The organism is Paraburkholderia sp. BL23I1N1 (genome assembly GCF_003610295.1).
GTDB lineage: Bacteria > Pseudomonadota > Gammaproteobacteria > Burkholderiales > Burkholderiaceae > Paraburkholderia.
This window is the reverse complement of the sequence record NZ_RAPV01000001.1, coordinates 3,905,841-4,828,586: the sequence shown is the minus strand read 5'-3', so window position 1 is coordinate 4,828,586 and position 922,746 is coordinate 3,905,841. Positions and strand designations below refer to the sequence as shown.

Below are 922,746 nucleotides of genomic sequence, written 5' to 3'. Positions count from 1 at the left end.
AAACGACGGGCTTGCCCTATGCCAGCCGGAACGACGGCATCATGCACGCATGCGGCCACGATGGACACACGGCCACGTTGCTTGCCGCAGCAAAGTACCTGGCTGAGTCGCGAGCCTTTTCCGGCATGCTGAACCTCATTTTCCAGCCCGCTGAAGAAGGCCTCGGCGGTGCGCAAAAGATGATGGACGACGGTCTCTTCGAACGTTTTCCGTGCGATGCGGTATTTGCCTTGCACAACGTTCCGGGGTATCCGGCCGGCCATCTTGGTTTTTTCGGCGGCGCATTCATGGCGTCCGCCGACACCGTCACAGTACGCGTGGTGGGCCGTGGCGGACACGGTGCGGCACCCGACAAGACCATTGACCCGATCGTGGTGTGTGCGTCAATTGTGACGGCGCTGCAAAGCATCGTGTCACGCAACGTGAGTCCGCGCGATCTGGCCATCATCAGTGTTGGATCGATTCATGCGGGCATCGCGTCGAATGTGATCCCGCCGTCGGCAGAGATGCTGCTGACAGTCCGGGCGCTTGCGCCAGAGGTGCGCGACTTGCTCGAACGCCGGATTCACGAACTGGTGCAAGGCCAGGCGGCGAGTTTCGGTGCGCACGCCGAGATCGACTACTTCCGTTGTCATCCGGTGCTGATCAACCACGGTAAGGAGACGGACTTCGCGCGCCAGGTGGCAGTGGAGTGGCTCGGTGCGCAAGCCATCATCGACGACCTCAAGCCCTTCACTGCCAGCGAGGACTTCGCGTGCATGCTCGAAAAATGCCCGGGCAGCTACCTCGTGATCGGCAATGGCGACGGTGAGCGCAGTTGTGCGCTACACAACCCCGGCTATGACTTCAACGACGACTGTCTGGCAGTAGGCGCCAGCTATTGGGTCAAGCTGACCGAGCGGTTTCTGGCATAAACGATTCGCATGACCCCCCTTCCATCACGACGTTGAGGAGAAACACATGAAAAAGACGCTTGCGGCAATCTCGTTCGCTTTGGTGGCGCTGTCAGGCAACGCAATTGCTGCCGACTGGTCCGGCAAGGAAATCAGGCTGGCAGTGGATCCGACGTACCCGCCATTGGAGTTCAAAACGCCCGACGGCAAGCTGACTGGCTTTGGCGTGGACATCGCCAATGCACTTTGCGACGAGCTTCATGCGCGGTGTGTCTGGGTCGAGACCAGCTTCGACGGCATGATTCCCGGACTGCTGGCGAGAAAGTTCGACGCGATTTCGTCGTCGATGACCATCACGCCAAAGCGAATGCAGCAGATCGCGTTCACGAACAAGATATCGAACGCGCCGGCCCGGCTGGTTGTCAGGCGCAACTCCGATCTGCTGCCGACCGCCGCTTCGCTAAAGGGTAAGCGGGTCGGCGTCGAACAGGGTTCGAGCCAGGAAGACTATGCGAGAGCGCAGTGGCAACCGGCTGGCGTGCAGATCATCTCGTACCAGAACCAGGATCAGGTCTACACGGACCTGATCTCAGGGCGACTGGATGCAGCCTTTCAGGCATCGATAGAAGCGAGCGACGGCTTTCTCAAGAAGCCCGAGGGCAAGGACTACAAGTTTGCCGGTCCGGCATTGGACGACCCGAAGTATTTCGGTCTTGGCGACGGTCTGGGTCTTCGCAAAGAAGACGCAGCGTTGCGTGAGGCATTCAATCAGGCACTGACCGCCATCCTGGCAAATGGAACCTACGCACGCATCAACAGGAAGTACTTCGACTTCGATATCTACGGCGCGAAGTGAGACGGCCTGAGCCAGCCATTCAAGGCGACAAAATGATACTCGGAGGCTTCGGGCCGGCACTCGTGGCCGGCACCTGCGAAACGATCAAGCTCGCTCTGCTGTCGCTGCTTGTTTCGTTTGTTATGGGACTCTGCGGCGCTGCGGCCAGACTGTCCAGCCGTCGTTACCTGGCGCGAATCGGTGCCGCCTACACGACATTGATCAGGGCGGTGCCAGATCTCGTGCTGATGCTGCTGCTCTTTTACAGCATCCAGATCGCGCTGAACCATATCACGGACGTGCTCGGATTCAACCAGGTGGATATTGATCCGTTCTCGGCCGGCGTCGTTACGATTGGCTTCATCTACGGAGCGTACTTCACCGAGACGTTCCGCGGTGCATTCATGGGAGTGCCGAGGGGACAGCTGGAAGCGGGTATGGCATTCGGCATGTCCAACTGGCAGGTCTTCACCCGCATCATGTTTCCGCAGATGATGCGTCTGGCGTTGCCAGGCATCGGTAACAACTGGCAGGTCATTGTCAAGGCGACCGCGCTGGTGTCGATCATCGGACTGTCGGACGTCGTCAAGGCGGCACAGGATGCCGGCAAGTCGACGCAGAACTTCTTTCTGCTTACGGTGGCAGCCGGTGCGATCTATCTGGCCATCACCACACTGTCCAACGTGGTTTTGTGGCGGCTTGAAGTACGTTACTCAGCGGGTGTGAGGCGCGTGGTGGCATGATCGATATTCTTCACCAGTACTGGCAAAACTACCTGTACACCGACGGCTTTCAGCTAACCGGCCTAGCGGTCACATTGTGGCTTCTGGTGGCATCGCTCGGACTCGGTTTTATGCTGGCGCTGCCGCTCTCGGTGGCGCGGGCGTCGCGCAACCGCTTCCTGTCGTTACCCGTCTGGCTGTTCACCTACGTGTTTCGGGGAACGCCGCTCTACGTTCAATTGCTGATCTGCTATACGGGACTCTACAGCCTGGAGGTCGTGCGTACGAATGCGTTGCTCGACGCATTCTTTCGCGATGCGATGAACTGCACGCTGCTTGCATTCGCGTTGAACGAGTGCGCTTACGCAGCGGAAATCTTTGCCGGAGCGATCAAGGCGACCGCATACGGCGAAATCGAAGCTGCGTTTGCCGTGGGGATGTCCAGATTGACCGTCTACCGGAGAATCATCCTGCCGTCGGCGCTGCGCCGTGCGTTGCCGATGTACGGCAACGAAGCGATCCTGATGCTGCATTCCACGACGCTCGCTTTCACGGCGACGATTCCGGACATTCTGAAAGTGACGCGCGATGTCAATTCGGCGACGTACGCGTCATTTGAGGCCTTCGGTATTGCTGCGCTGCTGTACGCGACGATTGCTTTTGCGCTCGTCTGGGTGTTCCGGCGCCTTGAGCAGCGTCTTCTGGCCTATCTGAAACCGCGTGGTGGATGACAGCCTTGTGCTGCTCAATTCGCCAAATCACGCGAATCGTTCTGTAGGTCCAAGGTAGTCGAGTAGAAAAATATAACGAATCAAATCCATTATTTTTAGGAAAACTAAGTGAAGAATAAACTCATCCTTGCGGCAATAGCGTCGGCATGTGCGACTTCGGCATTTGCGCAAAGCAGTGTGACCTTGTATGGCCTCATCGACGAGGGGTTCGATTACACGAACAACGTCGGTGGAAGCCACGTTTATGAAATGGCAAGTGGCTATGCACAAGGCAGCCGCTGGGGATTGAAAGGCAGCGAAGATCTGGGTGGCGGCCTCAAGGCGATTTTCCAGATCGAAAGCGGTTTCAATGTGAACACTGGCAAGCTGGCGCAAGGCGGTCTTGGATTTGGGCGCCAGGCATACGTCGGTATCGAAAGCGAGCGCTACGGGACGGTCACGTTCGGCCGCCAGTACGACTCGGTGGTTGACTATCTTGCGCAGACGACAGCCAATGGCAACTGGGGTGGATATCTGTTTTCGCATCCGTTCGACAACGACAACACAGATAACACGTTCCGCGTCAACAACACGGTCAAGTACGCGAGCCCTGATCTTGCCGGCTTCCAGTTCGGCGGCGCGTACAGCTTCAGCAACAGCACCGGCTTCGCCAACAACCGGCAGTTGAGTGTCGGCGTGCAGTACACGTACGGTGGCCTGTTGGTCGCTGCGGCATATCTGAATGCGGACAATCCGGGGGCGACGTCCGGCGGGGCGATTGCCGGGTCGAGCTCGACGATTGCGGCGGACGCGAACTTTCAATCGAAGCGCTTGCGCGTCTTCGGCGCGGGCGTCAACTATACCGTCGGCGCGGCCACGGTTGGCTTCGTCTATACCCACACGGATCTTAGCAATCCGACCGCAAATGTCGCTTACCTCAGCGCGCTGGAGAGCATCGAGCCAACTAGCGGTGCGCTTGCAGGCGGGACATTGACCCGGTTGAAATATCAGAATTTCGAATTGAACGGGAAATATCAGTTCACGTCGGCGTTTTTCGTGGGTGCCCAATACGTCTATACGCTGGGGAACTACGACGCTACGACAGGTAGCGTGCGGCCGAAAATCCACAGCGTCGGCTTGATGGCGGATTACAACCTGTCTAAACGGACCGATGTCTACGTCCAGGGCGCCTTTCAAATGATCGCGGGCGACACCACCGGTTCGGCGCTCGATCAGGCATACGTTCCCGGTGCACAGGACTTGTCCTCGTCGTCGAGGCAGCTTTTGGTCCGGGCGGCGATCCGGCATACGTTCTGAACCAGAGACAACGGCGGTCATCTCGCTGATGTGGCGAGGTGGCCGCTCCGGTTCTTAGGGAAGACACGGGCTTTCCTGAACTGAGCGTCCGAAAAGAGTCCATCCGTTTCGAGCATTTCTCGAGGCGGCAGTTCGCGGCGCGCCGTGTTCGATCCGCTGCCAATGACCGGTTTGACGAGGCGGCGGCAACCGATACCAACCAAACGGCTGCTGTACCTTGAAAGCTACCATTAATTCATCCCGGGCCGATCGACCGCTCAGGGTCGGACAGCGCCCGATGTCGGCCGGTGCAGACTAGCTCTCCGTTCACTTGAAAGGAGATAGTCATGAAAGCCACTGACGAAGCAACGGCCGCCAGGATACCGTGGAACAAAGGCAAGCTCACTGGTCAGAAGCCTCCGCTGAAGCTCAAGGAAATCTGGGCGATCCGTATCCGCCTTCAGCTTTCGGCAAGCGTTCGCGACCTCGCGATGTTCAATCTTGCAATCGACAGCAAACTACGCGCATGCGATCTGACGAGGCTGCGGATTCGTGACGTTTGCCATGGGCAGCACGTCGCCAGCCGGGCAACGATCATGCAGCAAAAAACTCAACGGCCGGTTCAGTTCGAGATTACAGAGCAGACCCAGGACAGCGTCGAGGCGTGGATCAAGTCGGCAGCGCTGGCGTCGACTGACTTCCTGTTCCCGAGCCGGCTCCGCGAATCACCGCACATCTCGACGCGCCAGTATTCGCGCGTGGTGCATCAGTGGATCGCATCGATCGGGCTGGATGACAGCGCGTACGGCACCCACACGATGCGCCGGACGAAAGCGTCACTGATTTATCGCCGCACGAAGAACCTCCGCGCCGTTCAGTTGCTCCTCGGCCATACCAAACTTGAAAGCACAGTGCGGTACCTTGGCATCGAGGTCGACGACGCGCTTGAGATGGCAGAGCAGACTGAAGTTTGAACCGAGGTACCTCCGGACTCCGGACGGTGGTCTGCATCGGGCGCGGTCCGGCCAGCTACGGACAGCGGCGCGCTATTTCTAGCGGGCGTTCAGATGACCGTTCCACACTCAGGCAAGAGTCATTCGTGCGCCGATCATACCCGTCGCGTAGTCGGCCCAGGCGCCCCGCCGAGCGTGCGGATCGTGGCGCCACTATAGTCGGTTATCCGCGAACTCACGCGCCGATGGCCGGAGGCAAACACCTGTAGCCGGACGACACGTGTCAGCGGCGCTACCGCCCGCAAGTCCTGAATCCGTTATGGCGCTGGCCCTGAAATGACGTGGAGGAAATTCTGGACGGACTTCACTCCTTCGACTTGCTGCGACGCATCAATGGCCAACTGGATCTGTCCATTATCCGTCACTGAACCGGACAGCGTTACGTGGCCGTCGCGAGCCTTGACGAGGATGCGCGTGGCGTTCAGTCCGCGGGTTCGGGCGATCGCGTTCTCGATACGGTGGGCTAGTTTCCTGTCCGCGGCTTTCGATGCTTTAGCGGATTCCGCGGTCAACGAACTGGAAGCCGCGCTCGCTCCATCCGCGGCGGCGGCTTGAGCGGATGCGCTGCCGGAAACTGCGATCAGCGCTGTAGCGAACAGAGCCCGCAGAGTTTGGTGGTGATTGGTCATGCAATTCCTTCGGTCAATATGAATGAGGAGGAGCGCGGCGCTCATGACGCCGCAGGCGTTACCTAGAACCGGGTCATAAAACCAAGCGACGCGCCCGTTAACGTACGACCGCCGCGATTGAGCCCAAGCGCCGCAATGTTGGCCGGATCGTACCGATAGGCGCCGGAAAAGCCATTGCAATCCAGCTCGGCGTAGAGTTCGGTCTGCTTCGAGAGGAAATATTCGGCGAGCGCATAAGTCGTGAGCTTGTGACCGCCAGTTGCCTCAACGTTGCCAAGGTTGCTGGCGATATCGTCATAAAAGGCCGCGGTGACCTGGAACGTCGGCGCGAAGAGCCACACGATGCCGCCGCCCGGGATCCTGTCACGGCGCCTAGGCGCGCTCAGGGCGCTGCCCGTGACGCTCAGGTCGTTGTAGCTCAGATAGAGGCGCGCTCCGCCAAGCTGAAGCGTTCCGCCGGTCTGGAACGTCTGTGCCCACTGCGTTGCGTTCGCGTTCCAGGTTTTCTGATAGGAGGCGCCAGCCAGCACGGGCCCCCACTGGTACATCGCCGCGCCAGAGAAGTTCGTGCCGGCACGCGTGTCGCCAGTGACGCCGCCCGGCGAATAGCTTGCCCCGAAGCGGAAGCCACCAACCCGCGCGAGGTACTTGATCGTGTTGTTGAATCGCGAGTCGAGCGTGAAGTAGTTGGCTCCGAACACGACCCCCGGTTCAATCGCGAGGGACTGCCCCTGTCCGCCGCTCGGGTCGATCAGAATGCCGAAGTCCTCGTTGGCATTGAGCTGCCGGCCAAGCGTCAGGCGCCCGAAATCACCGGTCAAACCCACGAAAGCCGCCTGTGAAAACAGCGTGCCCGGCGTTTTCAGCGCGCCCGTGCCGCTGTTGAACGAGCCCTCTAGCTTGAATATGGCTTTGAGCCCGCCTCCCAGGTCTTCCTTGCCGGTAAAGCCGAACTGGTTGCCGGCAATGATGTTGTTGTTAAAAGCAACGTCCGCACCGCCTTTGACACCGTTCGTCCATCGGACTCCGCCACCGATGTTGCCATACAGTGTCACGCTCGACTGCGCATGCGACGCGTTCGAGAGCACGCCCAGCACTGCTGTTAGCAATAACTTTCTTATACAGGGTACAAACATCTCCATTTTATTTCCTTATTATATAAGTATAACTAATTATATTTTCGTGCGACGTGCTACTACCTGAAATTGCAATGACGAAGTGAAGTCGATATGCGTAGCCAGAAACTAGCCAGGCTGGGTGGTGGCCAGGCTTTTCTGAGTGCAGAGTCAAATCAGATCGGGCCGGCGTGACGCTGAAACTGAACCGTGAGCATGCCGATCGACTGCGCCGCAACCCTTTTCTTTCCGGATGCGCGTGTATTTCAGCGTGTTTCCCTTATCAGGATCGTTATTTCGCCGTTTATTTTTTACCTATGTCTGGCTTGCTGATCCACTGCCAAAGGAGATCGGAGTCTCTGATCGTGAGCCGTGCTGGTTCGGATGCCGCGTCAGTGACACCCGAATAATTGTCACTGTTTACGTATCAGTTGCTCCGTCGCTGGTAAGTCGGATTGCCGATTGCCCACACGGCGTCCAAAGGCCGCCGACATGCGCACGCAGCGCGCGGAGTCCTCCGGCTTCATCCAGATCAATCCCGCGACGCCGCCCGCCATCATCGCCAGACCCGCCACGGCGAATCCGATTTCATAGCCACGCGACACGGGGTGCGAATATACCTGAACCAGCTGCCCGCATATCACGGGTGCAATCAGACCCGCCAGGCTGGAAACCGCGGTACCTAGCCCGATGATGCCGCCGCGCTGTGCATCCGGTGCTACTTCGGCCAGAATCGCCGCGTGCAGCGAATAGATCACAGGAGGCATCGCGCCGGCGATCGCGAGTAGCAATACTTTTTGAACCGGAGCCAGTCCTTGAATCAGCAGGCCGACTAGGAGCGCTCCCGCGCCAATCACGCAGGCACTGGAGAAGACCGCGCGAGCAGCGCGTGATGACGTGCCGCGTTTAAGAAGCCGCTGCGACCAACTGCCGAACATGAGACTGACAGGCGCGCTGACGGCGACGATCACGGCGAAAATGCGCCCGGCATGGATCGGGTCATAGCCGAGCCCCAGCTGCAGGTACACCGGCATCCAGGTCAGCATCAATGCAAGCCCTGCGTAGGTGACAAAGCCCGTCAGGTACGTGCAGAGAATTGTGGCGTCGCCCAGCAGCACACGGTAAGGAACGCGCATGTCAGCGCTCGCGCCGGGCACCGTGCCATTGGGGCGTGCGACAGACCCTTCCCGGCCCAGCACTAGCCATATTGCGCACCATACGAGTCCCGCCACACCGAGGATCCCGAAGTTCATGCGCCAGCCCCAATGGTCGCTGATCCAGGGGATGCCGATTCCGGCGAGCAACAGACCAGCCACCGCGCCCTGGTTCATGACCAGGATGGGCAGATTGCGTCTGCGGTCCGGAAACCATTTATAGAGCGCATGCGTGGCCACGGGCGTACCAGGTCCTTCCGCGGCACCCAGAATGACGCGGCACACGATCACAATCACCGCCGACGACGTGAATAGAAACGGCACCTGGATCACGGACCAGATAGCCGCCATGGTGAACAGCAGCCACCGTGTCGCGACGCGGTTCGCGACGAAGCCGACCACTGCGGCCGATACTGAGAATAATGAAAAGAAGCTCCCTGCGATCCAGCCGAATTCGCGCGGCGTGAGGCCGAGTTCGCGCATGATCGGCACCGCAGTGAGTCCGACTACTACCTTGTCGAGGAAATTGATCAACATCAGTAGTGTCAGCATGGCGGTAACGATCCACGCCCGCCCGGCCCGATAGTCCTGTGACATTTTGTGCGCGCCTTTTGCGTCGACAGTGCAACGCCTGATAAACGAGCCCTGCGCAAGCGGCTTCATCGGGGACTTTCTGCGTCTTTCCGGATCTGCCCGCTCGGAATCGGAGCGGCAGGATTGCTCAGCGGGCCTGCAGCGCGTCGATGACCGCATAGCCGACGCGACGGTGTAACGCCTCGAATGTGCCGGTCGGCTGCGGGTCGGAAGCGAAGCGGGCGATGACCGTTTCGCCCTTCGGCGCTATCCAGAGGCACTGCCCGAAATGTCCGTTTCCGCTGAACGAGTCGTACCGGTCATGGTGCACCCACCATTGATTCCGGTAGGAGCCGCCCGGGCGCTTGAAGGTCGACCCGCTTGCAGCGTAAGCGGCACGGTCGCCGCCACGGCGAATATCGCTGACGACGGCTCGTGGCACTATCTGCCTGCCCTGCCACGTCCCATCCAGCCGCATCATGTCGCCGAAGCGGGCGAGGTCGCGCAGGTTTGTACTCATGCCGGCCGCAGCCCATTCCGATTTGCGGCAGTCCAGTGTGAGATCGGCGTCCTGCTGCGCGCCGAGGGGCTCCCAGAAACGTTCGCCCAATAACTGCGCGAGCGGTCTGCCAGTCGCACGGCGCGCTACCCAGCCCAGCGTTTCCGTGCTGCCGTTGTCATAGCGGAAGGGACCAATGCCATGCTCGCCCGCAGGTTTCGCCGACTTCAGTAGCGCATAGGCGCCGTCGGGGCCATCGTAGTCCGCGGGTCTGCCGAGTACGCCAAGCGCCTGATGGAAATCAACCTGCACGCGATCGCCAAGGTGCATTTGTTCGCCGAAGCGGAAGTTCGCACGCATATCGAGCAGTTGCTGCAACGTCGCGCTACCTAGCGCTGAATGCGCAAGCTCCGGCACGTAGGTCGCGGCTGTTGCATTTAAATCCAGTACGCCATCGTGCGCGAGCACCGCGATAAGCGTGCCGATCAGGCTCTTTGTGGACGAAAACAGCGAATGCAGCCGATTCGGCTGCATCTCACCGAGATAGCGCTCATAGACGATGCGGCCGCGATGCATGATCAGCATCGCATCGATCCGGCATTCGCGAAAGTAACGCTCAACCGTCAGAGTGTCACCGCACTCGTCATCGAGGCCCAGACTTTCCGGATCGAACGGCTCGCCCGCTGGAAGCGGCATTGCGGCGTCTTCACCGCGCAGTATGCGAACGGTAGGGTGAAGGGACGCTCCGTTCATCAAGCTCCAGCGCAAAAAGCGGGGACTTGACGCATTATGCAAGGTCACCTGATTTTCCGGGGCGGGCGGAAAGCCCCGCATGACGGGCGTATCGTCCTCAGCGCCGGCGTTTGCCTCTGTGGATTGAGCATCTGTTGGCACTGCTGCCGGCGCAGCGAAGCGAATGGGTTCTTGCATCCTGACGTCTCCTGTATTCGTAGTAATTTTTTAAGGTGCCCGGTTAGTGCGGTCGATATACGGTGAACCCGAGTCCTGGGGACCGAACCGTCACGTCATCCTCGCTCAGCGTCGTGACGTCGACGCAATGGTTCTCCCGCACCTCGTCGGCAAACTCGCCGAGCGTGCGCAGGCGCGCAGCCGGCACCTGCCGCTCGTTCAGTCGCCGTTCCATTTCGGCAGCATCGCAATTGCACAGAACGTCGGCGAGTGCTTTCTTCAGCCTCTCCGGATCGACCGAGCGGGCAAATGCGGGCGGTGCATCGCTACTAAGCGGCGCGGCGAAAAACGCCGGATCGGTCGCCAGCGAACCAAGGCTCAGTTCGTCCAGCAGCGCAAGCAGCTGACGCGGCGTATTCGCGCCGAGCGCCAGCCAGCCGTCACGGGTTCGGAAGAAATCGGCCGCGGGGCTGTTGGAGTATCCCTGGTTGCCAACGCGAGGCGGTGTTTCGCTGGACGTCAGCGCGGCGCACGCCATTGGGTACATCAATTGAAGGCTCGCACCGACCATCGACACATCGAGCAGCAGCCCCGTGCCGGTCTGCTCCATTTCGCGCAGCCCCGCGAGGATTGCGAACGCAGCGAGGAGACCGGTCGTCGAATCTACCGCGGGAAAGCCTGTCTTGATCGGCGGATCGCCTTCATTGCCGGCCATCCACGCCATGCCGGTCGCAGCCTGAATCACGTGATCGTAGGCGGGCCGGTGCCGCCACGCCTGCGCGCCTCGCCCGAATCCGGAAATGCTGCAATAGAGCAGGCGGGGATGGGCGGCATGGACCGCATCGAAGCCCAAGCCATGCTTTTCCAGCACACCCGGGCGCAGATTGTCGACCAATACGTCGCACTCGGCCGCCAGCAGTAATGCCTGCTCGCGCCCTTCGTTAGTCGCAAGGTCGAGCACGGTGGTTCGCTTGCCTGCGTTGAGCGCGACGAAACTTTGCCGCCCTCGCCCGGTGCGCCGCATCACGTCGCCGCCGTCCGCACTCTCTATCTTGATGACGTCGGCACCAAGCTGGGCAAGCAGAAACGTGGCAAAAGGACCGGCGATTACGTGGGAAAAGTCCAACACTCTCACACCGGCGAGCGGCACGAAGGCTGTATTCGAAGTGGGCAGCGCACGGCTGGTGGTCATGAGTCGCTTTAGTGGGTGACAGACAAAGTTTCAGGATCCGAGGCAAAACGGCGAATTGGGGTGCACATTACCTGGCGCGAAATCTTTGCAGCCAGACCCCGGCCGGCGTTTTCCGACCCGGTTCCCGGGTAGGCAGGGCACCCGATATTCCAACCGTCCCCCTCAGGTTGATGCTGATTGTGCCTACGTCGGCCATAGCAGACAATTATCAATTTCGAAAACACTCTTCACGAATTGATATGACTGAAATGTCCCGCGCTTCGTCAGAGGTGCTCACCAGTCGCCAACTGGCGTCACGTATCGATCGCTTGCGCATCCGCCACCTGCGTCTGCTGGAACTCGTGGCGAACACCGGATCGCTCAGTGCAGCAGCGCAGGAACTGGGCATCAGTCAACCTGGGGCGACGAAGATGCTTCAGGAGCTCGAAAGCGCATTCGGCTGCAATCTGATCGAGCGCAACACACGCGGCGGCCATCTGAGCCGCGCGGGCTCACATGCGCTTGACCGACTGCGCGTCGCGCTAGGTGAGCTTGATGCGGCTCGCGCGGCGCTCGCTGTGCGGCCGGAAGAGCCGTTGGTTCGGGTCGGCATGTTGCCTCTCGTTGGCGTCGAAGCCATGCCCCACGTGGTTGCTAGCCTTGCCACGCAGCAAAACCTGCCCCGGCTGATCCTGCGCGAGGCGACGGTAGACAACCTGCTGGAGCTATTGCTCGCCGGAGAACTGGACTGCGTGATTGGCCGCCTCGAATCGCGCGAGGCCGCCCAATCGATTGCACGCTTCAACGTAAAGCCGCTTTGGGCCGAACGAATCGTCGCAGTCGCCTCGCTTGACCATCCGCTCGTTCATGGCGACAAAGTACCGTTGTCCGCGTTGCAGGACGGCGACTGGATACTGCCGCCTCCGTCCTCGTACACGCGTCGCGTATTTGATCAGCACTTCCTTGATGTCGGCCTGATTCCTCCCGTCTGTCATATCGAATCGATTTCCTTTCATACGAGCTTGCCACTCGTTGCCGGCAGCCATTTCATTACTGTCGCGCCAGAGTGCGCAGTGCGGCACTATGCGGATCGTTCAAGGATCCGGGCGATCCAGACAGCACCGCCGTTTTCGACCGGCCATATGCTCTTCATTACCTCTGCGCAGAACACCGTCCCTCCCGGTGTGAAACTGATCGAACAGGCGCTCCGCAAATGGTTAGGCGCTCCGGAAACTTGAAGACGATGCATGAGGGCGAACTTGAGGGAGATCGAATTAACCGAAACCGGTGTCGCTCTACCCTGTCGATCGTCACAAAGCCGCGAATAACGGCCCTAGGCGATCATTCGCTGCCCAAGGGGGAGCTCTACGTCAGTGGCCGCTCCGCACTCGAAAGCTGCCGTCAGCTCGGAGAGACAGTGAACGGCCAGAGCGGGTCGGGTTGCGTCAGCCCGCTCTTCAAATGCATCGCCGGAAAGCGGCCAGTGGAATTCCGCTTCCCGGAAGCGACCAGTCGGCAGTGCGTCTCCCGACCCGATAGCTGCCATCGGCCTGGCCGCACCGAGCGCCCGGAAGCGGACGCTCATCCGGTCGAGTAGCGGATGGCTGCCAACCTATTCATCGTGAAGCCCCCGTCTGGTGACGCGTGCGGTCTGTACCGCGTTCAAAGCTGCGACCACCCGCCGTCAACCGGCAGTTCGGCACCGTTCGTGAAGGTCGCGTCGAACGCAAGGAATAGGACGGCCTTGGCGATTTCCTCCGACGTCCCGAAGCGCTTCATGGGAATAATGCCGACGGTGTGCCCCTTGACCTGTGTACGCATCTCTTCCGTAGGGAACACCTTTTCGAGGATGCCCGTGTCGATGGGGCCGGGCGACACCGCGTTTACGCGGATCTCCTGAGGAAGCAGCTCGGCGGCAAGCACCCGGGCGAATGACCGCAGTGCAGCCTTGGCGGCTCCGTATGTGGCTTGGCCCGGCAGTCCCTTGACGTTGGCGACGGAGGTCGTGAGAACGACAGCGCCTCCCCGATTGATCAGCGGCGCGAGCTTCTGGACCGCAAAAAAGGGGCCCTTGGCGTTCAGGTTGAACATCTCGTCGTAGACGGCCTCTGTCACGTTCGCGACAGGCGTTGGAATGCTGAACCCGGCGTTGACGAAAAGCAGGTCGATGGTGTCGAACTCGGCCTTTACCTGAGCGGCGAGGGCGTCGATGTCGGTCAACGACCGCGCGTCGCTCGAAACCACGATGGCGTTCTTTCCAATCTCTTTCTGCGCCGATTCCAGGCCGACCTTCGAGAGACCCGTCACCAGTACGCGCGCATCTCCATCGAGGAGCATCTTCGCCGTCGCGAGTCCCATGCCGCTCGTGCCGCCGATAATTACCACCTTTTTACCTTGATACCGTTTCATGTGTATTCTCCTTGCGAGGTTGGGGTTGTTTTTCGGATTTCGAACTGTTTGGTAAAAAAATAGACGTGATGGCCGTGTCAAGGAAATTCGAACTATTTAATTCAAAATACTGTAACCACTGGGTGGCTTCTGTTCTTTGCTCAAACTGCTGTTAATCCGCCATCGACCGGAAGATCGATACCGGCGATGAAGCTGCTTTCGTCCGAGGCAAGAAACAGCGCCGCGGCCGCGATCTCTTCCGGGCGGCCCAAGCGGTTGAGCGGGGTCATCGAAGTGATCTGCCTGCGGGCTTCGGCGGCGGCATGCTGAGAGGGGTATTGTTCGTTGAACATCGGCGTTTCGACGGCACCGGGGCTTAACACGTTGGTTCTGATGTTTCGATCTTTAAGCTCGCTGGTCCACGTCCGGGCCAGTGACCTCAGCGCCGCCTTGGTAGCGCTGTAGGTGCTGCGGCCCGGTAAGCCTTTGTTCTTTCCGGCGGACGCTACGAGGATGATGGAGGCTCCGTCGTTCAAGTGAGGCAGAGCCTTTTGAACGGTGAAATAAGTGCCGCGAGCGTTGGTGTTGAATGTATTGTCGAAATGCTCGGGCGTCGCGTCGGCTGTCGTCGCTTTTTCAACGAAGGCCGCGCTCGAAAAAATCACGTCGACCTTGCCCTTCTCCGCGACGGTTTCGTAGAAGCGGTCGAGGTCATCGAGCTTTGAGATGTCGGTCTTTACCCCGGTGACGTTCCTGCCGATCTCCGCGACGGCCTTTTCGAGTTCGGCCTGGCGGCGACCGGCGATGAAGACATAGGCCCCCTCTTCAACGAACCTTCTGGCTGTCGCGAGGCCAATACCGCTGGTGCCGCCCGTGATGACCGCAATCCTGTTTTTCAATAGTGACATTAAGGTTTCCTTCGCGTTTGAGCGCAGCGTCCGGTGGCTCTCGTAATCACTTAAGACAAGTTGACGACGGGGAGGTTGACGCCAGCGACGTTGACGATGGCCTGCCACGCGGCTTCTTGAGAAGCGCCATCGTGCAGGTGTGGGTGGCGCTGCGCCTCAATTGGGCCTGAGAACTTCCCTTCAGCCGAGGCGAAGAATTGCCCTGAGACGTCGGTTCCGAACTTCGAGGCCTGGATATACCGGCCCGCCGCCGTCTCCGGCGTCTGATTCATGCCGGGAATGAGGTTCGCGATTGGGATAAACAGACACTTCACGGCCAGGCTAGCTTGTCGCGAGACCTTAGTAGCGGTCGCCGCACCGGGCGAGACAGCGTACACGGCCATGCCGGAAGATAGCCGACGCGCCAGCGCCGCAGCCCACCAGGCAACGATGAGCTTCGCGTCGGCATACGCGTTGTTGGGCACGTACTTCACGTTCGGCCCGTTGCGAATCAGGGCTTCCATAGCAGCGGTCAGGTCGCCCTGGTGGTATTTGGCAGCGAATGCGTCCACGTCGGTGTAGCGGAACAGGGGTACGCCCCCTCGGGCAGGTTCCGCGCCGGCGATAACAATCCGCGCGTTGGGGCTCAGCAGGTTGGCGCGGAGCAACCCGACAGTCAATTGATGATGGCCAATGAGCGGGGCCTGAGAAGCCTCAACGCCCGCCGCAGTGATCACGCGCGCCTTGCCAGGGACCATCCCGGCATTGAGCAGCAGGAAATCAATCGGCTGCCCTCGCTTGACAAGCGTGGCGAGGGCGGACTGAACGCTGGCGGGCGTGTTCAGATCCAGCTCCAGCGGTGTGAAGATCTGTCTTTTGGTCTCCGCCGCAAGCTGTGCGGCCGTTTCCCGGGTTCGAGCCAGGCTGCGTCCGGTGATGATGATTTCACGCCAGCCCTCTCCGGCAAGAAGGCGGGCTGCAGCATGACCGAGCCCGGAGGTGGTGCCGGTTACGAGAGCGATCGAATGTTCCAAGGGCGTCTCCGTGGTAAAGGGTTAAGGTCGAGTCGTAAGGCCCCGCGAGGCTGGGACCAACTTGCTAATTTAGAACTATTCAGTTATATAATGGTGCATTAACAGGTGTCAAGGAATTTTAAACTAAATGGTTCATAATCTCCCTGTGCCGCGTGGACGGCCGCGCAGCTTCGACGAGATAGACGCGCTGGAAAAGGCGACCCAGGTTTTCTGGTCGAAAGGCTATGATGGCGTCACGATCGACGATCTTGTCGCCGGGATGGGCGTGGGACGGCCGAGCCTGTATGCCGTCTTCGGCGACAAGCGGACGATATTTTTGCGCGTCCTTAAGGCGTATGCAGAACGGAAGGGCGCAAGAGCCGCGAAGGCGCTCCTCTCGCCACAGAGTCTTCGCGACTCGGTCGCGGGCTTTTTGAGGTACGCCGTCGAAAGTGCGACCGAGAAAGGGTCTGCCCGGGGCTGCCTTATGGTGTGCGTCGCGCCGCTTGTGAACGACGCTGAGGTTCAGCGGTTCCTGCAGAGCGCGGTCGCTGGCGGCACGGCGCTAGTGGAGCGCCGTTTCCGGGACGGGATCAGCGCGGGAGAAATTGCATCTGACTTTCCCGTAGTCGCGCGCGCAACGCAAGTCACGGATTTTGCTCGTGGCCTGACCATGCGTGCGCAGATAGGCACGCCGCGCAAGACGCTCCTGAAAGATGCTGACGAAGCGGCCGACCTGGTGCTCTTGCCGCGGCGTGGAAACGCGGGGCCAGAAAGTTGACGCCGACGTCAAGGGGCGTTGCGGAGCAGTAGGCTTTGGTAGTTGCCGCTCCGCGCGCCCCTCAAACCCGATCAATCGTTTCCCGTTTCGGATAGGATGGATCACCTTGATCTGGAAATCGAAGCCCGTAAGCCAGTTGGCCCCAAGCGCGGTCCCTCTCGGGTGGCGATTCGCGGCAGCATGAGTTGACCATGCCCTCTCGAAATCGTTGCGCGCAATCTCGGCAACTGGAAACCGCGCGGCATCGCACGGCTTGTCTGTGACAACTCCGAATCACCTCAAGATGCTGTAGGTCGTACTGCAGAACGACTGCCGCGTCGTACACCTCCATCTGCCGCACTACGGTCTTCTTCGGGCTGACCTCGAAGTACCAGTCGGAAGCTCCCTACCAGGCCAATTCGTCACCTCGATCTTCGTCCAACGTCCGTTGTAGTGGTGCATGCTCGTGTCCGATGAGACTTCCAGGGTTCCGTGCAGGCTACTCCGAAGCGGCCCTTCACAACAGGCCGTTGTTGGCCGGGTTGAGGCAGTACCACCGGCAATTCGCCCGCCGGAAACCGGCCATTCAGCGAGGGCGGACGAGACCTTGGCTATTCAAATCGGATGGCGACCTCGACCGGCGGCTCGTGGCCGACTGCCGCCCGATGTGTGTCGCGGCGACGGGGACATGGTCAAGCCGGGCGCGTCGGTCAGAATTCGGTAGAGTCGAGATGTGGCGCGGTAGCGGTAGGCTCGGTTTGTCTGTTACCGCCTCTTTCGTCTGGCGGTGCCCCAATACCCTCGCCGTAACCCCGTTTCCACATCCCGCTCATCGAACCCAGCGTGCAGATCTCCCGCACTGGGCTCTCGGACAAGACATCACGCCTTCACACACGCCAGGCTACGCCCCCACGTGCGCTCAGACGTACGAGACCGAAGTACCCGTAGAGATGCGGGGATGGATAAGTCCCGCCCCTGCGACGTCTGAGCTTGTACTTGTTGCGTAGCCACCGGCGCAACCGCGTCGCGGTGTAGCTGTCGATTGCTCGGTATGCCCGGCTGACGCTTCCTACCTGGAAGTAGTTCGCCCAGCCGCGCAACGTGCGGTTCAACTTGCCCACCAACTCCGTGGTCTCTTGCCATACCGTCCTGAGGGCGGTCATTGCATGAATCTTTTCGACCATGCGCCGGATACTTTTCTTCGACGGCTTCATGCCCATACGGGCCTGACCAGTCGTTGCCGAGTACATCCGCCCAAACGTAAAACCCAGGAAGTCGAACTCACCTTCTGGCACCTTGCAGATTCGCGTCTTCTCCTCGTTGACCGTCAGCTTCAGCTTGCTCATGATCTCGCGCAGTTTCAGCAATGCTTCTTCAGCCTTGCCTCGCTTGCACAGGATCACGAGATCGTCTGCGTAGGTCACTATTCGACTGCCAAGACTGCGCTGAAGCCCGAGCTTCTTCCACGCCAGCACGAACCGGCGCATGTAAACATTCGCCAGCAGTGGTGAGATGGGGGAGCCTTGTGGAATCCCGCGCCGATTGTCTCGAGCCTCCGTCGTCCGTTTCTGCCGACCTCGGTCATCGGTTTCTTCAACGGGGCATTCCAGCCACATCCTGATCAGATGCAGCACACGCCGATCAACGATGCGTCGCGCGAGCGACAACATCAAATCGGCGTGCGGAATACTTCCAAAGTAGTCCGCGAGATCAGCGTCAACAACGTCCGTTTGCCCTCGATGCAACCGCTCCTCCACCTCGATCACCGCCTGCTGGGCATTGCGGCCCGCACGATAAGCGTACTGCTCCGGTGGAAGGTCCGCTTCGAAGATCGGTTCGAGCACCAGCATCGCTGCTGTCATGCACACCCGATCCCGCAGGGTCGAGATACCCAATGGCCTCAGCTTGCCGTTGGCCTTCGGGATAAACACTCTTCTGATAGGGTCCGGCCGGTAAGTCTCCTGCCTGAGCGCAAGCGCCAGTTCGCCGAGCCACTTCTGCACCCCGTACGCTTCGACCTCCGCGAAGTCCTGTCGATCGACACCCGGTGCGCCCTTGTTCGATCGACACTGTGCGTACGCATGCGCCAGCACATCCTCGCGATAGATCTTGTCGTACAGCGCGTAAAAGCGATACCCGGCTTCTGCCTTCGCTTTCGCGTGTAACGCCATCTGCAGCTTCTGAACACGAATCGGAGTTGATAGGTTGCCCAATCTCCACGTCCTCACTACGTATTGCGTCTGTCTTGAACTGAGGCCCCTTCCCTCCACCGGCATTACCCGGCTTCACCGGTACTACGGGCCTCTCCGTCATCCCAAGGCGCCCGGCCTGTCCCTCGCGGGCGTCCGGTTGGTCATCCCTGACCACGCCGAGGGACTTCCCGTGTTGCGTACGCTTTCCTTGTGTACATGCTGTCGCCACTACCCCGGCGCAGCGACTGGGCGTCCAGCCTGCTCATTCGCCCAGTCGTATCAGCCTTCCCCGATAGGGTTGCCGGGTCGGCCTGCGCATCGTCCTTTTCGAGGTTTGCTCGGCGTTCACTCGCGTTACGGCCTGCACACTCGCGCTGTCACCTATTCGTGACACGCATTACCAGAGGCTTCAGCCACTTCGTTACCTCCATGACTGCTCCAGTTGCTTCCGGCTGGAGCGGTTGCCGGGCGGGGCTTGCACCCGCTGGAAAACGCCGCCTTTTCACGGCGCACACCCAACGCGGACAACCGGTCGCCCTGTTGGTCGATGTCCCTTCTTTGAGTACAAGGGTCATTGAAGACTCCCGTCAGCCTCCGTTACGCCGCCAATTTCTTCGCTCGATTAACCGGAGCCTGGAGCAGAGACTACACCGGACAGTGTCCGGAACGATTATGCGAGATCAACGGTACGCACGAACTTCAGCAGTTGGTCGCTGACCTCGGCGGCGGCCTCATGTTGTACCCAATGCCCCACGTTATCGAGTTCGAGTCCTCCCACAAGGCCCGGTAAGCCGGCGCGAAGGTCGTCGATGCTAAGCGGATATAACTCTCTCAGACCGTCGGCCTTGCCCCAGATAAAAAACGACGGCTGAACGATCTTCGCGCCCTTCCACGGAGCGGACAGGACGAAATACGGCTCGGCCGCGCGGTAGTAATTCAATCCTCCGTGGAACCCGGTACGCTGAAATTCCGCGATGTTATACGCGACGTAGTCCGTGGACGCCCACGAAGGCAACGGTCCGGGAGCAGCGCGATAAAGGCTCCGAGCCGGATCCATTGGACTCCACTGCTGGCCGGCTGGCGCAGTGCCCGATGCCCAATACAGAATGCCGGGAATGGTCACCGCGGCGTTGGCCCAGATTTCGTCAGCGTCAGGCCGAATTTGCTCGAACATATAGAACTTGTCTTGGAGCCCCGCCCTTCGCATCCTGTCAAAAACACTGACGTCTCCGCGCGGCACGAAAGGGACACTGAGGCAGAATACCGCCGCGAATCGGTCCGGGCGCATCAACGCCGCGTTCCACGCATGCGTCGCACCCCAGTCATGACCGACGAGGATGGCGCGGGGAATCTCTAGGGCATCGAGCAGACCGATCAGGTCGCCTGTTGTGTGCAACGGCGTGTACAGGTTTGCGTCGGCCGGAGCCGAGCTTCGCCCGTAACCACGCATATCCGGGGCAATGGCCCGATATCCCGCCGACGCAATAGCCTTCATCTGCCCGCGCCACGTAAAGGAGGTGTCCGGAAAACCGTGGCAAAACAGCACGGCTGGCCCCTCCCCTTGCTCCGTCACGTGCAATGTAATGCCATTGGTTTCGATGTCGTATTGTTTGATGCCATCGCTGTTCGATGCGTTCATTTCATTCAACTCCTTTAATCGATGTGCAGGACCCTATGCGGGTCAGGATGTGTCCGTGATGGCTACGACAGTTCCTTCGCCTTGAGCCAGGACCGGATTGCCTGGACGAGTTCGGTCTTGTGTTCGAGTGGAAGCCAATGGCCTGCGCCCAGCGTCGCCACAGACAGAACCGTGCAGGCGTTTCGCATGGGCCCGCCAAGCGCGCTGCGGGTGATGTCGCAGATGCCATCGAATTCGCCGTTCACGAACAGCACGGGCTGGCTCAGGCGGCCGCTGTCGGGCGCAGTTCGAGCGTAGGCGATGTTGGCGTCATCGTTCAGATACCAGCTGTTACCCGGACGAAAACCGGTCACACGGAACGCATCAACCAGCGTGTCGAAATCAGCGGACGGCCAGAGCGCAGCGTCCCGCGTCACCGCCGGCGCGCGATGTGCCGACCCGAACCAGCCTCCATTGCGCGAGACCAGCGCAGAGCGATAGATCTGGCCGACGGATTTCGGGTCTCCAGACCGATAGATCGCCGCCAGTGACGACGCTATGTCGGCATTGAAGTCAGTCACGGTCTGATCGAAATGTGTGGAATAGAAGCGGTAGTAGTCCCATTGCCCGTCCAGATACTGGTCGGCGGGATAGAGCGTCCGATCGACCAAAGGCAGCAGACTGCGCAACCCGAAGCTCTCCGGCATATACGGAACGGAAACGAATACAACCGCTCGGCTACGCTTCGCGTGATGCGCAGCGAGCGCACCTGCCACCGGGCTTCCGAGGTCGTGGCCGACCCATATTGCCGGACTCGCGCCCAAGTGGTCATGGAGCTCGACCATGTCGTCAACGATCTCTTTGAGCGCGTAGGCATCGGGCGCACCTGGTGTCGACGAGCCGCCGTATCCGCGCATGTCCGGCGCAACGCAGCGCCAGCCCGCCGACGCGAAAGCCTCGATCTGCGCGCGCCACATCAGGCCGATCCCGGGCCAGCCGTGAAGGAAGATCATCAATGGCCCCTCCGCGGGTCCGGCCTCCCAATAGCGCGTGGAATGACGGGGTGAGGCGAAGGTGTGGGCGATCATGGCAGGAACATTCTCCGATGTACGGTCGTCCGGGAAGGACGTGGTCTTCGAATCCGATTTGCAGCGTGCATTCGCGAACGCAGCTTAACGCGCTTGCCACCCGCGTCGAGCGCGGCATTCTGCAAAAGACTAGGGCGAAACTATCATCAATCGCCATTCAGGATTACGACTATACTCCAGTTAAGATCCGGTGACCGAAGTGTTCATCACCGTCCCAGTCAATGAATTGAACGGAGCTTTCAAATGGCTTTTCGTAAATTTTTTATCGCAGGTGCGACTGGCGACACGGGCGGAGCAGCGACAACTGCCCTTTTGGCTGCAGGCGAACAGGTACGAACCCTCGTTCGACGCGAGGACGCCCGTTCAGAGCGGCTGCGCGCACAGGGCGTCGAGGTGCTGGTTGGCGATCTCTCGGATATCGACGACGTCGCACGCGCTCTTCACGGCATCTCATCGGCCTATTTCGTTTATCCGATCGAATCGGGCGGGATAGCGGCCAGCGCTTCGTTCGCACAGGCTGCCCGTGAGACCGGAATCGAATCCATTGTGAACATGTCGCAGATTTCGGCTCGCCGTGAAGCGAAAAGCCATGCCGCGCGAGACCATTGGATCTCGGAGCAGGTATTCGACTGGGCTGGCACGCCGGTCACGCATCTCCGTCCTACGTTCTTCGCTCAATGGCTGACCTACCCGGGTCAAGTCGCGAGCATCAAAAACGACGGGGTGTTGCGCCTGCCCTTTGTAACATACCTCGAAATACAGGCTCTGGGGCTGCCACAGAACATCTTGTCCGCGTTACTCACCCGTTCCACCCGCTCAGCGGGCGGCAACTTCTTTGTGTCGGTGAGCGCTATAACCGGTCTGGCCGACGTCTTCTGCTGCGCATCGACGACAAGAGTTATTGCTCCGTACCGCCGAAGTGGACCGATATGAGCGAGCCTGATCCCGAGATCTCTGTGGGACGAGAGCGCGCGTTGTTCACGGTCAGCGACTTGATGGATCTTGCGCTACTCGTGAGACGTCTTTCGTGCAGGCGTGCCGGGATCGGTACTTGACCGTAAAGAGATTTTTGCCGCAAATGTAAGATAATTAACGCCGCTGGACTCTAAGCCGCGTCTCAAATTGTGAACATAAAGCGGCTTTAATTATGGTTAAAACTGAACGTCCTTGAGCTTGACAAAGCCTGTGTCGCGGCATATTTTAATTACATTGAAATGCAACCATTTGGAGTGAATGTGCCGCCCAGTGAACGCAAGCGCTCGAAGACGGATGTCCTCGCGGAGGACGGCACGCTGAATCCAACGCCGTCGAACGTTCTCGATGCCAAGTTCCACGAGGGTGGATTCTTCGATCCCCATGACGCCGTGCAGGTCAAATATGAGATGTTGCGTCGCGTCTCTGTCGAGAAGGCCTCCATAACGCAGATCTCCGATGAATATGGTGTTTCGCGGCCAACCTTCTATCAGGCGCGAACGGACTTCGAGCAAGGAGGAATTGCAGGGCTGGTTCCGAGGAAACGAGGGCCGCATGGTCCGCACAAGATCCAGGGCGAGGTGTTGGCGTTCCTCAAGTTACAACACACGCCCGGAGAACCACTTCGGGCGCGCGAACTGGCAAAGCTGGTTCGCAAAGAATTTGGTCTGGATGTACACCCGAGAACGATCGAGCGAGCGTTCGGTGTAAAAAAAACGGTGGAATAGCGGGATGCTGTGCCTGGCCGTCGACCGTGTCGGCGCCGATCGCCGCGCAATACGAGGTGATGCGTTCCGCTGCTCTTGGCCAGGCCTTGCCTGTAGAAGCCCGGCGCGGACTCAGCGTCTTCCTTACGCGAGGGATGTGGGCGTGGGCACGCATGATGGTTCCGGGGCGTGCGCCGCCCGAACCAAATGTTACTCGGTCATCGCCGAACGCTCAGCCCATCGAGCGTCAAGGCTTTATCTACGTACTTGCAGGCATGGCTGTGACGGTCAATGAGCGGAGAACACCATGAACGCGTCCCTTAAAGTTCAGCCTCACCACCTCGAACGGAGCGCTTACATCTACGTCCGGCAGTCGTCGATGCGGCAAGTTCTCGAGAACGTCGAGAGCACAAAGCGACAATATGCCCTGCGTGGACGTGCGACGGCGCTCGGCTGGCGTGACGAGCAGATCGTCACCATCGATAGCGACCAAGGGGAGTCTGGAGCATCGGCATCCTGGCGGGAGGGGTTTCAACGATTGGTCACTGACGTGGGCATGGGCCGCGCAGGCATCGTCATGGGCCTGGAGGTGTCGCGCCTGGCCCGAAACAATGCTGACTGGCATCGACTTCTGGAAATCTGCGCGCTCGCTGATACGCTGATTCTCGACGAAGACGGGATATACGATCCAGCAAGCTTCAATGACCGGCTCCTGCTTGGGCTCAAAGGAACAATGAGTGAAGCGGAGCTTCATGTTCTCAAAGCGCGCCTACGAGGCGGCATTCTAAACAAGGTGAATCGAGGCGAGTATCGGTGCGTGCTACCGACCGGCTTCGTATATGACGACCTTGGCAACGTAGTGCTTGACCCAGATTCCCAGGTCCGGGAGACCATCACATACTTCTTTGAGACGTTCTTGCGAGTCGGCTCTGCCAGCCAGACAGTCAAGGTCTTCAAAAAGGAGGGCCTCCTGTTTCCATCCCGTATGCGCAACGCGAAGTTCCTGGTCTTCCAGCACCTCACTGCGTCGACGGCACTTCGCATGTTGAACAATCCGCGCTACGCAGGCGCTTACGCCTACGGCCGGAGGCACTATCGCAAACTCGCAGACGGGCGGAAAGTGCCAAGAAAGCGTGATCGCAATGACTGGCTTGCTTGCATTCCGGACGCCCATCCTGGATACATTACCTGGGAGCGGTATGAGCAGAACCTTGCTGTTCTGGAGACGAATGGTCGCGGGTATAAAGTCGCGCGGTCGTCGCCACCTCGCGAGGGAGCTGCTCTTCTGCAGGGCCGCGCCGTTTGCGGACGTTGTGGCCGGTATCTCCGGCTCCGATACGCCACGCGACGCGGACGACAGGAAGCCTGGTATGTCTGCGATCGAGCACAAGGCGCTCGTGGCGAACCTACCTGTCAGTCAATTGCCGGAGCGCCGATTGATGAAGCAGTTGGCGCATTGATCGTCGCGTCGATGACTCCGGCTGCCGTTGAGTTGGCATGGGAGATACGCAGGGAAATCGAAGCGCGTCACGATGAAGCCGATCGATTACGCCTGCGCGCTATCGAACGCGCCCGGTTCGATGCAGATCTTGCGCAACGACGCTTCATGCTGGTCGACCCAAGCAACCGACTGGTTGCCGACACACTGGAGCACGAATGGAACGACAAGCTGCGCATATTGGCCGACGCGAGAGAACAAAGGGAGCGTAGCCAGCAGCAGGAGCGTCTTATACTCGACGATGCGATCCGCGACCGGCTCATCGCAATGACAGCGGACTTCAAAACACTGTGGCGTGATTCATCGTTGGCGAATCGAGAGCGAAAGCGGCTGCTAGCCTACATCGTCGAGGACATCACACTGGTCAAACTTCCAGACGAAGGGACAACAAAGATTCACGTTCGCTTCAAGGCCGGCAAGACTGAAACGCTCACGGCACAGAATCCAAAAACATCTGCACAACAGGTCAAAACTCAGCCAGAGGTCCTCGAGCTCATCGACAAGCTTCTCGATGACCATACATGCTCTCAGATTGCGCAGCTCCTTAATGATCGGGGCATCCGTCCCGGCGGTTGCGTCCGTCCAGGTAAGAGCAACATTCGGTTCGACGCTCTGCGCGTCTCATACATCGCACAGCGGAACGGACTTCGATCCCGCCGCGAAAGACTGCGCGACCGCGGCATGCTCACAAAACTGGAGGCTGCGGCTCGACTCGGCATCCACGAAGCAACCCTCACCAGGTGGGTCGAATACGGCCTTGTCAAACGACACGCCTATAACGATTATGCGTTCCTCTATGAAGTCCCGGATTCCCAGCCGCCTGTGAAGCACAGCAGCAGATGGGATCGACTCACTGACCGCGCGACAGCGGCGCGAGGGAGCGCGGCATCCAAAACCTTCTGATCCGAGAAAAGGAGTTGTAGTATGAACCCAGTTAGTTGGCGATGGGCGCCATGCGCCGATTGCAGCCGAGGATCAGGGCCGCGTGATTGCCGCCATCCTTCGCGATCCGGCACCGCACGCGGGCAAGGTATATCCGCTGTACGGGCCGGTCGAAATGAATCACCATGAGATTGCGGCAGAGATCAGCAAGGCGTTGGGTAGGACGGTGACGTATCAGCCGGTCGATCTTGACCTGTTCAAAAAACGCCTCGACACCGACGCAAAATTTAGCGACACCTTCGCGCAGCATCTACTTTCGGTTGCCGTCGATTACCAGGAAGGCATCTTCGCCGGTACTAATTCCTTCATCGAGGAATTGACCGGCACGCCGCCAATGACGGTACAGGCGTTTATCAGGAAGCACGCGGCACGGTTCGCCTGACCGCGATTCCACAGCAGAGAAGACGAATAAACAGGAGCTTGTCATGCAGTCCTCCCACATCGATGCAGCCAGTGAGATCGCGACCGAGGAATACCTCGCCAATCCCGTATGGATCGCTCTGAGCGAAGCGCCTCTGTCCTTCGTCGAGCGCCGCGAAGGCGGTGCCCGGTATCGCCCGGAATTTGCACCGTTCGGGGCCGCGCAGAATTACTCGGCGCAAAGCGTCTCGCAAGTTGCAGCGATGCTCCAGCCGGGACAGCGCCTATCATTTTTCACTGCGGCCAAGCCGAACTTGCCGTCTGGCTTCGACGTCGTGCGCGAGGCTGTCGCCAATCAGATGGTTGCCGCCAACAGGTTCACCGTATCGTCCGACGAGCGGATCGTGCGACTCGGCGTCGACGACACACCTGATATGCTCCGACTCGCCGAGCTAACGGAACCCGGACCATTCAACGCCCGAACCAACGAACTAGGTCACTTCTTTGGCATCAGGGAGGGCGGCCAGCTGGTGGCGATGGCGGGCGAACGAATGACTGCCGGGAAGTACGTCGAAATTAGCGCCGTATGCACGCACCCGGAATGGCGTGGCCGAGGGCTGGGCCGGCTGTTGATGGACCATCTGTCGGCAACAATCCAGGAACGCGACAGAGTGCCGTTCCTTCACGTGTTCACCAATAATCTTTCCGCCGTTCGTCTGTATCGGGAGCTCGGCTTTCGCATTGCCAGGACTTTGCAACTGACGGCAATTGTGAGGTCATCGGGCGACGTGAGCTAACCGCTGCTGCGGGAGCCCCGGGCGAACTGAAGTTGACTCACAGCACAATACATCTTTGAGACTGAAAAATGGGGCACTCACAAGCTGACAAACTGGCCACGCATCAGCGGATTGTGCAGGTCGCCGCATGTCGTTTCCGCGAGCGTGGCATTGATGGGATCAGTGTCGGCGACATCATGAAAGAAGCTGGCTTGACTGTTGGCGGCTTCTACAAGCATTTCGAGTCACGCGATACGCTTGTGACCGAGGCTTTCATCATGGCGCTGCAGGACATCGACCATTTTCGGGCCGCGCTCAAGACGGAGCCTGAGCGCGCAATAAGCACATATGTGTCGGAAAGCCATCGGAGCAACCTCGGCAGAGGTTGCCCAATTTCAGCGTTAGTCAACGACGTACCGCGCGCACCCGAAGCAACCCGCGAGGCATTCACTGAACGTGTCAGTGAGATCATCGCTTCGCTCGCACAATCTTTGCCGGATACAGAAGACGCCCATGCTAAAGCGGTAATGGTCTTCAGCACCTGCGTGGGTTCAATAGCGCTCGCTCGCGCCGTGAATGATCCGAGTCTGTCGAACAGGATAATCGAAGGAGCGCTGGCGGAGATGCTCAAGATGTACGAATGATGTCGATCAGCGGAAAAAGATAACTCGCTGGCTTCGACCATAAGCCGGTTGATGGAGCAGAGCGGACGCTCGAATGTCTGCGCGGATCAGCGGCTGGAGGGCCGCAGTTGGCCGGTCTGTGCCTTTTGGCGATTGGCGGCACGCGACCCCGAGCCGTCATCCGCGTCACCATGTCAACAACAACCGCTTTCCAATTCCGAACGGACATTCGTTCGCATCACGTCTGCCGATACAGGTGCTCGGGGTCGGTGGGTCGTTAGCGGCTATGATGCGTTCGTTCAGAATCACTAACTGAATCTCAATCAGATCCCCGCATGCGTTTGGCGATGCGCGTGGCTGCTGTGACTTTGTCATGACGCGCCGCTATTTAAACTTGATGAGATCCTTGAATATCAGTTGACCCCAGCTATTTCCGCGCGCGTGTACCAGCAGCCCACCTTCCGAAAGCCCGCCGAGGTTGATTGGCGCGAAACCGAGTTTTTCCGCAAGCGCACCAACCTCCGCTGCGGCGCCGTCATCGTCGCTCGCCAGGAACACGACTCTCCTGCCACCGTGTACGGCCGGGTCCTGGTCAAGGACGGCAGCGACCAAATGGTTGAAGCCTTTCACCAGCCTGGCTCCGGTGAACGCCTTCGCGACGAAAACTGAGGACGGGAGACCGTCCAGCTCCTCAAGCGGGGCTAACGTGTTCATCGCGTCGATGATGGTCTTTCCTTTCCAGTTCGGCAGCGCTTTCGCGACCTCCGCGTGCGACTCGAAACGGACAGCTAAAAAGATGGTGTCTGCCTTGAGGGCTTCCGCCAGGGTTTTGGGAATGATTCCGGGTCCGATCGCGGCGGCATCGGACGCAAAGTTTTCCGGGTCGCGCGTGGTTGCAACGGATACTTCGATACCGCTGCGGGCAAACGCCTTGGCAAGCGCGTGGCCGATCTTGCCGAAGCCGATGATTGCGTAGCTCATATGTTCTCCTTTGGTTTTGCGGCGTGGTCAGAGCTTGTAACCGCCACTCGCTTCAATCGTCTGACCGGTCACCCAGTGGCCGTCATCGGAGGCGAGAAACGCCACGACGGCGGCGATTTCCGAAGGCTCGCCAAAGCGTCCCAGCGCGATTTCAGCCTCGACCGCCTTGACGAGTTCGGGATTCTCCCGGATGGCGGCGTTCACGTCCGTTCGCGTGTAGCCCGGCGCTACGGCGTTCGCGGTAATTCCGCGCGGCCCCAACTCGGACGCGAGCGCATGGGTCAGGTTGTTGATGGCCGCTTTGGCCATCGAATAGACGGGCGCGGCTGTTACGGGCTTCGTGGCGGCAGCGGATGAGATGTTGATGATGCGTCCACCATCTGCGAGACGATCCAGAGCGGCCTGGACGATGAAGAAGGGCGCGCGGGCGTAGACCGCGATCAGGGTGTCCCAACTCTCCGGCGTCGCGTCCTTGAAGCCAACCCAGCCGGAATTGCCGGCGTTGTTCACCAGAATATCGAGAGCTTTGCTTCCCTTCCGCCTGGTGAACTCGTCATCGAGTCTCTCAAACAGGGCCGGGACTGTCGCCGGGTCAACGAGGTTCGCGTGGATCGCGAACGCAGTGCCTCCCGCTTTCTCGATGGCCGCGACAGCATCGTACGCGCCGGATTTGCTGGCGTTGTAGGTCAGCGCGACCGTCGCACCATCCTTTGCAAGACGTTCGGCGATGGCGCGGCCAATGCCCCGCGATGCCCCGGTAACGAGAGCGGTTTTTCCTTTAAGGGGTCGTTCCATTTTATTTTCCTCAGTAGATGTGTGCATAACCGGATCACTGGCGTGACCGGCCGGGCGTGGCGCGTCAGATTTGCGCCAGGCCGCCGTCAACAGCGACCTCGCTGGCGGTCATGAAGCTGCTGTCCTGCGACGCGAGGAAGGCGGCCACCGCCCCGATCTCCGCCGGATCGGCCATGCGCTGGAGCGGAGTCATCGAGCCGAAGGCCTTCACGCCTTCCTCGCCCAACGCTTCCTTCGCGAGTTCGGTCGCCGTCGGCCCGGGCGACAGCACATTTACCCGGATGCCTGTGCCCTTCAGATCCTCCGCCCAGGTCCGCGCGAGGTTGCGCACTGCCGCCTTGCTCGCGCTGTAGGCGCTGAATGCCGGGGCGCCCGTGGTGCCGGCGCTCGATCCGGTCAGGATGATCGAACCGCCCGCACCCATCAGCGGCAGCGCCTTCTGGACCGTGAAGATCGAGCCCTTTACGTTGGTGTCGAAGATTTCGTCAATGTGCTCGGATGTGATCTTGCCGAGCGGAAGCTGGCTTCCCGCCCCGGCATTGGCGAAAACGATGTCGAGGGTTCCGCGCTCGGCCTTCACCGCCGCGTAGAGTCGGTCGAGGTCGGCCAGATTGGAGACAGAGCCTTTCACCGCGCGGGCATTAGGCCCGAGGTCGGCCAAAGCCGCATCGAGTGCTTCCTGCCGGCGGCCGAAGATGAAGACGAACGCGCCTTCCTCGATGAAGCGCTTTGCCGCGGCAAGGCCGATGCCGGTAGCGCCGCCGGTGACCACGGCGGTCTTTCCATTCAGTCTGTTCATTTCATGTGCTCTTTCATTGGAGTTGAGCGGAAGCTGGAGAAATGCCATATAGCGCTGTATGATATGGATCAGTGATCCATATAAACACTATATGGATCACTGATCCACTTGTCAACATCCCCTATGCGAGCCGACGCTCAGAAAAATCGCAGCCAGATCCTCACCGTCGCGCGTGATGTCATCACCGAGCATGGTGCTGACGCATCGATGCGCGATATTGCTCGCCGGGCCGGCGTCGGGTTGGCCACGCTGCTTCGTCATTTCCCGACACGAGAAGCTCTATTCGAAGCGTTGCTGTGTACCCATCTGGATGCACTGACGCAGAAGGCAGCCGAGCTCGAGACATCGACTTCGGCTGACGAAGCACTTCTCATCTGGTTTCGGGAACTGGTGGTATTCACCCAAAGCTACAGGGGCGTTGTCGCCATGATGGCGGCAGCCCACTCGAACCCGGATTCCGCGCTTTATGCTTCGTGCGCAGCGGTGCACTCAGCAGGCGCGCGCCTACTGCTCCGTGCTCAGGCCGAGGGAACGGCGCGCGCCGATATGAATGGGGACGACCTGTTCGCCCTGATAACGGCTCTCGGCTGGGCGGTCGACCAACCCTCATTCGCGCCACGAGCGGATCATCTCGTTCACCTCATTACGAGCGCCATCCTGACAAGTCGGCCTGGCAACGATGCCAGGAAGGCAACGCGGCGAATCAAATTGCCGACGGATACTTCCTGCCAGGGAAGCCTTGGGGATTCAAACTAGACGGCGGAAAGCTGGCTGGAGCCGACACTCGAATGGCCGTTAGTGCACTTGAGCGATCGGCCGCTGTTGGCCGGACGGCGACGCACATTAATCAGTTCACAAAGCAGTCATCGGAAACGCCTACACACCACCTCCGAGCGCAGCGAATCAGCACTGGGAGTTTTGAACGAATTTTGAACAAATATTGAACAGCCCTTGCTGGATAAGGCTTTGCGGGCGACGGGAAATGTCGAAACGGTAGGGGCCGACATCGAAGCTCGCGGCGCTGAAACGGTCCGGATAAGCCCGGCGCAGCAACGCCGCAACGCGCTCGCGGAACTCGCCCGGCCGCAACGGCAGTGTGACATAGTCGTCGGCCCCGCTGGCAAAGGCGCGCACCACGCTGTCCTCGGATGTCTCCGCCGAGGCGAACAGGACCGGCAGGCGATCGCCGCCGACCGCGCGCACCGAGCGCAAAACTTCGGCGCCAGACAGGCGCGTGCCTTGCCAGTCCAGCACCAGCAGCATATCCACGGTGGAACGGGCGAGCGCTTTCGACATGGTCAAACCGTCGTCGTAGGCCATACAGGTATGGCTGGCGCTCATGAGGATCTTTTCGATCGACTGACGCATGACGGGGTCACGCTGAAGGATGGCAATACGCATGGGATGACTCTTAACTAGTAGCTCGGACGCGATTCTCAGAGGGACGCCCAAGCCATCCCATAGGAGCATTCCTAAATTGCGCAGCAATCGCCTCGCTCCGACAGCTATGCGAGGCATTCCTACACTCAACCGCTGCGGCTCGCACGACGTGCGGCTCTCGCGGTCCTGCCCGCTGTCGAAAAGACGCATATAGGGGAACTTTTCCCAATCTAATTAAGCACTTCCCGAAGTACCCGGCTTTCATCCTGTAAAATCCCCGCCCTGGCCCCAGTCGTCACCGCGCTTGCCCTATCCGGGCCGGCGCGCCGGTGTTCCGTGCTCTACCCAGCGCTTGCCACACTTCTCGCCCGACGACCGCCACATTTCCACGCGCTACGTGTGGTTCCCAATTCAAGACAAGACACAAGCAATGCAAGCGACAAATCTGGGTGGAGCGCAGGCTGTCACCCCACGCCCTCTTGGGCGAAGCGATTACAAGACGCTCGGCCTCGCCGCGCTCGGCGGGGCGCTGGAGTTCTACGACTTCATCATCTTCGTATTCTTTGCGCCCGCGATCGGCCAGTTGTTCTTTCCCGCAGCGATGCCGGACTGGCTGCGTCAGGTACAGACCTTCGGCATCTTTGCGGCGGGTTATCTGGCGCGACCGCTCGGCGGCATCATCATGGCGCACTTCGGCGACCTGTTTGGCCGCAAGCGCATGTTCACGCTGAGCGTGCTGCTGATGTCAGTGCCCACGCTGATGATGGGCCTGCTGCCCACCTACGCCAGCATCGGCGTGATGGCGCCGGTCTTGCTGCTGGTGTTCCGCGTGATGCAAGGCGCGGCGGTCGGCGGCGAAGTACCGGGCGCGTGGGTGTTCGTCTCCGAACACGTGCCGCAGCGGCATATCGGCTATGCATGCGGCACGCTGACGGCCGGCCTCACGGCGGGCATCCTGCTCGGCTCGCTGATCGCATCGGCGGTGAACCGCAACTTCGCGCCCGCGGAAATCGCCGCGTACGCATGGCGCATTCCGTTCCTGGTGGGCGGCATATTCGGCATGTTCTCGGTTTATCTGCGCCGCTGGCTGCATGAGACGCCGGTGTTCGCCGAACTCAAGCAACGCAAGGCGATTGCCGCGGAAGTGCCGCTCAAGGCCGTGTTGCGCGACCATGGCCGCGCCGTAATCGTGTCCATGCTGCTCACGTGGATGCTGTCGGCCGCGATCGTCGTGGTGATTCTGATGACGCCGACGCTGCTGCAGAAGCAGTTTCATATCGCGCCGGCCACTGCGTTGCTGGCGAACTGCGTAGCGACGCTGTGCCTGACGATCGGCTGCGTGATGGCGGGTTCGATCGCCGGCCGGATCGGCGCGGGGCGCACGATTTTCATCGGCGGCCTTGCGCTGGCGGTGACGTACTACGTGATGTTCCAGCAACTCGCTGTCGATACGTCGGCGCTGGTGCCGCTGTACGCCGTGGCCGGCCTTTTCGTCGGCGTGATCGGCGCGATTCCGTTCGTGCTGGTCAAGTCGTTCCCGCCGGTCGTGCGGTTTTCGGGTATCTCGTTCTCGTATAACGTCGCCTACGCGGTGTTCGGCGGCCTCACGCCGATCGCCGTTTCGCTGATGATGAAGTCGAACCCGATGGCCGCGCCGCTGTATGTCGGCGCGATCTGCATTGTCGGGGCATTGACTACGCTGTTTATCAAAGACGCGCCGCAAGCACGCTAATCGAGTTGATTCGAGCTGTTTTGCAACGGCGCACGCAACGTGCGCCATTGTTCCATCGGCTCCCCGCTCCGCTTTTCCGGCAGTTTCGGCGACATCCACACTCCACGTCAGACCGAAACATCGTGCGCTGCATCGGCCTACGATGTGCCTCATTGGTCACGCTCAATCGAAACCTGATCCGGGCAAAACAAATCTGACTTGGCCGCTTTCGCCAAACAAATCTGCTCCACACTCACTAGCAAGCACCTCCCATCGACGACAAAGAAATCTGACTTGGCGCTAACCCGTTGATTCTCAGGCAAATTCCGAGGCGACTCTGGAATTGCTCAGCCTTAGTTGAGCGGCTTGCTATAGATCGTGAAGTTCGCTCGTTCGGACCTAATGCAAGCAGCGACGAGTCAGCTCAAGCGCAAAGCCTTATGGAACGGGCCCGCCGCAAGGTTTGTGACAAAGAAAGCTGGTTTCGCCAAAACAAATTGCAAACAAATCTGACCTCGCCGCATCTCCCGCGTACGAAGCCCCGCGCCTATCGAGATTCCAGCAGAGCCACGCTGTTCAGCTGCGCGCGATTGCGCCCCGCCCCCTTCACGCCAACTTATCCGTCGCCATTGATGCCGGGGCAGAACTAGAGCGCGTTCCTGTCGTACCGTCCCCGTTTCAAAGCGTACTTTGAGCAGGCTTTCGTGTATGCATCGCGGTTGCTGCAAGAAACCGGCTGTTGGCTGGTTCAATTCTGCGCGGCGTCTGAAACCGCTTTCTAGACGCATCGCCAAATACAACGGCATTCGAGGCTTGCTGCCAAAGAATGGCGTTTTCGTTCTCGACAAAGATACCGACAGGGAAATGCGAGAGGGTGTCGAAGCCGCATTCCCTTTCGACTATTCGATAGCGCTCGACACGCAGACTGTTATCGGGATGGCTAAAAAATTATGCGTAAGTACCGCTGTTGCCTTTGATTTTTCGTTACGCCACAACGACAGCCGTTGCGTTTTCCGAATGCCGCTGTTGCGATTCGACGCGGGAGCATTCGTCCCTAAGAGGCCAGTTCAAAAAGGGCGCTCAGTTCGGCTGAAGATGTTCCAGCAGACGAGTGAGCAGGCTAGTTTGAGGAATGCTTCATGAATGTCAGATCGGCGTTCGAAGCGAATGCGAAGACGACGGAAACCATGGAGCCACGAATGAGTCCGTTCGACGACCCAACGGAACTTGCCGAGGCCGCTGCCGTGTTCGGTGCGGCGCCTGGCGATGGCCGGTCTGATGCCACGCTCGCGAAGTCTGCGGCGATGCGAGACGGAGTCGTAGCCACGGTCGGCGTAGATGACCTTGGGCTTGCGAAGCGGTCGGCCACGAGTGCCGCGAATCGGCGGGATAGCATCGACCAGCGGCAGCAGTTGCGTGACATCGTTGCGGTTCGCGCCGGTCACGATCACGCTGACAGGAACGCCGTTCGCGTCTACGGGGACGTGGTGTTTGGACCCTGGTCGTGCGCGATCGGTGGGGTTTGGCCCAGTTTTTGGCCGGCCCCAACGGCTCGCACGGACGATGAATCGACAGCCGCATATGAGAAATCGAGCTGGCCAGATTCGCGCAGCTTGTCGAGCAGTAGCCCGTGCAGCTTGTCCCACACTCCGGCCTGCTGCCAGTCGTGCAACCGACGCCAGCACGTCGCTCCAGAGCCGAAGCCCAGGCGGGTCGGGAAATGGTTCCATCGCATCCCTGTCTTCAGCACGAGCAGGATGCCATTGAGTGCTGCACGGTCCGAGACCGGCAGCCGTCCAGGGTACCGCCTGCGTCGCGGTTTGGGCGGTGGAAGTAGCGGTTCGATCAGTGCCCACAGTTCGTCATCGATGATAGGTGCCGGCATTCCTTGATCCGTTGTTCAGGCATCCAAGGTTAACCGTTTCGTGGAAAAGTAAACAGCCCTTTCGGGCTCTTTTTGAACTGGCCTTTAATGGTGAGTAGCCCCGGGGAGTTTCACCCCGAGGCTCTCGCAGAACCGGACGTGAGGCTCGCACCTCATCCGGCTCCCGTTACCCAACCTCGCGCCGAGCGATACGCCAGTGAACGAACAACCGTGGAGCGAGTTCCTTCATCTTGCCGAGCCATCGGACACTACGTTGCTTTCGCCGCCGTAGTGTCTTGTATTTGCGCCTGGCCCACTGTGCAAGCTTCTGGTCTATATAGTGGAAGAGCTTTCGCATCTCCGACCTATAGAACGCCCCGTAGTAGTTCCACCACCCTTGTATCATCGGGTTGCATAACTGCGCGATCTCTTCAAGCGTCGCTGGCGTGCGGCGATGGACCCGCCAGCCCCGCACCACCTGCCTCATCCGTTTGAGCGCGTCGCCACTCACCGCCGGCAGGAAGCCGGTAAATAGCCGGTTGTGTCGACTGCGCGCCCCCCTGGGCCCGAACGTGAAGCCCAGAAACGTAAATTGCACGTTCGGAAAGGCACCAGTACGCTTGCTGTCCTTGCAGTACACGATTTTCGACTTCTCCGGATGCATCGTCAGCCCACATTCCTCCAGCCGTAATGCAATAGAGCGCATCACCGCTTCTGCCTGCGCCTGGGTGCGGCAGTGAACCACCGCATCGTCGGCGTAGCGCGCGAAGGGACATTGTGGATACGTCCGCTTCATCCAGCTATCGAACGCGTAATGCATGAACAGATTCATCAAGATTGGACTGACCACACCACCCTGTGGAACACCTCGCGTCCGGGACAGTTTCGTTCCGTCCGCGATTTCGAACGGCGCAGTCAGCCACCGCTCGATGTACAACAGGATCCAGTCCTCCCTGATGTGGCTTCGCACCGCCTTCATCAACAACGCATGATCGATCTGATCGAACGCCGCCTTGATGTCAAACTCAACAACCCAGTCATACTGCCAGCAACGCTTGCGCGTCACAGCAATCGCCTGTTTAGCCGACTTGCCCGGCCGGTATCCATAAGAATCAGGATGAAACACCGGATCGAGTGTCGGCTCGATCATGAGCTTGACAACACTTTGAGCAATTCGATCAGACACGGTGGGCACGCCCAACTTTCTCGTGCCGCCCTTGGCCTTCGGAATTTCCACCTGCTTCACCGGCGGCGGGAAGTACGACCCCGATGCCATCCGGTTCCACAGTTTGTACAGATTTCCCGAGAGATTCTGTTCGAACATGGCGATGGTTTCATCATCCACGCCGGCAGCGCCACGGTTGGCCTTTACCAGTTGATACGCCTCCCACACGACCCGCTTCGCTATGCAGTAAGGTTTCGCTGATGTCATGTCACTCCTCCCCGCAGTGCAGGTTGATGACCTTCGTCAGTTGGATAACGCCGCCCCTTCGCTCCACTCCCATTACAGGAGCTTCAACACTACTACAGGCGGCTCCGCCCCTCGCTCCGGCATCGGTATTCTTCCTCATGGTGTCTGCCATTCGTCATTTCCCTTTGCATCCGGAGAAAGGTTCTCACGTTCCATATCAAAGCCTGTATTGGGCTCATGCCGCCTATACACCGACTGCCGACGGGTCCGTAAACAGGTATCGTCCCGACTTGTCCTGGAGCCTGTAGTCAACCCCGGTTTTGACAGTATGTTTGTACGTAACGATGCGTCATCGGCCAGTTTGCTTTCGCTCATCTTCCCAATACGTACCTGCCATCCTTCACGGATGACTTTTCCTCGGTCGCTCACCACCACGCCTTTTGAACGCAGCAGCACCGGGCGGTTTGAAGCCTGCCCCTGCAGGCCGGCTTCGGGAGGCCTGCTCCCATCTTTGATACAGCATCACAGGCTTCCGCCCGTGTTCGTGACACACACTACAGCCGTAGATCTAGGTAAACTGGAGGCACACATCCTCGTCTTCGGTAGTGGCACTGCTGGGCGCGGTACTGGTGTCGGCGCCGCCATGCCGACCAGGACAACACGTACGCGATAGAGTGGGCGCCGCGCCACAGGATGCGACAGAGCAGCCGGCGGATCTCCTGCACGCTGAGCGGCACCAAACCTTCAAGTGTTTTTTTTGCCGTGCACCTCAGTAAATCCAATCCCGTTGTCCTCAATCAGGACATCGATGATCTTGGAATCGCTCTCCTCCGAATCCAATTCCTGCTGGGCCGACCGGCAAACCTTGAGCCGGATTAAACCATCGGCCCTATCAGCCTCCTCGATGGCTTCAATCGCATTGACGACGACTTCGACGATTGGGGTAAAGATCGTCGTCGTAGAACAGATATTATCGATCGCACGTTGGATATTGATGTTGCTCATCGTCGCCTGCCAATTGAGTAGGGATGTATCGTCGATGTCCGCCGACAGTCCGGCCGAATGGCATCAATAATCTCTGTCGATGCCGACGTCGCAGCGTGCCTACCACTACGCCCAGCTCTGCCGCCGTCTCGCCAATTGATAAGAGTCGTATCCGATATCGACTCGGACTCGACGACGTCCGTGCCCGTGTACTTCCGCCCCCGCCCGCTGATCCAACCCCACATTTTTGCAATCCGCATTTCACGACGGATGGAAATGTCCTTGGCAACGATGTCTCATAATCGTTCGCATGAGAAGCCCCTTTGTGCAACGGGAATGAACCTGCGCAATCTGCATATCTACACTGTGAGCGCGAGCCTGAGCCGCCCCGTTCGCGTACTCGCACAAGTCGCCGTTTGCTGCCGAACGAGTCGATGGACCAATCAAGATACCGACATCGTTCCGCAGCCAGAACAGGTTTCGTTTGTCTCTTGCGGCGAGAAGCGTGCGATGGGCAGGTCAAATTTATTTGTTCGAACCTCAAATGTAATTCGAGCACAATTTTTTATAAATTAATAGGTTACAGAGAAATCCCACCACAGGTTTCGTTTGCACGTCACCATCATGAACTCGCCCAATACCCCCCGCTCACCCGCCCTTGGCCGCATTCTCGCGACGGTCAGCGTCGGCTTCGTCGTCACGCAACTCGACGTGACCATCGTCAACATCGCGCTACCGAAGATCGGTGCGGACCTGCACGCGAATGTCGCGGGGCTGCAATGGGTCGTCGACGCGTACACACTCGCGTTCGCCGTGCTGATGCTGTCGGCAGGTGCGCTCGGCGACCGGCTCGGCACCCGGCGCATGTACGCGGCCGGCATCGTGCTGTTTGCGTTTGCGTCGCTCGCCTGCGGATTGGCGCTCGATGCCACCATGCTGGTCGCCGCGCGCGCGTTGCAAGGCATCGGCGCCGCCGCCATGCTGCCGAACTCGCTGGCGCTGCTCAACCAGTCATATGGCCACGATCCGAAGCTCCGGGCGCGCGCAGTCGGGCTGTGGACCGCCGCAGGCGCGATTTCGATCGCGGCCGGACCGGTGCTCGGCGGTCTGCTGATTGCGGCGTTCGGCTGGCGCAGCATCTTTCTCGTCAATCTGCCGATTTGCGTAGCCGGTTTGCTGGCGACTTTGCTGTGGGTGCCACGGCCTCAATCAGTTCGCAAAGACGCGCAACGCGCGGCGTCGACTGCGACTACCGCTGCGGCCACAACACCAGCTACCGCCGAGGCAAGTCCACGCAGTATCGATCTAAGCGGCCAGACCCTTGCCATCGTTGCGCTCACCGCCTTCGTCGCCGCTGTGATTGAATGGCGTCCGCTCGGGCTGAGCCATCCGCTAGTCGCTGGCGGTTTCATACTCGCGCTGATCGCGGCCGTCACTTTCATCGCCGTGGAATCCCGCGTCGCGGCGCCGATGCTGCCGCTCTCGCTATTCAACAAGCGCACCTTCAACGCGGCGGTGCTGTTCGGCGTCTGCGTGAATCTGACGTACTACGGCATGGTGTTCGTGCTGAGCCTGTATTTGCAGCGCGCACGCGGCCATACCCCGCTGCAGGCGGGCCTCACCTTCCTGCCGTTGACCGGCGGCTTTCTGCTCTCGAACGTGGCGAGCGGCTGGGTGGTCGGGCGTTTCGGCGCACGCGTGCCGATGATCGCCGGGGCAATCACCGCGGGGCTCGGCTATGGCCTGCTCCATTTCGTCGATGCGTCCACACCGCTCGTCGGCCTGCTACTGCCGTTCCTGCTGATTCCGTCGGGAATGGGCCTGGCGGTTCCGGCGATGACTACCGCCGTGCTGGCATCCGTCGAAGCGAAACGCGCGGCCACGGCGTCCGCCGTGCTGAATACCGCCCGGCAAGCGGGCGGCGCGGTGGGTGTGGCGGCTTTCGGCGCGTTGGCGAGCGGTGCAGCCGCCACGCAGATCGTCTCCGGCATGCAGGCGGCGACAGCGATCTCGGTCGCGCTGCTGGCGGTGGGTGGCGTGATGGGCTGCCTCGTGCATCCGGAACCGCATGCGTCGGCCTCGAAGTCGCACAAGACCAGCCCTCGGCAAGTTCGCGAATCGCGCTGATCAGCTCGTGACTAACCGCGCCACTTACATTGGCGCTTCCTGAATCGTGCCGGTGTCGATCGCACGCTCGATCAGCCCTTCGTTTTGCGCCTTGGCGATTGCGTCGGCAATCAGCTTTTCCGGCTGTTCGATTTCAGCCTTGATCGTGCCGATGAGGCCGGACGCATCGAGAACCACCAACGTTTTCGCCGAATCGGCAAAGCTGATGATGACGCGATGCGGCGTAGCCCCTTCGCCAAGACTGGCGCACAACTGCGTGACCTTGCCGCCAATGGTTTGCTCAAAACTTTGAATCATTTTTTGCTCCCTTGATTGCAGCCGGAATCAAAAACGACCGGCGCAGACGCCCGCAACCACGTGATCAGAGATTCAGCCCGCCGCGTGGCGCACGCGCGCCGTCGATACTGATACGGCCGGCTCCGGTCACGAACAACAGCAGGAAACCACCGGCGATGCCAATGTTCTTCCAGAAGTGGATCACCATATCGCGCTGCAACGCGGGATCGGTGACGTTCCAGAAATCGTGGCCCAGCACCGCGGTTGCCACGGTATAGACGGCCATGATGAGCGCGAGCGGGCGCATCTTGAAGCCGACGATCAGCAGCAGACCGCCGAGCGCCTCGACCGCTGTGGCAAGTGGCGCGGCGACCTGTACGAACGGCACTCCCTTCGAATGCAGATAGCTGACAAAGCCCGCATAGCCCAGCAGTTTCATCACGCCGCCCCATAAAAACAGCACGGCAAGGGCGATACGCGCGATGAGGATGACGCCGGAATCGACGGGACGCGTCATGAGGAGCTCCTGTAATTGAATAAGCAGCAGACCCGGCCAGGCGGCTGCAGTTCCCCATTTTGCATCTGAGAATAGGTGCATTGCCCGCCTTTTCCAAGCGCGGGCCGATTTGAACGGCGCAATTCGCGCCGCCTCAAGGGAAGGAAAAAGGTGACCGAGCGCTCAGCGCGTGCCCGGTTTTGCACGGCACGGCCGGTATGGCCGCCGTGCTTACGCGCGAGGATACGTCGCGACCTCGATCAGATTGCCGTCCGGATCGCGGCAATACACCGAGGTCATCTTGCCTCGTGCGCCGTCGCGCTCAACCGGGCCGGCCTCTATCTCCACGCCCTGTGCAAGCCAATAGGCTTTGACCTCAGCGGAACTCGCGGTGGTGACAAAGCACAGATCGGTGCTGCCCGGCACCGGCTCGCGCCCGGTGAACCATGCGGCCGTGTCCGCATCCGCCGGCCGCAGATTGATCTTCTGATTGCCGTATGTCATCGCCACGCGCGTGCCGCTGCGCGACTCGAACTCGGTGCGCCGCATGCCGAGCATTCGAGCATACCAGGCCGCGCTGGCTTCCACGTCGGCGACATTCAGAACGAGATGATCGAGACTGTCTATCGAGAAGCTCATGATTTTCGCCGCCGTGATGATGCGCTATTGCTGTGGCGCATCCGGCGCGAGCAAGACGCCCTTTGTAAAAACGAAGCAACCGTAACCGCGCTCTTCGCCGGTAGCGATCACGCAATAGGCTTTGCGCGCCCGCTCATAGAAAGCGAAACGTTCGACCGAAGCAAACGGCACCTCGCGCCCTTCCGCCGCATTGATCTCGATCTGCACCTCGCGCTGAACGGCCGGAATCGTAGCCGGCTCGCCGACCACTTCCATTCGCGATGCAGGGTGTTCGATGAATGTATCCAGCGGCATCACCGACAGAATCGCGCGAATCGCACGCGGTGCATTCACGCCATCGAGACGCAGCAGCTTGCCCAACACCGTCTCATGCGCGACCGAATCGCCCGGGAAGTTGGCGTCGCACACCACCAGTTCGTCGCCATGTCCCATCGAACGTAGCGCATGCAGCACGTCGGCGTTCAGCAGCGGATCGAGATTCTTCAGCACGGTGTCTCCTTGAGATTCGATTGACGGCCAGCCGCCCGGGTTCGAACGGTTTGTTCTTGCAGTTGCCGTTGTAACTGTCCCTGCGCGCGATCGTGCAGCGCGTCGCGATCGATTGTAGCAAGACCGTGGCACACGGTCCCGTGCCGGCGGCTCACCGACAATCCGCATTTCCGCACGATGCAGTCAGCGGCTTTCCGGCGCCACTGCCACCGCAGCCAGCCGACCAACGCGAGCAGCACGAGACCCGCGCCACCCAGCACCGGCTCGCGCCAGGCCAGCAAAGCCGCGAAGGTGAAGGCGCGCGCGCCGGCCAGCAGCGCGAAGCCGGCGATCGCGCTGGAGAGTGCGTCGACGGCTTCCGACAGGCGCGCGAACGTGTGGACAGTACCGGGAGCCGTAGCGGCAACGGGCTCGTGCATGTTCGTCTCCGTGAAAAAACGGTGAGCTGTCAGGTCGCAGCAGGCACCTGGTCGAGGAAGCCGGTCACCGCCTGCAGGCGTCCATGTGCGTCGAGCACGCCGAAGTCGGAGCCCTTGACGATTGCCTCGCCGGCCGGCGTGGTGAGTGCCCACGAAAAACGCAAGCGGTTCGCGAATCCGTCGACCTCCGTGGTGCGGTGAAACGTGTGATGCGGGAAGCGTTCATGCACCGCGCGGATCATCGCGTCGATGCCGTCATGGCCCGCGCCTGCCAGCAGCGGATCGCGATAGTCGGCATCGGCGGTCCACGTCGCGGCGATCAGCTCGCGGCGGCGCACTGCATCGGTTTCATTCCATGCGTCGAAATAACGGTCGATCAGATCAGTATGCGCATTCATCTCAAACTCCTTGATTGGCATGACTGAGCACTACGCTCGGCAGACACGTTGTATGCGGCGGGCTCGGAGTGAAGATTGAACGTTCGAACGCAGTGCGTCGATTACGTGGGAGGTAAGCGTCGAGATGCACCGAGGTGAAGAATCACGCTTTTTTGCTCGCCGGATTAGCCATCCGGTCGAGTCGTCAGGCTCTGCGTCACCCGCTAACCGCATGGGCAAACTGGGGGCCGCGCAGCATAGCCACGCGGCAGGTGACGAACTCAATGGGGCGCGGACTCGAGCCGCTTTTTTAATATGGTTTTTACGCTTGCAAGTTCGTATCCATTCAGATACACTCATCAGCAGATCGGTTCACCACCTGTGTACACGGTCAACCGCACCGAGGAATTCAACAGCTGGCTCGCCAGCCTCGCAGATTTAAGAGCGAGGGCAAAAATCCTGGTGCGGGTCCGCCGTGCGGAGCGAGGTCATTTCGGCGACGTAAAGCTGCTGGAAGACGGTGTGTCCGAGATGCGCATCGATTGGGGTCCCGGCTATCGGGTCTACTTCGCGCGTGAAGGGCGCGTGGTGTATCTGCTGCTCTGCGGTGGCGACAAGTCCACGCAGCCGGCCGACATCAAGCATGCCAAATCATTGTGGGCAGCAATCAGAAAGGAACTGTCATGAGCAAAGTCAAAACCGCACGCTTCGATGCATCGCACTACCTCGATAGCGAGGAGATGATCGCTGAATATCTCAACGCAGCGCTTGAAGAAGGCGACGCCGACCTCCTCCTCGCCGCGATCGCCGACATCGCAAAAGCACGTGGCATCGCGAAAGTCGCGGCCAACGCGGGACTCGGGCGCGAGAGCCTCTACAAAACACTCGCGCCCGGCTCCAAACCGCGCATGGATACGGTGTTCAAACTGCTGCGCGCGCTGGGCGTCAAGCTCAACGCCGTGCCGGAAGGTGTGGCGCACGCCTGATTCGCGTGTGTCGTACCGGCTTCGGCAACGCCCTGAAGGTGTCGCGTATTCGCGGGCGCTCCTACGCTTTCCCGGGGTTTTCGGGGGTTTGCGGGACATTCCGGGGTTTTCCATTACCTGCCAGGTAATGGATCGCTAACGCGCTTTGGCTATCATCGGCAGCATGAACACACTCTCTCTTGCGCAAACCATCCCGTCGAACAGACCGACGGCAAGCCGCACGGTCGGCGATCTGCTGCGCGAATGGCGGCAGCGGCGAAGAATGAGCCAGTTGCTCCTCGCTGCTGAAGCCGATATTTCAACGCGGCATCTGAGCTTCGTCGAATCAGGCCGTGCCGTGCCTAGCCGGGAAATGGTCATGCACCTCGCCGAGCGGCTCGAGGTGCCATTGCGTGCTCGCAATGCGCTGCTGATCGCGGCAGGCTACGCGCCGCTGTTCCGAGAACGCCCTTTGACGGACCCGCAATTGGCCGCCGCGCGCGAGGCAGTCGAGTTGGTGCTCAAAGGTCACGAACCGTATCCCGCACTCGCGATCGACCGCCACTGGAACATCGTTGCCGCGAACAATGCGCTCACGCCGCTGCTTGCAGGCGCAAGCCCGGAATTGCTGAAACCGCCCGTCAATGCGATGCGGCTGAGCTTGCATCCGGACGGCATCGCGGCGTCGATCGTCAATTGGCACGCCTGGCGCGCGCACGCGCTGTCGCGACTCCAGCGGCAAATCGACGTGAGTGGTGACGAGACGTTGAGCGCCCTGCGCGACGAACTGGCCGCGTATCCCGCGCCGCCCGGCGCGACAGTGATCGACCACGACGACACCGCGAATTATCAGGTCGCCGTGCCGCTGCGAATGCGCACGCCGATCGGCGAACTGTCGTTCTTCAGCACGACCACGGTATTCGGCACACCGGTCGATGTGACACTGTCGGAGCTTGCCATTGAAGCGTTCTTTCCCGCCGATCCACAAACCGCGGCCGCATTGCGCGAGTTTGCCGAAAACCAACGCGCCGAGGAGCAAAAGGCTGAAGTCGCGAAGCCATAGCAGAACTGCGAAAACCTGAGCATCAGCGAACACGGCGTTGTTACTGCTTGCCGCGCCATTCAAACCACACGGAGAGACGCACTTGATCAACAACGCCCTGCTGATCCGCCAACTCGGGCCGGCCGACCGCGACGCCTACTTCCAGCTTCGTCTGCGCGGACTGAAGGCACATCCGGAATCGTTCGGTGAGAGTTACGAGGAGGCGCTGGCCAAGGGCGCCGCACGGCATGACGCGATATTGCAGGGCGCGCACGCAGCCGAAGGCGACTTTTTGCTCGGTGCTTTCGAAGTGACCGATGCGCCGCTGATCGGCGTGGTCGGATTGCGGCGCAACCAGAGCGACAAGCAGCGACACAAGGCCTCGATCGTCGGCATGTATGTAGCGCCTGAAGCTTCGGGCCACGGAGTCGGTCGCGCGTTGCTTAATGAATTGCTGGCGCGAGCAACGCAAATAGAAGGCCTACGGCAAATCCAGTTGATGGTGAGTAGCCGCAACGAGGCAGCCCGCAAACTCTATGAGTCGCTTGGCTTCCGCAAATATGGCTGCGAGATTGAAGCGTTGAATGTCAACTGGGTGTTTCACGATGCCGATTTGATGGCGCGTTTCATGTAACAGCTATCGGGTGGCACCCCCGCCGCAGGTCGCCCGGCCCGCCGCGCTCGCCGGCCTTGCGCATCAGTCTGGAAGGTGCGGGTCCGCTCGCTGATCGCGGCGATCGCCGGCGGCCTGATGTTCGGCTACAGAGCCCGTCTGGCCTACGGTTGTAACATCAGTGCCAATTTCAGCGGCATCGTGTCAGGCAGCTCGCGCCGCTGGCTGCGGCTGGTCACCGCCATCGCCGGCTACGTACCCGGCACCCGTCTGCACCCGGCGTTCGGCCTCGAAGTCGACCGGGTTCGCGCAAACGCTTGCTAGAAGTTACAAATGCGGCCTTGTTTGTAACTGGTGCTACACCAACCTGTTACATCTCCGATGCGTCCCCACAGTAGCGCCAATGAGCGGTATTTATTACTTTTAATTAGCGCCGCTTTCTATTTCCTTTCTGATTCTGTCCTGATTTCCCCGGTCGCCTCTGGGCGTGCGCCATTGCTCAGATGATTGACCTTATAGCCTACTACACAAGGGTTTCCATGGATCAGACAAAATTCCCGGGCCGATAAAAATATGCTGAACATGCTCTATTACAGTAGCGTGAAAAAGTTACCGGAAATTGTTGTATCTTTTTGGGATATTTTTTTGAGAGGGGATTGATTTCTTGTTTTGCCCTTCATACAATTCGTCCCAAGCTGTTACGAAATGTAACGCGATGTATCAAAAGGTCGCTGTCTGTATCAGGTGGTGACATGTAGCCGGAGGACAGCGTTTCCGGTGAGGCACAAAAGACATAACGGCAAAAAAATGCCGACATAGTAATTCGGGGCTTCGGAAACACAGAAAATGGACCGTAGCAGCGAGACGCTGGATTCAATCCGCGAGATTAACTTGTCTTACATCATGCTCGCGCAACGTATGTTGCGTGAGGACAAACCGGTCGGCATGTTCCGGCTGGGATTGTCGTCGGAACTGGCTGATTTGCTCGCCGGGCTGTCGCTCGCGCAGATCGTCAAGCTGGCCGCTTCCGATCAGCTTTTGTGCTTCTTCCGCTTCAACGACCACTCGATGTTGTCGGCGTTGACGCAAACGACGAAGCACACGGCAGTTGCACCGACTCACGCGGCGATCCTGCTTGCAGGCCAGCCTGCCGAGCAGTTCGCTTAATCGAGGTGACCGCGATGCTCAAGCGTAGCCTGACTGAAGACGCGCAAGAAGTATTCCGTGCCATCGCGCTGATTGAACTCGGCGCGCGCATGCAGGTGCTCGAAAGCGAGTTGACGCTTTCGCGCGACCGCATGATTCGCCTGTACCGCGAGGTCAAAGGCGTATCGCCGCCCAAGGGCATGCTGCCGTTCTCGGCGGACTGGTACATGACGTGGCTGGCGAATATCCACGCGTCGTTGTTCTACAACACGTACCTGTTCCTGAAGAACGAAGCGCGTTGCTCGCACCTGGATGCGCTGACCAAAGGGTATCGGCTGTATCTGGAACATTGCCAGCACAGCGAATCCGAACCGGTTCTGGATCTGACGCGTGCATGGACGCTGGTGCGTTTCTTCGACGCCGACATCCTGCAGTTGACCAAATGCTGTCGTTGCACCGGTAAGTTCGTCGCGCACAAGCACGATCTGCAACATAACGTGGTGTGTGGTGCCTGTCAGCCGCCGTCGCGTGCCGGCAAGACCAAGAAGGCAGCAGCCGCTCGGCAGGAAGCGCTCGAAGCAGCGCAGATTGCACAGGCCGCCTGACCGGAGTTGAATCGATGAGGGCCGGTCCAGCCTGATTCGAACCGAAGCACCCAGAAAAAAGGTCCGCCATTGCGCGGACCTTTTTCTTTGGCGTTCACACGGACACCTGGCACCACCCCACCACCGCCTTCTACCGCATCAGTCCACCAGCCTCACCGTCTGCACCACCAGCCACAGGTTTGCCGCACTGATCACCACGAACAGCGACCAGGCGAGGAACCGTGTCGGCAGCCTGTTGGCGAATTCACCCATCAACGAACGATCGTTGGTCATGCGGATCAGCGGATAAAGCGCGAACGGCAGTTGCAGGCTCAACACGACCTGGCTCGCGACCAGCAGTTGGCCGACTGCGCCGTTACCCATCATCTGCACACCGATCAGCGCCGGAATCAGGGCGAGTGCCCGCGTGATGAAGCGCCGCTGCCAGCATGGAATTTTCAGCTTCAGGAAGCCCTCCATGATGACCTGCCCCGCCACGGTGCCCGTGAAGGTCGAACTTTGCCCAGATGCCAGCAGCGTGATCGCGAACAGCACTGCCGCGAATCCGGTGCCAACGATCGGCGCCAGCAGCTTGTACGCATCTTCGATTTCGGTGACCTGATTGTGGCCGGTTGCATGGAACGCAGCGGCCGCGAGAATCAGGATCGCCATGTTAATCAGCAGCGCGATCACCAGCGAGACGATCGTATCGATGCGCGACATGCCGATCGCCAACTTGATGCTGGCCGGATCGCGCTTGACTGCGCGGGTCTGCACGATCGATGAATGCAGGTAGAGGTTGTGCGGCATCACGGTTGCACCGAGAATGCCGATCGCCAGATACATCGGCTCGCGGCTGCTGAGTGCCTGCCAGGAAGGAACCAGTCCTTGCGCGACCGATGGCCAATGCGGCTGCACCAGCGCCAACTCGATGATGTAGCCAACGCCGATCGTCGCGATCAACCCGAGCATGATTGCTTCGAGATCGCGGAAATTCTTGCCCTTCAGGCCGAGCACGATCAGCGTGTCGAACGCGGTCAGCAACACGCCGGTGGTCAGTGAGCATTTGAAGAGCAGATGGAAGGCCAACGCGCCGCCGAGCACTTCGGCCAGATCGCAGGCCACGATCGACAGCTCGGCGAGCAGCCACTGAAAGCGCGCGACACCTGGTGAATAACGCAGTCGCGACAATTCCGCGAGGTCACGCCCGGTGGCAATGCCGAGTCGCATGCTCAGGCATTGCAGCGCCATCGCCGCAAGACTCGACAGCATGACGACGAACAGCAGGCTGTAGCCGTAACGCGAGCCCGCTTCGATATCGGTGGCCCAGTTGCCGGGGTCCATGTAGCCGATCGAAATCAGCAGACCGGGCCCCGCGAATTGCAGGATTTTTTTCCAGAACGGCGCGCCTAGCGTGACGGCGACCGTGCCTTGCACTTCGGATGGGCAAAACGGCGCCGTTGCGGTGGTCGGTAGTTTGAACTGCAAGCCGGTGGTCTCTTGAAGGGGATAAACCGCAACGCCTTATAGAGGCCGCCGCGAACCGCCTCAAGTGTACAAAGAAACCTCCGGCAATGTCCCGCTGAGTGCATAGCGGCCGACATCGCGCACGCGATAGTCGAGCGGATCATGCAGTGTGTGCACGCGAGCATTGCGCCAGAAGCGGTCGAGCGCGAGCGGCGCATGTGTGGCGCAGGCGCCACAGGCGTCGAACAGTTGCTCGCTGACGTCGAGCGCGGCGCGGTGCGCGACGATTTTCGCCTCCGAGGTGGCCAGCGCCGCATGTGCGCGGGTCTCGGCGTCCAGAGCCGGGCCTTGTTGCCATGCGTCTTCGAGCGCGTAGGCGGCGCGCGCTGCCAGCGCCTCCGCGCTCACCGCCTGCAGGCGCATCTCGCCGAAACGCTGGATCAGGTAGGGATCGTCGGTGGCCTTGTCGACGCCGGAAGAGAGCCACGGCCTGCCGAATTGCGTGACGTACGCGCGTGCTTCTTCGAGCGCACCCTGCGCGATGCCGACGAACAGATTGGTCAGCACCTGCTGCGAGACCAGCGTGCGCAAACTGGCGTATGGCGTGTCGGCCCGTTCCAGCACCTCATGTGGCTCGACGACAACCTGTACAAAGGAGACGCTGCCGCTATCGGTTTGCCGCTGACCGATCGGATTCCAGTCGTCGTGAACGGTAATGCCCTCGCGCGTGGTCGGCACCACAGCGAATATCGTTTTACCGGTGGCCGGATCGTGACCGGAAACCGTCATCATGTGCGAGCCCCGTGTGCCCGAACAAAATCCTTTCTGCCCATCGAGACGATAGCCGCCGTCACCGGTTGCACTTGCAACGAGTCGCGTGTCGAGCGGATTGACCGCATTGCCCCACCACCATCGCCCTTCCACCGTCCCGCTCAGATAGCGGGCACGCTGTTCCGCGTTGCCCCATACATTCACGCTGACCACCTGCAGGCAGGTGAAACCCAGCAGATGCGCGAGCGCACTGTCGACGCGTGCAATCTGGCGAATCGTGTCGTAGACCTCAGGCCAGCGTGCGCCGAGCCCGCCGAACTCACGCGGCACGGCGAGCGTAAGCAGGCCTGCGTCGGCGATCCATTGCTTTTCCTGCGCGGCGTGGCCGCCGTCGCGATCGCGCTGAGCCGCGCCGGCGCGCAACGCGTCGAGCAAACCGGTGAGATCGCGCACCACGGGTGCAGCGTCGGCTTGCAGCGTTTGCAGCGCCTCGATACGGTGAGGTTCGTCCATTCAATGCCCACGTGAAGAGGTTTGGCGAGCGACGGCACACAGCTTGTCAGCGCGGCCATTTCGCTTTCGATCAGGCTCGCGAGAATCTCGTGCCGTCATCCTGCTCATCATGCGCGCTGCGCAAGCCGCCGCACGAAGCGGTCGCCGACGAACTGCACCGCCGTCACAATCACAATCAGCAACGCGATCACCGTGACCATCACAGTGGTATCGAAACGCTGATAGCCGTAGCGGATCGCCAGATCGCCGAGGCCGCCGGCGCCGACCGCACCCGCCATGGCCGAGGAGCCGATCATCGCCACCACGGTAATCGTGAAGCCGCCCAGAATGCCCGGCAGCGCTTCAGGCAGCAACACATGCCAGATGATGTGCCGACGCTGTGCGCCCATTGCCTGCGCGGCTTCGATCAAACCGCGGTCCACTTCGCGCAAGCTCACTTCGGCCACCCGTGCAAAGAAGGGAATCGCCGCGATACTGAGCGGCACAATTGCGGCCCACACGCCGATCGTCGTGCCGATCAGCAAACGCGTGAGCGGCAGCAGCGCGACCAGCAGGATGATGAACGGCGTGGAGCGGAATGCATTGACGAGCGCGCCGAGCGTGCGATTAACCACGCGTCTTTCAAAGATCCCGCCGCGCGTGGTGGTGACCAGTACGAGTGCGAGCGGAATGCCGGCCAACGCCGCGAAAAAAGCGGATACGCCGACCATGACGATGGTGTCGCGAATGGCATCGGCGAGTTCCGAAAGCCAGAGATCAGACATAGCCGAGCACCTCGACGTGATTGGCATAGTGACGCGCACGCTCGAGCAGCGTCGCGATCTGATTTTGCAGCGTGCCGGCCGCATTCGCGCGCACTTCTGCCGACATCACCAGACGCCCTTGCGCATGCCCCTGAATCCGGTCGATGCCGCCATGCACGAAACTCACGCGGCCGCCTTCCACGCTCAATGCGGACGTCAGCGCGCCCAGGTCAGGCTCGCTTGCATCGCTGCCGGTGAAGCGCACGTCGAGCAGAATCCGAGCATCCGCCTGCGCGATTTGGTGCAACGGTTTGACGCGAGCGGCCAGATCGGCGGGCAGGTCATGTACCAAAGTACGCAGCAAGGCGTGCGTCGCGTCTTTTTGCGGATCGCCGAACACGCGCGACACCGGGCCGGTCTCCACCACTTCGCCGCGCTCGATCACGGCCACCGTATCGCAGACCTCGCGAATGACCTGCATCTCGTGCGTGATCAGCACGATGGTCAGGTTGAGTCGTCGATTAATATCGCGCAGCAACGCGAGGATGGCTTGCGTCGTTTCGGGATCCAGTGCGGATGTGGCTTCGTCGCACAGCAGAATATCCGGGGCCGTCACGAGCGCTCGCGCGATCCCGACGCGCTGCTTCTGTCCGCCGGACAAACTCACCGGATAGGCGTCGCGCTTCGCGGACAGGCCGACTAGTTCGAGCAAAGCGTCGACTTTTTTGTCGATCGCGGCTTTAGGCGCGCCCGCGATTTTTAGCGGCAACGCAATGTTCTCGCGCACCGTTTTCGCGGAGAGCAAATTGAAATGCTGGAACACCATGCCGATACGCCGCCGCAATGTAACCAGCCCGCGTTCGTCGAGCTCGCCGACGCTCACGCCATTCACGCGAACGGCGCCGGAACTTACTTTTTCCAGACCGTTGACGAGCCGAAGCAGCGTCGATTTGCCTGCGCCGCTGCGGCCAATGATGCCGAACACCTCGCCACGCACCACCTTCAGCGTGACGTTTGCAAGCGCCGCGGTCGGCACGCCGTGCGTGTTGGCGAACACCTTGCTCACGTCGTCGAATACGACTACTTGTTGCGCGTTATCGACCGCTGCACGATTCGAGGCGAGGGACGGCGCGTCTTCAATGAACTGCGGCACGTCAAACAGATTAGTCATGGCTTCGCTCCTTTCATGCATCCACTGTGGATCGCGCGCCGGTTTGCGCCCCGGTTTGCGCATTACGCCGATGTTGCGCGCCAACATGCACTTCAGGCAGTCGCGCGCGACCGGCCCCGAATAGCTTTTCGCGCAGTGTCGGTGCCGGGTCGTAGTCTTCCTTGTAGACGCCGCGATTCTGTAATTCCGGCACCACCAGATCGACAAAGTCCTCGAACGATTCGGGCACGACGGTACGCGTCAGATTGAATCCGTCGACGCCTGCCTCTTCTATCCACGACACCAGCTCATCCGCGATCTGCTGCGGCGAACCAACTACGGGCTTCGCGCGGCCACCGAGCGTCATCTGTTCGAGCACTTTGCGTTTGGTCCACACGCCGCTTACGCTCTTCTTCGAAATTGCCTCGACGGCCGATTGCATCGATTCGGTCTTCACATACGAAATCGGATCATCCAGCGCGTATTGCGAGAAGTCGATGCCGGTCGAACTGGAGAAATGCGCAATACCGCCCTCGGCGCTCGCATAACGCCGGTACTCTTCGAATTTCTCCTGTGCAGCGCGTTCTGTTTCGCCGACTACAACGGTGATGCCGGCAAAGATCTTGATATCGTCAGACGCGCGGCCAAAACTCACGGCCCGAGCTCGAATGTCGTCGACGATGGAGCGCGTGAGCTGCTTGTTCTGCCCGCCGACAAACACGCATTCCGCGTGACGCGCCGCGAAATCGACACCCCGGCTCGACGAACCCGCCTGATACAAAACCGGCGTGCGTTGCGGCGACGGCTCGCTCAAATGAATAGCGTCGATCGAATAGTACGGACCGTCATGCTTCACGCGATGCACCTTGTCACGATGCGAAAAGATTCGTGCCGCGCGATCGCGCACCACCGCGTCGTCTTCCCAGCTTTGCTCCCATAGCTTGTAGACCACGTCCATGTAATCGTCCGCGCGATCGTAGCGGTCGTCGTGGCTGATCTGTTGCGCGAGACCCATGCCGCGCGCGGCACTGTCCAGATAGCCGGTGACGATGTTCCAGCCCATCCGGCCCTTCGTCAGGTGATCCAGGGTCGACATGCGGCGCGCGAACAGGTACGGCGGCTCGTAAGTCAGATTCGACGTGACGCCGAAGCCGATATGCTTCGTCACATGCGCCATCGCGGGCACGATCAACGATGGATCGTTGATCGGAATCTGCACCGATTCGCGCAATGGGGTGTCCGGCCCGCCCTCATAAACGTCGTATACGCCGACGATATCCGCGAGAAAGATACCGTCGAACTTGCCGCGCTCAAGCGTTTGCGCGAGGCTCGTCCAGTAGTCGAGGTCGGTGTAATGCGCGGAACGGTCACGCGGATGTGTCCACAAACCATGATTGATATGGCCGACCGCATTCATGTTGAACGCATTCAGCAGGATCTTTTTCTTCGCCATCGTGCGGCTCCTTGCTTTATACGACGCCAGGTTGGGTGACTTGGTTGCCTGACTCAGTTACCTGGCTCGGTTGCCTGACTTACCAGGCGACGGCGTACAGATTGCCGAACGCCTTATCGAGCGCGGCACGCACAGCGGGCGAGTGCTGATAGATCGCTATGAACTTGCGGATACGCGGATCGTTCACGCTTTCCGGGCGCACGACCCACTGGATCGCGTAGTTCTTGTTTTCCAGCCCGTCGAACAGCAATGCGCTATTCGGATCGGTGGTGCCCGCGAGCTTGATGAAGCTCGGGTAGCCCTGCGCGAGGTCGACGTCGTCGAGCGAGCGGGCCAACTGCGATGCTTCGAGCTGGACGATTTTCAGATGCTTCGGGTTGTCGATGATGTCGAGCGTGGTGGCGCGATAGTCGATGCCCGGAGTCAGCTTGATGAGACCGGCGCGTTGCAACAACAGCAAACCACGGCCACCGTTGACCGGATCGTTAGCGATCGCGACGGTGGCGCCGTCCTTCAATTCATCGAAGCGTTTAATTTTCTTCGAGTACAGCCCGATCTTCATGATCGTGCCCGGCGCGATTGCGACAAAGTTATAGCCGCCCTGCTTCTTTGCGTTCTCGAGAAACGGAATGTGCTGGAAATAGTTGACGTCGATATCCTTGTTGGCGAGCGCAGCGTTCGGTGTATTCCAGTCGGTAAACTCAATGATCTTCACGTCCAGCCCTTGTTCCTTCGCTTCGCGCGCGGCGACTTTGAGTGCCTCGATTTGCGGGCTGGTGGCTGTGCCGATCTTCAGCGTGGGCGTGTCTGCCGCGGATGCGGGCGCCGCCGACAGCGCCAGCGCGAGGCCGAACACGCCGAAGAGCGTTAGCGTCGGCGCCTGGAAAAACCGCTGCACTGCAGAGAGAGAAATGCGCATGGTGAACTCTTTAGGGTTGGGCGTAGTGTGTTTCGAGACGAGCCGATCCCACGGCTTGCGGGCTCGCTTGCCGGAATCGGTAGGACAACGGAAATCTGCAGCACGCGGTTTAATCAGCGCGCAGCAGCAATAGAACGCGCGCGGATCAGCGCGGACAGCGGCAGGTCGGACAGGTCATCGCCTCTCTCCAGATGAGGTGAGAATCATCATAGACGGCGGGAAACCGGCGGTCTACGAACGGATTTTTGGAAGGAAAGCGGGAAAAAATAATTTGGGGGTGAACGCCCCTGCACAGGGATAGGCACACAGCGCGTTAACGAAAAACGCCGGGCCGCGCTTCCGCGCAACCCGGCGTTCTTCACCAGCCAACTCACCAAAAGCAAACCCTAGCGCTTCGCCACCTGATCCGCCGCCACAGCAATAGAGGCAGATGCAGCAGTCGGACCCGAAGCCGGCGTAACCGCCCCCACCGCTTCATCGCCCGCAGGCTTCACGTCGCCCCAGCCGCCGCCCAGCGCGCGAATCAGGTCCACTGTCGCCACCGCCTGCGTGCCCGAAAGATGGCTCGCCTGCAGTTGCGAAATCAGCACCTGCCGCTCGCCGTCGATCACATCCAGATAACTGACCGCACCTTCCGTGTACTGCGTGCTCGACAAATGCGCCGCGCGCTGCGAAGCCACGACCGCATCGTTCTGCGCGCGTATCTGATCGTCGAGCAACCGCAGATCAGCGAGGTTATCTTCAACCTCACGGAACGCCACCAGCACCTGTTGACGATATTGCGCCACGTCCTCGTCGTACTTCGAGCGAGCTTGCGCAAGGTTCGCCTTGCGGCGGCCACCGTCGAACAAAGGCACCGTCAGCGCCGTGCCGGCGATCGGCCCGAGAAGAAATGCGCGGCTCGACCACTTGAACAGATCGCCGAGCGTCGCCGATTCAAAGCCAGCCGCGCCCGTGATATCGAGCTTCGGGAAAAATGCCGACTTCGCCAGACCGACCCGCGCATTCGCCGCCATCATCGCCCGCTCCGCCGCCGAAATATCCGGCCGACGTTCGAGCAACGCCGAAGGCAGACCCGGCGGCACGCGCACCGTCACCGGCACGAGCGGCGCTTCCGCGAACGAGAAATCCGCCGGCGGCTTGCCGAGCAGAATCGCAAGACTGTGCTCAGAGGCTGCGCGCTGACGCGCTACGCCAACCGCATCGGCCCGCGCACTCGCCAGTTCGTTGCGGGAGCGCGAAACATCCAGCTCGCTGATATCGCCTTCCCTGAAACGGCGCTCCACCAGCTTCAACGTGTCCTCGCGCAACGCCACGGTACGGCGGTACAGATCCTGATCCGTATCGAGCTCGCGCAACTCGAAGTAGTTCGCCGCGACGTCAGCCTGCAGCGACAACTGCACCGATCGGAACAGCGCTTCACTTTGCTGCTCGTCCGCACGCGTCGCATTCACATTCGACCCGACACGCCCAAACAGATCTGCTTCATACGACGCCCCCACCTGTGCACGCCAGATCGTGCCGTTCGTACCACCCACGCTATCCGGCTGAAGCTGCGAGGCCGCCGATGCCCGTTCACGCGTCGGCCCAAAACCCGCGTCGAACTTCGGGAACCAGTCCGACTTCGCCGCCTGCGTGACCGCACGCGCCTGTTGCACGCGCGCCGCAGCCGCCTTCAGGTCCTGATTCGCGGCCGCAGCCTGCTCTTCCAGCGCGTTAAGCTGCGGGTCGCCGAAAACCGTCCACCATTCGCCGCGATGCGCGTCGTCGGCGGGTTGAGCCTGCTTCAAGGTGTCCGCGTTCTGCGGCGATGCGGCGGACGTAGCCGATGTAGCGGACGCGCCCGAAGCAGCAACAGGCGCTTCCTTGAATGCGACCGGTGCATCCACCTCCGGCCGCTTATACGTGGGCTCCACGGAGCAGGCCGCGAGCAACGCCACCAGCAAACCGCTGGCAGCCGCTCTGCCCCACCCGCTTAAAGATTCAAAACGCTTCATTGTTGTTTTCTCCTCAGGCGTCCGGCACTGCCGCACCAAGGTGCGGTGCGTCTTTCTGCGCGACGTGAATCGTCCCGCCCGCCAACGTACGCAGCACCACATAGAACACAGGGGTCAGCATCAGGCCGAACAGCGTCACGCCAAGCATGCCGAAGAACACCGCGATACCCATCGCGTGACGCATCTCCGAACCCGCCCCACTTGAGAGCACCAGCGGCACCACACCCATGATGAAAGCGATCGACGTCATCAGAATTGGACGCAGACGCAAACGGCTCGCCTCGATCGCCGCCGCCAGCGGCGTACGCCCGTCATGCTCCAACTCCCGGGCGAACTCGACGATCAGAATCGCGTTCTTCGCCGACAGCCCCACCAGCACCATCAAGCCGATCTGCGTGAAGATGTTGTTGTCGCCCCCCGTGAGCCACACACCGGTTAGCGCGGACAACACGCTCATCGGCACGATCAGGATCACCGCGAGCGGCAGCGTCAGGCTTTCATACAACGCGGCCAGTACGAGGAACACGAGCAGCACGCTGATCGGGAACACCCACAAACCCGCATTGCCGGCGATGATCTGCTGATACGTCAGGTCGGTCCATTCGAGCTTCACACCGTGCGGCAAGGTTTCCGCCGCCACGCGTTCAGCCGCGGCTTGCGCCTGGCCCGACGAGAAGCCCGGTGCGGGGCCCCCGTTGATGTCGGCAGCCGTATAGCCGTTGTAACGCACCACCATTTCCGGACCATACGTCGGCGTCACCGTCACCAGCGAGGACAATGGCACCATGTCGCCAGCGGCATTGCGCGTCTTCAGTTGCAGGATGTCGTCAGCGCGTTGACGGAACGGCGCGTCGGCCTGCACCCGCACCTGATACACGCGGCCAAAGCGGTTGAAGTCGTTCACATACAGCGAGCCCAGATAGATCTGCATCGTGTTGAACACGTCCGTGACTGGCACGCCGAGTTGCTTGGCCTTCACGCGATCCAGATCGACGTTCAACTGCGGCACGTTGATCTGATAGCTGGAGAAGGTCGGTCCGAGTTCAGGCGTTTGCGCCGCCTTCTTCACGAAGGCTTCCGCCGCCTTGTTCAGTTCCGCGTAACCCACCGCGCCGTGATCCTCCAACTGCATCTTGAAGCCGCCCAACGTGCCGAGGCCGAGCACTGGAGGCGGCGGGAACACTGCCACGAACGAATCCTTGATCGCGCCGTACTGCTGGTTCAACGCACCGGCAATCGCACCGGCCGAGAGCTTCTTGCTGCCACGTTCCTTGAAAGGTTTCAACGTGACGAACACGATGCCCGCGCTTGAGCTATTGGTAAAACCGTTCACCGACAAACCCGGGAATGCCACCGCGCTTTCCACGCCCGGCTGCTTCAGTGCGATCGCGCTCATATCGCGGATCACTTTTTCCGTGCGATCCAGCGACGCACCGTTCGGCAATTGCGCGAATGCGATCAGGTATTCCTTGTCCTGCGCCGGCACGAAACCGCCCGGCACGACGCGGCCGATCAGCACCGTTGCGCCCAGCAGGATCGCGTAGACCGCGAGCATCGCGCCCTTACGGCGCAGCACGCCCGTCACGCCGCGGCTGTATTCCGTCGAGCCGCGATGGAACACCTTGTTGAAGCCTTTGAAAAAGCCACCCAGCACGCGATTCATCACACGCGTCAGGAAGTCTTCCTTGGCGCCGTGGCTGCGCAACAGCATCGCGGACAAAGCCGGCGACAAGGTCAGCGAGTTGAACGCCGAGATCACCGTCGAGATCGCGATGGTCATCGCAAACTGCTTGTAGAACTGGCCCGTCAAACCGGTCATGAACGCGAGCGGCACGAACACGGCGACCAGCGTCAGCGCGATGGCGATAATCGGCCCGCTCACTTCCTGCATCGCCTTATAGGTCGCATCGCGCGCACTGAGCCCGCTTTCGATGTTCCGTTCGACGTTCTCCACCACCACGATCGCATCGTCCACCACGATCCCGATGGCGAGCACCATCCCGAACAATGACAACGCATTGATCGAGAAGCCGAATGCAAGCAGCAACGAGAACGTACCGACAATCGACACCGGTACCGCAATCAACGGAATGATCGACGCACGCCACGTCTGAAGGAACACGATCACCACGATCACCACCAGCGCAATCGCTTCGAGCAGCGTGTGGATCACCGCCTCGATACTCGAACGCACGAACTGCGTCGGGTCATAGACGATTTTGTATTCGACGCCCGCCGGCATGTCTTCCGCCAGCTCTTTCATTGCCGCGCGAACCTGATCGGAAATCGCAAGCGAGTTCGCACCCGGCGCCTGATTGATAGCAAGCGCCACCGCAGGCTTGTTGTCGAGCAGCGAACGCAGGCCGTATTCCGACGCCGCCAGTTCGACACGCGCGATATCGCGCAGGTACGTCACGCCGCCGTCCGGCGTGGTTTTGACGATGATGTCGCCGAATTCGCCCTCAGTCTTCAAGCGGCCACGCGCATTCACCGACAACTGCAATTGCGTGCCCGGCACCGAAGGCGATGCGCCGATCACACCGGCCGCCACCTGAATGTTCTGCTCACGGATTGCATTGACCACTTCGGTCGCGGTCAAACCGCGCTGCGCGACTTTCTGCGGATCGAGCCACACGCGCATTGCATAGTCGCCCGAACCCCACAACTGCACTTCGCCGACGCCCTGAATCCGGGCCAGCCGGTCCTTGACGTTGAGCAGCGCGTAGTTGCGCAAATACGTCATGTCGTAGCGGTTATTCGGCGAGATCAGGTGGACCACCATCGTCAGCGTGGGCGAACTCTTGATGGTCGTGATGCCGAGACGCTGCACGTCTTCCGGCAAACGCGGCAGCGCCTGGTTGACGCGGTTCTGCACCAGTTGCGTCGCAAGGTCCGGATTGGTGCCGAGCTTGAAGGTCACCGTCAGCGTGAGATTGCCGTCGCTATTGGCTTGCGACTGCATGTACAGCATGTTCTCGACGCCGTTGATCTGCTCTTCGAGCGGCGCGGCAACAGCCTCGGCAATCACTTTCGGATTGGCGCCCGGATATTGCGCGTGCACTACCACCGAAGGCGGCACGACTTCCGGGTACTCCGAAATCGGCAGCTTGAAGAGCGAAATGATGCCCCCCAGCAGGATCAATACCGATAGCACACCGGCAAAGATCGGTCGATCGATGAAGAATTTGGATATGTTCATGGGAAGCTCTCAACGTTGGAGCATGCGCCGGTACAACCAGTCAATGTCACTGGATAAACGCGGCGCACGAGGCTCACGAATTCTTGTCAGCTGCTTTTGCTCGCGTTTGTGCAAGCGGCGCGCTGTTCGGGTCCTGATCGGCGGTCATCGGCACCATGTGAGCGCGGACTGCATCGCCCGGACGCACACGCTGGATACCGTTCACGACAATGCGGTCGGTCGCCTGCAATCCGCCCTTGACGACGCGCAGGTTGCCTTGCATGGAGCCCACCTGCACTTCGCGATAGACGACGTGATTGCTCTGATCGACCACCAGCACGAACTTCTTGTCCTGATCGGTGCCCACCGCGGCGTCGTCGATCAGCAGTGCCGGATGCGGCTCGCTGCCGCCGACCTTCACGCGCGCATACAGACCCGGGATCAATGCACCGTCCTCATTATCGAAACGCGCGCGCACCCGGATCGTGCCGGACGAGGTATCCAGCCGGTTGTCGACCGATTCGATCGTGCCGTTGCGCGAGTAGCCGCTTTCATCCGCCAGACCCAGGTCCACCGGCACCTTGCGGCCATCTTTCGCGCGGCTCAGGTATTGCAGGTAGGTTTGTTCGTCGACGTCGAACGAAGCGTAGATCGGCGAAACCGACACCAGCGTGGTCAGCGGCGCCGAGCTTGCCCCCGCGGACACCACGTTGCCCACCGTGATTTCCGCACGCGAGACACGGCCCGACACCGGCGCGACGATCTTCGTGTAGCCCAGATTGATGCGCGCGGTTTCGACGGCGGCTTGCGCGGCCTTCAGGTTGGCACTCGCTTCGCGCGCGGCGTTCTGCTTCTCGTCGTAATCGCGCTTGGCGATCGCGTTGTCGGCGATCAGGCGCTGCGCACGCTCCCAATCGCTTTGCGTGTAGCCCGTACGCGCCTGCGCCGCCGCGACCTGTGCTTCGGCGCGGTCCACTTCGGCCGCGTACGGACGCGGGTCGATCACGAACAGCGTGTCGCCTTTCTTCACGAGTGCGCCGTCCTTGAAGTTGACGGACACGATCGTGCCCGGCACCTGCGAACGGACGTCCACTTTTTCGACGGCTTCGAGGCGGCCCGAATAGCTTTGCCAGTCGGTGATGGTCTTTTGCACCACGGTGGCCACATCGACTTCCGGCACGATGGTGGGCGCAGCGGGCGAGCTCGCGTCGACGCGAATCGCGCCGAACGTGCCCAGTCCTGCCACGACGATGACGACTAGCGCGGCAATCGCCACACGGCGACGGGAAAGAGGAAGGATAGTCATGAGAAGCTCCCGGTATCGTTGATTAAAGTTCTGCTTATTTCTGTCTCAGCGATGGGCGCGTGCATCGAAGCGCCACTGAAAAAATCTCACCGCCTCCTGCAATGCAGGCGGATGGTCGGCCAACGCGGCGTGCGAGATGCTGGGATAGCGGACCACCTGGGTCAGCACACCCGCGTCGATCAGACTGCTCGCGTATTTCTCCGCTTCCACATGCAGCACATCGTTTTGCGCCGTCGCGATCAGCGTGGCCGGCAAGCCCGCGAGGCGCGACGATTCGAGCGGCGCGGCATACGGATGCATGCGTTGCGACGCTTGCGGCAGATACGCGCGATAACACGCCGCGCATTCCTTCGCGGTGATGTCCGAGCCCAGTCGCTTTTCGTCGCCGAGGCGTGTGAGGCTCGGATCGAGCATCGGTCCGAACAGCGCCTGGGCGACGATCTGCACGTCGCCGCGATCACGGGCGATGAAAGCGAGGCAGTTGGCCAGCTGGCCGCCCGCATCGTGGCCGGCTACGCCAACCTTCTTGCTATTCCCGCCAAACGCGCGTGCTCGTGTTTGCACCCACAGCGCCGCGCGATGTGCGTCTTCGGGCGCCGCCGGAAACGGGAACTGCGGCGCCAGCGAATAACCGACCGAGACGACCAGAGCCGGTAAGTGTTCTGCGAAATAACGCGCGGCGTAGTCGGCCTGGTCGATCGAGCCCTTGGTAAAACCGCCGCCGTGAAAATAAAGCAGTACCGGCAGTGCGGTTTTTTGTGGCTGCCGGTACAAACGCAACGTAATGTCCTGTGCGTGCCCTCCTATCTGCACGTCTGTGACGTCGAGTGCCGTGCTGGTTGCCTGTGCCGGGCCGCTGTCGGCGGGCACAAAGGAGTACAGCGGTTTAAATGCATCCATGTCGAGCCGCGCAATGCGCATAGAACTTCAATGGTGCGAATTGTGGCTTCGGCAGACTCCTAAATAAATGCCTATAATCCGGCAACACAATTCGGCGACTCTGAACAATCGATCGCGATTGCTCTGCGGATTCGATTCCTGCTCAGTGCGCCCGCCCCTTTCTGGAGGTTTGCAATGGACCGGCTTCAGGCCATGCAAGTGTTCACGCGCGTCGTCGACACCAACAGCTTTACCCGCGCAGCGGAAACGCTCGACCTGCCGCGCGCGTCGGTTACCACCATCATTCAGAACCTCGAAGCGTTCCTCGGCACGCGTCTGATGCATCGGACCACGCGGCGTTTGTCGCTGACGCCGGACGGCGCCGCGTACTACGAACGCTGCGTGCGCATCCTCGCGGACGTCGAAGAGACCGAGGCCAGCTTCCAGAGCGGCAATAAGAAGCCGCACGGCAAGTTGCGCATCGACATGCCGGGATCGATCGGGCGATTGCTGGTGATCCCTTCGCTGTGTGAATTCCACACGCGTTACCCGGACATCGATCTGCAACTCGGATTGACGGACCGGCCCGTCGACCTGTTGCAGGAAGGCGTGGATTGCGTGGTGCGTGTGGGTGCGCTACAGGATTCGTCGCTGGTTGCGCGACGTATCGGTTTGTTCGAGGGCGTGACATGCGCGTCCCCCGACTACATCAAGCGCGCGGGCATGCCGACTTCGCTCGAGGATCTCGACAATCACAAAGCAGTCAATTATTTCTCGAGCCGCACGGGGCGCACGATTGATTGGGCCTTCATGGTTGATGGCAAAGAAATCGAAGTGAAGATGAAGAGCATTGTGTCGGTGAACGACGCCGATGCCTACGTAACTTGCGGACTGGAAAGCTTCGGCCTGATTCAGCCGGCGCTCTTCATGGTGCTTCCGCATCTGCGTTCGGGTCAGCTGGTTGAAGTGCTGCCGGAGCTGAAACCTTTGCCGATGCCGATTTCCGCAGTCTATCCGCACAGTCGGCATCTGTCGCCTAAAGTCCGTGTTTTCGTAGACTGGATTGCCGAACTGTTTGACCGCTGCCCGTTGCTAAGCGGACGTGGCAGTCTCGACGCGATGTGCACGAAACGTACTTTCGAAGAGCGTGAATCTGCTCCGATGCTCGATACGCCGGTGATAACGGAATGGGTTGCTTGATTCTGGGTCGCTTGATTCCTGGTTGCTTGATTCGCGCGAGTTGAAGTACAGAAATTGAAACAGTGAATTCCAATCGCGGCGCTAATGCCGCGATTGCCCTGCGGTAACCGAGTGCTGCGGGCTTCATCGCGATTGTTCCGGAATCGCGACAATTCATTTCGCGAAAGTGCGGTTTATCCGTACTGAGTCGAAGTCTACATTTCACCCTGTCGCAGCGCGGCTTGCGCTGCAAACGAATCGACAGGAGTGAATCATGAAACGCAATCTCTTAGCAGGTCTAGTTGTTTCGCTGCTTGCCAGCGCGCCGGTGTTTGCGCAAAGCAATGGCGGCGGGGGCATTGGCCATGCGGGCACATATCAAACGCAACCGGCGCCGACGACTGTCGGTAAAACTCGTGCTGAAGTTCAGGCTGAGTTGGTGGCTGCGTATCGCGACGGGTCGCTGGCTTCGTTGAATCGGACGTCGTATCCGAATAAAGGTTTGATTGGTCAGACGCAGGCTGCGCGCATCGCACTGCAGGAAGGTAACGGCGGCGATGTGACTCGCGTTGCCAACGGGCAGTAAGGCGGATTCGCCGCAATGATTCGGGTTCCGAAATACATTTTCATTGCGGTTGTGGTTGTTTTCTCTCTTTTCGATGGAGCTTGTTATGACACCGTCTGAACTTGATGATTGGAATGTGGATGCGCCGGTGTGGACGCCTTATCGGGCGCCGCAGTGATGGATTAGATTTGGGTTTGGGTTTGGTTTTTGCCTTCGCGGCGCTTGTTCGTTTGTTTGGTTGTGGCGTTGGCCTTTCCTTGTTTTCTTAGTGGTCTATTAGCGTTGCCCCTGTGCGGGGCGGCACTTACTTTCTTTGCCGCCGCCGGTGTGTGTCAAGCCAGTTGTCGCATGAACCGTTACACTGCGTGCTTAAACATTCCGGCCGAGGCGTGGACTCTCTCCGGATTCAGATAGACCGAATCCGCGAGATGCCAGTTGCGGATGGCGCCTGACCAGCGTGCGGGGTTTCGCATGCGCGCGTCCTCATAGAGCGCATGCCGTCGGGCCAGCAGTTCGTTGGCTTCACCGCGGTGCCGTTGCACCGGACTGACGTACTTCAGGCCGCTGTGACGGTGCTCCTCGTTGTACCACTGCACGAAGCGCTGTACCCAGGCGCGGGCAGCCTCCAGCGTGTCGAACGGCTGCTCGGGCCACAGCGGACAGTACTTCGCCGTGCGGAACAGCGACTCGGCAAACGCGTTGTCGTTGCTCACGCGCGGCCGGCTGAACGAAGGCTGTACGCCCAGATCGATCATGGCCGCGCGCATCGTGGCGCCTTTCATCGCACTGCCGTTATCCGCGTGCAGCACCAGCGGACGACCCGCAATACCTTCACGCAGACATCCCTTGGCCAGCAGCACACTTGCGTGCTCGGCCGACTCCTGTTCCCACACCTCGTTCATCACCAGCTTGCGGCTGTAGATGTCCTTCATCATGTACCAGTAGAAGTACCGTCCCGCGACGTCCTTCATCGGTTCGACCTTCGAGCGCATGACATTCGTACACCACTGGTGCAACATCGCCGACACGACATTGATTTGCTTGCGCTCGAGAATGTCGCGCAGTTGCTCGCGGTACAGCCACGCCCGGGCCGTGCGCCTGGTGGTGTACTGACTGACGAGCGCCTCGAGGTCTGTCAGTTGGGCGAGATTCAGTTTGTTCGCGTCTTTGAGCAGCGTCCAGCGCATGCCTTTGAGTTGCGGGTCGACCTTCTGTTGCTGCCTGCGCACCGTGTCGAGCGCCTTGGACGCGTGAGCAACGACGTGAAACTTGTCGAAGGTCAGTCGCGCGTCGGGCAGATGTTCATTGACGCCCTTGATGAAAGCTGGCGACATGTCGATGCTGACAGAGCTGATTTGCTCGGACGTACCACCGAGTTCGCCCAGATAGGCCGCAAAGCGTTCAATCGTGCTGGCATCCTTGCCGGTCGTGACGAACACGACCCGCCGCGCCCGCATATCGGCGACCAGCGTCAGATACTCATGACCGCGCCGATACGAGGTTTCGTCAATCGCCCCACTGCCGTCACCTCAGACAGGTCAGCCCCCGCGAGTGCCAGCTCCACATACCGCGAACAGATGGCGTGTACTCGATGCCACGACAGGTTGACCGCACGCGCGACAGCGGCAAACGGCATCTGTTGGGCGAGCATCAGTACGGGTGCCTCGAACAGCAGCGTAAAGCCGCTGAGTTGACCGACCCAATCAGGTTCGACCAACCGCACGGAGCCATCGGGCAAGCGCACACGCGGCACCCGCACTTCCAGGAAGCAATCGTGTTGAAAGAAATTCAGGTGACGCAGACGCTTGATTTGCGTGTCGTGGACAGGATGCTCACCGGCAACTCCAGCATAGGCAAACCGGGTGCCCGCGACGAAGTCCACGGCAATGGTGAGTTGATGCTGGGCGGCATCAAAGTCAACGCCTTGAACGTACCAGGGCGCGGTTATTCCAGGAGCGGATTCGAACAGTTGATTCGTCATGGTTGCTTTGTCTTGCGTGGCTGGTTGCCGCATTCTGCCGCAACCAGCCACGGCTCAGCCTATCAATTCTGGGCGCCTCAAGGATTCGCTTCGCCGGCCTTACGTCCGTCCTTGACCCGCCAAACCTAGTCGAGTAGCGCAAGGGAATCGCACCCTCACGCTCTCACAGATCCGGACGTGAATCTCTCGATTCATCCGGCTCCTATCGCCCAACCGTCGCCTCTATACCCCAGTGGGCGAACAAGCCCGGCTGGCGAGATTTGACCCCCGCCAGCCAGACCCATGCCCGTGCCTGACGTCGCTGGAGAGACTTGTATTTCCGTTGCGCCCAGTGCACCAGTGCAGCATCGACCGCACGCAGTGCCTTGGCGAGCGCAGAGCGAGTGAACCGCCCGTAGTACTGCATCCAACCTCGCAGGATCGGGCGTGTTTGGTCCGCCAGTTCATTCAGATCCAGATCGTATCGACGCAACAGCCCCTTGCGGCGCATCTCCTGACGCATCGCGCGGGCTGCCTTGTTGCTTACGGCCGGAGTGAAACCTACGGACAGCTTACCCATCCGGTTCATGACACTTCGCGGTCTGAACGTATAGCCCAGGAAGTCGAACTGACAGATCGGATAGTCGGCACGCCTGTTGGCCTGCTTGCAGTACACGATTTTGGTCTTTTCTGGATGCAGATCCAGCTTGCACTCCGCAAGCCGCGCCTCCAGTTCCTGCTTGAGCCGCCGAGCCTGCGCTTCGCTCTTGCAGTGGCAAATGGCGTCATCGGCGTAACGCTCGAACGGCACGTCCGGATAGGACTTTTGCATCCACCGGTCGAACGCATAGTGAAGAAACAGATTCGCCAGCACCGGACTAACGACACCACCCTGCGGGGTGCCCTTCTCCGGTTTCACTACGGTCCCGTCCGGCATGTGCACCGGCGCCTTGAGCCAGCGCTCGATATACAGCAGCACCCACGCACAGTCCGTATGGCAGCGCACCGCTCGCATCATGAGTTCCCAATCAATACTACCAAAGAAATTCTTGATGTCGAGGTCCAGCACCCAGTCATGGTTCCAGCATCGCTGCCGGGCCATTTCGAGCGCCTGATGCGCCGACCGTCCGGGACGATATCCGTACGAATCGTTGTGGAACACCGGCTCCACAAGCGGCTCCAGATATCGCTTGACCACCGTCTGGGCGATGCGATCTGAAATCGTTGGCATTCCCAACGGTCTCGTCCCTGCACCCCCGTCCTTTGGTATGTCAACCCGCAAGACCGGCGGCGGAAGGTAGCTGCCAGACGACATCCGATTCCAGATTCGATACAGATTGTTCTTCAGATCTGCCTCGAATTCCGTCATCGACTGCCTGTCCACACCCGCCGCCCCGCGGTTGGCCTTCACTTGCTTATACGCCTCCCACACCGCTCGCCTGGAAATACAAAACGGCTTTGCGTTATTCACCCCGGTCCTCCTCTTTCAAGTTGCCGACGTGATAACGCCGGACGATGACGCCCCTTCGGTCCAGTCCCATTACAGAACCCTCAACCCTACTACGGGCGTCTCCGCCCCTGTGCCCCGCATCGGTACTCTCATCCTTGCGGAGGCCTTCCGCTTGGATTTCTCCCTTCGCATCGGGACGACAGGTTCCCAAGTTCCTTACCAAAGCCTGAATCAAAGTCACGCCGCCTTTATGCCGGATGCCGATGGGGCCGTCAGCAGGCATCGCCCCATCTTGTCCCGGAGCAAGTGGGCTCTCCGGTTTTGACATCAGTTCGTGAAATTATCGACACGTCATCAGCGGTTCACTTACGTTCGTCTCTTTGATTCCTACCTGACAGAGTAGATCCCTGCCTTTTCCAACAACGCTCACCACGAAGGCTCTTTACCCACGCAGCTTGTGGCGGTTTGGAGCCCGCTCCTGCAAGCCGACTCCGAAGGGCCTTCCTTCATTTTTGGTAAAGCTCCGCAAACATCGGTCGATTGACGCTCGCGTTCTTGGCACACCCCACTCAAAATTCAAAAGAGGCACAAAACCTCTACCTCTTCGGCACCCCCTCCCTCCACTCCCCCCAATGCGTAGCAATATCCTGCACAAGCGGATTCCCCGACCTGTACAGGTTCTCAATAGCAATGGTAAAGCCCCCTTGCGCAGCATAGTTAAGCAGATTATCCGCACTAGTCTGCCCATCATATGGCCGATCAAAATCAGACCCGGCCCGCAACACCGCAACACGGCTCAAATCAACCTTATGCACAGAAGCCGCGCGCTTAAGCGCCTCATACGTCGCGTTATCCTCCTGCTGCGTCGTGCAATAAACCCCATTGCCATCGGTCAGAATCTTCGTCCAATCCCGAGCCCGCTGCCCAAGCAGCGTCCCTGACCACCAGGTATCCCCAGCCAGCGTATCGCATTGAATAACCGTAGGCGGCCGGTTCGCAGGCGCATATGAGTACTTGGCCCGCGCAGCCTGAGCCTGTGCGTTATCAGACAGCACAACGCTACGCGACAAAGCAAACGCCGTATCGGCAAGCTGGGTATTCAACTGAAACACCTCCGTCCGATAGTCGAGCGGCGGCTTGTCGGCAGGACTTTTTGTATTGATCCCAAGGTAGCCGGTATTCCAGCCTGGCGGGATCTCGCGCCCATCGATCTCCCACTGAATCCCGAAGTCCACCAGGTACTTCGCCCACGCGGCGGACCCAACCGTGCCCTGCTGCGGGTCGATGCCGGCAATCCCCGCCACCATAAAGTACGTATGCCGTAAATCGAAACGCGGCGAGAAGGTCAACGCCATGATCGACGCCGCAGCGTTGCTATGCCCCATGCCCGTGGTCATGACACACACGTCCTGCTTGTTGCAATGAACCGTCGGGTAATCGGGCGACAGGCCGTCGACCGTAATCTCGCGCCATGGCCCGAGCCGATCGAGCCACACCTGCCCTTCGGGCCCGAACATCGAAATGATCATCACCTTGACCGGCCGCCCATGCGAGCCGCCGTCGTTGTCGTCCGCGCTGGCAGGGCCGGACGTGAAGGCGGCGCATGCCGCGAGCGTAATTGCGGAGATTGCACCGAGTGTGCGAGTCAGCATCGTGATCCTTCCTTTTTGCTTGTGATGCAGATTGGGAGAGGGGCTGCTTTCAAGCCGAAAGAAGTATAGATGCGAAGAAATTATTTTCCACTAACTATTGCTGCAGTTCATGCGCCGCGATTGAGCGCCGCCGATCCGTACGTCCGGTTGGCCTGTCCGTCCCACTGCACGTCAACGCGCACGTTCCTATAATGGAGGACCCTCAGCACGCACCGCGTTTGTGCGCTTCAACACAGGAGCACCACGATGGATTATGTGAAACTCGGCCGCACCGGCCTCGATGTATCGCGTCTTTGTCTCGGCTGCATGAGCTACGGCGTGCCCGCTCGCGGCACCCACCCCTGGTCGCTCGACGATGAAGCGGCCCGCCCCTTTATCAAGCAGGCGCTCGACCACGGCATCAATTTCTTCGACACCGCCAACGTCTATTCGGACGGCACCAGCGAAGAAATCGTCGGCCGCGCGCTGAAGGACTTTGCGAAGCGCCACGAGATCGTGCTGGCTACCAAGGTGAATAGCCGCATGCATCCGGGCCCGAACGGCGCGGGCCTGTCGCGCAAGGCGATCATGGCGGAAATCGACAACAGCCTGAGACGCCTCGGCACGGATTACGTCGATCTGTATCAGATCCACCGCTGGGACTACGGCACGCCGATCGAAGAAACCATGGAGGCGCTGCACGACGTCATGAAAGCAGGCAAGGCGCGCTATATCGGTGCGTCGTCAATGTACGCGTGGCAGTTCGCCAAGGCGTTACACGTCGCAGAACGCCATGGCTGGACGCGTTTCGTGACGATGCAGAACTACGTGAACCTGCTGTACCGCGAGGAAGAGCGCGAGATGCTGCCGCTGTGCGAAAACGAAGGTATCGGCGTGATTCCGTGGAGCCCGCTGGCACGCGGACGCCTGACGCGCGACTGGAACACCGAAAGCGCACGCTCGGAGACCGACGAATTCGGGCGCACGCTATACGCGCATACCGAAGACGCGGATCGCCGGATCGTGGAGCGCGTCAGCCAGATTGCCAGCGAACGCGGCGTGCCGCGCGCGCAAGTCGCGCTAGCGTGGGTGTTGCAGAAGAAGCCGGTCGCCGCGCCCATCGTCGGCGCAACGAAACTGGATCACCTGGACGACGCGGTCGCGGCATTGTCGTTGAACCTGAGCGCGGACGAAATCCGTCAGCTTGAAGAACTGTATGTACCGCATGCGGTGGCGGGCTTCAAATGAGCGTCCAATTCCAATTTTCCGGCTAGTGGGCGCAAAAGGAGGAGCCTGAGTGGAACCCTGAGCCGGATCCACCCGCCGCAGAAGAACCGGACGTACACCGCAAGCGAAACAATGCATCAAACCCGCGGCACGTCCGGTTCAAAAAACACCCAGCGCACTTGTGGAAACGCCGCCTGCAGGTCCGCTTCGATCACGTTGATCGCATCAACCATCGCGCGCCCGCTCGTGTAGTCGATCATTTCGGCCTGCACAGCCACCACCACGTGACGGCCCCACTGCAGCGTAATCATGTTGATGATGCTGCGAATCTCGGCGCGGGCGCGCAGATGCGCCTCGATCGCGCGACGCACTTCCGGCCCCGCCGATTCGCCGACGATCATCGACTTCACTTCGCGCGCCACCAGCCACGCAATCACCATCAGCAACAAACCCACGCCGATGGAACCCAGCGCGTCGTAGACGGGATTGCCCGTCACCATGGTCAGCAGCACGGCGACGAAGGCGATCGCAAGACCCGCCAACGCGGCAATGTCCTCGCCGGCCACCACCAGCAGTTCGGACTCGCGCGTTTCGCGAAACCAGCGCCACAGGCTTTTGTCGGGATGCGTCTTGCGGATTTCCTTCACCGCGCCCCACAGAGAAAGCGCTTCGAGCACCACCGAAACGCCGAGTACGACGAGCGCCACATACGCATACTGCAAAGGCTCGCGCGCAAACAGACGATGCACGCCCTCGTACACCGAAAACGCACCGCCGACAAAGAACAGCAGCAACGCCACCAGCAGCGAATAGAAATTGATCTCGCGGCCGCTGCCCATGGGATGCAACGGGCTCGCGGGCTTGCGCGCTTCACGCAAGCCAAAAAGCAGCAGCAGTTGATTGCCGCAGTCGGCGGTGGAATGAATGGCTTCGGCGAACATCGAGCCGGAACCGGTAAACGCGGCGGCAGCGAACTTGCAGACGGCAATGCCGAGGTTGGCGGCAAGCGCATAGAAAATGGCTTTCGGCGATTCTTCTTTCATCGTCGTGGCGGGGGTCCGTGAGTGTGCAGAGTGCTTTCGGTTGGCAAGAGTCCGTATTATGGACATGCCAGCCGGCATGCGTCCAACCCCGGCGCTGTTTTGCGCCGGGTTCCGTGACGTATGCAACGCATCCGCCCTAGCTTGCGGCTCCTGGCGCTATGCCCGTTCGAGCGCAGCCATCTCTCGCACGATCACCAGCAGCATCGACAAGCTCGCGCCACCCGTGGCCCGCAGATCGGCAAGCAGGCGCGCGTAACGCTCGAGTTGCGCGGCGCGCTTCTCGCGCCATGTCTGAACCAGACCCTCCGGCGTCGACGCCTCGTCGGCGTCGGCCAGCGCGCTCATCGTCAGCGCGCGTTTCAGGCGTGCGAGTTCCGCCAGCGCGGTGGCGCGCGCCAGCATGTCCCAGTGCGTGGGCGCCGGCAGTGCGGCCGCGCGCTCGCTGATCCAGCTGTAGTTCAGCAGCGTTCCGAGCGCGAAGTAGACCCCCGTCACGAGTTCGAGGCTGCGCCCACCGCTCGACGACACTTCGGCAATGTCGAGCAAAGCCGCCGAGATTTCGCCGCTGGCGATACGCACCGCCAGCTCGCTATCGACCCCCGCGTCCACGAGCACGCGTTGCCGCTCGGACAGCGCGTCGAGATCGGCGACGGGCAGCAGCGCGGGCCATTGCGGCGCGAGGCGTTGCGCCGCATCGCGGCAGCGTGCGAGCAGTCCGGCAACATCGCCGTCGCTGACCGCTCCCGATTGCAACTGCCGCAGGAACCACAGCGCCGAACGTTCGACTAGCCGCGCCACTTCAACGAACATGCGTGCCTGCACGTCGTCGGCGACACGGTTATCCAGTGCGTCGATATTGCGCCACACCTCGTCGAGATCGAACACGTCGCGCGCCATGATGCAGGCCCGCACGATATCGCCGGGCTTCGCATCGGTCTCTTCCATCAGGCGATGCACGAACTCGCAGCCCACGCGATTCACCAACGCATTGGTCAAATGCGTGGCGAGTATTTCGCGCCGCAACGGGTGACGCTGCATCGGTTCGCTAAAACGCTGCCGCAACGGCTTCGGAAAGTATTCGACCAGCATGTCGCTAACGAGCGTGTCTTCCGGCATCGACGATTCGAGCAGCGCGTCGTACAGCCACATCTTGCTATAGGCCAGCAGCACCGCGCGTTCGGGCGTGGTCAGCCCTTGTTTCGCGGCGAGGCGTTCAGCGACTTCCTCATCGGTCGGCAAGAACTCGATCACGCGGCTCAGGCGGCCCGCGCGTTCGAGGTAACGCATCAGGCGCGCTTCGGCATCGAGCAATTCGACGCCGTAGCGTCCTGCAATGGAGAGCGCCTGGGTCTGGTAATAGTTGTCCTGCAAGACGAGCAGGCCGACTTCGTCGGTCATTTCCGCGAGCAGTGCATTGCGCTGTTTCTCGGTCATTTCGCCGTCGGAGACAACCAGACCCAGCAGAATCTTGATGTTGACTTCGTGATCCGAACAATCGACCCCAGCGGAGTTGTCGATCGCATCGGTATTGATGCGGCCGCCGCGCTGCGCGAATTCAATCCGCCCAAGTTGCGTGAGACCGAGATTGCCGCCTTCCGCGACGACCTTGCAGTGCAGATCGGCGCCATTGACGCGGATCGCATCATTGGCGCGGTCGCCAACCTGCAGATGCGTTTCGCGGCTCGCCTTCACATAGGTGCCGATACCGCCGTTGTAGAGCAGATCGACGGGCGCCTGCAGAATCGCGCGCATCAATTCAGCGGGTGCGAGCGCCGGTGCGCTGATGCCAAGCACCGACTGCACCGCCGGAGACAACGGAATCGTCTTGGCCGTGCGTGGAAACACCCCGCCACCGGCCGAGATCAACGACGGATCGTAGTCGGCCCAGCTCGACCGGTCCAGAACGAACAGGCGCCCCCGTTCGGCAAGGCTGACCGCCGGATCGGGATTCGGATCGAGGAAGATATGCCGGTGATCGAACGCGGCCACCAGTTTGATATGCGGCGACAACAACATACCATTGCCGAACACATCGCCCGACATATCGCCGACGCCAACCACGGTGAAATCGGTCGTCTGCGTATCGACGCCCATTTCCCGGAAGTGCCGCTTGACCGACTCCCACGCGCCGCGCGCCGTGATCGCCATTTTTTTATGGTCATAACCGACGGAACCGCCCGACGCAAAGGCGTCGTCGAGCCAGAAACCATATTCCTGGGAAATCGCGTTCGCGTAGTCGGAGAAGGTGGCGGTGCCCTTGTCGGCGGCGACCACCAGATACGGATCGTCGGGGTCGTGCCGCACCACATCGGGCGGCGGCACCACCGTCGTACCCGCGAGGTTGTCGGTCAAATCGAGCAGGCCGCGCAGGAACGTCTGATAGCACGCAATGCCTTCGCGCATCCACGCGTCGCGCTCCGTCTGCGGCGGCGGATTCTTCACGACGAAACCGCCTTTGGAGCCGACCGGCACGATCACCACGTTCTTCACCATCTGCGCTTTCATTAATCCGAGCACTTCCGTGCGGAAGTCCTCACGCCGGTCCGACCAGCGCAGCCCGCCGCGCGCGACACGGCCGCCGCGCAAATGCACGCCTTCCACACGCGGCGAGTACACCCAGATTTCGAACATCGGTTTCGGTTCGGGCAAACCGGGTACTTGCGCGGGGTTGAACTTGAACGACAGATACCGCTTGGGATGGCCGTCGGCATCGAAGCGATAGTAGTTCGTGCGCTGCGTCGCCTTGATAACACCGAGGAATTGCCGGAGTATCCGGTCCTCGTCGAGATTCGGCACCTGATCGAGCGCGCCGTCGATCGTCTTCAACAAGCCGTCGACGCGCGCCTCACGCGTATCGCACAACACCGGATCGAAGCGCGCCACGAACAACTCCACCAGCATGCGGGCAATCGCCGGATTGCCGGTGACCGCGCGTTCGATATAGGCGTCGCTGAAGGTCGAACCCACTTGCCGCAGGTACTTGGCATACGCGCGCAGAATCGTCACCTCGCGCGCGCTCAGTTGCGCGCGCAACACGAGGCGGTTGAAATCGTCGCTTTCGATTCCGCCAGTCCACACCTGTTCGAATGCATCTTCGAAGAGATTCTTTACGCGTTCGATATCGAATTCCGCATCGTCCGCGAGTTCGAGGCCGAAGTCGTGAATCCAGGCCGGCGTGGCGTCGATCGCTTCGATCAGATAAGGCCGCTCTTCATCGACACGCACGCCGAGATGTTCGAGCATCGGCAAGCTGCGCGACAACGCAATCGGCAAGCCCGCACGATAAACCTTGAAGCGAAACGCGCGCGGCCCGGCTTCGATCGGGCGGTACAGGTTCATGGCGAGCCGCTCGCTGCCCTGCACGCGCTCAATCAACTCAATATCCCGCACCGCGGTGCGAGCCGGATAGTCGTCGCGATAGCCGGGGGGAAACGAATCCGCATAGTGTTGCAGGAGACGGTTGCCCTGCTCTTCGCCGAATGCGTCGAGCAAGGCATCGGCGAGATCGTCCTGCCAGCGGCGCGTGACCTGCACGAGCCGCGCTTCGAGTTCGCGCGTATCGACGTTGGGCATGCCACCCGGTTTCGCACGCACGACGAAGTGAATGCGCGCGATGGCCGACTCCGACAACAGTGGCGTGAACTCGACACTTTCCCCGTTGAATGCGTCGGTCAGCAGGTTGGCAATGCGTCGCCGCAGATCGGTGTTGTACTTGTCGCGTGGCACGAACGCGAGACACGACACGAAGCGGTCGAAACGGTCGCGCCGCACGAATAGACGCGTGCGCTGATGCTCCTGCAATCGCAGCACGCCCAGCGCGATATCGTAGAGCTGGTCTTCGTCGGCCTGAAAGAGTTCGTCGCGCGGATAGGTTTCGAGTACCGTCACCAGCGATTTGGCCAGGTGGCCCTTCGGCAGGAAACCGGCCCGCCGCACGATGTTCGCGCATTTGCGCCGCACGATCGGAATTTCCGAAGTCGAAACCAGGTACGCGGTAGACGTATACAGGCCGATAAAAACGCCGTTCGCCGCTGACCTTGCCATCCGCACCGGTCAGCTTGATGCCGACGTAATCCAGATAGCCCGGCCGATGCACCGTCGCGCGCGAGTTGGCCTTGGTCAGGAAAATGGGCCACGAGCCGGAGATAATGTCGGCGGCCGCCGGTGACAGCGGTGTGACTTCGGGCGCGCCTGCGGGACGCATCGCGTCACGCAGGATGCCGAGTCCAGAGCCCGGTACCGGGCGCAAGCCAAAGCCGATATCGTGCTGCACCAATTCATAGTCGCACTGGCCAAGAAACGTGAAGTGATCGGCCACCATCCATTCGAGGAATGCTCGAGCCTCGACACCTTCGGGCCCCGCCTCACCGGCCTTCATGCCTTTGACGGTGGTGCGCGCGAGTTCAACGATCTTCGGCCAGTCTTCCACCGCCGCGCGCACGTCGCGCAGCACTTTGGCGATCTCGTCACGCAAGGCGTCGAGCTTCGCTGCGTCGCCGCAACGGTCGACTTCGAAGTGAATGAACGAGGCAAGCTGCGAGCGCGTATCGGTGGAATCTTCAGCGCCCTGACCGACTCGCACGATGCTGCCATCCGGCCCGCGCCAGATCCGAAACACCGGGTGCACGACCGAATGCAGCGCAAGCCCGAGGCGGTTGACCGCCATCGATACTGAATCGACCAGAAACGGCATGTCGTCGTTGACGATCTCGATCACCGTGTGATCGGAATGCCAGCCATGCTGTTCGAGTATCGGGTTGTAGACGCGCAGCCGTTCGCTGCCTGGTACGAAGCGCTGCGCGGTTTGCCAGTGCGCGAGCGCCGCGCCGTAAAGATCGGCGATCGCGCGGCTCTGCAGATCGTCGGCGTCGACGAAATCGTAGTAGTGCCGCAGGAAAGGCTCGACGACTGTGAAGGTCGGCTCGGGCAAGCGCCCACGCGCAAATTCGAAGACATCGTTCAGCAGGTGCGTGACGGCTTCTTCATTCTTTGCTTGCATGATCAACTCCCCTGGCGGGCGGCAATAGCGAGTATCGCTTGATTCGCATGCATCGTCTGAACGGGGATTATGCACCTGCCACCCGAAAAACGATGCGCGAGCTCACTTAGGTTATACCCGTTGCCAGCGAGCATAAGGCCGCTGTTTAAAACGCGGCCTTCGATTCGCCAGCCGCTTGACTCAGCCATGCTTGAACCTGTTCGCTGGTCCACGCCGGGTCGTCGTGCGGCAGGTCGTGACCGGCCCATTGATGCTCGCGATGCGCTGCGCCCCACGCCATCGCGAGCTTTGCCGAACACACCGGATTGACCAGCTTGTCGGCGTGCGAAGAAAGAACAAGCAACGGGCAAGGCGGTTTCGTTGCAGCCGCGCTAAAGCGCGCGGCGGCCCACAGCTGCCGTAACGCATTGCCTCGGCTCACCGGCGCGCTCTGGCGAATCTCGCTCCATGCCTCGATATCTGCGCCCAACGCGCTGACGTTATTGCACGTAAGCCGATGAATGCCGCTTTCCGCACGCGGCGCGTCGCGCCAGTGTGCCGCGACACCCAATAGGCCCGGCCATGCGGATGGACGCAAGCGCTCATGCATACGGCTGAAGGGCCGCATGCTGGTATTGATCAGCACGAGCCGCTCGATCTCGCCGGGATGCCGCTGCGCCCAGTCGGTCGCCACCATGCCGCCCAGCGACATCGCCAGCACGCGATAGGGACCCGTTGCTCCGGTTTGCAGCGCAGCAATCCGCACGAAGCCCACCATATCCTCGACTGCGGCCGGCGCGCGCAAGTGAGCGAACTCGCCGTTGCCAGGCAGATCGAGCAGCAACAGGCGTTCCGTGCCGGTCGCCTCGCGCAGCAAGTCGGGCAAGCGACCCCAGTGGCGTGTTTCGCGCGTCAGTCCACGCAACAGAATCCACGTGCTCATAACGCTTCCGGTTGGGTCCAATGGTCGATCGCGCTTTGCAGCAATTGCTCGCGACGATGACCCTGCGGCAACCAGCGTTGCGACGAGAACGCCGCGCGTGCGAGGAAATCGAGCAGATTCGCATGACGCCGCAGCACGCGCGCGGTGCGATGCGCCTTCACCGGATTGAACATGCCCTGACGCGAAAACAGTTGGCGCGGGTTCTTCTTGATCCACAGCCACGAACCGAGTTCGAGCGTCATCGGCAGGAAGACGTTCGGCGCGGGCGTACGGTCGTACGCAAAGTCCCACAGATCGCCGTGCAACAGATATTGATGGCTCTGCGGTTCGAACGCGTAGCCATGATGTGGATGCGCGCGCTCGAACATGGTTTTCAGCACGTACATTTCCGGCAGATGCTGCATCGGCTTGCGCGTGCGCGCGTAGGGAAACCAGATGCTATCCCGCCAGCCGTAACCCGAGTGGCAGTCGAGCGCAATGCTCAGGGGCCGCGCAGCCAATTCGGTTTCGACTACCCGCAAGAGCGCCGCCGCCTCCGGCTCCATGGGATCGCCTTGCTTGCCGCGATACCAGGGCAGCCATGCGCCCACCCGCTGGCCACCGGCAAGCAGCGGCACGCGTTCGTCGGCATTCTGCGGCGCGTTGCGCATCAGATCGACGCCGTTGGGATTGGCGCGCGTGGCGGCCCACATGCCGCCAGGATTGACGATCGGCATAAAGATCAGACGAATCGACTGCAATTGCCGCACCAGCAGTTCGTCCCATTCCAGCCGGGCGAGCAGCGCGCGCATGTAATCGAGCACGAGTTGCGAACCGATCCGCTCGAGCCCGTGAATGCCGCCAAAAAATCCAATGGCCGGTGCAAGTCGATCGGTCGAACCGATACTCGCGGTGTGCACGGCGAATTGCCGGCCGCGCACCGTCGTCTCGCAGACCGTGCGAATCTCGAAACTGGCACTGCCCTGCTCGAGGATCGTCTTGAGATCTTCGTACTCCGCAAAACTGTCGGGGAGAAAGCTCAAAGGCTGCATGACGACATCGAATGGAACTGCAAGGTTATTGGGGACGGCACACCGAATGACGCAATATAGCCTGGCAACGGGCGATCATGCGCAGCCAGGCCGATCCAATGCAAATCGTGTCATACGGGTGACATTTTTTATTCGGGAAAGTGACTTTTTCCTGCCTTTCCGGCGACGCAAAAAAGACACATGAAGATATAGTCGTCTAGACGTTGCGATGCCTTCACTCAACCGTCACAGACGCTTCCTAGAATGAGCCCCACACATACCGGCAATGGCCGGATGCATGAAGGGGTACTTATGGAAGCAATTCGGGAAGCAATCCGTATCGAACGGTTGAGCAAGACGTTCAGCAACGGCCGCAAGGCGCTGGACGAAATCGATCTGCGGATCGAGCCGGGCGAAATGGTTGCCTTGATCGGCGCCTCGGGCTCGGGCAAGTCGACGCTGCTGCGGCACATCGCGGGCTTCACGGCTTCGGATGCGCAGCCGTCGCAGATCGCGATTCTCGGCCGGCCGATCCAGCAGAACGGCCGCATCGTACGGGAAGTGCGCAGCATTCGCCGCGATATCGGTTTCGTGTTCCAGCAATTCAATCTGGTGAACCGGCTTTCCGTGGAGACCAACGTGCTGATCGGCGCGCTTGCACGGCTGCCTTTGTGGCGCCGCCTCACCGGGCGTTTTCCGGGCGCGGAGCGGTCGTTGTCGATGGCCGCGCTCAATGAAGTCGGCATCGGCGACCATGCGCGCGAACGCGCCGCCAATCTCTCCGGCGGCCAGCAGCAACGCGCGGCCTTGGCGCGCGCGCTGGTGCAGCGCGCGCGCATCGTGCTCGCCGACGAACCGATCGCCTCGCTCGACCCCGAATCGTCGCGCCGCGTGATGGAGATGCTGCGCACGCTCAACCTCGATCATCAACTGACGGTGCTGGTGTCGCTGCATCAGGTCGACATCGCCATGCAGTATTGCCCGCGCACCGTTGCACTGCGGCACGGCAAGGTGGTCTACGACGGCCCCTCCGCCGCACTGAGCCCTGCCCTGCTCAAGAAGCTCTACGGCGACGACGCCCGCGAACTGCTCGACGAGGCCAGCGCCGATAGCATGCCCAATCAGGCGGACAACAACGCCAACAGCGGCGATACCGGCGCCCCGGCGCAAGACGCCGAGCCTACCTCGACACGCTATGCGTTCGCCCTCAATCCGGCGCACTCGAACTGAGCGCGCCCACTCATTCTGTTCACTCAACCGGACCTTCAAGCGATGAAATTCCTGCGTTCACTGATCACGCTGACCGTCGGCGCGGCTGCTTTCGCCTGCGTTGCCACTGCACAAGCCGAAGAAATCAACCTCGGCATCATCTCGACCGACTCCTCCTCCGTGCTGAAACAGCGCTGGGAGCCGCTGATCGAAGACATGAACAAGCAAACCGGCCTGAACGTCAAAGCGTTTTTCGCGACCGACTACGCCGGCATCATCGAAGGCATGCGCTTTAACAAGGTACAGGTCGGCTATTTCGGCAATGCCTCGGCGATCGAAGCGGTGGACCGTTCGCAAGGCGAAGTGTTTGCCAAGGTCCAGTATCTGAATGGCGAAGCGGGTTACAAGTCGGTGCTGATCACCAACGTGAACAGCCGCTTCAAGACGCTCGACGACGTGTTCAAGAACACGAAGGACGTCACGCTCGGTTTCGGCGATCCGAACTCCACCTCGGGCACGCTGATCCCCGGCTATTACCTGTTCGCCCAGCACAATACGCCGGTCAACACGTCGTTCAAGGCCGTGCTGCCGTCAAGCCACGAAGCGAATCTGCTGGCCGTGGTGAACAACAAGATCGACATCGCGACCAACAACACCGAAATGCTCGACACGCTGAAGAAGCAGCATCCGGACAAGTTTGCGCAAGTACGTGTGCTGTGGACCTCGCCGCTGATTCCGTCGGATCCGCTCGTGTGGCGCAAGGATTTGCCGCAAGCCACCAAGGACAAGATCCGCAACTTCTTCCTGAACTACGGCAAGACCGATCCGCATGAAAAAGCCGTGATGGCGCAGATTACGGGTTACGCCGGTTTCGCGGCATCGTCGGACGCGCAGTTGCTGCCGATTCGCCAGGTCGCGCTGTTCCAGCGGAAGCAGAAGATCGAGAGCGACACGCATCTTTCCGACGACGACCGCAAGACTCAACTGGCCGCGCTCGATGCGAAGCTGAGCGCGCTCAACAGCGCCGTAGCCAAGCAATGAACACGGTTGATCTGATCACGTCGCCCGCGCGTGCGAGCGAGGCGCTCGCCGCGCAGGCGGCACGCGCTGCCGCCCCCGCTGCGGGCAAGCGCAGCTGGCTGTCGCTCGTCGGCTGGATCGCCGTGCTTGCCGTGCTGGGTGGCGCGTGGCACAGCGCCGATATGCGCCCGCTCGATCTGTTCTCCGACTCCGGCAACATGGGTCAGTTCGCGAGAGACTTCTTCCCGCCGGACTTCACCGAATGGCGCAGCTATCTGCACGAGATGGCCGTGACGCTGTCGGTGGCGGTCTGGGGCACGGCCCTCTCGCTGGTGTGCGCGGTTCCGTGCGGACTGATGTCCGCGCACAACATGGCGCCGATGTGGATCGTGCAACCGATGCGCCGCATGATGGACGCATGCCGCGCGATCAATGAAATGGTCTTCGCGATGCTGTTCATCGTCGCGGTGGGACTCGGTCCGTTCGCCGGCGTGCTCGCGTTGTGGGTGCACACCACCGGCGTGCTCGCCAAACTCTTTGCCGAAGCCGTCGAAGCAATCGATCCGCGTCCGGCCGAAGGCGTGCGCGCCACCGGCGCGACCAGTCTCGACGAAATCATTTACGGCGTGCTGCCGCAAGTGCTGCCGTTGTGGATCTCGTACGCGTTGTATCGCTTCGAATCGAACGTGCGCTCGGCGATGGTGGTCGGCATGGTCGGCGCGGGCGGGATCGGCGTGGTGCTGTACGAGGCGATTCGCTCGTTTAACTACGCGCAAACGGCCGCGGTGATGATTATGGTGATTGTCGTCGTGACGGTGATCGATCTGGCGTCGGCGTGGCTGCGCGAACGGGTGACGTGACCGCTTTACGATTCGTGGATGCCGAGGGGGTTGGCTAAACCCGCTTCGCCAACCCTCATTCAGATCGCTTCGATACTGCACGCCAGTGTGTAAGTGCGCCGGCGTGATGGCGCTGCGCCGAGGTTCGGTAACGGGTTATTTGTCGCCAAAAATTCTCACGACGAGTGGACACGCAATCTGATTGCGAACCGACCTGACCTCGACTCCACTCACGCAAACTGCACAAGCGTCGCGTCGATCGCATCGGCCAGTGTATTGAAAGCAGGCGCGATCTCCTCGTCCGGTACGCACGCATAGCCGATCAGCAAACCCGACGGCGCCAGCGACGGTTGCGCGTAATACCCCGACAACGGCCGCACGACGATATTGCGCTCCAGCGCGGCCGCCGCCACCGCGCGATCATCGCTGCCGTCAGGCAATTGCATCACCAGATGCAAACCGGCATCGCCGCCCACGGCCGGCAGCGCATCGCCATAACGGTGCGCGGCAGCGTCCAGCAGAGTCTGGCGGCGCTGCCCGTAAAGCGTGCGCATCTTGCGGATATGCGACGTGAAATGCCCTTCCGCGATGAATTCCGCGAGCATCGCCTGCTGCAATAACTGCCCTTCGCGATACAACTCCGCGCTCGCGGTCGCAAAGCTCTCGGCCAGCGCTTCGGGCACGACCAGATAGCCGATGCGCAAGCCCGGAAACAGCGTTTTGCCGAAGCTGCCCACGTAAATCACCTGTCCGGACCTGTCCAGACCTTGCAGCGACGCCAGCGGCCGGCTGCCGTAGCGGTATTCGCTGTCGTAATCGTCCTCGATGATCCAGCACTGATTTTGCCGCGCGTATTCGAGCAACATGCGGCGCCGCGCGAGGCTCATCACCATGCCGAGCGGATATTGATGCGACGGCGTGACGAGCATCAGCTTCGGCGGCTGCGCGAGATCGTCGGCGGAGGGATTGATGCCTTCTTCGTCGACGGCGATCGGCCGCGATTGCAGGCCGGACACGTGCAGCACGCTGCGCACGCCCCAGTAGCAAGGGTCTTCGGTCCAGATCACGTCGCCCGGATCGGACAGTAGACGCACGGCCAGATCGACCGACTGGTGGATCCCGGTCGTGATGATGATCTGCTCGGGCGTGCAACGCACCGAGCGCGAAGTGCGCAAATAGTCGGCCAGTGCGTGCCGCAGCAAGGCCAGCCCGCCGCCCGGCGCGTAGGTCAGCAGGTCCGGGCGCAGACGGCGCCAATACTTGTTGTGCAGGCGGCTCCATACGCGCGCCGGAAACTTCGTGACATCCGGCACCCCCGGCATGAACGCGCCCCATTGCCGCTTCGACACGCCCGCCCCCGCGATGAGCCGCGCGCCGCGCGTCGACAATGCGCGATTGCCCTGCAACGGCAGTGGCGGCGGCAGTGACTCGAGCGGCGCGGCCGGCGCCTCGGCGTCGGCCGCGCCGACGATCTCGTCCGGCGCGCTATCGGCGACGAACGTGCCGCGGCCCGTTGCCGAACTGACATAGCCTTCGAGCACCAGCTGCTCGTACACTTGCGTGACGGTATTGCGCCCGATGCCCAATTCCTGCGCCAGCAGACGTGACGACGGCACCTTGCTGCCCGCCGGCAATTCGCGCGACAGAATCGCTTGCTGCAACAGCCGATGCAGTTGACGATAGATCGGTTGGCCGTTGCCCCGGTCGAGACGCTGCGCTAGCCAGTCGGACAAAACGCTCGCGCGCATGATTGGCTCCTATATTTTTATTGAAATGGCTCTGAAGTTAAGAGCCAAATCTTATTATAGTCGCTGCATGTGCTGCGCTGAGCGCGCGACACCCCGCAAAAACCGAGGAGCGAAGGAGATACCATGAAGAATGCTGAACTGAAGAGCCGCAAAGACGCCGCCACGCCGCGCGGTGTTGGGGTGATGTGCGATTTCTACGCCGAGCGCGCGGAGAACGCCGAGTTGTGGGACGTCGAAGGCCGCCGTTTCATCGATTTCGCCGCGGGTATCGCCGTGTGCAACACGGGCCACCGTCACCCCAAGATTCTGGCGGCGATCCGCGACCAGCTCGATCATTTCACGCACACCGCGTATCAGATCGTGCCGTACGCGTCGTACGTGGAGCTGGCTGAAAAGATCAACGCGCGCGCGCCGGGCGACTATCCGAAGAAGACTGCCTTCTTCACGACGGGTGCCGAAGCGGTTGAAAACGCGATCAAGATTGCGCGTGCCGCGACTGGCCGCCCGGGCGTGATTGCGTTCACTGGCGGGTTCCATGGCCGGACGATGATGGGCATGGCGCTGACCGGCAAGGTTGCGCCGTACAAGATCGGCTTTGGCCCGTTCCCGGCGGACGTGTTCCACGCTCCGTTCCCGAACCCGCTGCACGGCGTGGCGACGGCTGATTCGCTGAAGGCGATCGAGTTTCTGTTCAAGGCCGACATCGATCCGAAGCGTGTCGCGGCGATTATTTTCGAACCGGTTCAGGGCGAAGGCGGTTTCTATCCGGCGCCGGCTGAGTTCGTGCGCGCTTTGCGCAAGCTGTGCAACGAACATGGCATTTTGCTGATTGCCGATGAAGTGCAGACGGGTTTTGCCCGTACCGGCAAGTTGTTTGCAATGCATCACTATGACGTGGTGCCTGATCTGATGACGATGGCCAAGAGCCTGGCGGGCGGCATGCCGTTGTCGGGTGTGGTCGGGCGTGCTGATTTGATGGATGCGGCGGCGCCTGGCGGTTTGGGCGGTACGTATGCGGGTAACCCGTTGGCGGTTGCGTCCGCGCATGCCGTGCTCGATATCATCGATGAAGAGAAGCTCTGCGAGCGGGCTACTGTTTTGGGCGATCGTGTCAAGGCGAAGCTGATCGCGCTTCAGAGCGAAGTGCCGCAGATTGCCGACGTGCGTGGGCCGGGCGGGATGGTGGCTGTCGAGTTCTGCAAGGCAGGTGGGACGGAGCCGGATGCTGAGTTCACCAAGCGGGTGCAGGCGCGGGCGCTTGAGCGCGGGTTGTTGTTGCTGGTTTGTGGTGTTTATTCGAATGTGGTTCGGTTTCTGTTCCCGCTTACGATTCAGGACTCTGTTTTTGACGAGGCGATGGGGATTCTTGAAGCTGTGCTGAAGGAGAGTGTTGCTGTAGCTGTTTGATGGGGTTTTGGCCTGCGCGGCGCTTGTTCGTCTGTTTGCTTGTGGCGTTGGCCTTTCCTTGTTTTCTTATCGGTCTATTAGCGTCGCCCCTGTGCGGGGCAGCACCTACTTTTCTTTGCCTGCCGCAAAGAAAAGTAGGCAAAAGAAAGCGGCTCAAACCGCTAACTTTTAAGCGGGTCCCCTAGCTTGGAAAGGGTAGTGGTGCATCTGGAATCCGTGCGCTCGCACATTTCGCGTGAGTGACAAAGAACTCATCAGCTCCCACTCCGCACTGCGTGCGTCGCGGATGGGTATGCATGGAAAACCGTGGGTCTCACGTCGCGCGGCGGGGGCCATCGGCTTCGCGTCGGCGAAGCGCCGAATGAAACGCGAGTGCAAAAAAAGTAGTGGCCGGTTTTACGAAATGGGCGTCGGCGCGCGCAGCGCCGCCGGAAGTATGACGCCCTTGTCACTCACGCCGAATGTGCGAGAGCACGGATTCCAGATGCACCACTACCGTGACTGTGCGGGGGACCCGCTTAAAAGTTAGCGGTTTGAGCCGCTTTCTTTGCTTATCTTTCTTTGCGGCGGCAAAGAAAGTAAGTGCCGCCCCGCACAGGGGCAACGCTAATAGACCACCAAGAAAACAAGGAAAGGCCAACACCATAAAAACACAGACAAGCGCCGCGCAGGCAAAAAAACCCAAAGACCCAAATCCCAGGAGCAAACCCAAAAATGCCGACGCTAGTCCTAAAAGACCCCTCCCTACTAAAAACAAAAGCCTACATAGCAGGCGAATGGCAATCCGCCGACGACACCACAACATTCGAAGTAAAAAACCCAGCCACAGGCGAAACAATCGCCACAGTGCCCCGCATGGGCACAACCGAAACCCGCCGTGCAATCGACACGGCCAACGCCGCATGGCCGGCATGGCGCGCCACCACCGCTAAACACCGCGCCACGATCCTGCGCAAATGGCATGAGCTCATGCTGGAAAACGCCGACGATCTGGCCAGAATCCTGACCACCGAACAAGGCAAACCCCTCGCCGAAGCCAAAGGCGAAATCCTCTACGCCGCCTCGTTTCTGGAATGGTTCGCGGAAGAAGGCAAACGCGTCAACGGCGACACCATCCCCACGCCGGCAGGCGACAAACGCATTGTCGTGACGAAAGAACCGATCGGCGTCTGCGCAGCCATCACCCCGTGGAATTTCCCGGCGGCCATGATCACGCGGAAAGTCGGCCCGGCGCTCGCCGCCGGCTGCCCGATCATCGTCAAACCGGCCGAAGCCACGCCGCTGTCGGCACTCGCCCTCGCCGTGCTGGCCGAACGTGCCGGCGTGCCGCGCGGCGTGTTCAACGTCGTTACCGGCGAGCCGAAGGCGATCGGCGCGGAAATGACCGGCAATCCGGTCGTGCGCAAACTGTCCTTCACCGGTTCGACGCCGGTAGGCCGTCTGCTGATGGCGCAGTGCGCGCCGACGGTCAAGAAAGTGTCGCTAGAACTCGGCGGCAATGCGCCGTTCATCGTGTTCGAAGACGCGGATCTGGATGCGGCCGTTGCAGGCGCCATCGCGTCGAAATATCGTAATAGCGGTCAGACCTGCGTCTGCACGAATCGCTTCTACGTGCACGATAAGGTCTACGACGCATTCGCTGAAAAACTGCGCGTCGCCGTCGAACAACTCAAGGTCGGCCGCGGCACCGAAGATGGCGTCACGCAAGGTCCGCTGATCAACGAAGCCGCTGCGCTCAAGGTCGAGTCGCATATCGAAGATGCCCTCGCCAAAGGCGCACGCATCGTCACCGGCGGCAAGCGCCATGCGCTCGGTCACGGCTTCTTCGAGCCGACCGTGCTCGCGGATGTCACACCGGCCATGAAAGTCGCGCGCGACGAAACCTTCGGGCCGCTCGCGCCGCTGTTCCGCTTCTCGTCAGACGAAGAAGTGATCCGCCTCGCCAACGATACGGAATTCGGCCTCGCGTCGTACTTCTATAGCCGCGATATCGGCCGCGTCTGGCGTGTCGCGGAAGCGCTCGAATACGGCATGGTAGGGATCAACACCGGGCTGATTTCCAACGAAGTCGCGCCGTTCGGCGGTGTCAAGCAATCCGGTCTCGGCCGCGAAGGCTCGCATTACGGTATCGACGATTACGTCGTCATCAAGTACATGTGCGTCGGCGGTATCTAAGCAAAAAAGGCCGCGTCGGAATGTCTGACGTGGCCTTTTTCTCTTGAGCATGACCGAGAAGACTTGCACTTAACCTGCGTTATAGCAGGCAGCACGTCGCCCAGAACATCTGGCGAATACCGAAAATCGGCCGCAAGTCTGCACCAGATCACTGCGCTTTCACTGCATCGCTCAGAACGAATGGCGAATGCCGGCCATCACGCCGAGTTGCCCGACGCCCGGCGCCGGCGTCGTGCCCCCACCACCCTGGCTCACCGCGTAAGCGGCATGCGGACTGTTGAACAGATACGCGCCTTGCAGATAAACCGCGGAACGCTTCGACAACAGATACGTGGTGCGTAGCGCGGCGATCGTGCCGCGGGTGTCGTCGGCACGGTTGATGATGCGGTACACGCCGCCGTCGAAGATGAACGCAGGCGTCACGTTATAAGACGCGGTCACGTAGTACAGATTCGAGCGCACGTCCGGCAACGCCGGGGACACCGTTTCGACGTGACGGCCCAGCCACCCCGCCCCGAGTTTCACCGGCCCGATGTGACCGTAGCCGTTCAACTGCATCCGCACGTCCTTGTCGCCCGGTTGCGTCAGCGCAAAAGGCGCCGTGCCGTCGAACATATTCGCGGCCGCGCCCGGGCCGCCGCGTTGTTCGTCGTAGGCGCTCGCCACGCCGTAGCCGTTCATGTCATAGCGCAGCATCGCCGACCATTCGAGGCAACTCTGCGAACTGCCCGGAATCGACCCCACACAGGTGCCCTGCCCCGGCGAATTGCCGGTACCGGCTGAATCTCGGCCGAATGAATAAGTCGCGCCGAATGTGAAGCCCGAGAACGTACCCTTGTACGCAATCGTGTTGTCGCTGCGCGCGCTCGGCATGTACTGATCGAACGATCCCGTGCCGCCGTATATATCAGGGCCGAGCAGATCGGAATCGAGTATCGCCCAATACGTCATGGTGTATTGGCGGCCGAACGTCAACGTGCCATAGGGGCTCTCGATCCCTACATAGGCTTGCCGCCCGAACAGCCGGCCACCTTGATTGAGCGTGCCGCCCTTAGCGTTAAAGCCGCTTTCCAGCACAAATACCGCGGACAGCCCACCACCCAGTCCTTCCTTGCCGCGAATCCCCCAACGCGACGGAAATTCGCCCGTGATGCCCGGCATGCGTACGACACTATTCCCCGCGGCATTGGCATGCGTCACCAATTCGACGCCAGTATCGATGATCCCGTACAACGTTACGCTGCTCTGCGCAAACGACGAAGCGCTGAGTCCGAGCAACATGCTGCCCAAAGCGAGTTTGAATTTCATTATCTCTGTGTCTCCATGACCTATGCTTTGTGTGAGCACACACCAATCCACATGCGGCTCATACGTGGAATTTTTATGTAGTGATACTAATTACAGGCGTGACGATGCCGACCGCTGTTCAATCCGCCCCGCACACACAATTGACTGCTTCAGATAGCGGCAATCAGCGTCTCACGCCCGATCGCCGTGATTCAGGGCATGGCGCCCCTCAAACGCCCGGCTTCGGAATATGACGCTTGACCACCATCAGCGCGACCATCACGACCACCATCGCGATCCCGAGCATCCACAGATACGACGATGCACCGCCGGCCGTAATCACCACCGCGCCGGCGAATGCGCTGGCAATCGCGCCAAGCCGGCCGAACGCGAGCGCGGATGCGGTGCCAGTTGCGCGCACACGGGTCGGATAGACGTAAGCGCACAGCGCAAACATCGTCGACTGAACCGCGTTGACGAACAGGCCATGCACGCCGAGACCGAAGATCAGCAAGCCGGTGTGCTCGGAGATGTTCACGCCGAGCAGCAGCAATGCGCTCGCCGCACCACCCGCGCTGCAGAGAATCAACGGCCAGCGCGAACCCGTGCGAGCAATCACCACAGCGCACAGCAACGCGCCGACCACGCCGCCGAGGTTGTACGCGGTGAGCCCCGCACCCGCCACCGACACCGACAAACCCTGCGTGCTCAGCATGGTGGGCAGCCAGCTGAAAGCGCTATAGACGGCCAGCAGACATAGGCAGAATGCGCACCAGATCGCCACTGTATCGAGCGCCAGGCCCTCGCGGAACAACGCGGTAAAGCCGGTATGTTTTTCGACGGCCTGTTCACGCGAGTCGGTGAATACGCAGCCGCTCGCCACCGGACGCGACATCCGGCCAAGCAGGCGTTTGAGTTCCGGCCAACGCTGCGGCCGGCGGGCGAGAAAGCGCGGCGACTCGGGCAACGTGAACAGCAGCAACACGCCGAGCGCGAGAGGCATCACGCCGCCGATCATGAACAAGCCGCGCCATCCGTACGTCGGCAGAATTTCATGCGCGAACAGCCCCGCCACCATGCCGCCGAGCGGCACGCAGACGATCGTCGCTGTGACGGCCAAGGTGCGGCGGCGAGCCGGCGTGAATTCGGCGGTCATGGTCGTCGAGCTCGGCAACGCGCCGCCGATGCCGAGACCGGCGATAAAACGCAGCACGGCAATCGTCACAATGTCCGGCGCGAAGCAGATGCCGCAGGTGGCGGCGCCGAACACCAGCACGCTGCCGATGATGGCCCAGCGGCGGCCGAAGCGATCGGCCAGCAGCCCGGCACACGCACTGCCGATGCCCATGCCAATCAAACCGGCCGCGACCACGGGCGCAAAAGCCGCGCGCGTGACGCCCCATTCCTTGATCAATACTGGAATCGCGAAACCGATCAACTGGCTGTCGAAGCCGTCCAGAACGATCGACAACGCCGCAAGCAACACCACAAGCTTCTGCATGGTGGTGTAAGGGCCTTCGTCGAGCGTGCGGCCGATGTCGACGGCGTGACGTCCCTCTTCGATTCCTGCCTGATGGCCGGCGAGCGGCGCGCCGGACGCACCGCTTGCCGCACTGGCCGGGCCGGCCGGTGGTACATAACTGGTCATAAAGCTGTCTCCTGGTTTGTGTGCGCGATCTGAGCGTCGCGCTTTTGTCGTCACGCTTTTGGGTTCAGTATGTGAGCGAGCGACCGTCTACTGACATTGCCGTTTCGCGCAAAAGCCATGACATGCCGGCATGGCTTGAACGGCGCGCGTATCGCTGCGGCGGATCAACGCGCAGCGATACGCAGCGACCGAAACAACAATCGCCCCTTCAGAATGGGTAATGACGCGGCGTGGTTTGCACGGTAATCCAGCGCAAATCCGTAAACTCGGTGATGCCCGCCTGCCCGCCGAAGCGACCAAAGCCGCTGCCCTTCACGCCGCCGAACGGCATTTGGGCTTCATCGTGAACGGTCGGCCCGTTGACGTGACAGATGCCCGATTCAATACGCCTTGCGACATTCATCCCGCGCGCCACGTCACGGCTAAACACCGCCGACGAAAGCCCATACTCGTTGTCATTCGCACAGGCGACGGCATCCTCTTCGCCGTTGACGCGCACAATGCCTTTTACGGGCCCGAACGATTCTTCGCCATAGATGTGCATGGCGGGTGTGACGTGATCGAGCAGCGTGGCGGGCATCAAGGTGCTGTCTGCCTTGCCGCCGCAGACGAGCGCGGCGCCTTTGGCGAGTGCGTCGTCGATCAGCGCGTTGCAGCGTTCCACCGTGGCCATATCGACGACCGATCCCAACACCACTGGCCCTTTCCGTGGATCACCAAGCGGCAGGCCGCGCGCTTTTTGCGCAAGCTTTGCAACGAACGCGTCGGCGATCCGTTGATCGACGATGATCCGTTCCGTCGACATGCAAATCTGCCCCGAGTTAGCGAACGCGCCGAATGCAGCGGCGTTGACGGCTGCATCGAGATCCGCGTCGTCGAGCACGATCAATGGCGCCTTGCCGCCGAGTTCCAGCACCGAAGGTTTCAGATAGCGCGCGCACGTGGCCGCGATGATCTTGCCCACGTGCGTGGAGCCGGTGAAATTGACACGCCGGACCTTCGGATGCGCGATTAGCGCCTCGACCACCGCACCTGCATCGGCCGGAGCGTTGGTCACGAAATTCACCACGCCCTTCGGCAAGCCCGCTTCCTGCAAGACTTCGATAATCAGGCCGTGTGTGCCGGGGCAAACTTCCGAACCCTTCAGCACAACTGTGTTTCCGCATGCGAGCGGCAACGCAATCGCACGCACCGCAAGAATCACCGGCGCATTCCACGGCGCGATGCCGAGCACGACGCCGGCCGGCTGGCGCACGCCCATCGCGAGACTGCCGGGCACGTCGGACGGAATCAGCTCGCCGCCGATCTGCGTAGTGAGCGCCGCCGCCTCCATCAAGCCACCAGCGGCGAGATGCACATTGAACCCCGCCCACATTGCCGATGCGCCCGTCTCCGCCGCCATCACCGCCGCGAACTCAGCGCTGCGCGCTTCCAACGCATGTGCTGCCTTCATCAGCAGTGCGCGGCGCTCGCCCGGCCCCAGCGCGGACCATGCCGGAAACGCTGCTGCCGCGGCATCGGCGGCAGCGACCGCGTCGGCGATCGTCGCCGCGGGCGCACGCGTCGCCACTTCGCCATCGAGCGGATTGCGGCGTTCGAAGGTGGCGCCGTTGCTCGCTTGCACTGCCGCGCCATTGATCAGCATCGAAATACTCTGCATCGGGTTGTCTCCTGCGGAAAATTTTATGAATGCGGGCGTGGCGTTCGCTCGATGTCAGGCCACGACGACTTCGACCAGCATCGGTCCGGATGACGTCAACGCATCGCGCAGCACGTCACGTAGGCGTTCGGCATCGGTCACGCGCGCGCCCTGGCCACCCATCCCCGCAGCAAGCGCCACGAAGTCGAGTCCCGGCAGATCGGTGCCTTGCACAGGATCGGCCGGACCAAAACCGAATTCCGGCGCAAAGTCCTGCAGCGCGGCATAGCGGGAATTGTTCAGGATCACGAATGTGATCGGCAGTTTCATCTGCACGGCGCTATAGATGGCCTGGATCGAATACATGCTGGAGCCGTCGCCGATCAGGCCGATCACGCGCGATCCGGGCTTCGCCAATGCCACGCCGACAGCAGCGGGCATGCCATAACCGAGGCCTCCGCTATCCATCGTGTAAAAAGTGCCACTGCGCGTGAACGGCAGATAGCTCTGCATCACCGGCCGCGAACTCGGCGCTTCCTCGACCACGATATCGTCCGCATGGCGTACCTCAGCGAGGGTCTGCAAGGCGAACGCCACCGACATCAATGCAGACGGTTCCGCGCGCGGACATGCGGCGCGTGGCGTGGGCAAGGGGCGCGTTTCCGGCGCGGGCCGCGACAGCAGATCGACTACACCCAACCGAATATTGCCGGCTACCGCGGTGCCGGTCGGCGCCCACGCCGCGATAGCCGGATCGTCGATCAACTGGCACAGCGCGGCACCGGCAGGCAGATGCGGGCCGTACCCTTCGACGTGATACGTGAAGGCAGGCGCGCCGATCACGAAGATCAGGTCATGGCCGCCGAGCAGTTCGACGATCTTCTCGCGCATGGCCGGCAAGAAACCGGCGAACAGGCGATGGTCTTCGGGGAACGCGCAACGGCCTGTCATCGGCGCGACGAATACGCGGGCATTGTGGCGTTCGGCGAGGCTAACGACGTCGTCCCAGGCGCCGGCCCGGTCGACTGCGCCGCCCACCACGAAAGCCGGCCGTTCACACGCGTCGAGCGCGGCGCCGATCTGCTCCAGCACGAACGGCTCCGGCCGCATCTCCGTGCTGACTACGCGTGCCGGCACCGGCTCCGCAGCGCGGTCCCAATCGTCCACGGGAATCGACACCAGCACCGGCCCGCGCGGCTCCTGCATCGCCACGTGATAGGCGCGCGCGATCGCCAGCGGCACGTCTTCGGCGCGCGCCGGTTCGATGCTCCATTTCACGTACGGCTTCGGCAATTCGGTTGCCTGGGTCGACGCGAGGAAAGGGTCGAACGGCAGAATCGAGCGGGCCTGCTGCCCGGCGGTGATCACGATCGGCGTGCGGTTGCGGAACGCGGTGAAGATATTGCCCATTGCATTGCCCACGCCCGCCGCCGAATGCAGATTGACGAATGACGCGTTGCGGGTGGCCTGCGCATAACCGTCGGCCATGCCGACGACCACCGCTTCCTGCAAACCCAGCACGTAACGGAAATCTTGCGGGAAATCGCGGAACAGCGGCAATTCCGTCGACCCTGGGTTGGCGAACACCGAGGTCATGCCGAGGCGACGCATGAGATCGATGACGGCGTGGCGCACGGTGAACGATTCGTGTTGAGAGGATCCCAATGTGTCTGAGCGGGGCGCGTTGCTGGTCATCCATGTCTCCTGTCGATGGACACATTATCGGAAGCTCGAGGTTGATTGAAAATTGCCTTTTTTGAGAAAAGGCATTACTTTTACGCATGACTTTCAATCTTCAACAATTGCATGCGTTCGCAACCATCGTCGCGAGCGGCAGCCTGGGCCGTGCCGCCGAAGTGCTGCACGTCACGCAGCCCGCGCTGAGCCGCACCATCAAGCGGCTCGAGGATCAGGTCGGCGCGCCGCTGTTCGAACGGCACTCGAAGGGTATGCAGCTTACTGCGATCGGCAGTGCGCTGCTGCCGCACGCCACCCTGCTGCAACGCGAAGCCGATCACGCGCGCGAGGAGATCGACGCGATGCGCGGCCTCGCGAAAGGGACGATTCGCGTCGGCGCGGTGGCGAGCATCGCGACGCTCGTGCTGCCGCTCGCGGTGAGTGGTGTACTCGCGCGCTGGCCGAATCTGCGTGTGGAGATCATGGAGGGGGTGTGGGACCGGCTTGCGGATAGTCTGATGAAACACGAGATCGATCTCGCGCTCAGCATGGCGGTGCCCGACACGGACGAGATCGCTGCGATTGCCGATTGCAGATGGGAAGACACGAGCTATGTGGTCGCCGCGCTCGATCATCCGTTGCGAAACAAAACGGATTTAACGCTTGCCGACACGCTCGATCAGCAATGGTGTGTGCCGCCGCGAGGAACGGGTCCGTTCGAGCATATGCAGCACGTGTTTGCCGAGCACGGGCTCGGCATGCCGCAAATCGCCGTCGAGACGCGCTCGATTACGGTGCTGAAAAGCCTGGTGACGCGTGCGGGATTTCTGAGCTGGATGGCTACGCCAATGTACGACACCGAAAGCGCGGCGGGCGTGTTCGATACGCTTCCGATTCCGGGTTTGGTCGCGCGCCGCACGTTGACGGCTTTTCGGCGCCGTCAGGGGATCTTGCCGAGTCCGACGGTGAAGTTGCTGGAGCAACTCAGGCAGTTGACTGCCGTCAGCGGCTAAAAGCGACCACTGCTCCGTCCAGCGTTCAAATGCACTGCAGCCCTGCTTTCACTTCGATGTGAAAGCAGGGCCGCAGTACAACGATACGAATCAGGGCGGCGCGAGACTATGACTCACTGACTCGCGCCGCCACCTCGTGGCCTATTAGTGACCGAAGTTCGCAACCGGAGCCGAGTAGGAGCTCGGCGTCGTTTCAGTGCGGCTGCCTGCTTGCGACGAACCGTTCGTCGCCGTGCCATAACCGCTGGCTTGAGCGGCGCCATTTTGTGCCGCGACACGCGCTTCGGCTGCCTGAATGTTCGACGGGTAGTCGTCGGCGTTCGAGATCGACGGGTTGTAGCCGGCCTTTTCCAGTTGCACAAGCTCGGCACGCACTTGCGCGCGGGTCACCGGCTGGTTGGATTGGGCAAAAGCAGCGAGCGGCGCAGTAATGAGAGCAGCGATAACAACAGCTTCGATCAGGGATTTCATGACGACTACCTCCAGAGATTGTTTTTTGCCGTGCTGCAAACCTGTTTGTTTGCAGCCAGTGATGACAGTCTAGGAGTCAGGCGATATAGGGTAAACCCCTAATAAACAAATTCACTGTTGCTAGAAACGGTACAAACGTCGCGAAAGCTTATTGGAAGCTCGGCGATAAAGCCGATGCCCGCGCTACCTCGCCTCCGCCTTCGCTCGACGACAACCCCTCGCCGCCATTTCTGCCGCCCGTCACTTGCCGGTCGCTTCTCGGACTCACGCCGAACCGCGCGCGATACGTCCGCGAAAAATGCGAAGGCGACTCGAATCCGCATGCGACGCAAATCGATGTGATCGACATGTCGGTCTGTTGCAGCAACTCGCGCGCACGGGTGAGGCGCAGTTGCAAGTAGAAATGCGTCGGCGTGTCCTTCAGCGACGCGCAGAACAGCCGCTCCAGCTGCCGCCGCGTCACGCTGATCTCTCCGGCGAGTTGGTCGGGCGTGAGCGGCTCTTCCATATGCTGCTCCATGGCACCGATCACCTGAATCAGCTTGCGGTTATGCACGCCGTAGCGCGCCGCAATTTCCATGCGCTGATGGTCCGAACGCTGACGGATCCGGCTCACCACAAACTGTTCCGATACCGCCAAGGCCAACGCCGCGCCATGCTTGCGGCCGATCAGGTCGAGCATCATGTCGATCGAAGCAGTGCCGCCCGCACACGTGATGCGCCGCGCGCCGATTTCGAACAGTTCCTGACTGGCGTTCAGCGAGGCATAGCGCTCGCGAAACGCCGACAGCGCTTCCCAATGGATGGTCACGCTATCCGCGCCGCTGAGGAGCCCGGCTTCCGCGAGGATGAAGCTGCCCGTGTCGATGCCGCCGAGCGTCGCGCCGGCGCGCTCGAGCCGCTTCAGGCAGTCGCCGAGCACGCGCGTATAGCAGGCGAGTGGCTCGAAGCCCGCGACGACGAACACCGTCTGCGCCTCGCGGACGTCGGCGAATGCCGCCTCCGCGTTGATCGAAATGCCGTTGCTGGCCACGACCGGTGCGCCGTCGAGACTCAGAATGCGCCAGCGGTAGAGATCGCCGCGAAAGCGGTTCGCCACGCGCAACGGCTCGACCGCCGACATGAAGCCGATCGCCGAAAAGCCCGGCAGCAGCAGGAACGACATATCTTCGGGCATCTGGCACAGACTCGATCAGGAACACAAACCGCAAACGGACGCGGGATTCCGGGCGAGCGTAGCAAGCAGCGCGCAAGCCGGCAAGGCGCACCAAAATACGCCGCGCATATCACTGCTGCACTGCAATGCGGACGATGCTGGTTTTCCCTCGTTGTCGCGTGGAAGCAAGAACGGGTCGCTGACGGTCGCTTTGGCGGGAATATGGGGCATTAACGTTACGTCAGTTACGTCATTCGTGCAGTTCAGGCATCACTCAAGCAGTATCGCTGCAGGTCCGGGAGCCGCTCTGCTGTTCCAGCTGCGGCCCGAATTAAAACACGCTGTTCAACGTGTCCGAAGGGGAACGTCATGAAGTTACGCGTCAAATCCTTGCTTGCCCATTTTGCCTGTCTGGCGGCCGTCGTGGCTGCATCGCCGGTGCTCGCACAGGATCCCGCCGCCTGCCGCTCGGTGCATTTTGCCGACATTGGCTGGACAGACATCACCTCGACCACGGCGCTCGCATCGACCGTATTCGAGGGACTCGGCTATCAACCGGTGACGACCGTGGCCTCGGTGCCGATTTCGTTCGCCGGCCTGAAGAGCAAACAACTCGACGTGTCGCTTGGCTACTGGTGGCCCGTGCAAGAGAAGGCGATTGCACCGTTCGTCGATTCGAAATCGATCCAGGTGCTGCAACCGCCTAACCTGACCGGCGCTAAAGCGACCTTCGCCGTGCCGAGTTACGAATATGACGCCGGCCTCAAGACATTCGCCGACATCGCCAAACATCGCGATGAACTCGACGGCAAGATCTATGGCATCGAACCTGGCAGCAGCGCGAATGCGGCGATTCAGAAAATGATCGCCAACAACCAGTTTGGCCTCGGCGGTTTCAAGCTGATCGAATCAAGTGAAGCGGGCATGCTGGTTTCGGTGGATCGCGCCATCCGCGCGAAAAAATGGGTGGTGTTTCTCGGCTGGGAACCGCATCCGATGAACATCCAGATCGATATGAAATACCTCACCGGCAGCGACGGCGTATTCGGCCCGAACGACGGCGAGGCACGCGTTTATACGCTGACGTCCCCCGACTTTCTGACGCGTTGCCCGAACGCGGGCAAGCTCGTGAGCAATCTGCGCTTCTCGACGCAACTTGAGAACGTGGTGATGCAATCGGTAATGAACAAGGAAAAGCCCGCCGATGCCGCCAAAGCGTATCTGAAGAAGAACCCGCAAGTACTGGACGCGTGGCTCGCAGGCGTGAAGACCTATGACGGCAAGGACGGCTTGCCCGCGGTGAAAGCCTATCTTGGGCTTTGATGCGGTCGGCTTAGACGCGGTCGGCTTTGCATCCATCCAGTTGCGCATTTCAATCCACAGGAACTAGCACGCATGAATCATGAAATCATCGTGACCTGCGCGGTCACCGGCGCGGGCGATACGGTCGGCAGGCATCCGGCCATTCCCGTCACGCCCAAGCAGATCGCCGAAGCCGCTATCGAAGCCGCGAAAGCCGGCGCCACTGTGGCGCATTGTCATGTGCGCGATCCGAAGACCGGCCGCGGCAGCCGCGATCCGCAGTTGTATCGCGAGGTCGTCGACCGGATCCGCTCGTCGGGCACCGACGTCATCATCAATCTGACGGCGGGCATGGGCGGCGATCTCGAGATCGGTCCCGGCGAAGACCCGATGCGCTTCGGCGCGGGAACGGACCTCGTCGGCGGTTTGACGCGGCTCGCGCACGTCGAGGAACTGCTGCCGGAAATCTGCACGCTCGATTGCGGCACGCTCAATTTCGGCGACGGCGACTACATCTATGTATCGACGCCCGCGCAATTGCGCGCCGGCGCGCAGCGTATCCAGGAACTCGGCGTGAAGCCGGAACTGGAAATCTTCGATACCGGCCATCTATGGTTCGCGAAGCAATTGCTCGCGGAAGGCCTGCTCGACGCGCCGCCACTGTTTCAGATCTGCCTCGGCATTCCATGGGGTGCACCGGCCGATACCACGACGATGAAAGCCATGGCCGACAACCTGCCGCCTGGCGCGCAATGGGCCGGTTTCGGCATCGGCCGCATGCAGATGCCGATGGTCGCGCAGGCGATGCTCCTCGGCGGCCACGTACGTGTTGGCCTCGAAGACAACATCTGGCTCGACAAAGGTGTGCATGCAACGAACGGCACGCTCGTGCAACGCGCGGTCGAGATCATCGAACGGCTAGGCGGACGGGCTCTGACACCCGCCGAAGGCCGCCGCAAACTCGGCTTGCCCGCACGTGGCGAGCGGCAGTTGGAGCGGCGTGCGGCTGGACAGTACGCTTAACTATTTGGCGTATCCGGTGCGCTTGATAGCGCACGCTTTGGAACCTGAGAACTCATCGGTAAAAGGAAACATCAGCAATGGCAGTGATCGTCGATATCAAAACTTTTGCGGCAATCGGCGTGGGCGTGATCGGCAGCGGCTGGATAGCGCGCGCGCTCGCGCATGGGCTCGACGTCGTCGCGTGGGACCCCGCTCCCGGCGCGGAAAAGCAGTTGCGCGAGAACATCGCGAATGCGTGGCCGGCCTTGGAGCGCGTCGGTCTCGCCGAGGGCGCTTCTCCCGACAGGTTGCGTTTCGTCGATACGATCGAAGCCTGCGTCGAACACGCGGATTTCATTCAGGAAAGCGCGCCCGAACGCGAAGAATTGAAGCTCGCGCTGCACGAACAGATCAGTCGTGCGGCGAAAGCGGATGCGATCATCGCTTCGTCCACTTCAGGCCTGCTGCCAAGCGATTTCTACGCACGGGCGGTGAACCCGCAGCGTTGCATCGTCGGGCATCCGTTCAACCCGGTGTATCTGCTGCCGCTCGTCGAAGTGCTTGGCGGCGAACGCACAGCACCGGCAACCATCGACGCCGCGATGCAGATTTATCGTTCGCTGTCGATGCGACCGCTTCTCGTGCGCAAGGAAGTACCCGGTTTTATCGCCGACCGCTTGCTCGAAGCGCTGTGGCGCGAGGCGCTGCATCTGGTCAACGAAGGCGTGGCAACCACGGGCGAAATCGACGACGCCATCCGTTTCGGCGCCGGCATCCGCTGGTCGTTCATGGGCACGTTCCTGACGTACACGCTGGCGGGCGGCGATGCGGGCATGCGCCACTTCATGCAGCAGTTTGGACCGGCGTTGGAGCTGCCGTGGACTAAACTGGTAGCGCCGCAACTCACTGACGAACTGATCGATCGCGTTGTGGATGGGACATCTGAACAGGTCGGACCGCGCTCGATCAAGCAGCTTGAACGCTATCGCGACGACTGCATTACGAGTGTGCTGGCGGCGATTGGAGAGGCCAAGGCGCGGCATGGCCTGCTTCCCACTGAGTGAGTGATTCCGTTGCGTGCCGAAAGACGCACTGTGGCGCAAGCCCAGTGCGTTCCCGCAGCGGCCGGTGCGGCCCAAACTGACCAAGGAGATCATTGCAAATGCCGGATCCCGCTTCGCTGCCCTGCTATCGCGATACCGTGCGTGCTGAGTGGGTCGATTACAACGGCCACTTGCGCGACGCGTTCTACATGCTGATTTTTAGCTTCGCGACTGATGCATTGATTGACGAAATCGGCTTGCCTGATCCGGTGCGCAAAGAACGTGGCCGCTCGATCTACACGCTCGAAGCGCATATCAACTACCTGCATGAAATCAAGGAAGGCGCGTTGGTTCGCGCCGACATGCGCGTGCTTGGGCATGACGCGAAGCGGCTGCATCTTTACCTCGAGATGTTTGCCGATGATGGCGTCGAGCCGGTGGCCGCGGGCGAACAGATGCTGCTGCACGTCGATACCGGTGGCCCGCGCGCAATTGCTTTCGACCCCGACGTCGCGGCGCGCGTTCGAGCATTGGCGCAAGCGCATGCTGTGTTGCCGACGGCCAGCTTCGCGGGCCGCGTGATCGGATTGCCGCGCAAAACGCCGCCGGGTGAAAGTTAAGGGAGCGAGCATGCTTGAACCGGAAATCACCGCGTTCATCGAACGGACCGCTGCCATCTATGCAGGACATTCGACTGCCTTGCCACCGAGCGAGCAGCGCGTGATTTATGAGCGCTATGCGGCTGCACTCACGCCGCCTTTACCGGCTGACGTGATAACCGAAGACGCTGTATTCCGGGCGAGCGCCGGGCATCCGGTCCGGCTGCGGCTGTATCGGAATCGTAGAAAGCCGGGCGGGACATCCGGTGGCACCGTCCTGTACTTTCATGGTGGCGGCTTCGTGCTCGGTTCATTAGAGAGTCATCAGATCGTGACGGCGCGTATTGCCGCGGATACCGGTCTCGATGTGATCGCGGTCGATTACCGGCTTGCGCCTGAACACCGCGCGCCGGCCGCTCATGACGATTGTCTGGAGGTCACGCTCGCGACATTGGAAGGCCGCCTGCCGTTTGATTCGCCAGTCCAGAACGCGTTGCAATTGGCCGGAGATAGTGCCGGCGCCACGCTCGCTGCCAGCGTCGCGATGCAGCTACGTGACGACGGTGTTCAGGGCGTACGCGGACTTGCATTGGTTTATCCGATGCTCGGTACCGAGCCACAGATGCCCGCGCGCGAAAGCGAAGCGCACGCACCCATGCTGACGCTTGCGGATGTCCTTGCGTTTCGGGACCTGTACTGGGGAAAACGCGAGGACGAAGACGCGCGCTATCCCGCGTGGACGATTCCGCTCGACGCGGCGCGCTTCGATGGACTCCCGCCCACACTTGCCATCGGCGTTGAACACGATCCGCTACGGGACGACGCGAGGGTATTTGCCGAACGCGTTAATGCGGCCGGCGGACAGGCCCGGTTGTGGATTGGAACCGGGCTCGTACACGGTTGCTGGCGTGCGCTCGAATCGAGTCCCGGTGTAAAGACGTTGCATCACACGGTCTGCGAGTTTCTAGACGCGAATTGAATTCACGCCTCACGTCTGTGCCGCTCCCCCACTCCGCTTGAACGAACTGGCAAAGAAGAGTACCTGGTATTGAACCGCATTCGCCCAGTACTTCCACGTATGCCCGCCAGGCCGCTCCGCATAATCGTGCGGCACCCCCAACTCGACAAGCCGCGCATGCAGCATCCGGTTCGACTGAACAAGCGAGTCATTCACCCCGCAGTCGATCGTCAGTGCAATATGCGCGTTTGCCAGACTACGGGCGTTCTCAACGATTGCCTCGTTGTTCCAGAAGTCGGCGTGACGAGTGGGATCTCCGAACACCTGATCGATTCCCGGCTCGTCTTCGCACCCGCGCGGATCGACGGCTCCGCTAATACTTCCCGCGGCGCCGAATTCGTCCGGCCGGTCCAGCGCGATATGCAACGCTCCGAACCCGCCCATACTCAAGCCTGTAATCGCGCGCGCCTGGCGCGTCGCAATGGTGCGGAAATGCGTGTCGATATAGCCGACGACTTCTGTACCGACATAGGTTTCATAACGGCTGTGCGAATCGACAGGGCTGTCGATATACCAGCTTTCATGACCACCATCCGGCATCACGAGGATCACGTGATAGCGATCGGCGAGTTTTCCGATGTGCGAATTCGCGGTCCAGTCGGTGTAGTCGCCACCTGAGCCGTGCAGCAAGTAGACGACGGGGAAACGATCGGCTGCTTTGCCGTGCGCGTATTGATCAGGCAGCACCACAGTCGCCCCGAGCGACTTATGCATGGCCGCGCTGGGAATGGTGACGACCCTGGACTGAAACGCCCAGACCGGGGTCGTGAACAACAGCGTCAGAACGAGCCAGAAGGCACGATTCATTTTCATGGTTTGTCGCTCTCCCCCTTTCTACGTGTCCAAAGAACACTGTCTGGCATCCGGCGGCAAATTCTGATGACGACTCTAACAACGGCGACTTACAACCAAATTTCAGCGAAGCATACGATCTCGTCAGCTTGGCGCCGCGCCAGGGGGCACCTGGACCGGCCCAAACGGAACACCTATTCAACGCCCACGCCCAGCGCACGCGAAAGCAGAGGCGGCAACGCATCTATTCAATATGTGCTGAAAAGCCGATCCGATCCGGTACAACCTCAGGCCGCAATGTAAGCGCCGGGATCTCATACGCCCCAGCGTTCTGCGGGCGAAACGGGATCGGCGCACTTGTCCAAAGATCATCGAGACGTTGCCCGAGCACGTCGCAAACCTCCGAGTACCTTGCTTCGTCGACCCGGCTGGTCCGATGGATAACGAACGGTGGCAGCACGTCGAAGCCGGGGTAATACAGAACGCCATGCTGAATAGGGAACAACACGTCGTCGATCGGCCCGTTGATCCCCCGCTGGCTGTAATGAGACTCCCATCCGCCGGTCGTCACGATCAGCATTGCCCGCTTGCCTGCCATCGTGCCTTCCCCGTAACGGTCACCCCAGCGCGCGTCGGAGTGCTCTCCTACGCCATACGCGAAGCCATACGCATAGACGCGCTCCACCCAGCCTTTCAGGATCGCAGGCATCGAGAACCACCACAGCGGGAACTGCAGAATCACTGCATCCGCCCACTTCAGCTTCTCCTGTTCGAGTGCGATGTCCGGACTTTGCCGGCCGTCCCTGAAAGCACGCTTCGAGTCGAGAGAGGGATCGAAACGCGCGCCGGCCTGGCTATCCAGGTTGTCGTTTGCATCGAGCGAGGCTTTCCAGTTCATTGCATACAGATCGGATACCTGCACGACGTGCCCGGCATCTTCGAGACGCATTACCGAAAAGTTCTTAAGGGACCCGTTCAACGACCGGGGTTCCGGGTGTGCATAGACGAGAAGAACATTCATGACCTGACCTCCATTGCGAGAAAGAAACACAATGGGTTTCCATCCGGTATATTGGAAATGAATTACCAATATGTCAGGTATAGCCATGAATAATCTCAGAAGACTGGACCTCAACCTGCTGGTGACGCTCGATGTTCTGCTGTCCGAACACAATGTGACCCGTGCTGCCGAACGTTTGAACTTCTCTCAACCCTCGGTGAGCGTGCATCTTGCCAAGCTGCGCGATGTCTTTGGCGACCCCTTGTTGCTGCCGGGGCCACGAGGTATGCGGCCCACCGCAAGGGCCGAAGAATTGCGCGAACCTTTGCGCCAGGCGCTCGATGCACTTGAGAACGCGGTGGCGCCGGCCAGTCCCTTTAATCCGGCCGAAGCGAACCATACGTGGCGCGTGGCCGCTACCGACTACGCCGAATCGACGATCCTGCTGCCCACGCTCGCCGGTTTGCGCGCGGCGGCGCCCGGCACCCGGCTCGCGATCGTGGAAGCTGTGCCGCCACGCATCGCGAGGCAAGCGGAACAGGGCGACATCGATCTGGCATTTCACACCAGCGAAGGCGCGCCGCCCGAATTGCGCGGGCGCGTGCTTTTCAAGGAACGATATGTGCTGGCAGGCCGCGCGGATCACCCGCGCCTGAAGCGGCGGCCAACGCTTGCGCAGTTCTGCAAACTGGAGCACGTGATCGTCTCGCCGGATGGCGGCGGATTTAGCGGCGTGACGGATGACGCGCTGGCCGAGGCAGGTCTCACGCGCAGGGTCGTGCTCTCGGTTCCGCACTTCCTGTTCATGATGTCAGTTCTCGCGAACACCGACCTCGTGGCGATGCTGCCTGCGCGGTTGGTGCGCGGCAACAGCGCGCTCAGGGTCGTCGAGGCGCCGGTTGAAGTGCCGGGTTACGAAATGACGATGCTCTGGCATGAACGCTCTCATCGCGACCCGGCGCATCAATGGCTGCGAGTATGCATCGTGGACTCGGTGGCGACCTGAAAACGCGTGGTCACCGCGTGGTCACCGCAAGTTCAATTGACGCGCCGCCCTTCAACCGGATATCCAGGATCGGTATAGCCCAGCGTGGAAGCATGACCCGGTGCAACGAGGCTATCCACCAGTTTCTCGTCCTCCGGTCCGAGCTGCAATTTCAAAGCATCGACGTAGCTGTCCCACTGCGCTTCGGTACGCGGCCCGGCGATGGTACTGCTAACGAGCCGGTTCTTGAGAACCCACGCCAGCGCGAATGCAATCGAAGTCGTGCCGCGCTCTGCCGCATGTGCGGCGATCGTCTGCGCGATCCCGAGCGACTCCGGCCGCCACTCGGTCTGCTGGATTCGCTTATCGCCGCGACCTACTCGCGAATCGGCCGGGGGCGTTGCATCGACCGCATATTTGCCGCTGAGCACTCCGCGTGCGAGCGGGCTGTACGAGACGACACCCAGACCGTAGTGATGCGCCGCGGGCAACTGTTCGACTTCCGCCGTGCGGTCGACGATGTTGTAAAGCGGCTCGCTCGCGACCGGCCGATCGATGCCGATCTGGTCGGCAAGACGCGCGATTTCGGCAATGCGCCAGCCCTTGAAGTTGGATACGCCAAAGTAGCGGATCTTCCCCTGACGGATCAGATCGGCAATGGCGCGCACGCCCTCTTCCATCAGCGCATCGGTCAGCGCCCGGTGAAAGTAAAGAATGTCGATGTAGTCGGTGCCGAGCCGCTTCAGGCTCGCTTCAACAGACTGGATGATCCACTTGCGCGACTGGCCTTGTTCGTTCGGACCTTGTGCGGTCGGAAAACCGAACTTCGTCGCCACGACCCAGTTGTCCCGGCGTTCTGCAATGGCGCGCCCAACGATTTCTTCCGAACGGCCCGCGTGATAGACGTCAGCCGTATCGATGAAATTGACGCCCTGGTCGTAGGCTTTTTCGACGATCCGCTTCGAGCTCGCCTCGTCAGTCTCGCCGCCGAACATCATGGCGCCGAGACACAAAGGTGAAACCTTCAGGGCACTGCGGCCGAGATACCGATAATCCATTGTGTGTGCTCCGCTCAGGCCACGCCTGAGATAGAAATTGTTGGAGGATTCAAGCCGGCCGGTGAGGCGTCGCGGCTTTCGAAAACTCGCCTCGCGATCGGCAGCGCCGTGCTGGCCGTCGGCCAGCCGGAGTAAAAAGCAAGGTGAGTGATCAACTCGATCAATTCGTCACGCGATACCCCGTTATCGAGTGCCTTGCCGATATGAAACGGAAGTTCATTGCTGCGGTAAAGGGCGACGAGGCTTGCGACAGTAATCAGACTACGGTCGCGCGGCGAGAGCCCAGGGCGCGCCCACACGTCGCCGAACAGCACCTTGTCGGTGTAGTCCGCGAGTGCGGGTGCGATATCGCCAAAAGCCTTGCGTGCAGCGGTGGGTTCGGTGGGTTCGGTGGGTTCAATCGCCATGAAGTTATCTCCGACTCAAATCCAGATCACGATCCGCCGGACGAACGCCGCGCGCCCATGCCAGCTAAATCGCCTACGACGCTCAATTTACCGGCTGCGCAGGCAGGTGACTAGACGGTAGAATCGGCAAACACCTATGAGCGGAATTCATGAATGGCACGCGAAAACCTGAACGATCTGCTTGCATTCCTCGCGGTCGCGCGCGAGCGCAGCTTTACCAAAGCCGCGGCAAAACTGGGCGTATCGCAGTCGGCGCTGAGCCACACCATTCGTGGGCTGGAATCGAGGCTCGATATCCGTCTGCTGACCCGGACAACGCGAAGCGTCGCGCCTACGCCGGCCGGCGAGCGACTGCTTGCTACCGTGGGCCCGCGGTTCGATGAGATCGACGAAGAAATCGCGGCATTGAGCGAGCTTCGGGATAAGCCTGCCGGCACCATCCGCATAACGACCGACGAACACGCGGCGAACTCGATCCTTCAACCAAAGCTGACACAACTTCTGTCCGAGTATCCGGACATCAAGGTCGAGGTCATCGTCGATCTTGGCTTGACCGATATCGTCGCGCAGCAATATGACGTTGGCGTACGTCTCGGCGATCAGGTGGCGAAAGACATGATCGCGGTACGCATTGCGCCTGACATGCGCATGGCGGTCGTCGGCGCGCCCTCCTACTTCGCCAAACGTCCGCGGCCCAGAACGCCGCAGAACCTGACCGATCACAACTGCATCAATCTTAGGCTACCGACCCACGGAGGCCTCTATGCCTGGGAGTTCGAAAAGTCTGGTCACGAACTGAAAGTGCGCGTGGAAGGCCAGCTCGTGTTCAACGGAACAAACCAGATGCTCAATGCCGCGCTAGCCGGTTGCGGACTGGCCTATGTTCCGGAAGATCTGGCGCGACCGTATATCGCCGACGGGCAGCTCAAGCAGGTTCTCAAGGACTGGAGCCCGATCTTTCCGGGCTACCACCTTTATTACCCGAGCCGCCGTCAGTCTTCGCGAGCGCTGGCTGTGCTGGTCGATGCGCTGCGCTACCGGGCTAGCCCGGTAGCGCGAATACATCGATAGCATCGAGCCGACACGAGTGCCGTGCGCAATTCCCTACGCAAGATCACGCCGCGCCGATCGCATCCAGTTCAGCGCGCACCTCGTCGCTCAGGCTCAAGTGTGCGGCCTGCATGTTTTCACGCAGATGCCCAAGCGACGACGTGCCCGGAATCAGCAGAATGTTAGGCGCGCGATACAGGAGCCAGGCGAGCGCTACCTGCATCGGCGTCGCGCCGATCGTTTGCGCGACCGTGGAGAGCGCTGACGACTGGATCGGCGTGAATCCGCCCAGCGGGAAGAACGGGACATACGCGATCCCCTTCTCTGCCAGTGTATCGACCAGCGCATCGTCTTCCCGATGAACCAGGTTGTACTGATTCTGCACGCAGACGATCTGTGCGATGCCCTGTGCCTCGGCGATCTGGGCCGCGGTCACATTGCTCAAACCGATATGACGAACCAGCCCGCGCTGTTGAAGTTCGGCAAGCGCCACGACCTGCTTTTCAATCGACCCTTCGGCAGGAGCGTGCACGCGGCCCATGATCCGCATGTTGACGACGTCGAGCGCGTCGACCCCGAGATTGCGAAGGTTGTCGTGAACGCCGCGCTCGATATCTTCCGGCTCGCCCGCCGGCAGCCATGAACCGTCGTTGCCACGGACCGCGCCAACCTTGGTGACGATCACGAGGTCATCTGCGTAAGGATGCAGTGCTTCGCGAATCAGCTGGTTGGTCATGTGCGGCCCGTAGAAATCGCTCGTATCGATGTGATTGACACCCGACGCCACCGCTTCGCGCAGTAGGGCGATCGCTGCGTCACGATCTTTCGGCGGCCCGAATACGCCGGGTCCGGCCAGTTGCATGGCGCCATAGCCCATGCGTCGCACGGGGTGGCCAGCCAGCGGAAATGTGTCGACGGGGGTGAAGTTCGACATAGCGCTCTCCTTGATGTGAGGGGTTGAGCGGCAGTATGACGGGGATTGCGTTGTTCGATAATCGGGCCTAAATTGCACGGGGTGTTAAACATTTTGAACAACGGCCATGGAATTCAACGATCTTGCCGCCTTCGTTTCGGTCGCTCGCGCTGGCGGCTTTCGCGACGCCGCGCGCATCAGCGGGGTCTCCGCCTCCAGTCTAAGCATTGCTGTGCGTCGTCTCGAGTCGAAGCTCGGGTTGCGCCTGCTCAACCGGACCACACGCAGCGTGGCCCCGACCGAAGCCGGACTGCGCCTGATCGAAAAGCTGACGCCGTTGTTCAGCGAGATGGAAGCCGCGCTGGATGTCCTGAACAGGTTCAGGGACAAACCGAGCGGCACGCTCAAACTCAACGTGCCGTCGAGCGCCGCGCGCATCGTGTTGCCGACCATCATCCCGCGGTTCCTGAAGGCCTATCCCGACATACGCGTGGAGGTGGTGTGGAGGATGGCTTCGTCGACGTGCTGTCGATCGGCTGCGACGCCGGCATTCGCTACGACGAGCGGCTCGAGCAGGACATGATCGCGATGCCGATCGGTCCGCGTGCGCAGCGTTTTGCTACGGCTGCGGCGCCGGAATATCTCGACATGCATGGCCGCCCCGAGCATCCGCGCGACCTGCTTTCTCATGCGTGCCTGCGTGGTCAATTTGCCGGCGGCGCTACGCCGACCTGGTATTTCGAGCGTGACGGCGAGGTGGTCCAGCTGAATCCGTCGGGACCGCTCCTCGTGAGGCCCGGTGCTGCAATCGACCTCGCAGTCAGCACAGCAGTCGCGGGTGTGGGCGTGATTCACCTGTTCGAGGACATGCTGCGCCCGCATCTGGATAGCGGCACGCTTGAGCCGATCCTGGAGCCGTGGTGGCAGCGCTTTCCGGGGCCCTTTCTTTACTACCCGGGCCGCCGTCATTTGCCGGCACCGTTGCGCGTATTTGTGGATTTCCTGAAGACTGGCGGTTAAGCACGCAGTCGGTGTCGACGGATGCTTGCCAAGGCGCAGGCATCCGTCATTGCAAGTCACGTCACGCGAGTTCGATCAGAACGCGTGACGCATCCCCACGGTAACCGCCACTTGCGAGTTCGACGACGAAGGCGAAAGCGTGTTGATCATGGCATGCGAGAGCACGGAATCCGCAGGTGCGCCATGCACGTTCTGATATACACCTTCAAGGTAGAAGTCGGTGCGCTTGCTGATCGAATAATCGGCCTGGAGCATCCCCGTATTCCATCCCGGCGACGAACCGTTATAAGCGCCATGCGTGTACGTATACGCACCCGATAGGGTCAACGCAGGGGTCAGCGCATACTTGACGTTTGCTTCGTAGTTGTCGAGGCGCAGCGACCCACTCAGGCTTCCGGCGGAAGAGTCGCCCGCACCGAGGTAAGTGCCGGTTCCGAAGGAGAAGACGCCCGACGCATTGTCGAGTTGCGTATGGCTCCAGACCAGGCCGACGGTAGCCGGGCCAAACGTATAGTTACCCCCCAGCGACCAGATGCGCTGGCGTTGTGCGAGAAAGTTCGCACTGGTATCGCCCGTGGTAACGGCACCGCCCGCGCTGCCTGCGTTGTTGAATTGCAGGTATCCGGCGGCAAGATTGACAGGCCCTTCCGAATAGGAAACGCCAAAGCCATATGAGCGGTTGTTCGCGAAGCTGCCCGCCGTGTTGCTGAAGGCATACATCGCTTCGAACGTGACGCCGCGGTACGTCGGGCTCGTGTATTTGACCGTGTTGTTCACAACAACCGAATTGCCGGCAAGATTGTCGTTTTCGAACGGATGCGCGGCCATGTTGCCGCCCCACGTATTGAACTCCGCCGTGAGCGGTCCGACAAGGTCGTTCATCACGTCAAACTGGCGGCCGAACGTCAAGGTGCCGTACGGATCGCTTTGCAAACCGACCCACGCCTGAGAACCGAAACCGTCGCCGGAGAAAGCCTGGGCGCCGTTATTCAGAAGGAAGCCCTGCTCCAGTTTGAAGACCGCATGCAAGCCGCCACCGAGATCTTCCGAGCCCTTGAGGCCGAAGACCGTGTTTTGCGTCGAACTGGTTACTTCCTGCCAGTTGCTATGTCCGCCCTGATTGTTCGTGTAGATCAATCCCGCATCGATAAGGCCGTAGAGCGTCACGCTGCTTTGCGCATGCGCCGAGATAGCAAAGGCGCCGGCAAGCGCGACCACGAATAAAGATTTTTTCATACCTGTTGGCTCCGTGATTGGGCGGTGATGGATGTGATCGATTGTGTGCATTCGATACCCGCAGGCGAGCGCAGTGATCACCAACGCGACTGACGGATAAACGGGCAACGCATTCATACGCCGGTGCCGCGCGAATTGCGGAAACGTTCGAATTCGCTAGCTGATTACTGCGTGTAGTGCGTTTCAATGACAGGCCAATGGCGCGTACTGACTGCAGCATGGGTTGCAATCAAGTCACGCAGGCGTGTCCTGCAAGTGCCGCTGAAAATGAACAGTGCGATCATATGACGTCGAAAATAAATAACGCGTCAAAAATAAATTAGCGTGGTGCCAAAAAAACACGCGCTGACGATCTCACTGTGACGCCACACGCATCGTCGGGCTCTGAAATTGCGGTGATAATGGGGTAGAAACCGGCGTAGAAACCTGACCAGAAGCACCCAATATGACCGATACACACCTTAGCCCACTGCGCAAATTTGCCGATTTTGTTCGCGAGCAGCAGACCCGCCTGACCGAACGATGGATGAAGGCTGTGTTCGGCGACGTCGATCTCGTCGAAGCGGACAAGCTCACCTATCAGCAGCTCGCCGATCATCTGCCGGAAATTCTCGAAGGACTCTGCCTCGCACTCGACGTCGAAGATCTCGAACGCCTCGAACCGGCGATCGAACGCAATGCACGAAAACACGGCATGATCCGCTGGCGTCAGGGCTACCGGATCGAGGAACTCGTGCGCGAGCTTGATCTGTTTCATCGGGTGCTCGCCGATGCGCTTGAAGAATTCGCCGACCAGGACAACACGTTCACGCGACGCCACGAAGGCCGGGCACGGCGCCTGGTGGCCGAAACACTCAGCATGGTGACGCTCACGTCGATCAGGCAGGTGGTCAGCGAACGGGACCGCAAGATCGACGAGTACACCGGCAGGCTCGAACGCGCCAATCACGAACTGACACTCAAGCAGCGGCTGGTTGGCGATCTTTACGAGTCGCGCATGCAGATCACCCGCAGCGTGGTCCACGATCTGCGCAATTTTCTGAATGCGTTTTCGATGGCGCTTCAGTTGATCGGACGCGCGCCTTCAAAGGCCGATATGGCGCTGACGCTCGCCAACCGGCAGGCCTCGGACATGAAACAACTCGTCGACCAGATGGTCGAGTATTCCGTCGTGCTCGGCGACGACACCCCACTGGCACGCGAACAGGTCGAGCTGCATGAGCTTTACGATGAACTCGTTGCCGCCTCGCGCCCGGCAATCGAGGCTAAAGGACTGACGTTGCGCACTGAGTTCGATCCGGCGCTATCCGCTGCTACGTCAAATCGTCTGAAGCTTAAGCAGATTGCCGTCAATCTGCTCTCCAACGCGACGAAGTACACGAAGTCCGGCGAGATCGAATTTGCCTTCGCAACGGCAGGCCCGGAGCATTGGTCGATTCGCGTGACGGATACCGGCGTAGGCATTGCACCTGCGGATGCCGACCGGGTATTCGACGAATTCGAACGCGCCGCGGGTGAAGATATTCCCGGCACGGGCCTCGGCCTCGCGATCGTCAAGGAGCTGTGCCGCGTATTGGACGGGCACGTCGATTTTTCGTCGCACGAAGGCGTTGGGACCACGTTCGAAATCCGCTTTCCGCTGGCGCTGGCTGAATTCGAGTAAGCGTCCGCCGGTGCACGCCCAGTACAATTTATTTATTACGATCAACAAACAAAGACATTTTATTTCGTAATAAATAACCGATTAACTCATACGGGCCCCAGCCCCGGCTGATCGGCTCACACGCGAATTCAATCGCGGCTTTCCGAAGTTGCAATTACGGAAATTCGACACGTCCTTGACAAACGCTGTCGGCGTCACCTATTTTTCATCTGCTGCCAATATACGGATATCCGATTAAGGAATGCGTATCCCGAAAGAACCAGAATATCCAATCCAGATATTTAGTTATTCTACGCATATTGCATAGAGATGCAGTTCTATGCGCTTTGAAGCAGGTTGGTCTCAACCGCCATTCGCCGACGATGCACCATTAATATTTCGAACTCCGATACATCTTGATCGGCGAGAGCGGCCTTTGTGAAAAGGTATCTGAACCCACCACCAAGGATAGAGATGAAACGAGACGAGCGTCTTACCGGCCATAGCCACTATCGCCATAGCAGGCTGCCGGGCATGGGAACCTTAGCGGTCGCAATCCTGCTTCTCGGCGGTTGCGGCGGAGGGGATAACGGTTCTTCCTCAGGCACGGCTGTGAGCATGCAGCAGACTGCAGCGAATCAGCAACTCACCGCACAACAAGCTGCACAATCGCAAACACCAACAGGCAATCAAACCTATATCGACCTGGTCGCCTACTCAGGCAATGCCACGGACGGACTCGCCCCCCGTCAAGTCACCGAGAATGCCGCGGTCATGCATTACCAGTGGACGCAAGGCAGAACACCGGTCAACTACACCACGACGACCGGCCACCTGACCGCCGCCGATTCGAGCGGCAACCCCGAAGCCACGATGTCCTACGTCGCGTACACCGTGCCGAGCACGAACGGCTCGCCGCGACCTGTTACGTTCGTCTATAACGGCGGGCCGGGCTCCTCCTCCATCTGGCTGCGGCTCGGCTCGTTCGCGCCGACGCGGGTCGCCACGCCCGATCCGGTGTTCGGGAACTGGCCGAATTACCCGCTCGTCGACAATAAGGAAAGCCTGATCGACACCACGGATATGGTCTTCATCGATCCACCCGGAACCGGTCTTTCAGAGGCGATTCTGCCGAATACGAACCAGAGGTACTGGACGACCGACGCAGACGTCAACATCATGCGCGACTTCATCCAGCGCTATCTGACGGTCAACAATCGCAGCACTTCGCCGATCTATCTCTATGGCGAGTCGTACGGCACGCCGCGCACCGATATGCTCGCGTTGGCGCTCGAATCGGCCGGCGTGCATCTGACCGGCATCGTTCTTCAATCTGCAATCCTGAACTATTTCGCGGATGCGATCGAAGCCGTCGCCATTACCAACTCGACGAGCGCGCTGGCATTGGATACGGATACGTTGGCCGGCTATTTCCCGGGCTACGCCATGGTTGCGGCTTACTACAACCAGGTGTCGCCGGCCCCGCTCAATCAGGATCTGTACGCATACCAGGCGGGCCTGTTCGTCACTGCGGAGTACAACCGGTTCAGGCGGTATTCGCAATCGTGGGTGCTCAGTCAGCTAGGCATACCTGACGCTTTGGGCACGCCGGTGTTTCCCAACGCCCAAACGCTTCAGTCGTGGACCCTGCCATCCAGTCTGACCTTGCAGGCGCTGCAGGGCTACTTCGGCGCCAACCCGTTCTCGACGAGCCTCCTGCCCGGCACGACGATCGGCCGCTACGACGGACGCGTGTCATTGCCGAATTCGGATCCGCGGCTGCAAAACGATGGAGACCCGTCCGACATCCTGATCTCCCAGCCGTTCACCACGGCGCTGGCGACGCAGATGCCTGACTACCTGGGATATACAGCGCCGAACGCGACCTATTTGCCGCTGAACGACAACATCATCCAGGTGTGGGATTTCTCGCATGACGGACAGCCCCTGCCCGACACGATCCCGGATCTGCTGGGTGCGCTGACGCTCAACCCGCAACTCAAGGTACTCTCGGAAAACGGCTTTCATGATCTGGCCACACCGTTTTTCAATACGGAGAAACAACTGGCACGGCTGCAAACGGTACCGGGTCTGAATCCGGACTTGCAGGTCAACTTCTTCCAGGGGGGACATATGATCTATCTGGATGACGTTGCCCGTCCGCTGATGAAACGGGATCTGGTGCGCTTCTATCGCGGCACGCCGCTTCCGGATGCGCTCGCGCTCTGGACGCTGCCGGCGCCATGGCGCGACGAGAGCCCCGCCAGTCAGCCGACCGCTACCGCTGCTGCCACGACGCAAGCCACGGCGCCCTGACTGAACTGACGCGACGTACCTCGTTCGCGATACTCTATTCACTCAAACAATGCGAGTCATCATGTCTCTTTTCGATATGTTGCGGCGTGTTTCCCCGTTGATCGTCCTCGGTTGCCTGATTGGCAGCGCGCATGCGTTACCGCCGCAAGCGGTTGCGCCGGCCACGCCGCCAACCGGGGCCAGAGGCGTCGACGGTCCGTTCTTCCCTCAAAACCGTGCGGCTCCCGTCGCGCCTTCTACCGGCACTGCCCTGCAGCAGGAAGCCCAGCAGCGGCTTGAAGCGCGGCTGGGGGCGAATACGGCCCTTAGCAATGGCGCGGCAGTCACGAAAACTCAGGCTCAGACCGCGGGGCTCGGCTATGTCGCCAAGCACTTCGATCAGATCGATACGAGCCATAAGGGAAGTGTGACCATGAGCGACGTCAGGCAGTACCTTCAGCAGCAGGGCCGCTAGCGGCCGGTCATTGGTCATGTTGGTGATGTTTTGTCGTGTTGGTCACTAGTCAGGGCGTGTCTTTCTTGCAGGGCCGCCTTTGACAAGCGCGAATGGCCGGAGCGGCCATTCGCGCTTCTACTTCGCCCCGGCGCTCCTGCCGACCGGCAAACATTCACTTAACGCGCCGCCGCGGTCGCTCAGGCCTCGCACCACGACCTCGGATGATTTGCCGTCACGTCTCGCCAATTCGGCGAGGTCGAGCAACGCGGTGTATTTCGCCGAACAGTCCTGTTGGGGTTCAATCGCTCGCTGCACGGTAGGCGTGTCAGTGTTGATGACGCCCTCACCCATCGCAATCACGACACCGGCCGCAACGATCATCGCCGCCAACGCACCGACCTTGCATAACGTGCGTGTGCGTACCGCGTTGAAACCCGACCGGACCACCTGCGCGCTTGCCTGCCCGCTCATCCACGGCGGACCGCGGTGCCCGGCCTCATCGCCGGTTCTCACTCGCAGGTCGTCACTCATGACCAGTGCGCCGGCACCCAGATATTGCCCACCCAGTGACCCGGTACCCACACGACAGGGCGCGGCACAGGTGCCACATACACGACACGCGGTGCAACATACACGGCAGGCGGCGGGGGCGGCGGCGGAACGTAGACAACCGGAGGCGGCGGCACATACACAACCGGCGGCGGTACGACAACCGTCGGAGGCGGCGCAGCAACCACAACCGGCTTCGGTGCAACCACAACCGTCGTGCCGCCGGTCGTGACCACACCGGTGGTCGTGACCGTCCCGCTAGTCGTCACCGTGTGGCCGTACGTTCCCGTCGCGCTCGTCGACGTCGTCACGACGCCCGGCGCAACTCGCGTGGCCGTACCGGAGTGGTTGACGGTGCCACCATCGGACCCCGTCACCGTGCCCGAACGTGAACACGAAGAACCCGCGCAGTTGGTCGAGGCCGAATGGTTGACCGTGTTGCCGTTCGAGCCCGTGATCGACCCGGACGACGAATACTGGCCAGGCGCGGTTTTAGTCACGTCGCCGGAGGTCGTGGCTGTTTTGCCGTCCGGTCCGGTGAGGTTGCCGGTATGCGAACAGGTGCCGCCCGCGCAATTGGTGTCGCCCGAATGCTGGACCTGGTTGCCGTAGCGTCCCGTCGCGGTGCCCGAATTCGAGAACTGGCCGGGGGCGTTGCGGGTCACCGTGCCGGTGTTGGTCGCCACACCACCGTAGGGGCCGGCCACGCCGCCGGCATGCGAACAACTGCCACCGCCACACGAGCCGTAACGCGCGCCGTTGTAGGTGCCGCGTGACGTGTAGGCGGTGCCATGTTGCGACCAGGCGAAAGCCGACGCGCTGCCGAGCGCAAGGACGGCGACGGTTGCGGTCAGCGCGAGCTTGCGAAGCGCGCTGCGTACAGATACGACGGTCGTCACGGAGGCAGGGGCAGAGGCGGTGGCTCGGACGACGAACGAACAGTTTTTCACGGTATGTCCTTCTTGATTTCGGGCCACTTTTGCGCACTGCGGCGTGGCGACAAACGGACTATAGAAGGGCACCTGGATTTAATCAGCAGCGAAGATATGTCGCCCTGTTTCACCGCGACAGAGGCCCGCTGGACAAGGCTTTGCGGGCAATTCGAACGCGCCGTGACATAGGGCGACATAACTTGTTGCGGGCCGCGCTCCACCCGTGCCGCGAGCGGGCTCAAACGCGCGACAGAGGGCCAGGTTCGACACCGCCGTGACACTTTTCCGCAAAGCGCATGTCGTAGGGTTCGATGAATGCGACGGCGCAAGCCGCTTACCTGTCAACCCGCTTTATCTTCCTTCAAGAGGCGCTCATGTCGACAAAACGCGAGTCGAAACCCAAAGCCGGGACGAAAGAAAGCACGGCGAAAGCAGAAGGCAAACGAAAGCCGGCCGCCAAGGCCGCGGCATCCGGCAAAAAAACAGCGGCGCTCGCCACCGCCGCGAACCAGCCGGCAGGCACGGCCGCCGCGGCGTTCAGTCCGCGGATACTGGACACGCCCGTATTCGCGCAGCCTCAGCCGACCGCGGACCCAACGGTGTTCCGCGTGCCCCATCCATCGGACGACGCGGCCTATAAGGAAATCGACAAGCTCAATGCGGAGCACAAACTGTTTCCGTTGCCGTTTCCCGCACCGAGAGGCGGCGTGGAGCCCCGGCTCACCCTCGCCGAGGTCATGGGCGGCAACGCAGCCGCCATCAACAAAATCACCTCCTCCGGACAACTGGTCTTTCACGCGCTAGGAGATTGCGGCAGTACGAAAGGCCCGGCGACCCAAAACGAAGTAGCCGACAAATTGACCGCCGACTTCAACGAAGCCGACACCAGCGAGGTGCCGCAGTTCGCGTTGTTGCTCGGCGACGTGGTCTATAGCTTTGGCGAGAGCCAGTACTATTACGATCAGTTTTACGAACCCTATCGCGACTATCCGGCGCCGATCCTCGCCTGCGCCGGCAATCACGACGGCATGGTTTCGCCGGAAGCGCATGCCACGAGTCTCGCTGCGTTCCTGCGAAATTTTTGTGCGGAGACCTTCGTCGTAGCGCCTGAAGCCGGCGGATTGTCGCGCACCGCGCAAATTCAGCCCGGCGTGTTCTTCACATTCGAGGCGCCGTTCGTGCGCGTGCTGGCGATTTACAGCAATACGCTCGAAGATCCCGGGGTGATTTCAGACCCCAAGATCGGCAGTACTCAGCTTGATTTTCTCGACGCCGCGCTCAAGCGCATCAAAGCCGAGCAGTTCAACGGCGCACTGCTGATCGCGGATCATCATCCACCCTACTCCGCGGGCGGACACGGATCGAGCGTCGATATGCTGGCGCAGATCGACAAGGTCTGCGAAGCGAACGGCGTGTGGCCGCACGCGTTTCTTTCCGGTCATGCTCACAACTATCAGCGCTTCACGCGCACACGAAATGCGGACGGCACGCAGATTCCCTACCTCGTGTGCGGCAACGGCGGGCACGGTTTGATCAAGCTCGCCGCAAAGGGGGCGCCCACCATCCGCGCGCCGCAAATCATCCAGGCAGCCTCGGCCACCGCCGATCAGGTCGTGCTGGAAAACTACGACGACACCAATTATGGCTATCTGCGCATCGTCGTCACCGCGGCGCAGTTACGTATCGAGTATCACTCGGCGTCTGACGGTCTCAACACAAAGGCGCCGAACGACTACGTCACGATCAACCTTGCCGAGCGCAAGGTAGCTCATTTCGTTGCACCGGATATGGGGCATCCGCTGGCAGCGCGGGCGGTGCGTGCTTTGGTGCGCAGCTAGCAGCGAGACGTCGCGCCGTGCGCCCGGCGCCGGCGCGCTTCATCCGGGCACCTCGCATTGAGGCGCGGCTCGAGGCGTTCCGCCTGCGCTTTCCCGTAAACCTGCGTTTTCACGAAATCACCTGTTTTTACCGGTGCAAAACGATGTAATCTCTCGTCTTTCTTCTTGCATCAAAACCGATGAGTCGAGCGTTGGCGAGCGAACAACTACAACAAACTGCGGCACCCAGGCGCCGCCGGCCTATCGTTCTTCGTTTGCGCAGCACCGTGGTGGTGCTGACCTGGGGGATCGCCAACTTCGCGCATTCCGCTCACGCAGCCGATTCCGCGTGTCGCGCCGAAGCCGGCCCGGCTGGCCGGCCCGCTGTCGGTCTCGTGCTGTCAGGCGGCGGCGCACGCGGCTATGCCCACCTCGGCGTGTTGAAGGTGCTCGAGGAAAACCGCATTCCGGTCGACTGCATCGCAGCCACCAGCATGGGCTCGGTAGTCGGCGGCCTGTACGCGAGCGGCATGACCGCGCAGGACATGCAAAACCGCCTCGCCGGGGTCAACCTCGCCGACATCGCCTTCGACGTCACCGACCGCGCCGATCTGCCCCAATCCCGTCGCGAAGACGAGCGGCTGTACGCGAACAGCCTCTCGCTCGGTTACGGCGCTAATGGCTTCCGCTTGCCGGTCGGGCTCGTCCAGGGCAATCGCCTGCAAGCGTTGCTGCAGGACTGGACGTCCGCCGTACCGGGCAACGTTTCGTTCGACCGCCTGCCGATTCCTTATCGCGCGATCGCCACCGATCTGAGCACCGGCCAGAAGGTGGTGCTCGATCACGGTTCGCTGCCGCAGGCGATTCGCGCCAGCATGGCGTTGCCCGGCCTGTTCGCGCCGGCCGATATCGACGGGCGTACCTTGGTGGACGGCGGCATCGTCAGCAATCTGCCGATCGAAACGGCGCGCGGCATGGGCGCGAACGTCGTGATCGCCGTGGATATCGGCTCACCGCTGCGGCCGCTGAATGCGCTCGCTTCGCCCGCCGACGTGATGCAGCAGATGATCGGCATCCTGATTCACCAGAACGTTGCGCGCCAACGTGAGCAGTTGCAAACCGGTGACCTACTGATCGAACCGGCGCTCGGCTCACTGAGCTTCACCGATTTCGCCAACGCGAGCCAGGCGATCGCGGCCGGCGCCGCCGCCACGCGCGCGGCCATGCCGCAGCTTCAGCATCTGGCGCTCTCGCCCGCCGACTACGCCGCGTGGCGCGCCCGGCATGGCACGCTCCCCATGCGTCCGGTGCGGATCACGCAGATCGAGATCGCCTCGCCGGGCGCCGTGCCCGAGGCACGCATCCGCGCCGCGTTACACGTCAAACCCGGCGACGTGTACGATCCGGTCGCGCTCAACAAGGACTTGCTGGCGCTCTCCACCACGGGCGATTTCGACAATGTAAGCCAGCAACTCGTCGACGACGGCGACGTGCACAAGCTCGTCGTCTCCGCGCAGCAGAAGCAGTGGGGACCCAATTTCCTGCTATTTGGGCTCGGTTTATCGAGCAGTTCGACGGACGAAGGCGGCTTCCGGCTGCATCTCGGTTATCGCCGGCCGTGGCTCACTTCGTCCGGGCTCGAAGGGCGAGTAGACGGGACCGTCGGCAGCGATCTGCTTGACCTGCATGCGGAGCTGCGACAGCCGCTGTCGAGTTCTTTTGGCTATTACGTCGCGCCCTATTTCGAGTTTCAACGCCGTTATGCCAACCTCTACGACGACTCCGGCAACGTCAAGGTCACGCAATACCGCTTGCAAACCGAGGTCGCCGGGCTCGATTTCGGCATACCGCTCGCGCGTCTCGGCGACTTCCGTATCGGTGTGGCCTACGCGCATGGCTTCGCGTCGCCCCAATACAACTTGCCGCTCGACGACACCCTCAACTCGCCACTGCTGTTTCCCGATATTTATGGGCGGCAGCTTAGCGCACGCGCACGTCTCGTGATCGACCAGCTCGACGATCCGCTATTTGCCCGCAAAGGTTACTTCGGCGAACTACGCGTAGAACGGTCGCTGTTCGCAGGCAGCGACAGCTTCACCGAGGTGTACGGCAAAAGTATTGTCGCGGCGAGCTATGGACGGCACAGTGTCAACGCGAGCATTGAGGCGGGTAACGATTTCGGCGGCACCAATCTGACGAATCCGTTCGGCTTCACGCTGGGCGGCTTCCAGCATTTGTCGGCCTACGCCGCCGACCAACTGTCCGGCAACTCGATGGCGTATGGCCAGGTCACGTACATGAATCAGCTTGCCACGTTCAACGCATCGCCGATTCGTGGCCTGTTTGCGGGCTTAAGCGTTGAAGCCGGCAACGTCTGGACCCGCGATTCGCAGTTCGGCAGCGGACCGCTGAAGCGCAGCGTGACGATTTTCACCGCGCTGACCAGTTCATTCGGACCGATGTATCTGGGCGTAGCGTTCGCACCGGGCGGGCGCAGTAACTTCTACTTCCAGTTGGGACATACCTATTGAGGTTGCGTAGGCATCGCGTGTTTCACGTCAACGTGCCCACCGGCCAGCTCATTTCGAAGCGCGCGCCGCTTAGGGTCAGGGGATCGGTGACGGCGATGCGGCCGTGATGCGCGCGCAGCACCTGCTGCGTAATCGCAAGTCCCAATCCGTAGCCGCCGGTCTGGCGATCGAGCCGCACAAAGGCGTCGAAAATGCGCGCGCGCTGCTCGGGCGGCACGCCTGTGCCGTCGTCTTCCACGTAGATCTCCACATTGCCGTGCTTGACGCTCAGGCCGACCATGATTCGCGAATGCGCGTATTTGCTGGCGTTGCGCAGCAGGTTTCGCATTGCGTAAGACATGAGGCGCTTGTCCATCACCACGCGTAGCGATGTGTCGACGTCGACTTGCGGGACGAGTTGCTTGTCCGCGTAAAGCAGCGTGGCATCGGTGATCTGGCTTTCGAACCATGCTGCCAATAGTGTGGATTCGAGGTTCGATTGCAGGGAGCTGTATTCGAGGCGCGCGTAAGTCAGGCTCATGTCGATGAGCTCGTCGAGTTCGGTGACGTCCTGGTCGACGCTCGCCAATGCGCTGTTGTATTCGGCCGCGGAAGCGGGTTCGCGCAGGTTTTCTAGTGCGAAGCGTACGCGGGCTAGCGGCGTGCGGAGTTCGTGGGAGATGCCGTTGGTGAGTTCGCGCTGCGCGGCGATCAGGCGTTCCATACGTTCTGCTAGCGCGTTTAGCGTACGGGCTAAAGGGCCGATTATCACGCTGTGCGACTCGCGGGCGCGGGTGTTGAAGCGGCCGCCAGTGAAGTCGATCGCGCGTTCGCGGACCATTACCAGGTCTAGCCAGACTGGGCGCATCCAGCGGTACGCTGTTATTGCTGGCAGCGATAGGGTTGCTAGTGCGATTGGTATTGCGGTTTTGGCTGTTGCTATTGTTTGCCAGATTGATGGGGAGGTTTTTAGTGTTAGGGCTAGCGTTGCTATTGAGGCTGCTAGTACTAGTGCTGTTAGTGTTAGTAAGCGTGTGTAGACGCGTACGTATAGCCTCGACCAACTCGGGATTCTGTCTGCCCTCGTGTCCGTCCAGGAACGGCGGAAACGGTGCCAGCGCCATTTTCCATATCGGTAAGGGGTTAGCTTTTTTTGCTCCGCTGAGGGTGGCATTTCTTTGTCTTCTCTTCTGTTCTTTTCGTGCGTTTGTGGTCTATTAGCGTCGCCCCTGTGCGGGGCAGGCACTTACTTTCTTTGCCGCGGGCGGCAAAGAAAGTAAGCAAAGAAAGCCGCTTCACACCGCTAGCTCATAAGTGGGTCCCCTGGCTTGGAGGAGGTAGTGGTGCATCTGGAATCCGTGCCCTCGCACATTCGGCCACAGTGACAAGGCACTCATTCTTCCGGCGGCGCTGCGTGCGCCGAAGCCCTTTTCCCTGGAACCAGTGGCAGTTTAGCTTGGTTCCTTTGCGTGCTGCCGGTGGGTTGCTTCGCTCGGTCCCGCCTTTTTCGTTGCCTCTTACGTCCTTCGCACGAATGCCAGGGGTCGCTCCGCTACCGTGTCTCGCTCGTTGTCCAGTGTGATCATGTGGTAGCTGCCGGTCAAGCGCACGAGCGTCACCGAACGGCTTCCCAGGTGCTCGCACACGAACTCCGCAGAGCGGATGCTCGTCACCTCGTTTTCCTCGGAATGCATGACCAAGGTCTCGCAGGTTACGCGGCCCAAAGCCCGCCTCACCGCGAAACGCATCCAGTCCACCTGCTCGATCGCCGCCAACGGCACGTACGGATAGTGGACGCCGCTCCCCTTCTGCAAGTGGCGGCGGATCAGGTTGCAAATGCGCGCATTCTTAATGCCAAACGGCTCGCCCTCCGGCACGCGAATCAATCTGCGCAGACCCGGCACGCAGTCCATCAAATAGCGCAACGGCCGTAGACGTGAGCCGCCCCAACCATCGAGGAACAAGGGCGGCGACAGCAGAATCAGGCGCCCCGTCGTCATGCGCTCGCGCGCACTCAACATCACCGCAAGCAATGCCCCCATCGAAATGCCCCCAACGTCGACGCGCTCGTATCGCGCCACCAGGTCGCGGTAAGTGCGGCTCAGCAGCTGCATGTAGTCGCTCAAGGTCACCCGGCTCAATGCGTCAGGGTTCGAACCGTGGCCCGGCAGCGACGGCAAATGCACGTCGCAACCAATCTGCTCGAACTTGCGATCGAGCGCGCCAAAATCATGGCGCGTGCGCCTAAACCGTGAATCATCAACACGGCATGGCCGGAAAGAGGGGAAACGCGAGCGGACATCGCTTAGCCTGTCGTTGCACAAGCCCGCGATGCTAATCATCCCCGCCTCGCATCACTGTCGATTTGCGACCGCGTTTGTAGAGTTTTGTCGGCCGATATTTCGACGTATTACGCCATCGAAACGCAACGTCAACTCACCCGAACCTCAGTCTCAACCTCAGCCGCAGCGCCTTCAATCCCACGCCAGCTTGCTGAACTGATAGCCCTTGCCGCGCACCGTCTTGATGCGCTGCGGGGTGCCGGCGTCGTCATGCAGCTTGCGACGCAGCTTGGAAATGCCGCCGTCGATCGTACGGTCAAGGCCGTCGAACTCGATACCGCGCAGCTGCCGCATCAACTCGTCGCGGCTCACCACTTCGCCCGCGCAACTCACCAACGCCCACAACAAATCAAATTCGGCCGATGTCAGCTCGGGCAGGCTGCCGTCCGGAAGCTTGACCGCGCGGCTCGCCCGGCTGATCTCGAACTTGCCGAAGGTGTAGCTCTCGGGTTGGGCCGCCTCCGGCGTGCGCGCGTTCACCCGGCGCAGCTGCGCCTTGATGCGCGCCAGCAGCACACGCGGCTCGACAGGCTTATGCACGTAGTCGTCCGCGCCGAATTCGAGGCCCAGCACTTCGTCGAACTGCTCGTCGCGCGCAGTCACCATGATGATCACGCCGTCGAATTGCTCGCGCGCCTCGCGGCAAATCTGGAAACCGTCCTTGCCAGGCAGGTTGACGTCGAGAATCACCAGGTCCGGGCGGCGCTTGAGAATGGCCGGCACGGCGTCGTTACCGTGCAGCACAGTCTCGACTTCATATTCGTGTTTGCGCAGATAACCGGCGACCAGCGCGGACAGGCGGTCATCGTCTTCGACAAGCAGGATCCGGAATGGCATGGGGCGAATCGTTCGGGGCTGACTGTTCAATAGCGACGAGAAACGGTATAACGCAGTGCACGATCAGCAAACGATGGTGCCGCGTGACGTACACATCCGCACGGCGCAGATCACACCGGCAGCGGCCGGACGTGCCGGCTCGGCGCACAGCATAGCGGATGCGCCGCACATCGTGCGACACGACCGACAAAACTCGACAAACGCACAAGCATTTCGACACGGACGCGCAATGCGCGCGGCTAGCATCCCCCGATAGAAATAGCCCAAGGAACTGCCGTGACGACTGCTTCCAACGAAGGAACTCGCGCCCACTCGCCGTGGTTCGCGAGAGCTACTGCGCCCTTTGCGGTCATTCAGCAAGCCGCCCATGCACTCTATCCCGGCACCAGCGTGTTTCATCGCTGGCGCCGCATGCGTCTGTGGCTGCGCTCGCTGATGTCGTGGCGTTCCACGCAAGTATGGCTCAAACGCTGTGCCATTTCGCCTTTGCACGATCTGGTGCAACGTCATCCCACGGCGCTCGAACGCATGCATCGGCCGTTCCTCCATACCCGCTTCAGCCCGCGCGAACGCCTCACGGCGAGCCTCGATCATCACGCGCTGACACAGCAGCGCGTGCCGCAACTCGCCGCGCGTATCGCCGCCGTCGGCTCGGCGCCGATCGCGTCGTTCGGGGTGGGCGCCGAGCGCTGGCACGTGTCGCTCGAGTCAATCGAACAGTTTCAGAAGGAAGGCGACTGGACCTTGTGCATCCGCGATGCGCGCGATCAGCGCATCGTCTCCTGCACGTTCAGTCTCGCCTACCTCGGCGGCAAAGTGCGCCGTCCCCGTCTTTGCATCGGCTCCGTGCAGGGTCCGGACAGTTCGGTCAACGGACGCGAACTGTTTCGCGCACTCACGAGGCGCTGGTATGGCCTGCGGCCGAAAGTGCTGGTGATTTACCTCGCGCAATGTGTCGCCGCGGCACTCGATGCGGGCGGCACCTTCATTGTCTCGAAGCAGGCGCATATCTATGCCAACTGGCGCTATTGCCTGAGAAGGCGTCGCGTAGCCGCGGACTACGATCGGCTCTCGATCGAGTGTGGAGCACTCGCGCGCTGGAATGGCTGGTTCGTCCTCGCGCCGCCTGTGCGTTATCTGGCTGAACGCGAAGGCGACGGTACCGGCGACGCAACCCGACGCAAGCGTTACGCATTGCGAAACGCGCTTGCCGGCCAGATTCGCCGCAACGTCGCGGCAAGCAAGACTGAGCGGCTCTGCACACCTCGCGTTGTCGCTTGAATCTATTGCGATTTTTTCATTGACAAGGCATGCGGCAAAACGGCACACTCATTCACATGTTGACGCACACCTCCATCCCAGTCGCGATTGAAAATCGAACAATGCATGCCATCATCGGCAGGCATTTGGGAGCACGTGCGCGTTAGCAGTCTGAATCTGCAAACAAGACCCAAAGGCCCCGCCGGTAACGGAAGGGGCCTTTTGTTTTGTGGGTGCCTCTGTCCGCCGGCTCGATGATGGAGAGCAAGATGGATCAGGCAAGCCCGCAGTGCATGGATGACGACTCAAGTCTGTCTGCCTGGCAACAGGAAGAGAGTCTGCCGAAGGTAGTGCTACATTTTTCCGTAGTGCCAGGCGCAACGCTGACATGGCGCGTCGACGCCGACAGCACGCTGCACGCGCACGGCGCGCGCCTGTGGCTCACGCGCGTCAACTCGCCTTACGATCACTGGCTCGAACCCGGCAACGAGTTCCGGCTGCAACGCGGCGAACGCGTGTGGATCAGCGCGGATAGCGAACGCACCGCGCGCGTGTCGTTGAGTTGCGCGCTGCCCGCCCGACGAGGTTTCGTCAGGCGTTGGCTGGGGCGGCTCGCGTGGTTGGGCCCGGGGGCGCCGATGACACGATGACCCGATAACGCCCGGTCATAACTCGATGCTCGCGCTTTCGTACCGCAGAAAAGCAAACACCCCTGCAACGAGGGGTGATTGGGGGTGATTGGGGGTGTTGGTGATCAGCCATGCCGCTTGCCGGCATGGCGTTGACCGCGCCGCCAATTATTGCGGCGTCACCTGCACGGCCGCTGCCGAAACGAATACCGCGTGGATCGTATCGCCGACCTTGACGCCCTTCAGATCGACGTCCGGTCCGACTTCGAGCGTTTGGGTCTGATAGGCGCCTCGCAGCGTGACGAGGCGCTTCTTGTGATCGATCTTCTGCACGGTGGCGAGCACTTCGACCTGACGCGCGGATTCAAAGCCACCCGAGGCCGGCGCGTACACCTGCGTATCGACGCGCGCGCGAATGCCCTTGTCTGCGCCGGTGACCTTCTCGGCCTTGAGCAGCAATGCATTCTTGTACAGCACGTCCACCCGATCGCCGATCTTCAGTTGATCGAAGCCGGCAACTTGCTGGCTCACCAGCACGACCACCACGTTGCCGCCGGGCCCTTTGAGCGTGAGCGTGCGGCTACCCTGATCGATACCGACGATCTGCGCCTTGACATGCACCGGTTGCACCGCGCTGACGATGCCCTGCGCGGCACTGGCCATTGCGTCTTGCGCCCACGCCGGCTGCGCTGCGGCGAAAGCCGCCACCATCAACACTGCGCCAATTGTCGCTGCCTTCATTTACGCTCTCCTCCAGAAATTGTTCGATCTGGCGTGACGGCGATCTGAAACGACAGGATGCCGATTAACGCCGCGAATGCATACAGCTTCAGGATTTCACATATTAAAGCGGTGCGGCGCAACGCTTGTACATGCCTTACAAGACGCTACGATTGATTATATTGTGATTTTCAAATCAGCGGACGGCGTGATGCGAAACGCCGCGGCGCGGCGTTGCAGCGGCATCTTGCGGGTTGACCGCACCGCTTCAATCTTGTTGGCTATTCATATACGGCGGCAATACATGATATGCGTACAGCATTAAACACATACTGCATGACAGCATCGACGGCGCATTATTATTTTTATCGACGGCATTCGCCACAATGCAATCGGAATCCGTCACTTAAACCGATTAAACACCGTCAATAGCCGGTGAATCCATGCGCCGTGCAAAATAAAACAGCCCCGTCGCCTGAGCGAAGGGGGTGTTCATCATGCGACCACGGGAGCGCTATGCGCGCAGTCTCAACGCGAACGACGCTGAGGCAGAGGCACTTCCCTTTCCCTGCGCAAGCTCCAAATTCTTACACACGTTCAATCGCGATGGCGATGCCTTGACCGACGCCGATACACATCGTGCACAGCGCAAAACGGCCTTGCGTGCGATGCAATTGATACATCGCAGTCGTGACCAGACGCGCGCCGCTCATGCCGAGCGGGTGGCCGAGCGCGATCGCGCCGCCGTTCGGATTCACGCGGGCGTCGTCATCCGCGACACGCAACGCGCGCAGTACGGCTAGCCCTTGCGAGGCGAACGCTTCGTTCAGTTCGATCACGTCGAACTGGTTGATGGTCATGTTCAGGCGAGCCAGCAACTTCTGCGTGGCGGGCGCCGGGCCGATGCCCATCACGCGCGGTGCAACGCCCGCCGTTGCGATACCCAGCACGCGCGCACGCGGCGTGAGGCCGAAGCGTTTCGCGGTTTCCTCGTTGGCAAGCAGCAAGGCCGCTGCGCCGTCGTTCACGCCCGACGCATTGCCTGCCGTGACCGTGCCGTCAGCGCGCACCACGCCCTTCAGTTTGGCGAGCGTTTCAAGGCTGGTTTCGCGTGGGTGTTCGTCTTGCAACACGGTGATCGGATCGCCCTTCTTCTGTGCGATCGTCACGCCGACGATTTCCTGTGCGAGCGTGCCGTCCCGTTGTGCACGTGCGGCTTTCTGCTGACTGCGCAGCGCAAACGCGTCCTGATCGGCACGGCTGACCTTGTAGTCGGTTGCGACGTTTTCGCCGGTCTCCGGCATCGAATCGACACCGTACATCTGCTTCATCAGCGGGTTCACGAAACGCCAGCCGATCGTGGTGTCGAAGATATCGGCTTGGCGCGAAAACGCGCTGGTGGCCTTGCCCATCACGAACGGCGCGCGGCTCATGCTTTCGACACCGCCCGCCACCATCAACGCGGCCTCGCCCGACTTGATCGCGCGTGCGGCGATGCCGACGGCGTCCATGCCCGAGCCGCACAGGCGGTTCACCGTGGAGCCCGGCACGCCTTGCGGCAAGCCGGCCAGCAACAGCGACATGCGCGCGACATTGCGGTTGTCTTCACCGGCCTGGTTCGCACAGCCGTAGATCACGTCGTCGATCGCATTCCAGTCGACGTCTTTATTGCGCTCCATCAGCGCTTTGAGCGGCACCGCGCCCAGCTCGTCGGCGCGAACCGACGACAGCGAACCCGCATAGCGGCCGATCGGGGTGCGAATCGCGTCGCACAAGAATGCTTCGGTCATGTGATGTCTCCAGTTGATGTGCTGTGTGCGCTCTGCCGCCAGCGGATACCCGATTGCGGCGCTGGCCGTTTGCGTCTCGCGCGAGCCGGCTGCTTCGCAGCCTCGACCCGGCGAGTGCAATGGGAAACGGCTGCATGGCAGCCGTCGCGTCAATTCAGCTTAGCGCAGGATGGTGAACGATGAACCCTGAAATCAGGTCATTTATTCTATATACGAACACACGGTCATATATCGAACAATTAGACACGATAATAGGCGCGTGGCCGAAACCATGTCAAGCGAAGCCGGCCTCGGCTTAGGGAATACCTGCAAGGCGGCAGCCCTGCTGCAATAAGTATGCAAAAGGTCTGAAGATTGGCGCGCTCGTGCCGGCAAAGGCGCCCCCAGATCTGCCAGCACGAGACTCTGGACCATTCCACTGTCCACGATGTCCTTGAAACACCCACCTCGGCACGCGCGCTTTCAGCGGATCTGAATACCCTCGTCGGCGATATAGCTGCGAATCACATCGGCGAAGCTGCGCTCGCCAGTCAACCCGAGCCGTTCGGCACGCGAGGCATCCCACTGCCCCGGCCAGCTGCCAACAATCTTCTCCACCCGCGCATCCGGCGCCCACACGATCCGCCGCGCAGTCGCTTCGCCCGCCACCTCGCACAGCGCCGCCACCATCTCGTCGACGCTCACCGAAATCCCCGGCAGATTCAACACGCGCTGGTTGCCGAGCGCGGCGGAATCAAGTTCGAGTCCGGCGATCAGGCTTTCGATCGCCTTGCGCGGCGAGAGCAGCCACACGCGCGTCGTGTCTGCTACCGGGCACACCGCGGTTTCGCCGTTCAGCGGCTCGCGAATGATGCCGCTCGCGAACGACGAGGCCGCCGCATTCGGCTTGCCCGGCCGCACGCTAATGGTGGGCAGCCGCAACACCCGACCGTCGACGAAACCCCGCCGCGTGTAATCGTTGAGCAACAACTCCGCGATCGCCTTCTGCGCGCCGTACGACGATTGCGGATTCAGCGCGGTGTCGTTCTGCACGACCTCGGGTAGATCGCCGCCATACACGGCCACCGAACTCGTGAATACCACCCGCGGCGTGTGCCCGCGCTGCCGGCAGATTTCCAGCAGCAAGCGCGACGCGTCCAGATTGATGCGCATGCCGAGATCGAAATCCGCCTCGGCCTGTCCACTCACGATCGCCGCAAGATGGAAGATCGCCGCGGTCCTGTCGTCGATCACGCTGTCGAGCATACTGCGCTCCGCGATATCGCCCACTTCCGAGCGCACGCGGCTGTCGCCGAAATCGCTTCCACGCACCACGTCGAGCAGCACCAGTTCGGTGATCGCTTGTGGCTTGCCGTGCTCGTCTTTCACTGCGCCGCGCGCCAATAGTTCGCGCGCGAGACGCTGGCCGAGAAAACCCGCGCCGCCGGTAATCAGTACTTTCATGAGGTCGTTCCACCTTCCTGGCGAGCGTTATGCAGATACGGCTTGAGCCAGCCGAGTCCTGCCGATGTGCCGGCCCGCGGCCGGTATTCGCAACCGACGTAGCCGTCATAGCCCAGCGTATCGATCAGATCGAACAGATACGGATAATTCAGTTCACCGATATTGGGCTCGTGACGTTCCGGCACGCCCGCGACCTGAATATGGCCGATGCCTGCCATATCGCGTTTGAGTTTCACCGCAAGGTCGCCTTCGACAATCTGGCAGTGATAGCAGTCGAACTGCACCTTGAGATTCGGCGCGCCGACTTCCGCGCAAATCGCCTGCGCGTCGTCCTCGCGGTTCAGAAAGAAGCCCGGCATATCGCGCGTATTGATCGGCTCGATCACGACAGTGATGCCCTCCTCTTGCGCGGCCTGCGCGGCATAGGCGAGATTCTTCAGATACATCTCGCGATGCTTCGCGCGCGGCTGATCCGCGCCAATCAGGCCGGCCATGACATGCAGTTTGCGATTGCCGAGCACGCGCGAGTAATCGAGCGCGGTTTCGATGCTACGGCGAAACTCGTCTTCGCGACCGGGTAGCGAAGCAATGCCGCGTTCGCCCCCGGCCCAGTCGCCGGGCGGCGCATTGAAGAGCGCCTGAGTCAGACCCTGCGCTTCGAGCCGCGCCTTGATTTCCCCGGCACGAAAATCGTACGGAAACAGAAACTCCACTGCGTTGAAGCCGTCTTTTGCCGCGGCGGCGAAACGGTCGAGAAACGCGTGCTCGTTGTACATCATGGTCAGGTTGGCGGCGAAGCGAGGCATGGCGGCAACTCCTTGAAAACGGTTTGGTTCAGCGCGGAAGCATCCAATCGATGCAAAGCCACGGTGGATTGATTTCGATCTCGCGATGGGAGGGTGTCGCCTCATTGAGCCACACCGCCATCGCGTCGATCATCAGAATCGGGTCCTGTCTACCAGCGCGCATCGAACGCCCTCCACAATTCGTCGAGCGCCGCGTCGTCGAGTGGTGCGGGCCGCGGGTTCGTCATCAGCCACAGGCGCGCGGTCTCTTCAAGTTCTTCGAGCACATACGAAGCCTGCGCCACCGAGCGCTCCCACACCACCGGGCCGAGACGCTCAAGCAAAACCGCACGGACGGTATCCGCAAGTGCGGCGATCTGCGCGGCCACTTGCGGATCGCCGGGCCGTTGGTAACGAATCAGGGGGACGTGGCCCACTTTCATCACGTAGTACGGGGTGATCGGTGGTAGGACATCGTTGTCGCGCCATACGCCGGCGAGCGTCAATGCGACCAGATGCGTCGAATGCGTATGAACGATGCCGCGCGTTTCGCTGTTGCGTGCATAAATGCCGCGATGCAACGCCAGCGTTTTTGACGGCTTCCCGCCGGACACCGTGTTGCCATCGAGATCGACCTTGGCAATGTCGGCCGGGTCGAGCCGGCCGAGGCAGGCGTCGGTCGGCGTGATCAGCCAGCCGTTGTCGAGGCGCGCGCTGATATTGCCCGCGCTGCCCACTGTATAGCCGCGTTGATAGAGGCTCGCACCGGTCACGCAGATTTCTTCGCGGACTCGTGCTTCATTCGTCGTGTGAAGTGCGGGCGTGCTGGTCATTGCGCGGCTCCATCGAGGTGACGCAGCGCCTTTTCGAAAAAGTCGATCGCGCCGAAGTTGCCGGATTTCAACGCGAGCGCGAGCGGCTCGGCGTCGGTCGTTGCGGTGGCAGGCACGCCCGGATCGATCTGCACGCCGATCCGCAACGTGCGCACGTCGAGCGCCTGCACTACGGCGCCCGATGTTTCGCCGCCCGCCACCACGAACTTGCGTACACCGCGCTCGCGCAAACCGCGTGCGATCGACGCCAGCGTGGATTCGACCAGGTGCCCCGCCTCGTTGACGCCGAGCTCGCGCTGCACCGCTTTGACTTCGTCGGGCGTGGCGGTGGTGTAGATCAGCACGGCTTCGCGCTTATCCAGGTACTGCTGGGCAAAGGCCAGTGCCTGCTCGACCACCGGATCGCCACGCGCCGCCGCTAGCGGATCGATACGGAACGCGGGTCGTGTTTCGCGCCAGGCCGCTACTTGCGCGTGGGTTGCTTTCGACGCGCTGCCGGCCAGCACCGCGGACAATCCTTCGATACGCGGCAATTGCGCGGCGTCGTTGCTTTCCGCGAGCAACCCGGCACGGCGAAAGTTGCCGGGCAGACCTAGCGCAACACCGGAGCCCCCCGTGATCAGCGTGAAGTCGGCACAGGCCTCGCCGAGTACGTACAGATCCGCGTCCGACACCGCATCGGTGATCGCCATTCGCACACCGACGCCGCGTAGTGCATCGAAGGATTCGCGTACGGCCGACACGCCTTTTGCCACGGTGTCGTAACGCACCAGGCCGACTTTCGATCCGGTCTGCCGCTGCAGCACGCGCACGAGGTTCGCATCGCGCATCGGCGTCAGCGGATGGTTTTCCATGCCTGACTCGTTCAGCAACGTATCGGCAACGAACAGATAACCGCGATAGATCGTGCGGCCGTTCTCGGGAAACGCCGGGCAGGCGATCGTGAAGACCCTTGCTCCAGCTACTTCAGAAGACAATGCGTCGAGCAAGGCGTCCGTGACCGGGCCGATATTGCCTGTGTCGGTCGAATCGAACGTCGAACAGTATTTGAAAAAGAACTGACGGCATCCTTGCGCACGCAACCAGTCGAGTGCAGCGAGCGATTGCGCGATTGCATCGGCAGCGGGAATCGTGCGTGATTTCAGCGCGACGACTAACGCATCGGCTTCGACGGCATCGTTCGACGCGGGCACGCCGATGGTCTGCACCGTGCGCATGCCGCCGCGCACCAGCATGTTGGCGAGATCGGTCGCGCCGGTGAAATCGTCGGCGATACAGCCCAGCAGCGCGCGTCCGTGCGACGTAGTCATGTCAGCCTCCGCGCTTACTTCGCCACCGGCAAATCAATGCCGGGGAAAATCTTGATCACCGCGGAATCGTCTTCGCCGGCATATCCCGCGGTCGACGCCATCATGAACATCTGATGCGCCGCCGCCGACAAGGGCAATGGAAACTTCGAGCGCCGCCCGGTATCGAGCACGAGGCCAAGATCCTTCACGAAGATATCGACCGCCGAGAGCGGCGTGTAATCGCCGTTCAGAATATGGGGCACGCGGTTCTCGAACATCCACGAATTACCCGCGCTATGCGTGATGACCTCGTACAGCGCATCGGGATCGACGCCTTCGCGCAAACCGAGCGCCATCGCCTCGGCGGCCGCGGCGATATGCACGCCGGCCAGCAACTGATTGATGATCTTCACTTTCGAACCCGCACCGTGCGCCGGACCCAGCCGATACACCTTGCCCGCCATCGCGGCCAGCACGTCCTCGCACGCGGCGTAGGCGGTGTCCGGGCCGGACGTCATCATCGTCATTTCGCCGGACGCGGCACGCACCGCGCCACCGGACACCGGCGCGTCGAGCATCTGCAAACCGGCCGCTTCGATGCGCTTGCCGAGTTCGGTCGCGAAGTCCGGCGCCACGGTTGCGCTCGCGATCACCACGCTGCCTGGTTTCATCGCGCCGACCGCGCCTTGCGCACCGAATAGCACCGTTTCGGTTTGAGCGGCATTCACGACCAGCGTGACAACCACTTCGCATTGCGCGCCAAGCTCGGCAGGCGACGCACAACCGATGCCGCCCGCCGCGACGAACGCTTGCAGGATTTCGCCGCGCAGATCGCACGCGTGGACCTGAAAGCCCGCGCGCAGGAGCGAGCGCGCGGCGCCCATGCCCATCGCCCCGAGACCGATAACGCCGACATTTCTGGACATGCCTGACCTCTACATTGATTAGCCGCAAGCGCTCCGCCGAACCCCAACCGGTCTCAACGCGAGCCGGTTCGGTTCAGCTAATGCCCGCCTCCGCGAGCCGCCGCGCCGCGTTGTTCATATGGGTGCTCGCCGCGTTACGCGCCGTCATCGGATCTCCCGCCCGGATCGCCGCGACGATGGCCGCGTGCTCTTCGCGCAGCTGCCGTGAGAAGTCGTCGCGCAGCGCTTCGTTGCGTCGGGTGACCAGGGTGCCGGCTTCGAGATACTGGTTCAGGAAGATGAGCGTCTTGAGGAAATACGGATTGCCGGTAGCGGCGGCGATGGCGCGATGGAAGGCGACGTCTTCGGCGACGCCGTTCTCGCCCCCGGCCTCCGCTTCGTCGATCCTGGCGAGGGCGGCGTCGATCGACATCATGTCAGCGGCGCTGCGGCGCATGGCGGCCTCCGCGGCAACTTCCGCCTCGATCGCCCGCCGCAACGCGAGGATTTGCAGCACCGAGCCCGCTTCAACCGCCTCCGCGTAGTCGATGCGCAGCGGCCGGATTGCACCGTGCGCGGCGATGAACACGCCGCTGCCCTGCCGCGGCTCGACCACGCCTTCGTTCTTCAGCCGCGAAATCGCCTCGCGGATCACCGTGCGGCTCACGCCGAACTGCTGCGCCAGCACCGCCTCGGTCGGCAGTTTGCCGACGCGCGCGAAGGTGCCCTTGTCGATCTGCTTGAGCAACTGCTGCGCGACGGTATCGCTCAGCGCGCGGGCCGGAATCTTGTCGAACATGGATTTCCCGATGGATCATGTTGTCGGGTCATCATACAAATTTGAGACTTCAGCAGCATCCATGCAAACCCTGAGTGTTTTTGGCAAAAGCGCTCAAAGTTGGCGAAACAGAAGGCTTAAGCTATCGTCACGCCTTTGCGCAGCGTCGCGCCGGCTGAACCGCGCGAATGCTGTGCGCCCTTCTTCGAACGCATTTTCAAGGCCCATGAGCAAAGCCCTGCCACCGTCTTCTGCCGATTCCGCCAGCGCCGAGCCGGCCTCGGACAAACCGGGCGACTCGTATGTGCAGTCGTTCGCGCGAGGCCTCTCGGTGATCCGCGCGTTCAATGCCGCGCGCCCCGAGCAGACGCTCACCGACGTCGCCACGGCCACCGGCCTGACACGCGCCGGCGCACGCCGGATCCTGCTGACCCTGCAGACGCTCGGCTACGTGGAGGCCGAAGGCCGCCTGTTCCGCCTCACGCCGAAGATTCTCGACCTCGGTTTCGCGTATCTGACCTCGATGCCGTTCTGGAATCTCGCCGAACCGGTCATGGAAAATCTGTCGGCGCAGGTTCACGAGAGTTGCTCGGCGGCCGTGCTCGACCGCACCGAAATCGTCTACGTGCTGCGCGTGCCGACGCATAAGATCATGACCATCAACCTGTCAATCGGCAGCCGCTTGCCGGCGTATTGCACGTCGATGGGCCGTGTACTGCTGTCCGCGCTCGACGACGAAGCGCTCGACGCGACCCTCGGTTCGACGCCGCTCTACGCGCACACGCCGCGCACGGTGACCGACAAGGAAGAGCTGAAAAAGTTGATCGCGCAGGTGCGCCGCCAGGGCTGGGCAATCGTCGACCAGGAGTTGGAAGGCGGTCTGATTTCCTTGTCCGCGCCGATTCGCAACCGCCAGGGGCGCGTGATCGCGGCAATGAATATCAGCGGCAACGCTCAGCGAAATTCGGCCAAGCAGATGGTGAAGGCGTTTCTGGAGCCGTTGCAGCAAGCCGCGCAAACCGTCTCGGAGATGGTGGCGCGACGCGGTTGAGCGGCAGTTGGGGCACACGCTCAGCGTAGCGCCCCACGCTTGCCGTTACCCTCTCATTGCCCCAGATACCGCTCCACCAGACGCGTCCAGAATGCCGCGCCGACCGGCAGATTGCGATCGTTGAAGTCGTAACGGGGGTTGTGCACCATGCAGCCGTCTTCGCCCGCACCGTTACCGATCCGTAGAAACGTGCCGGGCCGTTTCTGCAGCATGAAGGCGAAATCTTCGCTACCCATCAGGATGTCGGTCTGCTCGACCACGTGGTCTTCGCCGACCAGTTCGCGTGCCACCTGCACCGCGAAATCGGTTTCGGCATCCGAATTGATCACCACCGGATAGCCTTCGATGTATTCCACAACCGCCTTGCCGCCATAGCTCGCCGCCTGGCTTTCGGCGAGTTCGGTGATGCGCTTCTTGAGCAGCGCGCGCACTTCGGGGCTGAACGAACGCACGCTCAATTCCAGCCTCGCACTGCTTGAAATCACGTTGTTCGCGGTGCCCGCATGCATGGAGCCGACCGTCACCACCGCCGGCTGCGACGGGTCGACGTTACGCGCCACGATCGTCTGCAACGCCATCACGATGCTCGCCGCCACCACCACCGGATCGACCGTCAGATGCGGACGCGCCGCATGGCCACCCACGCCTTCGATCGTGATGATCGCCTTGTCGCCCGCCGACATGAACGGCCCCCTGCGGAACAGCATCACCCCCGGCTCCTCGCCCGGATGATTGTGCAGACCGAACACGGCGTCGCACGGGAAGCGCTCGAACAGGCCGTCGTTGATCATCTTCATCGCACCGCTGTCGATGCCGCTTTCTTCGGCCGGCTGGAAGTACAGATGCACCGTGCCCGAGAAATTGCGCGTGGCGGCAAGGCGCTGCGCGGCGCCAAGCAGCATGGTTGTGTGGCCGTCGTGGCCACATGCGTGCATCTTGCCGTGGGTGCCGCTCGCATACGGCAGCCCCGTTTGCTCGATGATCGGCAGCGCGTCCATGTCGGCGCGAATGCCGATACTGCGCGTGCCGTTGCCCACCTTTAGCGTGCCCACCACACCGGTTTGACCGACGCCGCGTGTGACCTGCCAGCCCCATTGTTCGAGCTTCTCCGCCACCAAGGCGGCGGTTTGCACTTCCTCGTAGGCCAGTTCCGGGTGGTGATGGATGTGATGGCGGATCTCGCGCAGGCTTTCGGCGGCAGGCACCAGGTCGGACACTTCAGTAAAACGCGCGGCTTCGCTCATCTATCGCTCCATGGGAAATCACGCCGCATCACGCGGCAAATGACGCGCTTTATATCACGCAATATCACGCTTATCGAACGTCGGCTTCCGCCTGCAAAAACGCAATCAACGCGTGCCCCGCCTCTTCCAGCGCCCCGGAGTTATCGATCCTCTTGCACCGAATCCCCTCAGGCAGCGAAAACGGCGCCCGTCGTGCGAGCCTGGCTGCAACCTGTTCCGCCGACTCTCGCGCCCGCGCGCCGAGCCGTGCTTCGAGAATATGGGGCGCTGCGTCCACATGCACGACTTCCGTGTGCGGATAACGCGCCAACGTATGCTGCAAATGCTGACGCGACCCGTTGATAACGACCGTGCAACCGCGTGAAAGCCATGCATCGAGCTCGATACCGATGCCATATCGCAGTGAATGGCTCGACCATTCGAGTGCAAACAGGCCGAGCACCGAACGCGCCGCGAATTCTTCGACACTCAACGCGACATGCGCTTCACCGTTGCCGCTCGGCCGCGTGATGTAGCGATGCGCAAACAGAATCGGCGCGCCCATCAGGCGGCTGCGCGCAAATCCCAGCAATGAGTCCTTGCCCGCGCCGGACGGCCCCATGACATAGATTAATCGACCTGCCATTGTTAGTTCACCTCGTGATTCTGAAACGGCACACGTTGCCACAGGACGAACGGCTCGCCGGGCGCAGGTTCGACAAAGAGCGCCGCGTGATCGAGAGCCAGGGCCCCAAGCGCAGGCGTTTGCGCCTGCCACCATGCAACCAGCGTCGCGCGCTCATCGGCATCGGCGAGCGAACTGGATAGCGTCATGTGAAAGCGGAATTCATCGAAGACGTACGGATAACCCCATTCGACCAGCAATGCGCGTTGCCGTTCGCTCAACGGCGCGGCAAGACGCCGTGCGAGGTCGGCGGCAGACGGCCGGGCGCGCAATGCATCGAGTGTTTGCAGCGCACTGGACGCAACGTGGCGAATGTTCTCTTCGCCCTGTGAATCCGCAGGACGCAGTGCCACAAAATCGCCGAGCGGCGCGACTTCGACAGGTAGTGAAAATGAGCGTTGCGTGCCGCCCCATTCGCGCGTCGCTGCAAGAAGATCGTGCTGGGTCACGCCTTCAGCGAGACGAAACGGCGCGACCAGCGTGCCGTGCCAACCATAGCGACGCGGCGCTTCGGTCAGTTCGGTCAGCGGACGCGCCAGATCTTCCGGTTGCGGCGGCACGCATTGCTCGCCGTTTTCCGCATCGCGCCCTAGCCACGCCGAACCCGCCCGCCACCATGCCGATTCGCGCGACGGCGCGTAATACACCGCGAAACGTGCCCCGGCGCTCCAAGCCGCGCCGCTCATACGTCCTGCTCCACCAGCAACTGCACACGGTCCGCCGCAAAATGCGTGAACCCGTATTTAACCGGCGTGCCTTCCAGATCGACGTCGACGTTTTCGACCCACAGCACCGGCTGCTGCCGGTTGATATTCAAACGCCGCGCCACTTCCGGCTCAGGCAAGACGCTGCCGATACGGCTCCATTTGCGCAGATAGTCGGTCACGCCATACTCGGCCATCGATTTGGTGATGCTACCGGTGCGCCCCAGCACCTCCGGCAAGTCCGCAAAACGCGCGGCCGGATACCAGTTGCGCGCGAACGTGAGCGGCACACCGTCCGATTCATGCAGCGTCTCGATCCGGTAGACCTGCGCGCCCGCCCGCAGGCCGAGCACCTTCGCGACGTTCGGCTCGGCCTTCACGCGCGAGGCCGACAACATCGTGCCCGCCGCAGCGTGATTCTGTTGCCGCAAGTTTTCTGTAAACCGCGTGCGCCGGCCAATCGTATAGTCGATCGCACCGGGCTGCACGAACGTGCCGCGCCCCTGCTCGACGCTGACGAGGCCCAATGCGGCCAGACCGAGCATGGCACGGCGCACGGTATGCCGGTTCACGTCGAAACGTTTGGCCAGTTCGCCCTCGCTCGGCAAACGGCCTTCTTCGCCGAAGCCGCTTGCTGCGATCTCCGCCGCCAGAATCTGCTCGATCTGCCGCCAGACGGCAACGCCCGCGCCGCGTTCGAGCAGCGTGCCCGACGTCGCGTTGTCGTTCGATGTCATGGTGCTGTCATTCCCTTGGGTTCAAATATTTGCTATGCCATGCATTGTAGTGTGCAAGCCGTGATGGAAATGTGAAATGACGGCCATGTGTGACAACACGCGACAAGCATACCCATAAACGTCTAGACGTTTAGACGAATAGATGGTCAAATGTCTACTCGCTGGATCAACAGGAATAACGATGAGTGCCACTTCCACCTCGCCTTCCTCCGCCATGCGGCGCGCATGGACGGCCGTGCTGGCCCGCACGTCGCGCGCCGATCTCGAAGCCGCGCTGGATTGCGCGCTGCAAGGCGTCCCGCCTCCCGCTTACGACTGGCTGCGGCCACCCGAAATTGGCCTCGCAATGGTGCGCGGCCGCGTGGGCGGCAGCGGCGACCCGTTCAATCTCGGCGAAGCCACCGTCACGCGCGCCACGTTGCGTTTGCGCACCACGGGCGACACACCGGCAGCCATTGGCGTTGCGTGCCATCTGGGCCGCGACCGCCGCCGCGCCGAACTGGCGGCACTGGCCGATGCACTGCTGCAAATGCCCGCGCATCACGCTGCCTTGCACCAGCAATTGATCGAGCCGTTTGCCGCACGGCAGGCCGCTGAACGTGCGGAACGCCGGCAGGACGTTGCGGCGACGCGCGTCGAATTCTTCACCATGGTCAGAGGCGACTGATGGAAAACTCCCCGATTGCATCGTCAACTTCGTTGGCTACCTCATTGGCCAACTCATTGGCCAAATTAACGCCCGGTTTCGCAGACCCGGTCCACGACACCCAGGCGGTATTCCGTACGTTGCTCGACACGCTGTCGCGTCCCGGCACGGTAGGTGTCGTCGAAAACGGTTTGCCGGAAGTGCGGAAGACCCCCGCAGCGCTCGCCGCATTTGCCGCCCTGCTGACACTGTGCGACTACGCCACGCCCGTCTGGCTCGCACAGCCCGATACGGCGCTGGCGTCGGCACTGCGTTTTCATACCGGCGCGCCGCTCGTCGACGAACCGGGACTTGCCGCCTTCGCCTATATCCACGATGCAGGCGCGATGCCTTCGCTAGATAGCTTTGGACTCGGCACGGCGGAGTCGCCCGATCAATCGGTGACGTTGCTGATCCGCGTCGAAGCGCTCACGGGCGGCACGCCGGTCGTACTGAGCGGCCCGGGCATTCAGCACACCGAGACAATTGCGCCGGTCGGTCTGCCCGAACACTTCTGGCGCGAACGCGCCGCCCTCGCGCCGCTCTTCCCGTGCGGCATCGATTGTTATCTCGTCTGCGGCAGCACGTTGATCGGCTTGCCGCGCACAACTCAAGCGAAGGTGAACTGATGTACGTTGCCGTCAAGGGTGGAGAACGTGCGATCGAAGCGTCGTGGCGTCTGCTCGACAAGGCGCGCCGCGGCGATACGCGGCTGGCCGAACTCAGCGTCGCGCAGATTCGCGAGCAATTGCGCCTTGCCGTGGCGCGCGTGATGACCGAAGGCTCGGTCTACGACGAAGAACTCGCCGCGCTCGCGATCAAACAGGCCGCGGGCGATCTGGTCGAAGCGATCTTTCTGTTGCGCGCGTATCGCACCACGCTGCCGCGTTTCGGTTATACGCAGGCGATCGACACGGAAGCCATGCAGGTCGAGCGCCGCATTTCGGCGACGTTCAAGGACGTGCCCGGCGGTCAGGTGCTCGGCGCGACTTACGATTACACGCAGCGTCTGCTGGATTTCGCCTTGCTCGCCGAAGGCCATACCTCAACCGATGCGCTCGCCCCTCCTTCTTCCAGTCAAGCCGCTCAGTTCGCAGCAGAGGCCATGCCACGTGTGGTCACGCTGCTCGACAAGGAAGGTCTGATCGAACAGGAACATCCCACGCCCGAAGCACCGGAACCCGGCGACCTCTCGCGCGAACCTCTCGCCTTTCCCGCGAGCCGCGCCACGCGTTTGCAAAATCTGGCGCGCGGCGACGAAGGCTTCCTGCTCGCCATGGGCTACGCGACCCAACGCGGCTACGCGCATTCGCATCCGTTTGCCGGCGAAATCCGCTTCGGCACGGTCGCTGTTGAAATGGAACTCGGCGAGTTGGGTGAGACAGTCGAAATCGGCGATATCGATATCACCGAATGCCAGATGATCAACCAGTTCGCCGGCAGCGGTAACGTGCCGCCTACCTTCACGCAAGGCTATGGCCTCGCGTTCGGACACTCGGAACGTAAAGCGATGGCCATGGCCCTGGTGGATCGCGCGCTGCGCGCCGAGGAACTCGGTGAAACGCTCGCCTCGCCGACTCAGGATATCGAGTTCATGCTCTCGCATAGCGATAACGTCGAAGCGTCCGGATTCGTTCAGCATCTGAAATTGCCTCACTACGTCGACTTCCAGTCCGAACTCGAACTCGTCAGACGCCTGCGGGCGCAACACGGCGCAGAGGATAACGATCAACGCAACGAGCCGGGCAACGATCAAGGCAAGGATCAGGATCAGCAGGAGCAAGCCGCATGAACGCGCCAGACACCTCCCTCACCACCGCTTCGTACGATAGCGCGGCGGACGGCTACAACTTCGCCTACCTCGACGAACAGACCAAGCGCATGCTGCGCCGCGCGTTGCTCAAGGCGGTTGCCGTGCCGGGCTATCAGGTGCCGTTCGGCTCGCGGGAAATGCCCTTGCCGTACGGTTGGGGCACCGGCGGCATTCAGGTCACCTCGGCGATCATCGGCAAGAACGATACGTTGAAGGTCATCGATCAGGGCTCCGACGAAACCACCAACGCGGTCAACATCCGCCGCTTCTTCGCGCGCACCACGGGCGTGGCGACCACGCGCCGCACGACTGAGGCGACGATCGTCCAGACACGTCACCGGATTCCCGAAGCGCCGCTCACCGACAAGCAGATTCTGGTCTATCAGGTGCCGATGCCCGAACCGCTCTACAAGCTGGAACCGCGCGCCACCGAATGCAAGAAGCTGCATGCCCTGGCCGACTACGGGTTGATCAGCGTGAAGCTGTACGAGGACATCGTCCATCACGGCAGCATCGCCACCACGTACGACTACCCGGTGATGGTCAATCACCGCTATCTGAGCTCGCCGTCGCCGATTCCGAAGTTCGACAACCCGAAAATGCATATGAACCCGGCGCTGCAATTGTTCGGCGCCGGCCGCGAGCGGCGCATTTACGCCATCCCGCCGTACACCGCCGTGCGTAGTCTCGACTTCGACGATCACCCGTTCGAAGTGCAGAAGTGGCAGCACGCGTGCGCACTGTGCGGATCGACGGAAAGCTTCCTCGACGAAATGATCGTCGACGACGCCGGCAAGCGCATGTTCGTGTGCTCGGATAGCGACTACTGCCATGAACGTCGCGGCGATCAGGACCTCGAACTGCCTTCATACGAAGCGCGCAAAGGAGAAACCGCATGACGCCGCTGTTGAGCGCCCGTTCGCTAACCAAACAATTTGGCGGCCGCAACGGCTGCAGGAACGTCAGCTTCGATCTGTATGCGGGCGAGGTGCTGTGCATCGTCGGCGAATCCGGCTCGGGCAAGACCACGCTGCTCAACGCTCTCGCCCTGAAAACCGAAGCCGATAGCGGCTCGCTCCACTACACGGCCACGCATGGCGAACAGCTCGATCTGCGCGCTTTGTCCGAACCGCGCCGGCGTCTGTTGATGCGCACCGAGTGGGGCTTCGTGCAGCAGAATCCGCGCGACGGATTGCGCAGCGGCGTCTCCGCCGGTGCGAATATCGGCGAGCCGTTGATGGCCGTCGGCGCGCGCCACTACGGCGATATCCGTCACACGGCAACCAGGTGGATGGAGCGCGTGGAACTCGACGCCACACGCATCGACGAATTTCCGGCGGCGTTTTCCGGCGGCATGCAGCAGCGTTTGCAGATCGCGCGCAATCTCGTCACCGGTCCGCGCCTCGTCTTCATGGACGAACCGACCGCCGGCCTCGACGTCTCGGTGCAGGCGCGCCTGCTCGATTTGCTGCGCACGCTGACGTCCACGCTGCATCTGTCGGTGCTGATCGTCACGCACGATATCGGCGTGGCGCGCCTGCTCGCACATCGCCTGATGGTCATGCAAGGCGGCGAAGTGGTCGAGTCCGGTCTGACGGACCAGGTGCTCGACGATCCGCAGCACCCGTACACGCAAACGCTGGTTTCCTCGGTTCTGCCGGTTTGAGGCTCACAATGCGATCCATTGAAACAAGCAAGGAATCACACGCCGCTGAACGCGCGTTCAGCGAGAACATCGCACTGATGCTGCGCGCGGCCGGCATTGGCAAGACCTTCACGCTGCACGGCCAGGGCGGCGTGCAGATCGAAGCGCTCGCGGGCGTGTCGCTCGACGTCGAACGCGGCGAGTGTGTCGTGCTGGTCGGGCCGTCAGGCGCGGGAAAAAGTACGCTGCTGCGCTGTTTGTACGGTAATTACCTCGCCAGCACGGGCTCGATTGCGATTCGCGACACCGTGGCGGACAACGAGCCGCCGGTGTCGATCACCGGCGCGGAGCCGCATGACGTGCTGCGTCTGCGCCGCGGCGTGGTCGGCTACGTCAGCCAGTTTCTGCGCGTGATTCCGCGTGTGCCGACGCTTACGCTCGTCGCCGAACCGCTGCTGTCGCGCGGCGTGGCGGAAGACCAAGCCCTTGCGCGCGCTTCAGCCCTGCTGGCGAGGTTGAACGTGCCCGAGCGGCTGTGGTCGCTCGCGCCCGCCACCTTCTCCGGCGGCGAACAGCAACGCGTGAACATTGCCCGCGGCTTGATCGCGGAGCACCCGGTACTGCTGCTCGACGAACCCACGGCCTCGCTCGACGCCGAGAACCGCGACGTGGTCGCCGATCTGGTCGTCGAAGCACGCGAGCGAGGCGCTGCGATCGTCGGCATCTTTCACGACGAAGATACCCGCAACAAGGTGGCCACACGCCGCCTCGAACTCCAGCCGCCGCTACGCCCGCTGTTACGTCCGCCGTTACGCCACTAATTGACACGAAACGGCACTAAACTGAACTGCTGAACCACTGGGTCGAAGCACCAGGTCAAAGCACTGCGGCGCGACACTCAGGACAGACTACGGAGCAAGTCGATGTTGATCAGGAACGCTCGCATTGTGACGCGAGACGAAGTATTTACCGGTGTGATACGCATCGAAGACGGCGTGATTCGCGACGTCGAGCGTGGCACGACCTCGGCGCGCGAAGCGGAAGATTGGGACGGCGATTATCTGTTGCCAGGTCTGATCGAACTGCACACGGACAATCTCGAGAAACATCTGGCGCCGCGTCCGGGCGTGCTATGGAATACCGATGCCGCCTTCGTGATCCACGACGCCCAGGTGGCGGCGGCCGGCATCACCACGGTGTTCGATGCCCTCGCGATCGGTTCGCGCACGAACGTAGGCTTACGCGGCCGCGATCTGCAAACGCAATGCGCCGAATCGCTCACGCGCTTCTCCGAGCGCAAGCTGCTGCGAGCCGAACACTTTCTGCATCTGCGCTGCGAAATCGCCACCGCCGACGTGGTCGAAGTGTTCGACACGTTGTGCGACCATCCGTTGCTGCGGCTCGCCTCGGTGATGGATCACACACCCGGCCAGCGTCAGTGGCACGACCGCGAACAATGGCGCCGCTTCCAGGAGCGCAACGGCAAACTGACCGATGAACATGTGGCGACCGCGCTGGTCGAACTGACTGTCGAGCAGCAACGTTACGCCGACACGCACCGCCGCGAGATCGTGGCGCGTTGCAAGCGGCTCGGCGTTCCAGTGGCGAGCCATGACGACACGCTGATCGAGCACGTCGAACAGGCCAAGGCCGAAGGAATCGTACTGGCGGAATTTCCGACCACCCGCATCGCCGCCCAGGCGGCACGCGAGCACGGCATTTCGACCATCATGGGGGCGCCGAATATCGTGCGCGGCGGCTCGCATTCGGGCAATGTGTCGGCGCTCGAACTGGCGAAAGCCGACCTGCTCGATATCCTGTCCTCGGATTACGTGCCGTCCAGCTTGATGACGGCAGTGTTCGAACTCGTGAGCAAGGCCGGCTGGACCCTGCCGCGCGCCATGGCGACTGTCTCCGCCGAACCGGCCCGCACGGCGGGCTTGCATGACCGCGGGGCGATCGAAACGGATTTGCAAGCGGACTTCGTACGCGTCACGATGCTCGAGTCACTGCCGGTGCCGCGGGCAACGTATCGCGCGGGCGTGCGGATCGTTTGACGTTAGTGTTAGGCTTCGCTGGTTGCGGGCAGCAGCGGTTCCACCGCGGCCCAACGCGTCCAGCGGGGTGTCCGGTCAGGCGCTTCGACACGCAGGGTGCGCGAGCCATCATCGAAAACGAGGGTTTCGATATTGAGGGCACTCCCTTCTTCAAGGCCCGCTTCGCGCACGTGACCGCTTTGATAAGTGAAACTGAGGTTGCCTTCGCGCAGCAAGTCGAGATAAACGTCGAAGTCAGCGGTTGATGAACGTGTGGCCCAGCGATTCAGGAGCGTGGCGGCGATTTCGGCGTCATACATTCTGTACCTCTCTGGACATGTGCCGTTTCTCGACTATAGCTGAAAAGCAAGCATTGTGCTGCACCGCACCATAGACTGTTCACACCATTCCTTTCTATGACACCTCGTGCTCCAAACCATCATTCTCCGCGCATGTCTTGCATCATCTGCGCCTATAACGAAGCGCCGCGCATCGGCACGGTGCTCACCGTGGCCTGTGCCCACCCTTTGCTTGGCGAGATCATCGTGGTGGACGACGGTTCGACCGACGGCACCGCTGAAATAGTCGAAAGCTTCGCGTCCGTGCGGCTGATTCGATGCGCGGAAAACCGTGGCAAAAGCGCTGCTATGGCGACCGGCATCGCCGCGGCAACGGGCGAATTGCTCATGCTGCTCGACGCCGATCTGAAAGGCTTGACCGCCGAGTACATCAGCGCGCTCGCCCTTCCTGTTTTGCAAGGTAAGGCGCAAGTCAGCTTGAGCCTGCGCCAGAACAGCTTGATGGCGTTTCGCGCCATCGGCCTCGATTTCGTCTCCGGCGAAAGGGTCGTCAGAAAAGCGCTGCTGAGCGAAGTTTTGCTGGAGGTTCACGGCTTGCCGCGCTTCGGCGTTGAAGTGTTCATGAACCGCCGCATCATCGAACGCCGCCTGCCTATCGCGGTCACTCACTGGCCGCACGTCACGCAGGCGCGCAAAACCGAAAAGCTCGGCTATTGGAAAGGCTTGCGCGCGGAATGGCGCATGATCGCGGACCTCTTCAAGGCTGTTTATCCGCTTGCGCTGATTTCACAGACCTTTCAATTGCTTCACTTACGCATCGACGACGGACCGCGAGCGAGTTTTGCGGCACGCATGCGAAAAGTGCCGGATAGTCCACGCTGAAACGCTCTCGGTGCCGAGCGATCCGCTCGCGCCTTGTCTCGACGTCGACGACTCACTCAGCCGCCGGCAACGCGCTGCGCCCTCGCGTTGCAAGCGCGACGAAACCCGCCGCGCCGAGTATCAACGGACAGTAGAGCGTCGCGAAACGCCATAGCACCAGTGCGGTTGCGATGCTCGCCCGGGGTACCCAGCTCGCGAACGCGGCAGCGAGCGCGATGTCGCCGGTGCCTCCTCCTGCGGGCACGCCGGTCCACAGCGCGGCATGCAGGGCTACCGCCTGCACGGCCAGCACAAAACCCAGGGGCAGACGATACCCGAGTTCGCGCAAAATATACCAAAGCGCGCCATAACGAAGCAGCCACTGCAGCGTGGTCAGCAACAGCAGCGCGGCTAGGCGCCACTTGGGGCCGCCGATCAGTTCCCGCCATTGCCGGCCGACGCTCCGGCAAAAGCGCGACACCCTCGCTCGACGCTCATCCAGCCACCGGACACGCCGTCCCGTTGCGTCCAACGCCGCCGCCGCGCGTCGACGATTCAACCAGAAGATGCCGGCCAGACACCCAACGCCGGCGACTACGGCGAACACGAGCGGTGCGCTCGCATGCGGTAGCAACTGCATCAGCGGCCCGAAGGCGAACAGGAGCGAGACCGGCACGGCGGTTGTGAAGAACGCAAGATCGAGCGCCTGATCCGCACTGACCACCGTCGTCGCGAGCGACCAGGATGCCCCGGCGCGCTGCAGCAGGCCGATGTTGACGCCATACCCCGCCGCGCCCAGCGGCGAAGCCAGAAACGCAAAATCGGTCGCCAGCGTGATCGCGAACGTGCGCAGAAAACTGATCTCAAAGCCAAGCGCGGTCTGCATCAGATGCAGCTTGCCGGTCTTTGCCATCGCGCTGATTACGGCACTCGCGGCAAGCGCGGCGAACACGTAGAGGGAGACATGACGCAGCCCGGCGAACGCCGTGTGCGAATTGAGAACGAAAGGCGCGCCGGCGGCAAGGCCGATACCGGCAAGCGCCACCAACACTGCCGCTTTACGCGTATGAGATCTGATCAACAAAGGCCCCCGCAAGTGCAGCAAGGCCCTGCTTTCGCCGCGCGATGCAGCATGGAACGCTGCGTCGCGCGGCGAAATCGAGGCCGCCCGAGGCTTCATGATAACCACTTGACACTGCGTTTTCGTGACTAGCGGCTAGCCACCAGCGGCGGGGGGGCGGGCGGAAACTGTCCCCATGCGGCCAGCACTTGCTGGATGCTTCTTGCATAGGCATCGCGCTGCTTCGGCGATTCCGAGTGGTATGCGCCGATGGCGCGCCAGGTGTTGCCATGTTTGACCATCTTCTGCTTCAGCAGCCAGGCGGCCACATAGACGTTCACGCACGGATCGGTCAAAGCCCGATGTGGCACGCCCTCTCGTGCGAGATCGCCGAAATGAATCGAATTGATCTGCAACTGGCCGACGTCGATCGAACCGTTCGCGTTCTGATGGATCGCGGTCGGGTCGCCCTTCGATTCGTACCACGCGACGGCGCGCAATACCCACGGATTGACGCCCTGGTAGGCTGCGGCCTGATTGAAGCAATCGTCTTCCGCGTGGGCCATACCGGATATCGAGAGCCACGCCAGCGCAAAACAGAAGATTTTCAAGGACACGATTCATCCTTCCGCTTGATCGCGATAAATCGCGATAAAAATAGGGGCTGCAGACCGTTGGCCGGATTATTTGACCAAGGCCTGATCGATCTGCCGTTGCACGGTGTCGAGGTACGCATGCGAAGCATCGGACACGATGAGTCGGACAGGCGGCGTCGGCGGGCTCCTGCGTTCCTGCATCTGTATCGGCGCACGCGACTTCTTGCGATGCGGCGCCGGCTTCACCGGCAAGTCATCGTCACCGCTGCTCGCCGGCGGCAGCATCGCGAGCGACGGCAACGGCGGATAAACCTTGTCCGGCGCGGCAGGGAGCGCGGCGGAAAGCGCACTGGCCGACTGCAGATCCGTTCCCGGCTGGCCCGCAAAGGCCGGCGCGGCGACCAGCGTGGTGACCGTCAGTAAAGTGGCCAATAAGGTGGCCGATGAGATGGTCCGTAAGCTGATTCGAAGCATCGCGATGGCCTCCTTCATTGCACCGTCCTGATCGACACGCTATACGGCTGACCAAGACCGGCGGTTCGATTTTCGAAGCTCACCTTCGACATGCGTTGGGCCGGCACGCCCTTCCATACCGCCTGGTTCAGATAGGCGAAATCCTGACCCAGCGCGGTGACCAGCACGACCGTGGACTGCTGCTGCGCAGCGGCCAATGCGCCTGCCTTGGTGAGCACGGTGGTGAGTTGCGGGTCGTGCGCGCCGAGCGCGTCAGGGGGAATCTCGAAGCTGATGACTTCGTTGGGCGCCCTGTCCGGGTGCGCGGCATTCTGGGCAGGCATCTGTGCACATCCGGCCAGCGCAAGAACGGCTACGAAAAACCACACCTGTCGCTTCACACCTATCTCCAGTCAATCCCGTTGCTATAGTGGTGTTTTCGGCAGGCCAGAGGGAAAAGTTGATAGGTCAAAAACGAGCCCGCGAAAATCAAAAAGAGTTACCTCAAGATCGGCGCAAACGATTGCTTCGGCGCTCGATGAAGCGCCGAACGAGGGGAACTTGCCTCGCGTTTCGAGTGGATTATTCATATGAGGATTGTGAGGCTGGAGACGCCGCGGAACAGGATTCCACGGGGGGATGGATGCATGAGATGAGCTTGCGGACTCAGTCGGGGGCTCACGCCCCTTACCGTCTGTAAGCAAACGAGCGGTTATCGGCTTAAGTCGAAAGCGGCACGCGCTCCGGCTCGTCCGCATCGAACCACGCTGGATTGCGCTCGGCAATCGGACCGAGCGACACCAGAATCTCGCGCAGGTGGTTGCGCATCGCCTCTTCAGCGGCACTCGGGTCGTGCGCGCGAAGGCCGGCCAGAATCTTCGCGTGCTGTCTGATCAGCAGATCGAGCGGCGATACGTCAGGCAGGCTCAGATAGCGCACCCGATCCATCTGCGCCTTGATGTCCTGAATCGTCTCCCACGCCGCCGTGCAATCGATCGCCTGGGCAATCGCGTAATGAAACGCCTCGTCGAGCGCGAGGAAAGCAGCGGTGTCGTTCGATTTCGCCGCGATCTTCTGATCGCGAAGATTGTCGGCGAGTGCCTGCAATTGCTCGTCGGAGATCGACACGGCGGCCTTGCGCACCACCGCGGTCTCGATCGCTTCGCGAATGAAGCGCCCTTCCCGCACCTGGCGCGGCGAAATGCGCTTCACGAAGGTGCCACGTTGCGGCAATACCTGAAGCACGCCCGCTTCGACCAACTTGATGAACGCCTCCCGCACCGGCTGCCGCGACACCTGAAACATGTCGGACACTTCCTTCTCCGAGAGCGGCGTGCCCGGCACCATCTGACCGGCGAAAATCGCCTCGCGCAGCGCACGGAAAATCTGTTTGCCGATCGGCTCGTGCGAGTCGAACGAGACGCTAGCCGTCAGATCCGGAAGTTCGACGCGCGCGCCGGCCTGCATGCTCACGCGGCGCCGTGTGCGAGGCGCGGCGAGTGCGGTATCGGAGGAGAGAGAAGACGCGTTGGCGTGGAGGTTCTTGGTCGGCATCGGGTCAAGCAGCGAATGAGTAGCGAGGGAAACGGCACACCGTGAATACCCACTCAGATGTGCCGCACCATACTACCATGCACGTTTCATCTTCAACGCACCCACGCGCGGCTCGCGAATCCACACCAGCGAACACACCGCGCCGAGCACGGCAATCGCACCCGCCAGCACGAATGCGCTGGTGTAGTTACCGTGCGTCGCCTCGACGATAAAGCCGGTCACCGCCGGTCCGATCACGCCGGCCAGATTCGCCAGCAAGTGCACAAAGCCGCCTACGCCGCCAACGTGTTCGCGCGGCACGGTGTCCTGAATCACGGCCCAATACACCGCGCCCGTCACGTACAGAAAGAAGATCGACACCGACATCAGGGCGACCGCACTCTGCGTACTGGCGACGCGCCCGGCCAATGCCACGCACACCGCCGCCGCACCCAGGCAACTACCCAGCACGAGCTTGCGCGACAGCAGCGGCTTGCCGGTCAAGCGCAAGATGAAGTCCGAAATGAAACCACCTGCCGCGAGGCCGATACTGCCGAGCAACCACGGAATCACCGTGGCGAAACTCATATCGCGCAGACTCAGGTGATGCGCTTCGGTCAGATAGGTCGGGAACCACGACAGGAAGAAAAACAGCACATAGTTGTATGAGAAGAACGCGAAGGCGGTCGCCAGAATGATCGGCTTGCGCAGGAAGTGCCGCAGGCCGAGCCGCTCGCCGTCGGCGGAATGCGCGATCGCCTGTTCATCCGCCTGGCCCGCGCGGATGAGTTCGATCTCGTCAGGCGTGACGCGCGAATTTTCGTGCGGGTGTTCGGTCGTCGTTGCCGCCCAGAAGACGAGCCACAAGAGTCCCAGCAGCATGATCGCGACAAAGGCCCAGCGCCAGCCGAACTGCACCGCCATGAAGCCGACCACCGGGCCCGCCAGCGCGCCGCCGAGCGGTGTACCCGAACTGATCACGCCAATCGCGCTCGCGACTTCCTTGCGCGGGAACCAGTTGTTGACCATCTTGCTGTTCGACGAGCTGAACGGACCTTCGCCCATGCCGAACAACACGCGCAGCACGATCAGCGAACCGATGCCGGTTGCCAGCGCGGTCGCGCCGCAGAATATCGACCACACGCCCATCGCGGTGCCGAATACGCGTTTCGCACCGACCTTGTCCGACAGCACGCCGCCGACAAAATTGAACAGCGCATAGCCGATGAAAAAACTGCTGAACACGACGCCCATCTGCGCATGCGAGAAGTTCAGGTCTTTCTGGATCAACGGTGCGGCAATCGACAGCGCCGCGCGGTCGAGGTAGTTGATGACGCCGGCCAGAAACAGCAGCGCGACCACAAACCAGCGTTGACTCTTGATCATCAGGTGTCTCCTTCGGGTCGCCTCTTGGCGGGCGTTTAAATAGTTCGAACAGGTTGATTGGTTTCGCCGGGCGCTGCGGCCGCGGTCGATATTCAGTCGAAGGTCAGATGCACCTTCATCGACTGCGAGCGGTCGAGCGCCACCTCGAATGCACGGTTCGCTTCGTTCATCGCAAACGCATGCGTCATCAGCGGCCGCAGGTCGACCTTGCCGGAGGCGATTTCATCGGCGGCGACGGCGTATTCATCCGTGAAGCGGAACGAGCCTTGATAGCGGAGTTCTTTCGACATCACCAGGTTCGCCGCCACCGGCGATTGGCCGGCCGGCAGATTGCCCACCTGAATCACCGTGCCGCCCGCGCGCGCCGCACGCAGCGCCGTATCGAGGCCGGCGGGACTGCCCGATGCCTCGATGACCACGTCGAACGTGCCGCGTTGTGCGGACCATTGATCGATCACGGCACTATCCGCGGCGTTCACGGTCTGATCCGCGCCAAGTTGCTGCGCGACCTGCAACGCGCGATCCGAGAGATCCAACGCAACCACCCGATGAGCACCGGCGCGGCGCACCACGCTCAGCAGAATGCAGCCGATCGGCCCGCATCCCACCAGCAACACACTCGCACCGACGAGCGAGCCGGCCTGCTTCACCGCATGCAACGCGACGGCGAGTGGCTCGGCCATCGACGCCTGCGCAAAATCGACGCCGTCCGCCACCGGAACACATTGCCGCGCGGCAACGACGATGTACTGACGGAACATGCCCTGCGTGTGCGGGAACGTCGATGCACTGCCCATGAAGCGCATATTCAAGCAATGATTCGGCATCCCGACGATGCAAAAACGGCACGTCCCGCAGGCGAGCCCTGGATTCACAGCCACGCGCTGCCCCGGCATCAGGCGATGCTCCGCGCTCACGCCTTCGCCGAGCGAATCGATCTCGCCGGCCACTTCATGGCCGAGTACGAACGGCTCGCGCACCGCGAAATCGCCGCTCCGGCCTTTGAAGTAGTACGACAGATCGGAACCGCAAATGCCGCCGGCGCGCACGCGCACACGCACCTGGCCCGGACCGGGTTCGGGCGGATCGACTTCGTCGATGCGGATCAGTTTGGGTTCGTGAAGCACGGCTGCAAGCATGATGAACTCCGGTATGACAAAGATCGTGCGCTCAGTGCTGCGCAACAGAAGACGAAGATGGGGACGGAAACGCGTGCGCTGAGGTGTGCGCCTCTACCGGCTCGCCGCCGCTCCAGTCATGGAGATCGCCGCCACGGCGCTTAGGCGCGGTTTCCGGCAATGCAAAGAGCGAGACAGCCGACACCACGCCGAGCACTGCCACGTAGAGGATCAACGCGAGCGAATTGCCATGCGTGACCTGAATCAGTTTGACGGCCAGCAGCCCGAGCACGCCGCTGCCGAGCAACGAGCCGATTTGCCAGATCAGCGCGATACCACTGCAACGCACGCGCGCCGGGAACAGTTCGGGGAACAGCGCCGCTTGCGGTGCATAACAAAGACTGTGGCCCACACTAATGGCGAGAATCATCACGAGCTGGATCGCCGCGCGATTGCCGCTATCGATCGCCATGAAGAACGGCACCACCAGCGCCACGTGCAATAACGCGCCCGCAATGGAGGTTGGCCGCCGCCCGATGCGATCGGACAACGCGCCAGCGAGGGGAATCGTCACAAGCTCGAGCGCGACCGCGACGATCACCGTTTCGAGCAGCATGCTTTGCGCGATGCCGTGCGCTTTGCCGTAGGCCAGCACGATCATCGTGTACATCGCAAAGGCGCAAGCCTCGATCAATTTGGCGCCGACGCCTTTGAGGATCGTCGGGCCGAACTGTCGCACCACTTCCACCACCGGGCGCGAAGCGACTGCCTTGGTCTGCTGGATCGTCGCAAAGATCGGCGACTCTTCGGTGCGCAAGCGGATATACAGGCCGACCGCGACCAGCAGCGCGCTGGCGAGAAACGGAATGCGCCAGCCCCAGTCGAGCAGTTGCGCCTGTGTCAACGTCGCGCTGAGCAACGCGAACAGCCCCGAAGGAATCAGGAAACCGGCCGGTGCGCCCAGTTGCACGAGGCTCGCAAAGAAGCCACGCCGCGCAGGCGGAGCGTATTCAGCGGTGAGCAGTACGGCGCCCGCCTGCTCGCCGCCCACACCGAAGCCTTGCAGCACGCGGATCACGATCAGCGCGATGGGCGCCCAGATGCCGATTGACTGATAGTCCGGCAACAAGCCGATCGCGAACGTCCCCAAACCGACGATCAGGATCGTCACGATCAGCGCCTTCTTGCGGCCGACGCGATCGCCGAAATGGCCGAACACGATGCCGCCCAGCGGCCGCGCCAGAAAACCAACCGCATAGGTGGCGAAGGCGGCGAGTGTGCCGATCAGCGGGTCGGTGGAGGGAAAGAATTTCTGGCCGAACACCAGCACGGCGGCCGTGCCGTAAACGAAGAAGTCGTAGTACTCGGCCGCGGTGCCGATGGTCGAGGCGAAGGCCACACGGCGCAGCATGGCGGTGCTGGCCGGCGCGGCGGCTTGCGGACGTGCTGGGTTCACGCGTGTCTCCATGATTTTTTAGTAAGTGGGTTAAGGGTTGAGCGAAATCAGCTCACCCATTCACCAGTTCCATAGCGTTCCGTCTTCGAGACGCGCGACCGGCAAATAGGCCGGGTCGTAGGGATACCGCGCGGCCGCTGCTTCGTCGATATCGACGCCGTGGCCCGGGGCTTCGCCGGGATGCATCATGCCGCGCTCGAAGCGCCATGCATGCGGGAATACGTCGAGTGCTTCCTGCGGAAAGCCCATGTATTCCTGCACGCCGAAATTCGGCACCCACAGATCGAAGTGCAGCGCCGCGCCCATGCACACCGGCGACAGATCGGACGGCCCGTGGCAACCGGTTCTCACCTGGTACAGCGAAGCAAAATCCGCGATGCGCCGCAGATGCGTAATGCCGCCCGCGTGCGTCAAGGTTGCGCGGATATAGTCGATCAACTGTTCCTCGATCAACTGCTTGCAATCCCAGATACTGTTGAAGACTTCGCCCACGGCGATCGGTGTCACGGTATGTTCGCGAATCAGCCGGAAGCCGGCCTGGTTTTCCGCGGGCGTCGGGTCTTCCATCCAGAACAGACGATACGGTTCGACCGATTTTCCCAAACGCGCGGCTTCGATCGGCGTCAAACGGTGGTGGACGTCATGCAGCAAATGCGTATCGAAGCCGAATCTGTCGCGTACCGCATCGAAAAGCTTCGGCACGAAGTCGAGATATTTTTCCGACGACCAGCTCTGCTCCTCGACCGCGCCTTTGGTGGCCGGCTCGTACATGCCGCTGCCTTTCGACACGCCGTACACCGAGCGCATATTCGGCACACCGCATTGAATGCGAATGGCCTGATAGCCGGCTTCAATGTGTTCCGCGTATCGGTCCAACGCTTCGGGAATGTCGCGGCCGGTGGCGTGGCCGTACACCATCACGCCTTCTCGCGAGGCGCCGCCGAGCAGCTTGTACAGCGGCATGCCCGTTACTTTGCCGAGAATGTCCCACAGCGCCATATCCACCGCGGCGATCGCCGTCATCGTGACCGGGCCGCGGCGCCAGTACGCGCCTTTGTAGAGGTATTGCCAGGTGTCTTCAATACGGCCGGGATCGCGTCCGATCAGCAACGGGCAGACGTGATCTTTCAGGTACGAAGCAACCGCCAGTTCGCGGCCGTTCAGCGTTGCATCGCCGATGCCGTATACGCCCTCATCGGTGACGATTTTCAGCGTGACAAAATTACGGCCCGGGCACGTGACGATCACGTCGGCGCGAACGATCTTCATGACATCTTCCTTGCAGAAACAAGTGGTGAACCGCGTTAAACGGCGGCATGCAACTTGCTGTTTTTTCATGTCGGTTTCGAGCGCAGGCTGAAGCAAAAAATCACCTTCATCACCTGTCTCAAGCCGTTTGAACGATGCTACCATACAAGTATAGCGAGACGTCAAATCAGGGTTTTCCCGCCGAACGGCGTCGTGCCGAAGCCTTTTTGGCCTCTTTTCCGTTACGTGGATTACCTGGATTTCACGACATGATTTCTGCCGCCACCTTGCCCCGCCTCGTCCGCGACACACTGCCCACACTGCAATCCCATCTGCTGTCGCCGCAATGGCGGGAGCCGCGCATCGGCATCGTTCATCTGGGGATTGGCAACTTCCATCGCGCGCATCAGGCCCTCTATACGGAAGAGGCCATGCTTGCCGCGGGCGGCGACTGGGGCATCTGCGGCGTCACGCTGCAAGGCGACGTCAGCAAGCGCGACGCGCTGATGGCGCAGCAGGGTCTGTATAGCGTGGTTGAACGTGGACCGAATGGCGCCAAGGTGACGGTCGTGCGCGCACTGCGCGAAGTGCTGGCCATGCCGCACGATCGCGCCGTCCTGTTCGCGCGCCTCGCGAATCCGCTGGTACGGATCGTCTCGTTGACCGTCACTGAAAAAGGCTACTGCCGCGAACCGCAAACCGGCGAGGTCGCGCTGGACGATCCCGCCGTTGCGCACGATCTGGCTCACCCGCTCGAACCGCGCACGGTGCCCGGCATTCTCGTCGCGGCATTGCGCGAGCGGCGCGACGCTGCGACCGGCCAACCGTTCACGGTCCTCTCGTGCGACAACCTTTCCCATAACGGCGCCGCGCTGCGCCAGGTGGTCTGTTCGTTCGCGCGGCAACTCGACCCTGAACTGGCCGACTGGATCGCTGTCCACGTTGCCTTTCCATCGACGATGGTCGACCGTATCGTGCCGGCCACCACTAGCGCCGAACGCACCACCGTGGCCCACGCGATCGTTTATGAGGACGCCGCCCCGGTGCCGTGCGAACCGTTCCGGCAATGGGTCATCGAAGATCGTTTTCCCGGGGGACGTCCTGCATGGGACGCCGTTGGTGCGCAATTCGTCGACGACGTCACGCCGTTCGAACTGGCGAAGCTGCGCATGCTGAACGGCACGCACTCGACGCTGGCTTATCTGTCGATGCTTGGCGGCTTCCACACCGTCGACGCCGCGATCTCCCACCCCGCCATTCGCAATCTCATCCACGCGATGATGACGCAGGAAATCGCGCCGACGCTCGCCATGCCCGCGTCATTCGACCTGCCCGCCTATCGGGACGCATTGCTTGAGCGCTATGCGAATCCGGCGCTGAAACATCGCTGCGCACAGATTGCGATGGACGGCAGCCAGAAGATTCCGCCGCGTCTGCTCGCGACGATTGCGGCGCGGATCGGCGCGGGCCAGTCGTTCACGCGTCTCGCGCTGGCGGTGGCGGCCTGGATGACGTTTTTGCGCGGCCATGCGGACGACGGCACGCGTTACGAAATCAGCGATCCGCTGGCCGGTAGATTGACGGCGCTCGCGGCATCCGCGCAAGGCGACCCGCAGGCGTTGATGGACGCCTTACTGTCCGTGCGCGAAGTGTTTCCGGCGGATCTGGCTGCCCTTCCCGGGTTCAGAAATGCGCTTCGTCACGCATTGCAGCTGCTTCACGAAAACGGCGCGCGGGGAGCCATTGCGGCCTCGCAATAACCGATTATTCTCTTGGGCGATTCAGGCAGTCGGCTCCGCCTCGCGGCCTTCCGTTGCCCCTTCGCTCGCCTGTTCCTGTTTTAACTTGCGCGCCTCGATCACATCCTGATAGCGCAGATACGCACTCCGTCCATCGGATTTGGCCGCATACATTGCCGCATCGGCGTTGAGCAACAACTCCTCTGCCGTGGCGCTATCGTCCGGAAACTGGCTGATGCCGATGCTCGCGCCCACCGTCATGCTGTGTCCGTCGATCAGTAGTTCTTCGTTCAATGCGCCGATGATCCGCGAGGCAATTCCGGGGGCCGCCTCGGCGGAACGCGGCCCCTCGATCAACACGATGAACTCGTCACCGCCGAGGCGCGCGGCAACGTCCGCCGAGCAAAGCACCTGCTTCAGCCGCTGCGCTACCGCGGCGAGTACCTTGTCTCCGATCGAATGACCGAACTGGTCGTTGATCTGCTTGAAGCGGTCGAGGTCGACGAACAGCACGGCGAGCCCTTCCTCACGCCGCGTCGCCTCCCTTATCGCCGCCTCGATTTTCTGCATGAACAACATGCGGTTCGGCAAGCCAGTCAACCCGTCGTGCGTGGCGAGATGGACGAGTTCACGTTGCTTGTTATGCAGCACGTCCATTTGCGACTTGATTTCCCGGCGCAGACGATCGAAACAGCGCGCGAGGATGCCGATCTCGTCGGTCCGTTTGAGCGGCAGCGTTTCCATCGCGTGCTCGGCGAACAGATGCGTCGCGGCGTACGCGAGAATGTGCAAAGGCTTGGTCAGGGCACGCGCGAACAGAATCGCGAGGAATAGCGCCAACACGCTGAAGATCAACACCATGCGGATGATTCGGTTGCCCAGCGCCGTGGCGCCGGACAGGACATCCTGGAGTGGCCTGGCGAGGCCGAGCACAATAAAGCGGTTGCCCTCGGACGCGCCGAACGGCCTGCGCACGAAGGCGAGCACCTGGCCGGCCGCCTGCCCCGGCCGCACCAGACCGTTCAGCAGAACTTCGCTTGTCGACTGATCGAAGAGCGGCTTGGTGGCGGAAAAACTGTCCTGCATCAGAACGCGACGCCCCTTGTCGAAGCCGAACGTTTTCGAGGCATCCGGATGGACCAGGAAATCGCCCCATTCGTTGGCAAGATAAACCTGATAGTCGCTCGGCAAATCGCTCTGCAAACGGTTGAGCAGACCCGCCAGATCGATGTCGATAATGACGACACCCACCACCGCCCCACTCTCGTCCGCGATGGGCGTGCCAAGCCGCAGCGTCGGTTTGCCTTCGGCTGCATGCGTACCGTACTCGTGATTCACCGAGATCGGCGAGGTGTAAATACGCCCGGGCGAAAACGCCAGCGTGTCGAACACATACGCGAACTGGCCTTTTTCCTGCAAGCTGTTGCCCTCGACCCGCACCAGGCCGTCCGCATCACGGTCGAAACGGATCAGCTCAAGTCCGTAGTGCTTACGGGTAATCAGCCGGATTTGCAGGTACTCGGGGTGGTGAACCATGAAGCTGACATACACCTGCGCCAGCTGTTCGCGCGGCGCATTCGCACCAAGGCCGTCGTCGGTCTGCAGGACCTTCGCCGTAGACGGCAAGCTCGCGAGCACCAGCGCGTCCGCGCCGACATCGTCGATCGCGATGGAAAAGCGTTGGCCCAGCAGTTCCGTTGAAGTCAGCAAGCTTTGTTCGGCTTCGTTCACCAGCATCGTACGATTGGCACGATACGTGTAATAACCGGTCGCGCCGGATGCGAGCACGCCGATGCACGCCAGCAGAATCGATAACTTGAATGTCAAGCCGGGTCGTATCATCAAAAACGCTCCGACCTGTCGCCAGACACGATTCTGTTCCACAGTTCTTCGCGCCGCTGAATATCTTCCACCGGACCGATCCAGACAATGCGTGCTTTGTCGCTGTTTTCCGCCGGCGCCGTCAACGTGTTGGCGAGCCCCTGACGTTGCGTCAACAACGCACTCACGTCCGGCTCGAGCATGTAGTTGATCCACGCCAGCGCGAGCGGGCGATCCCTGGCGAAACGCGTCATCGACCAGCAGTCCAGCCAGGCGAGCGCCCCTTCGTCGGGAATGACGTAGCCCACGTCGGCGCCGGCGCGACGCAACGATTCAACCTGCTGGGTGCCATAGTTGCCGAACATCAAGGCAACTTTATGCTGGATGAAGAACGCGGTCGCTTCTTCCGGCAGCGTGTAATAGGTCAGCAGGTTGCGGCGCAGATCGACGAGCTTTTGAGCGATCACGCGCATTTGCGTGGCATCGAGCTGGAAAGGATGGGGATAGCCCAGCGCCAGCGCGGTGAACGAGAAATTATGCTGGGCGCTATTGAAATCCAGAACCTTGCCGCGGTAACGCGGGTTCCACAATTCGCGCATCGAGCGCGGCGCAACGGCGATCTGCTTGCGGTCATAGATCAGGCCCATCGACGAATACGTGAATGGAATGGCGTATACATTGCCTACCGAAGTCAGGCCTTCAATCGACGACAGCGCCTGAAACCGCGGCAACTGTTTTTTCGTATTCGGCAAACTGGCAAGATCGAGCGGCACCAGCAGATTCGCGCGGGTATAGCGCTCGATTTCAGCCGTATTCGCCGCAAGCACATCGAACTGCGGCGTACCCTGGGCATGCATCTGCGCCCATAACGCCTCGTCGGAATCGACCCACGTGACTTCGACCTTCGCGTTGTAACGCGCTTCGAAAGTCTTGACGACATCGGCGTCTGCATAGCCGGGCCATGCCAGTACGCGCAGCACGGTGCCCGCCGCCAGAACGGGCGCCGACGACAAAAGGCTACAGCAGAAAGCGACGCTTATCAGCAGCGTCAAAAAACTGGAAACGCCACCACAGCGCAACGCAATCGCGCGTGCCGCGACACCTGCAATTCGACGCCGGAGCGATGGTTTGAAACGGCGCGTTTCATCTGCCATCGAAATCGTGTGCATATACAACACCGCTTAGCAGAAGGCCATGAAGACGAACGCAAACCGGCACGCGGAGATTAACCGCGGACGTCGTGCTCGATGACTTTGTTCAGACAGATATTCATATGTTCGCCCACTGCGTAGGCAGGCGCGCAGAGCGTTAATAATAGCGCCAAGCAATGCATTTTTGGTTCCGGCCCCGTCCCAATCGGGAAAAACAATTCATCGGGCGTGATTTAACAAATGTGCTCATCTGTATTTAACGGTAGTTCACGCGAAATCTTTAACTCATGGACAGCCAATTGAAACAATCGAGAGCGTTGTAATAATTCGCAATAGGCGGCGGTAAATGGCGCCATTTTCTATACTGGTTTTGCCACACAGCACATCTTGCGAAGTACCGGGACAAAGCACCGCCACCAGGCAACTTCATTACGACACCGTTACGACCCCTCAGGCAGCGCACCGGGGCAATGCAATCCGCATGGCGCAGCCGTCGACTCCCCACCACATTCGAGCTTTAAAAGCTATTGCCGTCCGCCATCCGGTGTTTCACTAGCTACCCAATCTTTTTGAACTGGTAAGCTTGGCGCGCGCTGCTGGCCGCCCCGGCCGGCAGCTTCAACCCAAGCCTGGTTGTGAGTCGCGCCAGGCATCCCGCAGCGGCACAACCGCATACGGGAGTATTTGAACCACACCGAGGAGTTAAACAGTGAAAAAACTGCTAGCGGCTTTGACGGTTGCTCTGCTTGCAACCGTCTCGATTGGCGCACACGCTAAAGATTGGTCGACTATCCGTTTCGGCGTTGACGCCAGCTACCCCCCGTTTGAGTCGAAGGGTTCGGACGGCAAGCTCGCGGGCTTCGACATCGACCTCGGCAATGAAATCTGCACGCGCCTGAAGGCCAAGTGCGTGTGGATCGAAAACGACTTCGACGGCATGATCCCGGCCCTGAAGGCGAAGAAGTTCGACGGCGTGCTGTCGTCGATGTCCATGACGCCGCAACGCGCTGAGCAGATCGCCTTCTCGTCGAAGCTGTTCAACACGCCGACGCGCCTCGTCACGAAGAAGGGTTCGGGCATTATGCCGACCGCCGATTCGCTGAAGGGCAAAGCGGTTGGCGTCGAGCAGGGCACGATCCAGGAAACCTACGCGAAGACGTACTGGGAACCGAAGGGCGCGAAGGTCGTGCCGTATCAGAACCAGGATCAGGTCTACGCGGACTTGCTGTCGGGTCGTCTTGACGCATCGCTGCAGGACGCGGTCGAAGCTGAAATCGGCTTCCTGAAGACGCCGCGCGGCGCGGGCTATGAGTTCGCGGGCAAGGATATCGTCGACGAGAAGATCCTCGGCAACGGCGCAGGCATCGGCATGCGCAAGGAAGACACCGATCTGAAGGCGAAGGTCGACAAGGCGATTGCCGACATCATCAAGGACGGTACGTACAAGAAGCTCGAGAAGAAGTACTTCGACTTCGACGTGTACGGCGGCTAAGCCAGCCACGCGCGTCTAACGACGCGCTTGCCGGCTTGCGAGCAACGGGCTCCGCGTCATGCGGAGCCCGTTTCGTTTGCGAAGCCGCTTTGCCGCGCGGCCCGGACCACGTACCGCTTCATATCGGCTAAGATCGTGCGACCGCGGCGCCGCGAACGGGCCCGCCAAAGACCGGCCGTGAAGCACTCTTTCCCCCTGTAATCAACGACATAGCGCGGCGCGCCCCATTTGCCCGCGAATTCGAAAACCATGCAAACCCAAACCCATCCGCTGATTGCCCCGACGCTCGGCACCGCCCGTAATCTGACGAGTTTTCACTATGGTCCTGGCGGCGGGCAGAAGATTTACATCCAGTCGTCGCTGCATGCCGACGAGTTGCCTGGCATGCTGGTCTCGTGGGCGTTGCGCCGCAAGCTCGCGGCACTGGAAGCTGCCGGCAAGGTGCGCGGCGAAGTCGTGATCGTGCCGGTAGCCAATCCGATCGGTCTGAACCAGCACTTTCTCGGCCATTTGACGGGCCGCTTCGAGACCAACAGCGCGCAGAATTTCAACCGCAATTTCTACGAACTGGCGGCGCTGATTCAGCCCGGCATCGAAGCGCACCTGACCGACAACATCGACGCCAATCGCACGGCCATCCGCGCGGCGATGCGTGAAGCGCTCAACGAGCAAAAGCCGGAAACCGAACTCGAATCGCAACGTCTGGCGCTGCAAAAGCTCTCCTATGACGCCGATGTCGTGCTCGATCTGCACTGCGACTGGGAAGCCGCGATGCACCTGTACACGAATCCGGACCTGTGGGCGGAAGTCGAGCCGCTCGCCTGCTATCTGGACGCCAAGGCGTCGCTGCTGGCGCTGAATTCGGTGGGCAATCCGTTCGACGAAATCCACAGCTTCTGCTGGTCGGATCTGCGCGGCCGTTACGGCGACCGTTTCCCGATTCCGAACGGCTCGATCTCGGTCACGATCGAACTGCGCGGTCAGCGCGAAGTGTCGTACGAGTACGCCGAGCACGACGCCCAGGCGATCATCGAGTACCTGACCACGCGTGGCGTGATCGACGGCACGCCGGCGCCGCTGCCGGCGCTCGAATTCGCCGCGACGCCTTTGGCCGGTGCCGAGCCGATCGTCGCGCCGATCAGCGGCGTGCTGGTGTATCGCTGCGAAGCGGGTAGCTGGGTCGATGTCGGCCGTGAGATCGCCGATATCGTCGATCCGTTGACCGATCGCGTCGTGACGCTCAAGAGCAGCGTGGCCGGCGTGCTGTACGCGCGGCATTTGACGCGCTTCGCGACGGCCGGGCTGGAGTTCGCGCGCATCGCCGGCGCGAAGGCGTTCAGAAGCGGGTCGTTGTTGAGCAACTAAGGCACATCGAGGAACAACTGCGGCGGCACTTCCCTGTCTTTGCCTGTGGAAGCGGTGCCTGCAATGCAGATCGCCCGCTATTTCAGCGGGCGATCTGCGTTTACGGGCCTTCGAAATCTTCGATCTGGAAAAAGCTTATGAGCGGCGTGCCTTGCGTGAATTCATCTCGCGACGCTATGTGAGTGTCGCGCCGACGCGACAGATTTCCAAAATAAGCAAAGCTGTCACATACCTTACTCTGCGTTCCCTTAAATTTCGGGCCATCGCACGACCTTGCCAGAGAGCCGGCGTGGCGATCGCTTAATTTTTAATCGGAGAATTGTCTTGAATAAGAAAGTATTTGCCGCCGCTACTCTCGCCGTCTTCGCCGGTGCTGCCCACGCACAAAGCAGCGTTACGCTGTACGGCCTGATCGATGCCGGTATCAGCTACGTGAACAACTCGAAGACCTCGACCGGTCACAGCAACCTTTTCAAGTATGACGACGGTGTTGCTCAAGGCAGCCGTTGGGGCCTGCGCGGCACCGAAGACCTCGGTAACGGTCTGAAAGCGCTGTTCGTACTGGAAAGCGGCTTCAACAGCGGCAACGGTACGCTCGGCCAGGGCGGCGCGCTGTTCGGCCGTCAAGCGTATGTCGGTCTGTCGCAGAACAACGTCGGTTCGCTGACGTTCGGTCGCCAGTATTCGTTTTCGACGGATTATCTGGGTGGCAACTACTCGACCGGTGGTCAAACCGTCGCGGGTAACTACGCTTACCACATCAATGACGTCGACCAACTGACCTCGAGCCGCATCAACAACTCGGTCAAGTTCAGCAGCGCGAATTTCGCGGGCCTGACCTTCGGCGCTATGTACGGCTTCTCGAACACGGCTGGCGCCTTCGCTGGCGTGCCGGGCACCGGCACGGCCGCAGCACCGGTCACAGGTTCGGCGCGCGCATACAGCTTCGGCCTGAACTACGCAAACGGCCCGTTCGGCGTGGGCGCAGCGTACACGGATATCCGCTACCCGGGCCAGTCAACGCCGGCTTTCTCGACGTCGATGGCTAACGTGACGTTCCCGACGATCGGCACGGGCCAGATCCAGGATCTGCGCACGTTCGGCGTTGGCGGCCGCTACTCGATCGGCGCAGCCACGCTGTGGGCGTTGTACACGAACACGCGCCTCGCTCCGATCACGGGCAGCGCGACCACGTTCGCAGCATACGAAGCGGGCGCAAAGTACGCGTTCACGCCGGCGCTGACGGCTGGTGCAGGCTACACGTACATGCACCTGAGCGATGCCAACAAGGGCCACTGGAACCAGGTGGACCTGAGCGTCGACTACGCGCTGAGCAAGCGTACGGACGTGTATGCACTGGGTATCTACCAGATCGCTGCCGGCCACAACGGTACGCAGGATCTGCAAGCGCAGATCGGTTCGAGCACGAGCTACTTCAGCACGTCGGGCACGGGTGCGGACAACCAACTGGCATTCCGCGTTGGTATCCGTCACAAGTTCTAAGCGAGCTTTGCCTTTGTCGGCGAGGAGCGCGAGTTCCTTGCCGTCCTGAGGTTCTGAAAAACGCCCTGCGGGGCGTTTTTTTTTGGGGGGGAATGGTTTTTCAGGCGCCTGTGTTGATGCAACGATGCCTTGCGGCGTCCGGCTACTTCCAGTGCTGCCGCCGCATCTGGTACGCTGCGCCCTTTGCTACCGCTTGCATTGGACTCGATGGAAACCCCCTTCAACGACCGTGGCGTGTCGGTCACGCGTAACGCACTCTCGTCGGCCGGCCAGGTCTTTCCGCTAGGCGACATCGTCGACGTGCAAGTCGTCACCGTGCAGAAAAACAAACTCCTGCCGCGCGCGATCTCGCTTGTCGGACTCGTGGGCGCTATTGTCGGCGGAATATTTCGCTCGCCCGTCGGCATGGTATGCGGCACGATGCTGATCGTGGTCGGCTGGCTCACGTGGGTGACTCAGGACATCACGCATCGTCTGATGGTGCAGACCGCGAATGGCTTGCGCGAAGCGCTCATGAGCACCGACCGCGAGTTCGTCGAGCGCGTCGCCGCCGCCGTGCACGAGGCGAAGGCCGTCCCTGCGGCGCCCAAAGCCTGAGCGGTCGCCGTCCGCAGTACGCCAGGCGTAGCGCGTTAACACAAATTTGATTCGCAACGCAGCAGCTTTTGCACGTCGTTGAGGCGCGCGCCGCTAGAGTGGTTGGGTGTCAACAACGCGCGCCGCCTCGCCGAATCGGCGCAATCATGATGCTCACGTCCGTAGCAACGTCTGAAATCTCCGCCCCGCGGGCACCACGCGCACCGCGCGAACCCCACATTCGCCGTCGCACGCATGTCGTCGTTCCACTTGTCATCATCGACGTCACGGTGCCCGGCACGTCGTCGGCAAATGGACGGCGCGCATTGCATGCCGCCCTCGGAGACGATCTGCGTCTCTACGTTGTAACCGTCGACCAGCAGCACGAGCGTGTGACGTTTCGTGTCGAAGTCACCTCACGCTCCCTCGACGACGTAATCGGCCTGCTGACGGCCACCCTCGATCGCGCCACGCTCGGCCGTGCGCAGGCAACCGTGATTCGCCGTCCGCGCGACTATTGACATAGATCAATGCCTGCACGGGTAACTTGCCAGTCGCCGTCCAAACCTTTATACATCTTTGCAATTGCCCTCGGGTGGCCGTGTAGAGTTGCCGCTCCTGTTATCGCGTGTTCCCTCCCGCAGGCCCCCGCAAGCGTCCCGGTTTCCCCCGCCCACGCCGTGGCAATCCAGTGAGATTGCCGCCAGTGCTGTCCGAGTTGTCCAATCCGCAGCTCAAGATGCATCGCCTCCGCCAGGGACCCGCCTTTTTTGCAAAGCGTGATCCTATGTTCCTGTCGTCTCTCAATGCCGCGCGCCGGCGTGCCGGTCTTCGTTTTCATATTCAATTTCGTCGTTCAACCGCAGCGGCGCTAGTCGCAGGCGGCGCGCTCGCCGCGTTGACCGGCTGCTCCGTCACCTTCCCCACGCCCACGCCGCCGGCCACGAATGCCGCGCTGATCAACGGCGGCAACGACGGCCTGCTGATTCCGCAGCACGTGGAGCGTGCCGACGAAGATCATGCGCGCCTTGGCCTGCCGGTCCAGCTCGACGGCAAGCCGGTCTGCATGGCGCTCGACACAGGGACGCAAGGCACGCGCGTGTTGAAGTCGGTGCTGCCGGGTTCGAACTATGCAAGCGCCGGCGGCGTAACGTCTTTCTCATTCGCGAACGGCGTGGAAATTCTCGGCTCGGCCGTCAAGGTGCCGTTCAGCCTGGGCGGCACCACGCCAACGCCGATCGCCGCGCAAGCGGTGGACGTCGTGCGCTGCCTGCCGAACGCGCGGAAGTGCGCCGGCATGGACGGCTACTCCGGCGAATTCGGCAGGGCGTTTTCCGGCATCGTCGGCGTCGGCGCGGCGCGGCGCGGCGCAACCGGACGATAGCTGCTGCACCCACCCGTTGCGCGCGTTGCCCGGCAACATCGGTCAACGTTATCTGGTGCACGCGAACTTCGCCAAGCCGTACATGGTGTTGAGCCCCTCGAATACCATCACCAAGGACTACACCATGGTGCCAATGGCGGCGTCGAAAGACGGTACGGCGCAATGGCCGCGAGGCTGCGTGAATGTGGGCGGCAAAATGACGTTCTGCGCGCCGCTGGTGTTCGCAACCGGCAGCACCGGCATGATCCGCATCGAGATGGACAACGCGCCCAACTGGACCGGTGACGGCGATATCGGCAGCGTGCTCGATCAGGGCAACTATGAGACGGCAATCGGCACGGGATCATGGGTGCACCGCTACGAGAAAGCCCAGGTCACGATCGTCAAGTCGAAGCCGGATGCAAACCGGATCGTGGTCGGTTTGATGGCTATGCAAAACATCGAAGTGCTGTTCGATTTCCCGCGCGGGCAGTTCGGTTTGCATGCAGCGCAGGAGAGCGAACGATTCGCTCCGTGATATCCAGCAAGCGATAAAAAAGGCCGAGCGAAAAAATTTCGCACGGCCTTTTTCATTTGAGCAGGCGCCACACGCGCGCGCGTCATTCCATACTGAGCGGTTTCACATGCCAGATGTTGCGCGCGTATTCGGCGATGGTACGGTCCGACGAAAACTGCCCCATGCCCGCGACGTTTTCGATCGCGCTCTCGGTCCACGCACGCTTGTCGACGAAACGCGCATCCACCTCGTCCTGCGCTTTCGAGAATGCGGCGAAGTCGGCGAGCACCATATAGTGATCGCCCCAATCCACCAACGTGTGGAAGATATCCGAGAAGCGCAGCGGATCGTCCGGCGAGAAGAAGCCCGTGCGGATCTGGTCGAGGGCCATACGCAGTTCCGGATTCTCCTCGTACACCTGCCGCGGCCGGTAACCGGTGGCGCGCAGGCTGTCCACTTCGTCAGCGGTATGGCCGAAGATAAAGATGTTGTCGCGCCCCACCGCGTCGCAAATCTCGATGTTGGCGCCGTCCATCGTGCCGATCGTCAACGCGCCGTTCAGCGCGAGTTTCATGTTGCCGGTGCCGGATGCCTCGGTGCCGGCCATTGAAATCTGCTCTGACAGATCGGCCGCGGGAATGATCAGCTCGGCCACGCTCACGCCATAGTTCGGCACGAACACCACCTTGAGGCGATCGCCAATGAGCGGGTCGTGATTCACTTTCTCGCTCACATCGCCGATCAGCTTGATGATCGTCTTCGCCATGCGATACGCGGAGGCAGCCTTGCCGGCGAACATCACCACACGCGGTACCCAATCGCGCTCCGGATTCGCGCGAATCTGGTTATAGCGCACCATCACGTGCAGCACGTTCAGCAACTGCCGCTTGTATTCGTGAATGCGCTTGACCTGAAGATCGAACAACGCATCGGGATCGAAACTCAGTTTGGTGTGATGCGCGAGCCGCTGCACGAGCCGCAGTTTGTTCTGCCGCTTCGCTTCGTGAAAAGCGTCGATGAACGCACTGTCGTTGCGCAGATTGCGCAGTTGCTCCAGCTCGAACAGGTTGCTGCGCCAATGCTTGCCAATTTGCTGATCGATCAGCGACGACAGCGACGGACTCGCCTGCGCCAACCAGCGCCGCGGCGTGATGCCGTTGGTGACGTTGGTGAAACGGTCCGGATAAATGCGCGCGAAGTCCGCGAAAATATCGCGCGTCATGAGCTGCGAATGCAGCTTCGATACGCCGTTCACCTTGTGACTCGCGACGATCGCCAGATACGCCATTCGCACACGCCGCTGGCCATATTCGTCGACCAGCGAAATGCGGCGGATCATCTCGCCGTCATGTCCCGATTGTTCGCTGACATGCTTGAGAAACCCGGCATTGATCTCGAAGATGATCTCCAGATGCCGCGGCAAAAGTCGCGCGAGCATCTCGACGTCCCACGTTTCGAGCGCTTCGGGCATCAAGGTGTGGTTCGTGTACGAGAAAATCCTGGTGACGTGCTGCCATGCCTTGTCCCACGGCTGATGATGTACATCCACCAGCAAACGCATCAGCTCGGGAATCGCCAGCACCGGGTGCGTATCGTTCAGATGCACCGCCACCTTTTCGGAGAAGCGCCCGAACGTGCTGTGCGTACGCTGATAGCGGCGAATCAGATCCTGCATCGTCGCCGAAACAAAGAAGTACTCCTGACGCAGCCGCAGCTCGCGGCCTGCCGATGTCGAATCGTCCGGATAGAGCAGCCGCGACACGTTCTCCGACATGTTCTTGGTGTCGACCGCGTTGCGGTAATCGCCGCGGTTGAACGCGCCGAGGTCGAGTTCGTCGGTTGCGCGCGCGGACCACAGGCGCAGCGTGTTCGTCGCACTGGTCGCGTAACCCGGAATCACCGTGTCGTAGGCCGTGGCATTCACATGTTCGGTGTCGATCCACTCCACGTGCTCGCCGCGCTGCACCGTGCGCCCGCCGAAATGCACCATGTACTTGATTTCGGGCCGCGGAAACTCCCACGGATTGCCCGCGCGCAGCCAATAGTCCGGCGCTTCGACCTGCTCGCCGTCGACAATCTCCTGGCGGAACATGCCGTATTCGTAACGGATACCGTAGCCGAAGCCCGGAATGCCAAGCGTCGCCATTGAATCGAGAAAACAGGCGGCGAGCCGTCCGAGACCGCCGTTGCCGAGGGCCGCGTCCGGCTCGATATTGACCAGCATGTCCATGTCGACGCCGAGGCTCGCGAGCGCTTCCTTCATCTGATCGTGAATGCCAAGCGCAAGCAACGCGTTCGTAAACGTGCGGCCGATCAGGAATTCCATCGACAGGTAGTAGACGCGTTTCACGTCCTGTTCGTACTGCAGGCGCGTGGTCTTCATCCAGCGCGCGACCAGCCGGTCACGCACCGCGAGCGCCGCGGCATGCAGCCAGTCATGCGGATGAGCCGTGACGGCGTCTTTGCCGACGCCGTACATCATGCGATTGGAAATTGAGCGCCGTAGCGCGTCGACGGTACTGTTGAGCTGGTCGAATTCCAGATCGACGGCTGTCATCGAAGCCTCCGGGAAATAACGACGCGACATACGCGAACCGCATAGATGACGGACGGGAGGCGCGTGCCGGTCAGGCGGGTTAACAAACAGAGTACGACATTTTACGGCGCGCGGATATCGGCGAGCGCGAGCGGGTGCGGGTGCTCACGCACATGCTATGCCCGCCGACACGCGGCGCTTCACGGGTTTTGCGCACGTACGCGGTGCAGGCGAGCCTGCGTGCGGCACCGCGCGCGTGCATCGGCGCGCAAAACAGGCAAATGACGTCGAGCCGTGAAAGCTGCCTGCATGGGAGAGTTAGCACGATTATTTTTTCTGCATGTGACCTGCCGATGAATGCGGTGACTTGCTCGATACGTGGTCAAATCGGCGCGCCTCGTCTGCTGAACGGTTATGCCAACGTGTCCTACAGCAACGCGGCACCGAGCCAGTTCAAAGGCGCCGCACGAGCTTGACCGTTAGTTGCATTACACACACCCGACACAGCGACCCACCCTGCCCACCTCGCAGCACGATTTCTGCGTCTCTGTAACAATCGCATCATTCGCTGCGCGAGCCGCCTTGACGGCCGGACTCACGTCCAGCGCGCTTCACTCCACACAACCCCGCCGTTTGCGCGCCGCGCCGTCCCTCCGACACGCCCGGCGCTACGGCATGCACGACCCGACGAGCCACGCCTTGTCCGACAAACCCAGCGCCACCGCCACCCCAGCCTTTCCAGCGGACGGCCCGATGAGCGCCGCCAATCGCCGCGCGATGGTCGCGATCATGCTCGCGGTCGCGCTCGCCACGCTCGATACCGCGATCGCCAACACGGCCCTGCCCGCCATCGCCGCCGATCTGCACGCCGCGCCCGCCGCGTCGGTATGGATCATCAACGCCTACCAGCTCGCAATGGTCGCGACGCTGCTGCCGCTCGCCGCGCTCGGCGATATCGTCGGGCATCGCAGGATTTATATCAGCGGGATTGCGCTCTTCACGCTGGCGTCGCTAGCGTGCTCGCTTGCTTCGACACTGCCGATGCTGGCCGCCGCACGTGTGCTGCAAGGTCTCGGCGCGAGCGCGATCATGAGCGTCAACACGGCGTTGATCCGCTATCTGTATCCGCCGCACCGGCTCGGACGAGGCCTCGGCACTAACGCCTTGATCGTCGGCGTATCGTTCGCGGTCGGGCCGACGGTGGCGTCGCTGATTCTGTCCGTTGCCGCATGGCCGTGGCTGTTCGCGGTCAACGTTCCGCTCGGCCTGCTGGCGTTGACCTTCGCGTGGCCCGCGCTGCCGCACACCGAGCGCGGCAAACACAACTTCGACCCGATTGCGGCGCTCCTCAACGTGATCACCTTCGCCGCGCTGATCTTCGCGCTCGGCGAGGCAGCCCAGCGCGCCTCGACCCAACTGGTGCTGAGTGCGGCCGCGATCACCGTGGTTTTCGGGGTGTTGCTGATTCGCCGTGAAGCCGGCCACCCCGCGCCGATGCTCCCGGTCGATCTCTTCAAGCGGCCGGTGTTTGCCTTGTCCGCGGTGACAGCGGTGTGCTCGTTCGCCGCGCAAGGGCTGGCGTTCGTGTCGCTGCCGTTCTACTTCGAGGACGTGCTGCATCGCAGCCAGGTCGAGACCGGCTTTCTGATGACGCCCTGGCCTGTAGTGGTCGCTTTAGCCGCGCCGCTGGCGGGCAGTCTGTCCGACCACTATCCGCCGGGCTTGCTCGGTGCGATCGGCCTTGCGGTGATGTCGGCGGGAATGGCGTCGCTGGCGTTGTTGCCGGTGCATCCGCATGTGCTCGACATCGGCATCCGCATGGCGATTTGCGGTGCGGGCTTCGGCTTCTTCCAGTCACCCAACCTGAAGGCTTTGATGGCGAGCGCGCCGCCCGAACGCAGTGGCGGCGCCAGCGGCATCGTCGCGACTGCCCGCCTGCTCGGACAGACCACCGGCGCTGCGCTGGTTGCGCTGAGCTTCGGTATCGCCGGCCGGCACGGACCGACACTCGCGCTCAGCGCCGGCGCCTTCTTTGCCGGCGCGGCGAGCCTCGCAAGCGGATTGCGGCTGTTCGCGCCGTCGCATCGCGCCGGGTTGCCCACGAAAGCGTCGGCGGAATAAACAAAACGGGCACACTGCTGTGACAGTGCGCCCGCTTTGAATCCTGCCGTTCGATCGTGTTCGATCGCGTTCAACCAATCAATGCGCGGCGAAATACCCCTTCACTGCGCCGATAAACGTATCGATATCCGCACGCGACACATCTTTATGCGTGACGAATCGCGACGCATACAGCATCTGCGTGAGGATGCCGCGCTCCTTGAGCCACGCTTCGAGCGGCACGCAATGCTGCTGCGGAAACTGCGCGAACACCATATTGGTCGCGATGGACTGCACCTTGACCTGGTCGATCGCTTCCAGATCGGCCGCCAGATGTGCGGCGTTCGCGTGGTCGTCGGCGAGACGCTCGACGTTGTGATCCAGCGCGTACAGGCAAGCCGCCGCCAGCACGCCGGCCTGGCGCATGCCGCCGCCCAGCACCTTGCGCCAGCGATGCGCCACATCGATCAGCGCCTGGCTGCCGACCAATACCGAACCGACCGGCGCGCCCAGCCCCTTCGAAAAGCAGATCGAGACCGAATCGAACAATTCGCACAGCTCCGCGACCGGCTTGGCCGAGGCAACCGCCGCGTTGTAGACCCGCGCGCCGTCGAGGTGAGCCGATAAGCCGTGGCGGCGCGCCAACTGCACCGCCTCGTCGACATAACTCGCCGGCAGCACTTTGCCGCCGATGGTGTTTTCCAGCGCCAGCAGCCGCGTGCGCGCGAAGTGGTTGTCGATTGGCTTGATCGCGGCGGCGATCTTCTCGAGCGGGATCGAACCGTCGGCGGCATTCTCGAGCGGCTGCGGCTGAATGCTGCCGAGTACCGCCGCGCCGCCGCCTTCGTACTTATAGGTGTGCGCCAACTGGCCGACGATGTATTCGTCGCCACGCGCGCAATGCGCCATCAACGCCGCCAGATTGCTTTGCGTGCCGCTCGGGAAGAACAGGCCGGCTTCCTTGCCGGTGCGTTCCGCGACCGTTGCCTGCAGACGCAGCACGGTTGGGTCGTCGCCCCAGACGTCGTCGCCCACTTCGGCGGCGGACATGGCCGCGAGCATGGCCGGGGTCGGACGGGTTACGGTGTCGCTGCGCAAATCGATCATGATGAGAGCCTTGTGTGTCCCTGTTTCTGTCAATGCAAGACAGCCTATGACAACCTGTCATAGCCGGCCCGCGCACCGCATCTCCTGAATGGATTGACGGTCGCGGTTCCAGCTACTGAGCCACACAGTGTATTCAATTAATTACCGCGGCGCTGAGAGCCGCGCCAAAAAGCCGCTCACCCGCCCGACTTCGGCAGCCACGCAAGCGGATCGACCGGCTGGCCGTTCTGGCGCACTTCGAACTGGATCGATGCCACGCCGCGGCTGTCCACGCCGACTTCGCCGATGGTTTGCCCTTGCGCGACCGCGTCGCCTTCCTTGACCAGCAGCGTGCTGTTCTGCCCGTAGGCGGTAATCAGCGAGTCGTCGTGTTTGATGATGATGAGCGGGCCGTACGCTTCGATCCCGGTGCCCGCGTAGACCACCCGGCCGGTAGCGGCCGCCTTGACCGGATCGCCCGCATGGCCGCCGATCACGATGCCGTTCGACCTGCCCGGCGCAAAGGCTTTCAGCACCGGGCCACGCAACGGCCACAGCAGCACGCCTTGCTGCGCAACGCCGGCCGCGCCGGCCACACCAGGCGTCGCGGCTGTTCCATTCTGACCGGCGACATTGACCGGCGGTGTCACCACGCTGCCCGACGCCATCGGCGGAGCCACCCGCAGCACCTGCCCCGGGTTGACGGCCGCATTCGATGGAAGTCCGTTCCACGCCGCAATCTCCTGCGGCTTACGGCCGTAAGCCGACGCGATGGCCGCCAGCGTGTCACCCGGATTGGCGCGGTAGTAACCGGCCGGCACAGGGACGGTGGTAAGGGTCGTCGGACGGGACGGCGCGCTGCTGTAGAACGGCGTGCTTTCCCACGGCATCGTCGAACAGCCGCTGAACATAACGCCGAGTGTCGCCGAAATCAGCAACCGGGTCGCCGTGAACTGCCATTGTCTTGTCATGTGATTTTCCTCGACACTTAGATTCAATCAGCCCAAGCATTCGCTGTGCCGCCCGGTGCGGGCGCCACGGCGTATCCATTATGCCGCCGTGCGCATGAGCCAAGGCTTCGGCACGGCTTAGACCGGAAACCGTCAGACACTGCCCTCGGCCTCGACCACGAGAATGCGTGCCACGCCGATCGGATGCGCGACATGTTCCGTGCCTACCGACGCATAAAACACATCGCCCGTTTCCAGAATCGCTGACTGTTCGATGCCGCCTTCGCGGTAACGCATCTCCACGCGGCCGTCGAGCACGGCGAACACCTCCTCGCCGTCGTTGACATGCCACTTGTACGGCTGATCGGTCCAATGCAGGCGCGTTGTGATGCCGCCCATGTTGGCAATATCGAGCGCGCCCCATGGACGCGTCGCGGTAAAGCTCTTGCTGCGAATGATCTTCATGGCGGATAGCGGGTTGAGAAACAGACGCTGTCGACGCGTTATCCGTGCCGCATACCGGACCGCCCGGCCGGTCGGGATCACGCGTTTCGACTGGGCTCATTATAGGTGGTGCGGCAGGCGCGACCGCCGGCAGCAAGGCGGCAAGAGGCCGCACAAGGCCGCGCGAGCACATTCGTGTGACTATTGAATCCTTTCAACCCTCGCCTATACTCAGTCATGCTGCCGCAACGCGCCGTGCACAAACGTCTGGATCCTGCGAGGAGTTGGGAATGAACAAAGCCACGTTTCTGGCCGTGCAGCTCAACGTCGACGATGTGGCGGCATCGCCCGGTTTGGTCGAATTGCTGAACACGCACCTGGTTTTCGCGGCAGACGTCGCCGAAGCCGCCGACGCGCTGGTCCAGCTTGCCAGCATCGCGGGATTGTCGAGCGGCGTCGAAGCGACTGTCGAGATTCCGGCTCTGGCGATCGAGCGGCTGCGCGAGGCGCTCGACAATCTCAGCGGCTACGACGAATCCTGGTTGCTTGCCCTGGAACCCAGCCGTGCGTTGTTCGACGAAATAGGCCGCCGGCATCGCACGCTGCATTAAAGCTGCGCTCGCGGACATCGATCCGCACTGCACGCACCCCGGCGCTCATCGTCAAGCGCCGCCGGTCCGCCACTTTTCGCTCACCGTTCGAACCGCCAGATTGCCCGGCATGCCTGATCGTCGGCGCCCTCTGAAGATTTCGGGCGAGTCAACCGGAGGAACCGCCGTGAAAAGTCTCCTGAACCGCCGTAGCGTGCTGGCAGGCCCATCGCATCTCGTGCAGGTCGCGCGAGAGCACGCCGCCGATTCCATCTCGCCCGACGACAGCGAGGAAGCGGCGCTAGCGGCGGCCGGCGTCACGCCCGCTACCGCCGCTGCCGAACCCGCCGTCGCGCCGACCGCCGAACCGGCTCGGCCGGTAACGACGCTGCGGCCGGTGCCGGTGGTGCCCTCGCCGGTGAGCGCGCGCGGCGTGCAGATGGCCGACACGGCCGAAATCGAATGGCTCGCCGAAGAAGAAGCGCTGACGCCTTTCCGCGTGTTCCGCAGCTTCGCCTATTCGGTCAGCCTGCTGTTCCACGCGAAGGAACTGTTGTGCTACGTCGCGCTGTATCAGGACGGCTCGCTGTGGCACGCGCCCAAAGCCGTCGACCTCGAAGCCGCGGAAACGGCCTTCCATCACTTCGAGGAACAGGCGACGCGGCTCTCGGAGGGTGAAACGCGACGCGCACAACTCGAGGCGCAAAACGAACAGCTTGCACGCATGATCGCGCGCTCCGAGGCGCAGGCCGAACGGCTGCGCACGGATTTGCAGCGGCGCGGCGCGCAGGAACAGGCGGTGTCGAACCGGCAGCATCAGGTGCGCAAGGAAGTGTCGCAACTGGAAGCGCAACGCGTAGCCGCGCAGGCGCATCTGAACAAGGCGCATCGGCAAATTCACCAGCTCAATCTCACCAGCAACGAAGGGATTCCGCATTTGCCGAATCGTTGATGCGCGCCTTGCAATTGAATTGACGGCCAGGCAAAGCCGTTAACGACACCGTTAACGACAAAACGCCGACCGGCAATCCGGTCGGCGTTTTCTTCTTCATTTCCTGCTCAGTACGTGCTCCGTACGTGCTCATTACGCGCCGCCCATCAGCCGGGCGGCGTTTCCATCCGCTTCGGCGCGAATTAGTTGCCGAAATAAACCGAGTTACGGTCGTTGCCGCTCACCGGCCGGCCAGCTTGCGAGCTGCCTGCAATCGGTGCGCCGTAGCCGCTGTTCACAGCTTGAGCGGTGCCGTTCTGTGCGTCGACACGTGCTTGTGCGGCTTGCAGGTTAGCCGGGTAATCGATGTGATCGCCGATCGGGTTGTAACCCGCCTTTTCGAGTTGCACCAGTTGAGCGCGGACTTCAGCGCGCGTCAGCGGCTGGTTCGATTGGGCAAACGAGGCAACCGGAGCAACCAGAGCGGCAGCGACAACAACAGCAGAGATAAGAGTCTTCATGATGTAAACCTCCAGAACTTGTATTTAATTCGCTTTGGGCTTGTTATCCCGTAGCGCTTAAGTAGAAGTTTAGGAGCGTCCACACTTAGGGGAAATCCCTAAAACGACGAAACTCTATTTCGAATTTCGCAACAGTAGACAGTCTGGTGGATTCGCACGCTATCTGCCCAATAGTTTTCAGCAATAATTGTCGAGTTCGATTTCAATCGATCGCGCGGCCCGGCGCGCCTGTCTACAAGCACGCGCCGGGCCGTCATTCAAACGCTCAGCTCCAGTTCGCGTGGAAGCTGCCCGGCTTGTCGATACGCTCGAACGTATGCGCGCCGAAGAAATCGCGCTGCGCCTGCACCAGATTCGCCGGCAGGCGTTCCGAACGATACGCGTCGAAATACGCCACGGCCGATGCGAATGCCGGCACCGGCACGCCTGCGTTGATCGCCGCAATCACGACCTCGCGCAACGCCGACTGATAATTCTTAGCGATGTCGCGGAAATACGGATCGAGCAGCAGATTGGCGATCGCCTTGTCTTTCGTATAGGCGTCCGTGATCTTCTGCAGGAAGCGGGCGCGGATGATACAGCCAGCGCGGAAAATCTTCGCGATCGTGCCGTAATCGAGATCCCACTTGTACTCTTCCGAGGCCGCCCGCAGTTGCGCAAAACCTTGTGCGTACGAAATCACTTTGCTGAAGTACAGCGCGCGGCGCACCGATTCAATGAAGGCGTCACGCTCGACGCCAAGCGGCTTGGCCGCCGGCCCTTCCAGCACCTTGCTCGCAGCCACGCGCTGATCTTTCAGCGACGACAACACCCGCGCGAACACGGCTTCCGTAATCAGCGGCAGCGGTGCGCCGAGGTCGAGCGCATTCTGGCTGGTCCACTTGCCCGTGCCCTTCTGCGCGGCGCGGTCGAGAATCACGTCGACCAGGTCCTTGCCGGTTTCCTCGTCTTTCTTGCCGAAAATCTTCGAGGTGATTTCGATCAGGTAACTATCGAGTTCGCCCTGATTCCATTCGGTGTAGACCTTGCCCAACTCTTCGTTCGACAGGCCGACGACCTGCTTGAGCACCGCGTAGCTCTCCGCGATCAACTGCATGTCGCCATATTCGATGCCGTTGTGCACCATCTTCACGAAGTGGCCCGCACCGTCCGGTCCCATGTACGCGACGCACGGCTCGCCGTCCGGCGCCTTGGCGGCGATTTCCGTGAGAATCGGGGCAACGAGGTCATAGGCGTCGCGCTGGCCGCCCGGCATGATCGACGGGCCTTTCAGTGCGCCCTCTTCGCCGCCCGACACGCCCGTGCCGATGAAATGCAGGCCGGCTTTTGCCAGTTCCTGATTACGGCGAATGGTGTCGGTGAAATGCGTATTGCCACCGTCGATCAGTATGTCGCCCTTGTCCAGCAGCGGCTTGAGTTGCGCGATGGTGGCGTCGGTCGGCTCGCCTGCCTTGACCATCAGCAGAATGCGGCGCGGCTTTTCCAGCGACTCCACGAATTCTTCCAGCGTGACGGCCGGCACCAGCTTCTTGTCCGGATATTCGGCGATGAGTTCGTCGGTTTTCTCGCGGCTGCGGTTGTACACCGACACCGCGTGGCCGCGGCTCTCGATGTTGAGTGCCAGATTGCGGCCCATGACCGCCAGCCCCACCACGCCGATTGCCTGTTTGCCCATGTGAATTCTCCAGAGTACAAAAAATGTCGAGACGCTGCGCCGGAAGGAACGTCGGCGGGACGTCGAGGGTGAAAGGATAAAAGAAATGCCGGCTTGCCGCTCGCTGGCGCTCATTTGCGATCATTGGCGCTCATTGACGCTCCCCGAGCGGAGCTTTTCACTGCGCGTGGTGCATCGGGCTTCCACACGCAGCCAACCGTTTTGTCTGACTCGCCCAACCCGTTAGCGTTTCCTGAACACCAGACTGAAATTGTTGGCCGGCATCGCAATCGGCTCGTCGCACACGAGCCCGACCGATGCGCCCAACGCTACCACCGCTTCCATGTCGCGCACGCCCCACTCGGGGTCGCGGTTGCGCAACTGCTGGTCGAACGCATCGTTGCTCGGCGAGGTATGCGCGCCGCCGCGTTTGTACGGACCGTACAGATACAGTACACCGCCATCGGCCAGACGTCGGCTCGCGCCGGCGAATAACGCTTGCGTCGCACTCCACAGCGAGATGTGAATCATGTTGATACAGACTACGGCGTCGAGATCATGGGGCTTTTCGGGCGTACCCACACCCCAATCCGCCTGATGCACGTCGAGGGCGAGCGGCGCGCGTACGTTCGTCAGCCCTTCATGCGCGATCCACGCCGCAATTGAGTCACGCGCATCCGCATCGAGATCGCTCGGTTGCCAGTCAAGCCCGGGCAACGCGCGGGCGAAGCAGATAGCGTGCTGGCCCGTGCCGCTCGCGATCTCCAGCACGCGGCCGTTGGCGGGCAACACCTCGCGCAACACGGCAAGAATCGGTTCCCGATTGCGTTCCGCGGACGGCGAGTGTTGCCGTAACGCCGGGTGGAAGTCAGTCATGTTCGCTTTGTTTCAATACAGGGTGGTGCGCACGCGTTCGGCGAGTTCACGGTCATAGGTCGCGGCGTCAAATTGCGTGCCGTTGATGCGCCGATGGATCTCGCCCGCGCTCGGTAAGCGCGAACGTTCGACATGATGCGCCGTGTCCCACAGTTTCGAGCGCACCAGCGCCTTGGAGCAATGAAAGTACACCGCATCGACGTCGATCAGCAGCACGGTGCGCGGCAGTTTACCTTCGACGGCGAAACTGTCCAGCCATTCCGGATCGGTGGAAATGCGGCCGCGGCCGTTCACGCGCAAACTTTCGCCGACGCCCGGAATCATGAACAGCAGCGCCAGATGCGGCTCGGCGATGATATTGCGCAGACTGTCGACGCGATTGTTGCCGATACGGTCCGGCAGCGCGAGCGTGTGTTCGTCGATGACGCGCACGAAGCCCGGCGCGTCGCCGCGCGGTGAACAGTCGAGGCCTTCGGGACCGGCGGTCGCGAGCACGACGAACGGCGAGACTTCGATAAGCGCGCGATAGTCTTCGTTGACGAAGGAAATCTCTTTGCGCACGGCGCGCTCGTGGGGCTGACCGTAGATTGCTTCGAGCTGTTCGATCGTCGTCAACATCGGCGTTCCTTTGGTGTGGCGGGTGCTTCTTGTGAGCGTGGCGCTGCCTGGAATGAGAATTATCGGCGATTTACGTGGCCCGCGCGACTCGAGCAGCGTACTCAGTCCAGCGCCAGACGGCCCGCGAGCGCGGTCAGCGTGTCGGCACAGGGTGCGGCGATTTTCAGCGAGAGCAGCGGATCGGCGCGCGTACGCCCGAGATTGATCGCGACGATCGGCTTGCCCTGCTTTTGCGCCCACACGCAGAAACGGTAGCCCGAATAGACCATCAGCGACGAGCCGACCACCAATACCGCATCCGCCACGTCGAGCGCATGCGAAGCCGCTTCGACGCGCTCGCACGGCACGCTTTCGCCGAAGAACACCACCGCGGGTTTCAGCAATCCGCCGCAGTTCGTGCACGCCGGGATGCGGAAAGTGTCGAGATCGTGCCACTCCAGATGTGCGTCGCCGTCGGCGGCGGTTTCCGCGGTGACGTTCAGCAACGTGGGATTGTCCGCTTCGAGCGTTTGCTGGATCGAGGCGCGCGAATGCTGCATCCCGCAGTCCAGGCACGTCACGCCGTCAATGCCGCCATGCAGTTCGATCACCTCGCGGCTGCCTGCCCGCTGGTGCAGGCCGTCGACATTCTGCGTGACGAGCGTCGGCACATGGCCCGCTGCCTCGAGCCGGGCCAACGCGGTATGCGCGGCATTCGGTTGCGCGTCGGCCACCACCGGCCAGCCGACCATGCTGCGCGCCCAATAGCGCCGGCGCATCGCGGCCGTGCCGAGGAATTCCTGCAGCGTGATCGGCGGCGAACGCTTCCATTCGCCGTTGTCGTCGCGATAGCCGGGAATGCCGGAGTCGGTGCTGATGCCCGCGCCGGTCAGCACGAATAGACGCGGATAGCGCTGCACGAAAGTATGCAGGTCGTCCAGAGTGTGCGATTCGTTGAAGGGTTCGATGTGCGCGGGCTGAGGGTTGGTCATGACGGGGACTGGGTATGGCTGCGGCTTTGGTGTAGGGCCTGAATCGCCGTTCAGCGGCGCGTGCGCGATTTGCTTTGCGGGGTACGCACCGTCGGTGCCGTACGTATCGCCTGCCGCGCTTGCCATTCGGCGAGCGCCTGCTGATAGCGCTCGAACGCTTCATCGTAGAGATCGAATACACACGGATTGCAGCCACTATGACAACAATCCTCGAGCTCGGGCTGCACGGGCGGCACCGGCTGCGGGTCGTCCTTAAGTGAGGCACGGGGCACGGCGAATCGCTTTGTCGAAAGGCGGGAAGCGCTCAGTATAAGTTGATCGCCCGCAACGCGCGCGGCGCCGGTTCGGCCTGAATCCGCGCCTTCAGATCACGCCCCACGACCTTCGCTGCCGCTCAACCCGCTCAACCCGCTCGCGCCGCGAACGCCTGGCGCTGCGCTCAGCCCCTGCCGACGAACGGCATCTTGCTCGCCATGATGGTCATGAACTGCACATTCGCCGACAACGGCAGTTCCGCCATATGCAGCACCGCGTCGGCGACATGCTGCACATCCATCAACGGCTCGACCGCGATTTCGCCGTTCGCTTGCGGCACGCCGCGCGCCATCCGCTCGGCCATTTCCGTCGCGGCATTGCCAATGTCGATCTGCCCGCACACGATGTCGTATTTGCGGCCGTCGAGCGAAACCGCTTTTGTGATGCCGGTAATCGCGTGCTTGGTCGCCGTATAAGCGATGCTGTTCGGCCGCGGCGCATGCGCCGAAATCGAGCCATTGTTGATGATGCGGCCGCCTCGCGGCGTCTGCGTTTTCATCAGACCGAAGGCGGCCCGTGTGCAGAGAAACACGCCGGTGAGATTGGTGTCGACCACCAAGCGCCATTCGCCGATATCGAGTTCGTCGATATCCACGGGCGAGCCGTTGCGGCCCGCGTTATTGAACAGTACGTCGAGCCGGCCGCGCCACGCGCGGGTGGCGTCGAACAGCGCGGCGACGCTGTCGGCGTCGGTCACGTCGCAGGCCACGGCGAGCGCGTCGCCGCCCAGTTGCCGCGCCTGTTCGACCACGGCGTCGAGCGGCGCCTGACGGCGGCCGGCAAGTACGACGCTATAGCCGTGCTCCAGCATCTTGAGCGCACAGGCCCGGCCGATGCCGCTGCCCGCGCCCGTCACCAGCGCCACTTTCCTGATTCCCGTTCCTGTCACAACGCGTCTCCTGCTCCGTTTCCAAGGCCTTAGCACCATACAACAGCGGATGGTCTGTCACAAATCCAACGTAGCGGCCGCCGCAAAGCATGACGTCTTTCAGCGCGCTTTCATTACTTATGGTTACCGTCCGCAACAACGTTGAACCGAGCATCAATGGTATCGTTTGCCGTTGTGCGTCACGCGCGCAACTCAAGGCCTTCCCAGGACGGGGGAAGGAAGACAGGAAGCACGCTTTATGAACGAACTCTTCACGCCGCCGCAAAGCAGCGAGGCTGCGCCGCAGCGCCGCTGGCCGCGCACCGGCTATCCCGCGATGCTCACGGCCACCGCTGCCTGGCACGTATTCGTGCTGGCCGGATGGCTGCTGGTGCCCGCCGCGTGGCCATGGTGGCTGGCCGCGATCTTCGCGAATCACGCAATTTTCACGGTAGCCGGTCTGTTGCCGCGCACCTCGCTGCTCGGCCCGAACTGGACGCATCTGCCCGCCGGGCCGCGCAACGCCGACGCAATCGCATTGACTATCGACGACGGTCCCGATCCGATCGTCACGCCGCAAGTGCTCGATCTGCTCGACGCGTTCGACGTGCGCGCCACCTTCTTCTGTATCGGCGCGAAAGCGCAACGCTACCCCGAGCTCACACGCGACATCGTCGCGCGCGGCCATGCGCTGGAAAACCATTCGCAGGTTCACGTGCACACGTTTTCGGTCACGTTTCCCGGCGCACTCACCCGCGAGATCGAGGCGGCGCAGCGCACTTTCGAGGCATTGAGCGGCGAGCGGCCGATGTTCTTTCGCGCTCCGGCGGGATTGCGCAATATCTTTCTCGAACCCGTGCTGCGCAAACTCGATTTGCGGCTCGCGGCTTGGACGCGGCGCGGCTACGACACGCGCGAGCGCGATCCGCAGGTGGTTGCGCATCGGCTGCTCGACGGCCTTGCCCCGCGCGACATTCTGCTGCTGCACGACGGCAACGCCGCCCTCACCGTCGAGGGCAAACCGCTGATACTTGCCGTCCTGCCGCGCGTGATCGACGCCGCTCGCCGAAAGCATTTACGCTTCGTTACGCTGCGCGAAGCGCGTATCGACGACTAAACTAAACCGGGCATCCTCTCCACGCGGCCCGGCCGCAGGCATGCAGCCTGCCTGCGGCCTGCATGCCGGCCGACATGCGGCGGGCCACACAAATACCGCTGTTACACGCGGAAATCCGCCGCCATGTCGTCGTCCGTGCGCGCCTCGAGTTCGCCGTTGCGGCAGGCCTTCAGGAACACGTCGTAATCGCGTTCCACCTGGTCCGCGTAGCTGGTGGCATAGCCGGTGAGCGCTTCCGCGAATTGATCGCCACGGCCGATATAGGCGCTGACTTCGATCGCCTGGCCACTCGCCTTGGCATGCGCGCGCGCCATGATCCAGCCGCAGAGTTTCGCGTAGCCTTCCAGCAGGTCGGTATCGAACAACTCGATGTTCGCCGACAGTTTCATGTCGCGCAGTTGCCGGAAGTAGAAATGGCGCCCGGTCGGTCCGCTCGCCCAGCCGAGAAAAATGTCGCTTGCCGCCTGCAGCATGCGCTGCCCCCGAACCACCCGCTCGCCCTCATGTTTGAGGGCCGGCGACTTGTGATACTGGGCGATCACCGATGGCCGTGCTTCCTTGATCTGGATGAACAGCGGCTTGCCCATGTGATCGACGTTCAACAGCACGAGACAGCGCGTCCCCACGCTGCCGACGCCCACCACCTTGAACACCAGGTCTTGCGCCGTGAAATGACCGAGCAGTTCACGGCGGTCGTGCGACAAGGTCTTCACGTATTCGGCCCACGTCCCCTCGATCAACTTGTCCCAATTGCCGATCGTGAACCAGTCGTCGTCGGGCGAAAACAGCGTATTGGCGCCATGCACATGAAAGAGTCCGGGCGGCGCATCGCGAATCGACCAGCGGTTGCCATCGAACTCCGCCATTTTCTCCAGCAGGCTTTCATGGGTACGGTTAGCGGCTTTTTCCATGCCGCGGCGCACAATGCGGCGGCGCTCAGGCGTCAAGGCCGTCTCGGCCATCAGATCGAAGGTGATGCGGTCGTACCAGAGTTCAAGCGCGCCGCATTGCGCGTATTGCGCCATGCGGTCGCGGTATTCGGTGGCGGCGGTCATCACCAGATACTCGGCGGTGCCGCGGCTCAAGCGCATGTGACGCGCGGCGACCACGAGGCTCGCGGTCAGGCGTTTCAAGTCCCATTCGAAGGGACCCGTTGCGACTTCGTCGAAGTCGTTCAGATCGAATACGAGTTGACGCTCCGGCGTGGCGAACCCGCCGAAGTTCATCAGATGACCGTCGCCGCAAATCGGCATGGTGAGACCGGTGTCGGGCACGAGGCTCAGGTCGTGAGCCTGAATGATCGCAGTACCGCGAAAGAACGTGAAAGGCGACACAGCCATGCGCCCGTAGCGCAGCGGCACGAGCTTTTCGACCCGCCCCTCGCTGCTCTGCTTAAGCAAGCCGATCGGGTTGCGATGCAATTCGCCGACCGTACGATGGCTCGACCGTTTCGAGTGCTCGCGGGCGGCGCGGCCACGGGCTTCCCGTTCGGCGATGGTGCTGGCTCTCATGCTCTTCTCCGTTTTATTGTGTGAGTTTTTACTATCGGGTCAAGAAATCACCAACGGTAGCCCACACCGCCGAAAATCACATCTGAATCGCGATCATAGCGTGTGACGACACGGTTCCACTCGACCCGCGCGTCCCAGTGATCGGTCAGACGATACGAGCCGGCGATCGTCACGATGCCGGAAAACTTCCCGGCGCCCGGCCCCGGCGTCAGGCTATTTTCATATTCGTTGATTGCGTAGTAAGCGCCGACGCCGAGCGCCAACGTGACCTTGTCATCGAGAAACGCGCGGGTCGCCCACAGCTGGCTGGTGATACCGTCGCGGCGCGCTACCTTGCTGCTGCCTTCGTGAAGATAGCCGACGGTCACGTCGAGATATTTCGCAAGGCCTCGACGGTACTCGATCGCACCGCCCAGCGCGGTCGGCGAGCTGGTTGAATTGATGATGGTCTCGCCGAGGTAGACCGCCACTTCGTTGTTGGTGACCTTGTGGGAGCTGCCAATCGGCCAGTCACGCGGACCGGGCGTGCCTGGCTCATCGAGCTGATAGCCGACGCCGAACATGACGCTGGTTGCATCCGGCCCGCGTTGCACATGCACGCGATTTAGCTGAAGTTGCGTGATCCACTGGCTCGACGCGTAGTACGCCGCCCGCACGCTATATACGACGCCCCAGCCGTGCGTGTCCGAATAGCTTCCGCCTTGCACGGCCGTGGTGGTATCGAAGTACCGGTATGGACCGACGCCTGCTTGCAGAACGAACTGTGGATTTCCGACAGGAATGCGACCCCATAGCTGGATCATCTGGCCATCGCGGTGATGATCTGGAATGTGTCCTTCATTGAGCCAAGTGAAGCTCGCGGCAAAGTATTGCCCAAGCCCTTCCTGATAGTTGATTGCCCAGGTGTACGTATTCGTATTGCCTGCACGCGAACCGCCGCCGAATAGGGAAAACTCTTGGGCGTGAGCGCCATTGGATCCGACGAGAAGAACAAGACCGGCCATGCCGGAAGCCGCCTTGATGGCCAGGTTACGGTTAGGAGCAGAATTCAAAACCCGCATTGAGTTGCATCTCCTGATCGCTCTCTGCCGCCGCTGGCGTTCGTGCGTTGGCGGCCCGCCGATCGGAGGACCGTCGCAGTGAACGTGCCAACTGGCAGCCGTTATAAATTGTTCACCATGCTAGCAGACCAATCGGCAAAAATGGAACTCAAGCAATTCGAATAAACAAGCCCGACAGCGACATCCCCAGCGCCGAGCCAGTGATAAACCGCGAATGATTACACGCAACGACAAACGACCAGAGGAATAGAACTACCGAAACCGACTGGACAGATTAACGGATTGCGTATCCATGCCAATCGACGAAAGCGGACATCGGGCGGTGCCCGATGTCTTTTGAAGTACGGATCGGCGCGCGCAGCGCCGCTGGAAGAATGACTGCCTTGTCACCGGAGCGGAATGTGCGAAAACACAGATTCCAGATGCACCACTACCGTGGCTGCGCGGGGGACCCGCTTAAGAATTAGCGGTTTGAGCCGCTTTCTTTGCTTGTCTTTCTTTGCGGCTGCAAAGAAAGTAAGTGCCGGCCCCGCACAGGGGCGACGCTAATAGACCACTAGAGGGTGTTAGGCACTTTTTGTCGGACCTGGTATCCTGGCAGGATGAAAAAACGCAGGCCATACCCCACGGATGTATTGGATGAAGAGTGGTACTTCGCCGCTCCGTACCTGACCTTGATGAACAAGGACGCACCGCAGCGCCGCTATGAACTGCGCGAGATGTTCAACGCGCTGCGCTGGATCGTACGCGCGGGTGCTCCGTGGCGTCTGTTGCCAAATGATTTTCCGCCGTGGGAGCTTGTTTACCAGCAGACGCAACGCTGGATTCAGGCGGGTTGCTTCGAGGCCATGGTGAACGACCTGCGTTCGATCATCCGGGTCGCGCAGGGCCGACAGGGCCAGCCCAGCGCGGTCATCCTCGATGGGCGCACGCTGCAGTCGACCTGCGAAAGTGGACCTCGCGCCGGTTACGACGGCTACAAACGCAAACGCGGTAGCAAGGTCCACATGGCGGTTGATACTTTGGGGCAATTGCTTGCTGTGCACGTTACGCCGGCCAACGAACAGGAACGCGCGCAGGTCGGAGAACTGGCACGTCAGGTTCAGCAGGCCACGGGCCAGACGGTCAAGGTGGCGTTCGCCGATCAGGGATATACCGGCGAAGAGCCTGCGCAGGCGGCACTCGACGAAGGAATCGAGCTTCAGGTAATCAAGCTGTCGGAGGCGAAAAAGGGCTTCGTGCTGTTGCCGCGCCGCTGGGTGGTCGAGCGCAGCTTCGGCTGGCTTAACCGCTTCCGCCGGCTGGCCAGAGACTACGAGCGATTGCCCGAAACCTTGGCTGCTTTGCACTTCGTCGTATTCGCCGTGCTTATGCTTGTCCACTTCGCAACCCTTAACAAAAGTGCCTAACACCCTCTAACAAAGCAAGAAAAGGCCAACACCACCAAGCGCACACCCCAGCAGCGCCAGCCCAAAAAAAATCAAATCACCACCCCAACCCTCCGCGGCGACAAAACCGACACAACAAAACTAACCACAATATTAGCCGCCAACGCAATCAACCCAATATAAAGCGGATAGGTAGCATCACCGATATGCAAAGCAAACACTGGCTTAAGCCCTTGCGAAACAGCCAACCCGGTGCCAAGCACAATCCCAACGAGCCACCCAAGAAACAACCCCGAAGTATTCAACCGCCGCGTATAAAGCGAAAACACAATCGCCGGGAAGATCTGCAAAATCCACACCCCACCCAGCAACTGCAAATCAATCGCATACTGCGTAGGTAGAAACACAATAAACAACAGCGCCCCAAACTTCACAACCAGAGAAACGATCTTCGCGGTCGAAGCCTCAGCTTGAGGCGTGATATCCGGCGAGACAAGAGGACGCCACAAATTCCGCGTGAACAGATTAGCCGCGCCAATGGACATGATCGCCGCAGGCACCAACGCACTAATGGCAATTGCCGCCGCCGCAAATCCAACAAACCACGAAGGAAACAGCGTATTGAACAGCGCGGGCACCATATCAGACGCCGACTTCACATGCACGCCTGCAGCAATCGCCATATAGCCAAGCAAGGCAATCAACCCCAGCAACAACGTATACGCCGGCAGAAAAATCGCATTCTTGCGTACGGTATTAGCCGACGCGGACGACAACACCGCCGTCATCGTATGCGGATACATGAACGCCGCCAGCGCCGACCCCAAAGCCAGCGACGCATACGCAGTGAACTGCGCCGGCTTCAGAATGATCCCGGTTGCGCCACCCTTGGCCTTGAAATACGTATCGGCCGCATCGAACACATGCGCATAACCGCCGAGCTTCGCCGGAATCAACCAGACCGCCGCGATCACGACGATATAGATCATGATGTCCTTGACGAACGCGATCATCGCCGGCGCCCGCAAGCCGCTGGCATAGGTGTACAGCGCAAGAATCACGAAGGCGACGATCAACGGCATTTCGCCGCTCACGCCGAGCCCCTTGATCACCACCTGCATGCCCACCAGTTGCAGCGCGATATACGGCATGGTCGCGACAATACCCGTGATCGCGACTGCAGCGGGAAACCACTTGCCGCCGTATTCACCCTGCACGTAGTCCGCTGCCGTGATGTGGTTTTTCGCTTGAGCGATCTTCCACAGTTTCGGCATCACCGCGAACACGAACGGATAGACGATGATCGTATACGGCAGCGCAAAGAAGCCATACGCCCCCACGGAATACACCAGGGCGGGCACCGCGATCACGGTATAGGCGGTATAGAAGTCGCCGCCCACGAGGAACCACGAAATCACCGTGCCGAACTGGCGGCCGCCCAGGCCCCACTCGTGCAATTGCGTCAGGTCGCCCCGCTTCCAGCGCGCGGCAAAGAAACCGATCACGGTGACGAGTACAAAGAACGCGATAAAGACGATCATCGCGACCGGGTTCACAGGATTGACATCGTTCATTTGACACCTCGGTACACGACATAAATCAGTAGCGAGGTCAACGGAACCCACAAGAACTGATACCAGTAGAAGAACGGAAAGCCGGCGAACGAGGGGCGCGTGTCGTTATAAAACGGCAGCCACAACAACGCGATGTACGGGATCAACAAGATAAGCCATAGCCATGAACGGCCGGCGGATGGGGAGGTCTCCACGAACTTCTCCTAAGTCTATTATTGAAACCGCGCGCCAGGGCTTGCGGCCGGGCACGCGGAAAACCGGTTACCAGATATTAGACGTCAAAACCGGATCCTGCTTTTTGCGCGACAAATGCCGGGCCAGCATGAATGCCACGACAAGGCGCCGCCACAACGATGCACGCCAGAAGGCGCGGCACGCTGCGGGGATGTAGTATTCGCCTTCGTGAGCGTCCTCACAAGCGCGCAACTACGTAAGCCGGCTACGTATAACTACGTAGCTCGACGGCAGTCCTTTCTACGATGAAACTCAAAGCAAAGATTGTCCTGCTGGCGATCGTGCCCTTTCTGGCGGCCATCGCCAGCATTGAAATCGGTGTACGCCAGGAAGCCACGGCGCTCGCCGAAACACAGCACGCGACCACCCAGGCCGCGTACATGGCCAGCAAGGAGATCGAGCTCAAGCACTACGTCGAACTCGCGACCACGGCGATCGCCCCGCTCTACGACGTCGGCCGCGACAACGCGCGCGACGATGCGATGCTGCGCACGCGCGCGCTCGACATTCTCGAGAAGATGGATTTCGGCAAGGACGGCTACTTCTTTGTCTACGACATGCACGGCCGTTCGCTGATGCATCCGCGCGAGCCCGACCTGGTGGGACGTGACCTTTGGGCGCTGCGCGATCCGCAAGGCACGCCGACGATCCAGCAACTGCTCGCCGCGGCCTCGCGGGGCGGCGGTTATGTGCGTTACGTGTGGCATCGTCCGTCGACGGGTAAGCTCGCGTCGAAACTCGGCTACGTGGTGCCGCTCGAACGCTGGGGTTGGATGATCGGCACCGGCATCTATCTCGACGACGTCGACGCCACGCTCGCGCACATCGACCAGGGCGCGGCGGCCAACATCGATCGCACGATGCGCTGGATCGACGCCATCGCGCTCGCCGGACTCGCCGTGATCGCAGTGTGCGCACTGGTGCTCAACGTCACCGAATACCGCAGTGCCGATGCAAAACTGAAGCGCCTCGCGCAGCAGGTGGTCGACTCGCAGGAAAACGAACGGGCGCGCCTCTCGCGTGAATTGCACGACGGCATCAGCCAGATGATGGTCTCCGTGAAGCTGCTGCTCGAATCGGCGTTGGCGCGCTTCGAACGCAGCGACGTGCGCGTGCCCGCAGCAGAAGCCGCGCTATCGACCAGCGTCGCGCGCATTGGCGATACCCTGCGTGAAGTGCGCCGCATTTCTCACGCACTGCGTCCGTCCATGCTCGATGACCTCGGCGTAGCGGCCGCACTGGAACAGCTCACGCGTGAGTTGAGCAACGAGTCCGGCATCCAGATCGGCTTCACGCAGATCGCGCACACGCATGCAGCCTCTTTGCCGGAAGCGGTGAACACAGTGCTGTTCCGTATCGCCCAGGAAGCGCTGACGAATATCGTGCGGCACGCACACGCGTCGAGCGCGGCGCTATCGCTTGAAATCTCGAACGACGCCGTCACGCTGACGATTTCCGACAACGGGTGCGGTTTCGACGTGCCACACGCACTCGTCAGTCCACGCGCGGGCGTGGGCCTGCGCAATATGCGCGAGCGGCTGGGCGCATTGGGCGGCAAGCTGTCGCTCAGATCGCAACCCGGTCATACGATCGTGACCGCGCGCGTGCCAGTGGCGGCGTCTGCGCCCCGATCGCCAGCCTTGCAGGAACTCTGACCATGAACGACATATCGCTCGCCACAGCACGTTTGATTCTGATCGACGACCACCCGCTGGTACGCGACGGTTTGCGCGCCCGGCTCGAAGCCGTGCGCAACATCGAGATTGTCGGCGAAGCGGGCAATGCGCAGGAAGCGCTCGCGCTCGCCGCCACCCACGAGCCGCATCTGGTGTTGATGGACGTCGGCATGAACGGGATGAACGGCATCGCACTGGCCGGCATGTTTCATGAGCGCTTTCCGGCAATTCGCGTACTGATGCTCTCCATGCACGACAACCTCGAATACGTGACCCAGGCGGTGCGCGCAGGGGCCAGCGGTTATGTGCTCAAGGACTCGCCCGCCACCGAAATCATTCAGGCAATCGGCGCGGTGCTGGAAGGCAAGACCTTTTTCAGTGCGGGATTGGGTGCGCGATTGATTCAGGCATCGGCGACGCAATCGCCGATCGAACGGCTCACGCCACGCGAGCGCGATATTCTCGATGCGCTCGCGGAAGGTCTTTCGAGCAAGCAGATCGCTCAACGCAATGATCTGTCGGTGCGCACGGTAGAGACGCATCGGCTGAATCTGAAACGCAAGCTCGATATCGAAGGTCAGGCCGAGTTGATCAAGTTCGCCGTCGAAAATCGGCGTAAAAGCCGGTGATATCCTGCGCCGCCGCTGCATAATCTCCACTAGCTAGTCGAGAATCAAAACCGTCGATCCGTCTTTCACATGCTCAACATTCCGGAGCCCAAGACGATGAAACGCCTGATCCAGGGGCACCTGGCGAGTCTGCTGATCTGCATGGCCGCGACGCACGCCCACGCCGAAACGCCGCGCATCAACCACGGCCACGACCCGTTCTTTCAGATATCCAAGGCAATCAGCGAATGCCCGGTGCCCTTAGGCCCACTCGAAACCGAGCAGGAATGGCTCGACGAGAGTCATTACCGGATCGAACGTGGCAATAGCTGCTGGGTGGAAGGCCGTTGCCGTCTGTCGAACGCGTATCTCTACGACGCGGAAATTGCCGACGCAGTCCAACGGCGGCTCGCCAATATCAACTACGCGATGCACTGGCGCGAACAGTCGACGCTGTGGCTCACGCTGCAACGCCGCTTTATCTACGTGCAAGGCTGCGTCGCGCCGGGCTTCGACAAAAAAACATTCCTCGCGGAGCTCGCGAAAACCGCGGACGTCGATCGCGTGATCGACGACACCACAGCCAACCCGCACGCGGCGTCGCTACCCTATAAAACGCTTGCGGACCCGGACAAACCCGTGATTGATCCGGGCAACTAACCACGGCGTCTCAGTGGCGCAGAACGCCAATTTAATCCGTGGCACCGCCGCGATCACTGTTGTCCCGAATGATTTGACCGATCAGCGTATCGGCGTCGCGCGAGACGTTATCGTGAACACGAGTGCTTTGTGTGGCCGCCGCCGTATCGTTGTCGATCAGGTGGCCGCTCCTCAGATGCGTATCCACCGACACCTGCATCGAGAGGCCAAGCCGCAACGGATGCGCCGCGAGTTCGGCCGGGTCGAGCGAAATCACGATCGGCACGCGCTGCACGACCTTGATCCAGTTACCGGCCGCGTTCTGCGAGGGCAGCATCGAAAACGCACTGCCCGTGCCTGCCGAGAAGCCCTCAACGCGGCCTTGATACACGACCTGCGAGCCGTACACATCCGACACGATGCGCACCGGCTGACCCACGCGCATGCTGCGAATCTGGCCTTCCTTGAAGTTCGCCTCGACCCACAGGCGCTCAAGCGGAATGATCGACATGAGGGCGAGCCCCGGCCCGACCTGCTGGCCGATCTGCACCGAACGCTGTCCAACCGTGCCGTCGATAGGAGACACGACCGTGGTGCGCTGCAGATTCCGATAAGCGAGCCGTAATTGCGCCGCGGCTTGCAGAACCGCCGGGCTCGCTTCGACCGGAAATTTTCCGCCGAGCGCGCGGGCAGCATCGAGCTGGACTTGCGCCGAGGCGAGATTCGCTTGCGCCACGGCCACGGTTTCGCGGGCGCGCGCCAATTCCTCCGGCGACACGACCTCCACCGACGCATGATCGCGCGCCGCCAGCGCACGCTGCGCCAAGGCGAGTTCGGCGCGGCGCGCGTCGATGGATTGCACGTAGAGCTTGCGCGAGATCGTCGCGTTCGCCACCTGTCGCACGGCGAGCGTCAGTTGCGCTTTCGCCTGCGCGAACGCGGCGGCCGCTTCGGCGTCGTCGAGTTTGACAAGCGGCTGGCCCGCACGCACCTGCCGTGTGTTGTCCACCAGAATATCGGTGACCGTGCCGGGTATCTGCGCGGCGATCTGCACGATGTTGCCCGCCACGTAGGCGTCATCGGTCTCTTCATAGAAGCGCGCGCTCAAACCCCAATACGTCAGCCACGCCACGCCGCCGAGCGCCACCACGCCGAAGAAAACGGCAAAACGGCGCCGCCGCGCCGCCCGCTTCGAATCGTGCGCGTCGCTCGCTATGCCTGCGGGGTCCGCCGGGTTTGCCAGCCCCTGGGTCCAGCCGGCTGCATGCTGTGCCTGTTTATCGTTGTGCATTCAGTCGAAGTGCGTATCCGTGATGCGTGCGTGAGAGGAAAAGGTCGGCTGATAATGAGAGATCGGCGCGCCGGCCACCTTGCGTACGTCGAAGCCACCGCCGAGCGCGCCGACCAGCGAGACCTGCAGCATTCTGCGGCGGCCCTGCAAATCGATCTGCTGCGCGCGTTCGTCGAGCAAAGACAGGTCGGCGAGCGTCACGTCCTTCTGCATGCCGATCCCGCGACGATGCCGCTCTTCGGCGATCGCCACGATGCGCGAGGCCGCTTCGACTGCGCGAGTCTGTTCAACAGTGAGCGTATCGACCGTACGCAGCGAAGTCAGCTGGCGCGCGACCTCGCCGAGTGCCTCGTCGACGGTCTTGTTGTAAAGGCCGATCGCGGCGTCGACATTGGCGTAGTCGCCGCCGAGTTGTGCATGCAACCGGGTCCGGTCGAAGATCGGCAAGGAGATCGCCGGCCCCACCGAACCGGTCAGCGCCGCACGCGAGAACAGCGCGGCAGGCGTCAATGCGGTTAGCCCGGCAAAGGCCACCAGGTTCACGTCGGGATAGAACTGCGCCCGCGTGGCGTCGATGTTGGCGAGCGCGGCTTCGGCCCGCAAACGCGCCGCCACGATGTCGGGCCGACGGCCCAGCAGGTCGACCGGCAGTTGCGCGGGCATCGGTGCGTCGGCCGCCGCAGCCAGTTGCGGACGATGCAACGACAGACCCCGCTCCGCTCCGCGCCCTGTCAGCACGCCGATCTGCAATTCGGTCAGTGTGATGCGCTCGTCGTTGAGCGCATGCTGTGAAGCGAGCCGGCTCCGCTTGAGCGCGGCGTCGGCTGAGTCATACGCGTTATCGATGCCGCGCGCGCCACGTTCGCGCAACACGGTATCGACGTTATCCGCGGCCTGTTGCTTTTGCAGCAGAATGTCCTGCATCGCGAAAGCGCCGTCGAGTTCACAGTAAAGCGTCACGAGCGCGACCGTCAACGTGAGCCGCGCCTGCTCCGCATCGATTCGTGCCGCGTCGCGCGTGGACAGCAGGCTGCCGGTCAGCGCGGCATTCTTGCCCCACAGGTCGAGCTGGTAGCTCAAACCGGCGAACACCGCGGCCGGCGAGACTTCCGGATCGTTGAACAACTGCACGGGAATCTGCTGACCGCCGACGGACACGTTAGCCGCGTCTTTCGGCTGCGGCAACCGGGCCTTGCTCACCGTCGCGCCCGCCGTGCCGGTGAGGCCGGTGAGCGAAGCAAATTGTTCAAGTTGCGCCTGCGCGGCGCCCACTCTCGCCTTGGCGATCTGCAGGTCGGGATTGTTCTGCAACGCTTCGGCGGTCAATTCATCCAGCTGCGGATCGTGATAGCGCTTGACCCAGTCGGGCGCAGGCCATGCGCCGTTCGCGCCTGGCCCGATGGTCTGCGCAAGCACATCGGCGGATGGCTTGAGCGGCTTGACGTTCGCGTGCAGACCCGAATCGCTCACGCAACCCGTCAGCGCGGCGGCAATCAGCAGCAACGGCCAGGCGCGTGGCATGGGAAATTGCATAGGCTGCCTCATGAATTCCAGGTACCAGGCATTGCGCGCTCGCCAGCCACCGGCGTATTTATCTCGCCAGGCATGGCCGGATCAGCCGCATATGCCGCATTGGCAGTTCTGGCTACTTTGGCCGCGAGTCGTGGGCGTGTGCGTTCGAGCGGCCCCATTCGCCCGAAGAACCCATCGAAAAGTCCCAGCGCGATTGCTTTGAGCTTCGCCAGTTTGTCTTTTTCCAGCAGCACGATCTGCACGATTTGCCAGAGCGTCAGCACGTTCGGCACAATCGCCACCGGCAACCGTAGCCCGTATTGCAGTGCCAGCTGCATCGCGTTTCGCGCGCTGTAGTAGCGGCGGAAACCGGGGTGATTCATGGTCGTCAATTCCAAAGAACCCAGTTTGTGACGGCGCCGCGAGCCGATCCGATGCAACAGGACGAGCGACGGCACGACATACACGGGCACATTGCGCAGCAGCGCGCGCAAGCAGTACTCGGTATCGACGTGGTCGATAAACAGCGCTTCGTCGAAGCGGCCGAGCCGCGCGAACGCCTCGCGCGAAATGACACAGCCGGACGAAATCAGAAAAGCGCAGCGCTGCAGCGCTGCGTCGGCGTGGATAGAGAGTCGTTCGACCGCCATACCACTCGTCGCAAGTTCGGGCAGGAAGCGTTGATCGTTTTCATCGAAGATACGCGGGCCGGCCAGAAACGCCCGGCCGCTCATCGACGCGCAGCGCTCGCGCATCACCGCGAAGTAGTCGACTGGCGCCTCGGAGTCCTGGTCGAAGAGCGCGACCGCATCCACGTCTGAGTCGAAGAGCGCGCTCAAACCGCAATTGAAAGCGCCGGCAATGCCATTGCGATTACCGTGATGGAGCAACGTCACGCCCGCCTCCCCCAGCATCATCGCGGCGCGCGCATCCGGCAACGGCGAGTTGTCGACCACCAGCAAGCGATCACAGACCGCGCGCATCGCCTCCGCGCGCGCTAGCTGCGCTTCACTCGGATGAAACAGGATGATCAATGCGCCCAGGATCGTCATTGGAAGTTCCTCAGTGACCTAATGACCTAATGCCATCGCCGCGCCGCGCTTCGGGCGTGTGAGCCACATCATCGCGGCGAGCACGAGGCAGGTGATGCTTGCCATGTAGAACATGTCGCCGGTCGCCATCATGTAAGCCTGTTGCTGGACGATGTGATGCAAGGCCGTGAGTTCGCGTGCGCCGTCGATACCCATGCCATGCAAACTTTGAACGAAACGCTGCGTATTGCCGGACGATTTCGTCACCGACTGCGCGACGACGTCGTAGTGATACAGCGCGCGGTTATCCCATAGCGTGACACTCATTGCCGTGCCGAACGCCGCCGAGAGCGTGCGCAAGAAATTCGACAGGCTGGAGGCCGCGGCGAGCTTGTCGTCGGACACGCGCGAGAGCGTTGCCGCGGTCAACGGAATGAAGAAGCACGGCAAGCCGACGCCCTGAATCAGACCCGGTGTGATGATCTGCGTGAACGTCACGGTCAGCGTGAAATGCGCGTCCCACCACAGCACGGCCGCAAACACGAGGAAGCCGAAAGTCGCGAGCACACGCGCGTCGAAACGGGCCGCATAAATGCCGACCAGAATCGAAAACACCAGCGCAAGCACGCCGAGCGGTGCGGTGGCGAGCCCGGCCTGGTACGCGGTGTAGCCCATCACAGCCTGCAGCCAGAGCGGAAAAATCACGCCGACCACGGAAAAGCTCATCATGCCGAGCGAAATGATCAGCACACAAAACGAAAACGTCCGATCGCGGAACAGGCTCAGATCGATCACAGGATGCTTTTCGCCCGCCTCCCAGATCAACAGCGACACGATCGCCAGCCCCGCGACGATCGCCAGCGTCAGGATCAAAGGCGAATCGAACCAGCCGCGATCGTGACCGAGATCCATCACCGTCTGCAGCGAGCCGACGCCGACCACCAGCAGGAGAATGCCGGGCAGATCGATCGGCGCCGCCTTGGCCGCGGTTGCGTCAGGGCGCAGCAGCGTCGTGCACACCGCGAACGAGAAGATGCCGATCGGCAGATTGATCAGGAAGATCCACGGCCACGAAAAATTGTCGATGATCCAGCCGCCGACCACCGGGCCGAAAATCGGCGCGAGCAGTACCGTCATCGCCCACAGCGCGAGTGCTACCACGCGCTTATCCGGCGGAAAGGTACGCAGCAGGATAGTTTGGGAAAGCGGCACCATCGGCCCGGAAAAGAGTCCCTGCAAGGCGCGGCACACCACCAGAAGGTGAAAGTCGCCGGCCACGCCGCAGAGCAGCGACGTCAACGTGAAGAGGATCACCGCGCCGAGAAACAGTCGCGTTTCGCCGAGCCGGCGTGAGAGCCATCCCGTCAACGGAACGGCGATGGCCGCCGCCACGGAGTACGAACTGATCACCCATGTGCCCTGACTGTTGGACACCCCGAGGCCGCCGGAAATAGCCGGTACCGCGACATTCGTGACCGTCGAATCCAGGACTTCGATGAAAGTAGCCAGCGAGAGCGCGAACGTCAGCAAGGCGAGCTGCGCGCCGCGCATGCGGCGTACGCTGTGCTCGCCGGCAGAATCCGCGCCGGAGCCGACGCCATGCGCCGCGTCGGCCGACGTGGTGCGCTTCGGCAACGGCGTAGCGGCGCTCATACGCTGTGCCCGCTGCCTGCCATTGCCGGCAAAAACGTGTGGTCAACGGTTTGCGTTTGCACGCCGGTCCGCATGAAACCCTCGATATAGCGTGCGGCTGTCTTGCACCCGTCCGGAGACGCGCCGAGCCGGTCCTGCACGCGTCCACACTGCGTCGCGATCGACGGGCTGCCAAGCACATGCCTCAATGCACGCGCAAGAGCTTGAGGTTGCAGCGGCTTGTCGAGCCGAACACCGCAACCGCTCTCGACTACCCGCTGCGCGTTATCGAACTGATCGTGCGCGAACGGCGTCAACACTTGTGGAATGCCCGCGGCATACGCGAGCGCTGCCGTGCCGATGCCGCCGTGATGCACCAGCGCCCGGCAGCGCGGCAAGAGCGTCTGCAACGGTACGTAACGCCGCTTGAGCAGCGCGCCCTGCGCGTTTGCACGCCTATCCGCCGCGGAGGCCGCTTCGATTCGGGGCGCATCCGGCGTCAAAAGAATGCCGCGTAACCCGCCCTCCATCAGCGCCGCGCTCACGGCATTCGCATAGCGCTCCTGATCGATCAGGGTTGAGCCCGCGGTGAATACCACAGGTCGCTCGCCCGCGGCGAGAAAATCGTCGAGTTGCGGATCGGACTCGGGCACGCTCGTGTCGTTGAACAGCGGAAAACCGCCGAGGCAGCGCGGCGCCGGCCAATCCGGCTGAGCCTGCGCGAACCAGTCCGGAAAAAGGCACAGCACGCCATCGGTCGAATGCAGCCACTCGCCAAAAATGCGCCGCACCGCTGCGAGACCCAGTTCCGCGCGCAACGCATTCAATGCGGGGCCGCAGACCTTGTCGAGCGCCTGTCGCTCGATCAGCCCCAGCAGCGCCGTTTTTACGGCCAGCGGCAAGCCACGCGGAATTGTCAGCCGAGGGTGGATCGGCGGTGCATGCGCGGAGAGCAGGGTCGACGGCGATACCTGCACCGACACGAACGGCACGCGGTACAACTCCTGCATCAAGCGTGCGGAAAAAGCCCACAACGTGCCGACCAGCACGGTGTCGCTATCGGCCAACGCGGCCAGCGTGTCGAAATGCGGTCGCAGTGTCGGCGCAATCACCGCCCATAGCGTACGGAACGACGTCCGCGGGTTCCACAGCGCCGGGTTCGCCATCGCCTCTTCATATTCGGTGGCGGTGCCGATCGGTACGAATGTGAAGCCCTGGCGCGAGACAGCTTCCGCGAATGGCGGATGCGTGCAGAAGACGATCTCGTGGCCGCGCGCAGCCAATGCCGCGCCGATACCGAGCAAGGGATGCACGTCGCCCGCCGAGCCTATCGCGGTGATGATGACTTTCGTCATTCAGATCGCTCAGAAAAGACCGGGGATTAGCGCGGCGACGTCGCGACGATACTGCGAATAGGCACGGCCAAAATGACCGGTCAGCCAGCACTCTTCGACCCGCACCTTGTACGCCAGCGACGCGAAAATCAGCACGAGCCCAGCCACGCCACGCCATTGCGCGCCGATCAGCACGGCCCCCAGGAGCGCCAGCAGGCAGCCGGTATAGATCGGATGACGAACCAGTCCATAAGGCCCGCTACGCACCAGTTCATGCCCTTCCTTCAGCGTGACCGAGACGCTCCAGTTGGTGCCGAGATGCAGCCGCGCCCACACCGAAAACGCAAGGCCGGCGAGTATCACAGCGAAGCCGGCGAGCTGCAGCGGCCCGATCGCATGCGCGTCGATGGACAACGCGGCTGCGGTGAAGTCCGGCAGCACGATCAGCGCGCCACCGCCAATCAACGGAATCGACTGTAACGTCCGCGATAACGATGCCTCCTTGCGCGCGGTCTCCTTGACGCGTTTCGATGTCGCGACCCAATACAGCAGCCACAACGCCCACGGTACGACAATGGCGATGCTCTGAGCGATATTCACGGTAGTTCAGCCTGTTGGAACGAGTGATCGGCGGTGGTTTGCAACGCGACGTTTGCAATGGCGGGTGACTGCAGCGGCATGATGGGCGAGCGGACGGCGAACGCGTCGAAGCCGTCGATCGCACGGCTTGTGGCCTGAACCCGCGCGGCGCCGAAGTAATCGAATATCGCCGTCCGAACCTGGCGCAGCGCGGGCCGGCCTTCGAGATCGAGGAAATGCCCGGCCTGCTCGATCGTAAGAAACTCGGCGCGCTTCAGATGCGTGCTGAGCGAGCGGGCATCTTCAGGCGTGGTGTAGTCGTCGAGCTCGCCGTTGAGGAACTTCAATCCGCAATCGATGTTGCGAAACTCGTGAAGATAGTCTTCCGGACGAAGGGCCAGAATCTGGTCGACGTGAAACGCCACCTGATCCTGTTCATCGCGCGGCAGCGTAGAGAGGTAGCGGTAGTTGTAGAGCTTCATGATGCGCGGCAGATGCCGGCCAACGGTATCGTTGAGCAACTGCGCGGCCTTCAGATTTTCGCCGGCGGCGATGTGGTCGCGTGCCGCGGTCACGTACGCGGTCATCGCCTCGTTGAGCCGCGGCGAGAACGACGCAATCACCGCGCGCCGCACGCTGGTGCGCGCCCGCGAAAGCGCAAGCAGCGACGCTACGCCGCCCCACGACACCGACAACAGGAAGCTCGGCTCGAATAAGCCTATTAGATGCAGCAGAATGTCGACTTCATCGTCTTTTGTCAGCACGAAGTCGCACACGTTATGCGCTTTCGATTGACCCGCATAAGGTAAATCGAAACAAATCGGGTTATAGCGTTCGCCGAGGTATTTGATTGTCTGTCCGAACGACGCCGTGGTGGCCAGCGCGCCGTTGATCAGAATGACACTCTCGAAGGCCGGATCGAATACGTGACGTTCAACGTAGACTTTCAGGCCCGCCGGTAGCGGAACAAGGAGTTTTTCGATGGGCATGGCGTATTCGCATGCACTTGCGCAACGCAAATGCGTACCGATACCGCGCCCGCTCTAGCGGACGCCTTGCGGCCGTACTACCGGGGATCAGGCCCATGCGACTTGCCTTTACGCCGGCAAGTCCGATCCGCGACGACCGCTGCTGCACCGACAACATGTACCACTCGACGTGATACCTGCCGACGCTCCCTAGCGCGTGCCTGAACTCAGGCGCGCTTCAATCGAGCGTTCGATGCCTCGTAATATATTTATATGTAATTTGAAAAGCGTTGCTTCAATCGCTGCCGCACGCCATTCGTTGACGCCAGTCTGCCCTCACTGCATGAAGACTTGATGTCAATATAGGATGACGGAAAGATTTTTAACATATTTCAAAATTAAAAGCTAAAAAACCTCACTGAGCATACGTTCGAAATTGGCAGGGAAAATGTTATTGAAAGGAAACGGCATGACACACTGACGCGCTAACGAACCAGTGAAAACGCTTCCCGGCAGGCAATCTCACCTGCGCCATACACGCCGACCACCGTATAGTCCGACGCCACGCATTCGAACGTAGAGTCCTGAAACGTGATGACGAAATGGCGCCGTGCAGGACCGGGCGAAGTGACGGCCGAGATCTCGGCGGCCAGCGACGAATTCATGACTTCGTGAACCGAGTACCCGCTGAGCCCTTGCGACGCGAGTGGATGAATCTCGAGATCGGCATCGCCCGGCGGCCCCAGCCGATGAAACACGGTGTCGGGAAATAGCACCGTGCAAAATGGATCGTCGTCGGCATCGAATGGTCCGAACCGTTCGAAGTCGGACTCGGCTATCGGATAAGCCAGAATCACCCGGCGGTTGCTGGTGACAATGAACGGTTCGGCGGCGTCGGCTGCCGGATGAGGAACGGAGTCCAGCAGGACGACATGGTCTTCCTGCTGGGGTAACTCGATCGTACTAGTCATCTACTTCACGACTCCGTTGCGCTTACGCGCCCGCGTGCACCGTCGAGGATTGCGGCGCTGCGGCAGCGCTCGTCGTGCCGGCTTTGCGTTTGCTGCCCAGTTTGCGGCCCGGCGCTTTCTTTACCGCTGCAGTTTTCTTCACCGCGGTTTTCTTTGCAGCGGCCTTTTTCACAGCAGGCCTGCCAACGCTTTTCCTGGCCGTGGCCTTTTTAGTCGCCGCAGCGCCCTTCTTCGCAACCGTTCTTGACGCGGCTGCCTTTTTTGCCGTTACTCCTTTTTTGGCAGCGACAGTGCTGGTTGCCGCAGCGCTATCGATCAGAAACCTGCTTCGGTCTTTGACCGATGCGAGCCATGCCGGTGCCGGACCGCGCCCGCTCCACGTAGCGCCGGTTTCCGGATTGAGGTACTTGGGCGGCTGTGCGCCCTTAGGCTGACCTTTTTTCCCGGCTTTGGCGCGAGTGACCGATGCCTTTGACGCGGACTTCAATTCGCCAGCACCTTCAATCAGAAATAGAGTCCGGTCTTTCACGGCGGCGATCCAGGCCGGTGCACGCCCGTGGCCGGTCCATGTCGCACCGGTTTTATTGTCGCGGTACTTCGGAATCGACTTGCCTGCGCCGGCAGCTTTTGACTTGCCACTCGCGGCACGTCCATTCAAAGCGTGCGCGGCGCGTTTCGCCTTTGCCTTTGCTTCGATATCCGCGGTAGTCAGGCCATGCTTGATCATCAATTCGCGAATCTGGTCGACCGCGGCTTGTGCTTTCCTGGCAATAAGGACGTCAGCTTGCGCCTGGAGCTTCTTAAGCTTTGCCTGGATTTGCTCTAACGTGGGCATTTGATTGCTCCTTATGTGGTAATCGATCGAACTATGCCATGAATAGCGCCAGAAAGGCAGATCTATGCGGCTATAAAGGCAACAGGCTGACACGGGAATGCATCCCGTGGAGTACGAACCTTTCGAGTCCACTATCCGGCAGCCGCATTCTTTCGCTTCTCCAATTGCCGCCCGGCTGCTTAAATCGGCGTAAAGACGACAACCTGGCGGTCGGCGATATACCTCACACTGCGCATGAACCGGTACTGTTGATCGTCGGCGGTTATCCGGTTGAGTCCCAATTGCGTCAATGCCAGCATCTCGTCGGCCTCAAAGGCGGCCACTACGCCGTGATCCTTCAAATCTTCCAGAGTGCCGGACGGATTGCCCACATAAACGCTGCGCACCCGCATGCCGATCCGCATCAGAACCACGCTCTCGCCTTCGTCGAGCGCGAGTTCGAGATAGCCGGCAAGGGTTCGTAATGAATCGGGCGTGCAAGCCTGAGACTGATAGATCGCAGCATTCGATGGCGTCATTTCTTTTCCCCGTCACCCACGTCAAGAGAAGCCGGCCGCTGTGCAATGCGGCAATAACCGCTTCTACTATAGGCAAGCATTCGGAGATTCAAAGGGCGGCCGTTCTTTTTTTTGCCGGTAACCCCGCGTTACCAATGTCGCAGCGCTGTTTCACCTGTGTCTGGACCGTCCTTCTACACTCCGAACCGTATTCAGCAGCAAAGCAATGGCAACCCGGTGGCAACCGGATGCATCGCACCAGGATGTGCAAGGAGAAGGAAAATGAACAGGAAGATCTTTGGCACGGTACTTGGCCTGACAATTCTGGCGGCATCGTCTGCGGCATCGGCACACGTGAATGTGGACGTCGGAATCGGTATTCCGGTCGGCGTCTATGCGCCGCCTCCTCCCGTTTATGTTGCAAGGCCGGTCGTCTACGGTCCCGCTCCGGTCGCGGTGGCCTATGGTGGCTACGACGACTGGCGCGCGCGTGAGTGGCGCGAACGCCGCGAATGGCGTGAACACGAATGGCGCCGCGAGCAATGGCGCGAGCACGAATGGCATGAACGCGCCCGCTGGGGCGGCTATTGAAATGACGCGCAAGCGCATCACTTTCGAAAGACTCAATAGCCGGGTACGTTCAGATGAAAGCTAACTTCATCAAGGCCGCCCTCGCGGCAGTTGCGCTGACTTCGGCAGCGGTCGGCACGGCGAACGCGGCCGGTTGCATGAAAGGCGCGGTAGTGGGCGGGGTCGCCGGCCACTATGCCGGACACCATGCGGTAGTCGGCGCGGTGGGCGGCTGCCTCGTGGGAAGACATCTGGCGAAGAAACAGGCGGAAGAACGGGCCGCGCAACGTCAGCAAGTAAGGGTGGAATAGTCCCGACTGTTCACGCGATCCGCAGTCCGCACGCCGGCAGAATCTCCTGCGTCGTCACGAAACGGTGCTCCTTGACCGCGTCGTGAAAGCGCCGGTAATCGCTTTTCTCAAAGACTTCGCTCCAGCGGGGCCGGTCCCCGCTGTCGTCGTCGGACTGCAAACCGGTGGCTTTGTATTTCCATGAGCCGAGCCCTTTGGGCACATAGTCCGGAATCGACTCTGACAGGCCCGGAATGGCGCCGGTTTTCACCGCTTCGCAAATGCTCTGCAGGCGCTTGTTGTCGTCCGGGTTCCGATTGGTGTCGAGAAGCGCTGTGAGCGCGGCTTTTACATCCTCCGGCAAACCGGGCTGATTTTCAAAATCTTCCCGTCCCGCAACGTAAGCGCGCACCACGCGGCACGTCATCTCGGCCGCCTGCATGAACTCAGGCAGATTGTGCCTTTCGACGCGCACATTTCTGCCGTCGACGTAATTCCATTTCGCCCACGGTTGATCGGGATAGTGCAAGGCGGCACCGTGACCGACGGGCAATGCAAGCGTCAGCACGTCTTCCTCGATATGCTCGACCAGATGCCGTGTTGCGCGGGTAAGGCAAGCAAGCCAGCCTTCCCGCGTGCAATCTTCCGCCTCCAGCATATGAACGCGATTCATCGGACTTTCGATACCGGCGAAGCCCTGGTGAGCCCATGTATCGACGTACGTGTGAAGCGTCACACCCAGACGATGCAACGCCGTGTCGGTGCCCCGTTGCCGGATCGCCCGGCGGACCACCTCGCGAGCAACGGCGCTGTCCGCCCGGCACACGGCCATGTCTTCGAGGGTCTCCCCCACACCGGCGGGCAGAAAATGAAATGGCGCCCATACCAGCCGGTTCTGGTCATTTTCCGTGTTGGTATAGTCGAATAGCTTGTGAGCGGTGGCGAAGCGCTCGAAAGTCTCGCCACCGGAAAACCGCAGTATTCCCGACGTGGTCGCGTCGTCGATGTACTGGCAGGCATGCGCCACCGTGAGTGCCTCGCCGGCCGTCATCCCGCCGACACGGGCAACGATATAGACCACGCCGTAGTGAAAGTCTATGTTCATGACAGGCGCTCCCGACGCGCAACGAATGAATGCCAGAGACTCCGGAATGCGCCAGACGGTTGTTGCATCGCGGCGCACGCGTAGAACGTAAACGACCGAGTGCAACGATACTTTAAAAAACGACGGCCATCATGTGATCTTTACCGCCTTGCGAAGTGGGTCGTAAAGACGCACCCACACCCGATTACGCCGACCCTTTTTTGGAAGTGAACCTGGCGTATCGATCCCAGTAGCCGATGCAATATGGGTTGTGCTACCGAATAGCGCTACGAAAACCGGACGCTGAATTTTCTGGTTTGTTGTTTGCACTGTCTGGCGGCTCATATATGCTTCGTGTAATTGGGAAACCAGTTGCAATGCGAAAGGAGATGCTTTGTCGCATTGACTCTCATTCGAACCTTCGGGCCACTTGCGCGCAAGCGAAAGAGGAACCTGCAATGAAACTCAGTGAATGGAGAGCGGGCGCAAGTCCGGAGAGGCGTAGTCTGATACGCAGCAAGATTCACGTCTTGCTGGCTACTATCGGCACGCTTTCTTCTGTAGTGGGTATTGGCGTGGCCATCAACGGCGGCCTTGAATTCAATCGCACCAAAGTCTTCGTCGGCGTCGGCATTATCGTCGTTTCCACTATTGTGTACGTGTCGATGCTATTCGCGCCGTCCGAGTAAGACCAGAACTTCCCTTCTTTTAGAAAAACCCGGCGATCGAATAGTCTTCAGGTTCCATCGCAGATGGAATTCAGGGCGCGAAATGCCTTGCCCCGAAAAAGAAAAACCCCGCTTCGATCTCCGGAGCGGGGTTCAGTTTCAGTGCGCTTCGCGCCGTATTACTTCACGATACCGACGAGCTCGACTTCAAACGTCAGGTCGCTATTCGGCGGAATCGGTCCGACGCCGCGCTCGCCATAGGCGGTGGCCGCCGGGCAGGTCAACTTGGCTTTGCCGCCGACTTTCATTTTCTGCACACCCTGCGTCCAGCACGGAATCACACGGTTCAACGGGAAGGTCGCGGGGCCGCCGTGCTTCGCCGAGCTATCGAACTCAGTGCCGTTGGCGAGCGTGCCGCGGTAGTTGACCTTCACGACATCGTCAGCAGCCGGTTGCGCGCCCGTGCCCTGCGTAAGATGTTCAACGACTACGCCGGAAGGCAATTTTTCAATGGTGGAAGCGGCCATCGCCGTGGACGAAAGAACAGCCGCGGCGACCAAAGCAACGATAGATTTCAAAGCGAGTCTCCAGGTGGGTAGTGCGCATCATTGTAGCGGATGACATGTTCTACTTTGAATGATTGCGCGTATGGGCTTATTCGATGCCTTTGCTGAGCGGCCGCATCGGCCGGCTTCTGGCGATCTTGCGTTGCGCCGGTTGCGCGACCGCGTTGAAGTAAGCGGCCGCGCGCTCTGTTAGTCCAGACGGCGCACCACGTACTGCCCCGCCGTCTCGTCGCCGTGTGCCGTGAAGTCCGCGAGTACTGTCTCGCGGGCACGGACGTCGGCCAGGACAGCCGGATCGAGTAGCGCAGTGATCACTTCCTCCCGTTCGCGGCTCGCTTCCTCGATCACGTCGCCGTAGGGACCCCAGATCGCGCTCGCGCCGCACGTTTCCCAACCGCCTGTGGTGCCGACGTGATTCGACAGCAGCACGTACAGAGTGTTGTCGAAAGCTCGCGCTGGAAACCAGATCCGCGATTGGTGAAAGCCGGTCTTCAGGCTGAAGAGCGCGCTCACCAGATAGGCGTGCGCGCCGTTCATCGCGGCGCGGCGCGCATGCTCCGGAAAGCCCGAGTCGTAGCACACGCCGAGCGCGAGACGCCATCCGTCGATCTCCAGCATGCAGCCTTGCGTGCCCGGCCGGTAGATCTCCATTTCGCTGCTGTAGAGGTGCTGTTTGTGATACGGCTCGATTGGCTCGCCAGAACGGCCGAATACCAGCGAAGAAATATGAAGCCCGCCTGCGTCGCGTGTTGCCGCACCGACGACTACGGCGATCTCGCGCTGGCGGCAAACTTCCCGAATCGGATCGAGCCGCGCGTCGTGATCGTCGAAGGCGTATTTTGCGGGGTCGCCGGCAATCAGGCCGGGCTCGTAGCCGCTCAGGAATTTCTCTGGAAAAACCACCAGTTTCGCGCCGCGGTCGGCGGCAACGCCGGTCAGTTCGACTGTTCTGGCAACGTTTGCCGTGATGTCGCCGGACACCGGTTGTGCTTGCGCTGCCGCGATTCGCAATGGTGCTTGTGGTAGCGCGGCCTGTTTGTTATTCAACGCGAACTCTGTTGTGAATGGATTGTTGCGGTGTGCCCGCCGGGGTTTGGCTTTGGTGTTTGGCTTTGGTGTTTTACACGGCGAGCGAGGCCCCGGCATTTAATCACGGATGGCATGGTGGCAGGCAGACGCCGTTTGCGTTTCCGCGGATTCCGTTGAGCGGGTGCTTGTCGGGTTTGAGAAGGCAGGTGGTTGAAAAGGCGCAGGGAGGGGGTGCGTAGCGGTTGGGGGTTTTGGGTGGGGAGAGATGAGTAGTTGCTTTGAGTCATCCCATCGACGGGATTGCCTTTCGGTTCAAGGCGAATCTGTCGATGGGATTTTTTGCGCTCTGGATTGTCGCGCGTTGGTTTTTCAGTTTTTCGATTTTCTTTTGTGCGGAATTTGCGGGGGTGAAAGAGAGCGGATGTTCTGCTGCCCTCGCTCGCTTCATGTCGGCAGGGACATCAGCGCGGGAAGCCGTTTTCCGGCTGCCGCGCGCTGAGGAGCACCCGCTGAATCAGTGGCCGTGGCCGCCGCCGTAACCACCTCCCTGCCCGCCGCTGCTGCCGAAGCCGCCGCCAAAACCACCGCCGTGGCCTTGGCCGCTGCTGCCTTTGCCGCCGTCACCGTGGCCGCTATTGCCGTGGCCACCGTCGCCACGGCCACCAGCTCCATGGCCACCGTCGCCATGGCCGCCATCGCCGTGACCACCGTCACCATGGCCGCCAGCTCCGTGACCGCCATCGCCGTGACCACCATCACCACGGCCGCCAGCTCCGTGACCGCCATCGCCATGGCCGCCATCACCATGACCGCCATCGCCGTGACCACCATCACCATGACCGCCATCGCCGTGGCCACCATCGCCGTGGCCACCATCACCATGACCACCATCACCATGACCGCCATCACCATGACCGCCATCACCGTGGCCACCGTCACCATGACCGCCATCACCATGACCACCATCGCCATGGCCACCGTCACCGTGGCCGCCATAGCCATGGCCACCGTCACCATGACCACCATCACCGTGGCCACCGTCACCATGACCACCATCACCGTGGCCACCGTCACCATGGTCGCCATCACCATGACCGCCATCGCCGTGGCCACCGTCACCATGGCCACCATCACCGTGGCCGCCGTCACCATGACCGCCATCGCCGTGGCCGCCATCACCGTGGCCGCCATCACCGTGGCCGCCGTCACCATGACCGCCATCGCCGTGCCCACCATCACCATGGCCGCCATCGCCATGGCCACCGTCACCATGACCGCCATCGCCGTGGCCATCGTCACCATTGCCGCCCGTTCCACCACTGCCAGTGCCACCACTTCCAGTCCCGCCACTGCCCGTTCCACCGCTGCCCGTTCCGCCGCTGCCCGTGCCACCACTTCCCGTTCCGCCACTTCCAGTCCCACCACTTCCCGATCCGCCACTACCCGTTCCGCCACTACCCATCCCACCACTCCCCGCCCCGCTCTTCCCCTCACCGCCGCTTCCAGCCCCCCCTGCACCTAGTCCCGCCGAGCCGGACGTCGATCCACCACTGCCGGTGCCCGCGCCGGTCGACGAAGTTCCACTGCCGTTGCTGCTCTGCGAGCCCGAAGCAGACGTCGACCCCAGACCCGTGGCCGCTGCCACTCCGCCAGCCCCCCGCGATCCACCCTCTTCCTGCTTGCAGGCAAACGCGTCGGATAGCGAACAACCGATCGGCAACCCTTGCGCAACCCACAACTTCGTCGAATTTGCCAATGGCGCCGCAGGTGTCGCCGGACTCGACTGAGCACCCGCCATCGCCGCATAAAGACTCACAGCGACCGCCAATACCGCCCTGCTTGTCCCCAACGCCCGCACGTCCCCGATTTGTTTTTTCATTTCATTCTCCTAAACATATATACCGGAATACAGATCCAGATAACGAGTGAATCCCTGTTCGCTGTTAAAAATGAAACTTCAAAGCCCGGTCGACATTGCCGCGTGCGGCACGAAGAATTTGCGACGCGCGACATCTCTCCCGCGGACAGTCCCGGTCCGATTTGACGTGACTCGGGATAAACAACTCGCCGTGCGCGAACAAAGCCTTGAAAAGAGCACAGCAGGGCCTGATGGACGTTGAAGTTATGCGGAGCGCTGCCTGGCGACCGTGCGTTAGCCCACGCAATGCGAAAGTGATGACCTGTTTCCGACTCATTGCGTTACGCGACTGTCAAAGATCGTCAATTACCGTGGCGCAAAAGCGTTTTGAATTTTTGTTTTTAGATATGCAGTCCCAACTATTATTTTTATCGGATGCGCGAATCTCTTCGTCAGATGAATTGAACAGCGCAAGCGAGCCAATCGTCTACCCGGTGGCAATTTACGATGTAAGGAGTAGACCGTGACGCGAACAAACGTTTCGCATCAGTGTTCGTCCGAACACAAAAGAGAATTTGCAATGACGGTTGTGAGCGCAATCACATAGACAGGGCAAATCAGACACGAGGCACACACCGATACACACGTCGACCACCGCGTCTCAATGAGTGCCATCTTTATCCGTGCGCCGCTCTACTGACGAGCGAAAGAAAACCGCAATCCATCGCCAACAGGAAAAGAGCGGCTTTTATCTGAACAATGCGTGTTGGTAACCGGCGGTCAATTCACCTCGACCACAACTTTGCCTCGCGCACTGCCGTCGGCCAGTGCGTCATAAGCAAGCTGCGCGGATCTCAGATCAAAGCGCCGTGGGTCGAGCCGGGGCGCGAGCCTGTTTTCTTCAGCGAGCCGCGCCGCCATACGCAGCATTTCGCCGTGATGCGCGCGGCCTTCGCCGGAAAGCAAGGCATGCAGCGTGAACACGCCCGAGTAAGTGGCTTCGCGAAACGACAGCGGCGCTAGCGCATGCGTGCCCCACCCGAGCGCGCTGACCACATGGCCGAAATGCTTCACGGCCAAAAAAGTGTCGTCGCGCAGCCACCACCGCGACGCACAACCAACACTTCTTCTCGTGGTCTTTTCCCGGAGCATTTCCACCATACGCAACGGCGGCGACCTCATGACTCGCGCCGCAACGCGCAGACACTTGCAGCACACGCCTTCGCGCGGCATCGATCGCAGACGCGGGTTTACCTTCGTTTGACTTAAGGAAACAGGACCGTTTACTGGACGCAAATTGAACCTGTCCAGACGCTTTCAATTTACTTTGTTCAGCTGAATTGCGATTTGAGAGCGTCGCTCATTATGTCTGGAGGTGTGTCATGGTTAGCGTGTCCAGCAGCGCCGCTGAAGAACTCAAAGCCGCGATCCGAGGCGAGCTGTTGCTGCCCGGCGAGGCAGGTTTCGACGCGGCCCGCAGCATCTGGAATGCAATGATCGACCGGCAACCGGCGATGATCCTGCGCTGCGCCGGCGTGGCCGACGTGCGCCGCGGCGTGGCATTCGCCCGCGACAACGGCCTGCCGCTGGCGATACGCAGCGGTGGCCATAACATCGCCGGCACCGCGCTGTGCGACGACGGCCTCGTGATCGACCTGTCGCCGATGAAATCGGTACATATCGATCCAGTGGCGCGTCGCGCGTATGTCGAGCCTGGCGCAACGCTCGGCGATTTCGACCACGAAGCGCAAGCGTTCGGGCTCGCCACGCCGCTTGGCATCAACTCGACCACCGGCGTAGCGGGTCTGACGCTCGGCGGCGGGTTCGGCTGGCTGAGCCGCCGATACGGCATGACTGTCGACAGTCTGATTTCAGCGGATGTGGTCACCGCCGACGGCGAGCTGCTGCACGCGAGCGCCGATTCCCATGACGATCTGTTCTGGGCGATTCGCGGCGGCGGCGGCAACTTCGGCGTCGTGACGCGTTTCGAGTTCGCGCTGCATCCGGTAGGGCCGCTCGTCTATGGCGGCCTTGTCGTGCTGCCGCTCGATCAGGCGAAGAATGCCCTCCTCCAGTACCGCACGGCGGTGGACAACATGCCGGAAGAGTTGAGCGTATGGGCCGTGTTGCGGCTTGCACCGCCGCTGCCGTTCCTGCCGCCCGAGGTGCACGGCAAGCCGGTCATCGTATTCGCGACGTGCTATTCGGGCCCCGTCGAAAACGGGCCGTCCGTGGTGGAGCCTGTACGCGGCCTCGGCACGCCGGTCGGCGAACAACTTGGGCCGATGCCGTACGCCATGTGGCAACAGGCGTTCGATCCGCTGCTTACGCCGGGGGCCCGCAACTACTGGAAGTCGCACAACCTCGACGGCATTCCGGACGGTCTCATCGACGCGCTGCTCGATTCCATCGAGAAGCTGCCGTCGCCGCAATGCGAAATCTTCTTCGGGCAGATCGGCGCACAGACGAGCCGGGTGCCCGTCGAAGCCATGGCCTATTCGAGCCGCGATACGCAGTACGCGATGAACGTGCACAGCCGTTGGGACGACGCGAGCGATGACGAGCGCTGCATTGCCTGGGCCCGCGCTTTCTTCGACGCAGCCGCGCCGTTCGCGCTAGGCAGCGTGTACGTCAACTTCATGACGCAGGAGGAAGGCGGCCGGGTGGCGGACGCGTATGGGCCCAACTACGAGCGTCTCGTCGCCGTGAAGAACCGCTACGACCCGCACAATCTGTTCCGCCACAATCAGAATATCCGCCCGGCGGCATAGGGATCGGGGAGGCGCGGCATTGAACGCCGTGCATCTCCGTGCGAACGTCTGCGTGTCATGACAGTCTGATACCCAAGCCGTGACATCAGGCATGCTACATGCTGGTTAGCAGGAGTACGGGCTGCCGGCATACGGGCTGCCGGCGTCACGGCCCACGGCCCACGGCATTGGCTGTCAAAAGAGAAATCACAATCTTCATCACGCACAAGGAGAACAATCATGCGCAGACGACAATTCATCATGACCACGAGCGCCGCTTTGGCTACGGCGGGCCTGGGTCTCGCCGGCTGCACGACCACGTCGCCGCCCTCGAACTCGTCCTCCTCGACGAACGCCAGCAAACGCGACACGATCAACGCCGGCGTCGATTCAACCTTGTCACGTCTCTACGAGAACGTCACCGGCTCCCGTGAGCTGGTCGGCAAAGCACGCGGCGTGCTCGTGTTCCCCTCGGTGATTTCGGCGGGCTTCTGGGTTGGCGGGCAATACGGCGAAGGCGCGTTGCGCGTGGCCGGACGCACGGCGGGCTATTACAGCACCGTCGCGGGCTCGTTCGGTTTGCAGATCGGCGCGCAGTCCAAGGCGCTCATCTTCCTGTTCATGACGCAGGACGCGCTCGATAATTTCCTCGGCAGCCAGGGATGGGCGGCGGGCGCGGATGCAACGGTCGCCGTGCTGAAGGTCGGCGCGAACGGCGCGGTCGACACCTCGACCGCCACCAGCCCGGTCGAAGCGTTTGTGCTGACGAACGGCGGCCTGATGGCCGGTGTGTCGCTCGAAGGCACCAAGATCTCTCGTCTGATCATCTGAGCGAACGCGCCCGGCGAGCGCAGCGAAGTATCGTCACGCAGTCGCGCGGCCGGCTGCGTTCAGGACGATTCACTCGACCGGCAGCGCAAGCGAAGCAACCTCACAGCGCGGCCACTGCTGCAGCACCTCGGGCGCCAATAACAATTTGGCCGCCCGTACCCCTGCCCCCATCACAATCTGAGCACGCTCCATGACGGCGGCGTCGACGAGAATGCGCCAGTCTTCCGGCAGGCCAAACGCCGTAATTCCGCCGAACTCCATCCCGCTATGCTCCACGGCGGCCTCCCGTTTGGCGAACGAAAGGCGCTGTGCGCCCAATGCGGCCTTCACCGCGCCATTGATGTCGAGGCGCAGCGAGCCCAGCGAAACCAGCGCCGCGTAATGCTCGGCGCCGTCCTTCTTGTAGCGGATCACGATCGTGTTGGCGCAGTCTTCAAGGCCAAAGCCGTAGCGCGCGCTAAATTCGGCGGTGTCCGAAGCATCGTCGCTAACGGCAAATACGGTCACGCCCTGGGCGGGCAGATTCTCGACGACTTGCGCGGGCAAATGCGCGCGCAATTGTTCCGCGGGAATGACGTCCAGCTGCTTGACGAGTTCGTGCGAGTGCATAGTGATAAAAGTTTAAAGGTCCATCGGCATTCTAACGGCACCGGTGTTTGCGGCGTGCTTGCGGCATATCACGCGCGCCTGCATGCAGCGCTTGTTATAGTGACAGGCACAAGGTTTGCGAAAGGCGTCGATGCAAAGGGCTGCATCGACGCCACCTCAACGGCACGCACACGGCGTATCCGGCGCCCGTATCCCCTTGAGAAAAACGACCATGGACATCGACACGCTTTCCGCCGAGAACCTCCAGTTGGTGGCCCGCAAACAGGCGAGTTGGGCAATCAGCGCATTCAAACAGTTTGCCGACGACCGCTGCGCGGCCATGGCCGCCAGCATCGCCTTCTATGCGGCATTCTCACTTGCGCCGACGCTGGTCATGGTCATCGCCGTCGCGGGCTGGTTCTTCGGCGCCGCCGCCGCGCGCGGCGAACTGTTCACCCACATTCACGGCCTGCTCGGCGACCAGGCCGCCGCGGGCGTGCAAACCATCGTTGAGAACGCCCATCACAGCGGCAGCGCCGGCGGCATCGCGGCAATTATTTCGTTCACGATGCTGGCGATCGGGGCCTCCGCTACGTTTTCGTCGCTCAATAGCGCACTCAATCTGGTGTGGCCTTATACCGGCCCGCGTTCGTCGAGCGTGATCGCGATGGTGCGCGTACGCCTGATTTCGTTCGGCCTGGTGCTCGGTGTCGCGTTCCTGCTGATCGTCTCGCTGGTGCTCGATACGGTCATCACGTTCATCGGCAAATGGCTGTGGGGCGACTCGCCGTATGTGGTGATCGGCAATCTGTTGCAATTCGGCGTCGGCTTGCTGGTGCTGGCCTTTGCCTTTGCCGGTCTGCTGAAGTTTCTGCCGGACGCCAAGGTGCGCTGGCTCGATGCGTTCGTCGGCGGGATCGTTGCCGCCGTGCTGTTCTCGGCGGGCAAAAAGCTGTTCGCGCTTTATATCGCGCACGCCGGGATGGCGAGTTCGTTCGGCGCGGCCGGCTCGCTGGCCGTGCTGCTGATGTGGTTGTACTTCTCGGCTGCCGTGCTCCTGCTCGGCGCTGAATTTTCTGCGGCGCGCGGGCGCATGCACGATCCGCGCGGCGGATGGGGCATGCAGGAAGAGTCGCCGCCCGGCAGCCGCGCCATGCTCGCTTCGGTGCTGGCGGCATCGACAATTACGGCGGATGCCGTGCCTCGCCTGGAAGACCGCGAGGCCGGTGCCGCCGGATTAGCGCCTGCAACCACCGGCGCGGCATCGGCTTCGACGCGTGCCGCCGCTACTCCAGCGTCGGATTTGCCGCCGATGCAAGCGCAAGAGACGACTTCAGCGCGAGCGGCTGCGGTCAAGATCGGCCGTACCGTCGTTCTTGCCGAAGCACAGGCGACACGCGTCGCCGCCGTCACGCTGGTCGAAGCGGGCCGCACGGCCGTCGCGGCCAATCGCTATGTCAGACGGCATCCCTGGACCTCGGTGCTGTTTGCGGCGGCGGCCGGACTGGCAGCCGCGACCGTGGCGCGCCGTAACGGCGGACGATAACGGTCGTCGCGGGTGAGTCGCGGGTAAGAATTGACGCGGTTCGGCCATACGTTGCAACCACAGCGGTCTCTACCTGCTCACAGCGCATAAATTCTGTCCAGCGCGTCCGTCAAGCGTGACGCGGCTGGACTTTTATATGGACGCTGCAAAACGGCCTGAAAAATTAGACGACTAGATTACAAAGACCATTCACACAAGTGTCTAAATTGCAGGTACCGAAGCCTTCACTGTCAACAAAACAACAATAATGCGCAGTCAACGATTAAATATTGCGAAAATAGCAACAATCGTTAACGGGCTTTAAATACAAGGCTTTGCGTCGTTTGTCGGTTTTTGGAGACAGTCTTTTTTTTCCAGTTCTTGCCCGTTGGGGCAGTGAGCTATTCTCCTTTCCGCAACAACAAACTAATCATCTGCGTGGAGAAATGGATGAAACGAATCGCACTGTCTAGCCTCTCGCTGGCGCTCCTTAGCGCCACCGGCGTAGCACACGCTCAAAGCAGCGTTACCCTCTACGGCCTGATCGATGAGTCGGTCCAGTACGTTCACAACACGAAAGACGCCACCGGCAAGAATTCGAATCTCGTCGGGCTGTACGCCGGCAACCTGCAAGGCGATCGTTTTGGCCTGAAGGGCACGGAAGACCTCGGCGGTGGCCTGAAGGCAATCTTCCAATTGGAAAACGGCTTTGACGTGAACAGTGGCAAGCTGGGCCAAGGCAACCGTATGTTCGGTCGTCAAGCCTACGTCGGTCTGACGGGCGATCAGTGGGGCACAGTCACGCTGGGTCGTCAGTACGACCCGGTGGTTGACCTGGTTCAGCCGCTGACGGGCGACAACTACTTCGGTTCCACCTTCACCACGCCGGGCGACGTCGATAACAACGACAACTCCTCGCGCACGAACAGCGCCGTCAAGTACACCTCGCCGGTGTGGGGCGGCTTCCAGTTCGAAGGTATGTACGCCTTTGGTGGCGTCGCTGGCCAGACGGGTTCGGGTCAAACGTGGTCGGGCGCTGCAACGTACGCAACGGGTCCGTTCAGCATTGCTGCAGGCTACTTCCGCGCTGACAACGGCAACACGCTGGCTAGCCGCACGGCTGGCACGCCGCCGTCGGCAGGCTGGAATGGCAGCACGTCGGACGGTACGTTCGACGGTCAGGTCAACACGGCTTACGCAGCAGCGAAGTCGATCGGTATCGCTCAGGTCGCAGCGCAATACGTAACGGGCCCGTTCACGGTCAACCTGCGCTACAGCAATGCGCAATACAAGCCGGATGCAAATTCGGGCTTCGGTTCGACCGAGAAGTTCAACGTCGGCGGCGTGTACCTTGGCTACCAGGCAACGCCGGCTATGCTGGTGGGCGTGGGCTACATCTACACGAAGGGCACGGGCGACTCGAGCGCAACGTATAACCAGGTTTCTCTCGGCGGCGACTACAACCTGTCGAAGCGCACGGACCTCTACCTGGTCGGCGCATGGCAACACGCAAGCGGCCAACAACGCAATTCGAGCGGCAACCTGGTCTCGGCTGGCGCATCGATCGGTTCGTACGGCTACAACTCGGCTTCCAACTCGCAAGAAATGGTTAGCCTGGGCATCCGCCACAAGTTCTAATCAAACTTGACGGACTGCTGAAGCAACACGCAGTTGAAGACCAGCCACAGGCGCAAGCCTGTGGCTGGTTTTTTTTTGTCTGCGAGTTCTGGCGTGCACACGCGGCGAATCGATGGACGGCCCTGCACGCACTGCGCGCCCATCGCAATCAATTCAACACGTGAAGCAAAAGAAAAAGGCCGCCAGCAAGCCCTTAACAGGCTCGTGACGACCTTGGTGCGGTGCTTCCGGTCCGTAGCTCTACGCTGACCCACCCGCCTAGCGACGCTGCGCCTTTCCCTTCTCCGCCTGCGCCAACGTCTGCGCCGGCTTCGCATCGAGTTCATGCTCCACGCCGTCCGCCCCCACCGGCGCGCGATGCAGCACCAGCGCGCGCTCGCGCTGCAGCAACGGCACATCGGGCGAATCCCGCCAGTCCGGATCGGGAATCTCGCCGAATACCTGACGCAGCCGCTCGCCCCACGTGCGGTGAATCATCTCGAAGTACGCATTGTCGTGATCGATCGAAACGAAACGCGTAACGCGTAGCGAATCTTTTTCGTAGACCAGCAGATCGAGCGGCAGCCCGACCGAAAGATTCGAACGCAGCGTCGAATCCATCGAAATGAGCGCGCACTTGGCCGCTTCGTCGAGTGGCGTGGACGGCGTTAGCACGCGATCGATGATCGGCTTGCCGTACTTGGCCTCGCCGATCTGGAAATACGGATTCACGGCCGACGCTTCGATGAAATTCCCCGCGGCGTAAATCATGAACAGGCGCGGCCGGTTGCCCGCGATCTGGCCGCCGAGAATGAAGCTGCAATTGAAGTCGACGCCGAATTCCTGCAACGCGTCCGCTTCGCGCTGATGCACGCGGCGCACCGCGTGGCCGATCACACGGGCCGCATCGGCCATGGTGGGCGCGTTCCAGAGCGTGGGTTGCGAGGGATCGGCAGGCTCGGACAGCTCGTGCAGCACCGCTTGCGTGAGCGACAGATTGCCGGCGCCCAGCAGCACGAGCATGCGCTCGCCCGGCTGCTCGAACACCGACATCTTGCGCGCAGTGCTGATGTGATCGACACCCGCGTTGGTGCGCGTGTCCGAAAGAAACACGAGCCCCTCATCGACGCACATCGCGACACAGTAAGTCATAACGTACCCGCAAAAAACAACAGAACGGCGCTATTGTAATGCGACTCGCATGCGCCTTACCCCGCTATTGCGGCTGTTGCCCACTCACCGTCACGGACACCTTCAGCTGCTCCTCCAGCCCGCCGATCCGCCGGCCGCGCACCGGCGCGGCGGCTTCGTAATCGCGCGCCACGGCGAGCCGGCAGTAGATCTCGCTGGCAAACGAGGCGTGCGTGACGTCGACAGAAATCCAGCCACGGCCGTCGAGCCATACGTCGACCCATGCGTGGCTTGCGCCATGGTCTGCCCCAGGCGGACTGCCTTCGGAGCGCACGTCGCCGGGTTCGATGTAGCCGCTCACGTAACGCGCCGGAATGCCACGCGCACGGCAGCAGGCCAGCATCAGGTGTGCATGGTCCTGGCACACGCCGTTGCCGAGCGCGAGCGCCTGGGCGGCCGTGCTGGTGACTTCGGTGATACCGGTGTTGTACTTCACGCGCTGCACGATCTGTTCGGACAACTCGATCAGATTGCTCGAGCTCGCGAGGCTCGGCACCGATTCGGCCAGCTCGCGAATCGCCGCGTCGGCCTCCGTGAGACGCGTCGAGCAGGTGAAATGCTCGAGCGGAATCGGGCCGACGGCGTCGGGCAGTTGACCGTCGATCAACGGAATCGTGTCCACTTCGCCCGCCACCTGCAGACGAATCTCGCCATGCGGCTTGTTGATGACGAGCGTATGCAGCACGTTGCCGTAAGCGTCGAAGGTAGCGTCGAGCTTGCCGGGCGCGTCAATGCTCCAGCGCCGCACCACCTGCGAGGCGCCGCTTGACGGTGTGAGACGCAATTGCTGGATCGAATAATGGACCGTCGCTTCGTAGCGATAAGACGTGTCGTGGCGGATCGTCAGATACATTTAAAGAACTCCGTCAGGCAACTGGCAGCATCAGATAGGTACGCGCAACCAGATTGCCGAGCTCGAACACGCGAGCAAGGAACTGCGTCAGATAGGCGTGCAGGCCAGCTTCGAAAATCTGCCGGATGTCGGAGTAAAGCAACTCGGCGCGCAGCTTGCCGGCAAACCGTTCGCACTGGTTCGAGCCGGACGTGCGCAGCATCGCCAGATTCGCGCAGACGCCTTCGAGCGACGCGAGCAGCGAACGCGGCATCTGCTGGTTCAGGATCATCAATTCGACCACCCGCGCCGGCGTGACGACATCGCGATACACCTTGCGATAAATCTCCAGCGCCGAGACCGAACTGAGAATCGAAGTCCAGTAGTAGAAATCTTCGAGCTGGCGCGCGGCATCGCGTGAATTCGGCTCGACGTCGGCAAAGCGCACGTCGAGAATCCGCGCGGTGTTGTCGGCACGTTCGAGAAAAGTGCCGAGCTGCGTGAAGAAGAACGCGTCGTCCTGCAACGCGGTGCCGATCGTCACGCCGCGCGACAGGTGCGAGCGGAATTTCACCCATTCGAATAGCGCACCCGGATTGCTCGACGCCTGACCGGACGAGGCGCGTTCGTTGAACTCGAGCCAGGTGTCGTTGATGGTTTCCCACCATTCGGTCGTCAAGGTGCCGCGCACGGCGCGGGCGTTTTCGCGCGCGGCCTGCAAGCACGAATAAATGCTCGACGGATTGGTCGAGTCGGCCACCATGAAATCGAGCACATGTTCGCGCGTCGGTTCATCGTAGCGTTGCGCGAAAGCAGATTCGAGTTCGGAGATGCGCAGCACCGAACGTTGCGCGCGCGCCTCCTGTTCGGGCGTTTGCGGCAACAGCAGTGCCTTCAGATTGATATCGAGCATGCGGGCGGTATTCTCCGCGCGCTCCATGTAGCGGGCCATCCAGAAGAGGTGATCGGCGGTTCGGCTTAGCATGACGGCGTTCCGTATCTGATGACGCGAGACCTTTGCAACGGTAAAAGGTCCGCGCGGGTTATCCGTGTGTGCCGGCGGCGGTTCGACTCGATTGTCGACACCTATGCCGGCGCGTCAGTCGACCATCCACGTATCTTTAGTCCCGCCCCCCTGCGACGAATTGACGACGAGCGAGCCTTCCTGCAACGCCACGCGCGTAAGACCGCCCGCGCACATCGTCACGCTCTTGCCGGACAGCACGAAGGGCCGCAGGTCGATGTGGCGTGGCGCGATACCCGCTTCGACAAAAGTCGGACACGCGGAGAGCGCCAACGTGGGTTGCGCGATATAACCCGCGGGCCGCGCAATCAGGCGCTCGCGGAACGATTCGATTTCGGCTTTCGTCGACGCCGGCCCCACCAGCATCCCGTAGCCGCCCGCGCCGTGCACTTCCTTCACGACCAGCTCGGGCAGATGCGCGAGCGTGTACGCGAGATCGTCAGGCTTGCGGCACTGAAACGTGGGGACGTTGTTGAGGATCAGCTTTTCGCCGAGATAAAACTCGATCATTTCCGGCACGTACGGGTAGATCGATTTGTCGTCGGCGATGCCGGTGCCCATGGCATTCGCAAGCGCGACACGTCCGGCGCGATACGCGGTCAGGAGACCCGGTACGCCCAGCGCCGAATCGTTGCGGAAGGCGAGCGGATCGAGAAAATCGTCGTCCACGCGGCGGTAAATCACGTCGACACGCTTCGGCCCCTGGGTGGTGCGCATGAACACATAGTTGTCGTCGACGAACAGATCCTTGCCTTCCACCAGTTCGACGCCCATCTGCTGCGCGAGAAAGGTGTGCTCGAAATACGCGGAGTTGTACATGCCCGGCGTGAGCACCACCACGACCGGATCGTCGACGCCTTCGGGCGCCACCGAGCGCAACGTGTCGAGCAGCAGATCGGGATAATGCGCGACCGGCGCGATGCGGTTCTGCACGAATAGCTCGGGGAAAAGCCGCATCATCATCTTGCGGTTTTCCAGCATGTAGGACACGCCCGACGGCACTCGCAGGTTGTCTTCGAGCACGTAGAAGTCGCCTTCGTCGCCCGCGCGCACTACGTCGACCCCGGCGATATGCGCGTAAACACCGAGCGGCACGTTGACGCCCTGCATTTCAGGCCGGTATTGCGCGTTGGTATAGACCTGTTCGGCCGGCACGATGCCGGCGCGCACAATGTTGCGATCGTGATAGACGTCGTGGATAAACAGATTGAGCGCCTGCACCCGCTGGCGCAAACCGGCCTCGAGTGTCTGCCATTCGCTGCGCGGAATGATGCGCGGAATCAGATCGAAGGGAATCAGCCGCTCGGTGCCGGACAAATCGCCGTTCACCGCGAAGGTGATGCCGACCCGGCGAAACAGCAGGTCGGCTTCCGCACGCTTGCGTGCGATCGCCTCATTGCCCTGCTTCACCAGCCACCGCTCAAAGCGCGCGTAGTGTGGCCGCACGGCATCGTCATGATGACGCATCTCGTCATAGCATCGCATGTCACGCCCCGCTCTTGTTGTCGGATAGAAGGCGAATGCGCTGCGCATTCGGTGTTCGACAATCGTTCAAGCAAGCGCTATGCCACTGAGCTTTTCGCGTGCTGAACACGGTGCATGCACGCTAACAGCGCATCCCGACCGGCATGGCCTCGCTGCCATCGTACTGCGGCGGCCCATGATGCGCTAGTACGGTGCATAGGGGGCACCGAGGCGGACGGCGGCCTATTTGCGAAACCAGAACGGGCGTGCATGAAAAAATCCCCGTGGATTCGCATCCACGGGGATTCGGACAACTCGCACTGCGGGTCGGCTCAAACGTTAACCAGAGTTAAAAGCGCAAGGCTCAAAACCGCGGCAACGCATGAAGCACGATCAGCCTGCTGCTGCGTCTTTCAGCTTCTTCAGCGGACGTGCCTTGATGCGCACGCTAGCCGGCTTGGCCGGGAACCAACGCTCTTCGCCCGAGAACGGGTCTTTGCCGAAGCGCTTCTTCTTCGCCGGCACAGCTTGCACGACGATCTTCAGAAGACCCGACAGCGTGAATTCGCCAGCGCCCTTCTTGTGCACAGCGCCGAGGATCGTGTCTTCGAGCGCGGCCAGCACGGCCTTGGCGGTCTTCGGTTCCACAGCGGCGCGTTCAGCGACGTGTGCAGCCAGCGAGGCCTTCGTGAAGGTGTCCTTGATCGGCGACGGAGCGCTGGAAGCCTTCACGGCGACCTTCTTAGCTGCGACGGCTTTCTTCGCAGGAACTTTCTTTGCAGCAACCTTCTTGGTCGGTACCGGGGCAGCAGCCTTCTTGGCCACCTTTTTTGCGGAAGTCGGCATGTTTCTCCTACCTGTAGTGGTCAGTGAATTGCACGAAGCGCACACGGTATGTGCACGCTTCAACGCCGGATTCTACAAGCGCTAATACGATTTGCGCGACTCTTTTGTGTATAACAGCGAAGGTTTGTTGCGCGGCGCAGACTGCGCAACACATTTTGATGCTTGTTTTAGCGGGTAAACGTGCGTCGGCGTGCTTCGGCCAGGCCTTCAACACAATCACGTAACGTGCGTTACAAGCCATTTCGATACATGAATAGCGGCACTTTTGACGCCGGGCGCTCGCCGGCGGATGGCGAAACGTGGCCCAAACGCGACCCAACCGTGGCTGCCCGACACGCTCGCGACACCGATTCACGCGGCGGAAAAAAAACACGCCCCCTGCAGCGAAAGTCTCTGCAGGGGGCGGCTAACCTTGCTCTGCGACAGAAAATCGCGGGCCGTTTCAGCGCACGAGCCGCGGCAGGATCTCGGCGAGCTTCGTGAGTGCCGCGTCGATGTGCTCCTCTGCAATGTTGCCGTAGCCAAACATCAAGCTGGGCTGCGGCTTCACGCGCTGATAAAACGGCGCGAGTCCGTACAACCCGATCGACGCTTCACGCGCGGCGCGCACCAGCGCTTCCTCGGTCAACGGCGCCTTCAGCCGCGTTGCCATGTGGATGCCGGCGGTCGGCACGATCGGATCGAACCACGGCGCGAGATCGCCCTGCAGATGCTTGAGCAGCATCGCGCGGCGGCCCGCATAGACCTTGTGCATGCGCCGCAGGTGCTTGGCGAAGTCGCCGTTGAGCATGAAGGTCGCGAGCGCGGTTTGCGTGAGCGTGCAGCCGTGCCAGTCGGCGATCTGGCGGGCCTTGAACAGCGGCCCGAACAGCGAGGCGGGCGGCACCACATAACCGACCCGCAGTTCCGGGAAGATCGTCTTCGAATACGTGCCCACGTAGGCGACGAGACCGGCGCGGTCGAGACTTTTCAGCGGCTCCATCGGCCGGCCTTCGAAACGGTACTCGCAGTCGTAATCGTCCTCGATGATAACGGCGCCGCGTTTCTGCGCCCATTCGAGCAACTCGACGCGCCGCTCGAGACTCATCGGCATGCCGAGCGGAAACTGATGCGAGGGCGTCACGTAGACGAGCCGCGCCTTGTCCGGGAGCTTGCTGACGATCAGGCCTTCGTGGTCCACCGGCACCGGCACCACGCGTGCGCCCGTGGCCGTGAAGCAGGCCCGGGCCGGCGGATAGCCCGGGTCTTCGAGCGCCGCGATCTCGCCGGGCCGCAACGTGATGCGCGCGATCAGATCGAGCGCGTGCTGCGCGCCTTGCGTGACGATCACGTCGTCCCAGTTGCTCGTCACCGCGCGGTTGAACGCGAGGTAGCGCGAAATCGCAAGGCGCAACTCCTGCTCGCCCGCCGTGTCGCGATAGGTGCCTGGACTACGCGCTTGCACACGCAAAGCATGGTTCACGCAACGGCGCCAGACGTCGAAGGGGAATTGCGATTTGTCGATCGCGCCGCCAATGAAATCGTGCGGCGAGGCCACCGTGGGCCGCGGCAACGGCAAGGTCTCAGGCATCTGCTCCCACAGCGGCTGGGCGCGCGCCGCGGCTTTCTGTTTCGCCTTCGCCCGCTCGCGCGCCGACTCGGCGGCCCGTGCATGCGGCGAGGGCTCCACCGGCAGACGCTCCAGACCATCGGCGACGAAGGTGCCCGAACCGGCGCGGGTGCTCAGATAGCCTTCGGAGAGCAGGCGTTCGAACACGTCGAGCGTGGTTTTGCGCGAGACGCCCAGTTGCGTGGCGAGATCGCGTGTGGAAGGCAAACGCGTGCCACCAGCGAGGCGCCCTTCCAGTATGCCGGCGCGCAACTGCCGGTAGATCTGTCCGGCCAGATCGTGACGCCCTTCTACCGCGATATGGATCTCCATCCGAGTGGCTACCTTAAATATCCGGGAAATGGTTATTCCGAAAGACCAATGCGAACCGTAAGCTTACCTCCGTCGCCGCCATCGGAGCGGCCAACTACGCAAAGGAACAGTTCATGCAAGCGCGTCTCGACTTCTACAAAGCCAGCCCGAGCGGCACCCGCGCGATGATCGCGCTCGAAGAAACCATCGGCAAAAGCACGATTGACAAATCGCTCGCGGAACTGGTGCGGATCCGCGCGTCGCAACTGAACGGCTGCGCGTTCTGCCTGGATATGCATGTGACGGACGCGCGCAAGCACGGCGAAACCGAGCGGCGTCTGGCAACGGTGGCGGCGTGGCGCGAAGCGCCGTTCTTTACCGAGCGCGAACGCGCGGCGCTCGAATGGACCGAATCGGTCACGCTGGTCGCACAAACGCGTGTGCCGGATGAAGTGTGGGAAGCGGTGAAGCCGCATTTCACCGAGCAGGAGATTAGCGACCTGACCTTGCTGATCATTGCGATCAACGGCTGGAACCGGATTGCGGTTTCGTTCCGCAAAATGCCGGAGTAAGCGTGCGTAGCAGGTCCGCTCATGCGCAAACTCGCGCAACGTAGCGCATAAAACGCAAAATGGCGCACCCCTGTCATACGAGGTGCGCCATTTTTTTGCGCTGCCGGGCGTGGCAGATGCATGGGATGCCGAACGGCCGGCACGTACTTTCTTGCGGCCGGTGACCGACGCCTTGGCGCCGCTCTACACCTCGCGGCCGATTACTCCACCACCGCTCCACTCAGGGCAGCCGTTTGCCGCGCGTTCTCACGCGCCTCGTCGCCGCAACGCTGATGTTCGCGCGACAGCTTGCGCATCAGCGGCAACAGCAGCACGGCAACCAGCGCGCCCACTGCCGCGAGCCAGCCCAGGCCCGTAAACAGCTTGATGTACAACGGCAGCGATTCGAGCGGATCCATATCGCCCTTCGGCATCTGCGCGAAATTCGCCACCACGCTGCCCAGATACTGCGAAACGCCGGTTGCGACGAAGTAAGCGCCCATCATGAAACCGCTCATTCGCGCCGGCACGTAGCGCGCGATCATCGCGAGACCCAGCCCGCTCACCAGCAATTCGCCGAGCGAATACAAGCCGTAGCCGCCCACCATGAACCACGACGACACGCGCCCGTTCACCGCATAGTTGCCGCTCGCCGCATACACGAAGAAGCCGGCCGCCACCACCGCGAAGCCGAACGCGTACTTGACCGCCACCGGCACGTCCTTGCCGCTCTTCGCGAGCTTCGTATAGAGCAGCGCGAGCACCGGGCTCAGGAACATGATCCAGATCGGATTGAGCGCCTGGAACTGCGCGGCGCTCCACGTGAACATCGTCTGGCCGAACAGGATAAAGCGCGGATCGACGTTGCGCAGCGCAAACAGCGTGAGCGACGTCGACATCTGCACGTAGAACACGAAAAACAGGATCACCTGCGCGGTCAGAATCAGCGCGGCCACCAGACCCGAGCGCTCCGAGCGTTCGCACTTCACCAGCATGTAGCCGAAGATCGCCAGAATCGCGACGCCGGCCGTGTACACGCAGGCCACAGCAATCGCCTTGTGCTGCAGCACGAACATCGTTGCGGTGCCAAGCACGATACCGCCCAGCGCGACCGCGCCGACGCGTTTCCAGCGGATCGGTTCGGCGTCCGGCGCGGAGCCGATATGCGCCAGCGTGCGGAACATGATGAAGTAGTTCAGCACCGACAGCAGCATGCCCGCGCAGCAGACTGCGAATGCCGTGTGCCAGCCCCAATGGTCCTTGATCCACGGCGTCGCGAGCATCGACGCTGTCGAGCCGATATTGACCGCCATGTAGTAGATCGTGAATGCGCTGTCGATACGCGCGTCGTCGCCTTCATAGATGCGGCGCACGAGATTCGCGGCATTTGCCTTGAAAAGGCCGTTGCCCACCACGATCACGCCCAGCGACGCGTACATGTAGCTCAATTGCTCGTTGGGCAGCGCCAGCATGAAATAGCCGGCCGCCAGCACGCCGGCGCCGAAGATCATCGTGCGGCGCGCGCCGAGAATCCTGTCGCCGATCCAGCCGCCGATCGACGGCGCTGCGTACACCAGCGCCGTGAACGCGCCCCACGTGAGGGTGGCGTGACTGTCGGTGAAGTTCAGCTTGTCGATCATGAACAGGACCAGCAGCGCGGCCATCCCGTAGTAACCGAAGCGTTCCCACATCTCGATCAGAAAGACCGTCGAGAACGAACGGGTCTGCGAGACCGGTGCGCCGGCGGGATTGGACGAATTCATCTTGTACCTCTTGTGCTTACGGTTGCGGCGGCGCGTGGACTGGCCACGCAGCGCGAAAAACTGGATCTAGAAAAACGTTCGGCGGACCCTGCGCGAGGCGACGCGCGCATGGGCCCAGGCCTGCGCGCAGTCAGTGGCGCATTCATCTACACGTTCATCCGGGAACTGAGCGGCGCGCTCATTTGCACACTGAACTGCAGCAAAGAGGCGCCAATACCAGCAGAAAAACCAGGGGATGGGATAGCGGCCCGCCACGCAATGCGCCCCGAAGGAAGTCCTCCTGGGGGACGCCTCGAAAGAAGTCCCCAAAGGGCACGCTGCATTACATCGGGCTCGGGCTCCGGCAGGCGGAACGGGCTCAATGATAAAGCATTGCGGGAAACGGGGGTCTGGCGGCCGGCGACCCGGCGGCCGGCGATGCGGCGGCTAGCAGTCCGGCGAGCGCTGGATAGCGGCTGCGCCAGATGGCGGACGCAAAGCCCGCGGCGGGAAAAATCGGCAGTGATAGTCATGTCCTCGGCCCGGCCGACGTTCGGTTGGAACGTGCCGGACAACGCTCCGCCGCGCAGGATCGCTGCGTGCGGAATGAAAAACAGCGGGCGGCGCCGCGTCTGATACAAACACGCACGCCCAACCGCCAAGCGGGGCAGATTCTGCAAACAGACGCGCGATTCGTCACTCAGGGAATTCACTGATACCGTGCCAATTACCCGTTCTTACACGCCATACCCCTTCGTGGCGAAATCGCGTTTGAATGAAAATAGCCTTTGATGTCATGCCTTTAACGCTTCGCGATACTCAAACTGCATCAATGCGGACACCCTTGTGCATACAGCAGTCTTTACCGTATCCGCTTTCAATTTCTCGTCGATTACCGGTCAAAACGGCTGGAGCGGATTTCGGTTCTGGCAACATAGAGCGTTGTCTCGAAAATGCGGTCCCTTGCACGACCGGAAGCTGAACGGCCCCCCACCCCGGTCTGGACTGCGATCAAACCATATTTACTTATATCAAACAAATTTTGACGGGCTAATTTCCTCCTGCTATGGTCACGACAATTCAAAAGAAGAATCCGGCACTCGAACTCGGCAGCAAGATCCGCGCGTTGCGGCAACGGCTCAAGCGCACGCTGGATGACACGGCAACCGCGGCGGGTATTTCCAAGCCGTTTTTGTCGCAAGTCGAACGCGGCCTGGCGTCACCGTCCATCACGTCGCTGGCCGGAATTGCGCACGCGCTCGGGGTGACAGTGCAGTATTTCGTCGACACGCCAAGCGAAGAACGCTCGGTATGCCGTAGCGATCAGTTGAAGTTTTTCGGTTTTGCGGACTCGGCCAATCTGTTTGCACGGCTGACCAATCTGACGGGCGGCCGTCAGCTCGAAGCGATCCTCGTGAGGATGCCGCCCGGGCAGAAACGCTCCGAAGTGACCACGCATGCCGGGGAAGAATTTGTTTATGTAATCGACGGCGAAGTGTCGTTGACGCTGGAAGGCAAGACGTTCGTGCTGCACGCGGGAGACAGCGCGCATTACGAATCGACCGTGCCGCACAGCTGGGTGAATACCGCGCGCAAGGAGTCGGTAGTCGTCTGGGTGGGCACACCGAGACTGTTCTAAAAAGCAGGCACCTTTTCCGGTTGATTCGGCCAGGGTTTGCCTGCATTACGAAATGTAAGGAATCCTGCATGTCGAGCAACCAACAAGGGCAACAAGGGCCGCCCCGGCCCGGGCACGGCGGATAACCGGGCGCCCTGGCGCCAGCGCGTTCTTCTCTCGACCTTTCCTGCGATCTCAACCGATGAAAACCCCGTTCGTCTATGCGACGGCGCTGACCGCGCTCGTCCTTACATTTCAGCCTTCCGCCTTCGCCGTCACGGTGCCCCCCGGTGTTACGCTCGCCGCCAGCCAGGAGATGACCCGCCAGGTGCCGGCCGAAACCGAATCGCTCGACCCCGCGCATATCGAATCCTGGACCGGCGACACGATCGCGCTCGACATGTTCGAAGGTCTGACGCGCATCGACGCGGCCGGCGCAATCGTGCCGGGCGTCGCGCAATCGTGGACGCGCACCGGGCCGACTACGTGGGTTTTCAAGCTGCGCCACGACGCGCGCTGGAGTAACGGCCAGCCGGTCACGGCCGCTGACTTCGTCTATGCATGGCAACGCGTGCTCGATCCGAAGACCGGGTCGAAATACACGGTGCTGGTCGAATTCGTGAAGAACGCCAAGGCTATTCTCGCCGGCAAGGCGCCGTTGACGAGTCTCGCCGCGCGCGCCGTCGATCCGTACACGCTCGAAGTCACCACCGAAGTGCCCGCCGCCTTCTTTCCGCAACTGACCGCCATGCCTGCCATGGTCCCGGTCAATCGCGCGACCGTCACCAAATTCGGCGGCGACTGGACCCGTCCAGGCAACTTCGTCGGTAACGGCCCCTATACGCTGACCGACTGGCAACCGGGCAACCGGCTGGTCGCGTCCAAAAGCAGCACGTACTGGAATGCCAGCAAGGTCGTGATCACGAAAGTGACCTATTTGCCGATCGAAAACGACGAAACGGCCATGCGCATGTATCAGGCCGGCCAGTTCGACTACACGTATTCGATTCCGTCGGGCATCTATGCGCAGGTGAGCAAACAGTTCGGCTCCGAACTGAAAACCGGCCTGCAGATCGCCACTTACTATTACAGCCTGAACAACGAAGACCCGGCATTCAAGGACAAGCGCGTGCGCCAGGCGCTGGCGATGGTGCTGGACCGCGACCTGCTGACCAAGCGTCTGACGGCCGACGGCGAGGTGCCGATGTACGGCCTGATCGCCAAGGGCACGGAAGGCGCGAACGTCTTCACGCCTGACTGGGCAAGCTGGCCGATGGCCAAGCGCGTCGACTACGCGCGCAACCTGCTGAAGGAAGCCGGTTACTCTGACGCGAAGCCGCTCACCTTCACGCTCACCTATAACACCAACGACCTGCACAAGAAGGTCGCGCTGTTTGCCACGTCGGAATGGCGCACCAAACTCGGCGTGACCGCCAAGCTCGAAAACGTCGAATACAAGGTCCTGCTCAAGCAGCGCCACGACGGCAAGGTGCAGGCCTCGCGCGACGGCTGGTTTGTCGACTACAACGACGCCAATTCATTTTTTGACCTGATACGCTGCGACAGCGTGCAGAACGATCAGCGCTACTGCAACCCGCAAGTCGACAAACTGGTCGATGAAGGCAACCAGCAACTCGACGACGCGAAGCGCACCGCCCTGCTCACGCAGGCGCACGATCTGGCCATGAACGACTACCCGCTGGTATCGCTCTTCCAGTATTCGGCTGACCGCCTGGTTAAATCGTATGTCGGCGGCTACACGTCGACCAATTACGTCGACCAGCGCGCCACGCAAGACATGTATCTGATCAAGCACTAAGCGCGGGAGCACCGTCATGCTGGCCTATACGCTGCGCCGCACGCTCTGGGCGATCCCGACGATTCTCGCCGTGATCACCGCGTGGTATCTGCTGCTGCACCTCACCCCGGGCGGCCCGTTCGACACCGAGAAACACCTGTCGGCGGCCGTGCTCGCGAACCTCAACGCCAAGTATCACCTCGACGAACCGCTGTGGTTGCAGTACTTCCACTACCTCGGTTCGCTGTTGCACGGCGACCTCGGTCCGTCGTTCCGCTACGCCGACTGGTCGGTCAACGATCTGGTGTGGAAGGCGTTGCCGGTGAGTCTCGGCGTGGGCGGCGTATCGGTGCCGATCGCGGTGGTGATCGGCGTCACGCTCGGCACGCTGGCCGCCGTGCGGCGCGACCGTTTCATCGATCATCTGGTGATGGTGCTCGGCAATATCGGCAACGTGGTGCCGCCGTTCGTGCTGGGCCCGGTGCTGGTGTGGATCTTCGCGATCCTGCTGAAGACCTCCGAAGGCCATGGCTGGCTGCCGGCCGGCGGCTGGGGCGAAGGCGAATGGCGCTACCGCGTGCTGCCGATCGAACTGCTCACCATCATCAACGTCGCCGCGATCGCTCGTGTAATGCGCGGCAGCATGATCGAAGTGCTGTCGGGCAACTTCATCCGCACCGCGCGCGCCAAGGGCCTGCCGGGACGCACGATCGTGTTGCGCCATGCGTTGAAGCCCGCGCTGATGCCGGTGGTGTCGCTGCTCGGCTCGATCTGCATCTCGTCGATCACCGCGGCGGTGGTCACCGAGTCGGTGTTCGCCCTGCCCGGCCTCGGGCAACTGGTCGTCAACGGCGCGATCAACCGCGACTACACGCTCGTGCTCGGCCTCGTCGTGCTGACCACCGCGGTCGCCGTCCTGTTCAATCTGCTGGTCGATCTGGCATACGCCTGGCTCGATCCGCGCATCCGGTACTGATCCATGCCCCGCTCAATTCAATCGACTGCCGCGGCGCTCGATCCGCTCGCGGCCATCGCAAGGGCGCCGCGTTCGCGCGGGCCGCTCGCCACCGCCGCGCTGCGCTTCGTGCGCAATCGCGCGGCGTTTTCCGGCTTTGTCGTCTTGCTGCTGATCGTGATTGCCTGCGTGGCCGGTCCGTGGTTTCTGCCGAACAATCCGATCGACAGCGACTGGAGCGCGATCAGCCTCGCGCCGACGCTGCAAAACATGCACTGGTTCGGCACCGACGAACTCGGCCGCGACCTGCTCGCGCGTACGCTGCAAGGCGGGCGTGTGTCGCTGGAAGTGGGTCTGCTCGGCACGCTCGTGTCGGGGCTGATCGGCGTGGCGTATGGTGCCACCGCGGGCTATCTGGGCGGCCGTGTCGATGCGGTGATGATGCGCATCGTCGACATGATGTACGCGATCCCCTACATGCTGATCGCGATCCTGATGATGACGATGTTCGGCCGCGCGTTCTACCTGGTGGTGCTGACCATCAGCGCGTTCTCGTGGCTCGACATGGCGCGCGTGGTGCGCGGCCAGACGCTGTCGCTGCGCTCGCGGGAATTTATCGACGCCGCCCGGGCAATCGGCGTGAGTTCGCCGTCGATCATCGCGCGCCATATCGTGCCGAATCTGCTCGGCGTGGTGGTGGTGTATGCCAGCGTGACGGTGCCCAACATCGTGCTGACCGAATCCGTGCTGTCGTTCCTCGGCCTCGGCGTGCAGGAACCCATGACGAGCTGGGGCGTGCTGATTCAGGACGGCGCGCAGAAGCTTGAATCGATGCCGTGGCTGCTGCTGTGCCCGGCGGTGATGCTGTGCGTCACCTTGTATTGCGTGAATTTCGTCGGCGACGGTCTGCGCGACGCATTCGATCCGAAGGACCGCTGACATGCCGCTACTCGAAGTCAAAGACCTGAGCGTGCGCTTCACGCGCCGCGAGGGCGCACCCGTCGACGCGGTGCAGCGCGTGTCGTTTTCGCTCGAAGCGGGCCGCACGCTCGGCATTGTCGGTGAATCGGGCTCGGGCAAAAGCCAGACGGTCATGGCGCTGCTCGGCCTGCTGGCCGGCAACGGCAAGGTATCGGGTACTGCGACCTATCGCGGCGAAAACCTGCTGACGATGAACGAAGCCGAGCTGAACAGGATTCGCGGCGACCGCATCGGCATGATCTTTCAGGACCCGATGACCTCGCTCAACCCGTTCCTCACAATCGAACGGCAGATGACCGAGACGCTGCAACTGCATCGCAAGATGTCGCGCCGCGAAGCGCGCCGCCGCGCGATCGAAACGCTCGAAACGGTGCGTATTCCCGATGCCGCGCGGCGCATCAACATGTATCCGCACGAGTTTTCCGGCGGCATGCGGCAGCGCGTGATGATCGCAATGGCCCTCCTCTCCGAGCCGGAAATCCTGATCGCCGACGAGCCGACCACCGCGCTCGACGTGACCGTGCAGGCGCAGATCATCGAGTTGCTGCGCGAGCTGAACCGCGAACGCGGCACCGCGATCATTCTGATCACGCACGACATGGGCGTCGTGGCCGGATTGTGCGACGACGTGATGGTGATGTACGCCGGACAGACCGTTGAGCAGGCGAACGCCGCGACGCTGTTCGCCGCGCCGACGCATCCGTACACGATCGGCCTCTTGAACGCGCTGCCGCGCCTGACTGACGACGATGACCGTCCGCTGCAAACCATTCCCGGCAATCCGCCGTTGCCCGGCGAAGTCGGCGAGGGTTGCGCATTCGCGCCGCGCTGCGCGTATTGCAGCGAGCGGTGCCGCGCGTCACGGCCTGCGCTCGTGGCGTCGCCTACGGCTGCGGGCGCATTGCGCGCTTGCCACCGGCCAGTGCAGGACATCATGGAGGTACAACACGTATGAACGCCACTTCCATTGCAAGCCAAGATCAAGGTCCAGTAACGCTGTTGACGGTCGACAATCTCAAGGTGCAATTCGCCGTGCCGAAGGGCGGCTTTCCGTGGTCCGGCAAAAGCACGCTGCGCGCGGTGGATGGCGTGTCATTCAGCGTGCGGCGCGGCGAAACCGTGGGCCTCGTCGGCGAATCGGGTTGCGGCAAGTCCACGCTCGCGCGCGCGATCATCGGTCTCGCGCCGGTGGCGAGCGGCAGCGTGCGCTGGCTCGACAAGGAAACCGTGCTGCCGGATGCGCGCCGTGATACCTCACGCTTGCGCCGCGACGTGCAGATGATTTTCCAGGACCCGCTCGCCTCGCTCGATCCGCGCATGACGATCGAACAGATCGTCGCCGAACCCTTGCTTACGCATGGCCAGGATATTGCCCGCACCGACGTGCAACGGCGGGTGCTGACCATGCTCGAACGCGTCGGCCTCAATGCGCAGCATCTGCGCCGCTATCCGCATGAGTTTTCCGGCGGCCAGTGTCAGCGCGTCGGCATTGCGCGCGCGTTGATCGGCGAACCGCAACTGGTGATCTGCGACGAGCCGGTGTCCGCGCTCGACGTCTCGATCCAGGCGCAAATCGTCAACCTGTTGCGCGATCTTCAGCGCGAGTTGTCGCTGTCCCTGCTGTTCGTCGCGCACGATCTCGCGGTCGTCAAGGCGATCAGCCACCGCGTGCTGGTGATGTATCTGGGACGCGTGATGGAGTTCGGCGACAAACGCGACGTGTATGGCATGCCGCGTCATCCTTATACGCGTGCGTTGCTGTCGGCGGTGCCGGTGCCCGATCCGGTGGTTGAACGCGCACGCCGTCATCTGCTGTTGCGCGGCGAGATTGCGTCGCCGCTCAGCCCACCCTCCGGTTGCGCGTTTCGCACGCGCTGCCCGGATGCGATCGAGGCCTGCGCCAGCGAGATTCCGCAGCCCGTCACGCACGGTGCGAGCGCGACACGTGTTGCGTGCATTCGCGTGAACGGCGCCTCGGAGGAAGTGCCCCTGGTAGCCGATCGCTAAAAAACAGCCCAGAAATTCAAACCGCATTCTCCGGCGCGGCGGGAGGTCGCGCCGCTGGATTCGTTCGTCCTGCTACAAGTGGGACGAGCGATAAGCGTGGACTGACTAACCGTCAGCCAAAGACTCACCAAAAAAATTACAGAGACGTATACGATGAAAGATAGCCGAACAAAAAAGCGGTCAAAAAAACTCATGCAGCCACCTTCTTTTACTGCGCCTTCACGCTGCCCGCGGTAACCCTCGGCGCGAGTGCCTACGCCGATGACGTCGTATTGGAGCCCACCTCCGACACGACAAAAACTCAAACACTCGCGCAAACGTTGTCGTCTCCAACGCAGCGTTCGCAAGCTTCGTCAGCTTCGCAGGTCAGCACACCTGACAAGCGCAGGGCGGAACAGGGCGGCCAGGTGCGCAACGATCAACCCGACACCACCAACGCCGTCGTCAACGCGGAAGCCGACCAGACCGTCACGCCGCCCACGCCGCCATCGAGCCAGGCGGCGAGCAAGGGCTTTATTGCCGATAGCCCTCTCAACCTGCAGTTCCGCAACTACTCCGACTACTTCCAGGCGCCGACCGCGATCTATCGTCACGCGTGGGTTCAGGGCGCCCAGGTCAGCTATGAATCGGGTTTCACGCAAGGCCCGATCGGCTTCGGCGTGGACGCGTCACTGTTCGCCGCGCTCAAGCTCGACGGCGGCAACGGCGCCGGCAATATGGTGCACGTGGGCAAGGACGGCGGCGGCTCGCAACAGCTCGCGTGGGCTTACCCCGGGATGGTTGACATCAAGGGGCGCATTTCGGAAACGGTCGTGAAGTACGGTCTGCAGACCGTCACCAACCCGTTCCTCGAACCGCATGACAACCGCGCGTTCCCCCTCTTTAAAAACTTCAACAATTGGCCAAATCTGGTTTTGAAACAAGGTTGAAAGCGACCCTTACTTCATATGTTTACCCCAGGACACAAAATCGACCGGAGGAGAGGGTGGCGAGGGATATTTTTTGCGCGCGAAACGTTCCAGAGCCGAGGGGCGAGCGACTGGATAGGTCATCCGGGAAGACAATAGCAGCGCAGGAATACCTCGGTGCGAACGGTCGCTTGTCTCCGTGTCTGCATGCGCTTAGCCCCAGCCGGACGTGATTCGGTTGCAATAGGCGGCGCGGAGTACTTGCACAGCTGCGCTGCACAGCGCTCGAAAATGCCGGGTATTTTCGCGGGTACTTTTTTTATGTATCAGCTTGAAAGCCTTATTAAATAAGGGAAGTGAGCAGACCGTCTCTCCACCTTGAAAAACGAAACGGGCGTCACCTTCTTGCTCAACGTGACGCCCTTCTCGCTTCAACCTATCCGCCAATCCGCTCAGTAGTCATCGCACGCGACAAGCCATGCATCGGCCGGCGCAACGCGACATCGAAGGGATTGGTTTGCGGCCCGATCGCATCCGCCTGGCGGCGCAGCAATTCAACAACCATCGGCAGGCGATCGTCGCCGAGACGCGCCGCCAGGGTGCCGACGCTCAGCGCCGCCACCGCCACGCCGGTACGGTCCAGAATCGGCACGGCCACGCCCGCCATGCCGTCGAGCACCCCGCTATTGCGGCCCGCGTAACCGAGTTGGCGCACGCGTTCGATCTCGGTGCGCAAATACACTTCGTCGAGCACGCCATAGCCACGAATACGCGGCACGTTAAAGCGAATAATCTCTTCACGTTCCGCTTCAGGCAGGAACGCGAGAATCGCCAGACTCCCCTGACCGACACCCAAGGCCACGCGCCCGCCGATATCGCCAGTGAAAGAGCGAATCGGAAACGGCCCTTCGCAAATGTCGAGACACACCGCGTCGAAGCTGCTTTTAACCAGCAGAAAAATCGTGTCGCCGAGACTCGCGCACAAGCGCAGCAACGCGGGACGGCACAGGGTGCGCATGCCGCTCGGATTGCCGGCCTGCGCCGCGAGCGCAAAGAAATCGACACTCAGCCGATACAGCTTCGAATTTTCGTCCTGTTCAACAATGCCTTCCGCGATCAGTGCATGAAGAATGCGGTGCACCGTGCCTTGCGTCAGCCCCACCGCTTTCGCGAGACGGGTGACGCGGCCGCCGTCAGGCTGCGCTTCCGATAACGCGCGGATCACAGAGAAGGCGCGCTCCAGCATCCCGGGTCCGGGTGCGCTACCCGTTTCGGCCAGTGCGGGATCGGCATCTCGTTTGGCGGCAGCATTCATCTCCAGCGCTCCGAATTATTTCATTGACCGGAACACTATAGAGTCTTTTATCCCTGAATGGAATATTCCCAGGACACCCGTTCCATTCGCGCTTCGGCCTGATTCATAGGGATTTTCCGGAGACCATGCAGCGGAACAGTGGGAGCCGGTTCCGTTGAATATCTTCCATTCAGCGGAATTTTTTCAAATCTTATACCGGCAAACGGAATTTGAAATTGACGCCATGCAATTTGGCTGGATAGAGTCGGCTCCATCGAGGCAGTTGCCGATTGAACCGGTGTCGACCCATCCAGAGGCCAGATCATGTCGTTCCTCACACTCACCGACGTAGCGAAATCGTTCGGCGATCTGCAGGCAGTCGCGGACGTGAACCTGTCGGTTGAAAAAGGCGAGTTCGTTTCGCTGCTCGGGCCGTCCGGCTGCGGCAAGACCACCACGTTGCAGATGATCGCGGGCTTTGTCGAAACGACGCGCGGACGGATCACGCTCGACGGCCGTGACATCACACACATGAAGCCGAATAAGCGCGGCCTGGGCATCGTGTTCCAGAGCTACGCGCTGTTTCCGCATATGAGCGTCGCGGACAACGTCGGTTTTGGACTGGAAATGCGCAACGTCGACAAGGCCGAGCGCAAGGAGCGCGTGCGCGAAGCGCTGGCACTGGTGCGGCTCGATACGCTCGCGCATCGCTTTCCGCGCGAGTTGTCCGGCGGTCAGCGGCAGCGTGTGGCGCTCGCCCGCGCGATCGTGATCGCGCCGCCCGTGCTGCTGCTCGACGAACCGATGTCGAATCTCGACGCCAAGCTGCGCGAAGACATGCAGTTCGAACTGCGCGCCATCCAACGCAAGATCGGCACGACCACCATCATGGTCACGCACGACCAGTCGGAAGCGCTCTCGATCAGCGACCGGGTGGTGGTAATGGAAGCCGGCCGCATCACGCAAATCGACACGCCCTACGCAGCGTACGAACGGCCTGAAAACCGATTCGTCTCGCAGTTCATCGGCAAGGCGAACATGCTGGCCGGCAAGGTGGTGGCGCGCGACGGCGACGCGATCCGCATCGACCTCGGACACGACCTCGCCGAAACCGGCCATACCGCGCAACTGCCCCTGCGCGAGCGTGTGATCGGCGTGGGCGACGCGGTCACGTTGTGCATTCGTCCGGAAAAGCTGCGCCTGTGCGCGCCGCACACGGGACGTCTGGCGGCCACCGTGACGAGCCGCTTCTTCCTCGGCAGCCAGTGGCTGTATCGCGTGGACAGCCGGCTCGGCGAAGTGCTGGTGTGCTGCCAGAACGAAGGCACCGAGCCCCTGCCGGAAGGCGCGGCGGTCGGCGTGGACTGGAACAGCGAGGCGATCCGCTTCATTCAACGGGATGCGGATCATGGCTAGTACGTTGCCCGCTTCGAACGACAACAGCGTGAAAACCGGCCATGTGCGCCGCGCACCATGGCAAGCGTTTGTGCCGTTGTGGCTGATGTGCGCGCCGGCTTTCCTGCTGTTCGCGGCGCTCGTGCTGGTGCCGCTCGTGATGACGCTGGTGCTGACCTTCTACCGCTTCGATCCGGCGAGCGGCCCGCTCGCCGCCTTCCAGTTCGGCAACTATGCGGAAGTGCTGAAATCGTCGTATTTCCACACGATCTTCCTGCGCACCTTCGGTATCGCCTTTCTGACCACCCTGCTGTGCATCGTGATCGGCACGCCGGAAGCTTATGTTCTGTCGCGCATGCGCGATCCGTATCGTTCGATGTTCCTGCTGATCATTCTCGCGCCGCTGCTGGTCTCGGTCGTGGTGCGCGCGTTCGGCTGGAGCATGCTGCTCAACAGCAACGGTCTCGCGAATCAGGCGTTCGGTCTTGTCGGGCTCGGACCGTACAAGCTCGAGTACACCACCTTCGCCATCGTGATTGCACTCGTGCACGTGATGCTGCCGTTCATGGTGATTCCGGTGTGGACCGCAATGCAGAAGCTCGACCCGCAAACGGAAAATGCCGCGCTTTCGCTGATGGCATCGCCCGCCACGATCTTGCGCCGCATCGTGTTGCCGCAACTCACGCCGGGCATTCTGTCGGGCAGCCTGATGGTGTTTGGTCTATCGGCGAGCGCCTTCGCGATTCCCGGCCTGCTCGGCGGACGGCGCCTGAAAGTCGCCGCCACCGCCGTCTACGACGAATTCCTCGGCTCGCTGAACTGGCCGCTCGGCGCGACCATCGCGCTCCTGCTGCTGGTCGCGAATCTGATCGTGATGCTCACTTACTACCGGGTTCTGGAGCGCAAGTACGCCAGAAGCCTCGGCTGAATCTCGCGAGACCATCATGAGAAAAAACGGCCCCATTGCGCTGATTTTCCACACGCTCGTGATTGCGTTCGTGCTCGCGCCGCTCGTGATCGTCGTGCTGGTTGCCTTCACGCCCGACGAAACACTCACGCTGCCCACGCACGGCGTATCGCTGCGCTGGTTCCGCGCGATCCTCAATTACCCGGACTTCATCTCGGCGTTCTACAACAGTCTCAAGCTGGCGTTTGCCTCGGCGACGCTCTCGTTAATCGTCGCGTTGCCGGCAGCTCTGGCGATCGGCCGCGCCCGTTTTCCGGGCCGCGGCTTTCTCAACGGCTTATTGCTGTCGCCGCTGGTAATTCCAGGGCTCGTGCTCGGCATCGCGCTGCTGCGCTTCTTCGCATTGATCGGCGCAACCGGTTCGTTCGCGTGGCTCGTGCTCGCGCACATGATCATCATCACGCCGTTCGTGATGCGGCTCGTGCTGGCCTCGGTGAGCGGTCTCGACCGCAGCGTCGAGCATGCCGCGCACTCGCTCGGCGCCGATGCGTGGACCACGTTTCGCCGCGTCACCTTTCCGATGATTCTGCCGGGCATTACCGGCGGCTGGCTGCTCGCGTTCATCAACAGCTTCGATGAACTGACGATGTCGATTTTCGTCACCTCGCCACAAACCGTCACGCTGCCGGTTCGCATGTACATGTACGCGACCGAATCGATCGATCCGATGATGGCCTCCGTCTCGGCGCTGGTGATCTTCATCACCGCCGGCGCGATGCTGCTGCTCGATCGCGTGTATGGGCTCAACCGGATCCTGATCGGCCAGCACTGATGTCTTCTACCGCCTTCTCTCACATGCCGTCGAAATTGCTGTCTTCCGAACCCGCTACGCTGAAGCGCGATGCGCAATTCGTACGCGTCGCGGAGACGCACCGTGAACCGCTCAGCTTTTTTATCGACGGCCACGAAGTCACCGCGTTGCATGGCGACACATTGCTCACCGCCGTGTTGATGCACCAACGCCGCCTGCGCGAAAGCGAATTCAGCGGCGCGCCACGCGCCGGCTTCTGCCTGATCGGCGCTTGCCAGGACTGCTGGATGCGTACCGAAGAAGGTGTGCGCTTGCGCGCGTGCTCGACGCTCGTGGCGCAAGGCATGCGTGTGGTCACACGGCTCGCTGAAGCTGCTTCTGTCGTTGATTCCGCCTCCGCTGCGATTGCCGACGGAGACACGCCATGAGCAACGAACACCGCGTGGTTATCGTCGGCGCGGGGCCGGCTGGCGTGCGCGCCGCCGAGACACTCGTTGCAGCAGGCGTCAAGCCGATCGTGCTGGATGAAAACGCCCGTTGGGGCGGTCAGATCTATCGTCAACCGCCCGCGAACGGCGCGTTCCAGCGCTCGAAGAAAACACTCTACGGTTTTGAAGCGCACAAGGCCGACGCATTGCATACGACGATGGCCGCGCTGCTTCCGCACCTCGACTATTGCCCCGACACACTGGCCTGGGCGTGTGAACCCGGCCGGCTCGATACGCTGCACGCGGGACGGGAAATCAGCGTGCCGTTTTCGCATCTGATCATCGCCAGCGGCGCCACCGATCGCGTGCTGCCGGTGCCGGGCTGGACGTTGCCCGGTGTCTACACGCTGGGCGCGGCGCAGGTCGCCTTGAAAGCGCAGGGCTGTGCGATCGGTCAGCGCGTGGTGCTCGCCGGCACCGGGCCACTGCTCTATCTCGTGGCCTATCAGTATGTGAAAGCCGGCGCACAGGTGGTGGCCGTGCTCGACACGAGTCCGTTATCGCAGCAGATGGCCGCGGCGCCGAAACTCGCGCGGCAACCTGCTACGTTCGCCAAGGGTCTCCATTACGTCGGCTGGCTAATCACGCGCGGCGTGCGGATCGAACGCGATGTGAGCCTGATCGGCATTCGCGGCGAGCACGGCGTGAGCGCGATTGAATGGCGCTCTTCGAGAGGCAACCCGAAAATCGAAAGTATCGCGTGCGACGCCGTCGGCATCAGCTTCGGCCTGAAGCCTGAAACCCAACTCGCCGATCTCGCCGGGTGCCGCTTCCGCTTCGATACGCACAACCGGTGCTGGCTGCCCGAGCTCGACCCCGCCGGGCGCAGCACCGTGCGCGGCATCTATCTGGCGGGCGATGGCGCGGGCATCGCGGGCGCCGACGCTGCCGAACTCGCGGGCCGTCGCACGGCGTTGGCGCTACTCGACGACCTCGGCATCGCCCATCCGCGTGGCCTCGGCATGCGCGACGTGGCTTCCCTCGAACGCAGCCTGCAACGTATCGCCGTGTTTCGCCAAGGCATCGAGGCGGCATTCGCACTACCCGAAAAATGCGCCGCGCAATGGCCCGACGAGATGACCGTGTGCCGCTGCGAAGAAGTCGATGCGGGCACCTTGCGGCGCTGTATCCGCGGTGGCGAAGCGAACGAGATCAATGGCCTGAAGGCGCTCACGCGAGTCGGCATGGGCCGCTGCCAGGGGCGCATGTGCGGTGAAGCGGCTTTGACGCTGCTTGCGGAAGAAACTGGCCAACCCCTCGAAGCCGTCGGCCGCTTGCGCAGCCAGCCGCCCGTCAAACCGATTCCGCTATCGCCCGCCATCTACGCCGATGGCGTCGCGGAGATTCCCGAAGAGGCGCGCGATGAGTGACACCTTGCACTACGACGTCGCGATTGCGGGTGGTGGGCTGGTCGGCTCATCGGCGGCGTTGGCGCTCGCGCGGCGCGGCTTGCGCGTGGGCCTGTTCGAGCGGCGCTATTGCGGCGCGCAGGCAAGCGGCGTGAACTACGGCGGCGTGCGCGTTCAGGGACGGCCGGTCGAACAGATGCCGCTCGCCATGCGTGCGCGGCGCATCTGGGATCGCTTGCCGGAGCTGATCGGCATCGACGGCGAATTCACGGTGTCGGGACATTTGCGGCTCGCGCGCCGCGAAGCCGATCTTGCCGCGCTCGAAGCATGGGCGGACATGGCGCGCGGCCACGGACTGCAAGCGCAGTTGATCGGCGGCGCCACGTTCCGGCAACGCTATCCATGGCTGGGCGCCGCGGCGATCGGCGGCTCGCTGTGTGCGAGCGATGGTCATGCGAATCCGCGGCTGGTGTCGCCTGCGTTCGCACGTGCCGCGCGCGCCGCGGGTGCGGACGTGCGCGAGCAAACCGAACTGACCGGGATCCAGCACGACGGCACACGCTTCCAGTTACGCGCAGGCGACATGCGCTTCAGCGCCGACTGGCTGATCAATTCCGCTGGCGCATGGGCGAACACGGTTGCCGGCTACTTCGGCGAAACCGCGCCGATGAAACCGATCTACCCGAACATGTGGGTCACCGAGCCGCTGCCGCTCTTCATCACGCACAACCTCGGCGTGGTCGGCGGCGGCATCTATGCGCGGCAAGTGGCGCGCGGCAATTGCGTGATTGGCGGCGGGCGCGGACACGGCGACGGCGAATACGGTCAACCGTCGACAGAAACCACCCGCGCCGTGATGCGCGACGCGTGCGCCCTGCTCCCGCCGCTGCGCGAGGCGCTGCTGATCCGCACATGGAGCGGCGTGGAAGGTGAAACGCCAGACAGCAATCCGATCATCGGTGCGAGCCGCACAGTGCCGCGTCTGTTGCATGCGTTCGGCTTCTCGGGCGGCGGTTTTTTGCTGGCGCCAGGGGTCGGCGACGTACTCGCGGATCTTGTAATCGACGGCGCCACGTCCACACCGCTCGACGCTTTTTCGATCAATCGCTTCGCTGCTGTTGCCGCGCCGACCGTCGCATAGTTGTCGCGCGGTTTTCGCGTTGTTATCGTTCAATCATCGCCTCGTTATCGTTTAGTGAAAATCAGGAGCCTCTCAATGAAACTGTTCAAGACGATCGCGGCGCTGGCCGCATTGTGCGCATTCGCCGCGGCCGCGCCCGCATGGTCGGAGACCAAAACGATCTATATCGGCATGAACGGCGGTCCGATGGAAAAGGCCTATACGAGCCAGGTCCTGCCCGACTTCGAGAAAGCCAACAACGTCAACGTGGTCGTGGTGCCCGGCACCTCATCGGACATTCTCGCCAAGCTGCTCGCCAACAAGGCCAATCCGCAAATCCACGTGGTGTTTCTCGACGACGGCGTGATGGCGCGCGCGGTCAGCATGGGCGTGTGCAAGAAGCTCGACGACTCGCCGGTGCTCAAGGAGCTCTACCCGTTCGCGCGCATGAAGGACGACATGGGCGCGGGCGTGCAACTCGGCATGACCGGCATCGCGTACAACAAGAAGCTGTTCGCTGAAAAGGGCTGGGCGCCGCCGACTTCATGGATGGACTTTGCCGATCCAAAGTACAAGGGCAAAGTCGTGTTCCAGTCCGCTTCGAGCAGTACCTTCGGCCTGCACGGCTTTCTGGCGATCAACCGTTTGATGGGCGGCAGCGAGCAGAACGTCGAACCGGGCTTCACAAAATGGGCGAGCACGGTCGGTCCGAATGTCGTGGAGTACGTACCGAATTCGGCGAAAATTTCCGAAATGGTCCAGACCGGCGAAGCGGGCCTGTTTCCGTTGACGCCAACCGCCGTGGGCGATCTGCAGGACAAGGGCATTCCGGTCGGCTATGTGAATCCGAAGGAAGGTCCGGTGTTGCTGCTGGTCGATCTGTGCGTGGTCAACAACAACCCCGACCCGCAATTGGCGCAGAAACTCGCGCAATTCCTGCTGTCCGCGCCGGCCCAGACGAAAGCCGCCGAAGCCGGCCGGCAGATTCCCACCAACCGTCTCGCGAAGATGACACCGCCCATGCAGCAAAGCCTCGGCAACGTGGACGATCTGGTGAAGAAGGTAACCGTGGTGGATTGGGACACGATCAACGCGCATCGCGCGCAGTGGGATACGCGCTGGAACAGGCAGATCGAGCGTTAAGCCTGCTTGCGCCTCAACGAGACGCGCGCCCTGCTTGCTTCAAGGCGCGCGTTCTCGTGTCTGGCGTTGCCTCAAAAGATCACCGAAATCGCCACGCCCAGCCAGATTGAAAGAACGCCGGCAAGAAACATGTGCCGCGCAATGCGGATGCGGGAATCGCTGGTTTCCGGCTCGACCGGGCTGGTCGCCATCCACGGCACGAGGCCGAGGCAGCCAAAGCCGATCATCGCAAAGATGAAGACGAAGACGTCGGAGACGTGCCATTTCGACTGATCGTACAAGCCCCAGTAGCCGAGAAAAACAATGCCGATCGAGAAGATTGTCGCCGAGGCGGCACTGAGCGCGGGTACGGATCCGGTTGGACTCGGCATGCTTCACCTCCGAAACGTTAGCCTGCTGTAGCCGCCCCCGTCACCCGCGTTCCGCTCATTCAGGACGTGCGGGCCTGCCTCGCTTCATACGTCTTCAGATGACTATAGGCGATGCGCAGCAGCGACAAGCCGTGCTCGCCCTTCTGCGCGTCGCCACCGCGCGAGATCAGATCGCCGAGGATGTGATCCGCCTCGGTATGCGAGTGGTTTTCGACGTCGCGCAGCATCGAAGCCGTGAGCGGCGTGGGCGTAAAGAGCGTTTGGGTGGCCCGGGCGTCGAAGTCCGGCCCCATCGTAAAGCCATTGTGTTCCGCCACGCCGCGGCACTCGCCGAGCAGGTTTTCGATGATGCGCTTGCCATCCGGCGCAGCCAGAATATCGCCGACCGAACCGCGCATCAAGCACGTACTCGCCGCCAGTGTGGCCAGGAACACCCACTTTTCCCACATGCGCAGCAGGATGTTGTCGCTGACCGTCACGTCGAAATTCGCGGTGGCCATCGCATCCGCGATTGCCTGGACGCGCTCGGAGGTGCCGCCCTCGAGTTCGCCGAAAGTGATCGCATGCATTTCGTTCAGATGCATGATGTGCTGCTCGGGGCTGAGCGTCGCAGCAATCACGCATTGCCCACCCAGGACGCGCGACGCACCGAACTTTTCCTTGAGCACGTCGATATGGCGCATGCCGTTGAGCATCGGCAGAATCAGCGTCGATTCGCCGACCAGGGGTGCGAAGGAATCGATCGCGTCGTCGAGACTGTAGGCTTTGCAACTGAGCAGCACGAGATCGAACGGTTCGGCGCCGACACCGGCGAGTATCGTCTTGACGTCGTGCAACGCGAGATTGCCGCGCACGCTGTTGATGACGAGACCGTCACGCGCGAGTTTTTCCGCGCGGCCGGAGCGCACGAGGAAGGTCACGTCCTGCCCCGCCGCCGCGAGACGTCCGCCAAAATAGCCGCCCACGGCGCCCGCCCCTACTACTAGAATTCGCATCTTTTGCCTCTTGATAGATTTGGGTCACGCGCGCCGGTTCGATCAGCAAAGGCTTCCAGGACCGCGTACGCAGCACGTCTGGAGAAATGTAGCAAAAATTGGCGATACGCATCGGCCAACCATGCCGGGCCGGTTTGCTGCAATGCATTGCGGTTGTTTGGTTTCGGCGCTGCTACCGCGTTGATCCCGAATTGTTTGTTTATGTCAGATCAATCGCCGTGCCGCACAAAGTGCGTTCGTAAAGCGCGAGCATCCCGGGCACGTCCACGTCGAGACAAACTGTGCTCCCGGGCCGGGTGTCCCAGTCCGGCGCGGGCACCGGCATCGTGGAAGGTTTCTGGATGGTTTGGCCCACCGCGATACCGTCCGTCAGCACGCGTACGGGTCCGCTGCGAGTCGTGTAAAGATGCGGCGCCAGCACATAGGCGACCGCCGACGAGTCGTGTACGTAGATACCCTTGAGTTGCGCGCTTTGCTCGTGAAAGGCCTGGTAGTGCCGTGACACGTCCCACACAAACTGCCCTGCTGCGCCGCCGCGATCGCGCAGCGACGCCAGATAATCCTGGCTCATGATGGTGCGCTGCGTGACGTCGAGCCCGACAATCGCAACCGGCCAAGGCGCGCCGAGCACAAGGTCGGCGGCATCGGGGTCGCCAAGGATATTCGCTTCGGCGGCGGGGGTCACGTTGCCGAGCACGCCGTCCGTGCCGAACGCGCCGCCCATGATCACCACCTGTTTGACGAGCGAGGCGATCTGCGGATCGTCAGCCAGCGCCAAGGCCATGTTCGTGAGCGGGCCCACTGCGATCAACGTGACTTCACCGGGATGCGCGCGCACCGTGTCGATGATGAAGCGGTGTGCGGGGCGTGCGTCGAGCGCCGCTTCAAGACCGGCTTCAAGACCCGCTTCAAGACCCGCTTCAAGCACGATGTTCCCAAGCCCGTTGTCGCCGTGAATCCAGGCGAGCGGCTCGGGTGCTTCGCGCCTGAGCGGTGCCGCGGCGCCCTGCGCGACCGGCACGCCCGGCGCGAATCGCCCGGCCAGGAAACGCGCATTGCGCGTGGTGGTCTCGATCGTGGCGTTGCCGAATACGCTCGTCAGACCGAGCAATTCGATGTCCGGATGCAGCGCCTGGAAAACGAGCGCCATCGCGTCGTCCACACCGGGATCGGTGTCGTAGATAACCTTGCGCTGGCTCATAGGTAGAACGCGTCCGGCAATTGTTCGCGCGCGGTGGTGTCGCGGGTGGCGCCATGCAGATTGCCGAGCCGGATCGGCAATTCCGGGCCGCCCAGTTCGATGATCACCTGGCGGCACGCGCCGCACGGTGCGATCGGTCCATCCGTATCGCCGATCACGGCAAGCGCGGCGAACTGGTCACGTTGATAGCCCGCGGCAATCGCGCTGAAAAATGCCGTACGTTCAGCGCAATTGCACAATCCGTACGAGGCATTCTCCACGTTGCAGCCGTCGAATACCGTGCCGTCTTTGGTCAGCAGCGCGGCGCCGACCTTGAACTTCGAATACGGCGCATAGGCCTTTTCTCGCGCGACACCGGCGCGTTCCAACAGTTGTTCCATGTTCATGCAACGATCCTCGATTCAATTCAGCGTCAGGAACATGCCCGCAATCGTGGCGCTCATCAGGTTCGAGAGCGTGGCGGCGAGCACGACACGCAGGCCGTAGCGTGCGACTTCGGCGCGGCGTTCCGGCGCGACGGCGCTAAAGCCGCCCGTCAGCACCGCGATCGACGCAAAGTTCGCGAAGCCGCATAACGCAAACGACAGAATCGCAATGGTACGCGGATCGAGCGCTTGCAGGCCGGCCGCGCTCACGCTGGCGGCATCTTTCAGATACGGCGACAGCGACGCATAAGCGACGAACTCGTTGAGAATGATCTTCTGTCCGAGGAAATTGCCGGCGATGGCGGCTTCGCTCCACGGCACGCCGATCAGATACGCGAGCGGCGCGAACACCGTGCCGAGTATCGACTGCATCGACAGTTGCGGATGGCCGAACCAGCCGCCTATGCCGCCCACAACGCCGTTGAGCAACGCGATCAGGCTGACGAACGCGATCAGCATCGCGCCGACCATCACGGCGATTCTCAGGCCCACTGTCGCGCCGGAACTCGCGGCTTCAATCACGTTCGCGGGACGCTTTTCATCGAAGCTGAGGTGCTCGAGATGCACGCGGCTCGACTCAGTGGTCGGATGAATGATCTTGGCGAACAGCAAGCCGCCCGGCACTGCCATGAACGACGCGGCCAGCAGATATTCAATCCGCACACCGAGACCCGCATAGCCCGCCAGCACTGAACCTGCAACTGCCGCCATGCCGCTCGACATGACAGCAAACAGCTCGGCGCCGGTCATGTCGCGCGTGAACGGTTTGACCACGGCAGGCATTTCGCTTTGACCCAGGAAGATCGTGGTCACGGCCGAGAACGACTCGATCTTCGATACGCCGAGCAGCTTCTGGAAAATTGTGCCAAGCACGATCACGATCCAGCGCATCACGCCGAGGTAGTACAGCACGGAAATGAGCGCAGTGACGAAGATGATGGCCGGCAGCACACGCACGGCAAACACGAAACCACCGTCGCCGAACACCTGGAACATCTTCGCCTGCACGAGGCCGCCAAACAGGAACTCGATGCCCGCGTTGCCATAACCAAGTATGTGATTGACGCCTGACGCAGCGGCCGCGAGAACCGTCTTGCCGATCGGCACGAAGAGAATGAAGGCGCCGATACCGACCTGCGCAAGCAGCGCCGGGATGACGGTGCGTACGCGGATGGCGCGCCGGTTGGTCGAAAAAATGAAAGCGATAAGCAGCAGTACGCCAATGCCGAGGATGTTTCGTGCGATCAGTGCCATGTCTCGTGGTGTTCTTGTGAAAGTGGCAATGATCCTAAACGAAACCGATGCGGGAGAAAAATTAAATACGACCTTATCCCGGTACCGGGTGCCAGCCGGTCCGCGACAGTGTGTTTCGCCGCAATCGTTGTTGGATCAACCCCGATCAGGTACTCTCACGCCGTAGGCGTTCCTGCCGTTCCACACGCCGTCAGATGTTGCATCGCGCTGTGACCATCACTCATGCTTATCGAGGTCGCTTATGAACATCGGTATCTATGGAACACTCGTCACGGCTTCACTGGTTCTGCTGCTGGGAAACAGGCTGGTCGGGTGGATCCCTCTACTGCGCAGCTATACGATTCCCGAACCCGTTGCCGGCGGTCTCCTCGTGGCAATCGTCCTACTGATCCTGCGCACAACGAGCCACGTTGAAGTGCGCTTCGATACCGCGCTGCAAACGCCGCTGATGCTCGCCTTCTTCGCGACCATCGGTCTCAACGCCAACCTCGCCAGCCTCAAGTCCGGCGGTCCGTTGTTGCTGCGTTTTCTGGGCCTCGTGATCGGCCTTCTGGTCTTGCAGAATGCAGTGGGCATCGCGCTCACCTATCTATTGGGCATCGATCCGCTGTACGGTTTGCTGGTCGGTTCGATCACCTTGTCTGGCGGTCACGGCACCGGCGCTGCATGGAGCAAGGTGTTCGCCGAGCACCACGGGCTTCAGTCCGCCACGGAGGCCGCGATCGCCTGCGCGACTTTCGGCCTCGTCATGGGCGGCATTCTCGGCGGCCCGGTGGCACGGTTGCTGATGCGGCAAGTCGCGAAGAAGGACGTTGCGCACCCAGGGAATCACACAGAGAACCACAACGAGAGCCCAGCCAAAGCGCCGCTCGCCTTCGAAGAACCGAAAGCGGAGCAAGCCACCACGCCAGCCGCCTTCATCGAGACGCTCGCGCTGATCGCGATCAGCCTCGCGGCCGGCAATGCGCTATCACAGCTGTTGGCCGGCACGGCGATCGAACTGCCGACTTTCGTCTGCGTGCTCTTCGTCGGCGTGGTGCTAAGCAATGCACTCGGGCTTGCGGGCAAACCCGTTCTCGATCACGCCGTGGCCCTGCTCGGCAACGTGAGCCTCGCGCTTTTCCTCGCCATGGCGCTCATGACGCTCAAGCTCTGGGACCTCGCCTCGCTGGCGCTGCCGGTCATTTCGATTCTCGTTGCGCAGACGGTTTTGATGGCGCTCTATGCGATCTTCGTCACGTTCCGCGTGATGGGCCGCAATTACGATGCTGTCGTGCTCGCCTCCGGCCATTGCGGCTTCGGACTCGGCGCGACGCCCACGGCCATCGCGAATATGCAAGCCGTCACAGCCCGCTTCGGCCATTCGCACCTCGCCTTTCTGGTCGTGCCGATGGTGGGCGCCTTCTTTATCGACATTGCCAACGCGCTCGTCATCAAGGGTTATCTGGCTTTGCCGATCTTTCATTAGCCGATAAGGCCGCGGCGCGCTTGCGTGCTTTCAGGCACCGCAAACGCGCCGCAGCAACGGCCGATATCAGATCAGTTCCAATGCCAGCGCAATCCCCTGCCCGCCGCCGATACACAACGTAACCACGCCGCGTTTCAGGCCGTCGCGGCGCATTGAGTGCAGCAAGCGGGTCATCAATACCGCACCGGTCGCGCCGATCGGATGACCGTGCGCGATCGCGCCGCCTTGCACGTTGATCAGTTCATCCTCAATGCCAAGTCTGCGCGCCACCGCGAGCGGCACGGCCGCGAAGGCTTCATTGATCTCGAAGCGTTCGACGTCGTCAAGTTGCCAACCCGCGCGGGCCAAGGCCATCTGCACAGCCGGCACCGGGCCGAGGCCGAACATGCCCGGCTCGACGGCCGCGACGCCATACGCCACCAGCCGCGCGAATGGCTCGATGCCGCGCGCTTCGGCGAAGCCACGCTCGGCGACCAGCATCGCCGCTGCGCCGCTGTTCAATCCCGGCGCGTTGCCTGCGGTAATCGTGCCGTCCGGACGAAATGCCGGACGCAGCCTGGCGAGCGTTTCGACCGTGGTATCCGGGCGCGGCTGTTCATCGCTCGCAAATTGCTGCCGACCCTTGCGCCCCGGAATCTCGACGGCCACCAGCTCGGCATCGAAATCGCCACGCGCCTGCGCTTCGGCGAAACGCTGTTGCGAACGCGCGGCCCAACGGTCCTGCGTTTCACGCGTGAGGTCGAACTGCGCGACGAGGTCTTCGGTATGCCAGCCCGAATGCTCGCCGGAAAACGCATCGTTCAGACCGTCGCGCAGCAGGCTGTCGTGGATTTGCGCGTTGCCCATCCGATAGCCCCAGCGGCCGCCGTCGAGCAGATACGGCGCACGATCCATGTTTTCCATGCCGCCGGCCACGGCGGCATCGCCGAGGCCGAGCCAGATTTCCTGGGCCGCGGACGCAATCGCCTGCGCGCCCGACCCGCACACGCGATTGACCGTCAGCGCAGGCACCGCCACCGGCACGCCCGCGCCAATCGACGCCTGACGAGCAGGATTCATCCTGTTGCCGGCCTGAATCACGTTGCCCATGACCACCGAAGCCAGCGCGGCCGGATCGAGGCCGCTGCGCCGCAGCGTCTCACGTACGGCAACCGCGCCGAGTTCGGTTGCAGGCACCTCTTTCAGCGATCCGCCGAATGCGCCGATCGGCGTTCTCACCGGATTGCAGATCACCACTTCTCGCGTACTCATCATTCATCTCCAGTTGGACTACCCATGACCCCTTACCCATTAGCTGCTTCGCTGTCACGCCCACACACATCAATTAGCCGATGCCGCCGTAACCGCTGTGCCGGGCACATCCCAGCCGCCACCCAGCGAGCGGTACAACGCCACCGCCGCGAGCGCATGCTCGCGCTTGGCCTGGTTTAGCGATTCCGCGTCACGCAAGTACGCCTCCTGCGCGGCGAGCACATCGAGAAAATCCGTCGCGCCGCCCTTGTAAAGCTCACTCGACAGATGCAGCGCACGGTCCGATGCATCGAGCGCGCCGCCCAGGCGTTGTACCTGTACCGCGCCACTCACCAGATCGCTGCGGTTGTCCTCGATTTCTTTCAACGCTTGCAGCATGATCTGCCGCAGGCCGAGTTGCGATTCACGCATCCGGCTCTCGCTCGCGTCGATATTCGCGGTGATGCGGCCGGCGTTGAAGATTGGACTGGTCGCGTTCAAGGCGGCGCTGAAGAGGTTATCGGTCAGCGTCGGCAAGCCGAGATACGACGAGGCCAGCAAGCCATCGGCGAGATTGAGCCTGAACTGCGGATAGCGCTGCGCTTTGAACACGCCCACTTCCGCGGCGCGCTGTTCGACTGTCGCATAGGCGTTGCGCACGTCGGGCCGCTGCAGCAGAGCGTCGGACGGCAGCGTCTGCGGCACGCTTTGCGCAGGCACCGGAATGTCGCGTGCCTGATGTGCATCGGCGAGCAGCAAGCCGTCGACGCTCTCCGGCGTGCGCCCCGAATACACCGCGATCAAACTCAATTGATGCTGCACTGCCGACTGCACGCGCGGAATCTGCGCCTGCAAATCCTCCAACTGGTTCTGCGCACGCGCGACGTCGAGTTGCGTCGACAGTCCGTAATGCAAACGCTGTTGCGTGAGTTTCAAGGCGCGGGCGCGAATCTGTTCGTTGTCGCTGAGAATCTGCAGTTGCGCTTGCGCCCAGCGCAGATCGATATATGCCGCCGCCGTATTCGCCGCGAGTGCCAGACGCAGTTGATTCAAGGCGGCTTGCCGGCCCGACACTTGCGCCTGCGCGGCGAGAACAGCAAGACGTTCGCCGCCGAAAACGTCCGGCGTCCAGCTCGCCGTCAAGCCGACGCCCGCTTGACGCACATAGCCGAGCGGTGGCGGCGTGTTCTGGCGAGCGTCGGATGCGTTCGCGCTGGCATTCAACTCTGGCAGCAAGGCCGCGCGATTTTGCGTCGCGATTTCCTGCGCCTGCTTGACGCGTTCAACCGCGGCCTGCACGTCGAGGTTGCCGGTCAGCACCGATTCCACCAGTTGATGCATGACAGGATCGCCGAATTGCGCCCACCACGTACCGGCGTTGATGCTGTCCTGAGGGGCATCGACATTCCACGCTGCCGGCGCGACGGTCTGCACCGTGTGCGGCAGGTCCGCATGCGTTTCCGGTTGCACCGCGCATGCCGCGAGCGTTAGGAGCGCCGCGCTCGCGAGTACTTTGATAACGATTGGTTTCATGCTGAATTCCTCAATGTGCATCCGGCGGCGGTGCGGTATTGCCAAACGGGCGCGAGAACACCACGCTCAGCAAGCCGACAACAAAACAGAGCGACAGCGCAAAAAAGGTGTCGGAGAACGTGAGCACGAGCGCTTCACGCATCAGCAGCGCATGCAACTCGCCGAGGCCCGCATTGGCCGCATTCAGCACGTCGCCACCGACTGCCGCGAAGTGCGCGCTTTGCTGCTGCAAAATCGATTCGACCACCGGACGGCCCGCGCTCAAATGTTCGTCGAGCCGCTCGTAATGGAGATTCAAACGATCGTTGAGCATGGTGCTGCTCACGGCAATGCCAATCGCGCCGCCTAGATTTCGCATCAGATTGAAGAGGCCGCTGGCGGATCGAAGCCTCGACATCGGCAATGAACCCAGCGCCATCGTGACGATGGGCGGAATGCAGAACTGCTGGCCGATGCCTCGCAACGCCTGCGGGATCAGCAACTCCTGCCAGCCCCACTGATTGGTCAGCGGTACATACAGATAACAGCCCGCGCCGAACAGTACCAGGCCGAACACCAGCAGCCAGCGCATATCGACAAAACGCGCGACGATCGAATACGCAACCATCGCGAGCAACTGAAAGCACCCCACCGACAGCAATGCGACGCCGATCTGCAACGAATCGAAGCCACGCACACGCGACAGGAACACGGGCGTCAGGAACACCGCGCAGAAAATCCCGATCCCGGTGATGAACGACAGCAAACTGCCAATGCCGAAGTTGCGGATTGCCAGCGCGCGCAAGTCGACGATCGGCTCTTTAGCGGTGAACGCATGCACGATGAACAGAAATCCGCAGATCGCCGCCACCCAGGTGCACGTCAGGATCACGTCGTCGCCGAACCAGTTCTTGCGTGGCCCTTCCTCCAGGACGTATTCAAGGCAACCGAGAAAACCGGACATCAAAAGCATGCCGAGATAGTCGCCCTTCTTCAGCAGCGAGAGATCGACGTTGTCGAAGTGCACGTACTTCGGCACCAACAGCGTAACGGCGACGCCCGGCACCAGGTTCAGATAGAACAGCCAGTGCCACGACCATTGCGATGTGATCCAACCGCCGATCACTGGACCGACGGTCGGCGCGAGCGTGGCGAGCGCGCTGATGGTGGTGGACGCAATCAGGCGCTGCTTGCCGGGGAACAGCACGAACGCCGTGGTGAACACGGTCGGGATCATCGCGGCGCCGAGCGCGCCCTGCAAACCGCGAAACAGGATCATCGAATTGATGTCCCATGCCAGGCCGCACAGCATGCTGGTGACCGTAAAGCCCAGCGCGGAAAACGCGAACACCCAGCGCGTCGAGAACACACGCGTGAGCCAGCCGGACATCGGGATCACGAGGATCTCCGCGATCAGATACGAGGTCTGCACCCACGAGAGCTCATCCTGACTCGCGGACAAGCCGCCGCCGATATCCTTGAGTGAAGACGCCACGATCTGGATATCGAGCGTCGCCATGAAAAAACCGAGGCACATCAGCACGAACGCAACAACTTTGGTGCGCGTCGGCAGGTCGGCGGGGTTGGCTAAGACCTGAGTCATGATCGTCCTTAACCGCGAGCAGCGTCGAGGTGGACTTTCACCGTCGCCGATAGGCCCGGGCGCAGCACGCCTTGCATCTCCTTCGGCACCTCGAGACGCACGCGCACCGGCACGCGCTGCACGATCTTCGTGAAGTTGCCGGTGGCGTTCTCCGCCGGCAGCACGCTGAAGGTCGCGCCGGTTGCGGGTGCAAGACTTTCGACCACGCCGCGAATCCGTTCGCTCGATGCGTCGAGATCGACGTCGACACCGTCGCCGACGTGCATCTTCTTCAACTGGTCTTCCTTGAAGTTGGCGTCGATCCACAATCCGCTCGACGGCACCACGGTCAGGAGCGACACGCCCGTGTTCGCCAGCAGGCCGACGCGCGCGGTGCGATTGCCGACGTAACCGTCGATCGGCGAGCGGATCGTGGTGTATTCCACGTTCAATGCCGCGACCCGCTGCGCCGCTTTTGCCGTGGCAATGCGCGCCTCGGCGTCGCCGATCTGCGCGTCGAGCACGGCGATTTGCCGTTGCGCCGCAATCAACGCCGCGCTGCTGCGGTCAACCGCGGCATGTGCCTTGGTCAGGTCGGCATCCGCGCGTTCCACGACCTGGTTCGACACCGCATCGTCCTTCACCAGTTCGCGATAGCGCGTCTGGTCGGCGGCGCTGCGCGTCAGCTCGGCGCCGGACGCGCGGACCTCGGCGGCCTGCTCGTTGATGGTGGCAAGCTGCAAGGATTTCTTCGCCTGCAACTCGATGACGGCGGCTTGCGCGCTCTCGACTTCCGCGCTGGCTTGGGCGAGACGAGCGTCGTAATCGCGCGCGTCGAGCCGGATCAGCACCTGATTCGCATGGACGAACTGGTTGTCGTGCACCAGCACATCGGTCACGAAGCCGTTCACTTTCGGCGACATCACGGTCACATCGCCGCCGACGTACGCATCGTCGGTCGTTTCGACAAAGCGGCCGACGAAGAACCAGTACGACGCGGCAAGCGCCAGCACCGCGAGCACCGTGATGATCGCGAGCAGCATCCACGGAATGCGCCGTGCCGGTTTGGCGGCGTTTGCCACGCTAGGCGGTGCAATAGTCGAGGGTGTAGTGGACATGATGGTCTGTATGTGCGTATGCACTCGTCTAGCTTGAAAAAACGGCGCGTTGGACGGCGCCGGGCTTGACCCGCTCCATGCGGGCCTGATTCACGCGGAATCGCTTGTGATGGAGAACAGCTCGGAGCGCAAGGCCGCCGCGCGCCGCGCGCCGAAGCGATTCTCGAATTCGGCTTGCGCCGCATGCCAATGCTTGCGCCCTGCTTGCAAACGCGCTTCGCCGGCGGCCGTCAGTGCAATCGACAACGCCCGCGCATCCGCTCCAAGTGTCTCGCTCGACACCAGGCCGTTGCGCCGCAGCGGCTGGATCGTGCGAACCAGCGTGGTGCGCTGCATACGCATGGTTTCGGCCAGTTGCTTCATGGTCATCGGACCGGTGCGGTTCAGGCGCCCCAACAGCGAAAACTGTGTGATGGTCAGGCCGACATTCTCGAGATGGCGGTCGTAAATCTGCGACACATAGCGTGCGGCCTGGCGGATCGCAAAGCAGTCGTCGTCGAAGAGTCCGTCCATTGCTGTCCTTCCTGTTCGTAAGTGCGTATGCACATAATCCGGCGTAAAAAAGCTCGCCGAAACGAGCTCATACGCTTTGCCTATCCGGTGATGCTGAAGAGTTCCGAGCGCAGCGCCTTGGCACGCGCGTGGCCGAACTTTTCCTCGAACTCGTCTTGCGCGGCACGCCATGCGGTGGCCGCCTGGTCGAAGGTCGTTTCGCCCTTCTCCGTGAGACTGAACAGAAACGTGCGGCTGTCATGCTCCGCTGATTCGGTTACCACCAGCCCGTCACGCTGCAACGGTTTCATGGCGCGAACCAGCGTGGTGCGCTCCATGACCATCGCCTCAGCGAGGTCGATCATTGACAGGTTCGGCGTGCGCGCAAGTTTGGCGAGAATCGTGAACTGCGCAGCCGTCAGCCCTACCTCGCCGAGATGGCGCTCGTAGATTTGCGTGACGTGCCGGGCCGCCTGGCGCAGCGCGAAACAGTTGCATTCGTCGTAGGAGAGAGGACGGGTCACGTTGGGGAGTGTATAAGTGCATACGCACAGAGTCAAGTTTATTTTTGCCCGGCAGGTACCTCGAAAGAATCGGCAGCACGTACCTTCGAAGCGACAGTCTATTCATACGATTTTTTTAAAGGCGCGTCGGCGTGACAATCGCCGGCGCCTACGGTAACCCAATCGGCGCGGCGCGGTTAGCGCGTCAAAGCAATCGGTATGCGAGACGCGCTGCCGCCCTCGCCGTGCGCTTGTCCTGATCGAGAGACGGGTTGTATTCCGCAATATCCGCCGCGCGCAGCTTGCCCGACGCCCGCACGCGCTGCACCATCGCTTCAACTACCGACAAAGGCACGCCCAATGCGGCAGGCGCCGATACACCCGGCGCAGTGGCGGCCGGGAGCACGTCGAGATCGATGGTCAGATAGATGTCGTCCGCTGAATCCAGCAACTGCTGGAGATCGTCCAGACGCTGCGGCAATTGCGGTTCCTGCATGTCGATATCGAGCACGTAGCGTACGCCCAGTCGCTCCGCATGCGCGAACAGCGAACCGGTGTTGCCCAGATCGCTGATACCAAAGCAGGCGTAGTTGAACGGCACGCCTCGTTCGGCGCAGTCGCTCGCAATCTGATCGAACGGCGTGCCGGAATTCGCGGGCCGCTTCTGGCGCAGATCGAAGTGGGCGTCAAAGTTGACGACGAGCAGCTTGCGGGGTGCAGTGGTTGGCGGAAATTTCGAAATCCCACCGGCACTTGCAGCCACAGCCACGCGATCCTGATGCAAGCGCAAACCGCTATACGTCCCCCACGCAACCTCATGGCCGCCGCCGAACACCAACGGCCGGCCGCCGCTCGCGAGCACGTCGCTCACCACGCTCGCAAGTTCCGCCTGCGCGCCTTCGAGATCGCCATCGTCACACACCACATCGCCCGCATCGGCAAGCACTCCCATCGACGTTTTCGCCGGCAGACCCGCAAGAACACGGCGCAGTTCTCTCGGCGCATGGGCCGCGCCGATACGCCCCTGATTGCGCCGCACGCCTTCATCGGAACCAAAACCGACAATCACCGGCGCATCGCTTTCAATGCATGACGCGTCGCGGAACGGCACCACCTGATTGAAAATACGCCGGGTGTCGCCGGGTTCATCATCGTCGGAACGGCCGCTCCACACCTTGTCGTCGAATGGAATTCTCATGCGCGCGACAACACCGCCTGCAGGAAAGCTCGCGTGCGCGGCTGCGACGGCGCCGAGAAAATCTCGGCAGGCGGCCCGGCCTCGACGATAACACCGCCGTCCATCACCACCACCACGTCGGCGACTTCCTTTGCAAAGCCCATTTCGTGCGTGACGACCACCATCGTCATCCCTTCGCTCGCGAGCAGCTTCATCACTTGCAGCACTTCGCCGACCAGCTCGGGATCGAGCGCTGAAGTAGGCTCGTCGAACAACATCACGCGGGGTTGCATTGCCAACGCGCGAGCAATGGCAACGCGCTGCTTCTGACCACCCGACAAGCTCGCCGGCATGACATGCGCCTTGTGAGCGAGCCCGACTTTCTCCAGCAACGCCATTGCAGCCGCTTCGGCTTCGGCCTTGCTGGCGTCACGCAACATTCGCGGACCGACCGTAATGTTATGCAGCACCGACAGATGCGGAAACAGATTGAACGACTGAAACACCATGCCCACTTCGGTGCGCAGCGCATTCAGCGAACGCTCCTTGAGCATCGCGCCGTGATCCATCAGCCGATGTCCGCAGATATCGACCGTGCCGCCTTCCGGCTGTTCGAGCCCGTTGCAGCAACGCAGGAAAGTACTTTTTCCCGAACCGCTCGGCCCGATCACGACTACCACCTGCTGCGGCTGAATATCGAAGTCGATGCCGTTAAGCACGGTATGCGAGCCGAACGATTTGGTCAGCCCACGAATGCTGACGATGGGTTCATCCACTTTGGCCACGGTATTCATTGCACCATTCCTCCTGCGCGCAAGCGACGCTCCACACGATGCAGCGCGTAATTAGTCGCCTGCGTCAACACGAGATACACCAGCGCGATGGCCAGATACACTTCAAGCGAACGGTACGACACGCTGATGATCTTCTGCCCTTCGTGCATCAGATCGTCGATCGTCAGCAACGACACCAGCGCCGAGTTCTTGATCAGCGCAATGAACTCGTTGCCGAGCGGCGGGATCATTCGGACGATCGCCTGCGGCAGAATGACTGCGCGCATTGCCTGACCCGACGACATGCCGATCGAACGCGCCGCTTCCATCTGCCCGCGATCCACGGACTGGATCGCACCGCGCACAATCTCCGATACATAGGCCGCCGAGTACAGGCCGAGCCCCAGCATCCCGCACACGAAAGCCGGCAACAGAATGCCGAATTGCGGCAATCCGAAGAACAGCAGGAAAAGTTGCACGAGCAACGGCGTGCCGCGGAAAAACGTGAGGTACGCCGTACAGAAGCCGTACACGACGCGCCGCTTCGGCGCGAGCCGGCCGATACCGATCAGCAGGCCCAGTACGCAACTCAGCGCGAGCGCGGCGGCAGTTACTTCGACCGTCACCACCGCCCCATGCATGATGTCCGGCAAGCCGGCAATCACCGGCGAAAAGTCGAGTTCCATTATGTCTGCTCAGCCGGTTATTGCGCGGTGGCGCCGAACCACTTCTTCACGATTGCCGCATACGTGCCGTCGGCCTTGATCATCGCCAGCGCCTTGTTGAATGCCGCCTTCAGTTGCGGTTCGTCCTTGCGCACGGCGATGCCGTAGGCTTCGGTCGTGAGGGGCTTGTCGAGCACGCGAAAACCGCCGCGCGTTTTCACCAGCTGGTACGCGGCCGGCTTGCCGGTCACGGCGGCATCGGCACGGCCGATCCCCACCAGGTCGAACATCTCCTGATTCTTCTCGACTTCGACGCGGTTGATTTGAGGGAAGTTGTCGCGCAGGAAGTTGACCGACTTCGTACCCACCTGAACCGACACTTTCTTGCCGTTCAGATCGGCCACGGACTTGATTGGCGAATCGCTTTTCACCAGGGCGACGAGGCCGCCCGCGTAGTACGAATCAGTGAAGTCGACTACTTTCGCGCGCTCATCTGTGATGTAAATGCCGGAGATCGCCACGTCGAAACGATGCGCGATCAAGCCCGGAATCAGGCCTTTGAAGTCGATATCGGTCCATTGCACGCGTTTTCCCATGGCTTTCGCGAGTGCATTCATCATGTCGACGTCGAAGCCGGTGCGTGCGCCGTTTTCCGTGTACTCCATCGGCGGGAAGGTCGCGTCGGTGGCAACGTTCAGCACGTCCGGCGTTTGTGCGGACGCCACACCGGAAAAGGTCACCGCAAACGTGACGCATGCGAGGGACAACAGTCGATTCAGTTTCATGGGAGGGCTCCTTGTGGTTCGTTCGGTTCGTTCAGCGTGTTCAGTTCGTTCGGTATCCAGATCGAATTCTGGCCGCGCACGGCCTTGCCCGATCAATCGGTTTGCATATGCTCGGAAATAGCGCGGGCCGTACGTAGCGTCCCGTCGATGAATTGGCTTTCGCGGCCGATGGCGCGCGTGGACGGCGCCATCAGCGTGATCGACGCGCTGCTCCCGGCGCCGCGTCCGTTACGATGAAATATTGGAGCGCTCACGCCCCACACGCCCGGATCGACTTCGCTGTCGCTGACGGCGTAGCCCTGAGCGCGAATCTGTTCGAGTTCGGCTTCGATCGCGGCACGGCCGGCGGGGTCGTTGTCGAACACGCTATCGAGTACTTCAGTACGGGCCTTGTCGGTCATGAACGCCAGCAGCGATTTCGCCGAAGCGCCCGCTTTCAGCGGCACGGCACGGCCTTTTTCGAACGAGCAGCGCAACGAGTGCTGGCTCTCGACCATTTCCAGGCACATCACCTGATGCTTGACCGCGACCACAAGGCCGATGCTTTCCTGCGACGCGCGCGCCAGTTGCTGCATTTCAGTACGGCTCGCTTCGACGAGCAGCGAATTCACATCGAAGCCAAGCGCAAGTTGCAGGCTGATCGGGCCCGGCGCGTAATGGCCCGCATTTTCAGCGACGAACCCCCAACGCTTGAGCAAAGCGATCTGCCGGTACAGCGTGCTTTGCGCGAGACCAGTGACGGCGAGCAGATCTTTGACCGACATGGCCTTGCCATGACTGGCGAGCGCCGCCAGCACCAGCAGCACCCGTTCAGCCCCTGTCACACTCTGTTCCGCGTTCACGATGAAAACTATCCACAATGAATAACGAAATCAGAATGCCAGAATATTCTCGGTTTGAAAAAAATGGATTCCCGCTGAATGGGAATAAGAAGCGAGGGTTTTCCCCGAAAGTGGGGTAAAAGAGCGTGCCGAAGCGCACGCGCGGCACGTCGAGCGATTTCGTCTGACCAGAAAGTGGCTTGCTGAAGGGTTAAAGCGCAAGCACGGTCACAGCGACTTCCACCCGATGCTCCCCGCCCCCCAGGATCGTCCCGCGCAGCAAGGACACGTCGCTGTAATCGCGCCCGATCGCGAGCGTCACGTGATCCGTATCGGCGAGCACGTCATTAGTGGGGTCGAGATCGATCCAGCCACTCGTCGGGCAATAGACGGACACCCACGCATGCGAGGCGTCCGCGCCGATCAAACGTGGCTGCCCAGGCGGCGGATCGTTGCGCAGATAACCGCTCACGTAGCGCGCCGGTAAGCCCAGCGAGCGCAAGCAGCCGATCATCACCTGCGCGAAGTCCTGGCATACCCCGCTCTTCAATTCGAAGGCGCGCTCGGCGGGCGTGTCGAACATCGTCGCCGACGGTTTGTACTCGAAGTCTTCGTGAATCCGGTGCATCAGATCGATCGCACCCGCCACGATCGGCATGCCGGGCGGAAAGCTCGGCAGCGCATAAGCGCGCAACGACGGCCGCGGCACGATGTTCGGCGATGCAAAGCGAAACTCCACCTCGGGCCGGAACTCGCCGCCGACCCAAAACCGCAACGCGTCCGCCGCGTCTTCCCAGGCCGGCGTTTCATCGGGGTCGAGGTCGGTCCAGCGCGGCAGGAGCGCCACCGTCGTTTCGCTAACGAGTTGCAGGCGCTCGTGCGGGGCGTCCAGCGCAAAGTACAGGACGTCGTTGCCGAATGCGTCGATACGGCTCGTTTGATAGGACGGCTCGGGCTCGATCTTTTCGGCGTGCGAGACCACGCGCTGCCACGCACAGACGATCGGCCGGATCGTCGCGAGATGCTGGGCGGTCTCCACATACGTGGAGTAGTGGTAGGTCGTGCGATGCGAGACGGACAACACGGTGGGTGCGTTCTTCATGACCACACCTGCGAAGCCACCGTACTGGCGTGACTGAAATAGCGCGCGCTGATTTCATGCGCCGCCGCGCCGACATGGCCGCCAATCTGATCGCATACTGCAATCAGGTCGGCATACGAATCGTTTTCGTCGACGGCGCACAGTGATTCGAGCGTCGGCAACGAATCGGCGTGCGGCATCAATTCTGCAAACGGGCGATGCCGCATGCTGCCCGCGGCCACGGCAATCTCGTCGAGCTTTTTACGCAGGCGCTCATAGACACCGTAGACGCCGCGCGGATTAGTGGGCTCGATCACCAGCAGATCGAGCAAAGCCGGCACTTCGAAACGGCCCGGATACAGCGAGCGATACGTCAGCGTGCTGTCGAACAATTGCAGCAGCAGATCGAACCCGGCCGGTGTCGCGAGCTGGCCATTATCGGCGACCACACGCAAGAACGACGTCATCGCCGACACGCGTTCGATATGCCGCCCGACGAATAGCAGACGCCACGCTTCGTCGCGTGTCATACGGTCGCCTTGCGCGCCGCTGATCGCCGACAATTGCACCGACAAACGTTCGAGCGCGTTCATCAGCGTCACGCGGTCATAACGGTCGTAGCGCTCACTGCGCTCGGCGCGGCCTAGACCATTCGCACTGCCCTGCGATTGCGATGCACCACCGGCGCTACCGTTGCCACTGCCATTGCCGTTAAAACCCGCGGCCGGCATCAAGGTCTGCAAAGCATCGCGGAAATCGTTGCGCGCCGCGAGAATCGTGCGCCAATGATCGTTCGACAACCGCCCACGCACTTCGCCATTCGCACGCGCCTGGTAGTTGAGGTTCTGGCCGATGCTCGCAGCGCCGGTGCTCTCGCTCAGATTCGCGACCAGCGCACGCTCGAATGCCTGCGGCGAATAGGGCGAGGACATGTCGCCGGACGGCACGAGACCGCACTGTATGGCGAGCTCGACCAGTGTGGGGAACATCGCATCGGCGTCGTTGCCTTCCAGCGAACCGAGAATCAGGCGCAACAGCCGCACATTGTTTTCGGCGCGTTCGCCATAACGTCCGGCCCAGAACAGATTTTCAGCCGCGCGGCTCGAGACGGTGCGATGCTTGCGCGCGAGGTCGGCGGGTTGCATCGGCGAAGGCAGCAGGGTGAAGGTCGACGTCGGCTGACTCGACAGCACCCACGTATCCACGCTGCTGCCGCCGTATTGCATCGACACCGTCGCCTGACGCTCGGCGGCCATTCGCGTGAAGCCGCCAGGCATCACATGCCAGCCGCCGTTGACGTCGGCAATCGCATAGACGCGCAGCACCGAAGGACGGCGGCCAATGGTGCCGTCTTCGTAACGTGGGGTGCAGGAAAAGCGCTGCGGCTGCTGGATCGTGTAGGTGTCGGGCATCGCTTCGATGCGCTCGCGCCATGTCGAAAGCCGCTGTCTGCCCTGCTCGATGCCAGGCGGCGCATCGCGTGGCGCGACCGGCCAGGTCGGCACAATGAACGCTTCGTCCAGACGCGTGAACGCGTGCTCGCGCGCCGCTTGTTCGCCACACCACCAGGTCGCCACGCTCGGCAGCACCAGGTCTTCGTCGAGCAACACTTCGGCAATGCCCGGCAAAAAGCCATGCAAGGCCGGCGATTCGACAAAGCCCGATCCCGGTACATTCGAGACGATCACATTGCCCGCGCGCATTACCTGCAACAGTCCCGGCACGCCGATGCTCGAATCCGCGCGCAGTTCGACCGGATCGCAGAAAGCATCGTCCAGACGGCGCAGCACGACATGCACGCGTTCGAGACCGGCGAGCGTCTTCAGATACAGCATGTCGTCGCGCACGGTCAGGTCTTTGCCTTCCACCAGCGTGACGCCGAGATAGCGCGCGAGAAACACGTGTTCGAAGTAAGTCTCGCTAAACGGCCCAGGTGTGAGCAACGCGATATGGAGCGCGCCGTCGGTCCCCGAACTGTCGGGCTGCATCGTGGCCTGTGCGGCCTGCACGAGCGTCGCGATCAGTTGCGAGTAAGTTGGCGCGAGACGGCTCACGTGCATCGCGCGGAACGGAACGGCGAACAGCGTCGACACGATCAGCCGGTTTTCCAGCGCATAACCGAGCCCGGAAGGCGCCTCGGTGCGATGCGCCATGACGGTCCATTCACCGCCTGGCGTACGCGCCAGATCGACGGCCACCACCTGCAGATATTGCTCGCCAGGCGGCGTGAAACCCTTCACGGAGCGCAGATAACCCGGATGCCCGAACACCAGCGCGGGCGGCAACTGCCCTCGCTCGAGCAAGGTCTGCGGCCCATAAATATCGGCGACGATGGCATTGAGCAGATGCGCGCGCTGCGTCACGCCCCGCTCGATATGCGCCCACTCGGCCTCGCTGATCAGCAATGGCAGCAGGTCGAGCGCCCACGGCCGCGGCTCGCCGTTATCCGCGTAGACGTTGTAGCTGATGTCGTTGTCGCGGATCTGCTGCGCGATCGACGCGTAGTGATCCTCCAGGCGCGCGATGCCGTCTTCGCCGAGCCGCTCGAAGAATTGCCGCCACGGTTCGCGCAACGCGCCAGAGGCGTCGCGTAACTCGTCCCAATGTCCTTCGTAGGCCGGCAACAGCCGCAATAAGGACGAAGCGTCCGCACGAGTCGCGGACGTTTCGAAAGGAAAAGTCGATTGAAAGGCCAAGGTCGTATCGTTTTTAAAAGGATGCTGCGGCTCTTCAGCCCACCAGGTTACCAGTAACGCAAGTCCAACGTGAACGGAAATTCCAGGCTGCGCTGCGGCATCCCGACCGTGAGCGGCCCCGGCGTATGGCCGGAGGCGAAGAAGCGCGAACGCCGTCGGCTTTCCGCCTCGTAGGCGTTGACCGGGAAGGTGTCATAGCTGCGCCCGCCCGGATGAGCGACATGATACTGGCATCCGCCGACCGAGCGGCCAGTCCATGTATCGACCAGATCGAAGGTCAGTGGCGCGTCCACACCGATGGTTGGATGCAGCGCCGACGGTTGCGACCAGGCGCGAAAGCGCACGCCGGCCACATATTCGCTGACGCGGCCGGTTGGTTGCAAGGGCAACGGCACGCCGTTCACGGTCAGCACGTGACGGTTGCCGTTCAACCCGAGCGCACGCACTTCGAGCCTTTCCACCGACGAATCCACGTAACGCACCGTGCCGCCCGGCGAGCCCTCCTCGCCCATCACGTGCCAGGGTTCGAGTGCATTGCGGATGGTCAGCGAAACGCCGTTCACCGTGGCCTCGCCAACCAGCGGGAAGCGGAATTCGAAGTGCGGCGCGAACCAGCTGCTCTCGAAGGCAAAGCCTGCCTGGTTGAGTTCGCCGAGCACGTCGTCGAAATCCATCTTCACGAAGGTGCCGAGCAGGAAGCGGTCATGCAGTTCCGTGCCCCAGCGCGTCAGCCGCTGCGTGTACGGCGTGTGCCAGAAGCGCGCCACCAGTGCGCGCAAGAGCAACTGCTGCACGAGACTCATGCGCGCATGCGGCGGCATTTCGAAACCGCGCAATTCGAGCAGGCCGAGGCGGCCGGTCGGACCATCGGGTGAATAGAGTTTGTCGATGCAGAACTCGGCACGGTGCGTGTTGCCGGTCACGTCGATCAGGATGTTGCGCAACGAGCGGTCGATCATCCACGCCGGCAGATTCGCGCCGCCGCGGCCGCCGAGCTGATCGATCTGCCGCTGCAATTCGCGGAACGCCACTTCGAGTTCGTACACCTGATCGTTGCGCGCCTCGTCCACGCGCGGCGCCTGACTCGTCGGCCCGATGAACAGCCCGGAAAACAGATATGACAGTGAAGGATGGTTGTGCCAATACGCGATCAGACTCGCGAGCAGATCGGGACGGCGCAGGAACGGACTATCGGCGGGCGTCGCACCGCCGAGCACGAAGTGATTGCCGCCGCCGGTTCCCGTATGCCGGCCGTCGGTCATGAACTTCTCGCTGCTCAGATAGCTCTCGGCCGCGGACTGATACAGATACTCCGTGTTGTCGACCAGTTGCTCCCAGCTCGAAGCCGGATGAATGTTCACCTCGATCACACCCGGGTCCGGCGTCACCTGCAGGACCTTCAGGCGCGCATCGCGCGGCGGCGGATAGCCTTCGAGCACCACCTGCATCCGCAATTCGGCGGCGGTGGCTTCAATTGCCGCGAGCAGGTCGAGATAGTCGTCGAGTTCGGTGAGCGGCGGCATGAACACATGCAGCAGCGAGCGGCCGCTGCCAAACGCTTCGGTTTCCGCCTTCGGACCGGCAGCCCGTTTCGGATCGCGCGCTTCGACGCAGATCGCCGTGCGCAACGTTTCTTTCGACGACTGCCCGCGTGCCGGCGCCTGGCCGTCTCCCGGCTGAGGCGCAAAGGCCAGCACGCCGCTGCCCGCCATGCCGCTCAGCAAATCTGCCGCTGACGACGACAAGGCCGCCGCGCGCCGCGCCTCGGTGGTGTCCAGGGTGCGGTGGACCTCGCCGTCGCCTTCGTATTGCATGCGCAATTGCGCGGCCGGACGCAACGGCACCGGCGGTGCGAACGGATCGTGCGCGTGCTGATACGGATAGTCTGTCTCCGAGACCCACGGCAGCGAATCGAGCGGCAGGCGATATCCCATCGGCGAATCGCCGGGAATCAGGAACATGCGTTCGTCGCGGAAGAACCAGCGGCCGCTGACCCACTTCGGCGCCTCGTTCGGCACGTCGCGTTCGCGCGCCAGCGGCAAGACATAACCGGTCGCGCCGCCCAGCCCCGCGTCGAACACGCGCCGCAAACGCACCCGCTCCAGTTCGTCGTCGAGGCGCGCGTCGAGCGGATCGACGTTGACCGGCAGACGGCGCTCGCGCCACAGGTAGTACCAGACGTCTTCGAAGCCGGGCTGGATGCAGTCCTTGTCGAGCTCGAGCTTCGCCGCCAGATGGGCGAGGAAACGCTGGGCGTCTTTTGCCGTGTACGTGCCCGGCTCGCGTTCGTCGGCGAATAGCGTGGGATCCTGCCAGCACGGCTCACCGTCGGCGCGCCAGTAGAGCGACATCGCCCAGCGCGGCAACTGTTCGCCCGGATACCACTTGCCCTGGCCGATATGCAGAAAGCCGTTCGCACCGTAGCGCGAGCGCAGCTTGTCCATCAGCGCGACCGCATAGCCGCGTTTGGTCGGGCCGAGCGCGTCGGTGTTCCATTCGGCGGCGTCGCGATCGCGCACCGACACGAAGGTCGGCTCGCCGCCCATCGTCAGGCGCACGTCCATCTCGGACAAGCGCTGGTCGACCTGCTCGCCCATTTTCAGCACGTCGTCCCATACCCCTTCGCTGAACGGCCTGGTGACGCGTGGCGTCTCCAGAACCCGTTCAATCGACATGGTGTGCTCGAACTCGACTTCGGATTCGTCGACCGCGCCGGAAATCGGCGCCGCGCTACCCGGCTCGGGGGTGCAGGCGACGGGGATATGGCCTTCTCCGGCGAGCAGGCCGGAGGTCGGATCGAAGCCGATCCAGCCCGCGCCCGGCAGGTACACCTCGCACCACGCGTGCAGGTCGGTGAAGTCGACTTCGGTGCCGCTCGGGCCGTCGATGGATTTGACGTCGGGCGCGAGTTGCAGCAGGTAGCCGGAAACAAAGCGCGCCGCCAGCCCCAATTGCCGGAGCGTCTCGACCAGCAGCCAGCCCGAATCGCGGCACGAACCCGCGGCGCTCACCAGCGTTTCCTCGGGCGTCTGCACCCCGGGCTCCATGCGGATCAGGTAGCGGATCTCGCGTTGCAGCCGCTGATTCAGCGCGACGAGGAAGTCCGCGGTGATCATCGGCGTCCGGTCGATACTCGCGACGAACTCGGCAAAGCGTGGCGTCATCGGCCGCTTGACGAGGTAGGGCGCGAGTTCCAGCAGCAAGCCAGGCGCATACTCGAACGGGAACTGTTCCGCCGACGGTTCGAGAAAGAAGTCGAACGGGTTATAGACGGCCATCTCGGCGACCAGATCCACGGTCACCTTGAATTCGCGCGTCTTCTCGGGAAACACCAGACGCGCCTGATAATTGGCGAACGCGTCCTGCTGCCAGTTGATAAAGTGTTCGGCCGGCTCGACCCGCATCGAATAGGACAGAATCGGGGTCCGGCAATGCGGCGCAGGCCGGAGGCGCACGACCTGGGGCGACAGCGTAACCAGCCTGTCGTAGCGGTAATGTGTGACGTGATTCAACGCGACGCGTATGGACACACCGGACTCCTGGACAAGGGATGGCAGCCCGCCAAAAAGCAAGCTTCATGCCGTTGATCGAAAAACCGCGTGAACTGCCTGTACCGCCCGGATGAGCGCCTGTTACGAAGTGTGCCGTGGCTGCCGACCGTCCGGTCGATCGATCAGCGCGCCTTTCCACCGCCTTTTCAACTGCCGCGCACCAAAGCGGCGCAGCGCCGATGCACGATCATGCACGTAATGTGCGTTAAACCAGTGACGTCTGGCAATTGCGGCATGAAGATTGCACGTCGTCTTCGCTCTTGCAAGCGCTTGAGGATGCGCGCGATCCCCGCTGGCCGGCGCTCGGTGGCCAGCCAGCCGACACATCGCCCCGCCAGCCGCTTCAGGATTGTCACCCACCACCCGGGCCCGATCGATGAGAACCTTCCACTGCAATCGCTGCTCGCAACTCGTGTTCTATGAAAACGTTCGATGCGAACGGTGCGAGTCATTGCTCGGGTATGTCCCTGACCTGGCCGAGATCAGCGCCTTCGAAGAAGCCGGCGAAGGGCGCTGGCGCAGCCTGCATCCGCGTGCCGAGGGGGCGCTATTCCGGCAGTGCCACAACTACGCGGTCGAAAACATCTGCAACTGGATGATCTCCGCCGACTCGTCCGACTCGCTGTGCCGCGCGTGCCAGCTCACCCGCACGATTCCGAATCTGGGCACACCGGATAACCGGCTCTACTGGTACCGGCTGGAGACGGCGAAACGGCGCCTCCTGTACACACTGGCCGCGCTCGGCCTCGACGTGCCGTCGCGCCAGACCGATCCCGCGTATGGCCTCGCATTCGAGTTCCTCGAAGACCGCCGCGACGGTTCGCCGGTCATGACCGGCCACGACAAAGGTCTCATCACCCTGAACATCGCCGAAGCCGACGACGCCTACCGCGAAAAAGTACGCAGCGCGATGGGCGAGCCCTACCGCACGCTGCTCGGCCACTTTCGCCACGAGACGGGCCACTACTACTTCAGCCAGTTGATCGAGAACGATCCGCGCTGGTTCGTGCCCTTTCGCAAGCTGTTCGGCGACGAACGCACCGACTATGGCGAGGCGCTGAAAGCCTACTATCGCAACGGCGCCCCGGCCGACTGGCAGGCCTCGACCATCAGCGCTTATGCGACGATGCATCCCATGGAAGATTGGGCCGAAACGTGGGCGCACTACCTGCTGATCGTCGACGTGCTGGATACCTCGACCTCGTATGGTCTCGCCTTGTTGCCCGACGACCCGAGCGAGCCGACGCTGACCGACCGCACGCCCGTGGAAGACGCGAGCTTCGGGAATCTGATGAAGCGCTGGTTTCCGCTCACGTATGCGTTGAACAGCCTGAACCGCAGTCTCGGCATGCCCGACGGTTATCCGTTCACGCTGGCCTCGCCGGTGGTGGACAAGCTGCGATTCGTGCATCGGGTGATTGCGGCAGCGGGCGATAAAACGCGGCTTCGATAACCCACCAAAAAGCCCGCTGCCGAATCAACCGGCAGCGGGCTTTCTTCCATCGGGAGCCAAACCTGGCTATCGCTCAATAAGCGATCTCAGTACGCCACATAAGGTCCCGCGCCGCCAGGCGTCGTTTGCTGCTCGACCGCGGCATACACGTTACGGCCGTAGAAGAACGGCAGGCCCCAGTCGAAAATCGACGAGGTCACAAACGCCGGACCCGCCAGCAGCGGCAAGGCCGAATCGCCGCCGTACGTCTGTGAAATCGACGTGGCATTGCCCACGCTGAAGTTCACCGTGCTCGTCGTGCCGTTCGCCCCCTGCATCATCGCGCTCAACGACTGGGTCGACACCGGGCAGTAGTACGCGTTATTCGGGCTCGCGCAGGCAGGCATCGCACTGGTCTGGAAGAACAGGCCCGTCGAGCCGCTGTCCAGAATACTGCTCGAATACGTCGTGCCGTTCTGCACCGTCGTGAAGGTGCCATTCGACGGACTCACCCCGATCACCTGCGCGCTGCCGAGCGAATTGTTGGTCTGCGTGCCGATGCCGAACACCAGTTGCCCGGTGACCGACTGCGCGCCGCCCGACACCATGGGCAGGCTCAGCATGGAGCCGTTGTTGTCCGTGGCGAAGTACGGAATCGGATTGGCGACCTGCAGCGCCTCGGCAAGCGGAATCGACGTGCACGCCGTGCCGTTGCAACCGTAGTACGTACCGGCCACGGCCTTCTGCACGCAGTTCGCGCCGCAGTCGTGCTTGAACACGCCGATGCCCAGAATGCCATTGGCCTGCAACGAGCCCGGCGTGTTGCGCGATGCGCCGAAGCTCGCGCAATCGGACGGCAACGAAGCGTAGTTCGGGTCGATCACCTGTATCGGCAGCGAGGCCGCTTTTTCACCGGCGATCTGCAGGTCGGCGAGCTTCACCGAGCCCCACGTGTAGCCGTCGAAGAACTGCATGCATTCGGCAACCAGATTGCCCGAGGCGTCCTTCTGTTGCGGCAGCGCCGTCGAAGCAGGCAATTGCGAGGCAAACACGCGCACGCCCCACGAACCGGTATCCACCAGGATGTGATCGATGGTTTGGCATTGGCTGGTGCCCGGCGCGCAAATCGTGATGCTGACGAATGGCATGTTCGGCACGTTGCTCACGCCGGAGTCGACCGCCACGCGCACGGCGTTGGCGGCCACCACTTGCGGCGAGGGCGACGTATTGGTGACGGTGGGACCGGCAGACAAGCTCGTCGTGCTGCCGGAATTCGCCGAGGAGCCGGAGCCGCCGCCGCCGCAGGCACTAACGAGCAACGCGAGCAGCGCCGCGCACAACAAGGTCACGAACGAAGACGTATGACGCATGATTCGCTCCGTTATTGAATGACGCCGACATCGACGCCCGCGGGCACCGCTGGCGGCAGATAGGCGTGGCCGGCAAACGCGCGCAGATGCCCGCCGGAGTACACGACCAGATCGCTGTTGGACACCGCGAGCGGCGTGCCACGGCGCGTCGCAGTGGCCGCGACGTATTGGTCGAACGACGTGCCCAGCATGGATTTCAGATCCGGCAGCGTCGGGCCTTCCCAGGCGACACCGAAGACGATGCCGTTAGGCGCGACGTACTCGCGCACCAGCGTGCCGGACGGCATCGTAATCAGGTGTACCGAATACGCGCTTTGCGTAGTGGCCGTGTGAGCAACTGCATGAAGGCGCGTCTGATCGCTGTCGACAGTGCTGACGTTCTGGCCGAGCGTGGCATGCGCGGCAAACGACAGCGCGCAGCTTGCCCCGAGCATTGCGCGAGCAATGCTGATAGAGAGCATCGGTTTCAAGAGATTTCCTTCGAGGTGAAACGCTCGTGACTGGCGAGCGAGCCGATCACGAACGGGAATCCAGGGGCGCACTCCTGACCGGTGGTGCCGGTATTGCGTTCACACCGGTTGGGTTGCGTGAATGCGTCTACGGAGTGGCGGCGCGAAACTTTAGCCGTCGAAAAGTGGCGTGGCAATCGTTTGCGGAACGATTTAAACCTTATACGGGCGTTCGATCGTTTGAACCTGTTTGACAATTGAGGACAGGATCACCAAGGGGCGGCGCTTCTGCGCATTTTTTTCCGATACACCCTGTTTAAAGCGAACCCACTGATGAAATAACGGGGCCACAGCAGAAAAATTTCAATGCGCGTCGCATGTGGGGCGCAATGTAAGCACACGCTGAATAATTCGCGCCGGCCGGCCTATTTCATCTGATATTTGCGGCGCGGGAAGGCCGCTTTTGTGTGAAGAGAAAATCGCGGCATAAGCACGATTCGAGGGGCAAAAAAATGCCGCGAATAACCAGATGGTCATTCACGGCACCGGGTGCTTCTTTACGACTTTCTTGCTAATTCATCGTCACTTCCGCGAACCGCTTCAAATCCCGATCGAGCGATTCGACGCGACTGCGTCCGTTACTTTTTCTGCTGCTGCAAGAGCGATTTAAGCTCCTGTACATTTTCTTCTACGCGTTTTGCGATTACCGCATACGACTCCGCCTGCGTCTGATACGCAGCTTGTGCCAACTGCTGCATATCGGCAAGCGACTTATGCAGGCTTTGCTGGATCAGTTCGGCGGCTTTCGCCGGAGGCGCGGCGCTGCCGGCCGACAATTGCCCGGTGAGCGACTGCAATTCGCCCAGCGTGGTCCGCAACATCTCGGTCTGTTTCTGCGCGAGCGACTGCATGCCCTGGAATGCCATCTGATTCGCCTGAACCAGTGCTTCCATGTCCTTGCGCCGTGCTTCCATGATGGCAGGTACGTCGAAGCCGGGGAGCTTGAACTGCTCCAGCATTTTGGTGAAATCGCCAAACGGATTGGCGGCGTCAGGTCGGTCCATGCGAAATCCTCCTTAACGGTTGAATTCTCGCCCGCGGTGCATCGCCGCGAAGGGTTTCTCCGGCATATGCACCCGTGGCGTTGCGTGTGCCGCGCCTCCCGCTGAAGCTTGCTGCATCTGGGGTCGGACGGCACATTGCTTCAATCATGCGCTATCCGGCCACATTGCGCCAGCGGGCACACCCTGGCGTCGGCCGTCTTCTTACTGAAACTTTTTGCGGGTTCGGCCACGCGGTATGCAAGGCCCGGTAAGTTACATGACAGCTTCGGTAATCCTACGAAACGACCGGTCGACTATCGTTGCCAATGTGCTGGCGCACTGTCGCGCCGGCACTGTCTCGATGGGAGCGAGATCATGAAAAAAGGATGGGTGAGCGCGGCGCTGGCCGCCATTTTGACCGTGGCCGCGACGGGCGCGTTGGCACAGGAAGCGGCAGCGCCGCTGCCCGCATCGGCTCACGCGCGCGAAGAACCGCAGCGCGGCGACCGGCCGCCGGGACCGCACGGGCAGCACGGACCGAATGGACCGATCGGTCCCGGTTTCGCCGTGGTCAACGATCTGGAACAGTTGCGCCGCCTCTATGCAATGAGCGGGCGTGAAGGCGAGATAGTGGCCGTGTATCACGAGGTGTTGAACAAGACGCAAGATCCGATGCTGCGCCACTACGTGTACGACTCGCTGGCCCGCGAGCAGTTGAAGCCGGCCAATACCGACGCGGCCATTGCCACGTTGCGCACCAGTCTGTCGGAAGACCTCGTTGCGGTGAACAAGCCGCCGCGCGGCATGCCGGCAGGCATACAACCGTCTGCGCAACCGCAGTAAAACGGGCCGGACTACGTCACCGGATTGTCACGCGTTCGAAGGCCGCACGGGAGAGCGTGACTACCGCGCGCCCCGTGCAATTCCAGCAATGCGTCCCGCCGAAAAATGGGTTGGAAGCGCTTCCGCCAAAAAAGCAGCGCACCCGTTCGGCACGCTGCGTTAGCTGTCGCACATAGCCGCTGCTCTGCCCACTTTTCATCTTCCTTCAGTTGATTAGGATAAGAGCTCCGAAACGCTCGTGCCTGGTGAACAATGCGCTATCCAATCAACGTGGCCGTCGCCGCCGCCCTGCTCGTCCTCGTTCTGTTCTGCATCATCAGGCTCGTCCTGAACTGACGCCCTCGCCGTCGCTCTCATCCCATGCCGAAGCCCCCGCCGCCGCCTGTTTCGCCGTGACATAGCGCGAAATAATTGTTGAATGGAGTTCGGGAAGTGACTCGCCCATACTTCGTTTCGCTGCCGGTGCGTACGAAAAAGACGCATGAGATCAAGGGTAATTTGGTCCGAATGCAATCCCGATGATTATCGATCGCACGGTTGCCCGATCATCGGAAGATGCGTTTGAACATAACGGCACCGCGTGCCGACGAAGGGATGAAAATGTTGACTTCAGTGAGTTTCCTCAAAAAGAAAGCCGCTCGTTTTGCATGCGTCACAATGGTCTGCTGCGGCACGCTTCTGACCGGCTGCGCCGGCGGCAGCATCAACAACGCGACCCAGACCAGCGCTCAACCGCAAGTGCGCCCGGACAACATTTATGTCTATACCTTCGACAGCAATCCGGATCAGGTGAAACTGGACAATGGCGGCATGCTGAAGAAACTGGAATCGCACTTCGACGGCTCGTCCGCCGCGCAAAAGCAAACCGCCGATGCAGTGGCCGTGCGTGAGCAGGTCGCCAACGAAATCGTGCATCAATTGCAATCGATGGGGCTGCGCGCGATTCGCTCGGACGTTCCCGCCCCCGCCGACCAGAACGTCCTGCTCGTGCAAGGCAGCTTCGACAAGATCGATGCGGGCAATCGCCGCCGCCGCGTGCTGATCGGCCTGGGCGCGGGCAAGAGCGAGGTCAGCAGCTCGGTGCAGATTCTGTACAAACCGGCGGGCGGCACCGCGCGGCTGGTGCAAAGTTTCAATGCCACCGGCGACAGCGGCAAGGCACCCGGCATGGTCGAAACAGCCGGCGCGGGCGCCGCGGTGGGCAGCATTGCGACTTCTGCGGCCGTAGGCGGCGGCTTGCACGCTGTATCCGAAACCAAGAAGGCCGGTGTTTCAGCGGACGCCAAGCGTCTTGCTGACGCGGTGGCAAAACAGGTGGCGCAGATCGGCGTAAGCGGGGGCTGGCTCTCGACGGACCACGTCAAAGGATAAGCAAGCTTTAGCAGCTTGAACGGTAAAGGGCGCGGCGTCACGAGAACCACACCGCGAAGCGCGTGCCCGATACCAGACTGCTCACGGTCAAACGCCACTCGTGAGCCGTGGCGATCTCCTTGCAGATCGCAAGCCCGAGTCCGGCGCCGTCATGCCTCGCATCCGGGGCTCGCCAGAAGCGCTTGAAGAGAAACGGCAGGTACTCCTGCCGGATGCCCGGACCTTCGTCCTGAACCTGCACCGAGACGGCATCGACGATCAGCACGACCGCGCTATGCGCCGGCGACGCATTGATCGCGTTTTCAACAATGTTCTTGAGCAGAATGAACAATGCGCTGCGGTCGGCCCAGATCGACGACGGCGCGACCGCGGTTTCGAGCCGGAGCGTCACCTCCTTGCGCTCGGCCTTGCGGGCGAGATAGGTCACCACGTCCTGCGCCACGTCGACGATATTCACCTCGCCGAAACTGAAGTTCTGCGACTCGCTGACTTCGGCGAGATGCAACAGTTGCCGAACCTGACGCGCCATCAGATCGATCTCGCGAAACAGCAGGTCCTTGTCGTCGATCCCGGGTTGCAGTTCGATCTGACCGCGAATCAGGGTGAGCGGTGTCTGCAACTCGTGCGCGGCCGACGCGAGAAACTGCTGCTGCACGGCAAAACCGTTTTCGAGCCGGTCGAGCGCTTCGTTGAAGGCATGGATCAGCGGCTTGATTTCACTCGGCACGCCCGCGGTGGAGAGCCGCGTGGTGAGGTTGCGCGGCGTGACGCGCGCCGCCGCGCGCGAGGCCTCTCTGAGCGGCCTGAGCACCCGATGCACGGTAAAGGGGAAAGTCAGGCCAAAAATGATCGTGGCCTCCACAATGATCGTCTTGATGATCGCCGGCATCGGCCTGACCTTGGCGTCGATCAGCGCGTCGACGAAACGCTCCGACGTGGCGGTCTGGGTATAGAAAACCGCCGAACCATGCGGCGCCCGAAGCGTCAGGACTTCGAACGGTTTCGCGCCGATTTCCGCCCGCTGAATATTGCCGACCAGCCCGGATGGATCGCCCGCGATCCATGCTTCATACCCTTCAGCACCTTTCGAGGCCAGCAACACGTTGCCGCGTTCGTCGAGTACCCGGTACTTCAGCTCCGTTGGCGCTACCTCGAAGAGCCAGGCCTTCTTCGCAGGAAGCGCCACGGAAACCGGACGGCCGGCATTGTCGAAGCGGATTCCGCTCATGATCTCCGTGGCGTTTTCCATCTCCTCGTGCCGCCCGAGCATCTGCTGAGGGTAGTGACTGAACGCGTAGGTGGCAGCCGTCGCCAGCACGGTCAGGCTGATCGCCAGAGCGGCAATGCTGGTCACCCAAAGCCGCGCGGACAGACTGCGAATCCAGTGATTGAGCATGGTGAGCAATGGGCCGTTGATTTAGTGCTGCGCGGTGGGACCCGCGGCAACCTGGAGCGCGAAGCCCGCGCCGCGAATGTTGGCGAGCCGCGTTGTCGCGCCGACCGCCGTCAGCTTCTTGCGCAGCCGATGCAGCGTGACTTCGAGCGCGTTGGGGGTGACGGCTTCGCCGAGTCCCCATGCGGCATGTTCGAGCGTTGCATGCCGTACGGTGGCGCCCGCCGCTTTCACGAGGCACAGCACGATCTGCAACTCGGCGGGCGCCAGCAGAACGGACTGCGCGCCGCAGCGCATGGCGCGTTGCTGCGGATCGACCGTGATGTCGCCAAACGAGATCACCAGTTCCGTCAGCGCCACCGGGCGGCGCATCAGCGTACGCACCCGCGCGACCAGCTCGCTCATGGCGAAGGGCTTGGTCACGTAGTCGTCCGCCCCGTTTTCCAGTCCGTCGACGCGGTCATGCAGTGCGTCGCGCGCCGTCAGCATGAGCGAGGGCGTCATCTGCCCGGCCGCGCGCAACGTCCGCAGAAAAGTCAGGCCGTCGCCGTCCGGCAAACCGCGATCGATGATAAGCACCGCGTAGTCGCCCCGGCTCACGCCATAGTGCGCCTCCGAAATGGTGCCGAACACATCGGTCTCGATGCCCGCAGCGGAAAGCGCCTGGCGGATCATCGCGGCCAGGCGACCGTGGTCTTCGATCAGTGCGACTCGCGACATGCGGTGGCGCTCAATTGAATTCGTAAAGGTAACCGATCCGGGCTTGCGGAATATAGCGCTTGCCCACCAGCGGACTGTTGGTGATGCCGCTGCCAAGGTGCTCGACGCCGACGTCGAGAATCAGGATCTGATGGCGCGTGAACTTGTAGTCGACACGCGTTCCCACCGAGATGTCGTAAGCCGCCTTGCCGGCATATGCCGGGCGCCCGGCGCGCACTTCGGATGCGCGCACGCCGTAATAGTAATCGACATATTTGCTGCTCAGCCAATCCACGCCGGCGTGCGGTTCGAACGCGAATTTGCCGTATTCGAACGACTTGCTGAAGTCGATCGTGGCTTTCTGTCCCTTGTTGCCGCCTTCCAGAATGTCGCCCGAAAGCGTGCCGTATGCGGTGTGCCATGCGAGCGCCGGACCGTACCAGAACGCACCGTTGCGATTCTGCATACCGCTCAGAATCGGGGCATCGGAGGCCTTGTAGCCGTCGCCGATCGCGTACTGTCCGCGCAGCGCGAGGCTCACGTTGCTCCACTTGCCGATCTTCAGGTCGACGGCCGTGCCAAACGCATGCACCCATTTGTTGTCGAACGAAATCAGCGGAATCGGCGTGTATTTCGTGCCATAGCCTTTGTACGGCGCCGACTCGATGCCGGCTCCCACGCCCAGGCCCCAATGCGTTACGTTGGTCGCATTGTTCAGCACGGTGAAGCCTGTATCGTCCGCCGTGGGCGGCTCCGGGCTCTGGCCGTCGGCCCAGGCCACACGCGAAACCATGAAGAACGATGCGATCGCCAACAGAAGCCTGCGCTCACGGTAAAGAGATTTTTTCACGTCGAGTCCTGAGTAGATGGATGAGGCGGCATCGACTCTAAGACTGCTGGACTTACTCGTTACTTACTCAAAAGCGATGAACACCGGCACGTCCGGGGGCGGCCGTGCGCGCGGGTAAGTGCCAGATACGAGCCAGGTAAGTGTCAGGTAAGTCATGCGGGCTCAGCATTGGGAGCGACATCCGATCGCGGAACCCACTCGATGAAACCCACCACGACCACCGCCCTGCGCGCGAACGCCGTCCTTCTCTGCCTCTCGACATGCATCGCCACCCTCCCGAGCCTGAGCCTGTCCGTGCTGTTGGGCCTGTTCGACGACAACGCGCCCTTGCTGCCCTATCGGGTGGGCACGATCGGACTCGGACTGTTCGTCATGCTCTCGTTGAGATGGGCGGCACGCCGCGCGTTCGACGCGGCTTTTGAAGCACACCAGGTAAGATTGATCGACGAGCCCGCCGACCAGGCATCGATCGACGCGTATTGCGCACGTGCCTGGCTCGTTCAGTTGCACCTGGAACTGCAGGGACGTCACTGCATCGATTGATGGATCTGGAACGCTCGAGATTGGCTGTCATGGCTACGCCATATCAACGCGTCACGCTGGGGATGAGCCATTCCGCTTTCACCCGGGAGACATGTCATGCTGATTGTTTGTGCTGGAATTGTGTCGCAACCCGCCACGACACCTTACGCCGACGACGACGGCGCCGAGCAGGCGCCCCCCCCTAACCTCGCGTCAATCGACATCCGGGCCATGCTCGATACCCACGCCGTGTCGTTCCGGCACGCGGGCGTGTTGTCCGTGCGCAGCGGCTTGCAATGGCCGACATCTGGACACACTGCCACGCGCGCGATCATCGTGACCGTCACGCCGGACAAGCTGGCCACGCTGCAGAGCGCACTGCCCAGGCAGATCGACGGCGTGCCCGTCGACGTACGCGCTGCAGACGCCATGGAATCGATGCAGGCGCTCGACCCTTCACGATATTGCGCACTGGCCGAAGCACGCCACGAATTGCGGCAGCCCTATTTCGCGGACCAGGTGTTCTTCGACAAACAAGGCAACGCACTGGCGAGTCCGCCGGCGCCGCTCGTGGCGTTCGCTGCCGCCCGTGCGCACAAGGATGAGATTCCGTACACGCCCGCGCCCGACGCGAATCTCAATTCCGTGACGGAGCAGGTCTCTCTGGTCCTGCATGCGAGCCCCGATGCCGGATGGGCGGAGCTATCAAATTTCATTGCCGGCGTTCGCGAAGAACTGGTGGTCGGCATGTACGACTTCACGTCCGCGCACATTCTCACCGCAGTCGAGGCCGCGCTTGCCGATGGCAAAAAGTTGACGCTCACGCTCGACCATCCCGCGAAGAATCCCACGGCCGATCAGACCGACGAAGAAACCCAGACCGATCTCTCGAGCAAGCTCGGCGAGCGCTTTGCCGGTACGTGGGCGCTCACCAATGCCGATCCGAAGGCGCCCGTCTGGATCTATCCGAACGCGTATCACATCAAGGTAGCCGTGCGCGAAGACGATACCTTCTGGCTTTCTTCGGGTAACTGGAACAACAGCAATCAGCCGGAGATCGATCTGTCGAACGTGGCAGCCGCGCACAAGCTTGCCGAGACGCACGATCGCGACTGGCACGTGATCGTTACGAGCAAGGCGTTGGCAGACACGTTCCGCGCATTCCTGCAGCACGACTATACGGTTTCTCACGACGCGATCAATGAGGCCAAGGCGCAGCACATGAAGATTGCGGGAGCCGCCGCTCTCGAGGTTCCGCTCGAAGCGTTTGCAGCCGGAAAGGCTCCGCACCAGTTTTTCGCGCCGAAGACATTGACTGAGAAAGTGACGATCCAGCCGCTACTCACACCCGACAACTATCAGCCGCATGTTCTGGCGCTCATCGAGTCCACGCAGCAGCACTTTTACATGCAGACGCAATACATCCATCCGAGCGGACGCCCCGACGATGCAGAACATGACGCATTGATTGCAGCGGTGAAGGCGCTTGTCGACCGAAAACTGGACGTGCGCCTGATTACCAGTCAGTTTCAGAACGACGCGTGGGTCGAGAAGCTGATCGCGGCGGGTGTGCCCTCCTCCGTGCTGCGCCGGCAGGCGAACGTTCACAACAAGGGGATTGTCGTCGACGGAAACGTGGTTCTGGTCAGTAGTCAGAACTGGTCGGCGGACGGCACGCTGCGCAATCGCGACGCCGGCCTGATCATTCATAGCGCCGATGCCGCGGCGTATTTCGAGCAGATTTTCCTGCACGACTGGAATTATCTGGCTTCGCCGGTGGGGAGGTAATTTGTCCGTCACCCGCCAGCAATATGGCGATGTAATAATGTTGCTTCGTCCCCGCCCGGGCGGCTCGAGAACTTGCAGCCGGATGCGCTGCAGTCCGACACCGCCCGGGCGGGCACGCCTTCCACTAAACCTTGCATCGAACCATGATGCCGGGATTAGCCCTTCGCGGGACGCCCCGTCTTCACGGTCTCGAGCGACGACACCGTGGCAAGCAGACGCTGCGGCGCGGCCGATTCCAGCATCATCAAGCCTGCGCGCAACAGCTCGCTCTTCTTGACCGACACGCCGGCGTCGAGGCACTTCTGCTTGAGAGACGCGATCTTGTCGTAGTCCGACTTCGGCATCGTGAAGCTGTCGCGCACAACTTTCTCTTTCTTCGGCGGCTTGGCTTTCCTGGCTTCCGGAGCGGCGGCCGGTGCGGCTTCCGCGGCGGCAGCGCGTTTTGCCTTGGGCGCTTTCTCGACGACCGGGGCCGTTTCCGCGGCTACCGCGCGCTTCGCCTTGGCCGCTTTTTTAACGGCGGGCGCCGCTTCCGCAGCGGTCGCGCGCTTCGCTTTGGCGGGTTTCTTCACGGCGGGCTTCGCTTTTTTGGCTGCTTTCTTGACGACGGGCTTGGCTTCCGCAGCGGCCGCGCGCTTTGTTTTGGACGCCTTTTCGACCGCAGGCGCCGCTTGCGCAGGCTGTTCAGCCGCGACTGCCGGCTCCGCGCCATCTACCGCGTGCTTCGACGAGCTCTTGGGGAAATGGAACGTCTTCTTGGTGTGCTCTTTGGTGACGGGTGTTGTCATATGGTCCTCCGCGTTGATAACTGTATAAACAGTATATATCGTTTATCTTGTTATTGGAGGCCGGGTTCCGGTAAGGATTGCCCCCATCACCTGTACCGGGCACCATCCCGCAAACCGTACAGGTACTGTACCGGCATGCTTCGCTAGAATGCTCCAGAGGTCCTATTGACCGCCAACGGAGCCACCCATGTCTTTCCTCAGTCTCAGCCTCAGCGCGCTGCCCGCCGGCATTCTGTTCGCGCTCGCCACGAGCATTACGCCCGGTCCGAACAACACGATGCTGCTGGCCTCCGGCGTCAACTTCGGCTTTCGCCGCACGCTGCCGCATCTCTCCGGCATCAGCGCCGGGGTCGTCCTGTTGATGCTCTCGGTGGGGATTGGTCTCGGCGAAGCCTTCGTGCACTTTCCGGTGCTGTACACGGTGCTCGAAGTGGCGAGCGTCGTGTATCTGCTGTATCTCGCGTGGAAAATCGGCACGTCGGGCGAACTGAAGGTCAAGAAAGGCGATCGCCGGCCCATGAAGTTTCATGAAGCCATCGCGTTTCAGTGGGTCAATCCGAAAGCGTGGATGATGGTGCTGACCGCCGCCACGACGATCCACCTGAGCGAGAGCACCAGCGTGAACGCCATCGCGATGGCGGCGATCTTCTATGTGATCGGTTTTCCGTGCATCTGCCTGTGGGCCGGTTTCGGCACCGCGATGCGGCGTGTGCTGTCGGACCCCAAGCGCCTGCGCATCTTCAATGTGGTGATGGCGCTGCTGCTGGTGCTCTCGCTGTATCCGATCGCGCTGAAGCTGCTCGGCCAGTCCGCTTAAGACCGGGCACGGCTAGATCGCACCCTGCCCGACTCGCTCGATGAAGCGCCACAGTGCGTCGTCGGTCGAGTACGGCGCGTTGAAACGGAACCAGGCACTCGGGGCGTCGTCGGGACGAAAGTAGGAGCCGGGCGCGAGCCAGATGCCATGCGTGAGCGCGGCGGTCGCCACTTCCCCCGCGCGCTCCTCTTCGATCGGCAGCCGCGCCCACAGGAACAACCCGGCTCGCGGCCGGTGAAACAGTTCGAGGCCCAGCGAATCGAGCCGTTCTTCGACGGTTGCATGCGCGAGCTTGAGCCGCTCGTTCACGGCTTCGACGTGACGCGCATAGCGCCCTTCGAGCATCACCTTGTCGACGATCCGCTCGATCGCTTCCGACGACGTCAAACCCACCGCCATCTTCGTGCGCGCGAGTTCGCGCAACACCGCCCGCTCGGCGACCACATAGCCGCAGCGCAGCCCCGGCGTCACCGTCTTCGAAAAACCGCTGACGTAGAGCACGCGCTGCAAGCCTTCCATGGCGGCAAACAAAGGCGCGCCGGGCGGCGCCAGTTCGCGGCTGACATCGTCCTCGATCACCCACATGCGCTGACGCTCGGCGATCTGCAACAGACGGAACGCCGCCGACATGCCGAAGGTCGCGCCGGTCGGATTCTGCAGCGTGGTGTTGACGAAAATCGCCTTAGGCTTGTGCTGCGCGACCAGCGCTTCGAGCACCTCGGTATCGACGCCGGCCGGGGTGCGCGGCACGCCATGCACCACCAGCCCCGCCAGCTTGAGAATCTGCAGCAGATTGCAATAACCCGGATCTTCGACGATCACAGCGTCGCCCGCGCGCAGCAGCGTGCGGACGATCAGATCGAGCCCTTGAGTCGCACCCTGCGTGAGCAGTACGTTGGAGACGTCGACCGGCAAACCGCGCCGGTCGAGTTGCTCGGCGATCCGTTCGCGCAGCGGCGCGAAGCCGTACGGATGCCCGTAGTCGCCGAGCCGCGCCGCCGGCACCCGGCTCACGGCACGCAACGCATGCTGCAAACCCGCCTCGTTGATCCACTCGTTGGGCAACCAGCCGCCGCCCGCCTTGATCGGCACCGAATGGTCGGCGAACACATCGGACAGCAGCCAGGTCGCGGTCAGGCTCGGCGGCTGCCAGTCGGTTGAGGCGGCCCGTGCGGACTGCGTGCGCGCCGCCACGCGGTAACCGGACCCGCGACGCGCCACCACGAGGCCCATCGAAACAAGACGGTTGTACGCCTCGGTGACCGTGAAGGTGCTCAGTTCGTGGCTTTGCGCCAACTGCCGCACCGAGGGCAAGAGTGCGCCGGCGCGCAGCGACTGCGCCTCGATGGCGCGCGCGAAGCCTTGCACCACCTGCTCGACGAGCGTGGGCGCGGCGCGTCGGTCACGCTCAAGTTGTAGTTCGATCATGATCGGAAGTGAGGAGTCGACACAGTTATCGCAATTCCACCAACACAGTTAGCGCCACACTGCGTCAACTGTTTATGCCGCCATTAAACCGCGAACGCTACAGTTTTGGCTATGCCCCGAAGGAAGTCCCCTTGGGGGACCACTTCGAGGAAAAAACCATGACTTCGCGCCCCGTCATCGACGACCTGTCGTCTTTCTGGATGCCCTTTACCGCCAACCGCCAGTTCAAGGCTGCGCCGCGCCTGCTGGAATCGGCCAAGGGCATGTACTACCGCACCACGGACGGGCGTGAAGTGCTCGACGGCTGCGCCGGCCTCTGGTGCGTGAACGCCGGCCACGGCCGCGACGAAATCGTCGCCGCGATCACCCTGCAACTGTCGACGCTCGATTTCGCGCCGACTTTCCAGATGGGCCATCCGCTGGCATTCGAAGCAGCCACGAAGGTTGCTGAACTGATGCCGGAAGGTCTCGACCGGATTTTCTTCACGAACTCTGGCTCGGAATCGGTCGACACCGCGCTGAAAATCGCGCTCGCGTACCACCGTTCGCGCGGCGAAGGCCAGCGCACGCGCTTGATCGGCCGCGAGCGCGGTTATCACGGCGTGGGCTTCGGCGGCATTTCGGTCGGCGGCATCGCACCGAACCGCAAGACGTTCTCCGGCGCGCTGCTGCCGGCGGTCGACCATCTGCCGCACACGCATAACCTCGAACACAATGCATTTTCGAAGGGCCAGCCGGCCTGGGGCGCGCATCTCGCCGACGAACTCGAGCGCATCGTCACGCTGCACGATGCGTCGACGATCGCCGCCGTGATCGTCGAACCGGTGGCCGGATCGACGGGCGTGCTGATTCCGCCGCAGGGCTATCTGCAGAAGCTGCGCGAGATTTGCACGAAGCACGGCATCCTGCTGATTTTCGACGAAGTGATTACCGGTTTCGGCCGTGTCGGCAAGGCGACGGCGAGCGAATACTTCGGCGTGACGCCGGACCTGATCACGATGGCCAAGGCGATCAACAACGCCGCGATCCCGATGGGCGCCGTGGCCGCGAGCCGCACGATCCACGACACGATCGTCAACAGCGGCGCACAGGGCGCCATCGAACTGTTCCACGGTTACACGTATTCGGCGCACCCGGCTGCGGCGGCTGCGGCGGTTGCGACGCTCGACCTGTATCGACGCGAGGGCCTGTTCGAGCGCGCGGCGACGATGGCGCCGAAGTTCGAAGCCGCCGCTCACTCGCTGCGCGAGGCGAAGCATGTGAAGGACGTTCGCAACCTTGGCATGATCGCGGGCGTCGAGCTCGAATCGCGCGACGGCGCGCCGGGCGCGCGTGCTTATGAAGCGTTCGTGAAGTGCTTTGAAGCGGGCGTGCTGGTGCGCTTTACCGGCGATATTCTGGCGTTCTCGCCGCCGCTCATCATCGACGAAGAGCAGATCGCGCACATCTTCAAGACGGTGGGTGATGTGCTGGCGACGGTGCAGTAAGACGGATGGTGACGTGGCGCGCGTGAGATGTTGCGCGCGTCATTTAGCTTGCCTGCGTCGCGTCCTCTCTCTCGCCGGCGTTAGCGACGCGGGCAAAGTTCTTGTGTGTTGCGGCGCAGCGAAATATCGGGAAATTGGCCTATTGCGCTCGCGCCTGCCGCCTGGACGGCGTATCGTGATGGACTAGGGTTGGCGCCGTGGTCCGACCTGACGGGAGACGTCCATGAAGATACCTACCGTTCGCGCGGGCGCGCATATTGAAGGTGTGCATTGGGTTGCGGAGTACGCTGAAGACGTTCATGAGATTCGCGTGTTTCGCGAAGGTCAGGAAGTGGATGTGCATAATGCGCCGTCTTCATTGTTTGGCGATGAGGAAAATGCGGGGTCGAAGAGTACGGCTGATCATCGGGCGGTGGAAGCCGCCGTGCTGGCTTATTTGAGGCGGTTTGTGATTGAGCATGATGCAGAGGAGTAGTGGCTTTTTTTGCCTGCGCGGCGCTTTCTGTCTGTGTTTTTATGGCGTTGGCCTTTCCTTGCTTTGTTAGCGGTCTATTAGCGTCGCCCCTGTGCTGGGCGGCACTACAACTTACTTTCTTTGCCGGCCGCCCCAAAGAAAGATAAGCAAAGAAAGCGGCTCAAACCGCTAATTCTTAAGCGGGTCCCCTGGCTTGGAGGGGGTAGTGGTGCATCTGGAATCCGTGCCCTCGCACATTCGGCGTCAGTGACAAGGCCGTCATACTTCCGGCGGCGCTGCGCGCGCCGACGCGCATTTCGTAAAACCACTCGCTCCGTTTTCGCGATCCCGCTTTACTCGGCCTGGCGGCCCTTCCAGAATCCCATCGTGTTTGCGCATTCGGCGCCTCGCCGAGATGAAGCCGATGGCCCCCGCTGCGCGCAAACGAAACCCCTGGTTTCCCATGCAGCCCTATCCGCGACGTACGCAGTGCGGAGTGGGAGCTGATGAGTGCTTTGTCACAAGCGCGGAGTGTGCGGGGGCACGGATTCCAGATGCACCACTACCGTGGCTGTGCGGGGGCCCCGCTTATGAGCTGACGGTGTGAGCCGCTTTCTTTTGCCTTTTCTTTGCGGCAGGCAAAGAAAAGTAGGTTGCCGCCCCGCACAGCGGCAACGCTAATAAACCACTAACAAAGCAAGGAAAGGCCAACACCATAACAACACAGACAAGCGCCGCGCAGGCAAAAAAAAGCCCGCCTACTCACTCGCCCGTAACTTCTTAACCTCAGCATCAGAAGGCTGCACACTAGCCCCATCAATATACCGATACGAAGTCATCACCCCTTTGCCATCCTTAAGACCGGTAACCCCGACAAAAGCCCCCATTGTCGACTGATTATCCTGCGTCCGAAAGGTAATCGGCCCGAAGGGCGTCTCCACCCCTAGCCCCTTAAACGCGGCAGCCAACTTATCCGGATCAGTAGACCCAGCCTTCTTAATCCCCGCAGCAATCGACATCAACGCCGAATACCCGACCACCGACCCCAGTCTCGGATAATCGTGATACTTCGCCTGATACGCGTCCACAAACTTCTTGTTGGCCGCCGTATCGATCGAATACCACGGGTACCCCGTCACAATCCAGCCCGTCGGCGCCTCCGCCCCCAACGGATCAAGATAATCCGGCTCCCCCGTCAACAACGACACCACGCTGCGATCCTTGAACAACCCGCGCGTATTACCCTCGCGCACAAACTTGCCGAGATCGGCGCCAAACAGCACGTTGAAAATCGCATCGGGCTTCGCATCGGCAATCGCCTGCGTAACCGCACCCGCGTCGACATTGCCCAGCGGCGTCGCCTGCTCGGCGACAAACTCCACGTCCGGCTGCGCCGCCATCATCAGCTTCTTGAACGTCGCCACCGCCGATTGCCCGTACTCGTAGTTCGGATACACGAGCGCCCAGCGTTTCTTCTTCAGCTTCACCGCCTCGGGCACCAGCATCGCCACCTGCATATACGTCGAAGGACGCAGACGGTACGTGTATTTGTTGCCGTCAGCCCAAACAATCTTGTCAGTCAACGGCTCGGCCGCGAGGAAGAAAATCTTCTTCTGCTTCGCGAAGTCGGTCAACGCAAGACCCGTGTTCGACAGGAATCCGCCGAACAACAATTGCACCTGCTCACGCGCAATCAACTCCTGCGCGACGCGGATCGTGTCGCCCGGATTGCCGTTGTCGTCGCGCGACACGACTTCGAGCTGTTTGCCAAGGACACCGCCCGCCGCATTCACCTGGTCTAGCGCCAGATTCCAACCATTCTTGTAAGGCCCGAGAAAGGCAGGCTGCGCCTTGTAGCTGTTGATTTCACCGATCTTGATGGTCTGCTGCGCGCTCGCGCCAAAGGCCGCGAGCGATAGCACCGTTGAAACCGTAAGGCGAGAGATCCATCCTGCGCGCGTGGTCATGCGTTTCTCCGTTATCAAAAGGATTGCGGGAATGCGGTCGTTTTTATCAAGCGTTAAAACGTTTCGCGATTCGGTCAGCGAGCCGTGCTGCAAGTTCTGCTGCAAGTTCTGCTGCAAGTTCTGCTGCAAGTTCTGCTGCAAGAGCTACTGCAAGAGCTACTGCAAGCAATGCTGCAAGTGACGCGGCAAACCGTACTGCATTACGTCTGGCAATCTCACTCTGCCTGCGGTGTCGCGCGAATTCTGGCGACGCTCGCCGTGACGTCCTGCCATGCCGGCTTACCGCCGGCAAATTGCTGACGCAGGTATGACACGAGCTCGGCGACCTGGGCATCGTTGAAACTGTCGCGATAAGCCGGCATCGTACCGAGTTCGGGGCGCGCAGGCGAGCCGATCCCATCGAGAATCACGCGAATCAGATTATCGGGCGTCGTGCTGTGCAGATTCGTGTTAAGCGCCAGCGAGGGATGCGCGCCAAACAATTGCGGCCCGCTGCCCGTGTGATGACAGGCCGCACACGCGCCGTCGAAAAGACGTGCACCAAGGCCGGTCGCCGTACCCGTCATCGTGCTGGCCTGCTCGTATTGACGCGCCATCGCCACAGGATCCGCGTTGGCTTCAAGAGGATTCAACGACGCCAGATACGCGGCCATCGCGCGAATATCGCTGTCGGGCAATGCCGTCAGATCGCTGACCACCGGCGCCATCGGCCCGGCTGCGACGCCATGCAGCGGCGCGTGACCGTAGCGCAGATAGCTGAACAGTTCGTCTTCGCTCCAGGGCACGGGCGCGTTGGAAAGCGTCGACAGCGCGGGCGCTTCCCATCCTTCCGCCATGCCGCCACCCATGAAGACCGAGCCGGTTTTCTCGGCGCCGAACGCATTGCGCGGGGTATGGCATGCGCTGCAATGGCCGAGGCCGTTCACGAGATACGCCCCGCGATTCCATTGCGCACTTTGCGTGGCACTGGCTGCAAATGTATTGCGCCCGAGAAACAGCCCGTTCCATGCGGCCATCAACGGACGCACGCTGAACGGATAGGCCAGCTTCGTTTCCGGCGGACGGGAGCGCACCGGCGTCTGCGCCATCAGGTACGCGTAGAGCGCTTTCAGATCGTCGTTGGAGGTGTTTTTGAACGACGTGTACGGGAACGCGGGATACAGACGATGCCCGTCGCGGCTGATCCCCTGGCGCATCGCCCGCACGAATGCGTCGAGCGACCATGTGCCGATGCCCGTCTGTCCGTCCGGCGTGATGTTGGTGCTGTAGACGGTGCCGAATGGCGTATCGAGCGGCTTACCGCCCGCGTTCGGCACGCCGTTGTGCGCGGTATGGCAAACCGCGCAATTGCCCAGTGACGCAAGCAGTTTGCCGCGCGCCACCAGGTCGGGCGCGAACGCGCTCGCGAGCGGTGGCGTAAGGGGTGCAATGGCGTGTGGCGTCATCGCTAATGCACCGAGCCAGCCGGCCGCGCCCGCGGCGATTACACCGAGAAAACCGAGCCGCCGGCGCCTCTTCTTGCGTGCCGCCGCTTCATCCGCTTGCGCATCGGCGAGCGCGGCGCGAATCGTCTCGGGCGTGAACGGCGGCCTGCGAAAACGCACACCTGTGGCGTCGTACAACGCGTTGGCGATTGCCGCCGCGCCCGGCAGCGAAGCCGATTCGCCCGTGCCCATCGGCGGCTCGCCGTGGCGCGGCATCATCACCACGTCGATCACCGGCACTTCACGGAAAGTCAGGATCGGATATGCCCCCCACTCCTGGCTCGTCACCGCGTTCTCGCCGAACGTCACGCGTTCTTTCAGCGCGCGGCTGGTGGCCTGGATCACATTGCCGTGTATCTGGTGACGCACGCCGTCAGGATTCACCATGGTGCCGGTGTCCTGCCCGACCACCACGCGCGTCACGGCAAGCTCGCCGCTCTTGCGATTGACCTCGACGTCAGCCACCCACGCGGACCACGCCGCGCCGAAGCCGGGAAATTTGCTGTGCACGTAGCGGGCGTAGGCGAAGCCTCTGCCGCGCGCAACATCGCCCTCTTCCTGAGCTTCTTTCAAAGCGGTTGTACGCAGTTGCCAGTCTGCTTTCTCCGCGACCGCCTTGACGAGATCGATCGCGCGCGGATCAGTGAGATGCTTCAGCCGAAACTCGACGGGATCGACGCCCGCTTCTGCCGCGAGTTCGTCGATGAAAGACTCATGCGCGAAGGTGTTCGGCAAGGCGGAAACGCCCCGCAACCACGACGCTCGCACAATCGGTGGCGTGTCGTCGCAGACGATACGCATGGTCCGGTAGTCGTACGGCGGCACAGACGTGCGGTCGCCCATTTCGAATACCTGCGGCTCCGCGGATACGGTTCCGGTAAGAAGCAACGCTAACGTGGGGGCGTCGTTCGATGGATAGCGCGTCGCGAAGTCGTATGCGGCGAGTCCGCCTTCTGCATCTAATGCACCGCGCACGTCCATCAATTGCGCAGCGCCTTTGGGCTCCCATGCATGCTCGTCTTCGCGAGATAACTGCACGCGCACCGGACTGCCGGTTGCGCGCGATAGCAGCGCGGCGTCGGCGGCGACATCGTCCGCGCAATTGCGGCCGTAGCAACCTGCCGCTTCCATACGCACGATTTCGATGTTCGATTCATCCAGCGCCATCAGCAAGGCGAGATCGGCACGCAACGAATGGGGATTCTGCGTGCCCGACCAAACCTTCAGCTTCGCCTCCCGGTAGTCGGCCACCGCGCACGAGGGTCCAATCGACGCGTGCATCTGAAACGGCCATACGTAGGTGCGTTCCAGCGTTCGAGACGCGTCTTCTGCGAGTGCCGCGTCGATATCGCCCTCGATCACCAGGTCGCGTCGTTTGGCCGGATTGGCTCTGAGTGCAGCTTCCACTTCCTCGCTGGTTTCGAGCGGCGGCAAACCCTCTACCGCCTTCCACTGCACATTCAAGCGCTTCACCGCTTGTTGCGCGATCTCTTCGCGCTCCGCCACGATGCCGACAAAATCGCGGATCACCACCACCTTGACGATGCCGGGCAAGTCGCTGACAGAATTCTCGTCGACGTGAAGCAGGCTATTGCCGATGAACTCACCCTGCGCGACACCCGCATAAGGCGGCCGTACCACGCGGCCGTGCAACATGCCCGGCACGCGTACGTCATGTACGAAACTCAATTCGCCCGTGGCCTTCGCGGGGATATCGACGCGCGGCGAGCTCTTGCCGACGATCTTGTACGTATCGGGCGATTTCAGCGGCGCATCGGTGGCGAGCGTCAATTCAACTCGCCGTCCAGTGATCAGTTCGCCGTAGCCGATACCCTGGGTGCTGCCGCCGTCGCGCGGAAAAACCACACCGTCGCGCACATCGAGATTGTCGGCACTCACGTTCAAGCGTCGCGCTGCTTCCTCCAGCAGAAACTGCCGCGCCTGCGCCGCCGCGTGCCGCAACGGCACCGCCGAAATCTGGATCGTGGCGCTCGCAATCGTGGGACCCTGATTCGGCGCTTCGTTCGTGTGCCCGAGCACGATCGAGACACGCGTCAACGGCACGTCGAGTTCTTCCGCGACGATCTGCGCAAGCGCCGTGCCGATGCCGGTCCCGAGATCGACATGCCCGTTGAACGCGACCACCGTGCCGTCGTCGCGCACCACGAGGAACATGTCGGCTTCCGTCGGCACGAACGAAGACCGCGACCCCGGCTGTCCAATCGCCGCTCGCACCGGCGCCTGCGGCGGCCGCGTGACGATCAGCACATTCTGCGCGTCATAGAGCTGCCGTCGCGACAGCGGCGCGGCCCGGCGATCGACACTGAAATCCGGCCCGGTCATGCACACGCTCCCTGATCCAGCGCCGGTTGCTCGGCGAGCAAAACGGCCGCGCGCTGCACCGCGCGCACGATCTCGACATGCGTACCGCAGCGACAGAGGTTGCGCGACAATTCCCGCCGAATCGTCTCGACACCCGGATGCGGATCGCGATCGAGCAACGCTTTGGCGGTCATGATCATGCCGTTCAGGCAATAGCCGCACTGCGCGGCCTGTTCTTCGATAAAAGCCTGCTGCACGGGATGCAGCGCGGCACGCGTACCCAGTCCTTCGAGCGTGGTGATCTCACGCCCTAACGCAACCTTCGCGGTCGTCACGCATGAACGCGTAGGGATGCCGTCGAGCAATACGGTACACGCACCGCATTCGCCGAGACCGCAGCCGAACTTCGGACCGTTCAACGCGAGGTCGTTACGCAGCAGATAGAGCAGCGGCGTATCGGCAGCGGCGCTGACAGCATGCGTCGCGCCGTTGACGTGCAGCGTAAGAGGCGCCGGGCGGTTCATGACAATGCCGGCCACGCCGTGCGGCGCGCGCTCAAAGCACCACCGGCACTTCGGTTGCCGGTGGGGTATTGCGGCTGCGCCGGCAGCGGATCAAACCATCGATCATCACCATGCCGACGCCGGGAATGTCGCCGAGCTGCACGCTTTCCAGCAGCGTGTCGGCCGCCGTATGCTGCGCGCGGTCCATGAAGACGAGGTCGGCAGGACGGCCCACTTCGATCAGCCCTTGCCGCAGATTGCGTTGCCGCGCGGTGTTGCCGGTCGCGAAACAGAAGGCGATTTCAGCAGGAATATCCGCGAGACTGGAGATCAGCGCGATCATCCGCAGAATGCCGAGCGGCTGCACGCCGGAACCCGCCGGGCTATCGGTGCCGAGAATGATCCGATGCGGGCATTTCAATTCGATCGCGTGACGCGCGGTGAGCAAAGCGATCCGCTCGTTGCCGTTGTGGACGATCTCCAGCGCGCGGCTCGATTGCTCGCATAGATCGCAGACATGCCGATAGGAAAGCGACGTATGCCCACCGTTGATGTGGCCGATCACGTCCGCGTCAGCCGCAAGCACCACGTCCCGATCGATCAGACCCGAGCCCGGAATCGACGGTCCTCCCGTGTGAATCGTGCTTTGAATACCATACTTGCGCGCCCACGCGACCATTTGCCCCGCTTCCTCACCACCCTTCACGCTGCCGAGGCCCACTTCGCCGAGCAGCTTTACGCCCGCCTCCGAGAGCTCCTTGAAGTCCTCTTCGACCATGCCCTTCTCGATCACCGGCGCACCCGCCATGACTTTCACGCCGCCGCCGACACCCGCGCCACGCATCCCTTCGAACGAGCGTTGAGCGGTAATCGCGAGTGCCTTGACGCCGAGCACGTCTTTCGGACGACCAGGCAAATGCACTTCGCCCGCCGAAATCATGGTCGTCACGCCGCCGTTCAGATTCGATTCGATCCAGCCCATCTGATTCTGCCGCGGCGTCCAGTCGCCGAACACCGGATGCACGTGGGAGTCGATCAGGCCCGGCGCGACCGTGGTGCCTTTGCAATCGACCGTAGTCCGCGCGCCTTCGAGGTCGCAATCTTTCTCGCGGCCGAGCGCGACGATCACGCCGTCGTCGATCACCAGCGTGTCCGCGTCGAGAATCGGCTGGTCGATATCGCCGGATAACAGCAGACCAATGTTCGTTACGGCGACCTTGCCCGACAAGCCTGTCAACGTCTCTGCTGCCATCTGCTTCTCCTTGTGCAACGATTCACAACGGTTCGCAACGACTGCCCGGCGCAGCGCGCGTGCATACCCTGCACGCCTTGTGCCGATGAGCTCACACGCTCAGATAAGCGCGCCTCACTGTTTCGTTCTTCGCGAGTTCACCGATCGTGCCGCTGAAGCGAATCTGTCCTTTTTCGAGGACGTACGCGCGGTCGCTGACCAGCTCGGCGAAGTGCAGATTCTGTTCGGACAACAGAATTGACAGCCCTTCACGCTTGAGTTCGAGAATCATGTTCGCCATCTGTTCGACGATCACAGGTGCGACGCCCTCGGACGGTTCGTCGAGCAGCACCAGGTACGGATTGCCCATCAACGTGCGTGAAACCGTGAGCATCTGCTGCTCGCCGCCGCTCATCTGGCCGCCTGGGCGTTTCGGCATTTCGCCGAGATTGGGGAACAGGCGGAACAGTTTTTCCGGCGTCCATTGCGGCGCGCCTTCGCGTGGTGGTTGACGGCCTGTATCGAGGTTTTCCATTACCGTCAGATCCGAGAACACCCGGCGGTCTTCGGGGACAAAACCCATGCCCATCCGAGCGATGCGATACGGCGGCAACGCCGTGATGTTTTGCCCGCGAAAGCGCACTTCGCCCTGGCGGCGCGGCAGCAGACCCATTACCGCTTTCATCGTTGTCGATTTGCCCGCGCCGTTGCGGCCCATCAGCGCAACCACTTCGCCGCGGCCGACTTCGAGGCCCACGTCGAACAGAATGTGCGCGCGGCCATAGAACGCATTGAGGCCGGAGACTTTCAGCATCGGCTCGCTCATTGCAGCGCCCCTTGTCCTAGATGGCCGCCGGCCGCTTCATGCAGCGGCGCGTGTGGCTGGAAGGTCTTGCCCGTGCCGAAATAGACTTCCTGCACGCGTGCGTCGTTGCGGATCGTTTCGGCGTCGCCCTCCGCGATCAGCTTGCCGCGCGCGAGCACGATCATGCGATCGGCGTACGCGAATACAACGTCCATGCTGTGCTCGGTAAATAACACGCCGATTTTGTGCTCCATGACGAGACGCTTGGTCAGCGCCATCAGATCGTTGCGCTCCTTTGGCGCCATGCCGGCAGTAGGTTCGTCCATCAGCAGCAGCTTGGGGCGGTTCGCCAGCGCGATAGCGAGTTCGACGCGTTTAACGTCACCGTAGGCGAGCACGCCGCAGGCGCGGTTCGCGTCGGCGCCCATGCCAACCTGTTCGAGCAGCGTCATGGCTTCATCGGCGTAGCGCGAGCCTGCGGGTTTCCACAGGCCGAACGTCTTGCGTTCGCGCGAGACGAGCGCCATCTGCACGTTCTCGAGCACGGTCATCGAATTGAAGGTCGCGGCAATCTGGAACGTGCGGCCGACACCCAGCCGCCAGATATCGCGCGGCTGCATGCCGACCAGCTCATGATCGTCGAGGCGAATCGAACCGGACGACGGCCGCAGTTGCCCGTTGACCATGTTGAAGCAGGTCGACTTGCCTGCGCCATTCGGACCGAGCAATGCCAGCAGTTGACCGGCTTCGAGATCGAAGGAAACGTCGTCGACCGCTTTCAATCCGCCGAACGATTTGGAGAGGCCGGATACGCGCAGCAAGCTCATAGCCCCTCCTTGATCGCCGCACCTTGCGATGGCGCTGCGGAACGCTCTTCGGCCTTATCCACCGTATCGTCGCCAAAACGCTCACGAATGAAACCGACGATACCCTGCGGAAACGCAATCACCAGCAGCAGGATCGCGAACCCCAGCAACGCCTGCCAATAATCGGTTTGCCGCGCAACGGTGTCCTGCAGCCAGGTGAACACGGCGGCGCCGACGATCGGGCCCGTCAAGGTTTGCAAGCCGCCAAGCAGCACCATCACGAGGCCATCCACCGAGCGGCTCACGCTGATCACTTCCGGTGAAATCGTCCCCTTGGAGAAGGCATAAAGCGATCCGGCGAGTCCGCAAAATAGCGACGCGACGACGAACGCCGCCCACTGCACGCGTTTCACGTCGATGCCGATTGCCTCGGCGCGCAGCACCGAATCGCGCGACGCCCGCATCGCATAACCCAGCGGCGAGAACAGCATCTTGCGCAGCAGCCACACTCCCAGCACCGCACAGGCGAGCGTCAGATAGTAAAAAGCCACCGGCGAGGACAACCAGTTCGACGGCCACAAGCCGAGAATGCCGTTACTGCCGCCCGTCACGTCGTCCCACTGGAACACGACCGACCAGACGATCTGCGCGAACGCGAGCGTCAGCATCGCGAGGTAGACGCCTGAGAGGCGCACGCAAAACCAGCCGAACACAATCGCGCCCGCCACCGCGAGCAAGGGGCCGAGCAGCAGCGCGGCTTCCATCGGCAGATTCAGCACTTTGAGGAACAACGCGGCGCCGTATGCGCCCAGGCCGAAATACGCGGCGTGGCCAAATGAATGCATGCCGCCGGGGCCCATGATGAAATGCAGACTCGTTGCGAACAACACGGCGATCAGGATTTCAACCAGCAGCACCGGCATGTAGGGAAATGCGTTGGCCGCCAGCGGCGCGAGTATCAGCACCAGCAACGCGATGGCCGCCAACCACTTCAGGCGCTTGCCTGCAGGCCTCAATGGCGCTTCAGGCGCCGCCACGCCACGCACCGCGGCACTCGCCTTCCCTAGCAAACCCCAGGGCCGCACCACCAGTACCACCGCCATCACCACGAATTCCGCGACGAGCGTAAAGCGGCTCAACGACAGATCGATACCGAACACCGACACATGGCCGATGCCGATGCACAGCGCCTTGATCTCGGCGATTAGTAAGGCCGCGACGAATGCGCCCGGAATCGACCCCATGCCGCCGACCACGACGACCACGAACGCATTGCCGATGGTCTCCAGATCCAGCGAGAGATTCGCCGACATCCGCGGCCCTTGCAGCGCGCCACCCAGGCCGGCGAGAAATGCGCCGACGAAAAAAACACCGGTAAACAGCCACGCCTGATTGATGCCGAGCGCGCCGAGCATCTCGCGATCCTGCGTCGCGGCGCGCACCAGCGTGCCCCAGCGCGTGCGCGTCAACGCATACCAGAGCAGCAGCAACACCACCGGCGCGATCACGATCAGCGCGATATCGTAGGTCGGTAGCGGATGGCCGAGGAAATCGACCGCGCCTGCCAGATGCGGCGCGCGAGGTCCGAAGAGATCTTCCGGACCCCACAGCCACAGCGCGGCATCGCGAAAGATCAGCACGAGCGCGAAGGTGGCCAGCAGGTGAAACAACTCGGGGGCCTGGTAGATACGCCGCAACACGATCATTTCGACCAGCGCGCCCAGCACCGCGACCACCAGGGCAGCCGCCAACACCGAGAGCCAGAAGCCGCCCGCCGTATGACCGAAACGGCTCGCGATGCTATACGCGACATAGATGCCGAACATATAGAACGAACCGTGGGCGAAGTTGACGATGCGCGTCACGCCAAAGATCAACGACAAACCGGCGGCGACGAGAAACAGCGTCGACGCGTCGGCGAGTCCGTTGACCAGCTGTACCAGCAAATTCGAAAACATCGCGACCCTTAAGATGACTCAGCGCAAACCGTCTTCGCCCTTGATTTCACTCACCTGCAAGCCGCCGATGCGCGGCAGCGGCCGGCCCGAAGCCGTCACCGCAACGGCCACGACGATTTCGTTCGCACGCGGCGCGTCCGACACCCGCGCCTCGATCGCGTCGAAATGGCTGCGCACGAAGGCGGCGTCCTTGTGGCCCAGCGGCACGTCGATTGCAGTGCCGAGCGTACCCATTTTTTTCGCCGATGGCACCAGCGCCGCGCCCTTTTCGACCGCGACCCGCAGCGGAGCGCCGAGCTTGGGATGCAGGATCGCGGCCGCATGTTCGAGCTCGCCCGCTTCGCCGACGATCGCCGCCTTGCCGTAGCTTTGCGCTTCGCCCGGTTTGATGCCTAACGCCTCGACGCACTTATTGCCGAGCAACGCGCCGAGTTCCTCGCCGGCTTCGATCAACGCGTCCAGCGTGGGTTCGTAGCGGCCCGCGTACGGATTATCGATCACCGCAATCGCGACTGCACGGCGTGACGGCGGCTCGACGGCCTGCCCCATTTCAATGCGTGTTTCATCGACCTGTACGACGAGCTTGCGAAGCTTGATTGCCATGTCACTCTCCGGGTTTCGATGCGTGTTCTGCCTGTTGCTTCGGCTTTTTGCTTCAGCGCATTGCGTGGATCAAACGCCGCTCAACGCAGACCGTCCTTGCCCACAATCGCCTCTTTCGCAAGCCCGCCGACACGCGCATGCACGCGCTGTCCGGTGCTCATCACGAGGATAACCACCAGTTCGTCCGCAGCGGGCGCACCGGGCACCCGCACTTCGATCGCGTCGAAATGGCTGCGCACGTAGCTCGCGTTGACATGGGTCAGTGGCACGTCGAGCGCGGTGGAAGGCGCGCCGACTTTCTTGGTCGACGGCACGATTGCGTTGGTCGGCACGCCGTTTTTCTCCAGCAATTCGCGCATCGCATAGCCACCGGGGACATGCCACAACGCGCCGTGCTCGAGTTCGCCACGCGAGCCGACGATTGCACCCTTGCCGTAGCTTTCGATCGACGCGTGCGGCACGGCCATCGCCGCCAGCAGCCGCTGCGCCATGTCGAGGCCGATTGGCTTGAGCGCTTCCATCGCGTGCTCGATTCTAGCTTCGTAGCGGCCGGCGAACGGATTCGTCATTACCGCGGCAATCGCGCCGCGCCGCAACGGCTGTGCGGGCGCGGGACCGAACTCGTGGAAAATGTCTTCGACGTGCGTCAGCACGCGGCGTATTTCGAACACGGAGCCTCCGTTGTTATTTCAGCGCGATTCCTGAATAACGCGCCATTGCGATGCGTATCGGTCACACGTGCCCGCCCTTGCAAGAACAGCGCGGCACCTTCGATCAAGCCTTGTTCCTGCAAACGTCGCGCTGCCTCGACGCCGCGCGCGAGCGCGAAATCGATCGACGGTTGCGGCAAGGACGGCACGTCGACCGTCACGAGCATGTCGCCCAGATCGCTATCGTCCTTCAGCGACGAAGCCGGCCTGCGCACAATGCCCGCATGGTCGAGATTGACGGCGTTGGCGATCATCGTCGCGGCGGCATCGGCGGTGGCGGCGTTGCGGGCGAGCACCGTCACGCTGTCGGCAATGCCGAGGCTAAAGCTGCGCCCACGCCAGCCGCTTGTCGCGACGCCGCGAATCGGCATGGCGGCGTCGAGCGTCAGGTTTGCGTCTAGCGCTTGATCGCCTGACAGCGTCGTACCGGAGAACGTCGCCAGATCGGCGAACACGCCGACGCGGTATTGTTGCCCTTCGCTCAGATAGAGCGCGATGTCGCCGCAGTTGTTGATGAAGGCGCGCGCTATGCCTTCACCTGCGAACGCCGTGATCAATTCATCCGCGACACTGCCTGCAACCGCCGCCATCGGCGTGATGTAGCGTGCGCGGTGAGGATGGCAGGCGCTCCACATGCGGCGCGCAACGGAGCCGTTCAGCACGTTGTCGCCATGCGCCGCGTCGCTCGGCACTGGCTGCCGCAGCAGCTTCAACTCGCCGACCAACTCAGGCAACACGTCTACAAAACGCGCCCAGCACGCCTCGTACGCGGCCTGCACCGCCGAGGGTTCGCCGTCCGCGCTGAGGATCAGATCGATCGGACCATGCTGCCAATGCCAGCGGGCCGCGTCGAGTTGGGTGCGGGTTGCGTTCATCGGGTTCGTTGCGTTGTGTTGATTGCGTTCGTTGCGTTCGTTGCACCGGTCATGTTATCGCTGTTAGCCAGGCATCCGCGGCATGGCGGGCGGCCACGGGTTGTCGGGATTACGCGCCAATGTTCTGCGCGCGAGCGGCGCCCCTTCCGTATGCTCGGGCCCGTTCGCCAGTACGTTTTCCAGCGAACGCACTGCGTCAAGATGGCCGCCGAGATCGCGATACGCGTCATACGTCATGGTGAATTCGATCGGCGCGACGATCGCGGGCGTCGGCACGGTGCCGAACGATCGATCTGGCATGCGCGAAACATCCACCATTACGGTGATGCCGCCACCCGGCCACACATACGCGGGTGCCCCGCCACATGTTACGTTGACCAGCTTCTGTTTGATGGCGCGTGTGAGCAGGACCGGATTCTCCGTTGCGCCCGCTCGCAAGCTGCCGCCCGCGCCGCCGAGAAACAGCACCGTGGCGAGCGACGGCTCGCAATTTTCGCCGATCCGTTCGACCGTGCGGCGCACAGCATCCGGCATGGCGGCGATGCGCGGCACGAGGTCCTGATCGAGCTCATACCACTGCGCGTGTTCGCCGGTAGTCGACACCATCAGCAAGCGCATACCCGGTTTCGCCACGGCGGGATCGAAGCCTTCGACAATCGCCAGCGGATCCTGAATGTCGGTGCCGCCCCATCCGGTGCCGGGATTCGCGACCTGGAAATAGCGGCCCGGGGTCGATTTGCGTCCGCGAATCTTCAGACCTGAGCGCGTCATGCCGAGGCAGCGGCCTGCCTGGTGTTCAGTGAGCACGCCCGTGATGTGATCGTCGACCACCACCACTTCGTCGGCGTGACCGAACCATTGCTTGGCGAAGATACCGATGGTGGCGGACCCGCAGCCCACCCGCATACGCTGCTCTTCGACGCCGTCGACAATCGGCGCCGCGCCCGCGCGAATCACCAAACTTGCGCCGCCGTCGATGCTCAACTCCACCGCTTCCTTGTTGCCGAGCGCGAGCATCATGTCGCACGTCACGCGGCCTTCTTTCTTGCTGCCGCCAGTCAGATGATGCACGCCGCCGAGGCTCAGCATCTGCGAGCCATACTCCGCCGTGGTCACATGCCCGACGATCTCGCCCTGGCAACGCACGTTCGATTGCTCCGGCCCGAGAAAGCGGTCGGTATCGATCTTCACCTTGAAACTGCAATAGCTGAAAATACCCTCGGTCACGACCGTGATCATGTCGACGTCGTCGAGCTTCGAGGCAACAATGAAAGGCGCGGGCTTGTAGTCAGGATACGTGGACGATGCACCAATGCCGGTCACGAAGAGCGCCTGTTCCGAGGCAAGATCGCGTGCTTCGGACGACGCACCAAATTCGACCGTGGCATCCACAGCGCTCGTGCCCGCTTCGGGTAAAGCCGCGCGCGACAGAAACACCACAGGGTCGACGCGAATCAGCCGCCCATCCGCATTCGCATAACGATCGCATGCGCCCGTGCGGCCCTCCGATATCTGGCACAACACCGGGCACGCATTGCATTCGATCTTGTTCGACGCCATCCGCTCGCTGCGCGGCGCCGCTTTCTCGAGCACGGTCGGACCGGGTGTCGAGGCGGTTTCGCCGTCGACGCTCTCTGCACCGAAATCGACCTTCGTATGTTCTGTCATGGTGGGGTTCCCATACGACGACATTACAATCGGTCCTGCCCGGCTGACGAATAGCCCCTGTTTAAAGTGACTTTCGCGTGACCCGCGTTCTTCCATGTTGCGGTCACTCACCGTTCGTGTAGTATTTGCTAAACCAAACTTGCTTGAAATCTACTCGATCAAAATAGACTGCGCAATGAGTTTCCCAGCGGAGATCGGGATGCTGCGGCGCGGCATCGCCGAATGAATCTCGATTCAATCTACGCCGAAGCACGTTATCGCGCAGGGCATTTCGTCGCGCGTAATATGGGCTGTATGATGAAGTCGCGCCATGCTGAAGCGTACCTGTGCACCCTAAGCGCACCTAAGCGGCTACGGCGCATGCCGTTCAACCCGACGCTAACAAAGAGATCCGAGACCGCCATGAGTCCCACTGCCGCCCGCAAGCCGGGCGCTATCGGCATCCGAGCGAAGCAGGCACAAGATACGCGCGCCAAGATTCTCAAAGCGGCCATCAAGGTCTTTGCAAAGCAGGGCTTTGCAAGCGGCCGAGTCGAAAGTATTTCGAAGGCCGCGCGTTCGCACGACCGGATGATCTATTACTACTTCGGCAGCAAGGAACAATTATTTGTCGAAGTTCTGGAGACGATCTACGCGCAGTTCAACGAGGCCGAAAGCAAGCTCGATCTCGACCTGGACGATCCCGCGCATGGCCTCGAGCAAATGGTCGAATTCGTCTGGCAGTACTACCTCGATCATCCCGAGTTCGTCACGCTGCTGTCGAGCGAAAATCTGCACCAGGGCAAACACGCGAAGAAATCGTTAAAGCTGAAGGAGATTTCCGGCTATGCGATTTCGGTCGTGCAGAAGCTATTGGACGCAGGTCAGGCGCAAAACGTCTTTCGTGCGGACGTCAAGGCGCGTGACGTGTACCTGATGATCGCGTCGCTCGGTTATTTCTATAACGCCAATCAGTACACGTTGGGTGCGTTTCTCGGTGAAGCGCTGATGGACAAGGCCGCACTCGCGCATTGGCGCGAGGTCATCAAGGATACGGTGTTGCGCGCGGTGCGCTTGCAGTTGCCGGCGGAAACCGCAGTGATGAACGAGAGCAGGATTGCCTGAAGAGCGGTTTGTCTGACGTACGCTTCAGGCTTTGAGCCGCATTGTTGCGGTGGGAGATAGGCGTTGCGGGAACGGCGCCAGGGCTTGGTGCGCCGGCGAGTGCCGCGTCCGTATTGCGGCATCCTTACGGCTTCGCGGCTGCAGCGTCGTCTTCGCGGAACAGCTTATCGGCCAGATGAAACGCCGAGTTGGCCGCCGGCACGCCGCAATAGATCGCGGTTTGCAGCAACACTTCCTTGATCTGCTCGCGCGTCACGTCATTGTTTTTCGCGGCGCGCAAATGCAATGCGAGTTCTTCGCTGCGATTGAGCGCGACCATCATCGCGATGGTCAGCAGGCTGCGCGTGTGACGCGGCAAGCCTTCGCGCGTCCAGATTTCGCCCCACGCGTAGCGGGTAATAAAGTTCTGGAACTCGTCGGTCAACTCAGTGCGATTGGCGAGCGACCGGTCGACGTGCGCGCTGCCCAGCACTGCGCGGCGCACATCAAGTCCGGCTTCGTAGCGGTCTTCGTCGTTCATTTCTGCTCCGTCAGGAAGTCGAGCACCGCCTTCGTGAAGGCCTCGGCTCTTTCGATGTTGGAAATATGCGAGGCCTCCAGTTCGACATAACGCGCGCCCGGAATCGCTTGCGCCAGTTCGCGGCCCTGTGCCGGCGTGGCGGCTAGATCGTGCGTGCCGCTGATCACTAGCGTGGGCACCTTGATGCCGTGGGCTTCGGGGCGCAAATCGGCGGCGTCGATAGCGTCGCAATTCGATGCGTAGCCTTCCTTATCCGTGTGCACGAAGACATCGCGGATCATGGCAAACACCACCGGTTCACGTTCGATAAAGTCGGCGGTGAACCAGCGCGGCAAGACCACGTCCGCCAGCGCGAACATACCTTCCGTGCGCGCCCTCGCGGCGCGCGGCACCCACACTTCCGGTGAACCGATGCGCGCCGCCGTATTGCACAAAACAACGCGTTCGAGACGATTCGCATGACGCGCGGCCAACGCGACACCGGTCAAGCCGCCCATCGAGAGACCGCAGAAATTCGCGCGAGCGATCTTCAGCGTGTCCATCAGACCGAGCACGTCGCCGGCCAGTTTTTCGATCGTGTACGGACCTTTCGGCGCTTCGGAATGACCATGGCCGCGCGTGTCGTAGCGCAGCACGCGGAAGTGTTTGGACAACGCCGCGACCTGCGGCGTCCACATCGACAGATCGCTGCCGAGCGAATTCGACAACACGATCCACGGTGCATTGCCGTGACGGTCACCGTCGATTCGATAATGAAGCTCGGTACCGTTGACTGCGGCGTAGGGCATGCCGGTTACTCCTTGGAAGTAGCGCGCTGGGCGCGCGCGTGATGAAGTGCCAGCGCGGCGTCCACATAAGCGTGCGCCTGGCCGACGTATTGAGCGGGATCGAGCAGTTGCTTCAGGCGCTCGATCGAAAGATGTTCGGTTACGGCGGGGTCCGCCGAGAGCACGTCGAAGAGCGTCTTGCGCTCGGCGATGGCCGCTTTCGATGCGCGCTCGACCAGAAGATGCGCGTCGAGCCGGCCGATGCTGTCGCCAAGCGCGAGCATCACCGCTTCGCCGAGAATCAAGCCGTGCGTAACGTCGAGATTGGCGGCGAGACGCGGCACATTCACGTTGAGCCCCACGGCAATCTGTTCGATGTTGGCGAGCGCGCCGCCTGCGAGGCGCGCGAGATCCGGCAGCGCGTCCCACTCGGCTTGCCAGCCGCCGAGCGCGCGCTCGTGCTCCTGCACCATGCCGGCGAATACCGTGGCCACGAGCCCCGGCGCGCGCGTCGCGGCCGTCAGCACCGCGGCGCAGCCGACCGGGTTGCGCTTGTGCGGCATTGTCGACGAACCGCCCTTGCCTGCTGCGGCGGGTTCGGCCAGTTCGTCGATTTCGGTTTGCATCTGCAAGGAGATATCGCGCGCGATTTTGCCGAGTGTGCCGATCAGCATGCCGAATAACGACGCAGTTTCGGCGATGCGATCGCGTTGCGTATGCCACGGCAAGGTGGGCACAGCGAGCCTGAGTTCTTGCGCCAGCGATTGCGTGACTTGCGGCGCCGCGTCACGCAGGCTCGCCAGCGTGCCGGCCGCGCCGCCGAATTGCAGCACCAGCACGCGCGTGCGCAGCGCATCGAGCCGCTCGCGATGACGCAACAACGCGTCGAGCCACTGCGCGAATTTCAGGCCGAGCGTGATGGGCAACGCCTGCTGCAACCAGGTGCGGCCGATCATCGGCGTCGCGCGATGGGTGGCCGCGAGTGTCGCCAGTGCGTCGCACGTGGCTTGCAGGCCGCTGTCGAGCAGATCGAAGGTGTCGCGCAATTGCAGTACCGTCGCCATATCGATGATGTCCTGACTCGTCGCGCCCCAATGCACGTACTTCGACGCTTCCGCATCCGCCGCTTTGACGCGCGCGGTGAGTTGCTTGACGAGGGGAATCGCGAGATTGCCGCCGAGCGCCGCGTCGCGCGCAAGTGCGTCGGCGTCGAGTTGATCGGCCTGGCAGGCCCCCTCGATCGCGGCCACGGCGCTGGGCGGAATCACGTTATGGGCAGCCGAAGCACGCGCGAGCGCGGCTTCGACATCGAGCATCCGTTGCAGCGTGGCACGCGGCGCCCAGATGTCGTTCATCGGCTGTGTGCCGCAAAGAAGGCCGGTCAGACGGGCACTGGAGTCGAGCATGGTGGCGTCGTTTTCTAGGGAGACGGAAGAGAAGGTTTCGCCGGGGCGGCCTGGACACGCTGTGAGGCGCACCCAGACGCGCTATCTATTGAGAGCGTACCGCACACGGCGTTGTGGCGCATTGTGCTCCGAACATCGTCGCGACGGCGGGCCGGATGCGCGCGTCTGCCCGCTATATCTGCCCACCGCATCTGCCGTATAGAGCATCTGTGCGCCATTCGCCGTGATGTCCGGTGATACGCAGCAATTCTGCGTCGTGCGCATTCTGGGCGATGACGGCGGAGCGCTGTCGCGGCATGCGCATTCTGGGCAATCACCACGGAACGCTGGCACGGCATGCGCATTTCGCTCGCCGCGCCTGCGTTTCGGCTTTTCCGCGAGACAAGCGCGCAGACACCTGCCTGTCCGGCTGGCCGCCTTTGCTCAGGCCGCGCGAGCCGCTTGCGTGCCGTCGATCAGCGGCACGCCGGTCAGCTTGTGCAGCGCATCGAAGTCGATGTCCGAGAAGATCTCGCGCACGACTAGGCCCTTGTCGGTGACGTCGATCATCGCCAAATCCGTATAGATGCGGTCGACGCAGTTCACGCCCGTGACCGGGTACGTGCATTCCGCGGCGATCTTGCTTTCGCCCTGCTTGGTCAGGTGCTCCATCATGACGTAGACCTGCTTCGCGCCGATGGCGAGATCCATGGCGCCGCCGACTGCCGGAATTGCGTCGGGCGCGCCGGTGTGCCAGTTCGCCAGATCGCCTTTCGCCGACACCTGGAATGCGCCGAGCACGCAGAAATCCAGATGGCCGCCGCGCATCATCGCGAACGAATCCGAGTGGTGGAAGTAGGCGCCGCCCGTGAGCAGCGTGACGTGCTGCTTGCCGGCGTTGATCAGTTCGTCGTCTTCCTCGCCCTTGGCGGGGGCCGGGCCCATGCCGAGCAAGCCGTTTTCGCTGTGCAGGAAGATTTCCTTGTCGGCAGCGAGGTGGTTGGCAACCAGCGTGGGCACGCCGATGCCGAGGTTCACGTAAGCGCCTTCAGGGATATCCTGGGCAACGCGCTTGGCCATTTCATCACGGGTCAGTTTTTTCATGTCGGTCTCCTCAGGCTGCGGTCGCGGATGCAAGTTCGGCTTGATGCGCGGCTTGCGGCACTTCGATCACGCGTTGCACGAAGATGCCGGGCGTGACGATATGTTCCGGATCGAGCATACCGAGCGGCACCACTTGCGATACCTGCGCGATGGCCGTTTTCGCCGCACTCGCCATGATCGGGCCGAAGTTGCGAGCGGTCTTGCGATAGACCAGATTGCCCCAACGGTCGCCCTTGAACGCCTTGATCAGCGCGAAGTCCGCATGCAGCGGCGACTCCAGCACGTAATGCTTACCGTCAATTAGACGCGTTTCCTTGCCTTCGGCGAGTTTGGTGCCATAGCCAGTGGGCGTGAAGAACCCGCCGATGCCAGCGCCCGCCGCGCGAATGCGTTCCGCGAGGTTGCCTTGCGGAACGAGCTCGAGTTCGATTTCGCCCGCGCGAAAGAGCGCGTCGAACACATACGAATCGGATTGGCGCGGGAACGAGCAGATGATCTTGCGCACCCGTTTGGCTTTGAGCAGCGCCGCGAGGCCGATGTCGCCGTTACCGGCGTTGTTGTTGACGATGGTGAGTTCGCGCGCGCCTTGTTCGATGAGCGCGTCGATCAGTTCGGACGGCATACCGGCCGTGCCGAAGCCGCCGATCATGACGGTCGCGCCGTCCTGGACATCGGCAATCGCCGATTGAAGTGACTCGAAAATCTTGTTGATCATGTCGAATTTCCTTTGGGGGCGCTGCGTGCCGCTGGGCTTTCTGCTTTTTGCCTTTGCAGGCATGGGCTTGAGCGAGATGCTCTCCACGCCTGTGCTGGCGGCGGCTCGCCGGGTGGAGATGCGGGCTGGCGCCTTTCGTTTGTTCGCTGTCGAATTGTTCGATATATGAACATGGATTCGTTTGGCGAACGTTGAGGCGATTATGGTTGCCCTTCGGGCGGGTTGTCAAGGTTGGGGATTCCCCTTAATCATAGGTTTTTTTGGTTGCCCGGCGGGGCGGTTTGCTTTGTTGTCTGTCTGGCTTTTTGGGGGCTTTTCGGTGTTTGCCTTCGCGGCGCTTTGTTTGTCTGTATGTCTGGGGCGTTGGCCTTTCCTTGCTTTGTTAGTGGTCTATTGGCGTCGCCCCTGTGTGGGGCGGCACCTGTAGTGGTCAAGTAAATTTGGACACCGACAAAGGAAGTTGTTAAAAAAATGAAGTCTCGTGCCGCACCGGCGGCACTCCGTTCGTTGCCGAATGGATCTGCCGGCAGTTATAAAAATCGTCGATATAGGCCTTGATGTCGCGTTCGGCTTCTGCGTGATCGAGGTACCCCTTTGGGTTCAGCCATTCACTTTTCAGGCTTCTAAAGAAGCGCTCCACGACCGCGTGTCCCAGAAGTTTCCCTTTCTGCTCATGCTCTGAACCATGCCGTTGGCCTTCAGATCGCCCACAAAGTACGCGCTGGTGTACTGACAGCCCTGATCGGAATGAAACTTCACCCCGGGTGGTGGACGCCGTCTGGCGCGAGCCTGCTGGATGGCCTTGATCACCAGCTCCGTGTCGGCCTGCAGCGCGAATGCCCAGCCGATGATTCGGCGCGAATGCAGATCCATCACGATGGCCAGATAGGACCAGCCCTGACGCGTGCTCAGTGGAGTAAGAGACAGGGCGTAGTCGAGCTATTTCCCTGCCGCCCCGCACAGCAATGCTCTCAACTTAAGCCTTAAAGGGCTTGTAAACGAGGCATTGCTCCTGTAAACTTCATCGCATAACTCACTGATAAATCAACGATATGAACTCAAATACCAGCGTCCTCGCGGTTTCTGGCTGAGTTCTCCGATTTCCTGCTCGATCCGGCGCTCGCCGATCGCGTGCGTCGTTCTCCGACCGCCTTTACCCGCAATCGCAGACTGACCTTGCCGCGCATGGCCGCGCTGATGATGTCTGGCATGTGCGCCAGCGTGCAGACCGAACTTGACGCGCTATTCGGCGCACTGGGAAGCGGCGGACGCACCCGCGCTGTCAGCGCACAGGCCTTCAGCAAGGCGCGACAGGGACTGTCTGCCGAACTGTTCGAACTGGCCCGCACCCGCCTGATTTCACTGGCCCAACCCCATATCGATTCGATGCGCTGGAACGGGCTGAGACTGGTCGCAGCGGACGGTAGTCGCCTGCGTGTGGGCACGCGTCGCGGCCATGAACTGCGCGCCGATCACTACGCGTTTGCGCTGTTCCTGCCGGGCTCCGAACTGACCCTGCACGCCGCACTTCATCCCGCCGACGGCGGCGAGCGGCAGATGCTGTTCGAAGCCCTCGATGTACTGCAGCCGCGCACCGACCTGCTGCTGCTCGATCGCGGCTATATCGGCAACGCGATGGTGGCGGCGCTCGCGCAGCGCGAGATCCCGTTCTGCATGCGCGTGGATGCGCGTAACTGGAAGTGCGTCACCGTCTTTGCCCGCAGCGGTAAAGCCGAGCGCGTCGTGACACTGGAGGCGCCCAGCGAACTGGATGCCCGCGACTATGAACTGGCGCGTACGCCGACGACCGTGCGGCTGATCCGCGACGTCACGCCAGGCGGGCGCGTGCGTGTGCTGATGACCTCGCTGCTCGATGGCGAGCGTTATCCGGCCGCATCGTTCGGCGCGCTCTATCACCAACGCTGGCGGGTCGAGGAGGCGTTCAAACGACTCAAGCACCGTCTCAGGCTGGAAGCCGTTACAGGCCTCGATTACCTGGCATTGCAGCAGGACTTCGGTGCAAAAATCCTCGCCGACAACCTGTGTACATTGCTCAGCGATCTCGATGCGCCGCACGACGACAGACATGCCAGCCGTCCTAACCGGGTGTACGCACTGGGCGCACTAAAGCCCATCCTCGGCGCGTGCCTTCTGCGCATCCGGCGCTGTCTGGACGGCCTTGCCGGTGTGCTGGAAATGATCCACCAGACCCGATGCCGGATACAGCCCTCACGCTCCTATCCAAGGCCACCCAGAAAAGCCAAGCCCCACTTCCATCTCGCCTACAAACTCGCCTGATGCAGTGGGGCTTAAGTTGAGAGCATTGCCCCGCACAGGGGCGACGCTAATAGACCACTAACAAAGCAAGGAAAGGCCAACACCGTAGGCATACAAAAGACCAAGCGCCGCACGGCAAAAAACCACTATCCAAAACAAAGATTATTAAACTACCCTCTATCCAGAAACCAAATACCCAACCCCGAAAAAGCGCCGCAGGCAAAAAACCTCAGCATGCCCAACACAAACCTGGATCTAAACCTGATCCCCTACCTCGTAGCAATGGAAGACACCTGCAATGTCAGCCGCGCGGCGGACCAACTCGGCGTCAGCCAACCCCGCGTCAGCACCGCGCTAGGCCGTCTACGGGAATACTTCGACGATCCACTCTTCGTCAGAACATCCAAAGGCATGGAACCCACGCCGCGCGCGCTCGCCATTCTCCCCGCCGCCCGCGACGCGCTCCTGCGTATCGAGAAAGGCATGCTCGACGTGCAGGACTTCGATCCGGCCACCAGCACCCATACCTTCTCCATCGCGCTCTCCGACGTCGGCGAAATCGTCTTCCTGCCGCGGCTCCTGCAACTGTTCGCCGAACGCGCGCCATATGCGAATCTGCGCTCGGTGTCGCTCTCGCCCTCGCACGTGGAACGTGGACTCGAATCGGGCGACGTCGATCTCGCCGTGGGCTATTTCCCCGATCTGTCAGGCAACAACTTCTTCCAGCAACGGCTCTTCACCCATCGATTCATCTGCCTCATGCGGACAGGGCACCCCCTTTCGAAGGCGCCGCTCACATTGCAGCAGTACGTCGCGTCGGGCCACGCAGTCGTACGGGCCGAAGGACGCAGTCAGGAAGTCCTCGAACACTTCCTGGAAAAGAAACGCATCAAGCGCCGCGCCGTACTCGAAACGCCGCACTTCATGAGTCTGCCGTTCATCCTCGCACGCACCGATCTGCTCGCGACCGTGCCGCATGCCATCGGTTTCGCGTACGTGTCGGAGCATGCGTCGATCACGCTGGTCGAGCCGCCGCTGCCGTTGCCGCGCTTCGATCTGCGACAGCACTGGCATCGCAAGTTTCATAACGATCCGCGGGCGAGCTGGCTGCGCGGTATCGTCGCCGAACTCTTCAACGACGCCATGGACGAGTGGCCGAAGTGAGCTCGCGCCCCGTCCGCGAAAGGGTCATCGGCACCACCCGGCGCAAAACATGGAACAATGGCCGCACTCATTGACCCCGCGCGCTCCGTCCAGCGTCGACGCGCGATCCCAGAGGAGCGACGGATGGCCAGCAGCAAACCAAAGAAAACCAAACCCTCGGCCGCAGCGGAGCGCCCGAGCCGCGACGAAGCTGAAGCAGCAGTTCGCGTGCTGCTGCGTTGGGCCGGCGACGATCCCAAGCGCGAAGGTCTGATCGATACGCCTGCGCGCGTGGTGCGCTCCTATGAGGAGTTCTACGCGGGTTATCAGGTCGACCCGCGCGAGATCCTCGCCCGCACCTTCTCCGAAGTGGACGGCTACGACGAAATGATCGTGCTGAAAGACATCCGCTTCGAAAGCTATTGCGAACACCACATGGTGCCGATCATCGGGCGGGCGCACGTTGCCTATCTCCCCGGGCATCGGGTGGTCGGCATTTCGAAGCTGGCGCGCCTCGTCGATGCGTTCGCCAAACGACTGCAGATCCAGGAAAAGATGACCGTGCAGATCGCCGATACGTTGAACGACGTGCTGCAACCAGCCGGCGTCGGCGTGATTCTCGAAGCCGCGCATCAATGCATGTCCACACGGGGCGTACACAAAGCCGGTGTCACGATGGTCACCTCGCGCATGCTGGGCACGTTCCGCACCGATCCGTCGACGCGTCGCGAGTTTCTGTCGATCGTGGGCAATCCCGGCGTGGTGGCGGTCGCCAATACCTGAATCGCTTCGCGCCACGGCTTCGAACTACGGCCCAGGAAGTGCAGGCCCAAAAAGCCTGCCTTCCGACCAGTACCTCACGCCGCGCTGCGCACAATACGCATCTGCCCGAAGGTGGCCAGCAACACCGCGCCGAGCACGCATGCGACACCCGCGAGCGGCGCGGCGCTGACCGGTTCCCGTAACACGAGAGCGGCCAACCCGACCGCGCTCACCGGCACGAGCGCGGTCATGAGTCCGGCTTCCGCGCCGCTGATGCGCGCAGCGCCCGCATACCAGAGAACGAAACCCGCCACGGTCGGCACGAGCGCGTAATACAGCACGCCACTCAAGGCGCTCGCATCGAATGGCACGCTCCAGGGCCTTTCGAAGCACGCCGGCACGATCGCCACCGCGAAACCGAAGCCACACATCAACGCGGACAGCGGCAGCGGCGCGACCGGCGTGCGCAACTTGCGATTGAGCAGAATGAAAAGCGCCTCGCAGACGATCGCCGCGAACACCAACGCGTTACCCGCCAGCGAACCGGCCGCACGCGGCGCGGCGAAATCGTCGATATGCACGGTACACACCAGCACGCCCAGAGTGGCAAGAACGATCGCGCCGATCAACGCGGGCGCGGGGCGCTCACCCAGTGCAAGCATGGCGACCACGGCCGACACCGCCGGCAGCGTGCCGGCAATCACACCTGCATCGGCGGCCGACGCGAGCTTCATCCCACTGATGAGCAACACCGTATAGCCGACGCTGCCCGCCCCCGCCTGAGCGATCACGAGCATCGTGTCACGTCGATCGAGACGCGGCCAGCGCACGCCGCGCCAGCGCATCACCAGCACGAACAGCGGAAACGCAATGGCAAAACGCAATGCGGTCGCGCTAAACGGCGGCAATCCGCTGGCGATCGATTTGCTGACGACAACCGTGCTGCCGACCCCGATCATCGCCAGCGCGCAAAACAGGTATCCGACATATCGTGAGTTCATGCTGCGGTCCTATTCTTTTGAATGAACAGGCAGATTAGGAGCGGCAGACGCGTGCGGTCTTGAACGAAATTGCAGAGAATGCGCCTGCCAACGGTTCGCGGCACACCGCCGGCTTCACGCAATACCGGTGCAAATGCGGCCTGCGGTCAGGCGGGACCGGCCGGTGCCCCAATCAGGCCCATCGAGTATCCTGATCGAAATAGAACGTCACGCGGGACGCGCACAAACGAACCAAACGGACCAAACGGACCAAACGGGCAAGCGGGCAAGCGGGCAAGCCGATAAGCGTCAAAGCAACACACCTAGCGTCCCGGCACGACAAACTCCCGCCGCAGTGCGGCCCAACCGCAATAACAGGAGTTCTGCAATTGGTAGCATTTCCGTCGTCGGCGGTTTCAACCTGGGGCAGCGCGGTCGTCTTTCTCAACGTCCTGCTGACACGCCTCGGCCTGCCGATTCCCGCGGTCCCCATGCTGCTCTTTGCGGGCTCCGCGATTGCCGCCGGCACACTGTCGTTCTGGCCGATCCTGTGCGCCGCCGTGCTCGGCGCGCTCATCGGCGACGGCACATGGTTCGCCGCCGGCCGCATCTACGGACGCAAGCTGATTGCCGCTCTGGGCCGGCTCTCCCCGGCGGTCGATTCAAGGGTCGACATGGCTCGCTCGCTATTCGAGCGTTTCGGCGTGCCGCTCGTGTCGATCTCGAAGTTCGTCCCCGGACTGGGACTCATCACCCCGCCGCTGATGGGCACGACAGCGGTAGATGCCCGCATCTACGCCGTGTGGGACCTCGCCGGCGCCCTGGTGTGGGCCACCTTCTGGCTGCTCGGCGGCGCCGCGGCGGAAAGGGAGTTGCATATGCTGCTCGCCTTCGTCAGAGCGCGCGGCGGCACGGTGATCGACATCCTGCTGGCCGCGGCGCTGATCTATCTGGTGTACGTCCTGCAGCAGCGACGCCGCGAGCGGCGCCGTCTCGCGAACGCCGCCTCCGCGACCGCGTCGCAAGCGACACGCGGCGGATGGCGCCGCATCACGCCTTCCACGGTCCTGGATGCCCGGCCGCCCGCGTCGGCAGGCGACGCGCTGTGCCCTATTCCCGGCGCGCTGACGCTCGACCCGCATTCGCCTGAACAGATCGACGGCGCCTTGCTCGCTTACGACAAGGTGATTTACTGCATTTGTCCGGACAGCGCGACCGCCTTCGAGATCCGGCAACGGATGCGCCTGAACGGCTACACGCGGATTCGCGCGTTGAGGGGTGGACTCGACGCCTGGCAAAAGCGCGGGTTTCCGGTTGAACCACCATCGCCGGCAGAGGAATTGACCACCGGCAAGCGTGCGCCGCAGTGCTACGGCGCAGCACGCGACGCGGTGACCCTGCGCGGGTTCGCCCCGCGACGCAGCTAAAGCGCCAGAGAAAGCCTCTGAGCAATGGGGTCATGCAGAGTTGTTCGGGCCGCCTTGCCAGAACATGCAACCGCCGCTCAAGGCCGCATCAAAGTTTGCGCAGCAGTCCCGCTGCCGCGCGCATCCGGCGTTTGCGCTCCTTCCTGAGCCAATGAAGCACTGCATCGGTGTCGCCGGACCCGGCCAGCAAACTCATATTGCCGCGCAGCAGCATCTCGCTGGCGACAATATCGTTTAGCGTACCGAAACGCTTCTGAATCTGCTTTAACCGCTTCAGGACGCGTTTGTGGCTGCCGCTCAGCACCGGCTCGAAAAACTCGAGCAGATAGCGCACTTTCTTGCCCGCCTTTCTGACGTCGTGAAACGCGGTGTAATTGGAGCGCTTCGCCTGAGACGCGCGTTTTATACGTTTTTTCAGCGAACGTTCAGAAGCGGCCACGCGATTGTCGACGAACTCCTGCAGCGGCACACGCTCATGGGCCGTATTCAATTCCTTACTGGCGCTGGTCAGGGCGTCTCGCAGCAGATGTTTGACGTCCGCGTTCGAGAGCGTTTCACGACTTGTCGCCAACGCGCTGCCGCGCGCCTCCTCGAGCTTCGGCGCCACCTCGTGCGCGACGTGCTCGTCCTGGGCGATCAGTTCGATCAGAATGTCCCAGTCGCGCGTCTTGCCGGCGGCCGTCGCCAGATATTTATACAGCGCCCGTTGGCGCGTATTCTCGCCTTTGTCCAGCAAGGGTTCGAACGCCCACCACAACGAGCGCAACCGCCGCAGCGAGACGCGCAGTTGGTGCAGGGCTTCGGGCGAGGTGTCTTCGCGCACCGCATTGGCGTGTTCGATGGCCTCGTCGACGATGGGCGCCGCGTAGGAAGCGAAAGCCGACTCCGCCGAACACTCCGCGACGGCCGGCGTGCTGTCCGCAGGCTGATTGTCGATTTTCCGGCTCGCTCGCTTCATCGGACGTCCTTCAAAGGTCCATTTATCTCAGCCTAGCAAAAAAAGGTCCCGGTGGATATCCACCGGCGCGTCGCCTAAACTGCACCTGGATGGTCGCAGGAAAATGCGCGTTGCATGGATCGCAATCCGCCGCAAATCATGGCGGCCACCCGGATCGCGCGAGTGTCCGCAGGCGACCCCGGCCGCAGTCGAACAGCAAAAATCCGCTCCGCTGCACAAGCGCACTTCATACCTAGTTCTTTTCGGACCGCTTATCATTTTTGCGCGCCGTGATTCGTGGCTAATCCTGTAGCGCCAATCTTCACGTACCGCCCGCGAACGCCCGTCCAGCATAGCCGTCACGCCACTGTCATCATTACGACACACAGGCCCCGCAGGATCGGCAGTCCCGCGACAAACTTTTGGGGCTCACGCCATGCCGGAACTTTCGTACCCGCAACCGGGCGCTACAAGTGGAAAGGGGCGCAATATCGGCCTGATCATCTTTCTCGTTGTGATTGCGATCGGCGCTGCATATTGCGCCATGCATCTTGCAGCCGATCTCCAATCGGTTCGCGAAGCGTCCGTCCTGCCCTATCTCCTGCTCGGTGTTGCGCTCCTGATCGCGCTCGGCTTCGAATTCGTCAACGGCTTTCATGACACGGCCAATGCGGTCGCCACCGTGATCTACACGCATTCGCTCGCGCCTAACATAGCAGTGGTCTGGTCCGGCGGATGGAATTTCCTCGGTGTGCTTACTTCAACGGGCGCGGTTGCGTTCGGCATTCTGCAACTGCTGCCCGTGGAATTGATTCTGCAAGTGGGGAGCAGCGCGGGCTTTGCGATGGTCTTCGCGTTGTTGATCGCCGCGATCATCTGGAATCTGGGCACCTGGTATTTCGGACTGCCGTCGTCGAGTTCGCATACGCTAATCGGCTCGATCATCGGCGTCGGTCTGATGAATCAGCTGATGCACGGCGCGAGCGGCACGAGCGGCGTGGACTGGAATCAGGCGCTCGGCGTGGGCAAGTCGTTACTGTTTTCGCCGCTGGTCGGCTTTCTGGCTTCCGCTTTGCTGCTGTTGATCCTCAAGGCCGTGGTGCGCATTCCCGCGTTGTATGCCGAGCCAAAGGGCAAGAAGCCGCCGCCGTTCTGGATTCGCTGCCTGCTGATTCTGACCTGTACGGGCGTTTCATTCGCGCACGGTTCGAACGACGGGCAGAAAGGCATGGGTCTCATCATGCTGATCCTGATCGGTACGGTGCCCACGGCCTACGCGCTGAACAAAGCCGTCACGCCGGCGGAAACGCAGACCTTCATCGCGGTCGCGCAACACACGGCGGACACGCTCGGCAAATACACTCAGGGCGTGGCACCGTCCGCCGATCCGCGCGGCGATGTCGAAGCGTACGTGCGCACCCGTCAGTTGACGCCCGCCACCGTGCCGGCCTTGCAGCAACTCACCACGTTGATCGGTCAGCAGGTCGGGGCATCGGGATCGATGGCCGCCGTGCCGCAAAACATCGTGGATAACGTGCGCAACAACATGTATGTCGCGTCCGAAGCGATCCGTCTGATGGACAAGGCCAAACAGCCGGCCTTCGCGCCGGACGACGCCAAAGCGATCGACAACTTCAAGGCGCAAACCGATCACGCCACCAAGTTCATCCCGACTTGGGTCAAGGTCGCCGTGGCTATTGCCCTCGGTCTGGGCACGATGGTTGGATGGAAGCGCATCGTCGTGACGGTCGGCGAGAAAATCGGCAAGCAGCATCTGACCTATGGACAGGGCGCATCGGCTGAAATGGTGGCGATGCTGACGATCGGTGCGGCCGACATGTACGGCTTGCCGGTCTCTACCACGCACGTGTTGTCGTCGGGCGTGGCGGGCACCATGGCGGCCAATGGCTCCGGTTTGCAATGGGCCACCGTGCGCAGCCTGATCCTCGCCTGGGTGCTGACGCTGCCGGTTTCGATCGCTTTGGCCGCGGGTCTGTACTGGGTGTTCCGGATGGTGTTCTGAAACGGCTGAATTCGCTGGTGCCGCTGTAGCCGGTCTCAAGTCCGGCCACAGGGAAGATAAAAAAGCGCGGTTCTTGCCGCGCTTTTTTATTTCACCAAGCTGACACCCGACGCCCGATCAATACATCTCGGGCACAATCATCGACGACGGCACCGGCTGGCGGCTGTATTCATCGTGATAAACCCGTGAAGGCAACTCGATGGTCGGGTGTTCGATCTCGTGATACGGCACCTGGCTCAACAGGTGATGAATGCAGTTCAGGCGCGCGCGCTTCTTGTCGACGGCCTGCACGACCCACCACGGCGCCTCGGGAATGTGCGAGCGCTGCAGCATGACTTCTTTCGCCTGTGTATAGGCTTCCCAGCGACGCCGGCTTTCCAGATCCATCGGGCTCAGCTTCCACTGTTTCAGCGGATCGTGAATGCGGTTCTGAAAGCGGATTTCCTGTTCTTCATCGGTGATCGAAAACCAGTATTTGAGAATCTGCACGCCGCTTCGCGCCAGCATCTTTTCGAATTCCGGCACCGAGCGGAAGAACTCTTCGTACTCGTCGTCGCTGCAAAAATTCATCACGCGTTCGACGCCTGCGCGGTTGTACCAGCTGCGGTCAAACAGCACCATTTCGCCGCCGGCCGGCAGATGCGACACGTAACGCTGGAAATACCACTGCGTGCGTTCGCGGTTGTTCGGCGCCGGCAATGCCGCCACCCGGCACACGCGCGGATTGAGCCGCTGCGTGATGCGTTTGATCGCGCCGCCTTTGCCGGCCGCATCGCGTCCTTCGAAAATCACCACCAGGCGATGCCCGGTCTGCACGATCCAGTCCTGCAGTTTGACGAGTTCGCCCTGCAACCGGAACAGCTCGCGGAAGTACACCTTGCGTGCCTCGCGATGCTCGGGCGTAAAACCGTCCGCACCGTCGATGATGCGATCGTCGACCTCCATTTCGAGCTCCTCGTCATACGCATCGATGAGGTCTTCCTCGAAACGGCGTTGCCGTTCTGCCATGACTTCGGCCTCGGGTCTCGGATCCAGCTCTTTCATTGCGACTCTCCTGGCAACGGAAATGGTTAGGCGCGCGGCACATGCACGTCGCGAACGGGGTCGATTATCGAAGCGCGAGGTGTCAGCCGTGTTACTGGCGCCGCAGCCGCGCCTTGGGCGCGATCGGCGCGATGGGCGCTCGCCTTCACGATGCCCATGATAGCGAGTTTTGCGTGCCCGCCCGGCGCTAACGCAATGGTCTCGCGAAGCTGAGTTCGTGGCCATCGGGATCGGTAATGTGAAAATAACGCTCGCCCCACGGCGCATCGGCGGGTTCGGACGACGGCTTCAAGCCCGACGCCAGCGCTTTCCGGTAGAGCGCATCGACGTCCGACACATAGAAAATCACGCGGCCCCACCAGTTGACCGGGGCGCGCGCATCGACGATCAGGTTCAGATACGAGCCGCCAAATGCAAACGACGTGAAAGCTTCGTGCGAACCGCCGAATTTGATCGGAAAGCCAAGCGCTTCGTAAAACAGCACGGCGCGCGGCATATTGCCGGTGGCGAGCGTGATGGCGCTGAGCGATTCGATGCGCGGCTCGGTCGGGTCCGCCGGCGCACTTGAGGCGCTCGACGAAGCAGAGGCTGCGGATGATGTGGCAGGTGAGTTCATGGCGGCTGTCTCCTTGTTGGTATGGTAGCGCCGGACGGACACGCGTGGCGCGTGGCGCACAACCCCGCCCCCCCCCCGACCGCACTTGAAAACCCGCGCACCGCCCTGCATGTGGGTTCCCGCTTATCCGGAGCATCGCCATGGGAAGCCGTCCACGCTTCATTGATGACCTGTCGCGCGCCGCATCCGACGCCCCCGGGCCCGATCCGCTCAACGTTTTATCCGACGACGCTCTGCTCGACGCCTATTCCCGCACCGTAATCGGCGCGCTGGAACGCGTTCAGCAAGCGGTCGCCTTCATCTCCGTCGAACGCCGGCTGCCGGGCGCCCCCTCCGGTCGCGATAGCCGCGGCGCGCGCGGCGGCACCGGCTCGGGCTTTCTGTTCACGCCCGACGGCTATTTGCTCACCAACAGCCACGTGGTGCATGGCGCCACGCACATCACGGTGACGCTCGCCGACGGCGCGAAATTCGACGCCGATCTGGTCGGCAACGATCCCGGCAGCGATCTGGCCGTGCTGCGAATCGGCTCGCCGGAACCGTTGCCGCACGTCGAACTCGGCGAATCGTCGAAGCTGCGGGTCGGCCAGATCGCGATCGCGGTCGGCAATCCGCTCGGCCTCGCGCAAACCGTGACGACAGGCGTGGTCTCGGCGCTTGGCCGCTCGCTGCGCTCGAATTCCGGCCGCATGATCTACGACGTGATCCAGACCGATGCCGCACTCAATCCCGGCAATTCGGGCGGTCCGCTGATCAATTCGGCCGGTCAGGTGATCGGCGTGAACACCGCGATCATTCCCGGCGCGCAGGCCATCTGCTTCGCCACCGCGATCGATACGGCCAAGTGGGTCATCATGCAGATCTTCACGCACGGCCGCGTGCGGCGCGCGTACATCGGCGTGGCAGGCACCACGCTGCCGCTGTCGCGCCGCGTGCAGCGCTATTTCGACCTGGACGCGGAAAGCGGCGTGCATGTCATGGAAATCGTCAAAGGCAGTCCGGCGGCACTCGGCGGTCTGCGCACCGACGACACGATCGTCGCGATCGATGCGCTCGCGGTGCAAGACGTCGACAGCCTGCAACGCACGCTCGACGCGTCGCGGATCGACAAGCCGGTCAGCGTGACCGTGTTGCGCGGCGCACAACGGGTCGAACTGACCTTGACGCCGGTTGAGCAGACGAGTTGATTCGTCCGACTACCCGCGGTGGAAAAAGCCTTGCGTTCAATCGAGCCTGGGAATCAAACGGCCTCACGCTCCATGAATATCGGCGGATAAAAAAAAGCCTCGCGCTCAAAATCGAGCGCGAGGCTTTTTTGCACCCGGCGCATCCGCAAAGATGCGCCGCGCAGAGGCACTTAATCGATTTAATTCAAACCGATTTAAGTCAATCGCTCACTGGATCACCCGCGTCACACCACGGCCGCGCGGATCGGCTGCGGCTTCCGGCGTATCACCATTGACCTTGATCGCCTGGATGTCGCCGCTGAAATCCTGCCCCTTCAGCGTGTAGCCCTTGGCTTCGATCTGCTTGGCGAGTTCGCCCTCGATCGGCTTGTACGGCTCCCAGAAAATCGTGTTCGGCGGCAACAGCTGATGATGGAAGCGCATCGCGCCCACAGCTTCCGGCAACGGCATGTTGAAGTCGTAGATGTTGTTGATCACCTGGAAGATCGACGTGAAGATACGCGAGCCGCCCGGCGTGCCGATGACGAGCGACACCTTGCCGTCTTTGGTCAGAATCGTCGGGCTCATCGACGACAACGGGCGCTTCTTCGCTTCAATCGAATTCGCGTCGCTGCCCACCACGCCGAACATGTTTGCGACACCCGGCTTCGCGGAGAAGTCGTCCATCTCGTCGTTCAACACGATGCCCGTGCGATCCGCTATCACGCCCGAACCAAAGTAGCCGTTGATGGTGTACGTGTTCGACACGGCATTACCCCACTTGTCGATCACTGAGAAGTGGGTGGTTTCCGCTTTCTCCGGCATCGACGTGCCGAGGCCGGCCTGAATGCTCTTCGTATCCGAAGGCGCGCTCGGATTGACTTCGGCTGCACGCTTGGCGATGTATGCGTCGTCGGTCAATTGCGCGACCGGCACCTTGTAGAAGTCCGGATCGCCGAGATACTGCGCGCGATCGGCGAACACGCGCTTCTCGATTTCAGCGATCAGGTGTACGTACTGCACGGAATTAAGCGTGACGTCCTTGAAGTCCGGCGCAATGTCGGCCTTCATCTTCAGCAACTGGACGAGGCCGATACCGCCGGAGCTCGGAGGCGGCGCGGTAATCACGCGATAGCCGTTCCAGTCCGCCTGGATCGGCTGGCGCCACACCGCCTTGTACTGCTGCAGATCGGCCTTCGTAATCAGACCGTGACCGCGCATGGACGCCGCGATCAGATCCGCCGTCTTGCCCGAGTAGAAGTCTTTCGCGCCCTGATCCGAAATGCGCTGCAGCACGGCGGCAAGATCCGGTTGCTTGAAGTTGACGCCCTGCTTCAGGTTGCCAAAGTAGGTGTCGAAGTTGGTCTTGCCGGCAAAGTCTTTCGCGGCGTCGTCGCGGCGCTGCTGCAATTGCTCGCTGACCTCGAAGCCGTCGCGCGCGTAGTGAATCGCCGGTGCGAGCACCTGCTTCCATTTGAGCTTGCCGAAGCGGCGCTGCGCTTGCCACATGCCGTCGACGGTGCCCGGCACGCCCACCGCGCGATAGCCGAACAGGCTCATGCCTTTGATGACCTCGCCCTTGTCGTCGAGATACATGTTCTTCGTCGCGGCCAGTGGTGCGCGCTCGCGATAGTCGAGGAAGTACGGCTTGCCGTCGACATACAGCGTCATGAAACCGCCGCCGCCGATATTGCCCGCTTCCGGATACGTCACGGCAAGCGTGAAGGCAATCGCGACTGCCGCGTCGACGGCGTTGCCGCCTTCCTTGAAGATCTGTTCAGCGGCGTCGGCACTGTACTTGTCGGCAACTGCAATAGCGGAAGCCGTGAGGATCGCCGGCTGCGCTTTCGAGGGCGCTTTGGCGAAGGCCGGGGTGGCTTCTAGAAAACCGCTTGAAACAGAGACGAGTGCGACAAACGCAAGTCCGCTAACGGACGATTTGGCGTTGTGAAACAACTTCATTGGATATCCCCCAGGACGACTTCTTCATCTGACGATAATGAAAGCTGCCTTGGGCTTATAACATGACTGTCCCGCATTTGCGAAGTCGTTGCACGCAAATGGTGCATGTTGCAGCACACAAAAATACCTCGCTATATATGGATGAATATCCCGTCGGTAGCGCATTTAAATCTGCAGCAAATGTTCTCGACTTGCGACGCCGCGCGGCGACGTGTTTGCGAGGCGTTTGCAAACAAGCGCTCACGCACTTCCTCTGCTGCCGCGTGCGATTTCATCGCCGGCGCCTTGCGGCAAGCGTGCGGTCACAGGAATCGACAGGAACGAGAACAGACCGACCACGAGGAACGCCGGCCAGAAGTCGGAGAACACAATGGTCGAATGACCCTGCACGTTATGCGAGATTTGCAGCACGATGCCCGCGATCGTCACGCCGAGCCCCAACGAAATCTGCTGGATCACACTCGCGACACTCGTCGCGCGGCCAACGTCGCGGCTCGGAATATCCGCATAGGCCAAGGTATTCAACGAGGTGAATTGCAACGACGGGAAGAAGCCGCCGAACAGCACCACACACCAGATCAGCCAATGCGGCGTGCCGGGAAAGAACAGACCGTAGACGGCAATGGCCAGACCCGCGCAGCCGGCATTGAACATCAGCACGGTGCGGAAACCGAAGCGGCTGAGAATGCGCGATGCGGCCGCCTTCATGAAGATCGAGCCGAACGCGGACGCGCAGGTGATCGACCCCGACTTGAACGCCGTCATACCGAGACCTTCCTGCAACGCAAGCGGCAACAGAAACGGCACGGCGCCGAGGCCGATACGAAACAGCGAGCCACCCACCACGCTCGCGTGAAAACTCGGAATGCGCAACAGCCGCAAATCGAGCACCGGCAACTCGACGCGGTTCGCATACAGCACGTAGATCACCAGCAACACCACGCCGATCACGCACATGCTGACCGATACCGTGTTCGACACCAGTTCGCCGCCTACCAGCGAGAGCCCCAGCATGAATAGCGACGCCCCGCTCGCCGACAACACGAAACCGGTCCAGTCGAGCCGGCCGGGATGGGGTTCGCGCACGTTGGCAATGTGCTTGTTCGCAAGCCAGATACCCAGCAGGCCGATTGGAATGTTGATGAAGAAAATCAGACGCCAATGCAGATACGTCGTGATGAACCCACCGAGCGGCGGGCCCACTACCGGCCCGAGCAGCGCAGGCACCGTCAGATAGTTGACGGCGCGTATGAAGTCCGACTTGGGCACCGAGCGAAAAATGATGATGCGCCCCACCGGCACCATCATCGCGCCGCCGATGCCTTGCACGAAGCGCGCAACCACGAAGGTGCCGAGCGACGTGGACGCCGCGCACATCAGCGAACCGGCCATGAAGATGCCGATTGCCGTGCGGAACACCGTGCGTGAACCGAAGCGGTCGGCGACCCAGCCGCAAATGGGAATGAACACGCCGAGGCCGATGACATAAGCCGTCACGGCGAGCTTGAGGGTGATGGGGTCCTGGCCGAGATCGCGTGCCAGAACGGGCAGCGACGTCACGATGACCGTGCCGTCCACGTTTTCCATGAACATCGCGCACGCGACGATCAGCGGAACGATGAAAGTGCCTAAAGCGAGAGGCATTGGCATGACGGCGGGTTGCGAGGCCGCCGGTGTAAAGCGGCAATTATCGCACCGCAACGACAACGGATGTTGTTGAGTGAAGCATTTTCGTACTAACTCGTACTCACGTTAATCGCGCGCGGATATACGGCGCCCAATAGTTGAGCGCGCAACGATGCAGCAAACGAGCTACGAAAAAAGGATCGGGAGAGCAGCGAAAACACGACGCGATAGTGAGCCGGCAATTAGCCGGCCCATACATGCAATACAGCCGCCATTCAGGCGCGAGACTTAGCGCGATGCGCTGACCAGCGGTTGCAACTGCGGCAGAATCTCGGTGCTTGCGCGAGCGACGTCGTTCGGGAAGTCAATCTCGATCCACGGCGAGCCGGTCACGTCGGCCGTGTCGAACACCTGGCTGCGCTCCAGCAACAGGTCGCGCACGGCTTCTTCGTGCGGCATGTTGGCCCGGCCGCTATCCACGTAGCCCGCGACGATCTGCGTAAAACGTTGCGCGGTTTGTTGGCGGAAGCGGAAGAATCCCACCGATTCACCGATGGTGTCGTACTCGAGATTGACGGCGAGCTGCTTGCGCAATTCCACCGGCACGCCGTCTTTCAAGCACAGCTTGACGGGCTCGTCACCGGCTTCGAAATCACGGTCGATCAACAGACGGTTGACCGTCTCGCCTTCCACCAGCGCGCTCAGAATGCGCTCGTCGTAAAGCACGTCGGCGTCCATCAGCAGCACATCGCCGCCGCGCGTCAGCGCCTCGGCCACCGTGTGCACCGTCAGCACGCTGCCCAGGTCGTAACGCGGGTTCAGCACGGTGTCCACCTTATGCGGCCAGTTGATCCGCTCGAGTTCCGCCTGCACCGATTCCGGCTGAAAACCAAGCGCCAGCACGACGTCTGTCACGCCGGCGGTTTCAAGCATGTGCAGATGCCGTTCGAGCAGGCTCATACCGTCGAACTGCAACAGGCACTTCGGGAACTGTGCTTGCGGCGGTTGCTGGAGACGCAGGCCGAGGCCCGCTGCGAGGATGATGGCGCGCATGCGCAGTCCTTTTGAAAAAATTCGGAGATTAATCGACAACCGGCACGCGCGCCGTGGCGCGCCGCCGTTGCCAGCTTCGTTCGCTGAAGTGCAAAACCAGGAGTCCGGGCAAACCTAGCAGGATTTCACGTGCGCGCTTGGCGAGCGACAACGCCAGCGCCGCATCCGGCGGCAGACCCACGAGCGGCGCGAGCAGGAGATAACCGCCTTCCTGTACGCCGAGCGAGCCCGGGATCATGAACGCCGCGCCACGAATCGCCTGCCCGAGACTTTCGAGCAGGAGTGCGTCGACCCAGCCGACCGGATGGCCGAGAAAGCGCAGCGCGAGCCACACCTCGACCGTGCCGACGACCCAGCCCACCAGACTCAGGGCGAAGCTCGCCGCGACGCGGCCGCGCTCGCGGTATATCGCCTGCACAGCGGCGTCGACGGCTTCGGCGCGCGTCATCAGCGACGACCAGTCGCGCTTGCCGAACACCTTGGAGACCACGCCCAGCAGACGGCCAAACAGGCCGCGCCGCTGCGCGTAATAGAAGCCCGCGATCAGCGCGCCCAGCACGCCGGTTGCAATGAGCGTGGCGGTTCGCAGATCGTGAAGCGCGCCGTGCGCGGCATAGGCGCCGAACAGCAGCAGCCCGAGCAGCGCGAAAACGATTTGCGCGAGCGCCTGCATCGTGGTGCTGACGGTAATCGCGGCCGCCGCGTCACGCATGCGCATCCCGCGCTGGGACAATTGCCGCACCATCACCACGGGGCCGCCGATCTGGCCGGCCGGCAACAGGCTATTCACCGATTCGCCGATCCAGCGCGCGAACAAGGCGTCGCGCAGCGTCGCGTCGTGATGCACGCCGTCGCGCGGGCGCTGGAACAGCACCGAGATCGCACCGGCGTCGAGCACCAGCGGCACGAGGTGAAACGCCGCAGCCAGCACGAGCCCCCAGCCTGCCGCGGCCAGCGCCGAGGCCACGGAGCCAAAGCCCTGCCACGTGAGCAGGCCGACAAAAAGCGCTGTCCCGATCGACAGCAAAATCAGGGCCGCGCGTGTCATGCGTTGCTCTTGCCGCGCTTCGTCATCTGACGGAAAACCTGGCGAAAACCGAAGTACGCGATCGCGTCCTTCATGTTCGAGATGAAACGGCGCCACGGCCGCATGTTCGGATCGGTGACGTATTCGAAAGTCAGCGATACGCGCATTTCGTTGGCGCCCGCCGGTGTGATGCGATGACGCAATTTGTCGCCGTCGAAAAACACCAGGCCGCCCGGCGGAATCTGAACCGAGCCCGGCTGATCCGGCACGTCCGGATTGCGCGTATGCAATTCGTAATCGAGCCGGCACGACGATTCGTCGATCACGCCGAGCAGCAGCGTATAACGGCGGCCGTCATAGTACGAAGTATCGTAGTGCCAGCCGATGTGGTCGCCAGCGCGCGTGTAGTAGTACAGCGCATACGCGTGCGGATCGTCCGCGGGCGACACCTGCAACTTGTCGCCGCTGAGTTGCTCGAGCCAGCCGATCAGGTCCTTCGATCGATACAGCTCGGCGATGAACGGTGCGAGCCGGTCGATCGTATGACGGCTTACGCTGCCGCCCTGCTTGTGGCCCGGCAGATAGTTGCGGTTCACTTCATCAAGAAGCCCGCGCGCACTCTGGACCAACTGCGCGGTGACTTCGGGCGCGAGAAAATCTTCCAGATACAGGAACGCGTCCTGATCGGCAAAATCCCTGGAAAGACGCGGCGTGTCGAATGTCCGCGTGCGGCTCGCCACTGCGCGATCGGCATTCGATGCCGGCGCGGTCTGCATGGCCGGCAACGAGGCCGGCGAACGTTCAACTGAGATTGGCGCGATCACGTCGTCTTCGGCGTGCATACTCATTCGCTGGCCCACATTTGGCTGGTTTCAGAGGCCTTGGCGGAGGCGGCCGCCGAATGTGCGGCGCGACGCGCGATGCGCCAGTAATCGACCACGACCCAGACGGCAAAGAGCGGCGCACCAATCGACGCCACCACGACGAACGGCATGACGACGCTCGTCAGCGTGACGATGGGCAGCAGATACAGCACGTCTTCGGTTTCGAACCCGCCGACCGACGCCTGCTTCGTGCCCGCCTTGCCCGCCAACTCCTCGATCCGCATGCGCAGGAAGAAAATCAATGCGACCGCCACGCCCGCCACGGCACCGAGCCATCCGGGTGCAACGTTCATTGAGCCGATATGCGCCGTACCGATCCCCATGCCGACGAACAACATGATGGTGACGAGCGCGTCACACGCCAGATCGTAAAAATGACCGATCCGGCTCGACTTTCCGCCGATGCGCGCGAGTTCGCCATCCGTGTGATCGACGAAGTTCGACAGTACGATCAGCAAGGCGCCCGCATTGGTCCAGGCAAATCCGCCATGCGCGAGACACAGTGCGCCAGCCACACCAATCAGCAGGCGCAGCGTGGTCAGATGATTCGGCGTAACCCACGTATTAACGAGCGGCGTGACCAGCCGACGGGCAAGCCTAGCGTCCCACGTTCTAGGGGCCGGAACATTCAATGGAATTTTTGGAAGGGAATTCATAACCCGGAAATATATACGGGATCGTGAAAACGTGCCTCATTCCTTAACGTTTTCTTAAGGACCCCTTTGATGCCGCTGCGTGCCAGGCGCCGCGCAAGATCGGCCAAATCACGTTAAAGTGCGAATCCAGTTGCGCCTGTCAAGACGAATCACTTCGATGCGCAACGTTTTTCGGGTCGCTCCACCTGGCCGCCTCCCGTTGCGAGCACACTACATCGAACGCGGGTCGCCATTCACGCCTATGAAATGCTTGTTTTCTTCTGTACTCCTTGCTCTGACCATCACGGCGCTGCCGCTCGCCAGCCACGCCGCCGCGCTCGACGCGCCGCTGATCTGCAATGAAAGCGGTCATCAGTTCATCGCCGACCTCGCCCAGCAACAATTGATCGACCCGAAACCGACGCGGGTCGAAAGCAACTCCATCAATGCGTTTTCGCCGACGCAAGGCGCCGACCTGACCGCATTCGGCTTTCACGTCTTCGCGGTGGTCGGCTACGAAAAAGATGACCCGATGTTTCGCGTCGGCGACGGTGAACCGGTGGCCCGCTCCGCCTATGGCGTCGTGGTGTTCGGCAGCGAATCGAAGGTCCAGAGCGCGATCACCGAGGCCGGTAGCACGGCAATCGTCCATCGGGTGGCGCCGCTCGTGACCGCGATTTTCTGCAAGCGGAGTTGAGGCGGCTGGCCGGCGCGAAGCCGGGCAGGAAAATGGCCGATTGGGAGATAGGGGGCCAGTGCTTTACGCGTTATAATTGCGGCAGATGGATTTTTCGGGGCCCGCAAGGGCGTCTATCTGCCTCCTGGTCAAACAGGGTCCAGCCGTGCTGGTTACGTCGGGTCATACCGATCAAGCGCACCCGCGAGTTATGAGGCCCCCACGTGGGGCCTCACCTATTTCTGGCGCAAGGTCCCCGGTTAAGCGTGGCGGAGATTCGGATCGCGGATCGCCTCGCCCCTCAATATTTTTGCCGCCATCACGCGAAACCGCACGATACTCCGCCGGTTACGTGGAATTCCCGCCCTTGCCTTGCTGACGTCGCGCACGTAGGCGCTCTCAATGACAAGCCGCAATACACTCGCTCCCGCCCGGCGCAGGCGAAAAAACACTTCATATTCGACGGGCTCGCCGAGATGCGTAATGCCTTCGATCACGAGCCAGTTCGAATAGCCTGTGAAGTAGCAATGCCGCGCGCCCAACTACGCAACGATTGCCGGAAGTCCGAGCGACCAATGATGTCTGTCAAAGCAGAATGCGCGAGCGACGTGCCGGTGGTCGGGAATCCTGCGCTCATTACCAAGCACGTCGAAATCCAACCGCTCACCGGGCCTTGGCCCGAACGACACGCAATGAGACGCGTATTCGACATGGACGGTCGCCGTCGCGGCAGGAAACTTCGCAGAAGCGGGAATGGCAAGCGTGAACGTGCTGGCGAGCAGGTGCGACAAGCCATAACGGACGCTTGCCACGTCGATATGACCTTGCCGCAAAATTGAAATCCACTTCATACGCCAGCCGCGGGGGAAACCGCAAATTATCGCGAGAATCCCCCTTGCTGGCGCCTCAGCCAGATGGCCTATGCTGGGCCTATCGCCCCACCCCCGCCCCTACAGCTTGATCCCCGCCGGGTCCGCCGTCAGATATCCCACCGTCGCACCGAAGCGGTCTTTATAGTTCGCCCGCACGAGCGGATCGAGCGTCGATTGAACCTTGTCGTGCAACGGACTTTCCCAATCGCCGACATGCTGGAAGTTGCTCATCACGTATGTCCAGCCATTGATTTCGTCGACCGCGTGCAAACCCGTCGACTCCGCGCCCGCGGGACACGACAGCACACGTGCGAGCGTCTTCGTGTCGACGTTGTAAGCCCACAGAAAATTGTTGACGTGCATGCCGCTGTCTTCGCCGATAAACAGCGTGCGCAGTTTCTCCGAGAACTTCAGGTTATCCGGATTCGCAATGCGCTCCGGATTCGCCGTGTTGCCGAGCGCGTCGGCGGACGCCAGATCCTCGCCGACCAGCGCCGCGGGTGCGGCCATGTCCACCGGCACCCAGTCGCTGTTGATGGCGTTGCCGCCGCGGTCGCGCTGGCCGCCCTTCATGTTGAGCGCGTAGACCGCCCCGGCGTTGATGGCCTTGTCGACGGCGACGTCGGTCGAGGCGGCGTGCCCTCGCACCATCGATTTTTCGATGCGTGACATCGCCGAATACAGCACCTTGTCCTTCGCATTGAACGTCGTGCCTTCGAGCTTCGTGAAACCCATGCTGCCGCCCGTCAACGCTGCATAGCGATGCGTTTCGAGGAAGGTCGCGGCCTTGGTCATGCCCGGTTTGACGCGAACCCAGTTGAAGGTGCCGTTGTAGTTGATCTTCGTGTAGGTCGGATCGGCGGGGTCTTTGGTCGCGACGTCCATGATGTCGCTCGCGCGCAACTGGTTGGCAAGCGCCTCGATTTCGTCGCTGGTCGCGTGCCCCAGATTGATCCATGAGAGCGTCGCCGCGCCCGTGCCGCTCGCCGACACCTGCGTCCACTTCGCGACATACAGCGTCCCCGCCGACAGATCGGCCTCGCGATCGGCGATGAACATGAAGAGGCCGCCGTTGGTGGCGTCGTCGCCCATCAGCACGGTGCGCTTGTCAGGCATCACCTGAATCAGTTCGTGCGAGATGCGGCCGAGGCAGTAGTGCTTTTTGATCGTGCCGGTGCCGTCGGAATTGACCGTCACTTCCGGCAGATGACCATAGTGATAGGGATTGGCCGTGGTTTCGTTGCCGAACAGGCTGCGGCTGAAGCCCTTGAACTGGCTATTGGTCGCAATCGTCACGGCGTCCGGCTCGTACTCTTCACTCGACAGATGCGTATTCCACGGCGAGAGGCTCGCGCCGCACGTGATCCACAAACCATGTGCCTTCGACGTATCGACGTTGTGGTACCCCACCAGCGTGAGCTTGCCGGTGGCCGGGTCCTGATCGAGCGTGAGCACGGCGATCGGCGAGGGCAACTGGCCATACATCGAGGCCAGACTCTGATCGCGCGTCGCGTACTCGAACTGCACGACGGCAAATACCGCATTGCCCTTGAGCCCCTTCACCGCGGGCTTGTCGAGGCGGATCAGCGAGCTGCCGTCCGGACAATCCGAATAGAACTGGCGCTCCTTACCCGCAACGGATCTATCGATGATCGGCTGATTGTTGATGTCGAAGTAGCCGCCCGCCAGGATCGTCCCGCCCGTGATGTTCGGCACCGTATCGCCGGTGACGAAGAACGGCTGGTAGGCGAGCTTGAACGTGCGGCGGCTGCCGTCGCTCAGTTGCACCGAAAGGGTCGAGCCGACCGTGGTTTTCGCCATCGCGGCGGGGTCTGCCAGCGTCGGCGCGGCCATGCCGCTAAATGCCGCCGAGACGAAATTGGCCACCGGCTTGACCGGTGTCCTCAGGTCGTCGCCACCGCCTCCGCACGCGGTCAGCATCGATGCCGTCGCGAGACCGCCTAACGGCAGCATCGGCGCACCGGCGAGTAGTTTCAGGGCTTTGCGGCGGGAAAGGTCGAACGGCTCTGCCATGTTGTCGTGATCCAGGGTTTGGGTAGCGTGGGTGAATGCACAGCCGGCACGCACTCAGACCCAAAACCGCATGGTTCACGCTCGCGCCGCTATGACGCGAGGATTCTATGAAGCCAATGTGAAAGTATATTGACAGTCAATAGTAATATTCAATTTAGCTGTTCGTTAGCTAAACCCTGACATCACCGTTCTAGCCCGGACGACGGAATTCGTTTTCGACCCACGCAGAGGCACTCGCCTTGCTCAGCTTGAAGTTCGGCGCGACCTGCACTTGCGCGAGCTGCTCGCCGAATGTGTCGAGCGCGGTCAGCAGCGCGTACGGTTCGTCTTCGTCGGGAACGATGTCGAGCGTGATGTCGAGTTCGCCATTGCCGTCCGCACTGGCCACGCGCACTTCTTTGTGCAACTGGGCGCGCAGTTGCTGCTCATGGCGGCGCAACACCTCAGACGCGGTCTTCACCAGCGTGTTGAACGCCGACGTGTCGAGCGGCTTCGGGTCTTTCTTGTTGCGGCCCATCGTCCACGGGCCGACGAGCGCCGGTTCGGCTTCGCCGTCCTTGATCATTGCAACGGCCCAGCCTTCGTCGTCTTCGTTCTTGATCACGCGCGCGGTCCAGCCGTCGTCGCGCCACAGACGCGCTTCGTGCTGAGTTTCAGGCTGCGCTTCGTCCAGATGCTCGAGCGGGGTGTCTTGGATCCCGGACGCGCCTGCCATCGTGGAGTTAGCAGCAGTGTCGGACGATGGAAGGGGGGTATCGGTCATTACAGGTTTACTCACGTTCGCGGGGCGGAAACACATCTCAAGCCTGCGATTCTACCTGCCCCGCACACGCCCAATGCGGCCCTATGACGAACGGACAAGCCGGGGCAAGCTCCTTGCACGATTGCAATAGCGCATTTCGTTATTTTCGGAAGCTTATAAATTAACCATAAAAATACAAAAAAACGCGGCCCGGAAGCCGCGTATAAAGAGATGAAAAAGACACCCTTGGTCAAAGGGTGAAGTGAATTGTAGAACTGTAATTCGCCGGGATAGACCACATGAATCGGAAGAGTTCATTGCTGAAAACAGAATGAACCTAATTCAACGCAGCGATACGCTCAAATCCTTACTGAATATGACGCAGCGGGAGCGTCGCAATCGAGCAACATTCATAATTTAACGATCAATTACAGCGCCAACTCATACATAGATTTTTTCTTTATTTACTCGTACTTACGCCACTCCGAATCCGCTATTACGAATTGGAAAATTCATTGTTGCGCCACATGCACTTAAAGATATAAATGGCAGGCATACACTTCGCAGCGGATCGTCAGGCAGTCGGTGCAATCGGCTGCAAACACTGGAATGCGATTCTCTACGCACTGTCCCGGAGTTATCTAAACATGAAAAGAACCTTCATCGCAGCAGGTCTCGTGGGCTCATTCGCCATCACCGCTCACGCACAAAGCAGCGTCACGTTGTACGGCACGCTGGACGCCGGCCTCGTCTACTCGAACAACCAGGGCGGCCACAGCAACTGGCAGCAAGGTAGCGGGTCGGTTTCGAACACCTACTTCGGCCTGCGCGGCAGCGAAGACCTGGGCGGCGGTCTGCATGCCATCTTCACGTTGGAAAACGGCTTCAACCTGAACAACGGCGAGTTTTCGGAAAGCAACACAATGTTCAATCGCCAGGCTTTCGTCGGCCTGAAGAGCGATCAATACGGCGCGCTGACGCTCGGCCGCCAGTACGATTCCGTGGTCGATTACCTCGCGCCGCTCTCCGAAGCGGGCGCGGGCTACGGCAACAACCTGGCCGCTCACCCGTTCGATAACGACAATCTGGACAACTCGTTCTCGATCAAGAACGCCGTGAAGTACACGAGCGCGAACTATGCCGGCCTGAAATTCGGCGGGCTGTACGGGTTCAGCAATTCGGCCGGTCAGTTCTCGAACAACCGCGCATGGAGCGTCGGCGCTTCGTACGACAACGGCCCGCTGAGCGTCGCCGCCGCTTACCTGCAACTGAACAACTCGGGCAGCTCGAACCTGAGCGGCGCCGTGTCGCAAGGCGACGGCACCGCGGCAGTCGCGGCGAATCTGCAGCGCACGTTCGGCGCGGGCATCAACTACACGTACGGCCCGGCAACGGCGGGTTTCGTCTACACGCATACGCAACTGGACGGCATCACGGGCGTGGACGTCGGCGGCGCGACGCTGCCTGGCGTGGCGGGTACGAACCTGCATCTGGACAACTACGAGTTGAACGGCAAATACGCACTGACGCCGGCACTGAGCCTCTCGGCTTCGTACACGTTCACCAACGGCAAGATGTCGGGTTCGAACGGCTCGGGCGATCCGAAGTGGCACACGGTGTCGCTGCAAGGCGACTACTCGCTGAGCAAGCGTACCGACGTGTACGTGGAAGGCGTGTATCAGCACGCATCGGGCGAGCTTGGCAACTTCGGCGCGAACGTGGCGGCGATCAACACGCTGGCACCGTCGTCGACTGGAAACCAGGTTGCTGCCGCCGTCGGTCTGCGTCATCGCTTCTAAGTTTGTTTCCAGGTTTTTCTGGTAGCACATGCAGAGCGATGCATCGATCCGCTCTGCAGCCGAACCCGCGGGTGACACGATCACGCGCGGGTTTTTTCATGGGGCTTCGGCTCTTACATTTCGATGCAATCGTGGTGACGGCGTATGCGCGCGGTGGGTATACTTAAGGTGGCTGCCTTCCTTGCCGTAACGTTGTTGCGGTTGAACGGCGGCTTCGTCGCGAAGCATGACGCAGCGTTCAATCGCGTCGCGTTTCGCCCGCGCCCCAAGTTCCCGTGCACGATCGGGGACGCCGACGATCGAACCATGAAACGACTTCTCCTGCTTGCTCCCGCTGCTGCCGCCACCGCTTTGCTCGCTGCCTGTGGTTCCTCCAACGGCCCCGCCCGCGATGCGTCCCAGCCGATGATGTACGTGTCTTCGCAGCGCGCCCCTGCTTATATCGCCGATTGCCTCGAAAGCAAGCTGTCACGCGCGCGGATGTCGCGCGTGGGCGACGCGACCGAGATCGCCGTCGGCTCTGATTCGAACAACTCGTATTTCGTCACGCTGACGCCGTATAACGCCGGCTCGGTCATCAAGGTGATGCATCCCGCGAATGCGCCGGATGACCCACCTGAACCGGAAATGCGCGTCGATATTGCGCGCTGTGCGACCTGAGTTTTTGGTCGTACAGTTGCGTTGTTGACGGTCACATTGAAGACCGCTCTGAAGGCCATGCCGATGCGCGAATTTTTATGTCGTGTGTCGGCTATTTTTTTATCTGCTCGTCTGCGAATATAGCCGCCCTTTGGTTTTTATTCGGCGCGCTGCGTCGTGAGGTTCGATGGCATCAAACAAAGCACATCACGCGACTGGGTTTGCAGCTGGGGTTATCGCTGCGGCTGTTGTTGCGCGCGTCGGCGGCGGGTCGGTTCATGGGTCGGTTCATGGGTCGGTTTTTGGGTCGGTTTTTGGTTCATTTCCTGGGTCGTTTTTTGGGTTGTTTCATATCGGCGTGTTGCTGAGTTTTGTCGCCGGGGTGGCAGGGAGTACGGCGCCAGACTGGAAGTGGCGTGGTGGTCACGCACGCGAAAGCTCTGGATTACGCATCGTACGTTGACGCATTGGGGTGTGGCATGGGTCGCGTTGCTCGCGGTTTCCTTTCATTGGCTTGGGCGGTCCGGTTATGCTGCGCCGGCTTTTGGGTTCGCTTGCGGTGGGTTGATGCATCTGTTGGCCGATTGGCCTAATCCTTTAGGGGTGCCCTGGGTCGCCGGGCGGCATTCTTTGAATCTTTGGAATAGTGGGCGTTGTGATTTGATTGTTGTTGGGGCGGCCTGGGGCGCGGCCTGGTTTATCGGGGAGCATGTCTGGTTGCATGGGGTACATGCAGGGGCGGTTTTGCGGGGTTTGGGAGTGGGGTGAGGGTCGGGGTTTTTTGCCTGCGCGGCGCTTTATCTGTTTGCCTGTGGCGTTGGCCTTTCCTTGTTTTCTTATCGGTCTATTAGCGTCGCCCCTGTGCGGGGCACCTACTTTTCTTTGGGCCGCAAAGAAAAGTAGGCAAAAGAAAGCGGCTCACACCGCTAGCTTAGAAGCAATACTGTTCACTTGATGACCGCTTTCGGTGAAATTCGCTGATTCAGCGGCTCCGATCGTCGGCGTATCCGGAAGTTCGACATCTTTCGCTTCACGCCGCGGGGATTACGCTTGCCGCGGCTTTGCACGGCACGCCCACTGGCGATTTCCCGCAGTAAGCTGAGCCTCCAACTTTGCCACTGCTCAGGGGGGAACGGCCGCCGCCTCGGGCAGGCGTCGGTTCAACACGCGTACGGCATGAACGAACGATAAGTCTTCCGGGTGCTGCCCGCTGTCCTGGGCAGCCTCATACATCAGTCGACGGATCGCCGCGTGGGTAAGCATTAACGCATAGAACTCCTGACGGACCAGATCAGGCGTCTTGCTACGCAGCACCTTCTTGCCGTCGCACAGATGTGTCTTGATCTCGTCAAACATCTCTTCTATTTTCCAGCGCCGGTGGTACAGCGCCGCGAGTTCTATGGCAGGCGCCACCGCTGCGTCCAGCAGATTGGTGATCAGGCGATACTGCGGCTCGGCATCAGGCACACCTTCCAGGCAATACTCGATGACCCGCACCTGCATGCCGTTGCGCTGGTGTCGCCTGTCGGTGTCACTGGCATAGACAGTGCTCAGGTACGAACCATCTGCCAGCGGCACTTCGCACGGCAGCCGCAAATTCGACTTCACGCGCCACAGCAGCTTCGCTCCGGTGGCCACCGCGTCGCGCCACATGTCATAGCCATAGAACAGGCGATCGGCCAGCACCAGCATGTCGTCCGAGAATGCCGGAAACAGCTGGCGTGTGAGCGCCTGTTCGCTGTGCTCGCATACCCCGCCCATCTGGACCTCACACAGCGCGTGCGTCGCACATTCGGCCAGCGCTACGAAGCGAATCTGCGGATACGCGGCCTCACCGCGCCCTCCCTGCGCATATCCGAACGCTTGCGCATTGGCCTTCTCATCGGGCACATCCAGCGTGGAGCCGTCCACGCTCATGACCCGATAGCCCGCATAGTCGCCGCCTGCGGTTCGTGGGTGTTGCGCCGCCTGCCGGGCGAACAGCTCGCGCATCACCTGCCATCCCAGGCGTGCGCGACCCTGCGAGATCGCCGCCTTGCTGACCTGCGCGTCGCGTACCTGGTCGCCGTAGATGCGCCGCAGTCCCTCGATCACCAGACGAAACACTTCCTCATAGGCCACGCGCGGATAAAGGCACATCGCCATCACGAAATACACCAGCACTTCACGCGGCATGTCGCGGCGCACGCGCGTCTGCACGCCGCACTTCGTGAGCGCCTCCTTGACCTGTCCCAGGGAGCAGTTCAGCGCCAGATACCCCACCGCCAGATAGTCCGCGAGCCGCGCCCCGCCTGGCAGCGTTGCTTCCGTTCTTGCCATCCTTCAAGCTCTTCTTGTTGGTTCAGAGGCTTGAAAGTTAACACAAATTTGAGCTTGTTAACAGTATTGAGCTTAGAAGCGGGTCCCCCGCGCAGCCACGGTAGTGGCGCATCTGGAATCTGTGTTCTCGCACATTCGGCGTGAGTGACAAAGGCGTCATTCTTCCGGCGGCGCTGCGCGCGCTGATGCGTAATTCTTCAAGCCCGTCGCGGGGGTGTGGGTCCTGGGCGTGCTGACTCGTGATTCATCAACCTTGTCGCTGAACTATGGGCACTGCGCGCGCCCATGCGTCACTCATTAGCCCCATCGCTGAGCTTTGGGCGCTACGCGCCCTAGCGTGTCATTCATTGCCCCATCGCGAAGTTACGGGCGCGTCGCAGACGCGTAGTTCGCAGGGGTGATTCCCAGCAATCGTACAAACGCTCGCGTCATATGACTCTGGTCGGCGAACCCCGCTGTTACGGCGGCATCGGCCAACGTCGCGCCTCCCGCGATCAGTTGCCTCGCAAGCATCACCCGGCGCTGCATCCTGTATGCATGCGGCGGCAATCCCATCTCGTGCGCGAAGCCTCGTAATAACTGGAAGCGGCTCATGCCAGTGTCGGCAGCAAGATCGGCAAGCGTGAGCGGTGACGATGGGTCGTCGTCGATGCGAGCCCTCGCTCGTGCAATCGGGCTCAACAACTGGGTCAACCGCGATGGTGTATGCGTGGTCGCGTGCGTTCGAATCAGATAGCCAAGCAACGCGAGCATCGCCTCCTCGCGCACCAGATCGTCCGGCACGGTTTGCGCTTCCACCGATACCGCGAATAAGCGCTCGAATAACACCTTCAATATCGGATCGCGAACCGCCGGTTGCGTCAGTTCGATCTCGTGCGCAGCCACACCACTCAACTCGACGGCGACGTCGGTCAGCATCGACGGCTCGAAATACAACATGCGCCACGCCCGTCCGCGCTCGTCAAGCGGGCTGCCGTCGTGTACCTCCCCCGGATTCACCATGATCGCGTCGCTCGCCCGCGCTTCAACCACGCCGCGCCCGCTCGACGAGCGATGCCCGCCTGCAACGATCACGCCCACCCCGAATCGATCGTGCGAATGGCGCGGAAATGAATGCGCCGTTTCGGCCACCGTCGCTTCGACGCCAGCAAGCGCGCAACGAGGCATGTGAACGCGGCCGCGGGACGACGCGTGAGCCAGCCCGCTCATCAACCTCCCCCCTCGTCCGTACCCGTGCGCTCACTCTCGCGGATCTTGCCTTGCGATACGCTGCTGCCCGGCGGCACGCTATGCGTGAGCCACACATTGCCGCCGATCACCGAGCCACGCCCGATCGTCACGCGGCCGAGAATCGTCGCGCCGGCATAAATCACAACGTCGTCTTCAACGATCGGATGCCGTGCGTTGCCCTTGACCAGCGTACCGTCAAGATCCGCAGCAAAGCTCTTCGCGCCAAGCGTCACGGCCTGGTAGACACGCACTCGCTCGCCGATGATCGCGGTCTCGCCGATCACAACGCCCGTGCCATGGTCGATGAAGAAGCTCTGCCCAATCGTCGCGCCCGGGTGAATGTCGATGCCGGTCGCCGAGTGCGCAATCTCATTGATGAAACGCGCGAGCAAGGGCACACCAAGGCGATGCAGCGCGTGCGCAAGACGATGGTGCGTCATTGCCCACACGCCCGGATAACACAGCAGAATTTCAGTGATGTGCTGCGCGGCCGGGTCGCCGGTGAACGCGGCCTGAATATCGCTGACCAGCAACGCGCGAATGCCAGGCAACTGAGTGCCAAATTCGCGGGCGACGTTGAACGCGCGCTCCTTCAGATCCGCATCAGGTGTCTCGCCGAATTCGGGCAGAAAACGCAAGGCGCGCCGTATCTGTTCAGCGAGCAAGCGCAAGGTGCTTTCGAGCGTGTGGCCGACGTAGTAGTCGACCGTTTCGTCAGTTAGATCGGGGGCGCCGTAATGCGTGGGAAACAGCGACGCGCGCAGGCCGGCAACAATCGCGATCACCGCCTCGCGCGACGGCAACTCGCGAATGCCGAGCGGATGCCGCGTGCGATGCAACTCCTCACGCGACGCACGCAAGTCCGCGACGATCTGTTCGAGACCCCAGTTGTGGGAAGGCACGTTAGGCATAAAAGGACAACGCCGTGCACGAGGCACGGTTCAGAGTGATTGTCCCAAGAGATTACCGCGTTTTGCCACCGCTCGCGCGACGTCGCATCGCCGCTCGGCACGCCGGATGCTTCAGATGGTCACACTGCTCGCGTCGATCCAGCGCACCGCCCAGTCGCGTGCATGCGCGATGGCGGTGGCTTCGTCAGGGAAACGCATGTCAGTGGGGAAAAAACGGTTGGCGACCAGTTCGCCGTCGCTCGAGCGGGAGATGACCACATAAGGTTGCCAACTACCATCGCGCGCGCGCGCCGGCTCGCAATTCAGCAAGTAGCCGCGATGTGTGAATGCAGCATCAAAGTGCATGTGTCACCCGCCCTGACGGCCCGTAAGATGTTTTGAGCAGCGCGCATCTGTTCGTTGTCAGCTATGTAAAAATAGCCGGACGCATGCCGTCGATCCATGTAAAAACAGCCGGACGCATGCCGTCAATTTAACCGCGCTTCGCTCGTCGGAGTAAGATCATACTCTGTAGAAAATAGGCGTCCATTAAAAAAAACGAAAAGAATGCCGGACGCAATCGCCAGGTGAAACGCCCGCCTGCGTCACTGCGCATAACCGCGCGGAAACCGCAGCGTCGCGCACACTACAAACTCATACGCACAAAGACACGTTGTGCGATGTGCATCAGGCGGACCGGGTTTTGCTGCACTTCAACCATGTCCTCTTCAACGGAGAATGCATGATGAACAGCGATATCAACAAGCCGGCAGACGCCGGCAAACAACCGCGCGCCGTCGGCCCGCGCACGGCGGAACTGCACAACGACCGCACCCATGACAGCACGGTCGACACCGACGGCAAGAATCTCGAAGCCGCCCGCATCGCCGGTCACAGCCCGATCTCGCCCGACGAAATCACGACGAGCAACGCGACCCTCATCAACAGCGTGCCCGAGGCGCACGACGGCATGGCCGGCTTCGACAGCCGGGTTGGCGGCAATCATCTGCTGCTGGCGCTCGAACCGGGCTACACAGTCATCGACAAAGGCATGGTCGAGCCGGAAGGCGTCGATTCAACGGAGGATCTGTTCGACGACCCGCGCTCGATCCGCAGCCGTCGCGAACGCGGTCGTATTCATTACGCTGTTAATCATTTGCGGCCCACTCGCATAATCGAATTACATCGGGCGAAATAAGGTTTCGCTTTGCGCGTATTCGTTTGAATTACGCCGCTTACGCCGATTAGTCAGGCAATTTCAAAGCGCGCCCCGTTTGAATGACGGGGTGCGTTTCGTCATGGATTAGAAACTCCGGGTTGCAGGACCTGCAAACCGAACAGGCTATTTCCGCCCGCCGACTGCAGCCACAATCGACTGCATATTTAATACCGAACGGAGCAGCAAATGAAAAAGATCGTCGTGATCGGCGCAACCGGCACGGTCGGCCGGGCAGTGAGCGAAGCCTTGAAAGCGCGCCATGAAGTTATCGAAGTGGGCGCGACGCGCGGCCAGTATCGCGTCGACAGCACCGACCCGGCTAGCATCGAGCGCCTCTTTGGCGAGATCGGCAAGGTGGACGGTGTCGTCACCGCCACCGGCAAGCTGCATTTCGGACCGCTGCCGGAGATGAGCGCCGAGCAATTCTGGGTCGGCCTGCGCGACAAGCTGATGGGTCAGATCAACATGGTGCTGGGCGCCCAGCGGTACGTGAATGACGGTGGCTCGTTCACGCTGACGAGCGGCATTGTCGGCGACGAACCGATTCGCGAGGGCGCGAATGCAACCACCGTCAACCTGGCCCTGGAAGGTTTCGTGCGTGGCGCCGCGATCGAATTGCCGCGCGGCATCCGCATCAACGTGGTGAGCCCGACCGTGCTGACCGAAGCGCTCGACGCCTATGCCCCCTACTTCCGAGGCTTCGAGCCAGTGAGCGCCGAACGTGCGGCGCAGGCCTACCTGCGCAGCGTGGAAGGCGCGCAAACGGGCCGGGTGTATCGCGTAGGGTATTGAGCCCTCGGCACGCTCAGTGAATTTCCGGCTCGGCGGTTGCGTCCGGTCGAGCGCCGCCGCGCTGCAGGAAATCGAAGTCGCAACCTTTATCCGCCTGCAGCACATGCACCTGATGCAAGGCGCCATAGCCGCGCGTAAAACGCGGCTCGGGCTTGACCCAGGCGGCCTTGCGACGCGCCAGTTCCTCTTCCGGCACGAGCATGTTGAGCTTGCGCCGCGGCACGTCCAGTTCGATCAGATCGCCGCTTTGCACCAGCGCTAGCGGGCCGCCGACAAACGACTCCGGCGCGACGTGCAACACGCATGCGCCGTAACTCGTCCCGCTCATCCGTGCATCCGATATACGCACCATGTCGCGCACGCCCTTGTGCAGTAACTTCCGCGGGATCGGCAGTTGCCCCCACTCAGGCATTCCCGGCGCACCCACCGGCCCCGCATGCTGAAGCACGATCACACAGTTTTCGTCGATGTCGAGCGCTTCGTCGTCGATACGCGCGGCCATGTCGTTGTAGTCCTTGAACACCACCGCGCGGCCGGTATGGACGAGCAGTTGCGGCTCCGCCGCGCCGGGTTTGATCACGGCGCCGTCGGGCGCGAGATTGCCGCGCAGCACCGCGAGGCCGTTATCGGGCAGGAGCGGCGCGCTGCGGCGGCGGATTACCTCGTCGTTGAAAATCGTCGCGCCTTCGAGGTTCTCGCCGAGCGTGCGGCCGTTCACGGTTTTCTGCGAACGGTCGATCAGGTCGCCCAGTTCGGCGAGCATGGCCGGCAAACCGCCCGCATAGAAAAAGTCCTCCATCAGATACGCGCCGGTCGGACGAATGTTCGCCAGCACCGGCGTGCGGCGCGAGATGTCGTCGTAGCGATCGAGCGTCAGTTCGATGCCGGCGCGGCGCGCGAGCGCGATCATGTGCACGATGGCATTGGTAGAACCGGACAGCGCGAGACAGGTGGTCACGGCGTTGTCGATCGAGCCGGCGGTGATGAGATCGGAGGGCTTCAGGTCTTCCCACACCATCTCGACGATACGCATGCCGGTTTTCGCGGCCATCTGCGCGTGCCGCGAATCCGCTGCGGGAATGGAGGCAAAACCTGGCAGCGTAAAGCCGAGCGCTTCGGCCGCGCTCGTCATGGTCGACGCGGTGCCCATCGTCATGCAGTGGCCCGGCGAGCGCGCAATGCCGCCTTCAACGCCTCGCCAGTCCGCTTCCGTGATGGTCTCCGCGCGCAGGTCGGCCCAGTACTTCCAGACGTCCGATCCGGAGCCGAGCGTGACGCCGTTCCAGTTGCCGCGCAGCATCGGCCCGGCGGGCAGAAAGATCGCCGGCAGGTCCATCGAGATCGCGCCCATCAGCAAGGCGGGCGTGGTCTTGTCGCAACCGCCCATCAGCACGACGCCATCGGCGGGATACGAGCGCAGCGTCTCCTCGGCTTCCATCGCGAGGAAGTTGCGATAGAGCATCGTGGTGGGCTTCTGGAACGGCTCGGAGAGCGTCTGTACGGGCAGTTCGACCGGAAAGCCGCCTGCCTGCCAGATACCGCGTCTTACTTCCTCGACTCGTTGCTTGAAATGCGTATGGCAAGCATTGATCTCGCTCCATGTGTTGAGCATCGCGATCACCGGTTTGCCCGCGTATTCCTCGCGGTTATAGCCCATTTGCGCGGTGCGCGAGCGGTGGCCGAACGAGCGCATATCGTTCACGCCGTACCAGCGGTGGCTGCGCAGTTCTTCAGGTCTCTTTCTTGTCGTCAACGTCTGCTCCACGAAGTTTTTGCCGTGCTTCTGTGCATGCGTGTTTCCGCGATCCGGCGCCTCAGCGCTTCCGCTCCTTTACACGCGACACAATCTGCGTCGGGCTGACGAATTGCAGCGCGATCAGCACCCAGATCAGCGTGATCGCCATGTAGATCATCGCCATCGCATCGATCGATTGCGGTGCGCGCACGCCGGTTGAGAATACAGCGTAGTACAAGGCGACCACGAGCGTTTGCGTCGCGGGCCCCGCCGTAAAGAATGTCAGCTCGAACATGCCGATGGTGCGTACCAGCACGAGCAGGCCCGCCGCCAGCATGCCGGGCACCAGCAAGGGCAGCAGCACATAGCGGAAATAGCGGAACGTGTTCGCGCCAAATATGCGCGCCGCCGCTTCGAGATTGGGATCGATCTGTTCGATGAACGGTGTCATCACCAGGATCACGAACGGCAGCGCCGGCACGAGATTCGCAAGAATCACGCCGCCTAGCGTGCCGGCGAGGCCGACCTTGTACATCACGGTCGCCATCGGGATGCCGTACGTCACGGGCGGCACCATCAGCGGCAACAGGAAAATCAGCATCGCCATGCGCTTGCCGGGAAACTGCACGCGGGCGAGCGCATACGCTGCGGGCACGCCGAGCACAACCGACAACAGCACCACCGCGCCGACCACTTCGACGGTGACCCACAACACGCTCGCCAACTGGAAATCGCTCCACGCCTGCACATACCAATGCAGCGTAAAGCCTTGCGGCAGCAAGGTGCCGAACCAGCGGGTCGCCACCGAATTCACCGCGACGGTTGCAATCAGCAACACCACGTTGACGAGGAAAAACACCATCGCGCCCCACACCAGTACGAGCCAGATGCGGCCCGCCACACTGGCGCGCTGCTTCACGCGCTTGCTGGGTTGCCGCGCGCCGTCGTTATTCTCGTTCGATGTGGACGCGGACCACGAAGGACGCGTGGCGCGGTGATCGCTAGCCATCAGCCTTTGCCTCCCGTCGCCGGGCCGCTGTAGAAGAAGCGGCGCGCGCCGAGCAAGCCGGCGACCACCAGCAGTTGCACGAAGCCCATCACCATCGCAATCGCGGAAGCAAGCGAATAATCGTAGCTTTCGAACGCGGCTTCGGCCGCGGCGATCGACATCACGCGCGTCGGGCCGGCGGGCGCCCCCAGCAGCACCGCCGATGGAAACACCGAGAACGCCTGCACGAACGACAAACACGCGGCCATCGTTAAACCCGGCACCAGCAGCGGCAGATAGATGCGACGAAACTGCTGCCACGGACTCGCGCCGAGCGTGGCGGCAGCGCTCGCGAGTGTCGGATCGATACCGGTCACGTACGACAGCGTCAGCAGAAACGCAAACGGAAAACCCGACACGATCAACGAGATGAGCACGCCCCAGAAGTTATGCGTCAAACGCACTTCATCGGTGTAGAGATGCAATCCTTGCAACGCCTGCGGAAACCAGCCGTTTGGGCCGAAGTACGTGAGCATGCCGTCGGCGATCAGCACGGTGCCGAGCGTGACGGGAATCACCAGCAGCGTCGTAGCGAGTTTCTGATAGGGCGAATTGCGGCGCAGCGCGAACGCCACGGGAACCGACACGCCGACGTTGATCAGCGTCGCAGGCACAGCGAGCTTGAGCGTGACGAGAATGGTCGGCCACATCGACGTGTCGGTGAAGAACGTCAGATAGTTGGCCCACAGGCCGCCGCCATTCATCGGCCGGAACGACAGCACCAAACCATACGCAAACGGATAGATGAACAATGCGACGATGAAGATCAAAGCCGGCGCAACCAGCCACGCTTTGGCGTCGCGCGGCGCAATTGATACGCGTGGCGGCGACAGCGTGGGCGTGTTCATACGGCTTCTGCGTCATAGACAAGCGTGCGCGACGGCGGCACGCGCAGACCGATCTGCTCGCCCTCTTCGAATTCGCCCGCAATGCGCGCCCACATGTCGCCAAACGCCGTTTTCACGCGCAGCAGGGAGTCGCGGCCGCCGTATTCCACGATGGTCACCAATGCGTCGAAAGCGTTTTCCGCGCCAGGCGCCGCACGCTCCATATCCTCCGGGCGCAACGCGACGCTCACGCGCTTGCCGTTGAAACCGTCCATCGGCGTGCCGATCAGATGCACGCCGTTCGCGCTCACCGCAACCCCCTCGCCTTGCGTGCCTTCGAGCGTGAACTCAGCCACGTTGCGATAGCCCATGAAGCGCGCGACATGCAAATTCTGTGGCCGCGTATAGACCTGTTTCGGCGTGCCGACCTGCTGCACCACCCCCTCTTTCATCACGACGATGCGATCGGCCATTGAGAGCGCTTCGTCCTGATCATGCGTCACGTAGAGCGTCGCGCGTTCGAGCTGACTATGGATGCGGCGAATCTCCGCGCGCATTTCAATGCGCAGTTTCGTATCGAGATTCGACAGCGGCTCGTCCATCAGAATGAGCGGCGGTTCGATCACAATCGCTCGCGCAATCGCCACACGCTGCTGCTGACCACCTGAAAGCTGCCCGGGCAGCTTGCGCTCATGCCCGACCAGTTGCACGAGCTGCAACGCTTCACGCGCACGGCGCATGGTTTCGCTTTTGGCAACGCCACGCATCTGCAAGCCGAAGCCGACGTTATCAAGCACGCTCATGTGCGGAAACAATGCGTAGTTCTGGAACACCATGCCGAAGCCGCGCTTTTCCGGCGGCAGCACGTCGATGCGTTTATCGTCGAGCCAGATGCCGCCGCCGCTCAACGGCTGCAATCCGGCAATGCAATTGAGCGCCGTCGATTTACCGCAGCCCGACGGTCCGAGCAACGCGATAAATTCGCCACGCTGGATTTTCAGATCGAGACCTTGCAACGCCGCGACCGCCTGGCCCTCCGCATTCGTGAAACTGCGGCTCACCGAATCGAGCCGCAACTGCTCAAAGTGATGCTTCATGGCGATGTCCTGATACGCGTGACGCGTGACTCTTTAGGCTCGAATCGCGGCGGCCCGAACAAGCGAGTGCACGGACTCGTTCAGCAACTACTTGGTTTTCTGCGCGCCAACGTCGCTGTCCCACTTCTTGAAAGCCGCGACCATGGCGGCCGCATTCAGCGGCAAAACGTGCGGACGCTCGGCCAGCAGCTTCGCGTATTCCGGCCGGCCGTATTTCTTCAGCACATCCTGGCTGTGCGCAGGCGCCTGCTCGACACTCACGCCTTTGATCGCGGGACCAGGGTAGAAATAACCGTCGTCATAGGTCATGGCCTGCTGCGCCGGCTCGAGCATGAAGTTCATCAGCTTGTAAAGCACGTCGAGCTTTTCCTTCGGCACGCCCTTCGGAATCACCATGTAGTGCGCGTCGTTCACCCACGTCATGTTGTCGAATGCCTGCACACGGAATTCTGCCGGCACGATGCCGAGCGCGCGCGGATTGATGTCCCAACCGGTGACTGTCACGGTCATGTCGCGCGTGCCTTCGCCGAGCTCTTTCATCACTGCCGACGTACCGCCTGGATAGTAAGGAATGCAATCGTTCAGCTGCTTGAGGAAGGCCCACGTCTTGTCCCAGCCGTGAATCGGATCTTGCGGATCTTTATCGCCAAGCACATACGGCAAGCCCATCAGGAACGTGCGGCCCGGACCGGAGTTCGCCGGCCGCGCGTAAATCAGCTTATCCGGATGCGCCTTGCACCATTGCAGCAGTTGCTCGGGTGTTTTCGGCGGATCGCTGACTTTGGCGGGGTTGAATTCGAGCAGCGGACCCGCCGGCATATACGCGACTTCGAGACCGAAACCTTGAGCGAGGTCCTGCATCTTGCGCGGACCAGGCGCGTATTTGTCGAGCACGCCGGGGAAAGCCGCCGCATTGTCCGGCAACAACTTCATCCAGAGATTCTGCTCGATGCCGGCGGCCAGTGCGTCGGTGCCGGTCAGGACGAGATCGATATCGGAGCGGCCGGCGGCCTGCATCGCCTTGATCTTGCCGGGCAACTGCGGCGCAGGCGCATTGGTGAACGTGAGATTGGCGACGAGACTCGGATACTTTGCCTTGAAGGCCTCGAAACCCTTTTGCGTGAGTTGAAGATCGCCGGCCACGTCGACGATATTGAGCGTTACCGGATCGGCCGCGTGCGCGGCGGATACCCATGCGGCGCCTGCCACGAGACTTACGGACACCAGCCTGAGCGCCAATCTGCCTGAAACAGTCATTGCGTCTCCTCGCTTCTTGGTATGGAAGTCCGCCGGCCAGATGTGCTGCTGGCGGTGTCTCTCTACCAATGGAACATAGCGAAGCGGAACTGCCGATGTCAAGCAAATACTCGCCGTGGCGCTTTGCTGATAAATCCGCTTATTTTGACGGGGAATCCTTGTGGTTCAATGGGTTGTGCGTTTAGCCCAAGGGCAAACCCGGAGTCGGTATCTGGACTGAACATTAGGTTGTCAGGCAATTTGCATTTGCCCGATGTGTTGCGACGTAAGACAGCGAGCATGCCTCGCGCACTCACCCGCCCAGGACGCCCTGCGTATTCACATACAGTGAATACAACCCGTGGCTCGCCGCCATGAACAACCGGTTGCGATGGCGCCCGCCGAAGCACACGTTCGCGCAACGCTCCGGCAACGCGATATGCCCGATCGGCTCGCCTTGCGGCGTGAAAACGCGCACACCGTCGAGTTCGTCGGTGCCCATGCCCCAGCCGCACCAGAGATGGCCCAGTGTGTCGACGCGAAAGCCGTCCGGCGTGCCCGGGCCGGCGTCGATCAGCACACGGTTGTTCGACAGCGCGGTGCCAGTGCCACTAACGCTCACGTCGAACGCGCGAATCTTGCGCGGCACGCCACGCGATTCGACAATGTAGAGCACCGACTCGTCCGGTGAAAACGCGAGGCCGTTCGGACCCAGCACGTCGTCGGCGACTACCGTCACTTCGCCGGATTGGCCGTCGATGCGATACACGCACGCGGGCAGTTCCGACTCCTGCAGCTCGCCCTCGTAAAAACTGTCGATGCCGAAGGTCGGATCGCTGAACCAGATCGAACCGTCCGACTTCACGATCACGTCGTTCGGCGAGTTGAAGCGCTTGCCGCGATAGCGATCGGCAAGCACGGTAATCGAACCGTCATACTCGGTGCGCGTGACGCGCCGTGTCAGATGCTCGCAGGTCACGAGGCGACCCTGGCGGTCGCGCGTATGGCCGTTCGCATTGTTCGACGACTGGCGAAACGTGGTCACGGCACCGCTCGTTTCGTCCCAGCGCAGGATGCGGTCGTTGGGAATGTCGCTCCACAGCAGATAACGGCCGTCGCCAAACCAGACCGGCCCTTCCGACCAGCGCGCGCCCTGATACAGACACTCGACGGAAGCGGACGCCAGGGTCAGCGAGGTGAAGCACGGATCGAGCGCGCGAATGGAGAGATCGGGATAGCGTCGGCTGGAGTCGGTCATGCGTAGGCTTTGGGTAATGGACGTTGACGGAAAAAGCAGGACGAAGCGCAGTGCGCGCCGCAAGCGCCACCGCTGTCGACGCCAGAGCGACCTCAATCCGACGCCTGCTTCTCCGCGAATTGACGCTCCAACGCGAGCAGGACCTGCGTCGCGTGATCGATCTTCGCATGATGTTCGGGCGGCGTCGAACTGAGTAGCGGCAGGATCGGCCCCATGTCGGCAATCTTCGAGAACGTGACCGCATCGTGCAGCACGCGGATCAGCGAGATGTCGTCGCGCAGGGTTTCGAGCGGCAGGAAAGCTTCATGGAGAAGCTACGCCGCGCCAGTATCGCCGGTTCTGAGAGCTTGCAGCAGGGCCATCGCCATGCGCGGCGCGATGCATCCCGAACCCGTCGTCCATGTGGCAAGACCGAACTCGCGCAGATGGCCGAGCGCGGGCCGCTCACCCATGCCCGACACTACCTTGGCCGCCGGCACGGATTGCAGAAGGCGGCGCAGATACGGATCGTCAGCCGGATTGTCGCGAACGATCGCGTATTTGACGGCCAGCAGCGTGCCGCGCTCGATCAACCGCGCGAGCGTGTCGAACTCCACATAGTTTTCGCTCTTGATGTACAGCGTGAGCGGCATACCCGCCGCGTCGACGATGCGCGTCAGCCCCGCCTCCACGCCTTCGGACGTCGTAAAACCGCTCAGCGGCAGCACCATCGCCGTGCGGTAACGGGTTTGCGCGAGGATACGAGCCTGATCGAGCATTTTCCCGTAGTCCGGGCCGATTGCCGGGATCACGCGCGTACCGGCAGCCGCGGCGTCGGCCAGCAGATCCAGCAAGTCCCGATACTCGCTGACGGCCACGTGATAGAGGTTCGCATTACCGCCATACAGCAGGGTGCGCACACCGCCGGCCTCGATATGGCGGATCACCGCGCGATTTTCAGCGGCATCCAGCGTGTAATCAGCGCGGCGCGCAAGCGGCGGCACAGCCAAGACCGACGCGGCGAACCCGCTGCCGAGGATCGGAGATTCGTTCATGACGCCTCAACCGCACGGGGGATTGGGCGTTCAAATTAGCACCAGGCTCGCGATGTTGTCAAACAACCTGTAGGCGCAAGCAGCACCGCACAACCTCGAACCGAACTCAAGGCGAAGTTGGCAAAGCCGGCATGCCGCTCTTGTATGACAATAACGCGCGGCGGGCAGGCACAAGTGCGGGCGCGAGCGAATGATGGCGGCTTAAACGCAATACTGTTAACAAGCTCAAATTTGTGTTAACTTTCAAGCCTCTGAACCAACAAGAAGAGCTTGAAGGATGGCAAGAACGGAAGCAACGCTGCCAGGCGGGGCGCGGCTCGCGGACTATCTGGCGGTGGGGTATCTGGCGCTGAACTGCTCCCTGGGACAGGTCAAGGAGGCGCTCACGAAGTGCGGCGTGCAGACGCGCGTGCGCCGCGACATGCCGCGTGAAGTGCTGGTGTATTTCGTGATGGCGATGTGCCTGTATCCGCGCGTGGCCTATGAGGAAGTGTTTCGTCTGGTGATCGAGGGACTGCGGCGCATCTACGGCGACCAGGTACGCGACGCGCAGGTCAGCAAGGCGGCGATCTCGCAGGGTCGCGCACGCCTGGGATGGCAGGTGATGCGCGAGCTGTTCGCCCGGCAGGCGGCGCAACACCCACGAACCGCAGGCGGCGACTATGCGGGCTATCGGGTCATGAGCGTGGACGGCTCCACGCTGGATGTGCCCGATGAGAAGGCCAATGCGCAAGCGTTCGGATATGCGCAGGGAGGGCGCGGTGAGGCCGCGTATCCGCAGATTCGCTTCGTAGCGCTGGCCGAATGTGCGACGCACGCGCTGTGTGAGGTCCAGATGGGCGGGGTATGCGAGCACAGCGAACAGGCGCTCACACGCCAGCTGTTTCCGGCATTCTCGGACGACATGCTGGTGCTGGCCGATCGCCTGTTCTATGGCTATGACATGTGGCGCGACGCGGTGGCCACCGGAGCGAAGCTGCTGTGGCGCGTGAAGTCGAATTTGCGGCTGCCGTGCGAAGTGCCGCTGGCAGATGGTTCGTACCTGAGCACTGTCTATGCCAGTGACACCGACAGGCGACACCAGTGCAACGGCATGCAGGTGCGGGTCATCGAGTATTGCCTGGAAGGTGTGCCTGATGCCGAGCCGCAGTATCGCCTGATCACCAATCTGCTGGACGCAGCGGTGGCGCCTGCCATAGAACTCGCGGCGCTGTACCACCGGCGCTGGAAAATAGAAGAGATGTTTGACGAGATCAAGACACATCTGTGCGACGGCAAGAAGGTGCTGCGTAGCAAGACGCCTGATCTGGTCCGTCAGGAGTTCTATGCGTTAATGCTTACCCACGCGGCGATCCGTCGACTGATGTATGAGGCTGCCCAGGACAGCGGGCAGCACCCGGAAGACTTATCGTTCGTTCATGCCGTACGCGTGTTGAACCGACGCCTGCCCGAGGCGGCGGCCGTTCCCCCCTGAGCAGTGGCAAAGTTGGAGGCTCAGCTTACTGCGGGAAATCGCCAGTGGGCGTGCCGTGCAAAGCCGCGGCAAGCGTAATCCCCGCGGCGTGAAGCGAAAGATGTCGAACTTCCGGATACGCCGACGATCGGAGCCGCTGAATCAGCGAATTTCACCGAAAGCGGTCATCAAGTGAACAGTATTGGGCTTAAACGGAAATTGCCGATCTGGCAATCAGAGTTGCTTTGCCTGGAATTCGACTAAACATCATTCAGATTGGTTTGACAATAATGTTGCCAATCAAAAGCATCAAAAACGCCGCTACGAAAAAAATTACCCACTTTATCGACCCGTGAATGTTAATCAGGTCAAACAAATCCGATATAAAGAGTCATTCGTTCGTCGGGTTGCAGAACAAGCGCTGGTGCCGTTTCTTTAGAAATTGTCCTCGGCTTGTGAAATAAATTTTAGTGATAAATTGTGAAGATAAAAACAGCCGGACGGATCGCCGTACCGCTATTAACCGCAACGGGACGTTTGCGAGTCTGAGAGAACCAAATTGTCGCTAAACTTTATCGAGGAAATGGCGCCGCTATTGAACGCCGCAGACGAAGCGGAATGGTTCGGTGCGATCGCGGGCCTGGCCGAAACGTGGGGCTTCGACAGGCTGCTGATCGCCATGCTGCCGCGCCCGACCATTCGCCTTGAAGACGCCTATGTGCGCAGCACCTACGCGCCAACGTGGCGACGCACCTACGACGAGCAGGGGCTCGTCCACATCGACCCGACCGTCTCGCATTGCGCGACACGCGCCACACCGCTGATCTGGTCGCCGGACATTTTTACGACCGCGCCCCAGCAGGCGATGTACGAGGAAGCCCGCGCGCACGGCCTGCGCGCCGGTGTGACGTTGCCCATTCATGGGCCGAACCAGGAAGCCGGCATGATGTGCTTCGTCAACGACAGCAACCCGACTGACGAATTCTGGCGTCATATCAACGTTGCATTGCCAAATCTGGTGTTATTGCGCGATCTGGTAATCGATACCAGCCAGCGCCATTTGAATACGCACGCCCAGGCTTTATTGCCCAAGCTCACGCCGCGCGAACGCGAGTGCCTGAAATGGACCGCACGCGGCAAATCCACCTGGGAAATCTCCCATATCCTGAGCTGTTCGGAAGCCGTGGTGAACTTCCACATGAAGAACATCAGGACGAAATTCGGTGTGAATTCGCGGCGCGCGGCGGCCGTGATCGCCGCGCAGCTGGGGCTTATTGACCCGGGTTGAGCAAAGCGGCGGCGTCGCGGCTGTGCAGGACCCGCTCGGCCCGGCCCAGATCGGCGTCCGACACGGTTTTGGTGAAGTAGAGACCCAGCAGGATCGACACCGGCGCCGGGATTTCGGCACCCGATTCGAACCGGCTGCCACGCGACTGCGTCACGCCAAAGCGTGCCCAGAAGCGGCGCTGGCTTTCCTTTTTCTTCTTGCGGTAAGCAATGATCAGAACGCGATCCACCGCCGAAGAAGGCTCTGCCACGCGGGTTTGGACCGAGGGTTGCGCCTGCCAGTGATTGTCGAGAAGTTCCATTTTTTGAGTCCGGTCGGTTGAGTGCTGAGGCTTATCTCGAATTCTGCGTTATCCGATAAGCATGCACACCTATCCAGGTAGGTAGGTGGCGGAAAGATTCAAAATGCATAAGTTTTCTTGCGTATTGGGTACCCCAACACGTTCAGGAGAACGTCATGCAAACAGCGATCCGGATTGGAATGCGGCAGGAATTCGACAACGCGGACATCAACGAGATGTACCGTCTGAGGGCGCGGGTGTTTCACGGGCGGCTTGGATGGGACATCCCAACCATCGCGGGCATGGAGATCGACGGCTACGACGCCCTCGGGCCGCACTACATGCTGATTCAGGGCGACGATCGGCATGTGCGGGGTTGTTGGCGCCTGATGCCGACGGAGGGGCCGAACATGCTGAAGGACACCTTTCCGCAATTGCTGCATGGCGCGGATGCGCCGGTCGGGCGGCACATCTGGGAACTCAGCCGGTTCGCGATCGAAACCAGCGGCGAGGAGCAGTCGTTCGGTTTTGCCGACGTGACGATGCAGGCGATTCACGAACTTGTGACGTTCGCCGACCGGATGGGCATCACGCGTTACGTCACGGTGACCACCACGCCGATCGAACGGCTGTTGCGTAAGACCGGGATCGACATCAGCCGGCTCGGGTCGCCTCTGCAGATCGGCGTGGAGCGGGCCGTAGCCCTGGATATCGCGGTCAGTCCGAAAACCCGCACCGCCCTGTTCGGGCCGATGGCCGCCGCCGCCTGACGTCAGGAAGGGGGATTGGGACCGGGCGTTTTTGTTGCGCAGTTGCCGATGCCCGGTCATCGTTGCCCGCCCGCCCTTGTCCGGTCGCGCTCGCCCGGCTGCGGCGGAATGGCAGCGGTTATCTAACCGCCGCGGCCCGCCGGTAAAACGCCCGGATTATCAAGAGCCGAACATCCGTTCGAGCGCATTCTCCAGATGCGCCCGCATCGCCTGGCCGGCGGCGGGGCCGTCTTTGCGGCGGATCGCCTCGAGCACGGCCAGATGTTCGGCCTGCACGAGTCGCTGCCGCTCCACCGTCTTCACGAGCGACAGATTGCGCGACAGGTTCATGCTGAACAGAATCTGCTCTTCGATGAACGACATCACCGTGATGAAAAACGGGTTCTTCGAAGCGCGCGCCACCGCCAGGTGAAACATGAAATCGTCCTGCGCACCGATGCCGCGGGTTTCGATGATGTGTTCCAACTGGTCCCACGCATGCTGGATCGCGACGATGTCGTCGGCGTCGGCCTTGAGCGCCGCCTGCTCGGCAGCGCCCGCTTCCGTCACCATGCGAAATTCATAGCAGCGGCGGATGTCGGACAGCGTTTCGAGCGGCGCGAAGCGGCGCACATCCGGGTCCGGCCGTCGTGCCACGATGGTGCCCGAGCCGTGCCGCGTCATGATGATTCCGTCCGCCCGCAAGCGCGCGAGCGCTTCGCGCACAGTCGGCCGTGACGTGGCAAAGCGCTCGGCCAGCGCATGCTCGGTAGGCAGCCGCGCGCCTTCCTTGTACTCGCCTTCAAGAATGCGATTAAGGATGTCGCCGTAGATCTTGTCGGGCAAGCCCGTTGTTTTGCGCTCGTTCATCAGCGGTGCGGAAGCAGCTTGTCTGAGTAGGTCCTGATTGTAAGGCAAACCCGGCCTTATCTTGATTTGATATATGCGCTGCGGCTTGCCAGGAACGCTGCAAACCCCCGTTGCGCGGCGCTGGCCGTGCAAACCGTCGCTATCACAAAATTTGACAAGTGTTTGATTTACATCCTGACTGAATGCATCTTTTTCAGCGATCATTTAAGCTCGCATTGGCGATTAGCCGTAGTCGCCAATCTTCAATGAGCCCGGCTGGGCGAAACGGCCGCGGCATCCGAATCCTTCAGACGCGGAGTCGATATGTACACACGCATTCTTGTAGCAGTCGACGGCAGCAACACCTCGCGGCGTGCATTCGACGCAGCGCTCGCGCTCGCGAAATCCACCGGCGCCGTCATGCAACCGTTCTACGTCGTCGAAAAACACGCCGCTATATTTCGAAGCGCCAGGTTACGACCCATCCATCCTGCGTAACCGCCTCGTCGAAGAAGGCAAGGAACTCGGCGCGGAATTCGCCCAGGCGATGGCCGCGCAAGGCGTCAAGGGCGAACTCGCCGTGGCCGAAGCCTCTTCGCTCGACGACGTTTCGGTGGTCGTGCTAAAAGCTGCCGCCGACTTCAACGCCGATCTGCTGGTGATGGGCACACATGGCCGTCGTGGTTTTCAGCGCCTGATTCTCGGCAGCGTTGCAGAGCGCTGCGTGCGCCAGGCCACCTTGCCCGTGCTGCTGATTCCGTCCGCCGCGGCAAGCAAGGTCAGCGGAGACGCCTGAACGCGTGGCGATGCGCATGGCAACCTGGCAACAGCGTGGCAACTGCGTGTGCTTCCCGCATGAGGCGGCACACGTGGCGCTCTTATCCCCAAAATACGGGCAAAGCACGGTCGCCAGAATGCATAGCAGTCCATAACCATATGCAACCATGCGAGGGTGACATCGCTCAATATGCCTAACTGCGCGAACGCGTCATTTTGTCGCTAAACGGGGGGCATGGGTGGTGGGACAATCAGTTGTTACCCTGACAAATGGCTGCAGAACATGCTGACTCCTACCGCTGTGACTCGCTCCGCCGGCGCCGCCGATTCCACCGTGATTTCGTCGCCGGCTTCGTCGCCAGCGCGTGGCCGCCGTCGTGCCGCGCCGGCAAGTGCAACAGCGCGCACCACCGCGCGCTGTTCAAGCTGCTCGATGCGGGCGCTCTGCATGCCGCAAGGCCTGTCGACTGACGAACTCACGAAACTCGAAGCGCTCATTTGCACCGCGCGCTCGGTGCAGCGCGGCGAAGCGCTGTATCGCAGCGGCGATCGTTTCGACAATGTTTACGCCGTGCGTTCCGGCTCCATGAAAACCGTCATGGCGCACCGTGACGGCCGCGAACAGGTCACTGGGCTGCGCCTGGCCGGCGAAGCGCTCGGCCTCGACGGGATCAGCGAAGACGTGCATGCATGCAGCGCCGTCGCTCTTGAAGACAGCACCGTTTGTATCGTTCCCTACCCCGCCCTCAAGTCGCTGTGCCGCGAAATCAGCTCGATGCAGGACCGCCTGCACAAATTGCTGGGCGAGCAGATCGTCCGCGAGGCCGGGCAGATGATGGTGCTCGGCTCTCTTTCAGCGGACGAACGCGTGGCCGCATTTCTGCTTGACGTGTCAGGGCGCAACGCGCAGCGCGGCTATTCATCGGCGGAATTCAACTTGCGCATGACACGTGAGGACATGGGCAGCTACCTCGGCATGACGCTCGAAACCGTGAGCCGCACCCTGTCAAGATTTCAAAAGCGCGGCCTGATCGACACACAAGGCAAACACATCCGGATTGTCGACCTGGAAGGCTTGCAACAGGTGTAAGCCATACGCGCTGGACCTGGCCCGCGCTGCCACGTCCCCGTCTATCTGCATTTTTAACGCGCATTCGCCTTGGCATGGCTCCTGCGAGCGGGTACAGTCTTTAGTCCGTCCCCCGCAAGGAGACCTGGCGAAATGAATCGCGACCCCGCCCCGCATCACCCGCTGGTCCAGCGTCTGATCGACGCGCGTCAAGTGACCGACGCCCTGTTTTCCATTGTCAAACCCGAGTTTCTGTATGACCGGCCGATCCGTGAGCGCCACCGGATCGTGTTTTACGTCGGCCATCTGGAAGCTTTCGATCGTAATCTTTTCGATCGACGCCTGTGCGATCTGCCGGCGTTCAATCCGCGCCTCGACGAACTCTTCGCTTTTGGTATCGATCCCGTCGACGGCGGCTTTCCGACCGATCAACCCAGCGACTGGCCATCGCTCGACGCCGTGCGCGACTACGCGTCGCGCGCTCGCGAGCAGATCGACCGCGAGCTCGATGTACTGAGCGACTCAGCCCGTGTCGGCAGCGAGGGGCGCAAGCCGTCGCGGCCGAGCAGTTGCTGAACGTCGCGATCGAGCATCGGCTGATGCATGCCGAAACGCTCGTGTACATGCTGCATCAGTTGCCGCTTGCGCAGAAGATCACTGTGTTGCGAGAGGCGGCGCTGACCCGTTCTGAACCGCGCGAGGCGTTGTCCTCCATGGTCAGCGTGCCGGCGGGCGCAACAGTGCTCGGCGTGTCGCGCGAGAGTGGCCAGTTCGGCTGGGACAACGAGTTCGGCGAAATGCGCGTCGACGTGCCGGCGTTCGAGATTGACCGCTACATGGTGACGAACGGCGCGTTTCGCGAGTTCATCGAGGCAGGGGGATATCGCGAACCGAAGTGGTGGACCGACAAGGATTGGGCGTGGAAGGAAGCCAAACGTATCGAGCATCCCGCCTGCTGGTCGCGGCAAACCGAAGACGGTCAGCGTGGCGCATGGACGCTGCGCACGATGTTCGACGAAGTGCCGCTGCCGCTCGACTGGCCGGCTTACGTGAGTCATGCCGAAGCCAGCGCCTACGCGCGCTGGGCGGGCAAGACGCTGCCCAGCGAAGCACAATGGCAACGCGCGGCACACGGCGCACCCCATGCGATGTCGGGCAATTTCGATTTTCGTAGCTGGGACCCGCAGCCGGTCGATGCGTATCCTGACAACGTAAGCGCGTTCGGCGTGGAAGGTCAATTCGGCAATGGCTGGGAGTGGACCTCCAGCGTGTTCGACGCATTGCCGGGGTTTGAGGCGTTTCCGTTTTATCCGGGCTACTCCGCCAACTTTTTCGACGGGCAGCATTACGTGATCAAGGGCGGTTCGGCGCGCACCGCGCAATGCATGTTGCGACCGGCTTTTCGCAACTGGTTTCAGCCGCATTATCAGTATGTGTATGCGGGGTTTCGGTGTGTGAAGGCTGACTAATAAAGCATAAGTTGACGCGGAAGATCGCCTTAAGGTTTATTGAAAATTTTTTCAGCATATGCTTTTTCCTGCCAACAAATGCTTTATTTTTTCCTCACCCACTTTAAGTTAGAGTTTTTCGCGCACGAAGTGATAAAGGCGTAAAGGGGCTCCGGAACGGACTATAACCCCAACAGAATTGTAGACGTTCACCGTGCTGAACTGGCGACCCAGAGAAAGCAGTTCGCGTTTCGCCGCCAGAAGGCGCCGCGCCAGCTTAGAGGGTGTTAGGCACTTTTTGTCGGACCTGGTATCCTGGCAGGATGAAAAAACGCAGGCCATACCCCACGGATGTATTGGGATGAAGAGTGGTACTTCGCCGCTCCGTACCTGACCTTGATGAACAAGGACGCACCGCAGCGCCGCTATGAACTGCGCGAGATGTTCAACGCGCTGCGCTGGATCGTACGCGCGGGTGCTCCGTGGCGTCTGTTGCCAAATGATTTTCCGCCGTGGGAGCTTGTTTACCAGCAGACGCAACGCTGGATTCAGGCGGGTTGCTTCGAGGCCATGGTGAACGACCTGCGTTCGATCATCCGGGTCGCGCAGGGCCGACAGGGCCAGCCCAGCGCGGTCATCCTCGATGGGCGCACGCTGCAGTCGACCTGCGAAAGTGGACCTCGCGTCGGTTACGACGGCTACAAACGCAAACGCGGTAGCAAGGTCCACATGGCGGTTGATACCCTGGGGCAATTGCTTGCTGTGCACGTTACGCCGGCCAACGAACAGGAACGCGCGCAGGTCGGAGAACTGGCACGTCAGGTTCAGCAGGCCACGGGCCAGACGGTCAAGGTGGCGTTCGCCGATCAGGGATATACCGGCGAAGAGCCGGCGCAGGCGGCACTCGACGAAGGAATCGAGCTTCAGGTAATCAAGCTGTCGGAGGCGAAAAAGGGCTTCGTGCTGTTGCCGCGCCGCTGGGTGGTCGAGCGCAGCTTCGGCTGGCTTAACCGCTTCCGCCGGCTGGCCAGAGACTACGAGCGATTGCCCGAAACCTTGGCTGGTTTGCACTTCGTCGTATTCTCCGTGCTTATGCTTGTCCACTTTGCAGCCCTTAACAAAAGTGCCTAACACCCTCTAAGGTTAGCCCTCCACCGCTTCAAGCGGTAGTTCCATCTTTCGGTTCTCCCTCACATGCTCTATCACATCTGGGAAATTCCGATAGAAAAAGCTCGTATCGACGCCAACTATCTGAGCCAACCGCACCAACCGCACATCAGGCTCCCGAGCCAAGATGCGCTCAATTTCACTTCGTAGCTGCAATACGCGCCTTGGCCGCTTGTCTTCTGTGAAATATCCCTGAAAAACGATTGGCTCATGCTTTCGAAGCACGCTGTTAACTTGACCCCGCAAGACAGGAACAACGCTGACATTGGCAGCCGAACAGAGCGATACCAGTAGTCTCAGGCTGATACGAGCGTGACCGGACAGCGCAAGGTGAAGTGTGGAAAAAGCGACTCCGACAGCTCTTGCTGCTTCTGCTGTGTTTTTCCACCTTTCCTTAACGATAATCGTGATCCCAGACGCCAGCCTATTTGCATCGAAACTCTCTCCGCGGGTTACCGCTTGGGCCTTGTTCGGAAGGGTGTGCGATTGTTGTAAGATCGTAAGATCAAGGGAGACGTGGATCAAAGCGGATGCCGTATAAAGCCAGACTCAAAGAGGGCGAGGACCGCAAGCGCAGGAAGCCAGGCTATCGGGTGACGAACTGGCGCGAATACAACGGGAGCCTGAAGAAGCGAGGGAAGATCAGCCTCTATTTTCCAGGTGGCGATCTCAGATCGCAATTCATTACGGCATCGCCGTACGTGCGTGGAGTGTCTGGGAGGTTGCCGTTGTACACCCGGCCATACGTTGAGCTGATCTATACGTTCTACCGGCTGTTGGGCTGGGGAATGCGGCAGATCAGCGGCTATCTGGAAGATTACTGGGCCAGCCAGGGACTGGACATCCCGGTTCCCAGCTTCGGCCATCTGTGCGATCTGTTTGCCGCGCTGGACGTGAAGGTCACGCAACGTCGCGAACGACTGGCCCGGCGTCTGGCGAGGGGCGAAGATACAAGCGTTATCATCGACAGCACAGGGATGAGTTTCGGCCGGGCCAGCGAGTGGTACGAGCAGAAATACGGCAAAAAGGCGGCGAAAACACCGTGGCGCAAGATGCACCTGTCGATTGACGCGGACATGAACGTTCATGCGATCGCCGTCACCGGCACGGACGTTTCGGATAGCGAAGGGATGGACCGTGTGCTTCCCGCCGACATCCCGGTTGACCGGGTGATTGCCGATGGCGCGTACTACAGCATCGAGCGGACGGAGGCCCTGTCGCGATCAGGCGTGCTGCCCGTGATACCACCGCCTTCTCACGCGGTGGTGCATGGCGAAGAACAGACGCAATGGCATGACAAGGTCGTTGGCTACATCAGGGAAAAGGGCATTTATGCGTTCCACAAAAAATACGGCTATGGGCAACGCTCGCTGGTCGAAGCGCAGATCTCGCGGATCAAACGATGCATCGGATCGACCTTGCTGACCCGGAAAATCGGGTCACAGGAAAGCGAAAGCGCGATCATCGCGAACATCCTTAACCTCTGGAATTCGTTTGGCAGGCCCGTTTCTTTCAAAAATGGATAGTTGCGTCCGTAGTACGGAAACTCGGACCCTTCCGAACAAAGCCCATCCACGGCGCGGCCATCGATGAGGCCATTGGCGAACTGCTCGTCGAAGCACTCAATCCGCTTGCCATTGAGGTGAGCCTGGCGGTTCAGCGCGAACTCCAGTCCCGCATCGAAGAAGCCGACCGTCTGCGTCACAAGCAGGTGGAGCGTGCCCAGTATGAAGCCGATCTGGCGCAGCGTCGCTACATGCGCGTCGACCCCGAGAACCGGCTGGTTGCTGACTCACTCGAAGCGGACTGGAACCATAAGCTTCGAGCGCTGACTGAGGCTAACGAGGACTATCGGCGTCGCCGCGAACAGGACGCGCGCATTCTGACGGACGAGCAGCGCGCCGTCATCGTCTCGCTGGCGTCCAACTTCCCCCGGCTATGGCGCGATCCCGCCACGCCCGACCGGGAACGCAAACGCATGATGAGGCTGCTTCTGGAAGACGTCACCCTGAACCGCGACCAGCAGGTTACCGCACACATCCGCTTCAAGGGCGGCGCTCACCGGACCCTCAGGCTGCCGTTGCCGCTGAAATCGTGGCAACGATGGATCACCCCCGCCGCGGTGATCGAGGAGATTGACGCATTGCTCAATCACCATACTGTCCTGCAGATCGCGAATATACTGAACGAACGTGGTGCGCCGTCGGGCACGGGTAGGCCCTTCAATGCAAAAATGGTCGCGCGCCTGCAGCGTAACTACTGTCTGAAGCCACGCTATGACCGGTTGCGCGAAGCGGGTCTCCTGACGCTGCAGGAGATGGCCGACGCGCTGCACGTCACGCCGACGAGCGTAAAGATATGGAACCGTCGCGGACTCATCCGCGGTCACGCCTACAGCGACAAGAACGAGTGCCTGTACGACCCACCGGGCAATAACGCGCCCAGAAAGGCGATGGGCGTCAAGCTGTCCTGCCGGCGTCGCCACCCCGACGTCGTTTCTGATCGCCGCGAGGAGGTGTAGTGTGAAGCGCAAGCCTTGTCCCAGCAGTCGCCGCGCCGACTCATCGACGAGCGCATGCCGTAGGCCTTCAGCGTGTCCTGGAACAGCCCGCTGCAATACTGGCTACCCCTGTCGCTATGTACGATGACGCCAGCCTCTGGACGGCGCCGGAACCACGCCATACGCAGCGCATCCGTGACCAGTTCCGCTTTCATGTGTGGCTGCATCGACCAGCCCACCACCTGCCTGCTGAACAGGTCGATGATGACCGCGAGGTACACCCAGCCTTCAGCTGTCGCCAGATAGGTGATGTCGGTCGTCCAGACCTGGTTCGGTGCGTTAGCGGCGAAGTTGCGCTCCAACAGATTCGGCGCCACCGGCAAATCGTGGTTCGAGTTTGTCGTCGCGATGTACTTGCGCTTGTGGCGGGCTCGAATGCCATGCTGCGCCATCAGCTTGCGAACCCGCTCTTTGCCCACGCGCACACCTTGCGTAAGCAGTTCCTTCCACATGCGAGGCCAGCCGTACTCGCCCTTGACCTGCGTGTGAATCGCCTTGATGTGCGCAAGCAGTGCGTCGTTACTCACGCGGCCTCGGTGCGGCTTGGCCTGTGCGCTGCGTTGCCGGCGCTGATGATATCCGCTGGGACTGACTTCCAGTACTTCGCATAGCACCGAGACCGGCCAGTGGCGTCGATTACGCTCGATGAACGCGTACTTCACATCGACTCCCTGGCGAAGTACGCGGCCGCTTTCCTAAGAAACTCACCTTTACGTTGGCGAGCCCTGAGGTTGCAGTGAATATCCAAATTGCGCCGCGCGGCGATGAAGCTGCTTGATAACACGGTCCCTGTACTGCTGTTCGTAATGATCCGCACCCGGGTCGCGGTAGTCCATGCCATAGCGCATCGCGTTATAAAACAGAACAGCGATCTTGCGCGCCGTCGCAGTCACGGCTTTGGCGTTACCAATTCGGCCGGCAAGGCGTCGGTAGAATGCGCCAAGCGCGGTATTGCTTCTTCCAACGCTCACCGCCGCAAGCCTGAGTGCGACTGTGATGCGGCTGCTGGTTTTGCGCATGTGCGATGACGGTACCTTGCCACCGCTGATCTTGCATCCGGGCGCAAGCGTGAGCCATGAAGTAAAGTGCTTGGCGGTTGGCCATCGGCTCAGGTCCGTTCCACATTCGCCAATCAGGCGCAGAGCGAGGAACGGGCCGATGCCGTGAATTTGCGTAAGGTCGGTCCCCGCAAGCTGGTACATGGCCGTGCGTACATCGAAGTTGGGATCGCTGGGCATCTTGTTGCGATGTTTCGCCTTCGGCAGCGGTGCTTCCGGAATCGGGTGAGCGATATTGAGGATCGCGACAGCACGTTCGATCTCAACATCGCACTCGTCGAAGCACTGCTGGTAAAAGTCGTAGAGCGCAAGCGCCTGTTTCAGGGCGAACACGTGCTCGGGCTGGTAGTTGCCCACCAGCGCATTCCGAATGGTTTCAGGGCTTTCCTTGCAGCGGACGTCGCGCATCGCCGCCAGCCTGTCTGGATCGCGCTCACCAGCGACGATCGCACGGATGATCCGCAGTCCCGTGACACCCGTGATAGTCGCGATCACGTGGTGCAGTTGGATATTCATGAAGGTCAGCGCCTTCTGCATGTGCTGGATATGCGCGGCGGCATAGTCGGTGTGCTTTTCGCGGGAACGCAGGTACGCGCGCAGTTCCGCGATGTCGCGCCCAGGCCGGAAACTTGCCCGTAGCAACCCGCACGCGTGCAGCCGCTGCAACCATTGCGCATCGTTGACGTCGCTCTTCTTTCCGGGGACTGCGCGCGCCTCGCGTGCGTTGGCAAGAATGACTTCAAGGCCCCGAGACTCCAGCACCTCGTAGGCGGCGACCCAGTACACGCCGGTCGATTCCATCACGACCGTCTTTGTACCGGTCGCTACGAGCCAGTCCGCCATGCGTTGCAAATCGCTCGTAAATGCCTGGAATGTCTGCACCGGCTCGTCGCACAGATCTGGACTCACGGCAACAACGTGGAACCGTGAGCCAATATCGATACCGGCTGCAAACGGATGAATGATCGGCAACCCTGAGGGCCTGGATCGTGTTCGGTCTTTTGACATCACCCACCTCCTGGATAATCAGGCGCAGGACGGGGACTCGGAATAAATCAATTTCCTGAACGGGGTCGCCCGAAGACGCCGCCACAGATGAGTCCGCAGCTTCCCCTGGGCCAGGTTTTTTGACGGGGTCGAGCCTCCAGGAAGCATACGGCCACTGTCTCTGCGCGCATCAAGTGTACGCCCCTGAAGTTTCTATTCATGAGGGCCGCGCCCAAGCGCGTGGGGCGGTTTTTTACGATATCTCGCTCCATCCTGGTCTCCGCCAGTTCCCTACGTAGTCTGGCTACCTCGGCTTCTAATTCGGCAACCGTACGACTGCCTGGCGCCGTCACGGCGCCATTGCCAAGCTTGGCTGCTTTGACCCACGTGGCCAAAGTCCCCATCGGAATGGCAATTCGCTTCGCCGCTTCATCCAGCGTCAGGCCCTGTGCAAGCACAAGCTTTACAGCTTCTTCACGAAGCTCTGGTGTGTATGTTCTTGGTTTCGTCATCTGTGCTCCCATTGATAAAGTTTATCAAAAAGGAGTGTCTTAAAAAGTCAGGCTACCTCACCTGAAGTTCGCGAAGTTCATCCCGTAATCGAAGATCCACCTGCCCACTCTATACAGCTCATATGCCAGTAACAGGACCGGAAATAGATAACTGGCAACATAGGTCGGCACGCTCGCGTACCGCAGTTCCAGGTGAAAGTGACGAGCAGCTTGCATATCCCCTCCCGCACCGGCGTTTGGTGCTCAAAAACTCTTTGTTCAACTACGTGGCTGTGATGCCGCTGATCCGCACTTGTATCGCGTGACCAGCCGCCCATCGCAACGTGTAAACGAACTGCTAACTTTCCGTCTCAGGGATCGTTTTGACAATCATCGAGAATAATTTTCCAAGATCGTCTTCAAGTTTTACCCCATCAAACGGATCGCGATTTGCTCCAAAAGCGGCGTCGATTTCCGCCCAGTCCTCCTCTGTCAGCAGACGTCTTGCAGCCGGCAAAATCAACGTCTCTTCCATACACCGGTGGTCTGCATAGAACTCGGCATACGCATCCACCAAGGCTCGCAGCTCCCGAAGTGCGGAAGCGCCCCTCAATTCATACCGGGTCAGCGCGTGCTCGACATCCCTCAACCTCACGTCACCTCGAGCGTGCTGGGACTCCAGTTCCGTGAGGACGTAGTCAAATTCATCCGTCCGATCGCGCAGCGGTGCGAACAGGTAACGATCCTCTTTAGGATGATGCACCTGCTGGGGGTACTCGCGGATGTAATAAAGCATCGCTCGTAACACCATGAGGCCCGGAGTGGGCGTACCTGCTGCCAGCAGACGCACGAAGCGCTGCATGCCCTCTACCACGGTCGACATCTGCTGGTGTTCATGAAGGATGATGGCTATGGCACTAGGCGGTCCCAGAGACTGCATATCAAACTCCGCAGCAGAAAATGAAAGGCATCGACGAACCGATTTGCTGCTTCATACCAGCGGGATGAGCAGGAAGCGGTGCAGATACCTTAATGCTAGTCATCCGCCTTTCGACATCAAAGCGCGCGAACGCCACTGCCTTGATAGAGATCAACGGCAGTGCGGGCATGGTGTCCATGAGGTCAGCGCCCGTCGACCGCAACGATTCCCGACTGACAGAGCTGTCCAACTGCGCTCGACGCCGCGGCGATAAAATCGACGGTGCGGTAGCGCTCAACTACACGGAATTTCAGGAGGTAGCAGCTATGGAATGGACAGACACACGACCCGTAGCACCGGGATACTACTGGGTGCGATTTACGGACGACCGGTCGCCGAAGCAAACAATCGGGGAGATCGCAGACGTGCCCGGGAACGGTTCGCGGCAGTTAGTCGTGGTCCTTCTGGGCGACGATGAAATACTGGAACTGGACGACCCGTTCTTCGACCGCGCACTGTTTGCTGGACCGATGGATCCGCCGTCGATGGAATGACCGCCGCAGCCGGACGTGCGGCCACTCGCCCCGCAGAGCTTCAGGCCTTTTTGTCATTCGCACCACAAGGCGAAGACGTCTCTCGAGCGTGAGCGGCTATCCATTACTGCGGTCTTGCAGGCCAATCTCCCGGTGCCTTCTGCCGCAGAGGAGCCCTCGGCCTCCTCTACGGAGGCTGCATGCAATCCAGCGCTAACGGAATTACAGTAGGTCGCCTGACGGGGCGGTGCAGCAGAACATCTGGCGCACGCTCATCTAGCTTCCACGGGGGCGCTTCACAGGCGAGCGCAGTGCCTCGATCTCGTCGAGCAGATCGAGGACTAGCGCGACTCCCGGCGGGTTGATCTGAAAGTCGTGCGCCAGCCGCTGCGCGGTCCGCACGCGCCGCAGCGCCGCGCCGCTGAAGCGCCACTCCTGCGGCTGCTCGCCCCTTGGCTCAAACACGCCTTCAGACACCCAGAGCGTCAATTGCTCCGCCGATGCTCCGCTCACCCGGCTCAACTCGACCAGAGTGAATTCGACGTTCTCGTCAACAATCTCCCCATGCAAATAGGTCGTCGTACTCGTCTCTTTCACGATGATCACCGATAGAAGTTCGTGCGAGGATTGAAGTTGAACGCCCGCCGCATCGCATCGTAGGCAGCCTTCGCCGTGTCGCTATTCGTCGGCGGCAGCACGATATTCAGAATCACATACAGATCGCCTGGCGGGTCGCCTGGAATGCCCTTGCCTTTAAGCCGCAAGCGCCTGCCGCCGGCAGAATCCGCCGGCACCGTCATTTCGACCGAACCGTCAGGCGTCGGCACGGTAACCTGCGCGCCGAGGCCCGCCTCCCACGGCGCCACCGGCAACTCGAGCGAGACGTCGCGCCCGTCCACGCGAAAGCGCGGGTGTTCCCGAAAGGCGATTTCCAGGTAGAGGTCCCCGGCGTTTCCGGGCGTGGTGCCTGCGGCTCCCTGCCCGCTCAGCCGCAGATGCTGGCCCGCGCGAATTCCCTTGGGAATGGACACATTAAGCGTACGTGTTTCTAGCGAAACATGACCTTGTTCATCAATCACCGGCATTTGCAGCGAAATTGAGCGCTGGGCGCCGCGATACGCGTCTTCGAGATCAATCAGTACCTTCGCGTGATGGTCTTCGCCGCGCAAATCGAAAGGCTGCTGCCGCGGACGCGCGCCACGCGCGCCGCCGAACATCTTCTCGAAGAGATCGTGGAGATCGGCTTGCTCGCCGGTCTCGCTGCCCGCGCCGCGGAATTCGAAGCCCTCGTCCCAGTTCGGCGGCGGCTGGAAGTCCTGGCCGTTGCGCCATTCGCTGCCCATGCGGTCGTAGGCTGCGCGCTTCTCCGGGTCCTTGAGCACCTCATAGGCTTCGCCCAGTTCCTTGAAGCGATCTTCGGCGTCGGTGTGCTTGCTGAGGTCCGGGTGGTACTTGCGCGCGAGCTTCCGATACGAACGTTTGACGTCCTCCTGAGACGCGCTGCGCTCGAGACCCAAGGTCTCGTAATAGTCTTTGTATTTCATACAGGCGGCACACCCATGAGGAACGGATACGGCAATGCACATCCATCGCGTGGCGGTCAAGGACTGACTTTATACCAATCCGGATAGGCCGGCAAAGTTGCACGTTCGGTACGCGAAATGAAGCTCGACACGCGCTCAAGGCCGCGTGTCGCCGGTCACGGCAACGCCCACGCCAAACGTTTTGTCGAATGCGCGCATGAAGTCCCTCAGGCGATCATGCGGAAGCCGGCCGATGCCGGCCGCGCCGACCCGGCCGCTGCCGCTTGCGAACCGTCTGCATAATTCATCCGCGCCGTAAGGATTGGCGAGCGGCGCCCGCACGCTCACCGTATAGTCGCCTTGAGCATCCACGGTGAGGACGGCATGGGCACGATCAGGTGACATTCTCGCCAGAAAATTGCCGAAAGTGCCCCGCACCCTTCGAGCCCATCCCTCCTTGGGCAACACATAAATTGACCCACCCGAGAAAACTGCACTGGGAAGCAATCCCAGCGCCAGTTCCATGTCGTGCCACCGTGCGGCGCACAGCGCTTGCGCAATCGGCTCGTTCGCCGCGAACTGGAATGGGTCGGCATAAGCGCGCAGCGTTTCGTAAAGTCTCGCCGGGTGAATCAGGAGGTCCGCCTCACTGTCTCCATAGGCGTTGTAGTTGATCGACTCTCCCAGTTCACGCAATTGTTCGATCTGGCCAGGTTGAAGCCCGCGGCTCTCGGCAAGCGTTTGCGCCGCATGCGCGAGGTTGTCGCCGTATGCGCCGACGATAGCCCAGAGACGGTGTTGTCCTTCCAGATAACGGTCCACGAGCATGCTCGTGCAGATGTCGGGCGCCGTCTCGATGTACGTGCTCAGGCCAGGATGTTCGGGAATCGCGCCGGCAAAATGATGATCGAAGTATTCAATCTTGACTCCGTGCTCAAGCAATGCAAGCAATGCGGTCCGATTGGTATCCAGAGAAATGTCCAGTACCGTCACCGAACTGTCCCACCTGACAGAAACGCGGCTGAGCAGCGCCACGTCGCGCTTGACACCCGTTATCAGCAAGGACCGCAATGGCTTCGCGAGGCGCAGTTGGTGCAGCGCGCAGATTCCGTCGGCGTCGCCATTGAACACATCGTAGTGCTTCATACACTTTCACCAGATCTGGTTTCAGGAATCGTTTCACGCACGATAGTCCGCTGAAGGTCCAGGCTCTTGACCCATGTCAATCACTAACCTCTGCGCGAGCCTAGTCTGGCCGTAGTCAATCCCGATCATAGCCAGCCTGCCTTGCTGCCCGCCCCGAACACCGATGCCCTACTTTTTCAACGCCGATTTGCCCGCGCCCGTGCGCAATCATCTTCCCGAGCAAGCGCAAAATATCTATCGCAGCGCGTTCAACCACGCGTATGCAGCGCATACCGGAGAGTCACGTCAGGAAGAAATCGCGCACCGGATTGCCTAGGCCGCCGTCAAGCCCGCATACATCAAGCAAGCCGATACATGGGTGCCGCGGGATCAGGGCGCCGGCAGAATGGAGGATTGAATGGCTTCCGAACTTCTGCCCGCGCACAACATCGGTCATTTCCCTTTGGACCGCGGCTATCTGTTCTCGGCGAACGGCGTGGTCGAACTCTTTCTAGGCGCGAGCGGCGCAGAAGCGGGCGTCGCTCATTTTGCGCATATAGGCGGCATGCTCGCCGCGATCGCGCTAATGGTCTACTGGTCGCGGCCCCGGCACCACTCTTGGCTTGATTGAAATCAAGGGGTGCGCCAGCGCGCGAACTATCGTGAAACTGGCGGTGCGCCAACCGGATACATGTGACGTTCAAAGGAGTTTGAGATGACTGAGATGCAATTTCTGACCTACGAGACCTTGCCTGAGGCACGGCCCGAATCGGCCGAAGGCACTGCGCCGAAAGCCATCGCACTGCCACACCCCGACCAACGCTCCGGTCTGCCGCTGATGACCGCGCTGTCGTTTCGATCAAGTAGCCGTGAATTCGCACCGACCGTGCTGTCAATGGGCACACTCGGAGAATTGCTGTGGGCCGCGGATGGCGTCAACCGTCCGGTCAGCGGCGGACGCACCGCGCCATCGCCACATGCCCACAACGAAATCGACATCTATGTAGCGCTGCCAAATGGAGTTTATCGTTACGATGCGCCCAACCATCAGCTGCTGCTCAAGCACGCCATCGATGCGCGTAATCTGACCGGCTATCAGGACTTCGTCGGCAAGGCGCCGCTCGATCTGGTCTATGTGGTTCGGACGTCCAGTCTGCAGGAGATGCCGCAGCAACAGCGTGAACGATTTTCTGCTGTCACCGCTGGCGCGATTGCGCAGAACGTAGCGCTCTATTGCGCGTCAGCCGGGCTTGTCAACGTGATCCGCGGCTGGATCAATCACCGGCTCCTCGCCGACGCGTTGCGGCTCAATGAGGATGAACTGCCGATCCTCGCGCAGACCGTCGGCTTGCCGAGCGGGCAGCACGCTTGAGATCGAGATTGGGAGGCCATTGAGCGGCCGTCTGGAGGTCTTTGAACCGGCCAGCCCAAGGTCCACGGAATGGCCTTCAATAAGCCAGGGTGCGCTGCCCTACGCGCACCCGGCCCCCGTATCACCGCTAGCGGATCTCCAGGCGCTTCTGTGACGATGCCGCCTTCTTCGGCAAGGTCAGCGACAGCACGCCGTCCTGATACTGCGCCGCCGCCGTCGCTTCATCGACATCGCTCGCCAGCGAGAACGACCGGCTGATTGCGCCCGAATAACGCTCGCGTCGCAGCACCCGCTCGCCCTCCTTCAATTCCTTGTTGCGTTCCACCTTCGCGCTGATCGATACGGTGTTGCCGTCGATCTTCACGTCGATGTCCTTTTTATCGACGCCCGGCAGTTCTGCTTTAACCATGTACGCCGTGTCGTTTTCCGTCACATCGAGCTTCATGTCCGCCAGCGGTGCGTCATCGCCCGTTGCGATGCCGCGCAGGGGGCGGAACAAACCATGAAACAGATCCGGTACCGCTTCCATCGAGAACGGCTCATAACGTGTCAAGTTGCTCATCGTAGCTACTCCTCAAAAAGTCCATGATCGCCATGGATGTCACACAGCTTCAAACGGCCACTTCATCAACGACTTTAGGTCTCTACGTAGAACGTCCGTTGATATGTATCAATTGCCACGCGTAACCGGAGCGGTTCGCAAAACACTGACCTCCATCAATTCCGCAGGCCGGAGTCTGCTTATGCTGGAAGTGCCCTCTTGAATCTGCGGAGTCATCCATGCTTACCCGATCAACGGCGTCCATTCGCCGGCCGCTTCATGCGCAGAATCGTGAACGCATCGCCCGCCGCGGTTGGTCGCGCATCGACGCAGCGTTGCAGCGCCCCTGCTCGTATCGCCATCCGGCGGGACGCATCCGGCGAATCGAAACCCACATTTCCGTGATCTATCTGGCCGGGCGATTTGCGTACAAGATCAAGAAACCTGTCGATCTGGGATTCGTCGATTTCACGGACGTAGCCGCGAGGCTGCATGACTGCAATGAAGAAGTGAGGCTGAACCGGCGGGTCGCTCGCAAGTTCTATCTCAGCGTGGTGCCTGTGGTACGCCTCGGACCCATCCGTAAGATCGGCGCACGAGGGACGCCCGTCGAACATGCGGTCCGGATGAAGCGGTTCGACGAACGAGAATTGTTTTCCCACCTGCTCATGCGCGGCGAACTGGGTGTCGCGCAGATCGACCGGGTAGCCGAACGTCTTGCAGCGTTTCACCGCTGCGCCTCCACGCCCCCACCGCGCAGCATGCTGGGAACGGCAACGTTCGTGCGCGCACAGATGGAGACCGTGCTGACGTCGCTCGAACGGGAAGCCGGCTCACTCGTGCCCGCCGGTGTGCGTCAGTGGTGCGAAAGGGAAGCGGCGCGGCTCGCTGGGCATTTTGAGGCGCGTCGCGCGGGCGGGTTCGTGCGCGAATGCCACGGTGATTTGCACCTCGATAACATCGTGCGCAAAGGAAACGACGCTGTCATGTTCGACTGCATCGAATTCAGCGACGCCTTGCGCTGGATCGACGTCGCAAGCGACCTCGCTTTTCCGCTGATGGATCTGCAGGCACATGGCCGCTACGATCTCGCGTCGACGCTCCTGAACGGCTGGCTGCAACAGACCGGCGACTTCGGAGCACTCCCGGCGTTGCGTTTCTATATTGTCTACCGGGCATTGGTGCGGGCGCTTGTCGAAGTACTGAAGGCACGCGGGTCGTCCGCCGTGGACGGTCTCGCACGCGCCCGGAACTATGTGGCCTGCGCCGCCCGGATAGCAAGCGCGCCAGAGCCGTATCTGCTGCTCTGTCACGGCTATTCCGGTTCCGGCAAATCGATGGCGAGCGAGGCGCTTGCCACCCGTATCGGCGCAATCCGCCTCTCCAGCGATACCGAGCGCAAGCGAGCGCATCCGTTCGCGCCGCCGGACCACCACGCCCTGCCCGCTGCCGCGTACTCGCGCAAAGCGATCGACTCACACTACGATGCGCTGCTAGCGATGGCGCGCCGCGTGCTCGAAGCAGGCTATCCAGTACTAGTGGACGCGACGTTCCTGAAACAGCGGCATCGTGCGTCCTTCATCGAGCTGGCATGCGCGTTCGACGTGCCGGTGTTCCTGCTGGATTTCCACACGTCTGTGCGGCAGCTTGCCGAACGCGTACGCAAACGCGCAATGGACCCAGGTCAGTCGTCTGACGCCAATGCAGCTGTGCTGGTCAGGCAACTCGCGAACGAAGAGCCGCTCACGCCTGACGAAGTCGCTTTAACGGTTGCTTTCGATACGCACGTGCCGCTCGGCGCCTTTCAGCACGCGACGTACTGGAAACCGCTGTTGATCCGCATGCACCCGGAGAGTCCGGTAGAGCACGCTGTTCGCAGCGATACGACCCACTGGCAGACGAGCGGCTGGGACGCGGCTGGTTACCAGAGCGCCGCGTGATCGACATGCAAGCGACAGGCAAGCGCTTGCACACAATCGTGCCTGGCGATCCCGTTAGCGGATTGCCAGCACCGCGGCCCCCGTCAGCTTTCCCTCGCGCAAATCGGCGAGCACCTGGTTGGCCTCACCCAGCGGATAGCGCGTCGTTTCGATGTCGAGCGGAATCTCGGCGGCCAGACGCATAAACGCAAGCCCGTCTTCGCGCGTGAGATTCGCCACCGACACCACGCGACGCTCGCCCCATAGAAAGTCATAGGGAAAAGACGGGATGTCGCTCATGTGAATTCCGCCGCACACCACAATGCCGCCTTTCACCACTGCCTTCAGGGCGATCGGCACGAGCGCACCGACTGGAGCGAATAGCAGCGCGGCGTCGAGTTCGTCCGGCGCCGCTTCGTTACTGCTGCCGGCCCACGTCGCGCCGAGCCGCAGCGCGAGTTGCTGAGCCGCCACGTCGCCGGCACGCGTAAAGGCATAAACTGCGCGCCCCCTGACGAAGCGCGACCTGAGCGACGATATGCGCGGCTGCACCAAAGCCGTAGATTGCCGATGCGCTGCGCGTCGCCTGCCATGGCCAGAGTCCGATAGCCGATGAGTCCCGCGCACAGCAGCGGCGCCGCCTCCACGTCCGAATATCGGTCAGGTAGATGAAAGCAGTAACGGCTGTCTGCGACCGTGCGCTCGGCGTAACCGCCATCGATCGTGTACCCCCGTAAAACCCGGTTCATCGCACAGATTCTCGCGACCGGAGAGACAGTAACGGCAACGGCCGCAGGTATGGCCTAGCCATGGCACGCCGACCCGCTCCCCCACACTGAAGCCGCTTACTCCCGGCCCCACTGCCGCAACAGTGCCGACGATTTCATGCCCCGGGATCACCGGCCGCTTTGGATGGGGCAGTTCGTGGTCAATCAGATGCAGGTCGGTACGGCAAATACCGCATGCGTGGACATCGATCAGCAACTGGCCCGCAGCCGGCACAGGATCTGGAACCTGCAAGTCGCGCAGTAGACCCCCCGGCGTCATCGAATACCATTGCCCGCATCTCACCCCTCCCTTGCGTGATGGTTGGCGTTGGCACGGTTGTGGGAGGCGGTCTGTCTCACTTTGTCGGTTACGCACTTGATCGCGATCACCTGAATATAGTCGTGAACACGCGCACCGGCCGACAGACGACTGATTTCATCGCCTACCATACGTGCCAGATCGTCTTCCCTCAGTGCCGTCCCTTGTGCGATCTCGAGCAACGGGACCAACAGTTTATCGCGAGGCATGGCGGGACTCCTGGTGGGAAAAGATACGGCGCGCGGATCACTCGCAGAAACGGAAATAGCCGCTATGCAACAGGACCGGCTTGCCGCCGAGTTCACCCAGCAACCGCTGCGCGGCGTCTTCGATCGCACCCCGATGGGCCTCGAACGCACCGATCAGGTCGTCTTCGCGCAGCGATGCAGCGCTGAAATGATCTTCCAGCGCTTCAGCCGTGATCGCGCACCGGATGCGTTCACCATTGATCACGGCAGGGAACACCAGAACGGGATCCGGCCCGCCATACTGCGGGCGCTCCTGAGGAAAAGTGATATGCATCATGTCGTACCTCGGCTCGTATGCTCTCCAATGCTCACCTGCCCGGCAAGGCCCGGGCGGCTGCGCAACGGAGGTGCTCCTACATTGCTGGCAAAGCCATGGGAAATTCAATGTAACTCCTGACTTCCTTGACCCCATGCACGCTCTGCGCTGCGACACAGATTGCGCGTCGTTCTTCTTCCGACTGGACAACGGCCCACAGATGCACGATGCCTTGCTTGACAATCACGTTCTGACTGGGCTGCGCCCAACGATGATTGCTGAGTTCGCGCACGATCGCGTCGTGAATTTGCTGGTCGCCGGATGCAACCGGCAGCGCGTCGGCCGGGACGCTGGCGAGCGCACGAATCAGATTGGCGCGACTGACGATCCCAACCAGCTTGCCGTCGCGCATGACGGGCACGCGCTTGATCCGCCGCCGTTCCAGCAGATCCGCGATATCGGCAAGGGGCGTATCCTCCGCAACTGACACGACCTTATCGCTCATGACGTCGCGCACCGTGCGTGCGTGTTCCTTGACATACGTACTCGCGAGTTCACGGGTCGATGCAAAAAAGTCAAGCCACCATGATCTTCTCTTTCCTTCGGCATCAGCGTCAGTGTCGATTTCGGTTCGATGCAGCAGATCACCTTCACTGATCATGCCGATGACCTGCCCTCCCGCGTCAACCACAGGCATGCCACTGATGTGGTTATCGGCAAGCCGTTTTGCCGCCGCCTGCACAGTCATTTCAGGTGCTGTAACCACAACCGCTGGGGTCATCACGTCGATGGCATGCATAAGTCTCTCCTTAAGGAAATATCGTGACCGTCACTGCACTTCGCCTACTACCCCCGCGAAAACCCGTCTCGGCACGCCTGATCTGGTCCGCGCATATTCCGTAAGTCCACGCCGGGTCGCCATTACTCGCGTACATGCCGCGGCACATGCCCTTTAGCCGGATTGTCGTCGTGCCGCTCACATCGGTGGTTCGCTCGGCCCAGAAATAGGCAATGCCCGATTCGTGGGGCACTTCGGTCTCGATGAGCGAATCGTTGAGGCGGCTGATCGGCGTTCTCGAGTAAAGCTGCACATAAAGCCGCGTGCTGTTCCATATCTGATCGCACGCCGCGCGTGAACGACAGGTCACCCAGGCTTGTTCTCGCGCCTCTTCAAGCTGCGTCTCGGTATTCCGGAACGCAACCATCTGGCTTGCCGTGGTACAGGCCGCAAGACTGACCGTCATCAGCAGGAATAGCGCCTTGATCAAGTCGACCGGCAGGCGGATGCATTTCATATCAGCTCGCTTAGCGCCAATACTGTTCACTTGATGACCGCTTTCGGTGAAATTCGCTGATTCAGCGGCTCCGATCGTCGGCGTATCCGGAAGTTCGACATCTTTCGCTTCACGCCGCGGGGATTACGCTTGCCGCGGCTTTGCACGGCACGCCCACTGGCGATTTCCCGCAGTAAGCTGAGCCTCCAACTTTGCCACTGCTCAGGGGGGAACGGCCGCCGCCTCGGGCAGGCGTCGGTTCAACACGCGTACGGCATGAACGAACGATAAGTCTTCCGGGTGCTGCCCGCTGTCCTGGGCAGCCTCATACATCAGTCGACGGATCGCCGCGTGGGTAAGCATTAACGCATAGAACTCCTGACGGACCAGATCAGGCGTCTTGCTACGCAGCACCTTCTTGCCGTCGCACAGATGTGTCTTGATCTCGTCAAACATCTCTTCTATTTTCCAGCGCCGGTGGTACAGCGCCGCGAGTTCTATGGCAGGCGCCACCGCTGCGTCCAGCAGATTGGTGATCAGGCGATACTGCGGCTCGGCATCAGGCACACCTTCCAGGCAATACTCGATGACCCGCACCTGCATGCCGTTGCACTGGTGTCGCCTGTCGGTGTCACTGGCATAGACAGTGCTCAGGTACGAACCATCTGCCAGCGGCACTTCGCACGGCAGCCGCAAATTCGACTTCACGCGCCACAGCAGCTTCGCTCCGGTGGCCACCGCGTCGCGCCACATGTCATAGCCATAGAACAGGCGATCGGCCAGCACCAGCATGTCGTCCGAGAATGCCGGAAACAGCTGGCGTGTGAGCGCCTGTTCGCTGTGCTCGCATACCCCGCCCATCTGGACCTCACACAGCGCGTGCGTCGCACATTCGGCCAGCGCTACGAAGCGAATCTGCGGATACGCGGCCTCACCGCGCCCTCCCTGCGCATATCCGAACGCTTGCGCATTGGCCTTCTCATCGGGCACATCCAGCGTGGAGCCGTCCACGCTCATGACCCGATAGCCCGCATAGTCGCCGCCTGCGGTTCGTGGGTGTTGCGCCGCCTGCCGGGCGAACAGCTCGCGCATCACCTGCCATCCCAGGCGTGCGCGACCCTGCGAGATCGCCGCCTTGCTGACCTGCGCGTCGCGTACCTGGTCGCCGTAGATGCGCCGCAGTCCCTCGATCACCAGACGAAACACTTCCTCATAGGCCACGCGCGGATACAGGCACATCGCCATCACGAAATACACCAGCACTTCACGCGGCATGTCGCGGCGCACGCGCGTCTGCACGCCGCACTTCGTGAGCGCCTCCTTGACCTGTCCCAGGGAGCAGTTCAGCGCCAGATACCCCACCGCCAGATAGTCCGCGAGCCGCGCCCCGCCTGGCAGCGTTGCTTCCGTTCTTGCCATCCTTCAAGCTCTTCTTGTTGGTTCAGAGGCTTGAAAGTTAACACAAATTTGAGCTTGTTAACAGTATTGCGCTTAGCGCCCCAATTGGTTGGATCGAGTCTCGCGCTGACAGTCGCCGACGCAGCAAGGATTTCCGGGAAAACAGGCGGACTGAAAGCAAAATCCGGCTGCGGAATAGTCCTGGCCTTTTTATCGCATGTCAGCGACCTATATGACCGCCCACGTGGCGCCCGCCTGCGTATATCGTGGAAACCAGTCTACGTGCAGGTTCGTCGCCGGAATTGACCAAGGTCAACCGCACCGCGTGTGAATGGCATCGGTTGGTCGGTAGCGCGGATGGGCCACTTTCTTGATCTGGCTGCGGCGCGCCAACGGCCGCCCGTGACTCGATTGACTCAGATCAATTACGGCGGCCATCGGAAAGCTACAGTTCTCTACGAAAGCTCTCGCTGCTGCGCACAATCCAGCTCGAAGCGCCGCAACAAAGTGCGTCAAAGCCGTGCACTGAAACACTTCACCGTCGGCGCCCCTGCGTCCCGTAGAGGTTGTCGCACCGGAGGTGCGTCCTACGTCGGAAGTGACCGCGCCGACACAGCCGTTTTGTCGTAAGCCAAGCGCCGTAGAACCCTGAGGAACCTGAAATGGACACCCGCTCCACGCCGGCCGTCGTTGAAAATCCCACGCTTATGGACAGGACTGCGGTATCCCCCGCCACCGAATCTTTTCGTGCACTCGATCATGCGAAAGAAGCCATGATCGCGCGCATGACCGGGGGCTTGTCGCCGGCGTCGCTGCGAGCAGCGCTTGCCGACTGGCTCATTCATCTCGCGGCGGCGCCTGGCAAGCAACTGGAACTTGCGTCGCTCTGCGCCCAGAACGCGCAGCGCATCACGGAATACATGATTCGGACTGCGCTCGGTTGCTACGCCCAGCCGGTGGCAGAACCGTCTGCAGGCGATAACAGGTTTGTCGCCGAACCGTGGCAAACCGAACCATACCGGTTCTGGCAACAGGCCTTTCTGTTGACCGAACAATGGTGGAATGTCGCAACTCATGACGTGCCGGGCACAACTCGCCATCATGAGGACGTGGTGTCGTTCAGCGCCCGCCAGTTGCTCGATATGATGGCTCCGACGAATTTCCCGTTCACCAATCCCGAAGTCTCGCAGCGCGCCGCTTCGACGCTCGGTGTCAGCCTCATCGACGGAGTGCGCAACGCGCTCGAAGACGCGGCCCGACATGCGGGTGGTCAGCCTCCGGCAGGATTCGATCAGTTCAAAGTCGGGGTCAATCTCGCCACCACGCCCGGCAAGGTCGTGTTTCGCAATCACCTGATCGAACTCATTCAATACAGCCCCGCCACAAGCACGGTGCTGGCCGAGCCGGTTCTGATCGTGCCGGCGTGGATCATGAAGTACTACATCCTGGATCTCTCGCCGCACAACTCGCTGATTCGCTATCTGGTCGAACAGGGACACACGGTGTTCTGCGTCTCGTGGCGCAACGTGGATGCCGAAGACCGCGAACTCAGCCTCGAAGATTACCGGCAACTCGGCGTGATGGAAGCGCTCGACGCGGTCTCAAGCATCGTCCCGGACAGCAAGATTCATGCGACCGGCTATTGCCTTGGCGGCACCTTGCTGTCAATTGCTGCGGCAGCGATGGCGGGTTCGGGTGACAACCGGCTGGCTTCTGTCACCCTATTTGCCGCACAAACAGACTTCACCGAGCCAGGGGAGTTGCAACTTTTCATCGACGACAGCGAAGTCTATTTTCTCGAAAGCATGATGTGGTCACAGGGCTATCTTGCCGCCGATCAGATGTCGGGTGCATTCCAGCTGCTACAGTCGAACGACCTCATCTGGTCGCGTATCGTCTACGACTATTTGTTGGGAGAGCGCGCGCCGATGATCGACCTGATGGCGTGGAACGCCGATACCACGCGCATGCCGTACCGGATGCATTCCGAGTACCTGCGCCGCCTCTTCCTGAACAACGATCTGGCGTGTGGCCGGTATCAAGTCGACGACCGTCCTGTATCGATCCGCAACATTCGGGCACCGCTGTTCGTGGTATCGACGGAGCGCGACCATATTGCGCCGTGGCATTCGGTCTACAAGATCCACAACCTGTCGGATACCGAGATCACGTTCGTCCTCACCAGTGGCGGCCACAATGCCGGGATCGTCAGCGAGCCTGGGCACGCGCATCGCTATTTCCGGATCTATCGGACCGCGGCGGACGATCTGCGCGTGAGTCCTGACGAATGGCTTGCTGCGAGCGCATCGCAGCAAGGCTCCTGGTGGCCCGCGTGGACCGACTGGCTCAAGGCGCATTCAAGCCCGGAGCGCGTCGCGCCCCCCGTTGTTGCGTCCGATGCGCACGGGGGAACACTCGGCGACGCACCCGGCACCTTCGTCTTCCAACACTGAGCGAACTCACATGGACGACATCCTGTTGCGAAATCGAACCTTCGATCAGCTTGAGATCGGCGAAGCCGCTTCGCTCGTCAGGCTTGCCGAACAGAACGACATCGACCTGTTTGCCGCCATGTCCGGCGATGTCAATCCGGCCCACACCGACGCCGTCTTCGCATCAGGCGATCTGTTCGGGCACGTGGTCGTGCAGGGCATGTGGACGGCCAGTCTCATTTCGGCCGTGCTCGGAACGAAACTGCCAGGTCCCGGCACCATCTACCTCGATCAGAATCTGCAGTTCCAGCGTCCGGTCGTGCCAGGCGACGTCATCACCACCACGGTTACCGTGAAGGAGAAACACACTGAGAAGCACATCGTCCTGCTCGATACATGTTGCACCAACCAGAAGGGCCAGATGGTGCTGCTCGGCACCGCTACCGTGATCGCACCCAACATGCCGGTCGTCTGGCCGCGGAAGGTCCGTCCGGATATCTCGGTACGCCGACACGACCGGTATGAAGCATTCATCCGCAACGCCCGGTCCAGTCCCGCGCTACGCACGGCGATCGTTCATCCGTGTTCGGTGGATGCGATCAGGGCCGCTATCGAGGCACGTGACGAAGGCTTGCTCGATCCGCTGCTGATCGGCCCGGAAGCCAGGATCCGCGCCGCCGCCGAGGCCGCTCACGTCAGCCTCGAAGGTGTAACGATCGAAGCCGTCGAGCACAGCCATGCAGCTGCCGCCCGCGCGGTCGAACTGGGCGCCGCCGGCAAGGTCGACGCGTTGATGAAAGGCAGCCTGCACACTGACGAACTGCTTTCCGCAGTGGTTGCATCATCGTCGAATCTGCGGACCGGGCGAAGGATCAGCCACGCGTATGCGATGGACGTGCCGGCGTATTCGAAGCCGCTAATCGTCACCGATGCGGCCATCAACATTGCGCCGTCGCTGGAACAGAAAACGCGATATCTGCCAGAACGCGATCGATCTTTTGCATGTGCTGGGCGTTGAAGTGCCGCGCGTCGCCGTGCTGGCCGCCGAAGAAACGGTCAACCCCAGAATGCAGACCACGCTCGACGCCGCCGCGCTCACCGTGATGGCCGCGCGCGGACAAATCACCGGCGCTCTGGTAGACGGGCCGCTCGCCTTCGACAATGCGATCAGTCTGGCCGCAGCACAAGTCAAGGGCATCAACTCGCCCGTCGCCGGTCAGGCTGACATCCTGCTCGTCCCCGATCTGGAAGCGGGCAACATGCTGGCCAAGCAATTGATGTACTTCGCCGGCGCCGACGGCGCTGGCATTGTGCTTGGCGCGCGTATTCCGATCATCCTGACCAGCCGTGCCGACACCCTGCGAGGGCGCCTGGCCTCTGCCGCCCTCGCCAAGCTGGTGGCGGCACATAACCGGCGAGGGATTGTCCGATCATGAGCACGCCGCTGCTGCTTACGTTCAACCCAGGCTCGTCGACGATCAAGATCGGGCTATTTAGCGTCACCACCGGTGAAGCCACGAGAATCGGTCAGGGCATGATCGATTTCCGGCAGCAGCCGCTGCGGCTTCATCTCACCAATGGCGGCAAAACCGGTGAGCTTCCGCTTAAAGCGGCTGTCACCGAAGATCTGCACGACGTGCTCGACGAGACGCTGGGATGGTTCGCCACCCACTTCCCGCTCGACGATCTCGTTTCGGTCGGGCATCGCGTCGTGCACGGAGGCGATCGCTTTGCCGGACCGGTTGCAATCGATGGCGACACGCTCGCAGCGATCGCCGAACTCGTTCCGCTCGCGCCGTTGCATCAACCGCAGAGTGTCCGGCTCATTCGCGCAATCCGGCATCTGCGGCCTCATCTCGTTCAGTCGGCATCGTTCGACACGGCGTTTCACCGTACACAGACGGATCTCGTGCGCCGCTTTGCCATTCCGCGTGACCTCTTCGACAAGGGTGTCAAGCGTTATGGTTTTCATGGCCTGTCCTATCAGTTCGTGATTGGCCAGCTCGCCCATCAGTTCCCGCAACTCGCCCGCGGCAAGGTCGTTGCGGCGCACCTGGGCAGCGGTGCGAGCCTGTGCGGCTTCGAAGCTGGCAAGAGTTGCGACACGAGCATGGGCTTCTCCACGCTCGACGGCATTCCGATGGCCACCCGCTGCGGCGCACTCGACGTCGGTGTCGTGCTGCACCTGGTTGAACAGCAGGGCCTCAGCATCAAGGAGGTCGAGAAAATGCTGTACGAAAAGTCCGGCTTGCTCGGCGTATCGGCTATCAGCGCCGATAGCCGCGAACTGCTGGCGAGTGACCGGCCCGAGGCCCGCGAAGCAATGGATCTGTTCGCTTTTCGTATTGCGGGCGAAACTGCGCGGCTCGCGACCAGCCTCGGCGGCCTGGATAGCCTCGTGTTCACGGCGGGAATCGGCGAACACCAGCCGGAGACACGCCGCGCTGTCTGCGAGCGACTCGCGTGGTTAGGTGTCGAACTCGATCCCCAAGCGAACGACGGCAACGCACGTCTCATCAGCAGCGCCCGCAGCCGGGTGGCCGTGCTCGTGCTGCCAACCGACGAAGAGCAGATCATCGCCAGCGAGGCAGTGTCGGTCCTCCATCAGGAGGAGGCGAAAACATGAAGCCGATCATCGATCTGGCCGGCAAACGCGGACTGGTTGTCGGCATTGCCAACGAGCACAGCATCGCCACGGGCTGCGCCACCGTGTTTCGCGCGGCCGGCGCGGAGTTGGCGATCACGTACCTGAACGACAAGGCCGAGCCGTTTGTCCGCCCGGTCGCGCAGGCGCTCGGGCCGTGCATCGTTTTGCCCTGCGACGTCCGCATTCCCGGTCAACTGGAAGCGGTATTCGAACGGATCGCGAAAGACTGGGGGCGGCTAGACTTCGTGCTGCACTCGATCGCCTTCGCACCGGCCGGCGATCTGCACGCCAGTCTGGCTGACTGCTCGGCCGAAGGCTTCGCGCTCGCGATGGACGTTTCCTGCCACTCGTTCATCCGCATGGCCAGGCTCGCACTGCCCCTCATGACCGAAGGCGGGAGCCTGATGACGGTGAGCTTTTACGGCGCCGAGCGCGCGGTCGAACACTACAACGTCATGGGTCCTGTAAAGGCAGCACTCGAGGCGAGCGTGCGTTATCTCGCTGCCGACCTGGCGGCACGCCGTATTCACGTTCACGCCATCTCCGCCGGCGCAGTCAAGACACGCGCCGCGACCGGCATCGACCACTTCGACGTCTTGCTTGACGACGTTCGTGCGCACACGCCGGCGCATCATCTCGTCACGGTCGAGGAAATCGGCCGGATCGCGGCCGTCCTCGCGAGCGAAGCCGGTATGACCCTGACGGGCTCGACGATCTATGCAGATGCGGGCTTCCATGTCATGGCGTGAAACAAGCGAGTTGGAAGAACGCCCAACTTCGCGAGCACCTTGGCACCCGGCGCGGTTGCCAGGGTAACGGTCGCCGGCTGCAGTCGGTTCGTTGGCTTGTATCAACCCGTCCATGCGACGCGCGGCGCCGGATAGAACCCAGCAGGAACACTTTGAATAGCACGGGTCAGTGGGATGCTAGCGGCCTATACCGGGGTCTATCAGCAGTAGTGTCACCATGGTCAGGCCAGAATGCTACCCGCCTATATATCGCATCACGATTGCGTTAAACACGAAATGGGACCCATGCATCCCGAGTCGCCCGGCCGCATCGGCGCGATCCACGATATGTTGCTGATCAAAAGGTTTGCTCGACTGTATGCAAGCATACGAGGCGCCGCTGGCAACCGAAGATCAATTGGCGCAGGCGCACTCGTTGCCGTATATCCATTCTGTCGCCAGCATGGCGCCGCTTGAGGGCTATGTGCGCGTCGATCCCGACACCAGCGTGAACCGTTATACATACACAGCGGCGTTGCGCGCAGCCGGTGTGGCCGCGCATGTGAGAGTGCTCATTGATATGGATTCCTGACCGCCTCTCATGGACAAACACTACCTGACGCCGCTTTTCTCTCCCACCTCCATTGTGGTCTTCGCCGGCAAGGCCGGCGAAGCGGACAGTCAAAGCCGTTACGGCCGTGGCGTGAGCGCCCTGATACGGGAGAGCGGCTTCGCCGGACCCGTCACTTTCCTTGATGTGAGCATGAGCGGCACGCTTGGCGAGCTGGCCCATTCGCGCGCCGATCTGGCTGTCATTGCTCTGCCAGAAGAGGAACTGCCCTCTGCACTGGAAGTCGCCGGGCGTATCCAGTGTCAGGCCGCCCTGATCATTTCGTCCGGTGTCGATGAAGCGCATGCCAAAGCGCTGCACGCCATTGCACGCAAACACGGCATTCATTTGCTGGGACCGAACTGTCTTGGCTATCAGCGCCCCCGGCTGAAGATCAACGCGAGCGTCGCGGGTCCACTCGCGCGGGAGGGATCGCTGGCCCTCGTCTCGCAGTCCGGTGCGCTAACCTGTTCGATACTCGATTGGGCCAGCAAGAATGCGGTGGGCTTCTCGACTGTGGTGTCGCTCGGGCCAAATTCCGCGGTTGACCTCGCTCAAACCCTGGATTTCCTGGCAACCGACCCGGCCACCCAAAGCATCGTGATCTACATGGAGGGCATCACTGACGCGCGCCGGTTTCTCAGCGCCCTGCGGGCCACGGCGAACACCAAGCCCGTCGTCGTGCTCAAGGCCGGCCGCAAAGCCGCCGGATCACAGGTCGCGCTAACCCATTCCGGCAACATCATAGGCAGTGACGAGGTGTTCGATGCGGCCTTGCGCCGGGCCGGCGCCGTGCGCGTCAAATCGTTCGCCCAGCTATTTTCCGCAGCCAAGTGTCTCGCCTCACGCTATCGTCCAGTCGGGTCGCGGCTGGCAATCGTGACCAACGGCGGCGGCCCGGGCGTACTGGCAGTTGACTGGCTGACTGAGTTGGGCTTGGCGCTGGCGCGGCCGTCACCGGACATGACTGCCGCTTTGCTACCGCAATTGCCGCCACTCGCAGTGCTGGCGAACCTGCTGGACCTGTCGGAAGAAGCAGGTCCGGAGCACTACCGGGCGGCCATCGCCGCCTGCGCCGGAGATGCACAGGTTGACGGCATACTCGTCATCTATTCCCCCAGGCTGGACGTCGACCCGGCTGCGGTAGCAGAAGCGCTGGTTCTCGCAAGCGCCAACATCGGCAAGCCGTTGCTGACCTGCTGGATGGGCGATGAAACGGTCGCCGGGGCACGGGAAATCATCAATAGCGCCGGTATCGCGACCTTCCGCTCGCCCGAGGCGGCGGTCGATGCTTTCGGCAACATCGCTTCGTTCTACGAGAACCAGCAACTGCTGCAACAGACGCCCCCGCCGCTGTCGCAACTTGCCAAGCCGGATCTGGCAGGCGCGCACATCCTGATCGAAAGCGTACTGACCGAGCGGCGCAAAGTGCTGACGGAAATGGAATCGAAAGCCCTGTTGGCCGCTTTCCATATCCCGATCACGCAAACCATCCTGGCCCACAACGCCAACGAAGCGATGCTGATTGCCAGCCAGCTCGGCTATCCGGTCGCTCTGAAAATAGATTCGCCCGATATTCCGCACAAATCCGATGTTCAGGGCGTCGTCCTCAACGTCCTGAACGCCACCAGCGTGCGCGATATCTACAACGACATGATGGCGAGCGTACGCCGGCTCAGACCAGAGGCACAGATCAACGGCGTGACCATTCAGAAAATGTCCGGCAAGAAGTACGGGCGCGAATTCTATATCGGGATGGTCACCGATCAGCCATTCGGCCCGGTTATCACGTTTGGCGCAGGCGGCACCATGATCGAATTGATCAACGACCGCGCAGTCGAGTTACCGCCGCTTAACCAGTTCCTGTCGCAGCGCCTGATCCAGCGGGTACGCTCGGCTGAAACGCTGGGTGAATGGCGCGGTGCGCCGGCCGCCCCGCAGGAGGCGATCGAGCACATTCTATTGCGCGTGTCGGAAATGGTGTGCGCACTGCCGCAACTGCGCGAGATGGACATCAATCCGCTGATCGTCGACGAAACCGGCGCGCTGGCGGTCGACGCACGTATCGTGATCGACAATGCACAACCCTTGCTGCATCGTTACGACCATCTGGCTATCCTGCCATATCCGTCGAACTACACGCAGGAATGGCCGATGCCTGGTGGTGGCCAATACATTTTGCGTCCTGTTCAGCCGGACGACGCCGACATGCTGCAGTCCTTCGTGCGCAAGCTGTCGGACCAGTCGCGCTACTACCGCTTTGTCTCATCGCTGCGCGAACTGTCGGTACCCATGCTGGCGCGCTACACGCTGATCGACTACGACCGCGAAATGGCACTCGTTGCTGTCTACAAGGAGCGCACGCCAGGCACGGATGGCGAGTTCACCGAAACGGAACGCATGATCGGCGTTTCGCGCTACATCGCCAACCCTGACCTCACCAGTTGCGAGTTCTCGCTAGTCGTGGATGACGAATTCAACGGTCAGGGGCTCGGCTCGCGCCTGATGCTGTCCATCATGGACGTCGCGCGCCACAAAGGCCTGAGCGAAATCGATGGCCTGGTGCTGGTTAAAAATGCCGGTATGCTGAAGCTGATGAAAAACCTCGGCTTCCAGATCCAGATTTACGTGGACGATCCGGATTTCAAACTCTGCAGCAAAACCTTGTAAGTGCATGAGCACCACCTGTCTTCTGGAACGCTATCCTCTGAAGATATCGAACGGCTCGATCTTCAGGACCTTCCGCACGCCGATATAGCTGGAGATCCCGGCAATCAGCAACACCATGCCGAACGCCAGCGCAAGGTTCCAGAACGTCGTAATGGCTGCGTAGTTGGGCACCGAGACCTTGGCGATCGAAATCACCACGGTGACCAGACCGACGCCCAGCCCATAACCGGTCAGTGCCGTGAAGGTCGCCATGAACAGGATCATGTACACCAGTTCACGGCCCTTCGCGCCTATGGCCTTGAGCGCGCCGAACTTGTCGAGGTTCTCCAGAATGAAAGTGTAAAAAGTCTGGCCCGAGATCGACAGTCCCACGATAAAGCTAATCACGGTCATCAACAGGATGTTGGTACCGATGCCCGTCTGATACGTGTAGTAGTTCGCAATATGCTGATTGAACTCATTTTTGGTCAGCGCAACGTAGCCGAGTTTGGCCACCTGCTGTTTGATGCCTGCAATCGCGGCGTCATTCTTCGCCTGCACCAGGATATAGGAGATCGTGAAGCGCGTTCCCGGGACGTACTGGATCGCCCGATTGTAGGTCGTGTAAAGCGTCGGCACGCCGTTCAGTCCATTGGCTGCGACTCTCGCGACGCCGACAATCACCCCGCGGTGGTCGTTGAGCTCGAATGCCGTGCCAATTTTCGGGTTCTCCAGCTTCGAGAATTCCGAGTCCTTTACCACCATGAATGCATCGTCGGCATAGATATCCAGAATGTTGCCCTGCTGGATTTCTGGGCGGCCGAACAGACTGGCATCGTCCAGCCCGACCACACTGACCGCCTGATACGTCCCGTCCGCGAGTCTGACCTGCGCACCGCCGATATAGAGCGGCACCGCGTAAGCGACGCCGTCCATGCTGAGGGCTGCGTCCAGCAGGTAGTCGGGCAACGGAATGGGGCTCGTCGGCGTGTTGACGGCCGGGTCCATGATCCACATTGATGCGCCAATATTGGTCACCGTCGAATAGGCGCGGTTCAGGATGCCGGCGAACATCGCGGTCATCTGCATCATCAGGAATACCGCGAACGTGATCCCAATCAGTAAGGCAGAGAACTTCGCCCGGTCGTTAACCAGCAGCTTGAAGCCGATCCGCATGATGCCGCTGTACTTCATGATCCCTGGCCTCCGCTCGCTTCACCCTGCCCGTTCCACCATCCGCCGCCGAGTGCGACGAACAAGGCGACCGTGTCCTGATGGCGCTGGGCGACGGCCTGGAGATAGGCAATAGTCGCCTGGTGGAGTTGTACGTCGGCGATCAGGACATCCAGGTAGCCAACGGTCCCTGCGCGGTAACCGGCCTGCAGCAGGGACAACGCCCCTAACGCATCGCGCTGCGCTTCCGCTTGCGCTTCCAGCGCCTGCGCGTCGTATTCCAGTGCCTTCAGCGCGTCGGCGACCTGCTCGAACGCGGCCAGCACGGTCTGCCGATAGTTGGCGAGCGATTGCTGGTACGCATCGATCGCCGCCTTGCGACCGTACCACAGGCTGCCCCCCTGAAATAGCGGAATGGTGATCGACGGACCGATGCTCCAGAACCTGAAACTGTCCGTCGAGAGATTGCCGAAGCTGGTCCCGCCCGCGCCGTAGGTCCCACTCAGGTTAATGCTCGGGAACATCGCTGCGGTCGCCACACCGATGTTGGCACTGGCCGCATGCAACTGTGCCTCGGCAGACAGAATATCCGGGCGCTGCCGCACCAGTTCGGAAGGTAAGCTGACGGGAAGGTCTTTGGGCAGCGAGAGGGAACTCAAGTCGATTTCCGGCGGGTTCGCTTCGGAGGGAAACAGGCCTTCCAGCGTCGCGAGCAGATGATCTGCCTCGCTGATCTTCTGCCTCAGGGGAGCAAGCGATGCCTGGTTGGTGGCGATCAGACTGCGCACGCTCAGCACACTCGCATAGGCAGACGTGCCGGCGCGCACCTGGGCTTCGGTGATCTCGAGTTGCTGCTTCTCGAGGCCGATCAATTGCTCGGTCGCGCGGATCTCCGCGGCATAGGCCGCCTGCGCGATCGTGGTATTCACCACGTTGGCCGTCAGCGTGAGGTAGGCAGCCTTGGTCAGGTAGCGCTGATAGTCGGACTGGGCCTGCAATCCTTCTACGGTTCGGCGCTTGCCGCCAAACACATCGAGCGCGTAACTGATGGTGCCGCTTGCGGTGATCAGATTGAAGACCGTGCCGTGCCCGGCCAAACCGTTCGTGCCCGGCGAATTGCGCTCGCGCACGGCCTCCGCCTGTGCGCCAATCTGTGGAAAGAACACGCCGTAACCGGCACGCAGATTGTCCTGGCTCTCGCGCAAGCTAGCCTCGGACGCCTCGAGCGTCGGGTTGTGGGCGAGCGCCTCATCGACGCTTGCGTCCAGTTGCGCCGACCCGAACAGGCGCCACCAGTCGAACGGAACCGCGGCGCCCGGCGTGAAATGCTGCGTCTCGCTATCGGCGGTGACTGTTGTCGCAGCTAGCGGCTCGTGAGTGTAGGCATGCCCGGCTGGCGGCGCCGGGCGGCCGAAATTGGGTCCTACCGCGCAGGCACCCAGCAAGGCTGCGGCCATCACACCGGGCAAAACCCCGCGCAATGCGCAGCGCCGCGAGACGCGCGGCGTGAGCACATTAGCGAATGTCTGGATGAGCGAAGACATTACTTGGGCCCGATAAAGACATCGACCAGCAGGCCCGGATAAACCATTGGAAGATCTTGTTTCCTGAAGCGGAAAATCACCGGCAACACGCGCAGATCGACTTTTTCCTGGCGTTGATTGGATAGCTCGATCTTTGGCGAAACATAGGGCTGCACACGCACGAACTCCAGCGGCACCTTGACGTCGGTGCCGCGCACCGAAAGTTGCGCCTGGATGTGCCCAGGAGCCGGCAGCCGCGAGACGAGAATCTCGTCGATGTAACAACGCACCGACAGATAGTCCTGCGACGCGCCCATGACGATCAGTGGATCGAATCCCTGCGTGTAGGCGTCGTACACACCCTGCGACGACACATAGCTGCCGGGCGTGCCGTTGAGCGCCAACACGATCCCAGCGGCTTGCGCCCTGACGGTATATTTTTGCAGCAACGCGCTAGCGGCCTTGTAGGACTGGGTGAGCGCCTCATACTGCTTTTGTGCATTGCTGATGTCGTAACTCCACGCCCCCGCCCTCGTCAGTTCGTACTGCCGCTGCGCGACCTCCAACGTGGCCTGCGCCTGGGCGACCGCGTCTTGCGCGGTATCCACCACGTCCTTGCTGATCGACCGGTTGTCGATCTGGTAAGACGCAAGGCGCTTGTCATACTGATCGCGGGCGGCTTTGAGGTTCGACTGCGCCTGATCGACCTGCGCCCTCGTCACCGCCAAAGTTTCCTTGCGCGGCTGTGCCTGGAGTTCCTGCAAGGCAACCCACGCCGCCTCGGACTGCGCGTGCAGTTGCTCGGTAGTGGAAATCTGCACGGAATCGTCGATCTTGAGTAACGGCGTTCCCGCCGTGACCTGCTGGCCCTCGTGCACCAGTACCTGCGTGATCGGGCCCGACACTTCCGGATAAATATTGACGTTCTGGCCGCCTACCTGTTCGCTTTCGACAATGCCGTCCGCGTAGATTGCCGACGCATACGGGTTGCTCACCGGCGTAAAAACGGGCGGTTCAGCCTTGCGCTGCATGCCGAAGACAAAGGCGCCTGCCAGTCCCGCCAGGATGCCGAGGATCGAAAGGGCAAAAATAATCCTGGTTCTCATTCCGTGCCCTTGTCGAGACCGGTGATGCGCCCGTCTTCCATATGGATGATCCGGTCGGCGTATTCGTTGATGCGTGCATCGTGCGTCACGATGACGATGCAACGATTCTGATTGAGGATCTTCTCCTTGACGAAGGCAATGATCATCCTTCCCGTGTCGCCGTCGAGCGAAGCGGTAGGCTCGTCGAGAATCAGGATCTGTGGACCGCTCACGATCGCACGCGCGATCGCCACACGCTGCTGTTCGCCCCCCGAGAGCTTGACTGGCAATATCTCGCTGCGGTTTTTCAGTCCGACGACCTCAAGGCATTTCATCGCAGCCGTGATGGATTCTTTCCAGTCCTGATGTTTCAGGATCAGCGGAATCGCGACGTTCTCGGCGCTGGTGAGTCGAGGAAACAGATGGTAGTCCTGGAAGACAAAGCCGATACTATTCAGACGAAAGTCCGCCAGGCGGTCGTCGTCCAATGTCCAGAGGTCGTCGCCGTTGACTCTCACCGTGCCTGCATTGGGTCGCAGGATGCCGGAGATCATGCTGAGCAAGGTGGTCTTGCCACTGCCGGACGGCCCGACGATGAATAACATTTCGCCGAAGTGCGCAACGAAATCCACGCTGTTGACGGCCGTCATTCTCGTGCTACCGTCTCCGAACCATTTGGTCAGGCCGGCCGCTACGATGGCTTCGTGTTTCGCTTGGTCAATCATTCTGGGAACCCGTAGCCGCTGCCCGCGCTGAATAAGACCTCTGATCCGGCGCCCGCTTCGTCGAGCCATGGGGCGGCGTTTTGCGTTACGTACATGAGTAACTATCGTGTCCGAAAACGAGGCCACACCGTTGATTTAGGTCAATTAGGGTCATAGGAATCATTCCCCCTCGGGATCCCCTGAAATTTTCGAACTGGCATCGGCCCGAAAGCAGAACGCCCAGCGATACACGATGCTTTCATCCTTGCGTGAAGAAGTGGTGGCTGCCCGCTCGCGTGCGAGGGCCGCAGCGGCGCTCAGATGCTGGCCTACCCCTACCTATCTGGCCTGGCATTGCCCCTACAGGGGCAGAAGCTCCTCCGTTGATTTGTATCAATCCGCCCATTGCGCGCTGGTCTAAGGTGGGATCAGCCGACGCAAAAATGCGCGTGTCATGAGGCTTGCGCGCTGCATGGCTTTCTTCACCTCTTTCGACGCACGGCCGTACCGATCCTGGCCGACCTCGTGGTTCTGTTTCGCTAATGTGTTCACCGATTCCAGAAGGAGTTCGCCATGTCCCACCGCAACGAAGAAGTTGTATATCTGCTGGCCCGCGCAGCGACGCTCGACGCCGCCGTGCGGGCCCTTGCGCGTGCGCTCGAGGCTCCGAACGAGGACCCGAGATTTGCACTTAAAGGCATCGAGTACAAGGCATTGAGCGACAAGCACGGCTTTACCGTCACGCTTCACGGTCTCACGCTTTTCCCCGTTTATGAACAGGTGCTGGACCGATCCGGCGAATGTCCCGATCTCTTCGCACGGATTCACCTGTGCCTGCCAGAGGATGGCGGGAAGGCGGGTAAGCCCATCGTCAGTCTTCTAATCGCAGACACGGGCGACTATTCGGACGATGGCAGCACCAGGATGGGCTACAGCACTTTCGATGTCACCGGCAAACCCAGCGATCTCAACCGATATCGGCTTTCGGTCTCCATTGCTCAGGCCTTGCAGGCTACTTTGCCAGTGCTCTCTACGGTAGACGGCGCGTTTTCCTCTGCGAAGACCGAACACAGTCCAGCGCCAACGGGACCACTGCGCGCCGCCTAGTTTCTGCGAATGTCACCATCGCGCGCGTCGGCAACCGAACGCCAGGGGCAGTGATGGTGCGGTGACGGCGGCTTACAGGCCCGAAGGTATCTCGTCCAGATCCTGTGGGCACCTGACCAGAAGCAGCGGAACTTCTGCACGCCGCAAGAACGCTTCCGCAACGCTGCCCAGCAACGATCGCGCTATTCCACGCCGGCCTTGTGTGCCCATCACCATCAGGCCGGCGCCCTGGCGTTGCACGCAACGCGCGAGGCAGTGAGGAATATCGTCCGCTGCATCCCTGGTCTCCTCGATCTCGGTGTCGCCGGGCACGCCACGCTCAGCCATAGCGCGGCGCGCCTCCTCGAGAGCAATGCGGCCGTCTTCACGTAGCACTTTACGAAGCTCGTCCGGATCGAAATAGCCCGCGTACCGGGACATGCACCACGGATGGACGACATAAACCGCGTGAAGCCGCGCTTGCGTGAGCTCAGCAAATTCGAGCGCTTCGTACAGCGCCCATCTGGATGAGTCGCTACCATCCAGAGCCACGACAATTTTCTGATACATGACCTGGTCCTCATAGACGTTGCAGGAAGCCCTCTCGACGGCTCGATGCTGCTTGCCGTGGCGCAGGTAATCGGAGCGGCGCCTTTCACACTCGCATCGAGCCGCGCAACGAGCCGAAATCGGTGCGAGGCTGCCGCGTCGTCGTCCCCTCAGCAAGACCGAATTCAGGCCGCTCGTGCACAGCCAGGATGCGCGCCTCAACGTCACGCGGGAAGACATTCAGGCTGGCGTTATATCGGTCGACCGCCTCGTCGTACGCCTGTCGTGCGACGTCGATCTGCCTGTCGACGCCCCCAAGTTGCCTCGCCAGCGACCTGAAGCGGGGGGCTTTGTGAAAGCGCCTGTCATTGCCGGACTCGACCAGAAGACGTGATAGCGCGTCGCCCAATTGTCGTTGTGAGATCTCAAACCGCTCGAATGCAACCCGATCAACCATTGTTTCCGGCGCTGTCCGGATGCAGTCCAGGTCGGCTTGCGCGTCCATCACTGCCGCGACCAATGCATCGTTTCGATTCGCCACGGGTTGTACGAGCGTGATCAGTTCCCTGGCGAGCTCGGCACGCTTCTGGTACTGCTGAAGGACCTCCTTCAGAGCGGCGCTTACCTCGACATCGTCCGCCGGAACAAAGCGAGGCAGGCAGCCACCTAGCAAAGCGACGGCCACGAACGACATGACAGCCCATGCGATGGCTTTCCTCATGTCTTAACCTCGATGCGAGTCGGCATAGTCAGGTCTCTCGTTGCAGAACGCATCAGGGTCGTAGTAACCGGCGTACGGAGAAACGCACCAGGGATTGACAATATAGACGGGATGAAGCCGCCCCTGAGCGAGCGCAGCGACGTCGAGCGCTTCGGCGGCGCTTCGTGCCAGACCTTTTATATTCCCGGCATCACCGGATAAGGTTCCGTATGGTCTTCCACCCGCTTCACTCCGGGAATGCTTTCTGCCGCAACGCGAACGGCCTCGACTGCCTCCATCGAGTGATAGATGCCCCACAGGTGCACAACGCCGTCGTTCACGACAATATTGCGTCCGGCGAAGGCCCATTTGTGGCCGGCCAGTTCGCCCATCAGCGTCGCACGGATATCCGCATCCGAGAGGACCTCGTCCGCCACCGGCTCTTCGGGAATGCTGGCCAATGCCTGAACAAGATTGGCACGGCTCACGATACCGACAAGCTGACCCGCCTTGGTCACGGGAACCCGCTTGATATGCCGCTTTTCCAGAATGCCGGCCACTTCGCCCAGAGGCGTGTCCTCGCTCACAGAAACGACTTTGACAGTCATCACGTCTCTAACTTTCGGCGCATGTGTCCTAATGTAGTCCCTGGCGTCATCAGTCGACGAAAAAAACTCAAGCCACGACGACCGCTGATGTGCGTCGGTGCCGAGTTCTACCCGGCGCAGCAGATCGCCTTCGCTGATCATGCCTACGACGTGCCCTTCCGCATCCATAACGGGTGCGCCGCTGATTCCTTTATCGATAAAAATCTTCGCAACTTCGCGCACGTTCATGTCGGGCATGACGGATATCACGTTGCTGGTCATTACATCGGATGCACGCATGGCAAGTCTCCTGAACTGTCTCATTCCCGGTTTCCCTACGAGGCCAGATCGTCGTTACGCAGCACCAGCTAGTACTGCAGTCGCCTGCCATACTGCGCATACGCATCGACACCATACGCACCGCACATCCGTGGGCACCAGGCGCAAGTTACGCGACAGGCAATCTGGCTTCGTGTGTATTCAGGTTATGCGCGGAAGCGGTCCTGCCATTTGACATGGATCATTCACGCGGCTAAACCGATAGCGTCTTCGACATCTTCAGTTGCACCCAGACCATGCCTTCGCGCAACCCGGCGAGCACCGCGTCACGCTCGGTCGGGAAAATATTGCTGTGCGTGAACTCGTGTTTGAAGACGCCCTCCGGCGTATTGTGGCTAAGCTGGATCACGCAGGCGAAGCCGCCATCTGCCCGATGCGTGACCGCCGACACCGACCAATCGCTGTCGCAGACGTTACCCGAAAGTGCCATGAGTCACTCCTGATTGCTCGGCCGCGCGAAGCCCAAGCCGCGCTAACGACGCGCCTGGCCCCGCGCGGCAAGTTAGCCAACCGTCAGATCGTCGACGACCGCATGCACGCCCGGCGCCGACCATGCCGCCCCGCGCACGGCCGATCGCTCGGCGAGGGAATCGACCTTACCCGTCAGCGTTACCGTGCCTTCATGTACCTTGATAGCAATGTGTTTCGCTTCGCGTTCGGCATGGCGCTGCAGCGCCTCGCTAATCTGCTTGCCGATATCCTGCGCGGCAGCGTCACCGCCGATACGCATCATGTTCGACACGCCCGTCACACCGCGCATGTGCGAAACGGTCCGCGTGGCGACATGGCTGTGATAGGCACAATCCGCCTCGCCGCTCAAAGTCACCCAGCCCTTCTCCACCTGAACCTTGACAACGTCTTCATACAGACCGACGGTCCAGCGCAAGATGGTACGAACTGCGTTGGCGATGTCCTCATCGGTCCGTACGTCCTTATGCTGCAAGCGGATGTCCATCTCCACCACGACCGCTTTCACGCCGGCCACTCGTTGCGCAGCCTTTTCCGCCGCGAGTTTCTCGGCGTAGCTGGTTGGGTGCCCGGACAGCGTCACCACACGGTCGCGCACTTCAACGCCGATATCCGTGATGTCCACTGCCGGATCCCAGACGAGTTCGTCCTCGACCTGCCGTTTCAATTCCGTGTCCGACTTCATTGCCTGCTCCTTGATGGGTTGCAAAGGCTTCCAACAATACGGCCGCGCCTCTGCGTGCAGCCGCCGGCGTGACGCGGCGCCGAAGCGACGCGGCCTAGGCGACCTCAATGATGACCTTCAGTGCATGCGTCTCGGCCGCACGGCTGAACGTGTCGTAAGCACTGGCGACATCCTCGAGCTGGAAGCGGTGTGTAATGAGTTTCGCCGGATCGATACGGCCGGCGCGAACGGTCTTGAGCAGCATCGGCGTGCTGACGGTATCGACGAGACGCGTCGTAATCGCAATGTTGCGATCCCACAGCGTTTCGAGATGCAGATCGGCCTTGACGCCGTGCACACCGACATTCGCGATCACGCCACCGGGCGCGACTAGCGCCTCGCACAACTCGAACGTTGCGGGTATGCCAACCGCCTCGATCGCACAATCGACGCCCTTCTGCTCGGTCAGCTTCATCACTTCGAAAACCGGATCGGCGTGGTCAATGTCGATACATGCAGTCGCGCCGAAGCGGCGCGCGACTTCAAGACGGTTCGGATCGCGATCGATCATCACAATCTGTGCGGGCGAATAGAACTGGGCGGTCAGCAACGCTGCAAGACCGATCGGTCCCGCCCCGACGATCGCCACCGTGCTGCCGGGCTGCACCTTGCCGTTCAGAACACCACACTCGAAACCGGTCGGAAGGATATCCGACAGCATCACCAGCGCCTCTTCGTCGGCACCGGCGGGAATCGGGTACAGGCTGGTGTCGGCGTGCGGAATACGCACATATTCGGCCTGAGTGCCATCGATCTTGTTACCGAGAATCCAGCCGCCGGTGGTGCAGTGTGAATACATGCCCCGCCGGCAATAATCGCATTTTCCACAAGACGAAATGCACGAGATCAACACCCGGTCGCCCGGCTTGAACGACGACACAGCCGAACCGACCTGCTGCACGATCCCGACCCCCTCATGGCCGAGTACGCGCCCCGGCTCGCAGGTCGGCACATCGCCTTTCAGAATATGCAGATCGGTGCCGCAAATCGTCGTGCGTGTTACCTTGACAATGGCATCGGTAGGCGCAACGAGCTGCGGAATGGGCCGTTCGTCGAGTGATTTCTTGCCGGGACCGTGATACACAAGCGCTTTCATGTACTGCCTCCGTTAATCGAAACGAGCGTGCTGAATGACAGACTTTGGGAGAGTGAACGCCGCATCCGCCGATCCGTGTCTTCCAAGCGCACCATCGTGCGGACTTCCACAGTCATCGCATATGCATGCCGCCGTTGATCGCGAAATCTGCGCCCGTGACGAAACCCGCGTCGTCCGAACAGAGAAACGCCACGAGCGCCGCGATCTCATCGGGCTGACCGAGTCGGCCAACTGGAATTTGCGGCAATATTTTTGTATCCATGACGTCCGTGGGAATCGCGGCGGTCATCGCAGTCGCCAGATAACCAGGCGATACCGTGTTGACCGTCACGCCATGTTTCGCGACCTCTAGCGCAAGCGACATCGTGAAGCCGTGAATGCCGGCCTTGGCCGCCGCGTAATTAGTCTGACCGAATGCGCCGCGAGCGCCGTTCACCGAACCGATATTGACGATACGTCCGAACCGTTGCTCGACCATTCCCTTTAGCAATGGCTTGGTCATATTGAACAGTGAATCGAGATCGGTGCGCAGCACTGCATCCCAATCGTCCTTGTTCATCTTGGCGAAGGTCGAATCGCGCGTGATACCTGCATTGTTGATAAGAACATCGATCGTGCCAAACTCGTTGAGCACACGTTCGGCACAATGCGCGCATGAGTCGAATTCGGTCACGTCCGCCTCGTATGCCTGAAAGCGGCGTCCGGCGTCGCGTTCATGTATGAGCCAGGTGGCGACGTGATCGTTGCGCTCGGAATGCGACATGGCAACGACCATGCCGGCATCATGCAAGCGCCGACTGATGGCGGCGCCGAGCCCGCCCATTCCGCCGGTGACAAAGGCGACTCGCTTAGCCGACATGGTGTTCTCCTTGCGTTGAAGTTCATTCAATCTACGCGACGCTCTCAGAGACCGATTGATGTGTATCAAACGTGCGGCGCTCCGCGGTACATGTTGAAAGTGAACGGCCACCACGCCTGCCAGAACGACAGTCAGGCACCGGTCCAGTTCTCCCTGATCAGCAACACGGGACACGTCGACTGCCGCACGAAACGCTCCGCGACACTGCCGATTACCATGCGTCGCATGCCGCGCCGCCCGTGCGTGCCCATCACGACGAGGTCCGCGCGGAACTGAGCGGCGCAGCGAGCGAGGCAAGTGGCAACGTCCTCGCCGATACCTTGCGTCTCGATGATCTCGGAATCACCCGTCACAGCGAACTCCCGCATCTTTGCGCAAGCCTTGTCGAGGAACCCGCGTCCGACCTGCCGCGCCGTGTCGGTCAGCAGATGCGGATCGCAGGCACCCGCATACGTGAATGCCGCGGACTGGTCCAGCACATGGACTGCCGTCAGCTTGCCGCCCGACAGTTTGGCGATGCGGATGGCCTCGTTCACCGCATACTTCGACGCTTCACTGCCGTCCACTGCCACCAGAATATTTGCGTACATGACTCCCCTCCTCATTGAGGCGACAGGAAAAACAGGCATAGCGCCGCAACGGACACAAGCTTTCCTGACACCGTGTTTAAACCGGGCGTCGGTCGAGTTTCCGCTCAGCGACATCGAACGCGGCCCGGACCGCTATGTTTGGATCGGCATTCAGGCAATGCTCGATCGGGACGAGTTCTCCACTACGCATGATCAGATCAAGCCGCGCGTCGAAAACCGGACGGCGAATCTCAGCAGAGGGTGCGCTGGCTCCGGTAACTCCCGACCGTTCACGAATAGCCTCGATCGCCAGATGACAACCCGCGATAGACCTGCTGAACCGTTCGAGGCGTACCAGTTGGGTAGCCGCCTCGCCCTCGATCTGCGACGTCCCGGCAAAGCCGAGATAAACGATTTGCATGCCGACACCCATCTCTGTTCTCCCAGACATGCCGCGATTTCTCTGGTGAGGCCGGCCTCTTTCGCGACTGCAGTAAGATCGGCGGTATATCGTTGCTGGCAATGTCCGGCGACGCTATTGATTCCACGGCTTCTTTGCGGAACTTCAGTTTCGTTCGTCGGGTGTGCGCGGCCTGTCGGGCTTTCCACTCTTCGCAATCAGGTCGCCCCGATAGCCACGTATGCTTGCCGGCATGATTGAATGATCGGCGCGAACGGCGCGTGATAGTTGACCTGTGTCAACGCATTGGCTAGCCGCACACCGGGCTGCCACATGTTCCGGGCCTTCGGCCGGCAGCCGGCAAACGGCGTAAGCTACGGGCGTCACGCTGTCCCGCCGTTCGTCCGGTGGCTTACAACGTTCGTCTGGAGATGCCGGTGGATTTCGAATGGAATGATGCGAAGCGCAAAGCTGGCGCGGCGAACGACTCCGACGTCCCGCTGGAGGATCGCTATCAGTTACTGATCGATGCTGTACAGGATTACGCGATTTTCATGCTCGATCCGGCGGGCCGCGTGGCGAGCTGGAACAGCGGCGCCCGGAAAATCAAAGGGTATTCCGCCGACGAAATCATCGGGCGCCATTTTTCGCTCTTCTATACACCAGAAGACGTCGCCGCGGACAAGCCGGGTCGTGAACTGGCCCTTGCTACGGCGCGCGGCAGAGCCGAAGATCAGGGCTGGCGCGTACGCCGGAACGGATCGCGTTTCTGGGCAGACGTCACGATCACCGCAGTCTATGACCCGTCCGGCGCGTTACTCGGCTTTGCCAAGGTCACGCGCGATATGACCGAACGCGTGCGGCTTGCCGAACTCGAGCATGCCATCGAGCTATCCGCGCAGATTCAGAGTACGCGCGAAGACGAGCAAAAACGCATCGCCCGCGAATTGCACGACGATCTGGGCCAGCAACTCACGGCGCTAAAAATGGGCATTGCGGCGTTGGAAGGACAACTGACAGCCAGCAACGAGAGCCCTGCCGCGCTCGCCGCAACGGGCGACCTGCAGCGGCAGATCGACACCATGATGGCATCGCTGCGGCGGATCGCCTCCAACCTGCGCCCGCCAATGCTGGACGACCTCGGTCTGACCGCTGCGCTTGAGTGGCTTGCTGACGACTTCACGCATCGCTACGACGCGAAGACCACCGTTCAGGTTCACGTTGACGATGCCACACTCACGGAATCTGCCTCCACCGCGATTTTCCGCATCGTGCAGGAAGCGCTGACGAACGTGGCGAAGCATGCCCACGCAAACGAAGTGCGGATTGCCATTTCCGCGAGCACGGATACCTGCACGGTACGCATTGAAGATGACGGCCGCGGCGCCGAGATCGACGGCGAGCGCAAGCCACGCTCGTTCGGTCTGCTTGGCATGCGTGAGCGCGCGCGTCAGCTTGGCGGCTTCGTTCTGATAGATAGCGCGCCGGGCGCCGGTTTCCGGATTGCAGCTCATATTCCGCTAAGCGCGATCCAGTCAGACCAGGCACGAACACGCTGAGGTGATTTCCGTTTGGATGCGTCAGCGGCGCATGCATCATTCCGCCCGCGCGGATTCACACGGCAGCGGATCCACATGGCTCAATCGTGTGCGCCGGAAGCTGGATCTCGCTCAACAGGACCGTCATCGACATGCGCTTTGGCGCCCAGGCTGCCTATTTCTCTGCGCAGCGAAGCGATTTCCGCTTGCAAAGTCTTGATGTCGCGATGCATCTCACGGCGCAGCAGACGCTCTTCCTGTTCGACGAAAATGGCTGCAATGCTGGCGAACACCAGCGATATCAGACCATAGCCGAGCAACACGACGAAAGCGGCAAAGACACGCGATGCCGGGGTAGTCGGCGCCATGTCTCCGTACCCGACAGTTGCGCTGCTTTCGAATGCGAGCCAGACGCCTTCGGCGTAGGTGTGCACGCCCGGTTCGAGCCAGTAAAACCCGGCTCCCGCCGAAGCAAGCAGCGCCGCTGCAGTTACGAGCAGCAAAAACAATCGGTTGGGCGTGAAGAATCCGCGCAGCGACACCACTAGTCGCGCCGCCACCAGGCCCATAAACAGAATCCGCAGAACCCACTCGAGTGACGACCAGGGGGTAACGCCCCATGCGACGCTGGTCGCGGCTCCAATCGCGATCAGAACGTCATAGCGGTTTCGCATGAGAAAGCGCCTGGGTTTGCGGCTCAGATGCACCATCCAGGTCAGTGAAACGGCGAAGCCGGCCAACATGCACACGTATAACGCCCGGCCCATCTGATGAAGCATGGGCGAGTCAACGGCCAGTTCGAAATAAAACGCGGGAATGGCGAGCAGGCTGGAGCCAAACAGGATCCACTGCAACCAACGCCATGTGCGTACCGCCCGTGCGTCGTCATGCGGATCGACACCGCCCAGGCCGGCTACGCGAAAACCATCGTTCATCTCGCCACCGCCTCTGAGGTTACGACGCTCAATTGCAACGCCAATCCCGTCCAGCGCCCGTACATGACATCGCCGCTTTGGTAATTGGGACGACGCCACCTGCTGCTCCAGCGTAAGAGTTCGGCCCCGGCAGACTTTGATACGGATCATAAGGTTGCGAGATGTGCCGCCACAAAGCCTGCAAATGCCAGCAGCACGCGAACCAGATCGCGCGATGTAAGGCCACGTCCTGATGACCGCTACTTGATCCAACTCAATCGGAACGCCGGCGCGGCGGGTATGTTGGATCGACGTCCGGAGTGCGCATTTGGGCAGACCGCGACATTCGGATGGCGACGAACATTAAAAGGAATATTGACGTGCAAAACTCTGACCAGATTCCCGAACGGTACCGGACCGCTGAAGTTGATAGCTACGATGCAGAGGACGGCAAGTTCTACCTCGTCGGCGGCGGCATCGCTTCGTTAGCGGCAGCGGCCTTCCTGATCCGCGATGGGCACGTACGCGGCTGCAACATTACCATTCTGGAAGCGCTCGACAAACCTGGCGGCAGCCTCGACGGCTCGGGTTCGGCGGAAAGCGGCTACGTCGTGCGCGGCGGACGCATGCTCGAAAGCAAGTATCTGTGCACCTATGATCTGTTCTCGTCGATTCCGGCTCTGGACGGCAGCAAAAGCGTCACGCAGGAAATATTCGAGTGGAACGAAACCATCAGCACCTCGTCCAGGTCGCGGCTCGTCAGAAACGGCAACCGCGAAGATACGCCCGCGTACGGGCTGGATGAACATGACTTGCTGACGCTGGGCCGCCTGTCGATCGAACCAGAAGTCATGCTCGGCAATAGTCGCATTTCCGATCACTTCGATGTGTCTTTCTTCGAAACCAATTTCTGGTTGATGTGGTGTACGACGTTCGCGTTCCAGCCGTGGCATAGCGCGGTCGAGTTCCGGCGCTATCTCCTGCGCTTCGCGCATATGTCCTCCGGATTCAACCAGTTGCACGGCATCATGCGCACGGTCTACAACCAGTACGATTCGATGATCCTGCCACTGCGCCGCTGGCTGGACGAGCATGGCGTTGCGTTCCGGCCGAACATCCAGGTTACCGATCTGCTGTTCGACGAAAGCGGCGCGGAGAACCGCGTCCGCGGCATTGTCTGTGAATCCGCGCATCGGCGCCTCGAGATACCGGTCGCGACGGCAGACAAGGTCATCGTCACGCTCGGATCGATGACCGCCGGCTCCAGCCTCGGCAGCATGGATCACCCCGCGCCTTTGACTACCGTCGACAGCACTGGCGCCTGGGCTCTGTGGAAGACGATCGCGGCTGGTCGGCCCGAATTCGGTCACCCTTCCGTTTTCGCGGATCATATCGACGAGTCGAAGTGGCTGTCATTCACGGTCACGTTGCGCGACCCGGCGCTGTTTCGGCTGATCCGCGACCTGACCGGCAATGTGCCGGGTGAAGGCGGGCTGATTACCTTTCCCGAGTCGAGCTGGCTCGCGTCCATCGTGTTGCCGCATCAGCCGCATTTCATCGGTCAACCCGCGGGCGTGGAGGTGCTGTGGGGCTACGGCTTGCGGGTCGACCAGCCCGGCGACTTCGTCGGGAAGCCGATGTCGGCATGCAGCGGCCACGAAATTCTGACCGAAATCCTTGGCCATTTGCGGATCGAAGCAGAAGCAGCGCGTATTCTCGAACACGCCAACTGCATTCCCTGCCTGATGCCGTTCATCACGAGCCAGTTCATGCCGCGCAGCAAGGGCGACCGGCCGCACGTGAGCCCTGACGGCTGGCAAAATCTCGCGTTCACGGGGCAGTTCTGCGAGCTGCCCGACGATGTCGTCTTCACCGTCGAATACTCGATCCGTTCAGCGCAGAATGCGGTGTACGCGCTACTCGGACTCGATCTTGCGGCGCCAGACGTCTACAAAGGCCAGCACGATCCGCGAATCGTGTACAAGGCGTTTTCAGCGTTGCGTGACCGCTAACGCTCGCTATCCTGCTTCCCGCTGGAACCGTGCGGCCCAGGTGCGCCGCTCTCGAAGAAAACCGCGTCAACGTCTTTCAGCGAGGTAATGTAGTGGACATCAACGGGCCGCCGCAGATCAATAGCTTTCGTGCGCTTCTTGGGCGTCTGAAGGAGCATCCGCTCGCACGCGTCGGCCCGGGCCTCATCACCGGTGTCGCCGATGACGACCCGAGCGGCATCGCCACCTATTCGCAGGCAGGCGCGCAGTTCGGCCTGAACATGCTCTGGACGATGCCGCTCGCCTTCCCGTTGATGGCAGCCGTCCAGGCGATGTGCGCGAACCTCGGCCGGGTAACCGGTAAAGGGCTCGCCGCCAACATCAAGAGCGCATTCCCGCAGGTCGTGCTTCAGGGCGTCGTGTTGTTGCTGCTCGTCGCCAATGTCCTGAATATCGCTGCCGACGTCGCCGCCATGGGTGAAGTCGCGGAACTCGTGAGTGGTATCGACCGCCATTTGATGACGGCCTGCTTCGTGTTCGGAACACTGCTGTTGCAGGTATTCGTCCCCTACCACCGGTACGTCTTCTTTCTGAAGTGGCTGACCGTCTCGCTGCTCGCCTATGCCGCCGTGCTATTCACGGTTCACGTGCCGTGGAGCGAAGTCGCGCTGCGCGCGCTGTCGCCGCATCTTACGTTGAACGCCAACGCGGCGGCAGTGATCGTTGGCGTGTTCGGCACGACGATCAGCCCTTACCTCTTTTTCTGGCAGGCATCCGAAGAAGTCGAAGAGATGCAGGCGAATGGCGGCAGTGTCGCGCTTGTGAATGACGCGCGTGCGGCGCCCACGGAGCTTCGACGCATTCGCTGGGACACGTGGACCGGCATGTTCTATTCGGACGTCACGGCTTTTTTCATCATTCTGGCGACCGCCGTCACGCTGCATGTGGCCGGTGTGACCGACATCACCACCGCAGCGCAAGCCGCGAGCGCGCTGCGGCCGCTTGCCGGCAATTTTGCCTACATCCTTTTTGCGCTGGGTATCCTCGGCGTCGGCCTGATCGGCGTGCCGGTGCTCGCCGGCTCCGGCGCTTACGCGCTCTCCGAGGCGATGGGCTGGCGTGAGGGTCTGGAGCGTAAGGTGCGCGATGCACGCGGGTTCTACGCCATCATCGCCGTCAGCGTGCTGGCGGCACTCGCCATCCAGTATTCGCCGATCAGTCCGATGAAGGCGCTGTTCTGGAGCGCGGTCATCAACGGCGTCGTGGCCGTGCCGCTGATGGTCGTGATTCTGATCCTCGTGTCCAGAAAGTCGGTCATGGGTGCGTTCACCGCGAGCCGGCCGCTCATCATTCTGGGCTCGATCGCTACGCTGGTGATGGGCGCGGCCACTGTCCTGATGCTGCTGCCATCATAGACGGTCCAATCGCCTTTGCTTCCCTTCCAGCACTATTCAAACGCCGGCCCCGGCACCCGCCGCGAGTTCCACGATATCGGCCGTGATCTCGTCCTGACGAACCTGCCGGTAGCGTTGTGTGAGTTCGGCAAGCGTCTCCTTCACATTGGTGCGCGCGGCCAGCATCGCGCGCACGCGTGCCTCGTTTTCGGCAGCGAACGACAGCATCAATGCCTCGCACAACTCGACATACACGTAGGCTTCGACCAGTCCCGCAAGCAGATGACCGGCGGGCAATGTGAGTAACGGTGGCTGGGTGCACCGCTCAATGGAAAATCGCGAGAAATCGAACGGAATCAGGCCGTGTTCAACGATCTCGCAGTGCGCCGCGATGCCCGGCACTGCGTGAATGACCGAGACGTGGGTCACGCCTCGATCGCCAAGACGCGCATAGAGCGCGTCCGTTATCCGGCTTGCGAGCGACGGTACATCGTCGGCATGGGAGGCCGCGGGAGAACTCCAGGCGAACGGCAGCCGGCGTTCATTTGCCACAATCTCGCCGCGCGTACCGACGAGCAGCAGTTCACACTGCGCCGACGTCAGACGGGACAACGCGTGGTCGATGATCTGCTCGTTAAACGAGCCGACGAAACCCTGCTCCGCGCACAGCGCGATGACGATCCGCGCGCCGTGCTCCAGCACGCGCGCAGGTTCGCCCGAAGCGTGGCTCAGCGCGGCGCCAATCGCAGCGCCCACTGTCGAAGCCGACGAACGGATCCCCGGCAAGCGCCGTTGGGCTTCGCGCGAACGTGCTGCCGCAATGCCGCGCATCGCCCCGATAACGGCGTCCAGTTGCCGGGCGGTCGCGCTGCGCGACTCGATTTCGGCGAGTTTTCCGCTCATGGCGCGTTCCCGCTGCTTGCCGTGCCGCTAGCAGCCGCTGGCGCGAACTGTTGCACCAGTTCGCGAACTGCAGCAACCAGCACCGCCTGAACGTCGGCGCTCAACGGCGTGCGCGAGGATCGCGAAAAGCCCGCCGCGATCTGGCTTTGCAGGCGCTGGGTCGCCAGATGTCCGGCCAGTTGCGATCGCACTTGCACGACAATTTCGCTCGATACTGAATCGAACACCCCGTCCGCCAATGCTGACAACAGCGCGATCTCTTCGAGCGTGCTTAACGCGCTGAAGCGCGGCTGCGCGATCAATGCACGGATACGTTGCCCGCGGGCTATCTTGCCGGCGACATGCGCGTCCGTCAGCCCCCCGAACCGGCTGAACATCTCCAACTCCAGGAATTGCGCGTAATCGAGGCGCAGCCTTCCCGACACGCCCCGCAAAGCCGGATGTTGCGCCTTGCCGCCAACACGGCTAACGCTCAAGCCCACATCGACGGCCGGACGCTGGTTTGCCGCGAACAACGCCGCATCGAGCACGATCTGACCGTCCGTAATCGAAATGAGATTGGTCGGGATATACGCGGACAGGTTGCCCATATCGGTTTCCGCGACCGGCAGCGCGGTCAGCGATCCGCCACCCAGCCCGGCCGACAGCTTCGCCGCGCGTTCCAGCAGACGGGCGTGGACATAGAAGATGTCGCCAGGATAGGCCTCGCGCCCCGGCGGCTCGCGCGTCAGCAGCGCCAGTTCACGATGCGTCGCGGCATGCTTGCTGAGGTCGTCGACTACAACCAGTGCGTGCTGTCCCCGATCGCGAAAATACTCGGCGATCGTGAAGCCCGCGAACGGTGCGATCCATTGCAATCCCGGCGCTGACGCGGCGGCGGCGACAACGAAGATGCAGCGCTCGGGCGCACCGTACTGACGCACCGATTCGATGACCCGCTGCACGGCGGTTGTGCGCTGGCCAATCGCCACGTAGACGCAGATCATGTCCGAATGCTTCTGGTTGACGATTGTGTCGATCGCTAAAGCAGTCTTGCCTGTGGCGCGATCGCCGATAATCAGCTCGCGCTGCCCGCGGCCGATCGCGAACAGCGCATCGACGAGCAGTACACCCGTTTCGACGGGCTCACTGACCAGATCGCGCTCGATGATCGCCGGCGCCGGCCGTTCGACCGGCATGCGCGTCTCGGCAACGATGGGATCGTCGCGGTCGAGCGGTCGCCCGAGCGGATCGATCACACGCCCCAGCAGCCCTTCTCCAACCGGCACTTGCAGCACAGTGCCGGTGCAGGTCACGCAACAGCCCGCTTCAACGGCGGTGCCGTCGTCCAGCAGCACGACACTGATAACGTCCGCATCCAGCGTGTGCGCGAAGCCGGTCGCGCCGCTCTCGAAATGGAGCAGTTCGTTGAGGGCCGCAGCCGGCAGTCCGGAGACAAATGCGATGCCATCGCCAAACCGTTCAACGCGTCCGAGCGTCTGCGCATGTGGCTTCACAACAGTTCGGGCGAGTGTGTTGCGCTGCTCCGCGAGCCAGGGATCGTCGGTCATGTCAGCGGGGCGCATTGTCGCTACTCAGCAATGCCGCGCTGATCCGCGCGAGATCGGCCTTAAAACTGTTGCGCACCACCGCGTGCGCAGCCGTCAGTTCCAATCCGGCGATCAGCGAAGGGTCGACCTCGATTTGAAGAGATACCGGCCGGTTCAGACAGGTTGTCAATGCAGCACGGCAGCTCTCCTGTTCCTGTTGGCTCAGCGTACGCGGCGCGCAGAGCGAAAGCGCGACACCGTTTGCGCCGAGTTCCGTGCGAACCTGCGCGGGCAGCTGGGCGATCCCGTCGACGAGACCGCCGATGAAACCGCTCACCCGCGCATCTTCAGGTAGCCGGTCAAGCAGTTTTGTCGCGATATCGATGGCGAGTTGCGTCGCCCGGGCGGCGACAAGCTTGCCCTGCTCCGCACGCGCCGCCTCGATTTCGGCGGTGGCTGTTGCGCGCAGCCTGTCCGAGTCAGCGTGCGCCGCGGCCAGCAACGCGGCCTTCTCGTTCTCGGCTTCCGCAGCGATCGTTTTCATGGCGTCGGCGCGAGCGGCGACAAGCCGCTGCGTCTCGTGAACCGCCGCGTCTCGCTCAAGGACTGCCGCGTGCTTCGCCGCATCGGCATCCGCAATCAACGCTTGCGCCGCCTTCTGACGCTCGGCGATGATGCCCGCGACAGGACGGAACAGGAAGCGCGCCAGCAACCATATGAGCACCAGCGCATTGATGGTCTGCAACAGGAGTGTCGACCAATCGATTCGCATGGCCGCCGCCTATTTGACGAACGGGTTAGCGAAGAGCAGCAATAACGCGATCACGAGGCAGTAAATCGCCATCGTCTCGATCATTGCAAGCCCGACGAAGAGCGTGCGCGACACGGTTCCAGCCGAGTCCGGCTGCCGCGCGATCGCATCCATCGCCGCGGCGACCGCGCGGCCTTCAGCAAGCGCCGGCCCGATCGCGCCGAACGACACAGCCAGCGCTGCAGCGGCAATGCTGACAACTTCGATGAGGTTATTCATGAGACTTCGCCCTTTTTTAGGCTGACCTGATTGTGGGTATCGCTGATCGCCGCGCCAATGAAAACCATCCCCAGCACGGAAAAAATATAGGCTTGCACCGCGCCGGTGAGCAGGTCCAACGCCATCAGCGGAATGGGTACGAGCAACCCTGCAAGCGACAGGATGATGCCGATCACAAACACGCCGCTCATCACATTGCCGAACAGGCGCACGACGAGCGAAAACGTCCGGGTGATCTGCTCGACGACATTCAGCGGGATCATGACCCAGCTCGGCTCGGCGAATGCCGCTAGGTAGGCGGCCGTGCCGCGCGTGCGAATGCCGTAGAAGACCGTGGCACCCAGCACGATCAGCGCAAGCGCCGCATCGGTCTCGAGGTGTGCGGTCGGGGGGCTCACTCCCGGTACAAGCGCCGACCAGTTGGCAATCAGCACGAAGATGAAGAGCGTGCCGATCAGCGCACGGTAAGTGGCGGGCTCGGTTTGCATGGTATCGCGGATCTGCTGATCGATCGTGACGACCAGCAGTTCAAGGGCGGTTTGCAGCCTGGTCGGCGCGAGCGACAACCTTCGGCTCAGCAAGACTGCCCCTACAGTCAGCAGAATCATGAGCGCCCACGTGACAAGTACCGGCGCCGTAATGGATAGCGGGCCGATATGCCACAGCGGCGCGGTCGCGAGCGGTGAAGTGGTCATTGGCCGCCTCCATAGCGCCGCACCGCCACGCCACGCGCAAGCAGAAACCCCATCATGCCCGCGAGCGGCCCCAGAGCGCCGAGATGCGCGAGCATCAGAAATAATGCGCCGGTGAGCGCGAATCTGGCGAGCTGCAAGGCCAGGGCCGGTATCGCTTTGCCCGATGCAAACAACGGCCAGTTCCAGCGCAGCGACAGGAAGTGCCAAGCACCGGCCAGGATTCCCACTGAGAGTCCCAGCGCGAGTTGTGTCGCTATCGACGGTAGCGGACTATTCATGATGGTTCCGTTGCTGACGATGCATCCATTTCCACGCCGACCAAAAGCCGACTGCTGCGCCGATCATCAGCAGCGGCGCCGAGAAGAACACGCGGGTGCCGAATGTCCGATCCAGCCAGTGGCCGACTCCGAGACCCATCAACGTGGGCAGGACAATGGCCCAACCGAGGATGCCGATCTGGCCGAGCCGGCTGCCGAGCGACGGTTCCGGCTCCTCGCGACCGCGTAAATTGCGCTCGGCGGCCTGTCTGGCGGCGCCGGCGATCTGCTCGCCCCGCTGCTTGCGCTCGTCCGTGTGGCGCCCGTTCATCGCAGGGTTCCTCCAATGCTATCCGCGGCCGCGCCGTCGGCGCCTGCGCGTGGCCGCAGATAGCGCAGCATCTGACGCACGGCGCGAGCATGCAGTTGCAACTGCTCGACGCGGGCGCGCCGCGCCGCATCGGCCTCGCTGGCGTGGCGGCTGCGAACACCTTGTTCAAGGCCTTCAAGGGAGTCGCCGGGGACCGCTTCGCGGCAAGCAATGGAAACCTCCGTTCCGTGCGAGACCAATAGCACCCCGCCATCGACCGCGCAGTAGTGGATCGAATCATCGGCACACGTCCAGCGGACCACCGAGGGCGTCAGCAGCGTCACGAAGTCGGCATGACCAGTCCGGATGCCGAACGAGCCGCTTTCATCCTCCGCGCGTAGAGACACGATCTCGACTGCGTCGAACCACACGCGCGACGGCGTGGCCAACGTCAGTGTCAGGTGGGTGGCGCTCATTTCGCGGTCTCCGCGACGTGGGTCGCACCATCTTGCACGGCGGCTTGCTCCTTGAGGCGGCCTTCGTCGAGGGTGCCGATCATGTAGAGCGAGCTTTCCTGCCACGCATCGCACTCGCCGGCCAGAATCGCCTTGCACCCGGCGATCGTATCGGCGAGCGCCACCGAACGGCCCGCTTCGCCCGTAAAGGCTTCGGTGACGACGAACGGCTGGGTCAGAAAGCGCTGCAAGCGCCGGGCTCGCCCCACGAGGGCGCGGTCCTCGGCACCCAGTTCCTCTATCCCGAGCAAGGAGATGACGTCCTGCAGCTCGCGGTAGTGTTCGATGATCCTGCGCACCTCGGTGGCGACGTTCGCGTGTTCCTCGCCGACCACAAGCGGATCGAGCAGGATCGACGACGACGCGATCGGATCGATCGCGGGATACATGCCTTCGCCGGCCATCGCACGCGACAACACGACCATGCTGTCGATATGCGCGGCAATCGCGGTCACTGCGGGATCGGTGAAATCGTCGGCCGGCACGTACACCGCTTCGATTGCGGTGACCGATGCGTCGCCTACCGACACAATGCGCTCCTGCAGGCTTGCGACTTCGCTCGCGAGCGTGGGCTGGTAGCCCACTCTGGACGGCATGCGCCCCATCAGGCCCGATACCTCGGCCCCCGCCTGCACGAAGCGGAAAACGTTATCCATGAGCAGGAGAACGTTCTGGTGGCGTTCGTCACGGAAATACTCGGCGATTGTCAGCGCCGTAAAGGGCACGCGCCAGCGCGCGCCCGGTGGCTCGTTCATCTGTCCATAGACCAGCACGGTGCGCGCCAGCACGCCGGACGTGCGCATGTCGAGCAGCATTTCGTGCCCTTCACGTGAGCGTTCGCCAACGCCTGCGAATACGGAGATTCCTTGATAGCGCTCCACCATCGCGTGGATCAATTCCATGACCAGCACCGTTTTGCCGACTCCTGCTCCACCGAACATCGCGGCCTTGCCGCCCTGGGCGAGCGGCGCAAGCAGGTCGATCACCTTGATGCCCGTTGCGAACAACGTGGTGGTGCCTTTCTGCGACGCGAGCGGCGGCGCGGCGCGATGAATCGGGCGGCGCTCGATCTGTGCGGGTAAGGCTTCGCCGTCGTCACGTGTCGCGCCGGTCACGTCGAGCAGCCTGCCTAGCACGGCCTCGCCAACGGGCGCTTCGATAGGCCCGCCACAGACCCTTACGCGGGCGCCGCGCCGCAATCCAGCGGTGGACTGCAGCGCCAGCGCCCGCACTGTGGTTTCACTCAAGTGGGCTTGCACCTCGGCAAGCACCGGCGCGAGGTCGTCCGACAGGATGAGGAGCGCGTCGCCCACTGGCGGCAGCATGTCATCGGCAAACGTCACGTCGACGACTGCACCACGTACGGCGACCACATACCCGTCGCTTGTGGCCAACGGGGTTGTCGAGAACGCAGGTGCCAGATCAGCCGACATTGTTGGGCCTCCATGCGGCCGATTTCGAATAGTCCAAGATACCGCCGCTGCCACTCGATCAACTGATTTTCATCAAACCTGTGAGAGATGATGTTTAACCGGAAACAGTCTGTTGTTCATGTCCGCTCAATCCTCTGAATCATCACATCAATTCAAGTGTTCTGGATCTGGCGATGTGTCCTTTGAGCACATGAGCAAAGACGGCCAATGCAGCGTTCGCATCTTTGTGCGCCACAGTGGCTGTCACCTTGCATTCGGCAACTGCCGGCCGGCCCGCAAGCTCGCGCATTTGCCTCATGGCCTTGTCAGCACCTCGTCCGCCGAAGCTGCAAAAGAACGCAACGTGCGGAAGCCGCGCACGGCTCTCGGCGAGATAGGAGCGAACCGGCGCGGACACCGAACCGGCCCAGACCGGCGTGCCGATTACGACCAGGTCGTACGCCGTGACATCGCGTCCGGCTGGAACGATTTCGACGGGACGCTTCATGATGATGTCAGCCAGCGAGCGCAAATATCCCCCCATCCCTTTGCGATTGCTGAAATCGCAAATCTCTTCGATATCCGCTGCCAGCATTTTCGCCATTGCCTGCGCGAGCAATCGTGTGGTGCCGGTGCGCGAAAAATAGACAACAAGGACTTTCGCTTGGGACATTTCAATCTCCTCACCACAGCTGTCGTGCATTCACGTGCGGGAATTGCTGTGCATGTCGGGAGCATAGGCGTGGATGAGAGCGTTCTTATGATCCATGTCAATCGACGGACTTGCCCGTCATCACGTTCAGTTGCCGTGTAGGAAAAGGCTGACACGGACGCAGGACATCCTACGCAAAGCTCGGCGCTACCTGATTTGTTTCGAGTGGCCGCTGCTCAATACTGAATTTCAAGACAAGCGAGGATCGAGTGCCCCGCGACGTTCTCGCAGCCCCTGCCGAAAGTGACCCGTAAGGAGACCGGCCATGTCAAACGCCAACCCTTCCGCCAACGCCGCGATGCTGGCCGGACACCCCCAAAACACGCGTGACGCAGCGAGCGAATTCGATGAAATCCTCGCCCTGGCTCGTGAGGCCGGCATGCTGATCACGCTGGACGGACAAATCGGCCGCGAGAAATACCAAAGCATCGCGGGCTCGCTGCATGCCTTCAAACTCTTCGCTGAAGCGTTCTGCCAGAGCCTCAGCCAACGTGCGACGGCCTGACGAAGCGTGCGATTCACTTGCCATCAGAGGTGGCGCAATGAAGCTGACTTTTCTGGGTGCGACCGAAACCGTCACCGGCTCGAGATATCTGCTGGAAGGCGCCGGTCTACGGGTGCTGATCGACTGCGGGCTCTTTCAAGGCACAAAAAATCTGCGTCTGCGTAATTGGGCCACGTTCCCGGTCCCGGTCGAAACGCTCGACGCGGTGATCCTGACGCACGCTCACCTGGATCACAGCGGCTATCTGCCGGTTCTCGCGCGGATGGGATATCGGGGACCGGTCTATTGCAGCCGTGGGACCCGCGAACTGTGCGAAGTGCTGCTGCGCGACAGCGCCAGACTGCAGGAAGAAGAAGCCGCCTTCGCAAACCGCCATGGGTTTTCGAAACATCATCCCGCGTTGCCGCTATACACGCTCGACGATGCCGAAAAGGCGCTGCAGCTGCTCGTGCCACGCGAATTCGATGTACCGAAACAACTGAATAAGCAAGCGTGCTTCCGGCTGTTGCCGTCCGGGCACATTCTGGGCGCTGCCAGCGTTGTGATGTGTGTGGAGGGCAAGGTGATCGCGTTCTCGGGCGACGTGGGACGTCCGAACGATCCGATCATGCGCCCGCCCATGCCGCTTGCGCACGCCGACTATCTGGTGGTCGAGTCCACTTACGGCAATCGTCTGCACGAGACAGGCGATCCGGCCACCGAACTTGCCGATATCTTCGCGCGCACCTTCCGGAAGGACGGTGTCGTCGTGATTCCGTGTTTCGCAGTCGGCCGTGCGCAGTCCATTCTTCACTACATTGCCCGTCTGAAGGCGGCCGGCCGGATGGCCAACGTGCCGGTTTATCTCGACAGCCCGATGGCGTCGAGCGTCACGCAACTGTACCGGCATCACGTCGGCGAGCATCGCCTCACGATGACCGAAGCGAATGCGATCAGCGGCGCAGCCGAAATGGTGCGTACCGTCGACGAATCCAAAGCCGTAACGGCCCGGGGCGGTCCAATGGTGGTGATCGCCGGCAGCGGGATGGCAACCGGCGGGCGAGTTGTGCATCACCTGAAGGCGTTCGCGCCCGATAGCCGCAACACCATTGTGCTGGTCGGCTATCAGGCTGCCGGCACACGCGGCGCGGCGCTTGCCGCCCTTGCGCCCACGATCAGGATTCACGGTGACGATGTGCCTGTGCGGACGTCGGTCGTCGCGCTTTCGTTACTGTCCGCGCATGCGGATTACCAGGAACTGACGGCATGGCTTCACTCCATCTCCGTGCCGCCGGAGCGAACCTTCGTCACCCACGGCGAGCCTGGCGCCGCTGACGCGTTGCGGCTTCATCTCGAGGAAACGCTTCACTGGCGCTGCGAGGTGCCCACCTACCTCGAATCCGTCGAACTGCCCGGATCCGCCCGCGATGCAGACATTCACCCCTGCGAGTCAACCGCGATGTCCGACCCTGTATTGACTGATCCAGATCAATCGGCCAGCCGTCCCGAAGTGACCTAATCAACGTGTCTTAAACATTAACGAGGGCATGTCATGAAGAATCTAGCGGATTCATTGTCGGGGCCACCTGTATCCGGCGTGGCCGCCCCGACGAAGGCCTCGGCGGCGAAACCCTTGCGGCTCGGCCTGCTGACGGCGCTTGTAATCGGGTCGATGATCGGCAGCGGTGTGTTTTCGCTGCCGCAGAACATGGCATCGGGCGCCGGCGCCGCTGCAGTGTTGATTGGCTGGCTGATTACCGGTGTGGGCATGTTGATGCTCGCCTTCGTCTATCAGACCCTGACGACGCGAAAACCCGATCTCGACAACGGCATCTATGCGTACGCCCGTGCCAGTGCCGGCGAATTCGTCGGCTTCAACTCCGCATGGGGTTACTGGGTCAGCGCGTGGATCGGCAATGTCGGCTATCTCGTCATCGTATTCGGCACGCTCGGTTATTTCTTTCCGGTATTCGGCGACGGCAATACACGCGCCGCCGTATTGGGCGCGTCGATCGTGCTGTGGATCATGCATGCGGTGATTCTGCGCGGCGTGCGCAGCGCGGCTGTTCTCAATGCAATCACTACGGTGGCCAAGGTCATTCCTTTGCTGCTGTTCATTCTGCTCGCCCTCGCGGCATTCAGAAGCCACATCTTCACGCAGGACTTCTGGGGCAGCCCGAAGCTCGGCAGCGTGTTCACGCAGGTCAAAAGCACAATGTTGATCACCGTCTGGGTGTTCATCGGCATCGAGGGCGCCAATGTGTTTTCGGCCCGGGCGCAACGTCGCGCGGATATTGGACGCGCCACGATGCTCGGTTTCGCCGTGGTGCTGCTTCTGCTGATGGCCGTTTCGCTGCTCTCGCTTGGTATCGTCTCGCAGAGCGATCTGGCCGCAATGAAGAACCCGTCGATGGCCGGCGTGCTCGACAAGGCCGTCGGCACCTGGGGCGCGGTACTGATCAGCATCGGGCTACTGGTGTCGGTAGGCGGCGCACTGCTCGCATGGACCTTGCTGGCGGCGGAAACGCTGTTCACACCTGCGAGCGGCGGCGTGATGCCGGCCTTCCTCGCACGCGAGAACAGCCACGGCGTACCTGCCAATGCACTGTGGGTGACAAACGGGCTCGTGCAGTTGTTCCTGATCATCACACTGGTGTCGAACGCGACCTACCAGGCGTTGATCTCGCTCGCGACCTCGATGATCCTGATTCCTTACCTTTTCTCGGCCGTGTACGCAACCCGCATTGCCATGCGCGGCGACGGCTACGCCGTAACCGACACCGTCCGTGGACGCGACATGCTGATCGGCGCGGTCGCAAGCGTCTACTGCTGCTGGCTGCTGTATGCAGCTGGCCCGAAGTATCTGCTGCTTTCCGCTCTGCTCTACGCACCTGGCGTCCTGCTGTATGGCTGGGCAAAACACGAACGCGGCGCGCGTCTTTTCAAGCCCTTCGAAGCCGTCATTCTGGTCGCGCTGATCGCACTCGCCGCAATCGCCGCCTGGCTGCTGTCAAGCGGTGCGTTAGGCCTGTAAGCCGCCCATTACAAGGAGAACCTCTATGGCACTCGGCGTCTTTTCCGAGGTCGGCACCTTGCGCAAGGTCATGGTCTGCCGGCCTGGGCTCGCCCAGACGCGCCTGACCCCGGCCAGTTGCCGTGAACTGCTGTTCGACGACGTATTGTGGGTTTCCCAGGCCAAGACCGACCACTACGCGTTCGTCAGCGCGATGCAGGATCGCGGCATTGAAGTGCTCGATATGCATGACCTGCTCGCGGACATTCTGCAAGGCCAGGACGCACGCGACTGGGTACTCGAACGCAAGCTGTCCTCGGGTACGGTCGACCTGGAACTGTCCGCGCAACTGCTGCCCTGGCTCAACGAGATGAAAGCCGACGAGCTCGCCACCCGGCTGATCGGCGGGATCGTGCGCGCCGAGCTGCCGTTTGAGTCCGCGGGTCTGCTGTCGCAATGTACAGAACCGGCCGGGTTTATCCTTCCGCCGCTGCCCAATACGCTGTTTACCCGCGACAACAGTTGCTGGATCAACGACGGTGCTGTACTCGGCTCGATGTACTGGCCGGCGCGCCGCCAGGAAACGCTGCTGAGCGCGGCAATCTACCGCTTTCATCCGCTGTTCAGCGGCGGCACGCGCATCTGGTGGGGCGGCCCTGACATCGATCACGGCGGCGCTACGCTGGAAGGCGGCGACGTCATGCCTTTATCGCGCGACGTCGTACTGATCGGCATGGGTGAGCGCACGTCGCCGCAGGGCGTCGCGCAACTCGCACGATCCCTTTTCGCACATGAATCGGTGAAACATGTGATCGCCGCACAGTTGCCGCGTTCGCGCGGCGCCATGCACCTCGATACGGTGTTCACCTTCTGCGACCGGGACCTGGTCACGATCTTTCCGGAAGTTGTCGACGGCATCCGCTGCACCAGTCTGCGCCCGTCGCAACAGCCACACGCGCTCGATGTCCGGCCCGAGACCGCACCGTTTCTCGAAGTCGTCGCCCGTGCGCTAGGTCTTAAGGAACTTCGCACCGTCGCCACCGGCGGCGATACATGGGAGGCCGAGCGCGAACAGTGGGACGACGGCAACAACGTGATCGCGCTCGCGCCAGGCGTCGTGGTGGCCTACAACCGCAACGTCTACACGAACACGCTGCTGCGTAAGGCGGGCGTCGAAGTCATCACTATTCCGAGCGGCGAACTGGGGCGCGGGCGCGGCGGCGGACATTGCATGACCTGCCCGATCGAACGCGATCCCGTCTGACACCCCGCCCGCCTCGCCTATTTCAAGGAACCGCACACCATGGCATTCAACCTGCGCAACCGCAGCCTGCTGAACATGCAGGACTTCACTCCACGCGACATCCGCTTTCTCCTCGACCTCGCCGCCGAACTGAAGCGCGCCAAGTACGCCGGCAACGAAGTCGCGCGGCTCAACGGCAAGAATATCGCGCTGATTTTCGAAAAGACCTCGACCCGCACGCGCTGCGCCTTCGAAGTTGCCGTGCACGACCAGGGCGGCCATGTCACCTACATCGATTCGGCGAGCTCGCAGCTTAGCCGCAAGGAGTCGCTCAAAGACACCGCGCGCGTGCTCGGCCGGCTCTATGACGGGATTGAATATCGCGGCTTTCACCAGAGCGTGGTGGAAGAGCTCGCGTTGTACTCGCATGTTCCCGTATGGAACGGACTGACCGACGAATTTCATCCGACCCAGGTGCTCGCGGACTTGCTGACGATGCAGGAATTCGGTGAAAAGCCGCTGCACGAACTGTCGTTCTGCTACCTCGGCGACGCCCGTTTCAACATGGGCAGTTCGCTCCTGATCGGCGGCGTGCAGATGGGCATGGATGTGCGCATTGCCGCGCCCCGCGAACTTTGGCCTCACGACGATCTCGTGGCACAGATGCGGCACCTTGCGGAGCGGACCGGTGCTCGCGTGGCGATCGTCGAGGATCCGCATGAGGCCGTGAGCGGCGCCGACTTCGTCTATACCGACGTATGGGTTTCGATGGGTGAGCCGGTGGAGGCCTGGGGGCCGCGCATCGAGCTTTTGCGGCCATACCAGGTCAATGCCGCGTTGATGAAAGCGACGGGCAAGCAGCGCACCCACTTCATGCATTGCTTACCCGCTTATCACAATCTCGAGACCGAAACCGGCCGGCAGATTCACGAGCACTTCGGTCTGTCCGAGCTCGAAGTCAGCGACGAAGTCTTCGAATCGAATGCGTCGATTGTGTTTTCGCAGGCTGAAAACCGCATGCACACCATCAAGGCGGTACTCGTGGCAACACTCGCTTAAGGAACCATCATGCGCATCCTGATCGCACTGGGCGGCAACGCGTTGCTTCGGCGCGGCGAACCGATGACGATGTCACACCAGATCGCCAATATACGCCGCGCCGCACAGCAGATCGCGCGGCTTGCCGACGGCAACCAGCTGGTCATCGCGCATGGCAACGGCCCTCAGGTCGGCCTGCTGGCACTGCAGGCAGCCGCCGCGGGTGCGTCTGGCGCGGCGCCGCTGGATGTGCTCGACGCCGAATCGGAAGGCATGATCGGCTATCTGCTCGAGCAGGAACTGGCCAACGCATTGCCGCCGCAGCGGCAGGTGGCGACGCTGCTGACGCGCGTCGAGGTCGACGCCGGCGATCCCGCCTTCATTCACCCCACCAAGCCGATCGGTCCCATTTACACAGAGGCAGAGGCCGAGCGCCTGGTCATCAGTAACAGCTGGAGCGTCGCCCGGGACGGTGACGGTTTCCGGCGCGTCGTTGCATCGCCGAAACCGCAACGCATCGTGGCGCTTCAGCCCATTCACTGGTTGCTCGACCACGATGCCGTGGTGATCGCCGCCGGGGGTGGCGGAATTCCGGTCACGGTCGCAGCAGACGGCCGGACTCGCTGCGGCGTGGAGGCCGTGATCGACAAGGACCTGTGCAGCGCGCTGCTTGCGGCTGACATCGACGCCGATCTGCTCCTGATCGCCACCGACGTGGACGCGGTTTATGCCGACTGGCACACGCCCTGCGAACGCGTGCTGAGCGAGGTATCGGTGGCAGGACTTCGGTCGATGTCTTTCCCGGCCGGCTCAATGGGACCGAAGGTCGAGGCAGCGTGCGAGTTCGTCTTGCGCACCGGCCGCCCGGCAGTCATCGGCTCGCTCGACCGCATCGAGGCGATGGCAAGCGGCACGGCAGGTACGCGTGTCGTGTGTGCGTAAACAACGTTCGACGATCGGGCAACCCGTGATGGAACCGGTCAATGCGGCGCTCGAGTCGAGCGTCCGCTATCTCGTCACCTATCTGGCCGGGCGTCGCATTTCTGTCCGGATGAAGTATCACGCGCTACCGCGCCGTTGATCTTGATCAACGCCGGCAACTACCCGGCTCCCAGACTCAGATCACGCGTTCATGCGCCACTCACCCACTTCTGGAGCACTGCAATGACTTACAAGACCATCGTCGTTCACCTGGATACAAGTGAGCGCGCGCACCCCAGGCTCGAATTCGCCCTGCGGCTCGCCAGGCAGTTCGACGCCCATCTGACCGGCGTATTTGCCGTGTTCACGCCCGACCCGCGCTCGCTCTACGTTATGGCCGGAACCGCCGAATACTACGGTACGCACGAACAGTTGCGCGCGGAACGCCGCGGCGCGCTCGAACGGCTCTTTCATGCGGAACTGAGCCGTGCGGAAGTTGCCGGCGAGTGGATCGCTGTCGACGCCCCCGCCAGCCTCGCCGTGCCGCAGCGCGGCCGGTGCGCCGACCTGATCATTGCCAGCCAGGACGATGCGCACGATCCGGAATCGTACGTCGGCGATTTTTTCCCTGAAAACCTGATCATGTCCGCAGGCCGGCCGGTGTTGCTGGTGCCGTACGCCAGCAACGTCACGTCACCCGGCGCGCACGTGATGATTGCCTGGGACGGCAGCCGCGAAGCCACCCGCGCAGTACACGATGCGCTGCCGTTCATGCGCGCGGCGAAGACCACCACGGTCGTCACCGTCAACGGCGAACGGGGCGAGCCGCGCGCGCGCATTCCGGGCGCGGATATCGCCACGCTCATCGCGCGGCACGGCGTGAACGTCGAGGTCAAGGATATTGAGGTCGGCCGCGATGCCTCGATCGGCGACGCGCTGTTGTCACAGGTATCCGCGATCGGCGCAGATCTGCTTGTGATGGGTGCTTACGGACACGCCCGCTGGCAGGAACTGGTGATGGGCGGCGCGACCCGCACGATCCTTAAATCGATGACCGTGCCGGTACTGATGTCGCATTGACGAACCGGGACGTCGAGTCAGTTCCATTCAGGAGAGTTCACCATGTATCAACAGATTCTGGTTGCCGTCGACGGCAGTGAAACTTCCGCGCGCGCCCTTGACGCGGCCTTGCAACTCGCGCGCGATTCCGGCGCAAAACTACAGCCCCTTTTTGTCGTAGACGTCCCGTTGATGTCATACGACGTACCCGGTTACGATCCGTCCTACGTCCGCACGGCGCTGCTCGAGGAAGGCGCGCACGTGATCGAGGATGCAGTCGCGAACATGAAGCGGGCCGGCGTGCAGGGCACGCCACGCATCGCCGAAACCGACCTGGCGGGCGACGACATCGCCCATTGCATACTGCGCGCGGCAAGCGATTTCAAGGCCGACCTGGTGGTCATGGGCACGCATGGACGGCGGGGTTTCCAAAGGCTGGTGCTCGGCAGTGTCGCAGAACGTTTCCTGCGCATCGCGCAGTGCGCGGTGCTGATGATCTCGGCACACAGCGCCAAACCTGTGACAAGCGACGCACAGGTAGCTGAACCGATCAGGGAACCGTCATGACCTGCAAAACCATGCTGGTGCATCTCGACGACAGCACCCATAGCACCGCGAGGATCGAGTTCGCACTTGAACTAGCCGGCCGGCACGACGCGCATCTGATCGGCCTGTATGTGGTTTGTCAGGATCTGACGCAGCCGATGTTTCTCCACGGCGAACGCGCACTGGTCGAGATTCGCGAAGCGCAACACGAGGCCAACCTTAAAGACGCGCAGGCGCGCTTTCTGGCGGCGGGCGAACGGACTGGGCGCAGCGTGGAATGGCGGGCGCCGGGCGGGCCGGCGGCGGAAGCAGCGGTCCTGCACGCGCGCCACGCCGACCTCCTGATCCTCGGTCAGGATGATCCCGACGACCCGTCATCCTATATCGCACGCCACTTTGTCGAGGACGTGCTGATGAGCTCGGGCCGCCCTGCCATTGTGCTGCCCTATGCCGGGGCCGTCCGTTCGTTTGCCGAAAACGTGATGATCGCGTGGGACGGCAGCCGCGAGAGCGCCCGGGCGATGGCCGACGCCTTGCCGCTGATCAAACGCGCGAAATTCGTCACCGTGATGACCCTGCAGCGTCACCCGGACAGTGAAGCGCCAGCCGGCATCGACGTCGCCGCCTGGCTTGAACGGCACGGCATCCAGGCAGGATTCGCGGCCGCACCCAAGGTGGCCGGGGTCCCCACGGGTGCGCTGCTGTTGAACATGCTGGCCGATCATCATATCGATCTGGTGGTAATGGGTGCATATGGGCATACGCGCGTGCAGGAACGGCTGCTCGGCGGCGTCACACGGACCATGCTTCAGTCAATGACTGTGCCGGTGCTGATGTCGCACTGATCTGGCAATGCAGGAATTGCGCGAAAAAAGCCCTCGCGCAATTTAAAGCGCCCGGTTTTCAGGGCGCTTCTTTTTTGGAGCCTCGGCCCCCGGCGCGGCTCCCATCGCAAGGTGGCTGCATACTGGCACGATCCGTGCAAACCGCGCACAATAGGCGACGCATGCGTTGTTCCGGCTGGCCGCAGTTATCGAAAATCACCGTGAAGTTTCCCGATCCGCGCCGCGCCTGCGTCATCAGTCAGCGTAGCGGATTGCCTACCATCCAACGAGGCGCACATGCCCTCTCGCGGTAAAACGCCGTTCGCTAAAAAATCGCCTTTGCCCATGCGGGTTGTCCCGCCTGAGCGGCGTCCCATGCTTGTCGCGGCAGTCACATTCGCTGTCGTTCTTGTGGCTGCGCTTGGTGCATGGCGTTGGGTCGGCGAGCAGTCATTGCGCTCCGCCAACAGCCGCTTTGAACAGAATACTGCACATATCACCGCTGACCTGCAGCGCGAGCTCACCTCCAGCGAATCACTGCTGCGCGGCGCGCGCGGCTTGCTCTCCGTCGCGCTGGCGGACGATGCCGACGCCTGGCGTCGATATGTCGCGCAACTCGATCTGGACCAAGCGTCGTCGGTGGTGCGCTCACTTGGCTATGCTGAGATTGACGCCGCCGCTGTCGCCCGCCTGACGGGCGGCACCGCTAACGTTACCGGACCAGCCGCCGCGCCACAACCGGTTGCTCCGGTGATCCAGATGGCGCCGGCCGCCGTCGATGTGATGCCGGTCGGCTACGACCTGGCGAGCGCTCCCGCGAGCCGGGCGGCGTTGCTGCATGCCATCGATACAGGGGCAAGCGCGCTCGACGCGAACGCAGCGCCGTTCGGCGATGTCGGCTCGAACCCTCACCCTCGTCTCTACGTGTATTTTCCGGTGTATTCGGACGCCGGATTGCCGTCGACATCACAAGCGCGCCGCGCGGGCATCAAGCAGCTGCTGGTAGCTGCGCTGGACACTACCCGCGTGTTCGACAACGCTCTTGCCCGGCAACGGCGCATCGATCTGCAGGTATTCACCGGAACCCCTGCCACACTGCTTTATTCGTCCGCCGCAGCAGACGACGACCTGGTGGAGACGGGCCCGGTCTTCCGCAAAACCGACACCTTGCGCGTCGGCGGTGTACCTATCACGCTGTCGTACACGGCGAGCGGCCGCTATCTGCGAGCCGAGGACGAATTTGCAGAAACCACGGTGCTGATCGCCGGCGTTGCGGCAGCGTGCCTCTTCAGTGCCATCGCCTTCCTGATCGTCAGAGGGCGCGGCGCCGGATCGGCCGCGACGAGCAAGGCGCGCAGCCAGTCGACCCTGGACGAGGCACGCATGATGGGGATCATCCGCTCATCGATGGAAGCCATCATTACCGTCGACGAACGGCAGAACATCGTCATCTTCAATCCAATGGCTGAACAGGTTTTTGGATGCACCGCGATGGAAGCGGTCGGCGCCTCGCTCTCGCGCTTCATTCCCGAGCGCTTTCGCGCGGGACACGCGCGGCATGTCGAACAATTCGGCGTGACCGGCGTTTCCGACCGCCAGATGGGCAAGCAACGTGTGCTGTTCGGCTTGCGGAGCAACGGCGAAGAGTTTCCTATTGAAGCGTCGATCTCGCAGATCCGCGATGGCGATGGCAAGCTGTACACGGTCATGCTGCGCGACATCACTGAACGGGTCAAAGCGGAAAATGCGCAGCGGCAATCGCGCGAGGAGCTACGCGAACTCTCGGCGAATCTGCAGAAAGTTCGCGAAGAAGAAAAAACCCGCATCGCACGCGAGCTGCACGACGACCTTGGGCAGCAATTGACTGCCCTCAAGATGGACATTTCGTCGGTCGAACAGGAGCTCGAAACTGCTGCTGAACCGCGCCTGCTTCAGCAACTGCGTGGGATGCGCCGGTTGATCGATGCGACGGTCGCGTCAGTGCGCCGGATCGCTGCCGATCTGCGCCCGGTCATGCTCGACGATCTCGGTCTGATTCCGGCGATCGAATGGCTCGCCAATGACTTTACAAACCGCTACGGCATCGATGTGGAGCGCCGGGTCGAAGTCGGCGACACCAGCTTTACGCCGAATGGCGCGACAACGCTATTTCGTATCGTCCAGGAAGCGTTGACCAATGTTGCCCGTCATGCGGAAGCGACGCTCGTCACGCTGACAGTCCGGGTCGAAGGAGCCGTTTGCGTGCTGAAAATCGCGGATAACGGCCAGGGCGCGAACCGCTCGCCCACCTCCGCCGAGAAATCGTTTGGCCTGCTCGGTATCCGCGAACGGGCACACATGCTGGGCGGCACGGTCGACATCCACACTTCCAATGGCAACGGCTTTGCGCTGACCGTCACCTTTCCGGTCACGGCGGTGCAACAGCAGGAGATGCAAACATGATTCGAGCGCTGATAGCCGACGACCATGCCCTCGTACGCGATGGCCTGCGGCATATCCTGCAAAACGCAAGCGGCTTCGAGGTGGTCGGCGAGGCCAATGACGGCATCAGCACGATCGCGCTGGTCCGTTCGAGCGCGGCCGACGTGCTCGTGCTCGATCTGTCGATGCCGGGCAGAAACGGCGTCGAACTGATCAAGCAGATCAAGGAGGAAAAGCCGGCACTGCGAATCCTTGTGCTCACCATGCATGCGGAGCAGCAGTACGCGGTGCGCGCTTTCAAGGCGGGGGCATCAGGGTATCTAACCAAGGAAAGTGCCAGCGCCGAGCTAGTCGCCGCGGTCACCAAAGTCGCATCTGGTGGCGTTTATGTGAGTCTCGCGATAGCCGAACGTTTTGCGCAGAGCCTGAACGAGCCTGCGGACACGTTGCCCCATCAACGTCTGTCCGACCGTGAATTCGATGTGTTCCGCCGCATCGCCGCGGGCCAGACCTTGACCGAAATCGCCGCGGAGTTGTGTGTCAGCAGCAAGACGGTGAGCACCTATAAAACGCGCATCCTTGAAAAAATGCAGATGCCGCACGAAGCCGCGCTGGTGCGTTACGCGCTGCGCCACAAACTGCTCGGAGAAGACGACGAAATCTAGATCTGGACCCGGGACGGCGCGCAGGCCGTCGGGTTAGCTCCAATCGTCACATCAATTCGCCGCTCACGCGGCTACATTTGCTTCCGCATTTGCCGTGTGTAGGAAATCCCCTACACACCTTCGCGCTCGCCTACCTGAAGTTCGTTCGCCGCCGATTTTAATTTGAGACGGCGCGGCCGATACTTCGAGCCATGAACTCAAGCCCGTCCCTGCAAGCACTGCGCGTTTTCCTCGTTGAAGACACGATCCCGATCAGACGGCGGATGGCGGCGCGCTTCGGCGCAATTGACGGTGTCGAGATTGTCGGCGAAGCCGAGGAATCCGATACCGCGCTCGCCGGTATCGGCGCAACCAGAACCGACGTCGTGGTCGTGGATTTTCGCCTGGCCGGCGGCACCGGTATTGAACTGCTGCAGAGCATCTCGCACAGCACGTCGCCGGTGATCACGATCGTACTGACGAATCATTCGAGCGCGGGCTTCAGGCAGGCGTGCCTCGCGGCTGGCGCTCAGTACTTTTTCGACAAGACGAGTGAATTCGATCTTGCATGCAACACGATCAAGCGGATTGCCCACGAGCGCAGCGCACGTGGCCTCAACTACACAGGAGAACATCATGTCTGACGTCGCCGAATACACTGAAATCATGCCGCTGCAGCGTGTCCCACTGCCGACGTCAGGTCATTCCCCGCTCGCGCCGTCAGTACTGGCCCGCCCCGCCGCACGCTGCTCGACCTGCTCGCTGCGCTCGATCTGCATGCCGCAAGGCTTGACGCCGGCCGAACTCGAGCGCATGGAGTCGCTGATGTGCGTTTCGCGCACCATCAAACAGGGTGAATCGCTATACGGCGCCAACGATTCGTTCCAGAGTATCTATGCGGTCCGCGCCGGTTCGTTCAAGACCGTCGTCATGCATCGCGACGGTCGCGAACAGGTCACTGGCTTTCATCTCGCCGGCGATTCGCTCGGTCTCGACGGCGTATGTTCAGGCAAACACAGCTGCGACGCGATCGCCATCGAGGACAGCAACGTCTGCATCATCCCGTTCCATTTGCTCGAAGTCATGTGTCGCGAGGTGAAGGCCGTGCAACAGCACGTCCATCGCCTGATGGGCAGCGAGATCGTTCGCGAGGCGACACTGATGATGCTGCTCGGCACGATGTCCGCCGAGCAGCGGGTCGCCGCATTCCTGCTGAACCTCTCAGGAAGACTCAAGACACGCGGCTACTCGCCGGCCACATTCAATCTGCGCATGACACGGGAGGAGATCGGCAGCTATCTTGGGATGAAACTCGAAACCGTCAGCCGCATGTTTTCGAAATTTCAGAAGGACGGGCTTGTCGATACGCATGGCAAACAGATCAGGATTCTCGACCTCGAAGGCCTCGCGCGCGTGTAGCGCCAGACGAAAAGGAGGAGACCCTGAATGAACGCACTTCCCCAAAACACCGCCTGGTCCATCGACGAACATCAAGTCGACCCGAATGCCGGCATCGAAGAAAAACTGCGATTTGCACTGCGATACGCGGTGTTGGCGCCATCCAACCATAATACGCAACCGTGGCATTTCATCGTCGACGGTGACTGCGTCACGTTGTGCGCGGACCGTATGCGAGCGCTGCCGGTGGTCGATCCCTTTGACCGTGAGCTGATCATCAGCTGTGGCGCGGCGCTTTTCAATCTCCGCGTTGCGCTGAGCCGCTTCGGTCTTGCCTACGCGATCACACTGTTTCCCTCGCCTGCCGACGTGGACGTGCTGGCGCATCTGCGGATCTTGCGCGACGGCCGTTGCGACGCCAGCCTTGCACCACTATTCGACGCCATGCCGCGGCGCGTCACGACCCGTGAAACCTTCGCTGACGAACCCGTCCCGGTCGAACTCCAGTTGCGGCTCGAGGAAGCCGGCGCCGCCGAGGGTGCCGACATTGTCTGCGCCGGGAACGCGGCCATCCGCGAGCACCTCGCCACGCTGATCGCTGAAGCCGATCAGGCGCAATTCAAGGATCCGCGCTTCAGGCGCGAACTCGCGAGCTGGATCCATTCGAAACGCAGCCAGGATGGCATGCCAGCGTTGTCGCCGGGCATGCGCGACCTGCTCGATCTCGCGGTGCCCCTGGTAGGTTCGGTGATTCGCACGTTCGACCTGGGCGGCGGCATGGCAGCCGCCCATCACACGCTGGTCACCGGCTCGCCGTTACTGCTGTGTATCGCCACCGGAGCGGACGATGCCGCAGCGTGGCTGGCGGCAGGTCAGGCGCTTGAACGGGTACTGCTTACCGCCGCGGACGAGGGCATCACGGCGTCCTACCTCAATCAGCCGATCGAAGTGGCTTCACTGCGTGACAGATTGCGTGCCGCCCTGAATCTGGACGGCGTACCGCAATTGCTGCTGCGTATCGGCCGCGGCCGGCAAACGCCTCATTCGCCGCGGCGACCGCTTGCCGAAGTCGTGTCGTAGGGACGGAGCGGCCCTCTGACGCCGCTTCGCTCGCAAAAACGGAAGTAGCCGCTGTGGAGCATGACCGGCTTGCCGCCTACTTCGTCGAGCAAACGACGCGCCGCCTGTTTCGATCGGATAGCCATGAGTATCGAACGCAGCGTCAAGCGGCCTCTTTGGCTGGGCGCCGGGCTGGCAGTCGCGGCCCGTGGCTGGCCGAACCGCAGCCCACTAGCCGGCGAAATGCGCTTGCCGCGCGACAGCGTTGCCGTGCTCGCTCAGCCGGTCGGTCATTTCGATGTTGCGAACCCCGAGGAAAGTAACTGACCGTGGCGGACGGTCGAACGCAACGCGAAACATCGGTTTGATATGAGTCAATCGCACCGGCGGCGGCGCCTCTACACTGAACTCAAAACCCGCCATGGAGTGTGTATCGTGAATGCCCCGCCTCTGCACTATCTGACCGCAAGCGTACTTGCGCTGTTGCTGGCAGCAAGCGGTGCAGCGCTTGCCCAGTCCGAGCCGACAGCGCTGGTCGATCAGCAGCATTGCATGTTCTGCCATACCCGGGATGCGCCTTTCCTCGCGCCTTCGTTTGAGCAGATCGCGGAACGCTATCGCGGCGTGCCAAACGCCAGCGTAATGCTTGAGCACAAGCTGCGGCTCGGCGGCAAGGCCCACTGGGGCGACATGGCCATGCCGCTTCCGGCGGATCGCGGTGGCCCATTGACACCCGAAGATGCTCACACATTAATCCAGTGGGTTTTAAGTCAATAACGGTCCAGTTCGTTTGCCCATGTTCGCGGCATGTACGGAGAACCTCATGCGCCTCACCATCCACCTCGACACGTTCGACCGTGTCAATCCAATGGCATTCGTCATCCTGTGGCTCGACAATGAAAAACGCCAATGGTCGCGCGAGGGTCATATGGGACTCGATTTACCTGAATGGGGCGCCTTGCACGTCGATTGCGGCAACACGCTTGTCTGCGGGCCGCACGATTCCACACCCTGCTGCGTACTCGAAGGGCTCGATCTGAACACCTCGTCTGGACCATTCGAAGGTGAAACCGGACGCGCACAATGGTGCGCCGACTCTGGCAGATCGCTGATAACGGGCCACTGGCACGTGCAATGTGTCGACAACGAGAACACCGAGCCGGAAGACGGTATATTCGCCGCCGACGACAACCCGTAAGCATTGTCGACACGACCAACAGGATGAGGAGCTACCGTGGGAATGACCGCTAATCTGGACGGCGTGCGTCATGCGTGCGGACTCTGCTTCGTACGCGCGCCATGGGCCTATTTCACGCGTTTGCCGCTCGACCAGCAATGGGGCGACGGCTGGGAACGCGTGCCTTATCAACAGCACGCCGGTGCCCCTTATACCGACAGTCCCGAGCAGATCCTGACCGTCGCTTACGATGGCCCGCTGTATACGCCCGATCGCGGCTACGACTGCAAGGAACGCAGCGTCAACGAAATCAATCGCGGCGAGGTGCCATGGCTGCGCACGCAAAGTTTTGTCAGTAATGCACCGATCCACATCATGGCGGGCGTCACGCTTGAGTCATTTGTGGAGCAGGTCGAACTTGCGGGCGGTCACGTGTTTGCACCACTCGGCTGGGGCGCTTTGCGACTCGAACCAGATGAGCGCGCGGCGTCATCGGATACGCCGACTCCGGCGTGCGGCACGGCCAAAGCCTGAAGCGATCAACCCGCATTATCGCATTACCGCATCATCGCGGCTCATCGCGTGCTATCCCAGCCTCCTCCCAGCGCCACATACGGCGCCATCGCATCCGCGTGCCTTTCAGCGGCCTACTAGGAGTCGTCGCCCGCTGTAAGGTTAAGCAGCAGGACGAAACAGGCAACACCGGCAACAAGCCCGGCCGCGCCGAAACGAATGAAGTCCGCGCTATCGAACAGCAGCCCACGGATTAATCCCGCGAGGCCTGCTAACGCGATAAAGACGGCAACCGTCGCAAAGATGATTCTTGATTCTGTCCGGACCATAATTCCTCCCTCGGCTCAATGCACGTCGTTTCAAATCGATGTGGCAATTCGCGCGCCGTCAATGACGCATTCATCATCGACCCAATCGAGGTATTGCGATTGATTTGCATCAAGGTCTGGAAGCGCCGCATCACGCGCACGCGATGCAAGCGCCTTGCAACGTTGACGGGCCATCCATCAGCAGAAAGACGACCAGCACTCGGCGCAACTCATCTCTTGATGTGAATCAAGTGCATCGTCGGCCAGACCGTCATAGTCGTTACACACACCCACGCTGAGTCATCATCGGCCCCCGTTCCGTCGTATCTGCCTGGCAGCCGTCGCCGTTCTCGCACCAGACTCCCAGACGCATCGGTGTACGCATCATGGCCATCAAGAGCCATCTCAAGTGACCACGCTGTCGATGCGTGGTCGCCGCCATAACCCCCAAGAGGAGACTATGCGTGTCTACCGTCGAACTTAATCAACTCAACTCCACGGCGCCGCAGATCCCCGCGCTCAAGCATGCAACCATCGACGGCATGGAGGCTTACCGTGCGCTCGTGGCCGAGGCCGAACGCGACTATCCCGCGTTCTGGGCGCGTCTTGCGAGAGAGCATCTCGAGTGGCGCCGACCGTTCACGAAAGTGCTGAACGATACCAACGCGCCCTTCTATCAATGGTTTGAAGACGGTGAGCTGAACGCTTCATATAACTGCCTCGATCGCAACCTCACCAACGGTCTTGCCGACAAAACGGCTATCGTGTTCGAGGCAGACGACGGCAAAGTCACGCACATCACGTATCAGGCGCTCTATCACCGCGTGTGCAGACTCGCTAACGCGATGCGCGCGCGCGGCGTGAAGAAAGGCGACCGGGTGGTGATCTACATGCCGATGTCGGTGGAAGGCGTCGCCGCCATGCTGGCGTGTGCGCGCATCGGCGCGCCGCACTCCGTCGTGTTCGGCGGCTTCTCCGCCAAATCGCTGCATGAACGGATGGTCGATGTCGGTGCGGTGGCAGTGATTACCGCCGATGAACAGGTGCGCGGCGGCAAGACCCTGCCGCTCAAGACCATCGTCGACGAAGCCCTTGCGATGGGCGGCACCGAAGCCGTCAAAACGGTCGTCATCTATCGTCGGACCGGCGGCCGGATCCCCTGGATCGCGGGACGCGACGCATGGCTGCATGAACTCGAACAGGACCAACCCGATACCTGCGAACCAGAATGGGTCAGTGCGGAACACCCGCTGTTCGTGCTGTACACTTCCGGGTCGACCGGCGCGCCCAAAGGCGTGCAGCACAGCACCGGCGGATATCTGCTGTGGGCCGCCGTAACGATGAAATGGACCTTCGACATCAAGCCGGCCGATGTCTTCTGGTGTACCGCCGACATCGGCTGGATCACCGGTCACACGTACATCTGCTATGGCCCTACCGCAGTCGGCGCGACCCAGGTGATCTTCGAAGGCGTCCCCACCTATCCGAATGCGGGTCGTTTCTGGGACATGATCCAGCGCCATAAGGTCAGCATCTTCTACACGGCACCGACTGCCATCCGGTCTCTCATCAAGAGCGCCGACGCTAACACCGCCGTGCATCCGGGCAGCTTCGACCTGAGCAGCCTGCGCATTCTCGGCACGGTCGGCGAACCGATCAACCCAAGCGCATGGAACTGGTATGCCGAACATGTCGGCGGCGGCCGCTGTCCGGTGCTCGACACTTTCTGGCAAACGGAAACGGGCGGCCACATGATCTCGCCGCTGCCAGGCGCCACCCCGCTCGTGCCGGGATCGTGCACGCTGCCGATGCCGGGCATCGACGCGGCGATCGTCGACGAAACCGGCCATGAAGTGGCCAACGGACAAGGCGGCGTGCTCGTCATCCGCAAGCCGTGGCCGTCGATGATCCGCACCATCTGGAACAATCCTGAGCGCTTTCGCAACGGCTACTATCCCGACGAACTCGGCGGCACGCTGTACCTCGCCGGCGACGGCGCGATTCGTGACCGGGACACCGGCTACTTCACGATCACGGGTCGTATCGACGACGTCCTGAACGTGTCCGGACACCGGATGGGCACCATGGAAATCGAGTCAGCACTGGCGGCCAATCCACTCGTCGCCGAGGCTGCAGTCGTCGGGCGTCCGGATGAAACGTTCGGCGAAGCCATCGTCGCCTTCGTCGTTCTGAAAACGGCGCGGCCGACCGGCGCCGAGGCTAAGCGCATAGCGGACGAATTGCGTGCCTGGGTCGCCAGGGAAATCGGTCCGATCGCGAAGCCGAAGGACATCCGGTTCGGCGACGCCATGCCCAAGACGCGCTCCGGCAAGGTCGTGCGCCGCTTGTTGCGCTCAGTCGCGAAAGGCGAATCGATTACACAAGACACGTCGACCGTCGAAAATCCTGCCGTGATTTCACAGTTCGCTGATTCGATCTGAACGGTCCGGCGGTGCGCCTCTCCGGCGCTCCGGCGTTCAGACGCTCGATCCTGTTGTGGCCGATGCGCGGCGCCTGTCTTAAGGACAGCCGCGCAATCGACCTGTACTTCTTTCTGCATGAGGAATTCATCATGAATATCAAAGCCCCTAATCCGGCTGCACTCGGCCTGGCCGGTTTTGCCTTGACGACCTGGCTGCTCAGTATGATTAATGCCGGTTGGTTCAGCGGCACTGCGATGGGCATGGTGCTCGCCGTCGCTTTCGCTTATGGCGGCACAGCACAGATGCTAGGAGTCCGCGCGGCAGACAGAATTTGAGCCTCCGGAGTTGACGCCAGATCGGGCGGCGTCAACTGCGATTGCAGTTTTGCCCGCCAGTGCGCGCAAAAATGGTTTGCCCGGGGGCGAAATCAGGCAAACTTGCCCCCTTCCGGGCTTACGCAAGTTTCATTTTCGACATTCTGCGCAGGTTCAGCGCCACGCAGACGAGCTTCCACTCGGCCTGAGCCTTGGCCAGTCCGCGCATGCTGAATTGTCGAAATCCGAGAACGCTTTTTACCCAGGCATTCGGCGGTTCGGACAGCCATTTGCGCTTTCGATAGGCCGCCTGAGTTTGCGCAGAGGTAAACTTTTCTGCCATCGCGGCGCACAGCGGGCGCTTCAGGGCATCGACCCTCACATCTTTCTTGCCCTCGCGTCCGGGCGCCACAATCAGCTCGGCGGGATGCTCGCGCAATTGCTCGAACGTCGCTTCCGACCGGTAGCCCGCGTCGGCAAGGACTTGCCTGGGATTGGCGCCAGCGTCACGCAGCACGGCAGCAAGAACGCCTGGCAACTGGCCGCTGTCGGCGGCACTGTTACCCAGTTCGGCCGCGACGATGATGTGGGCCGTGTCGTCGACGGCAGCCTGGGCATTGTAGGAATAGTCGAAGCCGCCGCCGGCGTGCTTCATGATCCGGCTTTCCGGGTCAGTAAAATTCTCCTGGGCGTCGGGCTTGGGCTCGCCGAACCTGTACTTGAAGCGCGACTTCTTTTTCGGCTTGTCGCCGCCGTCCGGCGGCGTGTCGTCGTCGCTACGACCACGCGCGATATCGGCCTGGCGCTGGCGCTCTTCCAGACGCGCACGCGCAGCACGGATGACCGCAAGCCGGTCCTCGCGCCGCGTGATCTCGGCCGGAATATCGAGTTCAGGCTCGTTCTTCTCAGCGTCATCGGCCACTTTCGCTTTTGCCAGCAGCGCATCGATCTGTTCTTTCAGTTCAAGCTCGGCTTTCTTCATCCGGTCGTAGCTCATCGCCTTGTGGCGCGAGGCATTGGCCTTGATCTTCGTGCCGTCAACGGCAATCGTCCCGAGCCTGATCAGTCCGCACTCCCTGGCCAGTTTCACCACCTGCACAAACAGGTCCGACAGTTCTTTGAGGTGAAAGGCGCGGAAGTCGCACAGCGTCCGGTGCGCCGGATAGTTGCCCGCCGCCAGGACCCGGAACGCGACATCCTCATGCAGCTTCCTGGCCAGCTTGCGCGACGAGAACACGCCGGTCGCATAGCCGTACACGAGCACCTTCACCATCATCGCCGGATGAAAGGGCTGGTTGCGCTGACCACCGCCGGCATACCGCGCATGGAAAGCGGAGAGGTCGAGTGAGTCCACCGTGTCGCTGATGTAGTAGGCAAGGTGCCCTTCGGGCAGCCAGTCTTGCAGCGCGTGGGGCAGCAACATCTGCTGCTGCGGCTCGTAGGGGAGATAGCTTGTTGTCATCTGCTAACAACGTTTACCGTGCCCGACCGGATGACATCAGACTTCTGCCGCGCACGCTCCTAGCCGGACTCATGGAAATACCGCGCGGCAATACGTTTGGCGCGACGGCCTTTCTGAGCTATGGTGCGTTCTGGTGGTCCTTCGCCCTCTTCGTGCTGTTCCTGCACGGTACTGTGCCTGCGGCGTTCATCGGGTGGTATCTGTTCCTGTGGGGCGTGTTCACGCTTTATATGTGGGTCGCCACATGGCGTGCGCCGCGCGCGTTGCAACTGGTGTTTCTATCTTTGTGGGTGACTTTCTTCGTGCTTGCGGCGAGCGAATGGACTGGCCTTGAATGGCTGCACCATGCCGGAGGTTATCTCGGCCTGGTGACGGCACTTCTGGCGTTCTATCTGTCCGCGGCGGAGATCATCAACGAGGCGCACGGACGCACGGTGCTGCCAGTGGGATCCGTCGTTCAGGAAATCGATGTGACCGTGACGGTCACTCAGGGCCTGCGCGGGGCCTGAAACAAGCGGCGGCCGGCGTGCCGCCGCTCACACGGATAAAGATTGGCATGCCGATCAACTATCTTCGAGGATTCACGAAACCTGAGCGCAGCGACGCGGCGAATCTCCGCCTCGGACGATCGCTAGCCTTCGTCGCCGGTGCGGCCAACGCCGGCGGATTCCTCGCTGTGGGGCAATACACATCTCACATGTCCGGCGTTGTGTCGTCACTCGCCGACAACCTCACGCTCGGCGAAATCAATGCAGTCGTTGCGGGATTGAGTTCGCTGTTGTCATTCCTTTTCGGGGCCGCCACCTCTGCAATTATGATCAACTGGGGGCGTCGCCGGCAAATGCACAGCCTCTATGCGATGCCGTTGATGCTCGAGGCTACGCTGCTCCTCTGCTTTGGCCTGATCGACACGAATCTCGAGACCCATCGCGTGCTCTTCGTGCCGGTGACCGTCTGTCTTCTGTGCTACGTAATGGGTCTGCAGAACGCCATGATCACAAAGATCTCAAAGGCGGAGATCCGCACGACGCACGTCACCGGTCTCGTGACCGATATCGGCATCGAACAAGGCAAGCTTTTTTACTGGAACGTTGGAGACCTCGGAGCAACGACCGGGGGCGCAGTCCGTGCAGATCGCCAGAAACTGCGACTTCTCGGATCACTATTTTATTGTCGTTCCTCGCAGGCGGCCTGGCAGGCGCCATAGGCTTCAAGCACTTGGGGTTTATGGCGACCATTCCCCTTGCTATCGTGCTGCTTACTCTCGCCGCTGTTCCGGTCGTCGACGATATGTTCGCGCAGCGGCGGTAGCGTATTTTTTGTAATGCGCCCCTATTTCGCACCGGATAGATCGATAGGGGGCGCAGCCCAGTGGCCAGTCACTGATCAACGCATATTTCCGGTGTGCCCAAGTGAATAACGCCCCGGCTGCGGCCAGACGGTAAGCCCGTGCGGTTCCGCGCCAACCGGAATGGATTTGACCGAGCCGGTCTTCGTATCGATCGCGTAGACAACGTCATCGAAGCGACCGGACAGCCACAGCATCGTGCCATCCGCACTGACATTACCCATGTCGGGACTGCCGCCGCCCGGAATCGGCCAATTCGCGACGACCTTGCGCGTCGCGAAGTCGATCACCGAGACGCTACCCTTGCCATGTTTCGGTCCGTGCACGCGATTGGAGCCACGGTTGGACACATAGAGCCGGGTGCCGTCGCGGCTCGGGTACAGGCCGTGCGTACCGACGCCGGTCTTGATGAAGCCGATCTTCGTGAAGCTGTCGCCGTCGATCACGTAGACGCCGTCGGCCATCATGTCGGCAACATAGAACACCTTGCCGTCCGGCGCGATGCGGATGTCTTGCGGCATGCCCTTCCGGTCGAGTTCGAGGTAGCCCACGACCTTGCGGTTGACGAGATCGATCTTGGCCAGCTTGCCGCCGAACTCGCAGGTAAAGAGCGCGTACTTGCCGTCGATCGAGAAATCGGCGTGATTGATGCCTTTGCACTGAGGCGCTTCAAGACTCGATTTCAGCGCCATCGTGTGCGCATCGCGAAAGTCCAGTCGCGCGTGTGCTTCGGCCACCACGATCGCCTCTTTGCCGTCCGGTGTGAAGTACATGTTGTACGGATCGTCGACCATGATCGCGTTGCCGGGATGACCGGTCTTCGGATCGATCGGGGTCAGGCTGCCGTCGGGGCGACCTTCGGCGTTGTTGGCCACCCACAGCGTCTGCAGATCCCATGCAGGGACGACGTGCTGTGGACTGAAGCCGACGTGAAACCTGTCGACCACCTTCAGCGTGGCCGGATCGATCACGTAGACATCATTCGAACGCAGGTTCGGCACATAGACGCGCGGTAGCGCGCTGGTGACCGCGGCGCTCATATGGCCGGCGCCCGCTTCGCTGTACAGGTTATCGGGGTTCACCACGGGCGGCATGCCGGCCACCGTGGTGACAGCTGATGCCGCCGACGCAGTGCCGGCCGCACAGAAACCGGCCAGCGCGACGGCGACGGCCGTTGCAACGCGCGAAAAGCGGTGAGCACACAATTGCATGGCGAATTCCGTTATCGAGTGATTGAGTGATCGGAGACGAAGTCGGGAGTCTGTCGGATACCTCAGCGGCTTGCGGTCTCTTTTTTTATGGCATCGATGGTCCGCGACACAATCGCGTCAATGCCCAGTTGACCGAGTTCGACGCTCGAGTGCCGCGGGTCGCCGCCATAGACGCCGTCGGCCGGTCCCAGTTTCGGACCACTTCGCAGGCGCTCGAGCCGCACCATCTGCGGTGCTACCGCCAGCAGCAGCGAGGTATCCGCGAGTCCCGCATGCGTGCCGATCTCGGCATCGCTGACGCCGTGCTGCCGCAGGATCTGCGCGTAGCCCTCCGAGCTCGTGCCGTAGTACGCCGGCGGCACGAACGCCCGGGCGTTCGTGCCGGCCCAGCTCTTGTTGAGCTGGGCTACGACGTGTCTGACGTCGTTCTGGTAGCCGCCGTGGTCGCCGAGAAAGACGACGTTGGTAAAGCCGTGAACCTTGAAGCTGTTCGCGGCGGATTCGAGCGTCTTTTCGAACACGTCGTCCGGCACGGTGATGGTGCCGGGAAAACGCATGTGTGAGGTCGGCGGAGCGTAGCCGCCCTCCGGCACGTAGGCGATGACCGGTGCGACGATCGCGTTGCCAAGGCCCTCCGCGATCCGCTGCGACAGCACCTTGACGCGTGCATTGTGTTTGCCGAGTGCGACGTCGGGGCCGCTTTGCTCGGTTCCGCCAATGGGGATGATGATGGTGGTCTTGCCCGTCTGGATCTGGTCGCGCAGTTCGGTCCAGGTCAGGTCCTCAAGGAAGACGGTTTTCGGGGTTTGCGCAAAAACAGTCTGCGTGGCGATGAGCAAAATGATGGATGCGAAAGCTCGTCTTTGGGGAAAGCGCATGAAGGAGTCCTCGTGGGAAATGCGTACCTCGTGAGTGAATATCCGCATAGTATCCCGTGGGGTGTCTACTGTTGTTCTTCGCAGCGGCGAGACTGTCGCTTCATGCGCACACACGTTGCTTATCGACTTACGAAATCCTTAATGCGCACACTCCGCCCGAACTGAAGTACCTGCGCGGCGGCAACTCCATGTCGCTCAAGTTGCAACGGCCGTATCACGAACCAGCAGCACCGGGCAGGTCGAGAACCGAAGGAATCGCTCGGCGACGCTACCTAGCTTCATGCGTTGCATTGCGCGACGTCCGTGGGTGCCCATCACGACAAGGTCCACGTCGTGCCCCTGTACGTAACGCAGCAAGCAGCCGGCGACGTCTTCGCTGATGTTGTCCGTCTCGGCGATAGCGACCTTGCACGCCACGTTGCCCTCCGTCGCGTCTTTATGCGCATTCGCCAGGATTCGATCGCCTTCAGCTCGTAGTGCCTCGACCATCGCAAACTGGTCGTAATTGGCTGAATAGGCAAACATCGCGAAACGGTCGAGCACGTACACCACTGTCATCGTGCCGTCGACCAGCTTCGCCATGCGGATAGCTTCCTTTAACGCACCCTTCGACGCGTTGCTGCCATCCAGTGCCGCCAGGATAACTTTGTACATGACCATCCTCTCTGGTAAGTCGATTACGAGTTCGCCCCCGATGGCGAATCAATCGCGCTGCCGGGAACTACGCGAATACGCGCCCCACCTGGACTGAAAGCGATCACAAATTCATCATCTGCGTTTCCCCTCGCGCCTGGATTGATTTGTATCAATGGCGTACACGCCGTCGCTGGCGTACCTGGTTGCGAACCCGACGTTTCGCGGATGCGGCAGCGCATTTCAGCAGCATTGATTCAAATCAAGCCGCCTACGCGTATCGGGATGAATATGCGTAATCGCGCATCGCCAGAGCGGCTGCGGCTGCGGCTAAGCGGCTCGATCCGAGCGCCCCGTCACGGCGAAACAAAGGCGAAGACGTTCTGCCGGTGCGCGATTACAGTCGATCTGGCGCAGGATTTGCTTATAGTTGTACCCACAGTTGTACCCGCACGACTCCGGCGAAGCGACCGGGGCAGACCAGCAGGAGGAGACAATGCGCGATGATGTCGGTCACGCCGTAACGCCAATGGCGACTCGTGAGGCCGGCTGGCTCACGCCGTCGATTCAGAAATCTCACGAACGCTCCGAAACGTTCGGATTGAGCGCCGCGATGCGGCCGGATTACGACGTGCTGCCGGCAGCCGAACTCACCTTGAAACTAGAGCAAAGCCGCGTCCTGTGTGCGCATGCCACGCCCGTGATGGAAACGCTGCACGAGCAGATCGTCAACACGCAGAGCATGATTGTGCTGACCGACGCTGAAGGGTTGATTCTTCACTCGATCGGTGACGACGATTTTCTCCGGCGAGCCGAAAAAGTCGCGCTGCGTCCGGGCGCGAACTGGGCGGAAGACCGGCAAGGCACCAACGCAATCGGCACGGCGCTCGCCGAGCGCTGTCCGACAGTCGTGCATGGCGAACAGCACTATCTGGCTGCCAATCGCTTTCTCACCTGTTCCAGCGTGCCGATCCTGGATCCGTACGGCGATCTGATCGGCGTGCTCGACGTCACCGGCGACCATCGCAGCTATCACCAGCACACCCTGGCGCTGGCAAAGATGTCCGTCCAGATGATCGAGAATCATCTGTTTACCAATACCTTTCGCGAGACACTGCAAATTGCCTTTCACGGCCGGCCCGAATTTCTCGGCACCTTGATGGAAGGCATCGTCGCGTTTACCTGCGATGGCCGTTTCCTGTCGGCCAATCGTAGTGCGCAATTTCAACTGGGATTGCCGCTCACCAGCTTGCGCGCGCATACCCTGTCCTCGCTATTCGGCCTCACCAGCGCGCAACTGATCGACCGTCTGCGCGTCAGCCGGGACCAGCATCTGTCGCTGAACCTGAACAACGGCGCAGTGGTATGCGCTCACGTCGAATTCCGGCGTGCCACGCGCACCAATGATGCCTGGCCGCCGGAGGGGCATCGTGAGTCACGCCCCTCACAACGCGTGGCGTCCTCTCCCCCCGCCGCGAGCGTGCTATCGAGACTCAGCTATCTGGACACCGGGGACCCTCAGATCGCAGCCGTCATCGCCAAAGTCCGCAAGGTAATCGGCAAGGACATCCCGATCCTGATCACCGGTGAGACCGGTACCGGCAAGGAACTGCTGGCCCAGGCGATCCACAACGACTCGCCGCGCCGCTCGGGGGCGTTCGTTGCGGTTAACTGCGCGTCGATACCGGAAACGCTGATCGAATCCGAGTTGTTCGGCTATGAAGAAGGCGCCTTCACCGGTGCGCGGCGCAAAGGCGCCGTCGGCAAACTGCTTCAGGCCAACGGCGGCACGCTATTTCTCGACGAAATCGGCGACATGCCCTATCCGCTGCAAGTGCGCTTGCTGCGCGTGCTGCAGGAGCGCCTCATCAATCCGCTTGGTTCCTCGAAGTCGATACCGGTCGATATCGCCATCATTTGCGCAACTCACCGCGACCTGCGCGACATGATCGTGCAGAACCGGTTTCGCGAGGACCTGTATTACCGCCTGAACGGACTGGTGGTGAAATTGCCGCCGCTGCGCGAGCGCACGGATCTATCCGCCGTCATTCAAAAGATGCTGCAATCCGCATCCTCCGAAAGCGCTGACGGGCAGCGACTGAGCGTCGCCGACGAGGTGATGGCGCTGTTCGAGCAATGCGCGTGGCCCGGTAATTTTCGCCAGCTCAGCAATCTCCTGCGAACCGCCGCCGCCATGGTCGATGCGGACGGCCAGCTCCGGCGCGAGCATTTGCCCGACGATTTCTTCGACGACGTGCGCGGCACTGCCGCCGCGCCTGTGAGCATCATGGAAACCTTACCGCTATCAAGCGGGCGGCTGGAGGACGTCGCCGCCAACGCCATCGCCAAGGCGGTCGCGCAGCATGGCGGCAACGTGTCGGCTGCCGCCCGCGCACTAGGCGTCTCGCGCAATACGATCTATCGCAAACTACCGCAGCAAGGTATGGACAACGCCGACGACGCCGTCTGACCGGTTGCGTCACAGGTGCTCCAATTTGCAACAGCGGTGTCCTCGAACTGAACAGTGCGTTGTTTCACGCGCCGGACTGGTTAGTCAGTTTTCCTCATCAAAACGTGAGTCAATGTCCAACGACGCTTTCGTTCGGGGCACAAAACGCTACTCGTGCGTCAGCGGTATCGATCGCAGCACGTGACCAGCCCGGCATAGACCTTGCATTTGATCAATATGACCGCTTCCTCGATGCGGTTCCTCAATCACATGTCGTATCCAAGGAGACAATCATGCAATGGACCACCCCCGCCTATACCGATCTGCGCTTCGGTTTTGAAATCACGATGTATATCGCCAATCGCTGAAGCAACGATGAAGCGCCGCCCGCCCATCGCAGTATGTCAGTGTGCGCGGCGGCGCCCGGAGCATGGCTCATGAAGATCAAAATTCTAGGTTCGGGTGCAGGCGGCGGACTGCCGCAATGGAACTGCAACTGTCTGAACTGTAACCGGGCCCGTTACCAGACTGGTGACGTGTTGCCGCGCACCCAATCTTCGATAGCGGTAAGCGAGAACGGCGTCGACTGGATTCTGATCAATGCCTCACCGGATCTGCTCGCACAGTTGCGCGCAAATCCAGAACTGCAACCCGGCCGCTCGATTCGTGACAGCGGCATTGCCGCGGTCGTGCTGATTGACGCGCAGATCGATCACGTCACCGGTCTGCTGATGCTGCGCGAACGCACCACGCCCCTGCCGCTGTATGCCTGCGCACCGGTGTTCGCCGATCTCTCCACGGGTTTGCCGCTGGTTCCGCTGCTCGACCATTACTGCGGCGTCGAACGTCACGAGATCGTGCTCGATCAACCATTCACGGTCGCGCCGGTTGAGGGCATCCGCTTCACCGCGTTGCCGATCGAGAGCAAGGCACCGCCCTACTCGCCGCGCCGCGCCCAAGCCGCACCTGGCGACAATATCGCACTCGTGATCGAGAACCTTGCTACCGGTGCACGCGTTTTCTATGCGCCGGGGCTCGCGAACGCGCCGGAACCTGTGCTCGCCGCGATGCGTTCTGCGCAACTCGTTCTGGTCGACGGCACGTTCTGGTCTGCAACCGAGATGATCGAGCTTGGCCTGTCGACCCACCTCGCGGCCGACATGGGCCATCTCGCACAGTGCGGGCATCGCGGTTTGTCAGGGATGGTTCAGCTGCTGGACGCGCTGCCGACTGCGACGCGCAAGGTGCTGATTCACATCAACAACACCAATCCGATTCTCGACCCGCATTCCCCCGAACATGCCGTGATACGCGCACGCGGTATCGAAGTGGCACGCGACGGCATGCAATTCCAGGTATAGCCATGAACGCCCCGCTGCCTAACGCTGTTACCCACGCCGTCCCCTGGTCGCCGGACGAATTCGAAGCGCGTCTACGCGCGCTCGGCGCACACTATCATATTCATCATCCGTTCAATCTACGGATGAATAGTGGCCAGTGCTCGCCTGAGCAGATTCGTGGCTGGGTCGCCAACCGCTTCTATTACCAGATCAACATCCCCCTGAAAGATGCCGCGATCCTGTCCAATTGCGAGGACCGGCAGACGCGCCGCCTCTGGATCGAGCGGCTGCACGACCACGACGGCTACGGCGACAATCCCGGCGGCATTGAAGCATGGGCGCATCTCGCCGACGCGGTCGGCATCGAGCGCAAGGCATTGTGGTCGCTCGAGCACGTGCAGCCCGGCGTGCGCTTCGCAGTGGACGCCTATGTCAATTTCGCCCGCCGGGCGCCGTGGCAGGAGGCGGTCTGCTCTTCGCTCACGGAGATGTTCGCGCCGCAGATTCACCGCGACCGTCTGGCCGGCTGGCCCGACCTGTATCCATGGATCGACGCGCAGGGATTGCAGTACTTCCGCAGCCGCATTCCGCTTGCCCAGCGCGATGTCGAGCATGGGCTCGACGTCACGCTCAGTCACTTCAAGACCCCCGACGCCCAACAGCGTGCCCTCAACATCCTGCGCTTCAAGCTAGACATTCTCTGGTCGATGCTCGATGCCATCGAAAAGGCGTACCCGGCATGAACGCCCCACACCCCGATCACTACGTCAACCTGCGGCCGCATCTGCGCGCGATGTTTCGCCTGCAATGGGAAGACGCACAGGATGCCTACGTATTGCTGTATCCGGAAGGCATGGTCAAACTCAATCCGAGTGCGGGAGAAATTCTCGCGCGCTGCGACGGAACCCGGGAACTGGACGACATCATCGACGAACTGGAAGACCTGTTCAGCGTGTCGAATCTTGCTGCCGATGTATACCGCTTTATCGACCATGCGCGGCAACGCGGCTGGCTGGATTGACATGGATACGACAATCGACTTTTCAGGCACTCGCCCTTCCCCTCCATTGTGGTTGCTGGCGGAACTCACGTACCGCTGCCCGTTGCACTGCGCGTTCTGCTACAACCCCGTCGACTTCGCCAGTCACGGCGCAGAGCTCGATACCGACACCTGGCAAGACGTGATCACGCAGGCGCGCCGCATGGGCGCAGCGCAGATTGGCTTCTCCGGCGGCGAGCCACTCGTGCGTGACGATCTCGAAACGCTGGTCGAGCATGCGCGTGAATTGGGCTTCTATACGAATCTGATTACCTCAGGTGTCGGGCTCAACGAGACACGCATCGCCCGTCTGAAAGAGGCGGGGCTGGACCATATCCAGCTCTCCTTCCAGGACTCGACGCGTGAACTGAACGATTTCGTGTCCAGCACGAAGACCTTCGAGCTGAAACACCGCGTAGCGCGCCTGATCAAGGCATACGGCTACCCGATGGTGCTCAATTGCGTGCTGCATCGTTATAACCTGCCGCACGTCGGACAGATTATCGACATGGCGCTCGAGATGGGCGCCGACTATCTCGAACTGGCGAACACACAGTACTACGGTTGGGCGATGCTCAATCGCGACCAGTTGATGCCGACCAGCGAACAGTTGAAGGAGGCCGAGGCGACAGTCAACCGGTACCGCGAACGCGTCGGCGATCGTTGCAGGATCCTGTTCGTGGTCCCTGATTATTTCGAAGTACGACCCAAGGCCTGCATGAACGGGTGGGGTTCAGTGTTTCTCGGCATCGCGCCGGACGGCACCGCGCTGCCATGCCATGCGGCACGCTCGCTGCCGGGTCTGGATCTGCCCCGCGTGCAGGACGCTTCGCTGGCGGATATCTGGTACCACAGTCATGCGTTCAATGCGTTTCGTGGTGATGGCTGGATGCGCGAGCCATGCAGGAGCTGCGACGAGCGCGAAACCGATCATGGCGGCTGCCGCTGCCAGGCGTATCTGCTGACCGGAGACGCCGCGGCCACGGACCCGGTGTGCGCGAAGTCAGCGCATCACGGGCAAATCGAGCAGGTGGTCACGCTGGCGCGGCGAACGGCACGTGACGACCAGGTCCAGCCGCTGATTTTCCGCAGCAGGGATAACTCGCTGCGTTTGGGATAATTTCGGAGGAAGTTGCGGCTTTGAGACTTCGAGAAAGCCCGGTGATTCCCGTGAACAACGGAGACTCACCGGGCTATTTTTATGGCGCCAATCAAGACCGTTGAAGCTCTCGAGACTATTGCGAAGTGCCCGCGTTGAGCGGCGTCTTCGACGCCTTGGCGTTGTCGTCCGTCAGCTTGGTGGCGCCGGCGCTATAGCCGTTCGAATACAGCAGGAATGCCATAATGTCAGCGTAGTCCTGCGGTTTCATCTTGCCGGGGCGGTCCGCCGGCATATTGTTCGCCATGTATCCGTACACCCCGCCAATGGTCAGTTTCGCGTTTGCCGCCGGAGCAAAGGCAGGACCACGCAACGCCGGCGCATTCAAACCTTGCAGGCCGGGACCGTGGCATTTTGCGCACGCACTCGAGTACAGGGTTTTGCCGTGCGCCACCTGCGTGCGGTCGAAGCCAGGGGCGTCGCCCGCTGCGCTTGCATCGACCTTGATGAAGCGGCCCTGCTGTGACCCGCGACTGCCTGCCAGCATCATTCGCCACATCGTATCGCTGCGGCCGGGGCCCTCTCGATAGGCAAATGCGGCCGCGGGCGAACGGGCTGCCTGAGCCGCCTCGGGCAGCGTCCAGTTGCGGGTCAACGCTGCGAGCCTGCCGTTCGACGCCATCTTCTCCAGCGCTGCGTCGACGCGCGGTTGCAACGCCGCGCCGTTCTTGCCAAAAGCGAATACCAGTTGCCAGTCCGCATACGGCGAAACCGTGCCCGTAATCTGGAAGTGCTGCTGCGGATGTGTGATCGTATATGCCACCACCGCCGGATACCAGACGATTGCGCGTTGCGCATGTCCGCTGGCCAGGGCATCGACGGTGAGCGCCGCCGTGTTCTCCAGATCGAGTCTGACATTGGGTTGCTGCACGGCGATAAGCTGCGCGGGGCTCGCATAAGTTGCCGCGACGACCTCCTCGCCGCTGGACGGCGTTGACGATTCTCGGGTAGTGACGCTCACGTAGCCGGAGTGCAGATAGCCGCGTGAGAAAGTCAGCTTGCTGCCGGATCCATCGGCGACGCTCGAGCGCGGAAAGCCGGCAATGACGTCGCATTTACGCGCAAGCGCCTTGTTGAGTTCCTTCAGGGATACGCCATCGTCGTCGCTCCCGTCGAATCCTCCGGGCGCGAGCGACAACGCAATACCCGCCGTGCGAAACGCTTCGCGCGTCACAGCTTCGTCAAGCGCGGTCGATGGACTGCCGGGAAACGTGCAAACGCGCACACCCGCGTTAGCGAGACCTGGTGTAAGTGTGCCCGTAGCCAGCAGCATACCGGCGAGAGCGAACGAATTGAGTCGGGTTTTCATGATCATGCTTCCGGGAAAGACCAGGCCACCACGGCTGGACGTCCTGCGCAAATGTCGCGCTGGGCAGACCGTCGTGGCAGTCTGGTAAACATCAGCCGTGGTTGAGCGCAAACACGTACAGCGTGCCGCCGCGTGGGACCTTCTCCGCAGCCTTCGCCATCGGACCACCCCAGATCGGGTTGGCACCGCCGTAACCGGCAAGAATGGCGACGTACTCCTGGCCGTCGACTTCGAACACCGACGGTTGAGCAACGATCCCGCTGGCCAGTTTCGGGCTCTGCCATAACACCTTGCCGGTCGCCTCATCGAATGCATACAGGTGGCCGTCGAGCGAACCGCTAAACGCGAGGCCGCCCGCCGTCGTCGCTACGCCGCCATTCCACGGCAGCTTGCTCCAGTGACTCCAGACTTTCTTGCCGGTGTCGACGTCGATCGCCTGCAGCTCGCCATAACCCTTGCTGCCGGGCTCCGGTTTGATCTCGAACCCTTCGCCAAGGTACGGCAGGCCTTCCATGTAGTTCACCGACTTGCCGGAGAGCGACATGCACGCATGCAGAGCGGGAACGATCGCGAGATGCTTGTCCGGATCGTACGAAACCGACCACCAGTTCTTGCCACCGAGGAAACTCGGACAGGTTTCGATCGTGGTGCCGGCCTTTGGATATTTCGACGCGTCCTGGATCGGCGAGCCGTCCGCCGTATAGCCTGTGACCGACGACGCCGTGACAAAGGGTTTCGCGTAGATCAGCTTGCCGGTCGTGCGGTCGATCGCGTGGAAAAAGCCGTTGCGGTCCGCATGGATAATCGCGTCGTAATCCTTGTCCTGGTACTTGATCTTGGCAAGCACCGGCGTATTGACGCCGTCGTAGTCCCATGTGTCATGTTTCGTGTACTGGTAATGCCATTTGAGATTGCCGGTCTTGGGGTCGAGTGCGAGAAGCGAGTCGGAATACAGGTTGTCTCCCGGCCGCAGATCGGCAAGCCATGGCCCTGGGTTGCCGACGCCCCAGTAAAGCGTTTTCGATGCGGCGTCATAGGTGCCCGTCAGCCAGGCCGGTGCACCGCCATGTTCCTGCATGCCGTTCGGCCATGAATCGCCACCCTTCTCGCCGGCAGCGGGTACCGTAAAGCGCTTCCAGATCACGTTGCCATCGTCAGGATTCAATGCCGCGATGAAGCCGCGCGCGCCGTACTCTCCGCCCGCACTGCCCACCACCAACGCACCGTCGAGCGCGAGCGGCGCAAGGGAGAACGCGTAACCCAGACCCGGCTCGAACATCTGCTTGCGCCAAACGAGCGCACCTGTCTTTGCGTCGAGCGCGACGACGTCACCGCTCAGCATCGCGACATAGACGTTCTTGCCGTACAACGCCACGCCGCGGTTAATCACGTCACAACACGCGGTCTTGAACGATTCCGCGCCGAGCTTGGGCTCGAATTTCCAGAGTTGTTTGCCTGTTACGGCGTCGAATGCATACACGTTGTCCTTCGGCGTGGTGACGAACAGGTAGCGGCCATTCACAATTGGTGTCGCTTCGAAGCCCTGCTGCAGGTCCGCCGGAAACTTGTAGCTCCATACCTGTTTGAGGTTCTTGACGTTGGCTGCGTCGATCTGCTTGAGCGGCGAATGCGCCTGACCGTTATAGGTACGGTAATACGTGAGCCAACCCGGGTCGCTTTGTGCGTCCGTCAAACGCTCGTAGGTGACGGCGGGATAGTCGTCGGCTACTGCGGCCGACCCCAGTATCAGACTGACGGCGGCGGCCACACCCATCGCAAGCGCCTTGGGCCGCGTCGCCGAAGTTAAACGTGCTTTCATCCTTGTCTCCTGTTGAGTTGTCGACGCGAGGCCGTGCGGCGGCGCCATCGTCTAGTGAACGCAGACTGGCTGCTGACCATTCAAGGCAAGTCGCGTGCCATTGGCAGTGGCGCTGCCGCGAACCGTCGCGGATCATAAGGAGGGGCGCTGCTACGCGATTACACGGTCATCGCGGAGTGACAACCGGTGTTGCACGCTGGCGCAGTCGAGCGAAGATGTGTTGCTAAAAATGACAGTTACCTCACGGACGTAGCAAGCGGCACGTGGAGGCGATCCACTCGCTGCGACGTATGCGTCGCGCGTGGTGGTCGACATCTGAGGTCGCCTGACGCCTGCCGCGACGCAAACAGGACCAAATGGCACGCTTCTCGCTGAATGCCCCGCACGATGAAGGGTGTCAGCACGGCGGATACGTCGAGCCAACGCGGGCGGTCTCCATCGACACCAGTCACACAATCATTGGAGGAGTCAGGCATGAACCACGCAGATATGCAGTTTCTCGACGTCGAATTTCCGTACGCGCGGCAGTACGCCAATTTCATTGGCGGCCAATGGATTGCGCCGGTACGCGGCGAATACTTCGACAACGTATCGCCCATCACCGGCGAAGCCTTCACGTCGATCCCACGCTCGACAGAAGAAGATATCGAACTCGCCCTCGATGCCGCCCATCGCGCCCGCAAAGCCTGGGCCGATACCGCGCCGGCCGTGCGCGCGACGATCCTGAACCGTATTGCGGACCGCATGGAGCAGAACCTCTCGCGCATCGCGTTCGCCGAATCGATCGACAATGGCAAGCCGATCCGCGAAACGCTCGCCGCCGACATCCCCCTTGCGATCGACCACTTTCGCTATTTCGCCGGTTGCATTCGCGCACAGGAAGGAACGCTCTCCGAGATCGATGCCGATACCGTGGCTTATCATTTCCACGAGCCGCTTGGTGTGGTCGGTCAGATCATTCCGTGGAACTTCCCGATCCTGATGGCAGTATGGAAGGTGGCGCCCGCGCTGGCCGCGGGGAACTGCATCGTGCTCAAGCCTGCCGAGCAAACTCCTGCGTCGATCCTGGTGTTGATGGAACTGATCCAGGACCTGCTGCCGCCGGGTGTGCTGAACGTAGTCAACGGTTTTGGCCTCGAAGCCGGCAAGCCGCTCGCGTCGAGCAAGCGCATCGCGAAGATTGCCTTCACCGGCGAGACCTCCACAGGGCGCCTGATCATGCAGTATGCGAGTCAGAACATCATCCCGGTGACGCTCGAACTCGGTGGCAAGAGCCCGAACATTTTCTTCGCCGACGTGATGGATCGCGACGACGGCTATTTCGACAAAGCGCTCGAAGGTTTCGCTATGTTTGCGCTAAATCAGGGTGAAGTGTGCACGTGCCCATCGCGTGTACTGATCGATGAAAAAATCTACGATCGCTTCATGGAACGTGCCCTGAAGCGCGTCGCCGCAATCAGGCAGGGACATCCACTCGACACGCAGACGATGATCGGCGCGCAGGCTTCGCAGGAACAGCTCGAAAAGATCCTCTCGTACGTCGATCTCGGCAAGCAGGAAGGCGCTGAGTGCCTGATCGGCGGCGAACGAAATACGCTGGGCGGCGAACTGAGCAAAGGCTACTACATGAAGCCGACCGTCTTCCGTGGCCACAACAAGATGCGCATCTTCCAGGAAGAAATCTTCGGTCCGGTCGTGTCGGTGACGACATTCAAGAACGAAGAGGAAGCGCTCGAAATCGCCAACGATACGCTCTACGGTCTCGGCGCCGGCGTGTGGACGCGCGACGGCACGCGCGCCTATCGCTTCGGCCGTCAGATTCAGGCAGGCCGCGTGTGGACGAATTGTTACCATGCTTATCCGGCGCATGCGGCATTCGGTGGCTACAAGCAGTCCGGTATTGGTCGCGAAACCCACAAGATGATGCTCGACCACTATCAGCAGACCAAGAATCTGCTCGTCAGCTATAGCGAGCAGCCTCTGGTTTCTTCTAACCCACTACGTACGGATCTGGAGCGGTGTGAGACCCGCTCCAGACAAGTAGTTTTTCCAAGCCGCCCACATCCCCGCTTTAATTCCACGCATAGCGCAAACCAACCCATACGCCACGCGGCGCGCCCATACCGAGAAACTGTTCGTTGGTCGCCGTATCGGGCGAGAACGAATGACCGGGGCCATTGAAAAAATTCTGCCCGAGGATGCCGAAGTCGGCGTAGCGTTTGTCGAACAGATTGTTCACATGCGCGAATAGCTGCAGTTGCTTCGTGACCTGATAGGTCGTGTCGAGATCGATGATTGCGTAGCCCGCGATACGCCCATTGCTGTCCTGATTGTTCTCGTCGCCACGGGCAAATATCGAGCTGCGATACAGAATATTTGCACCCACATTCCATTTCGCGGTAGCCGCATAGTCCAGACGCAGCTTCAGCGTATTTTCCGGCATGCCGGGAATACGGTCGCCCGGGTGTACCGTAATGTTGCCTTGGCCGTTGGCGCTCGAGTTGCTCGCACTTTGCTCGACAAAGCTGCTTTGATAGGTTGCGCGCAGATAGGTATAGCCTGCGTTCACGGTAAGCGGACCGGTCTGTGCACGTGTGTTGATTTCGAACCCCTGCCGCCGCGTGGTGCCGACGTTCTGGAAATACCCGGTCGAGGTCGCCGCCCCGTTGCTGCTGACAAAAGATATGTCATCGTGGAGATCGGTGCGGAACAATGCCACACTCCAATGAATTGCCGACGATAGCGTTCCACGGGCGCCCGCCTCAAACGTGCGCGATACGACCGGCTTTAACGCAGGGTCGGCAATAAAGTCGTTCGGCAGCGAACAGGGCGCGGCCGGATCGGCGCAGGCCAGCTCAATAGCGGTCGGCGTACGCGCGCCCTCGCTGTAATTGGCATAAGCCGTCAGCCAGGGGAGCGGGTTATAGGTCACGCCGAGCGCCGGATTGATCCGCGAAAAACTGTGCGAGCCGTTCAACAAGGGCTGCATACCGCTGCGATCCTCGATATCGACGCTAGCGTGGTTGTAGCGCGCGGAGGCCGTCAGCGCAATCGAGCGGGTCAACGAAAGCGTGTCGGTGACGAATACTCCGAGGTTGCCGTTGCGTGTGGATGCATCGGTTTGCAGGGTGTAGCCGTCGGTCCCGACGGTCTGGCGATCCGCGGCGAACTGCGCATCCTGCGAGTACTGCGTGAAGCCGGTGTTGGCAAAATCGCCGCTGACACCTGCCATCAACTGGTTGTCCATCCCCGCGACTTTGCCGGTGACGCTCAATTGCAATGCGAATCCATAACTGTCCTGCGAGATCACGGAGTGCGAGTTTTGCGCGGGGACGGTGTCGATCGCGCCGGCCGCCGGATCGATAGAGCCGTAATCTCCATTGACGTTGCTACTCAAATTGTCGTTGTTGTAGTGCCGGTAGTACACATCGCCGGAGAGCTGCAACGCATCGCTGAAATCATGCTTGCCTGACAAAGTCAGCATGACCGCGCGATTCTGGTTTTCGTCGGGATACGTGTAGGCCTGGCGTGGATTGCCGAGAAACGAGCGCGGAATGGTCTGGGTACCCTGCAACTGATTGTCGGCCGCGGTGAGGCTCAGTTCGACGGTGGTGCGCGCGTCCGTATAGCCCACCTTGCCGAACAGCTGCTTCACGCGGCTGGGATTGTGGTCGGCCCAACCCTGATCGGCTTCATCGTTGGCGGTGACGAAATAGTCGAAGTGTCCCATTTGGCCGCCTTGCGTGAAGACCACACTCCTGCGTCCGAACGAGCCGCCCTCCACTTCAACGCTGCCACCGGGGTTGTCGCGGCCATTTTTTGTGGTGATTGCGATAGCGCCGCCTAGCGTGTTCAAACCGAATAGCGGATTGGACCCGGGCATCACCTCGATGCGCTCGATCGCCGATTGTGCGAGCAGATCCCAGTTGACTACGTCACCGAACGGCTCATTGATCCGCACGCCGTCCTGGAACACCGACAGGCCTTGGGGTGTGCCGAGGAGCGGCGAAGCGGTGAAGCCCCGATAGTTGACGTCCGGCTGATACGGATTGCCCTGACTCGAATTGAGCGTCACGCTGGTGACGTTCTGCTCCAGGTAGGCCGTGATGGAATTCGGGTGTTGCGCCTCGATGTCCTTCGCCTCGACGATCTGCACGGCGGCAGGCACCTCATTGAGCGCCATACCGAGTCCGGTAAGCGGCGCCGTACCCACCACGGTTACGACCGGCATCACCTGGGAAGGCGACGGCGCGGGTTCGTCTTGCGCCACTGCGCAAGTACCGTGGGCCATAGCAAGCATGCCCGCTATGGCGGCGGCGATGCGCGTGCGCCGCCAATCGTCGCGATGCGACTTCATGTGTCTCCTCCGTCCTGACGCGCATCGGCTTCATGGCCGTACGCGGTATGTTCTTTGATCGCGATTTCCGATGTGCCCACTTCCAAGCAACATCGATGCCGGACATCGACGCAGTGCGATGCCATGTCGAACGCTGTACCGCGCTTGTCTTCGCTCACGTGACACCTGTGTCGATTTGGTACAGGCGGTGTTCCGAACGGGGACACCTAAGACACACCCTCGGAGCGCGCCCGATCCACACAAACGCCGCACGCTCGTCGCCACGACCGGCACGCATGTTGCGATCCGAATGGCAATCAGAATCTGGGGGTGGCGCGCATGATCACTTCAACGCTGAAAGGTGCAAACGCGGCGCGGCGCAGGCTGCGCAGCCTGCAATGCGCCGCCGCGGCGAACCCGCCGGTGCGCGTCGCAGCGAGCCGCCTGCCGCCGTACACCACGGGCGCTTTCAACGACCTTCGGGGAGCGCGCGCGCATGCCATCGCGCTAGTCGTGCTTGCTGTCCATTGCACGGTAGCGCTCAAGGTTTGGCGTATGTCGGTGGAAAAGCAGGAATACGCGGCGCCGCATGTGCTCGACCTGCAATTCGACATAGCGGCTGCCGTAGCGCTACCGGCCGCGATTTCAACGCAATCCGCAAACCGCGCCGCCAAGCTGCCGTCCGCTATGACATCGCCCGTGCCAGCGCCCTCGGCCTCGACGCGCCGTGCAAGAGACATGGCTGCCCCGAGAAACACTACTCAGGCTTCCCCATCGAAACCGCTCGCGAAGATCGCGCCGAACAACGCATCGAAACCGCAGCCCGCGCCCGCCGCTACGACTTCACAGCCCACGGTGACTGACGCCGGTCCCGAACCACGCAATGCATCGGCCGCAACATCACCGGACGCCCAGCCGACGTCCGAACCGCTCACCGAACCCAGCTTCGGCGCGGCTTACCTGCGCAATCCTGCGCCGGCCTACCCCGGCGTGGCTCAACAGCGCGGCTGGCAAGGCACCGTCATGCTCAAGGTTCACGTGCTGGCCAGCGGCCGGCCAGACCACGTCGGACTCGCGTCGTCGAGCGGCCACGAGTCGCTCGATGAGGCGGCACTCGAAGCCGTCACCAACTGGCGTTTTGCGCCGGCTCGCCGTGGCGCTCTGCCGGTCGATGGATGGGTCCAGGTACCCATCGAATTCAAACTTGGAACCTGACCATGAACATGTCTGACTTCGCCACCCAGCTCATTGTCGACGCTTCGCTTTGCTTGCTCGCGGCCTGTTCGCTGCTGACGTGGTGGCTGATTTTGTACAAAGGCTGCGCGTACTGGCATCTTGCTTCTGAGAACCGGCGCTTCACGGCACTTTTCTGGAGCGCCGCCGAGCGCGATCCGTCGGGCATGCCAGGCAGCCCGACGCACGCTTCGGAGTGTCCGAAGGCGCGCGTGGCGCGCGCCGGCTTCGCCGCGTGGTCGGGCACCACTCCAGTGGAGATGACAGCTGCCAATGCAGAATTCGTGGCCTGGGACCGCCACGAATTGCTCGATCGCTTCCTGAACCAGCAGATCCAGAGAGAAAGGCGCGCGCTTGAGCGCGGCTTGACGCTGCTTGCATCGATTGCCAGCACCGCGCCGTTTATCGGCCTGTTCGGCACGGTGTTCGGCATTATCCATGCACTGCACGCAGTCGCTGTGGGCAGCGCGAGCGGGATCGAAGGGGTTGCCGGCCCGGTCGGGCAAGCACTGACTGCGACGGGAATCGGGATCGCCGTCGCCATCCCCGCGGCACTGGCCTATAACCTCTTCGTGCGCCGCGTTCACATCTCGATTGCCGATCTCGAGGACTACGCCGCGGATCTCGTCAACGTTGCGCAACGCAACGGTTTTCGCGCGGTGACGGGCGCTCATCGGGCGGAGGTACTCACATGATTTCCCGTTCGAACGCAAAAGACACGGACCAACCGCTCGCTGAAATCAACATCACACCGCTTGTCGACGTCATGCTGGTACTCGTCGTGATTCTTCTGGTCATGGCGCCGATGTTGACCAGAACGCTGCATATCGATCTGCCAAGGGTTGCAGCCAGCGCGCCCGAAGCGCGCGATCACGCGGTGACAGTCAGCCTCGATGCACACGGCAAGCTCACGATCGACGGTCGCGACATCGCCGCGGACCAACTGGAGCCGACGCTCAGGCGCATCGCAGCGCAGGATGAACGGACCGTGGTGAAGCTGCGTTCCGATCAAAGCCAACCATTCGGCGCTGTTGCGAACCTGCTCGCCAGAATCGGTCATGCGGGCATCGCGCATGTCGCAGTCGTAACGGCGAACGCGGTGCCACGGAATTGACGTGGCGCGATCCCGCGCTTCATGCCCCTTTCATGCCTTTGACTTAAATCAACGGTGTTGCCCATTGGGTGTTTATAGTCAACGCGAATACGGGAGACGAACCGGTTAAGGCGAGAGTTCCTCAGTTCAACGCTCTCTAACGAAAAGTGGCATTGAGCGCCCGGTAAGCGCACTGCTTTCTCCGCAAACGCGGGGAACGGTCTTCATGCGACGCGGCCTGGCAGAAAATTTCAGATGTGGTCATAACATGCCCGGCAAGATATTCATTCTCGCTTCAATTCTTGCGACGCCGGCGCCGCACAACGGCGACGTCACGGTCGCCGTTCGTTCGTCACTGCTGTCGACGCTCTTTGAAAACATACGGCCGCTCGTCATGTCGGGTGTCGCAAGCGGTTTCATTGCGCTCGTAGCCGCGATCCGTCTGCATCAGACGTGGGCCGAGCTATGGCTCGTGACGGATATTGGCCTCCTGCTAACACGGCTCGGGATCGTTCGTGCTTACATCGTGCGCAGCCGTACGGGTACGGTTCACCCTGCCCCCTGGGCTGTCCGATACGTGCCGGCTTCGCTACTGGCCTGCTTGCTGCTCGGCCTCGGTACGATGGGTTGCATCCTGTCCCATGACGGCGAACTGGCAGCGCTCGCCGTCATGGTGACGGCCGGGATTCTAGGCGGAATAGCGTCAAGAAACGCGGCGTTGCCCCGCCTGGCGATCGCGCAGATTTGCCTGGGGGCGATTCCCATTGGACTGGCCGGGCTGATCGCCTCCCGTAGCGCGATGTGGATTCTGGTGCCACCGCTTTGCCTGTACGTTGCGGCGATGACTTCGGTGGTCAGGCGCCACTATGCGATGCTTGTCGCCCTGATGACGGCCGAACAAAGGCACGCTGAACTTGCGGCCCAATTCGATGCGGCGTTGGCCTATATGCCGCACGGGCTGTGCACCATCGACAGCGCCGCGAAGGTGATCATTGCCAATCGCCGAACCGCAGAGCTTTTCGGCGCCCCCGTCGAGATGCTGCAGCTTAATGTCCCACTCCCGCAGTTGATCGGTCAGGTAGCGCTGGCGAAGTATGGCGAAGCGCTCCGAAAGGAGCTTGTCGAGCGATGCACCGCATGGCTGTCTGAGGAACACGGTCCGCTCAATCTGAAATTCGACGACGGCCGCCAGCTCGAGATGACCCGCAACCCGGTGCCTGACGGAAGTGCTGTCATCATTATCGAGGACGTGACGCAGCGCAGGACCGCCGAGGCCAGAATGCTCGAGTGGGCCCGTCACGACGTGCTAACGGATCTGCCGAACCGCCGCTACCTGCGCGAACAACTGGAGTGGTTACTTTCCCGGTGCGCAGACAATCAGGACCCGGCATTGGCGGTGATGTATCTCGATCTGGACGGCTTCAAACAGGTGAATGACGGCTTTGGCCACCCGGCGGGCGACGAGGTACTGAAAATGGTCGGGGAGCGCTTGCGCAGGACATTGCGGCAAGGGAAGCTGGTGGCGCGGATCGGCGGCGACGAATTCGCCGTTGTTCTTGAGAACTCAACCACTTCCTCCGCCGCCGCACTTGCGCAGCGTATTATCCAGCGGCTATCCGAACCCTATCCGCTATCAGCGGGCGCGACGGTGAAAATCGGCGCAAGCATCGGCATTGCCTTCGCAACGAAATATGAGTCTCTTGAACTGTTGAAGAAGCGAGCTGATGAAGCCTTGTACGACGCGAAGAAAGCGGGCAAAGGAGTATTTCGTTTTTGGACTATGGACGCGGTCACCAGGTAGAGCAGTGCCGCTAGAACGCGGTGTCCATACCCGGGAACCGCGTTGGGAGCCTGTTCTGGCGCGGGTTATAGGGAGATTTTCAATTTTCGGTTTCAACGGCGGCAATTGAAGGCGCCATGCCGAATGCGTCCGGTGCTTGCGGTCAGGATGCTGCTGCTCGCCCCACAGGCGGCATTGAGACAAGGCTCCTGAATATCCGCCTTGCAGGCACGCAGCATCGGACATCGAGAGCCCACGACGAGGGAATATGAGGGTAAAGCGCCGGGAAAATATCTTCTCCCGGCGCAACCTCGGTCGACTTCGACAGGGGGCCGCCGAGTAGAGATCGAATAAATGTTTTGCCTAAGATCTGTCCTGCTTCCTTTATTGTATATCGCCGTAGCAAGGACCCGGGCCGCCAGAAATCTCGCCAGCCATAGTTTCGCGTCGTTGTGCACCGTACGGGCCCACTGGCACCTAGGCCTATCATGCCGGACGAGACCGTGAGACCTTGTTTCTGCCAGTCGCCTTCGCGTTGTACAAGGCCTCATCGGCAGCCTTGATCACAGCGGTCACGCTGCCATCCTGCTCCGGCGCCCAGCTCGCCGTGCCGATGCTGGCCGTGACCCGACCATACTCGCTCCCCGCGTGCTCGATGCCCAGTTCGCTGATCGCCAATCTGATTTTTTCGGCGATCAGAGAGGCACCGGCAGGCGGCGTGTCTGGAAGCACCACGATGAATTCCTCTCCACCATAACGCGCCGCGCTGTCAGCTGGCCGCCGGATGTTCTCGCTGATGCACCTCGCCACTGCCGCTAGCGCGTCGTCACCCGCCTGATGACCGTAAGTATCGTTGTAGGCCTTGAACCGATCGATATCGACAAACAGCAGGGAGAACACATTGCGCGTTCGCCTGGCCCTGCGCCACTCCTCTTCAAGAATCTCGCCAAGAGTGCGCCGATTGTGCAAGCCAGTCAGACCGTCGGTGCGCGCGAGCATCTCAAGTTCTGATTCCGCACGCATCCGGCGACGCAACTGCGCACCCAGCACAAAAGACAAGGCGACAAACCCCAGGCCGAATGCGACCATCAGCGAGCCGATCGTAAGCGCCCGCTCCCGCCATGCTGCGTAAATGTCCTGGTCCGCCTCAGCGACCATAACGATCAGTGGCAGATCCGGAAAGTTCTTGAAGGAGTAGAGTCGACGCACGCCATCGATCGAGGCAGTTTCGCCGAAACTGCCTTCCGGGGCCGACACGAAATGCCGGAACGTACTTGCCTGGCTGATATCGCGGCCAATGATATGCACGTCATACGGCTGGCGCATGATCATCACGCCGTCCTTGCCGATCAGGGCGACTGATCCGTGCGATCCAAGTGAGAGTCCGGCAAACAGATTGTGGAAATACTCAAGATTGATGGCTATCAGCACGATTCCGGCGAACGAACCGTCGGGATGCGAAAGCCGCCGGCTCAACGCAATGCTGGGGACCCCATTGCGCAAACGGGATTTGAACGGGGCACTGATATATAAGCCTGCGTTTGGCCTGTCGCGCTGGATCGTGAAATAGCTGCGGTCGGCGAAATTCCCTTTGCGCGGAATATCACTGGCAGAGTCAATGACGATATTGCCCGATGCGTCGAGGACGAGCATCGAGCCGAGATACTTCGCGGTGGCGGCACGATCAAACAGTACTTCGCGGCGCAGATGCGGCGGCAACGCCAGAACGTCCGGCTGGCTCATGCCGTCGACGACCGCCTGTAACGACAGAGCATACAGCTCGAAATTCCGCTCAATGTCCCGCTGTGCTATCAGCGCCAGATTGTGCGAAGTTTCGCGGGCACGATCGAGTGCGTCGACCCGCCCCTGATACAGCACCGTAGCGCAGAGCCCGATCATGACGAGCGCAACGATAACCCCGCCATACATAACGGCATAGGGTGCTGTTAGCCGGCGTAGCTTCTGGCTGTCTGCAAACCGGGAAAGTCGACTATCGGTTTTGCTCACGGTCCTCCCCATACCTTCAATAGTGCCGACAATATCCGACTTGATGTGCATCAAGCCGCTGTTTTCGACCCGCATAATACAAGATCATGCCGCCCGGTCCTCTGTGCCTTTAACCCAAGTCCTTACGCCATTACCCTTCCGGAGACTGAAATCACTTCTGCTGACAGCTTGAGGCAGGATGACCGGTTGGCCGGCTGCAGCATGTCGCGTCGGTCGCATGTCGACCTGAACCGTTCCCGGGCCATCCGTTCGGCGAGTTCGCGGCGATTGCGAAACTGCCGCCATCCGAACAGCTCCTTGACCAGAGTCCATGCGCTGCCTGTGCCGATGCCCGCCAGTCGTGCCAGCACTGCGATGGCCGGTTGGTCGCCGTCGCGCACCTGATGAGCCTGCATTGTCTCAAGCGACCTGATCTGCCTGGCGACAAGAGAGAGCCGCTCGAGCTCACGTTCAATTTCGGCGCGCAAACCTGGCTGCAGCTGCGCGGCGTGCGCTGCCCACCAGTCCACCCACGTGCGCCCACCAATGTGTTCCGTGCGCAAATTGTGCAGCACCAGCAGCGAGCGGATCCGGTTGCTGTGAGCGGTGCGCTCCTGCCGCAGCCTTCCGAGCTCACGGTGTACGCGGCGCTCATCTTCCTGCTCGGGGCTTGGGATGCGCGCGATCGCCCACAGCCGCCTTTCGCCAGCGTAGTAGCGCATGAGCATCGACAGCAACCTCTCAGCGTCAAGCCGGTCGGTCTTGGCACGCCGTGCCCGCCGGCTAACCTCGATGCTTGCAGGGTCCACCACCAGATTGGCAATCCCATGTGCACTCGCCCAGCGGTGCAGCCAGAAACCATCACGCCCCGCCTCATAACAACTGCGCACCGGCGCATCGTTGCACAGATGGCAGCGCGCCTTTGCTTTGGCAATTGCCTTCAGGACTGCCTCGGTATCGCCTGCGCTCACAGTACACTGGCTCGGGGCGCGAACTCCATCTCCCAGTGCAAGCCTCCAGCTTCTATCGCCTAACTCGAAGGCGACATACAGCGAGCCGATCACCTTTGAATCCTGCCCACCACGGGCCATGTCCGGTGCGTTCATTTGCGTGCTCCTACGAAGAAAACGGATGACGACTCCGTTTTACTCCACCGCCTTCGCCTTCGCTGCCCTCATAGTATCTAGGGTTCCGTGCAGGCTACTCCGAAGCGGCCCTTCACAACCGGCCGTTGTTGGCCGAACAGCGCCGCAGGACCTTCGATTGCACCGAAGCCCGCCCGTAACAAGCTTTTTTGTCTATGCGGTTCGCTGTTTCCGGTAATGCCGCAGCGCCCGGTAGCCGGCAAAGATCAGTCCGCCGACCAGCAGCGTGGACACTCCCCAGTAGAGAAGTAGCGCGAGCATTTCCATGTCGTCGGGGTTCGCCATATCGCTGTTGCCGGTCACGGACAGCACGAAGCGGACGAACGTACCCACCTTGCTATTCCAGCAATTACCTCTAGCAAAGACTGTCGACGAGTACGTTGCGCTGCGTCCCCGGAGCATGTCAGTTCATGCCCGGTAAATCATAGATTTGCGCGCAGGAAGTCCACGACCTCCTGGTCGATCTGGCGATGAATCTCCACACGATCAATCCCGGGCGCATCCTGACAGATCAGTGCCACATTGGCCGCAACCGAGGCCGGACAAGGATCGATGAAAACGAAGTGATTGCCTGGCACGATGTGCAGCAAAGGCGGTGTAGGCAAGCCGGACGCAACAGCAAGAGAGTTTCTCGCAGACCCAAGATAGCTGTCGTCCTGAGGACGATAGAGCATGGTCGGTACGCGCACAGCGGACAAGCCAGGTGCCCCGAACATCATGGCCAGTGGATCCATCAGCACCAAGGCCTTCAGGCGGCGATCAGCAGGCGGTTGCCAGGCTATCAGATCAGCAGGTACGGCCGCTTTAACCTGGGCGCCGTGAGCACTATTGCTGGTTGCTGAACGCGGACACGATCCCGGATCATCGTGATTTGCGCAGTACGCACTGGCATACGCAAAGTCGGGTTTCGCTCCCGCCAGAATCAGCGCAGTGTAGCCACCGGCCGAGTATCCAATCATGCCAATTCGGCTGACATCCGCGCTCGCGGAAAAACGCGGATCTGCGAGGACGGCGTTGAGCGCGGCCTCTGCCTGCCGGGGGCGATCAATAAGAATCTGGGCTTGGGACGGAGCTCGGGGATAGCCTGAAGCGTCTCCAACGTGCGTCGGCAAGACGGCGATAAATCCGGCGCGAGCCAGAGCGGTAGCCAATTCACGGTGGCTCAAGGGGCCGCCACCCCGTCCGTGCGAAATCAATACAACCGGGAAGCGGTTATCCGGTACAGGCGGAGCATTGCGCGTCGCCTCGACAGTGAACGGACCCGCTTGCCACGGGACCTCTCGCTCATGCGTGGGGTAAAAGACGACCGTGTCGGAAGGAGCGGCGCCCGCCACCGTCAGCCGGATTACCCCTACGTTAAAAGTGGCCGGGGCAGCCAGCGTAGAACGCGTGCATAAGATCGCCAGCACAAAGGTTACTATCCAACGCATGTCACTACTCCTGGCCAGCCGGAATTAGAGGCGAAGGATAGCAGAGCGCTCTTACACGTTCGATGACCGATGGGCGCCCTTTACCGATCGCTTACTACCTTTCGGCTGGATGAACGGGAGCCGGATGAGGGACTGGTCGATTGCTAGCGATCCTGTGCCTGATGTCGAACGACCGCTCGTGGCCGGCTATCGCCCGACACGGCTGGCGGCATACGACCGGCCCCAGTCGTTTTGTCCAGGGCCAAGCGCGAATGAGCGCAGAATAGCGCGTCGCTGACGTTACGGCGCACCAGTGCAAAGCGGAAGACGAGGCCGTTGCACAAGCGCTTTCGATCACTCGATATGCAGCGAACTCGACATTTGCTTGATTACGGGCGACCACATCGCCTGCTCCGCGGCGGGATAGATGAACTGCACGGCAACAAGCGTATCGCCGTGAATAATCATCTTTTCATAGACGATTTCGTTCTTCGGCGTCTGGCAGGAAAAGGCTACGAGATCCCGCTTGCTCACTTCGTAGCTCGCCGGCATACCCGCACATGGGCCCTGTTCTTCGCCATGCAGGATCTGAGCGGACGTGTCCTCGTTCGCGTTGAACCTGCCCCAGACGGCGACTCGAGCCATACCCGATTTTGCTGAAAAGACGAGACCGTCGCTGTCATCGGCTTCCTGGCCAGGAACCAGCAGGTCGCCAGGATAATCGATCGTATACTGGTAGCGTACGTTCCCGTAGGTCGCGACGTGTTCGTCGACCTGATTGCGCTGCTGAATCGAAAGCTTCGCCTGCGGGCCGGATGTTGCGGCTGCCATGCAACCCGGGCCGTGCGTGGCGAGGAAGGTCGCCAGCAGGCAGGTGGACAAGGCGTTTCGGGTCGGCATATGCAAAATGGGGCACCTCTGGAGACGGGTCGCCGATGATCGCACGTTGAAGGAGCAGCGTCGATACGGCGTTGCGAGGTGCTCCTTGATTACGCGGTTTGCGTTCGTTGGCTTTCAGAAATCCGGGAGGCGTAAGCCGACCCTCCGGAGTCAGTCAGGCGGGGCCTGCGAGCGTCTCATTACTGGGCGACTTGAGACTTCCGGCAACGTGGCAAGCTGTCACAGGTCGAGGCCTGCAAGTAACACGTGGCATAATGCGCCGCATTCATCTGCACCACACCAATATCGAATCGTCGGCCTTATGCTGAGCTGTTTCTGCCGGAAATTGGGCTCCTATCTGGGATTGCTGGCAATCCTGATGGCGACGCTTGCGCCGACGGTTTCGCACGCACTGGCTGACCGCAATGAAGCTGGGCTCCCTCCAGCTTCGATCTGCTCCGCAGATTCGACGCCCGGCAATCCATCGGGCAACGAGGACACCTCCCACTCGCTGGCTGCTCACTGGCATGCTTGCGGCTACTGCAACCTGATTGCGCACATGCCCGTGCTGCCGAGTGTCCAGCCTGAATTTGCGGTCACGGTCTGGGCCATCCAGCATCGCGTTGCGACGCGGTTCGAGAGCATCCGTCGCGTCGAACCGCTGGCATCCGCCCAGCCGCGCGCGCCCCCCGTTTCATCCTGAATTGAGCCTTGGTGGCGATGCCGTGCACGAACGCATCGCCAGGCGTCGTCGTGTCTCTTCACAGACTCGCGGCGGCGCGATGACGACCTCAATCAATGGATGAAACATGAATACCAATACCTTGCGCCATGGCAAACCCTTCTTCGCCACGGCAACGATCTCGTTCGCCGCAACTGCGCTCCTGCTCGCCTCATCGTCAGCCGCTGCCCATGCCATCGCGGGCGACCGCGTCTTTCCGTCAACGATGGCTGTCGATGATCCAGGTGTCGGCGATGAAGCTAACTTCGAATACGGGCATCAGCGTGTTCCTGGAGACAACGGCGATCAAAGCATCAATACGTTCAGCTTCGAGTACGACAAGCTGATCACGTCAAGGCTTGCCCTGTCCGTCGACGGCGCTTACGTGATGCAGAACAATCCGACTGCGCACGGGTTCGATAACTTTGGGGTCGGCCTGAAGTATCTGCTGTATGTGAACGCCCCGCATGAATTCATGACTTCAGTCGGGGTGCATGCGGAATTGGGTGGAACCGGCAGCCACGCGATTGCGAACAGCTTTTCGGCCATCTCGCCGACGATCTACGTGGGCAAGGGCATGGGCGATCTGCCTGACTCACTGGCCTATCTCCGACCCGTTGCCATTACCGCCGAAGCTGGGCCTTCGTTGACCACCGGGGCCGGTCAGCCCAATTCTTTCGACTACGGTTTCACGGTCCAGTACAGCCTGTCCTATCTGCAGCAACAGGTGCATGATTTCGGCTTGCCGCAGCCGCTCTCGAACATTGTTCCCATCGTCGAGGTTCCGCTGTCGAGAAGTCAGGGCCAAACCACTGGCACAATCAATCCAGGGTTCATCTGGATCAACCGCTATGGCCAGTTCGGTGTCGAAGCCCAGATACCAATCAACAGCGCGAGCGGTTCGCATGTGGGCATTCTGGTACAGGCCCATCTTTTCTTCGACGATATTGCGCCGAAAACGCTCGGCAAGCCGCTGTTCTGACGTGTAAGGAGTCCTCTCATGAAACTGCACACGATTGCACGCGCGGCCATCGCCGCGCTGATGATCGCCGGCTGCAATCTCGCACAGGCGCACGCCTACCCGACCCAAGAGGCGCCGGGGGCCGGTGCGACCGTCACGACCTCGCAGAAGGACGTGGCGATCGACTTCGACGATGGTCTGGAGCCCGCATTCAGCTCGATCGCCGTCACCGACTCCCGAGGCAAGTCCGTGACGAGCGGCAAAGCTGCGGTTGACCCGTCGAACAGGAAGCACATGTCGGTAGGGCTAAATCCCCTCGTGCCGGGTGCCTATACCGTCTCGTGGGTCGCCGTTGCCAACGACGGCCATCGCACCCAGGGGCATTACACGTTCACGGTGAAGTAACGGTGGATCCGCTCGTCGTCGCCCAGATTGCACTGGCCGCGATGCAGGACATTCTGTTTGCCGTCGCTACCGGCGCTCTTGCATGCGGCGTCCTGGGCGCGCGTAGCGGATTGCCTGGGCAAGACACGACGCGAGTCTGGCGGACCGTCGCGTCAGTCGCACTCGCTCTCACCGCCCTGGCGTACCTCTGGCTTCAGGCCGCAATCATGAGCGGTTCGCCGCTCGGTGAAGCTGGTTCGGCTATCACCCCAGTGCTGACGCAGTCCCACTTCGGTAAGGCATGGTCGATCGGCCTTGCCGGCGCGCTGCTCGCGGCGTTGAGTGGCCTCAAGAAAGAGCGCGGCTCAGCGCTCTTTGCTGCGGGGTTCGTCCTGTGGGTCGCGAGCAAGGCAGCCGCGAGCCATGCGGCCGACTCCGGCGACTTCTCGTGGCGTGAGGCGATCCACGTCGTCCACCTTTCCGCGACTGCGCTTTGGGCCGGCAGTGTCATCGTCGCCGCGATCCTGTCGCGCGGGCTCGGACGCGAACCAAGCCGTCCGCCCGGCCAGAGGGCTGCGTTCTGCTCGGCGCTGTCTCATCTGGCGACGGCTGCGCTCGTGTTTGTTCTCGTCACCGGTTTCTACAACGCCGTTCAGGACACGGCGCAGGCCAGCGCGCCGCTGTTGCGCACACACTGGGGCCGGTTGCTCGCCGCAAAGCTTGCATGTGTGGTCCTGGTGACATTGCTCGGCGGCTGGAACCGGATGGCGATTCTGCCCGATCTGCTGGTGCTTGCCGAGCGGAACGATCCGGATTCCCCCGCCGCGCAACGCCGCTTCGACGGCGTTCTCTCTGTCGAAGCGCTCGTCATGCTAGCCGTACTTGCGCTGGCTGCGGTGCTGGGCCATATGTCGCCGACGGGCGGATAGCGGAGCGGCCATGTGGACACGCGACCGGTATGACGATCGAGCCGTGCCCCGGTGCGGCGACGTACGTTCCGCCAACCCATCACATTTTCCTTAACGTAGAACAGGAGGTTATGCCATGCACCACCCCTTCTTCCGTCTGGCTATCGCGCTGCCGCTCGCGGCTGCTTCGCTAACCGCTTTCGCCGCTTCGTCGAGCGCCATGATGGTGTCCGACTGCTGGATCCGCTCGATGCCGGGCGACGTGCCGTCCGGCGGCTACTTCAAACTGATGAACATGGGTGACAAGCCCGTCGATCTCGAAGGTGTCAGCACGGAAGCGTTCGGCATGTCCATGCTGCATCAGACGCAGACTACCGGGAGCACGTCGAAGATGGTCATGGTCGACAAGGTGACCGTCCCGGCCAACGGGACACTCGCATTCGCGCCGGGGGGGTATCACGTGATGTTCGAGAAGGAAAAGAAGCCGCTGACGGTCGGTTCGACGGTTCCCGTCACGTTCACGTTCAGTGACGGGGAGAGTATCGTCGGGCAATGCGCGGTGAAGAGCGCAACAGGCAAGTAATGACGCTTGCAGGCCGCGCGAAATCGATCGCAAGACTTGAGAACGCGGGCTGCAACGGTTCGGGCACCCGGCGGACGTTTGTATCTGGTCAATGATGCTCGATGCGCTCGGCAATGTGAAATGATGCTGCGCCGTGGCGACGAGCGACAAATGCGTGGTTTTTACGCATCGCCACGCACGGAAATTGAACGTCGCTGTCCGAGGCGTAAGCCGACGTTCTCGCGCTCTGTGGCAAGGGCGGCTGTTGGCCGATCGCCGTCTCATGCAAACGGCATGGACCTCCCGAATTTCGGGCGGTCGCGATCGGCGGCACGCGACCCGGAGCGGTCGATCAGCGTCCGAAATCAAACGTCCGCTGTCGGTACCATTGAGGTGTACTGTCAACACAACCTCGTTCAACATTGCCCCTTGGTCGAACCTTGGCCGATGATGAACCGCATAGCGGCCTGGCACGAATAACCCGCCGCGCCTCGAAACCGTCGCACGTTGTTCCTTTTGCGCAAAGGTGATTTCGATGTCCGGCACTTCTGGCGCAAACGCCGCGCGCCTAAAGTCAGGTCAGCCTTCGGACGCGGGTCCTCATAAATGGACCCGCGCGAAGCCTCCTCAAAAGTCGAAAGGAGCAAAACCATGCTGACCAGGACATCCCCCGCGGTTCGCACTGAACCACATGTCGCCACGGAAGACGCGCAATACTTCGAATACACCTCGTCCGCCAATCCGATTGGTGCGAAGCTCATTTCGCGTGTGCCGTTCCGTAACTTTCCGCCTTCGCTTTATGCAGACGGCGTAACCCGGGTCGTGCCGCTCGACCTGTCTGCGGAGCTGGGTTGCCCCGGTCCCGCGACCAGCCCCGGTCTGAGCGCCAGCTTCCTGCGCATCAATGCGGGCGATGCGTTGACACTCGATCCGAATGCGACCTCGCAGGTCTGCTACGTCATTAGCGGATCGGGTAGCGTGAAGCAGTCGGAAACGAACTTCCCGTTTTCGATGGGCGATTTCTTCACGTTCCCGGGCGGCCATGCCACGGTGCTGTCCGCTGCTGCGACGACCACGCTGTATTACGTCAATGACGCGCCGCTGCTGACCTATCTTGGTACCACCGGAGTACATGCGCGCTTTGCGCCGACACGCTATCCGGCCGCCGAGGCGCAGGCAGCTTTGCGCGCGGTCGCGGAACAAGCGAACGCGGGTCGTCGCAACCGAATTAGCGTACTAATGGGCAACACCAACTTTCCGCAGACGCGCACGGTCACGCATGTGTTGTGGGCGATGTTCGGTATCGTGCCACCCAACTCGGTGCAGAAGCCCCACCGGCACCAGTCGGTTGCACTAGACTTCATCGCCGGCGGCAAGCCGGGTGTCTATACGCTGGTCGGAACCGAACTGGACTGCGATGGCAATATCGTGAATCCGACGCGCGTCGACTGGGAAGCGGGAATGGCATTCGTCACGCCGCCGGGACACTGGCATGCACATTTCAATGAAACGAACGAAAACGCCTATGTGATTCCGATCCAGGATGCAGGTTTGCAGACTTACCTGCGCACGCTAGACATCCGCTTCGCCCACTAAGGCTGAGGTTCCAGTGCGAGTCCGTCGTCCCAGTACGGCGGCTCGCCAAACGCCTCGGCATAGAAATCCACGAAGGCGCGCACCTTCGACGAGACGATCTTCTTCGGTGGGTAGACCGCCCAGACCGCGGGTTCGGCTCGTCCGGTGCGTGCTTCCCATTCCGGCAGCACGTGCTGCAGGCGCCCTTCGCGCAGGGCCGTAGAGGTGAGCCATGTCGGCAGCAGCGCCACGCCACAACCGGCCACGGCGAGCGCGAGCACGGCTTCGGAGTCGTCAGCGCGCAAGCGCCCCTGCAATTCCACCAACACCTGTTCCTGTTCTTGCAGCGCCCGCGCGTCCGCGGTGACCGACGTGAAATACCATTTGTCGTCCGGTACCAGGGGTACGCGAAGCGCATCGTGCGCGGCCAGATCACCAGGGACACGTGGTGTGCCGCTACGCGCGAAATACGCCGGGCTGCCACAGACGATACGACGATGCGGTGCCAGGCGCCTCGCCATCAATGACGAATCGGGCAGCACTCCGGTACGGATCGCCACATCAATGCCCGCGTCGATCATGTTGAGCGTTTCGTCCGTAGAGACGATGTCGAGGTCGATATCAGGATAGCGCGCCATGAAGGCCGGCAGATGCGGCACGATGTGCAGGCGGCCGAATGCCGGTGGCATTGTCACGCGCAGCACGCCTTGTGGCGTGCGATTTAGCGAAGACGTCACTTCGCGCGCGTCATCGAGTGCTTGCAACGCTAACAATGCATGTTCACGAAACAGCCGGCCGCCTTCTGTCAGGACCAGGCCGCGCGTCGACCGGTTGAACAGGGCGATGCCCAGATCTCTTTCGAGTTCGCTCACGTAGCGGGAGACAGTCGAGGTTTTGACGGATAGTGCATTGGCCGTCTTGCTGAAGCTCTGCAGTTCCGCTGCGCAAACGAAGGCCCGTACTGCGGCGAAGTAGTCCATGGACTGTCTGACGTGGATGGGATTAGCTGTCTTTCTAGACGGGTAGTGTACTGCCCCGGCGCAGCCAGCGTGATGAGGAGTCGATCACGTCGTCAAAGCTATCGCGTTTAGATGCAATTTCCGCTTCATGAGGACGGGCAGACGCTCGACGCCAGGGACAGTCAGGATTCTGAGCTAGCGGCGCCCTAACATGAGAAAGTTACGCTCCGGGACCCGCATATTTGGCCTTTTCCCGCTGCCCTGCCAGAATGCACCCCATGCCCACTCTCCGGAGATCGCATGGAATTGCGACAGTTACGATATTTCGTCAGCGTCGTGGAGCACGGAAGCATGGGCAAGGCGGCGCTCGAACTCGGCGTGGTCACATCCGCGCTGAGCCAGCAGATCAGCCGGCTGGAGAGTGAGCTATCGACCCGTCTGCTGCAGCGCACGTCTAGCGGCGTTGTCCCAACCGACGCTGGGCTCGCGTTCTGGCGGCAAGCGCAGCTTGCACTGCGTCATGTCGACGATGCAGCGCTCGCCGCCCGCCAGGCCCGTCTTTCGGGCCATGTGAGCGTAGGCCTCGCACCGAGCACGACAGGCGTACTGGGCCTAGCCTTCATGCAGGCGATGCGCAAGCGCTACCCCGACGTCCGGCTGCGCATGGTCGAGAGTTTGTCGGGGTATCTTGCTTCCATGCTTGGCGCGCGACAGATCGATCTCGCGATACTGTTCCACGAGGAGCCGGCCCAGCATTGGAGCGTCATACCGTTGCTTGACGAGCGGCTGTTCGTCATCGGAGCCAGCACGCTTCACGGCATGCCTGCCGGATCACAAGTCCACATCGCGAAGCTCGGCGAACTGCCGCTCATTCTGCCGAGCGGATCACACGGCCTGCGCGCGCTGCTAGCCGCCTCATTCAAGCGCGCAAGGTACGAGCCGCGTATCGTCGCCGAAGTCGATGGCCTTGCCATGCTGATGGACGCGGTACGCGCCGGGCTGGGGGCAACGATCCAACCCGGCGCGGCGCTGGCGCGCCCCGAGAACGCGGCTCTCGCGAGCGTCCAGATCGCGGATGCCGACGCGAGAAGACCGAATCTGATCGTCAGCGTGTCCGATGACGAGTTGTCTCCCGCTGGGCTCGCTGCGCGGGTCGTGCTTGCCGATGTCGCCCGGGCGGTCGTAGCCGAAGACCGCTGGCCTGGCGCGACGCTCCGCTAGACACCCTTCACGAAACCTGAAGCCCCCTTGCCGCTTTGCTGATGGCGGCGGGTGTCGTTGCCTCCTACAGTTCATCTCAAAGGAGACAACTGAGATGATCGACGTTCTCATCATAGGCGGCGGCAATGCAGCGCTATGCGCCGCCCTCATGGCACGCGAAGCCGGCGCCTCCGTGCAACTGCTCGAATCGGCACCCCGAGAATGGCGCGGCGGCAACTCCCAGCACACACGCAATCTGCGCTGCATGCACGATGCGCCCCAGGATGTGCTGGTCGACGCCTATCCCGAAGAAGAATACTGGCAGGACCTGCTCAAGGTCACTGGCGGGCTGACGAACGAGCATCTGGCGCGTCTCGTCATCCGTGCGTCGTCCAGTTGCCGGCCGTGGATGCAGAAGCACGGCGTGCGGTTCCAGCCACCCCTGTCAGGTGCGTTGCATGTGGCCCGGACCAACGCGTTTTTCATGGGCGGCGGCAAGGCGCTGGTCAATGCGTATTACCGCAGCGCTGAAGCGCGAGGCGTCCAGATTCGCTATGACACCCCGGTCGACGCGATCGAGCTCGATGGCGACCGGTTCGTCGCAGCGAGAAGCGGCAAACAACGTTTTGAAGCACGCGCGTGCGTGCTGGCAGCCGGCGGCTTCGAATCCAATCGCGAATGGTTGCGAGAGGCCTGGGGCCAGAATGAACGCGGCGAGTGGCCCGCGGACAACTTCCTGATTCGCGGCACCCGCTTCAACAAGGGCGTCTTGCTGAAATTCATGATCGATGCGGGCGCGGATGCAATCGGCGACCCCTCGCAATCGCATTGTGTGGCAATCGACGCGCGCGCGCCTTTGTATGACGGTGGAATCTGCACCCGGATCGATTGTGTATCGCTCGGCGTAGTCCTTAACCGCGACGCGAAGCGCTTCTATGACGAGGGCGAAGACTTCTGGCCAAAGCGGTACGCGATCTGGGGCCGCCTTGTGGCGCAGCAGCCCGACCAGATCGGCTACTCGATTATCGATGCCAAGGCCATCGGGCGATTCATGCCGCCGGTCTTCCCGGGTGAAAGATCCGACACGCTTCCAGAACTCGCCCGAAAACTGAAGCTGCCCGAGTCAACCTTCGTCAAGACGATCGACGCGTACAACGCCGCGTGCAGGATCGGAACGTTTGACCATACTGCGCTCGATGACTGTCACACCGAAAACCTGCAGCCACCGAAGACTCACTGGGCACGTCCGATCGATACGCCACCCTTCTATGGCTATGCATTGCGGCCCGGCATCACGTTCACGTACCTCGGGCTCAAGGTCAACGACAAAGCGCAGGTGCATTTCGGCGGCCGGCCAAGCGACAACCTTTTCGTAGCAGGCGAAATGATGGCCGGCAATGTGCTCGGCAAGGGTTATACGGCGGGCGTCGGCATGTCAATCGGCACCGCTTTTGGACGCATTGCGGGCGCTGAAGCGGCAGAGGCCGCTACCCAACACAATGGAGTTCACCGTGCACAAGCTTGAAGCACTGGCTCGCGAGGCTCAGGAACTCGCGTCGGCTCCCTCCGGTATCCATCGCTCCATGAGCGAGCTGCCGTCTCCGGTCATTCGCGTTCTTCCGTTGACCGACAACGAAGCTGAAGTCGCAAGACAGATGCAGATATGCAATGCCTGTCGCTATTGCGAAGGGTTCTGCGCCGTCTTTCCGGCCATGACACGTCGACTTGAGTTTGGAAAGGCCGACGTCAACTATCTGGCGAACCTCTGCCACAACTGCGGCGCGTGTTACCACGCATGCCAGTACGCTCCGCCGCATGAGTTCGCGGTCAATGTACCAAAGGCGATGGCTCAGGTTCGGATAGAGACCTACGCCGAATACGCATGGCCGTCCTTTATGGGCGCGCTTTACAAGCGCAACGGCCTGACCGTCTCGCTCGCGCTTGCAGCCGGTCTCGCGTTTTTCCTCATTCTCGGTGTCTGGCTGAAAGGGTCACTCACCGGCGAGCGCATGGGCGGAAACTTCTATGCTGTGTTCCCGCACAACCTGCTGGCTGCGCTTTTTGGAGCGGTATTCGGCTTTGCGATCCTTGCACTCGGAGCCGGCGTGACGCGATTCTGGCGTGATGTGTCCGCCGGGACGGCGGCCTCGGTTCCCGCCGTCGCCGAGGCGACGAAGCATGTGCTTGGACTCACTTACCTCGACGGCGGGCATGGAGATGGCTGCAATGAATCGAACGACGCGTTCACACTCGCACGTCGCCGCTTTCACCATTTCACGTTCTACGGCTTCATGCTGTGCTTCGCGGCCACCGTCGTCGCGACCTTCTATCACTACGCGCTCGGACTACACGCTCCCTACGCATTGTTCACCCTGCCTGTGCTCCTCGGCACCGCGGGCGGGATTGGCCTGCTCATTGGCCCGGCGGGGCTGCTATGGCTCAACCTGCGCCGCCACCCGAATCACGGCGATCCGAAGCAGCGACCCATGGACAGAGGCTTCATTGCGCTGCTCCTGCTCACCAGTGCAACCGGGCTGGCGCTTCTGGCCTGGCGCGACACCGCTCAAATGGCATGGTTGCTCGCGGCACACCTGGGCGTCGTCATGGCCCTCTTCGCCACGCTGCCGTACGGCAAATTTGCCCACGGAGTCTATCGATCGGCCGCACTCCTGAAGTCGTCGATAGAAAAGCGACAAGCTAATACCCTGCAAACCGGGTCCGACTGACCGCAAACCGGTCGAACGCTGTCGACCGGCCGTCATGCCATAAAAATACATCCATGGAGACAAATCATGAATCCCTCATCGTTGGCGGTGCAAGACCCGCTTGGCGCTCGCACATCAAAGTTCAGCGCAGTCCTGCGCGTCACCAGCGGCAACTTCCTGGAACAGTTCGACTTTTTTCTTTTCGGCTTTTACGCTACGCAGATCGCGAGGGTGTTCTTCCCGTCCAGCAGCGAGTTCGCATCGCTGATGTTGACGTTTTCGGCCTTTGGGGCGGGGTTCCTGATGCGCCCACTCGGCGCCATTGTGCTTGGGGCGTACATCGACGAAGTCGGCCGCCGCAAGGGCCTCATCGTGACGTTGTCGATCATGGCGAGCGGCACGATCCTCATTGCATGCGTGCCGGGGTATGCGACGATCGGGATGCTCGCGCCTGCACTGGTTCTGGCGGGACGACTTCTGCAGGGCTTTTCGGCCGGCGCCGAACTCGGCGGCGTCTCGGTGTACCTTGCTGAAATGGCGTCCCCTGGCCGCAAGGGCTTTTATACGAGCTGGCAATCGGCGAGCCAGCAGGTCGCCATCGTGGTCGCAGCAGCGCTCGGCTACTTGCTGAATAGCTGGATGACGGCACACGAGATCGGCGCGTGGGGTTGGCGTATTCCGTTCTTTATCGGCTGTGCGATCGTGCCGTTCATTTTCGTCCTGCGGCGCTCATTGCAGGAGACGGAGGAGTTCAAGAAGCAGCGCCATCATCCGCGCGTCGGCGAGGTGTTTCGAACGATGCTGGCGAACTGGCGCACCGTCTTTGCAGGCATGCTGCTCGTCGCGATGACGACCACCACGTTCTACCTGATCACCGTGTACACCCCGACTTTCGGCAAGGCGGTGTTGAAGCTCACGACGGCGGACAGCCTGCTGGTCACTATTTGTGTTGGCATATCCAACTTTATCTGGCTGCCGATCGGCGGTGCGCTGTCGGATCGCATTGGGCGCCGGCCGATCCTGATCGCGATCACACTGCTTGCCATATGCTCGTCATACCCCGCTCTTTCCTGGTTGGCGGCCGCGCCAAGCTTTGGCCGAATGCTCGCGGTGCTTCTGTGGTTGTCGTTCTTTTTCGGGATGTATAACGGCGCGATGGTCGCGGCTCTGACTGAAGTTATGCCGGTCAACGTGCGCGTCGCTGGTTTCTCGCTCGCTTTCAGCCTTGCAACCGCCGTCTTTGGCGGATTTACTCCCGCCGTGTCGACATATCTCATTCAAGTGACCGGCGACAAGGCGGCGCCCGGTTATTGGTTGAGTTTCGCAGCCGTATGTAGCCTCGTCGCGACGCTTGTGCTCTATCGACGAGGCGGTGCAGCGGAGCGATCGGCGACCGTCGCTTGACGAGTCGCGCAAGGCAACCGCGGACGAAATCGGGACGCGCGCACGCCCACGTCCCAGTGCCGCTTCGTGCCTGAGCGCGAGTATTACCGGCGCGGGCCTTGTCGATAGGGTGGCTCAGAACCGGCCACAAGACGTTGATCGCCTCGACGGCGTTTCGGAAGCGCCCAACTATACGACGGCTGAAACGCCTGCAATTCATTCAGGTCGAAGTTGACGCCCAGAGGCCGTCCTCTATGTAGTACACCGGCTATTGCGCATGGTGCTGGCCAAGGCGCCCATTGGCCGACGTTGGAGAGCGCCGACAATTGCTGCTGAACCGAACTGCGAACGTGCGTGTTGGGCGGGCCAAGCGGCCATTCATGTTCGAGATGTGGGAGTCCGTTTATGGCCGATACTGTTGAAAAAGTCGCTGACCGTCTCTCTCGCGAGGTTTTCAGGGGTCTTCTTACCCTTGGCCGGCGTGCGCGAGCGGTTTGTAGGCAGATTCTGGTTTAAACAAACCAAAGCAAAGATCTAGCCGCAGGTTACCGTTCATCTTTTCCTTTATTTTTTCCAGATTTCGCTTTATTCGACAAGGCGTGACTCAGTGAGTCAGTGACTCGCGCCCGTCACCAGTTGCAGCGGTGTTTCAATGACACGCGACAATTCACTCTGCTTTCTCTGTTCAGTGATCGCCTTCAACGCCACGTCGAGGCCGAACACCGCTTGCCGATCGGCGAACTGATTCATCGTCGCGAGCACGCGGCCGTCGGCGAGCAGTGGCTTGATTGCATCGCTGTCGTTATATCCGGTGATGTACACACCGCCGGTTCGCCCGGCATCGCGAACGGCATCCACCGCGCCCATGGCCATGTTGTCGTTACCGCACACCAACGCACGGATTTGCGGGTAGTCCCCTAACATCCTGGACGCCACGTCGCGTCCTTTCCCATAGTCCCAGTCGCCCGCCTGGATGGCGACGATCTTCATGCCGGCCGCGTTCATCGCGTCCTTGCAGCCAGCCGTGCGTTGCTGCGCATTCCGGTCGGCGGAAATGCCTTCAATGACCCCGACCTGATCGCCCGCCTTCAACCGCTCCGCAAGATAATCGCCGACCTGCTTCGCGCCGTTGCGGTTATTCGGGCCAACGAACGGCACGGAGATGTGGGCGGCGTCCTGCGAGGCGTCGTCAAGCGGGTTATCGATGGTGACCATGATGATGCCGACCTTGATCGCCCGCGCCACGACAGCGGTCAGCACCTTCGAGTCGGTCGGCGCGATGACGATCGCGTTCATCCTGGCTTTGATTAGCTCGTCCACCATTCGGATCTGCGCGGCCGTGTCGCTCTCCGTTGCCGTTCCGCGAATGACCAGGCTGAACTGCGACGCGAAATGCTTCTGATAATTCTGCGCAGCGTTCGCCATTGCTACCGTGAACGGATCGGTCATCGACTTCAATACGAGGGCGACTTTCCGATTGCCGCCCTGCATTGCATCGACATGAGCCGTACCTGTCAGGCCTGCCGCAGCAAGCGTGCCGGCAAGCAGCACGCGGCGGCGCATCCTCTGCGTCATTGATATGCTCTCCTTGGACTACACGGACGAATGGTTGCTTTGCGTTCGTACAAAAATCGGATCAAAGTGTCGCCAGCGCGGCTGCGTCCCGATCGCCGGTGCCAGCTAGCTGCTTAGCTTGTTAGCTGCCGCAAAGCGGAAGCGATTTCGTCGAACAACGGCCGGCCGTCGATATCCTCGCTCAAGCAACGCTCTTTCAACGCCATCAATTTCGCTGCGACGTCCGCTTCCGCATCCAGCCATTCGCAACGATCGATCAACTCCTCGAGCAGACAACCATACGCCCTGACTTCGAGGCGTTGCAGCGCGGCACTGAAGTCTCGATCATCAGCAACATAGAAAGACGCTGCGCCAAAATCCCCCAGCAACGCGCGCCCACATCCAGCGTGCAGAATATTGTGTGCGTACAGATCGCCATGCATCACGCCTTGCCGATGCAGATGACACGCTGCAGACGCGATGCCGTATGCAATACGTAATGCCGATGCCAACTCGAAGCGCGTGCCGGCATCATAGACGTCGCGCGTGCATGACTCGAGGCTCGGCGGCCCGGCAAGATTCCTGAATTGCGGATCGATCAGTTCCATCACGAGGCCATGGGTGTCCGCCGGATGGTCCTTCACCTTGCCCACCACGGGAATCAGATTCGGATGATCGCCGGTACGAATGCAGGCAGCCATCTCGCAGTCGGGCAATCCATCGCTCGTTACCGCGCCCTTGAACAACTTGACGGCCACAGGTCTGCTCGCATCGTCGTGGCGAGCAGCAAGCGCCCCACGATAAATGACGCCGGACGCGCCCTCGCCTAACTGCGCGTCGAGTTTCAACGCATCCCATCGAATATCCGCAATCGGCGTATCGGTCAGGGCCACCGTCTCCAGTGCTTCGCTGAACGTATTGCCGGCGTACGCCAACCAGCAAAGCCGCGGCAGGCGCAGCAACCAGGCCGGCAGTTCGCTGAGTTGATTCGCGGCGAGACGCAACAGTTCGAGGCGCGAGCAGGCGGCCAATTCCTCGGGCAGCGCCCGCAACCGGTTACCGGCAAGCATCAACTTCTGCAGTTGCGTGCAGGCACCGATTTCTGGCGGTAGTGCTTCGATCTCGTTGTCGGTGAGGGTCAGCCAGCGCAACAACGGCGGCAGCGATTTGCCCGAGACTTCGCGGATGCGGTTGGCCTTGAAGCCGATCATGCTCAGTTGCGAACACTGCCCGAGAACTTCCGGCAATTCGGTGAACGGATTGTCAGACGCAAAGATGATGCGCAGCTTGCTCAACCGCGGCAAATCATCGGGCAACGTCGAGAGTGCATTGCCCGATAGATCGAGAATTTCCAGCGTGTCGGCCAGATCGAAAATTTCGCGTGGAAATTCGCTCAGGCCGCACGAGAGTTTGAGTCGGCGAGTACCCGCCAGTTGTCCAGCCCGCAGTTGTTCGAGGGGGGTTGTCACAGTAGTAGAAAAAAATATCCGATTGCCGGTGAGCGATATGCCGAGGGTATCAATTCTACTGAATCCCAGACCGCGCGCAGAATTGGGTAGCAAGATCCGGCGTGACCTCAGTGATGACGAGGTTTAAGCTGTTACGTATTGGAGCCGTGGCACAGCGAGTTCGCAATCTCGCAGCAAGCCATCTCAGCCTCCCGCTAGCCAGGAATCCAGCAAAGTGACATACGCATACAGGTTAATGAACTCGCCCGTCGGTGAACTAAAGCTCGCTGCAAACGCCAACCGGCTTGTCGCCATTCTGTGGGAGAACGACAAGCCGAATCGGGTGCGTCTGCCGGAACTCGTCGAAGCGAATGACCGCCCGATCCTGATCGAAACCGAGCGCCAATTGAACGAATATTTCGCCGGTACGAGAGACCGGTTCGACCTCGAACTCGACTTCCAGGGAACTGAGTTCCAGAAGAAAGTTTGGGCGGCGCTTCTCACGATCCCATTCGGCGAGACGCGCAGCTACTCGGACATCGCCACGCAAATCGGAAACATTAACGCGGTGCGGGCGGTAGGCGCGGCGAATGGTAGAAATCCGATCTCGATCGTAGCGCCCTGTCATCGCGTGATCGGCGCATCCGGCGATCTGACCGGCTTTGCCGGCGGACTGGCGAACAAGATGTTTCTCCTTTCGCTCGAGGCCGGGCAGACTTCGCTGGAAGCGGCGGCGGATTCGGTGGCGGCTTCAACCACTCCTCCAGATACTGCCGACCGGAAACCGTCGGTGAAACCGGCGCGTCCGACGCCGAGTCGCGGGACGCAGGCCTCGTTGTTCGGCAACTGAGGCGGTTCGAGGCCACCGCGGTGGCCTCGGGTGGCGGGGTTGAATGCCTCCTGACAGATCATGCCAGCCCCATTATTTCAACAATACTTGAAATGTGAAAACGATCGGCGTATCGTTCGGGCATGGACTCGAACCTCGTTGTACGCGCCCTTGGCGCGCTCGCTCATGAATCGCGGCTGGCAGTCTTCCGTTTGCTGGTCGTCGCCGGGCCGGACGGCATGGCCGCCGGTGAAATCGCCCAGCAGCTCGGGCTTTCGCCATCAAGCCTCTCGTTCCACCTCAAGGACCTGTCGCATGCCGAACTGGTGAAGCCGCGGCAAGACGGGCGCTTCATCATCTATTCGGCGAATTTCGAAGCGATGACGGGCCTGATCGCTTTCCTGACCGAAAACTGCTGCGCTGGCGAAACATGCGCCGCGAGCGACCTCTCTGGCTGCTGCGACAAATGAGTACCGCCAACACCACGGCGCGTGGCGCACGGCCGGCGATTGGATTCTTCGAGCGGTATCTGACTGTCTGGGTGGCGCTGTGCATCGTATGCGGCATCCTGCTCGGGCAACTGCTGCCGCCACTCTTTCAGGCGATTGGCCGCATGGAAGTGGCGCAGGTCAATCTTCCGGTTGGCGTATTGATCTGGGTGATGATCATTCCAATGCTGGTCAAGATCGATTTTGCCGCGATGACGCAGGTGAAAAACCAGTGGCGCGGTATCGGCGTGACCTTGTTTGTGAACTGGTTCGTCAAACCGTTTTCGATGGCGCTGCTCGGCTGGATTTTCATTCGGCATGTGTTCACGCCATGGCTTCCGGCTAGCCAGCTCGACAGCTATATTGCGGGCCTCATTCTGCTTGCCGCCGCGCCGTGCACGGCGATGGTATTCGTCTGGTCGCAACTCTGCAAAGGCGATCCGTATTTCACGCTATCGCAAGTGGCGCTCAACGACGCCATCATGATCGTGGCGTTCGCGCCGCTCGTCGCCCTCCTGTTGGGTTTGTCGGCAATTTCGGTGCCGTGGGACACGCTGATCATCTCAGTCGGGTTGTACATCGTCGTCCCCGTCATCCTCGCGCAGGTGTTACGCCGCCGTTTGCTCGCCAGGGGTGACGCGCATTTTCAACAGGCAGTCGCCCATCTCGCGCCTTATTCGATCAGCGCGTTGCTGGCGACCCTAGTACTGCTGTTCGCCTTCCAGGGGCAGGCCATCGTCAAGGAACCGCTGGTCATCGCGATACTTGCGGTGCCGATTCTGATTCAGGTGTTCTTCAATTCCGGCCTCGCCTATCTGCTCAATCGCCGGCTTGGTGTCGCGCATTGCGTCGCGGGTCCGTCGAGTCTGATCGGCGCAAGTAATTTCTTCGAGCTTGCGGTGGCCACGGCGATCAGCCTGTTTGGATTTCATTCGGGCGCGGCGCTTGCCACCGTGGTCGGCGTGCTGATCGAAGTCCCCGTGATGCTGCTGGTGGTCGGCGTCGTCAATCGATCGCAGCACTGGTACGAGGCAACTCACAGCATTAAAGGAGAGCGGGTATGAGCGTCACGATCTATCACAACCCGGCGTGCGGCACCTCGCGCAATACGCTGGCCATGATCCGCAATGCCGGCATCGAGCCGGAAGTCATCGAGTATCTGAAGAACCCGCCCGATCGAGCCACGCTGAAGGACCTGATCGCACGCGCGGGTCTCACCGCGCGCGCCACGCTGCGTGAGAAGGGCACACCGTATGCCGAACTCGGCCTCGCGGACGCGTCCTTGAGCGATGAGCAATTGCTCGATGCGATGCTGGCGCATCCGGTCCTTATCAATCGGCCGATTGTGGTCACCCCGCTCGGTGTGCGTCTATGCAGACCCTCCGAGGTCGTGCTCGATATCCTGCCCGCCGCTCAGCAAGGAGCATTTACAAAAGAAGACGGCGAGCAAGTGATCGACAGCGCGGGTCGGAGGGTTCGGTAATGACCGGGAATCTGCCCAACGTTAGCGGTCCACATTTCCACACGCCGGATCTGCAAAAACTCGAACCGCACGCGGTCTCGCAACACGCCCCGCGAATTCTGCTGTTATACGGATCGTTGCGTCCCACTTCGTTCAGCAAACTGCTCGCCCTCGAAGCCGAACGCATCCTGCGCCAGTTCGGCGCTGAAACACGGGTCTTCGATCCGCACGGCCTGCCGATTACGGACAGCGTCGCGGCGGATCATCCGAAGGTCGTCGAACTGCGCACATTGTCGGAATGGTCGGAGGGGCAGGTATGGTGCAGCCCGGAGCGTCACGGCACGCTCACGGCCGTGTTCAAGAATCAGATCGACTGGCTGCCGCTCGAAAGCGGCGGCGTGCGCCCCACGCAAGGACGCACGCTCGCGGTGATGCAGGTATGCGGCGGCTCGCAATCGTTTAATGCCGTCAACGCGTTACGCGTGCTGGGCCGCTGGATGCGGATGGTGACGATCCCCAATCAGTCGTCGGTGCCGAAGGCATACCAGGAATTCGACGCCGGCGGCCGGATGAAACCCTCCGCCTATTACGATCGCCTCGTGGACGTGATGGAGGAACTGTACAAGTTCACGTTGCTGGTGCGCGACCGTTCGGACTACCTGACCGATCGCTACAGCGAACGCAAGGAAGCGCATCCGGAACTGGCCAGCGCGCTGGCGGCCGCCGCGATGGATCAGGAGACGAGCAACACAAACTCCAACACCACCGCATAAAACTCCTATCCTTAAGATGCCCTTTTGGGCATCAACCAGGGAGGATGACATGCGCATGCTACTCAACATACGAATTCCGCACGAACCGTTCAACACGCTGGTGCGCGATGGCACTGCCGGCGAAGTGATAGGGAAAATACTTGAAGAAATAAAACCGGAAGCCGCCTACTTCACCGAGCAGAACGGAACACGCGGCGCAGTGCTCATCGTGAACCTCGACGATCCATCGGGAATTCCCGCACTCGCAGAACCATTTTTTCTGAAGTTCAACGCCGACTGCGAATTTCGCGTCGTCATGTTGCCGCAAGACCTCATGAAAGCCGGGCTGGCGAATCTCGGCTCAAAATGGAAATAGCGCATACGTGTGTATCAAACGATGTGTTTGCCGCCTGCGGTTCATGAGATGCACCGCCGACGGCAATACACGCAAAAGTCGCAAAAGGCGCAAACCTGCGCTTCAATCATCCGAGCTCGAATGACGTCACGCCAAACACACGTTCAATGTGCATAGCGGGCGTTTCCAGCGTATACATCCGCGCCGTTTCAAACACGCTCGTCATGCCATGCCGCTCGGCCAGCGCGACAGCTGCGGGGTTGGTCTCCGGCACATCGAGGACAATGCTCTCGCCCGGCATGCGCGCCACCAACGCATCGAACAGATCGCTAGCGATCCCGTTACTATCGGCGAAGAGTGGGCCGATCTTGCATCCCGTTCTGCAACGACGCAATACGCCATAGCCTGCAACCTGGCCGTCACGAACTGCGACCTGCGCAATGGCGCCAGGTTGGCCGAGCCACGTGGCAAGAAAGCGTTCACGCGCGGCGGGAAAGCACTGGCGATCGTATTCAAACAGCGGCTCGAACGGCAGTGCCGGCGTATTCAAAATAGTCGAAGACGTCGCGCCCTGGGGGCGGGCTTGAACGACACCCTGAAAGCGAATGTTGCGATACGCAAGCTGAAAGCCGGATTTTCTGTAATTCGCCTGTTGAGCGACGACACCGTCCAATCCGACATTGCGGTTGCGCAAATAGTCCATGCCGTGCTGCCAGATGCGCATGCCCAAACCTCTGCCGCGAAACGCCGGCTTCACGATATACAGACCGATAAAACCGAAGTGCTCGCTGTACGCGACCGCGGATAGGCAGGCAGCCGGTTCGCCGCGCCACTCCCCGATAAAAAACCCGTTAGGGTCCGCGGCACGAAAGCACCCGGCATCGTGCAGACCGGGGTTCCATCCTTCTACCGCAGCCCATTCGACCGACAACGCTACGTCGTCGGCCGACATGTTGCGCACGATAAAATCAGCACGTTTTTCCGGGTTCATCGCAATCGCCTCGCCCACTGCTCCTGAAGAATAACGACCATCACCCGGCAGCCAAGGACGCTATGCCCCTCGGTAACCGGTCCGGATCGATCTCCACGACGTTCCGGTCTCCGTTGATGTTTGCCTATGTCACCACCACGTTGGCCACCATATTTGCCGCCATGTTGGCCGACATGCATAGACAGATTACACCGCCCGCGCCGGACGATCCCGTCAATCGTTTCGGACTGGGCCTAAGCTTCACCTAAGCTGGTCCTGCTAAGATCGAGGACGCAATTCATCACACGTCCCTCAAAAAATCCCACTGCATGAATACACTTGAAGCGTTCAATCAGGCGCTCTTTCTGATGATCAACGCAACGCCGTCGACGCCGGCCTGGCAAATCGACATGGCGCGAATGATTGCCGATTACGTCATTTATCTCGTACCGCTTTCGCTGATCGCGATATGGCTCTTCGGCAACGAGCATCAACGTGAAGTCGCAGTGCGCGCGTTTTGCGTGACCCTGCTCGCCCTCGGTCTCAATCAGATTCTCGGTATGATCTGGCCACATCCCCGGCCGTTCGTGATGGGAATCGGCCATACATTTCTGGAGCACGCGCCCGACTCGTCGTTCCCAAGCGACCATGGGACGATATTCGCCTGCATCGCACTGAGCTTGTTGCTGGGGGGCGTGAGACGGTACGGCATGCCGATCCTGCTGTCCGGTCTCGCGGTGGCATGGGCACGCGTGTTTGTCGGCGTCCATTTTCCGCTCGACATGGTGGGCGCCCTCGGCATGGCATGTGTCGCATACCTACTGATCACACCGTTGTGGCAGTTAGGCGGCAGCGTGGTAACGCGCGGCCTGGTCACGGTGTACCGCAAGCTGCTGGCGTGGCCGATCGGGCGTGGCTGGTTGTCCTCATAGGCCGCTGTGAACGCGCGGTTGAAATCCGACGCGATATTAAAGCCCACGCCCTAAGCGATTCGCACGGGCGTCCGCGAGCATCGCCAAGCGCTGCAGCAGTACTCAGAAATTCGTGAAGAAGGCCCGGGCGGCAACCATGCAGAACGACGCCACCAGTTCACCGTGATAGGCCTGGAGCACAGCTGAGGCGCCGCCGTCGGTTGCACCACCCGCAACAGCCTGATTCGCGAGCGTCGCTTTCGCATTGGCAAAACCCTGCTTGATCGGCGCGTACGGATCGTTGGGCCCGGCGACCGGAGAGTCCACATCCAGCACGGACGTGAGCCCTGCCGGCACCTTGGCGTTCTGCCAGTAAGCCTGTTCGATGCGTGCGTTGAAGAAAAACACGGTGGGATCCGAACCGCCGCCGCACAGCAGAACCGGCGCTCGCGGCGACCAGTTGCGCAAGTCATTGCGCTTGAACGCCTGGCGCAGCGGGTGCATCGGACTCGCAGCCGGCGTCATGGCAACCGTGGTGTTGGGGAACGCGCCATCGGGATTGGCCGCGGCGTCCTCCAGAAGACTCAGGCGATAGGCGTTGCGCACGAGATTGGCGTTGCCGAATCCGGCAGCAAACAAAGGTGTGAGCGAAGGCGGTGCGAGAGGCGGCGAAGTCGGCGGCGTCATCGACGCATATTCCGGCGCGGGAGGAACGCTGTTGAAGAGTTGTGTCGAGGGTAGTTTCCCCTTTGCAAATAGCTTATCGAGCGGCTGCAGGCTCGGCAGGAGATTCTCGATGCCCGGGGCATAGGCCGATTCATAGAAGTCGCCTGGCTTGCGATAGATGTTCTCGTAGGCGCGCTGGAAGCCCGTCACGATCAAGGTCGTGAATAGCGTCGAACCCAGATTCACCTCGCCTTCGATGAGCGCGTCGGCCGTGGCGGCAAGCGCGTACGGACCCGATCCCGGCGCGGATGCCGTGACCTTGACGCCGGCCGCCTGCAAAGCGCGATGCGTCGCCAATGCCACGAAGCCGCCCTGCGAATAGCCGGTGACGAAGAGCTTGCCGTTCTCGCGCGTCCTTCTTTCCGGCTTCACTTCACTCAGTGCGGCCCGCGCCGCCCGAAGCGAGTCGATCACATCGGCGGATTGTTGATCGGCGTTCAGGTAGGGGTGGTACGTGAGATCGGAGCCGGCATAGCCCGCGTAATTGGTCGCGACCACGATATAGCCCTGGGCCGCATACATGGCGGCAACGCTGATGCCCTCCCCGGCACCGTCGCCATTGCCCGGATCAGTTTGCGTGATATCGGCGATGTTGTAGTTGCGGTATGCGGTCGTACCGTGCGCGTAGAGCATCAGCGGACGCGGCCCGCTACATGATGCCGACCGCCCACCCGGAATCATCAGTGCGCCGCTCGCATTAGTGGGCTCGCCCGCGCCGCCGATGGTCCGGTAGCGGAAGGTCACGATCTCCACGCCGCATGCGGGCGCGCCGGCAATCTGCGCAAGTTGCTGACCGGATGCGTTCGACGCCAGCAATTTCGAAAACGCCGCGGCACTGAGCCGTAACGTGACGCGATGATTGAGTAGCTGGCCGCGGGTGTTGCAACCCTTGTCGCAACCGGAGCCGGCTTGCGCATAAACACTGGTGCCCAACGTCAAACATGTCAGCAGCACGAGGGCCGCGTTTCGCATCGCTACAGGCATGTGAGGCTCCGTCTTATTGGTTCTTGTTTGTATTAGTTACGGCGATTGGGCTGCCTTCAGAGTGAAAAGAGTATAGGTAAACAGATTGGCGCGCCGCCAGCCCAATCTTTCATGGGTTGTGTAATGAAAGCTTCATGAGGCTTCGGCGCGCAGTCTCTGTGTCGGCGTCGATTTGAGTCAGCGCGAGCCGCCCCTAGTCGAGGAAGGCCTCGCCCGCGGCGGCGGCTTCGTGCTTACCCTGCGCTTACCCGTTACTTCCAGAGCGTGCGGCCGAAGAACGTCAGCGTGCGGTCCCAGGCCTGCTGCGACCACACCGGATCGAACTGGGTCCTGGCGATACGGCCCGGCCCAACTGCCGTTTCATTCGCGAACGCATGGCGCGCAAGATAGCGATGAAACTCCACGTCGACATCGGCGGCGGTGAGCTTCGCTTCCAAAGCATCGACCGTCTCTGCCGGGAAGAATTCGTCTTGGGTCGCCCAGTGACCGAGAACGGGCACCTTGATTTTCGATGCGTCGATGTACTCGAGCGGAGGGAAGCCGTACCACACCACGCCGGCCGACACTTCAGGAATATTGCATAGCGCGAGCAAGGTGAGCGCACCACCCATGCAATAACCGGTCACACCGACATTCGCCGCATGCTGCTTCAGATACTGGACGGCGCCACGCACGTCCTGAGTGGCAGCGTCGCCGAAGTCGAGCCCGTCCAACAGATGGTGCGCCTCTTCTTCCTCCACGGTCGATTTACCGCGAAAGAGATCGGGCACCAGCGCCAGATAGCCGGCTTGCGCGAGCCGGTCCGCCACGCCGCGAATCTGGTCATTCAAACCCCACCACTCCTGAATCACGACGATAGCCGGCGCGCCCTCTGGCTTGTGCGGCTTCGCCAGATAACCCTGCACGTCTTTGCCGTCAGGGCGGTTAAACGAGATCATCGATCCTGTAGTCCGTTTCATCAGTTGCTCCTCGAGGTAGGCGAAGCCGCTAGCATAGCGCCAGAGGGCCTCACTCTGCAGAGCTCAAGTTTTGCTTCGGACCGGTCGATATCCCGTGCGCTGTTTTCACGCGTACCTGGGTGTTCTTTGTCGTTCGACCCGGGCTTTCTTCTTGATCATGCGCTTGCCATGGGAGGAAGTCGTTGGAGGCGGCAGTCATTTGTTGAAAGCCGGATCAGCAATAATGACGAATAGATTTACACTGCGATCAGTGCATCAGATTGGGACGAGATTAAATTCAATTAAGGAAATCCCTACATCGACTTGAGGATTCCCCGACTTTGAATTCGGTGGCACCCGACCGACAAATTTTTTTGACGGATTTATGCTCCGTGGATGCTTTTAGTTTATGATCTCTCCGCAGCGAAGTAAGCATACTAAAAGATAACCCAGTTCTGCGAAACGATGCAGCCAAAGTGTTAATTTTTAGTATGCGACAAAAATGCCCGCTTCCCGTAATGGCATCCGTAAAATTGACTGATCACCGTCTCTCAGGTTCTGGCATGCAATCCTCGGACGCCAGAGTCTTTTCAGCCGACACAATGTGTCGGCTTTTTTTTGCCGATTACCTGTGGAAGCAGAACGTTCATCCGTTTGATTTTTAAAGAAATTAGCTCAATAGAACAATTAGATCTTCCGCAAACCTTTGCGAGATTAAATTGTCTTCGGATAAATACCGTTATATGGGTTTGATGGCGGGTACTGTCACGACCGACAAACCGGCGTGTCGAAATCGAGAGAAAGGGATCGATTAATTTCTCTGAATAAGATATCGCCCATCTATTTGTATGAATAATAGGCTGATGGCGACTAAGGCGAAGCTTGATGCTTCTCCCCGTGCTTGCGGCTTTAGATCAGTAGCAGACGTCTTCAAAGCACTGGCCGTACGTTGTACGTCCTATCGCTGCGGTCTGCTCAATCGCGGACCATTGGAGGCACATCGGTACGCGACAGAAATTGCGGCTCCCTGCGCCACTGGGTCGCCTGCTCGAACGCATACCCCAATGCCAGTAACCGCGCCTCGCTCCAGGCGGGCCCGACAAACGACAAACCGACCGGCAAACCACGCACTTGCCCGGTCGGCACCGTCAGGTGTGGATAGCCGGCCACTGCGGCTGGCGTTGAAAAGCCGCCATTATTGCTGTCGCCATTGATGAAATCGGTCAGCCATGCGGTCCCGCCAGTCGGCGCGACGATTGCATCCAGACCATGCTGACGGAGCACACGGTCCAATCCTTCATCGCGAGATTGCGTGCGGCAGGTTGCCAACGCACGCTTATACGCATCGCTATCGAGATCGCCCAGGGCTTCGGCCTGAACGAAGAGTTCCTGGCCGAAGTATGGCCGCTCGAGATCGCGATGCGCGTGATTGAAAGCCATCACATCGGCGAGATTGCGAACCTGAGCATGCGGCGCGAACGTGTCGAGCCACAACGGCAGATCGTGTTTGAATTCATACAGCAATACGGAGAGCTCCTCCTTGTCGTAACTGACTCGCGGCAAATCGACCGGATCAATCACTTCTGCGCCGAGCAGCCGCAGTCGCGCGATCGCCAGTTCGATCTGCTGATCGACTTCATCGTGGCCCGTGAAATACTCGCGCGCGACGCCAATCCGGGCACCCTTCAACGCGCCCTTGTTCAACGCTTGCACATAGTCGCTCGGCGCGGGTGCTGCCGACGTTTGCGGGTCACGCGGGTCCATTCCGGCAATCGCCGAAAGCAGCAACGCCGCGTCGCGGACCGATCGGGTAATCGGGCCGGGCGTGTCCTGCGTGTGTGAAATCGGAATGATGCCGTCACGACTGATCCGCCCGACGGTTGGCTTGAGACCGACCACTCCGCAGATGGAAGCAGGAGACACAATCGACCCGTCTGTTTCCGTACCGATCGCCATTGCAGCCAACCCCGCGGCGACGGCAGCCGCGGAGCCGGAGCTCGATCCGCTCGTACTCCGGTCCAGCGCATAGGGATTGCGCGTCAGACCGCCACGTGCGCTCCAGCCGCTAGTGGAGCGCGTGGAGCGGATGTTCGCCCATTCGCTCAAATTCGTCTTGCCGATGATGACCGCGCCCGCCTCACGCAGGCGGCGCACGAGGTCGGCATCACGGGTTGCACGAACGCCGTCGAGGGCAAGCGAACCTGCCGTTGTTGCCATCTTGTCGCCAGTCGCGATGTTGTCCTTGATGGCGACGGGCACGCCATGCAAGGGGCCGCGGCGCTTGCCGTCGCTGAGCTCGCCGTCCATCGCGGCCGCGATCCGCATGGCATCGGGATTCAGCTCGATCATGCTGCACAACCGCGGGCCACGCCGGTCGATCGTTTCGATGCGGCCTAGATAGTGACGCGTTGCCTGCGTAGCGCTCATCTCACCGCCCAGCATAAATGGACGATGTTCGACAGGTGCCGCTGCCGGCGAAGTGGCGCCTGCGCCTTTCGACAACAAGCCAGCGGCTAACAAGCCGAATGATTTGAAGAATCTGCGTCGTTGCATGGAGAGGTTTGAATTGACGTTTGTCGTACCGCTGCGCGAAAAGTGAGGCCTTCGCCGGGCGGCTCAAAACTGAGCGAGATTATCTCGCCAAAATTCCCTGAAACGTTCCCGCGTCGACCTTTCAAACCACCCGCGGCGATCATCAGCTCGCTTACTCGTTTCGCGCCGGGAACTCGCGCATGAAATCGACAAAGCGTCGAACTTTCGCGGGAACGTGCGCCGCATCCGGAAACACCGCGTGAATGAAGAAATGTTTTTCGTGTTGAGTGGACAGGGCGAGGTGCGGATTGGCGACACGCTTCATCCGATACGTGCCGGTGATGTGATCGCCTGCCCAGCCGGCGACACAACGACAGCACACCAGATCGTGAATTCGGGCGATCAGGAACTGCGCTACCTCGCAATCAGCACGCAGCAGTCGCCGGAGATCTGCGAGTACCCGGATTCGAACAAATATTCGGCGATGGTCGATGGTCCTGACGGCTTCAACGCGATCGGCCTCGGCGGCAAAAGCGCGGGCTATTGGGATGGCGAATAAAGGCCAGATTCGTCCTGCCGCCTCACATCTTGTGCGTCGATAGAAAGATACTGGTTTCAGTGCTCGCGATTCCGTCAATCAAGCGGATCGCGCCGAGCACCCAATCAAAATTCTCCAACGAATCCGGTGCGCCTCGACCGCCGGTTTCTGCCGCACCGCATAGCCCACGATCACACCACTTTCCTCAATGCGCGTGAGCCGGTTGTGCACCGTCGCGCGCACCACGCGCAGTTGCTTCGCAAGTATCACCACCGACATTCGTGCGTTGTCACGCAACAGCGAAATGAGCTGCCTGTCGATGTCATCGAGGTTGGTCATGGTGGTTTTGTCGGGGAACGATGGCCACGTTCTTGAGTTGTCAGAACGGGCGATGTCGCTTCGGCCCGGCCTACAGCGGTGATGCGGTTTCTTACCGGAACCGCTCAGGACGAAACGGATGAGGATCGGTGAAAGGCGCGGCGCCCGTCATCATTTCCGCCAGCAGCCGGCCCGTCACGGGACCGAGCGTCAATCCGTGATGATTGTGGCCGAACGCGAACCAGAGTCCTCGATGGCGAGGCGCGCGCCCAATGACGGGCCGCATGTCTGGCGTACAAGGACGCAACCCGAGCCATGGCGCGTCGTCCAACCGGCGGCCCAGCCCGAAAACTGGCCGGGCGATGCGCTCCGCGCGCGCGAGTTGAATGCCCGTCGGCGGGGCATCGCGCCGGGCGATTTCAACGCCTGTCGTCAAGCGCAAGCGGCCCTCCATCGGCGCCACAACGTACCCTCGCTCCGTGTCGACGAGCGGCACTGAGAGCATCGCCTGCGTGGCCTCGTAGTGCATGTGATAGCCGCGTTTCGCGCGCAGCGGGATGCGATATCCAAGCGGCGCAAAAACCTTGTCGGACCACGGGCCGAGCGCCACGACCACCTCTTTGGCGCTGATCCTGCCTTGCGACGTCTGCACGGTCCATGCGCTGGCTTCGAGACGTATCGTGGTCGCCTCTCCGTTCAGAAACGTGCCACCGCCGTCCTCGAACAGTCGCGCATATCCCTTCGTCAACGCCCCCGGATTGGAAATACTTTTCGGGTCCCGCCAATGCAGGGCGCCACAAAATCCAGCCGCCAAGCCAGGTTCGCGCGCCAGAAGTCGCGCGGCGTCGAGTGGTGTTGCGCGTAATCCATATTGACGTGCTGTGACTTCGGCGGCGGCCGATTGCTGTTCAAATTCCGCCTGCGTGCGAAATGCCTCGAGCCATCCACCGTCATGGACGAGCCTGTCGAGACCCGCACGCGCGATCAGCATGTCGTGCTCGGCGACGCTTTCGCGGATCAACGGGAGCATGTCGCGCGCTGCGGCCTCGAGCCGCTCCGGAGACGACGCCCACCAGAACCGCGCGAGCCACGTGGCGAAAGACGGCAACGCCTTGTAGTCCCAGTACAGGTCGGTCGATTGATTGCGCATGTAACGCAGCAGCGTACCGAGATCGCGTGGAAAAGCGTAAGGGACTACTGACGACCGTTCGATCAGACCTGCGTTGCCGAAACTGGTCTCTTCACCGGGACCGCGCCGATCGACAAGCGCCACACGGCGTCCGCGATCCTGCAGATGCAGCGCCGACGACACGCCGACGATCCCGGCTCCCAGCACGACCACATCGAAATCCATAAGCTCGCTCGAATGCCCTTATCTGGCTCATGACTGACTCACGAGCCTGCATTCGACAACGCGCGCCCGGGCCCGGAAAAACTCGCTACAAGGTGTGAACACCCGGTGCAATTCCGCTCGCACCGGGTCATGACCGCTTTACTTCGAGATGATGTCGCGCTTGAAGTACTTCTGCGAAAGACTGCTGAGCGTACCGTCTTTTTTCAAAGCGTCGAGCGCGGCATCGATCTTTCCAGCCAGCGCCTTGTCGCCTTTGCGCATGCCAAAGCCGGTCCCTTCGCCCAGCGTTGCCGGATCGCTGAGCGGCTGGCCGACAATCGCATAGTCATGGCCAGACGGTTTGTTCAGGAAACCATCCTCAACAGTCTGCGCTTCCTGGACTGCGGCATCGAGGCGACCGGCAACGAGGTCGGCATACACCTGATCCTGGTCCTGGTACGAGACGATCGATACGCCGGCATTCGCCCAGTGCTGCTTGAGGAAATCTTCCTGCGTCGATCCCTGCAGCACGCCGACGCGTTTGCCCTGCAGGCTCTTCACGTCCGGCAGCAAGGGCGAGCCACGCTTCGCCACCATCACGATCGGCACCACGTAGATCGGCGGCGTGAAATCGATGGACTGTTTGCGCTTGTCCGTGATGTTCATCGCGGAATTGATGACATCGAATTTGCGCGCCTGCAACGCGGGAATCAAGCCGTCGAACGAATTCTCCACCCACTCGCACTTCACGCGCATCTTTGCGCAAACCGCGTTGCCGACGTCAACGTCGAACCCCTGCAACTGCCCTGTCGGCGACTTGCTTTCGAACGGCGGATACGCCGCCTCGATGCCGAAACGCAAGGTGCTTTGAGTCTCTGCGCTGGCGGTGCCGACTGACCCGATTAACGCTGCAGCGACGAAAAGTGAGAGTGAAAGCTTCAGAGACATGATGGTTCCCAATGTAGTTGAAGGGACGCGAATTCAGGGCACGGACGGTCGCTAACGGCGCAACCTCGAGAAGCCGCGTGAGACGCACAGGAAACCGGCCTCTCACACTCGCTCTGGAACCACAGTCTATTCTGGACATTCGCAAATGCAAGCGATTTTCAAAAATAAACGTCCAGTCTGGACTTTTTGACTTTAGAATCGGGCTAACGCCGCAAGCCGGCAACGATCTGGAGAACAGGCCCATGAGCAGCACAGACAAGGTATTTCCGTTGATCGTCCAGCAGGACGCGGTGCGTCAGGCACTGCCCCATCTCGATGTGCGCGGTGCGCTGACACGCATGTTTCGCGCGCTTGCGAACGACGCCGCAGTGCAACCGCCTCAAACCCTCACCCCGTTTCCGCAAGGCGCCGGCGATTGCATTACGTATCTCGGTGTCATGGCGGACGCCAAAGTATTCGGGGCCAAGTTGTCGCCGTACATCGTGACCGAATCGAAACCGGTCATCACGGCGTGGACCGCATTGATGTCGATGGAAACGGGGCAGCCTTTGATGTGGTGCGATGCGGGTCTGCTCACCATCGAGCGCACCGCGGGCGCGACTGCACTGGCGGTGGATCGCCTTGCGGCGCCCGACGCGCGCCGGCTCGCCATCGTCGGCGCGGGTGCGGTGGGACAGGCTCATTTGCGCCACCTCGCCGCGCTACGGCCGTGGGATTCGATTAACGTGTTCTCACGCGAGCTTGCGGGGAACGAGGCGATGCGCACGGCGATCAGTGCCCTAGACGATCGCGTGCTGGTTTGCAGCAAGCTCGAAGACTGTGTACGCGATGCCGATGTGGTGGCGTTGTGCACGTCCTCAGGCACGCCGGTACTGTCGGAAAACATGCTGACGAAGCCGGCGCTCATTACGTCGATCAGCACGAACGTCGCGAATGCTCACGAAATTCCGCCCGCGTGGCTTCGAGACATGGATGTCTATTGCGACTACCGGCAAACCACGCCTGCCAGCGCGGGGGAAATGAAATTGGCGGCGCAGTTACATGACTGGTCGCCGCAAAGCGTACTCGGCGATTTGCCTGAACTGGTGTCCGGCACAGCCAGAAAACCCTCCTGGAAAAAGCACGTTTTTTTCCGCTCGATTGGACTCGGACTTGAAGACGTGGCGATCGCCAACGGACTATTCAGGTACATAGACGGGCAGCGCAACGATTAAGATACGGGTTCGCAGCACGGTAGCTGCAACACGTTGCAGACTTCCCGAAAACTGGAATTTCACCCATCTCTATGCGAAAGACAAAAACAACGGCCGCACGCAAACTTCTTCTGGATCGATACGGCCGTGTCGCGGATGGTATCGCACTGCTCTTTTTTCCCTACGTTGAAATCGTCATTCATGACCTGCAAAGCCAGACTGTTGCCTACATAGCCAATAACCTCTCCAAGCGCGAACTGGGCGACGAATCGGCACTCGAAGAAATCGACCATTCGGTGGAGTCAGGCACGATCGGTCCATACGAGAAAATCAACTGGGACGGCCGGCGGATGCGTTGCGTCAGCACGGTTCTCTTCGACGACGCGGGCGTTGCCGTTGGCGTGATGTGCGTGAACTACAACATTGCGGTTTTCGAGGACATGAAGCATGTTATCGACCGCGTAATCTCGGGCGCTGGCGTGGTCAAGCAGCCCGAGGAATTGTTCAAGGACGACTGGCAGGAACGAATCAACACGTTCCTTCATGCATGGCTTCAGGAGCGTCAACTGGCGCTGAACTCGCTGACCCGCGACCATCGTCGCGAACTGGTCGAAGCCCTTTGGGCAGAAGGCGCGTTCAAGGGGAAAAGTGCCGCAAATTATGTGGCAAACGTGCTGGGGATGGGGCGTGCAACCGTCTATCAGCACATTAGAGATCTGCGAGACGGAGCGGCCTGAGAAGGCGTGGATTGAGGCTGCGAGCCTCTGATTGTGGCGACGGTGCCGTTGCGCCACCAGGTCGTTGCATTTGCAACGAGCCCCGAGTGACTGGCTCCTGGTTAAAACAGGGTGATCGACGCGCCGCCACACTCATCGGCGGCGCGTCGATACTACCCAGCCTTATTGGCTCTTATTGGCCCCTTATTGGCCGGTATACCCGACCGGAACAGTCGCATTGGCTTTGGCAACCGTGGCGTTGTTCGAGACGATGTACTGCGGCACTTCGGTGAGGGTCAGCGTGACTTTGCCGTTGGTATAGGCAAGCGTACTGATATTGCCGTAACTGTCGATCTTCGTCACATTGCCCGACGTACCAGCGCCGTCAACCTGAAGCGAATAGCTCGTCGAGTAGGTCTGGCTATAAAGACCGCTGCTTGCAGGCCACTGCGCATTGCTATGCGCCCAGGCAGCAGTCACCACCTTGCCGTTACCGAGTTGCTGGAACGCATACGCGAAGGTTCCGGACGGCGTACCCGTGACCCGGCCCAATGTGTTCGTGCCATCCAGCGCACGCGTCATTGTGGCGAAGGCCATCGCTTCCGGCTTCGGCGAGAGGTTCGACGCACCGAACGCGCCTTGAGCGTCATTCAGGTCGAAGAACGAGCCGTAGCCCACTTCGCCCGGATAGTCAGGACCATAGAACAACGTCGTCAACTGTGCGCCACCGCCCAGCACGATGATGTGCGAGCGCACGCCAACCGCGGCATGAGCAAACAACTGGTTCTGCGACGGCACCGTGGGGCCGTAGTTGAGACCCGGGTCGTAGCTCGTGCCGGCTTCGGTGAAGAACAGCTTCATGTTCGGCTTGCCCGCCTGCATCACCGAACGCAACTGCGTCATCTGGTTGTCGAGCGCGTTTGCCTGATTCGCCGGATCCGGATCGGAGTCCTGCAATTCAGGCGGATGAGCTGGAAACGTGCCGGCATTCCAGTAGCCATGCGTTGACACTGCGTCGATGTAATTCCACAGGCCCAACGCACCGAACTTCTGCAGATAGCCGGTGGTGCAAGTGTCGCAATTCGAAGGGAACGGGTTACCAGTACCCATCACGACAGCGTTCGGATCGGTCGAGTGGATGCCCTGGTAAGCGGCCTTATACATGGCGACGAAATTCGCGTCGCTATCCGCCCAGCCGAGGCTCGGCTCCCACGTCACCTGATAGTAGTTCTTTTGCTGGTTCGGGTAGTTCGCAGCGCGGATCAGGCTCGTATCGGTACCGACCTTGGCCATAAAGCTCTGGAACTCGGGCATGTTCGACGGCGCATAGTAGCTGTCGTTGAATTGACCCGTTTTCGAATCCCATGCAGGCAGCCCATCGAGACGCACGATGCGCATCTGGTCAGGATTGGCCTTATAGAATGGATCGAGGTCGTTCACGTTCGGCGTGTACGTGTTGGGACCGTTGGGTTCCATGGCCGATACTTCGCGGTCGTCGATAGTCCACGAGATGCCCAGATCATGCAGCGCGGCAATGTTGCCGTTGAAACCCTGCATGCCGAAACGGTGCTGATCCTGATGCGCATACGTGACGGTGCCCAGCACCGACGTCAGGTTCGGCAACACGCCGAACGTCGCGATCCCCACCGGACGCGTTCCGGTGTTCGGCAACGTGCCGCCGTTCGAGCGTAGCGTCGCGGTGAGTGCGCCATAGCCTGACCACGTCGACGTACACGGAATCGAGTTGGTTTGCACACCGGCGCTCACTGCAAAACTACCCTGCGTCTTGATCGCGCCATTCGAGTCTGCGACAGACCAGACGACGGTATCCGCGCTCGGCGCGTTCGTCGTGATCACCAGCTTGAACGGTGCGTTGTTCTGGAAAATGCGCAGGCCGTCGGTGGTCGGGGTGTCGGCGCTGATCACTCCGTTGGCGTTTCCGCCAGCCGTGTGGGTGGGCGTGCTGCACGAGAGGGTCGAGCTGCTTGGGGATGGCGTCGGTGTCGGCGTGGGAGTCGGAGTTGGCGTCGGCGTCGGCGTCGGCGTCGGAGTTGGTGCCGGAGTCGGCGTCGGCGTGGGAGTCGGTGCCGGTGCCGGTGCCGGTGCCGGTGCCGGAGTCGGAGTCGGAGTCGGAGTCGGAGTCGGAGTCGGAGTCGGAGTCGGAGTCGGAGTCGGAGTCGGAGTCGGAGTCGGAGTCGGAGTCGGCGTTGGTGTCGGCGCAGGCGCAGGCGCAGGCGTCGGGCTAGCGGCAACCGCTTTCACCCAGCACGATTTGCCATAGCCGAATGCGGGGTCTACCTGCGAGACCGCGCCGACATAGCATCCAACGCCATTGCTAAAGGTCGCGGGGGCCGTCAGCATGACCGACGGCGAGTTGGGCGGGACCGAACCAAACACCACCGAGGCTGTTCCGAGGAATTTGCAGGTGCCGTTCTCTTGTGCGCACAACTTGTATTGCTGTCCTGCGACGGTGATGGTGCTCGTTGCGGCCTGCGCGTTTTCTGCGCCAAACCATGCAAAGACTGTTGCTGCCGCAACCCCAAGAAGTTTGAGATTTCTCGTCATTGTCCGTATGTATCGCTAAAAAGCAGGTTATCCCCGAGGATTGAGCAAGATCGATCTGAGCCGTCCGCTTTGGCGTTCTTTTGAGTACAGAGAGAGGTGAAGCGGCGAACGCGATGATTGCGCTCATTGCTGATGAAGCTGGCGCCTCCGATGTGCCGATCTCCGCTGGCAGACATCGCGAGGCATTCGAACGCACACTGATCGCTACCAGGCGACAGCGCGCTCAACATTCCGATCCATCATTGGTCAACAGATAACTATTACGGTATCCTTACTATTAACCATGAAATTTTCGTGATGAAGTTCTATCAATGATCTACGGCGAACCCGGCTGCCTCGATTTTTGTCGAGGTAAATCCAGAACAGGGCAGGCGTATTCGTAACTCGAAACTAATTAGGTTTCGAGCCCAATTCCGGCAATGCAACGCCTGTGAAAATCGGTGACAGGTAGCGTTAAAGTCGCTCGACTCATTCGCAACCCGTACGTGTGAGAGACGCCGATCCAGCGCCACGGAAACACCGGTCCACGCAAGCTTTACTTGCTCGATGCGGTTTCCGGTGCGTGCTCGGCATTACTTACAGCAAGTTTTTTGGCAGACGAATTATAAACGTTTCATCTGTGTAACGTGACCACGACCACGGATGATAAGTAGTAGTTCAAAGAATTTTCCGGGAAACGCTCCCGACGATTTTCCAAAGGGTGGGAAACGGAAAATCTCTGCCTCAGGGGAGCGCGGAAAACGCAAATCTTTGACTTTCCTCGATGAAAAATAAATCAGCCGTGGTAAAGAACGGCGCGGCGTTTTTATATTATTAATATCAATACGAGTGAACGGTAGATGCGTAGGAATCGGGAACTGAACGGTGCGCATTCTACGAAGCGTGGAATGCGCACCGAACCTTTTTCGTCTGACCATAACCCGCACATAACCCGCACATAAACCGCACATACACCGCACATAAGCCGCTCAAGGCGTCCAGCGATAAACAATCATGCTGGAACCGTTGTAGTTGTCTTTCGTGATCACGTACTCACCGGCCGATCTAAGGTATGCCCTGATGCCGTACATAGAATCCACGTCATTGCCCACGTCCACCGTACCCGCACTCGAGTTGTTCAGCGTCGTATCGAGGTTACCCGTCGTGAGATTGAAGGCGTCGATGTTGGGCGTCGTATGCACGTAGCCGACAAAAAGATAATTGCCTGCGGCCGTGATCGACTTGGGATTGACGCTCGTGAGGTTGATCACCGGATTAGGCTTTGTGGTGTTGCCCGCCCCCCAGCCGTGATACACCTCGATCCTGGATTGTATCGCGGTCCAGTCCCAGCTCCCGGCGACGCCTTGCGCGAGAATCATGGTGTCGCTCTCAGGCAGGTAGATGATGCGTGTCAACGGCCGGATGCTCTGCGGAATGGAGATGGCGACACCCGGCCCCCATGTCGGTTTGCCTTCGCCATCGAAGCTGGTTAGCGGGTAGTGGTAGATGTGATTCGTTCTGTCGAGACCGGCCCACACGTCTCCCCTGCTATCGATACAAAATCCGCCCGTGACCTGCCGGGTCGTATTGAATGCGGGACCTGGAATCGACGCGTCCGGAATGGCGATGTAACCGCTCGCCGCGTTGAAATGGAAAAAGTAAAAGATGCCCGGGTTCTGGCCCGACGCAACAAGAATCCGGTTTCCGCCGACGCTGACGAGTTGACCAAAATGCTCGTCACGCTGCGTATCGTTCATGTTCAGGCGTGGATCGGAAGGATAGCTGAACGGGTCGACGGTATTCGCGACGAAGGTGCCGCCAGCCGTGCCGGTGTAAATGTGAGCGCCGCCATAGAAATAGGCGCCGTCCGTAACCGGGTCAGGCGCTCCGACTGCCTCGAAGTTGAGAGACTGAAGCTTCCATTGCAAATTACCGGCGCTGTCATACGCGTGAATGTCGGTGCCGCCATTGCGCCCGAGGTCCCAGCCTCCGCCCCATGGGTTGTTGAGCACATACAGGTTGCCGGCTGTGTCTTTGCCGATGCCGACAACACGCGTGAAGCGCTTGTCGCCAACCTGGCCTTTGATGCCGGTGGTGGTGTCGAGATAGCCGCCCTGAATGCCGAACGTGCCGACCAGGGTCGGCGTACCCGAAATGTTGTAGAGCTTGATATTCATGTCGGGACCCTGATCGCCCACCATGAGCTGTCCTGACGATGCATCGAAGTACAGCGCGGACGGCCGCGAGGCCGCGGGCATCTGGATCGTGTTAAGCGTTGCACCGGCCGGACTGAATTCCACGATCGTGGCCGCGCTTTGCTGTGCTACCCAAAGATTTCCCGCACCATCCAAAGCGAGCGCGCCCGGACTCGATACGTTGATGTCCTGCTGCCACGCGCCGTCGGTCGTGAAGACGCGAACACGATTACCCAAAAAATCGCTTGCATAGAGGAGCGAGCCGGTTGTTGCAAGTCCGGTGATGACATCGGCCCGCCTGACGGCGGTCCAGGTGCTCACGGGAATGAGGAGATCACGCTTCTGGGTCGCGCGGTTGTATCGTCCCACCGCTCCGCTGCCGTACACGGTGCTGTACTGCAACGCGGCGAAGATCGACGTGGCATTCCCCGTGATGGCCCCACCCTGAAATTCGCTATTGATGCCAATGGTGCCGAGGCTCTTGCCGTTCTGGTAGATCGCGACACCACCCGTGTTTTCATCCCATAGGGAAGCCGTATAGATCACGCCTTCGGGCGCGACCCACATGGAGCGCGCGGTATTGCCCACGTGGGTGGCAAGCGTTCCGAATGTATTCGCCAGCCAGTCGGTGGTGTATTGCGCCTGACACGCTGGCGCAATCAGGGTGATCGCGGCGATCACTGCGCCAAGCAGCGCGGCACGAATTCGTTTTTTAACCATGAGTGATCCTCTCCTGACAGTCGTCCCTCGATAATCAACCACCGAAAATCATCGAGTGAAACGTGGGATATTCGGCAAGCATATTTTTGCCGGCCATCCGCGAGTTCGCGAGTATCGCTCAAGTTATTACCATTGCGTGTCGTGCGTGTTTCGAGCGGCAAGCTTCTGCGCGCTGCCCTGTTCATGGAGCGGTCCGTCTGAATCTAAGTCAGAACGTGGCTATGTCCGGTTTCAGCATATCCATGAACGCGCGGACCTTGGCGCTTAACAAACGGCGCGAACTATAAAGTGCCCAGATTTCCACGGGCGAACCCGCTTCCGCTCCCCAGCAAACGAGCCGTCCCGCTTGCACATCCTGCTCGACCAGCAAGCGAGGCAGGAGCGCCGCGCCTACTCCTTGCAACACCGCCTCGCGCACCATCAACAACGATGACATCCGCAGCACCGGCTTCGGCTCGATCACGCTCACGCCGCCGCCCTCCTTTCGCATATTCCAGAGGACGCCAGGCGGCGCCGCTAACGACATGACCGCCGGTACCTGAAGCGCATCGGCTTCGCTTGCGGGCATCTTCGGAACCGACATCGTTGGCGACGCCACCACAAGGCGCTCGTCACCGAGAATCCGCCGACCGACAAGTTGCTCGTCACGCGGTGGATCGATCCGGATCACCAGGTCGTAGCCGTCCTCCACAGGGTCCGCGACGCGGTCCTCCGCAATGATTTCGAGTTCGACTTGTGGATAGGCCAGCGCAAAGCGCGCAGCGATCTGGCATAGCTGCACATGCGCGAAAACGACCGGCGCGCTGATGCGCAAGCGCCCGCGCGGCACCGGTGCGCGCGACGCGACCGCCTCGCCCGCCTCCTGAATCTCCGTCATGAGCCCCCGCGTGCGCTCGTGGAGTGCAAGACCTTCCTCGGTCAGGCGCAGCCTCCGTGCGCCCCGCTCGATCAGCCGCACGCCGAGTTCTTCCTCCAGTTCGGCCACACGCCGCGACAGCGTGGCCTTGGGGCGGTCGAGCGCGCGACTGGCCGGCCCAAACCCGCCATGCAAGGCGACGGCATTGAAATCTGCCAGCGACGTCAAATCCATGATCGTTCCATATACGAGACGAGATGTCTTGATTCTGGCACTTTCGATCAAACAATGGAACGAATATTGTTCATCTCACGGACTTACCTAGTCCATTCAACCCCAGGAGAAAATCATGGCAATCCTCGTAACGGGCAGCACAGGCGTGATCGGCACGCAGGTTCTCAACCATTTGAACGACAGCGGCGCCGAAGTGCGGGCACTGACCCGCTCGCCGGAAAAGGCCCAATTCCCGGAAGGCGTCACCGCGGTCAAAGGCGACCTGTCCGACCTCGACGCCGTGCGGCGCGCAATGAACGGTGTCAGCACGTTGTTCCTGCTGGCCCCCAACGCCGCGGACGAATTGACACAGGCCCTGCAGACCCTGAGCGTCGCACGGGAAGCCGGGGTGAAAGGCATCGTTTATCTGTCGGTTTTCAAGGGTGCGGAGTACGTCGACGTGCCTCACTTCACCGGCAAGTACACCGTCGAACGCATGATCGAGCACAGCGACCTGCCGGCGACGGTGTTGCGTCCCGCCTATTTCATCCAGAACGACGTCCGGCAGAAAGACCCGCTGCTGACGCACGGCGTCTACGGCATGCCGATTGGCGGCAAGGGCATTTCCATGGTCGATGTCCGCGATATCGGCGAAGCCGCTGCACGCGAACTCCTGCGCCGCGAGCGCGCCGCCAGGCCGCTGCCGCGTGAAACGTACGAACTCGTCGGTCCTGACGCGCTGACTTCGGACACCATCGCCGCGATCTGGGCCGAGGCGCTGGGACGTCCGGTTCGCTACGGGGGCGACGATCTCGACATCCTCGAACAGCGTCTCAAGGCGGTCGCGCCGGGTTGGCTCGCCTACGACATGCGCCTGATGATGCGCCGGTATCAACAGGACGGCGCAGTCGCTTCGAAATCCGAAGTCGATCGCCTGGCCGCGCTGCTCGGGCGGCAGCCAAGATCCTACCGGGACTTCGCGACTGCCACGGCCGCAACGTGGGCGAATAGCTAATTGATCAGGATGACTGAAAGGCGCTATCGAAAGATTTGCGCGCATGCAAACGGGCAGGGCTGAAAAGTCCCGCCCGTTTGCACGCATGCATAGGTTCGGTCACGCCTGAAACGATCGAGAGAAGACTGGCCGCGTTGGCGTCGCCGCGTGAGCCTCAATGCCCGCCGCAAAAAATGGCGGTAAGAAAGAATGGAACGACTTCGCGAATGGCCGCATCGCTGCCGGCCCGTCGAACGCTCGCCTCGACCGACGCGGCAGAGCCGGTCACCACCACGCCATAGGTTGCGGCATTGGCCGGCTGACCGCTGCCTTGTTTGAAGATCGGATCGTTTTGCTGATATCCGAAGACGGCATAGACATGAAAGCCGAATGCCGTCAGGTTGCTGCCGCGCGCGGGACGAAAGGCGTTGACCGAGTTCGCTTCAATGCGCATTGGCTTTGAATCGATTGATTGTTCGTCCAGAAGCGGGGCAATGAAATCATGCGGGTTCGACTGACAGTTCAGCGGTGTGTCGAGTGCATAGGCATTGCACACGGCTGATGAGAATCCCACCCCCAGCGAGGCAAGAGCGGTCAGCATGCGGAGAACGGACGGTTTCATCGTAGTAGCGCGATCGCTCGGTTGGATTGCCCGAAAAACTCGAGGACATGCGACAACAGAGCGTTGAGATTCCAGAATCATACGGTTGGTTCAATGAGTCTGTGCGGTGACGCTCAAATCGTTCGAAGCCGGTAAGCGGCGAAGGGCGCGCGGTCGCCCGTGCAGCACGATTCGCGCGGCCGGCGGCTGCCCTCTCCCTGCTATGCTTCACCCGAAGCCAGTCCCGCGCGCTAAACGAAACACACCCATGACCCGCTCCTCACATTACGACCTGCAATCACTGCGCGTTTTCATCGTCGTAGCAGAACTGGGCAGCCTGACAAAGGCCGCCGAGCGCACCTGCCTGACCTTGTCGGCGGTCAGCAAGCGCATGACGGACCTGGAACGCAGCATCGATTGCGTCCTGATGCTGCGGCTGCCGCGCGGCATCGAGCTGACAGCCGCAGGCAAGGGGCTGCTCGCGCATGCCCGGCAAGTCGTCGATCGCGTGAACCGCATGGCCAACGAGATGAGCGATTACGCTGCCGGCGTGCGCGGACACGTGCGGGTCTGGGCCAACACGTCGGCGATCATCCAGTTCTTGCCGCACGATGTGCAGGCCTTTCTCGCCGACAACCCCAGCGTGAAGATATCGCTGGAGGAGCGCTTCAGCGACGCTATCGTTGCGGCGATCCGCAGCGGCGACGCCGACATCGGCATCTTTGCGGACAACGTGCTGGCGCCGGATATCGACAAGGCCGCGTACCGTCAGGACAAGCTCGTTCTGCTGGTACCGAAGGGCCACCCGCTCGCCTCCCGCAAGGAAGTGGCCTTCGCCGATACGCTCGACTTCGAGTACGTCGGCCTGACCGAAGGCAGTTCACTGCTCGCGCGGCTGCTCGATGCCGCGTTCAATGCGGACCGGGCGCTCAAACTGCGCATTCAGGTGAGCAGCTTCGACGGTATCTGCCGGATGATCGAGCACGGGCTCGGCATCGGCATCTTGCCCGAGGGAGCGGTACGTTCCGACATTCTCGCGGCGGGCCTGCGCGCCGTGAAACTCACCGACTCATGGGCATCTCGCACCTTGCGGATCGGCACGCTGTCGCGCGAAAGGCTATCGCCCGATGCGCTGCGCCTCTTCGACTTCATGTCCGGCCGCACCGATAGCTAAGCTCCGTTAAGCTCACCGACCCTTTCCCAAATGGAAAGGGTCATTGAGAATCGATTGATTTTCAGCAGGCGCGGGTTGTCGCAAAGTGAGCGTCAAGAGAACGACGTTTGCAAGGAGACAACCATGACGAAGCCGCTAGAAGGCGTTCGCGTGCTCGAAATGGGCCAGCTCATCGCGGGTCCCTTCGCTGGAAAAATGCTCGCCGAGTTCGGCGCGCATGTCATCAAGATCGAACCGCCCGGCACGGGCGACCCGCTGCGAAAATGGCGCCTGCTGCATGAGGGCACGTCCGTCTGGTGGGCGGCGCAATCGCGCAACAAGGAATCCGTCACGCTCGATCTCCGCTCGCCCGAAGGCCAGGACGTGGCTCGCCAACTGGTCGCAGAAAGCGACGTGCTGATCGAAAACTTTCGTCCCGGCACGCTCGAAAAATGGGGCCTCGGCTGGGACGAACTGCATGCCTTGAATCCTGGCCTCGTGATGCTGCGCGTGTCCGGCTATGGACAAAGCGGCCCGTATCGCGACCGTCCCGGCTTCGGCGTCATCGGCGAAGCGATGGGCGGCTTGCGGCATCTGAGCGGCGAGGCCGGCCGCACGCCGGTGCGTGTGGGCATATCCATCGGTGACTCCCTCTCCGCCTTGCATGGCGTGATCGGCATCCTGCTCGCATTGCGCCATCGCGACCAGAACGGCGGTGCCGGCCAGATGATCGACGTCGCGCTCTACGAATCGGTCTTCAACATGATGGAAAGCCTGCTGCCCGAGTACTCGGCGTTCGGCACCGTGCGCGAACCGGCGGGCAGCAGCTTGCCTGGCATCGCGCCGTCGAACGCGTACCGCTGCAGCGACGGCAAATACGCGCTGATCGCCGGCAATGGCGACAGCATTTTCCGGCGTCTGATGGAACTGATCGGTCGTCAGGATCTGGCCGACGATCCCGCACTCGCTCAAAACGATGGCCGCGTGAAGAACGTCGAACGGCTGGATGCCGCGATCGCCGACTGGACCAGCCGCCGCACGCTCGACGGCGTACTCGCCGCACTCAATGAAGCGCGCATTCCCGCCGGAAAAATCTACGACGTCGCCGACATCGCAAGCGACCCGCACTACCACGCACGCGACATGATTCTCGACGCCCAACTGCCCGACGGCACGCCTGTGCAAGTGCCCGGCGTGGTGCCCAAACTGAGCGCGACGCCGGGCACGGTGAACACGTGCGCGCCCACGCTCGGCCAGCATACCGACGAGGTGCTGGAAAACCTCGGCATCGGCACGACGACCCGCGACGCCTGGCGCGCACGCGGCATCATCTGAACAGGAGCACGGCATGAACAGCAAACGTCTGTCTATCCAGGAAGTCGCCACCCGCGACGGCTTTCAGAACGAGGCCAGGTTCGTCGATACCGACGCCAAGATCGAACTGATCGATCGTCTGAGCGCGTGCGGTTGCGCCAAGATCGAAGTGACCTCGTTCACCTCGCCAAAAGCGATTCCCGCATTGCGCGACGCCGAAGCGGTAATGCAGCGAATCGCGCGACGTGAAGGCGTTGTCTACACCGTGCTTGTTCCGAATCTGCGCGGCGCCGAGCGCGCGCTATCGTGCGGTGTCGATGAAGTCAATCTCGTGATGTCCGTCAGCGAGAGCCACAACCGTGCGAACTTACGCATGAGCCGCGAGCAGTCGTTCGCCCAGTTGCGTGACGTGATCGGCGTCGTCAAACAAACGAAGGTGGCGATCAACGTGTCGTTGTCCACGGCGATGGGCTGCCCGATGGAAGGCGATATCGAACAGGGTGAAGTGCTCGACTGGATGCAGCGCTTCGCCGATCTCGGCGTGCATGGCGTGACGTTGTGCGATACCACCGGCATGGCCTACCCATCGCAAGTCGGCGCGCTGTGCGCCGCCGCGCGCGAGCGCTTCGCCACACTCGAACTCACGCTGCATTTTCATAACACGCGCGGCATGGCGCTCGCCAACACGCTCGCCGCGCTAGAAGCCGGCATCGACCGCTTCGACGCGTCGCTCGGCGGTCTCGGCGGATGTCCCTACGCGCCGGGCGCAACGGGCAACGTCTGCACAGAGGAACTCGTGCACATGCTCGAACTCGACGGCTACGACACCGGCGTCGATCTCGCCGCCGTGCTGTCCGCCTCTGCCCTGCTTCCTGGACTGATCGGCCACGACGTGCCGAGCCAGTTGCTCAAGGCCGGACGGCGCCTGGACCTGCACTCGATGCCTTGCGTCGGACCTGACGACCTGCCCGAACAACGCGCGTTTTCACAAGGAGCATGACGTGGCGCTCATCGACCACCTCGATCACCTCGTACTGACTTGCATGGACTTCGCTGCAACGAAGCGGTTCTATACCGAGGTCATGCAGATGCAACTCGAGACATTTGGCGAAGGACGTATTGCATTTCGCTTCGGCAATCAGAAGATCAACGTCCACGTGCTTGGCGCCGAATTCGAGCCGAAGGCCCATGTTCCCGTTCCTGGCGCGCTCGACCTGTGCTTCATCGCCACCGTGCCGCTCGACGAAGTGATTGCACATCTCACCCGCTGCCAATGGCCGATCGTCGAAGGTCCGGTTGCGCGCACCGGCGCCACGCAGAAGATTCGTTCCGTCTATGTGCGAGATCCCGATCTGAATCTGATCGAGATCTCCGAACTAATGGCGTGATGTGATGACACCCAGCACGCCGCGATCCGCTAATTTTCACGTGCCGTTTTTCAGCGACCTGAACAGCGTGCCTGTGCAGTTCACGCTGCCCAAGGCAGGGATTCGATGAACATCGTCCTGCTCGACAGCGGCACGCTGCCCACCCCGCTCACCGCGCCGGCCTGGACGAGCGAATGGTCCGCCCGCCCGGCTACGCGCGCCGCCGACGTGGTCCATGCGCTCGAAGATGCCGCCGTTGCGATCACGAACAAAGTACCGATCCGCGCCGCCGATCTGGAACGTCTGCCGAAACTTCGCTTTATCTGCGTCGCCGCAACGGGTTTCGATTGCGTCGATGTCGACGCCTGCCGCGAGTCTGGCGTGATCGTGTCCAATGTGCCGGGCTACTCGGCACAGAGCGTGTCCGAGTGGGCGCTCGCTTCGATCTTCGCATTGCGGCGCAATCTGTTCGCTTATCGTGACGCAGCTCGCCTCGCCTGGCCGGCGTCGGCGCATTTCTGCGTGCACAATGCGCCGATTCTCGACATCGCCGGTTCGACGCTCGGCATTGTCGGCCGCGGCGCGATCGGCAATTCGCTCGCACGGCTGGCCCGCGCGGTCGGCATGAACGTGATATTCGCGGAGCACCGCGGACGGCCGACGGTTCGCGAAGGCTTCACGCCTTTCGACGAGCTTGTGCGCTCCGCCGACGTTCTTTCGCTTCACTGCCCGCTGACGGAAGCGACGCGCAACCTGATTGACGCGGCCACGCTTCGCGCCATGAAACGCGGCACGTTGCTCGTGAACAGCGCCCGCGGCGGTCTGGTCGATTCGACGGCGCTTGTGGACGCGCTCACGACGGGCCACCTTGGCGGCGCCGCGCTCGACGTACTCCCGCAGGAACCACCCGATCCGGATGAGCCCTTGCTCACATGCGCACATCCCAACCTTATCGTCACGCCGCACATCAGCTGGGCGGCGACGAATGCCGCGAACCGGCTCAATGCCGGCATCGAAGCCAACCTCGCCGCGTTCCATGCGGGCGCGCCGATCAACGTGGTGAACGGCGCATAAGCTGCCCCAAATACAAAGCAACGGAGACAAGCATGACCATCAGTAATCTCGGCGCGAGCGAATCTGCGACCGCCCATTCGCGCGTTGCTTCATCGGAACCAGGCGCAGCCGACACTGCACGCACCCTTCATGCCGACGCCACCACGTTGGGCGGCTGGATGGACAACATGCCGCCCGGTTCGCTACATCGATTTGTGGTGTGGGTTATCGGCATTGGATTGTTCTTCGACATGTTCGAAATTTTCCTGGTCGGCTCGATCGGTACGGCGCTGCAGGGGGAATACGGTATCGATAGACACAGCACGGATTTCAAGTTGCTGTTGGCCTCGGCGTTTATCGGCATGTTCGTCGGTGCATTTTTCTGGGCAGCATGGCCGACCGAATCGGCCGGCGTAAGGCTTTCTTATTCAACCTGATCTGGTACAGCGGCTTTTCGCTCACCGGCGCGTTCTCGGTCAACGCCGAGATGCTGGTGATCTGCCGCTTCCTCACGGGCATAGGCGTAGGTGCAATCTATCCCGTTGCCGATAGCTTTTTGTCCGAGATTCTGCCCAAGGAACGTCGCGGGCGAATGCCGCATGGGCCTACACCACGTCGTACGTTGCGGTGCCATTGGTGGGGTTCCTCGCACTTTGGCTCAATCCTCTGCACGTTGGCGCCGTGGCGGGCTGGCGCGTTATCCTGGTCATCGGCAGCCTGGGCGCGGTACTGGTTCTGCTCGTGCAACATAAGTTGCCCGAAAGCCCGCGCTGGCTCCTGGCGCAGGGTCGCGTCGAGGAGGCGCACGCCATGCTTCGGCGCTTTGCCGGGAGTGCGGGTGTGACGGTGACGACCATCTCACCTGAAGCGGGCGTCAAGCGAAATCCGATGACGCTGGGCGAGCGCATTGCCTTGCTGCGCCGGCCCCCTTACAACAAGCGTTATCTGATGTTGACCGTCTTCCATCTGCTTCAGGGATTTGGCTACTATGGGTTTGGCACATTGGCCAGCACCGTGGTGAAAAGCCGTGGCTATGACGTCACCGACGGAACGCTTTTTATGGCTCTGTCATTTCTCGGCTATCCGGTCGGATCTTTGCTTTCGATTCCGCTGCTCAACTGGATAGAACGCCGTACGCTGGTTATCGGCGCAATACTGTCAATTGCGGTTTTTGGCCTGGGCTTCGCCTATTCCAACAACTCGGCGCTGATCGTTCTCTTTGGCGTGTTGACCACATGTGCATCGAACGTATTCAGCAATGCGTACCATGTCTATCAGTCTGAAATCTTTCCGTCCAGCGTGCGCTCGACTGCCATCGGCAGTACGTATTCGCTGTCCCGCATTGTTAGCGGCATGTTGCCGTTCATATTGCTCCCCGTATTGAACCAACAGGGCGCAGGCGCCATGTTCGGCATCATCGCGGCGGCTTTAATAGTTGTGGCTATCACGCTGCGGATCCTCGGCCCCCGCACTACGCGACGAAGCCAGGATGAAATTAATCCGGCTTAAGGAATCATGTTTATTCGGAAGGCGGCACGCCGATCCGTCGATGCGCGCCGCAACCCACACCCGATATCTGTCTAACCGGGAGCGAGGAGACGCGCATCGATCCCACGCCGGCGTCAGGAGAGATGATGCACTTCCTGCAGGCCATACACCGGCGTTGCAATGCCCTCCATGCGCGCCTTCAATTGCAGCGATAAGTATTGTGAGTAGTGGCGCGACTGATGCAGGTTACCGCCATGGAACCACAAGGCAGGCTGCTGTGTGGGCTTCCACATGTTGCGCTGCTCGCCTTCCCAGGGCCCAGGGTCTTTCGTCGTATTCGAACCCAGCCCCCACACCTTGCCCACTTTATCCGCCACTTCACGCGAGATGAGATCGGCGGCCCAGCCGTTCATGGATCCATAACCGGTGGCATAGACGACGAGATCTGCCTCCAGCTCAGTGCCATCGCTTAGCAAGACCGAGTGTTCCTTGAGTTCAGCCACATCCACGCCGCTCTTTAGCTTGATTTTGCCGTCCGCTACAAGGTCGGCGGCGCCAACATCAATGTAATAACCCGACCCGCGCCGGAGATATTTCATGAAGAGCCCCGAGTCGTCATCCCCGAAATCTAGCATGAAACCCCGCTTTTCCAGACGGTCGTAAAACGCCGCGTCGCGTTCCCTGATCGCGTCGAATACGGGCTTTTGAACCGTATGCAGAATCTTGTAAGGGATCGACGCAAACGTCAGATCGGCTTTCGACGTCGTCATGCCCGACGCCACCGCGCGCTCGGAGTAAAGATCCCCGAGCGCAAGCTCCATCAGCGAATCTGATTTGACGATATGGGTGGACGAACGCTGAACCATCGTGACGTCGACCCCAGCCTCCCACAACGCCGCGCAGATGTCGTGCGCCGAATTGTTCGCGCCGATCACCACCACTTTCTTGCCCTTGTACGCATCGGGTCCCGGATGTTTTGACGAATGATGCTGCTCACCCTTGAACACATCTATGCCTTTGAACGAGGGGATATTCGGCTTACCCGACATGCCCGTAGCAAGCACAAGCTGCTTTGGCCGCAGCGTCAGCGCCTCGCCGTCGTGCTCGACCTCGACCACCCATTCAGCCGCCGCTTCGTCGTATCGCGCGGACTTGCAAATGGTCGCCCCCCAGTAGTTCAATTCCATGACCTTGGTGTACATCTCAAGCCAATCGCCGATCTTGTCCTTCGGCGTGAAAACTGGCCAGTTATCCGGGAACGGCAAATAAGGCATATGGTCGTACCAGACCGGATCATGCAGACACAATGACTTGTAGCGGTTGCGCCAAGCGTCGCCAGGACGCGGATTCCTATCCACGATAATCGTCGGCACACCCAACTGCCGCAATCGTGCGCCCAGGCCAATCCCACCCTGCCCGCCACCCACGATCAAACAGTAAGGTTGTTCCGCGCGACCCAGCGCCTGCGCCTCGGCTTCACGACGTTCCTTCCAGCTCGTTCGATCCATGCGTGCGCCATGTTCCGCACCTATAGGACGGCGATTGCCTTTGGGTTCTTCATGGCCTTTCAGTTCACCCATGGTGGTCAGCAAGGTCCAGATCAGGCCATCCGTCACGCGGATAAAGCCGCTGCCACGGGCGACTTCCGTTTCGAACGTGATCCACGCCTGTGCGACGCCGTCGGCTTCGCTCGGTGTTTCATTTTCAGCAACCCTCAGCAGCGTGGGTTTAATCGCGTCGAGTTGTGCGTCGAGCATGGCGCCGATCTGGTCCCGGCCCTCCATGGTTTTGATATTCCAGGTGAAAGCAACCAGATCGCGCCAGTAACACTCCGGTCGAAACAGAGCGACGGCCGCAGCGGTATCGCCGCGTTTAAGCGCCGATTCCAGGGACGCCAGAATAGGTGAAATAATCCGGCTTGCATTGTTTTCAGACATGACTGCTCCTCCATTCGATACGGATTAGTGAAACGTCGAAGTAATGCGCGGGTTCTTTGCCCGCTGGATAACCGCGGACCGCTATCGCCTGTGGGGCGGGACAATGCCGAACTTCGCGATCCGTCTATAAAGCGTCGCGCGCGAGATGCCCAGGGTTTGGGCTGTCTCGTCCGGTCGCCATTTCGCATTCGTCAGGGCGGCGACGATGCGGTCGCGCTCAAGGGCGTCGATATCGGTGAGCGTGGGTTGCACCCCGCGGGCGGGATCCCGAGGCTTCGGCGCAGGTTGTCGTTGCGCGCGAATGACGGGCGGACGAACCCGTGCATACAGCGGCGAACCGTTGTCCACACATTTCATCGAGACCATGTCGCGACCGGGTCTGACATCCAGAAGACGTTCAGCGCGGATATCGAATAGTTCGGAGACCGGTCGCGGCAGCCGGTCAAGGCCTGGCACGCACTCTTTGGCCCGGCGATTGGCCGCGACCGCGTTTCCGCGCACATCGAAGGCAATCAGGATCTCCGGTTGGGCTTCCACATAGTGGCGATTCCGGTGCGCCAGCAAAACCCAGCAATGCGTGCTCGCGTTGAGAAAGAAACTGTCCTCGATCAATACCGCGCTATGACGCACGATGTGATTGATCAGCCGCTGACTTTCGCGTTCGTCAGGCGAGCGAATCGCGGACGCATCCAGCACGCCGATCAGTTCGCCTTCCAGCCCGAAGATCGGCGAAGCGCTGCACGTCAACGTGGTAAAAGCGGCGCGAAAATGATCTGTCTTATGCACCGTGATCGGTTGGGAATCGAGCAGCACGGCTGCAACGCCACAGGTTCCTTCTTCCTGCTCGGACCAGCAGGAGCCCGAATAAAGTCCCGCTCGTTTGAAGTCGTGACGCCGGTCCCGGTCAACGCGGTAATCAATCGTCACGCCCTGCGCGTCGGTGAGCATCACGCAGTAGTCCGCTTCACGTACCGTCTCATGCAGACGCGAAAGACACTCTCCTGAGGCCCGTAAAACCGATTCCTCCCGGTGTTGCACGTCGCGCAATTCCGGCGCGGTCAAAATACGCGGACCCGCTGTGAGGCCAGGATCAAGATGATATTGCTCGAGCGAGCGCCAATACGACGAAGCGAGCCGCGTAGCATCGGCACCACGATCAGAGTTTCGGCCTTCGATCAACCTGCGGATCCGGTCGATGTGTCTCACTTGCGGAACATAGGGCATGAATGTCTCCAGTCGGCTCGGCGCGCATTGCTGAGCGGCACGCTTAGGATGACTTTTAGCATGCGGATTCCGGAAGATCACACCGCAGCGCAGCATCAAGTTGGATGAGACGTTTTTCTCAGTTTTTTTGGTGTGGGGACTGAACGCTGCCCGGTTTCTGCAGTAAGGAAAACCGGGAGGCGTTATGCTCGCTGCTAGAATGCTCGCCCCTTTCTCTGGAGACGCACATGTCCTGGTTCATCTATGAAGTGCCCGAATACAACGAAGACGGGGCGCGTATCGAACCCTTCAGCGACCTGCGTAGCCGCGTCCAGAAAGTCAGTGGCCAAGCCATGGCTGACGAGCTGGAAAGCGTCCGCGAAAACGCCGCGACAACGGCGAATACCCCGGCGCACCCGTTGCGCACCGTGGACAATCCTCAAGTATTTCCGATCCCGTACGCCGACTCCATGATTCTGGTCGGGTTCATCTTCGAACTAAAACGGGAGTCCCGGCGTCTGGTGGTGTCGCCTGTGGAAATGCCCTGGCTGAAAGACGCATAAGGCACCTCACGCATAGCGCGCAAGAAACATATCGGCCGCAGATTCCGCGACCCGCCTTTGTTCATCCGCGCTGAGCGTTGCCTGGCCCATCGTCACCTGCGGCCAGAATGCGAACGCTTTGACCAGGCCCTGCAACTGCTGCGAGGCGAACATCGGGTCCGACGTCTTGAGGCGGCCGTCGGCAGCGGCTGCGCGAATCCACACAGTCAAATCTTCCTCCCGCTCGCCCATGCGCGTGACCATTTCGCGCGCGCGCTCCGGCGAATGAATGCCTGCCGCGATCGCCACGCGCGCGAGGGACAGAAACGCCTCGTCATTCAACAGGCTCAGCTTTTTCAACAGAAGCTGGAGCAACTGCGCACGCAAGGGATGCGTGGCCGAATAAACCGGCGCCGCTCCCGTGTCGCTCGACTCCCACAACTGCCGCAGGATGGCCGCGAACAGCGCTTCCTTGCTCGGAAAATGGTTGTAGACCGTCCGCTTCGAGACACTCGCGCGTGCCGCGATACGGTCCATGCTGGTCGCGTCGAAGCCGGCCGCGAGAAATTCTTCGATGGCCGCCTCAATGACGGCGGCACGCTTGCGGTCGGTCAGACGGAGGGGGATGTCGCTGGTGTTCATCGTTAAATTTTACACCGGGCAGTTTACTTTTCTCAAAAATAAACTACACTCAACAGTCTACTTTCAGCATCGAGGCAGTTTGCATGACATCGTTCACCGATTCTATTCGCCATGTCTTGGGCCTGACGGCGGCGCGACGCGGTCGCGAATTGTTCGACACGTCGGCTCAGCACGACGGCGAGCGCTTCCGGAACGTCAAGCCGCGTCCTGTTGAAGGAATCGGTAAGACTTTGAGCATCGTGTGGAATGTGTTGTTGAACAAACCGGACGGCACGGTGCCGGCGGGTGCCCTGCCCGTCGATGCGCTGGCGCGTGAACAGCTCGACGCCGCGCCGGACCGGAGCCTCTATCGCCTCGGGCATTCGACCATGCTGCTCAAGCTGCGTGGTCAGTTCTGGCTGACCGACCCTGTTTTCGCCGAGCGTGCATCGCCGTTCCGGCGGTTCGGTCCGAAGCGCTTCCATGCCCCGCCCATTGCGCTTGAAGACTTGCCGCCGCTGCGCGGCGTGATCCTCTCGCACGACCACTACGACCATCTGGACCACGAAACGGTGCTGGCGCTCGCCGCGAAAACGGCGGTGTTTCTGACGCCGCTGGGCGTCGGCGACCGCCTGATCGAGTGGGGTATCGACGCGTCGCAGGTACGCCAGTTCGACTGGTGGCAGAGTGTCGAGATCGACGGCCTGACGTTCACGGCAACGCCGGCGCAGCATTTCTCCGGCCGCAGTCTCTTTGACGGCAACAGCACCTTATGGGCCTCGTGGGTGATCGTCGACGACGCGCTGCGCGTGTTCTTCAGCGGCGACACGGGCTACTTCGATGGTTTCAGGACGATTGGCGAACGATTGGGTCCATTCGACGTGACGCTGCTCGAAACGGGCGCCTACGATGCCCAATGGCCGTACGTCCACATGCAGCCTGACGAGACCGTACAGGCACACGTCGATCTGCGTGGGCGCTGGCTGGTGCCGGTTCACAACGGCACGTTCGATCTGGCGATGCATCGCTGGCAAGAACCCTTCGAACGCGTGGTCGGGCTCACCGCCGTGCGTGGTATTCCGCTTGCAACGCCCCGCATGGGCGAACGGCTGGATCTGGGCGCGCCCCACCGCGGCGAGAAGTGGTGGCGCGAGGTCGAGGAGCGGGCGCACGAGCCCGCTACTGCGCGGCGCTGGTTCGCCTGCCGTCAAAGTCGGCAAGCGAGTTCGTGAGGCTGGCGGCTATCGGCGCTCGCGGATAGAGCGTCGATCACGATCCGCACCCCATCAACACGGTGGATCTTTGCACTCGAGATGAAACCGGAGTGCCGATCAGCCACGTCAATTTTTCCGTCGCGCACAATATTTCCAATCGCGAAACGTCTACAGACGTATGGAACCGCCGCGCACCCCGAATTCGATGATCGAACGAGATAAGGACATCACTGCAACTGTGTTGCGTGAGCGGTCGAAACTCGGCAATTTCATCCGGCGCCGCGTGCACGACCAGGGCGAGGCCGAAGACATCTTGCAAGATGTATTTCACGAGTTCGTGCAAGCCTACCGGCTCCCCGCGCCGATTGAGCAGGTGAGCGCGTGGCTGTTTCGCGTGGCCCGAAACCGCATCATCGACCGCTTTCGCAAGCGCCGCGAGGAACCGCTGGCCAACAGGGTCGAAAGCGTCGACAACGCCGACGACGCGGACTACCGGCTGGATCTCGCCCTGCCGGCAACCGACGCCGGCCCGGAAGCCGTCTATGCAAGGTCAATCCTGCTGGAAGCCCTGCAAGACGCGCTCAACGAATTGCCGGCGAATCAGCGAGACGTCTTCGTCGCCCATGAACTCGAAGGGCGCAGCTTCAAGGAGCTGGCATCCGAAAGCGGTGTCGGCGTGAACACGCTATTGGCACGCAAGCGCTACGCAGTACTGCATCTGCGCGTTCGCCTGCAAGCCGTGTATGACGAACTGGATATCTAAAGGAGCAAATAGATGAGATTCAAACTGAGAAGCTTCGGCAAAGTACTGTTGGTGCTGGTGGGCATTGCGGTGCTGGGATGGATGGTGATGGCGCTATGGAACTGGGTAGTCCCTGCGCTATTCATTGGCGGCCGTTCAATCGATTATCCGCACGCGATGGGCCTGTTGATCCTGAGCCGCATTCTCTTCGGCGGATTTCGGGGGCGCGGCGGTTGCCATGGTCGCCGGCATTGGCGTCGGTGGGAACGCATGACGCCGGAGGAACGCGAGAACTTTCAGAAGAACATCTCCTCCGCAGATGGCAAGCGCAACGAGGATCCAGCATGAGCAAGGTTTCGGCTTCAGCTTGCAAACAGGCCGCAGGCGTGATCGCCCCGATAGTCAATCTGAAACGGTGCGAAGGCAAGGGCGATTGCGCGGTAGTCTGCCCCGAGGACGTTTTCGAAATCCGCCGGGTCGAGACGGCCGACTATCAGCAGTTAGGAGCGCTGCACAAATTCAAGCTGCGTGTACACGGAATGAAAGTCGCGTACACGCCAAACGCCGATGCGTGCCGGGCATGTGGCTTGTGCGTGACGGCATGCCCCGAGCATGCCATTACGTTGGCCAGGATTGGGACGCTATAAAGTGGCGTGCGGCTTCGGATCGATCAAGTGGACGCACAGACGGGACCCGGAGCGCTGTGTTGCGATTCGAGCAACCACGTTCCACCCGCCGGCCAGGGACTAACGTTGTGTGTCATACAACCGGTCCGGAACAAAAAACGCGGTCATCCCGCTCAGAAAGAAAACCGCACCGACCACAAGAAATCCGATGCCAATAGAAAACTGGGTGGCAATGTATCCAATAACAATGGGGGCCGCGCCCGAGCAAAAGCGACCGAGGTTATAGGAGCCGCCCACGGCTGTCCCGCGAATGGCGGTAGTGAAACTCTCGGACATGAAGGTTCCGATGGTCCCCAGCGGAACACCATACAAAAACCCGAAGATAAGCATGAGGTACGCAGTATTCTCACGCGTATGCCAGAAGATAATCACCGGTAGAAAGAGTGCGGCGCCCACACAACCAAGGACATAAACACCACGCCGGCTCCAGCGGTCACCTAGCCATCCCGCAAAGATTTTGCCAATGAAGGCGACCACGAAAGTACCAATCATGTACCCGGCCATTGCGCCGAATTTAATGTGCAGCTCCTTTTCCAGGTATGTCGGCAACCAGTTGTTCAGGCCGTAAAATCCGGAAAGTGCAAATAGCGACGCTAAGGTCCACAGAATGAACAACGTTCGTGACTGCCTGTTACTGAAAATCAGATAGTAGCGGTTGGTGCGACGTCCACCTTCGCCTTTGCGGTCCGCCGCGCGGCTCACCTGCCATGCTGCCGGCTCAGGTACGGCAAATTTGATCGCCAGGGCCAGCAGCACAGGAAGTGCCGACACGTAATAGAGCGTACGCCATCCGTAGTGCGGCAAAATCCAGTTGCTCAGCGAGATGACAACGATATAGCCCGTGGAAATACCGGTTTGCAGGACGCCAAGAATCAGTGAGCGCCGTTCCGTGGGTACGTATTCGGCAACCAGCGTGGAGACCAGCACCATGCAACCGATGCCCAATGAACTGATAAACCGCACGACCGCGAACTCAAGAAAACTGTGCGTCAGTCCGAGTAGCCCAGCTCCGAGCGAAAAAAGCGCCAATGCCCAAGCCACGACCCGCACCCGCCCCAGGCGATCGCTGGCCCATCCGCCGAGAATGCCGCCAATGGCCATACCGAACAGGGTCAAGCTGCCTAGCGCCCCCGCTTCGACATTGCTCAAGCCAAATTCATCCTTGATTCGCGTGAGCGTCAGGCCGTACATCATGACATCCGCGCCATCGGCCAGTAACGCAAGGTAGCCCAGGATGAAAACAAGCACCCAGGTGCTTTGGGATTCGGAAGATCCGGCCAGGGTAGTTCTTGTCTGCATAGATCGTAGTGAGTGAACTCAGAGACGCACGGCGCCATCGATATGCATCACGTTGCACCTGATTAACGCGGGCGCAAGGAAAGAGCCAATCAGCATGCCCATTTCTTCGTGCCTGCCCGTGTACCAGCCTTCCTTGTGTGTCATGTTCATCGTGCCGACGCATACCCCATCGTACGCGACCGGGATGTTCAATATCGATCCGAGGCCCATGCCGGTCATCACTGCATGATCGTCAAATGCCTCCCGGATACCTTGCGCCGTTTCTGCTCGAAATGGCTTGAGATCCCGCAATACCCGCTTTGCCCACGCGGTGCCATGTTTGCGCTTACGGCCCCCAATTGGATACACGTCCGGCATGTTTGTATAAACGCGCTCGACCGCCTCGCGTTGCGCGTCGTAGGACATGATCGTGAACAGGCCGAGGCCTATCGTGCTCGCGGCCACGGCGTGAACTTCACGGAAAATCGCTGCGGGTTGGTTCTTCAACCGCAGGGTCATTGCAAGACGTTCAAGGTCTGACATGGCCAGCGTTTGCAGGACTGGCGAAATTGAATCGGGCGGATTGCCTGGCATTGTCTGTCTGTAAAGATTGGGACGTCTCGAACGCTCAGCCGCGCATTTCAGTCGAAGTGAGCGAGCCCTGCAAATCACGGGGCTGGCTCACGCCCCCCTCTTCGATATCTTCAAGCGACCGGTTGCGGGTCTCGATACCCAGGAAGAACACCACGCAGGCCCCGACTAGCAAGACTGTGGTAGTCATTGCGAACACGCCCAGGAATCCAAGCGTTGGATAGACAAGGCCGACCAGAATGGGCGCGCTCACCGAGCCAATTCGGCCGAAAGATGAGGACGACCCCGTACCGGTTGCTCGCACAGCGGTCGGAAAGACTTCAGGGGTGTACGCATACACGCCTGCGAACGCGCCATTCATGAAGAACGACAGGCATATGCCCGCAGCCATGATCTGTAGCCCCGTGTGGGAAAACGCCAGCGTGATCGCGGCAATCCCGCCCAACATCATGTATGACGCCACCACGCCCTTTCGGCCGAGCCGTTCATTGAGCCATGCCGCCGAGAAATAGCCAGGAATCTGCGCCCCGTAAATCGCGATCGAATAACCAAAGCTTTTCGTCATCGTGAGCCCCTCCTTGAGGAGCAGGCTCGGAATCCAGGAGAAAAACGAGTAATACGCGAACGCGACCGAGAACCACATCAGCCAGCTCACCGCCGTCGTACGCGCCAGTCGCGGCGACCACAGCGTCAAGACATTCTGCAAGGCGTTGCCCTTTGCAGGCACAGATCCCGGCATGTTGCCGAGGGAGCCAATGGGCGACAAACTGATGCCTTTACCTGCAAACCATGACTCGATTGCAGTCACAATGTTGTCTGCCTCAGCGGCCCGCCCCTGGCTTTCAAGCCAGCGCGGTGACTCGGGCAAGGTTCTGCGCCACCAGAGGAGCATGACGACGGGCAACGAAGTCGCCACCGCCAGATACCGCCAGCCATCGGCAAAGTTACGCACAACAGTGAAGCCGAGAATGGATGAACCCAGATAGCCGAACGACATGAAGCCGACCAGCGCGCCGCAAAAGATGCCTCGGTAACGCCGTGGTACGAACTCGGCAAGGAACGGTGCGATCACCACGGTCTCCGCCCCCGATCCAAAGCCCGCGACGATGCGTAATGCGAAAAAGGTGTGCCAGTCATTGGCGGTCGCACTCGCGAGCGACGCACAGCAATAAATCGCAAGCGCACTCATCATGATGCGACGGCGGCCGATCACATCGGCGAGCACGCCCGACAGAAAGGCCCCAAAAAAGTACCCAATGTAGGTGCTGCTCGCGACGAGACCCGTCTCGGCACTCGTCAGGTGCCATAGTTTGCTTACGACGGGTAGCAGGAATGCCAGCGATGACGAATCGAGTCCGTCAAACATATATCCCAGCCCACCGATCAGCAGGAGCTTGCGATGAAAACCCGACAACGGCAGTCTCTCGAGACGGGCGGCAATTGCAGACACGGCATGTTCTCCCTGGCGAAAATGAATACGATTTCTAGGTCGCGACGCTTATCGCCCGATTGCGTATGCCTGCATTTGACGAGGCGTCGCTGCGCCACGCATCAGACCGTTTCTGATTCCGACCGCACATACCCGGCCCAGCGACCAGGGCTCAGCCACAGTCAGGTCATGCCCACGGGCGCGTAATACGGCAAGCGTGGGTTCCGGAAAATTGGACTCGGCCGACATCTTGCCCAGTTGCATCGAACGCGGATAAAACGAGCCGGGGAAATGCGCCGTCTGAAACGAGGGCGAATCCACGGCAGCCTGGAAATTCATGCCGGCGTGCACGTGCCTGAGAAACAACTGGATCGACCACTGATCCTGCTGGTCGCCACCCGGCGTGCCAAATGCCGCATAGGGCCTGCCCTCGCGGGTAACAAGCGTGGGCGAGAGCGTCGTGCGGGGACGGCGCCCTGGGCCGAGCGAGGATGGCAGGCCCTCTTCCATCCAGAACATCTGTGCGCGCGTTGTCACATTAAAGCCGAGACCAGGCACGGCCGGCGAGGCTTGCAGCCAGCCACCCGATGGTGTTGCCGAAACCATGTTCCCCCAACGATCGACCACGTCGAGGTGAACCGTATCGCCTCGTAGTTCAGGCAGGGGGGAAAATGTCGGTTCGCCCTGGCCAAAGCCGCCGGACTGTTGCTTTCCTGCATTGGCCGTGATCAGTGCGGCACGTCGCTCGCTATCGCCCAACGTACCCGGGCGGAATTCGAACGACGCACGGCCGGGATCGATCAATCGGCGGCGTTCCTTGTTGTAGGCGTCGCTCAGAAGCACATCCATTGGCACATGCGCAAATGCGGGGTCGCCGTAAAACACCTCACGGTCGGCGAACGCGAGCTTCGAGCATTCGATTATCGTGTGCACGAAGTCGGGTCCCATCGGATCCATCGCACTGAGATCAAAGCCTTTAAGGAGTGCGAGCTGCTGCAGGAACATTGGTCCCTGCCCCCACGGGCCCGTTTTGTGAACACGGAAACCCTCATAGTCGTATGAGACCGGATCTTCATACGACGGCTCCCAACGCGCGAGATCATCCGCGTTGAGCAGACCATGGTTGCGCTGACCGGAGGTGTCAAGAACGGCAGTTGACCGGAAGTAATGATCAATAGCGTCGGCCACGAATCCGCGATAGAAGACCTCGCGAGCAAAGTCGCATTGCTCGGCACGATCGCTGCGGGTATTCGCCTCTGCCAGGATGCGCCGGTATGTCTGCGCAATCGCCGGATTGGCGAACAGTTGGTTCGGCATCGGCGCGTCGCCGTTGCGCAGCCATTGTTCAGCAGAAGTGGGCCATTCAGCCTGAAAGAAATCCTTGATTGCCAGAATCGACGACGTCATGCGCGGAAGGACCGGATAGCCGTTCTCCGCGTAGCCAATCGCGTAGCTCAAGACGTCTTCGAGCGGCAGTTGGCCATAGTCGCGCAGCATGACCATCCAGGCGCCAAATGCACCAGGTACTACAGCAGGCAGCAACCCCGTGCCGGGAACGACGTCGAGGCCCAACTCCCGCATGCGCGCTATCGTCATTCCCGCGGGCGTCACACCCTGCCCGCACAGAACGCGAACACGGTGTTCGCGAGCGCTATAGAACACGACCGGCAGCTCGCCGCCGGGACCATTCAGATGCGGCTCGACGATCTGCAGAACAAATCCGGCGGCGGCTGCCGCATCGAATGCATTGCCCCCTTTCTCCAGAACGGCCATCGCCGACGCGCTCGCCAGCCAGTGCGTCGAGGCCACCATGCCGAATGTGCCAATCAGCTCCGGACGGGTTGTAAACGACATGCGCCACTCCTTTTGCGATGACCAACGATTGGTCACTACCGAACCAATCATTATTGGTACCAATACGATAAGCTAAGAGATTACGGCGAACATTGCCCGGTTGCACCCAGCGTTAACCCGGAATAGATCACAAAATAACGGATCAAAAAAGAATCGGTGGGCCTCGCCCCGGTTAGTTCGACTGTGGTATGTTATGAACCAATAAGTATTGGTTCGAGCAAAGGGAAATGGAAAATTCGATACTGGACAAGCTGCTGGCCTATATTGCCGACCATCAACTCAAGGACGGCGATGCACTGCCTCCTGAAAGAAAGCTCGCCGAAGACCTTAATGTCAGTCGGAGGGAACTGCGTTCTTCACTTGCTTCCCTGGAGGCGTCAGGACGTGTATGGCGCGGCGTCGGTCGCGGCACCTATCTCGGCGCGAGACCGCTGAAGTTCGCCCCGACGCTGCGTGGACTTCGCGCGGGCGCCAGTCCGTCAGACATCGCAGAAATGCGCCTGTTGTTCGAGCCGGCACTCGCACAGCTTGCCGCGACGAAAGCAAGTCGGGACGACTTGCTGGAACTTGAAAAATGCGCGCGGAAAAACGCCGCGGCAAAAAATGATGAAGAGTGGCAACAATGGGATCATCGATTCCATTTGCTGATCGGACAGGCCACACGCAATCCCGCGCTCATCTCCTTGATGGAAGTGATCAATGGCATGCGCGTCAAACCCGACGTACGCGAGAAGACGTCAGCCCAGGAAACACGCAGTTATTTCGCCCAGCAGCACCAGGATATTGTCGGTGCCATGAAGGCGCGTGATGGCGAAGCCGCGGCGCGATGCATGCGCGAGCATCTGCTGAGCGTTCAGTGGCGCGTTTCCACGAGAGGCGAGGAAGCGGCTCCTCGCCAGGATTGAGAAGCCTGCGTGCCTGTCTTCGGTACAGATTGATCAGGACACCGTCCCCGAACCCACGTTCCTCTCATCCCCCCCGGCCGACTGTTCTTCCATCCGGTCCCGGGAATGGAACAGATTCACAAACTGCTCGAACCCCTGAATCGGAAGCGGCTTGCAAAAGAGGAAACCTTGATACGCATGACACCCTGCTACTGCAAGAAAATCTCTTTGCGCTTCCGTTTCGACGCCCTCGGCGATGACACCCAGGTTAAAACTTCGGGCAAGCGCCACGATGGTTCTCGCGATGTCGGCGTCGTTGGGGTCGATCAGAATGTCGCGCACGAACGAACGGTCAATCTTTAACTGGTCCAGCGGCAATCTTTTCAGGTAAGACAGCGAAGAGTAGCCCGTCCCAAAGTCATCCAGGGAGAAGGTCACGCCTCGCGCGCGAAGAGCCGTCATCTTTTCGATAATGTCCTGCACGTTCTCAACGAGAACACTCTCGGTCAATTCTAGCTTCAGCCTGTCCGCCCTCGCCCCCGTCTGCTTGATGACCGCGAGCACACCGTCTACGAAATCAGGTTCGCGGAATTGGCGCGCGCTTACGTTCACGGATATAGACAGATGCGCCATCGAAGACCGCGTCGCCCACAGGGCGAGCTGGGCGCATGCGGACGCCAACACCGATCGCCCCATCTCCAGAATCAATCCGGACTCCTCCGCGAGCGGGATAAATTCGCCCGGGGGAATCAGGCCGCGCTCAGGATGCGCCCAGCGCACCAGCGCTTCCGCACCGGTTATATGGTTGCCGTCTATCACCTGTGCCTGATAGTGAATGACAAACCGGTTCTCCTCGACGGCGTTGCGCAGCCCCACCTCCAGCTCGGCTCGCCTCAGCACCGCTGTCTGCATCGCAGGGTCGAAGAAGCACATGGCATTGCGGCCGCGCTCCTTCGATTTATACATGGCGAGATCGGCCTGCTTGAAAAGCTCGTCGGTGGAACTCTGCTCTCCGTTGAATACGGTGACGCCAATGCTGGCGGTACTCCGGAACTGGACCCCACTGAGCTGGTAGGCGCACCCCAGCACAGCGAGAATTCTTTCTCCTACCGCCTCGGTTTCCACGGTCGCCTTGGCCGGATCGAGGCTCAGATTACCCAGCACCACAACGAACTCGTCGCCGCCGACCCGGGCGACCGTGTCTCCCTCATTAACACTACTCGACAGGCGATACGCGACCTGTCGCAGGAGCAGATCGCCTTTGTCATGTCCAAGCGTATCGTTCAGCGTTTTGAAGTGATCGAGGTCGATAAACATCAAGGCGCCGCAGACCTTGTCCTGCCGGCAGACCATCATTGATTGCCTCAGCCGGTCCAGCAGAAGCGCGCGATTGGGCAGTCGGGTCAGCGTGTCGTAGAAGGCAAGCTTCTGGATTTTCTCTTCCGACTTCTTTCGCTCTGTAATATCGCGGCCGCTAGTCCGAAAACCAATGAAGTCGCCCCGCTGATTGCTAATCGGCACCCAGGAAAGCGAAAGCCAGAGAAGCGATCCATCCTTGCGCACGCAACGAAACTCGAGATCGTCGCCGCGAGAACCCTCTAACCCCTTTTTAAATTCCGGCGCAACACGCGAAATGTCCTCGTGATGAATTAGCGTGCGGGCGAAGTCGGGCATCTCCATACATTCTTCGACGGTGTAGCCCGTGTAGTACTCAACCGAGGGATTGATCCAGCGAGGTTTGCCGTCCGGCCCCCACCAGATTTCCAGGTTCACCGTACAGTCGGCAATGGCGCGAAACTTCTCTTCGTTCTCACGCAACTCCCGCGTCATGGTGGAGGCAAGCCGCATGGCGCGCTCCCGCCCTGTCATCATGAGCCAGGTCAGCAGCGTCAGCAGGAGACTCAATCCCCCGCCGGCGCCCGCAATTAACGCCTCCGCATTCCGTCCCAAGCGGGACCGGAACGGGTCGGAGGCGCTCATCGTGAGCATCCAGTCGTGCCCTTCCACAACCAGATATTCGTTGGCGGAGATCAGCGCGGGCGCACTCCGCTTGCTGGCATCCGAGGTGCGATGCAGCAGCGCCGCCTCCGATGGCTCGACGCCGTCGTAAATGGCCAGCGAGACGCCGGGTGGCTGTTCGCCGTAAAGACTGGCCATCACATCGTGCATACGGAACGAGGCATAGACCCAACCGATAATGTTCGCCCGGCGCTGCACAAGGTTGTCTTGCGCCTTGCCAGAAGCGTAGATCGGGAGGTACATGAGGAAACCCGGCCGAGGGTCGGATTCCGCGTCGACCGTAAGACGCACCATTCCCGTGAGGGCCGCCATGCCGGAGTCCCGGGCTTTCTCCATGGCAGCGCGCCGCACCGGCTCGTCCCAGGCGTCAAAGCCAGGCGAGCTGCGCGCGAGGCCAATATAAGGCTCGCGCTGAATGATCGGGGCATAGTTCTGACGCGGCCCGTCAGGACGAATCGTGTAGTCTGCAATGCCGTCCTGGCGCATGTCCGCTATATGGTCCGCTTTACGCGCCGCGGGCACCCATTCGACCACGCCGACGCCATGGACCCCGGAAAAATTCGCGTCAAGATTGAGCGCGCTCACGTAGCGGCGGAACCTGTCGCGATCGATCGTTCCGTTCGCGGCGAACAGGCTCTGCACGCCTCGCAACATCAGTTCGTAAGTCGCCATGCGCTGTTCGACGCGGCTTACCGCGTCGCTCATGGTGTAATCGAACTGGGTGCGAAGCTCTGTGCGAGTCGCCTGCCGTTCGTGATTCCACACTATCCAGGTCACGCAGAGCGACGCGGACAAAACCAGCAACGGCAGCAGGACGGAGCGTACCCGGATCACGGTGACGCCTTGAAGTTGACCATGGAATCGGCCAGATCCGGTCTGAAGTACTTTTCGAAGATACGGCGCACCGTGCCGTCCGCACGCATTTCATCCACCAGCGCCCGCCACTTCTCCCGCTCCGCGGCCGAAAGCGCTTTCTTCGACATGATCAGGCCGTGCGGCACAGATGGATCGTTGAACTCAACGATCGTCGTTACGTCGCGTATCTTCTTCTCATCCAGCGCGGGGTAGTCGAAGGGCTCGATAATCATGCCCTGAATCTCTCGAAGAATGAGCGCCTGGTAGAGCGGCTCGAGCCCACCCGCCAGGCTGACGCGGTTTTCCGCCGTCAGCCTGTCGACCAGTTCGTTGGCCGATGCGCTATAGCGGAAACTGCGGATCACGCCGAGCTGTGCGTGGTGATTGTGTTCGAAATCCGCGACGTTATGGATGCCGGCGTCCTTGCGCACGAGCAGATAGTATTTATTGCTGAAGTACCACGCAAACGAGGCATATTGATTGCGTTCGTCGTTCGCAATTCCGGAAAGACTGAAGTCGAGCGCACCCGACTCGATCAGTTTCCAGATACGTGCGCGCGACATCAAGCTGACCTTGATCTGGCAACCGCTACGCCGGATCAGCTCATCGGCAAAGTCTTTGTCGATACCGCTGTCGGTATCGAGCGAATAGAGCAGGCCGTGGTCGTGCAATCCAAGCGTAAGCGGCCGGGAACAATCCGGTCCGCCCGCAAAGGCATTGCTTACGAAACACATTGCCAACAACACCCCGCCAAGCCAGTTTCGAATCACAACGCCTCCATAGCGGAACGACGCCTGGTTGATTTTTTATCCGCGATTACAAACCGACGACCCATTCAGTCAGGCTTTTTCTATTAGCACCTGACTTTTATCACACATTTCGGGATATTTTTCTGACTCAATGCGTTGCCGATGCGTGGCGAGCAAGCAAGATTTGCTTGCGCAATCCCTCAATACGCAAGATCGACAATATTTGGACATTCCTGAGGCCGCTGGCGACCTCTTGCCGTCAGCCAGCGTCCGCTAAATGCGAAGTCTGGCGGCACGCCAGTCAGACTCGTGCGCGAGTGCGACAAACGCCGCCAGATAATCGATTGCCTTATCCGCATCGCGGATGCCGAGATAAATCTGCCTGGCAAGCCGCATTGAGCAATATGGTTCAGGCCGCGAAGACGTTGCGGCAAAAGTTCACTGAAAGCATTCGGTAATTTATTCGATACATTTCACGCATTCCGATCTGCGTGCCGCATCCGGCCGACTACCCGTTCGGGTGGTGTGCGTCCGCTGCCGTCCTGTCATTCTGAATGCACTCGCCCGTACCTTGCTGGCGAAGCATCGCGCCTATATGTGCGCGAAGCACAAGCGAATCGCATTCCAACTGGCAGGAGAAATGACATGGAAACGTCAACATCCAGCGGAAATCCATTGCAGGACCTTTCCGACAATCTGGCGGACATCGTCGAGCGCGTGGGACAGCGCGTCGTCGCGGTGCACGGTCGGTATCGTCTTCCTTCGACTGGCGTAATCTGGCGGCATGGCGTCGTCGTCACGGCGGCGCACACGCTCCGACACCAGGACGGAATCAACGTCACGCTGGCCGATGGCAGGACCGTCGCCGCGGTTCTCGCGGGGCAAGACATGGGCACCGACCTCGCCGTGCTCAAACTGGACGGCCTGGACCTCGACCCGGTCGAGTCCGGCGATGCCCGCTCGCTCAAGTCAGGCCATCTGGTGCTCGCGGTCGCGCGGGCTGACGGGCTCGGCGCGAGTGCGGATTTCGGCGTCGTCGGCGCAGTCGGCGGTGCTTGGCGCACATGGCGGGGCGGGCAGCTAGATGCGTTCGTGCGGCTCGACGGCGGTCTGCGAGCGGGTTTCTCGGGCGCGGCCCTCACGGATATGCGCGGACAGGTCATGGGCATCTGCACATCGGCGCTCGCACGTGGCGCCGGCATCCTGATTCCCGCGGCGACCGTGGCGCGCATCACCGAGGAACTGCTGGCCAAAGGACACGTCTCACGCGGCTACCTCGGCGTTGGCACGCAGACAGTGAATCTGTCGGAAGCATGGATGAAGAAAATGACCCTGTCGTCCGATCGCGGCTTGCTGATCGTTTCGCTCGCGGCGAACGGTCCTGCAGAAAAGGCAGGCGTGCTCATCGGCGACGTGCTGGTCGAACTGGATGGCGAGCCGTGCCGGGACATCGACGACCTGCACGCCGCACTCAGTTCCGAGCGCATCGGACAGCCGTTGAAAATCGGGCTGATTCGCGGCGGGGAGCGTCACGAATGTATCGTGATCCTTGGCGAACGCCCGCAACGGAATTCGTGCCGGTGAGGTTAAGCCAAGCAGTCAAGCGTCGGGTGGACAGATGGCACAGATGAGCCCGGTCCGGGTCGCCGTTATCGCCGATGCGCCACAGGTGCGCGCGTACCTGCAAGCGCTTGTCGAAGCGACGCCTGCATTCGAGTTCGTGGGCAGTGCAGCCGACGGTGAAACGCTCGCCTACCGCTTTGCCGGTTCGTTGCCGGATGTGATCGTGATCGACGTGGAGCCGGAGGCGAGCGACACGTTCACGCCCGGACTCGACGCAGATCACGCGCCGCCGGCGCTTGTCCTGTTGACCGACGAGACAGACAGCGACTGGATCAATGAGGCGTTGCCAGGCACCGTCATGGCGATCCTGTCGCGAGACGCGAGGCCAGGCGAAACTGTCGCCGCGATCGAAGCTACGGGCGCGGGTCTTTGCGTGCTGCCGCCAGAGATCTTCGCGAGGCTGCTAACCGGGCGCAAGCCGCCTCGCCCCATGGCGTCCGCAGTGCGCGTCGAAGCGCTGACCCCGCGCGAGATCGAAGTGCTGACAATGCTCGCCGAAGGGCTCGGCAACAAGGAGATCGCGCGCCAACTTGCCATCTCCGACAACACCGTGAAATTCCACCTCTCGTCCATTTTCGGCAAGCTGGGCGCAACAAGCCGCACCGAAGCGGTGATGCTGGGCATGCGGCACGGATTCATCATGGTGTAGCGGTTGTAGCGGGTCGATGCAACGTCGACGCCGCACGTCGAACGTCGAACGTTGTTCTGAAAGGTAGGGCCGGTAGCATACGAGGCAATCTCCTGAATACTCCTTTCAATCATGTATCGCTGACATTTCATTTCGATGGCTACCTACATCCTACTCGGCGGCGGCCTCGCCGCGGCTTTGCTCATTGCAGGTTGGGGAATCTGGAAGTTGAGATAGCGGAAGATCGCTCACGCGCAGAAGTTGCTGTCATCAATACGCCGCGCGTCTACGGAAATATCCATAGACCGCGCGTCCGCGGAAATACTCAACTTAGATCCCCTATGTCCTCCACTGCTCTCACACGGCCTCTCCCGCAAAACAAGCTGCGCCCGGCCTCGTGCTCGGCGCCATCGGGGTAGTGTTCGGCGATATCGGAACCAGCCCGCTCTATACGCTGCGCGAATGCCTGAAGGCGGCGGGCGGTATCACGCAAATCAATGTGTTCGGTATTGTGTCGCTGATTCTGTGGTCGATCATCATTGTCGTTACGCTGAAGTACGTCAGTTTCGTGATGCGGGCGGATAACGAGGGCGAGGGCGGCATCCTGGCACTCACCGCACTTGCGTCCGGCGTTGCACCCGCGCGATTGCGCGGCGTTTTATTGACGCTCGGCGTATTCGGTGCGGCCATGTTCTACGGCGATTCGATGATCACGCCGGCCATTTCGGTGATATCCGCGGTGGAAGGCGTGACGCTCGTGGACCCGCATCTGACCGAATGGATTGTTCCTATCTCGCTCGTCATCCTCACCGGCCTTTTCAAACTTCAGAAACGCGGCACGGGCGCGGTCGGCCAGGTTTTCGGGCCGGTAATGATCGTATGGTTCGTGACGCTGGCGGCGCTCGGCCTATCCCATATCGTCACGCATACCGCCATTATGCAGGCCGTGTCGCCGCTCTACGCCGTCAAATTCGTCACACACGCGCCGGCCACTGCGTTCGTCGTGCTGGGCTCGGTCCTTTCTGGCGCTGACCGGCGGCGAGGCCCTCTACGCCGACATGGGCCACTTCGGCAAAAAGCCGATCCGTTTCGCGTGGCTGCTTCTCGTGCTACCCAGCCTGGTGCTGAACTATTTCGGTCAGGCGGCGCTGGTTCTGGAAAAGCCTTCAGCGATTGCTCAACCGTTTTTTCAGTCCGCGCCTGACTGGGCGCTCATACCGCTAGTTGTGCTCGCCACGGCGGCCACCATCATCGCGTCGCAGGCCGTCATCTCGGGCGCCTTTTCAATGACCAAGCAGGCCGTGCAACTCGGCTTTCTGCCGCGCATTCCGGTCGTGCACACGTCGACGCACGAGATGGGACAGGTGTACGTCCCGTTCATCAATGTCACGCTTTACGCGGCCGTCGTTTTTCTCGTGGTGTTCTTCAAGTCCTCTGACAATCTGGCGGCGGCTTACGGTATCGCAGTGGCATCGACCATGCTGCTGACCACCTTGCTGATGTTCTTCATCACCCACTGCCTGTGGCACTGGAAGCCGCTTGCAACCGCGGTTGTGATCGGGCCTCTCGCCCTGGTCGACGCGGTGTTCGTGTCGAGCAACGTCAGCAAGGTACTTGAAGGCGGCTGGTTTCCGCTGCTCGCCGGGGGCGTGCTATTTACCGTGGTGACGACCTGGCATAAAGGACGTGAAACGATTGTCGAAAGAATGAAAACCGACAATATGCCGCTGGTGCCGTTGATTCACTCCCTATGCGACGGTGCGCATTCGCCGCCGCGCGTGAACGGCACGGCCGTTTTTCCAGGCGGGGTTGTAGACATGGCGCCATCCGCGTTTCTGCATAACCTGAAGCACAATGGCGTCATGCATCAGGTCAACATCTTCCTGGCTGGTACGACGGACAACGTACCGCACGTGCCCGATGAACGGAAAGCGGTTGTCGTCGACCTCGGGCACGGATGCTACTCCGTCACGGTTCGCCACGGCTTCATGGAGATTCCCAACGTTCCCGCCATTCTCGAACTGGCGCAGAAACAGATGCCGAACTGGAATTACGAACCGGCGGACACATCGTTCTTCCTCGCGCGCGACACCGTCGTGGCGACCGGCGAAAGCAAATCGATGCCGCTCTGGCGTGAGAAGCTGTTCGCATTTCTTGCAAGAAACGCGGCGCAGGCGGCCGAGTATTACAGCCTGCCCGCTAACCGCGTGGTGGAAATGGGCGGTCAGATCAATATCTGAGCGCCGGCGGCCTATCGCAGCGCGTCAGAACAGGATGTTGGTCCTCAGGCCCACCACGGCTTCATTGGCGATGCCCGCATGCGCCGCATTTTTTGCAGCCAAAACCGCCGAGAATCGCTTTCGTTAAGGGAAAACCCGTATAATCGGCGATAAGAGGTCAGACAACTATAGGACACAATAGGGGTCGAGACCCAGGCGCAGCGCTTTCACGCGCGGCGCCTGCCCTGAAAAGCCCTCCTCGCTCAGACCCGTGAACCCGACTGCGACTGCCCTGCCTTTCCGAAACGCCCTGCTAGCGATGCTCGGCATCGGCCTCGTCAATATGCTGGTCGCACTCGACCAGACCGTCGTCAGCACTGCCCTACCGTCGATCGTCGCCGAGTTGCACGGCTTCGAGTACTACGCATGGATTGCCAGTGCGTACCTGCTGGCGTCGGTGGTGACCGTCCCCGTGTTCGGGCGTCTCGGCGATTATTTCGGGCGCAAGCGTTTCGTCATTGCCGCGGTCATCACGTTCACGGTGGCGTCGGTGCTCTGCGGCGTCGCGAACGACATGCTGTTCCTCGTGATCGCGCGCGGCTTGCAAGGCGTCGGCGGCGGGATGATGGTGGGCACGGCGTTCGCGTCGATACCGGACCTGTTCCCCGATCCGCGCGCACGGGTGCGCTGGCAGGTTGTGATGGCCGCCGCGTACGGGATCGGTACCGCGGCGGGCCCGTCGCTGGGTGGCTGGATGAGCGAGCATTGGGGCTGGCGCTCCACCTTCCTGATCAATCTGCCGGTCGGCGCCGCGGCGCTCTATTTCATCTGGGCGCATCTGCCTCACTTCCAGCGGCCGCACGAGGGCAAGGTCAAGATCGACTGGCTCGGCGCAGCGCTGGTCGCCGCTGTGTTAGCCGGCCTTCAGGCTTTCATTGAAGCCGTGCCGAAACACGGTCTGACGACCGGCAACCTGGTGTTGGCGGCCTTCGTGATCGTGGGCGCCATTGCGTTGCTGGTGTGCGAGAAACGCGCCACGCATCCGATCATTCCGCTCGACCTGTTCAAGGACGCGCAACTCGTCACGCTGTTCACGCTCGGCTTCCTGTCCGGCTTCGTGATGTTTTCGCTGATCTTCTTCGCGCCGCTGCTGTTGCAAGGCGGCTTCGGGCTTTCACCACAACAAGCCGGTCTGCTCGCTACGCCAATCGCTGCGTGCATCGCACTCGGCAGTCTGCTGAATACGCGCATCGTCATTCACATGAAGAAGCCCACGCGGATTCTGTCGATCGGGTTCGCGCTGCTGCTGTTCGCCTCGATCGCGTTGGCGTTTGCCAATCCCGAGACGCCCCATGTGTGGATCGAATTGCCGATGGCAGCCGTCGGCATCGGCCTGGGTTTCATCCTGAACAATCTGAATGTGTTCGGCCAGGAGATTGCCGGACGCGAGCGCTTCGGCATCACGACCGCATTGCTGCAGTCCACGCGGATGGTGGGCGGGATGCTGGGCACGAGCATTGTGGCCACCGTCGTGCAGCATCACTACCGCGACGTGGTCACGCGCACGATCAGCGTGCTCGGCGAGCCGGCCGCCTCGCAATGGCAGCCGCGCTTCGTCGATCCCCGCATCCTGATCGACGAAGCGTTGCGTCTGAAACTGATTGCGGATATGAAGCCGTCGGGACTCAACACGCTGGCGCTGATCGACACGGCACGCGATGCCATGGCGCAGTCGATTCATATCGGCGTGTGGTTGACGGCGGTGGCGGCACTGGCGGCCGCGCTGCTGGTGCAGCGCATCTCGCACGTTGTGTTTCGCCGGAGTTGAGCGCAGCAGGATCGCCTTGCTTCGTTACTGCGTTACCGCGTTATTGCGCGCCGAGCTTCTTGATCAGCACGTCGAGTTGCGCCATTTCTTCTTCGGTCAGATCGGTCAGCGGTGCGCGCACCGGACCTGCGCTGTGGCCAACCAGCTTCGCGCCGGCCTTCACGATACTGACCGCATAGCCCTGGCGGCGGTTGCGGATCGCCAGATACGGCAGGAAGAATTCGTCGATCAGCTTGCCGACGGTCGCGTGGTCGTCCGCGGCAATCGCGCGGTAGAAATCCATCGCGGTCTTCGGGATGAAGTTGAACACCGCCGATGAATACACCGGCATGCGCAGCGCCTTATAGGCCGCCGCATAAACTTCCGCAGTAGGTAGGCCGCCGAGGTAGGAGAAGCGGTCGCCAAGGCGGCGACGGATCGTCACCATATTTTCGATCTCGCCCACGCCGTCCTTGAAACCGATCAGGTTCGGGCAACGGTCCGCGAGACGTTCGAGCATGTCCGCATTCAGCTTGGAATTGGCGCGGTTATAGACGATCACCCCGATGTTCGGCACCGCCTTGCAGACCTGCTCGACATGCGCGGCGATACCTTCTTGCGATGCCTCGGTCAGATAGTGCGGCATCAGCAGCACACCGCTTGCGCCGAGACGTTCGGCTTCCTTGGCGTACTCGATCGCCACGCGGGTCGGGCCGCCCGCGCCGGCAAGAATCGGCACCTTGCCTCTGCAAGTCTCCGTTGCTGCGCGAATCACATTCGTGTAGTCGCTTTTGGTCAGCGAGAAAAATTCCCCCGTACCACCGGCGGCAAACAGCGCGGTTGCGCCGTAAGGCGCGAGCCATTCGAGGCGCCCGGCATAGGTATCGGCGCGAAAATCGCCTTGTTCGTCGAAGTCGGTCACCGGGAAGGACAACAAGCCTTCCGAAACGATCGCTTTGAGTTCTTGAGGTGAGGTCATAGCTTGAATGGCGTAATAACGTGAATTGTGGGTGAGCGCGAGCGGCCCCACGGGCCGCCGCTCAGATCATGAGAGGTTCAACGCACCAGGCACGGGCGCTTGTTATCGAACGTCCAGTTCGGAATCAGGTACTGCATCGCCACGCCGTCGTCGCGTGCGCCGAGGCCATGTTGCTGATACAGCGCGTGCGCCTTTTCGATCTCGTCCATATCCAGTTCGACACCGAGGCCGGCGGCCTGAGGCACCTTGACCTTGCCGCCGACGATCTGCAGCGGCTCACGCGTCAGACGCTGACCGTCCTGCCAGATCCAGTGCGTGTCGATCGCCGTGATCTTGCCCGGCGCCGCGGCCGCGACATGGGTGAACATCGCGAGCGAAATGTCGAAGTGATTATTCGAGTGCGAGCCCCAGGTGAGCCCCCACTCGTTGCACATCTGCGCCACCCGCACCGAGCCCTGCATGGTCCAGAAGTGCGGATCGGCAAGCGGAATATCCACCGACTGCAACTGGATCGCGTGACCCATCTGGCGCCAGTCGGTCGCGATCATGTTGGTTGCTGTCGGCAATCCGGTCGCGCGGCGGAATTCGGCCATCACCTCGCGGCCCGAATAGCCGTTCTCCGCGCCGCACGGATCTTCCGCGTAAGCCAGCACGTCGTGCCTGTCGCGGCATAGGCGCACCGCTTCGGCGAGCGACCATGCGCCATTCGGATCGAGCGTGACGCGGGCGTTGGGGAAACGCTCGGCAAGCGCCGTGACCGCTTCGATTTCGGCGTCGCCGGGCAACACGCCGCCCTTGAGCTTGAAATCGTTGAAGCCATAGCGCGCTTGCGCGGCCTCGGCGAGCCGCACTACCGCCTCGGGCGTCATCGCTTCTTCGGTACGCACGCGCTCCCAATCGTCGCGCCCTTCTGCGCCGCTGGCATAGGGCAGATCGGTTTTGTTGCGGTCGCCGATATAGAACAGATAGCCGAGCATTTCCACTTCGTCGCGTTGCTGGCCTTCGCCGAGCAGTGCCGCGACAGGTACGCCCAGATGCTGACCGAGCAGATCGAGCAAGGCGGCTTCGAGCGCGGTCACCGCGTGAATGGTGGTGCGCAGATCGAATGTCTGCAGACCGCGGCCGCCGGCGTCGCGGTCTGCAAACTGCGTACGCGCTTTGTTCAGGATCGCTTGAAGATTGCCGATCGACTGACCGACTACCAGCGGCCGCGCGTCGTCGATGGTCTTGCGAATGCTTTCGCCGCCCGGCACTTCGCCGACGCCGGTATGGCCGGCACTGTCGCGCAGAATGACGATGTTGCGCGTGAAGAACGGTCCATGCGCGCCGCTCAGATTCATCAGCATGCTGTCACGGCCCGCGACGGGCACGACACGCAATTCGGTCACGATCGGCGTAGCGTTCGATTGGGATGAGTTCGTGGACATGATAGGGGTACCAGGTGAATGAGTGAGCCGACTGGCGGTGATCGATCGACAATTCAATGCGCTTTGCCCTGAAGCGGCTCAGGCAATACGTCGCGGTTTACGCGGCGATTACGGGTCAGAAAGCCTGCCGCCGCCGCAATCAGCGAAGCCACGCCCAAGGCGTACAGGCCACCGGTAATCGAGCCGGTGTGCTGCTGCAGATAGCCGAACGTGGCGGGCGCAAAGAATCCGCCGAGGTTACCCACCGAATTGATCAGCGCGATAACTGCAGCTGCGACGCGCGCGTCCAGATAACCCTGCGGAATCGGCCAGAAGAGTGAGGACGCCGCTTTGAAACCGATCGCCGAGAAGCAGATTGCCACGAATGACAGCACCGGATTACCCGACGTCGAGGCGAACAGTCCGCAGGCCGCGATAACGAGCGCCACCGCCAGCCACGCCTGTTGAAAACGCCATTTCGCCGACAACACCGCGAAGCAGTACATCGCGACCATGGCGATCAGCCACGGGATCGCGTTGTACATGCCGACTTCGAAATCCGACAGGCCGCCCATTTTGCGAATGAGCGTCGGCAGCCAGAATGTAGCCGCGTAAATAGTCAATTGGATCGCAAAGTACAGGAAGCAGAACAGAAGAATTTGCGGGTCTTTCAGCAGCTTCATGGCGGGAAGATGCGCGCCGCCATGCGCCTCGCGCTCGGCCTGCTCCGCGGCGATCGAGCTTTCGAGCACGGTCCGCTCTTCAGCCGTCAGCCAGGAGGCATCGCTAATGCGCGACTTCAGCAGCAGCCAGCTGACACCGCACAGCACGATCGAGAAAGCGCCTTCAATCAGAAACATCCATTGCCAGCCGTGCAGGCCGAGTCCGCGAATGGACAGCAGGCTGCCGGTAATCGGACCGGACAGCACCGACGCCAGCGCGGAGCCCGAGAGAAAAACCGCTATGGCTTTGCCCCGCTCTTTCTGCGGCAGCCATTGGGTGAAGTAAAACACCACGCCCGGGAAAAAGCCGGCCTCGGCGACGCCAAGCAGGAATCGCAGTACATAGAAGGACGTATCGTTCCAGACGAACGCCATGGCAGCCGCGACCAGCCCCCAGGTACCCATGATGCGGGTCAGCCAGGCGCGCGCACCGTACTTCTGCATCAACACGTTCGACGGCACTTCGAACAGGGCGTAACCGACAAAGAACAAACCGCTCCCCAGGCCGTATGCGGCAGCACCGATACCGAGGTCCGTCTGCATGTGGGTATTGACGAAGCCGATGTTCACGCGATCGATGTAGTTCGCGATGAACATGATCAAAAAAAGCGGCAGCACGTGCCGCTTGACCTTCGAGACCGCGGACTCGAGCGGGTCGACGGCGGTAGCGAGAGCAGATGTCAAGGTTGTCTCCAGTTTCGGCCACTCCGGCGGCCTGCCCGAACGCACCGCGGCGCATTCGAACGGGCCGGCGATCCGGTTTCGAACTGCGTGATACGTTGTCTGACGACAGTCTACCCTTTTCCCCAGATCGATTCCAACAAGGTGTTTACCCTGCCAATCTAGCCATATAAACTGGCAGACAGCGGCGAGCACGCTGCCTCATCACTAAAAGTAGCAAGCCAAAATAAGACGTCCGACAACATGGAAAATAGAATCCTGGCGGCATTGACCATGACGGGCCGACGCGCCGTCCCCATCAGCTTTCGGCGCGCGAGATTCGAGTCGTGATCATTCGGACAGACGCTATGATGGCTATGTCGAACCGTCTTATGACGTCACTCGCACACGCAACGTGCGTATTTCCAGCCGATTACTCAACACGCCACAGAAATGAGCAGCCTAACTGAGAAAGTGGTGGCCACCGTTTCCGATGAAATTCGCCGCGGCACCCTAAGACCGGGAGACCGCATTCCCACAGAAGTCGCGATGATGAAGCAGCTCTCGGTGAGCCGCTCCGTGGTTCGCGAGGCGATTTCGCGCCTGCAGGCGGCTAAAGTGGTCGAGACGCGTCACGGCATCGGCACGTTCGTTCTGGAACCAGCCACGGAGCAGTCCATGCAACTGCCCGCCGCCGACCTCTCCAGCATGCTGGACGTCATGGCGATCATCGAGTTCCGCATCGACGTGGAAGCGGCCTCGGCCGCGCTCGCCGCGGCACGTCGTACCGAGCAGAATCTCAAGCAGATCCGTGCCGCGCTGGAACGCTTCGAGTCCGAACTCGAGCGAGGGAGTACGGACACGCTCGCGCACGACATCGAGTTTCATCTGCAGATCGCACGCGCGAGCGGCAACCGCTACTTCTTCGATGTGCTAAGCCAGCTAGGCCGCGCGGTGAGCCCGCGTACGCGGCTCGGCTCCGCGGAGATTGCGGAGCTCGACCATATCGAACACCTGCGCAACGTGCTCAGCGAGCATCAGATGATTTTTCGGGCAATCGAACGTCAGGACGCAGACGATGCACGCGCCGCGATGCGGATGCATTTGAGCAATAGCCGCGAGCGACTTCGGCGCGCACACGAGTTGAGCAAGGCGGGGGGCTAAGCCGGCGCCTCCACGTCCAACCCCATCAAAGCCGAACTCAACGATTTGCCGTGTGCATCGAGCGCAAGCGAACGCGTCACGCCCCCGCCAAGCGCCGCGCCGAGTACGAAGTTGAACGCGGCGATGCCAGGCAGCTCATAACGCACCACTTCTCCGCGTACCACCTCGCCCAGATGCGCCTTGACCCGTTCCGGCGTCAACACCGTTCGCAGATGCTCATAGTGCTTCGCTTCATAGCAGATGACGGAGATATTCAGCGTATTGCCTTTGTCGCCGGTCCGCGAATGCGCAAGTTCACGTAGTTTCATGTCACGCCTCCACCAGCGAGAATGTGGGCCTGACATGCTCGCGCGGCAGCAGCACCGATTGCACCGCGACGACCTCGCGCGCTGACTTCGTCACGCCGCCTCCGCCTGCCGGGCCATTCGTGTAAAGCGTCTCCACCTCATTGCCGATCCGCACCGCTTGCGCCAGCGATTCGGTACACCCCGCGACCCGCACGCGCACTTCATATGGCTCGGCATAACCGCCCGCCACTGTTTCGCCATGCAAGGCGTTCACGCCGATCAGATCGAAGCGCAGTTCACGCGTTTCGACACCGGTCAGAGCGAGCCTGTCTCGCACAATATCGAGTGCGAGCCGGGCACGTGCCAGCGCGCCAGGACCGCCGTATGAAATCTGCCCCTCGCCGATATAGCCGTCGAAGTAAGCGACCGATACCTTCAACGTATCGGTACGCGGCGAACCACGTCCGCCGCCCACGCGAATACGATCCGGCGCTTCCTGCGTAATGCGCACCTGGGTGAAATCGGCGACCACGTCCGGTTGCAAATAGCGCTGCGGATCGTGAATCTCATACAGCAGTTGCTCTTTGCAGGTAGCTTCGGTAACCCGTCCACCGGACTGCGCGAGCTTGGTGATGACCACCGAGCCGTCCTGCGCGACTTCGGCGATGGGAAAGCCGAGCCTCGCGAGATCCGGGACATCCTTGAAACCTGGATCCGCAAAATAGCCCCCGGTGATTTGTCCCGCGCATTCGAGCAGGTGGCCGATCACGGTCGCCTGGCCGAGCGTCTGCCAGTCGTCCATCTGCCAGCCGAACTCGTGAATCAGCGGCGCGACGAACAGCGACGGATCGGCGACACGTCCGGTCAGGACGATTTGCGCGCCGGCCGCGAGCGCCTCGACAATCGCCGCCGCGCCGAGATAGGCATTCGCGGACACGAGGCGATCCCGGTACGAAGCAACGCTGTCCCCGGACTCCTCGAAGCGAAAATTGCCCTGCCGCACGACGTCGAGTACATCGTCGCCGGTGACGGCAGCAATCTTCACGTCGCCGAGACCGAGCGAGCGCGCGATCTCGGCAGTCTTGCGGGCCGCCGCGAGCGGATTGGCCGCGCCCATGTTCGAAATGATCCGCACGCCGTTGCCCGAAACACGCATCGCCGCGGGAAGCACGGCCCGCATGCGCGTTTCCAGCAACGGGTCGTAGCCCAATTCAGGATCCTTGCTGCGCGCCTGCTGCGCGATCGCGATGGTGCGTTCGGCGAGGCATTCGAATACGAGGTAATCAAGTGCGCCGTGTTCCGCCAGTTCGACGGCGGGTTCGATACGGTCGCCGGAATACCCCGCACCCGCGCCGATTCGCACCGCCCGTCTATGTGGAGTGGCTATCATGGTGGTCACATCCATTCAGTAAAAACTGTGCAGTTCACAGTGAGAATATCCCCAGCACGACGCAGGCAATCGTCATGACGATCGAGGCGCCGAACAGCAAGGGGAACGTGAATTTCTGATGGTCGGCAAGATCGATGCCGCACAGGCCGACTACGAGGAACGTCGCCGGCGTGAGCGGGCTGACCGGAAAGCCGGTGGTCATCTGGCCGAGCAGCGCGGCCTGGCCGACATGCACGGCGGGCACGCCGAGTTGGCCCGCCACTTCGGCAATGACGGGCAGTACACCGAAGTAAAAAGAGTCCGGGTCGAACAGCATGCTAAGCGGCATCGACAGCAAGCCGAGCGCGACGGGAATGTGGCCCGCCATGGCGGGCGGCACGAAGCCGACTGCCGCCTGGGCCATCGCCTTCAGCATGCCGCTGCCCTGCATCACGCCGGTGAACACGCCGGCCGCGAGCAGAATGCCGGCCATCATCAATGCAGGGCGCGCATGCGCGTCGATCCGCTTACGCTGCATGTCGACGTTCGGATAGTTCACCATCAACGCGACGCAGAGCCCGACCATGAACATGATCGCCGGCGGAATCTTCTCGCCCATCACGACCATCGTGCCGAGTACGACCAGCGTCAAAACGATGTTGAACCAGAAATTCTTCGGCCGGCGCAAGGCTTGCTCTTCGGGCGTCAGCTTGCGCTCCGGCATCGGCACAGAAGCGCTCGCGGCAGTGAGGCCGAGCCGCTTTTCCTCGCGCAGCCCAAGCCAGAACGCCATGCCGAAGACGAACACCAGGCCGATCAACTGCACGGGGATCAGCGGGTTGAACAACGCCGATATCGGCAGATGCAGCGACGCCGACGCGCGGATCATCGGCCCCGTCCACGGCAGAAAATTGATGCCGGCGGCCATCGAGACGGCCGCGGCCAGCACGCGCCGGTCCATCTTCAGACGGTCGTAGAGCGGCAGCATCGCGGGGATGGTGACGAGAAAACACACCGCGCCGGAACCGTCCAGGTGAATCAGCAGCGCGAGCAAGGTAGTGCCCATCACAATGCGCGTGGGCCGCGTGCCGACGGCCCGCAGGATACGGTCGATGATCGGATCGAGTGTGCCCGCGTCGGTGATGGTGCCGAAGTAAAGAATCGCGAACACGAACATCCCGACCACGGGCGCGAGACTCTTGAGCCCGTCGATCACGAACTTGCTTGTCTGAAAGCCGAAACCGCCGATGAGCGATGCCGCAATCGGCACAATGATGAGCGCCACGAGCGGCGACATGCGTTTCGACAGAATCGCGCCGAGCAGCACGACGATGGTAGCCAGCCCCAGCAATGGCAGCATGTGCTTGTCTCCAAGTTGTTTTTTACTGCGATCCAGCGTAAGTTCGAGGCAACAATAAATCAATTGAAATGAATTGATCGCAGCCATTACAAATCATTATGGATTTGAATCTTCGAGACATCCGCGCATTCATTGCCGTTGCGCAAACGGGCAGCTTCACGCGTGCGGCGACACGGTTGCACCTTTCACAACCAGCCTTGACGGTGCAGATTCGCCGCCTCGAGGAAACCGTGGGCATGCGGCTTTTCGATCGCAACAGCCGCAACGTCGCGCTCACGCCGACCGGCCGCGAGTTGCTGCCGCTGCTGCAGAAATCGCTGCACGATATGGAACATGTGCTGGTTGACGCGCGCGCGCTCGGCGAGGGAACCAGCGGTACGGTGCGGATCGCGTGCCTGCCGACTTTCGCAGCCAGCGTTTTGCCCGAACTCGTGCAGGAAACGAAGAAGGCCGTGCCGCGAGTGAGCTTCCACGTGCGTGACGTGGTCGCCAGCATGGTCAACACGCTGGTACGCAGCGAAGAGGTCGATATCGGGCTGACCGGCGGCGAACTGGACGATACAGGCTTTGAGGTGCTGCACGCGGGCATCGATCGGCTGGTGGCGGTTTTTCCGAAGCGCCATGCGCTGGCACGGCGGCGGCGCATCGCGCTGGCCGACCTCGCCGCGGTGCCGCTTGTGCTGACGGCACAAGGCACGAGCGTGCGGGCCGTGGTCGATAGCGCCTTTGCAAACGCCCGCTGCGCGCCGGAGATCGCCTGCGAGCCGACCTACATGATGAGTGCCGTCGCCATGGTGCGCGCCGGGCTCGGCGTGACCATCCTGCCGGCCTCGGCTCGCGAGGTCAGAGCGGAACCTGAACTGGTGGTCCGCGCCATCGACGATCCCGCGTTCACTCGCCCGATCGCCCTCATCAAGAAGCGCGGCAGGACCCTACCGCCCGTCACGGAAACCTTCGTTGCGGTGTTGATCGACAAGCTCGGCAAGATTTCAACGACCGAGCCGGCGTGAAATTGGAGAACGCGCGGCTTCGCCGTGCAGCAGAAGAATTTCAAATAGAACCCGAATCGCCTCGCTATTCCCCTGATTTAATCGAACAGACGCACGCTAGGATTGACATCGCGCGGACGCGAGGAAACATTCGCGCGCATTTTCCGAAAAACGTCGAAAACCAAACAATGATAATCAGCCAATTTCGAATGCTCGTGGTGGCCGCGGCCTCGTTCGCCACGGTCGTGCCAGCGTATGCCGGGTTAGGCGGCGCACCGACCTACCCCGTGACGGCCAGCAGCACCAGCGCGGGAGCGGCCAGTCAGGGCGGTGCCGCGGTGGCGCGCTACGCCACAAACGGCAATCAGGTTTCGCCGGCCTATTCCGTGAGTCAGACCACGCTGCCGTCGGGAACGGTGGTCAACGAGTACATCGCGGCGGGCAACACCGTGTTCGCGCTGAGCTGGGAAGGTCCGACCATGCCGCCGCTCAAGACGCTGCTCGCCACTTACTTTCCGTCCTACGTGCAGGGCCTCACTGACGCGCATGCAGCGCAAGGCAGCGGCTACGGGGCCGCCGTCGTGCGTCAGTCGGCGCTGGTCGTGGAGACCGGCGGCCATATGGGTTCCTTTGTGGGCCGGGCCTATCTCCCGCAAGCGCTGCCGCAAGGCGTGAGCGCTGACGACATCAAGTAAGTCTGTTGAAACTAATCGAGAGAATAAAAGTGCGCAAAATCGCATGGATCATTGCCGCGGCGCTCGGGCTTAGCCTGGCTGGCTGCGGTGGCGGCGGGGGTGGCAGCAGTAACAGCAACACGACGGTCAACGCACCGGCCGGCGCAAGTTCGCCCGCTACGTCGAGCGGAACCAGTTCTTCGTCCAACACCAGTAATTCGACGCCCAACGTACTCGCGGTGGACGCATCCGCGGTGCCTACCGCTGTCGGGCCCGGCAATACGATTGCGGTGACGGTTACCGGAACGGGCATCCACAATCAGCCCATGGTCAGCGTCAAGATCTGTACGCCTGGAACTAACGCCAGCACCAACTGCTCGACTATCCCGAACGTGATCGTGGATACCGCTTCGTTCGGACTGCGTCTGGTTCGCTCCGCGATTCCGACAACGACCTTCAATGCACTGCAAGCCGAAACCGTGGGCAGCCAGGCACTCGCCGAATGCGCGTTGTTCGGCAGTGGCTATGCGTGGGGCACCGTCTATACCGCGGACGTCGCGCTCTCGGGGGAGACGGCTCAGAACTTACCGATTCACGTGATTGGCGACCCAGCGCTGACGACGGCTGCGCCGACCGAGTGCCAGGCTGGCCGTTTGCTGGCCACCACGGCCGATATCGGCGCAAACGGTATTCTCGGCATTGGCGTGAGCCCGAATGACTGCGGCTCGGCGTGCGTGAATGGCGCGGTGTCGACGTTCTACTACACCACCGCCGGTGTCGGCACCGCGGTGCCCCTCGCCGGACAGATCACCAATCCCGTCACGCAGTTCGCGCAAGACAACAACGGCTTGATTCTGGAGATGGCTCAGGTGTCCGACACCGGCAGCGCGAGCGCTCAAGGTACGCTGGTCTTCGGCATTGACACGCAGACCAACAATGCGCTGTCCGGCACGAGCGCCACGCTAATGAAGACGAACTTGAACGGCGACTTCACGTCGACCTATAACGGGACCACGCAGACAAAAACGTTCTTCGATTCCGGATCGACGGTATTGTTCTTCCCGGACCTGTCGATCCCGATTGACAGTTCGTCGGGATACTACATACCGACGACAACGGTGGGACGGTCATCGACGCTGGTGGGCGCCAGTCCGTCGACCGTGTCACTCGGCTTCAACATTGCAAACGGAGCAACGTTGAACGCCTCGGGGAAGAACGCGTTCAATAACCTCGGTATCTATTTGTCGAAGCAGTTCGACTTCGGCATGCCGTTCTTCTATGGCCGGCACGTGTACTACGGCATTTCGGGCACGGCGTCTACGGGCGGGGGCGCGGGGCCGTATGTAGCGTACGTTTCGAACTGAGGGGTTTTGTCTTGCGCGATGGATATTGGAGGAGCTGTCGATATCCGCCGTGCAGGGCAGGAAGATTTCCAGGCGGCTAATAAATTCCCATCGCCCCTTCAATACTGCGCACCATCGAAACCAGCCGCGGCCCGATATCCCCTTCCAGCTGATTCTCCTCCAGCAGATAAGAAGGCACCCCGCAGTTGAACACCAGAATCTCGCCGTCGGCCGAAGGTTTCATCGGCACAGCAACGGCGTGCACCTCCCGTCGCAAGTCTCCATACGAGACGCAGAACCCGCGCTCATAGAAGTAGTCGATGCTGCTCCTCACGCGCTCGCGAAACGTAGTCCATTCATTCGGCGCCTTCACCGCAATCTCGTTGCAGAGCGCCTCACGCCGCTCGGCCGGCAGCGCGGCGAGCAGTGCGCGGCCCATCGCGGTTCGCACGATCGGATAACTCAGGCCGATATCCGCCGGCAACCCCAAAGGCGTCGTGCTGCGGCTGCTTTCCAGGTACACGACATTGAGGCGGTCGCGCATGCCGAGCGAGACCGAACCGCGAATCTGGTCCGCCAGTTCCTTCATGGAAGGCCGCGCGATCTGCCGCACACTTAGACTCGCCAACAATGGATAGCCCAACGACAGCACGGCCGAGCCGAGCTGAAACTTGTTGTTCATACGATTGACGCGCAGATAGCCGAGGCGCGTGAGCGTGTAGGTGAAACGCGAGATGGTGGCCTTCGTCATGCCGGTGCGCGCCGCCAGTTCCGCATTGCCGAGTTGCGATTCGCGCGGCGTAAAGCAATGCAGGATGCCGAGCCCGCGCGCCAAGGTGGTGGCGAATTGCCGGTCGCCGTCGAATTCGTCGGGCACGTAACGCGCCTTTGAATCCAGATAGTCGCTTGCCAGCGCCGCCTCGGAACGCTTGTTGTTGGCTGCCATGGTCGCCTCCCTTCAGATCGTCAATTTTGCCCTGCCCGTTCAGCATATCCAAACTCTGTTCTGCAGAGTCGAACAAATCACACTGACTAGCTGTAAATCTTCGATAGTGAAGTCATAAATCGACTGACATGACGGAGACAAGCATGACCAGCAATCCCTCGCATTTCGACTCGATGCTCGCCGACGTCGCCCGTTTCGTTCGTGAAGAAGCGATTCCGCGCGAAAACGAAATCGAGAAGGCGGATGCCGTACCGGCGGATCTTGTCGAGCGCATGCGCGAACTCGGCTACTTCGGCTGGAGCATTCCGCGCGATTTTGGCGGCGCCGGACTGTCGACGGAGCAACTCGTACGCGGCGCGTTCGAGCTTTCGCAAGCCTCGGTGGCATTCCGGGCGCGGGTCGGCACCAACACCGGCATCGGCTCCGAAGCGCTCGTCGCCGATGGCACCGACGCGCAGAAGCAACGCTGTCTGCCGCGTCTCGCGTCGGGCGAATTGACTGGCGCTTTCGCGTTGACCGAGGCCGAAGCCGGCTCGGACGCCACCGCCTTGCGCACCACCGCACGACGCGACGGCGATCACTATGTCCTCGACGGCAGCAAGTGCTTCATCACCAACGCGCCGATCGCGGACCTGTTCACGGTGATGGCCCGGACTGATTCCGCCACGCCTGGCGCCGGCGGCATTTCCGCATTTCTCGTTGAACGCGGCATGCCAGGTCTCTCCACCAGCGCGCCTTACGAGAAGATGGGCCAGGCGGGCTCGCCGGTCGGCGACTTGGTGTTCAATGCGTGCCGGGTGCCCGCGGCCAATCTGATCGGCGGCGTCGAAGGTCAAGGCTTCCGTACTGCGATGAAAGTATTGAACAAGCAGCGCATTCACCTGGCCGCGCTGTGCACGGGCCCTGCCATGCGGATGCTTGAAGAAGCCGTGGCGTACACATCGAAACGCGAGCAGTTCGGCAAGCCTGTCGCCGAATTCCAGCTCGTGCAGGCGCTGATCGCCGAATGCCAGACTGAAATCTTCGCCGCGCGCTCGATGATTCTCGAAACCGCTCGCAAACGCGACGCGGGCGAGGACGTGGCGCTGGAGGCGTCGATGTGCAAGATGTTCGCTTCCGAGATGTGCGGACGCGTGGCGGATCGCGCGGTGCAAATGCTCGGTGGACGCGGCTATCTCGCGGGCAATGCGGTCGAGCGGTTCTACCGCGATGTGCGCGCGTTCCGCATTTACGAAGGCACCACCCAGATTCATCAGCTCAACATCGCGAAGATCACGCTGCGGCGCGCCGCTGAACGGGATCAAACGAAACAGAAGGACAGCGTTCAAGCCGACGCTGCGCGTGTCGCATGAGCGCCGCGATGAACACCATCACGAGCGCAGCTACGCACATCGCAAATACGCTCGACATTCAACGGCTCGTCGATCCACGCTCGATTGCGATCATCGGCGCTTCCAGCGATCCGAAGTCGATCAGCGGCCAGCCGATGCGCTTTCTCAGGCAGCACGGATATCAGGGCGCGCTGTGTCCGGTGAATCCGAAATACGCCGAGATTGCCGGTGTGGCATGTCATGCCAGCATCGCCGCTTTGCCCGTTACGCCCGATCTCGCGCTGATCCTCGTCGCGGCGCGCCGGGTTCCCGACATGCTGCGCCAGTGCGGCGAAAAAGGTATCGGCTTCGCGATCATCTACAGCTCCGGATTCGCTGAAGCGGGCGAAGCCGGTGCCGCGTTGCAGCGCGAATGCGCAGAAGTTGCGAAGGCGTTCGGCATCCGCGTGATCGGCCCGAACTGCCAGGGATTCGTCAGCACGGGCGCCGGCGTCTACGCAGGATTCGGCGCGCCGTTCAGCGTCGATTACCGGCGCGGCGGCCTGTCGCTGATTTCGCAAAGCGGCGGGTTCGGCTGCGCGCTGCTGCTGATGGCCGACGAACTCGGCATCGGCCTGCGGCATTTCATCACCACCGGTAATGAGGCCGACGTCAGCCTGCTCGATCTCGTCGATGCCTGTATCGCGGACCCGCAAACGTCGCTGATCGCCGCCTATATCGAAGGCCTGAAAGACGCACGGCGTCTCGTCGATGTCGCCAACCGCGCGCTCGACGCCGGCAAACCGCTGCTCGCGTGGAAAGTCGGCAACACGGTCGACGGCGCCAAAGCCGCCGCGTCGCACACGGCGAATCTGGGCGGCGCATCCGCGCTCTATCGCACGGCTTTCCGCCAGACCGGCGTGATCGAAGTCACCGATGTCGCGGACCTCGGCGACTACGCCAAAGCGTTCGAAGCCAAACGCCTGCCACACGACAAGCGGATCGCGGTCGTCACGCTCTCGGGTGGCGCCGGCATTCTGATCACCGACGCCTGTGCTGAACGTGGCATGTCCGTGCCCGCGTTGTCGGCCGCCACGCTCGAGCGGCTCAAACCGATCGTGCCCGCATTCGCCTCGCTCAACAATCCGATCGATCTCACCGCGGGCATTCTCGCCGAGCCGAAGATTTTTGCCGACGCACTGCAGATCATTGCCGACGATCTGAACATCGACGCCATCGCGATCATGGCAGCCGCCGCGAGCGGAGAAGTCGCACGCGCAATGGCCGAGGCCATCGTGCGCGTCTACGACGCCACAACCAAGCCGATGATGCTCGCCTGGAACGCGCGCCGCGACATGGCGCGCGAAGCCTACGAAATGATCGAAACGCGTGGCGTGCCGCTGTATGCAACGCCCGTGCGTTGCGGACGCGCGTTCGCGGCGCTGTCGGACTATGCGCAGGCGCGGCGGGCGCGTGCTGCGGCATGGGGTGCTGATCCGCTTGCACATGCGCAATACGACGTCGAACATGCTCGCGCGTTGCTGACTGCCGGTCAGGGTGACCTGACCGAACATGCCGCGCAGTCCTTGCTGCGCGATTACGGCATCGAAACACCCAGGAGCGACCTCGCGCACGATCGCGACGAAGCATGCGCCATCGCGCGATCGATCGGCTTTCCGCTCGTGATCAAAGTGCAATCGCCCGACATTCCCCACAAAACGGAAGCCGGCGCCGTGCGGGTCGGCATCCGCGATGAAGCAATGCTTGCCGACGCCTTCGACGAAATCGTCGCGAATGCGCGCCGCCATGTGCCTCATGCGCGAATCGAAGGCGTGCTGATGCAGGAAGAGATCCGCGATGCGCTCGAGATGATCGTCGGCATCGAAAATGATGCGTCGTTCGGACCGGCCGTGATGTGCGGTCTTGGCGGGATCTTTGCCGAAGTACTGAAGGATGTGGCGTTCCGGCTCGCACCGGTGTCGCGCGCCGATGCCCACGCGATGATCCGCGAACTGCGCGCGTTCGCCATGCTCAACGGTGCGCGCGGCAAACCGCCTGGCGATATCGAGGCGTTCGTCGACACAATCGTCGCGCTTTCCGCCATGGCGCTCGACCAGCAGGCGTGCCTGAAGGAACTGGATATCAACCCGCTTTTTGTGCTGCCCGCGGGCAAGGGAGTGCGAGCCGGCGACGCGTTGGCGCGCTGCATGCCACGCGCGACCACGGCAGTTGACGCCGCCGACGACATGCACGAAAGCGAGCATTGCGCTCCGGCTGTCGTGGACGGATAGTACAGCGGTGCCAGGCCGCTTTGAGACCGGACGTCGCTGATTCACCGCGCTACTTACCCGCGCTAAAAGCGCATCGCGCGCAGCGACGCTCTCCGCAGCTGGCATTCTTCGCGAGACCATCATGCACGGCTATTCGCATTCAGGCACTACGATCACCGACGACATCACACCCGTCGAAGTCGAACGCACTTATCGCAAGATCTTTTTCCGGCTGATTCCGTTGCTGTTCCTCTGCTACGTGATCAGCTATATCGACCGCGTCAATATCGCCTTCGCCAAGCTGCAGTTCATGCACGACCTCGGCTTCTCGGAGTCGACTTACGGCCTCGGCGCGGGGCTTTTCTTCATCGGCTACGTATTGTTCGAAGTCCCGAGCAATCTGTGGATGCAGCGCATCTGCGCGCGCCGCACGCTGTTGCGCATCATGTTCGCGTGGGGGCTGGTGTCGAGTCTGATGATGTTCGTACGCACGCCGACGCAGTTCTACGCGATGCGCTTGCTGCTCGGCGTGACCGAAGCCGGTTTCTTTCCCGGCATCATCTATTATCTGAGCTGCTGGTTTCCCGGCGCGCGGCGCGCTCGCGTGACCGCATTTCTGATGATGGCGACGGCGGTAGCGGGCATCATCGGCGGGCCGATGTCCGGGTTCATCATGACGCGCTTGGCCGGCGTCGGCGGCTTGCCGGGCTGGCAGTGGCTGTTCCTTCTGGAAGGCGTGCCGGCCGTGACGCTCGGAATCGTCGCGTTTCTGACACTCGGCGACAAACCAGAAGACGTGAACTGGCTCGACACGCGCGAGAAAGCACTGGTGTCGCGTGAACTCGCCGCCGATGAAAAAACCAAACAAACCGGTCATCTCAACGGACTGCGCGGCGCGCTCGCAAACCCACGCGTGTATTTGGCGGCGCTCGTCTATTTCGCGGTCATGATGCCGTTCAACGCGATCGGATTCTGGGCACCGACGGTCATCCGCGACATGGGCGTTGCCAACGTGCTGGACGTGGGACTGTTGTCGGCACTCGTTTTCATCGCGGCCGCGCTCGGCACCTACGTGGTGGGCGCCAGTTCCGACCGGACCATGGAGCGGCGCTGGCACATCACGGCGAGCGCTTGCGTGACCGCTCTGGCGTTCGCGCTGCTGCCTGCCGCCGGTCATAACGTCGCGCTCGGCGTTGGGTTACTGGCGCTGGCGGCAGCTGCGTCGTACGGCTCGTTTGTGGTGTTCTGGACGATTCCGCAGACCTTCCTGCCGCGCTCCTCGGCGGCGGGCGGCATCGCGATGATCACGAGTCTTGGCGGTACCGGCGGCTTCGTGAGTCCGGCGTTCGTCGGCTGGGTCAAGACTCAGACCGGCAGCGCGCAATATGGGTTGATTGGATTGGCCGTGGTGCTGCTCGCCGGGGTCGTGTTGATGCTGGTGGTGTTTCCGGCTCCGGGGAAAAGCGTGTCGAATACCGCGGTGGCTGGTCATTCGAATGCGAATGCGCCGGCGCAACACGGATTCGGGCAAACGCCTCACTGAGATGTGTTGACGCGGCCCAACCGTCGTCCAGGCGCGAAAATTCGTAGCTTTGTAGATTTTCTGATCGCGACGTAGGCAACCTGGTGGATTCTTACGCTGTCGAATTCATCAGGACGGAGCCGCTCATGATATTCCACGACGACGACCTCACCCACTTCGAAGCCCACGGCGCCACCCCGCTGCCGGTCCCGAACGACCAGGGCTACGTCGAGCACGAAGGGGCACGCATCTGGTATGCGTCCTATGGAACCGGCGCGCCGGTGATTCTGCTGCACGGCGGCCTGGGGCACAGCGGCAACTGGGGCAATCAGGTCCCGGCGCTGGTCGGCGCGGGGCATCGCGTGGTGCTGATCGACAGCCGTGGCCATGGTCGCAGCACTCGCGACGCGCGCCCCTATATGTATGAGTTGATGGCCTCCGACGTGCTGGCCGTGATGGACACGCTGCAACTCGATCAGGCAGCGATGGTGGGCTGGAGCGACGGCGCGTGCGTCGCCCTGGTGCTAGGTCGCCAAGCCCCGGAGCGGGTTGCGGGCGTGTTTTTCTTCGGCTGCAACATGGACCCGAGCGGCACGAAGGAATTCGTGCCGACACCGGTGATCAGTCGGTGCTTCGCCAGGCATGCCAAAGACTATGCGCAACTCTCGGCCACGCCGGACAACTTCGATGCGTTTGTCGGCGCGGTCAGCGAAATGATGAGGACCCAGCCCAACTACTCCGCGCACGATCTGGCCGGGGTCCGTGTGCCGGTTGCGGTCGTGCAAAGCGAGCACGACGAGTTCATCAAACCGGAACACGCCGACTATCTCGCCCGCAGCATTCCCGGCGCGGCGCTGGTTCTTCTGCCGGGCGTGAGCCATTTCGCCCCGCTGCAACGGCCGGAAGAGTTCAACCACGCGATGCTGGCTTTTCTGAAACGGATTCTTCCCTGAGCCAAGCGATCATGCGCGCCGTTTCTCGGCGCCTACGAATGCGTGACGCCCCACTATTTGGCCAGGACGCCAAAATTTCACGATGTGGCATGAGCCCTTGCTTCGTAAAAAATCGTGGTGCGGGGCACAAATTCGCCATTTCGCAATGTCGCCCCACGTTGCACATCGTAAAACGACGACTTCAAGTCTTTATTTTTAAACGATATTTTTTGATCGAACGAACCGTCTAACAACCTCTTGCGGCGCAACTCGCTGACGTAGACTCTTTTACAAGAGCCGACGCTTCATAGGACGCAGCGAAAAGGGTGCAGCAAAAAACGGGATGCAAACGCAATTGCAGTGAGTCCCCCGCCCTACCTGAAGCCGCCCCGGCATCGCAGTTTTTAATTGGCAATTGGGAGACTAAAAATGAAAGGCTTTCGCTTTGGATCGACCCAGGGAGCGTTCTACATTTTGCCGGGCCAGGATGGTTGGGAGGCAACCTACGGCAACGAAACGCTCGGTGAATTTTCCTGCCCGGAACAGGCAGCCGATGAAGTCGCACGCGGCCTGAGCTGCCCGCAGCTGACCGAACTCGACACGTCGACGCTCGAGATTCCTGAAAAACTCAGCGAGTGGGAAATCGTTCACGTGTGAGGGCCGGTATGACCGCCCACGTACGCGCAGAAACGACGATGGCGCTCCTAAGGAGCGCCATCGTCTTGCTTGCGGCTTATTTCCGTGCCTGGTTTGGTACCTGGAGCGACAGCCTCAGCACCTCATTTAGACCATTAAGCAACCGAGTCCACGATCTTGTTCAGCGTCACGCTCGGGCGCATAGCCTTGCTCGTCAGATCGACATTCGGACGGTAGTAACCGCCGATATCCACCGGCTTGCCTTGCGCTGCAGCCAACTCTTCGATGATCTTCGCTTCGTTGTCGGCCATCGCCTTCGCCACGCCGGCGAACTGCGCCTGCAATGCGGCGTCTTCGGTTTGCGCAGCGAGTGCCTCGGCCCAGTACATGGCCAGGTAGAAGTGGCTGCCGCGGTTGTCGATACCGCCCACCTTGCGCGCCGGCGACTTGTCGTTGTCGAGGAACTTGCCGGTTGCCTGATCCAGCGTCTTCGCCAGAATCTGCGCCTTCGGGTTGTGATACGCGCCGCTCAGGTGTTCGAGCGAAGCCGCCAACGCCAGGAATTCACCGAGCGAGTCCCAACGCAGGAAGCCTTCTTCGACCAGTTGCTGAACGTGCTTCGGCGCCGAACCGCCCGCGCCGGTTTCGAACATGCCGCCACCCGCCATCAGCGGAACGATCGACAGCATCTTCGCGCTGGTGCCCAGTTCCATGATCGGGAACAGGTCGGTCAGGTAGTCGCGCAGCACGTTGCCGGTCACCGAAATCGTGTCCTTGCCGGCGCGGATGCGCTCGATCGAGAACTTCGTGGCGTCCACCGGCGTCATGACACGGATATCGAGGCCGCTCGTGTCGTGGTCCTTCAGGTATTGCTCGACCTTTTTGATGATCTGGGCGTCGTGCGCGCGTGCCGCGTCCAGCCAGAAAATAGCCGGCGTGCCGGTGGCGCGTGCGCGATTCACCGCGAGCTTGACCCAGTCCTGAACCGGCGCGTCCTTGGTCTGGCACATGCGCCAGATGTCACCAGCTTCAACGGCTTGCTCGATCAGTACCGTACCGGCTGCGTCGGTCACGCGAACCACACCGTTCGCCGGGATCTGGAACGTCTTGTCGTGTGAGCCGTATTCTTCAGCAGCTTGCGCCATCAGGCCGACGTTGGGCACCGTGCCCATCGTGACCGGGTCGAATGCACCGTTCTTCTTGCAGTCTTCGATCACAGCCTGGTAGACGCCGGCGTAGCAACGGTCCGGAATCACAGCCTTGGCGTCGTGCAGCGCGCCGTCCGCGCCCCACATCTTGCCCGACTCGCGAATCATGGCCGGCATGGAGGCGTCGACGATCACGTCGCTCGGCACGTGCAGGCTGGTGATGCCCTTGTCCGAGTTGACCATGGCCAGTTGCGGGCGTTGTGCGTATTGCGCCTTGATGTCGGCTTCGATCGCTTCGCGCGTTTCAGCCGGCATGTCCTTCAGGCGCGCGTACAGGTCGCCGATACCGTTGTTCGGGTTGAAGCCGGCTTGCGCCAGCGCGTCGGCGTGCTTGGTGAGCACGTCTTTGTAGAACACCGATACCACGTGACCGAAGATGATCGGATCCGACACCTTCATCATGGTGGCTTTCAGGTGCACCGAGAACAGCACGCCCTTGCTCTTCGCGTCGGCGATTTCTGCTTCGATGAAGCTGCGCAGCGCGTTCTTGCTCAGCACCGAAGCGTCGATGATCTCGCCCGCCTGCACGGCCGTCTTTTCCTTCAGTACCTTCGTCGAACCGTCCGCTGCCGTCAGTTCGATCTTCACGGCGCCGGCTGCTGCGATCAGCGCCGATTTTTCGCTGCCGTAGAAATCGCCGCCGCTCATGTGCGCCACGTGCGACTTCGAGTCCGCGCTCCACGCGCCCATCTTGTGCGGGTGCTTGCGTGCGTAGTTCTTGACCGACAGCGGCGCGCGGCGATCCGAATTGCCTTCGCGCAGCACCGGGTTCACGGCGCTGCCCTTGATCTTGTCGTAACGCGCCTTGACGTCTTTTTCAGCGTCGGTATTGGCGACGTCCGGGTAAGGCGGCAGCTTGAAGCCCTGATCGCGCAGTTCGGTAATCGCGGCCTTCAGTTGCGGTACCGACGCGCTGATGTTCGGCAGCTTGACGATGTTCGCTTCCGGACGCGTGGTGAGTCCACCCAGCTCCGCCAGATCGTCGGAACCCTTCTGTTCCGCGGTCAGGTAGTCCGGAAATGCAGCGATGATCCGGCCGGCAAGCGAGATATCGCGCGTTTCAACGATTACGTCGGACGAGCGCGTGAACGCCTTGACGATCGGCAGCAGCGAATAAGTCGCCAGAGCAGGCGCTTCGTCGGTCAGGGTGTAGATGATCTTCGGCGATGTGGACATGTTTGATGCTTTGCTTGGTGAAGTGATAGACAGAGCGTTGGTGGCGCTGAGCCGCGAGGTGGCGGCAAAGCAGCAGGAACGCAGCGCGACCCACGGCACTACTTTTTACGGCCCGACCGTGAGTATATGCGCGTTTTCCAGTACTCGCTGCTAAACAAACATATCGCCGCAACGGCGCGAATGGGGCCGAGCCCCACCAGATAAGGCTTTCAGCCGATTACCCTATGCCTTAAGACAGATGTCTTATAGATGACTCGCAATGCGAAATAGATTGTAAATGCGAATCATATGCATTACTATTCATGCGAAATCCATGTTTGTAGCATCTGTTTAACCACCACGCGCTCACCCGCTGCCGTTTCGCACATTTCTGGTGTGCGTCGGCGCCACCCTGCCCAACTCGAACAACATGCAGAAACTCTTTGTCGCCGGCCGCCCAGCGCGGCCAACGTTCATGCACGGCCGCCGCCGTACGCCGTCTTTACTCAGTGCAGGGCTGTTCGTCAGCGTCGGCCTTTCGTTATCTACGCTGTCGTCATCGGGGTGGGCGCAGGCCGCGGCGAGCGACGCCACCGCCACGCTGCCGGCCGTGAGCGTTTCGGCAACGAAAGACGCCGCCGTGGATCAGGCCGACACCGTCAGCGCCGGCGCGCTAGGTTCGCGCAAGCAGGTGGACACGCCGTTCTCGACGCACGTGGTGACGAGCGACGAGGCGCAGGACCTGATGGCGACAACCGCCAACGATCTGTTCAGGTACGACCCGGCGGTATCGGTCAGCAGCGAGAACGCGATCAGCGAAAACTCGATGTTCACCGTGCGCGGCATGCCGATCGACACGCTGAACAGCATCAAGGTGGACGGTCAGACGTTCCCCTCGTGGGACACCGATCTCTCGCTCGAACCGTTCGAGCAGGTCGAACTGCTCAAGGGCCTGTCCGGCTTCATGTACGGCTTTGGCTCGCCGGGCGGCATCGTCAACTACGTGCTGAAACGGCCAACCGATACCCCGTACCGCAGCATTTCGATCGGCTACAAATCGGCCGGTGTGTTCAGCGAGGCGGTCGACCTGGGTGGCCGCTTCGGCAACGACAACCGCTTCGGCTACCGCCTGAACCTCGTCAACGAAGACGGCAACACGGCTGAAGATCACGGGCATGTGCGCCGCCAGGTGGCTTCGCTGGCGTTCGATTTCCGCATTACGCCGGACCTGATCTTTAGCGCCGACGCCTTCTATCAGAAGCGCAAAACCAACGGCACGCTATTCGGCCTGATGTTCGGCAGCGGCCTCGGCATTCCCGACGCGAGCACCGTCACCCATGCGCTGACGCAGCCGCAGAACTACTATCAGACCGAGATGGCCTCATTCGGCACGGGCCTCGATTACCGCCTTTCCGAGAACTGGCATGCGAGCGTGAAGTACCGCTTTGCGAAGGAGAATCGCACCAATTCGGACAGCTTCCTGTTCGTGACCGACAACGCGGGCAACTACTCGAACACGCTCTATGCGGCCATGACGCGCTACTTCTATCAGAACGTCGACGCGATGGTGCAGGGCAAATTCAACACCGGCAGCATCAAGCACGACGTAGTGGTCGGCGCGGGCTTCGAGACGCAAACCAGCGAGTACAGCAACAGCGTGGGCTGGAATAGCGGGTACTTCCTCGGCAACGGCAATCTGTACGGCAGCACCTTGCTGACCAACGACGAAGTCAGCATCGGCTCCGACCTGTACCGCCAGCAGCGCACCACACAGGCTGCCGTGTACGCGAGCGACACGGTGCAGTTCACGTCACGCCTGTCCGCGCTGGTTGGCGTGCGGTACACGCAATACCGCCAGCACGTGTACGCCCCGAGCGGCGCCGTATCGTCGCAATACAGCGCGGATCCGGTCACGCCGACCTTTGCGCTGATGTTCAAGACCGATCCGTCCTCCACGGTCTATGCGAGCTATGTCGAATCGTTGGAACAGGGCGGCTCGGCCTCGAACACCAACCTCAATTACCCTGCTACGTTCGGTCCGCTTAAAAGCAAGCAGTACGAAGTTGGCTTCAAGACGGATCACAGCAAGTGGGGTGCCAATCTTGCGCTGTTCCGCGTCGATCAGGGCTACAACTATACGAACTCGGCCAATATCTTCGTGCGGGACGGCACGAAGCGCTATACCGGCGTCGATGCCAGCGGCTGGCTTGCGCTGACGAGCGAATGGCGCGTGATGGGCGGCGTGATGTGGCTCGACGCGAAGGCGGTCGACGTGGACGACGTGAGCGTTGAAGGCAAGCGCGTATATGGCGCACCGCGATTCACCGTGACAGGACGTGTTGAATACAACCCTTCGTATCTGCGTCCGTTGACGCTCGCGTTCGGCGGAAAATACGTCGGCAATCAGGCCGTCAATGCGGATAACTCGCAGTTCGTCCCGGCTTATGTCACTTACGATCTGAGCGGCCGCTACGAGACGAAAATCGACGGGAAAGACGTGACGTTCCGGGCGGGGATCAACAATCTGTTCAACCGCCGTTACTGGACCACGGCATGGGGCTATTACGTAGCGCCTTCGCCGACACGGACTGCCGTGGCTAGCGCCACGTTGCAATTCTAGGCACGACGCGTAAGTGGAGGGGCGTCCACCGCGGGCGCCCTGACCATAGTGGGAATCTCCGCCACCAGCGCATCGATCGCGCAGCGCGTTTTCAAGGCCAGATACCGGCTTTTCGGCCACACAACGTGGATCTCCTGCAAAGGCCGGAAGCAATTTTCCATCACCGCCACCAACTGGCCCGTTTGCACGTAACGCGCCAGCAACCAGCACGGCAGCCACGCCAGCCCAAATCCGGCGATCGCCGCATCGACAATCCCCTGCACGTCGTCGAAGCCGAGCTGCGGCTCGACCTCCGCGCGGCGGATTTGCCCATCGATATCGAGCACGTCCCACGGCTGCGCCACGCCCGCCCGCGTGTAGGTGATGACCGTGTGTCCGCGCAATTCATCCACGTTGCTGGGTTTGCCGCGTTGCGCGAGATAGGAAGGCGCGGCGCCGATACTCGCGTACTGCACACCCAGCCGCCGCGCCACGAGACTCCCGCTATCGGCTAGCGGCCCGATCCGCACGACCAGATCGAAGCCCTCTTCCACGACATCCACGAAGCGGTCGGTAATCGAAATATCGATCTTCAGTTGAGGATGTTTGCGCGCGAGTCCGAGCAACACCGGCGCCACACAATGATGGCCGAAGGCTTGCGGCACGCTCACCCGCAAACGCCCTTTGGGTTCGCGCCGGCCCGAGTCCAGATCGGCTTCGGCGGCCTCGAGTTCGGCGAGCGCGCGCACGCAGCGGTCGTAATAGGCTTGCCCGTCCTCCGTGAGACTCTGGCTGCGCGTGGTGCGGTTAAGCAGGCGCACGCCGAGGCGCTTTTCAAGCCGCACGATCACCTTGCCGACGGCTGAGCGCGTCAGGTTCATGCGCTCCGCCGCCAACGCAAAACTGCCCGTTTCGACCACGCGCACGAACGTCGTCACGCCATCAAGAATGTCGCTCATAAGCTTGCCTCATTGGTTCCCACAGAGACGCATTACCGGGATCAAATAGCGTCAATCGGGACTGTAATTCCCTTCTATATTACCCACTCTCTGGTGGCTCAGGCCACCGACTATCGAGGTGAATTCTTATGTCCAGATATCGGAACGCGTCGCCACAGCACGACGAACCGTCGAGCGCGAGCATTGCCACGACCCAGACCGGCCATCGTTCGACCGAGCGACAGTCGCGCGCCGGCCGAGCCGCGTCTCGCGAACCCGCGCCAACGACGACTCGCTTCTCCCTCAGCAAAAACACCATGGCGCTGGGCGCCGTGTGCCTCGCTTCACTGATGTTCGGCCTCGAAATTTCGAGCGTGCCGGTGATCCTGCCTACTCTTGAGCGCGTTTTGCATGGCGACTTCAAGGGTATGCAATGGATCATGAATGCCTACACGCTTGCGGTGACGACGGTCTTGATGGCGACCGGCACGCTGGCGGATCGATTTGGCCGCCGCCGGATTTTCGTGATCGGCATCGCGCTGTTCGGCCTGACCTCATTGATTTGCGGCCTTGCGCAGAGTGTGCCGACGCTGATCGTCGGGCGCTTGTTGCAGGGCGCGAGCGGCGGCGCGATGTTGATCTGCCAGGTCGCCGTGCTGTCGCACCAGTTCAACGAGGGACCGGAACGTGCACGGGCGTTCAGCGCCTGGGGCATCATTCTCGGCATTGGCTTAGGTTTCGGACCGATCATCGGCGGGATGATCGTGGCGGTGTCCGGATGGCAATGGGTCTTCTGGGTGCACGCGCTACTCGCCATCGTCACCTTGGGGCTGGTTTTCGGTGGTGTGCAGGAATCGCGCGATCCGCACGCGCACTCGCTCGACGTGGCCGGCATTGTCACGCTTTCGCTGGCAGTTTTCGGTCTCGTGTATTTCATCACGCAGAGCTCGGACCTTGGCTTCACGAGCCCTCGCGCGATTTTCATTATCCTGGCGACAGTGGCCGCCTTCGTGGCGTTTATCTGCGCGGAGCAATTCAGCGCACGTCCGATGTTCGATTTCTCGGTATTCAGGATTCCGCAGTTTTCGGGTGCACTGATGGGTTCCGCGGGCATGAATTTCAGTTTCTGGCCCTTCATGATTTACATACCGATCTACTTCCAGATCGGCCTTGGCTACGACAGCGTGACTGCCGGGTTGGCGTTACTTGCGTACACGCTGCCGACGCTGCTGTTTCCTCCGCTTGGCGAGCGACTCGTGTTGCGCTACGGCTCGGGAATCGCGATTCCTGGTGGCCTCTTCATCATCGGCTTAGGTTTCATGTTGATGAAATACGGCAGCAGTGTCGCGCATCCGGACGCCCTGACGATGTTGCCCGGTTGCATACTCGCCGGCGCCGGACTCGGCTTGACCAACACGCCGGTGACTAACACGACAACGGGTGCGGTTCCGGTGGAGCGAGCCGGCATGGCATCCGGCATCGACATGAGTGCGCGGATGATTACGCTTGCGATCAACATCGCGTTGATGGGCGCGATATTAATCGCCGGCATTCTGTTCCACCTGAAGGCCAGACTGCCGTCGACGATTGACACTGATTTGCTCGCGCACCTCGCCGAAAAAATCGCTGCGGGCGATGCCGAAGCCGTCAGACAGGGAATCCCCGCACTGGCGCAGATCGACCCTTCTGGAACGGCCGTTCACGCCGCGCTCATCGAAGGGTTTGGATGGGTAATGCTATACGGCGGCGTTGGGGTATGGGTGCTGGCAGCGCTAAGTTTTGTGATTTCGGGAAGCGCGTCGCGTCGATGGAGAAATGAAGAAAACGGCCCAGCACAGCAAGTCGCTCGATGCGACTCGTGCTAAACGGTTCGCGACACACGGGCCGCCGCAGGTCGGCATGCGACAGCAGGAAGTATGTTCGCCTATTTGCAGCGCTTCCGTTTCTCCGCGATCGGTGTCGAGAACTACGCGTCGGCGCGCGCAGCGCCGCCGGAAGAATGACGGCCTTGTCACCGGGGCTGAATGTGCGAGAAGACAGATTCCAGATGCACCACTACCGCGACTGTGCGGGGGACCCGCTTAAAAATTAGCGGTGTGAGCCGCTTTCTTTTGCCTACTTTTCTTTGCGGCAGGCCAAAGAAAAGTAGGTGCTGCCCCGCACAGGGGCGACACTAATAGGCCACCAAGAATTCAAGGAAAGGCCAAGAAAAAACCCAGAGAACCAATCCGCGTAGGCGACTAGAGCAAACCGATCCAAATCTGGTACAACTAATATCCGCACAAAACGGCCCCCTCACCGACAGCAAACAGCAAACAGCAAACAGCAAACAGCAGAACCCAAACCATTGAATCCCCCATCTCGTCCAAGTAACCGATCCCCAACGCTTGCCTGCAGGTGAAAAGAATGAACGCATTCCGGTTTCAAACCGTGCCGACCATGGTCGTCGAATTCGGCGCGGCACGCCGCCTCGGCGCGGTATTGCGCACGCAATTCCCATCCCTCACACGCCTCTGCGTGATAACAGATGGCTTCCTCCACAAGAGCGGCCTGCTAAATCCGGCACTCGCCGACCTCGCGGCACACGGCTGGAACGCCACCGTAATCGACGACGTCATCGCGGACCCGCCCGAACACATCGTGCTCGAAGCGACCTCGCGCGCACGCGAAGCCGGCGCGGAAATCGTGCTTGGCCTCGGCGGCGGCTCCTCGATGGACGTAGCAAAGTTGATCGCCGTGCTGGCTCCGCAACAGGAGCAGACCCTCACCGAGATGTACGGCGTGAACAAGATCACGGTGTCACGCCTGCCGCTCGTGCAGATGCCGACAACCGCAGGGACCGGCTCCGAAGTCACGGCCGTGTCGATCGTGACGGTGGGCGAGGCGAAAAAGATGGGCGTGGTCGCGCCGCAACTGGTCGCCGACCTGGCCATCCTCGACGCGGAATTGACACTTGGGCTGCCTGTGGCCGCGACGGCGGCAACCGGTGTCGACGCGATGGTTCACGCGATCGAGGCATACACGTCCGCCCATTTGAAGAACCCGGTGTCCGACATGCTGGCGCTCAAGGCGCTCGAACTGCTGTCACGCAATCTGCTGCCCGCCTGCGAGAACGGCCAGAATCGCGAGGCGCGCGAAGCGATGCTGCTCGGCGCGGCGTTCGCCGGTCAGGCATTCGCCAATTCGCCGGTGGCCGCCGTGCATGCGCTCGCGTATCCGATCGGCGGTATTTATCACGTCCCGCACGGTCTTTCGAATGCGCTCGTGCTGCCGCACGTGTTGCGGTTCAACGCCGAGGCTGCGGCCCATCTGTACGCGGAACTCGCGGACGTGATCGTGCCGGGTTTGACGGGCAGCGCCGCGAGCAAAACGCTGGCGCTAATCGAACGGCTCGAACAGATGATTGCCGCGACCGCGATTCCGGCCCGGTTGCGCGACGTTGGCATCGAACGTAGCGGGCTCGAACGGATGGCGAGCGACGCGATGTTGCAAACGCGGCTTCTGGTGAATAACCCCCGGCCTGTTACCGAGGCCGATGCGTTGGCGATTTATACCGCTGCGTTTTAATCGGCGTGGGGCGTAAGTGTGGGCGAGGAAGTCGCTACGATGGTTGGCGGCAGCTCCGCGCCGTTACGCCTCCCAGGCACGTTACGTAGCATGCGCATGGAACACGGCGTAGCCGTTTTAGCAAAAATCGCGTTTTATGCGCAATAAATTCTTTACATCACCCTGTTTTCAATCGCAAATGCGCTCAATCATTGATATGAAGCCATAACTTCCATTTGGCGCGCAACTTGCAGTGTTGGTCCCCGCCAACAGTCGTTCAACGGGGACATCATGCAAAAATTCATCGGTCGCACAGCCATTGCTGTCGCGGCGTCTACATTACTCGCGCTCTACGGTTGCGAAACCGGCAATATCGGTACTCCCAGCAGCGGGCTTGGCGGGGGCGGCCTCGGCGGAACCTCGAGCAGTTCGGGCTCCAGTTCCGGCGCTAGCAGCTCAGGCACCTCCGGCTCCAGCAGTTCAGGCACCTCCAGTAGCTCCAGTAGCTCCAGTAGCTCCAGTAGCTCCAGCAGCTCGGGCACTTCCAGCAGTTCCAGTAGCTCGAGCAGTTCGGGCACCTCCGGTGTCTCCTCCACGCCTATCGGCAACGTCGCCACTCAAGGCGGCAACCTCATCACGGCCATCGGCACGACCGTCGCCGATACGGGTTCCAAGGTCACCGGCACCTCGGTCCCCGGCGTCAACGGCGCAGCGACTTCGAATCTCGGCGCGGCAATCAGCGACCTCGGCAACGGCGTCAATGTGCTCGGCAACGGCACGCCCGCGGGTCTCGGCACGCTGGGCAGCTCGACCAATCCGCTTGGCCCGACCCTGACCTCCACGTCGGGTCTCGTGACCAATGCAGGCGCAGCCGTAACGGCGGTCGGCGGCGTGGTGACGAGTCTCGGAACCGGACCGCTCGCGCCGCTCGCACCCGTCACGTCGACCTTGGGTACGGTTGTCGGCGGTGTGGGCGACGGCGTCATCAAAGTTGGCTCGGGATTGAACTCGGCGCTGACCAGCGCGCCGGTTCAACAGGTCGAGACTCAACTGAGCACGGTCATCAACCCGATCACCCTGATGGTCTCGAATACGACGCAGACCATCGGCAACACCACGGGTCTCGGCGCGCCGCTCAATAACTTGCTGAGCACCATCGGCAACGGACTCGATTCGGCCGGCCAGAAAGTGTCGGGGGCGACCGGCGATCAGGTGGGTAAGGATGTCGGCGGCGTAGTGAGCCAGCTGGGCAAGACGGTCACTAGCACCGGCGGACTGCTGACGGGCGCGACCACCAACCCGCTGGCACCGATCGCCGGCCTGCTGGGCCCGCTTGGCGGATCGAGCGGATCTGGCGGCGGCCTCGGCATCCCGCCGCTGACCGGCCTGATCGGCAACCTCGGTTCGCTCGGCGGCACCTCCGGCACCGGCACTGGCGGCCCGCTCGCACCGATCACCGGACTTCTCGGCAGTCTGGGTTCGCTCGGCGGCACCTCCGGAACCGGCGCCGGCGGTCCGCTCGCACCCGTCACCGGACTCGTCACAACGCTGACTTCGACGCTGAGCGGCGCCGCGGGCCAAAGCTCACCGCTCGCCCCCGTTGCAAGTCTCGTTACCACGTTGACCTCGACCGCCAGCGGCGCGGCTGGCAAGACCTCGCCGCTCGCGCCAGTCACCGGCCTTGTAACCGGTCTGACCGGTGGTGCGGGTAGCGGCTCGACCAGCACGAATCCGCTGGCGCCGGTGACGAATCTCGTGACCGGATTGCTGGGTGGTGTCGCGGGTAAATAAGCCGTAGTTCGACCAGCGGCCGGGATTCAAAAATCAAAAACCCGGCCGCTATCTATGTCATGAACACGAGGATGACATGAACTCCACTCTGGATAACGTAGCGCACGTGCATGAGCAGCGGCCGCGTTCGGCGACGCCGTTTTCGGTAGGCCTGCTTGGCATCGTCGCCGGCCTTCTGACGCTCTGGCTGCTACGCGACAGCACCGCACTGGATGGCGCGGGCCGCAGCACCGCCGCATGTGTCGCGATCATCGCAACGATTACGCTATACGAGCTGTTTGTCGCACGCGTGTATCTCCGCCCAAGCGCCGGACTTGCCGGCCAGGCGGTTCGGCCGCTCAGTCTTGCGCGCGTGGGTTTGCGTCTTGCCGCACTGGCTTCCGTGTATGTCGGCATCGGTCTGCTCTACTGGCTATTGCCCGAATATCACGGCACGTTCTACATCCCCTTCTGGTCCCTGATCCGTACGCTCGCACCGTATCTGATCGTCGCCGCGCCATTTTATTTTGCGTGGATGGACCGGCATCAGCGCGAAGTCGACGATGCCTATATGTTGTGGGGCCGCCTCGTGTTTTCCGGGCAGCGCCCGGCCAACTGGAAGCCCGTGCGTGAAATGCTGGCCGGATGGATGGTGAAAGCGTTCTTCCTGCCGCTGATGATCACCTATCTGTCCACCGACGCGGACCATATCGGCGCATCGTTTGCGACCGCGATGAACGCGCCGTTCTCGCTTTCGACGTTCAGGTTCATGTACGACCTGTCCTTCACGATGGACCTGATGTTCGGCACAGTCGGTTATCTATGCACACTGCGCATTCTCGATACCCATGTGCGCAGCGCCGAACCCACCATGTTCGGCTGGCTGGTTGCGCTGATCTGTTACCAGCCGTTCTGGTCGTTGATCTCGAACCAGTACATCCACTATGAAGGCTCGATGTTCTGGGACAACTGGCTGATATCCGTGCCGATTATCCGAATCATCTGGGGCACGATGATCATCGCCCTCGTATTCTGCTACGCGCTTTCCACCATCGCGTTCGGATTGCGGTTTTCGAACCTGACCAATCGCGGCATCATCACCTCGGGCCCTTATCGCTTCACGAAGCATCCCGCCTACATCACGAAGAATCTATCGTTCTGGATGGTCTCGGTGCCGTTCGTCGAACCGTTGGGCTGGCGCATCGCGCTCACGCACTGCGTCGCACTCGCGACCGTGAATCTGGTGTATTTCCTGCGCGCCAAAACCGAGGAACGGCATCTGATGAACGATCCCGACTATCGTGCTTACGCTGAATGGATCGCGCGCAATGGGCTGTTCGCCAGGATCACACGTGCGTTTCAATAAGGTGTTTTTTCTACGAACACGGCAGCATGCAGTTGCTGCGACGCACCATTTATCGCTGCCGCGGTGCCTATTATCGGTATTTTTTACCCATTTCCGATCTGTTCCCGGTGGAAACAGACGAGTGTGCCGATTGCGTGAAAGGCGCGATTAACCGCAACGATCAGCCGGTAATCGGCGCTCGCCTGAACGGCATTGCACACAGGACGTTACGTAACGTCCTGTGTCGTGATTGATCACTGCTCGCGGCCGAGCGCCAGGACATGGGCCAGGCCAGCCTTCGGGCGCGAGAACAGGAAGCCTTGCACCAGCGCTTCAGGCCATGAGCGAGTCAACCATTGCAACTGTGCCTGGGTCTCGACACCGTTCACCACGACCTGCACGTCAAGCGCACGAAGCATGTCCAGTAATGCCGATACCACCACGCAGGCGCGAGGATCACGCGGGACCGTGGCGATCAGTTCAGGCGCGATCGTGACGGTGTCCACGTCGAGCGCGCCGAGCAGAGCGAGCGAAGATGCGCCGTTGCCCCACTTGCCCAGTGAGATGCCGGCTCCCGCCGACCGAAGCCCGGCCGTCAGGGTACGCAAAGCCAGGAAACGCGCCGCGTCGGCGCTATCGGGCACTTCGATCTCAAGCAGGTTGGCGGGCACACCATACGAACGTGCGATGCGTGCGAGATCGTCGGCAAACGATTCGAGCACGGCCACTTGCGCCGGCACCGTGATCGCAACCGGCAACAGCGCCATCTTCGAAGCGAGACAGTCGCGCAGCTCACGGCACACGCCATCGATGACGAACAAGGCCATCTCCCGCGCGACCTCCGGGTGCTCGAGCGGCATCATGAAAATGCCGGGAAGCAGTAGCCCGTAGTCAGGATGCGTCCATCGAACCTGCGCGTCGAGACGCGTCAGCGCTCTGTTTGCGGCGCGATAGACACCTTGAAACACGAGATGAAACTCGCCCTCTCGCAGACCGTCACGGACGCGGTTTTCGAGGTCGCTCAGCGCCATGGCGTCGCCACGCGAGTCGTCCCAATCGGTCTGCGCAATGCAAGCGTTACGCGTGCCGAACGTAGTTGCGAGCGATACAGGCTTTTGATAGTCGAGCGTTAGCATGGCGTAGATGCAATTATTTAACCGGGCTAACGCATGCACATGTCGTGCCAAGCAGCACGTTCATTGCGCAATCTAACAGCGACCAGGACCGATAAACCCTACGGGACAACGGTTTGCGGCGATCCGATTAAGCCTGTCGGGACGCAATTTTTATTTCCAAACGTGGGGTTGAACGCGAATGTTACGTAGCGTTTTGCATCGACGTTACGGTGCGCCGCGCGGGGCATTAGACAAGGGGATAATCACGAGTCCGCCCCTTCACTCCGAGGCGACTCTGTCATGCATGACGAATAAGATTGCCGTACAACGGGTGGTGAATTAGTATTCCGCACCGCACCAGTAATAATTGACCGATAAAAAAAAATTTACTAGTATCGGCATCAACGCAGCATGCAACGACTGCGCATTCCCCATACAGTCATTCAAGGCGGGCAATGCTTCAGATACCTCTCACCGACGCCGATTGGGCGCGTGTCCAGAATCTCTTTCCTATGGTCTCGTCGGGCCGCGGGCGTCCTCGTCGCAGCGATCGTGAGATTCTCAACGCGATACTCTGGGTGCTCCAAACGAAAGAAAAATGGCACAGGCTTCCGGCCACTTTTCCGCCGCAGCAGACTTGTTATCTTCGGTATATGACCTGGAAAAAAACGGGCGTTTTAGACCAGGTGAATGAGCGTCTTCCGCTGTGCGATTCAGCGCTGTCGATCTGCTGCTGAACTAGCGAAAAACATTGCTTCGCATGCCATATCGATTCAGAAGCGATCCGCTGCCGCAGAGGTCGCTTCTGTGACTTCTCGTGCCCGGTAACGCGTCAGGCCTTGCCGTTCATTCGATCCACCACCGCCAGCAGATCGCCGAGCGACTGCTTGCATTCCGCTGCATTCGGCGCGCTGGCGCGCAACGCACTCAGCGCGCGATCAATTGCTTTGTCGACCGTGTGCCAGTCAGCCGCGGCACGCGGCTTCAGCGAAGGCTCGGCGTCGTCCCATGCAAGTTCCAGATCTTTGATGCGCGTCTTGCCGCCCGCGAGATCGCCTTTGCCGACCAGCACCGCCGTGTCGGCCGCGATCTTGCGGAACGGCGACAGGTCGCCGAGCTTCGACGCCTTGACGGGTTCTGCCGCCTCGGCTGACGAAAAACCGATCCCGGCCGCCTCGCGATGCCCAAAGCTGATAGCGGAGATGGCGATAAAAGAAGCGATGACGGCTTTGCTGAGAGTGCGTTGATTCATGATTGTTCTCTTCCGTTTGATCCGATCTACGATTGAAAATGAAGGACGTGTACGACTTTTCGAGCGGCGCACGCTCAAGGTTCGCGCGCGGCGACAGCGCGCACGGACCGCTGTTCGACTGCACTTGCGAAGATGACGAGTACGACGATTGCGCTCAGGAACAAGACGCTCGTATTGATCGTGCCGAGGCCGATACCGCCATATGCCTGCGACTGCGAGAGCAGATCACCGAACGAGGCACCCAACGGCCGCGTCAGAATGTAGGCAAGCCAGAAAGTCAGCACCGGATTCCCGCCGACGTAATAGACGACGGTCACCAGAGCGATCAGCGCGCTGAATGCCACGGCACCGATCATGAAGCCGAGCCCCAATGCTTCTGTTGCAAGATCGCCGGCCGCGGTGCCCAGCGCGAACGTGAACAACACGGTAGCCCAATAGAAAAGCTCCCGCCGCGTCGTGTAAATGGTGTGAATCGACAGCGTCCGCTCGCTGCGATACCAGAGCGCGAACACCACGGCCAGCGCGAGCGCAAACACGATCGTGCTGACATAGAGACTGACACCCAGTTTGTCGGTCAGCGCATCGGTGATCTGCGTGCCGACCACACTGACCAGCACCACGGTCAGCCAGTAAATCCACGGCACGTACTTGCGCATGCGAAGCTGCACGGCCAGGGCGGCAATCAGCAATGTGAGCATGATTCCGCCGGTGAGCGCGGTACCGAGCCCCACGTGCACGGCCAGATAATCCGCGCCGGTTTCGCCGACGGTGGTCGCCATGATCTTGATTGCCCAGAAGACAAGGGTTGCCTCGGGCACTTTGTTGCGCATTTCGGCAACACGATAAGTCGAGGTCTCTAACAAGCTGGTTCTCCCATTAATAGGCACTTCATTCGACGTTGCGAGCAAGTGCGCGCGTGCCCTTGCTCAATGCGACGCATAGTGCAATGGCGAACCTTATGAAAACCTTACGGAAGATGCCGATAAAACCGGCGAATCGCGGCGCGGAAATGAATGGATAAAGGACACCTTCAGCGCCCCTTAAGCGATGCTTAAGGACTTCGAAAAAATCAAAAAATATACTGCTCAAGCACTCCGGATCGAGGCGGATAGACAGAGCGCAGCACACACGTTTTTTCTATCGGGAGATTTGAATGTCCATTCAGGCAATCGGTCATAGCGCCGTACAAGCATCGGCCTCATCGACCGCGTCGACATCGGGTTCAGCGCCGACCGCTCCGGCATCGAGCACGAGCGCATCGTCGGCTACGGGGTCGAGCACCAGCGCCTCCGCTTCGTCGTACACGGTCAACATCAGCAGTGCCGCACGTGCTCTGTTGGCTGAAGCAAGCGAGACGTCGGTTCAAACCGCGCAGGAAGCAGGAAAGGGCGACCAGCAGGCGCAACGCCTGCTCGCTAAGGAGGCCGCCACCAAAGTGAATTAACGCATTCAGGACAAGCAAATAACGCCGTGTGCATGCTAGATGCACACGGCGTTCTGAGCGCAGGTGTTCGAGTGAACGCTTCAGAATCGCGCCAAGGCGTTACAACGCCTCGGCAAACGTTTCGTGCGGGACTTCTTCGCGCAGGATGTAGCCGAGCCCGCGCAAGGTCATGATCTTCGCGCTGGAGCTGGCCAGATGCTTGCGCAAGCGGTGAATGTAGATGTCGATGGCGTCGGCGCTGGGTTCGTCGTCGAGCGTGAAAACCTTGTCCATCAGCGTGGACTTCGAGACCGTCTTGCCCTGCTTCAGCATCAGCGTTTCAAGAATGGCGTGTTCGCGCCGCCGCAACGGCAATGGCTCATTTTGTAGGACGAATTCGCGGGAATCGAACAGGTAGCGAAGATCGCCACAGTCGATCGACTGGCCCTTGTCGCCGGCCGCCTGGCGGCGGATCAGCGCCTTGATGCGCGCCACCAGCTCGCGTGCGTCGAAGGGTTTGACGACGTAGTCGTCCGCGCCGGCCGAGAAACAGGCCACTTTGTCGTCGGTCGAACCGTTGGCGGTGAGCATCAGCACCGGTACGTTGTCGCGTTTGCGGCGCAGACGCGCCAGCACGTCCTTTCCGCCAATGCCCGGCAAGCGCAGATCCAGCAGCACCGCGTCGTAGCACTGCAGGCCGAGCAGCGTCTCCGCCCGCTCGCCATCCTGCGCCCAGTCAACCGCGAAATTCTCGACCTGCATGAGGTTCATCACCCAGCGCGCGAGGTCAGCGTCGTCTTCAACGAGCAACAGTTTCATAGCTCTCCCCTGATATGTCGGCGCATCAAACCGCTGCCGACCATAGTCGCATCTCGACGGTGGCGACCAGCCCAACCCCGCCCTCTCCCGGTTCAAGCGTGACGTTGCCGCCTTGCCGATGAGCGATCTCGCGCACGATTGGCAAGCCGAGTCCGGTTCCGTCGGCGTGACTCGACGCGCGATAGAACCGCTCGAACACGCGCGCCCTCGCTTCGGCTTTGATACCCGGTCCATTGTCGATCACACGCACGATCGCCCTGTCATTGCTGCGCTGCGTGTGCACGGTGACGCGGCCGCCGGGTTGCGTGTAGCGCAGCGCGTTGTCGACGAGATTGGTCACGAGCGCCGCAGTCAATGCCTCGTCGCCGGTCACGTACAAACCGTCTTCCAGTTCGGCACCCAGATCGATTGCACGCGACTGCGCAAATGCAATCAGTTCCTCCAATACCCCCGCGATCAACGCGCTCAGATCGACCCGTTCGCGCGTATTGGCGGGCGCCTCGGACTCGGCCTGAGCGAGCAGCAACAATTTGTTCGTCAAGGTAGTCAGCTTGCGGCTGCTTTTATGCATGCCGGTCAGCGCTTCGTTGAGCGGCACGTCGCGATTCTCACGTTGCCGCGCAAACTGGATCTGCGCAAGCAGCAGCGCGAGCGGCGTGCGCAACTGATGCGCGGCATCGGAAATGAATTGCCGCTGGGTTGCGGCCTGCTGCCCCATGCGCGCAATGCACTGGTTGATCGCTTCGACGATAGGCCTTAATTCGACATGCAAACGCGCCACACGTATCGGTTCAAGTTGCGACGCGTTGCGATCGGAAACGTCGTCTTTCACCTTCATCAACGGGCCCAGTTCGAAGGTCAGGCCGAGATAGACGAACACCATAGCCAGCACCAGCGTGAGCACCTCGCCAAATAGTTGCGGACGCAACAAACGCCACACCATCGCGTCGCGCGAGCCTTCCGTCTTCGCAACCGCCACGACGACTTCTTCAGTGCGGCCCGAATCGTATAACTGCCGCACGTATGCAGCCGCGCGCACGGCGCGGCCGTCGTCGAGATGCGTCGAGTACAGCATGGGGACGTCGCTCACGCCGCGCGGCACTGGCAAATCAAGACTCCCGGCCATCAAGCGGTTGCCGCTCGCTTCGACGCGATAGAACACGCTGTCCTGTTCCGGCGATTCGAACAGCTCGAGCGCGGCCGGCGGAATCTGGATCGAAACGTTGCCGTTATCCCAGTCGATGTCCTCGCCGATGATGCGCATCGACGATAGTAATGCGTTGTCCTGAACCAGGTCGGCCGTGGTCTGCGCGTTGCGATACGAAATCATGCCGGAAATGGAAACGAACGCCGCCAGTGGCAGCAAAAGCCACCACAGCAAGCGTCCGCGCAAACTGCCTGAAAACACGATTCGTCGTTCCTCTGTTCTGGATGAAGCGGCTGATTTAACCCGGCGGAAGCGCTTCCGCCGGTGCACGCGGAAACGTGACCGTGATATGCACGCCTTTGCCGCCTTCGCCCGGCTTGAGCACGATCTCGCCGTGGTGCGCGTCCGCGATTTCGCGCACGATGGCGAGGCCGAGGCCCGTTCCTTCCGTATCCGCCGACGCCCTGAAAAACGGCTCGAACACCCGGTTGCGCGACTCGGCCGGAATGCCGGGGCCGTCGTCCAGCACCGACACGGCGACCGAATCGGCCAGCGCGCTCACCGCCACCGTGACGTGGCCGCCACTGCCGGTATACCGGATCGCGTTCTCCGCGAGGTTGGCGATCAGCGCCTGAAGCAGGCCCCGGTGCCCGGCCACCGGCGCGGGGCCGCTCAGTTCCGCGCCCAGATCGATGTCACGGGCCTGGGCGAGCAGCGCCAGATCCTCCACAACTTCCATGGCAAGCGGCACCAGATCCACCGTTTCCACCGCCAGTTGCGTGTTGTCGGCGGCCTCGGCCTGCGCGAGCAGCAGCAACTTGTTGGTGAGCCCGACCATCGAACGATTGCTGCGATGCATCGCGGCGAGCGCTTCGTCGAGCGCGGGATTCAGGCCATCCTGCTGGCGTGCGAACTGCAACTGCGTGCCGAGCAGTGTGAGCGGCGTACGCAACTGGTGCGCGGCGTCGGCGATAAAACGCCGTTGTGCGGCCACCTGCACGCCGAGCCGCGCGATACATTGATTGATCGCTTCGACAATGGGCCGCAACTCGGTATGCAGGCGTTCGACGCGAATCGGCTCAAGCTGCATGGGGTCGCGATCGGCGACGTCTTCCTTCACTTTCATCAGCGGCCGCAGTTCGAACGTGAGTCCGATGCAGGCCAGCGCGACGGCCAGCAAGATCATCTCGATCTGCCGAACGAGTTGCGGCTGCCACAATTGCTGCGCCATCGCGTCGCGCGAGCGCACCGTCTTGCCCACGGTCACGCGCACGCGGCGCGTCGCGCCGTTGTCGTACATCAGACGCACTAATCCGACCGCGCGCACAGGCTGGCCCTGGAGTTCGGCGTCGTAGTGATCGGGCGTGTCGGGCGCTTGCGCCGCGCGCTGCGGGAAATCGGGTGTGCCCGCCAGCAGGCGGCCATCGTCGACCCGCACGCTGTAGAACACCTGATCGCGGTACGGCGACACGAATATTTCCAGCGCGGCGGGCGGCACGTCCACGCGCAGAAAACCGTCCACCCATTCCACCTCGCCGGCAATCATGCGCGCCGACGAAATGAGCTGGTTGTCCTGCACCAGATCTGCCGTGCGCCGCGCGTTGTCGTACTCGGCCTTGCCTGTGACGAACACGTACAGCGCGAGCGGCACCAGCAGCCACCACAGCAGGCGCATGCGCAGACTATTGGTCATCTTCTTTCTTGCGCAGCAAATAACCCAGCCCACGCAGCGTAACGATCGCTGCCGAACTGCCGTCGAGCTTTTTGCGCAACCGCGAAATATAGATCTCGACCGCGTCCTCGCTCGGCTCGTCCGCGAGCGTGAAAATCGCGTCGACCAGGGCCGGTTTTGTCACCGTCTTGCCCAGACGCAGAATCAGCGTTTCGAGCACCGAGCGCTCACGCGGCGTGACGTTCAGCGGCGCGCCCTTCAGCGTGAACTGACGTGTGTCGATGTCGAACGCGAGATCGCCGCACACTACTTCGCTCGCTTTCGACGGCGACTGGCGGCGGATCGCCACCTTGATCCGCGCAATCAACTCGCGCACTTCGAAAGGCTTCACCAGGTAGTCGTCCGCACCGGCGCCGAGCAGCTCCACTTTTTCGTCGATCGAACCGCTCGCGGTCAGGATCAGCACCGGTGTGGCGTCCCCGCGCTGGCGCAAACGGCGCAGCACGTTCTTGCCGGACAGCTTCGGCAGATTCAGGTCGAGCAGGATCACGTCGTAGTGATTGGTGCGCAGGAGGCGGTCGGCCGAGTCGCCGTCCTGCACGGCGTCGAGCGCGAACGCTTCCTGCTCCAGCATCTTCGCGAGCCAGTGCGCCAGCGTGGGGTTGTCTTCGATTAGCAGCAGCTTCATGGCGGGACCGGCGAAATAAACAGCAAAAGTCAGGACGCCGATTGTGCCGTAAAACAAGGGCTTTGCGCGCGTCCGGAACGGTTTGCGCAACGCGTGGGGGCGTTTGCGGCCGGGCTGCGGCCAGACTGCAGCGGGGTTGCGGCCAAGTTGCGGCGAATTCTCGGGTTAACACCCATGATTTCCCGACAGCCCCGAAAGCTGCCAGAAGGTTTTCAATTTCTATAATCCACGTCATTCATCCAGAAAGCGCCGCATCCACACATAGCGGCGACTAAACCTAAGGAGACTGCTCCATGCGTACCTTGCGCCAGATTGCCGCCGTGTCAGGTGTTGCATTCACCCTTGCCGCCGCATCGGCCGCGGCTCACGCCGAAAAACTGACGATCATGGTTGGCGGCGCCACCAAGATCATCTATCTGCCGGCCAAGCTCACGGAGCAGCTCGGCTACTTCAGGGACGAAGGCCTCGACGTCGAAATCCTCTCGCAACCGGCCGGCGTGGATGCGGAAAACGAATTGCTGGCAGGCGCGGTGCAAGGCGTGGTGGGCTTCTACGATCACACCATCGACCTGCAGAGCAAGGGCAAGGAAGTCCAGGCACTGGTGATTTTCGGCCAGGTGCCGGGTGAAGTGGAAATGGTCTCCACCAAGGCCTCCGAAACGCTCAAGAGCATGGCCGACGTGAAGGGCAAGACGCTCGGCGTGACCGGCCTCGGCTCGTCGACCAGTTTCCTCACGCAATACCTCGCGCAGCGTGCGGGCGTGCCGTCCACGCAATACACGCTGCTGCCGGTTGGCGCGGACAACAGCTTTATCGCCGCCATCAAGCAGAACCGCATCGACGCGGGCATGACCACCGAGCCGACCGTTTCGCAGTTGCTGAAGACCGGCGACGCCAAGGTGCTGGTGGATATGCGCACGCTGGAAGGCACGCGCGCCGCGCTCGGCGGCACATATCCGGCTTCGAGCTTCTACGTGCAGCGCGCATGGGCCGAGTCGCACAAGGACGACGCCGCGAAACTCGCGCACGCCTTCGCGAAGACGCTGAACTTCATCGCGACGCATAGCGCGGAAGATATTGCCGCGAAGATGCCGAAGGACTACTACGGTAATAACAAGGACCTGTACGTCGGCGCGCTGAAGGCGTCGCTGCCGATGTTCACGAAGGACGGCAAGATGCCCGCCGACGGCCCGGACACGGTCCTGAAGGTGCTGTCGGCATTCAATCCTTCGGTGAAGGGTAAGCATATCGACCTCGCCAAGACGTACACCAACGACTACGTCTCGACAGCGGTCAAGACCGCGGCGAAGTAATGCCTTTGAAGTAACGCCCCTTCAACATCAAGAGAACGACGAGGCACCAGCCGATGAATCAACCTATGTCACGCGATACGCCCGCCATCGAGTTCCGCAACGTATCGTGCCGTTTCATTTCTCCCGACGGCAAAGCGACGATCGCATTGCGCGAATTCAGCATGTCGGTAGCACGCGGCGAGTTCGTCGCGGTTGTCGGTCCGACGGGCTGCGGCAAGTCGACCACGCTCAGCATGATCACCGGCTTGCTGAAGCCGACCACCGGCGAAGTGCGCGTGATGGGCGCGCCGGTGGACGGCATCGATCCGCGCATCGGCTTCGTGTTCCAGGCTGACGCCGTGTTTCCGTGGCGCTCGGTACTCGACAACGTGGCGGCCGGCCCGCTCTATCGCGGCCGCTCGAAATCCGCCGCGTACGACGAAGCCAACGAATGGCTGCGCCGCGTGGGCCTCGACAAGTTCGGCAAGCACTATCCGCATCAACTGTCCGGCGGCATGAGAAAACGCGTGGCGCTGGCGCAAACCTTCATCAACAAGCCGGAAATCCTGCTGATGGACGAGCCCTTCTCGGCACTCGACATGCAGACCCGCACGCTGATGCAGGACGAATTGCTGCAACTGTGGGGCGGCGCCGGCTCGGTGGTGTTCGTCACGCACGATCTGGAAGAAGCGATTGCGCTCGCCGACCGTGTGTTCGTGCTGACGGCGCGCCCGGCCACGCTGAAGAAAGTGTACGAAATCGATCTGCCGCGTCCGCGCGTCACGTCGGAAGTTCGCTACGACCCGCGTTTCATCGAAATTTCGCGCGACATCTGGCATGACCTGCGCGAAGAAGTGCAGATCGGTTAATCAAGGAACGGCAAACATGTCTACTACCCCTCAACAGACGATGCCTTCGGGCATCGATCCCGCGACGCTCGCCCAGGTCGAGCGTGTCGCGCAAAAACGCATCCGGCAACGCCATGCGCTAGTGGTCACGCTGCGCATTGTCGTGCTGGTGGTCGTGCTCGGCGGATGGGAATTGTCCGCGCGCCTGAAGTGGATCGATCCGTTCTTCTTCTCGATGCCGACTGCGATCTTCGATCAGATCATCGACTGGTTCGTGAACGGTACGTCGCAAGGTCCGCTCCTGACGCAGGTGTGGGTCACGCTTGAAGAAACCGGGCTCGGCTTCATTATCGGTTCGGTGGCAGGCATCTTCTGCGGCATCCTGCTCGGCCGCAACAAGCTGCTCTCCGACGTGTTCAGCCTCTACATCAAGATCGCCAACTCGATCCCGCGCGTGGTGCTCGGCTCGGTGTTCGTGATTGCACTCGGTCTCGGCATGGCTTCGAAGGTGGCGCTGGCGGTGGTGATGGTGTTCTTCGTTGTGTTCGCCAATGCGTTTCAGGGCGTGCGTGAAGCGGACCGCTACATGATCGCGAATGCGCAGATTCTGGGTGCGTCGCGCCGTCAGGTGACCACCTCGGTGGTGATTCCGTCGGCGTTGAGCTGGATTCTTGCCAGCCTGCACGTGAGCTTCGGTTTTGCGCTGGTCGGCGCGGTGGTGGGCGAGTTCCTCGGCTCGAAGCAAGGTATCGGCCTGCTGATCTCCACGGCGCAAGGTGCGTTCAACGCAAGCGGGGTGTTCGCGGCAATGATCGTGCTGGCCGTGGTCGCACTGGCTGCGGACTATCTGTTGACCGCGGTCGAACAGCGGCTGTTGAAGTGGCGGCCTACGGCGGTTTGAGTTGACCGTCAGGTCGTATTGCGAAAAAGGGCGCCCTCGGCGCCCTTTTTTATTCCTGTTTTGCTCCGCCTTGCACTCATTCAGCATAACGGATCGACGTACAACACGCTTTCGCAACGGCGCGTTTTGCGCTACGTTTGCAACGCTGACATGATCTGATCGAGCTGACACGGCAGTACGCACGAAAAATCCATTCACCCTCTGCTGGAGCGATGAATATGAGTGACGTCCACGACGGCGAAGCGGCAGCAAGCGAGACAAACGCGTCAAATACGGCAACGGCGGCGAACGAGCCGAAGGACCGGATCGAACATGTCGTCCTGCTGTTGATGGAAAATCATTCCTTCGATCAGATGCTCGGCTGTCTCGACACGGTGCACGCCGGTCTGGATGGCATACGCAACGCCGCGTCGAAATCTAACGACGACGGCCAGGGCCACACATTTCTCCCCAAGGCAACGCAAGAACGGCAGATGCAGCACGATCCGGATCACGGCCACAAGGCTGTGCTGGCCCAGATCGCGGGAAACAACAGCGGCTTCGTTCGATCATTCGTGAGCGACTACCCGAAGAGCACCCTCGCCGCCCGGCAAGACATCATGGGCTATTACCCGCACGGGTTTCTGCCGGCGTTACACGCGCTGGGCGAGCAGTTCACCGTGTGCGACAAGTGGTTTTCATCCTTGCCCGGCCCAACCTGGCCGAACCGTTATTTCGCGTTGACAGGTACGTCGATGGGCGAGGTGGAGATGCCTGTGGGACTCGACGCCCTGAATCCACGGTGGTACACCGAGCAAAACCAGGACACGATTTTCGACCGTTTGAATGACGGCGAGAAAACGTGGAAGATTTACTTCTACGATTTTCCAGCATCGCTGCTGCTAAAAAACCAGCGGCACGAAAAGAACCTCGTCAATTACCGGCGGTTCGACACGTTCTTCGACGATGCAGCCGGCCCCGCAAACGAGTTTCCGGCGTTCGTTCTCATCGAACCGAAATACTTCGGCGAAGCACAGAACGACGATCATCCGCCGCACAACATCATGAAGGCGGAGAAGCTGATCGCCGACACCTACAACGCGCTGCGTTCCAACCAGGCATTGTGGGAGACCACACTGTTAGTCATCCTGTACGATGAACACGGCGGTTTCTTCGACCATGTGCCTCCGCCGTCGAACGCCGTAGCGCCCGACGAACACACGGACAATTTCCCCTTCACGCAACTCGGCGTGCGTGTCCCCGCGATTCTCGTCTCTCCATGGTGCGATGCCGGCGTGTGTCATACGCAATTCGATCATTGCAGCCTGCTGAAATATCTCTGTGACAAGTGGAAGCTCGGGCCACTCGGCAATCGTACTCAGGCCGCGGCAAGCATCGGAGTGGCGATCCGCTCGACGGGCCTTGCCCGGACCGATACGGTGCCTTTTATCCGCGTGACCAATCAATCGCTGATTGCGGAGCACGTAGAGCTGGAAAGGAAGTCGTCGAACAGCAATCAGCATGGACTCCATCATTTCGCCGACCACTTGCACGAAGAACTGGACAAATTGACCGCGGACCTGGTGGATTCGGCATCGCAGCCCGCGCTTACGGAAACAGGATGGGTTAGGTTAAAAAGCGCGCTGGGCTCGGCGATGATGCGTTTCGGGCAGTGGCTCAGCCAGGACTTCTATCAAGCCCGGGATGATCGTGAAGCGCGCACCGGCCAGGCGTTCACCCGGCTCATGCAGTCCGCCCAAGTCCCCGCGACGACACCGAAAGACGGCGCACCGGTCGCGGCACCGCGTTCGTAGCGAGCGGCGGGGCCAAGGGTTCATCAACTGCCCCCCTTTTTATATCAAATTTCGTAACAAACCTTACCTGAATTGACGATTACTCCGGCCAGATCGCAAAACTACAATGCAATTACTGACTACGAACAAGACCGCTCGTAGCAAGATAAAGATCGAACTGGAGGTAGTTCATCATGAAATCGCTCATTCAAGCTGTTGTTATCGCTGCTGTGCTGGCCGCTCCTGTTGCCTCGTTTGCGCAGTCCAACCAGCCCGCGACCCGCGCTCAGGTGCGTGCAGAACTGATTCAACTCGAAAAGGCCGGCTACCAGCCGGCCCGTTCCGACCCGTACTACCCGGCTGACATTCAGGCTGCACAGAGCCGTGTCGCCGCGCAAAACGGTACCGCACAAGTTGCGGAAAGCGGTTACGGCAGTGCGGTGAGCGGCTCGTCGCAGTCGGGCCGCCCGGTTCCGGCGAACGGTCCGAAGTCGGTGTATTTCGGCAACTAAGCTGGCAACCTGGCTTTGAAGCGGCACGACCCGCAGAGGCCCCGCCCTTTGCCCTGATCTGCCGCCAGGCGCGCAACCCGCCGCGCGCCCTGATTCAAACGAACTGGCCCGCGATCGAGCATCCCCGATCGCGGGCCAGTTCTGTATTCGTTACCTCCGTCATCGGGCTCCCGATGACTTCGCCTGGACCTTCAGGGTCTGGGCGCATTTTCTTTTTGTCATGCTACGTCTGGATGAAACCTCAGCGATGCCAGGCCGCCAGCGCTATTCGCGAGCGATCAGATCGCCCACCTGTCCACGGCCCGTGACGAGACAGCTCGACAGGAAATTTTCACCCTGGCTGCTGGCTCCGGTGTCGCCGAAACCCTTTTTCAACGCATTCGATTTGACCAGCTCCGCGCCTTGGTGGCACGTAATTGCCCCCATCTCTCCGGCTTGCGCGCGCATCAGCGCTCTATCTGCCATCAAATAGCCAAGCAACAGCACCACGGCAATATTGAACGCTTGTCTCATGGATCGTCTCCTCTTTTAAAGAGACTAACGCGAACCATAGACGCAGGATGCTAGGGGTTTCCCGATTGATGGCGATTCGATGATGCAGATTAGGTTATGGGGTTCTGCCGGGGCTCTGGCTCTGCTGGCAAAATCCTGGCGGCATTGCACAGCGAAATAATAGTGAGACTGAATGACTTAAAAGCAGTGTCATTGAATGCGTTTCCAGGCATTCGTACAAAAAAGCGCGGGGATTTTTTCTTCGCGCTTCGAATCAGCCTTGCAGGGTCTGACTTCCCCTCAACACTTTAAGTTGAGGGCTGGCACTCAAAGTCGAGCTTCGATTTGCCTGATCCGCTTTTCAACCGATGCCCGCACGAGGCCATTCGAAGGCACCAGCAGCAGTGAAGACCCAATGATCCGATACACCTGATTGCGCCGGACCTTCGAGACTTTGGCCGGGTCGAGCCAGGCATCATTATCGACCAGCAACAGCAGCGTATCCAGGCCGATCAGGATCGGCCACAAACACGCGAGACGCAAACGCACCGAGAACGCGGGAATCGCCAGCGTGTAGTCCAGTGCCTCACGGAAATGATCCAGCGCCTTGCGCACGAGTTCGACCATCAGAGGCCGCGCGCGAACGGAGTTGACCGGCTGCAAAAGATCTTGCGCACTGAGGCCGTATTGATCGAGCATCGTCTGCGGAAGGTAACAGCGGCCGATCCGCAAATCCTTGCCGCAATCGCGCAGCACGTTGGTCATCTGCAGCGCTTTGCCGAAACGCACGCCGCGGCGCGCCATGATCTCGGGCCGCTCCTTCAGAGTGCCCGGCATGTGTGCGTAGGTCATGGTGGTCCAGAATTCGCCGACGCAACCCGCCACCAGGTAGGTATAGCGGTCGAGTTCCTCGTACTCGCGCAACGCGGCGATCTGGCCGGAACGTTCGTCAGGGAAGGTGCGAAGGTCGAATTCCATGCCCTCGGTCAGCGTCGACACGATCTCGCGTACGGCTTTCCGGTCCGACTCGCTCAGTTGCGATAGCACCTCAAGCGCGGGGCCGAGCGATTCCAGCAAGACCTTTTCGTCGGACTGGACCTGTTGGCCTGCCACTTCGGCAGCCATCCGCTGGAACAGCGCGCCATCGTCCGGGGCGCCGTTGACCTGGTCGCGCAGCGACAGCAGCAACGCAAGGCGTTGCTCGGGCGAGATCAGCGAGGTATCCGCGATCGTGTCGGCCGCGCGCGCCAGCAGGTACGCGAGGCCGATTGGATCGCGCATCCCGGCGGGCAGCACGCGCAGGGTGAGATAAAAAGAGCGTGAAACGCCTTTCAGGAGCGGGCCGAGAAGAAAGGCCCGGGTCGGATTCGGCATGAGTGGGATCGGGTCGGGATTGGGCAAAAGTCAGGTGCTGCCGAATTGTATACGGCGAAGCACCTTTGCCGTGCTACGAGGAACCCAGTGTGAGCCAGCGATGCGTGCCTTAAGTTGTGCCTTAAGTTGTGCCTGAAGCCGAACTTCAAGTCGCGCCGCAAGCAGCCGGGTAAATCACAGCAGGATCGCGCCGCGCCGGGTCGTACATCGCTTCGACGAGCGCGGCCCGATGCGTTAGCACCGCGCGCTGATTGATCGAACCTTTGTCGGTGACCTCGCCGAGATCGAGCGAAGGCGCGACGTCCATGAGCCGGATACGGGCGATTGTGGTCGCGCCGCCGGTCGCACTGCGATTGAGCGCCTCCAATAGCGCCGCAAAATGCGCCCTCACACGAGGCGCTTCGATCACCTCCCGCGCGCTTGCCGACGAAGGCAAACCCGCGAGCCGCCGGCAATCGTCGAGCCGCGGAAACACCAGCACACTCACATCGTCGCGATTCATACCGGCAACAACCACGTCCTGCACATACGGCGCGCCTTCGGAAATCACGCGAGCCCGCATCGGGCCGACACTCACGAACGTGCCCGAACTCAGCTTGAAATCTTCTGCGATGCGGCCGTCGAACAGCAGCCCGAGTTCCGGCCGGTCGACATCGACAAAGCACAACGCGTCGCCGCTGCAAAAGTAACCTTCTTCGTCAAAGGCGTGATCCAGCTCCGCGGAATCCGCGCGCCAGTAGCCGGCCATCACATGCGGTCCACGATAGCGCGCCTCGAGCTTGCCGCCAACCGGCGCAAGTTTGACCTCGCAGCCAGGCGCCGGCGAGCCGACATAGCCGGCGCGCATGACCGGGCCCGTGGTGAAGAAGCACGACGGCGCGGTCTCGGTCATGCCGAGTCCGGCCATGATGCGAATGCGCTCGCCACAATACTTCTCGGTGACGCGTTCGAGCCGGTCCCACGCGGCTTGCGAGAGTCCCGCACCGCCGAAGAAATACACCTTCACACGCGAGAAAAACGTCTCACGCAATTGGGCGTCCTGCTCCAGTGCGATCGCTAGTTCTTCCCAGCCTTTCGGCACGTTGAAATAAATCGTCGGCGCGATTTCGCGCAGGTTGCGCAGGGTTTCCTGAAACTTGGCGTTGACCGGCTTGCCGTCGTCGATATAGAGCGTGCCGCCGTTGTACAGCGCAATGCCCGCGTTATGGCTGCCGCCGAAGGTGTGGTTCCACGGCAACCAGTCGACCAGCACCGGCGCCTCGTTCGCGAACTCAGGAAACGTTTCGCGCAGCATCTGCTGGTTGCTGCACAGCATGCGGTGCGTGGTCGGCACGGCCTTGGGCAGGCGGGTCGAGCCCGACGTGAACAGGAACTTGGCGATGGCGTCCGGGCTCACGGCCGCGTGGACGGAATCGACCGTGCCCGGCGGGGTATCCAGCAGGTCGCCGAACGACGTCACGCTGCGCGCCGCTTGCGGCTCCCTGGGTCCCGTTGCGGCAACGATTTCGACGTCGGCCGGCACCACGGCATCGATCGCGTTGGCGAACTTATCGTAGCCGCTTACGAAGACCAGGCCCGGCGTCAGCAGATCGATCGTGTGGCGCAGCTTGCCGTAGTCGCCCGAAGCGAGCGAATACGCCAGGGAAATCGCCGCATAGGGAATGCCGGCCCACATTGCGCCGAGTGCCAGTTGCAGGTGTTCGAGATCGTTGCCCGAGAGAATCGCCACCGGACGCTCAACGGAAAGATCGCGCGCGAGCAGCGCCTGTCCGATCGCGCGGGCACACTGCAGTGCTTTCGCGTAGCTCAGGCCGACCCATTGACCGTCGCTGCCGCGTCGTGCCGCGAGCCATCGCTCCGGGTGCTCGCGCGCGCCGCTCGCGAGCCGGTCGGTCAACCGTTGCGGGTACGCGCCGAGTGCCTCGTTAGCGCGCAAATACCATGTGTCGCCGTGCCGTTGCGCGTGCAACGAGGGTGTGCCGATCGTCGTCGCGCGGTAATGCACCGGCGCCTCGTCGTGCGCGCTGGGGGTGTTCGTTTGTCTCGGCTCGGAATGCAAAGCCTGTCTCCTGTCGACCAGAGTTCGCGCTTCAGCGCGTTACTCTGGTCCCATGCAAAATGATTGCGGGGATGCTGCCTGCTCGTCGCATGACGACGGCATCGGGCACTCCGCTTTCTACGGCGGAGCGACCTTCCTTGATGTTTCAATGTCGCGCATCGACCGCGGACGATCAGATCGGATAGTGGCGCGGGCCGGTTTGAATCGTGATCCAGCGCAGGTCCGTGAACTCGGCGATCGACGCCTTGCTGCCAAACCGCCCATAACCGCTCTTCTTCACGCCGCCGAACGGCATCTGCGCTTCGTCGTGCACGGTCGGCCCGTTGATATGGCAGATGCCCGATTCGATGCGTTTCGCCACATTCAACGCGCGCGATATGTCGCGGCTGAATACCGCCGCGGAGAGACCGTATTCGCTATCGTTGGCAACCTGAATCGCTTCCTCGTCACCGTCCACACGCTGCACCGTCACCACCGGTCCGAAGGACTCCTCGGCATAGAGCAACATGCCGCGCGTCACACCGTCGACAATCGCCGGTTGCATCACCGCGCCTTCAACCGAGCAGCCGATTGGCAGCTTCGCGCCCTTCTCATGCGCGTCTTCAACCAGCGCCTTGATGCGCCGTGCAGCCGCCACGCTTTCGAGCACGCCGAGCACAGAATCGCCCGCGGCCGGATCGCCCGCCTTCAGGGTCCGTGCCTTGGCGGCGAGCTTTTCGACCAGCGCATCGGCGACCTTGCGGTCGACGATCAGCCGCTCCGTCGACATGCAAATCTGCCCCTGGTTGAAGAACGCGCCGAACGCGATACCCTCCACCGCCGCGTCCAGATCGGCGTCGTCGAGCACCACCACGGGCGCCCTGCCGCCGAGCTCCAGCAAAGCCGGTTTCAGATGCTGCGCGGCATGTTGCGCGACGATGCGTCCAACCCGCGTCGAGCCGGTGAAATTGACACGCCGCACCGCCGGATGAGCAATCAACCGCCCAACAATTGCCGGCGCGTCTTCAGCGGAATGCGTGACGACGTTCACCACACCGTCGCCAAGACCGGCTTCCTGCAACACTCTGCCAATCAGCCGGTGCACGCCCGGGCAGCCTTCGGAAGCCTTCAGCACGACCGTGTTGCCACAGGCAAGCGGCATGGCAATCGCCCGCGTGCCGAGAATCACCGGCGCATTCCACGGTGCCATGCCGAGCACCACACCGCACGGCTGGCGTACTGCCATGGCGAGACTGCCCGGCACGTCTGAGGGAATCACGTCGCCGTCGATTTGCGTCGTCATCGCGGCGGCTTCACGCAGCATGTTGGCGGCTAGCATCACATTGAAGCCGTACCAGTTCGGCATGGCGCCGGTTTCGGCCACGCCGGTTTCGATGAACTGCGCCGTGCGGGCATCCATCAGATCCGCCGCGGCCAATAGCCGTCTGCGCCGTTCAGTCGGCGCCAACGCCGACCATGCCGGGAACGCGCGCGCCGCGGCGTCGACCGCCGCGTCGGCATCGGCCAACGTGGCGGCAGCCGCACGCGAGGCGGCCACGCCGCTCGCGGGATTGATCCGCTCGAAGGTTCGGCCGTCCGATGCGCCACGGCTCTCCCCGCCGATCAACAATGTCACTTCATGCATATCCGATGTCTCCTCGCTGGGTCACTCGCTCAGGCAAGTTTCACACGCTGCTCTTCTTACGCGTGTCACTACCTGAATCCATCCTGGCGCGTGCGATTGCTCAGCGCTTGTAGGTTTGCAGACCCGGCTTGATCGCCTTCTCGTCGAGGAACTGTTTCAGGCCCTGCTCGCGGCCGCCTTCGGGATCGCGCAGTTGCGCCTGATCCAGCTTGGCGTACAGGTAATCCTCGTTCTGATCCCACGTGAGTTCGCGGCAGCGCTTGAAGCCGTTCTTGGCCGCGCGCAATACGACCGGATTCTTTTGCAGCAGCTTCCCTGCGAGCACGCGCGTGGCGTCGCGCAGTTCGGCACGCGGCACGCTTCTGTTGACGAGGCCCATTTGCGCCGCCTCCTGACCCGTGAACGTCTCACCGGTCATGATGTAGTAAAGCGCCTGACGATGCCCGACGGTGTCCGCCATGGCCTTGCTCACCAGATTGCCCGGCGGAATGCCCCAGTTGATTTCGGAGAGGCCGAACACCGCTTCATCAGCGGCAATCGCGAGATCGCATGCCACCAGCGGCGAGAAGCCACCGCCGAAACACCAGCCGTTGACCATCGCGATGGTCGGCTTCGCGTACATGCGCAGCAACTGCCATTGCCAGCGGCATGCGTCGCGGCGAATCTTTTCCTGCAGGATTTCCGGGCCGGCGTCGACCTCACGGAAATATTCCTTCAGGTCCATGCCCGCGGTCCACGCATCGCCCTCGCCCGTCAGCACGAGAACCCGGGCTTCGGCATCCAGTTCGACCGCCTCGAGAACCTCGATCATTTCCTTGTTCAGCGTTGGGCTCATCGCGTTGCGCTTCTCGGGACGATTGAACGTGACCCATGCAATTCCCTCTGCAACATCGACCTTGACGGTTTCCCAACGACCTTCGTAATTCATCTGTTTTCTCCGTGAACGTCGACCGCGACGGCGGCCTGATGGAGGCATTTAATATCAGGTTGCCTGATATGTAAAGTGGAAATTTACGGGCTCGGTGCAAACCCCTATCGGCCGCATTGACGGTGAGGCGCGCTAAGATGCGGGCTAGACCGGACCTCCTGCCCATCATGAGCAAAAATCAAAATGCACCCGTCGAACCCACCGCCACGCGCACCCGCCGCACCAACCTGCGGCTCGCCTATGTGATCGGCAGTCTCGACCGCATCCTGCGGCGCCGCATGACCGAGGCGCTCGCGCCGCTCGGTTTGACGCTGGCGCAATTCACCGCGCTTTCGGTGCTCGATGCCAAGGGGCAGGCGTCCAATGCGCAAGTTGCCGAGCGCTCCTTCATCACGCCGCAATCGGCCAATGAAGTGATGAACGCCATGGCGAGCCGGAACTGGGTCAGCCGGGAGCCGGACCCGACGCACGGCCGCATCGTGCTGCTGCAACTGACCGACGAAGGGCGAGCCGTGCTGCGCGAATGCGAGCAGGCCGTCAAGGCGATCGAAAAGCAGATGATGGAAGGCACCGGGCTCGAAGCGGCCGGCATGGTACAGGCCCACCTCGAAACTTTCGTGCGCAACCTGCGCGGCTAATTTTTTGTTTCTCCACCTTGCCAGGTGTTTTCACTGAAGCGCCGGCACTTGCGTTATCAGCCTACCTGATATTAAATCCAGTCCACGATGCAGCGTGTGGAGACGCGGTGCATCGCTTCGAAGCAAACGGACAGTACGGGCCGTAGCGCAGGCATCGTAACGATGTGACGCGCGCTACGCCTTTTGATGCGCGGTTAGTAAGCATCCCATCGCGACCTCAATGGTGATCTGAATCCCGCTCTACCGAAGCTGTCCGGAACACCAGATCATTCCGGCGCGGAAAAGGCGAATCCGCTTCGGCGTCCACCCGGCGCGCCAGACGGCGACTCTGCCTCTGCCGTTCTCCATTGACACCGGAAAATCAGGCATTTTAATAAGGATCACTAACGTGAAAAGAGCCGGAACATTACCCTCGACAGAAAGCCTTGCCGGTCCGGCAACATCCGCTCGGACAAGCGCCTTCGTCACACTTGGCTTGTGTTTTTCCGTCGCCCTGCTCGAAGGGCTGGACCTGCAGTCGGTCGGCGTCGCCGCACCGCAGATGGCACGCGAGTTCGACCTCTCGGTCGGGCAGATGGGGCTCGCGTTCAGCGCCGGGACCTTCGGCTTGCTGCCGGGCGCGATGGTCGGCGGACGGCTCGCCGACCGGATCGGACGCAAGCGCGTACTTGTGATTTCCGCCTGTCTGTTCGGCCTGCTGTCGATCGCGACCGCGCTGGTGAGCGACTTTCACACGTTGGTGATCGTACGCGTGCTCACAGGGATCGGCCTGGGTGGCGCACTCCCGAATCTGATTGCGTTATCGTCGGAAGCGGTCGAACCGCGCTCGCGCAGCACCGCGGTGAGTGTGATGTATTGCGGCATTCCGTTTGGCGGCGTGATCGCTGCGGTGATCGGCGTATTGAGCGCGGGCGACACCGGGTGGCGGCACATTTTCTACGTCGGCGGCGCGGGGCCGCTGGTGCTGGTGCCGCTGCTGCTCGTGTTTCTCGCGGATTCGAAGGCCTTCACCAATGCTTCGCGAGACGGTCATGCGAAGCCTGCGCCCGTCGGCGAGATCCTGTTCGGCGGCACACGTGGCCTCTCCACCGTGCAGATCTGGGTCAGCTATTTCTGCACGCTGATCGTCCTCTACTTCCTGCTCAACTGGTTGCCTTCGCTGATGGCGGCGAGCGGCCTGTCGCGCGCGCAAGTTGGCTACGTGCAGATCTTCTTCAACATCGGCGGCGGTATCGGCGCGTTGTGCATCGGCATGTTGATGGACCGGATGCGCTCGGGCGTCGTGGTGGCGGGCATGTATCTGGGGATCATCGCGTCGCTCGCGGCGCTCTCGATGGCGCCCGGTTTCGGCGCACTCGCAACCTCGGCCTTCTTCGCGGGGATGTTTGTGATCGGTGGGCAATCGGTGCTGTACGCACTTTCGGCGGCGTTTTATCCGACTGCCATGCGCGGCACCGGTGTGGGCGCGGCCGTGGCGGTGGGCCGCATCGGATCGGTGGTCGGACCGCTTGCCGCGGGTCAATTGCTGGCAACGGGCCGCAGTTCGTCAACGGTCATCGGGGCGAGCATTCCGGTCACGCTGATCGCCGCCGCGGGCGCGCTGCTGTTGCTGCGCCGCCCACGCGCCGACGACTGACCCGCCGCATACAAAATCAATAATCCTAACAACAAAGACATTCAATCATCGGTTTGGAGACTCTCTACATGCAAGCATCCACACGCCTTCTTTTTTGCGGCGCATTGTGCGCCGTCAGCGGCGCTGCAGCGGCGCAATCGAGCGTGACGCTCTACGGCATCGTCGACACCGGCATCGAATACGTCTCGCACGCGAACGCCGCGGGCAAGAGCGTTTTTCGCATGCCGTCCGTGACGGGCGAACTGCCTTCGCGTTGGGGCCTGCACGGCAATGAAGACCTAGGCGGCGGCTATAGCGCGGTATTCACGCTGGAAAGCGGCTTCAACGTGCGTGCCGGCGATCTCGGCCAGGGCGGCCGGCTTTTCGGACGCCAGGCGTTCGTTGGCATCAGGAGTCCGTACGGAACCGTCTCGTTCGGACGCCAGTACACCATGACGTATCTTGCGCTGATGGGTGCGGACCTGATTGGCCCGGACATCTACGGTCTGGGTTCGCTCGACGCCTACGTGCCGAACGCCCGCGCCGATAATTCGGTGAGTTACGTCGGCACCTATGCGGGTGTAACGTTGGGTGCGAACTATTCGTTCGGCCGCGACGCGGCGGGCACCGGCAACTCGCCGGGCCAGGGCACCTGTACCGGCTCGGTAGCCGGGCATGCAACGGAATGCCGCGAGTGGTCGGTGATGCTGAAGTACGATGCGCCGCTGTTCGGCGTCGCGGCTTCGTATGAAGAGCAGCGCGGCGGCAGTACCGCGGCCGCGAATTTCTTCGACGGGGTTGCGCCCATTCCCCTCACCAACGCCGCCGACAAAGACATCCGCACGCACGTCAGCGCCTACGGGAATATCGGCAAGGCAAAAATCGGCGCGGGCTGGCTCAATCGCCGTGTCGAACCCTCGGCCGTCACGATTGCAAGCGTGCGCTCGAATCTGTTCTTCGTCGGCGCCTCGTACTTCGTGACGCCGGCTTTCATCGTCGACGGCGAGGTCTATCACATCACCAATAGCCAGCACGACACGCGCGCCATGATGGGCACGCTACGCACCACCTATCTGTTGTCGAAGCGCACTGCCGTCTATGCGCAAGCGTCGTATCTCGCCAACAGCGCGAAGGCGCGCTACTCGGTCAGCGCCGGCGGCGGCGGCACGACGCCCAGCGCAGGCACCGGCCAGACTGGCGCGATGATCGGCATTCGTCATTCGTTCTAGTCCGGCAGACGCCGCATAAAGCACACAACGATCGCTGCGGCTGTGTCTGCGGCACTCGCCCTCGCGCATGATGGGTACAATGCATGCGCGAGGGAATGCACCGCCCGTTTCTTGCCGTACCCCCTTCATTGCGTCGGTTTGAAAAAACGTCGGCGCACGCCCTCCGCGCCGCACTGTAAGCGGCTCCTTCCCGATCCCCTCGCGCACGCCACGTACCAGCCACCTACCTCCTGTTCGTCAGGTGGGGCGGGCTCCGGACAGATTCCCGCTCGTTGAATGCCAAAACGCATATGGTTGCCCGCGAGTGGGAACGCGGCTTGCTGACGCCGTTAGATTGAGCGATACACTAGCCGCCTGATTCCACTTGCAGGCTGTCGCTCCTTCGCACTTTGGACGGCATACCGCCCATGAAAACCATCCTGGTCGTGGACGATGAGTTCGACATTCTCACGGTCTGGCAACTGTTGCTGGAGCGGCACGGCTATACCGTGCAGACGGCGTCAAACGGGACCGCTGCCCTTGAACAGATCTACAAAACCCGGCCCGACATCATCGTGTCGGACTGCATGATGCCTGGTATGTCGGGGCCGCAACTGTGCGCCGCGCTGAACGACGCCCTCGATCTGCGCGCCATTCCGATCATTCTGTGCAGCGCCGCCGCGGATATCCCCGTGCAGCTGAATCCCACCATCGCGTACGCGCGCAAGCCGCTTTCATTCGACACCCTGCTCGCGATGCTGGAGCGGATGACGGTTTGACGACTAGGTAAAACCCCGAATTCCTGACAAGCACCACACGGACTAATCTCGGCACACTTATTAAATAGAACGTCGTTCTCTCTGACAGAACTACGTAGGCAAGAGATACTCAAAGGAGGATTCCATGGCAAGCCTGCCGATCGACGCACCCGGCGCGTCGCCCGATTCAAGCACCGGTGCGCAGGGGCTCACACCGGGCGTCAACGCGCGCATCGACCGTCTGCCCGCGACGCGCGCGATATGGATGCTGATTTTCCTGCTCTCGATCGGCGGCTGGTTCGAGTTCTACGATCTGTTTTTCACCGCCTATGTCGGCCCCGGCCTCGTCAAAAGCGGGCTCTATGCGACAACGACCGCATCGTTTTTTGGAGTATCAGGACTGGGTGCCTTCGTGGCGGCGTCGTTCGCAGGGCTCTTCATCGGCACGTTCTTTCTGGCGGGCATGGCGGATCGCTATGGCCGCAGAACCGTGTTTACCGTTTCGCTGCTGTGGTACTCCGCAGCCACGCTGATCATGGCGCTGCAAACCAGCGCGCCGGCCATCAACCTGTGGCGCCTGATCGCGGGCATCGGCGTGGGCGTCGAACTGGTGACGATCGACACCTATGTCAGCGAACTCGTGCCGAAACACTTGCGTGGCCGCGCGTTCGCTTTCGTTCATCTGGTGCAGTACACCGCCGTGCCGTCAGTCGCCTTGCTGGCGTGGTGGCTGGTGCCGCAAACGCCGTTCGGTATCGACGGCTGGCGTTGGGTCGTGATCATCGGCGCGCTCGGCGCGGTGGTTGTGTGGGCAATTCGCCGGCGCGTGCCGGAAAGCCCGCGTTGGCTCGCGCAGCAGAGCCGTGCCGCCGAAGCAGAACAGGTTATGCAAGCGCTCGAAGCAAAAGTCGCAAAGCAATACGGCAAGCCATTGCCCATCCCTGTACCGGCTCTCGAACCGGCCACCACCAAGGCCGCCTTCCGCGAAATCTGGCAGCCGCCGTATCGCAAACGCGCGATCACGATGCTTGTGTTCAACCTGTTCCAGGCGATCGGCTTCTACGGTTTCGCGTCATGGGTGCCGACCCTGCTGGTGTCCAAAGGCGTGACGATCACGCACAGCCTGATGTATTCGTTCGTCATCGCGATCTCGAATCCGTTCGGACCCCTGATCGGCATGGCGATCGCGGACCGCATCGAACGTAAAACCTTGATCGTGTTGTCGGCACTCGGCATCGCCGTGTTCGGCAGCCTGTTCGCGACGCAAACCTCGCCTGCCATGCTGATGACGCTCGGTGTCCTGATCACGCTCTCCGGCACGCTGCTCTCGGTCGGCTATCACGCGTACCAAACCGAGCTGTTCCCCACGCGTTTGCGGGCACGCGCCGTGGGGTTCGTTTACTCGATGTCGCGTTTATCCGCGATGTTCTCCGGCTTCATGATCGCCTTCGCGCTGCGCCACTTCCAGGTGCCTGGCGTGTTCGCGTTGATCACGGTGTCGATGGTGATGGTGATGGGCGCGATCGGCATCTTCGGGCCACGCACCAACAATCGCAATCTCGACGAAATTTCGCATTGAACGAATTGAACGCATTGAACAAGAGGCTTCAAAGATGACACTGCCGTTGACTGGAGTGCGGGTACTGGATTTGTCGAATGTATTAGCGGGACCGTTTTGCGCGTATCAACTCGCGCTGCTCGGTGCGGAAGTGACCAAGGTCGAGCATCCCGAAGGTGGCGATCTTGCGCGGCGTCTGGGCGCCGACAAGGAAGCGTCGACGCGCAACATGGGGGCCTCGTTCGTTGCGGTGAATGCGGGCAAGCAGTCGATCACGCTCAATCTGAAAGACCCGCGCGGCAAGACCATTTTGCGCGAGCTCGTCAAAACCGCGGATGTGCTGGTCGAAAATTTCCGGCCGGGTGTGATGACGCGGCTCGGCCTCGATTTCGACGCGCTGCGCGAGGTGAATCCAAAGCTCGTGTATTGCGCGATCTCCGGCTTCGGTATGGACGGCGAGTTCTCGAAACGCCCTGCCTACGACCAGATCATCCAGGGCATCTCGGGTGTGATGAGCGTAACGGGCGATGCGGGCAGCGCGCCGTTGCGCGTCGGCTACCCGGTATCGGATACGGTGGGCGGTCTCACCGCTGCGTTCGGCATCTGCGCGGCGTTAGTCGATGCCCGCGCGAGCGGACACGGCCGCATGCTCGACGTCTCGATGCTGGAAGCCACGCTCGCCACAATGGGCTGGGTCGTGTCGAACTATCTGAACGCCGGTGTCACGCCCAAGCCGATGGGTAACGAAAATTTCACGGCCGCGCCTTCGGGCACCTTCAAAACCGGCGACGGGCCGCTCAATATCGCCGCGAACGAGAACAAGCAGTTCGCGAGCCTATGCCATCTGATCGGCCGCGCCGATCTGCTCGACGACCCGCGCTATTCCGAGCGCAACGCGCGCAAAGCGAATCGCGCGGCATTGAAGGCCGAAATCGAAGCAGCGCTGGCGAGCGACAGCGCGACGAACTGGGAAGCCAAATTCTTCGAAGCAGGCGTGCCGGCCGGGCGCGTGATGTCGGTGCCGGAGATTCTCGCGCACCCGCATCTGCAATCGCGCGAGTTCATCCACGAATTCGCCGGCGACGGTACTAGCAAGCGGCAACGCGTCACCCGTGCGGGCTTTCGTCTTTCCGATGCGGATACGGCGCCGACCACACCTGCGCCGGTCCTATCGGCCCATACGCGCGAACATCTTGCTTCGATCGGATACGACGACGCGCAAATCGACCATCTACGCTCCGAAGGAGTGATCTGAATATGACGCAAACATTCGACGCCGCCAAGCTCGCCGCCGAGTACTGGAGCACTTCGATCATCGATATTCATCCAGGCTCGATCAAGGTGCGCGGATTCCCGATTCAGGAGTTGATCGGCAACGTCAGTTTTCCGCAGATGATCTGGCTGATGCTGCGCGGTGAGCTGCCAGATGCCGCGCAAGCGCGTTTGTTCGAGGCGGCGCTGGTGGCATCGGTGGATCACGGCCCGCATGCACCGTCGATTGCAATTTCGCGGATGGCGACCAGTTGCGGTTTGCCGTTGAACGGCGCGATGGCCTCGGCGATCAATGCTTTGGACGACGTACACGGCGGTGCCGGTCAGCAAGCGGTCGAACTTTACGACTCGATCGCCGAAGGTATGCAAGCGGGCGCCACGTTGGAAGAAGCCGTCGAGCAAGGCGTCGATGCCTTTACCGCCGAGCATGGCAAGTATTTGCCTGGTTTTGGGCACCGGTTTCATCCGGTCGATCCCCGGGCTATCCGGCTACTTGCACTCGTGGACCAAAGCGTCGAACAGAAAAGTATCAGCGGACAATACGCCGCTATCGCGCGCGGAATCGAAGCGCTCCTCAAGCAGCGCAAGAATAAACCCGTGCCGATGAATATCGACGGTGCAACCGCCGTGATCTACGCGGAACTCGGCTTTGCGCCGGAGCTGGCACGCGGGGTGTTCTGCCTGTCACGCGCGGTCGGCATTCTCTCGCATGCCTGGGAGCAACGCGGGCGCAACGAGCGCAACAAAGGCCCGATGCCGCGCCAGATGAGCTACACCTATACAGGCAAGCCCGAGCGTCACCTGTCCTGAACTTCGGCCGCGTGCTGCTGCGCGTTGCGCATGGCGCACGAGTCGCCACCTAACGCATCTGTTGCGCGCGCGGCGCAATCGAACAACGCGCCGAGATTGCGCTCGAGGAACGCCTGATCGATGCGTGAACTCGGGCCCGCGAGCGTCAGCACGCCACGCAAACTCTGACGCACACCGAATACCGGCATCGAAATCCCGGCCGTCTCCCGATCGCGCTCGCCGATCGACACACAGTAGAAGTCCTCGCGAATCTTGTCGTACGGCGCGCCCGGCATGCCGCCGAACGCCAGCAGCGCATGGCCGCCCGAGCCGCTTTCCAGCGGAAGCACGTCGCCTTCGCGCACGTGAAATCGCACCGCATGCGTGGAGTCCACCCGATGCAGACACACGCGCACGGCCTCGTCGCGCACATAGAAGGACACGCTTTCGCCGCTCGTTTCCGCGAGTTCGCGCATCAACGGCACCAGAATGTCGCCAACGTTCAGGCTGCGCTGATACAGCGCGCCGAGCATGAAGGTCGCGGAGCCGAGTTGATAGCGGCCGTCGTCCAGACGCAGCAGCAGGCGGTGCTGGATCAGCGAGCCCGCGAGCCGCAACAGCGTGCTCTTGTAGAGCCCCGTGCGCGCCGCCAGTTCGGCGAGCGTGAGCGCGGTGTCCTCCGGCCGGAAGGCGAACAGGATCGCGCAAGCACGATCGATGACGGCAACGCCCTCGCTTTCCTTTGAGTTTGATTTGTCCGCTGGCGTTGGCATGAGTTGGCGTCGATCACGTTGCTTCATTTCGAAGCTGAAATTTTACGCCATGACGCGGGGCTGTCATACCAGTCAGTGGTTCTTCGAGGGCGAAACGGTCGGAAAACAAGGGCTGGACGGTGAAAACACGTCGGAACACCGCGCAGCACGCACCTCGAATGCACCTTGAGACGATTGAGCCATTTGTTGAGCCGCCCCCGCATTCACCGCTTTACCACGGCCTTTTACAGTGCGTTATCGAACGCGCAAAGCCGGAGTGCCAGACCCTCGGAGCGCGTCGCAACGTTTCGGAGGATAGGTGATGAACAGCAATCGTGGCACGATTCCCGTTTCTTTCTTCGGGATCGCGGTGGGCGCCCTGGCGTTCGCCAACTTGTGGCGCGTAGCGATCAGAGTGTGGCATCTGCCGGCGGTCGTCGGCGACACGTTGACGATCGTATCGCTTCTGGTATGGCTGGTCGTTCTGCTCGCTTACGGGCATAAGTGGCTGACGAACTCAGCCGAGGCTCGTGCGGAAATGCAGCATCCGGTGCAATCGTCGTTTGCGGCGCTCGGGCCGGTTTCCAGTTTGCTGGCCGCGCAGCTGTTGCAGCCTTATGCGCACGCGGTTGCAGTTGCGCTGTTTGGTGTGGCGGTGGTGGCCCAATTGGCAGTTGGCGTGTACCTGCATGGACAGCTCTGGCAAGGCGGCCGCAAACCTGAACTGATCACGCCGGCTATTTATCTGCCGACCGTGGCGTCGAATTTTGTCGCGGGCACGGCGGCTGCCGCCTTCGGTTTTCATCAGCTGGGCGGGTTGTTCTTCGGCGCCGGTGTGCTGTTGTGGCTTGCAATCGAATCGCTGATTCTGCAGCGCGCCGCCGTGCATGAGCCGCTGCCTGAAGCCCTGCGTCCTATCCTTGGCATACAACTCGCGCCGCCGGTAGTGGGTGGGGTGACGTACCTGAGCCTGAGCAGCGGAACGCCCGACCTGATCGCGCTGATCCTGCTCGGCTATGGGCTCTATCAGGTGTTGCTGCTGTTGCGCCTGCTGCCGTGGATTCGCCAGCAAGCCTTCGTGCCGGGATACTGGGCGTTCAGCTTCGGCGTCGCCGCATTACCCACCATGGCGATCCGCATGGTCGAACGAGGTGCAACGGGTCCGCTCGAATGGCTCGCGCCGGTTCTGTTCGTCGTGGGGAATCTGGTGATCGGAATTCTGGTGGTAAAGACGCTTGGGTTGCTGGTGCGAGGCAAGTTGATTCCTCCCGCAGTTGCCCCTCAGCCGGTAGCTCGAATTCCGGCTGACTCGCGTATCGCGAGGATCAGCTAGGAACCCTATTTTTTTCGGAAGGCGCAGCACGGTCGAGTCTGAACACACGATAAAGAGATGCCTTTTGTCTGGACAGCAAAGATAAAATTCCGATCTTCTCGGATGCCTGTCAGGCACAAATACAAGGGCATCAATGAGCAGATTTGTACGATTTGATCTGTCGGTAGAGTTGGTAACGGAATTGCTGCAGAGACACAAAAGAGGTCACCTCAAAGACAGCGACTACCGTCACCAGGTGCTCATCGGTCGTTTCACGAAGGAAGCTCTGACAGCAATCAACATCCCTGATCGTGCCGTTGTCTCGTCCGTCCGCCTTCTCGTCAAAATCATGGAGAAGCATGGTCTTCCTCCCGAAACGGTAGCCTCGCTGCGAGAACTGATCCTTAAACCCGTCGCGGTGTATGAGTCAGCCACTGAGCGCGATAGCATCGTGGTCGTTACGATCGAAATGCCCGAGGGTATCAATCCTCTGCTTGTCGCGATCCGCATCGACGTGCCGGACTCAGTAAACAAGCCGAACATGCACTGGATGGTGAACACCTATACGAAGGATGATCCTGCGATCGTCAAGCGCTGGGAGGCGAATGGACTTCTGATCTGCAAGCGCGAGCCGGTGGTCGAAGTCATGACCGCACCGGTAGCCTAGCCGGAAGAAATTCAGCCGTCTGGACCAAAGCCTAGGCCGAAAATGCAAAAAGGCCGCGACGCGGCCTAGAAATGAAAATGCCTAAGTCCACGGATAGCCGACCGCCTGCTGCTAGTCAGGTATTTATCGTAGCCCTTAGGCGAACTAGATTATCTGCTCCGATGGTCGTTTTGTCAAACGACACCCATGACATCCTCACGCTGACAACTAACTTGCGTCAACGCAACGCCATCACAATCAACACGGCACCCACCACCGCCATCGCGTCTTCGATCAGCGCGGCCGGCAAGTCGCGACCAAACGCGCCCGCTAACGCTCCTCTCACCCTCGCGCCGCCCAAGGTGCCAGTTACCGCGCCCACTATCCCCGCAATCAAACCACCCAGCAAGCCGCCGTGGGCGGCCCCGATCGCCGCGCCGCACAATCCCCCCAGCACGATACGCGTGCCAAATTGCATCGGCACGGTACGGCTAGGCGTTGTCGGCAGTTGATCGGTAATCAGTTCGACGATCGCCAGCACGGTGAAGATGTACGGTGTGGCCGTGAAGCCGAGAAATGCCAGCGGTGTGTCCTGCAGCGGCAACCAACCCAGATGCGCAGCCCAACTGACGGCCGCGGGCGCGGTCATCGCGCGAAGGCCGGCTACTACGCCAATGAGCAATGCGAGGACATAGATAGACATAGGGGACTCCGAACCAAGGCCAGTACTACGCGGTTGGACAGGCCGACGGCTTACCCGGAAGAACGTCGACGGAAGGTGTCAAGCATTCACTTGGACAGTCAACTTCTCGCCGCGTCAGTCGAGGCCAATCGGCACTTGCAAGTTCGTCGCCCCTTCGGTGTGGCCCTAGTGTCGCACGATTCGACTTTCAGCCGTATACGACGGACGTGGGCCGCTTTGTCTCGATGGCCGGCGTGCTTGCGCGGCCATCAGTTCACCCACTGATCGCACCCACAACCATCAAACCGACGCCGCCACCAGTGCGCCGACGTTTGCAATCGCCGCATTGCAGCGCGCCGCGTCGCCGCTCGTCTCGGTGAGGTAGACCGCCACGAGAATCGGCCCGCGTCCCGGCGGCCAAAGAATCGCGACGTCGTTTGCCGTGCCGTGGTCCCCCGTGCCGGTTTTATCGCCGACACCCCAATCCTTCGGCAGCTTCGCGCGAATCCGTTCGCCGCCGGTCTGGTTAGCGGCGAGCCAGGCCAGCAGTTGCGCACGCGACGAAGCGGACAAGCGCTCGCCCAGCAACAGTTCGCGCAGATTGCCGAGCATGGCGTTGGGCGTGGTGGTGTCGCGCGGATCGCCAGGTGTCGCTGCGTTTAGCGTCGGCTCGTTGCGGTCCAGGCGCGTGATGCCATCGCCGATACAGCGCGCGAACGCGGTCAACGCGACGGGGCCGCCAAAGCTCGCCAGCAGCAGATTGGCCGCGGTGTTGTCGCTGAGCGTAATGGCCGCCTTGCACAAGTCGGCGACGCTCATCCCCGCCTCACCGGTACGCTCGCGGGTGTGCTGGCTGGTGGCCGGCGAGTACGGTACAAGATCGCTGTTGGAAAACACAACGCGCCGCTCCAGGTTTTCCTGTCCGTGATCCACGCGCGTCAGCACAAAACCCGCCGCCAGCAGCTTGAATGTGCTGCACATCGGAAAACGCTCGTCCGTCCGTAGACCGGCATGCAATCCGGACGTCGTATCGACGATCGAAACGCCGAGCCGCCCGCCGCTTTCCGCTTCGATCTGCGCGAGCCGCTGACGGATCGCGTCCGCTTTGGCCACGCCGCCGCCCTGCTTTGCAGCGCCCGCCGTCACCACTTTCCCGAGCGCGCCGCCGCTTCCAACCGCAACCCCAGCTATCGAAACGCCGAGCATCGCGCCCGCGAACTTCCGTCTTGTGATCATCGCCGCTCCTTATGTGAAGCCGAAACTATCGGTTTTTCGGCGTCCGCTGGCAAACGATGATAAGTTAGTCGATCCCCTAGAAAATCTTATGCTTCCGCCATGAGACCGTATCTCCCGTTGAATGCGCTGCGCGCCTTCGAGTCTTCCGCCCGGCATCTGAGCTTTACGCGCGCCGCGCTCGAATTGAACGTCACCCAGGCGGCCGTGAGCCAGCAGGTCAGGACGCTGGAGGAACGGCTGGGCACCGCCCTCTTCAAACGTCTGCCGCGCGGATTGGCCATGACGGACGAAGGCCTGGCGCTACGCCCTGTTCTCACCGATGCATTCGATCGCATCGAAGCCGTGCTCAAACAGTTCGACGGCGGCCACTTTCACGAGGTGTTGACGGTCGGCGTGGTGGGCACCTTCGCGGTAGGCTGGCTGATGCCGCGGCTCAAGTCGTTTCGCGACGCGCATCCGTTTGTCGAACTGCGGCTGCTCACGAACAACAATCTGGTCGATCTCGCCACCGAAGGCCTCGACTTCGCGATTCGTTTCGGCGACGGCACCTGGCCAGGTTCACTCGCCACCCGGCTGCTCGACGCGCCGCTTGCGATCCTGTGTGCGCCTGACATCGCCAAACGACTGTCCGAACCCGCGGATCTCGCCAACGAGACCTTGCTGCGTTCCTATCGCGTCGACGACTGGGCGACCTGGTTCAGAGCGGCCGGCATTCCGCCGCGGCCGATTCGCGGACCGGTGTTCGATTCGTCGCGGCTCATGGTGGAAGCGGCCATGCAGGGTGCGGGTATCGCACTGGCGCCGGCGCTGATGTTCGATCACGAGATCAACACGGGCCGGCTGGTGCGCCCATTCGAGGTGGAAGTGCATGCCGGCAACTACTGGCTGACGTGGTTGAAGGGCAAACCAAAGACGCCGGCGATGCTGCTGTTCAGTCAGTGGATCGTCAAGGAAGCGGCCCTGCACGCACAAAGCACGCAAAGTTAGCACACTGCCGCGCGGTGATGACCGTTCATCGCGGGACGCTCGGCTTGCGGCGGAAACACGTTCCATGAGCCGTCGTCATGACGGAAAAAGAAGATCGACAGCAAGCCGCCCGGCCGCAGTGCTTCCACGCAAACATAGCGCCGATGCTGCGACGCGCTGTGGCAAAACCGCACGACACGCGCAGGCATCGACGGCGTCGGTGCGAGCCATTTGTCGACGGCCCAGTGCAAGGTTTTTTCTACGGCAACCATGATACGCTCCTTGAATCCTTGAATGCCTCAACGCGTTCCTGCCCGCTCATGCGAGTTGGGCGGCAACCTGACCATCGTTCGCCGCGCGTTCGACAAACGCCTTCACCAGACACACCAGCGTGTGCATGCCGGCGCGGGGATGCCTTAAGCAGCAATGCACCTGTTCGCTGCGGCTTTCGCCAAGCAGGCACCACGCGCAGAAGTGTTCGCAGTTATTCGTCAGCAGGCGGTAATGGTTTTCGCCGAGGCGGGAGCGCGCACGGCGCACGGCTTCATCGCCGACGTAGCGAGCACTCGGCGTCGAGCGGATGACCAAAGGACGACCGGCGGCGAAGCGGGTTAATTCCACTTCCTCCACCGGGCCGCGATGCGCCGAGGTTGCGAAGCCCGCGTAATGGACCACGCGGCCATTGCCGACGTAAATGCCGTGATGTTCGTAGCCGCACCGTTGCGTCACGAGATGCGCGCCGATCGGCAGGTCGATGGTCGACGTTTCGCTGCTGCCTGCGTCGTAGCCTTCGCTGCTCGTCGGGAGAGAATTCGTGTTCATGACCGGCCTCGCTTCAATATCCAACACTGTTGCGAGATCTTTTGCATCATCCGGGCCAGGCGCGGAAAAGCCTTTATTTAAAGGGATGGCGTGCATTTCGAGGGGTGTTGAGCACAGCAGATGTCCGTTGTGAGCCGACAGAAATCAAGCCAATGTGTTGGCCCGTGTCGATCTTTTTTGGGCGCTGGTGGGTGGCTCTCAGGCGTATCCGCGAGCATTCGAGAGTCTGGTCAATGTGTTGGGTCATGCACCGGTGCCTGCGCCATAATGTTGGCTGCATCCCGACCTCTGCACCGCCGCATGAACATGCGTTGCCTGCGCAAACACCCGGAAGCGCCGCCCAATCAACGCGTTACGAGAAAGCGTGCGCGCGAGCCGCACATTGGCATAGCACTTGCACTATCTCGTCCAGATCCTTTTTAACCGCGCGCCCGACGCACGCGGCCAACCGGAGAACGACATGGCTTCCATTACTGTGAACGACCTCTCGCTCAACCTCGCGCTCGACCGCAAAGCGATGGCGGCGATCCGCGGCGGCGGCGGTGCGCCTTGGGTGTACGGCTGGATTCAGCCTTATGTGCGGGAAACGCCGAGCATTGGTCCGGTCGTGAACCTGTACGACATTTCGAACAACTTCTATGCTAACCAGATGATCAACACGTTCCAGTCGGTGGATGTGCGCAACACCGGCGCGAACTCGAACATCAACGTCGCCCCGGACGCGCGCAGCAGAAACGATACGGTGTAGCCCCTGTGACCTGTCCGAGCCAATTTCGATGGACGTCGTCCGCGCGTTCCGACGTGGGACGCGTCCGTGAAATCAACGAAGATGCCTGCCTCGCCCAGCCCGAACCCGGGCGCTGGGCCGTCGCCGACGGCATGGGCGGGCATGCGGTCGGCGATCTGGCGAGTCGCCTGGTGATCGATGCGCTGAGCCGGCTCGCGCCGCCGCTCGCCATGAAAACCTGCATTGCCGACGCGCGCGCACGACTGCAAACGGCCAATCGCCAACTGCGCGAGGAAGCCGCGCGCCGCCAGGTGCAACGGATTGGCAGCACGATAATTGTTCTGCTCGCGTGCGACCGTTTCTGCGGCTATCTATGGGCCGGCGACAGCCGCCTCTATCTATACCGCGAAGGACAATTGCGGCAACTCACGCGCGATCATAGTCAGGTGGAGGAACTCAAGGCGCTCGGTGTGATTACCGACGAAGAGGCACGGCACCACCCAGCGCAGCACATGATCACGCGCGCGGTCGGCGCCACGGATGTACTCCAACTCGATGACGATGCAATCGAAGTCGCGAACGGAGACGTCTTCCTGCTATGCAGCGACGGCCTGAGCAACGAAGTCACCGATGCGGAAATACTGGCGGTACTGACCACGGTGGCATGCGAGCGAGCATCCGACGAACTGGTCGAATTAGCCATCGCGCACGGCGGACGCGACAACGTCACCGCGGTGGTGGTGCAAGCCGAAGACCCGTATGCGTCCGACAAAACCCTGCTGAACCCCGGGCCTTGAAAGCACGAGTGCAAAAGCGCAGCGTTGGGTTGAATAAGCTATCAGTACCTTGCCGGCATCTCATTCCAGAAACCCGGCTTTAACTATCGCTGTCTTCTTCATCGTGCTCGTCAGAACCGTTTTTGCCCACGGGCAGCGCATTGCGGTTGCGAAAATCCTTTGAGTGCAGCCCATGCTTCTTCAGAAGCATTTGCAGATGCGAGCGGTTCATATCGATACGCCGGGCCAGTTCCGCGACCGTGCCGCTCACTTCACGCAAGCCACGCTCCAGGAAGGCTTTTTCCGCGTCGTCGCTCGCGGCGCGCTTCGCGTCGCTTAGCGACATCAGATTCGCCACGCTGATCGGCTCCTGTCCCGTCGTTGTGGCCACATGAGACGAAGCTGGGGCTGAACCGGGCGCGGCCGGCCGCATATCCACCGGCAGATGATCGATATCCGCCACCTCGCCCGCCAGACACGAGACGCGATACATCACGTTGCGCAGTTCGCGAATGTTGCCCGGGTACGCATAGTTCAGCAGAAAGTCCCGCAGACGCGGGGTCAATCTGACGGGCCTGCGCTTTAGCGTACCGGCGGCCTCGTCGCCGAACCACGCAATCAGCAGCGGAATCTCGTCGCGCCGCTCGCGCAGCGGCGGCAACGTGACGTGAATCACGCTGAGACGGTAGAACAAATCCTCGCGGAACTTGCCCTCTTCACTGAGTTGCCGCAGATTGCGATTGGTCGCCGCGACAATGCGCGTATCCACGGCGATCGTTTCATCGGAGCCCACGCGCTGAATCTCGTGCGCTTCCAGCACGCGCAGCAGCTTGACCTGACCGGCCAGCGGCAACTCGCCGATTTCGTCGAGAAAGATCGTGCCGGTATGCGCGCTTTCGAATTTACCCTTGCGGTCATTCGAGGCCCCCGTGAACGCGCCCTTGCGATGACCGAACAATTCCGATTCCAGCAGATTGTCCGGAATCGCGCCGCAATTCACGGAGCTAAACGGCTTGTCCGAGCGCGAACCGTTCGCATGAATCACCTTCGCCATCAGCTCCTTGCCGGTGCCGCTCTCGCCGTCGATCAACACCGGCAAATCGGTCGGCGCCGCCTTCTCGGCGATTTCGAGCGATTCGAGCAGACGCGGATTGTCGCCGAACGTGCCTTCGAAAATGAAACTGCGCTCGATCAACGCCTTTCTGCGCGCGCCCCGAGATTGATCCGCAGAAGCGGCAGGCTTGGCAGCCGTTGCGGCCTGGACAAAGCGCTCCTTGTGCGAGAGTTGCATGACCTCGTCACGCAACGAGGTGGCTTGCCGGAGCAGCTTGTCGATATCGGCGCGCTCGAGCCGGGACGACCAGCGCAGCGTGGAACGCAAAATCTCGATGCGTTCGATCAAGCCCGCGTACGAAATCGCCGGACTGAGCTCTTCTACCTGGTCGAGGATCTTCATCATGCACTCAACTGTTTCTGGACCAACTGGTAGTACATGCCGCCGCGCCGGATCAGTTCATCGTGACGGCCCTGTTCGACGATCGCCCCTTCGTACAGCACCAGAATCTTGTCCGCACGCATGATGGTGCTGAGCCGATGCGCAATGATCACCGCCGTTCGGCCCTTCAGAATATCGTGCATGTTGCCGAGAATATTGCTTTCCGATTGCGAGTCGAGCGCCGAGGTTGCTTCGTCGAAAACCAGCAGACGCGGGTCGTGATACAGCGCCCGCGCAATGCACAGCCGCTGGATCTGCCCACCGGATAGACCAATGCCGCGTTCGCCGACAATCTGCTCGTAGCCGAGCGGCATCTTGCTGATAAACGCGTGCGCGTCGGCCATCTTCGCGACTTCTTCGATGCGGCGCCGTTCGGGCGCGTCGTCGCCGCTGGCAATGTTCTCCGCAATCGTGCCGGAGAACAGCAGATTGCTCTGCATCACATAGCCGATCTGCGCGCGGTAATAGGCCTTATCGACCACGCCGAGGTCGTAGCCGTCGATCGTCATCTTGCCCTCGGTCGGCGCGTAGAAGCCCACCAGCAGCTTGGCGAGCGTGGTCTTGCCCGAACCGCTGCGGCCTACAATCGCCACCAGTTCGCCGGGCTTGATGTCGAAGCTGATATTTTCCAGCACATAGGCCGAATCGTTCTCGCCGTAGCGGAAATAAACCCCGTTGAGGCTGATTTCGCCCTGTAGTTCAGGCAGCATCACACGCGACGGCAAATCCTGCGGCTTCTGTTCCGGCTCGATATCGAGCACGTCGCCGAGACGTTCCATCGCCACGCCCGCGTCGTTCAACATGCTCCACAAACCGACCAGTCCCATTAGCGGACCCAGCACGCTGCCCATAAACGCATTGAATGCGATCAGCTGACCAATGGTCATTTCGCGCGCCAGCACCAGATTCGCGCCGACCCAAAGGATGGCGATCGTGGTCGCCGCGTTCAGCAACTGGCTGCCAAGCCCAACGAGAATGCTGAAGGCATGGGCCCGATATTGCACTTCGAGCGCCTTCGCGTATTTCTTCTCCCAACGCAACCGGACCGGCCGTTCTATGCCCATGCCCTTGATGGTCTCAACACCGGCGAGCGCTTCCATCAGAAACGACTTCGATTCAGTCGAGGCCGTGAACACCTCACGCGCGTAGTTCTTGATCTTAGGCGTGGCGAGCGCGGTCAGCGCCATGATCGGGATCACGAACGCGATCAGCACGAGCGTCATCTTCACGTTGTAGACAAACATGATCGTGAAGTAGATAAACACCATCAGCAGATTCAGCGCGGTGGTGACGGTGGATTCGGTGAGAAAGGCGCGGATCGTCTGGTTCTCCTGGAAGCGCGCGAAGATGTCGCCAGTCTTGCGTTTCGCGAAAAACGAAAACGGCAGCGACATGGTGTGCTTGAAGAACTGCGACATCATCGCGAAGTCCATATTGCGCACCATGAAATTCGCGAGATACGCGCGAATCGACGACATCAGTTGCGAAAACACATTGGCAATGATCAAGCCGCCGATCAGCAGATGCAGCAGGCTGACGTTCTGATGCACGATCACGCCGTCGAGAATATTCTGGATTATCAGCGGCGGAATTACACCGAGCACCTGAATGACGAAGGTGGCAAGAAACAGGTGGCCGAGAATCTTCTTGTAGGGCCTGAGATAGCCGACAAAGCGTATCCACGGCGAACGCGCGGCCGACATCTGCAAAAGATTCGCACCGCCGGTAAAGAGCAAACACGTGCCGCTCCAGCCGCGCTCGAAATCCTCAACCGTCATTTTTCTGAAGCCGAGTGCGGGGTCGGCAACCCACACGTATTCCTTGGAAAGCCCGTACACCATGACATAGTGATATCCCTCCCAATGCACGATGAAGGGCAGATCGAAGCCGCGCAAGGAATCGAATGTGCATTGCACGCCGCGCGCGGTAAAGCCGAGCGATTCGCCCGCGCGCGCGAGACTGTCGAGCGTTGCACCTTGCGTCGTGACGTTGGCGAGTTCGCGCAGCTTACCGAGCGTCATCGGTATGTTGTAGTGGCGGCACACCATGGCGAGACACGCGGCGCCGCAATCCATCTCTTCAGCCTGTTCGACCAGCGCAAAGCGCTTGATGACCTTTTCGCCGAACTCGGGTTTGGTCTGCAAGTCGAGCATCAGCGGCAACTTGCGCCGCTGTTCGAGGCGCTTTTGCCGCTGCAATTCGCGGTCGCCGTAACGAATCCGCTCATCCAGAACTTCGCGCAGCTTCGGATTGCGCTCCAGAATGAAATGGACAGTGCGCTCCGGGATCACCAGGAGCCGCGTATCGGTCGTTGCCACCGCCGAGGCCATTTGCTCCTGCCGCATCAAACACGCTTTCTCGCCGAAGATTTCGCCTTCACCTAGCGTTGCGAGCGTGTAGTCGTGACCTTCCTCATGACGGACAATACGCACTCCACCCTGCCGCACCACGTAGAGCCGCCGGTCGTCGCGCCCATCCTGCTTGAGAATTTCCTTGCCTGCGGCCACCCTTTTTACGCCGACGCTGCGCACATATTCTTCGAGTTCCGCCTTGTTGAGCTTGCCGCGCAGATCGAACAACTGCGCGACGAAACCGCCGGCCGAACTGATCGCCACATAACTCGCGATAAATGCCAACGCGGCCTGATTGCCGGCGAGCACCGGCTCGATCGCGGCGCGAGGAATGAACAGCAACTCGGTTTTCGCCGACGACCGCACCGAGGCCTCATGCACATACGCGCGCAACATCGCGATGTCGGCGAAAATCTCGCCGGCCTTGCGCACGCCGATGCTGGTCTCCTTGCCATGTTCCTCAGTGAAAATGCGTACCGAGCCCGAACGCACCACGTAAAGACCGTCAGCCGTCTCGCCTGTCGAGCACACCGTTTCGCCGAACGAATAGAAACGGGCCTGCGCATATTCGGCAAGACGCTCGATCTCATCGCGCGAAAACGGCGAAAGGATTTCCACCGAGGTGAGAAACTCGGCAGCGGAGGGCGCGGTCTGGGGTGCATCCATGTGCTTGCGGACCTCGGTTCGGTTTTACGTTGCGATGCGAAACACGCGGCTAGCGCGCTTCGATCACATGCTCCTGCGCGCGCGCAATCAGCCAGCTCTCACGCAGCAGGCGCCTGACTTCGGCGGCCACATCGGCGTCGAGCGTCGCCGGATATTTCGCCGTCACGGCAAAAATCTCGAAGCACGAGCGATCCGCCGAAGGAAACGGTCCGAGCAGATCGCCCACCGCCGCGTTGAAAATCTTCGCTTCAGTGTCAGGTTTCAACGATCCGCGCAGCACCTTGCCGATCACGCCGCCCGCTTCGCGCGTATCCGCGATTGAATGCTCGCGCGCCATGTCGGCGAAACTGTCCGGATCGTCGTGCAGGTACGAGATCATTTCCTTCGCCTTGCCCTCGCTGTCGAGCACGATATGGCTCACTTCGATCGCGTCGAACTTCGGCGAATTCAGTGCGAAGTAATCTTTGATCGCCGCCTCGTTGCCCACCACGTCGAGCATTTTTTCCTGATGCAGCCCGTCGGTAATGAACGCCTCGAACTCGTCGAGACTCACGCCGAGCGCGTCGAGGTACTGATTCATATCCGTCGCGCGATGCAGCCCGCGCACGCGGCGGAACTGATCGGCGCGCTGCTGGATTTCGTCCGCGGTGACGGCAATGCCCTGCTTTTTCGCCGCATGCACCGTGAGCTTGTCGCGCACGATCTGCTCGATCAGGCTATCGAACTGCCCGGTCAATTTCAGCAGACGAATGAACTCGGCAACGTCCACGACTTCGTCATCGATTCGCACTATCGCGGTCATGTCATCCGCTCCTTTTTTGATTGACGTGTAATCGGCGCGCTCAACCCGCCACCTGCCTGAACGGATCGAGGCCCAGGTCGATCAGGCGCCGTTCGCGCACCACGATCTCCGCGCTCGCCGTCATGCCGTAGCGCAGCGGATAGCGGGTGTCGGCGATCTGGTAGTAGTTCTTATCGAGCGTCACGCGGCCTTCGTACACCGGCTGCTTGTCCTGCAAGGACGGCTTGGTAGCCGGCGAAATATAGGCGAGCGTGCCGTTGATCAACCCGTAGCGCTGGTACGGGAATGCATTGAATTTCAGCTTCACCGGCTGGCCCTCGTGCAGAAAAGCACGATCGTGTTCGGCGATTTCGATCTTCAGTACCGGCTTCGCATCTTTCGGCGCGATGCCGCCGAGCGGCGCGTTCGCCTGGATCTTGTCGCCCCGCTGCGTAGAGGTCACGTCGGTGATAACGCCGGAGACCGGCGCGAGGATCAGCAGGAAATTGTCTTTGTCGATGTTCTCGAAACGGATGCGCGCGGCGGCTTCGGCCACGAGGCGCGCGGTCTGCAATTGCAGGCGCAGCTTGTCTTCCGCGTCGGTGATGTCGCGAACAGCCGAGTCGTACTGGAGTTGCAGGTCGGTGGTCTGCTGCCCGCTGGTTTCGAGTTGCGCATTAGCCTGCGCGTATTCGTGGCTCAGGCGGAAATCCAGCTCCGCGAGTTTCGATTGCGCGACCCGGTAGGCGTTATCCGCTTCCATCGCAGCGGTTCGTTTCTGTTCCACCTGCAACTCGGCGATCCCGCCGCCGCCCGGCTGCGCGAAAAGCTGCGAGTAGCGGTCCAGTTCCTGACGCGCCGCCTCGCGCACGCGGCGCGCGTTGTCGAGCGCGCTGCGGGCTTCGTCGAGTTCGGCCTTCTGGCCTTCGGCGAGCTTGGTGGTGCCTTCGGAAATGCGATTTTCGTGCAGATGCGCTTCCACTTCCATCTGCGAGTTGAGTGCGGCCGCCTTGCGCTCCATCAGCGCCTTCTTCGCCGGGAACTGCTTCCAGTCGCGCTCGGCGTCTTCGAGCTTGAGCTGCGCCTGCAGCGCGTTGCTCGCCGCCTCGATCGCCCCGCGCGCATTCAGCCGCGCCAGCACGTCACCCTTCGAGACCGGCTGCCCCTCGGCGATGTACAGATCGGCGAGCTCGCCGTCGATCGGCGCATAGATGCGGCGCACCTCCGATTCCGGCGAAAGCGTGCCTTGCGCGCTGACGATCACATCCGCGCGCCCCACGAACGACCACAGCAAGCCGGCCACCACCAGTGCGACCATCGCCCAGATCAGCGCACGGGCGAGCCGCACCGGCTCGGAGGTCAGAATCGCGATGCCTTCGACGCTGTGGTCCTCCAGCGCCTCCGACAAGGGCTTAAGGTGACTGTCGCGTTTCACTCTGCTCGCCTCCGATCAACGCCAGCTTCGCCTTCAATAGCCCTGGGTCCAGCACCATGCGCAGCTCGGTGAGCGAGCGACGCTGCAAATCCGCTTCCGCTTCGATATCCGCGAGCAGACGGTCGAAGTCGGCGGGATGATCCGCCTTCAGTTGCGTGTAGATCCGCATGCCCTGTTGCGCGGCGGACTGCGCGTCGGACAGCAGACGCGCCTCGCTACGAAAGCCGGGCGATATTCCCGCTTCCAGCCGTTGTGTGCCGCCGATCGGACCGCTTGCCCGATACTGCTTCCAGAGGCTCTGCGCGCGCAGCAGCAGGTCTTGCGCGCGGGCCAGCGCTTTGTCGTGCAAAGCGGCGACGTCTTTCTGGATCGATTGCACGAACCACGCGTCCGCGGTCGGATCGAGGCTGGCGTAGAACGACAGCAAGCGTTCGTCGTAATCCTTGCCACCGCGGGTTTTCTGCAAGTCGGCGAACTGCTCGAGCAACGCTTTCTTGTGCGCCAGTTCCGCGGCGATCACATCGGACCACGGCCCGGCAGGCATGGCCTGCAAGTCGCCCAGCGCCTGCTGGGTATCGCCGCGCTGCCACGCCGCGCTCGCCGCGTCGTGACGCTGAATGACGTCCGGCGACGGCAGGCGGCTTGCGGCCAGTTGCTGAAACTGCGCCTGAAATGGCGGCGTGCTAAAACGCACCGTTTTCAGCAAGACGAGCAACGGCGTCAATTGCCGGCTGAGCGCGGCGTTCAGCACGTCGGCGTAGTGGCGCAAATCTTCCCGTACGCGATCGAGCCCGGCGAGACGCGGATAGCGCTGCGCATAATCGTCGAGGACAGCAGGCAGCGCGTCTGGCTTGTCGCGTGCCAGCTCGGTGCGAATGGTGCCGTTCAGGCGGTCGATGGCGGCCAGATACACCGAGTCATCGCTTTCCAGTTTTCGCAAATGGCTCAGCGCCTGCGCGTACGGCTCCGCAAAAACGGGCACATAGGAGGCGATGCGGTCGAGTGCGCGCTGATGGCTCCTCGCGTCGTCGTCCCAGCGTTGCAGCAGGCCGTTGATGGTGGCCTCGTCGGCGTACATGCGGATCGGCGCGTCCACCCCGCCGCGCCGCGTCACGAAGCGCTCCAGGTCGCCCACCCATTGCAGTTCGCCGACGAGAGAGGCAGCGTCTGCGTTGGTCGCGCTCAACGATCTCATCTCCTTGAGCAGCGCGTCGGCCTGGTCGAACTGCGCTTTTTGCAGCGCGTTCAGCCAGTTAGGGAGTTTCGCCTTCAGAAGCGCTTCGCTCGCCAATGCGCTGACTTTTGTGTCGGCGGGATGGTCCGCCAGATAGCCATTTGCCGCCGTCACCGCACTGGTGTAATCGCCGCTTGCCAGCATGTTTTTCAAGTCGCGCTCCGATGAGCCGCGCAGGTAAAGCGTCAGCGCGATGGCCACCAGAACGGCGAAGACCGCGCCACCCCACCACGCGGCGCGACGCTCCATCATGTGATCGCCACCGGCAAAGGCGTTACGGAGTTCGCCCGCGAGCAGACGCCAACGCTGCGATCGGCCCTTTGCTGCGTTCGTGCCATGTGAGCCGTTTGTGCCATTTACGCCGTGCGTGCCGTTTGTTTTGCTAGTTCCGCTCGTGCCATTCGCGACGTTCGCACCGCCTGTCGGCGTGTCGCGCTTCGCATGCGCGGAGGCGGCCTGCGCCGCCTCGTTGACCTCGTCTTCGCGTTGCAGCCATGGGTCGACGCAAAAGATATCGAGGAACGAATGCGCGGCGCCAACGAAGGTGGTTTTATCGGCGTCGGCAGCTTCGTCGGCAGCGGGATTAAGGCATAGCTGGGTCACGGTCGGCTCGACTTCAGGAGGTTTTTGCAACGTCACCCTGTAGACGAAGTGGTCGCCGCCAAATGCAAGGAGATCCCCCTCCACAAGCGGTAGCGCGGTTTCGTCGAGCCGCTTTCCCCCGACGAATGTGCCGTTGGTGCTGCCCAGATCTTCGAGGTAGAATTCACCGCTCTTCAGAAAGATGTGCGCGTGCCGCCGCGAGATGTAGTTAACCTGATGCGGATAGCGATCCTTGTAGCGCGAGAAAATTTCATCCGCTTTGCTGATGAGAAACGGGAACGCCTGCACCTCGATCGGCTGAAGCCCGAGGTCGTCGCGCTGCGGTACCAGCAACAAACCCGGTGCGGGCGTCGCGCTAGCAGCGGCGACGATCCGCGCGCGCGGCTCGATACCCACGCGATAGCAGAGCTCGCCGCCAAAGCACAATTCGTCGCCGGCACGCACCCGTGCGGGGGCTTGCCGCACGGCCACGCCGTTGAGTGTCGTGCCGTTCTTGCTGCCAAGGTCGGCGACATAGACGGCGCCGTGCTCCGTGAAAATCCGCGCATGGCGGCGCGACAGGCGGGTAATGTGCTCGGCGGGGTAGTCGGTGAACGGCACCTCGCTGCGGCCGATCGCGAAGAGGTTGTCGACGATCCGGATCGCGTCCAGTGCGGGACGCTGCGCGGACGCAACCGGCGACAGCACCACGTCGAACGTGGCGTCCAGTGTCGCGCGCATCTCAGCAATCGGAGCTTCGCCGGCGGTCATTTTATCTGGATCACTAATCGTTTACCCGCTGCGTAGAACGCGCAACAGGAACGGAATGAAGAACTACGGCGAATAGCGGATGTTCCAGTGAGCCGTGCCGAACCTGGCTCCTTACAGATTTTAAGTCACGCATGGCAAGTGTCAATTTTCAGATCGTCGGTTGTAAGGGCCATTCATGCGTCATCCGCAGCCGAAATACGCCGCGCGCGCGCCACGCTGCGATTAGCTCAGTGTTCCTTTACTTCCGCCTGCACATCCACAGTCGGCCAGCCGCCGCCTAGCGCCTTATAAAGCAACACCGTGTCGGACAGAATCAGTTGATGGTTGGCAAGCAGTTCCTGCTGCGCTTCCAGCAAGGTCCGTTCGGTTTCGAACACTTCCAGCTGCGACACCACGCCGAGGCGCAGTTGCGACTGGATCTGGTCGGCGACGATCTGCAGACGCGACACCTCCTGCTGCAATTCCAGCCGCTGCGCCTTGTGCGAATTCAGATTGACCAGCGCGTTTTCCACTTCCTCGAACGCGCCCATTACTGCCACGCGATACTGCTGCTCGGCGACCGTCGATTGCGCTTGCGTGACCTTCACATGAGCCCGCACGCCCGGATCGAGCAGCGGAATATTGATGCTGGGCATGAACCCGTAGGTGAACGACTTCAGCAAATCGGTCAGCGCGAAACTCGCCGTGCCCCCGTGCCCGGTGAGGTTGATGGTGGGCAGTTGCGCGAGCTTGGCCTGGCCGACCAGATCGTAGGCCTCCAGCACCCGGAACTCGGCGGCCACCACGTCGGGGCGCCGCGCAAGGAGTTGCGCGGGCAAGCCGTCGGGCACCACGGGCAGTTGCACGCGTTGCTGCAAATGTCCTTTCGGCAACTGGAACTCGCCCGCCGGCACGCCGAGCAGCGTGCATAGCGCGTTGTTCGCGTGATCGCGCGAGCGGCGCAGTTCGAGCAACTGGTTCGTCAAGCGGTTGATCTCGGCCTGCTGGCGCAATACCTGAGTTTGCGGAATGAGGCCGCTGCGGCGTTGGCCGTCGTAAATGGTGAGAATCTGCCGGTTCGTGACGAGCGTCAGTTGCTGCTGCTCGATCTGATCGTCGAATTGCAGGATCTGAAAGTAGGTGCTCGAAACGTTCGCCACCAGTTCCAGATAACCGGCGCGCCAATCCGCTTCGCTTGCGTGGAATTCGGCCTTTTGCGCCTGCACGCCCTTCTCAACTTTGCCCCAAATGTCGATGTCCCAGCTCACCTGCGTCGCGACGTTGTACTGTTTGGAAAACGTCTGGCCCGTACTCTTTTCGAAATCGGCGCCGCCGCCAAGGTCCATGGTCGGCAACGCGCCTGCTTTGGCCTCGCCGATCTGCGTGCTGGCCACGTCGATCCGCGCGGCCAGCACCTTGATATCGAAATTGCCTGCGATCGCTTTGGCGACCAGCGTGTCCAGATACGGATCGTGGAAGCCTTTCCACCAGTCCGGCTCAATGGTCGCGGCCGCCGATACCGGCGAGCCTTTCTGATCCGACCACGACGCTTTGGCGGGTGTATCCGGGCGCTTGTAGTCGGGCATGCTGACGTCGACACACGCACACAACGACAACGCGCAGGCCGTTGCCGCGCAGAGTCCGCGCAACGCCGCGGTTGTTAGTTTCGTACCCGCCGGCCGACGATCCACACAACGCCGCGCCGAAGCGTTAGGTACGCGCTGACGAACCACTGAATCAAGCAACGCTGACACGATTTTCTCCGATGACGCCGGCTACGCTGCACGAGAAGAACGCGCTGTTTTAAGTAAAGCATGTCCTGCCCGGCTTCACCATCGAAACGGGTCAGGAGGGTCGGCGCGGGGATCGAGCGGTGACGCTGGGGTCGTGTGGAAAGAACGATTGGATGCGAAATTTTTTTGACGCGTTGAGGGTTCGCGTCCCGCGGAGGCCTGAGCGCCTCCGCGGTGGCCTGCGCCGTTCAATACACGTTGATGTTGTTGCTCGAGCTCACATGCGGATCGATCGTGGTGGTCACGCCGGCGACGAACGCTGCGTTGTTGCCGTTGGCGTTCTGAATGTTCATCGTCGTGCTGATCAGTTGCGTGGCGTCGACGGTCTTGCTGTTGTTCGGCGCGTACACGGGCGTGAAGTTGAAAAACGACGACGACGGATAGCCGTAGCCGCCACGCACGGCGCTCATGGCCTTGCTGTCGAGTTGAGCGGTGATGGACAGGTCTTTGATCATCAGCGTGTTCATGGTAAATCTCCTGGAAGGGAAACAGCACAGTCTTGCGGTTGGGTTCGAGCATCTTGTCTGCTCGAGTGTCACTAATGCATGGGCTGTGCCAGTTTTTGTTTCCGATCCTAAGAAATCTTCTGAACGGCGATAGATAAAGGACTTCGGGGATGGTAGGCCGTTGGATGCAGCACGGCGACTAAAAAACGACCGGTTGAAGCTGGTGGATCGCAACCAACAACGCGCGCGACGGTGTTGGCTGCGACGTGACAGTGAAGCGGAGAACCCCCTGACCCGTTTCAACGCGCAATGACGGTGATCTTCTTCGAGTACACCGGCGGATTGTGCGGCATATGCATATCGTCGCCCAACAGCAGTTGCAACGTGTGCTTGCCGGGCGGCAGTTCAATCATGGTTTCCGTTTCACCCGCGCCGAAATGCAGATGGTTGCGGTCCGAGGGAATTTCCTGGTCCATCGGCGGCAGATCGGTATCGATCAGCAGATGGTGGTGCCCCGTGTTCGGATACTTGACGCCTTTCGGCGCCACGCCCATATAGCGCAAGCCGAACCACACCCGGAACGGTTTATTGGCCGGCACGACCTGCCCGTCGTTTGGATAGCCGATATAGAGGTGGGCGCCGGCCGGCGAGGGCGTCGTGCCGGCGAGGGCAAAATTCGGCGAGGCCAGTGACGCCAATGTCGCCAGTGCCACGAGCGCGATGATTCTGTACATGGTGGTCTCTCCGTCCTGACGGACCCGTTTTGAATGAACGGGACAACTAGTCTTTTAGTACGGTGATGGTGATTTTCTTCGAGTACACCGGCGGCACGTGAGGCACGTGGTTATGGTCGCCGAGAATGAGCTGCAAGGTGTGCTTGCCCGGCGGCAACTCGATGCGCGCGTCGGTCTCGCCCGCACCGAAATGCAGGTGATTGCGATCAGACGGAATCTCCTGGTCGAGCGGCGGCAGGTCGGTGTCGATCAACAGATGGTGATGCCCGGTGTTCGGGACCGCCACGCCCTTCGGGCAGACGCCCATGTTGCGCAGACCCATACGGACCCACAGCTTGCCGCCGTGAATCACCGCGCCATCCGACGGCCAAATGATGTATTCCTCGGCCCCGGGCGGCGAAGGCGTTTGTTCGGCAAGCGCGGCGTCAGGCAGTGACGCGATACCGAGCAGAAGGAAGAGCGAGGCGTACCAGACGGTGCGGAACGCTGCCAGCATCGGCTTCGGTCCATGACGGATAGCGAGCACGCCGGGTGTGAGGGTTCTTCGCATTGCGCACTCTCCCGAAGAATGGTCATAGCTGCCTCGGCTGCGCAGAGCGCAGGCCGGATGCTCCGGCTCGACGTCGCGGGCACTCGCATCGTTTCACGTGGCGGGTTTTCGTCGCGGGTTTACATTGATGAGCGTTGACGAACGTCGATGAGCGTCGATGAACGTCGATGAGCAGCGGCATTATTAAAACGGGCGTACCGCGCTACCTTGTGAATTAGCTTAGGACGTAACTTGCCAAAAAGATACGCCACGCTCGTTAACCGTATGACGCAATGACGATGCGCGGATGATTGTGACGCGCAAACTGCGTGCTATCGTTGTTCATAGGGTGTCGATGGAGAATCGATAGCGGTGTCGATGCCGCGGTCGTCGAAACCCTATGTTCTGTCCGGAACAAACAGGATACGAATATGTGGCGAACATTCCTGCTGGTGTGCATGGCCGGAGCGATTCAGGCGCATTGGGGCAGTGTTTATGCCGCGGCGCAACGTGACGGCATGGCGCCTGGTGCTTCCGCTCCCCATACGACGGCTGCGTTCATCGCGCCGCTCACCCTGCAACAGGACAATCCGCAGCCTGCGCGCATCGCGCTGGTGATCGGCAACGGCGCATACGGCCACCGCGCAGACGCGATTAACGATAATGCGCCGCGCGACGCTGAAGCCATGCGCGACACGCTGCAAGCGCACGGCTTCGACGTGATCATGCGCACCGATGCTACGCCGCAGCAAATGCGGCAGGCCATCGGCGAATTCGGTCAACGTCTGCAAGGCGGCGGCATCGGGCTCTTCTATTTCGCCGGACACGGTTTGCAAATCGGCCGACAGACGCTGCTCGTGCCTGCCGGACTCGACACGCGCGCGCCGGCGCGGCTGGTCAGCGAGGGCGTTGATTTGAATACCGTATTGCAGGCGATGCGCGCGCCGCGTGCCGACGCACTCAATCTCGTGATTCTCGATACGTGCCTGAACAACCCGTTCTCCCACGACGTATCGCTCGAACAATCCGCGTTGCCTGCTCATACGGTGATTGCTTATGCAACGGCGCCGGGAGGGTTTGCCGCGGACGGCTTGCGTCATGGCGTCTATACGAACACTTTGCTGCGCGTGCTCACCGACGCTTCTTCATCGCGCGATCTTGCGGGATTGTTTCAACGCGTCGCGACGAGGGTTAGCGAGGTTACAGGCGGTGAACAGACGCCGTGGATTGCGTCATCGCTTGCCAGGGACGCGAGCCTGAGCGAGCCGGTATCTCGCGGCGCTAGCGGTGACGATTCGATTGTCGCGCTGCACAGCAGAGGCATTCTGCCGAAGGACAGCAGCGAGCAATATGAAATCACCTTCTGGAATTCCATTAGGGACAGCAACTACCCCGGCGATTACGAGGCTTATTTGAAGGCCTATCCGAACGGCCGCTTCGCCACGCTCGCCCACGCACGTATCGATCGCCTGCGCGCCGCGGCATCGGCGAGCGCACCGTCTGCTTCGCCCGCTGTTGCACCGCCGGTTGCACCGTCGCCACAAGTCGCACGACCAACCCCACCCGCCAGCGCCGCGCCGCAAGAGCATCCGCATGCGGCAGCGCCGCCCGCTGCAACAACGGCCCTACCAGCCACGCCGGCAGTCACGCAGAAGCCCACGACGCATCCACCGAGCGCCGGCGAAAGCCGCGATTGCACCGCCTGCCCGATCATGATCGCGTTGCCTGCGGGCGCGTTCTCGATGGGCAGTAGCACCGACGACCCCTCCGAGAAACCTGTTCATCACGTGACCATCGGCGCGCCGTTCGCGATCGGCAAATACGAGGTGAGCGTCGAGCAATGGAACGCGTGCGTCGCCGCGAACGCCTGCCAGAAACTGACGCCCGACAGCAATACGAACAAAGCTGAGCCTGCACGCGACCTCAGTTGGGACGACGCGCAACAGTACGTGAAATGGCTCAGTAAAACGACCGGCAAACCGTACCGCCTTCCCACCGAAGCCGAATGGGAATATGCGGACCGTGGCGGCACCACGACGGCTTACTGGTGGGGCGATCAGATGCGCAAGGGCAACGCCAATTGCAAGGACTGCGGCGATCCCTGGCATAAGGAAGGACCCGAGACTGCCGGCTCCTTCGCACCGAACCCGGTCGGTTTGTACGACATGAACGGCAGCGTCTGGGAGTGGGTCGCCGACTGCTGGCACAACTCCTATCAGGGCGCGCCCGCCGACGGCCACGCGTGGGACAGTCCCGGCTGCGACATGCGGGTGATTCGCGGCGGTTCGTGGCGCGAAGGCGCAAGCTACATGCTGAGCGCGACGCGCTTCAAATACAGTGCGAGCGTGCGCCAGTCGCAGGATGGCTTCAGGGTGGTCAAGGATTTGAAGTGAGACCGGGCCGCGCGTCTCTTATGGCGTGCGCGGCTTGGTCGTGATCGGCGCGAAATCCGCGACGATATGGTCCTGACCGTATTTGCCGGCGATCTGCGCTAGTCGCGTATCCAATGCGTGCAGATAATCGGCACGTGATTCGCTTTCGGGCCGCGGCTTGTCGAATAGCTGCACCGGCGTGATCAGAAGCACCACCATCTCCGATCCAAACGGCTTCGAAATGATCCAGTCACCCGCGCTGCCGATGGTGGCCGTGTAGCGCGGGGGCGCCTGATTGTCTTTGGCGCGCGGGCTCGGCACCATGTGCACCACGCTGCCGTCGAGCTGGTAGTAATCGAGGTTCACGTACGAGTCGTAGGCGGGCGTCGTCACGTCGACGACCAGCGGATCGCCTTCGCTCAACTGGCCACCGGGCGGCCGTACATGCAGCGACGCAAAGTGGCCTGATTGCCAGTTGCGGGTCCAGTAGGGCGCGAGCGCTTTGACCGTGTCGCATTTGTCGTCGGCGAGCGGTTCGACCTGGAGCGTCAGCGTGTCGACGCCCGGCACTGCCGCCAGCGTATCTTTCAGATGCGCCGCGCCGTAGCGTTGCGAGACGTAGCCGCGTACCGTCAGCGAATGGTCTTGTGCAGAAGCGGACAGCGCCGAGCACGGCACTTGTGCGAGAACCGGCGCGACGGCGGCTAAGGTCAGCGCGGGTTTGGGCGCCGGAGGTGCAGGAGGTTGCCCCGGGGCGGATGCGACTGGCGCGGCAGTCGATGGCGACTCCGGCGCACTCGCTACCGCTGCAGCAGCACCAGGCGCCGCCGCCGAAGCCACTTGATCCGCTGACGCCTCCGAAGCCGCCGCAGCTTCCTGCGTGCCGTTTTGACGACTCGGTGCTGACCGTAGGGCAAACACAGCGACCGCCGCGGCACACACCACGGCGAAACCCGCGAACCCCGCCTTGACCAACGTACCCGACTTCTCCGCGCGCGCCTCGTTGTCGAACTCCGCGATGAAACGCACGACACTCGGCATGCGCGTATTGCGATCAAATGAAAGCGTGGCACGCAACGCGCGCCACTGTTTCGCATCGAGATTAGGAGGACGCTGCGGCTTGAAGTCCGAATTGCGGGCCTGCGTCGCCGACAATCGGTCGAACGGATGGTGGCCCGTCAACAACTCGTACGTAATGCAGCCGAGCGCGTAGATATCGTCGCGCGGATCCGGCTCGCGATGCTCGATCATCTCCGGGCTCGCATACGCGGGCGTCAACGCGCCGAGACTGCCGGGGTCGAACACGGTGGCGTCGCTCTCCTCCTCCGGCCGCTGGAACACGCGGGCGATGCCGAAGTCGATCACCTTCACTTCGGCATTCGTCGTGAGAAAGACGTTGGCGGGTTTGAAATCGCAATGGACGAAGCCGTGTTCGTGCGCGTAGGCCAGCGCATTGCACATGCCGCGCACAATCGGCAACGCGGCGCGCACCGGCATGCCCTGATAGCCCGGCGTGCGCAAGAGCTGGCTGAGCGGCTTGCCGGTAAGGTACTCCATCGTCAGATAGACGATCGGTCCGTCGCGATCGAAGTCGTACACCGTGATGATGTTGCGGTGCGCGAGCACTTGCGCCTTGCGCGCCTCGCGTTGCAGCGCGACGAGCGAATTCGGGTTGCCGCGGAACTGGACGTTGAGCACCTTGATCGCGACATAGGGTTTGCGATCCGACGCCTCGAGCTTGCGCATATCGAGCGCTTTGTACACCGTGCCCATCCCGCCCACGCCCAGGCATTCCTCGAGGACGAAGCGGTTGTTCAGCGTGTCGCCGGTGCCTTTGATCTGGTCATGGTCCGGCACGCCAGCGGCGCTTGCTGCGCTTGCCGAGCCTGGTCCGCTCACCGAGCGCACCGACGGTATCTCGACGGTGGTCTGGACGCCGGTTTCCTCGCCGCCGGCCGCCACGTTCGACACGCGCAACTGTTCGATGCGCCGCCGCACTTCGGCGTAGAGATCATCGGGCAAGGGGGATTTGCGATGCGCTACGCCGAGCATATCCAGCAGCTGCGTGGGACCGAGCCCTTCGGTCGTCAACGTGCTGTCGAGTTGAGCGACGAACTCGTCACGTGACAACTCGCCGATCTGATAGTCGCGAATCACATGCGCAAGGCTAGCCATTTGTGCGAAGCGCCCCCGCTGCCGTTGGGCCGGATCGCATGCGACCGGAGCCTTTCGGGCTGATAGAAAACCTGTCGTAACCAGTTACATGTGCCGCTTCGATACTAGCTCCCGACCCGCGCTTTCGCAAACCAGGAATGCCCCGCTGCGTGCGCTGCCGGCCAGTGTCTTGTGGTATCCAACAGAATCCGGTGCGTTGTTGGGTACGCGCCGTCAGCCGCCGATCGTCTGCGGGTGGCCGTACCGTAGCTCCGACGCGGCGATATGGCGCGAAAGCCTTGTGTATCAAGCCTCCACCAATTTTCTTAGGAGCCGCGAATAAAACTGGCACAGCCCATGCGTTAGTGACACTCGAGCAGACAAGATGCTCGAACCCAACCGCAAGACTGTGATATTCCCTTCCAGGAGATTTACCATGAACACGCTGATGATCAAAGATCTGTCCATCACCGAACAACTCGACAGCAAGGCCATGAGCGCCGTGCGCGGCGGCTACGGCTACCCCAGCACGTCGTACTTCAACTTCAGCCCGGTGGTCGCACCAAACAACAGCAAGAATGTCGACGCCACGCAGTTGATCAGCAACGAGATGAACATCCAGAGCGCCAACGGCAACAACGTTGCGTTCGCGGCAGGCCTCACTTCGTCGATCAACCCCTGCGTGACGTCGAGCAACAACATCCACGTCTAAAGCCTGATTCGGCGAAGCGGAGAGGCCCTCGGCAACCTCCGCTTCGCTCCGATCACGCCCGTCTTCCGCGCACCTTTGGAGAATCACCATGTCATCCCTCATGATTCGAGATTTGTCCCGCACCCGGGAGCTCGACCACCGCGCAATGTCGGCGGTGGTTGGCGGCACCGGCAGCAGCGTGCCCGGCCTGCCTTCGGTTGCCGGCCTTGAAGGCATCGCCAACGTCAACGTCTCGGTGAATCAGAATCTCAGCCAGATTCAAACCGTCAACGTTGCCGCCCTCAACAACATCGGTGTGATCGGCGCGGGCTTCGTGCCGTTGCATCTGAATGTCAGCCCGTCGCTGTGGGGCGCCAATTACGCCAACGTTTAACGGCGCGCGGTAGCGGAGGACTGGGGACTTCCCTACTGCTGCCTGTTCGCATCCGGCAGGCGATTTGCAGGCAGATTTCCTATACTGATAGTGCGATGAGACCGCTGTATACGTAAACGCACACCCGGGCCGCGACTGGAAAATCGCACCAGCCGCCGGCTCGATTGCATCCCTGGAGCCGCCATGGCAAAGCTTGTCATTAAAGACCTCACCGAGAGCGTCGAACTCGATCGGGAGGCAATGGCCGCCATTGTCGGCGGTGCGCGAATCGGTGCCAGGGCAAGCATCGCCATGCAGACCGTGCCGGTCTCCGCACGCGTCGTCGACTATCCGCCGGGTTTTCCCGCGGCGCATCAGCCCCTTACCGGTGTACCTGCCACCTTTGCACCACGCAATTCGCCGCGCAGCTAGACCCGGGCTCACAGACTCGCCGCGACGGCACGCACTTGACGCGCGTGCCGTTTTCATTTGATGCATTTGCGTTTGTTCCGCTTGCCATGCGCACGCGTGCGGGTCGTGCCGGTCATGCCGGCACACCGCATGGCGCGCTTCGAAACAGATCGATACCGGCATCGTCGACAGCCCTATCAAGAATGTCTTTCTTGTAGGACGCACGAGATGCCTGCAATTGGAAACATAAGCGGCCGCCACGCTTTCCCGGCAGCGGCCGACATGTTCGATTTACCTGGTGAATGTCCGTACGCAGCGACGTTTGCGACCTTGCGTTCACCTATGATGCTTAGGATGCCACGTAGTTTTATCTTGGAGACACGCAATGAAATTCATCGTGCAATGGAATGGTCTTCCGACTGCGGAAAACTCCGTCATCGAGCGCTTCATGAAAACCGGCGGCCAGGCGCCCGAAGGTGTCAAATTGCTGGGGCGCTGGCATGCGATCGGCGGATTGCATGGCTTTGCGGTCGTCGAGGCAGACGATTCGCGTGGGCTGGCGGCGCTGGCGCTCGAATGGGGCGACTTGCTGACAATGAGCATCTTCCCGGCGATGACGGACGAGGACCTCGGCGCGGCATTGGGCGCGCATCAGGCCGCGCGCAAGTAGGATGGTCATGACGCCCGGTCTCGACGCGCCTCTGCCTCTCCCTCCCCCCAACGGACAGCTCCTGCCGTTTCGCGAGTCGCTATTGGCGATGCTCGGCATCGCCTTCGTCTCGATGCTGGTCGCGCTCGATCAGACCATTGTCGGTACCGCGCTACCGCGAATCGTCGCCGATCTGAAGGGCTTCGATCTGTACGCGTGGGTCGCGACGGCTTACATGCTGGCTTCAGTGATCACCATTCCGATCTTTGGACGGCTGGGTGATCTGTTCGGCCGCAAGCCATTTCTGGTCGCCGCGATTCTGCTGTTTACCGGCGCGTCGGTATTGTGCGGGTTCGCCACCAGCATGCTATTTCTCGTGATTTCACGCGGTTTGCAGGGGATAGGCGGCGGCATACTGATCGGCACGGTGTTCGCCACCGTCGCCGATCTGTTCCCCAACCCGAAGCTGCGGCTACGCTGGCTCGTGTTCGTCACGTCCGCGTTCGGGGTTGCCAACATGGTCGGGCCGACGCTCGGCGGCATGCTCACCCAATACGGCGGCTGGCGGCTCGTGTTCTTCGTCAACGTGCCGGTCGGCGTCGTATCGCTCCTGTTCGTGCAGCGCTTTTTGCCGCCGCTGCGTCACTTGCGGCAAAAGGGCCCCGTGCGACTCGACTGGCTTGGCGCGTTTGTGATCGCAGTCACGTTCGGCGCGCTGCAATTATTGATCGAGCTACTTCCGAAGCACGGCGTCGACACGATGACAATCCTGCTGGCCGTCGTAGCGGCGAGTTTTGCACTGATATTGTGGCTATGGGAGCGGCGCATTGCGCATCCGATCGTGCCGGTGGATATGCTGTTGGACCGCAAGCTCTCCGCACTCTTCGCGATGTCGGTGCTTGGCGGTTTCGCGCTGTTTTCGCTGGTGTTTTATGTGCCGCTGCTGTTTCAGGGCGGCTATGCGATGTCCGCGCACGACTCCGGCATGCTGATCACGCCGCTGCTGCTCGGCACGACGGTTGGCAGCGTGGTGAACAATCGTATCGTCACACGGATTCGCCGCGCGAACGGCATCATGTATGTCGGTTTCGCGCTGTCCGCGCTGGCGTGTCTGAGCGTGATCGTGCTCAGAGGGACCGAGCCGCACCTGGTGTGGATGTCGTGCATGGGCGTCAGCGGTCTCGGGCTCGGTCTGGTGGCGACCAGCCTGACGGTGTGTTCGCAGCAGATCGTTGCGCGCGACCAGCTCGGCGCGGCGACTGCGCTGCTGCAATCGCTGCGTACGTTCGGTGGGATGCTCGGCACAGTGATTACTGGTGCGTTGCTTGGGCATCTTTATACGCAGGGTGTGCATCGGTCGCTTACCTCGTACCAGGCGACGCAGTGGTTCAAATCGTTTGCGAGCCCCGAGCTGCTGGTGGACCGCGCGGAGCAGGCGGCATTGATCAATCGTCTGGTGAGCGCCGGGCACGCGGGCGATGCGATGATGAATTCCGCACGGGATGCGCTCGTGCAGTCGATTCATATTGGCATTCTGGTGGCGGGCGCGGCGGCGTTGATTGGGTTGTGTCTTGCGTGGTTTGTGCCGCCGGTGCGGATTAGTTATCCGGAAGCGGAGTTGCTGGCTGGCGGCGGAGCGGCGCAAGCTGATGCGCTTCCGCCGCGGGGGGAGGCGCTTTGAGGGGTTTTATGGTCGGGCCTCCGTTTTTCTGCCTGCGTCTTGAGGTTTGGAGGCACTCACTTGTGCGGTTTGACACGTGTCTCGAGAAGCGATCTCGTGGTAAATGCACTCACATCGGAGATGCCGCCAAGCTACACCTTGGAATCCGGCCACGATCGAAATAGCCCGCAAATTAAGGCAGATTCGAAGAACCGTTCATACGAAATTCAGTCGAAAACCTTGACCCGAAGATTCTGATTTCTTACTATGAGCCTCGACGTTTGCGCAGCCACTAAGAACTTGTTCTCACCAAAAGCGCGCACATAAAAAAACCAAAGCTAAACATCGAGGTCTTTCGGGGCTCTTGCATGACAATGGATGAAGACATCGCGCACGTCGCGCGTGTAATGGCGCCGTCGCTGCGCGCCTTTCGTGGTGAACCTGTGCTGTCGCCGGCTTATTGGCGAAAACGGCTGCAACGCATACAGGATGAATTCCCCCTGAACCAATTGCAGATGTTCCAGATCGAGAATTTGCTTGGGGAGTTGGATCGGTTTGAGGCGGAAAGTCGATAAACGACATGCCGGTTCCCGAAGTCACGGTGTGCCGACGGCATGCCGGCACTGCTCACACGGCGCTTAAATCGAAATATATTCCCGCATACGGAATATCTGCTGCGGTCAAAATCGTCAAGCGTTTTCGTAGCAAGTCATCAAAGTCTTAAAGAACTTGTCCGCGCCGAAAGCATGATCGAACACATGACGCGAGTTCTGCCCCATCCGGCGGCATTCATCAATCGACAGTGCATTCAGCTCACGGGCCAGACATTCGCCCGTCAGTTCTCGCAGGATTACACCGTTGTAGCCATGAATCACCTGTTCTGGCAGAGAGCTTTCGCACGAAACCACCAGAACCTTGCCGGCGCGCATTGCTTCGATCGGCACCAACGCGAGGCCTTCCCAACGCGAAGGCACGACGATTACGTCCATCTGCTGCATCGCCCGGCGAGCGCCCCCAGGATCCATCCAGCCATGATGCGTCATACGTGATTCGTGCCCGCGCGCGTCGACGCCGCCTCTCACACTGACACCAAACACGTGAACGTGGATGTCTTCGTTCAACATTGAAACGGCATCGACTACAACGTCGAAGCCTTTTTGATAATCGAGACGGCCAAAATACCCCACCTGAATGGGTCGCGCGGTTGTCGCAAGCGGCTGGCCGCTGAGAGCATTCTGCTCGCGCGCTGCTTCAGATGAAATGCCGGTATAGAGAAGCTCGATCTTGTCCATGTCGATGCCGTACCTTCTCGCCGCTCTCACTTCATCGAAAGACATGCAGAGAATCCGGTTTGTTCGATGTGCAAGCAGACGTTCGACAAGCGCGAAACCAAGCGCAGTGAAGCGGGAAATGTCCTTCTTCATGAAAGACCACGCATGCGGCGTGTACAGAATTTTTTGCCCGTGCATACGATGCAGTCGGACATACACACCAGGATACGAACTATGGCAGTGCACGATGTCCGCGTTGATCTCATCGACCAGTTTCTTCACCCGACGCGCAATTCGAACGAAGCGCAGCGGATTGCGGCTCGACTCGTAGTTGGCGACAGTGACGCCGTCCAGTGCTAGTGGCAGGTTCGGGATATTTCCTGGATCGCAGATCAAGACGACCTCATGACCACGCGCGCGCTGCTCGACGATCAGCGAGGTGACATAGTTGGCAACCCCGCCGATCCATGTCTCGACGACATGAGCAATTTTCATCCCGAACCCCAAGTTTTATTTTGTTAAAGAACTGGTCTTTGATTTATTTACTGGTCACAACCACGCCGGGTCCCTCTTCGGGGTCATCCGGTGAATGCTCCGGTCGGCAGCACGGCCTGCGAACCTCTGCTCCGTTTAACTTCGAATAACATTTGTGCGCAGTACATGCCGACAATGTTTAAGCAGCAAACATGCCAACAAAAGGACGTGTATCAGCAATGACGTAAGACACCGTTTTCGCGCAGCACGACAACGCGGAGCACGCTTTCTGCGGCAGAGCAGTCAGTAAGCGCTCCCACTGCGAGAGAGACTCGTTACGTTACGTCCCGTAACGACACCCTCGAGATTAACAAAGTCATAACCTTCCGCTCTCTGCGCGGGGTCCCTTTACGCTCACTGCAAGCGATGATCGGGCTTTAATGGATTTCCAAGACCGGCAGGCATTTAACCAGATCATCGACTGCCTTGACCTGCGCAAGGAACGGCTCAAGCAGCGCCAGCGGCAGCGCGCTCGGCCCATCGCAACGAGCGGAATCCGGATCCGGATGTGCTTCGAGAAACAGGCCCGCAATACCCACCGCCATACCTGCTCGCGCCAAGTCTAGAACCTGCCGCCGACGGCCACCAGACGCAGATGCCAGTGCATCTCGGCATTGCAAGCTATGAGTAACGTCAAATATCACGGGGTGCCCGCCGGATGCTTCTGCCATCTGGCGAAATCCGAGCATATCGACCACGAGATTGTCATATCCAAACGAGCTGCCACGCTCGCAAAGAATGATCTGGTCGTTACCCGCCTCGACACATTTATTGGCGACGTGCCTGATCTGCGCCGGGCTCATGAACTGCGGCTTCTTCACGTTAATTGCCCGCCCCGTCCTGGCAATAGCGATCAACAGGTCCGTTTGGCGCGCAAGGAAAGCCGGGACCTGTAACACGTCCGCTATCTCCGCTACGCAAGACGCCTGCTCGATCTCGTGTACGTCGGTAACCACGGGCACATCAAAGCGGGCTTTTATCGCAGCCAGAATTTCCAGACCTGCGTGCAAACCTACGCCTCGATAGGAATGGATCGACGAACGATTCGCCTTGTCGAAGGAAGCCTTAAAGACAAACGGAACGTTCAGCCTCTTCGTCACTTTGACGAAGTGTTCACACGTACGAAGGGAGAGATCCAACGTTTCTATTACATTCAATCCGCCAAACAAAACGAAGGGGAGGTCATTTCCTGCTCTAACCTTATCGCTGATTCTGGTATGCATCATGTTCTTGACTATCCTGATTACAAAATTGTCGCGAAGCGCGTGTTACGGACTTCAATTTAAAAGCGATGATCATCCAGCCGCGTTGCCTCGAGCACGCCATCACACGGGAAGACAACATTCATGTGTCGATGAAACGACCCGCGTCGTCAGGCTACGTCGTTCAGTACGTCTTTTCCAAGTCGGAATCTCTTGATAGTCGTGACGATATCGCGCGGGATCAACATCAGCGTCAAGGTCTTCGCGACGCCCAGTAGCGAAGCGATATTCAAAGTCAAATGCTCTCGTTGCAGTCGCAGCCGGGATCTGAGCTGCACGGCCCGCCTGCGTGCCGAAATACCATTCGGTGAAAGCTTTGAAAACACCAGCACCTCAGGCAAGTTCGCCGTTCTATAACGTTCCACGAATTTCCAGAACAGCGCGTAATCTTCTGCAGCCGGATACGTGGTCGGGTAAAACCCGATCTCGCTCATTACAGACGACCGCCACATGACTGTTGGATGAATGAACGCACAATTCGAAAACATTGCCCGGCGAATTAGATCGCTGGTCGCTGGCAGACGCAGCGTGAAGGATATTTCGCCCTCTTCCGTGACGAAGGTCACAGCGCTGCCGACGAGCATCACAAAAGGATGCGCCTCCAGATATTCAATCTGCCTTGAGAACCGATCTTTCGCGCACGTGTCCCCGCAATCTAGCCGGGCGATAAAGGCATAGGATTGTCCAATATGATCCAGGCCAGCGTTCAGAGCGTGATCTATGCCTTGATTCGACGGTAAATAGACAAACTTCAGCTCGCCGCTGTAGGCATCCCTCGCCTTCATTTCGTCAGGCTTGATGTTGCTTCCATCGTCCACAACGAAAACGCACAGGCGTTCATCCGGCGTGATGGACCGGAGAGATTCATTGAGCCCTGTGGGGTCGTTGTAGTGAGGAATAAGTACGGCACACTTGTTCATGATGATTTCTCCAACAAACCACACACACTGCGGGCCGCACGAGCAGATATATGTCCTCCACCAAAGTAGTCGATACCATCGGTCAGGTACCCATGGATATACTTCAGAAGCCTCGGTCTGTCGAAGTTCACATAGAAACAACGGCCAAGGCACGTTACCCGTTTCCCGTACAGAAGTGCCTCCAATCCAACCGTCGAATTTATCGTTACCACTTCATCGGCATATCGAATCAGGTCGATTGTGGGAAGCGTAACGATCTCGAATTCGGAATTTTTTGCATCGACACGATTTCGTTGATAGCACGCACATCCGTCTCGGCAGGGTGGATCTTAACGGCCAACCGGAGCGCCGCGTCCTTAGCCTTCCCGGCTGCAATACGAATCGCCTCGATGTTGTCGACATCCGAATGCAGCTTTATTTGCGTGTCACTAGAAACTTGAAGCGGCAGAAACATATAACGTCGCTGCTTCAGTTCTTCCAACGAACAAGGTCCTGTGACGAACATGGTTTTCCCCCGACCACGTCTACGCACCTGTGAAAACTCGGTGCGGCAGGCACCGCCAAACGGATACTTGAGCGCGTAATTGACCAGGCGCTTAGCCTTTTTCGAAAACGTAACAGTCGATTGCGGCAGTGGGGATGCCTTGTAATGCTCGTACTCCGCCAACCAGTCGACATGCTTTTGCTCGTCCGGCATTGTCAGAGCATCAAGTATCGAAGGATTGCCTCCAATAGTTGAAAGTGCATTCACGCCCTGCGAATCCACAAAAAGCTTGTTTGGAAGATTGGAGATTTCCATGACCCTTCTGCGGATTCCATGAATGTTGCACAGGTAGGTCAGCACGCGACCAGCCAATTGCTGGCCATTCCAGAGCAAACAGGCTTCGATCTCATGTTCAGAAAGAATTTGAAGGATTCTCCCCATTACCGATGCGGCGTCCTTCTTCGCCCGATCTTCCGAAAGGCAACCGCTCAGGATTTCGATACTTCGTCGAAAATTCGTCGCTTCGGCTTCTTCCATATACTTGTCCGCAACTGATTGTCTCCGGTTGACGTATACCGACCGGAAACCTCTGGCGATCAATAGAAGATGAGCAAGCGGCTCGGTTGTCACGAACAGGAATCGAGCTTCACTTTGTATAGGGCTGATGAGGCGACGGAAGAAACTGTATCGCTCCATCGAATCGACAAGAACCAGGATCATAAAACGGCTCCAGTAACGAGATAAATTCAAACCAGGCGGCATCCAACGCAAGCTGGTCGCCTGGCGCGTGGACATGCGGATTGGTCCACAATGGCCGGCACGGCACCAAGACACTGGCAATCAATTGCTTGCAAAATTGGGCACTCGCAGGAAGGTGATGAAATTGGAATCGTGCTGGGAATGTGCGCCGCCATCGTCGTCGTCAAAAGCGGTCCGAACCACCGCGGCGATGTCGTGTTTGTCAAACACCCAATCGACGTACTGGAAGCCGTGCTTGTCGGCGTCGTCATTGTGAAGAACGACACGTCGAACTTTCCAGTTGCGCAGATCGGTTGACGACACGAGTGCAAGCGTGTTGCGCGCCCGCTCCAGGTTATTTCCGTTGTAACTACCGGGAAGCACGGCGTTCGTTAGTGACCAATACAGCTTCGTGGACGGGTCATAGCGAATCGTGAATTTCTTGCCTCCTCCCGGAAGGTCAACGAATCCGTGCTCCGGATCAAAGCTAATGTGTGACCCGTCGTCACTCGACGAGACAATTGCTGCCTTCTCCGGCAGAAAATTGTAGTAAACCCGCAATACGTCCACGACGGCGCCACTCGGCATTGCCACAGCATTGCCTTCTAACCAGCCTCCGAATTTTCCGTCGAGCCAATTCTTATCGGGTGTCAGTCCATTCGAGAAAGTCCAACTTGATGCGTTAAGGAGATCACCGTTCACGTCAGCGGACATCATTTTCACGATGATTCCAGCGTGGTCGATCACCTCAATTGCCTTCCACAATCTGCCCCGAGCCGTGACAACCGGCAACGCGGAAGAAAAATACTTGCCGTCTGTCGCCAGAACGCCGCTTCCGGCGTCGCGAGCATCGGACCAGGTCTTGCCGCCATCAGCCGAACGGCGAATCACTGCAACGCCGAGAAGCTTCGATGTACCGAGCAAATAAAGCGCGCCTCGATGGACAAACAGTGACGAATAATATTGATCGCCGACTGTGGCGACCTTGGACCAGCTTCTTCCTCCATCGTGAGAATTAAATACCTCTTCCGCGTTTGCTTTGGAGTTGGGGCCGAACGTGTCGTGCGACATCGCAAGCGTCCCATCTCCCAATATGACCAGGGAGGGTGAGCCGAGGTAGATCCCAGTTCTGGCATAGCTGTGAGCGATCACCACTCCGGGTACACGATAGGTATTCGATTGCGCCAGTGCCAAACCGACCTGGCCAGCTTGCGCTAGCAAGACCAATATGATTCCCGTGCGCAACCAATTTCTCAGCCGGTCCGTCATTTTTTGCCCCGTGACGTGAAGCATTATTAAATATCCAATTTCAAATGAAACTGCGGTACAGCTCCAGAAAACTGGATGTCAGAAACCCGAACGGATCACCCGCAAACAATAATTCCGCAATGAAAAGATTTTTGAAGAATCCATATATTGAATAGGCGATCCCGGCAAGAATGATGATCGCCTTACTCGGACCCGGCCGCATCCGGGCAAGTAGAACAGCCAGGTAGGCAATGGAGAGAATGAAGAAATAGATATAAACTCTTTCAAAAACTTTAGAGAGATTGTAGGTTGCCATCAGCGAAATGAAGGCAAAGTTCGACGCTATCAGCAGCTCCCTTGTCTCTCTGCTATGTGACTGCTCTTTCTTTCTCGCGTCATTCTTCTTCGAACGTAGCCACAAGTAGTTGTTCACAGCGAAAAGGGCGAGCGCCGCAAGCGCAACAAGTACCACGCTATATTCATCCCACGTGCTGTACAGTCCAACTTTCTTGGAGACATAGCCGCCATCGTCTCCACTCAGTGCACTGAGTGCGTTAAGGTTATATTTAGAAACCGCAAAGACCACAACTGCCACCAGGATGGCACCCAGCACCGCCCATTTCTTGAAATATCGATAGGCGGTATACGGCGCCATAATGAGAAAACTTGGTAAATGAGCGAGACTGGAAAGTGTCAGAAAAAGCATCCTGCATCGGGGTCGATCAGCGGTGAGGAATAGAAACATGAACGGAAATGCCATGGCCTGCCTTATCACGTTCGCATAAGACGAATAGAAGGCCCCAGACGAAGTGATCAGCAAAATAAAAAGCGGCAGCGCGCGATATTCGATCTTCCAGACGGCGTACAGCAGCAGGGAATAGGAAATAATGAATATGAATAAAAATGCGAGGTCGGTCGGCCCGAACAATACGTATGCCAGGTACATTGTCGAAAATGACAGTACCTCAGGCTGCGTCGAGAGATAGTAGGCCAGCCCAGACGCATCCATGGTCCGCATGAAATCCAGGTATTGGATCTTGTCATTCCCACCGTTGTTGATGGGAAGCTTCAACGCGATTAGCGGACCGAACACAATGATCGAGCTGATACAGAGCAGACACACGATTACACGTACAGGAGAATGTGCGCTAGACAGCAATGTCACTAGCAGCAACAACAGGTAAAACGAAGCGAACGGGAACAATCCACTCAAAATCACAATGCTGAGCACCACCACCCATGCGGCGCCCTTCCCGTTTATCCAGGGCAAAAGTACAGAGTCCGTGGCCTTTGAATTTACAGTCGAATTATTCATTGGTTTTTTTCCTCGCTCACAGCGCCCGGGAGATGCAACCTGATGGCACCACGTTCGCCACGCATGCCGCTCTGTAGCCCGAAGATATTGGCTGGGTTGATTTCGAAACCCGCAGCCCTGACAACCAGAATGATTGCGACCAGCGAGCCCGCCGAAGCAACCATCGAAAAATCGGCAACGGCCTTCTGAACTGGCATTTTGAACAGATGCACCAGAAACAATGTGCTCAGCAGGCTTGCGGCAAGACCGAGTTGGATTGAGAAATCCAGAAACTGCTTCCTGGTTACCAAAAATATTTGCGATAGCGGCACATACATCGTTTGCAAGACGAATAAGGGAAGCATGATGTAGAAGAACGCCACGGCGCCATCCCATTTACCGCCGAACACGATGTTGATAACGGAACCAAACAGAAGGCTGCCAAAAATTGCGTAGCATGAAGCGATCACTAACAACCAGCGCGCATAGAAAGCGAATACGTATTTCAACGCGCTGGTTTGCTGACTCTCAGAGACAGCTTGAATGGCATCGCGCCGGAATACTCCTCCGATGCTCTGCCCGATGAGCGAAACTGGAAAAAAACCGAATCGATAAGCGGCGGCGAAGTAGCCGGCCTGCTCGGTTGAGTACCAGGCAGGAATCGCGATGGATAGCGCGTAAAGCAAAACCGACGAACACAAGGTTGAAGGCAGAATGAACTTCGCGTAGCGGACGTGTTCTCTGAAAAACTCCAATCTGGGTCGGCGGAGGTACCCGCGCTTTGCCCCATGAAGAAATACTCCGCTAAGGAAACACACGGCCGCGACGGCATTCAGAATTGCATACCAGGAAAATACGTCGAAGCCGCCGTGGAGGTGCTGTGCAAAAGCGAGGTAAGCCGCAAACACCGGGTTGACCAGCACGCGCGACAGGGCAATCAATGCATATTGCCTCAGGCTGTTGAAATAATGCCCAACTATCGTCTGTATGAAGTAGGCGAGAGCGAATAGGCACACATTCCAGTAGGCGTAATGTCCCCACAGCACTACAGCGGTCGCACCTACTATCGTCGTGACAGATGCCACCGCGAGCGCATGGACAAGCGCATCGAATGACATCGCCGCGTTGTCCGACACACATGCGAGTTCATAGCGCATCGCCAATAATGTGCCAGCGAGCGTACCGATTGCCAGTAACGCGTTGAAATGCCCAAGCGGCGACGGCCCGTACTGGCGCCCCAGGAAGGTCACGCAGGCAAAGAACGTAACCTGGCCCGCCATCACCCCGACCAGCGAAATAGCAGAATCTTTAAGCTTGATCATTCGCACACTCGAGGATGCGGTGGAACATCGCATGAACACACTATTTCGCCCCGTATTCGTACGCGGTGTAGCGATAGTTGCCGTAACGCGAGCCATAGCCGTACCGGCCGAGTTGCGGATTGACACCGTTGAAAATCACGCCATTCACGCGAATCCCGCTTTGAGTCAGACGTTTCCTCGACTCTGCAAGCTCCCCGAGCTTTGTCGTGCCCGAGTATGCAACTAGCAATACGGTACCTGCGAATGCACCAAGCGTCGTCGAGTCGGTGACGGCTAGCACCGGCGCCGAATCGATCAATACGATGTCATAGAGCCCACTCAACTTTTGGATCAACTGAGAAAGCCGCTTACTCAGCAAGAGCTCAGACGGATTCGGCGGAAGGGTTCCGGTGGTGATCAGATCCAGTCCGGGAATAACGTTTTGATGGATAGCATCGCTAATGTCAGTGGATCCTAATATCAACTCGGACAAACCTCGTTCGCGGCTAACATGAAACACATCGCTCAGTCGTCCCTTGCGTATATCGCCATCAATGAGCAGTGTTCTTTGGCCGCCTGCCGCTAGCACAGCAGCAAGATTGCTTGCGATGAAACTCTTTCCGACATGCGGTGCCGGTCCTGCGACCAGAAGTACATTGTTTTTTGCATCGAGCATCGAAAACTGCGTTGCCGTCCGAAGACTCCTAAGGCTTTCAATCGCAGGGTCGTTGGGGAACACGACGCTCAGCAAGTCTTCCGACTCTCCGCTCTTCTTTGACAAGAAGGAGACGCGCTTTTGCTGTTGGCTCAATGGAACAATTGCATGAACTGCCAATCCGAGGCGGCGCTCAATGTCGTTGGCATCCGTGATTCCACGGAAAAGCATCGACCGTCCAATTGCGATCCCGCAACTCACCAGCAAACCGAAAGTGAATGCAATGATGATCACGAGGGGCTTCTTGGGGGAGACAGGAATCTCCGGAACCTCAGAGACATCCACCAGACGGACGTTCCCCACCTTGCCGGCCCGAACCAGGTCGAGCTGCTGCATATTGCCCAACAGCCCCGTATACAAGTCGGTATCGACCTTGACGTCCAGCATGAGACGAACCAGGTCTTGTTGCAGTTCGGGCAACTTTCGCAGTTGAACGTCTGCGTCACCCCGATATGACGATAGCGATGCAATCTGAGCATCAATTGCGATCACGCTTGGGTGCGTATCGGCAAACCGTGAAACCAGCTCCTGACGCTTCGCCTGGAGCTCCAATAGCCGTGTTTTCGCATCGGCCGACTGAGCGAGGGCCAACTTGGCTTCCTCAGTGAGGTCGACGGTTTTGTGTTGATCACGCAGTTTCGTGAGCTTCGACTCGGCATCTCGGAGTTGATCTTTTAACTGCGGCAACTGAGACCTTAAAAAGTCGAGAGACTGTGCCGCTTCAGCAGATTTACGCTCGACGTTCTGCTTGATGTACTGCGTGCCGATTTCATTGAGCGTCTTCGCCACGAGAACCGGGTCATTGCCGCGCAACGTGGCGACAACCACATCCGACGTCTTGACCTTCTCCTCAGCGTCGAGGATCTTTTGCAGATCGGAGACGGCCTCGACGGGCGACGTGCGAATCAACGAGAACGCCGTACCCGCATTCGCTGCCACTCGCGCAACGAGAATGTCGAAGTCACCCTGCGCGGTCCGAACGTGCTGCGTGACGCCGACCACACCTTCCAGCCGCTTGTCCAACGCCCAGGCGTCAATGCTAAAGCGCCCCGACGGCAAGATGGTCAATGTAAACTTCTTGTCCAGCAGACGCTTCGGGACATTGAACAGCGGCACATCGACGCTTTCATCACCCCATGCATAGCCACCGAACCCGAAGATTCCAGGCGTGCTGAGGCCATCGGTATGCCGTGCGATGAAATCGCCAATTAATGGAAAGCGTATCGGCTCCGCCTGAATGTAAAGCCGAAGGTTATTGACCGTGCGAGTCACCACAAGGTCGGAGGACAAAATTTGTGTCTCGGCCGCGGCGCTGGACTTGACATCGAATATGGACGATATGTCGCCCAGGAGACTTTTGGCGGCCGACGCGTCGGGACTATCCTCGACCTGGACCATGATCCGGGCTTCGTACACCGGCCTCGCAAGTATTGCGAACGCGATCCCGGCGATCAGGAACAGCGCGGTAACGAGCGCAATCATCTTGCGGTTCTCGAGCAGGGTGTCGAGAACATCGAAAAACTCGCGGTTTTCGTCTTCCGCTACGGCTTCCATCGGTGGCGTGTCTATGAGATTCATGAGCGACTCTTATCAACGGTGGCGGGACGCGTACCAGATCCGCCTGCGATCATATTCAGGCGTTTCACCCAGTCCGAAATTCCTGTTTCTATTGTTTGAGCGCAGTGCTCAAATCCGGATCGCCCTTGGCGGTATGGATCGTCGATATCGAAGTCACCACGTTCACCGACCCGGAAAACCTTGCCCTTCGCGAACGGGAATCTCTTCTCCACCTCGCGGCGTTGAACGTTATCCATCACCAGAATCAGTTCGGCGTTCGTGCAGACAGCGTCCGTGATCTGCTGTGCTTTGTGACTGTCGATCGGTAAGCCTCGCTCGCGCATGACCTGGCGAGCGCAGTCCGGTGAAGGACTGCCAAGAAGGGCGTTAAGTCCGGCCGACGTCACTACCACGTCGCGAAGTTGCGACCGCAAGAAGGCTGCGGCCATCGGACTTCTGCAGATATTCCCTTCGCAGACGACAAGAATGTGTTTGATCATTTGGTCACAATCGCCGCGGTCAGACCTGCATTAAGCGCAGGAAGCAGCAGGCTTAGCACGCGGCTGAAGCGAACCAGGCCATTCCCGTCCACATAAACAATGTCTTTCGATTTCAGCGGAAATTCGTTTGCCAGCACCATTGCCACGGGAGAACTGGCGTCCAGATGGAACACCTCCGGTTTGCCGTCGAGCGATCCGCGGATCACATACACCTGACCCGCATCGGCCGATGTCGAACTCAGACTGCCGGCCTGCGACAAAGCCTCGCTCAAGGTCAATGCGCCGGTGGTCTTGGGAACGGCAGTCACTGGCCTGTTGACTTCTCCCATGACGAACACGCCAAACTCGTCGCGCGGCGGAATACGCAAGACGTCTCCGTTGCGCAGCACAATCTTCGCCAGATCCGAAGTCGCGACGCGCGTTCCGGACATATCGATGGTGTAGTGAATGGAATTTCGCTGTAGCTCGACGTGCCCCTGGTCTGCTGTCGCAGCAAAGCCACCTGCGCGGCTAATGGCATCGTTCAGATTCATTGGGATGTCGTTGATCACCTGTGTGCCCGGGGCATGCACTTCGCCTTCGATGTAGACACGCTGCGACCGGAACGACGCAATGCGAACCGTTACTTGAGGATCACGAAAAGATTTTTCGAAGGATCGCGCGAGAACGGCTTGTACCTCGTCCGGACGAGAACCCGCCACGTGGATCTTTCCCGCGAAAGGAAAAACCAGGTCGCCTTTGTCGTCGACGACGAAACCCGAAGGCGCATCGGCGGAGCGAGTCGTTGAGGTAGGCTGCGCGCCCAGCGCGGCAGCGATCTCCGGGTGATCCCAAACGGTGATTTGCAGTACGTCGCCGATTCCAATCCTGTACGACCCCGCCGCCGCTTCCAGAGGCGCAAGTTCGCCATTCGAGTTCGTGTTGGTCTGGCGAAGCTTCGCGATCAATGCCAGGTCGATACTGGTCAGCGGAACGGGGAATTGCTGCTCAGGCTCATTAGGACCCGCGGGCGCCGCCGCGATTGTCGGAGCCGGTCGCATTCTCATGCCCGGCGCAGCGGCACATCCCGCCAGTGTGGAGCCCAGGATCACAAGCATCACTGCACGCGTTGCTTTTTCTTTTAAGGTAGCGGCGACGCCGCGCGAATATCCGTCCTTGATTGACATTGTTTCCCTCGTATGACGCACACGTTCCTAATTTTTTTAAAGACTCTAAATGGGTCGGACCGCCTCTACTTCTGTTGGATCGGTACCTACTCTCAACCGCTGCCACTTCGAAAAACGCTTCATCCCACTGAACGAGGGTGCGGCAATTGCGCCCCCTCGTCCCTTTCTTCACTACTTCGCCGTCGTCCCTGTCCCGCCACTTCCCCCCGTCCCACCGGTCGCCCCACTCCCCCCACTCCCAATCGGCGCTGCCGCCCCAGCCGCTTGCGCCGCCGTAACCAACGAAGCCGCCGGTTGCCCGTTACTCGTAATTGCCCCAGCCGTCTGCAACGTGTCCAGGTCCGCATCTGCACCCGGAGCGCCCGGCGTAAACGAAACCGTCAGGAACGACGAGGAAGAAAGCGTGATCCCGTACGTGTCCTTGATCAGCTTCGCGACGGCCGCCTGAGCATTCGCAATCACCGTGCTATTCGACAGCGCGTTCTGATACGACGCGTTGGAAGTAATCCCCGCGAGCAACCCGCTAACGGTCGTACCCAACTGCCCCGCGATGTAGTCCAACAACAATTCCGTCAGCGGCGTCACGTTGTACGTACCCGCGCCGGCCGCAAGCGAGTGAATCGTGACTGCGCCGCCAGTCGCCGTAATCGTGCAAGGGCCGTCAAACGCGAACGTCGCCGAATACGCACCATTGGAATTAGCCGTTGCGCTACCCGAACCGTTCTTGCAAGCCAGCGTGATACTCGCGTTAGCCAGCGCCGCGCCGACAGCGGCAGTACCGCTCACCGTCGCACCCGGCGAACTACCGCTACTGGACCCGCCACCGCATGCAACCAGCGCACTGGTCGCAAGCACCATCGATCCGAACTGCAGCGTGCGCAGCGTGGCGCCGTTTAGAAGCTTCATCGCCTATCTCCAGAGAAAGTCATTCACAATTGACCGGCACCAACGCCTTTCCGTCGCTTACACCCTGCAAACCGTTGCCGCAGACGCCATGTGAAAGCGCGGCGCCCGTCGATACAGCAGGCACACTTACTTGCGGCTTCGGCTTCGTTCCGTCATTACCAGGCCGCCCGTAACGCAGATACGCATCACGCATCCGGTAGAGCTGAGTTGAGAAGTACTCGCCGCTAAAGCGGCCCTGATTCAACAGGTACTGCTGCGTGCTATACGGGAAGCTCATGTTCTGGTCCGCATTGGCCGTCAGGTAATTTGTCGATCCCACCCGCGTGCGGAAATCCAGCCCGAATTCTTCGGAGCCATACACCTGGCTGATCCCGGGTTTCATCCCCTGGCGCAATGTGAGCGGGAAGCTGATTGCGGCGCCCACAAACGTGCCCTGCCCGCTATGCTCGCCGTGCACACTCACCGATACGTCGTCGAACCAGCGCGTCAGCGTTGCGACCGGCCCCTTGTCGCCGCCGACAAAGCGCGCCACGCCCCGCTTCGATCCAGAGCTTCCAGGACGGTTGCACCCAACGGTAAGTCAGCTCGGCATTCTTTTCGCTCGGCAACTGGTCATGACCCGGCTCATGGTGCAGATAGGCGAGTCGCAGGCGAATCAGATCGGGGCGCCCCGGCACGAACACGGTTGTTTCGTTCTGCACGCCGACATACGAGTAATCGAACTTGCCGACCGATGCCACGTTGAACACCTGCGGCACGATCCAGAAGCTTTGAGCCAATGCAACTGCATTCAGGCCGCCACGCAAGCGGTAATCGCTAAACACGCGGCCTTGGTCCATGTTCTTCGTGTTGTAGATCGGAGCGATATAGCTCGCGTACAACTCCGCGCCACGCCAAAGCGGCACGAACCCTTCAATGTTGGCGCCGAGCGAGATGTCGAAATTGCCGTACTCGGTGCCGTACAGGTAGCTGACAATCGGCTCGATCTGGATACGCGTCAGTCCATGCGTGTGCTCATTGCCATGCCATGCGATCGAATCCGCGTCGTAGGTCGGACGCGTGCGCATCGTCATTGACGCGCTTGCGGCCGCCGGCGCGCCGCCTTCAACGAACTGCGCAAATGCATCACGATCGACAATGATTTCGCCCAACGGCTCATTGGCCTTCTTGATAACCACGTGAATCCTGGCGGTGCCATGCGGTGCATTCACGCTCGCCACGCCAAGCACAATGCCGAGTGCGTCGGCTTCGTTCTGGTTGTAGCGATGGTTCTCGTACTCGACCACCAGATCGCGACCGCTCATCCCCACACGCACACGCTCGAGGCCGGCGGCAAACAGTTGCGCGGCAATCTCGTCGAGCGCAGAGGTATCCAGCGCTTCCGGAATGGCGGGAGACTGCGCATCTGACGACCTGGCGGCCGTCACGTCACTCAGCATCGCAGACGCATACGACTGCAGTGGCGGCACATACGTAATCGGCGCGGCGGCCAGCGCGTTGTTGTTGCCAGCGAGGGCGCGTGTGTCCAGCGGTTGCAGGCTGGCGAGACGGATCGGGCCATCGTCGTCGGCATTCGCGGTTTGGGCGGCCGGCACTTGCGGGCCCTCGCACAAGCCGGTTGCACAACGCGCACCGCTAAAGCGTTTGCCCAGCGGGATCTGAATGCCCACCGAGAACGACGTACGCGGCGATACACCATCCGTTGAGCGGATCGACCGCATGACCGTGCCAATCACGTTCGCATCCGCTAGCCAGCTAACCCGCGGAGACTGATAACGCACACCGGCATACGGCGTCTTCGAATCGTCTTCCGCGAGCAACGACAACCCCGTGTTCCATAGCGAGACTTGTGCGCCGCCGAACAAACCATCGAGGCGATCTCCCTGGCCGTAGCCAGCCGTCAGCGTCACAGGTCCAAATGCTTGCGACACCACACCGTATTTCGAACGGAAGAAATGCGTCTGGCCGCCAATGTCGGTCACACCGAATGCAATACTCGGCTGATACTTGAAGAACTTCGGCACTTCGAGCTTGACGTCGCCCATCAGGTGACGAAACAAAAAGTGGTCTGCATTGCTGAATGGTGCCGGGACATTGGCCGGGTAATTGGCAAGCCCACCGGACACCTCGACATAAGGCAGCAAACCCACTGCCCCCCAATACATCTGCGCATCCGTCGCTTTCTTTCCGTAGCGCGGATCAATGTAGTTGTTGTACTGCGCCTCCACCGTCCCTTCGGGTAGTGCAAACGCGTACGGAATCACCAAACCGCCCGCCTGCCCGAGCGCATTCAGCGCAGGGTCGGCCGCTTGTGCCGAAGCAGCGAACGCTAAAGCCGCAGCAAGCGCAAGCGCGTTCGGTGCCGATCGGAGTACTTGTCCGCGTAATTTCATGGCCATGTGTTTTTATTATGTGCAGGTGTCAGTACGCGTTGCTATGAACCAGGCCCTTCGCTATCGTCGCCACGACAATCCGCATGTCGAGCCCAAATGACCAGTTGCGCAGGTAGTACAGATCGTGTTCGACGCGTCCTTGCATCTTCTCGATCTGGTCTGTCTCTCCTCTGAATCCGTTGATCTGCGCCCATCCTGTGATCCCCGGCTTGATCCGGTACCGATGGATGTAGCCGTTCACCACTTTCTGATAAAGCTCGTCGTGTTCAATCGCATGAGGCCGCGGCCCTACTACCGACATATCGCCGCGCAGTACATTGAAGAACTGCGGCAACTCATCCAGGCTGGTGCGCCGGAGAAACGCACCCACTCGTGTAATACGCGGATCCCCTCGCGTAGCCTGCTTCACCACGCCGGTTTCGACGGCGTGGGGACGCATCGAGCGGAACTTGTAGATCTTGAAGATGCGTCCATCCGCACCCTTGCGCTTCTGCGTGAAAAACACCGGTCCACGCGAAGACAGCTTCACGGCAACCGCAATCGCGATCAGCACCGGAGCAAGCGCAACCAGTGCGCAAGCAGCGAATGCGCGATCAAAGATCTCTTTCTTCACCAGCGCGCGAGCTGGCACCGGCGACGCAACCAGGTTGATTGCCGGCATACCGATCAGATCGATCATGCCGCTGTCGAACAGCGCAACGCTGCGCATATCCGGTACAAAACGCACGTTCACGAGATCGTCGCGAAACTCAGCCACAAAGCGCGAGATCGTGCGCTCCTCGGAGAGCGGCAAAGCGAGCCACAACTCCTGCACATCGTGTGACCTCACGTAGGCGGCGAACTTGGCGATATCGTCGTACACCGGTACACCCGAACCGATCGTGCCCATCACCGGCCGCACATCAAAGGCCGCCACCGCGCGAAATCCGCTAGCTGTGCAGCCCTCGATATTGCGCACGACCTGATGGCAATGCGACCCACATCCCACCACTGCAACCCGGCGAAGATTCATCCCTGCGTGGCGAACGCGTGCGAGCACGGCGTGCACAGCCAGACGCGAAACAATCAGCGCGCCGCCCGTCATTGCCATCCAATAGGCAAACCAGAGACGCGAGATGAAATCCGTGCGATGCAGCGAGAACATCAACACGAGACCACAGCCTTGCACCACGAACCACGCCAGCGATACCTGGCCGGCCATGCGCAACATTGCCCGCCCGCGCCATGAGGCGTAGACGCCGAAAACGGGGAATAGAACCAGCGTAAAAGCCGCTGCAAACGCAACGAACGCGGTATCGATACGGCTTTGCGTAATATCTTCAAATCGCACTTGCGATGCAGCCAACGCCCCAAGGACGACAAGCATCACGTCGACCGAGCGCGCGATCAGGCTCTGCAACCCCGGAATCGTTCTTCTTTGCAGCTCAAAATTCGCTGTATCCATTCTTATCCCGCGCTGGTCTCTCACGCCAAACGTGCTTGTCGAGCTGCTCAACTTATGTTCGCTTTAGCGGCTCATGTCTCTCGCACTTCATCTCGCACTTCATCTCGCTCTTCATCTCGCTCTTCAACCACCACGCTCTTCACGCCACAACACTGCCCCGGCACGCGAAGAGGCGCGCAATGCAAAGCAAAGCAATCCGGACTTCACTCATCCAGCGCAAAGCCAGACGGCTGGACGTTCCTGAACAACGTTGGGGGATGGACTGCAAGCCGCTCGCACCCGTCTAACCTGGGTCCTCAGGCAAAACGCCGCCACGAAGAGATCCGAACAAAAGATCAGATCGCATGTGCGTTGAGGTGACTGACCTGATAACCCCCGACCAGGCCAGTCGTTGACTCGAACTTCAAAACCACTTACTGCTTGTGTTGTCTGTGTTGTGTGCTGCGCAACCTTTAAAGCAGCAAGCGTGCCAATCGTTAGATTTTTTTCACAATTACTCTGAACATATGGGGCAAACCATTGTCGGGTATACGTTTTTTCTTCGACGCGGCCCTTCAGAAGGCCGGAAAATAAAACGCGAAACCGTGTCCGGTAACGTGCTCGTTACGTAACGTCGCGCGTAACGGCCACGCTCGATCAGGAACAGAGGCGAGGTCTCTGCAGCGCTCTAAAACGCCGAAGAAGTCCGTGTGGAGAAGTGCGTTAAGGCAGTAGAAGCAGGTCTTGGGATAGCGGTCGAACCGCCCCGCTTGTGACGAACCAGAACAACACGCGCATCGAGACGGACGGCCGTTTCAAACAATTCGCACCGGACGTTCGAATTTGGGTACATGGCTTGCTGAACCAAGGCATCGATACTGCCTTGTCGCAAGCGCGCCCAATCGCGCGCTGCATGGCTGTCGTGACAGGCAGGTTCTGTCAACTCAAGCGGAGGTTTTAATATGTTGGGAACTATTCTTCTGATTGTGCTGATCCTTCTCCTCATCGGTGCATTTCCGACGTGGCCACATAGTCGTTCATGGGGTTACGCACCGACCAGCAGTATCGGCATCATTGTGATCGTCGTGATTGTTCTGGTCGTCGCCGGCGTGATATAGCCGAAGAACACACTGGAAAAGTGCCCCCTGAATACGGGTGAATACCATCCAGGCACACCGGATGCTGAATCACCCTCGTATTCAAACGTCGATACGAAAGGAGATCACATCATGCCTTACCTTCTTGGCTGGCTTCTTGGCGTCCCGTTGATCGTACTGGTTATCCTGTACCTCATTTTCCATTAGCCTCTTGGTCCATTAGCCTCTTGGTCCATCAACCTCTTGCCACATAAGCAGTTCACCTGAAGATCATTCCGCGCGGCCCTGCCTACCCCGGCGGCCGCGTGTTCGACATCGCAACGCACCTCGATCTCGCCCTCCGCTCGTCAGCAGAAAGCCACGCGACGGCGCACGCGCTTTTCACTTGCACTGTACAAAACGGCGCGTAAAACTAACTCCCCTAGCCCGCGAAAATTGCCATATCTGCACACGTACGCGCAGGCTGCGTACGAGCAAGGAGGGACCGATGGCAAACAACGAATACACACTGTCACACCAGGACGTGGTGAAGGTAGTGATCATTCATCAGAACATTCATGAGGGCTTCTGGACGCTGAACATCAATTTCAACGTCGCCGCCACTCATGGCCCGCAGGTGCCCGATCCCTGTCTCGCCGTGACGATTAAGGGCATCGGCATCATGCGGGCCTCGCCTACCGATCCACTCGCCGTCAACGCCGCCCTCGTCAATCCGACGGTGCCTGAACGTGTTGAAGGCGCGGTGCATGTAGCGGCCGCCGTGAACGGCACACATGAACGCGGCATGCAATTCTGTCGCGACGTCTATCGCAATGTTGCGGTACCAAGCGCAGTTAAAGCGCCGACCAAATCCAGTTGAACGCGATCTTTTTTTCGTCTCGCCAGCGATCTGGCTGATCGCCCCTCGATAGGCCGCTGATGGCGGCGGTACTCCGCTCACTCGATCAGCGGACCGCCGCCATCAACGCGCCCATGCCAACCAGTAAGCTGCCCATCAAACGATTGACCGCACGCAGCCGCTTCGGCCGTTGCAACACCGTCCGCAAGCGGTGCGAAAACACCGCCGTCGATGCCACAGTCAGTACGTTGACCGGACCAGGGGAATAAACGAGTACAAGGGAAGCGAGGAGAAATGAAACGACCAGCTGGATCGACATCGGTGGGCCAGGTTGCGGCTTTGCCAGCCGGGCGCGCCGCCACCGCACTCGAAGATCGTTCGAGGACGGCGTACGGACGGTCGGTGCTGGCAAGCATTCGGTTAAGAAAATGCTCCATGCCCGGCACGCGGGTGAATTCCGGCGCTAGTGGCGCCGGAATTCACCCGCGTGCCGCCTTCCTGTGAAGGCAGCGAGACACCGGATGGCAGCTTGTGGCCGCGCAAGACCGCAAGCTCGAGGCCGGCGGCCCGGACGGTTGTCCCGGGCATGAATGCACCCTGAAAATATACCCGGACGCAAGCTGGATATGCTTCTTAAAGCAATGCACCGACCCACGGACTGCAGGACAATCCTCCTTTAGAATGGCATTTATCTGAATAAACTTCCGACAATGCTATGACCGCACGAAATCGTCCACTGGACAACCAGGATCGGAAGATCATGCGCGAGTTGCAGAAGAACGCGCGCCTGAGCAACGCCGAACTCGCCGATCTGGTCGGCATGTCGACCACCGCGTGCTGGAACCGCACGCGTCAATTGGAAACCGAGGGGTACATCCGCGACTATGTCGCGTTGCTCGATCAGCAGAAGCTCGGCTTCACCGACGTGGTGCTGCTCCAAGTCAGGCTCGACCGTCACGACGAAGACGCCCTCGCCCGTTTCGGCGCCGAGCTGGCAACGTTGAGTGAAGTGCTGGAAGCGTACCTGGTGTCGGGCGACTACGACTATCTGGTCAAAGTGGCAGTCGACGGTACGGCGGGCTACGAGCGGTTTCTGCGCGAGAAGCTCTATAAGATCGCGGGCATCCGCCATAGCCGTTCGATGTTTGCCCTGCGGTGCATGAAGAGCATTCCGTCGATTGCGATCTAGTTCGGTTTGCTGGAGATGCTGGAGAAATCGTCCGCCGCGCGAGACCCACGCCCGCGATACATCGCGTGCCTGCCGTCGCGCAACGGAACGCCCAGGTTGTCAGTGCTTATGGTGCAGCCAGTCCTTGAGCGGATGCTCGTGCAGCCAGCGGGCGACCGACTGATCTTTGTGTTCCCGCCTGTAGCGTGCCGCTGTGAATATCACAAGGCATAGCACCACCACAATTCCCACTACGAAACTCATCATGGATTGGGTCATGGCAACCTCCTTTGAGGTCAAAACCATGCCTTTATTTTAGGTGACAGGAGAAATAGCACCCACTGTCGTTAATCCTCTTTCGCACGGGCGTGCTGGAAATTGGCAGCCCTCAATGGGTTTCAAACCATCTGACCTGATACTCCCTATTGCCCCATGACGACGGGGACCGCGGCTCGTTGCAGCACAGTCATCGGACCAAGTCTCTCGATGACTTGCATCTGTGCTGCGTCTCGCACGAAAAGCGATCCTGCAAACCCAAGCGCATTCACCGAAATTCCCTCGACACGTTCTGAAGTCCGCGGCACGAGCAGCATCCATCGCGGGGAGACGAGCAGGTTGTACGGTGCCGAATGGTGCAGTTCGCCATTCACTTCGATCGCTCGCAGGCCAACCGCTTCGAGCAACGCGTGGTAGCAATCGAACGCGGCGTGTGCGGCGTGTGTTGAGCCGGCAGAAGCCGGTTCCAAGGGGGCGAACGCATGCCTGAAAGGCAGACCGGGTACTTCGCCGATCGCACCTTCCATGCGCGCGGATTCAAGAACGGATTCAATTGGGAGCGGTGGACCTGAGTCGCCGAGCGGCAACGGCACGATCTGCAGATGCTTGTGGTTTTGACTCGCGCCGGCTTGCGCGCCGCCATTGTAAAAACCCAGCCCATCGAACTCGGCCATGCAGGCGATCCATGCAGCAAAGTCCGTGAGATCGAGCAGCGTGTCCTGCGATTTGAAGCTACGGGTGACGATCAGCAGATGATGGTCGATGACGTTGAACTTGTTGAGCAAGGCGACGTGCGTGTCCGAGAGATCGGACACAAAGAGGTCCGGATCATAAGGAAGGAACGGATTGATCGCGCTGCACGTTCCGGCCGTAACTCCACGCGCTTTTCGCGTTGCTTCCTTGCGAGCGATGCTGGAGACCTGACGGACCAGGAAGCGTATGCCATGGTCTTCGATCAGCGCCTGAACAGTCTCAATCGGCCGCAGTGCGCCACAACGAAGCGCATGCTCAGTCTGGCGCAGGATCGCCGGCCATAGTGTGCCGGGTTGGAGAAGCAGATGTTCCATGATTCACGCAGACCGGCGCGCATGTCGCAAACGCGCACGTCGCGGAATAAAAGCAACCGCACCTACGCTTTGTAACCGATGGCACGTAACAGATCCTTGCGCCATTGAACGCCCTCCTCGCTTTCCACGCCGAGCGGCGGGAACCCATCGACAACACCCAGGATACCGCGCCCCTGATCCGTCTCGGCAATCAGAATCTGCGTGGGATTCGCCGTCGCGCAGAAAATCCGACAGACCTCCGGCACGGCCTTAATCGCGTTCAGCACATTGACCGGGTAGAAACCATCGCCCAGAAAGATCACGAAACAGTGGCCTGCAGCAATGGCCATGGCATTCTGGCACGCCAGCTCGATCAGGTCAGCGTCGGTGCCGGAGCGGCGCACAAGGCGATTACCCGACGCTTCACAAAAGGCCAAACCAAACTTGATACCCGGAACGGTACCGACCATTGCCTCGTGCAAATCCTCGACAGACTTGATGAAGTGGGTTTGCCCCAAGATGAAATTCGTCGCTTCGGGTTTGGAGATTGTTACCGTAAGCAGTTGCATATCGGACCTCGCGCTGTAGCCCTAGGAACACCCTGGGGAGAAGCGGCTGTCGTCAGCGGATCGCGGTTCGTCAAGTTTCGCCTGCCGGCGACAGCCTTCCACAATCAAGCCTAGTACGAACCCGCCATCAGGGAAAGCGCGGGTCGCGGGTGGCGTCGTCGTCGGCAGTGAGCACGGGTCGAGATGAGACACATGACTGCCCATTTGCTGCACTAGAATAAATTCTCACCTTGCTGGATCGTGTTGGCGAGTCGTATCCAGCCGGCGCACGTGAGATTCGTTTGGAGGACAGTCATGCCGACGTACCAATATCGTTGTGAGAAGTGTGGCGAGTTATTCGAGCACGCTGAACATCTCGCTGAACATGAGGCCGCTCATCCGCGTTGCCCGAAGTGCGGCAGCGAGACCTGTCAGCACGTACCGACGCCGTTTGTCGCCAAGACGTCCCGAAAGAGCTGAGACCCCTTACCCCGCATCAGTGGCGGCGTTCTATTTCCGCAAACGACATGCGCCAAGCCAGGCGCAGGCGTGAGCGTGTGCTCACGACATGGCACGCAGTCAATCGACTCCCGCCTGGCGTCTGCCGTCAACGTCGCTCAGGCAGCAGAATTCGCTCGTCCACCTTGCGGATGTCAGTGTGGCCGCAAAAGGCCATGGTGATGTCCAGTTCCTTCTGAATGATCTGCAGGCACTGTGTGACGCCTGCTTCGCCCATTGCACCCAGGCCATAAAGAAAACTGCGGCCGATCATCGTGCCTTTCGCGCCGAGCGCAACCGCTTTCAGCACGTCCTGCCCGCTGCGGATGCCGCTATCCATCCACACGTCGATGCGCGAGCCGACCTCGCGTGCGATTTCGGGGAGCGCCGAGATCGACGAGGGCGCACCGTCGAGTTGGCGGCCGCCATGGTTGGAGACGATCAACGCGTCAGCGCCGCTATCAGCGGCAAGGCGCGCATCTTCGACATCCATGATGCCTTTCAGAATGAGTTTGCCGCCCCACTGCTTCTTGACCCATTCGACGTCCGCCCAGCTCAGCGCCGGATCGAACTGCTCGGCGGTCCACGAACTCAGGGACGACAGATCGCCCACGCCCTTCGCATGGCCGACGATGTTGCCGAAGGTGCGCCGCCGCGTTCCGAGCATGCCGAGGCACCAGCGCGGCTTGGTCGCGAGGTTGATGAGGTTCGCAGGAGTCAATCTGGGCGGCGCCGACAACCCGTTCTTGATGTCCTTATGACGTTGACCGAGGATCTGCAAATCGAGCGTGAGCATCAAGGCGCTGCACCGTGCCGCGCGAGCGCGCTCGATCAAGCGCACGATGAAATCGCGGTCGCGCATCATATAAAGCTGGAACCAGAACGGCTTGCTGGTGTGGGCAGCAACGTCCTCGATCGAGCAGATGCTCATGGTGGACAAGGTGAACGGTACGCCGAACTTCTCCGCCGCGCGCGCGGCGAGGATTTCCCCGTCGGCATGTTGCATGCCGGTCAAGCCCGTCGGCGCGAGCGCCACGGGCATCGCAACGTCCTGACCGACCATTTCCGTGCGCGTGCTGCGGCCCGCCATATTGACCGCCACGCGCTGGCGCAGCTTCAGGCGATGAAAGTCGCTTTCATTGGCACGGTAGGTACTTTCCGTCCACGAACCACTGTCGGCGTAGTCGTAGAACATGCGCGGCACACGCCGTTGGGCAAGCGCGCGTAAATCTTCGATGCAGGTGATGGCAGACACGGTTTCTCTCAGCGCTGGGAAGAAGCGGTGAGTGTACGTGCTTCAGACAGTCGCCCGGTATAGCGGAAATTCCTGGGGACAATACAATCAGGCGCCGCGCAAGGGCTTCTGGCAAGCCGCCAGCACCGCGCCGGCCGCCAGCAGCAACGCGGAATAAACCAGCCCGCGAGCGAGACCGGCACCGTCCGAGACCCAGCCGATCACCATCGGCCCAACGATCTGCCCGAACGCGAACACGATCGTGAATGCGCTGATGCCCTTGGCCCAGTGACTCACCGGCAAGTTGTGGCGCACAAAAGCCGTGGTCGACGCGACCGCTGAGAGAAACGTCGCGCCAAACAGCACGCCGGAGACGAACGCCACCCACGGTTGCGTGAACAACGCAGGCAGCAGCGTCGCCACCGCAAGCAGCGCGTTGAGTATCGCGAGCGCGTGACCGCCACGCATGCGGTCGAGCAGACCGGACCATATGCGCGCCGATACAACGGTCGCCACGCCGAGCAGCAGGTAGAAACCCGTCACCACCACCGCGCTGATGCCCGCATTGCGCAGCAGCGCGACGATGAACGTCATGTAGCCGATATAGCCGACACCGAACAATCCGTAGCCTGCCAGCGCGGGGCTGAAACGCGGCCAACGCGGCGTGTCAGCCGCGCCGGCCGCATGCGCGGCAGACGACGCTGCCGCATGTACGCTGTCGACTCTCCTCGCGGCACCGACGGCGATCGCGGCGAACACCGCGCACGCAGCCGCCAGTGCGAACCACGCAAACTGCCAGCCATGAATGGCGTTGAGAATCGTCAGGGGCACGAGTACCGACGAGGCGACGATGCCCCATCCGGTCCCGCCGTAATACAAGCCGAGCACGAGTCCCGCATCGTGCGGTCTTGCCGATGCAAGCCGCGCCGCCAGCACGCCGCCGCTGATGAAAATCGCCGCGCTGCTCACGCCGGTGATCACGCGCAACGCGAGGAGCGAGTGCGTATCGGCAAGCAATCCGCTGACGGCCATCAGAACCGCGGTGGCCGCACAGCCCGCGCCGAACAAAGCCCCCGTCGACCAGTGGCGCGCAAGCCGCGGAAAAGCGAGCGCGCCGAGCAGATAGCCCAGCGCATTGGCCGTATTCATCGCGCCGGCTTGAGCGAAGCTCCAGCCGAGATCGAGTTTCATCGACGGCAGCAGCAACGCGTACGCAAAGCGGGCAAGGCCCAGTGCAATCGCGCTGCCTAACGACAGGCCGGCGGCCAGCATCAGGGTGGGCAGGCGCTGCGCCGCTTCGGAGGGATGGGAGGTCGATGCGGCGTCGAGAGTTTTTGGTGGCATTGGCTAGCGTGGGTCGACAAGGATGCGACAGGCTTGCTGCGGCGTTTCGCCATCATATCTGGGGGCGCCCACGGCGGCTGACCGTTAGTTGCGGGCCTGATATCCGATACCAGACTGCAAGGCCTTCGGGCCGCTCGCAGTCTGCGCCAATCCGCAGGACGACGTCCTGTCCAATTCATTTTCTAAATGCGAACGATTTGCATTTACTGCGAAATTGGCTCATCATGGGCCCTGCGACGCCGCCCTCATCCGATCAGGCCGGCGCGACTTATTGGACCGTGTCCATTCAGGAGCATCGATGAACTTTCGCTCTCAATACAGCAGCCGTCCCGAACTGGTCGACGATCACGTCACGGATACCACCGACGCGCCCGATCGCACGGTCCTCAGCGCCGTGCGCACCTGGCTGCGGCCGGCGTGCGAAACGGCGCGCGGCGGCGTGCAATGGCGCGACATCCTGAGCGGCGTGGGCTTGCGGCAAGGCGGCATCGAACATTTCGATCTGCTGATGCGTTCGCTGGTGCACGTGTCCTATCGTCCGCTCGACATGCGATGCCGCTGCGCCAGCGATCTCGGCAAGGACGAAGCCGTGATTCTGCAAACCATCGCCCTGCTGCAAAAAACGCACAGCGGCGCCGCATTGCGCATGCTGAACGAATGGCTGCCGGCACCGGCCGTCAGCGGCGTGTTGAAGCTGATCCGCTGGTTCGCCATCGACCTGCTCGACGCCGGTGTCGAACTCGACGTGCAAGCGCGCCGCGTCACGTATATGCACTGAGGACCCGAGCGTATGCCGTTGGAACTCGCTTATGTCACTTCTCCCGCGCCCTCGCGTGTGCACGACAGCGCCGGCTCGCAGGCGACGAATCACGCTAACGTGGGTGCCGTCGCGCCGGAATTCGTCTCGCATTCGCTGACCCGTCACCATCCGCGCAGCGTCGTCGCGCCATGCGCGGGTGAATTGCATCTGTGGCGATTTCGTTGCGAATGGCTGCCGGTACCGGTTCAGGAAGGCGAGGCGTGGCTCTCGAAGGTAGAGCGCGAACGCGCACGGCTTCACCCGAACTCGGCGTTGCGCAAACGCTTTGTCACCGCACACGTGGTGACGCGCTGGATCGTCGCGAATCTGTTCGACTGCGAGCCGCGTGCCGTCGATTTGCAGGACGACGGCAACGAAAAACTGCGTGCGCGTCATCCGCATGACGGTCGCGGCATCACGATCGATATTGCGTACGGCGGCATCTGGATCGTGATCGGTATTGCGTCGGCGGCGCTCGGTCTGAGCATCGTCGTACCCTCGCCGGGCGCCGCGATCGACGACACGCCGGACGACTCACGCCGAAGCGCGCGTTATGGCAGCTTGCGCAATGCGTTGCGCTTTGCGCCGCTCGATATCGATCTGGATCTGCTGTCGAGCGATGCGGCAGTCGGCGCGTTCGATCTCGCGGAGCATGGCCGCTGGCATGTGCTCGATTTGCCGATGTCGGGCAAAATTTGCGCGGCGGCTGCGCTCGCGCAGCCGGTCACGTTAGTACATGCGTTTGGATGGCCGAAGGCGTTGGTGTTTGGCGAATCGAACGCCTAGTCATGCGCCTGTGGGAAATGCATCGCAGGTTCGGGCCTCACACGCGGCGGTCGCCTGGAATATGCGCGACGCTACCCAACATGACGTCCGAACCCATTCGATCTTTAGAGACGTTTCGCTTCTTTCGGCACACCAAGCAGCAATGCGACACCGCTGACGAACAGCAGCGCGGTCAGTAGATACAACGCATTGTCCATGCTGCCGGTGTGCGTCTTGATCAGCCCGATCACCCACGGGCTGACAATCCCGCTCGTAATGCCGATGCTGCTGATCAGCGCAATCCCGGCGGCCGCCGCGGTGCCGGACAAATAGCCCGACGGCACGGTCCAGAAAATCGGCAACGCGGCGAAGATCAGCACGGCCGCCAGCGAGAGAATCGCGAGCATTGCCGGGAAACTGCTCAGATGCAGTGTCAGCAACGAGAGCGCGATGCCGCCGCCGATCGTGCAAACCGCAAAGTGCCGGCGTCGTTCGCCACGGCGATCCGAGTTGCGCGCAATCAGAATCAGGCCCACCGCGCCGACCGCATTCGGAATCACGGTGTACAGGCTGATCGCCAGCACATCGTGCACACCGAAGTCGCGAATCATCAGCGGCATCCAGAAGTTCAGCGTCAACGAAGCGCAGGTGAGTGAGAAATAGATGAACGCGAACAGATAGACCCGCGGATTGCGCAGCGCTTGCATGACGGAACGCGACGAATGCGCGTCCGATGAAGCACGGCGGTCTTCATCACGCTGTGCAATCAGTTGCGCCTTCTCCTCGGCGTTGAGCCACGTTGCGTGTTGCGGACCGTCAACCAGATAGAACGCGGCAAGCAAGCCGAGTACGATGGCCGGTGCGCCTTCGATAACGAACATCCATTGCCATCCGAACAGGCCCATCACGCCGCCCATATCGCGCATGATCCAGCCGGACACCAGGCCGCCGAGCACACCCGCCACCGCGACGCCCGCGAAGAAGATCGACAGCACGGCTGCGCGCCGCCGCGCCGGATACCAGTAGGTCAGATACAGCACGATGCCGGGGAAGAAACCCGCTTCGAACACGCCGAGCATGAAACGCAGCAGGTAGAAGTGCGTGGGCTTGGACACCAGCATCATGCCAACCGATGCGATGCCCCACAGCAGCATGATCCGCGTGAAGGTGCGGCGCGCGCCGAAGCGCGCCAGCAGCATATTGCTCGGCACTTCACACAGCACGTAGCCGATATAAAAGACCGCTGCGCCCAACCCGTACATGGCGTCGCTGAAACCCAGGTCGTGCTTCATCTGCAACTGTGCGAAGCCGATATTGATGCGGTCGAGAAACGACACCACGTAACACAGGAATAGAAACGGAATGATCCGCATCGAGACCTTGCGATACAACAGGTCGTCGTGTCCCGCAGCGGATGCGCCCGGTTCGAGCGTGGGGGCGAAAGATTGGCTCATCGGTTATCTCCACACATCGCAATGTCGCTCACGCCTTCACGTGCGTGCCGTATCGCTTCGAGAAGCGTCGCGTGATCGCCGATATGATTGGCGAGCAACAGGATCAGTTGCGCGTTGGCTGACTGACTCTGCGCATCGTCCAGATCGCGATGCATGTCGATCAGCGCCTCGTAGAAATCGTCGGGGCGGGCGAGGTTGGGTTGCGTGTTCAATGCCATGACTGTCTCCTGCTATTTTCTTTCGCCGATGTGCTGCGTTTTGCTGTCAGGCTGCGTGTGCCGTATGCGCTGAGCCTAAGGCCGTGCCTTCCACGCACAACGCCCGCTTCAATGCAGCGTCCACCACGCTCACGTCGAGTTGCCGCCAGCGCGCGCAGACATGCTGGTCCGGGCGGATCAGATAGAACGTGCCGGGTTTGCCGTCGTAACGAGCGGCCGCAAGACGGTCGACGTCGTGCACCACCTTTGCTCCTGAAGCCGCAGCGGCCTGCGCATCGCCACTCGTCACCACGACGAGCTTCAGCGGAACCCGTCCGCGTCGCAAGGCATCCAGCGCAGCCTGCGTTGCCGGATCGATGCCTTGCGAGCCGCAGAACAACACGCCCGTGAATTGCTGGCCGAGTTGCCGCAACAGCCATGCCGCTTGCCCGTCGGCCTGAACCGGCGCATCGACGCACGATGCCCCCGGCACCATCGGACCTTCGAATCTGTCGCTGTCCGGTGTATTTAGCGGGGAATCACGCAACACCGCCGGCACCGAGAGGCGGCCGCTATTCGCCAACTGTCGCGCGAACGGGTGATGCCGCGCGAGCTTCAGTACGGCATCGCGAAACACGCGGCTAACGGGGCTTTTCGGCGTGATGAAATCGGTCGAGCGGGTGGAGTTGCGAATGTTTTCGTCGGCGGCGAATTCGCGCTCGTTCGAATACGTATCGAGCAAGGCGTCGGCGGCTTTGCCTTCGAGCACCATCGTCAGTTTCCATGCGAGGTTTTCCGCATCCTGCACGCCGCTATTCGCACCGCGCGCGCCGAACGGCGACACGCCATGCGCGGAATCGCCCGAGAACAACACGTTGCCGTGGCGGAAACGTTCCATGCGCAAACACGAAAACGTATAGACGCTGACCCATTCCAGCTCAAACTTCGCATCGGGTCCGAGCAACGCACGCACACGCGGAATCACCCGTTCCGGCGTTTTTTCCAGCACCGGATCGGCGTCCCAGCCCAACTGGAAATCGATCCGCCAGACGTTATCCGGCTGACGATGCAACAGCACCGATTGATTCGGATGGAACGGCGGATCGAACCAGAACCACCGCTCGGTCGGAAACTCCGCTTCCATCTTCACGTCGGCGATCAGGAAGCGGTCTTTGAACGTGACGCCCTTGCTGTCGATTCCCATCAGATTGCGCAACGGACTGCGCGAGCCGTCGGCGGCCACCACATAGCGGCCGCATAACGGGTACTGACCGTTGGGTGTATCGACGGTGAGCGTCACACTCGCTTGAGGGGTACCCGGCGTGCTGTTCTGCTGCACGCCGACCACCTTGCTCTTCCAGCGGATCTCGAGATTCGGCAGTTCCTGCGCGCGTTCGAGCAGAAAGCCTTCGACGTAGTACTGCTGCAGGTTGATGAAGGCGGGACGGTGATGGCCCGCTTCCGGCTGCAGATTGAACGTGTATACCAGTTCATCTTTCAGGAACACCTTGCCGACATTCCAGCTGATGCCCTTGTCCACCATGCGCTGTCCGCAACCCAGCCGATCGAAAATATCGAGCGAGCGCTTCGAAAAGCAGATCGCCCGCGAACCTGTGGACAACGAACAATCGTCGTCGACCAGGACAACCGGCACGCCCTGCTGCGCGACATCGATCGCGGTAGCGAGGCCCACCGGCCCCGCGCCCACCACGATCACGGGATAAGGCGCCTGATTCGCAGCGCTTTGCCCGCTTTGTTCGCGGCACGGCTGATAGTCGAACGATAGCGTCTGGTAGTTGATGCTCATCTTGTGTCTCCGTCCTTCTCTGCTCTGCTTGACGCTTTCCGGCGTTTCTATGCGGTTATCGGGCGTTCAATCAGGCTTGCAGCGCGTCCCACATTTCCTTGTCGCGCTGCGCGGTCCAGATGCGCGGATGCGTGATACCGCTCGCTTCGTCGAAGGCGCGCGAGACGTCGAACGGCAGGCAGTGCTCATAGATGAACACGTGGCCGAATTTCGGGTCCATCGCCTTGCGCGTGTGCGCCATCGCGGCTTTCAGATCGAGCTTCTGTTCGACGGCTTCGCGGCCTTGCTGCAGCAACGTGGTCACAAAGTCTTTCGTGTAATCGAGGCCTTTGTTGACGTCTTCCGGCGTGGTCAATGCAGGCCCGCGGCCCGGCACGAGCTTCTCGGCCTTCAGCGCACGCAATGCTTCGAGCGTGGCCGGCCATTGTTCGAGTTGAGCGTCGCCGCAATAGCAGGCTGCGTCGTATTCGACCAGGTCGCCGGAAAACAGCACCTTCTGCGACGGCAACCACACCACCGTATCGCCCTTCGTATGACCCGCGCCCAGATGCGCGATACGCACTTCGAGCTTGCCGAGGAACAGCGTCATTTCTTTTTCGAACACGAGCGTCGGCCACGTCAGGCCCGGCACCGTTTCGACACCGGCGAACAAGCGCGGGAAGCGTTCGATTTCCGACTTCATGTCTGCTTCGCCGCGCTCGACGATCATCTCGTACGTGCCGCGGCTCGCGATCACCTGCTGCGCGCCTTCTTCGAAATACGCCGACGCGCCCAGCACGCGCACGGCGTGGTAGTGCGACAGCACGACGTATTTGATCGGTTTGTCGGTGACGCTGCGAATCTTCGCGATGAGGTCTTGCGCCATGGCCGGCGTGGCGGTGGTGTCGACGATCAGCACGCCGTCGTCGCCGACGATCACGCCCGAGTTCGGATCGCCCTCAGCGGTGTACGCGTAGGCGTTCTCGGACAGCTTGGTCCACGTGACTTTCTTGACTTCCAGGTCGGCCTGGGATGCGAATGCCTTTGCCATGCTTGTCTCCCTCAAAAGTTGGACGTGAGGCGAGACGGCCGGCTGCGCGCCCGGATTTCGGATGCGCGGGCCGACGGTATTGGGGGTTGTCTCGCCCCGTTTTGACTCTGTGACTGCACCGGTATGTCGGGGTGAATGCATCTTATGGCCGTCTCAGATTATTTGTCAATAGCGAAATGTATCGCTATACACAAATTCAAGAGCGCCTAAGATGAGGGCAGGAAGGTGCGGTTTTCGCGCTGGCCTTCGGCTAACATGGACCCTTTTTACGGACGAGCGCGGGTGTGAGCAAAGCAGCGAAATCGGCCACCGGCAAAGGCGCGGGCGGCAGCGAGACGGCAGACGGCGGCAAGACGCAGCGCGGGATTCAGAGCGTTGAGGTCGGCGGCCGCGTGTTGCTTGCGCTTGCCCAGGCGCGCAGCCCGCTCGCTTTGTCCGATCTCGCCACCGCTGCGCAGATCGCGCCAGGGCAGGCGCATGCTTATCTGGTGAGCTTGAGCCGCTTAGGTCTGATCAAACGTGATGAGCTGTCGGGCCGCTATGAACCCGGTCCGCTGTCGTTGCGGCTGGGATTGATGCATCTCGAGAACCAACCGGCGTTTCGCGCCGCCGTGCCGCGCGTGACGGCGTTGGCCGAGGCGATCGGCTTCAGCGTCGCGATCTGTATTGCCGGGCCGCAAGGGCCGACCATCGTCCGCTATGAACATGCGGGGTTTCCGTTGCATGTGAATCTGCATGTGGGCACGGTGATGTCGCTGCCAGCCACGTCGACGGGACGCGTATTTTGCGCTTATCTGCCGCGTGAGACGCTGGCGGGCATGTGGGCGAATCAATCGGGCTCGGGGGATGGTGCAATGACGCCGCCTGATGAGAGCGCCGCGTTCGAGACCACTTTGGATGCAATCCGCGCGCGCGGGTTGGAATGCAGCGTCGATGCGCCGAGTCCGGGCATCAGCAGTTTGAGCGCGCCGGTACTCGATGCGAACGGCCACTTGTGTCTCGCGCTGACGGTGATCGGGTCGACCGGTGCGATCGACGTCGCCGCCAATGGCCCGACGGCTCGCGCTCTGGTTGCGGCCGCTCGTGAAATCAGCGCTGAACTTGCGGCAACGCCCTCCTTGTTAGCTTCTTCCGCATCGTGACTGATTCTCTCGACACTTCTTTCGCATCTTCTGCCGCTTCCGCCGATGCAAAACCGCAGCGCGGCATCCAGTCGCTCGATAGCACCGGCGAGTTGCTTGGCGCATTGGTTGCGGCCGCACGGCCATTGAGCTTGCGTGACCTTGCGGCGGCTGCGGGCATGCCGCCGGCCAAAGCGTTTCCGCATCTGGTGAGTCTGCTCAAGATCGGTTTGCTCAATCGGGACGCTTCTGGTTGTTTCGAAGCCGGGCCGTTAGCCCTTGAGTTGGGATTGATCGGCTTGCAGCGTTTATCGCCGACCCGGGAAGCCGAGCCGGAAGTGGTCGAACTGGCGGCGTCGACGGGAATGAGCGTCGCGATGGCGGTGCTCGGGCCGCTCGGGCCGACCGTCGTGCGCCTGGAGGAATCGGCGCGGCCGCTGCATGTGAGCTTGCGGGTCGGCACGGTGATGTCGCTGGTGAATACGGCGATCGGGCGGGTGTTTGCTGCTTTTGTCGCGGACGATGTGCGGATTGGACTGCTGGCGCAGGATCATTTGCGACTGGCGGGGGCGGAGGCGAGGGAGATTTTTGTGGGGGCGGCGACAGCGGCTGAAGGTCCAGCAACGGCCTCAGGTCGCAAAGACGCCGCGCCATCACTACCGCAGCTAACAAAAGCCTACTCACAGCGCCTCACGCAAATCCGCGCGGACGGCATCGATACTGCATTGAGCCGGCCCGTGCCAGGCATCGACACCTTGGCCGCGCCAGTGCTGGACCATACCGGCAGCATCTGTCTCGTGCTCGCGGTGATGGGGCCAGGCGGCAGCTTCGACAGCGAGCTCGCGGGCGGTCCCGCGCAAACCTTGCGCGCGGCAACCCTGAGGTTGTCGCGGCGGTTTGGGTGGATGGCGGCAGCAGGCGGAGCCTGAAAGACTACCTCAACAGGGGGAAAGTAATCGCTTTTCCAGAAAACTGGCACTTTGTAATCGTTTTACGCGCCCAGTAATCGAAATGAAGCGAAGACGCCGTATAATCGTTTTTCTAGAAAACATGCGTTTTGTAATCGTTTTGCGAGCCGAGTAATCGAAACTACGCAAAACTGAGCGAAACAACGTGTCCTCGCGCGCGTCCCGCCACCCCGGATCGAAAATCATGCCGCAGATCGGTTATCAATGGCTATCCAACACGTACGGCGTCGTACCGGTCCACCCGTTCGCCGTTCAAAGTGAAATCGGCCGGATTCGCTCAACGTCCACCGACGGCGACATCCGCCGCGAGGTTTACCCCGAACGTTATCGTCCGGCCGCCAGCCTGATCGACAACCTGACTTTCGCCTTCCGGCACGAGGGCATTCACCTGGAATTCCTCGCGCGACTCTATGCGCTGCAACCGGTGCGCCACGAACTGGAGGCGTGGATCGCCCGCGAACCCACAGGCGCGTATGCCCGCCGTGCCTGCTTCTTTTACGAGTGGCTGATGCCGAAGCCGTTAGACGCGCCTGGCGTCTCCCGGGGAAACTATGTCGATGCATTGAATCCCGATGACTTCATCGTAGGCACGACGGTCAACAACGCGCGTTGGCGCGTGCGCGACAATCTGCCGGGCAATCGCGATTTTTGCCCGGTGATTCGACGTGTCGAAGCGGTTCAGCGCGCCGAAGCTTACGACCTTGCCGCACCGCTTGCCGAACTGGAAGCGGCCTATGGCATCGATCTGATCTTGCGAAGCGCCGTCTGGCTGACGGTCAAAGAGAGCCGCGCGAGCTTTCTGATCGAGCACGAGCAGGACAAAGAGGATCGAATCCGCCGCTTTGCCGCGGTCATGGAAAGCGAATGCGGACAGCATGCGAATCCGTTCGACGCTGAAACGCTCGACGTCTTGCAACGCGGCATCCTCGGGCAGTCGGCCCTGCGTTACGGCATTCGCCCCTCGCCGGTGTATGTGGGACATATCGCACGCTATCAACCGGTGGTCGACTACATTGCGCCGCCTTGGGAAAGCATCGAACCGATGCTGTTGGGGCTCGCCCGCTTTCTAGAACGTACCGAGGGTGGAGCCCCGATCATCCGCGCCGCAGCGACATCGTTCGGCTTCGTCTACGTGCGCCCTATGGCCGACGGCAACGGCCGCATTTCGCGCTTCCTGATCAACGACATTCTGCGTCGCGACGGCGCGGTGCCTGCGCCAATCATCTTGCCGGTATCCGCCACAATCACCCACAGCACGCGCGATCGTGCCGCTTACGACAAAGTGCTCGAACGCTTTTCGCGTCCGTTGATGAAACACTATGCCGACCAGTACACGTTCGGCAAGACCGAGATCGCGGACGACGGTGTCGAATACAACCTGCATTTTCGCGCCTATGACGACGCGCTGCCCGCCTGGCGCTATCCCGATCTGACCGCACACGTCATCTATCTGGCTGACGTGATCGACATGACGCTAACACATGAAATGCGCACCGAAGCGCGCTTTCTGCACGCCAACGACTCAGCACGATGCGCGATCAAGGATTTTCTCGAAGCGCCGGACAACGATCTGGACGGCATCATTCGCAGCGTCCGGCAGAACGGCAACAGTGTGTCGAACAACTTGCGCAAGCGCTATCCGCTGTTTGACGAGCGGCCGGAGTTGAGCGCGCAAATCGTGCAGGCTATTACCGATGCATTTTCAGACGAGAACAACCGCTAGATCCCGCCGACGCCCACCTCACTTGCTGCGGCCCTCAACCCGCCGCCCTTTCACTCTCCGATAGCGCCACGCCCCCATGCCGATCACACCCGCGGCGATCAGCAACCCGATCAGCGCCACGCGTTTCTTATTGCGCCCAGCATCGCGCTTCACGTCGTGCCACGCCTGTGTATAAGTGAACGTCGCCGCGGCCCGGAAATCCGGTTCCGGGCACAACGTGCCGAATGGACCGCCGAAGTCAACGTAAGCCCCCTCCTTGACATAGCGCTGATAAAAACCACGCGCGCGCGCCGGATCGTCGTTGCGCATCCAGTCCGTCCCGCGGCATAGCACAGCAGCGAATGCCTGCGAGCGCGGCGGCAACCCATCCGCCGCTTTGACGACGTAGTCGGCGGCGATTTCGCGGTAGTGAAACCGCGTCAGCGGTCTGCTCTCGCTGGCCGCATAGCGGCGCTTCTCGTCGACGGTCACGAACGGTCCAGCCAGATCCGCCTCTGCGCGCGCTTCCGGCGTGTCCGGTACTGCAGCCGCACTAGCCGCGCCAGCATCGGAAGCCCGATCCACGCGCGCACTCACGACACCCGAGCGCCCCGATCCGCCGGCAAACGCACCGTCGATGTCGTGAAAATCCGGTCCTTGCTCGTAACCCATCAACTCCATACCGGACTGCTTCGCGAGCGTCGCCGCGGCGAACCATCCGCGCGCCCGGTTCGTGCGTGTCCACGCGTGCTGCGCCTCGTCCAACGCGGCCGCATAGTCGCGCGCCAGCTTACGAAACTGCAATTGCTTACGGATGGTGTGGCCACCTTCCCAACTGAAGGAGCCGTAGCGCGGATCGTCGTCGGCGGGGAAATACGGCAGCGCTTCGTCGATCCGGCCGTCGCGCACGAGGCGGCGCGCGAGCAGATAACGCAATGCATCGGCGGTGGTGTGATGCAGGGCATAGTAGGCGTCCGCGCCTGCATCGGACAATGGTGCCGGCGGCACCGCCGATGCAGGGACGCGTGAATCCACGAAGCGCTTCAGCTCGTCCGTGGTGAGCACACGTTCCGCGATGTAGGCCATGTCGCTGCCATAAGCGACATCGGAGACGGAGTCGTCATTCACGCCGATGTTGTCCTGACACGACGCCGCGTCAAACAGGTAACCGAGCGCCTCGACGTACTGCCCGCGCGACAGCGTCAGCACCGCCTGTTCGCCCTTGATCAACTGAGCGCGGGCAGGTTCGAGGCTCGAATCGACGGCTGGGAAACCTTTGGAGGCCTGCGCATAGGCCTCAACGGCAGCGGCTGTATCGCCGCGGCGCAATGCGAGCTTTGCGCTCACCCAGCTTGCGAGTGCGCTGTGTTCACGCGCCACTAGCTCACTGGCGAAATCGTAGCGCCCGACTCGATAGGCGAGCGCGGCGAGGCGATCGGCGCCCGCCACATGATCGATGCCACGTTGCCGGATTGCCTCGACAAGAGACACTAACGACGGGTTCGGTTTGATGCCCTTGTCGCCGCGGGCGGTATCGGCATAGCCGGTCGGCCCGTAACTGTTGTCGTAGCCGCCGTAGTATTCGAACGCGCTCTCGGGGCGGTCCTTGACGATGTCGCCTTCACGCGCGAGCGCATAGGACACCAGCAGGCGTTGTGCGACCGGATCGTCGATCAGGGACGCGACCCGGGCCTTGTCGGCCAGCGTCCACGCAGCGATGAAGCGCAGGGATTGCAAGCCGCTGTTGCCACCGCGTGCCGCCTGCTGCGCGTAGAGGCCGATGGCCTGCTTCAGATTCCCCGACGCGATTGCCGCCGCGCACGGTGTGTCGTTCAGGAAACTGCGGTAGTCGCACTGCTTGCCGGTCTTCTTGTCGTGCAGATAGGTGAGTGCTTCGTCGCCGAAGCTCGCTACCGCGAGGCCTTCCGGATCGGCGGCGCCGTTTGCCGCGAGCGCGCGCGGTTTTGCGTAGGCAGCCGGCAACGCTGCTGTGAGCGAGGCGCAAGCGTCGCTGCCGGTGCAGTCGTCCGCACGGGCTTGGGCGATGGCCGCGAGTTCGGTTGCGGCGGCTACCGCGCGTGGTGCGCCGCTTGAGGCGGGCAATGCGAGGATCTCGTTGAGTCGCGCAGATGCGCGGCTGAGTAGCGGTTCGCGTGCGGCGCAGGCGGATTGCGGGGTGGCAGCGGCTGGCGCCGTGGTGCCCGCCGCGCTGCTAGCTGGCGAGGCACTGGACGCCGCTGCGCAGCTCGCCAGCGCATGCCCGAAATCGACGTCGGCGGCTGCATAGAGCCGCTGCGTCGCCGGCACGCCCGTCCCCATTGCATAGGCTGCGTCACCATCGGCGGCCTTGGCCATCGCGGCAAGCGTCGCGATCTGTTCTGGCGAGAGACCCGCCAACACCGCCTTGGCGGGATCAACGGGCTGCTGCCCGGCCGGAACGCGCACGGCTTCCGGAGCCAGCAGGTGGTCGCCGGGCGTCACGAGACGCGACGCCTCATACGCGAAAGAATTGTTCGGCGTACCCGACAGCGTGCCCGCGCGATTGTCGAGCAATTGCAGCGGAAAAAACGGTCCGCACGCGTGGACGATGACAGCGCCGGCCAACAACGCGATCCCACCACCGAGCGCAAAATATTTACGGTTCAACATGAACGGAGACCTTATTGTTATCGGCTGCGCCGCAGCGAAGCCAACCGATGTCGCGACGCGTGCCCGCGTGCAGCAAGCCAGCTTGAACGCGCCGCAGCAGCATGCCGCGCGCGTCGTAGTCGAGTGCGTAGCCGTTGATGCCGTCGGCGGCTTCGCACGAGGAATCGGTGCGCACGACAGCGGGTAATGGCGCGTCGGCATTGCCGCCGCTGACAAGCGACACGTCGAAGAGCCCTGGTTGCTGCGCGCTCTTGCGCACGTCGGCGGAAATGGCGGCGGTTAGCGGTGCACGCGTGAGCACGGCGCGCCAGGTGGCGAGACTCCATGCGCGTTCGTCGGTGTCGGTGGGCAGCCGGAACCAGACGATGCCCTCGAGTCCGGGCAACGCGTGGCGTTCAATCTTCGTCACGAAAGCGCTGATCTGCTCCGGTTGCGCGACGAGTTCATGCGATACCCCTTGAGTGAAGCCGTTCGCCAGCAACATCGGACGTTCGCTTTCGATGCCGGCCACACGACCATCGTCGCCCCATGTCACGCGCGAGCCGTAGGTCGGCAATGCGACGCGCCACGGATGCCTTGTTCGTTGCGCGAATGCGCCCAGCCATGCGCGCGCTTGCGCCGGGTCGAACAGGCCTTGCGCCGGGTTCATGACCGCATGCACCTGAAGGATGGATTCGTCGGCCTGGGCCAGCAGCGCATCGAGCGCGGGGCTGTCGAGCCAGGTGGGTAGTGCCGTGATCGTCAGTTTGACGGTGGGATCGAGTTGCGCGCGTAACGTGGCGAGGAAACGCGTATACGCGGCGAGCCTGGATGTCGCGCAGTCGTGATCGATTTCGATGGCCGCGAGTGTGATGCCGTGCTGCTTCCAATCGGCGGCGAGCTGGACGATGCGCGCGACCGGCAGCGCGTGCAGATCGTCGAGTTGGCCGTCGACCCGGATGACGGCCGTTACTGGCGCACGCGCCGCGTGGAGACTCGTCCAATCGGGCGAGACGATGGTCCAATCGTCTTTGGAGTCTTTCTCTGCGGCGAGCACATGCCACGTTTGAACGAAGCCGCTGCTGTATTCAATCGCGGATGTGACGGACGGTGTCCATTTGTGTTGCCAGATATAGGCGTCGTTCGACAACGGTGTTGACGGCCTGCCGCAGGCGCCGACGAGCGTCAGCGTCAACACCAGCAGCGGCACGGCCCAAACAGCGAACCCGCCACGCACTCGCCGCCGCGCGGGTGCCGAACCGCCGTCATTCATAGTGCAATGCTTTGGGCACGCGGTAAGCCGTGCCGCCGTACTCGAGCGTTGTGGTGTTGCGCTTCAACGGATGATCGGTCGATACGCAGTTGCTGCTCGTCTGCTTACTGACGCTTTCCTTCGACGTTTCGCCGACACGCAGCGTCGCGTAACCTGCGCCGTTGGCCGGACCGATGGCAAGCGTACGCGTAGTGGCCGAGAATGTGCCGGCACAATTGCCGTCCCATTCGCCGGAGTTGTTCTGGACGGCCAGATTGTCGACCACGCGCCGTAGGGTATGGCCGTCCAGCACATATAGGCTCAGCGCCTGGCCTTCGTATGGATTGACGCGCGACGCGCCCTCGTAGGTCACGCGAACGCCGAATGCCCGCAATTGCGGAGTGAGTTGATAGCGAGCCGTATCCAGATCGATTTGACTGAACCGGATCGCGTCTGAGCTGATAGCAGCCGGTTCATATTCATGCGCGATGATTGCACCCGACTTGCTGTCAGCGACCAGCACTTCGAGGTCGTACTCGCCTTCGTCATCTGTGTTGCCGGCTTTCGGCAATGCCTGCACGGCCAGCGTCAGAGAAGGGTCGGCGGGCCAGACTTTGCACGCGGCATGCTCGGTGTCGAGTTGACGGCCGGGGTGCAGGGTTTTCATCCACGTGGACAGGTGGCCCTGGCAGTCGGCGGTGGCGTCAGTACCGGCGTGGGCGAACAAAGGCAGACAGAGTACGGCGGAGGCGAGTAGTTTTTTCATTTTCTCTTCGAGGGTTTTCTGCCCATGCGCGGCGCATTTGCGGGTCCGGCTGAACCGGCGGATTCTATGGTGCGCGCTGTTCGTTGTAAAACGATGACGCGAAAGAAATGCCGCGCCGCAAATATCTTATTGACTCGGCCCCAAGGGCCGGCTCGATGATGTGAGTGGTCATCAAACGAAGAGGTGACTCGTGCTCCGGAGCGTCTACCAATCGTTGGGTGTAGGCCCCGCTTCAGGATTTTAATCAGGGATGGGGCCCGGATCAGCATCTCCTTTAATCGCCTTTAGGGCGCGCCCAGTGAATATCTTGGCCGGTTCAACAGACATCATGCCGCTATCCCACTCAACGGAAATCTTTTCGAAGAGCCGCGGCTCGATACGTTCACGATGCGTATCAAGCGACTGGCGCATCGCGGATGATATCCGGTCAAGCACGATCTCCGGACGCTGTACCAGGCAGACGTTTCGTCCAAATTCGACCAATTCCTTGCGCATCGGATACTGACGGTCCTTGTTCAGCTTCAGCGCCATGGTCCGGTCAGTCAGCGTGCGGCCAGATTGCGGGTCGCGGACCGGATAAACGGAGGTCGTTACAACATCGAAGAGCGGCGCGAGCCTGGGCACAGCTGAATGCGGATGCTCATAAAGCAGGCCGAAATTCTTCAGGTGTGCATCGCCGTTTCGGACCATGACCGACATCGCGACATACTCAAACAGACGCGACAGGCTTTCGGATCGATTCTCTCCACAATACCAACCGATCACCTTTGCCAGCTGTTCATACGACCCCTCGTATTTCCTGTCAGCCGACCGCAGTGTCATCGCAGCCATATCCTCGAAACCGAGCTGCAGCTTTTCAGGTCCACGCAGATCGAAACGCCGCATGATAAACAGACTTCCGTCATCGGAGAGCCAGAAGTCAGGCACCTCAATGCCTGCTATCCGGGCCGCATCCATGCAGAGAAACTCGTTCTGCGCGAGATCTGGATAGCCTTCACCCGCAGCCTTCACGATGAGGTCCGGCGTGAATGCGGTCGCCTTCTCTACGACCCGATACGCAGTTGCCACGGGCTCGGCCGCATCAGCCAGTGCATCCGCGTCAGGCAGCATGATCTTCGGTTGAAAACCACTAATTCCGGAGCGGAGATACACGTCGACGAGGAAATCAAACAGTTCATCGCTCGCCCCTGAGCGCAAAAGCGTATTGAGTCCGACCTCGGCGCGTATCGGCATAGGCTTCTCGTCGGGCTCCCGATAGCGCAGCCGACCAATCTGGTTTTCCCCTGTCAATGCCAGTAACCGCATGTCGTCGAGATCGACCACCTTAGCGAACCGTTCCCGCAGCTTATCCAGCAGGAAGCCCTCCGGCTGGTTCATCGCGAAGACCGACGGCAACACCGTCTCCGCGTAACTTTCAGCCCGAATCGGCATGAGCAGCGACACCTCGCGAGCGCGCTCCGCCGTCGTGTAGTTGAACGCGAATCGGGATTCTTTCGTCAGATCGCCTGCGTCGCCCTGTGGGGTGCCCACAATCAGCCGCTTGATCTTTCCTTCATTCATCGCGAAGCATGTCTCTCATCTGGTCGTAGTCCGGTCGATCCGACACGATCGATAACCCTTTGCCAAGCGCGCCGAGCGCGCGCATGATGACGTGCAGGCCCACGTTCTGGCCTCGCTCAAGCTGCACGATCGTTTCCCTGCGCACGCCAGCGTGCTGTGCAATCGTTTCCTGCGACTTCTTGAGCTTTGTACGCTCCGCACGAAACAGACGCCCGAACTCATCGGGCGTCATCGCCGCCCTAAAAATGTGGTCCATAACTAACATTTTCACTTTTCATGAAGTAAATGTTAGTTTTGACGCACATAAAGCGCAATGCTTTTTTGAGTCAACCTTTTCCTCACAAGGAAACCATTCCGGTCAATCCCCCGCCGCCTCCGGCTCATTCGACGACAGCCGCGCTTTCGCGTGCCGCATCTTTTCAAGCGTATTCGGCCCCGCCTTCAGTGCGACACCGATCGCCAGTGCGTCCATGATGCACAGATGCACGAGCCGCGACACGCCTGGCGTATTTGGATCGATCGGACTCGGCACGCGCAGCAGCAACGGAATATCGACCAACCACGCCAATCGCGAGCCCACATTAGTCAGCGCAATCGTCGTCGCGCCACGCTCCTTGGCGATCTGAATGCTTTCGTTCACTTCGACGCTACGCCCCGAATGCGAAATCGCAAACGCCACATCACCCGGCTCCATCAGGCCCGCGTAAAGCCGTTGCAAATGACCATCGGTAAACGCAGTAGCCGCAATATCGAGCCGCAAAAACCTTAAAGCCGCATCTTGCGCGACGAGCCCCGACCCCGAGCCAACGCCAAAGAAGAAAACCCGCCCCGCGCTCGACAACGCCGCAACCGCGCTCTCGAACACCGCCGGATCCAACGCAGCACACGCGTGCGTGATCCCATCGACAGCTGCTTCCCCCACCTTCTCCATCAAGGTCTGCGCATCGTCGTCACGCGCAACCGCCGTCGACGCATACGGCACCCCGCCCGCCACGCTCTGCGCCAATTGCATCTTGAAGTCGCGCAGACCATGCGCACCGATCGCGCGGCAAAAGCGCGTGACGGAAGGCTCGGACACATCCGCGCGCTGCGCAAGTTCGGTGATGCTCGCGCGCATCGCAAAGTCGACGTCGCTCAGCACCATGTCGGCGACTTTGCGCTCGGCGGGCCGCAAATTGGCCAGTGCGCCGCGGATGTGGGGAATCAAGTTCGGTGCGGACACCCGGTGTTCCTTAAGGGTTAGATGAATCCGCGTCGCGTCGCAGCTTCAAACAGCTTGAATCAGCCTCAAGCGGCAACACGCGGTTCAGACCAGCCTGCGTCCACTCTCCGTATCGAACAGATGAATATGCTCGGCCGGCAGGCGCAGCGTCACGCGCTGACCGGGTTCGATTTTCGAGCGCTGACGAGTCGTCACGCACCACGTGGTGCCGCCTATTTTCCCGTACAAATGGGTCTCGGCGCCAGTCGGCTCGACCACTTCGACTTCCATGGTGGCGTCCGGCGTTGGCGCCATGGTCTCGATGTGCTCGGGGCGCACCCCAAGCGTGACATTGGCTCCAACCACCGCGGACGCGGGCACCCCCTCCAGCACAATCTCGCCACCGTCGTCGAGTTTCAATGCGAGGCCCTGCCCTTGCGAACGATTGATCAACACGCCTTCGGCGAAATTCATCGACGGCGAGCCGAGGAAACTCGCAACGAACAGATTCGCCGGACGGTCGTACAGTTCCAGCGGACGGCCGATCTGTTCGATCCGCCCCGCGTTCATTACAACGATGCGGTCGGCCATCGTCATCGCTTCGATCTGATCGTGCGTGACGTAGATCACCGTGTTCTTCAGACGCTGATGCAGCGCCTTGATTTCCGTGCGCATCTGCACGCGGAGTTTGGCGTCGAGATTGGAGAGTGGTTCGTCGAACAGAAATAACGACGGCTCGCGCACCACCGCACGGCCCATCGCCACCCGCTGACGTTGACCGCCCGAGAGCGCACGCGGCAAGCGATCCAGATAGCCGCTGAGGTTCAGCATCTTCGCGGCGGCTTCGATTCGCGGCTTGAAACTCGCCGACGATTCCTTGCGAATCCGCGGCCCGAACGCAATGTTTTCGTAGACCGACAGATGCGGATAGAGCGCGTAGCTCTGAAACACCATCGAGATATTGCGCTGTTGCGGCGGGAGCATATTCGCGCGCGTGCCGCCGATCATCAGATCGCCGCCGCTGATTTCTTCGAGCCCCGCCACCATGCGCATCAACGTGCTTTTGCCACAACCCGACGGGCCGACCAGCACGACGAACTCGCCGTCGTTGATGTGGAGATCGATGCCGTGCACCACTTGCGTGTCGCCATAGCGTTTGAAGATGCCGCTCAGTTGCACTGCTGCCATGCTGTCCTCATCGTCATGCTGCATCGTCGTGCTGTCGTGCTGCCCGGTTTCATCGAGCAAGGAACACGCCGCGCTATCTCGTCAAAACCATTCAAAGCTGTTCAAAACGATTCCAGCGTCAGTTCTTCCGCCATCAACCGGTTGCCGGCCATCAGTCCACCGTCGACCGGCAATGCGACGCCGGTAATCACGCGCGCCATCGGCGACGCGAGGAACATCACCGCATCGGCGATATCGTCGGGCGTCGCAAAGTCGCGCAACGGGTACCACTTCTTCAGATCCTCGAAGACCTGCGGATTCTTGTCGACGCGCGCGTGCCACGCCAGCGTCTTCACCGTACCCGGACACACAATGTTCGCGCGAATGCCGTAGCGCCCCAGTTCGATCGCCAGCGCTTTCGTATAGCTGATGAGCCCCGCCTTCGCCGCGCTATACGCCGGATGCCCGAGTGCGGCCATGCCGTTCACCGAGCCGATCAGCACCAGCACGCCCTTCTGCCGTTCGATCATCGACGCGCGCACCGCTTCCACCGTGTGATACGTGCCGTTCAGATTCAGATGAATGTCGCGCTGCCAGCTGGCGGCATCCGTCGTGGCAAGCGTCAGACCTTTGGCGGCCCCCGCGTTGGCGACCAGCACGTCCACCGGACCGCGCGTCTTCACCGCCTCGGCAACCGCCTGCTGCACTGCGGCAGCGTCACCGAGGTCGACCGTGATCGGCGTGATATGCGCCGCACCGAGTTGCGCCACCAATCCGTGAAGCGCGACCGCGTCGATATCGAGCGCCAGCACGGTATCGCCCTGCTCCACAAAGCGCTTACACAAGACGCTGCCGATACCGCCGCAAGCGCCCGTCACCAGGACCACACGATTCATGTCTACCCTCGTTCCTCAACCTCGTTGCAGCGCCGGTCTGGCGTGTAAATTTCCTACAAAACCAACACCGCACAGTTGTCTAGTCATCCCGAAGATTGGGTATCCGTGACTTCGCGTTACACAGAACACCCCTGCTTTACAGCATCTTATGCACAAAACTCGCTGGGAAAAAATATGGCAGACCCTACGTGACAAGCTATTTTGCGTCATGTAGGATTTTTTCAAACAATTTAACCCAAAGCGGCCGGCGACGGCAGCAGACCACCCCCACCATCGTTGGATGGGACCGGAGTCAGTGCTAAAGCGCTAACTCCGATCGACTCAGGAGAGAGAAATGTCGTTGCATGCCCGTGCTTCCCTCGCGCTAGGCAAAGTTGCCGTGGCGCTCGCGTTTGCAGGTATCGCCGTCGCGGCTCACGCCGACACGGTCCGCGTGACGGTCGCGCATTACAGCGATGCGACAGCGCCGTACTTCGAAAAGATGGCCCGTAACTTCGAGAAGGCCAATCCCGGCACGACGATCAAGATCGAAGACGTGAACTGGGACACGCTGCAACAGAAACTGCAAACGGACATCTCCGGCGGCGCCAACGCCGACCTGGCGATTGTCGGTACGCGCTGGCTGCTCGACTTCGTGAAGGACGACGTTGCCGAACCGCTCGACGGCTACATGGACGCGAGCTTCAAGGGCCGCTTCATCGGTCCGTTCCTGGCGCCTGGTGAAATCAATGGCAAGGTGTACGGCCTGCCGATTGCCGCTTCTGCCCGCGCCCTCTACTACAACAAGGATCTGCTCGCGAAGGTCGGCTATCCCGACGGTCCGAAGACGTGGAATGACGTGATCGACGCGTCGAAGAAGCTGAAGGCGCAGGGCATTGCCGGCTTCGGTCTGCAAGGCAAGGAAATCGAAACCGACGTCTACTATTACTACGCACTGTGGACCAACGGCGGCGACGTCGTCGGCAAGGACGGCAAGGCGGCGTTCAATTCGCCGGCCGGCATCAAGGCCGCCACGCTGTACAAGACCATGATCGACGACGGCCTGACGCAGCCTGGCGTGACCGGCTACAGCCGCGAAGACGTGCAGAACCTGTTCAAGCAGGGCCGCGTTGCGATGATGATCTCCGCACCGTTCCTCGCCAAGCAGATCAAGAAGGAAGCGCCGAACCTGAAGTACGGTATCGATCCGATCCCGATGGGTACAACGCACGCCACCTACGCGGTGACGGACTCGATCGTGATGTTCAAGAACTCGAAGGTGAAGAAGTCCGCCTGGAAGTTCCTCGACTATCTGTTCACGAAGGAACCGCGTGTCGAGTTCACGACGACCGAAGGCTTCCTGCCGACCACCAAGGCTGAGGCGACCGATCCGGCGTTCAACGATCCGGACACCAAAGCGTTTGTCGCGCTGCTGCCGACAGCCCACTTTGCACCGACTGTGACAGGTTGGGAAGACACCGCGAAGGCTGTGACCGACGCAATGCAATCGATCTACCTGGGCAAGGCGAAGCCGGCTGACGCGTTGAATGCCGCGGCCGCGCAAGCGAACAAGTCGCTCGGTAAGTGATCGCGTAGTCTCGTAGCGATTTGCTGAATACGAAACGCGCGCCGCCGTTGCGAAGGCGGCGCGCGTTTCGGTTGTCATATACGTAATGCACTATCCGGCCCATCCCGTCGCGCCTGCGGTTTTTATGTGGACGCGTCTTACGATCGAGCACGCATGAGCCGTTCCGCTTCTTCGCGCCTTCAGGCGCCCTGGTTGCTGATTGCGCCGAGTCTGGTGTTGGCGCTTTTTATCATCAGCTATCCGATTTTCAACATCGTGTGGCAATCGCTGCACGAGGTCTCGCGCTTCGGCGCGATCCGCGATTTCACCGGTCTGCAGAACTTCTATACGATTTTCACGGACCCCTCGTTTCTCGCCGCGGCCAAACGGACGATTGTCTGGACCGTGTGCGTGGTGGGTGGCACGGTGCTGATTTCAGTGCCGGTTGCGCTGGTGCTGAATCAGGATTTCTATGGACGCGGCGTGGCGCGCACGATTGTGATGCTGCCGTGGTCCGTCTCGCTGACCATGACCGCCGTGGTGTGGCGCTGGGCCTTCAACGACGACTACGGCATGGTCAACGTCACGTTGCAGCGGCTTGGCTTGATCAGCGGTCCGATTCATTGGCTCGCGACGCCGGAACTCGCATTCCCCGTGGAGATCGCCGTCGGTATTCTGGTGTCGATTCCATTTACGGTGACGATTCTGCTCGGCGGGTTGTCGTCGGTGCCGGGCGATATTTATGAAGCGGCGCGAATGGATGGCGCCAGCGCGTGGCAGCAGTTTCGCAAGCTGACGATGCCCCTGTTGCGGCCGTTCATCAACATGACGATTCTGCTGAACGTGATCTACGTGTTCAATTCTTTCCCGATCATCTGGGTGATGACGCAAGGCGGCCCGGACAACGGCACGCATATTCTCGTCACGTATCTCTATGAGCTTGGTTTCCGGCTGGGACGTCCCGGTGAAGCCGCGGCGGTGTCGCTGATCATGCTCGTCATGCTGTTCGTTTTCTCGATCGCTTATCTGCGCCTACAGCCTGCGAAAGAAGGAGAGACGTCATGAGTCTCAGCGTCAAGATGAAGCGCTCGCTGTGGTGCTGGCTGGCACTTTCGCCGCTGATTGTGGCCGTGCTGTTTCCGTTTGCCGTGATGTTGTTTACGGCGTTGAAGCCGGCGACTGAGATCTTTGTTTATCCGGCAAGATGGTTGCCGGTACATTGGCAATGGAGCAATTTTTCGGACATGTGGGTTGCGGCCAATTTCGGCGTGGCGCTGAGGAATAGCTGCGTGATCAGCTTTCTTTCTACCGCGCTGGCGTTGGCGGTGAGCTTGCCGGCGGCTTATGCGTTGGCCAGGTTTCCGTTTCGCGGCAAAGGGCTGTATTCGCAGTTTCTGCTGGTGACCCAGATGTTGTCGCCGATTTTGCTGGTTGTTGGCTTGTTCCGGCTTGCTGCGATGATTCCTTACGGGGATGGCAATCTGGTTGACTCCAAGATCGGGGTCATCGTTTCTTATGCGGCTTTTAATATCGCGTTTGCGGTCTGGATGTTGTCTTCTTACTTTCAGACGGTGCCGCGGGATCTTGAAGAGTCGGCGTGGTTGGAAGGGTGTGGGAGAACCCGCGCTGTTTTTAAGGTTTTCTTGCCGCTGGCCGTGCCTGCGATTGTTGTGACGGCGATCTTTACCTTTATCAACGCGTGGAATGAGTTTGCGGTTGTTTATACGTTGATCCGGTCGCCGGAGAATAAGACGCTCACCGTGCAGGTTACCGATATGGTCGCTGGCAAGTACGTCGTCGAATGGCATCTGGTGATGGCCGCTACCCTCTGCGCAACGTTGCCGGTTTCGATCGTGTTTGCGTGGTTGCAGCGGTTTTTGGTGAAGGGGTTAGCGTTGGGTGCCGTGAAGTAAGTGTTGTGCGACCTGCGACGGAGGTGACCTGCCGCATCTACTGAACGTACAACGACCTCTGCTGAGCCTGTTCGATCACAGCAAGGGCAACGTATGCCTGATATGTTCCGCGAATACCGTGGTCAGATGGGAGGGATGCTCCCGCTCGAACTTTAGCGTGATGCCTATCGAAGGCAAGGGCGGAAGCGCAGGATCGCCGTTAAGTAGGGTGAGATCCGGGGCGACGGCAAGTCTGTGTGATGACCGCAAAAGCCTGCCCCGAGCGGACCAGCGCCGTGAGCCCGGCAAGACTGCTGCTCGCATAGGCGATGCGGTAGGCCCTGCCCGCGCGTTGCAGTGCTTCGCAGGCCGCGACGTGGTCGAGCGTGTCCGGATCGGAAAGCGCCAGCGGCAACGGGTCAAAGTGCGCGGAATCCAGTCCCGGATAGCCGACCCAGACCAGTTGCTCGCGGCGAATGATGTCGTCATCCGGGGCGTCTTCCGGCAACGAGATCATGGCGAGGTCCAGCGCATGCATTTCCAGTTGTTCGAGCAATCGCGGGGTGGGAGCGCAAATGACCTCCACCAGCGCATGCGGATGCTGGCTTGAGAACTGACGCAGCAAATGCGGGAGGAAAACCGCAGCGTAGTCATCCGGGCATCCGAAGCGGATCGTCCCCGACAGGCCTTTACCCGAAAGGTCGGCCATCGCCTCGTCGTGCAGCCGCAGAATGCGCTGGGCGTGGATCAACAGGCGCTCGCCGGGATTCGTCAGCACGACCCCACGCCCCGTACGCTGGAACAGCGGCTGATCGACGATTTCTTCGAGTCGCTTCATCTGTTGACTCAGCGCGGACTGGGTTCGGCCGATCCGGTTGGCCGCGCGACTGAGTGCCCGGACTTCGGCCACGACGATAAAGGAGCGCAGCAGATCGATTTCGAGTGAAAGACTCAAGATATTAGGCTCGCTTCTATCTTCCATAAGAACTATTCGATTCTATGAAAGCAGAGAGCCATCTAGACTGCAAGTTATTCTCGCGGCCAACCAGGGAGAAGCAAGGTGTCCCGGAACAACGACGCAACTTTTTGGCGCAACGCCAGGCAGCACCTCATCCGCTACGGCGGCACCTTCGAGCCGATGATCATCGAGCGCGCCCAGGGTAGCTTCGTCTATGACGCGGATGGCCGCGCGATCCTCGATTTCACCTCGGGGCAGATGAGCGCCGTGCTGGGGCACAGCCACCCGGAAATCGTGTCGGTCATTAACGAATATGCCGGCAAGCTAGACCACCTCTTCAGCGGGATGCTTTCGCGACCGGTGGTCGAGCTGGCGACCCGGTTAGCCGACATCACGCCTGACGGACTCGACCGGGCACTGTTGCTCAGTACGGGCGCGGAGTCGAACGAGGCCGCGATTCGCATGGCGAAGCTGGTCACCGGCAAATATGAAATCGTGGGTTTTGCGCAGTCCTGGCACGGCATGACGGGGGGCGCGGCATCCGCCACCTACAGTGCCGGCCGCAAGGGCGTCGGTCCGGCAGCCGTCGGCTCCTTCGCGATCCCCGCCCCGTTCCTGTACCGGCCGCGATTCGAGCGAAACGGCAAATACGATTACCTTGCAGAACTGGACTATGCCTTCGACCTCATCGATCGTCAGTCCAGCGGCAATCTCGCGGCGTTCATTGCGGAGCCGATCCTCAGCTCCGGCGGGATCATCGAACTGCCGCAAGGCTACATGGCCACGCTAAAGCGCAAGTGTGAGGAGCGCGGCATGCTTCTGATCCTCGACGAAGCGCAAACCGGAATCGGGCGCACGGGCACGATGTTCGCCTGCCAGCACGATGGCGTCACGCCCGACATTCTCACTCTCTCGAAGACGCTGGGCGCGGGTCTGCCGCTCGCGGCAGTCGTGACCTCCGCACAGATCGAGGAGCGGGCCCATGAATTGGGTTACCTGTTCTATACGACCCACGTGTCCGATCCGCTTCCCGCCGCCGTCGGTCTGCGGGTGCTGGATGTGGTTGAACGCGAGGGGCTAATTGCGCGTGCGAACCTGATGGGCGAGCGACTCAGGCGCGGCCTGCTCGATCTGATGGAACGCTTTGAATGCATCGGCGACATTCGCGGACGAGGGCTGCTTCTGGGCATGGAGATCGTCAAGGACCGCCATACGAAGGAGCCGGCGGACGGGCTTGGCGCAAAGATCACCCGTGAGTGCATGAACCTGGGGCTCAGCATGAACATCGTGCAGTTGCCCGGTATGGGCGGCGTGTTCCGGATCGCGCCTCCGTTGACTGTCGGCGAGGATGAGATCGACCTGGGGCTGGAACTGCTCGGGCAGGCGATTGAGCGTTCGCTTTAATTAGCCTGGCGAAATAGCCTTGAGTTTTTTGCGTGACCGACAAACGCCTTTGCCGGAACGGCGGCGTCACGCGATCTGCTGAACCCACTGACTCCGCCAACCCGGTGCTTCAAAGGGATCCGAAAAATACTGGGTCTCGTGAATGACCTTGCCGTTGCAGAATTCCATAATGCTTACCGTGTAAGCCGCTCGCCCCTGATAGGCGATGCTGTATTCCGTGATCCAGAGATTGCCTTCTCCCTGAATTCGCCTGACATCAAAACCTGATGGCTTATCTGGGTGATGGCTCCGCAGCGCCTGCAGATTATTTCGTCCGATGATTCGCTCACCTGACTGGGGATAGTCGCAGACGGCGTCGTCGTCGTAAATATCGTGTTCGGCGTCGAGATCGCCAGCCGCCGACGCCTGCCAGTGCGCGTTCAGGGCTTCGCGTATTGTTTCTTCCTGCATTGCGTGCCTCCGGAAACCGTTCACGTCAATCTATTGCGTACTTCGCGGAAAAAACCCGGGATCGCCCGTCTTGACCATTGCGGCGCCAAACAGATTTGCTTGTCGATCACGTGTAGCAAATGAATTTCTGGGCGGCGGAAGAGGGTTCCGACACGGCAACGCCCGCATAGGGCGGGCGTTGCCGTGTCGAAGCGAGCCGTGTCGATCGACAAGTGCTTCGCCATACCGACGAAGGAACCACACTTCTTTGCAGTGCTCCCGCTCCTGATTGCGGCCAGCATTATTTCTCTTCTCGCAACCATGGGGTAAAGGTGATTCCTACCAATAGCCCTTCCGGCCCGATGAACCGGCTGACAGTCTGACCCCAAGGCTCTTTCTTGTTCCTGACCAGCATTCGATACCCATGAGACTCAAGCTCTGCCGTAGCCGTTTCGACGATGTCAACGTCAAACTCAATCCAGGCTTGCGGGACAGGAACGTCACCAGGCCACGAATCCCTTCCGAAGCAGGACTGCGCTGCCTCAGAGAGTGGCCACAGGGCGAAACTGTTTGCACCGTTCAGCGCCTCCGTATGAAGGTAACCGCCTTTCTTCTCCTTGAAGGGGATACCGAAGGTCTGACTGTACAGCTTGCGGCTTGCCCCCGCTTCACGAACAATCGGGCCAAAGCCTGCGATGAACAAGACGGCGGTATTTGCGAATTCTTCCATGGCTTCTCCTTTGTCCGGAATGAGCGGTTTGGCTCGGAAGCAATGGCCATTCGTCGAGTACGGGTTGCGATCGTGTGGGTGACCGCAATGGCCGACTGCCTGACGAGCATGACTGTCCACGTCGATCGAATTTTGACCTGGCGTAGAGGCCGGTTTTTAGGTAGCACCGGTCATGGATAAGTGTAGGCTTGTTTCGCGTGGCTTGTGATTAGCCCACGTGTGCGAGGTCGCGTGCCGTGCGAACCTTGGACGGCCGGTCGCGCAGCAGCAGGGGCATCAAACGCCGGTTGGCTGTCTGCGCCGCCCACTCGCAATACGCGGCGCTGCCGAGCACCCAGCCCTTGAGCGTCGACTGCATCAGGTTATTGACCTCGAGTTCGTCAAGGGGCTGTGCGCTCAAATCGCGGTATGCCTGATGGCGCTCGAACGGCGTATTGCCGAGCGTCCGGTAGAGTGGATGGTCTTTGATGAAGCTATCGACACGCAGCCCGATGTGATGCGTGAAGCTAGACCACGGGTAGTTTCCTGACTCTGCCACAAGGCGGTTGCGCACTGGCGCATGATCGATCACCTGGCTCGCGAACAGGAAATACCGGTCGGGCTCAATCACTGTTGCGCAGTAACCGCCACGCCACACCGAACCGCGCCGTCCATGGCGGCGGTTGAAGGTCTCGACGTAGCGACGGCCGACTGCCTGCATCGCCATGGCCACGCTCGATTCGTATGAAGGCGTGACGAGGAACTGTACCGCGTCAGGCATGAGAACCCACGCGTGTACTGCCAGATCGGCGACGCGCGCTGCGTCTGCCAGGCAGGCGAGGAAGTACAGGTAGTCTCCTTCGTCCAGGAATACGGGCCCCGTGAGCCCCTGCAAGATAACGTGCTGCGGTTGTTCTGGAACGTAGTGCCGTGCAAGCCGTGTCATGCTGAATTAACCGGAAATCCGATGTGAGAAAGCGATCCGACAGGGTTCGGACGCGCGACGATGCGTAACGAAATTCTATCGATCATGTGCGTGCCTTCGCATCACGAATAGACCTTTTTTATGGCCTCTTTTCGTTAATTTGCCGATCGCAGCCAGCATCTCTTTTATGCCACCGCTGAATAGCAGTGCCGCGCTATACATTTCTAGACGCTCTGCCTGCACGCCATCCGGCACCAATACATCAGACAGCACGACGGTACAGCGGTCGAACCGTCCCTAGTTTCCATTCGAATCCCACCTGAACCGGCGAAGCCCAGCATAATGGGGTTCGATAATTTTATAGGTAGGTATCCGAACGATATAGATATCCGGACAAGCAGAAGCTGATCCTCCCTGGGCGGAATGCGCCCCGCTCTTCGTGTATAAAGGAGGAAGCCTGTACTACGAGAGCCCGCCGTGCCCGAAACCACGAACTCAACCGCCGAAGGTCCGAACCCGTCCTTGCCGCGAATCATCAAGCCGTGGGGCATCGGCGGCGCAATCGTGTTGTTGCTCGGCATTGTGCTGCTGATCTTCAACCCGTTCCGCAAGAGCCCGGATGAACGGGCGCTGAGCGAACTGGGATTCATCAAAGGCACCTGCAGCGACAGCGGCGCGTCGACAGCCACGCCCGACTCGGAATGCCTGGCGTTGCGGGCGAAACCGACAATGACGGCATCTCAGGTCGCGGCCGCCCTGCCACATCTAAAGAATTCCGACCGCAAGATCGAACTGAATCTGGCCGGCACCCAGATCGATAACCTCGATTCGCTGAAGGGACTGGACGATCTGGAATCGCTTGACCTGACGGACACGCCCGTCTGGAACATCGACGCCCTGAAGGACATGCACTCGCTGAAAAGGCTCGTGCTCCATCGCACCGAAGTCGAAAATATCGTCGCGCTAAAAGGACTGACCGGTCTGCAATCGCTGAACCTCTGGGATACCCGCGTCTCGAATCTCGACGCGCTCAAGAATCTGGGCGATCTGCGCGACCTCGACCTGCGGGATACACAGGTTCGCGATCTCAATCCGCTCGAAAATTTGCCTCATCTGGAAACGCTCAAACTCGGGGGCGCGAGAAACGTCCGGAACATCGACGCGCTCAGCCAGCTCGCTTCCTTGCAGACGCTCGACCTCAACGAAACCCAGATCGACAGTATCAGTGAGTTGAAAAAACTCGGCGGTCTGCAAGCGCTCTATCTGGCGAACACGCCGCTGCGAGACATCGACGCACTAAAAGGAATGTCCTCGCTCAGGACGCTCGTGCTGGACGGCTCGAAGGTCGATGATATCGACGCGGCGCAGGGCATGCTCCAGCTGGACACGCTGGTGCTCGCTCGCACGCAAGTGACGAACATCGATGCATTGAAGGGGCTCACCCGTCTGCAAAGGCTCAATCTCGCCGACACACGGGTCGAGAACATCGAGGCGCTGACAGACCTGAAAAGCCTGCGAATGCTCAATCTCTTTCGCACCAGGGTTCGAAGCATCGATCCACTGCGAGGTTTGACCGGTTTGCAGGAACTCTACCTTGCGAACACCCCTGTCCAGGACGTCGATGCGCTGAAAGGGCTCACTGGCCTGCGAGAGCTCGTTCTCTATGGCACCCAGGCCAGGAACGTCGACGATCTCAAAGCGGCGCTTCCAAAAACGCGAATCGTGTGGTGATCACGTTTCTCTCCAGTCGGGGCACCACGTCCTTATGTCGAGAATGACCACCAATGCGATGAGCCGCCGGCACCTTCTGGCGCTGATCGGCAAGAACCTCGGCGCGGCTGCCATGATGCAAGGCATGGGCACGTTGGGGTTCGCCGCTACCTCGACTTACGCCGGACCGGTCAGACTCGATGGCGCGCCCAAAGGAACGCGAGTTCTCGTGCTCGGCGCGGGCATGGCTGGCCTCGTCGCCGCCTTTGAGTTGAGGAACGCGGGGTACCACGTGCAGGTGCTCGAGTACAACAACCGTGCAGGTGGTCGGGCCTGGACCGTCAGGGGCGGTGATCGTTATACCGAGCTCGGCGGCGCCACCCAATACTGCGATTTCGCTGACGGGCTTTATCTGAACCCGGGGCCGTGGCGCATTCCGTATCACCACCAGGGCGTACTCGACTACGCAAAACCGCCTGAAGGTGCCGCTCGAGCCGTTCATTCAGGTCAATTACAACGCATACCTGCATTCGACGGAGGCTTTCGGCGGCAAGCCGCAACGATTCCGGACGGTACAGACCGACTATCAAGGCTATATCGCCGAGCTGCTTTCCAAAGCAATCCGCAAGGACGCACTCGATGATGCGTTGTCAGTCGAAGATGCGCATCTGCTGCTTGACTCCCTGCGCCAATGGGGTGCGCTCGATCCGGATGGCCGCTATGAGGCGGGCTGGCGAAGCAGTGAGCGCCGCGGATTCGCGACCGCGCATGGCGGTGGGCTGATGCCCAAGGCCGTGCCGTCGAATCTGCTCCCGCGCGACCCCTTGCTTGCATCGAGTTTGTGGCAATGGCTCTCGTCTGGAAGCGAGCAGGACTTCCAGAGCACCATTTTCCAGCCCGTCGGCGGCATGGACAGGATTGCCCATGCGCTTTATTCGCAGGTCGCAAGCGCCGTAGTGTTCAACGCCAGAGTCACGGCCATCATGCAGGACGAGCAAGGCGTCACAGTGCGCTATACGGATACGGCCAGCCGAACCGAACGGAATGCGCACGCGGATTGGCTGGTGTGCACCATCCCGCTTTCGATTCTGAGTCAGATCGACATTGCGGTCGGCCCCGACATGCGCGCCGCGATCGATGCGGTGCCCTACGAGACATCGGTGAAAGTCGGGTTGCAATTCGGCCGGCGATTCTGGGAAGAAGACGAGCAGATCTACGGCGGCATCACGCATACGGACCTGCCGATCTCAACGATCGGCTATCCGGCAACGGGTTACGGATCGACCGGTCCTGCGGTGCTGCTCGGCGCCTACATGTGGGGGCCCGCCAGCTATGAGATGGGTGCGCTGCCCCCTGCCGAACGGATCGCGTTGGCATTGAGCCAGGGCAGCCAGATTCATCCGCAGTACGCGCGTGAGTACCAGAACGGCTTCGCGATGAGCTGGAGCCGATCGCCGTTCACGAATGGCTGCTTCGCCGCATGGACAGATGAGTTGAGAAACGCGCACTACGCGAATCTCTGTCAGATCGACGGACGGATTGTCCTTGCCGGTGAGCACGCTTCCCATATCCCGGCATGGCAGGAAGGCGCGGTGCTGTCGTCGCTGGATGCGATCACTCGCTTGCATCGGAGAATCGTCAATGGATAGGCCGACGCTGATCCTCAGCGCGATGCTGATGGCCTGGCTGATGACCTGGCTGTCGGGAGCTGCGACGGCGTCGGCTCAGGCCGTGGCACAGGACGCACCACGCACCTTCACGATTTCGCCGGGCGAGCGCTTCACCGAAAAAAGCGGCGAAGCGCTTTACAACGCTTCCTGCGCGGGGTGCCATATGCCGGATGGAAAAGGCGCACAGGGCGCGGGTCACTACCCGGCGCTCGCTGACAACCCGGCAGTCGAATCAGCACCCTACGTCATCGTCAACGTACTGCACGGCCGAAATGCGATGCCATCCTTTGGCGACGAGATGAATGACGATCAGGTCGCTGCTGTCGTCAATTACACGAGAACCCATTTCGGCAATCGATTTACCGGAAATGTCACGCCGAGCCAGGTTAGAAGTCTGCGCTGAGTTCACGTGGCAGGGCTGAGCCCCCGTTCACCATGGGACAGTGCGGCCCATGCGGTCGAGGTACGCAAGGCCTGGCTTTCCCCGCTTCGAAAGCAGCGTGTTCACAATGTCCGGAATGGTTTCCTCAAGGCCGGACGGCGCGTTCGGACCGCCCAATGCTGTGCGAATCCAGCCCGGAGCCATCAGCACCAAGGCGCGTGGCTCACTTGCATGGCGAGCAGCGTAGCTTCGCATGTACTGGTTCAGAGCCGACTTGCTGCCGCGATAGACTTCAAACCCACCGTTAGTATTGTTGGCGATGCTGCCCTGCCCCGACGACATGACGCCGATGAGGCCGTCGCGAGGGACAAGATCCTGCAGCGCCTCGACCATACGCATAGGGCCAAGTGCATTCGCGACCATCACGCGGATGAACTCCTCGGTGGATACTTCACCGATGGTGTCGTTCGGATTCGCATTGGCGGTGCCGGCGTTCACGAACAGGATGTCGAACATCCGGCCCGACAAGCGGGCACGGAGTGCCGCGATCTGCTCCGGTTCGCAGATGTCGACGGTCTCAACCTCGACGCGGCCCGGGTTCTCGTCGGCCAGGTCATGCAGTTGAGTTCGGCCTTCGATCGGGCGCGTGGTGCCGACGGCGTTCCATCCCTTTTTCAAGAGTTCGGCGGCCATGGCGTGTCCGAGGCCACGCGATGCGCCGATGAGCAGAATGGTGGGGGCCTTATCGCCACTTGAGTGTTTCATCAAGATTCCTTGAGATTGGACAGCCCCGATTCTGGTGGAGAAAAGTTCATTGCACCAGACGCGTGGGATGCAATAATCGATTGCATTGGAATCAACGAATAGTCAATGCAGGGGGCGACTTGACATGCAAGACGTGGACTTGAATCTCCTCACTGCGCTGGATGTATTGCTCGCCGAGTGCAGCGTAACCAAGGCAGCGCACCGACTCGGCTTGAGCCCCTCTGCCATGAGCAGAACGCTTTCGAGACTGCGGATAGCGACGGGTGATCAACTGCTCGTGCTAGCGGGGAGGACGCTGGTTCCGACACCGTATGCCGAGCAACTCGGCGAGCAGGTCCATGAACTTGCCCGAAACGCCAGGGCCGTGCTTCAACCCGCCAACAACACCTTGGACGTTGCCACACTGGAGCGGACGTTCACGATTCGTGCGAATGATGGCTTCGTCGAACTGGTTGGCGCATCGCTCATGGCGGAGATCACCCAAACCGCGCCCCACGTCCGTATCCGCTTCGTATCGAAGCCTGACAAGGATGCCCGGCCACTTCGGGAAGGCATGATTGATCTGGAGGTCGGCGTACTCGGAACGGCCGCGCCGGAACTGCGGACGCGGTTGCTGTTTCGTGATCGGTTCGTGGGTATTTGCCGAACTGGGCATCCTCTTTTGACAAGGGTGACTGCGAAACGCTACGCCAGTTACCAGCACGTGGTGGTGTCGCGCAAACGGCAATTCTCCGGCCCGGTAGACGATGCGTTAGGCCAGTTGGGTCTACGCAGGACCATTGCCATGGTCGTGCTCACCTATGCCAACGCGATGCAGATCGCACGCCACTCGGATCTTCTCGGACTCGTCCCGCATTCATGCCTTGGCAGTGCCTTGCTGGGCGGTCATGCGGGTAATGCGGGCGTTCAGCTCTTTGAACTCCCGGTACGAACGCCCGAGATCAAGGTGTCGGCCATTTGGCACCCTCGCCTCCATGCTGATCCTGCCCATCGCTGGCTGCGCGATACCCTCTTTGCTATTTGCAAAAATGCTGCCGCCACTGCGAACGCGATGCCGAACGTACGCCGGTGATCATCCCGGGATGAGTATGAGCGCCTGCATCTGCAGGCTGGGCGCCGCGCTCAGCGCTCGAGCAGATCCTGCGGCTCGATGCCCGCGTCGCTGCAGTAGCGCTGATAGTCGGCAAGGCGATCGGCGGTTGTGATACGGCGTTTGGTTTCGCCATCGTGACCAAGATACTCGACGGTGCCCATCACCACCACCATCACGACGAGTGGTTCGTCACCGACCGCCTCCCACCAGTCGACGTTGCCGGCAGACTCGTGCACGTAGTCGCCGGATCCGACCGTTTCGCCAGTACAAAGGCGACGCTGCCCTTCAAGGTTGAAGGCGTGCACTTCGCCGGTATGACGGTGCAGGCCAAGCTTGATGCCTGGCGCCAGACGCATCAGTTCCACCCAGCCGCGATCATCTTTCAGGAAGCGCAGCGGCCGCGACCACTTACCCGGACCCTCGGGGATCCACAGCCCGTCTGCGGACAACGGGCTGGCACGGGTGATCGTATGTCGTTCATTGATCATGCGATGGCTCCGAATTGATGGCGACGTTGTTGTTCGGTTAGCAACGCGCTGAGGCGTGCAGCGGAGTCTATCACCCGTAACAGGCACGCAATTCAGCGAATCTCCGTAGAGTGTGCAATGGCGCTTATGTACGTAGTCGCCCTTGAACAATTCGGTTTTCGTGCCATCGGTGTCGCACTGCCACGTCGGCGGCAACGCAGTGGTTGCGGTGCATATTCGGCCCTTGTGCGGCGCGATCGCGGATCCTACTTCTGGGACAGCCGCGCGTCTCTCTCGTTTACTCCGCCAGCTTGCTGATTGGCATCGCGTGCCTCGTCTGCAGCGTAGAGAGCTACGATCAAAACATTTTGACTGCGCCTCGTTCGCCGGATGTCAAAAGTGGAAAGGTGATTCTGTACAACAATCACGGGGCTACCGCTGCAGGTGTGAGGTAGCCTGACTTTTTAGCCTCTTTTGAATTTTGAGTGGGTAGGTTTGGCGGGTCAAGGACGGACGTAAGGCCGGCGAAGCGAATCCTTGAGGCGCCCAGAATTGATAGGCTGAGCCGTGGCTGGTTGCGGCAGAATGCGGCAACCAGCCACGCAAGACAAAGCAACCATGACGAATCAACTGTTCGAATCCGCGCTTGGAATGGGCGGGCTGTGGTGGGGGAGCCGCAAGGCTCGCCGGCTCGTTAGAACACCGGTCTTCCAAACCCGCCACGTGCCCGCTCACCACCACCCAAGCGAGTGAGTATCGGGCGATCCAAGAAGTACCAGAGAGGTCGCACCATGAGCATCAAACCTACAAAACAAACTCAACCCGCTTCGCGCCCGCCTGTCGACGCGCTCCAGTACGAGAAACTTGCATTGCAGGCCTTCGATCTATGCAACCGGCAGTTGAGCCAACTCAACACGCTGATCACACTTGCGTCCTCAATGTGTAGGAATCCTGCCATCACGAGCGACGAAAGACGACGTCAGCGGACCATGCTTGAATTGCTTGTCGACACGGCAGAGCAATATCAGCGGGAACTCGAATGCGACCGTGAGCTGTACCAGGTGATTGCGCTCGATGCGAAGGGCGTCCCTCAAAGCCGCATCACTGCCAATCGTGCCGCGCGCCTTCTTGCAGAAGCATCACAAATAGCGACGACGGAAACACCCGCAGCCACGAAGTCCAGCCTGAGCAAACAAACGTCAGCCGAACCCGAGACGAGCGTAGAAGCAGACGCGGCCCCAAAGCCGGCTCCCGTGGAGCATTAACCATTCGTCGCGGCCCCCGTGTCACATCAACATGTGACCGAGCAGAGCGCGGGGTAAGCGCAACTGGAGGCGGGCAATGCGCCGCCTCCGCTCAACGAAGTGACGACGCCGTCTCTTGATCCGTAATACCCGTCAATCAACGCTCCACTTTCGACATAACCGCCGTCGTCGGGTCATACCGATAACCCTTCTGCGAAAGTCGTTCGGCCATCGTCGCACCAATAAGCTTTTGCTGTATGTCCCGGGAGATCAACTCACTATCGGGCTTAAGCCGCTCAAGTTCAGACGAGAGCTTCCGGATGAGCGCCACTTCTCCTGTGCTGCGCGAGTCGATGAACAATAGCTTTTCGTTTGCCGAACCGAGTCGTTCCTTCAGGTCCTTCGCATGCTCTACCCACTGTTCAGCAATCGTGCGCAGCTCGTTAAAGGCCTTCTCATGCGCTTTGGCCTGCGCCGCGATCTGGCGTTGCAACTCGACAACCTCCTCCGCCTTCGCAGAATCGCTCGCCTGATTGGCAAGTAGATGGCCGCGTCGCGCTTCTTCCGCGCGAGCCTTCTCGACTTCTGCGAGGCGCTGCGCCAAGGTCGCCGCATGCTGTTCGGCGGCTTCTACGCGTTCCTTCGCGGTAGACGCATCTTGCGAAACCTGGGCCAGTTCGGCGATCGCAGCCGTTTTCGCCGCGGTCATGACGCTGATCTGCTCCCTCGCCGCTTCAAGCTTACGTACGACGCCTTGCAGTTCATCGTGCCGAGTCGACACTTCCTCGCCCCGCATGGCGCTCGTCCGGCGCTCTGCTTCGAGCGCAGTCCGCGCCTCCTCAAGTTCCCGACCGACGCGCTGCAGTTCGTCGCGCTGAGTTGACGCTTCCTCGCTCCGCGCTGCGCTTGTCTGGCGCTCCGCTGCAAGCGCAGTGCGCGCCTCATTCAGTTCAGCCTCAATCGCGGCGATCCGCGCGAGGCTCTCGTTCGCCTGCGCCGTAGCAGCTTCCGCGCGCGATGACGCCGCACTGGATTCCTGCGACCACCGTTCCGCTTCGGCCGACTTCGCCTGTTCGACTTCTGCGAGGCGCTGCCCCAACATCGTCGCATGCTGTTCGGCAACCTCTGCCCGCTCCTTTGCCACAGATGCGTCTTGGGAGACCCGGCTCAGTTCGGCATTCATGGCAGACGCGTTCTGCGAGGCCTGCGTCAGCTCAGCACTCACAGCCGCATTCGCCACCGTCATGGCGTTGACCTGCTCCCGCGCCGCCGCCAATTCACGACCGACGCGCTGCAATTCATCAAACTGAATCGCCGCTTCTTCGATCCGCGCCGCACTTGCCTGACGTTCCGCTTCGAGCGTAACGCGCGCCTCATCCCGTTCAGCCTGAATCGCGGCGACCCGCGCAAGGCTCTCGTTCACCTGCGCCGTGGCGGCGTCTGCACGCGATGAAGCCGCGTTCAATTCTTCCGACCATCGTTCCGCTTCGGCCGACTTCGCCTGCTCGACTTCCGCGAGGCGCTGGCCCAACGTCGCCGCATGCTGTTCGGCGGCCTCTGCCCGCTCCGTCGCTGCGGACGCGTCCTGCGAAACCTGAGCCAGTTCAGCGCTCACAGCCGCTTGCGCCTCCGTCACAGCACCGATCAGCTCTCGCGTCGCCACCAGTTCACGGCTGACGTGCTGCAATTCATCAAACTGAATCGCGGCTTCTTCACGACGTGCTGCACTCGTCTGCCTCTCTGCTTCGAGCATAGCGCGCGCCTCATCCCGTTCAGCCTCCAACCCGGCGACCCGCGCGACACTCTCGCTCGCCAGTGCCGTCGCGGCATCTGCGCGCGATAACGCTTCGCTGGCATCCTGCAACGCCCGATCCGCTTCGGCCGACTTCGCCTGACAGTCATAGCCCAGCGAGATGACCTCCTGCCGCGCCTCGTCGAGTTCCTGCTTCATCTGGGCGATCTGGTCGTTCTGGCTGGAAACAGCAGCGGCCAACTCGCCACGCGCGTGACGTTCCTCGTCGAGTTCGGCCTTCGTGTGGGCCAGCGCGGCCTCTTCCACCGCGACACGCTGCGCCAGTTCATCCGCTCGCGCCTCGCCAGCCTCGGCTCGGCCAGTCGCTGTCGCGAGTTCCGCCGCGAGACGTGTCGCCGTATCCTCGGAGGCGCTCAGCGCATTCGTCAAGGCAAGATGCTGCTCACGGCCGGTTTCGACTTCCGCCAGCGTCTTTTGAAACTCGGCAAGCGCCTCGTCCCGTTCCGCGCGAGCACTATCGATTTGCTGGTTCAAGACGCTCAGGTGCTGACTGACCGCCCGGTCAGCTTCGCCCTGGGCGGCCATCCAGAGCCGATCCGCGGCGCTCATCATGGTTTCGGAAATGTGCTCCGGCAAGGCGGCATGGACCTGCACGTGGGGCATGACAGGCTGTCGCGCTTCGCGCCAGCGTTGCAAGGCTGCCGCAATGGCAACAATCGACCCGCCGGGGATCTCCGGCAAAATGGTCACCGGGCTCACTTTCCGGCCTTCCTCGATCATGCGGTCGGCGATTTCCGCGACCCGTTCATCCGTAATTGTGTCTGCGTCCGTGGACATAAGCGCCTCAAAGCTCCATGCGACCTGGCAGTAGATAGCGTACCCAATACGTGACTCCAGCGAGCAATAACCCCATTGAAAGGGTTGCGAGTCGGCTCAATCAGCACAACTCGCCGCTCGCTGAAAAGACCGGCAACACGATCACCGATGTCATACGCGTGGTACAGCGCGTGACCGATATTATGGGCGATATCGAGGCAGCGTCGAACAGGCAAACGCGCGGCACAATCATCCGGACCTAAACTTCAAGGGGCAGCGGTTCCGTCAAACTCGACGATCTCGACCCAGTTCGCCCCCTTGCCGACCGGATATTGCCCGATCGCACTCAAGGCGCCCGTCTTACAGTCGATGCGATAGGCACTCAGATTCGTCGACAACTGACCCACCGCGAGCAAGTACTGGCCGGAGGGATCGATATTGAATCCACGCGGCTGCTTTTCGGTCTGGAACGTTCCGATGCGCGTCAGCTTGCCCGATGCCGCGCTGATCTTGTACGCCGCGAGTGTGCTCGACGTGCGCTCCGACGCATACAGGAAGCGCCCGTCCGGCGTCAGGTGGAGATCCGCTCCCCACGGCTTGTCGCCCCAAAAATTGGGCGGCAGAATGGAGATCGTCTGAACCGGTTTGACGGTGTCGCGCGCACCGTCGAAGGCGAGCACGTGCAGCTTGCCATCGAGCTCATCGATCAGGTAGGCAAAGCGATGATCCGCCGAGAACACGAAGTGTCGAGGTCCCGATTTCGGTGGCAACGAATACGCGGGCGCGGCGTCCTCGGTCAACTGTCCGGTCGATGCATCGAACTTCAGACGCAGCCAGGCATCCGCGCCAAGTACGGACGCGAACACGTAGCGGTTGTCGGGGGCATTCCGGATGGCGTGAGCCATGGGGCCGGTGCCAATCGTCTGCTGCACGTCGCCGGCCACGCCATCTGCGCCGATCCGGTTGACCGCCAGAAGGTTGCCACCATACGACGCTGAAAAGAGGTAGCGCCCGGTCGCGTCCGTCGAGACATACGCCATGCTGTCGGCGAGTGGCGCCCTGCCGAGTTCAATCAGCCGGCCGTCGAGCGGATTGACTGCGAAGCTCACCACGCGATACGGCTTCGAGCGCAGCCCGGCGTAGAGCCGGAGATGGTCGGGCGAAAATGACATCGGCATCACGGTTCCGCCGACACCCACCGTCTCCACGGCCGTCATCGAGCCATTCGATTTGTCGAGATTGAAGACCGAAATATCCTGGCTATCGGCATTCGATACGTAGGCGTACGTGGCGGCCTGCGAGATGCAAGGCACGGCAGCACCCGCCAACATGATTACGCCTGCACTCAGAATGCCTTTAACGTTCATGCTCATACTCCGATGAAAAATGATTGGAATGGTCCAACGCAAACGCACGCGACAAGGCGTCGAACGACGCCGTGGGTTCGCCTGAAAATCGACCGTGCGATCGGCGCCTCGCCCCGATCGCACGTAGTGAACACTACCTGGCGAGACGAAATGCCGAGACGGCATCCGTCATTGACTGCGCCCGCTGCTCGAGCGCGCTCGCGGCAGCGGCGGCCTCTTCGACGAGCGCTGCATTCTGCTGGGTGACCTGGTCCATCTGCGTCACGGCCTGCCCGACCTGCTCGATGCCGGCGCTCTGCTCGATCGTCGCTGCCTTGATTTCATTCATGATGGTGGCCACGCTGCGCACCGCGCCGACAATGTCTTTCATCGACTGCCCCGCCTGGGTGACCAGGCTATTGCCGTTCGCGACGTCCTCCACCGACGCGCCGATCAACACCTTGATCTCGCGCGCGGCATCCGCGCTGCGCAGCGCGAGACTGCGCACCTCGCTGGCGACCACGGCGAAGCCACGCCCCTGCTCGCCCGCCCTCGCCGACTCGACCGCCGCGTTCAACGCAAGGATATTGGTCTGAAACGCAATACTGTCGATCAGCCCAGTGATCTCGGCGATCTTGCGCGAGCTTTGACTGATTGCGCTCATCGTCTGGATAGCGCGCTCCACGACTTCGCCGCCACCCTGCGCGACATCGGCCGCATTCGACGCCTGTGTACTTGCCTGCTGCGCGTTGTCCGCATTCTGTTTGACGGTCGACGTCAGTTGTTCCATGCTGGCTGCCGTTTCTTCCAGCGCCGCGGACTGCTGCTCCGTGCGGCTCGACAGATCGAGATTGCCGGCGGCGATCTCCCGCGCCCCGCTGTAAATAGCCTCGCAACTATTGCGCACGTTCGCCACGGTCTGGGACAAACCACGCTGCATCCGTTCCATCGCCGCGAACAACTGACCGATCTCGTTACCGCTCGCCTCCGGAATACTCGCCGTCAGATCGTTCGCCGCGATTCGATCGAGCAGGCTGGCGGCGTTCTTCAGCGGCGCCGTCACGATGCGCCGCAGCGCGAAATGGGTGGCGACGATCAGCAGAAGCGCACCGCCCACCCCGACAGCGACCAGGCTGACGACCCACGTATATTCGCGATCCGCCTGCGCGATGGCATCGGTCGAGAGCGTGTTCGCGATGCTCTGGAATTTCTCGACGTTCACCGAATACGCCACACCCGCCGCCGTAATGTCGTGATCGTTGATCGCGGCGTAAGCGTTCGTATCGCCGGCACGCAGCGCATCGGCGGCTTTCTTCAGGATCGTTGCAAGATTGACCGACGATTCGATCAGTTGCCGCTTCAACTCGTCGTTCTGGCCAAGAAATGACGCCGCACTGCGAAACGACTCTGTTTCGGTAGCCGCCCGGTCCAGCGTCGTCCCCGCGCTTTTCAACGCCGAGTCTCGCGTTGCCTCGTCGTTGCGCTCCTTCAGGGCCGAGTAGGCTCGCGTCAACGCGGCGCGGGTACGGGTGGAATCCTTGTATCCGTCGTTGACGAGAATTTCCTGAGTCGCAATCTGATGGATGCGCGCGAGATTGCTAGTCGAGCGACTGAGCGAGGTGATTCCGACCACCCCACCCAGCAAAATCATCGCGGCAAAAATCAGCAATACACCCAGAAGACTGTTTCGAACCGATACGTTTCGCATGCCGCGTTCCCAATCCAACGTTGTACGATGACACGTTTAACGGCAGATTGGGCGAGCGCTTGAGTAAACTAGGCATTTCGATCGATTTGACACAAGACATCAGACCACTACGGTGAACAATTGGGACGGTTGGCTCAGACGCGTCGTTCCTGGGATCGTCGATCAGGCCCGGTCGCCTCAGCTTGCCTCCGGCTCTTCATCCATGATGAGCAGAAATAGCGTCGCCTGGGACGAGATATCCAGCTTCCTATAAAGATTGCGCCGATGAACCTTGGCTGTCGCAGGCGACACCCCAAGTAGCCTTGCCATATTTTTAGTTGAATGACCGGCAAGAATCATCAGCGCGATTTCAATTTCCCGATTAGTCAAGGACGCATTGGACCGCTTGCGCAACGCCTGTTCGAAGTGAAGGCGACGGTCACTTCCCGCGGGTGAACTCACCGGCGGCACGAGCACGGCAGTCTGTGCCGACAGGGCATGGGACATCAACGGTAGTAACCATGAGCCGTAAAGACAAAGGGTTCCGATTTCTGTCGAGCTAAAGCGGCGTTCGCTGCCCATCGACACCGACAGCGTTCCGCCCGCCGGCAGTGGCGCCAGAAACTGCACCTCATCTTCCAGCACGTTCACCGAAAAATAGCGGCGAAAATATTCGGTTTCACGGAAATGATCGGGCGCCACTTCGTCGAGGCAATACACGCCCGGGCTGATCGCGCCCAGACTGAATTGATAGAACGGGTCGAGCAAATAGACGCCATTCAAATACCCTTTGAACAGTTCGTCGTGCGGCGTGCGCGCCTGGATCTCGGCGATCAACTGGGGTTTCCCGTTGGGCCAGAAGATCATCACCACCCAGTTGTCAAAGTGGACCACTTTACGCAACAGGTCGATCAGCGCATGCCAGAACTGTTTGTCGTCGAGCTTTTCGACCAGACGTCCAAGCCGCTGATGAAATGCAACGTCCGCTACTTCAAGCTGCATGCCAGTTTCCCCAACTACCCCTAAAAGGGTAGGTCGCCCCTTCGTTCTAGCCCTTCGGCCTGATTTTCACCCGTCGCCGCCCACCCTACCATCTCAGTACCCCGGCGCACGCGCGTCGACAGGCTTGCTCGCAGCGAGCAATACAGGAGAAAAGAATGGGTATCAGAGACATCGGCGTTCGAGTTGGCCAAGGCACGCCCGGTCCATTTAACAGCATTACCGACGTGCAAGGCGTCAGAGTCGGTCATCGTACCCTGGTCGAAAATCGAGCAGAAGGGTCGATTCGAACCGGCGTGACGATCATCGAACCACGCCCTGGCGTCGCTCGGCTCGAACCATGTTTTGCAGGCTGTCATGTGCTCAACGGAAACGGCGATGCCACCGGCCTGGAGTGGATCCGCGAATCTGGATTGCTGACCACGCCCATTGCCTACACCAACACGCACAGCGTCGGCGTGGTTCACGATGCACTGGTCGCCGCCGAACGCGCAACAGTCGGCAAAAGCCAGTACTGGTGCATGCCGGTCGTGCTGGAAACCTTCGACGGCGTGCTGAACGACATCTGGGGGCAGCACGTCACGGCGGCGCATGTCCACGAAGCGCAGTCCGAGGCCCGTAGCGGACCGGTCGCGGAAGGGTCGGTTGGCGGCGGCACTGGCATGATTTGTCACGAGTTCAAAGGCGGCATTGGAACAGCCTCGCGCAAGCTCGCACCCGAGGAAGGCGGCTGGACCGTCGGCGCGCTGGTCCAGGCGAACTACGGCCGTCGCGACGCGCTGCGTGTGGCCGGCTATCCGGTTGGCGAGGTGCTGCGAAATCTTCCATCGCCATTCGACCGGCGTCAGGCAGGCGTCCCTGGAATGGGGTCGATCGTGGTGACGCTGGCAACCGACGCACCGCTTCTTCCGCATCAGTGCGAGCAGATTGCGCGACGCGCGAGCATTGGATTAGCCCGGGTGGGCGGCGGCACCGAATATTCGAGTGGCGACATTTTTATCGCCTTCTCGGTAGGCAACCGCAGCATACCGGCGGCGGATTACGGCAAAGCGGGCGAGCCTGTCATCAGTGTGCGCAGCGTCAATCTGGATTTCATTTCTCCGCTATTCGTCGCCGCTGCGGAAGCGGTCGAAGAAGCCATCCTCAACGCACTGGTTGCTGCGGAGGACATGGAAGGTCGAGGCGTTCATGTTCCCGCGCTCGGCGCAGCCCGGCTGCTGAAAGCACTGGAGCAAGTGGGCTGGCGCCGCGACTTCAATCACGCGGACCGCCCTTCAGCCGAGTAACGCGTCTTCCTCTTGCATGAGTTCCTTCATTAAATTCGAAAGGCCGCTATGACAGCCCGTCATCTCATCACTGTCGTGACCGGAATCCTCGCAGCATCGGGGACGCTTGCTCTGACCACAAACCATGTTCAAGCCGAAGAGCTGAATGTCTACAACTGGTCGGACAATATCGCCGAGGACACCGTATCGGGCTTCGAAAAGGAAACCGGCATTCACACGCGATACGACGTCTATGACGGCGACGACACCTTGCAGGCAAAGTTGCTGAGCGGATCCTCGGGCTATGACGTGGTCGTGCCATCGTCCGCCTATGCCGGCAAGCAGATTGAAGCAGGCGTCTACCGGAAACTCGACAAGAGCAAGATTCCCAATCTGGCCAATCTGGATCCCGTGCTCATGAAAATGCTTGCGTCAGCCGATCCGGGCAATCAATACACGGTGCCATGGTCATGGGGAACGGATGGCATCGGCTACAACGTCACGAAAGTGACGCAAATCCTGGGCAAGGACGCACCGTACGACAGCTGGGACCTGCTGTTCGATCCGCAATACGTATCCAAGCTGAAAACCTGCGGTGTGTCCATGCTCGACTCAGCAGAAGACGCTTTCTCGGTTGGCTTGATCTACCTGCATAAGGATCCGAACAGCACCAACCCTGCCGATTATCAGGCCGTCTACAAGCTGCTCAAAACCATTCGCCCGTACATCACCCAGTTCAATTCTTCCGGCTACATCAATGACCTCGCCAACAATGATGTCTGCATCGCGCTAGGGTGGTCGGGCGACGTCGGGATCGCGAAGCGGCGTGCCGAAGAAGCCCGTCGCTTGTACGAGATTCGCTACGTCATTCCCAAAGGCGACGGCGTGTTGTGGTTCGATCTGATGGGCGTTCCCAAAGATGCGCCTCACCCAGAAGCGGCGATGCAATGGATCAATTACATCCTTCAGCCCAAGGTCAGCGCGGCGATCACCAATCAGGTTTTCTATCCCAACGCAAACGCTGCTGCCCGTGCTTACGTGAAACCGGCCATCCTCGATAACGAAGCGATCTACCCTCGCGGCGAAAAGATGAAATCGCTCATCCTGTCATTGCCTTTGCCGGCCGATATCCTGCGCCTTCAAAACCGGCTATGGACCCAGCTCAAATCCGGGCGCTAACGCGCAAGCTGCTGCACTGCAAAAAATACGGAGCCGGTGAAAATCCAAACACGCGTTTCCAACACGCGCCTTGATACATCGGACTCCGTATTATGACAACGCCGCCTTTGGTCTGAACTATTGCGCGGCGCGCAGCATAACGGTGAAGTTACGTTCGACGTGTCGGGAACACGTAACACCCCGGACGTAACACGCGACACGCGGTGCCGTCACCGTATTCCACACCCCGCCTGATCAAGCTTGTCCAGCAAGCTCCTTCCTACCGCACGCCACTCAATTCCGGCACTGCCGATGCGCGGATTGTGTCGTGCTCCGTCACCGGCGCGTTGGCTCGGAACTTGCAAAGGTCAAATGCCCAAGCAAAGCACACACAAGCACAGCGTTACCGCACGCGGCTCTAAAACTAAACGAAGGCGACGCGCACAAACGCGATGTCGGGCACACAGCAATCGTTTTCTGAAAGACCGATCAGCGGTTTTCCGGGGGCACTGATTACACCTTTGACCAATCAGGACGCGATTTCATCGCGAAAGGACTAATCATGGCTCCCTTCAAACACACTCTCGTTGCGTCGGCAAGCGCACTCCTATGGTGGTCGCTAGCCACTTCGTGTCAGGCTGGAGATGTCACGTCCACGCCGCCCACCTCGCTCACGCAAGGCGGCGGATGGACGACACCCGGGCAACCGGGATCGGGCTTCTCATGGACAGGAAGCGGCGGCACCCCCAGCGGGTGGGCCGGCAGTGGTTCGGGTGTTAGTAGTGGCTCTGGTTTTGGCGGCACCTCGTCCTGGGGTGGCGTTTCGGTTTCCGGCTCGGGGTACGGCGGCGGTTTTGCAGGCGGTGGCATTGGCGGTTATGGCGGTGGGTACGGTGGTGGTTCCGGCGATGGTGGGTACGGTGGTGGTTCCGGCGATGGTGGGTACGGTGGTGGTTCCGGCGATGGTGGCTCCGGCGGTTCGGGTGGCGGAGACGGGGGCGGTTCAGGAAACGGTGGTCATGGCGGCTCCGGTGGCTCTGGCGGCTCCGGTGGCTCGGGCGGTTCCGGTGGCGGGGACGGCGGCGGCTCTGGAAACGGTGGCCATGGCGGCTCCGGCGGCGGCGGGGACGGCGGCTCAGGTGGTTCGGGTGGTTCGGGTGGTTCGGGTGGTTCGGGTGGTTCGGGTGGTTCGGGTGGTTCGGGTGGCTCGGGTGGCTCGGGTGGCTCGGGTGGCTCGGGTGGCTCGGGTGGCTCGGGCGGCTCGGGCGGCTCGGGCGGCTCGGGCGGCGGCGGAAACGGCGGTGGCTCTGGAAACGGTGGTCACGGCGGCTCCAGCGGCTCAGGTGGCTCCACCACCGGCGTAGGCTCCAGTTCCGGCAACCAGCTCGCCGGCGGCTTGCTTGATCCGATCGTCAACCTGGTCGTCAGCGTCGGCGCGATCAGCGTACCAATCGTGCCGATTACCATCGGCAACAACAGCGGTAGCGGCAACGGCAACGGCGTGGGCAACGGCACAGCCGGTGGTTCGAATGGCGTGACAGGCGGATCGGGCGGACATGGTACCGGCTTGCTGGCGCCTGTGACCGCGTTGCTCGGCGGTCTGCCCGTGGCATCGGTGAGCGGCGGCTCGCAAGGCAACAGCAGCCCCGTCGCACCGCTGACCACCTTGCTTGGCGGACTAACCGGAGCCCTGGGCGGCGGCACTTCACAAGGCAGCAGCCCAATCGCACCGCTCACCAGCTTGCTCGGCGGACTGACCGGCGCCTTGGGAGGCGGCACCGTGCACGGATCGTCGACGAACGGCAACACAAGCTCCGCGAGCAATCCGCTGGCACCACTGACCAACCTGGTCGGCACACTCACTGGCGCACTCGGCGGAGCAAGCGGCGGCTCGTCTCCGCTCGCCCCGGTGACGAACCTGCTCGGTGGTCTCACAGGCGGGCTCGGCGGTGGCAACACCCCGCAGACGGCACCCAAGCACTAGGCCCGCGGCACGTGGTGCCTCCTGGGCACTACGTGCGCGGCTTCCTGAATGTTCCTGGATGTAATAGACAGCAAAGAAAGCAACCGGCCGGACCTGACTTGCATCACCGCTTCACCACGTCAGGCCCGGCTTCCAGTACTCACCTCGCCGTTCCAGTTTGCGCTTCACGAATTTCCCCAACGAGCGTCTGGACCAGTTCCGCCGCCGGCATCGCACGTGAAAGTCGCACGGCCTGCCCTGCCCATTGAGCCGCATAGTCGGCGCTTCCCTGCGCTTTTGCGGCCGCATGCAACGCCTTGCCGGCGTCATAAACAATTGGATAATCCGGCAACGCGGGGCGCGCCGGATCTTTGTCCAACTCACTAAACCGGTTCTCGATGCCGCGCGCCGCACGTCCAGAAATTGCGCTGATGAACGTCGTGCGGCTGCGGGGATTCAGCAGTGCGGCTCGATATGCCGCGTCGGCAGCAGATTCGGGTGAGGCGACGAACGCGGTGCCGAGTTGCGCCGCCTGTGCGCCCAGCGCCAACGCAGCCGCGATGCCCGCGCCATCCATGATCCCGCCGGCCGCGATCACCGGCAGCGGAACCTCGCGAACAATCAATCGCACCAGCGCCATCGTGCCGAGCAATTCGTCCGGCGCCGACGGGTCGAAATTGCCCCGATGGCCGCCTGCCTCCGCCCCCTGCGCAACGATGCCATCCAGTCCCGCTGCATGGATTCGAGTGGCTTCGTCCAGGCTCGTGGCGCTCGCGAGCAGCATGATCCCGGCTTCGCGCAACGCGGCGATTTTCGCGGCCAACGGCAAGCCGAAGTGAAAGCTGACCACCGCCGGACGCTCGTTGAGCAACATCTCGAGCATCGCGTCATCTTCGATAAAACTCGTGTAGATCTCGCGCAGCGCGGTGGGTGGTTTGGCACCGAAGCGCGCGAAGTGCGGCGCCAGATAGTCAAGCCAACGCGCCTCCCGAACGGGATCGGCAATGGCCGGCGCATGGGCGAACACGTTGACGTTAAACGGCTTGCCGGTCGACGCGCGTATTTCACGGATCGCCGCTCGCGCGCCCTGCGCGTTCATCGCACCGACACCGAGCGAGCCCAACGCACCCGCGTTCGATACCGCCGCAGCTAGCGCAGGCGTGCCCACCACCGCCATCGGCGCCTGGATAATCGGTAAGGCAACGCCCAACCGGGCGAGCAGATTTGAAGCGTCCTTCATGGCCTCAGCTCCTCGAAATCGTGACGCGCTCAGCGTTGCCGTGCACGTAAATCCGTGGTCGATTCACCCCCCCAGCCCCAATTGTCGGTATCGATTTCCTCGATCACGACGAAAGTGGCTGCGGGGTCCTTGTGCAACACGCGCACCACAAGATCGGTGGCGCCCTTGATCAACTCGGCCTTCTGCTCGCGCGTAACGCCTTCGCGCGTCACCTGAATATTGATGTACGGCATGATGCACTCCTTTCAGTTATTCAGCTGCTCCAGGATCAACGGGATGCCTTACCACGTACCCGCAGTCGTCCCACCATCCACCGGCACGATGACGCCCGTGACGAATGTCGAATCGGTCAGATAAAACACGGCATTGACGATATCCTGAACCGCGCCGATCCGCCCCGCCGGCTGCATCGACTTGAGGAATTCGTGCGTGCCGCTGTCATGCAGCGGCGTGTCGATAATGCCGGGCGCAACCGCCGACACCTGCACGTTGTTCGCAGCGAGTTCGAGCGCGAGGGCACGGGTCGCCGCATTGATGCCGCCTTTGACCAGCACCGGCAGCAACGCCGGCACTTTGACGTTCGGTTGCATCGCGATACTCGCCGAGATATTCACGATATGCCCCGCACCGTTGGCCGACATATGCGCGGCGGCTTGCTGCGCCGGATAGAAGAAGCCTTTGAGATTCGTGCCGACAATGGCGTCGAAATCTTCCGTCGTGTAATTCGCGACCGGCTTCGCGATAAAGATGCCCGCGTTGTTCACCAGAATGTCGACACGGCCGAACGTCGCGATCGCGCGCTCGAACAGCACGCGGGCCGTCTCGGGGTCGGCGATATCGCCCGCCACAGCGAGGAAGTTCTGCGGCGCGCCGAGTTTGTCGGCAGCGGCGTTCAAGCGGGCCATCGTGCGGGCATTGCCGACCACGTTGTAGCCTCGTTCCAGATAAGCTTTGGCCAGCGCAAAGCCGATACCGCTGGATGCACCGGTAATAACAACAGTCTTGTTTTGCGTGTTCATGATGTTCGACTCCGTGGGTCAGGGAAAACGGCTGCGGGCCACTCATCGGCGGGCACCGCAGGGAGTCGCGATGTGTGTCCGGCTCCCATGGAACTGACTATACTTATGCCACTCATGTTGATAAATGCGCCCATGTCGAATTCATTTGATACATCAGGTAATGAATAGCCCGCGGATCATCGAACGAACCAGCAAGCGCCAGTTTGACGACCTGATGCTCGGCAGCATCGAGCTGTTCTGTCTCGCGGCGGAACTGGAGAGCTTTACGGACGCCGCCACCGTTGCCGGCGTCACGCCCGCGGCGGTGAGCCGCTCGGTGTCACGGCTCGAGGAGCGCCTCGAGGTGCGGCTCTTCGTCAGAACCACGCGCCGTATCCGGCTGACCGACCCGGGCAGGACGTACTACGAGCGTTGCCGCGAGGCGCTCGGACAACTCGTCGACGCAGAGCGCGAAGCGACCGGCCAGCAATCCGCCGCTGCCGGCGTGTTGCGCATCAGCATGCCGACGCCCTACGCGCACTATCGCGTGCTGCCCATCCTGCCGGCGTTCCGGGAGCGGCATCCGCAGGTGCGCGTCGACGTGCATATCAGCAACCGCAACATCGATTTCGCCGAAGAAGGCTTCGATCTGGCCATTCGCGGCAGCGCGCCGGGCGAATCGAATCTGATTGCCCGCAAGCTCGAAGACGCGGAACTGGTCGTGGTGGCCAGTCGCGCTTATCTGTCGCGAGCCGGCACGCCGTCGTCGCTGGAGGACCTCGCGCGCCACGATTGCATTCAGTTCGACCTGCCAAGCAGTGGCCGCAAGATTCCCTGGCTGTTCAAAAGCGGCGCGCACATGCAGGAGCATTTCACCGACGGCGGCTATTCGAGCGCGGGCGACGTCCTCGGCGGCGTGACCTTGGCGCGCAGCGGCGCAGGGCTGTTCCAAACGTATCGTTTCGTGGTCGAGCAGGATCTGGCGCGTGGCGGTCTGGTGGAAGTCCTGCCGGAACTCGGTGGCGCCTCGCGTCCGTTCGTGCTGCTGTACCCCCACAAACGCCATTTGTCGTTGCGGGTGCGCCGCTTCGTCGATTTTCTCGTCGAGACGCTCGGCTCCGCGCCGGGCAATGAACTCGCCTCTTCCCTTCCTAACAGCTAAACGACGATGGATCGAATCGACGCGATGAAGGTGTTCGTCGCCGCTCTCGACGAGGGCAGCCTTGCCGCTGCAGGCCGGCGGCTCGGCCGCTCGCCCGCCGCCGTGAGCCGGGCCATTGCGTTTCTCGAAGCGCACGTCGGCATGGCGCTACTCCACCGCACCACGCGCACGATCAAGCTGAGCGAAGCCGGCGAGCGTTACGCCGCCTCGTGCCGGCAAATCCTGACCGACCTCGAAGAAGCCGACCTGATGATCGCCGGTGAACACGCGGCGCCACGCGGCACGCTGACACTGACCGCGCCCGTAGCCGCCGGTCAGGACTTTCTGCGTCCGCTGCTCGACGAGTTTGTGGACCTGTATCCGGATGTCACCGCGCGCCTCTACCTGCTCGACCGCCCCGCCAACCTGATCGACGAAGGAATCGACGTCGCGCTGCGCATCGCCCACCTGGCCGATTCGACGCTCATCGCGATGCCGGTCGGCGAAGTACGCCGGGTGCTTGCTGCCGCGCCGCGCTATCTCGCCAACCATCCGCGTCTCAAGGAACCCGGCGACCTCGCCCAGCACCGGATCATTTCGATGACGCATTTCGGCGTCGATTCGTGGAGCTTTCCGCCGTCGAACAATTCGGCCGCGCCGCAAACCGTGCACTTCACGCCGCGGCTGATCGTCAACAGCGTGCAGGGCGCGGTGGCCTCGGCCGTCGACGGGCACGGGGTCACGCGGCTCTTTTCCTATCACGTCGCCGAACAGGTCCGCGATGCTTCGTTGAAGATCGTGCTGACCGGTTACGAGCAGGCGCCCCTCCCCGTTCATCTGCTCACGCCGCAAGGCCGTCTCGCGATACCGAAGGTCCGGGCCTTCTTCGACTTCGCGATACCGCGCCTGCGCGCCCATTTCAGCGCGCTCAAAGCGATCACCGACGCGGATTAAACCACGGCGCGGAAGAATGCCTGCCGCGCGGCGGCGATTCTCTCGGCGGGCGTTCGTATCTACACTGCTTTCCATCGGTAATGGCGAGGGCCAACCCGGCTGCGGCGCCAAACGCATGGAGCAGGCAATGGACTCGGAACAGAAAGTGATGCTCAGCGCCGGTGCGCGGATGCGCGCCGGATCACGGGAGGCGTTATGAACCAGCCAGCCAATGTGGCGCCCCTTGGGGTCGGGGTCGCGCCCCCGAACGCCACCGGCTACGCGACGCGAAATACGCTCTACTGGCGCGGGAATCTTTTCATTTGCGTGTTCGGCTCGTTTACCACGCTCGTCAGCCTGAGCATGCTGCTGCCGTTTCTGCCGCTGTACGTGCAGCAACTCGGTGTGACTTCGCAGGCCGCCATCGTGCAGTGGTCAGGCGTGGCGTTCGGCGCGACGTTTCTCGGCACTGCCGTGACGGCGCCACTCTGGGGGCGTCTCGCGGATCGGTATGGGCGCAAGCCGATGCTCGTGAGAGCGGCGGTTGGCATGGCGATTGTGATGTCGTTGATCGGCATGGCGCACAACGTCACCGAACTGGTCGTGTTGCGGTTGCTGGCCGGATTGATCGGCGGCTATGCATCGGCGTCGATTGTTATGATCGGCACTCAGGCGCCGCGTGAACGCGCGGGGTGGGCACTCGGCATTCTGTCGACCGGCTCGCTGGCCGGCAGTCTCGTGGGTCCGTTGGTTGGCGGTCTGCTGCCCTCGTTGATCAGCATTCGTAGTACGTTCTTTGCCGGCGGCGCCATGATCGCGGTCGCCGCGGTGCTGACGATCCTGTTCGTACGAGAAGATTTTCACCCTGACACCGATACCAAAGCGCGCGCCGCTAGCCACTCCACGGCACCGAAGCTGGCCAACCGCACCGTGATGCTCGCGCTGCTGCTCACGGCGATGATGGTGCTGCTCGCCAACATGTCGATCGAACCGATCATTACCGTCTATATCGCACACCTCAATGTGCCGACCGATCACCTGGCCCGCACCGCCGGCATCGTGATGGCGTGCTCGGCGTTCGGCAGCATGCTGACCGCGGCGCGGCTCGGCGCACTCGCGGACCGAATCGGAAGTTGGAATGTGATTATCGGTTGCCTCGTGTTGACCGGGCTCGTCATGGTGCCGCAAGCGTTCGTCACGCACTGGTGGCAACTGGCGCTCCTGCGTGGTTTGATGGGCATGACGCTGGCCGGCCTGCTGCCGTCGATTGCGAAACTGGTGCGGCAGACGGCCAGCGAACACCATTCGGGGACGATGCTCGGATATCTCCAATCGGCGCAATTCGCTGGTCAGGTGATCGGGCCGTTGCTCGGTGGATTGATCTGCGTCCATCTTGGCCTGCACGCTGTGTTCTTCGTTACAGGCTCGCTGTTGGTTGCTTGTGCCGTGCTCGGGCAGGTTGTGCGTAGCCGGCCGTTGCATGCATGACGGCCGGCTGCCTGTAGTGCGTCAGCGTCCTGGTTTAGTCGTACGGTTTTCGTCCGGTTAAAGACGAGTGACGTCGACGATGGTATCGGCAAATGCCTTCGGCGCTTCCTGTGGCAAGTTATGTCCGATGCCGCCGTCGATGTTCCGGTGCAGATACTTACCGGTGAACTTTTTCGCGTAAGTTGCCGGCTCCGGATGCGGCGCGCCGTTGGCGTCGCCTTCCATGGTGATGGTCGGAACCGAGATGGTCGGCGCCTGCGCCAGACGCGCTTCGAGCGCGTCATATTGCGGCTCGCCCTTGACCAGTCCCAGACGCCAGCGATAGTTGTGAATCACCACCGCGACATGATCCGGATTGTTGAACGATTCCGCCGAGCGGTCGAAGGTTGCATCGTCGAAATTCCATTTCGGCGACGCAAGACGCCAGATCAGCTTGTTGAAGTCGTGGCGGTTCGCTTTATATCCCGCATAGCCGCGCTCCGTGGCGAAATAGAACTGGTACCACCAGGCGAGTTCAGCCTTCGGCGGCAGCGGCGTCTTGTTGGCCTCCTGGCTGCCGATCAGATAACCGCTCACCGACACCATCGCCTTGCATCGCTGCGGCCACAGCGCGGCAATGATATTCACCGTGCGCGCGCCCCAATCGAAGCCGCCAAAGATCGCCTGGTCGATCTTCAACGCGTCCATCAGGGCAATGATGTCGACGGCAACCACCGCCTGCTGACCGTTGCGCGGCGTATCCGCAGACAAAAACCGCGTCGTGCCATAGCCCCGCAGATACGGCACGATGACCCGATAGCCCGCGGCGGCAAGCAATGGCGTGACTTCGGCGAAGCTGTAGATATCGTAGGGCCAGCCGTGCAGCAGGATAACCACCGGTCCATTCTGCGGACCCGCTTCCGCATAGCCCATGCTGAGCGTTCCGATGTCGACCTGCCGGATGGTGTCGAACGAAGCAACACGCGCTGCCGCTTTCGTACTGGATGGCGTGCCGTTCGACTGCGCTTCGGCGAGTCCGCTCATACCCAACTCCAACAAACTGATACCAGCAATCGTCGTCCCAAGCAGGCGGCGGCGTCGAGTATTGATCTGGTCCGGCATCGCTGATTCTCCTCAATGATGAGCCACACAAGCGCAGAGCATGTCCGGCTTGCGAAGCCAGACAATCTGGCCTGGAAGTATTAAAACGCGTGGACGTATCTGGCTTGTGTCTGGCCGGCGCGCCAGTGCAACGTTATGTATTTACCAACGGCGTGGATACATTGAGATACAGAGACGGCGAGACGGGAGTTGATGTGACATACCGCGCAATCAGTGAGCGACCGGAATCGGGCTGACGCCTTTCAACACAAGCCTGGCTTCCAGGCCGCCATCGGGCCGGTTATGCAGCGACAGCACCGCATCCATCGCCAAAGCGAGTTGCCGCGCAATGGCGAGTCCCAGCCCGGTGCCACCGGTTCCGCGGTTGCGCGACCCTTCCAGCCGATAGAACGGTTCAAACACCGCTTCCAGCGACTCAGCCGGAATACCCGGCCCGCGATCGAGTATCGTGACCGCCACCTGCCCATTCTGCAAGGCGGCGACCTTGATCTCCGCCGCCCCGCCGAACTTCAGCGCGTTATCGACGAGATTGCCGACGATCCGGCGTAACGCCTCGGGACGCGTCACCAGTGCGGTGTTGATTCGGCCGTGCAGCGAAACCTCTTTGCCGGCGTCGACATAATCGAACACGAGGCTGTCGAATAGCGCATCCGGATCGATACGCAGAGGCGCCTCACTGGCGCCGTGCATCGTGCGTGCGTACGTGACGCCTTCCTTGACCATCGTTTCCATTTCCTGCAGGTCCTGCTGCAGCTTCTGGCCCTGCGCGCTGTCGTCCATCACGTCGACGCGCAAACGCATGCGGGTAATCGGCGTTTGCAAGTCGTGCGAAATCGCCGCGAGAATCTGCAAGCGCTCGGTCATGTATAGCCTGATGCGGTCCTGCATGGCGTTGAACGCCCGCGCGGCGCGTGCCACTTCGTCCGGTCCGTCCTCGGGCAAGCGCTCAACCTTGAGGTCGGGGCCCAAGGTATCGGCCGCGCGCGCCAAATGGCTCAACGGACGGGTCGCGAGCCGTACCGCCAGCCAGCAGCATGCGGCCAGCACCACGAGTTGCAGCACCAGCACCCACGACAACCACGGCGACAACGGCGCGCCCGGCATGGGGTGGTAGTCGATCGTCAGCGGCGTGCCGTCACTCAACTGCAGATGAACCTGCAGACGGTCCGGGTCACCGGTGACGGCGTTGGCCGTCAGCGGATAACGTTTGCCGATGCCATCCGCGATCGATTGCGCCACCCTCGCCGAGAGCTTCGCGTCCGGAGGTGCGCCGGCTATCCCGGGTCCCAGATTGAAGGTGTAGGTGCGCCGCGCCAACCTTGGCAGCCATTCGGCGCGTTCGTTAGCGGGCAAATGATCGAGCAGCGCGACGGAGCTGGTGACCTCGCGTTCGATGTAACCCATCATCACGTTGGTCATGGTCTGGTCCCGTTCCGTCATGGTGAGCCAGACCGACAGCGTTTGCACCACCGCAAGGCTGACAAAGAGAATCAGGGCCAACCGCGTGAACAGCGTGCGCGGCCAATGCAGCAGGGCCTTCAGGTTCATGGATTGCCTTCGATCATGGTCACCGCCGCCGAAAATACGTAACCCTCGCTGCGCAGCGTCTTGATGTAGCGCGGCTCGCGCGCCACATCCTGCAGGCGTTGGCGCAAGCGGCTCACCAGCAGATCGATCGAGCGGTCGAACGGATCGGCCTGGCGGCCCTGGGTCAGATTGAGCAATTGATCCCGCGTGAGCACGCGCTGCGGATGATCGAGAAACACGCGCAGCAAGCGGTATTCCGCACCGCTCAAGGCCACCATGGTGCCCTCCGCGTCGAGCAGATGGCGCGCGGTGGTGTCGAGCCGCCAGTCGCCGAAGCCGATCATCGGCGCGGTTTCCGTCACCTGCATGCCGGGCGGCAGCATCCGCGCGCGGCGCAACACGGAGCGGATGCGCGCCAGCAGTTCGCGCACCGCAAACGGCTTGGCCAGGTAATCGTCGGCGCCCATCTCCAACCCGACAATGCGATCCGCCTCTTCGCTGCGAGCGGTCAGCATCAATACCGGCACCGAACGGAACTTGCCGGCACGCAGTTCACGGCACAGCACGAGACCGTCTTCGCCGGGCAGCATCAGGTCGAGCACGATCAGATCAGGCGCGCCCTGCTCGAGGACCGTGCGCATCTGTCGGCCGTTGGCGGCCAGCGAGACACGTATGCCGTTCTTCTCGAGATAGGTGGCGAGCAATTCGCGGATGCCGCGATCGTCGTCGACGATCAGCACGTGGTCGGTGTTTTCCATCAAGGGATCAATCCTTTCGACGATTGACTCGCACCCGGTTCACGTTGACCAGCGAACAGTGCACGGGATGCGCCAGTTCAGCGGCCAATCCGCCAGCCAGGAACGCGAGGATCGCCATGAACCGTCTCATGCGTCCTCCACGACGGACAGGCTGGCGCCATTGTTCACGCTGGCCTCCAGCGTATACGGGTCGACACCCTCCAGGCAACCGATGTTGACGCGCCATTGCTGCGGATCCCTGCGCGTCTGGTGGAACGGATAAATGCCGCAATGCTTGCAGAAGTAGTGCTTCGCCGTGCGCGTATTGAACTGATAAAGCGTCAGCGCTTCCTCACCCTTCAGGATCTTCAGTTCGCCTGCCGCGAACGGCGGCGTCATCAGCGCACCTTTGCGCCGGCACAGGCTGCAATTGCAACGCGCAGCAGGAACAACGGCCGTACGGACTTCAAATTTCACGGTCCCGCAATGACAGGACCCTTGCAGCAATTCGGTACTCATGGGGCACTCCGCGATAGGTATGGCTGCTTTATAGCCCAGCACGCGCGACGCTTTGTATCCCAATGTATCTGGGTGTTCCCCTGACACAAAACATTGCACCCAGGCCACCTTAGCGACACAAGCCAGATACGAACGGGCGTTCCAATGCAGCCATGTTCACCACCGGAATGCCCGGCACGACGTCCACGTCTACACCCGGGTCTTCCCTTTCATGAAAGGACGCTGCCATGCTCTCCCGACTCAAAACCTCCGCCACCGTCGCCCTGTTCGCCGCATCCGTGGCCGCCGGCGCCGCCGCAGTCGCAACTTTCGTTGTGAGTCCTGCGGCCAGCGCCGCCGCAAACCCCATTGCGAACCAGATCGACAACAACGCGACCGCGCCGGAATTCACCGGCATCGACAAATGGCTCAATAGCGATCCCCTGACCATGCAGCAGTTGCGGGGCAAGGTTGTGCTGGTCGATTTCTGGACCTATACCTGTATCAACTGCATCCACGTTCTGCCGTACGTGAAGACCTGGAATCAGAAATATAAGGACCAGGGCCTGGCGGTGGTCGGTGTCCACACCCCCGAGTATCCATTCGAGCGCAACACGGACAACGTCAAGACGGCGATCAAGCGTTTCAACATTACGTTCCCGGTGGCGCAAGACAACAGTTACGCAACCTGGCGCGCCTACGGCAACGAGTATTGGCCTGCGTTCTATCTGGTCGACAAGAAAGGGCACGTGGTCTACACGCATTTCGGCGAAGGCGACTACGAACAGACCGAGGCAAAGATCAAGGCCCTGCTGGCGGAAAACCCGTGATTCGTATCGCAATGTATCTGGGCATCGCAGCGATACAGAACATTGCAATTGCCCCGGTTTCTCGACACAAGCCAGATACATCGCCACGTTTTAATGCATCAACGCCGGATGACAGACGCAAGCAACATCGCGGATGACTGACCGGATGGCTGCTCTCGCGGCCTGACACCCCGGCGCCTTCCTTCTTTATTTTTTAGTTCTCGGAGAACGACATGAAAACCTCAATGATCGCTTTGGCCTTCGCTGCATTCGCTACGGCTGGCTTCGCTCACGCCTCTGATGCTCCGGCAGCAGCAACGGTGAGTCAATTGGGCGCCGCGCAAGTGCAGCAATGGAGCGCGAACCAAACCGGCGCGATGCAGAAGACCCGCGCGGACGTCCGCCATGAACTGGTGCAAGCCCAGAAGGATGGCCAGCTCGCCCAACTCAGCAATTTGTATCGCGGCAGCTGATTATCTGAACGCCACGGGATTAGATCCTGCTTGCAATACGATCAGCAATCCTCTTGGTTAAAGATCCTTCTCGCGCTTCACTACGCCCACGCCGAACGCACCCGGCGTGGGCGTAGCGCGTTCAACGGTTCGTGAAATCACGTTGCCCTTGATCGGAAACCCGGCTTCATCGTCTATCGGAAACGTTATGTCAGACACCATCCTTCCCCAGTCGCCATCGCGCCGCCGTTTTGTCAGTGTGACAGCGGCGGCCATTGCCGCGGGGGTCGCTGAGTCAGCTTGCTTTTGCAGAAACGAATCAGGCGATTACTGAAGTCGCCCCGTCAGCGAGCGGCGACAAGACCGCCATTCGTCCACTTCGTGTGCATGTGCCGGAATCGCAATTGATCGACTTGCGCAGGCGCATCAAAGCCACGCGGTGGCCTGACCGGGAAACGGTCACCGATGACTCGCAGGGCGTGCCGCTCGCGATGATTCAGGAATTCGCGCGCCATTGGGCAGCCGATTACGACTGGCGCACCTGCGAGGCAAAACTGAACAGCCTGCCGCAGTTCGTGACCGAGATCGATGGGCTGGACATTCATTTCATCCATTTTCGCTCGAAACATGACAATGCGATGCCGCTGATCGTCACGCACGGCTGGCCAGGCTCCGTCATCGAGATGCTGAAGATTGTCGATCCGCTGACCAATCCCACGGCATATGGCGCGAGCGCGTCGGATGCGTTTCATCTGGTCATTCCGTCTTTGCCCGGCTATGGATTTTCAGGCAAACCCACCACAACCGGGTGGGGTCCGGAGCGTACCGCGCGTGCCTGGGTCGTCCTCATGAAACGCCTCGGCTACGCGAAATTCGCGGCGCAAGGCGGCGATCTGGGTGGCGTCGTCGCGAATGTGATGGGTAAGCAGGCGCCGCCTGAATTGCTGGGCATCCACGTCAATTTCCCCGCGACCGTGCCAGCCGGGATTGCCAAGTCCCTTCAAGCCGGGGATCCGCCGCCGGCCGGCCTCTCGGACGACGAAAAGCACGCTTACGAGCAGTTGAGCAGCGCAGCCAAAAAGCGGCGCGCCTATGCCCTGGAGATGGGAACACGCCCGCAGACGCTCTACGGGCTGTCGGACTCGCCCGTTGCGCTGGCAAGCTGGCTTCTGGATCACGGCGACGGGTATGTTCAGCCGGCAGCGGCACTGACCTCGGCCGTGTTCGGGCACCTCGTCAATGGAGAATCCGCAGGCGATCTGACACGGAACGATCTCCTCGACGACATCACGCTCTATTGGCTGACGAACACGGGCATTTCAGCGGCGCGCTTTTATTGGGAGTCTCACTTCAACTTCGTGGCTGCCGCCGATGTGTCCGTCCCGGCTGCCGTGAGCGTCTTTCCTCGCGAGAATTATCAGGCGCCGCGGAGTTGGACGGAGCAGGCGTACCACAACCTCATCTACTACAACCGGCTCGATAAAGGCGGGCACTTTGCGGCATGGGAACAGCCGCAATTATTTGCCGAAGAGGTTCGCGCAGGGTTGAGACCGCTGCGCGAATTTGCGATTTTTTGATAGGGAAAAACGAAGAGGCGGCGATGACCCGCTCCTTCGTCTACACACCCGCCAGCGCCGGCAACTCGACCTCATACGACACGCGCTCGCGCCAGCTGCTCACCCGCGTCTGCTGAACCGCCGGGCTCAGATGCGCCGCGCTGTCTGCGCGCGTCGGCAAGCACGCAGGGTACCGAGCTTTTTTCTTCCCAAGAATGGCGCGGCTCAGAAATTCGGCACTATACGATTTCAGCAAGTGCCCATGGTGTGCTTCGATATACGCAGCAATCCGCGCCTCCTCGCCGTCGATCATCGCGAGCAGCGTCAGCGTGCTCGCATCCCAACGAAAGCGCAGACCGAGTTCATCGAACGCACTGTTATAGGCGCACAACTGCGCTGCTACTTCCGCATCGTGCGCGCTGTTGCTTGGGTCAAACTGGGACGGGTTCATGGTCATCTCCTTCAGGCAGGTGGCATGACCAAGAATAGGAGCGCACACAGATAAACGATAGTTAAAGTTATTTCGAATAACGATAGCCTTTCGTTTATATATTTGTTTCCCCCAGGCGCGCCCGCCATCGCATCTGAACGTCCGTCAAACTGCCTCGCTTTTCTCGCAACCCCATAGCCATGGGCGGCAAACCTATCTATTAGGTATGCCTAATGCAAACCATAAAATGTTTTGACTTTCACTTATCGCTGTTCGCGCGCAGCATCCTCTCAGGAGTGCTCTACGCTGAACACCTTTCACCCAGTTGCAGTGCGGTCCAGGGATAAGGGTCTTCGTTAGTGCAATCGCCTCTGGCCGACCACTGGTGCGTCATTGCCCGCAGACAAGCCCGCAATGAAGCGATTCGATCACGTAAGTCCAACGCGCCGAACGAGTGCGACGGAAGATACAGGAGACGAAGGACATGGGACATTCCAACGTATCCGGGACAGGCAGTACGCCGTTCCGGCAGAACCGCTGGGTGCAGCTGGCGATTGGCATCGTGTGCATGGGACTCGTCGCGAATCTGCAGTATGCATGGACGCTGTTCGTCGTACCGATGGACAACGCCCACCATTGGGGTCAGGCGGCAATCCAGACCGCCTTCACGGTCTTCATCGTCACCGAAACCTGGCTCGTGCCCGTTGAAGGGTGGCTCGTCGACAAATTCGGGCCGCGCCCGGTTGTGATCGGCGGCTCGGTGTGCGCGGCGCTCGGCTGGATCGTCGACGCGCATGCGAGCACCCTCGCCGAGCTCTACGCCGCGGCAGTGATCGCCGGTATCGGTGCGGGTTGCGTGTATGGCACCTGCGTCGGCACAGCGCTTAAATGGTTTCCGGACAAGCGCGGTCTCGCGGCAGGTTTGACCGCGGCAGGTTTCGGCGCCGGCGCGGCCGTCACCGTGATTCCAATCGCCAACATGATCCAGCGCTCGGGTTACGAGCACACATTCATGTTCTTCGGCATTTTCCAGGGCGTCTGCATTCTGCTGCTCGCCACCATGCTGGTACGTCCGAAACCGCCCGCATCCGCAGTCGCGGCGAAACGCATAGTGGCAAGCAAGATCGACTACACGCCTGGCGAGATGATCCGTTCGCCGCTTTTCTGGGTGCTGTATCTGATGTTCGTGTTCGTCGCGGCCGGCGGCATCATTGCGACCGCGCAGCTGGGGCCGATCGCGAAGGAATACGGCTTTGCCAAAATGCCGGTGAATCTGATGGGCATCACGCTGCCGCTGCTCACGATGACGCTGTCGATCGACAATCTGTGCAACGGCTTCACGCGTCCGTTGTGCGGTTTTCTGTCGGACCGTATTGGCCGCGAAAACACGATGTTCATGATCTTTCTCGGTGAAGGCGTCGCGCTGCTGGGACTCATGCAATTCGGCCACAACCCCTACGCCTTCATGTTCTTCGCCGCCGCCGTGTTCCTGTGCTGGGGCGAGATCTTTTCGATCTTCCCGGCAACCTGTGCCGACACGTTCGGCAGCAAATACGCCGCAGCCAATGCGGGGACGCTCTATACCGCGAAAGGCACGGCCTCGATGCTGGTGCCGATCGCCTCGGTGCTGTCGGCGAACGGCGGGTGGAGCACCGTGTTCATCTCGGCTGCGGTGATCTCGATCGCGGCAGCCGTGTCCGCAAAATTCATTCTCGCACCCATGAGAAAGCGCTGGATCGAGACCTCGGGTGCGACTGCCAGCGTGGTTATCGCTGAAGCGCGGTTGCAGCCGTCATCCGGCTCGCCCGAATAAACAACAACGTGAGCCAGCCGCTCACGACGAACCCACTACGCCCCGTGACCAAGGAGAGAATCATGGCAGAAGCCGATAGACCCGCAGAAGACGCTACCCAGACGCAGCAGGCAGCCGAGACGACTGACGGATTCCATCTAGTCATCGACGCCCTGAAACTGAACGAGATCAGCACGATCTTTGGACTGGTCGGCATTCCGATCACTGACCTCGCGCGGCTTGCACAAGCGGAAGGGATGCGTTTCATCGGGTTTCGTCATGAGCAGCACGCGGGCAACGCAGCGGCCATTAGCGGTTTCATGACGCAGAAGCCGGGCATCTGCCTGACGGTGTCGGCGCCGGGCTTTCTGAACGGCCTGACCGCGCTCGCCAACGCGACCACCAACTGCTTCCCGATGATCCTGATCAGCGGCTCGAGCGAACGCGAAATCGTCGATCTGCAGCAGGGCGATTACGAAGAAATGGATCAGTTGAATGCGGCCAAGCCGTATGCGAAGGCTGCGTATCGCGTGCTGCATGCGGAAGACATCGGCATCGGCGTGGCCCGTGCGATCCGTGCCGCGGTGTCGGGCCGCCCGGGTGGCGTGTATCTGGACTTGCCGGCCAAGCTGCTCGCGCAAACGATGGATGCCGTGAAGGCGCAACAGTCGCTGGTGAAAGTGGTCGACGCCGCGCCGCGTCAGTTGCCGGCGCCGGAATCGGTCAAGCGTGCAATCGATGTGCTCAAGAGTGCGAAGCGTCCGCTGATCCTGCTCGGCAAAGGCGCGGCGTATGCACAGGCCGACGCGGAGATCCGTGCCTTCGTCGAGCAAAGCGGCATTCCGTATTTGCCGATGTCGATGGCGAAGGGCCTGTTGCCCGATACGCACGAGCAATCGGCTTCAGCGGCGCGCTCTTTCGTGCTGCAGGAAGCCGACGTCGTGGTGCTGATCGGCGCGCGTCTGAACTGGCTGCTCTCGCATGGCAAGGGCAAAACGTGGGGTGCCGAGCCGAAGCGGTTCGTTCAGGTCGATATCTCGCCGACCGAAATCGACAGCAACGTCGCGATTGCCGCGCCGGTGATCGGCGATATCGGCTCGTGCGTGGCGGCATTGCGCGCAGGTCTCGATGGGGGATTTGCGAAGCCGGGCGCCGAGTGGACCGGCGCGATCGCCGAGCGCAAGAGCAAGAACCTCGCGAAGATGGCCGAGACGCTCGCCAAGAATCCATCGCCGATGAATTTCCACAGCGCGTTGCGCGCCATCCGCGACGTACTGAAAACGCGTCCGGACATCAACGTCGTCAACGAAGGTGCGAACACGCTCGACTACGCGCGCAGCATCATCGACATGGCTGAACCGCGCAAGCGCTTCGATTCGGGCACGTGGGGAATCATGGGTATCGGCATGGGCTTCGCAATCGGCGCGGCGGTGACGAGCGGCAAACCAGTTGTGGCGATCGAAGGTGACAGCGCCTTCGGTTTCAGCGGCATGGAACTCGAAACCATCTGCCGTTACGACCTGCCGGTTTGCACGATCGTCTTCAACAACAACGGCGTGTATCGCGGCACCGACGTGAATCCGACGGGCGGCAAGGACGTCGCCCCGACCGTGTTCGTGAAGGGCGCGCGCTACGACAAGATGATCGAGGCATTTGGCGGTGTCGGCCACCACGCGACCACCCCCGAAGAACTGACGAAGGCACTGCTCGAAGCAATCGAATCGGGTAAGCCGACCTTGATCAATGCCGTTATCGACGAAGCGGCGGGCACTGAAAGCGGCCGTCTGACCAATCTGAATCCGCAAAGCGCGGCGATGAAAAAGTGACTCAAGTAACTACGGAGATATCAAAGTGACCAAACCTCTCGAAGGCGTCAAGATCATCGACTTCACCCACGTGCAAGCCGGCCCCGCGTGCACCCAGTTGCTCGCCTGGTTCGGTGCCGACGTGATCAAGGTCGAACGACCGGGTTCCGGCGACGTCACGCGCAATCAGTTGCGCGACATTCCTGACGCCGACGCACTGTACTTCACGATGCTCAACAGCAACAAGAAGTCGCTGACGTTGGATACGAAAAAGCCCGAAGGCAAAGAAGTACTCGAAAAGCTGATCCGCGAATCCGACGTGCTGGTCGAAAATTTTGGCCCAGGCGCGCTGGACCGGATGGGCTTTTCGTGGGAACGCCTGAACGAACTCAATCCGAAGATGATCGTAGCTTCGGTGAAGGGTTTCAGCGACGGCCATCACTACGACGACCTGAAGGTCTACGAAAACGTCGCGCAATGCGCGGGCGGCGCGGCGTCCACCACGGGCTTCTGGGACGGTCCGCCGACGATTAGCGCCGCGGCGCTCGGCGACAGCAACACCGGTATGCATCTGGCGATCGGCATTCTGACCGCGCTGCTAGGACGCGACAAAACCGGCAAAGGCCAGAAGGTCGCAGTGTCGATGCAGGACAGCGTTCTGAACCTGTGCCGCGTGAAGCTGCGGGATCAGCAGCGGCTGGAGCGCGTGGGGTATCTGGAGGAGTATCCGCAGTATCCGCACGGCGAATTCAGCGACGTGGTGCCGCGCGGCGGCAATGCGGGCGGCGGTGGTCAGCCGGGCTGGGTCCTCAAGTGCAAGGGCTGGGAGACAGATCCGAACGCGTACATTTACTTCACGATCCAGGGCCATGCATGGGAGCCGATCTGCAAGGCGCTCGGCAAACCCGAGTGGATCGACGACCCGGCCTACAAGACTGCCGAAGCACGTCAGCCGCATATCTTCGAGATCTTCGGAACCATCGAAGCGTGGCTCTCCGACAAGACCAAATTCGAAGCGGTCGACATCTTGCGCAAGTTCGACATTCCGTGTGCGCCGGTGCTGACGATGAAGGAACTGGCCAACGATCCGTCGTTGCGCGCGAGCGGCACCATCGTCGAAGTGCCACATAAGAAACGCGGTTCGTATCTGACGGTTGGCAGTCCGATCAAGTTCTCGGATATGAAACCGGAAGTGACCGCTTCGCCGCTGCTCGGCGAACATACGGACGAAGTGCTGGCGGGCCTTGGCTATAGCAAGCAGGACATCTTCAATTTGCGCGAAATAAAAGCGGTCTGATGATGTTTGATGGTGTCACACCGCAGGCCCGCGTGTATGCGCGAGCCTGCGGATACGGCGTTCCTCGTGGGCGCCGTAGCCCATTCAAGGATCCGCGTTTTTATATTCGGGGAGCACCATGCAAAGCGCTATCGACTTCGAGCAACTCGTCAACGCGATTGGCGACGCGGTCATCATCTCCGATGCCGGCGGCAGCATCACGCTGTGGAACCCCGCGGCCGAGCGCATGTTCGGCTTTACGCAAAGCGAGGCGCTGGGAAAGTCGCTCGATCTGATCATTCCCGAACGTCTGCGCGGCCGCCATTGGGACGGCTATCACAAGACCATGGCAACGGGCGAAACCCGCTACGGTAACGACGTGCTGCGTGTCCCCGCCGTGTGTAAGGATGGGCGGACGCTATCGATTGCGTTTACGGTTGCGTTGCTGCACTCGCCGCAACACGAACTCACCGGCATCGTCGCCGTGATCCGCGACGAAACCAGCCGCTTCCAGGAGGATCGTGCGTTGCGCAAGCGTCTTGCGGAACTGGAAGCGTCGGCGCGCGTGTAAGCAGCCGCTGGGCGAGATCTCTTGGCACCACGACATCGGGCGTGGCGGGCGATTGAAACGTGATCAGCATGATGGCTCCTTGCTTCGATTTGTATTGCGCCATCGCGCCCGAAAGCCGTTCGGACTCACCCCGAGGACTCATGCCCCGCGTCTTTCGCGCTGTGACGCAGCGTGACCCGGGCAAGCGGTAATCGTCTCCCGCGACGACGGCCGGGGCCTCCACGATGACCGGCTTTGCACATCGGAGCGAAGCGCGGCATCCCCATGGGCGCGTGCCATCCGGGCAAATCATCTTTGGTGTTTCTCCAGACTGCTCCGGTTCAAGAACCAGCCACCGGAAGGCCTGCCTTCATTTTATATCACGACGTGATCTATATGGGCTAAAAATGCCATTATTCAGACCATATCTGCGCCAGACGCAGAATTATTCTGACCCCGTCACCAGTGCCGTGCTGTCAGATCTCGTCGACCTGGAAGGTACTTTTATATCAGCACGTTATTGGCATCGTGATCCGCGCCGACCTTGTCGACACACGGGCGTTCAGCAGAGGGGGCAGTCTGTCGTCCCCCATGCAACGCTGGTTCCGGCGCAGCGACGCGCCGCATAGCGCTTTCACGCGTTGCTACGCCGAACACAGGCACTAATATCACGACGTGATATAACTTTCGCCTTACTTACTTCTCCATGAAATTCCGATGAAGACACTCGCGCGCGGCTTGAACAAGGCAGACTTCGAGCAACTGTCCGAGTTTCGCTATCAGATGCGGCGCTTCGAGCGCTTTTCTGAACAGGCCGCCCAGGGTGAAGGCATTACGCCATTGCAGTATCTGCTGCTCCTGCATATCAAGGGCTATCCGGAACGCGACTGGGCCACAGTCGGCGAGCTTGCGGAACGTCTCCAGGCGCAACATCACGGCGTGGTCGCGCTTGTATCACGTTGTGAGGCACTCGATCTGGCCCGTAGAAAGGTCAGTGAGACCGACCGCCGCCAGGTCGAGGTTCATTTGTTGAAAGCGGGCGAGCAGGTGCTTGCCCGTCTCGCCGAGATGCACCGTGCCGAACTGAAGTCGCTGAAAGGCACGTTTAACGTCCCCCAGATTGATTTTTGAGTCCCCATGAGTCTCGATTCCCATAAGCGCGATTTTTCCACCAGCGCGCGGCTTCCCGGCATTTCCGCACTCGCTGCGGGAATCGGCGCCCTCAGCACGCTCGCGGCGTTCGTGCTGCTGAGTCTGATTCATCTGTTCACCAATCTGTTTTTCTTCCAGCAATTTTCGTTTGCGGACCGCTCACCGGCCCACAACACGTTGGGTCTCTGGGTGGTGGTGATCCCGGTGATCGGCGGTCTCATCGTCGGTTTGATGGCCCGCCGAGAAAATTGCCCGGCGTGGTTATCACATTTACCGGGAATACGGGGTCGATCCGCTTGAGCGCCACCACGTCGACGAGGTGATGTCGCGTACGGTCCAGACAATCGATGGCGATATGTCCGTAGGCGAAGCGCTCGCAACCTACTTCGGCCCGACGCAGACGCATCGCGCGTATCCGGTCGTGCGTCAAGGCGTGCTGGCGGTGCACGGTCTCGAACGGTTGCCTGTAGTCGCGGACTCCGAAACGTTGCAACTGATCGGCATTGTGTCGCGCAGCGATCTGGTCAAGCCGTCTCTTGCCCACTTCGACGAGGAGCAAAAAAAAGAGCGCTTCCGGCGCTTGCGGGTCAACACCGGCAAGCGGCATTTCCCGCCGGTTCCGTAAGTTAGCGAACCCCAAATTCGGGATCGAATTAACGCAGATCGCGTGCAATAGGCCACGTTTGACGTGAGGCGGATATACCTCATAAGGTGACATATAATAAATTCAAGGCGGGGTGATCGCTCTCGTTGTGCTGAGTCGCTTGTGAGCGACGGTCATCGGAGCGGTTTCACATCCGCCGCCCGGCCGCTGGATAGCGGGACTTTCTGAATCTGGGCGAACGACAACATGTCTGCATTCGTGCGCATTCTGCTGTGTTATGACGCAACCCGCGAGGGGCGGCGGGCGTTGCGTCTTGGCGCTTCGTTAGCGGAGCAGCTCAGGGCGGAAACGCACCTGCTTGCCGTTCTGAATAGCCTGGCGTGGTCGCAAAGTGCCGATATTGCGTCTGCCGTGCCGTTCGACGCGTTGGAGCAGTCCGCGAGGGAAATCCTCCGTGATGGCGTCGAGAAACTCTCTGCGCGTGGCGTCATCGCCACGCCCCATTTCGCAATTGGCGACCCTCTGGACCATATTCCGTTTTTTGCCCGTGAGCTGAAAGCTGATCTGATTGTCGTCGGGCATCGCCGAAGCGGCCTCCTCCGGCGATGGTGGAGCGGCACGAACGATGGATTGCTGCTGGACAGGGTATCCTGCGCAGTGCTGGTCGCCATGGAGCCGGAAGACGCGGAGGCGCACAAGTCCGCGGAGACATCCTCCGTGCGTGCATAAGGGTGGTGTTTGCGCGACGGGCAGTGAAACGGCCGCTACCTAGCGTTGAAGATTGCCTGAGCCAGAAGCGGCCATCGCGGTGTAACTTGAGTCGACTGTGTCGAACAGCACCAATTGCCGCTCGTCGACATCCTGGGACGCATCGTCCGTCGTGTCGGCATTACTTTGATTGAGCCGGGCCCGCGACCCGGCATCGAACAGCGCACAAAGCGCGCGCGGACGACCCAACCTATCATCGTCCTCGCGGAAGGTACTCATCAAGCGCTTGTATAGATCGGACCCAATCTGCGCTCCGATTGATGTCACCGAATAGTCGAGGGCAAGCGGTGCGCGCGGCCTGACTTCCGTACACAGACCGAGTCGGAAAAAGAACGGTGCGGCCGTCGTCATGAGTTCCACACCGAGTGAAACGTCGCCCCCCTCGGAAAGGCCAGATGTAACGCAGCTCTTACATCACCAAGCTGCAACCTGAATTCATCGAACGCCGTCTGATCGGAGTCTGCCCTTGTACGTATCGTGCGCCGCAGATGCCGACACACGTACGAGACAAAGCGCCGCTCAGCGGCGGACTGCTCTCCATTGTCGGCGAGCTTGCGGAGCGCATAGGCACGACTTGTTTCGAGCAATCTGTATTGCACCGAGCCATTTTGAAACTCGGCCAGCAAAAGAGACTTCTCCGACAGCGCGCGCACGGCGTCCAATACGTCCACCGAATCTAGATCTCTCTCGGTAATCACGGTGGTTGCAGCGTCAAGATCGAACGTCGCCGGGAAGACGCCGAGCCTTCTGAGCACAGTCTGCTGCGTGGTCGACAGCAGGTTATAACTCCAGTCAAAAGTCGCCCTCAGCGTCTGATGCTGAGGTAACGCAGTCCGATAGCCTCCGTTCAGAATCTGGAAGCGGTCACCCAGATTGGCGACGAGTTCCTTAAGGCCATAAGTCGCAGCCCGTGACGCCGCGAGTTCAATTGCAAGCGGCATTCCGTCGAGACGACGGCAAATTATTCCGGCGAGCGAAATGCTGCACGCGTCGGACGCAAAATGCCGGTCAATAGCACGTGCCCGGTCGAGAAACAGCTGCACGGCACTCCTATTCACGACCTCGGCATGAGCTTCCTCCAGGAGCGGTACGTCTAGCGACTGCACGCTATAGATGACTTCCCCGGGCAATTTGAGGGGTTCGCGGCTGGTCGCCATGACCCGCGACAGGGGTACCCATGTCAGGATGGCCTGGGCCAACTCTGCTGCCGCCTCGATGATATGTTCACAGTTGTCGAGCACCACCAAAGCGCGCTTGCCGCTCAAACGCGCCAGCAGCCGTTGCAAAGGGGATTCCCCGCTAGAACGAATGGCACTTACTTAAGCCTGTGGAGCGTGCCCATATTTTTGGACGCGCTCACGTGCGATGTGACGAGGCTCTTTCAGCCATGGGTAGGACTTCAGTCTTCGTTTTCGCATCCGTGGTTCGATGCGACCGGGGCGACTCCCGACGCAAGACTGCGCGATCAGGTTGAACAGGAGACTCGGGTCGTGGGTTGCGGTCAGACCTCGGGCCAGCCATTCAGTCCATAGCTGCGCGGTGTGTTTGAAACTCAGTGTTCGCGGATCGGTGGCATGGTGGCTCGCGGCCTGAGCCATCAGCAGCCGAATCACGTTGTAGGCCAGCAGATGGACCCAGATCTCCTTCTCGTTCATGTGGGCAGTCTGGCAATGCAGTACGTCCATACCCATCGTCGTCTTGATGTTACGTAGATCCAGTTCCACGTTCCAGCGCCTGGCGTACAACTGCGAGAGGTCCTGTTTGCTGGTCTTGCGTGCATCAAGCATCGTGGTGACCAGCACCCGGTGATGCAGCCTGGACTCGCGCACCATCAGTTCATCGGGGAAGGCCTGGTACTGCTCACGCGTCATCCAGTCGGGACGCTGCCGGGGTTTGGGCCACGTCACAATGTGATCGCGCATGCCCAGGGACCGGCCTCGCCGAAAGGCGGTGCGGCGCGCCCCATGCTGTTCCATCACGATATCCACTCCGGCGGCGATCATTGAGGCCATCAGAAAGTAGTGGCAGTACAAGGCATCGGCGACGATCACATCGCCTTTGCGAAACGTGGCTTGCAGCATGCGAAACGCCGTCAGCTCCCCGCCGCCTTTGCCCGCGTACGTTCCGATACCCGCCTCCAGCACTGCGCCGCTTGCCAGACAGATCACCGCAACCAGATAGGCTAACGGAAAGCCCACTCCTTCGGCCTGAGCACTGGACTGCGCGAAGCGGGCCTGGTTCGACGGCGTATCGGGCATCGGGATCCCTGTACCGTCAACCAGCTTGACCGGGCGCCCGCGCCACTTCCAGGCCGCTCTGGCCTGCTGGTGCAGTTGACGTCCTGTCTCGCGCGTCAACTCCCGCACCATCGTCAGCGGCAGTCTCTGGCGAGCGCGGCAGTAGCCTCCCGTACGCACACGCATGGGCCGCAGCCCGTCGGCAGCTCGCTGCGCGGCGCACCCGTTGACGGCCTTCTGACAGGAGGCGTCCTCTTCCAGCGCCTGGCGCATGAACATCGACAGTGTCACCGTCGGCGGATACAGCCGTTCCCGATGTTCTGGCAAATGCGCTTCCGTTATGTCCAACAGCCCGGGGCTCGTCAGTATGTTGAAGTAGTCAACCGCCTGGGCCTTGCGTGCCCGGCTTTGAACGCCGCCTCGTGTTTGCCTCTGATGACTTCGTGCATTACGATCCATGGGGGCCGGTCCTTGGAATGAGACGGGTGTTTGCCTGGTAACAACCATCCTATCAATCCCTGGATCAGCCCCCTCCCTTTCTCTTCAAGCACTTACCCGCGTCTTCTCCTCCATGCAGGCTTAAGTAAGTGCCATTCCCTCTAAGGCCGCTTAATGAACGATATGTTTGGCATGATCACTTCGCCCTCGTAACGAGAGAGCGACATCAAGGTAACAACTCAACCGGCGGCATTTTGAACGTACCGGCCAGCACGCCCCCCGTCGGTTCATAGGCGCGCGCAAACAGCGTGAAGTGGCGACCGTCGGCAGGCGTCGGCAGCCAATTCGCGGCTTGCGTATCTACCGGACGCTGTGCTTGCAACCAGATATCCACGCTGCCATCCGCATTGACCACAAGCCCTGGCGTGCGACTGCTGATCTGATAACGGTTGATCGGATTGGCGGCGAGGAACTGGCCGTCCTTATCGACCACAACGGGTGACCAGACGGAACCAGAGTGCCAATGACGATAGACGTGCCGTCGTTCACCGAAATCGTCCGAATGAACGTTGCGGCACATGGATTGGGATCGTCAGCAACAGCGCGATCATGCTTCAGGCACAACAGGGTGGTGCGAAAGCCGAACAGTAGCCCGCCTGCGGCCACGGCAGGCGCATAGTTAAAGGTCCTGAAGATCTCGGTGCTGCCGAGTACGTGATGGGGGTTCGCGAGTACGACTGTCGTTTTCGAAGCGTGCATGACAAGGTCCCTGAAATTAAAATGGATTAAACCATTTGATGTCAGGCGATCTCTATGAAAACCGGGCCTGGCTGGCGTCGGGTAATGCAAAGCGGATAAGCGGATTTGCAATGCGGGTTTGCCCCGAAATCGCCGCCACTAATTTTTCATCAAGCGTTGTTACGGTAGCCGGGTTGTACGTGCTAGTCCGTCTGAAAAGAACTTCCACCTATCCCACTGGAAACAACAGATGAAAACGACTCCCGTCTGCAACGCAACGCGCCGCCTGTCATTTCCCCGACCGGCTTCCACGGTAGCACTGGTGCTCTGCGCCGCCGCCCTCAACGCCCATGCCGATCAGTCCGACTTCCACGGTGACAACCGTTTCGAGCCAGGCTTACTGGTTGTAAGTCGAAGCGTCTACGACAACAAGTCAAGCAATGTTCAGGTCGGCACGGTCTTGCCGCCGAATTGCGCAGCCACCCAGGGCGGTTGCAGTGCGGCCACAGGCGCGCCGAACGACGGCACCTATCCCTACGTATGGAATAACGACGGCTACGACGGCAGCTTCGGCATTACGTCGCGAATCTTTCTCGATCAGCTTACGCCGTCAGGCGAGTGGGTGAGCTCGCTCGAAGTGCCCAACAGCTTGCAGAAATCGGCGGGGCGCGACCAGCTCGTCACCAGCTTCAGCTCCAAATCGGAACTCGGCCTGCACCTTTCGCTCGACGGTCAGTACCTGACCTTTATGGGTTATGTGGCGCCGGTCAATACCTTGGACGTCTCCAATTCGAACACGCCTGGCGTCGTCGATACCACTAATCCGGTGGGACAGAGCTACTATCGGGCGGTTGCACGCGTCGACCGCGACGGGCACTTCCGCTTCACCGAAACGAACGCCTATAGCGGCAACAACGGACGTTCGGCGATTCTGAATAACCGCGATGGCCAGGATTTCTTCTACACCGCCGGCAACGCGGGTAACGGTGCCAACCCGCAACCGGCCGGTGTGGTCGTCGGCGCCGGCGCACAATTGATCGACCCGACGAAAAAGCATGAGGCGCAGCAGGACCCGGGAACGCCGACGCCGGTCGCCAGCTTTTCCGTCACTGAACTGGGCGGGGCAGCGGACAAGATCGGCAAGGACGACAACTTCCGCGGCATGACCGTATTCAACAACGTCCTTTACTTTACGAAGGGCAGCGGCAGCAACGGTGTGAACACGGTGTACTTCGTGGATACCACTGGAAACGCCTGCCCGTCTGGCGTAGGTGTGCCGGCCGCCAATGCGGCATTGCCCAGCCAGCCGCTTTCTTACGACCCGACCACCGTCCAAACCAAGGGACTGCCAAACAATATGTGCGTGCTGGCCGGCTTCCCGGCGACGCTCAATAAGACCGCGACTACGTTCTCCTACCCATTTGGCCTCTGGTTCGCCAATGCGACGACGCTCTATGTGGCGGACGAAGGCGATGGCTACACGGGCGGCGCCGATCTTTACACGCACGCAGCCGCGCAGACTGGCGCGGGTCTGCAGAAGTGGGTGTACAACGCCGGTACGAAAAAGTGGACGCTCGCCTACACCCTGCAAGCCGGTCTGAATCTTGGCCAGCCATACACGGTGTCGGGATACCCGACCGGCTCCAATACGGCAACTGGACTGCCATGGGCGCCGGCAACGGATGGGCTGCGCAACCTGACCGGCCGCGTCGAAAATGACGGCACGGTGACGCTCTGGGCAATCACGTCGACCACCAGCGGCAACGGCGATGTGGGCGCGGATCCGAACAAGCTGGTTGTCATTCGCGACCTGCTCGCGAATACGACTGCCACTGGTGCCGCACGCGAGAAATTTGTCGCGTTGCGAGGCGCGGGCTTTGGTGAGGTACTGCGTGGCGTCTCGTTCGCGCCGGGTACTGATCGGGACCACCGCTTTTGATGAAATAGTGACGCACTGACAACCGGGTGAAGCCACGCCACAGCGCATTTGACTGTGCGTGGCTCACCCGGTTTTCACAACGCGTCAACCCGTCAGGCCGTGTGGCCGTGACGGCCCTGTTCGCTGTCGAGATGCGCCATCTGTGCCGCCGCGTAACGTTCGCCTGCTGCGGCTCCCTTCGGTACGGCCTGTGCGATCGCAGCCAGATCGTCCGCCGTGAGCGTCACATCCACCGCCCCGAGCGCTTCGGCAAGACGATCGCGACGGCGCGCGCCAACGAGCGGCACGATATCGCTGCCCTGCGCCGCAACCCACGCAATCGCGATCTGCGCAACCGAGACGCCTTTAGCCCCGGCCACCTTGCGAAGCGCGTCCACGAGCGCGAGATTGCGATCGACGTTGTCCCCCTGAAAGCGCGGACTCACAGCGCGAAAATCGCCTTGCCCAGCGGAGTCCTTGCTCCAGTGGCCGCTAATCAAGCCGCGGGATAGCACGCCGTAGGCCGTCACGCCGATCCCGAGTTCGCGGCACGCCGGCAGGATCTCGTCTTCAATGCTGCGCGAAATCAGCGAGTACTCGATTTGCAGGTCGCTCACCGGGTGCACCACTGCCGCACGGCGAATGGTCGCGGCGCCCACTTCGGACAAACCGACGTGCCGCACATAGCCGGCTTTGATCATGTCGGCAATCGCCCCGACCGTGTCTTCGACAGGCACGTTGGGATCGAGCCGTGCGGAACGGTAGATGTCGATATGATCGACGCCCAGCCGCTGCAGCGAATAGCCGAGAAAGTTTTTGACCGCTGCGGGACGCGCATCGTAGAGCGACCAGCCCCCTGCGGGGTCGCGCATCGCCCCGAATTTCACGCTAATGATCGCCGCGTCGCGGCGTGAAGGCGGCGCGCTTTTCAACGCCTCGCCGATCAGGATTTCGTTGTGGCCGGAGCCATAGAAATCGCCGGTATCGAGCAGCGTAACGCCGGCTTCGAGCGCGGCGTGGATCGTCGCAATGCTTTCGGCGCGGTCGGACGGACCGTACATGCCCGACATACCCATGCAGCCGAGACCGATGGCGGAGCTTTGCGGACCCGTCTTACCCAGTTGAAGTTGCTTCATGATGTTCCTCGGTAGTTGCGCCGCAAGAAAGGCGCTCGACCTGAAGTATCAGCCAAATTATCGCGTGCGATAATCCGCCTCAATCTGGACGACTCGTGCGGAAAAACGAACAATGCAGGAACCCGATCTTTCCGATTTGAAAGCCTATGTCGCCGTCACGCGAGCACGCGGATTCCGCCATGCGGCATTGACGGGCGGCGTGTCGGCCTCATCGCTTAGCGAAGCGGTTCGACGACTCGAACAGCAGCTTGGCGTCAGGCTGCTCAACCGGACGACGCGCAGCGTCACGCCGACAGAAGCCGGGCAGCGTCTTTTCGAGCGGCTCGCGCCGGCCTTCGGGGAAATCACCATCGCGCTGGATGCGGTGAACCTCTTTCGCGAGAGCCCTACAGGCACGCTGAGGTTGAACGTTCCGTCGATTGCGGCAAGAGAAATCCTGCCCGCGCTTCTCTCCCGCTTCCTTGCCGCACATCCGGGTATCACTGTGGACGTCGGGACCAACGATACGTTCATCGATATCCTCGCGGCGGGCTTCGATGCCGGCATCCGCTACGACGAACGCCTCGAGCGCGACATGATCGCCGTGCCGATCGGCCCGCGCGTCCAGCATTTCATCGCGGCGGCTTCGCCAGCCTACCTCGCGGCGCGTGGCGTACCGCAGCATCCAGGCGAACTGCTCAACCACGCGTGTATCGGGCACCGCTTCGACAGCGGCGTGCTCGCGACATGGGAATTCAGATGGGGCGACGAAGTCGTGCGGATCGAGCCGAACGGACCGATGATCGCCTCCGTGATCGAACTGGAAAGAGGCGCGGCCATTGCGGGACTGGGAATCGTCTATTCGTTCGATGAGTTTCTGCGGCCGGCCATCGAGCAAGGCGCGCTCGTGCCGGTGCTCGACGGGTGGTGTCAATCCTTCTCGGGACCATTCCTGTACTACCCGAGCCGGACGCATATGCCGGCACCGCTGCGGGCATTCGTTGACTTTGTTCTTGCCGCCAATGAGTCGGGTGCTCATCCATAGGGCGATAGGGCAAGATGGCCGGGTATGGGCTACGGCGCGGACCTGCGTCATGCGATCCACGCCGTGCGCTGCTAAGGCGACGCGTTCAGCCGGCTGCGACGACTTCGATACGCAACGCGTCCCCGCCGGCTGCAATCGCCAGCAAATGGTCGACGTTCGGGTGCGCGCCCGGACGGTTGCGCGCGTCGGCCGTGTGCTCGGCGAACACCGCGAGGCCGTGTTCGGCCGCCTTGGTGTCCAGCGTGCCGAAGGTTTGTTGCAGATAGTGGTACACCGCCAGCGAGCCCTGCTTGCCCGGCTTGTTCTCGATGCTCGCCATCACGGCACCTTTGCCGTCGAGTAGATCGATACGTTCGATGCCACCGATGGCAGGCAGTTGGGCGAGGTTGTCCTTGAACACGTTGCTCGGTTGAATCACTGAAAACACTCCTTCTATTCGGAAAAATACGGCGAGCCGTATCTTATCCGATAGGGTGTCGCGCATCGCGTTCAACAAGGTGGCTACATTCAGGTCATTTCAGAAGATTCGGTTTTTCCGAACCTTCATTCACGGATTAGCAGATTTATCCGTTCCCCAACCTGACGCAGACTAAGGCTCACCACCACTGCGGACATTGTCCGCGCCAGGAGCCCAAACATGCGTACCTATCCGCGCAACAGTCCTCAAGCCGCCGCACGTATCGTCGCGCTGGCGCTCATTTCCGACGGGCACGTCAGCAGCGCGGAAGAGCGCGCCCTTGAAAATCTGGATATCGCCGGCGAACTCGGTCTCGCGCCGGCGCAATTCGCGCAGATCGTGCAGACGATGTGCGAGGATCAATCGGTCGCGCACACCCCAGCGGTTGGCCAACTCGATGCGGCCCTGATCACCACGCTGCTCGGCGAGATCGACGACCCTGCGTTGCGCCGCCGGGTGATCCGGCTGTGCCTCGCCGTCACCATCGCGGACAACTATCTGGCGGACGGCGAAATCGCCTTGCTCGCAGCGGTGTTCAGGGCGTGGGGACCTCAGCCAAACCAGGCCGCAGGCCGGCACATTCCAGTGCCCGCCGTGTCAGATGCGCCGCGCGCTCACGCACGACCGGCGGCGACCACCTGAGAAGCGAGCACATGATGTTGCCCACGCCGCGAGCGGATCGCGTGGATCTCTTCGACCACGCCTTCCGCCCGGCCGAGCCAGCGCAGTCCGCGCAGCAGCGCGACGTCTTCCGCGCCCAGTTCCGCGAGCGGAAACACGCCGAGACCGCGCGCGGCGAACACTGCCATCAGCGCGCTGTCTTCGAATTCTCCGACGATCCGCGGCCGGATCCCTTCGGCTTCGAACCACCGGTCGAGCCGCGCGCGCAACGCGGCGTGCCCGGTGGGCAAAAGCACCGGCAGATCGGCCAGGCACTGCGGAAAACCGGCACGGGCCGCCTTGTGGACGATCTCCGCCGGGCCATACCAGTCGACGGGCGAACCGACGAGGCGCTGGCTCACCACGCGCAGGTCCGCGTTGTGCGGCGCGGGCTGGCAAGCCAGGACGAGATCGAGCCGATGAAGCGCGAGTTCGGACAACAACTGCGCATGTTCGCCTTCGTGACAGAGCAGCCTGAGCGACGGCGTATTCAGCACCGGCGCCAGCAACGCGTGTGCGGCGAGCTTGGAGATTCCATCGGAAAGCCCCACGGCGAGCCGTGCAATCCGTTCGCCGCCCGTCTCGCGCATTTCGTCGAGCAGCGCCTCGCCAATCTGAAAAATCTGCTCCGCGCGATCGAATGCCGTTTCGCCCGCTTCGGTCATTGTGACGCCGCGCCCGGCCGGTTTCAGCAACTGACGTCCGATCGATTTTTCCAGCTCGCGCACCTGCGCGCTGATCGTCTGAACCGCCATGTCGAGACGCTCGGCCGCGCGCGCGAAGCCGCCTTCTTTCACGACGATCCAGAAATAGTAGAGATGGCGGTAGTTGAGCATGATGTAGACACTTCGAAAAAACCGATATATCGCTCAGATTATCACTGATTTATCCGAATCATGAAGACAGCGATGATGATGCCATACCGACGTTACCCGTCACCCTTTGCTTACGGACCCCATGGACTCCCTGCTCATACTCGCTGCTGATCCTGCCGCATGGGCTGCGCTTTTCACGCTGGTCGTGATGGAAATCGTGCTCGGCATCGACAACCTGATCTTCATCTCGATCCTCAGCAACAAGCTGCCGGAAGCACAGCGCGCGCGTACGCAGCGTCTGGGCATCATGCTCGCGCTCGTGTTGCGGCTCGGCCTGCTCGGCACCGTCGCGTGGATCGCGCAGCTGACCGCGCCCGCCGTGACGTTGCTCGGCCACGCGTTTTCATGGCGCGATCTGATTCTGCTCGGTGGCGGCCTGTTCCTCGTCTGGAAGGCGACGAGTGAAATTCACCACAACGTCGTCCATGCGGAAGAAGTGCGCGACAAGGCGAATGCAACCGTCCAGTTGACCGCCATGGCCGCGATTGGACAAATCCTGGTGCTCGATATCGTGTTTTCGGTCGACAGCATCATCACCGCGGTGGGGATGACCGAGCACATGCCGATCATGTTCATTGCCGTGATTGCCGCGGTCACCGTGATGCTGTTCGCCGCCAACCCGCTGTCGCGCTTCATCGATCGTAATCCGACCATCGTCATGCTCGCGCTCGGTTTCCTGCTCGTGATCGGCATGACGCTCATCGCGGAAGGTTTTGGTTCGCATGTGCCGAAGGCTTATATCTACGCGGCCATGGCGTTCTCCGCGTTCGTCGAGGCACTGAACATGCTCGTGCGCCGGGCGAAATCGAAGCGGGTGGTTAGCGTGGAGCAATGAGTCCCCGTGTCACGGCCGCGCACGAAAAGCGCGGCCCGACACACTCGAACGAAGTAGCGCCAGATCGTTTTTTATCGGCGTCAGGCGCCTCGCCATGTTGAGTGTTCGATGTCTTTTTACCCTTGAGGAGCGACGAAATGAAATGCCCCGTTTGCAAGACCACTGATCTGCTGATGACCGAGCGGCGCTCGATCGAAATCGACTATTGCCCGGTCTGCCGCGGCGTGTGGCTCGATCGCGGCGAACTCGACAAGCTGATCGAGCAGGACACAGGCAGCCCCGACGTATCGGCTAACGCTGCCGTACGCACGAGCCGGGACGGCCACCCGGATCGCGATCGCGACCGCGCATACAACCGCGACCATGCGTACGACAACCACCGCGATAACCGCACGTATGACAGTCACCGCACGGAATATCGGGGACACAAGAAAAAGCGCTCACTTTTCGACATGTTCGATTTCGATTGAACGTGTCCGCGGGCACAAGAACCAGGCGGCTAGTATTGAATCAAGGGCGCGCGCTGAAATCAGCCGCGCCCTTTTGCTTTTCCTCTCCGGCATGGCCTCCGCCCTTGTCGAACCCTTCATATAAATAACATCGCGTCGCGTGTCATCGACAGAGCGAACTGGGGCGTTAAGGCGTTAACGGATAGAGCGCGGGTTGAGCGCACTCCACGCGCGCCGAATCCCCTTGCGCGCGCCGCCATGATATTCCCCCAATTTGTTTTCCCGCCCGTCTCCCGTCCAGATGCCAATTTCTATCGTTTCGATTACAAAAGCCGGCGCGCTTGCCGCGCTCACCTATTGCACGCTGACCATGGCGATGCCGGCGCAGGCCGCCGACAACGTCATTGTGCTCGACTCCGGCCAAGCCCAACTGACGCTGATCGATCCCGCTACGCACAAGGTCATCGGCACGGAGCCGACCGGTAAGGAACCGCATCATCTGATGATTACCCCCGACGGTCACTCGCTGATCGTCGCGGATTCGATCTCGAACGATCTGATGTTTCTCGATCCGCACACCGGCAAGGTGCAGCGCAAGGTCGACGATATTGAAGATCCCTATCAACTCGGTTTCTCGCCCGATCACAAATGGTTCGTGACAGCAGGCCTGCGACTGGATCGCGTCGACGTGTACCACTACGACGGCCAGAACATGACGCTCGCCAAACGCGTCCCGCTCTCGAAGACGCCGAGCCACATGACGTTCTCGTCCGATAGCAAGATCGTGTTCGTCACGCTGCAGGACACCGGCGAAGTTGCCGCGATCGATCTGGCGACACAGTCCGTGCTCTGGAAACTGCACGTGGGCAATACGCCCGCCGGCCTCTGGATGACGCCGGGCGACCGCTATCTGTTGATCGGCATGACGGGCGAAGACGACGTCGCCGTGGTCGACTGGCACACGCAACAGGTCGTGAAAAGAATCCAGACGGGGCGCGGCGCGCACAACTTCCGCAACCTCGACGACGGCCATCATGTGGCTCTCACGAACCGCGTGGAAAGCACGATCAGCATTCTCGATTACAACACGCTGACGAAAACCGCCGACATCACCGGGCTCATGCCCGGCCCCGACGACATGGAACTGTCCGCGGATAAGCGCTATCTGTGGGTCACATTCCGTTTTTCGCGGCATGTCGGCATCATCGACCTGACAACGCATAAACTTATCGACACAATCGCTGTCGGACGCTCACCGCACGGTTTGTATTTCGCCAACCGTGCACCCGTGTATGCGCCCAATCCAGATTGAACAGGCTTTCGTTTTGATAACAGCACCCGCAAATTCAAGAGGCTTTCGATGATCCACGAAATCGTCGCGCAACTCGACAATGGCATTTCGACATTGCAGACGCTGCTGTACGTCGACGTGGTGCAGCCGTTTTTCTATCGCTTCGGCCTGATGGGATACGACGAGGACACCTACGACGCACTCTATTGGGTGATCGTCGGCGTGCTGGAAATACTCTTCACGTATATCGCATTGCGGCCGCTGGAAGCGCTGCGGCCCGTCGAGGCGTGGTCCGATCGCAAAGCGCTGCGAGCCGATGTGATCTACACGTGGATCGCCAAGCTCGGCATCATTAATATCGCGTTCTTCTTCATGCTGCAGCCGCTGTTCAATCATTGGCAGAGCCTGATGGCGATCTACAACGTGCCGAACATCGATATCGACGGGCTGTGGCCGGGGGTCACCGATCAACCGGTTGTGTCGTTCCTCATCTATCTGATCGTGCTCGATTTCTTCGGGTACTGGTATCACCGCTGGCAGCACCGCTTCGGCGTGTGGTGGGAATTGCACGCTGTGCACCACAGCCAGCAGCAGATGTCGCTGTGGGCCGACGACCGCAATCACTTTCTCGACGACATCATTCAAGCCGCGTTCTTCGCCGCGATTTCGCTGTTCATCGGCGTGCAGCCGGCGCAGTTCGTGGTGCTGGTTGCGGTCGGCAACTTCATGCAAAGCGTGCAGCACGTCAACGCGCGCTTGCCGTATGGATGGCTGCTCGAACGCGTGATCGTGAGCCCGCTTTTCCATCGGCGTCATCATGCGATCGGCTACGGCCATGAAGGCACGCGCTACGGCTGTAATTTCGGCGTGCTGTTTCCGTGGTGGGACATGATGTTCAGAACCGCGTCGTGGGACCGTACCGTCGAGCCGACCGGCATTCGCGACCAGCTGCCCGTGCCGCACGGCGCGGCGCGCTCCTATGGTGACGGATTGATCGCGCAGCAATGGCGCGCGTTTGGCCGCATCGCCATGCGTCTGCGGGGACAGCGCAACTACGGCGGCGTGACGGACTGATCGTTATCGCGGTGACGTGGGGTTTATGGAAACACCACGGCCCGCGCGATCAGCAACACCCCTGCGCCGACAATGCCAGCCCCCATGACGCGCGCCACGCACTCGCCGTGTGGCGCGAGACGCTCGACGGTAATCGCCGCCGTCACGACAGCCATTACTCGTAAATCCATGACCCCGGCAACCAGAAGGATCAAGGTCAGGCCGCCACAGCAGTAGCAGCAGTGAAGGCCGAGGCGCATGCCGTGCCGCCATGCGGTGGCGGCGGCGCGTGTAGGCAGCCGATGCAACCCGGACAACCCTGGGCAGCGCCCCGGCACCTCCCGGCAGCAGGCTAGACGGCGTGCCTTCCATTCGGTGAACTGCAGCGCCCCGGCGATCAGCACGATCACGCCCACCGCGAGCGGAACGGCACGCGCCAGCGCCGGCAGTTCCATCTCGAGCGCCGCCAGCGCAGCGCCCACCGGAAATGCGGCCACACCGAACATGGTCCACACGCAGTAGTACCCCGCGCCCACTAACACCGTGAGCCAGCCCAGGCGCGTTTCGCCCGTCCCGCCAACGGCCTCGCGGTAGCGCCACAGCATAGGCACGAGCGACGGCAGCATCATCGCGACCATCATCACGATCCACATGCCGAGGAACGACGCCGCGAGGCCTGGCCACGTCTGTCCACACGTCCGCATCCACGCCATCGACATGGTCCAGCCGCCAGGCATCGGCATTTCGCCCATCGCCGACATGGACGCGGCGCCGACGATGGTCACCGCCGCGCTGACGGCGAAGAGCAGCGCCGAGACGCCGAGGAACGCCCGCTGCGAAACTGGCACGCCGATCAGGTGTCCCGACATTTCCCGTCCTCCGGTTGCGCTAACGTGTCCCATCATCCGGCTCAGCGCGGCTCGTACTCGTCGTGGCGCTTCCACCAGACACCCGTCTCGTTGCGGCCCATCGGGGCGCGGTCGAGCCACTGATACATGCCCCAGATGCCGTCCACGCCGCGCGCATAGGTGGAATAGGTGTGATAAACGACGCCGTCCTCGAGTACGAACGCGCTCAAACCCGGCCGGTCGCGTGTGTACGTCGCCGGGTCGGTTCCGCAGGTGGCCGCGAACCGGGCGACGGGTTCCGGCACCTGTGCCGCGTCCATCGCGTAGCCGCCGCGTTCGTAGTTGTATTCGATGCTCCCTTCACGCTGCTGCGCCTCGGTGAACGAGATGTTGAAGTCGAAGTTGAAGTCGCTTCCGTATGAGGACGCCCAGGGGAACGTCCACCCCATGCGGCGCTGGTACGCCTGCAGCTTCTCCAACGGCGCGCGCGACACCGCCGAAAGCGTGACGTCGTGATTCGCCAGATGAATCGCGACGCCATCGAACCCATCCGCGATCGACGAGCACGACGGGCACCCCGCCTTGTAGTCGGGCCCGAACATGAAGTGGTACACGAGGAGCTGCGAGCGTCCTTTGAAGAGGTCCGCGAGCGAGGCGCTTCCTGCGTCGGTTTCGAATCGGTACATCTTGTCGATTCGCACCCAGGGCAGTGCCTGCCGCTGCTGCGCCACCGCGTCGCTCTGCCGCGTGAGCGCCTTCTCCGCCTTGAGCAGGTCGAGCCGCGCGGCCAGCCACGCTTCGCGTGTCCCTGTCGTATGTGTCGTGGTCATGCTTTCCTCCGTGGGCGTCCTGTGTCGCTCGCTCAATTGCCGATGCGACGGACTGGTTGGTGGTCGTGCTAGATTAGTCACGGGCACCTGAACGGTGGGAGTGACAAGTGTGGCGGGATTCGAAACGACTATGGACTCGCTAGTGACGGCCGCGGCACGGGCGCTCGCGGCGGGCGACCCGCTCGGCGCGCTGAACCACGTCGCCTTGCGCGACGACGCACCTGCGCTCGCGCTGCGAGGCATCGCGATGGCGCAGCTCGGCGACCTCGTTCGAGCGAAAGCGCTGGTGCGAAGCGCGGCGCGCGCCTTTGGCACGAAACAGCCTGTGGCCCGCGCGAGATGTGTGGTCGCCGAGGCCGAAATCGCGCTCGCCTCCCGCGATCTGGGCTGGCCGGCGAAGGCGCTCGACGCCGCGCGGGCGACGCTCGAAGCCCACGGTGATCTTCTGAATGCCGCACATGCCCGGTATCTCGAAGTGCGGCGCCTGCTCCTGATCGGGCGCCTCGACGAAGCCGAGCACCTCCTCGCCAAACTCGATCCCGCCCCCTTCCCGCCCGCGCCGAGAGCCGCCCACGAGCTGGTCGTCGCGGGGATCGCGATGCGCCGCCTGCAGACGAAAACCGCGCACGCGGCACTCGCGAGGGCTGAGCGCGCCGCGCGCCATGCCGGTATCCCGTCGCTCACTGCCGAGGTCGAAAGCGCACGCCTTCTGCTGAACACGCCCGCCGCACGGCTGCTTGCGCACGGCGAGGAACGCCCCCTGCTACTCGAAGAGGTCGAGGCGCTAATGGCGTCGAAGGCGCTCATCGTGGACGCGTGCCGTTACGTCGTACGTGAAGCCAACATCGTGGTTCCGCTCGCGCGGCGTCCGGTGTTGTTCGCGCTCGCACGCGCATTGGCCGAAGCGTGGCCCGAAGACGTGTCGAGGGACGCGCTCATCGCGCGCGCATTCCGGACGAAGCACGCCGATGAATCGCATCGCGCGCGACTGCGTGTCGAAGTCGGGCGGCTTCGCGCGTTGCTTGGAACGCTGGCCGGCGTGAGCGCGACGAAGCGGGGCTTTGCGCTGGTGCCGCAAGGCGCGCGCGAGGTTGTCGTGCTCGCGCGGCCGGTCGAAGAGCCGCATGCGATGGTGCTCGCCTTCCTGGCCGACGGCGAGTCGTGGTCGAGCTCGGCGCTCGCGATAGCGCTGGACGCCAGCCAGCGCACCATGCAGCGGGCACTCGACTCGCTGGCCGCTGCCGGCAAGGTGCAGTCGTTCGGCCGCGGGCGGGCGCGACGCTGGATGACGCCGCCCATGCCCGGATTCACGACGACTTTGTTACTCCCCGCTCCCCTACCGAGTAATTAGGATCGAATCATGAATAAATCAGCCGCCAAAATCGTCCGTGAATATGGGCCCTTTCCGGGTGTCGACCAAGTGGGGGGCGTCACGTATGACGGTCAGCACGTCTGGATTGCTGCCGGAGACAAACTGAACGCCTTCGATCCCTCGAACGGAGAAACGCTACGCTCGATCGAGGTTGCCGCGCGGGCAGGAACGGCCTTCGACGGTCAGTACCTGTTTCAGATCGGCGGCGGTCGCATCCAGAAGATCGATCCGAATTCTGGCAGCGTGCTCGCCACGATCCCGGCGCCGGGCGGCGACGACGGTAACTCGGGGCTCGCGTGGGCCGAAGGCTCGCTCTGGGTGGGCCGCTATCGCGACCGCAAGATTCTTCAGGTCGATCCCCAAACGGGGGCGATTCTTCGCACCATCGAATCGAACCGCTTCGTCACCGGGGTCACCTGGAACGACGGAGAACTCTGGCACGCCACCTGGGAAGACGACGCGAGCGAGCTGAGACGAATCGATCCTCATACGGGAGAAGTCCTGGAGAGCCTCGAGATGCCACCTGGCGTATTCGTGTCCGGGCTTGAATCCGATGGCGGCGATCAGTTCTTTTGCGGCGGCGGTGGCAGCGGGAAGGTGCGAACCTTACGCCGACCCGCGCGAGACACCGAGCTTCCCGTCGAGTCCGCGAGCGAGTAGGCGAAGCGGGCCTGCGTGCACCATAGATGAATTTTCCTCAATACCTTATGCAATCCCAGCCCGATTGTTGAGCCGCGCACAACAGCATTAGATCGTCTGCACCCATCGATAACAGACGAAAGGAGCAGGCGCATGCAACATCGCAAGCTTGGCAACAGTGGTCTTGAGGTATCGGCGATCGGCCTCGGTTGCATGGGATTGAGCTACGGCTACGGCCCCGCAACCGAAAAGTCCGAAGGCATCAAAGTGATCCGGGCCGCCTTCGACCAAGGCGTGACGTTCTTCGATAGCGCCGAAGCCTATGGACCGTTTGTTAACGAGGAACTCCTCGGCGAGGCGCTGGCGCCGTTTCGCGATCAAGGAAGGCGACGTGAGCCAGGGCCTGGACAGCCGGCCGGAACGCATCCGTGCCGTCGTCGAGGTTTCGCTTAAGCGCCTGAACACCGATCGCATCGATCTGCTCTACCAGCATCGCGTCGACCCGAACGTGCCGATCGAAGACGTCGCCGGCGCCGTCAAGGCGTTGATCCAGCAGGGCAAGGTCAAGCACTTCGGTCTCTCCGAAGCGGGCGCGAAGTCGATTCGCCGTGCCCACGCGGTGCAGCCCGTGGCGGCTCTGCGAAGCGAGTATTCGATGTGGTGGCGTGAACCGGAAGAATCCGTGCTCCCGACGCTGGAGGAACTGGGCATCGGCTTCGTGCCGTTCAGTCCGCTCGGCAAGGGTTTCCTCACCGGCGCCATCGACGCGAATACCACGTTTGACAAAACCGACTTCCGCAGTATCGTGCCGCGCTTCTCGGAAGAAAATCGCAAGGCCAATGCGGGCCTCGTCGAGGTGCTGGGCCGGATCGCCGGCAGCAAAGGCGCGACTCGCGCACAGATCGCCCTTGCCTGGTTGCTGGCGCAAAAGCCGTGGATCGTGCCGATTCCGGGTACCACCAAGCTGCATCGGCTGACGGAGAACGTCGGCGCGGCCGCGGTCGAATTGTCGGCAGACGATCAGTCCGCTATCGAAGCCGCCCCGCGGGAGATCAAGGTGGTCGGCGACCGCTACCCGGCCCATCTGCAACAGCGCGTGGACCGCTAACGCGCCCGCAGTGCCCGCACTACTCTGCCTGACGGCAGATCTGGAACTACACCTGGATCGACACAATGGACAACAAACAACAAATGTTGTCGATCCAGGGTTTTCATCACCAGAAATAGCTGTTGCCAAACTTTTTGTTGTCGTAGTATCCGCTTTGACAACACATGTTGCCATATAGGCGGGTTGCGCATCGCATGTTGCGACGCCACCCGGTGTCAGTCAGCCGTCCCTTGACGCTGTCAGGGGTATTGCCCACCACCGCGGAGAAGTTATGGGACGTCGATCCTTCCTCATGTCTATGGTTGCTGTCGCCATGCTCGGCACAACCCTCGCCCACGCCGACGATAAAGAACTCATCGTCGGCACCGACACCTCGTTCATGCCGTTCGAATTCAAGCAAGGCGACAAGTACGTCGGCTTCGATCTCGACCTGTGGGCGGAAATCGCAAAAGATCAGGGCTGGAAATACAAGATTCAGCCGATGGACTTCAGCGGCCTGATTCCGGCCCTGCAAACGCAGAACATCGACGTCGCGCTCTCGGGCATGACGATCAAGGAAGAGCGCAAGAAAGCAATCGATTTCTCCGATCCGTACTACGACAGCGGGCTCGCCGCGATGGTGCAGACCGGGAACACCAGCATCAAATCCATCGACGACCTGAATGGCAAAGTTATCGCCGCCAAAACGGGCACGGCCACCATCGACTGGATCAGGGCGCACCTGAAGCCGAAGGAAATTCGCCAGTTCCCGAACATCGACCAGGCCTATCTGGCGCTGGAAGCAGGCCGGGTGGACGCCGCCATGCACGACACGCCGAATGTGCTCTATTTCGTCAGCACCGCCGGCAAAGACAAGGTGAAGGTTGCCGGCACGCCGGTCAGCGGCGACAAATACGGCATCGGTTTTCCGAAGGGCAGTCCGCTCGTCACCAAGGTCAACCAGGAGTTGGCCAAGATGAAAGCCGACGGCCGTTACGCGACGCTGTACAAGAAGTGGTTCGGTTCGGAGCCGCCCAAGTCGTAATCGTCACAAGCGGGACGCGCAGCGACGTTCGCTGCGCGAGAGACGACTCAACCAGGAGCGGTGTGTGGAATTCGATTGGGCAGTTATCTGGACTGCACTTCCAGACTTGATGGCCGGCGTGAAACTGACGGTGTTCATCGCGTTCGTGGGGCTGGTAGGCGGGTTCATTGTCGGTGTCATCGCCGGCATGTTCCGCGCGTACGGCCCGCTCGCGTTGAACGTCATTGCGCAGGTCTACATTGAACTCATTCGCGGCACGCCGATTGTGGTTCAGGTGATGTTCCTTTACTTCGCGCTGCCGCTGCTTGCGCACATCCGGATCGACGGGCTCACCGCCGCCATTATCGCGATCACCGTGAACTCGGGCGCCTACCTTGCCGAGGTCGTGCGCGGGGCCTTGCTTTCCATTCCCAAGGGCTTGATGGAAGCCGGCCTCACCATGGGATTGTCGATGCCGCGCGTGCTGCTGAAAATCGTCGGGCCGCTCGCGTTCCGTCGGCTGATTCCGCCCTTGGGCAATCAGTGCATTGTGAGTCTGAAGGATACGTCGCTGTTCATCGTTATCGGCGTAGGCGAATTGACACGCCAGGGCCAGGAAGCCATTGCCGGAAATTTTCGGGCGGTTGAAATCTGGTCTGCCGTCGCGGTGATTTATCTGGTCCTGACAGGTGTGATGACGCTGTCGTTGCGTCTGGTTGAAAGAAGGATGCGCATACTATGAGCATGGTCGAATTCCAGAGCGTCTCGAAGAGCTTCGGCCACGTGCCCGTGCTCAAGGACATCGATCTTCGTATCGAAAGCGGCGAGGTGGTGGTGATCGTCGGGCCTTCGGGTTCGGGCAAATCGACCCTGCTTCGTTGCATCAATGCACTCGAAAAAATCAGCGGCGGCGAATTGCTCGTCGACGGATTGAGCGTCAAGGGAAATACCGCGGACATCCGCGGCATTCGCCTCGAAGCCGGCATGGTGTTTCAGCAGTTCAATCTGTTTCCCCAAATGACCGCGCTCGAGAACGTCATGTTCGGGCCGATTCAGGTACGCGGCGCAACGCGCGCCGAAGCGCGCGACCAGGCCATGGCGCTGCTCGACAAAGTCGGTCTCGAATCGCGGGCCAATCACTATCCGTCAGAGCTGTCCGGCGGACAACAACAGCGTGTTGCGATCGCGCGCGCACTCGCGATCAAGCCGAAGCTGATGCTTTTCGACGAGCCCACCTCGGCGCTCGATCCCGAGCTTCGTCACGAAGTTCTCAAGGTCATGCAGGACCTCGCGACGGAAGGCATGACGATGATCGTCGTCACGCATGAGATCGGTTTTGCGAAGCGGGTGGGGACGCGCCTGCTGTTCATGGACAACGGCGGAATTGCGGAAGACGGCAAACCGGCCGTGCTGATCGACAACCCGCCCACGCAGCGCCTGAGGGACTTTTTGAAGCACGTGGGATAGCTGAACGCATGCTGTGGATGCTGCCGTTAGCTTGCGAACCCGTCGTTGCTGCGTGACAATTGCCGCGCAGTAACGACACTCGCAGCCTAACCGGTACCCACTGAGTTCATGACCACAATAAAATTCGATACCGTCGTGCTCGGTGCGGGCATTGTCGGCGTGTGCGTGGCGGTGCATCTTCAGAAACGCGGCCGCCAGGTCGCGCTGATCGACCGCAAGCAACCCGGCAACGAAACATCCTTCGGTAACGCCGGGCTGATCCAGCGCGAAGGCGTGTATCCCTATGCCTTTCCACGCGACCTCGGCACCTTGCTTCGGTACGCGCGCAATCAGTCACCGGACGTTCGCTACCATGCCGATGCCATCCTCAAGACGGCCCCCTTCCTGTGGCAATACTGGCGCAATTCTCATCCGGCAAAGCACGCCGCTATCGCCAGGTCGTACTCGACGTTAATCGAACATTGCGTGGACGAACACCGCGCGCTGGCTGCGGATGCCGGTGCAAGCGCGTTGTTGCGCCACACCGGCTGGATCAAGGTGTTTCGCAGCAAGGCAGCGCAGGACGCAGAACTCCAGCACGCCGAACAGTGGCATCGGGAATATGGCGTCGAGTTCGAATCGCTGGATGCGGGCCGCCTGCAACAGAAAGAGCCCGATCTCGACAGGACCTTGTTAGGTGGCCTGCGCTATACGGCATCCGATTCCGTGAACGATCCCAACGCGCTCGTCACCGCTTACGCGAAGTATTTTGAAGCGCTGGGCGGCCGATTCTTCATCGGCGATGCGGACTCGCTTCGCGAGGGTTGGACCGTCGACACGCAAGACGGAACGATCACCGCTTCATCGGCGGTAGTCGCATTGGGTCCGTGGTCGGACCGCGCCAGCACGCGACTCGGCTACCGGTTGCCGCTGGCCGTCAAACGCGGCTACCACATGCACTATGCGCCTCAGGCAGCGGCCCGTCTGAATCACCCGGTTCTGGACGTCGAGAACGGCTACCTGCTGGCGCCTATGGCGAAAGGCATCCGCTTGACCACGGGGGCGGAAATCGCGCACTGCGATGCGCCCAAAACGCCCACGCAACTCGCCGCGGTCGAACCGATTGCGCGCACGCTGTTTCCTTTGGGCGAGCGTCTCGACAATGAAGCCTGGATGGGGCGGCGCCCCTGCACGCCCGACATGATGCCGATCATCGGCCCGGCGCGAAATCATAAAGACCTGTGGTTCGCGTTCGGCCATGCACACCACGGGCTCACGCTAGGCCCCGTCACGGGCCGGCTGATCGCCGAGATGATGACCGGTGAGGAGACGCTAGTGGACACGCGGCCGTTCAGGGTGGAGCGGTTTTAGCGCCCGGCGCCGGCTCCCGGACGACGAGGATCGGGATCTGACAATGCGTCAAAACCTTCTGAGTCTCGCTGCCGAGCAAAAACGCCCGCATGCCGCTTCGACCGTGGGACGCCATCACAATGAGATCGCAGTGCTGTTCTGCCGCCACGCCGATAATCGCCTCATAGGCATGGGCGCGACTGACGGCAACCGTGTTGCACTCGACACCGGCTTGCGCAGCCGCTTTCTTTATAACCTCGAGGTAGTCATCCGCACGTTGTCGCGCGGACTGAATGATTCGCTCCTCGTTGTCCGCGATCATCTCCGTGCCATAGGCGAGCATATGAAACTCCGGGATGACATGGAGCCCCGTGACTTTGGCTCCGTTCTCCACGGCGAGCTTGACCGTCATCTGAATGGCGGCTGCGGAACGCGCCGAGCCGTCAGTCGGCACCAGCAGATGCTTGAACATACCTTCCTCCCCCGCGACTCGACCGGTTCGCGTTGAATACCTGCCCGGCGCCTCTATCACCGGAGCCCGGTGAATCTGAATCAGAGGCGGCCTCTTTGAGTATAGTCACCCGGGCGCGGCGCTGGGAGCCGCATCGCAGAGGAACGATAGCGCGGGCGTGCCGCACGCCAGATCGACCAAGGCGAAGGACGAAGCTTATTTGAAAGGGGCTTTTGCTGGTTCGGCTGCATATTTGTCGCGGATCGCGTTCACGCAGTGGGTGAAGCGCGTGCGGAAAGCGACGGGATCGGTGCTCGGCGGCGTGAGTCCGTTCGAAGTAACGTTCCACCCGTTGGACGTACGGGTGACGTCGAGATCGAACGGGATGCCCGGTTCGCCCTCGAGAATCACCGTCACGCGCTCCTCGTTGCCCGCGGAGCGGATGATCGCCTGGCATCCCTGGCGCAGCCCGCCCTGGACATGAGCACCGCCGCCCGGGGCGACGTTATCCGGGGCGGCGCCGTACATCCGTAGGGTTTCGAATTGCGGCGGCGTCCCGGCGCTGACGAATGCGACGTCGGCGTCCGCCATTCCGTCGCTGCAGCCGGTTATCAGGCTGGAAATCGCAGCCAGCATGATGCCGGCGGAAGCGCGTCTGAGACGCGACGTGTGGTGGCGTAGCATGGTGGGTCCCGTAGTGGCTATGTTTTTATTGGCATTGTGCAGAGGCCGGAGTTCTCGAACGAAAAAGATGAGCGCGTCCCGATACCACACTGTTCATTGCGGCAGTAAGGATATCCGATAGATATGTCAAGAATCTAGCCGCCGATATCGAATCGCCGGACGCCGTCAAAATAATTCCACGCTGGTTGCAGTGCAGCGAACAGCCAGGGTTGAAGCGGAAATCCGGGTTCGGGCATGACGCAACGTGCGCGTTCTTTTTCTTCGGAGTGCCAGCAAACGCGCCGCCACGACTGCGGATTCACCCTACGCTCTCCCTACAGCGACAGTCTTTTTTGTTCTACGCTATAGGGGCGACTTGCAGCACGTCCGGGTGCCTGTTCCGCATCGCGGCTATTGGGGAAAGCTTCTGAATTTGCTGCACCCGCAGATGGTCCTCCAGCGTGATACGGTGCAACCAGCCGGAGGGTGATCTCAAGTCAGATCAATCGCCTGACTAACTACCCAGGCAGCCTGGAGGACGTCGCTCCGAGCGCAGCACGGGTACCCCGGTGCACCCAACCAATGGAGACTGATGATGTCGATTCGACTAGGAGAAGACGCTCCCGATTTCACCGCCGAAACCACCGAGGGGACGATCCGCTTTCACGAATGGATTGGCGACCATTGGGTGATCCTGTTTTCGCATCCCAAGGATTTCACCCCTGTTTGCACGACGGAACTCGGCTACCTGGCAGGACTCAAGCCGGAATTCGATAAGCGCAACACAAAAATTATCGGGCTCAGTATCGACCCCGTCAGCGACCACAACGAGTGGGTCAAGGATATCGCGGAGACGCAGGGTCACGAGGTCAGCTACCCGCTGATCGGCGACGCGGACCTGACGGTCGCGAAGCTTTATGACATGATTCATCCGGAAGCAGGCGGCGGCCCGCGCACGGCGGTAGACAACGCAACCGTACGCTCGGTGTTTCTCATTGGACCGGACAAGAAAGTCAAAGCCATGCTCGTCTATCCGATGAGTGCCGGCCGCAATTTCGACGAAGTGCTGCGGCTGCTCGACGCGCTCCAGCTCAACGCGAAACACGCGGTGGCGACGCCGGTGAACTGGAAGCCGGGTGACGACGTGATCATTCCAACCTCCGTTTCCAACGATGCCGCGATGCAAAAATATCCGCAGGGTTTCAAAACCGTGAAACCGTACCTGCGGTACGTTGAGCAACCGAAGTAAGGCTTGGCGGCGCTCCATGGGCCGCCATTTTTAAGCGCCCGCACAAGCGGGCGCGGAGCGAAATCGTGTTGACCTTCCGGCAGCTATTCGATCAGCAGTCTTCAACCTACACGTATCTTCTTGCGGATAGCACCACGCGAGAAGCTGTGTTGATCGATCCGGTATTTGAACAGGTGCGCCGGGATACCGCCCTGATCGAAGAGCTTGGATTGCATCTGCTGTACACGATCGACACCCACGTCCACGCCGATCACGTGACCGGGGCATGGATGCTGAATCGCCGTACAGGTAGCCGGATTGCCATATCGGCTGCGAGCGGCGCCGAAGGCGCGGACCGCTATCTGAACCATGGAGACAGGATCGAGTTCGGCACGCGATACCTGGTGGTCCGTGCAACGCCGGGTCATACCGACGGCTGCATCACGCTCGTGCTCGACAACGAGACCATGGCGTTTACCGGCGATTGCCTGTTGATCAGGGGCACTGGCCGCACGGATTTCCAGCGTGGTGACGCGCGCGCCATGTATCGCGCGGTCCACAACCACATTTTCACGCTGCCCGCCGCGTGCCTGCTTTATCCGGCTCACGACTATCGCGGTTTGACGGTGACCAGTGTGGGCGAGGAACGGCGCTTCAATCCGCGCCTTGGCGGTGAACTGTGCGAAGACGACTTCATCGGTTACATGACGAACCTGCATCTGGCGCATCCGAAGCAGATCGACGTCGCGGTGCCTGCGAACCTGAAATGCGGCCTGTCGGCGAGCGTCCCGGCGCAGATGACGGAACCCGATTGGGCGCCGCTGACGTGCAGCTTTGCGGGCATCTGGGAAATCAACGCCCAGTGGCTCGAAGAAAATCTGCCTGCCGTCGAGATCCTCGACGTCCGCGAGCCCGACGAGTTCGACGGACCGCTGGGGCGCATCCCCGCGGCCACGCTTATTTCGTTGGGCGAGCTGGCAACGCGCGCCGCCGAACTTTCGAAGGAGCGCCCGATCGTGACGGTCTGCCGGGCTGGCGGGCGGTCGGCACAGGCCACGATCATGCTGCGGCAGGCCGGATTCGAGCGGGTTGCCAACCTTGCCGGCGGCATGCTCCGCTGGCGCGCGGAAGGCCGCGTGGTCGAAAATGCCAGCATGTAGCGGGTCGCTTTACCCCCGTGAGACATGAACCTCACCGCCTACCCGCGGTAACACCGCGAATCTCCATGCCATTGTAATGGACGAAAAATCCACTATACTGGATCGATGGATATCGACGCCCTCATTGCCAAACGTGTCCGTGACCTGCGCAAGGTTCGCGGCTACACGCTCGACGAGCTAGCTGACTCGAGCGGAGTAAGCCGCTCCATGATTTCGCTGATCGAGCGTCAGGAGACCAGCCCGACGGCCGTCGTGCTCAACAAGCTGGCTGATGCGCTGGGCGTCACGTTGGCCGCGTTGCTTTCGGGTGAGCCCCAAAGCGTGCAGGAACAGCCGCTCGCGCGACTGTCGGACCAACAGGTCTGGAAAGATCCCGCCTCCGGCTACGTTCGCCGGCATGTGTCACCGAGTGGCTTCGCGTCGCCGCTCGAACTGGTTGAGGTGATCTTCCCGCCGGGCGAAAGCGTCGCCTTCGAGAATGTGGTGCGCAACGTGGTAACGCATCAGCAGGTCTGGGTGCTCGAAGGCGAAATGGAAGTCATCGTCGGTGAAACGGCATGGCAACTCGACACCGGCGACTGCCTTGCCATGGTGCTCGACCAGCGCATTGTTTTTCTAAACTCAAGCCGCAAGCAGGCCCGCTATGCAGTGGCGCTGACAACATTCCCATCTAATTCAAGGAGAACCTGATGAGCGAACACGCCATCGTCCACTGTACTTTCGAGCGCCACGCCGATGCGATCCTCGACATCTTCAACGAGGCGATTCTGAATTCAACCGCGCTCTACGACTACAAGCCTCGGACCGCGCAGAACATGACAGCCTGGTTCGACGCGAAACGGACGGGCGGTTTTCCGGTGATCGGCGTCGAGGACAGCGCTGGAACGCTGCTTGCCTTCGGAAGCTATGGCACGTTCCGGGCGTGGCCGGCCTACAAGTACACGGTGGAACACTTGGTGTACGTGCATAAGGACTGTCGTGGTCAAGGGCTTGGCCGGGTGGTGATGCAGGAACTCATTGCGTCGGCTCGACAGAACGACGTTCACGCGATGATGGGCGGCATTGACGCGACGAACGCCGGGAGCATCGTGTTGCATGAACGACTTGGCTTCAAGCACGTGGGTACGCTACCTGAAGTCGGTTTCAAGTTCGGTCGCTGGCTGGATCTGGCTTTCTATCAGTTGTTGCTGGATACGCCCGCTCATCCGATTGACGGCTAGGCCGCGGCTAGCGTCTCAACTCGGCAAGAATCTTTTCCGCGAGAAAATCGCACGGAGGCCGCTTTGAGCCCGTACTTCGCGCGAGCACCATTTCGAGTGGCGCGATCTCGGGCAAACCTTGCGCCGGTCCAAGCAGCGCGAAGTGCTTCGGGACCGCACATCGCGCAAGCGGCACGATGGCAAGTCCCGCTTCGGCCATCGACAAGAGGCCGAGCAGGCTCGGACTTTCATACGACGTTCGGTAGGTGATCTTCGCGCGCTCGAGGCTGCGAATTGCGTTCTCCCTCGCCACGCTGCCCGGTAAGAAGACGGCGATCGGCAGCGGCCTTTCCTGCCATATTTCGTGCGCACTCGGTACCGCGGCCCAGTCCATCGGTTCGAACCGGATGAACTCGCCGGACAAGCCTTTGACTCGCGTCGCGCAGACCAGATCCACGGATCCATCTTTCACCATCGGCGCGAGCGCGACGCTCGGCAAACCCACGACCTGAATCTCGACCTTCGGATAGGTCGCGGAAAATTTCTTGAGAATCGGCGGCAGCAGCGACGAGGCGTAATCGTCCGGCACGCCGATGCTCACGCGCCCGGTCACGTCCGGCCGAACCACCGCCGCCCATGCCTCGTCGCGCAAGGCCAGCATGCGGCGAGCGTAAGTCAGCAGGACCTCGCCGTCCTGGGTCGGGACGACGCTTCTCGGCTTGCGAACGAAAAGCAGCTTGCCGAGCGCGGCCTCGAGCGTCTTGATCTGCATGCTCACCGCCGATTGCGAACGATGCACCACCTCCGCCGCCCGGCTGATGTTGCCGGTGTCGGCGACGGCGACGATCATGGTCATGACATCGATGTCGAGAGCTTTCAATTGGCTTGGCATCAGAAAAATAGATAGATTCGATCAATATTACGCGATTTTCTTGGGTATCGACATCGGGCATAGTGCCGGCAAAGGAGCCCCAATGAACGCCCGTACCGACCTCTCAGTGCTTGCCGTACCCGAACTGTCGTTTGCGACCATCGCATCGGGCATCTGCGTGCCCTACGTCGAGTGCGGAGAAGGCGAACCGCTGGTATTCGTGCACGGCTCGCTTTGCGACTATCGCTACTGGAGCGCACAGACCGCGGCGCTGTCGCGGCATTTCCGCTGCATCTCGGTGAGTCTCAGCCACTACTGGCCGGCAGGCGAAGCTTGTATCCAGAGCGAGTTCGGCTGGCAGACGCATGTCGCCGAGCTGGCCGAATTCATCGAGGCGATCGACCTTGGGCCGGTGCATCTGGTCGGGCATTCGCGCGGCGGCTGCGTGGCGTTTCATGTCGCACGCGACTATCCGCGGCTCGTGAAATCGCTGACGCTGGCGGACCCGGGCGGTCCGCTGCAGATCGAAGGGACGCCGGACGCTTCGCTGCCGGCCGCAGCCAATGTGCTGCGCGCACGCGTCGCTGAACTCATTGAGAGCCACCAGATCGACGCGGGACTGGAGCTGTTCGTCGACTCGGTGAGCGTGCCTGGATCATGGCGCAAGAGTCCGGTCGCGTTCCGCACCATGGCCATCGACAACGCAGGCACGCTGCCCAAGCAGTTCCGCGATCCGTTGCCCGCCTATTCCCACGAAAGCGCACGCGATGTGAAATGCAGGACGCTGTTGATCGAGGGACAACGGAGCCCTCGCATGTTTCGCAACAACGTCGAAAAGCTCACGGAGTGGATCGACAATGCGGAAAGTCAAACCATCGCCGGAGCATCACACGGCATGAATGTCTCCAACGCCGGCGCTTTTAACCGGCTTGTGCAGGCCTTCGTCAGTTTCTAATCGATCCAGCCCGGCATTGACCGGCGGTTCATTCTGATCAGACCACGCATCAAGCGTGTTCTCGATCGCTTGTCGTCACGCGCTCACGAAGCTCACGAAGCCCATGTTTCGCCGACGCATCGTCGTCGGCGTGAGTGTGGCCAAGCATCACGAACACCGTGATCGCGCATAGCAGCGTAACGACGATCAATCCCCCGAGCAAAAGACCGAACGCGTCGGCATAGATGTGCTGCAGTGTTGCGCGGGCGACGTCGGGGAGGAGCGCCGATGCACGATCGAGATCGCCAGCAGCAAGCCGCGCCGCGGCTTCGGACACTTCGGCTGGTATCGCATGAGGTTTCAGGGTCGATAGCACGCGTGCCTGCGTCAGCACGGCCAGAATTGCGCTGACTGTCGCGAGTGCAATGCATTCGCCTGCCACGCGCGTGGTACTGAAGATACCCGTCGCCATGCCCGCACGCTCCTTCGGTACTACGCTCACCGACAGGCCGTCCATCAATCCCCACGGCATCCCGGCACCAACACCGATTGTGAGCAATGGTGCAATCACCGCATGGCTCGTGCCGTCGGCCAAACCAGCGATCAGCCAGTACAGACCGGCCGCAGCGATCAACAGGCCGATACCCGAGATGACACCGGCGGAGATCCAGCGCGTTAGCATCGCGGCGGCGAGCGGCACGACGAGCATCGGTGCGGACAGAGCGAGCATCAGCAAGCCAGCGTCGATCTCGCTGTAGCCGTCGACACCGACGAAACGCAGCGGCAACACGACGAGCAGCACGATGTAGCAGTAGCAGGTCGCGATCGGCAGCACTTGCACACCGACAAAACGCGGATAGCGGAACAAAGAGAGATCGAGCATTGGCCGCGCGACTCGCGTTTCGATGACCCAGAACGCGGCGGCCAGCAGTACCGCACCCAACAGGAATCCGACGACGAGCGGACTCGACCAGCCGCTCTCCGAGGACTGGATCACACCGAACGTGAAGCACGACAATGCGCCCGTGAACGTTGCTATGCCCGCCCAGTCGATGCACTGCGCGTCCGGGTCGCGCGATTCACGCATCTGCGGCACGCCGAACAGCAGCGCCAGGACACCCACTACCGCACCCGTCGCGAAGATCGCTCGCCAACCGAAGTGCTCGATCATGAAACCGGCCAGCACCGGGCCGAATGCAAGGCCAAGCCCGAAGGTCGTGCCGAGCAGACTGAATGCCCGGGTGCGCCCGCGGCCATCGAACTCCTGCGCGAGTGCCGCAGTCCCGCCAGCCAGCGCGGCCGCGGCGGCAACACCCTGAATGGCGCGCAGCAAATCGACAATCAGGATCGACGGTGCAAAGCCGAGCAATAGCGAGACCAGCGTGAATCCGCTTACGCCGATCGCAAATAAGCGCTTGCGTCCAAAGCGGTCCGCGAGTGCCCCCGCCGCCATCAGCAGGCTGCCAAAGGTCAGCATGAACGCGTTCGTGATCCAGTTCATCTCGACTGGGCCACCGGCGAGTTCCCGCCCGATCGCCGGCGTGGCCAACGCGCCAGCCGAAAAACTGAGCGGCAACGCGAGCGCGGCAAGACAAACGGCCGTGAGAATCGCGACTGGCCGTCCGAATGAACCCGGAGAAAAGATGTTGCTCATCGACGCTCCCCAAAGGAAGCCGGTCTGTGCAAAGCCTCATGGATGTGCACGCCCGGCAGAGCGATCAACGATAATTCGGATTCAATCGAATAAAAACAAGGTGGAATTCCGTTGATAACGGAGTTAAATTCCTGAATTGAATCGGTTTTACGCGCATCGGAGCGAGATGGACAACCTCAACGGAATCGTTGCATTTGTGCGCACGGCGGAAACGCTGAGCTTCGTTGCCGCGGGCCAGAAGCTCGGTATCTCGGCGTCGGCGGTTGGCAAGACGATTGCAAAGCTGGAGCAATCGCTCGGCGTGCGGCTCTTTCACCGCACCACACGAAAGGTCACGCTCACCGATGAGGGACGTCATTTCTACGATCGCTGTCACCGGATACTGGAAGATCTGCGCGATGCCGAGGCCGTGCTGTCGGAGGCTGCGCAAACGCCTCGCGGCAGGCTGCGCGTCAGCCTGCCCGCGATCGGCTATCGATTCCTGTTGCCCGTGCTGCCGGAATTCACGCGCCGCTATCCCGATGTCGAACTTGATCTGGATTTCAACGACCGGCTCGTGGACGTCGTGGAAGGCGGTTTCGACGCGGTCATCCGCAGCGGCGCGCTGACGGATTCGAGTTTGATGTCACGCCGTCTCGGCGCATTCTGCTTCCTGTTGTGCGCGTCGCCCGGTTATCTCGCGCAAGCCGGCATGCCCCACACGCTGCGCGACCTGGAAGTGCATGCGTGCGTGCGCTACCGTTTTCCAACAACGGGCAAGCTCCAGCCGTGGGAACTGTTGGCGGATGGCAGTGAGCCTGCGAACCTGCGGACGTCGATAACCTGCAACAACATGGAAGCGCTGCGCGAGGCTGTCATAGCGGACTTTGGCATTGGGTACATGCCGGATTTTCTGGTTCGCGACGCGCTCGCGACGGGCACGCTCACGACGTTGCTCGACGGGCACCGGATCGCCCCTGGACAGTTCTCGATCCTATGGCCATCGAGTCGGCAGTTGTCGCCGAAGCTTAGGGTGTTCGTCGATTTCACGTGTGCGAAGCTGTTTAGTTTTTCAGCGAAAACAAAATAAAGAAGATTGCCAGAATTACTCAAGATTTAATCTGGCGTGCCGACATGAATGTTAGGCCTGACGTTATTGGCGTTCGGGACTCTTTCCCTAAACACAAGATCAATAGGAAAAGACTTTTCGCCCTCGCTTTCCTGCTTGGCGCTGTGCCGGCATTCGCCGCAGCACCCAAATGCCAGACCCAAACAATTGGGCAACACACCTCGAAGATTTGTATCAATGAGGTGCCGTTCCAGCACGACTACTACACGCTGTCCGTCGACAATGCCTTGATTCTCTCGGTGCCGGACGACTACATCGAAAATGTCTCCCTCACACACACGATTCCTGAAGACGCAGCCGAGCTAACGTCAAGAGTGGTGTATGGGCAACTTGAAGACAGGTGCTTTCAGGCGGCGAGTTTCTGCTGAACCGGTTGATCGTCTTGCACCGGTTCGCCGTCCTTGAAGGCTATGCCCTCCAGCAACAGCTTGATCTGTTCAGGACCGTTGATACGGCGCCAGGTTTTCTCGGCTTCCTCGATCAGCTTGAATGCCAGACCCAGGAAGGTCGCTCGCGACACACAGTTGCGCGTACGCGTGGTGCGGTGGCGCACGGTCGCGAACGTCGACTCGATCGCGTTCGTCGTGCGCAGATGCTGCCAGTGTTCCGCCGGGTAATCGTAAAAAGCCAACAAGCTTTCCCGGTCCTTCTTCAACGTTTCGGTGAGGACGCTTTCTGATCCGGAAACACAATGCCTTAACCTTGCTCCATTCGCCAGTTGCAATCAAGAAAACGGTGATGCAAGGCATCATGAGAACCATCCGCCAGCCAAATATCAACTCGCCCGTAAGCGGGTGCAGCAACGTAGAGTAATAATACAAACCCGCAAAGAGGCTTGTGGCTGTGATGGACAAAGCTACACCTTTCAACACGTCGTTCTCCTATTTAAGGCTCGTCATCGCAGGGGGAAATCCCACGGTGCTCCGTGCCTGAATCGGCCTTCGATCCAGCTTTTGAAGGCAGACACCGGTGCCGCTTCATACTTGGCGGAAGGCCGGACAAAAGATATGTCTCCCGCTGAATCCAATTCCCAATCCGGCAGTACGCGGACCAGTCGTCCTTGCGATATGTCCTGATTCATAAGCCACTCCCCCGCGCCGACAATTCCCGTTCCCGAAACGGCGGCTGCTAGCAATGTATCGCTATCGTTAGTCGTTAAACTTCCGTCGACAGGACAGGTGTATCGCTCCTCTCCACGAACCACCTTCCATTCCGGGAATGATGTGAATCCGCTAAAGCGAAGGCAATTGTGATTTATCAAATCGGCCGGTCCTGCGGGGTGGCCTCGCCTTTTGACATAGGACGGTGCAGCGCCCAGAATCCGGCGATGCGTGCTTAGTTTTCTTGCTACCAGTCGGCTGTCTGCAAGCTCACCGATACGTATAGCTGCGTCGAACCCTTCGCGTATCAGATCCACAAATCGTTCATCAAACTCGGCAACCACTTTTACTGCCGGATACGTCTCCATAAACTCTGGCAGTATCGGTGCAATCCATCGACGCCCCATCGAAGCAGGGAGCGCCAGTCTCAAAATACCTCGGACGTCGGCAGATTCGCTTGCTGCCTGCCGCTCTGCATCACTGATCATCGCCATTGCCATTTGCAGACGCGACGCCATATCTAGTCCAACCTGGGTCAAACGAACATGTCGCGTCGATCGCTCCATCAATCGGACGCCAAGACGTGCTTCCATTGCGGCTATCCGTTTCGAAAGCACGGTCGGGTGGCGGTTCAAAAGCTGCCCGGCTGCAACGAAGCTGCCTTGCTTTGCCACCGCAAGGAAGGCTGCGATTTCGTCAGAGTGACGGTTATCGAAAATATTGGCGTATTCCATTGGTCCGTCCGAAAGGTTGAACAAGATCGATTGCGCTGATTTCGTGATCGACGCGTCCGACCGTCTCCCGATGACCTTTCGTTGCGTCAAATTATGGGAAAGTCGGACTCGTGCATCAAGCGGGACGCGTGCAGTTAATTGCTGCACATGATGCAGCAGTTACGCAGCGAATAGCAGGGAAGCCTGGAGACTTGCGGGGTCACACCGCAGGGTATGTCAGCTAACACTTCGAAACCGGCCGTAGGATAACTGGCGCCCGGCGTCCCAGGGCAATCGCATCAGGAGACCTGCATTCCAAGCACTCGAGCCCGATAGTGTTCATCGAATCCGGCCTTGAGCCGCGTGTTCTTTATGCCGACCTTGGTGGCTTTGTCAGCGCGCAGTAGATTCGACACGATGCGGCGCAGGATCGCGAAGTTTTGTGCTGCATTGTCCACCCGGGCGCGGCATTGATCCTCGCCGAACGCGACATCGAGCACCCAATGCATGCTGTTTTCGATGGCCCAGTGAGCGCGCACCGTCTCGTTGATCCGTTTCGGGTCAGCGGGCAGGCTGTTGATGTAGTACCGCCGCTCCAGCGAAACGCGGCCGTCGATCTCGCGGGTGGCCTCAACCATCCCCACCGAACGCAGGCCGGCCCATTTACCGTCCTCATCCAGCCAGTCAATCATGTCGGTCGCAACGCACCGGCGCGTCTCGATTCTTCCGTGCACTTTCCTGCCTGTCTGACAGTGCTCAACGAAGCGCACGCTGCGCAGAGGCTGTGTGCGCTGTGCATCGAACAGCTGCACGATTGCTTCATGCAAGGCAGGCTGATTGCCTTTGACCGCAAGCACATAGTCGGCACCTCCAGCCACAATCTTCGCCGCGATCTCCCGCTGGCAACCCATCGCGTCGATCGTCACGATCGCACCCTTGAGCAGCAAGGCATCCAGCAACACCGGGATCGCGGTGATCTCGTTGCTTTGGGCGGCAGTCCTGACCTGAGCCAAGGTCGCCCCTAACGCGCCGCAATAGGCCGATACCAGATGGATCGCGCTACGCCCCATGCCGTGCGAGCGCCGTACTGTCTTGCCGTCAATTGGCCACCACCAGGCCCGCGACGGCAGGACAGATACCGCTTACCCACCGCACAAAGCAGGCCTCGAACTGCCGCGCATCAAGCGCTGCGAATACGCGTCCGAACGTGTCGTGCGAGGCAATCCCGTTGCGCAGCGGCAAGTACCGGCGCAGCCACTCCAGTTGTCCGTGCCCCCACAAAGCGATCCCCACCCAGCCGTCGGCGCCCGACAGGATCGCCGCCAGTGCAACCACCAGCATTTCCGTCAGATCATGCTCCGGGGTGCGTACACGCGGGTCCTTCAGGTCCCCAAACGCGTCCTGCAAACTCAACGGCTCGTATTCGTCGTCCACACCACTCCCGGCTCCTGGCAAAACCAGGAGCTAACGCTTCTTCGCAGCAGCTTACAACCCCCATTCGTAACCCATTGTGGGTAAACAATTTTTCATGCGATTGCCCTGCCCGGCGTCCCTGATTGGCCGGCACTACGCGTTCGCACATACCGTCGGAAAGCTGCCATTGAGAATTCCAGCGTCCTCACAGCGGCACGTTTATCGAACTGGCGCTATCGGCCAGTTGCGGTCAATCGGCACGGCATCGTAGATCGTTGTCAATCTATGACCAGTCACCAAACTAGTGCACCGGCTGGCCGACTATCGAATCCCGATGATCATCGAATCCGGCCCGAGTAGTGGTTCGACCCGAATCTCCCTGAAGCCGACGTCGGCCATCCATTCACGGCACTGAGCACCCGTATAGTCAAAGCCCCCGGGCGTCTCGATTAGCATATTGAGGCTCATCAGCAAGCCGAACGCATTCTGTCTGCGCTCATCGTCAATAATGGCGTCGTAGACGATCAGGCAGCCGCCCGGAGGCAGCGCCTCATAACATTTGGCGAGCAGTTCGCGCTTCTGCTCGAGATTCCAGTCGTGAAGAATGTGGCCCATCACGAGCACGTCGGCCGACGGGCAGGCTTCCTTAAAGAAATCGCCCGGATGGAAACGAAAGCGCTCCTTTAACCCGTGTTCCGCGACATACTTGTCAAATAAAGGTCCGACTGCCGGCAAATCGAAGCCGCCACCCGTGAGATGCGGATGCGCGCTTGCAACCTCTACGACTAAAGCGCCTTGCGCCGCACCAATGTCGATGAACGAACCGTAGTCTTGCCAAGGAAATTTCTGCGCAAGCGCTTTAGCGGCGCCGAGGCTGATCCCAGTCATCGATTCCAGAAAAACACGCAGTGTTCGTTCGTTCCGATAGATCGCATCAAACGGGTTGCCGCCCTGCTTCGCCTCGTTCTGCGGCAGTCCGCTGCGCAGCGCTTCGGTAAGCGATCCCCAGAACGGATATAGTCGGTCGTTAGCCATTTGCAGTATTCCCCCGATATATCCCGATTGCGTTCTATCGAGAAATAGTCCTGTCTCGCACGTGTTCCGATAGAGACCGTTTTCTCGCTCCAGCACCTGCAACGAAACCAAAGCATCGAGAAAGTCCAAAGCCGATCTCGGATGCAATCCCAACTCGTCAGTCAACTGCTCACCGTTGCGAGGCCCTTTCCCGAGGTGCGTAAATACACCGAGCTCGACCGCGGACAGCAACGCTTTAGAGCCCCAAAATCCCATGCCCAGTTGCATGAGATTAGCGGGCGAATAGGCTGCCCCGTCTATGTCGTCAGACACTCTTGTGCCGGATTGATATTCCATTGACTCATTTCCTTTGGCGAACGCGATAATGGGGTTGCGGTTTGTACTGCACGACTACATTCACAGAACACCTTGTCGTTAGACTTTATTCCCGCGCCCCAATCCAGGCAGACAAATTGCCCGAACAGCGCACGGCCCATTTCCGCTGAATCCCGCGGCTAAACTGGCGAGCACCGCGCCGCCCTGAATGTCCGGTCTCGGCGATCTCGAATGACTGAAACGGGTCGACTACGGAAGCCCAGCGTAGGCCCGCCGCCGCACCTTGCTGCGCCGACCTCGTACTTCCGGGTACGGCCGCTTTCGGCCGGTCGGGACAGGTGGGTAGATCGTTGGCAATCCGTCGACGCGTTCTCTTCCTATGCCCGCTCATCTGCGAAGTGCTCTCAGCGGGAGGTTGAGACGCCTGGTCGCGAAACCATCCGGCCAGCTCCGAGGGAAAGGTCTCCGTAACGGGTGGAGCGAGGCGCGCGTATCCCTCACGCTTTTCTAGCCATGGAACCCGGTCCATGATCATAATCATGGACCGGGGGGCGATCGATATATTCGCGACGTTCATCCGCCGGGTCTCGTGCCATCCCATCGGGAGGGAAGATGGAAACTTCCACATCGTCGAGTGTCTTTCGGTGGACAACCAGCGACGTAGAGGCGTCTAGCCGGTTCGACTTTTACGCAGACGTCGTGTCGAACGCAATCACGCCTCTGGTGCTCTCGGGTCGACGCCCGGGCGAGTTCGAGTCGAATATGGAACTCGCCGAAGCCGGCCCCTTGACAATTATCCGGCAGACCGGCACGCCTCACATCGCGAGCCGGGATCCACGTGCTGACGATCGCAGTGGCGAACACACGTTACATCTGATGATTAATCTTTGTTCGCCCTGGAACACGAGCCACCGCGAACAGATCCGGCTACTGCCCGGTGAAGCGCTGATCGTCGATTCGCAACTTGACTTCATGCTTGATTTGACCAGTCGTTATGAGGTCGTCCACGTAAAACTTTCGCCCGAATGGCTTAAATGTTGGGTACCGTCATCGGGGCGATTGATCGGCCGACGGATCTCCGTGACTTCTGGCTGGGGACGGGCACTGGTCGCGTTTGTGGCACAACTTTCGCCACAATTGATTGTCGATTCGCCACTTCCGGTGTCCGTCCTCGCCGATCAGCTTGGCGCCTTGCTGGCGCTCGTGGCGAGCGAGGAAACTCCGAGGCCAGCGACAAGACCGGAGCGCGACTTGAGTGCCCGGATCAGAGACTGCATCGCGGGGCGCTGCGGTGAAGCCGGCCTGACGGCGCCAGACATTGCAAAAGCATTGAATATCTCGGTGAGGACTCTCCACCGCGCGCTGACAGCCTCCAACGAAACGTACGGTGGGCTTTTAATGGCATCGCGTGCTGCCGTTGCCATGCGGATGCTTAAGTCACCGTTGCTCCGTCAAGTCACGATCGCGGAAATCGGTGGGCGAGCGGGTTTCGGCAACGCGTCGCATTTTTCACGCGTGTTTCACCGGCACTACGGGCGGCTACCGTCGCAAGTCCGGAGCGAGGTGTAGGCATCGCGTGTCAAGCTTACTTGTCGCTATGACCTCGTACCTTCAAGCGGCAAGCAACGTTTCCCCCCGCTGGCAGACCGCCGCCATCGATCCGTTATGAGCCATTCTTTGTTCGCGACACTGTGTCGAACGGCCGTTGCTGGCAAATCTGAAGGGCTCTCGTGGGTCGGGTTATGCCCTTTGCATGAGATGCGCGCCCGACACGATCGCCGCACTCGGTCTGCATGCCTTAGCGGACGTTCGCAGTCGCGCGCCGCGCACCCGGTGTCGCAATATGCGACGCGGCGAAGCGTCAGTCGTCGTCAGAGATCAACGGTCGAAAGCGTTATCCGTTCGCCAGTGCCGGGCAACGCTTTTTGCTCTACGACCTGCAAAAGCCGACGTTTGCCAAGCTCGAAGGCAAGCATCAATTGTTTCGGGGACTCGTTTGCAGCACCGAGTTTTTCACAAACCGTTTCAGCAGGGAGCGCAAAGGCGCAATATCCCCAACCAAAGCCATAGGCCGAAAACCAGAGTGTCGAGTCGACGGTAAGGAGCGGTGCAGTAAGGTTGGTATGGTGCTGGTCCATGGCTGTCACTTCCTGACCGATAGGGATGGATGTTGATTTTCGCATAGCGGACTTACAAGAGTCCTTCTCCCGCGGTCCGGGCGAGTCGCTCGCGGTTTCGCCTGTCCACCAGGTTGACCAGCGCTTGCCCCCCGTCCATGCGGGCGGGGTCCTCGACCGGGAAGGTGCTCTCACTGAAAGCAACAAGCTTGAATCCGCTCCCTCTTGCACGCGGGACGGCGATGCCCCAATGCCAGCCTCCGGCTTGCTCGAAGACATGCAGTACGGGGGCGGTTGACGTGTAAGCCTGAGAAGTTGTCATGGCGCATTCTCCTGTCATGTCGCGACCGTCGGAGCACGATTGCAGATGCTCTGCCTTTAGACTACCGCTATTCTGCTGCGCTGCAATATGTCGTTCGTGGTCAAAATGTCACAAATCATGAGGCGTCACAATTTTGAAATGATTCGCCTCGAGTCGAGATGTGCGAACATGAGTTGACGAGCTATTGATCTGACATGATTCACGGGGGCTCCATGGCTAACCATTCGCGCATCTGGGCAGCGGTGCCACACAACAGTGACGGCGTCGTCTTTCAGATTCGTATTGTCGACCGCCTTCAGCGTTTCCACGTATCGCGCCGCGTGCTTGAGGAGGTCTTCGACCTCGAATCCGCTGCTTCGGACGCAAGACAGCTCGAACACTTCTATTTGGGCTCTTTCAAAAAATGGAGTGGGTAGGAATTTGCACACTTTTTAAGCACTTCGAGGTGCGTGGGCGACAATGCCCCACCCCTAACCCCGCCCCAAGGCGGGGAAGTCCTCGCCGCTGGACGGGCTCGGGGGCAGGCGCAGCAAGACTTCGCCAGCCCCAAGCCCTCTAGCTTGTTTGGGAAAGCGAGCGCGTCAATGGTTCGCTTCGCCGGACGTCCCGTCCGCCATTGACCCACTCATTTTCCCGTCCGACAACCCGCGTTACCCACTCGAAATTCGAGAGAGGCTCTATTTGCATCTGAATCACATGCTGGCTCACGCTGGCACGAAGCGTTCAACTGCCAGTTCCGGCACGATTCCGCTTCAGGCAATCGATTTCACCTCAACGAGCAAGGAGCAACGCGGGTCAAATCAACATGTAGCGGCACGAAGCGCAGCCTGAGCGACGGCATTGGATAGGGGGTATCAGTCGTACTTCTGCTGTCCCCATGTTTCGGAAGATCACCGCCTCGGCTTGTGTCCGACCCGCCCTTCGGCGAATCCACGGAAGTGTAGATTGCCAATCGCGCTCGCCCAGGCGTTGACCCAGCAAGTAGCGCGAGCAATTTCAGCCGCCGAATCGGCGCGGATAAGACGGGCCGTTGCGACACGCAGGCGAGCGATCGCGTATTCCCTCCGTGCACATTGCCGACGAGGAACAGGTGTGTCTTCACGCATCGCCGACCAGTAAAAGGAAGCGAAAGAAACGTAGGGAGATGGAACGCGGTTAGCTTTTGATGGTGCCGCAACAATAGTCGAGGGGCAGCGCACGCGTCTAGGTGCAATACTGTTAACAAGCTCAAATTTGTGTTAACTTTCAAGCCTCTGAACCAACAAGAAGAGCTTGAAGGATGGCAAGAACGGAAGCAACGCTGCCAGGCGGGGCGCGGCTCGCGGACTATCTGGCGGTGGGGTATCTGGCGCTGAACTGCTCCCTGGGACAGGTCAAGGAGGCGCTCACGAAGTGCGGCGTGCAGACGCGCGTGCGCCGCGACATGCCGCGTGAAGTGCTGGTGTATTTCGTGATGGCGATGTGCCTGTATCCGCGCGTGGCCTATGAGGAAGTGTTTCGTCTGGTGATCGAGGGACTGCGGCGCATCTACGGCGACCAGGTACGCGACGCGCAGGTCAGCAAGGCGGCGATCTCGCAGGGTCGCGCACGCCTGGGATGGCAGGTGATGCGCGAGCTGTTCGCCCGGCAGGCGGCGCAACACCCACGAACCGCAGGCGGCGACTATGCGGGCTATCGGGTCATGAGCGTGGACGGCTCCACGCTGGATGTGCCCGATGAGAAGGCCAATGCGCAAGCGTTCGGATATGCGCAGGGAGGGCGCGGTGAGGCCGCGTATCCGCAGATTCGCTTCGTAGCGCTGGCCGAATGTGCGACGCACGCGCTGTGTGAGGTCCAGATGGGCGGGGTATGCGAGCACAGCGAACAGGCGCTCACACGCCAGCTGTTTCCGGCATTCTCGGACGACATGCTGGTGCTGGCCGATCGCCTGTTCTATGGCTATGACATGTGGCGCGACGCGGTGGCCACCGGAGCGAAGCTGCTGTGGCGCGTGAAGTCGAATTTGCGGCTGCCGTGCGAAGTGCCGCTGGCAGATGGTTCGTACCTGAGCACTGTCTATGCCAGTGACACCGACAGGCGACACCAGTGCAACGGCATGCAGGTGCGGGTCATCGAGTATTGCCTGGAAGGTGTGCCTGATGCCGAGCCGCAGTATCGCCTGATCACCAATCTGCTGGACGCAGCGGTGGCGCCTGCCATAGAACTCGCGGCGCTGTACCACCGGCGCTGGAAAATAGAAGAGATGTTTGACGAGATCAAGACACATCTGTGCGACGGCAAGAAGGTGCTGCGTAGCAAGACGCCTGATCTGGTCCGTCAGGAGTTCTATGCGTTAATGCTTACCCACGCGGCGATCCGTCGACTGATGTATGAGGCTGCCCAGGACAGCGGGCAGCACCCGGAAGACTTATCGTTCGTTCATGCCGTACGCGTGTTGAACCGACGCCTGCCCGAGGCGGCGGCCGTTCCCCCCTGAGCAGTGGCAAAGTTGGAGGCTCAGCTTACTGCGGGAAATCGCCAGTGGGCGTGCCGTGCAAAGCCGCGGCAAGCGTAATCCCCGCGGCGTGAAGCGAAAGATGTCGAACTTCCGGATACGCCGACGATCGGAGCCGCTGAATCAGCGAATTTCACCGAAAGCGGTCATCAAGTGAACAGTATTGCGTCTAGGTGGGGCTTTCGCGAAGAGCGATGACGGCCTGACTTCGGTCGTTCGGTCCCAAGTGCGCTGAAAGTCCGCTCGGGGTCGGCTCACGCCTTTTGCATCGCGCGCGGCGGAGGCGAGCGTCGCGCTCGTTCCTGGGACGCTGATTGGCCACTTTGAGCCATTCGACATAACGATGTAGATCGTCGACAAAGCTTGTCTTCGCCACCAAAGGTCAGGTGATTGCCGAGCACGACCGGCGCATTAAGCGCAGTCACGACCCTGGCGAAACCATTTACGACTGGCGTCACTGCCTGGCAGTTCTGCAGCGCAAACCTGGAGCGCTTCGCAATGGCGCACCCTTCGCCGCGTTTCCAGCCAGTTCCGCAAGTTGCAGGTGTTTTTGAAGTGTCCCGGCGGGGACCGCGAGATGGTCGAGATTCTGGCGCTGGTCCTGCTGAACGACAAACAGATGGTGCTCGCAGCCGTCGAGCCGGCGTTCGAAGCCTGCGCCCCAAACAAGCAAACGGTGCTGAACATCCTGAGCCGGCTGATCGACAGCCCGCCTGTGCCGCCGCTGCAGACGCCGCAGGCCTTCCAAGCTGAAGGGTGAGCCTCGGCCAACGCGTGCCGCTACGGCCGTTTGAGGGGCCGGGAGGACACCTCACGCCGATTGATGAATGCAAGGTCGCTTCGAAGGCTCCGCATTTTCCGACGTCGCCCATTTTCGGTTACTTGAAAAGGCTCTTCAGGTTTCCGCAAAGCAAGTCAAGCTGCTGTGAATGCCGCGACTTCGCTTGTCAAGGCGTCGATCGCGCTGCGTACGCGTTGGGGCAGACGGGGCGTTGCCGGCCAGATCAAAGAGATGTTCGACACGATGGCGCCTGCGGCTGGGAGCACTTCCACGAGTTCACCGGCCCGAAGCCGGTCACGTACTAGCCAGTGCGCCAGCCAGGCCAAGCCAAAACCCGCTGCAACAGCATCAGAGATTGCTTCGATATCGTTGAGGTTAAGCTTTGCCGGCGGTGTGACGTAACAAGGCGAACCGCCCGTCCGTAGAAACGACCACGACTGAACCCGCCCGCGCCGACCATAAGCGATCGCTTGATGAGCCGCAAGATCGGCGAGCGTTTCCGGTGTGCCATTTTCCTCGAGGTAGCGAGGCGACGCGCACACCAGCATGCGCTCTGTAGCAATCTCGCGGGTCATCAGGCCGGCGCTTTGTCCAGGAGGTCCATTGCGCACGCAGAGATCGAATCCGTCGTCGACAAGATCGACCAGCCGGTCGCTGAAATGCATATCCAGTTCGAGTTTCGGATGCGCCGCGGAGAGTCGCAAGAGGATCGGCGCGACACATCGGCGGCCGAACAGCACGGGCATAGATACACGCAATCTGCCGCGAATCTCGGTGCGACCGGAGTCCATGAGATCCTGCCCGGCACGTAACTCGACGAGCGCGCGCTGGCAATACTCGTAAAACGATTGACCGTCTTCAGTGAGACTTTGCGCACGGGTGGTCCGATGAAAGAGCCGCCCGCCGACGCGCTCTTCAAGGCGCGAGACCGCCTTCCCCACAGCGGAGCGTGACAGATTCAGCCGACGCGCGGCATCGGAAAAACTGCCGGCTTCCACCACGGCGACAAAAGCGGGAATGTCATTGAATTCTTCGGTCACGATCATCCTCTTTGTATCGCTTGGAGCGCCAATATCGAGAAAATATATCCGCACTGTAGACTAAAAATCGACGATACGATAAGTGATCGACTCAGATCAGCGAGTTCAAACGTCACTTTGGAGAATTGACATGATCGATCGCCGGCATTTTCTGGGAGTCACGCTCGGCTGCTTTCTCGTCGCCAGGATGGCCGAGTCCAAGCCGGTCCCTGCATCAACCCGGTTAAACGAACTCGGCCCGGAGAATCAGACGCTCGTCGAGCGCACGGGTCTTTGGGACGTGACCGAGACGGTGTGGAGTTCGCCGTCGGCACCGCCTGAGACAACGACCGGACTGGTCGCCGAGCGTCGCTTGATTGGCTCGATGCTGCAGGAGTTCCTATATCCCGCCAACGATGGCGCGGCGATCCTGCGGATTGATTATCTGAGTTTCAATCGGGTTGAAGGCCGGTGGGATTATGTATCGATGGATACTCGCGCCGCAGTCGGCATCATGCCGGCATGGAGCTTCGCGCGAGGCGATGCGGACAATATCACCCTCACGTTCGAGCCATTCGCCTTGCCTGGCAACGGCGAAGCAGTCTCTGGCCAGATGTTGCGAATGGACGAGGTAATCAGTCATCAGGGACTTGACCGGGACAGGAAAGACCAGCATTTCATGATGGCGGACGGAACCGGGATGGCATGGCTCGCGCATCAGTATTCGTACACGCGTCGGGAGCGGCAATAGGTTGCTCGCCGGGTGGTCGGGTTCCGCCGATCGCCGACAGGCAGGGGCGGTAGAGTCGAGATGTGACGCGGTGGCGGTAGGCTGGGTTTGTCTGTTGCCACCTCTTTCGTCTGGTGGTGCCCCAATAACCTCGCCGTAACCCCGTTTCCACATCCCGCTCATCGAACCCGCCGTGCAGATCTCGCAACGGGCTCTCGGACGAGACATCACGCCTTCGTACACGGCAAGTCACTACCAAGGCCCCTGTAGACGAACGAGTCCGAAGTGCCCGTAGAGGTGCGAGGGTGGATAGCTCCCGCCCCGGCGACGTCTTACCTTGTGCTTGGTACGTAACCACCGACGCAACCGCGTGCTGGTGTAGCTATCGAGCGCCCGATATGCGCGACTGACCGTGCCTACCTTAAAGTAGTTCGCCCAGCCGCGTAGCGTGCGGTTCAATTTGCCAATCAGCTCCGTGGTGTCCATCCACGTCATGGAAGCGGCGGTCAGCGCGTGAACCTTCTCAACCGTGCGCCGGATACTCTTCTTCGACGGCTTCATGCCCATACGGGCCTGACCAGTCGTTGCCGAGTACATCCGCCCAAACGTGTAACCCAGGAAGTCGAATTCCCCTTCCGGAACCTTGCAGATTTGCGTCTTCTCCTCGTTGACCGTCAGCTTCAGCTTGCCCATGATCGCGCGCAGTTGCAGTAAGGCCTCTTCGGCCTTGCCTCGCTTGCACAAGATCACAAGATCGTCCGCGTAGGTCACGATTCGACTGCCAAGACTGCGCTGAAGTCCGAGCTTCTTCCATGCCAACGCAAATCGGCGCATATAAATATTCGCCATCAGTGGTGAAACGGGTGAGCCTTGCGGAATGCCGCGCCTGCTGTCCCTGGCCTCCGTTGTACGTTTCTTCCGACCACGTTTGTCGGTTTCTTCAACAGAGCACTCCAGCCACATCCTGATCAGATGCAGCACACGCCGATCAACGATGCGACGCGCGAGCGACAACATCAGTTCGGCGTGGGGAATACTTCCGAAGTAGTCCGCGAGATCGGCGTCAACGACGTCCGTTTGCCCTCGGTGCAGGCGTTCCTCCACCTCGATTACCGCTTGCTGGGCATTTCGCCCCGCGCGGTAGGCGTACTGCTCTGGCGGAAGGTCCGCTTCGAAGATCGGTTCGAGCACCAGCATCGCTGCTGTCATGCACACCCGATCTCGCAGGGTCGAGACGGTCAACGCGAACTGCACAGGGGCTCAGTAAGCATTTGGGTTGGGCTGAGATCCGCCATCCCTTTCATCCCCTCAGAGGCCAACGCTTTCCGGTCCTGAAGACCCGTCGCGTCGCCGGCACCGACACGCTGCTCCTCGGCCATGAGGAATGCGGCAGCTTTAGCATTGCGCGCGAATGGACGGACTGGGGGGCACCATCCGCTCACGACGACGCGAGCATCACCGCATGCCGATTCGATCTCGACATGTTGCTTGAACTGGTCGCGTTGATCGACCTGCTTGCCCCGTCCAGGAAGTCTTTAAACAAAGGAGCTTGATCAATGCGACTCCTTGACCTATTATCAGACCAGTTTTTAACGTGGTCCGCCCATGGAAGATATTCCGTCATCCACTTTACGCAGACGCCGCGCGCAATTGCTGAAGCAAATGCCGGCGTTAGAGACGCTCTTGCGCGGCTCGCTCATCGAGCGCTACAAGCGCTGCGGCAAACCGGGCTGCAAGTGTGCAGACGGCCCCGGCCATGGTCCCAAGTACTACCTGTCCGTGAGCTTTCCCGGCCGCCGTCCGCAAATGGACTACGTGCCGCAAGCCGATTACACCGAGGTCGCCGAGCACCTGGCGAACTATCACCGCGTTCGCGAGATCATCGAGGAGATCTGCGAGATCAACCGCGAACTATTGCGCCGCCGCGAGGCGCTCTGAGGGGCGCCGGTGAGCCAGTCGTCGTTGTCGCTCACCCACATCATCGATCCGCAATCGGCCGGCGTACTCATCGCCAACATGCTCGAGGCTTGGCTCACCGCCGAGCCCGAGCTGGAGCTGACCGAGGAGGCCTTCGATGAACACCAAGATCACCCCCCAACATCAAAGCAAGCCGGCGTACATCTACATCCGCCAGTCGACGCTGGCCCAGGTACGACACCATCAGGAGAGCACCGAGCGTCAATACGCGTTGCGCGACAAAGCGATGGCACTGGGTTGGCCGGAGACGGCGATCCGGGTCCTGGACCGCGATCTCGGCCAGTCGGGGGCGCAGATGACGGGCCGCGAAGACTTCAAGACCCTCGTAGCGGACGTCTCGATGGGGAACGTGGGTGCTGTATTCGCACTGGAGGTTTCTCGCCTGGCACGCTCGAATCTAGACTGGCATCGCCTGCTCGAACTGTGCGCGCTCACCCATACGCTCGTGATCGACGCCGATGGCTGCTACGACGCGGGCGACTTCAACGACGGCCTGATACTTGGTCTCAAAGGTACGATGGCACAGGCCGAACTGCACTTCTTGCGCGGCCGCCTCCAGGGCGGCAAACTCAACAAGGCGAAGAAGGGTGAGTTGCGCTTTCCACTGCCCGTCGGCTTGTGCTACGGCGATGACGGCCGCATCGTCCTGGATCCCGATGACGAGGTACGCGGTGCCGTGCAGCTCGCATTCCGTCTGTTTCAGGAGACCGGCAGCGCGTACGCGGTTGTCAAGCGCTTTGCCGAAGGGGGCCTGCGCTTTCCAAAGCGTGCCTATGGAGGTGCCTGGGCAGGTCGACTCATCTGGGGGCGCCTGAGTCACGGACGTGTTCTCGGTTTGATACGGAATCCTTCCTATGCCGGCATCTATGTTTTTGGACGATATCAGTATCGTCAGCGCATCACACCACAGGGAGAGGTCCATAAGCACGTACAGCCGGTTCCGAAGACAGAGTGGCGCGTTCATCTGCCAGACCATCATGATGGATATATCACCCCGGAGGAATTTGAGCGCAACCAGGAACACCTGGCGCAAAACAGGACCAACGGCGAAGGTACCGTGCTCAGTGGTGCGGCGCGTGAAGGATTGGCGCTGCTTCAGGGGCTGCTGATATGCGGCGGCTGTGGTCGGGCGTTGACTGTTCGCTACCAGGGTAACGGCGGCCTTTATCCATTGTACTTATGCAGTGCTCGTCGCCGCGAAGGGCTGGCGACCACAGATTGCATGAGCATGCGCAGCGACCTACTTGACAACGCAATTGGCGAGGCTGTATTCACCGCCCTGCAACCAGCCGAACTCGAGCTCGCCGTGACCGCCCTGAGCGAACTCGAGCAACGCGATCATGCCATCATGCGCCAGTGGCACATGCGCATCGAACGCGCCGAGTATGAGGTCGCACTCGCTGAACGTCGCTATCAGGAATGCGATCCGGCCAACCGTCTGGTCGCGGGTACCCTCGAGCGGCGCTGGAACGACGCGATGCTTCACCTTGAGGCGATCAGGACGGAATCCGCCCAGTTCCAGAGCCAGAAGGCACTCGTCGCGACGTCCGAACAGAAAGCTCAGGTCCTCGCGCTGGCGCGCAATCTGCCGCGCCTCTGGCGGGCGCCGACCACGTCAGCGAAGGACCGCAAGCGCATGTTGCGACTGCTCATCCGGGACATCACGGTCGAGAAACTATCTGCCACGCGACAAGCCGTGCTGCATATCCGCTGGCAGGGTGGCCCGTGCACCGACATCACCGTCGATCTGCCCAGGCCGCGCCCCGAAACAATACGCTATCCGGCGGAGACCGTCGACCAGGTCCGCAAACTGTCGCAACGTCTGTCCGACCCACAAATCGTTGCGCACCTCAATCAGGAAGGCTTGCGCAGCGCGACTGGCAAATCGTTCACGCTCTCCATGGTCAAATGGATACACTACCGATACGAGATTGCGGCAACCAGCTTCAAACGCCCCGACGAGCTTACGGTACAGCAACTCGCTGACCGGCTGGGCATCAGTACACACATGGTGTATTACTGGATCGAGCGCCAGGTTGTCCAGGCCCGCAAGCTCGATGGACGCGGTCCTTGGTGGATCACGCCCAATCGCACCAAAGAACAACAACTGCGGCGCTGGATACGCACTTCAGGACATCTTCAGCGGTAACGTTCCAACACTCAACTGGCAGAGGTGCATTATGAAATCACCGTCGGGATGCCCAGTGGCCTCAACTTGCCATTGGCCTTCAGGATAAACACTCTTCTGATAGGGTCCGGCCGGTAAGTCTCCTGCCTGAGCGCAAGCGCCAGTTCACCGAGCCACTTCTGCACCCCGTACGCTTCGACCTCCGCGAAGTCCTGCCGATCGACACCCGGCGCGCCCCTGTTCGAGCGACACTGGGCGTACGCATGCGCCAGCACATCCTCGCGATAGATCTTGTCGTACAGCGCGTAGAAGCGATACCCGGCTTTTGCCTTCGCTTTCGCGTGTAACGCCATCTGCAGCTTCTGAACACGAATCGGAGTTGATAGGTTGCCCAATCTCCACGTCCTCACTACGTATTGCGTCTGTCTTGAACTGAGGCCCCTTCCCTCCACCAGCATTACCCGGCTTCAGCGGTAATACGGGCCTCTCCGTCATCCCAAGGCGCCCGGCCTGTCCCTCGCGGGCGTCAGGTTGGTCATCCCTGACCACGCCGAGGGACTTCCCGTGTTGCGTACGCTTTCCTTGTGTACATGCTGTCGCCACTACCCCGGCGCAGCGACTGGGCGTCCAGCCTGCTCATTCACCCAGTCGTATCAGCCTTCCCCGATAGGGTTGCCGGGTCGGCCTGCGCATCGTCCTTTTCGAGGCTTGCTCGGCGTTCACTCGCGTTACGGCCTGCATACTCGCGCTGTCACCGTATTTCGTGACACGCTTCACCGAAGGCTTCAACCGCTTCGTTACCTCCACGATTGCTCCGGTTGCTTCCGGCTGGAGCGGGTGCCGGGTGGGGCTTGCACCCACTGGGAAAGCGCCGCCTTTGCACGGCGCACGCCATGAAGGGTCATTCGTCAGAATCATTCTCCGGACGCACAGGGGGCGGCTCCGCACCTGCAAACGGCCGTTCGATTGGCGAAAATGAGCTGCGTCCTCCGCCAAAAGCTGTCTCTCGCGCAGGGCGCCCGCGTGACTGCTGGTGCTGATCAGACGTTCGGCGAAGTGTCAAAAAGTCTCTTGTGACAAGGCGAGCTACACAAAGCGGTTCGCCAGCGCGTACGGCTCGAACTATCGATCCATCACGCCGATGCACGCATTCAGGCTATGTCCGGCGCATGAATGGCAATGTAGGCGTTTCATGTCTTACCAGCCCGCCCCGCGCCCTCATCCAAACCGAACACAATAAGCAGGCGGCAAATGTGCTGAAATCAAATGCCAGCTTTCGCCGCCGTCGTCGGACGTCCATAGCGCGCCGGTGGTCGACGCCATTGCGAGGCGCGTGCCGGAGTCATCTACAGCGAGCCCGTGCCGATACACGAGGTCATACGCCGGTGCAGGCGGCAACCCGTTCGAGAAACGCTCGAACGTGCGGCCGCCGTCGCGTGTGCGCGTGACGACGAACTGGCCGTCCACCGGGATCCGGCACTGGTCTTTCACCGCGGGCACAAACCACGCGGTGTCCGGCTCGCGCGGATGCACGGCAACCGCGAAGCCGAAGCTCGATGGCTGCGCTTCGATCCGTTGCCAGTGCGCCGCGCCGTCGGTCGAGCGGAAGATCGCGCAGTGATGCTGCGTCCACAGCGCATCTGGATTTGCGGCGCATTGCACGACGCGGTGCGGGTCTTGCACGTTGGCATCGCCGCGCCGCGCCGGCGGCATGTAGTCGGCCTCCATGCCTTCGGCACTGACGCGCCAGGTCGCGCCGCCGTCGGCGGTTTGCCAGACGCCGCCACACGACACGCCGATCGTCACGTGCCGGCTGTCACGCGGATCGACCATCACGGAATGGATGCCCGGCGCGTCGTAGCCGCCTCCGAACCATTCTCGGCGCTCCGGGCGATCCCACAGCGCCCGGTTGAGCAGCCATGTGTCGCCGCCGTCGTCGGAACGGAAGAGCCCGCCGGGAATCGTGCCGGCCCACAGGACGCCCGGCTCGTCCGGGCCGCCGGTTTCGAGCGACCAGATTTGCTGGAGCGTCCAGGGAGGAGCCGGCGGGCTGGGCACGGCCGCGCTCGCATTGTCCGCGCTCGTGTCCGCGCCGTCACCGGTATGCGTCTCGTCGGCAGGCTGCAGCGGGTAGACGGGGACCGCGCACTCTTCCCAATCCTCTATGCCCGCGCGCCGGCGATGCAGCTTCACGCCGAAGTGGCCGAGATTGAGCGCGGCATACAGCGAACCGTCGCGCGGATCAGGCAGTACCATGCTCACCGGCTCGCCCACGAAATACGGCTCACCGAGCGTCCAGCCGCCCTCGCCGTCGGCTTGCAGAACGAACAATCCCTTGCGGGTTGCAACAAGCAATCGATCGCTCATGTGGAGTGTCTCCTGGAGTAAGAGTGGAACCTTCTTATCCGCCCGACAACGCCTGTATGACGTAAACCCGGCTTTCCTCGCCGAGCGCATCGGACAGATGTTGTCGGTCGCGCACCGGCCGGCCGTCGACAAATACGGCGAGATGCCTTCGCAGTGAGCCCTGATCGTCAAGGATGTAGCCGCGCAGCCGAGGTTGCGCGGCGAAGACGGCCTCCAGTGCTTCGCCGAGCGTGTGCGCGTCGATCTCGCGCTCGGGCGTTGCGATATGCCGTTGAATCGAAGCAGCGAAGAAGATGTGCGCCATGGCGGGGTAGCCGAGCGGGAATGGCCTGTTCGTCGATTCTGCAGTTTAGACGATCCGCCGGGTGCTTCGGGGCATCGCCATACAACAGACGACAGGTTGCGCCTCCGAAGCGGCCGTTGCGGTGTCGCGAGTCCGAAAGGCGGCTCGGGGTCGGCACGAGCCCGATGCAGCCGGCAGCACGCGGCCATCTTCGGACGTCGGCCAGTGCTGTCATACGATCACTCGAAAGTCTCCTCCGCCTGGACAACGGACATTCTTGCCGCGGGCTCAGGCTTGCGCCTCGGTGACCGCCGCCTGCGGCCGCTGGCCAACGCACTGGACCACGGCTGCCAGCGTGTTCTCGAGATGGGAGCGGGTCTGCGCATAGACCGCCTCCGCGTCCCGGCTCCGGTACGCCGCCAGCAATCCGGCATGCTCGGCGCTGTTGTTGCCCATGATGTCCTGCTGCACATGCATTGCAAGTTCAACATAGGGTCGGGCAACGACCGAGAGTGCTCCGACCATCGCGAACAGCCGGGTCTCCGCCTGGCTTACGACGAGATGTTCGTGGAACTCCTCGTTGAGGACCGCCCATGTTTCCGGCGAGGCGGTCGCACCCATCGTTTCATGACAGCTCGCGGCTGTCTCGAGTTGTGACGCGGTGATGTGCTCGCACGCCTTTTTCGCGAGCATCGGCTCGAGCACCATCCGCAGTCCGTAGATTTCGGCGACGTCGGTTGCGGTGAGTCCGCGCGTCAATACACCCTTGTTCGGATCGATCGACACCAGACCTTCAGCGCGCAGATCGCGAAACGCTTCGTGCACGGGAGTCGTGCTCACGTTCAGGCGCGCGGCAACTTCCTCTTGCCGAAGATGCGTATTGGGGGGCAGCCCTTTCAGAATCTCCGCACGTAATGTGCTGAGCACGTATTGCTGGGCAGTCTTGAAGTGTCTGGCCAATGCTTACCCTCTCACGCTAATCCGATGTGCTTGTTGAGTGCGGACTGCACGGCATCTTACGGAAAAGCTCTTTTTTCACGTCTCTTTTGCCCTGATCTGACTCTCATGAACCGCGTGGCGCCGACCCGCGCCGGTTGGCAGGATCGGCGGCACGCGACCGGACGAGGTTAGCGAAACGCTGGCAATGCAGCCTTGACCCACGCCGCAATCTGCAGCATCGAGAGATCTGCGCCGCGATCGCCCGCCAATTGAAATCCCAGCGGCAGGCCTTTCGCCGATCTGCCAGATGGAATCGTGACCGCCGGCATGCCGAGCAAACTCCACGGCGCACAGAAAGTCGCGTCGCCGGTGTCATCGAGCCCGAGCGGCGCTTCGCCGGTCGCAGGCACCATCGCTACCGCATCGCAGCCGCCGAGAAACACCGCTGATGCGGCGCGCAGTTCAGCCTGCAACGCCAGAGCTTCCTGATAGCGCGCTGCCGGCACTGCGGCGCCGGCGGCGGTAAGCGCCTTCATGCGTTCGCTGACCTTATCCGGGTGTTTGTCTATCAGCGGGCCGATACCCTTTAGCGCCTCGACCTGCAGGATGGTCTGGAGCGCATCGAGGAGCACTGGCAGGTCCACGTGGAGGTCGAGTTCAACCAGTGTCATACCGGCCGCGCTCAGGCGCTCAAGCGAGGCTTCGAAATTGGCCTTCTGCTCGCTGTCGGGCAGATTCCACATCGAGGTGCGCACCACGCCAAGCTTGTGCGGCCGGCGCGGCTCAAAATAGCGGCTCCAGGCTTCCTGTGACGCAATTGCCTCAGGTTTCGACTCGACGAACAAAGCGTGGGCCAGCGCCACGTCGTCCACCGTGTTGGCAAAGAAGCCGATATGGTCAAGCGACGGCGCGCACGGATGGACCCCTGCGCATGAAACACGGCCGTAGGTTGGCTTGTAGCCGATGACGCCGCAGAAAGCCGCAGGCCGGATTACGGATCCGACGGTTTGCGTGCCGAGCGCGAGCGGCACGATGCCGGCGCCGACTGCCGCGGCCGAACCGCTCGACGAACCGCCGGGCGTATGTTCCGAATGCCATGGGTTGACGGTCGGCCCCGGTTCACGCCATGCGAATTCGGTGGTCACAGTCTTGCCGAACACAATGCCGCCGTACTCGCGGATCCGCGTCACGATCTCCGCGTCTTCAGCCGGCGTGAATTCCGCGTAGATGCGTGAACCGTACGCTGTCGGCATGTCGGCTGTGGAGATCAGATCCTTGAGCGCGATCGGCAAACCAGCGAGCGGCTTGCCGGCGGCACCGTCGAGGTCGTAGTGATTGGGCCGGAAACGGAACGCCTTTAACTGCGGCTCGAGCTCATCCGCGCGCGCGCTGGCTTGTGCGAGCCGCGCTCGGCTCGCATCGGCGTCGCCGCGGCTTGCAATGATGGCAGACACGCATGACTGGTTTTCACTGTTCATGATGATCGTTTGTTTTTGAATAGTACGTGACCGTTCGCCGCGAGCCGACCGTTACCGGGGCGGCGAACACGGGGCTGCGATTTGCCGTTGGCATCGATGCACGCGGATGCCGGACCTGGCGACTGCTATTTGCCGGCCGCCCCGCGTGCGAACGAATTATCGACGGCGCTCGCGTAGGTCACAGTGTCCGGCTTGATGTTGCCGATGTATTCCTGCAATTCGAGTGCATTCTGGAAAGCCTGCGCGGAGATTTCCGGCGTCGTCGCATAGATCTTCTGGCCGATCATGCGGTCAACCGCGGCGGCAATAACGACTTTCGAAAGCGTAGGAAACTCCGCCTCGGCAACAGCCTTAGCCGTATCCGGCGACGACTGGATCATCGCTTCGGCCTCGCCGATCGCCTTCACGAATTCCGCGACCATCTGCGGCTTTGCCCTGATCGTGCCAGCAAGCGTATCGAACGAGGAGAACGCATAGCCGCCGGGATAGGTCTTCGGGAACGCATAGACGACTCTGTAGCCGGACGCGATGCCTTCCTCGACTTGCGGCTCATAGAGCGCGGCTGCCTCAGCGCGGCCGGCCATCACGGGCGACAGTTCAGTGCCGATCTGCACCGTGTTGACCTTCACGTCGGCGATCTTCTCCTGCTTGATCAGTCGTTGCAGCAGATAGGTGCTGGTCGACGGCGGAAGCGCAACGGATATGCTCTTTCCTGACAAATCAGGAGCGCTCCTGAGCGCCGGATTGTCAGGCGCAATGATCCACACCGGCACGCCGGCAACCACATTCGCGACGTTGACGAGCGACGCCCCCTTGAGGTTCGCGAGCACCGCGGTCATCGGGTCCTGCAGCGAGAAGTCCGCGTGGCCGCCGATCACTGCGGCCACGCCGGCCGCGCCTCCACCGGCAGTCACCTTTGTTATGTCAAGGCCGTGTTTCGCGAAGATGCCCTTGTCGATTGCCACGTAGAGCGGCAGATACTGAATCGACTGGAACGCCTGATAGACCGTGACCTTCTCCGGCGTGGCCGCCGCCGCCCCTTGCAAACCGAAGCTGGCCGAAAACGCCACGGCGCAGCATGCCTGCAGAAACTTCATCGTTTCGATTTCCACGTGATGATCCTTTTTTCCGCGTACTGAACAATCCAGGTGAGGATGGCCGCCATCAACGTGAGAACGATGATGCCGAACCAGACTGTGTTGAGGTCAAACAGCGAACCTGCGACAAACACTTCGTGGCCGAGGCCGGCCTGCGACGCAATGTATTCCCCGACCACCGCGCCGATCATGGCGAAGCCGATGTTCACGCGCAGCGTGGAGAAGATCCACGGCAATGCTCCCGGCACGATCAGCTTGCGGAAGATCATCGCCGGCTTCGCATTGAACGAGCGGAACAGGTTGAGCAGGTCGCGGTCCACTTCACGGGCCGCCGCGCAGGATGAAATCATCGCGACCGCGAAGGTGGAAATGGCGGCTAGCCAGATCTTCGACGCCATATCGGACCCGAACCAGATCACGATCAACGGGCCGAGCGCGATCTTCGGGATACTGTTGAGAATCACCGACAACCCTTCGACTATGCCCGACACCCGCGGCAGGAACCACAGCAGCAGACCCAGCCCGATCCCCAGCCCGCTGCCGATCACGAGACCAAAAACGGTTTCGTAAAGCGTCGCTAAGGTATCCGAAATGACGGTGCCATGAAGGAGCCCGATACGGGCGGTTGTGTAAACACCCACGGGCGAACCGAACAGCTGGCCGTTGATCCAGCCGCGCGAGGCCGCGATTTGCCAGATCGCGATCAGCGCGATCATGATCGCCGTGACGGCTCCCGCGCTGCCCAGGTTGCGCGAACCGCGCCGCGCCGGGCGCCGCTGGACGGAGGTCGTCGAAATGATGGCTTCGCTCATGCTGCAAGTCCTGCGTGTTCAGTGCTATGGCCTCGCAACGCACCCCAGATCTGCGCGTGCCAGGTACGGAATTCAGGCGCCTCGCGAGCGGTTATCGCGTTGCGTGTGCCTTCGACGGTCAGCTTGATGTCGAGGGCCTGTTCGATCCGAGCAGGCCGGCCGCCGAGAATGATCACGCGATCGCTCATCGCGATGGCCTCTTCGATGTCGTGCGTCACCAGCACGACGCTGGTGCCGCTGTTCAGGCGCAGCGCCATCACGTCGTCTTCCAGTGCGAGGCGGGTTTCATAGTCGAGCGCCGAGAACGGTTCGTCGAGCAGCACGAGGGTCGGCTCGACGAGCAAGGTGCGCGTCAGCGCGACGCGCTGGCGCATGCCACCGGACAGCGAGTGCGGATAAGCCTGCGCGACGCTGCCGAGGCCATAGCGCGAGAGCATTTGCATGGCCCGATCGATGTCTTCGCGCGTGACCTTACGGAACAATTCGATGCCGAGCAGCGCGTTTTCGAGCACCGTGCGCCACGGAAGCAGCAGGTCCTTCTGCAACATGTAGGCAATGCGGCCGGGCGTGCCGTCGGCCCGCGCGCCGATGCTGATGCGCCCGGCCTGCGGCGCCAGCAGGCCGGAAATCAGGTTGAACAAGGTGCTTTTGCCGGCGCCGCTGCGCCCGACAATCGACACGATTTCGCTTCTGCCGACGCTGAAGTCTAGAGCCGAGAAGATCGGTACACGCGTGCCGTCGTCAGACTCGAACGCATGGCCGAGATTCAGCACCAGCAGACGGGCCGCGGGTGGAAGCGTGTTGATCGAAACTGCTGCAGTCCTGGGCGGTATAGGTGTGGTGAATGAGGTCATCGGCATCGTCGTCGAATGGATAGTTCATCGGGCCCGGGGGCGAATCACACGCCCGGCGGCTGCACAAACGCATGTCGGTATAGCGCGCGAAGATTGAATGCATAATTCAGAATTCATTATGCATAATGCGAAAACCGTGCCAGCACGCAAACGCCAGCGGTCAGGGCCAATGCGAGCCGGCGTCCGACGCGAACTGCCCCGCCGTCTGCCCTCCAGACCGATAGGGCATCGGAAGCGGTAGCGGCATCGATAGTGTGCACAGGATGCACCACTTGGAGGCAGTGGTGCCGAGATGGGGCGATCCGGCTTCGAATTCCTCATGCGCATTCGCGCAGCCCAAGTGGCGCGCAACGCTCCTCGTGCTCTTCGTCGGCTCGATGTGGGCAGTCTGGTTCGTCTCGGCTGTGCCGCCGTTCCTGCATCTGACGCATTACGGCGTCGTGCCGCACACGCTCGGCGGCCTGGTGGGTATCCTGTACGCGCCGTGGTTGGGGCGCCGTCAAGATTCGGACTTTTACGTACGCGAACGCTTCCGGCAAAGGCGCGACACGCCGTTCAGGGTCGACTTCGAAATGCCGTAATTCGTCGAGCGGAGCTGAGATCCGGGGCAGATGACCGCTCTGGCCGACGAGCGGGTAGCGGCAGTTGTGCGCGCAACGACTCGAGTTCGGCCAATGCCGACGTTGGAGAGGACCCAGTTCTACGCCGGCAGCGAGACGGATTGCCGACGGTGGCATCATCGAGCGGCCGGGCGGCAGCTTCCTCCGTCTCCAACTCACATTCCCGACCCATTGCCGACGCCCAGAATCGTCGTGTGAAGGTCCGTTTGCCTGCGAACATGAGACCTTCCGTTAATGGCGAACGGCACTATTTCCCGAGCTTGCAGATTTTAGGTAAGCACAAGGGGGCGCACTAGCGGGGACCAGCAGATATATTTCCGCGAGCGGGCTTCTCTGCGTCAGATCGAGCTTATAAATCCTGCCGGAGCGAAGGGCGTCGGCCGATCCGTCCTGCGAGCGAGGTAAGCGCCAGTCGAGGTAACTCTTCGATCGAAAGTGCCCACAACGAATACGCGACGCTGCGCTGGAACAACGAACTGACGGCAACCCGAAAGTCGCCCCGGCCCAGAGCGTACACCGAGTCAGTCGCGGCAATGGCACCGTGCATCAGAACGCTGGCATGACGGTAACACGCCATCATGCAGGCATTGCAGGGCTCCCGTTGATCGGGTATGCGATCGAAGTCGAAGACCGAGCCCATCGGCTCCGACCAGGCCTCGCAACGCCAGACATCGAGGTTCCAGTCGATATAAAAATACTTGCTGCCGCCGATACATGGAATCAGTTGTTCTTCGCCACGCACGAACCGGGCGACCTCAGTGAGCGCTGCGCTCGGGTCCATCACACGAAAGCGCTTTTTGAGGTTCGCGATTTCGCCCAACGCGTCAAGCAGTTCGTCACGACTCAGGTCGACGAGCGCCGATTTTTCATCGTAGACAAGCGATGTGGAACCGAACGGCTCGCGCCTCGGATAAGAAAACGTGACGGCATCGAAGCCAAGCCGCGCGAGCGTCTCCGGTAGTGCGTCATAACGGACCAGACGGCTCACGGTGACCGACGCACAGACCGGGATGCCGAAGGCGTGAGCCCGAGCAATGCCCTCAACGATACGAGCCTCAAGGCCGTGCAGGCCGCGATTAAGCTCGTGCTCGCTCATGTCCGCGCTATCGATTGAGATAAGGAGACGCTTGAGGCCAGCTGCTGCCAGCTGCTCGATATGTCGGGGGAGGAACCAGCCGTTTGTGATCAGGCCGCAGTGCATGCCGGCTTGCGTGGCCAAGGCCACGAGCGATTCGATCTCCGGGTGAACCAGCGGCTCGCCCCCTTGGAACGTCATGTAGCGAATCCGGCGTCTACGCAGGATCGGCAGCGCACGCGCAAACTCGTCAGGCTCCAGATAGCGACGCGGGCCTGCCAGGTGCTTGTCGCGCGAGAACCCGCAGAAGTCGCATGCAGCGTTGCACAGGTTCGTCACCGATACGTCGCAGACCGCCGGCAGAGGATTCTGGGGTTCGCTGGCATTACGATCGACGTGCAGGCGATCGCGCCACACAATGCCCTGCTCTTTCGAATCCATAGAACCCTCTCTGCGAAGTCAGGAGTTTGGCCCGAACCATCGTAGCATACGCGCCATACGTGAAACGACGATGCGTAATGGGGTCATTGTGCTGGTTGCGCGACCAAAACAGCCCGCATGTACGCGAGCAGTTGCAAAGCGGCCGCTCCGCCTGGCATCAGCAACTGTCTTTTCATGGCCGAAGGCAGGCATCGAATAACCCTTAACGAACTGAGACGGACGACGACCGTCCCCGTTCGACCCACTGCGACCCCACACTCGACCGGTGCGAACGGTCGCTCCTCGCTGCAAATCTACCTGTCACTTCCGGTGGGGCAGCTTGCCTTCTCATCTTCGGTGATCCGCGTGTCGGCGAAGTTGGCTAGTCTGCGTGCTGCATCGGCGGTGCTGTCCGTTGGGCAGCGCGAGCGGTTTGCGTTCGAGGTGCTGTGTCATGGTGTTTCCCGTTGTTCAGTCAGTGCCACTTCCGGTTTGCGCGCTAGATCGACAAAGGCCTTGAGGTAGTCAATTTCCGTGTCTGTCTCGCGGGCACCCAGGAAGATCTGCTTGGCGATGCCTTTTCGCCCCAGGCGTACCGGGACGATGTTCATCGTGTCGGCGTATTCTTCCACCAGCCAGCGAGGCAATGCCGCTACGCCCCTGCCGCTTGCCACCATCTGCAACATGATGTCGGTGGTCTCGATCGCCTTGTGGCGCCGTGGCGTGACACCGGCTGGCATCAGGAACTGATTGTAGATATCGAGCCTGTCGGTCTCCACCGGATAGGTAATCAACACTTCCCGCGTCAACTGGTCCGGCTTTACATACTCAGCTCCGGCAAGCACGTGCTCACGGTTCACCACCAGCACCTGCTCGTAGTCGAACACCGGTTCAAAGCGTAAGCCCGGCTTATAGAGCGGATCTGGCGTCACTAGCAGATCGATCTCATAGCCGAACAACGCGCCGATCCCTCCAAACTGGAACTTCTGTTTGACGTCGACATCGACGTCGGGCCAGCGCGCGAGATAGGGCGAGACCACCTTGAGCAACCACTGGTAGCAGGGATGGCATTCCATCCCGATGCGAAGCGAGCCACGCTCGCCCTGCGCGTACTGGCCCAGTCGTTCTTCGGCAAGCGCCAGTTGCGGCAGCACACGATTCGCCACGGCAAGCAGGTATTGACCGGCCTGGGTCAATCGCAGGCTGCGCCCCTCGCGCAGCCAGATGTCGGCACCCAGTTGCTGCTCCAGCTTTTTCATGGTGTGGCTGAGCGCCGACTGCGTCACACACAGGATTTCCGCCGCAGCGGTGAGGGATCCGTGTTTGTCCACCGCCTGGACGATGGCCAGATGAGTTCTTTCAAGCATGCGCTGCGACCCAATAATATATGAGTAAAACTAATGGTTCGTTGAATTAGCACCATTTTACTTCATGGATGTCATTCTATACGATCCACGCATCCCGATTCACACATCCGCAACTGACCGAATCAAGGCGAAACGATGGCAACGACACACAATCTGGGCTTTCCCCGTATCGGCGCGAAGCGCGAACTGAAATTCGCACTCGAGTCCTACTGGAAAGGCGAGTCCTCGCTCGGCGAACTGAAAGCGCTGGGTGCTCAACTGCGCCAGCGTCACTGGACACACCAGGCGGATCTGGGTCTGGCTGCGGTGGGCGACTTCGCCTTCTACGACCAGGTACTGGACATGAGCTTCACGCTGGGCAACCTGCCGGAACGCGTGCACGGCTTCCATGGCGACGCCCTCGACAACTACTTCCGCGTCGCCCGCGGCCGCTCGGCAAAAGGTGCCGAGGACCACAGCGCGTGCTGCAGCGGCGTCGCTGCTGGCGAGATGACCAAGTGGTTCGATACCAACTATCACTACATCGTCCCTGAATTCAGCGCTAGCACCGAATTCAAGCTCGATCCGTCGCGCCTGCTGGAACAACTGGCTGAAGCGAAAGCACAAGGCGTCAAGGTCAAGCCGGTGATCGTCGGCCCTGTGACCTATCTTGCGCTCGGTAAGGCCAAGGACGACTCCGACAAGCTGGCCCTGCTGCCGGCCTACGCGGAACTGCTGGCCACGCTCGCGGCGCAAGGCGTCGAATGGGTTCAGATCGACGAGCCTATCCTCGTCACCGAACTGTCGGCTGAATGGCAGCAAGCGTACGTGAGCGCCTACGAGGCACTGGCGAACGGCAAGGTCAAGCTGTTGCTTGCTACGTACTTCGGCCAGTTGCTCGACAACCTGTCGCTGCCTTGCAAACTGCCGGTGCAGGGCCTGCATCTGGATGCTGTCAATGCCCGCGCCGAAATCGAAGCGGTAATCAGCCAATTGCCCCAGGACCGCGTGCTGTCGCTGGGCGTGATTAACGGCCGCAACATCTGGAAGACGGACCTCGCCGGCGTACTCGATTGGCTCGAGCCAGTCGCAAAGCAACTGGGCGACCGCCTCTGGATCGCACCGTCGTGCTCGCTGCTGCATGTGCCGGTGGATCTCGACAGCGAGCAGAAGCTGGATGCGGAAGTCCGCTCCTGGCTCGCCTTTGCGCTACAGAAACTGGTCGAACTGAAGGTGCTGGCCACCGCACTGAACCAGGGCCGTGACGCCGTGAAGGCTGAACTCGCAGCAAACAGCGCCGCCATTGCCGCACGCCGTGCGTCGCCGCGCGTGAACAACCCGGCGGTCAAGGCTGCCCTCGCGAAGATCAATCCGGCCCTGGGTCAGCGCAAAAATGTCTATCCGGCGCGCGCCGACAAGCAGGCTGCATTGTTGAAGCTGCCGGCTTACCCGACCACGACCATCGGCTCGTTCCCGCAGACTGGCGAAATTCGCCATGCGCGTAGCCAGTTCAAGAGCGGCGCACTGGACGAAGCCGGTTACAAAACCGCGATGCGCGCCGAGATCGAGCGCAGCGTGCGCGAGCAGGAAGCGCTTGGCCTGGACGTGCTGGTGCACGGCGAAGCCGAGCGTAACGACATGGTGGAATACTTTGGCGAACAGCTCGATGGCTACGCTTTCAGCCAGTTCGGCTGGGTGCAGTCGTACGGTTCGCGTTGCGTCAAGCCGCCTATCCTGTTCGGCGACATCAGCCGTCCGAAGGCCATGACCGTCGAATGGATCAAGTACGCCCAGTCGCTCACCAACAAGCCGATGAAGGGCATGTTGACGGGCCCGGTGACGATTCTGAACTGGTCCTTTGTGCGCGACGACCAGCCGCGTTCGGTCTCGTGCTACCAACTGGCACTGGCCATTCGCGAAGAAGTGCTGGACCTCGAGAAGGCCGGCGTGCGCGTGATCCAGATCGACGAGGCCGCCTTGCGCGAAGGTCTGCCGCTGCGTCAGGCGCAGTGGAAGGAATACCTCGACTGGGCTGTGGAGTCTTTCCGTATCACGGCAAACGGCGTGGATGACGAGACGCAGATCCACACGCATATGTGCTATTCGGAGTTCAACGACATCATCGCGTCGATCGCCGACATGGACGCTGACGTGATCACCATCGAGACCTCGCGCTCGGATATGGAGTTGCTGGACGCGTTCGACAACTTCAACTACCCGAACGAAATCGGACTAGGCGTGTACGACATTCACTCGCCGAACATCCCGACCGAAGAACACATCGTTCAACTGATGAAGAAGGCGGCCGAACGTATTCCGGCGCAACGCCTGTGGGTGAACCCGGACTGCGGTCTGAAGACGCGCCAGTGGGAAGAAGTCATTCCGGCACTGACCAACATGGTGGCAGCTGCCAGGACGCTGCGCGCTTCCGCCTAAGGCGCACGTGCCACCTGCCTGGTGCGTGCGGCGCTGGTTCAAACCGGACCAGCGCCGTGTGTCATCTTCCAGTTCATCCCGTCAAGGTCCTTCATCCAGAACTGATCGACGATCCGCCCTACCAGGCGGTCTATCGGCGACATGTCATTCGCTTTCGCGCCGACACAGCAGATACGTGTCCATCATCCAGCCGTGGGTGCGGCGCGCCTCTGCCCTCACGCGTTCAATATCGTCCATGACGTCGCGCAGCTTTCCCGAAATGAGAATTTCGTCGGGCGTTCCCACGTACGCGCCCCAGTAGATGTCCAGGTCTTCATCCGCGAGGTGCCTGTAAGCATCTTGCGAGTCCAGCATCACGACGACACTATCAACATTATTCGGAAACCCTTCGGCGATTGCGCGACCGTTGGTGATTTCAATCGACCGGCCAATCAGGTTCAGCGGGATCCTGTGTCGCGCAGCAAGCGCCTGAACGCTGCTGATCCCGGGTATCACCTCATAGTCGAACGCGTGCCTGCCACCGCTCGCGATGGCCTCGATGATGCGGATCGTGCTGTCGTAAAGCGAAGGATCGCCCCACACCAGAAAAGCGCCGACTTCGCCGTCGCTCATCTCGTCTGCAATCAGGCGTTCGAATATGAGTTGCTTGTCGCGGTTCAGTTCGTCGACCGTCGATTTGTAGTCCGAGTCGTCGCGTCGGCGTTCAGGGCTGGTCGCCTCGACGATCCGATAACGGTCGCCGCTGATAAACCGCTCGATGATCTGCTTACGCAGCGCGACCAGTTTCTCCTTCGCGACGCCCTTGTCCATCACGAAGAATACGTCGACCTGGTTGAGCGCGTTGATCGCCTGAACCGTCACGTAGTCCGGATTACCCGCCCCAATTCCGATGATCAGGATCTTTTTCATCGCGTCAACTCCTGGCTAATGCAACAGGAGTCCCGATCGAGCACTCCCGCAGCGAATGTCAATTCATGCTGGGTGGGAACATGCAACCACTCACGGATTGCCGGCTATCAGTTCGATGCTGTCCAACTGGGCCGCGCAGATGTCCCGAACGATCTTCACAAAATCGTCGAAGTACGGCCGCCCTGCAATGCCTTTGGGTGCGACGGCATAGAGTTCGCTCCACAATCCCCCGGCACCGACGCGCTTCGCGAGCACGTAGTCGTGGTCGACGTAATTCTTCACACCCCAGTTCGGCAGTGCTGCAATGCCGCGGCGGCTCGCCACCAGTTGCATGATCGCGATGGTCAGTTCGGCGGTTCGCCGTTCGAGTTTGATCCCCGCCGGTTCCAGCACTTCGCGAATCAGGTCGATACGCGATTCCGGCACGGGGTAGGTGATCAGCGTTTCGCCTTGCAGGTCATCGGGACCGATGCGCCGCTTGTTGCGCAACCGATGTTCGTTGGCGATCACGACCTGTATCTCGAACCGGAACAGCGGCGCAATGTGCAGATTACGCCGGGTGGCAGGCTTTGAGCCAATGACCACGTCTGCTTTGCCCTCATTCAGCAGTTTCATCGGGTCGGCATGGAACCCGGCGACCAGATCGACTTCGACTTCCGGCCAGCGTCGGCGAAATTCATCCATGACCGGCATCAGCCAGTCAAAGCACGTGTGGCATTCCAGCACGATTCGCAGTTCGCCCCGCACGTCCCCCTTCAGGCGAACGAGATCACGCTCGGCTGTGGCAACCGCAGCCACTGTTTCCCGTGCCAGGGCAAGTAGCCGCTCGCCAGCAGCCGTAAAACGCAGGCCTTGACGCGTACGCTCGAAGAGGGACACCTCGTAGTGAGCCTCCATATCGCGGATCTGATGCGACAGCGCGGACTGGCTGAGATTGACCCGCTCGGCGGCGGTCACCAGCTTGTCGGATTCGGAGATCGCAATGAGCGAACGAAGATGACGCAGTTCAAGCATGGCACCGCCCGCAATGGCCATGACAATACAGAGAAGGGGGAAAGATCCTGATATGAATGTGGCTCATATGATGATGAAAACATGTCGCTTGATGAATCATACCGTGACTCGCACACTACGCGGCATTCACTCAAGGATTCCGCATGGCCCGCACTCACATCTCCGGTTTTCCGCGCATCGGCGCGCATCGCGAACTCAAGTTCGCGCAGGAATCTTTCTGGCGTGGAGAATCCGACGATGCCTATTTGCGTGGGGTCGGAAAGGAACTGCGCGCCCGTCACTGGGAATTGCAGCGTGCTGCGAAGCTGGATTTCGTCGCAGTCGGCGATTTTGCGTGGTACGACCCGATGCTGAACCTGACCGCCCTGCTCGGCGCGTTACCTGAGCGATTCGGTTTCCAGCCGGCGACCCTGTCGCTCGCCCAGTATCACGAACTGGCGCGGGGCAACAAGGCGCAGCCGGCCATGGAAATGACCAAGTGGTTCGATACCAACTATCACTACCTTGTGCCGGAACTCGGTCCCGACACCACGTTCAATGGCGGCGTCGACTGGTTCTTCGAGGAAATCGACGAGGCGCTCGCACTGGATCATGCGGTCAAGCCGGTGTTGATTGGACCTATCACCTATTTGTGGCTATCCAAAAGCCGTGTTGCAGGCTTTGACCGGCTAACGCTGGTGCCAAAGCTGGTCATCCGCTACCTGCGCATTCTCGACACGCTAAAAGCGCGAGGTATCGAATGGGTCCAACTGGACGAGCCGGCGCTCTGTGTCGATCTCGAAGCGGATTGGCTCGAGGCGTTTTCCGCCGTGTATAACGTGCTGGGCGATTCGGGCGTCAAGGTGCTGCTGGCAACCTATTTCGACACCGCCGCCGATCACGCACCGGCCGTCGCAAAACTGCCTGTTCACGGTGTGCATATCGATCTGGTCAGGGCTCCGCAACAGCTGGAGGCGTGGCGTTCTGCGCTTCCGGCGGACAAGGTCCTATCTGCCGGCGTCGTCGATGGACGCAACGTCTGGCGCGCCGATCTGGGTGCCATTGCGGGTTCACTAGCGAGCCTTCATGCGGAACGCGGCGAACGGCTTTGGATCGCACCGTCCTGCTCGCTTGTCCACGTGCCAGTCACGCTCGCTTCCGAAAAGCGGCTTGATGCCGAACTCCGGTCGTGGCTTGCCTTCGCAACCGAAAAACTTGATGAACTCAGCACGATTGCGCTCGCGCTCCACGATCCGGCAGCGGCCGAGTCAGCGCTCGCAGCGGCAGATACTGCACTCGACTCGCGCAGCAGCTCAGGCGCGGTATTCAATGTATTGGTCCAGCGACGTGTCGCCGCAATCACCGACACGATGGCCAGCCGTAAGAGTCCGTTCACCGACCGAAGTCGTGTGCAGCATCACTCGCTCAAGCTGCCGCTTCTGCCCACCACGACAATCGGTTCATTCCCGCAGACGCCGGCGATACGGCAAGCTCGTGCCGCCTATCGGCGGGGTGAGATACGCGCACTTGAATACCTGGAGCGTATGCGCGCCGAAACGGCGACCGTCGTTCGAAGACAGGAAGAACTCGGACTCGACGTACTGGTGCACGGCGAAGTCGAACGCAACGACATGGTCGAGTTTTTTGCGGACAAACTCTGGGGATGCGCGCTCACCGAAAGCGGGTGGGTTCAGAATTATGGTTCGCAGTGCGTCAAGCCGCCGATTATTTACGGCGACATCTACCGGCCCGAGCCCATGATTGTGGATGCGGCCTGTCACGCGCAGTCTTTGACCAATAGGCTGGTGAAAGGCGTGCTGACCGGGCCGGTAACCATGCTCGAGTGGTCATTTGTTCGTGACGACCAGCCGCGCTCGACTACCGCACTCCAATTGGCTCTGGTCATTCGCGACGAAGTCGTGGACCTCGAAAAAGCCGGTATCCGCATCATCCAGATCGATGAGCCGGCATTCCGTGAAGGGCTGCCACTGCGTAAGACGGACTGGTCCGCTTACCTCGATTGGGCGACCCGGGCATTCCGGATTGCGGCGGGCGGTGTCTCCGACGCCACGCAGATTCACACCCATATGTGTTACTCGGAGTTCAACGACATTCTGCCGTCGATCGCCGCGCTGGATGCGGACGTCATCACAATCGAGACATCGCGCTCATCGATGGAACTGCTCGACGGTTTCGGCGAGTTCGCCTATCCGAACGGAATCGGACCCGGCGTATACGACACGCATTCGTCGCGTGTCCCGAGCGTCGAAGCAATGCAGCGATTGCTCGAACGGGCATGCGAGGTCATTCCCGCTGAACGACTGTGGGTCAATCCCGACTGCGGCCTGAAAACCCGCGGCTGGGCCGAGACCGAAGCCGCGTTGACCAACATGGTGTCAGCCGCCGGAACTTTGCGACAAAGGCTCGCGGAACAAGGGTCTGAAGCATCACAGGTCTAACATCGTAGTGGTTGACGGCAGCCACTACGCATCGGTACGCTTCGCGCTGATGGTTCCCGTCACCGGGATCAAAAGGGAACGCAGTACGAGCAGTCATGCTCCGAGTCTGCGGCTGCCCCCGCAACTGTAAGCGGCGAGTCTGTGCCACTCATGACCACTGGATCCCCGGGAAGGTCGGCACGTGACGTTGACCCGCGAGCCAGGAGACCTGCCATCAAACCGAGGTCTGCGCAGCCATACCGGGGCGGGGTGTCCCGATGTGCAAGCACCGCCTATGCGGTCGCCCGTTGCAACGACAGCCCCAGCCTCAGGATCTGCCGTTCAATCATGAAGTTCCGTCATTTCATCATCACCTCTGCCCTGACCGTCTCGGCGTGGCAGGTTGCACACGCCGCAGACGACGCGTCGTTGCCGCAGTCGGAGCAGGTTCCGGCCGAAACCACGCTGCCGAATATTCTCGTCACGGGCGACACCCAACACCTGCCGCAATCGTTCGACCAACGCTACGCCACGACTCAGGTCCTGACGCGCACCGACCTCGAACGCCTGTCACCAGCCGACCCGAGTATCACGCAAGCCCTCGCCACGCTACCCGGTGTCACCGTTTCGCAAAACGGCGGCCCAGGGTCCACCGCCTCGGTCAGCATTCGGGGCTCATCGGGTAATCAGGTCGCCGTGTTTATCGACGGTATCCGGGTCGGTTCCGTGACCACCGGGGTGGCCGAGTGGGCAGATCTGCCGACCTCCGCGTTCGACCGCGTCGAAGTCATCTCAGGCCCGGCGGCCGCGTCGTTCGGTGCGGATGCGATGGGCGGCGTCGTGCAGCTGTTCACCAACCATGCGTCCAATCAGCCGAACCAGACCACGGTCTCCGTAGGCGGCGGCTCGAACAAGACCTTCGATACACAAATCCGCACGTCGGGCAGTATCCCGTCCACAGGTCCGCTCTCGGCACTGTCCGGACTGACCTACTCGCTCGGTTTGCACGACTACAACACCGCGGGGATCGATGCGACCCAGCCGTACGCCTATGGCCACGAGGATGGCCGGAACCCGTACCATGCCCAGGATCTGGATGCGCGTCTCGGCTATACGCACGACAATTGGTCGCTCTCCACGTTCGCCCTGTACCACAAGTCCGATCTGTCTTACGACAATGCAGGTGGTGCCGACCGGCAGCTCGATCATCAGCTGACAACAGGCCTCGCGTTTCATCTGGACATTACGCCGTCCACCCAGTTTGACCAGTCGGTGGGCTACGCCACGGACCGCCAGTTCGTCTACGCGAACGATCCGACTATCCCGACCGATGAGATCGACTCGACGCGCTTCAGCACCTCGACCTCGCTAACGCATCAGGAACGCGGGCTGACACTGTTCGGTCTGCCGCTGTCTGGGGAGACGAAGCTCGCATACGACTTTAGCCGTGAGCTAGCGTTCCTGCCGGTCGATATCCCTCAGGGCGTGCCGGCACGCAACGATTCGTCTGTCTCACTTCATCAGTCAGCCACGCTCGGTGCACTGACGGTGTTCCTGGCGAGCCGCCACGAGATTGTTCAGGGCCAGTCGGTCAATACAGGCAATGTCGCCGTGGCCTATGCCATCACGCCGGTGTATACGGCGCGACTCTCGTATGGCAACGCATTCCGCCTGCCGACGTTCAACGATCTGTACTATCCTGGCTACTCGAACCCGAACCTGTTACCCGAGCGCAGCGACACGGTTGAGGCCGCGCTGGACGCCTCGACGTCTTTCGGCACCTTCACGGCCGCGGTTTATGACACCAGGGTCCATGACCTCATCTCTTTCAACGCTGCGACCAAGTTGCCCGTGAACATCGGGCGGGCCCACATCCAGGGTATCGATCTGTCGTACAAAGGCACCGTCGGCAAATCGACACCTGTCAATCTCGCGGTGGGCCTGCTGAATCCGCAGGACGTCACCGACCAGACGTGGCTTCCGCGCCGTCCGCGCCAGACGGTCAGCCTGAGCGTCGATCACATGTGGGACGAGTTCCACCTTCACGCCCTCAGCACCGGGGTCTCGCTGCTTTACGGAGGCTCGACCTTCGACGACCAGTTCAACGCGACCTATCTGCCGTCGTACACAAGGGTCGATCTGCGCGCCGCCTATAAGGTCAACTCGCATCTCACCGTGTCCGCGAGTCTGTCGAATCTCTTTAACCGGCAGTATGTCACCGCGTACGGTTACAACACGCCAGGCCGCACGGCGTTCGGCAAGTTGGCGTACACGTTCTAGAAGGAATGGCACTTACTTAAGCCTGCATGGAGGAGAAGACGCGGGTAAGTGCTTGAAGAGAAAGGGAGGGGGCTGATCCAGGGATTGATAGGATGGTTGTTACCAGGCAAACACCCGTCTCATTCCAAGGACCGGTCCCCATGGATCGTAATGCACGAAGTCATCAGAGGCAAACACGAGGCGGCGTTCAAAGCCGGGCGTGCAGGGCCCAGGCGGTTGACAGCATTCTGACCGCATGGCTCGGTCTGAACCAGGTGGCGGGCTGGCCCGGGACCAACACGAACGTGCCGATCGGTGCGCTGTACGACAGCAACGCGCTCGTCTATCCGTCGCCGAAGTTCTACGGCGCGTCGGTTGCACTCGAGTACGCACCGGGCGGCGTGCCGGGCCAGATTCAGGGCGGCACGCGCGAATCGGCGGTGCTCAGATATTCGAACTACGGCCTCAATCTGTCCGCCGTCTACTACAACGCTCACGACACGAACCTTGCGACGGCCGCGCCGACCGGGCTCGACAACAATCGCTTCTATTATTTCGGCGCGAAGTACACGTTCCGCGGCGTATCGGCGTCGGCGTCGGCGTCGTACGGGATCGGCAAGAATCCGTCGAACACGAACCTCGCGGACTACGAAATGATTTCGGGTGGTCTCGGCTATCAGTTCACCCCGTTCCTCAAGGTCACGTCCGGCTTCTACTATCTGAAGGACCGCAACCACTCGGCGAACCATTCGAGTGAATACGTGATGGGCGCGGAATATGGCCTGTCGAAGCGCACGACCGTCTATGCACAGGTCGGGTACGTCGCGAACCGCGGGACGATGAACCAGACGATCACGTACGGACAGCCCGTCGCCCCGGGCGTGTCGACCACGGCCACGATGATCGGCCTGCGTCACAGCTTCTGATGAATTGAAATCGACACGGAGAACAACGATGAAAACGATGAATGGACTCAGGGTGGCACTCGGCGTTGCGATCGCCGCGGCGTCGATCAGTGGATGGGCCCAGGACGGCGCGTCGGCGGGGGCATCGGCTGGTACAGCCAGCGCGGCGGTTACCGCGTCTGGCGGCATGACGGCCACCGCCGCGCGGCAGGCGAATCGGGCGCTGCGGCGCAAGGTGTATGCGGCGCTCGCGAAGCACAAGGAGATCGATGCGGGCAACATCGGCATCACGGCGAAAGGCGGCGCGGTGACGATCAGCGGCACGGTCCCGGACGCGTCGCTGATCAACACCGTCGCCGAGGTCGCGAAGGGTGTAGAGGGTGTGACGTCGGTGGGCAGCAAGCTCACGGTGCAGAAGCCGTTCGGCGAGTAGTGTTGCGCTTGGATCGGTCCACCTCGATAGAACGCATCGAAATCAAGTGAACCCCGATGCACCCATACCGGACGGCATGGGTGCGACCGCAACGCTTCAATCAGGTCGCGGTCACGCCGTCAACGGAGTAGATTAATGTCTTGGTCACGCCCCCCGGCGTCTGACTTGGGAGAGAATCATGAACGGACGTTACGCGGTTTCGTTGGTAGTCGCCGCAAGTCTTGCTGTTTCATTCGCATTCGCATTCGCATTTGCTCCCGAAGTCGTGGCACAGACACGCGCCCCCGGGACGAAGCAGATGCAGGATACGCAACGAAAAGCCGAACAAAAGGCCATTAGCACAAACAAAAAGCCTCACCACAAAGACCCTCACCAGAAAGGCGTGCCTCAAAAGGCTGGAAGCGCCGTATCGGCATCCGCCCCCTAGTTTCCATGGTTGTCGGTCGATTAAATCATTCTGTTCGGATGCTTAGCTGTAAAGGAGAAATGTAAATGGAGGCAATCGCGCCGGCGCAAACCGCGCTTGTCGTCATGCATTACCAGACCGACATTCTTGGGCTCTTTCCATCGGTCGCGCCGACCTTGCTCGCCAATACGCGCAAGCTATGCGACGCGGCGCGGGCCAAAGGCGTCAGCGTCTATTTCGCCAACCTCCGGTTCAGTCCGGGCTATCCGGAAGTCAGTCCACTGAACAAGAATGGCCAGGGAATCAAGCAACTTGGCCTCTTCGTCGACGACAGGACCGCGCCGGAGTTACGCCAGCAGGCCAGTGAACCGGTCATCACCGCGCATCGCGCCAGCGTGTTCTTCGGCACCGATCTGCAGGCACGACTTTTCGCACAAGGTGCCGATTCGCTGATTATGGTCGGCATTGCATCGACCGGTGTCGTGCTGTCGTCCGTCGCGTATGCGAGCGACGCGGACTTCCGCCTCTACACGGCCAAGGATTGCTGTTACGACCCGGATCAGGTGGTACATGAACATCTGTTCTCCACCGCATTCGATTCGCGCACCACCGTACTGTCGCTCGCGGATGCCTTGCGGCTGCTCGCCTAGACGAATTTCCGGACCACGCTGCCCAATGCATGTGGCATAAGCCAACCCGCAGCGGACTCAGACGACGAAACGACCCACGTCCACTTACCGTCGAAGATCGGCTGTTCATATTCGCCGGCAGCGCACGTGCGGCGCACCAATCAAACGCATTGATAAAATGACGCCAGACACTATCCTTCATGCTGGCATCGCACTTCCACGCGTTCGACCCTGAGCACGCCGCACGCGTGGTGCGAGGTCTGCCCTACAGCTATTCACGACGGAACTCGCGAGATGATCAAGCGGCTGTCGCTTATTTCTGCTTCTATCGCACTGGGTTGCATCGCGACGGTTGTCCCAGTACTGACCAGCATCTATTTCGCCGACGAAGACGCAGAACGTCGCGAGCAAGAAGATCTGCAGCAGTTTGCCGAGAAAGCCGTGATGCGCGCGGAGCTTGTCACCTATCAGGCATTCGCCGCTATCGCCGACATGGAGGAAGTCCCCGGCCGCCCCTGCTCTCCCGTCCATATCGCGCGACTTGCCCGCGTGGTTTTTAATTACCGCTACGTGCAGGACGCGGGTGCTTACGGTGGCGGACATTACTTGTGCTCACCGCTTTTAGGCGACGTTCAAGCGCAGCATCTGACGATGCCTCCGCCCGATTGGCGGAGCAACGACGGCTATCTGTTCTGGTACAGGCAGAAGAACCCCCTCAGCGAAGAGCGTCAGGATATTCAGATCGGCCGCAACGGACACTATGTCTCGATTGATCCGCAGTCCTACGTCGATCTTATTGACCCCGCCCGGAGACCGATCGCAGCGATCAATGTCGAGACCCATACAATCCTCGCGATGTCGCCTGGTGCGAATGGCGACGACATGCTCAACGCATGGAAGCTGGCTGGGCAAGTGGACAATGAACAATGGCACTACGCTGTGGCCCGTTCGCCAAGCCGGCCCTTCGGTGTGGTAGTCAAGTCTCCCCGTAGCAGCCTCGTGGGTCACTGGCCGGGTTTGCTCATGATGTGGCTTTCGATCGGTGTCCTCGTTGGCGGTGTGCTTGGCTGGATTGCGTTCAGGCGGATCTCGCGACAACTCTCCTTCGCGGCGACGCTCGAATGGGCAATAGCACGCAAGAGAATCGACGTGGTCTTCCAGCCGATTGTCCGTCTCGCGAGCGGCGAATGCGTGGGCGTGGAAGCGCTCGTCAGATGGAACCTGAACGGGCGCACCATCTCGCCGGAAATCTTTGTCGCGGTCGCGGAGCAAAACGGCCTTATTCAGGCGTTGACGGACCTCGTTCTGGACAAGACGATCGACGAACTGTCGAAGCTCTTGCGCTCGCGTCCTTCGTTCTATGTCTCTATCAACGTGAGCAGCGATGATCTGCGGACGCGCCGTTTCCTGGACGTTATCACCGCCCGGCTGGAAGGAACGGGTATCCGCCCTGCTCAGGTCAGAATCGAAGCAACCGAGCGAAGCTTCATGGATGCCGACGCAACGCGGCAAACAATAGCGGCATTCCGGGAGGCAGGTCACCCGGTCTATATCGACGATTTCGGGACCGGGTATTCCAGCCTTTCATATCTGCAAACCTTTACGGTCGACGTCCTGAAAATCGACAAGTCATTTATCGACACCATTGCTCAAGAAGCCGCCTCCAGTGTCGTCGCGCCTCACATCATCGAGATGGCGCACGAACTGGGCGTAGAAATCGTGGCGGAAGGCGTCGAGCATGAAGTCCAGGTCGATTACCTGGTACAGAGAGGTGTGCAGTATGGGCAGGGCTGGCTGTTTGCCAAGGCCATGCGTGTCAATGAACTGACCGTCTGGCTATAACCGAAAGCAGAGCGGCACTTCAGCCGGTCAATCAGTGAGCCGGGAGCGCAACGAGACAACCGATCTCGTTTCAAGTTTAAAGAACCCGGGATTCGATCGCGCATTCATATTTAGATTTTTAGATTGCCAGCGCTCGTATGCCATCCAGCAACGTGTCGATCTCCGATTCGGTAGTCAGATAGCTTACCGACGCACGCGCGATCTGCTTAAGTCCCCTGGGCTCCATATCCAAAGGCGTGTAGCTGACACCGTTACTGCCGATCACGACCCCCTGCTCCGCCAGTTTTCGCTGCACCGATGCCGCCTCCAGCCCCGCAATGTTGAATGCCACCAGCCCGGACTGTTCCCGGCCCTGATCCAGAACCGTCACGCCTGGAATTCCTGCGAGTTGCACGCGCAATGCTTGTGCAACGCTTTCGATCCGAGCGCGAATATTTTCAATGCCGATCTCCAACGCCTCTTCCAACGCGTTAGCCAATCCGCAATGCAACGCCAACGACGCTTCCGCCGACTCGAAACGCGCCGCGTCGTCGCGCAAGACGGGTTCGCCGTCGGCACCCAGCGGCGCGGATCGCGTGTCGACGAATGCCGGCGTCAAGCGGGATAGAAAATCCTCTCGCACGTACAGCAGGCCCGTGCCTCTCGGACCACGCAGCGCCTTGCGGCACGCGCCGGTCAGGACATCGCACCCCACGTCGGCGACATCCACAGGAAGTTGCCCAACCGCCTGAGCGGCATCGATGAGATAGGGGATGCCGTGGCGGCGTGCCACCTGCCCGATCGCCGCGGCCGGATTGATCAGCCCGCCGTTCGCCGGCAGCCAGGTCAGCGCGATCAGGCGCACTCGTTCATCGAGCATGGCCTCCAGCGCCTGCGGATCGACGGCGCCGCTCGCATCGGAGGGAATGACTTCGATCGTCGCCCCTGCGCGCTGCGCCGAGAGGCGCATGGCAGCCAGATTGCCGCCCCACTCGTGACGCGCGACCAGGATCCGTTCGCCGGGTCGCCAGGGCCCCAACGCGGCGAATGCTGCGCCCCAGCCTGGCGAGCAACCCGTCGTCAGGGCGATCTCCGCCGGACGGGCGTTCAGCAGTCGGGCAGCAAGCAGGCGAGCGCGCTCAGTCTGCTCACGCCCCGCCACGCCGGCCTCCATCGGGCCCGTCGTGGCTTCGAGCCACAGATGAGCGCGCATCGCCTCCAGCGTGGCGGAGGACGGCAGCGAGGCCCCCGCGTGATTGAAATGCGTGGTGCTTTGAGTGCCAGGCGTGCGGGCGCGCAGCGCGGCCACGGCAGCATGCGAAAGGGGAGAAGGCATAGTTGGTCCAATGACGCGCGTTCGGGTCACGCTCGTATAAGGAAAACCCGATTCTATTGGCTCGACCTTCGTGCGACCAACCAATTTTTTGCACGCCACGTAGGGGAAGGCGCTGGCCTGCCGCCGTCGTCGGGCCTCTCCCCTCAAAAAAACCCACCATCCGGCGACGGATTCCCGCAGGCCGCTCCGTTAAAGAAGCTGGAGCACAACGTTCGCGGGCCACGAGCATTCTGACGGCATTGAAAGCTGGCGCGGCAAACCCGGTAGCCGCCATGTGGAAAAGCCAACGTTATTGCAACCCCGTGTCCCGGCTTATGCGCTCAATTTCCTAACCATGACAACTCAAATACTGGTCGTTGACGACGATGTCGAATTCCTTGAGTCGCTGGCCGACTTTCTTGGACGAGAGGGCATGGTGGTCTCCGTTTTGCACGAAGTGAAGTCGCTCGGGGAGCACATCGAACGGAATCCGCCCGACCTGATTGTTCTCGACCAGATCATGCAAGGCGTGAACGGCCTCGCCGCGCTGAGCACGCTACGCGCCGCGGGCAACGCCGTCCCCGTGATTCTGGCCTCCGGGCCCGACGACATGGACCGGATCGTGGGACTCGAAATGGGCGCGGACGACTGCATCGGCAAACCATTCAATCCTCGCGAGCTTCTTGCCCGAATGCGGGCCGTATTGCGGCGCCGAACGCTATCTGCCTCGACCTCTTCGCGGGAAGATCACGCGGTCGTCGGATTCGGCCCGTTCACGCTGGATCTCCAGTTGCATACGCTCAACATGGAGAACAGCCGGCTTACGCTTTCGGCGGGAGAATTCGCGCTGCTTAAGATCTTCGTCAATCATCCCATGCGCACACTGACCCGCGAGCGCTTGCTCGAGTTGCTGCACGGCCCGCAAGACGATCATACCGACCGGGGCGTCGATGTTCAGGTGTGGCGGTTGCGCAGGATCCTCGAAACAGACCCCTCCACCCCGAGGTTCATTCAAACCGTCCGCAGTCACGGTTATGTGTTTGTGCCGGATGGCGCGCGACAGGCCTCGAAGCACTGATTGTTCTTCCGTCGCGACGATCGCAAAGATCGAAACGATCGCAAAGATCGAAACGATCGCAACCCTGAGTGCGGAAGTGGACAAGGCGTTCAAGGCGCTGCATTATCCTTCCTGGCTGTCAGGCACCACCAGCGGCGCGACAAGGCCAACGCTGCTCGCGGCGTAGCCTGCAACGATTGACAACGCTGCCGCCTCGACGCTTTCTCCGCGTCGATTGCGCGTGGCAGAAACCTGGCGAACAGCGCCGAACGGGAGAGGCGAACAATGCCCAGGCATAACCCAGCGCTTCATCGCAACGAAAAAGTCCCCATGACACCGGGTCGCCGGCGGCTTCTCATCGCCGCCGCAATACTGCTGACGGCCGCACTAGGCTGGGGACTCGCGGTGATACTCGAGCCCGCCTTCCGCCACACGATCGTCATCACAACCGGAGCGGACAACGGGATCTATCGCGGCTTTGCAGATCGCTATGCGCCCATTCTGAAGCGCGATGGCATTACGCTTGATATCCGCAGTTCGTCGGGTTCGAGCGAAAACTATCAGCGGCTCACAGATCCGAACAGCGAATACGAGGTGGGCTTTATCCAGTCCGGCACCACCAGCCCCAAAGAAACCGATCAACTGCAGACCATCGCCGCGGTCTCCTATGAACCGATCTGGGTGTTCTACCGTGGCGCGTCCACCATCAACCGGCTGGCACAACTCCGCGGCAAAAAGATTTCAATCGGTGTGCCTGGCAGCGGGCTGCTGAACGTCTCTCAAGTATTGCTCGGGTACAGCGGCATCACACGGGACAATACAACGCTGCTCGAACTGGACGCAGCCAAATCCTATCAAGCCCTTGAAAACGGCCAACTGGATGCTGCCTTCTTTATCGGCAGGCCCGATGCGCCCATGCAGACAACGCTGCTGAACAGCGATCTCAAGCTGATGAGTTTTGCGCAGGCCGATGCGCTGGTGCAGAAATTCCCGTCGCTATCCAAAGTTATTTTTCCGCGCGCCGCAACCAGCATCGTCGACGATCTGCCGCAAGCCGACGTCACGCTGCTCGCCGCCACCGCCTTGCTCGTCTCCAAAGACACGCTGCACCCCGCGCTCGCCTACCTGTTGCTGGACGCGGCCAAAACCGTCCACGGCGGCGAAGACTACTTCACGCCGCTTGGCGTGTTTCCCAATCTGAGAACCGAGGAATTTCCTGTTTCCGGAGAGAGCGAGCGTTACTTCAAAACGGGGCGCCCTTTCCTGCAGCGTTATCTGCCATTCTGGCTGGCCAGCTTTATCGAAAGACGTCTGCTGATTCTGCTGCCCTTCATGGCTTTACTGCTGGGTCTGCTGCAGGCGTTACCGCGCATGGCGGAGGCGCGCATCAAGAAACGCCTGGTTGTCTGGTATCGCGAGATCAAAGCGCTCGAAGATGAAATATGGAAAAACAGTCATCCAACTCAAGACCAGATTGCGCAATGGCAGAATGAGATCGAGCACATCGATGCGTATGCCAATGAGATCAGAATGCCGCAGCGTTATTTCCAGGACGTTTACGCACTCAAACAGGCGATCGGCGTAGTACGGGACCGAATTTCCCGGATAGCCGGGGAACACTAGCACCAACGGCACCATGCTCAACGGAACATGAACGCGGAAGCTCACCCGATCTCGTGGACTACGTGTTCTACCGGTAGCTGTCCGCGCGTCATGTCTCGTGCTTACTTCACGTTGGACTGGTTGGGTGGCGGCAGTGCTGGATCGAGTTTCGCGGACTCTCTCACGAGCTGATCCGTCATCGCGGCCGCGACCGGATTCGAACCCGGCCGATACGGGTCGTTACGGCTGGTTTGTTGGGGCGGTGGCGGCGGCAATGCCGGATCGAGTTTCGCGGATTCTTTGACCAGCTCGTCCGTGAACGAGGACGAAGACGAGGACGAAACCGGATTCGAGCCGTGACGATACAGAGTGTCACGCCTGCTTTCGGTTCGCGGCACAGCGGCGATCTTCAGCTCAACGATCTTCGGCTCAACAATTTTCGGCGCAACATAAGCATGCACTGGGGCCGCTGCGCGCGCATGCGTGTCCGGCTGCGGCGCAAGCACTGCGCCGCCAGTAGCTGGCACGCCGGACGCCGTCACCACTGTCCCGCTTGTCGACTGCCTGGGGTCAGTCGGCATGTTGCTTGCAAGCGCTATGTTGCCGGAGGGCGCTTCGTTGCCGGAGGGCGCTTCGTTGCCGGAGGACGCTTCGTTGCCGGAGATCGGCGCCGCACCGGCCACACTTCCCGCAGTCACATGGGTGTCACCCAATCGGGAAGAAGTCGCAGCCAATTCCGTTGCGCCGTTGGTCGGGACGTCGGTGTCGGCCGTCGAGTCAGGGCTTTTTTTCAATAGTAAAAAAGCGCCGAACACCACCTCGACGATAAGCACTCCGACAATCAATGATGTACGTAAATTCCTCATATTAACCAACGATTCGTTCAATCGATGCGATTGGATTGATGACGGCCGTCAACTCAACAACCACGTTGAACGGCAGGGTCGCGGCGTAAGCCAGCGATAAGCTGATGTGGGGATGATTTGCGCGACCCGCACACGTTGATGGTCCAGCGGCAAGGGTTCGGTGATTCACTTCACCGAACGGCACGCGACACCCTTATATGCTAATGCGAAAAAGCAATCTGTGCTGAACGGTTGCGGGGGTCCGATCGAAATAGTCCGAAATCCACGAGCATTTTTCGCGCCTGAGCCCGCAGCCACGGCCACAGGACGCTACGGCGCAATGCTATGGAACTTTCGATTGAGGAAAGAGAACGTTTCGTCCGGTGGGGTCAGATTTTTGTCGGCAACGAGCTAGTTCTCTTCGCGATCGAGATGGTCTCGATCGGGTCAATCAATACGACCCTGACACCAGATTGGTCGGTGCACTGTTGACGAAATTTTCAATGTTGTCCATTAATTGATCGGCAAGAGGCTGTTGCGCCTCGTCCGACGCCCATGCGACATGTGGCGTCAGAATGACGTTCGAGCGGCCGGCCGCTCGCATCAGCGGATTGTCGTCACGCGGCGGCTCGCTCGCGGTCACATCGAAACCGGCACCGCTGATCAACCCTTCGTCAAGCGCCCGCACCAAGGCGTCCTCGTCGACCAGTCCGCCGCGCGCCGTGTTGATGATCAATGGCTTCTTTTTCATCGCGCGGAACTCGGGCATGGCTAGCATGTTCCGCGTATTCGGCGTGAGCGGACTGTGCACGGTGATAATGTCGCTGGTTGCAAGCACCTCGTCCCACGGCGTGTAAAGCGGGCCGAGACCCTCTTTCCCTTTGTGCGCGGCGAACATCGGCAGCATGCCGAAGGCTTTGCCGATTTCAGCGACGCGTTGCCCCAGCACCCCTTCGCCGATGATACCAAGCCGCGCGCCCGCCAGATCGTGAATCGCATGCGTGAAAAAGCAGAACTGCCCTGACTTCTGCCACTCGCCGGCGAGCACGTCGTTGCGGTACGCGATCAGGTTGCGCCGAAGCGTCAGGATCAGCGCAAAGGTGTGTTCGGGCACGGTGTTGATCGCATAGCCGCGAATATTGCTCACCGCGATTCCGAGTCGCTGGCAGGCCGCTTTGTCGACGCAGTCGGTGCCGGTGGCGGCCACGGCGACAAGCTTCAGATCGGGCAACTGATCGAGCACTTCTTGCGTCAGCGCCACCTTGTTGATGATCGCGATCGATACCCCGGCGAGCCGCTCCAACACCTGCTCAGGTGTCGTGTTGTCATACTCGATCAATTGATGATCGAAGCGCGGTTCGCGCAACACGATTTGCGGCGCGAGCGTGGCGCGGTCGAGAAAGGCGATCTCATGCATGTCCATGTCCTTGTAGATTTACAGATGCCGCTTTGCTTCGGTCACGACATGCTGCGCCGTGATACCGAAGTGCGCGTACAGCGTCTCCGCGGAAGCCGAAGCACCGAACCCGGTCATCCCGACAAAACCACCGCGCTCGCCCAGATAGCGGTCCCACCCGAACCGCAGTGCTGCCTCGATACCGACGCGCACCGTGTTTGAACCTAGAACCGCGGCGCGATAGTCGGCGCTCTGCGCATCGAAGATTTCCCAACACGGCATCGACACCACGGCGGTCGCAATGCCCTCTTCCTGTAACTGACGGCGCGCCTGCAGCGCTATCGCAACCTCGGAGCCCGTGGCAAGCAGCGTCACGGCACGCGCGCCGCCCTCCGCTTCGGCCAGCACATAAGCACCGCGGCGCGACAACGACTCGGTGCTGTGCTCGCGACGCACCAGCGGCAACGCCTGCCTTGCAAAAACCAGCGTACTCGGACCGTGCCGATGCTCGAGCGCGAGCGCCCAGCACTCGGCGGCCTCCACCGCGTCCGCGGGACGCAAAACGCGCATGTTCGGCATCGCGCGTAACGAGGCGAGTATCTCGACGGGCTGATGCGTCGGCCCGTTCTTGCCGACGCCGATCGAGTCGTGGCTGAACACGAAGTGCACCGGCAAGCCCATCAGTGCGGCCATCCGCATCGCCGGACGCTGATAGTCGGAAAACGCCAGATACGTCACGCTGGTCGCGACGATGCCGCCGTGCGCAGCCATGCCGTTAGCCATCGCGCCCATCAGATGTTCGCGCACGCCGCAATGGACGTACGCACCGCAGCGGTCATCGGCAGTGAAGGCGTGCAACTGGCGCTTGTGGCCCGTGGGCGCTTCGAGGTCGGCGCAACCCACCATGCGTTCAGGCAGCAGCGGCGCGAACAGATCGCTGATCTCGCCGGACACGGTAATGCCAGACTGCGGCTCGTCGCGTTCCACGGCGCGCCTGCGGTAAGCGTCGAGCACCTCGCGCCAGCCTTCCGGCAAGCCACCCGCCTGGACCCGTTCGAACTCGGCGCACTGCGCGTCCGGCAACGCGGCGAGGCGCGCGTGCCACGCGTTGTACTCCTCACTACTGCGCCGGCCCGCTTCGCGCCATGCGTTCAGGACGGCGGCGGGCGCGTCGAACGGTGCATGCGGCCAGCCGAGCTGTTCGCGCGCCGCCTCGGCATCTGCTTGAAACAGTTTGCCGCTATGTCCGCCACGCTGCCCTTGCAAGCGCGCGATACCGCGGCCGATCACCGTCTTGCACGCGATCATCGATGGCCGCGGATCGGCGCGCGCAATCGTCAACGCGGCGGAGACCGCCTCGAGATCGTGACCATCGACTTCGATCACCTGCCAACCGCCGACGCGAAAACGTGTGCAGACGTCTTCGCTGATGGAGAGTGAGGTGCTGCCGTCGTCGGTGATCTGGTTGTCGTCCCAGCAGAGAACCAGTTTGCCCAGCCGCAGATGCCCGGCCAGCGAAATCATCTCCTGACCGATCCCCTCCTGCAGACAGCCGTCGCCGACGAACGCATACGTGTAGTGATCGACAAGCTCGCTGCCGAATTTCGCCGCAAGATACGCTTCGGCGATAGCCATGCCGAACGCGTTGGCAATGCCCTGTCCGAGCGGACCCGTGGTCACTTCGATACCATGCGCCGGTTCGTACTCGGGATGCCCCGCGCAGTGCGAGCCGAGTTCGCGGAAGGTCTTCAACTGGTCAAGGCCGATCGCCGCATAACCGGTTAAGTACAGCAGCGAATACAGCAGCAGCGAACCGTGTCCGTTGGACAGCACGAAGCGGTCGCGATCGGGCCAGGTCGGATCGGCGGGATTGAATTTGAAGTGCCGGGTGAACAGCGCGGTGGCGATTTCGGCCATGCCGAGCGGCACACCCTGATGGCCTTCTCCGGCTTGCAGGATCGCATCGATAGAGAGAAAACGGATCGCGTCGGCGAGCGGCAACGGCAACGGCACAGTCGAAGCGTGCGAAGCAACCGGTGCAGCGGACTGAGCTTCGGTGGTGGACATGACAAAAGGCTCCTCTACGTCGGCCTGGCAGGCAGGGCGGCGGCAATCAAAGCGGATTGAAACGGATTGAGCGAAAAAACGTCATGCGAGGCTGCGCAACGCAGCCTCGTGCATCAGCGGATCAATGCAGGAAGCCGGTCGAAATCCAGGGCACTGCGGCGACGATGATCAGACCAACCATCAGCGCGGCGATATAGCCGAGGATCGGCTTCATCCCTTCGTCCGGATGGATGCGGCTGACCGCACACGCCGAGTAGTAGCCAACACCGAACGGCGGTGCGAACAGGCCCACGCCCATCGACAGAATCACCACCATGGCGTAGTGCACATCGTGAATGCCCATTTGCCGCGCGATCGGAAACATCAACGGACCGAACAACACGATCGCCGGTATGCCCTCGAGCACGCTGCCGAGAATCACGAACACGCAAATAGATGCGGCCATGAACATCGCGGCGCCGCCAGGCAGCCCGCTGAGCGTCTGCGCAAGCTGCCCCGAGAAACCCGATTGGGTCAACGCCCACGCCATGCTCGTCGCCGCGCCGATAATCAGCAGAATCGCACCAGACAACGTCGCGGTGTCGATGAGCATCGGCTTGAGCCGCTTCCACTCGAAACGGCGATAGATCAGCAGGCCGGCCAGCACCGCATAGGCAATACCGATCGTCGAGACTTCGGTGGCCGTCGCGATCCCTTCGACCACCGCTGCGCGAATCACGAACGGCAAGGCGATCGCAGGAAATGCGATGACGAACTTGCGCAGAATCTCGACGCCCGTCGCACGTTTGACGCCCGACATGTCTTCGCGCCGATAACGCCACTGCACCACGATGCACAAGGTCATCGCCAGCACGATGCCCGGCAGCATGCCGCCCGTGAAGAGCGCCGAGATCGACACGCCGGTCACCGAGCCGAGCGTGATCAGCACGAGGCTCGGCGGAATTGTCTCGGTCTGCGCGCCGGTCGCAGCGAGCAGTGCGACCAGATCGCCGGGCTTCGCACCGCGCGCTTTCATTTCGGGAAACAACACGGGTGCAACCGCCGCCATATCCGCGGCTTTCGAACCCGAGATGCCCGATACCAGATACATCGCGCCGACCAGCACATACGACAGGCCGCCACGCACGTGCCCCAGCAGGCTCGCGAGGAACGCGATCATCGCCGCGGCCATGCCGGTCATCTCGATCAACTGGCCGAGGAACACGAAGAGCGGCACCGAGAGCAGGATCAGATGCGACATGCCCTCGTCCATCCGGCCGACCACCACCGGCATCGGCGTACTCGTGGTCAACGCGAGATAGCCGAAGGTTGCGAGTCCGAATGAAAAGGCAATCGGCACACCGCTCAGCACGCCGAGCGCGACCAGGCCGACAAAGAAGATCAGCAGGTTGATATTGCCGAGATCGCGGAACAGCGGTCCCAGCGCAATGAAGATGCCGACCAGCGCGCCGACCGTTGCGATCGCGCCAAGCGTCAGGCGCCAGTTGCCCATGCGCGCGAGCCGTACCACGGCCACCAGCAGCATCAGCGCCGAGCCCACCGGCAACGCAGCCGCGCGCCACGAGTTCGACAATTCGAGTGCCGGCGTGGTGATGAACGCTTCGTCCTGCGCGAAGCTGATCGCCGGACCGATCACCATTGCAAGGAACGCGATCGGCGCGGCGATCGCGACCACGTCGAGAAAGGCGCGCACACCCGGCGACGCCATGCCGACCAATGCCGTCATCCGCATATGCTCACCGCGCCGTAAAGCGATCACGGCACCGAGCATGGCGAGCCACAGGAACAGCATGGAGGCCAGTTCATCGGACCAGACGAGCGGCGCGTGCAGCAGATAGCGGCTCGTCACACCGGCTAGCAACACGACGATTTCCGCGAGCACCAGCAAGGCGGCGGGAATCTCCACCAGATGGCCGAGGGCGGAGTCGAGCGCGCAGGCAAACCGATGCTGGCGCTCGTGCGAATAGGAGATCGAGATCATCGCTTTACCCCAGTTTTCCGACTGACTTCTCCAGCAGGCCCCACGCCTCGTCGCCGTATTTGGCTTTCCAGTCGTGGTAGAAGCTCGTCTTGGCCAGCGCGCCGCGGAACGCCTCGCGGTCGACATCGATGAAGGTGATGCCCTTCGATTTCAGATCGTCGCGCAACGACAGGCTGAGCCTCGCGATATCCGCGCGCTGCAGCATCGCGGCTTTTTCGAATTCGCGTGTGACGATCGCGCGGATCTCGGCCGGCAGACGCTCCCATGCGGCGCGGTTGCCGAGAATCCAGTAACCGTCCCACACGTGCGACGTGAGGCTGATGTACTTCTGCACTTCATAGAGTTTGGCCGTGGCGATGATCGGCAGCGGATTTTCCTGACCTTCCACCACACCGGTTTGCAGCGCCGAATAGAGCTCGTTGAAATTGATCGGCGCCGGTCCCGCGTCAAGCGCTTTGAAGAGCGAGGTCAGCATGGGCGCTTGCGGCACGCGAATCTTGAAGCCTTTCAGATCAGCCGGCGTGCGCAACGCCCGGGTCGATGAACTGATCTGCCGGAAGCCGTTGTCCCACACCTTGCTCAGCGAGACGAGCCCCGACTTGCCGATTTGCGTGCGGATGTAGTTGCCAAGATCGCCGTCCATTGCCTTCCAGACCGCGTCGTAGTCCTTGAATGCGAAGCCCGTGTTGACGATGCCCGCGACAGGCGTCAGCGTGGCCAGAATCGACGAGGCCTGATTGAAGAATTCGACACCGCCATTGCGCACCTGCGAGAGCAGATCCGTATCGGAGCCGAGCTGATTTTGCGGAAAGAGCTTGATATCGAGGCGGCCGTTAGTCGCTTCGCGAATGTGATTGATCGCCTCCTGGGCGCGGACGTTGACGGGATGCGTCGGGTCCTGGCCGGTCGCCAGTTTGTACGAAAACTCGGGGGCCGCCATCGCGCTTCGCGAGATGCTCCATAACGGCGCGGCGGCGGACAGGGCTGCACCCGCCTTCAGAAAGGTGCGGCGGCTGATGCCCTGCGGGGCGTTCGAACGGGTAGTCATGGTGTCTTCCTCCAATCCTGGATCGCGCGTCGTTATGGTTTTCTGGTCTCAACCGCGGCGGCTGCACGTATTGCTCGCCGCGGTCGTCTGTTCTCTACTACAGGGGCTCCATCGCCGCCGCCGGCCTCCCGCCAGACGGCCCGCCCCGCCGGAGCTGGATTAGCCGTGAATCAGCATGCCGCCATTCACATCGATCACCGCGCCGGTAATATACGACGACAGGTTCGACGCGAGGAACAGGAATGCGCCGGCCACATCGTCGGGTACACCCAGACGATTGAGCGGAATGCCCGCGAGAATTTCGCCGCGCTTGTCGTCGCTGATCTTGCCCGCGTTGATGTCGGTCTGGATCAAACCGGGTGTCACGCAGTTCACGCGAATGCCGTCGTTGCCGAGCTCACGCGCCATGGCCTTGGCGAGGCCCAGCACGCCCGCCTTCGCCGCCGAGTAATGCGGGCCGCCGAGAATGCCGCCGCCACGCTGTGCCGAAACCGACGACATGCAGCCGATCGAGCCGCTCTTCTGCTTCTTCATCTGCGGAACGACTGCTTGCGACAGATACAACACGCCACGCAAGTTGACGTCGAGGATCCGGTCCCAGCCTTCCGGATCGATCTCGAGAAGCTTGGCGGCCTGGGTAATGCCGGCGTTGTTGATCAGGATATCGATCGAACCAAAATCGGCCACAGTACGTTCTACCGCCGCCTGGCAGGCGCCACGGTCAGTCACGTTGCACACATAGCCGCGATGCCCGGGCCCGATCGACGCAGCGGCTTCGACTGCGGCGTTTTCGTCGAGATCGAAGATGGCGACGCGTGCGCCGTGCGCCGCGAACATGCGGGCTGTCGCCATACCGATGCCGCGCGGCGACGCGCCACCGGAAATGACGGCGACCTTGCCGTCGAGTAGACGTGACTCTGACATGATGCGTATCTCCTGAATATGAAGCTTATGATTTGCCAAATTGTTTGCTATCGGTGAGTGCGCGTATGTGCGGCGCTTACCAGCCTTGATGAACCTTTACCGTAGCCAGCCTTTGATCGTGTCGCACATTGCCTCGGTGGAAATGCCGTAGCGGTCGTGCAAGGTCGGCAACGCGCCCGCGTCGAGAAATGCGTCGGGCAAACCGATCTGGCGGAACGGCGGCGTGACGCCGTTGGTCAGCAGCACGGCGGCCACTGCCTCGCCCAGTCCGCCGATCACCGTATGGTTCTCCGCCACCACCACGAGACGGCCTGAGCGGCGCGCTTCGCGCAGCAGCGTGACGGTGTCGAGCGGCTTGATGGTCGGCACATGCAGCACACCCACGTCGACGCGATCGGCGGCCAGCGCCTTCGCCGTTTCCAGCGCGCGCATCGTCATGATCCCGGACGAGATGATCAGCACCTCGGCGCCGTCGCGCAGCAGCTTCGCTTTGCCGAGTTCGAACCGATAGTCGTATTCGTCGAGCACGACCGGCACGTTGCCGCGCAACAGCCGCGCATACACGGGCCCGCGATGGTCGGCGATCGCCGGCACCATCTGCTCGATTTCGGTGGCGTCGCACGGGTCGATCACCGTGAGGTTCGGCATCGCGCGGAACAGGGCGAGGTCTTCCGCCGCCTGGTGGCTTGGACCGTAGCCGGTTGTGAGACCGGGTAAGGCGCAGACGATCTTGACGTCGAGGTTGTCCTCGGCAATCGCCTGATGGATGAAGTCGTAGGCACGGCGCGCGGCGAACACCGCATACGTGGTGACGAACGGCTGTGCGCCTTCGTGCGCCATGCCGGCCGCGGCGCCCATCAGCAGTTGTTCGGCCATACCCATCTGGTAATAGCGCTCCGGGTATTCCTTCGCGAACAGATGCAGGTCGGTGTATTTGCCGAGATCGGCCGTCATGCCGACCACTTCGGGCCGGTTGCGCGCCAGTTCAACCAGTGCGTGGCCGAACGGGGCCGAGCGGGTGATCTGCCCTTCACCGGCAATCGAGGCGATCATCGCCGATGTCTTCAGACGCGGTTTCGGTACGGCGGCGCTCATACGGTTCTCCCGGCTTCCAGCGCCTGTAGCGCGAGTTGCCACTCGTGCGCATCGACGCGGATAAAGTGATTTTTCTCGCGCGCTTCGAGGAACGGCACGCCACACCCCATCCGCGTATCGCAGACGATGATTCGCGGTTGCGCTTCCGGATGCGCATGTGCCGCATCGAATGCGGCGACGACGCCCGCGAGATCGTTGCCGTCCACACGCTGGACGAACCAGCCGAACGCCTGGAGCTTCTCGACCAGCGGCTCGAACGCCATGACGCTCGACGAGGGGCCGTCGGCCTGCTGGTTGTTGACGTCGACCATCGCGATCAGGTTGTCGAGCTTCCAGTGAGCCGCGGACATCAGGCCTTCCCAGATTGCGCCTTCATCGAGTTCGCCATCGGAGAACAACGTGTAGACGCGGGCATCCGAGCCTTTGCGCTTCAGACCCAGGCAGCGGCCCACCGCGATCGTCAGTCCCTGCCCGAGCGATCCGCCGGACATCTCCATGCCGGGCGTATAGCTCGCCATACCGGACATCGGCAGACGGCTGTCGTCGCTGCCGTAGGTTTCCAGTTCTTCGTCGGCGATGATGCGGGCCTCCATCAGCGCCGCGTACAGCGCGATGGCGTAGTGACCGTTCGATAGCAGAAAGCGGTCGCGGCCTTCCCATTCGGGGTCGTCGGCGCGATAGCGCATGGCGCGGAAGTAGGCGACGGCGAGGACATCGGCGATATCGAGCGCCTGGCCGATATAACCCTGCCCCTGCACTTCGCCCATGCGCAGCGCGTTGCGGCGAATCTGATAGGCGTGCTCCGCGAGCTGGGCGTACGGCGCGGTTTCGCTAGTGGTCACTGTTTGTCTCCTTGTGAATCGCTTCGCAGGGGCCGCTGTGATGCCGATCCCAGTGACTCAAGCGTAATCTCGCGCTCACACGCGCTCAAACGAATTAAGATGGGCCAATGGATGAATTCAATTCACCTTGATGCTGCCATGCACAATCGCGTCACCTTCAAGTCGATACAGGCATTCGAGGCCGCCGCGCGGCTCTCGTCGTTTGCGCTCGCAGCAGACGAACTGTTTGTCACACCCTCGGCCGTCAGCCATCAGATCAAGCTGCTGGAAGAGCAATTGAGCATTCGTCTGTTCCATCGGCTGCACCGCACGGTGATCCTGACGGACTCTGGGCGGCAATACGCTGAGGAAATCACCGCGGCATTCGCGCGGATCGACTCAGCCACTCGCGAGATCGGGCGCGCCGCCAAGAGCGACATCCTCACGATCCATTGCACGCCCAGTTTTGCGACCCAATGGCTGATGCCGCGCATCGCACGTTTCAGTGCGGCGCATCCGGATATCGACGTGCGCTTGAATGCCTCTTCAGAGGCGGTGAATCTGATCTCGGAGGCGGTGGATATCGACATCCGCTACGGGCCGAGAAAGCTGCAACCGGCCGGCACGATGGTGCTCGAGTTGCCGTCCGAGACGATCGTGCCGCTGTGCTCGCCCGCGCTCATGACGGGGGAGCATCCGCTACGCAGCGTCGCGGATTTACAGCACCATGCGCTGATTCATAGCGAGGGGTGTCTGGTGGGGTGGCGAGACTGGATGCGCCTCTATCGCAAGACGCGGCTCGATATCGGACGCGGTCCGCGTTTCGATCGATCGTTCATGGCGATCAGTGCGGCGGTCGACGGCCTGGGCGTCTGCCTCGAAAGCCTGCTTCTGGCGCAACGCGAACTGGAAACGGGGCGACTGGTGGCGCCGTTCGGCCTGGAAGGACTGCCGGTACACGGCTATACGCTGAACCTGCTGAAATCCCGCGCCGAATTGCCGAAGCTGCATAGCTTCCAGGACTGGCTGTTTGCGGAACTTGAGAAGTGACGCGCGCACGGCTCTGTTCCGGTCATTCGCAAACAAGCAACAGGCGACGGCGCGATCCACCCGCACCGGGCCCTCAGATAACGTCTTCGCCTTTTCCAGCAACAAGACGAACGGCCAGAAAGTCGATCAGCGTGCGAATGCGACGGGGAACCGGACGCCCCGCCGTCCACACCAGATGCACAGGGACGGGTTCGGGCTCGAACGAGTCCAGGACCGTCACCACCTGCCCCGCGTCGAGCAGTTTCTGCACCTGAAAGATCGGTGCCCGGCCGATGCCCGCGCCGGCCGCGGCTGCCGCATTGCACGCTAGCGCGTTGGTGGACCGGAACCGCCCCGTGACACCGACAACGCCCCCTGCCCGATTGAATGTCCAGGTCTCGCGCTCGGCGTGCTGGCGCAGAATGCAGTCGTGTGCGGCAAGATCGGACGGATGAGCCGGGTAACCGCGAGCGGCGAAATAGCCCGGCGCGCCGAACACCACCCGTCGCAACATGCCCACCTGTTTCGCGCGTAAGTTCGAATCCGGAAGACGTCCGAGGCGGACCGCGAGATCGATGTTCGCTTTCGCAAGGTCGAGATGCTGGTCGGCGAGCACGAGTTCGGCCCGGACAGACTCGTGAATTGCCAAAAACTTCGCAAGAATCGGCGAGACAAAGTCAGCGCCGAATGCCGTTGGTGCGCCGACGCGAATACTGCCGCGCAACTGCGTGACGTGGTCGACGAGTTCATCGCGCGCAGCGTCGATTTCTCCCAGCGCGGGCCGAATTCGCGCGGCAAATTTCAGGCACGCCGCAGTGGGCTCAACACGGCGTGTCGTTCGATGGAACAAAGTCGCGTTCAACTCACGCTCGAGCGCGGCAATGGCGCGGCTCACCGACTGCAACGTTCGCCCCAGCGACCGCGCCGCGGCTGTCAAGCTTCCTTCGTCGAGAATAGCGAGCAGCACTTCATATTCGTCTTTGTTCATGCACGTCATTCTCTCGTTTTCTGGAAGAATCTCTGACGGTTCGCGCGGCTATGCGCAAGCCGATCGCCGCCTTACATTCTAGCCATGTTGATATCCAACGGGTTCCAAAGGAGGCGACGAATGACCCAACGAAACGAGAACGGCATGCCGGTGAAATACAGCGACCGGTTCAACCTGGCCGATGCGCGCCAGGTCGCATGCGCTGCCGAAGAGGAGGCGATGCGTCATGGCTGGCCGATGGTCATTGCGATCGTGGACAGCGGCGGACACCTGGTGTTTCAACTGCGGCTCGATGGCGCGCAACTCGGTAGTCACGACGTCGCAAGACAGAAGGCCGAAACAGCCGTGCTCTTCCGGCGTCCCACGCGCGTTTTCGAAGACGCACTCGCGCAAGGCGGACTCCATCTGCGCCTGCTCGGCATGACTAACCTGGTGCCACTCGATGGGGGAATTCCACTGATTCGCGACGGCGCCGTGGTCGGCGCGATCGGTGTGTCGGGTATGCGTTCCGACCAGGACGCACAGGTCGCCCAGGCCGGCGCCGATGCACTGCCGATGACAGCACCGACGCCCGGCCTTTAAGGTTTTCCTTTGAGGGTTAAGGTTTGCCTTTGAGGGTAAACGGAGCCAACAGTGACTGTACGTCGACCTGCTGCCCCTGGAGCAGAAGCAGCCTTGCGTGAAGCACCGTGTTCTCGAGAACAAGCTTGGCGGTGCTCAGCAAATACAGCGCGTGGATGTCGGAGACCGACATGTTGCCTGCTTCGACCAGGTGATGACGCTCGACAAGTGAACTCATGACGAGCCGCCTGAGTTCCTGTTCTCCGAATGGAAGGTCCGCGTAGTCGATCGGGTCGTCTGCTTCCACTTCCCTCAGCAGTTCCACCAGCGTTTCTGTGCTCACGTCCATGTGCAGGCTCCACGTTGTCGATTAAGACCAGCATAGCCAAACAGAGTCACCAGCACTCATAGCCTACCGCTTCTGAATAAGGGAGTCCAGCCTGGGCCGTAGCGAAGTGGGATGATCGACTGACCGATGTCCTCAAGCTGTGCGCTACGCCACATATCTATTGCCGATGGAGGCGTCCATCACATCTCCATGGGTGCGTGTGCAACGTTCCAGCGCAAGGGCAGCGGTAGAATGGCCCCGGATATGGAGGGTCACCCTATGGCAACGATAACGAGTATCGACATTGAACAACTGCGCCCGCTGCAGGCAACGGTGGGCATGCTGGAAGTCGACGCAAAACGAAAACACCTTTTGGCCATGAATGCAAAGTCTTTGAAAGACTTTCTGAAAAGCGCGCCGATTCCAACCGTCATTGGCAAGCGTGACAGGCACTACGTCATCGACCACCACCACCTCGCGCGTGCGCTGTGGGATGGCGGCATCAAGAAGGCATTCGCCATGGTCGTGGACGACCTGTCGCGGCTGTCAGACGCGAAGTTCTGGGACACCGTGATTGAAAAACGCTGGGTGCATCCCGTCGATGAACGCGGCATCCTGCGAGCCATTTCCGCGATTCCCGATGAGGTCTCCGCCCTCACCGACGACCCGTTCCGCAGCCTCGCCGCGTTCGTGCGCGACGCAGGGGGCTACATAAAGACGCCGGAACCCTTCGCCGAATTTCAGTGGGCGGATTTTTATCGCACACGCATTCCGATGTGGACGAGCGAATCGCAGTTCAAGGCCGCCGTCGACCAGGGTGTCCATCTTGCGTGGAGCCCCGACGCCCGGACGCTGCCGGGCTTCAAGTCACGACAAGTGAAATAGCGTCGAACTCACCCCCGCCGTTTCTTCTTCAACTCAATCGTTTCGAACAACTCGTAGTCTTGCGTGGGTGTCTGGTCCGCACCCGGCGCGTGATAGTAGTTCATCGTAATCGTGGTCTCGCCACCCGAGTGTCCCGGATCGTGATCGAACACCGCGATACCGTAGCCCGTGCCGGTATCCCGTTGCGCCGACCAGACGGCATCTTCGACGGCATCCGCGCTGGTACGCATAAAGGTACCCGGCGTTGTGCCGGCGACCGGACGATTAGGCCGCGTGAAAATGCGCGCCTGTGGCAAGCCGGTACCGGCATCCACCCCGTACACATCGAGCGGTGCACTCGTCCCGCCGCCGCCGAGAATCAGGTGAATCGTGCCGTGACTCGTATCGAAGGTCGACGCCCCCGACGATACCGCCGACATCACCGGCCGCGGCTGCAATGTATCGACCACGCGCCCCGTGGCGATATCGGTGCCCTTGTTGTGGTTGCAGCCGCGCACAGGATAGCTGCGCTCGTAATCATGGTCATGCCCGCACAGCACCAGGTCCACGCCGTGGCGGTCGAACAGCGGCAGCCAGGCTTCGCGGATGCCTTTGTCGGAACCGTTGCCGGTTTTCGATGAACTCAGCGCGTCCTGATGCATCTGCACGATGATCCAGTCGACTTCGTCGTCTTCCGCCGCCCGGCGCAATGTTTTCTCGAGCCAGCGGGTCTGCTCGCCCTCGCTATATCCGCGCACATAGAGCGACGTGCCCGGTTGAATCGGCGGATTGCCGGTGCTCGCCACCGGCACCAGGGGGCTCGGGCCGGCCACGAACGCAGCCGCGTCCTGATAGACCACGTCATCCGCATCGAGCGAAATGAAGAGCACCGAGCTCACGCGGAAGCTGTACCAGCGCCCCTGAAAGCGCGTGCGATTCTCCGGCAACGTATAGCGCGAAAGATACGAAGCGAGGCCTTGTTCGCCGTTGTGGAATTCGAGCTCGTGATTGCCCGGACACGGCATCCACGGCCGGTTCGACGCCGAGGTCTGGCAGTTGTTGCCGAAATCGCGCCACACGTCCGGCTGGTGCATCGGGTTCAGGTTGGCGTAGCAGAGATCGCCGTTGAGCAGGTGAAACAGCGGCTGAAATCGCTCGACAGCCTGAACCGCAAAGCGGCTCTGCGGCGACGACAGCACCCAGCCGGTATTGGGCGTCGCGAGATCGCCGTAACTCGTCCAGCGAAATGGCGCACGACCCCGGGGCGCCGTGCTGAAGCTCGCGGTAAAGGGCTGAGCCGCGTTGCTGTCGTTGTCGGCGGTAACCTCGTACTCGTAGCGCGTATCGGCCTTCAGGCCACGTAGACGCGCGTGATAGGTGAACACGACCTCGCCGTTGATGCCATCCGTATAGGTGCTTTGGACACCGTACACCGTGACTCTCGGCTCGCCCGCGCCGCTTAAACGCACCTGCGGGTTGACCGCCGGCGCCGGCGACGCCCACGATACGGTGACCTCGCTCGTCGGATCGTTGCCCCAGGTCAAATGGACCTGCTCCGGCGTGCCGTCGGGCGCGCTGTTCTGGGCTCGCGCCGCTGACGCGAGCGTGCCCGCGGCCGTCGCGAGACTCGATGCGCCCGCAAACTTCAGAAACCCACGGCGCGAAACGATGGTAGCGCCCTGATCGGTCGGCAATTCCTTGGTGATTTTCTTGTTTGTCATGTCGGGTGTTGTTGCACGAGGGTGGAAGGTCGCCAACGCGGACGGCGGGCGCACCGTGTCAGGTGGGCCGCATGTGCCGGACCGTACTAGGGCGCGACAGAAGTGACACGGCATCCTAGTCGTGAAGCTATGACAGCCCGATGAAATGGCCGGACCTGGAAAATGCCATCAATACTGCCCACATGGCGTGGAAAAACCCGGCCCGGCGACACAATCCAGGCATCGCGAGCGGCCTGTCGGCCACGCTGAAATGGCGCGTTCGGCGGCCCCACTCTTTAAGGGGCTGCATCCCCCACCCCGCTGGCGTGTAAACTGCTGACTTTTTTGACTCTGGTGGAATGGTGCAAGTCCCACAGCGCACAGCTTTCAGTGGCCCGGCGCTCATTCGCATACTTGCTCGCCTGACGGACGTCGATGTTCCCGAATCCAGCCAATCGCTCTCGGACCGGTTAAGCCAATGGCTCGGCTGGACCGACGCGATTGCTTTGTCCTCGGCGCTCAACAACAATCCGCCGGCCGTCGCCGCCGGCGCGCGCGCCTTCAGCGACGCTGAAGAGCGCGAGTGCGCCCGCGTGCGGACGTCGTTGGCCAATGCCATCGCGGGCGATAGCGTGTTGACGGCCGCGAGGCGTCGCGGGCCTGCGGCGCATACGCTCGCTCAAGGCGCCCCCACGGATGCGCCGGTCGATTACGCAGTGTTTCGTCAGCGCTACCTCTCCATTCAGCAGACGATGGAGACGGGCATCGGCACGCTGCGTGGCCGTCTGCGGGCCATGCTGGCCGCCAGAACGCCCGCCATGGCCCGCCTCGCGGTGGTGGACGCCGTGATGGAGCGAGCGCTCAGCGAGCGCGAGCGGAGCCTGCTGGCCGCCGTGCCTGGATTGCTCGCAGGGCACTTCGAGCGGTTGCGCCAGGCAGAGCAACAGACGCTGGCCGACGCCGACGCCACAGCCTCGCCAGAGGCCGTAACAGCAGCACCCGCCACGCCCGGCGCCTGGCTGGACCAGTTCCGCAAGGATATGCAGAGCGTATTGCTTGCCGAACTGGATGTTCGTTTACAACCGGTCGAAGGGTTGCTCGCGGCCCTTCGCACCTGCTAACTGGGACACTATGTCCAGATATCTCAATCTCGTTGTTTTTCTCGCAGGTCTGGCCGCAGTGTGCTGGATCGGTGCCGGCTACGTCGGCTCGAACACGCTGGCATTGGCTGTCACGATGTTGATCGCCATGTGCTACGTGGCGGGCGCGCTCGAATTGCAGCGCTATGGCCAGGCCACCTCCACCCTGGCGCAAGCGGTCGCGGGCCTGTCCGCGCCGCCGCCCAGCCTGGGCGCCTGGCTCGACCCGCTGCATCCCAGCTTGCGCAATGCGGTACGCCTGCGCGTCGAGGGTGAGCGTGTGGCTATGCCGGGCCCGGCGCTGACGCCGTATCTGGTCGGCCTGCTCGTGTTGCTGGGCATGCTCGGCACGCTTCTCGGCATGGTGGCTACCCTGCGGGGCACGGGCATGGCGCTGGAAAGCGCGACGGACCTCCAGGCTATCCGCGATTCGCTCGCCGCACCGGTCAAGGGTCTGGGCTTCGCATTCGGCACCTCGATCGCGGGCGTGGCCACATCCGCGATGCTGGGCCTGCTTTCTGCGTTGAGCCGGCGCGAGCGGATCCATGCCGCGCAAATGCTCGACGTAAAGATCGCGACAACGTTGCGCATCTACTCGCAGACCCATCAGCGCGAGGAAAGCTTCAAGCTCCTGCAGCGCCAGGCCGAGGTGATGCCGACCCTGGTCGATCGTCTGCAGGCGATGATGGCGGCCATCGAGCAACAGAGCCTCGCCTCGAACGAGCGGCAGATTGCCAGCCAGGACGCCTTCCACAGCAAGGCCGAGGCCGCTTATACGCGCCTTGCAACCTCCGTGGAGCAGTCGTTGAAGGAGAGCGTCGCCGAAAGCACCCGCGCCGCCAACGCGGCGCTGCGGCCGGTCATGGAGGCCACGATGGCGGGCCTCGCGCGCGAGACGGCCTCGCTGCACGACACCGTCACGCAAGCCGTGCAGCGGCAGTTGGACGGGCTCTCGACCGGTTTCGAGGCAACCACCACCACCGTCGCGGACATCTGGAACAGAGCACTGGAGGGGCAGCAGCGAACGAGCGAGGCGCTCACCCAGCATCTGGGCGCGTCGCTGGATCGATTCACCGAGACCTTCGAGCAACGCTCGGCCGGTCTGCTCGATGGCGTTTCGGCGCGCCTCGACGCAACGGCTGAGAGCGTTTCGGCAGCGTGGAACGAGGCGCTGTCCCGGCAAGAACACGTCGGCGAGAAGCTGGCTGGCCACAATCAGCAAGCCCTGGCGGCGGCCGTTGCGACTTTCGAACAACACTCGGCGTCACTGCTGCGCACAGTGGGTCAGTCGCATACGGACTTGCAGACGGAACTTGCCGCGCGAGATCAGCAACGTTTGGCGGTCTGGACTGACACGCTCGGTTCGATGGCCACGACGTTGAGCCAGGAATGGGAGCAGGCCGGTACGCGCACCGCGAGCCGGCAGCAGGAAATCAGCGACACGCTGGCGCAAACCGCGCGCGACATCTCGGCCCAGACGCAGGCGCACGCGAGCAACACGATCGCCGAGATCGACCGGCTCGTCCAAGCGGCGGCCGAAGCCCCCAAGGCTGCAGCGAACCTGCAGGCGGAACTCGCCGCGCGGGATCAGCAGCGGCTGGCGGCCTGGACCGAAACGCTCGGTTCCATGGCCACGACGTTGAGCCAGGAATGGGAGCAGGCCGGTACACGCACCGCGAGCCAGCAGCAGGAGATCTGCGACACGCTGGCGCAAACCGCGCGCGACATCGCGGCCCAGACACAGGCGCACGCGAGCAGCACAATCGCCGAGATCGGCCAACTCGTGCAAGCCGCGTCGGAGGCCCCCAAGGCGGCGGCGGAAGTCGTCGCCGAATTGCGTCAGAAGCTCTCCGACAGCATGGTCCGCGATACCGCGATGCTGGACGAACGCAGCCGTCTGCTGGCAACGCTTGAAACCCTGCTCGATGCCGTGAACCATGCCTCCACCGAACAGCGCTCGGCCGTCGACGCGCTGGTCGCCACGTCGGCGGATCTGCTGGATCGCGTCGGCACGCGTTTCACCGACAAGGTCGAACTCGAGACCGGGAAGCTGGGCGCCATTGCCGCGCAGGTCACGGGCAGCGCCGTCGAAGTGGCGAGCCTTGGCGAAGCATTTGGCGCGGCTGTGCAGTTGTTCGGCGAGTCGAATAGCACGCTGGTCACGCATCTGCAGCGTATCGAAGCCGCGCTGGACAAATCCCTCGCGCGCAGTGACGAGCAATTGGCCTATTACGTGGCGCAGGCAAGAGAAGTCATCGACCTGAGCATGATGTCGCAGAAGCAGATTGTCGAAGACTTGCAGCATCTCGCGGGCAAGCGCGCGTCCGTCGGAGTTGAAGCGGCATGAGCGAGGAAATCGACGGCGGCGTGGAGACAACGGCGCCCATCTGGCCCGTCTTCGGCGACCTGATGTCGGTGCTGCTGGGCGCCTTCGTGCTGATCCTGGTGAGCGTCATTGGCGTGCAACTGGAACTCTCGACCCGGCTGGAACAGGAGGTCAAGCAGCGTCAGCTGGAAACGCAGCGCCGCAAGACCCTGGAGCAGGCGCTGGCCGGACCGCTGGCAGCGGGCCGGGTGACGCTGGTCAACGGACGCATCGGCATCAACGGCAACGTGTTGTTCGCACTGAACTCCGATCAATTGCAGCCCGAAGGCCGGGACGTCCTGAAGAGCCTGGCGGGGCCGCTGTCCGCCTACCTCAAGGCCAATGACCAGATCCTGATGGTGAGCGGCTTCACCGATGACCGGCAGGTGCGCGAGGCCAACCGCCGCTTTGCCGACAACTGGGAGCTGTCGGCCCAGCGCGCGTTGACGGTGACCCGTGCATTGATCGATGAAGGCGTGCCCTCCTCGTCCGTATTCGCGGCCGCCTTCGGTTCCCAGCAGCCCGTCAGTTCGAATGCCGACGACCAGGGCCGGGCCAAAAACCGGCGAGTGGAAATCGCGCCGGTCCCGAGGCCTTCGACCGCAACGGTGAAGCCTCGTGAGTAACGTGACGGGTGCGAACAGTGGCGCTACCGAAGTGAAAAGCGACGCGCGTGCAACGCTCGACGCATGGCGCGAGCGCGGCGCGGATCGTCTGGACCCCATCCGCTTTCATTTCATCGAGGCGCTGGATCGGCGGGCAGCGGACCACAGTGGCGAGGCGCGGCGTCTGCTGGACGACAGGTTATCCAAACTGGTCGAGGCCTATGCCGACGATCTCGAGCGCGCGGTATCCGAGGCTGTCGATGACTGTACAGGCACTGGCACTGGTACCGCGGCACCATCCAGCCAACCCGCTCACGGAGCGTTGACCGGATTGATCGATTACATCGCCAACCATGCCCCCGCTACACGCCGCCCCGCTTATCCGGAACTGGAGGCGCTCGATTATTTCAGGGAAACGTGGTCCAAGGTCCGGTCCGAGAAACAGTTGCGGCAGTCGCTCAAGAAAGCACCGGGCAATGCCGGCCCGCTCAACTCGAGCAGCCTTGTGCATCGATCGCTCTCGCTGATGAGCGAACTGTCGCCCGGGTATCTTCAGCAGTTCCTGTCGTACGTCGACGCATTGTCCTGGATGGAGCAGATAAACGGTGGCGGCGCGTTGCCGGCTAAAGATGCACCGCGCGCAGCGACCGCGAAGAAGAGTGCGCGAAGCAAAACCCGTTAGCGCGGGAAGCAGATCAGTCGAAGCCCTGAACCATCACACTCCGGCCAAAAACAATCCGCCGGTCTGCGCCGTTTTCACGTTCGATCCGCTGTCCACTTCACGAATGCTTCACCGACCTCCCGCAAGACGGCCTCCCGAGCGTGCATGCCAAGCGCGGGCGCATCGTAATAGGCCGCGATGACAAGCGGAGCACGTCCCGGTGGGCGCACGATGGCATAGTCGTTGGTTTCTGATTCCACGCTCGTTCCGGGTCTGTCACCTGCTATCCAGTCCGGCGGTAGCGCAGCGCGGAGCCGGTTCAAACCCGGCTTGCAGGTAATCATCCAGCTTTCCAGTTGCGCACGCGATTGGGGACTCAGAACATGTCCCAAGAGAATTTGGCTCGCCGTCTTCGTGATCGATCGAGGCGTCGTGGTATCGAGCACGCCGCTAGTTTTATTTGACTCGGGTTCGTACCGGTCGGAGCGCGTCACCGTATCGCCGAGACCGCGAACGAATTGAGTCAGACCGGCAGGACCGCCAGCGCTTCTCATCAACAGCACGGCCGCCGCGTTGTCGCTTACCTCGACGATAGCCTGGCACATCGCGCGGACCGACATCGCGCCTTCCGCGACGTGTGCCTTCGTCACAGGCGACGTAAAGATAAGGTCTTTCTCGGTGTAGGGCACAAGGCGGGCAAGATCCTCTTTGCCGGCGTCCACGCGGGATAGCACCTGCGCGGCGAGCAGCCCCTTAAAGGTGCTGCACATCAAAAAGCGCTCATCAGCGCGATAAGCGAGCGTTCGACCTGAACCGGTATCGATAGCGAAGACGCCAAGGCGTCCGCCATTGCGGCGTTCGATGTCGGCTAACGGGGATGCGTTCGCGGCCAGCGTGGGTGCAGCGCCAAGGCTAAGGAGCAGGGGCAATCCGAGCGTCAAGCGTCGGCGTGTCACACAAATGGTCAATGAATCGTCCTCCGGGCTCGCCATAAAAAACGGGCCAGTCCTGCGAAGGACTGGCCCGCTCATCGCACACAATCACATCACAATCACGTCTGAGGATTCGTGTCGTCGGTGGCTTGAGTATTGTCGGCGACGTCCTGCTTCTCGCCGTCTTTCTTCTCGACCAGCGACTCCAATGCCCCGGCGCCTTCAAAGCCTGCCACGGCTGCGATACCTTTCGTCAGCAGACCTGCTTCCGGATCGACTTTTTCCGCTGCCTCAACGGCTGCTACTGCCCCAGCGATCTTCCCTACTTCATCCAAGAGTCCCATTTCGCCCTCCGCGAGAAAAAGTGAAATGCCATCCTCTCACGAACTCGGCGCCCTGTCGCCAAATGTAAAATTGATTTACCAGTTTGCGCCAACACCGAAATGACAATGAAAGAAATGTGTGATCCGTACGCTTAAATCGCCTTCGTCACCGGCGCGGTTGCAGCCGGATCGGTCACGCTAGTTTGGCCCGTTTCGACATGACCCGCAATGCGCCGTAACCAGCCCGCATTGCCCGCGACGGTCAATTGAAAGTCATACCACTGGCTGCTGCATGACAGGTCCCAATGTGCCTCCACGCTCTTTCCCGCCGGCACCGTCAATGTGAGCGGCGCCTGGCCATAGGCGACGTCGGACGCGGTGACCGTGAGCGGCGTGGTTCCCGCATTCGATAGCGTGACGTAGACGTTGCCGTTGGCCACGTCGTAACAGGTCACCACATCCGGCTTGGCGGCGGCATCCGCACTCGACGAACCCGCGAAGCGCCGGAAATAGCCGTTCGGGCCATAGACGTTCACCATGTAGTTGCCGTTCGCGTCGAACGCCCACGTGTCGGTCAACTGCTTGCCGGCTTCGACGGTATAGCGACGCGGCATCGCGCTCGGGTCGCCCGTGTACACCCAGAAATGCGCGCCCTGCGTGCCGGTGTTCGCAAACGTCAGCGCATACCCTTGCGACTGCAACTGCCCGTTCACATGCAACTCGTAGGGCAGCGCACGCGCGGGCCGCGTGCCGGTCTCCTGCGCCGCCACCAACTGCTGCGCGGTGCTGGCCGGTGCGGCCTGCGCCGTCGACCGCGCGCATTGAAGATCGGCTTGTGCAACGTAAGTTTGCGTACTCGGCAGCGAGGGTACCGTCGAATCGGACTTCGAGAAGTCGAGCGCCGAAGTCAGGTCACCGCAAATCGCACGGCGCCACGGCGAGATATTGGTTTCGACTACGCCAAAGCGTTTTTCGATGAATTGCAGCACCGACGTGTGATCGAACACCTGCGAGCAGACGAAGCCACCCTTCGACCACGGCGACACCACGTTCATCGGCACGCGCGGGCCGAGGCCGTACGGCAGGTTGTCGGCGGTATAGGTGCCCGCTTGCGTCGCGGTCACCACGTTATGCCGTTCGAGCGAGATGTCCACGGTGCTCATGCCGGAGCCCGGCAACGTCGGCGCCTGCGGCGGCACCACGTGGTCGAAGAAACCGTCGTTCTCGTCGTACATGATGAAGAGGACGGTATTGCTCCACACATCGGGATTCGACGTCAGCGCATCGAGAATCGTCGAAATGTAATTGGCGCCGTACAGCGGCGTAAACTTCGGATGCTCCGAATACGCGGCGGGCGGCAACAGCCACGACACTTGCGGCAATGCATTAGCCTGCACATCGGCCTTCAACTGCGTCAGCGTGCGTGTACTCATCCCCCGGTTTTGCAGCGAGGAACCCGCCGGTGCGTTCACGAAGTTCTGGAACGAGGCCAGCATATTCGTGCCGTAGTTGCCGCTGAAATTGTCGAAGCCGGTGCCCTGCTGATAGATCTGCCACGAGATGCCGGCCGTTTCCAGCCGCTCGGGATACGTGGTCCAGTTGAAGGGCTGCAGTTTAATGCTGTCGAACTGGTTGTCGATGTAATCGGTGTTGTCGAGTAACGGGCCGCCACCCGTGGCGAGCGGGTCGACCATCCCCGTCATCAGATACATGCGGTTCGGGTGCGTGTTGCCCGGGATCGAACAGAAGTAGTTGTCGCACACGGTGAAGGCATCGGCGAGCGCGTAATGGAACGGAATGTCCTCGCGCACGTGATAGCCCATCGTCATATTGCTCTTCTGCACGGCCCACTTGTCGGCGCGGCCGTTGTCGATTGCACCGTGCGTGGTGGCCCACGTATGCGGCAGGCCGCCGATACACTGCGCGTTGACGCTCGGATTGGTCGTGTCGTAGCGGAACGGCGCGATCACTTTCGTCGGATCCTCCTGGCGCGGCTGGAACCACACCGGCTGACCGTTCGGCAGCGTCACGGGGAAGCGGTCGTTATAACCGCGCACGCCGCTCAGGTGACCGAGATAGTGATCGAACGAGCGGTTCTCCTGCATGAAGACAACAATGTGCTGCACGTCCTGGATCGTACCCGTCACAGAACTCGGCTCGATTGCCAACGCCTTGCGAATCGATTCAGGAAACAGGGTAGTGGCGGCTGTCGCGCCCGCCAGGCCGGCGGACAGCTTCAGAAAATCTCGACGCGTTTTGGTGACCATGCGATGGACCTGGTTTGAATTCTGAGCTCAGGAGGCGGGCGGAACGAAACCCGGCGGGCAACTCATATGCGCATTGGCGACGGTGGCGTTGCCACATGCGGCCTTAGTCGCAGTGGGCGTCGGCGTGGACGATACGCCGTCGCCGCATGCGCTGAGCAGCGCTGCCGCAGCAATCGAACAGAAGAGCGCAAAAAGCCGGAATGCCGACGTCGCCATGACGTATCTCCGTGGAAGTGAATGACGGACGCGATCGCGCGTCGACAACCGCCGCGCTCAGGCGCAAGCGGTGCCGAGAAGATAATTACCCTTTATTACACGCGAGTGTCGTGCTTGAAAGCAGGTGGACTACAAAGGTGAACTGCGTGACGCCGCTAGCGCCTGGGTGGCTGCGGATTATTCGCCGGATTGGTATCGAACCTGGCCACGCTTTGAATGCCGTCGTCACTGATCAGTGCCCGCAATTCGGCTTCGATCACGTCGGCGATTTTCTTGCCGTATATCTCGTCGCCATTCACATAGACTGTGAACGACTGCAAGTACTTCGCTTTCTTCTCCGGGTTCTCGATGGTCTGCCGCGTCCACTGATAAAGCGGATAGTTTTCCGGCCCCTGCTTTTCCGCCTCGCTCACGTAATCGGCGAAAGCGTCGAACTGACACTTCAGGGTCGCGTTGTGCCTGCGTAGCAGATCACGAAGCGCGGCATGTGAAGCACCTTCCACGTTTGCGCGCAGGTCGTTTGCAAGCTCGGGGGAGACGGTGATTCTCAGCTGGAATTGCCATGTGGGTTCCATGTACACCTCGGTATCGAATCACGTGCGCGCGGTAGCCGAATGCGCGGCAAGCCTTGTTTCGATCTGCGGAATCTCTCCACCCCGGACCGGCTTGCCCAGAAGAAAACCCTGAGCATGCGTGCATCCGCAGACGCGCACAAAATTCAGCTGCTCCTGCGTCTCGATGCCTTCCGCTGTGGTCGGTATGCCGATTTCCCGCGCCAAAGCCACAATCCCGCGAACCACCGCCGCGGATTCGCGACGATGCACGGACTCCTTAACGAACGAACTGTCGATCTTGAGTTTGTCGAACGAGAAACGCACGAGCGTCGACATGGTTGAAAACCCGGTGCCGAAGTCGTCGAGCGCGAGGCCGATTCCCATCGCGCGGAGCTTCTCGACATTGTGACGGGTGACGATATCGTCGCTCAACAACACCGTTTCGGTGACTTCGATATTCAGACGCGCCGGCGGCAACCCCGTCTTGCCCAGAATCGTCGCGACCGTCGCGGCGAATGATTCCTCCCGCAATTGCACCGGCGAAACATTCACGGCGACGCTCACCGCATCACGCCAGGTGGCCGCTTCCGTGCAGGATTGCAGCAAGGCCCACTCGCCCAGTGCGAGGATCAGACCCGTACGTTCGGCCGTGGGAATGAATGCGGAGGGAGACAGCTCGCCGCGAGTCGGATGCGTCCAGCGAAGCAGTGCCTCGCGGCCGGAAATCGTGTCGTTGCTGAGATCGACAATCGGCTGGTACTCCATGCGCAAATCGTTATAAGTCTGCATCGCGCCTTCCAGATCGCTGCGCAGGAGGCTCAGACTTTCGTCGGATGCGTGCCTGACGGCATCGAAGATAGCAAAGGCACTTTTGCCACTGCGTTTGACCGCGTACAACGCACGGTCCGCGCAGATCAGCAATTGCGGCCCTGTCTTTGCGTGATCCGGATAAAGCGAGACGCCCACACTCGCACCGATATGCACCAACGCCTCGCTCAATACGAAAGGACGCGCCAGCGTTTTGACGATGCAGCCTGCCAGCAAATTGACGTCGCGGGGTAACGCCGTGCCGTCGGCAATGGCGACGAACTCGTCGCCGGCCAGGCGTCCAACCAGGTCGCCGGCCGGCAGTACTTCACGCAATCGAACCGCGGCCTCCTGAAGGATCTGATCGCCGGCGGCATGGCCCAGGCTGTCATTGATCGCCTTGAAGCCGTCGAGATCGATCAGTAGCACCGCGAACCGATGATCCCGCTGCAACGAGCCTGCCGCGGTGCGCTCCAGCAGAAGTTCGGTAATGCGAGCGCGATTGGGCAGGCCAGTGAGACTGTCCTGGTGAGCGAGCCGATGACTGCTTTCGCGCGCCAACAGTAACGCAACGGTATCGCGATTGCTGCGCAAGGCCACGGTAAAGAAACCCGCCGCGCAAAACGGAGCCTGAAACAGCAGCACGAGCTTGCCGGAGCCGGGCGAAAGCGCCGCCCCCCAACCCAACAATCCGAGAATGAACGAAATCTGCAGAAGCACCAGTCGGGGTGTGCCCGCGTTGCGTCCGGCCAGTCCGCCGATCACGCCCACCGCGCAAACGTTGCCGAGCAGAAAAAGCGTCTGATTTCCGCTGGTATTGCACAAGAATGCGCCGAAACCGAAAAGTGCGGCCCAGAGAAGGCTCGCAAAGAGGAAGGCAGAGGTGGGGGTCGGCAGGTTGCGGGCGCTGCGCCGGCAACACAGCCAGATCAACGTGAGACGCGTAATCAGCAGCGCGACCACCGCGCTGCCCCACCACGCATACAGGGGCCTTGGAATCAGATAGTAGGCGGTCGCGCAGACACTGATTTCGCAGATCGACGCAAATACAATTGATGCAGTTCGCGTGAATAGATTGGCAAGCAATATTTGCCGGTTGTCAGCGCTCAGGTTCTGAGCGGAGGACACCACCCACCTGAAAAATGGAGACCTCGGTTCGCTGAAAGCCATGACCTACGCATTTTTAATGGTTAGTGGATCGAATGTAACGCGCCTCGCGATTATTACGTAAAAACAGAATGTCCGGTGCAACGTTATGGCGTTGCATTGGACCCCACAATACCTGCGCAACAGCAATGCTGCGCCGCATCCCGGCCGAAGATGCGGCTATTCCTTGCGGCTTGCCTCACGCTCGGGCAATACAGAGGGTCATTCAGGCAACTTCTACCGGCACCCGTTTTGCCAAGGCGCACATCAGTTCGTACCCGATCGTCCCCGACGCGTGGGCGACGTCGTCGATCTTCACCTGGTCGCCCCATAACTCGACTTTTGAACCGATCTGCGCGTGCGGACACGGCGACAGGTCGACGGTGAGCATGTCCATCGAAACACGGCCCACCACTTGCGTCATGACACCGTCGATAGCGATTGGCGTACCCGTCGATGCGTGCCGCGGGTATCCGTCCGCATACCCGCATGCGACCACGCCAATGCGCATTTCACGATTCGCGGCGAAGGCACGGCCATATCCGACTGTTTCCTGCGCCGACAACGACTGCACACCGATCACTTCGCTCCTGAGCGTCATGGAGGCACGCAGGCCCACGTCGTCAATGTGGCGCGACTGACCGGTGGGCGACCCACCGTAGAGCACGACACCCGGGCGCACCCAGTCACGATGCGCCTGGGGATGCCACAGAACAGCCGCCGAATTCGCGAGACACCGTTGGCCCGGTATGTCCTGAGTCACGGCGTCGAAGCGATCCATCTGCCATGCCACATCGCCATCGTCGGCATTCGCGAAATGGCTCATCAAGGTGATCTCGCCGATGCCCGGAATCGACCTCGCCTGCTCCCACGCGGCACGGTACGCGTCGGGCCGGAATCCAAGACGATTCATTCCGGAGTTCATCTTGAGATGCACATTGAGCGCGTTGGAACGCTCAAGTGACGACGAAAGGCGCAACAGATTGAGTTGCTCATGGCAATGCACGGCCATGGAGAGATCGAACTGTTGGGCGATTTGCGCGTCGCCTGGTTTGAACACGCCTTCCAGAAGCAGAATCGGTTTGGTCCAACCCAGCTCGCGCACACGGACCGCTTCGTCGAGATCGAGTAGCGCGATGCCGTCGGCTTTTGCGAGTGCCGGGAAAATGCGATCGATTCCGTGCCCGTATGCGTTGGCTTTGACGACGGCCCAAACCCGTGACCGAGGCGCGCGCTGCTTGACGAGGGAGAGGTTGTGGCTGACTGCGCCGGGATGAATCTGGGCAACGATGGGGCGTGGCATAGGCGGTGTTAGGGGCTTGTTTGGAAAGGGAATGCGCGCCCGTTGCCAAGAACCTGCATTATGGTCATCAGGCAGCGTTTTTCGCTATCGTATCCAGCCGCAACCAGTTTTTGTTACTGTATTACTTTGATTTTTGGGTTTATCTACCGACTATTTGTCTCGGTTTGAAACCACCACCCTCCACACGCAAAACATATCAAGCGCCCGCATGCAACACGGACAACAGAATCTCCGTTGCGGGTAGCACAGGCGCGAAGCGATGCCGCGTCGTCTTGTAGGGGAGCAGCGCCTTATCCTGCAAGATCCGCCTGCGGATGCTATCGATACAGAACGGCTCGCCGGTCTGCCAGTGCGTCACTGAAACCCTCGGATCCCGATAGTCGAGCAACACACAGGGCACGTAGCGCAACCCGAGCAGCGCGGCCGCGCGCGCCCGGTGGTTCCCATCCATGATGATGCCGGTCCCCTTCTCGATAGGGATCGGCGTGGTCCATGAACCGGCCTCGCGAATGGCTGCGGCCAGACGGTGCACGTCGTGTTCGTCGACCGCCTCGGAGGGCCGAAAGAAAGCGAGCGGCTTGAGCGCGACGCAATACGGCAGCTTATCGAGCATCGGCCATCCCCCTCGACATCGCCTGCACCACTTGCACGAGCGCGTCGATGTCTTCGTCCGAGTTGTAGGCGTGAACCGAGGCGCGTACCACGTCGCGCAGACCGCGCATCTGCATATCCAGCATCGTCGACTGGAACGTCGAACGGGAGACGTTGATACGTCTGGCTTGCGACGCCAGCCATTGCTGGACATCCGCGGCGTCGCAACGGTCGAGCGTGAATGTCACGATGCCCGATTTGACCGCGCCCCTATCCTGGAGCGTTACACCGTCGATCTGCGCCAACCGCTCGCGCAGACCATCGGCGAGCGCCTGAATGCGCGTCCAGATGGGCACGATGCCGAGTTCGAGCGCGTAGTCGATCGCCGCGCCCATGCCGAGCTTGGCGGCAACGTTGCATTCCCAGTTTTCGAAACGACGGGCGTCGCCGCGTATCTCGAACCGGTCCGGCGTTTGCAGCGTCGCCGCGTGCAGATCGAGAAAGGTGGGCTCGAGTTGCGCACAGAGCGCCCGTTCAATATACAAAAAGCCCATGCCGCGAGGTCCCCGCAAATATTTACGGCTCGTCGCAGCCAGCATGTGACAGCCGATCTTCTTCACATCCAGCGGCACATGCCCAGCCCCCTGGCAAGCGTCGAGAAGAAACCATACGCCTGCCTCGCGCGCCGCCGCGCCGATTGCCTCGATAGGTTGCACGGGGCCGCCGTTGGTCGCGATGATCGGGAGCGAGACGAGCTTCACGCGCGGGTCGGTCAACCGCCGCTGCAACGCCTCGACCGACACCTCGCCTTGCCCGTCGTTCGGAATCACCTCGATCCGGATGCCACGCTGCTTTTGCAACTGCAGGTACGGGATGTAGTTGCCCGCATATTCCGTGGCGGACGTCAGCACGAGATCACCCGCCGAAAGCGGTAACGAGTAGAACGCCATGTCCCAGGCGCGCGTCGCGTTTTCGATCACCGCGATCTCGTCGGGTTGCGCGTTGAGCAGCCGTGCACAGGAAACATAGACGCTTTCAAGCCGCCCGGCGGCGGTGCTGGCCGCCTCGTATCCGCCGAGACGCGCTTCCTCGCGCACATGCTCCACGACCGTATCGATAACGATCCGCGGCATAAGGCTCGCACCGGCGTTGTTGAAATGTACGACGTCGTGCGTGCCGGGCGTATCGGCGCGCAGTCGGGCAAGATCGAGCATAGCCTCCCCAATCAGATGAAATCCTGTACGGCGCCGTCGACGATGACGTGACACGCCCCCTTCGAACACCGCTCGATGCGCGCGTCGATCCGGTACACGTCGCGCAGCATCGCGACCGTGATGACGTCTTCGCAAGGCCCGCTGCCGTGCGCGGTACCGTCGGCGATCACCAGGACCTGGTCGGCAAAGCGCAGCGCCTGATTGAGGTCGTGCAATGCGATGAAGACGATCACCCCGCGCTGCTTCGCGAGCGTCCGCATGAAGCCGAGCACCTGTGCTTGCCGGCGCATGTCGAGCGCACTGGTCGGCTCGTCCATGAGCATGATCTCCGGATCACGCGCGAGCGTCTGCGCGATCGAGACTAGTTGCCGCTGGCCGCCGCTCAACTCGTCCAGGTAGCGAAACGCCAGCTCGCCGATGCCTAAGGACGCCATGATCCCGTCGATCAGCGCGAGATCGGCGTCGTGTACAGCCCAGCTCGGCTGATGCTGCTTGCACGCCAGCAGGATGGATTCGTAGACCGTCAGACGCGCACTGGCGGCGCTATCCTGCGGCATGTAACACACGCCGTCCAAGCCTTTGCGTGAGTCTTCCAGACGCACGTCACCGGGCCCGTCGACCAGCCCCGCCATGCGTTTGAACAGCGTCGACTTGCCGGCCGCATTCGGGCCGATGACCGCGACCACCTCGCCGCCGAAGAACGCCGGTGTACTGATCTCCGAGAGAATCCGGCGACTGCCGTAAGCCGCGCCGACACCATCCAGCCGTAGCTTCACCATGCGGTCCTCTTGCTGCGCAGAATCAGGGAAATAAAGAACGGCACGCCGACGAGAGAGGTCACCACGCCAATCGGAAAGATGGCGCCCGGAATCAGCGTCTTGCTCACCACGGAACTGACCGACATCATCAGCGCACCCGTCAGCAATGAAGCCGGCAGGAAAAAGCGTTGATCCTCGCCGACCAGCATGCGCGCGATATGCGGCCCCACCAGCCCGACGAACCCGATGACGCCCACGAACGCGACCGGGAACGCCGCAAGCAGGCTGACCATCACCAGCGTCTGGAAGCGCAACCGCCGCACGTTGATGCCGAAACTGGCGGCCTTGTCGTCGCCCAGACGCAGCGCCGTCAACGCCCAGGCACGCCGCGCGAAGACCGGCGACATAACCAGGATCGCGACGCAGACCACACCGACTTTGGGCCACGTCGCTTTGGTCAGACTGCCCATGGTCCAGAACACGACGGCGGCGACAGCCTGCTCGGTTGCGAAATACTGGACCAGCGCGAGCAGCGCGTTGAACGTAAAAACTAGGGCGATGCCGAGCAACACGATCGTTTCGGCCGTCACGCCACGCCGCATGCTGAGTGCGTGAATCAGGAGCGCGGACAGGACGGCCATCAGGAAAGCGTTCAGCGGCACCATATAGTCGACGGCAACCGGGAAGAGCTTGAGGCCGAAGGCGAGGCCCAACGCCGCGCCAAAGCTCGCCGCGGCGGAAATGCCCAGCGTAAACGGGCTCGCGAGCGGATTGTTGAGGATCGTCTGCATCTGTGCGCCGGCAAGCGACAATGCCGCCCCCACGACCACGGCCATCAGGGCCACCGGCATGCGGATGTCCCACAGCACCACGCGCAACTGCGACGACACGGTATCGGGCCAGAGCACCGCGCGCGCGACGTCGGCGAGACTGTAGTTCGCCGGGCCGAGTGCGAGATCGAGCAGTACGCTCAACAGCAGCAGCACCGCAAAAACGCCGAGCAGCACGCGCTTGCGCCGCACGAGCCCGCGATAGGCGTTACGTTGGGTCGATTCGACCAGAGGCAGGGCACTCATTGACGGTTCTCCGCGCCTGGCAGGCTCACGAAATAGCCCGGTGCGTAGTCGACCGGCAGGAAGCGTTCATGCAACTCGCGGAACGTGGCGTCCGGATCGAGATCGGCAAAGAGCGCTGGATGAAACCACTTCGCCAGTTGCTGGATGGCGACGAAGTCGTAAGGACTGTTGTAGAACTGATGCCAGATCGCATGAAACTCATGGTTCCGGTTTGCCTTGATGCCGGCATAGGCCGGCCGCGTGGTGTAGGCCTCAAGTTTGCGCGCGGCTTCCGTCAGTTCCGCGCCCGGTCCCACGCCGACCCAGCGCCCATGCGGCACGAACGCCTCCCAGTTGGCGCTGGTGACGACCACCTGGTCCGGGTCGGCCGCCACCACCTGTTCGGGATTGAGCTGGCCGAAGGTTCCGCGAATAATGCCCTTGGCGATGTTGTTACCGCCCGCCATCTCGACGAACTTGCCGAAGTTCTCATTGCCGAAGCTCAGGCAACAGTCCTCGGTGTATCCGCCGATGCGTTCGATGAATACCTTCGGGCGCGCTGGCCGGTGCGCGGCGATGACGTCGGTGACGCGCCGGATCTGCGCGGCGCGAAACGCGATGAACGCCTCCGCCCGCTCCTCCTTGCCGAACAGCTTGCCGACGAGACGCATGGTCGGCTCGGTGTTCTCCAGGGGAAAGTGACGGAAATCGACGTACACGACCGGTATGCCCAATGCGGCGAGTTTCTCGGTGTAGCGCGCGTCCTCCGTGGCCCGCTGCGCTTCGATGTTCATCAGAATCACATCGGGCTTGAGCGCAATGGCCTGTTCGATGTCGAACGTGCCGTCCTCGAAGCCGCCGAACGTCGGAATGTCAGCGATCGCGGGAAACTTGCGCAGGTACGCGGACCAGGTATCCGGGTCCGATTGAATCAGGTCCTTGCGCCAGCCGACGATCCGCTGCAACGGGTTGTCGGTGTCGAGCGCCGCAACCAGATAGAGCTGACGCCCTTCCCCCAGGATCACGCGGCGCACCGGCACGCGCACCTGGACCTTGCGTCCGAGCAGATCGGTCACCGTGGTCAGGGCGGCCTTGCTGTCATCGGCTGCGGCGGAAGCGTCCCCGGTCCGCTTCAGGACGAGGAGCGCCACCGCGAGCACGACGATGCCTGCGAGAGCAATGAGCACATTGCCCCAGCGACGTTGGATGGTCATGATGAAAAATGCAGGTGAATGAACATTCGGCAGCCTTCTTATTGTCCCGGCGAAATCTGCGGGCGCGCGACGGCGCCGCGCTCGCGCCTGAGCGCCAGAATAACGACCATCGCCAGCACGTAGGACACTGCCACGAAGAAGTAGGTGTATTGCAGCCCAACGCTGTCGCTCAACCAGCCGCCCATGGCAATGCCGGCAATCGACGAAAACTGCGTCGTGCTTTGTGCGATGCCGAGAACGTAACCCTGATAGAGACCGTCAGCCGCCCGCGAAATCAGCGACATCAGCACCGGAGTCGTGGCGCCGAGCAGAACACCCCACACAAAATGAATCGCGGTGAACACGCCGACGTTGCGCGTGAGCCCTGCCGCCAGCGTCAGGCCGGCGCAGGCGAGCGCAATGAACGTCATCCTGCGCAGCGCGTCCGGCAGCGTCCTGTGCTCGAAATAGCGGGCCCAAAGCGAGGCGGACACGACAAAGCCCAACGACAGCATGCCGTAGCACAAACCCACCACCCAGTTGCCCACGCCGAACATCGAACTCACGTAGAGCGAAAACGGCGTCTGGGTGATCGTGCGGCTCACCAGCAAGATGCCGACCACCCCGAGCAAACCGGGAATCGGCGGCGAACGCCACGAGAACCGCGCACCGGACGCAGCCGCCGTGCCGCCCCCTGGATCGGTTGCCGCCACACGCTTCGACACCGATACATCGGGCAGAATCAGCGCCACGGCAGCAACACAGCACACGCACAACACAGCGGCGACAATGTTGATCCAGAAGAATGTCGCGTGATCGAGAATCAGACCGCCGGAGACTGCACCGGCTAACGAGCCCAGATTGGTCGAGACCTGCAGATACGCAAACAGCCGCGCCCGCCGCAACGGAGACTCGATGCTGACGCCATAAGTCTGCGCCGGCGCGATGTAGCCCGCACAGGCGCCTTGCACGAATCGCAGCGCGAGGATCGTCCAGACATCAGCGGCAAAGGCCAGCGCCAACTGCGTGAGCGACAGCCCGAGCAAGGCGCGGATCATCATCAGCTTGTGCCCGGTGCGATCGCCGACGCGGCCCCAGAACGCACTCGTCAGCATGATGCCCAGCATGGGCCCCACATAGACCGCGACGCCGGCAAAACCGAACTCGAAACTGGACGTGCTGAGCGCCTTCAGATGGATCGGCCAGAACGGACCGCTCATCTCCATGGCGCCCATGGAGACGAGCTGAATCACGAATAGCACGTGAATCAGGCGCGCCGCGCGATCCGGCGCGACGGTGGCGTGCGTCATCGCTCAACCCTCGTTGCGCGCCGGCAGCAGCGGATTGGGCAGATGATGCTGAAGCCGGTAGTCCGAATACTTGAGCAGATGCATTCGCAGTACCGAGCGCGTCGGCCAGGGATGGTCGAGGAATGCCACCCGCTCGGCCTGCCACAGCGCGTCGGAAACACGCGGCGCGAAGGCGTCGAAGGTGCGCCCCGTTTCCTCGCGCAGAATCTCCCACAAGCGGGATCGCGCCAGCCCATATTCCTCCGTCAGCAGCAGCGCGACTTCGTGCAGATGACACACAAAGCATGCGTCCAGCACGAAAGCGCGAACCGGTTCGATGTCGCCGTCGAAGACAGTCGGCAGAATGCCTGGATGCACGTACGGCTTGATTTCATAGCCCCGTTCGGCAAGCAGCGGAACATAGGTCCGGCCGTCGCCGAAATCGCGAATCAACAGGCTTCGGGGCGTTCCGTCCGCGGCGAACAGCACCGACGTATTCTGCTGATGCGCCTCGAGTGCGATGCCGTAGAGCAGATAGATGCCGATCACCGGATGCGTGACGACTCGCGCATATCGCCGGAACCAGGCCTCCACCGTTTCCGCTGCCGCAGGCGTGCCGTCGTGCTCGATCAACTCGGTGATGAGCGGACGGCCGCGCACCGGTGAGCGGGTCAGCAAGGCGGCCACGGTGATCGGGAACAGACCGTCCGTGCGTTCGAACGCATCCTTGCTGGCGCGATACGCAACCGACAGGTGACGTCCCGGCCGGTCTTCCTGGCGCACCGCGTGTTTGTAGTGAAGCGCGACCTCTTCCGGAAAAATCTCGAGCGTCTGGTCGAAGCCATTTTCATCGGCCAGGATGTGTTTGATGACGGTACTGACGCGCGGTCCCATATGGATCGACTTTGCCTGGAGGCTGCGCTGCTCGCTCGTCAGCCACAGCGCGACCGGCAGCTTGATGAACGGCACCGGTCCCGGCAACCGCGGCATCATCGTGCGGAACGACATGGTCGGCAACGTCACGATATCGGGGCCGTCGAGAATCAGCACGCCCTCCTCGATCTCCGCCGCGTATTCGTTGCGCACGAAATGGTCGAGGTGCCATGCATGGATCGGCAACGGCAGCCACTGAGGTGCGTCGAGATCGCTGGCTTCCAGGCCCTCTTTCCAGCGTGCCCACAACTGCGGGAACTGCGCGGCAAACCAGTCGTGATAGCTGTCGACGTGCGGCATCCGCTCGATATACGCCATGTCCGCCCGCAGCGCGGCGATACGCACGTCGACCCTGGCGTTGAACTCGGGCGACAGCGCGGCGACCTCCGTTGCGTTCAGATCCGGCTTGCTCTTCCACGTGGGATAGAACGGATGGCCTTCTAGCGCACCCCACTGATCGAGCAGGACGGCGGCATCCCGCACGCTCATGTGCTTGCGCAGGTAGTGGATCAGACCACGGTCGCCGGCCGCGTCGATATGCGCGCGCAGGTCCGTATCCCAGGCGTCGCGATAAATACGGGCGAGCGCGTCGTTCTCGATGCTGTTGGCCATGTCCGATTTGAGTCCGGCCACGCCTTCGTCGCCCGGCGCAAAATCGAAGCTCGGCCGCAGCAGGTCGATCAGTTGATCGGGACCTTCGACCGCGGTGCGCGCGCCGTTAGAGTCGATCAACGTAATAGCGCCGCGATTGATAAAGGTATCGGCCGGCGCCCGCTCGAGGTTGGCAAAGAACAGCATGGCATGCCGGTTCCAGAGCGGTAGCCAGGCGCCGCGACCCTCGGGCGCGAAGACGAGCGCGTCCGTGGCGACGATCTTCTCGGCGAACAGGCAACGAACGACGCGTCGCAGCGCATTGTGCTGCGCCGACTCGAGCGCGGTCTGCCGACGGTCCACATAGAACGCGTTATCAGGTTGCAATAGCGAAAGAGAGTTCTTCATAAGTTCCGGGCTCACGCTGGCCAGGTTTCGGGAAAGTAGTCGAGGGCGGAACTGCGCAGGCCGTCCATATAGGACACGTTCCAGTGAAAGATTTCTTCGATGTGAGGCAAGCGCATCTCGAGACGCCCGGCCATCTCGACCAGCAATGCGAGGCCAAAGGCCACGTCCTCATGAAATGCGCGGCTTTCCTTATCGATCAGGTATCCGCTGCGATCTTTGGTCGGGATCAGCGGGGCCTCGATTGCGTCGTAGGCCTGATTGGTTCGCAATACCGATAGCATCGTGCCGTGGTCGCGAATCTGATCGTCGTACGCCTCGATGATCTCCTGCTTCAACGGTTTGATCGACGATAGATTCACACCCAGCCGCTGCTCGACGGCCTTGCATAGCATGCGGCTCTCCTCGTCGCTGCGTTCGAGGAAATACGCGCCGAGCTCGGGGCAATCGGTCCACCAGCACAGCGGCGTAGAAAACGCCTTGTCGTGCCATTGCCCGTAAGGTCCGATCAGCCCATAGATCACCGAACTGTGCATGATCGGGTTGCCGGGCGTCAGGGTGATTTCCAGAAAATCATCCAGCAATTCGACGGGCGACGCGTAGAGCCTTTTCAGGTGCGTGAGCAACGCAGCGCGCGACGCTTCCGTTTCGCGTGCGTGGGTGCCGACGTAAAGCGTGCTCTTCGCGCCGCCCATTCTGATCGACACGCCGGGCTGTAAATCGAAAGCGGTATGCGCCACGTCCTTCATGCCCCAGATGACGGCATTGGGCCGGGCCGCCAATGCGCGCTCAGCAAGCCAGTCGAAGCCGCAGAAGCCCGGAATCGCGCCGACGTAGACGGGTTTTTCCGCCGGCAAATGTGGTGCGATCGCGTTCAGCAGCGCCGGCCTGACGTGAGCGGGCACCGTGATGATGACGACATCCGCGTCGGCGAGCGCCGTGGCCGGCTCGCTCGTGACAGCGTCGAGACGGGCAGCGCACGTCGTGTCGTCCGGCATCCATGCCGTGATGCCGTTCTCGCTGCGGCGATAGCGGTCGATCACCTCCGGGCTGCCCGTCAGCAGCGAAACGCGCACACCGGAAATCTGCTTGAACAGCACGGCGGCGAGATGGCCGGTTCGACCACCGCCGCAAATGACCACGTTGAGCGGCAGCACGGCGCTCTCCATCGTCGCCGTCATACCGCGTGCAACCGCGGCAATTCGCGCGGCGTCTCGACAAAGCTTTCCTGGCCGAACCAGCCGTCGAGCCGATCCCAGATTTGCGGGTCGAGCAGATCGCGCTCCTTCAGCCAGCTCTCGCTGAAGACCGTATGCAGATACTTCTCTCCGCCGTCAGCCACGGCGGCCACCACGTTGCCGCCGATCAGGCCGCACTGGATGAATTCGAGCGCCTTGTAGATCACACCGCCGGTCGATCCGCCGACCAGCAGCCCTGTGCGCTTGGCCATGTAACGGGCCGTCTCGAACGCCTGCGCATCGGAGACCTGCGCGCCCATGTCGATACAGCTGTAGTCGAGCACGAGACCCACCGTGTCGCCCTCCGGCGTGCCGGTGCCGGACTGATAATAGGCATGCCCCGGCTGGCCGAACACGATCGATCCGTCCGGTTCCACGGCGATCGTTTTCGTTTGCGGGTTGTGCACTTTCAGCCCGCGAGCGATGCCGGTCATCGACCCGCCCGTGCCGACGCAGCCAACATACGCATCGACACCGCCAACCTCGCCGATGACTTCCCGGACAAAATCCGAATAGCCGCCTGCGTTGGCCGCGTTGTCTGATTGATTCATGAACACCGCGCCTGGAATCTCGCTCGCCAGTCCAGCCGCGAGGCGCTGCCGCTCCACCACCGCGACCTCGTCTTCCCGATAGGTGCCTTCGACATAGCGGATTTCCGCACCGAGCGCGCGCATGACCGCGATCTTGTCCGGCGCCGCATGGTGATCGACTACCGCAATGAATCGCAGTCCGAACTCCACGGCCGCGATCGCGAGGCCGATACCCGTATTCCCGGAAGACGACTCCACCACTACGCCACCGGCGCTGAGCCGCCCCGACTTGAGCGCCGCAACGATCATGTTGCGGGCCATGCGGTCCTTGATGCTTCCGCCCGGGTTGTTCTTCTCGATCTTCAGCAGCAGCCTGGCATTCTTTGCTGGAATGGAAATGCTGAGAATCGGCGTGTTACCGATCAGGTCGGTCACTTTATTCAAAATCATTCCGGTACTCCATTCGATCGTCAGGTGAAATCTGCATGCCGCCCGCGGCGTTGTAGACCACGGAAATCCTGCGCGGCATAGGATGGCGGTGAAATTCGTTTTCGAGCATGTCCATCTGATAGCCCGCGGCGTTGGCATACACCAGGAGGTCGCCCGTTTTCGGCCTCCTTTGAAAATGAATCAGGCGATTGGTGATGACGTCTTCGTCGAGACAACTGTGCCCGGCAATCCAGGCGCGTACTGGTCGCCCGTCGTCCTCGCTGTCGACCTGTGCCGGCACAAGGATTGGGTCCACCAGAAACTCGGAGGCGAACCACGTTTCGCACGCGCTGAAACTGCTGCCTTCCGCGAAAATCACAACCTGGTCCGCCGCCAACGACTTGACGCGCGTGATCCGGAAAACGGAGATCGCAGTCTGATCGGCGAGGCTCCGCCCGGGCTCGATGGCCAGAGTCAGTTGCATCGCGTCGAGATACCTGGCAACGGAGAGGCCGTCGGCACACGGCGCCTGAAGAAACCGGTCCAGCCACTCACACGCGCCGACCGGGCCGCCGTACGGATAAAACGACGCGGGCACCTTGCCATTCCGGTAGTCACTACTGTGCTGCGCACGCAAAAACGCCTCGTACGCTTCGCTATCTATGTACTGAACCGGCAGACCGCCGCCGATGTCGAGGATCGTCGGCGCGAGGCTCATATCGCGCGCGGCGACCACGAAGCGGGTGAGCTCACGCACGGCCTGCACGCGCGATTCATGACCATAGCCGCCAAGATGGAAGTGAAATCCCTCGAACAGGAACCGATTCTTTAGCCCGGTCAGACGCCGCAGACATGCCAGCAGGTCGTCGGCGCCCATGCCGAAGCGGCTCGTTGCGCACGTGGCGGGCCGATAACGCAGCAGCACCCGCGTCGGGCGATCCAGCCCGATCTCACGGACAAGCGCGTCGAGATCGTTGAACTCCTCGACGGAGTCGACCGCGATCAATGCGCCATTGGCGATAAGCGCTGCGTGAAATACCCGGGTTTTGGCGGGACCTGTGGCACAAAGCCTGGCTGGCTCGATTCTGGCTCGCAGCGCATCGCGCATTTCATAGATGCTGGAGACATCCACGCCGATAGCAGCTTCGACGGCCGCGCGCACCAGACCCAGCGACTTGTTGACCTTCGCGCCGTAGTAGATCTCAGACTGGACGTTGTGCCGGTTCAGCACGGCGCGAAAGGCTTCGACGTTTCGCCGCAGCATGTCCGGCCACACGATATTGAGCGGCGAACCATACTGCCCAACCAGCTTCAGCAACGTGCCTTGCGAATCGAAGACGAGGCTGGAAATGGCCGGATCGAGAAGCGGTTGCAGCACATCGGCTTCATCAACCTCGCCACAATCGCTTCGTTTTGCCTGGAGTAGCGTAGGGTCTGGCATTTGCGTCATGATTGACCGGTTTAGAAGTCCACGGAAGCCGACAGAAAGATAGTGCGCGGCGCACCCAGCGAAATCGTTCCGTACGAGGCGACACCCGACCAGTACTTGCGGTCGAACGCGTTAAGCAGGCCGGCCCGAACGGTGGTCGATTTGCCGTACAGTCTGGTCTGGTAGCGGGCGCCCAGATCAACCGTCGTCCAGGACGGCACGGACTGAGTGTTCGCCTGATTGACGTATTCCCGACCGGTGTAATTGACGCCGCCGGTCAGCGTGAAACCGGGCACCCATGGCAAGTCCCATTCGGTGCCGACATTGGCCATCCACGTCGGCACGCCGACAGGCCGGTTACCCACCGTCGCGGCACTGTTGGTTTTCGTCAGCGTGGCGTCCAGCAGCGTCACCCCGCCCAGCAGGCGGACGCCCTTCAGCGGCTCGCCGGATACGTTTAGCTCCAACCCCTGATTGCGCTGCTCGCTATCGACCGAATAAACGGTGCCGTACAACTGGCCACTCGGCTTGGTGATCCTGAAGGCAGCCAGCGTCGCCAGCACGCCGCTCATATCGAGCTTGACGCCGACCTCTTCCTGCTTCGTCTTGTAGGGCGCGAAAACCTGGCCCGCGTTCGACGCGGTTGTGGGGGCGATATCGCCTTTGCTGAGCCCTTCGATGTAGTTGGCGTAGAACGACACGTTTTGCCACGGCTTCACGACAAGGCCGACCAGCGGCGTGGTGGCACTCTCGTTGTACGACGATGTCCGCGCCCCCGTGGTCGCGCTGAAGTTGTCGGACTGGACATGCTGCTGACGCACACCGAGCGTCAGTTGCAGTCGTTCGTTCAACATGCTCATGGTATCGGCCAGCGCCACACCCGAAAGCGTCGACGCCGAAAGCTTGGGTACGCTTGTCGGCGCACTCACGTTTTGCTCCGGACTCGCGATCGACGAATAGATGTTCGACAGAATCGCTTTACCGGAATTGCTCGCACTCGCGATGCGGTCCTGATAGACGTTCGCCTGCAGCACCACGGCATGTTTGACTGCACCGGTACTGAACTGGGTGCGTACGCCCGTGTCCGCGGTCGAACGGTTGATCTGGAATTTCCAGTTCTGCGGCGTGGCCGCGGTGTCGCCCGCTGAATTCAGAATGGTCGGCGTCTGATCCGAAAGTCGCGAGACATCCGATTTCGTCCCGCCTGCGTCGCCAAAGACGGTGACGTGATCGTTGACATCGTATTCGGCATGCAGCAACGTCGACGTGTCATTGGATTTCCACCAGCCCCACGATTGGGTAACATTGCGGCGGCCATCCGGCGCACTGGGCACCTGAATGCCCGACGCCACGAGAAACGGGCGCGTGGGCGCGTCGACCCATTGATACTGTTCGATTACGTCGAGCGAAGCGCGGAACCGCTCGCCCTGGTAATCGAGCGACAACGCCCCCACCTCGGCGCGCGACTTCTGGTTGTCCAGCGGCGTGCCGCCCTGACGGTGCAAGCCGTTGAACCGGATGCCGAACTGACGCTCACTGCCGAAACGGCGACTCAGATCGATCGCCTCGCCTACCTTGGAGTCCGACGCATAGTCGAGCGTGACGCGGGTCAAATCCTTGTTCAAAGGGCGCTTTGGCATCACGTTGATCACCCCGCCGACACCACTATTCGGCGACATTCCATACAGCAACGCGGCCGGCCCCTTGAGCACCTCGACGCGCTCCAGATACTCCGTGAACAGATGGTAATTGGGCGAAACGCCATACACGCCGTCGAACGCGACCTCGCTCAGATTCCCTTCGTTAACCGGAAAGCCGCGGATGAAGAATGAGTCAGTCACGCCGCCGATCTGCCCGGTAAACCGCGTGGACGGATCCTTGTTCAACACCTCAGCCAGGGTCACCGCCTGCTGGTCTTCCATCCGCTTCGAGGTGTAGTCGCTGACGCTGAAAGGCGTATCCATCACGCTCTTGTTGCCAAGCAGTCCTACACGTCCGTCACGTGCCAACTGACCGCCCGCGTAGGTTTCGGGAAGATCGCCGCCCGACTCTGCGTTGACCGTCACGGCGGGCAATTCCTTCGTGTCCTTGCTGACTTCCTGAGTCGTCCCGGTTTGCGCTTGCGCGTAGGCAGACGTGCCGAAACCCGTTGTCAGCGCTCCTGCAAATGCAAGGCGCATGGACAAAGCCAGCGGGTTGAAACGGTCGGCCGGCGGCTCGAACGGTGAAGCGGATGACCGGCGGGCAATGCGACAAAGGCGGGATAGCATGTTGATTACGTTCGTGTTTTTGTTAAGGAAATCGGTTCCGGCGGCAAGCTTTCGATTTTGTTAACATTAACGTGAATGAGAACGATTCGCAATATAATTCGTAGGAAAAATCTTATTTTGTGCGTTGGGTGTGCTGAGACCGGGCGATGTCGCCAATGAACACGTCCCGGCGGCGTAAATACAATCTCCCGGCGCGGCTTTCCCCTAGCCAGGTAACGCCCGTCAGAGTTCAAGTACCAAATCAGAGGTAGGACGGCTGCAACACAAAAGGCGGAAACCTTTCGCGACTTCCCTGTCGCGAATCCCTGCCGAGCAGGTCACTCAGCGCTTATGGTCGTCACACGACCTGCACGCCGGAGTTCACGTCTTCACTCACGCCGAAGCAAAGCGAAATCAGGAGCTTATGCGACCCGGCATCAAGCGGCACGCGCACCCGTCCATCACCACACTCGACACTCGCGCCGTCGAGCACCGCGTGCATCGCACCGCTCTCGTTAGCGGATTCGACGCGGACCTCATACCGCGTCGAATGCATCGTCACGGTTGCCTCAAATCCCGGCCATGTGTCCGGAATACAAGGATCGACCACTAGAAAATCCCCCTCGCGACAAATCCCAAGAATGCCCTCGACACCCGCCCGGTACATCCATCCAGCGGATCCCGTGTACCAGGTCCAGCGACCGCGCCCGGCATGTGGCGCCACGGAATAAACATCGGCGGCAACGACATAGGGCTCGACCTTGTAGCGATCGACTTCCATCGGTGTGCGCGCATGATTGACCGGATTGAGCAGTGAAAACAGCGCGGCGGCCTTGTTGCCATCGCCCATTTTTGTCAATGCGAGGATCGCCCACATCGCCGCGTGGCTATACTGCCCGCCGTTTTCACGCAGACCCGGCGGATAGCCCTTGATATAGCCGGGATCGTGCGACGTTTTATCGAACGGCGGCGTGAACAGCAAAGCAAGCCCGTCGTCGCGACGGATAAGGTGCTTTTCCAGCGACTTCATCGCCAGCGCCGCGCGCGCTGGATCTGCCGCGCCTGATAGCACAGCCCACGACTGTGCAATCGAATCGATCTGACACTCGTCACTGTTTTTCGAGCCAAGCCACGTGCCGTCATCGAAAGTCGCGCGGCGATACCATTCGCCGTCCCACGCCTCGCGCTCCAGCGCCTCGCGCACCGAGGCCGCATGAGCGCGCCAGCGCGCAGCCCGCGCAACAGAGGCCGCATCGCGCGATTCAGCCAGGGGGGCGAACAACTCGATAGTCCGCAATAGCAGCCAGCCGAGCCAAACGCTTTCTCCCTTGCCGCTCGCGCCGACGCGATTCATCGCATCGTTCCAGTCGCCTGCGCCGATCAGAGGCAAGCCATGCTCGCCGGTCAGTTCGATGCATTGATCCAGGCCGCGCGCGCAATGTTCGAACAGTGACGCTGATTCATCTGCGACCATCGGCTGGAAGAACGCATCGTGCTCGCTGGGCTGCAGTGGCGGTCCGTCGAGAAATGGCACGATCTCGTCGAGAATCGCGACGTCACCCGCGCAGCCGACGTACGTCGCCGTCGCGAACGCGAGCCACACTCGGTCATCGGAAATCCGCGTGCGCACACCTTGCCCCGACTGGGGCAACCACCAATGCTGGAAATCGCCTTCGACGAACTGCCGCGCCGCGGCGCGCAGCAAATGCAGCCGTGTCTCGTCCGGCTGCACATGGGTGAGCGCCATGCCGTCCTGCAATTGGTCACGGAACCCGTAGGCACCGCTCGCCTGATAGAACGCCGAGCGCGCCCAGGTACGGCACGCGAGAGTCTGATACAGCAGCCAGCCGTTTAGCATCAGGTCCATCGCGCGGTCGGGGGTCTTCACCTGGACGCTACCGAGCACGTTCTGCCAGTGGCTCGTCACCTCGGCGAGGACAGCGTCGAGATCGGCCTTGCGATAGCGCTCGATCAACGCCCGCGCCTCTTCGAGGCCAACGCACTGCCCGACGAACGACACCACCTCGACGATCTCGTCCACGCCCAGCTCAATCATGCCCTGCAACGCTGCGCATGGATCGAGGCCCGCGCCGGTCGCGCCAGACAGCGGCGCGTTGCCGGTCAGCGCGGTGGGCGCCGCAGTCCGACCATTGCGGCCGAGAAATTCGGTGCGATCCGCCGTCCACGCGGTCTGCTGGCCGCCGAGGTCGGCGAACGCGACGCGCCCCGCGAACCCGATACTCCACGGATTGCGCGCCAGCATCGCGCCGGTAGCGGAGTCGATTTCCGTCACGATGAAGGGTCCCGATGCACTGCGCGATGTGCCAAGCACCCATTCCATCCACGTCGTCACGGACAGACGGCGCGGCATACCGGACAGATTGCGCAACGTCAGCCGGGAAATCTTCACCGGGTCGGCGAGCGGCACGTATTGCAGCAAGTCGAGCGCGATGCCATTCGCCTCGTGTTCGAAGCGACTGTAGCCATGCCCGTGACGCGCGATATATGTCCCACCATCGCGGACCGGCAGCGCGGTGGCGCCCCATACATCGCCGGTGACTTCGTCGCGCACATAGATGGCATCGCCGGCGGGGTCTTCGACCGGATCGTTCGACCACGGCGTGAGTTGATTCTCACGGCTGTTTTCGGCCCACGTGTAGCCGCTGCCTTCGGCCGCGACCTGAAAGCCGAAGCCGGGGTTCGCGATCACGTTGATCCACGGCGCGGGCGTCGTCGCACCTGCCACGAGCACGGTCACGTATTCCTGGCCATCCTTATCGAAACCGCCCAGGCCGTTGAAGAACTCGAGCTTCGGCGGAACAGACGAAAGCTCGCGAGGCGGACGAGGCGGCGCGGGCCATGGCGACGACATCGGCGGCTTCGGCCGACGCAGCGCCGACGGCTGGCCCTGCGACTGCGGCAATCGGGCGAGCTGGTCGGCGATTGAACCGCGACGCGCGAGCAACGCGACACGCGCGATCGATTGCAGCAGCGCACGCGCCTCCACGCTCATCAAATCGGCGCGCAGCGTAAAGACCGCCCCTTGCGCGAGTTCTTCGCCGAAACGCGGCCGCGACTGGCTGCTGCGCACGGCGGTTTCGATCGCACCCTGCAATTCCTGGATATACGACGAAGCGCGTTCGTTGACGATGACGAGATCGACGCTCAACCGCTTCATCCGCCAGTACTCGTGTGCCCTCAATAACTGCCAGACCTGCGCGATGTCTTCGACGTCGTCGATAAGCAGTAGCACGATCGGCAGATCGCCGGAAATCGCGTGCGGCCAGAGTCCCGACTGCGCGCCGGCCCCGCGAATGATCGCGTCCGACGGTGCCCTGAAACGCCGATCGGCGTAGATAATCGGCGCGGCGAGGCGCTGAAAATCCGCCGCCTCTTCGGCTTCGACATCGAGATGGCGCAACTGCACCTGAGCCTGCGTCCAGGCTAGCGTCTTGGCGCGATCGAACGCGTTGCGGTCATGGTGTTGGTCGACCAGATCGAGCAGCAGCGCTCGCGACTCGGCCACTACTGTCCAGAACGTCACGCGTGCGACCTTGCCCGGCGGCACCAGCACGCGATACCTGAGCGCAAAGACGGGATCGAGTACAGTCCCGGCGGTGTTGGTCAACGGCTGATCGTTGAATATCGCCGCCGCCGTGCCCGCCTTGCGCTCGCGCCCCAGAAAGCGCGCGCGATCCGATTCGAATTGCGGATCGGCGACGATCTCGCCGTCGACAACGGCGAAATGCGCAGCCCACAACTGCTTTTCGTCATGCGAACGTGGACGGCGCGTCGCCACCAGCGCGCCAAATTCTGCGAGGTGCTCGGTCTGGACAAACATCCGCGAAAAGGCCGGATGCGCATTGTCCGCGGCGGGCGTCGCGAGCACGATTTCGGCGTAGGAAGTCAGTTCAATCTCGCGCGCGCGGCGTCCGCTGTTCGCCAACGACACGCGGCGCACTCCGCTGTCTGCTTCGCCGGAAACCAGCACATCCATCGTCGTTGTCAACGAGCCGTCGCGGCGGATGAATTCCGCATGGTCCTCGCCGAACACAACCTCTTCGTACTCGGCTTCGCTGCCCACCGGCTGTGCGCCTGCCGACCACACGTGGCCGCTCTGCGTATCGCGCAGGAAGATAAAGGAGCCCCAGTCGTCGCGGGTGGCGTCTTCGCGCCAGCGCGTCACCGCAATATCGCGCCAACGGCTGTAACCGCCGCCGGTCGCAGTCAGCATGACCGCGTAGCGTCCGTTCGACAACAGGTGTGTCACCGGGGCTGCGCCAGCCACCGCCGACGCGGCGAGGCGCCGTACGGTCCGCGGCACAACGCCGGCGACGGCTGCTGACGTGTTCACTTCCTCGGCACGGGGGTGCGCCACGGCGACATTTCGCGGCATGCGTTCCTGCAACAGCAGTTCGCACGCCTGGATCATGGGTTCGCGATGGAAACGCACACGCATCTGTGCGTCGAGCAACGTGTTCGCGATCGACACGATCGTCATGCCCTGGTGATGCGCCATGAAATTGCGCACGATCGCCACATCCTCGTTGTCGGGTAGCCGCGTGCGGGTGAAATCGAGCGCTTCGTAGAAACCATAGCGACCCAGCGCGCCCAGCGCGGCAAGCTGCCCATAGTTCTGTCGCGCGGCCTGCGGGTCGACCATCGCAGCTAGCCCCGTCGCATACGGCGCGATCACGCGGTTCTCTGAAAGCCCGCGCTTGAGGCCGAGACCGGGCACGCCGAAATTCGAATACTGGTAGGTGAATTCGATGTCGCGAGCGTTGTACGCCGATTCCGAAATGCCCCACGGAATGCCAAGCGAACGCCCATACGAGGCTTGCCGTTCCACCACCAGACGGCTCGTCTGCTCGAGCAGGCTGCCGACCGGCGCGCGCATCACCAGCGACGGCATCAGGTATTCGAACATCGACCCCGACCACGAGATCAGCGCCGAGCCGTTGCCAATCGGCGTCGCGGCGCGACCGAGGCGGAACCAGTGGCGCGTCGTCACGTCACCATTTCGCGATGGCGAACAGGCTCGCGAGGCGCGCTTCGGACGCCAGCAGGTCGTAGCAGTTCAGGTCGAGGCTGTTGTCGGATTGCGAATAGCCGATCGATAGCAGCTTGCGTTCCGGATCGAGCAGGAACGCAAAGTCCATGTCGAGCGCCATCGCTCGCGAGGTATCGGCGAGCGACTTCAAGCGTGCCTGCAGAAGATCCGGTGCCTCGGCCAGTTATTGCCGGTCGCGGGCATGTTCGACGACGCTTTTGCTCAACGCGTCGATCCAGAACATCAGGTCGGCAGAACTGTCGTCGCCGCCGGCGGGCACGAGTTCACGCGTCGCCTTCGCGGCCTTTTCCGTCAGCCGCGTGAGCGACGGCGACAGCGCTTCGAGCGTCTGCGGGCCGCGCAACTGCGTGCTGATCTCTTCGAGGATCGCAACCAGCTGCCTGCCACGTTCACCGCCTGCGGCGGGCAGCGCGTCGATGGCTTCTCGTGCAAGTTGCAGGTGGTCCATCATCCCGGGCCGCGCAGCCGGCGCAAGCAAGTCATGCGGCCACTCTTCGCACGCGTTGGCGAGGACGATCAGATGACCCGCCAGATTGGCGCTATCGATCGACGAAACATACGCCGGCGCCAGCACCTGGAGATCGAGCGTCCCGTACCAGTTATAGAAATGCCCCTTGAAACGCGCGAGCTTGTGCATCGAAGCGAACGCCGCTTCAAGCCGTTCGACAGTTTCCGTCGTCCCCGCCCAGCCGAAATCGCGTGCGGCAATCGCCGACAGCAGATAGAGCCCAAGGTTGGTCGGCGAGGTGCGGTGCGCGACAACCGGTTTCGGGTCTTCCTGGAAGTTGTCAGGCGGCAGCATGTTTTCTGCTGGCGTAACGAAGGTCTCGAAGAAACGCCACGTGCGTCGCGCGATGAGGCGAAGGCTGCGCGCGTCCAGGTCCGCCATCGCGAAACGCCGCGCGACGGTCGGCGAACGGCTCGACCACAGCGCGAGCGCCGGCTCGGCTAGTCATAACAGCGCAAACGGCAGCACGAGCGGCCAGTGCGACGGAGCGAACGCGATCGCACCAGCCGGCAGCATGAGGCCGAGCGCAACACCACCTGTCATCTGCGGATAAAAGCCGCGCAGATCGAGACGAGGGCTGCCCTTCGACTGCGCAGCGGTCGTCCATTCGAGCAGTCGGCGATGTGTCACGAACAACCGCATCAGCGTCCGGACGATCGCATCGCCCATGCGCCACGCCTGGTCAGCGAGGAACGCGGCCGACAGAAAAGTTTGCAAGGCCGCGAGCCGCACGTCGGCGGCCAGCACGTCCAGATGATTGCGCAGATGGATGCCGCTGCGGCGCGGCAGGATCGCGAACAGCGTCGGCAGGAAAGCGGGAATCGCGAGCGCACCTAGCACCGGCAGCGCGCCTGCCATCCCGGCGCGGATCGGCATCAGCCAGCATAGGCCGAGCGCGGCGACCATGAAGGGGGCGAGCAGCGAACGGCGCAAATTGTCGAGCATCTTGAAGCGGCCGATCGACGGCATCGCATGTCGGTCGCGGCCACGATGGCCGACGATCCACGGCAGCAATTGCCAGTCGCCACGCGTCCAGCGATGCTGCCGCTTGCCAATCACGTCGTAACGCGACGGCACTTCCTCGACCACTTCGACATCCGACGCTAGCCCGGCGCGCGCAAAAATCCCTTCGAACAGATCGTGACTGAGCAGCGCGTTTTCGGGCACGCGTCCATGCAAAGCCGCTTCAAACGCATCGACGTCGTAGATGCCCTTGCCGGTATACGATCCTTCTCCGAACAGGTCCTGGTAGACGTCGGACACAGCCGCCGCATACGGGTCCATCCCACCTGGGCCGGAGAAGACGCGCTGATGCAGCGATCCTTCCTGGCCCACAGGCAGCGACGGTGTGACACGTGGCTGCAGAATCGCGTAACCGTTGACGACGCGTTGTTCAGCGTCGCTGAATGTCGACCGGTTCAGCGGATGCGCCATCTTGCCGATCAGCCGCAACGCGGCGTCTCGTGGCAGACGCGTATCGGCGTCGAGTGTGATGACGTAGCGCACGTCGGACGGCACCTGCGGCGCACGGCCGGCGATCGACATGAAGGTCGTATCCGTCGCGCCGCGCAGGAGCCGGTTGAGTTCGTGCAACTTGCCGCGCTTGCGTTCCCAGCCCATCCATTTGTTCTCGCTCGCGTTGAACACGCGGCGGCGGTGTAGCAGCAGGAAACGGCTGCCGCTCGGGCCTGGCTCATAACGGCGGTTCAGTGCTTCGATGGCGTCGGCGGCCACGGCGAGCAGATGCGCGTCGCCCGCCAGCACTTCCTGATCCGCATCGAGCCCGTCCGCCAGCAACGCAAAGGACAGGTCGCCACCGGCTCCCGCGAGGTGATGCACCTCAAGACGTTCGACCTGCTCGCGCAGACCGGCAACGCTCGTCAGGAGCGTCGGCACGGCGACCAGCGTACGCAACGACGACGGCACGCCGGCAGTCAGTTCGAGACCCGGCAACGTGATCGCGCCGAAACTCAATGTCACCGCACGATTGATGAGCGCGGTCGCGATCTCGGTGACGGGCAGGAATCCGCATACGGCAAACAGCGCGAGTATCCCGGCTTCGAGACCGCGTGGCGCCAGTGTCCACATTGCCCACAACACCAGCGCCATTAACGTCATGGCGACCGTCAGGATCGTGCCGACGTAGCCGCCGATGCCGAGGCGGATGTTGAACCGCGTTATCCGCAGACGCGCTGGCGGACGGAAGTCGATCGCCTGCTCCAGTGCGCGCCGGCCTTCGGTGATCAGGTGATAGCCAGGGTCGCCGGCGCGTTCCGCATGCGCGGCATCGCCTGCTGCCAGTACCGCCGCCTGCGTCGATTCCAGCGCCAGCCCGGCGACTTCGAGTTCGGTGAAGGACGGGCCGCGCGCCAGTTGCTCGATCGCACTGCGATACAGATTGCGCGTCGGAAAATCCATCGTGGCAAAGCGGCTTCCCGCGCGCAACCGGGCGTCGACGAGACTCACTTCCTCGAACAGTTCCGCCCAGTCGATGTCGGAAATCAGCCGCATGCTGGTGATCACATTGCGCACGGTGACGTTCGACGCACCCTGTCGCTGCTGCGCGTGCTGCACGACTTCATCGATGGAGGCGCCCCGAAGCCTGAGGCGCTCTTCCAGCCACCCAAGTGCCGGCGTGGTGCGCGGATCCTGGTCACGCAGCCGTTTAACGAGCTGTGCGGCGAACAGCTCCGACAACAGGCCAGAGGAGCGCGTGGAAATGTCCGCTTCGAGCGCCGAGCGGGCGCTACCCGATTCGAGCAGACGGTCCGTGAGTGCGTCGGCGTCGGCGCGTGCGCTGCGGCCTGCGGTGATCTGGTCAGTCAGGCGTCGCAGGTTCTCGATCAGCACAATGCGCAACGTGATCGCCACGGCCCACAATTCGCCGATCGTGAGCGGCTGAACCCGCTGATAAGCGCTGATGAAACGCCGCAAGATTTGCGGGTCGAAGTGACTGTCGGTGTGCGCAACGAACGCCCACGCGAGACCAAATACGCGCGGATAGCCGGCGAACGGGCCAGCAGCAAGCTTGGGCAACTGACGGTAGTAGCCGTGCGGCAAGCCGTCGCGAATTTCGCGAATCTGCTCCTCGACGAGGTGATAGTTGTCGAGCAGCCATTCCGCGGCGGGCACCACGCCCCGGCCGCTCTCCAGTTCTTCGACGCTCGCACGGTAGTGCCGCGAGCAGGACAGCGGCATTGTCGTTCAGTCTCGTGTGCAGGGATAAAACGGCGGGCGGTGTCTTCGTTACCGGTTGCGCGGCAGCGAGGCTCTCCGCGTGTTGCTCGAGCCGTTCGACGCCGAACAGCTCCTCGCGCACCGGCGCGATGTCAGTCCACGGCGGCGACGGCGAGCGATGTCCCGCGACATATCGAAGGATCGCGTTCACAGGCGCACTTCCTGCGACGTCGGTGAGTTCGGCAGGGTGGACTGGTCGCCGTGGCGTGCCATGTTAGCGGCGCGCGCATCGTTCCCCAGCGCTGTATCGCTGGACAGTTCATCGAGTTGGGACATGATCGGATCTTCCTTCGGGGAGGCCGGCCCACGCGTCTCGCGTGGGCGCAGACCTCCGGGCTGTGTGGCTCAATTCCAGGGATGCGGGTGGACGCGCGAGGAACCGTCAGGATGAAAAGCAGGCGTACAGCTTCTGCGGGCATGGTCAGCGATGACGCCACGCGTGAACCGTTAGCTGTCGTTTAGTGGCGCGCTAATACGTCGGACGAGCTTCGCTCAGATCGACGCGGCGATGAACGAGGGACAGGAGCCGCTGCGCGGCCCTGTAGACGCAGTTCCTGGCTGAATACGGGGAAAGGATGGAGCAGAAAGGACGCGGATCCGCGCCCCGGGTGCCTCTTATTTCTTCTTCGCCGGTGTGTTGGCCGCCGCGGTCTTCGGCGCAATCACCGAGGAAACGCCCGCCGTAGGAGAGATCACCTTTTTGGGTTGCTTAGGCTTTTTAGCCTCGCGGTTACCGCGCATCGTGCTCTTTGCCAACCTGTTTCTCCTGATTTTCCGGTCGCGAAAGCGACAGCCATGTCGCGCAGTGTGGGCGCATCTGGTCATTCTGTCGCGATTTTTATTTGTCGAGCACCGTGTACGCTTGAACGGATGGAACGGTGAGGGCGATATGCCGACCTGGCTTAAACGTGTCCAGCAGCTCGGTGTAGATATCGATTTCTCTGCTGTCCGGACATGCATAAACGTTTCGGAAAACTGAACTCCGAGGATTTCAGGTACAAAAAGACGTCGGCGCCAGCCAAAGGGTATACAGTGGGGAAACTGGTCGCCCACGAGCGACCTCCTGCTTCGGGGCCCCATCATGCGATCGCAACTCAAACCTGCTTCGGCTGCAATTGGCAGCGAGAGCGAGTACGCCGTCGAACGCAGGACGCGCGTTCATATACTCGACACAGCGGATGCTCTGAGAGCAAAGAAAAGACGCTTCAGTTACGCCACGATCGACTCTAACGCCAGTAAGTGGCGCTACTCGGCCGTGTGCGAGAAAAGCTGATCGCGGTGCTTCAATTTCCCAACCCCAGCCGTAGCTACGATGCCTCCCGACATTGCGTGTGTTTCTGGGGGTACGACAATTCGCGCGAAATCACCTTCATGGTCGACGACGCCATCCTCAGAAATCTGCAACCTGGCGTTGGATCCGACGAAAAGTCGGTGCTTGGTGCCTTTGACGAGTTTCGCGAAAAGGTTCTCGAAATCGCAAAGAAGCAGTATGCCGGCGGTCCGCAGAATCGGTATTTGATTTCATGAGCTACAGCCCTGTCGCGAGAATGCTTCCGGATCTGCCAATTCCCGGCTTCGTGGAGCGCCCTGCACACCCTTAAATGGCCAGTTCAAAAAGAGCCCGAAAGGGCTGTTTACTTTTCCACGAAACGGTTAACCTTGGATGCCTGAACAACGGATCAAGGAATGCCGGCACCTATCATCGATGACGAACTGTGGGCACTGATCGAACCGCTACTTCCACCGCCCAAACCGCGACGCAGGCGGTACCCTGGACGGCTGCCGGTCTCGGACTGTGCAGCACTCAATGGCATCCTGCTCGTGCTGAAGACAGGGATGCGATGGAACCATCTCCCGACCCGCCTGGGCTTCGGCTCTGGAGCGACTTGCTGGCGTCGGTTGCACGGCTGGCAGCAGGCCGGAGTGTGGGACAAGCTGCACGGGCTACTGCTCGACAAGCTGCGCGAATCTGGCCAGCTCGATTTCTCATATGCGGCTGTCGATTCATCGTCCGTGCGAGCCGTTGGGGCGGGCCAAAAACTGGGCCAAACCCCACCGATCGCGCACGACCAGGGTCCAAACACCACGTCCTCGTAGACGCGAACGGCGTTCCTGTCAGCGTGATCGTGACCGGCGCGAACCGCAACGATGTCACGCAACTGCTGCCGCTGGTCGACGCTATCCCGCCGATTCGCGGCACTCGTGGCCGACCGCTTCGCAAGCCCAAGGTCATCTACGCCGACCGTGGCTACGACTCCGACTCGCATCGCCGCAGACTTCGCGAGCGTGGCATCAGACCGGTCATCGCCAGGCGCCGCACCGAACACGGCAGCGGCCTCGGCAAGTTCCGTTGGGTCGTCGAACGGACTCATTCGTGGCTCCATGGTTTCCGTCGTCTTCGCATTCGCTTCGAACGCCGATCTGACATTCATGAAGCATTCCTCAAACTAGCCTGCTCACTCGTCTGCTGGAACATCTTCAGCCGAACTGAGCGCCCTTTTTGAACTGGCCTCTTAGGGGCGACGTCGTTTGGGTTCCGACGGCGATCAGGGGTGCCACCATCGCCTGTGCCGCGCTGGCCCGGATAGGTGCACGGCACCCACGCATGTTCCGGCTCGCCACCGCCTGCCGCCACCAAAAATCTGTGGAAGGAGAACAACATGACGCGACTCATTGCTCTGTTTCTGATCGCCGGTACCGCGTTCCTCGCGGGCTGCAACACCGTTGCGGGTGCGGGCGAAGACATTTCGAAGGGCGGCCAGGCCATCCATAACACGGCCGAGCAAGCCAAATAGCCAACGCTTGCGCTACGGGCCAGTCGTTCAACATTGTGCTCTACGTTGTCGGGCGCACGTTTGTCAGACAGTGGCGAATACTCGCGGCGCCTGTCACCGGATTTGAAGACGCTGTGACCGGGACGTCAACGCTTCGCTGTGCGTCCCAGTGACCGTCGAGCGGTGGCCTTGCCTGTTATCAATGCGCGCTCGACTTCATCGAATACATTAAGCAGTCGGGTTACGCGCCTGTTTCCACCGGGAAGCAGGCCCTGCTGCGTCGACAGCGACGAAACGCGACGTCGCCAGTACGCTAGCGCGAGCGGATTTCCGTGCACAAGTAACGGAATGATCCGTTCGAGATGCGTCAGGTCTATTTCGAATTGGTTACTCGACATCAGGATCCTTATGAGTCGCCGACGTTCAAGGTCGCATAAAGCTGCCTCCAGCAGCCAGCCATTTTCTGGCGTGCCTGGCCCATTGCTTCGGCGCTCTGTACTGAATCCCTTCGGCGACTCGCTTTTCATTTTCCGGGGCCACCGGCATGCCATCATCCGTCGCATTCGCCGCGGCCTCTCTTTGCCTCCTGCTTTCTGCCAGTTCTTCGGCATTTACCTGGTCATCAATCATGATGCACTCCTACTATGGAAAAAAGTGGTTCGCCAACAGGCGGTTGGCGCCGCCCTCGATAGTCGGGACGACGCGACACATCGTAAGTTCGGGTTTGATTCCTGACGCCCGTCGTAGCGCGAGCGGTGTCATCCGTCCACGAACACCTACCGGGAAACCGGCGTACAGAACAATTGCCCTTCGTATCGGTTCTCAAGTTCGTGTACGGCAGCCAGCGCAATGAACATGGAGCGAGTCAAGTGACGTTCTTTCGCTATCGCCCGCGGTAGTGGGACTTACCGTGTCGAACAACGCTGCCTGGCGCAGAGCCTTGACCCCGGTGAACGGAATGGTGTCGATTCGCACGATCGATGACAACGGCCTTGGACCGTTGGCATACGGGTCACGATGCAGCGGGAATACCTGGTGAGAGTACGCACGTAGCTCCTACCGTTGGTATTCGATGATGGGAATGGTCATGATGACGCGCTCCTTAAGCAATACTGACCGTCATGGAACCATGCCTGTCCGGATGCGAAAAAAACGCGGCCAGATACATCTGGATCATTTCACCATGCGCTCAATTCCGTCGAAAAGCAAACTAAGTCGTTTCACTCCGACCGACTTTATTTCTTCCGACCAACCCACTCCCCCACCTCAGATTCCGCTCAACATTTACTTGACATCTAAACTATCTAAGCCTAAATTACATTCCAGAGCAAATGTCCACGTGGGAGCGATCATGCGAATTGTCTGTATCGGCGGCGGCCCGGCCGGCTTGTACTTCGGTCTGTTGATGAAGAGCCGGAACCCGGCGTATGACGTCACGGTGGTCGAGCGCAATCATCCCTATGACACCTTCGGCTGGGGCGTGGTTTTCTCCGACCAGACGCTAGGCAATCTGCGTGCCGCCGACGCCCCGAGCGCGAACGCGATTCTCGACGCCTTCAATCACTGGGACGACATCGAAATCAATTTCCGCGGCAGCCAGATTCGCTCGTCGGGTCACGGCTTCTGCGGCATCGGCCGCAAACGTCTGCTGAATATCCTGCAGGCGCGCTGCGAAGAACTGGGCGTCAAGCTGGTTTTCGAAACCCAGGTGACGGACGACTCCGCCTACGAAGCCGACCTGATCATCGCCTGCGACGGCGCCAACAGCGCAATCCGTCAAAAGCACACGGCCACCTACAAGCCCGCGATCGACATGCGCGATTGCCGCTTCGTCTGGCTCGGCACCAAAAAGCTCTTCGACGCCTTCACGTTCGCCTTCGAAGAAACCGAGTTCGGCTGGTTCCAGGCCCACGCCTATCGTTTCGACGATCAAACCTCCACGTTTATCGTAGAAACGCCGGAGCACGTGTGGCGCGCCGCCGGTCTCGACGAAATGAGCAAGGAAGACAGCATCGCGTTCTGCGAGAAACTGTTCGCCAAGTATCTGGACGGCAATGCGTTGCTATCGAACGCCGCGCATTTGCGCGGGTCGTCGCAGTGGATTCGCTTCCCGCGCGTCGTCAACGAAGAATGGGTGCATTGGCGCAGAAACGCCGACGGCACACAAACGCCGCTCGTGCTCATGGGCGACGCGGCGCACACCGCGCACTTCTCGATTGGCTCGGGCACCAAGCTCGCGCTCGAAGATTCGATCGAACTCGCCAACAGCATGAGCGCGCATCCGGGTGATTTGCCCGCCGCGTTGAAGCACTACACGGACGTCCGCAGTATCGACGTACTGCGCATTCAGAATGCCGCGCGCAATTCGACTGAGTGGTTCGAACACGTCGACCGCTATACATCGTTCGAACCGGAACAGTTCGCGTATTCGTTGCTTACGCGCTCGCAGCGGATTTCGCACGAAAATTTGCGGGAGCGTGACGCAAGCTATCTCTCCACGTTCGAAGACTGGCTCGCCCACCGCTCAGGCGTCGACCGCGCGCCAGAACAACACTCCGTTCCGCCGATGTTCACGCCCTTCAAGTTGCGCGGCGTCACGCTGAAAAACCGCGTGATCGTCTCGCCCATGGCGCAATACTCGGCTGTCGACGGCATCGCCGGCGACTATCACCTCATGCATCTCGGTGCCCGCGCCATGGGCGGAGCCGCGCTGGTCATGACGGAAATGACCTGCGTATCGCCCGAAGCGCGCATCACTCTCGCGTGTCCCGGCATGTACGCGCCGGAACATCTCACGGCGTGGAAGCGCATTGTCGATCTCGTGCACCGGCAGTCGGACGCAAAGATCGGAATTCAGCTTGGGCACTCGGGCGCCAAAGGCTCGACACGCGTTTCGTGGGAAGGCATCGACCAGCCACTTGACGAGGGGAATTGGCCGCTAGTGTCCGCTTCGCCGCAACAATACTTGAGCGGCGTCAGTCAGGTCTCGCATGAAGCCACGCGGGACGAACTGGACGAAATCGAAGCGCAATTCGTGCGCGCCACGCAAATGTCCGCGGAAGCCGGCTTCGACTGGCTCGAACTGCACTGCGCACACGGCTACTTTCTGTCGAGCTTCCTGTCGCCGTTGACCAACCAACGCACCGACGAATACGGCGGCTCGCTCGACAATCGTCTGCGCTACCCGTTGCAGGTCTTCAAGGCGATCCGCGCAGTCTGGCCGCAAGACAAGCCGATTTCCGTGCGCATCTCCGCTAACGACTGGGTGGAAGGCGGCACCACGCCTGACGACGCCGTGCACATTGCGCGTGCCTTCAAAGCCGCCGGCGCCGACATGATCGACGTCTCGTCGGGCCAGGTCAGCAAGCAGGAAAAACCTGTGTTCGGCCGCATGTTCCAGACACCGTTCGCCGACCGTGTGCGCAACGAAGCCGGCATCGCCACGATTGCCGTCGGCGCGATCTCGGAAGCGGATCACGTGAACAGCATCATCGCGGCGGGCCGCGCGGATCTTTGCGCGATTGCGCGTCCGCATCTGGCCAATCCGTCATGGACCTTGAACGAGGCCGCAAAAATCGGCTATTTCGATGTGACGTGGCCAAAGCCCTATACGGCAGCCAAGTCGCAACTCGAACGCAATCTCGAACGTGAACGTGCCCAGGCTGCGGCGAACGCAGGCCTGTCGGCACAAGAACGCGCGCAACGCGCAGAGGGAACGTCGTGAACACGCCCATCACAACGCTCGCTGGACAACACGCTGTCGTCACAGGCGGCGGCAGCGGCATCGGCGCGGCGGTGGCCGAAGCGCTGCTGCGTGCCGGTGCGCGCGTCACCTTGATGGGGCGCAACGCACAACGTCTCGAAGCGCAGCGGGAGAAATTCAACGGACTCGGCGAAGTCGCCTGCATCAGCGTCGACGTCACCAGCGAAGAATCGGTCGAGCAAGCCTTCGCGCAAGCCGGCGCAATCGACATCCTCGTCAACAACGCCGGCCAGGCGCAAGCCGCGCCCTTCACTCACACCGACATGGCGCTCTGGCAGCGCATGCTCGACGTGAATCTCACCGGCGTGTTCCTCGGCACGCGCGCCGTGTTGCCTGGCATGCTTGAACGAGGCCATGGCCGCATCGTCAATGTCGCGAGCACGGCGGGGCAAATCGGCTATGCGTACGTCGCGGCATATTGCGCGGCGAAGCACGGTGTAATCGGCCTGACGCGTTCGCTCGCACTGGAAGTCGCGACGAAAGGCATCACCGTCAATGCCGTGTGTCCCGGCTACACGGAGACCGAGTTGCTTCACGCGTCGCTCGAACAGATCACCAGCAAGACCTCGCGCACCGAACAACAGGCGCGCGAAACCTTGCTTCGCTCGAATCCGCAACGTCGCTTCGTCAGCCCGGAGCAAGTCGCCAACGCCGTGCTTTGGCTCTGCCAACCCGGCTCGGACGCGATCACGGGCCAATCCATTTCCATCTCCGGTGGAGAAGTAATGTGACCAAGTCAACGAACATCAACAAGCCCGTGCCGGGCGACGTCAAGCCGGCGCGCAAAGGCGTCGCGAAACCCGCGGAGAACGTCGTGGATCTGGAAATGAGCACCGGCGCCGATAGTCACATGGGCCTGCGTTTATGGCTGCGCATGCTGACCACGACCAATCTTGTGCAAGCCGAATTGCGCAAGCGCCTGCGTAACGAATTCGACACCACGTTGCCGCGTTTCGATTTGATGGCACAACTCGAGCGTCATCCGGAAGGATTGAAAATGACCGAGCTATCGCGCCGTTTGATGGTGACGGGCGGCAACGTGACCGGCATTACGGATCAGCTCGAAAAAGAAGGCCTGGTTTCACGCGACACCGATCCGAACGACCGCCGTTCGATCAACGTGTGTCTAACTCCGGCAGGCCGCAGAGCGTTCGACAAGATGGCGATCGCGCATGAGCAATGGGTCGTCGAAATGTTCGGCGGCTTAAGCCTCGACGAAAAATCGCGCACCCATCAGCGCCTTGGCAAACTCAAGAACCATCTGCTCGACGGTCTGAAAGACTGATCCGCACCGAATCGGAGAAAACACTCATGACACGATCCAACACCGACGCGCTACTGGCCGGCAACCGTCTGACGCTCGCCGGTTACGAAGCGCAGCACTTCGGCTGGTCGGTCGCCGACAAGGTCGCGACGATCACGCTGAACCGTCCCGAACGCAAGAACCCGCTGACGTTCGAATCGTACGCGGAGTTGCGTGATCTATTCCGGCAACTCGCCTACGCAACCGACGTGAAGGCGGTCGTGATTCACGGCGCAGGCGAGAACTTCTGCTCCGGCGGCGACGTGCACGACATCATCGCACCGCTGATCGATCTGCCGATGCCGGAACTGCTGCTGTTCACGCGCATGACCGGCGACCTGGTCAAAGCGATGCGTCATTGCCCGCAACCCATCATCGCCGCCGTCGACGGCGTATGCGCCGGCGCCGGTGCGATTCTGGCGATGTCGTCCGATATGCGCCTCGGCACCGCGCGCAGCAAGCTCGCGTTTCTGTTTTCGCGCGTCGGTCTCGCGGGTTGCGATATGGGCGCCTGCGCGATCCTGCCGCGCATCATCGGTCAGGGGCGCGCCGCCGAATTGCTGTTCACCGGCCGCTCGGCGAGTGGCGACGAAGGCTACGCATGGGGTTTCTATAACCGCCTGTGCGAACCGGCTGTGCTCCTCGCGGACGCGCAAAAGCTCGCCGCCGATCTCGTCGCCGGTCCGACTTTCGCACACGGCATCACGAAGACGATGCTGCACCAGGAATGGAGCATGAGCATCGACGAAGCGATCGAGTCGGAAGCGCAAGCCCAGGCGATCTGCATGAGCACGCGCGATTTCGAACGTGCGTATAGCGCGTTTGCCGCGAAGTCGCGCCCGGTGTTCGAGGGAGATTGAATTGAGCACTCACAGCGAAATGGATCTGCACAGCGCGCTGGCCTGGCCTTTTTTCGAACCGCGCCATCGCGAACTGGCTGCGGGTATCGAAGCATGGTGCCGCGAGAATCTCTCGCACGTAGCGCACGATGACGTCGATGCGACCTGCCGCCACCTCGTCCGCGAACTCGGTTCGGCAGGCTGGCTGAAATACGGCGTCGGCGGCGTTGCCTATGGCGGGAATGGCGACACCATCGATACACGCGCCGTGTGCCTGCTGCGCGAAACCCTCGCCAAACATTTCGGACTCGCGGATTTCGCCTTAGCGATGCAAGGACTCGGCTCGGGCGCGATCTCGCTCGGCGGCACGCATGAGCAAAAGTCGCGCTACTTGCCGCGCGTCGCAAACGGCACGGCCATCGCCGCCTTCGCTTTGTCGGAACCGGAAGCGGGCTCGGACGTTGCCGCGATGTCCCTCTCAGCGCGCGAAAACGGCGACTTCTACGTACTCGACGGCGACAAGACGTGGATCTCCAACGGCGGCATCGCTGATTTCTACGTGGTGTTCGCGAGAACCGGCGAAGCGCCGGGCGCACGCGGCATTACCGCCTTCATCGTGGATGCCGACACGCCGGGTCTGGAGATTGCCGAACGCATCGACGTGATCGCGCCGCATCCGCTCGCGCGTCTGCATTTTGCCGGTGCACGCGTGCCGCGCAGCCAGATGCTCGGCGCGCCCGGCGAGGGGTTCAAGCTCGCGATGCGTACGCTGGATATTTTTCGCACGTCGGTGGCGGCGGCTTCCTTGGGTTTCGCGCGTCATGCCATGGCTGAAGGCCTTTCGCGTGCGTCGTCGCGCAAAATGTTCGGACAGACGCTCGGCGATTTCCAGCTGACGCAAGCCAAACTCGCCCAGATGGCATTGACGATCGACAGCAGCGCGTTGCTGGTCTATCGCGCGGCCTGGCTGCGCGATCAGGGCGAAAACGTCACGCGTGAAGCCGCGATGGCCAAGTGGCACGCCAGCGAAGGCGCGCAACAAGTGATCGACGCCGCCGTGCAACTCTATGGCGGCATGGGCGTGCAAAGCGGCACAGCCGTCGAGATGTTGTACCGCGAAATTCGTGCGTTGCGGATCTATGAAGGCGCGACCGAAGTGCAACAGTTGATTGTCGGCCGCGACCTCCTGAAGGCCCACGCCGCGGAAACCGCCAAGGACGCAGCGAAATGAACACGACCTTCGAAAGACCGGTCCGCGTCCGTTTCCAGCACTGCGATCCGGCCGGCATCGTGTTCTTTCCGCAATATCTGGTGATGACCAACGCCCTGGTCGAAGACTGGTTCAACGAAGGCCTGCGGATCGACTATGCGCAGATGATCGCGCAACGCCGCATCGGCCTGCCGATCGTCAAACTCGATTGCGAGTTTTCGCGGCCGAGCCAGATGGGTGAAACGATCACGCTATCACTCACTGTCACGAAGGTGGGGCGGCGCTCGATCAATCTCGAGATCGTCGGCCGGCACGGTAACGAAACCCGCTTCAGCGCGAAGCAGGTGCTGGTCACAACATCGCTGGAAAGCGGCACATCCATCGACATTCCCGACGACATCGCGAGCGCACTCGCGAGGTTCGCCCCACAGCCTGAATCCATCGAGGCGCATCGCTCATGAAAAAAACTCTCCTTCCCGCCGGTTGGATCAAGCCGCGCGGCTACGCAAACGGCGTCGCGGCAACCGGTACGCAAGTGTTCATTGCCGGCCAGATCGGCTGGGACGAACAGGCGCGTTTTCAGACCACCGACTTCGCGCAACAAGCGATCCAGGCGCTCAAGAACATCCTCGCCGTCCTGCACGAAGCGGGCGGCAGACCCGAACATCTGGTCCGCTTGACGTGGTACGTCACGGACAAGCGCGAATACCTCGCTTCGCTAAAAGATATCGGCCGTGCCTTTCGCGAACTGATCGGCGACTACGACATCGCGATGAGCGCGGTCCAGGTCGTCGCCTTGATCGAAGACGAAGCCAAGGTCGAAATCGAAGCGACGGCAGTCGTTCCGCTTTAAGCACACGCAGCACACGAAGCACGAAAGCCACCAAGCCAACTGAAGCGCAATCAGCCGGCTCATTGCCCGGGAGAACATGATGGAACCGTCAGCACACGTCGATACCTTCGCGCGCGACAATCTTCCGCCGCAGGATCAATGGCCTGTTTTTCTGCTCGACAACCCGGACGTGGCTTACCCGGCGCGCTTCAATTGCGCGACGGAATTACTCGACAGGACGATCGAAGCGGGACATCAGGACCGTCCAGCGATCTGGTCGGAGGTAGATGGCAAACCGCAGGCAACCACGTATGGCGAGTTGCTGGCCCTGGTGAATCGAAGCGCGCATGTGCTGATCGATGAGATGGGTTTGCAGCCGGGCAATCGCGTGTTGCTGCGCGGTCCGAACACCTTGCATATGGCGGTGACGGCGCTCGCCGCGCTGAAGGCCGGCCTCGTAGTGGTGCCCACCATGCCGCTGCTGCGCGCAAAAGAACTCAAGCAGATCATCGAGAAGGCGCAAGTCAGCGTCGCGCTATGCGACGCACGCCTGACCGATGAACTCGCGCGCTGCAACAATCCACAGGACGAGTTCTATTGCGCGTGCCTGAAGCAAACACGCCTGTTTCATGACGACTCCGCGGATTCGCTCGACACGCTCGCGATCAACAAGCCGGACCACTTCACTGCATGCGACACCGCCGCTGACGACGTCTGTCTGATCGCCTTCACCAGCGGCACGACGGGCGCACCGAAAGGCTGTATGCATTTTCATCGCGACGTTCTGGCGATGTGCGATCTGTTTCCGCGTCATGTTTTAAAGCCTTCATCGAGCGATATCTTTTGCGGCACGCCGCCACTCGCCTTCACCTTCGGCCTTGGCGGCATGCTGTGCTTTCCACTGCGCGCGGGTGCGTCGACAGTGCTGATCGAGCGCCTCACGCCCGAGACCTTGCTGCAAGCCGTCGAACGCTTTCACGCAACGATGATGTTCACCGCGCCGACGTTCTATCGGCAAATGGCGCCGCTCGTGGTGCATCACGACGTTTCAAGCCTGAAGAAAACCGTCTCGGCGGGAGAGGCGTTGCCGGATTCAACGCGTCGTTTATGGCACGACGCAACCGGCATCGACATGATCGACGGGATCGGCGGCACGGAGTTGATTCATATTTTCATCTCGGCGCATGGCGATGAAATTCGTCCGAATGCGATCGGTCGCGCGGTGCCGGGCTATGTCGTGCAAGCCGTGGACGACGCTATGCAGCCCGTGGCGCCCGGCACGATCGGCAAACTCGCGGTACGTGGACCGACGGGCTGCCGCTATCTCGCCGACGCAAGGCAAACGAACTTCGTTCGCGACGGCTGGAACCTTCCCGGCGACTCGGTCTATCTCGACGAAGACGGCTACGTGTTTTATCAAGCCCGCGCCGACGACATGATCGTCTCCGCCGGTTACAACATCTCCGGGCCCGAAGTGGAAAGCGTGCTGCTGCAACACGAGGCGGTGGCCGAATGCGGCGTGATCGGCGTGCCCGACGAAACGCGCGGGCAGATCGTCAAAGCTTTCGTGGTGCTAAACCCGGGCTATACGCCGGACGACACACTGGTCGCGCAACTGCAGGATTTCGTGAAGAACAGCGTGGCGCCGTATAAATACCCGCGCATGATCTCCTTCATCAAGTCGCTGCCGCGCACCGAAACGGGCAAGCTCAAACGCTTTGAATTGCGTACGCTCGTGTAGCACCGTAGCCCTTCTTCGAAGGGGGAGGATAAGTAGAGCCACACCTCGGCGCAATATCCCTATGATGTGACGCTTCACTGGCCAACTTCCCTCGACCCATGCTGATCGTCCATCATCTGAACAACTCCCGCTCGCAACGCGTGTTGTGGCTGCTCGAAGAACTCGGCGTTCCGTACGAGATCAAGCGCTACGAGCGAGACCCGAAAACGATGCTGGCGCCGCCTGAGTTGCGCGCGGTGCATCCGCTCGGCAAGTCGCCCGTCATCACTGACGACGGCCAGACTCTCGCCGAGTCGGGCGCGATCATCGAGTATCTGGTCGGCAAGTACGGTCAGGGCCGCTTCGCGCCGGCAGCAGGCACACCCGAGCATCTGCGCTACACTTACTGGATGCACTACGCGGAAGGCTCGGCGATGCCGCCACTGCTGCTCAAGCTGATCGCCCTGCGCATCGCCAGCGCGCCCATGCCGTTCTTCGCCAAACCGATCGCCCGCAAGATCGCCTTCACGCTGCAATCGAGTTTCATCGATCCGCAATTGAAGCTGCACCTCGGCTACATCAATAAGGAATTGGGCGCGACCGGTTGGTTTGTGGGCAACGATTTCACCGCGGCCGATGTTCAGATGAGCTTTCCGCTCGAAGCTGCCACCGCACGCGGCGGCATGGAAGGACAGATTCCCGCCGTCGTCGATTTCCTGAAACGCATTCACGCGCGGCCGGCCTATCAGCGGGCGTTGGAGCGCGGCGGCAAGTACGAACTGCTGCATGGCGATTGACGGCCCATGCCGCCCAGGAATTCGTAGTTGTGGATCAAAAGTCGCGGGTGCTAGACTAAAATTTCCCATTGCCATCAACGGGTTGCCGACCGGGTTTCCGACTTCGTGCCGAGCGGCTACGCGTCCGGCATACGCTCGTACCCGACTGCACCGTTTGATCAAGGCAAAGGAGCCCCTGCATGACCCATTCCATCCACGGCAACAAACGCTGGCTGGCGCTGATCGTTCTGTGCCTCGGCGTGCTCATGATCGTGCTCGATACGACCATCGTGAACGTTGCGTTGCCGTCGATCGCCGCGGACCTCGGCTTTAGTGAGACCTCGCTGGTGTGGGTGGTCAATGCGTACATGCTCACCTTCGGCGGCTGCCTGCTGCTTGGCGGGCGGCTCGGCGATCTTTACGGGCACCGCAAGCTGTTCCTCGGCGGCATTACGCTGTTCACGCTGGCCTCGCTCGCCTGCGGCATGGCGAATTCGCAAATCCTGCTGGTGTGCGCGCGTGCCGTGCAGGGTCTGGGTGGTGCGGTCGTTTCCGCTGTTTCACTGTCGCTGATCATGAATCTGTTCACCGAGACCGGCGAACGGGCCAAAGCGATGGGCGTGTACGGCTTCGTCTGTGCGGGGGGCGGCAGCATCGGTGTGTTGCTCGGCGGCCTCCTGACCAATCTGCTGAGCTGGCACTGGATCTTTCTCGTCAACCTGCCGATTGGCATCGCCGTCTACGCGCTGTGCGTCGCGCTCCTGCCGTCGGCGCGCGGTCATGCGCATGGCGAACGGCTCGACGTGGCCGGTGCGGTGACAGTCACCGCTTCGCTAATGCTTGCCGTGTACGCCGTCGTGAATGGCAATGAAGCTGGCTGGACCTCGGTACAGACGCTCGGCCTGCTATTCGCCGCGCTCGCGTTGCTGGCCATATTTCTCATTATCGAAGCACGCGTGCAGCATCCGTTGATGCCGCTCGGTCTGTTCCGCTTGCGCAATGTCGCAACCGCAAATGTGGTCGGCGTGCTTTGGGCGGCGGCGATGTTCGCATGGTTCTTCATCTCCGCGTTGTATCTGCAGCGCGTGCTCGGTTACCGGCCTTTGCAGGTCGGGCTCGCGTTTTTACCGGCCAATCTGATCATGGCGTTCTTTTCGTTGGGACTGTCGGCGCGTGTGGTGATGCGCTTCGGTCTGCGCATTCCGCTTGCTGCCGGGTTGCTCGTCGCGGCGTGTGGCCTCGCGCTGTTCGCGCGGGCACCGGTCAACGGCAACTTCGTGCTCGACGTGCTGCCCGGCATGATCCTGCTCGGCTTCGGCGCGGGCATCGCGTTCAATCCCTTGCTGCTGGCCGCCATGAGCGACGTCGATCCGAGCGATTCGGGTCTCGCCTCCGGTATCGTCAATACGTCGTTCATGATGGGGGGCGCACTCGGCCTCGCGGTGCTCGCAAGTCTCGCGGCCGCGCGCAGCAACGCGATGCAGGCTTCTGAAAGCGCCGCGGCCGCGCTCAATAGCGGCTACCACGTGGCGTTTCTGTTCGGCGCGATCTTCGCGGCGGCGGCCGGTGTGCTGGGCGGTTTGCTATTGCGCCCGGGACAGCCAGCCAGCGCTCAAGCGGGCGCACACGGTCACGGCGCGTCTTCTGCCTCGGAACATCCTCACGCGGCCGGCAACGAGGCGGCGACAGAAAACTATTGACCTGCGCGGGGCATCTACGAAGCACGCATACGAAGGAGCTCACATCATGGCCACCGGCACCGACGTTTCCACGCTTATCCGCGACTACTTCGCCGCGTACGAACGCAAAGACCGCGGCGCAATCGAGCCGCTGCTCAGCGACGACTTCACCTTCAGCAGCCCGCGCGACGACCACCTCAGCAAAGCGGCCTACTTCGAACACTGCGGGCCGTTCAACGAACAGATCGAACGCATCCACATCGACAAGCTGTTCGTTGAAGACAACGAGGCATTTGTCACGTACGCCTGCAAGCCGAAAGGTCGCACGGCGTTTCGCAATACCGAGTTCATTCGCACGAGGAATGGTCAGATTGTTGAAGCGACGGTGTATTTCGGTTCGCCGGCCGACGATGTTTCGTCTACCTGAGCGTGCTGCAATGACAGCCGAGCAAGGCCGATCGCGAAGCCATCCGAGAAATCAACTACAAAACCGCAAGCGCGATCAAATACGCCGGATGTTGCCTGGCTATGCTGGCTTCATGCAAACATGAGAGCCGATATGAACCCCGTTGGAAAGGCGCTCTGGTTTATCGAAAGCCATTTTGCCCGCGAGTTGACGCTCGACGACATCGCCAACTGCGGATGCGTGTCGCGCTTTCACCTGGCGCGTGCTTTCGAAGCGGCCACCGGGTTTTCGGTGATGCGCTATGTTCGCACGCGCCGCTTGAGTGAAGCGGCACGACGGCTCGCCGATGGTGCCCCCGACATCCTGACGGTCGCCGTCGACGCCGGTTACGGTTCTCACGAAGCATTCACGCGGGCGTTTCGCGAGCAATTCGGACTCACACCCGAAGCGCTGCGCGCGCGTGGTCACCTCGACAACCTTGCTATCTTGGAGCCGATCAAAATGGACGAAACCCTTCTCGCACATCTCGAACCGCCGCGTTTCGAAGACGGCAAACCGTTGCTCGTCGCGGGCCTGAGCGAGCGCTATACGAGCGAAACCTGCGCCGCGATTCCATCGCAGTGGCAGCGCTTTGGCGACTACTTCGGCAGAATACCGGGCCAGGTCGGCAAGGTGGCGTATGGCGTCTGCTACAACGCTGACGACGCCGGCAATATCGACTATCTGACCGGCGTCGAAGTCGGCGACTTCTCAGCATTGCCTGCCGAGCTGAGCCGCTTGCGCATTTCCCCGCAGCGCTATGCGGTGTTCAGCCACCGCGAACATATCGCGGCAGTACGGCGCACCTGGAACACGATCTGGAATCAATGGCTGCCGACGTCGGGACATATTCCCGCCGATGCACCGAATTTCGAGCGCTATGACGAGAAGTTCGATCCGGTCAGCGGCATGGGCGGGTTAGAAATCTGGCTGCCGTTGAAGGCTTGATTGGAGGGGGGCGGGTTGCCTGACCCGCCCACTCCGGACGTGGGCGCGAACGTCTATGTGTATGCGCTGAGCTCTCGCCGGCCTTGCTCGATCGCCTGGTGTGACGCGAGACCGGTTGTGGCACCGCGTCGGCTGTTGACGTTCAGGCGCTTTCCGATGACGGGCTTGTGAGCTGTGTCGCAATTGCGGTGATCGCAGGTTCTTTCGCTCTCTGCGATGCCTCTGCAAGCAGGTTTGCCGCATGGAGTGCCGTGATGCGGCCTTGCGGCACACCCTTTGCGTCGAGCGCAATCACCTGGTACAGCTCGCGGTCGCATTCGAGTTCCTGCTGATATTGCTCCGCCGTGTCCACCAGCAATTCAAGAAGCATCTGACGAAGTCGTCTTTCTTCGAGCGTGATGGAAGGATTCCTACGTATCGAAGACGCAAGTGTGATCAAGGTATCCAGTTGACCCAGGTGCCGATCGCATAAATCGAATGCCGAGAGGGCAAGCTTTTCGTACTGAAGTGCGTCGACAGGCGGACGCGAAGCCGGTTGATTCTTGATGGACTTGCTCATGGTGCGATCTCCCTGTTACTTCTTGGATCGCCCGACGCTCGCCTGGGAAGCGGGTGAGCGGGCACGAAGCGGGTTAAGTGTTCACGAAAATCTGATTTGAAAATCTGAGCCGAATCCGTCGAGCAGTTTTTTGACCTCGGCATCGATGGTTTCCTTGGTCCAGGTGACGAAGCCGCGCCAGTGATACTTGGCGTGCTTCCAGAGGATTTCGATGAGATTCAGTTCGGGGCTGTAGGGCGGCAGATAGAACAGCACCATGCGATGTTCGAGAAACCATCGGTCGATTGTTTCCTGATCGATGTTGTGATGGATCGAGGCGTTGTCGAGCACCACTACGGTCGTCAGACCGGGCGTGCTTTTCCGCGCGATCTGCTCAAGGAATTGCACGACATCGGGGCGTTTGATCGTGGTCTTGCTGGTGTGATACGTCAGCAGGTTGGCGCCGAAATCCAGTGCACCAAGGACGGAGCGTTTGCAGTGCGGTTGCGGGAACACACGATGCGGTTCGCCGATGGGCGACCAGCCGCGCTGCACCGGGGGCGAAGCACTGAACCCCGATTGATCAAAGTAGAACAGCTGGCACGCACCGTCGAGTGCGGCCTGCTGTAGCTTCGCGAGGGTGGAGGCCTTCACGGCGAACTCCTCGGGGTTACGCTTTTTTTGAGCGAATAGCGACCACGCTTGTAGGAAAACCCCGCTCGTTTGAGCGCAGTCGACAAGGTATCCAGGCGGCAGGGAAACGGCACACCATGAGCTTCTTCAACGCGCTGCGCAATCTGTCTGAGCGTCATCAATTCGGCGCTGGCCGCCTCGATGGCGGTGGCGATCATGGCTTCAGACAACGAACGGGGACGTCCGCCTTTATGACCGACCAGCAGCCCACATATGCCGGATTCCCGCCACGCGCGCGCCCAGTTGTAGACCGACTGCCCGCTCACGCTGAGCTGCGCAGCCACTTCAGTCAGTTTGATCTTGCGGCCGAGCATCATCACGCCCGCGGCCCGGATGCGCATGTCGCGATGCTGGTGGTTCAACGACATCTGTTGCAAGGTCTTTTCCTCGGCTTCGCTCAGCTCTACAACACACTTCATCTGGACTCCGGCGCAATGGGTTCGCCGAAGTTAACAAAATTCAAACGCGTTTACCAGCAACACTTAGCAGACCGGGACACAAACAAACCGGCGAGCCTTGCAGCTCCCCACCACGGCCCGCCCATTGAAATATAGACGTGCAGAGGTAGACGCACGACCCGCCTGGGCGGGTGTGCGGTTTGCGTCGCAGGCTGCTAAACCTGGCCGCTGGGTGTTTCCCAACGACTTGATAATTATTAGGCAGGCCACATGGGTTGCCTTCAACCTTGCAGGCTAAATGTCTGATTTGGCCGAACGGACAAGGGACGGTAGGACGAGGCTGGGTGGCGTTCGGCCTTTGCAGTCGTTGGCCTTCGATCTGATCGCAGCCAGTCGAATGACTGCTTCCGGAAAACGCCGGGACTGAAGTCGACCCAAAGGAGCCGGTGGAAGTGGCGAATCGCCTGCCAGAAACCGGACGTTCCGGATGCGCTGAAAAGACCTGCTGCGATGCGGCAACACAGCGATGACCGCTTTCCGACTGCCTCACTCACCCGGACGCTTCGCACTGGACCCAAGGAGGCCGTCACAAATTGAGTCAGCCATAGGTGCCCGCCCGGTTGCCGGACTCATCGTCAAGTTGATGTCCTGAAACCAACATTGCGAACTCGGTGCCGCGAAAACTACTCGCGTATAAAGACGAGAACACCCCTTCCAATTGGATTTCCTGGCACCAATGGATTCGGCATCCAGGCAGTGCTGACTTCGAGCGTGTCTCCAGCAAGCTCGTAGTATCGTTCCTGCTCACTGCCGTTCCAGGCCTCATTCCAAGACGAGTCAATCGTTGCAATGAACCTGTCGTCATCTATCCGATTCCGACCTGTATAGGCCATCATGGTACGGAAGCGTGCCGCCGTCTTCTCATCTGTGTTTCCTGGCTCCCGCGTCTTTGCGGTAACCAGTACCATCATTCGCCCATCAGAGCTGAAGATAAGGTACCCGCTCGGGTCGGCGCCCCAAGGTTGAGTGCATTCGTTTGAATCCTGAAGCTGGGTATTGAAAGAGATCAGCCGCCAGCAACCGTGGAGTTCAGCGTAGTGCCCAGTCATGAGTCCACCCGTCGTGCCGCTACGCATGCTCAAGTCCTCATTTCTCTGGCCGCCCGTTCCAAATTCGCCCGCATGATCACGCGATGAAACGGCGCAATCGTCGCAAGATAGATACGTCCCAGTCTGTTATGGCAATGCACCACTGTCCCCGCGAGCAGCTCGCGCCCATTTGCCGCATCGGCGCGAAGTTGGATGGTGACGCGGAAGTCGAGATGCCGGTCATCCGCGCCCACGACCAACTCCGTCGCACTCTTTGACAGCAGCGGAAAGAAGCCGATAACTGGCCCACGCGCTGCTCCAGCAAGACCGACGGCGTGAGACGATTTGACGCTGACTGTCACCATCACTATATCGCGGACACGCAAGAGTGCACGAATCCACCACGCCTGCCGCTCGAACACGATGCGTGCCAGCGCCTCCAGATCATCGCTGGCCTCTGCCGGCAGTCGAATTGCAAAGGCGTCTGAAAGGTCTGCGCCCGCGTAGAGCGGCGCAAGCACGCTGTCGCTAGGCATGGGCACGGCGCGCGCTTTGGTCATGGGTGCCTCACCTCAGTCCTTGTCCAACGCCGCAAAGAATCAACGGCCACGATATTGCGTGCCCCCTTGCTCGATGCTGGATACAACCAGCCCTTCGTAGATGCCATACTGCCCGCAGGCAATACCGGCCGTAATGCCTCCAGCATTTTCTGTGTACCGAACAGGCGTTCGACAACCCAGCCGACCAGATAGAGTGCGGCAAGACATCCGCCAGCCGTCGCGACATTGCCACTGCTCGTGAACGGCCTGTCGTCCAATTCCACGCCTTCTGCGTGCAGGGCCGCTCGCGCATCAGGATGTGTTGTCGCTCGGCCTTCCGGAAGCAAGCCCAGCCGCGCAAGAATGAACGCGCCCGCACAGATAGAACCGATCAACTGACGGCTTGGATCCAGCTGGAACGCCCCCATGAAGGTTGCGTCCGAGATGGCAGCCGGCACACCCTCTTTACCGCTGGCGAATAACACAACATCGGCATGGTTGGCCTCTTCGAGTCGGCCGTGTGTGTGGATCAGCAGACCATTTGAAGATCGGAGTTCCGATTGCTTGCCCAATACGCGAACTTGCCAATCGTCTCGATTGCGCCCCAGAATATCCCACATCAAGAACAGGTCGATGTCGATGAACTGCTCAAAGGTGATCAGCGCGAGTTGCTTCATTGGTGGCTCCGCTCGCTGTGGAAACTGCAGTCTAGCGACGCCGGCACGACCATACACAGTCTGTACGTTATCGGTATCACCAAATGTTGACACGAGATCAATGGATTGCTGCTGGGTTCGATGCCCTCGATCAGGAAGGATATCTGGGTGTTTCCGCCGAGCGCCTGGCTCGGCGATTGAATGTGACGCGCGGCTCGTTCTATCATCATTTCCGTAGCAAAGAGGACTTCGTCCGTACCCTGCTCGTGCAATGGGAGTCGGACTACACCGATCGGATGCTCGCGTATGCGGCAGAGGGGCGCACCTTGGATGACGTGCTGGCACGTTACCTGGTGGTGGCCGCCGACAAACGGCCGCAGAGAGAAATCGAAATTCGGGCATGGGCGCGCCAAGACCCACCGGTTGCCGAATACCAGGAGCGGGTGGATTGCACCCGATTGTCATTCGCCATCTCGGTTTGCCGTGCGAGGATAGACAACCCTGTCGATGCGGAACTCATTGCGCGCGTCGCACACCTGTCTGATCGGCGGACAGCAATCAGGCCACAGAAATCAACCCTCCGATTTTTCTCGACTCGCGCGAACCGCGCTTACGCTGTTGGGGAGTTCGCTGCGCCCGAGTCAGCTTTAACCTTGGCGCGCTTCGATGCGTTTGAAAAATCGGTAAATCACCAGAACACACCGCATCCAGTACCATGTCGGGCGTTCCGATCCGTCAGCGAATTTTGGCACGGCTGCTCACGATGCTTAGTCGGGGCCGGCTATCGGTCGCGAGGCTCATATGCACACGGCGCAGCGCGGGAATTTTCGGCGGTTCGGGCTTACACCGCCAGTAAGCGAGCAGCCGCGTTCGACCGGTTCTGGCCGACAGCCCGCGTTCAACAGTCTGCCTTCTACGACGGCTCCGAGCCGGACAGGCGGCAGTCAACGACTGACATGGGAGGCGTGGCCCGGCCTGCCGGGGTACTTCCATCTCGAGGGATAGGCTGGCTAGCCACGATGCCTTTCAATCGCGGCTTCGATGAAGGAAGTCCAGACTTCGTTTGGCTTCCAGAGCCCACGCATCAGATCAAAGGCGCACACGACGTCCCAGTCCTGACGGACGACACGATATAGCCCGATGAAAGCCGAAACCCGCATATTGGACGCACAGTGAATCCACGGCTTCCTCTCGCGGTGCGAATCCATTGCTTCGAAGAACGCAAGCAGGTCCGCTTCCTTGGGCGCAGAGAACTGGACCGGGATGTGCACGTAAGTGAGGCCCAACGAGTCGACTGTGCCCAGTTCATCAGGCAACGAGTAGCGTGGATCGTCATGGAGCGCCAGGTTGATGATCGTTAGTTAGGCGTCCAAGTGGGCGTTTTGAGTGTCGCTGATCGACCCCGAGCAATCTGTCGCGACTCTTCAGAGCGGACGCTCAACCCGACCTTCGTTGGGTATAAATCAAACAGCAATAATGGGCACAATTCCTTGTGAGGTATGGAGGACATACGATTCAAGGCCATCCAGTTCGGGAACAACCCGAACGATCAAGTCACTATCCAAGACCAGCGTCAACACTTTGTGTTCGTCAAAGTTGGCGTCGACGACAATTTTATGCACGCAGCGGTGCAGACAGGTACTGGACTGCGGAGAACTCCCGTTGCCGATACTTTCGCCTTCCGAGTGTTGTAAAGAAAAGCCGCATTGGATCAAAATCCATCCACTTCCACTATCACGGCATCCGCGGCTGAACTCAATCGAAACTGACGCTGGATTAATGCCAACTCCCGTAATCTCACTTCCGATAATCTCTGCCAGATCGCGTTGACTAATCATAAGTAGGTTAACCCAAAGAGTTGCGAATGTTTGATTGTTGTTGAGCGCTGTCAGGTCTCCCAAACCGCAACTCGCGTTAGCCGTCTCATCGAAGGTAGATCGTCCACAGCCGCTCCTTCACTTGCCCCCTATTCACCGTGGCGCCTACTGCTACGGTCGATCTTCCCCGCTCTAAGCGTCGTGCCCGCTAGTCAACATCCCTGCCCCGAACTGCGACCCGACAGGTTTGAGGTCGCTTTCGCGATATCCCACGTCCAGCTCCTCTGCCATTCTGGTGAAGATACGATGAAGGTCGGAAGGACCCGTCCAATAGGCAAGATCGCCGACCACATAGAGCCTGCGTTTGGCGCGCGTAACGGCGACATTGACGAGGTTCGGCTTTGCGCCGGCGAAGCTCGCGATTACGCCCGGAGTCTTGGGGTTACCTCCCAACAGGAATATGACGTGCTCCGCTTCCTTGCCTTGGAACGTATGTACCGTGCCAGCCATACCCTTGCTGGCCTCTCCGTAACGCGTTGACAGAAGCTCACAAGATTTATCCGAGACAGTTTTGAAAGGAGTGACGACATAGGCCTTAAATTGCCCCTTCTGCTTCAGCGTTCCCCCAGTGATTGCGTGAATGAGATCCAGTGCGACGGATGCCTGTGCTTCCACCCAGTGCCCTTCGGAGAACTCAGCAGGAACGTCAATCCAGCGACTCCGTCCAATGCCTTCAGGACCTGCATCTTCTTCAGCGCCATAGACCATTTTGTTATGGTAGGCGATGCTATTGGCAATTTTGAACATGAGATCCAGACAGCGTCGGTGCACGAGCAAAGGAGAGCCCAACCACACTCGACTATCAGAATCCGGATTCCCGAGAAGCATGCCGTAGCGGTTAGCCCGATCGGCCAACGTTTGAGCAGATGCTGCAGGCGGCGCCCAATGGTTCTCAGAAAAACTGCGTTGCAACAACGGCTGCATCAGTTCCTCGCGCACACCCACAACCGGTTCGAGCTGAAGCGGGTCGCCAACGATGATCGAGCGTCTCGCACGCCATATTGCACCCACAGCCTGTTGCGGAGCGGCCTGCCCGGCTTCATCGATTAAAAGCCACGCGAGTTGCTCACGACCTACACCCGCAAAGAGTCGTGGGAACGATGCAAAGGTAGTTGATACCAAAGGTACAACCAGGAAGAAGGTATCCCAAAGCTGCATGACACCGCCCGAAACCTGCTGAGCATTCAGACCGCCACTAAGAACGTTAACGAACGCACTCAACGTTGGTTTCAGCTTCTTCCACGCAGCAGCAATAGCCGTTCTGAGGTGGTCAGGGAGTCGTTCTTACGTGAACGACTCTACTATATTGATTCGGAATGCATATTAAGCAATTGAAGCCATGAAGGCCTCAGGCGCACCCGCCAAGCTCATTTAGTCGATGGAGAAAATCATGAAGATCCGCATTCTTGCCGCCCTTGCCGTTGCAACCGCTATCGCTGCTCCCGCTTTTGCAGACGCCGACGCGCCCGCGCTGACCCGCGCACAGGCGCGTGCGGAACTCGTCCAGCTGCAAGCGGCCGGCTACAACCAGTCCCGCGGCGAAGACGCGAACTACCCGGTCGAGATTCAGGCGGCCGAAGCGCGCGTCGCAGCGCAACGCGACAGCTCAAGCGCCTACGGCGGTGTGGCTACCAACGGTTCGTCGGCAGCCGGCGACCGCAAGAGCAACCATCATCTGGACAATGACGGCATGCAGCCGATTTATTTCGGTCAATGACCGCAAGATCATGGCGTTTTCACGCAGGCTCGACCCAGATGAGACGATCATCAGCGACAGTCGAAAATCCGCAAAGCAAAGAATGACGGCCGTTCAGACTAGTCGCTTTTCAAACCAGTGATGGGCATACGGTTCCGCGCTGAACGCATCGACTTCGACGTATCCCGATTGCCGGTATAGCGAAATCGCCTCGCGCAGATTTCGATTTGTCTCCAGGCGAATAATGCGCACTCCGGCCTGCCGAGCCCGTTCCTCCGCCTCAACAATCAACCGGTGGCCTACACCCATCCCGCGTGCGGAAGGGCTCACCCACATTCTTTTGAGCTCGGCTGGGGACTTCTTATGAAACTTCAGCGCGACACAGCCAATCGGGTTTCCATGGAGTCTCGCGACGATCAACGCTCCTTTCGGCACCGTCAATTCATCGGCATCCGCCGACAGGCTCATGGACGGGTCGAATCCTGCGTCAAAGCGCTCATCGAGTTCGCCAAAATACTGTTCAAAGCACCATCGCGCGTCATCGCTATCCGGCTCCTCGAGGGCAAAATGCACGAGAGATGCCTGTAGCAAGCGTTCAACCTCAGACATGGCCGCGACCAGTCTCCGACGCTGCTCATCGCCGAGCGGTTCGAGCGCGCGTAAAGCGACCGCGTCAGAGAGCCGTTCGAGTTCAGCCCTCTCCATGAGGCCCTCCTGAGTCAGGCAAGCCCGGCGTACCCGGCGGTCGCCCGAATGAGCGAGGACAACGACAAGTTTTTGCCGTTCGAGAGATGCCAACGTACGGCTGACATAGCCTGAATCAAGATTTAGCCGCGCGCGAAGAGTACGAATATCCGCACCGTCGACGCCGATCTCCCATAGCAAGCGTGACTCACCCATCGGGCGGCCGCGTCCGAGGAAATGATCATCGGTAGCACCAATGCTTTCGGCGACTATGCGGTTAAAGCTACGAATCTGGAGAAGGTCGGATACGCACATATCTCTGACTTTAGTCAGAGATATGGACCCCGTCAACAAAAGTCGAACTCGGTCGCCGTGCGATCGCATGGACAAGTTATGGCAGCAGGTCGGCACAGCGCTTCCGCAGTTTGTACGGCGCGTCTCGGCGCGCAGTAAAAGTTGTCAGTGAAAGTAAGCACTAAAAATGCGGCGCATCCAATGGGCTATGCTAGCCTCGATGCGACCAGCTCAAGTTTCTTACAAAATGATGAACAGCTTCGATTCGTCTATCGAAACCTATTTGTCTAACCTACACTTCGGTCATTTTGCGGCCCAATCCATAGCAGCCATCGCCGACCTTTACACCTTCAAAGGCCTCGTACTGATTCCCGTGCTGTGGTGGATGTGGTTTCAGCAGGACGAGCGCCGCGAATGGCGACGAGAAATGGTTCTCGCAACGCTTCTCAGTGGCCTCGTGGCGCTCTTCGTCGGAAGACTGCTGACCCACTGGTTGCCGTTCAGAGTGCGCCCCCTCTATAGCGCCGAACTGCAACTGCACTTTGCAGGTAACGATATCAAGGACGCACTGCTAACAAGTTGGAGTTCCTTCCCAAGCGATCACGCGATGCTATGGATGGCGGTCGCCACCGGCATCTTCCTCGTGTGGCATGGCATCGGTGTGCTGGCGATTCTCTACACCGTGCTGTTCATTTGCGTTCCGCGCGCCTATCTCGGCTTTCACTACCCAACCGATTTGCTGGTGGGCGCCGCTGTGGGAGTCGGAATTACTTATCTCCTGACGCGAGATGCGATCCGCGTGCGCTACGCGCCCCCAACGCTGCGATGGATCGAACGCCGCCCGGGGCCTTCAGCAATGCTGGCCTTTCTTCTGTGCCTCGAACTCGTTACGCAGTTCGACGAACTGCGCAAGCTGGCGAGCGGTGTGCTTAAACATCTATGAACCACGCGTTGCGTTGCGGTACGGCGCTGGGAGCGTGTCAGTGGTGGTGTCGCCCGAGCGCGTGATTTTATCGAAGCCGGGTTCATCGACGCGACACGCGTCACATTCAACTCATCACGCCGTCACCCATTGAAGAGATTAGCCCCCGGCCCGTTTCGCGCTGTGACCGTACTTTTTGAGCGTTTCGATGACCCGCTCGCAGTGATCGCCCTGCACTTCAATCACGCCATCCTTGACCGTTCCACCAGAACCGCAGGCCGTGCGCAACTGCTTGCCTAGCAACGCCAAGGCAAGAGGATCGAGCGCCAGCCCTTTAACGATCGTCACGCTCTTCCCGCCCCGACCTTTGGTCTCGCGAGTCACCCGCACCACGCCATCGCCTACCGGCCGCGTCCCGGCAAGCGTTGTGCAGACACATTCCGCAAGCACCCGCCTGCATTCGGGACACATCCGCCCGCCATCTGTGGAATAGACAAGGCCGCCTTTTGAACTACTCTTCATGATTGACTTACTCAACGACGCTAAGGTCCGAATCGTGACAAGTTTAGCAGGCGCGCCTTAGCCGCTTCTTGTCAGGTCAGGTCTCATGCCGGACTTCGACGTCGACCCTGAAGAGACTTTTCGGACTCCCTAAGTCAGCGAGGAGGTTTTGATGCGGTAAGGTAAGCGGTGCGCTCGGCCATCACCAATTGGCGACCTTCAACTTGCGGACGGAGTATCTGTTCGAAGAATAGTCGTTCGTCCACGGTGAACTGCGTCGCGAGAATGTCGCTGAGCCTCGGAGCCCACGGGTGAGGCGAGCTTTCAAGCAGCACGTCCCAGGAGGTGACCGCCGCCGAGCGTACATCAATGTGGAGCTCCATATGAATATCCGCGAATCCCGCATCTAAAGCGAAGCGGACCAGATCGCGTTCGCCGTAGTTGGCAATCGGACTCGCAGCAATTTTTTCCTCAGTATCGGGAAACTGAGCGGCTTTCCAGCGATGCATCAGGTGGAAGAAGCTGTCCCCGGCTTTCTCGGGCAAACTTTCAACGATTTTCCGCAGCGAGCTTGCCTCGATTGCATCGTCGCGCATAATCGGTTCAGCGATCGATAGCCGACCACCAGGTCTGAGAATCCGATGAAATTCCCGCATGGCGGCCATCTTGTCGGGAACATAAGCGAGAACGGCTCGTGTCGTGACTGCGTCGACAGCGTCATCCTCAATGCCATCGAGCAATTCGGCGGAGCATTGGATGAAGGTGCATTGATCCCGCATGTTCCGCTGAACTGCGAGTGCTTCAGTGTGACGAAGCAGAGGCGCCGAGATATCGGTCAAAAGCACGCGCAGCGACGGGCCTATACGGTCGATAGCGCTCAAGCCAATCAGTCCATCGCCTGCGCCGATGTCGGCGAGCGTCATGCCAGGGGCAAGCCTCGCGCCGTCCAGAACGCGGTCCACATAGTGTTTGAGTTCGAGTTGAAGTGCGCGTTCGCGCTCTGGATCATCTCCGTGCCGAATATGTAAAAGCCAATCGGACCACACATCGGATTGCGGCTGGGAGTCAGAACTATTCATGGCGAAGGACGAGTGTCGAGTGGATAGCGAGGTGTGTCGAATGACCAAAGACTCGAGCCTCGTCCTGGATCATCCAGCCGGCAGTTGAGCGTCATCGCCGTCGGCGCATGAATGTAAGCGACGTTACCTTACGAGAGCCTGAAGGAATTGCTATCAGAGCGGGAAACCGCGTAGGAATGTCTGGCGTAGGACTGTGGATAGACAAACGGGCCTGCGCTATGAGAGGCTTCGCATCACGCCGACCCGGCAGCGGCGAGATCCGCGCCCGGCGACGTTGACCGTATCGCCCAGCCTCTGCTGAAAGTGGCTTGGGAAGACGTCGTTCCAGCACGACGATCCTTCAAGAAAACGAGAGCCAGAACGTGAGTGAGTGGAAAGCCGGCAGCATTGATGGTATTGCATACACGTATGGCTATTGCGACGAGCTGGATCCGCTGCGCCTTAGACTTCCGTTGCTACAGTCGGGAATCGCCCCTCCGGTCCTGCGTACCGCTTGCGAACTGGGATTCGGCCACGGCGTCAGCGTGAACATCCACGCAGCCGGGTCAGCTACAGAATGGTTCGGTACTGACTTCAACCCGTCTCATGCAAGCTTTGCACGGCAACTGACACAGCGCGCCGGATCGCAGGCGAAATTGTTCGCTGAAAGCTTCTCGGCATTCTGTACGCGAGACGATTTGCCGAATTTTGATTTCATCGGCATGCACGGCATCTGGAGCTGGATTTCCGACGAAAACCGCGCACTCATTGCCGATTTCATACGACGCAAACTCAATGACGGCGGCGTCGTGTCCATGAGCTATAACACCCAGCCCGGGTGGGCCACGATGTTGCCGGTGCGCGAGTTGATGAATTGTCATTTCCAGGCGAGCGCGCGGCTCAATGCGCACGGCAACGCGCCTACCGAAACGCAAGTCCAGACGCACATTGCAGCGGCGATGGATTTCGTAAAAACCGTGATTGCGACGCAACCCGGCTACACCGTGGTCAACCCGCTGGTGGCTGAACGTGTCGACGCATTGCGCAACGAGAGCCCGCACTACCTCGCGCATGAATATTTCAATCGTGACTGGCAGCCCATGACGTTCTCGCAGGTCACATCGTCGCTTGCCGCGAGCGGTTTGACTTATGGCTGTTCTGCGGACTATCGCGATCACGTTGACGAGATCAATCTCAACCCAGCTCAACGCGCCTTGTTGGCGGGCATTCCAGATACCGCTTTACGTGAGACCGTACGCGACTTTTGCATCAACCGGTCGATGCGGCGAGATTACTGGGTCAAAGGGAGTCGCGCGCAAAGTGAAGATGCGCAGCAGACGGCGCTGCGCGCGCATCGCGTCATGCTGGCGCTGCCGAGGGCTTCGGTCTTGCTGAAGGTACGCGGAGCGCTGGGAGAGGCGACGCTACCGGAAAGCTCATATGGTCCGATTCTCGACACGCTTGCCAGCCATCACCCCGCCAGCCTGGCCGATATCGAAAACAGCGTCCGCGGACGTGGCATTACGCTCCCCCTCATCGTCAAGGCCGTGACCTTGTTAGTGGGGGCCGGCGTGTTGCTGAACGTACAGGACGAGGCGCGCATTGACCTCGCGCGTCCGTCATCGGACAGGCTGAACGCCGCCATTTGCGAGCAGGCGCTCCAGCATGGAGACGTGCAATTTTTGGTCAGTCCCGTGTCAGGATCAGGCGTTTTGATTCCGCGTGTGCCACAGCTCTTCCTGCTAGCGAGGCGACGTCACCTGATGGAACCACCGCAGTGGGCCGAATTCGCCGAGGCTGCTTTGCGCACGAGTCCCGCGCCAGCTCACGTCACGGAGGGCGATTCCGTTAGCCTGCTCAACACCAGCGGCGATCTGATTGCGAAAGCGAATCGCTTTGCTGAAGTACATCTACCGATCTTGCAGGCGCTGGGAATCGCTTGAGGAAGCAAGTCGGTCGCCAAGCGGAATTAGCGCGAGCCTTCCCACTCTTCTTGCAACAAGCTTAAAAAGAGCGGGAAGGTGATGGCCTATTAGTCTTACAGCGCCACGAACAGAACGCCGTGCGGATCTTGCAGCGCGGAGGCGTTTCCGATACCAGCAGCTACCGGCGTCAGATGGCCGCACTTGACGTCCAGCTGCATAACCTGCCCTTGTCCCGCGCTGTACGCATCGCCCTGTATGCCGCAATTGTGTCCGCGTAATGAATTGAAATATTTTTTGCGGATCGATAGAAGACGTGTCGTTCACTGCCGGATAGCCGAATGGTCGGCCTGTAGTGCGGAGGCGATGCGATCAGCTAATTGAAATAATAGTAATGCTAATGAAATACTGCATGCCAACGGCAACGAGCATGTCGCTCTCGTCGCGGACCGTTAGCGCGCTATGCCGCAATCGAAAACTTTCCGATCGTCTCTTGCCGGTCCTTATGGCAACCTCAAGAACGCCGCAATTGACAAAATTTTGATCGAGATGATCGAAATGGGCTCGGTGCTATTCGCCCGAAGCAGGCGACGCCGGCCTTTATAAAGGCCGGCGCGCTTCACAGGATCAATTCGAACCGGCGTACTTCAGTGTCCAGGTGAACGTACGATTGCTTCCCGCGTTGAGTGCGAAGGGGCGCGTCGTACAGGCAAAGTTCGAATGCAACTGCCCGATCGGCGTGGTCGACAACGGATTGGTCACTCCGGCCGCCATGTCGAAGTTAGACAGAGCACAACTGTCAAAACCCGTAGTGCCATAGCTGGTCGCATTACTATTGGCATACTTAACCGAGAAACCATCGCTATTCGCTGTGGTGTTCTGGAAATCCGCAAAAGACGTGAAGTCCGTCTCGACCGCGATGTTGCCGGTCAATGTTCCAGAACTCAGCGTATCGGTTCGCGTCAGCGTGCCTTGACCAAACGTAAGAACCGTGTGGACCTGCAGGTCGATATCCGTGGCATAGGTTGCATTCTTGACGGCCTGCCGGAATTTGGCCGTGTCGAAAGTGACGACCACCTGGCCGTTGGTTTCCTGAACATTCAGGTTTTTATAGTACGTAACCGGAATGTAGGTTTTCCCGTTATAGGAAACCTGCGGAATCAGCAACGCATAGCCCAGATCCGTTGTGCCATAAATCAGCTTGTCGGAGAACGGCGTCGGGTAATAAGGCGAGTACGAATTGTAGTCAGGTGCCTGGCTCAAGTTGAGATTGATGACGCGCTTGCCGTCGCGCACCGTAATGAGCGCCGCGCTGTACGGGTGAGCCGTATCGGTGGGCAAGTTGTACCAGGTGAGCGTGTAATGCGGCCTCGCGTCCAGCCAGGCTTGCAAATCGGAATCAGACATGGGCGCCGCGCCACCAAAACCGAGTTTGTTCCACCAGGCATTCACGTACATGTACTGGTGTAAAAGGCTGAAATTCTCACCCATGACTCGAGGTTTGCCGCGATACGCATCGGTGCCGCGCCCTTTGACCCACATATTCACCGAAGGCGTGGGCAGAGTCGGGTCGTACCAGAACGTGTCAAAGCGATAAGCCGCCTTATAGATAAACGAATAGGCCACCTGCATTTCCTGGGCGGACAATACGCCGGCATTTGCCGCGGCAGTCAGAATTTCCATAAAGGCGGAGTCCCCGTACGGCCCGATGGACCTGCCATAGTTGAAACCCTGGCCGTCTGCGTTGAGCTGGGGAAGAATGAGATCGACTGACTTGCGCAGATAGGATTTCAATTCGGGCGTTAGATTGGCCTCATTGCCCATTTCGAACGTTCGCTCAACAACTTCGCCAATGAGCAACGTGCTGTATCGATCGAAGCGTGCCTGATCGTAATAGGTCGTATGGGTATTCGAGGCCTCGTCGGAAAAACCGCCGGACGAGTCTTTTCCAATGTGATTCGTGAGCGTGTACAGAAGCGCGTCGCGCGCGCCTTTCGACGCCACAGTCGGGTCGGTGGCGGAAAAGAAAGTCGGATTGCTCCATCCGAGTTTCTGTCTCAGCCCCGCAATACCGTAAGAGACGGCATAGTAATTCTGCGCGGTATTGAGCGATGCAACGTCGATCGTCCCTGTGGCGGGGCACGTATTCTTCATGCCGCTCGCATCCGCACCGAACATATCGCAGAAGGTCAGGCGATTTTGCAGCGTAGCCAGCATGGCGTCACTGAAGACCTCGTTGAGCATACCGTGCGCTTTGAAATTATTGAGCGCAACGAGGTAGTAGTACTCGCCCCAGGACGTATTGGCATACGTGTAGTTGGCGCCGCTCGTCTGCGTCATCATCGCGGTCGTTATCTTTTGATACGTCGCGAGGTAATCCGAATATTTCGGATCTCCTTTCGTCTTCATATCGATCAATATGTACGACAGCCCGAGCGCCAGCTTGCCTGGCAGAAATTTATCGCCCGTATTGGTATCGAGCACGTGCACGGGGCTGCCGTCGCCAAGGTCCATCACCACTTGCGTGAAATCCGGCGCCTTCTTGATGAGGTCAAAGAGTGCTCTCATCTGTCCCATCGCGGTGATGGGCACGCCGGCTCCTGACGGGACGCTCGTATCCGTCGCGCCATAGACAATTCCGTGCAGAGAAACCGTGGCCGCGGAAGAAACGGGAGTATTCGGACCGCCATTCACGCCGCCGCCGCATGCACTGACGAGAAAAAGCGTCAGTGTACTGAACGCCAAACCAACGGATGATTTTCGCGATGAACGCATTTTTGTCTCCTGATTGTAGGTGGATCGATGCTGAAACTAGCGATTTCACAAGCGTGTCCGCTGTTCGTTCCCATCTGTTCGCGCCGGCATGAACGCCTCCGCATTCCGCCCGCTGCGCCCGTCCGATGTCCGTAGACGTCGCACCATCCCGACCTGACACAGATCGCTGCGGATGCGAAAGAAAACGTTTAACTCAACATCAGGGCGAGATGGTCTCACCATTGACGCACCGCGCACAAGACTAGGTAAAACAAGGTCTTTCCAAGGCATTGGAAATCTTATACTATAGGAAAACGTTTTCCAAATTGGATGCGTTTTGGGCGTAGCGCCGCCGCAGTGCCATGCATCGCGGGCCTTGGCGCTCCTCCCGGTCAATGGCATATAGCGCGGCGCGACAAGCGACGCCGCGCAACGGAGACTTAAATGCAAACTGCCGTCATCGGCCTCGCCCGCGTCGCCAGCCGCTATCGCTGGACGGTCTGCGCGTTACTCTTCTTTGCGACCGTGATCAACTACATGGACCGCCAGATTCTCGGTCTGCTCGCGCCGCTTCTGCAGCACGACATCGGCTGGACCCAAGTGCAGTACGGCCGCATCGTGATCGCCTTCTCGGCGTTCTACGCGGTCGGCCTGCTGTGCTTCGGCCGTATCGTCGACTGGCTGGGCACACGCATTTCGTACGCGCTCGCCATGCTGATCTGGAGCCTGGCCGCGGTGTTGCATGCGGCGGTCGGCTCGGTGACCGGCTTCGCCATGGTGCGTGCGCTGCTCGGCATCGGCGAGGGCGGCAACTTCCCGGCCGCCATCAAGGCGACGGCCGAATGGTTCCCGCGCCGCGAACGTGCGCTGGCAACCGGCATCTTCAACTCTGGCGCGAATGTCGGCGCGGTGTTCGCGCCCGCCATCATCCCGCCGCTCGCGCTGGCGTTCGGCTGGCGTGCGGCGTTCGTGATCATCGGGGCGGTGGGCATCGTCTGGCTGGCCGTATGGTTCGCGCTCTACCGGTCTGCCGACCCGAGCTCCGTGGAGCAAACGCAGGACGAAGTCGAAACGCTCGATGCCGCCAACGTGAACGCCCGCGCGCCGGGCTGGGGCGTGCTGATCAGAAAGCGCCAGACGTGGGCGTTCCTGATCGGTAAGTTCCTGACCGATCCGGTGTGGTGGTTCTATCTGTTCTGGCTGCCGAAGTGGCTTAACGAGTCGCGCGGCATGGACATGCAGCACATCGGTCTGCCGCTCGTCTGCATCTATGCAATGACGACTGTCGGCAGCATCGGCGGCGGCTGGCTCTCTTCGGCGCTCCTGCGCGCCGGATGGAGCGTGAACGCCGCGCGCAAGACAGCGATGCTGATCTGCGCGTGCTGCGTGCTGCCGATCGCGTTCGTCTCACAAGTCGACAACCTCTGGGGTGCCGTCGCGATCGTCGGGCTGGCGGCGGCAGCGCATCAGGGCTGGTCCGCGAACCTCTTCACCACCGCCTCCGATCTCTTCCCGAAGCGCGCATTGGGCGCGGTGGTCGGCATTGGCGGGATGGCGGGCTCGATCGGAGCGGTGCTGTTCTCGGAGGTGATCGGTCAGGTCCTGCAACGCACCGGCCACTACTGGGTGCTGTTCGCGATAGGCGCGCTTGCCTACCTCGTCGCCCTTGCCGTCATGCAGATGCTGACGCCGCGCATGGCGCCCGCGAAGCTCAACGCGTGAAAGCGTGAGACGCGTCAGCCGCGGGCCGCTGTCGATTCACGGACGATGAGCCTCGGCTCGAACACCGAATGCCCAGCCTCCGCATGGCCCGCGAGCGCGTCGATGAGCTTTTGCATCGCGAGCTCGCCCATTTTCTCGCTCTGAATATCGACGGTGGTGAGCGCGGGCGCTGCGTACTCGCCGTACGGGACGTTGTCGACACCGGTTACCGACAGCTCGTGCGGCACCTTGATGCCGAGCGACACCGCCTCTTTCATGAAGCCGAGCGCGATCAGGTCGTTGTAGCAGATCACCGCCTGCGGCCTGCGCGGACCGAGCATCATGCGCGAGCACGCGTCCTGGCCGGCGCGCGCGGTCGGCGCGTGAGCGTCGTAGACGTCGAGCGTGAGGCCGCCTTCCTCAAGACACTCGCGCGCACCGCGAATGCGCTCGTCATTGATGCGAGCCTGCCCGAAACCAAGGTAGGCGATGTGACGATGTCCAAGGTTCAGCAGATGCCGCGCGACCATGTAGGTTGCGAGCCGGTTGTCGATACCGACGCTCGGAATCGGCAGCGCCTCGCTGCGCCTCAACAGCACAAGTGGCTTGCCGAGATCAAGCAGCCACTGCGCCTCGTCGTCGGGCATCCGCGAGCTGACGATCAGGCCGTCAACGCGCTGCGCGAGTGCTTCGATCAGGGGGCGCTCGCGCGCCTGGTTTTCGTCGGTGTCGACGAGCAGCAGCGTGTAGTCGTGCCGCAGCGCGACGCGGTTGGCGCCTTTCACGACGCTCGTGAAGTGCGGATTGCTGATGTCAAGAATGGTCAGCCCGATGGTGCGGGAGCGGCCGGTGATCATCGACCGCGCAAGCGGATTCGAGCGGTAGCCGAGTTCCTCGATCGCAACCTTCAGGCGCGCCTCGACCGGTGCGGAGAAGCGCTGCGCACCGTTCATGTACTTGGACACCGTGGCGACCGACACGCCGGCCGCCGCGGCAACGTCGCGAATAGTTGGGGAAAGTTTTTTCATGCAGAAGGTAACGTTTTCTCTTTTGTTTCCCGATTGTCGCAGAAAGCGCGGTCAGGCAGGCGAATGTCATTTGTTGCAATCGCTGTCTGATAGCGGTGTATCCGGCAATCCGCGCTGAATCTCCTTCATCGTTCTCGTTCAGAAAACGTTTTCTAAAGATCATTTTCAAGGAGTTCTTTTATGAGCCAAACAGTCACAGCGTCCAAGCCCTTCCGGCGTCTGCTGCTGACCGGCGCAGCCGGCAACCTGGGCCGCCAGCTGCGCGGCGCGCTCGCCCATTGGGCCGACGTCGTGCGCGTGAGCGACATCGCGCAGCTCGGCGAACCTGCGCCGCACGAGGAAACGAGCATCGTCGATCTGGCGGATCGGCCGGCGGTGATGCAACTCGTCGAGGGCGTCGATGCGATCGTGCATCTCGGCGGTATCTCCGTCGACGCCCCGTTCGACGATCTGCTCGGAGCGAACATTGCCGGCACATACAACGTGTATGAGGCCGCGCGCAAGCACGGTGTGAAGCGTGTCGTGTTCGCGAGCTCCAATCATGCGATCGGTTTTCATCCGGTCACCGAAGTGCTCGACGCCGACGCGCCGCAGCGCCCGGACAGCCTCTACGGCGTCACGAAGTGCTTCGGCGAGGCGCTCTCCCGCTACTACTACGATCGTTTTGGCATCGAGACGGTGTGCCTGCGAATCGGCTCGTCGTTCGAAGAGCCGAAGAACCCGCGCATGCTCGTCACCTATCTTAGCTACCGCGACTTCATCGAACTTGTGCGGTGCTCGCTATTCACGAACCGCGTCGGGCACGTGGTCGTGTACGGCGCGTCGAACAATCCGGTCAAGTGGTGGGACAACACGAAAGCCGGCTTCCTCGGCTTCAACCCGCGTGACAGCGCAGCGCAGTTCGCAGAACGTTTCCCCGCGACCGCACCGAGCGACTTGCGCGACGATCCCGCACAACGCTTTCAGGGCGGCCCATTCGTGCTTGGCCAGCCAATGGAGGCGAAGCAGTGATCGGTCATTGAAAAGCATGTGCCCCGGTAGCGAGTCGGAAACCGCAATGGCTGCCGTGACATCGCTAGCCGGCAAAATTCAGTGAGATGAGACGTAGTCCGACTTCGCGTGCGCGGGCGGAATGGCAAAGCTCTCGCGCATGCGCTTCGTCTCCGCCGCGGGTGTGAGCCCAAAAAGCCGTTTGAACTCCCGGTTGAACTGCGAAGGGCTCACATAGCCCACAGCATGGCTCGCAGCCTCCGCGGTCATGTCCTGGCGCACCATGAGCAGACGAGCCTGATGCAAGCGCGTGGACTTCACGTACTGCATGGGCGACGTCTGCGTGATGGCCTTGAAATGGCTATGAAACGTGGGCACGCTCATGCCGGCCTCACTGGCCAGTTGCGCAAGATCGAGCGGCTGCGCGTAGGTGGCGTGGATGCGGCGCAACGCCTTCCCGATCTTGCCGAACTGCCCCTGCATGGCCAAAGCCGCGCGCATGGCATTGCCCTGTGCGCCCGTCAGCACGCGGAAATACAGTTCGCGTACCAGCGCCGGGCCGAGGACGGCGGCTTCGAGCGGCTGGTTCATCGCCTCCAGGAAGCGCAACACGGACGCTCGCAGCGCAGGGTCCATCGGGCTGGACATCATGCTTTGCGGCGGCGCGCCCTCCTCTGCCGGCATACGGCCGCGATCGATCTGGATCATCAACTCGGCCGCTACCTGAAAATCGAGGTGCATGTAGATGGCCAGCAAAGGGTTCGTGGGCGTCGCATCGGTTTCCATCGTAAACGGCACCGGCACCGCTACCGCCAGGTAGTGTTGCTCGTCGTACAGGTAAACCTGTTCGCCGAAATAGCCCCGTTTGCATCCCTGACAAACAATCACGATGCCGGGATCGTACAAAACCGGCGTGCGGGAGAGCGGCCGGTTCGAACGCAAAACACGCACGTCGGGCATGGCCGTGAGGTTGTATCCCTCCTCCGGCGCCAGCGCCTGGAGCAAAGTCACCATACGTTGCTGATCCGCTCTGGAAGGCGGTTGGCTGCGCTCAATCTGTTTCACGAAATTTTGCTCGTCTCAGAGGATTAGGCAATAAAAACAGAATATAAGACCTCAAACACCAACGGGCAAACGCATACGATGTAACTCCCATTGTTTCTTCTGGAGCGGTTCCATGTCATCTACAAAGACGTTGCTCATTACGGGCGTCAGCAGCGGTTTCGGCCGCGCGCTGGCCCAGGAAGCGATCGCCGCCGGTCATCGCGTGGTCGGCACAGTACGAAGCGAACAGGCGAAACAGGCGTTCGAAGCACTCGCCCCGAATCGGGCTCTGGGTTGGATACTCGACGTGACCGACTTCGACGCCATCGATGGCGTCGTCGCCGATATCGAGACCACGATCGGCCCGGTCGACGTGCTCGTCAACAACGCCGGGTACGGTCACGAGGGTGTGATGGAGGAATCGCCGCTGAGCGAGATGCGCAGGCAGTTCGACGTGAACGTGTTCGGCGCTGTCGCGATGATGAAAGCCGTCCTGCCCTACATGCGCGAGCGTCGCCGCGGACATATTCTCAACCTGACTTCAATGGGCGGCTTCATCACGATGCCGGGCATCGCGTATTACTGCGGCAGCAAGTTCGCGCTGGAAGGCATCTCCGAAGTGCTCGGCAAGGAAGTCAAACCGTTCGGCATCTCCGTGACCGCCGTCGCGCCGGGTTCGTTCCGCACTGACTGGGCCGGGCGCTCGATGATCCGCACACCGCGTTCGATTCCGGACTACGACGCCCTGTTCGACCCGATCCGGCAAGCGCGCGAAGAGAAAAGCGGCAAGCAGACCGGGGATCCCGTGAAGGCTGCGCGCGCGATGCTGGCCGCCATCGCCAGCGAGGCGCCGCCGGCGCACCTGCTCCTAGGCAGTGATGCACTGGGTCTGGTGCGAGCGAAGCTGTCCGCGCTCGCCGATGAGATCACACAGTGGGAACCCCTCACCCGTTCGACGGACGGTTGAACGTCCAGGGCGTACTTACACCGGGCTGGCACATCGAGGGACGTTCAGTTTTTTCCAGCCATAGGGCGTGCTCTCGAAGGGCAAACGACGTTGACTCGCAGCAAGGCTGCTGCTGTCCTTCTCCCATGTCTTACCTCGTTGATACAAATCCTTACAAACTCTCAAACGCACGCCCCTTGAGCCTTCTGGCCCCTCTCGGAAGATAATCGAAAGCAACGCTTCACAGGACTTTCTCATTTCAATCCTTACCCTTCGTTGGGCACGATCGTTCCCAATCAATTACGAGGTGAAAAATGGAAGAGATCAGGAAGTGGTTTGGAGTCGGTGCAATATTCAGCGCAAGCGTGCTGGCGTTCGCGAGCATGGCCGCGAGAGCGCAGGATCATGATGGCGATCACCACAACCAGCAGTACAAGCATGTCTTGCTGATCAGTGTGGACGGGATGCATGAGGCCGATCTGGTCAACTACGTCAAGACACACCCGGGATCCACCTTCGCGAAGCTCGTCAAACATGGAGTCGAATACAGCGACGCTTCGACCTCCAGGCCCTCGGACTCGTTTCCAGGGCTTCTGGCCTTTGCAACTGGCGGCAGTCCCCTTAGCCACGGCGTCTTCTATGACGATACTTACGACGCTACCCTGTTCCCACCGGGCAGTAATTGCACCGGCACGCCCGGCACGGAAGTCAGCAACTTCGAAGCACTCGATTGGGATCTGACCAAGCTGGACGGCGGATCGCCGCCACCCGGCGCAACGTTCGATCCACGCAATCCTCACATCAATCCCGCGAACCTCGCGTTGCGCAAGACCGCCAATGGCTGCGAGCAGGTCTGGCCGCATCTATACATGAAGCACCATACGAACACGATCTTCGAGATCATCCATGAGGCCGGTCTGCGCACTGCATGGTCGGATAAGCACCCGGCCTACGAGATCCTCAACGGGCCGTCGGGGTTGGGACTGGACGAACTCTACGCCCCCGAGATCAACTCGACCTCCCTGCAAGCGAATGGCTATCCGAACGCGCCTGCGACCGCCGATTGGACCGCCGACCCGATCTATACCCGGACGTACGACGGCTTCAAGGTCAAGGTCGTCCTGAACTGGATCCACGGACTGGATCAGACCGGGACGAAGCAGGTCGGTGTGCCGGCGATCTTCGGCATGAACTTTCAGGCGGTCAGCGTCGGACAGAAGGTCACGGTGGGCATGGAAGGCGCCACCACGACCCGTGGTGGCTATAGTGACGCAGCCGCGACTCCGACCGTGCCGTTGGAGCAATCGCTGGACTTTGTCGATGCCTCGCTGGGCCAGATGTACGATGCACTCAACGCGGGCCATCTGCTGCAATCGACACTGTTCATCGTCGGCGCCAAGCATGGCCAGTCGCCGATCGACGTCAAGCAGCTTCACATGCTTAGCGGTTCGAAAAACGCTTATGCGACCGCCGACGTGAGCGACCCTGCCACCCTGCTCACCAATGGCGGCGTAGCGGTCGCCCAGGAAACGGCCGACGACGTGTCGCTCTTATGGCTCAAAAACCACGGCGATAGAGATCAGGCAGTATCGATCCTCAGCGCTGACCAGGCGAGCGTCAATTCCACCCGCATCCAGACGCTCTATGACGGCGCAACCTTGAAGTCGATCTGGGGCGATCCTGCGGAGGGCCGTGTTCCTGACATCATCATCCAGCCGATACATGGGACGATTTACAGCGGGAGCGCGGCCAAGCTGGCCGAGCACGGCGGCCTGACCACCGACGATACGAACACGCTGCTAGTGGTCTCCAATCCGAAGCTGGAAAGAAAGGTCGTCGATAGTCCCGTGACCAATATGCAGGTGGCGCCGACCATTCTGAAAGCGCTCGGCCTCGACCCACACAAGCTGGTGGCCGTTCAGCGTGAAGGCACCCAGACCCTTCCGGGCATCGAGACCACTGGGAACGATGATCACGGTGGCCATTCGGAGTAACGGCAGTGAAAGCGCCGGCGGTCAGTTTTAGCTTCAGACCGCTGGCGTGGTGTGTTCCTGAGAGGGTTTCTTCGGCGAAGACGGCCTCTCAGGTATCCGTTAGATCGTGAGTCCCCTGGAGCGGAAGTCGATCGCCGAATCTTCATGATCGACCAGAACAGATCGATTCTTGCCCTGCCGTTTAGCGTCGTAGAGCCCGCGGTCGGCAAGCCTGAATGTTGCCTGCACGCTGATTCCCTCCGCGAGCCTCGAAATGCCGATGCTCACCGTCACCGCATGCCCCGAAGTCCGGAGGGTCGCCACGCTGCTGCGGATCTGTCGTGCGAGCGCGCACGCGTCTTGTTGACCACCTTCGAATATCACGCCGAACTCCTCGCCACCAAGGCGCCCACAGACGTGTGGGCTCGCGCATCGCTCGATTGCATGCGCGACGGCCACCAGTACCTGATCGCCGACTTCGTGCCCCGAGGTGTCATTGATCTTCTTGAAATCGTCGACATCGATGAGCAGGAGATAGGATTCGCCGCTGACCGAACGGACGCGGCACTCGTCGATCGACAGCATGAAGCTTCGACGAGTGTGAATCTCGGTTAGCGCGTCCCTGAACGCGAGTCTCGCCAGTTCCTGCTGCACGACGAAGGTCTTCTTCCGCTCCTGCACGAAGAGAAGATTGAGCAGCAGCCCAAGCGCCACACCCGACAGCACGAAAAGCAGGATCCAGTTTGCATCCTGCGCGCGGATCAGGACGCTTGCCTCACCATAGGAGATGATCAGCCAGACAGCGAGCGCGCTCGCCAGATAGTTGTAGTACCCCGTGAATACCGGCGCCATGCCGACATTGATTGCAACACCCATGGGGAGCACCCAGAACGCCGGAGTCTGCGTACCGGTCACGTTGGTATGAAACGCAAGTGCCGTGAAGACGGCGCAGGCGAAACGCCCGACGGCATCCATCACCGATCCGCGGGACGCGTAAGTCAGACCCATAGCGGTCAGCATGCCCCCGATCGCTATCAGCGTGACTGGCTCGTTGAATGTGGCATGCGGATTTGCAGACGCTCGAGATATCAGCCACGCGACGAACCCGAAGATCTGGACGGAAACAGCGAGATGGCGGGTGTTTTGCGCCGCACTCGTCCAGAAAAGGCGCCTTTCCGCCGAATCTCGAAAGCTGCTCCGCTTCTCGAGCGATCCTATTCTTCGTGCGTACGACATGCCTGCCTTTACCACCTTTCAAGAGCATAGTTATCTGCCAGGGTGCGACTGGCGCGCTGCACCTGGGTGCCACCCGATTCGCAGTAGATGCCCTTCCAAGATTGTCGAAACTGGAACGTCACGCAACTCCCCGAGCCTCGCGCGACACCGGATCGGCGGCGTGGATTCGGGACAATACACCCGTATATCGACGCGCCTTGAAGCAAACTTTAGAGCGTTCCGGTCAACTGACACCCGCGCACCTGCTCTGTCACCAAATAGCGAGTTATCAAAGGTACTGATCCTGCCTTTTTTCTGCGCGGTGGTAAAGGGCCAGACGATGCGTCGCCGGTATCAGGCAGGGTGTATCGACAGCGGCATCACGCTGGTCAACGCATGGTTTTTATCCATGCCTATCAAAAACTCGCATGCGATTAAATCTTTTGCGATTGACATCGGATGCATCTTTCTCCATTATTCAACGCACACGATTACATCGCATGCGATTTAATCTGCTCAACACCCTTATTCACACAGGAATCCATCATGACCAAGATCGAACAAGTCCTCCACTCAGGCAACAGCCACGCCACGATCAATCACGACGCCGATGTCAAGCGCGGTGAGCTCGGCGTCCTCGACCTCAAGCTGTCAGCGCCCGACGGTGAAAGCCGCGAGTTTATCGCCACCGAGCTGCACCCGAGAGCCGAACAGTTGTTTTCGGGCGCGTGGTCGGCCTGTTACATCAGCGCGTTCGAGATCGCGGCCTCGTTGAAGAAGGTCACGCTGCCGTCCGACTACTCCGTGGACATCCAGGTAAGCATTGGGTCGGTTGGTAACGGGCATTGCCTCGGCGCCCAGTTCACCATCCGCGTGCCGGGTCTGGCAACGGAAGTCGTCGAGGCACTCGCGCGCCAGGCCCATCAGCTCTGCCCGTACTCGAAGGCTGTGCACGGCAACATCGAGGTCGGCCTGAACGTCGTTACGGCGTGACAGATACATCGCATACGATTACATCGCGCAATATTTAAATACGCTTAATACCCTCATACACATAGGAATCCATCATGGAAAAGATCGAAAAAGTCCTCGCCTCAGGCAACTCCCACGCCACGGTCAATCGCGACCCCAGTCTCCAGCGCGGTCAGTTTGGCGTCTTTGACCTCAAGCTGACAGCGCCCGGCCTGGAAAGCCTCGAGTTCGTCGCCACCGAGCCCCACCCGACAGCCGAGAAGTTGTTTGCGGGCGCGTGGTCGGCCTGTTACACCACCGTGTTCGGGATCGCGGCCTCGCTGAAGAAGGTCAAGCTGCCGTCCGACTATTCCGTGGACATTCAGATAAACGTTGGGCAAACCGGTCCCGCGTGGTTCCTCGGCGCCCAGTTCACCATCCGCGTGCCAGATCTGGACAAGGAAGTCGTCGAGCAAATCGCGCACCTGACCCATACGATCTGCCCGTACTCGAAGTCTGTGCGCGGCAACATCGAGATCGGCACGAACATCGTCACGGCGTGATCGGATAAAGCACACGCGTCTAGCTAAATTTCTTTTGAAGGAATTCCTATCATGAAGACCAAACTCATCGTTGCACTGCTCGTCGCAGTTTCGGCGTCCTTCACCGCACCGGCGTTCGCCAGCGGCTATGGACCGGCCCCCTTCTACAAGCCATCGGTTGGCGCACCGGCGTCGCAAAGCGGTCAGAGCGCGCGAACCGTCGCCGCCGAACGCGACGACGTAACGGGCTCGAAAGAGGCGTATGGCGGAGCAGTCTCCGGACAGTCCCAAGCGGGGAGCCATGTCGCCGTGACGCCGCGCGATAACCTCTTCGCACGCCACTAGACCGTGCATCCATCCGTCGCTGGGCCGTCGCGCATCGTCGCTCGTTATGCGCGACGGCCACAGCTTCGGATGGGTCGTGGTCTATTTACTAAGGAGGACGGAAGCAATGTTCAGTCACGCGGCAGTGGTCCGACGTTCGTTATATTGCGATATAATCGCATGCGATATATCACGCTGTGTTTGTCTTGCGGAACATCGTGCTTTAGCCAAAGAGGATACAGATGAAAACGACGAACCAAGCGCCCGCTGCAGTCGCGCCGCTCTCGGACTACCTTTGCTTTGCGATCTACTCCGCGAACCTGGCATTCGGCAAGGCATACAAGCCGATGCTCGAGGAGCTTGGACTCACTTACACGCAATACATCACGATCGTTGCGCTTTGGGAGGAAGACAACCAGACCGTCAGCGGTCTGGGCGAGAAGCTGTTTCTTGAATCCAACACGCTCACGCCGATGCTGAAGAAGCTCGAGGTGATGGGTTATCTGGAGAGGCAGCGCAATCCCGAAGACGAGCGTCAGGTGCGAGTCAGTCTCACGAAAAACGGTCGACGGCTGCGCGAAAAAGCCCTGCCTATGAGTCTCTCTGGGGCGACTGGGCTCACGCCAGACGAGTTCGTCAAAGTGCAGAAGGCGATCGTGGCGCTGAGGAACAATCTGATCAAGTCAGTCCAGGCCGGCGAATAAGCATTGAGTCGTCCCTCATTCGTGTCACGGGTTGAGACCAATCCGCTCATAGACGCGCGGCGTTCCCCGACTTCCTGTCGAATTGCGATCTACGTAATTTGTCTCGATTCGGGCACTGTAGGTGCTTTGAATGCATCGGGATGTTCGTGACGAAACCAATCTTTCACCTCGTCGTGATTGAGCGCAAAGAATTCGCGCGATCGCGGTATCAGGACGAAACCGAAAGCGAGCAGACAGGTGGCAAGGCCGAAGCCTGTATAGACCTTGCTCACCGCCCAATGCGTGAGCGCCGCGCCAGCGATCATCGGTCCAACAATGCCGGCAATCTGCGTGGTCATCATGCTGGCAGCGAGAATGCGCACGCGAAAATTCTGCGGGATAGCCAGTGAACGATGAGTCGCGCCAACGAGTCCCATCGACGCATTGGCGAAACCCACACATGTCAGCGCCAATACGAGAACGATGGGTGAATGGGCCCAGCCCGAAGCAGCAAGCGCCAGCCCTTCGCACATAGCGGCCCCTACGCGGACATTGAACCGGCCGAACCGACTGACGAGGGCGTCAGAACCACGAAAGCTGCCGAGTAGCAAACCTATGGATAAGGCCGCTTCGCAACCACCTAGCCAGAGACCCGACAGCCCGAGTGATTGAACTTTGAGCGGGATCAGCATGCCGACTGCAGGGCCCTGAAATATCCAGACGAGGAAGTTGACAAGTGTCCAGCCGCGCTCCAGTGGAACGATCCATTTGGCATGCAGTCCGGCGCGCAGATCTTCCCACCAACGGGTTAAACCGCGCTGGTGTTCACGGTGCCGAGACTGGGATGGAAGCTGCAAAGTCACGTAGGCAGCGACGCCAAGCAGAACACCGTTCATCCAGAATGTTGCAGCGATACCGCCCAAGGCCAGTGTCGCGCCAGCCAAGGCAGGTCCTAAGGCACGGCCAAGCGCTTGCGTCGATTTACGAAGACGAAGCGCTTCTGCCAAACGATTCGCCGGAACAAGTTCAGCCGAAATGGTGGAGCTGGCCGGATCGATGAACGCTTTCGCCATAACGGTGACGACGCCTATGCAGATGATGAGCATCAGTCGGTAGTCGGACAGCGAGGCGAGCGTAGCGAGGGTAAAGGCGACGACCATTAACGCGCAGACACCCCATACAATCTGCGGTCTCTTCGCGTATCGATCCCCTAGCGGCGACAGCAGCGGCATTGCAAAAATCGTGGTGATGGCAATGCTTACGCTGTAGATCGCAAGGTCATGCGCGCCGCCCTGATGAACAATCCACCAAGGGAGCGTGATATAGCCAACCATGTCTGCCAGGATCGTCAGAAGATCGCTGAGAAGCAGACTGGCAAGAGAGGGGGCGATTGCGTTTATGCGAGAGTGGATTCCCCGAAACACCGCTTTCTCCCCTGTTGAGTTCGACGATGCTACCTCAACATTTTTCCCGTAGTGTAGGTGAACGTTTCCAGACGCCTTAGTTTCCCTAGTGGGACGATGAACCGCCGATTCGCGACTGACGATGCGTCAGATAGCGATTGGCAGCAATCCACGGGGGTATGCCGACTCGCGGAAAAGGGTCCGACAGGTTCCTCAGTCTTCCAGCTCAATACGGTATCGCAGAGCCTCGGCGAATCCATACGCCGCGGTCTTTCTGAAACGCTCGACCAGAACACCGTCGCAAGCTGCGATGACCTTCTGAGAGGCTATGTTGTCAGGATCCGTGGTGAGCTCCACGTAGGCCAGGCCTTGTCGCCTCGCTTCGCCCAGCATTAAATTGAGCGCCTGCCTGGCGTAACCGTTGCCTCGCTTCCACGGCACGATTGAAAAGCCGATATGGCCGAGCACATACGGTGGCAATTCCGCAGTTCCAGCTTGCCAACGAAATCCGATCGCGCCGCACATGTCGCCGTCCCAAATCCATCGAACGATGCCTGGCAGGCGAGCCACGGTCGAGCCATCGGGCAAAGGAATCGGTCCACCCGACGCGGTCGGATCATCAAGGCCATCGACAAACGCATCCGCGTTCATTTCGATGGCGTGCAATTGTTCGCGCGCGGCTGCCTCCTTGCGAACATTGTCAGGTGACCACCCCGCCTCCAGCGCCGCAACGTAGCTCGGCAGCAATGCGGTCGTCGGTTTCAACAGTTCAATTTTGCTTATTTGAGTCGACGTGTGTCGAAGCTGCGCCGCTGCCTGCCAGCGGACCGCAAACCGCCAGCCTGTTTCAGGGCCGGCGTTACTCATCCCCACGGATCAGGGTTGGCGTTTGCCGCGGCCACCAGCGGGTTTGCCATCCGGCTTACGTGCCCCCGCAGCTGACTTGCTGGCGAGTTTGCTGCGTGGCTTTTGCACGCTGAATGGGCTACCGCTGGACAAGCTTGTGCCTTTGCCCGCGGCCACAGCGCGCTGCGCCGCAGGCTTGCGTTTGTTTTCGCCGCTTTGCGGGCGCGGTTTATTGCCGAGCACCTGCATGGCGCCCGGCGCGGCTTGCGGCACTTTCGGCTTCTTAGGCTTTTTGAGCTTTTTGATGATCTCGCCCGTCGCGCTAGTTTGCGGCACGCGGTGTTCGGCTTCAAAACCCGGCTCTTCTTCACGGGGCAGCGTTTGCCGGATCAGCGCTTCAATCGCGGCCAGTTGCGGCGCTTCATCGGCACACACCAGGGACACCGCCACGCCGCTGGCGCCCGCGCGGCCGGTACGGCCAATACGGTGCACATAGTCTTGCGCCACGATCGGCAGATCAACGTTGATCACCAGCGGCAGGTCGTCGATATCCAGCCCGCGCGCAGCCACATCGGTGGCTACCAGCATCAGTACTTCGCCCGTCTTGAAGCGCTCCAGCGCACGCAGGCGCGCGGGTTGCGGTTTGTCGCCGTGGATGGTGTCGACCGAATAGCCCGCTTCATCCAGCATGGCCGCCAGGTAATCCACGCCATTGCGAGTTTTGACGAACACCAGCGCGTGCTCCCAGTGGTTCTCAGCCACAAGATGCATGAAGAGGTCAGGCTTGTTCTTTTTATCCACCGGCACCACCCACTGCTTGATCTTGCTGGCCGTGGCATTGGGCGGGCTGACGCTGATATTGACCGGGCCGTGCAGAATGCCCGCCGCCATGACGCGGATATCATCGGTAAACGTGGCGGAGAACAGCAGGGTCTGGCGTTGAGCGGGCAAGGCAGCAAAGACGGTGTTGAGTTCGCGCTCAAACCCCAGATCCAGCATGCGGTCGGCTTCATCCAACACCAGCGTTTGTACTTCATCAAACTGCACTGCGTTCTGGCGATTGAGATCCAGCAAACGGCCCGGCGTGGCAACGAGCACATCCACGCCTTTGCGCAACTTCATCATCTGCGGGTTGATACTCACACCGCCGTAGGCAGCCAGAAATCGTAAGTCGAGGCCTTTGCCGTATTCGATAAAGCTTTGCAGCACTTGTTCGGCCAGTTCACGCGTAGGCACCAGCACCAGAACACGCGCGCGGTTGCTGGACACCGCCGGGCCGTGTTGCACCAGGCGTTGCAACAGCGGCAGCGCAAAACCTGCCGTTTTGCCAGTGCCGGTCTGTGCCGCAGCCAAGACGTCCTTGCCACTAAGCACAGCAGGAATCGCCTTGACCTGCACCGGCGTAGGTGTCTGGTAATTGAGGTCCTGCACATTACGCAGCAAGGGATCGATCAGGCCAAGCGAGGCAAAAGACATTGGCGTATTCCGGGCTAAAGCCGCAATTCTAGCTGTTACCGCCTGATTGCGCCGCGCGCGAGAGGAGACCGTCAGCTCCGGACCGATAGTTCAGATCTGAAGAAATGCATACCTCAACCTCGGTCAAGTCATCAGTTCAGTTGACTGGCTGAGGGACTGGAAACGTCCACGCGCCGCTGAGGATTTCGGCGCGCGGGCGGTACAGCCGCACGGTGTAATTCCAGCCGGCGACGACGGGCAGACAATTGGGCACCTGTCCATTGCAACCACCGAACTGCATAGTAATTGCACCGTCGCTCCCTTTCTTCGCAGTGGTGTTATTGATCGAGTACGCGTTCAACGGGTTCTTCTCAAAGTACCCTTGGGCGTTGTACACGCTCACTGACCAGAAGGCATCCACGGGAACGTCCTTGACTGAAAGTCGATAGACAGTCTTTGCGTCGCTCTTCGCCGGCGTGAAGCTGAGATAGGTTGCGTCCTTGTCGGGGTTGCCGCCCCATCCTGCCGCGGTGCCGATCAGGTGTCGTACCGGGTCGACCTCCTCTTTGGTGCCGAACTCTCGCTTGAAATCGGGAATCGTGGAAGCGAGAACCAACAGCGGATCGCGAATCTTCCTCTGACTCACGGCATCCCAGTTGGGCATGTCGAGCTCACCCGGTGACTTCTGACTGACGGTAATCGCGTCCTGCAGGTTGTGGACCTGCTTGATGTCGTCCGGGCTATTCGGATCGACCAGCGTTCGTATCGCGACGACGACGTAACGCGTCCCGACATTCTCTCGCGTCAGGGTATGTGTACCCCCACCGTAGAATACGTTCGGCGTGTAGTGATCCTCATTGATAACCTGCATCGCCATGAAACGCTTGCCCGGATCAGGCATCTTGATCGTCACCGGCCCGGCGTCGAGATCGAAGACACCCGATGAATAGAGCGTGTCCCGATTCAGGCGGATGACGGCCTGATGATCGATCGACGCGGGCTCCCGGCGATGAAGCAGTTTCCCCAGCCCCCCTTGTTTTGCCAACGCAACGACATACATGTCTGTTTCCGCGCGAACAAAATTATCGACCGTCACGGGAACCGTCGCGCCCGCCGACGGCTCCGCGACGGTTTGCGATTGAGCGGTGCCAATGGCGGCGAGAGCAATGCCCGTGACACAAGTGCTGATCAGTGCAGTTTTCTTCATGGATAGTCGGTTCGTTAGTTGGAGTAAGGCCAACAATGTTGCGATGGCGGCAACTTGTCATCTTTCGCTATCCCCGCTTTCTTGCTCAATACGAAGACTCGGTGATGTCGTTGAGCTTCCAGCTCTTGTCGAACCACGGAGCAAGCGGACCATAAAGCCGGAAAATCGTTAGCCAACTTTTTCCTGGAATGGTTTGAATCCAGTTGTTTTCTTTGCCGACTGGCACTTTCGGACCGAAATACAGGTCCACGGAACCGTCCGGATTTTTCAGGAGCCCTTTTTCGCTGGATAAGCTTGGAAACTGCTGATCTGCTTGCAGCATGGAACGCGTCTGGGTGTCATAGAGCACGACGGACCAGAAGTCCTTGACCGGCACGTTGGGAGACACATGAAGGGTGTAGTCCTTACCACCGTCAAACGGTTTGCCGGCCGCGTCGAAATTGGCCGCGGCATACTGCGAGCCTATACCCGGCATGGCGACGGCCATCGCAGGCGTATCGACCGTCGCCGTATAGAAGAACATCGTCCGCGCGTCAAAGTTGCGCGCGCCGTTGTTCAACCATTCATAGCTTCCGCCGACAAACGGCGTATTCCAATGGCGATCTGGATAGATAAGCACCGCTTTGTCGCGACTGGAAAAGTCGATCGCGCGTGCTGTCGCATTGCCCACCGCGACAGCATCGGTGAGTAACTTTGTCATTCTCGCGTCCGGGGCAAAAGGCTTGCCTTTTTCCATACCGATTGATGCGAAGAGCCCCGTCATATCCGGACCATACGCGCCTGCCGGCTCCTCCTGAATGATCTGGTTCACCTCGTCATAGAACTTGATGTTATTGGCGTGGACCGTGTTCATCACGCGGCCGGAAAGATTGACGAATCGGGTCGGCCCAGGCGCGCTCGCCTGAGACAGTGGATAGACGCGCAGATGTGCCTTCAGGCTGGCCACGCCGGGACCTGGGTCGCCATTCTTCATGAACGCCCGGCCGAATAATAGGTTGCCGAATGTGGGCGACTTGACGATGTAGTAGCCACTCTTTGGCAATTCACCTTTATAGCCGGGCGGCACGAACAGAAATTTGCCACCTTTTCCTTTATCCGGGCCTGCGTTGCACAGGTCAGTGACATAGCGGAACCAGAAGTCGTCGACAACACCGAGTATGTTGGGTGGCGTTTCGACTACAACGGGGCCGTCTTTCAAATCCATCCAGTTCCAGAAGTACACCGTTTCGGTGTTGGCTGTCAGAAATAAGGACTTCGAATCCATCAGGGACTCGAACACGCCAACGGTGCTGCCAACCGCGCCGGCTTCTCTCAGCCCGCCTCGAATCGCGACAAGCGACGCATCCGGGGATGCCATTGAGGAACGCTTCAACGCCGCGCATGAAGTCGAGATTGTCGTAGACCTTCTGTGCTGTCTCTGGCGAGGGCACGCCGTCGGTGAAATTCAGCTGCCCAATCCGCGTTTCAACCCGGTCAGGCGTGGTAATTTCCGGCGGTATGGGCGTCGTCATCCTGTACGTCGACGGTGCAGCAAGTGCGTAAGTGCTCGATAGCGCAAGGGTCATAGCGAGGCGGGACAAGACTCTCGGATGGCAAGTCATTCAGGCTCCAGACGTAGTTATCGTTCGTGGTCATACGAGCGCGCTGGACACACCTTGTGTCGGTGATGGGGTAACCAGCGTGCCCATGGCACTTCATATGGCGCGACTGCTCGGACAAGCATTACAAAACGGTTTCGAATTAGACGATACCGATTAATTCACCGCGCGGATACTAATCGCGCGCAATATTCCCGCCATTAATTCACGCTGAATTACGATTAATTCGCCTTGAATAAATCACGTCGCTTTGTAAGTGTTGCTGGTAAACGCGTTTGAATTTTGTTAACTTCGGCGAACCCATTGCGCCGGAGTCCAGATGAAGTGTGTTGTAGAGCTGAGCGAAGCCGAGGAAAAGACCTTGCAACAGATGTCGTTGAACCACCAGCATCGCGACATGCGCATCCGGGCCGCGGGCGTGATGATGCTCGGCCGCAAGATCAAACTGACTGAAGTGGCTGCGCAGCTCAGCGTGAGCGGGCAGTCGGTCTACAACTGGGCGCGCGCGTGGCGGGAATCCGGCATATGTGGGCTGCTGGTCGGTCATAAAGGCGGACGTCCCCGTTCGTTGTCTGAAGCCATGATCGCCACCGCCATCGAGGCGGCCAGCGTCGAATTGATGACGCTCAGACAGATTGCGCAGCGCGTTGAAGAAGCTCATGGTGTGCAGTTTCCCTGCCGCCTGGATACCTTGTCGACTGCGCTCAAACGAGCGGGGTTTTCCTACAAGCGTGGTCGCTATTCGCTCAAAAAAAGCGTAGCCCCGAGGAGTTCGCCGTGAAGGCCTCCACCCTCGCGAAGCTACAGCAGGCCGCACTCGACGGTGCGTGCCAGCTGTTCTACTTCGATCAATCGGGGTTCAGTGCTTCGCCCCCGGTGCAGCGCGGCTGGTCGCCCATCGGCGAACCGCATCGTGTGTTCCCGCAACCGCACTGCAAACGCTCCGTCCTTGGTGCACTGGATTTCGGCGCCAACCTGCTGACGTATCACACCAGCAAGACCACGATCAAACGCCCCGATGTCGTGCAATTCCTTGAGCAGATCGCGCGGAAAAGCACGCCCGGTCTGACGACCGTAGTGGTGCTCGACAACGCCTCGATCCATCACAACATCGATCAGGAAACAATCGACCGATGGTTTCTCGAACATCGCATGGTGCTGTTCTATCTGCCGCCCTACAGCCCCGAACTGAATCTCATCGAAATCCTCTGGAAGCACGCCAAGTATCACTGGCGCGGCTTCGTCACCTGGACCAAGGAAACCATCGATGCCGAGGTCAAAAAACTGCTCGACGGATTCGGCTCAGATTTTCAAATCAGATTTTCGTGAACACTTAGTTGAAATCCGGGTTGAATACGCCATCGGGAAACTACCTGGCGTCAGAGTGACGGGTTCTTGGTACGATCGTATTAGTACAAACGTACCAAATGCGCCTCCACCCAACTACCAACAGCCAATGACGACGGAACAAAACGCACGCGTGCAGCGCGTTCACCCTGAATCCGGGCCTAAAGCCCGCCTGGTGCAGGAGGCGATTCTCCTGTTTGCCCGTCATGGCATCGAAGGGGTGTCGATTCGGACGCTCAATAAGGCCGCTGGAATCACGAGTCAGAACGCCGTGTATCACTATTTCGGCGATATGTGGGGGCTTGTCGAAGCCGCCATCAAGCTTTCTATCAATCAGTACCTTGACGGCGTAAGCGGTCTGCTGGATGCCGCCGAAAACGACGCTGAGATGAGCGGACCACTCCCGCTGTCAACCGTGGTGGAGGCGATCGTGCGTCCCGTCGTTCACATCGCGAGTTCGCCCGAAGGCATGGCCAGTCTGCAGTTTCTCGCGCGGATGATCGGTGGATCCGGCCCGCGAGGAAAGGAAGTCATCGCGCGTGAGTGGCGCAACGTGGCGGAGCGGGTGAACGATCTGGTGTTTCGGGCAGTGCCCGAAAACGGCCGCGAAGCGGCCGGTGCCAAGGCGCTGTTTGCATTCAACACCGCGTTAAATGTAGTGGTTGACGTCGGACTCGAAGCTTACTGGCCGCTGGAAACCAGAAGTAACGACCGGCTGGACCGGTATCTGCTCGACTACATCGAGGGCGGCATCCGTTTTAGTAGCTAACGCGGAGAAAGCGGCAGTTAGTACAACAAATAAGGAAACAGGCTCCCATGGAAAAATCACTACCCAGTACCTCATTATTAAAATCAGTTCTACTGAGTGCATCGCTTCTTCTCGGCACCGCGCTACTGACAGGTTGCGGTGGCAATAATGTCGATGTTGCGCAATCGCTCCCCTCCAGCTTTTCCGCATCCCATGCAATGTCCACCTGCTTGTGGCAAGGGCCCGTGGGTACTGCGCCGACGGACGTCAACGAAGCCTATCCGGACGCCGGCACACAATACTGGGCTACCCAATTCAAGATCCCTGCAGGCGACCGCGTGTTTCTGAAAGGGCAATTCGCCTATTCGCGATATATCTCCTTTAACAGTTACCGCACTGACAATTCACCGGCGGTCGCGCTGACTGACTACCAGATATCACCCGATGCCGGCTCAACGAATCCGTTCATCGCAGATGCCGCCCGGTATGCGCCAAACCGAAGCTTTACGATCGAGGTCGTGCCAACGTCGGCGGCTGGAACACCTGCGCCCAGTACGCTGTATGCGGATAGTGACTATGGCCAGACAATCACCGTCTGGTACCGCGTCTAGACGGTGTTAGGAACTTCGAAGTACTGGGATTGCATGGACAAGCATAAGCATGGTGAAGACGCAAAATGCAGACCTGCGAGTGTTTCGGGCAAGCGTTCGTAGTCGCGAGCGAGGCGTCGAAAGCGGTTGAGCCATCCGAAGCTGCGCTCGACTACCCATCGACGTGGCAACAGCACAAAACCCTTTTTCGCTTCATCGAGCCTGATCACCTGGAGATCAATTCCCTGAGCGCGCGCGGCCTGCGCAGGAGCTTCGCCCGTGTAACCCTGATCGGCAAAGGCCACTTTCACGGTTTCTCCCGTTGCCTGCTGCACCTGGCGCGCCAGCTCTGTCACCTGTGCGCGCTCCTGCTCGTTGGCCGGCGTCACGTGTACGGCGAGCAACTGACCCAGCGTGTCGACCGCCATATGCACCTTGCTGCCACGCTTGCGCTTGTAGCCGTCATAGCCTGCGCGTGGACCGCTCTCACATGTCGATTGCATCGTACGGCCATCAAGGATCACCGCGCTGGGCTGCCCCCGCCGCCCCTGCGCGACACGGATGATTGAACGAAGATCACTCACGATGCATTCGAAACAGCCGGCCGCCAGCCATCGTTGCGTCTGCTGGTACACGAGTTCCCACGGCGGGAAGTTGGTCGGCAGCATTCGCCACGCAGCCCCAGCGCGAGCCATCCAGCGCAACGCATTGAACATCTCGCGCAACTCGTATTTACGCTGTGGTGCACTCTCATCCATCAACATCAGATACGCTGCTACGAAGCTCCATTCTTCGTCTGACACGTCTGTCGGGTACGCTTTACGTTTCTCTCTTGTCATCCCTCCAGGGTACCAGGTTTTGACCGGAAGTTCCTAACACCGTCTAGCGGTCGCGGCGCTGAAAGGGCTGCCCGAATTCTGGTTGATACCCGGCATCTCGTGCGTCGCGACGCTGCAATCGATGTTCTTCATGCAATCCGGAACTGTCGCCTATACGTCGGTGATGACCACCGGCAATTTGCGGCGGAGCGTCCAGCTATTTTTCGAATCGACGATACTGAAACGCGATTCCGCCGGGTTACACGAGGCGGCCGTACTCGGTGCAATCAGCCTCAGTTTCGCGCTCGGTGCAGTGGTGGGCGGCTTGACGACACACCGCCTGCACGACGCCGCACTAGGCGTGCCGGCCCTCTTTCTTTTCACAGCGCTGCTCGACATTTGCCGACGGGTCTTATCAGGCCGCTTGTCGGGCATCACAGCAGACGACCGCGGCGCCACATCCAGGAAACGTGCCAACTAACAGCAGAGATCTTTGCGGAGATACGCAGCGACCGCCCCTGTCAGCGCGATGCCGTGCAATTCCTCCGGCGATGCCAGATGCGCGGCAACAATCTCTCGATTATCAAGCCGCAACTCCGGTATGCAATCGAGGTGCAGTTCAAAGAAATGCACCCGGTCTCTTCGCCCGTCCCAAATGCCGCAGGCGCTGCCCACGGGGAGTAATGTGTGCGACGACAGACCAATCTCCTCTTCCATCTCGCGCTGCGCCGCTGCGTCAGGCGTCTCACCGGGATGGACACTACCGCCAGGAAAATTCCACTCTGCCCGATACGACGACTTCACAAGCAACAGCGCCCGCCCGACGTAGATTGCTACGAGTGCGCCCTCATGGCGAGGCCGTCGAAGGTGCCACCAGGCGCGAGCGAGCCGGAATCCGAGGCGAAGCGCCATGCGCCAGACTGAGTCGATCAGCATAGCCAGTCGCACTCGCTCAAGGCTCGGCATGAGGTCTCTCCTTTTCTTTCATAGTCAGAGGATCTTCCGGGTTGCCGCGTTAGTGAGGCTTAGTTCATTCAGCGTCTGTCACGCCACTGCCTAAACGGAGGCAGCATGAAGATTATCGGCCAACATGCCAACGGCACACTATTGACATCGGCCGACGGGGATCCCGTCGGCCGATGACGTCGATGGCGTGCTCCAGAATTCTGTTGGCGACGGCTATTACCACCTTTGATATGGCCAGGTGAGGCGCGCGCTCTTCGGCGCGCCCCGTCGACATTGCCAGGTATCGTTGTCCTATAGCCCGGCAGGCACACCACGGCGCAGATCAACTTCGTCATTTCAACGGCTGATCGCCCGATCAGGGCGTCCAGCGATAAACGGTGATGCTGGAGCCCTTGACGTTGTTCTTCGTGACCACGTACTCGCCCGTCGATCGTAGGTATGCCCTAATGCCGTACATCGAATCGATGGCGCTGCTGGCGTCCACGGTACTGCTGCTGGTGTTGACCAGCGTGGCGCCGAGATTGCCTGTCGCGAGATTGAATGCGTCGATGTTCGGCAAGGCTTGCCCGCTGCCGCTGAACCAGTAGCCGACGAAGAGATAGCTGCCGGCCGCGTCAATCGACTTGGCCCCGGCGTGGGTGAGGTTGATCACCGGATTGGGTGCCGTGGTGTTGCCCGCGCTCCAGCCGTGATACACCTCGATCCGCGTGCCTATCGACGTCCAGTCCGTACTCCCGACGATACCCTGTCCGAGAATCATGGTGTCGCTATCCGCGAGGTAGACGATGCGCGTCAACGGCTTGACGCTCTCGGGAATGCGGTAGGGGACACCAGGTCCCCATGTTGGCTTGCCGCTGGCGTCGAAGCCGGTCAGTGGGTAGTGGTAGATGTAACCGGTCTTGTCGAGGCCGGCCCACACGCCTCCCTTGCTGTCGATGCAGAATCCATCCCTGACCGATGCGGTCGTCTTGAACGCCGGACCGGGAAGCGTGGCGTCCGGTATGGCGATGTAGCCATTCGCAGCATTGAAGTGGAAGAAATAGAAGGTATCGGGATTCTGGCTGAACGCCACGAGGATCCGGTTGGCGCCCACGGCGGCAAGCTGACTGAAATGCTCATCCCGTGCGCGATCGTTCATGTTGATGCGCGGGTCAGACGGGTAGGTGAACGGATCGACGGTGTTCGCGACGAAGGTGCCCCCAGCGCTGCTGGTGTAGATGTTGGTGCCGCCATAGAACAAGGCGCCATCCGTGGCCGGGTCCGGGGCGGCGATGCCCTCGAAGTTGAGGGACTGAAGCGTCCACCCCAGGTTGCCGGCACTGTTATACGCATGAATGTCGGTGCCGCCGTTGCGGCCGAGGTCCCAGCTGCCGCCCCACGGGTTGTTGAGCACATAGAGGTTGCCTGCAGTGTCCTTGCCGATGCCCGCGACGCGGGTGAAGCGCTTCGCACCGACCTGGCCTTTGATTCCCGTCGTGGCGTCGAGATAACCGCCCTGAATGCCGAATGTACCGGCCAGCGCCGGCGTGCCCGAGAGCTTGTAGCGCTTGATGTTCATGTCGGGCCCCTCGTCCCCGACCATGAGCTGCCCCGACGACGCATCGAAATAGAGCGCCGACGGCTGCGACCCGCCAGGCATCCGGATCGTGTTCAGCAGTGCGCCGGTTGGACTGAACCCCACAATCGAGCCCTCGCTCTTCTGTGCGACCCAGACGTTGCCTGCGCCATCCAGGGCAAGCGCGCCCGGGCCCGAGACGTTGATGTCCCGCTGCCAGACACCGTTGGTCGTGAAGATCCTGACGCGATTGCCATAGAAGTCGCTCGCATAGAGGAGCGAGCCCGCCGTGGCGAGTCCGGTGACGACGTCGATCCGAGGCTGGTTGCTCACCGCACTGACCTGAATCAAAAGATCGCGAGCCTTGGTGGTGCGGTTGTATCGTCCCACCGCGCCGCTTCCGTACGACCCGCCGGGCTGCAGTGCCACAAAGATCGACGTCGCGTTGCCCGTGATCGCGCTGCCCTGAAACTCGCCGTGCGCACCGATCGAGCCGAGGCTCTTGCGGTTCTGATAGATTGCGACGCCACCCTCGTACTCGTCCCACATGGATGCCGTATAGATAACACCCTCGGGCGCGACCCACATGGAACGCGCGGTGTTACCCACGTGGGCGGCGAGGGTGCCATAGGTGTTCGCGAGCCAGTCGGTGGTGTTTTGCGCCTGACAGGCCGGTGCAATTGTGGCGATGGCTGCAACGAGAAGCGCAGCATGAATTCGTTTTCTTTCGACCATGAGTGTTGCTCTCCTGAATATCGCGACCATTCACATGAATGACTTCTTTAACTCGAGACGAATAGCGGACAACTCGCGCCCCTTCATTTCTAGATCAAATTGCGGATGGACTCCAGAGCTTCTTACGGTTCAACGTGTTCCTTGCTGTCGGCGCCGTGTGCGGTTCCGAAACTGATAACGCATCCGGCAAGCATGGCAATCGTCAGTGACAATTGTTTGTTCATGCTGATATCCGCTAAGTCGTGAATCCCTTAGCGCGAAAGTCGATCGCTGATCGCTGATCGCTGATCGCTGATCGCTGATCGCTGATCGCTGATCGCTGATCGCTGATCGCAGCAAGTATGCGACTGACATAAACCGACTCCCTCCAAACAGCCGTGTGGATTTAAAAGCGATGGCGGCATACGGGTGCACAGCGGTCGCTGCGGCGTCATCCGCTTCGCATCGTCTGGCTTATGCAGATTGGCACTCCATCACTGTCCCACCTGGGCAATGGTTTAACATTCCGCATTCACGTCCTGGACTCATATTTCCATGGGACTCCGGCATCTCCGATATTTCATTGCCGTCGCCGAGTTGCGAAGCGTCCGCGCGGCTTCTGAGCAACTGCACGTGACGCAGCCGGCGATTTCCCGGCAGATTCAGGACCTTGAAAATACCATTGGCGCGACGTTGTTCGAACGCGCGCCGCGCGGCCTCAAGCTCACGGCGGCGGGCGAAGCCTACCTGTCCGAAGTGCGCGACTGAGAGTTGATCAAAATGAGAAAGGCATGCGCCATTCGACGTCTTTTCATCCTGGTCGTACGCGCATCCCAAGTCCAGCTCATATCCTCGCAGATCACAAAGCGTAAGATCGACCGCACCGCCGGTCGGATGTCCTGCAACGGACGGTGGCGCAACGAATCTCGCAGCTAGCGCAACAGCGTCGCCTTCCGACAGTTCGGGGTTGGCCTCCACAATGCTTAGCAGATAGTCACCGAACCACAATGCCTGCAGGTTTTGCGGGCGAAGCGATTCCTTAATAAGGAAAGCATAGTTATCGGGGGTTTGAAGGACGGCCTCGACTAGTTTGTGACCAACCGTCTCGCGTACATAAAAGCAAAGCTCGTAGCCGAGGGCGTCGGCGTTCTCCTTTGAGCTATCGACAACAATTCGTGCGTTCAAACCGTCGAGCGGGATCAAACGCTCTCCGTTGTCGATCAATGGAATTCGGCGAATCTTGGGATCGGCCAGAGTCAACATGAATATTTTTCTCAGAAACTTCAGTGCTGTCGCCGGCTATATTACTCGCGCTCAATGCTTCTATATAAACAGGTGCACAAGATTTCGCTGAATCGTTCAATGTCTTGTACGTGCCGTTTGCGTCAAGCAACGCACGCGAAGAAACGCCACTTTGTCGACGATCTCGGGGACGACGTCGAACGTCTCAAACTGACCGAGATGGAATGGACACCGCCCTCCCTTCGGGGACGTGGGCATGATTGAGGGCCCCCAGAACCGAACGGCATCAATGTGCCAAAGTGGTGTTGCGACACAACCACTTGAGGAGCGGAGGCCCCAATTGAATGCTACGACATACGGACTGGATGTTGCAAAGCGGGTGTTTCAGTTGTACTGGGGCGACGCCCAAACTGGCGAGATTGCGAATCGGAGGTTTGGCCGTGACGATCTGATCACGTTTCTGGCTCAGCGTCCCGCCGGGCGTGTTGCTCTTGAAGCGTGCGGGAGCGCTCATTGGTGGGCACGTAAAATTCAGGCGTTGGGACACGAGGTCGTGTTGTTGCATGCGCAGTTCATCCGACTATTTGTGCAAACGAACAAGACTGACGCGGCGGATGCCAAGGCGATATGGACTGCCGTTCAGCAACCTGGAATGCGCGCCGTCGCAGCGAAGACAGAAGATCAGCCGGCGCCAGGCGCCTGTACCGCCAAGCCCACCCAGGTCCGACCATGCTCGATCTGAACGATGTCTACTACTACGCCCAAGTAGTCGAACACCGCGGCATCACGGCCGCGGCCCGGGCGCTCGACGTGCCCAAGTCCAGCATCAGCGGGCGCATCCTCGCGCTGGAGGCATCGCTGGGCGCGCGGCTGATCCAGCGCACGTCACGGAAATTCGTCGTGACGGAAATCGGCGCGGAGTTCCATCGCCATGCGCTAGCCATGCTGGTTGAGGCCGAGGCGGCGGAAAGCGTCGTGCAACGTCGCACCGCAGAACCGAGCGGCACCATCCGGTTCATCTGTTCGGTTGCAGTCACCCAACTGACGCTAGCCGAATTGATCCCAAAGTTCATGGCAGCCTATCCGCGCGTGCGCATCGTGCAGCACGCAGCGAATCGCTATGTGGATCCTGTGCAAGAAGGCTTCGATCTCTGCCTGCGGGCGCATACCGACCCGCTGCCCAGTTCGTCCATGGTGCAGCGCTCCCTGGCTCAGACCCCCTGGTATCTATTCGCGGGCCCAGGCTATCTCGCCCGCAAGGGCACGCCCGGCGAACCAGGTGCACTCGCAGAACATGACGGTATCGCGCTCGGCAGTACGCAGGACAGCTACGCATGGCGCCTGAGCGACGTGCGCGATGCCGATCAGGTTGTGACGGTTCCGTTCACGCCGAGTCTTCAGAGCGATGACATGGCGACGCTGAAGGCTGCCGCCTGCGCGGGTTTGGGCATCGTGGCGCTGCCCGGTTACGTGGGCCGCAGCGAAGTTGAGCGGGGCCAGTTGGTCCGTGTTTTGCCTCAGTGGATTGCAGGCATCGCGACGATAAGTCTGCTGATGCCGTCTCGCCGTGGTCTGCTTCCTTCGGTGCGAGCGTTCACCGAATTTCTCCTGGCGCACGTGCCGACAGCCGTTCGATGAGCGGCGATCTATCGCGCACCCAATGTACTGAGCCTTTTGTTAACCCGTCGTCCCCGCATAGGCGGCTTTCAGCGTGGCGATGTCGAACTTCACCATTTTTAACATGGCTTCGGCAACGCGCCTGGCCTTTGCCGGATGGGGGTCAGCCATCATCTCGATCTGAACGGTGGGCGTGATCTGCCAGGAGACGCCGAAGCGGTCTTTCAGCCAGCCACATGCCTCGGGTGAACCGCCACCCTCGAGAAGGGCGTTCCAATAGCGGTCAAGTTCTTCCTGGTCGTCACAGCTGACCATCAGGGATACCGAGTGGTTGAACGGGTCGGTTCCCCCGGCGCTCATCGCAATGAAGGGCTGCCCAAAGAGAACAAACTCGACCATCTTCACAGAACCGGCACTCGGCACCGAAGTGACCCGAGTGACGCGTGAGTCTGGAAAAATACCCGCATAGAAAGCTGCGGCCTCCTCAGCTTCCTCGGAGTACCAAAGAAAAGGCGTGATCTTTTGAATCGTCATGGCAAATCTCCTGTCAGTATTGGCTCAATGCGGACGCAAGCCGCGTGCCGTCACTAGGACGACGAAGGAAGAGCATCAAAATCGACACGGCGAGAATAAAAGTTTCACTTTTCTTACTCGCACGACGCAGTATGCCCCCTTCTCCGCTGATCTCTGCCGCATCGGCAAGTTCCGCAGCGGCCAAACACCGGCATGAAATCCACTCCAAATTGCCCTTCGCCATCAGCCACCACGGGCGACACCCTCTGAAGAAAACGTAGGCTTTTTTCGGATCAACCGCTATCAAGTAGCGCTTTAGATTGCCGTTAACAAGGGTGAATGGGCGTTTCGTAGTGAACGCGCCGGCCAAGGGAGACCCCGATAACAACTCGAGACGATGGTTGCCATCAAACGACTGGCATCCGGTTATCGTCCGGGAAAAGAGACGGACATAAAGAATAATGAAGCGACGTCTGATGCAATGCCTGTCGGGGATGGCATTGATAGCTGCAGCCGCAGGTGCATTTGCCGACGACGGCTTCACTATCACGCGCTTCGAGGTGGAGGGGAACAGTCTGCTGCCGGCCGAAGAAGTGCAACGCCTGCTGCAACCCATGAGCGGGCCGCATCGCGTCTACGGCGACATCCAGCACGCGCTCGAAGCGCTGGAAAATGCCTACCGCAAAGCGGGCTATACCGCTGTGCAGGTCTACGTACCCGAGCAGGAACTGACCAGCGGCGTCGTCAAAATTCAGGTGACCGAAAACCGGATTGGCAACATCACCGTCACCGGCAACCAGCACTTCAGCGAAAAGAACGTCCTCGCGGCACTACCGCAACTCCAGCGCGGCCAGTCGCCGAACCTGCGCAAAATCTCCGAAGCGGTACAACTGAGCAACGACAACCCAGCCAAGCAGGTCGGTGTAACGCTGACGAGCAGCAACGAACCCGGCACGGTCGACGCCGAAGTCAAAGTGGTGGACGCCAATCCGCTACACATCTTCGCGACAGTCGATAACACCGGCGCGTCCTCCACCGGCCGCTGGCGCACCGGCGTCGCTATTCAGGACGCCAATCTGTTCAACCTCGATCAGGTCGGCACGCTGGCGTACACGACGTCCCCCGACAGCCCGAGCGGCGTGAGGGTCAACGTCTACTCCGTCGGCTATCGGATTCCGCTGTACAGCCTCGGCGACAGCCTTGATTTCTTCTACGGCAAGTCCGACATCAACACGCCAAGCGCGTCGCCGACGCTCGGCGGCCTGCTCGGCTTCACCGGCAAGGGCGACATCTACGGTTTCCGTTGGAACCACTTCTTCGCCCGCCGTGGCGAGACCACCAGCAAGCTGATCTTCGGCTTCGATTACAAGAAAATCGATTCAACCTGCAACGTCAATGGCGTGGGGGTCAGCACCGCGGGACCGACGCCGCCAATCGCGTCCTGCGCGCCCTACACCACGATGCCGTTCAGCCTGACGTATAGCAGCCAGACTGTTGGCGTCAGACAAAGCATCGACTACGACATCGGCATCTCGCGCAACGTGGCGACCGGCACGCAATACACCAACACCGACGGCCGCACAGATCGATATTCGTACCTGACGCCCGGCAGCCGCGATACCGTCGACGGCTTCATGATTCTGCACGGCGACGCCTCGATCATTCGAAGCTTCGCCAACGACTGGCAGTGGCGTATCGCCAGCACGGCGCAGGCCACGAGGAACCCATTGGTCTCGTCGGAACAGTTCGGCCTGGTCGGCATATACGCCGTGCGCGGCTTCACCGAGCGCGCGGTGGTCGCCGATAGCGGGATGTTCCTCAATGCCGAGATCTACACGCCTCAACTCGTCAGCAAGGGCAACCTGCGTCTGCTGGCTTTCTTCGACTTCGGGTATGGCCACAACAGCAATGTCGGCAGCAGCGGCATTCCGGCGGACCTGAACGTGTCGAGCATGGGATTAGGCGCACGCTACGTCCTGGCCCGCAACGTCAACATCAGGCTGGACGTCGCGCGAGTCGAAGCGGCCGGCAATTCACTCACCGAGAAGCGTGGGGACATTCACGCCGATGTCGCCGCGAGCATAGGCTTCTGATATGACAAGTCGAGATCAATCGAACAGGCCGCGTTCCTTGCGCCCAAAGACCGTCTCGCCGTTGCGCATGTCGGCGATGGCTGTTGCGGCCATGCTCGTGACGTGGCATATCCCGTCCATGGCGGCAGCGCCCGCGGCCAACACACTGCCGACAGGCGGCACGGTAACGGTCGGCGCCGCCACGATCACGCAAAACGGCAATACGCTCAACATCAACCAACGCAGCGGTTCGGCGATTGCGAGCTTCGGTACGTTCAGCATCGGCGCCAACGCGGTAGTCAACGTCAACCAGCCGGGGGCAGCATCGTCGTTCCTGGCGAGAGTGACCGGCTCGGACCCTTCCCAGATCTACGGCCTGCTCAAGTCGAACGGCACGGTCGCGCTGATCAATCAGAACGGAATTCTGGTCGGCCCGTCCGGCGTGATCGACGTGTCGCGGTTCATCGCCAGCACGCTCAACATCAGCGACAGCGACTTTCTGGCGGGGCGCCTGACGTTCAATACCCGCGAGGTTGCGGGCCGTGTCGAGAATCAAGGTGTCATCAGGACGGCCAACGGTGGCAGCGTCTACCTGATCGGTGCCGACGTGAAGAACAGCGGTGTGATCACCAGCCCGAACGGCGAGGTGCTGCTGGCAGCCGGACAGACCGTGCAACTCGTCGACACCGGCACACCGGGTGTGACGGTCAACGTGACCGGCAGCAACGGCAGCGTGACCAACCTCGGCAACATCGCAGCGGAAGCGGGCAGCATCGGCGCTGCTGCGGGCCTGATCAACAACAGCGGCGCCATCAACGCCAGCAGCGTGGTGAATCAAGGCGGGCGGGTTTTCCTGCGCGCCTCGCAAAACCTGACCACCACGGCGGGCTCGAACATTACCGCCGACGGTGCGGCTCAGGGCGGCAACGTCACGCTGGTTTCGGACAAGCTTGCGTATCTCGACGGCACTATCTCGGCCACCGGCTATGCGGGACCAGGCGGCTATGTCGAGACTTCGGGCAAGCAGTCGCTGGACGTGGTGAAGCTGCCAACGGTCGGCACGGGCGGCAAGTGGTTCATCGACCCGTATTCACTCGACGTGGTGGCGGGAGGCTCCAGTAACGCGAGCAATTCGGGCAACGTGATCACCTCGACGGGTTCGGGCTCCACCATCAGTGCCGGCACCGTCTCGGGCGTGCTCAACAGCGGCGCCAGTGTCGTCCTCGCGACCGGCGCCGATGGCGCAACCACCGGCGGCGACATCACCGTTAGCGCCGCCATCAACAAAACCAGCGGCTCGGCGGCATCGCTAACCCTGAACGCCGACGGCAACATCAACATCAACGCCGGCGTCACCAGCACCTCGAACACGCTCGCGCTGAACCTCAACACCAACGCGAACGGCATCGAAAGCGGCACGCACACGGTGACTGTCAGCAACGCCACCCTCGGCCTCAACGGGGGAGCGCTGACCGTCAGCGACGGCTCCAGCGCGTCCGGCAACGGCAATATGATCCTGGGGAGCGGCGGCTCGTTCGATCTCAGCCACGGCGGCAGCGTGTCCACCGGCAACCTGACGCTTCTTGCCGGAGGCACACTGAACGCCAATGCTTCCGCCAACCTCAGCATCGGCACATTGACCAACGGCGGGACGTTGTCGCTGAGCCATTCCAGCATGAACGCCGGTTCGTTCGTCAATACCGGAGCGGCCACGTTTGCCAACGTAACGGGAACGGTCAGCAATGTCAGCAACCAGGGCAACCTGTCGATGACATCGGGCACTTCTCTTGCCGGCGAAGTATTCACGAATACCGGCAACCTCGCGCTGGACAACGCCACCCTGAGTTTCAGTTCGTTCACCAACGACACAGGGGGATATCTGTCCGGCAACGGCACGATTTCGGTGGCGTCCGGCAATGGTGTGCTGCTCAACAACGGCACGATCTCTCCTGGCGGCGACGGCGCGATAGGTTCGCTGTCGATCAACGGTGGCTATAGTCAGAGTTCCACCGGCACGCTGCTGATCGACGTCGCCAGCGCGAGCAGCTACGACACGCTGAACTATTCCGCGCCGTCTCTTTCGCTGGGTGGGACGCTGCAAACAAATTTGCTGGGTGGTTATGTCCCGACGTTGAGGACAACTTTCGCTGTACTTTCGGGCCCCGTCAGTAGCACCGCACCCGGTGTATTCCGTCATGTTCTCGGCAACGTGATCGACAACAACGGCGCCCTGCAGATGATCAAGCCGGCTTACAACCCCTCGGGGCCGGGCTTGTCGCTTGCCATGGCAGGATCGGAAACCATCACTTATACGGGCACCGCCGAAAGTATCTGGGGCAATACCTATTTCTGGTCTACCGGGTACTTCCCGACGGCCATCGACAATGTCGTCGTGGCTGCGGGCGGACGCCTCGCGCATGGCTTCTACGACGGTGTCGATACGGTCAATAGCATCACGTTCGGCGCGGGCTCCAATCTGTACATGTCTGGCGGCACGCTCAATGTGACCAACCTCAACGGCAGCGGAAGCGTTGCTGTCGGCGGCGGCGTTCTGGGTTATACCGGCGTCGCCAACCTGAGTTCGCTGTCATTGACCAACGGGGGAAGCGTCGTCGGCACTGGCAGCGGTTCCCAGCTCAATATCACCGACAGCTTTTCGCAAAACGGCGGCACGATCTCGACCAGTGGCGATATGTCGGTGACGCAAAGCACCGGCGACCTGACGGTGGGCGATATCACCGCGCGCAACCTGACGCTGACCGCGGCAAGCGGCGCGATATCCCAGGAGGATTCGCCACTGCACGTCACGCAGCAATTGAGCACGTCGTCAGCCAATGGCACGACCCTCACCCTTACAGGCAATCAGATCGCCGGAATTTCCGCGAGCAATGTCACCACCGGCGACATCGCGATCGTCAATCGGCTCGACACTTCCGACACCAACGCGGTGAACGTCAACCGCATCGCCAACGCGGGCGGCAAGGTCAGCGTAAGCAACACGGGCGCGATGACCGTCGGCGCGGCCGGTGTCAATGCGACCGGCGGCATCGATCTGTCGGTCGCCAATACCGGTGCTTCGACCGACAATCTCACCCTCAACGGTGTGCTTACGTCCGCTGGGGGGAACATCAACTCGTTCGCCGGCAACAACCTGTCGGTCAATGGGAACGTCGCGACATCGGCACCGGGATTGGTCACACTCACAGCCGTCAATGGTGCCGTGACGTATGCGGCTGGCGTCAGCATTACGGACGCTCACGGTACGGTCGTGCCAGTGGCGGTTGTGGTGCTGCCTGTGACGCCTGTCACACCGGTGAGCTCCACGACTCCCACGACTTCTGATTCTTCGCAAGCGGTAGCGTCCGCGGTTACGAAAGCGGTAACGCCAGTATCGAATGCCGTCGTTCAGGCTGTGACGTCCACATCGGCCGTCACCACGACTGTCACGACGACGACACTGCCAGCCGTCACCAACAGTTCATCGTCCACGGAACCCACGACAGTGGGAGGTGAGCCGGGCACGTTCGGCGGCACCGACATGACGACAAGTTCAAGCCCAAGCGTCAAAAAACCCGCCGTCAAACTGTATTGCAGCTGATATCTCGACCATGAAACGAGTCACCAACACACCCCATTGGCATGACCGCACGATGTTCCGGCTCGCGCGGCAACTCCTCTTTCTGCTGGTCATGTTGGGCTGCGGCAGCAGCGCCTACGCGCAGGCTGTGGGCACGGTGACGCACCTGTCCGGCGTGCTGACAGTGAAACATGCCGACGGCGGCGCTGCGGTGCTGGCGATCAACTCATCGATATTGCAGGGCGACACGTTGGTTACCGAAGCGAACACGTACACCCGGGTGAAATTTGTCGATAACGGCGAGATGGTAGTGCGCCCGTCTTCGCAGGTCGTTGTTAAAAGTTACGTGTACGACGTGGATCACCCGGAGAAGGACAATGTCGCCATCCGGCTGGTCGCCGGCGGCCTGCGCTCCGTAACCGGCCTGATCGGAAAGCGCAACCATGATGCCGTCAGCTTTGAGACGCCAACGGGCACCATCGGCGTACGCGGCACCAACTTCGGTGCGCTGTTCTGCCAGAACGATTGCGGCGGCGTACCGACCACGAGCGGGAGAACGCCGCAGAATGGTCTGTATGTCGACGTGTCGCAGGGCGCCGTCGTGCTCAGCAATCCGGCCGGCCAACACGTATTTCAGTCCGGTGATTTCGGCTATGTAGCCAACTTGAATGCACCGCCAATAGTGATACCGCCGACACAGGGCGTGCCGGTAACGATGCCGCTGTCGATCAGTAAGAATGCGCCGGCGTCGCAGAATTCCAGCTCGACGTCCCATGACGTAGATTGCGTGGTGCAGTAAATGCCGCAAGCAACCCGGCCCACTGTCATAGCGTGAGTCCGGGCCCAATCCTTCGATCCCTTCGATCACGCGTTCGAGACTGCATCACCACGATCACCACGATCACCACGGGATCGTTTCGTTTTCCCAGCGCGTGAACGTTCCTGTGGGGCCGTCCGGGCCCAGCAGCGCAACGCGCACCGCTTCGCGAGCGCCCTCCTCGACGGTCTGCGTGCCCGCATATCCATTGAGGTTCGTCCTGGTGAAGCCCGGGGAGACGGCGTTGACCTTGATCCCCTCCGGCTCCAGTTCGATCGCCATGGCGACCATCAAAGCGTTGAGCGCCGTCTTGGACGCTGGGTAGACCGGGCCAAAGATCCCGCGGTAGGCAAAGGCGGGGTCCGAGTTCATCGTTAGGGACCCAACACCGCTCGACACGATGACGATGCGGGCACCCGGCGTCTCGCGCAGGATTGGCAGCATCGCCTGGTAAACGGCGAGAACGCCGAACACGTTGGTGTCCCACACCGCGCGCATTTCTTCGAGAGACACGTTGCTCGCGCGGGTCGTCTTCGCGTACTCCTCGACGGACTGCCCGGGCCGCTTTTTCGTATTCGAAATGGCTGCGTTCTGCATGAGCACGTCGAGGCGGCCAAACTCGTTACTAACGCGCCCCGCCGCAGCTTTGATCGAAGCCTGATCCGTCACGTCGAGCTGGAGCGCATGGGCGTTCGGCCCTACCTCCCTGGCCGCTGCCTCTCCGCGTTCGAGATTGCGCGCCCCGACCAGCACAGTGAAACCGTGTGCCGCGAGATCCTTCGCGATCTGAAGACCGATTCCTTGATTGGCCCCGGTAACCAGGGCAATGGGTTTGTCTTGCATGGCAAGCTCCTTGTCGTATTGCGAAGTAGCGCGCAGAAGTTCAGGGTGGTGGCGCCGCCGGGTCAGCTAACCTCGGCCGCCCATGCTTCGGCGTCGGCGCCGGCCGGGATGCGCATCGGGGATGACGGATCGGTTGCCGCGCGCCACACGGCTTCGGCGACATCCTGTGCCCGCGTGATCGGGGCAGACGTATCCCCCATCATCGCAACAACGCTCTTGACGAGATCGGCATACGCCTCGTGGTCGAAGCCGTGAATATGGGCGCGCGCGTTCTCTCCGAAACGCGTATCAGGCGCACGGCCCGGCAGCACCAGACGCACCCGCACGCCGAACTGCTCGAGTTCCAGCGCCATCGACTCGGTGAATGCGTTCACCGCCGCCTTGCTCGCGCGGTACGCGGCGATCAGCGGCAGTGCCTTCAGCGTCACGCTCGACGTGACGTTCACGACGACGCCGGCCCTGCGCTGCCGAAACTGGGGCAGCACCGCTTGCGTCACTGCGATCGTGCCAATGGTGTTGGTCTCGAAGACATCGCGCACCGTCGCGATCGGGACGAGTTCGGCAGGGGCAGCCGCGCCGAAGCCCGCGTTGTTGACGAGGACGTCGATCGGGCCTGCGACCTCGACAGCCTGGCGAATGCTCTCCGGGTTGGTGACATCAAGCGCCAGCACGCGCAGGCGCTCTGAAGGCGGCAGCACGTCGGCGCGCGGTGTACGCATCGTGGCGATGACCTGCCAGTCGCGAGCCAAAAAGTAGCGCGCGGTCTCAAGGCCGAATCCGGAGGAGCAACCGGTGATCAGCACGGTTTTCATGGGAAATCCTGTGGTGTGGGTTGGGTGTGTCCATACGATAGATCCCTGAGACCGTACTTGCTACAATCAATCATCCGAATTTCATTTGCAGGAGTCCGGCGATGATCGATCCATTAGCCGAAGTCGTGACGCTGCTACAGCCGGGCGCCCGGTTCTCCAAACTCGTCCTTTGCGCCAGTCCCTGGCGCATTAGCCGCTCGGATGCCGGCCAGCCGTTCTATTGCGTGATCCTCGAAGGTGGGTGCCGAATCGCGATCGACGGACACGAGCCCATCGAGCTCCTGTCGGGTGACTTCGTCCTGATTCCGGCGGCTTACGGCGTCGCGATGTCCAGCCTCGAAACGCCACCGCCGGGCGTCGAGACGCTGGCGCCCGTTGCGCTGGGCAATGGTGAATTCAGAATCGGCGCTCCGGGCAAGCCGATCGACTCGCGGATGATGGCGGGCCACTGCAGCTTCGCATCACCGGATGCGTCCTTGCTGGTTTCGCTGCTGCCGCAACTCGTGCATGTCCGCGGTGAACAGCGGCTGGCCACGCTCGTGCAACTGGTGCGAGAGGAGTCGCGCGAGCAGCGCCCCGCGCGCGAGGTCGTGCTCTCGCGACTGCTGGAAGTCCTGCTCATCGAGGCGTTGCGGTCCACGGCAGAAACGAACGCGTCGCCGGGCCTGGTGCGCGGGCTCGCCGACATCCGCCTCGCGGCCGCGATCCGCGGGATGCACGAACACCCGACGCGCACGTGGACGGTTGCTGAACTCGCCAAGGAAGCCGCGCTCTCGCGCTCGACCTTTTTCGAGCGCTTCAGCCGCGCGGTCGGCGTTGCGCCGATGGAATATCTGCTGACCTGGCGCATGGCACTCGCGAAGGACCTGCTGCGGCGAAACGAAGGCCGTGTCGCCGAGATTGCGCAGCGCGTCGGCTACAGCTCCGCCAGCACCTTCAGCGTCGCCTTCACACGGCATGTCGGCCGGCCGCCTACGCAATATGCGCGCGAGGAACAGGCGGCCGACGAACGCTAAGGCCAGGGAGCCAACGGCTCAAGGCCACGCATGAATGACGGTTGTTATCGACCGTCCGGTTAGCGGGCAACAACGGCACGCGTCACATGCGCCAGCAGGTTGTCGACATCCTCAAACGTAGTAGAGAACGCGGTCACGAAGCGCACGACGTTTGCGTCCCAACGATCGTGATAAAACTTGGATCCCGCCTGATGTAGTGATTCGATTACCGCAGAAGGCAATCGACAAAAGACGATGTTGGCCCGAGTCGCGCCGAGTACTTCGACGCCGTTCAACCCCGCGAGTCCCTGGGTCAAGCGCTGCGCGGTGTCATTGGCCTGGCGTGCGTTGCGCAACCAGAGATCGTCGGTCAAGTACGCGTCGATCTGAGCCGAAAGAAAGCGCATCTTCGAGAACAGATGGCCCGCACGCTTGCGGCGGTAGCCCATCTCGGGTGCGAGGGATGCATCGAACAGCACGATCGCTTCCGCTGCGAACGCACCATTCTTGGTCGCGCCGAACGACAAGGCGTGGACCCCGGCCTTCCATGTCATCTCGGCAGGTGAACAGCCCAGAGACACCAGCGCGTTGGCGAATCGTGAGCCATCCATATGAAGTTTGATGGAGGACGCCTTGCAGATATCCCCGATCGTTTCGATCTCGTCCAGTGTGTACACGCCCCCTTCTTCCGTCGCCTGCGTGATGCTCGCGCACGACGGCTGTGTCGAATGGACGTCGCCCACCTTCACGCGAGCCGCGCTGCGAAGACTTGCGGGATCGATCTTGGCAGACGGCCCATCCACGGCGACCAGCTTCGCGCCATTCGTGTAGAACGCGGGGGCGCCGCATTCGTCGTTGTTGATATGGCTCGCCGGATGGCAAAAGATGTTGCCCCAATGCGGCGTCATTGCGCTCAGGCACAAGGCGTTGGCGGCGGTGCCTGTCGGCACGAGAAACACGTCGACTTCGCGCTCGAAGATTTCGTTCAGTTTGAGTTCCACACGGGCAGTAAGGTCATCTGCTCCGTACGGGCTCGCTTGCCCGACGCTGCTCGCCACCATGGCTTCAACGATCTCTGGCGACGCGCCGGCAATGTTATCGCTCGTAAAACCCAAAGCCGGCGCCCTGGCACCGTATGACCGATCACTATTGTTCACTTTCGTATCCTCAACTCGGCGGGTGGAGACATTCCCCCGAATCGGCGCATCCTACGTCGAGTGAGATCGTCGCACTTGTAAAAAATTGATCAGTCGTCAAGCCACGGCGCGAGGTGGCGCTGAAGCTGGTGCTCTGCCGCTAACTGCGTCGCTTACGCCCTGTAGCACGACGGCGCGACGCCATATGCCTGCCGGAAAGCGCGGTTGAAGTGGCTTTGATCGTAGAACCCGACTTCCTGAGCGACCATTGCGATCGCCTGCGCGCTTCGCGACAACAGCGCACAAGCCCGCTCGAGACGAAGACGGAGCAGCCATGCGTGGGGCGTCATCCCGACGCTTTGCTTGAACTGTTTGAGGAACTGGAACCTGTTGAGTGCGCACAACCCGGCCAGTTCGTCCAGCGTGATCTTGTCGCCGAGATGGTCGAAGCAGTAGTCTCTGACGCGTTTCCATTGAATGCGCGAAAGCGAGCCTTGGACCGTTTCAGGCACGACCGCGCGCGATTGGCTCAACAGGCATTCCAGCAACGTGAGCCATTCCGTCTGCATCTCAAGACTGCTCGCGGCGTTGCTACGCCGCATCGCATCGTGCAGGCGCAGAAGACGGCCGGCGAGCAACGGGTCTTCCAGCAAGGCGCCTGCGAATTCGGGCTCGCGATGAAAGCCGCTGATCTCCTCCGCCACGCTTGCGACGAGATCCTGCGAAAGGCGAAATGTCTTGAGCGTGGATTGGCTGCCATCCGGCGTGATTCCATCGTGAATCTCGCCCGGCGGCATCAGTACGATGGACCCGGGTCCGTGCAGTACCGTCTTTCCGTTGACCCTCTGGCGCTGAACCCCGTCCGTCATCAACCCGACGTGTAAATCAAGGTGGAAATGGCGGTCGAAACCGAAATCCGCGAAGCGCGCGGTACTCAGCACCAGGCCGGGTATCTCGGACACTTGCTGGAACTGGACATTCTCGGTCATTGAACGGGGAGCGATGAGACATGTTGGCGGACGTCGGCAAAGTATAGCGCTGCTCGTCTCGGCTTGAGTCCGTGCACCCGGCGTCTTCAGTCCTGTTCAAAACCGGGGAAGGTGTCCCCTCTCCAAGCAAGGCGAGCGAAGCAACTGACGGCCACTTCTGAGCGAAAAACCGTGCGCCTACGCGATCCCCGATGGGCAGCTACACCGTTTCGTCAAATGCGGTACTGCGTGTCAGCATCTCCCACTCGTCAAAATCCCTGGCCATGGCAGCAAGTTGTTTGCGCGCAAGCTCGAGCGCATCAGCGCCCAGCAGCAGATGCATGGGTGGCTGCTTCGCCTTTGATGCTTCAATGATTGCAAGCGCGCCCTTCGCCGGATCGTTGTGCTGCTTTCCGTGCGAGGCGAGCAGGGCATCGCGTTGTTTGCCCAATGTCTCGGCAAAGTCAGGAATGCGAATGTTCGACTGCCGCATGGAACGGCCGCGAAAATCAGTCCTGAACGCGCCGGGTTCAACTACCGTCACGCCGATGCCGAACGGCGCCATCTCGTTCGCGAGGGTCTCGGAAAGCCCTTCAAGGGCATACTTGCTCGCATGGTAATAGCCGACGTTCGGAAACGTGGTGAGTCCGCCGATCGAGCTCACGTTGACAATATGCCCTTTACCACGGCGTCGCATCCCCGGTAGCACTGCCTGCATTAACGCGATGACCCCATGGACGTTGGTATCGAATTGCGCGCGAATCTCGGCGTCCTCGCCCTCTTCGATGGCCCCGATATAGCCATAGCCGGCATTGTTCACGAGTACGTCGATCTGACCGAAGCTTTCATACGCGGCCTTCACCGCAGCGCGAATCTGCCCGGACTGGGTAACGTCGAGGCCGACGGCGATTGCCCGGTCGCCGTAATGCTCAACAAGGTCGCGTACCGCGTCGGGCTTGCGAGCTGTGACAACGGCGCGATAGCCATGTTCAAGCACCTTTTCGGCAAGCGCTCGACCCAGACCGGAAGAGCTTCCGGTAATCAGCCATACAGAGTTATCGTCAATCATCCTTCCTCCGTTTCATTCCAGATTATCGACACCGCCTTCGGCCCGGTGTCTTGCCTCCAGAAAGGATAGATGCGAGGATTCATACAATCATCATGGATAATTCGTATGAGTCATGCAATCAGATAAAACGATCTCGCGTGGAGTTCTGGATGACCTCTCGGCCTTCGCCGCCGTCGCGCGCATGCGCAGCTTTTCCCGCGCCGCCGCCGAATTGAACGTATCCAATTCGATGCTGAGCTATACGATCAAGCGACTGGAAAGTCGCCTCGGCTATCCACTACTTCGACGAACAAGCCGCAGCGTTGCGCCCACCGCTGAAGGGCAAGCGCTCCTGTTGACGCTCGAACCGGCATTGGATGCGATCGACGGCGCCCTGGGCGACCTCAGTCGAATCCGCGATCGCATTTCAGGCACCCTGCGCATCACCGCCACACGACAAGGATATGAGGCGGTTATCCGTCCGGTGCTGACCGACTTCTGCACCACCTATCCGGACGCAACCGTCGAAGTCATCATCGACTATGCGTTCAGGGATCTTGTTTCCGGGCGTTTCGACGCCGGCGTCCGGCTCGGCGAGAAGCTCGAACAGGATATGGTGGCGTTGCCGGTCGGGCCGGCCCTCAGAATGGCCGTGGTCGCCTCGCCGGAATATTTGTCGCGACATAGCGCTCCCAGTACGCCGGACGATCTTCAGCATCACCGTTGCATCAATTACCGGATGGAAACGGCAGGCAGCCTTTATTCATGGGAATTTGAAAGCGACGGTCGAAAATTGAAGATGGCGCTGTCGGGGCCGCTGACATTCAATGAGCCGGATCTGATGATTGGCGCCGCGATCGATGGTCTCGGCGTCGCGTATGTGTTGGAGCATGAGGCGGCGCCCCATATCGGAACGGGGCGTCTCGCCCGGGTATTGGAGGACTGGTGCCCTCCCTTCGCCGGCTTCTTCCTCTACTACCCGTCGCGCAAGCAGGTTTCTCCTGTGTTGGCGGCGTTGTTGAAGCGCTTACGGGCACGGTGAGACCACTCGCGAATACCATGCTGTAAGCGAAGCTCAAGAAACGGCCGTTGCCACTGCCTAAATCGGTTAAAGATATCGCTCGGTGCGCCGATTGATTCCGTTTACCTAAATATGTTGTGGAAGGGCTTTGGCAAAAAAGTCAGTCGCGCGGCGCACGCGTGCCGGTACAAACCGGCGTTTTGGCCAGACGAGGCTGACGTCTCTGGCGTCGCTTATAAATTCGTCGAGAATCGTGATCACGTCCGGATGCCGGAGTTCATCGGCAAGCGAGACCTTGGCAAACAGGCCAATTCCAACGCCGGCCAGAACACCAGTCCGGATCGTTTCGACACTGTTGGACGAAAGATTTCCACGAACGGACACGCTGAATCGGCCCTCCGGTCCGACAAACGGCCAATTCGCCGACTCCGTCAGGCCGCCATACAAAAGGCAATTGTGATCGACGAGTTCGGCGGGGGTCCTGGGTATTCCGTATTGCTCGAAGTAGCGACGGGATCCGACGCATACCAGGGGCGTGCTCGCCACGCGCTTGACGACCGAGTCAAGATCGTTGACGGTGCCCACCCGAATCGCCAGATCAATTCGATCCTCCACCATATCTCGTACGAAGTCCGAAAGAACAAGATCGACCTGAAGGCCGGGATTGAGTGACAACAGCTCGGGTATGAGTGGAAGAACATGAAGGCGGCCGAAAGTAGACGCTACGGCGATCCTGATCAGACCCGAGACATTAAGCGTGCTGCTTGTCAGTTCGCTGTCGGCCTCATCCATCTCGTCGACAAGCGGCTTTGTCCGATCGTAGTATCGCTGCCCCTGATCCGTCAGGGTCACGCTGCGCGTGCTTCGGTTAAATAGCGCCACGCCGAGGCGTTTTTCCAGCGCGCCGACGGCCTTACTGATCGCGGACTGTGACTCGCCGGTTCTACGCGCCGCCGCGGAAAATCCGCCCGCTTCAACGACGGCGATGAAGGCGTCTAGTTCGTGAAACCGATCCATTGCGTTCCTCTCGTTTGACCCATTCTGTTTAAGAATAGATCTTATGAGAAATCTGCGGATTATCATTGTCGGCAACCGCAATTACCCTCTACCTGTCATTCACGAACAGGCAGAAGGTCCCAATGTCCACTCTCACAGGCAAGATTGCCGTCATTAGCGGCGGAACAACCGGTATCGGTTTAGCCATCGCCCAGCGGTTCGTCGCAGAAGGCGCTCACGTCTTTATCTTCGGCCGTCGGCAGGCACAGCTCGACGAGGCCGCCGAACTGATCGGCCGCAACGTCACCGCTATCCGAGCTGACGCCGCGAACCTCGATGACCTCGACCGTGTCGCCGCGGCCGTCAAGAACGAAAAGGGTGTCGTCGACATCGTCGTGTCGAACGCGGGATTTACGGAGCAGGCTTCGATCGACACCCTCACGCCCGAGCATTTCGACAAGGCGTTCAACCTCATGGCCCGCGGGCCCGTCTTCCTGGTGCAGAAGCTGCTGCCGCTGATGACGGGGCGTGGATCGATCGTTCTGGTCTCGTCGGCCATGCACCTCATGGGCATTCCTGGCCACACCGCTTACGCGGCGACCAAAGCGGCCTTGCGTTCTTATGCGCGCACCTGGGCTGCGGAATTCAAGGATCGCGGCATTCGCGTCAATCTGCTAAGCCCTGGCGTCACCGACACCCCGATTCTCGACGCTCAGTCGGCGACACGCGAGCATCTGGTGAACATGTACCAGAGCATGGTCCCGCTCGGCCGACTCGCTCGGGCTGAAGAGATGGCCAGCGCGGCGCTCTTCCTGGCGTCCGACCAGAGTTCATATGTGACGGGCGCGGATCTGATGGCCGATGGGGGTATCGGCCAGGTCTGAGGTCTGAGACCCGCAGGTCACGTAGTCGCCTCTCATTAGAGAAGCGACCACGCTTCCAGCACGAACGCCTTGCCCCACTCAAAGCTTGCCCGCGTCACGCATCCCGCGGGCACTCATTCAACCCCCGAACACCTCCAGCATCTGCGCATTCAAGCCATTCACGAAAGCGTGCTCACCCGGTCCCGGATTCCCGCGGAACTGCTTCGCACCTTCAACCAGTACCTCATCCACATCTGTTCCAAGGACAGCCATCGTTTCTTCGATGAAGGGCTCAAGCGGCATCGCCTGTTCGGCCTCGCGGCTGTTCATGAGGTCCGTGCGCACCCACGGCGGTGCGATCTCAAGGACCCGAACCTTCGTGTTTTGCAGCATGAAGCGTTGCGAGAGAACGTACGAATGCAGCGCCGCCTTGGTCGACGAATACACCGCCGTCACAGCCAGCGGAACGAAAGCCAGCACCGAACTTGTATAAGCGATGACAGCGTCGTTTCGGGTCTTGAGATGATCGATCAGCGCCGACGTCATGCGGATCGGGCCCATGAGGTTGGTCGTGATGGTCGACACCAACAGCGCGTCGTCGATATGGCCGCCCGCCTGGTCAGGCTGCATGATCCCTGCGTTGTTGATCAGTACATTGAGATCGGGATAGTCCGCGATCAGTTGCGCCGCAACACGCTCGATGCTGGCCGGGTCGGTAATGTCGAGCTCGATTGCAGCCATACCGGGATTCGCCGCCACCACTTCGTCAAGATGGCTGCGCCGGCGACCGCTGATGATGACCTTGTTGCCGCGCTTGTGAAGCGCTTCGGCTAACCCGCGGCCAATGCCCGAACCGCCACCCGTGATGAAGATCGTGTTTCCAGTGAGTTTCATGATCGCTTTCCTGTTGAAAGATAAGTTGAACTTAAATTTGAAATTGACGTGTCTGTTGATGGGATTGGCGTAGTCAGGCAGGGAACCGGTCGCCGAACATCGGCAGGCCGCTCGCGGATTCAGCCCTCGTCGCTTCATCCTGAAGGACGTCCCAGTGCTCGGCGAGCTTGCCGTCTTCGAAGCGAACCACGTCGGCTGCAATCCACGCAGCGGGCTTGCCGATCCCGGAGAAGCGGCCATGTGCGATGACATAGTCGCTGTCGGCCACGATCAGCTGGTTCTCATAGCGTGCGGCGTCAGGCAGCGCGCGAACCAGGTTGAACAGCCCGTCGCGTCCCGGCGGGATATGGGCGCTGTGCTGAATGTAGCGATCGGACCAGAAGCGCTCCGCGGCAACGTAATCGCGCTTGTTGAACAGGGTGTCGAACGCTTCAAGCACGAGCGCCTTGTTCTGTTCAGGAGTTGTCTTCGTCATGTTGAGATCCTTTTTGCAGCTTGAGTTGACGACGCGTTCAGGCGTCAGGTAGCGGTTGTGCCCCTGCTACCTGGACGTTCAGGCAAAGAAGGCTATACTTACGACAATGGTGAATAACATTGTCATTGAGATGGATTGTGGGCGTCCGCCCCATCGATGTCAATGGTGATCGACATTGTATTTTTCGATGGGTCTAATTGGGTTGCTATCGACCGAAGGGGGAGAAGTGGGTGTTTCCAGACAGCAGGCGGCTGAAAACCGGTTCGCGATCGTGGCAGCCGCCGAGAAGCTGTTTCGCGAGCGCGGCGTCGATGCGGTCGGGCTCGCCGAGCTGATGAAGGCGGCGGGCTTTACGCAAGGCGGTTTTTACAACCACTTCAGATCGAAAGACGCGCTGGTCGCCGCCGTGATGGAAAAGGCGATGGAAGAAGGTGGAGAGGCGTTTGACTCTAAAATCGAGAATGCCCGGTCAGCCAACGCCGACCCGGTCAAGCGACACATTCAGTGGTACCTGTCCCCCGAACATCGTGAGGATATCGATGCGGGTTGCCCGTTGTCGGGTTTTGTAGGCGACGCCCGCCGGCTCGGCGAAGTGGCGCGCGGTTCCTACGCAGAGGGTGTCGCAGCGGTTCTCGAACGGTTCACCAAGGTCTTCGAGGAGACCGAGGGGAGCAGCGAAGTCAGCCGCAAGAAGGCGATCGCTTTGTTCAGCCAGTTGGTCGGTACGCTGCTGCTTTCACGCGCTGTTGTAGACGTTGACATGGCGCTAGCGGATGAAATTCTTGACGAAGGCCGCGAGCATCTCCTCGCCGCCATGGACATTCAACCCGGCATTCAATCGCAAGAACCCTCGCGCCGACGGAAGCCCGCACGCAATTGACGCTTCAGGCGTAGTCCTGCTTCCATTGCTTATAACGCCGCGTCAGCCGGCGCGTGCGCAGTTGATCGATGATTAATGTCAGGACCGCAGAATACTGGGCAGGTGCCGTACGTCCTGCGCCGAGCGCACGCAAATAGCGTTTGACGACCGCCATGCGGGCGAGCCCCGCGAGTGCCCGGTCGCGCCATTCAATCGGCTGAATCTGCGCACCGAGATCCGCCCCCGCCCGCCAGCGCGCCGGCAGATCGGGCACCACGGCGAGCGCCGTGGCCATGCCTACGACTGCAACACCACTGTTCAGCACCTGCTCGGCCACAGCACTGCGCCGAATGCCGCCGGTGGTCATGACAGGCATCGTGGCGACGCCGGCCAGATCCTTGGCGAATTCGAGGAAATAGGCTTCGCGCGCGAGGGTGCGCCCGTCGGCGGTGTCGCCCTGCATCGCGGGGCTTTCATAGCTGCCCCCAGAGAGCTCGACCAGGTCTACCGACAGGTCATTCAGCCACAGCACGACCTGCCGGGCGTCTTCTTCCGAAAAGCCACCACGTTGAAAGTCAGCGGAGTTCAGTTTCACGGCCACGCAAAAACCCGGTGAGACCTTTGCGCGTACCGCGCGCACCACGTCCAGCAACAGGCGGGCACGGTTGGCAAGACTGCCGCCCCAACGGTCGGCGCGGCGATTGGTCAGCGGCGAAAGGAACTGCGAGATCAAATAGCCATGGGCAGCGTGAATTTCTACGCCTGTGAACCCCGCCTGTTCGGCAGCGTGCGCCGTCGCCGCAAAGCGGCCGATCGTCTCGCTGATCTCGTCCTCGTTCATGGCGCTCGGTTGCGCAAACAGCTTGCTGTGTTTGCCGAGTGCCAACGGGATAGCCGAGGGTGCCCACGCTTTGCCGCCCATTGCCGCCATCACCTGGCGACCCGGATGATTGATCTGCATCCACACCTGAGCGCCACCACTGCGTGCCGCGTGTGACCATTGCTTGAACGGCGCAAGGGGCGTGTTGGCCTCGAGCACTATCCCGCCAGGCCCGGTTAGTGCCCGGCCGTCGATCATCACGTTGCCCGTGACGATAAGGCCCGCGCCGCCTTCGGCCCACGAGCGGTACAGGCGATGGATGGTCTCGCCAGGCAGTTGCCCCGCGTCGGCAAGATTTTCTTCCATCGCCGCCTTCGCTAGACGGTTGGGCAGCACGCTGCCGTTGGGCAATTGCACGGGTGTAAATAACGATGTAGTCATGGCGAAGCCGGCTTGTCAGTTGAGCGATGCCGCTATACTAAGATTCAAGTCAACTTGAAGGTCAAGCGTCATGAGAATCGGCGAACTCGCGGAAAAAACCGGCCTCGCGCCGTCTGCTATCCGCTTTTATGAGCAGAGCGGCTTGCTACCCGCACCCGAGCGCAGCCCGAACGGTTATCGCGTCTACTCCGACTCGGCCGTCAGACAGTTGCGCATGGTGCAGTTGGCGCAGAATCTGGGCTTCCCGCTCGACAAACTGCGTGACGCCCTCGCGACTGACAACGATTGTTCGAAAGAGGAATTGCTGCATAACCTCGATACGCGGCTCGACGAGATCGAGCAGCTCATGACCGCCCTGCGTACGCAGCAAAAAACGCTACGCACGCTTCGCACAACGTTGAGCGAAGCGTGGACTGCGGGCAATTGTGTCGACGGCGTGGAGCTGGCCAATCGCCTCCTGTCGCAACAGCAGGAACCCTTGGGCCGATCAAAACGCGGCGCTCCACAGCCTGCGGCAAAACATGCCAGGCCTCTCGATCACCGGCCGGCTAAAAAGACCGCTTAGGACACGCCGGCATTCGCCCAATCGCGCACTGCCTGCGAAAACAGCCGAAGCGCCGCCGGAGGGTGCCGGTTGGCCGGGTAGTAGAGACACAATCCAGGCAGGGAAGGACACCACTCCGGTAGCAGACGGACCAGCCGCCCCGACGCTAAGTGGTCCACAACGTGATAATCCGGGACCCAGGCAATGCCGATTCCGGCCAACGCGGCATCGACCATCAGGTTCGTGTTGCCAAGCGTCATCGGCCCGGCGACGTCGATACTGGCGCTACTGCCGTGAGTTTCGAGTTCCCAACGGTACAACGCGCCGCTGCTGAACCTGAACCGGATGCAGCGATGCCTCGCCAGGTCCGGAGGCATTGTGGGGGCTGGGTGCCGAGACAGATACTCGGGAGACGCAACCGCGGCGAATCGCAAGTTGGGCCCGAACTTCACGGCGATCATGTCGCGCGGCACGTCTTCAACAATCCGGATTCCGGCGTCAAAGCCGTCGGCCACGATATCCACGAGCCGCGTGTCGACAACGATCTCGACATGGATGTCCGGATAGGCGGCCAGAAAAGCTGGGAGAACATGAAGGATCAACGGCCGGGCGCCGGCCTCTGCCGCGCTGATCCTGATCGATCCAGACGGCCGGCTGCCTACCGACGCAACCTCGTTGATGCCGTCCTCCAGATCGGCAAGCGCGGGGCCCACTCGCCGCAGAAGATGCTCACCCGCCTCAGTCAACGCCACCGAACGGGTGGTCCGGTTGAACAAGCGCACATTGAGACTCTCTTCGAGATTTCGCACCGCATGGCTGAGTGCGGGTGGCGAAACACCCAGCGTTCGCGCCGCCGAGCGAAAGCTTCGATGTTCAGCAACGGCGATGAAAGCCGTCAATTCGGATAGGCCGGCGCGCAGTTGCATAGATGAATTTTCCTTAACACCCCGTGAAATTCTACGCTCATTGTTAAACAGAAAACAACAAACTAGTATGCAATGAACCCTCTCACCGACCGCCTTTCACGGTGCTCCGGTGGTCCTGACATCAATGACCCTCTCTACGCTCGCGCCCGCCGTTATCCGGCGAGAGCCGAGTTCGCGAGGGTCCAAAGGAAACGCATATGGAAACGAATATCGAAGGAAAAGTCGTCGTTATCACCGGCGCGAGCAGCGGATTGGGCGAAGCGACTGCCCGCTATCTGAGCGCGCGAGGCGCCAAGGTTGCATTGGGCGCACGCCGCGCCGAGCGCATTCAGGCGCTCGCGGCGGATCTGGTCAGCCATGGTGGTCAAGCGATCGCGATCGCGACGGACGTCACCCGGCACGAAGACGTCAAGGCACTCGTCGACACGGCGGTGCAGACGTTCGGCCGCGTGGACGTGATGATCAACAACGCCGGGCTGATGCCGCACTCGCCGCTCGAACGTCTGAAGATCGACGACTGGGATCGGACCATCGACGTCAATATCAAGGGCGTGCTGTACGGCATCGCGGCGGCATTGCAGTACATGAAAGATCAGAAGAGCGGCCACTTCATCAATGTTTCGTCGGTCGCCGGCCGTACCGTGCGGCCCGGCAGCGCTGTCTACGCGGCGACCAAGAGTGCCGTTCTGATGTTGTCCGAAGGGCTGCGCCAGGAGGTCAAGCCCTATGACATCCGCACAACCGTCATTTCCCCAGGCGCCGTCGCGACGGAACTCCCGAGCAGCGCGACCGAGCCGGATGTTGCCGGTTTCATCAGCAAGTTCTACGAGCAATACGCAATCCCCGCCGACTCGTTCGCGCGCGCGGTCGCTTTTGCAATCAGCCAGCCGCCCGAGGTCGACATCAACGAAATCCTGTTCCGGCCCACGCGCCAGGAAGGCTAAGAATTGCAACGATTCGATGGATTGTGATTCGGGTCGAAAGACACTGGATGATCCTGACATATCGCATAGGATTCCAAAGTGTCATGCTCCGGCAAAGGCTCGCGAGGTCAGTGACGATCCGACAGGAGACGGCAACGTCTCTCAAGCATATCTACAAGCCGCCAAACCGGGCACGGCCTGCAACATAGGCCGTCAAAGCCAACCCGCCGCATATCGTTCGGGGTCTCTTCAGGTGAGACATCGGTCAGCGCAATCATCAGAACACCGCTGAAGGCGGCGTCGATAGCCGCCTGCCGGACGAGCCGGAAGTCATCGGCATGACACAGGTGCGTGTCGATCAGCAAGGCGCGCGGCATCCAATGCTCCAGCATCAGTTCCAGGTTTTCCATCGTCGAAGTGGCGACGGCGATAAAACCTTTCAATCTCAGCAGCAACGCTATCGATTCCCCCACCGATTTTTCGGCATGGGCAACGATCACGCTTTGAGAATCGACTGCACTGGTGGGACGCTTCAGACGCCACAGGGCGAACTGCCCCTCGTCTTCATGCGGCGGTTGCTGGGTCATTTTGGACAGGTCCTAAGTCCACTTTGGAGTGACTGCTACAAGCAACGGGAGTCGGACCGCAGACAAAGCTTCGGTTCAGCCGGGTTGGAGGATGATTTCACATCACTGGACCGTCGTCTATGCCGATCATTGCCAGTTCGATCGATTTATTTTTTACAAGGACGCACGGCCCTGTGTGGTTTTTTCGCGACTTTCGCTCGGCCAAAATATAACGACAGGCATGTCCTGCAAGCCTCGGCGGGGCGACTGAATGCTTCATACGAAACACCTGATTTGCACGCGCGGCGAGCCTGGATAGGATTGGGAAACACGTCAGCGTTCCCCAACGGGTGGCGTGTGTGTTTGTTCGCCGCAGCATCGTCTGCGGCTTTTTTTATCTTGTGCCGATCACCGAACACTGGCTCACGATCTGCTCATTCGATAACGATCACCGAATCATCAGTAGAAAAGAGCCGTTGCACTTCGTCTGCACGGAGGGTCAACACCGCCCGTTGATTGACATAGCCCTTGTCGGTGATCTCGCCCGCTTCAAGCGAGGGCGCCGCCGACATCGCGAGCGAGATCGCGCAGTCCTCGACACACAGCCTCGCGAACCGCCTCGCGGCGACCCAGTTCGATGCCTGTCGCCGTCGCGGCATCGAGCTCCGGCGCAAGCGCGCGCAGCGCCGTGGTCGGGAAAATCAGCAAGCCGATTTCAGCGCGATCGTGACCGGCAACCACGACGTCGAGCGCGAACGGCGCGAGCGCATCCACCGCGTTGACCCGAAGCGCGCCGACCGATACCCATGTGCCGCTCGACAGCTTGAAGTCCTCGGCCACGCGTCCGTCGAACGGCACGCCGGCATTTGGATCGGCGGGGTCGCACAGCTTGCCGGCGTCGGCGGTCCGGTAAAAGCCCTCTTCGTCGAGGGCAGCGGCGCTCGCGTCCGGATCGTTCAGATAGCCTGGCGAGACCGAAGGTCCGCGCACGCGCATTTCGAACTTGCCGCCGTTCGGGACAAACTTCAGTTCATTGCCCGGTGCAGGGACACCGATATTGCCGACACTGTTGTGCCGGAAATGCACACTGGTCACGAGCGGCGCGGTCTCGGTCGCGCCCCACGCGGACGCGAAGAAAACCGGCTCAGCGTCGGCGCGGCGATGACGCGCCGCGACGCGTTCGAAGCGTTCGCGCAGTTGCGGCGGCAAGCTCGCCGCTGCGTAAAACAGCACCTGCAATCGGGAGTAGAAGCGCGCGGCAAACGCGTCGTCGTTTTCCAGAAACGGCGCAAGCGCGTCGAATCCGCGTGGCACGTTGAAATGAAGCGTCGGCGCGACGTCGCGCAGATTGTCGACACTGCGTTCGATCAGACCGGGCGCCGGCCGTCCATCGTCGACGTACAGCGTGCCGCCATGGCGCAAGATCAGGTTGAAGTTGTGATTGGCGCCGAACGTATGGCTCCACGGCAACCAGTCGACAACAACCGGCGCGGTTTGATCGACGAACGTCCAGCACTGCGCAATCACGTGCTGATTGGCGCTCAGCATGCCGTGCGTATTGACGACAAGCTTGGGACTGCCCGTCGAGCCCGAAGTCAGCAGCAGCTTCGCGATGTCGCCCGGTGCAATGCGTGCATGCGCCGCTCCACCGCAACCTTCAAGAGGTATTCGGCGAAGGAGACCCAATCCGACGTCGCGCCGCGATCAAGGATCTGTACACCGACGACTGTGCGCTCTACGCTCCACCGGGCATCTTCCCCGGCCATGACGCACTCGACAAGTTTGCGGGGGAACTGCGCGCGACGCACCCTCATTTCGCCTACACGCCTGTTGGCGAGCCACAGACTCTGCACAACGCTGGGCGTCTCGCATGGAGTTCGGGTGCGCCCGGCGAAGCGCCAGACTACACCGGCATCGACGTGATCATCGTTCGCGACGGCAAGATCGCGGCACTCTACGTCTTCCTCGATTCTCTTCCGACCTAACCCTTGCAAAGCTCCCGTCAAAGGAACGATCAAACGATCAAGGTACATGCGTACGCAACGCCTAACAGCGTCAAGGTACCAATCGCCCTCGAAGAGTCGGTTGGCGCCAGCCTTGAGCAGACGTCAAATGTCGCTCGGTGGTTTTCGGATGTCGCAGCGAGGCCCGCGGTGATCACGGCCATTTCGAAGACCATGGCACTCGCTCAATAGCGAGTCCGCGTTCGGCCGCCGCATCGCTTCGCTGCGCGGCCCGACACTAGCTTCGCTCACGAAGTGAGCCTATGTGCCATAGCGGCATTGTCACGGACTCTCCATGGTCGCTGGACCCGGCCGGTTAAACCTGTGCTCCATTGAAGATCATCGCTGCTGCATCTCGTATCCAACTCACGTATTCTGTGATCGGAATAACGATGCGGCCTCCAGAATGCGCGATCAGAAATCAAAACAAGCAAAACCCGCGACCTGTTTCGTCGACAGGTTCTGGAAACTGTTTCGTCGATTCGCGGTGGCGGTCTGCGCGTTCGCATGCATGGTCATCACCGCTTCACCGGCGTATTCAGGTGAACTATTGCAAGTGCCCGTGCGAGGGACACAGACGCAGGCGATCTTCATCGACCGGCCAGCCAGTTCACCGTCATGGGTCATCGTACTGTTTGCCGGAGATGAAGGTGTGGTCGCCCTTGATGAAACCGGTCCGACGACAATGAAGGGAAATTTTCTGATCCGGACTGCCGGCTACTGGACTTCCGCGGGCGACGCTATCGCTATCGTCGACGCGCCGTCGGATCAATCTTCCGGCATGAACGACGCGTTCCGTCTGAGCGAAGCTCACGCTCAGGACTTACACGCCGTCGTCGCAACGCTCAGGCAGCGCTTCCCAGGCGCGAAGATCGCCCTTGTGGGTACCAGCCGGGGCACGATTTCAGTCGGCAATGTGCTCCAGCGAGAGCCACACCTGGCCGACGCCTATGTGCTGACCTCGCCCGTCACGATCGCCGCACGCGGCGAGCGCGGGCTGTCAGGCATGCACTGGGACCTCGGCGCTACGCCCGTTCTGGTGGTGTCGAACGAAAATGACGCATGCCGCGTGTCACCGTTTAACGCGGCCCGCGCGCTCGCTGAGGACAGCCGCTTGCAGTTCCTGGCGGTATCAAGCAGTGAGCGCGGCGGGGCTCGCGCCAATGAATGCGGGGCGAAGGCGCCGCATGGCTTTCTTGGCATCGAGACGCAAGTGCTGTCGGCTGTGTCGCGATGGCTCGCCGGTCCCGGTTCGGTTGGAACTCCGCCGCATTAAACCAACACGGTCCCGCGCGAACCAGCAGCAAACGTGACGCTGCAAATCGAAACAAAGTTGACGACACGTGTTGCCAAAGGCATAGGCAATCACCGGGCAGAACGCAACGTGTCGAAGCACGCGAAAGGATCGTCAATTGCCGACGATCCACGCCTGAGCTTATTGCACTGCCATGATCGGTGCAGGGAACCATTCACCTTGCTGGACTTCCTGCTTCGGCACGTACGCGCGGAAATTCAGAGAGAAGCCCTTGCCCTCGGGCGTAGGCAGCCAATTGCTTTGCGCCACGTTCTTTGGCCGTACGGGTGCCAGCCAGATATTGGTACTGCCGTCCGCGTTGGTCTTCAGATGGGACACGTTATTCAGGTTATAGCGGTGAATCGCGTTGGGCACCACGCGGTAGTCCGGCACGCTGTACAGCGTGACTGACCAGAATCCATTCACGTGCGCGTCCGGCTTTTCGCCTTTGGCAAACCGGATCTCGTAGGTCTTGCTGCCATCAAGCGGCTGCTTGTCGCTATCGGTCAGTCCTACGAAATAGATGGCCTCGCTAATAGAATTTGCCCAAAGACCGCCGTAGTTAATGATGTCACGCGCCATCACGTCATTGCCAAATTTACCCGCGACGTAAGAGACGGACCACCCCCTTTCTGCGTACCGAAACCCTTGGCACCCGCAAGAAAGCCAGGAATTGCCTTGGTCCTGATGACATCGTCGACCCGCTTGCGCGCGCTGTCGTTGCCCTTCATGTAGTTGGCCACGTTGACTGCGCTCGCCTGGAACTCCGGAGCCTTCGGCATGGCGTCCGGATAGGTAGCCAGTACTTCAGTTACGTGATCGAATATCTCAGCGCGGATCGGCGCAGCCGGCGTAAAGGCGGGGACGGCAAAGGGCGGATCAATCACGATGTCGGGCGACGCTTGCACCGTGAACTGGTGTTGCAGCCGCACCGCCGTTTTCGGGGACCCCTTCAGTTCCACACGCGCAAGCATCTTCGCTTTGGCAGAAGGCAACTCGATCTTGACGGCATCGGACGGCACCGGCGGATTGGTTCCTTTGATCACCAGCGCGAACTTTCCATAAGGGTGGTCAGGGTACGTTCGCTCGTTGATATTGGCGATGACTTCACCCCATCCATCGAGCAACTCAGCCGTGTAGTAACGACCCTTGACGCGAGGCACGTTCAGGATGACAGCATGATCGCGGTCTGCGGCAAGCCATGCCTCAAGATAGGCTACGTCCGGGTTTGGATTCACGAACTGGGTCGACCCCAGTGGGTTGTATTTGATCTTGTTGTAGCCGACCTTCTCGACGTTGATGTCGTAATTCTCCTGCTGCAACACCAGATAGCGTCCATACAGATAGTCCCACGCAGAGACGATCTGCTCATCCGTGGGAATTGCCACGCCCGCGGCCGCACCGTTTCCCGGTGATGTACCAGACGAACTGCAGGCAGCCACGCTCAACCCGAGCAAACCAGCCGCGATCCAGGAAGAGATCCACTTCGGCGCTTTCATGGTGTTTTCCATTTAATGGGTCTCATAGGAATAGTGCCAGAGAGCTTACAAGGAACTTCTATTCGTTGAAAGAGAAGCGACGCTGTTTCAAGAAAATGCCGCATAAGTATTCACGAAAAATCGGTTTGAAAATCTTGACCGTATCTGCTTGGCAGTGCTGTAAGTTCGGTGTCGATGGTTTCGCGTGTCCAGGTGAGGGCTCGACGCCATCGATATTTCAGGTGCCGCCAGACGATCTCGATCATGTTCAGTTCGGGACTGTACGCAGGCAGATAAAACAGGACGGTCTTATGTTCAAGCAGCCAGCGTTGCCGCGTTGCCTCGTTGATAGCGTGATGGATGCTCGCATTGTCCAGCACGATCACGGTGGGCATACTGGCGGCGCCCGCAAGCACGCCGTCGATGAAGTGCTCGACATTCGGGGCTTTGATAGTCCCGCTATGTGCGGCGTGGATCAGCGTGTTTTCGCCGAAGTCCAGCGCGCCGATCACGCTGCGACGGCAATGATGATTTGGTTCGACCTGATGGGGCAAGCCTCGCGGTGACCAGCTACGCTGCACCGGCGGCGATCCATGAAAGCCGGCCTCGTCCAGATACAGCAGTCGCACGACTTTGTCTCGTACAGCCCGCTGGAGCTTCGCGAGCGTGGCCTGCTTCATGGCGAACGCTTCTTCGTTGCGCTTTTTTTGAGCGAGAAACGGTTGCGTTTGAACGAGAAGCCGCTGCGCTTGAGCGCCTCGCCGAGCGTTTCGATTTTACATGGCAGTGGTTCGTTGAGCACGGCCTCGACTCGCTGGGCAATACGTACCAAGGTCAGTGGCTCGGTCCGCGCGATCTCAAGGGCCACCGCGATCTGGGCTTCGGACAGCAGCGGCCGCCGGCCGCCGCAGTGACCGCCCATCAGGCCGCATATGCCACTCCCACGCCACGCGTGAAACCAGTTGTAGACGCTCCGGGCACTCACGCCGAACTGTTCGGCAATCGCCTGCGGCCTGATCCCACGCCCCAGCTTCAGCAGGCCAGCTGCACGCGTGCGCGTATCCCGGTAACGGTGGTTGATCGACAACTGCTGCAATGTCAGTTCCTCGGCTTCGCTCAGTTCTACAACGCACCTCATCCGCTACCCCAGCCTCACGAAGGCGCCAGGTTAGCGGAATTCAAATCGGATGACCAGGAACACTTAACGATATGCAGCTTGATTATTTTTCAGATCGAACCATACGGTGTACGACATCGTGCCAGAGGAAACTCGCTATATCTACACCGACGTCGCTTTCAGACCCCGTGGGCAAGATGCCATTACAATCCAGCACTTCGATCCGACATCGGTGATTTGCGCTATGAAATACCTTCTTGCATCGACACTCGCGGCGATCATCGCGACCGCGAGCACGGCCGCGACAGCCCAGGCATCCGGGAGCGGCGGTACGCCCACACCTCAGTGCGCCATTGGGTATGTCACGGGTGTCGGCGGCTCGGCGCAGAGCTTTCGTGATTACCTCGCAACGCCCGATAGAGACAAGTATCGCTTCATCGCAGATAACCCGATTCAATGCAAGATCTCCGACGAAGGCCGCGCGTCTGGCTGTACCGGCGTTACCGACCTTCGGCGTGAAAAAGTCAGCGTGTACGACGACATCGACAGCACGACGATGGCGGTAGTCGCACGTGTGGAACTCGAGCATGGCACATACCCGGTGATTATCGTCGTTCGAAAGCAGGACGTGAAATGCGAGGAGTGAAGGCCTTTCTCGAAACAGATCAGTAATCGCCTTAGATAACAAATCCGTAATTCGCTTGACGCTCGCCGGTCAGAATCATCCCCGCAGAATCTCCTTATGGCGTCGCTCACCGGACGCCTGTTCAAAGGACATCCGGAAGATCACGATGATCGGTACACGTTCTATCAACAAGCTGCACGGCAGCTTGCGTTCGCTTTCGATTGCGACGCTCATCGGTTTCGCAAGCGCCTCTCATGCACAGTCCGCCGTGAATGCGCAAGATACGGTCGGGGCGAAGGCGCCGTCCATCGCTGCCTGTGTTGCATGCCACGGCGCATTGGGCGCCGGCACCGTAAGTGGCGGGCCGCGACTCGCCGGCGAAAATCCAGATTATCTCGCGCACGCATTGTCAATGTTCAAGGCAGGCACGCGCACAAGCGCCGTCATGCAGACCGTTGCACTCAATCTTTCCGATAGCGAGATGCACGAGCTCGCAAGTTTTTTTTTGAAGCAGAACCCACCGCTTCCCGAAGGCGCGCCGCCGTCGCAGAGCCTGGTGATTGCCGGAAAGCAGCTTGCCGAGATGGGTGCAGGATCCAACGTTCCCGCCTGTTTCACTTGCCACGCGGCAGGCGGCAAAGGCAATGGCGCGCGCTTTCCGGCTATCGCAGGCGAACCGGCGGCGTTTGTCGTCGCCCGGTTACACGAATTTCAGGCGCGCGCGAAAGGGACAACACCGGCACCGGGAACGATGACGGCCGTCGCGGCGACGCTGAGCGATACGCAGATCGAAGCGGCTGCAGCGTACCTTTCGGTGACCAGACCTTGACGACCGACAACACACGATCTGCGCGTCGATATTGCGTCGAGTGCCCCGTACCGTATGCAACCCATTCACTTTGTGTCGAATACCTATGCGATTTCTAGTGTGGAGTCGTGTCGCTTCAATATCGGGTCTGGTAGTGATGCTTGCCGGTTGCGCCGTGAGTAGCGACGATTCAAATTTGAGCTTGGCGCATAACCCGCAGCTACCTGAATCGTATCTGTGCCAAAGCTTGCATGTTAAGCCGATGACTTGGCCGCCCGCATAGGACGGCACCGACTGCGTGCGCTTTATCGCAGCGCTTCTATTGCGGCGCGATGTCCCGCTGAACCCGATGAATGTGCTGCTCCACATAGAACGCTGCCGCATCGGCGTTGCCCGTGACAATCGCCTCGTAAATCAGGCGATGTTCCGCGACATAAAGACGAATCCGGGTTGGATCGTAGATGCCGTCATCTTTTAGCCGCTTCCAGAGCGACTGGTCCATTGTTGCGGCAATTTCCTCTGCGATCTTGATCAGTAGAGCGTCCCCCGTCATCACCGCGAGCTGCCGATGAAAGAGCCGGTCGCTGTTGTTCCACAGCGCGCGTTCTTCCGGATCCGCCACGTCGGTCAGCGTTTCCATCTGCGACAGGTAGTGCTCCGCCTGGAGGTCACGCTTCTTATGCACCGCCGCGCGCCGCGCGATGGCCGGCTCGAGGATCAGCCTGACGTCCAAGGTCGCGGAGGGACTGAAGTCTGAAGCCAGGCCGGTCCCACTCATCTCCGCCGACGAAGCGGAAGCCAACAACTGGGGAGCACTAGAGGCTACATACGTTCCCGAGTTTCGCTTCGTCGTGACGAGCCCTTCGTTTTGCAGCGCCCCGATGGCCTCACGAACCGCTGGCCGCCCGACACCGAACAGGGCAGCCAATTCGCGCTCGGACGGCAAGCGTGCGTCGGGAAGAAAGCGCCCTGAACGAATTTCAGCGCGGATCTTTTCCGAAACCTGTTCGTAAATCTGCAACGGTCGGAAGTCGCTTTCAAACTCAATGCGGGCGGAAGCCATCGTCGTTCTCGAAACATGCTATGTGGTTTCCAAATATACCACTTGAGCGACCCGTTGACGGCGACTGCGCTTGACTGGCGTAGGGGTACACCCGGTGCGATCAGGCAAGAACGACCCCAATGACTGGTCTACTTTTATACCTAGCTACGCCGATATGGCGTGTCAATGGTGTTTAAACGCTCCAAATATGCTTGCCAATCACGCCAATTGGTTGTATTAACAACCAATTTGGTATAATTTTGACCCAATGACAAATCTCGCGCTTCGAGCTCTACCTCGTGTGCAGCCCGGTTCGGAGTGGCTTGTCTTACGCCCAGTTAGATCGCGCGGCAAACGCGTAACCCCGATCACTCACTTCCCTAGTCGAGCCAGCAATGACTTCTCTCAGCACACGAAATTTTGATGCTCGCGCGACCGCCGCCCTGCTTGGCTACCCGCAATTGATGCGTGTGCTTCGCGAGACCATCGTCGAGTACGGCGCAGGGCGAATCGTGAGCCCAGAACGTTTGTCCATTCCGATGCAGGAGGGCGGGCTCATGTTGTCCATGCCGTCCAGCGCGGAAGACATCGCCATTCACAAGCTGGTCAACGTGTGCCCTTCGAACGGAAAGCATCACTTGCCGACCATTCACGGCCAGGTGATCGCATGTGATGCGCACACCGGAGAAATGCTGTTTGTTCTCGACGGGCCGACCGTCACGGGAAGGCGCACGGCGGCGGTTACCGTCCTGGGGATCCAGACGCTTCACGTTGCAGCGCCGCGCGAAATTCTCATCATCGGCACAGGCAAACAGGCGGCGAATCACGCCGAGGCGCTCGCAATAGCTTTCCCCGAAGCCAAACTTTTCGCCAAAGGCGGCTCGCAGGCGAAAACGGAAGAATTTGTGAAGCGCACTCGCGCGGTGGCACCAACGCTGGCTGCTCTAACCAGCGATGAAATCCCGGACAGCATCGACGTGGTTATTACGCTGACCACCAGCAAGTCGCCGGTCTATTCGGAGACAGCGCGGCCGGGTCGCCTGGTTGTCGGCGTCGGCGCATTCACGCCAGACGCAGCAGAAATCGCAAAGGGCACCGTGGACGGCAGCTTCGTGGTCGTCGACGACCCGGTTGGCGCGCGGCACGAAGCAGGCGATCTTATCCAGGCACAGGTCGACTGGAACCTGGTCGCGCCACTCGCAAAAGCGCTCGCTGGCGAACTGAGCCCCGATGGACCCATTCTGTTCAAGAGCGTCGGGTGTGCCGCGTGGGATCTGGCCGCCTGCCGCGTCGCACGCGCGGCGCTTGCCGAGGCTGAATAACGACAGCCACACTGCGCTCACGGACCCTTGCGGCTGCGTCGGCGCATATTGGTTTCTGTCGGACCAAAACGTTCGATTTATTTTTTAAAACTGATTGTAACCAAACCAGATTGCTACTAATCTGGTCTTCCCTTAGCCCACTCGGAGTCTGGTATGCGCCGTCTCGTGACAACAATGGCCGCCTTGATGGCCACTGGCTTTACTCTGTCTGCAAGTGCTCAAGTCGTTGTAACGATAGGTCATTCGGCTCCGCTCACCGGCCCGCAAGCGCCGAACGGCAAAGACAACGAAAATGGCGCGCGTCTCGCCGTCGAGGAATTGAACAAGACCGGCGTCACCGTTGCAGGTCAGAAGGTGACGTTCAAACTGGACTCGGAAGACGACCAGGCCGATCCGAAAATCGGCGTGCAAGTTGCGCAGAAGCTGGTCGACAGCGGCGTGATCGCTGTCGTTGGACCGTACAACTCAGGGGTCGCCATTCCGGCGTCGCGCGTCTTCAACACCGGCGGCGTTCCCATCTTGCCGGTCGCGTCCAATCCGGCACTGACGAAGCAGGGTTTCAAGAACATTTTCCGGATCGGGGCGAGCGATGAACAACTCGGCGGCACGATGGGTCAATTCGCAGCGAAAACGCTGAAGGCGAAAACGGCGGCCGTGATCGACGACCGTACCGCGTACGGCCAGGGCGTCGCCGAACAGTTCGTCAAGGTTGCCAAAGCGAACGGCATCCAGATTGTCGATCAGGAGTTCACCAATTCGTCGGCAACGGACTTCCTCGGGATTCTCACCACCATCAAGGCCAAGAATCCTGACGTGATCTTTTTCGGCGGCTATGCAGCGCAGGGCGCGCCGATGGCCAAACAGATGCGTCAACGCGGATTGCGGGCGAAGCTGCTTGGCGGCGACGGCATCTGCTCGGCTGACATGGGCAAGGTTGCCGGCGACGCAGCGTCGATCGTCTACTGCGCTCAGGGTGGCATCGCGCTTGAGAAGTCGGCTGCGGGCCGCGAGTTCCTGCAGAAGTACAAGGCGGCCTACAACATCGATACGCAGGTCTACGCCGTCAGCTACTACGACGGTGTGAAGATGCTCGCCGACGCGATGGTGAAAGCCGGAACGACGACCGACAAGGCGAAGCTCACTGCTCAACTTGCTAAGGAAAACTACAAGGGTGTCGCCGGCACCTACTCGTTCGACGAGTATGGTGACCTGAAGGGTGCACCGACCACCGTGTACACCATCAAGAACGGTTTGCCGGTTCCGTACGGCGAGTAAAGAGTAAAAGCACGCGACCCACCGATTTCACCGAAGCAAACATGAAAATCTCACGCACCATCTCGACCGTTGAAGTCCACACAGGCGGTGAAGCATTCCGCATCGTGACCAGTGGCCTGCCGCGTCTTCCTGGCGACACCATCGTCAAGCGGCGCGCATGGCTGAAGGAAAACGCCGACGATATTCGCCGGGCGCTGATGTTTGAACCGCGCGGCCATGCGGATATGTACGGCGGTTACCTGACGGAACCCGTTAGCCCGAATGCGGACTTCGGCATCATCTTCCTGCACAACGAAGGGTATAGCGACCACTGCGGGCACGGTGTCATTGCGCTGTCGACGGCAGCGGTCGAGTTGGGCTGGGTGCAACGTCAGATTCCCGAAACGCGCATCGGTATCGATGCGCCGTGCGGGTTCATCGAGGCATTCGTGCAGTGGGACGGCGAGCACGCGGGCAATGTCCGGTTTGTCAACGTACCGTCCTTCATCTGGAAGAGAGACGTCACGGTCGAGACGCCTTCGTTCGGTCCGGTGACTGGCGATATTGCATTCGGCGGTGCGTTCTATTTTTACGCCGATGGTCAGCCGCACGGTCTCGAAGTGCGGGAGTCGTCAGTGGAAGAACTCATCCGGTTCGGTGCGGAGGTGAAGGCTGCGGCTAACAAGGCGTTCCCGGTAGAACATCCGTATATCCCTGATATCAACCACATCTACGGAACCATTATTGCCAACGCGCCGCGACATGCCGGGTCGACGCAAGCCAATTGCTGCGTCTTTGCCGACCGCGAAGTGGACCGGTCGCCGACGGGCTCTGGAACCGGCGGCCGCGTGGCGCAGTTGTACCTGCGTGGAGAACTCGGGAAAGACGAGACGCTGGTCAACGAATCCATCATTGGCACCGTCTTCAAAGGGCGCGTTCTGAGCGAGACGACCGTGGGTGACTTCAAGGCTGTGATTCCGGAGGTCGAAGGCAACGCCTTTGTTTGCGGCTTTGCCAACTGGATCGTGGATGAACGCGATCCGTTGACCTACGGATTTCTTGTTCGATAAACGATTGCAGGTTGAGTACCAGGTTAGCGCGTCAGGCTGAGCAATCGGCCTGGCGCTTTTTACTGGGGAGAAGGCGGATTCAAAAGCTTGCTCAACGGCTTCAGTGGGCCTATTGGGAGGAGCGAGAATGTCATTAAGTGCGCTTTCCCCAAGGGAAGTGCCTCAAGCATTTCATGCGCTTGAGTGAGGTCCGCAACATTCAGGATGAACGCCACGCCAGCCCGGTCTTGCAGTGAATACCACTGGTCAATCTTGCCCTCGAGGTAGAGCTGCGCCGTCTCGCGAACTTCAGTCGGAAGAATGTGTTGGACACGTTCCATGTCCGTGCCCGGCGGAAAGGTGCCAATCGCCAATATCTTCGTGGTAGGTGTGGTTGGCATCGAGGTGGTTTGCGCCATGGAGACTCCAGTAGAAGCGGCCAGCACTGAGGCTGTTGTCAAATTAAGAAGGAGGCGTTTCATCACGCGGCCTCGAACACCGCAGTGAGAATGCCGAGTCGGTCTTCGAGGAGATTTCGTCCCAGGTTGGCGGTAAGCTCTGCGAAGTCTGGCCCCATCACAACGCCGAGATTGGGTGAGGGCGGCGGCCCTGACGCACGCAGCCCGGCGAACCAGGCCTTGGCTGCCTCGGTGTCGTTTCGACATGTCAGCGTGCGGAAATCCGCTTGTTCGATCGCCTCGCGCGTTGCATTGGCCGTCAGGAGAAAGCTCGTTGCCGGCGTTCGCGCCCACGGAACGGGGTAGTACGGCTCGCGGCTGTTTGCGACTACGTCGAACGTCGCGAATCTGCCGCCCGGTCTCAGCACGCGTCGGATCTCCCGGTAGAGCCGTGCACGCTCGGAGATGTTCATGGCCACGTGCTGCAGCAATACGGCGTCGAAACCGTTGCCGTCGAAGGGAAGGTCCAGCGCACTGGCGGTATCGAACGACACACGTTCGCTCTGCCCTGTGCGCTCGGTGAGATAGCGTGCAGCAACCACGAACGGCTCACTGAGGTCGACACCCGTCACCCGGCAGCCATAGGTTGCAGCCAGAAAACGGGCTGGCCCGCCAACGCCCGAACCGACGTCCAGCACCGACATGTCGGCGGAGATTCCGGCCAGTTTGGCAAGATCGGCGGTGGCAGCAAGCCCGCGCGTGTGAAAGTGGTCGAGGGTGCCCAGTTGCTGTGGTGTGAGCAACTGATCCTCCGGCCCAAAGACCGTGAGTGCGATCTTCAGCCGCTCGGTCAGGCCGGTCGCGCGATAGTGATCGCGCACGCCATCAAGTGCATCAGTCATTGCAAAATCCTCACTCGTAAATTGCTGGTGCCAAGGTATCAGCGATTTTTGCGAGTGACTATTCATCACAATGTTGACGGGCTATGAAGCAGAACTTCACAGTCAGGCAGGACGCGTTCGGCTCGGCCCATCCGCCATTGCGCCTGACACTTGGCGGCGCAGCTTACGGTTCGATCAGCACGACGCTGGCTGAGCGCCTGAGGATGCTTGAAGCACAGAAGGACGTCGCGTTTTCAGCCGACTCGATAAGCTAAGCGGGCCGCCGAATAACGGACGCTCAACGTTTGGCATGAGAGGCGGCCTGGCCTCGCGCGTCCGCTCGATGGATGGGTTAGGCCTCGGGTTGGTGGCAAACCATTTCGATGTTGTGCCCGTCCGGACCAATGACAAAAGCTGCATAGTAGTTCGCGTGGTAGTGCGGGCGCAGACCAGGCGCACCATTGTCTTTGCCACCCGCCTCCAGAGCCGCGCGATAGAAAGCCTCGACTTGCTGGCGATTGTCGGCCGTGAACGCCAGGTGAAGATGCGCTGGCTTCTCTTCGGTTTGGTACAGGCACAAGGAAGCCTTGCCCTGTGGGCTAAGCTCGACACCGTACGTCGGCGGCCCCTCCCCGACAACAGCTACGCCGATCGGTTCGAGTGCCTTGAGGAAAAACGCTTTGCTTGCTGCATAGTCGCTGACTCCGAATTTGACGTGGTCGAACATGAGCTCTCCTGAAGTGTGTGGGACTGGGCGAGGTCTAACGTGATTTAAAGATCACCGCGATGTTGCCACACGTAGCCACAAGTGGCCACTAGCGACCGCCATCACGCCCCTGCGCGTGCGTGGCCTCCGTTCTGGTTTGTTCGTCGCCGCGGAGTAACGCGGGTGAAAGGAAGCAGCCCATGACCGCGGACAGGATAATGAAAATCGAGGCTGCGTCGACCAGCAGTCCGAAGCGCATGAAAATAAAGAAGCAGCATAGAAGATTCAGCAGATGCAGCGAGATACCTAGAGCGGCGACCCCCTTGGGGACGACTCCAATGAATACCGCAAATCGCGAACGGGGGCGAGGCACATACCAGATGATCAGCAGACCGAACGTCATGATGAAGGCGCATTCTGCCCATTTCAGCCAGTTGAGGCGGCGCAGGAAACGTCCCTCAAAAATGGTCTCGATGACCTGTGCCTGTATTTCGATCCCCGGCACCAGTTCCCCCAACGCCGTCGTTCGCATGTCAGTCACGCCCGCTCCTGTCAGTCCGACCAGCACCAATTTGTCCCGAATCCTTTCCGGATCGACTATTCCCTGCAGGATGTCGCGTGTCGACACGTAGCGGCTCAGCGTCGACCGAATGGACGCGAAATGCAACCAGATGTCACCCCCGGGCTGCGTGGGCACCAGCACATCAGCCACCCCCACTGGTTGCACGCCCGAGGTGTCGGCAAAGACGTCGATCGCCGATGAACCCGTGGCGAGACGGAGCATTTCCATCGGCAGATTGGGGACCAGTTTCTCCCTCAACCCCGTGATGAGGGGAATATGCCGCACTACGCCTTGCTCCAGCGCCACGCTCAGCATGGCCTGCCCATGGGCCGCCGCCTGCAATTCCGGCAGGCTGCCGAGCACATAGTCGAACCGTTGCACGTGGCTCAGTGGGTCGGTGCCATGCACGAGGATCGGAGCGCTTCGCAGATCGGTGCTGGTGGCGAACGCGGCATGATCGAGCGCCGCGGCGCCCAATATGGTCGGCGCGGCGCGCAACGATCTGGCGAGAATGGCTTCGTGACTGGGCAAGGCCCGCAAGCCGGCGGCGAGAGCCGCAGCCGTTTTCGGCAGATTGCCGGCCACTTTGTCCGGGGAGGTCTGATCCGGCTCCGGCATGTAAATGTCGAGACCGATGGTCAGTGGCTTCAGTGCCGCAATGGCATCGATCAGGCTCGCGAGTCGATTTCGCGGCCAGGGCCATTGACCGACGGCGGCGAGCGTGTCCACGAAAGCCGGACGTGCTATGTCGCTCGGCCATTCGCTGCACAGGTTGAGCATGCTCAGACCGAACAACACCACCAGTGCCACCGGACGCCCCTGGGCCGCCTTCAGGAGACTCCTGATCCGGGCAAGCCATAGGTCAAAATAGCGTTTCATCGACGGAAAGGCCATTCAGCGCCGATGACTGGCGCGGATTATTGGATTGTGATGACTGCGCGCCGGTTCATGCGATTGGGAACGCCATCTGCCGTAGGCACCAGTGGCCCGCGCTTGCCCCGGGCAGCGGTCTCCATTTGTTGGGCAGGAATGCCTTGCTTGATCAGGAACGTTGCCACAGTCTGCGCCCGCTGCATGGACAGTCGGTCATTGAAATCCTGAGCGCCTGCCAGATCGGTGTGACCGACCACCACGAGCTGAGGTGCGGGCCATGTCGCCAGCACGGCCTTTAGTTTTTTAACCGTGGCGGATGACTCAGGAGCTAATTCGGTGGCCGAATCAAACAGAAAAAAGATCGTAAATGTCATGGGCCGAGGCGGCCGCGCCGCGAGTAGCTCGCCATATCGTGCCTGCACACTGGATTGGCTATCCATCGTTTTTTCGATGGCGCCGCCCTTGGTGACGCCGACTCCGGCGTAAGCCTTGTCGATTGTCTGCTCGCCGGTGGCGCTGTGGACAATGACCGCTCCGATTTTGCCCTCAGGATCCGGCAACAGGATAATTTTGTCCGGCGTGCTGCACCCGGCCAGGACAGCCAGCATGACGAATGCCGCTGCAAATGCCAGTCCGTGACGTCGGTTTGCAGGCTTCAACGGGCGCTCTCCCCTTTATCGCCCACTTCGATGATGAATTCCGTGCCGCGCACGCCCAGCGTGGTAGTTGGTGTGCTGAAGCGCACGGCATCGGGATTCGCCTTCGCCAGCTTTCCGGAAATCACGGCCAGAGAACCGCGTTTGATGGAGGCGTCGAGCACTCCGTCATGGGTCGTGGTATTGAACGCGAATTTGTTGAGGTCGAGGACCGTATTGGCGCCGGCCGAGAGTTGGGTGGTGTCACGCAGCGTGATACCCACGAACGATTCCGGGCCGGTCACGATGCGATCGCTGCTGTAAACCTGACTGCCGATGGCCGCTCCTGAACTTCCTCCAGCCCGCTCGATCTGCACCGTGCCCTTGAGCGTCTTGCCGACGCCGGCAGCATCGTCGGCAAGGGCATTGGCGACAGCCATGCACCCGCAGGCGAGAATCAAGGCGTATTGGACGGCCCGAAGACGCATCGGCGGCACCTGATTGCGTCAAGCTGCTTTCCGCGGGGCAACGCGCCGCCACGATGTCGACCTGGTGTTGTGAGTGATCATTCCCCGACCGCTCGTAGAGCTGGGGCTTGCGAAGGACGTGCGGAAATACTGCTCCTGGGAGTCGCGGGGAGACGTGTCTGCAGTGCCAAACAGAATATGGTCCGGATCCAGATGACTCTGTGCGCTTCCCCGCATATCGCATCAGACACTTCTTTGACAGCCTGGCGTTCTGGCATCAGGCGCCCCTTGCTTCTCAACTCCCATTCAACTCCCACTCGCAAGGGTTCGAAAGGCATACGTTAGCTGGGTCACATGACTCACGCATCCCAGACATTTTTCCAACCCGAGTTGGACACACGGCAAGCCTAACTTTCTCTCGGATGTAACGCACGGTAATACAAAGCAAGGCCTGGTAAGTAACGCACTTCGCTCACTGCCGCTCGGTGTGCCCTGTGTCAATCCCCGTTTGGAGAGATCCATGAAGCGTATTGATAAAGTCCCACGAAAGCCCGTCCTGCAAGCCCTTTTTACGTTCAGCGCAGCTGCACTAGCGGTCGGCACCGCACTCTACCCGTCCATTTCCACCAGTCAGCAGACCGACGCCGCCTCCGTTCACACGGCCTCGCCGATCAAGCATGTGATCGTCATCGTGGGCGAAAACCGCACCTTCGATCATGTGTTCGGCGCCTATACGCCGCGAAGCGGGCAGACGGTATCGAATCTGCTCTCCAAAGGCATCATCACGCAGGACGGCAAACCTGGACCCAATTTCGCGACCGCCGCACAGTACACCGCCACCGCCGACAACCCCAACCGCTTCGAGCTGAGCCCTTCCGGCAAGAAGCTCTACACCGTACTGCCGGCACCCAACACCGGCTTTGTAGCGACCGCCCCGAGCGACACCAGCCCGCCGCCCTTCGCAACCCTTGCCGCGGCCCAGGCTGCAGAAGGGGCGGCACTCAAGCCACAGGACGTCGTGCATCTGACGACCGGCGCGTCAGGTTTGCCGCAACAGGTACCGGACACGCGCTTTGGCACGAACACCTTCAATCTGCCGAACGGCCCCTATCAGATTTCGCGAGTGGGTCCGAACTACGATCAGTACATGAATAGCCCCGTGCACCGCTTCTATCAGAACTGGCAGCAGTCGGACTGTAGCTTCTCGCATGCGACCTACGACAACCCCAGCGGCTGCAAAATGGACCTGTTTGCGTGGGTCGAAACGTCGATCGGCGCCGGCTCGAACGGCAAGCCAAAGCCCGCCAACTTCACCGACCAGACCACGAGCGAAGGATCGACGGCACTCGGCTACTACAACGTGAATACCGGCGATATGCCCTATTTCACCGAGCTCGCGCGTCAATACACGATCAGCGACAACTATCACCAGCCGGTGATGGGCGGCACGGGTGCGAACAGCATCATGATCGGTACGGCTGATGCGCTTTACTACACCGACGGCAACGGTAACGCCACCACCCCGCCCGCCGATGAGATCGAAAATCCGCATCCGCTGGCAGGCACCAACAACTGGTACAAGCAGGACGGCTACTCGGGCGGTACCTACAGTAACTGCTCCGACCCGAAGCAACCCGGGGTAGGCGCGATCCGCCATTACCTGGGCACGCTGCCCTATCACCCCGACCCGAACTGCGCGGCCAATACCTACTATCTGCTCAACAACTACAACCCGGGTTATAACGGCGACGGCAGCGTGAATACGAGCAGCGCCTTCACGATTCCGCCTTCGCCGGTACGCACGATCGCGGATTCGCTGCTGGCGAAAAACATCTCGTGGAAGTATTACGGCGAAGGCTGGAAGACGTTCGTCAGCACGCCGTCCACGAGCGTCTACTGCAACATCTGCAATCCGTTCCTCTACGAAACCGCGATCATGACCAACCCGGCACTTGTCGCTGCGCACTTTCAGGACACAACCGACCTCTATTCGGACATCGCGGCGGGCACCTTGCCGGCCGTATCGTTCGTGAAGCCAGGCGGTCTGCTGGACGGTCATCCTGAGTCGTCGAAGTTCGGGCTGTATGAGGCATTCGTGCACAAGCTTGTCGAGGCGGTCCAGTCCAACCCGGCGCTGTGGGCGTCGACGGCGATCCTGATTACCACCGACGAAGGCGGCGGCTACTACGATTCAGGCTACATCCAGCCGGTGGATTTCTTCGGCGACGGTCCG

The 922,746-nt window shown here is 61.1% G+C and carries 823 protein-coding genes, 44 pseudogenes and 1 riboswitch (2 of these 868 running past the window's edge); of the genes and pseudogenes, 390 read left to right on the top strand and 477 right to left on the bottom strand.

Going from position 1 to position 922,746, the window contains the following annotated elements; all coding sequences use genetic code 11:
- From B0G76_RS22575 to B0G76_RS22550, 6 genes are all read left to right on the top strand, one after another.
- A protein-coding gene (locus B0G76_RS22575; protein ID WP_120294507.1) for a M20 aminoacylase family protein crosses the window boundary here: on the top strand, positions 1–914 show its 3' portion. Its footprint begins 256 nt before the window's first position; 914 of the gene's 1,170 nt are visible here — the last part of the coding sequence; its start codon lies beyond the left edge, outside the window; the stop codon is at positions 912–914.
- A gap of 46 nt (positions 915–960) precedes the next feature.
- Positions 961–1,749 (top strand): ABC transporter substrate-binding protein, encoded by a 789-nt coding sequence (locus B0G76_RS22570; RefSeq protein WP_120294506.1) that lies wholly within the window; start codon positions 961–963, stop codon positions 1,747–1,749.
- A 32-nt stretch (positions 1,750–1,781) separates the two neighbouring features.
- Entirely contained in the window at positions 1,782–2,471 is a 690-nt protein-coding gene (locus B0G76_RS22565; RefSeq protein WP_120294505.1) for an ABC transporter permease, read from the top strand.
- Complete coding sequence (locus tag B0G76_RS22560) at positions 2,468–3,181, top strand: ABC transporter permease (RefSeq protein ID WP_120294504.1); 714 nt, start codon at positions 2,468–2,470, stop codon at positions 3,179–3,181. The genes B0G76_RS22565 and B0G76_RS22560 overlap by 4 nt, the downstream gene beginning before the upstream one ends.
- Before the next feature lie 108 nt (positions 3,182–3,289).
- Positions 3,290–4,477 carry a porin gene (locus tag B0G76_RS22555; protein ID WP_120294503.1) on the top strand — a complete coding sequence of 396 codons (1,188 nt, stop codon included), beginning with the start codon at positions 3,290–3,292 and terminating at the stop codon, positions 4,475–4,477.
- Positions 4,478–4,803: 326 nt separating this feature from the next.
- A complete protein-coding gene (locus B0G76_RS22550) occupies positions 4,804–5,430 on the top strand; it encodes a tyrosine-type recombinase/integrase (RefSeq protein ID WP_120294502.1) in 627 nt (208 codons plus the stop codon).
- A 296-nt stretch (positions 5,431–5,726) separates the two neighbouring features.
- Here the strand turns inward: B0G76_RS22550 and B0G76_RS22545 are convergent, their stop codons facing one another.
- The 5 genes from B0G76_RS22545 to B0G76_RS22525 form a co-directional block, all read right to left on the bottom strand.
- On the bottom strand, positions 5,727–6,143 hold the full coding sequence (locus tag B0G76_RS22545; protein ID WP_120294501.1) for a BON domain-containing protein: 417 nt from the start codon (positions 6,141–6,143) through the stop codon (positions 5,727–5,729).
- 17 nt (positions 6,144–6,160) lie between these two features.
- A complete protein-coding gene (locus B0G76_RS22540) occupies positions 6,161–7,219 on the bottom strand; it encodes a porin (protein WP_120296689.1) in 1,059 nt (352 codons plus the stop codon).
- 407 nt (positions 7,220–7,626) lie between these two features.
- Positions 7,627–8,964 (bottom strand): MFS transporter, encoded by a 1,338-nt coding sequence (locus B0G76_RS22535; RefSeq protein WP_120296687.1) that lies wholly within the window; start codon positions 8,962–8,964, stop codon positions 7,627–7,629.
- A 124-nt stretch (positions 8,965–9,088) separates the two neighbouring features.
- On the bottom strand, positions 9,089–10,192 hold the full coding sequence (locus B0G76_RS22530; protein ID WP_183082115.1) for a serine hydrolase: 1,104 nt from the start codon (positions 10,190–10,192) through the stop codon (positions 9,089–9,091).
- Positions 10,193–10,412: 220 nt separating this feature from the next.
- Entirely contained in the window at positions 10,413–11,540 is a 1,128-nt protein-coding gene (locus B0G76_RS22525; RefSeq protein ID WP_120294499.1) for a CaiB/BaiF CoA-transferase family protein, read from the bottom strand.
- 239 nt (positions 11,541–11,779) lie between these two features.
- Between B0G76_RS22525 and B0G76_RS22520 the strand changes: the two genes are divergently transcribed.
- Positions 11,780–12,757 (top strand): LysR substrate-binding domain-containing protein, encoded by a 978-nt coding sequence (locus B0G76_RS22520; RefSeq protein ID WP_259460677.1) that lies wholly within the window; start codon positions 11,780–11,782, stop codon positions 12,755–12,757.
- A 424-nt stretch (positions 12,758–13,181) separates the two neighbouring features.
- Here the strand turns inward: B0G76_RS22520 and B0G76_RS22510 are convergent, their stop codons facing one another.
- The 3 genes from B0G76_RS22510 to B0G76_RS22500 all read right to left on the bottom strand — a co-directional run bounded on the left by B0G76_RS22510 (position 13,182) and on the right by B0G76_RS22500 (position 15,828).
- The gene (locus B0G76_RS22510; RefSeq protein ID WP_120294497.1) at positions 13,182–13,928 is read right to left on the bottom strand and encodes an SDR family oxidoreductase; all 747 of its coding nucleotides are present in this window, start codon (positions 13,926–13,928) and stop codon (positions 13,182–13,184) included.
- A 140-nt stretch (positions 13,929–14,068) separates the two neighbouring features.
- Positions 14,069–14,815, bottom strand: a complete 747-nt coding sequence (locus B0G76_RS22505; protein ID WP_120294496.1) for an SDR family NAD(P)-dependent oxidoreductase — start codon at positions 14,813–14,815, stop codon at positions 14,069–14,071.
- 50 nt (positions 14,816–14,865) lie between these two features.
- The gene (locus B0G76_RS22500) at positions 14,866–15,828 is read right to left on the bottom strand and encodes an SDR family NAD(P)-dependent oxidoreductase (protein ID WP_120294495.1); all 963 of its coding nucleotides are present in this window, start codon (positions 15,826–15,828) and stop codon (positions 14,866–14,868) included.
- 127 nt (positions 15,829–15,955) lie between these two features.
- On the opposite strand from B0G76_RS22500, the gene B0G76_RS22495 reads away from it, so the two are divergent.
- Positions 15,956–16,588, top strand: coding sequence for a TetR/AcrR family transcriptional regulator (locus tag B0G76_RS22495; protein WP_120294494.1), 633 nt, complete (start codon positions 15,956–15,958; stop codon positions 16,586–16,588).
- A gap of 866 nt (positions 16,589–17,454) precedes the next feature.
- Here the strand turns inward: B0G76_RS22495 and ltrA (B0G76_RS22485) are convergent.
- The 3 genes from ltrA (B0G76_RS22485) to B0G76_RS22470 all read right to left on the bottom strand — a co-directional run bounded on the left by ltrA (B0G76_RS22485) (position 17,455) and on the right by B0G76_RS22470 (position 21,390).
- Positions 17,455–18,843 (bottom strand): group II intron reverse transcriptase/maturase, encoded by a 1,389-nt coding sequence (ltrA, locus tag B0G76_RS22485; protein ID WP_106286491.1) that lies wholly within the window; start codon positions 18,841–18,843, stop codon positions 17,455–17,457.
- A 586-nt stretch (positions 18,844–19,429) separates the two neighbouring features.
- Positions 19,430–20,398 carry an alpha/beta fold hydrolase gene (locus B0G76_RS22475; protein ID WP_120294493.1) on the bottom strand — a complete coding sequence of 323 codons (969 nt, stop codon included), beginning with the start codon at positions 20,396–20,398 and terminating at the stop codon, positions 19,430–19,432.
- A 62-nt stretch (positions 20,399–20,460) separates the two neighbouring features.
- On the bottom strand, positions 20,461–21,390 hold the full coding sequence (locus B0G76_RS22470; protein ID WP_259460676.1) for an alpha/beta hydrolase: 930 nt from the start codon (positions 21,388–21,390) through the stop codon (positions 20,461–20,463).
- A gap of 318 nt (positions 21,391–21,708) precedes the next feature.
- On the opposite strand from B0G76_RS22470, the gene B0G76_RS22465 reads away from it, so the two are divergent.
- The 7 genes and pseudogenes from B0G76_RS22465 to B0G76_RS22440 all read left to right on the top strand — a co-directional run bounded on the left by B0G76_RS22465 (position 21,709) and on the right by B0G76_RS22440 (position 27,364).
- A complete protein-coding gene (locus B0G76_RS22465) occupies positions 21,709–22,398 on the top strand; it encodes an NAD(P)H-binding protein (RefSeq protein ID WP_120294491.1) in 690 nt (229 codons plus the stop codon).
- Positions 22,320–22,520: pseudogene (locus B0G76_RS44885) on the top strand (DUF5372 family protein); the annotation flags it as partial. The gene B0G76_RS22465 and the pseudogene B0G76_RS44885, both read left to right, overlap by 79 nt.
- 180 nt (positions 22,521–22,700) lie before the next feature.
- Positions 22,701–23,165 carry a helix-turn-helix domain-containing protein gene (locus B0G76_RS22460; protein ID WP_120296684.1) on the top strand — a complete coding sequence of 155 codons (465 nt, stop codon included), beginning with the start codon at positions 22,701–22,703 and terminating at the stop codon, positions 23,163–23,165.
- 286 nt (positions 23,166–23,451) lie between these two features.
- Entirely contained in the window at positions 23,452–25,545 is a 2,094-nt protein-coding gene (locus tag B0G76_RS22455; protein WP_120294490.1) for a recombinase family protein, read from the top strand.
- A gap of 82 nt (positions 25,546–25,627) precedes the next feature.
- Positions 25,628–25,966, top strand: a complete 339-nt coding sequence (locus tag B0G76_RS22450) for a hypothetical protein (RefSeq protein ID WP_120294489.1) — start codon at positions 25,628–25,630, stop codon at positions 25,964–25,966.
- A 43-nt stretch (positions 25,967–26,009) separates the two neighbouring features.
- Positions 26,010–26,741: a GNAT family N-acetyltransferase gene (locus tag B0G76_RS22445; RefSeq protein ID WP_120294488.1), complete on the top strand. Its 732-nt coding sequence runs from the start codon at positions 26,010–26,012 to the stop codon at positions 26,739–26,741.
- Positions 26,742–26,809: 68 nt separating this feature from the next.
- Positions 26,810–27,364: a TetR/AcrR family transcriptional regulator gene (locus tag B0G76_RS22440; RefSeq protein ID WP_120294487.1), complete on the top strand. Its 555-nt coding sequence runs from the start codon at positions 26,810–26,812 to the stop codon at positions 27,362–27,364.
- A 363-nt stretch (positions 27,365–27,727) separates the two neighbouring features.
- Here the strand turns inward: B0G76_RS22440 and B0G76_RS22435 are convergent, their stop codons facing one another.
- From B0G76_RS22435 to B0G76_RS22425, 3 genes are all read right to left on the bottom strand, one after another.
- Positions 27,728–28,324, bottom strand: coding sequence for an NADPH-dependent F420 reductase (locus tag B0G76_RS22435; RefSeq protein WP_120294486.1), 597 nt, complete (start codon positions 28,322–28,324; stop codon positions 27,728–27,730).
- Positions 28,325–28,351: 27 nt separating this feature from the next.
- Positions 28,352–29,119, bottom strand: coding sequence for an SDR family NAD(P)-dependent oxidoreductase (locus tag B0G76_RS22430; RefSeq protein WP_120294485.1), 768 nt, complete (start codon positions 29,117–29,119; stop codon positions 28,352–28,354).
- A gap of 64 nt (positions 29,120–29,183) precedes the next feature.
- Positions 29,184–29,918: an SDR family NAD(P)-dependent oxidoreductase gene (locus tag B0G76_RS22425; RefSeq protein WP_120294484.1), complete on the bottom strand. Its 735-nt coding sequence runs from the start codon at positions 29,916–29,918 to the stop codon at positions 29,184–29,186.
- Between the two features lie 123 nt (positions 29,919–30,041).
- Here B0G76_RS22425 and B0G76_RS22420 point away from each other — a divergent pair, with 123 nt between their 5' ends.
- Positions 30,042–30,674 (top strand): TetR/AcrR family transcriptional regulator, encoded by a 633-nt coding sequence (locus tag B0G76_RS22420; protein ID WP_120294483.1) that lies wholly within the window; start codon positions 30,042–30,044, stop codon positions 30,672–30,674.
- A 216-nt stretch (positions 30,675–30,890) separates the two neighbouring features.
- Here the strand turns inward: B0G76_RS22420 and B0G76_RS22415 are convergent.
- A pseudogene (locus tag B0G76_RS22415) lies at positions 30,891–31,319 on the bottom strand (response regulator transcription factor); the annotation flags it as partial.
- A gap of 409 nt (positions 31,320–31,728) precedes the next feature.
- Between B0G76_RS22415 and B0G76_RS22410 the strand changes: the two are divergent.
- Positions 31,729–33,030: an MFS transporter gene (locus B0G76_RS22410; RefSeq protein ID WP_120294482.1), complete on the top strand. Its 1,302-nt coding sequence runs from the start codon at positions 31,729–31,731 to the stop codon at positions 33,028–33,030.
- Between the two features lie 1,046 nt (positions 33,031–34,076).
- Here the strand turns inward: B0G76_RS22410 and B0G76_RS43950 are convergent.
- From B0G76_RS43950 to B0G76_RS42515, 4 genes are all read right to left on the bottom strand, one after another.
- Complete coding sequence (locus tag B0G76_RS43950; protein ID WP_259460862.1) at positions 34,077–34,574, bottom strand: IS5 family transposase; 498 nt, start codon at positions 34,572–34,574, stop codon at positions 34,077–34,079.
- A complete protein-coding gene (locus tag B0G76_RS43945; RefSeq protein ID WP_259460675.1) occupies positions 34,484–34,894 on the bottom strand; it encodes a transposase in 411 nt (136 codons plus the stop codon). Before B0G76_RS43945 ends, B0G76_RS43950 begins: the two co-directional genes overlap by 91 nt.
- Before the next feature lie 166 nt (positions 34,895–35,060).
- The gene (gene ltrA / locus B0G76_RS22400) at positions 35,061–36,266 is read right to left on the bottom strand and encodes a group II intron reverse transcriptase/maturase (RefSeq protein WP_259460674.1); all 1,206 of its coding nucleotides are present in this window, start codon (positions 36,264–36,266) and stop codon (positions 35,061–35,063) included.
- A 762-nt stretch (positions 36,267–37,028) separates the two neighbouring features.
- Positions 37,029–37,289 carry a hypothetical protein gene (locus tag B0G76_RS42515; RefSeq protein WP_147394072.1) on the bottom strand — a complete coding sequence of 87 codons (261 nt, stop codon included), beginning with the start codon at positions 37,287–37,289 and terminating at the stop codon, positions 37,029–37,031.
- Between the two features lie 603 nt (positions 37,290–37,892).
- Between B0G76_RS42515 and B0G76_RS22385 the strand changes: the two genes are divergently transcribed.
- A complete protein-coding gene (locus B0G76_RS22385) occupies positions 37,893–39,395 on the top strand; it encodes an MFS transporter (RefSeq protein WP_120294479.1) in 1,503 nt (500 codons plus the stop codon).
- A gap of 24 nt (positions 39,396–39,419) precedes the next feature.
- Here the strand turns inward: B0G76_RS22385 and B0G76_RS22380 are convergent, their stop codons facing one another.
- The 6 genes and pseudogenes from B0G76_RS22380 to B0G76_RS22355 all read right to left on the bottom strand — a co-directional run bounded on the left by B0G76_RS22380 (position 39,420) and on the right by B0G76_RS22355 (position 42,112).
- A complete protein-coding gene (locus B0G76_RS22380) occupies positions 39,420–39,692 on the bottom strand; it encodes a hypothetical protein (protein WP_120294478.1) in 273 nt (90 codons plus the stop codon).
- 64 nt (positions 39,693–39,756) lie between these two features.
- On the bottom strand, positions 39,757–40,188 hold the full coding sequence (locus B0G76_RS22375) for a DoxX family protein (protein ID WP_120294477.1): 432 nt from the start codon (positions 40,186–40,188) through the stop codon (positions 39,757–39,759).
- A 210-nt stretch (positions 40,189–40,398) separates the two neighbouring features.
- Complete coding sequence (locus B0G76_RS22370) at positions 40,399–40,806, bottom strand: VOC family protein (protein WP_120294476.1); 408 nt, start codon at positions 40,804–40,806, stop codon at positions 40,399–40,401.
- A 24-nt stretch (positions 40,807–40,830) separates the two neighbouring features.
- Entirely contained in the window at positions 40,831–41,295 is a 465-nt protein-coding gene (locus tag B0G76_RS22365) for an RbsD/FucU family protein (protein ID WP_120294475.1), read from the bottom strand.
- Between the two features lie 188 nt (positions 41,296–41,483).
- Positions 41,484–41,714, bottom strand: a pseudogene (locus B0G76_RS44595) (hypothetical protein); the annotation flags it as partial.
- Positions 41,715–41,743: 29 nt separating this feature from the next.
- A complete protein-coding gene (locus B0G76_RS22355) occupies positions 41,744–42,112 on the bottom strand; it encodes a nuclear transport factor 2 family protein (protein ID WP_120296682.1) in 369 nt (122 codons plus the stop codon).
- A gap of 294 nt (positions 42,113–42,406) precedes the next feature.
- On the opposite strand from B0G76_RS22355, the gene B0G76_RS22350 reads away from it, so the two are divergent.
- The 7 genes and pseudogenes from B0G76_RS22350 (at position 42,407) to flhC (ending at position 46,462) form a co-directional block, all read left to right on the top strand.
- On the top strand, positions 42,407–42,778 hold the full coding sequence (locus tag B0G76_RS22350; protein ID WP_120294474.1) for a type II toxin-antitoxin system RelE/ParE family toxin: 372 nt from the start codon (positions 42,407–42,409) through the stop codon (positions 42,776–42,778).
- Positions 42,775–43,077, top strand: a complete 303-nt coding sequence (locus tag B0G76_RS22345; RefSeq protein ID WP_120294473.1) for an addiction module antidote protein — start codon at positions 42,775–42,777, stop codon at positions 43,075–43,077. The genes B0G76_RS22350 and B0G76_RS22345 overlap by 4 nt, the downstream gene beginning before the upstream one ends.
- Before the next feature lie 163 nt (positions 43,078–43,240).
- Positions 43,241–44,119: a helix-turn-helix domain-containing protein gene (locus tag B0G76_RS22340; protein ID WP_120296680.1), complete on the top strand. Its 879-nt coding sequence runs from the start codon at positions 43,241–43,243 to the stop codon at positions 44,117–44,119.
- Between the two features lie 82 nt (positions 44,120–44,201).
- The gene (locus tag B0G76_RS22335; RefSeq protein ID WP_183082113.1) at positions 44,202–44,732 is read left to right on the top strand and encodes a GNAT family N-acetyltransferase; all 531 of its coding nucleotides are present in this window, start codon (positions 44,202–44,204) and stop codon (positions 44,730–44,732) included.
- Positions 44,733–44,792: 60 nt separating this feature from the next.
- Positions 44,793–45,035 (top strand): annotated as a pseudogene (locus tag B0G76_RS22330) (YeeE/YedE thiosulfate transporter family protein); the annotation flags it as partial.
- Between the two features lie 522 nt (positions 45,036–45,557).
- Complete coding sequence (gene flhD, locus B0G76_RS22325; RefSeq protein WP_007177882.1) at positions 45,558–45,878, top strand: flagellar transcriptional regulator FlhD; 321 nt, start codon at positions 45,558–45,560, stop codon at positions 45,876–45,878.
- A gap of 14 nt (positions 45,879–45,892) precedes the next feature.
- A complete protein-coding gene (flhC, locus tag B0G76_RS22320; RefSeq protein WP_105505973.1) occupies positions 45,893–46,462 on the top strand; it encodes a flagellar transcriptional regulator FlhC in 570 nt (189 codons plus the stop codon).
- Between the two features lie 138 nt (positions 46,463–46,600).
- Here the strand turns inward: flhC and B0G76_RS22315 are convergent, their stop codons facing one another.
- From B0G76_RS22315 to B0G76_RS22270, 10 genes are all read right to left on the bottom strand, one after another.
- Positions 46,601–47,929 (bottom strand): Nramp family divalent metal transporter, encoded by a 1,329-nt coding sequence (locus B0G76_RS22315; protein ID WP_120294472.1) that lies wholly within the window; start codon positions 47,927–47,929, stop codon positions 46,601–46,603.
- A 60-nt stretch (positions 47,930–47,989) separates the two neighbouring features.
- Positions 47,990–49,192 (bottom strand): acyl-CoA dehydrogenase family protein, encoded by a 1,203-nt coding sequence (locus B0G76_RS22310; protein WP_120294471.1) that lies wholly within the window; start codon positions 49,190–49,192, stop codon positions 47,990–47,992.
- Between the two features lie 107 nt (positions 49,193–49,299).
- Positions 49,300–49,956 (bottom strand): methionine ABC transporter permease, encoded by a 657-nt coding sequence (locus B0G76_RS22305; RefSeq protein ID WP_120294470.1) that lies wholly within the window; start codon positions 49,954–49,956, stop codon positions 49,300–49,302.
- On the bottom strand, positions 49,949–51,106 hold the full coding sequence (locus B0G76_RS22300; RefSeq protein WP_120296674.1) for a methionine ABC transporter ATP-binding protein: 1,158 nt from the start codon (positions 51,104–51,106) through the stop codon (positions 49,949–49,951). Before B0G76_RS22300 ends, B0G76_RS22305 begins: the two co-directional genes overlap by 8 nt.
- Positions 51,107–51,119: 13 nt before the next feature.
- Positions 51,120–52,538, bottom strand: a complete 1,419-nt coding sequence (locus B0G76_RS22295) for an LLM class flavin-dependent oxidoreductase (RefSeq protein ID WP_120294469.1) — start codon at positions 52,536–52,538, stop codon at positions 51,120–51,122.
- A 79-nt stretch (positions 52,539–52,617) separates the two neighbouring features.
- Positions 52,618–53,457, bottom strand: a complete 840-nt coding sequence (locus B0G76_RS22290; RefSeq protein ID WP_120294468.1) for a MetQ/NlpA family ABC transporter substrate-binding protein — start codon at positions 53,455–53,457, stop codon at positions 52,618–52,620.
- Positions 53,458–53,843: 386 nt separating this feature from the next.
- Positions 53,844–55,454, bottom strand: coding sequence for an efflux transporter outer membrane subunit (locus B0G76_RS22285; protein ID WP_120294467.1), 1,611 nt, complete (start codon positions 55,452–55,454; stop codon positions 53,844–53,846).
- Positions 55,455–55,467: 13 nt separating this feature from the next.
- Positions 55,468–58,653 (bottom strand): efflux RND transporter permease subunit, encoded by a 3,186-nt coding sequence (locus tag B0G76_RS22280; RefSeq protein ID WP_120294466.1) that lies wholly within the window; start codon positions 58,651–58,653, stop codon positions 55,468–55,470.
- A 73-nt stretch (positions 58,654–58,726) separates the two neighbouring features.
- Complete coding sequence (locus B0G76_RS22275) at positions 58,727–59,938, bottom strand: efflux RND transporter periplasmic adaptor subunit (RefSeq protein ID WP_120294465.1); 1,212 nt, start codon at positions 59,936–59,938, stop codon at positions 58,727–58,729.
- Between the two features lie 45 nt (positions 59,939–59,983).
- Positions 59,984–60,838, bottom strand: coding sequence for an alpha/beta hydrolase (locus B0G76_RS22270; protein ID WP_120296673.1), 855 nt, complete (start codon positions 60,836–60,838; stop codon positions 59,984–59,986).
- A gap of 174 nt (positions 60,839–61,012) precedes the next feature.
- Here B0G76_RS22270 and B0G76_RS22265 point away from each other — a divergent pair, with 174 nt between their 5' ends.
- The gene (locus B0G76_RS22265) at positions 61,013–62,017 is read left to right on the top strand and encodes a LysR family transcriptional regulator (protein WP_120294464.1); all 1,005 of its coding nucleotides are present in this window, start codon (positions 61,013–61,015) and stop codon (positions 62,015–62,017) included.
- A gap of 253 nt (positions 62,018–62,270) precedes the next feature.
- Complete coding sequence (locus tag B0G76_RS22260; RefSeq protein WP_120294463.1) at positions 62,271–62,582, top strand: DUF4148 domain-containing protein; 312 nt, start codon at positions 62,271–62,273, stop codon at positions 62,580–62,582.
- A 335-nt stretch (positions 62,583–62,917) separates the two neighbouring features.
- Here B0G76_RS22260 and B0G76_RS42965 read toward each other — a convergent pair.
- The 3 genes and pseudogenes from B0G76_RS42965 to B0G76_RS22245 all read right to left on the bottom strand — a co-directional run bounded on the left by B0G76_RS42965 (position 62,918) and on the right by B0G76_RS22245 (position 67,623).
- Positions 62,918–64,542 (bottom strand): annotated as a pseudogene (locus B0G76_RS42965) (ISL3 family transposase).
- A 202-nt stretch (positions 64,543–64,744) separates the two neighbouring features.
- On the bottom strand, positions 64,745–65,992 hold the full coding sequence (gene ltrA, locus B0G76_RS22250) for a group II intron reverse transcriptase/maturase (protein WP_120294462.1): 1,248 nt from the start codon (positions 65,990–65,992) through the stop codon (positions 64,745–64,747).
- Positions 65,993–66,567: 575 nt separating this feature from the next.
- Positions 66,568–67,623: a purine nucleoside permease gene (locus B0G76_RS22245; RefSeq protein WP_120294461.1), complete on the bottom strand. Its 1,056-nt coding sequence runs from the start codon at positions 67,621–67,623 to the stop codon at positions 66,568–66,570.
- A 246-nt stretch (positions 67,624–67,869) separates the two neighbouring features.
- Here B0G76_RS22245 and B0G76_RS22240 point away from each other — a divergent pair, with 246 nt between their 5' ends.
- Positions 67,870–68,850: an aldo/keto reductase gene (locus B0G76_RS22240; protein WP_120294460.1), complete on the top strand. Its 981-nt coding sequence runs from the start codon at positions 67,870–67,872 to the stop codon at positions 68,848–68,850.
- A gap of 116 nt (positions 68,851–68,966) precedes the next feature.
- Here B0G76_RS22240 and B0G76_RS22235 read toward each other — a convergent pair whose 3' ends face one another.
- From B0G76_RS22235 to B0G76_RS22220, 4 genes and pseudogenes are all read right to left on the bottom strand, one after another.
- Positions 68,967–69,872 carry a cation diffusion facilitator family transporter gene (locus B0G76_RS22235; protein ID WP_120294459.1) on the bottom strand — a complete coding sequence of 302 codons (906 nt, stop codon included), beginning with the start codon at positions 69,870–69,872 and terminating at the stop codon, positions 68,967–68,969.
- Between the two features lie 156 nt (positions 69,873–70,028).
- Positions 70,029–74,871, bottom strand: a pseudogene (locus B0G76_RS22230) (NAD-glutamate dehydrogenase).
- A gap of 145 nt (positions 74,872–75,016) precedes the next feature.
- Entirely contained in the window at positions 75,017–75,793 is a 777-nt protein-coding gene (locus tag B0G76_RS22225) for an alpha/beta fold hydrolase (protein ID WP_120294458.1), read from the bottom strand.
- Complete coding sequence (locus B0G76_RS22220) at positions 75,790–76,824, bottom strand: M14 family zinc carboxypeptidase (protein WP_120294457.1); 1,035 nt, start codon at positions 76,822–76,824, stop codon at positions 75,790–75,792. Before B0G76_RS22220 ends, B0G76_RS22225 begins: the two co-directional genes overlap by 4 nt.
- Positions 76,825–77,115: 291 nt before the next feature.
- Between B0G76_RS22220 and phnC the strand changes: the two genes are divergently transcribed.
- Genes phnC through phnE form a run of 3 tightly spaced genes read left to right on the top strand, consistent with a single transcriptional unit; the run spans position 77,116 to position 79,892 of the window.
- Complete coding sequence (gene phnC / locus B0G76_RS22215; protein WP_120294456.1) at positions 77,116–78,033, top strand: phosphonate ABC transporter ATP-binding protein; 918 nt, start codon at positions 77,116–77,118, stop codon at positions 78,031–78,033.
- Between the two features lie 42 nt (positions 78,034–78,075).
- On the top strand, positions 78,076–79,053 hold the full coding sequence (phnD, locus tag B0G76_RS22210; protein ID WP_120294455.1) for a phosphonate ABC transporter substrate-binding protein: 978 nt from the start codon (positions 78,076–78,078) through the stop codon (positions 79,051–79,053).
- Positions 79,050–79,892: a phosphonate ABC transporter, permease protein PhnE gene (gene phnE / locus B0G76_RS22205; protein WP_183082111.1), complete on the top strand. Its 843-nt coding sequence runs from the start codon at positions 79,050–79,052 to the stop codon at positions 79,890–79,892. Before phnD ends, phnE begins: the two co-directional genes overlap by 4 nt.
- Positions 79,893–80,101: 209 nt before the next feature.
- On the opposite strand, the gene B0G76_RS22200 is transcribed toward phnE, so the two are convergent.
- The gene (locus tag B0G76_RS22200) at positions 80,102–81,619 is read right to left on the bottom strand and encodes a PLP-dependent aminotransferase family protein (protein WP_120294454.1); all 1,518 of its coding nucleotides are present in this window, start codon (positions 81,617–81,619) and stop codon (positions 80,102–80,104) included.
- 123 nt (positions 81,620–81,742) lie between these two features.
- On the opposite strand from B0G76_RS22200, the gene B0G76_RS22195 reads away from it, so the two are divergent.
- Both B0G76_RS22195 and B0G76_RS22190 read left to right on the top strand, forming a co-directional pair.
- Entirely contained in the window at positions 81,743–83,026 is a 1,284-nt protein-coding gene (locus B0G76_RS22195; protein ID WP_120294453.1) for a 4-aminobutyrate--2-oxoglutarate transaminase, read from the top strand.
- A 714-nt stretch (positions 83,027–83,740) separates the two neighbouring features.
- Positions 83,741–85,201 (top strand): NAD-dependent succinate-semialdehyde dehydrogenase, encoded by a 1,461-nt coding sequence (locus tag B0G76_RS22190; RefSeq protein ID WP_120294452.1) that lies wholly within the window; start codon positions 83,741–83,743, stop codon positions 85,199–85,201.
- A 171-nt stretch (positions 85,202–85,372) separates the two neighbouring features.
- Here the strand turns inward: B0G76_RS22190 and B0G76_RS22185 are convergent, their stop codons facing one another.
- From B0G76_RS22185 to mdlC, 4 genes are all read right to left on the bottom strand, one after another.
- The gene (locus B0G76_RS22185) at positions 85,373–86,509 is read right to left on the bottom strand and encodes a porin (RefSeq protein ID WP_120294451.1); all 1,137 of its coding nucleotides are present in this window, start codon (positions 86,507–86,509) and stop codon (positions 85,373–85,375) included.
- A gap of 208 nt (positions 86,510–86,717) precedes the next feature.
- Positions 86,718–87,989: an MFS transporter gene (locus B0G76_RS22180; RefSeq protein WP_259460861.1), complete on the bottom strand. Its 1,272-nt coding sequence runs from the start codon at positions 87,987–87,989 to the stop codon at positions 86,718–86,720.
- Between the two features lie 355 nt (positions 87,990–88,344).
- Positions 88,345–89,796, bottom strand: a complete 1,452-nt coding sequence (locus B0G76_RS22175) for an aldehyde dehydrogenase (protein WP_120294449.1) — start codon at positions 89,794–89,796, stop codon at positions 88,345–88,347.
- A gap of 54 nt (positions 89,797–89,850) precedes the next feature.
- Positions 89,851–91,470 (bottom strand): benzoylformate decarboxylase, encoded by a 1,620-nt coding sequence (gene mdlC / locus B0G76_RS22170; protein WP_120294448.1) that lies wholly within the window; start codon positions 91,468–91,470, stop codon positions 89,851–89,853.
- Positions 91,471–91,556: 86 nt separating this feature from the next.
- Here mdlC and B0G76_RS22165 point away from each other — a divergent pair, with 86 nt between their 5' ends.
- A complete protein-coding gene (locus B0G76_RS22165; protein WP_120294447.1) occupies positions 91,557–92,465 on the top strand; it encodes a LysR family transcriptional regulator in 909 nt (302 codons plus the stop codon).
- Between the two features lie 144 nt (positions 92,466–92,609).
- On the opposite strand, the gene B0G76_RS22160 is transcribed toward B0G76_RS22165, so the two are convergent.
- Both B0G76_RS22160 and B0G76_RS22155 read right to left on the bottom strand, forming a co-directional pair.
- Positions 92,610–92,936, bottom strand: a complete 327-nt coding sequence (locus B0G76_RS22160; protein WP_120294446.1) for a DUF4148 domain-containing protein — start codon at positions 92,934–92,936, stop codon at positions 92,610–92,612.
- A 148-nt stretch (positions 92,937–93,084) separates the two neighbouring features.
- Positions 93,085–94,113, bottom strand: a complete 1,029-nt coding sequence (locus tag B0G76_RS22155; protein WP_259460672.1) for a GlxA family transcriptional regulator — start codon at positions 94,111–94,113, stop codon at positions 93,085–93,087.
- A 348-nt stretch (positions 94,114–94,461) separates the two neighbouring features.
- Between B0G76_RS22155 and B0G76_RS22150 the strand changes: the two genes are divergently transcribed.
- The 5 genes from B0G76_RS22150 (at position 94,462) to B0G76_RS22130 (ending at position 99,017) form a co-directional block, all read left to right on the top strand.
- Positions 94,462–95,415 (top strand): choline ABC transporter substrate-binding protein, encoded by a 954-nt coding sequence (locus B0G76_RS22150; protein ID WP_120294445.1) that lies wholly within the window; start codon positions 94,462–94,464, stop codon positions 95,413–95,415.
- 72 nt (positions 95,416–95,487) lie between these two features.
- The gene (locus B0G76_RS22145) at positions 95,488–96,417 is read left to right on the top strand and encodes a 3-keto-5-aminohexanoate cleavage protein (protein ID WP_120294444.1); all 930 of its coding nucleotides are present in this window, start codon (positions 95,488–95,490) and stop codon (positions 96,415–96,417) included.
- Between the two features lie 77 nt (positions 96,418–96,494).
- Positions 96,495–97,460 carry an L-carnitine dehydrogenase gene (locus B0G76_RS22140; RefSeq protein ID WP_120294443.1) on the top strand — a complete coding sequence of 322 codons (966 nt, stop codon included), beginning with the start codon at positions 96,495–96,497 and terminating at the stop codon, positions 97,458–97,460.
- Positions 97,461–97,558: 98 nt separating this feature from the next.
- Positions 97,559–98,059 (top strand): thioesterase family protein, encoded by a 501-nt coding sequence (locus B0G76_RS22135; RefSeq protein ID WP_120294442.1) that lies wholly within the window; start codon positions 97,559–97,561, stop codon positions 98,057–98,059.
- A gap of 10 nt (positions 98,060–98,069) precedes the next feature.
- A complete protein-coding gene (locus B0G76_RS22130) occupies positions 98,070–99,017 on the top strand; it encodes an alpha/beta hydrolase (protein ID WP_120294441.1) in 948 nt (315 codons plus the stop codon).
- A gap of 9 nt (positions 99,018–99,026) precedes the next feature.
- Here B0G76_RS22130 and B0G76_RS22125 read toward each other — a convergent pair whose 3' ends face one another.
- Together B0G76_RS22125 and B0G76_RS22120 are read right to left on the bottom strand one after the other, a co-directional pair.
- Positions 99,027–99,869, bottom strand: coding sequence for an alpha/beta hydrolase family protein (locus B0G76_RS22125; RefSeq protein WP_120294440.1), 843 nt, complete (start codon positions 99,867–99,869; stop codon positions 99,027–99,029).
- 223 nt (positions 99,870–100,092) lie between these two features.
- A complete protein-coding gene (locus B0G76_RS22120) occupies positions 100,093–100,869 on the bottom strand; it encodes an NAD(P)H-dependent oxidoreductase (RefSeq protein ID WP_120294439.1) in 777 nt (258 codons plus the stop codon).
- 70 nt (positions 100,870–100,939) lie between these two features.
- Here B0G76_RS22120 and B0G76_RS22115 point away from each other — a divergent pair, with 70 nt between their 5' ends.
- A complete protein-coding gene (locus B0G76_RS22115) occupies positions 100,940–101,854 on the top strand; it encodes a LysR family transcriptional regulator (RefSeq protein WP_120294438.1) in 915 nt (304 codons plus the stop codon).
- Between the two features lie 32 nt (positions 101,855–101,886).
- Here B0G76_RS22115 and B0G76_RS22110 read toward each other — a convergent pair whose 3' ends face one another.
- Both B0G76_RS22110 and B0G76_RS22105 read right to left on the bottom strand, forming a co-directional pair.
- Positions 101,887–102,891 carry an aldo/keto reductase gene (locus B0G76_RS22110; RefSeq protein WP_120294437.1) on the bottom strand — a complete coding sequence of 335 codons (1,005 nt, stop codon included), beginning with the start codon at positions 102,889–102,891 and terminating at the stop codon, positions 101,887–101,889.
- Between the two features lie 14 nt (positions 102,892–102,905).
- Positions 102,906–103,298 (bottom strand): carboxymuconolactone decarboxylase family protein, encoded by a 393-nt coding sequence (locus B0G76_RS22105; RefSeq protein WP_120294436.1) that lies wholly within the window; start codon positions 103,296–103,298, stop codon positions 102,906–102,908.
- A gap of 153 nt (positions 103,299–103,451) precedes the next feature.
- On the opposite strand from B0G76_RS22105, the gene B0G76_RS22100 reads away from it, so the two are divergent.
- Positions 103,452–104,369 (top strand): LysR family transcriptional regulator, encoded by a 918-nt coding sequence (locus B0G76_RS22100; RefSeq protein ID WP_120294435.1) that lies wholly within the window; start codon positions 103,452–103,454, stop codon positions 104,367–104,369.
- 43 nt (positions 104,370–104,412) lie between these two features.
- On the opposite strand, the gene B0G76_RS22095 is transcribed toward B0G76_RS22100, so the two are convergent.
- The gene (locus B0G76_RS22095; RefSeq protein WP_120294434.1) at positions 104,413–105,282 is read right to left on the bottom strand and encodes an aldo/keto reductase family oxidoreductase; all 870 of its coding nucleotides are present in this window, start codon (positions 105,280–105,282) and stop codon (positions 104,413–104,415) included.
- Positions 105,283–105,388: 106 nt separating this feature from the next.
- Between B0G76_RS22095 and B0G76_RS22090 the strand changes: the two are divergent.
- Positions 105,389–106,281, top strand: a pseudogene (locus B0G76_RS22090) (LysR family transcriptional regulator).
- A gap of 75 nt (positions 106,282–106,356) precedes the next feature.
- On the opposite strand, the gene B0G76_RS22085 reads toward B0G76_RS22090, so the two are convergent.
- Positions 106,357–107,517, bottom strand: a complete 1,161-nt coding sequence (locus B0G76_RS22085; protein ID WP_120296669.1) for a porin — start codon at positions 107,515–107,517, stop codon at positions 106,357–106,359.
- 445 nt (positions 107,518–107,962) lie between these two features.
- Between B0G76_RS22085 and B0G76_RS22080 the strand changes: the two genes are divergently transcribed.
- The 3 genes from B0G76_RS22080 (at position 107,963) to B0G76_RS22070 (ending at position 111,929) form a co-directional block, all read left to right on the top strand.
- On the top strand, positions 107,963–109,180 hold the full coding sequence (locus B0G76_RS22080; RefSeq protein WP_120294433.1) for a sensor histidine kinase: 1,218 nt from the start codon (positions 107,963–107,965) through the stop codon (positions 109,178–109,180).
- 453 nt (positions 109,181–109,633) lie between these two features.
- Positions 109,634–111,475, top strand: a complete 1,842-nt coding sequence (locus B0G76_RS22075) for a S10 family serine carboxypeptidase-like protein (RefSeq protein ID WP_120294432.1) — start codon at positions 109,634–109,636, stop codon at positions 111,473–111,475.
- A gap of 61 nt (positions 111,476–111,536) precedes the next feature.
- Entirely contained in the window at positions 111,537–111,929 is a 393-nt protein-coding gene (locus tag B0G76_RS22070; RefSeq protein WP_259460671.1) for a 2-oxoglutarate dehydrogenase, read from the top strand.
- 117 nt (positions 111,930–112,046) lie between these two features.
- Here B0G76_RS22070 and B0G76_RS22065 read toward each other — a convergent pair whose 3' ends face one another.
- Both B0G76_RS22065 and B0G76_RS22060 read right to left on the bottom strand, forming a co-directional pair.
- Complete coding sequence (locus tag B0G76_RS22065; RefSeq protein ID WP_120294430.1) at positions 112,047–112,442, bottom strand: hypothetical protein; 396 nt, start codon at positions 112,440–112,442, stop codon at positions 112,047–112,049.
- Positions 112,439–113,410 (bottom strand): hypothetical protein, encoded by a 972-nt coding sequence (locus B0G76_RS22060; protein WP_120296667.1) that lies wholly within the window; start codon positions 113,408–113,410, stop codon positions 112,439–112,441. Before B0G76_RS22060 ends, B0G76_RS22065 begins: the two co-directional genes overlap by 4 nt.
- 356 nt (positions 113,411–113,766) lie before the next feature.
- Between B0G76_RS22060 and B0G76_RS22055 the strand changes: the two genes are divergently transcribed.
- Together B0G76_RS22055 and B0G76_RS22050 are read left to right on the top strand one after the other, a co-directional pair.
- Complete coding sequence (locus tag B0G76_RS22055; RefSeq protein WP_120296665.1) at positions 113,767–115,230, top strand: metallophosphoesterase; 1,464 nt, start codon at positions 113,767–113,769, stop codon at positions 115,228–115,230.
- Between the two features lie 254 nt (positions 115,231–115,484).
- A complete protein-coding gene (locus B0G76_RS22050; protein WP_259460670.1) occupies positions 115,485–117,740 on the top strand; it encodes a patatin-like phospholipase family protein in 2,256 nt (751 codons plus the stop codon).
- A gap of 22 nt (positions 117,741–117,762) precedes the next feature.
- On the opposite strand, the gene B0G76_RS22045 is transcribed toward B0G76_RS22050, so the two are convergent.
- From B0G76_RS22045 to B0G76_RS22035, 3 genes are all read right to left on the bottom strand, one after another.
- Entirely contained in the window at positions 117,763–118,893 is a 1,131-nt protein-coding gene (locus B0G76_RS22045) for an ATP-binding protein (protein ID WP_120294428.1), read from the bottom strand.
- 343 nt (positions 118,894–119,236) lie between these two features.
- Positions 119,237–120,061, bottom strand: coding sequence for a carboxylesterase (locus tag B0G76_RS22040; RefSeq protein WP_120294427.1), 825 nt, complete (start codon positions 120,059–120,061; stop codon positions 119,237–119,239).
- A gap of 132 nt (positions 120,062–120,193) precedes the next feature.
- Positions 120,194–120,898: a response regulator gene (locus B0G76_RS22035; protein WP_120294426.1), complete on the bottom strand. Its 705-nt coding sequence runs from the start codon at positions 120,896–120,898 to the stop codon at positions 120,194–120,196.
- A 276-nt stretch (positions 120,899–121,174) separates the two neighbouring features.
- On the opposite strand from B0G76_RS22035, the gene B0G76_RS22030 reads away from it, so the two are divergent.
- Together B0G76_RS22030 and B0G76_RS22025 are read left to right on the top strand one after the other, a co-directional pair.
- Entirely contained in the window at positions 121,175–122,179 is a 1,005-nt protein-coding gene (locus B0G76_RS22030; RefSeq protein WP_147394071.1) for a DUF535 family protein, read from the top strand.
- A 248-nt stretch (positions 122,180–122,427) separates the two neighbouring features.
- Entirely contained in the window at positions 122,428–122,808 is a 381-nt protein-coding gene (locus B0G76_RS22025) for a DUF2917 domain-containing protein (protein WP_120296664.1), read from the top strand.
- A gap of 147 nt (positions 122,809–122,955) precedes the next feature.
- Here B0G76_RS22025 and B0G76_RS22020 read toward each other — a convergent pair whose 3' ends face one another.
- The 9 genes from B0G76_RS22020 to B0G76_RS21985 all read right to left on the bottom strand — a co-directional run bounded on the left by B0G76_RS22020 (position 122,956) and on the right by B0G76_RS21985 (position 131,351).
- Entirely contained in the window at positions 122,956–123,528 is a 573-nt protein-coding gene (locus B0G76_RS22020) for a hypothetical protein (protein ID WP_120294424.1), read from the bottom strand.
- Between the two features lie 566 nt (positions 123,529–124,094).
- Positions 124,095–125,297: a 3-oxoadipyl-CoA thiolase gene (pcaF, locus tag B0G76_RS22015; RefSeq protein ID WP_120296663.1), complete on the bottom strand. Its 1,203-nt coding sequence runs from the start codon at positions 125,295–125,297 to the stop codon at positions 124,095–124,097.
- 462 nt (positions 125,298–125,759) lie between these two features.
- A complete protein-coding gene (gene denD, locus B0G76_RS22010) occupies positions 125,760–126,740 on the bottom strand; it encodes a D-erythronate dehydrogenase (protein WP_120294423.1) in 981 nt (326 codons plus the stop codon).
- Positions 126,737–127,546 (bottom strand): 2-oxo-tetronate isomerase, encoded by an 810-nt coding sequence (otnI, locus tag B0G76_RS22005; RefSeq protein WP_120294422.1) that lies wholly within the window; start codon positions 127,544–127,546, stop codon positions 126,737–126,739. The genes denD and otnI overlap by 4 nt, the downstream gene beginning before the upstream one ends.
- Positions 127,547–127,574: 28 nt before the next feature.
- Positions 127,575–127,709, bottom strand: a complete 135-nt coding sequence (locus B0G76_RS43935) for a hypothetical protein (RefSeq protein ID WP_259460669.1) — start codon at positions 127,707–127,709, stop codon at positions 127,575–127,577.
- Positions 127,696–128,358 (bottom strand): aldolase, encoded by a 663-nt coding sequence (locus tag B0G76_RS22000; RefSeq protein WP_120294421.1) that lies wholly within the window; start codon positions 128,356–128,358, stop codon positions 127,696–127,698. Before B0G76_RS22000 ends, B0G76_RS43935 begins: the two co-directional genes overlap by 14 nt.
- The gene (otnK, locus tag B0G76_RS21995) at positions 128,355–129,668 is read right to left on the bottom strand and encodes a 3-oxo-tetronate kinase (protein WP_120294420.1); all 1,314 of its coding nucleotides are present in this window, start codon (positions 129,666–129,668) and stop codon (positions 128,355–128,357) included. The genes B0G76_RS22000 and otnK overlap by 4 nt, the downstream gene beginning before the upstream one ends.
- A gap of 14 nt (positions 129,669–129,682) precedes the next feature.
- Positions 129,683–130,573 carry an L-threonate dehydrogenase gene (gene ltnD / locus B0G76_RS21990; protein WP_120294419.1) on the bottom strand — a complete coding sequence of 297 codons (891 nt, stop codon included), beginning with the start codon at positions 130,571–130,573 and terminating at the stop codon, positions 129,683–129,685.
- 73 nt (positions 130,574–130,646) lie between these two features.
- Positions 130,647–131,351: a FadR/GntR family transcriptional regulator gene (locus tag B0G76_RS21985; RefSeq protein WP_120294418.1), complete on the bottom strand. Its 705-nt coding sequence runs from the start codon at positions 131,349–131,351 to the stop codon at positions 130,647–130,649.
- A gap of 205 nt (positions 131,352–131,556) precedes the next feature.
- Here B0G76_RS21985 and B0G76_RS21980 point away from each other — a divergent pair, with 205 nt between their 5' ends.
- On the top strand, positions 131,557–132,381 hold the full coding sequence (locus B0G76_RS21980) for an IclR family transcriptional regulator (RefSeq protein ID WP_120294417.1): 825 nt from the start codon (positions 131,557–131,559) through the stop codon (positions 132,379–132,381).
- 53 nt (positions 132,382–132,434) lie between these two features.
- On the opposite strand, the gene B0G76_RS21975 is transcribed toward B0G76_RS21980, so the two are convergent.
- The 4 genes from B0G76_RS21975 to phnF all read right to left on the bottom strand — a co-directional run bounded on the left by B0G76_RS21975 (position 132,435) and on the right by phnF (position 135,730).
- On the bottom strand, positions 132,435–133,625 hold the full coding sequence (locus B0G76_RS21975) for a M20 aminoacylase family protein (RefSeq protein ID WP_120294416.1): 1,191 nt from the start codon (positions 133,623–133,625) through the stop codon (positions 132,435–132,437).
- A gap of 70 nt (positions 133,626–133,695) precedes the next feature.
- Positions 133,696–134,250: a phosphonate metabolism protein/1,5-bisphosphokinase (PRPP-forming) PhnN gene (gene phnN, locus B0G76_RS21970; RefSeq protein ID WP_120294415.1), complete on the bottom strand. Its 555-nt coding sequence runs from the start codon at positions 134,248–134,250 to the stop codon at positions 133,696–133,698.
- Between the two features lie 2 nt (positions 134,251–134,252).
- Positions 134,253–134,975 (bottom strand): DUF1045 domain-containing protein, encoded by a 723-nt coding sequence (locus B0G76_RS21965; protein ID WP_120294414.1) that lies wholly within the window; start codon positions 134,973–134,975, stop codon positions 134,253–134,255.
- The gene (phnF, locus tag B0G76_RS21960) at positions 134,972–135,730 is read right to left on the bottom strand and encodes a phosphonate metabolism transcriptional regulator PhnF (RefSeq protein ID WP_120294413.1); all 759 of its coding nucleotides are present in this window, start codon (positions 135,728–135,730) and stop codon (positions 134,972–134,974) included. The genes B0G76_RS21965 and phnF overlap by 4 nt, the downstream gene beginning before the upstream one ends.
- 181 nt (positions 135,731–135,911) lie before the next feature.
- Between phnF and phnG the strand changes: the two genes are divergently transcribed.
- The 7 genes from phnG to B0G76_RS21925 all read left to right on the top strand — a co-directional run bounded on the left by phnG (position 135,912) and on the right by B0G76_RS21925 (position 141,930).
- Positions 135,912–136,397: a phosphonate C-P lyase system protein PhnG gene (gene phnG / locus B0G76_RS21955; protein WP_120294412.1), complete on the top strand. Its 486-nt coding sequence runs from the start codon at positions 135,912–135,914 to the stop codon at positions 136,395–136,397.
- Complete coding sequence (gene phnH / locus B0G76_RS21950; RefSeq protein ID WP_120294411.1) at positions 136,397–137,044, top strand: phosphonate C-P lyase system protein PhnH; 648 nt, start codon at positions 136,397–136,399, stop codon at positions 137,042–137,044. Before phnG ends, phnH begins: the two co-directional genes overlap by 1 nt.
- Complete coding sequence (locus B0G76_RS21945; RefSeq protein WP_120294410.1) at positions 137,044–138,207, top strand: carbon-phosphorus lyase complex subunit PhnI; 1,164 nt, start codon at positions 137,044–137,046, stop codon at positions 138,205–138,207. The genes phnH and B0G76_RS21945 overlap by 1 nt, the downstream gene beginning before the upstream one ends.
- On the top strand, positions 138,204–139,127 hold the full coding sequence (locus tag B0G76_RS21940) for an alpha-D-ribose 1-methylphosphonate 5-phosphate C-P-lyase PhnJ (RefSeq protein ID WP_120294409.1): 924 nt from the start codon (positions 138,204–138,206) through the stop codon (positions 139,125–139,127). The genes B0G76_RS21945 and B0G76_RS21940 overlap by 4 nt, the downstream gene beginning before the upstream one ends.
- Entirely contained in the window at positions 139,124–139,894 is a 771-nt protein-coding gene (phnK, locus tag B0G76_RS21935; RefSeq protein ID WP_120294408.1) for a phosphonate C-P lyase system protein PhnK, read from the top strand. The genes B0G76_RS21940 and phnK overlap by 4 nt, the downstream gene beginning before the upstream one ends.
- 8 nt (positions 139,895–139,902) lie before the next feature.
- Positions 139,903–140,694 (top strand): phosphonate C-P lyase system protein PhnL, encoded by a 792-nt coding sequence (gene phnL / locus B0G76_RS21930; protein ID WP_120294407.1) that lies wholly within the window; start codon positions 139,903–139,905, stop codon positions 140,692–140,694.
- A gap of 102 nt (positions 140,695–140,796) precedes the next feature.
- On the top strand, positions 140,797–141,930 hold the full coding sequence (locus B0G76_RS21925) for an alpha-D-ribose 1-methylphosphonate 5-triphosphate diphosphatase (protein ID WP_120294406.1): 1,134 nt from the start codon (positions 140,797–140,799) through the stop codon (positions 141,928–141,930).
- Positions 141,931–141,938: 8 nt separating this feature from the next.
- Here the strand turns inward: B0G76_RS21925 and B0G76_RS21920 are convergent, their stop codons facing one another.
- Positions 141,939–142,229, bottom strand: coding sequence for a hypothetical protein (locus B0G76_RS21920; protein WP_120294405.1), 291 nt, complete (start codon positions 142,227–142,229; stop codon positions 141,939–141,941).
- A gap of 132 nt (positions 142,230–142,361) precedes the next feature.
- On the opposite strand from B0G76_RS21920, the gene B0G76_RS21915 reads away from it, so the two are divergent.
- Positions 142,362–143,090, top strand: coding sequence for a glycosyltransferase (locus B0G76_RS21915; RefSeq protein WP_120294404.1), 729 nt, complete (start codon positions 142,362–142,364; stop codon positions 143,088–143,090).
- A 52-nt stretch (positions 143,091–143,142) separates the two neighbouring features.
- Here B0G76_RS21915 and B0G76_RS21910 read toward each other — a convergent pair whose 3' ends face one another.
- The 9 genes from B0G76_RS21910 to manD form a co-directional block, all read right to left on the bottom strand.
- On the bottom strand, positions 143,143–144,150 hold the full coding sequence (locus tag B0G76_RS21910; RefSeq protein ID WP_183082110.1) for a lysylphosphatidylglycerol synthase transmembrane domain-containing protein: 1,008 nt from the start codon (positions 144,148–144,150) through the stop codon (positions 143,143–143,145).
- Between the two features lie 128 nt (positions 144,151–144,278).
- Positions 144,279–144,695, bottom strand: coding sequence for a lytic transglycosylase domain-containing protein (locus tag B0G76_RS21905; RefSeq protein WP_120294402.1), 417 nt, complete (start codon positions 144,693–144,695; stop codon positions 144,279–144,281).
- Positions 144,696–144,812: 117 nt separating this feature from the next.
- Positions 144,813–145,199, bottom strand: a complete 387-nt coding sequence (locus B0G76_RS21900) for a hypothetical protein (RefSeq protein WP_259460668.1) — start codon at positions 145,197–145,199, stop codon at positions 144,813–144,815.
- Between the two features lie 14 nt (positions 145,200–145,213).
- Complete coding sequence (locus B0G76_RS21895; protein WP_259460667.1) at positions 145,214–145,522, bottom strand: hypothetical protein; 309 nt, start codon at positions 145,520–145,522, stop codon at positions 145,214–145,216.
- Between the two features lie 376 nt (positions 145,523–145,898).
- Positions 145,899–146,732: a GntR family transcriptional regulator gene (locus B0G76_RS21890; RefSeq protein ID WP_120294400.1), complete on the bottom strand. Its 834-nt coding sequence runs from the start codon at positions 146,730–146,732 to the stop codon at positions 145,899–145,901.
- 72 nt (positions 146,733–146,804) lie between these two features.
- The gene (locus tag B0G76_RS21885) at positions 146,805–148,097 is read right to left on the bottom strand and encodes an MFS transporter (RefSeq protein WP_120294399.1); all 1,293 of its coding nucleotides are present in this window, start codon (positions 148,095–148,097) and stop codon (positions 146,805–146,807) included.
- A 92-nt stretch (positions 148,098–148,189) separates the two neighbouring features.
- Positions 148,190–149,236 (bottom strand): L-idonate 5-dehydrogenase, encoded by a 1,047-nt coding sequence (locus tag B0G76_RS21880; protein WP_120296660.1) that lies wholly within the window; start codon positions 149,234–149,236, stop codon positions 148,190–148,192.
- 31 nt (positions 149,237–149,267) lie between these two features.
- Positions 149,268–150,671 (bottom strand): MFS transporter, encoded by a 1,404-nt coding sequence (locus B0G76_RS21875; RefSeq protein WP_259460666.1) that lies wholly within the window; start codon positions 150,669–150,671, stop codon positions 149,268–149,270.
- 60 nt (positions 150,672–150,731) lie between these two features.
- Positions 150,732–151,940, bottom strand: a complete 1,209-nt coding sequence (manD, locus tag B0G76_RS21870) for a D-mannonate dehydratase ManD (RefSeq protein WP_120296656.1) — start codon at positions 151,938–151,940, stop codon at positions 150,732–150,734.
- Between the two features lie 248 nt (positions 151,941–152,188).
- Between manD and B0G76_RS21865 the strand changes: the two genes are divergently transcribed.
- Positions 152,189–153,679 carry a mannitol dehydrogenase family protein gene (locus B0G76_RS21865; RefSeq protein WP_120294398.1) on the top strand — a complete coding sequence of 497 codons (1,491 nt, stop codon included), beginning with the start codon at positions 152,189–152,191 and terminating at the stop codon, positions 153,677–153,679.
- A gap of 21 nt (positions 153,680–153,700) precedes the next feature.
- On the opposite strand, the gene B0G76_RS21860 is transcribed toward B0G76_RS21865, so the two are convergent.
- Positions 153,701–155,500, bottom strand: coding sequence for a diguanylate cyclase domain-containing protein (locus B0G76_RS21860; RefSeq protein WP_120294397.1), 1,800 nt, complete (start codon positions 155,498–155,500; stop codon positions 153,701–153,703).
- The gene (locus B0G76_RS21855) at positions 155,500–156,648 is read right to left on the bottom strand and encodes an extracellular solute-binding protein (RefSeq protein ID WP_120296655.1); all 1,149 of its coding nucleotides are present in this window, start codon (positions 156,646–156,648) and stop codon (positions 155,500–155,502) included. Before B0G76_RS21855 ends, B0G76_RS21860 begins: the two co-directional genes overlap by 1 nt.
- A gap of 691 nt (positions 156,649–157,339) precedes the next feature.
- Between B0G76_RS21855 and B0G76_RS21850 the strand changes: the two genes are divergently transcribed.
- The 6 genes and pseudogenes from B0G76_RS21850 to B0G76_RS44880 all read left to right on the top strand — a co-directional run bounded on the left by B0G76_RS21850 (position 157,340) and on the right by B0G76_RS44880 (position 163,467).
- Positions 157,340–158,122, top strand: coding sequence for an ABC transporter substrate-binding protein (locus B0G76_RS21850; RefSeq protein WP_120294396.1), 783 nt, complete (start codon positions 157,340–157,342; stop codon positions 158,120–158,122).
- Between the two features lie 249 nt (positions 158,123–158,371).
- Positions 158,372–159,487, top strand: coding sequence for a succinylglutamate desuccinylase/aspartoacylase family protein (locus tag B0G76_RS21840; protein WP_120294394.1), 1,116 nt, complete (start codon positions 158,372–158,374; stop codon positions 159,485–159,487).
- 324 nt (positions 159,488–159,811) lie between these two features.
- The gene (locus tag B0G76_RS21835; RefSeq protein WP_120294393.1) at positions 159,812–160,990 is read left to right on the top strand and encodes a porin; all 1,179 of its coding nucleotides are present in this window, start codon (positions 159,812–159,814) and stop codon (positions 160,988–160,990) included.
- 207 nt (positions 160,991–161,197) lie between these two features.
- Positions 161,198–161,587: a DUF6232 family protein gene (locus tag B0G76_RS21830; protein ID WP_120294392.1), complete on the top strand. Its 390-nt coding sequence runs from the start codon at positions 161,198–161,200 to the stop codon at positions 161,585–161,587.
- Between the two features lie 146 nt (positions 161,588–161,733).
- Positions 161,734–162,087, top strand: a complete 354-nt coding sequence (locus B0G76_RS21825) for a hypothetical protein (protein ID WP_120294391.1) — start codon at positions 161,734–161,736, stop codon at positions 162,085–162,087.
- A 266-nt stretch (positions 162,088–162,353) separates the two neighbouring features.
- Positions 162,354–163,467, top strand: a pseudogene (locus B0G76_RS44880) (hypothetical protein).
- 82 nt (positions 163,468–163,549) lie between these two features.
- Here the strand turns inward: B0G76_RS44880 and B0G76_RS21815 are convergent.
- The gene (locus B0G76_RS21815; protein WP_120296653.1) at positions 163,550–166,003 is read right to left on the bottom strand and encodes a glycogen/starch/alpha-glucan phosphorylase; all 2,454 of its coding nucleotides are present in this window, start codon (positions 166,001–166,003) and stop codon (positions 163,550–163,552) included.
- 732 nt (positions 166,004–166,735) lie between these two features.
- Between B0G76_RS21815 and B0G76_RS21805 the strand changes: the two genes are divergently transcribed.
- Entirely contained in the window at positions 166,736–168,103 is a 1,368-nt protein-coding gene (locus tag B0G76_RS21805) for an MFS transporter (RefSeq protein WP_183082223.1), read from the top strand.
- 78 nt (positions 168,104–168,181) lie between these two features.
- Here B0G76_RS21805 and ltaE read toward each other — a convergent pair whose 3' ends face one another.
- From ltaE to B0G76_RS21790, 3 genes are all read right to left on the bottom strand, one after another.
- Entirely contained in the window at positions 168,182–169,189 is a 1,008-nt protein-coding gene (ltaE, locus tag B0G76_RS21800) for a low-specificity L-threonine aldolase (RefSeq protein ID WP_120294388.1), read from the bottom strand.
- Between the two features lie 176 nt (positions 169,190–169,365).
- Positions 169,366–170,139 (bottom strand): peptidoglycan DD-metalloendopeptidase family protein, encoded by a 774-nt coding sequence (locus B0G76_RS21795; protein ID WP_120294387.1) that lies wholly within the window; start codon positions 170,137–170,139, stop codon positions 169,366–169,368.
- Positions 170,140–170,271: 132 nt separating this feature from the next.
- On the bottom strand, positions 170,272–170,583 hold the full coding sequence (locus B0G76_RS21790; protein WP_120294386.1) for a cupin domain-containing protein: 312 nt from the start codon (positions 170,581–170,583) through the stop codon (positions 170,272–170,274).
- A 269-nt stretch (positions 170,584–170,852) separates the two neighbouring features.
- Here B0G76_RS21790 and B0G76_RS21785 point away from each other — a divergent pair, with 269 nt between their 5' ends.
- Positions 170,853–171,173, top strand: coding sequence for a hypothetical protein (locus B0G76_RS21785; RefSeq protein ID WP_120294385.1), 321 nt, complete (start codon positions 170,853–170,855; stop codon positions 171,171–171,173).
- 166 nt (positions 171,174–171,339) lie between these two features.
- Positions 171,340–172,104, top strand: coding sequence for a DUF2968 domain-containing protein (locus tag B0G76_RS21780; RefSeq protein ID WP_120296651.1), 765 nt, complete (start codon positions 171,340–171,342; stop codon positions 172,102–172,104).
- 182 nt (positions 172,105–172,286) lie between these two features.
- Here B0G76_RS21780 and B0G76_RS21775 read toward each other — a convergent pair whose 3' ends face one another.
- From B0G76_RS21775 to B0G76_RS21745, 7 genes are all read right to left on the bottom strand, one after another.
- A complete protein-coding gene (locus tag B0G76_RS21775; protein ID WP_120294384.1) occupies positions 172,287–172,604 on the bottom strand; it encodes a DUF4148 domain-containing protein in 318 nt (105 codons plus the stop codon).
- Positions 172,605–172,869: 265 nt separating this feature from the next.
- Complete coding sequence (gndA, locus tag B0G76_RS21770) at positions 172,870–174,279, bottom strand: NADP-dependent phosphogluconate dehydrogenase (protein WP_120294383.1); 1,410 nt, start codon at positions 174,277–174,279, stop codon at positions 172,870–172,872.
- Positions 174,280–174,501: 222 nt separating this feature from the next.
- The gene (locus B0G76_RS21765) at positions 174,502–175,134 is read right to left on the bottom strand and encodes a DUF938 domain-containing protein (protein ID WP_120294382.1); all 633 of its coding nucleotides are present in this window, start codon (positions 175,132–175,134) and stop codon (positions 174,502–174,504) included.
- A gap of 12 nt (positions 175,135–175,146) precedes the next feature.
- A complete protein-coding gene (locus B0G76_RS21760; RefSeq protein WP_120294381.1) occupies positions 175,147–175,752 on the bottom strand; it encodes a pyridoxamine 5'-phosphate oxidase family protein in 606 nt (201 codons plus the stop codon).
- Between the two features lie 101 nt (positions 175,753–175,853).
- Positions 175,854–176,723: an NAD-dependent protein deacetylase gene (locus tag B0G76_RS21755; RefSeq protein ID WP_120294380.1), complete on the bottom strand. Its 870-nt coding sequence runs from the start codon at positions 176,721–176,723 to the stop codon at positions 175,854–175,856.
- A 50-nt stretch (positions 176,724–176,773) separates the two neighbouring features.
- The gene (locus tag B0G76_RS21750) at positions 176,774–176,995 is read right to left on the bottom strand and encodes an oxidoreductase-like domain-containing protein (RefSeq protein ID WP_120294379.1); all 222 of its coding nucleotides are present in this window, start codon (positions 176,993–176,995) and stop codon (positions 176,774–176,776) included.
- Between the two features lie 167 nt (positions 176,996–177,162).
- A complete protein-coding gene (locus tag B0G76_RS21745) occupies positions 177,163–177,927 on the bottom strand; it encodes an SDR family oxidoreductase (protein WP_120294378.1) in 765 nt (254 codons plus the stop codon).
- 238 nt (positions 177,928–178,165) lie between these two features.
- On the opposite strand from B0G76_RS21745, the gene B0G76_RS21740 reads away from it, so the two are divergent.
- Positions 178,166–179,023, top strand: a complete 858-nt coding sequence (locus B0G76_RS21740; RefSeq protein ID WP_120294377.1) for a polysaccharide deacetylase family protein — start codon at positions 178,166–178,168, stop codon at positions 179,021–179,023.
- Positions 179,024–179,124: 101 nt separating this feature from the next.
- Here the strand turns inward: B0G76_RS21740 and B0G76_RS21735 are convergent, their stop codons facing one another.
- Entirely contained in the window at positions 179,125–180,534 is a 1,410-nt protein-coding gene (locus tag B0G76_RS21735; RefSeq protein WP_120294376.1) for a DUF2252 domain-containing protein, read from the bottom strand.
- Between the two features lie 47 nt (positions 180,535–180,581).
- Positions 180,582–181,595, bottom strand: coding sequence for a hypothetical protein (locus B0G76_RS21730; RefSeq protein ID WP_120294375.1), 1,014 nt, complete (start codon positions 181,593–181,595; stop codon positions 180,582–180,584).
- 602 nt (positions 181,596–182,197) lie between these two features.
- Between B0G76_RS21730 and B0G76_RS21725 the strand changes: the two genes are divergently transcribed.
- Positions 182,198–183,004 (top strand): IS5 family transposase, encoded by an 807-nt coding sequence (locus tag B0G76_RS21725; protein ID WP_120294374.1) that lies wholly within the window; start codon positions 182,198–182,200, stop codon positions 183,002–183,004.
- A 71-nt stretch (positions 183,005–183,075) separates the two neighbouring features.
- On the opposite strand, the gene mctP is transcribed toward B0G76_RS21725, so the two are convergent.
- Both mctP and B0G76_RS21715 read right to left on the bottom strand, forming a co-directional pair.
- On the bottom strand, positions 183,076–184,557 hold the full coding sequence (gene mctP / locus B0G76_RS21720) for a monocarboxylate uptake permease MctP (protein WP_120294373.1): 1,482 nt from the start codon (positions 184,555–184,557) through the stop codon (positions 183,076–183,078).
- Positions 184,554–184,751: a DUF3311 domain-containing protein gene (locus tag B0G76_RS21715; protein ID WP_074286653.1), complete on the bottom strand. Its 198-nt coding sequence runs from the start codon at positions 184,749–184,751 to the stop codon at positions 184,554–184,556. Before B0G76_RS21715 ends, mctP begins: the two co-directional genes overlap by 4 nt.
- A gap of 285 nt (positions 184,752–185,036) precedes the next feature.
- Here B0G76_RS21715 and B0G76_RS21710 point away from each other — a divergent pair, with 285 nt between their 5' ends.
- From B0G76_RS21710 to B0G76_RS21700, 3 genes are all read left to right on the top strand, one after another.
- Positions 185,037–186,446: a cache domain-containing protein gene (locus tag B0G76_RS21710; protein WP_120294372.1), complete on the top strand. Its 1,410-nt coding sequence runs from the start codon at positions 185,037–185,039 to the stop codon at positions 186,444–186,446.
- Positions 186,447–186,448: 2 nt separating this feature from the next.
- Positions 186,449–187,096 (top strand): response regulator transcription factor, encoded by a 648-nt coding sequence (locus B0G76_RS21705; protein WP_120294371.1) that lies wholly within the window; start codon positions 186,449–186,451, stop codon positions 187,094–187,096.
- 96 nt (positions 187,097–187,192) lie between these two features.
- A complete protein-coding gene (locus tag B0G76_RS21700) occupies positions 187,193–187,735 on the top strand; it encodes a hypothetical protein (RefSeq protein ID WP_120296649.1) in 543 nt (180 codons plus the stop codon).
- Positions 187,736–187,766: 31 nt separating this feature from the next.
- On the opposite strand, the gene B0G76_RS21695 is transcribed toward B0G76_RS21700, so the two are convergent.
- The 10 genes and pseudogenes from B0G76_RS21695 to B0G76_RS21650 all read right to left on the bottom strand — a co-directional run bounded on the left by B0G76_RS21695 (position 187,767) and on the right by B0G76_RS21650 (position 198,385).
- Positions 187,767–189,005: an HlyD family efflux transporter periplasmic adaptor subunit gene (locus tag B0G76_RS21695; protein WP_120294370.1), complete on the bottom strand. Its 1,239-nt coding sequence runs from the start codon at positions 189,003–189,005 to the stop codon at positions 187,767–187,769.
- Positions 189,006–190,538, bottom strand: coding sequence for an efflux transporter outer membrane subunit (locus B0G76_RS21690; protein ID WP_310793944.1), 1,533 nt, complete (start codon positions 190,536–190,538; stop codon positions 189,006–189,008). It lies immediately after the preceding gene.
- 134 nt (positions 190,539–190,672) lie between these two features.
- Positions 190,673–191,569: pseudogene (locus B0G76_RS21685) on the bottom strand (glycosyltransferase family 2 protein); the annotation flags it as partial.
- An 18-nt stretch (positions 191,570–191,587) separates the two neighbouring features.
- Positions 191,588–193,099, bottom strand: coding sequence for a DHA2 family efflux MFS transporter permease subunit (locus tag B0G76_RS21680; protein ID WP_409076761.1), 1,512 nt, complete (start codon positions 193,097–193,099; stop codon positions 191,588–191,590).
- A gap of 98 nt (positions 193,100–193,197) precedes the next feature.
- Positions 193,198–194,535, bottom strand: coding sequence for a glycosyltransferase (locus B0G76_RS21675; protein WP_120294366.1), 1,338 nt, complete (start codon positions 194,533–194,535; stop codon positions 193,198–193,200).
- Between the two features lie 9 nt (positions 194,536–194,544).
- Positions 194,545–195,114, bottom strand: a complete 570-nt coding sequence (locus B0G76_RS21670; RefSeq protein WP_120294365.1) for an isoprenylcysteine carboxylmethyltransferase family protein — start codon at positions 195,112–195,114, stop codon at positions 194,545–194,547.
- Between the two features lie 131 nt (positions 195,115–195,245).
- Positions 195,246–196,082, bottom strand: a pseudogene (locus tag B0G76_RS21665) (alpha/beta fold hydrolase); the annotation flags it as partial.
- 464 nt (positions 196,083–196,546) lie between these two features.
- On the bottom strand, positions 196,547–197,032 hold the full coding sequence (locus tag B0G76_RS21660; RefSeq protein ID WP_120294363.1) for a hypothetical protein: 486 nt from the start codon (positions 197,030–197,032) through the stop codon (positions 196,547–196,549).
- Between the two features lie 22 nt (positions 197,033–197,054).
- Positions 197,055–197,867, bottom strand: coding sequence for an H-NS family nucleoid-associated regulatory protein (locus tag B0G76_RS21655; RefSeq protein ID WP_120294362.1), 813 nt, complete (start codon positions 197,865–197,867; stop codon positions 197,055–197,057).
- A 179-nt stretch (positions 197,868–198,046) separates the two neighbouring features.
- A complete protein-coding gene (locus tag B0G76_RS21650; protein WP_120294361.1) occupies positions 198,047–198,385 on the bottom strand; it encodes a hypothetical protein in 339 nt (112 codons plus the stop codon).
- A gap of 261 nt (positions 198,386–198,646) precedes the next feature.
- On the opposite strand from B0G76_RS21650, the gene B0G76_RS21645 reads away from it, so the two are divergent.
- Positions 198,647–198,955 (top strand): hypothetical protein, encoded by a 309-nt coding sequence (locus B0G76_RS21645; protein ID WP_120294360.1) that lies wholly within the window; start codon positions 198,647–198,649, stop codon positions 198,953–198,955.
- Positions 198,956–199,008: 53 nt separating this feature from the next.
- Complete coding sequence (locus tag B0G76_RS21640) at positions 199,009–199,245, top strand: hypothetical protein (protein ID WP_120294359.1); 237 nt, start codon at positions 199,009–199,011, stop codon at positions 199,243–199,245.
- 10 nt (positions 199,246–199,255) lie between these two features.
- Here B0G76_RS21640 and B0G76_RS21635 read toward each other — a convergent pair whose 3' ends face one another.
- Positions 199,256–200,329: a DUF6765 family protein gene (locus tag B0G76_RS21635; protein ID WP_120294358.1), complete on the bottom strand. Its 1,074-nt coding sequence runs from the start codon at positions 200,327–200,329 to the stop codon at positions 199,256–199,258.
- 437 nt (positions 200,330–200,766) lie between these two features.
- Between B0G76_RS21635 and B0G76_RS21630 the strand changes: the two genes are divergently transcribed.
- The gene (locus B0G76_RS21630) at positions 200,767–200,997 is read left to right on the top strand and encodes a DUF2964 family protein (RefSeq protein ID WP_120296647.1); all 231 of its coding nucleotides are present in this window, start codon (positions 200,767–200,769) and stop codon (positions 200,995–200,997) included.
- Between the two features lie 158 nt (positions 200,998–201,155).
- Here B0G76_RS21630 and B0G76_RS21625 read toward each other — a convergent pair whose 3' ends face one another.
- The 4 genes and pseudogenes from B0G76_RS21625 to B0G76_RS21605 all read right to left on the bottom strand — a co-directional run.
- Positions 201,156–201,503 carry an FKBP-type peptidyl-prolyl cis-trans isomerase gene (locus B0G76_RS21625; RefSeq protein ID WP_259460859.1) on the bottom strand — a complete coding sequence of 116 codons (348 nt, stop codon included), beginning with the start codon at positions 201,501–201,503 and terminating at the stop codon, positions 201,156–201,158.
- A gap of 228 nt (positions 201,504–201,731) precedes the next feature.
- Positions 201,732–202,589, bottom strand: coding sequence for a carbon-nitrogen hydrolase family protein (locus B0G76_RS21620; protein ID WP_120294356.1), 858 nt, complete (start codon positions 202,587–202,589; stop codon positions 201,732–201,734).
- A gap of 426 nt (positions 202,590–203,015) precedes the next feature.
- A complete protein-coding gene (locus B0G76_RS43930) occupies positions 203,016–204,065 on the bottom strand; it encodes a hypothetical protein (protein ID WP_183082109.1) in 1,050 nt (349 codons plus the stop codon).
- A gap of 1,144 nt (positions 204,066–205,209) precedes the next feature.
- A pseudogene (locus B0G76_RS21605) lies at positions 205,210–205,521 on the bottom strand (zinc-binding dehydrogenase); the annotation flags it as partial.
- A 290-nt stretch (positions 205,522–205,811) separates the two neighbouring features.
- On the opposite strand from B0G76_RS21605, the gene B0G76_RS21600 reads away from it, so the two are divergent.
- Positions 205,812–207,200, top strand: coding sequence for an FAD-binding oxidoreductase (locus tag B0G76_RS21600; RefSeq protein WP_120294354.1), 1,389 nt, complete (start codon positions 205,812–205,814; stop codon positions 207,198–207,200).
- Positions 207,201–207,419: 219 nt separating this feature from the next.
- The gene (locus B0G76_RS21595) at positions 207,420–208,010 is read left to right on the top strand and encodes a YSC84-related protein (protein ID WP_120294353.1); all 591 of its coding nucleotides are present in this window, start codon (positions 207,420–207,422) and stop codon (positions 208,008–208,010) included.
- Between the two features lie 69 nt (positions 208,011–208,079).
- On the opposite strand, the gene B0G76_RS21590 is transcribed toward B0G76_RS21595, so the two are convergent.
- Positions 208,080–208,619, bottom strand: coding sequence for a YbaK/EbsC family protein (locus B0G76_RS21590; protein WP_120294352.1), 540 nt, complete (start codon positions 208,617–208,619; stop codon positions 208,080–208,082).
- A gap of 211 nt (positions 208,620–208,830) precedes the next feature.
- Between B0G76_RS21590 and B0G76_RS21585 the strand changes: the two genes are divergently transcribed.
- Together B0G76_RS21585 and B0G76_RS21580 are read left to right on the top strand one after the other, a co-directional pair.
- The gene (locus B0G76_RS21585; protein ID WP_120294351.1) at positions 208,831–210,144 is read left to right on the top strand and encodes a YihY/virulence factor BrkB family protein; all 1,314 of its coding nucleotides are present in this window, start codon (positions 208,831–208,833) and stop codon (positions 210,142–210,144) included.
- Positions 210,145–210,573: 429 nt separating this feature from the next.
- Positions 210,574–211,761 (top strand): porin, encoded by a 1,188-nt coding sequence (locus tag B0G76_RS21580; RefSeq protein WP_120296645.1) that lies wholly within the window; start codon positions 210,574–210,576, stop codon positions 211,759–211,761.
- A 258-nt stretch (positions 211,762–212,019) separates the two neighbouring features.
- Here the strand turns inward: B0G76_RS21580 and B0G76_RS21575 are convergent, their stop codons facing one another.
- From B0G76_RS21575 to B0G76_RS21550, 6 genes are all read right to left on the bottom strand, one after another.
- The gene (locus B0G76_RS21575) at positions 212,020–212,892 is read right to left on the bottom strand and encodes a proteasome-type protease (RefSeq protein WP_120294350.1); all 873 of its coding nucleotides are present in this window, start codon (positions 212,890–212,892) and stop codon (positions 212,020–212,022) included.
- A gap of 64 nt (positions 212,893–212,956) precedes the next feature.
- Positions 212,957–213,784 carry a transglutaminase family protein gene (locus B0G76_RS21570; protein ID WP_120294349.1) on the bottom strand — a complete coding sequence of 276 codons (828 nt, stop codon included), beginning with the start codon at positions 213,782–213,784 and terminating at the stop codon, positions 212,957–212,959.
- 13 nt (positions 213,785–213,797) lie between these two features.
- Positions 213,798–214,748, bottom strand: coding sequence for an alpha-E domain-containing protein (locus tag B0G76_RS21565; protein WP_120294348.1), 951 nt, complete (start codon positions 214,746–214,748; stop codon positions 213,798–213,800).
- Positions 214,749–214,862: 114 nt separating this feature from the next.
- Positions 214,863–216,272 (bottom strand): circularly permuted type 2 ATP-grasp protein, encoded by a 1,410-nt coding sequence (locus B0G76_RS21560; RefSeq protein WP_120296643.1) that lies wholly within the window; start codon positions 216,270–216,272, stop codon positions 214,863–214,865.
- Between the two features lie 372 nt (positions 216,273–216,644).
- A complete protein-coding gene (locus B0G76_RS21555) occupies positions 216,645–217,097 on the bottom strand; it encodes an HU family DNA-binding protein (protein ID WP_007177969.1) in 453 nt (150 codons plus the stop codon).
- Positions 217,098–217,539: 442 nt separating this feature from the next.
- Positions 217,540–219,018 (bottom strand): PLP-dependent aminotransferase family protein, encoded by a 1,479-nt coding sequence (locus B0G76_RS21550; RefSeq protein ID WP_120294347.1) that lies wholly within the window; start codon positions 219,016–219,018, stop codon positions 217,540–217,542.
- A gap of 113 nt (positions 219,019–219,131) precedes the next feature.
- Between B0G76_RS21550 and B0G76_RS21545 the strand changes: the two genes are divergently transcribed.
- Entirely contained in the window at positions 219,132–219,569 is a 438-nt protein-coding gene (locus B0G76_RS21545) for a carboxymuconolactone decarboxylase family protein (protein WP_120294346.1), read from the top strand.
- A gap of 200 nt (positions 219,570–219,769) precedes the next feature.
- On the opposite strand, the gene B0G76_RS21540 is transcribed toward B0G76_RS21545, so the two are convergent.
- On the bottom strand, positions 219,770–221,311 hold the full coding sequence (locus tag B0G76_RS21540; RefSeq protein WP_120294345.1) for a peptide MFS transporter: 1,542 nt from the start codon (positions 221,309–221,311) through the stop codon (positions 219,770–219,772).
- Positions 221,312–222,356: 1,045 nt separating this feature from the next.
- Here B0G76_RS21540 and B0G76_RS21535 point away from each other — a divergent pair.
- From B0G76_RS21535 to B0G76_RS21505, 7 genes and pseudogenes are all read left to right on the top strand, one after another.
- Complete coding sequence (locus tag B0G76_RS21535) at positions 222,357–222,929, top strand: cupin domain-containing protein (RefSeq protein ID WP_120294344.1); 573 nt, start codon at positions 222,357–222,359, stop codon at positions 222,927–222,929.
- Positions 222,930–223,110: 181 nt separating this feature from the next.
- Positions 223,111–224,727 carry a peptide ABC transporter substrate-binding protein gene (locus tag B0G76_RS21530; RefSeq protein WP_120294343.1) on the top strand — a complete coding sequence of 539 codons (1,617 nt, stop codon included), beginning with the start codon at positions 223,111–223,113 and terminating at the stop codon, positions 224,725–224,727.
- Positions 224,728–224,743: 16 nt separating this feature from the next.
- Complete coding sequence (locus tag B0G76_RS21525) at positions 224,744–225,682, top strand: ABC transporter permease subunit (RefSeq protein WP_120294342.1); 939 nt, start codon at positions 224,744–224,746, stop codon at positions 225,680–225,682.
- 3 nt (positions 225,683–225,685) lie between these two features.
- Complete coding sequence (locus B0G76_RS21520; RefSeq protein ID WP_183082108.1) at positions 225,686–226,600, top strand: ABC transporter permease; 915 nt, start codon at positions 225,686–225,688, stop codon at positions 226,598–226,600.
- Between the two features lies 1 nt (position 226,601).
- Complete coding sequence (locus B0G76_RS21515; RefSeq protein WP_120294341.1) at positions 226,602–227,597, top strand: ABC transporter ATP-binding protein; 996 nt, start codon at positions 226,602–226,604, stop codon at positions 227,595–227,597.
- A complete protein-coding gene (locus tag B0G76_RS21510; RefSeq protein WP_120294340.1) occupies positions 227,594–228,649 on the top strand; it encodes an ABC transporter ATP-binding protein in 1,056 nt (351 codons plus the stop codon). The genes B0G76_RS21515 and B0G76_RS21510 overlap by 4 nt, the downstream gene beginning before the upstream one ends.
- Before the next feature lie 153 nt (positions 228,650–228,802).
- A pseudogene (locus tag B0G76_RS21505) lies at positions 228,803–229,527 on the top strand (OprD family outer membrane porin); the annotation flags it as partial.
- A gap of 466 nt (positions 229,528–229,993) precedes the next feature.
- Here B0G76_RS21505 and B0G76_RS21500 read toward each other — a convergent pair.
- On the bottom strand, positions 229,994–230,872 hold the full coding sequence (locus tag B0G76_RS21500) for an IclR family transcriptional regulator (RefSeq protein WP_120294339.1): 879 nt from the start codon (positions 230,870–230,872) through the stop codon (positions 229,994–229,996).
- Positions 230,873–231,175: 303 nt separating this feature from the next.
- Here B0G76_RS21500 and B0G76_RS21495 point away from each other — a divergent pair, with 303 nt between their 5' ends.
- From B0G76_RS21495 to B0G76_RS21465, 7 genes are all read left to right on the top strand, one after another.
- Entirely contained in the window at positions 231,176–232,267 is a 1,092-nt protein-coding gene (locus B0G76_RS21495; protein WP_120294338.1) for an ABC transporter ATP-binding protein, read from the top strand.
- On the top strand, positions 232,260–233,174 hold the full coding sequence (locus B0G76_RS21490) for an ABC transporter permease (protein WP_120294337.1): 915 nt from the start codon (positions 232,260–232,262) through the stop codon (positions 233,172–233,174). The genes B0G76_RS21495 and B0G76_RS21490 overlap by 8 nt, the downstream gene beginning before the upstream one ends.
- A gap of 16 nt (positions 233,175–233,190) precedes the next feature.
- Positions 233,191–233,985 (top strand): ABC transporter permease, encoded by a 795-nt coding sequence (locus tag B0G76_RS21485; RefSeq protein ID WP_120294336.1) that lies wholly within the window; start codon positions 233,191–233,193, stop codon positions 233,983–233,985.
- Positions 233,985–234,392: a (2Fe-2S)-binding protein gene (locus tag B0G76_RS21480; RefSeq protein ID WP_120294335.1), complete on the top strand. Its 408-nt coding sequence runs from the start codon at positions 233,985–233,987 to the stop codon at positions 234,390–234,392. The genes B0G76_RS21485 and B0G76_RS21480 overlap by 1 nt, the downstream gene beginning before the upstream one ends.
- Positions 234,389–235,822, top strand: a complete 1,434-nt coding sequence (locus B0G76_RS21475) for an NAD(P)/FAD-dependent oxidoreductase (protein ID WP_120294334.1) — start codon at positions 234,389–234,391, stop codon at positions 235,820–235,822. The genes B0G76_RS21480 and B0G76_RS21475 overlap by 4 nt, the downstream gene beginning before the upstream one ends.
- Positions 235,815–236,942, top strand: a complete 1,128-nt coding sequence (locus tag B0G76_RS21470; protein WP_120294333.1) for an FAD-binding oxidoreductase — start codon at positions 235,815–235,817, stop codon at positions 236,940–236,942. Before B0G76_RS21475 ends, B0G76_RS21470 begins: the two co-directional genes overlap by 8 nt.
- A gap of 75 nt (positions 236,943–237,017) precedes the next feature.
- Entirely contained in the window at positions 237,018–238,064 is a 1,047-nt protein-coding gene (locus B0G76_RS21465) for an ABC transporter substrate-binding protein (protein WP_120294332.1), read from the top strand.
- A gap of 71 nt (positions 238,065–238,135) precedes the next feature.
- Here B0G76_RS21465 and B0G76_RS21460 read toward each other — a convergent pair whose 3' ends face one another.
- The 5 genes from B0G76_RS21460 to B0G76_RS21440 all read right to left on the bottom strand — a co-directional run bounded on the left by B0G76_RS21460 (position 238,136) and on the right by B0G76_RS21440 (position 242,310).
- Positions 238,136–238,435, bottom strand: a complete 300-nt coding sequence (locus B0G76_RS21460) for a hypothetical protein (protein WP_120294331.1) — start codon at positions 238,433–238,435, stop codon at positions 238,136–238,138.
- A 59-nt stretch (positions 238,436–238,494) separates the two neighbouring features.
- Positions 238,495–239,430, bottom strand: a complete 936-nt coding sequence (gene panE, locus B0G76_RS21455; RefSeq protein ID WP_120294330.1) for a 2-dehydropantoate 2-reductase — start codon at positions 239,428–239,430, stop codon at positions 238,495–238,497.
- 199 nt (positions 239,431–239,629) lie between these two features.
- A complete protein-coding gene (locus tag B0G76_RS21450) occupies positions 239,630–240,631 on the bottom strand; it encodes a nucleoside hydrolase (protein WP_120294329.1) in 1,002 nt (333 codons plus the stop codon).
- Entirely contained in the window at positions 240,628–241,017 is a 390-nt protein-coding gene (locus B0G76_RS21445; RefSeq protein WP_054040364.1) for a cytidine deaminase, read from the bottom strand. Before B0G76_RS21445 ends, B0G76_RS21450 begins: the two co-directional genes overlap by 4 nt.
- Before the next feature lie 15 nt (positions 241,018–241,032).
- Positions 241,033–242,310: a NupC/NupG family nucleoside CNT transporter gene (locus tag B0G76_RS21440; RefSeq protein WP_120294328.1), complete on the bottom strand. Its 1,278-nt coding sequence runs from the start codon at positions 242,308–242,310 to the stop codon at positions 241,033–241,035.
- Between the two features lie 241 nt (positions 242,311–242,551).
- Here B0G76_RS21440 and gltS point away from each other — a divergent pair, with 241 nt between their 5' ends.
- Complete coding sequence (gene gltS, locus B0G76_RS21435; RefSeq protein WP_120294327.1) at positions 242,552–243,778, top strand: sodium/glutamate symporter; 1,227 nt, start codon at positions 242,552–242,554, stop codon at positions 243,776–243,778.
- Between the two features lie 66 nt (positions 243,779–243,844).
- Here the strand turns inward: gltS and B0G76_RS21430 are convergent, their stop codons facing one another.
- The 14 genes from B0G76_RS21430 to B0G76_RS21365 form a co-directional block, all read right to left on the bottom strand.
- Entirely contained in the window at positions 243,845–245,029 is a 1,185-nt protein-coding gene (locus tag B0G76_RS21430; RefSeq protein WP_120296641.1) for a thiolase family protein, read from the bottom strand.
- Positions 245,030–245,098: 69 nt separating this feature from the next.
- Complete coding sequence (locus B0G76_RS21425) at positions 245,099–246,541, bottom strand: efflux transporter outer membrane subunit (RefSeq protein ID WP_120296640.1); 1,443 nt, start codon at positions 246,539–246,541, stop codon at positions 245,099–245,101.
- Between the two features lie 10 nt (positions 246,542–246,551).
- Entirely contained in the window at positions 246,552–248,123 is a 1,572-nt protein-coding gene (locus tag B0G76_RS21420) for a DHA2 family efflux MFS transporter permease subunit (RefSeq protein WP_120294326.1), read from the bottom strand.
- Between the two features lie 8 nt (positions 248,124–248,131).
- Complete coding sequence (locus B0G76_RS21415; protein WP_120294325.1) at positions 248,132–249,220, bottom strand: HlyD family secretion protein; 1,089 nt, start codon at positions 249,218–249,220, stop codon at positions 248,132–248,134.
- 90 nt (positions 249,221–249,310) lie between these two features.
- Positions 249,311–249,733 carry a MarR family winged helix-turn-helix transcriptional regulator gene (locus B0G76_RS21410; protein WP_120294324.1) on the bottom strand — a complete coding sequence of 141 codons (423 nt, stop codon included), beginning with the start codon at positions 249,731–249,733 and terminating at the stop codon, positions 249,311–249,313.
- Positions 249,734–249,813: 80 nt separating this feature from the next.
- Entirely contained in the window at positions 249,814–250,236 is a 423-nt protein-coding gene (locus B0G76_RS21405) for a MarR family winged helix-turn-helix transcriptional regulator (protein WP_120294323.1), read from the bottom strand.
- Positions 250,237–250,420: 184 nt separating this feature from the next.
- On the bottom strand, positions 250,421–251,413 hold the full coding sequence (gene hutG / locus B0G76_RS21400) for a formimidoylglutamase (protein WP_120294322.1): 993 nt from the start codon (positions 251,411–251,413) through the stop codon (positions 250,421–250,423).
- Entirely contained in the window at positions 251,410–252,186 is a 777-nt protein-coding gene (locus B0G76_RS21395; protein ID WP_120294321.1) for an amino acid ABC transporter ATP-binding protein, read from the bottom strand. The genes hutG and B0G76_RS21395 overlap by 4 nt, the downstream gene beginning before the upstream one ends.
- Positions 252,183–252,851: an amino acid ABC transporter permease gene (locus B0G76_RS21390; RefSeq protein WP_120294320.1), complete on the bottom strand. Its 669-nt coding sequence runs from the start codon at positions 252,849–252,851 to the stop codon at positions 252,183–252,185. The genes B0G76_RS21395 and B0G76_RS21390 overlap by 4 nt, the downstream gene beginning before the upstream one ends.
- Positions 252,852–252,868: 17 nt before the next feature.
- Positions 252,869–253,615 (bottom strand): transporter substrate-binding domain-containing protein, encoded by a 747-nt coding sequence (locus B0G76_RS21385; protein ID WP_120294319.1) that lies wholly within the window; start codon positions 253,613–253,615, stop codon positions 252,869–252,871.
- Between the two features lie 92 nt (positions 253,616–253,707).
- Positions 253,708–254,457 carry an IclR family transcriptional regulator gene (locus B0G76_RS21380; RefSeq protein WP_120294318.1) on the bottom strand — a complete coding sequence of 250 codons (750 nt, stop codon included), beginning with the start codon at positions 254,455–254,457 and terminating at the stop codon, positions 253,708–253,710.
- A 190-nt stretch (positions 254,458–254,647) separates the two neighbouring features.
- Positions 254,648–255,538 carry a transglutaminase family protein gene (locus B0G76_RS21375; RefSeq protein ID WP_120294317.1) on the bottom strand — a complete coding sequence of 297 codons (891 nt, stop codon included), beginning with the start codon at positions 255,536–255,538 and terminating at the stop codon, positions 254,648–254,650.
- Entirely contained in the window at positions 255,535–258,213 is a 2,679-nt protein-coding gene (locus tag B0G76_RS21370) for a circularly permuted type 2 ATP-grasp protein (RefSeq protein ID WP_120294316.1), read from the bottom strand. Before B0G76_RS21370 ends, B0G76_RS21375 begins: the two co-directional genes overlap by 4 nt.
- A gap of 47 nt (positions 258,214–258,260) precedes the next feature.
- Positions 258,261–261,743: a DUF2126 domain-containing protein gene (locus B0G76_RS21365; protein ID WP_120294315.1), complete on the bottom strand. Its 3,483-nt coding sequence runs from the start codon at positions 261,741–261,743 to the stop codon at positions 258,261–258,263.
- Between the two features lie 397 nt (positions 261,744–262,140).
- Between B0G76_RS21365 and B0G76_RS21360 the strand changes: the two genes are divergently transcribed.
- Complete coding sequence (locus B0G76_RS21360) at positions 262,141–263,217, top strand: putative zinc-binding metallopeptidase (protein WP_120294314.1); 1,077 nt, start codon at positions 262,141–262,143, stop codon at positions 263,215–263,217.
- 86 nt (positions 263,218–263,303) lie between these two features.
- On the opposite strand, the gene B0G76_RS21355 is transcribed toward B0G76_RS21360, so the two are convergent.
- The 3 genes from B0G76_RS21355 to phaP all read right to left on the bottom strand — a co-directional run bounded on the left by B0G76_RS21355 (position 263,304) and on the right by phaP (position 266,079).
- Positions 263,304–264,566, bottom strand: a complete 1,263-nt coding sequence (locus tag B0G76_RS21355; RefSeq protein WP_120294313.1) for a DUF3443 domain-containing protein — start codon at positions 264,564–264,566, stop codon at positions 263,304–263,306.
- Positions 264,567–264,577: 11 nt separating this feature from the next.
- A complete protein-coding gene (locus B0G76_RS21350; protein WP_120294312.1) occupies positions 264,578–265,027 on the bottom strand; it encodes a DUF2844 domain-containing protein in 450 nt (149 codons plus the stop codon).
- Positions 265,028–265,653: 626 nt separating this feature from the next.
- Complete coding sequence (gene phaP / locus B0G76_RS21345) at positions 265,654–266,079, bottom strand: phasin family protein (protein ID WP_120294311.1); 426 nt, start codon at positions 266,077–266,079, stop codon at positions 265,654–265,656.
- Positions 266,080–266,433: 354 nt separating this feature from the next.
- Here phaP and B0G76_RS21340 point away from each other — a divergent pair, with 354 nt between their 5' ends.
- Positions 266,434–266,901, top strand: coding sequence for a hypothetical protein (locus tag B0G76_RS21340; protein WP_120294310.1), 468 nt, complete (start codon positions 266,434–266,436; stop codon positions 266,899–266,901).
- Between the two features lie 600 nt (positions 266,902–267,501).
- Entirely contained in the window at positions 267,502–268,272 is a 771-nt protein-coding gene (locus B0G76_RS21335; protein ID WP_120296638.1) for a DUF4410 domain-containing protein, read from the top strand.
- Between the two features lie 37 nt (positions 268,273–268,309).
- On the opposite strand, the gene B0G76_RS21330 is transcribed toward B0G76_RS21335, so the two are convergent.
- The 3 genes from B0G76_RS21330 to B0G76_RS21320 are packed head-to-tail and all read right to left on the bottom strand — an operon-like array spanning position 268,310 to position 271,214.
- Positions 268,310–269,668 (bottom strand): ATP-binding protein, encoded by a 1,359-nt coding sequence (locus B0G76_RS21330; RefSeq protein ID WP_120294309.1) that lies wholly within the window; start codon positions 269,666–269,668, stop codon positions 268,310–268,312.
- A 21-nt stretch (positions 269,669–269,689) separates the two neighbouring features.
- The gene (locus tag B0G76_RS21325) at positions 269,690–270,385 is read right to left on the bottom strand and encodes a response regulator transcription factor (protein WP_120294308.1); all 696 of its coding nucleotides are present in this window, start codon (positions 270,383–270,385) and stop codon (positions 269,690–269,692) included.
- A 10-nt stretch (positions 270,386–270,395) separates the two neighbouring features.
- On the bottom strand, positions 270,396–271,214 hold the full coding sequence (locus B0G76_RS21320; protein WP_259460665.1) for a MipA/OmpV family protein: 819 nt from the start codon (positions 271,212–271,214) through the stop codon (positions 270,396–270,398).
- Between the two features lie 201 nt (positions 271,215–271,415).
- Between B0G76_RS21320 and B0G76_RS21315 the strand changes: the two genes are divergently transcribed.
- A complete protein-coding gene (locus tag B0G76_RS21315) occupies positions 271,416–271,757 on the top strand; it encodes a hypothetical protein (protein ID WP_120294307.1) in 342 nt (113 codons plus the stop codon).
- Positions 271,758–271,853: 96 nt separating this feature from the next.
- The gene (locus B0G76_RS21310) at positions 271,854–273,524 is read left to right on the top strand and encodes a phospholipase D-like domain-containing protein (protein WP_120294306.1); all 1,671 of its coding nucleotides are present in this window, start codon (positions 271,854–271,856) and stop codon (positions 273,522–273,524) included.
- A 155-nt stretch (positions 273,525–273,679) separates the two neighbouring features.
- Here the strand turns inward: B0G76_RS21310 and B0G76_RS21305 are convergent, their stop codons facing one another.
- Positions 273,680–274,312 carry a hypothetical protein gene (locus B0G76_RS21305; protein ID WP_120294305.1) on the bottom strand — a complete coding sequence of 211 codons (633 nt, stop codon included), beginning with the start codon at positions 274,310–274,312 and terminating at the stop codon, positions 273,680–273,682.
- A 187-nt stretch (positions 274,313–274,499) separates the two neighbouring features.
- On the opposite strand from B0G76_RS21305, the gene B0G76_RS21300 reads away from it, so the two are divergent.
- Positions 274,500–275,129 carry a LysE family translocator gene (locus B0G76_RS21300; RefSeq protein ID WP_120294304.1) on the top strand — a complete coding sequence of 210 codons (630 nt, stop codon included), beginning with the start codon at positions 274,500–274,502 and terminating at the stop codon, positions 275,127–275,129.
- 12 nt (positions 275,130–275,141) lie between these two features.
- On the opposite strand, the gene B0G76_RS21295 is transcribed toward B0G76_RS21300, so the two are convergent.
- Positions 275,142–276,557, bottom strand: coding sequence for a PLP-dependent aminotransferase family protein (locus B0G76_RS21295; protein WP_120294303.1), 1,416 nt, complete (start codon positions 276,555–276,557; stop codon positions 275,142–275,144).
- A 158-nt stretch (positions 276,558–276,715) separates the two neighbouring features.
- On the opposite strand from B0G76_RS21295, the gene B0G76_RS21290 reads away from it, so the two are divergent.
- A complete protein-coding gene (locus B0G76_RS21290; RefSeq protein WP_120294302.1) occupies positions 276,716–278,044 on the top strand; it encodes an aspartate aminotransferase family protein in 1,329 nt (442 codons plus the stop codon).
- 223 nt (positions 278,045–278,267) lie between these two features.
- Positions 278,268–278,519 (top strand): hypothetical protein, encoded by a 252-nt coding sequence (locus B0G76_RS21285; RefSeq protein ID WP_054040320.1) that lies wholly within the window; start codon positions 278,268–278,270, stop codon positions 278,517–278,519.
- Between the two features lie 737 nt (positions 278,520–279,256).
- Here B0G76_RS21285 and B0G76_RS21280 read toward each other — a convergent pair.
- The 11 genes from B0G76_RS21280 to B0G76_RS21230 all read right to left on the bottom strand — a co-directional run bounded on the left by B0G76_RS21280 (position 279,257) and on the right by B0G76_RS21230 (position 293,430).
- A complete protein-coding gene (locus B0G76_RS21280) occupies positions 279,257–280,465 on the bottom strand; it encodes an ABC transporter substrate-binding protein (RefSeq protein WP_120296634.1) in 1,209 nt (402 codons plus the stop codon).
- Between the two features lie 215 nt (positions 280,466–280,680).
- Complete coding sequence (locus B0G76_RS21275) at positions 280,681–284,292, bottom strand: molybdopterin cofactor-binding domain-containing protein (RefSeq protein WP_120294301.1); 3,612 nt, start codon at positions 284,290–284,292, stop codon at positions 280,681–280,683.
- Positions 284,289–284,795: a (2Fe-2S)-binding protein gene (locus tag B0G76_RS21270; RefSeq protein WP_120296632.1), complete on the bottom strand. Its 507-nt coding sequence runs from the start codon at positions 284,793–284,795 to the stop codon at positions 284,289–284,291. The genes B0G76_RS21275 and B0G76_RS21270 overlap by 4 nt, the downstream gene beginning before the upstream one ends.
- Before the next feature lie 31 nt (positions 284,796–284,826).
- Positions 284,827–286,026, bottom strand: coding sequence for an amidohydrolase family protein (locus B0G76_RS21265; RefSeq protein ID WP_120294300.1), 1,200 nt, complete (start codon positions 286,024–286,026; stop codon positions 284,827–284,829).
- A gap of 91 nt (positions 286,027–286,117) precedes the next feature.
- The gene (locus B0G76_RS21260; protein ID WP_120294299.1) at positions 286,118–286,831 is read right to left on the bottom strand and encodes an ABC transporter ATP-binding protein; all 714 of its coding nucleotides are present in this window, start codon (positions 286,829–286,831) and stop codon (positions 286,118–286,120) included.
- On the bottom strand, positions 286,828–287,637 hold the full coding sequence (locus B0G76_RS21255) for an ABC transporter ATP-binding protein (RefSeq protein ID WP_120294298.1): 810 nt from the start codon (positions 287,635–287,637) through the stop codon (positions 286,828–286,830). The genes B0G76_RS21260 and B0G76_RS21255 overlap by 4 nt, the downstream gene beginning before the upstream one ends.
- Positions 287,634–289,574, bottom strand: a complete 1,941-nt coding sequence (locus B0G76_RS21250; protein ID WP_120294297.1) for an ABC transporter permease — start codon at positions 289,572–289,574, stop codon at positions 287,634–287,636. The genes B0G76_RS21255 and B0G76_RS21250 overlap by 4 nt, the downstream gene beginning before the upstream one ends.
- Positions 289,575–289,592: 18 nt before the next feature.
- A complete protein-coding gene (locus tag B0G76_RS21245) occupies positions 289,593–290,177 on the bottom strand; it encodes an amino acid synthesis family protein (protein WP_120294296.1) in 585 nt (194 codons plus the stop codon).
- 80 nt (positions 290,178–290,257) lie between these two features.
- Positions 290,258–290,848, bottom strand: a complete 591-nt coding sequence (locus tag B0G76_RS21240; protein ID WP_120294295.1) for an amino acid synthesis family protein — start codon at positions 290,846–290,848, stop codon at positions 290,258–290,260.
- Positions 290,824–291,762, bottom strand: a complete 939-nt coding sequence (locus B0G76_RS21235) for a UPF0280 family protein (protein WP_120294294.1) — start codon at positions 291,760–291,762, stop codon at positions 290,824–290,826. Before B0G76_RS21235 ends, B0G76_RS21240 begins: the two co-directional genes overlap by 25 nt.
- Positions 291,763–291,825: 63 nt before the next feature.
- Positions 291,826–293,430: a 6-hydroxynicotinate reductase gene (locus B0G76_RS21230; protein ID WP_120294293.1), complete on the bottom strand. Its 1,605-nt coding sequence runs from the start codon at positions 293,428–293,430 to the stop codon at positions 291,826–291,828.
- A gap of 402 nt (positions 293,431–293,832) precedes the next feature.
- On the opposite strand from B0G76_RS21230, the gene B0G76_RS21225 reads away from it, so the two are divergent.
- Entirely contained in the window at positions 293,833–294,534 is a 702-nt protein-coding gene (locus B0G76_RS21225; RefSeq protein ID WP_120296630.1) for a TetR family transcriptional regulator, read from the top strand.
- A 124-nt stretch (positions 294,535–294,658) separates the two neighbouring features.
- Here the strand turns inward: B0G76_RS21225 and pcaC are convergent, their stop codons facing one another.
- From pcaC to B0G76_RS21200, 5 genes are all read right to left on the bottom strand, one after another.
- Positions 294,659–295,054 (bottom strand): 4-carboxymuconolactone decarboxylase, encoded by a 396-nt coding sequence (pcaC, locus tag B0G76_RS21220; protein ID WP_120294292.1) that lies wholly within the window; start codon positions 295,052–295,054, stop codon positions 294,659–294,661.
- Complete coding sequence (pcaD, locus tag B0G76_RS21215; RefSeq protein WP_120294291.1) at positions 295,051–295,842, bottom strand: 3-oxoadipate enol-lactonase; 792 nt, start codon at positions 295,840–295,842, stop codon at positions 295,051–295,053. The genes pcaC and pcaD overlap by 4 nt, the downstream gene beginning before the upstream one ends.
- A 5-nt stretch (positions 295,843–295,847) precedes the next feature.
- A complete protein-coding gene (locus tag B0G76_RS21210) occupies positions 295,848–297,227 on the bottom strand; it encodes a 3-carboxy-cis,cis-muconate cycloisomerase (protein ID WP_120294290.1) in 1,380 nt (459 codons plus the stop codon).
- 423 nt (positions 297,228–297,650) lie between these two features.
- On the bottom strand, positions 297,651–298,310 hold the full coding sequence (locus B0G76_RS21205) for a 3-oxoacid CoA-transferase subunit B (RefSeq protein WP_120294289.1): 660 nt from the start codon (positions 298,308–298,310) through the stop codon (positions 297,651–297,653).
- Between the two features lie 10 nt (positions 298,311–298,320).
- Entirely contained in the window at positions 298,321–299,025 is a 705-nt protein-coding gene (locus B0G76_RS21200) for a 3-oxoacid CoA-transferase subunit A (protein WP_120294288.1), read from the bottom strand.
- On the opposite strand from B0G76_RS21200, the gene B0G76_RS42950 reads away from it, so the two are divergent.
- The gene (locus tag B0G76_RS42950; protein ID WP_183082107.1) at positions 299,018–299,194 is read left to right on the top strand and encodes a hypothetical protein; all 177 of its coding nucleotides are present in this window, start codon (positions 299,018–299,020) and stop codon (positions 299,192–299,194) included. The genes B0G76_RS21200 and B0G76_RS42950 overlap by 8 nt on opposite strands.
- A gap of 294 nt (positions 299,195–299,488) precedes the next feature.
- On the opposite strand, the pseudogene B0G76_RS21195 reads toward B0G76_RS42950, so the two are convergent.
- Positions 299,489–299,946: pseudogene (locus B0G76_RS21195) on the bottom strand (IS3 family transposase); the annotation flags it as partial.
- Between the two features lie 141 nt (positions 299,947–300,087).
- Between B0G76_RS21195 and B0G76_RS21190 the strand changes: the two are divergent.
- From B0G76_RS21190 to folE, 3 genes are all read left to right on the top strand, one after another.
- Positions 300,088–301,323 (top strand): IS4 family transposase, encoded by a 1,236-nt coding sequence (locus B0G76_RS21190; RefSeq protein WP_310793961.1) that lies wholly within the window; start codon positions 300,088–300,090, stop codon positions 301,321–301,323.
- A gap of 213 nt (positions 301,324–301,536) precedes the next feature.
- Positions 301,537–302,466 (top strand): LysR family transcriptional regulator, encoded by a 930-nt coding sequence (locus B0G76_RS21185; RefSeq protein WP_120294286.1) that lies wholly within the window; start codon positions 301,537–301,539, stop codon positions 302,464–302,466.
- Between the two features lie 123 nt (positions 302,467–302,589).
- Positions 302,590–303,228 carry a GTP cyclohydrolase I FolE gene (folE, locus tag B0G76_RS21180; protein WP_120294285.1) on the top strand — a complete coding sequence of 213 codons (639 nt, stop codon included), beginning with the start codon at positions 302,590–302,592 and terminating at the stop codon, positions 303,226–303,228.
- 74 nt (positions 303,229–303,302) lie between these two features.
- On the opposite strand, the gene B0G76_RS21175 is transcribed toward folE, so the two are convergent.
- Positions 303,303–304,208, bottom strand: coding sequence for a DMT family transporter (locus tag B0G76_RS21175; protein ID WP_120294284.1), 906 nt, complete (start codon positions 304,206–304,208; stop codon positions 303,303–303,305).
- A gap of 368 nt (positions 304,209–304,576) precedes the next feature.
- Here B0G76_RS21175 and B0G76_RS21170 point away from each other — a divergent pair, with 368 nt between their 5' ends.
- Positions 304,577–305,614, top strand: a complete 1,038-nt coding sequence (locus B0G76_RS21170) for a VTT domain-containing protein (RefSeq protein WP_120294283.1) — start codon at positions 304,577–304,579, stop codon at positions 305,612–305,614.
- Positions 305,615–305,702: 88 nt separating this feature from the next.
- On the opposite strand, the gene B0G76_RS21165 is transcribed toward B0G76_RS21170, so the two are convergent.
- A complete protein-coding gene (locus B0G76_RS21165) occupies positions 305,703–306,572 on the bottom strand; it encodes a CHAD domain-containing protein (RefSeq protein WP_120294282.1) in 870 nt (289 codons plus the stop codon).
- A gap of 415 nt (positions 306,573–306,987) precedes the next feature.
- On the opposite strand from B0G76_RS21165, the gene B0G76_RS21160 reads away from it, so the two are divergent.
- Complete coding sequence (locus tag B0G76_RS21160; RefSeq protein WP_120294281.1) at positions 306,988–308,574, top strand: inorganic phosphate transporter; 1,587 nt, start codon at positions 306,988–306,990, stop codon at positions 308,572–308,574.
- Between the two features lie 117 nt (positions 308,575–308,691).
- Here the strand turns inward: B0G76_RS21160 and ppk2 are convergent, their stop codons facing one another.
- Together ppk2 and B0G76_RS21150 are read right to left on the bottom strand one after the other, a co-directional pair.
- A complete protein-coding gene (gene ppk2, locus B0G76_RS21155) occupies positions 308,692–309,618 on the bottom strand; it encodes a polyphosphate kinase 2 (RefSeq protein ID WP_120294280.1) in 927 nt (308 codons plus the stop codon).
- Positions 309,619–309,805: 187 nt separating this feature from the next.
- Positions 309,806–310,234 (bottom strand): VOC family protein, encoded by a 429-nt coding sequence (locus B0G76_RS21150; protein WP_120296628.1) that lies wholly within the window; start codon positions 310,232–310,234, stop codon positions 309,806–309,808.
- 140 nt (positions 310,235–310,374) lie between these two features.
- Here B0G76_RS21150 and B0G76_RS21145 point away from each other — a divergent pair, with 140 nt between their 5' ends.
- Complete coding sequence (locus B0G76_RS21145; RefSeq protein ID WP_120294279.1) at positions 310,375–311,421, top strand: S1C family serine protease; 1,047 nt, start codon at positions 310,375–310,377, stop codon at positions 311,419–311,421.
- A 207-nt stretch (positions 311,422–311,628) separates the two neighbouring features.
- Here B0G76_RS21145 and ggt read toward each other — a convergent pair whose 3' ends face one another.
- The 6 genes from ggt to B0G76_RS21115 form a co-directional block, all read right to left on the bottom strand.
- Positions 311,629–313,362, bottom strand: coding sequence for a gamma-glutamyltransferase (gene ggt / locus B0G76_RS21140; protein WP_120294278.1), 1,734 nt, complete (start codon positions 313,360–313,362; stop codon positions 311,629–311,631).
- Positions 313,363–313,602: 240 nt separating this feature from the next.
- Positions 313,603–315,006 carry an MFS transporter gene (locus B0G76_RS21135; RefSeq protein WP_120296626.1) on the bottom strand — a complete coding sequence of 468 codons (1,404 nt, stop codon included), beginning with the start codon at positions 315,004–315,006 and terminating at the stop codon, positions 313,603–313,605.
- 270 nt (positions 315,007–315,276) lie between these two features.
- Positions 315,277–316,041 (bottom strand): NTP transferase domain-containing protein, encoded by a 765-nt coding sequence (locus tag B0G76_RS21130; RefSeq protein WP_120294277.1) that lies wholly within the window; start codon positions 316,039–316,041, stop codon positions 315,277–315,279.
- Positions 316,042–316,069: 28 nt separating this feature from the next.
- Positions 316,070–317,089, bottom strand: a complete 1,020-nt coding sequence (locus B0G76_RS21125; protein WP_120294276.1) for a flippase-like domain-containing protein — start codon at positions 317,087–317,089, stop codon at positions 316,070–316,072.
- The gene (locus tag B0G76_RS21120; RefSeq protein WP_120294275.1) at positions 317,086–317,916 is read right to left on the bottom strand and encodes a 2OG-Fe(II) oxygenase; all 831 of its coding nucleotides are present in this window, start codon (positions 317,914–317,916) and stop codon (positions 317,086–317,088) included. Before B0G76_RS21120 ends, B0G76_RS21125 begins: the two co-directional genes overlap by 4 nt.
- Positions 317,913–318,608 (bottom strand): CDP-alcohol phosphatidyltransferase family protein, encoded by a 696-nt coding sequence (locus tag B0G76_RS21115; protein ID WP_120294274.1) that lies wholly within the window; start codon positions 318,606–318,608, stop codon positions 317,913–317,915. Before B0G76_RS21115 ends, B0G76_RS21120 begins: the two co-directional genes overlap by 4 nt.
- 241 nt (positions 318,609–318,849) lie before the next feature.
- Here B0G76_RS21115 and B0G76_RS21110 point away from each other — a divergent pair, with 241 nt between their 5' ends.
- Positions 318,850–319,284: a hypothetical protein gene (locus B0G76_RS21110; RefSeq protein ID WP_120294273.1), complete on the top strand. Its 435-nt coding sequence runs from the start codon at positions 318,850–318,852 to the stop codon at positions 319,282–319,284.
- Positions 319,285–319,523: 239 nt separating this feature from the next.
- Here B0G76_RS21110 and B0G76_RS21105 read toward each other — a convergent pair whose 3' ends face one another.
- The 4 genes from B0G76_RS21105 to B0G76_RS21090 all read right to left on the bottom strand — a co-directional run bounded on the left by B0G76_RS21105 (position 319,524) and on the right by B0G76_RS21090 (position 322,932).
- Complete coding sequence (locus B0G76_RS21105; RefSeq protein WP_147394070.1) at positions 319,524–319,760, bottom strand: hypothetical protein; 237 nt, start codon at positions 319,758–319,760, stop codon at positions 319,524–319,526.
- Between the two features lie 45 nt (positions 319,761–319,805).
- Positions 319,806–320,114, bottom strand: a complete 309-nt coding sequence (locus B0G76_RS21100; protein ID WP_120294271.1) for a hypothetical protein — start codon at positions 320,112–320,114, stop codon at positions 319,806–319,808.
- Positions 320,115–320,213: 99 nt separating this feature from the next.
- A complete protein-coding gene (locus B0G76_RS21095) occupies positions 320,214–322,169 on the bottom strand; it encodes a PhoX family phosphatase (RefSeq protein ID WP_120294270.1) in 1,956 nt (651 codons plus the stop codon).
- A gap of 190 nt (positions 322,170–322,359) precedes the next feature.
- Complete coding sequence (locus tag B0G76_RS21090; protein WP_120294269.1) at positions 322,360–322,932, bottom strand: hypothetical protein; 573 nt, start codon at positions 322,930–322,932, stop codon at positions 322,360–322,362.
- Positions 322,933–323,558: 626 nt separating this feature from the next.
- On the opposite strand from B0G76_RS21090, the gene B0G76_RS21085 reads away from it, so the two are divergent.
- The 3 genes and pseudogenes from B0G76_RS21085 (at position 323,559) to B0G76_RS43925 (ending at position 326,117) form a co-directional block, all read left to right on the top strand.
- Positions 323,559–324,710: a porin gene (locus B0G76_RS21085; protein WP_120296624.1), complete on the top strand. Its 1,152-nt coding sequence runs from the start codon at positions 323,559–323,561 to the stop codon at positions 324,708–324,710.
- 144 nt (positions 324,711–324,854) lie between these two features.
- On the top strand, positions 324,855–325,370 hold the full coding sequence (locus tag B0G76_RS21080; RefSeq protein ID WP_259460664.1) for a hypothetical protein: 516 nt from the start codon (positions 324,855–324,857) through the stop codon (positions 325,368–325,370).
- Between the two features lie 166 nt (positions 325,371–325,536).
- Positions 325,537–326,117, top strand: a pseudogene (locus B0G76_RS43925) (metal-dependent hydrolase).
- 354 nt (positions 326,118–326,471) lie between these two features.
- Here the strand turns inward: B0G76_RS43925 and B0G76_RS21070 are convergent.
- The 4 genes from B0G76_RS21070 to B0G76_RS21055 all read right to left on the bottom strand — a co-directional run bounded on the left by B0G76_RS21070 (position 326,472) and on the right by B0G76_RS21055 (position 330,154).
- Complete coding sequence (locus B0G76_RS21070) at positions 326,472–327,668, bottom strand: IS4 family transposase (protein ID WP_120294268.1); 1,197 nt, start codon at positions 327,666–327,668, stop codon at positions 326,472–326,474.
- A 363-nt stretch (positions 327,669–328,031) separates the two neighbouring features.
- Entirely contained in the window at positions 328,032–328,877 is an 846-nt protein-coding gene (locus tag B0G76_RS21065; protein WP_120294267.1) for an AraC family transcriptional regulator, read from the bottom strand.
- The gene (gene epsC / locus B0G76_RS21060; protein ID WP_120294266.1) at positions 328,877–329,809 is read right to left on the bottom strand and encodes a serine O-acetyltransferase EpsC; all 933 of its coding nucleotides are present in this window, start codon (positions 329,807–329,809) and stop codon (positions 328,877–328,879) included. Before epsC ends, B0G76_RS21065 begins: the two co-directional genes overlap by 1 nt.
- 111 nt (positions 329,810–329,920) lie before the next feature.
- Positions 329,921–330,154 (bottom strand): hypothetical protein, encoded by a 234-nt coding sequence (locus B0G76_RS21055; protein ID WP_120294265.1) that lies wholly within the window; start codon positions 330,152–330,154, stop codon positions 329,921–329,923.
- A gap of 379 nt (positions 330,155–330,533) precedes the next feature.
- On the opposite strand from B0G76_RS21055, the gene B0G76_RS21050 reads away from it, so the two are divergent.
- Positions 330,534–330,986, top strand: coding sequence for a DUF3005 domain-containing protein (locus B0G76_RS21050; protein ID WP_120296620.1), 453 nt, complete (start codon positions 330,534–330,536; stop codon positions 330,984–330,986).
- A gap of 207 nt (positions 330,987–331,193) precedes the next feature.
- Positions 331,194–331,799 carry a short chain dehydrogenase gene (locus tag B0G76_RS21045; RefSeq protein WP_120294264.1) on the top strand — a complete coding sequence of 202 codons (606 nt, stop codon included), beginning with the start codon at positions 331,194–331,196 and terminating at the stop codon, positions 331,797–331,799.
- A gap of 13 nt (positions 331,800–331,812) precedes the next feature.
- Here the strand turns inward: B0G76_RS21045 and araD are convergent, their stop codons facing one another.
- The 7 genes and pseudogenes from araD to B0G76_RS21010 form a co-directional block, all read right to left on the bottom strand.
- Positions 331,813–333,552 (bottom strand): L-arabinonate dehydratase, encoded by a 1,740-nt coding sequence (gene araD, locus B0G76_RS21040; protein WP_120294263.1) that lies wholly within the window; start codon positions 333,550–333,552, stop codon positions 331,813–331,815.
- Positions 333,553–333,613: 61 nt separating this feature from the next.
- The gene (locus B0G76_RS21035; RefSeq protein WP_120294262.1) at positions 333,614–334,543 is read right to left on the bottom strand and encodes an ABC transporter permease; all 930 of its coding nucleotides are present in this window, start codon (positions 334,541–334,543) and stop codon (positions 333,614–333,616) included.
- On the bottom strand, positions 334,543–335,430 hold the full coding sequence (locus B0G76_RS21030; RefSeq protein ID WP_120294261.1) for an ABC transporter permease: 888 nt from the start codon (positions 335,428–335,430) through the stop codon (positions 334,543–334,545). Before B0G76_RS21030 ends, B0G76_RS21035 begins: the two co-directional genes overlap by 1 nt.
- A complete protein-coding gene (locus tag B0G76_RS21025) occupies positions 335,427–336,506 on the bottom strand; it encodes an ABC transporter ATP-binding protein (RefSeq protein ID WP_120294260.1) in 1,080 nt (359 codons plus the stop codon). The genes B0G76_RS21030 and B0G76_RS21025 overlap by 4 nt, the downstream gene beginning before the upstream one ends.
- Before the next feature lie 87 nt (positions 336,507–336,593).
- Positions 336,594–337,763: an extracellular solute-binding protein gene (locus B0G76_RS21020; protein ID WP_120294259.1), complete on the bottom strand. Its 1,170-nt coding sequence runs from the start codon at positions 337,761–337,763 to the stop codon at positions 336,594–336,596.
- A 292-nt stretch (positions 337,764–338,055) separates the two neighbouring features.
- A complete protein-coding gene (locus B0G76_RS21015; protein WP_120294258.1) occupies positions 338,056–339,000 on the bottom strand; it encodes an SMP-30/gluconolactonase/LRE family protein in 945 nt (314 codons plus the stop codon).
- A gap of 92 nt (positions 339,001–339,092) precedes the next feature.
- Positions 339,093–340,034: pseudogene (locus tag B0G76_RS21010) on the bottom strand (dihydrodipicolinate synthase family protein).
- Positions 340,035–340,311: 277 nt separating this feature from the next.
- On the opposite strand from B0G76_RS21010, the gene B0G76_RS21005 reads away from it, so the two are divergent.
- On the top strand, positions 340,312–341,508 hold the full coding sequence (locus tag B0G76_RS21005; protein ID WP_120293067.1) for an IS4 family transposase: 1,197 nt from the start codon (positions 340,312–340,314) through the stop codon (positions 341,506–341,508).
- A 562-nt stretch (positions 341,509–342,070) separates the two neighbouring features.
- Positions 342,071–342,775 (top strand): LuxR family transcriptional regulator, encoded by a 705-nt coding sequence (locus B0G76_RS21000; RefSeq protein ID WP_120294257.1) that lies wholly within the window; start codon positions 342,071–342,073, stop codon positions 342,773–342,775.
- Here B0G76_RS21000 and B0G76_RS20995 read toward each other — a convergent pair.
- The gene (locus tag B0G76_RS20995; RefSeq protein WP_120294256.1) at positions 342,759–343,076 is read right to left on the bottom strand and encodes an XRE family transcriptional regulator; all 318 of its coding nucleotides are present in this window, start codon (positions 343,074–343,076) and stop codon (positions 342,759–342,761) included. The two genes, B0G76_RS21000 and B0G76_RS20995, sit on opposite strands and share 17 nt — an antisense overlap.
- A gap of 155 nt (positions 343,077–343,231) precedes the next feature.
- Between B0G76_RS20995 and B0G76_RS20990 the strand changes: the two genes are divergently transcribed.
- Positions 343,232–343,825 (top strand): acyl-homoserine-lactone synthase, encoded by a 594-nt coding sequence (locus tag B0G76_RS20990; RefSeq protein ID WP_120294255.1) that lies wholly within the window; start codon positions 343,232–343,234, stop codon positions 343,823–343,825.
- 159 nt (positions 343,826–343,984) lie between these two features.
- On the opposite strand, the gene B0G76_RS20985 is transcribed toward B0G76_RS20990, so the two are convergent.
- Positions 343,985–344,674 carry a FadR/GntR family transcriptional regulator gene (locus B0G76_RS20985; protein WP_120294254.1) on the bottom strand — a complete coding sequence of 230 codons (690 nt, stop codon included), beginning with the start codon at positions 344,672–344,674 and terminating at the stop codon, positions 343,985–343,987.
- 303 nt (positions 344,675–344,977) lie between these two features.
- On the opposite strand from B0G76_RS20985, the pseudogene B0G76_RS20980 reads away from it, so the two are divergent.
- The 4 genes and pseudogenes from B0G76_RS20980 (at position 344,978) to B0G76_RS20960 (ending at position 349,078) form a co-directional block, all read left to right on the top strand.
- Positions 344,978–345,449 (top strand): annotated as a pseudogene (locus B0G76_RS20980) (universal stress protein).
- Positions 345,450–345,863: 414 nt separating this feature from the next.
- Complete coding sequence (locus B0G76_RS20970) at positions 345,864–346,520, top strand: helix-turn-helix domain-containing protein (protein ID WP_120294252.1); 657 nt, start codon at positions 345,864–345,866, stop codon at positions 346,518–346,520.
- Between the two features lie 132 nt (positions 346,521–346,652).
- Positions 346,653–347,968, top strand: a pseudogene (locus B0G76_RS20965) (SUMF1/EgtB/PvdO family nonheme iron enzyme).
- Positions 347,969–348,270: 302 nt separating this feature from the next.
- Positions 348,271–349,078: pseudogene (locus B0G76_RS20960) on the top strand (IS5 family transposase).
- A 12-nt stretch (positions 349,079–349,090) separates the two neighbouring features.
- Here B0G76_RS20960 and B0G76_RS20955 read toward each other — a convergent pair.
- Positions 349,091–349,639 carry a hypothetical protein gene (locus tag B0G76_RS20955; RefSeq protein ID WP_120294251.1) on the bottom strand — a complete coding sequence of 183 codons (549 nt, stop codon included), beginning with the start codon at positions 349,637–349,639 and terminating at the stop codon, positions 349,091–349,093.
- Positions 349,640–349,644: 5 nt separating this feature from the next.
- Between B0G76_RS20955 and B0G76_RS20950 the strand changes: the two genes are divergently transcribed.
- Together B0G76_RS20950 and B0G76_RS20945 are read left to right on the top strand one after the other, a co-directional pair.
- The gene (locus tag B0G76_RS20950) at positions 349,645–350,640 is read left to right on the top strand and encodes an IS5 family transposase (protein ID WP_120294250.1); all 996 of its coding nucleotides are present in this window, start codon (positions 349,645–349,647) and stop codon (positions 350,638–350,640) included.
- A gap of 116 nt (positions 350,641–350,756) precedes the next feature.
- The gene (locus B0G76_RS20945; RefSeq protein ID WP_183082106.1) at positions 350,757–351,635 is read left to right on the top strand and encodes a hypothetical protein; all 879 of its coding nucleotides are present in this window, start codon (positions 350,757–350,759) and stop codon (positions 351,633–351,635) included.
- A gap of 11 nt (positions 351,636–351,646) precedes the next feature.
- Here the strand turns inward: B0G76_RS20945 and B0G76_RS20940 are convergent.
- The 4 genes and pseudogenes from B0G76_RS20940 to B0G76_RS20925 form a co-directional block, all read right to left on the bottom strand.
- Positions 351,647–352,369: pseudogene (locus B0G76_RS20940) on the bottom strand (IS3 family transposase); the annotation flags it as partial.
- A gap of 15 nt (positions 352,370–352,384) precedes the next feature.
- Positions 352,385–353,740 carry an IS110 family transposase gene (locus B0G76_RS20935; protein ID WP_120294249.1) on the bottom strand — a complete coding sequence of 452 codons (1,356 nt, stop codon included), beginning with the start codon at positions 353,738–353,740 and terminating at the stop codon, positions 352,385–352,387.
- 230 nt (positions 353,741–353,970) lie between these two features.
- Positions 353,971–354,231: pseudogene (locus tag B0G76_RS43920) on the bottom strand (transposase); the annotation flags it as partial.
- A 337-nt stretch (positions 354,232–354,568) separates the two neighbouring features.
- On the bottom strand, positions 354,569–355,150 hold the full coding sequence (locus tag B0G76_RS20925; RefSeq protein ID WP_120294247.1) for a hemerythrin domain-containing protein: 582 nt from the start codon (positions 355,148–355,150) through the stop codon (positions 354,569–354,571).
- A gap of 92 nt (positions 355,151–355,242) precedes the next feature.
- On the opposite strand from B0G76_RS20925, the gene B0G76_RS20920 reads away from it, so the two are divergent.
- Positions 355,243–355,683, top strand: coding sequence for a hypothetical protein (locus tag B0G76_RS20920; protein WP_120294246.1), 441 nt, complete (start codon positions 355,243–355,245; stop codon positions 355,681–355,683).
- 255 nt (positions 355,684–355,938) lie between these two features.
- Here the strand turns inward: B0G76_RS20920 and B0G76_RS20915 are convergent, their stop codons facing one another.
- The 3 genes from B0G76_RS20915 to B0G76_RS20905 all read right to left on the bottom strand — a co-directional run bounded on the left by B0G76_RS20915 (position 355,939) and on the right by B0G76_RS20905 (position 358,331).
- Positions 355,939–356,268 (bottom strand): chaperone modulator CbpM, encoded by a 330-nt coding sequence (locus B0G76_RS20915; RefSeq protein ID WP_120294245.1) that lies wholly within the window; start codon positions 356,266–356,268, stop codon positions 355,939–355,941.
- Entirely contained in the window at positions 356,265–357,206 is a 942-nt protein-coding gene (locus B0G76_RS20910) for a DnaJ C-terminal domain-containing protein (RefSeq protein WP_120294244.1), read from the bottom strand. Before B0G76_RS20910 ends, B0G76_RS20915 begins: the two co-directional genes overlap by 4 nt.
- Before the next feature lie 135 nt (positions 357,207–357,341).
- A complete protein-coding gene (locus tag B0G76_RS20905) occupies positions 357,342–358,331 on the bottom strand; it encodes an acetyltransferase (RefSeq protein ID WP_120294243.1) in 990 nt (329 codons plus the stop codon).
- Between the two features lie 163 nt (positions 358,332–358,494).
- Here B0G76_RS20905 and B0G76_RS20900 point away from each other — a divergent pair, with 163 nt between their 5' ends.
- From B0G76_RS20900 to B0G76_RS20890, 3 genes are all read left to right on the top strand, one after another.
- Complete coding sequence (locus B0G76_RS20900; RefSeq protein WP_120294242.1) at positions 358,495–358,647, top strand: ChaB family protein; 153 nt, start codon at positions 358,495–358,497, stop codon at positions 358,645–358,647.
- Positions 358,648–358,728: 81 nt separating this feature from the next.
- Positions 358,729–358,941, top strand: a complete 213-nt coding sequence (locus B0G76_RS20895; RefSeq protein WP_120294241.1) for a rhomboid family intramembrane serine protease — start codon at positions 358,729–358,731, stop codon at positions 358,939–358,941.
- A gap of 84 nt (positions 358,942–359,025) precedes the next feature.
- Positions 359,026–359,682, top strand: a complete 657-nt coding sequence (locus B0G76_RS20890; RefSeq protein WP_120294240.1) for a nitroreductase family protein — start codon at positions 359,026–359,028, stop codon at positions 359,680–359,682.
- Positions 359,683–359,809: 127 nt separating this feature from the next.
- Here B0G76_RS20890 and B0G76_RS20885 read toward each other — a convergent pair whose 3' ends face one another.
- On the bottom strand, positions 359,810–360,244 hold the full coding sequence (locus B0G76_RS20885; protein WP_120294239.1) for an Hsp20/alpha crystallin family protein: 435 nt from the start codon (positions 360,242–360,244) through the stop codon (positions 359,810–359,812).
- Between the two features lie 218 nt (positions 360,245–360,462).
- Here B0G76_RS20885 and B0G76_RS20880 point away from each other — a divergent pair, with 218 nt between their 5' ends.
- Positions 360,463–362,163 carry a bifunctional aminoglycoside phosphotransferase/ATP-binding protein gene (locus B0G76_RS20880; RefSeq protein WP_120294238.1) on the top strand — a complete coding sequence of 567 codons (1,701 nt, stop codon included), beginning with the start codon at positions 360,463–360,465 and terminating at the stop codon, positions 362,161–362,163.
- Between the two features lie 54 nt (positions 362,164–362,217).
- On the opposite strand, the pseudogene B0G76_RS20875 reads toward B0G76_RS20880, so the two are convergent.
- From B0G76_RS20875 to B0G76_RS20850, 6 genes and pseudogenes are all read right to left on the bottom strand, one after another.
- A pseudogene (locus B0G76_RS20875) lies at positions 362,218–363,208 on the bottom strand (zinc-dependent alcohol dehydrogenase family protein).
- A gap of 1 nt (position 363,209) precedes the next feature.
- The gene (locus tag B0G76_RS20870; RefSeq protein ID WP_120294237.1) at positions 363,210–363,437 is read right to left on the bottom strand and encodes a DUF3562 domain-containing protein; all 228 of its coding nucleotides are present in this window, start codon (positions 363,435–363,437) and stop codon (positions 363,210–363,212) included.
- Positions 363,438–363,474: 37 nt separating this feature from the next.
- Positions 363,475–363,750: a DUF1488 domain-containing protein gene (locus B0G76_RS20865; protein ID WP_120296619.1), complete on the bottom strand. Its 276-nt coding sequence runs from the start codon at positions 363,748–363,750 to the stop codon at positions 363,475–363,477.
- 79 nt (positions 363,751–363,829) lie between these two features.
- Entirely contained in the window at positions 363,830–364,531 is a 702-nt protein-coding gene (locus B0G76_RS20860) for a CBS domain-containing protein (RefSeq protein ID WP_120294236.1), read from the bottom strand.
- A 10-nt stretch (positions 364,532–364,541) separates the two neighbouring features.
- On the bottom strand, positions 364,542–365,027 hold the full coding sequence (locus tag B0G76_RS20855) for a hypothetical protein (RefSeq protein ID WP_120294235.1): 486 nt from the start codon (positions 365,025–365,027) through the stop codon (positions 364,542–364,544).
- Positions 365,028–365,228: 201 nt separating this feature from the next.
- Positions 365,229–366,425, bottom strand: coding sequence for an IS4 family transposase (locus B0G76_RS20850; protein ID WP_120293067.1), 1,197 nt, complete (start codon positions 366,423–366,425; stop codon positions 365,229–365,231).
- Between the two features lie 686 nt (positions 366,426–367,111).
- Here B0G76_RS20850 and B0G76_RS20845 point away from each other — a divergent pair.
- The 6 genes and pseudogenes from B0G76_RS20845 (at position 367,112) to B0G76_RS20820 (ending at position 375,491) form a co-directional block, all read left to right on the top strand.
- A complete protein-coding gene (locus B0G76_RS20845) occupies positions 367,112–368,857 on the top strand; it encodes an alpha/beta hydrolase (RefSeq protein ID WP_259460856.1) in 1,746 nt (581 codons plus the stop codon).
- A 10-nt stretch (positions 368,858–368,867) separates the two neighbouring features.
- Positions 368,868–370,272: pseudogene (locus B0G76_RS20840) on the top strand (bifunctional enoyl-CoA hydratase/phosphate acetyltransferase).
- Positions 370,269–371,462: an acetate/propionate family kinase gene (locus B0G76_RS20835; protein ID WP_120294233.1), complete on the top strand. Its 1,194-nt coding sequence runs from the start codon at positions 370,269–370,271 to the stop codon at positions 371,460–371,462. Before B0G76_RS20840 ends, B0G76_RS20835 begins: the two are co-directional and overlap by 4 nt.
- 8 nt (positions 371,463–371,470) lie before the next feature.
- Positions 371,471–372,232, top strand: a complete 762-nt coding sequence (fabI, locus tag B0G76_RS20830) for an enoyl-ACP reductase FabI (protein WP_220700794.1) — start codon at positions 371,471–371,473, stop codon at positions 372,230–372,232.
- Positions 372,233–372,590: 358 nt separating this feature from the next.
- The gene (locus tag B0G76_RS43915; protein WP_259460662.1) at positions 372,591–372,803 is read left to right on the top strand and encodes a hypothetical protein; all 213 of its coding nucleotides are present in this window, start codon (positions 372,591–372,593) and stop codon (positions 372,801–372,803) included.
- A gap of 9 nt (positions 372,804–372,812) precedes the next feature.
- Positions 372,813–375,491: a bifunctional acetate--CoA ligase family protein/GNAT family N-acetyltransferase gene (locus tag B0G76_RS20820; protein ID WP_120294231.1), complete on the top strand. Its 2,679-nt coding sequence runs from the start codon at positions 372,813–372,815 to the stop codon at positions 375,489–375,491.
- 30 nt (positions 375,492–375,521) lie between these two features.
- Here the strand turns inward: B0G76_RS20820 and B0G76_RS20815 are convergent, their stop codons facing one another.
- The 4 genes from B0G76_RS20815 to B0G76_RS20800 are packed head-to-tail and all read right to left on the bottom strand — an operon-like array spanning position 375,522 to position 379,976.
- On the bottom strand, positions 375,522–376,664 hold the full coding sequence (locus B0G76_RS20815) for an FtsX-like permease family protein (RefSeq protein WP_120294230.1): 1,143 nt from the start codon (positions 376,662–376,664) through the stop codon (positions 375,522–375,524).
- Complete coding sequence (locus B0G76_RS20810; RefSeq protein WP_120294229.1) at positions 376,661–378,187, bottom strand: efflux transporter outer membrane subunit; 1,527 nt, start codon at positions 378,185–378,187, stop codon at positions 376,661–376,663. Before B0G76_RS20810 ends, B0G76_RS20815 begins: the two co-directional genes overlap by 4 nt.
- Entirely contained in the window at positions 378,187–379,272 is a 1,086-nt protein-coding gene (locus B0G76_RS20805) for an HlyD family secretion protein (protein ID WP_120294228.1), read from the bottom strand. Before B0G76_RS20805 ends, B0G76_RS20810 begins: the two co-directional genes overlap by 1 nt.
- Positions 379,269–379,976, bottom strand: coding sequence for an ABC transporter ATP-binding protein (locus tag B0G76_RS20800; protein WP_120294227.1), 708 nt, complete (start codon positions 379,974–379,976; stop codon positions 379,269–379,271). Before B0G76_RS20800 ends, B0G76_RS20805 begins: the two co-directional genes overlap by 4 nt.
- Positions 379,977–380,528: 552 nt before the next feature.
- Between B0G76_RS20800 and B0G76_RS20795 the strand changes: the two genes are divergently transcribed.
- Positions 380,529–381,062 carry a hypothetical protein gene (locus B0G76_RS20795; protein WP_259460661.1) on the top strand — a complete coding sequence of 178 codons (534 nt, stop codon included), beginning with the start codon at positions 380,529–380,531 and terminating at the stop codon, positions 381,060–381,062.
- A gap of 72 nt (positions 381,063–381,134) precedes the next feature.
- Here the strand turns inward: B0G76_RS20795 and B0G76_RS20790 are convergent, their stop codons facing one another.
- From B0G76_RS20790 to B0G76_RS20745, 9 genes are all read right to left on the bottom strand, one after another.
- On the bottom strand, positions 381,135–381,611 hold the full coding sequence (locus tag B0G76_RS20790; protein ID WP_120294226.1) for a universal stress protein: 477 nt from the start codon (positions 381,609–381,611) through the stop codon (positions 381,135–381,137).
- 85 nt (positions 381,612–381,696) lie between these two features.
- A complete protein-coding gene (locus B0G76_RS20785) occupies positions 381,697–382,311 on the bottom strand; it encodes a LemA family protein (RefSeq protein ID WP_120294225.1) in 615 nt (204 codons plus the stop codon).
- 176 nt (positions 382,312–382,487) lie between these two features.
- On the bottom strand, positions 382,488–383,177 hold the full coding sequence (locus B0G76_RS20775; RefSeq protein WP_120294224.1) for a CBS domain-containing protein: 690 nt from the start codon (positions 383,175–383,177) through the stop codon (positions 382,488–382,490).
- Between the two features lie 232 nt (positions 383,178–383,409).
- Positions 383,410–383,646, bottom strand: coding sequence for a UDP-glucose 4-epimerase (locus B0G76_RS20770; RefSeq protein ID WP_120294223.1), 237 nt, complete (start codon positions 383,644–383,646; stop codon positions 383,410–383,412).
- A gap of 72 nt (positions 383,647–383,718) precedes the next feature.
- A complete protein-coding gene (locus tag B0G76_RS20765) occupies positions 383,719–384,369 on the bottom strand; it encodes a BON domain-containing protein (protein ID WP_120294222.1) in 651 nt (216 codons plus the stop codon).
- 94 nt (positions 384,370–384,463) lie between these two features.
- Positions 384,464–385,504: a zinc-dependent alcohol dehydrogenase family protein gene (locus tag B0G76_RS20760; protein WP_120294221.1), complete on the bottom strand. Its 1,041-nt coding sequence runs from the start codon at positions 385,502–385,504 to the stop codon at positions 384,464–384,466.
- A 112-nt stretch (positions 385,505–385,616) separates the two neighbouring features.
- Positions 385,617–386,363 carry a beta-ketoacyl-ACP reductase gene (locus B0G76_RS20755; RefSeq protein WP_120294220.1) on the bottom strand — a complete coding sequence of 249 codons (747 nt, stop codon included), beginning with the start codon at positions 386,361–386,363 and terminating at the stop codon, positions 385,617–385,619.
- A 131-nt stretch (positions 386,364–386,494) separates the two neighbouring features.
- Entirely contained in the window at positions 386,495–386,953 is a 459-nt protein-coding gene (locus B0G76_RS20750; RefSeq protein ID WP_120294219.1) for a universal stress protein, read from the bottom strand.
- Positions 386,954–387,029: 76 nt separating this feature from the next.
- Entirely contained in the window at positions 387,030–387,365 is a 336-nt protein-coding gene (locus B0G76_RS20745; RefSeq protein ID WP_120294218.1) for a hypothetical protein, read from the bottom strand.
- Between the two features lie 404 nt (positions 387,366–387,769).
- Between B0G76_RS20745 and B0G76_RS20740 the strand changes: the two genes are divergently transcribed.
- Positions 387,770–388,891, top strand: coding sequence for a PAS domain-containing sensor histidine kinase (locus B0G76_RS20740; protein ID WP_259460660.1), 1,122 nt, complete (start codon positions 387,770–387,772; stop codon positions 388,889–388,891).
- An 80-nt stretch (positions 388,892–388,971) separates the two neighbouring features.
- Here the strand turns inward: B0G76_RS20740 and B0G76_RS20735 are convergent, their stop codons facing one another.
- A complete protein-coding gene (locus B0G76_RS20735; protein WP_120294216.1) occupies positions 388,972–389,805 on the bottom strand; it encodes a potassium channel family protein in 834 nt (277 codons plus the stop codon).
- A gap of 377 nt (positions 389,806–390,182) precedes the next feature.
- Here B0G76_RS20735 and B0G76_RS20730 point away from each other — a divergent pair, with 377 nt between their 5' ends.
- Together B0G76_RS20730 and B0G76_RS20725 are read left to right on the top strand one after the other, a co-directional pair.
- Entirely contained in the window at positions 390,183–391,796 is a 1,614-nt protein-coding gene (locus B0G76_RS20730; protein ID WP_259460855.1) for an oleate hydratase, read from the top strand.
- Positions 391,797–391,888: 92 nt separating this feature from the next.
- On the top strand, positions 391,889–393,190 hold the full coding sequence (locus tag B0G76_RS20725) for an NRAMP family divalent metal transporter (RefSeq protein ID WP_120294214.1): 1,302 nt from the start codon (positions 391,889–391,891) through the stop codon (positions 393,188–393,190).
- Positions 393,191–393,226: 36 nt separating this feature from the next.
- On the opposite strand, the gene B0G76_RS20720 is transcribed toward B0G76_RS20725, so the two are convergent.
- From B0G76_RS20720 to B0G76_RS20675, 10 genes are all read right to left on the bottom strand, one after another.
- Positions 393,227–394,072: a F0F1 ATP synthase subunit gamma gene (locus B0G76_RS20720; RefSeq protein ID WP_120294213.1), complete on the bottom strand. Its 846-nt coding sequence runs from the start codon at positions 394,070–394,072 to the stop codon at positions 393,227–393,229.
- Positions 394,069–395,622 (bottom strand): F0F1 ATP synthase subunit alpha, encoded by a 1,554-nt coding sequence (locus B0G76_RS20715; protein ID WP_120294212.1) that lies wholly within the window; start codon positions 395,620–395,622, stop codon positions 394,069–394,071. The genes B0G76_RS20720 and B0G76_RS20715 overlap by 4 nt, the downstream gene beginning before the upstream one ends.
- 1 nt (position 395,623) lies before the next feature.
- On the bottom strand, positions 395,624–396,373 hold the full coding sequence (locus tag B0G76_RS20710) for a F0F1 ATP synthase subunit delta (RefSeq protein ID WP_120294211.1): 750 nt from the start codon (positions 396,371–396,373) through the stop codon (positions 395,624–395,626).
- 9 nt (positions 396,374–396,382) lie between these two features.
- Entirely contained in the window at positions 396,383–396,631 is a 249-nt protein-coding gene (locus B0G76_RS20705) for a F0F1 ATP synthase subunit C (RefSeq protein ID WP_054037454.1), read from the bottom strand.
- Positions 396,628–397,326, bottom strand: coding sequence for a F0F1 ATP synthase subunit A (locus B0G76_RS20700; RefSeq protein ID WP_120294210.1), 699 nt, complete (start codon positions 397,324–397,326; stop codon positions 396,628–396,630). The genes B0G76_RS20705 and B0G76_RS20700 overlap by 4 nt, the downstream gene beginning before the upstream one ends.
- Positions 397,323–397,604 carry an ATP synthase subunit I gene (locus B0G76_RS20695; protein WP_120294209.1) on the bottom strand — a complete coding sequence of 94 codons (282 nt, stop codon included), beginning with the start codon at positions 397,602–397,604 and terminating at the stop codon, positions 397,323–397,325. Before B0G76_RS20695 ends, B0G76_RS20700 begins: the two co-directional genes overlap by 4 nt.
- Positions 397,597–397,914, bottom strand: a complete 318-nt coding sequence (locus B0G76_RS20690; RefSeq protein ID WP_120294208.1) for an AtpZ/AtpI family protein — start codon at positions 397,912–397,914, stop codon at positions 397,597–397,599. The genes B0G76_RS20695 and B0G76_RS20690 overlap by 8 nt, the downstream gene beginning before the upstream one ends.
- A complete protein-coding gene (locus tag B0G76_RS20685; RefSeq protein WP_120294207.1) occupies positions 397,911–398,369 on the bottom strand; it encodes a F0F1 ATP synthase subunit epsilon in 459 nt (152 codons plus the stop codon). The genes B0G76_RS20690 and B0G76_RS20685 overlap by 4 nt, the downstream gene beginning before the upstream one ends.
- Positions 398,366–399,841 (bottom strand): F0F1 ATP synthase subunit beta, encoded by a 1,476-nt coding sequence (gene atpD, locus B0G76_RS20680; RefSeq protein ID WP_120294206.1) that lies wholly within the window; start codon positions 399,839–399,841, stop codon positions 398,366–398,368. Before atpD ends, B0G76_RS20685 begins: the two co-directional genes overlap by 4 nt.
- 142 nt (positions 399,842–399,983) lie before the next feature.
- On the bottom strand, positions 399,984–400,493 hold the full coding sequence (locus B0G76_RS20675; RefSeq protein ID WP_120294205.1) for a flavodoxin: 510 nt from the start codon (positions 400,491–400,493) through the stop codon (positions 399,984–399,986).
- A 304-nt stretch (positions 400,494–400,797) separates the two neighbouring features.
- Here B0G76_RS20675 and B0G76_RS20670 point away from each other — a divergent pair, with 304 nt between their 5' ends.
- The 19 genes from B0G76_RS20670 (at position 400,798) to B0G76_RS20580 (ending at position 416,893) form a co-directional block, all read left to right on the top strand.
- Positions 400,798–401,037 carry a hypothetical protein gene (locus B0G76_RS20670; protein WP_120294204.1) on the top strand — a complete coding sequence of 80 codons (240 nt, stop codon included), beginning with the start codon at positions 400,798–400,800 and terminating at the stop codon, positions 401,035–401,037.
- A 37-nt stretch (positions 401,038–401,074) separates the two neighbouring features.
- Positions 401,075–402,535, top strand: a complete 1,461-nt coding sequence (locus tag B0G76_RS20665; protein ID WP_120294203.1) for an MBL fold metallo-hydrolase RNA specificity domain-containing protein — start codon at positions 401,075–401,077, stop codon at positions 402,533–402,535.
- A gap of 33 nt (positions 402,536–402,568) precedes the next feature.
- The gene (gene arcD / locus B0G76_RS20660; RefSeq protein ID WP_120294202.1) at positions 402,569–404,050 is read left to right on the top strand and encodes an arginine-ornithine antiporter; all 1,482 of its coding nucleotides are present in this window, start codon (positions 402,569–402,571) and stop codon (positions 404,048–404,050) included.
- A gap of 25 nt (positions 404,051–404,075) precedes the next feature.
- Positions 404,076–405,293 (top strand): arginine deiminase, encoded by a 1,218-nt coding sequence (locus B0G76_RS20655; RefSeq protein ID WP_120294201.1) that lies wholly within the window; start codon positions 404,076–404,078, stop codon positions 405,291–405,293.
- 39 nt (positions 405,294–405,332) lie between these two features.
- On the top strand, positions 405,333–406,331 hold the full coding sequence (gene argF, locus B0G76_RS20650; RefSeq protein WP_120294200.1) for an ornithine carbamoyltransferase: 999 nt from the start codon (positions 405,333–405,335) through the stop codon (positions 406,329–406,331).
- 9 nt (positions 406,332–406,340) lie between these two features.
- Entirely contained in the window at positions 406,341–407,252 is a 912-nt protein-coding gene (gene arcC / locus B0G76_RS20645) for a carbamate kinase (RefSeq protein WP_120294199.1), read from the top strand.
- The gene (locus tag B0G76_RS42945) at positions 407,245–407,391 is read left to right on the top strand and encodes a hypothetical protein (RefSeq protein WP_183082104.1); all 147 of its coding nucleotides are present in this window, start codon (positions 407,245–407,247) and stop codon (positions 407,389–407,391) included. Before arcC ends, B0G76_RS42945 begins: the two co-directional genes overlap by 8 nt.
- An 83-nt stretch (positions 407,392–407,474) precedes the next feature.
- Positions 407,475–408,311, top strand: a complete 837-nt coding sequence (locus tag B0G76_RS20640; RefSeq protein ID WP_120294198.1) for a universal stress protein — start codon at positions 407,475–407,477, stop codon at positions 408,309–408,311.
- Between the two features lie 42 nt (positions 408,312–408,353).
- Positions 408,354–408,857, top strand: coding sequence for a universal stress protein (locus tag B0G76_RS20635; protein ID WP_120294197.1), 504 nt, complete (start codon positions 408,354–408,356; stop codon positions 408,855–408,857).
- Positions 408,854–409,681, top strand: a complete 828-nt coding sequence (locus B0G76_RS20630; RefSeq protein WP_120294196.1) for a universal stress protein — start codon at positions 408,854–408,856, stop codon at positions 409,679–409,681. The genes B0G76_RS20635 and B0G76_RS20630 overlap by 4 nt, the downstream gene beginning before the upstream one ends.
- Before the next feature lie 354 nt (positions 409,682–410,035).
- Entirely contained in the window at positions 410,036–412,102 is a 2,067-nt protein-coding gene (locus tag B0G76_RS20625) for a PAS domain S-box protein (RefSeq protein ID WP_259460659.1), read from the top strand.
- Positions 412,099–412,746, top strand: coding sequence for a response regulator transcription factor (locus B0G76_RS20620; protein ID WP_120294194.1), 648 nt, complete (start codon positions 412,099–412,101; stop codon positions 412,744–412,746). The genes B0G76_RS20625 and B0G76_RS20620 overlap by 4 nt, the downstream gene beginning before the upstream one ends.
- A 191-nt stretch (positions 412,747–412,937) precedes the next feature.
- Positions 412,938–413,369 carry a response regulator transcription factor gene (locus B0G76_RS20615; protein ID WP_120294193.1) on the top strand — a complete coding sequence of 144 codons (432 nt, stop codon included), beginning with the start codon at positions 412,938–412,940 and terminating at the stop codon, positions 413,367–413,369.
- Positions 413,362–414,144 (top strand): helix-turn-helix domain-containing protein, encoded by a 783-nt coding sequence (locus B0G76_RS20610; protein ID WP_120294192.1) that lies wholly within the window; start codon positions 413,362–413,364, stop codon positions 414,142–414,144. The genes B0G76_RS20615 and B0G76_RS20610 overlap by 8 nt, the downstream gene beginning before the upstream one ends.
- A 27-nt stretch (positions 414,145–414,171) precedes the next feature.
- Positions 414,172–415,203 carry an Acg family FMN-binding oxidoreductase gene (locus tag B0G76_RS20605; protein WP_120294191.1) on the top strand — a complete coding sequence of 344 codons (1,032 nt, stop codon included), beginning with the start codon at positions 414,172–414,174 and terminating at the stop codon, positions 415,201–415,203.
- A gap of 123 nt (positions 415,204–415,326) precedes the next feature.
- Entirely contained in the window at positions 415,327–415,509 is a 183-nt protein-coding gene (locus B0G76_RS20595) for a hypothetical protein (protein WP_183082103.1), read from the top strand.
- A 108-nt stretch (positions 415,510–415,617) separates the two neighbouring features.
- Positions 415,618–415,959: a c-type cytochrome gene (locus B0G76_RS20590; RefSeq protein ID WP_409076724.1), complete on the top strand. Its 342-nt coding sequence runs from the start codon at positions 415,618–415,620 to the stop codon at positions 415,957–415,959.
- Positions 415,960–416,005: 46 nt separating this feature from the next.
- Positions 416,006–416,380 (top strand): DUF3564 domain-containing protein, encoded by a 375-nt coding sequence (locus B0G76_RS20585; RefSeq protein ID WP_120296616.1) that lies wholly within the window; start codon positions 416,006–416,008, stop codon positions 416,378–416,380.
- A 42-nt stretch (positions 416,381–416,422) separates the two neighbouring features.
- Complete coding sequence (locus tag B0G76_RS20580; protein WP_409076723.1) at positions 416,423–416,893, top strand: hypothetical protein; 471 nt, start codon at positions 416,423–416,425, stop codon at positions 416,891–416,893.
- A 116-nt stretch (positions 416,894–417,009) separates the two neighbouring features.
- Here B0G76_RS20580 and B0G76_RS20575 read toward each other — a convergent pair whose 3' ends face one another.
- Positions 417,010–417,201, bottom strand: a complete 192-nt coding sequence (locus B0G76_RS20575) for a DUF2964 family protein (protein WP_120294189.1) — start codon at positions 417,199–417,201, stop codon at positions 417,010–417,012.
- Between the two features lie 443 nt (positions 417,202–417,644).
- On the opposite strand from B0G76_RS20575, the gene acs reads away from it, so the two are divergent.
- Together acs and B0G76_RS20565 are read left to right on the top strand one after the other, a co-directional pair.
- On the top strand, positions 417,645–419,621 hold the full coding sequence (acs, locus tag B0G76_RS20570; protein WP_120294188.1) for an acetate--CoA ligase: 1,977 nt from the start codon (positions 417,645–417,647) through the stop codon (positions 419,619–419,621).
- A gap of 131 nt (positions 419,622–419,752) precedes the next feature.
- Positions 419,753–419,911: pseudogene (locus tag B0G76_RS20565) on the top strand (GPR1/FUN34/YaaH family transporter); the annotation flags it as partial.
- A gap of 145 nt (positions 419,912–420,056) precedes the next feature.
- Here B0G76_RS20565 and B0G76_RS20560 read toward each other — a convergent pair.
- Positions 420,057–421,379, bottom strand: coding sequence for an IS1182 family transposase (locus B0G76_RS20560; RefSeq protein WP_120289662.1), 1,323 nt, complete (start codon positions 421,377–421,379; stop codon positions 420,057–420,059).
- A gap of 59 nt (positions 421,380–421,438) precedes the next feature.
- On the opposite strand from B0G76_RS20560, the pseudogene B0G76_RS20555 reads away from it, so the two are divergent.
- Together B0G76_RS20555 and B0G76_RS20550 are read left to right on the top strand one after the other, a co-directional pair.
- Positions 421,439–421,888 (top strand): annotated as a pseudogene (locus B0G76_RS20555) (acetate uptake transporter); the annotation flags it as partial.
- A gap of 47 nt (positions 421,889–421,935) precedes the next feature.
- A pseudogene (locus tag B0G76_RS20550) lies at positions 421,936–422,690 on the top strand (YoaK family protein).
- Positions 422,691–422,765: 75 nt separating this feature from the next.
- Here B0G76_RS20550 and B0G76_RS20545 read toward each other — a convergent pair.
- The 3 genes from B0G76_RS20545 to B0G76_RS20535 form a co-directional block, all read right to left on the bottom strand.
- Positions 422,766–423,938: a YncE family protein gene (locus tag B0G76_RS20545; protein WP_120294187.1), complete on the bottom strand. Its 1,173-nt coding sequence runs from the start codon at positions 423,936–423,938 to the stop codon at positions 422,766–422,768.
- Between the two features lie 62 nt (positions 423,939–424,000).
- Positions 424,001–424,816 carry a creatininase family protein gene (locus B0G76_RS20540; protein ID WP_120294186.1) on the bottom strand — a complete coding sequence of 272 codons (816 nt, stop codon included), beginning with the start codon at positions 424,814–424,816 and terminating at the stop codon, positions 424,001–424,003.
- 195 nt (positions 424,817–425,011) lie between these two features.
- On the bottom strand, positions 425,012–425,470 hold the full coding sequence (locus B0G76_RS20535) for a universal stress protein (RefSeq protein WP_120296614.1): 459 nt from the start codon (positions 425,468–425,470) through the stop codon (positions 425,012–425,014).
- A 475-nt stretch (positions 425,471–425,945) separates the two neighbouring features.
- Between B0G76_RS20535 and B0G76_RS20530 the strand changes: the two genes are divergently transcribed.
- The 6 genes from B0G76_RS20530 (at position 425,946) to pqqE (ending at position 431,397) form a co-directional block, all read left to right on the top strand.
- Positions 425,946–427,919, top strand: coding sequence for a sigma-54-dependent Fis family transcriptional regulator (locus B0G76_RS20530; protein WP_120296612.1), 1,974 nt, complete (start codon positions 425,946–425,948; stop codon positions 427,917–427,919).
- A gap of 272 nt (positions 427,920–428,191) precedes the next feature.
- Entirely contained in the window at positions 428,192–428,266 is a 75-nt protein-coding gene (gene pqqA / locus B0G76_RS20525; protein WP_006410019.1) for a pyrroloquinoline quinone precursor peptide PqqA, read from the top strand.
- A 69-nt stretch (positions 428,267–428,335) separates the two neighbouring features.
- Positions 428,336–429,259: a pyrroloquinoline quinone biosynthesis protein PqqB gene (pqqB, locus tag B0G76_RS20520; RefSeq protein ID WP_120296610.1), complete on the top strand. Its 924-nt coding sequence runs from the start codon at positions 428,336–428,338 to the stop codon at positions 429,257–429,259.
- Positions 429,260–429,261: 2 nt separating this feature from the next.
- Positions 429,262–429,981 carry a pyrroloquinoline-quinone synthase PqqC gene (gene pqqC / locus B0G76_RS20515; RefSeq protein WP_120294185.1) on the top strand — a complete coding sequence of 240 codons (720 nt, stop codon included), beginning with the start codon at positions 429,262–429,264 and terminating at the stop codon, positions 429,979–429,981.
- Positions 429,978–430,259, top strand: coding sequence for a pyrroloquinoline quinone biosynthesis peptide chaperone PqqD (pqqD, locus tag B0G76_RS20510; RefSeq protein WP_120294184.1), 282 nt, complete (start codon positions 429,978–429,980; stop codon positions 430,257–430,259). Before pqqC ends, pqqD begins: the two co-directional genes overlap by 4 nt.
- 1 nt (position 430,260) lies before the next feature.
- Positions 430,261–431,397: a pyrroloquinoline quinone biosynthesis protein PqqE gene (gene pqqE, locus B0G76_RS20505; protein WP_120294183.1), complete on the top strand. Its 1,137-nt coding sequence runs from the start codon at positions 430,261–430,263 to the stop codon at positions 431,395–431,397.
- Between the two features lie 115 nt (positions 431,398–431,512).
- On the opposite strand, the gene B0G76_RS20500 is transcribed toward pqqE, so the two are convergent.
- Positions 431,513–432,745, bottom strand: a complete 1,233-nt coding sequence (locus B0G76_RS20500) for a c-type cytochrome (protein WP_120296608.1) — start codon at positions 432,743–432,745, stop codon at positions 431,513–431,515.
- 91 nt (positions 432,746–432,836) lie between these two features.
- A complete protein-coding gene (locus B0G76_RS20495) occupies positions 432,837–434,564 on the bottom strand; it encodes a methanol/ethanol family PQQ-dependent dehydrogenase (protein WP_120294182.1) in 1,728 nt (575 codons plus the stop codon).
- Between the two features lie 474 nt (positions 434,565–435,038).
- Between B0G76_RS20495 and adh the strand changes: the two are divergent.
- Positions 435,039–436,547: pseudogene (gene adh / locus B0G76_RS20490) on the top strand (aldehyde dehydrogenase); the annotation flags it as partial.
- Positions 436,548–436,635: 88 nt separating this feature from the next.
- On the opposite strand, the gene B0G76_RS20485 reads toward adh, so the two are convergent.
- Positions 436,636–438,921 carry a TonB-dependent receptor gene (locus B0G76_RS20485; protein ID WP_120294181.1) on the bottom strand — a complete coding sequence of 762 codons (2,286 nt, stop codon included), beginning with the start codon at positions 438,919–438,921 and terminating at the stop codon, positions 436,636–436,638.
- A 318-nt stretch (positions 438,922–439,239) separates the two neighbouring features.
- On the opposite strand from B0G76_RS20485, the gene B0G76_RS43910 reads away from it, so the two are divergent.
- The 4 genes from B0G76_RS43910 to B0G76_RS20465 all read left to right on the top strand — a co-directional run bounded on the left by B0G76_RS43910 (position 439,240) and on the right by B0G76_RS20465 (position 443,027).
- The gene (locus tag B0G76_RS43910) at positions 439,240–440,115 is read left to right on the top strand and encodes an energy transducer TonB (protein ID WP_259460658.1); all 876 of its coding nucleotides are present in this window, start codon (positions 439,240–439,242) and stop codon (positions 440,113–440,115) included.
- Between the two features lie 2 nt (positions 440,116–440,117).
- Positions 440,118–440,828 (top strand): MotA/TolQ/ExbB proton channel family protein, encoded by a 711-nt coding sequence (locus B0G76_RS44580; RefSeq protein ID WP_310793943.1) that lies wholly within the window; start codon positions 440,118–440,120, stop codon positions 440,826–440,828.
- Complete coding sequence (locus B0G76_RS20470; RefSeq protein WP_120294180.1) at positions 440,825–441,247, top strand: biopolymer transporter ExbD; 423 nt, start codon at positions 440,825–440,827, stop codon at positions 441,245–441,247. Before B0G76_RS44580 ends, B0G76_RS20470 begins: the two co-directional genes overlap by 4 nt.
- A 205-nt stretch (positions 441,248–441,452) precedes the next feature.
- On the top strand, positions 441,453–443,027 hold the full coding sequence (locus tag B0G76_RS20465) for a sensor domain-containing diguanylate cyclase (protein WP_259460657.1): 1,575 nt from the start codon (positions 441,453–441,455) through the stop codon (positions 443,025–443,027).
- Between the two features lie 465 nt (positions 443,028–443,492).
- Here the strand turns inward: B0G76_RS20465 and B0G76_RS20460 are convergent, their stop codons facing one another.
- From B0G76_RS20460 to B0G76_RS20440, 5 genes are all read right to left on the bottom strand, one after another.
- Positions 443,493–444,935 carry a diguanylate cyclase gene (locus B0G76_RS20460; protein ID WP_259460851.1) on the bottom strand — a complete coding sequence of 481 codons (1,443 nt, stop codon included), beginning with the start codon at positions 444,933–444,935 and terminating at the stop codon, positions 443,493–443,495.
- A 200-nt stretch (positions 444,936–445,135) separates the two neighbouring features.
- The gene (locus B0G76_RS20455; protein WP_259460656.1) at positions 445,136–446,098 is read right to left on the bottom strand and encodes an IS110 family transposase; all 963 of its coding nucleotides are present in this window, start codon (positions 446,096–446,098) and stop codon (positions 445,136–445,138) included.
- A gap of 192 nt (positions 446,099–446,290) precedes the next feature.
- Positions 446,291–446,470, bottom strand: coding sequence for a hypothetical protein (locus tag B0G76_RS20450; protein WP_120294179.1), 180 nt, complete (start codon positions 446,468–446,470; stop codon positions 446,291–446,293).
- An 89-nt stretch (positions 446,471–446,559) separates the two neighbouring features.
- Positions 446,560–447,567, bottom strand: a complete 1,008-nt coding sequence (locus B0G76_RS20445) for a dienelactone hydrolase family protein (protein WP_120294178.1) — start codon at positions 447,565–447,567, stop codon at positions 446,560–446,562.
- A gap of 333 nt (positions 447,568–447,900) precedes the next feature.
- Positions 447,901–448,446, bottom strand: coding sequence for a hypothetical protein (locus B0G76_RS20440; protein WP_120294177.1), 546 nt, complete (start codon positions 448,444–448,446; stop codon positions 447,901–447,903).
- Between the two features lie 301 nt (positions 448,447–448,747).
- Here B0G76_RS20440 and B0G76_RS20435 point away from each other — a divergent pair, with 301 nt between their 5' ends.
- The 6 genes from B0G76_RS20435 to B0G76_RS20410 all read left to right on the top strand — a co-directional run bounded on the left by B0G76_RS20435 (position 448,748) and on the right by B0G76_RS20410 (position 453,557).
- Entirely contained in the window at positions 448,748–449,128 is a 381-nt protein-coding gene (locus B0G76_RS20435) for a DUF2946 domain-containing protein (protein WP_120294176.1), read from the top strand.
- Between the two features lie 106 nt (positions 449,129–449,234).
- The gene (locus tag B0G76_RS20430; protein ID WP_120294175.1) at positions 449,235–450,128 is read left to right on the top strand and encodes a hypothetical protein; all 894 of its coding nucleotides are present in this window, start codon (positions 449,235–449,237) and stop codon (positions 450,126–450,128) included.
- 18 nt (positions 450,129–450,146) lie between these two features.
- Complete coding sequence (locus tag B0G76_RS20425) at positions 450,147–450,512, top strand: copper resistance protein CopC (protein WP_120294174.1); 366 nt, start codon at positions 450,147–450,149, stop codon at positions 450,510–450,512.
- 2 nt (positions 450,513–450,514) lie between these two features.
- Positions 450,515–451,420, top strand: coding sequence for a CopD family protein (locus B0G76_RS20420; protein ID WP_120294173.1), 906 nt, complete (start codon positions 450,515–450,517; stop codon positions 451,418–451,420).
- Between the two features lie 115 nt (positions 451,421–451,535).
- Positions 451,536–451,982: a copper chaperone PCu(A)C gene (locus B0G76_RS20415; protein WP_259460655.1), complete on the top strand. Its 447-nt coding sequence runs from the start codon at positions 451,536–451,538 to the stop codon at positions 451,980–451,982.
- Between the two features lie 630 nt (positions 451,983–452,612).
- Positions 452,613–453,557 (top strand): cupin domain-containing protein, encoded by a 945-nt coding sequence (locus B0G76_RS20410; protein WP_120296596.1) that lies wholly within the window; start codon positions 452,613–452,615, stop codon positions 453,555–453,557.
- On the opposite strand, the gene B0G76_RS20405 is transcribed toward B0G76_RS20410, so the two are convergent.
- Positions 453,554–454,516: a LysR family transcriptional regulator gene (locus B0G76_RS20405; protein ID WP_120294172.1), complete on the bottom strand. Its 963-nt coding sequence runs from the start codon at positions 454,514–454,516 to the stop codon at positions 453,554–453,556. The two genes, B0G76_RS20410 and B0G76_RS20405, sit on opposite strands and share 4 nt — an antisense overlap.
- Before the next feature lie 279 nt (positions 454,517–454,795).
- Between B0G76_RS20405 and B0G76_RS20400 the strand changes: the two genes are divergently transcribed.
- From B0G76_RS20400 to B0G76_RS20385, 4 genes are all read left to right on the top strand, one after another.
- A complete protein-coding gene (locus tag B0G76_RS20400) occupies positions 454,796–455,716 on the top strand; it encodes a LysR family transcriptional regulator (protein ID WP_120294171.1) in 921 nt (306 codons plus the stop codon).
- A 94-nt stretch (positions 455,717–455,810) separates the two neighbouring features.
- Entirely contained in the window at positions 455,811–457,220 is a 1,410-nt protein-coding gene (tcuA, locus tag B0G76_RS20395) for an FAD-dependent tricarballylate dehydrogenase TcuA (RefSeq protein ID WP_120294170.1), read from the top strand.
- Positions 457,207–458,421, top strand: a complete 1,215-nt coding sequence (gene tcuB, locus B0G76_RS20390) for a tricarballylate utilization 4Fe-4S protein TcuB (protein ID WP_259460850.1) — start codon at positions 457,207–457,209, stop codon at positions 458,419–458,421. The genes tcuA and tcuB overlap by 14 nt, the downstream gene beginning before the upstream one ends.
- Before the next feature lie 66 nt (positions 458,422–458,487).
- Complete coding sequence (locus B0G76_RS20385) at positions 458,488–459,804, top strand: MFS transporter (RefSeq protein ID WP_120294168.1); 1,317 nt, start codon at positions 458,488–458,490, stop codon at positions 459,802–459,804.
- Between the two features lie 591 nt (positions 459,805–460,395).
- Here the strand turns inward: B0G76_RS20385 and B0G76_RS20380 are convergent.
- Both B0G76_RS20380 and B0G76_RS20375 read right to left on the bottom strand, forming a co-directional pair.
- Entirely contained in the window at positions 460,396–461,358 is a 963-nt protein-coding gene (locus B0G76_RS20380; protein ID WP_120294167.1) for a substrate-binding domain-containing protein, read from the bottom strand.
- A 113-nt stretch (positions 461,359–461,471) separates the two neighbouring features.
- The gene (locus B0G76_RS20375) at positions 461,472–462,806 is read right to left on the bottom strand and encodes a leucine-rich repeat-containing protein kinase family protein (RefSeq protein WP_120294166.1); all 1,335 of its coding nucleotides are present in this window, start codon (positions 462,804–462,806) and stop codon (positions 461,472–461,474) included.
- A gap of 214 nt (positions 462,807–463,020) precedes the next feature.
- On the opposite strand from B0G76_RS20375, the gene B0G76_RS20370 reads away from it, so the two are divergent.
- From B0G76_RS20370 to B0G76_RS20345, 6 genes are all read left to right on the top strand, one after another.
- Positions 463,021–463,635 carry a methylated-DNA--[protein]-cysteine S-methyltransferase gene (locus B0G76_RS20370; protein WP_120294165.1) on the top strand — a complete coding sequence of 205 codons (615 nt, stop codon included), beginning with the start codon at positions 463,021–463,023 and terminating at the stop codon, positions 463,633–463,635.
- 122 nt (positions 463,636–463,757) lie between these two features.
- Positions 463,758–464,084, top strand: coding sequence for a helix-turn-helix transcriptional regulator (locus B0G76_RS20365; RefSeq protein WP_120294164.1), 327 nt, complete (start codon positions 463,758–463,760; stop codon positions 464,082–464,084).
- Positions 464,081–465,166 carry an ACR3 family arsenite efflux transporter gene (arsB, locus tag B0G76_RS20360; RefSeq protein ID WP_120296594.1) on the top strand — a complete coding sequence of 362 codons (1,086 nt, stop codon included), beginning with the start codon at positions 464,081–464,083 and terminating at the stop codon, positions 465,164–465,166. Before B0G76_RS20365 ends, arsB begins: the two co-directional genes overlap by 4 nt.
- On the top strand, positions 465,163–465,585 hold the full coding sequence (gene arsC, locus B0G76_RS20355) for an arsenate reductase (glutaredoxin) (protein WP_120294163.1): 423 nt from the start codon (positions 465,163–465,165) through the stop codon (positions 465,583–465,585). Before arsB ends, arsC begins: the two co-directional genes overlap by 4 nt.
- Positions 465,585–466,337 carry an arsenical resistance protein ArsH gene (gene arsH / locus B0G76_RS20350; RefSeq protein ID WP_120294162.1) on the top strand — a complete coding sequence of 251 codons (753 nt, stop codon included), beginning with the start codon at positions 465,585–465,587 and terminating at the stop codon, positions 466,335–466,337. The genes arsC and arsH overlap by 1 nt, the downstream gene beginning before the upstream one ends.
- Before the next feature lie 49 nt (positions 466,338–466,386).
- Positions 466,387–466,692 carry a panthothenate synthetase gene (locus tag B0G76_RS20345; RefSeq protein WP_120294161.1) on the top strand — a complete coding sequence of 102 codons (306 nt, stop codon included), beginning with the start codon at positions 466,387–466,389 and terminating at the stop codon, positions 466,690–466,692.
- A gap of 106 nt (positions 466,693–466,798) precedes the next feature.
- Here B0G76_RS20345 and B0G76_RS20340 read toward each other — a convergent pair whose 3' ends face one another.
- Positions 466,799–467,662 carry a GNAT family N-acetyltransferase gene (locus B0G76_RS20340; protein ID WP_259460654.1) on the bottom strand — a complete coding sequence of 288 codons (864 nt, stop codon included), beginning with the start codon at positions 467,660–467,662 and terminating at the stop codon, positions 466,799–466,801.
- A 308-nt stretch (positions 467,663–467,970) separates the two neighbouring features.
- Between B0G76_RS20340 and B0G76_RS20335 the strand changes: the two genes are divergently transcribed.
- Positions 467,971–468,573 carry a phosphatase PAP2 family protein gene (locus B0G76_RS20335; protein ID WP_120294160.1) on the top strand — a complete coding sequence of 201 codons (603 nt, stop codon included), beginning with the start codon at positions 467,971–467,973 and terminating at the stop codon, positions 468,571–468,573.
- Positions 468,574–468,675: 102 nt separating this feature from the next.
- Here B0G76_RS20335 and B0G76_RS20330 read toward each other — a convergent pair whose 3' ends face one another.
- The 3 genes from B0G76_RS20330 to B0G76_RS20320 form a co-directional block, all read right to left on the bottom strand.
- A complete protein-coding gene (locus B0G76_RS20330) occupies positions 468,676–470,262 on the bottom strand; it encodes a S9 family peptidase (RefSeq protein WP_120294159.1) in 1,587 nt (528 codons plus the stop codon).
- Positions 470,263–470,513: 251 nt separating this feature from the next.
- Complete coding sequence (locus B0G76_RS20325) at positions 470,514–471,221, bottom strand: dienelactone hydrolase family protein (protein ID WP_120294158.1); 708 nt, start codon at positions 471,219–471,221, stop codon at positions 470,514–470,516.
- A gap of 954 nt (positions 471,222–472,175) precedes the next feature.
- Positions 472,176–473,753, bottom strand: coding sequence for an amidase (locus tag B0G76_RS20320; protein ID WP_120294157.1), 1,578 nt, complete (start codon positions 473,751–473,753; stop codon positions 472,176–472,178).
- 238 nt (positions 473,754–473,991) lie between these two features.
- Here B0G76_RS20320 and B0G76_RS20315 point away from each other — a divergent pair, with 238 nt between their 5' ends.
- The gene (locus B0G76_RS20315) at positions 473,992–474,291 is read left to right on the top strand and encodes a cupin domain-containing protein (RefSeq protein ID WP_259460653.1); all 300 of its coding nucleotides are present in this window, start codon (positions 473,992–473,994) and stop codon (positions 474,289–474,291) included.
- A gap of 22 nt (positions 474,292–474,313) precedes the next feature.
- On the opposite strand, the pseudogene B0G76_RS20310 reads toward B0G76_RS20315, so the two are convergent.
- The 3 genes and pseudogenes from B0G76_RS20310 to B0G76_RS20300 all read right to left on the bottom strand — a co-directional run bounded on the left by B0G76_RS20310 (position 474,314) and on the right by B0G76_RS20300 (position 476,869).
- Positions 474,314–474,609, bottom strand: a pseudogene (locus tag B0G76_RS20310) (Lrp/AsnC family transcriptional regulator).
- A 91-nt stretch (positions 474,610–474,700) separates the two neighbouring features.
- The gene (locus B0G76_RS20305) at positions 474,701–475,942 is read right to left on the bottom strand and encodes an FAD-binding oxidoreductase (protein ID WP_120294156.1); all 1,242 of its coding nucleotides are present in this window, start codon (positions 475,940–475,942) and stop codon (positions 474,701–474,703) included.
- Positions 475,943–476,080: 138 nt separating this feature from the next.
- Positions 476,081–476,869 carry an ABC transporter substrate-binding protein gene (locus tag B0G76_RS20300; RefSeq protein WP_120294155.1) on the bottom strand — a complete coding sequence of 263 codons (789 nt, stop codon included), beginning with the start codon at positions 476,867–476,869 and terminating at the stop codon, positions 476,081–476,083.
- Positions 476,870–477,111: 242 nt separating this feature from the next.
- On the opposite strand from B0G76_RS20300, the gene B0G76_RS20295 reads away from it, so the two are divergent.
- Together B0G76_RS20295 and B0G76_RS20290 are read left to right on the top strand one after the other, a co-directional pair.
- The gene (locus B0G76_RS20295; protein ID WP_120294154.1) at positions 477,112–478,083 is read left to right on the top strand and encodes an ornithine cyclodeaminase family protein; all 972 of its coding nucleotides are present in this window, start codon (positions 477,112–477,114) and stop codon (positions 478,081–478,083) included.
- Positions 478,084–478,154: 71 nt separating this feature from the next.
- On the top strand, positions 478,155–478,799 hold the full coding sequence (locus B0G76_RS20290; RefSeq protein WP_120294153.1) for a transcriptional regulator: 645 nt from the start codon (positions 478,155–478,157) through the stop codon (positions 478,797–478,799).
- A gap of 183 nt (positions 478,800–478,982) precedes the next feature.
- Here the strand turns inward: B0G76_RS20290 and B0G76_RS20285 are convergent, their stop codons facing one another.
- The 4 genes from B0G76_RS20285 to B0G76_RS20270 form a co-directional block, all read right to left on the bottom strand.
- Entirely contained in the window at positions 478,983–481,343 is a 2,361-nt protein-coding gene (locus B0G76_RS20285) for a hypothetical protein (RefSeq protein WP_147394069.1), read from the bottom strand.
- Between the two features lie 602 nt (positions 481,344–481,945).
- Positions 481,946–482,215 (bottom strand): hypothetical protein, encoded by a 270-nt coding sequence (locus tag B0G76_RS42505; RefSeq protein WP_147394068.1) that lies wholly within the window; start codon positions 482,213–482,215, stop codon positions 481,946–481,948.
- Between the two features lie 96 nt (positions 482,216–482,311).
- Positions 482,312–484,237 carry an SMP-30/gluconolactonase/LRE family protein gene (locus B0G76_RS20275; protein ID WP_120294150.1) on the bottom strand — a complete coding sequence of 642 codons (1,926 nt, stop codon included), beginning with the start codon at positions 484,235–484,237 and terminating at the stop codon, positions 482,312–482,314.
- A 208-nt stretch (positions 484,238–484,445) separates the two neighbouring features.
- Positions 484,446–485,327: a LysR family transcriptional regulator gene (locus B0G76_RS20270; RefSeq protein ID WP_120294149.1), complete on the bottom strand. Its 882-nt coding sequence runs from the start codon at positions 485,325–485,327 to the stop codon at positions 484,446–484,448.
- A gap of 115 nt (positions 485,328–485,442) precedes the next feature.
- Between B0G76_RS20270 and B0G76_RS20265 the strand changes: the two genes are divergently transcribed.
- The gene (locus B0G76_RS20265) at positions 485,443–486,321 is read left to right on the top strand and encodes an NmrA/HSCARG family protein (RefSeq protein WP_120294148.1); all 879 of its coding nucleotides are present in this window, start codon (positions 485,443–485,445) and stop codon (positions 486,319–486,321) included.
- Between the two features lie 154 nt (positions 486,322–486,475).
- On the opposite strand, the gene B0G76_RS20260 is transcribed toward B0G76_RS20265, so the two are convergent.
- Positions 486,476–486,922 carry a hypothetical protein gene (locus tag B0G76_RS20260; protein WP_120294147.1) on the bottom strand — a complete coding sequence of 149 codons (447 nt, stop codon included), beginning with the start codon at positions 486,920–486,922 and terminating at the stop codon, positions 486,476–486,478.
- Positions 486,923–487,169: 247 nt separating this feature from the next.
- Here B0G76_RS20260 and B0G76_RS20255 point away from each other — a divergent pair, with 247 nt between their 5' ends.
- The 6 genes and pseudogenes from B0G76_RS20255 (at position 487,170) to B0G76_RS20230 (ending at position 493,297) form a co-directional block, all read left to right on the top strand.
- Positions 487,170–488,075, top strand: a complete 906-nt coding sequence (locus tag B0G76_RS20255) for a LysR family transcriptional regulator (RefSeq protein WP_120294146.1) — start codon at positions 487,170–487,172, stop codon at positions 488,073–488,075.
- A 123-nt stretch (positions 488,076–488,198) separates the two neighbouring features.
- Positions 488,199–489,389, top strand: a complete 1,191-nt coding sequence (locus B0G76_RS20250; protein ID WP_120294145.1) for a CaiB/BaiF CoA-transferase family protein — start codon at positions 488,199–488,201, stop codon at positions 489,387–489,389.
- Positions 489,390–489,402: 13 nt separating this feature from the next.
- Entirely contained in the window at positions 489,403–490,368 is a 966-nt protein-coding gene (locus B0G76_RS20245) for a hydroxymethylglutaryl-CoA lyase (protein WP_120294144.1), read from the top strand.
- 1 nt (position 490,369) lies between these two features.
- Complete coding sequence (locus B0G76_RS20240) at positions 490,370–490,756, top strand: VOC family protein (protein ID WP_120294143.1); 387 nt, start codon at positions 490,370–490,372, stop codon at positions 490,754–490,756.
- A gap of 105 nt (positions 490,757–490,861) precedes the next feature.
- On the top strand, positions 490,862–491,809 hold the full coding sequence (locus B0G76_RS20235) for an NAD(P)-dependent oxidoreductase (protein WP_120294142.1): 948 nt from the start codon (positions 490,862–490,864) through the stop codon (positions 491,807–491,809).
- Between the two features lie 32 nt (positions 491,810–491,841).
- A pseudogene (locus B0G76_RS20230) lies at positions 491,842–493,297 on the top strand (MFS transporter).
- 113 nt (positions 493,298–493,410) lie between these two features.
- Here the strand turns inward: B0G76_RS20230 and B0G76_RS20225 are convergent.
- Positions 493,411–495,213, bottom strand: a complete 1,803-nt coding sequence (locus B0G76_RS20225; protein ID WP_120294141.1) for an NAD(P)/FAD-dependent oxidoreductase — start codon at positions 495,211–495,213, stop codon at positions 493,411–493,413.
- An 81-nt stretch (positions 495,214–495,294) separates the two neighbouring features.
- On the bottom strand, positions 495,295–496,437 hold the full coding sequence (locus tag B0G76_RS20220) for a sigma-54-dependent Fis family transcriptional regulator (protein ID WP_120294140.1): 1,143 nt from the start codon (positions 496,435–496,437) through the stop codon (positions 495,295–495,297).
- Positions 496,438–496,664: 227 nt separating this feature from the next.
- Between B0G76_RS20220 and B0G76_RS20215 the strand changes: the two genes are divergently transcribed.
- Entirely contained in the window at positions 496,665–496,979 is a 315-nt protein-coding gene (locus B0G76_RS20215) for a helicase (RefSeq protein ID WP_120294139.1), read from the top strand.
- A gap of 6 nt (positions 496,980–496,985) precedes the next feature.
- Here the strand turns inward: B0G76_RS20215 and B0G76_RS20210 are convergent, their stop codons facing one another.
- Positions 496,986–497,600 carry a TetR/AcrR family transcriptional regulator gene (locus B0G76_RS20210; RefSeq protein WP_120294138.1) on the bottom strand — a complete coding sequence of 205 codons (615 nt, stop codon included), beginning with the start codon at positions 497,598–497,600 and terminating at the stop codon, positions 496,986–496,988.
- Positions 497,601–497,683: 83 nt separating this feature from the next.
- Here B0G76_RS20210 and B0G76_RS20205 point away from each other — a divergent pair, with 83 nt between their 5' ends.
- The 4 genes from B0G76_RS20205 to B0G76_RS20190 all read left to right on the top strand — a co-directional run bounded on the left by B0G76_RS20205 (position 497,684) and on the right by B0G76_RS20190 (position 500,182).
- The gene (locus tag B0G76_RS20205) at positions 497,684–498,811 is read left to right on the top strand and encodes an MBL fold metallo-hydrolase (protein WP_120294137.1); all 1,128 of its coding nucleotides are present in this window, start codon (positions 497,684–497,686) and stop codon (positions 498,809–498,811) included.
- A 160-nt stretch (positions 498,812–498,971) separates the two neighbouring features.
- Positions 498,972–499,556, top strand: a complete 585-nt coding sequence (locus tag B0G76_RS20200) for an RNA polymerase sigma factor (RefSeq protein WP_120294136.1) — start codon at positions 498,972–498,974, stop codon at positions 499,554–499,556.
- 12 nt (positions 499,557–499,568) lie between these two features.
- Positions 499,569–499,883 (top strand): hypothetical protein, encoded by a 315-nt coding sequence (locus B0G76_RS20195; RefSeq protein ID WP_120294135.1) that lies wholly within the window; start codon positions 499,569–499,571, stop codon positions 499,881–499,883.
- A complete protein-coding gene (locus B0G76_RS20190; protein WP_120294134.1) occupies positions 499,880–500,182 on the top strand; it encodes a ferredoxin family protein in 303 nt (100 codons plus the stop codon). The genes B0G76_RS20195 and B0G76_RS20190 overlap by 4 nt, the downstream gene beginning before the upstream one ends.
- Before the next feature lie 99 nt (positions 500,183–500,281).
- On the opposite strand, the gene B0G76_RS20185 is transcribed toward B0G76_RS20190, so the two are convergent.
- The 4 genes from B0G76_RS20185 to B0G76_RS20170 form a co-directional block, all read right to left on the bottom strand.
- A complete protein-coding gene (locus B0G76_RS20185) occupies positions 500,282–501,520 on the bottom strand; it encodes an MFS transporter (RefSeq protein ID WP_120294133.1) in 1,239 nt (412 codons plus the stop codon).
- 18 nt (positions 501,521–501,538) lie between these two features.
- Positions 501,539–502,042 (bottom strand): GAF domain-containing protein, encoded by a 504-nt coding sequence (locus B0G76_RS20180; RefSeq protein ID WP_259460652.1) that lies wholly within the window; start codon positions 502,040–502,042, stop codon positions 501,539–501,541.
- Positions 502,043–502,127: 85 nt separating this feature from the next.
- Positions 502,128–503,540 (bottom strand): MFS transporter, encoded by a 1,413-nt coding sequence (locus tag B0G76_RS20175; RefSeq protein ID WP_120294131.1) that lies wholly within the window; start codon positions 503,538–503,540, stop codon positions 502,128–502,130.
- Positions 503,541–503,588: 48 nt separating this feature from the next.
- A complete protein-coding gene (locus B0G76_RS20170) occupies positions 503,589–505,373 on the bottom strand; it encodes a gamma-glutamyltransferase family protein (RefSeq protein ID WP_120294130.1) in 1,785 nt (594 codons plus the stop codon).
- A gap of 227 nt (positions 505,374–505,600) precedes the next feature.
- Between B0G76_RS20170 and B0G76_RS20165 the strand changes: the two genes are divergently transcribed.
- On the top strand, positions 505,601–506,278 hold the full coding sequence (locus B0G76_RS20165) for a FadR/GntR family transcriptional regulator (RefSeq protein WP_120294129.1): 678 nt from the start codon (positions 505,601–505,603) through the stop codon (positions 506,276–506,278).
- Between the two features lie 33 nt (positions 506,279–506,311).
- On the opposite strand, the gene B0G76_RS20160 is transcribed toward B0G76_RS20165, so the two are convergent.
- The 3 genes and pseudogenes from B0G76_RS20160 to B0G76_RS43900 all read right to left on the bottom strand — a co-directional run.
- Complete coding sequence (locus tag B0G76_RS20160; RefSeq protein ID WP_120294128.1) at positions 506,312–509,110, bottom strand: EAL domain-containing protein; 2,799 nt, start codon at positions 509,108–509,110, stop codon at positions 506,312–506,314.
- A complete protein-coding gene (locus B0G76_RS20155; protein WP_183082101.1) occupies positions 509,107–509,901 on the bottom strand; it encodes an ABC transporter substrate-binding protein in 795 nt (264 codons plus the stop codon). Before B0G76_RS20155 ends, B0G76_RS20160 begins: the two co-directional genes overlap by 4 nt.
- 252 nt (positions 509,902–510,153) lie before the next feature.
- A pseudogene (locus tag B0G76_RS43900) lies at positions 510,154–510,270 on the bottom strand (LysR family transcriptional regulator); the annotation flags it as partial.
- A 255-nt stretch (positions 510,271–510,525) separates the two neighbouring features.
- On the opposite strand from B0G76_RS43900, the gene B0G76_RS20145 reads away from it, so the two are divergent.
- The 4 genes and pseudogenes from B0G76_RS20145 (at position 510,526) to B0G76_RS20130 (ending at position 516,178) form a co-directional block, all read left to right on the top strand.
- Entirely contained in the window at positions 510,526–511,464 is a 939-nt protein-coding gene (locus tag B0G76_RS20145; protein ID WP_120294126.1) for a S1C family serine protease, read from the top strand.
- Between the two features lie 34 nt (positions 511,465–511,498).
- Positions 511,499–512,152 carry a response regulator transcription factor gene (locus B0G76_RS20140; protein WP_259460651.1) on the top strand — a complete coding sequence of 218 codons (654 nt, stop codon included), beginning with the start codon at positions 511,499–511,501 and terminating at the stop codon, positions 512,150–512,152.
- Positions 512,153–512,465: 313 nt separating this feature from the next.
- Positions 512,466–514,371, top strand: a pseudogene (locus tag B0G76_RS20135) (potassium transporter Kup).
- A 298-nt stretch (positions 514,372–514,669) separates the two neighbouring features.
- Entirely contained in the window at positions 514,670–516,178 is a 1,509-nt protein-coding gene (locus tag B0G76_RS20130; protein ID WP_120294125.1) for an MFS transporter, read from the top strand.
- Between the two features lie 40 nt (positions 516,179–516,218).
- Here B0G76_RS20130 and kdgD read toward each other — a convergent pair whose 3' ends face one another.
- The 3 genes from kdgD to B0G76_RS20115 all read right to left on the bottom strand — a co-directional run bounded on the left by kdgD (position 516,219) and on the right by B0G76_RS20115 (position 519,948).
- On the bottom strand, positions 516,219–517,136 hold the full coding sequence (gene kdgD, locus B0G76_RS20125) for a 5-dehydro-4-deoxyglucarate dehydratase (protein WP_120294124.1): 918 nt from the start codon (positions 517,134–517,136) through the stop codon (positions 516,219–516,221).
- Between the two features lie 77 nt (positions 517,137–517,213).
- Positions 517,214–518,563: a glucarate dehydratase gene (gudD, locus tag B0G76_RS20120; RefSeq protein WP_120294123.1), complete on the bottom strand. Its 1,350-nt coding sequence runs from the start codon at positions 518,561–518,563 to the stop codon at positions 517,214–517,216.
- A 53-nt stretch (positions 518,564–518,616) separates the two neighbouring features.
- Positions 518,617–519,948 carry an MFS transporter gene (locus B0G76_RS20115; protein ID WP_120296586.1) on the bottom strand — a complete coding sequence of 444 codons (1,332 nt, stop codon included), beginning with the start codon at positions 519,946–519,948 and terminating at the stop codon, positions 518,617–518,619.
- 429 nt (positions 519,949–520,377) lie between these two features.
- On the opposite strand from B0G76_RS20115, the gene B0G76_RS20110 reads away from it, so the two are divergent.
- On the top strand, positions 520,378–521,088 hold the full coding sequence (locus tag B0G76_RS20110) for a FadR/GntR family transcriptional regulator (protein WP_120294122.1): 711 nt from the start codon (positions 520,378–520,380) through the stop codon (positions 521,086–521,088).
- Here B0G76_RS20110 and B0G76_RS20105 read toward each other — a convergent pair.
- The 3 genes from B0G76_RS20105 to B0G76_RS20095 are packed head-to-tail and all read right to left on the bottom strand — an operon-like array spanning position 521,085 to position 524,104.
- Positions 521,085–521,396, bottom strand: coding sequence for a hypothetical protein (locus B0G76_RS20105; RefSeq protein ID WP_120294121.1), 312 nt, complete (start codon positions 521,394–521,396; stop codon positions 521,085–521,087). The genes B0G76_RS20110 and B0G76_RS20105 overlap by 4 nt on opposite strands.
- 1 nt (position 521,397) lies before the next feature.
- Complete coding sequence (locus tag B0G76_RS20100; RefSeq protein ID WP_120296584.1) at positions 521,398–522,765, bottom strand: acyclic terpene utilization AtuA family protein; 1,368 nt, start codon at positions 522,763–522,765, stop codon at positions 521,398–521,400.
- 34 nt (positions 522,766–522,799) lie between these two features.
- A complete protein-coding gene (locus B0G76_RS20095) occupies positions 522,800–524,104 on the bottom strand; it encodes a CitMHS family transporter (protein WP_120296582.1) in 1,305 nt (434 codons plus the stop codon).
- Between the two features lie 98 nt (positions 524,105–524,202).
- Between B0G76_RS20095 and B0G76_RS20090 the strand changes: the two genes are divergently transcribed.
- The 3 genes from B0G76_RS20090 to B0G76_RS20080 all read left to right on the top strand — a co-directional run bounded on the left by B0G76_RS20090 (position 524,203) and on the right by B0G76_RS20080 (position 527,131).
- Positions 524,203–525,114 (top strand): LysR family transcriptional regulator, encoded by a 912-nt coding sequence (locus tag B0G76_RS20090; protein WP_120294120.1) that lies wholly within the window; start codon positions 524,203–524,205, stop codon positions 525,112–525,114.
- Positions 525,115–525,281: 167 nt separating this feature from the next.
- Positions 525,282–525,788 (top strand): DUF2844 domain-containing protein, encoded by a 507-nt coding sequence (locus tag B0G76_RS20085; RefSeq protein ID WP_259460650.1) that lies wholly within the window; start codon positions 525,282–525,284, stop codon positions 525,786–525,788.
- 29 nt (positions 525,789–525,817) lie between these two features.
- Positions 525,818–527,131 carry a DUF3443 domain-containing protein gene (locus B0G76_RS20080; RefSeq protein WP_120294118.1) on the top strand — a complete coding sequence of 438 codons (1,314 nt, stop codon included), beginning with the start codon at positions 525,818–525,820 and terminating at the stop codon, positions 527,129–527,131.
- Positions 527,132–527,207: 76 nt separating this feature from the next.
- Here B0G76_RS20080 and B0G76_RS20075 read toward each other — a convergent pair whose 3' ends face one another.
- Positions 527,208–528,056 (bottom strand): IclR family transcriptional regulator, encoded by an 849-nt coding sequence (locus B0G76_RS20075; protein WP_220700768.1) that lies wholly within the window; start codon positions 528,054–528,056, stop codon positions 527,208–527,210.
- Positions 528,057–528,199: 143 nt separating this feature from the next.
- Between B0G76_RS20075 and B0G76_RS20070 the strand changes: the two genes are divergently transcribed.
- From B0G76_RS20070 to B0G76_RS20050, 5 genes are all read left to right on the top strand, one after another.
- Positions 528,200–529,408, top strand: coding sequence for an acyl-CoA dehydrogenase family protein (locus B0G76_RS20070; protein ID WP_120296578.1), 1,209 nt, complete (start codon positions 528,200–528,202; stop codon positions 529,406–529,408).
- A gap of 8 nt (positions 529,409–529,416) precedes the next feature.
- Entirely contained in the window at positions 529,417–531,657 is a 2,241-nt protein-coding gene (locus B0G76_RS20065) for an acetate--CoA ligase family protein (protein WP_120296576.1), read from the top strand.
- 121 nt (positions 531,658–531,778) lie between these two features.
- Positions 531,779–533,179, top strand: coding sequence for an MFS transporter (locus tag B0G76_RS20060; protein WP_259460649.1), 1,401 nt, complete (start codon positions 531,779–531,781; stop codon positions 533,177–533,179).
- Positions 533,180–533,304: 125 nt separating this feature from the next.
- Complete coding sequence (locus B0G76_RS20055; protein ID WP_120296574.1) at positions 533,305–534,111, top strand: alpha/beta fold hydrolase; 807 nt, start codon at positions 533,305–533,307, stop codon at positions 534,109–534,111.
- Between the two features lie 408 nt (positions 534,112–534,519).
- The gene (locus B0G76_RS20050) at positions 534,520–534,747 is read left to right on the top strand and encodes a hypothetical protein (protein ID WP_120294117.1); all 228 of its coding nucleotides are present in this window, start codon (positions 534,520–534,522) and stop codon (positions 534,745–534,747) included.
- Positions 534,748–534,881: 134 nt separating this feature from the next.
- Here the strand turns inward: B0G76_RS20050 and B0G76_RS20045 are convergent, their stop codons facing one another.
- The gene (locus B0G76_RS20045; RefSeq protein ID WP_120294116.1) at positions 534,882–537,110 is read right to left on the bottom strand and encodes an NADP-dependent isocitrate dehydrogenase; all 2,229 of its coding nucleotides are present in this window, start codon (positions 537,108–537,110) and stop codon (positions 534,882–534,884) included.
- 409 nt (positions 537,111–537,519) lie between these two features.
- Between B0G76_RS20045 and B0G76_RS20040 the strand changes: the two genes are divergently transcribed.
- Entirely contained in the window at positions 537,520–539,709 is a 2,190-nt protein-coding gene (locus B0G76_RS20040; RefSeq protein WP_183082100.1) for a TonB-dependent siderophore receptor, read from the top strand.
- On the opposite strand, the gene B0G76_RS20035 is transcribed toward B0G76_RS20040, so the two are convergent.
- Positions 539,706–540,647 (bottom strand): LysR family transcriptional regulator, encoded by a 942-nt coding sequence (locus tag B0G76_RS20035; RefSeq protein WP_120294115.1) that lies wholly within the window; start codon positions 540,645–540,647, stop codon positions 539,706–539,708. The genes B0G76_RS20040 and B0G76_RS20035 overlap by 4 nt on opposite strands.
- Before the next feature lie 296 nt (positions 540,648–540,943).
- Here B0G76_RS20035 and B0G76_RS20030 point away from each other — a divergent pair, with 296 nt between their 5' ends.
- From B0G76_RS20030 to B0G76_RS20005, 5 genes are all read left to right on the top strand, one after another.
- Positions 540,944–542,491, top strand: a complete 1,548-nt coding sequence (locus B0G76_RS20030) for an MFS transporter (RefSeq protein WP_120296570.1) — start codon at positions 540,944–540,946, stop codon at positions 542,489–542,491.
- Positions 542,492–543,032: 541 nt separating this feature from the next.
- Positions 543,033–544,193, top strand: coding sequence for an iron-containing alcohol dehydrogenase (locus tag B0G76_RS20020; protein WP_120294114.1), 1,161 nt, complete (start codon positions 543,033–543,035; stop codon positions 544,191–544,193).
- 270 nt (positions 544,194–544,463) lie between these two features.
- On the top strand, positions 544,464–545,963 hold the full coding sequence (locus B0G76_RS20015; protein WP_120294113.1) for a collagen-like triple helix repeat-containing protein: 1,500 nt from the start codon (positions 544,464–544,466) through the stop codon (positions 545,961–545,963).
- 76 nt (positions 545,964–546,039) lie between these two features.
- Positions 546,040–547,308: an isoprenylcysteine carboxylmethyltransferase family protein gene (locus B0G76_RS20010; protein ID WP_120294112.1), complete on the top strand. Its 1,269-nt coding sequence runs from the start codon at positions 546,040–546,042 to the stop codon at positions 547,306–547,308.
- 26 nt (positions 547,309–547,334) lie between these two features.
- The gene (locus tag B0G76_RS20005) at positions 547,335–547,541 is read left to right on the top strand and encodes a hypothetical protein (RefSeq protein WP_120294111.1); all 207 of its coding nucleotides are present in this window, start codon (positions 547,335–547,337) and stop codon (positions 547,539–547,541) included.
- Here B0G76_RS20005 and B0G76_RS20000 read toward each other — a convergent pair whose 3' ends face one another.
- On the bottom strand, positions 547,542–548,423 hold the full coding sequence (locus tag B0G76_RS20000) for an EAL domain-containing protein (protein WP_120294110.1): 882 nt from the start codon (positions 548,421–548,423) through the stop codon (positions 547,542–547,544). It lies immediately after the preceding gene.
- Between the two features lie 434 nt (positions 548,424–548,857).
- Between B0G76_RS20000 and B0G76_RS44875 the strand changes: the two genes are divergently transcribed.
- A complete protein-coding gene (locus B0G76_RS44875; protein WP_120294109.1) occupies positions 548,858–549,139 on the top strand; it encodes a transposase in 282 nt (93 codons plus the stop codon).
- A gap of 95 nt (positions 549,140–549,234) precedes the next feature.
- On the opposite strand, the gene B0G76_RS19990 is transcribed toward B0G76_RS44875, so the two are convergent.
- From B0G76_RS19990 to B0G76_RS19960, 7 genes are all read right to left on the bottom strand, one after another.
- A complete protein-coding gene (locus tag B0G76_RS19990) occupies positions 549,235–549,654 on the bottom strand; it encodes a histidine kinase (protein ID WP_259460648.1) in 420 nt (139 codons plus the stop codon).
- A gap of 74 nt (positions 549,655–549,728) precedes the next feature.
- Positions 549,729–550,484, bottom strand: coding sequence for a hypothetical protein (locus B0G76_RS19985; protein WP_120294108.1), 756 nt, complete (start codon positions 550,482–550,484; stop codon positions 549,729–549,731).
- Between the two features lie 343 nt (positions 550,485–550,827).
- Positions 550,828–550,968 carry a hypothetical protein gene (locus tag B0G76_RS42940; protein ID WP_183082099.1) on the bottom strand — a complete coding sequence of 47 codons (141 nt, stop codon included), beginning with the start codon at positions 550,966–550,968 and terminating at the stop codon, positions 550,828–550,830.
- Between the two features lie 229 nt (positions 550,969–551,197).
- Positions 551,198–551,896: a response regulator gene (locus tag B0G76_RS19975; protein WP_120294106.1), complete on the bottom strand. Its 699-nt coding sequence runs from the start codon at positions 551,894–551,896 to the stop codon at positions 551,198–551,200.
- A 25-nt stretch (positions 551,897–551,921) separates the two neighbouring features.
- A complete protein-coding gene (locus B0G76_RS19970; protein WP_120294105.1) occupies positions 551,922–553,304 on the bottom strand; it encodes a sensor histidine kinase in 1,383 nt (460 codons plus the stop codon).
- 37 nt (positions 553,305–553,341) lie between these two features.
- The gene (locus B0G76_RS19965) at positions 553,342–554,736 is read right to left on the bottom strand and encodes a sensor histidine kinase (RefSeq protein WP_120294104.1); all 1,395 of its coding nucleotides are present in this window, start codon (positions 554,734–554,736) and stop codon (positions 553,342–553,344) included.
- The gene (locus B0G76_RS19960) at positions 554,726–555,403 is read right to left on the bottom strand and encodes a response regulator (RefSeq protein ID WP_120296568.1); all 678 of its coding nucleotides are present in this window, start codon (positions 555,401–555,403) and stop codon (positions 554,726–554,728) included. Before B0G76_RS19960 ends, B0G76_RS19965 begins: the two co-directional genes overlap by 11 nt.
- Before the next feature lie 293 nt (positions 555,404–555,696).
- Between B0G76_RS19960 and B0G76_RS19955 the strand changes: the two genes are divergently transcribed.
- From B0G76_RS19955 to B0G76_RS19935, 5 genes are all read left to right on the top strand, one after another.
- Positions 555,697–556,716 (top strand): ABC transporter substrate-binding protein, encoded by a 1,020-nt coding sequence (locus B0G76_RS19955; RefSeq protein ID WP_120294103.1) that lies wholly within the window; start codon positions 555,697–555,699, stop codon positions 556,714–556,716.
- Between the two features lie 53 nt (positions 556,717–556,769).
- Positions 556,770–557,564 (top strand): ABC transporter ATP-binding protein, encoded by a 795-nt coding sequence (locus B0G76_RS19950; protein ID WP_120294102.1) that lies wholly within the window; start codon positions 556,770–556,772, stop codon positions 557,562–557,564.
- Between the two features lie 16 nt (positions 557,565–557,580).
- Complete coding sequence (locus B0G76_RS19945; protein WP_120294101.1) at positions 557,581–558,444, top strand: ABC transporter permease; 864 nt, start codon at positions 557,581–557,583, stop codon at positions 558,442–558,444.
- A 218-nt stretch (positions 558,445–558,662) separates the two neighbouring features.
- Complete coding sequence (locus tag B0G76_RS19940; protein ID WP_120296567.1) at positions 558,663–560,237, top strand: alkaline phosphatase family protein; 1,575 nt, start codon at positions 558,663–558,665, stop codon at positions 560,235–560,237.
- A 173-nt stretch (positions 560,238–560,410) separates the two neighbouring features.
- Positions 560,411–560,728, top strand: a complete 318-nt coding sequence (locus B0G76_RS19935) for a DUF4148 domain-containing protein (protein ID WP_120294100.1) — start codon at positions 560,411–560,413, stop codon at positions 560,726–560,728.
- Positions 560,729–560,992: 264 nt separating this feature from the next.
- Here B0G76_RS19935 and B0G76_RS19930 read toward each other — a convergent pair whose 3' ends face one another.
- The 5 genes from B0G76_RS19930 to B0G76_RS19910 all read right to left on the bottom strand — a co-directional run bounded on the left by B0G76_RS19930 (position 560,993) and on the right by B0G76_RS19910 (position 567,205).
- Positions 560,993–561,241 carry a hypothetical protein gene (locus tag B0G76_RS19930; RefSeq protein ID WP_120294099.1) on the bottom strand — a complete coding sequence of 83 codons (249 nt, stop codon included), beginning with the start codon at positions 561,239–561,241 and terminating at the stop codon, positions 560,993–560,995.
- Positions 561,242–561,547: 306 nt separating this feature from the next.
- A complete protein-coding gene (locus tag B0G76_RS19925) occupies positions 561,548–562,594 on the bottom strand; it encodes a phytoene/squalene synthase family protein (RefSeq protein ID WP_120294098.1) in 1,047 nt (348 codons plus the stop codon).
- A 145-nt stretch (positions 562,595–562,739) separates the two neighbouring features.
- Positions 562,740–564,653, bottom strand: a complete 1,914-nt coding sequence (locus B0G76_RS19920; protein ID WP_120294097.1) for a feruloyl-CoA synthase — start codon at positions 564,651–564,653, stop codon at positions 562,740–562,742.
- A 172-nt stretch (positions 564,654–564,825) separates the two neighbouring features.
- Positions 564,826–566,277, bottom strand: coding sequence for an aldehyde dehydrogenase (locus tag B0G76_RS19915; RefSeq protein ID WP_120294096.1), 1,452 nt, complete (start codon positions 566,275–566,277; stop codon positions 564,826–564,828).
- A 100-nt stretch (positions 566,278–566,377) separates the two neighbouring features.
- Entirely contained in the window at positions 566,378–567,205 is an 828-nt protein-coding gene (locus B0G76_RS19910) for a p-hydroxycinnamoyl CoA hydratase/lyase (RefSeq protein WP_120294095.1), read from the bottom strand.
- Positions 567,206–567,372: 167 nt separating this feature from the next.
- Between B0G76_RS19910 and B0G76_RS19905 the strand changes: the two genes are divergently transcribed.
- The 7 genes from B0G76_RS19905 to B0G76_RS19875 all read left to right on the top strand — a co-directional run bounded on the left by B0G76_RS19905 (position 567,373) and on the right by B0G76_RS19875 (position 575,064).
- Entirely contained in the window at positions 567,373–567,843 is a 471-nt protein-coding gene (locus B0G76_RS19905) for a MarR family winged helix-turn-helix transcriptional regulator (RefSeq protein ID WP_409076722.1), read from the top strand.
- A gap of 475 nt (positions 567,844–568,318) precedes the next feature.
- Positions 568,319–569,479, top strand: coding sequence for a 3-(3-hydroxy-phenyl)propionate transporter MhpT (mhpT, locus tag B0G76_RS19900; protein ID WP_409076760.1), 1,161 nt, complete (start codon positions 568,319–568,321; stop codon positions 569,477–569,479).
- A gap of 68 nt (positions 569,480–569,547) precedes the next feature.
- Positions 569,548–570,687 (top strand): porin, encoded by a 1,140-nt coding sequence (locus B0G76_RS19895; RefSeq protein WP_120294092.1) that lies wholly within the window; start codon positions 569,548–569,550, stop codon positions 570,685–570,687.
- Between the two features lie 407 nt (positions 570,688–571,094).
- Positions 571,095–571,445: a response regulator gene (locus B0G76_RS19890; RefSeq protein ID WP_120294091.1), complete on the top strand. Its 351-nt coding sequence runs from the start codon at positions 571,095–571,097 to the stop codon at positions 571,443–571,445.
- Positions 571,446–571,569: 124 nt separating this feature from the next.
- Positions 571,570–573,003: an MFS transporter gene (locus B0G76_RS19885; protein ID WP_120294090.1), complete on the top strand. Its 1,434-nt coding sequence runs from the start codon at positions 571,570–571,572 to the stop codon at positions 573,001–573,003.
- 34 nt (positions 573,004–573,037) lie between these two features.
- Positions 573,038–574,237, top strand: coding sequence for a CaiB/BaiF CoA-transferase family protein (locus tag B0G76_RS19880; RefSeq protein ID WP_120294089.1), 1,200 nt, complete (start codon positions 573,038–573,040; stop codon positions 574,235–574,237).
- A gap of 2 nt (positions 574,238–574,239) precedes the next feature.
- Positions 574,240–575,064 carry a citryl-CoA lyase gene (locus B0G76_RS19875; protein ID WP_120294088.1) on the top strand — a complete coding sequence of 275 codons (825 nt, stop codon included), beginning with the start codon at positions 574,240–574,242 and terminating at the stop codon, positions 575,062–575,064.
- On the opposite strand, the gene B0G76_RS19870 is transcribed toward B0G76_RS19875, so the two are convergent.
- Entirely contained in the window at positions 575,052–575,816 is a 765-nt protein-coding gene (locus B0G76_RS19870) for an IclR family transcriptional regulator (RefSeq protein ID WP_120294087.1), read from the bottom strand. The genes B0G76_RS19875 and B0G76_RS19870 overlap by 13 nt on opposite strands.
- A gap of 301 nt (positions 575,817–576,117) precedes the next feature.
- On the opposite strand from B0G76_RS19870, the gene tehA reads away from it, so the two are divergent.
- The gene (tehA, locus tag B0G76_RS19865; protein WP_120294086.1) at positions 576,118–577,128 is read left to right on the top strand and encodes a dicarboxylate transporter/tellurite-resistance protein TehA; all 1,011 of its coding nucleotides are present in this window, start codon (positions 576,118–576,120) and stop codon (positions 577,126–577,128) included.
- Between the two features lie 133 nt (positions 577,129–577,261).
- Complete coding sequence (locus tag B0G76_RS42500; protein ID WP_147394067.1) at positions 577,262–577,774, top strand: hypothetical protein; 513 nt, start codon at positions 577,262–577,264, stop codon at positions 577,772–577,774.
- Between the two features lie 217 nt (positions 577,775–577,991).
- Here the strand turns inward: B0G76_RS42500 and B0G76_RS19850 are convergent, their stop codons facing one another.
- Complete coding sequence (locus B0G76_RS19850) at positions 577,992–578,456, bottom strand: DUF4126 family protein (protein ID WP_120294083.1); 465 nt, start codon at positions 578,454–578,456, stop codon at positions 577,992–577,994.
- Positions 578,457–578,735: 279 nt separating this feature from the next.
- Complete coding sequence (gene bla, locus B0G76_RS19845; RefSeq protein WP_120294082.1) at positions 578,736–579,671, bottom strand: class A beta-lactamase; 936 nt, start codon at positions 579,669–579,671, stop codon at positions 578,736–578,738.
- Between the two features lie 99 nt (positions 579,672–579,770).
- On the opposite strand from bla (B0G76_RS19845), the gene B0G76_RS19840 reads away from it, so the two are divergent.
- Entirely contained in the window at positions 579,771–580,658 is an 888-nt protein-coding gene (locus tag B0G76_RS19840; RefSeq protein WP_120294081.1) for a LysR family transcriptional regulator, read from the top strand.
- Here B0G76_RS19840 and B0G76_RS19835 read toward each other — a convergent pair.
- On the bottom strand, positions 580,655–580,909 hold the full coding sequence (locus B0G76_RS19835) for a hypothetical protein (protein ID WP_120294080.1): 255 nt from the start codon (positions 580,907–580,909) through the stop codon (positions 580,655–580,657). The genes B0G76_RS19840 and B0G76_RS19835 overlap by 4 nt on opposite strands.
- Positions 580,910–580,955: 46 nt before the next feature.
- Positions 580,956–581,459 carry a lecithin retinol acyltransferase family protein gene (locus B0G76_RS19830; protein WP_120294079.1) on the bottom strand — a complete coding sequence of 168 codons (504 nt, stop codon included), beginning with the start codon at positions 581,457–581,459 and terminating at the stop codon, positions 580,956–580,958.
- 460 nt (positions 581,460–581,919) lie between these two features.
- On the opposite strand from B0G76_RS19830, the gene B0G76_RS19825 reads away from it, so the two are divergent.
- Both B0G76_RS19825 and B0G76_RS19820 read left to right on the top strand, forming a co-directional pair.
- On the top strand, positions 581,920–582,207 hold the full coding sequence (locus B0G76_RS19825) for a hypothetical protein (protein WP_120296566.1): 288 nt from the start codon (positions 581,920–581,922) through the stop codon (positions 582,205–582,207).
- Between the two features lie 5 nt (positions 582,208–582,212).
- Positions 582,213–582,983 (top strand): PP2C family serine/threonine-protein phosphatase, encoded by a 771-nt coding sequence (locus B0G76_RS19820; RefSeq protein WP_120294078.1) that lies wholly within the window; start codon positions 582,213–582,215, stop codon positions 582,981–582,983.
- A gap of 79 nt (positions 582,984–583,062) precedes the next feature.
- Here the strand turns inward: B0G76_RS19820 and B0G76_RS19815 are convergent, their stop codons facing one another.
- The 9 genes from B0G76_RS19815 to B0G76_RS19775 form a co-directional block, all read right to left on the bottom strand.
- Positions 583,063–584,421, bottom strand: coding sequence for a sigma-54-dependent Fis family transcriptional regulator (locus B0G76_RS19815; RefSeq protein ID WP_120294077.1), 1,359 nt, complete (start codon positions 584,419–584,421; stop codon positions 583,063–583,065).
- Positions 584,418–587,474 carry a peptidase domain-containing ABC transporter gene (locus B0G76_RS19810; protein WP_120294076.1) on the bottom strand — a complete coding sequence of 1,019 codons (3,057 nt, stop codon included), beginning with the start codon at positions 587,472–587,474 and terminating at the stop codon, positions 584,418–584,420. Before B0G76_RS19810 ends, B0G76_RS19815 begins: the two co-directional genes overlap by 4 nt.
- 49 nt (positions 587,475–587,523) lie before the next feature.
- Positions 587,524–588,276, bottom strand: coding sequence for a peptidylprolyl isomerase (locus tag B0G76_RS19805; protein WP_120294075.1), 753 nt, complete (start codon positions 588,274–588,276; stop codon positions 587,524–587,526).
- Between the two features lie 40 nt (positions 588,277–588,316).
- The gene (locus B0G76_RS19800) at positions 588,317–589,690 is read right to left on the bottom strand and encodes an HlyD family efflux transporter periplasmic adaptor subunit (RefSeq protein ID WP_120294074.1); all 1,374 of its coding nucleotides are present in this window, start codon (positions 589,688–589,690) and stop codon (positions 588,317–588,319) included.
- Complete coding sequence (locus B0G76_RS19795) at positions 589,668–592,277, bottom strand: FHA domain-containing protein (RefSeq protein WP_120294073.1); 2,610 nt, start codon at positions 592,275–592,277, stop codon at positions 589,668–589,670. The genes B0G76_RS19800 and B0G76_RS19795 overlap by 23 nt, the downstream gene beginning before the upstream one ends.
- Before the next feature lie 227 nt (positions 592,278–592,504).
- A complete protein-coding gene (locus B0G76_RS19790; protein ID WP_120294072.1) occupies positions 592,505–593,947 on the bottom strand; it encodes an efflux transporter outer membrane subunit in 1,443 nt (480 codons plus the stop codon).
- Positions 593,948–594,237: 290 nt separating this feature from the next.
- Positions 594,238–594,516 carry a hypothetical protein gene (locus B0G76_RS19785; RefSeq protein WP_120294071.1) on the bottom strand — a complete coding sequence of 93 codons (279 nt, stop codon included), beginning with the start codon at positions 594,514–594,516 and terminating at the stop codon, positions 594,238–594,240.
- A 278-nt stretch (positions 594,517–594,794) separates the two neighbouring features.
- Positions 594,795–595,229 (bottom strand): DUF4399 domain-containing protein, encoded by a 435-nt coding sequence (locus B0G76_RS19780; protein WP_120294070.1) that lies wholly within the window; start codon positions 595,227–595,229, stop codon positions 594,795–594,797.
- A 46-nt stretch (positions 595,230–595,275) separates the two neighbouring features.
- On the bottom strand, positions 595,276–595,779 hold the full coding sequence (locus tag B0G76_RS19775; protein WP_120294069.1) for a DUF4399 domain-containing protein: 504 nt from the start codon (positions 595,777–595,779) through the stop codon (positions 595,276–595,278).
- A 410-nt stretch (positions 595,780–596,189) separates the two neighbouring features.
- On the opposite strand from B0G76_RS19775, the pseudogene B0G76_RS44870 reads away from it, so the two are divergent.
- Together B0G76_RS44870 and B0G76_RS44865 are read left to right on the top strand one after the other, a co-directional pair.
- Positions 596,190–596,996, top strand: a pseudogene (locus B0G76_RS44870) (caspase domain-containing protein); the annotation flags it as partial.
- A 474-nt stretch (positions 596,997–597,470) separates the two neighbouring features.
- Positions 597,471–598,151 carry a formylglycine-generating enzyme family protein gene (locus B0G76_RS44865; protein ID WP_409076759.1) on the top strand — a complete coding sequence of 227 codons (681 nt, stop codon included), beginning with the start codon at positions 597,471–597,473 and terminating at the stop codon, positions 598,149–598,151.
- A gap of 18 nt (positions 598,152–598,169) precedes the next feature.
- Here the strand turns inward: B0G76_RS44865 and B0G76_RS19765 are convergent, their stop codons facing one another.
- Positions 598,170–600,305: a serine/threonine protein kinase gene (locus B0G76_RS19765; RefSeq protein ID WP_120294067.1), complete on the bottom strand. Its 2,136-nt coding sequence runs from the start codon at positions 600,303–600,305 to the stop codon at positions 598,170–598,172.
- A 415-nt stretch (positions 600,306–600,720) separates the two neighbouring features.
- On the opposite strand from B0G76_RS19765, the gene B0G76_RS19760 reads away from it, so the two are divergent.
- From B0G76_RS19760 to B0G76_RS19735, 6 genes are all read left to right on the top strand, one after another.
- Positions 600,721–600,996 carry a hypothetical protein gene (locus tag B0G76_RS19760; RefSeq protein WP_120294066.1) on the top strand — a complete coding sequence of 92 codons (276 nt, stop codon included), beginning with the start codon at positions 600,721–600,723 and terminating at the stop codon, positions 600,994–600,996.
- A gap of 88 nt (positions 600,997–601,084) precedes the next feature.
- A complete protein-coding gene (locus B0G76_RS19755) occupies positions 601,085–601,369 on the top strand; it encodes a hypothetical protein (protein ID WP_120294065.1) in 285 nt (94 codons plus the stop codon).
- A gap of 183 nt (positions 601,370–601,552) precedes the next feature.
- Positions 601,553–601,780 (top strand): hypothetical protein, encoded by a 228-nt coding sequence (locus B0G76_RS19750; RefSeq protein WP_120294064.1) that lies wholly within the window; start codon positions 601,553–601,555, stop codon positions 601,778–601,780.
- A gap of 364 nt (positions 601,781–602,144) precedes the next feature.
- Positions 602,145–602,429 (top strand): DUF3303 domain-containing protein, encoded by a 285-nt coding sequence (locus B0G76_RS19745; protein ID WP_120294063.1) that lies wholly within the window; start codon positions 602,145–602,147, stop codon positions 602,427–602,429.
- 7 nt (positions 602,430–602,436) lie between these two features.
- Positions 602,437–604,089 carry an MFS transporter gene (locus tag B0G76_RS19740; protein ID WP_120296565.1) on the top strand — a complete coding sequence of 551 codons (1,653 nt, stop codon included), beginning with the start codon at positions 602,437–602,439 and terminating at the stop codon, positions 604,087–604,089.
- Between the two features lie 353 nt (positions 604,090–604,442).
- Positions 604,443–604,643: a hypothetical protein gene (locus B0G76_RS19735; protein WP_259460647.1), complete on the top strand. Its 201-nt coding sequence runs from the start codon at positions 604,443–604,445 to the stop codon at positions 604,641–604,643.
- A gap of 114 nt (positions 604,644–604,757) precedes the next feature.
- Here B0G76_RS19735 and B0G76_RS19730 read toward each other — a convergent pair whose 3' ends face one another.
- From B0G76_RS19730 to B0G76_RS19670, 14 genes and pseudogenes are all read right to left on the bottom strand, one after another.
- Complete coding sequence (locus tag B0G76_RS19730; RefSeq protein WP_259460646.1) at positions 604,758–605,846, bottom strand: glycosyltransferase; 1,089 nt, start codon at positions 605,844–605,846, stop codon at positions 604,758–604,760.
- A 404-nt stretch (positions 605,847–606,250) separates the two neighbouring features.
- Positions 606,251–607,096, bottom strand: coding sequence for a 3-deoxy-8-phosphooctulonate synthase (gene kdsA / locus B0G76_RS19725; protein ID WP_120296563.1), 846 nt, complete (start codon positions 607,094–607,096; stop codon positions 606,251–606,253).
- A 149-nt stretch (positions 607,097–607,245) separates the two neighbouring features.
- On the bottom strand, positions 607,246–608,055 hold the full coding sequence (locus tag B0G76_RS19720; protein ID WP_120294061.1) for a glycosyltransferase: 810 nt from the start codon (positions 608,053–608,055) through the stop codon (positions 607,246–607,248).
- Complete coding sequence (locus B0G76_RS43895; RefSeq protein WP_259460847.1) at positions 608,052–608,285, bottom strand: hypothetical protein; 234 nt, start codon at positions 608,283–608,285, stop codon at positions 608,052–608,054. The genes B0G76_RS19720 and B0G76_RS43895 overlap by 4 nt, the downstream gene beginning before the upstream one ends.
- Positions 608,285–609,334: a capsular biosynthesis protein gene (locus B0G76_RS19715; protein ID WP_259460645.1), complete on the bottom strand. Its 1,050-nt coding sequence runs from the start codon at positions 609,332–609,334 to the stop codon at positions 608,285–608,287. Before B0G76_RS19715 ends, B0G76_RS43895 begins: the two co-directional genes overlap by 1 nt.
- A 45-nt stretch (positions 609,335–609,379) precedes the next feature.
- The gene (locus B0G76_RS19710) at positions 609,380–610,570 is read right to left on the bottom strand and encodes a sialidase family protein (RefSeq protein WP_259460644.1); all 1,191 of its coding nucleotides are present in this window, start codon (positions 610,568–610,570) and stop codon (positions 609,380–609,382) included.
- Positions 610,571–610,586: 16 nt separating this feature from the next.
- Entirely contained in the window at positions 610,587–611,840 is a 1,254-nt protein-coding gene (locus B0G76_RS19705; RefSeq protein ID WP_183082098.1) for an EpsG family protein, read from the bottom strand.
- Positions 611,837–613,141: a lipopolysaccharide biosynthesis protein gene (locus tag B0G76_RS42935; RefSeq protein ID WP_183082097.1), complete on the bottom strand. Its 1,305-nt coding sequence runs from the start codon at positions 613,139–613,141 to the stop codon at positions 611,837–611,839. The genes B0G76_RS19705 and B0G76_RS42935 overlap by 4 nt, the downstream gene beginning before the upstream one ends.
- 40 nt (positions 613,142–613,181) lie before the next feature.
- Positions 613,182–615,413, bottom strand: coding sequence for a polysaccharide biosynthesis tyrosine autokinase (locus tag B0G76_RS19695; protein WP_120294058.1), 2,232 nt, complete (start codon positions 615,411–615,413; stop codon positions 613,182–613,184).
- Positions 615,410–615,892, bottom strand: coding sequence for a low molecular weight protein-tyrosine-phosphatase (locus B0G76_RS19690; RefSeq protein ID WP_120294057.1), 483 nt, complete (start codon positions 615,890–615,892; stop codon positions 615,410–615,412). The genes B0G76_RS19695 and B0G76_RS19690 overlap by 4 nt, the downstream gene beginning before the upstream one ends.
- Positions 615,889–617,058, bottom strand: coding sequence for a polysaccharide biosynthesis/export family protein (locus B0G76_RS19685; RefSeq protein WP_120294056.1), 1,170 nt, complete (start codon positions 617,056–617,058; stop codon positions 615,889–615,891). Before B0G76_RS19685 ends, B0G76_RS19690 begins: the two co-directional genes overlap by 4 nt.
- Before the next feature lie 171 nt (positions 617,059–617,229).
- Entirely contained in the window at positions 617,230–617,964 is a 735-nt protein-coding gene (locus B0G76_RS19680; RefSeq protein ID WP_120294055.1) for a carboxypeptidase regulatory-like domain-containing protein, read from the bottom strand.
- 19 nt (positions 617,965–617,983) lie between these two features.
- Positions 617,984–620,363 (bottom strand): annotated as a pseudogene (locus B0G76_RS19675) (YjbH domain-containing protein).
- Positions 620,364–620,385: 22 nt separating this feature from the next.
- Positions 620,386–621,765, bottom strand: coding sequence for an undecaprenyl-phosphate glucose phosphotransferase (locus tag B0G76_RS19670; RefSeq protein WP_120296559.1), 1,380 nt, complete (start codon positions 621,763–621,765; stop codon positions 620,386–620,388).
- A 977-nt stretch (positions 621,766–622,742) separates the two neighbouring features.
- On the opposite strand from B0G76_RS19670, the gene B0G76_RS19660 reads away from it, so the two are divergent.
- Together B0G76_RS19660 and B0G76_RS19655 are read left to right on the top strand one after the other, a co-directional pair.
- Positions 622,743–622,898, top strand: a complete 156-nt coding sequence (locus tag B0G76_RS19660; protein ID WP_120294053.1) for a DUF3309 family protein — start codon at positions 622,743–622,745, stop codon at positions 622,896–622,898.
- 466 nt (positions 622,899–623,364) lie between these two features.
- A complete protein-coding gene (locus tag B0G76_RS19655; protein WP_120294052.1) occupies positions 623,365–623,736 on the top strand; it encodes a hypothetical protein in 372 nt (123 codons plus the stop codon).
- Positions 623,737–623,821: 85 nt separating this feature from the next.
- Here B0G76_RS19655 and B0G76_RS44860 read toward each other — a convergent pair whose 3' ends face one another.
- Positions 623,822–624,034 carry a hypothetical protein gene (locus B0G76_RS44860; protein WP_409076721.1) on the bottom strand — a complete coding sequence of 71 codons (213 nt, stop codon included), beginning with the start codon at positions 624,032–624,034 and terminating at the stop codon, positions 623,822–623,824.
- A 396-nt stretch (positions 624,035–624,430) separates the two neighbouring features.
- On the opposite strand from B0G76_RS44860, the gene B0G76_RS19645 reads away from it, so the two are divergent.
- Positions 624,431–624,904, top strand: a complete 474-nt coding sequence (locus tag B0G76_RS19645; RefSeq protein WP_120294051.1) for an Lrp/AsnC family transcriptional regulator — start codon at positions 624,431–624,433, stop codon at positions 624,902–624,904.
- Between the two features lie 99 nt (positions 624,905–625,003).
- Here B0G76_RS19645 and B0G76_RS42930 read toward each other — a convergent pair whose 3' ends face one another.
- The 3 genes from B0G76_RS42930 to B0G76_RS19630 all read right to left on the bottom strand — a co-directional run bounded on the left by B0G76_RS42930 (position 625,004) and on the right by B0G76_RS19630 (position 626,774).
- Positions 625,004–625,162: a hypothetical protein gene (locus tag B0G76_RS42930; RefSeq protein WP_183082095.1), complete on the bottom strand. Its 159-nt coding sequence runs from the start codon at positions 625,160–625,162 to the stop codon at positions 625,004–625,006.
- A gap of 143 nt (positions 625,163–625,305) precedes the next feature.
- A complete protein-coding gene (locus B0G76_RS19635; protein WP_120294049.1) occupies positions 625,306–626,226 on the bottom strand; it encodes a phosphorylase in 921 nt (306 codons plus the stop codon).
- Positions 626,227–626,288: 62 nt separating this feature from the next.
- Positions 626,289–626,774 (bottom strand): adenosine-specific kinase, encoded by a 486-nt coding sequence (locus B0G76_RS19630; RefSeq protein WP_120294048.1) that lies wholly within the window; start codon positions 626,772–626,774, stop codon positions 626,289–626,291.
- Positions 626,775–627,068: 294 nt separating this feature from the next.
- On the opposite strand from B0G76_RS19630, the gene B0G76_RS19625 reads away from it, so the two are divergent.
- Positions 627,069–627,233, top strand: a complete 165-nt coding sequence (locus B0G76_RS19625; protein WP_120296557.1) for an FmdB family zinc ribbon protein — start codon at positions 627,069–627,071, stop codon at positions 627,231–627,233.
- A gap of 127 nt (positions 627,234–627,360) precedes the next feature.
- Here the strand turns inward: B0G76_RS19625 and B0G76_RS19620 are convergent, their stop codons facing one another.
- Positions 627,361–628,506, bottom strand: a complete 1,146-nt coding sequence (locus B0G76_RS19620) for an alpha-hydroxy acid oxidase (RefSeq protein WP_120294047.1) — start codon at positions 628,504–628,506, stop codon at positions 627,361–627,363.
- Positions 628,507–628,593: 87 nt separating this feature from the next.
- Complete coding sequence (locus B0G76_RS19615) at positions 628,594–629,829, bottom strand: YbfB/YjiJ family MFS transporter (protein WP_120294046.1); 1,236 nt, start codon at positions 629,827–629,829, stop codon at positions 628,594–628,596.
- 298 nt (positions 629,830–630,127) lie between these two features.
- Here B0G76_RS19615 and B0G76_RS19610 point away from each other — a divergent pair, with 298 nt between their 5' ends.
- Positions 630,128–630,607 (top strand): hypothetical protein, encoded by a 480-nt coding sequence (locus B0G76_RS19610; RefSeq protein WP_120294045.1) that lies wholly within the window; start codon positions 630,128–630,130, stop codon positions 630,605–630,607.
- A gap of 12 nt (positions 630,608–630,619) precedes the next feature.
- Positions 630,620–631,414 (top strand): hypothetical protein, encoded by a 795-nt coding sequence (locus B0G76_RS19605; protein ID WP_259460641.1) that lies wholly within the window; start codon positions 630,620–630,622, stop codon positions 631,412–631,414.
- A 104-nt stretch (positions 631,415–631,518) separates the two neighbouring features.
- Here the strand turns inward: B0G76_RS19605 and B0G76_RS19600 are convergent, their stop codons facing one another.
- The 4 genes from B0G76_RS19600 to B0G76_RS19585 all read right to left on the bottom strand — a co-directional run bounded on the left by B0G76_RS19600 (position 631,519) and on the right by B0G76_RS19585 (position 635,881).
- On the bottom strand, positions 631,519–632,847 hold the full coding sequence (locus B0G76_RS19600; protein WP_120294044.1) for an MFS transporter: 1,329 nt from the start codon (positions 632,845–632,847) through the stop codon (positions 631,519–631,521).
- Positions 632,844–633,065: a DUF2783 domain-containing protein gene (locus B0G76_RS19595; protein ID WP_120294043.1), complete on the bottom strand. Its 222-nt coding sequence runs from the start codon at positions 633,063–633,065 to the stop codon at positions 632,844–632,846. Before B0G76_RS19595 ends, B0G76_RS19600 begins: the two co-directional genes overlap by 4 nt.
- A gap of 46 nt (positions 633,066–633,111) precedes the next feature.
- A complete protein-coding gene (locus B0G76_RS19590; protein ID WP_120294042.1) occupies positions 633,112–634,851 on the bottom strand; it encodes an FAD-dependent oxidoreductase in 1,740 nt (579 codons plus the stop codon).
- A gap of 70 nt (positions 634,852–634,921) precedes the next feature.
- Positions 634,922–635,881, bottom strand: a complete 960-nt coding sequence (locus tag B0G76_RS19585) for an MBL fold metallo-hydrolase (protein WP_120294041.1) — start codon at positions 635,879–635,881, stop codon at positions 634,922–634,924.
- A 284-nt stretch (positions 635,882–636,165) separates the two neighbouring features.
- On the opposite strand from B0G76_RS19585, the gene B0G76_RS19580 reads away from it, so the two are divergent.
- The 3 genes from B0G76_RS19580 (at position 636,166) to B0G76_RS19570 (ending at position 639,693) form a co-directional block, all read left to right on the top strand.
- Positions 636,166–637,023 carry an IclR family transcriptional regulator gene (locus tag B0G76_RS19580; RefSeq protein ID WP_120294040.1) on the top strand — a complete coding sequence of 286 codons (858 nt, stop codon included), beginning with the start codon at positions 636,166–636,168 and terminating at the stop codon, positions 637,021–637,023.
- A complete protein-coding gene (locus B0G76_RS19575; protein WP_120294039.1) occupies positions 637,020–637,931 on the top strand; it encodes an IclR family transcriptional regulator in 912 nt (303 codons plus the stop codon). Before B0G76_RS19580 ends, B0G76_RS19575 begins: the two co-directional genes overlap by 4 nt.
- A gap of 223 nt (positions 637,932–638,154) precedes the next feature.
- Positions 638,155–639,693 carry a Fic family protein gene (locus tag B0G76_RS19570; protein ID WP_120294038.1) on the top strand — a complete coding sequence of 513 codons (1,539 nt, stop codon included), beginning with the start codon at positions 638,155–638,157 and terminating at the stop codon, positions 639,691–639,693.
- 18 nt (positions 639,694–639,711) lie between these two features.
- On the opposite strand, the gene B0G76_RS19565 is transcribed toward B0G76_RS19570, so the two are convergent.
- The 8 genes from B0G76_RS19565 to B0G76_RS19530 all read right to left on the bottom strand — a co-directional run bounded on the left by B0G76_RS19565 (position 639,712) and on the right by B0G76_RS19530 (position 649,142).
- Positions 639,712–642,321, bottom strand: coding sequence for a hypothetical protein (locus B0G76_RS19565; protein WP_120294037.1), 2,610 nt, complete (start codon positions 642,319–642,321; stop codon positions 639,712–639,714).
- Positions 642,308–643,573 carry a DUF3142 domain-containing protein gene (locus B0G76_RS19560; protein WP_120294036.1) on the bottom strand — a complete coding sequence of 422 codons (1,266 nt, stop codon included), beginning with the start codon at positions 643,571–643,573 and terminating at the stop codon, positions 642,308–642,310. Before B0G76_RS19560 ends, B0G76_RS19565 begins: the two co-directional genes overlap by 14 nt.
- Complete coding sequence (locus B0G76_RS19555; protein WP_120294035.1) at positions 643,566–644,318, bottom strand: hypothetical protein; 753 nt, start codon at positions 644,316–644,318, stop codon at positions 643,566–643,568. Before B0G76_RS19555 ends, B0G76_RS19560 begins: the two co-directional genes overlap by 8 nt.
- A gap of 240 nt (positions 644,319–644,558) precedes the next feature.
- A complete protein-coding gene (locus B0G76_RS19550; RefSeq protein ID WP_120294034.1) occupies positions 644,559–645,878 on the bottom strand; it encodes a type II toxin-antitoxin system HipA family toxin in 1,320 nt (439 codons plus the stop codon).
- Positions 645,871–646,134, bottom strand: coding sequence for a helix-turn-helix domain-containing protein (locus B0G76_RS19545; protein ID WP_120294033.1), 264 nt, complete (start codon positions 646,132–646,134; stop codon positions 645,871–645,873). The genes B0G76_RS19550 and B0G76_RS19545 overlap by 8 nt, the downstream gene beginning before the upstream one ends.
- A 102-nt stretch (positions 646,135–646,236) precedes the next feature.
- Positions 646,237–647,100, bottom strand: a complete 864-nt coding sequence (locus tag B0G76_RS19540; protein ID WP_120294032.1) for a MurR/RpiR family transcriptional regulator — start codon at positions 647,098–647,100, stop codon at positions 646,237–646,239.
- Between the two features lie 84 nt (positions 647,101–647,184).
- Positions 647,185–648,267: an ABC transporter ATP-binding protein gene (locus B0G76_RS19535; RefSeq protein ID WP_120296555.1), complete on the bottom strand. Its 1,083-nt coding sequence runs from the start codon at positions 648,265–648,267 to the stop codon at positions 647,185–647,187.
- Positions 648,268–648,368: 101 nt separating this feature from the next.
- Positions 648,369–649,142 (bottom strand): SDR family oxidoreductase, encoded by a 774-nt coding sequence (locus B0G76_RS19530; protein ID WP_120294031.1) that lies wholly within the window; start codon positions 649,140–649,142, stop codon positions 648,369–648,371.
- Positions 649,143–649,476: 334 nt separating this feature from the next.
- Between B0G76_RS19530 and B0G76_RS19525 the strand changes: the two genes are divergently transcribed.
- From B0G76_RS19525 to B0G76_RS19515, 3 genes are all read left to right on the top strand, one after another.
- Positions 649,477–650,709: an ABC transporter substrate-binding protein gene (locus tag B0G76_RS19525; RefSeq protein ID WP_120294030.1), complete on the top strand. Its 1,233-nt coding sequence runs from the start codon at positions 649,477–649,479 to the stop codon at positions 650,707–650,709.
- Positions 650,710–650,862: 153 nt separating this feature from the next.
- Positions 650,863–651,753, top strand: coding sequence for a carbohydrate ABC transporter permease (locus B0G76_RS19520; protein ID WP_120294029.1), 891 nt, complete (start codon positions 650,863–650,865; stop codon positions 651,751–651,753).
- A complete protein-coding gene (locus B0G76_RS19515; RefSeq protein WP_097395558.1) occupies positions 651,750–652,601 on the top strand; it encodes a carbohydrate ABC transporter permease in 852 nt (283 codons plus the stop codon). Before B0G76_RS19520 ends, B0G76_RS19515 begins: the two co-directional genes overlap by 4 nt.
- A 75-nt stretch (positions 652,602–652,676) precedes the next feature.
- On the opposite strand, the pseudogene B0G76_RS19510 reads toward B0G76_RS19515, so the two are convergent.
- Positions 652,677–653,562, bottom strand: a pseudogene (locus B0G76_RS19510) (LysR substrate-binding domain-containing protein).
- A gap of 78 nt (positions 653,563–653,640) precedes the next feature.
- Between B0G76_RS19510 and B0G76_RS19505 the strand changes: the two are divergent.
- The gene (locus tag B0G76_RS19505; RefSeq protein WP_120294028.1) at positions 653,641–654,942 is read left to right on the top strand and encodes an aspartate aminotransferase family protein; all 1,302 of its coding nucleotides are present in this window, start codon (positions 653,641–653,643) and stop codon (positions 654,940–654,942) included.
- 66 nt (positions 654,943–655,008) lie between these two features.
- Here B0G76_RS19505 and B0G76_RS19500 read toward each other — a convergent pair whose 3' ends face one another.
- The 3 genes from B0G76_RS19500 to B0G76_RS19490 form a co-directional block, all read right to left on the bottom strand.
- Positions 655,009–655,392 carry a nuclear transport factor 2 family protein gene (locus tag B0G76_RS19500; protein ID WP_120294027.1) on the bottom strand — a complete coding sequence of 128 codons (384 nt, stop codon included), beginning with the start codon at positions 655,390–655,392 and terminating at the stop codon, positions 655,009–655,011.
- Between the two features lie 280 nt (positions 655,393–655,672).
- Entirely contained in the window at positions 655,673–656,101 is a 429-nt protein-coding gene (locus tag B0G76_RS19495) for a VOC family protein (protein WP_120294026.1), read from the bottom strand.
- Between the two features lie 208 nt (positions 656,102–656,309).
- Positions 656,310–657,026: a transposase gene (locus B0G76_RS19490; protein ID WP_120294025.1), complete on the bottom strand. Its 717-nt coding sequence runs from the start codon at positions 657,024–657,026 to the stop codon at positions 656,310–656,312.
- A gap of 456 nt (positions 657,027–657,482) precedes the next feature.
- Here B0G76_RS19490 and B0G76_RS19485 point away from each other — a divergent pair, with 456 nt between their 5' ends.
- The 3 genes and pseudogenes from B0G76_RS19485 to B0G76_RS19475 all read left to right on the top strand — a co-directional run bounded on the left by B0G76_RS19485 (position 657,483) and on the right by B0G76_RS19475 (position 660,788).
- Positions 657,483–658,736, top strand: coding sequence for a leucine-rich repeat domain-containing protein (locus B0G76_RS19485; RefSeq protein WP_120294024.1), 1,254 nt, complete (start codon positions 657,483–657,485; stop codon positions 658,734–658,736).
- Between the two features lie 34 nt (positions 658,737–658,770).
- Positions 658,771–660,364: pseudogene (locus tag B0G76_RS19480) on the top strand (flavin monoamine oxidase family protein).
- A 28-nt stretch (positions 660,365–660,392) separates the two neighbouring features.
- Entirely contained in the window at positions 660,393–660,788 is a 396-nt protein-coding gene (locus B0G76_RS19475; protein WP_259460640.1) for a cytochrome c, read from the top strand.
- A gap of 27 nt (positions 660,789–660,815) precedes the next feature.
- Here B0G76_RS19475 and B0G76_RS19470 read toward each other — a convergent pair whose 3' ends face one another.
- Positions 660,816–661,532 (bottom strand): SDR family NAD(P)-dependent oxidoreductase, encoded by a 717-nt coding sequence (locus B0G76_RS19470; RefSeq protein ID WP_120294022.1) that lies wholly within the window; start codon positions 661,530–661,532, stop codon positions 660,816–660,818.
- A gap of 124 nt (positions 661,533–661,656) precedes the next feature.
- Here B0G76_RS19470 and B0G76_RS19465 point away from each other — a divergent pair, with 124 nt between their 5' ends.
- Positions 661,657–662,604 (top strand): LysR family transcriptional regulator, encoded by a 948-nt coding sequence (locus B0G76_RS19465; RefSeq protein WP_120294021.1) that lies wholly within the window; start codon positions 661,657–661,659, stop codon positions 662,602–662,604.
- 50 nt (positions 662,605–662,654) lie between these two features.
- On the opposite strand, the gene B0G76_RS19460 is transcribed toward B0G76_RS19465, so the two are convergent.
- Positions 662,655–663,113, bottom strand: a complete 459-nt coding sequence (locus B0G76_RS19460; protein ID WP_120294020.1) for a cupin domain-containing protein — start codon at positions 663,111–663,113, stop codon at positions 662,655–662,657.
- A gap of 770 nt (positions 663,114–663,883) precedes the next feature.
- On the opposite strand from B0G76_RS19460, the gene B0G76_RS19455 reads away from it, so the two are divergent.
- Positions 663,884–664,357: a hypothetical protein gene (locus B0G76_RS19455; protein ID WP_120294019.1), complete on the top strand. Its 474-nt coding sequence runs from the start codon at positions 663,884–663,886 to the stop codon at positions 664,355–664,357.
- Between the two features lie 136 nt (positions 664,358–664,493).
- Here the strand turns inward: B0G76_RS19455 and B0G76_RS19450 are convergent, their stop codons facing one another.
- The 4 genes from B0G76_RS19450 to B0G76_RS19435 all read right to left on the bottom strand — a co-directional run bounded on the left by B0G76_RS19450 (position 664,494) and on the right by B0G76_RS19435 (position 670,940).
- The gene (locus tag B0G76_RS19450) at positions 664,494–666,926 is read right to left on the bottom strand and encodes a DNA-binding protein (protein WP_120294018.1); all 2,433 of its coding nucleotides are present in this window, start codon (positions 666,924–666,926) and stop codon (positions 664,494–664,496) included.
- A gap of 245 nt (positions 666,927–667,171) precedes the next feature.
- Positions 667,172–668,236, bottom strand: a complete 1,065-nt coding sequence (locus B0G76_RS19445) for a beta-propeller fold lactonase family protein (protein ID WP_259460845.1) — start codon at positions 668,234–668,236, stop codon at positions 667,172–667,174.
- 169 nt (positions 668,237–668,405) lie between these two features.
- Positions 668,406–669,959, bottom strand: coding sequence for a methyl-accepting chemotaxis protein (locus B0G76_RS19440; RefSeq protein WP_120294017.1), 1,554 nt, complete (start codon positions 669,957–669,959; stop codon positions 668,406–668,408).
- 177 nt (positions 669,960–670,136) lie between these two features.
- On the bottom strand, positions 670,137–670,940 hold the full coding sequence (locus B0G76_RS19435; RefSeq protein WP_120294016.1) for a helix-turn-helix transcriptional regulator: 804 nt from the start codon (positions 670,938–670,940) through the stop codon (positions 670,137–670,139).
- Positions 670,941–671,095: 155 nt separating this feature from the next.
- Here B0G76_RS19435 and B0G76_RS19430 point away from each other — a divergent pair, with 155 nt between their 5' ends.
- From B0G76_RS19430 to B0G76_RS42925, 3 genes are all read left to right on the top strand, one after another.
- Entirely contained in the window at positions 671,096–672,223 is a 1,128-nt protein-coding gene (locus B0G76_RS19430) for a P1 family peptidase (protein WP_120294015.1), read from the top strand.
- Positions 672,224–672,271: 48 nt separating this feature from the next.
- Positions 672,272–673,381, top strand: a complete 1,110-nt coding sequence (locus tag B0G76_RS19425; RefSeq protein ID WP_120294014.1) for a polyamine ABC transporter substrate-binding protein — start codon at positions 672,272–672,274, stop codon at positions 673,379–673,381.
- A 541-nt stretch (positions 673,382–673,922) separates the two neighbouring features.
- On the top strand, positions 673,923–675,344 hold the full coding sequence (locus tag B0G76_RS42925; RefSeq protein WP_183082094.1) for a hypothetical protein: 1,422 nt from the start codon (positions 673,923–673,925) through the stop codon (positions 675,342–675,344).
- 139 nt (positions 675,345–675,483) lie between these two features.
- Here B0G76_RS42925 and B0G76_RS19405 read toward each other — a convergent pair whose 3' ends face one another.
- The 3 genes from B0G76_RS19405 to B0G76_RS19395 are packed head-to-tail and all read right to left on the bottom strand — an operon-like array spanning position 675,484 to position 677,582.
- On the bottom strand, positions 675,484–676,563 hold the full coding sequence (locus B0G76_RS19405) for a nitronate monooxygenase family protein (protein WP_120294011.1): 1,080 nt from the start codon (positions 676,561–676,563) through the stop codon (positions 675,484–675,486).
- Between the two features lie 29 nt (positions 676,564–676,592).
- A complete protein-coding gene (locus tag B0G76_RS19400; protein ID WP_120294010.1) occupies positions 676,593–676,796 on the bottom strand; it encodes a 4-oxalocrotonate tautomerase family protein in 204 nt (67 codons plus the stop codon).
- Positions 676,797–676,844: 48 nt separating this feature from the next.
- Positions 676,845–677,582 carry an SDR family NAD(P)-dependent oxidoreductase gene (locus tag B0G76_RS19395; RefSeq protein ID WP_120294009.1) on the bottom strand — a complete coding sequence of 246 codons (738 nt, stop codon included), beginning with the start codon at positions 677,580–677,582 and terminating at the stop codon, positions 676,845–676,847.
- 160 nt (positions 677,583–677,742) lie between these two features.
- Here B0G76_RS19395 and B0G76_RS19390 point away from each other — a divergent pair, with 160 nt between their 5' ends.
- The 3 genes from B0G76_RS19390 to B0G76_RS19380 all read left to right on the top strand — a co-directional run bounded on the left by B0G76_RS19390 (position 677,743) and on the right by B0G76_RS19380 (position 681,123).
- Positions 677,743–678,723: a LysR family transcriptional regulator gene (locus B0G76_RS19390; protein WP_120294008.1), complete on the top strand. Its 981-nt coding sequence runs from the start codon at positions 677,743–677,745 to the stop codon at positions 678,721–678,723.
- A 6-nt stretch (positions 678,724–678,729) separates the two neighbouring features.
- Positions 678,730–679,656 carry a LysR family transcriptional regulator gene (locus B0G76_RS19385; RefSeq protein ID WP_120294007.1) on the top strand — a complete coding sequence of 309 codons (927 nt, stop codon included), beginning with the start codon at positions 678,730–678,732 and terminating at the stop codon, positions 679,654–679,656.
- A 195-nt stretch (positions 679,657–679,851) separates the two neighbouring features.
- A complete protein-coding gene (locus tag B0G76_RS19380; RefSeq protein ID WP_120294006.1) occupies positions 679,852–681,123 on the top strand; it encodes an MFS transporter in 1,272 nt (423 codons plus the stop codon).
- Positions 681,124–681,180: 57 nt separating this feature from the next.
- Here the strand turns inward: B0G76_RS19380 and B0G76_RS19375 are convergent, their stop codons facing one another.
- The 5 genes from B0G76_RS19375 to B0G76_RS19360 all read right to left on the bottom strand — a co-directional run bounded on the left by B0G76_RS19375 (position 681,181) and on the right by B0G76_RS19360 (position 685,007).
- On the bottom strand, positions 681,181–682,224 hold the full coding sequence (locus B0G76_RS19375; RefSeq protein ID WP_120294005.1) for an alpha/beta fold hydrolase: 1,044 nt from the start codon (positions 682,222–682,224) through the stop codon (positions 681,181–681,183).
- 210 nt (positions 682,225–682,434) lie between these two features.
- On the bottom strand, positions 682,435–683,772 hold the full coding sequence (locus tag B0G76_RS19370; RefSeq protein WP_120294004.1) for an ATP-binding protein: 1,338 nt from the start codon (positions 683,770–683,772) through the stop codon (positions 682,435–682,437).
- Positions 683,769–684,509: a response regulator gene (locus B0G76_RS19365; protein WP_120294003.1), complete on the bottom strand. Its 741-nt coding sequence runs from the start codon at positions 684,507–684,509 to the stop codon at positions 683,769–683,771. Before B0G76_RS19365 ends, B0G76_RS19370 begins: the two co-directional genes overlap by 4 nt.
- 7 nt (positions 684,510–684,516) lie before the next feature.
- Positions 684,517–684,639 (bottom strand): hypothetical protein, encoded by a 123-nt coding sequence (locus tag B0G76_RS43885; protein WP_259460639.1) that lies wholly within the window; start codon positions 684,637–684,639, stop codon positions 684,517–684,519.
- Positions 684,636–685,007, bottom strand: a complete 372-nt coding sequence (locus B0G76_RS19360; RefSeq protein WP_120294002.1) for a GFA family protein — start codon at positions 685,005–685,007, stop codon at positions 684,636–684,638. The genes B0G76_RS43885 and B0G76_RS19360 overlap by 4 nt, the downstream gene beginning before the upstream one ends.
- Positions 685,008–685,234: 227 nt before the next feature.
- On the opposite strand from B0G76_RS19360, the gene B0G76_RS19355 reads away from it, so the two are divergent.
- Both B0G76_RS19355 and B0G76_RS19350 read left to right on the top strand, forming a co-directional pair.
- Positions 685,235–685,816 (top strand): thioredoxin family protein, encoded by a 582-nt coding sequence (locus B0G76_RS19355; protein ID WP_120294001.1) that lies wholly within the window; start codon positions 685,235–685,237, stop codon positions 685,814–685,816.
- A gap of 212 nt (positions 685,817–686,028) precedes the next feature.
- On the top strand, positions 686,029–686,268 hold the full coding sequence (locus B0G76_RS19350) for a DUF4148 domain-containing protein (protein ID WP_120294000.1): 240 nt from the start codon (positions 686,029–686,031) through the stop codon (positions 686,266–686,268).
- Positions 686,269–686,325: 57 nt separating this feature from the next.
- Here B0G76_RS19350 and B0G76_RS42920 read toward each other — a convergent pair whose 3' ends face one another.
- Complete coding sequence (locus B0G76_RS42920) at positions 686,326–686,469, bottom strand: hypothetical protein (protein WP_183082247.1); 144 nt, start codon at positions 686,467–686,469, stop codon at positions 686,326–686,328.
- Between B0G76_RS42920 and B0G76_RS19345 the strand changes: the two are divergent.
- Positions 686,456–687,824 (top strand): annotated as a pseudogene (locus tag B0G76_RS19345) (epoxide hydrolase family protein). The gene B0G76_RS42920 and the pseudogene B0G76_RS19345 overlap by 14 nt on opposite strands.
- A 40-nt stretch (positions 687,825–687,864) precedes the next feature.
- On the opposite strand, the gene B0G76_RS19340 reads toward B0G76_RS19345, so the two are convergent.
- On the bottom strand, positions 687,865–688,254 hold the full coding sequence (locus B0G76_RS19340) for a hypothetical protein (protein ID WP_120296551.1): 390 nt from the start codon (positions 688,252–688,254) through the stop codon (positions 687,865–687,867).
- 463 nt (positions 688,255–688,717) lie between these two features.
- On the opposite strand from B0G76_RS19340, the gene oxlT reads away from it, so the two are divergent.
- From oxlT to B0G76_RS19295, 8 genes and pseudogenes are all read left to right on the top strand, one after another.
- Complete coding sequence (gene oxlT, locus B0G76_RS19335) at positions 688,718–690,046, top strand: oxalate/formate MFS antiporter (protein ID WP_120293999.1); 1,329 nt, start codon at positions 688,718–688,720, stop codon at positions 690,044–690,046.
- Between the two features lie 62 nt (positions 690,047–690,108).
- Complete coding sequence (gene oxc, locus B0G76_RS19330; RefSeq protein ID WP_120293998.1) at positions 690,109–691,851, top strand: oxalyl-CoA decarboxylase; 1,743 nt, start codon at positions 690,109–690,111, stop codon at positions 691,849–691,851.
- Between the two features lie 25 nt (positions 691,852–691,876).
- The gene (gene frc, locus B0G76_RS19325) at positions 691,877–693,127 is read left to right on the top strand and encodes a formyl-CoA transferase (RefSeq protein WP_120293997.1); all 1,251 of its coding nucleotides are present in this window, start codon (positions 691,877–691,879) and stop codon (positions 693,125–693,127) included.
- Between the two features lie 118 nt (positions 693,128–693,245).
- Positions 693,246–693,677, top strand: a complete 432-nt coding sequence (locus B0G76_RS19320) for a PAS domain-containing protein (protein WP_120293996.1) — start codon at positions 693,246–693,248, stop codon at positions 693,675–693,677.
- A gap of 696 nt (positions 693,678–694,373) precedes the next feature.
- Positions 694,374–694,787: a MarR family winged helix-turn-helix transcriptional regulator gene (locus B0G76_RS19305; protein WP_120293994.1), complete on the top strand. Its 414-nt coding sequence runs from the start codon at positions 694,374–694,376 to the stop codon at positions 694,785–694,787.
- 6 nt (positions 694,788–694,793) lie between these two features.
- Positions 694,794–695,048 (top strand): annotated as a pseudogene (locus B0G76_RS44855) (chloride channel protein); the annotation flags it as partial.
- Positions 695,049–695,163: 115 nt separating this feature from the next.
- On the top strand, positions 695,164–695,433 hold the full coding sequence (locus tag B0G76_RS44850) for a CBS domain-containing protein (RefSeq protein ID WP_409076720.1): 270 nt from the start codon (positions 695,164–695,166) through the stop codon (positions 695,431–695,433).
- A gap of 225 nt (positions 695,434–695,658) precedes the next feature.
- Positions 695,659–696,141 (top strand): universal stress protein, encoded by a 483-nt coding sequence (locus B0G76_RS19295; RefSeq protein ID WP_120293993.1) that lies wholly within the window; start codon positions 695,659–695,661, stop codon positions 696,139–696,141.
- 39 nt (positions 696,142–696,180) lie between these two features.
- Here the strand turns inward: B0G76_RS19295 and B0G76_RS19290 are convergent, their stop codons facing one another.
- The 4 genes from B0G76_RS19290 to B0G76_RS19275 form a co-directional block, all read right to left on the bottom strand.
- Positions 696,181–696,531, bottom strand: coding sequence for a hypothetical protein (locus B0G76_RS19290; RefSeq protein WP_120293992.1), 351 nt, complete (start codon positions 696,529–696,531; stop codon positions 696,181–696,183).
- Positions 696,528–697,466, bottom strand: a complete 939-nt coding sequence (locus B0G76_RS19285; protein ID WP_147394066.1) for a hypothetical protein — start codon at positions 697,464–697,466, stop codon at positions 696,528–696,530. Before B0G76_RS19285 ends, B0G76_RS19290 begins: the two co-directional genes overlap by 4 nt.
- A gap of 33 nt (positions 697,467–697,499) precedes the next feature.
- Positions 697,500–698,876 carry an IS4 family transposase gene (locus B0G76_RS19280; RefSeq protein WP_120293990.1) on the bottom strand — a complete coding sequence of 459 codons (1,377 nt, stop codon included), beginning with the start codon at positions 698,874–698,876 and terminating at the stop codon, positions 697,500–697,502.
- Positions 698,877–699,081: 205 nt separating this feature from the next.
- Positions 699,082–699,435, bottom strand: a complete 354-nt coding sequence (locus tag B0G76_RS19275) for a DUF1214 domain-containing protein (RefSeq protein WP_120293989.1) — start codon at positions 699,433–699,435, stop codon at positions 699,082–699,084.
- Positions 699,436–699,843: 408 nt separating this feature from the next.
- Between B0G76_RS19275 and B0G76_RS19265 the strand changes: the two genes are divergently transcribed.
- A complete protein-coding gene (locus B0G76_RS19265; protein ID WP_120293988.1) occupies positions 699,844–701,532 on the top strand; it encodes a hypothetical protein in 1,689 nt (562 codons plus the stop codon).
- A 92-nt stretch (positions 701,533–701,624) separates the two neighbouring features.
- Here the strand turns inward: B0G76_RS19265 and B0G76_RS19260 are convergent, their stop codons facing one another.
- Positions 701,625–702,647: an aldo/keto reductase gene (locus B0G76_RS19260; protein ID WP_120293987.1), complete on the bottom strand. Its 1,023-nt coding sequence runs from the start codon at positions 702,645–702,647 to the stop codon at positions 701,625–701,627.
- A gap of 112 nt (positions 702,648–702,759) precedes the next feature.
- Between B0G76_RS19260 and B0G76_RS19255 the strand changes: the two genes are divergently transcribed.
- The gene (locus B0G76_RS19255) at positions 702,760–703,671 is read left to right on the top strand and encodes a LysR substrate-binding domain-containing protein (protein WP_120293986.1); all 912 of its coding nucleotides are present in this window, start codon (positions 702,760–702,762) and stop codon (positions 703,669–703,671) included.
- 85 nt (positions 703,672–703,756) lie between these two features.
- Here B0G76_RS19255 and B0G76_RS19250 read toward each other — a convergent pair whose 3' ends face one another.
- Positions 703,757–704,089 carry a DUF2322 family protein gene (locus B0G76_RS19250; RefSeq protein ID WP_120296549.1) on the bottom strand — a complete coding sequence of 111 codons (333 nt, stop codon included), beginning with the start codon at positions 704,087–704,089 and terminating at the stop codon, positions 703,757–703,759.
- Between the two features lie 219 nt (positions 704,090–704,308).
- Between B0G76_RS19250 and B0G76_RS19245 the strand changes: the two genes are divergently transcribed.
- Positions 704,309–704,770 (top strand): TerB family tellurite resistance protein, encoded by a 462-nt coding sequence (locus B0G76_RS19245; protein WP_120293985.1) that lies wholly within the window; start codon positions 704,309–704,311, stop codon positions 704,768–704,770.
- Here B0G76_RS19245 and B0G76_RS19240 read toward each other — a convergent pair.
- The gene (locus B0G76_RS19240; RefSeq protein WP_120293984.1) at positions 704,743–705,624 is read right to left on the bottom strand and encodes a LysR family transcriptional regulator; all 882 of its coding nucleotides are present in this window, start codon (positions 705,622–705,624) and stop codon (positions 704,743–704,745) included. The two genes, B0G76_RS19245 and B0G76_RS19240, sit on opposite strands and share 28 nt — an antisense overlap.
- A 121-nt stretch (positions 705,625–705,745) precedes the next feature.
- Between B0G76_RS19240 and B0G76_RS19235 the strand changes: the two genes are divergently transcribed.
- The 4 genes from B0G76_RS19235 to B0G76_RS19220 all read left to right on the top strand — a co-directional run bounded on the left by B0G76_RS19235 (position 705,746) and on the right by B0G76_RS19220 (position 709,312).
- Positions 705,746–706,498 (top strand): TerC family protein, encoded by a 753-nt coding sequence (locus B0G76_RS19235; protein WP_120293983.1) that lies wholly within the window; start codon positions 705,746–705,748, stop codon positions 706,496–706,498.
- Positions 706,499–706,635: 137 nt separating this feature from the next.
- On the top strand, positions 706,636–706,968 hold the full coding sequence (locus tag B0G76_RS19230; RefSeq protein ID WP_120293982.1) for a zf-TFIIB domain-containing protein: 333 nt from the start codon (positions 706,636–706,638) through the stop codon (positions 706,966–706,968).
- A gap of 280 nt (positions 706,969–707,248) precedes the next feature.
- The gene (locus B0G76_RS19225) at positions 707,249–708,259 is read left to right on the top strand and encodes a beta-propeller fold lactonase family protein (protein ID WP_120293981.1); all 1,011 of its coding nucleotides are present in this window, start codon (positions 707,249–707,251) and stop codon (positions 708,257–708,259) included.
- A 48-nt stretch (positions 708,260–708,307) separates the two neighbouring features.
- Positions 708,308–709,312 (top strand): sterol desaturase family protein, encoded by a 1,005-nt coding sequence (locus tag B0G76_RS19220; RefSeq protein ID WP_120293980.1) that lies wholly within the window; start codon positions 708,308–708,310, stop codon positions 709,310–709,312.
- A 23-nt stretch (positions 709,313–709,335) separates the two neighbouring features.
- Here the strand turns inward: B0G76_RS19220 and B0G76_RS19215 are convergent, their stop codons facing one another.
- On the bottom strand, positions 709,336–710,160 hold the full coding sequence (locus tag B0G76_RS19215; RefSeq protein WP_259460638.1) for a DUF2182 domain-containing protein: 825 nt from the start codon (positions 710,158–710,160) through the stop codon (positions 709,336–709,338).
- 41 nt (positions 710,161–710,201) lie between these two features.
- Complete coding sequence (locus B0G76_RS19210) at positions 710,202–710,969, bottom strand: DUF899 domain-containing protein (protein WP_120293979.1); 768 nt, start codon at positions 710,967–710,969, stop codon at positions 710,202–710,204.
- A gap of 130 nt (positions 710,970–711,099) precedes the next feature.
- Here B0G76_RS19210 and B0G76_RS19205 point away from each other — a divergent pair, with 130 nt between their 5' ends.
- The 7 genes and pseudogenes from B0G76_RS19205 to B0G76_RS19175 all read left to right on the top strand — a co-directional run bounded on the left by B0G76_RS19205 (position 711,100) and on the right by B0G76_RS19175 (position 717,908).
- The gene (locus B0G76_RS19205; protein WP_120293978.1) at positions 711,100–712,320 is read left to right on the top strand and encodes a helix-turn-helix domain-containing protein; all 1,221 of its coding nucleotides are present in this window, start codon (positions 711,100–711,102) and stop codon (positions 712,318–712,320) included.
- A 9-nt stretch (positions 712,321–712,329) separates the two neighbouring features.
- The gene (locus tag B0G76_RS19200; protein WP_120293977.1) at positions 712,330–713,001 is read left to right on the top strand and encodes a glutaminyl-peptide cyclotransferase; all 672 of its coding nucleotides are present in this window, start codon (positions 712,330–712,332) and stop codon (positions 712,999–713,001) included.
- Between the two features lie 132 nt (positions 713,002–713,133).
- Positions 713,134–714,088: pseudogene (locus B0G76_RS19195) on the top strand (aldo/keto reductase).
- A 271-nt stretch (positions 714,089–714,359) separates the two neighbouring features.
- Complete coding sequence (glnH, locus tag B0G76_RS19190) at positions 714,360–715,112, top strand: glutamine ABC transporter substrate-binding protein GlnH (protein ID WP_120293976.1); 753 nt, start codon at positions 714,360–714,362, stop codon at positions 715,110–715,112.
- 64 nt (positions 715,113–715,176) lie between these two features.
- Complete coding sequence (glnP, locus tag B0G76_RS19185) at positions 715,177–715,833, top strand: glutamine ABC transporter permease GlnP (protein ID WP_120293975.1); 657 nt, start codon at positions 715,177–715,179, stop codon at positions 715,831–715,833.
- Positions 715,830–716,558 carry a glutamine ABC transporter ATP-binding protein GlnQ gene (gene glnQ, locus B0G76_RS19180; RefSeq protein WP_183082093.1) on the top strand — a complete coding sequence of 243 codons (729 nt, stop codon included), beginning with the start codon at positions 715,830–715,832 and terminating at the stop codon, positions 716,556–716,558. Before glnP ends, glnQ begins: the two co-directional genes overlap by 4 nt.
- Before the next feature lie 117 nt (positions 716,559–716,675).
- Positions 716,676–717,908 (top strand): FAD-binding oxidoreductase, encoded by a 1,233-nt coding sequence (locus B0G76_RS19175; RefSeq protein ID WP_120296545.1) that lies wholly within the window; start codon positions 716,676–716,678, stop codon positions 717,906–717,908.
- Here B0G76_RS19175 and B0G76_RS19170 read toward each other — a convergent pair.
- Both B0G76_RS19170 and B0G76_RS19165 read right to left on the bottom strand, forming a co-directional pair.
- Positions 717,889–718,359, bottom strand: coding sequence for a universal stress protein (locus B0G76_RS19170; protein WP_120293973.1), 471 nt, complete (start codon positions 718,357–718,359; stop codon positions 717,889–717,891). The genes B0G76_RS19175 and B0G76_RS19170 overlap by 20 nt on opposite strands.
- Positions 718,360–718,554: 195 nt before the next feature.
- Positions 718,555–718,974, bottom strand: a complete 420-nt coding sequence (locus B0G76_RS19165; protein ID WP_147394065.1) for a hypothetical protein — start codon at positions 718,972–718,974, stop codon at positions 718,555–718,557.
- 622 nt (positions 718,975–719,596) lie between these two features.
- Here B0G76_RS19165 and B0G76_RS19160 point away from each other — a divergent pair.
- The 4 genes from B0G76_RS19160 to B0G76_RS19145 all read left to right on the top strand — a co-directional run bounded on the left by B0G76_RS19160 (position 719,597) and on the right by B0G76_RS19145 (position 722,609).
- On the top strand, positions 719,597–720,250 hold the full coding sequence (locus B0G76_RS19160; protein ID WP_120296543.1) for a peroxiredoxin: 654 nt from the start codon (positions 719,597–719,599) through the stop codon (positions 720,248–720,250).
- 68 nt (positions 720,251–720,318) lie between these two features.
- Positions 720,319–721,389, top strand: a complete 1,071-nt coding sequence (locus tag B0G76_RS19155) for a rhodanese-like domain-containing protein (RefSeq protein WP_120296542.1) — start codon at positions 720,319–720,321, stop codon at positions 721,387–721,389.
- A gap of 105 nt (positions 721,390–721,494) precedes the next feature.
- Positions 721,495–722,079, top strand: coding sequence for a helix-turn-helix domain-containing protein (locus B0G76_RS19150; protein WP_120293971.1), 585 nt, complete (start codon positions 721,495–721,497; stop codon positions 722,077–722,079).
- The gene (locus B0G76_RS19145; protein WP_120293970.1) at positions 722,079–722,609 is read left to right on the top strand and encodes a GNAT family N-acetyltransferase; all 531 of its coding nucleotides are present in this window, start codon (positions 722,079–722,081) and stop codon (positions 722,607–722,609) included. Before B0G76_RS19150 ends, B0G76_RS19145 begins: the two co-directional genes overlap by 1 nt.
- Before the next feature lie 7 nt (positions 722,610–722,616).
- Here B0G76_RS19145 and B0G76_RS19140 read toward each other — a convergent pair whose 3' ends face one another.
- Complete coding sequence (locus B0G76_RS19140) at positions 722,617–723,480, bottom strand: LysR substrate-binding domain-containing protein (RefSeq protein ID WP_183082092.1); 864 nt, start codon at positions 723,478–723,480, stop codon at positions 722,617–722,619.
- An 82-nt stretch (positions 723,481–723,562) separates the two neighbouring features.
- Here B0G76_RS19140 and B0G76_RS19135 point away from each other — a divergent pair, with 82 nt between their 5' ends.
- Entirely contained in the window at positions 723,563–724,414 is an 852-nt protein-coding gene (locus tag B0G76_RS19135; protein WP_120293969.1) for an alpha/beta fold hydrolase, read from the top strand.
- A gap of 49 nt (positions 724,415–724,463) precedes the next feature.
- Here B0G76_RS19135 and B0G76_RS19130 read toward each other — a convergent pair whose 3' ends face one another.
- Positions 724,464–726,047, bottom strand: a complete 1,584-nt coding sequence (locus B0G76_RS19130; protein ID WP_120293968.1) for an MFS transporter — start codon at positions 726,045–726,047, stop codon at positions 724,464–724,466.
- A 166-nt stretch (positions 726,048–726,213) separates the two neighbouring features.
- On the opposite strand from B0G76_RS19130, the gene B0G76_RS19125 reads away from it, so the two are divergent.
- Both B0G76_RS19125 and B0G76_RS44845 read left to right on the top strand, forming a co-directional pair.
- Entirely contained in the window at positions 726,214–727,116 is a 903-nt protein-coding gene (locus B0G76_RS19125) for a LysR family transcriptional regulator (RefSeq protein WP_120293967.1), read from the top strand.
- 44 nt (positions 727,117–727,160) lie between these two features.
- Positions 727,161–727,523: a hypothetical protein gene (locus B0G76_RS44845; protein ID WP_120293966.1), complete on the top strand. Its 363-nt coding sequence runs from the start codon at positions 727,161–727,163 to the stop codon at positions 727,521–727,523.
- Here B0G76_RS44845 and B0G76_RS19115 read toward each other — a convergent pair.
- The 4 genes and pseudogenes from B0G76_RS19115 to B0G76_RS19100 all read right to left on the bottom strand — a co-directional run.
- Positions 727,502–727,816, bottom strand: a pseudogene (locus B0G76_RS19115) (transposase); the annotation flags it as partial. The gene B0G76_RS44845 and the pseudogene B0G76_RS19115 overlap by 22 nt on opposite strands.
- 234 nt (positions 727,817–728,050) lie before the next feature.
- Positions 728,051–728,989, bottom strand: a complete 939-nt coding sequence (locus B0G76_RS19110; RefSeq protein ID WP_120293965.1) for a LysR family transcriptional regulator — start codon at positions 728,987–728,989, stop codon at positions 728,051–728,053.
- Positions 728,990–729,267: 278 nt separating this feature from the next.
- A pseudogene (locus B0G76_RS19105) lies at positions 729,268–730,402 on the bottom strand (ISAs1 family transposase).
- Positions 730,403–730,702: 300 nt separating this feature from the next.
- Entirely contained in the window at positions 730,703–731,752 is a 1,050-nt protein-coding gene (locus tag B0G76_RS19100; RefSeq protein WP_183082091.1) for a methyltransferase, read from the bottom strand.
- Positions 731,753–732,343: 591 nt separating this feature from the next.
- Between B0G76_RS19100 and B0G76_RS19090 the strand changes: the two genes are divergently transcribed.
- Entirely contained in the window at positions 732,344–733,300 is a 957-nt protein-coding gene (locus B0G76_RS19090; protein ID WP_120293963.1) for an AraC family transcriptional regulator, read from the top strand.
- Between the two features lie 302 nt (positions 733,301–733,602).
- Here B0G76_RS19090 and B0G76_RS19085 read toward each other — a convergent pair whose 3' ends face one another.
- Both B0G76_RS19085 and B0G76_RS19080 read right to left on the bottom strand, forming a co-directional pair.
- Entirely contained in the window at positions 733,603–733,869 is a 267-nt protein-coding gene (locus tag B0G76_RS19085) for a hypothetical protein (protein ID WP_120293962.1), read from the bottom strand.
- A 52-nt stretch (positions 733,870–733,921) separates the two neighbouring features.
- Positions 733,922–734,170, bottom strand: coding sequence for a hypothetical protein (locus B0G76_RS19080; RefSeq protein ID WP_120296536.1), 249 nt, complete (start codon positions 734,168–734,170; stop codon positions 733,922–733,924).
- Between the two features lie 212 nt (positions 734,171–734,382).
- Here B0G76_RS19080 and B0G76_RS19075 point away from each other — a divergent pair, with 212 nt between their 5' ends.
- The 3 genes and pseudogenes from B0G76_RS19075 to B0G76_RS19065 all read left to right on the top strand — a co-directional run.
- Positions 734,383–734,586, top strand: coding sequence for a hypothetical protein (locus B0G76_RS19075; RefSeq protein WP_120293961.1), 204 nt, complete (start codon positions 734,383–734,385; stop codon positions 734,584–734,586).
- A gap of 863 nt (positions 734,587–735,449) precedes the next feature.
- Positions 735,450–736,646, top strand: a complete 1,197-nt coding sequence (locus B0G76_RS19070) for an IS4 family transposase (RefSeq protein WP_120293067.1) — start codon at positions 735,450–735,452, stop codon at positions 736,644–736,646.
- 377 nt (positions 736,647–737,023) lie between these two features.
- A pseudogene (locus B0G76_RS19065) lies at positions 737,024–737,424 on the top strand (IS21 family transposase); the annotation flags it as partial.
- Between the two features lie 155 nt (positions 737,425–737,579).
- Here the strand turns inward: B0G76_RS19065 and B0G76_RS19060 are convergent.
- The gene (locus B0G76_RS19060; protein ID WP_120293960.1) at positions 737,580–738,491 is read right to left on the bottom strand and encodes a LysR family transcriptional regulator; all 912 of its coding nucleotides are present in this window, start codon (positions 738,489–738,491) and stop codon (positions 737,580–737,582) included.
- 124 nt (positions 738,492–738,615) lie between these two features.
- On the opposite strand from B0G76_RS19060, the gene B0G76_RS19055 reads away from it, so the two are divergent.
- Positions 738,616–739,215: a hypothetical protein gene (locus B0G76_RS19055; protein ID WP_120293959.1), complete on the top strand. Its 600-nt coding sequence runs from the start codon at positions 738,616–738,618 to the stop codon at positions 739,213–739,215.
- 231 nt (positions 739,216–739,446) lie between these two features.
- On the opposite strand, the gene B0G76_RS19050 is transcribed toward B0G76_RS19055, so the two are convergent.
- Positions 739,447–740,448 carry a reverse transcriptase domain-containing protein gene (locus B0G76_RS19050; protein ID WP_259460634.1) on the bottom strand — a complete coding sequence of 334 codons (1,002 nt, stop codon included), beginning with the start codon at positions 740,446–740,448 and terminating at the stop codon, positions 739,447–739,449.
- A 17-nt stretch (positions 740,449–740,465) separates the two neighbouring features.
- Here B0G76_RS19050 and B0G76_RS19045 point away from each other — a divergent pair, with 17 nt between their 5' ends.
- From B0G76_RS19045 to B0G76_RS19035, 3 genes are all read left to right on the top strand, one after another.
- Positions 740,466–740,747, top strand: a complete 282-nt coding sequence (locus B0G76_RS19045; protein WP_120292454.1) for a Y4bD/Y4pK family protein — start codon at positions 740,466–740,468, stop codon at positions 740,745–740,747.
- Between the two features lie 52 nt (positions 740,748–740,799).
- Positions 740,800–741,132, top strand: coding sequence for a DUF6788 family protein (locus tag B0G76_RS19040; protein ID WP_120293958.1), 333 nt, complete (start codon positions 740,800–740,802; stop codon positions 741,130–741,132).
- Between the two features lie 136 nt (positions 741,133–741,268).
- Positions 741,269–743,320 carry a recombinase family protein gene (locus B0G76_RS19035; protein ID WP_120293957.1) on the top strand — a complete coding sequence of 684 codons (2,052 nt, stop codon included), beginning with the start codon at positions 741,269–741,271 and terminating at the stop codon, positions 743,318–743,320.
- A 29-nt stretch (positions 743,321–743,349) separates the two neighbouring features.
- On the opposite strand, the gene B0G76_RS19030 is transcribed toward B0G76_RS19035, so the two are convergent.
- The 8 genes from B0G76_RS19030 to B0G76_RS18990 all read right to left on the bottom strand — a co-directional run bounded on the left by B0G76_RS19030 (position 743,350) and on the right by B0G76_RS18990 (position 751,129).
- Positions 743,350–743,652, bottom strand: coding sequence for a hypothetical protein (locus B0G76_RS19030; RefSeq protein WP_259460633.1), 303 nt, complete (start codon positions 743,650–743,652; stop codon positions 743,350–743,352).
- An 865-nt stretch (positions 743,653–744,517) separates the two neighbouring features.
- Positions 744,518–745,666 (bottom strand): exo-alpha-sialidase, encoded by a 1,149-nt coding sequence (locus B0G76_RS19020; protein ID WP_120293956.1) that lies wholly within the window; start codon positions 745,664–745,666, stop codon positions 744,518–744,520.
- 34 nt (positions 745,667–745,700) lie between these two features.
- Positions 745,701–745,970 (bottom strand): MoaD/ThiS family protein, encoded by a 270-nt coding sequence (locus B0G76_RS19015; RefSeq protein ID WP_120293955.1) that lies wholly within the window; start codon positions 745,968–745,970, stop codon positions 745,701–745,703.
- A gap of 267 nt (positions 745,971–746,237) precedes the next feature.
- Positions 746,238–746,909 carry a GntR family transcriptional regulator gene (locus B0G76_RS19010; RefSeq protein ID WP_120293954.1) on the bottom strand — a complete coding sequence of 224 codons (672 nt, stop codon included), beginning with the start codon at positions 746,907–746,909 and terminating at the stop codon, positions 746,238–746,240.
- A gap of 167 nt (positions 746,910–747,076) precedes the next feature.
- Positions 747,077–748,366: an amidase gene (locus tag B0G76_RS19005; protein WP_120293953.1), complete on the bottom strand. Its 1,290-nt coding sequence runs from the start codon at positions 748,364–748,366 to the stop codon at positions 747,077–747,079.
- Between the two features lie 125 nt (positions 748,367–748,491).
- Positions 748,492–749,478: an ABC transporter substrate-binding protein gene (locus B0G76_RS19000; protein ID WP_259460632.1), complete on the bottom strand. Its 987-nt coding sequence runs from the start codon at positions 749,476–749,478 to the stop codon at positions 748,492–748,494.
- On the bottom strand, positions 749,460–750,179 hold the full coding sequence (locus tag B0G76_RS18995; protein WP_259460631.1) for an ABC transporter permease: 720 nt from the start codon (positions 750,177–750,179) through the stop codon (positions 749,460–749,462). Before B0G76_RS18995 ends, B0G76_RS19000 begins: the two co-directional genes overlap by 19 nt.
- A gap of 92 nt (positions 750,180–750,271) precedes the next feature.
- On the bottom strand, positions 750,272–751,129 hold the full coding sequence (locus tag B0G76_RS18990) for an ABC transporter ATP-binding protein (protein WP_120293951.1): 858 nt from the start codon (positions 751,127–751,129) through the stop codon (positions 750,272–750,274).
- A gap of 284 nt (positions 751,130–751,413) precedes the next feature.
- Between B0G76_RS18990 and B0G76_RS18985 the strand changes: the two genes are divergently transcribed.
- Positions 751,414–751,710, top strand: coding sequence for a hypothetical protein (locus B0G76_RS18985; RefSeq protein WP_147394064.1), 297 nt, complete (start codon positions 751,414–751,416; stop codon positions 751,708–751,710).
- A gap of 388 nt (positions 751,711–752,098) precedes the next feature.
- Here B0G76_RS18985 and B0G76_RS18980 read toward each other — a convergent pair whose 3' ends face one another.
- Complete coding sequence (locus tag B0G76_RS18980) at positions 752,099–753,265, bottom strand: radical SAM protein (RefSeq protein ID WP_120293949.1); 1,167 nt, start codon at positions 753,263–753,265, stop codon at positions 752,099–752,101.
- Between the two features lie 431 nt (positions 753,266–753,696).
- Positions 753,697–754,611 (bottom strand): LysR family transcriptional regulator, encoded by a 915-nt coding sequence (locus tag B0G76_RS18975; protein ID WP_120293948.1) that lies wholly within the window; start codon positions 754,609–754,611, stop codon positions 753,697–753,699.
- Between the two features lie 135 nt (positions 754,612–754,746).
- On the opposite strand from B0G76_RS18975, the gene metE (B0G76_RS18970) reads away from it, so the two are divergent.
- Positions 754,747–757,026, top strand: a complete 2,280-nt coding sequence (gene metE, locus B0G76_RS18970; RefSeq protein ID WP_120293947.1) for a 5-methyltetrahydropteroyltriglutamate--homocysteine S-methyltransferase — start codon at positions 754,747–754,749, stop codon at positions 757,024–757,026.
- A gap of 144 nt (positions 757,027–757,170) precedes the next feature.
- Here the strand turns inward: metE (B0G76_RS18970) and cobF are convergent, their stop codons facing one another.
- On the bottom strand, positions 757,171–757,935 hold the full coding sequence (gene cobF / locus B0G76_RS18965) for a precorrin-6A synthase (deacetylating) (protein WP_120293946.1): 765 nt from the start codon (positions 757,933–757,935) through the stop codon (positions 757,171–757,173).
- A 90-nt stretch (positions 757,936–758,025) separates the two neighbouring features.
- On the bottom strand, positions 758,026–758,949 hold the full coding sequence (locus tag B0G76_RS18960) for a LysR family transcriptional regulator (protein WP_120296534.1): 924 nt from the start codon (positions 758,947–758,949) through the stop codon (positions 758,026–758,028).
- 143 nt (positions 758,950–759,092) lie between these two features.
- Here B0G76_RS18960 and metE (B0G76_RS18955) point away from each other — a divergent pair, with 143 nt between their 5' ends.
- From metE (B0G76_RS18955) to B0G76_RS18930, 6 genes and pseudogenes are all read left to right on the top strand, one after another.
- Positions 759,093–761,387, top strand: a complete 2,295-nt coding sequence (gene metE, locus B0G76_RS18955) for a 5-methyltetrahydropteroyltriglutamate--homocysteine S-methyltransferase (protein WP_120293945.1) — start codon at positions 759,093–759,095, stop codon at positions 761,385–761,387.
- Positions 761,388–761,420: 33 nt separating this feature from the next.
- Positions 761,421–761,618: riboswitch (cobalamin riboswitch) on the top strand.
- A gap of 96 nt (positions 761,619–761,714) precedes the next feature.
- Positions 761,715–763,646, top strand: a complete 1,932-nt coding sequence (locus B0G76_RS18950; RefSeq protein ID WP_120293944.1) for a TonB-dependent receptor domain-containing protein — start codon at positions 761,715–761,717, stop codon at positions 763,644–763,646.
- 206 nt (positions 763,647–763,852) lie between these two features.
- Positions 763,853–764,551 (top strand): annotated as a pseudogene (locus B0G76_RS18945) (porin); the annotation flags it as partial.
- 28 nt (positions 764,552–764,579) lie between these two features.
- Entirely contained in the window at positions 764,580–764,963 is a 384-nt protein-coding gene (locus tag B0G76_RS18940) for a BON domain-containing protein (protein ID WP_120293943.1), read from the top strand.
- Positions 764,964–765,455: 492 nt separating this feature from the next.
- Positions 765,456–766,019 (top strand): isochorismatase family cysteine hydrolase, encoded by a 564-nt coding sequence (locus B0G76_RS18935; protein WP_120293942.1) that lies wholly within the window; start codon positions 765,456–765,458, stop codon positions 766,017–766,019.
- 273 nt (positions 766,020–766,292) lie between these two features.
- Entirely contained in the window at positions 766,293–767,840 is a 1,548-nt protein-coding gene (locus tag B0G76_RS18930) for an EAL domain-containing protein (protein WP_120293941.1), read from the top strand.
- Positions 767,841–767,958: 118 nt separating this feature from the next.
- On the opposite strand, the gene B0G76_RS18925 is transcribed toward B0G76_RS18930, so the two are convergent.
- A complete protein-coding gene (locus B0G76_RS18925) occupies positions 767,959–769,155 on the bottom strand; it encodes an aminotransferase class V-fold PLP-dependent enzyme (protein WP_120293940.1) in 1,197 nt (398 codons plus the stop codon).
- A 334-nt stretch (positions 769,156–769,489) separates the two neighbouring features.
- Here B0G76_RS18925 and B0G76_RS18920 point away from each other — a divergent pair, with 334 nt between their 5' ends.
- Positions 769,490–770,212 carry a response regulator gene (locus tag B0G76_RS18920; RefSeq protein WP_120293939.1) on the top strand — a complete coding sequence of 241 codons (723 nt, stop codon included), beginning with the start codon at positions 769,490–769,492 and terminating at the stop codon, positions 770,210–770,212.
- 309 nt (positions 770,213–770,521) lie between these two features.
- Positions 770,522–771,814: a TAXI family TRAP transporter solute-binding subunit gene (locus tag B0G76_RS18910; protein WP_183082089.1), complete on the top strand. Its 1,293-nt coding sequence runs from the start codon at positions 770,522–770,524 to the stop codon at positions 771,812–771,814.
- Between the two features lie 101 nt (positions 771,815–771,915).
- On the opposite strand, the gene B0G76_RS18905 is transcribed toward B0G76_RS18910, so the two are convergent.
- From B0G76_RS18905 to B0G76_RS18870, 8 genes are all read right to left on the bottom strand, one after another.
- Positions 771,916–772,680 carry a hypothetical protein gene (locus tag B0G76_RS18905; protein WP_147394063.1) on the bottom strand — a complete coding sequence of 255 codons (765 nt, stop codon included), beginning with the start codon at positions 772,678–772,680 and terminating at the stop codon, positions 771,916–771,918.
- Between the two features lie 409 nt (positions 772,681–773,089).
- Positions 773,090–774,055: a D-2-hydroxyacid dehydrogenase gene (locus B0G76_RS18900; protein WP_120296533.1), complete on the bottom strand. Its 966-nt coding sequence runs from the start codon at positions 774,053–774,055 to the stop codon at positions 773,090–773,092.
- An 18-nt stretch (positions 774,056–774,073) separates the two neighbouring features.
- Positions 774,074–776,101 (bottom strand): transketolase, encoded by a 2,028-nt coding sequence (gene tkt, locus B0G76_RS18895; protein WP_120293935.1) that lies wholly within the window; start codon positions 776,099–776,101, stop codon positions 774,074–774,076.
- Positions 776,102–776,222: 121 nt separating this feature from the next.
- Positions 776,223–778,082, bottom strand: coding sequence for a TRAP transporter large permease subunit (locus tag B0G76_RS18890; protein ID WP_120293934.1), 1,860 nt, complete (start codon positions 778,080–778,082; stop codon positions 776,223–776,225).
- A gap of 4 nt (positions 778,083–778,086) precedes the next feature.
- A complete protein-coding gene (locus B0G76_RS18885; RefSeq protein ID WP_120293933.1) occupies positions 778,087–779,130 on the bottom strand; it encodes a TRAP transporter substrate-binding protein in 1,044 nt (347 codons plus the stop codon).
- A 159-nt stretch (positions 779,131–779,289) separates the two neighbouring features.
- Positions 779,290–780,054, bottom strand: a complete 765-nt coding sequence (locus tag B0G76_RS18880; RefSeq protein ID WP_120293932.1) for an SDR family NAD(P)-dependent oxidoreductase — start codon at positions 780,052–780,054, stop codon at positions 779,290–779,292.
- 96 nt (positions 780,055–780,150) lie between these two features.
- The gene (locus tag B0G76_RS18875) at positions 780,151–781,149 is read right to left on the bottom strand and encodes a transketolase family protein (RefSeq protein ID WP_120293931.1); all 999 of its coding nucleotides are present in this window, start codon (positions 781,147–781,149) and stop codon (positions 780,151–780,153) included.
- Positions 781,146–781,991 (bottom strand): transketolase, encoded by an 846-nt coding sequence (locus B0G76_RS18870; protein WP_120293930.1) that lies wholly within the window; start codon positions 781,989–781,991, stop codon positions 781,146–781,148. The genes B0G76_RS18875 and B0G76_RS18870 overlap by 4 nt, the downstream gene beginning before the upstream one ends.
- Positions 781,992–782,102: 111 nt before the next feature.
- On the opposite strand from B0G76_RS18870, the gene gcvA reads away from it, so the two are divergent.
- Positions 782,103–783,020: a transcriptional regulator GcvA gene (gene gcvA, locus B0G76_RS18865; protein ID WP_259460630.1), complete on the top strand. Its 918-nt coding sequence runs from the start codon at positions 782,103–782,105 to the stop codon at positions 783,018–783,020.
- 73 nt (positions 783,021–783,093) lie between these two features.
- On the opposite strand, the gene B0G76_RS18860 is transcribed toward gcvA, so the two are convergent.
- Positions 783,094–783,987 (bottom strand): LysR family transcriptional regulator, encoded by an 894-nt coding sequence (locus tag B0G76_RS18860; RefSeq protein ID WP_183082088.1) that lies wholly within the window; start codon positions 783,985–783,987, stop codon positions 783,094–783,096.
- 120 nt (positions 783,988–784,107) lie between these two features.
- Between B0G76_RS18860 and B0G76_RS18855 the strand changes: the two genes are divergently transcribed.
- Positions 784,108–784,569 (top strand): heme-binding protein, encoded by a 462-nt coding sequence (locus B0G76_RS18855; protein WP_259460629.1) that lies wholly within the window; start codon positions 784,108–784,110, stop codon positions 784,567–784,569.
- 16 nt (positions 784,570–784,585) lie between these two features.
- Here B0G76_RS18855 and B0G76_RS18850 read toward each other — a convergent pair whose 3' ends face one another.
- Positions 784,586–784,897, bottom strand: coding sequence for a hypothetical protein (locus B0G76_RS18850; protein ID WP_074289754.1), 312 nt, complete (start codon positions 784,895–784,897; stop codon positions 784,586–784,588).
- Between the two features lie 231 nt (positions 784,898–785,128).
- Here B0G76_RS18850 and B0G76_RS18845 point away from each other — a divergent pair, with 231 nt between their 5' ends.
- Positions 785,129–785,761 (top strand): ParB-like protein, encoded by a 633-nt coding sequence (locus tag B0G76_RS18845; RefSeq protein WP_183082087.1) that lies wholly within the window; start codon positions 785,129–785,131, stop codon positions 785,759–785,761.
- A gap of 8 nt (positions 785,762–785,769) precedes the next feature.
- Here B0G76_RS18845 and B0G76_RS18840 read toward each other — a convergent pair whose 3' ends face one another.
- On the bottom strand, positions 785,770–787,461 hold the full coding sequence (locus B0G76_RS18840; RefSeq protein WP_120293926.1) for a metallophosphoesterase family protein: 1,692 nt from the start codon (positions 787,459–787,461) through the stop codon (positions 785,770–785,772).
- A 338-nt stretch (positions 787,462–787,799) separates the two neighbouring features.
- On the opposite strand from B0G76_RS18840, the gene B0G76_RS18835 reads away from it, so the two are divergent.
- From B0G76_RS18835 to B0G76_RS18820, 4 genes are read left to right on the top strand one after another with little or no spacing between them, the layout of a single operon-like run.
- Positions 787,800–788,561, top strand: a complete 762-nt coding sequence (locus B0G76_RS18835) for a DUF3348 domain-containing protein (protein WP_120293925.1) — start codon at positions 787,800–787,802, stop codon at positions 788,559–788,561.
- Between the two features lie 10 nt (positions 788,562–788,571).
- On the top strand, positions 788,572–790,926 hold the full coding sequence (locus B0G76_RS18830; protein WP_120293924.1) for a DUF802 domain-containing protein: 2,355 nt from the start codon (positions 788,572–788,574) through the stop codon (positions 790,924–790,926).
- Positions 790,923–791,570, top strand: coding sequence for an OmpA family protein (locus B0G76_RS18825; RefSeq protein WP_120293923.1), 648 nt, complete (start codon positions 790,923–790,925; stop codon positions 791,568–791,570). The genes B0G76_RS18830 and B0G76_RS18825 overlap by 4 nt, the downstream gene beginning before the upstream one ends.
- Positions 791,563–792,231 carry a DUF2894 domain-containing protein gene (locus tag B0G76_RS18820; protein WP_259460628.1) on the top strand — a complete coding sequence of 223 codons (669 nt, stop codon included), beginning with the start codon at positions 791,563–791,565 and terminating at the stop codon, positions 792,229–792,231. The genes B0G76_RS18825 and B0G76_RS18820 overlap by 8 nt, the downstream gene beginning before the upstream one ends.
- Positions 792,232–792,305: 74 nt before the next feature.
- On the opposite strand, the gene bla (B0G76_RS18815) is transcribed toward B0G76_RS18820, so the two are convergent.
- The 21 genes and pseudogenes from bla (B0G76_RS18815) to B0G76_RS42915 form a co-directional block, all read right to left on the bottom strand.
- Positions 792,306–793,151, bottom strand: coding sequence for a class A beta-lactamase (gene bla, locus B0G76_RS18815; RefSeq protein ID WP_259460627.1), 846 nt, complete (start codon positions 793,149–793,151; stop codon positions 792,306–792,308).
- A 110-nt stretch (positions 793,152–793,261) separates the two neighbouring features.
- Positions 793,262–793,486: a hypothetical protein gene (locus tag B0G76_RS18810; protein WP_120293921.1), complete on the bottom strand. Its 225-nt coding sequence runs from the start codon at positions 793,484–793,486 to the stop codon at positions 793,262–793,264.
- A 131-nt stretch (positions 793,487–793,617) separates the two neighbouring features.
- Positions 793,618–795,732, bottom strand: coding sequence for a phosphocholine-specific phospholipase C (locus tag B0G76_RS18805; protein WP_120293920.1), 2,115 nt, complete (start codon positions 795,730–795,732; stop codon positions 793,618–793,620).
- A gap of 27 nt (positions 795,733–795,759) precedes the next feature.
- Positions 795,760–795,948: a hypothetical protein gene (locus tag B0G76_RS18800; protein WP_120293919.1), complete on the bottom strand. Its 189-nt coding sequence runs from the start codon at positions 795,946–795,948 to the stop codon at positions 795,760–795,762.
- Between the two features lie 155 nt (positions 795,949–796,103).
- Positions 796,104–796,523, bottom strand: a complete 420-nt coding sequence (locus tag B0G76_RS18795; RefSeq protein WP_120293918.1) for a hypothetical protein — start codon at positions 796,521–796,523, stop codon at positions 796,104–796,106.
- Between the two features lie 18 nt (positions 796,524–796,541).
- On the bottom strand, positions 796,542–798,479 hold the full coding sequence (locus B0G76_RS18790) for a bifunctional diguanylate cyclase/phosphodiesterase (RefSeq protein WP_120293917.1): 1,938 nt from the start codon (positions 798,477–798,479) through the stop codon (positions 796,542–796,544).
- A 202-nt stretch (positions 798,480–798,681) separates the two neighbouring features.
- Entirely contained in the window at positions 798,682–799,758 is a 1,077-nt protein-coding gene (gene alr / locus B0G76_RS18785; RefSeq protein ID WP_120293916.1) for an alanine racemase, read from the bottom strand.
- Between the two features lie 196 nt (positions 799,759–799,954).
- Positions 799,955–800,371 (bottom strand): ParB N-terminal domain-containing protein, encoded by a 417-nt coding sequence (locus tag B0G76_RS18780; RefSeq protein WP_120293915.1) that lies wholly within the window; start codon positions 800,369–800,371, stop codon positions 799,955–799,957.
- Positions 800,361–801,563 carry an aminotransferase class V-fold PLP-dependent enzyme gene (locus tag B0G76_RS18775; RefSeq protein WP_120293914.1) on the bottom strand — a complete coding sequence of 401 codons (1,203 nt, stop codon included), beginning with the start codon at positions 801,561–801,563 and terminating at the stop codon, positions 800,361–800,363. The genes B0G76_RS18780 and B0G76_RS18775 overlap by 11 nt, the downstream gene beginning before the upstream one ends.
- An 11-nt stretch (positions 801,564–801,574) precedes the next feature.
- The gene (locus B0G76_RS18770; RefSeq protein WP_120293913.1) at positions 801,575–802,342 is read right to left on the bottom strand and encodes an ABC transporter ATP-binding protein; all 768 of its coding nucleotides are present in this window, start codon (positions 802,340–802,342) and stop codon (positions 801,575–801,577) included.
- On the bottom strand, positions 802,336–803,397 hold the full coding sequence (locus B0G76_RS18765) for an iron ABC transporter permease (RefSeq protein ID WP_120293912.1): 1,062 nt from the start codon (positions 803,395–803,397) through the stop codon (positions 802,336–802,338). The genes B0G76_RS18770 and B0G76_RS18765 overlap by 7 nt, the downstream gene beginning before the upstream one ends.
- The gene (locus B0G76_RS18760; protein WP_120293911.1) at positions 803,394–804,590 is read right to left on the bottom strand and encodes an ABC transporter substrate-binding protein; all 1,197 of its coding nucleotides are present in this window, start codon (positions 804,588–804,590) and stop codon (positions 803,394–803,396) included. The genes B0G76_RS18765 and B0G76_RS18760 overlap by 4 nt, the downstream gene beginning before the upstream one ends.
- Positions 804,591–804,628: 38 nt before the next feature.
- Positions 804,629–805,879 (bottom strand): MFS transporter, encoded by a 1,251-nt coding sequence (locus B0G76_RS18755; protein WP_120293910.1) that lies wholly within the window; start codon positions 805,877–805,879, stop codon positions 804,629–804,631.
- A 3-nt stretch (positions 805,880–805,882) separates the two neighbouring features.
- On the bottom strand, positions 805,883–807,790 hold the full coding sequence (locus tag B0G76_RS18750; RefSeq protein WP_120293909.1) for an IucA/IucC family siderophore biosynthesis protein: 1,908 nt from the start codon (positions 807,788–807,790) through the stop codon (positions 805,883–805,885).
- 11 nt (positions 807,791–807,801) lie between these two features.
- Positions 807,802–808,968 (bottom strand): NAD/NADP-dependent octopine/nopaline dehydrogenase family protein, encoded by a 1,167-nt coding sequence (locus tag B0G76_RS18745; RefSeq protein WP_183082086.1) that lies wholly within the window; start codon positions 808,966–808,968, stop codon positions 807,802–807,804.
- Complete coding sequence (locus B0G76_RS18740) at positions 808,965–810,005, bottom strand: PLP-dependent cysteine synthase family protein (RefSeq protein ID WP_120293908.1); 1,041 nt, start codon at positions 810,003–810,005, stop codon at positions 808,965–808,967. The genes B0G76_RS18745 and B0G76_RS18740 overlap by 4 nt, the downstream gene beginning before the upstream one ends.
- Entirely contained in the window at positions 809,992–811,362 is a 1,371-nt protein-coding gene (locus tag B0G76_RS18735) for a Y4yA family PLP-dependent enzyme (protein ID WP_259460626.1), read from the bottom strand. The genes B0G76_RS18740 and B0G76_RS18735 overlap by 14 nt, the downstream gene beginning before the upstream one ends.
- 83 nt (positions 811,363–811,445) lie before the next feature.
- Entirely contained in the window at positions 811,446–813,683 is a 2,238-nt protein-coding gene (locus B0G76_RS18730; RefSeq protein ID WP_120293907.1) for a TonB-dependent siderophore receptor, read from the bottom strand.
- A gap of 337 nt (positions 813,684–814,020) precedes the next feature.
- Positions 814,021–822,629: pseudogene (locus B0G76_RS18725) on the bottom strand (GH36-type glycosyl hydrolase domain-containing protein).
- Positions 822,626–822,754 carry a hypothetical protein gene (locus B0G76_RS43870; RefSeq protein ID WP_259460625.1) on the bottom strand — a complete coding sequence of 43 codons (129 nt, stop codon included), beginning with the start codon at positions 822,752–822,754 and terminating at the stop codon, positions 822,626–822,628. Before B0G76_RS43870 ends, B0G76_RS18725 begins: the two are co-directional and overlap by 4 nt.
- A 339-nt stretch (positions 822,755–823,093) precedes the next feature.
- Positions 823,094–823,234 (bottom strand): hypothetical protein, encoded by a 141-nt coding sequence (locus tag B0G76_RS42915; RefSeq protein WP_183082085.1) that lies wholly within the window; start codon positions 823,232–823,234, stop codon positions 823,094–823,096.
- A gap of 483 nt (positions 823,235–823,717) precedes the next feature.
- Between B0G76_RS42915 and B0G76_RS18715 the strand changes: the two genes are divergently transcribed.
- The 4 genes from B0G76_RS18715 to B0G76_RS18705 all read left to right on the top strand — a co-directional run bounded on the left by B0G76_RS18715 (position 823,718) and on the right by B0G76_RS18705 (position 825,273).
- Positions 823,718–824,005 (top strand): DUF1488 domain-containing protein, encoded by a 288-nt coding sequence (locus tag B0G76_RS18715; protein WP_120293905.1) that lies wholly within the window; start codon positions 823,718–823,720, stop codon positions 824,003–824,005.
- 159 nt (positions 824,006–824,164) lie between these two features.
- Positions 824,165–824,575: a transposase gene (locus B0G76_RS43865; RefSeq protein WP_259460624.1), complete on the top strand. Its 411-nt coding sequence runs from the start codon at positions 824,165–824,167 to the stop codon at positions 824,573–824,575.
- Positions 824,467–824,982, top strand: a complete 516-nt coding sequence (locus tag B0G76_RS43860; RefSeq protein ID WP_259460843.1) for an IS5 family transposase — start codon at positions 824,467–824,469, stop codon at positions 824,980–824,982. Before B0G76_RS43865 ends, B0G76_RS43860 begins: the two co-directional genes overlap by 109 nt.
- A gap of 156 nt (positions 824,983–825,138) precedes the next feature.
- On the top strand, positions 825,139–825,273 hold the full coding sequence (locus tag B0G76_RS18705) for an entericidin A/B family lipoprotein (RefSeq protein ID WP_120296523.1): 135 nt from the start codon (positions 825,139–825,141) through the stop codon (positions 825,271–825,273).
- A gap of 402 nt (positions 825,274–825,675) precedes the next feature.
- Here the strand turns inward: B0G76_RS18705 and B0G76_RS18695 are convergent, their stop codons facing one another.
- Positions 825,676–825,882: a hypothetical protein gene (locus tag B0G76_RS18695; RefSeq protein ID WP_120293902.1), complete on the bottom strand. Its 207-nt coding sequence runs from the start codon at positions 825,880–825,882 to the stop codon at positions 825,676–825,678.
- Positions 825,883–826,603: 721 nt separating this feature from the next.
- On the opposite strand from B0G76_RS18695, the gene B0G76_RS18685 reads away from it, so the two are divergent.
- The 12 genes from B0G76_RS18685 (at position 826,604) to B0G76_RS18630 (ending at position 838,767) form a co-directional block, all read left to right on the top strand.
- On the top strand, positions 826,604–828,976 hold the full coding sequence (locus tag B0G76_RS18685; RefSeq protein WP_120293901.1) for a bifunctional salicylyl-CoA 5-hydroxylase/oxidoreductase: 2,373 nt from the start codon (positions 826,604–826,606) through the stop codon (positions 828,974–828,976).
- Positions 828,973–829,746: an SDR family NAD(P)-dependent oxidoreductase gene (locus tag B0G76_RS18680; RefSeq protein WP_120293900.1), complete on the top strand. Its 774-nt coding sequence runs from the start codon at positions 828,973–828,975 to the stop codon at positions 829,744–829,746. Before B0G76_RS18685 ends, B0G76_RS18680 begins: the two co-directional genes overlap by 4 nt.
- A complete protein-coding gene (locus B0G76_RS18675; protein ID WP_120293899.1) occupies positions 829,743–830,300 on the top strand; it encodes a MarR family winged helix-turn-helix transcriptional regulator in 558 nt (185 codons plus the stop codon). Before B0G76_RS18680 ends, B0G76_RS18675 begins: the two co-directional genes overlap by 4 nt.
- 26 nt (positions 830,301–830,326) lie before the next feature.
- A complete protein-coding gene (locus tag B0G76_RS18670) occupies positions 830,327–831,178 on the top strand; it encodes an enoyl-CoA hydratase family protein (RefSeq protein ID WP_120293898.1) in 852 nt (283 codons plus the stop codon).
- A gap of 19 nt (positions 831,179–831,197) precedes the next feature.
- A complete protein-coding gene (locus B0G76_RS18665) occupies positions 831,198–832,388 on the top strand; it encodes an acyl-CoA dehydrogenase family protein (protein WP_120293897.1) in 1,191 nt (396 codons plus the stop codon).
- Complete coding sequence (locus B0G76_RS18660) at positions 832,385–832,828, top strand: thioesterase family protein (protein WP_120293896.1); 444 nt, start codon at positions 832,385–832,387, stop codon at positions 832,826–832,828. The genes B0G76_RS18665 and B0G76_RS18660 overlap by 4 nt, the downstream gene beginning before the upstream one ends.
- Positions 832,825–833,220 carry a RidA family protein gene (locus B0G76_RS18655; protein WP_120293895.1) on the top strand — a complete coding sequence of 132 codons (396 nt, stop codon included), beginning with the start codon at positions 832,825–832,827 and terminating at the stop codon, positions 833,218–833,220. Before B0G76_RS18660 ends, B0G76_RS18655 begins: the two co-directional genes overlap by 4 nt.
- Positions 833,221–833,299: 79 nt before the next feature.
- Positions 833,300–834,940, top strand: a complete 1,641-nt coding sequence (locus B0G76_RS18650; protein WP_120293894.1) for an AMP-binding protein — start codon at positions 833,300–833,302, stop codon at positions 834,938–834,940.
- Between the two features lie 98 nt (positions 834,941–835,038).
- Positions 835,039–835,716 (top strand): glutathione S-transferase, encoded by a 678-nt coding sequence (locus tag B0G76_RS18645; RefSeq protein WP_120293893.1) that lies wholly within the window; start codon positions 835,039–835,041, stop codon positions 835,714–835,716.
- 179 nt (positions 835,717–835,895) lie between these two features.
- Complete coding sequence (locus B0G76_RS18640; RefSeq protein ID WP_120293892.1) at positions 835,896–837,395, top strand: DHA2 family efflux MFS transporter permease subunit; 1,500 nt, start codon at positions 835,896–835,898, stop codon at positions 837,393–837,395.
- 46 nt (positions 837,396–837,441) lie between these two features.
- Positions 837,442–837,801: a nuclear transport factor 2 family protein gene (locus B0G76_RS18635; protein ID WP_120293891.1), complete on the top strand. Its 360-nt coding sequence runs from the start codon at positions 837,442–837,444 to the stop codon at positions 837,799–837,801.
- 132 nt (positions 837,802–837,933) lie between these two features.
- Positions 837,934–838,767 carry an AraC family transcriptional regulator gene (locus B0G76_RS18630; RefSeq protein WP_120293890.1) on the top strand — a complete coding sequence of 278 codons (834 nt, stop codon included), beginning with the start codon at positions 837,934–837,936 and terminating at the stop codon, positions 838,765–838,767.
- A gap of 142 nt (positions 838,768–838,909) precedes the next feature.
- Here the strand turns inward: B0G76_RS18630 and B0G76_RS18625 are convergent, their stop codons facing one another.
- The 6 genes from B0G76_RS18625 to B0G76_RS18600 all read right to left on the bottom strand — a co-directional run bounded on the left by B0G76_RS18625 (position 838,910) and on the right by B0G76_RS18600 (position 842,700).
- Positions 838,910–839,326 carry a hypothetical protein gene (locus B0G76_RS18625; protein ID WP_120293889.1) on the bottom strand — a complete coding sequence of 139 codons (417 nt, stop codon included), beginning with the start codon at positions 839,324–839,326 and terminating at the stop codon, positions 838,910–838,912.
- 81 nt (positions 839,327–839,407) lie between these two features.
- Positions 839,408–839,959 (bottom strand): IS630 family transposase, encoded by a 552-nt coding sequence (locus B0G76_RS18620; protein WP_120289909.1) that lies wholly within the window; start codon positions 839,957–839,959, stop codon positions 839,408–839,410.
- Entirely contained in the window at positions 839,956–840,417 is a 462-nt protein-coding gene (locus B0G76_RS18615; protein WP_259460486.1) for a helix-turn-helix domain-containing protein, read from the bottom strand. The genes B0G76_RS18620 and B0G76_RS18615 overlap by 4 nt, the downstream gene beginning before the upstream one ends.
- Before the next feature lie 662 nt (positions 840,418–841,079).
- Positions 841,080–841,505 (bottom strand): lipocalin-like domain-containing protein, encoded by a 426-nt coding sequence (locus B0G76_RS18610; RefSeq protein WP_120296521.1) that lies wholly within the window; start codon positions 841,503–841,505, stop codon positions 841,080–841,082.
- 29 nt (positions 841,506–841,534) lie between these two features.
- On the bottom strand, positions 841,535–842,044 hold the full coding sequence (locus B0G76_RS18605; RefSeq protein WP_120293888.1) for a DUF2867 domain-containing protein: 510 nt from the start codon (positions 842,042–842,044) through the stop codon (positions 841,535–841,537).
- On the bottom strand, positions 842,041–842,700 hold the full coding sequence (locus B0G76_RS18600) for a DJ-1/PfpI family protein (RefSeq protein WP_310793942.1): 660 nt from the start codon (positions 842,698–842,700) through the stop codon (positions 842,041–842,043). Before B0G76_RS18600 ends, B0G76_RS18605 begins: the two co-directional genes overlap by 4 nt.
- 83 nt (positions 842,701–842,783) lie before the next feature.
- Here B0G76_RS18600 and B0G76_RS44575 point away from each other — a divergent pair, with 83 nt between their 5' ends.
- Positions 842,784–843,815 carry a TetR/AcrR family transcriptional regulator gene (locus B0G76_RS44575; RefSeq protein ID WP_310793941.1) on the top strand — a complete coding sequence of 344 codons (1,032 nt, stop codon included), beginning with the start codon at positions 842,784–842,786 and terminating at the stop codon, positions 843,813–843,815.
- 327 nt (positions 843,816–844,142) lie between these two features.
- On the opposite strand, the gene B0G76_RS42490 is transcribed toward B0G76_RS44575, so the two are convergent.
- Together B0G76_RS42490 and B0G76_RS18580 are read right to left on the bottom strand one after the other, a co-directional pair.
- Positions 844,143–844,580: a hypothetical protein gene (locus B0G76_RS42490; protein WP_147394061.1), complete on the bottom strand. Its 438-nt coding sequence runs from the start codon at positions 844,578–844,580 to the stop codon at positions 844,143–844,145.
- Between the two features lie 108 nt (positions 844,581–844,688).
- Positions 844,689–845,777: a DEAD/DEAH box helicase gene (locus B0G76_RS18580; protein ID WP_147394060.1), complete on the bottom strand. Its 1,089-nt coding sequence runs from the start codon at positions 845,775–845,777 to the stop codon at positions 844,689–844,691.
- A gap of 169 nt (positions 845,778–845,946) precedes the next feature.
- Between B0G76_RS18580 and B0G76_RS18575 the strand changes: the two genes are divergently transcribed.
- Positions 845,947–846,273, top strand: coding sequence for a DUF4148 domain-containing protein (locus tag B0G76_RS18575; protein WP_120296520.1), 327 nt, complete (start codon positions 845,947–845,949; stop codon positions 846,271–846,273).
- A 93-nt stretch (positions 846,274–846,366) separates the two neighbouring features.
- On the opposite strand, the gene B0G76_RS18570 is transcribed toward B0G76_RS18575, so the two are convergent.
- A complete protein-coding gene (locus B0G76_RS18570; RefSeq protein ID WP_120293884.1) occupies positions 846,367–847,251 on the bottom strand; it encodes a helix-turn-helix domain-containing GNAT family N-acetyltransferase in 885 nt (294 codons plus the stop codon).
- 229 nt (positions 847,252–847,480) lie between these two features.
- Between B0G76_RS18570 and B0G76_RS18565 the strand changes: the two genes are divergently transcribed.
- Positions 847,481–848,173, top strand: a complete 693-nt coding sequence (locus B0G76_RS18565) for a phosphatase PAP2 family protein (protein WP_120296519.1) — start codon at positions 847,481–847,483, stop codon at positions 848,171–848,173.
- A 138-nt stretch (positions 848,174–848,311) separates the two neighbouring features.
- Here the strand turns inward: B0G76_RS18565 and B0G76_RS18560 are convergent, their stop codons facing one another.
- The gene (locus B0G76_RS18560; RefSeq protein ID WP_120293883.1) at positions 848,312–848,674 is read right to left on the bottom strand and encodes a translation initiation factor Sui1; all 363 of its coding nucleotides are present in this window, start codon (positions 848,672–848,674) and stop codon (positions 848,312–848,314) included.
- Positions 848,675–848,808: 134 nt separating this feature from the next.
- Positions 848,809–849,732 (bottom strand): class I SAM-dependent methyltransferase, encoded by a 924-nt coding sequence (locus B0G76_RS18555; protein ID WP_120293882.1) that lies wholly within the window; start codon positions 849,730–849,732, stop codon positions 848,809–848,811.
- Between the two features lie 362 nt (positions 849,733–850,094).
- Here B0G76_RS18555 and B0G76_RS18550 point away from each other — a divergent pair, with 362 nt between their 5' ends.
- Complete coding sequence (locus B0G76_RS18550; protein WP_120296518.1) at positions 850,095–851,654, top strand: class I SAM-dependent methyltransferase; 1,560 nt, start codon at positions 850,095–850,097, stop codon at positions 851,652–851,654.
- 606 nt (positions 851,655–852,260) lie between these two features.
- Here B0G76_RS18550 and B0G76_RS18545 read toward each other — a convergent pair.
- Positions 852,261–854,408, bottom strand: a complete 2,148-nt coding sequence (locus tag B0G76_RS18545; RefSeq protein WP_120293881.1) for a hypothetical protein — start codon at positions 854,406–854,408, stop codon at positions 852,261–852,263.
- 423 nt (positions 854,409–854,831) lie between these two features.
- On the opposite strand from B0G76_RS18545, the gene B0G76_RS18540 reads away from it, so the two are divergent.
- Positions 854,832–856,109, top strand: coding sequence for an MFS transporter (locus B0G76_RS18540; protein WP_120293880.1), 1,278 nt, complete (start codon positions 854,832–854,834; stop codon positions 856,107–856,109).
- A gap of 14 nt (positions 856,110–856,123) precedes the next feature.
- On the opposite strand, the gene B0G76_RS18535 is transcribed toward B0G76_RS18540, so the two are convergent.
- Positions 856,124–857,116 (bottom strand): LacI family DNA-binding transcriptional regulator, encoded by a 993-nt coding sequence (locus B0G76_RS18535; RefSeq protein WP_120293879.1) that lies wholly within the window; start codon positions 857,114–857,116, stop codon positions 856,124–856,126.
- A 180-nt stretch (positions 857,117–857,296) separates the two neighbouring features.
- Between B0G76_RS18535 and B0G76_RS18530 the strand changes: the two genes are divergently transcribed.
- A complete protein-coding gene (locus B0G76_RS18530) occupies positions 857,297–858,127 on the top strand; it encodes an NAD(P)-dependent oxidoreductase (protein ID WP_120293878.1) in 831 nt (276 codons plus the stop codon).
- A 78-nt stretch (positions 858,128–858,205) separates the two neighbouring features.
- Here B0G76_RS18530 and B0G76_RS18525 read toward each other — a convergent pair whose 3' ends face one another.
- Positions 858,206–859,120: an AraC family transcriptional regulator gene (locus B0G76_RS18525; protein ID WP_120293877.1), complete on the bottom strand. Its 915-nt coding sequence runs from the start codon at positions 859,118–859,120 to the stop codon at positions 858,206–858,208.
- A gap of 163 nt (positions 859,121–859,283) precedes the next feature.
- On the opposite strand from B0G76_RS18525, the gene B0G76_RS18520 reads away from it, so the two are divergent.
- Together B0G76_RS18520 and B0G76_RS18515 are read left to right on the top strand one after the other, a co-directional pair.
- The gene (locus B0G76_RS18520) at positions 859,284–860,117 is read left to right on the top strand and encodes an oxidoreductase (RefSeq protein WP_120293876.1); all 834 of its coding nucleotides are present in this window, start codon (positions 859,284–859,286) and stop codon (positions 860,115–860,117) included.
- Positions 860,118–860,410: 293 nt separating this feature from the next.
- Positions 860,411–862,090 (top strand): alkaline phosphatase family protein, encoded by a 1,680-nt coding sequence (locus tag B0G76_RS18515; protein WP_120293875.1) that lies wholly within the window; start codon positions 860,411–860,413, stop codon positions 862,088–862,090.
- Between the two features lie 99 nt (positions 862,091–862,189).
- Here the strand turns inward: B0G76_RS18515 and B0G76_RS18510 are convergent, their stop codons facing one another.
- On the bottom strand, positions 862,190–863,089 hold the full coding sequence (locus tag B0G76_RS18510; protein WP_183082083.1) for a GGDEF domain-containing protein: 900 nt from the start codon (positions 863,087–863,089) through the stop codon (positions 862,190–862,192).
- Between the two features lie 376 nt (positions 863,090–863,465).
- Here B0G76_RS18510 and B0G76_RS42485 point away from each other — a divergent pair, with 376 nt between their 5' ends.
- The 5 genes from B0G76_RS42485 to B0G76_RS18490 all read left to right on the top strand — a co-directional run bounded on the left by B0G76_RS42485 (position 863,466) and on the right by B0G76_RS18490 (position 865,805).
- Positions 863,466–863,795 (top strand): hypothetical protein, encoded by a 330-nt coding sequence (locus tag B0G76_RS42485; RefSeq protein ID WP_147394059.1) that lies wholly within the window; start codon positions 863,466–863,468, stop codon positions 863,793–863,795.
- A 35-nt stretch (positions 863,796–863,830) separates the two neighbouring features.
- Complete coding sequence (locus B0G76_RS18505; protein WP_120293873.1) at positions 863,831–864,277, top strand: Ohr family peroxiredoxin; 447 nt, start codon at positions 863,831–863,833, stop codon at positions 864,275–864,277.
- 74 nt (positions 864,278–864,351) lie between these two features.
- The gene (locus tag B0G76_RS18500; RefSeq protein WP_120293872.1) at positions 864,352–864,798 is read left to right on the top strand and encodes an OsmC family protein; all 447 of its coding nucleotides are present in this window, start codon (positions 864,352–864,354) and stop codon (positions 864,796–864,798) included.
- Between the two features lie 51 nt (positions 864,799–864,849).
- Positions 864,850–865,122 (top strand): hypothetical protein, encoded by a 273-nt coding sequence (locus B0G76_RS18495; RefSeq protein WP_120293871.1) that lies wholly within the window; start codon positions 864,850–864,852, stop codon positions 865,120–865,122.
- Positions 865,123–865,343: 221 nt separating this feature from the next.
- Positions 865,344–865,805, top strand: a complete 462-nt coding sequence (locus B0G76_RS18490; protein WP_120293870.1) for a MarR family winged helix-turn-helix transcriptional regulator — start codon at positions 865,344–865,346, stop codon at positions 865,803–865,805.
- 89 nt (positions 865,806–865,894) lie between these two features.
- On the opposite strand, the gene B0G76_RS18485 is transcribed toward B0G76_RS18490, so the two are convergent.
- The 5 genes from B0G76_RS18485 to B0G76_RS18465 form a co-directional block, all read right to left on the bottom strand.
- Positions 865,895–867,208, bottom strand: a complete 1,314-nt coding sequence (locus B0G76_RS18485) for an MFS transporter (protein WP_259460623.1) — start codon at positions 867,206–867,208, stop codon at positions 865,895–865,897.
- A gap of 192 nt (positions 867,209–867,400) precedes the next feature.
- Positions 867,401–868,054 (bottom strand): GNAT family N-acetyltransferase, encoded by a 654-nt coding sequence (locus B0G76_RS18480; RefSeq protein WP_120293868.1) that lies wholly within the window; start codon positions 868,052–868,054, stop codon positions 867,401–867,403.
- A gap of 9 nt (positions 868,055–868,063) precedes the next feature.
- Positions 868,064–869,509, bottom strand: coding sequence for a DEAD/DEAH box helicase (locus tag B0G76_RS18475; RefSeq protein WP_120293867.1), 1,446 nt, complete (start codon positions 869,507–869,509; stop codon positions 868,064–868,066).
- Positions 869,510–869,645: 136 nt separating this feature from the next.
- On the bottom strand, positions 869,646–870,695 hold the full coding sequence (locus B0G76_RS18470; RefSeq protein WP_120293866.1) for a DUF1254 domain-containing protein: 1,050 nt from the start codon (positions 870,693–870,695) through the stop codon (positions 869,646–869,648).
- An 85-nt stretch (positions 870,696–870,780) separates the two neighbouring features.
- Positions 870,781–872,052 (bottom strand): DUF1254 domain-containing protein, encoded by a 1,272-nt coding sequence (locus tag B0G76_RS18465; protein WP_220700766.1) that lies wholly within the window; start codon positions 872,050–872,052, stop codon positions 870,781–870,783.
- A gap of 560 nt (positions 872,053–872,612) precedes the next feature.
- Between B0G76_RS18465 and B0G76_RS18460 the strand changes: the two genes are divergently transcribed.
- From B0G76_RS18460 to B0G76_RS18445, 4 genes are read left to right on the top strand one after another with little or no spacing between them, the layout of a single operon-like run.
- Positions 872,613–873,074 carry a helix-turn-helix domain-containing protein gene (locus B0G76_RS18460; RefSeq protein WP_259460622.1) on the top strand — a complete coding sequence of 154 codons (462 nt, stop codon included), beginning with the start codon at positions 872,613–872,615 and terminating at the stop codon, positions 873,072–873,074.
- Positions 873,071–873,622, top strand: coding sequence for an IS630 family transposase (locus B0G76_RS18455; protein ID WP_120289909.1), 552 nt, complete (start codon positions 873,071–873,073; stop codon positions 873,620–873,622). The genes B0G76_RS18460 and B0G76_RS18455 overlap by 4 nt, the downstream gene beginning before the upstream one ends.
- Entirely contained in the window at positions 873,561–874,409 is an 849-nt protein-coding gene (locus tag B0G76_RS18450; RefSeq protein ID WP_120293865.1) for a TetR/AcrR family transcriptional regulator, read from the top strand. The genes B0G76_RS18455 and B0G76_RS18450 overlap by 62 nt, the downstream gene beginning before the upstream one ends.
- Positions 874,410–874,456: 47 nt before the next feature.
- Positions 874,457–874,999, top strand: coding sequence for a hypothetical protein (locus B0G76_RS18445; protein WP_147394058.1), 543 nt, complete (start codon positions 874,457–874,459; stop codon positions 874,997–874,999).
- On the opposite strand, the gene B0G76_RS18440 is transcribed toward B0G76_RS18445, so the two are convergent.
- Positions 874,996–875,817, bottom strand: coding sequence for an IS5 family transposase (locus tag B0G76_RS18440; protein ID WP_120293863.1), 822 nt, complete (start codon positions 875,815–875,817; stop codon positions 874,996–874,998). The genes B0G76_RS18445 and B0G76_RS18440 overlap by 4 nt on opposite strands.
- Before the next feature lie 58 nt (positions 875,818–875,875).
- Between B0G76_RS18440 and B0G76_RS18435 the strand changes: the two genes are divergently transcribed.
- A complete protein-coding gene (locus B0G76_RS18435) occupies positions 875,876–876,277 on the top strand; it encodes a DUF1275 family protein (RefSeq protein WP_120293862.1) in 402 nt (133 codons plus the stop codon).
- On the opposite strand, the gene B0G76_RS18430 is transcribed toward B0G76_RS18435, so the two are convergent.
- Both B0G76_RS18430 and B0G76_RS18425 read right to left on the bottom strand, forming a co-directional pair.
- Positions 876,274–876,762, bottom strand: a complete 489-nt coding sequence (locus B0G76_RS18430; protein WP_120293861.1) for an NUDIX domain-containing protein — start codon at positions 876,760–876,762, stop codon at positions 876,274–876,276. The two genes, B0G76_RS18435 and B0G76_RS18430, sit on opposite strands and share 4 nt — an antisense overlap.
- Before the next feature lie 355 nt (positions 876,763–877,117).
- On the bottom strand, positions 877,118–879,052 hold the full coding sequence (locus B0G76_RS18425) for an SMP-30/gluconolactonase/LRE family protein (RefSeq protein ID WP_120293860.1): 1,935 nt from the start codon (positions 879,050–879,052) through the stop codon (positions 877,118–877,120).
- Positions 879,053–879,586: 534 nt separating this feature from the next.
- Between B0G76_RS18425 and B0G76_RS18415 the strand changes: the two are divergent.
- The 3 genes and pseudogenes from B0G76_RS18415 to B0G76_RS18405 form a co-directional block, all read left to right on the top strand.
- Positions 879,587–879,796, top strand: a pseudogene (locus tag B0G76_RS18415) (LysR family transcriptional regulator); the annotation flags it as partial.
- Between the two features lie 817 nt (positions 879,797–880,613).
- Positions 880,614–880,958: pseudogene (locus tag B0G76_RS18410) on the top strand (IS110 family transposase); the annotation flags it as partial.
- 44 nt (positions 880,959–881,002) lie between these two features.
- Positions 881,003–881,911 carry a LysR substrate-binding domain-containing protein gene (locus B0G76_RS18405; RefSeq protein ID WP_120293858.1) on the top strand — a complete coding sequence of 303 codons (909 nt, stop codon included), beginning with the start codon at positions 881,003–881,005 and terminating at the stop codon, positions 881,909–881,911.
- A gap of 39 nt (positions 881,912–881,950) precedes the next feature.
- Here the strand turns inward: B0G76_RS18405 and B0G76_RS18400 are convergent, their stop codons facing one another.
- Together B0G76_RS18400 and B0G76_RS18395 are read right to left on the bottom strand one after the other, a co-directional pair.
- Positions 881,951–882,424, bottom strand: coding sequence for a VOC family protein (locus B0G76_RS18400; RefSeq protein ID WP_120293857.1), 474 nt, complete (start codon positions 882,422–882,424; stop codon positions 881,951–881,953).
- A gap of 13 nt (positions 882,425–882,437) precedes the next feature.
- Entirely contained in the window at positions 882,438–882,773 is a 336-nt protein-coding gene (locus tag B0G76_RS18395; RefSeq protein WP_120293856.1) for a hypothetical protein, read from the bottom strand.
- A 91-nt stretch (positions 882,774–882,864) separates the two neighbouring features.
- Between B0G76_RS18395 and B0G76_RS18390 the strand changes: the two genes are divergently transcribed.
- Genes B0G76_RS18390 through B0G76_RS18380 form a run of 3 tightly spaced genes read left to right on the top strand, consistent with a single transcriptional unit; the run spans position 882,865 to position 888,851 of the window.
- Positions 882,865–884,496: a ShlB/FhaC/HecB family hemolysin secretion/activation protein gene (locus B0G76_RS18390; RefSeq protein ID WP_259460620.1), complete on the top strand. Its 1,632-nt coding sequence runs from the start codon at positions 882,865–882,867 to the stop codon at positions 884,494–884,496.
- Between the two features lie 37 nt (positions 884,497–884,533).
- Positions 884,534–888,073 carry a filamentous hemagglutinin N-terminal domain-containing protein gene (locus tag B0G76_RS18385; protein ID WP_183082082.1) on the top strand — a complete coding sequence of 1,180 codons (3,540 nt, stop codon included), beginning with the start codon at positions 884,534–884,536 and terminating at the stop codon, positions 888,071–888,073.
- Positions 888,074–888,083: 10 nt separating this feature from the next.
- Entirely contained in the window at positions 888,084–888,851 is a 768-nt protein-coding gene (locus B0G76_RS18380; protein ID WP_120293853.1) for a FecR domain-containing protein, read from the top strand.
- 102 nt (positions 888,852–888,953) lie between these two features.
- Here the strand turns inward: B0G76_RS18380 and B0G76_RS18375 are convergent, their stop codons facing one another.
- Both B0G76_RS18375 and B0G76_RS18370 read right to left on the bottom strand, forming a co-directional pair.
- Positions 888,954–889,712, bottom strand: coding sequence for an SDR family oxidoreductase (locus B0G76_RS18375; RefSeq protein WP_120293852.1), 759 nt, complete (start codon positions 889,710–889,712; stop codon positions 888,954–888,956).
- 62 nt (positions 889,713–889,774) lie between these two features.
- Positions 889,775–890,524, bottom strand: coding sequence for an SDR family oxidoreductase (locus B0G76_RS18370; protein WP_120293851.1), 750 nt, complete (start codon positions 890,522–890,524; stop codon positions 889,775–889,777).
- A gap of 101 nt (positions 890,525–890,625) precedes the next feature.
- On the opposite strand from B0G76_RS18370, the gene B0G76_RS18365 reads away from it, so the two are divergent.
- Positions 890,626–891,540, top strand: coding sequence for an AraC family transcriptional regulator (locus B0G76_RS18365; protein WP_120293850.1), 915 nt, complete (start codon positions 890,626–890,628; stop codon positions 891,538–891,540).
- A 59-nt stretch (positions 891,541–891,599) separates the two neighbouring features.
- Here the strand turns inward: B0G76_RS18365 and B0G76_RS18360 are convergent, their stop codons facing one another.
- The 3 genes from B0G76_RS18360 to B0G76_RS18350 form a co-directional block, all read right to left on the bottom strand.
- Complete coding sequence (locus B0G76_RS18360) at positions 891,600–892,676, bottom strand: low specificity L-threonine aldolase (RefSeq protein ID WP_120293849.1); 1,077 nt, start codon at positions 892,674–892,676, stop codon at positions 891,600–891,602.
- Between the two features lie 152 nt (positions 892,677–892,828).
- Positions 892,829–893,644: an AraC family transcriptional regulator gene (locus tag B0G76_RS18355; protein WP_120293848.1), complete on the bottom strand. Its 816-nt coding sequence runs from the start codon at positions 893,642–893,644 to the stop codon at positions 892,829–892,831.
- Positions 893,645–893,843: 199 nt separating this feature from the next.
- Entirely contained in the window at positions 893,844–894,692 is an 849-nt protein-coding gene (locus B0G76_RS18350) for an oxidoreductase (protein ID WP_120293847.1), read from the bottom strand.
- 112 nt (positions 894,693–894,804) lie between these two features.
- Here B0G76_RS18350 and B0G76_RS18345 point away from each other — a divergent pair, with 112 nt between their 5' ends.
- Complete coding sequence (locus tag B0G76_RS18345) at positions 894,805–895,713, top strand: LysR family transcriptional regulator (protein WP_120293846.1); 909 nt, start codon at positions 894,805–894,807, stop codon at positions 895,711–895,713.
- A gap of 105 nt (positions 895,714–895,818) precedes the next feature.
- Here B0G76_RS18345 and B0G76_RS18340 read toward each other — a convergent pair whose 3' ends face one another.
- Positions 895,819–896,709, bottom strand: coding sequence for a LysR family transcriptional regulator (locus tag B0G76_RS18340; RefSeq protein WP_120296515.1), 891 nt, complete (start codon positions 896,707–896,709; stop codon positions 895,819–895,821).
- 122 nt (positions 896,710–896,831) lie between these two features.
- Here B0G76_RS18340 and B0G76_RS18335 point away from each other — a divergent pair, with 122 nt between their 5' ends.
- Positions 896,832–897,572 (top strand): SDR family NAD(P)-dependent oxidoreductase, encoded by a 741-nt coding sequence (locus B0G76_RS18335; RefSeq protein ID WP_120293845.1) that lies wholly within the window; start codon positions 896,832–896,834, stop codon positions 897,570–897,572.
- Positions 897,573–897,689: 117 nt separating this feature from the next.
- On the opposite strand, the gene B0G76_RS18330 is transcribed toward B0G76_RS18335, so the two are convergent.
- Both B0G76_RS18330 and B0G76_RS18325 read right to left on the bottom strand, forming a co-directional pair.
- Entirely contained in the window at positions 897,690–898,445 is a 756-nt protein-coding gene (locus B0G76_RS18330; RefSeq protein ID WP_120293844.1) for an SDR family oxidoreductase, read from the bottom strand.
- A gap of 73 nt (positions 898,446–898,518) precedes the next feature.
- Positions 898,519–898,920, bottom strand: a complete 402-nt coding sequence (locus B0G76_RS18325; RefSeq protein WP_120293843.1) for an ester cyclase — start codon at positions 898,918–898,920, stop codon at positions 898,519–898,521.
- A 226-nt stretch (positions 898,921–899,146) separates the two neighbouring features.
- On the opposite strand from B0G76_RS18325, the gene B0G76_RS18320 reads away from it, so the two are divergent.
- On the top strand, positions 899,147–899,800 hold the full coding sequence (locus B0G76_RS18320) for a TetR/AcrR family transcriptional regulator (RefSeq protein ID WP_120296513.1): 654 nt from the start codon (positions 899,147–899,149) through the stop codon (positions 899,798–899,800).
- Between the two features lie 4 nt (positions 899,801–899,804).
- Here B0G76_RS18320 and B0G76_RS18315 read toward each other — a convergent pair whose 3' ends face one another.
- A complete protein-coding gene (locus B0G76_RS18315) occupies positions 899,805–901,040 on the bottom strand; it encodes an NADH:flavin oxidoreductase/NADH oxidase family protein (protein WP_120293842.1) in 1,236 nt (411 codons plus the stop codon).
- A 70-nt stretch (positions 901,041–901,110) separates the two neighbouring features.
- Between B0G76_RS18315 and B0G76_RS18310 the strand changes: the two genes are divergently transcribed.
- Complete coding sequence (locus B0G76_RS18310) at positions 901,111–901,605, top strand: MerR family transcriptional regulator (protein WP_120293841.1); 495 nt, start codon at positions 901,111–901,113, stop codon at positions 901,603–901,605.
- On the opposite strand, the gene B0G76_RS18305 is transcribed toward B0G76_RS18310, so the two are convergent.
- On the bottom strand, positions 901,602–902,510 hold the full coding sequence (locus B0G76_RS18305; RefSeq protein WP_120293840.1) for a LysR family transcriptional regulator: 909 nt from the start codon (positions 902,508–902,510) through the stop codon (positions 901,602–901,604). The genes B0G76_RS18310 and B0G76_RS18305 overlap by 4 nt on opposite strands.
- 197 nt (positions 902,511–902,707) lie before the next feature.
- On the opposite strand from B0G76_RS18305, the gene B0G76_RS18300 reads away from it, so the two are divergent.
- Complete coding sequence (locus B0G76_RS18300; protein ID WP_120293839.1) at positions 902,708–903,454, top strand: SDR family oxidoreductase; 747 nt, start codon at positions 902,708–902,710, stop codon at positions 903,452–903,454.
- Positions 903,455–903,561: 107 nt separating this feature from the next.
- On the opposite strand, the gene B0G76_RS18295 is transcribed toward B0G76_RS18300, so the two are convergent.
- Complete coding sequence (locus tag B0G76_RS18295) at positions 903,562–904,020, bottom strand: response regulator receiver protein (RefSeq protein ID WP_120293838.1); 459 nt, start codon at positions 904,018–904,020, stop codon at positions 903,562–903,564.
- Between the two features lie 528 nt (positions 904,021–904,548).
- Entirely contained in the window at positions 904,549–905,685 is a 1,137-nt protein-coding gene (locus B0G76_RS18290; protein ID WP_259460619.1) for an AMP-binding protein, read from the bottom strand.
- On the opposite strand from B0G76_RS18290, the gene B0G76_RS18285 reads away from it, so the two are divergent.
- Complete coding sequence (locus B0G76_RS18285; protein ID WP_120296511.1) at positions 905,631–905,984, top strand: nuclear transport factor 2 family protein; 354 nt, start codon at positions 905,631–905,633, stop codon at positions 905,982–905,984. The two genes, B0G76_RS18290 and B0G76_RS18285, sit on opposite strands and share 55 nt — an antisense overlap.
- Positions 905,985–906,416: 432 nt before the next feature.
- Here B0G76_RS18285 and B0G76_RS42480 read toward each other — a convergent pair whose 3' ends face one another.
- Entirely contained in the window at positions 906,417–906,629 is a 213-nt protein-coding gene (locus B0G76_RS42480; protein WP_147394057.1) for a hypothetical protein, read from the bottom strand.
- A gap of 25 nt (positions 906,630–906,654) precedes the next feature.
- On the opposite strand from B0G76_RS42480, the gene B0G76_RS18280 reads away from it, so the two are divergent.
- Entirely contained in the window at positions 906,655–907,278 is a 624-nt protein-coding gene (locus tag B0G76_RS18280) for a S9 family peptidase (RefSeq protein WP_147394056.1), read from the top strand.
- Positions 907,279–907,437: 159 nt separating this feature from the next.
- On the opposite strand, the gene B0G76_RS43325 is transcribed toward B0G76_RS18280, so the two are convergent.
- The 4 genes from B0G76_RS43325 to B0G76_RS18265 form a co-directional block, all read right to left on the bottom strand.
- Positions 907,438–907,878, bottom strand: coding sequence for a DUF1214 domain-containing protein (locus B0G76_RS43325; protein ID WP_220700764.1), 441 nt, complete (start codon positions 907,876–907,878; stop codon positions 907,438–907,440).
- Complete coding sequence (locus B0G76_RS18275) at positions 907,878–908,795, bottom strand: DUF1254 domain-containing protein (RefSeq protein WP_220700763.1); 918 nt, start codon at positions 908,793–908,795, stop codon at positions 907,878–907,880. Before B0G76_RS18275 ends, B0G76_RS43325 begins: the two co-directional genes overlap by 1 nt.
- 110 nt (positions 908,796–908,905) lie before the next feature.
- Positions 908,906–909,454 carry an IS630 family transposase gene (locus B0G76_RS18270; protein ID WP_120293836.1) on the bottom strand — a complete coding sequence of 183 codons (549 nt, stop codon included), beginning with the start codon at positions 909,452–909,454 and terminating at the stop codon, positions 908,906–908,908.
- A complete protein-coding gene (locus B0G76_RS18265) occupies positions 909,451–909,870 on the bottom strand; it encodes a helix-turn-helix domain-containing protein (protein ID WP_259460618.1) in 420 nt (139 codons plus the stop codon). Before B0G76_RS18265 ends, B0G76_RS18270 begins: the two co-directional genes overlap by 4 nt.
- A gap of 265 nt (positions 909,871–910,135) precedes the next feature.
- Between B0G76_RS18265 and B0G76_RS18260 the strand changes: the two genes are divergently transcribed.
- Positions 910,136–910,537 carry a hypothetical protein gene (locus B0G76_RS18260; RefSeq protein WP_120296509.1) on the top strand — a complete coding sequence of 134 codons (402 nt, stop codon included), beginning with the start codon at positions 910,136–910,138 and terminating at the stop codon, positions 910,535–910,537.
- A 145-nt stretch (positions 910,538–910,682) separates the two neighbouring features.
- A complete protein-coding gene (locus B0G76_RS18255; protein WP_120293834.1) occupies positions 910,683–911,345 on the top strand; it encodes a c-type cytochrome in 663 nt (220 codons plus the stop codon).
- Between the two features lie 298 nt (positions 911,346–911,643).
- Here the strand turns inward: B0G76_RS18255 and B0G76_RS18250 are convergent, their stop codons facing one another.
- Positions 911,644–912,387 (bottom strand): FadR/GntR family transcriptional regulator, encoded by a 744-nt coding sequence (locus tag B0G76_RS18250; RefSeq protein ID WP_120293833.1) that lies wholly within the window; start codon positions 912,385–912,387, stop codon positions 911,644–911,646.
- A 374-nt stretch (positions 912,388–912,761) separates the two neighbouring features.
- Here B0G76_RS18250 and lhpI point away from each other — a divergent pair, with 374 nt between their 5' ends.
- From lhpI to lhpH, 3 genes are all read left to right on the top strand, one after another.
- Positions 912,762–913,688 (top strand): bifunctional Delta(1)-pyrroline-2-carboxylate/Delta(1)-piperideine-2-carboxylate reductase, encoded by a 927-nt coding sequence (lhpI, locus tag B0G76_RS18245; protein WP_120293832.1) that lies wholly within the window; start codon positions 912,762–912,764, stop codon positions 913,686–913,688.
- A gap of 153 nt (positions 913,689–913,841) precedes the next feature.
- A complete protein-coding gene (locus B0G76_RS18240) occupies positions 913,842–914,963 on the top strand; it encodes a branched-chain amino acid ABC transporter substrate-binding protein (RefSeq protein WP_120293831.1) in 1,122 nt (373 codons plus the stop codon).
- A 41-nt stretch (positions 914,964–915,004) separates the two neighbouring features.
- Entirely contained in the window at positions 915,005–916,012 is a 1,008-nt protein-coding gene (gene lhpH / locus B0G76_RS18235) for a trans-3-hydroxy-L-proline dehydratase (RefSeq protein ID WP_120293830.1), read from the top strand.
- A 59-nt stretch (positions 916,013–916,071) separates the two neighbouring features.
- Here the strand turns inward: lhpH and B0G76_RS18230 are convergent, their stop codons facing one another.
- Together B0G76_RS18230 and B0G76_RS18225 are read right to left on the bottom strand one after the other, a co-directional pair.
- A complete protein-coding gene (locus B0G76_RS18230; RefSeq protein WP_120296507.1) occupies positions 916,072–916,410 on the bottom strand; it encodes a muconolactone Delta-isomerase family protein in 339 nt (112 codons plus the stop codon).
- Between the two features lie 62 nt (positions 916,411–916,472).
- Complete coding sequence (locus B0G76_RS18225) at positions 916,473–917,291, bottom strand: class I SAM-dependent methyltransferase (protein WP_120293829.1); 819 nt, start codon at positions 917,289–917,291, stop codon at positions 916,473–916,475.
- An 83-nt stretch (positions 917,292–917,374) separates the two neighbouring features.
- Between B0G76_RS18225 and B0G76_RS18220 the strand changes: the two genes are divergently transcribed.
- On the top strand, positions 917,375–917,545 hold the full coding sequence (locus B0G76_RS18220) for a hypothetical protein (RefSeq protein ID WP_259460617.1): 171 nt from the start codon (positions 917,375–917,377) through the stop codon (positions 917,543–917,545).
- 77 nt (positions 917,546–917,622) lie between these two features.
- Here B0G76_RS18220 and B0G76_RS18215 read toward each other — a convergent pair whose 3' ends face one another.
- The 4 genes from B0G76_RS18215 to B0G76_RS18200 form a co-directional block, all read right to left on the bottom strand.
- Entirely contained in the window at positions 917,623–917,997 is a 375-nt protein-coding gene (locus B0G76_RS18215; RefSeq protein WP_120293828.1) for a VOC family protein, read from the bottom strand.
- 88 nt (positions 917,998–918,085) lie between these two features.
- On the bottom strand, positions 918,086–919,432 hold the full coding sequence (locus B0G76_RS18210; RefSeq protein WP_259460616.1) for a CHASE2 domain-containing protein: 1,347 nt from the start codon (positions 919,430–919,432) through the stop codon (positions 918,086–918,088).
- Positions 919,433–919,455: 23 nt separating this feature from the next.
- Positions 919,456–920,070, bottom strand: coding sequence for an OmpA family protein (locus B0G76_RS18205; RefSeq protein WP_259460615.1), 615 nt, complete (start codon positions 920,068–920,070; stop codon positions 919,456–919,458).
- Positions 920,067–920,486 (bottom strand): FecR domain-containing protein, encoded by a 420-nt coding sequence (locus B0G76_RS18200; protein WP_259460614.1) that lies wholly within the window; start codon positions 920,484–920,486, stop codon positions 920,067–920,069. Before B0G76_RS18200 ends, B0G76_RS18205 begins: the two co-directional genes overlap by 4 nt.
- Positions 920,487–921,033: 547 nt before the next feature.
- Here B0G76_RS18200 and B0G76_RS18195 point away from each other — a divergent pair.
- On the top strand, positions 921,034–922,746 hold the 5' portion of the coding sequence (locus tag B0G76_RS18195; RefSeq protein WP_120293825.1) for an alkaline phosphatase family protein. 306 nt of this gene lie beyond the right edge of the window; the window shows 1,713 of its 2,019 coding nt (coding positions 1–1,713); the start codon lies at positions 921,034–921,036; its stop codon lies beyond the right edge, outside the window.

Excerpts from the sequence above, each read along its gene's own strand:
- B0G76_RS22570 (WP_120294506.1), top strand. The coding sequence starts at position 961 with ATGAAAAAGACGCTTGCGGCAATCTCGTTCGCTTTGGTGGCGCTGTCA.
- B0G76_RS22565 (WP_120294505.1), top strand. The coding sequence starts at position 1,782 with ATGATACTCGGAGGCTTCGGGCCGGCACTCGTGGCCGGCACCTGCGAA.
- B0G76_RS22560 (WP_120294504.1), top strand. The coding sequence starts at position 2,468 with ATGATCGATATTCTTCACCAGTACTGGCAAAACTACCTGTACACCGAC.
- B0G76_RS22550 (WP_120294502.1), top strand. The coding sequence starts at position 4,804 with ATGAAAGCCACTGACGAAGCAACGGCCGCCAGGATACCGTGGAACAAA.
- B0G76_RS22545 (WP_120294501.1), bottom strand. The coding sequence starts at position 6,143 with ATGAGCGCCGCGCTCCTCCTCATTCATATTGACCGAAGGAATTGCATG.
- B0G76_RS22535 (WP_120296687.1), bottom strand. The coding sequence starts at position 8,964 with ATGTCACAGGACTATCGGGCCGGGCGGGCGTGGATCGTTACCGCCATG.
- B0G76_RS22530 (WP_183082115.1), bottom strand. The coding sequence starts at position 10,192 with ATGAACGGAGCGTCCCTTCACCCTACCGTTCGCATACTGCGCGGTGAA.
- B0G76_RS22525 (WP_120294499.1), bottom strand. The coding sequence starts at position 11,540 with ATGACCACCAGCCGTGCGCTGCCCACTTCGAATACAGCCTTCGTGCCG.
- B0G76_RS22520 (WP_259460677.1), top strand. The coding sequence starts at position 11,780 with ATGACTGAAATGTCCCGCGCTTCGTCAGAGGTGCTCACCAGTCGCCAA.
- B0G76_RS22510 (WP_120294497.1), bottom strand. The coding sequence starts at position 13,928 with ATGAAACGGTATCAAGGTAAAAAGGTGGTAATTATCGGCGGCACGAGC.
- B0G76_RS22505 (WP_120294496.1), bottom strand. The coding sequence starts at position 14,815 with ATGTCACTATTGAAAAACAGGATTGCGGTCATCACGGGCGGCACCAGC.
- B0G76_RS22495 (WP_120294494.1), top strand. The coding sequence starts at position 15,956 with ATGGTTCATAATCTCCCTGTGCCGCGTGGACGGCCGCGCAGCTTCGAC.
- ltrA (WP_106286491.1), bottom strand. The coding sequence starts at position 18,843 with ATGCCGGTGGAGGGAAGGGGCCTCAGTTCAAGACAGACGCAATACGTA.
- B0G76_RS22475 (WP_120294493.1), bottom strand. The coding sequence starts at position 20,398 with ATGAACGCATCGAACAGCGATGGCATCAAACAATACGACATCGAAACC.
- B0G76_RS22470 (WP_259460676.1), bottom strand. The coding sequence starts at position 21,390 with ATGATCTTCCTTCACGGCTGGCCCGGGATCGGCCTGATGTGGCGCGCG.
- B0G76_RS22465 (WP_120294491.1), top strand. The coding sequence starts at position 21,709 with ATGGCTTTTCGTAAATTTTTTATCGCAGGTGCGACTGGCGACACGGGC.
- B0G76_RS22455 (WP_120294490.1), top strand. The coding sequence starts at position 23,452 with ATGAACGCGTCCCTTAAAGTTCAGCCTCACCACCTCGAACGGAGCGCT.
- B0G76_RS22445 (WP_120294488.1), top strand. The coding sequence starts at position 26,010 with ATGCAGTCCTCCCACATCGATGCAGCCAGTGAGATCGCGACCGAGGAA.
- B0G76_RS22440 (WP_120294487.1), top strand. The coding sequence starts at position 26,810 with ATGGGGCACTCACAAGCTGACAAACTGGCCACGCATCAGCGGATTGTG.
- B0G76_RS22435 (WP_120294486.1), bottom strand. The coding sequence starts at position 28,324 with ATGAGCTACGCAATCATCGGCTTCGGCAAGATCGGCCACGCGCTTGCC.
- B0G76_RS22430 (WP_120294485.1), bottom strand. The coding sequence starts at position 29,119 with ATGGAACGACCCCTTAAAGGAAAAACCGCTCTCGTTACCGGGGCATCG.
- B0G76_RS22425 (WP_120294484.1), bottom strand. The coding sequence starts at position 29,918 with ATGAACAGACTGAATGGAAAGACCGCCGTGGTCACCGGCGGCGCTACC.
- B0G76_RS22420 (WP_120294483.1), top strand. The coding sequence starts at position 30,042 with ATGCGAGCCGACGCTCAGAAAAATCGCAGCCAGATCCTCACCGTCGCG.
- B0G76_RS22410 (WP_120294482.1), top strand. The coding sequence starts at position 31,729 with ATGCAAGCGACAAATCTGGGTGGAGCGCAGGCTGTCACCCCACGCCCT.
- B0G76_RS43945 (WP_259460675.1), bottom strand. The coding sequence starts at position 34,894 with ATGCCGGCACCTATCATCGATGACGAACTGTGGGCACTGATCGAACCG.
- B0G76_RS42515 (WP_147394072.1), bottom strand. The coding sequence starts at position 37,289 with ATGAGCAACATCAATATCCAACGTGCGATCGATAATATCTGTTCTACG.
- B0G76_RS22385 (WP_120294479.1), top strand. The coding sequence starts at position 37,893 with ATGAACTCGCCCAATACCCCCCGCTCACCCGCCCTTGGCCGCATTCTC.
- B0G76_RS22380 (WP_120294478.1), bottom strand. The coding sequence starts at position 39,692 with ATGATTCAAAGTTTTGAGCAAACCATTGGCGGCAAGGTCACGCAGTTG.
- B0G76_RS22375 (WP_120294477.1), bottom strand. The coding sequence starts at position 40,188 with ATGACGCGTCCCGTCGATTCCGGCGTCATCCTCATCGCGCGTATCGCC.
- B0G76_RS22370 (WP_120294476.1), bottom strand. The coding sequence starts at position 40,806 with ATGAGCTTCTCGATAGACAGTCTCGATCATCTCGTTCTGAATGTCGCC.
- B0G76_RS22355 (WP_120296682.1), bottom strand. The coding sequence starts at position 42,112 with ATGAATGCGCATACTGATCTGATCGACCGTTATTTCGACGCATGGAAT.
- B0G76_RS22350 (WP_120294474.1), top strand. The coding sequence starts at position 42,407 with ATGGTTTTTACGCTTGCAAGTTCGTATCCATTCAGATACACTCATCAG.
- B0G76_RS22345 (WP_120294473.1), top strand. The coding sequence starts at position 42,775 with ATGAGCAAAGTCAAAACCGCACGCTTCGATGCATCGCACTACCTCGAT.
- B0G76_RS22340 (WP_120296680.1), top strand. The coding sequence starts at position 43,241 with ATGAACACACTCTCTCTTGCGCAAACCATCCCGTCGAACAGACCGACG.
- flhD (WP_007177882.1), top strand. The coding sequence starts at position 45,558 with ATGGACCGTAGCAGCGAGACGCTGGATTCAATCCGCGAGATTAACTTG.
- flhC (WP_105505973.1), top strand. The coding sequence starts at position 45,893 with ATGCTCAAGCGTAGCCTGACTGAAGACGCGCAAGAAGTATTCCGTGCC.
- B0G76_RS22310 (WP_120294471.1), bottom strand. The coding sequence starts at position 49,192 with ATGGACGAACCTCACCGTATCGAGGCGCTGCAAACGCTGCAAGCCGAC.
- B0G76_RS22305 (WP_120294470.1), bottom strand. The coding sequence starts at position 49,956 with ATGTCTGATCTCTGGCTTTCGGAACTCGCCGATGCCATTCGCGACACC.
- B0G76_RS22300 (WP_120296674.1), bottom strand. The coding sequence starts at position 51,106 with ATGACTAATCTGTTTGACGTGCCGCAGTTCATTGAAGACGCGCCGTCC.
- B0G76_RS22295 (WP_120294469.1), bottom strand. The coding sequence starts at position 52,538 with ATGGCGAAGAAAAAGATCCTGCTGAATGCGTTCAACATGAATGCGGTC.
- B0G76_RS22290 (WP_120294468.1), bottom strand. The coding sequence starts at position 53,457 with ATGCGCATTTCTCTCTCTGCAGTGCAGCGGTTTTTCCAGGCGCCGACG.
- B0G76_RS22285 (WP_120294467.1), bottom strand. The coding sequence starts at position 55,454 with ATGAAGCGTTTTGAATCTTTAAGCGGGTGGGGCAGAGCGGCTGCCAGC.
- B0G76_RS22280 (WP_120294466.1), bottom strand. The coding sequence starts at position 58,653 with ATGAACATATCCAAATTCTTCATCGATCGACCGATCTTTGCCGGTGTG.
- B0G76_RS22275 (WP_120294465.1), bottom strand. The coding sequence starts at position 59,938 with ATGACTATCCTTCCTCTTTCCCGTCGCCGTGTGGCGATTGCCGCGCTA.
- B0G76_RS22270 (WP_120296673.1), bottom strand. The coding sequence starts at position 60,838 with ATGGATGCATTTAAACCGCTGTACTCCTTTGTGCCCGCCGACAGCGGC.
- B0G76_RS22265 (WP_120294464.1), top strand. The coding sequence starts at position 61,013 with ATGGACCGGCTTCAGGCCATGCAAGTGTTCACGCGCGTCGTCGACACC.
- B0G76_RS22260 (WP_120294463.1), top strand. The coding sequence starts at position 62,271 with ATGAAACGCAATCTCTTAGCAGGTCTAGTTGTTTCGCTGCTTGCCAGC.
- B0G76_RS22245 (WP_120294461.1), bottom strand. The coding sequence starts at position 67,623 with ATGCTGACTCGCACACTCGGTGCAATCTCCGCAATTACGCTCGCGGCA.
- B0G76_RS22240 (WP_120294460.1), top strand. The coding sequence starts at position 67,870 with ATGGATTATGTGAAACTCGGCCGCACCGGCCTCGATGTATCGCGTCTT.
- B0G76_RS22235 (WP_120294459.1), bottom strand. The coding sequence starts at position 69,872 with ATGAAAGAAGAATCGCCGAAAGCCATTTTCTATGCGCTTGCCGCCAAC.
- B0G76_RS22225 (WP_120294458.1), bottom strand. The coding sequence starts at position 75,793 with ATGAGCACGTGGATTCTGTTGCGTGGACTGACGCGCGAAACACGCCAC.
- B0G76_RS22220 (WP_120294457.1), bottom strand. The coding sequence starts at position 76,824 with ATGCAGCCTTTGAGCTTTCTCCCCGACAGTTTTGCGGAGTACGAAGAT.
- phnC (WP_120294456.1), top strand. The coding sequence starts at position 77,116 with ATGGAAGCAATTCGGGAAGCAATCCGTATCGAACGGTTGAGCAAGACG.
- phnD (WP_120294455.1), top strand. The coding sequence starts at position 78,076 with ATGAAATTCCTGCGTTCACTGATCACGCTGACCGTCGGCGCGGCTGCT.
- phnE (WP_183082111.1), top strand. The coding sequence starts at position 79,050 with ATGAACACGGTTGATCTGATCACGTCGCCCGCGCGTGCGAGCGAGGCG.
- B0G76_RS22200 (WP_120294454.1), bottom strand. The coding sequence starts at position 81,619 with ATGCGCGCGAGCGTTTTGTCCGACTGGCTAGCGCAGCGTCTCGACCGG.
- B0G76_RS22195 (WP_120294453.1), top strand. The coding sequence starts at position 81,743 with ATGAAGAATGCTGAACTGAAGAGCCGCAAAGACGCCGCCACGCCGCGC.
- B0G76_RS22190 (WP_120294452.1), top strand. The coding sequence starts at position 83,741 with ATGCCGACGCTAGTCCTAAAAGACCCCTCCCTACTAAAAACAAAAGCC.
- B0G76_RS22185 (WP_120294451.1), bottom strand. The coding sequence starts at position 86,509 with ATGAAATTCAAACTCGCTTTGGGCAGCATGTTGCTCGGACTCAGCGCT.
- B0G76_RS22180 (WP_259460861.1), bottom strand. The coding sequence starts at position 87,989 with ATGCAGAAGCTTGTGGTGTTGCTTGCGGCGTTGTCGATCGTTCTGGAC.
- B0G76_RS22175 (WP_120294449.1), bottom strand. The coding sequence starts at position 89,796 with ATGCAGAGTATTTCGATGCTGATCAATGGCGCGGCAGTGCAAGCGAGC.
- mdlC (WP_120294448.1), bottom strand. The coding sequence starts at position 91,470 with ATGACCAGCAACGCGCCCCGCTCAGACACATTGGGATCCTCTCAACAC.
- B0G76_RS22165 (WP_120294447.1), top strand. The coding sequence starts at position 91,557 with ATGACTTTCAATCTTCAACAATTGCATGCGTTCGCAACCATCGTCGCG.
- B0G76_RS22160 (WP_120294446.1), bottom strand. The coding sequence starts at position 92,936 with ATGAAATCCCTGATCGAAGCTGTTGTTATCGCTGCTCTCATTACTGCG.
- B0G76_RS22155 (WP_259460672.1), bottom strand. The coding sequence starts at position 94,113 with ATGCCCGAAGATATGTCGTTCCTGCTGCTGCCGGGCTTTTCGGCGATC.
- B0G76_RS22150 (WP_120294445.1), top strand. The coding sequence starts at position 94,462 with ATGAAGTTACGCGTCAAATCCTTGCTTGCCCATTTTGCCTGTCTGGCG.
- B0G76_RS22145 (WP_120294444.1), top strand. The coding sequence starts at position 95,488 with ATGAATCATGAAATCATCGTGACCTGCGCGGTCACCGGCGCGGGCGAT.
- B0G76_RS22140 (WP_120294443.1), top strand. The coding sequence starts at position 96,495 with ATGGCAGTGATCGTCGATATCAAAACTTTTGCGGCAATCGGCGTGGGC.
- B0G76_RS22135 (WP_120294442.1), top strand. The coding sequence starts at position 97,559 with ATGCCGGATCCCGCTTCGCTGCCCTGCTATCGCGATACCGTGCGTGCT.
- B0G76_RS22130 (WP_120294441.1), top strand. The coding sequence starts at position 98,070 with ATGCTTGAACCGGAAATCACCGCGTTCATCGAACGGACCGCTGCCATC.
- B0G76_RS22125 (WP_120294440.1), bottom strand. The coding sequence starts at position 99,869 with ATGAAAATGAATCGTGCCTTCTGGCTCGTTCTGACGCTGTTGTTCACG.
- B0G76_RS22120 (WP_120294439.1), bottom strand. The coding sequence starts at position 100,869 with ATGAATGTTCTTCTCGTCTATGCACACCCGGAACCCCGGTCGTTGAAC.
- B0G76_RS22115 (WP_120294438.1), top strand. The coding sequence starts at position 100,940 with ATGTCAGGTATAGCCATGAATAATCTCAGAAGACTGGACCTCAACCTG.
- B0G76_RS22110 (WP_120294437.1), bottom strand. The coding sequence starts at position 102,891 with ATGGATTATCGGTATCTCGGCCGCAGTGCCCTGAAGGTTTCACCTTTG.
- B0G76_RS22105 (WP_120294436.1), bottom strand. The coding sequence starts at position 103,298 with ATGGCGATTGAACCCACCGAACCCACCGAACCCACCGCTGCACGCAAG.
- B0G76_RS22100 (WP_120294435.1), top strand. The coding sequence starts at position 103,452 with ATGGCACGCGAAAACCTGAACGATCTGCTTGCATTCCTCGCGGTCGCG.
- B0G76_RS22095 (WP_120294434.1), bottom strand. The coding sequence starts at position 105,282 with ATGTCGAACTTCACCCCCGTCGACACATTTCCGCTGGCTGGCCACCCC.
- B0G76_RS22085 (WP_120296669.1), bottom strand. The coding sequence starts at position 107,517 with ATGAAAAAATCTTTATTCGTGGTCGCGCTTGCCGGCGCCTTTGCTATC.
- B0G76_RS22080 (WP_120294433.1), top strand. The coding sequence starts at position 107,963 with ATGACCGATACACACCTTAGCCCACTGCGCAAATTTGCCGATTTTGTT.
- B0G76_RS22075 (WP_120294432.1), top strand. The coding sequence starts at position 109,634 with ATGAAACGAGACGAGCGTCTTACCGGCCATAGCCACTATCGCCATAGC.
- B0G76_RS22070 (WP_259460671.1), top strand. The coding sequence starts at position 111,537 with ATGTCTCTTTTCGATATGTTGCGGCGTGTTTCCCCGTTGATCGTCCTC.
- B0G76_RS22065 (WP_120294430.1), bottom strand. The coding sequence starts at position 112,442 with ATGAGTGACGACCTGCGAGTGAGAACCGGCGATGAGGCCGGGCACCGC.
- B0G76_RS22055 (WP_120296665.1), top strand. The coding sequence starts at position 113,767 with ATGTCGACAAAACGCGAGTCGAAACCCAAAGCCGGGACGAAAGAAAGC.
- B0G76_RS22045 (WP_120294428.1), bottom strand. The coding sequence starts at position 118,893 with ATGCCACCCTCAGCGGAGCAAAAAAAGCTAACCCCTTACCGATATGGA.
- B0G76_RS22040 (WP_120294427.1), bottom strand. The coding sequence starts at position 120,061 with ATGATTAGCATCGCGGGCTTGTGCAACGACAGGCTAAGCGATGTCCGC.
- B0G76_RS22035 (WP_120294426.1), bottom strand. The coding sequence starts at position 120,898 with ATGCCATTCCGGATCCTGCTTGTCGAAGACGATGACCGCCTGTCCGCG.
- B0G76_RS22025 (WP_120296664.1), top strand. The coding sequence starts at position 122,428 with ATGGATCAGGCAAGCCCGCAGTGCATGGATGACGACTCAAGTCTGTCT.
- B0G76_RS22020 (WP_120294424.1), bottom strand. The coding sequence starts at position 123,528 with ATGAAGGCAGCGACAATTGGCGCAGTGTTGATGGTGGCGGCTTTCGCC.
- pcaF (WP_120296663.1), bottom strand. The coding sequence starts at position 125,297 with ATGACCGAAGCATTCTTGTGCGACGCGATTCGCACCCCGATCGGCCGC.
- denD (WP_120294423.1), bottom strand. The coding sequence starts at position 126,740 with ATGAAAGTACTGATTACCGGCGGCGCGGGTTTTCTCGGCCAGCGTCTC.
- otnI (WP_120294422.1), bottom strand. The coding sequence starts at position 127,546 with ATGCCTCGCTTCGCCGCCAACCTGACCATGATGTACAACGAGCACGCG.
- B0G76_RS43935 (WP_259460669.1), bottom strand. The coding sequence starts at position 127,709 with ATGCGCGCTGGTAGACAGGACCCGATTCTGATGATCGACGCGATGGCG.
- B0G76_RS22000 (WP_120294421.1), bottom strand. The coding sequence starts at position 128,358 with ATGACCAGCACGCCCGCACTTCACACGACGAATGAAGCACGAGTCCGC.
- otnK (WP_120294420.1), bottom strand. The coding sequence starts at position 129,668 with ATGACTACGTCGCACGGACGCGCGCTGCTGGGCTGTATCGCCGACGAT.
- ltnD (WP_120294419.1), bottom strand. The coding sequence starts at position 130,573 with ATGTCCAGAAATGTCGGCGTTATCGGTCTCGGGGCGATGGGCATGGGC.
- B0G76_RS21985 (WP_120294418.1), bottom strand. The coding sequence starts at position 131,351 with ATGTTCGACAAGATTCCGGCCCGCGCGCTGAGCGATACCGTCGCGCAG.
- B0G76_RS21980 (WP_120294417.1), top strand. The coding sequence starts at position 131,557 with ATGAGCAAAGCCCTGCCACCGTCTTCTGCCGATTCCGCCAGCGCCGAG.
- B0G76_RS21975 (WP_120294416.1), bottom strand. The coding sequence starts at position 133,625 with ATGAGCGAAGCCGCGCGTTTTACTGAAGTGTCCGACCTGGTGCCTGCC.
- phnN (WP_120294415.1), bottom strand. The coding sequence starts at position 134,250 with ATGGCAGGTCGATTAATCTATGTCATGGGGCCGTCCGGCGCGGGCAAG.
- B0G76_RS21965 (WP_120294414.1), bottom strand. The coding sequence starts at position 134,975 with ATGAGCGGCGCGGCTTGGAGCGCCGGGGCACGTTTCGCGGTGTATTAC.
- phnF (WP_120294413.1), bottom strand. The coding sequence starts at position 135,730 with ATGACATCGAACGACAACGCGACGTCGGGCACGCTGCTCGAACGCGGC.
- phnG (WP_120294412.1), top strand. The coding sequence starts at position 135,912 with ATGAGTGCCACTTCCACCTCGCCTTCCTCCGCCATGCGGCGCGCATGG.
- phnH (WP_120294411.1), top strand. The coding sequence starts at position 136,397 with ATGGAAAACTCCCCGATTGCATCGTCAACTTCGTTGGCTACCTCATTG.
- B0G76_RS21945 (WP_120294410.1), top strand. The coding sequence starts at position 137,044 with ATGTACGTTGCCGTCAAGGGTGGAGAACGTGCGATCGAAGCGTCGTGG.
- B0G76_RS21940 (WP_120294409.1), top strand. The coding sequence starts at position 138,204 with ATGAACGCGCCAGACACCTCCCTCACCACCGCTTCGTACGATAGCGCG.
- phnK (WP_120294408.1), top strand. The coding sequence starts at position 139,124 with ATGACGCCGCTGTTGAGCGCCCGTTCGCTAACCAAACAATTTGGCGGC.
- phnL (WP_120294407.1), top strand. The coding sequence starts at position 139,903 with ATGCGATCCATTGAAACAAGCAAGGAATCACACGCCGCTGAACGCGCG.
- B0G76_RS21925 (WP_120294406.1), top strand. The coding sequence starts at position 140,797 with ATGTTGATCAGGAACGCTCGCATTGTGACGCGAGACGAAGTATTTACC.
- B0G76_RS21920 (WP_120294405.1), bottom strand. The coding sequence starts at position 142,229 with ATGTATGACGCCGAAATCGCCGCCACGCTCCTGAATCGCTGGGCCACA.
- B0G76_RS21915 (WP_120294404.1), top strand. The coding sequence starts at position 142,362 with ATGTCTTGCATCATCTGCGCCTATAACGAAGCGCCGCGCATCGGCACG.
- B0G76_RS21905 (WP_120294402.1), bottom strand. The coding sequence starts at position 144,695 with ATGGCCCACGCGGAAGACGATTGCTTCAATCAGGCCGCAGCCTACCAG.
- B0G76_RS21900 (WP_259460668.1), bottom strand. The coding sequence starts at position 145,199 with ATGCTTCGAATCAGCTTACGGACCATCTCATCGGCCACCTTATTGGCC.
- B0G76_RS21895 (WP_259460667.1), bottom strand. The coding sequence starts at position 145,522 with ATGCCTGCCCAGAATGCCGCGCACCCGGACAGGGCGCCCAACGAAGTC.
- B0G76_RS21890 (WP_120294400.1), bottom strand. The coding sequence starts at position 146,732 with ATGCCGACCAAGAACCTCCACGCCAACGCGTCTTCTCTCTCCTCCGAT.
- B0G76_RS21885 (WP_120294399.1), bottom strand. The coding sequence starts at position 148,097 with ATGATCAAGAGTCAACGCTGGTTTGTGGTCGCGCTGCTGTTTCTGGCC.
- B0G76_RS21880 (WP_120296660.1), bottom strand. The coding sequence starts at position 149,236 with ATGCTTGCAGCCGTGCTTCACGAACCCAAACTGATCCGCATCGACGAA.
- manD (WP_120296656.1), bottom strand. The coding sequence starts at position 151,940 with ATGAAGATCGTTCGCGCCGACGTGATCGTCACGTGCCCGGGCCGTAAT.
- B0G76_RS21865 (WP_120294398.1), top strand. The coding sequence starts at position 152,189 with ATGATTTCTGCCGCCACCTTGCCCCGCCTCGTCCGCGACACACTGCCC.
- B0G76_RS21860 (WP_120294397.1), bottom strand. The coding sequence starts at position 155,500 with ATGATACGACCCGGCTTGACATTCAAGTTATCGATTCTGCTGGCGTGC.
- B0G76_RS21855 (WP_120296655.1), bottom strand. The coding sequence starts at position 156,648 with ATGCACACGATTTCGATGGCAGATGAAACGCGCCGTTTCAAACCATCG.
- B0G76_RS21840 (WP_120294394.1), top strand. The coding sequence starts at position 158,372 with ATGCAAACCCAAACCCATCCGCTGATTGCCCCGACGCTCGGCACCGCC.
- B0G76_RS21830 (WP_120294392.1), top strand. The coding sequence starts at position 161,198 with ATGGAAACCCCCTTCAACGACCGTGGCGTGTCGGTCACGCGTAACGCA.
- B0G76_RS21825 (WP_120294391.1), top strand. The coding sequence starts at position 161,734 with ATGATGCTCACGTCCGTAGCAACGTCTGAAATCTCCGCCCCGCGGGCA.
- B0G76_RS21815 (WP_120296653.1), bottom strand. The coding sequence starts at position 166,003 with ATGACAGCCGTCGATCTGGAATTCGACCAGCTCAACAGTACCGTCGAC.
- B0G76_RS21805 (WP_183082223.1), top strand. The coding sequence starts at position 166,736 with ATGAGCGCCGCCAATCGCCGCGCGATGGTCGCGATCATGCTCGCGGTC.
- ltaE (WP_120294388.1), bottom strand. The coding sequence starts at position 169,189 with ATGATCGATTTGCGCAGCGACACCGTAACCCGTCCGACCCCGGCCATG.
- B0G76_RS21795 (WP_120294387.1), bottom strand. The coding sequence starts at position 170,139 with ATGACAAGACAATGGCAGTTCACGGCGACCCGGTTGCTGATTTCGGCG.
- B0G76_RS21790 (WP_120294386.1), bottom strand. The coding sequence starts at position 170,583 with ATGAAGATCATTCGCAGCAAGAGCTTTACCGCGACGCGTCCATGGGGC.
- B0G76_RS21785 (WP_120294385.1), top strand. The coding sequence starts at position 170,853 with ATGAACAAAGCCACGTTTCTGGCCGTGCAGCTCAACGTCGACGATGTG.
- B0G76_RS21775 (WP_120294384.1), bottom strand. The coding sequence starts at position 172,604 with ATGAAGACTCTTATCTCTGCTGTTGTTGTCGCTGCCGCTCTGGTTGCT.
- gndA (WP_120294383.1), bottom strand. The coding sequence starts at position 174,279 with ATGGGCAAACAGGCAATCGGCGTGGTGGGGCTGGCGGTCATGGGCCGC.
- B0G76_RS21765 (WP_120294382.1), bottom strand. The coding sequence starts at position 175,134 with ATGACTGACTTCCACCCGGCGTTACGGCAACACTCGCCGTCCGCGGAA.
- B0G76_RS21760 (WP_120294381.1), bottom strand. The coding sequence starts at position 175,752 with ATGTTGACGACGATCGAACAGCTCGAAGCAATCTACGGTCAGCCCCAC.
- B0G76_RS21755 (WP_120294380.1), bottom strand. The coding sequence starts at position 176,723 with ATGACCAACCCTCAGCCCGCGCACATCGAACCCTTCAACGAATCGCAC.
- B0G76_RS21740 (WP_120294377.1), top strand. The coding sequence starts at position 178,166 with ATGAACGAACTCTTCACGCCGCCGCAAAGCAGCGAGGCTGCGCCGCAG.
- B0G76_RS21735 (WP_120294376.1), bottom strand. The coding sequence starts at position 180,534 with ATGAGAGCCAGCACCATCGCCGAACGGGAAGCCCGTGGCCGCGCCGCC.
- B0G76_RS21730 (WP_120294375.1), bottom strand. The coding sequence starts at position 181,595 with ATGCGGGTTTTGAATTCTGCTCCTAACCGTAACCTGGCCATCAAGGCG.
- B0G76_RS21725 (WP_120294374.1), top strand. The coding sequence starts at position 182,198 with ATGAAAAAACGCAGGCCATACCCCACGGATGTATTGGATGAAGAGTGG.
- mctP (WP_120294373.1), bottom strand. The coding sequence starts at position 184,557 with ATGAACGATGTCAATCCTGTGAACCCGGTCGCGATGATCGTCTTTATC.
- B0G76_RS21710 (WP_120294372.1), top strand. The coding sequence starts at position 185,037 with ATGAAACTCAAAGCAAAGATTGTCCTGCTGGCGATCGTGCCCTTTCTG.
- B0G76_RS21705 (WP_120294371.1), top strand. The coding sequence starts at position 186,449 with ATGAACGACATATCGCTCGCCACAGCACGTTTGATTCTGATCGACGAC.
- B0G76_RS21700 (WP_120296649.1), top strand. The coding sequence starts at position 187,193 with ATGAAACGCCTGATCCAGGGGCACCTGGCGAGTCTGCTGATCTGCATG.
- B0G76_RS21695 (WP_120294370.1), bottom strand. The coding sequence starts at position 189,005 with ATGCACAACGATAAACAGGCACAGCATGCAGCCGGCTGGACCCAGGGG.
- B0G76_RS21690 (WP_310793944.1), bottom strand. The coding sequence starts at position 190,538 with ATGCAATTTCCCATGCCACGCGCCTGGCCGTTGCTGCTGATTGCCGCC.
- B0G76_RS21680 (WP_409076761.1), bottom strand. The coding sequence starts at position 193,099 with ATGCGCGGCGCGCAGCTCGCCTTGCTGACGTTCGCGCTCTCGCTGGCT.
- B0G76_RS21675 (WP_120294366.1), bottom strand. The coding sequence starts at position 194,535 with ATGACGAAAGTCATCATCACCGCGATAGGCTCGGCGGGCGACGTGCAT.
- B0G76_RS21660 (WP_120294363.1), bottom strand. The coding sequence starts at position 197,032 with ATGACTAGTACGATCGAGTTACCCCAGCAGGAAGACCATGTCGTCCTG.
- B0G76_RS21655 (WP_120294362.1), bottom strand. The coding sequence starts at position 197,867 with ATGCCCACGTTAGAGCAAATCCAGGCAAAGCTTAAGAAGCTCCAGGCG.
- B0G76_RS21650 (WP_120294361.1), bottom strand. The coding sequence starts at position 198,385 with ATGACGCCATCGAATGCTGCGATCTATCAGTCTCAGGCTTGCACGCCC.
- B0G76_RS21645 (WP_120294360.1), top strand. The coding sequence starts at position 198,647 with ATGAACAGGAAGATCTTTGGCACGGTACTTGGCCTGACAATTCTGGCG.
- B0G76_RS21640 (WP_120294359.1), top strand. The coding sequence starts at position 199,009 with ATGAAAGCTAACTTCATCAAGGCCGCCCTCGCGGCAGTTGCGCTGACT.
- B0G76_RS21635 (WP_120294358.1), bottom strand. The coding sequence starts at position 200,329 with ATGAACATAGACTTTCACTACGGCGTGGTCTATATCGTTGCCCGTGTC.
- B0G76_RS21630 (WP_120296647.1), top strand. The coding sequence starts at position 200,767 with ATGAAACTCAGTGAATGGAGAGCGGGCGCAAGTCCGGAGAGGCGTAGT.
- B0G76_RS21625 (WP_259460859.1), bottom strand. The coding sequence starts at position 201,503 with ATGGCCGCTTCCACCATTGAAAAATTGCCTTCCGGCGTAGTCGTTGAA.
- B0G76_RS21600 (WP_120294354.1), top strand. The coding sequence starts at position 205,812 with ATGGTTAGCGTGTCCAGCAGCGCCGCTGAAGAACTCAAAGCCGCGATC.
- B0G76_RS21595 (WP_120294353.1), top strand. The coding sequence starts at position 207,420 with ATGCGCAGACGACAATTCATCATGACCACGAGCGCCGCTTTGGCTACG.
- B0G76_RS21590 (WP_120294352.1), bottom strand. The coding sequence starts at position 208,619 with ATGCACTCGCACGAACTCGTCAAGCAGCTGGACGTCATTCCCGCGGAA.
- B0G76_RS21585 (WP_120294351.1), top strand. The coding sequence starts at position 208,831 with ATGGACATCGACACGCTTTCCGCCGAGAACCTCCAGTTGGTGGCCCGC.
- B0G76_RS21580 (WP_120296645.1), top strand. The coding sequence starts at position 210,574 with ATGAAACGAATCGCACTGTCTAGCCTCTCGCTGGCGCTCCTTAGCGCC.
- B0G76_RS21575 (WP_120294350.1), bottom strand. The coding sequence starts at position 212,892 with ATGACTTACTGTGTCGCGATGTGCGTCGATGAGGGGCTCGTGTTTCTT.
- B0G76_RS21570 (WP_120294349.1), bottom strand. The coding sequence starts at position 213,784 with ATGTATCTGACGATCCGCCACGACACGTCTTATCGCTACGAAGCGACG.
- B0G76_RS21565 (WP_120294348.1), bottom strand. The coding sequence starts at position 214,748 with ATGCTAAGCCGAACCGCCGATCACCTCTTCTGGATGGCCCGCTACATG.
- B0G76_RS21560 (WP_120296643.1), bottom strand. The coding sequence starts at position 216,272 with ATGCGATGCTATGACGAGATGCGTCATCATGACGATGCCGTGCGGCCA.
- B0G76_RS21555 (WP_007177969.1), bottom strand. The coding sequence starts at position 217,097 with ATGCCGACTTCCGCAAAAAAGGTGGCCAAGAAGGCTGCTGCCCCGGTA.
- B0G76_RS21550 (WP_120294347.1), bottom strand. The coding sequence starts at position 219,018 with ATGGAGATCCATATCGCGGTAGAAGGGCGTCACGATCTGGCCGGACAG.
- B0G76_RS21545 (WP_120294346.1), top strand. The coding sequence starts at position 219,132 with ATGCAAGCGCGTCTCGACTTCTACAAAGCCAGCCCGAGCGGCACCCGC.
- B0G76_RS21540 (WP_120294345.1), bottom strand. The coding sequence starts at position 221,311 with ATGAATTCGTCCAATCCCGCCGGCGCACCGGTCTCGCAGACCCGTTCG.
- B0G76_RS21535 (WP_120294344.1), top strand. The coding sequence starts at position 222,357 with ATGGTCACGACAATTCAAAAGAAGAATCCGGCACTCGAACTCGGCAGC.
- B0G76_RS21530 (WP_120294343.1), top strand. The coding sequence starts at position 223,111 with ATGAAAACCCCGTTCGTCTATGCGACGGCGCTGACCGCGCTCGTCCTT.
- B0G76_RS21525 (WP_120294342.1), top strand. The coding sequence starts at position 224,744 with ATGCTGGCCTATACGCTGCGCCGCACGCTCTGGGCGATCCCGACGATT.
- B0G76_RS21520 (WP_183082108.1), top strand. The coding sequence starts at position 225,686 with ATGCCCCGCTCAATTCAATCGACTGCCGCGGCGCTCGATCCGCTCGCG.
- B0G76_RS21515 (WP_120294341.1), top strand. The coding sequence starts at position 226,602 with ATGCCGCTACTCGAAGTCAAAGACCTGAGCGTGCGCTTCACGCGCCGC.
- B0G76_RS21510 (WP_120294340.1), top strand. The coding sequence starts at position 227,594 with ATGAACGCCACTTCCATTGCAAGCCAAGATCAAGGTCCAGTAACGCTG.
- B0G76_RS21500 (WP_120294339.1), bottom strand. The coding sequence starts at position 230,872 with ATGAATGCTGCCGCCAAACGAGATGCCGATCCCGCACTGGCCGAAACG.
- B0G76_RS21495 (WP_120294338.1), top strand. The coding sequence starts at position 231,176 with ATGTCGTTCCTCACACTCACCGACGTAGCGAAATCGTTCGGCGATCTG.
- B0G76_RS21490 (WP_120294337.1), top strand. The coding sequence starts at position 232,260 with ATGGCTAGTACGTTGCCCGCTTCGAACGACAACAGCGTGAAAACCGGC.
- B0G76_RS21485 (WP_120294336.1), top strand. The coding sequence starts at position 233,191 with ATGAGAAAAAACGGCCCCATTGCGCTGATTTTCCACACGCTCGTGATT.
- B0G76_RS21480 (WP_120294335.1), top strand. The coding sequence starts at position 233,985 with ATGTCTTCTACCGCCTTCTCTCACATGCCGTCGAAATTGCTGTCTTCC.
- B0G76_RS21475 (WP_120294334.1), top strand. The coding sequence starts at position 234,389 with ATGAGCAACGAACACCGCGTGGTTATCGTCGGCGCGGGGCCGGCTGGC.
- B0G76_RS21470 (WP_120294333.1), top strand. The coding sequence starts at position 235,815 with ATGAGTGACACCTTGCACTACGACGTCGCGATTGCGGGTGGTGGGCTG.
- B0G76_RS21465 (WP_120294332.1), top strand. The coding sequence starts at position 237,018 with ATGAAACTGTTCAAGACGATCGCGGCGCTGGCCGCATTGTGCGCATTC.
- B0G76_RS21460 (WP_120294331.1), bottom strand. The coding sequence starts at position 238,435 with ATGCCGAGTCCAACCGGATCCGTACCCGCGCTCAGTGCCGCCTCGGCG.
- panE (WP_120294330.1), bottom strand. The coding sequence starts at position 239,430 with ATGCGAATTCTAGTAGTAGGGGCGGGCGCCGTGGGCGGCTATTTTGGC.
- B0G76_RS21450 (WP_120294329.1), bottom strand. The coding sequence starts at position 240,631 with ATGAGCCAGCGCAAGGTTATCTACGACACCGATCCCGGTGTGGACGAC.
- B0G76_RS21445 (WP_054040364.1), bottom strand. The coding sequence starts at position 241,017 with ATGAACATGGAACAACTGTTGGAACGCGCCGGTGTCGCGCGAGAAAAG.
- B0G76_RS21440 (WP_120294328.1), bottom strand. The coding sequence starts at position 242,310 with ATGGCACTGATCGCACGAAACATCCTCGGCATTGGCGTACTGCTGCTT.
- gltS (WP_120294327.1), top strand. The coding sequence starts at position 242,552 with ATGAACATCGGTATCTATGGAACACTCGTCACGGCTTCACTGGTTCTG.
- B0G76_RS21430 (WP_120296641.1), bottom strand. The coding sequence starts at position 245,029 with ATGAGTACGCGAGAAGTGGTGATCTGCAATCCGGTGAGAACGCCGATC.
- B0G76_RS21425 (WP_120296640.1), bottom strand. The coding sequence starts at position 246,541 with ATGAAACCAATCGTTATCAAAGTACTCGCGAGCGCGGCGCTCCTAACG.
- B0G76_RS21420 (WP_120294326.1), bottom strand. The coding sequence starts at position 248,123 with ATGACTCAGGTCTTAGCCAACCCCGCCGACCTGCCGACGCGCACCAAA.
- B0G76_RS21415 (WP_120294325.1), bottom strand. The coding sequence starts at position 249,220 with ATGTCCACTACACCCTCGACTATTGCACCGCCTAGCGTGGCAAACGCC.
- B0G76_RS21410 (WP_120294324.1), bottom strand. The coding sequence starts at position 249,733 with ATGGACGGACTCTTCGACGACGACTGCTTTGCGATCCGCCAGGCCGCA.
- hutG (WP_120294322.1), bottom strand. The coding sequence starts at position 251,413 with ATGAGAATTCCATTCGACGACAAGGTGTGGAGCGGCCGTTCCGACGAT.
- B0G76_RS21395 (WP_120294321.1), bottom strand. The coding sequence starts at position 252,186 with ATGAATACCGTGGCCAAAGTGGATGAACCCATCGTCAGCATTCGTGGG.
- B0G76_RS21390 (WP_120294320.1), bottom strand. The coding sequence starts at position 252,851 with ATGGAACTCGACTTTTCGCCGGTGATTGCCGGCTTGCCGGACATCATG.
- B0G76_RS21385 (WP_120294319.1), bottom strand. The coding sequence starts at position 253,615 with ATGAAACTGAATCGACTGTTGTCCCTCGCATGCGTCACGTTTGCGGTG.
- B0G76_RS21375 (WP_120294317.1), bottom strand. The coding sequence starts at position 255,538 with ATGAAGAACGCACCCACCGTGTTGTCCGTCTCGCATCGCACGACCTAC.
- B0G76_RS21360 (WP_120294314.1), top strand. The coding sequence starts at position 262,141 with ATGAGAACCTTCCACTGCAATCGCTGCTCGCAACTCGTGTTCTATGAA.
- B0G76_RS21355 (WP_120294313.1), bottom strand. The coding sequence starts at position 264,566 with ATGCGTCATACGTCTTCGTTCGTGACCTTGTTGTGCGCGGCGCTGCTC.
- B0G76_RS21350 (WP_120294312.1), bottom strand. The coding sequence starts at position 265,027 with ATGCTCTCTATCAGCATTGCTCGCGCAATGCTCGGGGCAAGCTGCGCG.
- phaP (WP_120294311.1), bottom strand. The coding sequence starts at position 266,079 with ATGGACCGACCTGACGCCGCCAATCCGTTTGGCGATTTCACCAAAATG.
- B0G76_RS21340 (WP_120294310.1), top strand. The coding sequence starts at position 266,434 with ATGAAAAAAGGATGGGTGAGCGCGGCGCTGGCCGCCATTTTGACCGTG.
- B0G76_RS21335 (WP_120296638.1), top strand. The coding sequence starts at position 267,502 with ATGTTGACTTCAGTGAGTTTCCTCAAAAAGAAAGCCGCTCGTTTTGCA.
- B0G76_RS21330 (WP_120294309.1), bottom strand. The coding sequence starts at position 269,668 with ATGCTCAATCACTGGATTCGCAGTCTGTCCGCGCGGCTTTGGGTGACC.
- B0G76_RS21325 (WP_120294308.1), bottom strand. The coding sequence starts at position 270,385 with ATGTCGCGAGTCGCACTGATCGAAGACCACGGTCGCCTGGCCGCGATG.
- B0G76_RS21315 (WP_120294307.1), top strand. The coding sequence starts at position 271,416 with ATGAAACCCACCACGACCACCGCCCTGCGCGCGAACGCCGTCCTTCTC.
- B0G76_RS21310 (WP_120294306.1), top strand. The coding sequence starts at position 271,854 with ATGCTGATTGTTTGTGCTGGAATTGTGTCGCAACCCGCCACGACACCT.
- B0G76_RS21305 (WP_120294305.1), bottom strand. The coding sequence starts at position 274,312 with ATGACAACACCCGTCACCAAAGAGCACACCAAGAAGACGTTCCATTTC.
- B0G76_RS21300 (WP_120294304.1), top strand. The coding sequence starts at position 274,500 with ATGTCTTTCCTCAGTCTCAGCCTCAGCGCGCTGCCCGCCGGCATTCTG.
- B0G76_RS21295 (WP_120294303.1), bottom strand. The coding sequence starts at position 276,557 with ATGATCGAACTACAACTTGAGCGTGACCGACGCGCCGCGCCCACGCTC.
- B0G76_RS21290 (WP_120294302.1), top strand. The coding sequence starts at position 276,716 with ATGACTTCGCGCCCCGTCATCGACGACCTGTCGTCTTTCTGGATGCCC.
- B0G76_RS21285 (WP_054040320.1), top strand. The coding sequence starts at position 278,268 with ATGAAGATACCTACCGTTCGCGCGGGCGCGCATATTGAAGGTGTGCAT.
- B0G76_RS21280 (WP_120296634.1), bottom strand. The coding sequence starts at position 280,465 with ATGACCACGCGCGCAGGATGGATCTCTCGCCTTACGGTTTCAACGGTG.
- B0G76_RS21275 (WP_120294301.1), bottom strand. The coding sequence starts at position 284,292 with ATGACCGGGCCGGATTTCAGTGTCGATCGCCGGGCCGCGCCGCTGTCG.
- B0G76_RS21270 (WP_120296632.1), bottom strand. The coding sequence starts at position 284,795 with ATGAACCGCCCGGCGCCTCTTACGCTGCACGTCAACGGCGCGACGCAT.
- B0G76_RS21265 (WP_120294300.1), bottom strand. The coding sequence starts at position 286,026 with ATGGCAGCAGAGACGTTGACAGGCTTGTCGGGCAAGGTCGCCGTAACG.
- B0G76_RS21260 (WP_120294299.1), bottom strand. The coding sequence starts at position 286,831 with ATGAGCGAGCCGATGCTGAAAGTCTCCGGCCTCAATGCGTTCTATGGC.
- B0G76_RS21255 (WP_120294298.1), bottom strand. The coding sequence starts at position 287,637 with ATGAGCTTGCTGCGCGTATCCGGCCTCTCCAAATCGTTCGGCGGATTG.
- B0G76_RS21250 (WP_120294297.1), bottom strand. The coding sequence starts at position 289,574 with ATGTTTTCGAATTTGCTGGTACAGCTGGTCAACGGACTCGCCGACGCG.
- B0G76_RS21245 (WP_120294296.1), bottom strand. The coding sequence starts at position 290,177 with ATGGCAATCAAGCTTCGCAAGCTCGTCGTACAGGTCGATGAAACACGC.
- B0G76_RS21235 (WP_120294294.1), bottom strand. The coding sequence starts at position 291,762 with ATGAACGCAACCCGCACCCAACTCGACGCGGCCCGCTGGCATTGGCAG.
- B0G76_RS21230 (WP_120294293.1), bottom strand. The coding sequence starts at position 293,430 with ATGACAGAACATACGAAGGTCGATTTCGGTGCAGAGAGCGTCGACGGC.
- B0G76_RS21225 (WP_120296630.1), top strand. The coding sequence starts at position 293,833 with ATGAGTCCCACTGCCGCCCGCAAGCCGGGCGCTATCGGCATCCGAGCG.
- pcaC (WP_120294292.1), bottom strand. The coding sequence starts at position 295,054 with ATGAACGACGAAGACCGCTACGAAGCCGGACTTGATGTGCGCCGCGCA.
- pcaD (WP_120294291.1), bottom strand. The coding sequence starts at position 295,842 with ATGCCCTACGCCGCAGTCAACGGTACCGAGCTTCATTATCGAATCGAC.
- B0G76_RS21210 (WP_120294290.1), bottom strand. The coding sequence starts at position 297,227 with ATGCTCGACTCCAGTGCCCGTCTGACCGGCCTTCTTTGCGGCACACAG.
- B0G76_RS21205 (WP_120294289.1), bottom strand. The coding sequence starts at position 298,310 with ATGAAAAAACTGACCCGTGATGAAATGGCCAAGCGCGTTGCCCAGGAT.
- B0G76_RS21200 (WP_120294288.1), bottom strand. The coding sequence starts at position 299,025 with ATGATCAACAAGATTTTCGAGTCACTTCAATCGGCGATTGCCGATGTC.
- B0G76_RS21185 (WP_120294286.1), top strand. The coding sequence starts at position 301,537 with ATGCCCAACACAAACCTGGATCTAAACCTGATCCCCTACCTCGTAGCA.
- folE (WP_120294285.1), top strand. The coding sequence starts at position 302,590 with ATGGCCAGCAGCAAACCAAAGAAAACCAAACCCTCGGCCGCAGCGGAG.
- B0G76_RS21175 (WP_120294284.1), bottom strand. The coding sequence starts at position 304,208 with ATGAACTCACGATATGTCGGATACCTGTTTTGCGCGCTGGCGATGATC.
- B0G76_RS21165 (WP_120294282.1), bottom strand. The coding sequence starts at position 306,572 with ATGAAGCGAGCGAGCCGGAAAATCGACAATCAGCCTGCGGACAGCACG.
- B0G76_RS21160 (WP_120294281.1), top strand. The coding sequence starts at position 306,988 with ATGCCGGAACTTTCGTACCCGCAACCGGGCGCTACAAGTGGAAAGGGG.
- ppk2 (WP_120294280.1), bottom strand. The coding sequence starts at position 309,618 with ATGAAAGAGCTGGATCCGAGACCCGAGGCCGAAGTCATGGCAGAACGG.
- B0G76_RS21150 (WP_120296628.1), bottom strand. The coding sequence starts at position 310,234 with ATGAACTCACCTGCCACATCATCCGCAGCCTCTGCTTCGTCGAGCGCC.
- B0G76_RS21145 (WP_120294279.1), top strand. The coding sequence starts at position 310,375 with ATGGGAAGCCGTCCACGCTTCATTGATGACCTGTCGCGCGCCGCATCC.
- ggt (WP_120294278.1), bottom strand. The coding sequence starts at position 313,362 with ATGAAGTTGTTTCACAACGCCAAATCGTCCGTTAGCGGACTTGCGTTT.
- B0G76_RS21135 (WP_120296626.1), bottom strand. The coding sequence starts at position 315,006 with ATGCCTCTCGCTTTAGGCACTTTCATCGTTCCGCTGATCGTCGCGTGC.
- B0G76_RS21130 (WP_120294277.1), bottom strand. The coding sequence starts at position 316,041 with ATGCGCGCCATCATCCTCGCAGCGGGCCTCGGCCTGCGTCTCCAGCAA.
- B0G76_RS21125 (WP_120294276.1), bottom strand. The coding sequence starts at position 317,089 with ATGACACGCGCGGCCCTGATTTTGCTGTCGATCGGGACAGCGCTTTTT.
- B0G76_RS21120 (WP_120294275.1), bottom strand. The coding sequence starts at position 317,916 with ATGAGTATGCACGCCGAAGACGACGTGATCGCGCCAATCTCAGTTGAA.
- B0G76_RS21115 (WP_120294274.1), bottom strand. The coding sequence starts at position 318,608 with ATGAATTCCCTTCCAAAAATTCCATTGAATGTTCCGGCCCCTAGAACG.
- B0G76_RS21110 (WP_120294273.1), top strand. The coding sequence starts at position 318,850 with ATGAAATGCTTGTTTTCTTCTGTACTCCTTGCTCTGACCATCACGGCG.
- B0G76_RS21100 (WP_120294271.1), bottom strand. The coding sequence starts at position 320,114 with ATGAAGTGGATTTCAATTTTGCGGCAAGGTCATATCGACGTGGCAAGC.
- B0G76_RS21095 (WP_120294270.1), bottom strand. The coding sequence starts at position 322,169 with ATGGCAGAGCCGTTCGACCTTTCCCGCCGCAAAGCCCTGAAACTACTC.
- B0G76_RS21090 (WP_120294269.1), bottom strand. The coding sequence starts at position 322,932 with ATGACCGATACCCCCCTTCCATCGTCCGACACTGCTGCTAACTCCACG.
- B0G76_RS21085 (WP_120296624.1), top strand. The coding sequence starts at position 323,559 with ATGAAAAGAACCTTCATCGCAGCAGGTCTCGTGGGCTCATTCGCCATC.
- B0G76_RS21080 (WP_259460664.1), top strand. The coding sequence starts at position 324,855 with ATGCGCGCGGTGGGTATACTTAAGGTGGCTGCCTTCCTTGCCGTAACG.
- B0G76_RS21070 (WP_120294268.1), bottom strand. The coding sequence starts at position 327,668 with ATGGCAAGAACGGAAGCAACGCTGCCAGGCGGGGCGCGGCTCGCGGAC.
- B0G76_RS21065 (WP_120294267.1), bottom strand. The coding sequence starts at position 328,877 with ATGAGCGGGCTGGCTCACGCGTCGTCCCGCGGCCGCGTTCACATGCCT.
- epsC (WP_120294266.1), bottom strand. The coding sequence starts at position 329,809 with ATGCCTAACGTGCCTTCCCACAACTGGGGTCTCGAACAGATCGTCGCG.
- B0G76_RS21055 (WP_120294265.1), bottom strand. The coding sequence starts at position 330,154 with ATGCACTTTGATGCTGCATTCACACATCGCGGCTACTTGCTGAATTGC.
- B0G76_RS21050 (WP_120296620.1), top strand. The coding sequence starts at position 330,534 with ATGAACAGCGATATCAACAAGCCGGCAGACGCCGGCAAACAACCGCGC.
- B0G76_RS21045 (WP_120294264.1), top strand. The coding sequence starts at position 331,194 with ATGAAAAAGATCGTCGTGATCGGCGCAACCGGCACGGTCGGCCGGGCA.
- B0G76_RS21035 (WP_120294262.1), bottom strand. The coding sequence starts at position 334,543 with ATGGCTAGCGATCACCGCGCCACGCGTCCTTCGTGGTCCGCGTCCACA.
- B0G76_RS21030 (WP_120294261.1), bottom strand. The coding sequence starts at position 335,430 with ATGAACACGCCCACGCTGTCGCCGCCACGCGTATCAATTGCGCCGCGC.
- B0G76_RS21025 (WP_120294260.1), bottom strand. The coding sequence starts at position 336,506 with ATGAAGCATCACTTTGAGCAGTTGCGGCTCGATTCGGTGAGCCGCAGT.
- B0G76_RS21020 (WP_120294259.1), bottom strand. The coding sequence starts at position 337,763 with ATGACTGTTTCAGGCAGATTGGCGCTCAGGCTGGTGTCCGTAAGTCTC.
- B0G76_RS21015 (WP_120294258.1), bottom strand. The coding sequence starts at position 339,000 with ATGACCGACTCCAGCCGACGCTATCCCGATCTCTCCATTCGCGCGCTC.
- B0G76_RS21005 (WP_120293067.1), top strand. The coding sequence starts at position 340,312 with ATGGCAAGAACGGAAGCAACGCTGCCAGGCGGGGCGCGGCTCGCGGAC.
- B0G76_RS21000 (WP_120294257.1), top strand. The coding sequence starts at position 342,071 with ATGGCGCCGCTATTGAACGCCGCAGACGAAGCGGAATGGTTCGGTGCG.
- B0G76_RS20995 (WP_120294256.1), bottom strand. The coding sequence starts at position 343,076 with ATGGAACTTCTCGACAATCACTGGCAGGCGCAACCCTCGGTCCAAACC.
- B0G76_RS20990 (WP_120294255.1), top strand. The coding sequence starts at position 343,232 with ATGCAAACAGCGATCCGGATTGGAATGCGGCAGGAATTCGACAACGCG.
- B0G76_RS20985 (WP_120294254.1), bottom strand. The coding sequence starts at position 344,674 with ATGAACGAGCGCAAAACAACGGGCTTGCCCGACAAGATCTACGGCGAC.
- B0G76_RS20970 (WP_120294252.1), top strand. The coding sequence starts at position 345,864 with ATGCGGGCGCTCTGCATGCCGCAAGGCCTGTCGACTGACGAACTCACG.
- B0G76_RS20950 (WP_120294250.1), top strand. The coding sequence starts at position 349,645 with ATGCCGTATAAAGCCAGACTCAAAGAGGGCGAGGACCGCAAGCGCAGG.
- B0G76_RS20935 (WP_120294249.1), bottom strand. The coding sequence starts at position 353,740 with ATGTCAAAAGACCGAACACGATCCAGGCCCTCAGGGTTGCCGATCATT.
- B0G76_RS20925 (WP_120294247.1), bottom strand. The coding sequence starts at position 355,150 with ATGCAGTCTCTGGGACCGCCTAGTGCCATAGCCATCATCCTTCATGAA.
- B0G76_RS20920 (WP_120294246.1), top strand. The coding sequence starts at position 355,243 with ATGCTAGTCATCCGCCTTTCGACATCAAAGCGCGCGAACGCCACTGCC.
- B0G76_RS20910 (WP_120294244.1), bottom strand. The coding sequence starts at position 357,206 with ATGAAATACAAAGACTATTACGAGACCTTGGGTCTCGAGCGCAGCGCG.
- B0G76_RS20905 (WP_120294243.1), bottom strand. The coding sequence starts at position 358,331 with ATGAAGCACTACGATGTGTTCAATGGCGACGCCGACGGAATCTGCGCG.
- B0G76_RS20900 (WP_120294242.1), top strand. The coding sequence starts at position 358,495 with ATGCCCTACTTTTTCAACGCCGATTTGCCCGCGCCCGTGCGCAATCAT.
- B0G76_RS20895 (WP_120294241.1), top strand. The coding sequence starts at position 358,729 with ATGGCTTCCGAACTTCTGCCCGCGCACAACATCGGTCATTTCCCTTTG.
- B0G76_RS20890 (WP_120294240.1), top strand. The coding sequence starts at position 359,026 with ATGACTGAGATGCAATTTCTGACCTACGAGACCTTGCCTGAGGCACGG.
- B0G76_RS20885 (WP_120294239.1), bottom strand. The coding sequence starts at position 360,244 with ATGAGCAACTTGACACGTTATGAGCCGTTCTCGATGGAAGCGGTACCG.
- B0G76_RS20880 (WP_120294238.1), top strand. The coding sequence starts at position 360,463 with ATGCTTACCCGATCAACGGCGTCCATTCGCCGGCCGCTTCATGCGCAG.
- B0G76_RS20870 (WP_120294237.1), bottom strand. The coding sequence starts at position 363,437 with ATGCCTCGCGATAAACTGTTGGTCCCGTTGCTCGAGATCGCACAAGGG.
- B0G76_RS20865 (WP_120296619.1), bottom strand. The coding sequence starts at position 363,750 with ATGCATATCACTTTTCCTCAGGAGCGCCCGCAGTATGGCGGGCCGGAT.
- B0G76_RS20860 (WP_120294236.1), bottom strand. The coding sequence starts at position 364,531 with ATGCATGCCATCGACGTGATGACCCCAGCGGTTGTGGTTACAGCACCT.
- B0G76_RS20855 (WP_120294235.1), bottom strand. The coding sequence starts at position 365,027 with ATGAAATGCATCCGCCTGCCGGTCGACTTGATCAAGGCGCTATTCCTG.
- B0G76_RS20850 (WP_120293067.1), bottom strand. The coding sequence starts at position 366,425 with ATGGCAAGAACGGAAGCAACGCTGCCAGGCGGGGCGCGGCTCGCGGAC.
- B0G76_RS20845 (WP_259460856.1), top strand. The coding sequence starts at position 367,112 with ATGGACAGGACTGCGGTATCCCCCGCCACCGAATCTTTTCGTGCACTC.
- B0G76_RS20835 (WP_120294233.1), top strand. The coding sequence starts at position 370,269 with ATGAGCACGCCGCTGCTGCTTACGTTCAACCCAGGCTCGTCGACGATC.
- B0G76_RS43915 (WP_259460662.1), top strand. The coding sequence starts at position 372,591 with ATGCAAGCATACGAGGCGCCGCTGGCAACCGAAGATCAATTGGCGCAG.
- B0G76_RS20820 (WP_120294231.1), top strand. The coding sequence starts at position 372,813 with ATGGACAAACACTACCTGACGCCGCTTTTCTCTCCCACCTCCATTGTG.
- B0G76_RS20815 (WP_120294230.1), bottom strand. The coding sequence starts at position 376,664 with ATGAAGTACAGCGGCATCATGCGGATCGGCTTCAAGCTGCTGGTTAAC.
- B0G76_RS20810 (WP_120294229.1), bottom strand. The coding sequence starts at position 378,187 with ATGTCTTCGCTCATCCAGACATTCGCTAATGTGCTCACGCCGCGCGTC.
- B0G76_RS20805 (WP_120294228.1), bottom strand. The coding sequence starts at position 379,272 with ATGAGAACCAGGATTATTTTTGCCCTTTCGATCCTCGGCATCCTGGCG.
- B0G76_RS20800 (WP_120294227.1), bottom strand. The coding sequence starts at position 379,976 with ATGATTGACCAAGCGAAACACGAAGCCATCGTAGCGGCCGGCCTGACC.
- B0G76_RS20795 (WP_259460661.1), top strand. The coding sequence starts at position 380,529 with ATGTCCCACCGCAACGAAGAAGTTGTATATCTGCTGGCCCGCGCAGCG.
- B0G76_RS20790 (WP_120294226.1), bottom strand. The coding sequence starts at position 381,611 with ATGTATCAGAAAATTGTCGTGGCTCTGGATGGTAGCGACTCATCCAGA.
- B0G76_RS20785 (WP_120294225.1), bottom strand. The coding sequence starts at position 382,311 with ATGAGGAAAGCCATCGCATGGGCTGTCATGTCGTTCGTGGCCGTCGCT.
- B0G76_RS20775 (WP_120294224.1), bottom strand. The coding sequence starts at position 383,177 with ATGCGTGCATCCGATGTAATGACCAGCAACGTGATATCCGTCATGCCC.
- B0G76_RS20770 (WP_120294223.1), bottom strand. The coding sequence starts at position 383,646 with ATGGCACTTTCGGGTAACGTCTGCGACAGCGATTGGTCGGTGTCGGCG.
- B0G76_RS20765 (WP_120294222.1), bottom strand. The coding sequence starts at position 384,369 with ATGAAGTCGGACACGGAATTGAAACGGCAGGTCGAGGACGAACTCGTC.
- B0G76_RS20760 (WP_120294221.1), bottom strand. The coding sequence starts at position 385,504 with ATGAAAGCGCTTGTGTATCACGGTCCCGGCAAGAAATCACTCGACGAA.
- B0G76_RS20755 (WP_120294220.1), bottom strand. The coding sequence starts at position 386,363 with ATGTCGGCTAAGCGAGTCGCCTTTGTCACCGGCGGAATGGGCGGGCTC.
- B0G76_RS20750 (WP_120294219.1), bottom strand. The coding sequence starts at position 386,953 with ATGTACGCAAATATTCTGGTGGCAGTGGACGGCAGTGAAGCGTCGAAG.
- B0G76_RS20745 (WP_120294218.1), bottom strand. The coding sequence starts at position 387,365 with ATGGGTGTCGGCATGCAAATCGTTTATCTCGGCTTTGCCGGGACGTCG.
- B0G76_RS20735 (WP_120294216.1), bottom strand. The coding sequence starts at position 389,805 with ATGAACGATGGTTTTCGCGTAGCCGGCCTGGGCGGTGTCGATCCGCAT.
- B0G76_RS20720 (WP_120294213.1), bottom strand. The coding sequence starts at position 394,072 with ATGAGCGGAAAACTCGCCGAAATCGAGTCGCGCAGCGCGACCGCCCGG.
- B0G76_RS20715 (WP_120294212.1), bottom strand. The coding sequence starts at position 395,622 with ATGACCGACGATCCCTGGCTCGCGGAGCAGCGCAACACACTCGCCCGA.
- B0G76_RS20710 (WP_120294211.1), bottom strand. The coding sequence starts at position 396,373 with ATGCGAATCGATTGGTCGACACTCCTGTTGCAGACCATCAATGCGCTG.
- B0G76_RS20705 (WP_054037454.1), bottom strand. The coding sequence starts at position 396,631 with ATGAATAACCTCATCGAAGTTGTCAGCATTGCCGCTGCAGCGCTGGCT.
- B0G76_RS20700 (WP_120294210.1), bottom strand. The coding sequence starts at position 397,326 with ATGACCACTTCACCGCTCGCGACCGCGCCGCTGTGGCATATCGGCCCG.
- B0G76_RS20695 (WP_120294209.1), bottom strand. The coding sequence starts at position 397,604 with ATGAATAGTCCGCTACCGTCGATAGCGACACAACTCGCGCTGGGACTC.
- B0G76_RS20690 (WP_120294208.1), bottom strand. The coding sequence starts at position 397,914 with ATGAACGGGCGCCACACGGACGAGCGCAAGCAGCGGGGCGAGCAGATC.
- B0G76_RS20685 (WP_120294207.1), bottom strand. The coding sequence starts at position 398,369 with ATGAGCGCCACCCACCTGACACTGACGTTGGCCACGCCGTCGCGCGTG.
- atpD (WP_120294206.1), bottom strand. The coding sequence starts at position 399,841 with ATGTCGGCTGATCTGGCACCTGCGTTCTCGACAACCCCGTTGGCCACA.
- B0G76_RS20675 (WP_120294205.1), bottom strand. The coding sequence starts at position 400,493 with ATGTCCCAAGCGAAAGTCCTTGTTGTCTATTTTTCGCGCACCGGCACC.
- B0G76_RS20670 (WP_120294204.1), top strand. The coding sequence starts at position 400,798 with ATGTCAAACGCCAACCCTTCCGCCAACGCCGCGATGCTGGCCGGACAC.
- B0G76_RS20665 (WP_120294203.1), top strand. The coding sequence starts at position 401,075 with ATGAAGCTGACTTTTCTGGGTGCGACCGAAACCGTCACCGGCTCGAGA.
- arcD (WP_120294202.1), top strand. The coding sequence starts at position 402,569 with ATGAAGAATCTAGCGGATTCATTGTCGGGGCCACCTGTATCCGGCGTG.
- B0G76_RS20655 (WP_120294201.1), top strand. The coding sequence starts at position 404,076 with ATGGCACTCGGCGTCTTTTCCGAGGTCGGCACCTTGCGCAAGGTCATG.
- argF (WP_120294200.1), top strand. The coding sequence starts at position 405,333 with ATGGCATTCAACCTGCGCAACCGCAGCCTGCTGAACATGCAGGACTTC.
- arcC (WP_120294199.1), top strand. The coding sequence starts at position 406,341 with ATGCGCATCCTGATCGCACTGGGCGGCAACGCGTTGCTTCGGCGCGGC.
- B0G76_RS20640 (WP_120294198.1), top strand. The coding sequence starts at position 407,475 with ATGACTTACAAGACCATCGTCGTTCACCTGGATACAAGTGAGCGCGCG.
- B0G76_RS20635 (WP_120294197.1), top strand. The coding sequence starts at position 408,354 with ATGTATCAACAGATTCTGGTTGCCGTCGACGGCAGTGAAACTTCCGCG.
- B0G76_RS20630 (WP_120294196.1), top strand. The coding sequence starts at position 408,854 with ATGACCTGCAAAACCATGCTGGTGCATCTCGACGACAGCACCCATAGC.
- B0G76_RS20625 (WP_259460659.1), top strand. The coding sequence starts at position 410,036 with ATGCTTGTCGCGGCAGTCACATTCGCTGTCGTTCTTGTGGCTGCGCTT.
- B0G76_RS20620 (WP_120294194.1), top strand. The coding sequence starts at position 412,099 with ATGATTCGAGCGCTGATAGCCGACGACCATGCCCTCGTACGCGATGGC.
- B0G76_RS20615 (WP_120294193.1), top strand. The coding sequence starts at position 412,938 with ATGAACTCAAGCCCGTCCCTGCAAGCACTGCGCGTTTTCCTCGTTGAA.
- B0G76_RS20610 (WP_120294192.1), top strand. The coding sequence starts at position 413,362 with ATGTCTGACGTCGCCGAATACACTGAAATCATGCCGCTGCAGCGTGTC.
- B0G76_RS20605 (WP_120294191.1), top strand. The coding sequence starts at position 414,172 with ATGAACGCACTTCCCCAAAACACCGCCTGGTCCATCGACGAACATCAA.
- B0G76_RS20595 (WP_183082103.1), top strand. The coding sequence starts at position 415,327 with ATGAGTATCGAACGCAGCGTCAAGCGGCCTCTTTGGCTGGGCGCCGGG.
- B0G76_RS20585 (WP_120296616.1), top strand. The coding sequence starts at position 416,006 with ATGCGCCTCACCATCCACCTCGACACGTTCGACCGTGTCAATCCAATG.
- B0G76_RS20580 (WP_409076723.1), top strand. The coding sequence starts at position 416,423 with ATGACCGCTAATCTGGACGGCGTGCGTCATGCGTGCGGACTCTGCTTC.
- B0G76_RS20575 (WP_120294189.1), bottom strand. The coding sequence starts at position 417,201 with ATGGTCCGGACAGAATCAAGAATCATCTTTGCGACGGTTGCCGTCTTT.
- B0G76_RS20560 (WP_120289662.1), bottom strand. The coding sequence starts at position 421,379 with ATGACAACAAGCTATCTCCCCTACGAGCCGCAGCAGCAGATGTTGCTG.
- B0G76_RS20545 (WP_120294187.1), bottom strand. The coding sequence starts at position 423,938 with ATGCAATTGTGTGCTCACCGCTTTTCGCGCGTTGCAACGGCCGTCGCC.
- B0G76_RS20540 (WP_120294186.1), bottom strand. The coding sequence starts at position 424,816 with ATGCGCTTTCCCCAAAGACGAGCTTTCGCATCCATCATTTTGCTCATC.
- B0G76_RS20535 (WP_120296614.1), bottom strand. The coding sequence starts at position 425,470 with ATGTACAAAGTTATCCTGGCGGCACTGGATGGCAGCAACGCGTCGAAG.
- B0G76_RS20530 (WP_120296612.1), top strand. The coding sequence starts at position 425,946 with ATGCGCGATGATGTCGGTCACGCCGTAACGCCAATGGCGACTCGTGAG.
- pqqB (WP_120296610.1), top strand. The coding sequence starts at position 428,336 with ATGAAGATCAAAATTCTAGGTTCGGGTGCAGGCGGCGGACTGCCGCAA.
- pqqC (WP_120294185.1), top strand. The coding sequence starts at position 429,262 with ATGAACGCCCCGCTGCCTAACGCTGTTACCCACGCCGTCCCCTGGTCG.
- pqqD (WP_120294184.1), top strand. The coding sequence starts at position 429,978 with ATGAACGCCCCACACCCCGATCACTACGTCAACCTGCGGCCGCATCTG.
- pqqE (WP_120294183.1), top strand. The coding sequence starts at position 430,261 with ATGGATACGACAATCGACTTTTCAGGCACTCGCCCTTCCCCTCCATTG.
- B0G76_RS20500 (WP_120296608.1), bottom strand. The coding sequence starts at position 432,745 with ATGAAAACCCGACTCAATTCGTTCGCTCTCGCCGGTATGCTGCTGGCT.
- B0G76_RS20495 (WP_120294182.1), bottom strand. The coding sequence starts at position 434,564 with ATGAAAGCACGTTTAACTTCGGCGACGCGGCCCAAGGCGCTTGCGATG.
- B0G76_RS20485 (WP_120294181.1), bottom strand. The coding sequence starts at position 438,921 with ATGAAGTCGCATCGCGACGATTGGCGGCGCACGCGCATCGCCGCCGCC.
- B0G76_RS43910 (WP_259460658.1), top strand. The coding sequence starts at position 439,240 with ATGATCACTTCAACGCTGAAAGGTGCAAACGCGGCGCGGCGCAGGCTG.
- B0G76_RS44580 (WP_310793943.1), top strand. The coding sequence starts at position 440,118 with ATGAACATGTCTGACTTCGCCACCCAGCTCATTGTCGACGCTTCGCTT.
- B0G76_RS20470 (WP_120294180.1), top strand. The coding sequence starts at position 440,825 with ATGATTTCCCGTTCGAACGCAAAAGACACGGACCAACCGCTCGCTGAA.
- B0G76_RS20465 (WP_259460657.1), top strand. The coding sequence starts at position 441,453 with ATGCGACGCGGCCTGGCAGAAAATTTCAGATGTGGTCATAACATGCCC.
- B0G76_RS20460 (WP_259460851.1), bottom strand. The coding sequence starts at position 444,935 with ATGTATGGCGGGGTTATCGTTGCGCTCGTCATGATCGGGCTCTGCGCT.
- B0G76_RS20455 (WP_259460656.1), bottom strand. The coding sequence starts at position 446,098 with ATGAACGCACCGGACATGGCCCGTGGTGGGCAGGATTCAAAGGTGATC.
- B0G76_RS20445 (WP_120294178.1), bottom strand. The coding sequence starts at position 447,567 with ATGCGTTGGATAGTAACCTTTGTGCTGGCGATCTTATGCACGCGTTCT.
- B0G76_RS20440 (WP_120294177.1), bottom strand. The coding sequence starts at position 448,446 with ATGCCGACCCGAAACGCCTTGTCCACCTGCCTGCTGGCGACCTTCCTC.
- B0G76_RS20435 (WP_120294176.1), top strand. The coding sequence starts at position 448,748 with ATGCTGAGCTGTTTCTGCCGGAAATTGGGCTCCTATCTGGGATTGCTG.
- B0G76_RS20430 (WP_120294175.1), top strand. The coding sequence starts at position 449,235 with ATGAATACCAATACCTTGCGCCATGGCAAACCCTTCTTCGCCACGGCA.
- B0G76_RS20425 (WP_120294174.1), top strand. The coding sequence starts at position 450,147 with ATGAAACTGCACACGATTGCACGCGCGGCCATCGCCGCGCTGATGATC.
- B0G76_RS20415 (WP_259460655.1), top strand. The coding sequence starts at position 451,536 with ATGCACCACCCCTTCTTCCGTCTGGCTATCGCGCTGCCGCTCGCGGCT.
- B0G76_RS20410 (WP_120296596.1), top strand. The coding sequence starts at position 452,613 with ATGCTGACCAGGACATCCCCCGCGGTTCGCACTGAACCACATGTCGCC.
- B0G76_RS20405 (WP_120294172.1), bottom strand. The coding sequence starts at position 454,516 with ATGGACTACTTCGCCGCAGTACGGGCCTTCGTTTGCGCAGCGGAACTG.
- B0G76_RS20400 (WP_120294171.1), top strand. The coding sequence starts at position 454,796 with ATGGAATTGCGACAGTTACGATATTTCGTCAGCGTCGTGGAGCACGGA.
- tcuA (WP_120294170.1), top strand. The coding sequence starts at position 455,811 with ATGATCGACGTTCTCATCATAGGCGGCGGCAATGCAGCGCTATGCGCC.
- B0G76_RS20385 (WP_120294168.1), top strand. The coding sequence starts at position 458,488 with ATGAATCCCTCATCGTTGGCGGTGCAAGACCCGCTTGGCGCTCGCACA.
- B0G76_RS20380 (WP_120294167.1), bottom strand. The coding sequence starts at position 461,358 with ATGACGCAGAGGATGCGCCGCCGCGTGCTGCTTGCCGGCACGCTTGCT.
- B0G76_RS20365 (WP_120294164.1), top strand. The coding sequence starts at position 463,758 with ATGGACTCGAACCTCGTTGTACGCGCCCTTGGCGCGCTCGCTCATGAA.
- arsB (WP_120296594.1), top strand. The coding sequence starts at position 464,081 with ATGAGTACCGCCAACACCACGGCGCGTGGCGCACGGCCGGCGATTGGA.
- arsC (WP_120294163.1), top strand. The coding sequence starts at position 465,163 with ATGAGCGTCACGATCTATCACAACCCGGCGTGCGGCACCTCGCGCAAT.
- arsH (WP_120294162.1), top strand. The coding sequence starts at position 465,585 with ATGACCGGGAATCTGCCCAACGTTAGCGGTCCACATTTCCACACGCCG.
- B0G76_RS20345 (WP_120294161.1), top strand. The coding sequence starts at position 466,387 with ATGCGCATGCTACTCAACATACGAATTCCGCACGAACCGTTCAACACG.
- B0G76_RS20340 (WP_259460654.1), bottom strand. The coding sequence starts at position 467,662 with ATGAACCCGGAAAAACGTGCTGATTTTATCGTGCGCAACATGTCGGCC.
- B0G76_RS20335 (WP_120294160.1), top strand. The coding sequence starts at position 467,971 with ATGAATACACTTGAAGCGTTCAATCAGGCGCTCTTTCTGATGATCAAC.
- B0G76_RS20330 (WP_120294159.1), bottom strand. The coding sequence starts at position 470,262 with ATGCCTGTAGCGATGCGAAACGCGGCCCTCGTGCTGCTGACATGTTTG.
- B0G76_RS20325 (WP_120294158.1), bottom strand. The coding sequence starts at position 471,221 with ATGAAACGGACTACAGGATCGATGATCTCGTTTAACCGCCCTGACGGC.
- B0G76_RS20320 (WP_120294157.1), bottom strand. The coding sequence starts at position 473,753 with ATGCAACGACGCAGATTCTTCAAATCATTCGGCTTGTTAGCCGCTGGC.
- B0G76_RS20305 (WP_120294156.1), bottom strand. The coding sequence starts at position 475,942 with ATGGATTTCGATGTGGTCGTGCTGGGAGCCGGGATCGTCGGCGTGTCG.
- B0G76_RS20300 (WP_120294155.1), bottom strand. The coding sequence starts at position 476,869 with ATGTCTCTGAAGCTTTCACTCTCACTTTTCGTCGCTGCAGCGTTAATC.
- B0G76_RS20295 (WP_120294154.1), top strand. The coding sequence starts at position 477,112 with ATGAGCAGCACAGACAAGGTATTTCCGTTGATCGTCCAGCAGGACGCG.
- B0G76_RS20290 (WP_120294153.1), top strand. The coding sequence starts at position 478,155 with ATGCGAAAGACAAAAACAACGGCCGCACGCAAACTTCTTCTGGATCGA.
- B0G76_RS20285 (WP_147394069.1), bottom strand. The coding sequence starts at position 481,343 with ATGACGAGAAATCTCAAACTTCTTGGGGTTGCGGCAGCAACAGTCTTT.
- B0G76_RS42505 (WP_147394068.1), bottom strand. The coding sequence starts at position 482,215 with ATGCGCACCGTTCAGTTCCCGATTCCTACGCATCTACCGTTCACTCGT.
- B0G76_RS20275 (WP_120294150.1), bottom strand. The coding sequence starts at position 484,237 with ATGGTTAAAAAACGAATTCGTGCCGCGCTGCTTGGCGCAGTGATCGCC.
- B0G76_RS20270 (WP_120294149.1), bottom strand. The coding sequence starts at position 485,327 with ATGGATTTGACGTCGCTGGCAGATTTCAATGCCGTCGCCTTGCATGGC.
- B0G76_RS20265 (WP_120294148.1), top strand. The coding sequence starts at position 485,443 with ATGGCAATCCTCGTAACGGGCAGCACAGGCGTGATCGGCACGCAGGTT.
- B0G76_RS20260 (WP_120294147.1), bottom strand. The coding sequence starts at position 486,922 with ATGAAACCGTCCGTTCTCCGCATGCTGACCGCTCTTGCCTCGCTGGGG.
- B0G76_RS20255 (WP_120294146.1), top strand. The coding sequence starts at position 487,170 with ATGACCCGCTCCTCACATTACGACCTGCAATCACTGCGCGTTTTCATC.
- B0G76_RS20250 (WP_120294145.1), top strand. The coding sequence starts at position 488,199 with ATGACGAAGCCGCTAGAAGGCGTTCGCGTGCTCGAAATGGGCCAGCTC.
- B0G76_RS20245 (WP_120294144.1), top strand. The coding sequence starts at position 489,403 with ATGAACAGCAAACGTCTGTCTATCCAGGAAGTCGCCACCCGCGACGGC.
- B0G76_RS20235 (WP_120294142.1), top strand. The coding sequence starts at position 490,862 with ATGAACATCGTCCTGCTCGACAGCGGCACGCTGCCCACCCCGCTCACC.
- B0G76_RS20225 (WP_120294141.1), bottom strand. The coding sequence starts at position 495,213 with ATGTCTGAAAACAATGCAAGCCGGATTATTTCACCTATTCTGGCGTCC.
- B0G76_RS20220 (WP_120294140.1), bottom strand. The coding sequence starts at position 496,437 with ATGCCCTATGTTCCGCAAGTGAGACACATCGACCGGATCCGCAGGTTG.
- B0G76_RS20215 (WP_120294139.1), top strand. The coding sequence starts at position 496,665 with ATGTCCTGGTTCATCTATGAAGTGCCCGAATACAACGAAGACGGGGCG.
- B0G76_RS20210 (WP_120294138.1), bottom strand. The coding sequence starts at position 497,600 with ATGAACACCAGCGACATCCCCCTCCGTCTGACCGACCGCAAGCGTGCC.
- B0G76_RS20205 (WP_120294137.1), top strand. The coding sequence starts at position 497,684 with ATGACATCGTTCACCGATTCTATTCGCCATGTCTTGGGCCTGACGGCG.
- B0G76_RS20200 (WP_120294136.1), top strand. The coding sequence starts at position 498,972 with ATGGAACCGCCGCGCACCCCGAATTCGATGATCGAACGAGATAAGGAC.
- B0G76_RS20195 (WP_120294135.1), top strand. The coding sequence starts at position 499,569 with ATGAGATTCAAACTGAGAAGCTTCGGCAAAGTACTGTTGGTGCTGGTG.
- B0G76_RS20190 (WP_120294134.1), top strand. The coding sequence starts at position 499,880 with ATGAGCAAGGTTTCGGCTTCAGCTTGCAAACAGGCCGCAGGCGTGATC.
- B0G76_RS20185 (WP_120294133.1), bottom strand. The coding sequence starts at position 501,520 with ATGCAGACAAGAACTACCCTGGCCGGATCTTCCGAATCCCAAAGCACC.
- B0G76_RS20180 (WP_259460652.1), bottom strand. The coding sequence starts at position 502,042 with ATGTCAGACCTTGAACGTCTTGCAATGACCCTGCGGTTGAAGAACCAA.
- B0G76_RS20170 (WP_120294130.1), bottom strand. The coding sequence starts at position 505,373 with ATGTCGTTTACAACCCGTCCGGAGCTGATTGGCACATTCGGCATGGTG.
- B0G76_RS20165 (WP_120294129.1), top strand. The coding sequence starts at position 505,601 with ATGGAAAATTCGATACTGGACAAGCTGCTGGCCTATATTGCCGACCAT.
- B0G76_RS20145 (WP_120294126.1), top strand. The coding sequence starts at position 510,526 with ATGGAAACGTCAACATCCAGCGGAAATCCATTGCAGGACCTTTCCGAC.
- B0G76_RS20140 (WP_259460651.1), top strand. The coding sequence starts at position 511,499 with ATGGCACAGATGAGCCCGGTCCGGGTCGCCGTTATCGCCGATGCGCCA.
- B0G76_RS20130 (WP_120294125.1), top strand. The coding sequence starts at position 514,670 with ATGCTCGGCATCGGCCTCGTCAATATGCTGGTCGCACTCGACCAGACC.
- kdgD (WP_120294124.1), bottom strand. The coding sequence starts at position 517,136 with ATGACCTCACCTCAAGAACTCAAAGCGATCGTTTCGGAAGGCTTGTTG.
- gudD (WP_120294123.1), bottom strand. The coding sequence starts at position 518,563 with ATGTCCACGAACTCATCCCAATCGAACGCTACGCCGATCGTGACCGAA.
- B0G76_RS20110 (WP_120294122.1), top strand. The coding sequence starts at position 520,378 with ATGAGCAGCCTAACTGAGAAAGTGGTGGCCACCGTTTCCGATGAAATT.
- B0G76_RS20105 (WP_120294121.1), bottom strand. The coding sequence starts at position 521,396 with ATGAAACTACGTGAACTTGCGCATTCGCGGACCGGCGACAAAGGCAAT.
- B0G76_RS20100 (WP_120296584.1), bottom strand. The coding sequence starts at position 522,765 with ATGATAGCCACTCCACATAGACGGGCGGTGCGAATCGGCGCGGGTGCG.
- B0G76_RS20095 (WP_120296582.1), bottom strand. The coding sequence starts at position 524,104 with ATGCTGCCATTGCTGGGGCTGGCTACCATCGTCGTGCTGCTCGGCGCG.
- B0G76_RS20090 (WP_120294120.1), top strand. The coding sequence starts at position 524,203 with ATGGATTTGAATCTTCGAGACATCCGCGCATTCATTGCCGTTGCGCAA.
- B0G76_RS20085 (WP_259460650.1), top strand. The coding sequence starts at position 525,282 with ATGATAATCAGCCAATTTCGAATGCTCGTGGTGGCCGCGGCCTCGTTC.
- B0G76_RS20075 (WP_220700768.1), bottom strand. The coding sequence starts at position 528,056 with ATGGCAGCCAACAACAAGCGTTCCGAGGCGGCGCTGGCAAGCGACTAT.
- B0G76_RS20070 (WP_120296578.1), top strand. The coding sequence starts at position 528,200 with ATGACCAGCAATCCCTCGCATTTCGACTCGATGCTCGCCGACGTCGCC.
- B0G76_RS20065 (WP_120296576.1), top strand. The coding sequence starts at position 529,417 with ATGAACACCATCACGAGCGCAGCTACGCACATCGCAAATACGCTCGAC.
- B0G76_RS20060 (WP_259460649.1), top strand. The coding sequence starts at position 531,779 with ATGCACGGCTATTCGCATTCAGGCACTACGATCACCGACGACATCACA.
- B0G76_RS20055 (WP_120296574.1), top strand. The coding sequence starts at position 533,305 with ATGATATTCCACGACGACGACCTCACCCACTTCGAAGCCCACGGCGCC.
- B0G76_RS20050 (WP_120294117.1), top strand. The coding sequence starts at position 534,520 with ATGAAAGGCTTTCGCTTTGGATCGACCCAGGGAGCGTTCTACATTTTG.
- B0G76_RS20045 (WP_120294116.1), bottom strand. The coding sequence starts at position 537,110 with ATGTCCACATCGCCGAAGATCATCTACACCCTGACCGACGAAGCGCCT.
- B0G76_RS20040 (WP_183082100.1), top strand. The coding sequence starts at position 537,520 with ATGCAGAAACTCTTTGTCGCCGGCCGCCCAGCGCGGCCAACGTTCATG.
- B0G76_RS20035 (WP_120294115.1), bottom strand. The coding sequence starts at position 540,647 with ATGAGCGACATTCTTGATGGCGTGACGACGTTCGTGCGCGTGGTCGAA.
- B0G76_RS20030 (WP_120296570.1), top strand. The coding sequence starts at position 540,944 with ATGGCGCTGGGCGCCGTGTGCCTCGCTTCACTGATGTTCGGCCTCGAA.
- B0G76_RS20020 (WP_120294114.1), top strand. The coding sequence starts at position 543,033 with ATGAACGCATTCCGGTTTCAAACCGTGCCGACCATGGTCGTCGAATTC.
- B0G76_RS20015 (WP_120294113.1), top strand. The coding sequence starts at position 544,464 with ATGCAAAAATTCATCGGTCGCACAGCCATTGCTGTCGCGGCGTCTACA.
- B0G76_RS20010 (WP_120294112.1), top strand. The coding sequence starts at position 546,040 with ATGAACTCCACTCTGGATAACGTAGCGCACGTGCATGAGCAGCGGCCG.
- B0G76_RS20005 (WP_120294111.1), top strand. The coding sequence starts at position 547,335 with ATGCAGTTGCTGCGACGCACCATTTATCGCTGCCGCGGTGCCTATTAT.
- B0G76_RS20000 (WP_120294110.1), bottom strand. The coding sequence starts at position 548,423 with ATGCTAACGCTCGACTATCAAAAGCCTGTATCGCTCGCAACTACGTTC.
- B0G76_RS44875 (WP_120294109.1), top strand. The coding sequence starts at position 548,858 with ATGCTTCAGATACCTCTCACCGACGCCGATTGGGCGCGTGTCCAGAAT.
- B0G76_RS19990 (WP_259460648.1), bottom strand. The coding sequence starts at position 549,654 with ATGAATCAACGCACTCTCAGCAAAGCCGTCATCGCTTCTTTTATCGCC.
- B0G76_RS19985 (WP_120294108.1), bottom strand. The coding sequence starts at position 550,484 with ATGCGCAACAAAGTGCCCGAGGCAACCCTTGTCTTCTGGGCAATCAAG.
- B0G76_RS42940 (WP_183082099.1), bottom strand. The coding sequence starts at position 550,968 with ATGTTGACCGTGTACGACGAAGCGGAGGCGCTGGTGCTCGACCCCGTA.
- B0G76_RS19975 (WP_120294106.1), bottom strand. The coding sequence starts at position 551,896 with ATGAAACTGTTGCTCGTTGAAGACGACGCTGACCTCGCGCGCTGGGTG.
- B0G76_RS19965 (WP_120294104.1), bottom strand. The coding sequence starts at position 554,736 with ATGACCAATAGTCTGCGCATGCGCCTGCTGTGGTGGCTGCTGGTGCCG.
- B0G76_RS19960 (WP_120296568.1), bottom strand. The coding sequence starts at position 555,403 with ATGAAGCTGCTGCTAATCGAAGACAACCCCACGCTGGCGCACTGGCTC.
- B0G76_RS19955 (WP_120294103.1), top strand. The coding sequence starts at position 555,697 with ATGCGTACCTTGCGCCAGATTGCCGCCGTGTCAGGTGTTGCATTCACC.
- B0G76_RS19950 (WP_120294102.1), top strand. The coding sequence starts at position 556,770 with ATGAATCAACCTATGTCACGCGATACGCCCGCCATCGAGTTCCGCAAC.
- B0G76_RS19945 (WP_120294101.1), top strand. The coding sequence starts at position 557,581 with ATGTCTACTACCCCTCAACAGACGATGCCTTCGGGCATCGATCCCGCG.
- B0G76_RS19940 (WP_120296567.1), top strand. The coding sequence starts at position 558,663 with ATGAGTGACGTCCACGACGGCGAAGCGGCAGCAAGCGAGACAAACGCG.
- B0G76_RS19935 (WP_120294100.1), top strand. The coding sequence starts at position 560,411 with ATGAAATCGCTCATTCAAGCTGTTGTTATCGCTGCTGTGCTGGCCGCT.
- B0G76_RS19930 (WP_120294099.1), bottom strand. The coding sequence starts at position 561,241 with ATGAGACAAGCGTTCAATATTGCCGTGGTGCTGTTGCTTGGCTATTTG.
- B0G76_RS19925 (WP_120294098.1), bottom strand. The coding sequence starts at position 562,594 with ATGCCGAATCCGACCCGGGCCTTTCTTCTCGGCCCGCTCCTGAAAGGC.
- B0G76_RS19915 (WP_120294096.1), bottom strand. The coding sequence starts at position 566,277 with ATGCATGAAGTGACATTGTTGATCGGCGGGGAGAGCCGTGGCGCATCG.
- B0G76_RS19910 (WP_120294095.1), bottom strand. The coding sequence starts at position 567,205 with ATGAATTACGAAGGTCGTTGGGAAACCGTCAAGGTCGATGTTGCAGAG.
- B0G76_RS19905 (WP_409076722.1), top strand. The coding sequence starts at position 567,373 with ATGAGCAAAAATCAAAATGCACCCGTCGAACCCACCGCCACGCGCACC.
- B0G76_RS19895 (WP_120294092.1), top strand. The coding sequence starts at position 569,548 with ATGCAAGCATCCACACGCCTTCTTTTTTGCGGCGCATTGTGCGCCGTC.
- B0G76_RS19890 (WP_120294091.1), top strand. The coding sequence starts at position 571,095 with ATGAAAACCATCCTGGTCGTGGACGATGAGTTCGACATTCTCACGGTC.
- B0G76_RS19885 (WP_120294090.1), top strand. The coding sequence starts at position 571,570 with ATGGCAAGCCTGCCGATCGACGCACCCGGCGCGTCGCCCGATTCAAGC.
- B0G76_RS19880 (WP_120294089.1), top strand. The coding sequence starts at position 573,038 with ATGACACTGCCGTTGACTGGAGTGCGGGTACTGGATTTGTCGAATGTA.
- B0G76_RS19875 (WP_120294088.1), top strand. The coding sequence starts at position 574,240 with ATGACGCAAACATTCGACGCCGCCAAGCTCGCCGCCGAGTACTGGAGC.
- B0G76_RS19870 (WP_120294087.1), bottom strand. The coding sequence starts at position 575,816 with ATGCCAACGCCAGCGGACAAATCAAACTCAAAGGAAAGCGAGGGCGTT.
- tehA (WP_120294086.1), top strand. The coding sequence starts at position 576,118 with ATGAACAGCAATCGTGGCACGATTCCCGTTTCTTTCTTCGGGATCGCG.
- B0G76_RS42500 (WP_147394067.1), top strand. The coding sequence starts at position 577,262 with ATGAGCAGATTTGTACGATTTGATCTGTCGGTAGAGTTGGTAACGGAA.
- B0G76_RS19850 (WP_120294083.1), bottom strand. The coding sequence starts at position 578,456 with ATGTCTATCTATGTCCTCGCATTGCTCATTGGCGTAGTAGCCGGCCTT.
- bla (WP_120294082.1), bottom strand. The coding sequence starts at position 579,671 with ATGATCACAAGACGGAAGTTCGCGGGCGCGATGCTCGGCGTTTCGATA.
- B0G76_RS19840 (WP_120294081.1), top strand. The coding sequence starts at position 579,771 with ATGAGACCGTATCTCCCGTTGAATGCGCTGCGCGCCTTCGAGTCTTCC.
- B0G76_RS19835 (WP_120294080.1), bottom strand. The coding sequence starts at position 580,909 with ATGGTTGCCGTAGAAAAAACCTTGCACTGGGCCGTCGACAAATGGCTC.
- B0G76_RS19830 (WP_120294079.1), bottom strand. The coding sequence starts at position 581,459 with ATGAACACGAATTCTCTCCCGACGAGCAGCGAAGGCTACGACGCAGGC.
- B0G76_RS19825 (WP_120296566.1), top strand. The coding sequence starts at position 581,920 with ATGGCTTCCATTACTGTGAACGACCTCTCGCTCAACCTCGCGCTCGAC.
- B0G76_RS19815 (WP_120294077.1), bottom strand. The coding sequence starts at position 584,421 with ATGATGAAGATCCTCGACCAGGTAGAAGAGCTCAGTCCGGCGATTTCG.
- B0G76_RS19810 (WP_120294076.1), bottom strand. The coding sequence starts at position 587,474 with ATGGATGCACCCCAGACCGCGCCCTCCGCTGCCGAGTTTCTCACCTCG.
- B0G76_RS19805 (WP_120294075.1), bottom strand. The coding sequence starts at position 588,276 with ATGACCGCGATAGTGCGAATCGATGACGAAGTCGTGGACGTTGCCGAG.
- B0G76_RS19795 (WP_120294073.1), bottom strand. The coding sequence starts at position 592,277 with ATGACCGCCGGCGAAGCTCCGATTGCTGAGATGCGCGCGACACTGGAC.
- B0G76_RS19785 (WP_120294071.1), bottom strand. The coding sequence starts at position 594,516 with ATGAACACGCTGATGATCAAAGACCTGTCCATCACCGCTCAACTCGAC.
- B0G76_RS19780 (WP_120294070.1), bottom strand. The coding sequence starts at position 595,229 with ATGTACAGAATCATCGCGCTCGTGGCACTGGCGACATTGGCGTCACTG.
- B0G76_RS19775 (WP_120294069.1), bottom strand. The coding sequence starts at position 595,779 with ATGCGAAGAACCCTCACACCCGGCGTGCTCGCTATCCGTCATGGACCG.
- B0G76_RS44865 (WP_409076759.1), top strand. The coding sequence starts at position 597,471 with ATGATCGCGTTGCCTGCGGGCGCGTTCTCGATGGGCAGTAGCACCGAC.
- B0G76_RS19765 (WP_120294067.1), bottom strand. The coding sequence starts at position 600,305 with ATGGCTAGCCTTGCGCATGTGATTCGCGACTATCAGATCGGCGAGTTG.
- B0G76_RS19760 (WP_120294066.1), top strand. The coding sequence starts at position 600,721 with ATGAACACGCTGATGATCAAAGATCTGTCCATCACCGAACAACTCGAC.
- B0G76_RS19755 (WP_120294065.1), top strand. The coding sequence starts at position 601,085 with ATGTCATCCCTCATGATTCGAGATTTGTCCCGCACCCGGGAGCTCGAC.
- B0G76_RS19750 (WP_120294064.1), top strand. The coding sequence starts at position 601,553 with ATGGCAAAGCTTGTCATTAAAGACCTCACCGAGAGCGTCGAACTCGAT.
- B0G76_RS19745 (WP_120294063.1), top strand. The coding sequence starts at position 602,145 with ATGAAATTCATCGTGCAATGGAATGGTCTTCCGACTGCGGAAAACTCC.
- B0G76_RS19740 (WP_120296565.1), top strand. The coding sequence starts at position 602,437 with ATGACGCCCGGTCTCGACGCGCCTCTGCCTCTCCCTCCCCCCAACGGA.
- B0G76_RS19735 (WP_259460647.1), top strand. The coding sequence starts at position 604,443 with ATGGATGAAGACATCGCGCACGTCGCGCGTGTAATGGCGCCGTCGCTG.
- kdsA (WP_120296563.1), bottom strand. The coding sequence starts at position 607,096 with ATGCATACCAGAATCAGCGATAAGGTTAGAGCAGGAAATGACCTCCCC.
- B0G76_RS19720 (WP_120294061.1), bottom strand. The coding sequence starts at position 608,055 with ATGAACAAGTGTGCCGTACTTATTCCTCACTACAACGACCCCACAGGG.
- B0G76_RS19715 (WP_259460645.1), bottom strand. The coding sequence starts at position 609,334 with ATGTCCACGCGCCAGGCGACCAGCTTGCGTTGGATGCCGCCTGGTTTG.
- B0G76_RS19710 (WP_259460644.1), bottom strand. The coding sequence starts at position 610,570 with ATGCTTCACGTCACGGGGCAAAAAATGACGGACCGGCTGAGAAATTGG.
- B0G76_RS19705 (WP_183082098.1), bottom strand. The coding sequence starts at position 611,840 with ATGAATAATTCGACTGTAAATTCAAAGGCCACGGACTCTGTACTTTTG.
- B0G76_RS42935 (WP_183082097.1), bottom strand. The coding sequence starts at position 613,141 with ATGATCAAGCTTAAAGATTCTGCTATTTCGCTGGTCGGGGTGATGGCG.
- B0G76_RS19695 (WP_120294058.1), bottom strand. The coding sequence starts at position 615,413 with ATGAATCTCATAGACACGCCACCGATGGAAGCCGTAGCGGAAGACGAA.
- B0G76_RS19690 (WP_120294057.1), bottom strand. The coding sequence starts at position 615,892 with ATGATCAAACACATTCTTGTCGTCTGCGAAGGGAATATCTGCAGAAGT.
- B0G76_RS19685 (WP_120294056.1), bottom strand. The coding sequence starts at position 617,058 with ATGTCAATCAAGGACGGATATTCGCGCGGCGTCGCCGCTACCTTAAAA.
- B0G76_RS19680 (WP_120294055.1), bottom strand. The coding sequence starts at position 617,964 with ATGAAGCTTCTAAACGGCGCCACGCTGCGCACGCTGCAGTTCGGATCG.
- B0G76_RS19660 (WP_120294053.1), top strand. The coding sequence starts at position 622,743 with ATGTTGGGAACTATTCTTCTGATTGTGCTGATCCTTCTCCTCATCGGT.
- B0G76_RS19655 (WP_120294052.1), top strand. The coding sequence starts at position 623,365 with ATGGCAAACAACGAATACACACTGTCACACCAGGACGTGGTGAAGGTA.
- B0G76_RS44860 (WP_409076721.1), bottom strand. The coding sequence starts at position 624,034 with ATGTCGATCCAGCTGGTCGTTTCATTTCTCCTCGCTTCCCTTGTACTC.
- B0G76_RS19645 (WP_120294051.1), top strand. The coding sequence starts at position 624,431 with ATGACCGCACGAAATCGTCCACTGGACAACCAGGATCGGAAGATCATG.
- B0G76_RS42930 (WP_183082095.1), bottom strand. The coding sequence starts at position 625,162 with ATGACCCAATCCATGATGAGTTTCGTAGTGGGAATTGTGGTGGTGCTA.
- B0G76_RS19635 (WP_120294049.1), bottom strand. The coding sequence starts at position 626,226 with ATGGAACATCTGCTTCTCCAACCCGGCACACTATGGCCGGCGATCCTG.
- B0G76_RS19630 (WP_120294048.1), bottom strand. The coding sequence starts at position 626,774 with ATGCAACTGCTTACGGTAACAATCTCCAAACCCGAAGCGACGAATTTC.
- B0G76_RS19625 (WP_120296557.1), top strand. The coding sequence starts at position 627,069 with ATGCCGACGTACCAATATCGTTGTGAGAAGTGTGGCGAGTTATTCGAG.
- B0G76_RS19615 (WP_120294046.1), bottom strand. The coding sequence starts at position 629,829 with ATGCCACCAAAAACTCTCGACGCCGCATCGACCTCCCATCCCTCCGAA.
- B0G76_RS19610 (WP_120294045.1), top strand. The coding sequence starts at position 630,128 with ATGAACTTTCGCTCTCAATACAGCAGCCGTCCCGAACTGGTCGACGAT.
- B0G76_RS19605 (WP_259460641.1), top strand. The coding sequence starts at position 630,620 with ATGCCGTTGGAACTCGCTTATGTCACTTCTCCCGCGCCCTCGCGTGTG.
- B0G76_RS19600 (WP_120294044.1), bottom strand. The coding sequence starts at position 632,847 with ATGAGCCAATCTTTCGCCCCCACGCTCGAACCGGGCGCATCCGCTGCG.
- B0G76_RS19595 (WP_120294043.1), bottom strand. The coding sequence starts at position 633,065 with ATGGCATTGAACACGCAACCCAACCTCGCCCGCCCCGACGATTTCTAC.
- B0G76_RS19590 (WP_120294042.1), bottom strand. The coding sequence starts at position 634,851 with ATGAGCATCAACTACCAGACGCTATCGTTCGACTATCAGCCGTGCCGC.
- B0G76_RS19585 (WP_120294041.1), bottom strand. The coding sequence starts at position 635,881 with ATGGCAAAGGCATTCGCATCCCAGGCCGACCTGGAAGTCAAGAAAGTC.
- B0G76_RS19570 (WP_120294038.1), top strand. The coding sequence starts at position 638,155 with ATGCCGCAGATCGGTTATCAATGGCTATCCAACACGTACGGCGTCGTA.
- B0G76_RS19565 (WP_120294037.1), bottom strand. The coding sequence starts at position 642,321 with ATGTTGAACCGTAAATATTTTGCGCTCGGTGGTGGGATCGCGTTGTTG.
- B0G76_RS19560 (WP_120294036.1), bottom strand. The coding sequence starts at position 643,573 with ATGAATGACGGCGGTTCGGCACCCGCGCGGCGGCGAGTGCGTGGCGGG.
- B0G76_RS19555 (WP_120294035.1), bottom strand. The coding sequence starts at position 644,318 with ATGAAAAAACTACTCGCCTCCGCCGTACTCTGTCTGCCTTTGTTCGCC.
- B0G76_RS19550 (WP_120294034.1), bottom strand. The coding sequence starts at position 645,878 with ATGAATGAAGGAAAGATCAAGCGGCTGATTGTGGGCACCCCACAGGGC.
- B0G76_RS19545 (WP_120294033.1), bottom strand. The coding sequence starts at position 646,134 with ATGGACCACATTTTTAGGGCGGCGATGACGCCCGATGAGTTCGGGCGT.
- B0G76_RS19535 (WP_120296555.1), bottom strand. The coding sequence starts at position 648,267 with ATGGCAGCAGTGCAACTGAGCGGCATCTTCAAACGCTATGGCGACACG.
- B0G76_RS19530 (WP_120294031.1), bottom strand. The coding sequence starts at position 649,142 with ATGAATCGTGTGGTCCTGGTGACGGGCGCTTGCGGCGGTATCGGCAGC.
- B0G76_RS19525 (WP_120294030.1), top strand. The coding sequence starts at position 649,477 with ATGTCGTTGCATGCCCGTGCTTCCCTCGCGCTAGGCAAAGTTGCCGTG.
- B0G76_RS19520 (WP_120294029.1), top strand. The coding sequence starts at position 650,863 with ATGAGCCGTTCCGCTTCTTCGCGCCTTCAGGCGCCCTGGTTGCTGATT.
- B0G76_RS19515 (WP_097395558.1), top strand. The coding sequence starts at position 651,750 with ATGAGTCTCAGCGTCAAGATGAAGCGCTCGCTGTGGTGCTGGCTGGCA.
- B0G76_RS19500 (WP_120294027.1), bottom strand. The coding sequence starts at position 655,392 with ATGCAGGAAGAAACAATACGCGAAGCCCTGAACGCGCACTGGCAGGCG.
- B0G76_RS19495 (WP_120294026.1), bottom strand. The coding sequence starts at position 656,101 with ATGGAAGAATTCGCAAATACCGCCGTCTTGTTCATCGCAGGCTTTGGC.
- B0G76_RS19490 (WP_120294025.1), bottom strand. The coding sequence starts at position 657,026 with ATGACACGGCTTGCACGGCACTACGTTCCAGAACAACCGCAGCACGTT.
- B0G76_RS19475 (WP_259460640.1), top strand. The coding sequence starts at position 660,393 with ATGGCCTGGCTGATGACCTGGCTGTCGGGAGCTGCGACGGCGTCGGCT.
- B0G76_RS19470 (WP_120294022.1), bottom strand. The coding sequence starts at position 661,532 with ATGAAACACTCAAGTGGCGATAAGGCCCCCACCATTCTGCTCATCGGC.
- B0G76_RS19465 (WP_120294021.1), top strand. The coding sequence starts at position 661,657 with ATGCAAGACGTGGACTTGAATCTCCTCACTGCGCTGGATGTATTGCTC.
- B0G76_RS19460 (WP_120294020.1), bottom strand. The coding sequence starts at position 663,113 with ATGATCAATGAACGACATACGATCACCCGTGCCAGCCCGTTGTCCGCA.
- B0G76_RS19455 (WP_120294019.1), top strand. The coding sequence starts at position 663,884 with ATGAGCATCAAACCTACAAAACAAACTCAACCCGCTTCGCGCCCGCCT.
- B0G76_RS19450 (WP_120294018.1), bottom strand. The coding sequence starts at position 666,926 with ATGTCCACGGACGCAGACACAATTACGGATGAACGGGTCGCGGAAATC.
- B0G76_RS19445 (WP_259460845.1), bottom strand. The coding sequence starts at position 668,236 with ATGTTGGCGGGTGCTGCCGTGCCTTGCATCTCGCAGGCCGCCACGTAC.
- B0G76_RS19440 (WP_120294017.1), bottom strand. The coding sequence starts at position 669,959 with ATGCGAAACGTATCGGTTCGAAACAGTCTTCTGGGTGTATTGCTGATT.
- B0G76_RS19435 (WP_120294016.1), bottom strand. The coding sequence starts at position 670,940 with ATGCAGCTTGAAGTAGCGGACGTTGCATTTCATCAGCGGCTTGGACGT.
- B0G76_RS19430 (WP_120294015.1), top strand. The coding sequence starts at position 671,096 with ATGGGTATCAGAGACATCGGCGTTCGAGTTGGCCAAGGCACGCCCGGT.
- B0G76_RS19425 (WP_120294014.1), top strand. The coding sequence starts at position 672,272 with ATGACAGCCCGTCATCTCATCACTGTCGTGACCGGAATCCTCGCAGCA.
- B0G76_RS42925 (WP_183082094.1), top strand. The coding sequence starts at position 673,923 with ATGGCTCCCTTCAAACACACTCTCGTTGCGTCGGCAAGCGCACTCCTA.
- B0G76_RS19405 (WP_120294011.1), bottom strand. The coding sequence starts at position 676,563 with ATGAAGGACGCTTCAAATCTGCTCGCCCGGTTGGGCGTTGCCTTACCG.
- B0G76_RS19400 (WP_120294010.1), bottom strand. The coding sequence starts at position 676,796 with ATGCCGTACATCAATATTCAGGTGACGCGCGAAGGCGTTACGCGCGAG.
- B0G76_RS19395 (WP_120294009.1), bottom strand. The coding sequence starts at position 677,582 with ATGAACACGCAAAACAAGACTGTTGTTATTACCGGTGCATCCAGCGGT.
- B0G76_RS19390 (WP_120294008.1), top strand. The coding sequence starts at position 677,743 with ATGAATAGCCCGCGGATCATCGAACGAACCAGCAAGCGCCAGTTTGAC.
- B0G76_RS19385 (WP_120294007.1), top strand. The coding sequence starts at position 678,730 with ATGGATCGAATCGACGCGATGAAGGTGTTCGTCGCCGCTCTCGACGAG.
- B0G76_RS19380 (WP_120294006.1), top strand. The coding sequence starts at position 679,852 with ATGAACCAGCCAGCCAATGTGGCGCCCCTTGGGGTCGGGGTCGCGCCC.
- B0G76_RS19375 (WP_120294005.1), bottom strand. The coding sequence starts at position 682,224 with ATGCCGGACCAGATCAATACTCGACGCCGCCGCCTGCTTGGGACGACG.
- B0G76_RS19370 (WP_120294004.1), bottom strand. The coding sequence starts at position 683,772 with ATGAACCTGAAGGCCCTGCTGCATTGGCCGCGCACGCTGTTCACGCGG.
- B0G76_RS19365 (WP_120294003.1), bottom strand. The coding sequence starts at position 684,509 with ATGGAAAACACCGACCACGTGCTGATCGTCGACGACGATCGCGGCATC.
- B0G76_RS43885 (WP_259460639.1), bottom strand. The coding sequence starts at position 684,639 with ATGAGACGGTTCATGGCGATCCTCGCGTTCCTGGCTGGCGGATTGGCC.
- B0G76_RS19360 (WP_120294002.1), bottom strand. The coding sequence starts at position 685,007 with ATGAGTACCGAATTGCTGCAAGGGTCCTGTCATTGCGGGACCGTGAAA.
- B0G76_RS19355 (WP_120294001.1), top strand. The coding sequence starts at position 685,235 with ATGCTCTCCCGACTCAAAACCTCCGCCACCGTCGCCCTGTTCGCCGCA.
- B0G76_RS19350 (WP_120294000.1), top strand. The coding sequence starts at position 686,029 with ATGAAAACCTCAATGATCGCTTTGGCCTTCGCTGCATTCGCTACGGCT.
- B0G76_RS42920 (WP_183082247.1), bottom strand. The coding sequence starts at position 686,469 with ATGGTGTCTGACATAACGTTTCCGATAGACGATGAAGCCGGGTTTCCG.
- B0G76_RS19340 (WP_120296551.1), bottom strand. The coding sequence starts at position 688,254 with ATGAACCCGTCCCAGTTTGACCCAAGCAACAGCGCGCACGATGCGGAA.
- oxlT (WP_120293999.1), top strand. The coding sequence starts at position 688,718 with ATGGGACATTCCAACGTATCCGGGACAGGCAGTACGCCGTTCCGGCAG.
- oxc (WP_120293998.1), top strand. The coding sequence starts at position 690,109 with ATGGCAGAAGCCGATAGACCCGCAGAAGACGCTACCCAGACGCAGCAG.
- B0G76_RS19320 (WP_120293996.1), top strand. The coding sequence starts at position 693,246 with ATGCAAAGCGCTATCGACTTCGAGCAACTCGTCAACGCGATTGGCGAC.
- B0G76_RS19305 (WP_120293994.1), top strand. The coding sequence starts at position 694,374 with ATGAAGACACTCGCGCGCGGCTTGAACAAGGCAGACTTCGAGCAACTG.
- B0G76_RS44850 (WP_409076720.1), top strand. The coding sequence starts at position 695,164 with ATGTCCGTAGGCGAAGCGCTCGCAACCTACTTCGGCCCGACGCAGACG.
- B0G76_RS19295 (WP_120293993.1), top strand. The coding sequence starts at position 695,659 with ATGTCTGCATTCGTGCGCATTCTGCTGTGTTATGACGCAACCCGCGAG.
- B0G76_RS19290 (WP_120293992.1), bottom strand. The coding sequence starts at position 696,531 with ATGACGACGGCCGCACCGTTCTTTTTCCGACTCGGTCTGTGTACGGAA.
- B0G76_RS19280 (WP_120293990.1), bottom strand. The coding sequence starts at position 698,876 with ATGGATCGTAATGCACGAAGTCATCAGAGGCAAACACGAGGCGGCGTT.
- B0G76_RS19275 (WP_120293989.1), bottom strand. The coding sequence starts at position 699,435 with ATGTGCCGCAACGTTCATTCGGACGATTTCGGTGAACGACGGCACGTC.
- B0G76_RS19265 (WP_120293988.1), top strand. The coding sequence starts at position 699,844 with ATGAAAACGACTCCCGTCTGCAACGCAACGCGCCGCCTGTCATTTCCC.
- B0G76_RS19260 (WP_120293987.1), bottom strand. The coding sequence starts at position 702,647 with ATGAAGCAACTTCAACTGGGTAAGACGGGTCCGCAAAGCTCCGCCATC.
- B0G76_RS19255 (WP_120293986.1), top strand. The coding sequence starts at position 702,760 with ATGCAGGAACCCGATCTTTCCGATTTGAAAGCCTATGTCGCCGTCACG.
- B0G76_RS19245 (WP_120293985.1), top strand. The coding sequence starts at position 704,309 with ATGCGTACCTATCCGCGCAACAGTCCTCAAGCCGCCGCACGTATCGTC.
- B0G76_RS19240 (WP_120293984.1), bottom strand. The coding sequence starts at position 705,624 with ATGCTCAACTACCGCCATCTCTACTATTTCTGGATCGTCGTGAAAGAA.
- B0G76_RS19235 (WP_120293983.1), top strand. The coding sequence starts at position 705,746 with ATGGACTCCCTGCTCATACTCGCTGCTGATCCTGCCGCATGGGCTGCG.
- B0G76_RS19230 (WP_120293982.1), top strand. The coding sequence starts at position 706,636 with ATGAAATGCCCCGTTTGCAAGACCACTGATCTGCTGATGACCGAGCGG.
- B0G76_RS19225 (WP_120293981.1), top strand. The coding sequence starts at position 707,249 with ATGCCAATTTCTATCGTTTCGATTACAAAAGCCGGCGCGCTTGCCGCG.
- B0G76_RS19220 (WP_120293980.1), top strand. The coding sequence starts at position 708,308 with ATGATCCACGAAATCGTCGCGCAACTCGACAATGGCATTTCGACATTG.
- B0G76_RS19215 (WP_259460638.1), bottom strand. The coding sequence starts at position 710,160 with ATGTCGGGACACCTGATCGGCGTGCCAGTTTCGCAGCGGGCGTTCCTC.
- B0G76_RS19210 (WP_120293979.1), bottom strand. The coding sequence starts at position 710,969 with ATGACCACGACACATACGACAGGGACACGCGAAGCGTGGCTGGCCGCG.
- B0G76_RS19205 (WP_120293978.1), top strand. The coding sequence starts at position 711,100 with ATGGACTCGCTAGTGACGGCCGCGGCACGGGCGCTCGCGGCGGGCGAC.
- B0G76_RS19200 (WP_120293977.1), top strand. The coding sequence starts at position 712,330 with ATGAATAAATCAGCCGCCAAAATCGTCCGTGAATATGGGCCCTTTCCG.
- glnH (WP_120293976.1), top strand. The coding sequence starts at position 714,360 with ATGGGACGTCGATCCTTCCTCATGTCTATGGTTGCTGTCGCCATGCTC.
- glnQ (WP_183082093.1), top strand. The coding sequence starts at position 715,830 with ATGAGCATGGTCGAATTCCAGAGCGTCTCGAAGAGCTTCGGCCACGTG.
- B0G76_RS19170 (WP_120293973.1), bottom strand. The coding sequence starts at position 718,359 with ATGTTCAAGCATCTGCTGGTGCCGACTGACGGCTCGGCGCGTTCCGCA.
- B0G76_RS19165 (WP_147394065.1), bottom strand. The coding sequence starts at position 718,974 with ATGCTGGCTGCGATTTCCAGCCTGATAACCGGCTGCAGCGACGGAATG.
- B0G76_RS19160 (WP_120296543.1), top strand. The coding sequence starts at position 719,597 with ATGTCGATTCGACTAGGAGAAGACGCTCCCGATTTCACCGCCGAAACC.
- B0G76_RS19150 (WP_120293971.1), top strand. The coding sequence starts at position 721,495 with ATGGATATCGACGCCCTCATTGCCAAACGTGTCCGTGACCTGCGCAAG.
- B0G76_RS19145 (WP_120293970.1), top strand. The coding sequence starts at position 722,079 with ATGAGCGAACACGCCATCGTCCACTGTACTTTCGAGCGCCACGCCGAT.
- B0G76_RS19140 (WP_183082092.1), bottom strand. The coding sequence starts at position 723,480 with ATGCCAAGCCAATTGAAAGCTCTCGACATCGATGTCATGACCATGATC.
- B0G76_RS19135 (WP_120293969.1), top strand. The coding sequence starts at position 723,563 with ATGAACGCCCGTACCGACCTCTCAGTGCTTGCCGTACCCGAACTGTCG.
- B0G76_RS19130 (WP_120293968.1), bottom strand. The coding sequence starts at position 726,047 with ATGAGCAACATCTTTTCTCCGGGTTCATTCGGACGGCCAGTCGCGATT.
- B0G76_RS19125 (WP_120293967.1), top strand. The coding sequence starts at position 726,214 with ATGGACAACCTCAACGGAATCGTTGCATTTGTGCGCACGGCGGAAACG.
- B0G76_RS44845 (WP_120293966.1), top strand. The coding sequence starts at position 727,161 with ATGAATGTTAGGCCTGACGTTATTGGCGTTCGGGACTCTTTCCCTAAA.
- B0G76_RS19110 (WP_120293965.1), bottom strand. The coding sequence starts at position 728,989 with ATGGAATACGCCAATATTTTCGATAACCGTCACTCTGACGAAATCGCA.
- B0G76_RS19100 (WP_183082091.1), bottom strand. The coding sequence starts at position 731,752 with ATGGAATATCAATCCGGCACAAGAGTGTCTGACGACATAGACGGGGCA.
- B0G76_RS19090 (WP_120293963.1), top strand. The coding sequence starts at position 732,344 with ATGGAAACTTCCACATCGTCGAGTGTCTTTCGGTGGACAACCAGCGAC.
- B0G76_RS19085 (WP_120293962.1), bottom strand. The coding sequence starts at position 733,869 with ATGGACCAGCACCATACCAACCTTACTGCACCGCTCCTTACCGTCGAC.
- B0G76_RS19080 (WP_120296536.1), bottom strand. The coding sequence starts at position 734,170 with ATGACAACTTCTCAGGCTTACACGTCAACCGCCCCCGTACTGCATGTC.
- B0G76_RS19075 (WP_120293961.1), top strand. The coding sequence starts at position 734,383 with ATGGCTAACCATTCGCGCATCTGGGCAGCGGTGCCACACAACAGTGAC.
- B0G76_RS19070 (WP_120293067.1), top strand. The coding sequence starts at position 735,450 with ATGGCAAGAACGGAAGCAACGCTGCCAGGCGGGGCGCGGCTCGCGGAC.
- B0G76_RS19060 (WP_120293960.1), bottom strand. The coding sequence starts at position 738,491 with ATGATCGTGACCGAAGAATTCAATGACATTCCCGCTTTTGTCGCCGTG.
- B0G76_RS19055 (WP_120293959.1), top strand. The coding sequence starts at position 738,616 with ATGATCGATCGCCGGCATTTTCTGGGAGTCACGCTCGGCTGCTTTCTC.
- B0G76_RS19040 (WP_120293958.1), top strand. The coding sequence starts at position 740,800 with ATGGAAGATATTCCGTCATCCACTTTACGCAGACGCCGCGCGCAATTG.
- B0G76_RS19035 (WP_120293957.1), top strand. The coding sequence starts at position 741,269 with ATGAACACCAAGATCACCCCCCAACATCAAAGCAAGCCGGCGTACATC.
- B0G76_RS19030 (WP_259460633.1), bottom strand. The coding sequence starts at position 743,652 with ATGGCGTTACACGCGAAAGCGAAGGCAAAAGCCGGGTATCGCTTCTAC.
- B0G76_RS19020 (WP_120293956.1), bottom strand. The coding sequence starts at position 745,666 with ATGAGCGATCGATTGCTTGTTGCAACCCGCAAGGGATTGTTCGTTCTG.
- B0G76_RS19015 (WP_120293955.1), bottom strand. The coding sequence starts at position 745,970 with ATGGCGCACATCTTCTTCGCTGCTTCGATTCAACGGCATATCGCAACG.
- B0G76_RS19005 (WP_120293953.1), bottom strand. The coding sequence starts at position 748,366 with ATGAACAGTGAAAACCAGTCATGCGTGTCTGCCATCATTGCAAGCCGC.
- B0G76_RS18995 (WP_259460631.1), bottom strand. The coding sequence starts at position 750,179 with ATGATCGCGCTGATCGCGATCTGGCAAATCGCGGCCTCGCGCGGCTGG.
- B0G76_RS18990 (WP_120293951.1), bottom strand. The coding sequence starts at position 751,129 with ATGACCTCATTCACCACACCTATACCGCCCAGGACTGCAGCAGTTTCG.
- B0G76_RS18980 (WP_120293949.1), bottom strand. The coding sequence starts at position 753,265 with ATGGATTCGAAAGAGCAGGGCATTGTGTGGCGCGATCGCCTGCACGTC.
- B0G76_RS18975 (WP_120293948.1), bottom strand. The coding sequence starts at position 754,611 with ATGCTTGAAAGAACTCATCTGGCCATCGTCCAGGCGGTGGACAAACAC.
- metE (WP_120293947.1), top strand. The coding sequence starts at position 754,747 with ATGGCAACGACACACAATCTGGGCTTTCCCCGTATCGGCGCGAAGCGC.
- cobF (WP_120293946.1), bottom strand. The coding sequence starts at position 757,935 with ATGAAAAAGATCCTGATCATCGGAATTGGGGCGGGTAATCCGGACTAC.
- B0G76_RS18960 (WP_120296534.1), bottom strand. The coding sequence starts at position 758,949 with ATGCTTGAACTGCGTCATCTTCGTTCGCTCATTGCGATCTCCGAATCC.
- metE (WP_120293945.1), top strand. The coding sequence starts at position 759,093 with ATGGCCCGCACTCACATCTCCGGTTTTCCGCGCATCGGCGCGCATCGC.
- B0G76_RS18950 (WP_120293944.1), top strand. The coding sequence starts at position 761,715 with ATGAAGTTCCGTCATTTCATCATCACCTCTGCCCTGACCGTCTCGGCG.
- B0G76_RS18940 (WP_120293943.1), top strand. The coding sequence starts at position 764,580 with ATGAAAACGATGAATGGACTCAGGGTGGCACTCGGCGTTGCGATCGCC.
- B0G76_RS18935 (WP_120293942.1), top strand. The coding sequence starts at position 765,456 with ATGGAGGCAATCGCGCCGGCGCAAACCGCGCTTGTCGTCATGCATTAC.
- B0G76_RS18930 (WP_120293941.1), top strand. The coding sequence starts at position 766,293 with ATGATCAAGCGGCTGTCGCTTATTTCTGCTTCTATCGCACTGGGTTGC.
- B0G76_RS18925 (WP_120293940.1), bottom strand. The coding sequence starts at position 769,155 with ATGCCTTCTCCCCTTTCGCATGCTGCCGTGGCCGCGCTGCGCGCCCGC.
- B0G76_RS18920 (WP_120293939.1), top strand. The coding sequence starts at position 769,490 with ATGACAACTCAAATACTGGTCGTTGACGACGATGTCGAATTCCTTGAG.
- B0G76_RS18910 (WP_183082089.1), top strand. The coding sequence starts at position 770,522 with ATGACACCGGGTCGCCGGCGGCTTCTCATCGCCGCCGCAATACTGCTG.
- B0G76_RS18900 (WP_120296533.1), bottom strand. The coding sequence starts at position 774,055 with ATGCATGAGATCGCCTTTCTCGACCGCGCCACGCTCGCGCCGCAAATC.
- tkt (WP_120293935.1), bottom strand. The coding sequence starts at position 776,101 with ATGTCCACCACCGAAGCTCAGTCCGCTGCACCGGTTGCTTCGCACGCT.
- B0G76_RS18890 (WP_120293934.1), bottom strand. The coding sequence starts at position 778,082 with ATGATCTCGATCTCCTATTCGCACGAGCGCCAGCATCGGTTTGCCTGC.
- B0G76_RS18885 (WP_120293933.1), bottom strand. The coding sequence starts at position 779,130 with ATGACTACCCGTTCGAACGCCCCGCAGGGCATCAGCCGCCGCACCTTT.
- B0G76_RS18880 (WP_120293932.1), bottom strand. The coding sequence starts at position 780,054 with ATGTCAGAGTCACGTCTACTCGACGGCAAGGTCGCCGTCATTTCCGGT.
- B0G76_RS18875 (WP_120293931.1), bottom strand. The coding sequence starts at position 781,149 with ATGAGCGCCGCCGTACCGAAACCGCGTCTGAAGACATCGGCGATGATC.
- gcvA (WP_259460630.1), top strand. The coding sequence starts at position 782,103 with ATGAATTCAATTCACCTTGATGCTGCCATGCACAATCGCGTCACCTTC.
- B0G76_RS18860 (WP_183082088.1), bottom strand. The coding sequence starts at position 783,987 with ATGAACAAAGACGAATATGAAGTGCTGCTCGCTATTCTCGACGAAGGA.
- B0G76_RS18855 (WP_259460629.1), top strand. The coding sequence starts at position 784,108 with ATGACCCAACGAAACGAGAACGGCATGCCGGTGAAATACAGCGACCGG.
- B0G76_RS18850 (WP_074289754.1), bottom strand. The coding sequence starts at position 784,897 with ATGGACGTGAGCACAGAAACGCTGGTGGAACTGCTGAGGGAAGTGGAA.
- B0G76_RS18845 (WP_183082087.1), top strand. The coding sequence starts at position 785,129 with ATGGCCCCGGATATGGAGGGTCACCCTATGGCAACGATAACGAGTATC.
- B0G76_RS18840 (WP_120293926.1), bottom strand. The coding sequence starts at position 787,461 with ATGACAAACAAGAAAATCACCAAGGAATTGCCGACCGATCAGGGCGCT.
- B0G76_RS18835 (WP_120293925.1), top strand. The coding sequence starts at position 787,800 with ATGGTGCAAGTCCCACAGCGCACAGCTTTCAGTGGCCCGGCGCTCATT.
- B0G76_RS18830 (WP_120293924.1), top strand. The coding sequence starts at position 788,572 with ATGTCCAGATATCTCAATCTCGTTGTTTTTCTCGCAGGTCTGGCCGCA.
- B0G76_RS18825 (WP_120293923.1), top strand. The coding sequence starts at position 790,923 with ATGAGCGAGGAAATCGACGGCGGCGTGGAGACAACGGCGCCCATCTGG.
- B0G76_RS18810 (WP_120293921.1), bottom strand. The coding sequence starts at position 793,486 with ATGGGACTCTTGGATGAAGTAGGGAAGATCGCTGGGGCAGTAGCAGCC.
- B0G76_RS18805 (WP_120293920.1), bottom strand. The coding sequence starts at position 795,732 with ATGGTCACCAAAACGCGTCGAGATTTTCTGAAGCTGTCCGCCGGCCTG.
- B0G76_RS18800 (WP_120293919.1), bottom strand. The coding sequence starts at position 795,948 with ATGGCGACGTCGGCATTCCGGCTTTTTGCGCTCTTCTGTTCGATTGCT.
- B0G76_RS18795 (WP_120293918.1), bottom strand. The coding sequence starts at position 796,523 with ATGGAACCCACATGGCAATTCCAGCTGAGAATCACCGTCTCCCCCGAG.
- B0G76_RS18790 (WP_120293917.1), bottom strand. The coding sequence starts at position 798,479 with ATGGCTTTCAGCGAACCGAGGTCTCCATTTTTCAGGTGGGTGGTGTCC.
- alr (WP_120293916.1), bottom strand. The coding sequence starts at position 799,758 with ATGCCACGCCCCATCGTTGCCCAGATTCATCCCGGCGCAGTCAGCCAC.
- B0G76_RS18780 (WP_120293915.1), bottom strand. The coding sequence starts at position 800,371 with ATGCTCGATAAGCTGCCGTATTGCGTCGCGCTCAAGCCGCTCGCTTTC.
- B0G76_RS18775 (WP_120293914.1), bottom strand. The coding sequence starts at position 801,563 with ATGCTCGATCTTGCCCGACTGCGCGCCGATACGCCCGGCACGCACGAC.
- B0G76_RS18770 (WP_120293913.1), bottom strand. The coding sequence starts at position 802,342 with ATGGTGAAGCTACGGCTGGATGGTGTCGGCGCGGCTTACGGCAGTCGC.
- B0G76_RS18765 (WP_120293912.1), bottom strand. The coding sequence starts at position 803,397 with ATGAGTGCCCTGCCTCTGGTCGAATCGACCCAACGTAACGCCTATCGC.
- B0G76_RS18760 (WP_120293911.1), bottom strand. The coding sequence starts at position 804,590 with ATGACCATCCAACGTCGCTGGGGCAATGTGCTCATTGCTCTCGCAGGC.
- B0G76_RS18755 (WP_120293910.1), bottom strand. The coding sequence starts at position 805,879 with ATGACGCACGCCACCGTCGCGCCGGATCGCGCGGCGCGCCTGATTCAC.
- B0G76_RS18750 (WP_120293909.1), bottom strand. The coding sequence starts at position 807,790 with ATGAAGAACTCTCTTTCGCTATTGCAACCTGATAACGCGTTCTATGTG.
- B0G76_RS18745 (WP_183082086.1), bottom strand. The coding sequence starts at position 808,968 with ATGACGGCGACGATGGAGAGCGCCGTGCTGCCGCTCAACGTGGTCATT.
- B0G76_RS18740 (WP_120293908.1), bottom strand. The coding sequence starts at position 810,005 with ATGATTTTGAATAAAGTGACCGACCTGATCGGTAACACGCCGATTCTC.
- B0G76_RS18730 (WP_120293907.1), bottom strand. The coding sequence starts at position 813,683 with ATGCTATCCCGCCTTTGTCGCATTGCCCGCCGGTCATCCGCTTCACCG.
- B0G76_RS43870 (WP_259460625.1), bottom strand. The coding sequence starts at position 822,754 with ATGTCCCAACTCGATGAACTGTCCAGCGATACAGCGCTGGGGAACGAT.
- B0G76_RS43865 (WP_259460624.1), top strand. The coding sequence starts at position 824,165 with ATGCCGGCACCTATCATCGATGACGAACTGTGGGCACTGATCGAACCG.
- B0G76_RS18705 (WP_120296523.1), top strand. The coding sequence starts at position 825,139 with ATGACGCGACTCATTGCTCTGTTTCTGATCGCCGGTACCGCGTTCCTC.
- B0G76_RS18695 (WP_120293902.1), bottom strand. The coding sequence starts at position 825,882 with ATGATTGATGACCAGGTAAATGCCGAAGAACTGGCAGAAAGCAGGAGG.
- B0G76_RS18685 (WP_120293901.1), top strand. The coding sequence starts at position 826,604 with ATGCGAATTGTCTGTATCGGCGGCGGCCCGGCCGGCTTGTACTTCGGT.
- B0G76_RS18670 (WP_120293898.1), top strand. The coding sequence starts at position 830,327 with ATGACACGATCCAACACCGACGCGCTACTGGCCGGCAACCGTCTGACG.
- B0G76_RS18665 (WP_120293897.1), top strand. The coding sequence starts at position 831,198 with ATGGATCTGCACAGCGCGCTGGCCTGGCCTTTTTTCGAACCGCGCCAT.
- B0G76_RS18660 (WP_120293896.1), top strand. The coding sequence starts at position 832,385 with ATGAACACGACCTTCGAAAGACCGGTCCGCGTCCGTTTCCAGCACTGC.
- B0G76_RS18655 (WP_120293895.1), top strand. The coding sequence starts at position 832,825 with ATGAAAAAAACTCTCCTTCCCGCCGGTTGGATCAAGCCGCGCGGCTAC.
- B0G76_RS18650 (WP_120293894.1), top strand. The coding sequence starts at position 833,300 with ATGGAACCGTCAGCACACGTCGATACCTTCGCGCGCGACAATCTTCCG.
- B0G76_RS18645 (WP_120293893.1), top strand. The coding sequence starts at position 835,039 with ATGCTGATCGTCCATCATCTGAACAACTCCCGCTCGCAACGCGTGTTG.
- B0G76_RS18640 (WP_120293892.1), top strand. The coding sequence starts at position 835,896 with ATGACCCATTCCATCCACGGCAACAAACGCTGGCTGGCGCTGATCGTT.
- B0G76_RS18635 (WP_120293891.1), top strand. The coding sequence starts at position 837,442 with ATGGCCACCGGCACCGACGTTTCCACGCTTATCCGCGACTACTTCGCC.
- B0G76_RS18630 (WP_120293890.1), top strand. The coding sequence starts at position 837,934 with ATGAACCCCGTTGGAAAGGCGCTCTGGTTTATCGAAAGCCATTTTGCC.
- B0G76_RS18625 (WP_120293889.1), bottom strand. The coding sequence starts at position 839,326 with ATGAGCAAGTCCATCAAGAATCAACCGGCTTCGCGTCCGCCTGTCGAC.
- B0G76_RS18615 (WP_259460486.1), bottom strand. The coding sequence starts at position 840,417 with ATGAAGTGTGTTGTAGAGCTGAGCGAAGCCGAGGAAAAGACCTTGCAA.
- B0G76_RS18610 (WP_120296521.1), bottom strand. The coding sequence starts at position 841,505 with ATGACTGGGCACTACGCTGAACTCCACGGTTGCTGGCGGCTGATCTCT.
- B0G76_RS18605 (WP_120293888.1), bottom strand. The coding sequence starts at position 842,044 with ATGACCAAAGCGCGCGCCGTGCCCATGCCTAGCGACAGCGTGCTTGCG.
- B0G76_RS18600 (WP_310793942.1), bottom strand. The coding sequence starts at position 842,700 with ATGAAGCAACTCGCGCTGATCACCTTTGAGCAGTTCATCGACATCGAC.
- B0G76_RS44575 (WP_310793941.1), top strand. The coding sequence starts at position 842,784 with ATGTTGACACGAGATCAATGGATTGCTGCTGGGTTCGATGCCCTCGAT.
- B0G76_RS18575 (WP_120296520.1), top strand. The coding sequence starts at position 845,947 with ATGAAGATCCGCATTCTTGCCGCCCTTGCCGTTGCAACCGCTATCGCT.
- B0G76_RS18570 (WP_120293884.1), bottom strand. The coding sequence starts at position 847,251 with ATGTGCGTATCCGACCTTCTCCAGATTCGTAGCTTTAACCGCATAGTC.
- B0G76_RS18565 (WP_120296519.1), top strand. The coding sequence starts at position 847,481 with ATGAACAGCTTCGATTCGTCTATCGAAACCTATTTGTCTAACCTACAC.
- B0G76_RS18560 (WP_120293883.1), bottom strand. The coding sequence starts at position 848,674 with ATGAAGAGTAGTTCAAAAGGCGGCCTTGTCTATTCCACAGATGGCGGG.
- B0G76_RS18555 (WP_120293882.1), bottom strand. The coding sequence starts at position 849,732 with ATGAATAGTTCTGACTCCCAGCCGCAATCCGATGTGTGGTCCGATTGG.
- B0G76_RS18545 (WP_120293881.1), bottom strand. The coding sequence starts at position 854,408 with ATGCGTTCATCGCGAAAATCATCCGTTGGTTTGGCGTTCAGTACACTG.
- B0G76_RS18540 (WP_120293880.1), top strand. The coding sequence starts at position 854,832 with ATGCAAACTGCCGTCATCGGCCTCGCCCGCGTCGCCAGCCGCTATCGC.
- B0G76_RS18535 (WP_120293879.1), bottom strand. The coding sequence starts at position 857,116 with ATGAAAAAACTTTCCCCAACTATTCGCGACGTTGCCGCGGCGGCCGGC.
- B0G76_RS18530 (WP_120293878.1), top strand. The coding sequence starts at position 857,297 with ATGAGCCAAACAGTCACAGCGTCCAAGCCCTTCCGGCGTCTGCTGCTG.
- B0G76_RS18525 (WP_120293877.1), bottom strand. The coding sequence starts at position 859,120 with ATGGTGACTTTGCTCCAGGCGCTGGCGCCGGAGGAGGGATACAACCTC.
- B0G76_RS18520 (WP_120293876.1), top strand. The coding sequence starts at position 859,284 with ATGTCATCTACAAAGACGTTGCTCATTACGGGCGTCAGCAGCGGTTTC.
- B0G76_RS18515 (WP_120293875.1), top strand. The coding sequence starts at position 860,411 with ATGGAAGAGATCAGGAAGTGGTTTGGAGTCGGTGCAATATTCAGCGCA.
- B0G76_RS18510 (WP_183082083.1), bottom strand. The coding sequence starts at position 863,089 with ATGCTGACCGCTATGGGTCTGACTTACGCGTCCCGCGGATCGGTGATG.
- B0G76_RS18505 (WP_120293873.1), top strand. The coding sequence starts at position 863,831 with ATGACCAAGATCGAACAAGTCCTCCACTCAGGCAACAGCCACGCCACG.
- B0G76_RS18500 (WP_120293872.1), top strand. The coding sequence starts at position 864,352 with ATGGAAAAGATCGAAAAAGTCCTCGCCTCAGGCAACTCCCACGCCACG.
- B0G76_RS18495 (WP_120293871.1), top strand. The coding sequence starts at position 864,850 with ATGAAGACCAAACTCATCGTTGCACTGCTCGTCGCAGTTTCGGCGTCC.
- B0G76_RS18490 (WP_120293870.1), top strand. The coding sequence starts at position 865,344 with ATGAAAACGACGAACCAAGCGCCCGCTGCAGTCGCGCCGCTCTCGGAC.
- B0G76_RS18480 (WP_120293868.1), bottom strand. The coding sequence starts at position 868,054 with ATGAGTAACGCCGGCCCTGAAACAGGCTGGCGGTTTGCGGTCCGCTGG.
- B0G76_RS18475 (WP_120293867.1), bottom strand. The coding sequence starts at position 869,509 with ATGTCTTTTGCCTCGCTTGGCCTGATCGATCCCTTGCTGCGTAATGTG.
- B0G76_RS18470 (WP_120293866.1), bottom strand. The coding sequence starts at position 870,695 with ATGAAGAAAACTGCACTGATCAGCACTTGTGTCACGGGCATTGCTCTC.
- B0G76_RS18465 (WP_220700766.1), bottom strand. The coding sequence starts at position 872,052 with ATGGCATCCCCGGATGCGTCGCTTGTCGCGATTCGAGGCGGGCTGAGA.
- B0G76_RS18460 (WP_259460622.1), top strand. The coding sequence starts at position 872,613 with ATGAAGTGTGTTGTAGAGCTGAGCGAAGCCGAGGAAAAGACCTTGCAA.
- B0G76_RS18450 (WP_120293865.1), top strand. The coding sequence starts at position 873,561 with ATGCCGAGGTCAAAAAACTGCTCGACGGATTCGGCTCAGATTTTCAAA.
- B0G76_RS18445 (WP_147394058.1), top strand. The coding sequence starts at position 874,457 with ATGGAAAAATCACTACCCAGTACCTCATTATTAAAATCAGTTCTACTG.
- B0G76_RS18440 (WP_120293863.1), bottom strand. The coding sequence starts at position 875,817 with ATGACAAGAGAGAAACGTAAAGCGTACCCGACAGACGTGTCAGACGAA.
- B0G76_RS18430 (WP_120293861.1), bottom strand. The coding sequence starts at position 876,762 with ATGCCGAGCCTTGAGCGAGTGCGACTGGCTATGCTGATCGACTCAGTC.
- B0G76_RS18425 (WP_120293860.1), bottom strand. The coding sequence starts at position 879,052 with ATGGTCGAAAGAAAACGAATTCATGCTGCGCTTCTCGTTGCAGCCATC.
- B0G76_RS18405 (WP_120293858.1), top strand. The coding sequence starts at position 881,003 with ATGCTCGATCTGAACGATGTCTACTACTACGCCCAAGTAGTCGAACAC.
- B0G76_RS18400 (WP_120293857.1), bottom strand. The coding sequence starts at position 882,424 with ATGACGATTCAAAAGATCACGCCTTTTCTTTGGTACTCCGAGGAAGCT.
- B0G76_RS18390 (WP_259460620.1), top strand. The coding sequence starts at position 882,865 with ATGAAGCGACGTCTGATGCAATGCCTGTCGGGGATGGCATTGATAGCT.
- B0G76_RS18380 (WP_120293853.1), top strand. The coding sequence starts at position 888,084 with ATGAAACGAGTCACCAACACACCCCATTGGCATGACCGCACGATGTTC.
- B0G76_RS18375 (WP_120293852.1), bottom strand. The coding sequence starts at position 889,712 with ATGCAAGACAAACCCATTGCCCTGGTTACCGGGGCCAATCAAGGAATC.
- B0G76_RS18370 (WP_120293851.1), bottom strand. The coding sequence starts at position 890,524 with ATGAAAACCGTGCTGATCACCGGTTGCTCCTCCGGATTCGGCCTTGAG.
- B0G76_RS18365 (WP_120293850.1), top strand. The coding sequence starts at position 890,626 with ATGATCGATCCATTAGCCGAAGTCGTGACGCTGCTACAGCCGGGCGCC.
- B0G76_RS18355 (WP_120293848.1), bottom strand. The coding sequence starts at position 893,644 with ATGACCGAGAATGTCCAGTTCCAGCAAGTGTCCGAGATACCCGGCCTG.
- B0G76_RS18350 (WP_120293847.1), bottom strand. The coding sequence starts at position 894,692 with ATGATTGACGATAACTCTGTATGGCTGATTACCGGAAGCTCTTCCGGT.
- B0G76_RS18345 (WP_120293846.1), top strand. The coding sequence starts at position 894,805 with ATGCAATCAGATAAAACGATCTCGCGTGGAGTTCTGGATGACCTCTCG.
- B0G76_RS18340 (WP_120296515.1), bottom strand. The coding sequence starts at position 896,709 with ATGGATCGGTTTCACGAACTAGACGCCTTCATCGCCGTCGTTGAAGCG.
- B0G76_RS18335 (WP_120293845.1), top strand. The coding sequence starts at position 896,832 with ATGTCCACTCTCACAGGCAAGATTGCCGTCATTAGCGGCGGAACAACC.
- B0G76_RS18330 (WP_120293844.1), bottom strand. The coding sequence starts at position 898,445 with ATGAAACTCACTGGAAACACGATCTTCATCACGGGTGGCGGTTCGGGC.
- B0G76_RS18325 (WP_120293843.1), bottom strand. The coding sequence starts at position 898,920 with ATGACGAAGACAACTCCTGAACAGAACAAGGCGCTCGTGCTTGAAGCG.
- B0G76_RS18315 (WP_120293842.1), bottom strand. The coding sequence starts at position 901,040 with ATGACTACATCGTTATTTACACCCGTGCAATTGCCCAACGGCAGCGTG.
- B0G76_RS18310 (WP_120293841.1), top strand. The coding sequence starts at position 901,111 with ATGAGAATCGGCGAACTCGCGGAAAAAACCGGCCTCGCGCCGTCTGCT.
- B0G76_RS18305 (WP_120293840.1), bottom strand. The coding sequence starts at position 902,510 with ATGCAACTGCGCGCCGGCCTATCCGAATTGACGGCTTTCATCGCCGTT.
- B0G76_RS18300 (WP_120293839.1), top strand. The coding sequence starts at position 902,708 with ATGGAAACGAATATCGAAGGAAAAGTCGTCGTTATCACCGGCGCGAGC.
- B0G76_RS18295 (WP_120293838.1), bottom strand. The coding sequence starts at position 904,020 with ATGACCCAGCAACCGCCGCATGAAGACGAGGGGCAGTTCGCCCTGTGG.
- B0G76_RS42480 (WP_147394057.1), bottom strand. The coding sequence starts at position 906,629 with ATGACCCATGACGGTGAACTGGCTGGCCGGTCGATGAAGATCGCCTGC.
- B0G76_RS43325 (WP_220700764.1), bottom strand. The coding sequence starts at position 907,878 with ATGGCGCGTGACATCATTAACTACGGCGGTCTTTGGGCAAATTCTATT.
- B0G76_RS18275 (WP_220700763.1), bottom strand. The coding sequence starts at position 908,795 with ATGAAAGCGCCGAAGTGGATCTCTTCCTGGATCGCGGCTGGTTTGCTC.
- B0G76_RS18270 (WP_120293836.1), bottom strand. The coding sequence starts at position 909,454 with ATGAAGCAGGCCACGCTCGCGAAGCTCCAGCGGGCTGTACGAGACAAA.
- B0G76_RS18260 (WP_120296509.1), top strand. The coding sequence starts at position 910,136 with ATGAAATACCTTCTTGCATCGACACTCGCGGCGATCATCGCGACCGCG.
- B0G76_RS18255 (WP_120293834.1), top strand. The coding sequence starts at position 910,683 with ATGATCGGTACACGTTCTATCAACAAGCTGCACGGCAGCTTGCGTTCG.
- B0G76_RS18250 (WP_120293833.1), bottom strand. The coding sequence starts at position 912,387 with ATGGCTTCCGCCCGCATTGAGTTTGAAAGCGACTTCCGACCGTTGCAG.
- lhpI (WP_120293832.1), top strand. The coding sequence starts at position 912,762 with ATGACTTCTCTCAGCACACGAAATTTTGATGCTCGCGCGACCGCCGCC.
- B0G76_RS18240 (WP_120293831.1), top strand. The coding sequence starts at position 913,842 with ATGCGCCGTCTCGTGACAACAATGGCCGCCTTGATGGCCACTGGCTTT.
- lhpH (WP_120293830.1), top strand. The coding sequence starts at position 915,005 with ATGAAAATCTCACGCACCATCTCGACCGTTGAAGTCCACACAGGCGGT.
- B0G76_RS18230 (WP_120296507.1), bottom strand. The coding sequence starts at position 916,410 with ATGGCGCAAACCACCTCGATGCCAACCACACCTACCACGAAGATATTG.
- B0G76_RS18225 (WP_120293829.1), bottom strand. The coding sequence starts at position 917,291 with ATGACTGATGCACTTGATGGCGTGCGCGATCACTATCGCGCGACCGGC.
- B0G76_RS18220 (WP_259460617.1), top strand. The coding sequence starts at position 917,375 with ATGAAGCAGAACTTCACAGTCAGGCAGGACGCGTTCGGCTCGGCCCAT.
- B0G76_RS18215 (WP_120293828.1), bottom strand. The coding sequence starts at position 917,997 with ATGTTCGACCACGTCAAATTCGGAGTCAGCGACTATGCAGCAAGCAAA.
- B0G76_RS18210 (WP_259460616.1), bottom strand. The coding sequence starts at position 919,432 with ATGGCCTTTCCGTCGATGAAACGCTATTTTGACCTATGGCTTGCCCGG.
- B0G76_RS18200 (WP_259460614.1), bottom strand. The coding sequence starts at position 920,486 with ATGGCTGTCGCCAATGCCCTTGCCGACGATGCTGCCGGCGTCGGCAAG.